This is a genomic window from Brevibacillus parabrevis (assembly GCF_022701015.1).
GTDB lineage: Bacteria > Bacillota > Bacilli > Brevibacillales > Brevibacillaceae > Brevibacillus > Brevibacillus parabrevis.
The window spans coordinates 3,416,328-4,339,073 of the sequence record NZ_CP064090.1 but is presented as its reverse complement, the minus strand read 5'-3'; the positions used below and the strand labels follow the sequence as shown (position 1 = coordinate 4,339,073).

The 922,746-nt window shown below is 52.7% G+C and carries 647 protein-coding genes, 6 tRNA genes, 11 pseudogenes and 4 riboswitches (2 of these 668 running past the window's edge); of the genes and pseudogenes, 318 read left to right on the top strand and 346 right to left on the bottom strand.

What is annotated here, in order from left to right:
- From IRJ17_RS19660 to IRJ17_RS19615, 10 genes are all read left to right on the top strand, one after another.
- Window positions 1-40 carry the 3' portion of an LPXTG cell wall anchor domain-containing protein gene (locus IRJ17_RS19660; RefSeq protein WP_242771651.1) on the top strand. 206 nt of this gene lie to the left of the window's left edge, so the window shows 40 of its 246 coding nt (coding positions 207-246); the start codon falls outside the window, past its left edge; the stop codon is at window positions 38-40.
- Window positions 37-1,338: a sigma-54 interaction domain-containing protein gene (locus IRJ17_RS19655; RefSeq protein WP_122963471.1), complete on the top strand. Its 1,302-nt coding sequence runs from the start codon at window positions 37-39 to the stop codon at window positions 1,336-1,338. Before IRJ17_RS19660 ends, IRJ17_RS19655 begins: the two co-directional genes overlap by 4 nt.
- Before the next feature lie 158 nt (window positions 1,339-1,496).
- The gene (locus IRJ17_RS19650; protein ID WP_242771649.1) at window positions 1,497-2,366 is read left to right on the top strand and encodes an energy-coupling factor transporter ATPase; all 870 of its coding nucleotides are present in this window, start codon (window positions 1,497-1,499) and stop codon (window positions 2,364-2,366) included.
- Window positions 2,363-3,223 (top strand): energy-coupling factor transporter ATPase, encoded by an 861-nt coding sequence (locus IRJ17_RS19645; protein ID WP_122963469.1) that lies wholly within the window; start codon window positions 2,363-2,365, stop codon window positions 3,221-3,223. The genes IRJ17_RS19650 and IRJ17_RS19645 overlap by 4 nt, the downstream gene beginning before the upstream one ends.
- A 12-nt stretch (window positions 3,224-3,235) precedes the next feature.
- Window positions 3,236-4,072, top strand: coding sequence for an energy-coupling factor transporter transmembrane component T family protein (locus tag IRJ17_RS19640; protein WP_173595865.1), 837 nt, complete (start codon window positions 3,236-3,238; stop codon window positions 4,070-4,072).
- Window positions 4,073-4,133: 61 nt separating this feature from the next.
- The gene (locus tag IRJ17_RS19635) at window positions 4,134-4,691 is read left to right on the top strand and encodes an ECF transporter S component (RefSeq protein WP_122963467.1); all 558 of its coding nucleotides are present in this window, start codon (window positions 4,134-4,136) and stop codon (window positions 4,689-4,691) included.
- Between the two features lie 3 nt (window positions 4,692-4,694).
- On the top strand, window positions 4,695-5,654 hold the full coding sequence (locus tag IRJ17_RS19630) for a P1 family peptidase (RefSeq protein ID WP_242771647.1): 960 nt from the start codon (window positions 4,695-4,697) through the stop codon (window positions 5,652-5,654).
- Between the two features lie 58 nt (window positions 5,655-5,712).
- Entirely contained in the window at window positions 5,713-6,930 is a 1,218-nt protein-coding gene (locus IRJ17_RS19625) for a M20 family metallopeptidase (RefSeq protein ID WP_122963465.1), read from the top strand.
- A gap of 128 nt (window positions 6,931-7,058) precedes the next feature.
- Window positions 7,059-8,840: a M3 family oligoendopeptidase gene (locus IRJ17_RS19620; RefSeq protein WP_122963464.1), complete on the top strand. Its 1,782-nt coding sequence runs from the start codon at window positions 7,059-7,061 to the stop codon at window positions 8,838-8,840.
- Between the two features lie 98 nt (window positions 8,841-8,938).
- Window positions 8,939-9,181, top strand: a complete 243-nt coding sequence (locus IRJ17_RS19615; protein ID WP_063227052.1) for a hypothetical protein — start codon at window positions 8,939-8,941, stop codon at window positions 9,179-9,181.
- 63 nt (window positions 9,182-9,244) lie between these two features.
- Here IRJ17_RS19615 and IRJ17_RS19610 read toward each other — a convergent pair whose 3' ends face one another.
- A complete protein-coding gene (locus tag IRJ17_RS19610) occupies window positions 9,245-10,153 on the bottom strand; it encodes a C40 family peptidase (RefSeq protein WP_242771645.1) in 909 nt (302 codons plus the stop codon).
- Window positions 10,154-10,337: 184 nt separating this feature from the next.
- On the opposite strand from IRJ17_RS19610, the gene IRJ17_RS19605 reads away from it, so the two are divergent.
- The 4 genes from IRJ17_RS19605 to IRJ17_RS19590 all read left to right on the top strand — a co-directional run bounded on the left by IRJ17_RS19605 (window position 10,338) and on the right by IRJ17_RS19590 (window position 11,411).
- Window positions 10,338-10,414 (top strand) — tRNA-Asp (locus IRJ17_RS19605).
- A 42-nt stretch (window positions 10,415-10,456) separates the two neighbouring features.
- Window positions 10,457-10,532 (top strand) — tRNA-Thr (locus IRJ17_RS19600).
- Between the two features lie 11 nt (window positions 10,533-10,543).
- Window positions 10,544-10,627: transfer RNA gene (locus IRJ17_RS19595), tRNA-Leu, on the top strand.
- A 196-nt stretch (window positions 10,628-10,823) separates the two neighbouring features.
- On the top strand, window positions 10,824-11,411 hold the full coding sequence (locus tag IRJ17_RS19590; protein WP_242771643.1) for an imm11 family protein: 588 nt from the start codon (window positions 10,824-10,826) through the stop codon (window positions 11,409-11,411).
- A gap of 397 nt (window positions 11,412-11,808) precedes the next feature.
- Here IRJ17_RS19590 and IRJ17_RS19585 read toward each other — a convergent pair whose 3' ends face one another.
- Both IRJ17_RS19585 and IRJ17_RS19580 read right to left on the bottom strand, forming a co-directional pair.
- Window positions 11,809-12,261, bottom strand: coding sequence for a hypothetical protein (locus IRJ17_RS19585; RefSeq protein WP_242771642.1), 453 nt, complete (start codon window positions 12,259-12,261; stop codon window positions 11,809-11,811).
- Between the two features lie 208 nt (window positions 12,262-12,469).
- Window positions 12,470-13,132, bottom strand: coding sequence for a hypothetical protein (locus tag IRJ17_RS19580; protein ID WP_122963460.1), 663 nt, complete (start codon window positions 13,130-13,132; stop codon window positions 12,470-12,472).
- Window positions 13,133-13,350: 218 nt separating this feature from the next.
- Here IRJ17_RS19580 and IRJ17_RS19575 point away from each other — a divergent pair, with 218 nt between their 5' ends.
- The 7 genes from IRJ17_RS19575 (at window position 13,351) to IRJ17_RS19545 (ending at window position 20,932) form a co-directional block, all read left to right on the top strand.
- The gene (locus IRJ17_RS19575) at window positions 13,351-13,806 is read left to right on the top strand and encodes a hypothetical protein (protein WP_173598827.1); all 456 of its coding nucleotides are present in this window, start codon (window positions 13,351-13,353) and stop codon (window positions 13,804-13,806) included.
- 219 nt (window positions 13,807-14,025) lie between these two features.
- Entirely contained in the window at window positions 14,026-14,613 is a 588-nt protein-coding gene (locus tag IRJ17_RS19570) for a TetR/AcrR family transcriptional regulator (protein WP_173595872.1), read from the top strand.
- A gap of 37 nt (window positions 14,614-14,650) precedes the next feature.
- Window positions 14,651-16,033: an MATE family efflux transporter gene (locus tag IRJ17_RS19565; protein ID WP_242771640.1), complete on the top strand. Its 1,383-nt coding sequence runs from the start codon at window positions 14,651-14,653 to the stop codon at window positions 16,031-16,033.
- A 260-nt stretch (window positions 16,034-16,293) separates the two neighbouring features.
- Window positions 16,294-18,117, top strand: coding sequence for a glycerophosphoryl diester phosphodiesterase membrane domain-containing protein (locus IRJ17_RS19560; RefSeq protein ID WP_173595874.1), 1,824 nt, complete (start codon window positions 16,294-16,296; stop codon window positions 18,115-18,117).
- Window positions 18,118-18,719: 602 nt separating this feature from the next.
- Window positions 18,720-19,781, top strand: coding sequence for a methyl-accepting chemotaxis protein (locus tag IRJ17_RS19555; RefSeq protein WP_122963449.1), 1,062 nt, complete (start codon window positions 18,720-18,722; stop codon window positions 19,779-19,781).
- Window positions 19,782-19,824: 43 nt separating this feature from the next.
- A complete protein-coding gene (locus IRJ17_RS19550; protein WP_063227061.1) occupies window positions 19,825-20,247 on the top strand; it encodes a hypothetical protein in 423 nt (140 codons plus the stop codon).
- 181 nt (window positions 20,248-20,428) lie between these two features.
- Window positions 20,429-20,932, top strand: a complete 504-nt coding sequence (locus tag IRJ17_RS19545; RefSeq protein WP_063227062.1) for a DinB family protein — start codon at window positions 20,429-20,431, stop codon at window positions 20,930-20,932.
- A gap of 481 nt (window positions 20,933-21,413) precedes the next feature.
- On the opposite strand, the gene IRJ17_RS19540 is transcribed toward IRJ17_RS19545, so the two are convergent.
- Window positions 21,414-22,070, bottom strand: coding sequence for a TetR/AcrR family transcriptional regulator (locus tag IRJ17_RS19540; RefSeq protein ID WP_122963650.1), 657 nt, complete (start codon window positions 22,068-22,070; stop codon window positions 21,414-21,416).
- Between the two features lie 543 nt (window positions 22,071-22,613).
- On the opposite strand from IRJ17_RS19540, the gene IRJ17_RS19535 reads away from it, so the two are divergent.
- Window positions 22,614-23,780, top strand: a complete 1,167-nt coding sequence (locus IRJ17_RS19535; protein ID WP_063227063.1) for an SMP-30/gluconolactonase/LRE family protein — start codon at window positions 22,614-22,616, stop codon at window positions 23,778-23,780.
- Window positions 23,781-24,202: 422 nt separating this feature from the next.
- Window positions 24,203-25,039 (top strand): hypothetical protein, encoded by an 837-nt coding sequence (locus IRJ17_RS19530; protein WP_063227064.1) that lies wholly within the window; start codon window positions 24,203-24,205, stop codon window positions 25,037-25,039.
- A gap of 132 nt (window positions 25,040-25,171) precedes the next feature.
- Here the strand turns inward: IRJ17_RS19530 and IRJ17_RS19525 are convergent, their stop codons facing one another.
- Window positions 25,172-26,491 carry a serine hydrolase domain-containing protein gene (locus IRJ17_RS19525; RefSeq protein WP_122963448.1) on the bottom strand — a complete coding sequence of 440 codons (1,320 nt, stop codon included), beginning with the start codon at window positions 26,489-26,491 and terminating at the stop codon, window positions 25,172-25,174.
- 259 nt (window positions 26,492-26,750) lie between these two features.
- On the opposite strand from IRJ17_RS19525, the gene IRJ17_RS19520 reads away from it, so the two are divergent.
- From IRJ17_RS19520 to IRJ17_RS19445, 16 genes are all read left to right on the top strand, one after another.
- On the top strand, window positions 26,751-27,434 hold the full coding sequence (locus IRJ17_RS19520; RefSeq protein ID WP_217021801.1) for a response regulator transcription factor: 684 nt from the start codon (window positions 26,751-26,753) through the stop codon (window positions 27,432-27,434).
- A complete protein-coding gene (locus tag IRJ17_RS19515) occupies window positions 27,435-28,436 on the top strand; it encodes a sensor histidine kinase (RefSeq protein WP_242771638.1) in 1,002 nt (333 codons plus the stop codon).
- Between the two features lie 101 nt (window positions 28,437-28,537).
- Window positions 28,538-29,221 carry an ABC transporter ATP-binding protein gene (locus IRJ17_RS19510; protein ID WP_122963445.1) on the top strand — a complete coding sequence of 228 codons (684 nt, stop codon included), beginning with the start codon at window positions 28,538-28,540 and terminating at the stop codon, window positions 29,219-29,221.
- Window positions 29,218-31,788 carry an ABC transporter permease gene (locus IRJ17_RS19505; RefSeq protein WP_242771635.1) on the top strand — a complete coding sequence of 857 codons (2,571 nt, stop codon included), beginning with the start codon at window positions 29,218-29,220 and terminating at the stop codon, window positions 31,786-31,788. Before IRJ17_RS19510 ends, IRJ17_RS19505 begins: the two co-directional genes overlap by 4 nt.
- Before the next feature lie 28 nt (window positions 31,789-31,816).
- A complete protein-coding gene (locus IRJ17_RS19500; protein WP_242775303.1) occupies window positions 31,817-32,749 on the top strand; it encodes a VanZ family protein in 933 nt (310 codons plus the stop codon).
- A gap of 235 nt (window positions 32,750-32,984) precedes the next feature.
- Window positions 32,985-33,335 carry a TroA family protein gene (locus IRJ17_RS19495; protein WP_242771633.1) on the top strand — a complete coding sequence of 117 codons (351 nt, stop codon included), beginning with the start codon at window positions 32,985-32,987 and terminating at the stop codon, window positions 33,333-33,335.
- Window positions 33,336-33,453: 118 nt separating this feature from the next.
- A complete protein-coding gene (locus IRJ17_RS19490; RefSeq protein ID WP_242771631.1) occupies window positions 33,454-33,630 on the top strand; it encodes a hypothetical protein in 177 nt (58 codons plus the stop codon).
- Window positions 33,615-34,814 carry a helix-turn-helix domain-containing protein gene (locus IRJ17_RS19485; protein ID WP_242771629.1) on the top strand — a complete coding sequence of 400 codons (1,200 nt, stop codon included), beginning with the start codon at window positions 33,615-33,617 and terminating at the stop codon, window positions 34,812-34,814. Before IRJ17_RS19490 ends, IRJ17_RS19485 begins: the two co-directional genes overlap by 16 nt.
- 216 nt (window positions 34,815-35,030) lie before the next feature.
- The gene (locus tag IRJ17_RS19480) at window positions 35,031-35,642 is read left to right on the top strand and encodes a VanW family protein (RefSeq protein WP_122963439.1); all 612 of its coding nucleotides are present in this window, start codon (window positions 35,031-35,033) and stop codon (window positions 35,640-35,642) included.
- Window positions 35,643-35,799: 157 nt separating this feature from the next.
- Window positions 35,800-36,333, top strand: a complete 534-nt coding sequence (locus tag IRJ17_RS19475) for a hypothetical protein (protein WP_242771627.1) — start codon at window positions 35,800-35,802, stop codon at window positions 36,331-36,333.
- A gap of 72 nt (window positions 36,334-36,405) precedes the next feature.
- Window positions 36,406-37,035 (top strand): fumarylacetoacetate hydrolase family protein, encoded by a 630-nt coding sequence (locus tag IRJ17_RS19470; RefSeq protein WP_122963437.1) that lies wholly within the window; start codon window positions 36,406-36,408, stop codon window positions 37,033-37,035.
- A 280-nt stretch (window positions 37,036-37,315) separates the two neighbouring features.
- A complete protein-coding gene (locus tag IRJ17_RS19465) occupies window positions 37,316-38,221 on the top strand; it encodes a C40 family peptidase (protein ID WP_122963436.1) in 906 nt (301 codons plus the stop codon).
- Window positions 38,222-38,443: 222 nt separating this feature from the next.
- Window positions 38,444-40,024, top strand: a complete 1,581-nt coding sequence (locus IRJ17_RS19460; protein WP_242771625.1) for an acetate--CoA ligase — start codon at window positions 38,444-38,446, stop codon at window positions 40,022-40,024.
- 109 nt (window positions 40,025-40,133) lie between these two features.
- Window positions 40,134-40,967 (top strand): transglycosylase domain-containing protein, encoded by an 834-nt coding sequence (locus IRJ17_RS19455; RefSeq protein ID WP_122963434.1) that lies wholly within the window; start codon window positions 40,134-40,136, stop codon window positions 40,965-40,967.
- A 308-nt stretch (window positions 40,968-41,275) separates the two neighbouring features.
- Window positions 41,276-41,524: a YuzF family protein gene (locus tag IRJ17_RS19450; RefSeq protein WP_122963433.1), complete on the top strand. Its 249-nt coding sequence runs from the start codon at window positions 41,276-41,278 to the stop codon at window positions 41,522-41,524.
- 68 nt (window positions 41,525-41,592) lie between these two features.
- On the top strand, window positions 41,593-42,486 hold the full coding sequence (locus tag IRJ17_RS19445; RefSeq protein ID WP_063227078.1) for a manganese catalase family protein: 894 nt from the start codon (window positions 41,593-41,595) through the stop codon (window positions 42,484-42,486).
- A 100-nt stretch (window positions 42,487-42,586) separates the two neighbouring features.
- On the opposite strand, the gene xerS is transcribed toward IRJ17_RS19445, so the two are convergent.
- Window positions 42,587-43,699 carry a tyrosine recombinase XerS gene (xerS, locus tag IRJ17_RS19440; protein WP_122963432.1) on the bottom strand — a complete coding sequence of 371 codons (1,113 nt, stop codon included), beginning with the start codon at window positions 43,697-43,699 and terminating at the stop codon, window positions 42,587-42,589.
- Window positions 43,700-43,872: 173 nt separating this feature from the next.
- Between xerS and IRJ17_RS19435 the strand changes: the two genes are divergently transcribed.
- From IRJ17_RS19435 to IRJ17_RS19415, 5 genes are all read left to right on the top strand, one after another.
- The gene (locus tag IRJ17_RS19435; protein WP_122963431.1) at window positions 43,873-44,250 is read left to right on the top strand and encodes a (2Fe-2S) ferredoxin domain-containing protein; all 378 of its coding nucleotides are present in this window, start codon (window positions 43,873-43,875) and stop codon (window positions 44,248-44,250) included.
- 311 nt (window positions 44,251-44,561) lie between these two features.
- Window positions 44,562-45,755: a glycine C-acetyltransferase gene (locus IRJ17_RS19430; protein ID WP_173595882.1), complete on the top strand. Its 1,194-nt coding sequence runs from the start codon at window positions 44,562-44,564 to the stop codon at window positions 45,753-45,755.
- Window positions 45,752-46,714, top strand: coding sequence for an L-threonine 3-dehydrogenase (locus tag IRJ17_RS19425; protein WP_122963430.1), 963 nt, complete (start codon window positions 45,752-45,754; stop codon window positions 46,712-46,714). Before IRJ17_RS19430 ends, IRJ17_RS19425 begins: the two co-directional genes overlap by 4 nt.
- 153 nt (window positions 46,715-46,867) lie before the next feature.
- Window positions 46,868-47,674: a TrmB family transcriptional regulator gene (locus IRJ17_RS19420; RefSeq protein ID WP_173598838.1), complete on the top strand. Its 807-nt coding sequence runs from the start codon at window positions 46,868-46,870 to the stop codon at window positions 47,672-47,674.
- 57 nt (window positions 47,675-47,731) lie between these two features.
- Window positions 47,732-48,205, top strand: coding sequence for a GNAT family N-acetyltransferase (locus tag IRJ17_RS19415; RefSeq protein WP_122963428.1), 474 nt, complete (start codon window positions 47,732-47,734; stop codon window positions 48,203-48,205).
- Window positions 48,206-48,310: 105 nt separating this feature from the next.
- On the opposite strand, the gene IRJ17_RS19410 is transcribed toward IRJ17_RS19415, so the two are convergent.
- Entirely contained in the window at window positions 48,311-49,915 is a 1,605-nt protein-coding gene (locus IRJ17_RS19410) for an S-layer homology domain-containing protein (RefSeq protein WP_242771623.1), read from the bottom strand.
- A gap of 151 nt (window positions 49,916-50,066) precedes the next feature.
- Between IRJ17_RS19410 and IRJ17_RS19405 the strand changes: the two genes are divergently transcribed.
- Complete coding sequence (locus IRJ17_RS19405; RefSeq protein ID WP_122963427.1) at window positions 50,067-51,044, top strand: YpdA family putative bacillithiol disulfide reductase; 978 nt, start codon at window positions 50,067-50,069, stop codon at window positions 51,042-51,044.
- A gap of 17 nt (window positions 51,045-51,061) precedes the next feature.
- Here IRJ17_RS19405 and IRJ17_RS19400 read toward each other — a convergent pair whose 3' ends face one another.
- The gene (locus IRJ17_RS19400) at window positions 51,062-51,400 is read right to left on the bottom strand and encodes a histidine triad nucleotide-binding protein (protein WP_242771620.1); all 339 of its coding nucleotides are present in this window, start codon (window positions 51,398-51,400) and stop codon (window positions 51,062-51,064) included.
- A gap of 433 nt (window positions 51,401-51,833) precedes the next feature.
- Complete coding sequence (locus IRJ17_RS19395; protein WP_242771617.1) at window positions 51,834-53,120, bottom strand: acyl-CoA thioesterase/bile acid-CoA:amino acid N-acyltransferase family protein; 1,287 nt, start codon at window positions 53,118-53,120, stop codon at window positions 51,834-51,836.
- A gap of 155 nt (window positions 53,121-53,275) precedes the next feature.
- Here IRJ17_RS19395 and IRJ17_RS19390 point away from each other — a divergent pair, with 155 nt between their 5' ends.
- The 11 genes from IRJ17_RS19390 to IRJ17_RS19340 all read left to right on the top strand — a co-directional run bounded on the left by IRJ17_RS19390 (window position 53,276) and on the right by IRJ17_RS19340 (window position 62,311).
- Entirely contained in the window at window positions 53,276-53,716 is a 441-nt protein-coding gene (locus IRJ17_RS19390) for an Rrf2 family transcriptional regulator (protein ID WP_122963424.1), read from the top strand.
- Window positions 53,717-53,981: 265 nt separating this feature from the next.
- On the top strand, window positions 53,982-54,371 hold the full coding sequence (locus IRJ17_RS19385) for a response regulator (RefSeq protein ID WP_242771614.1): 390 nt from the start codon (window positions 53,982-53,984) through the stop codon (window positions 54,369-54,371).
- 298 nt (window positions 54,372-54,669) lie between these two features.
- Window positions 54,670-56,031, top strand: coding sequence for an ethanolamine ammonia-lyase subunit EutB (locus IRJ17_RS19380; RefSeq protein ID WP_122963422.1), 1,362 nt, complete (start codon window positions 54,670-54,672; stop codon window positions 56,029-56,031).
- Between the two features lie 22 nt (window positions 56,032-56,053).
- Complete coding sequence (gene eutC / locus IRJ17_RS19375; protein WP_173598725.1) at window positions 56,054-56,887, top strand: ethanolamine ammonia-lyase subunit EutC; 834 nt, start codon at window positions 56,054-56,056, stop codon at window positions 56,885-56,887.
- Window positions 56,888-56,963: 76 nt separating this feature from the next.
- Window positions 56,964-57,173, top strand: coding sequence for a hypothetical protein (locus IRJ17_RS19370; protein ID WP_122963420.1), 210 nt, complete (start codon window positions 56,964-56,966; stop codon window positions 57,171-57,173).
- Between the two features lie 112 nt (window positions 57,174-57,285).
- Window positions 57,286-58,230 carry a helix-turn-helix transcriptional regulator gene (locus tag IRJ17_RS19365; RefSeq protein ID WP_242771611.1) on the top strand — a complete coding sequence of 315 codons (945 nt, stop codon included), beginning with the start codon at window positions 57,286-57,288 and terminating at the stop codon, window positions 58,228-58,230.
- A gap of 74 nt (window positions 58,231-58,304) precedes the next feature.
- Entirely contained in the window at window positions 58,305-58,796 is a 492-nt protein-coding gene (locus tag IRJ17_RS19360) for a GyrI-like domain-containing protein (RefSeq protein WP_242771608.1), read from the top strand.
- Between the two features lie 131 nt (window positions 58,797-58,927).
- Window positions 58,928-59,530 (top strand): TVP38/TMEM64 family protein, encoded by a 603-nt coding sequence (locus IRJ17_RS19355; protein ID WP_122963417.1) that lies wholly within the window; start codon window positions 58,928-58,930, stop codon window positions 59,528-59,530.
- 23 nt (window positions 59,531-59,553) lie between these two features.
- Window positions 59,554-60,243 carry a response regulator transcription factor gene (locus IRJ17_RS19350; protein WP_122963416.1) on the top strand — a complete coding sequence of 230 codons (690 nt, stop codon included), beginning with the start codon at window positions 59,554-59,556 and terminating at the stop codon, window positions 60,241-60,243.
- 7 nt (window positions 60,244-60,250) lie between these two features.
- Window positions 60,251-61,588: a sensor histidine kinase gene (locus tag IRJ17_RS19345; RefSeq protein WP_242771606.1), complete on the top strand. Its 1,338-nt coding sequence runs from the start codon at window positions 60,251-60,253 to the stop codon at window positions 61,586-61,588.
- A gap of 96 nt (window positions 61,589-61,684) precedes the next feature.
- Complete coding sequence (locus tag IRJ17_RS19340; protein WP_122963414.1) at window positions 61,685-62,311, top strand: LysE family translocator; 627 nt, start codon at window positions 61,685-61,687, stop codon at window positions 62,309-62,311.
- Between the two features lie 153 nt (window positions 62,312-62,464).
- Here IRJ17_RS19340 and IRJ17_RS19335 read toward each other — a convergent pair whose 3' ends face one another.
- Both IRJ17_RS19335 and IRJ17_RS19330 read right to left on the bottom strand, forming a co-directional pair.
- Window positions 62,465-63,694: an MFS transporter gene (locus tag IRJ17_RS19335; protein ID WP_122963413.1), complete on the bottom strand. Its 1,230-nt coding sequence runs from the start codon at window positions 63,692-63,694 to the stop codon at window positions 62,465-62,467.
- A gap of 226 nt (window positions 63,695-63,920) precedes the next feature.
- Complete coding sequence (locus IRJ17_RS19330) at window positions 63,921-65,375, bottom strand: SulP family inorganic anion transporter (protein WP_173595889.1); 1,455 nt, start codon at window positions 65,373-65,375, stop codon at window positions 63,921-63,923.
- A 414-nt stretch (window positions 65,376-65,789) separates the two neighbouring features.
- Between IRJ17_RS19330 and IRJ17_RS19325 the strand changes: the two genes are divergently transcribed.
- The 4 genes from IRJ17_RS19325 to IRJ17_RS19310 all read left to right on the top strand — a co-directional run bounded on the left by IRJ17_RS19325 (window position 65,790) and on the right by IRJ17_RS19310 (window position 71,799).
- A complete protein-coding gene (locus IRJ17_RS19325) occupies window positions 65,790-66,539 on the top strand; it encodes a YheC/YheD family protein (protein ID WP_122963411.1) in 750 nt (249 codons plus the stop codon).
- A gap of 197 nt (window positions 66,540-66,736) precedes the next feature.
- Window positions 66,737-68,485 carry an ABC transporter ATP-binding protein gene (locus IRJ17_RS19320; protein ID WP_122963410.1) on the top strand — a complete coding sequence of 583 codons (1,749 nt, stop codon included), beginning with the start codon at window positions 66,737-66,739 and terminating at the stop codon, window positions 68,483-68,485.
- A gap of 90 nt (window positions 68,486-68,575) precedes the next feature.
- On the top strand, window positions 68,576-69,361 hold the full coding sequence (locus IRJ17_RS19315; RefSeq protein WP_242771604.1) for an IucA/IucC family C-terminal-domain containing protein: 786 nt from the start codon (window positions 68,576-68,578) through the stop codon (window positions 69,359-69,361).
- Between the two features lie 185 nt (window positions 69,362-69,546).
- On the top strand, window positions 69,547-71,799 hold the full coding sequence (locus IRJ17_RS19310) for an EAL domain-containing protein (RefSeq protein WP_173595890.1): 2,253 nt from the start codon (window positions 69,547-69,549) through the stop codon (window positions 71,797-71,799).
- A gap of 66 nt (window positions 71,800-71,865) precedes the next feature.
- Here the strand turns inward: IRJ17_RS19310 and IRJ17_RS19305 are convergent, their stop codons facing one another.
- The 4 genes from IRJ17_RS19305 to IRJ17_RS19290 form a co-directional block, all read right to left on the bottom strand.
- The gene (locus IRJ17_RS19305) at window positions 71,866-72,003 is read right to left on the bottom strand and encodes a hypothetical protein (RefSeq protein ID WP_167470250.1); all 138 of its coding nucleotides are present in this window, start codon (window positions 72,001-72,003) and stop codon (window positions 71,866-71,868) included.
- Window positions 72,004-72,005: 2 nt separating this feature from the next.
- On the bottom strand, window positions 72,006-74,873 hold the full coding sequence (locus IRJ17_RS19300; protein WP_173595892.1) for a DEAD/DEAH box helicase: 2,868 nt from the start codon (window positions 74,871-74,873) through the stop codon (window positions 72,006-72,008).
- Entirely contained in the window at window positions 74,870-76,474 is a 1,605-nt protein-coding gene (locus IRJ17_RS19295; protein ID WP_122963406.1) for an SWIM zinc finger family protein, read from the bottom strand. Before IRJ17_RS19295 ends, IRJ17_RS19300 begins: the two co-directional genes overlap by 4 nt.
- Before the next feature lie 77 nt (window positions 76,475-76,551).
- The gene (locus IRJ17_RS19290; RefSeq protein WP_173595894.1) at window positions 76,552-77,595 is read right to left on the bottom strand and encodes a DUF4855 domain-containing protein; all 1,044 of its coding nucleotides are present in this window, start codon (window positions 77,593-77,595) and stop codon (window positions 76,552-76,554) included.
- Window positions 77,596-77,886: 291 nt separating this feature from the next.
- Here IRJ17_RS19290 and IRJ17_RS19285 point away from each other — a divergent pair, with 291 nt between their 5' ends.
- From IRJ17_RS19285 to cdaS, 7 genes are all read left to right on the top strand, one after another.
- On the top strand, window positions 77,887-78,771 hold the full coding sequence (locus tag IRJ17_RS19285) for a YitT family protein (RefSeq protein WP_242771602.1): 885 nt from the start codon (window positions 77,887-77,889) through the stop codon (window positions 78,769-78,771).
- 273 nt (window positions 78,772-79,044) lie between these two features.
- Window positions 79,045-79,818 carry an IclR family transcriptional regulator gene (locus IRJ17_RS19280; protein WP_242771601.1) on the top strand — a complete coding sequence of 258 codons (774 nt, stop codon included), beginning with the start codon at window positions 79,045-79,047 and terminating at the stop codon, window positions 79,816-79,818.
- Between the two features lie 31 nt (window positions 79,819-79,849).
- Window positions 79,850-80,497, top strand: coding sequence for a pyroglutamyl-peptidase I (gene pcp / locus IRJ17_RS19275; RefSeq protein ID WP_242771598.1), 648 nt, complete (start codon window positions 79,850-79,852; stop codon window positions 80,495-80,497).
- Window positions 80,498-80,554: 57 nt separating this feature from the next.
- A complete protein-coding gene (pxpB, locus tag IRJ17_RS19270) occupies window positions 80,555-81,268 on the top strand; it encodes a 5-oxoprolinase subunit PxpB (RefSeq protein ID WP_242771597.1) in 714 nt (237 codons plus the stop codon).
- On the top strand, window positions 81,265-82,293 hold the full coding sequence (locus IRJ17_RS19265; protein ID WP_242771594.1) for a 5-oxoprolinase subunit C family protein: 1,029 nt from the start codon (window positions 81,265-81,267) through the stop codon (window positions 82,291-82,293). Before pxpB ends, IRJ17_RS19265 begins: the two co-directional genes overlap by 4 nt.
- Complete coding sequence (locus tag IRJ17_RS19260) at window positions 82,290-83,051, top strand: LamB/YcsF family protein (RefSeq protein WP_242771591.1); 762 nt, start codon at window positions 82,290-82,292, stop codon at window positions 83,049-83,051. The genes IRJ17_RS19265 and IRJ17_RS19260 overlap by 4 nt, the downstream gene beginning before the upstream one ends.
- Before the next feature lie 75 nt (window positions 83,052-83,126).
- Window positions 83,127-83,786 (top strand): sporulation-specific diadenylate cyclase CdaS, encoded by a 660-nt coding sequence (gene cdaS, locus IRJ17_RS19255; protein ID WP_122963399.1) that lies wholly within the window; start codon window positions 83,127-83,129, stop codon window positions 83,784-83,786.
- Window positions 83,787-83,901: 115 nt separating this feature from the next.
- Here the strand turns inward: cdaS and IRJ17_RS19250 are convergent, their stop codons facing one another.
- Window positions 83,902-85,128: an aminopeptidase gene (locus IRJ17_RS19250; protein WP_242771589.1), complete on the bottom strand. Its 1,227-nt coding sequence runs from the start codon at window positions 85,126-85,128 to the stop codon at window positions 83,902-83,904.
- A 238-nt stretch (window positions 85,129-85,366) separates the two neighbouring features.
- Between IRJ17_RS19250 and pepF the strand changes: the two genes are divergently transcribed.
- Together pepF and IRJ17_RS19240 are read left to right on the top strand one after the other, a co-directional pair.
- The gene (gene pepF, locus IRJ17_RS19245; RefSeq protein WP_173595899.1) at window positions 85,367-87,172 is read left to right on the top strand and encodes an oligoendopeptidase F; all 1,806 of its coding nucleotides are present in this window, start codon (window positions 85,367-85,369) and stop codon (window positions 87,170-87,172) included.
- Between the two features lie 103 nt (window positions 87,173-87,275).
- Window positions 87,276-87,608 carry an MGMT family protein gene (locus IRJ17_RS19240; protein WP_122963396.1) on the top strand — a complete coding sequence of 111 codons (333 nt, stop codon included), beginning with the start codon at window positions 87,276-87,278 and terminating at the stop codon, window positions 87,606-87,608.
- Here the strand turns inward: IRJ17_RS19240 and IRJ17_RS19235 are convergent.
- Window positions 87,605-87,964 carry a Lin0512 family protein gene (locus tag IRJ17_RS19235; protein ID WP_122963395.1) on the bottom strand — a complete coding sequence of 120 codons (360 nt, stop codon included), beginning with the start codon at window positions 87,962-87,964 and terminating at the stop codon, window positions 87,605-87,607. The two genes, IRJ17_RS19240 and IRJ17_RS19235, sit on opposite strands and share 4 nt — an antisense overlap.
- A gap of 166 nt (window positions 87,965-88,130) precedes the next feature.
- Between IRJ17_RS19235 and IRJ17_RS19230 the strand changes: the two genes are divergently transcribed.
- On the top strand, window positions 88,131-90,095 hold the full coding sequence (locus tag IRJ17_RS19230) for an ATP-dependent DNA helicase (protein ID WP_173595900.1): 1,965 nt from the start codon (window positions 88,131-88,133) through the stop codon (window positions 90,093-90,095).
- A 104-nt stretch (window positions 90,096-90,199) separates the two neighbouring features.
- On the opposite strand, the gene IRJ17_RS19225 is transcribed toward IRJ17_RS19230, so the two are convergent.
- The 3 genes from IRJ17_RS19225 to IRJ17_RS19215 form a co-directional block, all read right to left on the bottom strand.
- The gene (locus tag IRJ17_RS19225; RefSeq protein WP_242771586.1) at window positions 90,200-91,834 is read right to left on the bottom strand and encodes a multicopper oxidase family protein; all 1,635 of its coding nucleotides are present in this window, start codon (window positions 91,832-91,834) and stop codon (window positions 90,200-90,202) included.
- 186 nt (window positions 91,835-92,020) lie between these two features.
- Window positions 92,021-93,208, bottom strand: coding sequence for a multidrug effflux MFS transporter (locus IRJ17_RS19220; RefSeq protein ID WP_122963392.1), 1,188 nt, complete (start codon window positions 93,206-93,208; stop codon window positions 92,021-92,023).
- Between the two features lie 323 nt (window positions 93,209-93,531).
- Complete coding sequence (locus IRJ17_RS19215) at window positions 93,532-93,921, bottom strand: hypothetical protein (RefSeq protein WP_174769204.1); 390 nt, start codon at window positions 93,919-93,921, stop codon at window positions 93,532-93,534.
- A 590-nt stretch (window positions 93,922-94,511) separates the two neighbouring features.
- Between IRJ17_RS19215 and IRJ17_RS19210 the strand changes: the two genes are divergently transcribed.
- The 3 genes from IRJ17_RS19210 to IRJ17_RS19200 all read left to right on the top strand — a co-directional run bounded on the left by IRJ17_RS19210 (window position 94,512) and on the right by IRJ17_RS19200 (window position 98,812).
- On the top strand, window positions 94,512-96,659 hold the full coding sequence (locus IRJ17_RS19210) for an acyltransferase family protein (protein WP_122963390.1): 2,148 nt from the start codon (window positions 94,512-94,514) through the stop codon (window positions 96,657-96,659).
- A 202-nt stretch (window positions 96,660-96,861) separates the two neighbouring features.
- Window positions 96,862-97,788, top strand: coding sequence for an MsnO8 family LLM class oxidoreductase (locus IRJ17_RS19205; RefSeq protein WP_122963389.1), 927 nt, complete (start codon window positions 96,862-96,864; stop codon window positions 97,786-97,788).
- A gap of 103 nt (window positions 97,789-97,891) precedes the next feature.
- The gene (locus tag IRJ17_RS19200) at window positions 97,892-98,812 is read left to right on the top strand and encodes a DMT family transporter (RefSeq protein ID WP_122963388.1); all 921 of its coding nucleotides are present in this window, start codon (window positions 97,892-97,894) and stop codon (window positions 98,810-98,812) included.
- Between the two features lie 233 nt (window positions 98,813-99,045).
- Here IRJ17_RS19200 and IRJ17_RS19195 read toward each other — a convergent pair whose 3' ends face one another.
- Complete coding sequence (locus IRJ17_RS19195; RefSeq protein WP_415858065.1) at window positions 99,046-100,362, bottom strand: helix-turn-helix domain-containing protein; 1,317 nt, start codon at window positions 100,360-100,362, stop codon at window positions 99,046-99,048.
- 389 nt (window positions 100,363-100,751) lie between these two features.
- Between IRJ17_RS19195 and IRJ17_RS19190 the strand changes: the two genes are divergently transcribed.
- The 25 genes from IRJ17_RS19190 to IRJ17_RS19070 all read left to right on the top strand — a co-directional run bounded on the left by IRJ17_RS19190 (window position 100,752) and on the right by IRJ17_RS19070 (window position 131,512).
- On the top strand, window positions 100,752-101,684 hold the full coding sequence (locus IRJ17_RS19190) for an ABC transporter permease (RefSeq protein WP_122963387.1): 933 nt from the start codon (window positions 100,752-100,754) through the stop codon (window positions 101,682-101,684).
- Window positions 101,685-101,687: 3 nt separating this feature from the next.
- A complete protein-coding gene (locus IRJ17_RS19185; protein WP_063228298.1) occupies window positions 101,688-102,632 on the top strand; it encodes an ABC transporter permease in 945 nt (314 codons plus the stop codon).
- 28 nt (window positions 102,633-102,660) lie between these two features.
- Window positions 102,661-103,680, top strand: coding sequence for an ABC transporter ATP-binding protein (locus IRJ17_RS19180; RefSeq protein WP_173595904.1), 1,020 nt, complete (start codon window positions 102,661-102,663; stop codon window positions 103,678-103,680).
- Window positions 103,681-104,628 carry an ABC transporter ATP-binding protein gene (locus IRJ17_RS19175; protein WP_122963385.1) on the top strand — a complete coding sequence of 316 codons (948 nt, stop codon included), beginning with the start codon at window positions 103,681-103,683 and terminating at the stop codon, window positions 104,626-104,628. It abuts the gene before it with no gap.
- Window positions 104,629-104,664: 36 nt separating this feature from the next.
- The gene (locus IRJ17_RS19170) at window positions 104,665-106,302 is read left to right on the top strand and encodes a peptide ABC transporter substrate-binding protein (protein WP_173595905.1); all 1,638 of its coding nucleotides are present in this window, start codon (window positions 104,665-104,667) and stop codon (window positions 106,300-106,302) included.
- Window positions 106,303-106,435: 133 nt separating this feature from the next.
- Window positions 106,436-108,229 carry a S9 family peptidase gene (locus tag IRJ17_RS19165; RefSeq protein WP_242771583.1) on the top strand — a complete coding sequence of 598 codons (1,794 nt, stop codon included), beginning with the start codon at window positions 106,436-106,438 and terminating at the stop codon, window positions 108,227-108,229.
- A gap of 7 nt (window positions 108,230-108,236) precedes the next feature.
- Window positions 108,237-110,261 (top strand): S9 family peptidase, encoded by a 2,025-nt coding sequence (locus IRJ17_RS19160; protein WP_242771580.1) that lies wholly within the window; start codon window positions 108,237-108,239, stop codon window positions 110,259-110,261.
- A 59-nt stretch (window positions 110,262-110,320) separates the two neighbouring features.
- The gene (locus IRJ17_RS19155; RefSeq protein ID WP_242771577.1) at window positions 110,321-111,703 is read left to right on the top strand and encodes a M20/M25/M40 family metallo-hydrolase; all 1,383 of its coding nucleotides are present in this window, start codon (window positions 110,321-110,323) and stop codon (window positions 111,701-111,703) included.
- Window positions 111,704-111,851: 148 nt separating this feature from the next.
- Window positions 111,852-112,829 (top strand): peptide-methionine (S)-S-oxide reductase MsrA, encoded by a 978-nt coding sequence (gene msrA, locus IRJ17_RS19150; protein WP_242771575.1) that lies wholly within the window; start codon window positions 111,852-111,854, stop codon window positions 112,827-112,829.
- 117 nt (window positions 112,830-112,946) lie between these two features.
- On the top strand, window positions 112,947-114,518 hold the full coding sequence (locus tag IRJ17_RS19145; RefSeq protein ID WP_373926308.1) for a glutathione ABC transporter substrate-binding protein: 1,572 nt from the start codon (window positions 112,947-112,949) through the stop codon (window positions 114,516-114,518).
- Window positions 114,519-114,756: 238 nt separating this feature from the next.
- A complete protein-coding gene (locus IRJ17_RS19140) occupies window positions 114,757-115,683 on the top strand; it encodes a bile acid:sodium symporter family protein (RefSeq protein WP_173595911.1) in 927 nt (308 codons plus the stop codon).
- 173 nt (window positions 115,684-115,856) lie between these two features.
- On the top strand, window positions 115,857-116,780 hold the full coding sequence (locus tag IRJ17_RS19135) for a M15 family metallopeptidase (RefSeq protein WP_242771573.1): 924 nt from the start codon (window positions 115,857-115,859) through the stop codon (window positions 116,778-116,780).
- Between the two features lie 142 nt (window positions 116,781-116,922).
- Window positions 116,923-117,570 (top strand): TetR/AcrR family transcriptional regulator, encoded by a 648-nt coding sequence (locus IRJ17_RS19130; protein ID WP_167470249.1) that lies wholly within the window; start codon window positions 116,923-116,925, stop codon window positions 117,568-117,570.
- A 237-nt stretch (window positions 117,571-117,807) separates the two neighbouring features.
- On the top strand, window positions 117,808-118,341 hold the full coding sequence (gene accB, locus IRJ17_RS19125; protein WP_242771570.1) for an acetyl-CoA carboxylase biotin carboxyl carrier protein: 534 nt from the start codon (window positions 117,808-117,810) through the stop codon (window positions 118,339-118,341).
- A gap of 28 nt (window positions 118,342-118,369) precedes the next feature.
- Window positions 118,370-120,493: a methylmalonyl-CoA mutase family protein gene (locus IRJ17_RS19120; RefSeq protein ID WP_242771568.1), complete on the top strand. Its 2,124-nt coding sequence runs from the start codon at window positions 118,370-118,372 to the stop codon at window positions 120,491-120,493.
- Window positions 120,490-122,676 carry a methylmalonyl-CoA mutase gene (scpA, locus tag IRJ17_RS19115; RefSeq protein WP_122963375.1) on the top strand — a complete coding sequence of 729 codons (2,187 nt, stop codon included), beginning with the start codon at window positions 120,490-120,492 and terminating at the stop codon, window positions 122,674-122,676. The genes IRJ17_RS19120 and scpA overlap by 4 nt, the downstream gene beginning before the upstream one ends.
- Window positions 122,673-123,719: a methylmalonyl Co-A mutase-associated GTPase MeaB gene (meaB, locus tag IRJ17_RS19110; RefSeq protein ID WP_122963374.1), complete on the top strand. Its 1,047-nt coding sequence runs from the start codon at window positions 122,673-122,675 to the stop codon at window positions 123,717-123,719. Before scpA ends, meaB begins: the two co-directional genes overlap by 4 nt.
- A 21-nt stretch (window positions 123,720-123,740) precedes the next feature.
- Window positions 123,741-125,291, top strand: a complete 1,551-nt coding sequence (locus IRJ17_RS19105) for an acyl-CoA carboxylase subunit beta (protein ID WP_242771566.1) — start codon at window positions 123,741-123,743, stop codon at window positions 125,289-125,291.
- 16 nt (window positions 125,292-125,307) lie between these two features.
- On the top strand, window positions 125,308-125,775 hold the full coding sequence (locus IRJ17_RS19100; protein ID WP_242771564.1) for an acetyl-CoA carboxylase biotin carboxyl carrier protein: 468 nt from the start codon (window positions 125,308-125,310) through the stop codon (window positions 125,773-125,775).
- Between the two features lie 14 nt (window positions 125,776-125,789).
- On the top strand, window positions 125,790-127,163 hold the full coding sequence (gene accC, locus IRJ17_RS19095) for an acetyl-CoA carboxylase biotin carboxylase subunit (RefSeq protein ID WP_122963371.1): 1,374 nt from the start codon (window positions 125,790-125,792) through the stop codon (window positions 127,161-127,163).
- 338 nt (window positions 127,164-127,501) lie between these two features.
- On the top strand, window positions 127,502-128,980 hold the full coding sequence (locus IRJ17_RS19090; protein WP_122963370.1) for an Lsa family ABC-F type ribosomal protection protein: 1,479 nt from the start codon (window positions 127,502-127,504) through the stop codon (window positions 128,978-128,980).
- 116 nt (window positions 128,981-129,096) lie between these two features.
- Window positions 129,097-129,672 (top strand): hypothetical protein, encoded by a 576-nt coding sequence (locus tag IRJ17_RS19085; RefSeq protein WP_173595919.1) that lies wholly within the window; start codon window positions 129,097-129,099, stop codon window positions 129,670-129,672.
- Between the two features lie 33 nt (window positions 129,673-129,705).
- The gene (locus IRJ17_RS19080) at window positions 129,706-130,050 is read left to right on the top strand and encodes a hypothetical protein (protein ID WP_173598751.1); all 345 of its coding nucleotides are present in this window, start codon (window positions 129,706-129,708) and stop codon (window positions 130,048-130,050) included.
- Window positions 130,051-130,564: 514 nt separating this feature from the next.
- Window positions 130,565-131,176 (top strand): DUF4304 domain-containing protein, encoded by a 612-nt coding sequence (locus IRJ17_RS19075; RefSeq protein WP_122963367.1) that lies wholly within the window; start codon window positions 130,565-130,567, stop codon window positions 131,174-131,176.
- Window positions 131,177-131,320: 144 nt separating this feature from the next.
- The gene (locus IRJ17_RS19070; protein WP_122963366.1) at window positions 131,321-131,512 is read left to right on the top strand and encodes a hypothetical protein; all 192 of its coding nucleotides are present in this window, start codon (window positions 131,321-131,323) and stop codon (window positions 131,510-131,512) included.
- A 196-nt stretch (window positions 131,513-131,708) separates the two neighbouring features.
- On the opposite strand, the gene IRJ17_RS19065 is transcribed toward IRJ17_RS19070, so the two are convergent.
- Both IRJ17_RS19065 and IRJ17_RS19060 read right to left on the bottom strand, forming a co-directional pair.
- The gene (locus IRJ17_RS19065; RefSeq protein WP_242771562.1) at window positions 131,709-132,713 is read right to left on the bottom strand and encodes a phosphotransferase; all 1,005 of its coding nucleotides are present in this window, start codon (window positions 132,711-132,713) and stop codon (window positions 131,709-131,711) included.
- A gap of 62 nt (window positions 132,714-132,775) precedes the next feature.
- A complete protein-coding gene (locus tag IRJ17_RS19060) occupies window positions 132,776-133,591 on the bottom strand; it encodes an alpha/beta fold hydrolase (protein ID WP_242771559.1) in 816 nt (271 codons plus the stop codon).
- Between the two features lie 110 nt (window positions 133,592-133,701).
- On the opposite strand from IRJ17_RS19060, the gene IRJ17_RS19055 reads away from it, so the two are divergent.
- On the top strand, window positions 133,702-134,649 hold the full coding sequence (locus IRJ17_RS19055) for a helix-turn-helix transcriptional regulator (RefSeq protein WP_242771557.1): 948 nt from the start codon (window positions 133,702-133,704) through the stop codon (window positions 134,647-134,649).
- Between the two features lie 21 nt (window positions 134,650-134,670).
- Window positions 134,671-134,895 carry a helix-hairpin-helix domain-containing protein gene (locus IRJ17_RS19050; RefSeq protein WP_173595924.1) on the top strand — a complete coding sequence of 75 codons (225 nt, stop codon included), beginning with the start codon at window positions 134,671-134,673 and terminating at the stop codon, window positions 134,893-134,895.
- Between the two features lie 149 nt (window positions 134,896-135,044).
- Here the strand turns inward: IRJ17_RS19050 and IRJ17_RS19045 are convergent, their stop codons facing one another.
- Window positions 135,045-135,680, bottom strand: a complete 636-nt coding sequence (locus IRJ17_RS19045; protein ID WP_242771555.1) for a TVP38/TMEM64 family protein — start codon at window positions 135,678-135,680, stop codon at window positions 135,045-135,047.
- A 227-nt stretch (window positions 135,681-135,907) separates the two neighbouring features.
- On the opposite strand from IRJ17_RS19045, the gene IRJ17_RS19040 reads away from it, so the two are divergent.
- From IRJ17_RS19040 to IRJ17_RS19025, 4 genes are all read left to right on the top strand, one after another.
- Window positions 135,908-136,186, top strand: a complete 279-nt coding sequence (locus IRJ17_RS19040; RefSeq protein ID WP_122963360.1) for a heterocycloanthracin/sonorensin family bacteriocin — start codon at window positions 135,908-135,910, stop codon at window positions 136,184-136,186.
- 193 nt (window positions 136,187-136,379) lie between these two features.
- Window positions 136,380-138,377 (top strand): putative thiazole-containing bacteriocin maturation protein, encoded by a 1,998-nt coding sequence (locus tag IRJ17_RS19035; RefSeq protein WP_242771551.1) that lies wholly within the window; start codon window positions 136,380-136,382, stop codon window positions 138,375-138,377.
- Window positions 138,334-140,274, top strand: coding sequence for a TOMM precursor leader peptide-binding protein (locus IRJ17_RS19030; protein ID WP_242771549.1), 1,941 nt, complete (start codon window positions 138,334-138,336; stop codon window positions 140,272-140,274). The genes IRJ17_RS19035 and IRJ17_RS19030 overlap by 44 nt, the downstream gene beginning before the upstream one ends.
- Window positions 140,275-140,301: 27 nt before the next feature.
- A complete protein-coding gene (locus IRJ17_RS19025) occupies window positions 140,302-141,921 on the top strand; it encodes a SagB family peptide dehydrogenase (protein ID WP_242771547.1) in 1,620 nt (539 codons plus the stop codon).
- 111 nt (window positions 141,922-142,032) lie between these two features.
- Here IRJ17_RS19025 and IRJ17_RS19020 read toward each other — a convergent pair whose 3' ends face one another.
- Window positions 142,033-143,286, bottom strand: coding sequence for a cation:proton antiporter (locus IRJ17_RS19020; protein WP_242771545.1), 1,254 nt, complete (start codon window positions 143,284-143,286; stop codon window positions 142,033-142,035).
- Window position 143,287: 1 nt separating this feature from the next.
- Complete coding sequence (locus IRJ17_RS19015; RefSeq protein WP_122963355.1) at window positions 143,288-143,785, bottom strand: cation:proton antiporter regulatory subunit; 498 nt, start codon at window positions 143,783-143,785, stop codon at window positions 143,288-143,290.
- 253 nt (window positions 143,786-144,038) lie between these two features.
- On the opposite strand from IRJ17_RS19015, the gene IRJ17_RS19010 reads away from it, so the two are divergent.
- From IRJ17_RS19010 to IRJ17_RS18945, 14 genes are all read left to right on the top strand, one after another.
- On the top strand, window positions 144,039-144,650 hold the full coding sequence (locus IRJ17_RS19010; RefSeq protein ID WP_122963354.1) for a DedA family protein: 612 nt from the start codon (window positions 144,039-144,041) through the stop codon (window positions 144,648-144,650).
- A gap of 468 nt (window positions 144,651-145,118) precedes the next feature.
- Window positions 145,119-145,751, top strand: a complete 633-nt coding sequence (locus IRJ17_RS19005) for a hypothetical protein (protein ID WP_242771543.1) — start codon at window positions 145,119-145,121, stop codon at window positions 145,749-145,751.
- Between the two features lie 160 nt (window positions 145,752-145,911).
- Window positions 145,912-146,730, top strand: coding sequence for a hypothetical protein (locus IRJ17_RS19000; RefSeq protein WP_242771540.1), 819 nt, complete (start codon window positions 145,912-145,914; stop codon window positions 146,728-146,730).
- A 269-nt stretch (window positions 146,731-146,999) separates the two neighbouring features.
- On the top strand, window positions 147,000-147,860 hold the full coding sequence (gene kynA / locus IRJ17_RS18995) for a tryptophan 2,3-dioxygenase (protein WP_122963353.1): 861 nt from the start codon (window positions 147,000-147,002) through the stop codon (window positions 147,858-147,860).
- Between the two features lie 52 nt (window positions 147,861-147,912).
- Window positions 147,913-148,323, top strand: coding sequence for a DUF2268 domain-containing putative Zn-dependent protease (locus IRJ17_RS18990; protein ID WP_242771537.1), 411 nt, complete (start codon window positions 147,913-147,915; stop codon window positions 148,321-148,323).
- Window positions 148,324-148,419: 96 nt separating this feature from the next.
- The gene (locus IRJ17_RS18985) at window positions 148,420-149,520 is read left to right on the top strand and encodes an ATP-binding protein (protein ID WP_173595930.1); all 1,101 of its coding nucleotides are present in this window, start codon (window positions 148,420-148,422) and stop codon (window positions 149,518-149,520) included.
- Window positions 149,481-151,862, top strand: coding sequence for a DUF5682 family protein (locus IRJ17_RS18980; protein ID WP_242771534.1), 2,382 nt, complete (start codon window positions 149,481-149,483; stop codon window positions 151,860-151,862). Before IRJ17_RS18985 ends, IRJ17_RS18980 begins: the two co-directional genes overlap by 40 nt.
- Window positions 151,847-152,986 (top strand): VWA domain-containing protein, encoded by a 1,140-nt coding sequence (locus IRJ17_RS18975; protein WP_242771531.1) that lies wholly within the window; start codon window positions 151,847-151,849, stop codon window positions 152,984-152,986. The genes IRJ17_RS18980 and IRJ17_RS18975 overlap by 16 nt, the downstream gene beginning before the upstream one ends.
- 26 nt (window positions 152,987-153,012) lie before the next feature.
- The gene (locus IRJ17_RS18970; RefSeq protein WP_242771528.1) at window positions 153,013-156,483 is read left to right on the top strand and encodes a DUF4132 domain-containing protein; all 3,471 of its coding nucleotides are present in this window, start codon (window positions 153,013-153,015) and stop codon (window positions 156,481-156,483) included.
- A 2-nt stretch (window positions 156,484-156,485) separates the two neighbouring features.
- Entirely contained in the window at window positions 156,486-158,150 is a 1,665-nt protein-coding gene (locus tag IRJ17_RS18965; protein WP_242771525.1) for an SWIM zinc finger family protein, read from the top strand.
- A gap of 26 nt (window positions 158,151-158,176) precedes the next feature.
- Entirely contained in the window at window positions 158,177-158,473 is a 297-nt protein-coding gene (locus IRJ17_RS18960; protein ID WP_122963346.1) for a hypothetical protein, read from the top strand.
- Window positions 158,474-158,522: 49 nt separating this feature from the next.
- Window positions 158,523-159,503: a helix-turn-helix transcriptional regulator gene (locus IRJ17_RS18955; protein ID WP_167470247.1), complete on the top strand. Its 981-nt coding sequence runs from the start codon at window positions 158,523-158,525 to the stop codon at window positions 159,501-159,503.
- A 161-nt stretch (window positions 159,504-159,664) separates the two neighbouring features.
- Entirely contained in the window at window positions 159,665-160,846 is a 1,182-nt protein-coding gene (locus tag IRJ17_RS18950) for an MFS transporter (protein WP_122963344.1), read from the top strand.
- Window positions 160,847-161,112: 266 nt separating this feature from the next.
- Complete coding sequence (locus IRJ17_RS18945) at window positions 161,113-163,017, top strand: AraC family transcriptional regulator (RefSeq protein WP_122963643.1); 1,905 nt, start codon at window positions 161,113-161,115, stop codon at window positions 163,015-163,017.
- 178 nt (window positions 163,018-163,195) lie between these two features.
- On the opposite strand, the gene IRJ17_RS18940 is transcribed toward IRJ17_RS18945, so the two are convergent.
- On the bottom strand, window positions 163,196-163,465 hold the full coding sequence (locus IRJ17_RS18940) for a hypothetical protein (protein ID WP_242771523.1): 270 nt from the start codon (window positions 163,463-163,465) through the stop codon (window positions 163,196-163,198).
- 198 nt (window positions 163,466-163,663) lie between these two features.
- Here IRJ17_RS18940 and IRJ17_RS18930 point away from each other — a divergent pair, with 198 nt between their 5' ends.
- The 4 genes from IRJ17_RS18930 to IRJ17_RS18915 all read left to right on the top strand — a co-directional run bounded on the left by IRJ17_RS18930 (window position 163,664) and on the right by IRJ17_RS18915 (window position 168,289).
- Window positions 163,664-163,975, top strand: coding sequence for a COG1470 family protein (locus IRJ17_RS18930; RefSeq protein WP_242775351.1), 312 nt, complete (start codon window positions 163,664-163,666; stop codon window positions 163,973-163,975).
- A 512-nt stretch (window positions 163,976-164,487) separates the two neighbouring features.
- Window positions 164,488-165,309: an ABC transporter substrate-binding protein gene (locus IRJ17_RS18925; RefSeq protein WP_229049909.1), complete on the top strand. Its 822-nt coding sequence runs from the start codon at window positions 164,488-164,490 to the stop codon at window positions 165,307-165,309.
- Between the two features lie 26 nt (window positions 165,310-165,335).
- Window positions 165,336-166,979: an AraC family transcriptional regulator gene (locus IRJ17_RS18920; protein WP_242771521.1), complete on the top strand. Its 1,644-nt coding sequence runs from the start codon at window positions 165,336-165,338 to the stop codon at window positions 166,977-166,979.
- A complete protein-coding gene (locus tag IRJ17_RS18915) occupies window positions 166,955-168,289 on the top strand; it encodes an LLM class flavin-dependent oxidoreductase (protein ID WP_242771519.1) in 1,335 nt (444 codons plus the stop codon). Before IRJ17_RS18920 ends, IRJ17_RS18915 begins: the two co-directional genes overlap by 25 nt.
- A 219-nt stretch (window positions 168,290-168,508) precedes the next feature.
- On the opposite strand, the gene IRJ17_RS18910 is transcribed toward IRJ17_RS18915, so the two are convergent.
- Both IRJ17_RS18910 and IRJ17_RS18905 read right to left on the bottom strand, forming a co-directional pair.
- On the bottom strand, window positions 168,509-169,042 hold the full coding sequence (locus tag IRJ17_RS18910) for a hypothetical protein (RefSeq protein ID WP_242771517.1): 534 nt from the start codon (window positions 169,040-169,042) through the stop codon (window positions 168,509-168,511).
- A 66-nt stretch (window positions 169,043-169,108) separates the two neighbouring features.
- A complete protein-coding gene (locus tag IRJ17_RS18905; protein WP_122963340.1) occupies window positions 169,109-169,633 on the bottom strand; it encodes a GNAT family N-acetyltransferase in 525 nt (174 codons plus the stop codon).
- 336 nt (window positions 169,634-169,969) lie between these two features.
- Here IRJ17_RS18905 and IRJ17_RS18900 point away from each other — a divergent pair, with 336 nt between their 5' ends.
- Window positions 169,970-170,167, top strand: a complete 198-nt coding sequence (locus IRJ17_RS18900) for a hypothetical protein (RefSeq protein ID WP_242771515.1) — start codon at window positions 169,970-169,972, stop codon at window positions 170,165-170,167.
- A 265-nt stretch (window positions 170,168-170,432) separates the two neighbouring features.
- Here IRJ17_RS18900 and IRJ17_RS18895 read toward each other — a convergent pair whose 3' ends face one another.
- Window positions 170,433-170,912 (bottom strand): GAF domain-containing protein, encoded by a 480-nt coding sequence (locus IRJ17_RS18895; RefSeq protein WP_122963338.1) that lies wholly within the window; start codon window positions 170,910-170,912, stop codon window positions 170,433-170,435.
- A gap of 198 nt (window positions 170,913-171,110) precedes the next feature.
- On the opposite strand from IRJ17_RS18895, the gene msrA (IRJ17_RS18890) reads away from it, so the two are divergent.
- Window positions 171,111-171,626 (top strand): peptide-methionine (S)-S-oxide reductase MsrA, encoded by a 516-nt coding sequence (gene msrA / locus IRJ17_RS18890; RefSeq protein ID WP_122963337.1) that lies wholly within the window; start codon window positions 171,111-171,113, stop codon window positions 171,624-171,626.
- Between the two features lie 98 nt (window positions 171,627-171,724).
- Here msrA (IRJ17_RS18890) and IRJ17_RS18885 read toward each other — a convergent pair whose 3' ends face one another.
- Window positions 171,725-171,922, bottom strand: coding sequence for a hypothetical protein (locus IRJ17_RS18885; protein WP_173595942.1), 198 nt, complete (start codon window positions 171,920-171,922; stop codon window positions 171,725-171,727).
- Between the two features lie 84 nt (window positions 171,923-172,006).
- Window positions 172,007-172,354, bottom strand: a complete 348-nt coding sequence (locus IRJ17_RS18880) for a YkgJ family cysteine cluster protein (RefSeq protein WP_122963335.1) — start codon at window positions 172,352-172,354, stop codon at window positions 172,007-172,009.
- Window positions 172,355-172,602: 248 nt separating this feature from the next.
- Here IRJ17_RS18880 and IRJ17_RS18875 point away from each other — a divergent pair, with 248 nt between their 5' ends.
- Window positions 172,603-173,070 carry a DUF3862 domain-containing protein gene (locus IRJ17_RS18875; RefSeq protein ID WP_242771513.1) on the top strand — a complete coding sequence of 156 codons (468 nt, stop codon included), beginning with the start codon at window positions 172,603-172,605 and terminating at the stop codon, window positions 173,068-173,070.
- Between the two features lie 54 nt (window positions 173,071-173,124).
- Here the strand turns inward: IRJ17_RS18875 and IRJ17_RS18870 are convergent, their stop codons facing one another.
- The gene (locus tag IRJ17_RS18870; RefSeq protein WP_242771511.1) at window positions 173,125-173,802 is read right to left on the bottom strand and encodes an O-methyltransferase; all 678 of its coding nucleotides are present in this window, start codon (window positions 173,800-173,802) and stop codon (window positions 173,125-173,127) included.
- A 675-nt stretch (window positions 173,803-174,477) separates the two neighbouring features.
- Here IRJ17_RS18870 and IRJ17_RS18865 point away from each other — a divergent pair.
- On the top strand, window positions 174,478-174,924 hold the full coding sequence (locus IRJ17_RS18865) for a YhcN/YlaJ family sporulation lipoprotein (protein WP_242771509.1): 447 nt from the start codon (window positions 174,478-174,480) through the stop codon (window positions 174,922-174,924).
- Window positions 174,925-175,019: 95 nt separating this feature from the next.
- On the opposite strand, the gene IRJ17_RS18860 is transcribed toward IRJ17_RS18865, so the two are convergent.
- Complete coding sequence (locus IRJ17_RS18860) at window positions 175,020-175,262, bottom strand: hypothetical protein (protein WP_063231054.1); 243 nt, start codon at window positions 175,260-175,262, stop codon at window positions 175,020-175,022.
- 181 nt (window positions 175,263-175,443) lie between these two features.
- On the opposite strand from IRJ17_RS18860, the gene IRJ17_RS18855 reads away from it, so the two are divergent.
- The 3 genes from IRJ17_RS18855 to IRJ17_RS18845 all read left to right on the top strand — a co-directional run bounded on the left by IRJ17_RS18855 (window position 175,444) and on the right by IRJ17_RS18845 (window position 176,983).
- Complete coding sequence (locus IRJ17_RS18855; RefSeq protein ID WP_242771506.1) at window positions 175,444-176,418, top strand: bile acid:sodium symporter family protein; 975 nt, start codon at window positions 175,444-175,446, stop codon at window positions 176,416-176,418.
- A gap of 87 nt (window positions 176,419-176,505) precedes the next feature.
- Window positions 176,506-176,706 (top strand): hypothetical protein, encoded by a 201-nt coding sequence (locus IRJ17_RS18850; protein WP_063231052.1) that lies wholly within the window; start codon window positions 176,506-176,508, stop codon window positions 176,704-176,706.
- On the top strand, window positions 176,690-176,983 hold the full coding sequence (locus IRJ17_RS18845; protein ID WP_122963329.1) for a YolD-like family protein: 294 nt from the start codon (window positions 176,690-176,692) through the stop codon (window positions 176,981-176,983). Before IRJ17_RS18850 ends, IRJ17_RS18845 begins: the two co-directional genes overlap by 17 nt.
- A 242-nt stretch (window positions 176,984-177,225) precedes the next feature.
- Here IRJ17_RS18845 and IRJ17_RS18840 read toward each other — a convergent pair whose 3' ends face one another.
- The 3 genes from IRJ17_RS18840 to IRJ17_RS18830 all read right to left on the bottom strand — a co-directional run bounded on the left by IRJ17_RS18840 (window position 177,226) and on the right by IRJ17_RS18830 (window position 178,821).
- Window positions 177,226-177,450: a hypothetical protein gene (locus tag IRJ17_RS18840; RefSeq protein WP_122963328.1), complete on the bottom strand. Its 225-nt coding sequence runs from the start codon at window positions 177,448-177,450 to the stop codon at window positions 177,226-177,228.
- A gap of 97 nt (window positions 177,451-177,547) precedes the next feature.
- Entirely contained in the window at window positions 177,548-177,739 is a 192-nt protein-coding gene (locus IRJ17_RS18835; RefSeq protein WP_122963327.1) for a hypothetical protein, read from the bottom strand.
- A 71-nt stretch (window positions 177,740-177,810) separates the two neighbouring features.
- On the bottom strand, window positions 177,811-178,821 hold the full coding sequence (locus IRJ17_RS18830) for a glycerophosphodiester phosphodiesterase family protein (protein ID WP_122963326.1): 1,011 nt from the start codon (window positions 178,819-178,821) through the stop codon (window positions 177,811-177,813).
- 170 nt (window positions 178,822-178,991) lie between these two features.
- On the opposite strand from IRJ17_RS18830, the gene IRJ17_RS18825 reads away from it, so the two are divergent.
- Together IRJ17_RS18825 and IRJ17_RS18820 are read left to right on the top strand one after the other, a co-directional pair.
- On the top strand, window positions 178,992-179,237 hold the full coding sequence (locus tag IRJ17_RS18825) for a hypothetical protein (protein ID WP_063231049.1): 246 nt from the start codon (window positions 178,992-178,994) through the stop codon (window positions 179,235-179,237).
- 30 nt (window positions 179,238-179,267) lie between these two features.
- Window positions 179,268-179,618: a DUF952 domain-containing protein gene (locus IRJ17_RS18820; RefSeq protein ID WP_173598766.1), complete on the top strand. Its 351-nt coding sequence runs from the start codon at window positions 179,268-179,270 to the stop codon at window positions 179,616-179,618.
- Window positions 179,619-179,631: 13 nt separating this feature from the next.
- On the opposite strand, the gene IRJ17_RS18815 is transcribed toward IRJ17_RS18820, so the two are convergent.
- Window positions 179,632-179,853: a hypothetical protein gene (locus IRJ17_RS18815; protein WP_122963324.1), complete on the bottom strand. Its 222-nt coding sequence runs from the start codon at window positions 179,851-179,853 to the stop codon at window positions 179,632-179,634.
- A gap of 119 nt (window positions 179,854-179,972) precedes the next feature.
- On the opposite strand from IRJ17_RS18815, the gene tlp reads away from it, so the two are divergent.
- The 4 genes from tlp to IRJ17_RS18795 all read left to right on the top strand — a co-directional run bounded on the left by tlp (window position 179,973) and on the right by IRJ17_RS18795 (window position 182,348).
- Complete coding sequence (gene tlp / locus IRJ17_RS18810) at window positions 179,973-180,188, top strand: small acid-soluble spore protein Tlp (RefSeq protein ID WP_122963323.1); 216 nt, start codon at window positions 179,973-179,975, stop codon at window positions 180,186-180,188.
- A 148-nt stretch (window positions 180,189-180,336) separates the two neighbouring features.
- Window positions 180,337-181,449, top strand: coding sequence for a tRNA 2-thiouridine(34) synthase MnmA (gene mnmA / locus IRJ17_RS18805; protein WP_122963322.1), 1,113 nt, complete (start codon window positions 180,337-180,339; stop codon window positions 181,447-181,449).
- A 19-nt stretch (window positions 181,450-181,468) separates the two neighbouring features.
- The gene (locus IRJ17_RS18800) at window positions 181,469-181,801 is read left to right on the top strand and encodes a hypothetical protein (RefSeq protein ID WP_122963321.1); all 333 of its coding nucleotides are present in this window, start codon (window positions 181,469-181,471) and stop codon (window positions 181,799-181,801) included.
- Window positions 181,802-181,835: 34 nt separating this feature from the next.
- Entirely contained in the window at window positions 181,836-182,348 is a 513-nt protein-coding gene (locus tag IRJ17_RS18795) for an ACT domain-containing protein (protein ID WP_063231043.1), read from the top strand.
- A 113-nt stretch (window positions 182,349-182,461) separates the two neighbouring features.
- On the opposite strand, the gene IRJ17_RS18790 is transcribed toward IRJ17_RS18795, so the two are convergent.
- Complete coding sequence (locus IRJ17_RS18790; protein WP_173598778.1) at window positions 182,462-183,283, bottom strand: alpha/beta hydrolase; 822 nt, start codon at window positions 183,281-183,283, stop codon at window positions 182,462-182,464.
- A gap of 173 nt (window positions 183,284-183,456) precedes the next feature.
- Window positions 183,457-183,654, top strand: a riboswitch (cobalamin riboswitch).
- Window positions 183,655-183,808: 154 nt separating this feature from the next.
- Here IRJ17_RS18790 and nrdI point away from each other — a divergent pair.
- The 14 genes from nrdI (at window position 183,809) to IRJ17_RS18720 (ending at window position 201,667) form a co-directional block, all read left to right on the top strand.
- The gene (gene nrdI / locus IRJ17_RS18785; RefSeq protein WP_173595946.1) at window positions 183,809-184,168 is read left to right on the top strand and encodes a class Ib ribonucleoside-diphosphate reductase assembly flavoprotein NrdI; all 360 of its coding nucleotides are present in this window, start codon (window positions 183,809-183,811) and stop codon (window positions 184,166-184,168) included.
- The gene (gene nrdE / locus IRJ17_RS18780; RefSeq protein WP_063231041.1) at window positions 184,155-186,239 is read left to right on the top strand and encodes a class 1b ribonucleoside-diphosphate reductase subunit alpha; all 2,085 of its coding nucleotides are present in this window, start codon (window positions 184,155-184,157) and stop codon (window positions 186,237-186,239) included. The genes nrdI and nrdE overlap by 14 nt, the downstream gene beginning before the upstream one ends.
- Before the next feature lie 49 nt (window positions 186,240-186,288).
- Window positions 186,289-187,242: a class 1b ribonucleoside-diphosphate reductase subunit beta gene (nrdF, locus tag IRJ17_RS18775; protein WP_122963319.1), complete on the top strand. Its 954-nt coding sequence runs from the start codon at window positions 186,289-186,291 to the stop codon at window positions 187,240-187,242.
- 428 nt (window positions 187,243-187,670) lie between these two features.
- Entirely contained in the window at window positions 187,671-189,023 is a 1,353-nt protein-coding gene (gene brnQ / locus IRJ17_RS18770) for a branched-chain amino acid transport system II carrier protein (RefSeq protein ID WP_122963318.1), read from the top strand.
- Window positions 189,024-189,181: 158 nt separating this feature from the next.
- Window positions 189,182-189,382: riboswitch (cobalamin riboswitch) on the top strand.
- Between the two features lie 140 nt (window positions 189,383-189,522).
- The gene (gene metE / locus IRJ17_RS18765) at window positions 189,523-191,808 is read left to right on the top strand and encodes a 5-methyltetrahydropteroyltriglutamate--homocysteine S-methyltransferase (protein WP_242771504.1); all 2,286 of its coding nucleotides are present in this window, start codon (window positions 189,523-189,525) and stop codon (window positions 191,806-191,808) included.
- Between the two features lie 31 nt (window positions 191,809-191,839).
- The gene (locus IRJ17_RS18760) at window positions 191,840-192,316 is read left to right on the top strand and encodes an acyl-CoA thioesterase (RefSeq protein ID WP_229049910.1); all 477 of its coding nucleotides are present in this window, start codon (window positions 191,840-191,842) and stop codon (window positions 192,314-192,316) included.
- Between the two features lie 132 nt (window positions 192,317-192,448).
- The gene (locus tag IRJ17_RS18755) at window positions 192,449-193,432 is read left to right on the top strand and encodes a hypothetical protein (protein WP_173595950.1); all 984 of its coding nucleotides are present in this window, start codon (window positions 192,449-192,451) and stop codon (window positions 193,430-193,432) included.
- Between the two features lie 10 nt (window positions 193,433-193,442).
- Complete coding sequence (locus tag IRJ17_RS18750; RefSeq protein WP_173595951.1) at window positions 193,443-194,012, top strand: 4Fe-4S single cluster domain-containing protein; 570 nt, start codon at window positions 193,443-193,445, stop codon at window positions 194,010-194,012.
- Between the two features lie 13 nt (window positions 194,013-194,025).
- Entirely contained in the window at window positions 194,026-195,648 is a 1,623-nt protein-coding gene (locus IRJ17_RS18745) for an AAA family ATPase (RefSeq protein ID WP_242771502.1), read from the top strand.
- Between the two features lie 17 nt (window positions 195,649-195,665).
- A complete protein-coding gene (locus tag IRJ17_RS18740) occupies window positions 195,666-196,289 on the top strand; it encodes a DUF2997 domain-containing protein (protein ID WP_122963313.1) in 624 nt (207 codons plus the stop codon).
- Window positions 196,290-196,579: 290 nt separating this feature from the next.
- Window positions 196,580-197,467, top strand: coding sequence for a MurR/RpiR family transcriptional regulator (locus tag IRJ17_RS18735; RefSeq protein WP_063231037.1), 888 nt, complete (start codon window positions 196,580-196,582; stop codon window positions 197,465-197,467).
- 37 nt (window positions 197,468-197,504) lie between these two features.
- Window positions 197,505-198,809: a CapA family protein gene (locus tag IRJ17_RS18730; RefSeq protein WP_122963311.1), complete on the top strand. Its 1,305-nt coding sequence runs from the start codon at window positions 197,505-197,507 to the stop codon at window positions 198,807-198,809.
- A 41-nt stretch (window positions 198,810-198,850) separates the two neighbouring features.
- The gene (locus tag IRJ17_RS18725) at window positions 198,851-200,107 is read left to right on the top strand and encodes an MFS transporter (RefSeq protein ID WP_122963310.1); all 1,257 of its coding nucleotides are present in this window, start codon (window positions 198,851-198,853) and stop codon (window positions 200,105-200,107) included.
- A gap of 63 nt (window positions 200,108-200,170) precedes the next feature.
- Entirely contained in the window at window positions 200,171-201,667 is a 1,497-nt protein-coding gene (locus IRJ17_RS18720) for a long-chain-fatty-acid--CoA ligase (protein ID WP_173595954.1), read from the top strand.
- A gap of 61 nt (window positions 201,668-201,728) precedes the next feature.
- Here IRJ17_RS18720 and IRJ17_RS18715 read toward each other — a convergent pair whose 3' ends face one another.
- On the bottom strand, window positions 201,729-203,861 hold the full coding sequence (locus IRJ17_RS18715) for a helix-turn-helix domain-containing protein (protein ID WP_242771500.1): 2,133 nt from the start codon (window positions 203,859-203,861) through the stop codon (window positions 201,729-201,731).
- Window positions 203,862-203,985: 124 nt separating this feature from the next.
- Here IRJ17_RS18715 and IRJ17_RS18710 point away from each other — a divergent pair, with 124 nt between their 5' ends.
- Both IRJ17_RS18710 and IRJ17_RS18705 read left to right on the top strand, forming a co-directional pair.
- Window positions 203,986-205,437, top strand: coding sequence for an aldehyde dehydrogenase family protein (locus IRJ17_RS18710; RefSeq protein WP_242771498.1), 1,452 nt, complete (start codon window positions 203,986-203,988; stop codon window positions 205,435-205,437).
- A gap of 26 nt (window positions 205,438-205,463) precedes the next feature.
- On the top strand, window positions 205,464-206,357 hold the full coding sequence (locus tag IRJ17_RS18705; RefSeq protein ID WP_242771496.1) for an NAD(P)-dependent oxidoreductase: 894 nt from the start codon (window positions 205,464-205,466) through the stop codon (window positions 206,355-206,357).
- Between the two features lie 133 nt (window positions 206,358-206,490).
- On the opposite strand, the gene IRJ17_RS18700 is transcribed toward IRJ17_RS18705, so the two are convergent.
- On the bottom strand, window positions 206,491-206,808 hold the full coding sequence (locus IRJ17_RS18700) for a hypothetical protein (protein ID WP_242771494.1): 318 nt from the start codon (window positions 206,806-206,808) through the stop codon (window positions 206,491-206,493).
- A gap of 374 nt (window positions 206,809-207,182) precedes the next feature.
- Between IRJ17_RS18700 and IRJ17_RS18695 the strand changes: the two genes are divergently transcribed.
- A complete protein-coding gene (locus IRJ17_RS18695) occupies window positions 207,183-207,818 on the top strand; it encodes a type 1 glutamine amidotransferase family protein (RefSeq protein ID WP_242771492.1) in 636 nt (211 codons plus the stop codon).
- Window positions 207,819-208,022: 204 nt separating this feature from the next.
- Here the strand turns inward: IRJ17_RS18695 and IRJ17_RS18690 are convergent, their stop codons facing one another.
- From IRJ17_RS18690 to IRJ17_RS18670, 5 genes are all read right to left on the bottom strand, one after another.
- Window positions 208,023-208,322, bottom strand: coding sequence for a hypothetical protein (locus IRJ17_RS18690; RefSeq protein ID WP_122963303.1), 300 nt, complete (start codon window positions 208,320-208,322; stop codon window positions 208,023-208,025).
- Complete coding sequence (locus IRJ17_RS18685) at window positions 208,319-208,525, bottom strand: helix-turn-helix transcriptional regulator (RefSeq protein WP_122963302.1); 207 nt, start codon at window positions 208,523-208,525, stop codon at window positions 208,319-208,321. The genes IRJ17_RS18690 and IRJ17_RS18685 overlap by 4 nt, the downstream gene beginning before the upstream one ends.
- A gap of 68 nt (window positions 208,526-208,593) precedes the next feature.
- The gene (locus IRJ17_RS18680; protein ID WP_242771490.1) at window positions 208,594-209,271 is read right to left on the bottom strand and encodes a hypothetical protein; all 678 of its coding nucleotides are present in this window, start codon (window positions 209,269-209,271) and stop codon (window positions 208,594-208,596) included.
- 830 nt (window positions 209,272-210,101) lie between these two features.
- Window positions 210,102-210,353 (bottom strand): signal peptidase I, encoded by a 252-nt coding sequence (lepB, locus tag IRJ17_RS18675; RefSeq protein ID WP_229049911.1) that lies wholly within the window; start codon window positions 210,351-210,353, stop codon window positions 210,102-210,104.
- 360 nt (window positions 210,354-210,713) lie between these two features.
- Entirely contained in the window at window positions 210,714-211,097 is a 384-nt protein-coding gene (locus IRJ17_RS18670; protein WP_208715194.1) for a DUF6979 family protein, read from the bottom strand.
- A gap of 189 nt (window positions 211,098-211,286) precedes the next feature.
- On the opposite strand from IRJ17_RS18670, the gene IRJ17_RS18665 reads away from it, so the two are divergent.
- The 3 genes from IRJ17_RS18665 to IRJ17_RS18655 all read left to right on the top strand — a co-directional run bounded on the left by IRJ17_RS18665 (window position 211,287) and on the right by IRJ17_RS18655 (window position 213,462).
- Window positions 211,287-211,595 (top strand): thioredoxin family protein, encoded by a 309-nt coding sequence (locus IRJ17_RS18665; protein WP_173595961.1) that lies wholly within the window; start codon window positions 211,287-211,289, stop codon window positions 211,593-211,595.
- A gap of 64 nt (window positions 211,596-211,659) precedes the next feature.
- Window positions 211,660-212,943, top strand: a complete 1,284-nt coding sequence (locus IRJ17_RS18660; RefSeq protein WP_122963299.1) for a glycoside hydrolase family 18 protein — start codon at window positions 211,660-211,662, stop codon at window positions 212,941-212,943.
- Window positions 212,944-213,234: 291 nt separating this feature from the next.
- On the top strand, window positions 213,235-213,462 hold the full coding sequence (locus IRJ17_RS18655; protein WP_063231025.1) for a hypothetical protein: 228 nt from the start codon (window positions 213,235-213,237) through the stop codon (window positions 213,460-213,462).
- A 15-nt stretch (window positions 213,463-213,477) separates the two neighbouring features.
- Here the strand turns inward: IRJ17_RS18655 and IRJ17_RS18650 are convergent, their stop codons facing one another.
- Window positions 213,478-213,864 (bottom strand): DUF2203 domain-containing protein, encoded by a 387-nt coding sequence (locus tag IRJ17_RS18650; RefSeq protein ID WP_063231024.1) that lies wholly within the window; start codon window positions 213,862-213,864, stop codon window positions 213,478-213,480.
- A 115-nt stretch (window positions 213,865-213,979) separates the two neighbouring features.
- Here IRJ17_RS18650 and IRJ17_RS18645 point away from each other — a divergent pair, with 115 nt between their 5' ends.
- The 16 genes from IRJ17_RS18645 to IRJ17_RS18570 all read left to right on the top strand — a co-directional run bounded on the left by IRJ17_RS18645 (window position 213,980) and on the right by IRJ17_RS18570 (window position 230,425).
- Window positions 213,980-215,191 carry an alanyl-tRNA editing protein gene (locus IRJ17_RS18645; RefSeq protein ID WP_122963298.1) on the top strand — a complete coding sequence of 404 codons (1,212 nt, stop codon included), beginning with the start codon at window positions 213,980-213,982 and terminating at the stop codon, window positions 215,189-215,191.
- A 42-nt stretch (window positions 215,192-215,233) separates the two neighbouring features.
- On the top strand, window positions 215,234-215,617 hold the full coding sequence (kapB, locus tag IRJ17_RS18640; protein WP_063231022.1) for a kinase-associated lipoprotein KapB: 384 nt from the start codon (window positions 215,234-215,236) through the stop codon (window positions 215,615-215,617).
- A 41-nt stretch (window positions 215,618-215,658) separates the two neighbouring features.
- Window positions 215,659-215,769, top strand: a riboswitch (TPP riboswitch).
- A gap of 211 nt (window positions 215,770-215,980) precedes the next feature.
- On the top strand, window positions 215,981-216,184 hold the full coding sequence (gene thiS, locus IRJ17_RS18635) for a sulfur carrier protein ThiS (RefSeq protein ID WP_063231021.1): 204 nt from the start codon (window positions 215,981-215,983) through the stop codon (window positions 216,182-216,184).
- Between the two features lie 5 nt (window positions 216,185-216,189).
- Window positions 216,190-216,960 carry a thiazole synthase gene (locus tag IRJ17_RS18630; RefSeq protein WP_122963637.1) on the top strand — a complete coding sequence of 257 codons (771 nt, stop codon included), beginning with the start codon at window positions 216,190-216,192 and terminating at the stop codon, window positions 216,958-216,960.
- Window positions 216,953-218,248, top strand: coding sequence for an acetylornithine deacetylase (locus IRJ17_RS18625; protein ID WP_278189447.1), 1,296 nt, complete (start codon window positions 216,953-216,955; stop codon window positions 218,246-218,248). Before IRJ17_RS18630 ends, IRJ17_RS18625 begins: the two co-directional genes overlap by 8 nt.
- Before the next feature lie 6 nt (window positions 218,249-218,254).
- Window positions 218,255-218,935, top strand: a complete 681-nt coding sequence (tenA, locus tag IRJ17_RS18620) for a thiaminase II (RefSeq protein WP_122963296.1) — start codon at window positions 218,255-218,257, stop codon at window positions 218,933-218,935.
- On the top strand, window positions 218,920-219,702 hold the full coding sequence (locus IRJ17_RS18615) for an ABC transporter ATP-binding protein (protein ID WP_242771486.1): 783 nt from the start codon (window positions 218,920-218,922) through the stop codon (window positions 219,700-219,702). The genes tenA and IRJ17_RS18615 overlap by 16 nt, the downstream gene beginning before the upstream one ends.
- The gene (locus tag IRJ17_RS18610) at window positions 219,699-220,460 is read left to right on the top strand and encodes an ABC transporter permease (protein ID WP_122963294.1); all 762 of its coding nucleotides are present in this window, start codon (window positions 219,699-219,701) and stop codon (window positions 220,458-220,460) included. Before IRJ17_RS18615 ends, IRJ17_RS18610 begins: the two co-directional genes overlap by 4 nt.
- Before the next feature lie 20 nt (window positions 220,461-220,480).
- Window positions 220,481-221,518 carry an ABC transporter substrate-binding protein gene (locus IRJ17_RS18605; protein WP_122963293.1) on the top strand — a complete coding sequence of 346 codons (1,038 nt, stop codon included), beginning with the start codon at window positions 220,481-220,483 and terminating at the stop codon, window positions 221,516-221,518.
- Window positions 221,519-221,763: 245 nt separating this feature from the next.
- Window positions 221,764-222,030 (top strand): autorepressor SdpR family transcription factor, encoded by a 267-nt coding sequence (locus IRJ17_RS18600; RefSeq protein WP_173596005.1) that lies wholly within the window; start codon window positions 221,764-221,766, stop codon window positions 222,028-222,030.
- Window position 222,031: 1 nt separating this feature from the next.
- A complete protein-coding gene (locus tag IRJ17_RS18595) occupies window positions 222,032-222,661 on the top strand; it encodes an SdpI family protein (protein ID WP_122963291.1) in 630 nt (209 codons plus the stop codon).
- A complete protein-coding gene (locus tag IRJ17_RS18590; protein WP_122963290.1) occupies window positions 222,658-223,413 on the top strand; it encodes a CPBP family intramembrane glutamic endopeptidase in 756 nt (251 codons plus the stop codon). Before IRJ17_RS18595 ends, IRJ17_RS18590 begins: the two co-directional genes overlap by 4 nt.
- 178 nt (window positions 223,414-223,591) lie before the next feature.
- Window positions 223,592-226,711, top strand: a complete 3,120-nt coding sequence (locus tag IRJ17_RS18585; RefSeq protein WP_217021817.1) for an efflux RND transporter permease subunit — start codon at window positions 223,592-223,594, stop codon at window positions 226,709-226,711.
- A gap of 20 nt (window positions 226,712-226,731) precedes the next feature.
- Complete coding sequence (locus IRJ17_RS18580; RefSeq protein WP_173595967.1) at window positions 226,732-228,066, top strand: efflux RND transporter periplasmic adaptor subunit; 1,335 nt, start codon at window positions 226,732-226,734, stop codon at window positions 228,064-228,066.
- A gap of 20 nt (window positions 228,067-228,086) precedes the next feature.
- Entirely contained in the window at window positions 228,087-228,878 is a 792-nt protein-coding gene (gene lgrE, locus IRJ17_RS18575) for a linear gramicidin aldoreductase LgrE (RefSeq protein ID WP_173595968.1), read from the top strand.
- Window positions 228,875-230,425 carry an aldo/keto reductase gene (locus IRJ17_RS18570; RefSeq protein ID WP_122963286.1) on the top strand — a complete coding sequence of 517 codons (1,551 nt, stop codon included), beginning with the start codon at window positions 228,875-228,877 and terminating at the stop codon, window positions 230,423-230,425. The genes lgrE and IRJ17_RS18570 overlap by 4 nt, the downstream gene beginning before the upstream one ends.
- A gap of 125 nt (window positions 230,426-230,550) precedes the next feature.
- On the opposite strand, the gene IRJ17_RS18565 is transcribed toward IRJ17_RS18570, so the two are convergent.
- Window positions 230,551-231,315 carry an ABC transporter permease gene (locus tag IRJ17_RS18565; protein WP_122963285.1) on the bottom strand — a complete coding sequence of 255 codons (765 nt, stop codon included), beginning with the start codon at window positions 231,313-231,315 and terminating at the stop codon, window positions 230,551-230,553.
- A 1-nt stretch (window position 231,316) separates the two neighbouring features.
- Window positions 231,317-232,252, bottom strand: a complete 936-nt coding sequence (locus IRJ17_RS18560; RefSeq protein WP_242771484.1) for an ABC transporter ATP-binding protein — start codon at window positions 232,250-232,252, stop codon at window positions 231,317-231,319.
- Between the two features lie 480 nt (window positions 232,253-232,732).
- Here IRJ17_RS18560 and lgrA point away from each other — a divergent pair, with 480 nt between their 5' ends.
- The 23 genes and pseudogenes from lgrA to IRJ17_RS18465 all read left to right on the top strand — a co-directional run bounded on the left by lgrA (window position 232,733) and on the right by IRJ17_RS18465 (window position 327,148).
- Window positions 232,733-239,554, top strand: coding sequence for a linear gramicidin non-ribosomal peptide synthetase LgrA (lgrA, locus tag IRJ17_RS18555; protein WP_242771482.1), 6,822 nt, complete (start codon window positions 232,733-232,735; stop codon window positions 239,552-239,554).
- Between the two features lie 28 nt (window positions 239,555-239,582).
- The gene (locus IRJ17_RS28215; RefSeq protein WP_278189446.1) at window positions 239,583-255,071 is read left to right on the top strand and encodes a non-ribosomal peptide synthetase; all 15,489 of its coding nucleotides are present in this window, start codon (window positions 239,583-239,585) and stop codon (window positions 255,069-255,071) included.
- Window positions 255,055-278,313 (top strand): non-ribosomal peptide synthase/polyketide synthase, encoded by a 23,259-nt coding sequence (locus IRJ17_RS28210; RefSeq protein ID WP_278189445.1) that lies wholly within the window; start codon window positions 255,055-255,057, stop codon window positions 278,311-278,313. The genes IRJ17_RS28215 and IRJ17_RS28210 overlap by 17 nt, the downstream gene beginning before the upstream one ends.
- Window positions 278,314-278,388: 75 nt before the next feature.
- Window positions 278,389-293,646, top strand: coding sequence for a linear gramicidin non-ribosomal peptide synthetase LgrD (gene lgrD, locus IRJ17_RS18545; RefSeq protein ID WP_242771481.1), 15,258 nt, complete (start codon window positions 278,389-278,391; stop codon window positions 293,644-293,646).
- Between the two features lie 102 nt (window positions 293,647-293,748).
- Window positions 293,749-293,943, top strand: coding sequence for a PLD nuclease N-terminal domain-containing protein (locus IRJ17_RS18540; protein ID WP_063231004.1), 195 nt, complete (start codon window positions 293,749-293,751; stop codon window positions 293,941-293,943).
- 30 nt (window positions 293,944-293,973) lie between these two features.
- Entirely contained in the window at window positions 293,974-294,894 is a 921-nt protein-coding gene (locus tag IRJ17_RS18535; protein WP_122963280.1) for an ABC transporter ATP-binding protein, read from the top strand.
- Window positions 294,891-295,676, top strand: coding sequence for an ABC transporter permease (locus tag IRJ17_RS18530; protein WP_173598776.1), 786 nt, complete (start codon window positions 294,891-294,893; stop codon window positions 295,674-295,676). Before IRJ17_RS18535 ends, IRJ17_RS18530 begins: the two co-directional genes overlap by 4 nt.
- 15 nt (window positions 295,677-295,691) lie before the next feature.
- Window positions 295,692-296,456 (top strand): CPBP family intramembrane glutamic endopeptidase, encoded by a 765-nt coding sequence (locus IRJ17_RS18525; RefSeq protein WP_173598777.1) that lies wholly within the window; start codon window positions 295,692-295,694, stop codon window positions 296,454-296,456.
- 8 nt (window positions 296,457-296,464) lie between these two features.
- Window positions 296,465-296,782 (top strand): heavy metal-binding domain-containing protein, encoded by a 318-nt coding sequence (locus IRJ17_RS18520; protein WP_122963277.1) that lies wholly within the window; start codon window positions 296,465-296,467, stop codon window positions 296,780-296,782.
- A gap of 3 nt (window positions 296,783-296,785) precedes the next feature.
- Complete coding sequence (locus IRJ17_RS18515; protein ID WP_063230999.1) at window positions 296,786-297,010, top strand: hypothetical protein; 225 nt, start codon at window positions 296,786-296,788, stop codon at window positions 297,008-297,010.
- A 341-nt stretch (window positions 297,011-297,351) separates the two neighbouring features.
- Window positions 297,352-308,283 (top strand): Ig-like domain-containing protein, encoded by a 10,932-nt coding sequence (locus tag IRJ17_RS18510; RefSeq protein ID WP_242771479.1) that lies wholly within the window; start codon window positions 297,352-297,354, stop codon window positions 308,281-308,283.
- A 16-nt stretch (window positions 308,284-308,299) separates the two neighbouring features.
- Window positions 308,300-309,280: an RCC1 domain-containing protein gene (locus tag IRJ17_RS18505; protein WP_122966898.1), complete on the top strand. Its 981-nt coding sequence runs from the start codon at window positions 308,300-308,302 to the stop codon at window positions 309,278-309,280.
- A 57-nt stretch (window positions 309,281-309,337) separates the two neighbouring features.
- Window positions 309,338-314,782, top strand: a complete 5,445-nt coding sequence (locus IRJ17_RS18500) for an RHS repeat domain-containing protein (RefSeq protein WP_242771476.1) — start codon at window positions 309,338-309,340, stop codon at window positions 314,780-314,782.
- A 682-nt stretch (window positions 314,783-315,464) separates the two neighbouring features.
- A pseudogene (locus tag IRJ17_RS28355) lies at window positions 315,465-315,605 on the top strand (IS110 family transposase); the annotation flags it as partial.
- A 90-nt stretch (window positions 315,606-315,695) separates the two neighbouring features.
- Window positions 315,696-316,067: pseudogene (locus IRJ17_RS18495) on the top strand (transposase); the annotation flags it as partial.
- Window positions 316,068-316,141: 74 nt separating this feature from the next.
- A pseudogene (locus tag IRJ17_RS28350) lies at window positions 316,142-316,225 on the top strand (IS3 family transposase); the annotation flags it as partial.
- Window positions 316,226-316,816: 591 nt separating this feature from the next.
- A complete protein-coding gene (locus tag IRJ17_RS18490) occupies window positions 316,817-319,441 on the top strand; it encodes an RHS repeat-associated core domain-containing protein (protein ID WP_242771473.1) in 2,625 nt (874 codons plus the stop codon).
- 3 nt (window positions 319,442-319,444) lie between these two features.
- Window positions 319,445-320,209 carry a hypothetical protein gene (locus tag IRJ17_RS18485; protein WP_242771470.1) on the top strand — a complete coding sequence of 255 codons (765 nt, stop codon included), beginning with the start codon at window positions 319,445-319,447 and terminating at the stop codon, window positions 320,207-320,209.
- A gap of 6 nt (window positions 320,210-320,215) precedes the next feature.
- A complete protein-coding gene (locus tag IRJ17_RS18480) occupies window positions 320,216-320,566 on the top strand; it encodes a hypothetical protein (protein ID WP_242771468.1) in 351 nt (116 codons plus the stop codon).
- Between the two features lie 691 nt (window positions 320,567-321,257).
- The gene (locus IRJ17_RS18475) at window positions 321,258-321,623 is read left to right on the top strand and encodes a hypothetical protein (RefSeq protein WP_242771466.1); all 366 of its coding nucleotides are present in this window, start codon (window positions 321,258-321,260) and stop codon (window positions 321,621-321,623) included.
- Between the two features lie 1,592 nt (window positions 321,624-323,215).
- Window positions 323,216-323,527, top strand: coding sequence for an immunity protein TriTu family protein (locus IRJ17_RS28345; RefSeq protein WP_423751970.1), 312 nt, complete (start codon window positions 323,216-323,218; stop codon window positions 323,525-323,527).
- Window positions 323,528-324,139: 612 nt separating this feature from the next.
- Window positions 324,140-325,204 (top strand): S1C family serine protease, encoded by a 1,065-nt coding sequence (locus IRJ17_RS18470; protein WP_242771464.1) that lies wholly within the window; start codon window positions 324,140-324,142, stop codon window positions 325,202-325,204.
- Between the two features lie 21 nt (window positions 325,205-325,225).
- The gene (locus IRJ17_RS18465; RefSeq protein WP_173597387.1) at window positions 325,226-327,148 is read left to right on the top strand and encodes a copper amine oxidase N-terminal domain-containing protein; all 1,923 of its coding nucleotides are present in this window, start codon (window positions 325,226-325,228) and stop codon (window positions 327,146-327,148) included.
- Between the two features lie 317 nt (window positions 327,149-327,465).
- On the opposite strand, the gene IRJ17_RS18460 is transcribed toward IRJ17_RS18465, so the two are convergent.
- The 3 genes from IRJ17_RS18460 to IRJ17_RS18450 form a co-directional block, all read right to left on the bottom strand.
- Window positions 327,466-327,702, bottom strand: a complete 237-nt coding sequence (locus IRJ17_RS18460; protein ID WP_063231262.1) for a hypothetical protein — start codon at window positions 327,700-327,702, stop codon at window positions 327,466-327,468.
- A gap of 303 nt (window positions 327,703-328,005) precedes the next feature.
- Window positions 328,006-328,548: a hypothetical protein gene (locus tag IRJ17_RS18455; protein ID WP_122966865.1), complete on the bottom strand. Its 543-nt coding sequence runs from the start codon at window positions 328,546-328,548 to the stop codon at window positions 328,006-328,008.
- A 365-nt stretch (window positions 328,549-328,913) separates the two neighbouring features.
- Window positions 328,914-329,459, bottom strand: a complete 546-nt coding sequence (locus tag IRJ17_RS18450; RefSeq protein ID WP_122966864.1) for a hypothetical protein — start codon at window positions 329,457-329,459, stop codon at window positions 328,914-328,916.
- A 175-nt stretch (window positions 329,460-329,634) separates the two neighbouring features.
- On the opposite strand from IRJ17_RS18450, the gene dacB reads away from it, so the two are divergent.
- From dacB to IRJ17_RS18430, 4 genes are all read left to right on the top strand, one after another.
- Window positions 329,635-332,532, top strand: coding sequence for a D-alanyl-D-alanine carboxypeptidase/D-alanyl-D-alanine endopeptidase (gene dacB / locus IRJ17_RS18445; protein WP_242771462.1), 2,898 nt, complete (start codon window positions 329,635-329,637; stop codon window positions 332,530-332,532).
- Window positions 332,533-332,717: 185 nt separating this feature from the next.
- Window positions 332,718-333,782, top strand: a complete 1,065-nt coding sequence (locus IRJ17_RS18440; protein WP_242771460.1) for an Ldh family oxidoreductase — start codon at window positions 332,718-332,720, stop codon at window positions 333,780-333,782.
- Window positions 333,783-333,867: 85 nt separating this feature from the next.
- Window positions 333,868-334,260, top strand: coding sequence for an aspartate 1-decarboxylase (panD, locus tag IRJ17_RS18435; protein WP_122966861.1), 393 nt, complete (start codon window positions 333,868-333,870; stop codon window positions 334,258-334,260).
- Window positions 334,261-334,298: 38 nt separating this feature from the next.
- On the top strand, window positions 334,299-334,991 hold the full coding sequence (locus IRJ17_RS18430) for a YheC/YheD family protein (RefSeq protein WP_242771459.1): 693 nt from the start codon (window positions 334,299-334,301) through the stop codon (window positions 334,989-334,991).
- Between the two features lie 156 nt (window positions 334,992-335,147).
- On the opposite strand, the gene IRJ17_RS18425 is transcribed toward IRJ17_RS18430, so the two are convergent.
- A complete protein-coding gene (locus tag IRJ17_RS18425; protein ID WP_242771457.1) occupies window positions 335,148-335,993 on the bottom strand; it encodes an SDR family NAD(P)-dependent oxidoreductase in 846 nt (281 codons plus the stop codon).
- A 282-nt stretch (window positions 335,994-336,275) separates the two neighbouring features.
- On the opposite strand from IRJ17_RS18425, the gene brnQ (IRJ17_RS18420) reads away from it, so the two are divergent.
- The 13 genes and pseudogenes from brnQ (IRJ17_RS18420) (at window position 336,276) to IRJ17_RS28205 (ending at window position 349,234) form a co-directional block, all read left to right on the top strand.
- Complete coding sequence (gene brnQ / locus IRJ17_RS18420) at window positions 336,276-337,616, top strand: branched-chain amino acid transport system II carrier protein (protein WP_122966858.1); 1,341 nt, start codon at window positions 336,276-336,278, stop codon at window positions 337,614-337,616.
- A gap of 381 nt (window positions 337,617-337,997) precedes the next feature.
- Window positions 337,998-339,254, top strand: coding sequence for a spore germination protein (locus tag IRJ17_RS18415; RefSeq protein ID WP_423751924.1), 1,257 nt, complete (start codon window positions 337,998-338,000; stop codon window positions 339,252-339,254).
- Window positions 339,154-339,569, top strand: a pseudogene (locus tag IRJ17_RS28340) (spore germination protein). Before IRJ17_RS18415 ends, IRJ17_RS28340 begins: the two are co-directional and overlap by 101 nt.
- Window positions 339,566-339,784: a hypothetical protein gene (locus IRJ17_RS18410; RefSeq protein ID WP_242771454.1), complete on the top strand. Its 219-nt coding sequence runs from the start codon at window positions 339,566-339,568 to the stop codon at window positions 339,782-339,784. Before IRJ17_RS28340 ends, IRJ17_RS18410 begins: the two are co-directional and overlap by 4 nt.
- A gap of 6 nt (window positions 339,785-339,790) precedes the next feature.
- On the top strand, window positions 339,791-340,951 hold the full coding sequence (locus IRJ17_RS18405) for a GerAB/ArcD/ProY family transporter (RefSeq protein WP_122966856.1): 1,161 nt from the start codon (window positions 339,791-339,793) through the stop codon (window positions 340,949-340,951).
- Window positions 340,952-340,957: 6 nt separating this feature from the next.
- On the top strand, window positions 340,958-342,073 hold the full coding sequence (locus IRJ17_RS18400) for a GerAB/ArcD/ProY family transporter (RefSeq protein WP_242771450.1): 1,116 nt from the start codon (window positions 340,958-340,960) through the stop codon (window positions 342,071-342,073).
- On the top strand, window positions 342,070-343,254 hold the full coding sequence (locus IRJ17_RS18395) for a Ger(x)C family spore germination protein (RefSeq protein WP_173599327.1): 1,185 nt from the start codon (window positions 342,070-342,072) through the stop codon (window positions 343,252-343,254). The genes IRJ17_RS18400 and IRJ17_RS18395 overlap by 4 nt, the downstream gene beginning before the upstream one ends.
- A 51-nt stretch (window positions 343,255-343,305) precedes the next feature.
- Window positions 343,306-344,733, top strand: coding sequence for an FMN-binding glutamate synthase family protein (locus IRJ17_RS18390; RefSeq protein ID WP_122966854.1), 1,428 nt, complete (start codon window positions 343,306-343,308; stop codon window positions 344,731-344,733).
- 32 nt (window positions 344,734-344,765) lie between these two features.
- Entirely contained in the window at window positions 344,766-345,533 is a 768-nt protein-coding gene (locus tag IRJ17_RS18385) for a YqjF family protein (protein WP_122966853.1), read from the top strand.
- A complete protein-coding gene (locus IRJ17_RS18380) occupies window positions 345,530-346,699 on the top strand; it encodes a Ger(x)C family spore germination protein (RefSeq protein ID WP_173599330.1) in 1,170 nt (389 codons plus the stop codon). Before IRJ17_RS18385 ends, IRJ17_RS18380 begins: the two co-directional genes overlap by 4 nt.
- A gap of 195 nt (window positions 346,700-346,894) precedes the next feature.
- Complete coding sequence (locus IRJ17_RS18375) at window positions 346,895-348,067, top strand: acyltransferase (protein ID WP_242771448.1); 1,173 nt, start codon at window positions 346,895-346,897, stop codon at window positions 348,065-348,067.
- A gap of 67 nt (window positions 348,068-348,134) precedes the next feature.
- The gene (locus IRJ17_RS18370) at window positions 348,135-349,034 is read left to right on the top strand and encodes a DMT family transporter (protein WP_242771446.1); all 900 of its coding nucleotides are present in this window, start codon (window positions 348,135-348,137) and stop codon (window positions 349,032-349,034) included.
- Window positions 349,035-349,102: 68 nt separating this feature from the next.
- Window positions 349,103-349,234: a hypothetical protein gene (locus IRJ17_RS28205; RefSeq protein WP_278189444.1), complete on the top strand. Its 132-nt coding sequence runs from the start codon at window positions 349,103-349,105 to the stop codon at window positions 349,232-349,234.
- Between the two features lie 22 nt (window positions 349,235-349,256).
- Here the strand turns inward: IRJ17_RS28205 and IRJ17_RS18365 are convergent, their stop codons facing one another.
- On the bottom strand, window positions 349,257-350,564 hold the full coding sequence (locus IRJ17_RS18365) for an aminotransferase class I/II-fold pyridoxal phosphate-dependent enzyme (protein ID WP_242771444.1): 1,308 nt from the start codon (window positions 350,562-350,564) through the stop codon (window positions 349,257-349,259).
- 179 nt (window positions 350,565-350,743) lie between these two features.
- Between IRJ17_RS18365 and def the strand changes: the two genes are divergently transcribed.
- From def to IRJ17_RS18350, 3 genes are all read left to right on the top strand, one after another.
- Entirely contained in the window at window positions 350,744-351,274 is a 531-nt protein-coding gene (gene def, locus IRJ17_RS18360) for a peptide deformylase (RefSeq protein ID WP_173599332.1), read from the top strand.
- Window positions 351,275-351,313: 39 nt separating this feature from the next.
- Window positions 351,314-352,324: a homoserine dehydrogenase gene (locus IRJ17_RS18355; protein WP_242771442.1), complete on the top strand. Its 1,011-nt coding sequence runs from the start codon at window positions 351,314-351,316 to the stop codon at window positions 352,322-352,324.
- A gap of 139 nt (window positions 352,325-352,463) precedes the next feature.
- The gene (locus IRJ17_RS18350) at window positions 352,464-352,622 is read left to right on the top strand and encodes a hypothetical protein (RefSeq protein ID WP_167470398.1); all 159 of its coding nucleotides are present in this window, start codon (window positions 352,464-352,466) and stop codon (window positions 352,620-352,622) included.
- A 67-nt stretch (window positions 352,623-352,689) separates the two neighbouring features.
- Here the strand turns inward: IRJ17_RS18350 and IRJ17_RS18345 are convergent, their stop codons facing one another.
- Together IRJ17_RS18345 and IRJ17_RS18340 are read right to left on the bottom strand one after the other, a co-directional pair.
- Window positions 352,690-353,397: a CAP domain-containing protein gene (locus tag IRJ17_RS18345; protein ID WP_242771440.1), complete on the bottom strand. Its 708-nt coding sequence runs from the start codon at window positions 353,395-353,397 to the stop codon at window positions 352,690-352,692.
- A gap of 7 nt (window positions 353,398-353,404) precedes the next feature.
- A riboswitch (cyclic di-AMP (ydaO/yuaA leader) is annotated at window positions 353,405-353,563 on the bottom strand.
- Between the two features lie 84 nt (window positions 353,564-353,647).
- On the bottom strand, window positions 353,648-353,995 hold the full coding sequence (locus IRJ17_RS18340) for a rhodanese-like domain-containing protein (RefSeq protein WP_173597371.1): 348 nt from the start codon (window positions 353,993-353,995) through the stop codon (window positions 353,648-353,650).
- 428 nt (window positions 353,996-354,423) lie between these two features.
- Here IRJ17_RS18340 and IRJ17_RS18335 point away from each other — a divergent pair, with 428 nt between their 5' ends.
- The 3 genes and pseudogenes from IRJ17_RS18335 to IRJ17_RS18325 all read left to right on the top strand — a co-directional run bounded on the left by IRJ17_RS18335 (window position 354,424) and on the right by IRJ17_RS18325 (window position 356,378).
- A complete protein-coding gene (locus tag IRJ17_RS18335; RefSeq protein WP_063231283.1) occupies window positions 354,424-354,627 on the top strand; it encodes a cold-shock protein in 204 nt (67 codons plus the stop codon).
- A gap of 150 nt (window positions 354,628-354,777) precedes the next feature.
- Window positions 354,778-355,325 (top strand): annotated as a pseudogene (locus tag IRJ17_RS18330) (SDR family oxidoreductase).
- A 123-nt stretch (window positions 355,326-355,448) separates the two neighbouring features.
- A complete protein-coding gene (locus IRJ17_RS18325; RefSeq protein WP_173599334.1) occupies window positions 355,449-356,378 on the top strand; it encodes a phosphotransferase family protein in 930 nt (309 codons plus the stop codon).
- Window positions 356,379-356,427: 49 nt separating this feature from the next.
- On the opposite strand, the gene IRJ17_RS18320 is transcribed toward IRJ17_RS18325, so the two are convergent.
- Window positions 356,428-356,871, bottom strand: a complete 444-nt coding sequence (locus IRJ17_RS18320) for a hypothetical protein (RefSeq protein ID WP_122966843.1) — start codon at window positions 356,869-356,871, stop codon at window positions 356,428-356,430.
- A gap of 121 nt (window positions 356,872-356,992) precedes the next feature.
- Here IRJ17_RS18320 and IRJ17_RS18315 point away from each other — a divergent pair, with 121 nt between their 5' ends.
- The 3 genes from IRJ17_RS18315 (at window position 356,993) to IRJ17_RS18305 (ending at window position 361,420) form a co-directional block, all read left to right on the top strand.
- Window positions 356,993-357,478, top strand: coding sequence for a hypothetical protein (locus tag IRJ17_RS18315; protein ID WP_242771436.1), 486 nt, complete (start codon window positions 356,993-356,995; stop codon window positions 357,476-357,478).
- Between the two features lie 62 nt (window positions 357,479-357,540).
- The gene (locus IRJ17_RS18310) at window positions 357,541-359,136 is read left to right on the top strand and encodes a catalase (RefSeq protein WP_242771433.1); all 1,596 of its coding nucleotides are present in this window, start codon (window positions 357,541-357,543) and stop codon (window positions 359,134-359,136) included.
- Between the two features lie 157 nt (window positions 359,137-359,293).
- Complete coding sequence (locus IRJ17_RS18305; RefSeq protein WP_242771430.1) at window positions 359,294-361,420, top strand: RCC1 domain-containing protein; 2,127 nt, start codon at window positions 359,294-359,296, stop codon at window positions 361,418-361,420.
- A gap of 49 nt (window positions 361,421-361,469) precedes the next feature.
- Here IRJ17_RS18305 and IRJ17_RS18300 read toward each other — a convergent pair whose 3' ends face one another.
- Window positions 361,470-361,880: a YjdF family protein gene (locus IRJ17_RS18300; RefSeq protein ID WP_242771428.1), complete on the bottom strand. Its 411-nt coding sequence runs from the start codon at window positions 361,878-361,880 to the stop codon at window positions 361,470-361,472.
- Between the two features lie 268 nt (window positions 361,881-362,148).
- Here IRJ17_RS18300 and IRJ17_RS18295 point away from each other — a divergent pair, with 268 nt between their 5' ends.
- Complete coding sequence (locus IRJ17_RS18295) at window positions 362,149-362,547, top strand: BlaI/MecI/CopY family transcriptional regulator (protein ID WP_173599337.1); 399 nt, start codon at window positions 362,149-362,151, stop codon at window positions 362,545-362,547.
- A 114-nt stretch (window positions 362,548-362,661) separates the two neighbouring features.
- On the opposite strand, the gene IRJ17_RS18290 is transcribed toward IRJ17_RS18295, so the two are convergent.
- Window positions 362,662-363,219: a GNAT family N-acetyltransferase gene (locus IRJ17_RS18290; protein ID WP_242771425.1), complete on the bottom strand. Its 558-nt coding sequence runs from the start codon at window positions 363,217-363,219 to the stop codon at window positions 362,662-362,664.
- 450 nt (window positions 363,220-363,669) lie between these two features.
- Between IRJ17_RS18290 and IRJ17_RS18285 the strand changes: the two genes are divergently transcribed.
- From IRJ17_RS18285 to IRJ17_RS18270, 4 genes are all read left to right on the top strand, one after another.
- Complete coding sequence (locus tag IRJ17_RS18285) at window positions 363,670-365,445, top strand: putative bifunctional diguanylate cyclase/phosphodiesterase (RefSeq protein WP_233454177.1); 1,776 nt, start codon at window positions 363,670-363,672, stop codon at window positions 365,443-365,445.
- Window positions 365,446-365,611: 166 nt separating this feature from the next.
- A complete protein-coding gene (locus IRJ17_RS18280) occupies window positions 365,612-366,070 on the top strand; it encodes a GreA/GreB family elongation factor (protein WP_122966838.1) in 459 nt (152 codons plus the stop codon).
- A gap of 115 nt (window positions 366,071-366,185) precedes the next feature.
- Window positions 366,186-366,719 carry a hypothetical protein gene (locus tag IRJ17_RS18275; RefSeq protein WP_122966837.1) on the top strand — a complete coding sequence of 178 codons (534 nt, stop codon included), beginning with the start codon at window positions 366,186-366,188 and terminating at the stop codon, window positions 366,717-366,719.
- 13 nt (window positions 366,720-366,732) lie between these two features.
- Window positions 366,733-367,020, top strand: coding sequence for a hypothetical protein (locus tag IRJ17_RS18270; RefSeq protein WP_242771422.1), 288 nt, complete (start codon window positions 366,733-366,735; stop codon window positions 367,018-367,020).
- Between the two features lie 8 nt (window positions 367,021-367,028).
- On the opposite strand, the gene IRJ17_RS18265 is transcribed toward IRJ17_RS18270, so the two are convergent.
- A complete protein-coding gene (locus tag IRJ17_RS18265) occupies window positions 367,029-367,454 on the bottom strand; it encodes a VOC family protein (protein WP_242771419.1) in 426 nt (141 codons plus the stop codon).
- Between the two features lie 160 nt (window positions 367,455-367,614).
- Here IRJ17_RS18265 and IRJ17_RS18260 point away from each other — a divergent pair.
- The 6 genes and pseudogenes from IRJ17_RS18260 to IRJ17_RS18235 form a co-directional block, all read left to right on the top strand.
- Window positions 367,615-367,734 (top strand): annotated as a pseudogene (locus tag IRJ17_RS18260) (alpha/beta-type small acid-soluble spore protein); the annotation flags it as partial.
- A 210-nt stretch (window positions 367,735-367,944) separates the two neighbouring features.
- Window positions 367,945-369,897 (top strand): AraC family transcriptional regulator, encoded by a 1,953-nt coding sequence (locus IRJ17_RS18255; protein WP_242771416.1) that lies wholly within the window; start codon window positions 367,945-367,947, stop codon window positions 369,895-369,897.
- A 126-nt stretch (window positions 369,898-370,023) separates the two neighbouring features.
- Window positions 370,024-371,658 (top strand): helix-turn-helix domain-containing protein, encoded by a 1,635-nt coding sequence (locus IRJ17_RS18250; protein WP_242771413.1) that lies wholly within the window; start codon window positions 370,024-370,026, stop codon window positions 371,656-371,658.
- Window positions 371,659-371,771: 113 nt separating this feature from the next.
- On the top strand, window positions 371,772-372,755 hold the full coding sequence (locus tag IRJ17_RS18245) for an ABC transporter substrate-binding protein (protein ID WP_122966831.1): 984 nt from the start codon (window positions 371,772-371,774) through the stop codon (window positions 372,753-372,755).
- 117 nt (window positions 372,756-372,872) lie between these two features.
- Window positions 372,873-373,280 carry a hypothetical protein gene (locus IRJ17_RS18240; protein WP_122966830.1) on the top strand — a complete coding sequence of 136 codons (408 nt, stop codon included), beginning with the start codon at window positions 372,873-372,875 and terminating at the stop codon, window positions 373,278-373,280.
- 7 nt (window positions 373,281-373,287) lie between these two features.
- Window positions 373,288-373,482 (top strand): hypothetical protein, encoded by a 195-nt coding sequence (locus IRJ17_RS18235; RefSeq protein ID WP_242771410.1) that lies wholly within the window; start codon window positions 373,288-373,290, stop codon window positions 373,480-373,482.
- Window positions 373,483-373,556: 74 nt separating this feature from the next.
- On the opposite strand, the gene IRJ17_RS18230 is transcribed toward IRJ17_RS18235, so the two are convergent.
- Window positions 373,557-374,300: an EAL domain-containing protein gene (locus IRJ17_RS18230; RefSeq protein WP_242771408.1), complete on the bottom strand. Its 744-nt coding sequence runs from the start codon at window positions 374,298-374,300 to the stop codon at window positions 373,557-373,559.
- Window positions 374,301-374,640: 340 nt separating this feature from the next.
- Here IRJ17_RS18230 and IRJ17_RS18225 point away from each other — a divergent pair, with 340 nt between their 5' ends.
- The 11 genes from IRJ17_RS18225 (at window position 374,641) to IRJ17_RS18175 (ending at window position 391,051) form a co-directional block, all read left to right on the top strand.
- Entirely contained in the window at window positions 374,641-375,294 is a 654-nt protein-coding gene (locus tag IRJ17_RS18225; RefSeq protein WP_242771406.1) for a helix-turn-helix transcriptional regulator, read from the top strand.
- A gap of 164 nt (window positions 375,295-375,458) precedes the next feature.
- A complete protein-coding gene (locus tag IRJ17_RS18220) occupies window positions 375,459-376,445 on the top strand; it encodes a hypothetical protein (protein ID WP_173597358.1) in 987 nt (328 codons plus the stop codon).
- Window positions 376,446-376,739: 294 nt separating this feature from the next.
- Window positions 376,740-377,672, top strand: coding sequence for a CsxC family protein (locus IRJ17_RS18215; RefSeq protein WP_229049676.1), 933 nt, complete (start codon window positions 376,740-376,742; stop codon window positions 377,670-377,672).
- Window positions 377,673-377,877: 205 nt separating this feature from the next.
- The gene (locus tag IRJ17_RS18210) at window positions 377,878-378,831 is read left to right on the top strand and encodes an ABC transporter substrate-binding protein (protein ID WP_122966826.1); all 954 of its coding nucleotides are present in this window, start codon (window positions 377,878-377,880) and stop codon (window positions 378,829-378,831) included.
- Between the two features lie 192 nt (window positions 378,832-379,023).
- Window positions 379,024-380,232 (top strand): MFS transporter, encoded by a 1,209-nt coding sequence (locus IRJ17_RS18205; protein ID WP_122966825.1) that lies wholly within the window; start codon window positions 379,024-379,026, stop codon window positions 380,230-380,232.
- 123 nt (window positions 380,233-380,355) lie between these two features.
- On the top strand, window positions 380,356-382,206 hold the full coding sequence (locus IRJ17_RS18200; protein ID WP_423751922.1) for an ABC transporter ATP-binding protein: 1,851 nt from the start codon (window positions 380,356-380,358) through the stop codon (window positions 382,204-382,206).
- Window positions 382,187-383,926 (top strand): ABC transporter ATP-binding protein, encoded by a 1,740-nt coding sequence (locus IRJ17_RS18195; protein ID WP_173599349.1) that lies wholly within the window; start codon window positions 382,187-382,189, stop codon window positions 383,924-383,926. Before IRJ17_RS18200 ends, IRJ17_RS18195 begins: the two co-directional genes overlap by 20 nt.
- A gap of 80 nt (window positions 383,927-384,006) precedes the next feature.
- The gene (locus IRJ17_RS18190) at window positions 384,007-385,014 is read left to right on the top strand and encodes a helix-turn-helix transcriptional regulator (protein WP_242771404.1); all 1,008 of its coding nucleotides are present in this window, start codon (window positions 384,007-384,009) and stop codon (window positions 385,012-385,014) included.
- A gap of 335 nt (window positions 385,015-385,349) precedes the next feature.
- Window positions 385,350-387,017 carry a DUF6138 family protein gene (locus IRJ17_RS18185; protein ID WP_242771402.1) on the top strand — a complete coding sequence of 556 codons (1,668 nt, stop codon included), beginning with the start codon at window positions 385,350-385,352 and terminating at the stop codon, window positions 387,015-387,017.
- 403 nt (window positions 387,018-387,420) lie between these two features.
- Window positions 387,421-388,791, top strand: a complete 1,371-nt coding sequence (locus IRJ17_RS18180) for a catalase (RefSeq protein ID WP_173597355.1) — start codon at window positions 387,421-387,423, stop codon at window positions 388,789-388,791.
- Between the two features lie 283 nt (window positions 388,792-389,074).
- Window positions 389,075-391,051 (top strand): AraC family transcriptional regulator, encoded by a 1,977-nt coding sequence (locus IRJ17_RS18175; protein ID WP_242771400.1) that lies wholly within the window; start codon window positions 389,075-389,077, stop codon window positions 391,049-391,051.
- A gap of 74 nt (window positions 391,052-391,125) precedes the next feature.
- On the opposite strand, the gene IRJ17_RS18170 is transcribed toward IRJ17_RS18175, so the two are convergent.
- Complete coding sequence (locus IRJ17_RS18170) at window positions 391,126-394,971, bottom strand: reverse transcriptase domain-containing protein (protein WP_242771398.1); 3,846 nt, start codon at window positions 394,969-394,971, stop codon at window positions 391,126-391,128.
- A 206-nt stretch (window positions 394,972-395,177) separates the two neighbouring features.
- Here IRJ17_RS18170 and IRJ17_RS18165 point away from each other — a divergent pair, with 206 nt between their 5' ends.
- From IRJ17_RS18165 to IRJ17_RS18155, 3 genes are all read left to right on the top strand, one after another.
- Window positions 395,178-396,647 carry a protein adenylyltransferase SelO gene (locus IRJ17_RS18165; RefSeq protein ID WP_242771388.1) on the top strand — a complete coding sequence of 490 codons (1,470 nt, stop codon included), beginning with the start codon at window positions 395,178-395,180 and terminating at the stop codon, window positions 396,645-396,647.
- Between the two features lie 246 nt (window positions 396,648-396,893).
- Window positions 396,894-398,441, top strand: coding sequence for an SMI1/KNR4 family protein (locus tag IRJ17_RS18160; RefSeq protein WP_242771386.1), 1,548 nt, complete (start codon window positions 396,894-396,896; stop codon window positions 398,439-398,441).
- 13 nt (window positions 398,442-398,454) lie between these two features.
- A complete protein-coding gene (locus IRJ17_RS18155) occupies window positions 398,455-398,952 on the top strand; it encodes a hypothetical protein (RefSeq protein WP_122966517.1) in 498 nt (165 codons plus the stop codon).
- A gap of 70 nt (window positions 398,953-399,022) precedes the next feature.
- On the opposite strand, the gene IRJ17_RS18150 is transcribed toward IRJ17_RS18155, so the two are convergent.
- Together IRJ17_RS18150 and IRJ17_RS18145 are read right to left on the bottom strand one after the other, a co-directional pair.
- Complete coding sequence (locus tag IRJ17_RS18150; protein ID WP_217020912.1) at window positions 399,023-400,057, bottom strand: YkvI family membrane protein; 1,035 nt, start codon at window positions 400,055-400,057, stop codon at window positions 399,023-399,025.
- A 132-nt stretch (window positions 400,058-400,189) separates the two neighbouring features.
- Entirely contained in the window at window positions 400,190-401,587 is a 1,398-nt protein-coding gene (locus IRJ17_RS18145) for a hypothetical protein (protein WP_122966515.1), read from the bottom strand.
- 253 nt (window positions 401,588-401,840) lie between these two features.
- Here IRJ17_RS18145 and IRJ17_RS18140 point away from each other — a divergent pair, with 253 nt between their 5' ends.
- Together IRJ17_RS18140 and IRJ17_RS18135 are read left to right on the top strand one after the other, a co-directional pair.
- Window positions 401,841-403,142 carry an AAA family ATPase gene (locus IRJ17_RS18140; protein ID WP_217021586.1) on the top strand — a complete coding sequence of 434 codons (1,302 nt, stop codon included), beginning with the start codon at window positions 401,841-401,843 and terminating at the stop codon, window positions 403,140-403,142.
- Window positions 403,143-403,154: 12 nt separating this feature from the next.
- Window positions 403,155-404,918: a VWA domain-containing protein gene (locus IRJ17_RS18135; RefSeq protein WP_242771384.1), complete on the top strand. Its 1,764-nt coding sequence runs from the start codon at window positions 403,155-403,157 to the stop codon at window positions 404,916-404,918.
- Window positions 404,919-405,024: 106 nt separating this feature from the next.
- On the opposite strand, the gene IRJ17_RS18130 is transcribed toward IRJ17_RS18135, so the two are convergent.
- Window positions 405,025-405,903: a 5'-3' exonuclease gene (locus IRJ17_RS18130; protein ID WP_217020916.1), complete on the bottom strand. Its 879-nt coding sequence runs from the start codon at window positions 405,901-405,903 to the stop codon at window positions 405,025-405,027.
- A 248-nt stretch (window positions 405,904-406,151) separates the two neighbouring features.
- On the opposite strand from IRJ17_RS18130, the gene IRJ17_RS18125 reads away from it, so the two are divergent.
- The 9 genes from IRJ17_RS18125 (at window position 406,152) to IRJ17_RS18085 (ending at window position 413,332) form a co-directional block, all read left to right on the top strand.
- A complete protein-coding gene (locus IRJ17_RS18125) occupies window positions 406,152-406,352 on the top strand; it encodes an alpha/beta-type small acid-soluble spore protein (protein WP_005836264.1) in 201 nt (66 codons plus the stop codon).
- A 190-nt stretch (window positions 406,353-406,542) separates the two neighbouring features.
- A complete protein-coding gene (locus IRJ17_RS18120) occupies window positions 406,543-406,800 on the top strand; it encodes a hypothetical protein (RefSeq protein WP_063231451.1) in 258 nt (85 codons plus the stop codon).
- 101 nt (window positions 406,801-406,901) lie between these two features.
- Complete coding sequence (locus IRJ17_RS18115; protein ID WP_173597346.1) at window positions 406,902-407,777, top strand: M23 family metallopeptidase; 876 nt, start codon at window positions 406,902-406,904, stop codon at window positions 407,775-407,777.
- 15 nt (window positions 407,778-407,792) lie between these two features.
- Entirely contained in the window at window positions 407,793-408,608 is an 816-nt protein-coding gene (locus IRJ17_RS18110) for a GTP pyrophosphokinase (protein ID WP_122966511.1), read from the top strand.
- An 83-nt stretch (window positions 408,609-408,691) separates the two neighbouring features.
- On the top strand, window positions 408,692-409,915 hold the full coding sequence (locus tag IRJ17_RS18105; protein WP_122966510.1) for a D-alanyl-D-alanine carboxypeptidase family protein: 1,224 nt from the start codon (window positions 408,692-408,694) through the stop codon (window positions 409,913-409,915).
- 179 nt (window positions 409,916-410,094) lie between these two features.
- A complete protein-coding gene (locus IRJ17_RS18100) occupies window positions 410,095-410,982 on the top strand; it encodes a glycosyltransferase family 2 protein (RefSeq protein ID WP_242771382.1) in 888 nt (295 codons plus the stop codon).
- Window positions 410,912-411,700: a glycosyltransferase family A protein gene (locus IRJ17_RS18095; RefSeq protein ID WP_233454168.1), complete on the top strand. Its 789-nt coding sequence runs from the start codon at window positions 410,912-410,914 to the stop codon at window positions 411,698-411,700. Before IRJ17_RS18100 ends, IRJ17_RS18095 begins: the two co-directional genes overlap by 71 nt.
- 124 nt (window positions 411,701-411,824) lie before the next feature.
- Window positions 411,825-412,532 (top strand): purine-nucleoside phosphorylase, encoded by a 708-nt coding sequence (gene deoD / locus IRJ17_RS18090; protein ID WP_122966507.1) that lies wholly within the window; start codon window positions 411,825-411,827, stop codon window positions 412,530-412,532.
- A 107-nt stretch (window positions 412,533-412,639) separates the two neighbouring features.
- Window positions 412,640-413,332 (top strand): DUF4241 domain-containing protein, encoded by a 693-nt coding sequence (locus IRJ17_RS18085; RefSeq protein WP_173597344.1) that lies wholly within the window; start codon window positions 412,640-412,642, stop codon window positions 413,330-413,332.
- A gap of 923 nt (window positions 413,333-414,255) precedes the next feature.
- Here IRJ17_RS18085 and IRJ17_RS28335 read toward each other — a convergent pair.
- The 6 genes from IRJ17_RS28335 to IRJ17_RS18060 form a co-directional block, all read right to left on the bottom strand.
- Window positions 414,256-414,369: a hypothetical protein gene (locus IRJ17_RS28335; RefSeq protein WP_423751969.1), complete on the bottom strand. Its 114-nt coding sequence runs from the start codon at window positions 414,367-414,369 to the stop codon at window positions 414,256-414,258.
- Window positions 414,370-414,963: 594 nt separating this feature from the next.
- On the bottom strand, window positions 414,964-415,827 hold the full coding sequence (sigJ, locus tag IRJ17_RS18080) for an RNA polymerase sigma factor SigJ (protein ID WP_122966505.1): 864 nt from the start codon (window positions 415,825-415,827) through the stop codon (window positions 414,964-414,966).
- A gap of 44 nt (window positions 415,828-415,871) precedes the next feature.
- Entirely contained in the window at window positions 415,872-417,068 is a 1,197-nt protein-coding gene (locus IRJ17_RS18075; RefSeq protein ID WP_242771380.1) for an NAD(P)/FAD-dependent oxidoreductase, read from the bottom strand.
- A gap of 244 nt (window positions 417,069-417,312) precedes the next feature.
- Window positions 417,313-419,070: a Rieske (2Fe-2S) protein gene (locus tag IRJ17_RS18070; protein ID WP_217020925.1), complete on the bottom strand. Its 1,758-nt coding sequence runs from the start codon at window positions 419,068-419,070 to the stop codon at window positions 417,313-417,315.
- Between the two features lie 227 nt (window positions 419,071-419,297).
- Complete coding sequence (locus IRJ17_RS18065) at window positions 419,298-420,488, bottom strand: MFS transporter (protein ID WP_373926304.1); 1,191 nt, start codon at window positions 420,486-420,488, stop codon at window positions 419,298-419,300.
- Window positions 420,489-420,577: 89 nt separating this feature from the next.
- Entirely contained in the window at window positions 420,578-421,618 is a 1,041-nt protein-coding gene (locus tag IRJ17_RS18060) for an NAD(P)-dependent alcohol dehydrogenase (RefSeq protein WP_122966502.1), read from the bottom strand.
- A gap of 189 nt (window positions 421,619-421,807) precedes the next feature.
- On the opposite strand from IRJ17_RS18060, the gene IRJ17_RS18055 reads away from it, so the two are divergent.
- Window positions 421,808-422,353: a TetR/AcrR family transcriptional regulator gene (locus tag IRJ17_RS18055; protein WP_122966501.1), complete on the top strand. Its 546-nt coding sequence runs from the start codon at window positions 421,808-421,810 to the stop codon at window positions 422,351-422,353.
- A 149-nt stretch (window positions 422,354-422,502) separates the two neighbouring features.
- On the opposite strand, the pseudogene IRJ17_RS18050 reads toward IRJ17_RS18055, so the two are convergent.
- The 11 genes and pseudogenes from IRJ17_RS18050 to IRJ17_RS18000 form a co-directional block, all read right to left on the bottom strand.
- A pseudogene (locus tag IRJ17_RS18050) lies at window positions 422,503-422,775 on the bottom strand (phosphoenolpyruvate synthase); the annotation flags it as partial.
- A gap of 39 nt (window positions 422,776-422,814) precedes the next feature.
- Window positions 422,815-423,315 (bottom strand): DinB family protein, encoded by a 501-nt coding sequence (locus IRJ17_RS18045; RefSeq protein WP_122966500.1) that lies wholly within the window; start codon window positions 423,313-423,315, stop codon window positions 422,815-422,817.
- Between the two features lie 103 nt (window positions 423,316-423,418).
- Complete coding sequence (locus IRJ17_RS18040; protein ID WP_122966499.1) at window positions 423,419-425,674, bottom strand: ATP-binding cassette domain-containing protein; 2,256 nt, start codon at window positions 425,672-425,674, stop codon at window positions 423,419-423,421.
- A 200-nt stretch (window positions 425,675-425,874) separates the two neighbouring features.
- Complete coding sequence (locus tag IRJ17_RS18035; protein ID WP_173597338.1) at window positions 425,875-427,467, bottom strand: alpha/beta hydrolase; 1,593 nt, start codon at window positions 427,465-427,467, stop codon at window positions 425,875-425,877.
- Window positions 427,468-427,514: 47 nt separating this feature from the next.
- Entirely contained in the window at window positions 427,515-428,249 is a 735-nt protein-coding gene (locus IRJ17_RS18030) for a thioesterase II family protein (protein ID WP_173599363.1), read from the bottom strand.
- Window positions 428,250-428,308: 59 nt separating this feature from the next.
- The gene (locus tag IRJ17_RS18025) at window positions 428,309-430,108 is read right to left on the bottom strand and encodes an ABC transporter ATP-binding protein (protein WP_242771378.1); all 1,800 of its coding nucleotides are present in this window, start codon (window positions 430,106-430,108) and stop codon (window positions 428,309-428,311) included.
- A 4-nt stretch (window positions 430,109-430,112) separates the two neighbouring features.
- Window positions 430,113-431,900, bottom strand: a complete 1,788-nt coding sequence (locus IRJ17_RS18020) for an ABC transporter ATP-binding protein (protein ID WP_242771376.1) — start codon at window positions 431,898-431,900, stop codon at window positions 430,113-430,115.
- An 85-nt stretch (window positions 431,901-431,985) separates the two neighbouring features.
- Window positions 431,986-451,446, bottom strand: a complete 19,461-nt coding sequence (locus IRJ17_RS18015; protein ID WP_242771373.1) for a non-ribosomal peptide synthase/polyketide synthase — start codon at window positions 451,444-451,446, stop codon at window positions 431,986-431,988.
- A 105-nt stretch (window positions 451,447-451,551) separates the two neighbouring features.
- Window positions 451,552-462,318: a non-ribosomal peptide synthetase gene (locus tag IRJ17_RS18010; RefSeq protein ID WP_242771370.1), complete on the bottom strand. Its 10,767-nt coding sequence runs from the start codon at window positions 462,316-462,318 to the stop codon at window positions 451,552-451,554.
- Between the two features lie 94 nt (window positions 462,319-462,412).
- Window positions 462,413-465,679 (bottom strand): amino acid adenylation domain-containing protein, encoded by a 3,267-nt coding sequence (locus tag IRJ17_RS18005; RefSeq protein ID WP_242771367.1) that lies wholly within the window; start codon window positions 465,677-465,679, stop codon window positions 462,413-462,415.
- Between the two features lie 174 nt (window positions 465,680-465,853).
- Window positions 465,854-466,168: a hypothetical protein gene (locus IRJ17_RS18000; protein ID WP_122966491.1), complete on the bottom strand. Its 315-nt coding sequence runs from the start codon at window positions 466,166-466,168 to the stop codon at window positions 465,854-465,856.
- 859 nt (window positions 466,169-467,027) lie between these two features.
- Here IRJ17_RS18000 and loaP point away from each other — a divergent pair.
- On the top strand, window positions 467,028-467,642 hold the full coding sequence (gene loaP, locus IRJ17_RS17995) for an antiterminator LoaP (protein WP_122966490.1): 615 nt from the start codon (window positions 467,028-467,030) through the stop codon (window positions 467,640-467,642).
- 62 nt (window positions 467,643-467,704) lie between these two features.
- Window positions 467,705-468,397: a 4'-phosphopantetheinyl transferase family protein gene (locus tag IRJ17_RS17990; RefSeq protein ID WP_242771365.1), complete on the top strand. Its 693-nt coding sequence runs from the start codon at window positions 467,705-467,707 to the stop codon at window positions 468,395-468,397.
- Window positions 468,398-468,557: 160 nt separating this feature from the next.
- Here the strand turns inward: IRJ17_RS17990 and IRJ17_RS17985 are convergent, their stop codons facing one another.
- The 43 genes and pseudogenes from IRJ17_RS17985 to IRJ17_RS17785 all read right to left on the bottom strand — a co-directional run bounded on the left by IRJ17_RS17985 (window position 468,558) and on the right by IRJ17_RS17785 (window position 616,137).
- Window positions 468,558-469,139: a GNAT family N-acetyltransferase gene (locus tag IRJ17_RS17985; protein WP_122966488.1), complete on the bottom strand. Its 582-nt coding sequence runs from the start codon at window positions 469,137-469,139 to the stop codon at window positions 468,558-468,560.
- 235 nt (window positions 469,140-469,374) lie between these two features.
- Window positions 469,375-477,846, bottom strand: a complete 8,472-nt coding sequence (locus IRJ17_RS17980) for a non-ribosomal peptide synthetase (protein ID WP_242771364.1) — start codon at window positions 477,844-477,846, stop codon at window positions 469,375-469,377.
- Window positions 477,847-477,885: 39 nt separating this feature from the next.
- Window positions 477,886-482,181 (bottom strand): non-ribosomal peptide synthetase, encoded by a 4,296-nt coding sequence (locus IRJ17_RS17975; RefSeq protein ID WP_242771362.1) that lies wholly within the window; start codon window positions 482,179-482,181, stop codon window positions 477,886-477,888.
- A gap of 109 nt (window positions 482,182-482,290) precedes the next feature.
- On the bottom strand, window positions 482,291-483,475 hold the full coding sequence (locus tag IRJ17_RS17970) for a DegT/DnrJ/EryC1/StrS family aminotransferase (RefSeq protein WP_242771360.1): 1,185 nt from the start codon (window positions 483,473-483,475) through the stop codon (window positions 482,291-482,293).
- Complete coding sequence (locus tag IRJ17_RS17965) at window positions 483,472-484,413, bottom strand: ROK family protein (RefSeq protein ID WP_242771358.1); 942 nt, start codon at window positions 484,411-484,413, stop codon at window positions 483,472-483,474. Before IRJ17_RS17965 ends, IRJ17_RS17970 begins: the two co-directional genes overlap by 4 nt.
- The gene (locus tag IRJ17_RS17960) at window positions 484,410-485,495 is read right to left on the bottom strand and encodes a Gfo/Idh/MocA family protein (protein ID WP_242771356.1); all 1,086 of its coding nucleotides are present in this window, start codon (window positions 485,493-485,495) and stop codon (window positions 484,410-484,412) included. Before IRJ17_RS17960 ends, IRJ17_RS17965 begins: the two co-directional genes overlap by 4 nt.
- An 84-nt stretch (window positions 485,496-485,579) precedes the next feature.
- Complete coding sequence (locus IRJ17_RS17955; RefSeq protein ID WP_242771354.1) at window positions 485,580-486,698, bottom strand: hypothetical protein; 1,119 nt, start codon at window positions 486,696-486,698, stop codon at window positions 485,580-485,582.
- 23 nt (window positions 486,699-486,721) lie between these two features.
- Window positions 486,722-491,437, bottom strand: coding sequence for a type I polyketide synthase (locus IRJ17_RS17950; RefSeq protein WP_242771351.1), 4,716 nt, complete (start codon window positions 491,435-491,437; stop codon window positions 486,722-486,724).
- Entirely contained in the window at window positions 491,437-496,227 is a 4,791-nt protein-coding gene (locus IRJ17_RS17945) for a type I polyketide synthase (protein WP_242771348.1), read from the bottom strand. Before IRJ17_RS17945 ends, IRJ17_RS17950 begins: the two co-directional genes overlap by 1 nt.
- A 5-nt stretch (window positions 496,228-496,232) precedes the next feature.
- Window positions 496,233-504,224 (bottom strand): non-ribosomal peptide synthetase, encoded by a 7,992-nt coding sequence (locus IRJ17_RS17940; RefSeq protein WP_242771346.1) that lies wholly within the window; start codon window positions 504,222-504,224, stop codon window positions 496,233-496,235.
- Window positions 504,217-509,031, bottom strand: coding sequence for an SDR family NAD(P)-dependent oxidoreductase (locus tag IRJ17_RS17935; RefSeq protein WP_242771344.1), 4,815 nt, complete (start codon window positions 509,029-509,031; stop codon window positions 504,217-504,219). Before IRJ17_RS17935 ends, IRJ17_RS17940 begins: the two co-directional genes overlap by 8 nt.
- Window positions 509,028-513,722 carry a type I polyketide synthase gene (locus IRJ17_RS17930; RefSeq protein WP_242771342.1) on the bottom strand — a complete coding sequence of 1,565 codons (4,695 nt, stop codon included), beginning with the start codon at window positions 513,720-513,722 and terminating at the stop codon, window positions 509,028-509,030. Before IRJ17_RS17930 ends, IRJ17_RS17935 begins: the two co-directional genes overlap by 4 nt.
- Complete coding sequence (gene fabD / locus IRJ17_RS17925) at window positions 513,712-514,989, bottom strand: ACP S-malonyltransferase (protein WP_122966478.1); 1,278 nt, start codon at window positions 514,987-514,989, stop codon at window positions 513,712-513,714. The genes IRJ17_RS17930 and fabD overlap by 11 nt, the downstream gene beginning before the upstream one ends.
- A 115-nt stretch (window positions 514,990-515,104) precedes the next feature.
- Window positions 515,105-523,381 (bottom strand): non-ribosomal peptide synthetase/type I polyketide synthase, encoded by an 8,277-nt coding sequence (locus IRJ17_RS17920; protein WP_242771340.1) that lies wholly within the window; start codon window positions 523,379-523,381, stop codon window positions 515,105-515,107.
- Entirely contained in the window at window positions 523,374-527,714 is a 4,341-nt protein-coding gene (locus IRJ17_RS17915; protein WP_242771338.1) for an SDR family NAD(P)-dependent oxidoreductase, read from the bottom strand. The genes IRJ17_RS17920 and IRJ17_RS17915 overlap by 8 nt, the downstream gene beginning before the upstream one ends.
- Before the next feature lie 22 nt (window positions 527,715-527,736).
- Window positions 527,737-528,393 (bottom strand): HAD family hydrolase, encoded by a 657-nt coding sequence (locus tag IRJ17_RS17910; RefSeq protein ID WP_173599528.1) that lies wholly within the window; start codon window positions 528,391-528,393, stop codon window positions 527,737-527,739.
- Between the two features lie 90 nt (window positions 528,394-528,483).
- The gene (locus IRJ17_RS17905) at window positions 528,484-536,880 is read right to left on the bottom strand and encodes an SDR family NAD(P)-dependent oxidoreductase (protein WP_242771336.1); all 8,397 of its coding nucleotides are present in this window, start codon (window positions 536,878-536,880) and stop codon (window positions 528,484-528,486) included.
- A gap of 99 nt (window positions 536,881-536,979) precedes the next feature.
- On the bottom strand, window positions 536,980-537,702 hold the full coding sequence (locus tag IRJ17_RS17900) for a thioesterase II family protein (RefSeq protein ID WP_173597316.1): 723 nt from the start codon (window positions 537,700-537,702) through the stop codon (window positions 536,980-536,982).
- 394 nt (window positions 537,703-538,096) lie between these two features.
- Window positions 538,097-539,074: an LLM class flavin-dependent oxidoreductase gene (locus IRJ17_RS17895; protein ID WP_242771334.1), complete on the bottom strand. Its 978-nt coding sequence runs from the start codon at window positions 539,072-539,074 to the stop codon at window positions 538,097-538,099.
- Between the two features lie 62 nt (window positions 539,075-539,136).
- Window positions 539,137-539,421 (bottom strand): acyl carrier protein, encoded by a 285-nt coding sequence (locus IRJ17_RS17890; RefSeq protein WP_122966472.1) that lies wholly within the window; start codon window positions 539,419-539,421, stop codon window positions 539,137-539,139.
- Window positions 539,422-539,501: 80 nt separating this feature from the next.
- Entirely contained in the window at window positions 539,502-540,536 is a 1,035-nt protein-coding gene (locus IRJ17_RS17885; protein ID WP_242771332.1) for a BtrH N-terminal domain-containing protein, read from the bottom strand.
- Between the two features lie 60 nt (window positions 540,537-540,596).
- Complete coding sequence (locus IRJ17_RS17880; protein ID WP_242771330.1) at window positions 540,597-543,017, bottom strand: ATP-binding cassette domain-containing protein; 2,421 nt, start codon at window positions 543,015-543,017, stop codon at window positions 540,597-540,599.
- Window positions 543,007-543,486, bottom strand: coding sequence for a type II 3-dehydroquinate dehydratase (locus IRJ17_RS17875; protein ID WP_122966469.1), 480 nt, complete (start codon window positions 543,484-543,486; stop codon window positions 543,007-543,009). Before IRJ17_RS17875 ends, IRJ17_RS17880 begins: the two co-directional genes overlap by 11 nt.
- Window positions 543,487-543,518: 32 nt before the next feature.
- Complete coding sequence (locus IRJ17_RS17870) at window positions 543,519-547,832, bottom strand: beta-ketoacyl synthase N-terminal-like domain-containing protein (RefSeq protein WP_242771328.1); 4,314 nt, start codon at window positions 547,830-547,832, stop codon at window positions 543,519-543,521.
- 29 nt (window positions 547,833-547,861) lie between these two features.
- Entirely contained in the window at window positions 547,862-554,899 is a 7,038-nt protein-coding gene (locus tag IRJ17_RS17865) for a non-ribosomal peptide synthetase (protein ID WP_122966467.1), read from the bottom strand.
- The gene (locus tag IRJ17_RS17860; protein ID WP_242771326.1) at window positions 554,892-562,583 is read right to left on the bottom strand and encodes an SDR family oxidoreductase; all 7,692 of its coding nucleotides are present in this window, start codon (window positions 562,581-562,583) and stop codon (window positions 554,892-554,894) included. The genes IRJ17_RS17865 and IRJ17_RS17860 overlap by 8 nt, the downstream gene beginning before the upstream one ends.
- 38 nt (window positions 562,584-562,621) lie before the next feature.
- Window positions 562,622-563,434, bottom strand: coding sequence for a transglutaminase family protein (locus IRJ17_RS17855; RefSeq protein ID WP_122966465.1), 813 nt, complete (start codon window positions 563,432-563,434; stop codon window positions 562,622-562,624).
- Window positions 563,427-563,678 (bottom strand): annotated as a pseudogene (locus IRJ17_RS28330) (acyl carrier protein); the annotation flags it as partial. The pseudogene IRJ17_RS28330 and the gene IRJ17_RS17855, both read right to left, overlap by 8 nt.
- Window positions 563,679-563,864: 186 nt before the next feature.
- Window positions 563,865-565,169 (bottom strand): annotated as a pseudogene (locus IRJ17_RS28325) (amino acid adenylation domain-containing protein); the annotation flags it as partial.
- Window positions 565,170-565,382: 213 nt separating this feature from the next.
- Window positions 565,383-573,950: pseudogene (locus IRJ17_RS17850) on the bottom strand (amino acid adenylation domain-containing protein); the annotation flags it as partial.
- Window positions 573,951-573,957: 7 nt separating this feature from the next.
- Complete coding sequence (locus IRJ17_RS17845) at window positions 573,958-576,597, bottom strand: non-ribosomal peptide synthetase (RefSeq protein WP_242771322.1); 2,640 nt, start codon at window positions 576,595-576,597, stop codon at window positions 573,958-573,960.
- A 28-nt stretch (window positions 576,598-576,625) separates the two neighbouring features.
- On the bottom strand, window positions 576,626-583,297 hold the full coding sequence (locus tag IRJ17_RS17840; RefSeq protein WP_242771320.1) for an SDR family NAD(P)-dependent oxidoreductase: 6,672 nt from the start codon (window positions 583,295-583,297) through the stop codon (window positions 576,626-576,628).
- 97 nt (window positions 583,298-583,394) lie between these two features.
- Window positions 583,395-584,987 carry a BtrH N-terminal domain-containing protein gene (locus IRJ17_RS17835; RefSeq protein ID WP_173599522.1) on the bottom strand — a complete coding sequence of 531 codons (1,593 nt, stop codon included), beginning with the start codon at window positions 584,985-584,987 and terminating at the stop codon, window positions 583,395-583,397.
- Window positions 584,988-585,063: 76 nt separating this feature from the next.
- Window positions 585,064-589,707 carry a type I polyketide synthase gene (locus IRJ17_RS17830; RefSeq protein ID WP_242771316.1) on the bottom strand — a complete coding sequence of 1,548 codons (4,644 nt, stop codon included), beginning with the start codon at window positions 589,705-589,707 and terminating at the stop codon, window positions 585,064-585,066.
- A complete protein-coding gene (locus tag IRJ17_RS17825) occupies window positions 589,700-602,599 on the bottom strand; it encodes a non-ribosomal peptide synthetase/type I polyketide synthase (RefSeq protein WP_242771313.1) in 12,900 nt (4,299 codons plus the stop codon). Before IRJ17_RS17825 ends, IRJ17_RS17830 begins: the two co-directional genes overlap by 8 nt.
- Window positions 602,596-603,756 carry an acyl-CoA dehydrogenase family protein gene (locus IRJ17_RS17820; RefSeq protein ID WP_122966458.1) on the bottom strand — a complete coding sequence of 387 codons (1,161 nt, stop codon included), beginning with the start codon at window positions 603,754-603,756 and terminating at the stop codon, window positions 602,596-602,598. Before IRJ17_RS17820 ends, IRJ17_RS17825 begins: the two co-directional genes overlap by 4 nt.
- Window positions 603,757-603,804: 48 nt before the next feature.
- Window positions 603,805-604,497, bottom strand: coding sequence for an SAM-dependent methyltransferase (locus IRJ17_RS17815; RefSeq protein ID WP_229049952.1), 693 nt, complete (start codon window positions 604,495-604,497; stop codon window positions 603,805-603,807).
- Window positions 604,498-604,506: 9 nt separating this feature from the next.
- Window positions 604,507-604,758 carry an acyl carrier protein gene (locus IRJ17_RS17810; protein WP_122966456.1) on the bottom strand — a complete coding sequence of 84 codons (252 nt, stop codon included), beginning with the start codon at window positions 604,756-604,758 and terminating at the stop codon, window positions 604,507-604,509.
- A 36-nt stretch (window positions 604,759-604,794) separates the two neighbouring features.
- Window positions 604,795-605,823 (bottom strand): HAD-IIIC family phosphatase, encoded by a 1,029-nt coding sequence (locus IRJ17_RS17805; protein ID WP_173598188.1) that lies wholly within the window; start codon window positions 605,821-605,823, stop codon window positions 604,795-604,797.
- Between the two features lie 56 nt (window positions 605,824-605,879).
- Window positions 605,880-606,767 (bottom strand): 3-hydroxyacyl-CoA dehydrogenase family protein, encoded by an 888-nt coding sequence (locus tag IRJ17_RS17800; protein ID WP_242771310.1) that lies wholly within the window; start codon window positions 606,765-606,767, stop codon window positions 605,880-605,882.
- Between the two features lie 116 nt (window positions 606,768-606,883).
- Window positions 606,884-609,970 (bottom strand): cyclic peptide export ABC transporter, encoded by a 3,087-nt coding sequence (locus tag IRJ17_RS17795; protein ID WP_242771308.1) that lies wholly within the window; start codon window positions 609,968-609,970, stop codon window positions 606,884-606,886.
- A 32-nt stretch (window positions 609,971-610,002) separates the two neighbouring features.
- On the bottom strand, window positions 610,003-614,538 hold the full coding sequence (locus IRJ17_RS17790) for a non-ribosomal peptide synthetase (protein WP_242771306.1): 4,536 nt from the start codon (window positions 614,536-614,538) through the stop codon (window positions 610,003-610,005).
- Between the two features lie 405 nt (window positions 614,539-614,943).
- Window positions 614,944-616,137 (bottom strand): macrolide family glycosyltransferase, encoded by a 1,194-nt coding sequence (locus IRJ17_RS17785; protein WP_242771304.1) that lies wholly within the window; start codon window positions 616,135-616,137, stop codon window positions 614,944-614,946.
- Window positions 616,138-616,291: 154 nt separating this feature from the next.
- Here IRJ17_RS17785 and IRJ17_RS17780 point away from each other — a divergent pair, with 154 nt between their 5' ends.
- From IRJ17_RS17780 to IRJ17_RS17760, 5 genes are all read left to right on the top strand, one after another.
- A complete protein-coding gene (locus IRJ17_RS17780; protein WP_242771302.1) occupies window positions 616,292-617,032 on the top strand; it encodes a GntR family transcriptional regulator in 741 nt (246 codons plus the stop codon).
- A 135-nt stretch (window positions 617,033-617,167) separates the two neighbouring features.
- On the top strand, window positions 617,168-618,136 hold the full coding sequence (locus IRJ17_RS17775; RefSeq protein ID WP_173598181.1) for an SIS domain-containing protein: 969 nt from the start codon (window positions 617,168-617,170) through the stop codon (window positions 618,134-618,136).
- 114 nt (window positions 618,137-618,250) lie between these two features.
- Complete coding sequence (locus IRJ17_RS17770) at window positions 618,251-619,573, top strand: ABC transporter substrate-binding protein (RefSeq protein ID WP_242771300.1); 1,323 nt, start codon at window positions 618,251-618,253, stop codon at window positions 619,571-619,573.
- A gap of 79 nt (window positions 619,574-619,652) precedes the next feature.
- Complete coding sequence (locus IRJ17_RS17765) at window positions 619,653-620,528, top strand: carbohydrate ABC transporter permease (RefSeq protein ID WP_122966448.1); 876 nt, start codon at window positions 619,653-619,655, stop codon at window positions 620,526-620,528.
- 5 nt (window positions 620,529-620,533) lie between these two features.
- Entirely contained in the window at window positions 620,534-621,433 is a 900-nt protein-coding gene (locus IRJ17_RS17760; RefSeq protein WP_371736970.1) for a carbohydrate ABC transporter permease, read from the top strand.
- Window positions 621,434-621,474: 41 nt separating this feature from the next.
- On the opposite strand, the gene IRJ17_RS17755 is transcribed toward IRJ17_RS17760, so the two are convergent.
- Window positions 621,475-622,296 carry a PfkB family carbohydrate kinase gene (locus tag IRJ17_RS17755; RefSeq protein WP_242771297.1) on the bottom strand — a complete coding sequence of 274 codons (822 nt, stop codon included), beginning with the start codon at window positions 622,294-622,296 and terminating at the stop codon, window positions 621,475-621,477.
- A gap of 156 nt (window positions 622,297-622,452) precedes the next feature.
- Here IRJ17_RS17755 and IRJ17_RS17750 point away from each other — a divergent pair, with 156 nt between their 5' ends.
- Window positions 622,453-623,133, top strand: a complete 681-nt coding sequence (locus tag IRJ17_RS17750) for an S-layer homology domain-containing protein (protein WP_173598180.1) — start codon at window positions 622,453-622,455, stop codon at window positions 623,131-623,133.
- 97 nt (window positions 623,134-623,230) lie between these two features.
- Here the strand turns inward: IRJ17_RS17750 and IRJ17_RS17745 are convergent, their stop codons facing one another.
- The 9 genes from IRJ17_RS17745 to IRJ17_RS17705 form a co-directional block, all read right to left on the bottom strand.
- The gene (locus IRJ17_RS17745; RefSeq protein ID WP_242771295.1) at window positions 623,231-624,559 is read right to left on the bottom strand and encodes an MFS transporter; all 1,329 of its coding nucleotides are present in this window, start codon (window positions 624,557-624,559) and stop codon (window positions 623,231-623,233) included.
- Between the two features lie 139 nt (window positions 624,560-624,698).
- Window positions 624,699-624,989, bottom strand: a complete 291-nt coding sequence (locus tag IRJ17_RS17740; protein WP_063228204.1) for an ArsR/SmtB family transcription factor — start codon at window positions 624,987-624,989, stop codon at window positions 624,699-624,701.
- Between the two features lie 48 nt (window positions 624,990-625,037).
- On the bottom strand, window positions 625,038-625,316 hold the full coding sequence (locus IRJ17_RS17735) for a hypothetical protein (RefSeq protein ID WP_229049688.1): 279 nt from the start codon (window positions 625,314-625,316) through the stop codon (window positions 625,038-625,040).
- Between the two features lie 282 nt (window positions 625,317-625,598).
- The gene (locus IRJ17_RS17730; protein ID WP_242771293.1) at window positions 625,599-626,975 is read right to left on the bottom strand and encodes a DUF4179 domain-containing protein; all 1,377 of its coding nucleotides are present in this window, start codon (window positions 626,973-626,975) and stop codon (window positions 625,599-625,601) included.
- 100 nt (window positions 626,976-627,075) lie between these two features.
- Window positions 627,076-627,612, bottom strand: a complete 537-nt coding sequence (locus IRJ17_RS17725; protein WP_122966442.1) for an RNA polymerase sigma factor — start codon at window positions 627,610-627,612, stop codon at window positions 627,076-627,078.
- 257 nt (window positions 627,613-627,869) lie between these two features.
- Window positions 627,870-628,526, bottom strand: coding sequence for a DJ-1/PfpI family protein (locus tag IRJ17_RS17720; RefSeq protein ID WP_173598177.1), 657 nt, complete (start codon window positions 628,524-628,526; stop codon window positions 627,870-627,872).
- Between the two features lie 313 nt (window positions 628,527-628,839).
- Complete coding sequence (locus tag IRJ17_RS17715; protein ID WP_242771291.1) at window positions 628,840-629,832, bottom strand: ABC transporter substrate-binding protein; 993 nt, start codon at window positions 629,830-629,832, stop codon at window positions 628,840-628,842.
- 245 nt (window positions 629,833-630,077) lie between these two features.
- A complete protein-coding gene (locus IRJ17_RS17710; protein ID WP_242771289.1) occupies window positions 630,078-631,568 on the bottom strand; it encodes a helix-turn-helix domain-containing protein in 1,491 nt (496 codons plus the stop codon).
- Window positions 631,569-631,698: 130 nt separating this feature from the next.
- Window positions 631,699-632,094: a hypothetical protein gene (locus IRJ17_RS17705; RefSeq protein ID WP_242771287.1), complete on the bottom strand. Its 396-nt coding sequence runs from the start codon at window positions 632,092-632,094 to the stop codon at window positions 631,699-631,701.
- Between the two features lie 106 nt (window positions 632,095-632,200).
- Here IRJ17_RS17705 and IRJ17_RS17700 point away from each other — a divergent pair, with 106 nt between their 5' ends.
- A complete protein-coding gene (locus tag IRJ17_RS17700; protein ID WP_242771285.1) occupies window positions 632,201-633,433 on the top strand; it encodes a cytochrome P450 in 1,233 nt (410 codons plus the stop codon).
- Here the strand turns inward: IRJ17_RS17700 and IRJ17_RS28320 are convergent.
- From IRJ17_RS28320 to pdhA (IRJ17_RS17640), 13 genes are all read right to left on the bottom strand, one after another.
- Entirely contained in the window at window positions 633,430-633,564 is a 135-nt protein-coding gene (locus IRJ17_RS28320) for a phage lytic cycle repressor MrpR family protein (RefSeq protein WP_373926309.1), read from the bottom strand. The two genes, IRJ17_RS17700 and IRJ17_RS28320, sit on opposite strands and share 4 nt — an antisense overlap.
- Window positions 633,565-633,676: 112 nt before the next feature.
- Window positions 633,677-634,138 (bottom strand): hypothetical protein, encoded by a 462-nt coding sequence (locus tag IRJ17_RS17695; RefSeq protein WP_122966438.1) that lies wholly within the window; start codon window positions 634,136-634,138, stop codon window positions 633,677-633,679.
- Window positions 634,135-639,552, bottom strand: a complete 5,418-nt coding sequence (locus IRJ17_RS17690; protein ID WP_242771284.1) for an RHS repeat-associated core domain-containing protein — start codon at window positions 639,550-639,552, stop codon at window positions 634,135-634,137. Before IRJ17_RS17690 ends, IRJ17_RS17695 begins: the two co-directional genes overlap by 4 nt.
- A gap of 48 nt (window positions 639,553-639,600) precedes the next feature.
- Window positions 639,601-641,424 carry an RHS repeat domain-containing protein gene (locus IRJ17_RS17685; protein WP_242771281.1) on the bottom strand — a complete coding sequence of 608 codons (1,824 nt, stop codon included), beginning with the start codon at window positions 641,422-641,424 and terminating at the stop codon, window positions 639,601-639,603.
- Window positions 641,425-641,839: 415 nt separating this feature from the next.
- Window positions 641,840-642,922 carry a hypothetical protein gene (locus IRJ17_RS17680; protein ID WP_242771278.1) on the bottom strand — a complete coding sequence of 361 codons (1,083 nt, stop codon included), beginning with the start codon at window positions 642,920-642,922 and terminating at the stop codon, window positions 641,840-641,842.
- 59 nt (window positions 642,923-642,981) lie between these two features.
- Window positions 642,982-643,515 (bottom strand): RNA polymerase sigma factor, encoded by a 534-nt coding sequence (locus tag IRJ17_RS17675; protein ID WP_242771275.1) that lies wholly within the window; start codon window positions 643,513-643,515, stop codon window positions 642,982-642,984.
- Window positions 643,516-643,836: 321 nt separating this feature from the next.
- Window positions 643,837-645,474 carry an AAA family ATPase gene (locus IRJ17_RS17670; protein ID WP_217021016.1) on the bottom strand — a complete coding sequence of 546 codons (1,638 nt, stop codon included), beginning with the start codon at window positions 645,472-645,474 and terminating at the stop codon, window positions 643,837-643,839.
- 170 nt (window positions 645,475-645,644) lie between these two features.
- On the bottom strand, window positions 645,645-645,938 hold the full coding sequence (locus IRJ17_RS17665; protein WP_173598062.1) for a hypothetical protein: 294 nt from the start codon (window positions 645,936-645,938) through the stop codon (window positions 645,645-645,647).
- 108 nt (window positions 645,939-646,046) lie between these two features.
- Window positions 646,047-647,462, bottom strand: coding sequence for an FMN-binding glutamate synthase family protein (locus IRJ17_RS17660; RefSeq protein ID WP_173598063.1), 1,416 nt, complete (start codon window positions 647,460-647,462; stop codon window positions 646,047-646,049).
- A 220-nt stretch (window positions 647,463-647,682) separates the two neighbouring features.
- Window positions 647,683-649,110, bottom strand: coding sequence for a dihydrolipoyl dehydrogenase (gene lpdA / locus IRJ17_RS17655; protein WP_242771272.1), 1,428 nt, complete (start codon window positions 649,108-649,110; stop codon window positions 647,683-647,685).
- Window positions 649,111-650,466, bottom strand: a complete 1,356-nt coding sequence (locus tag IRJ17_RS17650) for a dihydrolipoamide acetyltransferase family protein (RefSeq protein ID WP_242771269.1) — start codon at window positions 650,464-650,466, stop codon at window positions 649,111-649,113.
- An 18-nt stretch (window positions 650,467-650,484) separates the two neighbouring features.
- Window positions 650,485-651,468 (bottom strand): alpha-ketoacid dehydrogenase subunit beta, encoded by a 984-nt coding sequence (locus IRJ17_RS17645; protein WP_122966428.1) that lies wholly within the window; start codon window positions 651,466-651,468, stop codon window positions 650,485-650,487.
- Window positions 651,465-652,532 carry a pyruvate dehydrogenase (acetyl-transferring) E1 component subunit alpha gene (pdhA, locus tag IRJ17_RS17640; protein WP_122966427.1) on the bottom strand — a complete coding sequence of 356 codons (1,068 nt, stop codon included), beginning with the start codon at window positions 652,530-652,532 and terminating at the stop codon, window positions 651,465-651,467. Before pdhA (IRJ17_RS17640) ends, IRJ17_RS17645 begins: the two co-directional genes overlap by 4 nt.
- 194 nt (window positions 652,533-652,726) lie before the next feature.
- Here pdhA (IRJ17_RS17640) and IRJ17_RS17635 point away from each other — a divergent pair, with 194 nt between their 5' ends.
- Entirely contained in the window at window positions 652,727-654,136 is a 1,410-nt protein-coding gene (locus IRJ17_RS17635) for a sigma-54 interaction domain-containing protein (RefSeq protein WP_122966426.1), read from the top strand.
- 65 nt (window positions 654,137-654,201) lie between these two features.
- Window positions 654,202-655,128, top strand: a complete 927-nt coding sequence (locus tag IRJ17_RS17630; RefSeq protein ID WP_167470382.1) for an aldo/keto reductase — start codon at window positions 654,202-654,204, stop codon at window positions 655,126-655,128.
- A 131-nt stretch (window positions 655,129-655,259) separates the two neighbouring features.
- On the opposite strand, the gene IRJ17_RS17625 is transcribed toward IRJ17_RS17630, so the two are convergent.
- From IRJ17_RS17625 to IRJ17_RS17560, 14 genes are all read right to left on the bottom strand, one after another.
- Window positions 655,260-655,808 carry a hypothetical protein gene (locus tag IRJ17_RS17625; protein ID WP_242771266.1) on the bottom strand — a complete coding sequence of 183 codons (549 nt, stop codon included), beginning with the start codon at window positions 655,806-655,808 and terminating at the stop codon, window positions 655,260-655,262.
- A 39-nt stretch (window positions 655,809-655,847) separates the two neighbouring features.
- Window positions 655,848-657,998, bottom strand: a complete 2,151-nt coding sequence (locus tag IRJ17_RS17620; RefSeq protein ID WP_122966423.1) for a Hint domain-containing protein — start codon at window positions 657,996-657,998, stop codon at window positions 655,848-655,850.
- A 48-nt stretch (window positions 657,999-658,046) separates the two neighbouring features.
- Window positions 658,047-666,269, bottom strand: a complete 8,223-nt coding sequence (locus IRJ17_RS17615; protein ID WP_242771264.1) for a Tc toxin subunit A-related protein — start codon at window positions 666,267-666,269, stop codon at window positions 658,047-658,049.
- 24 nt (window positions 666,270-666,293) lie between these two features.
- The gene (locus tag IRJ17_RS17610; RefSeq protein ID WP_242771261.1) at window positions 666,294-673,559 is read right to left on the bottom strand and encodes a SpvB/TcaC N-terminal domain-containing protein; all 7,266 of its coding nucleotides are present in this window, start codon (window positions 673,557-673,559) and stop codon (window positions 666,294-666,296) included.
- A 396-nt stretch (window positions 673,560-673,955) separates the two neighbouring features.
- A complete protein-coding gene (locus tag IRJ17_RS17605) occupies window positions 673,956-674,324 on the bottom strand; it encodes an acyl-CoA thioesterase (protein WP_242771258.1) in 369 nt (122 codons plus the stop codon).
- Window positions 674,325-674,444: 120 nt separating this feature from the next.
- Window positions 674,445-675,272, bottom strand: coding sequence for a carbohydrate ABC transporter permease (locus IRJ17_RS17600; protein WP_122966419.1), 828 nt, complete (start codon window positions 675,270-675,272; stop codon window positions 674,445-674,447).
- A gap of 13 nt (window positions 675,273-675,285) precedes the next feature.
- Window positions 675,286-676,596, bottom strand: coding sequence for a carbohydrate ABC transporter permease (locus tag IRJ17_RS17595; RefSeq protein ID WP_242771255.1), 1,311 nt, complete (start codon window positions 676,594-676,596; stop codon window positions 675,286-675,288).
- Between the two features lie 144 nt (window positions 676,597-676,740).
- Entirely contained in the window at window positions 676,741-678,075 is a 1,335-nt protein-coding gene (locus IRJ17_RS17590; protein ID WP_173598071.1) for an ABC transporter substrate-binding protein, read from the bottom strand.
- Window positions 678,076-678,139: 64 nt separating this feature from the next.
- On the bottom strand, window positions 678,140-679,192 hold the full coding sequence (locus tag IRJ17_RS17585; protein WP_122966416.1) for a Gfo/Idh/MocA family protein: 1,053 nt from the start codon (window positions 679,190-679,192) through the stop codon (window positions 678,140-678,142).
- A gap of 15 nt (window positions 679,193-679,207) precedes the next feature.
- Entirely contained in the window at window positions 679,208-680,176 is a 969-nt protein-coding gene (locus IRJ17_RS17580; RefSeq protein ID WP_122966415.1) for a sugar phosphate isomerase/epimerase family protein, read from the bottom strand.
- A 56-nt stretch (window positions 680,177-680,232) separates the two neighbouring features.
- On the bottom strand, window positions 680,233-681,183 hold the full coding sequence (locus tag IRJ17_RS17575; RefSeq protein ID WP_242775297.1) for a substrate-binding domain-containing protein: 951 nt from the start codon (window positions 681,181-681,183) through the stop codon (window positions 680,233-680,235).
- 272 nt (window positions 681,184-681,455) lie between these two features.
- Window positions 681,456-684,338 carry a PAS domain S-box protein gene (locus IRJ17_RS17570; RefSeq protein ID WP_242771252.1) on the bottom strand — a complete coding sequence of 961 codons (2,883 nt, stop codon included), beginning with the start codon at window positions 684,336-684,338 and terminating at the stop codon, window positions 681,456-681,458.
- 168 nt (window positions 684,339-684,506) lie between these two features.
- On the bottom strand, window positions 684,507-685,559 hold the full coding sequence (locus IRJ17_RS17565; RefSeq protein WP_173599809.1) for a zinc-dependent alcohol dehydrogenase family protein: 1,053 nt from the start codon (window positions 685,557-685,559) through the stop codon (window positions 684,507-684,509).
- 40 nt (window positions 685,560-685,599) lie between these two features.
- On the bottom strand, window positions 685,600-687,102 hold the full coding sequence (locus IRJ17_RS17560; protein ID WP_173599808.1) for an aldehyde dehydrogenase family protein: 1,503 nt from the start codon (window positions 687,100-687,102) through the stop codon (window positions 685,600-685,602).
- Window positions 687,103-687,331: 229 nt separating this feature from the next.
- On the opposite strand from IRJ17_RS17560, the gene IRJ17_RS17555 reads away from it, so the two are divergent.
- Window positions 687,332-689,206 (top strand): sigma-54-dependent Fis family transcriptional regulator, encoded by a 1,875-nt coding sequence (locus IRJ17_RS17555; protein WP_242771249.1) that lies wholly within the window; start codon window positions 687,332-687,334, stop codon window positions 689,204-689,206.
- A gap of 135 nt (window positions 689,207-689,341) precedes the next feature.
- On the opposite strand, the gene IRJ17_RS17550 is transcribed toward IRJ17_RS17555, so the two are convergent.
- Together IRJ17_RS17550 and IRJ17_RS17545 are read right to left on the bottom strand one after the other, a co-directional pair.
- Window positions 689,342-690,274 carry a response regulator gene (locus IRJ17_RS17550; protein WP_122966518.1) on the bottom strand — a complete coding sequence of 311 codons (933 nt, stop codon included), beginning with the start codon at window positions 690,272-690,274 and terminating at the stop codon, window positions 689,342-689,344.
- Window positions 690,252-691,580 (bottom strand): sensor histidine kinase, encoded by a 1,329-nt coding sequence (locus tag IRJ17_RS17545; RefSeq protein ID WP_122966410.1) that lies wholly within the window; start codon window positions 691,578-691,580, stop codon window positions 690,252-690,254. Before IRJ17_RS17545 ends, IRJ17_RS17550 begins: the two co-directional genes overlap by 23 nt.
- A gap of 298 nt (window positions 691,581-691,878) precedes the next feature.
- Between IRJ17_RS17545 and IRJ17_RS17540 the strand changes: the two genes are divergently transcribed.
- Together IRJ17_RS17540 and IRJ17_RS17535 are read left to right on the top strand one after the other, a co-directional pair.
- Entirely contained in the window at window positions 691,879-692,823 is a 945-nt protein-coding gene (locus IRJ17_RS17540; RefSeq protein WP_173599825.1) for a glutaminase, read from the top strand.
- Window positions 692,824-692,849: 26 nt separating this feature from the next.
- On the top strand, window positions 692,850-694,277 hold the full coding sequence (locus IRJ17_RS17535; protein WP_122966408.1) for an alanine/glycine:cation symporter family protein: 1,428 nt from the start codon (window positions 692,850-692,852) through the stop codon (window positions 694,275-694,277).
- Between the two features lie 231 nt (window positions 694,278-694,508).
- Here the strand turns inward: IRJ17_RS17535 and IRJ17_RS17530 are convergent, their stop codons facing one another.
- From IRJ17_RS17530 to gnd, 3 genes are all read right to left on the bottom strand, one after another.
- On the bottom strand, window positions 694,509-697,100 hold the full coding sequence (locus IRJ17_RS17530; RefSeq protein ID WP_242771246.1) for a metallophosphoesterase: 2,592 nt from the start codon (window positions 697,098-697,100) through the stop codon (window positions 694,509-694,511).
- Window positions 697,101-697,103: 3 nt separating this feature from the next.
- Window positions 697,104-698,369: a class I SAM-dependent methyltransferase gene (locus IRJ17_RS17525; RefSeq protein WP_242771243.1), complete on the bottom strand. Its 1,266-nt coding sequence runs from the start codon at window positions 698,367-698,369 to the stop codon at window positions 697,104-697,106.
- A 200-nt stretch (window positions 698,370-698,569) separates the two neighbouring features.
- Window positions 698,570-699,466: a phosphogluconate dehydrogenase (NAD(+)-dependent, decarboxylating) gene (gene gnd / locus IRJ17_RS17520; protein ID WP_173599805.1), complete on the bottom strand. Its 897-nt coding sequence runs from the start codon at window positions 699,464-699,466 to the stop codon at window positions 698,570-698,572.
- A gap of 246 nt (window positions 699,467-699,712) precedes the next feature.
- Between gnd and IRJ17_RS17515 the strand changes: the two genes are divergently transcribed.
- The 3 genes from IRJ17_RS17515 (at window position 699,713) to IRJ17_RS17505 (ending at window position 703,757) form a co-directional block, all read left to right on the top strand.
- Complete coding sequence (locus IRJ17_RS17515) at window positions 699,713-700,582, top strand: MurR/RpiR family transcriptional regulator (protein ID WP_122966404.1); 870 nt, start codon at window positions 699,713-699,715, stop codon at window positions 700,580-700,582.
- Window positions 700,583-700,862: 280 nt separating this feature from the next.
- Window positions 700,863-702,404 carry a gluconokinase gene (gntK, locus tag IRJ17_RS17510; protein ID WP_242771241.1) on the top strand — a complete coding sequence of 514 codons (1,542 nt, stop codon included), beginning with the start codon at window positions 700,863-700,865 and terminating at the stop codon, window positions 702,402-702,404.
- Window positions 702,405-702,428: 24 nt separating this feature from the next.
- Complete coding sequence (locus tag IRJ17_RS17505; protein ID WP_242771239.1) at window positions 702,429-703,757, top strand: GntP family permease; 1,329 nt, start codon at window positions 702,429-702,431, stop codon at window positions 703,755-703,757.
- A gap of 639 nt (window positions 703,758-704,396) precedes the next feature.
- On the opposite strand, the gene IRJ17_RS17500 is transcribed toward IRJ17_RS17505, so the two are convergent.
- From IRJ17_RS17500 to gltB, 12 genes are all read right to left on the bottom strand, one after another.
- Complete coding sequence (locus IRJ17_RS17500) at window positions 704,397-705,050, bottom strand: hypothetical protein (protein ID WP_242771237.1); 654 nt, start codon at window positions 705,048-705,050, stop codon at window positions 704,397-704,399.
- A 171-nt stretch (window positions 705,051-705,221) separates the two neighbouring features.
- On the bottom strand, window positions 705,222-705,557 hold the full coding sequence (locus tag IRJ17_RS17495; RefSeq protein ID WP_242771236.1) for a hypothetical protein: 336 nt from the start codon (window positions 705,555-705,557) through the stop codon (window positions 705,222-705,224).
- 10 nt (window positions 705,558-705,567) lie between these two features.
- Window positions 705,568-705,957 carry a hypothetical protein gene (locus IRJ17_RS17490; protein WP_242771234.1) on the bottom strand — a complete coding sequence of 130 codons (390 nt, stop codon included), beginning with the start codon at window positions 705,955-705,957 and terminating at the stop codon, window positions 705,568-705,570.
- Window positions 705,958-705,980: 23 nt separating this feature from the next.
- On the bottom strand, window positions 705,981-707,357 hold the full coding sequence (locus tag IRJ17_RS17485) for a hypothetical protein (RefSeq protein ID WP_242771232.1): 1,377 nt from the start codon (window positions 707,355-707,357) through the stop codon (window positions 705,981-705,983).
- 189 nt (window positions 707,358-707,546) lie between these two features.
- Window positions 707,547-708,005, bottom strand: coding sequence for an SUKH-3 domain-containing protein (locus tag IRJ17_RS17480; RefSeq protein ID WP_122965459.1), 459 nt, complete (start codon window positions 708,003-708,005; stop codon window positions 707,547-707,549).
- Window positions 708,006-708,012: 7 nt separating this feature from the next.
- Window positions 708,013-709,695: a hypothetical protein gene (locus tag IRJ17_RS17475; RefSeq protein ID WP_242771230.1), complete on the bottom strand. Its 1,683-nt coding sequence runs from the start codon at window positions 709,693-709,695 to the stop codon at window positions 708,013-708,015.
- A 239-nt stretch (window positions 709,696-709,934) separates the two neighbouring features.
- Window positions 709,935-710,333 (bottom strand): ribonuclease toxin immunity protein CdiI, encoded by a 399-nt coding sequence (gene cdiI / locus IRJ17_RS17470; RefSeq protein WP_122965460.1) that lies wholly within the window; start codon window positions 710,331-710,333, stop codon window positions 709,935-709,937.
- A gap of 12 nt (window positions 710,334-710,345) precedes the next feature.
- On the bottom strand, window positions 710,346-712,220 hold the full coding sequence (locus tag IRJ17_RS17465) for a CdiA family toxin C-terminal domain-containing protein (protein WP_174769228.1): 1,875 nt from the start codon (window positions 712,218-712,220) through the stop codon (window positions 710,346-710,348).
- Window positions 712,221-712,503: 283 nt separating this feature from the next.
- Window positions 712,504-713,055 carry a hypothetical protein gene (locus IRJ17_RS17460; RefSeq protein ID WP_167470343.1) on the bottom strand — a complete coding sequence of 184 codons (552 nt, stop codon included), beginning with the start codon at window positions 713,053-713,055 and terminating at the stop codon, window positions 712,504-712,506.
- A 4-nt stretch (window positions 713,056-713,059) separates the two neighbouring features.
- Window positions 713,060-715,804: a colicin E3/pyocin S6 family cytotoxin gene (locus IRJ17_RS17455; RefSeq protein ID WP_242771228.1), complete on the bottom strand. Its 2,745-nt coding sequence runs from the start codon at window positions 715,802-715,804 to the stop codon at window positions 713,060-713,062.
- Between the two features lie 272 nt (window positions 715,805-716,076).
- Entirely contained in the window at window positions 716,077-716,505 is a 429-nt protein-coding gene (locus tag IRJ17_RS17450; RefSeq protein ID WP_122965457.1) for a hypothetical protein, read from the bottom strand.
- 192 nt (window positions 716,506-716,697) lie between these two features.
- Window positions 716,698-721,317: a glutamate synthase large subunit gene (gene gltB, locus IRJ17_RS17445; RefSeq protein ID WP_242771226.1), complete on the bottom strand. Its 4,620-nt coding sequence runs from the start codon at window positions 721,315-721,317 to the stop codon at window positions 716,698-716,700.
- Window positions 721,318-721,439: 122 nt separating this feature from the next.
- Between gltB and gltC the strand changes: the two genes are divergently transcribed.
- Entirely contained in the window at window positions 721,440-722,342 is a 903-nt protein-coding gene (gltC, locus tag IRJ17_RS17440; RefSeq protein ID WP_122965455.1) for a glutamate biosynthesis transcriptional regulator GltC, read from the top strand.
- 202 nt (window positions 722,343-722,544) lie between these two features.
- On the opposite strand, the gene IRJ17_RS17435 is transcribed toward gltC, so the two are convergent.
- From IRJ17_RS17435 to IRJ17_RS17390, 10 genes are all read right to left on the bottom strand, one after another.
- The gene (locus IRJ17_RS17435) at window positions 722,545-723,084 is read right to left on the bottom strand and encodes a GNAT family N-acetyltransferase (RefSeq protein WP_173599514.1); all 540 of its coding nucleotides are present in this window, start codon (window positions 723,082-723,084) and stop codon (window positions 722,545-722,547) included.
- A gap of 29 nt (window positions 723,085-723,113) precedes the next feature.
- Window positions 723,114-724,004, bottom strand: coding sequence for a MetQ/NlpA family ABC transporter substrate-binding protein (locus tag IRJ17_RS17430; protein WP_122965453.1), 891 nt, complete (start codon window positions 724,002-724,004; stop codon window positions 723,114-723,116).
- A gap of 58 nt (window positions 724,005-724,062) precedes the next feature.
- Window positions 724,063-724,731, bottom strand: coding sequence for a methionine ABC transporter permease (locus tag IRJ17_RS17425; protein WP_122965452.1), 669 nt, complete (start codon window positions 724,729-724,731; stop codon window positions 724,063-724,065).
- A complete protein-coding gene (locus IRJ17_RS17420) occupies window positions 724,728-725,513 on the bottom strand; it encodes a methionine ABC transporter ATP-binding protein (RefSeq protein WP_122965451.1) in 786 nt (261 codons plus the stop codon). Before IRJ17_RS17420 ends, IRJ17_RS17425 begins: the two co-directional genes overlap by 4 nt.
- 9 nt (window positions 725,514-725,522) lie before the next feature.
- Entirely contained in the window at window positions 725,523-726,680 is a 1,158-nt protein-coding gene (locus IRJ17_RS17415; protein ID WP_242771224.1) for a M20 peptidase aminoacylase family protein, read from the bottom strand.
- Between the two features lie 43 nt (window positions 726,681-726,723).
- Complete coding sequence (locus IRJ17_RS17410) at window positions 726,724-728,079, bottom strand: LLM class flavin-dependent oxidoreductase (RefSeq protein ID WP_242771222.1); 1,356 nt, start codon at window positions 728,077-728,079, stop codon at window positions 726,724-726,726.
- Window positions 728,080-728,134: 55 nt separating this feature from the next.
- The gene (locus IRJ17_RS17405) at window positions 728,135-728,977 is read right to left on the bottom strand and encodes a MetQ/NlpA family ABC transporter substrate-binding protein (RefSeq protein WP_122965448.1); all 843 of its coding nucleotides are present in this window, start codon (window positions 728,975-728,977) and stop codon (window positions 728,135-728,137) included.
- A gap of 34 nt (window positions 728,978-729,011) precedes the next feature.
- The gene (locus IRJ17_RS17400) at window positions 729,012-729,662 is read right to left on the bottom strand and encodes a methionine ABC transporter permease (protein ID WP_242775295.1); all 651 of its coding nucleotides are present in this window, start codon (window positions 729,660-729,662) and stop codon (window positions 729,012-729,014) included.
- On the bottom strand, window positions 729,662-730,684 hold the full coding sequence (locus tag IRJ17_RS17395) for a methionine ABC transporter ATP-binding protein (RefSeq protein WP_141254259.1): 1,023 nt from the start codon (window positions 730,682-730,684) through the stop codon (window positions 729,662-729,664). The genes IRJ17_RS17400 and IRJ17_RS17395 overlap by 1 nt, the downstream gene beginning before the upstream one ends.
- A 241-nt stretch (window positions 730,685-730,925) precedes the next feature.
- On the bottom strand, window positions 730,926-731,186 hold the full coding sequence (locus IRJ17_RS17390) for a glutaredoxin family protein (RefSeq protein WP_233454211.1): 261 nt from the start codon (window positions 731,184-731,186) through the stop codon (window positions 730,926-730,928).
- A gap of 377 nt (window positions 731,187-731,563) precedes the next feature.
- Here IRJ17_RS17390 and IRJ17_RS17385 point away from each other — a divergent pair, with 377 nt between their 5' ends.
- Window positions 731,564-732,577, top strand: a complete 1,014-nt coding sequence (locus IRJ17_RS17385; RefSeq protein WP_173599510.1) for an LLM class flavin-dependent oxidoreductase — start codon at window positions 731,564-731,566, stop codon at window positions 732,575-732,577.
- Window positions 732,578-732,748: 171 nt separating this feature from the next.
- On the opposite strand, the gene IRJ17_RS17380 is transcribed toward IRJ17_RS17385, so the two are convergent.
- The 6 genes from IRJ17_RS17380 to IRJ17_RS17360 all read right to left on the bottom strand — a co-directional run bounded on the left by IRJ17_RS17380 (window position 732,749) and on the right by IRJ17_RS17360 (window position 739,311).
- Window positions 732,749-734,104 (bottom strand): LLM class flavin-dependent oxidoreductase, encoded by a 1,356-nt coding sequence (locus tag IRJ17_RS17380; protein WP_242771220.1) that lies wholly within the window; start codon window positions 734,102-734,104, stop codon window positions 732,749-732,751.
- Between the two features lie 190 nt (window positions 734,105-734,294).
- Window positions 734,295-734,759 carry a Cys-tRNA(Pro) deacylase gene (gene ybaK, locus IRJ17_RS17375; RefSeq protein ID WP_122965498.1) on the bottom strand — a complete coding sequence of 155 codons (465 nt, stop codon included), beginning with the start codon at window positions 734,757-734,759 and terminating at the stop codon, window positions 734,295-734,297.
- A gap of 178 nt (window positions 734,760-734,937) precedes the next feature.
- Entirely contained in the window at window positions 734,938-735,924 is a 987-nt protein-coding gene (locus IRJ17_RS17370) for an ABC transporter substrate-binding protein (protein WP_242771218.1), read from the bottom strand.
- A gap of 253 nt (window positions 735,925-736,177) precedes the next feature.
- Window positions 736,178-737,164: a helix-turn-helix transcriptional regulator gene (locus IRJ17_RS17365; RefSeq protein ID WP_242771216.1), complete on the bottom strand. Its 987-nt coding sequence runs from the start codon at window positions 737,162-737,164 to the stop codon at window positions 736,178-736,180.
- A 142-nt stretch (window positions 737,165-737,306) separates the two neighbouring features.
- Window positions 737,307-737,432 (bottom strand): hypothetical protein, encoded by a 126-nt coding sequence (locus tag IRJ17_RS28200; protein WP_278189443.1) that lies wholly within the window; start codon window positions 737,430-737,432, stop codon window positions 737,307-737,309.
- A gap of 61 nt (window positions 737,433-737,493) precedes the next feature.
- Window positions 737,494-739,311: an APC family permease gene (locus tag IRJ17_RS17360; RefSeq protein ID WP_242771214.1), complete on the bottom strand. Its 1,818-nt coding sequence runs from the start codon at window positions 739,309-739,311 to the stop codon at window positions 737,494-737,496.
- A 1,111-nt stretch (window positions 739,312-740,422) separates the two neighbouring features.
- Here IRJ17_RS17360 and IRJ17_RS17355 point away from each other — a divergent pair.
- Window positions 740,423-740,629 carry a hypothetical protein gene (locus IRJ17_RS17355; protein ID WP_141254257.1) on the top strand — a complete coding sequence of 69 codons (207 nt, stop codon included), beginning with the start codon at window positions 740,423-740,425 and terminating at the stop codon, window positions 740,627-740,629.
- A 723-nt stretch (window positions 740,630-741,352) separates the two neighbouring features.
- Here the strand turns inward: IRJ17_RS17355 and IRJ17_RS17350 are convergent.
- The 13 genes from IRJ17_RS17350 to IRJ17_RS17290 form a co-directional block, all read right to left on the bottom strand.
- Window positions 741,353-741,426: transfer RNA gene (locus IRJ17_RS17350), tRNA-Gly, on the bottom strand.
- Window positions 741,427-741,557: 131 nt separating this feature from the next.
- Window positions 741,558-741,944 (bottom strand): MATE family efflux transporter, encoded by a 387-nt coding sequence (locus IRJ17_RS17345; RefSeq protein ID WP_242771212.1) that lies wholly within the window; start codon window positions 741,942-741,944, stop codon window positions 741,558-741,560.
- 259 nt (window positions 741,945-742,203) lie between these two features.
- A tRNA-Leu gene (locus IRJ17_RS17340) sits at window positions 742,204-742,285 on the bottom strand.
- A gap of 49 nt (window positions 742,286-742,334) precedes the next feature.
- Window positions 742,335-742,419, bottom strand: a tRNA-Tyr gene (locus tag IRJ17_RS17335).
- Window positions 742,420-742,524: 105 nt separating this feature from the next.
- On the bottom strand, window positions 742,525-742,836 hold the full coding sequence (locus IRJ17_RS17330) for a hypothetical protein (RefSeq protein ID WP_217021217.1): 312 nt from the start codon (window positions 742,834-742,836) through the stop codon (window positions 742,525-742,527).
- Window positions 742,837-742,904: 68 nt separating this feature from the next.
- Window positions 742,905-743,471: a thioredoxin family protein gene (locus IRJ17_RS17325; protein ID WP_217021219.1), complete on the bottom strand. Its 567-nt coding sequence runs from the start codon at window positions 743,469-743,471 to the stop codon at window positions 742,905-742,907.
- A gap of 74 nt (window positions 743,472-743,545) precedes the next feature.
- Window positions 743,546-743,716, bottom strand: coding sequence for a YycC family protein (locus IRJ17_RS17320; protein WP_122965497.1), 171 nt, complete (start codon window positions 743,714-743,716; stop codon window positions 743,546-743,548).
- 161 nt (window positions 743,717-743,877) lie between these two features.
- Entirely contained in the window at window positions 743,878-744,081 is a 204-nt protein-coding gene (locus tag IRJ17_RS17315) for a hypothetical protein (RefSeq protein WP_173596587.1), read from the bottom strand.
- A gap of 171 nt (window positions 744,082-744,252) precedes the next feature.
- The gene (locus IRJ17_RS17310; RefSeq protein WP_122965436.1) at window positions 744,253-744,786 is read right to left on the bottom strand and encodes a TlpA family protein disulfide reductase; all 534 of its coding nucleotides are present in this window, start codon (window positions 744,784-744,786) and stop codon (window positions 744,253-744,255) included.
- 24 nt (window positions 744,787-744,810) lie between these two features.
- A complete protein-coding gene (locus IRJ17_RS17305) occupies window positions 744,811-745,521 on the bottom strand; it encodes a cytochrome c biogenesis CcdA family protein (protein WP_122965435.1) in 711 nt (236 codons plus the stop codon).
- Between the two features lie 275 nt (window positions 745,522-745,796).
- Entirely contained in the window at window positions 745,797-747,029 is a 1,233-nt protein-coding gene (locus IRJ17_RS17300) for an efflux RND transporter periplasmic adaptor subunit (RefSeq protein ID WP_122965434.1), read from the bottom strand.
- Between the two features lie 30 nt (window positions 747,030-747,059).
- Window positions 747,060-750,194: an efflux RND transporter permease subunit gene (locus IRJ17_RS17295; protein ID WP_122965433.1), complete on the bottom strand. Its 3,135-nt coding sequence runs from the start codon at window positions 750,192-750,194 to the stop codon at window positions 747,060-747,062.
- Between the two features lie 76 nt (window positions 750,195-750,270).
- Window positions 750,271-750,657: a MarR family winged helix-turn-helix transcriptional regulator gene (locus IRJ17_RS17290; protein WP_063230942.1), complete on the bottom strand. Its 387-nt coding sequence runs from the start codon at window positions 750,655-750,657 to the stop codon at window positions 750,271-750,273.
- A 209-nt stretch (window positions 750,658-750,866) separates the two neighbouring features.
- Between IRJ17_RS17290 and IRJ17_RS17285 the strand changes: the two genes are divergently transcribed.
- Window positions 750,867-752,069 carry a sensor histidine kinase gene (locus IRJ17_RS17285; protein WP_122965432.1) on the top strand — a complete coding sequence of 401 codons (1,203 nt, stop codon included), beginning with the start codon at window positions 750,867-750,869 and terminating at the stop codon, window positions 752,067-752,069.
- Window positions 752,066-752,743, top strand: coding sequence for a response regulator (locus tag IRJ17_RS17280; RefSeq protein ID WP_122965431.1), 678 nt, complete (start codon window positions 752,066-752,068; stop codon window positions 752,741-752,743). The genes IRJ17_RS17285 and IRJ17_RS17280 overlap by 4 nt, the downstream gene beginning before the upstream one ends.
- 9 nt (window positions 752,744-752,752) lie before the next feature.
- Here IRJ17_RS17280 and IRJ17_RS17275 read toward each other — a convergent pair whose 3' ends face one another.
- The 15 genes from IRJ17_RS17275 to IRJ17_RS17210 all read right to left on the bottom strand — a co-directional run bounded on the left by IRJ17_RS17275 (window position 752,753) and on the right by IRJ17_RS17210 (window position 765,465).
- Window positions 752,753-753,253, bottom strand: coding sequence for a hypothetical protein (locus IRJ17_RS17275; RefSeq protein WP_233454134.1), 501 nt, complete (start codon window positions 753,251-753,253; stop codon window positions 752,753-752,755).
- Window positions 753,254-753,511: 258 nt separating this feature from the next.
- The gene (locus IRJ17_RS17270; protein WP_242771210.1) at window positions 753,512-754,873 is read right to left on the bottom strand and encodes a two-component system sensor histidine kinase NtrB; all 1,362 of its coding nucleotides are present in this window, start codon (window positions 754,871-754,873) and stop codon (window positions 753,512-753,514) included.
- Between the two features lie 492 nt (window positions 754,874-755,365).
- Window positions 755,366-755,656, bottom strand: a complete 291-nt coding sequence (locus IRJ17_RS17265; RefSeq protein ID WP_122965428.1) for an antibiotic biosynthesis monooxygenase family protein — start codon at window positions 755,654-755,656, stop codon at window positions 755,366-755,368.
- Between the two features lie 80 nt (window positions 755,657-755,736).
- Window positions 755,737-756,645: a hypothetical protein gene (locus IRJ17_RS17260; protein ID WP_217021223.1), complete on the bottom strand. Its 909-nt coding sequence runs from the start codon at window positions 756,643-756,645 to the stop codon at window positions 755,737-755,739.
- 89 nt (window positions 756,646-756,734) lie between these two features.
- The gene (thiE, locus tag IRJ17_RS17255) at window positions 756,735-757,397 is read right to left on the bottom strand and encodes a thiamine phosphate synthase (protein ID WP_122965426.1); all 663 of its coding nucleotides are present in this window, start codon (window positions 757,395-757,397) and stop codon (window positions 756,735-756,737) included.
- Window positions 757,394-758,023 carry a thiamine phosphate synthase gene (locus tag IRJ17_RS17250; protein WP_173596583.1) on the bottom strand — a complete coding sequence of 210 codons (630 nt, stop codon included), beginning with the start codon at window positions 758,021-758,023 and terminating at the stop codon, window positions 757,394-757,396. The genes thiE and IRJ17_RS17250 overlap by 4 nt, the downstream gene beginning before the upstream one ends.
- Window positions 758,013-758,369, bottom strand: a complete 357-nt coding sequence (locus tag IRJ17_RS17245; protein WP_063230933.1) for a hypothetical protein — start codon at window positions 758,367-758,369, stop codon at window positions 758,013-758,015. The genes IRJ17_RS17250 and IRJ17_RS17245 overlap by 11 nt, the downstream gene beginning before the upstream one ends.
- 164 nt (window positions 758,370-758,533) lie before the next feature.
- On the bottom strand, window positions 758,534-758,665 hold the full coding sequence (locus IRJ17_RS28195) for a hypothetical protein (RefSeq protein WP_255679059.1): 132 nt from the start codon (window positions 758,663-758,665) through the stop codon (window positions 758,534-758,536).
- A 55-nt stretch (window positions 758,666-758,720) separates the two neighbouring features.
- Complete coding sequence (locus IRJ17_RS17240) at window positions 758,721-759,137, bottom strand: DUF3054 domain-containing protein (RefSeq protein ID WP_242771209.1); 417 nt, start codon at window positions 759,135-759,137, stop codon at window positions 758,721-758,723.
- A 93-nt stretch (window positions 759,138-759,230) separates the two neighbouring features.
- Complete coding sequence (locus IRJ17_RS17235; protein WP_217021225.1) at window positions 759,231-759,821, bottom strand: GNAT family N-acetyltransferase; 591 nt, start codon at window positions 759,819-759,821, stop codon at window positions 759,231-759,233.
- 123 nt (window positions 759,822-759,944) lie between these two features.
- Entirely contained in the window at window positions 759,945-761,471 is a 1,527-nt protein-coding gene (locus IRJ17_RS17230; protein ID WP_122965422.1) for a tripartite tricarboxylate transporter permease, read from the bottom strand.
- A gap of 13 nt (window positions 761,472-761,484) precedes the next feature.
- Window positions 761,485-761,949 carry a tripartite tricarboxylate transporter TctB family protein gene (locus IRJ17_RS17225; RefSeq protein ID WP_122965421.1) on the bottom strand — a complete coding sequence of 155 codons (465 nt, stop codon included), beginning with the start codon at window positions 761,947-761,949 and terminating at the stop codon, window positions 761,485-761,487.
- Between the two features lie 33 nt (window positions 761,950-761,982).
- Window positions 761,983-763,020 (bottom strand): Bug family tripartite tricarboxylate transporter substrate binding protein, encoded by a 1,038-nt coding sequence (locus IRJ17_RS17220; RefSeq protein ID WP_173596577.1) that lies wholly within the window; start codon window positions 763,018-763,020, stop codon window positions 761,983-761,985.
- A gap of 136 nt (window positions 763,021-763,156) precedes the next feature.
- A complete protein-coding gene (locus IRJ17_RS17215; RefSeq protein WP_122965419.1) occupies window positions 763,157-763,858 on the bottom strand; it encodes a response regulator in 702 nt (233 codons plus the stop codon).
- Entirely contained in the window at window positions 763,855-765,465 is a 1,611-nt protein-coding gene (locus tag IRJ17_RS17210; protein ID WP_217021229.1) for an ATP-binding protein, read from the bottom strand. The genes IRJ17_RS17215 and IRJ17_RS17210 overlap by 4 nt, the downstream gene beginning before the upstream one ends.
- A 114-nt stretch (window positions 765,466-765,579) precedes the next feature.
- On the opposite strand from IRJ17_RS17210, the gene IRJ17_RS17205 reads away from it, so the two are divergent.
- A complete protein-coding gene (locus IRJ17_RS17205; RefSeq protein ID WP_242771207.1) occupies window positions 765,580-767,343 on the top strand; it encodes a UbiD family decarboxylase in 1,764 nt (587 codons plus the stop codon).
- 176 nt (window positions 767,344-767,519) lie between these two features.
- Window positions 767,520-769,010, top strand: coding sequence for an NCS1 family nucleobase:cation symporter-1 (locus IRJ17_RS17200; protein WP_122965416.1), 1,491 nt, complete (start codon window positions 767,520-767,522; stop codon window positions 769,008-769,010).
- Between the two features lie 135 nt (window positions 769,011-769,145).
- Here the strand turns inward: IRJ17_RS17200 and IRJ17_RS17195 are convergent, their stop codons facing one another.
- The 6 genes from IRJ17_RS17195 to IRJ17_RS17170 all read right to left on the bottom strand — a co-directional run bounded on the left by IRJ17_RS17195 (window position 769,146) and on the right by IRJ17_RS17170 (window position 776,715).
- On the bottom strand, window positions 769,146-770,858 hold the full coding sequence (locus IRJ17_RS17195) for a methyl-accepting chemotaxis protein (protein WP_122965415.1): 1,713 nt from the start codon (window positions 770,856-770,858) through the stop codon (window positions 769,146-769,148).
- 106 nt (window positions 770,859-770,964) lie between these two features.
- Window positions 770,965-771,483 carry a hypothetical protein gene (locus IRJ17_RS17190; protein ID WP_242771205.1) on the bottom strand — a complete coding sequence of 173 codons (519 nt, stop codon included), beginning with the start codon at window positions 771,481-771,483 and terminating at the stop codon, window positions 770,965-770,967.
- 100 nt (window positions 771,484-771,583) lie between these two features.
- The gene (locus IRJ17_RS17185; RefSeq protein ID WP_173596574.1) at window positions 771,584-772,474 is read right to left on the bottom strand and encodes a nitrilase-related carbon-nitrogen hydrolase; all 891 of its coding nucleotides are present in this window, start codon (window positions 772,472-772,474) and stop codon (window positions 771,584-771,586) included.
- Window positions 772,475-772,508: 34 nt separating this feature from the next.
- Window positions 772,509-773,894, bottom strand: coding sequence for a dihydropyrimidinase (gene hydA, locus IRJ17_RS17180; protein WP_242771203.1), 1,386 nt, complete (start codon window positions 773,892-773,894; stop codon window positions 772,509-772,511).
- A 97-nt stretch (window positions 773,895-773,991) separates the two neighbouring features.
- On the bottom strand, window positions 773,992-775,269 hold the full coding sequence (gene preA / locus IRJ17_RS17175; protein WP_122965411.1) for an NAD-dependent dihydropyrimidine dehydrogenase subunit PreA: 1,278 nt from the start codon (window positions 775,267-775,269) through the stop codon (window positions 773,992-773,994).
- A 102-nt stretch (window positions 775,270-775,371) separates the two neighbouring features.
- Window positions 775,372-776,715 (bottom strand): NAD(P)-dependent oxidoreductase, encoded by a 1,344-nt coding sequence (locus IRJ17_RS17170; RefSeq protein ID WP_173596572.1) that lies wholly within the window; start codon window positions 776,713-776,715, stop codon window positions 775,372-775,374.
- A gap of 189 nt (window positions 776,716-776,904) precedes the next feature.
- Here IRJ17_RS17170 and IRJ17_RS17165 point away from each other — a divergent pair, with 189 nt between their 5' ends.
- Complete coding sequence (locus IRJ17_RS17165; protein ID WP_217021233.1) at window positions 776,905-777,426, top strand: hypothetical protein; 522 nt, start codon at window positions 776,905-776,907, stop codon at window positions 777,424-777,426.
- Window positions 777,427-777,435: 9 nt separating this feature from the next.
- A complete protein-coding gene (locus tag IRJ17_RS17160; protein ID WP_122965408.1) occupies window positions 777,436-777,843 on the top strand; it encodes a hypothetical protein in 408 nt (135 codons plus the stop codon).
- Between the two features lie 53 nt (window positions 777,844-777,896).
- Here IRJ17_RS17160 and IRJ17_RS17155 read toward each other — a convergent pair whose 3' ends face one another.
- The 3 genes from IRJ17_RS17155 to IRJ17_RS17145 form a co-directional block, all read right to left on the bottom strand.
- On the bottom strand, window positions 777,897-779,162 hold the full coding sequence (locus IRJ17_RS17155; protein ID WP_122965407.1) for a hypothetical protein: 1,266 nt from the start codon (window positions 779,160-779,162) through the stop codon (window positions 777,897-777,899).
- Window positions 779,163-779,340: 178 nt separating this feature from the next.
- Window positions 779,341-780,675 (bottom strand): hypothetical protein, encoded by a 1,335-nt coding sequence (locus tag IRJ17_RS17150; RefSeq protein ID WP_167470341.1) that lies wholly within the window; start codon window positions 780,673-780,675, stop codon window positions 779,341-779,343.
- Between the two features lie 193 nt (window positions 780,676-780,868).
- The gene (locus tag IRJ17_RS17145; protein ID WP_122965406.1) at window positions 780,869-781,453 is read right to left on the bottom strand and encodes an LOG family protein; all 585 of its coding nucleotides are present in this window, start codon (window positions 781,451-781,453) and stop codon (window positions 780,869-780,871) included.
- Window positions 781,454-781,548: 95 nt separating this feature from the next.
- Between IRJ17_RS17145 and IRJ17_RS17140 the strand changes: the two genes are divergently transcribed.
- Window positions 781,549-781,869, top strand: a complete 321-nt coding sequence (locus IRJ17_RS17140) for a MazG nucleotide pyrophosphohydrolase domain-containing protein (RefSeq protein ID WP_217021243.1) — start codon at window positions 781,549-781,551, stop codon at window positions 781,867-781,869.
- Window positions 781,870-781,958: 89 nt separating this feature from the next.
- Here IRJ17_RS17140 and IRJ17_RS17135 read toward each other — a convergent pair whose 3' ends face one another.
- Window positions 781,959-783,323: an aspartate aminotransferase family protein gene (locus IRJ17_RS17135; RefSeq protein WP_122965404.1), complete on the bottom strand. Its 1,365-nt coding sequence runs from the start codon at window positions 783,321-783,323 to the stop codon at window positions 781,959-781,961.
- A 14-nt stretch (window positions 783,324-783,337) separates the two neighbouring features.
- The gene (locus IRJ17_RS17130) at window positions 783,338-784,846 is read right to left on the bottom strand and encodes a CoA-acylating methylmalonate-semialdehyde dehydrogenase (RefSeq protein ID WP_217021245.1); all 1,509 of its coding nucleotides are present in this window, start codon (window positions 784,844-784,846) and stop codon (window positions 783,338-783,340) included.
- A gap of 171 nt (window positions 784,847-785,017) precedes the next feature.
- Between IRJ17_RS17130 and IRJ17_RS17125 the strand changes: the two genes are divergently transcribed.
- Entirely contained in the window at window positions 785,018-786,664 is a 1,647-nt protein-coding gene (locus IRJ17_RS17125) for a PucR family transcriptional regulator (RefSeq protein ID WP_242771200.1), read from the top strand.
- Window positions 786,665-786,702: 38 nt separating this feature from the next.
- Here IRJ17_RS17125 and IRJ17_RS17120 read toward each other — a convergent pair whose 3' ends face one another.
- The 11 genes from IRJ17_RS17120 to IRJ17_RS17070 form a co-directional block, all read right to left on the bottom strand.
- The gene (locus tag IRJ17_RS17120; protein WP_242775292.1) at window positions 786,703-788,955 is read right to left on the bottom strand and encodes a S8 family serine peptidase; all 2,253 of its coding nucleotides are present in this window, start codon (window positions 788,953-788,955) and stop codon (window positions 786,703-786,705) included.
- A 143-nt stretch (window positions 788,956-789,098) separates the two neighbouring features.
- Window positions 789,099-791,507 (bottom strand): AAA family ATPase, encoded by a 2,409-nt coding sequence (locus tag IRJ17_RS17115; protein WP_242771196.1) that lies wholly within the window; start codon window positions 791,505-791,507, stop codon window positions 789,099-789,101.
- A gap of 85 nt (window positions 791,508-791,592) precedes the next feature.
- Entirely contained in the window at window positions 791,593-792,768 is a 1,176-nt protein-coding gene (locus tag IRJ17_RS17110) for an MFS transporter (RefSeq protein ID WP_173596565.1), read from the bottom strand.
- 77 nt (window positions 792,769-792,845) lie between these two features.
- On the bottom strand, window positions 792,846-793,361 hold the full coding sequence (locus tag IRJ17_RS17105) for a MarR family transcriptional regulator (protein WP_229049693.1): 516 nt from the start codon (window positions 793,359-793,361) through the stop codon (window positions 792,846-792,848).
- A 102-nt stretch (window positions 793,362-793,463) separates the two neighbouring features.
- Window positions 793,464-793,667, bottom strand: coding sequence for a hypothetical protein (locus tag IRJ17_RS17100; protein WP_063228527.1), 204 nt, complete (start codon window positions 793,665-793,667; stop codon window positions 793,464-793,466).
- Window positions 793,668-793,720: 53 nt separating this feature from the next.
- Window positions 793,721-794,761, bottom strand: a complete 1,041-nt coding sequence (locus IRJ17_RS17095; RefSeq protein ID WP_173596564.1) for a Gfo/Idh/MocA family protein — start codon at window positions 794,759-794,761, stop codon at window positions 793,721-793,723.
- 114 nt (window positions 794,762-794,875) lie between these two features.
- Window positions 794,876-795,556 (bottom strand): metallophosphoesterase family protein, encoded by a 681-nt coding sequence (locus tag IRJ17_RS17090; protein ID WP_242771194.1) that lies wholly within the window; start codon window positions 795,554-795,556, stop codon window positions 794,876-794,878.
- Between the two features lie 155 nt (window positions 795,557-795,711).
- Entirely contained in the window at window positions 795,712-796,359 is a 648-nt protein-coding gene (locus tag IRJ17_RS17085; RefSeq protein WP_122965397.1) for a nitroreductase family protein, read from the bottom strand.
- Between the two features lie 186 nt (window positions 796,360-796,545).
- Entirely contained in the window at window positions 796,546-796,872 is a 327-nt protein-coding gene (locus IRJ17_RS17080) for a hypothetical protein (RefSeq protein WP_173599492.1), read from the bottom strand.
- A 6-nt stretch (window positions 796,873-796,878) separates the two neighbouring features.
- Window positions 796,879-799,425: a DNA topoisomerase IV subunit A gene (gene parC / locus IRJ17_RS17075; protein ID WP_122965395.1), complete on the bottom strand. Its 2,547-nt coding sequence runs from the start codon at window positions 799,423-799,425 to the stop codon at window positions 796,879-796,881.
- 2 nt (window positions 799,426-799,427) lie between these two features.
- Window positions 799,428-801,398 (bottom strand): DNA gyrase/topoisomerase IV subunit B, encoded by a 1,971-nt coding sequence (locus IRJ17_RS17070; RefSeq protein WP_122965493.1) that lies wholly within the window; start codon window positions 801,396-801,398, stop codon window positions 799,428-799,430.
- Between the two features lie 500 nt (window positions 801,399-801,898).
- Between IRJ17_RS17070 and IRJ17_RS17065 the strand changes: the two genes are divergently transcribed.
- Window positions 801,899-802,276, top strand: a complete 378-nt coding sequence (locus IRJ17_RS17065; RefSeq protein ID WP_242771191.1) for a YflT domain-containing protein — start codon at window positions 801,899-801,901, stop codon at window positions 802,274-802,276.
- An 88-nt stretch (window positions 802,277-802,364) separates the two neighbouring features.
- On the opposite strand, the gene IRJ17_RS17060 is transcribed toward IRJ17_RS17065, so the two are convergent.
- From IRJ17_RS17060 to IRJ17_RS17020, 9 genes are all read right to left on the bottom strand, one after another.
- Complete coding sequence (locus IRJ17_RS17060) at window positions 802,365-802,670, bottom strand: DUF1292 domain-containing protein (protein WP_063228520.1); 306 nt, start codon at window positions 802,668-802,670, stop codon at window positions 802,365-802,367.
- Window positions 802,671-802,752: 82 nt separating this feature from the next.
- On the bottom strand, window positions 802,753-804,186 hold the full coding sequence (locus tag IRJ17_RS17055) for an ATP-binding protein (RefSeq protein ID WP_122965393.1): 1,434 nt from the start codon (window positions 804,184-804,186) through the stop codon (window positions 802,753-802,755).
- A 189-nt stretch (window positions 804,187-804,375) separates the two neighbouring features.
- The gene (locus IRJ17_RS17050) at window positions 804,376-804,579 is read right to left on the bottom strand and encodes a hypothetical protein (RefSeq protein WP_122965392.1); all 204 of its coding nucleotides are present in this window, start codon (window positions 804,577-804,579) and stop codon (window positions 804,376-804,378) included.
- Window position 804,580: 1 nt separating this feature from the next.
- The gene (locus IRJ17_RS17045; RefSeq protein WP_122965391.1) at window positions 804,581-805,447 is read right to left on the bottom strand and encodes an ABC transporter permease; all 867 of its coding nucleotides are present in this window, start codon (window positions 805,445-805,447) and stop codon (window positions 804,581-804,583) included.
- On the bottom strand, window positions 805,444-806,376 hold the full coding sequence (locus IRJ17_RS17040) for an ABC transporter ATP-binding protein (RefSeq protein WP_122965390.1): 933 nt from the start codon (window positions 806,374-806,376) through the stop codon (window positions 805,444-805,446). The genes IRJ17_RS17045 and IRJ17_RS17040 overlap by 4 nt, the downstream gene beginning before the upstream one ends.
- Complete coding sequence (locus IRJ17_RS17035; protein ID WP_122965389.1) at window positions 806,370-808,601, bottom strand: hypothetical protein; 2,232 nt, start codon at window positions 808,599-808,601, stop codon at window positions 806,370-806,372. The genes IRJ17_RS17040 and IRJ17_RS17035 overlap by 7 nt, the downstream gene beginning before the upstream one ends.
- Window positions 808,602-808,618: 17 nt before the next feature.
- On the bottom strand, window positions 808,619-809,692 hold the full coding sequence (locus IRJ17_RS17030) for a TolB family protein (protein ID WP_173596560.1): 1,074 nt from the start codon (window positions 809,690-809,692) through the stop codon (window positions 808,619-808,621).
- Window positions 809,689-810,252 carry an RNA polymerase sigma factor gene (locus IRJ17_RS17025; protein ID WP_063228514.1) on the bottom strand — a complete coding sequence of 188 codons (564 nt, stop codon included), beginning with the start codon at window positions 810,250-810,252 and terminating at the stop codon, window positions 809,689-809,691. Before IRJ17_RS17025 ends, IRJ17_RS17030 begins: the two co-directional genes overlap by 4 nt.
- A gap of 133 nt (window positions 810,253-810,385) precedes the next feature.
- Window positions 810,386-811,543, bottom strand: coding sequence for a trans-sulfuration enzyme family protein (locus IRJ17_RS17020; protein ID WP_122965387.1), 1,158 nt, complete (start codon window positions 811,541-811,543; stop codon window positions 810,386-810,388).
- 126 nt (window positions 811,544-811,669) lie between these two features.
- On the opposite strand from IRJ17_RS17020, the gene IRJ17_RS17015 reads away from it, so the two are divergent.
- Window positions 811,670-812,365 (top strand): peptidylprolyl isomerase, encoded by a 696-nt coding sequence (locus tag IRJ17_RS17015; RefSeq protein ID WP_242771188.1) that lies wholly within the window; start codon window positions 811,670-811,672, stop codon window positions 812,363-812,365.
- A 246-nt stretch (window positions 812,366-812,611) separates the two neighbouring features.
- Entirely contained in the window at window positions 812,612-813,250 is a 639-nt protein-coding gene (locus IRJ17_RS17010) for a cell wall hydrolase (protein WP_173596559.1), read from the top strand.
- 299 nt (window positions 813,251-813,549) lie between these two features.
- Here IRJ17_RS17010 and IRJ17_RS28190 read toward each other — a convergent pair whose 3' ends face one another.
- Window positions 813,550-813,672: a hypothetical protein gene (locus IRJ17_RS28190; RefSeq protein ID WP_278189442.1), complete on the bottom strand. Its 123-nt coding sequence runs from the start codon at window positions 813,670-813,672 to the stop codon at window positions 813,550-813,552.
- A gap of 82 nt (window positions 813,673-813,754) precedes the next feature.
- The gene (locus IRJ17_RS17005) at window positions 813,755-814,519 is read right to left on the bottom strand and encodes an SDR family NAD(P)-dependent oxidoreductase (RefSeq protein ID WP_173599489.1); all 765 of its coding nucleotides are present in this window, start codon (window positions 814,517-814,519) and stop codon (window positions 813,755-813,757) included.
- A 95-nt stretch (window positions 814,520-814,614) separates the two neighbouring features.
- Between IRJ17_RS17005 and IRJ17_RS17000 the strand changes: the two genes are divergently transcribed.
- Together IRJ17_RS17000 and IRJ17_RS16995 are read left to right on the top strand one after the other, a co-directional pair.
- Window positions 814,615-814,926 carry a YfhH family protein gene (locus IRJ17_RS17000; RefSeq protein WP_063228508.1) on the top strand — a complete coding sequence of 104 codons (312 nt, stop codon included), beginning with the start codon at window positions 814,615-814,617 and terminating at the stop codon, window positions 814,924-814,926.
- 118 nt (window positions 814,927-815,044) lie between these two features.
- Window positions 815,045-815,494, top strand: a complete 450-nt coding sequence (locus IRJ17_RS16995; RefSeq protein WP_122965383.1) for a DUF441 domain-containing protein — start codon at window positions 815,045-815,047, stop codon at window positions 815,492-815,494.
- Between the two features lie 17 nt (window positions 815,495-815,511).
- Here IRJ17_RS16995 and IRJ17_RS16990 read toward each other — a convergent pair whose 3' ends face one another.
- Entirely contained in the window at window positions 815,512-815,820 is a 309-nt protein-coding gene (locus tag IRJ17_RS16990; RefSeq protein ID WP_063228506.1) for an iron-sulfur cluster biosynthesis family protein, read from the bottom strand.
- Window positions 815,821-815,921: 101 nt separating this feature from the next.
- On the opposite strand from IRJ17_RS16990, the gene IRJ17_RS16985 reads away from it, so the two are divergent.
- From IRJ17_RS16985 to IRJ17_RS16975, 3 genes are all read left to right on the top strand, one after another.
- Complete coding sequence (locus IRJ17_RS16985; RefSeq protein WP_167470339.1) at window positions 815,922-816,062, top strand: hypothetical protein; 141 nt, start codon at window positions 815,922-815,924, stop codon at window positions 816,060-816,062.
- A 97-nt stretch (window positions 816,063-816,159) separates the two neighbouring features.
- A complete protein-coding gene (locus IRJ17_RS16980) occupies window positions 816,160-817,218 on the top strand; it encodes a DUF2515 family protein (protein WP_242771186.1) in 1,059 nt (352 codons plus the stop codon).
- Window positions 817,219-817,238: 20 nt separating this feature from the next.
- Window positions 817,239-818,198, top strand: a complete 960-nt coding sequence (locus tag IRJ17_RS16975) for a prenyltransferase/squalene oxidase repeat-containing protein (RefSeq protein WP_122965381.1) — start codon at window positions 817,239-817,241, stop codon at window positions 818,196-818,198.
- Here IRJ17_RS16975 and IRJ17_RS16970 read toward each other — a convergent pair.
- The 3 genes from IRJ17_RS16970 to IRJ17_RS16960 all read right to left on the bottom strand — a co-directional run bounded on the left by IRJ17_RS16970 (window position 818,177) and on the right by IRJ17_RS16960 (window position 821,096).
- Window positions 818,177-819,073 carry a sugar phosphate isomerase/epimerase gene (locus tag IRJ17_RS16970; protein ID WP_242771184.1) on the bottom strand — a complete coding sequence of 299 codons (897 nt, stop codon included), beginning with the start codon at window positions 819,071-819,073 and terminating at the stop codon, window positions 818,177-818,179. The genes IRJ17_RS16975 and IRJ17_RS16970 overlap by 22 nt on opposite strands.
- A 308-nt stretch (window positions 819,074-819,381) precedes the next feature.
- Window positions 819,382-819,969, bottom strand: coding sequence for a DUF1444 family protein (locus IRJ17_RS16965; protein WP_242771182.1), 588 nt, complete (start codon window positions 819,967-819,969; stop codon window positions 819,382-819,384).
- An 11-nt stretch (window positions 819,970-819,980) separates the two neighbouring features.
- Window positions 819,981-821,096, bottom strand: a complete 1,116-nt coding sequence (locus IRJ17_RS16960; RefSeq protein WP_063228500.1) for a DUF3900 domain-containing protein — start codon at window positions 821,094-821,096, stop codon at window positions 819,981-819,983.
- A 106-nt stretch (window positions 821,097-821,202) separates the two neighbouring features.
- Here IRJ17_RS16960 and IRJ17_RS16955 point away from each other — a divergent pair, with 106 nt between their 5' ends.
- Both IRJ17_RS16955 and IRJ17_RS16950 read left to right on the top strand, forming a co-directional pair.
- Complete coding sequence (locus tag IRJ17_RS16955) at window positions 821,203-822,051, top strand: serine/threonine protein kinase (protein WP_242771180.1); 849 nt, start codon at window positions 821,203-821,205, stop codon at window positions 822,049-822,051.
- A gap of 315 nt (window positions 822,052-822,366) precedes the next feature.
- Entirely contained in the window at window positions 822,367-823,764 is a 1,398-nt protein-coding gene (locus tag IRJ17_RS16950) for an amino acid permease (RefSeq protein ID WP_229049954.1), read from the top strand.
- Between the two features lie 66 nt (window positions 823,765-823,830).
- Here the strand turns inward: IRJ17_RS16950 and IRJ17_RS16945 are convergent, their stop codons facing one another.
- The 3 genes from IRJ17_RS16945 to IRJ17_RS16935 form a co-directional block, all read right to left on the bottom strand.
- Window positions 823,831-823,986 (bottom strand): hypothetical protein, encoded by a 156-nt coding sequence (locus IRJ17_RS16945; protein ID WP_173596552.1) that lies wholly within the window; start codon window positions 823,984-823,986, stop codon window positions 823,831-823,833.
- Window positions 823,987-824,022: 36 nt separating this feature from the next.
- Window positions 824,023-825,312: a DEAD/DEAH box helicase gene (locus tag IRJ17_RS16940; RefSeq protein WP_242771178.1), complete on the bottom strand. Its 1,290-nt coding sequence runs from the start codon at window positions 825,310-825,312 to the stop codon at window positions 824,023-824,025.
- Window positions 825,313-825,468: 156 nt separating this feature from the next.
- Complete coding sequence (locus IRJ17_RS16935; protein ID WP_167470337.1) at window positions 825,469-825,612, bottom strand: hypothetical protein; 144 nt, start codon at window positions 825,610-825,612, stop codon at window positions 825,469-825,471.
- Between the two features lie 129 nt (window positions 825,613-825,741).
- Between IRJ17_RS16935 and IRJ17_RS16930 the strand changes: the two genes are divergently transcribed.
- Together IRJ17_RS16930 and IRJ17_RS16925 are read left to right on the top strand one after the other, a co-directional pair.
- Window positions 825,742-826,809, top strand: coding sequence for a phosphodiester glycosidase family protein (locus tag IRJ17_RS16930; RefSeq protein WP_173596551.1), 1,068 nt, complete (start codon window positions 825,742-825,744; stop codon window positions 826,807-826,809).
- A 43-nt stretch (window positions 826,810-826,852) separates the two neighbouring features.
- Window positions 826,853-827,362, top strand: coding sequence for a DUF6886 family protein (locus IRJ17_RS16925; RefSeq protein WP_242771175.1), 510 nt, complete (start codon window positions 826,853-826,855; stop codon window positions 827,360-827,362).
- Between the two features lie 68 nt (window positions 827,363-827,430).
- Here IRJ17_RS16925 and IRJ17_RS16920 read toward each other — a convergent pair whose 3' ends face one another.
- Together IRJ17_RS16920 and IRJ17_RS16915 are read right to left on the bottom strand one after the other, a co-directional pair.
- Complete coding sequence (locus IRJ17_RS16920; RefSeq protein WP_122965373.1) at window positions 827,431-829,002, bottom strand: ABC-F family ATP-binding cassette domain-containing protein; 1,572 nt, start codon at window positions 829,000-829,002, stop codon at window positions 827,431-827,433.
- Between the two features lie 33 nt (window positions 829,003-829,035).
- Entirely contained in the window at window positions 829,036-829,893 is an 858-nt protein-coding gene (locus IRJ17_RS16915; protein ID WP_173596549.1) for a HEPN domain-containing protein, read from the bottom strand.
- 207 nt (window positions 829,894-830,100) lie between these two features.
- On the opposite strand from IRJ17_RS16915, the gene IRJ17_RS16910 reads away from it, so the two are divergent.
- Complete coding sequence (locus tag IRJ17_RS16910) at window positions 830,101-830,250, top strand: small acid-soluble spore protein P (protein WP_063228492.1); 150 nt, start codon at window positions 830,101-830,103, stop codon at window positions 830,248-830,250.
- Between the two features lie 154 nt (window positions 830,251-830,404).
- A complete protein-coding gene (locus IRJ17_RS16905) occupies window positions 830,405-831,127 on the top strand; it encodes a hypothetical protein (RefSeq protein WP_122965371.1) in 723 nt (240 codons plus the stop codon).
- 21 nt (window positions 831,128-831,148) lie between these two features.
- On the opposite strand, the gene IRJ17_RS16900 is transcribed toward IRJ17_RS16905, so the two are convergent.
- From IRJ17_RS16900 to pdhA (IRJ17_RS16880), 5 genes are all read right to left on the bottom strand, one after another.
- On the bottom strand, window positions 831,149-831,310 hold the full coding sequence (locus tag IRJ17_RS16900) for an aspartyl-phosphate phosphatase Spo0E family protein (protein WP_063228490.1): 162 nt from the start codon (window positions 831,308-831,310) through the stop codon (window positions 831,149-831,151).
- Between the two features lie 131 nt (window positions 831,311-831,441).
- Window positions 831,442-832,851 carry a dihydrolipoyl dehydrogenase gene (lpdA, locus tag IRJ17_RS16895; RefSeq protein ID WP_122965370.1) on the bottom strand — a complete coding sequence of 470 codons (1,410 nt, stop codon included), beginning with the start codon at window positions 832,849-832,851 and terminating at the stop codon, window positions 831,442-831,444.
- 6 nt (window positions 832,852-832,857) lie between these two features.
- Window positions 832,858-834,255, bottom strand: a complete 1,398-nt coding sequence (locus tag IRJ17_RS16890) for a dihydrolipoamide acetyltransferase family protein (RefSeq protein ID WP_242771173.1) — start codon at window positions 834,253-834,255, stop codon at window positions 832,858-832,860.
- Between the two features lie 102 nt (window positions 834,256-834,357).
- Complete coding sequence (locus IRJ17_RS16885; RefSeq protein ID WP_122965368.1) at window positions 834,358-835,338, bottom strand: alpha-ketoacid dehydrogenase subunit beta; 981 nt, start codon at window positions 835,336-835,338, stop codon at window positions 834,358-834,360.
- A gap of 3 nt (window positions 835,339-835,341) precedes the next feature.
- Complete coding sequence (gene pdhA, locus IRJ17_RS16880) at window positions 835,342-836,427, bottom strand: pyruvate dehydrogenase (acetyl-transferring) E1 component subunit alpha (protein ID WP_122965367.1); 1,086 nt, start codon at window positions 836,425-836,427, stop codon at window positions 835,342-835,344.
- Window positions 836,428-836,752: 325 nt separating this feature from the next.
- On the opposite strand from pdhA (IRJ17_RS16880), the gene IRJ17_RS16875 reads away from it, so the two are divergent.
- Window positions 836,753-837,487 carry an alpha/beta hydrolase gene (locus IRJ17_RS16875; RefSeq protein WP_173596547.1) on the top strand — a complete coding sequence of 245 codons (735 nt, stop codon included), beginning with the start codon at window positions 836,753-836,755 and terminating at the stop codon, window positions 837,485-837,487.
- Window positions 837,488-837,508: 21 nt separating this feature from the next.
- Here the strand turns inward: IRJ17_RS16875 and IRJ17_RS16870 are convergent, their stop codons facing one another.
- The 3 genes from IRJ17_RS16870 to ltaE form a co-directional block, all read right to left on the bottom strand.
- The gene (locus IRJ17_RS16870) at window positions 837,509-837,703 is read right to left on the bottom strand and encodes a hypothetical protein (RefSeq protein WP_063228484.1); all 195 of its coding nucleotides are present in this window, start codon (window positions 837,701-837,703) and stop codon (window positions 837,509-837,511) included.
- Window positions 837,704-837,842: 139 nt separating this feature from the next.
- Window positions 837,843-839,486, bottom strand: coding sequence for a peptide ABC transporter substrate-binding protein (locus IRJ17_RS16865; RefSeq protein ID WP_412679185.1), 1,644 nt, complete (start codon window positions 839,484-839,486; stop codon window positions 837,843-837,845).
- A 249-nt stretch (window positions 839,487-839,735) separates the two neighbouring features.
- On the bottom strand, window positions 839,736-840,773 hold the full coding sequence (gene ltaE, locus IRJ17_RS16860) for a low-specificity L-threonine aldolase (protein WP_242771166.1): 1,038 nt from the start codon (window positions 840,771-840,773) through the stop codon (window positions 839,736-839,738).
- Window positions 840,774-840,904: 131 nt separating this feature from the next.
- On the opposite strand from ltaE, the gene IRJ17_RS16855 reads away from it, so the two are divergent.
- Window positions 840,905-841,207 carry a HesB/IscA family protein gene (locus IRJ17_RS16855; protein ID WP_063228481.1) on the top strand — a complete coding sequence of 101 codons (303 nt, stop codon included), beginning with the start codon at window positions 840,905-840,907 and terminating at the stop codon, window positions 841,205-841,207.
- Between the two features lie 59 nt (window positions 841,208-841,266).
- On the opposite strand, the gene IRJ17_RS16850 is transcribed toward IRJ17_RS16855, so the two are convergent.
- The 4 genes from IRJ17_RS16850 to yneA all read right to left on the bottom strand — a co-directional run bounded on the left by IRJ17_RS16850 (window position 841,267) and on the right by yneA (window position 844,632).
- Window positions 841,267-843,507, bottom strand: coding sequence for a HelD family protein (locus tag IRJ17_RS16850; RefSeq protein WP_242771164.1), 2,241 nt, complete (start codon window positions 843,505-843,507; stop codon window positions 841,267-841,269).
- A 37-nt stretch (window positions 843,508-843,544) separates the two neighbouring features.
- On the bottom strand, window positions 843,545-843,910 hold the full coding sequence (gene crcB / locus IRJ17_RS16845; RefSeq protein ID WP_173596543.1) for a fluoride efflux transporter CrcB: 366 nt from the start codon (window positions 843,908-843,910) through the stop codon (window positions 843,545-843,547).
- Window positions 843,911-844,006: 96 nt separating this feature from the next.
- The gene (locus IRJ17_RS16840) at window positions 844,007-844,204 is read right to left on the bottom strand and encodes a DUF896 domain-containing protein (protein WP_063228478.1); all 198 of its coding nucleotides are present in this window, start codon (window positions 844,202-844,204) and stop codon (window positions 844,007-844,009) included.
- A 92-nt stretch (window positions 844,205-844,296) separates the two neighbouring features.
- The gene (gene yneA / locus IRJ17_RS16835; protein WP_173596542.1) at window positions 844,297-844,632 is read right to left on the bottom strand and encodes a cell division suppressor protein YneA; all 336 of its coding nucleotides are present in this window, start codon (window positions 844,630-844,632) and stop codon (window positions 844,297-844,299) included.
- A gap of 312 nt (window positions 844,633-844,944) precedes the next feature.
- Here yneA and lexA point away from each other — a divergent pair, with 312 nt between their 5' ends.
- A complete protein-coding gene (gene lexA, locus IRJ17_RS16830; protein WP_063228476.1) occupies window positions 844,945-845,568 on the top strand; it encodes a transcriptional repressor LexA in 624 nt (207 codons plus the stop codon).
- Between the two features lie 46 nt (window positions 845,569-845,614).
- Here the strand turns inward: lexA and IRJ17_RS16825 are convergent, their stop codons facing one another.
- On the bottom strand, window positions 845,615-846,100 hold the full coding sequence (locus tag IRJ17_RS16825) for a DUF456 domain-containing protein (RefSeq protein ID WP_122965360.1): 486 nt from the start codon (window positions 846,098-846,100) through the stop codon (window positions 845,615-845,617).
- A gap of 126 nt (window positions 846,101-846,226) precedes the next feature.
- Here IRJ17_RS16825 and IRJ17_RS16820 point away from each other — a divergent pair, with 126 nt between their 5' ends.
- The 3 genes from IRJ17_RS16820 (at window position 846,227) to IRJ17_RS16810 (ending at window position 848,204) form a co-directional block, all read left to right on the top strand.
- Window positions 846,227-846,796, top strand: a complete 570-nt coding sequence (locus IRJ17_RS16820) for a DUF4269 domain-containing protein (RefSeq protein WP_242771162.1) — start codon at window positions 846,227-846,229, stop codon at window positions 846,794-846,796.
- A gap of 335 nt (window positions 846,797-847,131) precedes the next feature.
- Window positions 847,132-847,395: a CD3324 family protein gene (locus IRJ17_RS16815; RefSeq protein WP_122965358.1), complete on the top strand. Its 264-nt coding sequence runs from the start codon at window positions 847,132-847,134 to the stop codon at window positions 847,393-847,395.
- A gap of 170 nt (window positions 847,396-847,565) precedes the next feature.
- On the top strand, window positions 847,566-848,204 hold the full coding sequence (locus IRJ17_RS16810; protein WP_242771160.1) for a FusB/FusC family EF-G-binding protein: 639 nt from the start codon (window positions 847,566-847,568) through the stop codon (window positions 848,202-848,204).
- A gap of 420 nt (window positions 848,205-848,624) precedes the next feature.
- On the opposite strand, the gene IRJ17_RS16805 is transcribed toward IRJ17_RS16810, so the two are convergent.
- From IRJ17_RS16805 to IRJ17_RS16775, 7 genes are all read right to left on the bottom strand, one after another.
- On the bottom strand, window positions 848,625-849,002 hold the full coding sequence (locus IRJ17_RS16805) for a hypothetical protein (RefSeq protein WP_242771158.1): 378 nt from the start codon (window positions 849,000-849,002) through the stop codon (window positions 848,625-848,627).
- 794 nt (window positions 849,003-849,796) lie between these two features.
- On the bottom strand, window positions 849,797-850,093 hold the full coding sequence (locus IRJ17_RS16800) for a putative quinol monooxygenase (RefSeq protein WP_122965354.1): 297 nt from the start codon (window positions 850,091-850,093) through the stop codon (window positions 849,797-849,799).
- 31 nt (window positions 850,094-850,124) lie between these two features.
- Window positions 850,125-850,766 carry a nitroreductase family protein gene (locus IRJ17_RS16795; protein WP_122965353.1) on the bottom strand — a complete coding sequence of 214 codons (642 nt, stop codon included), beginning with the start codon at window positions 850,764-850,766 and terminating at the stop codon, window positions 850,125-850,127.
- Between the two features lie 25 nt (window positions 850,767-850,791).
- Window positions 850,792-851,211, bottom strand: coding sequence for a MarR family winged helix-turn-helix transcriptional regulator (locus IRJ17_RS16790; protein ID WP_122965352.1), 420 nt, complete (start codon window positions 851,209-851,211; stop codon window positions 850,792-850,794).
- A gap of 326 nt (window positions 851,212-851,537) precedes the next feature.
- Window positions 851,538-851,927 carry a hypothetical protein gene (locus IRJ17_RS16785; RefSeq protein ID WP_173596536.1) on the bottom strand — a complete coding sequence of 130 codons (390 nt, stop codon included), beginning with the start codon at window positions 851,925-851,927 and terminating at the stop codon, window positions 851,538-851,540.
- A 65-nt stretch (window positions 851,928-851,992) separates the two neighbouring features.
- Entirely contained in the window at window positions 851,993-852,631 is a 639-nt protein-coding gene (locus tag IRJ17_RS16780) for a LysE family translocator (protein ID WP_173596535.1), read from the bottom strand.
- A gap of 69 nt (window positions 852,632-852,700) precedes the next feature.
- Window positions 852,701-853,042: an FMN-binding negative transcriptional regulator gene (locus IRJ17_RS16775; protein WP_229049695.1), complete on the bottom strand. Its 342-nt coding sequence runs from the start codon at window positions 853,040-853,042 to the stop codon at window positions 852,701-852,703.
- A gap of 162 nt (window positions 853,043-853,204) precedes the next feature.
- Between IRJ17_RS16775 and pdxR the strand changes: the two genes are divergently transcribed.
- Window positions 853,205-854,584, top strand: a complete 1,380-nt coding sequence (pdxR, locus tag IRJ17_RS16770; protein WP_173596534.1) for a MocR-like pyridoxine biosynthesis transcription factor PdxR — start codon at window positions 853,205-853,207, stop codon at window positions 854,582-854,584.
- 306 nt (window positions 854,585-854,890) lie between these two features.
- Here pdxR and IRJ17_RS16765 read toward each other — a convergent pair whose 3' ends face one another.
- From IRJ17_RS16765 to IRJ17_RS16680, 21 genes and pseudogenes are all read right to left on the bottom strand, one after another.
- On the bottom strand, window positions 854,891-855,940 hold the full coding sequence (locus IRJ17_RS16765) for a hypothetical protein (protein WP_242771156.1): 1,050 nt from the start codon (window positions 855,938-855,940) through the stop codon (window positions 854,891-854,893).
- Window positions 855,915-856,505, bottom strand: coding sequence for a sigma-70 family RNA polymerase sigma factor (locus IRJ17_RS16760; RefSeq protein WP_242771154.1), 591 nt, complete (start codon window positions 856,503-856,505; stop codon window positions 855,915-855,917). Before IRJ17_RS16760 ends, IRJ17_RS16765 begins: the two co-directional genes overlap by 26 nt.
- A 306-nt stretch (window positions 856,506-856,811) precedes the next feature.
- Entirely contained in the window at window positions 856,812-858,062 is a 1,251-nt protein-coding gene (locus IRJ17_RS16755; protein WP_420840586.1) for an aminopeptidase P family protein, read from the bottom strand.
- A gap of 220 nt (window positions 858,063-858,282) precedes the next feature.
- Window positions 858,283-859,251, bottom strand: a complete 969-nt coding sequence (locus IRJ17_RS16750) for an arsenic resistance protein (RefSeq protein WP_242771148.1) — start codon at window positions 859,249-859,251, stop codon at window positions 858,283-858,285.
- An 18-nt stretch (window positions 859,252-859,269) separates the two neighbouring features.
- Window positions 859,270-859,434, bottom strand: coding sequence for a MerR family DNA-binding transcriptional regulator (locus IRJ17_RS16745; RefSeq protein WP_229049696.1), 165 nt, complete (start codon window positions 859,432-859,434; stop codon window positions 859,270-859,272).
- A 147-nt stretch (window positions 859,435-859,581) separates the two neighbouring features.
- A complete protein-coding gene (locus IRJ17_RS16740; RefSeq protein WP_173596530.1) occupies window positions 859,582-860,058 on the bottom strand; it encodes a DNA-directed RNA polymerase subunit alpha C-terminal domain-containing protein in 477 nt (158 codons plus the stop codon).
- 190 nt (window positions 860,059-860,248) lie between these two features.
- On the bottom strand, window positions 860,249-860,410 hold the full coding sequence (locus IRJ17_RS28315; RefSeq protein ID WP_373926282.1) for a hypothetical protein: 162 nt from the start codon (window positions 860,408-860,410) through the stop codon (window positions 860,249-860,251).
- Window positions 860,401-860,517: a hypothetical protein gene (locus IRJ17_RS28310; RefSeq protein WP_370641078.1), complete on the bottom strand. Its 117-nt coding sequence runs from the start codon at window positions 860,515-860,517 to the stop codon at window positions 860,401-860,403. The genes IRJ17_RS28315 and IRJ17_RS28310 overlap by 10 nt, the downstream gene beginning before the upstream one ends.
- Window positions 860,514-860,885, bottom strand: a complete 372-nt coding sequence (locus IRJ17_RS16730) for an N-acetylmuramoyl-L-alanine amidase (protein WP_423751918.1) — start codon at window positions 860,883-860,885, stop codon at window positions 860,514-860,516. The genes IRJ17_RS28310 and IRJ17_RS16730 overlap by 4 nt, the downstream gene beginning before the upstream one ends.
- 1 nt (window position 860,886) lies before the next feature.
- A pseudogene (locus IRJ17_RS16725) lies at window positions 860,887-861,277 on the bottom strand (phage holin family protein).
- Window positions 861,278-861,939: 662 nt separating this feature from the next.
- The gene (locus IRJ17_RS28185) at window positions 861,940-862,074 is read right to left on the bottom strand and encodes a CD1375 family protein (protein ID WP_254223122.1); all 135 of its coding nucleotides are present in this window, start codon (window positions 862,072-862,074) and stop codon (window positions 861,940-861,942) included.
- A 44-nt stretch (window positions 862,075-862,118) separates the two neighbouring features.
- A complete protein-coding gene (locus IRJ17_RS28180) occupies window positions 862,119-862,235 on the bottom strand; it encodes a CD1375 family protein (protein WP_255679063.1) in 117 nt (38 codons plus the stop codon).
- On the bottom strand, window positions 862,211-862,429 hold the full coding sequence (locus IRJ17_RS16720) for a hypothetical protein (RefSeq protein WP_242771146.1): 219 nt from the start codon (window positions 862,427-862,429) through the stop codon (window positions 862,211-862,213). Before IRJ17_RS16720 ends, IRJ17_RS28180 begins: the two co-directional genes overlap by 25 nt.
- Before the next feature lie 238 nt (window positions 862,430-862,667).
- The gene (locus IRJ17_RS16715; protein WP_242771143.1) at window positions 862,668-862,853 is read right to left on the bottom strand and encodes a hypothetical protein; all 186 of its coding nucleotides are present in this window, start codon (window positions 862,851-862,853) and stop codon (window positions 862,668-862,670) included.
- Between the two features lie 257 nt (window positions 862,854-863,110).
- Window positions 863,111-863,248 carry a DUF4376 domain-containing protein gene (locus tag IRJ17_RS16710; protein WP_242771141.1) on the bottom strand — a complete coding sequence of 46 codons (138 nt, stop codon included), beginning with the start codon at window positions 863,246-863,248 and terminating at the stop codon, window positions 863,111-863,113.
- 263 nt (window positions 863,249-863,511) lie between these two features.
- Window positions 863,512-864,846, bottom strand: coding sequence for a type I glutamate--ammonia ligase (gene glnA, locus IRJ17_RS16705; RefSeq protein WP_122965289.1), 1,335 nt, complete (start codon window positions 864,844-864,846; stop codon window positions 863,512-863,514).
- A gap of 34 nt (window positions 864,847-864,880) precedes the next feature.
- A complete protein-coding gene (locus IRJ17_RS16700) occupies window positions 864,881-865,291 on the bottom strand; it encodes a MerR family transcriptional regulator (protein WP_063230129.1) in 411 nt (136 codons plus the stop codon).
- A gap of 251 nt (window positions 865,292-865,542) precedes the next feature.
- On the bottom strand, window positions 865,543-866,820 hold the full coding sequence (locus tag IRJ17_RS16695; protein ID WP_122965287.1) for a methionine gamma-lyase family protein: 1,278 nt from the start codon (window positions 866,818-866,820) through the stop codon (window positions 865,543-865,545).
- Window positions 866,821-866,828: 8 nt separating this feature from the next.
- Window positions 866,829-868,121: a GTPase HflX gene (gene hflX / locus IRJ17_RS16690; RefSeq protein WP_173596525.1), complete on the bottom strand. Its 1,293-nt coding sequence runs from the start codon at window positions 868,119-868,121 to the stop codon at window positions 866,829-866,831.
- Window positions 868,122-868,219: 98 nt separating this feature from the next.
- Entirely contained in the window at window positions 868,220-868,510 is a 291-nt protein-coding gene (locus IRJ17_RS16685) for a hypothetical protein (RefSeq protein ID WP_242771139.1), read from the bottom strand.
- 21 nt (window positions 868,511-868,531) lie between these two features.
- On the bottom strand, window positions 868,532-868,900 hold the full coding sequence (locus IRJ17_RS16680; protein ID WP_242771137.1) for a hypothetical protein: 369 nt from the start codon (window positions 868,898-868,900) through the stop codon (window positions 868,532-868,534).
- Between the two features lie 225 nt (window positions 868,901-869,125).
- On the opposite strand from IRJ17_RS16680, the gene IRJ17_RS16675 reads away from it, so the two are divergent.
- The gene (locus IRJ17_RS16675) at window positions 869,126-870,076 is read left to right on the top strand and encodes an AAA family ATPase (RefSeq protein WP_122965284.1); all 951 of its coding nucleotides are present in this window, start codon (window positions 869,126-869,128) and stop codon (window positions 870,074-870,076) included.
- Between the two features lie 76 nt (window positions 870,077-870,152).
- Here IRJ17_RS16675 and IRJ17_RS16670 read toward each other — a convergent pair whose 3' ends face one another.
- Together IRJ17_RS16670 and infC are read right to left on the bottom strand one after the other, a co-directional pair.
- Window positions 870,153-870,935: a DUF4184 family protein gene (locus IRJ17_RS16670; protein ID WP_242771135.1), complete on the bottom strand. Its 783-nt coding sequence runs from the start codon at window positions 870,933-870,935 to the stop codon at window positions 870,153-870,155.
- A 17-nt stretch (window positions 870,936-870,952) separates the two neighbouring features.
- Window positions 870,953-871,438, bottom strand: a complete 486-nt coding sequence (gene infC / locus IRJ17_RS16665) for a translation initiation factor IF-3 (RefSeq protein ID WP_063227528.1) — start codon at window positions 871,436-871,438, stop codon at window positions 870,953-870,955.
- Between the two features lie 201 nt (window positions 871,439-871,639).
- On the opposite strand from infC, the gene IRJ17_RS16660 reads away from it, so the two are divergent.
- The 3 genes from IRJ17_RS16660 (at window position 871,640) to IRJ17_RS16650 (ending at window position 874,004) form a co-directional block, all read left to right on the top strand.
- A complete protein-coding gene (locus tag IRJ17_RS16660) occupies window positions 871,640-872,110 on the top strand; it encodes a MarR family winged helix-turn-helix transcriptional regulator (protein WP_173596519.1) in 471 nt (156 codons plus the stop codon).
- Between the two features lie 48 nt (window positions 872,111-872,158).
- Window positions 872,159-873,385 (top strand): multidrug effflux MFS transporter, encoded by a 1,227-nt coding sequence (locus IRJ17_RS16655; protein WP_242771133.1) that lies wholly within the window; start codon window positions 872,159-872,161, stop codon window positions 873,383-873,385.
- Between the two features lie 193 nt (window positions 873,386-873,578).
- Entirely contained in the window at window positions 873,579-874,004 is a 426-nt protein-coding gene (locus tag IRJ17_RS16650; RefSeq protein ID WP_122965281.1) for a VOC family protein, read from the top strand.
- A 146-nt stretch (window positions 874,005-874,150) separates the two neighbouring features.
- Here IRJ17_RS16650 and IRJ17_RS16645 read toward each other — a convergent pair whose 3' ends face one another.
- Entirely contained in the window at window positions 874,151-874,507 is a 357-nt protein-coding gene (locus IRJ17_RS16645; RefSeq protein WP_122965280.1) for a GIY-YIG nuclease family protein, read from the bottom strand.
- A gap of 272 nt (window positions 874,508-874,779) precedes the next feature.
- Between IRJ17_RS16645 and IRJ17_RS16640 the strand changes: the two genes are divergently transcribed.
- From IRJ17_RS16640 to IRJ17_RS16630, 3 genes are all read left to right on the top strand, one after another.
- Window positions 874,780-875,259 carry a DUF6530 family protein gene (locus IRJ17_RS16640; protein WP_122965279.1) on the top strand — a complete coding sequence of 160 codons (480 nt, stop codon included), beginning with the start codon at window positions 874,780-874,782 and terminating at the stop codon, window positions 875,257-875,259.
- A gap of 222 nt (window positions 875,260-875,481) precedes the next feature.
- Complete coding sequence (locus IRJ17_RS16635; protein ID WP_122965482.1) at window positions 875,482-876,603, top strand: AAA family ATPase; 1,122 nt, start codon at window positions 875,482-875,484, stop codon at window positions 876,601-876,603.
- 74 nt (window positions 876,604-876,677) lie between these two features.
- Window positions 876,678-877,697, top strand: coding sequence for a vWA domain-containing protein (locus IRJ17_RS16630; protein ID WP_122965278.1), 1,020 nt, complete (start codon window positions 876,678-876,680; stop codon window positions 877,695-877,697).
- Window positions 877,698-877,842: 145 nt separating this feature from the next.
- Here IRJ17_RS16630 and hfq read toward each other — a convergent pair whose 3' ends face one another.
- The 10 genes from hfq to miaB form a co-directional block, all read right to left on the bottom strand.
- Window positions 877,843-878,082 (bottom strand): RNA chaperone Hfq, encoded by a 240-nt coding sequence (hfq, locus tag IRJ17_RS16625; RefSeq protein ID WP_063227534.1) that lies wholly within the window; start codon window positions 878,080-878,082, stop codon window positions 877,843-877,845.
- A gap of 29 nt (window positions 878,083-878,111) precedes the next feature.
- Window positions 878,112-879,071: a tRNA (adenosine(37)-N6)-dimethylallyltransferase MiaA gene (miaA, locus tag IRJ17_RS16620; RefSeq protein WP_173596514.1), complete on the bottom strand. Its 960-nt coding sequence runs from the start codon at window positions 879,069-879,071 to the stop codon at window positions 878,112-878,114.
- Window positions 879,068-879,853 carry a class I SAM-dependent methyltransferase gene (locus IRJ17_RS16615; protein ID WP_242771131.1) on the bottom strand — a complete coding sequence of 262 codons (786 nt, stop codon included), beginning with the start codon at window positions 879,851-879,853 and terminating at the stop codon, window positions 879,068-879,070. Before IRJ17_RS16615 ends, miaA begins: the two co-directional genes overlap by 4 nt.
- A gap of 255 nt (window positions 879,854-880,108) precedes the next feature.
- On the bottom strand, window positions 880,109-880,825 hold the full coding sequence (locus IRJ17_RS16610) for a Kelch repeat-containing protein (RefSeq protein ID WP_242771129.1): 717 nt from the start codon (window positions 880,823-880,825) through the stop codon (window positions 880,109-880,111).
- 144 nt (window positions 880,826-880,969) lie between these two features.
- Entirely contained in the window at window positions 880,970-883,111 is a 2,142-nt protein-coding gene (gene mutL, locus IRJ17_RS16605) for a DNA mismatch repair endonuclease MutL (RefSeq protein ID WP_242771127.1), read from the bottom strand.
- A gap of 24 nt (window positions 883,112-883,135) precedes the next feature.
- On the bottom strand, window positions 883,136-885,709 hold the full coding sequence (mutS, locus tag IRJ17_RS16600; RefSeq protein WP_242771124.1) for a DNA mismatch repair protein MutS: 2,574 nt from the start codon (window positions 885,707-885,709) through the stop codon (window positions 883,136-883,138).
- A gap of 85 nt (window positions 885,710-885,794) precedes the next feature.
- Window positions 885,795-887,081: a putative amidoligase domain-containing protein gene (locus tag IRJ17_RS16595; protein ID WP_242771122.1), complete on the bottom strand. Its 1,287-nt coding sequence runs from the start codon at window positions 887,079-887,081 to the stop codon at window positions 885,795-885,797.
- Window positions 887,082-887,203: 122 nt separating this feature from the next.
- Window positions 887,204-887,764, bottom strand: coding sequence for an outer spore coat protein CotE (cotE, locus tag IRJ17_RS16590; protein ID WP_063227541.1), 561 nt, complete (start codon window positions 887,762-887,764; stop codon window positions 887,204-887,206).
- A 134-nt stretch (window positions 887,765-887,898) separates the two neighbouring features.
- Complete coding sequence (locus tag IRJ17_RS16585; protein WP_063227542.1) at window positions 887,899-888,342, bottom strand: YlbF/YmcA family competence regulator; 444 nt, start codon at window positions 888,340-888,342, stop codon at window positions 887,899-887,901.
- A 3-nt stretch (window positions 888,343-888,345) separates the two neighbouring features.
- On the bottom strand, window positions 888,346-889,857 hold the full coding sequence (gene miaB / locus IRJ17_RS16580; protein ID WP_122965271.1) for a tRNA (N6-isopentenyl adenosine(37)-C2)-methylthiotransferase MiaB: 1,512 nt from the start codon (window positions 889,855-889,857) through the stop codon (window positions 888,346-888,348).
- Between the two features lie 459 nt (window positions 889,858-890,316).
- Here miaB and IRJ17_RS16575 point away from each other — a divergent pair, with 459 nt between their 5' ends.
- From IRJ17_RS16575 to cbpB, 4 genes are all read left to right on the top strand, one after another.
- On the top strand, window positions 890,317-891,543 hold the full coding sequence (locus IRJ17_RS16575; RefSeq protein WP_122965270.1) for an S-layer homology domain-containing protein: 1,227 nt from the start codon (window positions 890,317-890,319) through the stop codon (window positions 891,541-891,543).
- A gap of 163 nt (window positions 891,544-891,706) precedes the next feature.
- Window positions 891,707-892,549: a lipoate--protein ligase family protein gene (locus tag IRJ17_RS16570; RefSeq protein ID WP_122965269.1), complete on the top strand. Its 843-nt coding sequence runs from the start codon at window positions 891,707-891,709 to the stop codon at window positions 892,547-892,549.
- 54 nt (window positions 892,550-892,603) lie between these two features.
- Window positions 892,604-893,743 (top strand): acyltransferase, encoded by a 1,140-nt coding sequence (locus IRJ17_RS16565; RefSeq protein ID WP_173596508.1) that lies wholly within the window; start codon window positions 892,604-892,606, stop codon window positions 893,741-893,743.
- 220 nt (window positions 893,744-893,963) lie between these two features.
- On the top strand, window positions 893,964-894,437 hold the full coding sequence (gene cbpB / locus IRJ17_RS16560; protein ID WP_122965267.1) for a cyclic-di-AMP-binding protein CbpB: 474 nt from the start codon (window positions 893,964-893,966) through the stop codon (window positions 894,435-894,437).
- Between the two features lie 64 nt (window positions 894,438-894,501).
- Here the strand turns inward: cbpB and IRJ17_RS16555 are convergent, their stop codons facing one another.
- The 4 genes from IRJ17_RS16555 to IRJ17_RS16540 all read right to left on the bottom strand — a co-directional run bounded on the left by IRJ17_RS16555 (window position 894,502) and on the right by IRJ17_RS16540 (window position 897,587).
- Window positions 894,502-894,849 (bottom strand): DUF3139 domain-containing protein, encoded by a 348-nt coding sequence (locus IRJ17_RS16555; protein WP_242771121.1) that lies wholly within the window; start codon window positions 894,847-894,849, stop codon window positions 894,502-894,504.
- Window positions 894,850-894,977: 128 nt separating this feature from the next.
- Window positions 894,978-896,078, bottom strand: a complete 1,101-nt coding sequence (locus tag IRJ17_RS16550; protein ID WP_122965265.1) for a YheC/YheD family endospore coat-associated protein — start codon at window positions 896,076-896,078, stop codon at window positions 894,978-894,980.
- A 163-nt stretch (window positions 896,079-896,241) separates the two neighbouring features.
- Window positions 896,242-896,802, bottom strand: coding sequence for a tRNA 5-(aminomethyl)-2-thiouridylate-methyltransferase MnmM (gene mnmM, locus IRJ17_RS16545; RefSeq protein ID WP_063227550.1), 561 nt, complete (start codon window positions 896,800-896,802; stop codon window positions 896,242-896,244).
- A 35-nt stretch (window positions 896,803-896,837) separates the two neighbouring features.
- Entirely contained in the window at window positions 896,838-897,587 is a 750-nt protein-coding gene (locus IRJ17_RS16540; RefSeq protein WP_173598861.1) for an MBL fold metallo-hydrolase, read from the bottom strand.
- Window positions 897,588-897,640: 53 nt separating this feature from the next.
- Here IRJ17_RS16540 and IRJ17_RS16535 point away from each other — a divergent pair, with 53 nt between their 5' ends.
- Window positions 897,641-898,678, top strand: coding sequence for a YkvI family membrane protein (locus IRJ17_RS16535; RefSeq protein WP_242771119.1), 1,038 nt, complete (start codon window positions 897,641-897,643; stop codon window positions 898,676-898,678).
- Between the two features lie 49 nt (window positions 898,679-898,727).
- Here IRJ17_RS16535 and IRJ17_RS16530 read toward each other — a convergent pair whose 3' ends face one another.
- From IRJ17_RS16530 to IRJ17_RS16420, 23 genes are all read right to left on the bottom strand, one after another.
- Window positions 898,728-899,594, bottom strand: coding sequence for a 2-oxoacid:ferredoxin oxidoreductase subunit beta (locus tag IRJ17_RS16530; protein ID WP_122965262.1), 867 nt, complete (start codon window positions 899,592-899,594; stop codon window positions 898,728-898,730).
- Window positions 899,566-901,344, bottom strand: coding sequence for a 2-oxoacid:acceptor oxidoreductase subunit alpha (locus IRJ17_RS16525; protein ID WP_122965261.1), 1,779 nt, complete (start codon window positions 901,342-901,344; stop codon window positions 899,566-899,568). Before IRJ17_RS16525 ends, IRJ17_RS16530 begins: the two co-directional genes overlap by 29 nt.
- Window positions 901,345-901,535: 191 nt before the next feature.
- Window positions 901,536-902,474 carry a dipeptidase gene (locus IRJ17_RS16520; protein WP_242771117.1) on the bottom strand — a complete coding sequence of 313 codons (939 nt, stop codon included), beginning with the start codon at window positions 902,472-902,474 and terminating at the stop codon, window positions 901,536-901,538.
- Window positions 902,475-902,567: 93 nt separating this feature from the next.
- Window positions 902,568-902,828, bottom strand: a complete 261-nt coding sequence (gene spoVS / locus IRJ17_RS16515; RefSeq protein ID WP_003385776.1) for a stage V sporulation protein SpoVS — start codon at window positions 902,826-902,828, stop codon at window positions 902,568-902,570.
- Between the two features lie 118 nt (window positions 902,829-902,946).
- Entirely contained in the window at window positions 902,947-903,741 is a 795-nt protein-coding gene (locus IRJ17_RS16510) for a TIGR00282 family metallophosphoesterase (RefSeq protein WP_122965259.1), read from the bottom strand.
- Between the two features lie 73 nt (window positions 903,742-903,814).
- Window positions 903,815-905,356: a ribonuclease Y gene (rny, locus tag IRJ17_RS16505; RefSeq protein ID WP_242771115.1), complete on the bottom strand. Its 1,542-nt coding sequence runs from the start codon at window positions 905,354-905,356 to the stop codon at window positions 903,815-903,817.
- Window positions 905,357-905,633: 277 nt separating this feature from the next.
- Entirely contained in the window at window positions 905,634-906,281 is a 648-nt protein-coding gene (locus tag IRJ17_RS16500) for a regulatory protein RecX (protein WP_173598865.1), read from the bottom strand.
- 117 nt (window positions 906,282-906,398) lie between these two features.
- Window positions 906,399-907,457, bottom strand: coding sequence for a recombinase RecA (gene recA / locus IRJ17_RS16495; RefSeq protein WP_122965256.1), 1,059 nt, complete (start codon window positions 907,455-907,457; stop codon window positions 906,399-906,401).
- Between the two features lie 166 nt (window positions 907,458-907,623).
- Window positions 907,624-909,213, bottom strand: a complete 1,590-nt coding sequence (locus IRJ17_RS16490) for a DEAD/DEAH box helicase (RefSeq protein ID WP_122965255.1) — start codon at window positions 909,211-909,213, stop codon at window positions 907,624-907,626.
- Between the two features lie 7 nt (window positions 909,214-909,220).
- Complete coding sequence (locus tag IRJ17_RS16485) at window positions 909,221-910,465, bottom strand: competence/damage-inducible protein A (protein ID WP_122965254.1); 1,245 nt, start codon at window positions 910,463-910,465, stop codon at window positions 909,221-909,223.
- 108 nt (window positions 910,466-910,573) lie between these two features.
- The gene (gene pgsA, locus IRJ17_RS16480) at window positions 910,574-911,149 is read right to left on the bottom strand and encodes a CDP-diacylglycerol--glycerol-3-phosphate 3-phosphatidyltransferase (protein ID WP_063227562.1); all 576 of its coding nucleotides are present in this window, start codon (window positions 911,147-911,149) and stop codon (window positions 910,574-910,576) included.
- Window positions 911,150-912,496 (bottom strand): 30S ribosomal protein S12 methylthiotransferase RimO, encoded by a 1,347-nt coding sequence (gene rimO / locus IRJ17_RS16475; RefSeq protein ID WP_173596504.1) that lies wholly within the window; start codon window positions 912,494-912,496, stop codon window positions 911,150-911,152.
- 119 nt (window positions 912,497-912,615) lie between these two features.
- Window positions 912,616-913,521, bottom strand: a complete 906-nt coding sequence (locus IRJ17_RS16470) for a helix-turn-helix domain-containing protein (RefSeq protein WP_122965253.1) — start codon at window positions 913,519-913,521, stop codon at window positions 912,616-912,618.
- 12 nt (window positions 913,522-913,533) lie between these two features.
- Window positions 913,534-914,313, bottom strand: coding sequence for a YmfK family protein (locus tag IRJ17_RS16465; protein WP_122965252.1), 780 nt, complete (start codon window positions 914,311-914,313; stop codon window positions 913,534-913,536).
- Between the two features lie 113 nt (window positions 914,314-914,426).
- Complete coding sequence (locus IRJ17_RS16460; RefSeq protein WP_122965251.1) at window positions 914,427-914,696, bottom strand: DUF3243 domain-containing protein; 270 nt, start codon at window positions 914,694-914,696, stop codon at window positions 914,427-914,429.
- Between the two features lie 100 nt (window positions 914,697-914,796).
- Window positions 914,797-915,531 (bottom strand): elongation factor P 5-aminopentanone reductase, encoded by a 735-nt coding sequence (gene ymfI, locus IRJ17_RS16455; RefSeq protein ID WP_122965250.1) that lies wholly within the window; start codon window positions 915,529-915,531, stop codon window positions 914,797-914,799.
- Between the two features lie 9 nt (window positions 915,532-915,540).
- Window positions 915,541-916,833: an EF-P 5-aminopentanol modification-associated protein YfmH gene (yfmH, locus tag IRJ17_RS16450; protein WP_122965249.1), complete on the bottom strand. Its 1,293-nt coding sequence runs from the start codon at window positions 916,831-916,833 to the stop codon at window positions 915,541-915,543.
- 2 nt (window positions 916,834-916,835) lie between these two features.
- Window positions 916,836-918,131 carry an EF-P 5-aminopentanol modification-associated protein YfmF gene (gene yfmF, locus IRJ17_RS16445; RefSeq protein WP_122965248.1) on the bottom strand — a complete coding sequence of 432 codons (1,296 nt, stop codon included), beginning with the start codon at window positions 918,129-918,131 and terminating at the stop codon, window positions 916,836-916,838.
- A 218-nt stretch (window positions 918,132-918,349) separates the two neighbouring features.
- Entirely contained in the window at window positions 918,350-918,505 is a 156-nt protein-coding gene (locus IRJ17_RS16440) for a hypothetical protein (protein WP_167470329.1), read from the bottom strand.
- Between the two features lie 52 nt (window positions 918,506-918,557).
- Window positions 918,558-919,736, bottom strand: a complete 1,179-nt coding sequence (locus IRJ17_RS16435; RefSeq protein ID WP_122965247.1) for a stalk domain-containing protein — start codon at window positions 919,734-919,736, stop codon at window positions 918,558-918,560.
- 87 nt (window positions 919,737-919,823) lie between these two features.
- Complete coding sequence (locus tag IRJ17_RS16430; RefSeq protein WP_122965246.1) at window positions 919,824-920,783, bottom strand: ABC transporter permease; 960 nt, start codon at window positions 920,781-920,783, stop codon at window positions 919,824-919,826.
- Window positions 920,783-921,856 carry an ABC transporter permease gene (locus IRJ17_RS16425; protein WP_173596502.1) on the bottom strand — a complete coding sequence of 358 codons (1,074 nt, stop codon included), beginning with the start codon at window positions 921,854-921,856 and terminating at the stop codon, window positions 920,783-920,785. Before IRJ17_RS16425 ends, IRJ17_RS16430 begins: the two co-directional genes overlap by 1 nt.
- On the bottom strand, window positions 921,849-922,746 hold the 3' portion of the coding sequence (locus tag IRJ17_RS16420) for an ABC transporter ATP-binding protein (protein ID WP_242775286.1). Its footprint extends 617 nt past the window's final position; 898 of the gene's 1,515 nt are visible here — the last part of the coding sequence; its start codon lies off the right edge, out of view; its stop codon occupies window positions 921,849-921,851. The genes IRJ17_RS16425 and IRJ17_RS16420 overlap by 8 nt, the downstream gene beginning before the upstream one ends.

Here is a 922,746-nt window from a genome sequence, read left to right as displayed (position 1 = left end):
TCTCGTGGACCGTGCCGAGGAAGGAGCGCCAGGCCAATGATTAGCGACATTCACATTCAAGCCATCCTCGATGCTTCTCATGACGGGATCATCGCAGTCGACCACGACTATACGATCATCTGGGTCAACCAGAACGCGACAGAAATACTCGGGTTGCCGTCCCATGTCGTCGGCGAAAAAATAACCCGTTACATCCCGAACTCGGACATGTTGCGCATTTTGGCGACCGGAAAAAAGGAAATCGGTGACATTGCTACCGTGCTGAATCGGCAAATTATTATCAATCGGCTGCCGATTGTCGTGAACGGAGAGATTGTCGGAGCTGTCTCGACCTTTAAAGAGATTACGGACATTCAAAAAATGGAGATGCGCATTCGCAAGCAAAGCATGGAAAGCGGCTTGGAAGCCAAATTCCGCCTGGAAGATATCGTCGGGCATTCCAAAGCGATGCAAGAGGCGAAAGAATGGGCCGAAACGTTTGCCAGAACGGATGCGACTGTGCTGATTCAAGGGGAGTCCGGGACAGGCAAGGAGTTGTTCGCCCAAGGCATTCATCTGAGCAGTCAGCGAGCGACAGGGCCGTTCATCGCGGTGAACTGTGCCGCGCTTCCGGGCAATCTGCTGGAGAGCGAGCTGTTTGGATACGAAGAAGGGGCTTTTACGGGAGCGCGAAAAGGCGGGAAACCCGGCCTGTTTGAGCTGGCCCACGGAGGCACGCTGTTTCTCGACGAGATCGGGGAAATGTCCATCACGATTCAGGCATTGCTGTTGCGCGTCCTTCAGGAAAAAAAGGTGCGCCGGGTCAGCGGCGAGCGAATCGTGCCTGTCGATGTGCGCATCATTGCCGCAACGAATCGGAATCTGGAGCAGATGATGGAAGAAAAGCTGTTTCGCTCCGACCTGTACTATCGGCTGAACGTGCTGACGTTGGAGCTGCCGCCTTTGCGCGAACGCACCGAGGACATCCCGCTTTTGATGGAGGCCATCATGGAGGAAATCGCGCAGCGAGGAGACAGGCGGCTGCAAGGCGTCGATGAAGCGGTGTACCATTTTCTCGGGCAATACGACTGGCCGGGGAATGTGCGCGAGCTGCGCAATGTCGTGGAACGGATGGTGCTGTTGTGCAAAAGCGACTACTTGCGGCTGGAAGACACGCAGTTTCTGTCCAAAAAACTCGCCCGCAAACAAGCGCTCAGACAGCAGCAGGATGATGAGGAAGAGATGATTCGCAAGGTTCTGGAAGCGACAAAAGGAAACAAGCGAGAAGCAGCGAAGATGTTGGGAATGGATCGCACGACGCTGTGGAGAAAGATGAAGAAGTATGAGGAATGGAACTAATGTTGCAAACGCAACGGAAATGATGCTGGATGCAACAGGTGAGTCAACAAAATTTGTGTAATTTACAGAAAATTTAAAACATAAAGACTTGGCACGGGAGTTGCTTACTTTCTAGGCATAGCATACATACGCACACCCGTGGAAAGGGAGGGAAGCACATGTCTATGGAGCCTATCATACGTGTTGAAAACGTCTCGTTCGCCTACCAGGTGAGTCAGGACCAGCAAATCCCGGTGCTGCAAAACATCTCTCTCGAAGTGTATCCCGGTGAGTATTTGGCGATCATCGGGCACAATGGGTCTGGAAAATCGACGTTGTCCAAACACCTCAACGGCATTTTGACGCCAAAAGAGGGCGATGTCCTGGTCAATGGCATCAACACGAAGGAAAAAGCGCGGATTCACGAAGTGCGCAGCCGCGTAGGAATGGTGTTCCAGCATCCTGACAATCAGATTGTGGCGACGATTGTGGAGGATGATGTCGCATTTGGCCTGGAGAACATCGGGGTAGGCTTGGAGGAAATGAAGGAGCGGGTCGATTTCGCTCTGGAAGCGGTCGGGATAAGCGCTTTTCGCCATCGTCCGCCGCATCATCTGTCCGGCGGGCAAAAGCAGCGGATCGCCATTGCCGGCATTCTCGCGATGAAGCCGCAATGCCTCGTTCTCGATGAAGCGACGAGCATGCTCGATAGCTACGGCCGACAGGACATCCTGGCAGTCGTTCGCAAGCTGCACGGGGAAGGGATGACGATTGTGACCGTCACACACCACATGTCAGAGGTGGCGGAGGCGGACAGGGTCGTTGTGATGGAGGGCGGCCAAATCGTGCTGGAAGGAACGCCGCGAGAAGTGTTCGCGCATCAGGACAGGCTGCGCGAGCTTCATCTGGACGTTCCGGACGCATGCCGGATCGCCGCACTGGTTCATGCGGAGCTGCCAGCGTTTGCCCCCGATCTGATCCACAATGCGGAAGTCGTGGCGGAGGTCGACCGCCTGTACGTCAGACAGGCGGAGGCGAGCGGGTCATGACACAGCCGATTGTAGACGTGCAAAAGCTGTCCCATGTGTACATGCAAGGAACCCCGCTATCGCATGTGGCGCTGAATGAAGTCAGCCTGCAAGTGCAAGCGGGCGAGTGCCTGGCGATCATCGGTCATACAGGCTCCGGCAAATCGACGCTGATCCAGCATTTCAACGGCTTGATTCGGCCGCAATCAGGGAAAGTCATCGTGAACGGCATGGATGTTTCCCAGCCGAAAATCGACATTCGTTCCTTGCGCAGACAAGTCGGCCTCGTTTTTCAAAACCCGGAAGACCAGTTGTTCGAAAAGCTGGTCGGAGACGATGTGGCCTACGGTCCGTTTAAAATGGGACTTCCGCTGGAAGAAGTGAAAAACCGCGTGAAATGGGCGATGGACCTCGTTGGCCTGAACTTCCAGGAAATGAAGGATCGGCCGACTTACGCACTGAGCGGCGGTCAAAAGCGCAAGGTCGCGCTGGCGGGCGTTTTGTCTTTGCAGCCAAAAGTGCTGGTGCTTGACGAGCCTACCGCTGGTCTCGATCCCCGTTCCCGCCTGGAACTGCTCGGGCGAATCAGACGCTTGAATCGCGAAGAAGGACTGACGGTAATTTTTGTTTCCCACAACATGGAAGAGGTATCGCAGCTCGCGGACCGCGTCTACGTGATGGCAAATGGCAAGGCGGTCTGCGAAGGAACGCCGCGGCAAATTTTCGGAAACCAGGAGTTGCTGCGCGAGCATCATATCGGCACGCCGGAATCGGTCGATATTTTGTACCGTCTGCGCGAACGCGGCTACGACATCAATCCGGGAGCGTTTTTGCCGGAAGAAACCGCCTGCGAAATTTTGAAGCTAATCCAGCGCTAGGGAGGGGAGCCCATGTCTGCGGAATTTGAATTGACGCGCAATATTACCATCGGCCAGTATTTGCCGACTGCTTCTGTCGTGCATCGCCTCGACCCCCGGTTCAAGCTTGGCGCTTTTGCCATCCTGATCGTAGCGATTGCCATCTGCAACACATACGTCGGCAACCTGTTTGCGCTGGCGGTGTGCCTGTGGCTGTTCCAGGTATCGAAAATCCCGCTGCACTACGGCATTTCCGGCATCAAGCCAGCGATTCCGTTCATCATTATTTTGGCCATCATGCAATTGCTTTTTTACGGCGAGATCGCCAATGGCGGCACGGTCTACTTCCAGTACGGCATTATCTCGATCTCCAGCGAAAGCATCCGGCTCGTCATCGTCTCAGCGATGCGCTTCGTGGAAGTGATTTTCCTCTCCAGCGTGCTGACGCTGAGCACCTCGACGACCGAGCTGACACACGGGATGGAGCGGCTTTTGGGGCCGTTGGAAAAAGTCAAGTTTCCCGTCCATGCGTTTGCCTTGATCATTACGATCGCGATTCGCTTCGTCCCGACGTTTGCGATGGAAATGGAAAAAATGATGAAAGCGCAGGCTTCGCGCGGCGCAGACTTCGGCACAGGCGAGTGGTGGCGGATCGTGCAGCGCACCAAAGACATGTTCCCGATCATCATTCCGCTATTCAATGTCGCGCTGTCCCGCGCCGAGGATCTGATTTTGGCGATGGAAGCAAGGTGCTATATGCCAGGTGCATCCCGGACGCGTTATACGCAGTACAAGGCAAAAGGTATCGACTATGCGGCGTTGGTTGCAAGCGTAGTCATTTCCGTCGTCATGCTGGGAATACCGTGGTAGTATTCGGGAGTTCTCCCTACAGAGGGTTCCATATCAATCGCAGGTAAAAGGAGGAGTACGCATGGAAAAAGGATTGACCGTACGCAAGATCGTCATTGCCGGGGTTCTCGGAGCGATTGCGATTTTGCTCGGGGTGACGCGCCTCGGCTACATTCCTGTTCCTACGGCGGCAGGCAATGCCACCATCATGCACATCCCGGCAGTCATTGGCGGCATCATGGAGGGCTGGGGCGTTGGAATGATCATTGGTCTCATTTTTGGAGTTTCTTCCTTCCTGAACGCCACTGTTCCGCTCTTTAAAGATCCGCTGGTAGCGATCCTCCCGCGCTTGTTTATCGGGGTGACGGCGTATTTGACCTACGTCGGGCTGAAAAATGTCAACCAGTACCTCGCCATTGGCGCAGCCGGATTCATCGGAGCGTTGACGAACACCGTCCTGGTGCTCGGGCTGGCCGTAATTCGCGGCTACATGCCATTCGGGGTAGCGGCGACGGTTGCCGTTACGAACGGTTTGCCGGAAGCGGTCGTTTCCGTGATCGTCACCTTGGCGGTCGTGGCAGCGTGGAAAAAGCTTGGAAGCTCCGGGAGACAAAAATCAAAAATTTCAGGAGATTTTTAGCCAATGACAGGAACGATTGTCGACGTGCCAGGCGTCAAAGTCGGGCACGCCCAAAACGAAGAAGCATTGACAGGCTGCAGCGTCATTTTGCTCGACAAGCCGTCTGTCTGCGGCGTGGATGTCCGGGGTTCTGCCCCGGGCACCCGCGAGACGGATTTGCTTGACCCGCTCAATCTCGTGAGCGTCGTGCATGCCATCTGCCTTTCCGGTGGCAGCGCGTATGGCCTCGATGCCGCCACAGGGGTCATGCAGTATTTGGAAGAAAAAGGCATCGGTCTGGATGTTGGCTACGGGGTTGTTCCCATCGTGCCTGCTGCGGTTTTGTTTGATCTTGCCGTCGGGGATCATCGGGTGCGGCCGGATCGCCACATGGGCTATCAGGCGGCAGCGGCGGCGACTTCGGAAGCGGTCAGCGAAGGAAATGTCGGCGCGGGTACAGGCGCTTCGGTGGGCAAGCTGAACGGGTTTGCCAACGCGATGAAAAGCGGTCTGGGCAGTGCTTCGCTCACTTTGCCAAACGGTCTGGTCATCGGTGCGCTCGTCGCAGTCAACGCGGTCGGGCATGTGATGGAGCCAAAGACGGGCGAGATTCTCGCAGGCCCTTTGGATGAGCACCGCGAGATTCGCGACAGCGTGGACATGATGCTCCAACACGCTTTTTCCCCGATTCCCCCAAGCACGAACACGACGATTGCCGTCGTCGCCAGCAATGCGAAGCTGACCAAGGCCGAGGCGCAAAAAGTCGCGCAAATGGCGCACGACGGGCTTGCCCGCACCATTCGGCCGATCCATACGATGTACGATGGCGACACGATTTTTTCCGTCGCGACAGGAGAGATGGAAGCTGCGGTAGATGTAGTGGGAACCTTGTCGGCAGATGTGCTGGCTGCGGCTGTCGTGAACGCGGTCAAGGCGGCGAAAGAAGCGGGCGGTCTTCCGGCCTACAGCAGCTTTCACAACTGACGAAAACAGAAAACAGCCTATTGATCACGCATAGGGACGCAGGGGAGGAGACGGTCTGATGAATCAGGTAATATCCTTTGTAGACGAGCAAGAGGTTGTGCGCTTGACGCAGGAGCTGGTGCGGATTCCGAGCGTGTTTCGCCCGGAGCAGGCGGGGGCAAACGAGGAGCGGGTCGCTTTGTTTGTGGCCGATTACCTGCGCAAGATGGGGCTGCAAGTCTTTTACGAAGAAGTCGTTCCAGGACGTCCGAATGTCATCGCTTTTTACGACTCGGGCAGACCGGGGAAAACGTTGCTGTTCGAAGCACACACAGACGTCGTGACAGAGGGCGATCGCGATGCCTGGAGCTACGATCCGTTCGGTGCGGCTATTTCCGGCGGGCGGATTTACGGACGGGGCGCGTGCGATACAAAAGGAAACCTCGCCGCCGCGATTTGCGCGGTCAAGGCCATTCAGCGTTCCAAAGAAGCGTTTGCGGGCAAAATTTTGTTGTGTATCCCGTGCGATGAAGAAGGCATGATGATCGGGATCAAGGACTTTATCAAAAGGGGCTGGGCAAAAGGCGTCGATGCCGCCATCATCTGCGAGCCGGAAGAAAACCAGCTGTGCATCACCCAAAAAGGAGCGATGCGGGCGATCTTGCGTACATATGGCAAAATGGCGCACGGCGCGATGCCGCTGACAGGGATCAATCCCAATACGCGGATGGCCCGAGCCATCGTGGCCCTGGAAGAGCTGGAGCGCCGGGAGATGGCGAGACTGGGCGAGCACCCGATGCTTGGCTGGCCGAGCATTACGCCAACGATTGTTCAGGCGCCGGTCAAAGGCGATGCGCAAATCAACGTCGTGCCCGATCAGTGCATGACGACGCTGGATATTCGGACTGTTCCCGGACAAGAGCATGAACGGCTCCACGAAGAGATGCAAGCGATTTTGCAAGCGTTGGCCAGAGAGGACGACAAATTCAAGGCGACACTGGAAGTCATCGAGGAGCGTCCGTGGACGTTGACCGCGATGGAAGCGGAAGTCGTCACGTCCGTTGCCAGCGCCTACCGCGAGATCACCGGAAAGGCACCGATTTACAACGGAGTGCCGGGAGCGACGGACGGAACCTTTTTGCACAAGGCCGGAATCCCGATCTTGACGACCGGAGCGGGCGATCGCCACATTCCGCATCATGCCGATGAGTACGTGGACATTGATGAGTTGGTGGAATCGACTCAGCTGTTTGCCTTGTCTGCCTTGACCTTCTTGACACAGCCTGTCCGTGCGTGAGAAAAAGCTGACTTTGCCAAAGCGTGTGGCAAAGTCTTTTTCGCGTTGCAATTTGATAAAAACTTGCTTAATCTATCCAAATTTTTTTACAATAGAGACTGATACATACGCAAGAGGAGGCCGGGCCTATGAATATGCGCTGGAATTTGGATGTGTTGTACACATCGTTTGATTCGCCGGAGTGCAAGCAAGACTGGGAGAAACTTTGCCGGGAGATGGACGAGGTAAAAAGCTGGGCGCAAGCGAGCCTGCAAACGGCAGATGACGCTGTGCAAAAGATGGAGACATACATTGCGAAGATGACTTCGATTTTGCAGACGCAATATCGCTTGTACGCTTATGGCGAACTGACCGCGAGCGTTGACGCCAAAAATGAAAAAGCGCTGCAATTCATCGAGAAAATCCAGGATCAGTCTGTTGAACTGGTGGAGCCGGGCGTCCTGTTCCAGAAATGGCTCGGCCAACTGGACAATCTGAGCGAGCTGATCAGCCAGTCCGACCTGCTGGAAACCCATCGCTACATGCTGACGGAACTGTCCGAGAAGAGCAAGTACATGCTCAGCGAAAAAGAAGAAATCATTTTGGCCAAAATGAAAAACACAGGTTCCAATGCCTGGACGAAGCTGCAAGAAATGCTGACGTCGACGCTTTTGGTCGACATTACCATCGACGGAGAGGCGAAGCAATTGCCGTTGCCTGTCGTTCGCAACATGGCGCATGAAAAAGATGCCGCTCTGCGCAAAACGGCTTACGAGGCTGAACTGGCAGCCTACAAGAAGATCGAGGAATCGTCTGCGGCGAGCCTGAATGGGATCAAGGGCGAAGTCATTACGGTAGCGAAGCTGCGCGGCTATGAATCGCCTCTGGAAAAAACGCTGCTCGACTCGCGCATGGACAAGGCGACACTCGACGCGATGCTGACCGCAATGAAGGAAAGCTTGCCAGCTTTTACAAAATACTTCCAGGCCAAAGCGAAGCTGCTCGGCCATGAGAACGGTCTGCCGTTCTACGATTTGTTCGCTCCGGTTGGCGAAGCGGACATGCGCTTTACGTATCAGGAAGCGCGTGATTTCATCGTGAAGCACTTTGGTAGCTTTAGCGAAAAACTGGCGAATTATGCTGCCCGCGCGTTCGACAACCAGTGGATTGACGCCGAGACTCGCGAAGGCAAGCGCGGCGGAGCATTTTGCTACAACTTGCACATGGTAGGGGAAAGCCGGATCATGGCAAACTACACGGGCAGCTACAACGACGTGAGCACATTGGCGCACGAGCTGGGCCACGGCTATCACGGAGAATGTCTGGTGCAGGAAGCGTTTTACAACAGCGACTACCCGATGCCGATCGCGGAAACCGCGTCGATTTTGTGCGAGACGATCATCGCCAAAGCGGCGTTGGCTCAGGCAACCCCGGAAGAAGCCTTTTCGATTTTGGAAAATGACATCTCCGGTGCAAGCCAGGTCATCGTCGATATTTACAGCCGTTACTTGTTTGAAAGCGCGGTGTTTGCCCGCCGTTCCGAAGGCTCCCTGTCGGTTGGCGAGTTGAAGGAACTGATGCTGCAAGCGCAAAAAGACGCATATGGAGCAGGGCTGGATTCTTCCGTGCTGCATCCGTACATGTGGGTGTGCAAACCGCACTACTACAGCGCCGATTTCAACTTCTACAACTTCCCGTACGCATTTGGCCTGCTGTTTGCCAAAGGACTGTACGCCGAGTATGTGAAGCGCGGTGAAGCGTTTGTGCAGCAATATGACGAGCTGTTGTCCGTGACCGGAAAAATGAGCATCGCCGACGTCGCTGCGATTATGGACGTAGATGTTCGCTCCGTTGACTTCTGGCGCAACTCGCTCGCCCTGATTGCCAAAGATATCGATACGTTTGTGGAGCTGGCGGCTGCGCGCGCCTAGCCTGCAGGAAAAAGCCCGATCTGAGCATCGGGCTTTTTTTGTGCGCATAGCAACTTGCTGACAGGGAGAAAGTAAGAAAAAACAAATGAGGTGATCACGTGGTAAACGGATTGCAGTTACTCGACCTACTACGGGAAACAGAGAACAAAATGCTGCATCTACATAGAGCCATCGACAGGGTCAGCAGCGAACCGGATTTCAAGGAATCGGTCAGCGTTCTCACCGTAGTGGTGCGCGATTACCAGCTTCAGCTCGACAAAATGAAGCAAGCTCTGGGCAAGATCGAAATCGGGGCGAACCAACAGCCGCCCCAGGCAGGACATAACACCGAAATTCACTGAGCCGATCCAACATGCGAACAGCCCACAACCTGATGACAGGTGTGGGCTGTATGCGTGGATTCCTTATTGCAGATCGATGTAGCGCTTGACGCCGTAAAATGGATACAGCTTGTGCATGTATTCCACTTTTCCGTAGCGAACGTCATCCCCGTTTGCGTGGACGATCGTTCCGTTCCCTAAATAAATCGCTACGTGGGAAACGCGTCCTTTTCCAAGCGCATCATAGAAGAGCAGATCGCCCGGCTGGGCTTGATCCAGCGGAATTGATGTCCCGCCGCGGAATTGTTCTTCGGATGTGCGAGGAAGTGTAACCCCAAGGCGGTTAAAAACGTAAGAAGTAAAGCCGCTGCAATCAAATCCGTCCGGCGTGGTCCCGCCAAGCACGTACGGAGTTTTCAGCAAAGGTTCAAAAATCGTTTCCAGATGCTTCAGGCTGGCGGAATCAACGTCACCAGAAAAAGTAACATCCGGAGTGAGCTTTGGACTCAGGTAAGAGGTGAAGACGTACGCTTCATCATCTTCAAATTCGATTTTTGTCCATTCACTGCCAGTTTGGACGACCTCAACTACATCACCAAATTTGAGCTTGCCTAATACTTTTGCATCGGTGGACGCTTTTTTGCGAACATTGAGAACGTCAACCGTCACACGAGCCTTTTCGCCAGCGGTCAATTCTGCTGGTTCTTCCTGCGCGAAGTCGGAAGGCGCGGTTACGACATCATGAGGAGCGTCGGAGTCACCACTTGTCGACAGACTGCCATCAGGCAAAGACAACGTCTGACCAATCGACAGCTGGTCGCTTTGCAGTTGGTTGACTTGCATGAGCTGGCTCACGGTAGTCTGGTGCTCGCGGGCGATTTTACTCAACGTATCACCTGCTGATACCACATACACTCCTGAGGCGGCGTGGGCAGCAGTAGGCAGCAGAGTGAAGAGGGCGAGGGAGGTGAGTAGCTTCGAAGGAAGTTTCATATCATCGTCTCCACCAATCTACTATTTTCTGCATATCTAGATAAAATTCTAGCGGATTTTCAATGGTAAATCTATAAAAAATGATGTTTTAAAAAAGATTTCAAAAACTATTGCATAATTGATAGGGAACATGCTATATTACAAGAGTGCCCACGAGAGTGAGCAAAAAATGGAAAAACCACATGGAGCTGTGGTGAAGTTGGAGTTCACGCCGGTCTGTCACACCGGAGGTCGCGGGTTCGAGTCCCGTCAGCTCCGCCATTCTTTTACGAGAAGCACGGCGAAAAGCAAATTAGCAAACATGCCGGTATAGCTCAATTGGTAGAGCACCTGACTTGTAATCAGGGGGTTGTGGGTTCAAGTCCTATTGCCGGCACCATTTTTTCATATGCGGTCGTGGCGGAATTGGCAGACGCGCTAGATTCAGGTTCTAGTGGTGGCAACACCGTGGAGGTTCAAGTCCTCTCGACCGCATCAACTGCGAACATAATAAAAGACCCTTAAATTGCTTAGTTTCGTAATTTAAGGGTCTTTTATTTATCGTCACCGCTCGGGCTAGATTCCTCGGCGATTCCGTTGCTGCCTGTACTCCTTTGGAGAATACTGGTGAACCTATGAGCAATTAGAGTTAAAATAGACATGCTGGCTTATTCTATGAGGGGGGGAAGGGATGAAATATTTTCTGCTCGGACATACCTATCCGGACGGCGGCTACATCGATGGCGATGTCGTATTTGACCCTCCGCTGGAAGCATACTACCAAGTCGGGGCATGCAGTATAGAGGGACGAACTGTTTCGGTTACGATGGATACGTCAGTTCGGAAGCTGAGCGTAGACTTTTTTCTGACGACCTCAGGGGCTTTTTTTGCATCGGCTGAATTGGCTGCGCTCTTGAAGCTTCATAAATGTGACGTACAGATCATACAAGCAGATACGCGCTACTTCAACGGCAAAAATACCGAGAAAACATATTTTCTCGTTCATGCAGAGCAACGCTTGTCCTGCTTTGACTATCAGCAGTCGGAATACGCGGGCAAGGCCCTGGCTCTGGAGCGGCTGGCGCAGGGCGAGCATCCCGATAGCTTCTTAGTCAAGGGAGTCCGGTCCGTAGTTATTGATGAGAAGTGCGCGGCAGACGCCGATTTCTTTTTTCTCAAGAACGTTGTTCTGGTTGACCCGATCGTGTCGGAGACGCTTGCCAAGTCGATGTTAAACGAGCGCTTGAAGGTGCACCTGGAAGAGCTTGTCATCAAATAAAACCGGGTCATCCGCATGCGTTACAGACGTTTCTTCATCCCGCAGGTTAATTTCTGAGACGGACAGCTCGACGTTGCTTGGTATGAGGTCAATGTCGTACGTTACCAACAGGTGACTACGGGCTTTTTTCTGTGAAAAACGTCTCGGCGTTTTCCTGAAAGTGGATGTGACCGCTCATGACCTGTATGTTTGAAAAATTCAACGTGCTTATCGTTTTTAAAATGGAAAGATCCCGGCCAAAGTTTGTCATTTGGCCGGGATCTTTTTCAATTCACAACTTTGCGTATCGTGTGTATGAACATAAGTGTTGTACGTAATTAACAATAATGATGTACAACTTGATCATTGCAAACCATTGAATTTGCTTGCCAGTGTCACGGATCGAAGCGTTGTGTGCCTAGACTATTACTTTTCGCACAAAAAGCGCGTTCGGATATTGTTTGGTTTCCAGGAAAACGCGAGGTCGAGTTTTTGTGATGATCTTCCAATGATTAATCCAAACTCTCCCTTTTGGGGCGAGGCGGTTTTGTAGAGAACAGACTAATAGACCATTTTTGGCATCCAAGCCTGATGGCGTGTTCACTTTATTTATTTTGACAACGACACAATCGCCTACACGCAGATTCGGATTGGTAGTAGAGGGACATTTTAAGGCGAACGTCGGGTTATTGATGGTCCGCAGCACCTGGTTCACATTTTGCAATTTGCGTGTTTGCCGTACGAGTTTGCCAGTCTTTTGATTCACGACGAAATGAATGATTGTAACGGTATTCGGCGGCTTGTTGCCATCCGCAATCGGTGCAGTCAAAACTCCGTCATGCACTTTCCAAACGCCCGCTTGTTTGTACACGACTCCGACGCATTCTCCTTTTTTCAGATTGAGGTTTGGATTTGCCATCGTTTGGATCGCTTCCTTTCTAGTATCCAATACACGTCAAAGGGTGGGGCAACAGACCTGATCCTGTTACGGAAAATTCAACAATAGGCAGGCAAGTTTAAATAGGGGGACTTGTAACGGGGAATGTAACCGCCATTTGTAGTCCCCTGCAATCTTTCATTTAGTTACGGCAAGTATATTTAAATTCAGGGCCTGTTTGAATAAAGTAACCGCTGCGCACTTGCCCTGCCCAGTTTTGCAAAGCCTCCTTCCACTGAACACTATCAAAAAACTCATTCACGGTTACACCGGTTGAAGAGTGCCAGGTCAGTGGCGTGTAGGGAGCAAGCGGACCGGCATCACCCCAAATTCCTCCTGCTGAAATCGTATCTTGTTTCACAAGGAGCAAAGGGAGCCCGTATTGCAGTGCCATGGAAGGTTCAATCTGCAAGAAGGGGGTATAAGGTTCTCCTTGACCTGTTGCACTTGTTGGCTTTAATAAAGCAGCTGCCGCACCGTAACTGGAGTTGATCATCGTCCGGATATTTTCCAAGGTTGTATTCGGATATTGGTCGGTGTTCGGTATCGTCCTAGGAAAAAGCAGAACTTTTTTGATTTCCTTAAACATCCGAATGATGAATTTTTGCTCCGGTGATAACGGTGGCTGCGACGGTCCAAGAGTAAACAGGTTTTGGTGGCTAAAAAAAACAGGGATTCGAAAAAACGCGCTTGCTGCTTCATTTAAATCATTCATATCCGCGTAAGTCTGTCTATACTCTTCGTTGGATAAAGGTTCCTTTAAAGAGCTATCAGTATATTTTACCTTTAGTTTGTCTTTGCTCAATTTATTTCACCTCCATGCGATAATCTATTCGAAAATGCAGATGGAGGATTGGACAAAAAAACGAATGAATCGTAATTGGTCTGTTCCCCATTCGCGGGGCAAAGGAAAGAAAAGGAGCGAGATGATCGATGGGCAGGAAGCTATTTTTGTTCCAGGGTACACTTGTCCGTTGCCGACTTTTTGTTTCCAGCATTTGTTGATAGAGGAGGTGACAAGCGATGGCAGTAAAAAAATCTTCCCCTGTCAAGAAACTGAAACTGAAGCATAAACCTAAGAGAATCCGTGCGCGAGTGATTCGTCTTGAAAGATTCTCCTTGAGCGGCAATGTAGGTGGGGCCAAGTCCTTTCAAATCGCCCCGAAGCAACGAAGGAACATTCAAGTGATCACAGTCGGGATCATTTCTTCGGCTTTTCTCGTGCTGAACGCTGCACGTTTTCATTTCCAAAACCGGAGTATACGACTGAGAGTGCAAGTGCGGGGAGCGCAAGCCTTTTTTCAGTCAACGTCCAGCAAACAGGATTTTCCGGGACCGAACAAAGTGCTGTTTGTTGAATCGGAGGAAGCGCGAGCAGTGGAGCTTGTGATTTCGGCTGTAAACGTCGGCAATAGCCCTGCTTTCCTGCATCCGCAAGATGGCTGGTGGCTGGATTTTCTCATCAACAAGCAAGGCTAGAGACGAAGGATTTTTACGATAGAGCGGATCTTCATGATGGGAAGACAGCAAGCTCAGCAAAATGGTCAGATGATTCGTACAACAAAAAGAGTAATAACCTCAAACTGACTACGGTCAGTTTTTTGTTGCTGCTTACATTTTCGCATGGTATTATGTTTTTGTTCCAAAAACTGACTGTGGTCAGGTATTGAGAGAAGTCATTCGAAAGGTGGGACGTTTGTGAGCCGAAGAGAAGAGATTAAAAAAGTCGCGGTCAGTCATCTTCTGCAGTACGGGTTCGAGGGAACGAAGCTTGCGGATATTGCCGATGCGGTCGGGATTAAGAAGCAGTCGATGTACGCGCATTTTGCCAGCAAAAAAGAGCTTGTCATAGAGATTCACGAGGAAGCGACCAAGCAGGAGATGGCTTTTCTGACCTCTTTCTTCGATGAGCACAAGGGGGAGCCGATGCGCCCGCTGCTTGATCGGTTTGTGATCGAAATGAAAGACCGCTATCTGGACAATCAAAATGTCAAGCTGATGTTTCTGATGGCTTTCATGCCTCCGGAGCAATTGCGGGAGCTGTTCATTACGATGTATGAATTGTACTCGTATCACTTGCTTCATTTGTTGGAGCTTGCTTTCCGGAGAGATTCGACTATTCAGGCCGACGCCAAGGCGAGCGCTTTGGCTGTGCATACCATTTACGAAGGGGCGACGGCCAAGCTCATTTTCGAAAATCCGGATTATTTTCTCCATGTGACAAATACGACCTTTTCCTTGCTATGGCGAGGAATTGTTCCGGGCAGCGACGGGCGGGAAGAGTGAGTCTGCCCAGTTTCAGCTAATCGAATAGAGGTGCAGGATGAATACAAATCAAGATCATAACCAGTTGTTGTCTTTGGAAACCGATTCTGTGGGGAAAGTTTTTGTCCGTTACTTGGTTCCTTCTGTCATCGGTATGCTCATGATGTCAGTGAACGTTGTTGTGGACGGCATTTTTGTCGGGCAACGGCTTGGTGAAGTGGCGCTTGCTGGTGTCAACGTTGCATTTCCGCTGTTCTCCATCTATTTTGCCTTATCGTTGTGGATCGGCATCGGAGGGGCGACGATTTGCTCGCGTCATTTGGGAGCCAAGCAAATCAAGGAGGCACGCTCCGTATTTACCCATTCGTTGACGCTGATTTTCGGCTTGACGTTGCTGCTGGCAGCGCTCGCTTTCCTGTTCCGCGAGCCGTTGGCTGTCTTTCTCGGGGCGAACGACGATACGTTGCCTTATGTGAAGGAATACATGAACGTACTGCTGGTCGGCGGGTTCGCCATTACTGTGCAAAACACGTTCAGTGTCTTCGTCCGCAACGACGGCAACCCGAATCTGGCGATGATGTCACTGCTCGTCACCGCATTTTTCAATATTGTTTTGAACTATGTGTTTCTGTTTGTGCTCGATTACGGAGTAGCGGGCTCAGCACTTGCGCTCGTCATTGCGGCGACCTTGGGAGCTATCGTGCTGTCCCTGCATTTTTTGCGCAAGGATACGGCATTGCGTTTCGCCGTTCCGCGTTTTTCCCGGGAACTGGCGAAAGAAACGTTTACGATTGGCTTCCCCAGTTTTGTGGCGGAAATCGGCATCGCTGTCTTTACCGCAGGCTATAACATGGCGATGGTCCGCTGGGCAGGGACGGTGGGCGTATCCGCGTTCTCGATCTTGAATTACATACATAGTGTCATGCTGATGACGTTTCTCGGGATGGGCTCGGCCATCCAGCCGTTGATCAGTTATTATCGGGGAGCGAAGCTGGTGGAGCGGCAAAAGGCGACAATGAGGATCGCCGTTCGCACCGCTTTTGGAACCGGGCTTGTTGTATTTCTGATCGGGCTGGTCGCCGCGCACGGCATCGTCGCAGCATTCGGTTCGTTCGCCGAAGAAGTGCAAGAGCTGGCTGTTACGGGCATTCGCCTGTTTTTCGCAGGGTATTTGTTCATGGGCATCAATTTTGTCATGATGACATATTTCCAGGCGACTAATCAGGTGCGGATGGCAACATGGATTACAGTAGCCCGTGAAATGCTGCTGATGGTCGCCATTTTGCTCACGTTGCCTCATTGGCTCGGCACATCGGGGATATGGCTGGCGATTCCGCTTTCGGAGCTGATCGTCTTGCTGACGGTCTACGCTTACGTGCGTCGACGTTCCAGAAGCTTGCCAGCAACTGGCTCGTCCATACGCGGAACATTGGAAGGGTGACTGGTGCCAAGGCTGAAAGAACGAACAACTTACAGGAAGCTTGGCAATACACGCGCTGCTACGCAGGGTTACTTGAAGCTAATATTTCCTACTAATACAAATTTTTTCTTTCCATCCTTCTACCATTTCTGTCAATTGGTCAAAAAGATCGGGGATTTGGCGGCGTAGAAGTGCGGGAGCAAGCCGTCATGCGGCGGAGCCAAGGCTTTTATGCTAAAATGAAGCGACCTGATATCTTTTTTGAAAGCAGGAACCAAAACATGAGCACTACCAAGAAAGCCCCTGTACATAGTCTGATTGCCGATATTTTCAAAACGTTGGCTTTTACGTACCGGGAGATTTTCCTTTTCGAGCTGCTGTACAAGGTCATCACGATATTCATATTCATTCCGGCGATTTCGTTCGTCTTCCACAGTCTGCTTCGGTTGGGTGGATACGCTGGTGCGACGAATTACGAGCTGCTGTCTTTCGTTATGAGCAGGTACGGTTTTTTATGCATGCTGATATTAATTCCTGCCGCTACGATATTGATCTTTTTGGAATTCTCGGTGCAGATTATAATCTCGTATTATGGGCAAAAGAGACAGAGAATCGGACTGATTCCGGCATTTTTGCAATCTGTTTCGTATATCCCTTCGCTTTTCAAGTACGGTTTTGTTGGCTGGGCCGTTTACTTGCTGCTGTTTTTGCCCCTGTTGAGCGCGGGAGGAGGCTCCACCTTGCTGCCTTCCTTGCAAATTCCGAACTTTATTTCGGGAGAGCTGTTGAAAACGGGCTGGGGAACGCTGCTTTATGCAGGGGTGTTTGCCGTCCTGACCTTTTTCAATATCAGGTGGACTTTCCTGTTGCATATGATCGTCATCGAGGGAACGAGCAGCTTCCGGCAGGCCGCCAAAAGAAGCGCAGCGATCCTGAGAAAGAGCTACCTGAAAATGTTTGTGGTGCTGCTGTCCGTTTTTCTGTTGTTTATCATCGTCGTAGTCTTGATCCTGGCCGTAGTGATTTTCCTCTACGTCATGTTGCCGCAAGGGGAAGCTTTTGCCGAAACGGCGCGATCTGTCGTATCGAAGGGCGTTGTCATTGCGTTGTACCTGGCGATTTTGTTTGTATCGCCCATTTACATCACCACGCTGACCCGTATATACATGGCGAAAGCGGACCCGCGGCATGCCGTCTTGCAAATGCCGGAAGGAAGCGCCGTTGAAAACCGTTCACCCCAGAGCTATCAGCTGTTTCACAGGCATGGAAAAAAGCTGATTGCGTTCGGGTCGATCATCGCCTTCGGAACGGCAATGGTGCTGGCTCCCGCCCTCAGCGAAGTGGCCCCTGGCGAGCAAAAGTTGACGGTGATGGCCCATCGCGGCTATGTTGCGGAAGGCCCCGAGAATACGATCGAAGCGATTCAAGGCGGGATAAATGCTCGCGCGGATTATGCAGAAATAGACATCCTGGAAACGAAAGACGGGCAACTGGCTGTCATTCACGACACCAATCTGAAAAGACTGACGGGGCGCAACGCAGAAGTGTATGAGTTGACGATGGATGAGCTAAGGCAGCTTGAGGTCAAGCAAGGCACTTTCACAAGCCGGATCAGCACCCTCGAAGAAGTCATGCAGGTCGCTCGCGGAAAAATCAAGCTGAATATAGAAGTGAAAACACACGGGGAAGAACGCGACCTGGTCAACACATTTATCAAGACCATCCGCGCCAATGATTTTCAGAACGAATGCGTCGTCCAGTCGCTGGATTATGGAATCGTTCAGGAGTTAAAAGAGGCGGCTCCAGAGCTTCAGGTCGGGTTCATCATGTTCGCCGGGGTCCCTGATCTGGAACAGCTCCATGCCGATTTTGTCGTCATGGAAGAATATATGGTCAACGAATCCATCGTCGCTTCTGCCAAACAACATAACAAACCTCTCTACGTATGGACGGTGAACGACAGGGACAATATGGAGCTTTTTTTCAGTATGGGCGTGGATGGGATTATCACGGATGAGCCGGAGGAAGCGTTGTCCGTTGTGGAAGAGCTGAGAAGTGGATCTGTGGTTTCGTTCACCAATTGGCTGACTTTCCTGCGGATTTAGCGAGCAAAGGACAGTCCGCGCAGATGCAGTCTGATTTGATAACGATTATTTCCAATAATCGGATATATCTGCTTCTATGTGCCGTTCTATCTTTTGTTGTTGGACGGAGGTGGAGTTTGTAGAACTCGTAGAAAAGACGAGTGCATCTACATTGTGGCGCTTGTCCGATAATTTTCTTTGACTCGAAAACGATTTGTGTTACAATAACAAAGGCGATTGAGACGGAAACAGTCTTGATCACACCAACTTTCGCATTCTCTAACAGATTGCCTGGACGCGGTCCAGGTTTTTTTATGGGTTTTTCACAAAAATGCATCTGTACAAAATAAAAAGGGGCTGTCCCACAAGTCGATTTTCGGCTGAGGGACACCCCTTGTTTAGTGAGGGGCGTCTATTTTTTCGACAAATTTTAACACAAAATGCCAAGAAGCTTAACGATACTGGTATAAAATACCCATATAACGCAATCATTTGAGAAACAATGAGTAATTATTCCTAGTTATGTCTGCGGTTAAGGCAGAAGATGATGCAACGTAATAGCGGCTTTGCGTAAGTAAGAGATTAAGAAGTATCAGGCTTAGAAGATCAGGAGGGAAAGCGCCTTGTTAAAGACAACAAGAAGCCTGTGGAGCAAAGTTTCAATGAGCTCGAAAAAGAGCATCGTTGCAGAGACGGAAATAGTTCCTTTCTCAACACAATTGGCCAGTTCCGCTTTTGATGAAAGAATCGAAAAGTTTGTGGCGTGTACAGAGGAAATTAACGAATTTGTGTTTGCCTCTTCCTCGGAACTACTGGAGGAAATCAAGGGCGTTCGAAATGGAATCGATCAAATCTTTTTGGCTACCTCGGAGCTTGCCAAAGGAGCTGTCAATAATTGCAATTCCATTGAGCGGGCTGCTGTTTCCGGCAAGAGTATTCTGGATATTATTGAAAAGATTTCAGGCGATTTGACAACGTCTGCCATCATGGTCAGGCAAGTGAATCAAGCGATTGAGGAAGGCAACTTGATGATTGAGAAGCAAAAAGAAACCATGAGAATAAACATGATGGTCATTGAAAATCTGGTCGCTTCCATGAGTAATGTGAAGCAAAAAGCCAGTCAAATCGAAAAAATTACCAAACTAATCGATGAGATTGCTCAGCAAACCAATCTTCTCTCCATTAATGCTTCGATTGAGGCTGCACGAGTTGGGAAGAACGGGAGCGGGTTTGCTGTGGTAGCCAGTGAAATCCGCAAGCTGTCGGATGATTCTAAGAAGCAAGCGACTGGGATTAATAAGATCATTTTCGACATTAATGAAGCAATTGGCATTACGTATTCGGAGTTTGAAACCATTAATGAGATTGTACATGATCAGAATGAAGTAGTGGCTAACGTTACTGCTTCTTTTGCTACCATTGGTCACTCCGTTATTCATATCGATGAAGATATCCATAACACGATGCGCGAAATGAGAAGCTTGAATGAAAATATGCAGCATGTGCAAGCTTTATTCGAAAATATTGGGGCAGTTTCTCAGGAAACGGCTGCTTCTACGGAACAAGTGTCAAGTACCATAGCGGAGCAGTCTGGGTATATCAAAAGTGCTAGTATCAAAATTCAAGAACTGAACAATATGGCAGAAGAGATGCGCCGAGTTGTAGAAGAGTTCAAAGAAATCTAAATAGGTGAACCAGCGTTGTTCACAAACCAAGGAGGAAGAACAAATGAAAGAAGGTTCAGGGACGTATCGGATGATTGTGGACAAAGAGACTCGTATCTTTATTGCTTTTGCCGAGGGGCTTTTTGATTTGGAGCAGGGCGGGGCTTTCTGCATGGAGTTTATGAATACGGCCAATCAAATTCCGAACCAAAGCGAATACGCACTGATTGTGGATGTCAAGGACGTCAAACCATCCTCTACAGAGGTACAAACCGCTCTCGTCAACGCCTTGACTCTTTATGTGTCGGACGACTTTTCGTTCAAACATAGATTTATGACCAAATTAACCTCTGCAATCGCCCAATCTCAAATTGCGAGACTGACGAAGCAAATTCCCGATTTTGACCGTAAGCTGATGTTTGTCAATACCAGAGAAGAAGCGTTAAGTAGGCTAGCGGATATTAACAAAACTTTGTGGAGAAAGTAGACGTTGGTTTCGTGACGACTTTCGCTTCATAATCGAGAGCATAAGCGGATTGGGAGGCAACAATGGGAGATACGTACAAGTTTGAAATGATCGCCAATCTGTTCGCTTTCGTGTTTGGGAGGATTATCCATTTGTGCGGCGAACTGATCATCAATAACGATCAGGGAGGTGGAGGTTGGCTATGTTCCAAACCTTGGACCATTTTGTAAAATCGTGGGAGTACGAAGCCGCAGCAACACAAAGAGTGCTCAATCATCTGACGGATGAGTCGCTGAAACAGGAAATCACTCCGGAGAACTGGAATTTGGGACGCACGGCCTGGCATACGGTAGCGGCCATTCGCATCATTACTTCCAATACCGACTTAACATTTGAAGCTACAGAAAAAGATTGGCCTGTTCCTACTTCGGCGTCATTCATAGCAGAGCGTTACCAGCAAGCCAGTCATGCCTTTGTGCAGGCTGTACAAACGCAATGGAGCGACGATGCTTTGCAAGAACGGATAGATTTTCTCGGTCAAAAAATGCCCAATGGAGCGCTCTTGATGTTTTTGATTTTGCACCAAAGCCATCATCGCGGACAAATGACCGTTTTGATGCGACAGGCAGGTTTAACCGTTCCAGGGATTTACGGCCCGGCAAAAGAAGAATGGGCGATTTTCGGGATGGAAGCCCCGAAAATGTAACGTGAGTAAAACGGCATATAATCGCAGTAGTCTAAGACTTTATGCGCAAGGTCTTGCACTGCTGCTTTTTTATGTGTGCAGAGAGAGGTGAAAGGGTTCCAAATCGAGGTGGAGCAATCCTCTTTTCTTGAAGCCGTTTCTTGAAGCCGTGAAAAAGGTAGAGGCAACCTGTCTGCCAGCGGAAAAGTTCAAATCCACAAGCAGATTTGTCCACAGGAACTATTCTCGGAGTGAGCTTGACCATCTTGCAGAGCTGATACAGCAGCCCGCTGAGGTGAACCGTATCACAAATAGTGGTAAAGCAAAGAATGGAAGTTGAAATTATCATGGAATGTACGCTTAAAAGACAAGAGGCTGTCCCAAAAAGTCGATTTTCGGCTGAGGGACGCCCCTTATTCATTTCAAAAACGTTGATAAATCAATGTTTCCGCTTGCTTAATGTTAGCTAATCTGCCTTTTTTAAAAAGCCTCTTGCCGTTTTTTAAGTTTTATTCGGAATTAACGAGTTTACAATGAAAGACAATGTTTGCCTATATACCGCATGTGCAGACTGTACATCTCCCAAATGTCCCCCCATGTAAAGATGAATGACACCATGGAGCGAAGCCCAGAATACGCGTATAACTAATTCAGGGGCATACTGGCCAGCGATGAGACCTTGCTTTTGTGCATTGTTGATCACTGTCAATAATTGCTGCATGGCCGTTTTGGTACCATTTAGGCTTTCCTCATCCGGTTTGAAATCCGCGAATGCGCCTCCGAACATCAATTTATAATAACTTGAGTAACGCTGCCCGAACTGCCAAAAGGCTTCGCCTAAATTCTGCAAATGCTGTGCAGGATCAGCAGCTTGCGGCGTTCCGTCTAATTCGTTAGCGAGAAGTTTACAACCGTCCAGATACAACTGCTGAGCCAATCCCTCTTTATTGACAAACAAGTTATAAATGATTTTTGTCGAGCAACCCATTTGCTGCGCTACTTTACGTACCGTAACGGCTTCCGGACCTTCTTCTTGCAAGAGCATTGCAGCAGCGTCAACAACGAGCTTGCGGAGATTTTCAATATTTTGCAAGCGGGCTTCTTGGTAAGTTTTCAACACTCGTGAGTTCGCAGTGGAGGAGATATCTTGATCGCTAATAATCATCACCTTCGGTTATCAGGTTTTCGTCAGGAAACAAAGTTTCTGACGCTCTTGCAAGGAATTTTATACAGTTGTTAAGCGATTGTCAATGAGACGGCAGATGTTCAACGATATTCAAAGAGCATGTTGACTTTCTAATAAAGCACGGATACAATGAGATCGAATAGAAACACTGTTACCAAATGAAAAGATTGTTGTTGCGTCCCTTGAGCATCGGCAATAGTAACTTTTGCTCATTCGGTAACGGTGTTTCCAAAATAAAACGAAGTATCTAAAGGGAGAGTGGCGTTATGAAGATTTAAGGTAAATGGACGCGCATCATGGGAGCTTCTTCGGTATTGGAGAGCCATTCGCGAGGCAACTGGCCAAACAAGAAAAACGTTTAGCATCAAAGCCGAGGCTATAGTTATGGATCTTGCGAGAGAGGGAACCCAGCTTTAGCCGAAACTGGAGAAGCATTCACGCTCTTAGCTTGATAAAAGCAATATTTTGGAAGTCAAAATCTAAAATCACGCTTAAATGAAAAAAGGAGTCACGCTAATGCCTAATACACAAGTTCGATCCGTTACATCTGCTGGAGAAGTGAATCGCCCTAAACGCTCACGATTACGTGCGAGGATATACAGATGGGGGCTATCGCTGCTCGCAGTGCTCGTTCTAGGAATACTCGTTTTCTTGCTTGTACCTTCACCGATCCAGCCTGCAAAATGGTTAGCACCGACGGCTCCGTCTTTTGAGGAAACGGGTCCGTGGAAACAAAACAGGAAACTCAGCTCGGCTCAGCTTGTGACTGATGCTCCGCAATTCCCTGAATTTATTACATTCGATAAAGCAGGTCAGCTATATACAGGAGATTCGGATGGGAAAATTTACAAGGTTCCTTTCGATGCAGAGGGGAATCCGCAAAAAGCCCAACTTTTTGCAGACACCAAAGGAACCCCTAATGGGCTTATATTCGATGCCAAAGGCGATTTGATCGTTACTGACATCAAGAGAGGACTACTTTCCATTAATCCATCCGGGAACATAGAGGTATTGGCTGATCAAGTGGATGGTAAGCCGATCTATCTAGCTAACGAGCTTGATATTGCCAAGGACGGCTCCATTTATTTTTCGGATACTTCGAATTATGGTAGTGTAACTTTCAAAGAAATTGCCGAGAACAAGCCGCATGGTCGTTTGCTGAAGTACGATCCAAAAACCAAGCAAACGACCGTCTTGTTAGAAAACCTTTATTTTGCAAACGGAGTTGCCTTGTCTGCGGATGAAGATTTTGTGTTAGTGGCCGAATCGTATCGTTATCAATTAACCAGATACTGGATTAAAGGACCGAAGAAGGGTACATCTGATATTTTCGCAGATAATCTCGCAGGCTTTCCAGACAACATTACGCGTGATGATCAAGGTCATTTCTGGGTAGGTATTTACACGACTCGCATTTCTTTTGTAGATCAGATGCATAGCAATCCTTGGCTAGCCAGTACCATGGCCAAATTGCCGGAGTCGCTGCTTAGCGGGGCTAGCGCACCGGCAAAGCATGGGCTTGCTGTAGAGCTCAGCCCGCAGGGGGAGCTGATCGGAAGCTGGCATGATCCGGAAGGCAAACTGTATGGCGTAACTACGGCTGTAAGCCATAACGGATATTTATATATAGGAACGGCACCGGGAGGCAGCAAGGGTGTTCATCGCGTGCTTTTAACAAAATAATGTTTGGATCTTGGCACGATCCACAGCTCCCAAAAGACGGCGATTCGCACGATCACGATACTGCGCGGGCGGAAGTGAGAGCAGTGGGGCGCGCTGTGCCGTGCCGTAGCAGTATCAGTATCACCCGATTAATCCATTAAGCAAAGAAGCATCCTGTATGATTTCCAAGAGTTGGGATGTTTGACCCTGTTGCCAATCTTTTCATGTGATACAATAAGCTGAACGGGTAAGAGGAAAGCTCTACCAGATTGATTTGCAGACCATTCCGGCTGAAACGCACTGCTTTTGCGAGAAAACGAGAAACTGCGCTGGAACAACAATGGAAAGGGCGATTGGATTTGCTCGTCAGCCAATAAACGATAGAGGCAGGCTCATGGGAGAAAAGGAAGAGGCTTGAGCCTGCTCACCAACGGAGGAAAAACTTGCTAAAGTGGGATAGCGATATATGGGGAAAGCTGACAGGACCTTACAGTACCGCAGACAACGTACCTGTGTTATTACAGCAATTGATACAGGAATATGACCAGGGCATTTTTGACGAACTTTTTCAGGAACACTTGTTCCACCAAAATACGATCTATACGGCTACATATGCGGCGATGCCGTTTTTGGCACAAATAGCCTGCTCTACATCTGATGCGGAAGTGCGCAAAGAGCTGTTTATCAATTGCGGTGTCATCGAGGCAAGCCGCGATGAGCGCGACGAGGACCCATTTCCCGAATCTTGGGCGGAGTTGGCTGAAGATGCAGGCAGCTCTGTCTGTATGGAATTGTATCGTGAATATGAAGAGGCCATTGCGAAGCTCAAGGCGCTAACAAAAGAAGTATTCTCCTATGCAGCCGATTCTTCCCTGGATGAGACGGAGAAGCGTTATATTTTGGTGGCGGATGCCGCTTATCGAGGTTCGCATGCTGTTGCCAATATGTTGATGACTTTTATGAACGGCGACGAGTATGTGGCCGTGTGCCCGGCCTGCACAGAAGATGTATACATATGGCCTCAGGAAGATCATCCGGCAAAAATCCTGCAAGTGTTTCAACAAGATCCCGTCTTTCACACGGAGCAGACACCCCATGAAATCGTTCCGGCCCCGTCTTTTGCAGAGGAAGAAATTCGAACATTAGCGGAGCAGGCGGAAGCGATCGGGGAGCAAACATTGGTGAGGCAGCTGCATTATTTAGCGGGGGAAACAGTATGTCCACACTGCCGCGAGAACATTTCTGTATGGCCGTCTTTGCTTGGCACGTTTGTCGGCTAGAGCACAAGTCGTATGAACCTATTGGATTTCTAGGAGCTGTCATGTTGTGACAAGCTCCTTTTTATTTTTCGCTGGATAAGCCAGCCGAGGTGTTAAGGGGAGGCTTGACCGGAAAGGGAGTGCTTTATCCGGTCATGTATGGCCCAACGATTCTACCTTACACGCCTTATGAATATCGCCGTAATAGTCGGTGTACTCCAGCTGTGTTATTTCGCCGGACGCTGAATGATAAAACGTAAGCTGTTCATAAATGGTTTCCGTGATAAAAGTTGTCTTGGTAGAGTCATGACTGACCGGAGTAAGCTTGAATTTATATAACACGCCATACATTTTCGGAACCGTTAAATAAAGTTCCTGATTTTTCGCAGAAACTTCCAGGGATATATTGATCTTGTTTTCAATGAAATAGCTTCCCGTTAGAAAGTCCAGCTTTGTGAACTCAATACGGTCAGCGGGGGGTGGGAAAGTGACATGTTCCTCAAATATGGTTTTTGCTATTTCTCTACTTAAATGTGTGACAGGGGTAACATTTAAATTGCTCAAAAAGATGATCGTAACTTGATTCTCCAAAAATCTGAGGAAATCACTAAAGAATCCGCTAATATCTCCAAAGTGGTGCATACATTTTCTACCGAATAATTCAGTGATCATCCAACCACAAGCATAGGAGCCGAGATTCGGAGTAAACATTTTCTCCGATAGTTCTTGGTTAAGAAGCTTCGCTGATTGTAAGGCTTGATCCCAAATAAGCAAATCTTCCGTAGTAGAGTACATGCCATATGCTCCTAACGGAAAAGACATATCTGGATGGGCGGGATGAATCGGTTCTTCCCAAAATGAATATCCGGAAGCCAAACCAGGTATAACTTTTACGCCATCATCACATCCCGTATGATACATACCCAACGGAAGACAAATATGCTGCTGTAAATATTCAGCATAGGACATGCCTGAAACAGCTTCAATGATGGCAGTCAATAACGCATAGCCAGAGTTTGAGTAACCGTAGTTACTTCCAGGCTCAAAGTCCAAATCTTGCTCTTTAAATGAATCGATAAGTTGATGCAACGAGGAGGGAAGTCTCATGGTACGCAACCAAAAGTCTGGATGACTTGTATAATTGGGAATGCCAGATGTATTTGTTAAGCAATGATAAATCGTGACGCCGTTCCTATTGGGATAATAGGGGAGATACTTGCTGACATAATCCGTTATGTTCAATTTTTGTTTCTCGTGTAATTGAAAAATGCACATAGCTGTAAAAGCCTTCGTAATGGAACCGATGCGAAATTTCGTGTTAGGCGTATTCGGTACCTGATGTTCCCGATTCGCCATACCAAATCCTTTGTTTAGGAGAATTTTTCCATTGGAAGCAACCAATATTGACCCGTTCAGGTAACCATTTCTCTCGTATGACTCGAACCAATGATGAATCCGTTCCTCTACTGTCATGAGTTTCCCCCTGCCTATGAAGTTACACAACGCAACATGCTAACTATCAACATGATAACAAATAACTTAGGAATTAGGAATTTTCTGGTGGAAGGTCGGATAACTCATTCCGCAATCAGAATCAAGCAACCAAAACAGCCGTTTCGCCATTCACGCGCGTCGAAACGGCCATTTTTTTGCCTGTTGCTGAAAAAATTTGTTATAATGCCGAAATTAAGTCGGAAAATGAATGTGATTCTATCGTAAGGATGATCTGCGGATGAAAATTTTAGTAGTCGAAGATGACAAAACGATCGCGTCCGGTCTGGAATATTCGCTGCAACAAGATCGTTTTTCCACCGTGCTTTGCCATGATGTCGCCTCAGCGAAAAAGGTGCTCGCCGAAGACATCGATCAATTTGCTTTATGCTTGTTTGATTTATCGCTTCCGGACGGAAATGGCTATGAACTGTGCAAAATGGTGAAAGACCGCCGAGACATCCCGGTTATCTTTTTGACGGTGATCGACGATGAAGTCAATGTCGTGATGGGGCTTGACATGGGGGCCGACGATTATATTACCAAACCTTTTCGGATTCGCGAGCTTCTCTCCCGAATCAAGTCTGTCTTGCGCAGATACCAGAAGCTGTCTCAAACGAAAACGATCATAGACATCGACCATGTCCGCATCAATACGTTGGAGGGCAAAGTGCATAAAAACGGCACTGAAATTCCGTTGACCGCCTTGGAGTATCGCTTGTTGCTAATTTTTGGAAACCATATTGGACAAGTGCTCACAAGAAATCAGTTGTTGGAGCAAATCTGGGACGTGGCTGGCGACTTCGTGAACGATAATACGTTAACCGTTTATATCAAAAGGCTGCGGGAAAAGCTGGAGGATGATCCGCAACATCCGACATTGATCAAAACGGTCCGCGGTTTCGGCTATAAGGTTGGTGAGTAGATGCTGCGAAATCGGGAAATTCAAATGTTATTGTTCGTCATGGGCTTGATCAGTGTAACGGCGCTCGTTGCCGCCGCTTTTATTTCGCCTGTCGCCGCAGCGCTCGTGTTCATTTTATCGATTTTGCTCATGGGCAGCAGTTTGTTATTTACCAGATGGAGATATCGCGAGCTTGACAAGCTGTCCGTCTATTTGCGGGAAATTAGCAACGGCAATGACTCCCTTGACGTTCGCGATAATCAAGAAGGCGAGCTGAGCATTTTAAAAAACAATATATACAAAGTGACGCTCATGCTCTCGGAGCACCGCTCGCTTTTGCAACGGGATAAAAGGCAACTGACGGATGCGATTTCCGATATTTCGCATCAGCTCAAAACGCCGCTCACCTCTATGACGGTCATGGCGGATTTAGTAAGCGACCCCGACCTCCCTCCGGCCAAAAGAACGGAGTTCACCCACAATATTCGCATCCAGCTGGAACGCATCGATTGGCTTGTTTCTTCCTTATTAAAGCTGTCGAAAATCGACGCGAAGACGGTCCCATTCAAAAAAGATCGAATCCCGGTGAACAGCCTGATCGAAAAGGCGCTGGAGCCGGTGATGATTCCGCTGGACATCAAGCGACAAACGGTTTCCATCGCAGGCGATGCCGACGTCTCTTTTGTCGGCGATTTCAATTGGACAGCCGAAGCAATCATCAACATTTTGAAAAATGCTGTGGAGCACACGCATGAAGGCGGAGCAATCGCGATCACCTTTTTTGAAAACGCGTTGTTTACCGAAATAATCATTGCCGACAACGGAAAAGGCATTCCGAAAGAAGATTTGCCGTATATTTTTAAACGTTTTTACAAAGGCAAGAACGCCAGTGAAGGGAGCATCGGCATCGGGCTTGCGATGGCGCATAGCATCGTTGCCAGCCAGAACGGCGTGATCGATGTGACGAGCAGCAGCGAGAAGGGGACCGAGTTTCGGATTAAATTTTATAAGCAAGTGATTTAGCGGCAGTCCGTAAGTGACTAAATTGTCACCTTCATCGTCACTTGAAAGTCATTTTAGCCCATTAAAATGATAGCCATCAGCACAGCTATGGAGGTTTGACAATGGAAATTTTAAAGATTGAGCATTTGTCCAAAACATACGGCAAAGGCGAGTCGGCGGTGAAGGCGCTTGACGATGTTTCTTTTTCGGTCCAAAAAGGCGAATTTGTCGCGATTATCGGCCCGTCCGGCTCGGGAAAATCAACGCTTCTGCATATGCTGGGCGGCGTAGATCGGCCGACTGGCGGCAACGTTTTTGTGGAAGAGACGGACATGTATGCCTTGAACGAAACGCAGCTCGCCATCTTTCGGCGCAGACAAATCGGTCTGATCTACCAGTTTTTCAATCTGATTCCCGTCCTGACGGTGGAAGAGAACATGACGCTGCCGCTCTTGCTGGATCAACAAAAGGTAGATAAAAAGCAGCTGGACAGTCTTGTGAATACGTTGAATTTGCAGCATCGCTTAAACCACTTGCCCAATCAATTATCCGGCGGGCAGCAACAGCGGGTTTCGATCGGCCGCGCGCTGATCAGCAATCCTGCGATCATGCTGGCAGACGAACCGACCGGGAATCTGGACAGCAAAAACAGCAGCGAGATCGTCGACTTGTTAAAAATGTTGAATAAAACTTATCATCAGACGCTGATCGTCATCACGCACGACGAACGCATCGCCTTGCAAGCCGACAGGATCATTTCGATTGAAGACGGAAGGATTGCCAAAGACGAGGTGATCCGGCGATGAACATTGTCCATACGCTAACCATCCGGCATTTGCAGCAAAACAAGAGACGAACGCTCGTAACGATCATCGGCGTCATCATTTCCGTCGCGATGGTGACCGCTGTTGCTACGCTCGTTTTTTCCTTTGCGGATTTAATGATCAGGCAAGCCATCGCAGATAATGGGGAGTGGCACGTCCAATATCAAGATGTAAACAAAGAACAGCTTGCGGCGATCCGCGACGATGAGGCAACCAAAACCGTTGCGATCACACGAGATCTCGGCTATTCCCGATTGGCAGGGAGCCAAAATGCAAACAAGCCGTACTTGTTCATCAAGCAATATGATGCGCAAGGCTTCGCGCAATTTCCGGTTGAATTGAGCAAGGGACGTCTTCCGCAAACCGACAAGGAAGTCGTTATTTCCGAAGCCGTTGCCACGAACGCCAAAGTGAAGTACGAAATCGGCGATCGTCTCACCCTTCACGTCGGCGATCATCCCCTGGATCAAACCGAACCGCTGCGCAGGGCAGAAAACCAGTTGACCGAAACGTTGCAGCATCTAAAGACGAGAGAGTACACGGTGGTAGGCTTCATCAAGCGTCCACAATGGGAAACGGCGTGGGCACCGGGGTATACGGTCATTAGCTATGTCGATGAAACCATCATGGGGGCAAACGATCGGGTTAATGCAGCGGTAGCTTTGCAGAAAGTCAATCCGACCTTGTTCGCTCATGCGGAAAATTTGGCTGAGAGCAACCAGATCGAAACCGTTCACTATAATAACGACTTGCTTCATTATTACGGCTTGTCCAAAAGCGAAGCGTCGTACAGCATGATGTTTTCATTAACGGCGATTCTGATGGCGGTCATTATGATCGGCTCGGTGTCGCTCATCTACAATGCTTTTGCCATATCCGTCTCGGAACGTTCCCGCCATTTAGGGATGCTTGCGAGCGTGGGGGCTACGAAAAGGCAGAAGAGAAATTCAGTGCTTTTTGAAGGTGTCGTTATTGGCTTGATCAGCATTCCCGTTGGCATCCTGTGCGGTCTTGCCGGGATCGGGATTACGATTTGGTTCATAAACTCCATGATTCAAGGGGCATTATGGACGGCGGAAAAGCTGACGCTCGTCGTCACACCGTTATCGATCCTGATTACCTGTGTTGTTTCGATGTTGACGATTTTCATTTCGACGTATCTCCCGGCTGTCAAAGCATCCAAGATTTCCGCCATGGACGCGATTCGCCAAACTACCGATGTAAAGCTTACGGCCAAAGCGGTGAAAACGTCAAAGCTCGTTCGCAAGCTGTTTGGCATCGAAGCGGAGATCGGCTTGAAAAACTTGAAAAGGAACAAACGGAGATACCATGCCATCGTTTTTTCGCTCGTCATCAGCATCGTTTTGTTTTTATCGGTATCGTTTTTTACCGCCAGTCTGAAGCAATCCATCGAACTGTCGCAGGAAGGCGTCAATTACGATATGGAAGTATCGTACGGCGATGGAAAAAGAATCGACGACAGGCTGGTTCAATCGATTGCCTCCCTTGATAACGTAACGGAGTACAACGTGATTCACGCGTTGTACCGAAACGCTTGGGTCGACGAAGCGCTCATCGCCGATGAATTGCGAGAGAAGGTTAAGCAGGATAGGAGTTTGCTCCGGAACGGAAAATATGCTTACGATATAATAATTCACGCCTTAGACGATTCGAGTCTGCAAGCTTATGCCAAAGCGGTCGGCGCAGATTACGAACAGCTTACGAATCCGGATCAGCCTGCCGCGATTGTGCTGGATACGATTCATTACAAAGAGATGGCTACGGGGAAATATGTCCAAGCGAAGGCGATCTATACACAAGTCGGTGAAAGTATCGAGTTTGCGAAAAGCGATAAAGAAACGGGAGAAAAAACGAAGGGAAACAAAGTGACCGTTGCTGCGTTGACGGATCAAGCTCCTATGGGGATGAACACGCCAGAAATAGGCTGGTTAAACATCGTCGTTTCGGAACGCGTCATGAATGGACTCGCTGATGCCGAGGAGCTGGCTCACGTTCAGACCTTTCTCCATTTGAAAAGTACGGAACCGTTGAAAACGCAGCAAGAAATCGAAGAGCTGCATGAGACAAATCTGCACGTCTACAATTTGTATCAATCCAGAAAAAGCAAAGAACAACGGATTTTGTTGATGTCCGTCTTTTCCTATGGCTTTATCGTATTAATTTCAGCGATTTCCATTGCGAACATTTTTAACACGATCTCGACGGGTGTAGCCCTTCGCAAGCGAGAATTTGCGATGCTGAAATCTGTTGGAATGACGCCAAAAGGCTTTGCGAAGATGCTGAACTACGAAAGTATTTTTTACGGGGTCAAGGCGCTGCTGTTTGGGCTTCCCATCAGCTTCGTCGTGATGTATCTGATCTATCGAGCATTGGCGAACAAATTCAGCTATGGATTCGCCTTGCCCTGGATGAGTATTCTGTCTGTCATTGCCGCCGTATTTGTCATCGTCGGCTCCGCCATGCTGTATGCCGGCGCGAAAGTAAAAGGAGAAAACATTATCGATGCGTTGAAGCAAGAGCATGCATGATAGGCAATCGTCTTTGGAGGAGCAAACCATGACTACCCAGCAGCGCAAGATCATTCTTGCCATAACGATACTTTATACCATGGTGATTCTGTATTTTATCTTTCTCGCTTTCGGCAGGTTAGATACGATCGGGCAAATGACCGACTACACCTTTCTTTTTGTACCGGACAGTTTTTTCAAGCTGCCAAGTATAGCAGATTTGCTTCATCCTACACTGATGGATTTTGTGGATTTTGGCAACATTGCCGCTTTCATCCCTTTTGGCGTGTTGATTCCGTTGCTATACCGGACCAGCTTTGTTCGATTCATCGCATGGTTTTTGCTGTCCATTCTTGTGCTGGAAACCATTCAGGCGCTCACTTTGCTCGGCAGCTTCGATGTGAACGACGTCATTCAAAACTCATCAGGGGCAGCAATCGGATTCGGGGCGTACAAACTTGGCATACGGACCAAAAACGTCTGGAGAAATATAGCTGCGACAGGCATTTCTATTGCCGTCCTGATGATCGGGGTGTGGGGATTTTGCGCGATTGTTGACAAAGTGTTCACCAAAGAAGCAGGACCTTTTGTGGCGTTACATGAACTGACAGATAGCACCGGAAATCCAGCAACGGGAAGCAAACCATACAGCTTTAAAATCGGCGGTCAACAGGTAGAACCCACATACAATGTGTACAGCGCCGAAGGCAAAAACAGGGAAACGTACACGTATACGTTGGGCAACAAGGAGCTTTTTCTCTCCTTGTATTATGGGATTCCCGACCAAAAGGATTTTATTGGAAGCATAAGGGTTGCCGTCGATGGACATGAGTTTCTGTTCGCGGCTGCAGAAGACCAACTCCATGAGCCGGGAGTGTTTGAAATTTTCCTCGAACAAGCAAATGAGCTGACGATCACCATTGAGGGAAATGAACAATTATGGGATGTGGGATTTAGAGAGATGAAATATTTCTGGAATTGAGCCAGGCATTACGCAACGGGGAAACTATTTCCTTGGCCAATTCCTCACGACAGCGGCAGTCCAGGACTTCGTTTCAGGTCTTGGCTTGCCGCTGTTTCTTTTATGGAAACCAGCAACAGACAAATTTGTATAAACGCCACTGTCGAGAAAGTGCATTGAGAGAATGGGGGGAATGGGATACAATGCTTGTGAATTAGTGATAATGAGAATCATTTATATTGTAGGAGTGGTTGATGTGAAGCGGTTGAGTTCCAGAAAAACGGGTCTGCTGGCGTTCGCATTGTCAACGGCGATTGCGCTGACAGGCTGCGCGGCAAAAGAAGGGGCGAGCGGACAGGCAGTGCAAAGCGACTCGTTGCCGCAGCTTGACGCCGATCATCTGATTATTTTGCCGTCGAATGGAACGTGGGCAGAGGCGGGCAACGAGCAGGCATTGCAGGAGCTGTTGAAAAATCCGGTCTGGCAGACGGTCCCTGCGGTGAAAAAAGGCAACGTCTATCCGGTGGAGCGTTCTTACTGGCAGACGGGCGCGATTATGGCGAACCACAAAAAAATGGACGAGCTGCTGAAGCTGTTTGCCAACTAAAACAATAGCGCGATTGACGCAGAAGAAAGTTTTTCAACATAGGTTGAAGAGCTTTCTTTTTTTCGCTACAATCGGAGTTGATGATAATGAATTTCATTTTCAAAAAGTGAAAAAGCTCATGGTAGATACCTCGCAATCAGTCATGCTGCCTGCCGTCACGTATGTGCTGACAGCGATACAGAAGGAAGTTTTGTCCCAGCCGCGTACAGACAGCCATGAATCCCTGGAAAATGGTGCCCTGCTGATTGTCGTGGACGGGGCAGGGGAGACTTACATGGGATGGGCAGACGCATGAGCTGCGGCCAGAACGGTGGCTTTTTTATGCAACCAGGGGGAACTGCCCGGCTGGAAGCAAGCAAGCGGGGCATGACGTATTACTGGCTCGCTTTTTCGATGCACAGGCAGAAGCCGAACAGCGCCGATGATCCAGGCGAAGAAGGGGAGCCGTACAAGCACTTTCCTTGCTGGGGAGCGGTGCAAGGTGTTCCGTTTTCGCTCTGTCTGGAATGGCTGGATGAAATGATGCGCTGCCGTTTCGCGCAGGAGGAGACAGCGGCGTTTGCCTGTCCGGTTCGGTTTCAACAGTTGCTTTTGTTACTGTTCCAAAACAAGCGGCTGTCTGCCGATTCCGCAAGCGTGCCCGACAAGCGCGAAGCCGTGGAGCGCTCGATCCAGCACATGCTTCATTATTGCCAGGAGATGTTGACCGTAGAAGAGTTGGCGCGTATCGCCCAGGTAGATCGTTGGCGGTTTACACGATTGTTTAAACAGGCGACAGGGCAGCTGCCGCTCGATTTTTTGAACGATGTGCGGATTGAGCGCACGAAAAAAATGCTGGTGCAAACCGACGACCGTTTGCAAGATATCGCTGCGCATGTGGGGTTCAACAACGAATATTACTTGTACGAGCAGTGCCGACGCATCTCCCACACGTGCGTGTTGCCGCAATCAAGCGAGAATTGGCGCTTTTTGCTGCGCAAAGTAGCCGATTACTTCGGGCGGACAGAGCAGGCGGAGGAACAGATTGCTGCCTATGAAGCAAAAGCCCAGCGCGCGCGCCGTGATTTGCAAGGCATCGCGGACAAGCAGTCGGTTGCTTGCCTGCGCATTTCCGCCGACCATATTTTTCTGTACGCAAATGCAGAAAAAGGGTTCAGCGGCTCTGTATTGTATCGTGATTTGGGGTTGCATCCGTATCGGCAATACCCTGGTTTTACCGAGACGGAGCATGCACCGATGGTCAGCCTGACCAGGGAGCAATTAGCGCATCTGCAAGCTGACCATCTGTTTGTGACCTTTGACAAGTGGCATACGCAAGCGCCCGGAGCGGAGCGTGACATACTCGCTGATCCTGTGTGGAGCGCACTTCCAGCCGTTCGCAACCAGCACGTTTACGAGGTCGACTTTTTGCCGTGGATGAACGACGGAATGATTGCCAACACCAAGAAGCTGGAGCAGGTCGTCCAGGCATTGGGCTGAGCGATCATTCCCGTTTGTGCAAAAGAAAAGCCACATAGCCAGGACAGACCGCCCGGATGGGAGCGGTCTTCCTTTTTCTAGGAAAGCGGTCCAAGATTTGCAGGTTGCTCGCTCATTCATGCATGGGCTACAGTAGGATAGCGAGGTTGTGGCTTGGTTCTTGCAAGCCCGACTGATACACAGACAGCATGAATGGAAGCGAGGGAGAAGAGGAGCATGAACAAACTTCGGCTTTGGCGAGTAGGTGTGATGACGGCTTTATTGTTTTCCGGATGGACGCACGCTTTGTCCGTTCCTGCCTTTGCCTTGGATACGGCTGAGCTTTCCTTGACTGAGCAGCGCGAAGCCTTTTTGGACAAAATGGACATCAAAGACAAAGACGTCCTCGGCTTTTACCATACGACGATGAAAGACAGCACAGATGCACGCAAGCACAACATCAAAAAGGCGATGAAAAAAATCAACAACGAGAAGATCGCGCCACAAGCTGTCTTTTCTTATAATAAAGAAGTCGGAAACTCCAATTTGGAGGAAGACGGCTGGAAGCAGGCTGGCGTCATCTTGAACGGACAGCTTACAGACGATTTCGGCGGTGGGATTTGCCAAGTCTCCAGCACCTTGTACAACGCGACAGCGGAGGCGGGAATGACGATCGTCGAGCGCCACAATCACAGCAAGTCTGTGGGCTACGTGCCAGCGGGCCAGGATGCGACCGTTGCCTTCGGTGTGCTTGATTTTCAATTTCAAAATCCGTACGATTTTCCCGTTAAAGTGAAAGCCAAAACATACAAAGACAGCGATGTAGTGATCGCCATCGTGCGTGCCTAATCGCGAATAGCCAGGCAAATCCGGGGAGGACATCAAATTGGGATGTACCTCTCTGTTTTTTTGTCTTCAGGAAAAGTAAAATAATGGATAGAGCCACACACAATTTGGTTTTGAGGCAGGCATTCGTGACCATACTGTGTGAAAAGGAGGTGCCGCAATGTACGTACAGGTGACAGGCGAGAAAAAGAACCAGCGCGTGCTCGTGATGGGGGAGCCTCTCAGCTCTTGCCAGCAAGATGAATACTATCTTTTGCCGGGAAGGTTTGTCGGAGCACTGAAGCCGGAAGACTTGCCTGTAGGAATTGCATTCAAGCTTCAAGGCGCCCTTCCTTCTGGATACGGATTTTATCGCGAAGACTCTGTTGTCTTTCGCCGGAAAAACGATGCTTGCGTTCTCTGGATCGAGGTGACTTCCACTTATGTCATCTCGGAGTGGGATGGATTGTTTTCGCTCGACGCAACCGTTCTGGCGCGCAAAGCGGTCATTGAGCAGCACCAGCAGCTGGAGTTCGTCCTGTATGAAAAGAACGAACAAATGGTCAGGCTCCGCTACGGGTTCATGTGGGCTTCCGATGAAGCAACGGATTTGGAGAGCGCGCTGGAAGCGATTTGCGATACCGTATTTGAAGTGGAGGCCAGAGGAAACGCAAGGCTGTGGCCGGGCTATGACAACTGCTTTGACGAGTATTGAGCGGCTTTTGCCGTCCTCTCTGCCATGATATAGTAAGTGGGAGCGACAAGCTTTCATAAGGAGAGGACAAAAATGGAACAAATCCGCAATATATACTGTGTGGGCCGCAACTACCGACTGCACGCGGCTGAGCTGGGGAATGACGTACCGAAAAAGCCGATGATATTTGCCAAGCCGACACACGCTTTGGCCATGACGAACGGGCAGGAAATCGCGCTGCCTGGCACGCGCGGCGAGCTTCATTATGAAGCGGAGATTGTCGTGCATATCGCAAGACCGTATGAGCCAGGCTGTGCGCTTGAGCAGGTGATTGACAAAGTCGCTTTGGGCATTGATTTTACGTTGCGCGATGTGCAAAGCGAGCTGAAAAGCGCCGGCCATCCGTGGCTGCTTGCCAAAGGGTTTAAAAATTCCGCAATCTTGACGCCGTTTCAGCCGTTCTCGGGGCTGTCTGCCTTGCAGCAAGCCGACTTTTCGCTGCATAAAAACGGCGAGCAAGTTCAGCGAGGCAATATTAGCGACGTCATCTTTGATCTGGAAACGATTTTGGCTTATGTAGAAGAACATTTCGGTCTGGGAGCTGGCGACATCATTTACACGGGAACACCAGCGGGTGTCGGGCCAGTGGCAGACGGCGATGTGCTGACACTCAAATGGGGCGACGAAGAGCGAGGCCAGTTTACCGCCAGATTGAAAGGATAACAAGCCTTACTCCGCCAAGAGAAAACCCATCTTCTGACATGATCAGGCAGAAGATGGGTTTTTTTCGTGCATCGCGCCATTGAAATCGTTTCTCAATGGCTTCTGGTGCTATGGAACTAAAAGGCAAGAACAGCCTACTTTGCCGCTTGTTTTCTGAGTAGTCCGATGCTACTAATTCCTGAATTGGTAAATTTTACGGTCTTATCCTCCTGTTTCCTCCTGCGGTAATCTGTCCATGTACCCAAGACGGGTGCCACAACATAACAAGGAGGAAAAGAAAGTGACGAAACGAGATTGGGTAATGAAGTCAACAATAGCAGTCCTACTGAGTACGTCCCTGTTAATGGGTGGTCAAGTTGGACAGGCGGCCGCTAAGACGCAAGATTCAAAACAATCTGATGTAGTCAATATTGCCACATCGCTGATTGGGAAAGATTATGAATATAAAGCAAAAGGTCCAAAACAATTCGGTTCCGCAGAGCTGGCTACGTATACGTACAAACAAGTCGGCATCACAATCGGCAGCACGATCTCAAGCTTGTCCAAGGCAGGCAAAAAAGTCTCCCAAGACAGCGTTGAGCCGGGAGACCTGGTATTCTTCTCATCGACAGGAAGCGGAAGCGCATCTTTTATGGGAATATACATAGGCAATGATCAATTCGTCTATTCCTCCCAAGGCGAGGATGCCGTTGTCGTGAAAAGCTATTCCGAGTACAGCGACAAATTCGTAGGGGCTCGCCGCATTTTGGAAGAGACAAGCTCTTCGGATAATTCCGGAGACGATACACAACAAGCTCCAAGCGATCTTGCCAACAAAGTAATCAAGATCGGTGAAAAGTATATGGGAACGAAATACAAGTACGGTTCTTCCAGCAGCAGCACCAAAACGTTTGACTGCTCTTCCTTCACGCAGCGCGTCTTCAAGGAAGCGGGAATCACGTTGCCGCGCGACTCCCGCCAGCAATCCACAGTAGGTACGACTGTGTCCAAGAAGAACCTGCAAAAAGGTGACCTGCTCTTCATGAAGGCTTCCGCCAACAGCTCCTCCGACCGGATCACGCACGTGGCGATCTATGCTGGAAACGGCAAAATCTTGCACACGTACGGCAGTCCTGGTGTGACATACTCCAAGTACGATGGGACGAACTGGGAAAAGCGTGTTGTCAAAGTCAAGCGCGTTCTGTAACCTTCATACAGTGTCATCAGTTCGAATCGGCTCTCGTGCATCTGCATGGGAGCCTTTGTTATGTATGACGTAGGAAGTGCCATAATCGTTTCGCCCGTATGGCGTGCCAATTTTTGTATCATGACGCTGTTTTTCTTTTGTTTGAATAGAGTGTAAAGAGGAAAAATTAAAAAAACGTCGAAGTGTCTTTTTACATACGTAAACAAAGTGGGGGTGTGTCATTTGAAATTGAACATGCCAGTCAAATACAACTTCGCGGCGCAAGTCGATGAGTGGGCGAAAAAGAACCCGGAAAGACGCGCTGTCTGGGAGTTGGACGAGCAAGGAAACGAACACATTTTGACCTATGAGGAGTTGCGCCGCTATTCCAATCGCATCGCCAATGCACTTGCCTCCATCGGGATTGGCGAAAAGGATCGGGTGCTGGTGCTCGTCTCTCGCGGCACGCTTGCCTACGGACTGTACCTCGCCTTGCTGAAGCTGGGCGCCGTCATCATGCCCGGATCGGAAATGCTGCGCTACAAAGACATCGAATATCGGGTGAACCACGCCAGAGCGAAAGCAGTCATCAGCTTTGACGGGGTGATGGACGAGGTGGAGCCGACTCGCGGCAACTGCCCAAGCTTGACGCATTACATCACAACAGGAGCAGGCAAAGACGGCTGGGTATCGCTTGCCGGACTGATGGAAGGGCAGAGTGAAGAATGTACCGCAGCAGATACGGACGCTGACGAGCTTGCGTTTTTGTCCTACACGTCCGGGACGACAGGCGGGCCAAAAGGCGTCATGCACGTCCACGGCTGGCCGTTCGCCCATCTGGCGGTAGCAGCCAAGCAGTGGCTTGACGTGCGCGAAGGCGACCTGGTCTGGGCGACAGCAGGACCTGGGTGGGCGAAGTGGATCTGGAGTCCGTTCGTATCCACGTTGGGGATGGGAGCGACGGCGTTCGTCTACAAAGGGCGGTTCGTTGCCGAAAACTATTTGACTATTTTGCAAAATTACCCCGTTTCCGTGCTGTGTGCCACGCCAACCGAATACAGGCTGATGGCAAAAGTATCCGATCTGTCGCAGTACAAGCTGCAAGCGCTGCGCTCGGCATGTTCGGCAGGCGAGCCGTTGAATCGGGAAGTGATTGACACGTTCCGCCGCGAATTTGCGTTGACGGTGCGCGACGGCTATGGACAGACGGAAAGCACGCTTTTGGTCGGCACCTTTGTCGGCATGGAGCCGAAGCCTGGCTCGATGGGCAAGCCTTCGCCAGTCGTGCGGATCGCGATTATTGACGAGGAAGGGCACGAGCTGCCCGTCGGCAAAGTCGGCGATATTGCCATTGACCGCAATCTGGTGGCGCTGTTCAAAGGGTACCTGGACGATCCCGAGCGCACGGCGAGAGCTTTCCGTGGCGACTGGTACGTTACGGGCGATCAGGGGCAGATGGATGAGGACGGCTACATCTGGTTCGAAGGCCGCTCGGATGACATCATTATCTCTGGCGGCTATACGATCGGGCCATTCGAAGTGGAAGATGCGCTGGTCAAGCATCCGGCAGTGGCCGAGTGCGCGGCGGTCGCCAGTCCCGATCCGGAGCGCGGACATGTGGTGAAGGCGTTTGTGATTTTGAAAAAAGGCCAGACGCCGTCTGACGGGCTGGTTGCCGAGCTTCAGGATCATGTCAAGACATTGACTGCGCCGTACAAATATCCGCGCAAGATCGAATTTGTCCAGGAACTGCCGAAAACGACATCGGGCAAGATCAGACGGATCGAGCTGCGCCAGCAGGAGGCCGGAACGCACCGCTATTGATCGGGGCAAGCCTTACGAAATTGTAAGCTTGCTGTAAGTGGATTCGATGGGAGAAAACATCCCCCTTCCTTACAATGAAGGTGTACTGCAAGGCAAGGGGGAATGTAGCATGAACCAGCTTTCCGTCCCGGTAGGGGGAAACGCGAATCCATATGCAGCAGCAACCGTAAACCAGCCAGCGCGAAAGCGGGCATGGTCGTGGAAAAAAAGAGCGGGCATTTTGCTCGTTTTCATGTTGATTGTCACGATTTTGACTCCGGTTGTCTTGACCTGGGCCGGCAACTGGTGGATCGATGACCAAAAGCTGGCGGCTGTGCAGCACCCGGCTCACGGTGCCTACGTCAAGCTCGACGAGATGCCTGATTATGTCTGGAAGTCGTTCGTGGCAATTGAAGATCATCGGTACATGCAGCATCCGGGAGTCGATCCGTACGGGCTTGCCCGGGCGATCTGGATCGATGTTCGCGAAGGTGCCTACGTGCAGGGGGGCAGCACGATCACGATGCAGCTCGCCCGCAACCTGTTTTTGACCCATGACAAAACGATGGGCAGAAAAGTCAAGGAAATGGCGATTGCCTTGCAACTGGAACAGCGCTACAGCAAAAAAGAGCTGCTGGAAATGTACCTGAACGTGATTTACTTCGGACACGGGCACTACGGCATCGGCGAAGCTGCCCAGTTTTACTTCAACAAATCTGCGGCAACAGCAGGGGGAAAAGTTCCGCTGACGATCGGGGAAACCGCGATCCTCGCGTCTTTGCCAAAGGCGCCGGAAGCGTATTCGCCTGTGAAGCATTGGGAAAAGGCCAAGTCCCGCCAGGCCGTTGTCCTGAACAGAATGGCGGAGTTGAACCTCATCGATCAAGAGACGCTCAAAGCGGCCAAGCTGGAAAGCGTAGTGGTTACGGGAGCGAAAAACAGCAAGGGCAAGTCTTCGCTGTAACTCCATCCTTACACGATTAATGAAGCGAGGCTCGGTCTTCTGTCTGAAAGGCAGGGGGCCGGGCTTTTTTTGCGGGGGGGCACTCGTCAGTTACAGAGGAGGCGGCAGGGTTGCTGTTCACTCATCTGTCGAAGGGCAGGCAGTAGGGTTGTAGCTGTTTGCTCATCAGTCACAGGGCAGGCAGTAGGGGTTGTAGCTGTTCACTCATCTGTCGCAGAGCGTGCGGCATGGATGAGCTGTGCTCTCACCCATATCCCGAACGCTGCATAAAGTAAGGGGAGGAATTACAGGAAGGAGCCACGAGTGTCATGAGTGCGTATCCATATCAGCCCCAGTCCCAGCCGGGATCAAACACCCCGTCGATGACGTCGTTGATTGACCCGTTCGTGTATCAAACGTTGTTAGGCGTTGTGCAGCGTGATGTTACCATCCAAACGACGCAAGGAAACCTCCGAGGAAACGTAGTCAACGTCCTGCCCGACCACGTCGTTTTGCGAGTCGGCGGCTCTACGTTTTTCGTGCGCATACAGCAAATCGTCTGGGTCATGCCGAGTTAGTGACATGATACAACCTTTCCCCCTCATAAAACAGTAAAGACAGGAGGATGACGGGGGAGGGAATCGCGTTGTTTACACGGATTAACCGATTGGCTATCGAGCTTCCGGAGCCGGAATACGGAGACGCCAACGCCGCTGCGGCCGTCCAGGAGCTATTGGGCGGCCGTTTTGGCGAGATGTCGACTTTGAACAACTATTTGTATCAATCGTTCAATTTTCGCGGGAAAAGAAAGCTGAAGCCGTTTTACGACCTCGTCGCGAGCATCACGGCAGAAGAGGTAGGGCACGTCGAGCTGGTATCCAATGCGATCAACTTGTGCATGAAAGGCATTACGCGGCCTGGCGATCCCGACACTACACCGCTCGCCAACGGCTTGAACAAGCGCAACACATATCATTTCATTGCCTCGGCACAGACCGCGCTGCCCGGTGATTCGATGGGCAAATCGTGGACGGGCGACTACGTGTTCACCAGCGGCAATCTCGTGCTTGATCTGCTGCACAACTTTTTTCTCGAATGCGGGGCGCGCACCCACAAAATGCGCGTGTACCAGATGACTGATCACCCGACGGCACGAGCGATGATTGGCTATTTGCTCGTCAGAGGCGGCGTGCATGTGGTGGCCTACGCCAAGGCGCTGGAAATTGCTACGGGAGTCGATTTGACGAAAATGCTTCCTGTCCCGGACTTGGACAACGAGCAGTTTGACGCGACTCATCCGTATATTGCCATGGGGCTAAACCGCAAGCTGTTTACGTTCAGCTACCAGGACTATCAGGATATCGCGATGATCTGGCGCGGACCTTTGCCGGACGGATCAACCGCGGAGGTCATTCAAGGCGTCCCGGATGGCGGGCCTGTTCCCGATCTGGATGAATTGCCGGAGGAGTTTGCGCCAGGGGTGTCGCGGGAAGACTTTTTGGAAATTGCCAAACGGTTGCAGCGATCAGCCGGGCTGTAGGGGAAAAAGAGGATGAACGCAAAGGCAAAACAAAGACCAATCAGCTTGAGTTCGCCAGGGCGAGGGCTGATTGGTCGATTGCTTTTTTAGGGGAGTCAGGTCAGGTTGTGCGATTGACCGCTTTCTCCAGCGCATCTTCGAGGACGTGGGCGTATTGCATCGTCGTCTCGATTTTCGAGTGTCCCAACTGCGCTTGCAGCTGGTGAGGGTCGGGATTCAGCCGCAAAAACTGGGTGGCAAAGCTGTGCCGCAGCTTGTGGACGGACAGATCAGGGATCCCGAATGCTTTCGCGTATTTTTTGACCAGCTTTTGTACCGAGCGCACTTCGATTCGGTGGCCGTGCGGCTTCGTTGGCGATACGGCGAGGAAAACAGCGTCCTCCTGGGAGCCAGGATGATACTTGTCGCGCAGAGCCAGGTAACGGCCGAGATACTCCTTGCCCCAGTCGCTGAAAAAGGGAGCGTCTTCCTTCTTGCCTTTTCTGATCATTTTCAACTGATTTTTTTCCATGACGATGTCGGACAAGTCCAGGCTGACGATCTCCGAGACGCGAAACCCGCCAGAGAGAATCAGCGCGATCATTGCCGTATCCCGGTCGCGATTTTGCAGGTGGTACTGCCGCTTTTTTTCCGTGTCACAGTGGGCGAGGTAGCCGTTGTAAACAAAATCGACGAACTGATAAATTTCATCGTCGATCAAAATTTTGGCCCGGATGGCGTGGGCGCGGGCGAGCGGTGTCATCTCTGTTGCGTCCAGCTCGATTTTGGCCAGGACATTGCGCTTCAAATACGCCTCGCCATGCTCGTCTTCCGCCAGCGCCGCTAAATAATGAAACAACGACTTCAGGCTGGAAATTTTTCGGCTGATCGTCCGGTCGCTGTACTCTTTTTTCGCGCTGCGCGTCGGGTTGGTCAGCAGGGCGGCGCGTTCGTACAAATGCGATTCTTGCAAGTACAAGACGTAGCTTTCGATCGTCTCCTTTTTCAGCTCGTTCAGGTCAGAGAGGGGCATGTCCTTGAGCTCTGTCGCCTGCGTCAAACCTTCTGTCATCATCCAGCGAAAGAAAAAGGCGATGTCGCGCAAATACCCGAGCAAGGTGGAAGGGGAGCTTTTTTTCGTCTTTTTATGGTCGATAAATTTTTCTACATACCAGGGAAAAGACCCGATTGTCTGGAGCAGTTGCAAGGCATCTCGCTGCTTGGTTACGGACATGTGATCCACCGCCCTCCAAAGATTGGAATAGTTGTATACGAACATATATTCTAGCAAAAAGGAAACGTTCTGGGAATTGCAAATTGCGCTATTTACAGTCATGATGAGAAAAAGTAAAGTAGAAAAGTAAATAAAACGTAATCGTTACGATTATTTCGCGGGAGGAATGTTCATTGGCAACGTGGGATTTGTCTCAAACGCGTCACCATGTGTTGCTCTGCAATGGCGGGAGCTGTATGCGCAACGGGGGCGAGGAAGTGACGGTAGCGCTCCGGGAAGCGATCACCGAGGCTGGTCTGGACGACTATGTACATACGAGCCGCACGCGCTGCAACGGGCGCTGTGAGGATGCCTGTGTCGTAGTCGTCTATCCGGAAGGCATCTGGTATCAGAACGTGACCCCGGAAGACGCCAAGCAGATGGTCGATCAGCATTTTCGCCTGGGTCAACCGATCGAAGCTTTGATGACGCATCGCTTTGCAGGGGATGGATTTGCCCGCACATCCGATGCCAAACCGGGGATGTTGAAATCGGCCAAAGCGAAAAAGTAAGCAAGAGCCACGCTCCACTGGAAAAGAGGAGGGTGGTTTTTTGTTGCGCGGCTTTTGTCTAAGATTCCAACAAAAGGAGAACTTATGTAGGAATAGGTCTTTCTGCGATTTGCCTGAAAGCGTCATCAAATATGTCTTTGTGATATGGACATTTAAAGAAAATGGTGGTAACCTATTAGTAAATAAGGTTGATTTAAAGGGATTTTCATAAGAAAAATATGTCCGCGCAGGGTGCACATTTGTTTTCGTGGGAATTACTTCCACGATGGTCAGATGTAAGGCCCGATGGCTGGATGCTGGAGGGATTCTCGTTGGCGAGCAAAACATTGGAGCATTTTTTACACGAAAATCTGGCTGATTTGAAAAGCAAAGGTCTGTACAACGTCATCGATCCTTTGCAAAGCGCAAACGGCCCTGTCATCACCATTGCGGGAAAAGAACTGGTTAACCTGTCTTCCAACAACTATTTGGGACTGGCAACAGACCAGCGCCTGATCGAAGCGGCGACTGCTGCTGCGCAAAAATACGGAGTTGGAGCAGGGGCGGTTCGCACCATCAATGGTACGCTTGATCTGCATGTCAAACTCGAAGAAAAACTCGCTGCCTTCAAGCATACAGAAGCAGCCATCGCTTATCAGTCCGGCTTTAACTGCAACATGGCAGCTATTTCTGCCGTGATGGACAAGGACGATGCGATTTTGTCAGACGAGCTGAACCATGCGTCGATCATCGACGGCTGCCGTCTGTCGCGCGCGCAAATCATTCGCGTTAACCACTCCGACATCGACGACCTTCGCGCCAAGGCGAGAGAAGCGAAAGAGTCCGGTAAATATAAAAAACTGATGGTCATCACCGATGGCGTCTTCTCGATGGATGGCGATATTGCCAAGCTGCCGGAAATCGTCGAGGTGGCCGAAGAATTTGACCTCATTACGTATGTAGATGATGCTCACGGTTCCGGCGTGCTCGGAAAAGGCGCTGGAACAGTCAAGCATTTTGGCTTGTCCGATAAAATTGACTTCCAGATCGGTACGCTCTCGAAAGCGATCGGGGTAGTCGGCGGTTATGTCGCTGGACGCCAGGAGTTGATTGACTGGCTCAAAGTACGCAGCAGACCGTTCCTGTTCTCCACTGCATTGACGCCAGCCGACGTGGCTGCAAGCATCGCCGCTATTGAAATTTTGCAAAGCAGCACAGAGCTTCACGACAAGCTGTGGGATAACGGCCACTATTTGAAAAAAGGCTTGAAAGAGCTTGGCTTCAACATCGGAGCGAGCGAAACACCGATCACGCCTTGCATCATTGGCGACGAACAACAGACACAGGAGTTCAGCAAACGCCTGTACGAAGCGGGCGTGTACGCCAAGGCGATCGTGTTCCCGACCGTGCCAAAAGGAACAGGACGTGTACGCAACATGCCGACTGCCGCTCACACCAAGGAAATGCTGGATCGCGCCCTTGGCATCTATGAAAAAGTTGGGAAAGAAATGGGGATCCTGTCATGAAAAAGATATTAGTTACGGGAGCATTGGGGCAAATCGGTTCTGAGCTGATCATGAAGCTGCGCGAAGTTTACGGAGCCGATCAGGTTGTCGCGACAGATATCCGCAAAAAAGAAGCTGACCCTGTGGTGGATTCCGGGCCATTCGAGATTTTGGATGTAACGGACGGAAATCGCATGTTCGAGCTGGCGAAAACCCATCAGGTCGATACGATCATGCATTTGGCTGCACTGCTTTCGGCTACCGCTGAAGCGAAACCGCTGCTTGCCTGGAACCTGAACATGGGCGGACTGGTCAACGCACTGGAAGCAGCTCGCGAGCTGAACTGCCAGTTTTTCACCCCTAGTTCCATCGGCGCATTCGGGCCGTCCACGCCAAAAGACAACACGCCACAGGATACGATCCAACGCCCGACGACGATGTACGGGGTCAACAAAGTGTCCGGAGAGCTGCTGTGCGATTACTACTACCAAAAGTTCGGCGTCGATACGCGCGGCGTTCGTTTTCCGGGACTGATCTCCTACGTGGCGCCTCCAGGCGGGGGAACGACCGATTACGCGGTAGATATTTACTACAAAGCGATTCTCGACGGGGCTTACACTTCCTACATCGGCAAAGGCACGTACATGGACATGATGTACATGCCCGATGCTTTGAACGCGATCATCGCGTTGATGGAAGCAGACCCATCCAAGCTCATTCACCGCAACGCGTTCAACGTAACGGCGATGAGCATCGAGCCGGAAGATGTAGCGGCAGCGATCCGCAAGCACATCCCGACGTTTGCGCTCTCGTACGACGTAGACCCGGTGCGTCAGGCGATCGCCGACAGCTGGCCTAACTCGATTGACGCGACAGCAGCGATGAATGAGTGGGGCTTCAAAGCCGAATTTGATCTCGAAAAAATGACCGAAGACATGCTGACCAAACTGCGGGGAAAGCTGCTACAGCAGGTTGGCTAAACGAATAGCATCAAAGAGGAAACCGTCGCTTTGCGTAACAGGCAAAGCGGCGGTTTTTTTATGGCATTGGCCGGAGCAGCGCGAATCAGGTTGCTTCGTCAAACGGATTGAGTTATAGTAGTCATATCTATTACAACTAAAAAGGGTGTTGTTATGGAGCTGCTACTGGACAAGTTTGAGGAAATCGGTTTTTCCAAAAATGAAGCAAAAGTATACGTGACATTGCTGAAAGAACCGCTGCAAAACGGGTACGAAATCAGCAAAAAGAGCGGGGTTCCTAGGTCGATGGTGTACGCGGTTATTGCCAAGCTGGTGAGCAAGCAGGCTGTCATCGAACTGCGGACAGAGCCGCCAACGTATCGGCCTGTGCCGATCAAGGAACTGATGGCGAATCTGAAAAAGCAGCATGTCGAGACGATTGACTATTTGGAGCAAGAGCTGCAAGCGATGGAAAAGCCGGTGGAGGTTCACGTGATCAGGCATATGGAGGAGCGGGCGAAAATTTTGTCCGCTATGCAAAGCTTGCTCACACATGCAAAAGAGGAAGTGTGGCTGTCGGCGTGGGACGAGGAGCTGGATGAATTGAAGGGGGCGGCCGAAGCGGCACAAGCGCAAGGAATCAGGCTGTTCTCCCTGTTGTTTGCCGATCAAAAAACGGCTTCTTTCGGCAACGCCTTCTATCACGAAGAAACTTCCGCGATCGAAAAACGGCGCATGGGCCAGCGACTGACCATCGTGATCCAGGACGACCAGCAGGTGTTGATCGCCAGCTTCCTCGATGGCCGCGTGCCGCAAGCGATTCAGACGACAGACCCGATGCTGATTTTGCTTGCCAAGGAGTACATTCGCCACGATATGACGCTGAAAGCAGTGAGTGCGAAATGGGGCGTTGGCAACTTGGCAGACTTTTGCCAAAGCGATGAACGGTTGGCGTATATCGTTCACAGCGCAAGAAAATAAGCAGCGATTTTTCACATCGAGACAGACAAAACAGACAGGCAGGAGAGGAAAGAACAGATGATCGAATTTCGTTATGTGACAGAAGAACACGAGGCAGAGCTGGAGAGCGTGAAGCAGCTTTTCCGCGAATACACCGAGTCGCTCGGGCTTGACCTGGGCTTTCAGGACTTCGAAGCAGAATGCGAATCGTTACCTGGGAAGTATGCGGCTCCAGATGGGGTGCTGATCCTCGCGCTGGTAGACGGAGAAGCAGCGGGCTGCATCGCCCTGCGCAAAAGCGAGGAACGGATTTGCGAGATGAAAAGACTGTATGTGCGCGACCGATATCGCGGGTTGAAAATCGGCAGGGCGCTCGTGCAAAAAGTGATTGAGGCAGCGGAACAGCTTCCGTACGATTTCATGCGGCTCGATACGCTGGCGACGATGACGAGCGCGCAGGCGTTGTATCGGGCGTTCGGGTTTTCCGAGACGACGCCTTACATCTACAACCCGCTGGAAGGCGCCATGTTCATGGAGCGAAAATTGCGTTAGTGCGCTAGGCTAGAGGTTGCGTATGATCGTGGTCACCCCCGCTCTCACAAAATAAACCGCCTCCGCTGCACGTATCGTCAGCGGAGGCGGTTTTGCTGTTGTCCGTCAGGAAAGTTTGGCTCGCACCTGTTTCAGCTTGATCGCATTGGCGATGGCCGGCCACACATCGGTAGACTCGGAGCCTACATACCAGTAAGCCAGACCGCCGATTTGCCATTGCAGGCTTGCTTGAACCTTGAGGCCCAGCGAACGGCTTTCTTCCAGCCAAATCGAATGGGTCACCCCTTGTTTGCTGTACGCAGAGCGGTACTGTCCGAGGCTCGCATCCCATTTGGTGCTCGCTCTGTATTGCGAGAGCAGCTGATATGACTCGGGGATGCTGATATCGGTCGATTGCACGCCGCCTTTTGCCTGATACCAGTCTCTGGTGTAAAGCGGCAAACCGACGATCAATTTTTGCACCGGAATATCATCCAACAAATCTTCCGTCACTTTTTTCAACCACGGAAGCGAAGCGACGGAGCCGGCTTTCGGGCCACCCACCCAATGCTCCTCGTAAGCCATGACGATCAAATAGTCTGCGGCTTTTGCCAGTTTGGCAAAGTCGTAAGGTTCACTCCAATCGGTTTTGGTATCAGGTGGAATATCGACGGAGACGACAGCTCCTTTGGTTTGCAGCGCAGTTGACAGCTCCTGGATGAACAGCGTGAAGTTGTTGCGGTCAGCAGGTGAAAAGCCTTCAAAATCAACGTTGATGCCATCCAGCTCGTACTTGTCCACAAAGGCAGCGAGCTTTTGCACGATTGCCTTGCGCTTGTCCGCACTGGACAGCGCTGCATGTGTGGCGGCGGAATCAAAGCGATTTCCGAACAAAGGCCAGATCTGTTTGCCGTTTGCGTGTGCCCAGTGAACGAGGGCAGCGTCGGAAAAGTCGCTGACCGTACCGTCTTTTTGCAGGAAGTACCAGCGTGGCGACAGCGTGTTGACACCGCTTTTCTTGACTTGGGCAATAAACTCGTCCGTAGTGGACTGGTATTGCCAGCCAAGCGAAACCAGCGGCGCTGACGTACCAGGTTTTTTGTTCAGCTCGGTCAAAATACGCTGCAAAATGACGGCTGTCTCTTCACGCGACAAGGCATCGTTCGGACGGAAGTTGCCTTCGTAGCCGACGAGCCACTTGTTCTGGAGCGCCTTGGCGACCGCAGCTTTTGCCCAGCTGGAGATGGAAGCGGCGTCGCTGACGGCTGGATTGGCTTGTGCCGGAACATTTTGCACGAGAGCCCGCACGAGAAAAGTCGCTGCTTCTTCGCGCGAGATCGTGCGTTTCGGCCCGAAGGCAGTAGCGCTGATCCCGCTTGAGATGCCTGCCGCAGCCGCTGCCTGCACCGAGCCGTACGCCCAGGAATTTTTCGCGACATCGGTGTAAGCGGGGATGTTGCTCGCAACAGGCTGGATGCCCAGCGTGCGTGTCAGCATCGCGACGAACTCGGCACGAGTGACCGGACGAGTCGGATGGAAATAGCCGTTTTCATCTCCCGCGATTACACCTGCCTCGTGCAAGGAGCGGATTTGCTCTTTGGCGTAGCTGTTGGCAATGTCCTTCAACGCTTTTGTGGAAGCGGTTGAGGCAGGGACGCCGACAGCCAGAGTCAGGCAGTATGTCAGAAATGCCAGAGAAACCAACCAAATATGTATGTTTTGTGTTTTCATCATACATCCAGTATAAGGAGACATAACCAATCTTTCATTGGTCATTTATTGGTAAGAGAACAGCCGGGAACTCTTTTGCGGAAATTCCGATATGGTATGATAAGGATTGGAAAGAGAAGAGAGAGAAATGAAGAAGTGAGGCGGAAGAGAAATGGAAGACGTACTGATTATTGGCGGCGGGCCTTGCGGTCTGGCAGCAGCCATCGCTTGCAAAAAAGCCGGACTTGATCCGCTCATTATTGAAAAAGGGTCGCTTGTGCATTCCATTTATCGCTATCCGACGTACATGGTTTTTCACAGCACGCCGGACTTGCTGGAGATTGGCGGCATTCCTTTTGCCACAGCCAACGATAAACCGACCAGGCAAGAAGCGCTCAATTACTATCGGCTGGTAGCCTCCCGCGAGGACTTGCGCGTGCACGTATACGAAACCGTGACAGAAGCGAAGCGCGTGGGAGAAGGTTTTCACGTTACGACGACGGACCGTTTTTCCAAGACACATCACTACGAAGCGAAAAAGCTGGTCATCGCTACTGGCTACTTCGACAATCCGAATCGGTTGAACGTGCCGGGGGAAGACTTGCCGAAAGTTTCTTCTTTTTACAAGGAAGCGCACCCGTACGCCGGCTTGCAAGTGGCGATTGTGGGCGGCAACAACTCCGCTGTAGACGCCGCGATGGAACTGGAACGGGCAGGGGCGCATGTCACCGTCATCTGCCGCAGAACCGAGCTGTCAGACAAAGTCAAGGCGTGGACTCGTCCGGTGTTTGAAAGTCTCATAAAAAAAGGCCGCATCCAAATGTTTTTCGGAGCGACGGTTTCTGCTATTGAGGAACGGGCGATTCACGTCAATACGGCTGACGGTGAGATTACGCTTGCCAACGATCACGTTTTCGCGCTGATCGGCTATCGTCCCGACCGGACGTTCCTGCGGTCGCTCGGCGTGCAGACGGATGAGGAGACAGGCGTGCCAGCCCATGATCCCGAAACGATGGAAACGAACGTTCCGGGTCTGTACATAGCGGGCGTGATTGCGGCGGGCCACCACGCCAATGCCATTTTCATCGAAAACGGCAGATTTCACGGCGAAGGGATCGCCCGCCACATCGTCTCGCAAAACAACGCCTGACGAAAAATGTATTCGTGCTAGAACTGCCACTCCAGCTGTCTGCCGCCAATGAGGTGGTAGTGCAGGTGGAACACCGTTTGCTGTCCGTGTTTTCCGATGTTCGTCACGACGCGGAAGCCGGACTCGGTTACCTCCATGGTATCGGCTACCTTTTGCAAGGAGAGGTGCAGATGGCCGATCAGCTCTTTGTCCTCCGGTTCAATCGCCATTACGGACTGGATATGTTTTTTCGGGATGACCAGCACGTGGACTGGCGCGACAGGGTTGATGTCATGAAAAGCGAGAACATGCTCGTCCTCGTACACTTTCTTGGAGGGAATGTCACCGTTGACGATTTTGCAAAAAAGGCAATCCATTTGTTTTTTCATCCTCTCTGAAATTTGAATAGTCACATGTCTAAAGCCTACTTCGTCACGGGAGTAGGCTTTACCTGTTGGAGAGGCGGAAGTTTTTGGGAGGGAAGCTTCCGACGCTTATGCTGCGATCTTGCTTGCGAAAAAACAAAACCCTCCACCCATTGCGGGAAGAGGGGAAATCTATTTATACATTCTTCTGAGGAGCGCATAGCATTTTTGCAGCAAAACTTTGCCAGGATGCCGGAAGCTGCTCCATGAGCGTGTCAACTTCCAGCGCGTCATGCGAAAAGTTTGCCCGATTCTTGCTGTGAATCGCCTGAGCTGTCCTTGCCTTCTCCAGTTCACATGGCTTCACCGCCGTTTTTGAAAAGTCATGACTAGCTGTTCTCTACAGCTTATGTAAGCGGGCAAGAAAAAGCATGTGCTTATGCGGTCATGCAAACGTTTCTTCCAAAAACGCGAGCACTTCTTTCCACGAATGCTCGGACGCCTGCGCATTGTTTTTCGGCGTTCCTCCGTTCTGTGCGATTCGCGTCGTAGGAATGTACGGAAACCGAATGCCATGACCCGTGTCGGCGTAGCGCAAATGCACGACCGGATGGGCAAACTGCTTGGCCTTCAGCCGTGCTACCATGCGCTCGCAATGTTCGGCAGCAGGCCACCAGTGATCGTCGTCAGCGGAAAGCAGCAAAATCGGGCCGTTGATCTTTTCCACAGGAATTTCGGCGTCCGCAAGCCACTCGCAGGCGCGCCACGCGTCCTTATGAATTTGATCGATGCGTTGTCCGGCATCGAGCAGCTCGCGGAATTGGCGGGATTGCTCCTCTGTCCATGAAACGAATGGCAGAGGTTCGCCGCGAAACGACCAGGACGATTGCGGTGAAAATATCTCGGAATCGGCAAAAGCCCTGTCTGTCCCGATGTTGACGGTTGAGCTGGGGCTGGATGCGATGACGGCGTGGATATCCGGTTCGAGCGAAGCGGTGACCAAGGCCAGCTCGGCGCCTTTGGAGCGGCCAAACACAGTTATTTTGTCAGGATGCACGGTTGGCTGCTGCTTGAGCCAATGCACGGCGCGCTGGACGTATTCAACCGGAATTTGCTGAATGTCCGTCGGCAAGTCGTCGCATTGAAAATAGGCGAGAGCAAGCGCCGGATAGCCGTGAGAGGCGAACAAGGCGGCAAATTGTGAACAGGAGCCGATCCCGCCTTCGCTGCCTCCCAGGACGAGCACGGCAGGCTTCGGCTCAGGGTGAGGCTTGCTGAAAAACAGACCGACCAGGCCGTCCTCCTTGACTTTTGTAATCGAGACGTCGCGGGAAACGAAAACGCGTTTGACAACAGCCTTGGCGACTGGTTTTTGATTGACTTCTGCCGTCAGGTGAATCTCGGTAGAGCGGGGAGTAAACTGGAAGTCATCGAGTGAATAGGCACTGTAAAAGCGCAGTGTTTGCACGTTCATCGACCAGAAAAGCCCCATCGGATCGATTCCTTCGTACGTTCCGAACAAGGGAGCCTGGGAGACGAGATCAACAGAGCCGTTCTCGTCCGCCTGAAAAATCGCATGGGAAGACGCTGTCAGTTCTCCTCCTGGCAATCCGTTCGTCAGGGTAGCGTTGAGCGTGATTAACTGATGCGGCTGAAAACCGCTTAGTGTAATATGGACAGGAACATCGAGCAAGGCCGTTGCTGGTGAAACATCGATCTGTGGATGCATCATACAGTCAACACTCCTCATCAACAATATGGGATTTTATGACACCGTAATTATAGTAGAATTCACAAATGCGCCACAGCAGCAAATGTGACGGAACGGTTAACTTGACTTCCAAATGAAGGTGTAACTATAATCATTACAACGAAAGGGTGACCGACATGAAAATCAGCAGCCGTTTTTCCATTGCGGTTCATATACTATCACTTCTCTCTATCGATGCAAACTCCCATCATACGTCCGAGTGGATCGCCGGAAGCGTGAATACGAATCCGGTCATTATCCGCCGGGTACTCGGCCAATTGAAAAAGGCGGGCCTGGTGAACGTCCGGGCCGGAGCAGGCGGCGCATCACTCGCCAAAGAGCTTGCGAGCATTACCTTGCTCGACATTTACCGGGCGGTTGAGGTCGTGGAAGAAGGCCAGCTTTTTCACATTCATGACCAGCCGAATCCAGCCTGTCCGGTGGGGGCGAACATCCAGTTCGTCCTGGAATTGATCCTGCTTCGTGCCGAGCATGCGATGGAAGCGATTTTGCAAAGCGTTACGATGCAGGAGCTAGTCTCGGATTTGCGGCAAAAGATTACGGAGCAGGCCAAGTAGAAAGTCTGCTAGTGCGACGGTGAACGGAAGGAATGCCCAGGTCGTTTCTGCGGTCGCGAGGATCGATAGAAAATCAGCAAGCCGCTTTGAAAAAACGGGACGGCAGGCGGCAAAGGACGGGATTAAGGGTAGAAATAGCCAACGGTAATAAGATATAATGAGAGTATTCAAAAAGCTGCAAAAAAACCCGACAACGGCGTCGGTTGCAGGTTTGACCGTATGATGAGCAGTTGGCACGTCCATTCTCTTAGCGGGAGGTGGAGTATTGCGTCAGCGTTACCGAATCATAATCATAGACGACGACCCCATCACGCGAATGGACCTGGTCGAGATGTTGCAGGAACAAGGCTACAACGTTGTGGCTGACGGGAAGAACGGCGAGGAAGCCGTTGCTCTGACGCAACTGTGGGACCCGCACCTCATCATCATGGATGTAAAAATGCCTGTTATGGATGGATTGACGGCAACAGGGATCATCAGAGGACAATCGGATGCATCCATCCTCCTGTTAACGGCATACAGTCACAAAGACGTGGTAGCAAAAGCGAAAACAAAAGGAGTTTGCGCGTTTTTGGTCAAGCCGGTCATGGAGGAGGAATTTCTCCCGGCGGTGGAAACGCTCCTTTTGAAAAAACAGCATACGCTTGAAAAGTGAATCGCAACAAAAGCAATGGCGCTTGAATGAAGACGGATGACCGTCTCCTTTTCCAGGCGTCTTTTTGACGTATACGGACGAAAGAAACAAGCGCAACGACGCGCTCGAAAAGCAGCAAGCATATCCCCGCCAGGCATATTTTGGGTAATATCATCCGCACGAACGCGGTTGCTCAATGATGAGCTGGTCTCACACGAATTTTTCCGGGGAGAAACGCGAAAGTATGCAGGATGGCCGTTTTCACTCAAAGAATGTCGGGCGGACAAAAAGTTCCACCAAAGAAAGCGAGTGAAGCGAGATGAAATTGGCATGCGTCATCCGTAAAGAACATTACCAGTTCACATCCGTTCGCGATGTATTGGCCAAAGCGAGCGAGGAGAAGTCAGGCGACCACATGAGCAAACTTGCTGCAAATTCCGCACTGGAGCGGATGGCAGCCAAAGTCGTACTGAGCGAGCTCCAACTCAAGGACATTTACGAAAATCCGGTGATTCCGTACGAAAAGGATGAGGTCACCCGGATTATTTACGACGATTTGAACTTGTCGATCTACGAGGAAATCAAAAACTGGACAGTGGGCGAGCTGCGCGAGTACGTGTTGTCCTTCTCGACGGGCATGCCGGAGCTTACCCGCATCAGTCGCGGTCTGACGAGCGAGATGATTGCTGCTACAGCCAAGCTGATGTCCAGCATTGACCTGGTGATGGCTTCGCAAAAAATGAAGCACCAGGCGTATTGCAACACGCTGATCGGCGAGCCGGGCAGACTGGCGTTCCGTTGTCAGCCCAACCATCCGATTGACGATCCGGAAGGCATTCTCGCCTCGATGAAAGAGGGCTTGTCTTACGGCTCCGGGGATGCTGTTATCGGAATCAATCCGAATAACGATTCCGTTGAAAGCGTTATCAAGCTGCTGAAAATGTCCCACGATTTTATGCAAAAATGGGAGATCCCGACGCAAAACTGCGTGCTCGCCCACATTACGACCCAGATGCAGGCGCTGCGCGGCGGCGCTCCTATCTCTTTGATGTTCCAGAGTCTGGCTGGCTCGCAGCGGGCGAATGACGCATTTGGCGTCTCTAAAGATTTGCTGGATGAAGCAATGGAATTGATGCTGCGCAAAGGTACGGCGTCGGGACCGAACGTGATGTATTTTGAAACCGGGCAAGGCTCGGAAGTGTCGCTGGACTCGCACGAAGGAGTGGACATGCAGACGCTGGAGGCGCGCACATACGGTTTTTGCCGTCACTGGAAGCCGTTCATGGTCAACAACGTCTCGGGCTTCATCGGGCCGGAAACGCTGTACGACGGCAGACAAATGATTCGCGCCGATCTGGAAGATTTGTTCATGGGCAAGCTGCACGGCCTGCCGATGGGAATTGCCCCTACCTATACCAACCACATGTACGCGGACCAAAACGACCAGGAGATCGCCGGAATGCTCACCACGCTTGGCGGAGCGAATTTTTACATGGGTGTGCCGGGCGGAGACGACGTCATGCTGAGCTATCAGGATACGAGCTATCACGACGATGCCAGCTACCGCGAGCTTTTGGGCTTGCGTCCGTTGCGCGAGTTTGAAAAATGGATGGAAAAAATGGGACTGATGGAAAACGGGCGGCTGACAGAGCGTGCGGGCGATCTATCGGTGTTCGACTAACGATTGGGGGAGGGCAAACACGATGAGACAGATCAACATGGATGACCTTGTCCAGCGGGTCATGGATGAGCTTTCCAAAAAGACGCAGGAAGTCATTCACTTCCCGGAGCAAAAAGTGCGCGGGGTAGACAATCCGCACAATCCGGAAGCGCTGGAGCGGGCGATGAACAGAACTCCGGCGCGGATCGGGATCGGCCGGACAGGCACGCGGATGAAAACGACCAGCTACTTGCAGTTCCGCATCGACCAGGCGGCAGCACATGACGCGGTGATGAAAGCAATCAGCCCGGAATGGCTTGCGCGTCTGCAACTTCCTGAGCTGCATTCCAGGGCGACAAGCATGCAGGAGTACCTGATGAACCTCGATTCGGGGCGAATGCTGTCCGATGAATCGGCGAAGTGGCTGGAACAGCATGGCGACAAAGGAAAAGACGTGCAGATCGTCATTTCCGACGGGCTTAGCACGTCTGCCTGCGAAGCGACCATTCCCGATTTGCTGCCCGCTCTGCAACAAGGCTTGGCGATGCGCAACATCAGCGTGGGCAAGCCGATCTTCATCAACAAAGGCCGCGTCTGGATTCAGGATCAGGTCGCCAAAATCGTCGGCTGCAAAGTCGTCATCTCCCTGATCGGGGAAAGACCGGGACTCGCGACGGCAGAAAGTCTCAGCGCTTACATGATTTACAAACCGGATGCGAATACGGTAGAATCGGATCGTACGGTTATTTCTAATATTCACCGGGGCGGGACTCTGCCGATTGAAGCAGGAGCTTATCTTGCAGAGCTTTTGGAGGAAATTTTGAAGTATCAGGCGAGCGGCGTAAAATATATGCAGCTTCGCGCCAAAAACGGCTAGATTACTACTGGCGAATCCTCCGGTCTTGCACTAGAATACATAGAAGATAACCAATTTCTATGAGGAGTTGCTACGCATGACCGAGCCAAACCAAAACGAACTGGAAACGAAAGAAGAAAAACCGGGAAAAATCAGTCTCCAGGAAGCGATGAAACGCAAATTGGCGGAAAAGAAACAGGCACAGGCGCAAGCAAACAGTCCTGTGAACCAAAAAGCGAAAAACCAATCGATGAAAAGCCAGCTGACCAAGAAGCCAAACAATCAGCGCAGACGTATGGGTGTCTAGTTTTTCCTCCAAACGAAAGAACGAACAAAGGAGAATTTGCAGCAGGGCAATTTGCTGCGGGTTCTCCTTTTTAAATAGGCTCCTCTGGAAGCGAAAAAAGGTGGAACGAGATTTGAAAGTAGAACGATTGCTGGCGATCGTCATGATGCTCCTGAACAAAAGGCGAATGAGCGCTCGCGAGCTTGCCGACCATTTTGAAGTGTCGCTGCGCACCGTATACCGTGATTTGGAGACGATCAATGCGGCGGGCATTCCGATTGTTGCCTATCCGGGCACAAGCGGAGGCTACGAAATCATGGAAAACTTTACGATCGATCGGCAATACCTTTCGGCCGACGAGCTGGTTGCCGTGATTGCCGCTTTGAAAGGCGTGCATTCTTCCACAGACGACAAGCAAATCGGTCAACTGCTGGAAAAAATCAAGGCATTGCTCGCAACGGCTCCGTCTGCCTTTCAGGGCGGGAAGCATCCGGTGGTGTACGACTTCAATCCGTGGGGCAGCACTCCGGCCATCGAGCAAAAAGTGAGCAGCTTGCGCGAGGCGATCCTGTGCCGCAAGCGAGTCAAAATCGTCTATACGAAAATGCAGGGCGAGTCGAGCGAACGGGTCATCGAGCCAGTGAGGCTGATCATCAAAGGCTACGTCTGGTACGTGTACGCCTTTTGCCAAAGCAAGCAAGAGTTTCGGCTGTTTCGGCTGTCGCGCATCGCTGATCTGGCGCTTTTGCCGGAGGAGTTTGCCGCCCGTGATTGCCAGCTGGAAAAGCTGCAATGGGAAGAGCAGTGGAATTGCGGGGAACGAATCGCGCTGGTTCTGCAATTTGCTCCGCGCGCTCACGTCCGGGTAAGAGACATGTTTGATCCGCAATCGATCGAGACGGCTCCTGATGGGGAAATGACGGTTCGCACGACGATGACAGACGATGAATGGCTGGCAGGCATGCTGCTCAGCTACGGGGATAGTCTGAAGGTGCTGGAGCCAGCTCACATCCGGCAAAGAATCGCGGATAGCGCCAAAAAAATAGCGGCATTTTATGGGGATGAGCCGGAACGTTGACAAACAGTTGTCAAGGTAGGGCAGTTATACTGGACGATGTAAGCTACTTTTTCCGGACAGGAGCGTGCAACAATATGAACCCCAAAATCGTCAAACTGGGCCACATGCGTGTAGCAGGATTGCAAATACGGACAACCAATGAAGCGGAGTGCGGGCCAAACGCGAAAATTGGAGCGCTATGGAATCGCTATTACCAGGAAGGCTATCCGGCGAGTACGCCAGGACAAAAGGACCCTGCTGTCGTGTTTGGCGTCTACGCTGACTACGAGAGCGACGAGAACGGGGCTTATTCCCTGCTCGTCGGAAAAGAAGTCGAGGCAGAAGCGCCGTTGCCTGCTGAACTGACTGTGAAGGAGATTCCTGCTTCCACGTATGCCGTCTTTACGACAAGAGTCGGCCCGACGGTGGAAGTGATCACGGAAGCGTGGAAGCATATATGGGAATGGTCCCAGCAGCCGGGTGTAACACGGACGTTTGTCGCCGATTTTGAGCTGTACGATGGCGTGCGTTGCGCGGACATGAATCAGGCGCAGATCGATATTTACATCGGCATCGCCGACGAGTAGTTTTTTGCACATGGTTTCTTCGCTCAGTCGCTTCCCCCGTCGGAAGCGATTGTTTGTTTTTTTCCATGATTTCTTCACAAGTTTCGTATACGCTTATAGGAACAGCATGTGAGAGGAGTCTGTATGCGTAGATGGATTGGTTGATGAATATAGAAGGCTTGGCCGAATGGATTCGCTCCTGGGGCGTGCTTGCGATCGTCGGCAGCATCGCGCTGAATATCGTGATCAGCGTGGCAGGTGTGCTGCCATCGATTTTTTTGTCCGGGGCAAATGCGGTTGTCTTCGGCCTGTACGGCGGTTTTTTCATCTCTTTGACTGGGGAGGTGCTGGGTGCGGGGATCGCCTTTTTCTTCTACCGCTATGTGATCAAAAAAGCTGACAAAAAACAGAAACTGGCGTCATTCCAATGGGTGTCGGCTATCAACGGCGCGACGAGAGGCAAGAAGACACTCGCTGTCGTTTTGTTGCGGCTCAATCCGCTGATCCCCTCGGGTGTGATCAATCTCGGCGCAGCCATGACGAATATGTCGTTCGCTGACTTTCTTCTGGCGACATTGCTCGGAAAAGTGCCTTCGATGGTGTTTGAGACGTTCGTCGGACACGATCTCATCTACTTTGGGGAAAACAAGCTGCGGCTTTTGCTTGCTCTCGTGGCGGGCGCCCTTGTCCTGCTGCTTTTCTGGCGGCGAAAACCAGCGCAATCCGAGCAAACCGGGCAATCTGAGCAGCCGTAAAAGAGAGGAAAGGAGGACAGGGCATGTCAACCATTTTGCTGGTCGATGACGAGACGCAAATCCTGGAAATTTTAACATCGTATTTGCAAAAAGACGGCTACCACGTGTTGACCGCGATGACAGGCGAAACCGCGATTCAGATCGCCGATTCGGCTGCGGTCGATTGCATCATTCTCGATTTGATGCTTCCCGATGTCAGCGGGGAAGAGGTTTGTCGGCGGATTCGCAAGCATTCCCGCGTCCCGATTTTGATGCTGACCGCAAAAAGTCAGGAGGCAGACCGGATTCATGGCTTGGAGATCGGTGCGGACGACTACTTGATCAAGCCGTTCAGTCCGCGCGAGCTGGTTGCTCGTGTGCGTGCTGTCATGCGGCGAGCGGGTGATTATTCAGCCCTGAGCGATGAGTTTGCGGCAGGGCAGCTCATCATTTCCATTCGCGACAAAACGATTCGCAAAAACAACATCGCGCTGGACGTCACTCCGAACGAGTATCGCTTGCTCACGACGCTGGCTCGCCATCCTGGGCGTACGTGGAGCAGGGACGAGCTTGTGCGCGAGGTGCTTGGCTACGATTTTGAAGGGTACGATCGCACGATTGACACGCATGTGAAAAATTTGCGGCAAAAAATCGAGGACGACCCGAAGCAGCCTGTCTACATTAAAACGATATACGGGCTGGGCTATCGGTTTGACGTTCCGGTGAAGAAATGAGGTTCGGATGAAACGGATTTGGCTGAAGCTGGCACTCGCCTTCATGGCAGTAGGCGTGGGGGCCGTCCTGATCACGACGCTGCTTGCCGTCAAAGAGATGGACGATCATTTTTTGATGTACACGGATGAAGTAAAGAGCCAACAGAGCGAGGAGATTGTCCAGGCAGCTTTGACAGCCTACCGGAACAGCAAAGGCTGGGACAGGCAAGCCTTTTGGCAGCTGGAAGCGATCTCCTCTGTGTTGGGTTTGCATCTCGTCCTGTACGATCCGCAGGGAAGCAAGCTGGGGGAATGGGGGCAAGTCACGGGTGCCGGAGCGGACTTCGACCGTGCGACCCAATCGATTACGCTGTACGATGACAAGCAGACAGTTGTGGGGCGCATCGGCATCAGCCACAAGGATCAAAATGCGTACAAGGCGCTGGAAGGACATTTCCAATGGGCTCATAAAAATACGGCGATTTGGACGACGGCAGTCCTGCTCGTGCTCGTTGTGCTGCTCTGTATCCCGCTGGCTCGCTCCATGGTCCGTCCGGTTGAGCAGGTGAGTGCGGCCGCGCAGCAAGTAGCGAGAGGGAACTTGCAGGTTCGCGTGCCTGCGCCTGAACAAAAAGACGAGATGGCTTCCCTCGTGCTGGCGTTCAACCATTTGGTGGCGAGTCTGAACGAGCAGGAAGAGCTGCGCAAAAGGCTTACTTCGGACATCGCCCACGAGCTGCGCACTCCGCTCAATACGCTGCTTGCGCAAACGGAAGGGATGATCGACGGAATCTGGGAAGCGAGCCCGAAGCATCTGGAGCGTACGCGCGCGGAAGTTTTGCGGTTGATTCGGCTGGTGAACGATTTGGATCAGGTGATCCAGGTAGAAGCGGGAGCGTTGCCGATCCGCCGCGAACCAGTCTTGCTGCGGGCCATCGTGGAGGAAGTCAGCGAAGCGATGCATGTCGCTTTTGCCCGTTCCGCGATTCAGTTTCAACTGGAAGGCGGACAGGACGCGTGGATTACGGGCGACAGGCAACGAATCGTGCAAGTCATCACCAACCTGTTGACGAACGCTTGCAAGCATACAGCGCCGAACGGCCGCATAGCCGTGACGATTGCAAAATCAGCAGATTCCGTCAGGCTGGACGTACGGGACAACGGCTCTGGAATCGCTCCGGCTGATCTGCCGCACGTCTTTGAACGGTTTTACCGGGGAGATCGCTCGCGTGCGCGAGAGCGGGGAGGAGCCGGTCTGGGGCTGACCATCGCCAAAGGGATCATGGAGGCGCACGGCGGGACGATTACGGTGGAAAGCAACCTCGGTGCAGGAACTGTGTTTACGCTGCTGTTTCCGGTGCGCTAGGCGGTTGTAAGCACATGATCCTGTCGCCACGAATCTCGCGGCGCGATATAATGAGAGCATCCATAGACAACGAGAGAGAAAGAGGAGGGGAGCTGTTTGTTTGATCTGGCGACAATGAGCACGTTTTTGGCGGTCGTGATCGGCCTTTTTTTAATTCCCGGCCCTGCGGTGCTGCTGACGGCTACACGGACTGTTCAGGGCGGCCGTCGGGCGGGCATCATGGCGGGACTCGGGATCGCGACGGGCGATTTCATTCACACGATTTTTGCCGCGGTTGGTTTGTCGGCGATCTTGATGACATCGGCATGGGCGTTCAACATCGTGAAAATCGCCGGGGCTGTGTACCTCGTCTATTTGGGCATCAAGGCGATCATGGAAAAGCCGAGCGATCCGCAGCTGCCGAAAGTGTCGCCTTTGCCGCCGGGCAAGGCGTATATGCAAGCAATCGTGGCTGAGCTGTTGAATCCGAAGACAGCCCTGTTTTTCCTCGCGTTTTTGCCGCAGTTCGTCCATCCCGAGCGGGGAGCATCTGTGGTGCAGTTTTTGATCCTGGGACTGATTTTTGCGATTCTCGGATTTTTTTACACGACGCTGATCGCCCTGTCGGTTCGTCCGCTGGGGCACTTGGTCAAGCGCATCTCCTGGCTCGGCCGTTGGAGCGGAAAAATCATCGGCTCCGTCTACATTTTGCTTGGCTTGAAAGTAGCTCTGCAACAAAAGTGAGGTTGGCCGCAGCCGCATGTTCGCGGTCGCTAGAGCCATCACAGCCGCTGGCAAGGCAACTGCACAGTGCGACAGCACGAAAAAGCACGAAAAACTCCCTCCTGCTGACACCGGACAATCTCGCCGGACGAAAGCGGAAGGGAGTTTTTTGCGCTATTTGGCTGCAAGCTGCGGGTCGGAGGATTGTGGTGACGCTTGCTTTCCGAGCTGGCCCGGCCTTTTCGTGCGAATGACGATAGCCGTAGCGAGCAAAGCGACCCCGTTGATGATGAACACGTAGCGGATCGGGATGATTCCGCCGAGCACGCCGCCCAGCACAGGGCCGAGCATGGTCGCCAGCTGGTTGACGGATTGGTTCAAACTGAACGCTCTGCCGCGGAACTCAGGGTCGGTCACCTTGACAATCATCGCGTTGATCGAAGGGTACACCGCGGCAAAAAACAAGCCGTACGCGAAGCGCAAAATCCCGAAGCCGGACAGACTGGTGAAGAAAAACTGCAGCAGGTTGCCGACCGCGCCGCCAAGCAAGCCGATGAACAAAATTTTCGTGTAGCCGACTTTGCCGCCGAGCTTACCCCACTGCGGCGCAGCAATGACGGTAGCGATTCCGACCGCGGCGAAAATGATTCCGGCGCTGAGCGATGCTTCCTGCTGCGATGCGCCAAGCTGCAAGACGTACACCGTCAACAGCGGCTCCAGCAGCATGACGGAGATCGTCACCATCAGGCTAAGCCCGAGAATCGTCATCAGCGAGCGGTTGGCGATGGCCGAGCGCAAATCTTCCCGCACATTGGAACGGCTGCCTGAGCGGTTCATATTCGTCTCCTTGACGAGGAAGGTAGCGATGAGCGCCGCTACGAGCACCACGCAGCCGGAGAAAAGGAACGCTTCCGCATTGCCCCACGCATGGCTGACAACTCCGCCGACCAGCGGCCCGACAATCCCGCCTGTTGCGCCGGAGGTAGCCATGACGCCGAGCGCGTAGCCGACGTTTTTTTCCGGAGTATTGGTGGCTACAAGGGCAATTGCTGCCGGAACATATCCAGCCAGAAGGCCCTGAAACACACGCAGTACCAGGAAAAGGTAAGGATCTGTAATAAAGTAAGTCAGGAAATACAGCAAAGCCAGGCTAAAACCGGAGCGGATCAACATCGGTTTTCGCCCGTATTTGTCTGCCAGCGAGCCCCAGTACGGCGAGATCAGGGCGCTGGCCAAAAACGTAATGCCGAACGAGATACCAGACCAGGCTTCCAAATGCTCGTGAACACCCAAAGATGTATGGAGGAAGATGGGCAAGAATGGTATGGAGATCGAGTAGGCCGTGCTGCAAAAAAAGACGCCGACCCATAGTACAAACAAATTGCGCTTCCATGAAAATTCCATCTTTCTGTCACAACCTTTGCCGCATAGAAGCAGGGGAATTTAATATTGATCATTCTAGCACTGGTTTTCCGTACTGACCAATCAAGAATTGTGATCGGACTATTGCAAAATTGAAATAAGCAAAAAACCTTGACGTTCGACAAGCATGAAAAAGTCGCATAAAAAACCCCTCTTTTCGCAAGCGAGCTGCGCGCTTTTGCCTGCAAAAAGAGGGGGCTGTCGGTGGTTAATGTCCAGCCGGAACGCTGATTCCGAGCTGATCCACGAGCTGTTTGCTTTCTTCGTTCAAACCTGTGATCACGACGAATTTATCCAGCTCGCGGTATTTGGCGACGACCTTGGAGATGGCGGTTACAGCTGACATGTCCCAGACATGCGAGCGGGAAAAATCGATGACAATTTGCCCTGGATCATCCTGAAAATCAAATTGCTCGATAAAATGCGTCATCGTACCGAAGAACAATTGCCCGGAAATGACGTACACTTTTTCGCCCAGCTCACTCTTGTACGAAGTGGAATGCAGCCGGGCCATTTTCCAGCCAAAAATCAGGGCGCTGAGCACGACGCCAGAGAGGACGCCTTTTGCCAAATCGTGTGTGGCTACGACGACGAGAACCGTTGCGACCATGACGACAGCATCGCCGAGCGGCATTTTTCGCAGGTCGAGCACAGACTTCCAGTTGAAAGTGCCGATGGAAACCATCACCATGACGCCGACGAGCGCGGCCATCGGGATTTGTTTCACGACATCGCCCAAGACGAGAATCAAAAACAGCAGAAACACGCCGGCTACCAATGTGGACAAGCGGCCTCGCCCGCCAGATTTGACGTTGATCACAGACTGGCCGATCATGGCACAACCCGCCATCCCGCCGAAAAATCCGGTGACAATGTTGGCGATTCCTTGCCCTTTGACTTCCTTGTTTTTATCGCTGCGCGTATCCGTCATCTCATCGAGAATCGCCGCAGTCATGAGCGATTCCAAAATCCCGACCAGAGCGAGCGGAAGCGAATACGGCAAAATGATCAAAAGCGTTTCCATGTCGAGCGGCACCACAGGGGCGTGAAACAGCGGGAGCTGGCGCGTGATCTCGCCCATGTCGCCGACTGTGCGCATATCCAGTCCACAGAGGATGGTCAGGGCAGTCATGAAGACAATCGCGACGAGAGCAGACGGTACTGCTTTGGTCAGGCGCGGCAACAAGTAAATAATCGCGAGCGTCCCTGCCAGCATGGCGTACATCGTCCACGATGCCCCGACAAAATGCGGCAGTTGCGCCATGAAAATGAGAATCGCAAGCGCGTTGACAAACCCGATCACAACGGTGTGCGGGACAAAAGTCATCAGGCGACCGATTTTACAGGCGCCGAATACGATTTGCAAAAGTCCGGTCAGGATAGTGGCTGCAAACAAATACTCGATCCCGTGTTCCTTGACGAGCGTAATCATCAGCAGGGCCATGGCACCAGTCGCAGCCGAGATCATCCCGGGACGCCCCCCGACAAACGCAATCGTCACGGCAATGCAAAAAGACGCGTACAAGCCGACCATCGGATCGACCCCGGCAATAATCGAGAAGGCAATCGCTTCGGGAATCAAAGCGAGCGCGACGGTAACGCCGGCCAGCACGTCAGCGCGGACGTTTGCGAACCAGTCCAGTTTCCATTGGGTAAGATTCAAAACGGTACCTCTTTTCTGTTCAGTATGGTGACTTTCCCCTTTCAGAAAAGTCGGGGCCGTTTTTCACAAGTCACTATTATAAGAAAAACCCCTCACGATATCCAGCCTTTTTTGTTCAGGTGCAGACAAGGGCAGCAGAAGCAGCCGGAGGGGTTCCTGCTTATCGCGATCTGTCGCGCCTAGCAGAAGGAAGCTCGCGTCCAACCGGGAAAGCGTACAATGGCCAGAAACGAAACGGCTCGAAATGGCTGGCCGTTTCTTCTTGTTCGAAGCGGATGCTTTTTCGGGCTTTCTTTGGATAGGGGCGATCGTCCCGTCTTTGGCGAAGTGCCGTGCCGCTTTGCCGCCGGAAAGATATATTGGCAAAAGAGACACTGGCAAGGCTACTTTGTACAGGAAAGGGGATTAACGCTTATGCCGTTTCACTCCTCCAAGTGGGCATTGCACAACTATTACTCCCGTTCCGCAAGTTTGAGAAGGTATTTGCCGCCCACTGCGATATTCAGCCGCAAAACGCTGCGCGATTACATGTCCCGTTATTCCTCCGTATTCATCAAGCCGGACAACGAGCACATGGGCAGGGGCGTAATCAAGGCGTGGAAGGAAAAGGGCCGCTACACATTTGTGAAAGAAAAGGGTTCCCAAAAGCACGCCAGCTCGATTGATCAACTGTACAAAAAGGTTCGCCAAAAAAGCGGCAGCACCCGGCATATTATCCAAAAAACCATTCCGCTCGCCAAAGTGCACGGCAGGCGGTTTGATATCCGGGTCATGATGATGCGCAATGCCGCCGGGAAGTGGGAATTTGCCGCGATGCTGGCAAAAGTGGCAGGGAAGGACAGCATCATTACGAATGTGCGCCGCGGGGGCGGTTATGCGCTGAAAGTCAGCACGGCTCTGGCTCCGACACTGTCCAAGGCACAAATCGAGCGTGTCACGAAGCGGCTGATCCAGCTTGGATACGAGATCAGCGCACATTTTAACCAGTTCAAGCGCCGCTCTGAGCTGGGCATCGACTTCGCCGTGGATCGTTCAGGGCGAATTTATTTGATCGAAGTGAATCATGAGGTTCCTTCGCATGTCCTGTTTTTGCGCTTGAAGGACAAAGCGCCTTATCGCAATATAAGACGATTGGCACGCGCCTATCGAAACAGGAAGAAATGAGACAGCGAGCGCAAAAGGCCGTCCGGTCTTTTGCTTTTCCAAAGCAGACAAGCCCACCTGGCAAACTGCACTTTCAGCAAATCACTGGCAAATTCCTGATCGATCTTCAAAAGAAATCCAGCTATAATGAAAATGATTTTCAAAAACATTGGGGAGCTGTGTTTATGTAGCTTGTCAACGAGAGAGGAGTGGCTGCGATGCTTCGCAGATTTTTTTCTTATTACCGGCCTTATCGCGGATTGTTTGTGCTCGATTTTACGTGCGCGATTTTCGTCGCTCTTCTGGAGCTGGGATTTCCGCTTGCTGTGAACATGGTTGTCGATCAGCTTTTGCCAAGCAAAGACTGGGAGCTGATCATGTGGGCCTGTCTCGGGCTGCTCGTCCTGTACGCAATCAATGCCGGGATGAACTACGTCGTGACGTATTGGGGGCACATGCTAGGCATAAACATCGAGACGGATATGCGCAAACAGTTGTATGACCATATCCAGAAGCTGTCCTTCCGCTTTTTCGACAATACGAAGACAGGACATCTGTTGTCTCGCCTGACCAATGACTTGATGGAAATTGGCGAGGTTGCCCACCACGGGCCGGAGGACTTGTTCATTGCAATCATGACGCTGGTTGGAGCCTTTATTTTGATGTTCAGCATCAATGAAGAAATGGCGTTGCTTACGTTTGTGGTGATCCCCATCATGACGTTTTTTGTCGTGTACTTCAACCGCAAAATGACGAAAGCTTTCCACCGCTTGTATGGCGACATGGCTGATTTCAATGCCCGCGTCGAAGACAATGTGGGCGGTATGCGCGTGATTCAGGCATTCGCCAACGAAAGCTTTGAAAAGGAGCGCTTTGCGGAAAACAACCTGCGCTTTCGCCTGACCAAGCTGTTGTCCTACAAAATCATGGCGCAAAACGCTTCGGTCAGCTACATTTTGATGCGTCTGGTCATTTTGTTCGTGCTGATTTGCGGAAGCTGGTTCGTCATCGAAGGTTCGCTCTCCTACGGGGAGTTTGTCGCGTTTTTGCTGTTGACGAACGTCTTTTTCCGCCCGTTGGAGAAAATCAACGCGATCATCGAAAGTTACCCGAAAGGCATTGCCGGTTTCAAGCGTTACATAGAAATCATGGATACGGCGCCTGATATTGCCGATGCTCCCGATGCCGTCAAGGTCGAGGCACTTGCGGGCGATATCGAATACAAGGGTGTTTCGTTCGGTTACGAGCACGAAGCGAATGTGTTGCAAAAGATCGATTTGCAGATTCGCGCAGGGGAAACGGTAGCTTTTGTCGGCCCGTCTGGCGCTGGGAAGACGACATTGTGCAGCTTGCTGCCACGCTTTTACGAGGTGCAGGATGGCAGCATTACGATCGACGGGCTGGATATCCGCAAAATGACACTGGCTTCGCTGCGCAGCCAGATCGGGATCGTACAGCAGGACGTGTTCTTGTTCTCTGGCACGATCCGTGAAAATATCGCCTACGGCAAGCAGCAGGCATCGGAAGAAGAGATTTGGCAGGCAGCACGGCGAGCCAAGCTGGAAGATTTTATCCGCTCGCAGCCGACTGGCCTGGATACTGTTATCGGCGAGCGCGGCGTGAAGCTGTCCGGGGGGCAAAAACAACGGCTCGCGATTGCCCGCATGTTCTTGAAAAACCCGCCGATTCTCATCCTGGACGAAGCGACCTCGGCGCTGGACACGGAGACGGAAGCAGCGATCCAGCAATCGCTTGCGGAATTGTCGCAAGGCCGGACGACACTGGTGATTGCCCACCGCTTGGCGACGATCAAAAATGCCGATCGCATCGTTGTCGTGACAGAGCAAGGCATCACAGAGCAGGGGAACCATGAGCAGCTGCTGGCCCAGGACGGCATTTACAGCCGGTTGTACCACGCGCAGTTCGGTTCGTACCTGGAGCAGACGCAGAGCGCTTTTTCCAGATAAGCCATTTTTCGTGTACTGCGGTGAAGGGGCACCTTCATGGGTGTCGCCCTTGCCGTTTTCCCCAACCGAAAAAAGAAAGGAAGATCATGCTTGTTAAGCTGGAACGAACATTTTTTAGCAGAGCATTTTCGCCTGACGTCAGAGCTGAGAGCGGATACGTTGCTTTCCATGAAAGCGAGCGACCTGGTGAAGCCGGAAAACATGGATCAGCTGGTTAGCCTGTACGCTCCGCTCATCAAGGCAAACGACAGCAAACCTGTCGGCACGTACATCGGGGGCTGGCTGGGCGGCGTGGCGCTCGGATTGCAGTACATGCAGTCGGTGTGGAACGTTTCGCTCCACCTGTCGCTCGATCAACTGACTGTGCAGCTTTACGTTGCAGATGACTACGCCCAATTTTCCTTTGTCGTAGACGAATGGAACAAAGTCGAGGCACCGGAAAACGGGCGTGCAGCTTGGCTGGATCAGCAATACCGCGCGTTTTACCAGCATAGTTTGCGACCGTTGATCCAGTCGCTTGCCAAGGCTACGGATAACCCGGAAAAGCTGATCTGGGGGCAGTTGCCGACCAGATTCAATTACTATCTGGATTACTTCGTCGAGCAGAGTCAAGACGAGCGCGTCCGGCAGCATTTGCGCGATGACTACGACTCGCTCTGTCGGCAACTCGAAGGAGCGTGCTTCGGTCTGGACAAAAATCCGTTCGACGTAAAAGTGCGTTGGGTGGAAGACATGCGCGATCCGAGCAAAAAGGTACGCCTGAAAAATCAATGCTGTTTGTACTATCAGACCGGGGAAGGACAATATTGCTATACGTGTCCGCGGCTGAAAGAAGACGCGCGCGCCGTTCGCAGACAAGCGGCCTTGCAAGCTTGAGCAAGCGAAAGAGCATGGCAAAAAAGCACCCTCTTCTTGTGAGAGGGTGTTTGTCGTTGTTGCGGATATCTGGACAGGGTATGCATTCTTCCTATAAAGTAGAAAGAGAGAAAGAGTCAGAATAGTTCGGAATTGCAAAGCTTGAAATGGCTGATCGTGCTTGATGACTAACCAATAGGAGGGAAGTGGTTCGTATTCAAACAATGGACCAGGATGAGCAAAAGCAGAGTGATGAAGACTTGTATCAAGCGATTGTGAACCGCAAGCTCACGCTCCATTACCAGCCTTTTTTCGATTTGAGAACGGGAGGAATGAGGGGGGTGGAGGCGCTTGTCCAATGGCACCACCCAAAGCGGGGATTTTTGTCGCCGAAAGCATTGCTTGTGCTTGCCAAAAGGAGCGGAGTGGTGCATCTGCTGGAAGAATGGGTCTTGCGGGCAGCGTGCGAGCAGTGCAAGCAGTGGATTGATGCCGGTTTTGGGCCATTGGTCATAGCGGTTAATTTGTCCGCGCATGCTTTTGAGTCTGTCGGACTGGCGGACACCGTCCAGGCAATTCTCCGCGATTGTCAATTGCCTGCCCGCTATCTGGAACTGGAAATTACGGAAGAGGCAAAGACGCATGGGGAGAGGATGATGGTGCTTTCCCAACTGAAGCAGCTTGGCGTCCAGGTAAGTCTGGACCACTTTGGGAGAGGCGCCAGCTCTATCTCGGTTATCTCGCGCATGCCTTTGGATAAGTTGAAAATAGATTCCTCCCTGATCCAGCAAGCGACGACAGATTCTGCTCAGGAGATGGCGGTCAAATCGCTTTTGGCGGTCGCACGAGCCATGGATATTCAGGCGACAGTCGATGGCGTAGAGCATCGCGAGCAAGTGGAGCTTTTGCTGAAACTGGATTGCGATCTCGCACAAGGTCATTATTTTTGTGAACCGCTTTCGGCCGACGAGCTGGAAGTGCGAATGCGAGAACAAGGAAAAGCCATGCTTGACCTGGCTGTGCATGCACACAAGGAGCGGGGCGAGCCTTTCGTCTACTTGCGAGAGGTGATGCGCAATCAGCAAGGAATGACATTTACGTTTCGCAAACAGGACGCGACGTTCATCCACACGTTTTGCGCCGGAGAATTGATCTACCGCATCGGCTTGACGCCAGAGCAAGTGGTAGGCAGCGAGTTGCGCGATATTTTACCGATGCAGGAGGCTCTGCGCAAGACGATGTATTACGAGCGGGCATGGAGTGGCGAAGAACATGTCACATACGAAGGTGTCGTCAATGGCGTCTGCTATCTGGCAGCCATGCGGCCGATTTTTCGCGATGGCCGTGTGAAGGAAGTGATTGCCTCCTGTGTCGACATCACCGAACTGAAAAAAGCAGAAGAAGCAAAGCGGGTAAGCGAAGCCAAGTACCGTCTGATAGCGGAAAACATATCGGATATGATCGTGGTCATCGATTGCCACGGATATGTTACATACGTGTCGCCGTCCGTTCGCGCCGTGCTGGAGGTAGCTCCGGAGGTTCTCCTGCATCAAAACCTGCAAAACTTATTGCCAGCCGAACAGTTGAAACGGGTTTGGCAGACGTTTCAGGAAATTATGGAGTGGAAGCTGCCGCGGCTGATTACGTTCTCCTGCCAGCATAAAAATGGCAGCAAGCTCATTTTGGAGGCAAAAGGAACGCCTGTCCAGAGCGAGCAAGGAGAAGTGTCGCAAGTCGTTTTCATCATTCGCAACAGTACAGCCCAGGTGCAAGCGGAGGAGTTTTTGCGCAAAATGGACAAGCTGACGGTCGTTGGTCAGCTGGCCGCAGGAGTAGCGCACGAAATCAGAAATCCGGTTACCTCGATCAAAGGTTTCGTCCAGCTGTTGCGACGTGATCAATGGAAGAATGAATATTTCGATATCATGCTCGCGGAGTTTCACCAATTGGAAAGCATTTTGCGCGAGTTTGTGTTTTTGACCCAGAAAAGATCGCATCAGTTTGAAGCGCTGTCCATCGCAAACTTGTTGCGCGGCGTTGCCCGGATGGTCCAGGAAGAGGCACCGAACCATCAACTGCTGCTGGATGTGGAAGAGGTGGAGGGGATACGTCTGTGGGGCGATCAAAGCCAAATCAGGCAAGTCTTCATCAATCTGCTGTCCAATGCCGTAGAGTCCATGCCAGATGGAGGCCCGATTCGGATCAAGGCTTTGCGGACAGAGCACGAGCACATCTTGATTCGGATTGTGGACAAAGGCTGCGGCATGTCGGAAGAGAGATTGCAGCGGCTGGGTGAGCCTTTTTACAGTACAAAAGAAAAGGGGACAGGGCTTGGCCTAATGATTACTTATAAAATTATTCAGTATCACGACGGGTACATTCATTTTTCCAGCACGCCGAACAAAGGTACGACGGTTGAAGTGTACTTCCCTTTGAATCGGCCGCCGGATACGGCTTGAAGCGAATAGACTGAAAAAGCAAAAGGTCCGAACGCCAGGCTGGCAGGTCGGACCTTTTGCGCATTGTCATGGACGAGGGCGCTTTTGCTCGGCAAACCGGGTCTGGATCGTCTGCAAAAACCGTTTCCAGACGTCGGGCAAGTCTGCCTTTTGCTGGTCAGAGGACACGGGAACAGAAGTTTTTTCTTCATCTGGAGAGTTCATGGTCACAGTCCTTTCGTATCGTTCCAATCGTGGCGCAGGGCGAACAGCTCGCGCAGCTCAGCCGTAGACAGCTCTGTGATCCACGCTTCCTGGCTGCTGCTGACGATTTGCTGGCTGAGCGACAGCTTCCGCTCCATCATTTCATCAATCCGCTCTTCGATGGTGCCGAGTGAAATGAACTTGTACACTTGGACATTGCGGCGTTGCCCGATCCGGTGCGCCCGGTCGGTAGCCTGGTTTTCCACAGCCGGATTCCACCAGCGGTCGACGTGAATGACGTGGTTGGCTTCGGTCAGGTTCAACCCTGTGCCGCCCGCGCGCAGCGAAAGAATAAAGATAGCGCCGCGTTCCTCATCGGGCAGGGACGTATCCTGGAAGCGGGCGATCATCTCGTCGCGCTTTTCTTTTTTGGTCGCCCCGTTCAAAAAGAACACCGGACCGTAGCCTTCGCGCGTCAACACGCGCTGGAGCAAATTGCCCATTTCGATATACTGCGTGAAGATCAGGCAGCGCTCGTTTTTTTGCCGAATTTCCTCGATCAACTCCAGAAGTCTTTCGAGCTTGTGGGAGCGGCTTGCTTCATCTGCAGTCGTGATCTCGTTCAAGATCAGCGCGGGATGGTCGCACAGCTGCTTCAACCGGGTCAATGTCGTGAGAATCAGACCGCGCCGTTCCATGGCGGAGACGTTTTCCATCCGCGAAAACATTTCCTGAATCGCTGTTTCATAGAGCGCACCTTGCTCGGCGGTCAACGGAACGTATTCCTTGCTCTCGTTTTTCTCCGGCAGATCAAGCTGGATGGCTGGATCGGTCTTGGCCCGGCGCAGCAAAAACGGCTGAATGAGCCGCTGCACGGTTTGAATCAGCTGCTGATCGCGGTCGCGCTCAATCGGCTGCACAAAGCGGTGCGTAAATTCGCCCAGACTGCCCAAATAGCCGGGATTGAGGAAATCAAAGATCGACCAAAGCTCGCTCAATCGATTTTCGATCGGCGTTCCCGTCAGCGCGATGCGGTGCCACGCCTTCAAGTCCCTGACGGCGGATGCCTGCTTCGTGTAGGCGTTTTTGATGTTTTGCGCCTCGTCCAGACAAATCGTACTCCAGGTGATCGTGGACAGCTCCTGTTCGTCGAGATGGGAGAGGGCATAGGACGTGATAACCAGATCGGCCCCCGCGATGGCAGGCTCGAACTCTGCTTTTTTGGGACGATTGTTCCCATAGTGAATGAACACTTTCAACGAAGGGGCAAACCGCTGCAATTCCTTCTGCCAATTGCCGATGACCGACGTCGGACAGATGAGCAGCGAAGGCGACTGGCTCGCGCCGGAAGCCTTTACGTGCAGCAAGTACGTGATGAACTGCACCGTTTTTCCCAGCCCCATGTCGTCAGCGAGACACGCTCCCAAGCCGAATTGCCGCAAAAACAACAGCCACGAGCTTCCTTCCAACTGATAGTTGCGCAGCGTCCCGTGAAAAGCGTCCGGCTGGGGCAAAATCGGGATGCGCTTCGTCTCCTGCAAACGGTGCATCAGCTCCAGCAGATGGGCATTGAGCTGGATTTCCACGGTGAGCGGGTACGGTTCATCCGGATCGTGGTCGTCAGGCGATTCCTCGACCTCGGTATTGGCGGTGAGATGCATGCTCATCACGTCGCGCAAGGTCAGGCCGTTTTTGGCGTTCGTTTTTTGCAACGCTTGCTGAAGCTCAGCAAACAGATCGGGCGTGAGCTGAACCCAATGCCCTCTTATTTTCAGCAGCCGTTGCTTTTGGCGAATCAGTTGGGCAAACTCTTCTTCGCTCAGCTCGACAGGCCCGAGGGCGAGCTTCCATTCGAAGTCCATGACTTGGGAGATGCCGAGAAAAGACTGTCTGCTCGCACCGACAGACGAGGAAACTTTTGCCTTGAGCTTTGGTTTGACCCGGCGTACTTGCTCCCACCAGGCGGGCAAAAAGACGTGAATGCCCGCTTGCACGAGTTGCAGGCTGCAAGAGGTAAGAAAAATCCACGCCTCCTCATTCGTGAGCTGGATGCGCAGTTCAGACCGTTCACCTGCACCGGATCGTTGCCAAGGAAAAATCTCGCGGCATTTTTCCAGATCGCTCTGCAAGCGCCGCCAATGCTCTTTCCAGTCCAGCGGGATTTTCGCCATTTGCGCAGTAGCCGCCCCCAACAAATGAGGCTCGATCACGAACAGCCGATCCGGTTCTTCCCGGTCCTGCAAGTAAATTTGCAGCAGCCAGTCGCTTTCCGAATGGGCAGGCTCGATAATTTGCAAACAAGTGCGAAACGGCGTCACATCCGGGAGCCAGCCGATCGATTGCAGCCATTCTCCTTCTTGCAAATGGACGGAAAGCTCGTCGCCCGCAACCAACAGAGCGGGAAAATGGGCGACAAGCTGATCCCAGGCACGACCGACTTCTCCAGGCGCATCGACCAATTCTTCGAGGACGTGCGAGAGCCACCTGTCGCCGTAGGAGGGGAGCGTCGAAGGAGCAGGCTCCGCTTTCCAGCCAAACCGCCCCCGTTTCCATTCGGCAAAATCGGGGAGGATGGCACCGGCGGCAAGCGTATGCGTCAGTGTGACAGCCGCATCGCGGTACTCCGCAAAACGCTCGTCCACAGAGTAACTCCCGTGCAAGAGCCATGGCGGATCGGAAAAAAAGGACAGGGCCTCCAGCGGACTGAGCAGCAAGCCTTGCTCGTTTTTTTCCACAAATGTGCCGTAGTAGGATGATTCATCCCAGGCAAAAAGCGCTGCCGCAACCTCCTCCGGATCGATTGCCTGACCTTCTTGATCGCATCCGGCGATGAGAAAACGGCCGTCTGCCAAAAGCTCCGCTGTTAGCACCATGGTTGTAACCGTGTTCATAGATTCAGATTTCCTCTCCTTAGCTCCTCCTGGAAAGCCCGCAGGCGGTTGTGCTTGGCAGACAGTCTGTCCACGAAGCGTTCCCAGTCGGCCTCCTGATCTGCCTTGGCGTAGGTGGCGCGCCCTCTTTTCAACAGTTTGATCGCTTCTTTGTAAGCCGTGCGATTGCGCTCGCGAATCAGCCGATTCACTTCACGCACATAGTACGGATACAACAGGGCAGGATCGGCTTCCTCGATCTCTTTCAACTGGACAGCCGAGAGATCGGCAAATGGGACCCGAAAAGACATCTGCAAGTCGATCCATGACTTGAACTGCTTTTCCTCATACAAATAGAGCGCGTATTCGGGATAGCTGCTGGGCAAAAACGTTTTCAGCATCGCTCCGCACTCGGCTTCTCGACCGACCTGTTTCATCGCTTCCCGCCAGACCGTGAGCACAAAGCGGTACTGCTGCGCTTCTGCCTGGCCGATCCGTCCGGTAAGGGCTGTTGTCCAGTCCAGGAAACGTTGCCACTGCGCTTCGCGGGCAAAAGCTTTCATGTACGGCAAATAAAAAGCCAGGGGCAGGCGACGCATGGGCATCCAGACAGCCAAAGCGAGATCGTCCTGCCGATCCATCACGGAAAAGTGGGCGCGAAGCAAGCGGGCTTTTTCCAGCACCGCCTCTGACGTATTAGGCGAAGCGATCGTCTCGTCAAGCTCCGCTTTCTCCTGCTCGATCCACTCGGGGGCGTCAAGCAGCGACCACCAGACCAAGCGATAGGCGTACACCCAATAAAGCGAGGAGAGGTCGTTTTCCTTCCAACGGCGGATGATCGTGAGCGTCTCTTCCAGCGCAAGCCGATGTTTGCTCCACAAAGCCTGCCGATCGGAGAAATAGATCGCGCCCTCCAATTGCTCCAGCAATCGTTCCGCGGTTTGGGCGAGATCCGGGTACCAGTGGGACTGCCGATACGTTTGGACGTATTGCTGCAATTTTTGCAGGTGAAACAAATTGGCGTGGATGTGGAACAGTTGGGCGCGTTCGGTCGGCCAGCCAGCGGTCACGGACAACACGTTTTGGTAGCTGGAAAAAATCTCGGAGGAAGCGCGGAACGATTCCATCGCCGATAACAAATTGCGCGTCCAGCTCTCGAAAAAGGCCCACCAGTCGTGAACGGAACTGGCTGCGGTAAGCCCTGATTGCACAGGAGCGCTCTCGTTTCCTTGCGGCGGGCTGACCGCTGGCCGATAGTTCGGGATGAGCATGGCAGGTGAAAATGTCGCCCGGCGTGGCTGCTGGGCTTTGCCCAAAAAATGGCGCGGGTTTTCAAAGACGCTATACATTTGAAAAAAAGTCGCCGCGATGTGCTTGCAAAGACGGGTGTAGGGGCAGGTACAGGAGCTGCCTTGCACTTCCTCCAAATCGAGGCGCACATGGTACACTTGTGATCCTTGCACATCGCTGCATAGTGTGCGGTTATTCTCGACGCGCGTATTGAAAACAACCCCATCGGAAAAGTACGAATACCCACGCTCGATAATCGTGCCTTCCACATGTTGCAGGACTTGCTCTGCAACAGCTATCGCCTGTTCCCGTGTCAACTCTCTTTGCAACATCTGCTTTGATCCTCCGAACGAAGTGTCATCCCTCCATTATAACGCAAAAGTCGGGTGAATGGAAAAAACAAGCGTATTTACGGTGGCGTCATTCCATTTAAAAAGTAGAAAAGCTGCTCATAAAGCGGATCGCCCGATTGGTACAGGCTGACCATTGCCTGTTTGCGCCCGTTTTTGCCAAAAAACCAGCCGCCCGTGTACCAGGCGAGCGGCGAATCGTATTGGAACGGCCCGTAGCTTTGGCCTTGCCGATCTGTTCCGCCAGCAGCTCCGGCCCGCAAATATTCCAGCAGTCGCGCCCGTTTGTCCTGATCATAAGTCACGCCGAGGTCAAATTCGATTTCGACGCCCATTTGCTGGTCGTAGCTGGCAACCGCCGCCGCATCCAGACTTTTTTTCGGATTGAAGTAAGCATTGGGCTGCAAAAAGGCGAGGTCGAAGCCGAGCTGTGACCATTCGTTCCAGCCAGCGGCCTGCTGGTACGGAATCCAGATGCTGCGGAGCGGTTGCCCAGCCATTTTGCAACTGTGGATCGCCGCGTTGACAGCCTGAATCACCCGCCGATCGTCGTACTCTGGTCCTTGGAAGTACAAGCTTTCTTGAAGCCAGTAAAAACCTCTCAGGCATAGGCAATCTTGCCACGGCTTTGTCGCCCAGCGCTCAAGAAACAGGCACATCCAGTCGACGACAGCCTGGATGCGGCACTCGTCGTCACCGAAAACTTGCGGATTCGGGTAAGGCAGCGCAATCCACACATTCGTGCGCGACAACGGCGAACAGCGCACCGCCTGGCACAGGGCATCCAGGTTCCGGTCGCACAAAAACAGCTCATCCATATAGCGCAGCCATTCGTTCCAGTTGGCGGGTGCCTTGTCATGTCGCGCCAAAAAGCGTCCTTCTCCCGACTGGTTCAAAATGCCGAGAGCCAAAAAGAGAAAATCGGTGAACATGACACCATCTGTCAGCCCAGTTGCCGGGTCCGTGTGAAACAGCAGAGGAAGAAAGTCGGTACACTCCCAAAACTGATAGTGCGGCGTTCCGTCCGTGCCGATGCTGTAGCCGGTATACGTGAGGAAAAGTTGATCGATCGGGCTGTTTCGCAGCGAAGGGTAGGGGGCCATGATGCAACACCTCTTTTTCCTCGGATTCATGGCGAAAAGAAACCTTCGCTAACACGTATGTACCTCCATTTGCGAAAAGAAGCTTCATTTTTTGGCGGGATGGGTGTGGCGACTGACGATGTCGTCTGTGATTACCGTCGGCATTATTTTGATCGTGTTTTGGGGATAGCCCGTATTTTAGCAGGAAAACAAGGGCGGATTCGCCAGCCAGCCAGGAAAAACGGCTGGCTATTTTTTTGCCAACCGGGGAAAGCTGATGCAGAAAGAAAAAAACGGGTAAGGATGATTTTCATGGAAGCGGCAAAAACGAGTCCGATTACCCACAGGCGGGCGAAAAAACGAAGGATTGTCACCCGGGCGCTCGCCATTGTGATCGGGGCGCTGATGGTTGCAGTCGGACTGGAAATTTTTCTCGTGCCGAACAATATTATCGACGGCGGCGTGACGGGTCTGTCGATCATGATGTCGCACCTGACCGGGATCAAGCTCGGGGTTTTCCTCTTTCTGCTCAACTTGCCGTTTTTGTTGATCGGCTACAAGCAGATCGGAAAAACGTTCGCGATCTCCACGCTGTTTGGCGTTGCGGTCATGTCGTTGGGCACGAATTTTTTGCACCATGTCCCAAGCCTGACCGACGACTTGCTGTTGTCTGCGGTGTTCGGCGGCATCATCATCGGGATTGGCGTCGGACTGGTGATTCGCGCAGGCGGTTCGCTAGATGGCACTGAAATCGTCGCCATTTTGCTGACGCGGAAAAGTCCTTTTTCGGTCGGCGAGGTCGTGATGTTTTTCAATATTTTTATTCTCGGCAGCGCAGGCTTCATTTTTGGCTGGGATCGGGCGATGTACTCGCTGATTGCCTACTACATCGCTTATAAAATGATTGACTTGACGATGGTCGGACTGGAGCAATCGAGGTCGGTCTGGATCATCAGCGACTTTCCTGACGAGATCGGCGATGCCTTGTCAGCCAGGCTGGGAAGAGGCATTACGTATTTGAGCGGCGAGGGCGGCTATTCCGGCGACGATAAAAAAGTCATTTTCTGTGTGATCACGCGACTGGAGGAAGCGAAGCTGAAGTCGATCGTCGAGGAGATCGACACTTCTGCCTTTCTCGCAATTGGACATATTCACGATGTATCAGGCGGACGGTTCAAGAAAAAGAACATTCACTAACAGCGGGAAGTGTTACGGCAAGCGAACAGCTTGCTTTTTTTGCGTGCAGATAAGAATTTACAAGATTCTTATCCAGTACAAGTGCAACTAAGGCTGCGCCAAAGGCTTGACGCAGCCACGTTTTCTAATGTGGCAAAAGGAAGTGCTTATTTTTCTGAAAACTCGAAAAGCAGCAATTGATTTTTGGCAGACAGAAAATTATGATGGAGATAACAAAAATGAAACTGATGTTCCGAAATTCGGAACAAAATTCGCGACAAACGGGAGCTTTTTATGAACCAACACCAAAACAAGACGGTTGTGAAGTCGATGGAGCTGCTCCAATTGTTCATCGAGCACGAGCGACTTAGCCTGAATGAAATGATCGCGTACGCGCAAATGCCAAAAACGTCTGTTCACCGCATGGCAGGGTCACTGGAAGCGATGGGCTTTTTGCAGCGGGGAGAAGATGGCAAGTATGCGTTGGGGCTGCTGTTTTTGCAGTTCGGACAACTGGTGGCGGAGCGGCTGGATATCCGGCAACTCGCTTTGCCCGTGATGAGTGTCCTGCGCGACGAGGTAGAGGAAGCAGTTCACCTGATCATGCGGGATGGCGACGAGGCGATCTATGTGGAAAAGCTCGATACTCCGCATCCGGTGCGCCTGTATACGAAGATCGGGAGACGGGCGCCTTTGTACGCGGGGGCGTGTTCGCGAATCATTCTTGCTTTTTTGGCGGAGCAGGAGCGCGAACGCTATTTGCAAGAGGTGGATTTGCAGCCAATCGGTCGCGGGACGATTACGGACAAGGACGAGCTGCGCCGTCTGCTGGCTGAGTCTCGGGCCAAAGGGTTTACGATCAGCCATTCCGAGCTAGAAAACGATACGGTAGCGATTGCTGCACCGATTTTTGACCATCTCGGCCGGATTTGTGCGGGCATCAGTATTGCCGGGCCACAGGAGCGGTTCTCGCAGGCTCGGCTACCTGAACTGGTTGCTCACCTGACGAATGCGGCGGAGCGGATCTCGACGGCGCTTGGCTATCGGCGGGCAAACCGGAATGAGTAATCTACTTTTAGAAAAAAGGGAGAGAAGCGAAATGAAAACGATTTTGGTCACAGGATTTGACCCGTTTGGCGGGGAGGCGATCAATCCAGCCTGGGAGTCGGTAAAACGGCTGGCTGAGGTGGAAGCTGGGGAGTACCGCATCGTGACAAGGCAGCTCCCGACGGTGTTCGGCAAATCGGTCGAACTGCTTTTGCAAGCGATCCGCGAGATTTCGCCCGATCTCGTTTTTTGCATCGGACAGGCTGGCGGACGTGCGGATATTAGCATCGAGCGGGTAGCGATCAACGTAGACGATGCGCGAATCCCGGACAACGAGGGCAAGCAGCCGATCGACACGCCAATCGTGGAAGACGGCCCTGTCGCCTATTGGTCGAGTTTGCCGATCAAAGCTATCGTCAAAGAAATGCGGGCAAAAGGGATACCTGCCTCTGTGTCGCAAACAGCGGGCACGTTTGTCTGCAATCACCTGTTTTACGGGCTGATGCACGCCTTGGACAAAGAATATCCGGCTGTTCGCGGAGGCTTTGTCCATATTCCGTATTTGCCTGAACAAGCGGCCAAGCATCCGGGGCAGCCGAGCATGTCGGTAGAGACGATTGTCAACGGTTTGCAGATTGCCATCGAAACGGCTGTGAACCACGAACGCGACATCGTGGAGGGCGGCGGACAAATCAGCTGACACCAAGATCGCGTGGCACAGCAGCGTAGCGACACAGATGGGCAGGAGGAGTGCAGAGTGGAGCGACTGGAGTTTTTTCCGCTCGGAGATGCAGGAATTGTTCTCAAGCTGGGGGATGTGATCGACGAACAGACGCGGCAAAAGATCATGGCGATCTCCGCGTATTTGGAGCAGCAGCCGCTGCCGGGAATGACCGAATACGTGCCTGGCTATACGACTGTGACGATTTATTACGACCCGCTCGCATGGCGCGATCCGCTTGGACAAGAGTTGGCGTACGATCGTTTCCAGGCAGCGCTCGAAAATCAGTTGCGCCAATTGTCTTTTTCCGCCGCATCGGAGCAACGGGTGGTGGACATTCCGGTTTGCTACGGTGGACAGTACGGCCCGGATTTGCAAGAAGTGTCCGAATACCACGGTTTGACGCAGGAAGAAGTCATCCAGATTCACAGCGGTCAAGCGTACATCGTGCACATGATCGGCTTCGCCCCCGGTTTCCCGTATTTGGGCGGGCTGGACAAGCGGATCGCCACTCCGCGCAGGTCGACGCCACGTACGGCGATTGCGCCGGGCAGCGTCGGGATCGGTGGGGCACAGACAGGCGTATACCCGCTGGAAAGTCCCGGCGGCTGGCAAATTATCGGTCGCACGCCAGAGCGTCTGTTTCGCCCGGAAGAGCATCCGCCCAGCTTGCTGCGCGCAGGTGATCGGGTGCGCTTCGTTCCGATTTCTGCGGCTGAGTATGAACAGAGAAAGCAGGTGGGGCGATGAGTGTCGAAGTTATCTCGCCAGGCTTGTTCACGACCGTACAAGATTTGGGCAGATACGGGTATCAGCGGCATGGCGTCCATGTCAGCGGAGCGATGGACGCGCTGGCGCTGCGAGTGGCGAACCTGCTCGTCGGCAACGAGCCTGACGCAGCTGTTTTGGAGCTGACCATGAAAGGGCCAGCGCTGCGCTTTCACCAGGATGTGCTCGTGGCGGTATGCGGGGCGGACATGCAGCCTGTTTTAGATGAGCGCCGTCTTCGCCGCAATCGCCCAGTCTTGGTCCAAAGCGGCAGTGTCCTCCGCTTCGGACATGCGAGAGAAGGCTGCCGCGCCTATCTCGCCATCGCAGGCGGCTTTGACGTGCCGCTCGTGATGAACAGCCGAAGCACGAACGTGCGGGCCAAATTTGGCGGGGCATGGGGCAGAGCGCTTGCGGAAACAGACAGGCTGTCCCTGGGAAAGCCGGGAAAAAAGAGTGTACGGCTTGCCCGGCAACTGCAAGACAGGAGCGTGAACAGAGCCGATTTCTTTTGCGAGGCCGACTGGTTTGTCCCTCAATCATTTTTCCCTTATCCACAGCAAAAAGACGCGGTCGTACGGGTCATGCCCGGGGCCGAGAGCGAGCTGTTCACCGCGCAAAGCCGCAGCGATTTTTGGACAACGCCCTATCAAATCAGCGTGCAGTCAGACCGGATGGGATATCGGCTGCACGGGCCAGAGCTTGCGCTGAACGAACCTGTCGAGCTGATCTCTTCCGCTGTGTCTGCCGGAACGCTCCAAGTTCCGCCGAGTGGAATGCCTATTGTACTACTGGCAGATCGGCAAACGGTAGGCGGCTATCCGAAAATCGGCCATGTGGCGACTGTCGATTTGCCCATCCTGGCCCAGCTGCGTCCGCATGATCGGGTACAGTTTCAAAAAGTGACTTTGCGCGCTGCCCAGCAGGCATGGTACGAGCAGGAAAAGGCGCTCGCAGAACTCGGAGCGGGAATTGAGCTTTACTTGGGAGGGAGGAGCAAACGATGAAGACTGTCGATTTGAACTGCGACATGGGGGAAAGCTTCGGCGTGTATCGCCTGGGCAATGATCAGGCGATTTTGCCGTATATCAGTTCAGCGAATATCGCTTGCGGCCTGCATGCGGGCGATCCGGCGACGATGCGAAAAACAGTGAAGCTGGCTCTGGAAAACGAAGTGGCAATCGGCGCCCATCCTGGCCTGGCCGATCTGGTTGGGTTCGGTCGTCGCAATCTGGATATCTCCGCGCAGGACGCCTACGAGCTGACGGTCTACCAGATCGGTGCGCTGCAAGCTTTTGTCCAGGCAGAAGGCGGCACGATGCAGCACGTCAAGCCGCACGGAGCCTTGTACAACATGGCAGCAACGCGCCCGGCCCTGGCGGAAGCGATAGCGGAAGCAATGTTCAAGGTTAACCCGGAGCTGGTGCTGTTTGGGCTGGCCGGGAGCGAATTGACACGGGCAGCGGAAAAAATCGGGCTACGCGCCGCCCATGAGGTGTTTGCCGACCGGACGTATCAGGCAGACGGGACATTGACGCCCCGTACAGAGCCAAACGCCCTGATCACGGACGATCAGGCAGCGGTGCGGCAGGTCGTGCGGATGGTGACAGAAGGAGTCGTGCAATCTGTGCAAGGCGCAGATGTGTCGATACGGGCTGATACGATTTGCATTCATGGAGACGGTGCCCACGCTCTGGAGTTTGCCCAGTGCATTCGTCAGGCGCTTGCCGCCGCGCATATTTCCATCCGTCCCGTGCGCTCGTAAGCAGATGAGCTAGATCAAAACGGGTCAGCCTCCGGAAAAGGCGCACAGGCAACTGGCAGGATGAAACCGGAGTGAATGGGGAACAATCAGAGGAAAAGCTGGTGGAGGGAGAGGACGACCATCGTACAGATGAACTGCGATACATCCTCCTTGAAAGCGGAGCTGAAGCAGGAATTGACCAGCATCCTCGCGGTTATGCAGCAAAGCTTGCTCGCTCTCGATCAAGCGGAAGGCTGCTTGCTGGGCACTTTTGACGAGATTCGCAGCAGATTCAGCCGACTGGAGACAACAGCGGCTTCCTTTTACTTGCAATGCTATCTCGCTCCGTATTCGTCTACATATACCGACTTGTCTTTGGCTGTTTCGCATTTGGCGCAAAAGCGTCAAGGCGCTCTGGTCGTCATGGAGCGGGAAGATTCCGTAGCTCCCTTTTTGCAGGCGGGCATCCCGATTGGGGCCGTGTTGAGCCATTCCTTGCTCGAATCGATCTTTTTTCCGGGCAGTCCGCTGCACGATGGGGCGGTGTACATTCGCGGAGATCAGATTGTCTCGGCTGCCAACGTCCTGCCGCTGTCGCAGATTACCGTCGGGGAAAAGAAACTGGGAACGAGGCACCGCGCGGCATTGGGACTCAGCGAGCAATGCGACGCGCTGATCATCGTCGTCTCCGAGGAGACAGGCAAAGCATCGTTTGCCTTGCAAGGCAGGCTTTACCCGATCATTACCCATATGTAGCAGGAACGAAAAAGAGGACCGGGGCACCTGAAAAGGGTGCGCGGTCCTCTTGCGCATGCGCTGGAACGGTTCCGTGAATCCGGCAAACCGCTTTGCCGTTTTGCTTGCCGCTTGCTTATGCCCAGTTTCCGTTGCGGAATACAGGCTCGCGGACACCGTCAGCTGTTTCGCCATCGATGTTCATCTGCTCGGAGCCAACCATGAAATCGACGTGCACCAGGCTCGTATTGATGCCGTGTGCCGCCATTTGTTCCTGGCTCATGTCTGCACCGCCCTCGATGTTGACCGAGTAAGCGCTGCCAATCGCCAGGTGATTCGAGGCATTTTCGTCAAACAGCGTGTTGTAAAAAATGATGTTGGACAAAGAGATCGGAGACTGGTGGGGAACCAGCGCGACTTCTCCGAGATAGTGCGAGCCTTCGTCCGTTGCGACGAGCTGCTTCAGCGCTTCTTCGCCTTTTTCGGCAGTGACCGAAACGATTTTTCCCTGCTCAAACGTCAAGCTGAAATTCTCGATGATGTTTCCTTGATAACTGAGCGGCTTCGTGCTGCGGACGGTTCCGTTCACGCCGTCTCTTTTCGGAGCGGTGAACACTTCTTCGGTAGGCATGTTCGCCATGAAGGAAACGCCTTTTTCGTTCACGCTGCCCCCTCCGATCCAGACGTGGCGGTCAGGAAGCTCGATCGTCAATTGGGTCCCTGGCGCTTCGTAGTGGAGGTAACGATACTGCTTCGCGTTCAAATACGCGACTTTGCTGTTGAGCGTGGCATGATGGTCGTGCCAAGCCTGAACCGGATCAGCCGCGTCTGTGCGAGTCGCTTTGAAGATCGCGTCCCACAGAGCGGGGACCTGCTCGTCCGCTGGCAAGTCAGGAAACACGGTAGCGGCCCATGCCTCGGATGGAACGGCGAGCACGCACCAGCTTACTTTGTCTGACATCGTGTAGCTGCGGAACGTCTGCAAGGCTTGTCCGGCTGCCTTGTTCGCGCTGGAGATTCGCTCAAGCTTCACGCCTTTGAGCAAGTCAGGGTTGGTGGAGGAAACGTACAAGAAGGCAGCGCCGTTTTGCGCCAGCTCCTCCATGCCTTGCGCTTTCCACTGCGGATACTCGGCAAAAGCTTCATCGGGTGCCAGATCGTATTTTATGCGGGTCAATTCGTCGTCGGTCCATTCGATATGTACGTGTTTTGCTCCCGCTTCGTACGCTTTGCGCGCTACTTTGCGCACAAACGGAGCGGAGGAGAGCGGTGCGCTAACAACAAGGGTCTGCATCGGCTGTACGTTGACGCCGACTTTTACAGCGAGATCGGCATAGCGATCAAACATCACTTCAAAAGACATAAGAAAACCTCCCTTTCCTTGGCGATAAATTCTTTTCTATTATACCTGGGAATTTGGAATGGCTTGCTAGTTATTTTCGAAAGAATTTCCTCGGAAAGCGCAGGAAAAGACAGATTACGGCGGATTTCGCGTGCAAAGCGGACTTGTATATTTTCGCGAATTGGAGGAAAATTCAAATAGAATCAAACTTGAATAATCAAAAACATTTTACTGAGGGAATGACAAGGAGGCAGACAGAGTGAAAACGAGACTCATGCGTGACCAGGTGGCCGTAGAACATACGTGGAACCTGGACGATTTATTTGCCAGCCAAGAAGCATGGGAGCAGGAGCTTGACGAGATTGTCAATCAGCTGCCGATTGTCACCGCATTCCAAGGACAGCTACATACAGGAGCAGAGACATTGCTCGCATGTCTGGAAGCAAAAGAAGCAATGGAGGTGCGGGCGAATCTGGTGGCGACATACGCCCGCCTGCGTTCCTCCGAAGATGGCACCAATCCGCTCAATCAGGCAAATTCTGCGCGGGTGGGCGATGTCGTGTCGACGCTGAACGCAGCGCTTTCGTTTGTGCCTTCCGAAATTTTGGCGCTGCCAGATGGCACGATTGAGAAATACCTGCAAGAAGAGCCGGGACTTGCGCCTTTTGCCAGAAGTCTTTCCGACTTGCTGGAAACGAAGCCGTATCGACTGTCTGCGGATACGGAGTCTGCCATTGCCGCACTCGGTGAAGTGTTTGCAGCGCCTTACACGATTTATCAACGCGGGAAGCTGTCCGACATGTCCTTCGCGCCTGTCAAAGATGGGGCGGGGGCAGAACGTCCGGTTTCGTTTGCTTTGTTTGAAGCGGACTATGAAATGTCTTCCGATACGACATTGCGCCGCGCTGCCTACGAATCTTTTTCGAAAACGTTGGCGGCTTATCAAAACTCGTTCGCTGCCGTCTATGCCACAGAGGTGAAGAAGCAGACCGTCCTGTCCAGATTGCGCGGCTTCGACAGCGTCACCGACATGCTGCTGCATCCTCAACAAGTATCGCTCGAACTGTACCACAACATTCTCGATATTATCGGAACAGAGCTGGCTCCGCACATGCGCCGCTACGCCAAGCTCAAAGCGCGAGAGCTGGGACTGGAAAAGCTGACGTTTTGCGATTTGAAAGCGCCGCTCGATCCTGAATTTAGCCCGCCGATTACGATTGAGGAAGCGGGTCGCCTGATCAAGTCCGCTTTGCAGGTGATGGGACCGGAATACGCAGAGATCATGGACAAAGCGCTGTCCGAGCGCTGGATCGATTACGTCGACAACGTGGGCAAATCGACAGGGGCTTTCTGCTCGACGCCGTACAGCAATCATTCCTATATTCTGATCACCTGGTCGGGCAACATGCGCAGCGCCTTCACACTGGCTCATGAGCTGGGACATTGCGGTCACTTCACGTTGGCTACCCGTGAGCAAAGCTATACCAACTCGCGTCCGTCCTTGTACTTTATCGAGGCACCGTCCACGATCAACGAGCTGCTGCTCGCCCAGCACATCATGGAGCAGTCTGACGATCCGCGCCTCAAGCGCTGGGTCATTTTGCAGCTGATGAACACGTACTACCACAACTTCGTGACGCATCTGCTGGAAGGCCGCATGCAGCGCAAAGTGTACGAAGCCGCGCAAAACGACGTGCCGTTGACAGCGAAAAAGCTGTCGGAGTGGAAAGGGCAAGTGCTGGCAGAGTTCTGGGGAGACGCCGTGGAGCTTGACGAGGCAGCCAGCCTGACCTGGATGCGCCAGCCGCACTACTACATGGGATTGTATCCGTACACGTATGCGGCGGGATTGACCGCTTCCACTGCGATGGCGGCAAGCATTAAAGCGGAAGGGCAACCAGCTGTCGACCGTTGGCTTTCTGTTTTGAAAGCAGGGGGCACACTGAAGCCGCTGGAGCTGATGAAAAAAGCAGGCGTAGATATGTCAGAGCCGCAGCCGATCCGCGATGCCGTGGCGTATGTCGGCAGTCTCGTAGACGAGCTGGAAAGACTGTTTGAAAAATAACGAGTTGCCCAAAGCTTAGCTGAACAGGAAAAAAGGCTTGTGATGACGAAAGCATCACGAGCCTTTTTCGACTTTTGGATGAAAGAGAACAGGAGAACGGGAAATGACCGAATTTACGAAGCGCGCCATTCAGATTATCGCCAGCATTCCAGCAGGCACTGTCATGACGTACGGACAGATCGCCGCATTGGCCGGGAGTCCGCGGGGAGCCAGACAAATCGTGCGGATACTCCACTCCATGTCGCAAAAGCACAAGCTCCCGTGGCACCGGGTCATCAATGCCAAAGGAAAAATCGGGTTGCAAGACTTCGATTCCATGACGCTGCAAAAAATGTTGCTGGAAGGCGAAGGCGTAACGGTGTCCAAGACGGGCGACATCGATCTGGAACGGTTTCAACACCACCCTGAACCTGGACTGGCTCGATTTCCTGATTAGTAGCCGACTTCCACCGAAGCGATCACGACGTACGCCAGATCGTTTTTGTCTTCCTTTTCCGCAATGACGACGCCACTGCTCGTCAGCATGCCGCCGTCCACGACTTCAAACGACACTTCTCCGTAAGGCAGCTCCGCCCGCACGGTATCAAGATCGAGCTTGTCGCGGTCGGCAGGCACAGCGAGACGCACGTTGACTTTCATTTTGTGAATATCATTTCCGGGCAGCACAGAGCGCAGACCCGGCATCGAGTTGTGATGGATGGCGTTTTGGACAGCGCGAACGGCTGCTTTGGTGACGTTTTGTCCATGGAGATCGATCCCCATGCCGATTTCGATAAACATGACTTTGTCCATTGTCGCATTCACTCCTACTATTTTCCTTCGTCGTTTCTCTCCCATCTTACCACGAATCGCGATTTTTTCCTGCCTGACGTATTGTGTTTATCCATGACTCGTGTCATCATTACACTTTGGCATCATTGCTCGACGATTCTTGGTTCATAATGGAGGCAGGTTTGAAGTGGAACGGTATCCTTTTGCCTACGATCCCGCCCAGCCGTTTATCTCGCAAGTAAGTGACTGGGTAGCGGACGTGTTTTACGATATTTTGCCTGAGGCTGGCTTCGAAGTGCGCGACGAGCAGATTTACATGGCTTTTCAGCTGGAGCGGGCCTTCCAGGAGAAACAGACGATTTTTGCTGAAGCAGGCGTGGGCACGGGAAAAACGCTCGCTTATTTGCTGTACGCCATCTGCTATGCGCGTTATACGAGAAAGCCGGCGATTATCGCCTGTGCCAACGAGTCGTTGATCGAACAGCTGGTGAAGCCGGAAGGAGATATCGCCAAGCTGGCCAAGCATCTCGACTTGACCATTGACGCGAGGCTCGGCAAGTCGCCAGACCAGTACATTTGCTTGCGCAAGCTGGACGAGGCGCGTTACAAGCTGGACAGCGACGAAGTGTTTATGCACATTTACGAGGAGCTGCCATCGTTTGTCCACAAGCATGAAGCGCTTCAATCGTTTACTCCATACGGCGACCGCAGCGCCTACTCCGCACTGAACGACCAGCAGTGGTCGCAAATGAACTGGGATGCTTTCCAGGACTGTTTTGTCTGCGACAGACAGCATCGGTGCGGACAGACCTTGTCGCGCAACCATTACCGCCAGTCTGCCGATCTGATCATTTGCTCGCACGATTTTTACATGGAGCATGTCTGGACGTATGAGGCGCGAAAGCGGGGAGGGCAACTGCCGCTTTTGCCTAATCACAGCTCTGTCATCTTCGACGAAGGGCATCTGCTGGAGCCTGCGGCGCAAAAGGCGTTGACCTACAAGCTGAATCATTCCGTTTTTGAAGAAATCATTACGCGCCTGCTGCAAGGCGAAATCAGGGAGTCGCTGGCCGTAGCGATTGAAGAAGCGATTATCCAGAGCGAAGATTTGTTTTTGCGACTGAACGCCGAAAGCAAGCCGGTTGCCGGTTCGACGCGCAAGGAGATCTCCTTCCATCCGCAGCTGATTGCCTCGATCCACCGTTTTACGAGCCTGATTGCTTCGATTGAAGAGGAGCTGGCGCTGGAGAGCGGCCTGTATTCTTTGGACGAGTTCCAATTGCGGATTGTGGAAGAGCATCTGGAAATGATGCAGCTGGCTCTCGGCTTGTTCCAGAAGCCTGATCACGTCATTTCCTGGATGAGCGAAGAATGGACGGGCCCTACGTTGGTCGTCATGCCGAAAATGGTGCAGGAAGTTTTGCGGGAACGCGTTTTCGCGCAAAACATGCCGATTATTTTCTCTTCCGCGACCTTGTCGGTAGAAGGCTCGTTTGACTACATCGCGGACAGTCTCGGCATCGAAGACTATTTGTCGTTCTCCGTCGCTTCGCCTTACGAATATGCGGAGCAGATGGAAGCTTTCGTGCCGCCGTTGTCCTGTACGCAGCCGTTTGCGGAAAAAATGGATTTGGCTGTGTCGCTGCTGCAAAAAACGGGCGGTCGTGCGCTGCTGCTGTTTTCGTCGATGGAGGAAATGCAGGAGTTCAAAGCGGCTGTGGGAGCTTACCCGGAGTGCGCCTCCATGCGTTTCTGGTACGAAGGCGATGCGGAAATCAGCCACCTGATCTCCTGTTTTCAGAACGACGAGGAGAGCATCCTGTGCGCCGTGACGTTGTGGGAAGGGCTGGATGTGCCGGGGCCGTCGCTGTCCAACGTGATCATCTGGTCGCTGCCGTTTCCTCCGAACGATCCGGTGTTTGCCGCCAAGCGGAAAAGCGCGGCGTCGCCGTTCGCCGAGGTCGATTTGCCATACATGCTGCTGCGTCTGCGCCAAGGGATTGGCCGTCTGATTCGGACGCGCGAGGACAGCGGCATCGTCTCGATTTTAAGCCCGGAGCTGTGGAACGACGAGCAGCTGCGAAAACATGTGCAGAGCGTCTTTCCCGCCGGGGTCGAGTGGCGTGATGCCTGGGCAAGCGAATTGGTGTAGACGTGTGCAGGAGACGGGAACGGGAGCATGCACGCCGTTCTTCTGTTGTGGAAAAAAGGAAAGCAAAAAAGAGGCAGGAGCCAAGGCGGCGTCCTGCTTCTTTTTTATTCCGGCATGTTGCCGACAGTCGGATCGACGGTGAAATCGCGCTGAAAGCCTGCGTACTTGACTTCGGACACCATGCCTTTTGCCGCGTGCCCCAGATCGTGACAGTGGAACATCCACTCGCCCGGATTGTCGGCTGCAAAAGCGACGACATAAGACTCGCCGGGCTGCACGTTCAACGTATCTTTCCGCAGCGGCGAGCCGGAAATAGGCTTGCCGTTTTTGCTCAACACCTGGAAAAAGTGTCCGTGCAAATGCATCGGGTGCACATCCTCCGGCGAGTTATTGACGAGTGTGACTTTGATCAGATCGCCTTTTTGCACATCGAGGGGAGGGACGTTCGGAAACGTTTGCCCATTGATCGTAAACGCCATTTGTCCATCGCGCGTGTCCGTGTTCAAATCCATCCGGTACGTCACGTCATAGGCTTGATCGAGTGAAAAGCTGCTTTTCGCTGCCTCGCCATAAGTCGTGATGTCGACGACAGGCAGGGGGTTCGCCGATTCGGCTTGGCGTTGCGCGTGCTCCTGACCTTCGTAGACGATGGGAACGGCCAACGATTTGGCTCCGGGATTGCTGCTCTTTTCTTCCAGCAGCCACGCTCCCGGCTGGTTTGCGACAAATTCGAGGTCGTATCGTTCGCCAGGGGCGATGTTGAGCAGCTGATCTTTGACAAGCGGCGGATTGTGCAGCGGTTGCCCATCTGTGGAGACGATCTTGAACGCATGTCCTTGCAAATTCAGCTTGTGGGACAAATACCCGGCATTGATCAGGCGGATGCGCACCTTTTCCCCTTCCTTCACCCGCAGGGGCGCAATCGCCGAACCTGTCTTGCCATTGACGGAAAAGATCGTGTACATGAGCGGCATCATTTTCGCATCACTCATGCCATTCATATCCGGCATGTCGTGGCCGCTTCCGGCCGAGGTGCCCGGCGAAGCGGGAGTAGTCCCGTGATTCATGCCTGCCATCGCGCCTGATCCTCCGTGCATCTCTGCCATGCTGTCGTCCTGCATCCACTCGTCCAGGACGAGCGTAAAGTCTTTGTCCACTGGGGCGGACGTTTTCGGTTCGACGACGAGCGAGCCGTACAGTCCTTTGTCTACTTGCTTCGAGCTGTTCTGGTGCGAGTGGTACCAGTACGTGCCTGCGACATCGGCTGTGAAGCGGTACGTAAAGCTTTCGTTTGGCTTTACCGCATTTTGCGTAACGCCGGGGATGCCATCCATGTTGTTGGGCACAGGCAGTCCATGCCAGTGAATCGTCACAGGCTCCGGCAGTTCATTTTTCAGGGTGACGGAAACGGTTTCGCCTTGCTTGACGCGCAGCTGCGGGCCTGGAACAGTTCCGTTGTACGTCCAAGCCGTTTTCATCGTCTGGTCATCGAGATGCAGCATGCTTTCTTTTGCCGTCAAAGTGAACGCATTGCCAGTCAGCACCTGCATGGAGCTGTCGCTTGCCGCTGCCATCGGCTGGGTCACAGGGGCGGTTGCCTGCGTGTTGTCCTGGGTAGCCGCCATATTGTGTCCGGCATGCTCTGTAGTGGAAGCTTGGTCCGGCGAGCAAGCGGCGAGAAGTACCAGACCGCCAAGCAACACGGGAAAAACGCTGCTTCGCAACATAGATTGATTCATGGATTTCTGCATCCTCCTCATAATGTTTTTCGAAAAAAGCGTAGCAAAGGAATGTGGAGAAACCATGAAGGCACGGCAACAGGAAGCAGCAGAGCAAGCGTCAAGCACGCAAAAAGCCGATCTTCCCGCAACAGGAAAATCGGCTTGAAAAGGGTAACGGCTAGTTGCTACATCTGTCTGTGTGGTTTAACGATTTTTGGGAGCGGCAAGTTTTTGGCTGACCAGCGACATGAGCAGTGCCAACGCGAAAAAGTACAGCGGCATCGTGACGAGCGAGCCGTTGTGCAAGTAGCTCATGCCAGTCGTAATCAGGCTGACCAGCACGTAGTAGCCTAGCCCCAAAATCGCGCCAGCCGTTCCGAGCACCGCGCCGTAGTCGACGAGCGCGAGACTCAGGCAATTGGGAATGGCGATGCCGATTCCAAGCAGCAGCATAAAAATCGCCGCGAGCATGAGGCACAGCGAGAGCGGATTCGGCTCCACGCCAGCCAAAGTCAAAACAGTCAAGCATGCTGCACCGCCTGTCGCCACCAAAGAACCGATCAAAATGATCTTTTCCGCAGCAAACCGGGGCAGCCATTTTTTCGCTAACATGGCTCCGCAGATCGAGGACAGGGCGACAAGCACGCCCAAAAACCCGAACCAGCCTGGTGTCATCTGAAAAAATTCAATGAAGATGAACGGGGCTTCAGCATAATAGCTGAACAAAATGCCGTTCGTCGCCCCGATCAAAAAGGCAAAGGCCCAAATTCTCCGGTCCGCAAGCATCTGCTTGAAAACGGTACGAACAGTTGTCTTGGCCGGGGACGCCACCCTTGTTTCAGGCAGCGAGAAAAAGGTCGCGAAGAACAGCCCGACACTCATCAAGACGAGCGTAAAAAATACCGCCGAAAACCCGAACCATTGGTCGACCCAGCCCCCGATCAACGGTCCGATAGCAGGGGTAAAAGCGAGCGCGGCGGAAATTTGCGCAAAAGCGGCATGCCGTCTGGGACCGTCCATGCACTCCCGCAAGATCGTCTGTGTGACCACAGAACCTGTACTTGCGCCAAAAGCTTGCACAAAACGGCTAACGAGCAGCCACTCGACCGAAGCGGACAAATAGCAGCCAAGGCTGCCCAATCCATAGACCACGATTCCCCAGAGCATGGCCGGGCGGCGTCCGATGGCGTCAGAGAGCCTGCCCCAGCAAAACACCCCGAAGGCGAAACCGAGGAAATATATACTGAGCGTCAGTTGAACCGTGCTGTTGCCAACGTGAAGCTGTCTGGCGAGATCCGGCAGCGACGGCGTGTAGATCGTCTCGCTGATTTGCGGAAAACCGACGAGCAAAATGAGCAAAAACAGTGACGGTGTTGAGATTTTGGTATGCAAAATACTTCCCCCTATTCGTTGAAAAATCTCAAACGGTCAGAGGGAAATTACGGGATCGGAGGTTTGCACTTCGTCAGTTGTGAGAATGCCATCATTTCATTTCACCAATCTTTTTTCATAGGGGGAGTTTTGTTAGCGCTGATTATAGCAAAAAACATCCTGGCGGAACTAGCAGAATGCGATCAGGAAGCGTTCTGGCCAAAAACATATGACACTTCTGTTACGATCTGAGTGAAATTGGCAAATCAAGGGGCGATCAATGTTATAATGGAGTATCCTTTATGCAAAAATGAAAGAAAAGTAGATTGGTACAGGGATGGTGTTCACTTTTGGGTAACGTGGATTTTGCGAGCCTGCCTTGGAATGTGTTTTGGGTCGGGATTTCCTATTTTTTGGTAACGGGTGTGTTTTTCTGTGTAGGCTTTATGCGTTTGCTCTCCCAACGGGTGCGCAGCGGCATCGTCTGTATGGCTATTGCCGTCATTAGTGGGGGATTTTTCCTGAACTATTTGTTTACTCATCACATTTAATAGACGATCCCATGCGGGCCTGATATGTAGCGGACATCCTTTTTTGATATCCAGGACAAAAGTAGAGCTGACGGTGGAAATTCCCCGTCGGCTTTTTTTGTCTGCAAACGGGAAGAGGAAGCTTTCCGCCTGTCTTTTGCCGCGTTTTTCTGCCCGGAAAAAATCGGGAAGGAATGTAAACAATTTGTAACGCGTTTTTACTGTTTTGCGTCTTATAATCAGGTTACAAGAAGTTGCCGGACACGACGCAAGACGACAGAAAAACATGACCGGGCAATTTTTTTAGGTCGATCAGAAGGAAGCCCATTTCCAGTCGGCCAAAAGGCAGGCCAGGCTCCTTTCATGCAAAAAGGAAAGCCGAGTGTGCCGAAAAAATCCAAGGAAGGAAAGAGGGGAAACAGCCATACATAAGAAGAAGGAGCACATTTCACAGGAAAAACGTTGGGCACCACATCCTGAATACGGGCAATGATGATTGGAACAATTCATTTTCCATAAAGATAATGAACGAGACCAACCCCCGTTTTCTTCAGCGGACCAAAGAAACCAGGGGTTTTTGCATTCATAAAGCACGCAATTCCCGATGTGTAATGACTGCCCCCGTCAACTCATGAACAAAACAGAACGGAAATTAAAGGGGAGAATGCAGATGAACTGCATGGCGAGCACGGTAAGCAAGAAGCAAGCAAGGAATGTTACGAATGGCAAGGATCTGACGAACACACGCAAGGAAGTACGGACTCGCCAAACAACAAGCAGAGGAGGCCGCCAGCATGCCTGAACCGATCAAGGCTGCCCACAGCCGCTACATGCCCGGGATCGACGGGCTTAGGGCTCTGGCGGTACTCGCAGTCATTATTTATCACCTGAATTACAATTGGGCGCCAGGAGGACTCCTTGGAGTCGGCATCTTTTTCGTCCTCTCTGGTTACCTGATTACCGATTTGCTGATTGCCCAGTGGAGCAGAAACGGGCGATTGGATATGAAAGACTTCTGGCTGCGCAGGGCCAGACGGCTTTTACCGGCATTGCTGTTGCTTCTGGTGGTGGTTGTCGCCAGTGTCGCGCTGTTTTCGCCCGAGCAGATGGGGCGCTTGCGCGGAGACGTCTGGGCCGCTCTTTTCTACGTCAGCAACTGGTGGCTGGTCTTTTCCGAAGTATCGTACTTCGAGAAGTTCGGTCCGCCTTCGCCGCTTGGACATCTGTGGTCTTTGGCGGTAGAAGAGCAGTTTTACCTGATTTGGCCGCTCTTGGTCGCGCTCGGACTTTCCTTGATCAAGCGCCGCGGCCCGCTCGTGATTTTGACGCTCGGCCTGGCAGCCGTTTCCGCCGTGTTGATGGCTGTCATGTATGAACCGGGAGAGGACCCGAGCCGGATTTACTACGGGACGGATACGCGGGTATTCGCTCTGTTGATCGGGGCCGCCCTGGCGATGATGTGGCCGAGTCGCAAGCTGTCCACAACTATCTCCGGCAAAGCGCGGGCCACGCTGGATGTGATCGGATGCGTGAGCCTGGCGATTTTGCTCTTGGCGATCTGGAAGACAAACCAGTACGACGATTTTCTGTATCAGGGCGGACTTGTCCTGTTGTCGATTGTCAGTGCGATACTGGTAGCTGTGCTGGCTCACCCGGCAAGCTCGTTGGCAAAATGGATGGGCTGCAAGCCGCTCAAGTGGCTCGGCGTGCGCTCGTACGGCATTTATTTGTGGCACTACCCGGTGATTGTGCTCACCAGCCCGACTGCTGCGGCTGAGGAAAGCGGGGCGTTCGCCGTGTTGCGGGCGTGTCTGCAAGTGTTGGCGTGCATCGTGCTCGCAGCCCTGTCGTGGAAGTACATGGAGGAGCCGATTCGTCACGGCGCTTTGGGAAAACTGTGGGCGAAGCTCGGCACAAGCAAGCAGCAGGGCGCTCCCAAGCGTTCCAAAAAGATTCTCGCCTCAGGCTGCGCCTTCGCACTGGCTGTGCTCTACTTCGGGGTGGCATCGCTGACCTCCGGAGCGACAGCGGGAGACACGTCTGCCATGCAAAAACTTGCGGAAGCGTCAGCAGCGGCCGAAAATTCGGGACAAAAAGACCATTCACAAGAGCAAGACGTGGATGCCAAGCCGCACGGCCCGCAAGTACCGGTGACACAGAAAAAGCCGGAACCAACACAAAAGCCGAGCACGCAAACCGCGACGAAACCGAAAACCGAGTCAAAACCGAACGCTGGAAAGCCTGCCCAAGGCGGAACGGCTCCCGCAAAAAATCAGGACAATTCCGCTGCTTCCAAACAGCCAAAAGCATCAGAGGAGCCTGATGTTGCCGCTACTTCCGGAAAAGGAATTACCGCCATCGGCGATTCGGTCATGCTCGATATCGAGCCGTACTTGGCGAAGCTGTTGCCAGGCATCGTCATTGACGGCAAGGTAGGCAGACAAATGGCGCAAGCGCCCGATGTCATCAAGGCGCTGCGAGCGAAGGGACAGCTTGGCAGCCGGGTCATTATCGAACTGGGAACGAATGGCTCGTTCAGCAAGGGGCAGCTCGACAAGCTGTTGAAGGCGCTGGATGGCGTTGACCAGGTCATTTTGATCAATACGCGTGTGCCGCGACCGTGGGAGAGCGTCGTCAACGAGACGTTGGCAGAGGTGGCAGCTGCCCATCCGAACATGACGCTGATCGATTGGCATTCCGCGAGTGCCGGAAAAAATACGTATTTTTACAAGGACGGCGTGCATCTCAACTCGGAAGGCGCGCGGGCGTATGCTTTGCTCGTCGCGAAAACTTTTGCTCCGGTAAAAGCCGAAAAGCCAGCCAACGAGGCAACACCAGCGCCAGCGCCAGCACCGAAGGCGGAGGAGAGCCAAAAGCCAGCTTCGGACGAAAACAAACAGGAGACTGCCGCTCCAAAAGAAGCACAAGATACACAGGAATAAAGCAGGAGCCTGTAGGCAGGTCCGTCATCCGAAAGGGGAGCGGGCCTGTTTTTTTGTCGTTACGTCACCGATCAGGGGAGCATGGACAAGGAAAAGGGAAAAGCTTCGGGGCACCGGAGCGGTTGTGCACGCGCGGCGGATCGCGCTATGCTAGAGGGAACGAAAGAAACGGTTGCGACTAACAAACAGGTGGAATGCTTTTATGCCGATACAAAAATGGAGTGTGCTGGACCTGGCGCCGATTTATGAGGGCGTTGATCCTGCTTGCGCCTTGAAGCAAGCAGTCTTGCTCGCGCAAACTGCCGAGCAGCTCGGGTATTGCCGTTATTGGGTTGCCGAGCATCACGACATGCCCGGACTGGCTTCGTCCACACCGGAAGTTTTGCTCGCCCATATCGGGGCGCAGACGCATCGTATCCGAATCGGGTCGGGAGCGGTGCTGCTGCCTCATTACAAGCCGTATAAAGTTGCCGAGGCGTTTCACTTGCTGGCTACCTTGTATCCGGGGCGAATCGATCTGGGCGTGGGCCGCGCTCCGGGAGGCTCTGCTCATGCGACGCTTGCGTTGAACGACCGTTTTTTGCAGGACGTTGGCCGCATGCCGGAGCTGGTGCAACAGTTGGCTGCCTTGCTGCGTCAGGAGTTTACCGTAGAGGGCGAGTCTGTGGTGGCTCGCCCGATCCCGCCGCTGCCGCCCAAGCTGTGGCTTTTGGGCACGAATCAAAAAAGCGCGGGCTACGCCGCAGAAAACGGGGCCGGATACGTCTACGGCCTGTTCATGAGCGAAGCGGAGGGGGAGGAAGTCGTTGCTGCCTACAGGCGAGACTACAAGCCGTCCGTTCATCAGCCAAATCCGGAGGTAATCGTCGCCGTAGGGGTTATTTGCGCGGAAACGTTGGAAGAAGCAACCGCCTGTGTCCGGTTGAGCCAAAAAGCTTTCCGCAGGCCGCCAATTGTGGGCGATCCGTCGCATGTTCGCGAAAAGCTGGAAGAAATTGCGTGGCGCTATCAGGCAGAGGAAATCATGGTCATTACCGACTTCCCCGATTACGCCAGGAGACTGCGTTCGTACGAGCTAATCGCCAATTCCGTGTTTGACCGTGGTTCGTCAGGATGTGGAAAGACATAAATTAGTTCAGAGTATAGCGCATCTTCACATGGACTTTTTCGGGCTTCTCATGTACGATTGCATACGTGATTCTATCATGTAACGGGTGAAAGAAGGAAAAACAATGATTCGGTCGTACTTGTTGTTGCTTTTTTGTGTGACGCTGTGGGGGAGTAACTTTGTGTTCGGGAGCATGCTCGTCAAAGAATTTCCACCGCTTTTTCTGGCTGATGTCCGGTTGCTGTTCACGTCGCTGTTTCTCGTCCTGTACGCGTGGGTGACGAAAAAGTTCGTGAAAATCAAGCTGCGTGAGCTGGGACTGCTCGTTTTGCTCGGGCTTGTCGGTACATTGGCAAACCAAACCGCTTATTTCAATGGCCTGTTGACGACTGACGCCACGACCGCCTCGCTGATTTTGTCGCTGGCTCCGATTGTGACAGCGGTTTTGGCCTCGATGTTTTTAAAGGAGCAGTTTACGCTGCGCATGAAAATCGGTTCGGGGATCGCGCTGCTCGGCACCTTTTTCGTCGTCGGGATCGGAGCGGGCCTGTCGATCTCCAAAGGAGTGCTGCTGATTGTCATTGCGATGGTGACTTTCTCGGCGTCGATGATCATCATTCGCAAGCTGACGCAGACGATGCAGCCGTTTATTACGACGGTGTATTCGACGACAGTAGGGACGCTGTTTTTGACGCCTGCGGCCTTGCTGACGCTCGACTCCTCGGCGCACATCAGCCATGAAGCGTGGGCGTGGGGCATGCTGATCGTCACGGCTATCCTCATGCAAGGGGTTTGCGGGATCGTTTGGAACTCGCAACTGCAAATCGTCGGGACGGGCAAAGCGGCGATTTTCCTCAATTTGCAGCCGTTCGTCGCGATGCTGGTCGGCTTTTTGCTGCTCGGCTCGCAAGTCACCGCGATTCAGGCGGGCGGTTCCCTGCTGATTGTCGCAGGGGTGGTCGTCGCCAGCATGCGGAAAAAGCAATCGGTTCAGACGGCGGCAGCACAGCGGATGGCAGATGGCCCGAATCGCTGCAACGTTTAGAATGTTGTGCGCCACACAAAAAAACCAGTCCGACACGGCACTTCCGAGTGCGTCGTGTCTGCGACTGGTTTTTTTTGCGTAAAAAACGAAACGGCTTGCTGTTTTTTCTGAAAAGGGAGGTGGCCGCCTGCGCAGGGCGACGTGTTCGTGCCTGTTTGGTATGATGGCGCAGGCCACCATGGCGTTGCCCGTATGGTTTGCTGGCGCAAGGTGGACATGTCAGATGGCAGGCATTACGGACTTTCGGACAAAGCGGGGAGCACGCGGTATATTTTGCGTGGCCGCCCGCGGTTGGTCGGCGTCTCCTCGCCAATTTGCTCGATGACGTTGTGCTCCGCCAAATCGCTTAAAATTCGCCGGGCATTGCGCGGTGTCATGCCCATCCATTCCGCCATCTCCGCAGCGCTGATATAGTTTTGGCCCAAAGCTTTTTGCACCGAGATAATTTTGTTCAGCGTCGTGATGCTGACGCCCGCCTTTTTCAGCCCCTCGCTGATCTCCTTGTCTTCTGTCCAATATTCGTAGCTGATGCTTTTCGCCTGGCGCAGCGGACCTTCGATCGAGCCGTCGTGGTCGACGAGGACAGCGGCGTTCCCGTGTTTCTTCGCGTGCACGAGAGCCAGTTGCGCGTTGCGTTCTGCCGCCAGAGCAGAGACGCCGAACCCGATGCCCATATTGGCCGAAGAGCTGGTGAGCAGCATGATTTTTTCCAGCAGGGTAGTGGGGTGAAACGCCGGATTGTCCTCAAAAGAGCCGCGAGTCGAAAACAAAATGAACTTGTAATTGCCCAAGGAGACAAAGCTGCCGGAAATCGACTCGGCATAATCGAGCACAAGCTCTTGCAGCTTGAGGTCGAGGCGACGCAAATCGTAAGCGTTTGCAGGCTCGCTGGCGAGCTTCTCCACTTCTGATACTTCGAGCAGCTGAACGGCGATTTGCGAGCGCTTGAAGTGCAAAGTCTCGCCTTCCTGCAAAATTTGCTTGAAAATCTCGCGGAACGTCAAGCGGGTGAACCCCATCCGATACACCTGGATGCCTTGGCGTTGCAATTCTTCGGTGACAGAGAGCATCCCGGTGACGCAAGCGTCTACTTTTCCTTCCCGCACGAGCGCGGTATGGTAAGCCACCAAATGGTTGGTCAGGCGAAATTCCTGGTACGGATTGAGATAAGGCTGGTCGCATTGCAGGCCAAGCTCTTCCAGCGTCTCGCGGAAATGCATTTCGGACACCGTATCGAAGCTGACACGATCAAGTGACAGGCCATCGCGGTATACCAATTCCAAAAGAACTTTCGTAAGCACGCTGGCGTTGATCTGCGGATAAAAAGCTTTCTGCTTTTGCAAATGCTGTCTAGCCATGGAATAAGGGCCAATCCCGGAGAAAAACCAGATGTCTACATCCATTTCGTTTTCTGCGACAATGGTGGCGGCTTCCTCCGCACGCTGGTATATAAACGGAATGAGCACGATGCGGTCTGCGAACTCTCGTCCGACCCTTTTCATTAATTCCACGGAATCTTTTGGACCAACTATGCCGACTCGTATGATCATTATGTCCTCCAACTAAACGGTAAAGTACGGGTTTACTCTATTCGTCGCGAAGCGGATCGATCCTCTTTTCGGCATCATAGTATGTTTTGATTTCTTATGCAAATGCCATATATCGCCGGTGAGAGAAAAGGAAATCCAACAGGCAACGAAAAAGTGTTTAAGGGATGTTTTAGGGAAAAATTCCGTATTAGGGTAGTTTACTATGGAACCGGCATCATTTCAATTGTTGCAAAAATAGTCAGTAAAATAAAAAATCAGAATTGACATTAAATACAGACAGGTCTATATTGTTGATTTAAGGAATGTTTTAGGTTAATTTCCGTTAAAGAAAAACAGCGGGCGAAGCATACGTCGTTTTTGCGAGCCTGGATAGGGGGGATAAGTAAAACATGGCGCGTTATCTGCTAAAAAGAATTTTGATGATGATCGTGACTTTGTGGATTATCGTGACGCTGACCTTTTCGCTGATGCATATGATCCCGGGCGATCCGTTTGCATCCGAATCCGATCAACTGCCGGAGCAAATTTTGCTGAATTTGCGCGCCAAGTACCATTTGGATGAGCCACTGCCGATGCAGTATTTGTCTTATCTGAAAAGTTTGGCGATGCTCGACCTGGGGCCTTCGATCAAGTCTGAGACGCGCGGCGTCAACGATATGATCAAGGACGGTTTTGGCTCATCAGCGCTGATCGGGATGCAGGCAATCGCTGTCGCACTTTTTTTTGGACTTATATTCGGAATAATTGCGGCATTAAACCGAAATACCTGGATTGATTACATGGCAATGGTCATGGCGGTGTTGGGAATTGCTGTACCAAGCTTCATTATGGCGCCGCTGCTCATCAACTATTTGGCGATCAAGCTGCCGCTGTTTCCGGTTGCGACGCTCGCCAGCTGGAAGCACTCCGTGTTGCCGTCGCTTGCGCTCGCTTTCGGGCCGCTCGCGATCATCACTCGCTACATGCGGACGAGCATGATCGAGGTCATGAATCAGAACTACATACGGACTGCCGAGGCAAAAGGGATTCCGACTTTTCTGATCGTGGTCAGACATGGCATTCGCAATGCGATTCTTCCAGTCGTTACTTTTCTCGGGCCGCTGGTTGCGGGATTGCTGACAGGAACGTTTGTCGTCGAGAAAATTTTCGCCGTCCCTGGCGTTGGCAAATATTTCGTCGATGGCATTTTCAACCGCGACTATCCGGTTATTTTGGGAACGACCGTCTTTTACAGCGCGATTCTCGTACTGATCATTTTCTTGATTGACCTGGCTTATATGTTCATTGATCCACGCATCAAATTGTCGGGAAGGGGGAGGTAGCCAATGGCGGCAGAACAATCAGCGAATGAGCTGTTTCGACCAAGATCACAAAAAACAGACGGACAAGTCGTCGCGATGCGGCCGAGCCTGACTCATTTTCAGCAAGTGACCCGCAAGCTGGTCCGCAACAAGCTCGCCATGGTTGGCTTTACCCTCATCGTACTGATGGTGCTCATGGCGCTCATCGGGCCGCATCTGGTGCCGTACAGCTATTCGGATCAGAGCCTTTTGACAGCCAATCAGGAACTTTCCGCCGAGCACTGGTTTGGGACGGACGAGCTGGGACGCGACATGTTTTCCCGTACGTGGTACGGAGCGCGCATCTCGCTCATCATCGGAATTACGGCGGCACTGATCGACCTGGTGATCGGCGTTACCGTCGGAGGAATTGCCGGATATATGGCAGGCCGGGGAAAACGCGGCGATCGGATCGATACGATCATCATGCGTCTGATTGAAGTGTTGTACGGACTGCCGTACTTGCTCGTCGTGATCATGCTGATGGTTGTCATGGAGCCGGGGATCGTGACGATTATTATCGCCTTGTCGGCCACAGGCTGGACAGGGATGGCCCGTCTCGTACGCGGGCAGATTTTGCAGCTGAAAAACCAGGAGTTCATCATGGCTGCACAGGTGCTCGGGGCAAAATTTCCGCGCATTCTGCTGCGCCACCTGATTCCGAACACGATTGGCGTCATTATTGTCAACCTGACTTTCACGATACCGTCTGCGATTTTTGCCGAGTCGTTTCTGAGCTTCCTCGGCTTGGGCGTCCAGGCTCCCATCGCAAGCTGGGGGACGATGACCAACGATGCGTTAGGCGTGATTTTGACAGGCGACTGGTGGAGACTGTTCTTCCCGGCCCTGATGATCTCGCTGACCATGTTCGCCTTCAACGTTTTTGGCGATGGCTTGCAGGACGCACTCGACCCGCGGATTCGTGAGTAACCGCGCCCAAGGATAGGAGGAACCAGACATGACAGAGCATTTGCTGCAAGTAGAAAACCTCCGCGTTCATTTCAAAACGTACGGGGGAGAAGTACAGGCGGTCAGGGGCGTCACGTTTCACGTCGATCGTGGCGAGACGCTGGCTGTGGTCGGAGAGAGCGGCTGTGGCAAGAGCGTAACCGCCCAGGCGATCATGGGGCTGATCCCGAATCCGCCGGGCCGGATCGTCGACGGACAGATTCGTTTTGACGGACAAGACATTACCCGACTGAGCAAAAAAGAACTGCTTTCGCTGCGGGGAACCGAGATCGGGATGGTGTTTCAAGACCCGATGACAGCGCTGAATCCGACGATGAAGGTCGGAACGCAGATCGTCGAAGGCTTTGTGCGGACTCACCACGTCTCGAAGGAGGAAGCGCGCAAAAAAGCGATGGAAATGCTGCGGCTGGTCGGCATTCCCGATCCGGAAAAACGGGTGGATCAATACCCGCATGAATTTTCCGGCGGAATGCGGCAGCGCGTGGTCATCGCGATTGCGCTGGCGAACAATCCGAAGCTGGTGATTGCCGACGAACCGACAACCGCCCTCGATGTGACGATTCAGGCGCAAATTTTGGACTTGCTGAAAGAACTGCAAGAAAAGCAACAGCTTTCCATTGTCATGATCACGCACGATCTGGGGGTCGTAGCTGAAATCGCTCACCGCGCTGTCGTGATGTACGCGGGAATCGTCGTGGAGACGGGAAAAGTCGAAGATATTTTCAAGAGTCCCAAGCATCCGTACACGTGGGGCCTGATGCGCTCGATGCCGCGAATTGACGGCGAAGAAAAAGAGCGGCTGGTGCCGATTGACGGATCGCCGCCAGATTTGTTCCACCCGCCAAAAGGCTGTCCGTTTGCAGCGCGTTGCCAGTTTGCCATGGATATTTGCGAGCAGCAAATGCCAGAGGCAACCGTGTTCGAAAATGCGCACCAGGCGGCATGCTGGCTGCATGATCCGCGGGCGCCGAAGCTGGATGAACTCGTGGCGGCAGGGAGGCAGACGTAGATGAGAGACACTTTAATAGAAGTAACAGGGTTAAAAAAACACTTCGAGATCGGCAACGGCATCCAGCTCAAGGCGGTGGATGGAGTCACGTTTACGATCAATCGGGGGGAAACGCTCGGGCTGGTGGGTGAAAGCGGCTGTGGCAAATCTACGCTCGGCAGGACGATGATTCGCCTGTACGACCGTACAGATGGAGAAGTGTTGTTCAAGGGCAAAAATGTGCATCAGTTGAAAGGCAAAGACTCTGCGCAGTTCAACCGCGACGTGCAGATGATCTTCCAGGACCCGCAGGCCAGTCTCAACCCGCGCATGACGGTGTTGGACATTATCGCCGAAGGGCTGGACATTCACGGCTTTCCTCGCAAAGATCGCGCAGACCGCGTCAAGGAGCTGTTGGAGCTGGTGGGCCTCTCCAAGCAGCATGCGAGCCGGTTCCCGCACGAATTTTCCGGCGGGCAGCGGCAGCGGATCGGCATCGCACGCGCTCTTGCCGTCGAACCGGAATTTATTATCGCCGATGAGCCGATCTCTGCGCTCGACGTCTCGATTCAGGCGCAGGTCGTCAATTTGCTTGAAGATTTGCAACAGGACAAAGGGCTGACGTATTTGTTCATCGCCCACGACCTGTCCATGGTCAAGCATATCTCCACGAAAATTGGCGTCATGTATTTAGGAAAAATGGTGGAAATGGCCGACAGCTTCGAGCTGTACGCCAAACCGCTGCATCCTTATACACAAGCATTGTTGTCTTCCATCCCGATTCCCGATCCTACGATCAAGCGGGAGCGGATCATTTTGCAAGGCGATTTGCCCAGCCCGGCCAACGCTCCGAGCGGCTGCGTCTTCCGGACGCGTTGCCCGAAAGCAACGGCGCAGTGCGCCGAGCAGGTGCCGGAATGGATGGAAGCAGCGCCCAATCACTGGGTCGCCTGCCATCTCTACAGGTAGTACGATTTTATATCTTTATATACAGGGGGAACCATTGTGAAGAAATTAGCTGCATTTGCCCTGTCCGTCTCGCTCGTAGTACCAGCGCTTGCTGGCTGCGGCGGAAGCTCAGGGACAGCAACGAACAACCCGGGTACGGCGTCCAGCACTCCTGCTGCTGCCGTCAAACAAGAAGTCGTATTCAACGCCAAGTCCGAACCACCCGATTTGAATCCGCTCACTTCGACGGATACGACATCGTTCTGGATCATGGATCACTTGGGCGAAGGCTTGTACACGAAAGACAAAGAAGGCAATCCGGTTCTCGGGGTAGCCAAAGAAGTGAAGCTGTCTGACGACAAGCTCAAGTACACCTTTACTTTGCGCGACGATGCCAAATGGACAAACGGCGAGCCTGTAACCGCAGAAGATTTCGCCTATACGTTCATGAAGCATATCGATCCGGCGACAGCTTCTACGACAGCGTATCTCCTCTATTATATTAAGGGAGCAGAAGCGTACAACAAAGGAACAGGCAAAGCAGAAGACGTCGGAATCAAGGCTCTCGATGCGAAAACATTGGAAATCGAACTGGTAGCCCCAACTTCTTACTTTGACAAGATGCTTGCTACCCGCTACTGGCACCCGATCAACAAAAAGCAGGCGGAAGCCGATCCGAAATGGGCAGCCAATGCCGAGACGTATATTTCCAACGGTGCTTACAAGCTCGTTTCCTGGAAGCATGACTCCGAACTGGTGATTGAAAAGAACGAGAATTATTGGAACAAGGACGACGTAAAAATGGAGAAGATCACCTGGAAAATGGTGAACGATGCCACAACGTCCTACCAGATGTACAAGAGCGGAGAGCTTGATTTCAACAAAGAGATGCCATCTGACATTCTCGCTCAGGAAAAATCAAGCCCTGACTACAAATCCGTTCCTTACTACGGCACGTACATGTACATGTTCAACGTGACGAAAGAGCCGTTCACCAACAAAAAAGTGCGCCGTGCATTCGCTATGGCGATCGATCGCAAAGCACTGACCGAAATGGTGAGCCAAGGCGGCGAAACTCCGGCTTACTCTATGGTGCCGCGCGGAGCGATTACGCCAACAGGCAAAGACTTCCGCGAAGAAGGCGGCGACTACTTCAAGGAAGATCCGGCAGAAGCGAAAAAACTGCTGGCAGAAGGCATGCAGGAAGCAGGCTGGTCTACGCTGCCTGAAGTAACACTTATGTACAACACCGATGAAAGCCACAAAAAAATAGCCCAAGCCCTCCAGGAAATGCTGAAGAAAAACTTGGGTGTAGATGTGAAGCTGACCAACCAAGAGTGGAAAGTATACCTCGATACAACGAGACAAAAGAACTACCAAATGGGCCGCATGGGCTGGGTAGGTCAAATCAGCGATCCGGCGTTCAACCTCGATTACTACTTGGGTGACAGCCCGAACAACCGTACAGGCTGGGTAAACAAAGAGTACGACGACCTGAACATGGCAGCAAAAGTGGAGCAAGATCCGAACAAGCGCATGGAACTGTTGCACAAAGCAGAGGCTGTTTTGATGGAAGAAATGCCGTTCATCCCGATCTACCACTATCAACAAAACTATCTGGTAAAACCAGGTTTGGAAGGATTGACGTATCCGGTCAATGCATTCCCAAGCGCACGCTGGGCAACGAAAAAATAGAAAAAAGAGGAGTCTCTCCTCTTTTTTCCCTTTTCACACGGAACAGTCAGCTGCTTTTGGCTGTTCTTGGCGATTCGTCAACCATGAATCACTATACATACACTTCTTGATGACGAGGAAAGGGTGATGGCACATGATTATGGACTATTTGCAAGTCAAGTCGGCCTATCAGCTGAAAGTGGTGCCGAAAACGAACGAGCTGACTTTTTTGACGAAGCTCACAGGCATTGCCCAGGTGTGGAGTTGGGATGAGCAAACCGCGAGCGTACGTCAGGTGACTTCTTTGCCTGACCGGGTTGTCGAGTTCGCCCATTCCCCATGCGGGACGAAGACCGTTGTCGGCATGGACAACAAAGGAGACGAGCGCCAGCAGTTTTTTTTGTTGAAAGAGGGTGGAGCAGTCGTCAAGCCATTGACGGATGCGCCCGAATTTTTCCATTATTTCGGCGGCTGGTCGCCTTGCAGCGAGAAAATTGCCTGGTCGAGCAACCGTCGCGAGCCACGCTGCTTCGATATTTTTGTGCAGGACGTAGAGAGCGGCCAGTACGGGGAAGTGTACCGTCATGACGGGCGCTGCGATCCGATTGCCTGGCTGCCGAACGGCACAGGGCTGATTTTCAGCGTACAGGAAACGAATATCGACAATGCCTTGTACCTGTTGGATTTGCAGACCAGACAAGCCCGGAAGCTGCCGATTTGCAGCAAGCAAGCGCGCTTTCACTCGTTGCAGTTGACCCGTGACGGACAACACGGCTACATCGTGACCGATCGCGATGACAACACGATGGCGCTTTGCCGCTTTGCGCTGGATGGCGCCGAACTGGAAAAGCTCGTCCAGATCGACAAGTGGGACGTGGAGGAAGCGAAACTTTCGCACAGCGAGGAAGTGCTTGCTTTCGCCATCAATGAAGGCGGGCGTTCGGCGCTCGGCTTTTACTCTTTGACCGAGCAGCGTCAAGTAATGGCAGAGAACATCCCGGGTGGCGTCATCAGCGGACTCGCGTTCCGCTCGGATGAACAGCTTGCCTTTGCCCTGAAAAGCCCGACATTGCCCGGCGACATCTGGACGTATTCGCTTGCGGAAAAATCGAGTGAGCGCGTGACTTATGTTGGCGTGGCAAAAGAAATTCAAGACAGCCTCGTGGAGCCAGAGCTGTGCAGCTTCCGTTCTTTTGACGGGCTGGAGGTGCCGTATTTTCTCTACAGCAAAAACCATTCCGGCAAAAGTCCGGTTGTCGTCTACGTCCACGGCGGGCCGGAGAGCCAGATTCGCGCAGAGTACCACCCGGTCTTTCAATATTTGGTCAACCAGGGCTTCACGGTAGTGGCACCGAACGTGCGCGGCAGCATGGGCTATGGCCGTACGTACGTGCAACTCGACGATCGCCGCAAGCGGATGGACTCTGTCGCCGACCTCGCCTGGCTGGTCAAAGACTTGTCGCAAAAGGAAACGGTCGATCCGCAGGCAATCGGGATTATGGGCCGCAGCTACGGCGGTTTCATGGTGCTTGCCGCCCTCACCCATTACCCGGATTTGTGGGCAGCCGGAGTCGATATCGTCGGCATCTCGCATTTTGGCACCTTCCTGAAAAACACGGGAGAGTGGCGGAGAAAGCTGCGTGAAGTCGAATACGGCTACTTGGGCGAGGACGACGATTTCTTCGAACAAATCGCGCCGCTGAATCACTCTGCCAAAATCAAGGCACCACTGCTCGTCTTTCACGGGCGTAACGATACCCGGGTCCCTGTCAGCGAGGCGGAGCAGCTTGTGGCAGACATGCAAGGCCGGGGGCAACAGGTGGCTTTGCACGTTTTCGAAGACGAAGGCCACTTTACCGAAAAACTGGACAACCACATCACGCTGAATCAGGGCATTACCCGCTTTTTCCTGGAGCATTTGAAAACGGTCCACAGTGAAAAGGAGTGAGTGACAAATGAACAGCCAAAAAAGAAAAGTCGCAGCAGAAGATTTGTATCAACTGACGTACGCAAGCGACCCGCAGCTTTCCCCGCAGGGAGATGCGGTTGTTTACGTGAAGACGATGATCGACGAAGAGCGGGCGTATCGCAACCACTTGTTCGTCCGCGACTTGCAGACAGGAGAAACGGTGCAACTGACGAGCGGTGCTGTGCGTGACACGTATCCGCGCTGGTCGCCGGATGGTACGCGCATCACTTTCGTCTCCAAGCGTTCCGGGACAGCACAAGTTTGGCTGATTGACGCCAAAGGTGGCGAGCCGCGCCAGTTGACGCACTGCAAAACAGGGGTGAGCACTCCGCTCTGGTCGCCGGATGGACAGCTTATCGTCTTTTCTTCCTTGATGGATCGCGGCGAGACGTTTGACGATCAGGAAGGCGAAGCAAAAGAAGCAGTCGTGCCGAAAGTAATCCATGTCGAGCGGATGAAATACAAATCGGACGATTACGGCTATTTGTACGAAAAAACACGGCAACTCGCCCTCGTGCATGTGGAAACGGGAGAAGTAAAAGCGCTGACAGACGGGCCTTACCATCATACGATCGGCTCCTGGTCGCCGGACGGAAAATGGCTGGCGATCACAGCCAACCGCAACGAAAATCCTGACATGCTGCACACGGTCGATGTGTATTTGCTGCCGACAGCGGGAGGAGAATGGAAGAAGCTGACGAGCAGTAACGGGACATTTTCCCACCCGACCTGGTCTGCTGACAGCCAAAAGCTCGCGTTCATCGGCAGCTTGGCGGACGGAATTTACTTGAACGCAACGCAAAAGCGAGTATGGACATGCGATCTCGACAGCGGCGAGCTGACTTGCGTGACCGCTGATTGGGACGTGCAAATCGGCGATTCGACGATTGGCGATGTGCGCTCGCCGGGCCACCCGACTCCAGGAGCGGTCTGGACGGAGGACGGAACCGCGTTGTACGTGATTGTAAGCGAGCGCGGCAATTCCGGCATTTACCGCGTAGCTCTGGACGGACAAAAAGAGCACATCGTCAGCGGCAACCGCAACGTGTACGGATTCACGATTGACGAGCAAAAGCAGACGCTGATCGCAGCGATCAGTGATCCGCTCATTCCGGGAGACTTGTATCACTTCAACCTGGAAACGAAGGCAGAGCAACGTTTGACCGAACTGAACCGCGACTTTTTTGCGAATGTGGAGCTGGCTGTGCCGGAAGAAATCGAATTTGCAGCGCAAGACGGTTGGAAGGTGCACGGCTGGATGCTGAAACCAGTCGGTTACAAGCCAGGTGAAAAATACCCGCTCGTCTTGCAAATCCACGGCGGGCCGCACTCCATGTACGGCAATACGTTTTTCCACGAGTTTCAGATTTTGGCGGCAAAAGGCTACGCGGTGCTTTACACCAATCCGCGCGGCAGCTACGGGTACGGCGAGCGCTTCATGCAGGCGTGCTGCGGAGATTACGGCGGCAAGGACTACCTCGACCTGATGAGCGCAGTCGACTACGCGTGCCAGCAGTTTGATTTCGTGGACGAGTCCCGCCTGGGAGTGGCAGGCGGAAGCTACGGCGGCCTGATGACCAACTGGATTGTAGGGCAGACGAACAGATTCCGTGCAGGTGTGACGGACCGCAGCATTTGCAACTGGGTGAGCTTTTACGGCGTGAGCGACATCGGCTACTACTTCAGCGCCGAAGAAATTCAGGCCAATCCGTTCACCAATCCGGAGAAAATGTGGCAGCATTCGCCGATTCGTCTGGTCGCAAACATCGAGACGCCGCTTCTGATCATGCACGGGGAACAGGATCACCGCTGCCCGATCGAGCAGGCTGAACAGCTGTACATCACGCTCAAACACCAAGGCAAGGCACCCGTGTCCTTCATTCGCTTCCCCGGAGCCGGACATGAGCTGTCCCGCAGCGGAGATCCCGAGCAGCGCGTGCTGAGATTGCAGTATACAGAGGACTGGTTCGCGACGTATATGGAGCCAAAAGTGCCAAGCTTGCAGCAGTAGTAGTCGTATCGATGCCAAATCCAAATCCGCCAAAGAGCGCTCACGAGGAGGAACGAAACATGAACAAGGAACAAGTATTGGGCTGCGTACAGGAGATACTCCCGGAGGCGATTGACCGCCTGAAGCAATACTTGAGTTACCCCACCGTTTCTGCCCAGCACAAAGCGATTCCGGAAACAGTCGACTACGTCGTGCAGATGATCCACGAGGCTGGCGGCGAGACGAAGGTGCTCGACGATCTTGGCGGCAACCCCGTCGTCTATGCTTTTTTTGCAGCAGGCAGCAATGGCGATGCCAGCAAGACGCTGCTCTACTACAACCATTACGATGTTCAGCCGCCGGAACCGTTCAACGAGTGGCATACCGAGCCGTTCACGCCGACTGTGATCGAGGGCAAGCTGTTCGCACGCGGCGCAGCCGACAACAAAGGCGACCTCGTAGCGCGGCTGAGCGCGATCAAAATTTTGCAAAAGCAGGGCGGCTTGCCGTGCAACATCAAGTTCCTGATCGAAGGGGAAGAGGAGATCGGCAGTCCGAACCTGGAACCGTATTTGCGCCAATATAAAGACCTGTTCGCAGCGGATGCGTGCATTTGGGAATTTGGCGGAAAAGACGAATCCGAGCGTATCAGCATGGTTGCCGGAATCAAAGGCATGGCGTATTTGGAGCTGACCTGCACAGGCGCGGACATCGACATGCACTCTTCTGTCGGCGCTTATGTAGACAACGCAGCATGGCGTCTGGTACAAGCGCTGGCGACGATGAAAAATGAGCAAAACGAAATTTTGGTCGAAGGCTTTTTCGACGGCATCGAAGAACCGACAGCAGATGAAAAGAAATTCGTGTCCGAGCTGCCGTTCAGCGAGGAAGCGACGGCAGAACTGTACGGCCTGAAACGCCCGCTGATCACGAAGGCAAAAGGCGTGGACCCGCGCGAGGCGATGGTGTTCCACCCGACGATGACGATTTGCGGACTGGACAGCGGGTATACCGGAGAAGGCGCGAAGACGGTGCTGCCGAAAAACGCCAGAGCCAAAGTGGATTGCCGTCTCGTGCCGGGACAAGACCCGCAGCACATCTTGCGTTGCATCGAGGCGCATCTGAAGAAGCATGGCTACGACGACATTACGGTGACGATGATCAACGGGCAAAAAGCGTACCGCTCCGATTTCCACCATCCGTTTGTCGCCCATGTGCTGGATACCGCCCGCGTCATCTACGAGAACGAGCCTGTTCTCGCACCGAACTCGGCAGGGACAGGCCCGATGTACATTTTCGGCGAGCAGCTTAAGCTTCCGGTTGTCAGTACGGGAGTAGGCTGGGTCGGCTGCAAGGTGCACGCGCCGAACGAGTCGATTCGCCTGAAAGATTTCGAGGAAGGAATCGCCCACATGGTTGTGATGCTTTCCGGATTTGCCCAGGCGCTTTCCCTGACCAAATAAATGCTCTGCCAACAAAGACCTCGACACGATGCGGGGTCTTTTTTTTCGGTTAACTGTTTTTGCGGCAGCTACGGAGTGGACTTTCATTTTGCAAAACATGTACAATCGAGGGTATCGAAGCTTTCGTATAGATCAGGAGGCGAACTGCATGAACAGCGAAATTTCACGATGGGAAACCGCAACCTTTGCCGGCGGCTGCTTCTGGTGCATGGTCAGTCCGTTTGACAAGCTGCCAGGAATCATCAAGGTCGTCTCGGGCTACACAGGCGGCCACGTCGAAAATCCGACCTATGAACAAGTGTGCTCGGATACAACCGGACACTATGAAGCCGTGCAAATCACGTATGATCCGGCGCTCATCTCGTATGAAGAACTGTTGCAGATGTTTTGGAGACAGATCGATCCGACAGATGCAGGCGGCCAATTCGGCGATCGGGGGCAATCGTACGCCCCGGCGATTTTCTTTCACACGCCAGAGCAGGAACGCCTGGCGATCCGCTCGCGTGAGGAACTGGAGCAAAGCGGCATTTTTCAAAAGCCGATAGCGACCTTGATTTTGCCTGCCAAGCCGTTTTACCCGGCAGAGGATTACCACCAGGACTATTACAAGAAAAACCCTGTGCGCTACCAGTATTACCGGGCGGCGTCGGGAAGAGCGAAGTTCGTGAAGGAAGCGTGGCGCGACAAAAAGAAGCTAGAAGAACTGAAACAGGTACTGACGCCGATTCAGTACGAAGTGACGCAAAACAGCGGCACGGAGCGCCCGTTTGCCAATGAGTTCTGGAATCACAAAGAGGAAGGCATCTACGTGGATATCGTGTCGAACGAGCCGTTGTTTTCTTCCTTGGACAAATTCGATTCCGGCTGCGGCTGGCCGTCGTTTACCCAACCGCTGGCCAGCGAGAATGTCACCGAGCAGCTCGATTTGACCCACAACATGATTCGGACAGAAGTGCGCAGCAAGCACGCAGACTCGCATCTGGGGCATGTGTTCGAAGACGGACCGGGAGAAAACGGCTTGCGCTACTGCATCAACTCTGCGGCGCTGCGCTTTATTCCGAAAGACAAGCTGGAAGAAGAGGGCTTCGGCGAGTACAAGTCGTTGTTTGATAAACAAAAAGACTGACCTGTCCTTAGCGCGTTGCCAGCATCGGGCCGCCGTTCTCTGTGAATCATTCGGGAAGGCGGTCTTTTTGTACAAAATAGGCGTATATCTCGCGAAAGAAAGGGTGCGACAGAGTCCATGATGATACGAAAGAGATGGTTTTTCAGCTTGATTGGACTGCTGCTCGCCGTGACGATGCTTGCGGCCTGTTCCATGGCAACGGAACCGTCTGCCGAAAAGGAAGACCTTCCCGCGAAAGCGGTGGAAGGAGGGACGCTGACGATTGTCAGAATGTCCGATGCTGGCAATCTCGATCCGCACTTCATCTCCACGATCAATGCCGCGAGTGTCGTCCACCAAAAAGTGTACGAAGGGCTGGTCAGACGGGATGCCAACATGGTGATCGTGCCGCAGCTCGCCCTCTCCTGGCGGCAAGTCAGCGATCTTGTCTGGGAGTTCAAGCTGCGACAGGGCGTTTTCTTTCACGATGGCACACCGTTTGACGCCACCGCAGTGAAGCGAACCTTGGACCGGGTCATGGACCCGAAGATCGCTTCGCCGCGAGCTGCGATGTTTGACAAGATCAAGCAAATCAAAATCGTCGATCCGTACACCGTACAGTTTATTTTGGAGCGGCCGTTTACGCCGCTGCTCTCCATATTAGCCAGTCACGAAGGCAGCATGATTAGTCCGAAAGCGATCGAGCAGTACGGGCGCAAGCTGGCGGAGCATCCGGTTGGAACCGGGCCGTTTGTGTTTCGCTCCTGGGAGCCGGGAAATCAGATCGTGCTGGACAAAAACCAGCAGTATTGGGGTGACAAGCCGAAAATCGATCATGTGATTTTTCGCGTCGTGGCGGACGATCAGAAGCGCATTGCCATGGTCGAAAACGGCGAGGCCCACGTAGCCGAGTCCGTTCCGGTGCAGGAGATCGATCGGCTGTCCGCATCGAATCGCTTGCATGTGTATCGCAGCGAAGCGTTGGGAACCGAGTTCATCGGGTTCAATGTGGCGCAAGAGCCGCTCAACGACATTCGCGTCAGACAGGCTATCAGTTCAGCCATCGAAACAGGAGCCATCATCAAAGGCGTCTACAACAATGTAGGCACGCAGGCCAACTCGCCGCTCGGGCCAAAAGTATTCGGCTACAGTGCGTCCGTCCAAAGCTATCCGTACGACCTGAACAAGGCGCGCGAGCTGCTCGCCAAAGCAGGATACCCCAACGGCTTTTCCATCCATATGCTGACCTACGACCGCAACGATCGGGTCATGGTTGCGCAAGTCATCCGTTCCCAGCTCAAAGGAATCGGGATCGACGCCAAAATGGATGTGGTCAGCTACGCCGATTTCGTCACGACGATTGAAAAGACGCGGACGCACCAGATTTTCGTCAGCGGCTGGGGGAACGCGACGGGTGACGCGGACTACAATCAGTACAACCTGTTTCACACGATGGGCGGCGGGGCTGGAAACAGCTTTCAGTACAGCAACCAGGAACTGGACAGGCTGCTCGAAGCCGGACGAGTCGAGTCAGACCCGGCCAAGCGTCTCGCCATCTACGCGAAGGCGCAGGAGCTGGAGATGCAGGATGCGCTGCTGGTGCCGATTCGCAATCTGGAAAATCTCGCCGTCATCAGCATCGACATTCAAGGCTTTTCCATCAGTCCGGCTGGCTATCTCATGCTCGACCAGGTCAGCATTCAAAAATAAGCGGACAACTGCTGCCGGACGGGCGCGGCACTCGCTGGTGCTTGGGTGACGAACAAGATCATAAGGGACAGACGCGCTGGTGTACACGGCGCGTCTTTTTACTTGTTTGGCTCAGACTATAGCTGTATAGGTTTTTGGTATAGACGGAATTGCCGAAAAGCATAGAACAATGCAAAAACGTGCAGTATAATCAAAAATATTTTAAATAGACATAAAACGAAAAACAGGAGAGAGAAACATGAATACTGTGGAGAGAATCAGCAAGTTTGTTGGCAGCACGTTCTCGTTGTGGGTAATTTTGTTTGCCATTCTCGGCTTTTTTGTGCCGGAAGCGTTCGTCGGCGGAAAAGGCTACATTTCGTTCCTGCTCGGCGTCATCATGTTCGGAATGGGGCTGACCTTGTCTTCGGAAGACTTCCGCGAAGTGTTTCGCAGGCCGGTCGATGTGTTGATCGGCGTAGTCGGTCACTACCTGATCATGCCTTCGCTTGCCTTTGTGCTCGCGATCACGTTGCAGCTTCCGCCGGATATTGCGGTTGGTGTCATTTTGGTCGGCTGCTGTCCGAGCGGGACGGCGTCCAATGTCATGACGTACTTGTCAAAAGGCGATGTCGCTCTCGGGGTTTCCATCGCGGCTGTGTCCACCTTGATCGCCCCGATCGCTACCCCTGCACTCATCTCGCTTTTGGCTGGAAAATGGATGGCGATTGATACGAAGTCGCTGTTTCTCGATATTGTGATGGTCGTCATTGTCCCGATCGTACTCGGTGTGATCGTCAAAGCGTTTTTCGGCAAGCAGGCGGAAGCGAGCGCCAAGGCATTGCCGCTCGTGTCTACCATTGCTATCGTGATGATCGTGGCGATTGTCGTTGCTCTGAACAAAGGCAAAATCGTCGAGACAGGCATGATCATTTTTGCTGTCGTCATTTTGCACAATATTCTCGGCTACGTGCTCGGCTATTTTTTCGCCAAGCTGTTCGGCTTGAATCTGGCGAAGCGCAAAGCGGTGACGCTGGAGACAGGCATGCAAAACTCCGGTTTGGGCGCGGCTTTGGCGGCGGCTCACTTCAATCCGCTCGCAGCGGTGCCGAGCGCCATCTTCAGCGTGTGGCACAACCTTTCCGGCTCTGTGCTCGCCACCTATTTTGCCAAAAAAGAAGAGTAGGCGACTGGCATCCTCCCGGCAAAGGCGCGCTGATTTTTTGCCAAAATGGCACGTTCCTGTAACGAAAAAGGCCCGATTTATGTCATAATGGGTACGTACTTCCATGCTGGATAAGTACCCAACACCCATGCGGGCTGACTGTACAGCCGGGCCCGATTCGAAAGGACGTCATGATGAAACGTTTTGCCAATCGTACGAATCATTCCATCATACTGGTAACAGCCGCGATTCTCGCGCTGTCTGGATGCAGCAGCATGGCTGCGCCAAACGAAGAACAGGCAAAGCCGTCGCAGGAGACGACCCAGCCTGCTCCAGCAGAAGTGCCCAAACCTGCCGAGGAAGCCAAACAACCGGAAACCAAGCCAGCCGAGACGGCGAAGCCGGAAGAAACGAAACCGGAAGAAACCAAGCAGCCAGAGGCCCAACCGCCGAAAAAGTCGTCTGCCGAAGGGGCAGGCAAGTACGAAGAGCTGCTTGCGGATATCGAGGTAGTCGCTGAACCGCAAAGTGTAGCGGTCCTGGTCAACAAACAGCGCAAGCTTCCCGAAAACTATACGCCAAACGACCTGGTATTCCCGAAAGTCCCGTACCTGCTCCCGGAAAAGAGCGAGAAGCGGAAAATGCGCAAGGAAGCGGCGGCTGCGCTGGAGGAATTGTTTGCAGCGGCAAAAGCGGACGGAGTAGCGCTTGCAGGAGTATCGGCCTACCGCTCTCACGCTTACCAGAAAGCGCTGTTCAACCGCTACGTGCAAAAAGACGGCGTGGAAAAAGCGCGCACTTACAGCGCCGTGCCAGGCACGAGCGAGCATGAAACCGGGCTTGCGATCGACGTATCCGGCGTAGACGGCAAATGCGCGGCGACGAGCTGCTTTGGCGGCACGAAGGAAGCATTGTGGCTTGCCGAGCACGCGGCAGAACACGGCTTTATCATCCGCTATCCGGATGGAAAAGAAGCGATCACAGGCTACATGTACGAGCCGTGGCACTTGCGCTACGTCGGCGTGGAGATCGCCAAACAAATCAGCGAGCAAGGCATCACACTGGAGGAGTACTCAGGTGTGGTTCCCGCCTCGGCCAATGAGACTGAGTCAAACTAAACCTAAGCTTTTCGGAAAAAAGGAGACGCCGATTTTTCGCTACGGAAGAGTCGGCGTTTTTCTTGTAGCGCGAATACATATGCGCATGCAAACGTCCTTCGGCAAAAGAATTTCTATGCTATAATGATCACGGGTGAAGATAATGAGCGAAAAATCAATCAGGGAACGAATTATTGATACGGCCATGCGCCTGTTTGAAGCACATGGCTACCACCGGGTCACCGTCGACCAGATCGTCAAAGAAAGCGGCACCTCCAAGGGAGGTTTTTACCACAACTTCAAGTCCAAGGATGAACTGCTCTACATCATTCACGACCAGTTCATTACGTACGTGCTGGAAAAAGCGGAAGAAGCGTACGAGAAGTGGGATACGCCAACCGAGCGCCTGCAAGCAATCGTCAAATCGTTTGTGATGATGATCGATCTGTACCGTTCGCAGGTCACGATCTTTTATCAGGAAAGCCTATTTTTGACCCCGGAGTATTTCACTGATATTGAAACGAAGCGGGACCGCTACAAGCAAATCATGTTTACCGTCATTTCCGACGGGATCAAATCGGGCGAGTTCCGGCCGGAGCTGCCTGTGCCAATCGTCTCTATGGCGATTTTCGGCATGGTCAACTGGATTTACAAATGGTATCAAAAAACAGGAACGTATTCGATCGAGCAGATTGCGGACATTTACGCCGACATGGTTCTGCATTCCGTCCTGAAGCCAGAAGCGATGAAAAATCCGGACTTCAACCGCTTTTTCCTGGCTTCGCCCGAAGCGCCGTTCAAATTGTTGTAAACGAATATGGATCAGGCGACTACTCGTCATTGCTAAAAATGGGAGCAGAGGCATAGTCGCTTCACGGTCCGGTCAGCGATGTATCATTCAGACTGACTGGTTGGTCTGTACGACGATTCAGACATTTGCTATAATGTTTAAAAGACCAACTGGTCGGTCTTGCGCATTCATCACAGACCAACCAGTCGGTTCGTTGGCAAATCAGCCACAATGAGTCGGGACATGGGAGGAATACGTATGTTTTCGATCTATGAACTGAGAGAACTGGTCAAGCTGCTGGAGCAGACAGACATAGAGTCTATCGATGTCAGCGATGACGAATCCCGTTTGCGCATCAAACGCCGGACTGCCGGGCAAACAGCAAGCGTTGCTGCCGTGACTGCGTCGACGTTGCCAGCGGTCACTGCCAAGCCAGCTTCATCCGTCGTCAACCTGCCGCAAAAAGCAGGAACTCAACCGCTCCAAACAGAACCTGTAGCAACAAAGCGGCAGGAGGCAACAGCTCATCCCGCAGAAAAGACGGAAAACTTGCATACAATCACCTCCCCGATGGTCGGGACCTTTTACGCGGCTTCTGCCGAGGATGCGCCACCGTATGTAGCGGTACACGATCGCGTGGAGCCGTCCAGCATTGTCTGTATCGTGGAAGCCATGAAGCTGTTCAACGAGATTGAAGCAGAGGTAAAAGGGGAAATCGTTTCGATACTGGTACAAAACGGCCAACTGGTTGACCACGGCCAGCCGCTGTTTTTGGTGAAGCTTGCCGAGTAGAATCGGCGAATGAGGGGAGGTCTGGACCGTGAATAAAGATACACTGTTTACGCAATTTCCTGTGCCGACGTACGAGCAATGGCGGGAGGCGGCCGAAAAATCGTTGAAGGGAGCTGCCTTCGATGCCAAGCTGTTGAACAAAACACAGGAAGGAATTATCCGCCAGCCGATCTATCGGGCGGAAGATGTCGCAACATTGCCACGACGAGGGGGGCCGGGCGAGGCTCCTTTTGTCAGGGGAACGAGAAGTCCGCTGGATCAGCAGGCTGGGCGCTGGGAGGTCTGCCAGGAAATGGCGGGCCCGGACGCGAAATCGTTTCATGAAGCGGCATTGACAGATTTGGCGCGCGGGCAAACGGCGCTGCACATCGTATTCGATCGCGCTGTGCGCGCAGGGCTTGATCCAGATGAAGCACTGCCGGAAGACATCGGTAAAGACGGCTTGTCCATTTTTGCCCTGGGAGAACTGGGGGAAGCCTTGCGCGGACTGAATTTGGAAGAGCTGCCTTTGTTCGTGCAGTCGGGAGCATTAGGCTTGCCAGTCTTTTCCCTGCTGTTCGCTCATATGAAGGCGAGCGGCCACAGTCCGGCAAACTTGCGGGGATGCATCGGGCAAGACCCGGTGACGCCGTTGCTCGTGGAAGGACAGCTTCCGCACTCGCTTGACACTGCTTTTGCCGCGATGGCGAAAATGACAAGTTGGGCCAGTCAGCATGCGCCCAAGCTCAAAACGATTCTCGTTCAGGGCAATCCGTATTGCGAGAGCGGCGGTCATGCTGTGGCCGAGCTGGCTTTTTCTTTGGCAACGGGCGTCGAGTATATTCAGGCGATGCTTGACCGCGGCCTTACGATTGAAGAAGTGGCGGGCCGGATGCAGTTTTCTTTCGCGGTCAGTTCCGATGTGTTCATGGAAATTGCCAAGCTTCGGGCCGTGAAAATGCTGTGGGCGAATATTGTGGACGCGTACGGCGGTTCTGCCGAGGCGCAAAAAATAGCGATTCACGCCCGCACAGCAGCCTGGACGAAAACGGTCTGCGACCCGTACGTCAACATGCTGCGCGCAACTACGGAAGCGTTTTCTGCGATTGTTGGCGGCGTCGACAGCTTGCATGTATCTGCTTTTGACGAAGCGATTCGTCCAGCCAACGAGTTTTCCCGCCGGATCGCACGCAATACGCAAATCATTTTGGAACAGGAGGCGCACCTGGCAAAAGTCGCTGACCCTGCTGGCGGCTCCTGGTATGTCGAGTGGCTCACGGACGAATTGGCGAAAAAGGCGTGGGAGCTGTTCGTGCAAGTAGAGGAGCAGGGCGGCTTGCTTCGTGCTTTGGAGTCCGGCTTCGTGCAAGAAACGATTGCCCAGACAGCGGCCCGCAAGCAAAAAGACATCCAAGAGCGCAAAAGCCGCATCGTCGGCACCAACATGTATCCGAATCCTGCGGAGCAGCTGCTCACGCGTCCAGCCAACCCAGCGCTTCACAAGCAGCGAGTCGCGGAATTGCGCACATACCGCAGCCAAAAAAATCCGGCTGATGCCGCAGAAGCTTTGGAAAAGCTGGCGCAACATACGGCTGATTGGGTGGAAGCGGCGGCAAAAGCAGCGCTTGACGGCGCGACCGTAGGCGATATTGCCAAGGCGCTGACCGCAGGCAAGCAAGCAGCGACTGTGATTGCTCCGCTTCGCGTTCACCGGGCGGCTGAAGCTTTCGAAACATTGCGCAAGCAAGCGGAAGCGTATGCAGGGAAAACAGGGCAGCGGCCATCCGTGTTTCTGGCGGCGCTTGGCCCTGTCGCCAAGCATAAGGCGCGAGCGGACTTTGCCGCAGAGTTTTTTGCCGTCGGCGGTTTTGCAGCGTTGCGAACAGCAGCGTACAGCTCGGCAGCAGAGGCGGCACAAGCGGCAATCGCATCGGGAGCGCGGATTACCGTCATTTGCTCCGACGATGCAAGCTATCCCGAGCTGGTGCCGCCACTCGCCCAGGCGATCAAGCAGGCGGCTCCGGATATGACCGTGCTTTTGGCTGGATTGCCGGATGCCGAGCAGCTGGCGCAGTACAAAGCGGCTGGAGTGGATGATTGCATTCATCTGCGCTCCAATTGCTATCAGATGCTGCGAGAACTTCAGGAGCGGACAGGAGTGAGCTCACGATGAAGAGACCTGATTTTTCCAAAATGCCGTATTCGTCCAGGCGGGACATCTCCGACCTGTTTCCGGCGGAGGCTTCTGCCGGGGCAAAGGCGTTTGAGTTTGCGGAGCAGCAGTTGTGGCAGACGATGGAGCAAATCCCCGTCAAGCCTGTTTATACAAAAGAAGATGTGCAAGACATGACGCATCTGGGCTACATGCCGGGCCTGCCTCCTTATTTCCGCGGCCCGTATCCGACGATGTACGTCACCCAGCCTTGGACCGTGCGCCAGTATGCCGGATTTTCCACGGCAGAGGAGAGCAACGCCTTTTATCGCCGCAACCTGGCTGCCGGACAAAAAGGGCTGTCGATTGCCTTTGACCTCGCCACACACCGCGGATACGATTCCGACCACCCGCGCGTAGTCGGGGATGTCGGCAAGGCGGGAGTGGCTGTAGACTCGATTCTCGACATGAAAATTTTGTTCGACGGGATTCCGCTGGATAAAATGTCTGTTTCCATGACGATGAACGGAGCGGTATTGCCGATCATGGCCTTTTACATCGTGGCGGCGGAGGAGCAGGGCGTATCGCAGGCTGAGCTGACCGGGACGATTCAAAACGACATTTTGAAAGAATACATGGTGCGCAATACGTACATTTACCCGCCAGAGGCGTCGATGAAAATTATTTCCGACATCTTCGCCTACACCTCGAAGCACATGCCCAAGTTCAACAGCATCAGTATTTCCGGCTACCATCTGCAAGAAGCAGGCGCGACAGCGGACATCGAGCTGGCGTATACGCTCGCGGACGGTTTGGAATACGTGCGAACGGGGCTTGCGGCTGGCATCGACATTGACGCTTTCGCACCGCGCCTGTCGTTTTTCTGGGCGATTGGCATGAACTACTTCATGGAGGTAGCGAAAATGCGGGCGGCACGCCTGATTTGGGCGAGCCTGATCAAGCAGTTCAACCCGAAAAACGAAAAGTCGATGGCGTTGCGCACGCACTCGCAAACATCCGGCTGGAGCCTGACCGAGCAAGACCCGTACAACAACGTCGTGCGGACGTGCGTGGAAGCGATGGCGGCGGCGCTCGGACATACGCAGTCGCTGCATACGAATGCGCTCGATGAGGCGATTGCGCTTCCGACCGACTTTTCCGCGCGAATCGCCCGCAACACACAGTTGTTTTTGCAGGACGAAACCCAGATTACGAAGGTCGTGGACCCGTGGGCAGGCTCGTACTACGTCGAGTCGCTGACAGCGCAGCTCGTGGAAAAAGCGTGGGCGCACATCGAGGAGATCGAAGCTTTGGGCGGCATGGCGAAAGCGATTGAGACGGGATTGCCCAAAATGAAAATCGAGGAAGCGGCAGCCAGACGCCAGGCGCATATCGATTCGGCGAAAGAAGCCATCATCGGTGTGAACAAGTACCGTCTGGACAAGGAAGACCCGCTGGAAATTCTCGAAGTCGACAACACAGCGGTACGCGAAGCGCAAATCCGCCGATTGCAAGAGCTTCGCGAAAATCGGGACGAGGCGCGGGTGCAGGCGGCCCTGTCTGCTATCACCGAATGTGCGCGAACGGGCGAAGGCAATTTGCTGGCGCTGGCGATTGAAGCGGCGCGGGCAAGGGCGTCGCTCGGCGAAATCTCGGATGCGTATGAAAAGGTGGTCGGACGGCACAAAGCGGTGATCCGCTCGATCAGCGGCGTCTACAGTGCAGAGTACGCCGATGCGGATGAAGTGGCAGCGGTGCGCAAAATGGCGGATGAATTTGAGCAGTGGGAAGGGCGGCGTCCGCGCATCATGATCGCCAAGATGGGCCAGGACGGGCACGACCGGGGAGCAAAAGTCATCGCGACCGCTTTTGCCGACCTGGGCTTTGATGTCGATATCGGGCCGTTGTTCCAGACACCGGAGGAAACGGCAAAACAAGCGGTGGAAAACGACGTGCATGTGATCGGCTTCAGCTCGCTCGCTGCCGGACACAAGACATTGCTGCCGCAACTCGTGGAGGAGCTGAAAAAGCTGGGCCGCGAAGATATCGTCGTCGTCATCGGCGGGGTCATTCCGCCGCAGGATTACGCCTTTTTGCGCGAGCATGGCGCTGCCGCCATCTTCGGTCCGGGAACCGTCATTCCGGTAGCAGCCCAGCACGTTTTGCAGGAAATCGTACATCGACTGGAGGCTGCCGGCCTATGAGCGGCGGTGGAGACGGCAAAACATCCCTGAACTTTTCTTCCAAAGTCCGCCTCCCGCGCCTTTCTGTCGAGCAGTACGTCGAGGGCGTGCGGGCAAACAACCGGACCGTGCTCGCCCAGGCCATCACGCTGGTCGAGAGCAATTCCGCCGCCCATATGGACATGGCGCAGGAAGTGATCCGCCAGCTTTTGCCCCACACCGGGCAATCGATTCGCATCGGGGTGTCGGGAGTGCCGGGAGCAGGCAAAAGCACGTTTATCGAGGCATTTGGCACGATGCTGTGCGAAAAAGGCCATCGGGTGGCTGTGCTTGCGGTCGATCCGAGCAGTACCGTCACGCGCGGGAGCATTCTCGGCGACAAGACGCGGATGGAGCTGCTCTCGCGCAACCCGAACGCGTTCATCCGCCCGTCCGCTACCGGAGGGACGCTGGGCGGGGTCAACCGGAAGACGCGGGAAACGATGCTGATTTGCGAAGCGGCTGGCTACGATGTCATTTTGGTCGAGACGGTTGGCGTCGGACAGAGCGAGACGACCGTCCGATCGATGGTCGATTTCTTCCTGCTGTTGATGCTGACCGGAGCTGGCGACGAGCTGCAAGGGATCAAAAAGGGGATCATGGAAATTGCCGACGCGCTGTTGATCAACAAAGCGGACGGGGAGAACCGCACGCGGGCTTTGATTGCCAAAGGCGAGTACAACCGGGTACTGCACTATTTGCAGCCAGCAACGTCCGGCTGGGAGACGAAAGCGTACATGTGCTCGGCGGTGACCGGAGAAGGCATCGCGGACATATGGGAGGTCGTTGGCGCATTTCGCCATGTGACGGGACTATCGGGCAGCTTCGAGGCCCGGCGCAAGGCGCAACTGCTCGACTGGATGCACAGCATGGCCCAAGACTACTTGCGCACTACGTTTTTTGGCAATCCGCAAGTAGCCAAGATGCTCCCGGCCATCGAGCAATCCGTGACGAGCGGACAATTGTCGCCGACGAGCGCGGTACAACAGCTTGTAGCCATTTTCGAAAAAGCGATCATGAAATAGAGAGAGGAAGAAGGTCGGACGATGAGCGACATGCACAAAAAAATCGATGACTTGATGGAGCGAAAATTCAAAATCGAGCTGGGCGGCGGTGACGCCCGGATTGATGCCCAGCATAACCGCGGCAAGCTGACTGCCCGCGAGCGGATCGAGCTGTTGCTCGACCCGGATACGTTCATGGAGCTGAATCCGTTCGTCGAGCACAGAGCGACGCATTTCGGACTGGATCAGATGGAAGCGCCGGGCGAAGGCGTCGTAACCGGATACGGCAAAATTAACGGTCGCCCTGTTTATTTGTTCGCGCAGGACTTCACTGTATTTGGCGGTGCGCTCGGCGAGATGCACGCCATGAAGATCGCCAAAGTCATGGATTTGGCTGCGAAAAACGGCGCTCCGTTCATCGGATTGAACGACTCCGGCGGCGCACGCATTCAGGAAGGCGTCAGCTCGCTGGACGGATACGGCACGATTTTTTACCGCAATGCGATCTACTCCGGGGTGATCCCGCAAATCTCGGTCATTTTGGGGCCTTGCGCGGGCGGAGCGGTCTACTCTCCGGCCATTACCGACTTCGTGTTCATGGTCGAAAAGACGAGCCAAATGTTCATCACCGGACCAAAAGTGATCGAGACAGTAACAGGCGAGAAAATTTCCGCGGAAGACTTGGGCGGCGCGCGCGTCCACTCCACGGTCAGTGGCAATGCCCACTTTACGGCCGAATCCGAGCAAGAGGTGCTGGAATCAGTGCGCAGGCTGCTCAGCTTCCTGCCGCAAAACAACCGCGACCGCGCTCCTGTCCTCGAAGCTGCGGGCGGCGAAGAATGGCAGGAAGAGCTGCTGGAGCTGGTTCCGGTCGAGAGCACGAAAGTGTATGACGTTCGCAAAGTGATCGAGAAAATCGTGGATCACGGCGACTTCATGGAAGTGCAGCCGAATTTTGCCCGCAACATCGTCATCGGACTGGCGCGGATCGACGGCCACAGTGTCGGGATCATCGCCAACCAGCCGAAAGTAATGGCGGGCGGACTCGACATTCATTCTTCCGACAAGCTGGCCAGATTCATCCGCTTCTGCGATTGCTTCAACATCCCGCTGTTGACCTTTGAGGATGTCTCCGGCTTTTTCCCGGGGATCAACCAGGAGCACGGAGGAATCATCCGCCACGGGGCGAAGATTTTGTATGCGTACTCGGAAGCGACCGTGCCGAAAATTACCGTCATTTTGCGCAAAGCGTACGGCGGCGCATACGTGGCGCTCAATTCCAAGTCGATTGGCGCAGATATCGTCTACGCCTGGCCAAATGCGGAAATTGCCGTCATGGGTCCTGAGGGTGCTGCGAATGTCATTTTCGCAAAAGAAATCGAGAGCAGCGAAAATCCGGCGGCAACCCGCGCGGAAAAAATCGCGCTCTACCGCGAGAAATTCGCCAATCCGTACGTGGCGGCAAGCCTCGGCATGGTCGACGACGTCATCGACCCGCGGGAAACCCGGATGAAGGTCGCCCAGGCGTTGGAGATGCTCAGAAACAAGCAGGAAGACCGTCCGTACAAAAAGCATGGGAACATCCCATTGTAAGAGGGGAGCATCTTGCATGAAGCTGCATGAACTGCGTGAATTGATCAAGCTGGTCAACCAGTCGTCCATCGAGGAGCTGGAATGGGAAAAGGGCAAAGAGCGAATCGTCATCAAAAAAAGCGAGCCTGCGGCAGTGAGCGCGACGCCGTTTCCGGTTCAGACAGACGAGGTGGATCAAGGCTACCAGCAAGCCGCCGCTACAATTGAAACAGCGACACTTGCCGTCGAAAAGGAGCAGGAAACTCCCGCGCCGGAAAAAACACCTCAGCTCGTCCTGTCCACGTCAGTCGGACTGTTTTACGCCCAGGTGAAGGTCGGGCAGACGATCAAGGCAGATGATGTGATCGGCCGCTGCACGGTCGACGCTTTGCAACTGTCCTCCGACATCGTTTCCACGGCGAATGGGGTTGTGGCCGAAATGTTGGTGCAGGATGGTCAATTGGTCGATTACGGAAAACCGTTGCTTGTTGTCAAGCCACAGTAAGAAGGAGCGTTCCTATGTTCAGGAAAGTATTGGTTGCCAATCGCGGCGAAATCGCCGTGCGCATTATTCGAGCGTGCCAGGAGTTGGGAATCGCTACGGTAGCGATCTACTCGGAAGCTGACCGCGAAGCGCTGCATGTCGAGCTGGCGGATGAAGCTTACTGCATCGGGCCGAAAGAGTCCAGGGAGAGCTATTTGAACATGCCCCGCATCATGACGGTCGCTTTGCTCACAGGGGTGGATGCGATTCATCCCGGCTACGGCTTTTTGGCGGAAAACGCTTCGTTTGCCCAGCTTTGCCAAGATTGCTCCATCACGTTCATCGGGCCAGATCCCGAAGCGATTACGAAAATGGGCGACAAAGCCGTCGCGAAAGCAACGATGAGTGCTGCCAATGTCCCGCTCGTTCCGGGAACAGACGGATTGATCGACGACATCGAGGAAGCAGTGCAAGTGGCCGGGGAAATCGGCTACCCTGTGATCGTCAAAGCTACGGCGGGGGGAGGCGGTCGCGGCATGCGCGTCGCTTATGACGCCGAGGAACTGGAAAAAGCGATTCGCCAGGCGCAAAAAGAAGCGGAAACCGCTTTTGGCAACGCGGGCGTGTATTTGGAAAAGTACGTCGAGGAGCCGCGTCACGTAGAGATTCAGGTCATGGGCGACAAGCACGGTAACGTCGTCCACCTTGGCGAACGGGATTGCTCGATTCAGCGCCGCCATCAAAAGCTGGTGGAGGAAGCGCCATCGCCAGCGCTGGATCAGGAATTGCGCGAGCGGATGGGGCAAGCTGCCGTGGCAGCGGCAAAAGCTGTTTCTTACCACGGAGCAGGTACGGTGGAATTTTTGCTCGATCGTCACGGGCAGTTTTACTTCATGGAAATGAACACGCGCATTCAGGTAGAGCATCCGGTCACCGAAATGATTACCGGGATCGACCTGATCAAAGAGCAAATCTCCGTCGCCGCGGGCAATCCGCTGTCTTTTTCCCAGGATGAGGTGAAGATCAACGGCTGGGCCATCGAATGCCGGATCAACGCGGAAAATCCTGCGAAAAACTTCATGCCATCGCCGGGAAAAGTGACCAATTACTTGCCTCCAGGCGGCTACGGCGTGCGCGTGGACAGCGCTGTTTATCCGGGCTATGACATCTCGCCTTTTTACGATTCGATGGTCGCCAAGCTGATTGTGTGGGGTGGCAGCCGCGAGGAAGCGCTGGCCCGCATGAAGCGCGCCTTGCGCGAATTTGTGATCGAAGGCGTGCACACAACAGTACCGTTTCACGAAAAATTGCTGGAGCATCCGGATTTTGTCTCCGGCCAATTCGCTACCAACTTTTTGGAGAAAAACCCGCTCGATCTGAAAGAAAGCGAGCCTGTTTCCGGCAAGTAAAGCGTGAGGATGGTTGCTTGCTGGCAATGGGAAACGTACTCTAGTGGTGGTCAACCCTGCTTGCGGTTGAATGGTGTTAGCAGATATGGTAAGATGAGGTTACTTTGATGACTGGAGTTGAAGCCGATGTAGGAAGCTTTCTTGCTAGTAAAGGAAAACAATTGCGATGGATTTCGCATGTTTATTTCCTTATACGCAAGAAAGTTACGACATCTGTTCACTCAAACGGTATATGCAATCTGACTCCTTCTGGGGTTTGGTTTGTTATATGTATTTGAGCTGCGAGAGAGTAACTTTCTTGCAGCTCTTTTTGATTTTTTTCCAAGGAGGACGATTGTATGTCGACCATCAAAGTGACGAATTTGACTTTTGCCTACGACGGCAGTTTTGATCACATTTTTGAAAATGTCAGCTTCCAGATTGATACGGACTGGAAGCTCGGCTTTACCGGACGAAACGGAAGGGGAAAGACGACGTTTCTCCAGCTTTTGCTCGGTCGCCACGAGTACAGCGGAACGATCTCTTCCCAGGTGACGTTTGAATATTTTCCGTACCTGATTGAAAACAAGCAGCAAAACACAGCGGATGTCATTAGCGAAGTAATCCCTGACTATATGGAGTGGGAGCTTTTGCGCGAGTTCTCTTATTTGCAAATCGACGAGGAAGTTTTGTATCGGCCGTTTGCTACGCTGTCCAACGGCGAACAGACCAAGGTGCTTCTCGCCGCCTTGTTTTTGAAGGAAAACAGCTTCCTGCTCATTGACGAGCCGACGAACCATCTGGACATGGAAGGCAGGAAGCTGGTCAGCGACTATTTGCAGACCAAGCACGGCTTTATTCTCGTGTCTCATGACCGCGCCTTCCTCGACAATTGCGTCGACCATATTTTGTCGATCAACAAAACCAACATCGAGATTCAAAAAGGCAACTTCTCGACCTGGTGGGAAAACAAGCAGCGCCAGGATCACTTTGAGCTGGCTGAAAACGAGCGGCTGAAAAAAGACATCAAACGCCTGTCCGAGTCCGCGAAGCGCACCAGCGGCTGGTCGCATGAGGTGGAAAAAACGAAAAACGGTACGACCAATTCCGGCTCCAAGGTCGACAAAGGCTATATTGGTCATAAGGCAGCGAAAATGATGAAGCGCTCCAAATCGATCGAGCAAAGGCAGCATTCGGCTATCGAAGACAAGGCGAAGCTGCTGAAAAATGTGGAGCAGAGCGAAGCACTGAAAATCTCTCCGCTGACGTATCATAAAGATCGCCTGATCGAACTGGAAGATGTGGCGATTTTCTACGGAGATAAGCAGGTGACGGGCAGCGTTCGTTTTTCTATTTCACAAGGCGAGCGAATTGCTCTGTCCGGGAAAAATGGTTCGGGGAAATCGAGCATTCTCAAGCTGATTTGCGGCGAGGACGTGAGCTACACGGGAACGTTTCGCCAAGGAAGCCAGTTGAAAATCTCTTACGTCTCCCAGGATACGTCGCATTTGCAGGGCAGCTTGACGGCCTATGCGAAAAGCAACGACATAGACGAAAGCTTGTTCAAAGCCATTTTGCGCAAGCTGGATTTTTCCCGGACGCAATTCGAAAAAGACATGGCTTCGTTCAGCGGCGGGCAAAAGAAAAAGGTGCTGATCGCGAAAAGTCTTTCCGAGCGGGCGCATTTGTACGTTTGGGATGAGCCGTTGAACTTTATCGATGTGCTGTCGCGCATGCAGTTGGAGGAGCTGCTTTTGGAGCATGCGCCGACGATTTTGTTTGTCGAGCATGACCGGGAGTTTTGCCAAAACATCGCGACGAAAGTGGTTGAGCTGTGACGTGTCAGGCGTGCCCGGTTTGTCGGCTATCTCTTTGATTCGCCGCGCGTTCTTGTCCTGTTTTGCCACTCGTGGACATACGGTGTAGGGAGGGACATATACGTAGAGGTGGTATCATGAGCGCCGTTTGGCAAATATTTGCGTTCGTACTGATCGGGTACGTCTGGTTTACCGGCTTGGTCTGGCGAAGGAGGGCGCACATCCAGCCGATGCACGGAATGGTGAGCGCGATGGCTGTCGCCATGCTGGTGGGCTTATTGACAGGTCTGCTTTTCGGTCTGCTGTTCCAGGGGAATCTGTCCCGCTCCACGCTGTGGGGAATGACTTGCGGCGCTTTTGCCGGATTCGTCTTCGGCTTGCGCTTGTCCGTGCTGACGATTGTGGAAGGGACGCTATCCGGGGTGATGGCTGGCATGATGGGCGCGATGCTCGGCGAGATGATGACGCTGGAGCAGGCAGAGCCGCTGTTGTTTTTCTTGGCGATGCTGTATACGGCGTGTCTGTTGCTGATGGAGCGATGGCATGGAGTGGAGCAAGCGAATGAGGCAAGCGTCTTTGGCAAACTAAGGCATCCGGTCGTCAGCGCACTCCTGCTCATTATCGTTTTCGCCTGGTTTCAGTCGCTGACATTTGCGCTGCCGGTTGCAGGCGAGCGGTCGCAGGAGCAGATGCATCATGAAAACAGCCCGTAGTCTGTAACGGGCGAGAAAAGTCAGGAGGAGTACATGGCTTTACCGAAAAAAGGAACGCGGAGCATAACGGTTCAGCAAAAAGCGTACCGCTGGGTCGTCAGTTCAGCGGGGCAAGGAATGCTTGTCGTGACGATTCAGAGCGCCGGGGAGGCCGGGCAGTTGATCCGGGTGTACATGAAGGCGGACGTGCCCGTAATGTCTGCGGCGACGGAGCAGGCAGGCGATTCGCCGCTTGCACAGGAGCGGCGAGCGATCAAGCCTTCCGATGTGGAGGCGATCATCGCCGAAGCCGTGCAGCGAGGGTGGGAGCCGGAGAAGAAAGGGACGCCGCTCAGTTTTGAGTGGCGGGGGGATGTGCTTTTTTCAAAAGGCAAGTAGGTAGTAGCGTCTTGGAAGTGGAGATAGCTTTTGGTGTACGGAGATAGCTTCTTGTGCACGAAGACAGCTTCTTGCACACGCAATATTGGCGAGCCATAAGGTGATAGAAACGAACAGCGGTCAACAAGGAGTAATGACAGCAGCATACTCCGGGTTGACCGCTGTTTTTTATGGAGCAGTGATTGTATACGTTGAAGAGTGCAGGCGTCGCTTTACGGATTGCGGGCAGCTGCAAATCGTTTTTTGTTTACCATAATAACATTCTGTAGACAGCGACTGCTCATTTGTCGGTCAAGCTGTCGAGAGGTTGCGGCATCAGCACAGCCAGATCATTTTTTGCCGAACGGACAGGCGGAGCACCGTTACTAAACGGTTTTTCTCCTGATTCAGATTCCGATTTTTCCACCTTTCCCCAATCGAAGCAATGGCGAAAGGGGCATACGCTGCACCTTTCGTGAGATAGCTGCCAAATAAATGCTATAATATGGACAAATTGTATCTTCCAGGGGGGAGTATGTTGCAACAGCTTTTTAACGAGATGATCAAGCAGGACGTGAAGCCGTTCCTTGCGCAGCATGGCTTTGTCAAGAAAAGTTTGAATTTCTACAAAATAACAGACAATCTCATTTACATGCTCAACTTCCAAAAATCCGCTGGCAATTCAGCTGATCATCTCATGTTTTATGTGAACTGCGGCATTTATTCGGCGGAGCTGGCGCAGATCCAAGCGAAGGACGTTTTGACTGAGCCGAAAGAAGCAGATTGTCATTTCAGGGCAAGAATCAGGGAAATTGCCGAGGTGGCTCCAGACCGCTTTGCCATCACTGCTGATACGAAAATGGATGACGTACGCAAAACGCTGTTAAGTGGACTGCAACAAGTTGTTCAATTCTATCGTACGATGACCAGTGCCAGGTCCATCGTGGATTATTACACGTCAGGCCCGTTTTTGCATTTGGGCGAAGAGAGCTTTCATTTGCTGTTGCAAACAAATGATGTAGCAGCGGCCAAACAGTATTTGCAGGCGTTGCAGGAAAAGCATGGGGCAGAACAGCGATGGACGATATTTGAAAAGCAATATGAGGCGATATTTAAGCAGTATGGAGTGGAGTTTACGAAGCTGTAGGGGGAACCTCTAGGCACGATCCTGTCGGGGAACGATAGCTGAATGAAGGGAAGAGGATAGCAAAAACATGGGCTGCCGGGAGAACTATCCGGTAGCTTTGCCATTTGCATCTGTCCCTTATGGGTGTACAAGGAGGATAGAGATATGCAACAGTTGGCCAACATCATTCTAATCTTTTCTTTATCTTTCACGGCCATATGTATTGTCAGAGCAGTAAGCCAGTATAAGAAAGGAAGTGTTGCTGAGAAGAAAAAACAAGTAACGACGGGTCTTATTTCCCTTGGGATAACATTAATTACAGTGGTATTTGCAACAATGTTTGTTACTTCCTCTTGAGGGCACTGCCAGCAAAACGCCGTAGGAAACCAGTCCTTGTTAAGACAAGCCCGGCAAAACACCATCATCAAAAAGACGAAGAAACCTCCACGCCAAATGGAGGTTCTTTGTTTATCACAAGAACTGAAAGCACTGACAAACCTTGCTAGAATTAGCTCCTTTCAGCATTTAGTTAACCGTAATTTTATTCTGTAAACTACAAATCGCCCAGCAAATCAGGCAAGCTGTCGAGATGCTTAGCGAGCCAGATCATTTCTTTGGCAAAACGGGCGGGCGGGGCACTGTGCCGATCCATGTCTGCCGTAATCCACCAAACGCTTTCCAAGTACCACAACAGCTGGATTCCAGTCGTCAAATAGCCATGTTCCACTGGGCGCACTTCCTTGTAGCCGGATAGGAATGCCCGCGCAAGCGCCGGGTCAAGCTGCTCGTCCAGCGCGCAAGACAGGATCGCTCTCGCCACATCGAGCTGTGGGTAGTCGTATTTCATCCGGTCAAAGTCGAGCACGGCGGTGACGCGATCCGCAGCGAACAGCAAGTTGTCCACCCATAAATCGCGGTGAGCCCATCCGCTGTGCAAAGCTTCGAAAGGCGACAGCTCAAGCTTTTCCGTCGCGATGATTTGCTGTTCTACGAATCCTTGCAGCTCGGTTTTCCCCGCATGCTGCACATTTTGCCAAACAGAGTGCCAATGGGCCAGTCGCTGTGCCCGCTCCGGGGGAACGAACTGCGGCTGTTTCCGGCCTGCAATCGCAATCGATCCATCGTTCAGCAAACGGTGCATCTGCCCGGTCACCCGGCCCAGATCGTACATCTGCGCCTGTGAAGCTTTCCCCGGCGACACCAACTGCCCCTCGCAAAATTCCATGACCAGAAAGCGCTCTCCGTGAGCGGATTCCAGCAAAAATCGTCCGTCATGAGCGAACAGCAGCGGGCAGGGCAGGCCCGCGGCATGCAGTCTCGCTTGCTCGGAAAAAGCGACAGCCAAATCAGTCGGATCGTATAAAGCAAACCTTTTTTGGTTGTATTGCTTCAACAAATACGTGCCTTCCTCTGTCCGAATGTGCCATTTCAAATTGAGCCAGCCCCGGTTGATCGGTGTGGCTTCCCGGATGTGCAAGCCGAAATAGCGCTGAACCGCTGCTGTCAGGTCAGCCAAAATCGCTTCTGCGGCAGCGGGCGAGTGGGAATGGTTGTTCATGGAGCGCCTCCCGTCCTTGGATGAACTCCATACGATTTCGTTTGAGGAGGCGCAAATCCTTTTTATGAGCGGGCGATCTCGTCCAGAAATACTTGCACTTCCCGCTGAAACCCGTCTGGATCAGACGAATGAATATCGTGCCCGCACTCGGCAAACACGGCAAGCCGGGTGTTCGCTCTGCGTTCGGCCATCAGCTTGGCATGTGCTTCGTCCATCACGAAACTGTGTTTGCCGTGAATGAGCAGAGCCGGGCATGCAGAGGCCAGCCAATCTGTCCACCATTCGCCGTTGCAATGCTCCTGCGAGATGCGCATGCCAGACAGATCAGAGCGAAAAGCGCAGCCGTGCTCGTCCTCCAACACGCTTTCCGCAAAATAATCGACGGCGCGCACGCCAACTTGCCGCAGCGATTGTTTCAGTTCTTCGAGGGAAGCGGAGCGTTGCGGCAGGCGCTCGACAAAGGACAGGTCAACATGGATTTCGGTTCCGATATCTTCCACGATCAGCGCTTTTACATACGCCGGGTAACGCGCAGCGAATTGATAAGCATTGAGGCCGCCAAGAGAATGGCCGAGCAAGGCGATTTGCTGCCCGCCAAGTTCGTTTTGGACGAAAGCGAGAATGTCCTGCACGTAGGCGTTGCGGGAGTAGTCTTTTTCCGGCGAATGCTCACTCCAGCCATGGCCGCGCTGATCCAGGCTAATGACGCGCCAGCCGCTCAGTTTGCTGGCAAATTCCGCAAACACACGCCCATCATTCATGTGACCGTGCAAGCAAAGCAGCACGTTGGGGCTGTCGCCGCCAAAGTCGAGATAAGAGAGACGCAAGTTTTGCGATGAAAAGTATTTGCGGGTTGCTGCTTGGTGTTGTGTGGTCAAGGCATATTCCTCCTTATGGTGTGCCCAAAAGAGCACCTGACTGGACTTTATCTTGACGATAACAGATAATCATGACAAAAGCTGTCATAGATAAAAAGGACGAAACCGATATGGCGAAAACACAAAGACTGCTGGAACTGTTAATGACGGTCAACCGGAAACGCAAATTTACCGTCGGCGAGCTGGCGCAAGAATTTGGCGTGTCGCAGCGAACGATTTTGCGAGATTTGCAGGAATTATCTGAGTGGGGCGTGCCGCTTTATTCCGAAGTAGGGCCGCACGGCGGCTACCGCGTCCTGAAAGAGCGAATTTTGCCGCCTATCGCCTTTTCCGAGGAAGAAGCCGTCGCCATCTTTTTTGCGATCCAATCGCTTCGCCATTACTCCGCTTTGCCTTTTGCAGCGGAAGCGGCGTCTGCCACGAGCAAGTTTTACGCTTACATGCCGCCAGATGTCCGCGAGCGGATCGACGAGATGAGGCACCGCGTTGATTTTGTCACACCGAAAAGGCAGGCAGATTCTCCGCACTTGTCGATTCTTTTGGATGCAGCCGTGAACCAAAAGGTGCTCGCGATCGCATACGAATCCCGGGAAAAACAAACCAATCGTCGCATTCAGCCAATCGGGATTTACACGCAAAATGGCCTGTGGTACTGTCCAGCCTATTGTTTTCAAACTGGCAGCTATCGCGTCTTTCGCTGCGACCGGATTCAAACGGCTGTCGAGTGTGCAGAGGCAGAACCGCTTGATTTGCGAGATATTCATTTGGACAATCGGGAGTCCAGACTTGCGGGAGAAGAAAAGAACAGCATCGCGATCCGTGCGGAACTGACAAGGGTGGGAGTGCAAAAGTGCGAAGCGGAGCGTTGGTCTGCCTCGATGCTGACGATTCGCCCGGATGGAACAGGATCGCTTTCGGGCCAGATTGCAGAGAGCGACCGCGATTTTTTCGCCGCCTTTTTCATCGGCCTGGGGCGGGAAGCGACGGTTACTCATTCACCGGAGCTTTTGGCAAGCATGAGAAGCTATTTGGCGGAGCTTTCTGGCAAATATCCATAACGAGGGGAAGGGGGCGCAGAGATGACGGGCACAAATGCGGAAGACCGGGAAAGCGATTTGCCAAAAGAGCTGGCGAAGCCTGCGAAAAGAGCGCTTGCGAACGCAGGCTACCATCAGTTGAAACAGTTGACGGCAGTGAGCGAGGCAGATGTGCGCAAGCTGCACGGGATGGGGCCAAAAGCGCTGGAACAGCTCAGACGTGCGCTCGCTGACAAAGGAATGTCGTTTAGCGAGACTCGTCCATGATGTCGGCGTTACGCCGGGAAGAAAAGAATATGTACTAGCGCAAAAGCCGCTTGCCTGCCATTCTGGTCTGATGAGGGTGTCGGTGGCGGCCCGAGATTCCGGTTTCGTCTTTGGAAATCAGTCTGTTTCCTGTGGGCCGCCCTGTACGACTAGGAAGGAGCCTTCACTTTCTTGCTGCGCCCCTGCCAGACGCGGTAGAGAAGATAGGCAAGACCGAGAAAGCCAGCGTAACACAACAGCGTCCAGAACGAGCGCTGGGCATTATGAAACAGCTGGTCGCCCAAAAAGGCGAACACCAGCATGGTCGGGATTTTTCCGATGGCGGTAGCCAGCGCAAAGGACAAAATCGGGATGGCACTGATTCCCGCATATATATTGATCACCGGAGAGGGAATGATCGGGATGAGTCGGGCGAACAGCACGGCGATGAAGGCGTTTTGCTCAAATGCACGCGTAAACAGAGCCAACCGGGGAGATTTCGTCAAATAATCGCGCCCGGCTTTCTGGTAGCCGTAGCGTATGAACAGAAAAAACAGGAACGCCGAGCCGACAGAGCCTGTCCAGTTGATCAGCGTGCCCCAAAATGGCCCGAATTTGGCTCCCATCATGCCTGCAAAAATCCCAAACGGAATAACGGGAAACAAGCCGAGAAAAACGGCAGCCAAAAACATGAACGGCAACAGGTGGGGCGAATCGCTGGAGAGCCAGTTCAGCAAAACGTCTCTGTATACAAAGCCGATGGCAAAAATGAGCGCATACAGGAACAAGAGCAGCCACTTTTTCATGATGATCCCCTTTCCTCGCTCCCGTGCACTTGAAAGAAAGCGCATGGTAATCAACAACATTATAGCCAGCGACCCGATTTTTACACCTTGTCCGTGTGGAAGCATACGCATGGCCTGTGCCTGGATCGACAGCACACCCGAAAAATGGGCGGTCGTGGATGGAACGAATACCTAGTGTCCCCACATAAATGTAGAGTAGCTACATGCAGTGGCGGAGGTGATTGGTAATGAATGAGTTCAAAAAAGAGCTGAAGAAACTGAAAGCTTCTGAATTTAAGGCGGATCGAGTGACCCCCTGGGATAAAAACAGTGAGAAAGAAACGATGCTGGTGCGCGGCCGATGCGGTCATGGGCGATGTGGAGGCTGCGGCGGTTGCGGTCGATGTGGCGGTTGTGCAAGGTGCAACTGCTCTTGCAGTTGTTCGTGCAGCTGTTCATGCAGTTGCTTCGGTACGTGTTTCTTCCCGTGCTTTTTTCCGTGTACGTCGTGTGCGCGTTGCGTTTAGTCGGGGAATCTCATCCTGGCAGCGGCAACAACACAACCAAAGCTCTGGTTTGGCTTGCGCCAGGCTGGGGCTTTTTTAGCGTGCTCCCGGCATTATTTGCAATAGCATGTCGGACAAAGAGCCGCTCATACAATGACGGTGACACCTTCATGGCACATAAAGTGGCGAGCGCAGCCAAGCAAGGAGGAGGAGCATGGTCAAACTGAACCCAGCGATGCGTCTTGCAGTGAAGCGGGATACGTTCTTTTTGCCCAATCCCGATGGCAGCGTGTATTTTCGCAATAACGTCGGGACGTTTCGGATGGAAGGAGAAATGATCGATCAATGGGTTTCGCAGCTGGTGCCCATTTTCAACGGAGAGCACACGCTGGCGGAAATTACGGACGATTTGCCAGCGGAGTACCAGGCTCAGATTCATAAAATCGCCAGTCTTTTGCTGGAAAACGGGTTTGCCCAAGATGTCAGCCAGCGTTTGCCGCATGAGCTTTCTCCCGCGGTGGTGGAGCAGTTTTCGGCACAAATTGCCTTTTTGGATCACCTGATTGGCTCGGGCGGTCATGCTTTCCAGGCGTATCGGCAGCAAAAGCCGCTCGTTGCAGGAAGCGGGAGCTTTGTGCCCGCGCTGATCCATGCGCTGTGGGAATCGGGGTGCCCGCATGTTCATTACGCCGTCACGGACGCGAGCCTGGTCAACAAAGCTCGTCTGACCGAGCTGCATGCACATGTCCGGCAAAAAGATGACGAGGCCAAGCTGACAGAACTAACCGTGCGCGAGCAAAGCCGGGCCTGCTGGGAAAAGACGCTGGCGCCAGTTTCTGCGGTGCTGTACGGCTCAGATTCCGGGGATCGCAGCGAGATGGAGCTGGTGTATGCGCTTTGCCAGGAGCGGGGCATTGTGTTCATTCCTGTGTTTTTGCTTTTGCATAAGGGCATTGCAGGCCCGGTGATGCAGCCGTCTTCGCCCGTGTGCCTCGACTCGGTCGTACGCCGCTTCCACCGGGTCTTTTTGAGCGGGAATGCAGAAGATCATCCTTTTACAGCTACGTCAGCCGCTCTGTTGGCAAACGCGGCGGTCATGGAATGGTTCAAGCATGTGACTGGCGTGGTGAAGGCAGAGTCGGCGGGCAAGCTTTTTCTGCTCGATCTGGATACGCTCACGGGGAGCTGGCGAACGGCCATGCCGCATCCTCTCGTCAAAAGCAAACCGCGCTTTTTGCCTGTTGATGAACAGTCGTTTTTCGCAGAGACTACATCGCCAAAGGACGGCTTGCTTGCGGCTTTTCAGTCCTGGACCTCGCCTGACGTCGGCATTTTTCACACGTGGGAGGAAGGCGAGCTGATACAACTTCCGCTCTCCCAGTGTCAGGTGCAGGCAGTCGATCCCGTTGCGGTTGGTCCCGCCGAGCTGTTGCCTGTCCGCATTTGCCCGGGGTATACGCATGAGGAAGCGCGCAAGGAAGCGGGATTGACAGGGACGGAGATGTACGTTTCGCGCCTGATGAGCGCATGCGGCATCCGCGCGGCTGGCATTCATCTGCACGATGATGCCCCCTCTATGCCGGACAGTGCGGGGGAGATCGGTTTTGCGATTGGCGCGGGAGAATCGGCGGCAGAAGCAGCGTGCCGGGCTTTGGAGCACTATTTGCAAGCTGTATTGGCAAAAGAAGTGCGGGAGCAGCCGCCAGCCGCCGCTATCGTGCAGTGGACGGGGCAAGACGAGCCGTGTTTGTTTTACGCGCGTGCGCTGGCGCTCCAGAAGCAAGGGCATAAAATCGCCAAAGGAGCGAATTTGTGCGGATTTCCGGTGTACTGGGTAGGGACGGAGAACGGTTGGTACGGCAGCGTAGGCTTGCACGATACGCTCGCGTTGCGCAAGGCACTGCAAACGGCGCTGCAAAACAGCCAAGGAGTGCCGGATGAGCAAATCGCCTATGCGGTAAAGGCTCTGGAGGTTGCTCTGGATGAGCGCGAACAGCAAGTGGAACTTCCGCCTTTTCCGGAGAGCGAGGAAGCGCTTTGGCAGCAGGCGCGGGACGTCCTTGCCAAGGAACGGCTGGTGCCTGTGCTGCGCAATGCGGCTGTAGAGACGTTTTTGCAGGAAGATTTGTCAAGGGTGATCGCCCTTGCATTGCGAGCGGAGGAGGGGCATGAGCATGGAGATTATGATTGTGGGCGAAGGACTGCTGGCTGATCTCGTCTTCATGCAGCTTCCGAAACAATATCGCGTGATCCGGCAGCGTACGCTGAAACCGATCGACGAACAGGTTGATTTGGCGCTTGTGCTACAAGACGGATGGCGGCCGCATGAGCATACGGAAGCGGAAAAGCTTTTCCAAGCATCCGGGATTCCGTGGCTGAGGGCGTTCGTTTCGTTTGGCGAAGCCGTGATCGGGCCGCTCGTTTGTCCGGGCGTGCCTGGCTGTTCCCAGTGCGCGGACATGCGGCGGCTCATGGCTGGGCGCGATCGCAAAGAAATGTGGGAGTACCAGTTCCAGCTTACAGAGGAAGGCGGAACGGCAGTCGACGTGTGGTCGTCGCGAACGGGATTATGGCAGGTGTGTCACTATGTAATTGACGAGGTACAGCGAATAGCCAGCCGCCAGCAAGCCCGTCTGCACGAACATATCCAATTGCTCGATCTACAGACGCTGGCAAGCTCCCGGCACTTTTTCCTGGCTGATCCGCTTTGCGGTCATTGCGGGCGTCTGCCGGATGACGCGCCAGAACTGGCCACATTTACTTTGCAGCCGAATCCCAAGCCTTCCCCGACAAGCTACCGCGTGAAGTCGCTGGACGATTGGAAGCAAGCGCTCCGCTCCGACTATGTAGATGCGAGAACAGGCTTTTTCAACGGGAAAATGCGCGACCTTGTCTCCGTCTTTTCCGATGTCAGCGTCAATTTGCCTTTGTTCCCCCATGACGAAGCGACGGCAGGCCGCTCCCATTCTTACGTCCATAGTGAAGGGACGGCGATTTTGGAAGGGCTGGAACGATATTGTGGACTGACGCCGCGCGGCAAAAAGACAGTCGTGTACGATTGTTACGCCAACCTGGGGGAGCAGGCGCTCAATCCGGTCACTGCCGGCGTCCATTCAAAAGAGCAGTATGCGCTGCCGGGATTTCCTTTTCAACCGTTTGATCCGAAACGGCCGTTAAACTGGGTTTGGGGCTATTCCTGCATCCGCGAGCGGCCCGTGCTCGTTCCCGAACGGATGGCTTACTACAGCCTTGGCTTCGGTGACGGCACCGTATTTGAGACGTCGAATGGCTGTGCGATCGGCGGCAGTCTGGAGGAAGCGATCTTTTACGGAATCATGGAAGTGGTGGAGCGCGATGCGTTTTTGCTGACGTGGTATGCGCAACTGCCGCTGCCGCGACTCGATCCGCACACATCTGGCGATACGGAGCTGGAACTGATGATCGCACGGCTCCAGTCTGTCACCGACTACGAGCTGTTTTTGTACAACGCGACGATGGAAAACGGGATTCCCAGCGTGTGGACGATCGCGAAAAATAAGAAACAGACAGGACTGCATCTCGTCTGCGCGGGTGGTGCGCACCCTGATCCGGTTCGCGCCGTCAAGGGCGCCCTTCACGAGACGGCTGCCATGCTGAATACGCTGCACGACAAATTTGAAGCGAATCGCGCCGCGTATTTGCGGATGTACCACGACTCGTCGCTGGTGAAAAAAATGGATGACCACGCCATGCTTTACGGCTTGCCAGAGGCGGCAGAGCGTCTCGACTTTTTGCTTGGGAACAACAGACCGATGCAGTCTTTTGCGGAAGCTTTTTCCTGGCAAGGCGGCCACACCGATTTGACAGACGACCTGAAGGACATTTTGCAAGTGTTTCGCAAGCTGGAGCTCGACGTCATTGTCATCGACCAGACGACACCGGAAGTGAGCCGCATCGGGTTGTCCTGCGTGCGCGTACTGATTCCGGGAATGCTGCCCATGACGTTCGGACAGCATCAGACGCGAGTGACCAATCTGAAACGCGTGCTGCACGTGCCTGTCACGCTAGGCTATGCCAAACAACCGCTTGCTTTGGATCAGTTGAACCCGCATCCTCACCCGTTTCCGTAAAAGCATGGCACAAAGGGAGGGCGAGTGATGAAGCTTGCGACGTTTTTGCACGACTTGCATTTTGCTACCGAAAAAGTCCGGCCGCCCGATCTGGAAGTGAATTGGGACGATGCGCCACTGCCATACAAGCTGTACAAAGGCTTGCCTGCCGTAACGCTGCCCGGGGAAGTCGCTTTGTCGCTCATAGGCGAACAGATCACAGAGGAGCCGTCACTTGTCCAACTGGGCAGCATGCTTTATTACGCGTACGGATTGACAAAAGTCAGCCAGATGACTTTCGGGCAAGGGGCCCCGGAAGAAGAGAGCTTTTTCGTTCAGTCGTACCGCAGGGCGATTCCTTCCGGCGGAGCGCTGTACCCGAACGAGGTGTATTTGTATCTGAAGCTCTCCTATTTGAGGCAAGGGATTTATCATTACGATGTGGCGCATCATCGCCTCGTCCTGTTGCGCGAGGGAGATTTCGATGACTATGTAACCAGCTCGCTCGGCCAGCGTTTTGCGCTCCGCGACTGCTTTGGAGTTGTTTTCGTGTCCACTTACTTTTGGAAAAATGCTTTTAAATACGATCTGTTTTCGTACCGTTTGCAAGGGTTGGATACGGGTGTGCTGCTCGGGCAATGGCTGGCTTTGGCCGATAAGTACGGCATTCAGGCCAGTGTCCACTACTTGTTTCTGGATCGGGCTGTCAACGGGCTGCTCGGCTTGGACGGGAACGAGGAAAGCGTGTATGCAATCCTGCCGCTTGCGCTGAGTCCGCAGCAGACAGGCGAGACAACGGCAGACTCGGCATTAACATTGACTGAGAGCAGCGCGGATGCGCAAGAGCCTGTCTCGGCGGAACAGCTCGTGCAATCGCTACAGCCGTTGAGCCACCGCCATCAGATCGGTTCGAACGCGCGAAAAGACTACCCTTTGCTACGCCAGATGCACCAGGCTGCGCTGTATGAGTCAACGGACTGTTTTGTCAGGGAAAGACCGTTTGGTGCGGAAAAAGACGGCGGAAAACTGCGGGGAAAGCCCGGAGAGACAGAAGCGGCAAAAGACAGGCTGCCAGCGCTGGATTTCGCGGAATTTTGCCGCAGCCGAAGTTCGCCGGAGCTGGATTTTGTCGCGGGCAAGCTGACGCGAGAAGAGTTGGAAACGCTTGTGCGGCGTGCGTATACAGCCTTGCACTACCAGCATGACCTGGGACACGAGAACAACGGATGTTTGGCGTATTGCGTCTGTCTTCACCAGGTGGACGAACTGGAGGACGGAGCGTACTTTTGCGCTCCCGCAAGCGGCTTGTTGACACAGCGGCGGCACGGCGACCAGCGGGCAGAACTGCAAGCCGGAATGACCCTCGACAATGTCAGTCTGTACCAGGTGCCGCTTTGCTTTCATATCGCAGGGGAAAGCAACCATCTGCTGGAGCGCTGGGGGTATCGCGGCTATCGCATTCAGCAGATGCAGGCGGGGATCGCCTTGCACGCGCTATTGCTCGCTGCCTTTTCCTGCGGATTGGGCGGACATCCGTTGCTTGGGTACGATGTGGCGAGCAGCGACGAGATTTACGGCTTGCCGCAGGAAAGCAAGACGTGTCTCATCCAAGTGCCTGTCGGCTTTTACCGCCAGCGGGCGCGGTTGCAGGGGAGCTTGCATGGCTAGAAAAGGAGAAGTCAAAAAAACAGGATCACTCCCGTGACGTGTATGTTCGCAGCGGGGGCATCCTGTTTTTTTGTGTACAGCTAGTTGCAGAGTGCTGGCGTCAAAGTGTGGTTATCCCGAATGGTTCTCCGTTTTTTGCGCGGCAGCCGGAGCGGTTGCGCCTCTTTTTTGGAACATTTTCTCCAGAGGAACCACTTTGCACAGCAAATTGTGGATATGCTTGGACTCTTTGGTCAATATGGGGCCAAGAATCGCCAGAATGAGTACGTAAAGCGCCGTAAATGGCTGCAAAATTTCCAACAGTCCGCCTGCCTTGCCCATGTTCGCAATGAGAATGGAAAATTCCCCGCGTGCGGTAATCGTCAAACCGATATTCGAGGAGGCGCGTGCCGACAAGCCTGCGCTGCGGCCAGCCAAAAGCCCTGCCGTGTAGTTCCCGATCAGGGTAATGGCGACGGCTGCCAAGGAAAGCCAGACCGCTCCGCCAAGCTGAAGCGGATCAATGGATAAGCCGAAGCTGAAAAAGAACATGGCGCCAAAAAAGTCGCGGAAGGGGAGAATCATATGCTCAATTCTCTTCATATGGACCGTTTCTGCAAGGACCAGACCGACGAGCAAGGCTCCAATCGCCTCGGCTACGTGGATGGTTTCCGAGAAGCCGGCTACGAGGAACAGACCTGCAAAGACCGTCAACATGAAAAGTTCATTCGATTTGATATTGAGCCCGCGATTGAGTAACGGAACCAGCTTGCGCCCGACAATGATGAACAGAAGCATATAGCCGAGTGCAATCAGCGCAGAGGTGAGCACGCCAACGACAGAAGTTGCACCGCTGAGCACGAGACCGGACATGATCGACAAGTAAACAGCGAGGAACAAGTCGTCAAACATGATCATTCCGAGAATCATTTCCGTCTCCGGATTGGCGGTCCGTTTGAGATCGACCAGCACTTTTGCCACGATGGCGGTAGAGGAGATGGTCGTAATACCGGCAATGATGAGAATTTCTTTGAACGGAACCCCGGCAAAGTAGCCGAAGAGCAGACCAAGCGTAAAGTTGATGCCTATATAGATAGTGCCGCCGATCGCAATAGAGCGTCCTGCCTTGATCAGACGGCCAACCGAAAATTCAAGCCCGACGTAAAACAAGAGGAACAAAACACCCATCCGACCCATGAAGTCAATGAGCGGTTCGCTTTCAATAAATCGAAAATCGATCAAGCCGATCGAGGCGGCGTGCGGCCCTACGGCCATGCCGATGAGGATGTAGAACGGTACGATGGAAAAGCGGAGTTTTTGCGAGATAAACCCGGCAATTGCAATTAAACCGATAGCCAGACCAATTTCAAAGACGATGTGTTCCAAATCAAGCCCCCCCTGTTATGAGTGTAGATTTTAACACTTTCACCTGCCCTCTCTCGCCAGCCACAACTAACGTAACGCCTGCCGTCAGGACGCATTCCGGTCCCGGACTCACTTTTTGCTTTTGGTTTTTCTCGATAATGGCGATGATCGTAGCCCCTGTTCGCTGGCGAATGTCCAGTTCCCCGATGGATTTTCCGATGCACGCAGCCCCGGGCTCGATTTTGTACCATTCAATCACGAGCTGATCGAGAGCCATCTCAATCGTTTCCAGCGCTTTTGGCTTGTAGGTCATCCCGCCAATAATTCCGGCCAGCTGGCGCGATTCCTGATCATCCAGAGTGACCATGGAGATGCTTTCATCCCAGTCGTCTTTGTCAAAATGGTAAATCTCCCTTTGTCCGTCGTCGTGGAGGATAATAATCAGCTTGTCGCCGTTTCTTGTCTCCACCTGGTATTTGCGCCCGATTCCCGGCAAATCCGATTCCCTGATATTCAACATTGTGTACGCCTCCTAAAAGTGGAATCCACTAATTTCGACAAACAAATAATTGTTTGCTAATATAATCATATACTTAAATGATGCGAAAAGTCTACATTTCGAAACAGTTTGCAAAAAATATGACACATTTCATTTGAGGTCTGATTCAGGCGGGCAAACTTTTGCTTCCTTCGGTTCGCTTTCCATTTGAACTGGAAGGAAATCGTCTCTATACTTGAAGAAAAAGCTTCGGATGAGATAAAAGAGGGGTAGCATGCAAAACTGGCTGACGCATTTTATTGAACAATACAGCTATCTGGGCATTTTCCTGATGATGGCGCTGGAAAACGTGTTTCCGCCGATCCCGTCAGAAGTCATTTTGACGTTCGGCGGCTTTATGACGACGCGCACGACCTTGACGGTGCCTGGTGTCATTTTGGCGGCGACATTGGGCTCGGTGCTGGGGGCGGTCCTGCTGTACGCAATTGGCCGCTATCTGGATGTGAGCAAAATCGAAAAGGTCGTGGAGCGGTACGGGCACTTGCTGCGGATCAAAAAGACAGATATCCAGAAGGCGGACGCCTGGTTTGACAAATACGGCTACTGGACGATCCTGTTCTGCCGGATGATTCCGCTCGTGCGCAGTCTCATTTCCATCCCGGCTGGCATGACCGGGATGGGCTTGCCGTTGTTTTTGCTGTTTACGACGATCGGGACGTTGCTGTGGAATATTGCCCTGGTGCTGGTGGGGGCATTGCTTGGCGAGTCGTGGGAGCAGGTTTTGCACGTGATGGATGTGTATTCGAAGTTTGTGTACATAGGGATTGGTGTAGTAGGGGTGGGTTTTTTGGTGGTGTTTGTGCGGAAGCGTCGGAGTGGCGGGTGAGTGGTTGGGTTTGGGGAGTTGTTTGGTTGTTGGTTAAGAGCCATCTTTCTTGCTGCTGCGGGAGGGGTGGTTTCTTTGTGTCAGCCGGGAGGGGAGTAGAAAATGAATGAGGGTATTGAACAACAAAGGGTTGATGGTTCTACAAGTGCTTGCTGCCTCTCGATATAGTGCGGGAGAAAGGCGGTTTCCTTCGATGGGTTTGGCGGGGCAGTGAAAGTCTTTGATCGATATTTTGTCGGTAAGCGGTGTAGTGAGTACGACGGGAACAAGAAAAGGAGAATTGTGATCAATAGCAGTACACCTCAGGACAATATCTTGCTTCTTACAAGAAATGTGTTTGAACCAATGCCAACTGAGGTAGTTAATATATGGTAAGACTACCAATGCAATTTAATGAAGGGAATTAAGATTAGGGAAAGTTGTCAGACTCTATTATCTTACTTTTAAATCGTAGGCTTGGAGGAAAAAATGAAAAACTTCGCAGAGGAAATGGCTTATTGGTACTTCAGATTGAATGGTTTTTTCCTGTTAGACAATTTTGTATTGCATAATGACGGACTTGACTCAACTCATAGTGCCGATATTGATATTTTGGCTATTCGGCAAAAATATACATATGAATTAATTGGGGGGAGGGAGACAGACAAGCATGAGCTACTCTTCCGTAATTTTGATAACAATAAAAATATAGGCATCATATGTGAAGTCAAGGCAGGTAAATCAACACCTAATGACATTCGCTTAAGAAGAATGGATAGACTGAGGTATGGGCTAGAGAGAATAGGCTTCTTCTCACAGTCTAGGGTTGATGATCTAGTGGTGAAATTATCTTCAGAGCCGGTAGCATCCGGCCAATATCATCAGGTTGGAAAAGTATTAATTACCGATGATGGACGAGATGTACCAGGTTTTATTTGCATTAGTCTTGAAGAAATTCACAGATTTTTAAAAAGACATCTAAAAAGATACATAAATCCTAAAAGTAGAAGTAAGCACTTCTTTCCGTCACCAGTGATTCAACAAATTATATGGGAGATTGAACAAGATACGAAGAAAAAGCGGCTTTTAAGAGAGAAACAAAGGGCCTATCAAGAGGAATGAAGGTTCGTGAGTTGAAAGATTGATGAGAATGCTAGATGGAGAGTTATGTCAGTGGAGAACAGCTATTTGTCTGAACTTTCACGAAGGGGGGGAAGTAAAGTACTTTTATGAATACAGTCATTAACTTATTCATCAAATAAAAGTGTCGGGAGGGAAAATAATGGAAGAATTGGTAATGAAACTGTTGTCAATCTTACAGGTACCGTCAATAATAGTAGCCGTTTTAGCAGTTGTGATTAGGGTAATAACATTTTCACCAGTAACGTTTATAACTGCTCAAGAAATCGAAAAGAAAATTTATACCAAAGAACAGAGGCTTCTCCATCAAATAGTTCATTTCTTATTTCGCATGATTATTGTTACTATTTTCATGCTTCAAATTGGAGACTATTTTGTAGATAAAAAGCACTTGTATAATAATTGGATTGCTTTGGCTGCTTTAATTTATGTTATTTTATTTTTCTATCTAATATTTTGCATGGCTGCAAGTCGAAAAAAGGTTACAGATGAAGTTAGTGCTAGGAAACGAGTGTTTTTCTTGTTAGCGACTGGAATATATTTCATATTCTCCATTGTTATAGTGCCTTATTCTATAGCACCAATAGTAGGGGAAGTATACCATACAAAGTCGTTCGATCTATTAATTTTTTTAGCTATGATTTTATTCATATTTTCACCTTTAATCCTACTTTTACTAACTCCTTTAAACAAGGTATTTGCTTTTAAAACTGAAAAGGTAGTATCAATCGAGATTAACAAGGAAGGGCAGAAAGAAAAATGGTACTTACTTCATCCAGTAAAAACTGATAGCTATCTTTTGGGTGACAATTATACACCTGAGCTTTGCAAAAGAAACCGGATAATTACAAAAGAACAGTTAATCGAGAAAGAATTTTTAATTGAGGATTTAGATGATTTGAAAAAAGACTCTTCAACAGTCGAAAATACTGCAACTGAAGCTGAAACTGCTACCTCTTGATTTTTGATCAAGAGGCTTTTACTATTTTGAGCCTACTAGATCGAACCCGATTTTATCGTGACATAAGCCGCTTCGGAACCAATTTTTTGCAAGACGCATGCTACCTAGTACCTCCAGAAAGTCCACTCGGCAAAAATCCGCCAAAACCAGCAGGAACAAACCCGCCCAAGAAGAAATAAAACATAGTGCTATCAGAATTTAAACACAACTTATGAAAGCGTATACATCACATCCATTCCCTCTCCACCCAAAAAAGGAGGCCATCACAGATGAATCCCCACCAACACGAAAGCAACGAACAAGACAAGACCTCGCTGGAAAAGGAAATCCATACCGATTTTCAAAAAGAAATGACGTACGGCGACTATTTGCATCTGGACAAGATTTTGGCGAGTCAGGAGCGGCTCTCCACTCATCATGACGAGATGCTGTTCATCATTATTCACCAGGTAAGCGAGCTGTGGATGAAGCAAATTTTGCATGAATTGGGCGCTGCCATGGACTGTATTTCGAAGCACGAGCTGGAGCCTGCCTTCAAGATGTTTTCCCGGGTGTCGCGGATTCAGCAGCAGCTGATTAAATCGTGGGACGTGCTCTCGACGCTCACGCCTGCGGATTACTTGCAGTTCCGCGACAAGTTGGGGCATTCGTCCGGTTTTCAATCGTTTCAAAACAGGCTGATCGAATTTACGCTTGGCTACAAGAACGGCCATGTGCTGGCTGTGTACGAGCATCAGCCTGAGCTTCATGCCAAGCTGGACGCGGTTTTGCATGCTCCCAGCATTTACGATGCGGCGATCAAGGAGATGGCGGCGCGGGGCTTGCCGATTGACGCCGAGTGCCTGGAACGCGACTGGTCGCAGCCGTACCAGCCGAATCATAGTGTCGAGCAGGCATGGCTGACCGTGTACCGCAATGTGAATCAATATTGGGATTTGTACGAGCTGGCGGAAAAGCTTGTCGATATCGCCAGCCAGCAGCAGCAGTGGCGCTTCAATCATATGACGACCGTGGAGCGGATTATTGGACAAAAGCAGGGAACGGGCGGTTCTTCCGGCGTCGGCTATTTGCGCAGAGCGCTGGACCATCGTTTCTTCCCTGAGCTGTGGAGCTTGCGCACGCAGCTGTAGGACCAACCAGGAGAGAACTGTAAAAGGCTACACCATACAGGCGTGCGGACAGATGTGTTCGGTCACGCTTGTTTCTATTGAAACGGCTCTTTTCAATATCATCGATACCTTCCCGGACGACGAACAGGTAGAAAGCAGGCGCACCATGCTACAGCATCTGGACTCCACCCAGCTTGCGTTGCAGCAAAAGATCATGTTTGGCGGCCAGGATGGCATTCCGCAAGTGTTCGGCTACAGCGAAGGCTACAGGCTGGTGCAGACGTTTTTGCATGATCATCCCGACTTGACAGTAGAGCAATGGACCGCGACCTCACCGGAAGAGCTGCTCCGCGAAGTGCAAACATCCCACCCCGAATTACCGCGCAACAGGACTCCAAGCGCAAATTTTCACATATTCTTCCTAATATTGGGCACAAATACCCTTCATTTACCAAGATCATTTTGCTTATTATTTTTTAGATGAGCCATTTTGTGGACTGTAAGCAGTCGCAGTCCCATTTTCAGAAGAACGTCGAGAAATGATTGCACGACAAAAAGCGGAAACGGAGTGGGCATTTGGATGGAAACGATGAAGCCGCCTATGGAAGTCTTGTACGCAGCGCAGCTTAATGCGTTGCGGGCCAACGATACGGGAGCAAAGCCGCCAAACTGGCAGATGTCGCCACGAGCGGTCCGCGACTTTATCTTGGGTGCTGACAAACCGCTTCCCTACGAGGGAGAGGCAATCGAGATCACGAAGAAGTTTTACGGCGACGATGCCCTGATCGAAAGAGCGATTGTGACACTTGCAGGAAACCGCGGCCTGATGCTGGTCGGCGAACCGGGAACAGCCAAGACCATGCTGAGCGAACTGCTGTCTGCTGCCATTAGCGGCACGAGCACCAACACGATTCAAGGTACGGCAGGCACAACCGAAGACATGATCAAATACTCGTGGAACTACGCCATGCTGCTGGACAAAGGTCCTTCTTTGCAAGCTTTGGTTCCATCGCCTTTGTACACGGGGATGAACAAAGGCATTATTACCCGGTTTGAGGAAATCACTCGCTGCCCTTTTGAAGTGCAAGACGTGTTGATCAGTATTTTGAGCGACAAAGTCATGAACATTCCCGAGCTTGCGGACGGCATTTTGTTTGCCAAGCCCGGATTCAATATTATTGCTACCGCCAACCTGAGAGACAAGGGCGTCAACGAGATGAGCAGCGCCCTCAAGCGTCGGTTCAACTTCGAGACGATTGCGCCGATCAATCACGTGAAAATGGAAGCGCAAATTATCGAATCGCAGGCGAAAATGATCTTGCAGCGCAGCGGCGTGGATATCGAGATCGACCGCGATGTTGTGGAAATTTTGGCGACGACTTTCATGGAACTGCGCACAGGGCAGACGAAGGAAGGCTACAAAATCGACTCGCCACAATCGGTGATGAGCACGGCTGAAGCTGTATCGGTGTACGTGCAAAGCGCGATGACCGCTCATTACTACGAAGGCAAGCCGATGACGATGGAGCGACTCGTGCAAAATTTGCAGGGAGCTGTCGTCAAGGAGAACCAGAAGGATGCTGGCGTGCTGAAAACGTACTTCACGAAGGTGGTCAAAGAACGGGCAAAGGAAGAGGGCCTATGGGGAGCGTACTACAACGAGAAGAAATGGATCAAATAAACAGGCTGGTCGAGCAGGAAGTATACGATCTGGCGAAGCAGGTCGTCTATTTTCCGATCAGGCACCACAGTCCTGCTTGCGCCTTTCATCTGCAAAAGACGATTGCGGAATACGAGCCGCAGATCATCTTGATCGAAGGGCCGGACAACAGCAACCATCTCATCCCGATATTGACGGCTGAGCAGACGAAGCCGCCCGTAAGCATCTACTACGCCTACGCTTCGGGCGAGAAAAAATACGTCTGCTATTTCCCGTTTCTCACCTATTCGCCGGAGTATGTGGCCCTCGTCGAGGCAAAGCGCAGAGAGATTCCCGCCGCTTTCATCGATCTTGGCTACGGCAGTCGGCTGGAGAGCATGGAAGACGGACACGATCTGAAAAAGCAGAACCAGAAGCTCTCCTACCACGATGAGCGGATGCTGGCCGGGTCGCAGTTTATTGCCCGGCTGTGCGAAACGATGAGATGCCGCAACTTCGACGAACTGTGGGAGCGGGTTTTCGAGGTCGAAGGCATTCGCAAGCCGACGCGAGAGTTTGTCAAAGACGTGTTCGCCTACTGCTATTTGTCGCGAAAATGTTACGACGACGCCACGCTCGAAGCAGAGGGAGACTTGATCCGCGAAGCGCATATGCGCCAAAAAATTGCAGAAGCCAAAGAGAAATATCAAAAAATTCTCGTGGTGACGGGCGGGTTTCATACATACGGGCTTTTGGAGAGCCGAAAGACGGCTTACAAGATTCAAAAAGTCAAAGACGAAAAAATATATCCGATGGTGTACACCTACCAGGAAGCCGACCAGCTGAATGGCTACGCCAGCGGCATGCCGTACGTCCACTATTACGAGACGGTATGGAATGCCATGGGGAAAAAGGAGCAGACGCCTTTTTCAAAAAGCGCGCTGTCGTACTTGGCGCAACTCGTGAAGCGGCTGCGCGAAAAGGGCGAGATCGTCTCGACGGCAGATGCGATTGAGGCGTACAGCCTGATCAGCGGACTTGCCGTGATGCGCGAAAAGTCGGAGGGCGGGGCGTATGAGCTGCAAGACTCCGTGCTGTCTGCCTTTACAAAAGGCGAGCGTTCCATCGCCACCGCGAAGCCGATCGAGACACTGCGCGAGCTGATGACAGGCGAAGGCATCGGCGAAGTGGCGCCCAACGACCTCGACGTCCCGATTGTCCGCGATTTTAAGGAAACGTGCAAAGCGTTCAAACTGACGATTACGACAACGGGGCGCAACCAAAAAGTGTTGGAACTGTACGCCAAGCGATCGCACAGGGAAGCGAGCCGTTTTTTGCACTGTGTCCACTTTTTGGGCACAGAGTTTTGCACGAAGGAAGCCGGGCCGGACTGGCTGAACGACAAGTACGTCAATCTCGTGCGCGAGACGTGGCGCTACAGCTATTCTTCCTACGTGGAAGCGCGGTTGATCGAGGCTTCTGTCTACGGCGGAACCGTGAAAGAAGCGGCGGCGCAAAAGCTGGAAGAAATGATGAAGGAACTGCCGCAGCACCAAAGCCACATGCTGGCGAAATGGCTGCTCATGGCGGTTGTCATGGGACTGGAGAAGCTTGGCGAGCGGTTGTTTGCAGCTGTCGTGTCGGCAGTCAGGGAAGACGGACACTTTTTGTCCTTGTGCAAAACGTTGAAAACACTGTCGATTTTGCACGAGCAAAGGCGCTTGTTCGGATTGACAGACACGGCACGGCTGGAGTCACTTGTCGATGAGGTGTACTACCAGGCTGTGGCGAAAATTTCCGAACTGAGCAGCCCCAACCCTGACGAATGCCCGGAAATCGCCGAGCAGTTCAAATTTTTGTACATGATCAGCGAGCAAAAACAGGCGGAAGCTTCCCGGGACATTTTTCTCGACCAGCTGCAGACGCTGCTTGCGGTTCCGACGTTGCCAGCGATGCTGGAAGGGGCCGCCGCCGCGATTTTGTGCAATCTTGGTGCCTTGGAGCGCGGGGAGATCAGCGTCAGGGCACGGGCTTACATGTTCGGCACGCCGGAAAAGATGCAGCACACCGCCGCCTACTTGCACGGTGTTTTCCTCGTCGGCCGGGATTATTTGTTTGACGATGACAGCATCCTTTCCGATTTGAACCAGATGATTATCAGGCTCGACTACGACAGTTTTTTGCAGCTTGTGCCGCAGCTTCGGCTGGCTTTTGCGTTTTTCGGACCAATGGAAATCAGCATGCTGGCGGAAAAAGTCGGTGCATTGTTCCAGACGACAGCCGAAGAAATGACGGCTCCAGCCGTTGCCGAGCCAGTTTTGCAGCGGGCGCGGTTGCTTGACGACAGGATCAGGGGGGAGTTTGCCAGATGGAACCTCATTTGAAGCGGGAAGCCATGAACCGCTGGCGGCTTCTGTTAGGCGCGCAGGCAGAAGATACGCTGGAAGAGTGCGGTGACTACAGCCGCTCCGATTTTGCCTACCGCGAGCTGGATTCGATCCTCGATTTCCTGTACGGCCGGGAGCACGGCGAAGAGCAAGGCTACCGCAAAGAAGGCGGCCGGGAAGGCTCCACGCTGACGGTGCCGACCTGGCTGCAAAAAATCCGCAAGCTGTTCCCGAAAGAAACGGTGGAAATTTTGGAAAAGCAGGCGCTGGAGCGCTACAACATGACCGAGCTGCTTACAGACAAAAAAGTGCTGGAAAGCCTTGAGCCAAACATGACCCTGCTGAAAAACATCCTCCAGTTCAAGGGCAGGATGAAGGGCGAGGTCGTCAGAAGCGCCAAGGAAATCGTTCGCAAAGTCGTCGAGGAGCTGCGCCGCCAACTGGAAGCGGAAATCCAGACGAGCATCGTGGGCAAGCGCAACCGTTTCCGGCGCGGCTACACGAAAACGATGCGCAATCTGGACGTCCACAAAACGATTCGCAAAAACTTGAAAAACTACGACCGGGCCAACAAGCGCTTTGTGATCGACGAGCTGTATTTTCATAGCAACATCCAGCACCACAACAAATGGAACATCGTGATCGTCGTCGACGAGAGCGGCAGCATGATGGACTCGGTCATTTACAGCGCCGTGATGGCGAGCATTTTTTACAAGCTGGCGGCGCTGAAAACGAACCTGGTCATTTTCGACACCAAGGTCGTCGATTTGAGTGACAGGCTGGATGACCCGGTCGATGTGCTGATGAGCGTGCAACTGGGCGGGGGGACCCACATTGCGCAGGCGCTCCGCTACGGCAAGTCGCTTTTGGAGAATCCGTCCAAGACGATCTTCATTTTGGTCAGCGACCTGGAGGAAGGGTATCCGATCAAAGAGATGTACCGCCAAAGCAAAGAGATCATCGACTCAGGTTGCAAGTTTCTCGTGCTGACCGCGCTTGATTTCAACGGAAACGCTACATACAACAAGCATGCTGCCCGCGTGCTTGCGGACATGGGCGCGCACGTCGCTGCGCTAACGCCTGACCAGCTATCGCAATGGATTGGCAAGATCATCAAATAAACGGGGAAGACAAGGGAGGAAGCCAGATGGTACTGAAAAAACTCGACGCCCATCCGATCATTGGGACATTTTTGGAGCGCTACAAATCAGACAGCCCGCAGAACGCCCATTTGATCGACAGCATCTCGGACTACTTGACGCAAGAGACAAACGAATGCCCGCCGATTGTCGAAGATCAGCGCTATTACGGATATGCGCTCATGCCGCAGTTGGACAAACTGAAAAAGCGCGGAGACGAGACCGCTTTTTATCGTGCCGCGGAAGTATTGTACAAGACCAGCCACCGCTTTTACGAAAAGCAAAACGTCATGGAGCGCTGCTTCCTGGATGCGATTGAGTTGCGCGACGTCGACGTGGATGCAAGCCGCCTGCAAGAGCTTCTGGCTGTCGAGCAAAAATCGTATGACGCGATGAAAAAGACTGTGGAGCAGTTCGGTATGCCGTTGTTCCGCGAGTTTTTGCGCAAAACGGTGGAAGACTACCGGGCAAGCATCAGCCGGGACTACACTTCTGTCTTTGCGCGCTCCAAGCACATCCTTTTGCTCGCCTACGCCTACGCCATCTCGCCAAACCTGCTGGAATCATTGGGAGAGAAGCTTGAGCCTGTTTACTACCACCTGGTGACGGGCGATACCCGTGCATACGTCGCGGAAATATGGCAAATGGCCAAAAAAGTTGCCGTGCTGCCAGTCAACAGCAACACGTTGACCAGCGAGTCGCTCTATCCGGCGTACTGCAAGGAGAAAAAAGCGCAGGTGCGCGAGACGCACTTCCCGGATGAATCTTCATCGGAAAGCTCTTTGCTCAATCAGAGGCATTTGAAGCGCTACTTCGAAATCATGCTCAGCCTGGCGTATTACAGGATGCATGTCAAGGGCGGAATGACAGCGTTTCTCGCGGAGCCTGAAGAGAGCGATCGCGAGCTGCTCGCGGCTTTGCAAGTGATGTTCGAGCTGTACCCGCTCGACATTTTGGATCACGACGTCCGCCTGCGCGAGCTCGTGAAGATGGAGGAGCCATACGACTTGCTTTTAGCCATGCGAAGCCACTTGCTCCAGCCGCCTACCAATTGGGAGCAGCTGGAAAAGGTCGTGCTGGCTGACCTCGGAAAATCCAGACGCGCCCTGGACATCGCTGCGATTCCGATTGTGAAAGGGTATTTGTACAAAAAGCTGACCGATCAGGGAGTCGACCTGTCCGCTGCGGACACGACGCTGGAAGCGATTGCGCTGGATGCGCTGCGCCGGATGAAAGGAACGCAAAAGCTGGCCAATTATTTGGAGGGCAAAGACACGCTGGAAGAAGCGCTGGCAAACGTCCATCTGGAAGATTTCGACCGCGTCAGACAGCAAATGATTTTGCTCAGCTTCTTGCCAGTGGAGCATCCTTTTGTAGCTCGACTCACGGCGGCGATGAGCAAATTCGTCGGCAAGTCGGGGCGCATGGTTGGACATATGTGCTACGTCCATGCTTTCCAGAACGACTTGATCAAGCTCGTAGGCATGTACGAACAAGATCCTGAGACAGATATCAAACAGCTTGTTCACCAAATTTTGGCGATCAAAAATTCTCTCTACTACCACGTAGAAGTCAAAGCAGAGCACTATCAGTCGCTCGTTCGCGCCTATCCGCAAATATGCCTCGACGCATTCGACAAGTTTGATACAGAAGTTCGCCTGTTTGTGCTGGAAACGCTTCTGGACGCCAACCAGCCTGTGTCGCGCGAGGTGCGCAACCAGGCCATTCGCCTCGGTCTGTCCGATTCGTCGAAAAAAGTGACGGGACTCGCCAATGCGGCCTTGTTGCACGCGAAGGACGAGGAACTGTGCGTAGAAGTGTACACCACGGAAAAGAAAGCGAAAGTCAAGGAATGGGCGCTTGATGCGATTCGCACCTTGGATAACCGCAAAGACATTTTTGCGGACCTGTTGCAAAAGGAGAAAAACAGCAAGTTCAAGGCGCTGCTCGAAAACTTGATCGAGGCAGACGGCCAAGGGCCAGATGCCAGCATCGCCAATTTGGGCAATCTGATCGACAAACGCAAGCTCGCCCGGATCAAATGGCTGCCGATCGAATTGCTTCCGCAACTGCGCGACGAGCAAGGCAACGAGCTGGGCAAAGAACTGATCGAGTACATTTTGACGCAATCGCTGGAATCGCCAACGGCCCCATCTCCGCATGTGTTGCTGCTGAAAGCTCAGTTCACCGCCGCGTCGGCCGCCGATTTTGTTGCCGAAGTGCTTCGTTCGTGGCTCGACCAGGGAGCGGTGGCAAAAGAAAAATGGGTCATGCCGCTCGCGATTGCGCTCGGTGACAGACGGACGGTCGATACGATCAGCCAGATGATCAAGGAATGGACGGACTACTCCCGCGGAGCGCTCGCCGCAGAAGGAGTGCGGGCGTTGTCCTTCTCGGAAGATTTGGCAGCGCTGCGGCAGATCGATTCGATCAAACGGACGATCAAAAACAAGCAAGTCCGCTCTGCGGCAGAGGAAGCGCTGGGCATGGCGGCGGCCAACCTGAAAATTTCAGCGGAAGAACTGGAAGATCGGCTGGTTACCCAGCTTGGCTTCGATGCGTCCGGCAAGCAAGTTTTCTCTTATGGCGAACGCACGTTTACGGTAAAAGTCAGCAACGAGCTGGAGCTGGAAGTGACCAACGACAGCACGGGCAAGGCGGTCAAAAATTTGCCTGCTCCGACGCAAAAAGACGATCAGCAGCTGGCGGAAGAGGCACGAGCGACTTTTGCCCAGTTGAAAAAAGACCTGAAAAGCATGGTCAAGCTGCAGGCGCTGCGACTGGAAGAATCGTTGTCCAAGTCGCGCTACTGGACGACAGAAGCGTGGAACCGCCTGTTTGTGGAAAATGTGCTGATGCAAAAATTCGCGATTGGCCTGATCTGGGGCGTTTACGAGGACGGTTCGCTCGCGGCCACTTTCCGCTATATGGACGACGGAACGTTCAACACCGTTGACGAGGACGAATACGAGTTGCCAGAACAAGCGCAAATCGGCCTGGTGCATCCGCTGGAGCTGGACGAAGAGACGCTGGCAGGCTGGCGCACTCAGCTGGAAGATTACGAAATTTCCCAGCCGTTTGACCAATTGAACCGCGAACTGTTCCTGCCGACAGAAGAGGAGCTGAAAGCGGACGAAGTGCTGCGGCTCCCGGACGGCGCCTACACGCCAACCGCTTTTGCCAAAACGATGGAGAAATACGGCTGGATCAAAGGCACTCCGCAGGATGCGGGCTTCTACTACGAGTTTTACAAGCTGTACGGCAATGTCGTGGCCGAGCTGAAAATCAGCGGGGCGAGCATTTCGTACTACGACGGCATGGATGACGTCACTTTGGAGAGCCTCGCTTTTTACCCGAATGACGACAGCCAGTACAAGTACATGTACTTCAAGCCGATCGACCGCTTGAAGCTGGCGACGCTTCCGGCGCGGATTTTCAGTGAAACGCTCTACGATGTCGTGCGTGCTACCGGGAAGTAATCATGGCAGATTTCAAAAGCGATTTTCAGCGATGGATCGGACTGTGCAACGAGGAATATTTGATCAAGTACGCCAACAAGGGCCTTTACAATCGCGCATGCAAGGAAATCGAGAAGGGCGTTACGGTTTCGTATGAGTTCATGGATGATCATGTCAGGTGCGCGCTGTCGGATGACAGCGTGTGCCTGTTGTACGGAGACATCGAGCGTTTTTCCTGCTCGTGCCCGTCAGATAAAATATGCAAGCATGTCATCCTGGCGATCGTCGCTTACGCCACACAGCATCAGCCAGCAGCTGGCACGGGTGACGCGGGTGATGAGCCTGCCGTATTCAAGCCTGACTTTGGCTGGTTGTTGCAGCTTCATCCGTCCGATTTTTTGCAGGCTTTTACCGCGGCACAGATCGAGGAAGTGCTGTTCCGCTTAGAGTACGGCGAGGCGCTGGAAGTTGCGGAAACGTCCTTTTTGACCGTGACGCTGCAGCTTCAACAGGTCGAGGTTTCGTTCGACCAGGAAGCCGATCTGAGCCGGGCGATGTGCAGTTGCAAGGCAAAAGGCAACTGCATTCACAAGCTGGAATGCCTCTTGCGCTATCGTCTCGTCCATGGGATCGACGACCGGGAAGCGTTGCAGGCGGACATCGCGGATGTCAGCTATGACGCAGAGGTGGCGGCGGAGGCGAGAGCTTTGCTGGCCGAAGTGCTCGGAATCGGATTGGCGAAGCTGCCGGAGACGGTTTGTACGCGCTTCGAGCTTTTGGCGATTGCGGCCCATAACGGGAACTTGCCTGCCTTGGAAAAAGATTTGCGCGGGATCAAAGGGGAGCTTGGCCTGTTTTTCCAGCGCCACGTGAAGTTTTCGCAAGACGTGCTGTTAGACAGACTGGCCCGCGTCTACCTCGGGCTGGCTGCCCTGGAAAAAAGCGAGCGTCCAGAGCTGAAAAAACAGTTGCTGGGCAGCTTTAAAAGCAAATACCACACAGTGCCGCACCTGACGTTGTACGCGCTGGGGGCCAATCCATGGGAGACGCGCTCCGGCTACAAGGGTGTGACGTATTACTTTTTCTCGCTGGCAGACAAGCGCATTTACACGTATACCGAGGCCCGGCCTGTCTACTACGAGGGAACGAGTTTTACGTATGCGACGAGCTACAAAAGCAAGGCGCCATGGGGCGGACTGGTGACGATGGAGGAGCTGTCCCATTCCCAGGTGAGCCTGACGAGTGCGAAGACGAACCGGGAGCAGCGGCTGTCATCGAGCGATGAGACGAAGCTTGTCGTGTTGCCGAGGGAAAACATCGAGGAACTCGATCTGGGCGAGACGCTGTGCCGCGATTTGGCCGAGCGCATGGGCGAGGGAGCAGGCGTCTTGTTTGAGCAGGCGACAGAGCACGTCTTTTTGCTCCCAACGAAGTCCGTGCTGCAAGTGTTTTATGAAGCAGCCACGCAGCAGCTGATCATTACGGTCGAAGCGCATGACGGCGAGAGCATCCCGCTTGTCATTCCGTACCAGGGCGAGTTCGACAAAACGATTCGCTATCTGGAAAACAACAAGCGGCTGCTGGAGCTGCGGGACGTGTATTGGCTTGTTCAAGTCAGAGGGGATGAGCTGTACCCGATCAGCATGCTGCAAGGCAAATCATTGACGAGTTTGAAGCTTGATTTATAACGGCAGTGGAGTGTGAGGATTCGCACATGGAGGAGATTTTTGCTTTTCGCGAAAAACTGGAAGATTGGGTGGAGCGCATGCTGCTCAAAGGCATCCGCAAATTCGAGTCTGCTGACCTGGCAACGCTCGCCCGCCTCGAAGCGAGTGCGCGGGAATACGGGATGGACTTTCTTGCCGAGCTGATCGCACGTCTGGCCGAGGCGGGCGGCCACTATATGCGCGACGCAAAAGCGGGAGTTGAGTTGTTGACCGAACGATATTTGTATATGGTACAATACGTCAACATGATGAAAAAGCCTCTGTCACAAGCAGTGGCAGACTGAAGGGGCACGACCAGCCGCTCCCTTCCGTTACGGGGAAGGATAGATGACGATGAAATTCCATATACAGTTATCGGATATGCAAGAATATTTCCCGCAGTTTCTGGCGTCCATGCAGGCGACTTTGCTTGACCGTTCCTGGGAACAACAGGCGATCGCTCCCGCGCATATCGGCTCGGGCGGCATCACTCGGCTGCGGATTCGCCCTGGCATGGAGATCGTCATGACCGACTTGTTGCTGGAAGAAGACATGAAGTACACGATTCAGGAAAACTTCCAGCTGCTGGAGTTGAATTACAGCTTGAGCGGCCAGACGTATTGCGCCTGGAACGGCAAGGAAAAGCAGATCGCAAGCAAGGAAGGCAGCGTCGTCTTTTTGGCAGACGAGAAGGTGTACCTGGAACGAAAAGCAGGGATTCGCAACCAGCACGTGGAGATTCGCATGAGTCCCGAGCATTTTCTCAGCTATTCCGAACAAAGCGAGGATGGCTCGATTTTCGAAGCGTTTTTGAATCGGCATCAGGGCGGCGTAGAGCCTTATGACACGTCACCAGCGATTCAGAAATGCATCCACGATATGTTCTTTTGCACGTACCAGGGGCCGCTCAAACGGTTGTACATGGAGAGCAAGGCGATGGAAATCATCGCGCTGGTCAGCCAAAGTCCCGGCACGGCAAAAGCGCGCAGCAGCGTCAACTTGCGCAAGCAGGATGTGGAGATGCTGGCTCGCGTGCAGGCAACGATTGTGCAAAACTTGGAGAACCCGTACAGCATTCGCCAGCTGTCCCGCATGGCGGGGATGAATGAGAGCAAGCTCAAGCAAGGCTTTCGCGAGATGTACGGCATGAGCATTTTCGAACAGGTTCGGCAGGCGCGGATGGAAAAAGCGCTGGCGCTCATGGAGACGGAACAGCTCACCATCGGGCAGGCAGCCGCTGCTGTCGGGTACAGCAATGCGAGCAATTTTACGGCAGCTTTTCGCAAGCAATACGGCATGAACCCAAGTGAATACGTAAGACGGCAGTTCTCCTAAAAACAACCCGAGCGACGTTCGGGTTGTTTTTCTTCTTTTGCAGGCAGAAAAACAACCGCTACAGGTAGAGGCGCGACGGCTTCGCGGGTGATAATCACTATCAGATGGGCGGCAGCGTCAAGTTGTTGCAGCTTGCAAAGGAATGAGAGGAGAGAAGCAGATTGAAAAAACATTTTTGGATGATCTTCGCTACCGTCCTAGTCGCGATGACGTCGATCGCTACCTTCAATCCGATTTTGGGACTTTTGGCGCGAACGCTGGGCTTTAGCGAAATCCAGTCGGGCAGTCTGGTGACGATTACCGGATTGTTCTGGATCGTCGGCAGTTTTTTATGGGAGAAATGGTCGCGCACCAATCGCAAGCGCTTGATGGTCATTGCGATTCTCGGGTATACGCTGACCTTGGCGAGCTTTGCCTTACTCGCTGACTGGGCAAAAGCAACTCCCGGCAATGCCGTTGTCCTGTATTGGGAGTTGTTCGCGCTGCGCGCCGTTGGCGGCTTTTTCTTCGGGGCGATTCCGACGATGGCCCAAGGCTACTTGATGGAATGGACGACCGCGCAAAATCGCGCTTCCGGCATGGCGTTATTCGGAGGGGCGAGCGGGATGGGCTTTGTTCTCGGGCCAGCTCTCGGGGCGGCTTTGACGCCGATCGGGTTCACTTCCCCGATGTATGTATCGACCGCGTTGCTTGTCGCTGTCGCTATTTTGAGCGGGATCATTTTGCCGGATAGCAAGGGCGGTCAGGTGAAGAAAGCAGCGGTCAAGCTCTCGATGACCGATCCGCGCATTCGCTTGTACATCTTGATCGGCCTGTTGCTGTCCACCGTCATGATCATGCTGCAAGTAACGTGCGGGATTTACATGCAAGATCAGCTTCAATTAAGCGATAAGGCAGCGGCGCAATCGATCGGTGTCGGCCTGTCTGTTGCGGGTGTGATTGTCGTTGTCGTGCAGCTTTTGGTTGGGCGTTATCTCAGATGGCAGCCCGCCCGCCTGCTGAAAATCGGGTTGAGCTCGCTGTTTGTCGCCTTTACTTTGTTTATGCTCGCTCCGGCCTGGTACATCGTCGCTTTTCTTTTCCACGGAATCGGGATCGGATTTACATTGCCCGGCTATATTACGGCAGCGTCTCTGGCCGTTTCGGCGGAAGAACAGTCGGCTGTGGCTTCTTACACAGGGGCGGCGCAGGGTGTCGGCTCGTTTGTCGGCCCGCTGGCGGGGACGATGCTGTACAGCTGGCAGATGTCCATTCCGTATCTCGTTTGCTCGCTGTCGCTGGCGTGCGTTGCTTTGCTCGTGTTTGCCAAGCATCGCGGAGGTCAGCCAGCCAGCGTCTCCTAGGAACTGTTCATGAAGAGAGGTTCGATTGCGAATCTCTCTTTTTTTTGTGAGAAACGTGTCGCTGTTTTTCCAGAAAAGAAAAGGGGATAGAGCCGCTTGCCGTTCACGCAGCATTCATGGCCCTTTAGTGCGATGCGTGAATTGACAGTGAGAATGGTTATCGATAGAGTGTTGTAGAGAACAGTCCAGTCTGCTGGAAAAAAGAGGGGGAGATTCATCTGCAACTGGAACAGTACATCGCCTTGTGGAACCAGGCGACAATCAAAATGATCGATGTTCGGCAGCATCGTCTGCGAGGCGATGAAGCCCCGTTTTCCTACCGCTTGCCAGCCAGCGCATTTTTGTACACGACGATCGGGCACGCCCATGTCTACTTGGATGGGCGTTTTTACGACGCCCGTCCTTTCCACGTCTTGCACAGCGGAAAAGGCTCGCGGGTGGAGATTTATTGCCTGGACGATGCCGTCGTCTTTTATTTGATCCTCTATCAGGCAAAAGTGTTTCTGCCTTGGCGAAAAGAGCTTCGCGTCCTGCTTGAGACAGCCAATCCTTTCGCTCGCACGTACGAAGTCAAGCCGAAAGCCCCGCTCGAACTGCTAGACTTGCTTGTCGCCATGTACGAGGAATGGCAGTCGTCCACACCTTTGCAGCGATTTCACGTCAAAACGCTGTTTCAGCTGTGGGTGCACCAGATTTTGCAGCAGCTCCAGGAGCAGGACGGGAAGACGGGGGCGCTTTCTGTTGTCGAGCAAGCGATTTTATACATACAAGACAAGTACGCGGAGCCTCTGTCAGTGGAGACGATCTCGCAGCGCTTCGGCTATAGCGCCAAGCATCTGTCCAAGCTGTTTAAAAAACAGACGGGGCACAGCTTGATGGAGTTTGTGATCCAGGTCAGGATGGAGCAAGCCAAAGCGTTTTTGCTGCATTCGGATGCCACTGTGCAGGAAATTGCCGAAAAAGTCGGCTACGCCGATCGCTTTTATTTTTCGCGACTGTTTGCGAAATACGTGGGGATGTCGCCGATCCGCTTCAAAAAACAGGGGGAAGCGCTCGGGACGGAAATTTGTCCATACGCTTTGCGCCGTTCGTCCATTGTTCCGCTTTCCGTCCGCCGTTATATTGATAGTGGTTATGAGAATCATTATCGATATAAAGGAAGGAATGAAACATCGATGAACAGTCGCAAGTTGTCAATCGTCGCGACGATGCTGGTCTGCTTCGCCCTGGTGTTGAGCGCATGCGGTGCAGGTACTGGTGGCGGGGCAGGCGCTGCTTCCGGCAATCCGCAAGCGGTTGCGGTCAAAGAGCAAAGTGCCGCGAGCGCAGATAGCCAAAAACAGGTGCGCATCATGAAAACGATCAAAGGAGAGATTGAGATTCCTTCAGCGCCGAAGCGAGTGATCGTCGATTTGTACCTCGGCAGCTTCATAGCCTTGCAGTTCAAGCCGATCGGCACGCCGGAGCTGAATTTGAAAAACCCGTACTTTGCGGAGTCCCTTGTCGGAGTGGAGAACATCGGGGATTACGAAAATATTTCCCTGGAGAAAATGCTGGAACTTCAACCTGACTTGATCTTCACCGGAAACAAGGCCGCTTTTGAGCAGTACCAGAAAATCGCGCCGACGGTTGTCGTTCCGTTTGGACAGCTGAAAAATGTGCACGAAGAGATTACGTTTGTCGGACAGTTGTTGGGCAAAGAGGCGGAAGCAAAGGCATGGCTCACGGAGTATGACCAGCGAATCGCGCAGGCGCGGGAAAAGATAGCCAAAGTCGTTCCGGCAGATGCCACCGTTTCCATCATGCAAGATTGGGGCAAGCAAACAGGCGTCTTCGGCGACAACTTCGGACGCGGCGGCCAAGCCGTCTATGGCGGGCTCGGCTTGAAACCTCCGGCTGCCATCGCCAAGGAGATTATGGAGAAGCAGGAAGTGGAAGTTTCCAGCGAGAGGTTGCCGACCTACGCGGGTGACTATATCATCTTGACCTCCGAAGAGCGGACGATGGCTGATCTGAAAGCCGATCCGATCTGGCGCACGCTCGACGCTGTGAAAAACGATCGCGTCTACATTTGGAAAAAAGCGAAATCATGGTATTTCGACCCGATCGCCACCTTGTCGCAAACGGAAGAGCTGGCGGATTGGTTGGTGAGCACGGGAGCGAAGAAGTAAGCGGCAGGTGGCGCCGTGCAGATTGCCTATGAAGCGGCAGGTGTCCAAGCTGTCTTCACGAATGCGCTCTCGGTCAGCTGATCGCTATCAAGCGAATCGATGTCGCTCAGGTGATCACGTCTAACCACAGGTGATAGATTCTTCTGAACAGTGAGATCGTACGTCTTGGCAGTTTATGCTACAGTTCCTTTCCCTGAACGCTATCATTGAAAATGCTTCTGTAATGGTGCAGATCAAATTGATCCGCTAAGGCATCGACTGTACTCCAAAACTCATCTTCGTTAAAACCAACAAAATCTACCACGATAAACTCAGCGAGATTGTGGAATGCATGAGCGATACGCAAATTTTTGTAAAAGGTAGCTTCGTCAAACGTACCACTGTTTTTCAAGTCTAAAAAAGCCTGATGAATCAGTTTTTTATAGGCAGTTTGCTTAACTTCAGTCATGCAATCAACTCCTTTTGTCGAACCAATTTTACAACCATTTGTGGCACGGATTATAAACTAGGTTGAAGTCATTTCCACCTACTCATCATATCAGGTGTAATTAGGAAAATATAAGTATTCCAATCATTGTAAAAGGAGGGGAACATATGGGCTGGGGCTTTCGCAAAAGTATAAAAATCATGCCAGGCGTGAGATTAAATGTCGGGACGAAAAGTGCTTTTGTTAAAAATGCAAGTGAAAAACGAGGGCGCTCAGCCACAAACGTTTACGCTCACAGCTTCGGGTGGTTTGGTGGTAACAGAAAAGCCGTTTGAACTGCCAGCAGGCCAAACAAAAGAAGTGGATGTGTGGCTGCATGTTAACGAAGACACGGCGGACGGGGACTATCAGGGGGGCGTAACGGCTTTGGGCCGAGAAAAAGATTCTCTGATGGGTGTAGAAACAAAATTTACTTGTCAGTATAAAGTAGAGAAACCGAAGCCATGGTGGGAGACTCTTTGGGGATGGTGACGATTCCGCAAACAGTTGAGAACGGAAGTTTGGAGAAGCTGCAAGCGTAGCTTCTCTTTTTTGTGCGCCCAGCATAGAAGACATCTGTACGGTTCAAATCCCGAGTGACGAAGGCAGTGCTCAAATGGGAAAACGATGATATGTTTTCGTCTCACCAGAGCAGGAGAGGGGCAGGTGATTGATGGGCAACTGGAGCTAGTGACTGGGACGTCGCCCTGGTAGCGCCAATTGCATGTCGCAATTGTTTAATCGAAACAAGTCCTGTTCCTCCATTGAATAGCCTTTGTTATCCGATTATAATAGCCAAGTGAAAATGATAATCAATATTATCGGAGGGGTTGTAGTTGTTTCGTTACAAGACAATGATCGGTGCGGCCGCTTTGCTTTTGAGCCTAACAGTTGTACTGTCCGCTTGCGGAAGCAATGCAGATGGTAACAGAAGTTCTCAGTCTGGGGCAGCGCAAAGCTTGAGTTCAAGCGCGCAGTCCGCTTCCGAGGCGGAAAAAGGAGAAATGAGAACGTTTAAAGATTCGTTGAATCGGGAAGTGGTGATTCCCGTTCGGCCCCAAAGGGTGGTCGCTTTGGCCTTTGTCGGCGAAATGTTGGCCCTCGGGCAAAAACCGATCGGAGCGACAGACCAGTTACTGCGATTTTTTTCTGCCGAGGAGAAGCAAGGCATTGCCAACATCGCTGTGGACACAGCGAGCAAGGAAGCCGTATTGGCGCTAAATCCCGACTTGATTCTCGTCTCCGCCCGCATGGCGCCAGAAGAAATCGAAGCCTACAGCAAAATCGCGCCAGTCGTGGCGGTCCCTTTCTTCGGGGACGCATTTGAATCGCTGCATCTCGCCGCAGACATTTTGGGAAAGGAGCAGGAGGAGAAGGCATGGATCGAGCGCTATGAAACGAAAGCCAAACAGCTGCAGGACAAAGTCAAGCCAATGTTCAAGCAAGGGGAAACAGGTGTCGTCATTCAATTTGCCTTAAAGCAAATCTATACATACCGGACAAGCACGTTTCCGACCGTCTATCAGGTGCTGGGCCTGATTCCGCCGAAAAAGCTGCAGGAATTGGAGCAGCAAGAGAATTTCAAGGGAGTTGTACCGCTGGCGGAGGAGGTGTTGCCGGAGTTTGCGGCAGATCGTATTTTCGTCATCGTGAATGACGAGGAATCGCAACAGACGTTTGAAGACGCGAAGAAAGGTGCTGTTTGGAAAAACTTGCCCGCCGTTCAAAATAACCAGGTGTATGTGATTGACAAACGGTTATCTATAGCCGATGCCAGCACGTTGGATTGGGCGTTTGATGAAGTGGAAAGGCTCTTGCTGAAATAAGCACGAAAGCGAAAGGGGGTTCGGACATGGGAAACGCATCGGATGAAAACACGAGGAATCAGTTCCCCTTGTTCGTACTTGAAGAGGTCGAAAAAGTTTGCGTACTTGCGAAGGATACTAGGCGGTTTCGGGCGGAAAGCAGCTTTAGTTTTATGGCTGTGGCAGATGGACAAGGCAAGCTCTGGCTTCAGGAAAACGCTGAGCAGATTGCCAAGGGAGCCTGCTGGATGGTGGAGCCTGCAACCTTTTGCGAAATAGCTAATACGGGGCAAAAGGAGCTGCGGCTGTACCGCCTGTTATTTCGGACAGTGGAGCGCAGTAAAGGGAATAAGGGCGGGGAAACGTTCCGGTTCCGTTTCGATCACGTTTTCAACATGAAGCCGGCTCATCGCGTGCTCGTCGACTGTCAAGCTTTGCTGCGGCGTTGGCCGGCGGAGGATGATATCGAGCAATTCAAAATGCAGATCGCCTTTCAGCAGTTGCTGTGCTTCCTTTTTGAGCAAACGCGAACGGTCGATGCGGAGGAGAACTCGGCCGCTGCAATCGAGCGTTCGATTGCATATTTGCACGATCATTATGCCGATGAACTGACCGTGCAGCAATTGGCGAAGCAAGCGAATCTCGGTGTTCGCCAGTATACCCGTTTGTTCAAAAGGACGACGGGAAAAAGCCCGATCGATTACTTGACCACCTATCGGATCAATCGGTCGAAGGAGGAACTCCTTATCGGTGGCGAGCTGCTGCATACCATCTCGCGCAACAGCGGGTTCAAAGACACGCATTATTTCAATCGGCGATTCAAACAAATCGTCGGCCTTCCCCCGAAACAATATGCGTGCAGTCGTGGCTGCGATACGAAAATCGTCACGCCGCACTATGTTGGGGACATGCTGGCGCTTGGCGTTAAGCCGATTGGCGCGCTCGACATTTCGCTCGATTCGCTTCGGGAAATAGCGAGCAGTATCAAGAGTATCGGCGACAACCAAGTGGAGCTGGCGAGAATTGAACCTCTGCAGCCGGATTTGATCGTGGCTTCAGATTTTATGGTAAGCTCGGAGTTTTCCGTCATTTCCCGACTGGCACCTGTTATCGTCGTACCTTGGGACGAACGGCCGTTCGAGCGCCTTCAGCGAATCGCCCGGGTGCTCGGCAAAGAGGCGGAAGCCAACCAGTGGCTGGAGCGCTACGAGTTGAAGAAAAAGGTTGTTCAGAAGCGAGTGCGTCCATTGGTCGCTCCGGAAATAACCGCTGCTGTTCTGCGCATAGACAATGGCAAGGTGTGGCTGCACGCCCCGCGTTTTTTTCCGACCGTCTACGAGGTGCTCGGGTTTTCTGCTCCAAGCTTGCTGGTGAACCATGTCCAGCAGGATGAACACATTCGCCGAGTGCCGATTGACTTTGCTCGATTCGCGGATTTGCAGGCAGATAAGCTGATCGTCATCCGCGGGAGAGAACAACAATTTCAGGAATGGTTCGACGAATTGCAGCGTACGAAAGGCTGGAAAAACCATGAAGCAGTACGGAGGGGCCAGGTGCATGTGCTTGAGCATCGCTGGGCTTCCTATGAAGCGATCACATTGGAATGGCAGCTGGACCAGGTTGACCGTCTACTATCCTATTTACCAACGACAGGAGTGGGCCGATCATGCTCCATTGTAAAAAGCAGTTGAAGCTGTCTACCTTGCTTATAACGCCGGGTTCGTCTGGCGGGGGATGGCGGGATCAGACGGCGCAGCCGGAACGGATACTGGACTTTGCCTTTTATCGCGAGCTGGCGCGAACGGCAGAGGAAGGCAAGCTCGATTATATTTTTCAACCGGATAAATATACGATATCAGCAAACAGCCCGGAAGAACTTCGCCGGGGGATTAACATTTGGCCCGAGCCTGTGACGTTGCTGTCTGCTCTTGCAGGGGCGACCTCGCATATCGGCTTGTCCGCGACGATATCGACGACCTACCATGAACCGTTTCATGTCGCGCGCATGCTGGCGACGCTCGATCATCTGAGCGGCGGCCGCGCTTCCTGGAACGTCGTCACCTCGATCGGCGATCTGGATGCGCACAACTTTCGCAACGATCACCGTCCGTTGCACGAGCAGCGGCACGCGCATTCTGGGGAATTTCTTGATGTGGTTAAGGCGCTGTGGGACAGTTGGGAGGACGATGCGATCAAGATTGACCGGGAAACGGGCGATTTTGCCGATCCTGCCAAAATTCACACGTTGCATCATGAAGGGGCGTGGTTTTCCGTGCGCGGGCCGCTGAATGTGGCAAGGCCGATTCAGGGTCATCCCGTCATTATCCAAGCCGGACGGTCTGATACTTTCAGGGAACGGGCGGCCCAGCAGGCGGACGTCGTGTTCACCGCTTTACGCACCTTGCCGGAAGCACAAGCTTTTTATTTCGACCTGAAACGGCGCTTGGCCAAATACGGCCGGGCCACGTCTGATTTGCTGCTGATGCCGGGCTTGAATGTGGTAGTCGGCGCAACGGAAGCCGAGGCGAAGGAGAAGCGGGAGCATCAGGAGCGTTTGTTGCTTCCGGAGGCGCGCAAGGATATCGTTTCATCCTCGCTTGGACTCGACATCTCTGGGTACTCGCTCGACGATCCGCTTCCCGAACCGGATCTGGCTGACGCTGGCATGGCTTCGTACAGACAGTGGAAGCAAACAGCGGATCAGCTCGGTTTGGTTACGATTCGCCAGTTGTACGAGCATGTGAGGCAGCAGAGCGGGCATTTTTCGATCACAGGCACTCCAGCGCAAATTGCCGATCGCTTGGAAGAATGGCTGACGAACGATGCTGCGGACGGATTCACTTTCATTCCGCACCTGCTGCCGCAATCGCTGCACGATCTCGTTCATTTTGTCATCCCCGAACTGCAAAATCGTGGCATTTTTCGCACGGAGTACAGCGGAAGTACGCTGCGTGAGCATCTGGGCGTGCCGCGCCCGTCCAATCGGTTCGTGGTGGGGTGAACCTGAAACAGTCCCGAACCGATTAAAGAAATAGAGCAAGGCAATTGCGTTTAAGCGAGAATGGGAAGCGGAGAGCTGAATCAACACATGACCGTGGTCATCTTTACTGAGTGTTTGCAGGCTATACAAGCATCAGATGGATGGGGCGGCGTGCGTGGACACAAATGTAAAGTACAAGAAACCCCCGTCAACAGCACGGGGGTTGGTCACGTTTCATGCTTATTTTTTGGTAGGGTCCAGAGGGCTGATCATAACGCTATTATAGTAGACTTGCTCCTTGGAATCCGTATGGGTAAAGGAGAGCATGTAGCGATCCAGCTTGTAAATGATCTGGTGTTGCCTTTTGCCGCCATACCAAGGCTGATCGCCAACCACTTCAAAAATTTCCTCTTTTGTCAACGGGGCAAAGGGAGCTTGGATGACCATGACAGTCGATTCGCCATTGATGCGATTGAGGAAGTAACGGTAGCCGTCCCGCTCAAAAAAATGGGCGTTCGGGACTGGCGATACGATTTCGCTTTCCTGCAAACCATAGTTTGCTTGCAGCTCGTCGCGCGTCGTCTGTAAAGGGATGCTGCCGCCCATGGTTCCCTCGGACAGATGTTTCACGGTATGGGCAAGGAATTTTTGTGCATTTGCGGAAGATTCATATGGACGATAGCTTTCGTACGCACTCCTGTCTGCTGGCTCGTTTTCGAATGCAGCGAAGACAGGCAGGCTGCCAAATAGCAGTAAGCCAATGACGATGATCATTTATTGCCAGAGCTTCATTAGTACCTCTCCTTATGCGAACGGGGCCGTTATCTTTGTAACAACCATTCATTTTTCCAACGAATAAAAACAGTCATTCACCATGGTGCCAGCAATTTCAGTATGTTCCGGCACGATTTTATCCAGCTTCATTCCCGCCTTTTCCAACACCTTTCTGGAAGCTGCGTGCTCTTCGGAACAAACAGCTGTGAATTTTCGGAAGCCATATGCATGAGCAGCGTGGTCCAGGACAAAAGCAAGCGCTTCGGTTGCATAGCCTTTGCCTTTGTGCGTATCCAAAATAATAAAGCCTACTTCCGCAGTGAGCACGTCACGATCACGGGTGCAGATGCTGATCAAGCCAACGTCGTTTCCGGTGTCTGTTTCGCGAATGATCCAGGTGAGCCAGTGGGTGGAGTCGAGAGTCCACGGGGCCAACTCTTTCGCAAAGTTGCTTCGGATCGCTTCCTCGCTCATAGGGGAGCCGATATGCTGCATGAGGACCGGATTGGTGTAAATGGAGCGAATCAATTCCCAGTCGGGCGGAGCCAGTTTGGTGAGAGTCAAGTGTTGGCTGGTCAATGGATTGGACATGGCAGTCTCCTTTTTACATCCGAAGTAGTGTGGCTGTCAGCCGGGAAGGCAAAAGAACGCCTAGTAGCAGCAGAGCGAATGGCGTCAGCATCATTCCTTTGTCAGTTGATTTGGAGTTGGGATAATATTACAACAAGAGCGATCGAAAATCACCTCTATTTTCCAGCGACAGCGAAATATTTTCATGATGATCATAAAAAGCTTCCTTTTGCTTATCGCGGTCTGTTTATTTTGAAAACGTGGAAGATGGTGGTAATATAAAAAGAACTTCTTTACGCTTTGCATCCAACGATGTGCGACGGAAAACGCAAAAAGGGGAGAAAGGAGACGAGAAGTGTGCTCGATTTTGGCGCTGTTTCTTTAGAATGGGGCACTCTGCTTACGCAAGTGCTCGTTTTTTTGCCCATGCTTTTGCTGTATGGACTTGCTATCTATCTAATTGTGAAGGCCATTCACTGCATGAAGACAAAAATCCGGCTGGACCGCGAGTATAACGAAAAGCTTGCGCAGCTGTCGGAGCATTTGCGCAAGTGATGCGGGATACCAGAAAGGCATTTCTATCGGCGCGATGTACCGCAAGCTGTTTTGCTCCTGGGACATCAACGATTTTCGCTTCTACCGAACTCTTGCGGCTGCCATCCGCGAATGGGAAACGAGCCAGGTGCCGCGAGTGAGAGCAAAGTCAAAAAAGCAAATCCAAAACGAATGGGCCAAGCACTACTACCGAAAATAACAAATCGCCATGAAAAAAAGAGCAGAAGGAAGCCTGCTCTTTTTTCGCGTGGAAAAGAAGGCGCGATCACAAAAAACGCACGAGCGCCTGGACGAACTTTTCCAAATAAGCTTGATCGATTTCGTCAAAACGGTTTTTGCGCGGGCTGTCGATGTCGAGGACGCCGAGCAGTTGTCCGTCTTTTACGATCGGGACGACGATCTCCGACTCGGAAGCTGCATCGCACGCGATATGCCCTGGAAACAAGTGCACATCCTCTACGCGAACCGTTTCCTGCTTCTGCGCGGCGGTGCCGCATACGCCTTTTCCGAACGGGATGCGCACGCATGCAGGCAGTCCTTGGAACGGACCGAGCACGAGTTCATTTCCGTCGTTCAGATAAAAGCCCACCCAGTTGACTTCCTCAAAAAACTGGTTCAGCAGCGCTGCGGCATTGGCCAGATTGGCAACCTGATTGGACTCGCCAGCGAGCAAGGCTTCCAACTGCTTGATGACCAGTTCGTATTGCTCTTCTCTATTTCCTTGAAATTTTTCGACTTGGAACATGGATGGTCCTCCTAACAGCTAATTGTCTATGGCTTTACTCAGATATTATAAAACATCCTGAGGGCATTGGCTTCACGAGATTCTATGGACGAGCAGATTTGTTGCCCACTTTTTCCTAGAAGCGAGCCGAAAGCTCTTGTACAATGAATGAGAGCAGAACATGGAGACTACCTGTAGCTGGGACTGGAGGAAATACAGATGGAAAAAGCGACATTTGCGGGCGGATGCTTCTGGTGCATGGTGACACCGTTTGATGAGCTGCCGGGCATCGGAGGCATCATCTCCGGGTATACCGGGGGAACGGTGGAAAACCCGACCTATGAACAAGTAAAAACAGGCGAAACCGGACACTGGGAAGCGGTCGAGATTACGTTCGATCCCGAGTTGTTTCCATATGAAAGACTGCTGGAGCTGTTTTGGCAGCAAATCGATCCGACTGACCCGGATGGACAGTTTCACGATCGGGGCAGCCAATATCGCACCGCGATTTTTACCCATAACGAAAAGCAGCATGAGCTGGCGGTCGCATCGAAACAAGCGCTGGCGGCGAGCGGTCGCTTCTCCAAGCCAATCGTCACGGATATTTTGCCTGCGTCCGTTTTTTATCCCGCCGAAGAATATCACCAAGGCTACCACAAGAAAAATCCGAAGCATTACAAGGAAGACCGGGAAAAGTCCGGCCGCGATGCGTACATTCAGCAGCATTGGAAATAAAAGCAGCTTCCTAAAAAGCAGCAGGCAAGCCCGACATGGTCTGCTTGCGATCCAAACCCGTCCTGTGCAAAGGGCGGGTTTTTGTTGGACTTGCCAAATCAGGATGAGAACAGGTCGCTAAACCAAGGCAGTGACAAATAGACGCCTGCACAAATCAACAAGAAAATGACCGTTTTCATGATCGCACCCGCCCAAAAATGCTGGGGATGCACGGCGCGTTCGACCAGCCTTTCCAGTACGAGAAACAGCAGGATGGCAAGAAAGGCGAGAATGACAAACCCGATGAACGGTTCCATTTGACTGGCACCTCCCGAATATTTCCTGGCACTTCCATGCTTGCAATCCCTGCGCCGTGCCATCTTACATCCAGCCTAGATACGTCACTGAAAATCTTTCCACGTAAAATCGATCGAGAGGTAGCCGACATGTCGTTCTTTGATCGGCGCTTTCCCTTTTGTCGCCAGTTCCGGTTTGCGAAAACAGACGAGGTCTTCGTGATAGCCAAACAGGCGGCAAACGTCTGGACGAAACGAATGAATGCCGCAACGATCGTGATTGACGTCGTAGAAAATGCAGGTGCCGGGAAAGCGCTGCTGATGCGCCAAGCCTTCGCGGAGCTTTTTCGGCATGGCTTTCAGCTTTTTATGTATGAGCTTTCGTTCCTTGTCAGTGATGGGTACCGGGCCACAGCATAAGCCTTTGCAGCCCTGACATGGCAATGTGTTCATTAACAGCACATCCTTTCATCCAGTTCTTCGCTGTCCCTTGCGTAAAGAATAGTATGAAAGGTTTAAAAGCTGATGTAAATAATTAAATATTTTAATATAACACAAAAATAAATTTTTGTCAACAATTATTCCGATTGTATTCCCTGCTTGTCTCTGCTTGGAAAAAGGTCGCCAATTAGGAAAATATTCTCATGAAACTGGTAATATTTTGGATTAAGGTGTAGAGATGAAAAGGGGGATTTGTTACCGTGAAAAAAATATGTGCATTGCTACTCAGTATCGGACTGGGACTGACAGGTTGCGCTTCTGCACCAGCGGAAACGCCAACTGCGGGAACGCAGGCAAGCTCTTCTGAAAGTTCCGCACCGACCAATGCGACTTCGACTGGCGCTGCACCAGCAGAAACACCCGCTGCGGGAACACAGGCAAGCTCTTCTGAGAGTTCCTCGCCGACCAATGCAGCGCCGGCTTCTGCTGCCAATGAAAAAACGAAAATTTCCAAGGCTGCCTTTGACAAGATCGAAAACGGCATGACGTATGAGGAAGTAACGGGCATCATTGGGGGAGAAGGCGAGCTGCTGTCGGAAGCAGGGAACAAAGGGGAGCAGCATCATGCTGTCGTCTACATGTATGAAGGAGAAACGCTCGGAAGCAGTGCCAGTTTGGCATTCCTGGATGGCAAACTGCAAGTCAAATCCCAAATCGGTCTGCAATGAACGAAACCCGTCTGTGCGCTCAGCATCGGACGGGTTTTTATTGGGAGATGTGTGTTAGTTAGGATCTGCTGTCACCAGGGCGATGGCAAAACCGTCGTAGCCTTTGCTGCCGACTGTTTGGATGGCAGTCGCACTCACTCTTGGCTCTGCGGCAACGAGATCGGCGAACTGGCGAACGCCGAGGATGTTAGGATCGGTGCTCGTTTCGTCGATGACCGCACCTTTTCTCACGACATTATCCGTGATGATCACACTGCCTTTGCGCGAGAATTTGAGCGCATAGCGGAAGTAGTCCGGGTTGTTCTTCTTGTCTGCATCAATAAAGATCAGGTCGAACGGCCCTTGATTCTCGCGATCGAGAGCGGCGAGGCTGTCCAGAGCGTCGCCAAGGCGGATTTCCACCAGCGCTTCGAGTCCGGCACGAGCAATGTTCGCTTTTGCTACCTCTGCATGCTTCGGTGCGGCTTCGAGCGTGATCAGTCGGCCGTCTTGAGGCAAGGCGCGAGCGAGCCAAATCGTGCTGTAGCCACCGAGTGTACCAATCTCCAGAATGGAGCGTGCCCCTTGAATCTGGGCGAGCAAATGCAGGAACTTCCCCTGGTTGGGGGCCACGTCGATTGGCGGAAGGCCAGATGCTGCGTTGTGTTCCAAAACGGCGTCGAGTACAGGATCTGCTGAAACCAGTTTCGTCGTAAAATATTCATCTACAGCTGTCCATTGATCGCGATTCATCGTCTCACTCCTTTTTATGGCAAAACTAGCATACCATAAAAGCATTTTCGCCGAAATATTGGAAAAGCGCTACGATTCAAAGCGACACGAAACAAAATCAAGCGGAAAGTATTGCGCTTGTTACCATAATTTTCGCATGGTATGATCGACCAATTCCGTAGATAATAGAAAAGTAATCCAAGCTAGCTAGTATAATCCAACTTGGGGATTGAATGCGTTCGACTTAATTCAGGCAGATAGGTCGGCGCTATTTTTTTGTTCCATTCATAGGTATTATTACCTAAAAGTGATGGTTGTTGCGAGTTCTATTGTCCTATATCATGAAATCATTCACGTATGACATATGCGTACTACCCCGTACGCCCCGGCCGGAAGCAGCGGCTGGGATTTTTTTTGTTCACCAAAAGCCATCCAGTGATCTCCTATCGCTTACAAAGCCATATTTGGTATATCCTATTGGAGGACTCGCAATGTTCTTGGGGTCTGCGGCGGCTCAATAATGCAGATGAGCCGCCGCATTTTTTTATGCCAAAATCGCAGGCGGGGATAAATAGTTACATAGTCCTGGACGGTCAAGTCCGTCTTCTGCGTCTCTATATTGGAAAGAACCCGCACTCATACATGCTCCATTTCCGGCCATCCTAAAGTAAGGATAACTTGTCAGGAGGTGTTTGCATGCGTACGATACTGGCAATTTTGGCGATCGTGCTGGTCATGACAGGATGCTCGGGGAAAAACAATGCGCAGACACAGCAACAGAACAAGGCAGAGCCGTTGTGCACACCTGTGCCTGTCCGGCATGCGGAGTGGGAAGAGCAGGCGAAAGCGATTGCCACTAAAGTGGATGGGATCGACGAAGTGGTTGCTGTCCAGATTGACAACGATTTGAACCTCGCCATCAAGGTTAGCAACTTCAATCGCTTTAAACTGCAATCGATTGAAAAAGAAGTGGCGGGCAAGCTGAAAACGGCATTTCCCGATTCGAAAGTTCACGTCACTTCTGATAAGAAACTGTTTATGGACTTGCAATCGATGAGCGGTACGCCATGGCCGACGGATGTAAAAGAGGCGTGCCAGAAGAAAAAAGCTGCAAAAGAGCTGGAAAAGAAAATGAAAGGGTAACTGGGACGAAGACCTCACCATCGCAAGCGGATGGATTGAGGTTTTTTGCTTCGTGTAAAAAAAGAAAAACTCCCGATTGGGGAGTTGAGTTTCTTCTAGTAACGGTCATGATCGTGATGGTCGCGATCGCGTTCGCCACGATCACGATGCAAGTCGATGCCACGCAGCTCGCTTTTTGCTTTTTCAACCAATACTTGATAATCTCTGACCACTTCGGTCAGAGCGGAGACGGATTCTTTATAATCCGGTTCGTTACAAATCCCATCAATCGCCCGATGGAGGTGAAACATTTTATCTTCGGTTTTTCGGATAAATTCTACCCAATCCATGCCGTTCATAAAAATACCTCCTTTCTAAAGCTTAGGCTTTACCCGTTCGCCAAAAAGTATGCAAGTGTGCCTTTGTTTGCCCGTCAAAGTGCGGCGCCCGTCATTTTCTCTAGAAATAAAGTTGTCCAGTACGTAATATAGAAAGATGGGTTTTCATCAGGCGTTCGCAAAAGCAAATGAGGTGCAGGAAATGGATGTATTCGCAAAAGTAAACAAGTCGCTGGAAAAAATCATGCCGTTGTTGACCCCGAGCAGTGTGGCGATTGGCGTGCTTGCGGGATCGCACCTGCAGCCGTTCGCGTTTTTGTCTCCGTGGGTTTTCGCTTTTATGACCTTTGCAGGGAGCCTGGGATCTGGGTTCAAGGAGTTTGCCAAAGTGCTGGCACGTCCGTTGCCGCTGCTGGTCAATTTGATGATTTTGCATGTCATCATGCCGTTCATTGCCTGGGGAGTGGCGCATCTGTTCTATCCCGACGATGTTCATGTCATTACCGGCTTTTTGCTGGCGGCGCTCATTCCGACGGGCATCTCCAGTTTTTTGTGGTCTTCGATTTACATGGGAAACGTCGCGCTGACGCTGTCGATTATTTTGCTCGACACGATGATTTCGCCGCTTGTGGTTCCTTTCGGCATGTACGTGTTGCTCGGGGCGAAAGTAGAGATGGATACATGGGACATGATGCAGGGACTCTTTTTCATGATCGTGCTGCCGTCGCTTGCCGGCATGCTGTTGCATCATCTGTCGCGGGGGAGAGTAAAACAGACGCTGGCTCCCAAGCTTTCTCCGTTTTCCAAGCTGGGCATGGGTGTGGTCGTCGCGATTAACAGCTCGATGGTGTCGAATTATTTCCAGGCATGGGACGCCAAGCTGTTCGGGATGGCTGTGTTGGTGCTTTTGCTCGCCATTCTCGGTTACTTGCTAGGCTGGTGGATGGCAAGACTGTTTGGCTGGGAACGGGACGTAATCGTCGCGCTGACTTTTAATAGCGGGATGCGCAATATTAGTGCCGGAGCGGTTATGGCGATTACGTATTTCCCTGCTACAGTGGCCCTGCCTGTCGTGCTCGGGATGCTGTTTCAGCAGACGCTCGCCTCTACGTTCGGCAAGTTTTTGGATGTGGTGGAAAAGCGGCCGCAACCAATCAGGAAGGAAGTCGCCCAGTAGAAAGCAGGAAGATTCTGCTTTTTCATATTGCCTGTTCGCATATTGTTCGTATATAATGAAGCAAACGTATGTTCGAGGGTGATGTTTATGCTGGAGACCATTCTCGTTCCTGTGAACAAGGAGATGCAGCGGGTTCCCGTGCTGACAGCCGTACATCTTCGCGTCTACAGAATGCTGGAAAATGGAACAGAGATTCAGACGATCGCGTCCAATCGTCAAATGAGACGGGCAGTAAACGATTTGTACAGGCTAGGGTGGGTGAAATCAAGTGATGAGCGGTATTCGTAACGGCGGAGGACGTCAGCTTTTTCCGCAAGACATGGCTCAGCCAGTGATCACAAAGCAGGAGCGTGAATCGTTTTTGTACATGCTCCGTGATTCCGGCAGGGAAGATTATGGCGTGACAGTCAGTTGGTGGGTGTCCATGGATGGCGAGCGCGGGAATACGCACAGCATGTGGGGCGTAGTCAAGTGGGTTGACCCCAAGGCACGCAAGGTTCAACTGGTCAATGAAGCGAGAAGCGAGTGGATCGGTTTGGAGCAGATCGTGAACGTTCTTGGATAAACGAAACGACCGAAAAAACAAGAAAAGGAGGGGCGCGAAGTCCCTCCTTTTTGCGTGCGAACAGATAGAGAATGATAACGGAAAGAAATGGTGTAAGAAAAACTAACATAAAAACTCAGAAAAATGACAAAACAAGTTGACAATCACTCGTTTCATGTTAGTATATATTACATAGCATGCATTCTCTCCACTTCCTATCTTCGGCCCAGAAATGGGTCCCTTTTTTTGCCCGAGGCCATCGATTATTGCGGATAGGGCTTGCCTTCCCCTTGAAAGAGCTTGCTTACCATTTGATACAAACGGCCGGACATATCCGGGAACACAAAGGAATACTGATTGGCCCCTTCCTTGAGCAAAGCGACTGGCGCTTCAATCGTGTAGGGGATTTTCATCAAATCGAGCATTTTTTTGTATTCATCTACCATGGAGTGATCAACGGTATAATAAAACGATTTGGAAGGGTTCATTTCAGCACGCTCCTTTTCCATATTGTAGCATACGTAAACAAGAAACACTCTGCTGCAGAAGCTGGCAGAGTGTTTTTGCGTACCAAGAGCAGGTCGTTTAGCTGCTGAAAAAGCTCCTGCTGGAATGTTTTCTTTTGTAGTGGGAACTGCCGTAATGAGAGTGTCCGTGCCCCCTGTGGCTGGACCCGTAACCTTTCCGGTATTTGCGGTCGCTGCTGCTGTATTTGCGGTATTTGTGGGAAGCATTCGAGTGATTACCCAGTAAATTTTTCAAAAGCTTTTTGAACATCCCCATCACTCCCAATTGTCTTGTCAGATTCGGCTGCGTATTCGTATATACGCATATGTCTGGAGACAGTTTCACTTTGTTTCGCTTTTTTTATGCAAAAGCGGTCCGATGCGATCAATCCGATTTGTCCAGATTCCTCCGTTGAACTTCTCGGGAACCCGGTTCAAATCGGCCGGGGTATCGAAGCCTTGGGAGAAGTCGCCGCTTCCTGCCACCAGGATGACGCGAGTATCCGCTGCTTCCATTCTTTCCATGAAGCGATTGGGCCAACCCCACAGCCAGGGAGCGATTTGATCGGGAATATGCAGCTGGGTCCCGGCGCAGGCGTCCGGAACGTATCCGGACCAGCCGACAGCGATGTAAGGAATCAGGCAGCTTTTCATCGTGCTCATCGACATGACGCGCAGCTCCGGCATTGCTTGCTTCAGCGTGGCAACAGGCTCGTCGCCGCCGTATACAGCGAGCTTCGCCAGCCGTTCTTTCGGCAAGGGCTGCAAAAAGGCGGCAAGCGCTTTGCCTTCGTTTGGATCGTTGCTTTTGATGTGGATCAACAATGACTCCGTCGGAAATTCTGTCAGAACCTCGTCGAGAGAAGGCATCAGTCCGACACCTTTGCCGCGAAAAGGATACGTGCGCCCGCCGTCTGCCGTGTAGTTGTAGCCCACGTCCAGCTTTTTCAGCTCGGACATGGTGAAGTCTCTCGTCACCCCTTCGCCATTGGTGCGACATCCGAGCGTCCAGTCGTGAAAGACGGCGAATTGAGAATCTTTCGTCCAGTGGACATCGAGTTCAACGGCATCGGCTCCGGCTGCGAAAGCCGCGCGCATGGAAGGAAGCGTATTTTCCAGGTAAGGATGTTCTGGTGGGTAAATTTGCTCGGCTGTGCACGTTTCGTTTGTGATTCCTTCCATATGAAAGGTTTGCGCCACTCCGCGGTGAGCCAGCAAAAAAGGAGAGCCGTCAGGCGGACTCGCCAAAAAAGAGCTGTTGACGACCCACATATAGAGAAGGAGCGTCAGGAATGCCCAAAAGAAGATGCGGCGCAACCGCTTCTTTTTCGGTGCCGATTTGATGTTTTCCATAGATGGAGCGGCCTCCGGTGCTGTATGACCTGTTTTTCTACCGCTATTTTACCAAAGCAGGCGCCAGGAGGAAAACATGTCTCTGTGCGCAAGAGGGACTTGGCACGGGGAAAAAAGACTGGCAGAATAGAGCGTACGTATGGATTGACTTACCGAGCAGGGGGAGTTCGATGAAAATAGCGCTGCACCAGATCGCCTATCAAATCGGGATGCACCCAAACGAGATGGCCAAGCTGGTTTACGAGGGAGAAATTACGGGTGAAGTGCCTAACCGCAATCCGCAAGCGAAGGATGCGTGGGTGGATTTGCATTCATTGAAAAACTTCATTGAATGGAAGTTCGATCAAGGGGCATTTGACCGGATGTTTTTCGATAAAGCCATGCGGCATGTCAACAAAGCGATGGGAAACAAATAAAGCGCAAGCGAAAAAGGAGACATACTTTCGATGCAGGAATCGATCATTTATTGCATGGTGCCAAAAGCTTACTGGGAACAGTGGAAAGAGAAGGAGCATTACCTGCCCCGCGACTACGAGCAGGAAGGTTTTATTCATGCCACAAAAGGCGACGAGCTGTTGGGGAAGGTAGCGGACCGGGTATACGGCGCATTTGAAGGGGAGTTGTTCGTCCTCGTAGTCGACGAGAGCAAATCCGCTTCTCCGATCAAATACGAGCAGGCGAGCGACGGACTGCTTTATCCGCATATTTACGGTCCGCTCAATCACGATGCCATTGCCGATATTCGCCGGATGGAAAAAGTGGACGGGCATTGGCGCATCGGCGGGTCTATTCGCTAGTCGTTTATCCGGCTTATCCGTTCCAGTTGAACTGATTCAGCAAATCGCGCACTTCCTCGCGCTTGGATGCAGGCAGCTTGTCGAGTCTGCGCAGCAATAGCGCGATCCTTTTGCGCTGCTCGATTTCGGGGAACGGCTCGGCATGTCTGCTCACCCATTGGCGCTTGAGCCGCACCGGGTCTGTCTCCGCGATGATTTTTAACAGCTTTCGTTCCAGAAAATCAAGGGAAGCCATCGGTCAAACTCCTCTTCGTCCAAAATCAGATGCTACCAGTTTATCATACATACTTCTGGCGTGAACGGAGAACAATGGTACAGGTAGTGAATCTAGTTGGAACCAGAGGAGGAATTGTGATGGCAAAACCGGATGATCGCTCTGACAACGCTGCCAAGCTGCAAGAAATGGCGCGAAATACAGAGGAAAATATCAACGAGGCGAATGACTATCTGGCTGCGCACGCAGGGGAGATTTCCGCCAAGGAACGTGCGGACATCGAGGCGAAGAACGAGCGTCGTGCAGAAAGTGCAGAAGGCTTCCGTTCGGAAATCGAGGATGAGACGTCCCAGTGAGCTGAAAATCATCTCGCATCGACACCTGCCACAAGAGTTGCGGCAGGTGTTTTTGGCATGGAGCGGGGAAAAGTGCAACAAAACATGAATTGTTTTGCGAAACATGGTAATCTGTAGAAGAACAAATTGAATCAAGAGGAGAAAGACTATGAAACGACCAGAAGACACACGCGTCGTTGTCGGCATGTCCGGCGGAGTCGACTCCTCCGTGACGGCTTACCTGCTCAAGCAACAGGGATATGACGTCATCGGCATCTTCATGAAAAACTGGGATGATACCGATGAATTCGGCCACTGCACGGCGGAAGAAGACTTCCAGGATGTCCGGCGCGTCTGTGAACAGATCGGCATTCCATATTACACCGTCAATTTTGAAAAAGAATACATGGATAAAGTATTCCAGTATTTTTTGGATGAATATAAACGCGGGCGCACTCCGAACCCGGACGTCATGTGCAACCGCGAAATCAAGTTTGGCGAACTGCTGGCAAAAGTGATGGACCTGGGAGCCGATTACATCGCGACAGGCCACTATGCGCAGGTGAAATTCATCGACGGGGAGTACAAGCTGATCCGAGGCGCGGACAACAACAAGGACCAGACGTATTTCCTCAACGTGCTCGGCCAGGAGCAGTTGTCCAAAACGATGTTTCCCATCGGACATTTGCCAAAGCCCGAGGTGCGCAAAATCGCCGAGGAAGCAGGGCTTTACACCGCAAAGAAAAAGGACAGCACAGGGATTTGCTTCATTGGCGAACGCAACTTCCGCGAGTTTTTGCAAAACTACTTGCCAGCGAAGCCCGGCAATATCGAGACTGTCGAGGGAACCGTGATCGGGCAGCACGATGGACTGATGTACTACACGCTCGGTCAGCGCCAAGGGCTTGGAATCGGCGGCGGACACGGCACGAGCGGTCAACCGTGGTTTGTCGTGGACAAGGATCTGGAACGCAACGCACTGATTGTCGGGGAAGGCTCCGATCATCCCCGCCTGTACTCAAGCAGTCTTTTGGCGACAGACGTGAGCTGGGTTAGCGCCAACAAGCCAACCGGATCGTTTGTCTGCACCGCGAAGTTCCGTTATCGTCAGCCGGATCAGCAAGTGACGGTACACGTGCAGGAAGGCAACACCGTAGAGGTCGTTTTCGCTCAACCGCAAAAAGCCGTTACTCCTGGACAGGCCGTCGTCTTCTACGATGGCGAAGTTTGTCTCGGCGGAGGAACGATCGACAAGGTGCGTTCGATAGATAAAGAGAATTAATATACGGGGGAAGCGCTTGGTGGATGCAACGAAAAAATCCAAAGTGATTATCGTTTCGTTTTTGGCGGGAGCACTCCTCTTGGGGTTTCTCGCTTACATGGGAATGTCGGCTACGAGCAGTGAGCACATGGCGACGATCCAGGCTGTCATCAAGGAAAAAGGCGGCGTGATTGAACCGGGCGGCGTGACCGCTGTTCCTGCCGATGAAAGCCCTTTTGCCAAAAGCGGAAAAGGCAATACGATTTACCGCATTGTGTACAAAAAGGACGGGGAAAGCCTGACAGCTTGGTACCGTTCCGAAAACCATTCCTCCATCATCAAAGAGCCGGAAGAGTGGATTCTTCCGAAATGAAGGATAACCTTGACTGGGAGAGTGAGGGCATTACATGACCCAATACGCTGGACTTCGTGAGTTGGCCCAATTGATTAGCAGACTGGAGCCGCAGCTTGCAGGGGCAACCTTGAGCATTTTGGCCCATGAAAACAAAGAGCAGATCGCGTCCTTGCTTCTGGAAGGGCTGGGCAGCGGCGTTTCCGTGCAAAACAGCTCAGGTGAATACGCCAACCATTTGGCGAATTTGCGCGTGGGCGCGAACAAATATACGTTCGCCCAGGACTGGCGCGAGGTGTACATCAGTGAGATCAATTACTGCGCCTGTCGGATTCCGCCGGGCGGTCACGGTCTTTTGGTGCACCATACCGACTATCCCGGGGTCATTTACGACGTATCCCGCAAACTGGCTGACCACGAAATCAATATTTCCAAGCTGAACGTGTCGCGCGAGCAAAAAGGGAAGAACGCCCTGCTTGTTTGCGTCACGGATGAAGAGATTACGCCAACAGTTGTAGCGGCGATTGAAGAGCTGCCGCAGATCAACAAGGTGTTGTCCCTCCAGTAAGCCGAAAAAGAGCAGAAATGCGTGCATGACCGCTCATATGTTTCGTATGGGCGGTTTTTTGCGTGCGTGGAGCGGTTGTTGGCCGGTTTTGGGAAAAGAAAAAGCTGCCCTGGTTAGCAGGCAGCGGTTTTGGAAGCGAAGCGGATCGCGTGGCTGATCAGGACGTGCAAGACAGAGGTGTGATTTTCGTCCGGGAATTGACGGAACGTGGCTTGTATCTGACCTGTGCCGAGAGCGGACAGCCTTTTTGCCATGGCCTCAGCTTTGACGTTGACGTGGAAGCGCCCGTCGTTCTCCAGTTCCCCGATCGTCAGGAGCGCTCTGACTTTCAGCTCGTCTGTAAGCCGTTCAGGCAAGCGCCGCTCTTCTTCGAGCAGGACGCTTTCGTTCCAGTGAATGGACGGGCTGCCGGCGATATAGCATTGGTACTCGTGCGGCCGCGTCAACAGGGCGTGCAGCACCAGCAAGCCGCCGAGAGAATGACCGAAGATCGTCTGGCGGGTACGATCGATAGGAAAATCTTTTTCGATAGCAGGCTTCACCGTTTTCTCGATAAACGAAAGAAACCTTTCGGCGCCGCCCATTTCCGGCCATTCTCCGCCGCGCGGATGAGCGGGCAGCTCGTCTTGCGGAACGACATGCGTGAAGTCGTAGTAGCGGGACGGATGGAAAGGCGCTTCCGTCGGATAGCCGATGCCGACGACGATGGCTGGTTGCACGCCTGTTTTTTCAGGAGCGCGGCATTGCAGGCGAATGGCTTCGGTCATCGTGCCGAAAACCGAGTTGGCGTCCAGCAAATAGATGACAGGAAAGCCTGTTGGCGGCGGGGCTGTGTCTGGCGTGCTCACAAATAGGTGGAACGTACGATCGTTGTATGTTATTTTTCTCGTTTGGGAACGGGGAATCGCTACTGCCTCGTAAGTCGTACTGTCCATCATGGGTCACTCTCCATTCGTCCGTAGGCGTCAACTTTTATGTACACGAAACCTATTATATGGACGAAAACCAGAGATTGGCAATAGAGAAATGAGAGAGATTATCACTACGAAAATTGAACATGCCAAGCTTGACTCCTACGATATATTGAGGTAAAGTAAGTTTTACCAACTACATATTGATGCGGACAGGTGTTTACCACGCTATATTTGGTAGACTTAATAGGGAAGTCGGTGAGATTCCGACGCGGTCCCGCCACTGTGATGAGAGAGTTCCATTTGCTTGTGATCGCCACTGATTGAGCCAATCGGGAAGGCCAAATGGAGCAATGACCCCAAGCCAGGAGACCTGCCTGACTGCAAGCACTGTGTAACCTACGGAAGATAGGGAAGTGTTCGAGCGCTCCATTCGTTTGTCATGCTGAATGGATACGATGGGAATCATCATGCGCATTCGACATTTTGGCGTCGAATGCGCTTTTACTTTGGCTAAAAAGTATACAATTGCAGTAAAGGATGAGGGACATGATAATCGCTTTTGATTCAAAAACAGGAAACGTGAGACGATTCGTAAACAAAATCGATCTGCCGCGCGTGGAAATCGATCCGGAGATGGTGCTAGACGAGCCGTTCATCCTGGTGACGTACACGACAGGCTTCGGGCAGGTGCCAGAGAAGGTGGACCGTTTCCTGAAGCGAAATCATGTCTATTTGCGCGGAGTGTCTGCCAGCGGCAATCGCAACTGGGGCACCAGCTTTGCCAAAAGCGCAGATACAATCGCGATCCAGTATGGCGTTCCGGTGATTTCCAAGTTTGAATTGTCCGGTACCGGCCGTGACGTGGAACAATTTACGAGTGGGGTGGCAGCAATTGCGGCACATTGAATTGAACAACCAACTAATGCAGCGTGGAAACGACGGGTTTTACCAATTGGAAAAAGACAGAGAGGCAGTCGCCGTCTTCATGGAGGAAGTGCAGGCGAAGACCATGACCTTCAACAGTGTCAAAGAGCGGATGGACTATTTGATCCAGCATGATTTTTATGAAAATGTGTATGAGGACTACACCGTTGAACAGGTCGACGAAGTTTTCCGACTGGCGCATGACACTGGTTTTCAATTCGCGTCGTACATGGCCATCTCCAAGTTTTACAAAGACTACGCTCTGAAAACGGACGACAAGTCCACGTATTTGGAGCAGTACCCGGATCGGGTAGCGATTGTTGCTCTCTCGCTCGGCCGCGGAGACTTCGAGCTTGCGAAGCGCCTGACTGTTTCCATGATGGAACAGCGTCTCCAGCCGGCTACACCGACATTCCTCAATGCAGGGAAAAGCCGCCGCGGGGAAATGGTCTCCTGCTTCTTGCTGGAAATGGACGACTCCCTGAACTCGATCAACTACGTGCTCGGAACTTGCATGCAGCTCTCGAAAATCGGCGGCGGCGTAGCGGTCAATCTGTCCAAGCTTCGCGGGCGGGGAGAGCCGATCAAAGGCGTCGAGGGCGCAGCCAAAGGCGTCATGCCTGTACTCAAGCTTTTGGAAGATGCGTTTTCCTACGCCGACCAGATGGGACAGCGCAAAGGCTCCGGGGCAGCTTATTACAACATTTTTGGCTGGGACATCAACGAGTTTCTCGATTGCAAAAAGATCAACGCTGACGAAAAATCGCGGATCAAGACATTGTCGATCGGCCTGATTGTGCCGAATGTGTTTTACAAGCTGGCAGAGGAGAACAAGCCTCTGACCGTGTTCGCTCCTTATTCGGTCTACAAGGAATACGGCGTTCATCTGGATGATCTGGATCTCGATCAGATGTACGACGAGTTGGTCGCAAACGAGCGCATCAAGAAAAAGATCGTCATGAGCGCCCGCGAGATGCTTACCAAGATCGCGATGATCCAGATGGAATCGGGCTATCCGTACATCATGAACAAGACGAATGCGAACAAAAACCACGCGCTCAAAGATATTGGAGCGGTCAAAATGTCCAACCTGTGCACGGAAATTTTCCAGTTGCAGGAGACTACCACGATCACGAATTACGGCGAGGAAGACATCATCCGCCGCGACATCAGCTGCAATCTGGCTTCCCTGAACATCGTCAACGTGATGGAGCACAAAAAAATCCGTGAATCCGTGCGCGAAGGCATCGAAGCGATTACGTCCGTCAGCGATGTAACCCGTGTGGAAAATGCGCCGGGCGTGCAAAAAGCGAACCGCGAGCTGCACTCTGTCGGATTGGGTGCGATGAACCTCAACGGCTACCTCGCGAAAAACAAAATCGCGTATGAGAGTGAAGAAGCAAAAGATTTTGCCCGCACGTTCTTCATGATGATGAACTTTTACTCGCTGGAGATGAGCGCCGAGATTGCCAAGGCAAAAGGGGAAACCTTCATGGGCTTTGAGCAGTCGGAGTACGCCAAGGGCACTTATTTTGACAAATATCTCGCAACCGATTACCGTCCGCGTACGGAAAAAGGCAAGCAGCTGTTCGAGGGCGTGCACATTCCGACGCCAGAGGACTGGGCTTCTCTCAAGCAAAAAGTGCAGGAGAACGGGCTGTATCATGCCTATCGTCTGGCGATTGCTCCGACACAGAGCATTTCCTACATTCAGAATGCGACATCGAGCGTAATGCCGATCGTGGAGCATATCGAGACGAGAACGTATGCGAACTCGACCACGTACTACCCGATGCCGTACTTGACGCAAGAGAACTATTTTTACTACAAGTCTGCCTATGTGATCGACCAGTTCAAAGTCATCGATCTGATTGCCGAAATCCAGGAGCATGTGGATCAAGGGATTTCTACCGTGCTGCACGTCAACAGCAACATCTCGACAAGAGAGCTGGCTCGCTACTATATTTACGCGGCGAAAAAAGGCTTGAAGTCGCTCTACTACACGCGCACCAAGCATCTGACGGTAGAAGAGTGCATTAGCTGCGCCGTTTAACAACAGATGTAGGTCATTGGAACAAGTTGATAGAGAAGAGGAACGCCTTATGAAAGCAGTCAATTGGAACAGGCCGGACGACGATTTTACGATGACGTTTTGGAATCAGAACATCATGCAGTTCTGGACCGATGACGAGATTCCGCTGTCGGACGACAAAATGTCCTGGATGGAGCTGAGCGCTACCGAGCGGGACACGTATAAAAAAGTGCTCGGTGGCCTTACCTTGCTCGATACGGTGCAAGGCGGCGTCGGGATGCCGAAAATCATGGAGCATGTGGACGGATTGCAGCGAAAAGCCGTCCTGGCTTTCATGGGCATGATGGAGCAAATTCACGCCAAGTCTTACAGCAGCATTTTCACGACTTTGGCTGCCACCGAAGAAATCGACGAGATTTTTGCCTGGGTGGAGCGCAATCCGCATCTGCAAAAGAAAGCGGCGTTGATCTCGCAACGTTATCAAAGCATCGAGACAGCGAAAGACTTGTACATGGCGATGGTTGCCTCTGTTTTTCTGGAAAGCTATTTGTTTTACAGCGGCTTCTTCTACCCGCTCTTTTTGGCTGGACAGGGCAAGATGACGAGCAGTGGCGAGATCATCGACCTGATTGTGCGCGACGAAAGCATTCACGGACTGTACGTCGGCGTGCTTGCGCAAGAAGTGTATCAACGCCTCAGCGTCGTCGAGCAGACAGCTGTGAAAGAGGAGCTGTACGCGTTGTTACACGAGCTGCATGAGAACGAAGAGGCGTATACCGTGTCTCTATATACGGAAATTGGCTTGGCGGACGAAGTGCTGGCTTACGTGCGTTACAACGCGAACAAAGCGTTGATGAACCTGGGACTGGACCCGTTCTTCCCGGAGGAAGAAGTCAATCCGATCGTTTTGAACGGGATTCGGACGCATACGAAGCAGCATGATTTCTTCTCGAAAAAAGGAAATGGCTATGTCCGCACGCTCAACGTCGAGCCGCTGACAGATGATGATTTCCGCTTTGAGTAAAAAGTTAAACGTATGTTTAAAAAGACTGCCGCTCATTGGCAGTCTTTTTTCGATTCCGATCCGAAAATGCGCCAGTAGAATATACGTGAGGTTTGCTCGATAAATAATATTTTAATAGATGGGAAGGAAATGAATCGCCTATTTTCAATATCTTTTCATTTATATTTATGTTATAAATAAATGACGTAACGAGCTGTTTTACTTCTGGTTGTCCAGATAGAATCGTGATCAGCGCGGAAGTGGCAAGCGAGAAGCGATCTGGTCATCGATTACCGATTTGGTCGACTGATTTATCTGACAATTATTCCCGCTCGATCTGATCCCGGTTGTTGGGGCATGAGCGGGCGGAGTGATTGTGTGAATTTTTTCACTAATCAGAGGGTTGCTGAAAAGCACCTTTGCTTTGGAATTACAGGAGGGTTTGTGTCATGCATCAAAAAGGTTCTTCTTCGTTCATCCTCATCATCGGCTTTATGCTGTTCGCTCTGTTCTTCGGAGCGGGGAATCTGATTTTTCCACCAATGCTGGGGCAAATGGCTGGAACGAACGTATGGACGGCCAATGCGGGCTTCCTGGTGACGGGAGTCGGGCTGCCGCTGCTCGCAATTATCGCGTTGGTTTATTCGGGAATGGATGATTTGCGTTCGTTGGCGAGTCGTGTGCATCCGGTATTTGGTCTTGTGTTTACGATTTTGCTCTACTTGGCAATCGGGCCGTTTTTCGCTATTCCGCGATCCGGGAACGTCTCGTTTGAGATCGGAATCAAGCCATTTTTGTCCGAGCAAGCTGGTCCGGTTCCACTGATCGTCTTCACCGTCTTGTTCTTTACACTCGCTTGCCTGTTATCTCTCAATCCTGGAAAAATTATCAATGTAGTCGGAAAAGTCTTGACACCGATCAAGCTGACTTTTATCGGCGTGATTGTGTTGACGGCGATTTTGTTCCCGATTGGCGCGCTGCAAGCACCTGTGACGGATTATCAGTCCAAAGCGTTTTACAAAGGCTTTCAGGACGGCTATTTAACCTTGGACGCTTTGGGGGCATTTGTGTTTGGAATCATCATCGTGAATGCGATCAAGCAAAGAGGCATCACGGCGAAAAAGCAAATTTTGCTCACGTGCGCAAAAGCAACGATGATCGCGGGCGCACTCCTGGCGTTCTTCTACACGGTGCTTGCCTATATGGGCGCTTCCAGTGTGGAGAAGCTTGGTCATCTGGAAAACGGGGCGCAAATTTTGGCCAAGGTGTCCAATTACTACTTCGGCTCTTACGGCGCCGTTTTGCTCGGCCTCATGATTACGATCGCATGCCTGACCACCAGCGTCGGTCTCATTACAGCTTGCTCTTCGTTTTTCCATTCGCTGTTTCCGGCGATCTCGTATAAAAAGTTTGCCGTCATTCTGGCTGTGTTCAGTACACTCGTCGCCAATATCGGCTTGACGGCGCTGATCAAAGTGTCGGTTCCGATCTTGATGACCATGTACCCGATTGCGATTTCCCTCGTCTTTTTAACGTTTATGCACAAAGGATTTGGCGGACGACCAGAGGTGTATCAGGGAAGCTTGCTCGCTACTTTTCTGATCAGCCTGTTTGACGGACTGAACGCGGCAGGTGCCCAGCTTCCCGTCATCAACGACTTCTTTACTCGCTACTTGCCGATGTATACGATCGGGCTTGGCTGGATGCTGCCCGCTGTTGCAGGCGCTGTGATCGGCTACACTATTTACATGATTCGCAAACCTTCTCTGCGGGCACAGGAGCTGCGACTGACCAAGCAATAAACCGGAAAGCTGGCAGAGTAGAGGCAATCAGGCTGAACTTTGAAATAATTTTGGTGAGTGGAAATAGTTTAGCATGACAAAAACTGGTTTACGTGTTACTGTAAGGAGAAAGGTGCTCTTTTGCTAGATGCGAGAGCACATGCACTCATACCGACAATTTCATATGAGTGGGAACAGGTTCCTTGGCCGCGAAAATCGGCGCAAGGATGAAAAGGGAAGTCGGTGAGAATCCGACACGGTCCCGCCACTGTATGAGGGGAGTTTGCACAGCGATAAGCCACTGGTCGAGACGGACTGGGAAGGCGTTGTGCAGATCGTGATCCTCAAGTCAGGAGACCTGCCTGTTTCGACAACACTGCTTAACCTACGGGAGATAGGGAGGTGTTAGGATGCTGTGATCTCAGTGCTTATTTGGCATTTCTAACGTTCTTTTTGACCGTTGGAAGTGCCTTTTTTGATTGGCTTTACAAATACCTTCAATGGATGGGAGAGAAAGCTCATGAAAAGCAGCAACCTGGGATATCCGCGAATCGGCAAAGACCGGGAGTGGAAAAAAGCATTGGAGTCCTTTTGGGCAGGCAAATTGGAAGAGTCAGCGTTTCTTGCGCAAATGGAGCAAATCCGCCAGCAGCATCTGATCAAGCAAAAAGACAAAGGCATCGAGTGGATTCCCGTCAACGACTTTACTTACTACGATCACATGCTGGACATGGCTGTCATGTTCGGACTCGTTCCGAAGCGTTTTGCCTATGATGGCGGCCCGGTACCGCTCGATACGTACTTCGCCATGGCGCGCGGCAACAAAGAAGCTGTCGCAAGCGAAATGACCAAGTGGTTCAATACGAACTATCACTACATCGTTCCTGAGTTTGGCGAACGCCCGCCAGTGCTGGCAGAGAACAGGCCGCTGAAAGCGTACCTGGAGGCCAGGGATCAGCTGGGCATCGTCGGGAAGCCGGTGATTGTCGGGCCGTACACGTTTGTCAAGCTGGCGAAAGGATATGCGAAGGACGAGTTCGAACGCGTTGTCGATCAGATCGTGCCGCTTTACGTGGACGTGCTTCGTGAACTCGAACTGCATGGCGTGGAATGGGTGCAAATCGATGAGCCGGCTTTCGTCCAAGATATTTCCGAGCAGGACAGAGCGCTTATTCGCCGGGTGTACGAACAGTTCAGTCAGGCGCTGCCACACCTCAAGCTGATGGTTCAGACGTATTTCGAAGCGGTGGATTGGTACGAGGAGCTGATCGCGCTGCCAGTGGAAGGCTTGGGCCTGGACTTTGTCCACGGAGGAAAAGCGAATTTGGCCAACCTGACGGCACATGGCTTCCCGCAGGAAAAAGTGCTCGGCGCAGGAATCGTCGATGGCCGCAACATTTGGCGCTCGGCCCTGGAGGAAAAGTGGGAGCTGGTCAAGACGATCAGCAATGTGGTCGACCCGGACCGAATTTGGCTACAGCCATCGAGCAGCCTGTTGCATGTTCCCGTCACTGTTGAAGCAGAAACCGATTTGCCTGGGGAAGTTCAAGCGGCATTAGCCTTTGCGGACGAAAAATTGGGAGAAGTGCAGCTTTTAGTCCAAGGATTCCGATTTGGAAAGTATGTTATATCGAAGGAAATTGCCCAGAACGAAAAGGACTTGCTCCGCCTGGCCGAGTCTCCGGCGAGAAACCGGGAGAAAGTACAGCAGGCTCGAAAAGCGCTGGAGACGACAGAAGCCAAACGCGACGTGCCGTTCCACGAGCGCCGCGATATCCAGCAAGCCGCCTGGAAGCTGCCGCTTTTGCCTACAACGACGATCGGCAGTTTCCCGCAGACGGCAGAGGTTCGTCAGGCCAGACAGCAGTACAAAAAAGGGAACTGGACAGTCGAGCAGTACGATGCCTTCATCGCGGAGCAAATCAAGCAGTGGATTGCGATTCAGGAAGAGATCGGGCTGGACGTGCTTGTCCACGGCGAGTTTGAACGGACAGACATGGTCGAATATTTCGGGGAAAAGCTCGACGGCTTCGTCTTCACGAAAAATGGCTGGGTTCAGTCGTACGGTTCCCGTTGCGTCAAGCCACCTGTCATCTACGGCGATGTGCAGTTCGTCGCTCCCATGACCGTCAAAGAGAGCGTATACGCCAAGTCGTTGACGGAAAAACCAGTAAAAGGCATGCTGACAGGCCCGGCGACCATTTTGAACTGGTCATTTGTCCGCGATGACGTGTCCCGCCAAGAGGTGTGCGAACAGATCGCCCTGGCGCTGCAAGCAGAAGTGGAGGCGCTGGAAGCGGCGGGAATCCGCATGATTCAGGTGGATGAGCCTGCGCTGCGGGAAGGCTTGCCGCTCAAGCAGGCAGACAGGGCGGCGTATCTGGACTGGGCCGTCAAATCGTTCCGCGTGGCTACCTCGACAGTTGCCGCGAGCACGCAAATTCACACGCATATGTGCTATTGCGAATTTCACGACTTCATCGACGTCATCAGCGAGCTGGATGCCGACGTCATCTCGATCGAGACGTCCCGCAGCCACGGCGAGCTTGTCTCCGTCTTCGAGACTTGCACGTACGATAAAGGAATCGGCCTGGGCGTATACGACATCCACAGCCCGCGCGTTCCAGCTGTCGCGGAGATCGAAGAGATGGTGTCGCGCGGCGTGCAAGTATTGCCGCCAGCCCAATTCTGGATCAACCCGGATTGCGGTCTGAAGACGCGCGGAAGAGCAGAGACAGTGGAAGCTTTGAAAAACATGGTGGCGGCGACGCATGCTGTGCGTGACCGTTTGACACAAAAAGCATAATCGTATGATGGCAACGAGAGGAGCAGCACAGATGGCAACAGAAGCATGCCCGACCGGACAATCCCGAACCTATTTGACTGATCTCGTGTTCCCGCCGGATACGAACCATCACAATACGATTTTTGGCGGAAAAGTCATGGCGTACGTCGACAAAATCGCCTGCATAGCGGCGATGCGTCATTGCCGGAAGCCCGTCGTCACTGCTTCCAGCGATTCCTTTGATTTTCTCGCGCCGATCAAAACGGGCGAAGCGATCAATCTGGAAGCATACGTCACCTGGACACACAACACGTCGATGGAAGTGTTCGTCAAGGTCGAGTCGGAAAATTTGCTGACGGGCGAAAAGAAAATGACAGCGAGGGCGTACTTGACGATGATCGCGCTCGACGACCAAGGAAAGCCAACGTTAGTGCCGGCTGTCATTCCCGAGACGGAAGAAGAGCGCATCCAGCATGAAAAGGCAAAGCACCGCTACGCATTGAGAAAACAGCGCAAAGCGGAACAATAGAATTTTGCAGCAAAACCCTCACTGTGGTGGGGGTTTTTTGCTGGCACCGATTTATTTACTCACCTTCTTGTCTCTACTATAATAGGCGTAGGAAAAAAGTAGTAAATAATGGAGTGGAGGTTGGGCACAAACTTGCAAAACCAGAACGAAGCAGTTGCAGAGATTCACAAGAAAATCAGGACACTTTGGATCACCAGCGCCTTTTTCGGATTGATGTCACTGTTCGGCATCATGACGGGCAATTTTCTTCTGCTCCTGTTGGGGTTGGTGTTTGTTGTACCTGGCATTTGGGCGATTGGAAAATTTAAAAGAATGCTGCAAAACCAGCTTGCCGACTATCAGCCCGGAAAAGGGTTCTCGTTTTTTCGCAAGACAGGAGAACAAAAAATCAAAGTGATCACGTACACCCAAATTGGCATGGCTGGCTTGATTTTGTTCAGCCTGATCACAAAGCTTTCTGTCGGGCCTACGCTGTTTATCGGCCTTTCCGCGCTTGTTTACTTGCAGTTCGTAATGAAGCGCCGGATCAAGGTACATACGAAAATTGACGATGCCACCTTGTTTGAGCTGGAGGAAATCGGGATTATTACGCCAAAAGATATCGTGAAGGCGCTGTACAAAGATTTCGAGAGCTGGCGACATGTGCAGCCCAACAACAAAATCTTTTTGGTCAAACAGGACGCGCTCGTCTGCATCGTCATGCAGGAGCGGCACGAAGCCGTGCGGATGGAATGTCGGCTGCGCGATATCCAAAAGCTTGGCATCGTCGGCAGCGGAAAGAATGGCGAAGGCTTGCTTCTGCTGATCGGGACCGTCCATGATAACGCTGTTCGCCTGAAGCTGGACGGAAAAAGCTTTCAGGATTCCCCCGAAGAGTTTGTCTCGCATTTTTTGCAAGCGTTGGATGAAGCTCTTCAGACTGCTTCACCCGGTACACCCGCTCTTATTCGCGATGGGCGGATGATGCCGCGTCCCGAACTTCAGGAACACGCACCTAGTGAAAAGCCAAGGGTGGTCATTCGGGAAATTGAGCTTCCGTCAAGTGCGGCCAGCAACAACGACAGCGGGCAAGTACCGAGAAAGACAGGTGCGACAGGAAGGCAGTTGGACTTGTAGGAGGGAGAGCATGTTGGCGCAGTCATTGCGAGTCCATGAAATATGCAAGCAAAGCAGGGTAAACGGACCTGGCAACCGTGCTGTCGTCTGGGTGCAAGGCTGCTCCATTGGCTGCCGCGGCTGCTTTAATCCGAATACGCACCCGGACAAGCAAGGCGGTCGGCTCTATGAACCAGACTCTTTAGGGCAAGAACTGGGACGGCTGCCAGTTGACGGACTGACCGTTTCCGGAGGAGAACCGCTGGATCAGCCGGAGCAAGTAAGGCGGCTGGTTCAGTCGTTTCGCCAGGTTCACTCGGGCACCGTCCTTTTGTTCACAGGCTATACAGCGGAAGCAATTTTGCGTTGCGAGGAAAAGCGCAAAGCCTTGCTTCTGTTTGACGTGGCGATTGCGGGGCCTTATCAGGCGCAGTCGGAGGAGATTTGGCATGGCAAGAAACTGATTGTGCTGACGAACCGGATCACGCCGGAAGAGTTGATTCCCCAACGAAAAGTCGAACTGGTTCAAGGGGAGCGTTCCTTGCATCTGACTGGTTTTCCTACCGCGAATATTCAATCGAGCCTGTACACATGGCTGTAGGAGGAGTACATACATGCTGCAAGATTTTGTCAAGGAAGTGGAGTATCTGATTCGCGCCAGATACAGCATCCTGTACATTTTTACATCGGAAGAGGAGCGGGCGCTCGATGTGTTCCAAGGGATTGGCGCCAGCCTGAACAAGCGGATTGTGACATGGACAGCGACAAAAGGTCTTGTGCTGAACGGGGAAGAGCTTGACCACAAGAGCACAGATTTTCGCATCGCTCTGACGATGGCCGAAGATTTGGCGAAAGAGCCTACGCTGTTTTTATGGTTTGATCTGCACCCGCTGCTGCGCGGATCGCATGTAAACATCAGAACGTTTCGCGAATTTGCGCAAAAGACGCGGACAGGCTTCCCTTCCAATTCGATTATCATCGCTCCTTCCCTGGAAATTCCTGTAGAGCTGCAGCATGAGATCACGATTCTCGACCTCCCTCTGCCTGACCTGGATGAAGTAAAGCAAATCATCCGCAGCTTTACTGATGCGTACGTCGGCCGTCCGGGCGTCGTGATCGACCAATCCCCAGAAGTCATAGAAGCGCTTGCCCGGGCCGCCGTAGGTTTGGGGCGCAACGAGATCGAGAACTGTTTGGCGAAGGCGCTGGTAAAAAATCGCGGAATATCCGCAAGCGATGTCTCTACCATTTTGGAAGAGAAGAAGCAGATTGTGCGAAAATCGGGGGTTCTGGAATACATCTCGACAGAATCATTGAACCTGGAGCAGATCGGCGGACTGGAAAACTTGAAGCGCTGGCTGCTGAGACGAAAAGCGTCGTACTCGGAGGAAGCGAGACAGTTCGGCATCCAGTGGCCAAAAGGGGTCATGCTGGTCGGCGTTCCCGGTTGCGGAAAAAGCTTGTGTGCGAAAAGTGTGGCGGCTGCTTGGCAAATGCCGCTGCTCCGCCTGGACTTGGGACGGGTATTCGCGGGCATCGTCGGTTCGTCCGAAGCGAATATTCGCTCGGCGCTCATGATGTGTGAAGCCGTATCGCCGTCGATCGTCTGGATCGATGAAATCGAGAAAGGCTTGTCCGGCGTGGGCAGCGGTTTTTCCGACGGGGGAGTCGCCACGCGCATTTTTGGAACGTTGTTGACCTGGATGCAGGAGAAAAAGAGTCCTGTATTTGTCTTCGCGACTGCCAACAAGATCGAGCAGCTTCCAGCAGAGCTTTTGCGAAAAGGACGGTTTGACGAAATCTTTTTCGTGGACTTGCCTACACCGGAAGAGCGCGAAGAAATTCTCAAAATCCATCTGGAGCGACTGAAGCGCAACCCGGCCCGTTTTGACATCGATAAGCTCGTCGAAGTATCGGGCGAGAAATACTGGGGGGAAGGCATACGCCTGACGGGTGCCGAGATTGAGGCTTCGCTCCATGAAGGGCTGATCGATGCCTTTGCGAAGCGCAGTAATCCCGAGGAAAAAGATCGGGATATCGACACGGAAGATATTTTGCTGGCCATGCAGCGCACAGTTCCCTTGGCTAAAGCCAGGCGGGAGGAAATCGAGAAGCTGCGTTCGTGGGCAAAAGAGTTTGCCGTCCGCGCCAGCCTGGCAAGCCCAGCAAGCCCGGCAAATGCCATGGCAGATGGAGTCGCTCGCGAGGAGGCAGTCGGCAGAAATATCGATTTTTAGCCCGGGGAGGGATTCGCTTGAGCCACTGCACGACATTTTCGATGTCATTCCAGGACAAACGCACGCTTTTTCGAGCGTTGCGAACTTTGGGCTACCAGCCGGAGAACGTTGTCTGGACAGAATACAAAAACATGTTCAGTAAAGAATTGATGATTGGCGGAACTGTGCTCGGCAAGCTGCTGACCGGGTTCAAGGATGGGATTCACGTCTATTTCGAGGAGACAAAAGACGGGCTTATCCCTTACTTTGAATCGCATGATTTGTCGCCTGGCCTCCTTCGCCAGCGCTCCGCATCGCTGCTCTCCGAAATCAGGGAGGGGTATTTGCAGGGAACCGTCGAAGCTCTGCGCGACTCGATTGTGGCTGCGGGAGGAACGGTGACGGTAAGCGAGGAAAAGAGCGGGCAAGTGATTTCCTATGTGCTGACGATCGGAACAGATGCGCGGAAGCTGCGGATTTCCATGAACGAGCAGGGAACGGTTGAAGAAGCGGTCGAAGGCGTGCTGGGACGTTCCTGTGCGGAGTTGACGGAAGGAATCGAGCAAAAGCTCTCCAGCCCAAGCGAGCTGGAACGAACATGGACACATGAGTACAACGCGACAGTGGAAGATCAGCAGATTCAAATTTTGAGGTTATATTAGCACAACAGGCAACCGCAAGATCGCCGCACTCCATGCCGGATGCGACGGTCTTTTTCTTTTTCAATCAACTTTTGCCCGGTTGAAAAAGGAGGCGACATGCAAACCACCCCGGTTTTTCCGCCTGCAATCTTGCCTTGCGAAAAGTGCAATAACTCCTGTCAAAATGCGTTTTTTCGCTTCAAAATGAAGGATAAACTACATTTTCCAAGATGTATTGAAGTGAATTATTTCAAGATATATACTATTCTTGAAAATAGGTTCGCAAAGCAACCGCAAAGGAGTTTTCCGGCATGGATCAGCTCATAACGGAACGGATTCGCAAGCAGTATGGAAACTTGACAGCCAGCCAAAAAATCATCTCCAAAATCGCCCTCGAAAAGCCGAGCCTGCTCGCGATCCACACAGCCAAAAAAATCGCCGAGCTGACCAATACGAGCGAAGCGACGGTCATTCGTTTTTGCTACGCGCTAGGTTATTCCGGCTATACCGAGCTGCAGCAGGAGATCAAGAAATCGCTCTTGACCAGCGAGCAGACGAAAGGGCCGATCCAGAAGTACCGCGACACGGAGGCCGCACTGACGCGCAACAATTACGCCCACCAAGTCATGGAAACCGATATCGCCTACCTCCAGCAAGCTTTGCACCAGATCGACTACGAGTTGTTGCACCAGGCCGTGCAGAGCATCATTTCCGCCAACCGCATCGTTGTCGTCGGTTTTCGCTGGTGCCACATCCCGGCGAAGTGGCTGTTTTCTACCTTAAACGCGATCAAGGGCAACACCCATTTATACACAGGAGCGGTAGACAATGCCGACTATTTTTTGACCGAGCGGGATCAGGAGTGGCTTGTGATTGCGCTGTCCTTTCCTCGCCATCCGAGTGAAACAGTAGCGATGGTGAACTCGGCAAAAGCTTTGGGCGCGAAGGTGCTGGCGATTACCGAAGGCGAGCTGGCCCCGATCAGCCAGGCGGCAGACTTGTTGTTGAAAATCTCCACGCCGCAGCCGGTCGCCACCAGCGGCATGCCTACCTTGTTCTCTGTGCTGAATGCCCTTGTCAAAGGCGTCATGATCCACGACCCCGTCTCTGTGCAAAAAAGGCTCCAGCACTATGACGAAATCAGCTCGACGCTTTATTCGTTCGTGGGAGAGGGGGAGGACGACTTCACGATTTATTGAAACAGCCATTATGCGACCCATAAAGGAGGAACTTTTCATGTCTGTGCCTGTTTGGTTTGCAGCGACGGGAGATAGCTTCATCACCCGCGACCTGCCCTATCGAGACAATGCTTTTCGCGAGATTGCCAGCTTGCTTCAGCGCGCTGATGTGCGCATTGCCAATCTGGAGACGACCGTCCATGACAACGAAGGGTATCCGAGTGCGCAAAGCGGCGGAACCTGGGCCATGTCGCCGCCGTCATCGCTGCAAGTGATGAAAGACTACGGCTTCAACATGATCGGATGGGCGAACAATCACACCCTCGACTATTTGTACGGCGGGCTGGAAGCGACAGAGCGCCACCTGAACGAATACGGGTTTGTCCATGCCGGAGCTGGCAAAAATCTGGCGGAGGCTTCTGCTCCCCGCTATCTCGAATGCGAGTCGGCCCGAGTCGCGCTGATCGCGGCGACATCGACCTTTCATCCGTGGTGGGCGGCGGGAGAGCAGCGTGCAGACAGCATCGGACGGCCGGGCGTCAACCCGATGCGCTATGTCATGACCCATCATCTGCCGCCAGAAAAGCTCGCCCAACTGCAAGAGCTGGCGGATTCGACAGACATTAACGCTTTCAGCAAAGTGCTGATCGAGGAAGGCTTCATGAATCATCCGGGCAAAGACGTGTTTTTGTTCGGTGCCTCCCGGTTTATGGCAGGGGAAGAGGCGGGAACATCGACACAGCCGCACCCACGCGATCTGGACAGGATGGTCAGACGAATCGGGGAAGCGAAGCGGCGCGCGGATTACGTCGTCGTAAGCATCCACGCGCACGAGATGAAAGGCTTGGACAAAGAAGTGCCTGCCGACTTTTTGCCGACTTTTGCCAAAGCGTGCATCGACGCCGGGGCACACGCGGTCGTCGGACACGGCCCGCATCTGTTGCGCGGCATTGAAATCTACAAAAACCGCCCGATCTTCTACAGTCTGGGAGACTTCGTGTTCCAAACCGAGCTTGTCACTTCGCAGCCAGCGGACTTTTACGAGCAATACGGACTGGACCATTCGCACAACGTCGCTGATGCGCTGGAAGCGATGAGCGCTGGCTATACGCGCGGACTGTGCGTGCACAAAGAAGTGTGGCAGTCCGTCATCCCGCTTTGGAAAATGGAGGGTGGCGAGCTAAGCGAGCTGGAGCTGCACCCGATTGAACTCGGCTTCGAGGAGCCTGTCTACCGGATGGGCTGGCCGAGGTTGAGTGCAGATCCCGAGATATTGCAAGGACTGAAAACGATGAGTGAAGCGTATGGAACCGTGATTGAGATCGAGGATGGAATCGGCCGCGTGAGGTTGAGAAAAGACTGAGTAATTGCCTTGCCCCCACCTATTGGAATGGAGTGATTCAGATGATGGCGAGAATCACCATGATCATGCTGTTCGTGCTATACATGATTAACTACGCCGATAAAACGATTGCGGGTTATTCGGCTGTTCCTATTATGGCGGAATTTTCTTTGTCCCAGAAAGAATGGGGACTTGTCGGTAGCAGTTTCTTCTGGTTTTTCTCGATCGCTGGTATTTTGGGAGCGGCGTTGTCCGACCGGATCGGGACGAAAAAGATGCTCGCCATCATGGCCTTGTCCTGGACGGTTATCCAGTTTGGCGCCTACGCCATTGCCGGATTGCCGATGCTTGTGATCGCCAGGGTGTTGCTCGGAATTGGCGAAGGACCATTTTGGGCGACAGTCGTCAGCCACTTGAACAAATGGTTTCCCGAAGAAAAGCGCGGGCTTGTTTACTCCACGGTCAACTTCGGCGCGTTTGTAGGGGCAGTCGCTTCGGCACCGCTCATCGTTTCGCTCATTGACAGCAACGGATGGCGGTTTGCCTGGGCGTTCATGGGTGCGCTCAGCCTGATCTGGCTTTTGATCTGGCTGTGGGTCGGCAAAGACAGGCCGCAAGTCAGCATCGAGGCGGCGAAGACTGTGCAAGCACTGCCCAAGGCAAAATGGTCGGACTTATCCAAAGTTTTTCTGTCATCCACCTTTTTGTTCAGCTTTTTGATTTATTTCGCACAAATGTGGGGCACAACCTTTGCCGCTGTGTGGGAACCTGTCTACCTGGTGCAAGTGATTCACCTGACGAATCAACAAATGGCTTACGCGATTGCTGGCATGGGACTTTTGGCCGGATTGATGACGATCTTGATCTCCTGGACAGGCGATCGTCTGTACAAAAAACATCGGAGTTATCGCAAATCGTACGTGCTGGTGGGAGGAGCGTCCATCATCCTGGGCGGAATTTGCTTCTACGCCGTGACGCTGGTACAGTCTTTGCCGCTCGTGCTGATTGCGCTTTGCTTGGGAAAAGGGTTTGCTTTTTCCGTAGGGACGGCTGCCTCTGTCATCGTCAGCAGCATGTTGCCGGAGCGCACAGGTTTGCTGGTGGGCACGCTCTCCAGCCTCGTTACGCTCGCCGGAATCATTTCTCCGCTCGTCACAGGCTCGATTGTGCAAGCAGCGCCCAATGTGGGCATCGGTTTTGGCCAGGCGATGATCGTAAATGCCTTGTTGTTTGTCGGTTGCGGCGTGCTGTTCCTGCTCTTTGCCAAACGGGAAGAAAACAAGACAGCGACAGCAGCGCAAATCCCCACGATTTCCTAAAAGAAAAGCTTTATCATGCTCGTCTCAGGTGTTAAAATTTTCTGAAAAGGGGGTAGATGAGCGATGTATCATTTGAACGAAAATTTGCTGCAAAGCGCGCAAAATTTCCCAGACCATCCCGCCTACATATTTTTGGGGGAGACGACTACCTTCCAGGAGCTGAACCGCCGGGTCGATGAGCTGGCGCAAGGCTTGTCCAAGCTCGGGATTGGCAAGGGAGACGCTGTAGCGCTGATCATGGACAATCGACCCGATTTTGTAAGCGCTTACTACGCGATTTTGCGCGTGGGTGCGGCCGTTGTCCCGATGAACCCGATCTACACGCCGCGAGAAATCAGCTTCATTCTCGCCAACAGCCAGACAAAAGCGGTCATTGCCCTCGCTGCGCTCGAACCTGTCCTGACACCCCTGAAGGAACAACTGGAGCATTTGACACATCTCATCTACAACGAAGCGACAGGCGACGAGCTGACGTTGGCGCAGGTAGCACAAGCGGGAGACGGCAGCTTTGTGGAGCCGGAGCGAAACGAAGACGATTTGGCGGTCATTTTGTACACGTCCGGTACGACCGGGCAGCCAAAAGGGGCAATGCTGTCCCACCGCAACATGGCCTCCAACGCAGAGGCGATGGGAATTTTGTTCGAGCTGATCCCGGAAGATCGGGTAGTCGCGGTATTGCCGATGTTCCACGTCTTTTGCATGACGGTGTGCCTGAACGGTCCGATTCGCTACGGAGCGGCGATGATCATCATTCCGCGTTTCCACCCTGTCGAAGTGGTCAATACGATCCGCGAGCAACAGGCGACCTGCTTTGCCGGGGTGCCGACGATGTACAATTACATGCTGCAACTGCCGCATGCGACGAAGGAAGATTTCGCTTCGATCCGTCTCTGCTGCTCGGGTGGCGCATCGATGCCTGTCGAGCTGCTGCACAAATTCGAAGCCAAGTACGAAGTGAAGGTACTGGAAGGCTACGGGCTGTCCGAAGCTGCTCCGGCAACAGCCTTCAACCCGCTGCGCGGCACGAGAAAGCCCGGTTCGGTCGGGATAAACTTGCCGCATGTCTTGAACAAGGTCGTCGACCCGGAAGGCAACGAATTGCCGAGGGGCGAGGTAGGCGAGCTGGCTGTGCAAGGGCCGAATGTCATGCTCGGCTACCTGGGGCTGCCGGAAGATACGAAGGCCGCGCTCAAGGACGGCTGGCTGTACACAGGGGATATGGCGCGGATGGACGAGGAGGGGTATGTCTACATCGTCGACCGCAAAAAGGACATGATTCTCGTCGATGGCTACAACGTCTATCCGCGTGAAGTGGAGGAAGTGCTGTACCAGCACCCTGCCGTGATCGAGGCGGCGGTCATCGGAGTTCCCGACGAGGTGCACGGCGAAGCGGTCAAAGCTTTTGTCGCGCTAAAAGAAGTGGCGGTTTCGCAGGAAGACATCGTCGCCTTTTGCCAGGATAAGCTGGCGAAATACAAGGTGCCGCGCCAGGTGGAAATCGTGCCGGAGCTTCCGAAAAACACCACAGGCAAAATTTTGCGCCGTTCCTTGCGCAAGTAAAACGATACGAAAAAACCAGACCCACGTCGAAGTGAGTCTGGTTTTTCTTTGCGCGAAAAAGCTATTCGTAGCGGAGATGGCAGGCGAGCTGGACCTTGAGCAAGTCTTCGGGACGGTGCAGGTCGATTTCCAGCAGTTCCTCCACTTTTTTCAGCCGCTGATAGAGCGTGTTGACGTGGATGTGCAGCTCGCGGGCGGTTTGCTGCGGCGACTGGCTGCATTTGATATACGTCACAAGCGTGTGCTCCCACTCCTGATATTTTTGTGGCTCAGCCCAAAAGGGAGCAAACACGTCGGCGACAAAAGCGTCAATGTCAGCCTGGCTTTGGTTGAGCATCAGGCGATTGACGCCCAGGTCGGCGTAATGGATGACACCGCTGCGATTTCGTGCCGCCAAGTAGTGCGCCGCTTTTCTCGCTTCCTCAAAGCTTTTGCCCAGATGCTCGACGCCTTCGATCATGCTGCCTACTCCAATCGACAAGGACGCTTCCTGGGCCCGCTCCCATTCCTCCACGGCTGTTTGCAGTTGCTCGCTCAAAGCTTTTCGCTCCTCTGTTCCATTCATTTGCAGCAGGAGTGTGACGTGATTGTGAAAGCCGTAGGTCAGCACTTGTGCAGGGGCAAAATCGCGCTTCCAGCGGTTCACTAGCCGATGGATGTTGGCTTCGAGCAGAGCGAGATCGTGGCAGTGACTCAGATGAGCGTAGACCACGAGGTAGTGGGCGTGCGGCACCAGTCCGAGTGTGCGGGCGCGTTCCAACAGGTCGTTGCCTTTGCTGCCGATTACTTCCTGGAAAAGGTCGTGGGCACGCTTGTACAAGACAGAGCTGATCGACTGCTTTTTCACCAAATCGAGAGTGAGCACGGACCGCCCTTGCTCAATTGTCATTCTCGCCAGCTCCGACAAGCCTGTTTTGGCGGAAGGGATGATCAGGCAGCCGAGCAGCACGCTGCCGTTGATCAGCGGATACAGGTAACAGTATTCGCTGTCCGCACGCCCTGCGGAATACAAGTGGACAAAAAGCGGGTGGCGACGTCCAGCCAGCAAAGTGTGCAGCTCGTCGCGGTTGAAGTAGGGGAGCTGGGCAAAAGCTTCGTGGCCCTCTTCCAGCCAGTCTACGAACTGAATGGGCTTGGCGGTCATGCGCGACAGTGCCTTCACAATTGTGGCCGCATCTTTGTTTTGCAGGGACATTTGCTTGATCGATTCGTGAATTTTGTTGCGCTTGATCAGATCATCATGCCGGGCTTGCAGTTGGGCGCTGAGCGTGGCCATGTTTTCATAAGCCTGCTTCGTCTCGGCGTACAGCTCGGCATTTTGCAGCGCGACAGAGGTTTGATCGGCGAAGCCTTGCAACAGGGCGAGGTCGTAGTCGGTAAACTCGTTGTCTTGGTGAAATTGGTGCAGGACGAGCACGCCAATTCGCTTTTCGGCAATCGAGATCGGCACACATAAAAGCCCGTTCAAATTTTGCAAGTCTTTCGCGTGGTTCAACGAGTGAAAATTGTCCGCGGAAATGTCTCTCATCGCTTGCGTCGTCTCGGGATGGGAGCGATACAGGCGGGGTTGTCCGTCCAAAAAGACTTTCCCGGCGATCGACTCGCCGATTTTCAGGCGAAAGTCTTTGAACAGCGTGTCGTGAAAGCCGACGGTCGCTTTCGGCACGAGGCGGTCGATGGCAGGATCGTACAAATGCAGCAGTCCGGCGTCAGCGGCAGGGATGACGGACAGGGCATTGCCGATGATGTCGCGAATGATCGCTTCGGTATCAAGCGTACCGGAAATCGAGCGGATGCCTGCCAAAAGTTTGCTCCATTCGGCGTTTTTGCTCGCAATCGCTTCTTCTGCGAGATGCAGTTTCAACCCGAGCCACAATAGCTCCCATTGATCTTCCGTCAACGTGGAGGCCGCTTCCGAGGGGGAGTCCAACCAGATGAGCGCTTGTCCTTCCTCAGCGAAAAAGAACCGCAGCAAATGTTTGTCCTCGATTTTTTCATATCGGTAGCGCTCTTGCTCATGAGCCGGGAGCGTGGCGGGAGCGGTCAGCAAGGTCCCGAAAGCGACGGCAGCTGACGGCGTCACTGTATAGGCCAGCCGAAATTGGCGGTCGCGCGGGAGGCGAACCCAGATCGACGCAGGCGCAATGGCAAGCCACGCACTCAACTTTTCGTTCAAGTAGGAAAGAGTATGCATGTGGACACCTTCCATGTAGAGAAATGTATATAAAATTCATTTTATTTGTGTGTGTGTCTACATTGTATAAACAATTTTGAATTTATACAATATGGTTATCGAAGACGGAAGGTGGGAGTCATACATGACGACAACGTACAAGAACTACATCAACGGTGAATGGGTGGATAGCCATACCGGACAAGTATTTCCTAGCACGAACCCTGCCAATACGAGCGAGGTGCTCGGCTATTTTCAAAAATCCGATGGACTGGATGCGCGGTCTGCCATCGAAGCGGCAGCACAAGCTTTTCCTGACTGGACCAAAAAATCGGCTCCGGTGCGCGGAGAGTTTCTGTTTACGCTCATTCGCCTGCTGGAAGAGCAGAGAGAAGAACTGGCTGCGATCATTACAAGCGAAGTAGGAAAAACATTGCGGGAAGCGCGGGGCGAGGTGCTCAAGACGATTGCCTCCATGAAGCAGTTGACAGGAGAAGCCACTCGTTTGACGGGGCAAACCGTCCCTTCGTTTGATGAGCGTGTGCTGGGCTACACGGTGCGCGAGCCGATTGGCGTCTTCGCGATTATCGCGCCGTGGAACTTCCCGCTCGGAATCGGCCTGTGGAAAATCGTTCCGGCTATTCTCGCGGGCAACACAGTCGTCTTCAAGCCTGCCAGCAACACCTCCTTGATCAGCGTCAAGCTGACGGAACTCCTGATTGAAAGCGGCGTGCCAAAAGGCGTTGTCAATCTGGTGACTGGTCCTGGCTCGGTAATCGGGGACGAGCTGTCCAATCATCCGCTGATCAAAGGGATTTCGTTTACGGGATCGTCGGAGGTCGGTTTGGCGTTAGGAAAAGCGGTCGGTGCCCGCGGCGGCAAAATTCAGGCGGAAATGGGCGGGAAAAACCCGGCAATCATTTTGGCGGATGCAGATATTGACCTTGCCATCGATTGCATCGTGACCAGCGGCTTTTTTGACAACGGACAGCGGTGCACGGGAACAAGCCGCGTCCTGGTCGTACCGGAAGTGGCGGAGGAAGTGAAGCGCAAGCTGGTGGAGCGCGCACGCAGCCTGAAAGTTGGCAATGGCTTCGATCCGGAAAGCCATAACGGCCCGGTCGTGGACGAGCATCAGCTCAACCTGTATTTGCATTATGTTCAAAAAGGCATCGAGGAAGGCGGCGTGCTGGAATGCGGCGGCCAGCGGCTGACAGACGGAGATTTGGCGAACGGTTACTTCGTCGCTCCAACCGTCTTTACCGGAATCACGCAGGAGATGACGATTGCCAAAGAAGAGATTTTCGCGCCCGTGATCGCGGTCATTGACGTCGATTCGTTCGATCACGCCATGGAAATCGCAAACCAGGTGGAGTTCGGCTTGTCTTCCACGATCTTTACCAACGATCTGCAAAAAGCGTTCCAGTTTGTGAAAGGTATCCAGTCAGGCGTGACGCACGTCAATATGCCGTCTACCCATTTTGAATCGCAATTTCCGTTTGGCGGCAAAAAAATCTCCGGCCTGGGGCCGAGAGAGCAGGGCGAATCCGCGCTCGATTTCTATGTCGAAACGAAGACGGTTTACATCCGGCCATAAGTTCTGGATAGATAGGGGGAAGAGAGATGGAAGCGACGATTGGAGTCATTGGCATCGGCGCAATGGGCAAAGGGATGATCGGCAGCCTGTTGCAAAAAGGCTATCAAGTGTACGCGTATGATCCAAGTCCGGCGGCAAAAGAGTGGGCTGCGGAAAAAGGGGCCGTTGTCGTAGACAGCGTGCAAGCGATAGGGAGCGTGGCAAAAGCTGTTTTCGCCTCGCTGCCTGGTCCCTCTGTCGTGGAGGAGGTCATGCTGGGACAGGCCGGACTTTTTGCCGAGCTTCGCCCAGGCAGCTTCGTCTTTGACACGAGCACGATCGATCCGGCGACGGCCAAACGGTTGAATCAGGCCGGGCTTGAGCGGGGCATTTCCTACTTTGATTGCCCGGTTAGCGGCGGGCCAGCAGGCTCGGCAGCAGGGACCTTGACGATCATGGTCGGGGGAGATGAAAGCAAGCTGCCTGAGATCATGCCGTACTTGCAAGGAATCGGCAAAGAAATTTTTTACCTCGGAGAGTCCGGTTCCGGTCAGGTAGCCAAGCTGTGTCACAACTCTGTCGTCGCTGTCATCACGGCCGCTCTTGGCGAAGCATTCAGCGTAGGGGCAAAAGCAGGAGTGGACCCGCACAAGCTTGCCGCCGTCATCGAGAAAGGCTCCGCCCACAATCGCGTGCTGTCTGTGTTTGGCCCGAATATTTTGTATGGCACGTACGAAAATGCGATCTTTTCGCTCGATCATATGCACAAAGACTTGCAACTGTACGCGGCTGCGGCTCGCGAGCAACACGTTCCCGTCCTCGTCGGCGGCACCGTGGCGCAAATGTATGAAGCAGCCAAGGCGCAAGGAAAAGGCAGCTGGGATTCTTCCGCTGTGTGCACGGTGACGGAAGAGCTGGCTGGTACGACGATCGCCAGATAAAGGTTTTGGCAAAAGCCGATGTTCCCGTTGGAGGGGCGTCGGCTTTTTTGCTGGAATGGCACCAGATGAAAGCAGTACGCCTATTCAGATAAGAAAATACCCCCGGGTGATCCCGAGGGGCGTTGAAGGCAAGTTAGTTAATCCGCAGCTCATCCCATGTCAAAGAAACAGGATAGGAGCCGTTTGGATAGTTGGGAGCTTTTTGCCACATGTAGAACACTACGGTTCGATTTTGGTTGTCGATCCCAATGTCGAGCGTATACCGATAACCTGGAACTTCCCAGCGTTTGACTTCCTGGTTGTTGGAATCAAAGGCGACGACAACCAGTACAAGGTCATTCGTCGAAGGTGTATACGACCAGTACGTATACTCACCGCATTTGACGATGACTGGAGATTGGCTAATCGAAAGTCCAGCAGGTTCCAAAATTTGAGCAGGTCTCATAATCACTTGATAGCTATTCCCGACTTATCCCCTTCTGTGGGTGAGGGTGTTCGTTCGAGCCTACACCGTGCGGGCGACTTTCATCGCACACGGCGTTCCATCAACAGTAAAAGAGAGAAAATGTACAACGGGCTATTCGATTGTACCAATTTTTATGTTTTTGAAGGCCTAACTAAAGTTATAGATTGACGGGATTTCCTCCTCTTTTTTGCATTTCTCCGATTGATATGGATATAGCCGACAAGCTCAATAAAAAAATGGGGGCAGACGTGAGAGATCATTGACATGCTGTTGTCAACATTGGACGTTTACAATTCGGTATAGACAAGCATTCGACGCCCTTATCAGTGGAGAAATCAGAGAAACCCCGGGAGGATCACATGAAATACGCTTACGTTTATGTGCTGGACACGATGGCAGATTGGGAGCTTGGCTTGGTAATTGCCGAGTTGAACTCGGGTCAATATTTTAAAAACAGGGGGAGCCGTCTTCCTGTCAAAACGGTCGGGGCTTCCAAACGTCCGATCACGACAAAGGGCGGCGTGACGGTTGTGCCGGATGTGATGGTCGATGAGATCCCCCATGAAACTGCCGCGATCTTGCTCTTGCCGGGAGCAGACCGTTGGAATGATCCCGAGCATGCCCCGATCGTCGAGACAGCAAAACAACTGCTGGACGCAGGCGGCAATGTGGCAGCGATATGTGGAGCGACGGCCGCCCTTGCCAATGCCGGTTTATTGGATAAGCGTAAGCATACGAGCAACAGCTTGGATTATTTGACGATGTTTTGTCCGACGTACAAAGGCGCTGCCTTTTATCAGGACGAGCAGATCGTCGTAGACGGCAATCTGATCACGACCAGCGCTGCTGGCAGCCTGCTATTGGCGCGGGAAGTGATTGCGCTGCTCGATCTGTTTAAAAAGGACACGTTGGAGGCGTGGTATCGCTACTTCCAGACTGGCGATGGCCGCTATTTTTTTACGATGATGGAGACGATGCAGGAGCAGGAGGGATAGGTTAAGCAAAAATGGAAGCAGCCATGAGCGTGGTTCCCTTTTTCGGGGGAAAAGTGCTGATTACAGGCGCTAACCCCCGCTTTTATGAAAAAAGTCGAGACGTTCTCTGCCTTGTATTTGGGGCGCTTCTCAGAACAAAACCCGTCCCTCTTGTTCAAGCGGCGGGTTTTGTCGCGGATAGGCAATGCCCAAGTGTTCGCCTGTTCAATATTTCGTCTGGTAATAAAAGATGAAGCAGCACCAACTGCCTAACTGCACCAGTATGATCATCGCGAGGACAAAAGCAAGCGAGACGCCCGGATTCAAAATGGCAACGGCAAACAGAACGTAGACGGCTGCCAGCGTGATGATCCACGAGGACGATTTTGCCTTCGTGCGGATCAGGTGGTGGCGTTCGTCCAATCCACGCCTTTTCCCGGCCAGTTTGTTGCCCCAATAAAGACCGGATAAGCCGATGATCAGCCCGCCAAGCAAACCGAACAAACCGAAATAGGTATCGATCATATATTCTCATCTCCTTCAAAAATAAACAGCTCTTCAATGATGCAGCCGAATACTTGTGCCAGCTTATGCGCGAGGATCAAGGAAGCGTTGTATTTTCCATTTTCCAAAGAAATGATCGTTTGTCGTGAAACACCCACCTTTTCCGATAACGCATCTTGTGACCAGCCTTGCTCCAGACGTCTTTCACGAACGCGATTTTTCATCATACACCACCTGTAAAGCTAACTTTACGTAAAGTGTACTTTACAGGTGGTGGTGTGTCAAGTTAGCTTTACATGGAGTGGGAGCGGCTTTGCACCCAAACGTCAGCTTGCTTGACTGCTCGATGCTTTTTGGCAAAAAATGACCTGCGCCATGAGCAAGGCAGGTCATTTCTTGCGCGTATGATCGATGTCAAGGCGATGATATACCCAATCATTGGCGAGACGCCGTATCCGATGATCGGTACAGGAAAATTGCCGAAAAGCGCTGCCAGGAAAAGCACAGCAAAATGCACGCCGAGTGCGATGGAAACGATTTTGGCATGCGCAGAATGCAGCAACAGAAAAGGGGCAATCAGTGCGAAAATGGAAAGGACTCCGACAAGCAGCCAAACCATTCCCATGTCAGCAACCAGGTACAAAATTTTTTCGACATAGGGAACAGGCAATAAGCGATCGAGATTGATCCACGATATAACTGCGAAAATAAAGAGCAGGCCCACAGAGACAAAACGAAGGATGCTTCGATCTGCTCGACTCCATAAAAGAATAGCCATGGAGACAGTGAAGGCAGTAAGTTGCGAGGCATCTGGTTGCAAAAACAACAGCAAGGACGTTGCTGCCGTCAGCAGAAAGGAAAACCACCAGTTTTCGGCTTTCAATAGTCGCCATAATTGCATAATGAAAAAGGGGATGACGATGCTGGCCACATGAAAACGCAAAGGGCCGAGCGCAATCCAGCGGTGCACATTGTCGATGCCGCTGTCCCAGAAGGTTAGCAGCAGGAAAAGAAAGAGCACTGCGGTCGTGAGGATAATGTTCCGCGATCGATTTGCATGAGGGTGTCTGTTTCTGGCAAGGATGAGTGCGGATACGCTCCCGCAATGATGAATACGACTATATTTTGCAGCCATATCGAGGGCGGGACTTCATGCACGCTCATCGCCAAAGCACCAACGAAGGTGGCGGGTAGTAAAACGAGCAATGGCAGGAAAAATAGCAATCTGAATTTCAGTAGGCTCTCTCCCTTTTGTCAATTCTGCGATGAAAATTTGAAAAGCGAATGTATGCTTACTTGTAGCACAATACCATCATCTGGATATCGCGCGGTAGAGGAATCAGGGGAAGGAAGAGAAGGCATTCAGTAAAGTTTTGGTTTACATAATATTCATTATGTCAAAATGATTTTGCCAGGAAGAGACGCCGATTCAGACGCATATTACACATTTTTCCATATAGCGGGTAAATAATCGCAATCGCATGTCAAATCTCCCAAAAAGAAAGGGTGCTTTTTCAGCACCCGGGTGGCATTTCTATCGAAGCAGCGGCAAATATCCAGTTCCCTGGTAAGCGAGAGCACTGCCGCAAATCGACATGATCATCACAGCGGTAAAAATCATCGCAACAACCTTTTTCACAAAGATCACCTCCTTTTGACAGGAATAGAAGAGTGAAACAAGCACTCTACTAAAAAGTCGTAAAAGAGAGGGAAAAAGTCACCAATTTATGTAAAAAAATTATGTTAATTCCATTTATTTTTTCAAAGAGGCATATAAGCCCAATGAACCAATGCCTGAAATCAGCGCTTTTCTGCGAGTTTTTTGGCTGCTTTCCCGATCACTTGTGCAATGGGTACAGGTCCAACAGAGCGGCTGTCATAGCTGTTCAAGCGATTATCTCCCATCACAAAGGCGGCATCGTTTGGAATCGTGATCGGGCCAAAATCATCTGTAAACGGGATGTTGTCTTCGTGGACAGTCTTTTTGCCCGATGACAAATACGGCTCATCAACCAGCAGGAAAAGCGATAAGAAAAGAGTGATGCTTTTCATGAGAGCCACCTTATGTTTTTCCTCCATCATACTTATAGATGAGATGCCCCAAAAGTACCTTACCCCAGGTTTTGGGCAAGAACGGCGATGGACAGAATCATGCTGATTACGCAACTTTGCTCCGGATAGGAAGTCTAATAGAGGAAAGAGGAGGGAAATCATGGAAGCAGTGAGCTTGAACCAAGTGGAACTCATCTCGGCAATCGGTGACGTTTCTTTTCCGATCGTTATTACCCTAATCGCGATCCCGATTATCGTGAGCAAATTGCGGAACAGATAAATGGCACCTGACGGGGTGCTTTTTCTTTTGCAAGGAGAGGGGGATTCTCTTGATCATAGGAAGAAGAGGCGCGCGTTTTTCTAGCGATCGATATAGCCATGATTCCACAGCGAGAGGACAACATCCATCTGATTGTTGTGGCTTTTCGGAATGTGAAGCGCTTTCCACAACTGGGTTGGTTTTGGTGAAAGAGAAGGGTTTTTCTTTAGCCATTCAACTGCTTGAAGGGCGTAAGCTTTGTTGTCCACTGAGGTTGTGTAACTTCCAGGCTCAATGCCACGAACGAATCCCTCTTCACAAAGTCCGAAAAATGCACTTTTCGGGCAACCCTTTTTCTGACTAGCTGTACCTGCTCCAAACATATGGATAGACGCTCTCTCCCAAGCTTCCAGTGGACTACTGGCTTCTTGGGATTCAACCAGCTTCATGGTCATAAGTGCTGTATCTCCGTATTTTCCCATCATAAAAAACCTCCCGTCTTTACTAACAGCTAGGATGAGCTGCTTCATTACGGACATTGTAAGCAAGAAACGAACCACGATCAATCCTTCTCGCAGAATAATAGATATGAGCTTTCCTCCCCCCATCCATTGACAAAAAAGCCGCGACCTGCCTAGCATAAAGAATCCGAGAAAAAAGGAGACTCCCGCACCATGCAAGACATAGACACAAGCACGTTCGCCCGTTTGTGCCGGGAAAAAGCGGTCTTGGCGCTGTTTGTTTACACACCGATGTGCGGCACTTGCAAGCTGGCGGAGCGGATGCTTTCCGTCATCAGCGCAGCGCGGCCCGAGCTTCCGTTGTACCAGCTCAATATTAATCTGGCTCCGGCATTGGCGGAGCAGTTGCAAATTACCAGCGTTCCCGCATTGTTTGTGTTTCGCGGCGGGTCGGTCGAAAGCAGGCATTATGCCTTGCGCTCTGTCGGCTATTTGTACGATGTGCTGAAAACACTCGTCTAGACAAACACCTATCCCCTTCGCCTTGAATAAAAGAAAGAGAGACATTTTGCGAAGGGGGAGGCTCATGCAAATCCATGTAGTGGAAGAAGGACAGACACTGACCGGGATTGCCTCGACGTACGGGACGACTGCCGAGGCGATTGCGAAAGCAAATGAGCTGCCCGATCCAGGCAAGCTTGTCGTGGGACAGGCGATGGTGATTCCGATTGTTGGCAGTTACTACTGGGTCAGGCAGGGAGACACCTTGTACACGATCGGGCAGCGTTATCAGATCAGTGCCGCCGAGCTGGCCCGCGTTAACGGGATATCGCAATACCGCCCGCTGCAAATCGGGCAACGCCTGTACATTCCACCCCGCCCGCGCCGAGCGGCCGATTTCAATGCGTATGTGGAGCCGCGCCAGACAGTGCCGCCCGCATTGGAAGCCGATGTGCGCACCGCTGCACCGCATTTGACCTATTTGGCGCCGTTCAGCTTCCGGATCAAACGGGATGGCACGCTGGCCCGTCCGACGTTGAACGACTTCCCGGCTATTGCCAAAGAAAACCAGGTCGTCTTGATGCTCGTCGTCACGAACCTGGAGGGCGGGCAGTTCAGCACGGAACTGGGCAGTCTTGTTTTGAACAACCAGGAGCTGCAAAACAAGCTGCTGGACAACATTTTTGCCACAGCGCGCGAGCTGGGCATGGGAGACATCCACTTTGACATGGAGGCGCTTCCTGCCCAGGATCGGGAGGCGTACATCCGGTTTTTGCGCCGCGCACGCGATCGCGCACATGCTCAGGGGATGATGGTTTCCGTCGCTTTGGCGCCAAAGACGAGTGCAGAGCAGCAGGGCAGATGGTATAGTGCGCACGACTATCGGGCGATTGGGGAAATTGCCGATTTCGTCGTGATCATGACGTATGAATGGGGCTACAGCGGCGGACCGCCGATGGCCGTGTCTCCGATTGGCCCGGTGCGGCGGGTTCTCCAGTACGCCATAACGGAAATGCCGGCGGAGAAGATTTTAATGGGACAAAATTTGTACGGCTACGACTGGACGCTGCCTTTCCAGCAAGGGACGACGGCAAAAGCGTTAAGTCCGCAGGCTGCCATCGCGCTGGCGGCGCAGCAAAACGCCGTCATTCGCTACGACTACCGCGCGCAAGCCCCGTTTTTCACTTATATGGATGAAGAAGGCAGGCAGCATGAGGTTTGGTTCGAGGATGCCCGATCTATCCAGGCCAAATTTGACCTCGTCAAACAACTGGGGCTGCGCGGAGTCAGCTACTGGAAGCTCGGTTTGCCGTTTCCGCAGAACTGGCTCCTGATCGAAAGCAACTTCCGTGTCCGCAAGCGGGCGTAGGTGAAAGCGGCTGTCCCAAAAGCGCAGACTAGCTAACGTCAAACAAACAATCGAAACCGTGGATGTATCCACGTTTTTGAAAGACAAAAAGGGCGTCTCTCAGTCGGAAATCGGCTTTTGGGACAGCCCCTTTTTATTGACAAAACGAGATGCAGGGCAGCCGGGGGCAGATGCGCTCAGACGCAGCGGCACAGGACATGCGCCAGCTGGCACTTGTGGCGGCGCGGATACGTTTTCGAAAGGGGATGATCGTGGTATGATGGGAGTAAATACCGGAAAAGGAGAGAAACCATGGGAGAATGCAAACTGGATCACAGCAAAGAGGATGTGCAAAAAAAGCTCGCCGAGCAAGCCCCCTATTTGTCGGAACAGCGGGTCGGACAATTTCAGAGCATGCTTGCAGGCGAGCTTGACCAGGAGCGTTTGAACGAGCTGTTTCACCTGTTGAAAAAATACGACTTGGCAAGCCCCGAGGAACGGCTCGTCCGCGAACAGCAGATGGATCGGCTGTTTGGCTAAAGGAAAAGGTGGCCGTTACACGATCGGCTTGCGGCCCATGAAGCCATCGTGCAAGCCGTGGTAGTGCGTGATCGATTCCTCGCCTTCGCGCCAGCACAGCAGCACTTCCTCTCCGTCGATCATCGCTGGAAAGTCAAACAGACCGATATCGATGTCTTTGACCTGGATTCCTTTGGAGATTAATTGGGTGACGTGCATTTTCGCTTCCAATTCGAGAAACTCAAGCTGGCATTCCAGGGAAAAGATCGCCCCTTCATCGAGGGGCTGCTGTTTTTTGAGCTGCTCGCGTTTTTGATACAGTTCATAGAAAGAGCGCTTCGATTTTTGCAAAAAAGATAGCTCTTCGCGTACATATGGCAACAATTCGTTTGCTTCTGCAAGCGTAAACATTTTTTTGTTCAAGGATAACCCCTCCTCGATCTGTATGGTACCAGTATACTAAGAACCCCTGGCGGGAGAAAACGGCCGGAATGCGAAAAAAGCAGTTGTCTTTTCCTTCCGGCGGCAAGGAGCAAACATGGAAGACAGACTTTATTACCAGGATGCGTATACGAGAACGTTTGCGGCACACGTACAAAAGCGCGGTCAGGAAGCAGATGGCACGCCATATGTCGTGTTGAGCCAGACGGCTTTTTACCCGACGGGAGGCGGACAGCCCTCCGATCTCGGCAGCTTGAACGAATGCCGGGTCGTGGATGTGGAGGAAGTAGACGGCGAAGTGCGCCATCGGCTGGAAGTGCCCCTTCCGGAAGAGTGCACGGAAGTAACGGGACAAATCGACTGGGATCGCCGCTTTGATCACATGCAGCAGCATGCCGGGCAGCACATTTTGTCCGCTGCGTTTCTGGAAGTCGCCCAGGCGGAGACGGTTGCGTTTCACTTGGGAAAAGAGCGCGTGACCATCGACGTGCGACTGGATGAGCTGACGGCTGATGTATGGGAAGCTGTCGAGCAGCGAGCCAATCAGGTTGTGCTGGAAAATCATCCGATCATCGCCCGTTTTGTGGACGACGAGGAGCTTGCCAGCTTGCCGTTGAAAAAGCAGCCGACCGTGACAGAAAACGTCCGGGTCGTCATCATCCCCGAATACGACTACAATCCATGCGGGGGAACCCATCCAGCGCGCACGGGTGAGGTGGGCGCCATCAAAATTCTCGGCTGGGAGCGCCATCGCGGGAACATCCGCCTGGAATTTATTTGCGGTTTGCGCGCTTTGCGGGATTACACGCGCAAGCAGGCGACTGTCCGCGAACTGGCCAAGCTGCTCGTCACGAGCGAGGCCGAGCTGATCGTCCAGGCGGAGCGTGTTTTGTCCGAGCGCGATTCGCTAAAAGCCAAGCTCGCCGAAGTGGAAAAACAATTGCTTGAGGTCGAGGTGCGAAAACAGCTCGCCACGGCTGAGCGGGAGGGTGGCGCGCGCGTGATCGCCCGTGTGTTCCCGGACAAATCAATCCAGCAATTGCAGCAGTTTGCCCAGTTGATGGTCGCGGAAGCTCCAGATGCCGTCTGCCTGCTCGCGGCTGCAACAGACGACAAAACCCAGCTTGTGTTTGCACGCGGGCAAGAAGTCAATGTCGCCGTGAATCAGCTGATCAAAGACACCTTGCCATTGATTGCCGGAAAAGGCGGCGGCAACCCGGCGATGGCCCAAGGCGGCGGACAGTCCGAGCCGCATGCTGACGAAGTAATTGCCCACGCGCGCAAGCTGCTTGCCCAGCTGCTGGCTTAATACGACGCGCAACCATAACGACAATGCAAGGAGGAGTCTATCATGTTCTGGAATCCCGGAGACAAAGTCCGCGTCAAACAGCGGACAGGAGAATACATCGCCGAAGTGCTGGAAATTCACGATACAAAACTTTTGGTCAAAGTGCTGGCAGTGACGAAATACCCGCAACAGGGCGATCTGCACACTTCCTATGAAGTAGACGTGCCGCTGTTCCACCAGCGTCCAGCGCTTTCTTATCTGGAAAAATTCATGGCCCCGGTGTCGGCAGTGATGCGTTACAACGGCGAGGTGCCCGAGTACAAAGAATCTGTGCGCATCGCCATGGAGAGCGAGATGGACAAGCTGAGAAAAATGGCGGCTTGGGCACAGCGCTGCCTGACGGAACTGGAAGCAATGCACAAGGAAACCTTTACAAACCCGAAATAGAGTGGTACTGTAATACTCGAACGTAAGACAATTGCATAGGTTTACTACCAAACGGGGGCCGAGCGTCGTTGGCTGAGATTGTAACGAGTGTGTTACTGACCGTTGAACCTGACCTGGGTCATGCCAGCGGAGGAAGAGGTATATGAATCGATTTCACTAGGGCGGTCGTTTGCGAGATTTTTCGCAGAGGATGCGCACCAGTTGATGAGATCAACTCAACCATCCCACGGCGGATGGTTTTTTTATTCCATCTGTCCGTTTGGATACGTATACGGCTTCCACCGTTTGACTGGAGTGACTTCCGGCAGGCGAGGGAAGCCGTTTTTTGTCCCTCGGCAAGTGCCACCAAGAAGGAGGAATACAATGGTTGTTGTGCTGAATGGAAAAACAGCAGAGCTTTCGGCCGAAATCAATACGGTTCGCGCTTTGCTCGCTTCGTATTCCCTGCAAGAGAAAATCGTGGTCGTGGAGCGCAACGGAGAAATTATCGACCGCTCCCTGTATGAACAAACGCCGATTGCCGATGGAGACCGCATCGAAATCGTTCATTTTGTCGGAGGAGGATGATCATCATGGATACTTTGAAAATTGGACCTTACGAGTTTCGCTCCCGCTTGTTGCTCGGAACTGGAAAATTCGCAGACTTGGAAACGCAAGGGAAAGCGGTGGAAGTGTCGGAAGCGGAAATTTTGACGTTCGCCATTCGCCGACTGAATTTGGAAAATCCGCAAGAACCGAACTTTTTGGAACAGCTCGATCTGAAAAAATTCACTCTGCTGCCAAATACAGCAGGAGCCTATACAGCCGAGGAAGCGGTGCGCATCGCCCGCCTGGCGAAAGCGTCCGGCTTGTGCGACATGATCAAGGTAGAGGTCATCGGTGACCCGAAAACATTGCTGCCTGATCCGATCGGCACATTGGAAGCGTCGAAAATTTTGGTCGAGGAAGGCTTCATCGTGTTGACTTACACGAACGACGATCCGATTCTCGCCAAGCGCTTGCAGGATGTAGGCGTTCATGCCGTCATGCCAGGAGCGTCGCCGATCGGTTCCGGCCAGGGAATCGTCAACGAAAACAATCTGCGCTTCATCATCGAGGACGCCAAAGTGCCGATCATCGTCGATGCGGGAATCGGTTCTCCGGCAGATTGCGCGAAAGCAATGGAGCTGGGCGCAGACGGTGTCTTGTTGAATACGGCTGTTGCTCTCGCGGACAATCCGGTTTTGATGGCAGAAGCGATGAAGCTGGGCGTGGAAGCGGGACGCAAAGGCTTTTTGGCAGGACGCATCCCGAAAAAACGTTACGCGCAAGCGAGCAGCCCGGTGGAAGGGATGATTGAGTAGCGTGGATCGTCTGACAGAAGCGGTAGAGTCGATCGCCAATCGCAAGGACGAGCTGTTCGCCCTGTTGGCAAAGCTCGTTTCCCAGCCGACCGTCAGTCCGCCTGCGCGAAACAGCGACGAGGCGCAATCCGTCATCGCAAGCCAGCTTGCAGACATGGGCTTTGCGGTGGATCGCTTCCAGGTTTACCCCGGCGACGACAACGTGGTAGGTCGTCTTTCGGGCCGTGATTCGGCGCGGGCAAACAGCCTGATTGTCAATGGGCATATCGATGTGGCCGAGGTTGGAGACGAAACGGGCTGGACGTATCCGCCCTTTTCGCTGACGCTCGGCGCAGACGGTCGCTTGTACGGACGCGGGGTCGCGGACATGAAGGGCGGGCTCGCTGCGAGTTTGTTCGCCATCCAAATGCTTCGCGAGCATGGCGTCGAGCTGGCAGGCGATCTGCTGTTCCAATCCGTGATTGGAGAGGAAGCCGGAGAGGCGGGGACGCTCGTTGCCATTGAACGCGGCTACCAGGCTGACTACGCAGTCGTCGTCGACACGAGCAACTTGCATATGCAAGGGCAGGGTGGCGTCATCACTGGCTGGATTACGATTGAAAGCCCGACTACGCTGCACGACGGCATGCGGGCACAGACGATCCATGCCGGAGGACGAGTGCGCGGAGCTTCTGCGATTGAGAAAATGATGAAGGTAATCTCGGCTCTGCAAGAGCTGGAGCGCGACTGGGCTGTGATGAAAGCGTATCCCGGTTTTCCTGCCGGCAGCAACACCATCAACCCGGCCGTCATCGAAGGAGGCCGACACGCGGCCTTTATCGCCGACCGTTGCGCCTTGTGGATTACGGTTCACTTTTATCCGAACGAATCATATGAGCAAATGATTGGCGAGATCGAGGATCATATTAGAAGAGCGGCGGCGGCCGATGTGTGGCTGCGGGAACATCCACCCGTGTTTCGCTGGGGCGGTCGCTCCATGATCGAGGAGCGGGGAGAAATTTTCCCTTCCCTGGAGCTGGACGCCAATCATCCGGCACTCGCCCAGCTGCAAGCGGCTTATGAGCGCGAGCTGCACGCGGCACCCGTCGTGGACATGTCTTCAACGGTCACGGACGCTGGCTGGTTCGCCCATGCCGGAATCCCCGCTGTCCTGTTCGGGCCAGGCGAACTGAAGCATGCGCACGCCGTAGACGAATCGATCGATCCTGACCAGCTCGTCCAGTTTGCCCAGATCATGGCCCGCTTCATCGCCAGTTGGTGCAATACGCCGAAGGAAGCAAAGGAGTGAGGAAGCATGGCGACTTTTACAGACCGTTTGTTGCGCAGTGTGGCTCCGATCTGGGAGCAGGTTCACCAGCATCCGTTTGTTACCGGACTTGGTGACGGGACATTGCCAGTGGACGCATTCAAATTTTACATGAAGCAAGACTACATCTACCTGATCGACTACGCCAAAATGTTTGCGCTCGCAAGCGTGAAAGCATACGATCTGGAAACAAGCGCGCGCTTCGCCGCTTTGCAGGAGTCGACGCTGAACACGGAAATGGAGCTGCACCGCCAATACGCAGCGCGCTTCGGAATTTCCCGCGAAGAGCTGGAAGCGACAGAGCCGTCTTTTGTCATGCTCGGCTATACCAGCTACATGCTGCGTGTCGCGCATCAAGGCTCGCTGGCAGAACTGGTCAGCTCGCTGCTGCCGTGCACGTGGAGCTATTGGGAGATCGGCAAGCGATTGGCCCAGGTCGAAGGGGCAGTCGATCACGAGCTTTATGGCGAGTGGGTGCGCATGTACAGCTCGGATGAGTTCGGTCAGCTGGCAATCTGGCTGATCGACATCATGAACGAGCTGGCAGAGGGCAAAAACGAGCAGGAGCTGGCGAGACTGGAAGAGTATTTCGTCAATACGTCCAAGATGGAGTACATGTTCTGGGATATGGCCTATAGAGAGGAAATGTGGCCGTGCGCGATCAACTAGCTTTTTCCCAAGTCCGCTTTTCGTACAGCCATACGCCGATTCTCGAAGATTTTGATCTGCGGGTGAAAAAAGGCGAGTTCGTCAGCATGATCGGGCCAAGCGGGATCGGAAAAAGCACGTTGTTCCAGCTGATCGCAGGACTTTTGCAGCCTGACCAGGGAGAAATCCGGCTGGGGGAGGCACGGATGGACGAGCGGTTGGGGCAAGTAGGCTATATGCCCCAACGCGATTTGCTCATGCCGTGGCGCACGATTGTGGAAAATGCGGCGTTGCCCTTGGAAATCAAAGGGATGTCCAAAAAGGAAGCGCAGCAGCGGGTGCGGCAGGAGCTGCCCAGGTACGGACTTCAAGATTGGGCGGATGCCTATCCGGTCCAGCTTTCCGGCGGCATGCGGCAGCGCGTCTCCTTTTTGCGTGCCTTGCTGTCCGGTACCGATCTCATGCTGCTCGACGAGCCGTTCAGTGCGCTGGATGGAATTACGCGCCTGGACATGCAGGAGTGGCTGATGGACAAGTGGCAGGAAACAGGCAGCACGATGCTGATGATTACGCATGACATCGACGAAGCGATCCTGCTTGCAGACCGTGTGATCGTCCTGCTCGGCAAGCCGATCCGCACACCCGTAGAGTTGAATGTCACCATTCCGCGTCCTCGCTCTGTCACGAGCAGGAATCAACCAGCCTTTTTGGCTTTGCGCGAAGAAATTTGGGGCTTGCTGCGAGCTGAGCAGACCAAGCTACAATTGCTGGGGAGGGAGGCAAGATGAGCAGAGGAATTTGGTTCGGCATCTCCATCGCGATCTTTTTCGCCGCGTGGGAAGCCGTTTGCCGCATATTTGCCGTGCCTCCGTTCATTTTGCCGCCGCCAAGCACGGTTGTTGTGGCGCTTTGGGATTTGCGCGAGTCGCTGCTCGGTGTGCACTTGTGGGCGACCTTGAAAGAAGTGCTGCTCGGGCTGTCCGTCTCGATTGTGTTTGGTGTGCTGCTGGCTTTTGCCATGAGCATGAGCAAACTGATCGAACGACTGGTCTATCCGTATATCGTCATATCCCAAACGATCCCAATTATAGCATTATCACCCGTATTTATTTTATGGTTCGGGTACGATTTATCGGGAAAAATCGCGGTGACGATCTTGTTTACGTTTTTTCCGATCGTCGTCAACACGTATGACGGTCTGCGCTCCACCGATCAAGAGATGCTGCAGCTGATCAAGACGATGGGCGCCAACCGCTGGCAAATATTCACGAAGCTTCAACTGCCGTCCTGCCTGCCGCATTTTTTCAGCGGATTAAAGGTAGCCGCGACTTACAGCGTCGCGGGGGCAACCATCGGCGAATGGCTGGGGGCGAGCGAAGGGCTTGGCTACTTCGGCAGACGGGCGTCCGGCAATTTTCAGGCGCCAGCTTTGTTCGCTTCTGTGCTGCTCTTGTCTGTCCTGGGAATGCTCCTGTTCTGGCTCGTCGGCCGGATCGAGCGCCAGCTTTCCCCGCACACAAAAAATAAACACCAATCATCCAAGTGAGAAAAGTAGGGAGAACAACGATGAAACCAATTCGTACATGGACCAAAACGCTTTTGGCACTGACGCTTGCCACCGGGCTTGCTGCGTGCGGCAATCAGTCCGGAGCAGGCACGACTGCGCCGGAAACAGCTACTCCGGGACAAAAAGCGGCAGAGCCTGCCGAACTGACAGTAGCTCTCGACTGGTACCCGAACGCCGTGCACTCTTTCTTGTACGCCGCAGAGGAACAAGGCTTTTTCAAGGAAGAAAACCTCAAGGTCAACCTGCAAATGCCTTCTGACAGCAACGATCCGCTGAAAATGGCGGCAGCAGGAAAAGTAGATTTGGCGATCAGCTACCAGCCGCAGCTCATTCAGGCGCGCGCGGAAGGCATTCCCGTCGTTTCTGTAGCGGCGCTCGTTCGCCATCCATTGAATGTAATCATGACGCGCAAAGACGGCGAGATCGACAGTCCGCAAAAGCTGGCGGGCAAAAATATCGGCTATCCGTCCATTCCACTCGACGAGTCGATCGTTCGCCAAGTCGTCAAGCACGCTGGCGCGGACGATTCCGGCCTGTCCTTCACCGATATTGGCTTTGACATCGTTCCGGCTTTGACCGCGAAGAAGGTCGATGCGGTAGTAGGCGGCTACATCAATCACGAGCAGCTCATTTTGGAGAAAAACGGTGTGCCTGTCAATGTGATCAAGCCATCCGACTTCGGCGTGCCGGACTATTATGAGCTTGTGCTGGCTACGAGCGACGACACATTGGGCAAAAAGCAACAGGCTGTAGAAGGCTTCCTGCGCGCGATTGCCAAAGGGCAAGACTACGTGAAAAACAACAAGGAAAAAGCGCTCGATTTGCTGCTCGCCAAACAAGCCGCGGAGTTCCCGCTGGAAAAAGACATCGAGACAAAAAGCCTCGATATTTTGATCCCGCTGATGGACGCAGGCGACAAAAAGTTCGGTGCGATGACAGCCGAGTCGTGGCAGACGCTGATCGACTGGATGAAACAAGAAAAGCTGATCACGACCGATGTGAAAGTGGAAGACATCATGCGTGATCTGGTGAAATAAGCGATAAGCGCAGAAGGAAACGGTAAAACCCCGACCGTCCAACTTCCTGGAACGATGCTTCGTTCCCGCAGGAAGCTGGATGATCGGGGTTTTTGTGCAGTTATAACATACAATTTATGGATAATGAGAATCTTTTTACCTATTGACTGGGTATATTTTCCATGGTATTTTTTGGTTAGTTGTTTCGATAAATTTCTAAATATCTAATAAAGATGTTCCGAAAGTAGGATCGATGAACTATGTCCATGAATCATGCGTTTAAGGCGCTGTCTGATCCGACAAGGAGAAAGATGCTTGACTTGTTGCGGGAGAAAGACATGACGGCTGGCGAAATCGCCGAGCATTTTGCAATGACGAAACCGAGCATTTCCCATCACCTCAATCTGTTGAAACAGGCGGAGATGGTTTTCGACGAGCGAAAAGGCCAAAACATCTATTATTCCTTGAATACCACCGTGTTTCAAGATCTCTTGAAATGGGTCATCCAATTTCATGCGAAAGAGGAGTCATAACATGAAAATCTCGGGTTTGACGATTTTGTTTTTTCTGATCAGCGTGGCGATGGGACTGATCTGTTACCCATCCATGCCTGACAAAATGACCATTCACTGGGGCATGAATGGCGAGCCGAATGGGTTTGCCCCCAAACTGTTGGGTGTATCGTTTGTTCCGATCATGATGGTCGTTATCTTCGTGTCCTCGCTCTGGCGCAGGCAGAACTACCAAAAGTTCGAGAGCAGCAAAGACGCGATCTTGAATACGCTCATGTTTGCGCTTCTCGTCATCCACGGTTTGATCATCGCATATGGTTACGGATATATGGTAAACATATCCATTTTTGTGACGCTGATCTTGGGCGTTCTGTTTATCACGATGGGCAATTTCATGCCGCGCTTTCGCCATAATTATTTGATCGGCATACGCACGCCATGGGCGCTGGGCAGTGAACAAGTGTGGAAAATGACGCATCATTTCGGTTCCCGCGTGTTTTTCCTCGGCGGGATTCTCATTGTCCTCACTGCCTTTTTGCCGCAGCCGATCCACTCGTTTGCGCTGCTGCTGGTCGTCGTGGCGACGATTGTGATCACTATCGGGAGCAGCTACTACTTCGCCAAAAAAATCCGGAAGGGGAGAGTACGATGAAAAATGTGAAAATTGCCTTGCTCTTGGCAGGGATCAGTGCGATCGGTTTTATCGCGGCTACGCCTTATTTGTTAGCGATGGTGGGGGATGCGCTCGCTGTGGTGCCGCTGCCGTTGCCCGCCGTGATCGTGCTGTTTGTCGTGCAGGGCAGCATCTCGGCGTTTTTGCTGGCATGGGCTGGACTGACGCTGGCAGGAAAGGTCGGACTCGATGCTCCGATCCTGCGAAATTGGATGTACAAAACTGGCGGTGCGACCTTTAACAGGCAAGGCATCGTGCAAGCGGTCATTTTCGGGCTGCTCGGGACGTTCATGATCTACCTGCTGGAACGACTGATTTTCCAACCGCTCTTGCCGATTCTCACGGAAAAGGCACAAGCCTTGAATACGCCAATTTGGGCAGGTGTCCTCACCTCCATCCAGGGCGGGGTGTACGAGGAAGTCATGGTGCGGCTGTTCATGATGACGCTGATCGTCTGGATTTTGAGCAAGCTGTTTGGGCGTCACTCCTCGCCCAAGGCTTGGATGTACTGGATCGGAATTGTCGGTGCAGCCTTTTTGTTCGGGCTAGGCCATCTGCCAGCGGCCGCCACTTATTTTGGCGAGATTACTCCGCTGTTGTTCATTCGCACTATCGCGCTTAACGGAGTGGCGGGAATTTTGTTTGGCTACCTTTACTGGAAGCGCGGGCTGGAGTATGCGATGATTGCTCACGCGATCGGGGATATCCTGCTGCACGGCTTTTTAAGCTAAGGGAGCGGGATTGTTTTTGGGCAATGCCGTGGGAGAAGGGGCAGCATTGCCCAAAACGCACAATTTTTTGAAAGGTAATGAAAAGCAATTTTTAATTTTAATGGAAATTTATTGAAAAGGGAAATCGTTTAAGCGTAATATAGTAATTGGAATTTATTAGCAATAAGGGGGGCATTCCTTGCGCTTTCTCACGAATTTTTCGCTTAGAAACTCGACAGCAATCATCATTATCAGCCTCCTGGTCGTCATAAGTGGAATCGTTGCTGCCATGTCTCTCAAGGTGGAGCACATGCCGGATGTGTCTTTTCCTGTGCTTCTTGTCAGCACTCCTTACCCGGAGGCATCGCCGGAAGACGTTCTGGATGATGTGACGAAACCGTTGGAACGAGAGCTGGGTCATGTATCAGGCATCAAGGCGTTGGAATCTTACTCGAACAGCAATAGCTCCGTGCTAAAAATTTATTTGGAGACCGGCTCGGACGTACAGGCTGTCCGGGATGAGCTGGAACGAAAAGTCTCCGGCATCTCGCTTCCCGCCAAAGCAGGCCGACCGCAAGTCATGATCCAAGGATTCAGCAGTCAGCCTGTCTACTATTTGTATGTGGCAGACAAGGAGCAAAACAGCGGATCGGACTCCTTTGACAGCGAAGTAAAGGAGTCGGTGCTAAAAGAGCTGGAAGGCATTGCCGGAGTCGATAAAGTGTCGACAGTCGGCGGGCAAGGGCAAGAAATGAAAGTGCTGCCGAACGTCGATGCACTCAACTATTACGGAATCTCTCCGCTCCAGTTGAAGCAGCTGTTGCTCGACAGCCACGTGGCGATGCCGATCGGGACGCTCACCGAAGACGGCGAAGAACGGATCATTCGCGTCGTAAGCCGCTACCTCCATGTAGAAGATATTCGCGACACCAAGCTGTTTCTCCCGGGAGATCCGAAAAACGGGCTTGCTTACGTCAGGCTTGGCGACATCGCGGACGTCCGCTTTGACCAGGTAGCTCACTCGATCAGCCGTTTTAACGGCCAAAATGGCATCAGCATCAACATCTACAAAACACGGGACGCCAATGCGGTAGAAACAGGCGATGCGATCCATGCGAAAATAGCCCGGTTGCAAGCCGAGTACCCAAATTTGACCTTTACCACGATTTACGACACGTCCCTCGATATCAAAAATTCGATTAACGGCATGCTCAAGGAAGGGTTGCTCGGAGCCGTGATGGCGTCCCTGATCATCCTTTTGTTTTTGCGCCATGTGAAAGCGACGATGATCGTCCTCGTTTCCATTCCGACCTCGATCCTGGTCAGCCTGATTTTCATGTCCTGGATGGGGATCACGCTCAACATGATTACCTTGTTCGGGATGGCAGTCGCTGTCGGGCGGGTCGTGGATGACAGCATCGTCGTGATCGAAAATATTTTCCGCCATTTGCAGTTGAACAAGGAACGCAAAGAAAGCCTGATTCAGATGGCTACCCATGAAATGCTCCACGCGATTACCTCATCGACGTTTACCACCACTGCCGTATTTTTGCCGATTGTGTTTGTCGGCGGGATGATTGGAGAAGTATTCCGGCCATTTGCCCTGACCGTCGTCTGCTCGTTGTTCGCCTCGTTGCTGGTGGCCGTGACGATCGTTCCGCTGCTGGCCAAGCTCATCATCCTGAAAAATCGCAATATCAAGGAGCATGAGCCGGGCAAAGGGACCGGTCTGTACCGGAAGCTGCTTCACTGGTCGCTCAACCACAAGCCAGCGGTCGGACTTTTGTCTTTTGTTCTGTTCGTAGCGAGTCTGGCCTTGCTTCCTTATATGAAATACGGGTTGCTGCCTGACTCGGAAGCCAAATACATATTCGTTCAAGTAACGATGCCAAAAGGGACCCAGCTCAACACCCTCGACCAAACGATCAGTCAGATCGAAGCCAAATTGCGCGAACAGCCGGAAGTCGCTTCGATACAGAGCAGCCTTGGTTCTGAAGAGGAAGCGGACATCCGCCGGACGAACGAAGCCGTTCTGCTGATCAAAACAGGGGATGACGTGAACCTCGATCAGGCCATTAAAAAATGGGAGGGCATCATCAAGCCCGATATCCCGATCGGAACCGAAATGGTGTTGACCAAGCCGGGCAGCAATGAAAGCAATCAGTTCAAGCTCATCCTGCACGGGCCGGACCTGGAACGGTTGAAAGAGGCGCGCGAAATCGTCAAGGCCAAAATGAAGGAAAGTCCGCTGTTGACCAACGTGCGCGACAATTTGAACGACGTGAACAAGGAAATCGTCATCAAGGTCAACCGGGACGCGGCCGCAGAACTGGGAATCTCGCCGATCCAGGTGGCGCAAGAAGTGAACCTCCTAGTATCGGACACGAAAATCGGAAAAATCAAAATCAACGAAAAAGACTACGATCTGTCCTTTGGACTGAGCGACAATCACGCGAGAACGCTGGATGAGCTGAAAAACGTCTACATTCAAACGCCGAGCAAACAGCAAGTACGACTGCTGGACTTCGTCGAGATCGATCAGGAAAAAGTGCAGTCCCAGATCAATCGCAAGGATGAGCAACAATTCGTGCAGATTACGGCTGATATTACGAGCGATAACAAAGGCGGCGCGAGCAGTTTCCTGTTTGCCATGCTCAAAGCGGAAAAGCTGCCGAACGGCGTCACGCTGTCATCCGAAGGCGTCTCAAGCGACATGGAAAAGAGCTTCAAAGACATGCTGCTCGCCATCGGCGCTGCGATTTTCATCGTGTACGTCGTCATGCTGATCACGTTTGGCAATGCGACGGCGCCGCTTGCCATTTTGCTGTCACTGCCATTGGCTGCGATTGGCGGCTTGTTCGGCTTGTTCGTGACAGACTCCGTTCTCGATGCGACGGCGCTCATCGGCTTTTTGATGCTCGTCGGCATCGTTGTGACCAACGCGATCGTCTATGTGGACAATATCCAGCAGCGGAGGCTGGCGGGTGCTTCCATGCGCGAGGCGGTTGTCCAAGCGGGCCTGACACGCTTGCGTCCGATTGTCATGACGGCAGTTGCGACAGTCTGTGCCCTTTTGCCGCTTTGCCTCGGCTTTTCAGAAGGGGCCTTGATGACGAAAAGCTTGGCGATTGTCGTCATCGGCGGGCTGATTACTTCGACGATCCTGACCTTGATCGTCGTTCCGATCGGGTATGAACTGTTGTACCGGATCAAAAAAGAGTTTTTTACTCCTGATACCCAAGAACCAGATATGGAGCCAGGTGAGGATATGTTTATTTCAGTGCTGCGAAGTTTACGCGATATGAAAAAGTCTGGGTAGAGACGGAGGGCTTTTCGGGAATGAAGAAAAGGAAGCTAATCAACGCAGGTGTGGTTTGCCTGATCGGAGCTGCGATCATCACAGGATGCAATGCACAAAGCACGGCAACAGAAGAGAGCAGCAAAGGACAGGCGCAAAGCGAAAAACCGTCCGGTACGGAGATCGAGATGATCAAAGCGGAAAATTCCCTCGACGTCAAAGTAGCGGAAGTGACGGAGGGCGAGCTGAAAGAGTCGGACAAGCTGCTGGCGGAAATTTTCGCGAATACGGATGTGAGCATCCTCGGCAAAACGAGCGGGACCGTCTCGCAAATCCTCGTGAAAAAAGGGGACGCCGTCAAAAAAGGACAAGTCATCGCCAAGCTGGACAATACCGAGGCGCTGCTCAGGCTGCAACAGGCAGAAGCGAGCTTGGCCGTCGCCAAAGCCAATCTGGAAAGCGCAAACCGGATGGGAACGTCCACGCAACTGGCCGAAAGTCAGTTGAAGCTGGCGGAACAAACGTATGCGAATGCAAAAGGTTCGATTGCGCAAGGAATGGAGCTGGCACAGGCGAACTACGACCGGGCCAAAAAGCTGTATGAGCAGCGCGCCATGTCGAAGGGCGAGCTGGAAAACGCCCACAATGCGTTTTTGCAGGCGAAAAATCAGTACCAGAGCCAGCTGGATCAGGCGGAAACAGCTTTGAACAATGCCCGCACACAGGTGAATCAGGCAGATAAAAACGGGCGGGTCACGAAAGCCAATGTCCAGCAGGGGCAAGCCGAGGTGAATATCGCCCGAAATGCTTTGGACAACACGCTGATCAAGGCTACCGTCGACGGCATTGTCACGGAAATCCTCGTGCAGGAAGGGGATACGATCACCCTGCAAAAGCCTGTTGCGACGATCATTAACCTCGATCCGGTCATTGTGAAGGTAAACGTTTCCGAAAAAGCGTTGCCCAGCTTGCCAAAAGGCACGCAACTGGATTTGCAAGTCCCGTCCCAGGGCGTCAAGGTCAAGGGAAGTGTCTCCTACGTCGGCCTGAGCGCTTCTGAGCAATCAAGGCTATTCCCTGTGGAAATTGAAGTGCCGAATCCGAAAGGCACGCTGCTTCCCGGGATGAAGGCCGAAGTGTCTGCGAAAAAAGGACAGGCTGGCATTCTCGTACCAACCGACGCGATTGTGGAGCGAAATGGGAAGTCGGTCGTCTACGTCGTGAATGAAACAAGAGTGGCCGAACAGGAAATCTCGATCGCGCTGAAAGGAACAGAGATGACGTTGATCGAGTCTGGTGTGAAGCAGGGAGACAAAGTTGTGATCAAAGGCCAGTCCCAGTTGAAAGACGGCGCAAAAATCAACATCGTTCCCTAGCAATCCAAGGAGGATCTCTTATGCAAAAGACACACGTTTCCCCGAGCCGTTGGCTGCTTTCCCCGAAAATGACGGCGGAGGCAGAGGTGCTTTTATTCAGCTTTCACTATGCAGGCGGACATGCCGGCATCTATCGCGAGTGGCAAAAAAAGCTGCCTGTGCAGATCGGGGTGTGCCCCGTGCAGCTGCCAGGCAGGAGCAATCGGTTTATGGAGCCGTACTACACCGACTTGTCCGTGATGATCCGCGAGCTGGCGGAAGCGCTTTTGCCCCATCTGAATCGCCCGTTTGCCTTTTTTGGACATAGCATGGGAGCGCTGGTCAGCTTCGAGCTGGCCAGATATTTGCGTAACCAGTACGGTATCAAGCCGCGGCATATGTTCGCTTCAGGACGGCATGCGCCCCATCTGCCTGATCCGGGTGAAGCGATCCATCACTTGCCTGACGCCGAGTTTCTGAAAGGGCTGCGCACGCTGAACGGCACGCCGAAGGAGCTTTTTGAAAACGAGGAAAACGAAGAGATCTTGCAAATGCTTCTGCCGATGCTGCGGGCAGATTTCACCATCTGCGAGCAGTATCAATACCAGGAGGAAGAGCCGCTCGGTTGCGGATTGACGGCGATTGGCGGTTGGCAGGACCCCGACATTACCGTGGCGCACATGGAAGCATGGAGAAAGCACACCAGTGCTTCGTTCCAGATGCACATGCTGCAAGGCGACCATTTCTTTCTCCATTCGGAACAGGAACAACTTTTGGCGATCATCGAATCAACATTACAAAGCTATCTGGTTGGGTACAGGGGGATCGGATGATTACAGGAAAAGCGACACTGGAAGGGACACAGCGACTGGCACAAGCCAATCCGCATCTGGCTTACAAGCCGTTTGGCAGCTTCGAGGTTTGGATCAGCCAGGTCGGATTCGGAACGTATCGCATTGATGAACAGGACGAACAGTATCAGCACGCCTTGCGCAAAGCGCTGCTCGAAGGAATCAACCTGATCGACACCAGCAGCATGTACGCGAACGGCAGCGCGGAGAAAGTCATCGGCAGCGTCCTGAAACAGCTTGTGGAGGAAGCAAAAATCAAGCGGGAAGAGCTTGTGATCGTATCCAAGGCAGGCATTGTGGTCGGCGAGGACTCTGAAGAGACGATGAAGCGGACGGCGGAAGGCAAGCCGTACCAGGACTTCACGACCGTACATGAAGGGATGTCGATTTGCATCCATCCCGAGTATTTGAGAGATCAGCTGACGCGCAGCCTGGAGCGTTTGCAGCTGGACATGATCGATTGTTACATGCTGCACAATCCGGAATGGTATATGTTGTGGGCGAAAATGAACAAAATCAAGCAGCAGGAAGCGTACGAAGAGCTGCTGGAGCGAATCGGGAAAGCTTTTCGCCACTTGGAACAAGAAGTCGAGGCAGGGCGAATCCAATGCTACGGAGTCAGTGCCAACTCGTTTGGCAGCAATCCAAAGGAATTTGACTTTGTTGCGCTCGATACGCTCTGGGAGATAGCGGAGGCGATTACGCCGAACCACCATTTTCGCGTGATCCAGTTTCCGATGAACATGTACGAGTCGGGTGCCTTGCTGGAAAAAAGCCATGCGCAGGGCAAGAGTGCCTTGCTGTTTGCCAAGGAAAAAGCACTCGGAGTGATGACCAACCGGACGCTCGACGTCACGGCGAAGGACAAAATTTTCCGTCTGACAGACATTCGCCTGGATCAGAACACGGTCATCGACGAGAAGGAAGCGACCCAGCAAATCAAAGCTTGCCTGGATCGCGTGGATGATGTGGAGGATCATATCGTCTATCACATTTTGCCTGCGTTGAAAATGGAAAAAGAAGAAGTGAAAGAGCTGAAGAAAAAAGTATCAGCTGGCGCGATGCTGCGCAAGTATTGGAAGAAGCTGTACTCCTCGGCAAACGTAAACAACGTGCAAACGATGCTGTTTGATCCCGTCATTACGGATATTCGCAAAACGATCGAGAAGCATGGCGGGGGAGGCGAAGAGACGCTGCGCTGGTTGGATACATACAAGGAAGCGCTCACGGAAGCCGCCCAGGCGTTGAAGAACTACTATACGCCGAAAGACTACCAGCGGGCGCAAGACATCCGCACAGAGCTGTCGAGAGTGCGGCCGCATCTCGTGGCTACGGATACGCTGAGCCAGACGGCGATCCGTACGATGCGCGCTACGCCAGAGGTACACAGCGTCCTCGTAGGCATGAGACGGGAGCATTATGTGGATGATGTGCTGACGGAATTGCAAAGACCTTTGGATTCGCACATGCAAGAAGAAGACTGGCACACGATTACCCAGACGCTCAAAGCCGTCATTGGCGCGAGGTAACGAATCATGTAGCCGACTGCGGGCTGCCTTCGGGTAGCCCTTTTTCGCATGGCAAGAAAAAGCGGGAGCACGAAAAAACCTCCTGCAATCGCGGACGGCAACGATTGCAGGAGGCGGTTTTTTCGCTATTTCCACTTGCTGATGATATGCTCGCGGTCAAACAGCTTGACACTGATCTGGAACGTAATCAGGGCGAGAACGGCACATCCTGTCACCAGGCCCAGATAGATCAGCGGATTGCTCATCATCGAGAGGAAAATCACCTGGCTGATGGCGAGTCCGATGATCGGCAGTACAAGCAAGGCACCGAATTGCTGCGCTGCTGCGACGTTGTCCACTTTGGAGGAAACTACGACACTCAAGGACAAGCTGATGATCGAGACAAACGGGACGAGCAGGATCATCGCGAGAATGAAAACGATGGAAAAATGGGTACTGGCGTTGTCAAAGCTCGCAAAGATGAAGCCTAAAAAGATGAGCTGGATGACCCAAGTCAGCGCAACGGACGGCAAGGCGAAGGCAAGAATTTTGCCGAGCAAGAACTCCTTGGTCGAGATGGGAGTGACCAGCACGCTCTCCAATGTCCCTGTCATTTTTTCCGTGATGATGCTCGTGGTGGCAAAGGTCAGCGGGATCATCGCCGGGACGATCAAAAACAGGAGGAAGTAGAAGCGGGCAATCGCGATCTGGCCATCGTCTCCAGCCATATTCAGCAGCGGATTAGTCAATTTCATCAAGGTAAGGACGAACTCCATCTTGCCATTTTGGGCAAACACAGTCGTGATCAAAGCCATGATCAAGATCACGAATGGCGCGGCCAGATTCGTAATCAGCACGGAACGGTTGGCAAACAGTTCTTTCCACTCGCGGAGAATGACGAATGTCGGCATGTTAGATCGCCTCCTTTTCTTGATCGAGCAAGCTCAGGTAAGAGTCTTCCAGCGAAACAGAGAGAGGCGTTATGTATTTGATAGTGACATCGGCTGCGACCAGCTTTTTGATCAACTGCGGGTTGGCTGTCTCCGGATCGGTTACTCTCAGGTGGAACTGATTTTCCGAACGCTTGTAGGCTTCGACTTCCTTCGCTTCCCTGATAATCTGTTCCGACTTTTGCACATCCGATCCGACATCGAGGATCACATTGTAGGTGGTCCATTCTTCACGGAACTGCTGCGGAGTGGTCAAGCGAATGACCTCCCCCTTGATAATGGCGAACTCATGGCATAGCTCGTCAACCTCGGTCAAGATATGCGAGCAAAAAATGATCGTCTTGCCAGAGGCGGCCCATTCACGAATCAAATCTTTCAGCTTGCGAATGCTGACAGGGTCGAGGTTCGCGGTCACCTCGTCGAGGAACAAGATTTCGGGATCGTGCAAAATCGCGCAAATGATCGAAAGCTTCTGCTTCATCCCTTTGGACAGTCGCCCGGCAGGATCATTTCTTCTGTCCCACAAGTCGAACTGGCGAAGCAAATATTCGATGCGGGAAGCGCGCTTGGCTTTGGGAATCTGGTAGCAGGCGGCGAAAAACTCCAGGTTGTCCAACAGGGAAAGCTTGTCGTAAACACCGGGGGATTCTGTGACACAACCGATTTTTTTGCGAATCTCTTCTTTGTGCGTGCTGATTTGGCGGCCAAGGATGGTGATATCCCCAGAGGTAGGCTCGATGAGGCAGGACAAGATGCGCATGGTAGTCGTTTTTCCCGAGCCATTCGGGCCGAGCAGACCAAAAATTCGCCCTTTGCCAATCGAGAGAGAAATACCGTTCAGAACTTTTTTGTCGCCAAACGATTTTTTGAGATCTTTAATTTCGATTACATGCTCCACAAAGTATCACCTTTTTCTGAAGTTTTCCTCGCTTGACATTCACAAAATTGTAATTATTTTACATATATACCATTCCTTCTTGATGGTCGATTCTAAAACCTCCTTTCACAGTGATTGTTCACGAAAATTCCATATTGCTTGCTGGATCACTTCCTCTCATTCCGCCACGTTTGGCCTGTCCATTTTCCTGTCAGCTTCTGGCGCGCAGAACCAGCCAGAAAATCAGGTTTTTGGATTTTTATACCAAATTATTCCGTAACGGAAAACGCCGCGATCCCTACGTAAATCAAGTTTTTTCCAGGTTTATCATCGCTGATTGCATTCATTTGTCAAATATAAGACCTTGACCGTTAACTGTTTACAAATTAACATGATTTTGTGTGTTATGTAAAAAAGTACCAAAATTGGTATCTACCAAAGATTTTCATTCGAAGTTACTTTTTTGTCAACGAAATTTTAGGAAGTACTGGTGGTGTTTTTGTGAGAATACTATTCCTAACAACATTTATGAGCAAAGGAAACAAAGTTGTACGGTACTTGGAATCATTACACCACGAAGTCGTCATCTGCCAGGAAAAAGTGCACGCGCAGTCGGCCAATTTGCAAGAGATCGACTGGATTGTCAGCTATGCATACGGGTATATTTTGGACAAAGAAATCGTCTCCCGGTTTCGCGGGCGCATCATCAACCTTCATCCTTCTCTTTTGCCCTGGAACAAGGGACGAGATCCTGTTTTCTGGAGCGTTTGGGACGAGACACCCAAGGGCGTGACGATCCACCTCATCGACGAGCATGTAGATACAGGCGACATTCTCGTGCAGGAAGAGATTGCGTTTGCCGACGAAGATACTCTGCTCGATTGTTACAACAAAGCCAATCAGGCGATCGAGGAACTGTTCATTCGCGAGTGGGAAAATATCGTGCATGGACGGATCGCTCCGTATCGGCAAACTGCTGGCGGAACGCTCCACTTCAAAGCAGACCGGGATTTTTACAAAAACCTGAACATGACGACAGTACGAGAATTGTTGGCATTAAAGCGGCTTTGTGCAGAGCCAAAACGGGGCGAAAAGCCGATCGACAAAACGTTCCATCAGCTGTTCGAACAGCAGGTGGAGATGACGCCAGACCACGTGGCTGTCGTCGATCGGGGCCAATCCTTGACATACAAGCAACTAAACGAACGGGCCAATCAGCTGGCGCACCATCTCAGGGGCAAAGGCGTCAAGCCTGACGATCAGGTAGCGATCATGCTGGACAAGTCTCTGGACATGATCGTGAGCATTCTCGCGGTAATGAAAGCAGGAGGGGCGTATGTGCCCATCGACCCGGATTATCCGGGAGAGCGGATTGCCTACATGCTGGCTGACAGCAGTGCCGCGATCTTGCTGACAAACGCTTTGCATGAGGAGAAAGCGAACGGTGCCTGCGACATCATCGACGTGCACGATCCTGACAGCTACAGCGAGAACACGAACAATTTGCCGCACGTCAATCGCCCGGATGACCTCGTGTACGTCATGTACACATCAGGATCGACAGGTTTGGCAAAAGGCGTCATGATCGAGCATCACAATCTGGTCAACTTTTGCGAGTGGTATCGGCCGTACTTTGGCGTAACCCCTGCGGACAAGGCGTTGGTTTATTCCAGTTTTTCCTTTGACGGGTCTGCACTGGATATATTTACGCATTTGCTCGCTGGCGCTGCGCTGCACATCGTGCCTTCCGAACGGAAGTACGATTTGGACGCTTTAAACGATTACTGCAACCAGGAAGGGATCACGATCAGCTATTTGCCGACGGGTGCCGCTGAACAGTTCATGCAAATGGACAACCAGTCGTTTCGCGTGGTGATTACGGGCGGGGATGTGCTGAAAAAAATCGAGCGGAACGGAACGTACAAGCTCTACAACGGGTACGGGCCGACAGAGTGCACCATCATGGTGACGATGTTCGAGGTGGACAAGCCGTATGCGAATATTCCGATTGGCAAGCCGATTGACCGCACCCGCATCCTGATTTTGGACGAAGCGCTGGCGTTGCAGCCGATCGGGGTGGCAGGCGAGCTGTTTATTGTCGGGGAAGGGCTGGGGCGCGGATATTTGAACCGCCCGGAGCTGACGGCGGAAAAGTTCATCGTCCATCCGCAGACGGGCGAGCGAATGTACCGCACGGGCGATCGGGCACGCTTTTTGCCTGACGGAAACATCGAGTTTCTCGGCCGCCTGGACAATTTGGTCAAAATTCGCGGATACCGCATCGAGCCAGGAGAAATCGAGCCATTTTTGATGAATCATCCGCTGATTGAACTGACAACGGTATTGGCGAAGGAGCAAGCGGACGGGCGCAAATACTTGGTTGGCTATTACGTTGCTCCTGAAGAAATTCCGCATGGCGAGCTGCGGGAATGGCTCGGGAACGATCTCCCCGATTACATGATCCCCGCGTACTTTGTTCACATGAAGGCTTTCCCGTTGACCGCGAATGGGAAAGTAGACAGGCGCGCCTTGCCAGACGTGCAGGCCGATGCGGAGTTGCTGGGGGAAGATTACGTCGCGCCAACTGATGAGCTTGAACAGCAACTGGCACAGGTGTGGAGCCACGTGCTGGGGATTCCGCAAATGGGGATCGACGACCATTTTCTGGAGCGAGGCGGAGACTCGATCAAAGTCATGCAGCTGATTCACCAGCTCAAAAACATCGGGCTTTCGCTCAGATACGACCAGCTTTTCACGCATCCGACCATCCGGCAGTTGAAACGTCTGCTTACGGAGCAAAAGCAGGTGAGCCTGGAGCCTTTGCGAGAGCTGGACGAGCAAGCGGAGTACGAGACTTCCGCCGTCGAGAAGCGAATGTACATCATCCAGCAGCAAGATGTGGAGTCGATTGCCTACAACGTGGTCTATACGATCAACTTCCCCCTGACTGTCGATACGGAGCAAATTCGGGTGGCCCTGGAGCAGCTGGTGCTGCGGCACGAAGGTTTGCGCAGCACGTATCACATGCGCGGCGACGAGATTGTAAAACGGATTGTTCCTCGGGCAGAGCTGTCCTTTGTGCGCCAGACTGGCGAGGAGGAGTCGGTACAAAGCTTGCTTGCGGAGCAGATCAAGCCGTTCGATCTGGCGAAAGCGCCGTTGCTGCGGGCGGGAGTCATTGAGACGGCGGACAAAAAGGTTCTCTGGTTCGATTCCCATCACATTTTGCTGGACGGTCTGTCCAAGTCGATCCTGGCGCGCGAGCTGCAAGCTTTGCTCGGACAGCAGGTGTTGTCGCCTGTGGAAAAAACGTACAAGTCGTTTGCACGCTGGCAAAATGAATGGTTCGCAAGCGACGAATACGAACAGCAGATAGCGTACTGGAAAACGCTTTTGCAAGGAGAGCTTCCCGCCGTCCAGCTTCCGACGAAAAAACGCCCGCCGCAGTTGACGTTTGACGGAGCGATCCAGATGTATCGCGTGAACCCGGAAATTACGCGAAAGCTCAAGGCGACAGCGGCCAAGCATGATCTGACTCTGTACATGCTGATGCTCACGATCGTGTCCATCTGGCTGTCCAAAATGAACAGCGACAGCAATCAAGTCATTCTCGGCACCGTTACGGACGGCAGACAGCATCCAGATACGCGAGAACTGCTGGGGATGTTCGTCAATACGCTGCCGCTTTTGCTCTCCATTGATCATGAAGAAAGCTTTTTACATAACTTGCAACAGGTCAAGGCAAAGCTTTTGCCGGCTTTGCAAAACCAGTACGTGCCTTTTGACAAAATTCTCGAAGCTGCCCGTGTCAAGCGGGAAGGGAACCGTCACCCGTTGTTCGATGTGATGTTCATGATGCAAGGCGCACCGGAAACCGAGCTGGAGAGCAACATGCACCATATAAACGCCGGGATCAGCAAGTTCGATCTGACACTCGAAGTCCTGGAGCGGGAAAACGGGCTGAACATCGTGTTTGAATACAATACGCACCTGTTTGACGAGGGAATGATCCTCCGCATGGTCGCGCAGTTTGAGCACCTGCTTTTGCAAGCCGTGCACGGGCTGGACCAACAGGTGAAAAGGTTTGAACTGGTAACGGAAGACGAAAAACGCGATTTGTTTTTGCGGGTGAACGATACAGCCAAGGCGTATCCGAACAAGCTGATCATGTCGATGCTGGAGGATTGGGCGGCGGCTACCCCTGACAAAACAGCGCTAGTCTTCCGCGAACAACGCGTGACGTATCGCGAGCTGAACGAGCGGGTCAACCAGTTGGCACACACTTTGCGCGAAAAAGGGGTGCAACCTGACGATCTCGTGATGCTGATGGCAGAGCGGTCGGTCGAGATGATGGTGGCGATTTTCGCTGTGTTGAAAGCGGGCGGAGCGTACTTGCCCATCGACCCGCACAGTCCGGCGGAGCGAATCGCCTACATTTTCGCAGACAGCGGAGCCAAGCTGGTGCTGGCACAGTCGCCGTTTGTGGAAAAGGCAAGCATGGCGGAAGTGGTCCTTGATCTGAACAGTGCGAGCAGCTATGCGGCGGATACGAGCAACCCGCCACTGGTCAACCAGCCAGGCGATCTGGTGTATGTCATGTACACTTCCGGCTCAACGGGAAAACCAAAAGGCGTGATGATCGAGCACGGAGCGCTGCTCAATGTGCTTCACGGAATGCAGGACGAGTACCCGCTTTTGCAGGACGATGCCTTCTTGCTCAAGACAACCTACATATTCGATATTTCAGTCGCGGAAATTTTCGGGTGGGTTCCGGGTCGTGGCAAACTGGTGATTTTGGAACCGGAGGCGGAAAAGAACCCGAAGGCTATTTGGCAGGCGGTAGTCGGAGCGGGAATTACCCACATCAACTTCGTGCCCTCCATGCTGATCCCGTTTGTCGAGTATTTGGAAGGGCGAACAGAAGCAAATCGCTTGCGGTACATCTTGGCTTGCGGCGAAGCGATGCCGGATGAACTCGTGCCAAAAGTGTACGAAGTATTGCCAGAGGTGAAGCTGGAAAACATCTACGGCCCGACAGAAGCGACGATTTACGCTTCCCGTTACTCGCTCGCGAAAGGCTCGCAGGAAAGTCCTGTTCCAATCGGAAAGCCGCTGCCCAACTATCGCATGTATATCATCAATCGGCATGGACAACTGCAACCAATCGGCGTACCAGGAGAGCTATGCATCGCAGGAGCAAGTCTGGCGAGAGGGTATTTGAACAATCCAGCGCTGACAGAAGAAAAATTCACTCCTCATCCGCTGGAGAAAGGCGAGCGGATTTATCGCACGGGTGATCTCGCCCGTTATCGCGAGGATGGCAACATCGAATACCTCGGACGCATGGACCATCAGGTGAAAATTCGCGGATACCGGATCGAACTGGACGAAATCCGCAGCAAGCTGATTCAGGAGGAAACGATTCAGGACGCGGTGGTCGTAGCCCGAAACGATCAAAACGGCCAAGCGTACTTGTGCGCCTACCTGCTGTCCGAACAGGAGTGGACAGTCGGTCAACTGCGCGAGTTGCTTCGCCGTGAACTGCCTGAATACATGATTCCGGCCCATTTCGTTTTGCTGAAACAGTTCCCGCTCACAGCCAATGGCAAGCTCGATCGCAAGGCTTTGCCAGAACCGGACGGCAGTGTGAAAGCGGAAGCGGAATATGCAGCGCCGCGCACGGAACTGGAAGCGACTTTGGCGCACATTTGGGGCGAAGTGCTCGGAATCGAACGGATCGGGATTCGCGACAACTTTTTCGAACTGGGCGGAGATTCGATCAAAGGGTTGCAAATCGCCTCCCGACTGCAACGGATCAATTGGACGATGGTGATCAACCACCTGTTCCTGTACCCGACGATTGAACAGATTGCCCCATTCGTCACGTCCGAGCAGGTCGTCATCGAACAGGGACTGGTAGAGGGGCTTGTCAAGCTGACGCCGATCCAGCGCGATTTCTTTGAACGGATCACAGCTGATCGACACCACTGGAACCAGGCGAGGATGCTGTTTTGCCGGGATGGCCTGGAGCGTGAGTGGGTCGTGGAGACGCTGAACGCGCTCGTTTTGCAGCACGATGCCTTGCGCATGCGTTTTCGCGAGACAGAGCAGGGGATTGTCCAGTTCCATCAGGGGAACGAAGGCAAGCTGTTCGGCTTCCGCGCGTTTGATTGTACGGAGGAGCTGGATATAGCGGGAAAAGTGGAAGAAAAAGCAAACGAATGGCAAGCCGGGATGAATTTGCAGGAAGGGCCGCTCGTGCAGGCTGCGCTGTTCATGACGAGGACAGGCGACCATCTGCTCCTGGCGATTCATCAGCTGGTTGTGGACGATGCTTCCTGGCGGATCATTCTGGAAGACTTCCAAACCGCCTACAAGCAAAAAGCTGCGGGCGAGCCAATCGCCTTGCCAAACAAAACCCACTCGTATCAGAGCTGGGCGGAAGAACTGCACAACGCAGCCAACAGCAAGAAGCTGACGAGCGAACTGGGCTATTGGAGAAAAATCGCGTCCAGCCCGACCCGTCCGCTGCCACAAGATCAGGAGCCGCTTTCCCGAACGGAACAAAGCACGGCGACAGCAGCCATTCGTTTCGCGAAAGCAGAGACAGCCAATCTGCTGCACGAGGCCAATCACGCCTATCAGACGGAAGCGCAGGAGCTTTTGTTGGCCGCCTTGGGCATGGCGTTGCGGGACTGGACAAGAGCAGACGATGTCACCGTTTTTTTGGAAAAAGACGGGCGCGAGTCGGCAGCAAAAAGCTTGGATGTGTCGCGGACGGTGGGCTGGTTCCATTCGCTGTTCCCGGTTGTCCTCTCCGCTGCGAAGTCAGGCGATCCGGGGGAGCAGATCAAGCAGGTCAAAGAAATGCTGCGGGCGATTCCGCATCAAGGAAGCGGGTATTCCATCCTCAAGCAGCTCACTGACCTTCGGCACAAGCATCCGGACGATTTTACGCTCCAGCCAAAGATCGTCGTTCATGCATGGGAGCAGCTCGATGCCGGACTGGAAACCGATTGGCTCACGCTTTCGCATCTTCCGCAGGGAAGTGTGCGCGGAGCAAATGCTGAGCGCACGCAGCAACTGGATGTATTTGCCAAAATCAGCAACGGAGAGCTGACCATTCACATACAGTACCATCGCGATGAGTACCGCAAAGCGACGATCGACAAGCTGCTGGAGCTTTATCAAGCGCATCTGAATGCGCTGCTTGCCCACTGCCTGCAAAAGACAGAAACCGAGCTGACACCGAGCGATTTTGTGGACAAGAACCTCTCGCGGAGTGAGCTGGACGACATTATGGACTTGATTAGCGATTTGTAAGTAACTGGAACTCAGGAGGAGAGTAGTCGTGTCAAGGAAAAAGGTCGACAATATATACCCGTTAACTCCTATGCAGGAGGGAATGTTGTTTCATTCCCTCCTGGACGAAGGAAGCGAGTCCTATTTTGAACAAATGCGCTTTACGATCAAAGGGCTCATCGATCCAGCTATCCTGGAACAAAGCTTGAACGCGCTGATTGAACGACACGATATTCTCCGAACGGTCTTTCTCCTGGAAAAAGTGCAAAAGCCCCGGCAAATCGTGCTCAGGGAAAGAAAGACAAAGGTTCAGGTGCTGGATATTACCCACCTTTCTGAAGAGGAGCAAGCTGCCTACCTGGAAGACTTTGCGCAGAAAGACCGCCAAGCAAGCTTCGATTTGGCCAAAGACGTACTGATCCGTCTCACTCTTGTCCGGACTTCGGCTGACACGCATACCCTTTTCTGGAGTCACCATCATATTTTGCTGGACGGTTGGTGCATTCCGATTGTCCTCAACGACTTTTTTCAAATTTATCAACAGCGAAAAGGCGGCCTGCCCGTCGAGCTTGGCCCGGTTTACCCTTACAGCACGTATATCAGTTGGCTGGGAGAGCAGGACGCCGAAGAGGCAAAAGCGAGCTGGGCTGAGTATATAAGCGGCTATGAACCGACCAGCTTTATACACAAGCAGGGCGGCAAAAACAGCTACAGACAGGCGGAATTGGTGTTTGCGATTGAGCAGGGGTTGACGGACAGCTTGAACAAGCTCGCCAAGCAATTGCACGTGACGCTTAACAATTTGTTCCGCGCGATTTGGGGGCTGATGCTGCAACGCCAGTGCAACACGGAAGACGTCGTGTTCGGCTCGGTTGTCTCCGGACGTCCGAGCCACCTGCCGAACGTCGAACAGATGGTCGGACTGTTCATCAACACGGTGCCGATCCGCGTCCAGGCGGGAGCGGAGCAAACGTTTTCCGAGCTGGTGAAGCAAGTGCAGCAGGAAGCGCTCTCGCTTGCCAAATACCATTATCTTTCCTTGGCCGACATTCAGGGCAACCAGCAACTGATTGACCATATTCTGCTGTTCCAGAACTATCCGATGGGCCAGCAATTTCTGACTCGTCTGAACCAGTACAACGAAGAGTTTACCCTCACTCATCTATCTGCTTTTGAACAAACCAACTACGACCTGAACGTAATGGTTACCCCAAGTGATGTCATCACCATCAAATATATATACAATGCTGCTGTTTTTAGCGAAGAACAGCTCCTTCACATCAGTCGACAACTCACCACCATCATGACACAAGTGACAAATGCGCCGGACATCCTTTTGCAAAAGCTCGAAGTGGTTGATCCGGCAGAGAAACAGCTGCAACTGCATTCCTTTAACGATACGTACCGCCATTATCCTACAGATAAGCTGATCCACCAAATTTTTGAAGAGCGCGCCGAGAGGGAGCCAGAGCGCATCGCGCTGGTCATGGGAGAACAAGTCCTTACTTATCGGGAGCTGAACGAAAAGGCAAATCAACTGGCGAAGCTGTTGCGGGCGAGAGGAATCGGCCCGGAAAGCATGGTCAGTTTGCTTACCGAGCGTTCCGTGGAGATGATGATTGCGATTTTGGCCATTTTTAAGGCGGGCGGGGCGTACTTGCCGATTGATCCGTCCCATCCGAAGGAACGCATTGAATATATTTTGCAAGATAGCCGAAGTGAATTGTTGCTGGTGAACCATCGCTTTCTTGGAGCGGTCGATTTTGCGGATCGGATCATCGATCTGGAAGCGGCTGAGATTTACCAGGGAGCAGCGGACAATCTGGAGTGCGTCTCCCATGCGAACCATTTGGCTTACGTCATCTACACATCGGGTTCGACGGGCAAGCCGAAGGGCGTCATGATCGAGCATGCGAGCTTGTTGAACATCATTTTTGCCTTGCAGGAACTGTATCCGCTGCTGGAAAACGATGCGTATTTGCTGAAGACGACCTACACTTTTGACGTTTCGGTCGCAGAAATTTTTGGCTGGATTTTGGGGAGCGGCAGATTGGTCATTCTCGATCCCGGAGCGGAGAAGGAGCCTGCCCACATCTGGGAGACGATGGTCAATCACGGCGTGACACATGTCAATTTTGTGCCGTCGATGTTGATTCCGTTCGTCGACTATGTCCGGGATCAACAGCAAGAAAGTCCATTGCGCTATATATTTGCCGCCGGGGAAGCGATGCCGTCCGAGCTGGTGGGCAAAGTGTACGAGGCGCTGCCTGGCGTCATCCTGGAAAATATTTATGGCCCGACCGAATCGACGATTTATGCCACGAAGTATTCCTTGGCAAAAGATTCGCAAGACGTACTGGTGCCAATCGGCAAGCCGCTTGCCAATATTCAGACGCATATCGTGAACAAGCATGGACAATTGCAGCCAGTCGGCGTGCCTGGTGAATTGTGCATCGCCGGAGCGAGCTTGGCGAGAGGCTATTGGAACAACGAAGCATTGACGAACGAAAAATTTGTGCCCCATCCGTTTGCAGTGGGACAACGCATGTACCGCACGGGCGACTTGGCACGCTACCGTCAGGATGGCAACATCGAGTACCTTGGACGGATCGACCATCAAGTAAAAATTCGCGGCTATCGGATTGAACTGGACGAAATTCGCGCGCAGCTGATTCAGGAAGCTTCGATTCGCGACGCTGTCGTGATCGCTCGCACAGACCATAACGGGCAAGCGTATTTGTGCGCGTATTTCATCGCAGACAAGCAGTGGACCGTCAACGCGCTGCGTGAAGCGCTTCGCCAAGCATTGCCCGACTACATGGTGCCGTCCCATTTTATTCAGATGGAAGAGTTCCCGCTGACATCGAGCGGAAAAATCGATCGCAAAGCGCTGCCGCTCCCGGATGGCCGCGTGCATACAGGCAACGTCTACCTTGCGCCGCGCAATCCGGTTGAGGAACTGGTCGTCCGCATCTGGGAGGAAGTGCTCAATGTATCGCAGGTCGGGGTGCACGACAACTTTTTTGAATTGGGCGGGCACTCGCTTTTGGCGACACAGGTGCTTTCCCGCACAGCCAAGCTGTTTCATGTCCGGCTTCCGATGCGCGAAATTTTTACCCATCAGACAGTAGCCGAATTGGCTCGGCGGATTCAAGCGTTGCGGCATGGAGCAGAAGCGGACAAGCACAGCCCGATTCAGCCGTCCGCGCTCCAGCGTGCCGACGAGTTGCCGCTGTCTTACGCCCAGCAGCGTCTCTGGTTCCTCGATCGGCTCATCCCGGACAGCGCCATGTACAACATCCCCGTCGGCTTCCGGCTGCGCGGAACGGTCGATGAGCTTGTGCTGGAACGCGCTTTGAATGAAATCATCCAGCGGCATGAATCGCTCCGCACCACGTTCGTCGATGTGGACGGGCGAGCGTTGCAGGTGATTCATACGGATGTGCATCTGTCGCTTGGCGTCACCGATCTTCGCGACAAGCCAGCCGCGGCAAAAGACGCGGAGTGGAAGCAAATGGCCGAGGAAGATGCAGCAACGCCGTTCCGCCTCGATCAATGGCCGCTGCTGCGGGCGATGCTGATTCGCTTGGAGGAGCAGGAGTCTGTCCTTTGGCTGAACGTGCACCACATCATCTCCGATGGCTGGTCAATGGATGTACTGGTGAACGAACTGAGCGAAGTGTACGAAACGTTGCTCAAAGGAGAAGCGCTGCCGCTTGCCGCCTTGCCGATCCAGTATCGGGACTATGCCGTCTGGCAGCGCGAGAAATCGCAAGACAACGTATGGAAAGAACAGCTCCGTTACTGGAAAAACAAACTGGACGGCAGCGAGCCGCTGTTGCCGCTTCCGACAGATCGGCCACGCGCGGTCGTTCAAAGTTATCGCGGTGACCATTTGTCTTTTTACGTGCCGGGTGAGGTCGGGCAAAAGCTGCGCGAGCTGGGACGGCAAGAGGGCGCTACGCTGTTCATGACGCTCCTTGCGGCATTCAAAAGCTTTTTGTACCGCTATACGCATGCGAACGACATTTTGATTGGCACCCCTGTCGCCGGACGCAATCGGCAAGAGATCGAAAACTTGATCGGCTTTTTCGTCAACATGCTCGTCCTGCGCACTGATTTGTCCGATGATCCTACGTTTGTGGAGCTGTTGCGTCGCGTGCGCGAGACGGCGTTCGATGCGTTTGCCAACGAGGATGTGCCTTTTGAAAAACTGGTCGATGAGCTGCAAATCGAGCGCAGTCTGAGCTACTCGCCGCTGTTTCAGGTGCTTTTTGCTGTGCAGGGTATGTCGACAGGGGTGCGTGAAGGCGAGACATTGGCGATTGCGCCCGATGAAGTCACGCTCAACCAGACGACCAAGTTCGATCTGACTCTGACGATGATTGAAGCGGCGGACAACGGATTGAAAGGCGTGTTTGAATACAGCACCGATTTGTTTGACCGTACGACGATCGAGCGCATGGCCGAGCATTTTGGCAATCTGCTGCAAGCCATCGCCGCCGATCCGGGGCAAAAAATTGTGGAGCTTCCCCTGTTGGGCGGTGCGGAACAAAGCCGGATGCTCGTCGAATGGAACCAGACAGATGTCGCCTATTCCCTCGACCTGCTAGTGCACGAACGGGTCGCGCGCATCGCACAGGAGCTGCCGGAACAGTTTGCCGTGATCGGGGAGCAAGGGGCGCTGACGTACGCGGAGCTTGATGCGAAAGCCAACCAGCTTGCGCATGCTTTGCTGAAAAGAGGGATTGGTTCGGAGGATTTGGTGGGCATTTGCGTGGAGCGTTCCAGCGAGATGCTGATCGGTCAACTGGCGATTCTCAAGGCAGGTGCTGCTTACGTCCCGATGGACCCGGCGTACCCGCGCGAACGGCTCGCTTTCATGATCAAAGATGCGGGAATGTCGCTCGTTTTGACCCAGGAGCGCTTGCTTGACGCATTGCCGCAGGAAGCAGCGGCGCTTCTGTGCCTGGATCGGGATTGGCAGGAGATTGCGGCGGAAAGTACGGCTGCGCCTGCAATCAAGACGAATGCGGATCAACTTGCCTACGTCATTTATACGTCAGGCTCGACGGGGACACCAAAAGGTGTAGAGATCGAGCACGGATCGCTCCTGAATCTGGTCAACTGGCACCAGCGCGCCTACAGCGTGTCGGCAGAAGATCGTGCTTCGCAAATTGCCGGTACGGCGTTTGACGCTTCCGTATGGGAGACTTGGCCGTATTTGACCGCAGGTGCGACGATTTGCCAGCCGCGGGAAGAGATTCGCCTATCGCCGGAAAAACTGCGGGACTGGCTGGTCGAGACAGGCATCACCATCAGCTTTTTGCCGACTCCGCTGGCTGAGAACTTGCTTCCGCTGCCATGGCCGACGGGAGCGGCGCTGCGCTACATGCTGACGGGCGGTGATACGCTGCACCAATACCCGACTGCGGACGTGCCGTTTACGCTCGTGAACCAGTATGGGCCGACAGAAAATACGGTTGTTGCGACAGCAGGGGCAGTACCTGTTTTGGGCGAGCGCGAGTCTGCGCCGACGATTGGTCGCCCGATCGACAATGTGTCTGTCTACGTGTTGGATGAAAACAGACAGCCTGTACCTGTAGGGGTAGTCGGAGAGCTGTACATCGGGGGAAAAAGTCTGGCGCGCGGCTATCGGAACCGTCCTGACCTGACGGAAGCGAGCTTTGTGCCGAATCCGTTCTCCCCGATTGAAGGTGCCCGGATGTACCGGACTGGTGACCTGGTGCGCTATGCAGCAGATGGCAGCATCGAGTTTATCGGACGTGCCGACGATCAAGTAAGCATTCGCGGGTTCCGGGTTGAGCTGGGCGAGATTGAATCGGCCTTGTACGCTCATCCCGCGGTTGCAGAGTCGGTGGTGATCGTCCGCGAAGACGTGACCCCCGGAGTGAAGCGGCTTGTTGCGTATGTCGTGCTCCATGAAGGAGAAGAGCGACAGACGAGCGAGTTGCGCCAGTCCTTGAAAGAAATGTTGCCAGATTACATGGTGCCGTCTGCCATCGTGCTGATGGAAGCCCTGCCGCTCACGCCAAACGGAAAAGTAGACCGTCGCGCCTTGCCGCTGCCGGATGTCGCGAAAACAGAGTGGGAAGGCAGCTTCGTCGAACCGCAATCGGATGTGGAACGCAAGCTGGCCGAAATTTGGCAAGAGGTGCTGGGCGTAGAGACGATCGGGGTTCACGACAACTTTTTCGAACTGGGCGGCGACTCGATTTTGACCATTCAGATCGTTTCGCGGGCTAATCAGGCTGGTTTGCAGTTAACGCCGAAGCATTTGTTTGACGCGCAAACATTGGCCGAGCTGGCGGCAAGCGCAGTGGTGCTGGAAAAAGCGCCGGAAATGCAGGCCGAACAAGGAATCGTGACAGGCGAAATGCCTTTGACGCCGATTCAGACGTGGTTTTTCGAGCAGGATGTCCGCCACGTTCATCATTGGAACCAGTCGGTCATGCTCGCGGTGCGGGAAGAACTCGATACGACGGCGCTGACGCAAGCTTTTGCCGCGCTGCCTCGCCAGCATGATGCCCTGCGCCTGCGCTTTCAGCAGGTCAACGGAACATGGCAGGCAGCGCATGGTGAGATTGCGGATGAAGATGTGCTGCTGGTCGCAGATTTGTCGTCCGTTCCTGAGGCGGAGAGAGAAGCACGGATGCGGCACATCACAGACGAACTGCAAGCAAGCCTGGATATCGAAAAAGGACCTTTGCACCGTGCCGCCTATTTCCAACTCGGAGCGGAACAGCGTCTGTTCATTGTGATTCACCATCTCGTGGTCGATGGCGTCTCCTGGCGCATTATTTTGGAAGACCTGCAAACCGCTTACGAACAGGTTAAAGCCGGGCAAAAGATTGCATGGCCGCAAAAGACGACTTCGTTCAAAAGCTGGGCGGAGGAGCTGACAACGTACGCGGAGCAAAGCGCTGTCGATGAGTATTGGACTGGCATGGACAGCGAACAGGCATGCGGGCTGCCTGTTGATCATCCACAAGGCAAGAACACGGAAGGTCTGGCCGTGCAAGTAAAGGCAAAGCTGAGCGCGGACGAGACTCGGGCGCTGCTGCAAGAAGTGCCAGCCGCTTATCGCACGCAGATCAACGATGTGCTGCTCAGTGCCTTGACGCGCACGATTACGGATTGGACGAACAAGCGGGCATTGTATGTCTCGGTAGAGGGACACGGTCGCGAGCCGATCGTGGATGGCGTGGACGTGTCGCGTACGGTGGGCTGGTTCACGAGCCTGTATCCGGTCTTGCTGGAAACGGAGCCGGATTTGGCCTGGGGTGACTTGCTGAAGTCGATCAAAGAACAAGTGCGGGCGATCCCGGACAAAGGGATTGGCTACGGTATTCACCGCTATTTGAGCCGGGATGGGCAAACGGCCGAAATGCTGCGAGCCAAGCCGCAGCCGGAGATCAGCTTCAACTACTTGGGACAATTCGGCCAAGGTCAAACGACTGACGCGGCGTTGTTCCAAATCATTCCGAACTGGTCGGCATCCAATGTGAGCGAGGATGAGACGCGTCTTTACAAACTCGATGTCATGAGCATGGTGGCGCAAGACCAGCTGGAGATGAGCTGGACATTCAGCCGCGATCTGTACGAGCCGGGCACGATTGAAAAGCTCGCTCATGACTATGTGCAAGCGTTGCGAGCGATTATTGCCCATTGCCGCACGGAGCAAGCAGGGGGCTATACGCCTTCCGACTTCCCGCTCGCGGAACTGGATCAAAACAGTCTCGACAAGTTTATCGGTCACAATCGCCTGATCGAGAACGTTTATACGCTTACGCCGTTGCAGGAAGGGATGCTGTTCCATTCCTTGTATGAGCAAGCAGGCGGGGATTACGTGGTGCAGCTCGCTTTGAAACTGGAGCATGTGAATGTAGAGGCATTTTCGGCAGCCTGGCAAAAAGTCGTCGAGCGCCACGCGATTTTGCGAACGTCCTTCCTGTGGAGCGGATTGGAGAAGCCGCATCAGGTCGTGCACGCGAAAGTCAAAACGTTTGTCGAGCGACTGGACTGGCGCCATCTGACAGCGGCTGAGCAGGAAGCAGGCTTGCAGACGTATTTGGAACAAGATCGCAAGCGGGGTTTTGATCTCGCCCGTCCGCCGCTGATGCGCTGGACGTTGATTCGCCTGGATGCGAGCACGTTCCAGTTTGTATGGAGCTTCCATCACATGTTGCTCGATGGCTGGAGCACGCCGATCGTGTTCCAGGACTGGCAGGCGTTTTATGCCGCAGCCTCGCATGGCAAGGAAGCGAGCTTGCCCGCCATTCCTCCGTTTTCAGCCTATATTGCCTGGCTGAAACGACAAAACCTGGAAGAAGCGCAGCAGTATTGGCGCGACTATTTGCAGGGCTTTGGCGTGCCGACGCCGCTTGGCATGGGGAAATCGGGTGGCAGCGCGGGTCAGCCAAAAGAATACGCAGACCACAAGCTGCTTTTGTCCGAACGGGCGACAGCGAACTTGCTCGCTTTTGCCCGCAAGCACCAGTTGACGCTGAATACGGTTGTGCAAGGGGCTTGGGCGCTGATCCTGGCGCGTTATGCAGGCGAAGCGGAAGTCGTTTTTGGCACGACCAATCTGGGACGGCCAACCGACTTGCCTGACGCAGAAGCGATGGTGGGGCTGTTTATCAACACGTTGCCTGTCCGTGTGCTTTTCCCGGAACAGACGACGGTAATCGATTGGCTGCAAAGCTTGCAGCAGGCCCAAAGCGAGATGCGCCAGTACGAGTTTACGCCGCTCGTGGACATTCAGAGCTGGAGCGAGGTGCCGCGCGGCCAGTCGTTGTTTGACAGCATTTTCGTCTTTGAGAACTACTTGTCCGGCACAAGTGCGGATTCCGAATCCGGCATGTTGCTCGGGGAAGTCAATGCGGTCGAGCAGACGAGCTATCCGCTGACGCTCGTGGTAGCGCCTGGCGAGGAACTGATGCTCAAACTGATTTATGAAACGTGCCGATTCGAGCAACCAGCCATGGACAAGGTGCTGGCCCAGTTGAGCAGTGTGCTGGAAACAATCATGCGTGAGCCGCACGAACAGCTCGCAGACTTGTCCATCATCACGGAAGCGGAGCGCCACAAGCTGTTGGTGCAATGGAATGCGACCGACATGCCGTACGAGCGCAACCTGGTGATGCACCAGTTGTTCGAGGCGCAAGTGGAGGCAACGCCGGACGCGCAAGCTCTGGTCGTCGGAACTGAGCGTTTGACATATGCGGAACTGAACAAACGGGCGAACCAGCTTGCTCATTATTTGCGGTCGCAGGGCGTCGGGCCGGAAGTATTGGTCGCTGTCCTGATGGAGCGGACGACCGAGATGATTGTCGCCTTGCTGGGAATTATCAAGGCTGGCGGTGCGTACGTGCCGATTGATCCTGCCTATCCACAAGACAGGATTGGCTACACGCTGGATGATTCGCAGGCGGCGATCGTGCTGACGCAAGAACGCTTGCTTCCGATGTTGCCTGAGCATACAGCACAAGTGATTTGCCTGGATCGCGACTGGGCGTGCATGGCGGCCCAGCCGGAAGCAAATGTGCCGAATCTGGCTGCGCCAACCAACCTTTCTTACGTGATTTACACATCTGGCTCGACAGGTCTGCCAAAAGGGGTGGCGATTCAGCACAGCAGCGTCATTGCCTTCATTTTCTGGGCGAAAACCGTCTTCTCGGCTGAAGAAATGAGCGGCGTGCTCGCGTCCACTTCGATTTGCTTCGACTTGTCCGTGTATGAAATATTCGTGACCTTGAGTTGCGGCGGCAAAGTGATTTTGGCGGACAACGCCTTGCATTTGCCAAGCCTGCCAGCGGCAAAAGAGGTGACTTTGATCAATACCGTGCCATCTGCGGCCAAGGAACTGGTGCGGATGAACGCGATACCGCCGAACGTGCGGGTCGTCAATCTCGCCGGAGAGCCGCTGCCGAACACGCTGGCGCAAAGTCTGTACGCGCTTGGGCATGTGCAAAAAGTTTTCAACCTGTACGGCCCATCGGAAGATACGACGTACTCCACCTATGTCCAGGTGACAAAAGGGGCAAAGACAGAGCCGACGATTGGCCGTCCTCTGTCCAACACGCAAGCGTATGTTCTCGATGCCAAGCTGCAGCCCGTGCCGTTGGGCTTGCCTGGGGAGCTGTATTTGGGCGGTGACGGCTTGGCGCGCGGTTACTTGAAGCGTCCGAAAATGACGGCAGAACGCTTTTTGCCCAATCCGTTCCACCCCGACCCGCATGCGCGGATGTACAGCACAGGCGATCTCGTTCGTTACTTGCCCGACGGACAGCTGGAGTATTTGGGCCGCATCGACCACCAGGTCAAAATTCGCGGCTACCGGATCGAATTGGGCGAGCTGGAGGCTGTCCTGCGCAGCCATCCACAGATCAAGGAAGCAGTGGTCGTGGCCAAAGAAGACAAGCTGGGCGAAAAGCGTCTCGTTGCCTACATCACGACAAAAGACGGGGAGTGCGGCGATCGTGCCGTCTTGACGAGCTGGGCCAAGGCAAAATTGCCCGAGTTTATGGTTCCCTCCTTCTTTGTCTGGCTGGACGCGATGCCGCTGACACCGAACGGCAAGATCGACCGCAAGCAACTGCCGGAACCGGAGTGGGGGCAAGTCGCTTCTGCCGCTGGCTACGTAGCGCCGCGCAATCAGACGGAAGTGTTGGTCGCCAGCATCTGGGCGGATGTGCTCGGAATCGAGCAAGTAGGGGTGCACGACAACTTTTTCGAACTGGGCGGACATTCTCTCCTGGCGACACGAGTAGCTTCCCGTCTGCGCGAAACGTTTGCGAAAGAAGTGCCGATCCGCGCGATTTTTGAGCGGCCGACTGTTGCAGAGCTGTCCGAGACACTTGGAGCGATTGGGCAGAACGAAACGGAAGCGCAGATGCTGCCTGTCTCACGGGAAGCTCATTTGCCGCTGTCGTTCGCGCAACAGCGCCTCTGGTTTCTGGATCGCCTGATGCCGGACAGCACGTTGTACAACATTCCGTCAGCCGTGCGTTTGTTGGGAGATTTGGATATCGCCGCTTGGGAAAAGAGCCTGCAAGTGCTGATCCAGCGCCACGAAAGCTTGCGGACGACTTTTGGCGATGTGGATGGGGAAGCGGTGCAAGTGATTCACTCCCGGCTGGATGGAAAGCTGAACGTGATCGACTTGCGCGGGATGCCAGCAGGCGAGCGGGAAGCGGAAGCTCATCGCTTGGCCGGATTGGAAGCGGCGACGCCGTTTGACCTGAGCCAAGGTCCTTTGCTGCGCACCACCCTGATTCGTCTGGCGGAGCAAGAGTGCGTCTTCTTATTCAACCTGCACCATATCATTTTCGACGGCTGGTCGATCGGCATTTTCCTCAAAGAAATGCGGGCGCTGTACGAAGCGTTTGTGCGGGAAGAAGCGCCTGAATTGGCCGAGATTACGGTGCAATACGCAGATTACGCCGTTTGGCAGCGGAAGTGGCTGGAAGGGGAAGTGCTTGCCGAGCAGCTTGCGTACTGGAAAGAAAAGCTGAGCGGAGCCGAACCGCTGCTGGCTTTGCCGACAGATCAGCCGCGTCCTGCCGTCCAGACGCATGATGGCGCGATGCATACGATCAAGCTTTCAGGCGAGCTGTACGCAAAGCTGAACAAGCTCAGCCAGGAAGAAGGCGCGACCTTGTTCATGACCTTGCTCGCTGCCTTCCAAGTCTTGCTCTACCGCTATAGCGGGCAGGAGGACATCCTCGTCGGCAGCCCTGTCGCGGGACGGAACAGACAAGAGACGGAGCCGCTGATCGGCTTTTTCATCAACACATTGGTGCTGCGGACGGACTTGTCAGGAGAACCGACCTTCCGCGAGTTGCTGGCACGAGTGCGGGAGACGGCGTTCGAAGCATACGCCCATCAAGATTTGCCGTTTGAAAAGCTGGTCGACGAGTTGGAGCTGGAGCGCAGTCTCAGCTACTCGCCGCTGTTCCAGGTGATGTTTGTCCTGCAAAACTTCCAGCTGAACTTGGACGAAAAAGCTGGTATCCGTGTGGCTGATTTTGAGATGGACAAGCATCTGGTCACTTCCAAATACGATCTGACGCTGACGATGGCGGAAAAACAAAACGGACTGTTCGCCACGTTTGAATACAACACAGCGCTGTTCCATGAGGCGACGATGGAGCGACTGTCGCAGCATTTTGTTCAGTTGCTGGAAGCTATCGTTCATATGCCGGATCAGGGTATTGCCCGATTGCCGCTGCTGAACCAGAGCGAGCGAGCGCAATTGCTGGTGGAGTGGAACGACACGACGACCGCTTATCCGCGAAACAAACGGGTGGATCAATTGTTCCGGGAAACGGCGCTGCTTTATCCTGAGCGACTGGCGGTCGTTGCGGGAAATCAGACGCTTACGTACGCGGAATTGGAGCGCCGGGCCAACCAGACAGCCAACTACTTGCAACAAAAAGGAGTGCGGCCGGGTGCGCTCGTCGGCCTCTGCGTCAAGCGTTCGCCGGAAATGCTGATCGGGATGCTCGGCATACTCAAGGCTGGCGGAGCCTATGTGCCGCTCGATCCTGATTATCCAGAGGAGCGTCTGGCCTACATGATGGGCGACGCCGGAATCACGGTCTTGCTGACACAGGAGCAGCTCATGCCCGGCTTGCCGTCAGGGGAACGGACTACGATTGCCCTGGATTGCGATTGGCCGCTGATTGCCAAGGAGAGCGAGCAGGCGCCTGACGTGGACACGACAGCGGAAAGTCTCGCTTACGTCATCTACACATCCGGCTCGACCGGACTGCCAAAAGGGACGCTTGTCGTTCATCGCGGCATCGTCCGCCTCGTCAAGGAAACGGATTATGTGACCATCACGGAGCAAGACGTGTTCCTGCAAGCGTCCACCGTGTCGTTCGATGCGGCGACTTTCGAGATATGGGGCAGCCTTTTGAACGGGGCGAAGCTAGTCCTGCTGCCGCCAGAACTGCCGTCGCTCGCAGAAATCGGGCAGGCGATCCAGTCGCACCACGTGACGACACTTTGGCTGACAGCCGGGTTGTTCACGCTGATGGTCGACCATCACAAGGAATATTTGTCCGGGGTTCGCCAACTGCTCGTCGGCGGAGATATCGTGTCCGTTCCGCATGTGAAAAAAGCGCTGGAAATCGCAGGGCTGACGGTGATCAACGGATACGGCCCGACCGAAAACACGACATTCACCTGCTGCAATCCGGTCACGGTCATGCCCGAATCGGCCCACACTTTCCCGATCGGCCGTCCGATCAAAAACACGACGGCATACGTGCTCGATCGTCACATGCAGCCCGTTCCGATTGGCGTGACTGGCGAGCTGTACATCGGCGGCGACGGTCTGGCGGAAGGCTACCTGAACCGCCCAGATTTGACGGCAGAGCGGTTTGTGCCCAATCCGTTTGCAACTGATCAGGCGGCACGTCTTTATCGCACAGGCGACCTGGTGCGCTACCTGCCGGACGGTCTGATCGAGTTCATCGGGCGGCTCGACAACCAGGTAAAAATTCGCGGGTTCCGCATCGAGTTGAGCGAAGTGGAAGCGGTCTTGGCCAAACACCCGGCAATTACGGCCTCGGTGGTGATCGTCCACGAAAATGAGGCAGGCACGAAGCAGCTCGTCGCCTACGCAGTCAAGGACGCGGAGCAAGAGCTTGGGACAGCCGAGCTGCGCCAGCACTTCAAAGCACACGTGCCGGACTACATGGTGCCTGCCGCCTTTGTCATGCTGGATGCTTTGCCGCTTACTCCGAACGGAAAAGTGGACCGCAAAGCGCTGCCAGCCCCTGTTTTGGAACGCAGCCGGGAAGAGGACGCATTTGCAGCGGCTACAAGCCATGTCGAACAAACGCTGGCAGACATTTGGTGCGCTGTACTGCGCATGGACCGCATCGGCATTCATGATAACTTTTTTGAGCTTGGAGGAGACTCGATTCTCAGCATTCAAATCGTCGCCCGCGCGAACAAGGCCGGCATCCATTTGACTCCCAAGCAATTGTTCGATCAGCAAACCATTGCCGAGCTGGCAAAAGTTGCAGGCCAAAGTACAAAGGTGGACGCAGAACAAGGGAACGTGACGGGCGAGGTGCCGCTTTTGCCGATCCAGACATGGTTTTTCGAGCAAGAGCAACCGACGCCGCACCATTGGAACCAATCCATGCTGCTGCAAGTGAACGAGCCGTTGGAGGAAGAGTATTTAAGCCAAGCCGTTGCCCAACTGCTTGCTCATCACGACGCGCTCCGCTTGCGCTACACCTTCGCAGACGGACAGTGGAAGCAGACGTATGCCGACGTCGATTCGGAAGTGCCGCTGCAAGTGGAGGATTTGTCCATGAGTCCGCCAGCCCAGCAGGCGCGGAAGATCGAAAAGCTCGCACAGCAGGCCCAAGCAAGCCTGGATTTGCAGAACGGGCCGCTGCTGAAAGTCGTCTACTTCGATCTCGGGTACGACCGACCAGGCCGTCTTTTGATGGTCATTCATCACTTGGCAGTCGACGGTGTCTCGTGGCGCATCCTGATCGAAGACTTGCAAACAGCGTACGGGCAAGCGGAAAAAGGCAACAAGATTCAACTGCCGCCGAAAACGACCTCTTACAAGGCATGGGCAGAAAAATTGCATAAATACGCGTCCTCTGAGCGGATGCTGGTTGATCAGGATTACTGGCTCAAGGCGGCAGACGAACTGTCGGGTCACCAACTGCCCGTGCACGACTGGGCGGAAAACACAGAAGCAAACGGCCGGATGTGGACAATCCACCTGGAAGAAGAAGAGACGGACGCCCTGCTGCAAAAAGTTCCATCCCGCTACCGCGTGCAAATCAACGATATTTTGTTGACGGCGCTGGCGTTGGCACACGGCAAATGGACGGGCGAGTCCGCGCTTTTGGTCAATCTCGAAGGGCACGGTCGCGAAGAGTTGTTCGAGGACGTCGACCTTTCCCGCACCGTCGGCTGGTTTACGTCGATGTACCCGCTCCTGATTCAACTGGAGCCAAACACGTCTTCCGAGGATGCGCTTGCGCGAGTCAAAGAAAAGCTGCAACAAATTCCGCACAAAGGTCTCGGCTACGGCCTGCTGCGCTACGTGGCGCAAGACCCTGAACTGGTCGAAAAGCTAAAGGCGATTCCGCAAGCGCCGCTCAGCTTCAACTATTTGGGACAATTCCACCAGGCAGCAGATGCGAAAGCGCTTCTGGCATACGCGGAAGGCGAGCGAGGCGCAAACAGCAGCCCGGACAACAGACGGACTCACTTGATCGATGTCGTGGGGGCCGTCACCGAAGGCAAGCTCGGCCTCAGCTTCCTCTACAACGGAAGACTGTACAGCGAATCGCATATCGAAACATTTGCCCGTCACTACACGGACGCTTTGCAATCATTGATCCAGGCGGAGAAACAAAGCTACAGAGCGGAAGACTTCGAGGATGCAGACTTGAGTCAGAGCGCTTTGAACAAGGTGCTCGCAAGGTTAAAAAATAGAAAGGGGAATGAACTCCATGGGGGATCTCACTGATCTATATACGCTAACCCCACTGCAAGAAGGCATGCTGTTCCACTCGCTGTACTCGGAAGGATCGGCTTACATGATTCAAACTACGGCGATTCTTACAGGCGAGCTTGACATCGTTCCCTTTGAAAAAGCGTGGAAGAAAGTGATTCAGCGCCACTCGATCTTGCGTACCGGATTCATCTGGGAAGAGACGGAGAAGCCGCTGCAGGCGGTCTTCGAAAGCGTTCCTTTTTCCATCCGGCAAAAAGACTGGTCGTCATACGGAAGTGACGAGCAGGAGAGCATGCTGGCGGCGTTTTTGCAAAATGAAAAAGCGGCGGGCTTCGACTTGAGCGAAGCCCCGCTCATGCGCGTGACGATCATCAAGCTGGGCGAAGCCGTACACCGACTGATCTGGAGCTTCCACCACCTGCTGCTGGACGGTTGGAGCAGCCCGATCGTGTTTCAGGAAGTTCTCGATTTTTATGAAGCGTACCGCCAAGGCAAAGACTTGCGACTGCCGCAGGCAAGGCCATTCAAAGACTACGTCTCCTGGCTCCGCCGTCAGGACAAGACGGCGTCCGAGCAGTTTTGGCGCGAGTTTTTGGGGCCGATGGAAAATCCTACGCCGATTCCGTTCGAATCGCACGCCAAGCGCACCGCGGGCCATGAGGGACTGGAAAAGCAGATCGGGGAAGCGACCCGCGCTCTGACTCCACAAGTGACCAAAGCGCTTGCCAAACTGGCGCGAACGAATAAAGTCACGGTCAACACGATCGTACAAGGGGCATGGGTGATTTTGCTCAGCCGGTTGAGCGGCGAGGAAAACGTCGTGTACGGAGTAACCGGCTCCGGCCGTCCGAGCGACCTGCCTGGCGTCGAGCAAATGGTCGGGATGTTTATCAACACGTTGCCGATGAAAGCGAAGATCGAACCGGAGCAATCATTGGCTGACTGGTTCAAAGCTTTGCAGGAACAGCAATCCAAAGTGCGCCAGTATGAATACACGTCGTTGGTCGACATTCAAGGCTGGACGGACGTTCCGCGCGGGACACCGCTGTTCGAGAGCATTTTCGTATTCGAGAACTATCCGCTTGGCGAAGAGGACGAGAAAGAAGTCGGCTTTACCATCTCCGCTGTGCAGCACTTCCAGGAGGTGGATAATCCGCTTACGGTTGTCGGGATTCCGGGTGATCCGTTCAGCATCAAAATGATGTATGCGACAGACCGCTTTGAACAAGCGGCGATCGAACGAACACTCGACCAGCTGGCGCTTATTCTGGAAGCTATCGTCGACAATCCGGAGCGGTCCCTGTCTGCGCTGTCATTGCTCCGTCCCGAAGAAAGACAGCATCTGCTTGTCGGGCTGAACGACACGGCAACCAACTATCTGAGCGACAAAACGGTGCACCAGTTGTTTGCGGAAACGGCAGCCCGGCACCCGGAGCGCATTGCCGCAGTTGCGGGTGATCAGCAATTGACCTATGCCGAGCTGGAAGCGAAAGCGAATCAGCTTGCCAACTACTTGCAAAAGCAAGGCGTGGAAGCAGGCACTCTCGTCGGGCTGTGCGTCGACCGTTCGCTGGATATGCTCGTCGGTCTGCTCGGCATTTTGAAAGCAGGCGGAGCGTATGTGCCGCTCGATCCGGCTTATCCCGAAGAGCGTCTTGCCTTCATGCTGGCAGATGCGAAAATTTCCATTTTGCTGACGCAAAAGCATTTGAGCAAGCAATGGAAAGGACGCAAGCGCCGTATCGTCTATCTCGACCGCGACGCGAAAAAGTGGGCAGAGGAAAGCCCGCTTGCGCCTGCTGTGGATACGACAAAAGACAGTCTCGCCTACGTCATTTACACGTCCGGCTCGACAGGCACGCCAAAAGGAGTTCTCGCCGTGCATCGCGGCGTCGTTCGCCTGGTCAAAAACACGAACTACGTCACGATTAGCGAAGCGGACGTATTCCTGCAAGCGTCTACGGTTTCGTTTGACGCGGCTACTTTTGAAATCTGGGGCGCGTTGTTGAACGGAGCCAAGCTGGTGCTGATGCCGCCGGATTTGCCATCCCTCGATGAACTCGGAGAGGCGATTGTGCAGCACAAAGTAACGACGCTTTGGCTGACGGCAGGCTTGTTCTCGATCATGGTCGACCATAACGCGGACTATTTGCGCGGGGTGCGCCAACTGCTCGTCGGCGGCGATGTCGTCTCTGTTCCGCACGTGCGCAAAGTGCTGGCGCTGGGCGGAGTGACGGTAATCAACGGCTACGGCCCGACGGAGAATACGACTTTTACGTGCTGCTATCCTGTCACGGAGTTGTCCGAAGATATTACTTCCTTCCCGATTGGCCGACCGATCAGCAACACGACCGTATACGTCTTGGACAAACACAAGCAGCCTGTCCCGTATGGAGCAGCAGGCGAGTTATACATAGGGGGAGACGGCCTTGCTCTTGGTTACTTGAACAATCCGGAGCTGACCGCAGAGCGGTTCGTGGAGAATCCGTTCGACCCGCAAAAAGGATCGCGTCTGTACCGGACGGGCGATCTGGTGCGCTACTTGCCGAACGGCACGATTGAATTTATCGGGCGGATCGACAACCAGGTGAAAATCCGCGGTTTCCGCATCGAATTGGGGGAAGTGGAAGCAGCGCTTGCCTTGCACCCGGAAGTGAGTGAAACGGTCGTGATGGCGCGGGAAAACGACCGTGGCGAGAAGCATTTGACAGCGTATGTGACGGTTGCCAAAGACGATGCGCCAGAAGTTGCCGATTTGCAGGCATGGCTCAAAACGAAACTGCCTGAATACATGGTGCCTTCTGCTTATGTGTTCCTAGACGCGATGCCGCTGACAGCAAACGGCAAGATCGACCGCAGACGCTTGCCGGAGCCGGAGTGGGGGAACCGTTCAGAGACAAAAGCATACACAGAGCCGCGCAATCAGGCGGAAGAGCTGATCGCAAGCATATGGTCGCAGGTGCTTGGAGTCGAAAAAGTGGGGATTCACGATAACTTTTTCGAGCTTGGCGGTCACTCCCTTTTGGCGACACGGGTCATTTCCCGGCTGCGCGAAGTGTTTGGAGTCGAGCAGTCTGTGCGCTCGATTTTTGAGCACCCGACGATTGCCGCATGGAGTGAACAAACGGCCGCTCTTCAACTGGGAGAGCCGGGCACGGATGGCAGCTCGACTCAGATTCAGCCTGTGCCAAGAGATGGCGCTTTGCCGCTGTCTTTTGCCCAGCAACGCTTGTGGTTCTTCGATCAGTTGATGCCGGACAACCCGATGTACAACATCCCGTTTGCGCTGCGTTTGCAGGGGGAACTCGACGTCGCAGCATGGGAGAAAAGCTTGCAAGCGATTATCGCCCGTCACGAAAGCTTGCGTACGACGTTCACTGACATAGACGGACAAGCCGTACAGGTGATTCATCCGCAACTGGACTGGAAACTGGATACCGTGGACTTGCGCGACCGTTCCAGCGAGGAGAAGCAGCAAGCAATCGCGCGTCTGGCTGCTGACGATGCCGCCCGGCCGTTCGATCTGCGCCAAGGTCCGTTGATGCGCGCGACGATGATCCGGACAGAGGAGCAAGCGCACGTCTTTTTGATCAACATGCATCACATTGTTTCTGACGGCTGGTCAGTGGGCGTCTTCCTGCGCGAGTTGTTTGCCCATTACGAAGCGTACAGCAAAGGCGAAGTGCCGCAGCTTGCGCCAATGCCGATTCAGTATGCCGATTTTGCCGCCTGGCAGCGCGAGTGGCTGGAGGGCGAAGTATTGGAGCAGCAGGTCGCCTACTGGAAAGAGAAGCTCGGCGGGGCGGAACCGCTGCTCGCTTTGCCGACAGACCGACCGCGTCCTGCCGTGCAAAGCTACGAAGGGGCGACTTACACGACGAGCTTTTCGCACGATTTGCTCGCTAAATTGAAAAAGCTCAGCAAGGAAGCCAACACGACCTTGTTCATGACATTGCTCGCCGCTTTCCAAACGTTGCTGTATCGCTACAGCGGTCAGGAAGACATCGTCGTGGGCAGTCCGGTAGCTGGACGCAATCGTCAGGAAACCGAGAAATTGATCGGCTTCTTCGTCAACACGCTTGCTTTGCGCACGAGCTTGTCAGGAGATTTGCCCTTTACCGAATTGCTGGCGCGGGTGCGCGAAACAGCGCTGGCAGCTTATGCGCATCAAGATGTGCCGTTTGAAAAGCTGGTCGATGAACTGCAACTGGAGCGCAGTCTCAGCTACTCGCAGCTGTTCCAGGTGATGTTCGTCCTGCAAAACTTCCCACTCGAGGACGTCGAGACAGCAGGTCTTCACGTTGCGCCAGTGGATACCGAGAGCCATCTGACGACTTCCAAGTTCGACCTGACTTTGACGATGCGAGAGAAGGAAGACACCCTCGTCGCTGCATTTGAGTACAGCACGGACTTGTTCGACCGCACGACGATTGAGCGAATGGCTGAGCATTTGCAACATTTGTTGGCGTCGATCGTCACGCAACCGGAAGCGTCGCTCGATCAGCTCGCCCTCCTCGGCGAGAGCGAATGGAATAGGCTGGTGGTGGAACAAAACGAGACAGCCACCGACTATCCGCGCGACAAAACGGCGCACCAACTGTTTGCAGAAACAGCAGCCCGGTACCCGGAGCGCATCGCCGCAGTTGCGGGTGACCAGCAATTGACCTACGCCGAACTGGATACAAAAGCGAATCAGCTCGCCAACTACTTGCAAAAGCAAGGCGTGGAAGCAGGCACTCTCGTCGGGCTGTGCGTCGACCGTTCGCTGGATATGCTCGTCGGTCTGCTTGCGATTTTGAAAGCAGGCGGAGCGTATGTGCCGCTCGATCCGGCTTATCCCGAAGAGCGCCTCGCCTTCATGCTGGCAGATGCCAACGTATCGATTTTGCTGACGCAAAAACATTTAGGCAAGCAATGGAAAGGACGCAAGCGCCGCACGGTCTATCTCGACCGCGATGCGAAAAAGTGGACAGCGGAAAGCCCGCTTGCGCCTGCTGTGGATACGACAAAAGACAGTCTCGCCTACGTCATTTACACGTCCGGTTCGACAGGCACGCCAAAAGGGGTTCTCGTCGCTCATCGCGGCATCGTCCGCCTGGTCAAAAACACGAACTACGTCACGATTAGCGAAGCGGACGTATTCCTGCAAGCGTCTACGGTTTCGTTTGACGCGGCTACTTTTGAAATCTGGGGCGCGTTGTTGAACGGAGCCAAGCTGGTGCTGATGCCGCCGGATTTGCCATCCCTCGATGAACTGGGCGAAGCGATTGTGCAGCACAAGGTGACGACGCTTTGGCTGACGGCAGGTTTGTTCTCGATCATGGTCGACCATAACGCAGACTATTTGCGCGGGGTGCGCCAACTGCTCGTCGGCGGCGATGTCGTCTCTGTTCCGCACGTGCGCAAAGTGCTGGCGCTGGGCGGAGTGACGGTAATCAACGGCTACGGCCCGACGGAAAACACGACTTTTACGTGCTGCTATCCTGTCACAGAGCTGGCGGAAGAGATTACTTCCTTCCCGATTGGCCGACCGATCAGCAACACGACCGTGTACGTCTTGGACAAAAACAGGCAGCCCGTTCCGCTGGGCGTGGCTGGCGAATTGTATATAGGCGGCGATGGGCTTGCCAGCGGTTACTTGAACAACCCGGAGCTGACCGCAGAGCGGTTCGTCGACAATCCGTTCGACCCGCAAAAAGCTTCGCGTCTGTACCGGACGGGCGATCTGGTGCGTTATTTGCCAGACGGCGCGATCGAGTTTATCGGGCGGATCGACAGCCAGGTGAAAATCCGCGGTTTCCGCATCGAATTGGGCGAGATCGAGACGGCACTGCTTCGCCATCCGGCTGTGCAAGAAGCGTTTCTCATGGTGCGCGAGGATGCCCCTGGCGACAAACGGCTTGCCGCTTACCTCGTTTTTGCAGGCGGCCAAACCGTCGAGCCTGTCGAGATGCGTTCGTATTTGAAAGATAAGCTGCCTGAGTACATGATCCCGTCCGCTTTCGTGCAGATGGACAGCTTCCCGTTGACTCCGAACGGAAAAGTGGATCGCCGGGCGCTGCCGACTCCCGAGTATGCGCGCAGCGAGGCCGCCAGCGGTTATGTCGCTCCTGCCACGGAGCTGGAAGTGAAGCTTGCGGATATATGGAAAACGGTGCTGGGTGTCACTGATGTGGGCATCCACGACAACTTTTTTGAACTGGGCGGCGATTCGATTCTCAGCATCCAGATCGTGGCCCGGGCCAACCAGCTCGGGATTCGGCTCACGCCAAAGCAACTGTTCGAAAACCAGACGATTGCCGAATTGCTGCGCGTCGTGGCGGATTCCAGCCAGTTGCCCCATACGAAATGGGAAAACGAACAGGGCATCGTGACGGGAAATGTGCCGCTTACCCCGATTCAGAAGTGGTTTTTTGCAGCCGACCAACCGTCGTTGCACCATTGGAATCAATCTTTGCTGCTGACCGTTCAGCAACCGGTTGACGTATCCGCGCTGGAGCGTGCCATCGCAAGCTTGCTGTCCCACCACGATGCGTTGCGCATGAGCTTTTCTTTCGTGGATGGCGCGTGGACGCAGCAAATGAACGGACTTGGCGACCACACCCCGTTCCGTTGCGTGGATTTGTCCGACCTTTCGACACAAGAACAAGAGCAGGCAGCCCGCCTGGAGGAAATCGCCAGCGAGGTGCAAGCGAGCCTGAATATTGCGGAAGGCAATGTCGTTCAAGCCGTGTATTTCAATCTGGGTGAACAGAAAGCGGGCCGATTGCTGCTCGTCGTTCACCACCTGGTCGTCGACGGCGTCTCGTGGCGCATTTTGCTCGAAGATTTGCAGCATGCCTACGAGCGATTGGCGAACCATGCAGACGTGTCGTTCCCGGCGAAAACGACTTCGTTCAAAATGTGGGCGGAAAAATTGGCTGCCTATGCCGACTCGGATACGCTAGAGCAGGAAAAAGCGTACTGGCTGCAACAAAGCAGCGGCGGAAGCCCGCTTCCGGTCGATCATCCGTACGAGCCGAACGAGAACACGGAAGCGGCTGCGAAGCAAGTGACGCTTTCGCTTCGGGCAGACGAGACGCGCGCCTTGCTGCATGAGACGCTTACCGCTTACCGCCTGCAAATCAACGATGTATTGCTGGCCGCTTTGGCGAAAGCGATGCAGCGTTGGACAGGGCAAAAGACGTTGCATGTCCATCTGGAAGGGCACGGACGCGAGGAAATCATCGAAGGTGCGGATTTGTCCCGGACGGTTGGCTGGTTCACGAGCATGTATCCGGTACAGCTTGACTTTGACCAGTCGAAGCCATGGGGGCATGTGCTGAAAGCAGTCAAGGAGCAGCTGCGCCACATTCCGCAAAAAGGCATCGGCTACGGCATCCTGCAATACCTCAGCAATGATGACGAGTGGAAAGAGCAACTGCAAGCCCATACGAAGCCGGAGATCAGCTTCAACTACCTCGGGCAGTTTGACCAGGTAGTATCGGCTGGCGCGAAGTTCGCCATGGCCGAGGAGTCGCGAGGGGCGAATATCGCCGCAGACGCGATTCGCGCTCATTTGATTGATGTGAACAGCGCCATTTCCGGGGAGCAATTGCATATCACCTGGATGTACAACGCGAACATCCATAACCAAGAAACAATCGAAGCGCTTGCCCGTGATTACATGGAGTCTTTGCGCGAGATTATGGAACATTGCCGATCAGAAGAGGCAGGGGGCTACACCCCATCCGATTTCCCGTTAGCACGGCTGGATCAGCGCGCCATCGACAACTATGTGGGCCGGGATCGCTCCATCGAGAACGTCTATCCGCTGACGCCATTGCAGGAAGGAATGCTTTTCCATTCCTTGTACGAACATGCGGGCGGAGACTACGTGGTTCAGTTTTCCATGACGATGCACCATGTCGAGGTCGACGTTTTCCAGCAAGCGTGGCAAAAAGTCGTGGATCGCCACTCCATTTTGCGTACATCGTTTATTTGGGACGGGGTGTCCACACCGCATCAGATCGTTCGCAAGCACGTCCAGGTTGTCGTGGATGAACAAGATTGGCGGCATGTGCCCGCCGATCAGCAGAAAGCGGAGTGGGACGCCTTTTTGGAGGAGGATCGCAAGCGCAGCTTCGCGATCACAGAACCGCCGCTCATGCGCTGGACGTTGCTTCGCATCAGCGATACGGCCTATCGGTTTATTTGGAGCTTCCACCACGTCTTGCTTGACGGCTGGAGCGTGCCGCTGGTCATGAAAGACTGGTTCGCTGCCTATATGGCTCTGGCTGACGGAAAAGACATTCAGTTCGGCGCTGTCCATCCGTTTTCCCAGTATGTCGCGTGGATTCAGCGCCAGGACTTGCAAGCGGCTGAACGCTTCTGGCGCAACCATCTGAAAGGGATCTACGCACCGACGCAAGTGAACTTCGGGCAGACTGTGCAACCTGTCGGGGAGACGAAAAGCTACGATGAGCGCAGCATCCGCTTCTCCGCAGAGCGGACGCGAGAGCTGCAAGCTTTTGCCCGCCAGCATCAGGTGACGCTGAACACATTGGTGCAAAGTGCCTGGGCGATGATCCTCGGCACGTACAGCAAAGAAGCAGATGTCGTATTCGGAGCAACCGGATCAGGTCGTCCTGCCGATTTGCCTGGCGTAGAAAACATGGTGGGGCTGTTCATCAATACGTTACCGATTCGCGTGACGCTGGACCCCGGCAAAAAAGTCCGGGAGTGGCTGCGCGAACTGCAAGAGCTGCAAGTGGAGCTGCGCCAGTACGAATACACGCCGCTGGTCGACATCCACGGCTGGAGTGAAATGGCCCGCAACGCTCCGCTGTTCGAGAGCATTTTCATCTTCGAGAACTACCCGATTGACGAGTCGGTCAAAGAAGTCGATCACAGCTTCCAGATCGCGGATGTGGACTCGGTCGAGCAGACGAACTACCCGCTTACGGTTGTTTGCGGCCCTGGCGCCGAGTTTCTCGTGAAAATCAAGTTCGACCAAAGCCGATTTGACGGTGGACGCATCGAACGCGTGCTGGAGCAAATGACGCTTTTGCTCCAATCGATGACCGCCAACCCGGATCAGCTGTTGGCTGACGTGAACATGATTAGTCAGAGTGAACAAAAGCAGGTTTTGATCGAGTGGAACGAGACGAAGGTGGACTATCCGACCGGGCTTTGCGTGCAGCAAGCCTTTGAACAGCAAGTGGAAAAGACGCCGGATGCCGTGGCGCTCATCTACAAAGACGTGGAGCTGACGTACGCCGATCTGAACCAGCGGGCAAACCAACTGGCGCATCGGCTGCTCGCGCAAGAAGTGAAGCCGGACACCTTGGTCGGCATCTGCGTCGAACGCTCCCCGGAAATGATCATCGGAATTTTCGGGGTGATGAAAGCAGGAGCTGCCTACGTGCCAATCGACCCGGCTTTGCCGCAAGAGCGCATCGCCTACATGGTCGAAGATTCGCAGGCGAGCATTTTGCTGACGCAGCAATCTTTGGCTGAGCTTTTGCCAAAAACGCAGGCTCGCGTGATTTGCCTGGACGGTGATTCGCTGGCAAATGAGCCTGTTGCCAATCCGGCAAGCGAGGTAACGGAGCAAAATCTGGCTTATGTCATGTACACATCTGGTTCAACCGGATTGCCAAAAGGGGTCATGGTGGAGCATCACAGCGTGGTGAATCTGGCTCATGCCTTGATCGAGGCGTTCCGGATTCAGCCATCCAGCCGCGTCTTGCAGTTTACGTCGTTCAGTTTTGACGTGTCTGTGTCCGAGATCGTCATGGCGTTGCTCGCAGGTGCGGCCTTGGTGATCGAGGATCGCGAAGTGCTTTTGCCTGGCCCGGAATTAATCTCGGTTTTGCAACAAAAGCGCATCACGACAGTCTCGATGGTGTCTTCGGTTCTGGCGGCACTGCCCGCCGCCGATCTGCCTGATTTGCAGACGCTGATCGTGGGCGGAGAAGCACCGAGCCGCGAGCTTGTCGCCCGCTATGCGGATCGTCGTCAGTTTTTCAACTGCTACGGGCCGACAGAGGCAACGGTTTGCTCCACGATGATGCTTTGCAACGCGGGGATGAAGAGCGCGCCGATCGGTCGTCCGCTCGCCAACGCGACCTTGTACGTGCTGGATGCGAATCAAAAGCCTGTACCTGTAGGGGTGCCCGGCGAGCTGTACATCGGTGGAAAAGGACTGGCGCGCGGCTACTGGAACCGCCCGGAGCTTACCGCAGAGCGCTTTATCGCGCATCCGTTCGGAGCAAAAGGAGAGCGTCTGTATCGCACGGGCGACCTCGTTCGCTATTTGCCAGACGGCAACCTTGAGTTCCTCGGACGCATCGATACCCAAGTGAAAATTCGCGGGTACCGCATCGAGCTGGGCGAAATCGAAAGTGCGCTCAGCCAGCACCCGGCGATTCAGGAAGCGGTTGTCATCGCATGGGAGCAGCGTCTGGCTGCGTATATGGTGGCAGCGGGCGAAGCACAACCAGCCGCAGAGGAGCTTGCCCGTTACTTGAAAGAGACATTGCCCGACTACATGATCCCGGCAGGCTTTGTCTTTATGGATGCGATTCCGCTCACGGTGAACGGAAAAGTCGACCGCAGAGCATTGCCCGCACCGAATTGGGGGATTTTGGCGACACGCCAAGAGTATGTCGCGCCGCGGACGCCGACGGAGGAAATGGTAGCGAATATATGGGCGCAGCTGCTTTCCGTCGAGAAAATCGGCGTGCATGACGATTTCTTTGAGCGGGGCGGACATTCGCTCCTGGCGACACAAGCGATTTCCCGCTTGCGGCAAGCATTTGGCGTAGAATTGCCGCTGCGCATGCTGTTCGATCACCCGACGCCGGCCGCGATCAGTACACAGATTGCGTCCCTTTTGCAAGGGGAAACCGCTCTTCGCAGCCAGCCAATCGTGCCAGTGCCGCGCGACCAGCATGTACCGCTTTCGTTTGCGCAACAACGGTTGTGGTTCCTGGACAGGCTGATCCCGAACAGCTCCCTGTACAACATCCCGTCTGCTGCCCGTCTGCACGGGGAACTGGATGTCGAGGCGTGGGAACGCAGTCTCAAGCTGCTGATCCAGCGTCACGAGAGCTTGCGGACGACTTTTTCGGATCGAGACGGGGAAGCGGTGCAAATCATTCACCCGGCAATCGAGTGGAGCCTGGGCCGAGTGGATTTGCGCGAATGGGCCGAAGCTGAGCGCGAAGCGAAGGCATTGCAGCTCGCGATAGAAGATGCCAAGCGACCGTTTGACCTGGAGCGCGGCCCGTTGCTGCGGGCGAGTTTGCTCGTCATGGCTCAGCAGGAGTACGTCTTTTTGCTCAACCTGCACCATATCGTTGCGGATGGCTGGTCGATGAACGTATTCATGGAAGAGCTTGTGACCATATACGAAGCATTGTCTGCCGGAGAAACGCCGCAGCTTGCCGAACTGCCGCTGCAATACGCTGACTATGCCGCATGGCAGCGCGATTGGCTGCAAGGCGACGTGCTGGAGCAGCAGCTTGCGTATTGGAAAGCAAAAGTCGGTGGCGCAGAACCGCTGCTTGCCCTGCCGACAGACCGTCCGCGTCCGGCCGTGCAAAGTCACAAAGGAGCCATGCATACGATCACGCTTCCGGCAGAACGGCTTGCGGCTTTGAAAACACTCAGCCGGGAAGAAGGCTCGACTTTGTTCATGACCTTGCTCGCTGCCTTCCAGACCTTGCTTTATCGCTACAGCGGCCAAAGCGACATCGTCGTCGGCAGTCCGGTCGCGGGACGCAACAGACAGGAAACCGAGTCGCTGATCGGCTTCTTCATTAATACACTGGCGATGCGCACGGACCTGTCCGGTGAACCGACCTTCCGCGATTTGCTCGGAAAAGTGCGCGAGACGGCGCTGGAAGCGTACGCCCATCAAGACCTGCCGTTTGAAAAGCTGATCGATGAACTGGAGCTGGAACGAAGCCTTAGCTACTCGCCGCTGTTCCAGGTGATGTTCGTTTTGCAAAACATCCCGATGGACGCCCAAGCGCTGTCGCACATTCGCCTTGAGCCGTTCCACATCGGTCAAGAGGGAGTCAGCGCGAAGTTTGACATCACCTTGACCACGGTCGAATTGCCTGCAGGGCTGATGGCGACCTTTGAATACAATACCGATCTGTTTGATCCGGCGACGATTGAGCGCATGGCGGGCCATTACGCCAACCTGCTTGCAGCTGTTTCGGTCAATCCGCTGCAACCGATCACTGCCATTCCGCTTGTCAGCGACCAGGAGCGTAAGCAAGTGCTTTTCCAATGGAACGATACGAGCGTGCCGTCAGAACGCGATACGTGCGTGCATGAGCAGGTTGCCCGAATCGCGCAGCAGCTGCCGAATCAACTGGCAGTCGTCTCGGACGAAGGACAGATCACCTATGCCGAGCTGGATGCCAAAGCGAATCAAGTAGCGAATTACTTGCACAAGCAGGGAATTATCTCCGAAACGCTTGTCGGAGTTTGCCTGGATCGCTCCATCGACATGCTCGTCGCCCAGTTGGGGATACTCAAGGCGGGCGGTGCCTATGTCCCGATGGACCCGGCGTATCCGCAAGAGCGGCTCGCGTTCATGATGCAAGATGCCGAGATGCCAGTCGTATTGACCCAGGAGCATCTGCTTGCGCAATTGCCAGAGGCGAGAGCGACGTTCCTTTGCCTGGATCGCGATTGGAGTCTCATTGCAGAAGAGAGCGACGTGGCTCCGGTGATCGCTACAAACCGCGACAATTTGGCCTACGTCATTTACACGTCTGGTTCGACCGGAACGCCAAAAGGGGTAGAGATCGAGCATGCTGCCTTGTTAAATCTCGTCTCTTGGCACCAGCGCGCGTATGAGGTGGGCGCAGAAGACCGGGCGACGCAAATTGCCGGGACAGCTTTTGACGCTTCTGTCTGGGAAATCTGGCCGTATTTGACAAAGGGAGCGACGCTATACCTCCCGTCCGAAGAAATTCGTCTCGTGCCGGAGCAGCTGCGAGATTGGCTCGTCGCGTCAGGCATCACCATCAGCTTTTTGCCGACGCCATTGGCGGAACGGTTGCTGACCTTGGAGTGGCCGAGCGATGCCAAGCTGCGCTACATGCTGACAGGGGGAGACAAGCTGCACGACTACCCGCCGGCAACGCTGCCGTTTGTTTTGGCGAACCAATACGGGCCGACGGAAAACGCCGTCGTCGCCACGGCAGGCATCGTTCCGGCAGCAGCGGGCCAAGTATCCGCGCCATCAATCGGCCGTCCGATCGACAATGTGCAGGTGTACGTGCTCGATGAAAAGCTGCAACCCGTGCCAATTGGCGTAGCGGGAGAGCTGTACATCGCCGGAGACAGCCTGGCGCGCGGTTATTTGCATCGTCCTGACTTGACCAGAGAACGCTTCATCGCGAATCCGTACGGGCAAAAAGCGGGCGCGCGCATGTACAAGACCGGGGACCTTGTCCGCTACTTGCCGGATGGAAACATCGAGTTCATCGGACGCGCTGACGACCAGGTGAGCATTCGCGGCTTCCGCGTCGAACTCGGTGAAATCGAAACGGTTCTGTACAGCCACCCGGCGGTCAAAGAAACGATTGTCCTCGTTCGCGAAGACATGCCGGGGATGAAGCGGCTTGTCGCCTATATCGTGCAGCGAGAAGGGCAGGAAGGACAAGCCGTTCAAGCAGGCGACTTCCGCAGCTACTTGAAGGAAATGTTGCCTGAGTACATGGTGCCAGCGGCTTTTGTCTTCATGGCTGACCTGCCGCTGACTCCGAACGGCAAAGTGGATCGCCGCGCATTGCCAGCGCCTGATCTGTTCAATAGCGAGGCGGACGGCACTTATGTAGCTCCGGCAACCGAGCTGGAGATCAAGCTTGCGCATATATGGAAAAATGTTCTTGGATTAGCGGATGTTGGGATACACGATAACTTTTTCGAACTGGGTGGCGACTCGATCCTGAGCATCCAGATCGTGTCCCGGGCCAACCAGGCGGGGATTCGCCTGACGCCGAAACAGCTTTTGGCAAACCAGACGATTGCGGAATTGGCAAGCGTCGCTACAGTGACGGACGCAAGCGAAGCAACAAAACTGCCGAATGAACAGGGCATCGTGACAGGTGACGTACCGCTCACGCCGATTCAAACGTGGTTCTTCGCCTCCGAACAGCCGTCTGTGCACCATTGGAATCAATCCTTGCTTTTGGCGGTGCAGCAGCCTGTGGATTTGGCTGTTTTGGAGCGCACCATCGAGTGCCTGCTCGCTCATCATGACGCATTGCGCATGCGCTATAGCCAGACAGAGCAAGGCTGGACACAGCGGATCGAAGGACTTCCCGAGACAATTCCTTTCCGCAGCATCGACCTTTCCGCCTTCCCGACGACGGCGGAGCAAGAGGCGCGATTGGAGGAAATATCCAGCGAAGTGCAAGCGAGCCTCGATCTGACTGAGGGGCCTGTTGTCCAAGCAGTTTACTTCCAGCTGGGGGCCGAACAGCCGGGCCGTCTGTTGATCGTCGCTCACCATCTTGTGGTAGACGGTGTATCTTGGCGCATTTTGCTCGAAGACTTGCAAACCGCTTACGAGCAATTGGCAAAAGGACAAGCGGTGCAGCTTGCGGCGAAGACGACCTCGTTCAAGACGTGGGCCGAGCAATTGCGATTGTACGCGACGTCCGAAGCGCTTGATCAGGAAAAAGCATTTTGGCTGGAACAAATGGACGAGGTAAAACCGCTGCCGATTGACCGCACCTTCGAGCCAAGCGAAAACACGGAAGCGACCGTTAAACAAGTCATGCTTTCCTTGAACGCGGAAGAGACTCGCGCCTTGCTGCAAGATACGCTCTCGCCATATCGTCTGCAAATCAATGACGTGCTGCTTGCCGCTTTGACCAAAGCGCTCCATCGCTGGACAGGCGAGCAGACAGTCGCGATTCATTTGGAAGGGCATGGGCGCGAGGAGTTGATCGAGGGCGCAGACTTGTCCCGGACGGTTGGCTGGTTTACGAGCCTGTACCCGGTACAGCTTTCGGTCGACCCGACGAAGCCGTGGGGAGACACGCTGAAAGCGGTCAAGGAACAACTGCGCAGCATTCCGAACAAAGGCGTCGGTTACGGCATTTTGCGCTATTTGAGCGAGGATGAGGAGTTGCAAAAGCGTCTGGCAGAAAAGGCGCAGGCAGAAATCAGCTTCAACTACCTCGGACAATTTGATCAGGCAGTTGTGCCCGAGTCGAAATTCGGGATGGCGCAAGAAGCGAGAGGCGCCAATGTGGGGCAGCAGGCGATTCGCCAGCACCTGCTCGACGTAAACAGCGTGATTGCAGGGGAGCAGCTCCACGTCACGTGGATGTACAGCGAAAACATTCACGAGGAAGCCACGATCCAGCAGCTTGCCCACAACTATTTGGAAGCGCTGCGTGAAATCATTGCGCATGCCCAGTCCGAAGCGGCAGGCGGCTATACGCCATCTGACTTCCCGCTCGCACGGATGGATCAGCGCGCGCTCGACAAGTATTTGGGACAAAATCGCTCGATCGAAAACGTCTATCCGCTAAGTCCGCTGCAAGGCGGCATGTTGTTCCACTCTCTGTACGAGCAGGAGGGAGGAGACTACGTCGTTCAGCTGGCGATGACGGTGGAAGGACTGGATGTCGAAGCGTTTGAGCAGGCGTGGCAAAAGGTCGTGGATCGCCATTCGATTTTGCGCACCTCGTTTATATGGGAAGGCTTGACGGAACCGCATCAAGTCGTCCGCAAGCAAGTGAAGGCGTGCGTGGAAAAAATCGACCTGCGCCATCTGACGCCTGACCAGCAAAAAGCGGAGCTGAGCGAATATTTGGCGGCTGACCGCCGACGCAGCTTCGAGATCGCTGTGGCACCACTCATGCGCTGGACGCTGTTCCAGTTGAGCGAGAGTGCGTATCGCTTCACATGGAGCTTCCACCACGTCTTGCTCGATGGCTGGAGCATCCCGATTGTGCTGAAAGACTGGTTTAGCGCTTATTTGTCTCTGGCAGAAGGAAAAGAGGTCGCGCACAGCTTTGTTCAACCGTTCGCTCATTACGTAGAGTGGGTACAGCGGCAAGACTTGCAAGCCGCCGAACAATTTTGGCGTGAGCAGCTTGCAGGCTTTTACGAGCCAACTCCACTGGCGATGGGCAACAGCACTGGCGGCCGGGCTGATTTGCCAAAAGGGTACGAGGAGCAAGAAATTCGTCTGGCGAAAGACGCGACCGCCCGCTTGCAAGCTTTTGTCCGCTCGCACCAGTTGACGCTGAATACGTTGGTGCAAGGGGCGTGGGCGCTGATGCTTGGCCGCTACGGCGGAACGGATGACGTCGTCTTCGGTGCGACAGGGTCCGGGCGTCCCGCCGATCTGCCTGGCGTAGAGAGCATGGTGGGACTTTTCATCAACACTTTGCCGATTCGCGTTGCTTTGGATGCGAACCAATCCGTTCGGGAATGGCTGCGCGGCATGCAGGAGCAGCAAGTGGAGCTTCGCCAGTATGAGTACACGCCATTGGTCGACATCCAGGGCTGGAGTGAAATGACGCGCAACACCGCCTTGTTCGAAAGCATTTTCATTTTTGAAAATTACCCGATCGGGGAGTCGGTGAAAGACGAGCAGCACCAGTTGCGCTTGTCTGACGTGGAGACGATCGAGCAGACGAACTATCCGCTTACGGTCGTCTGCGGCCCGGGCGAAGAGTTGATTGTAAAAATCAAGTACGAGCAAAACCGCTTTGCGCCTGAGCAAATCGAGCGCGTGTTGCAGCAGATGTCTCAGTTGCTTCAGGACATGACAGCAAAGCCGGAACAACGTCTCCAGGACGTGTCGATGATCAGTGAGCGCGAGCGCCAGCAAGTTTTGGTCGACTGGAACGAGACGAGCGTGGCCTACCCGCAGCAGCTATGCGTCCATCAGGCGTTTGAACAGCAAGTGGAAAAGACGCCGGATGCCGTTGCTCTCGTCTACAAGGACGTGGAACTGACCTATGCCGAGTTGAACGAGCGGGCAAACCAGTTGGCCCACCGATTGCTTGCTGAAGGGGTAAAACCGGATGAGCTGGTAGGCATTTGCGTCGAGCGTTCTCCGGAAATGATCGTCGCTTTCCTCGGCGTGATGAAAGCAGGGGCAGCTTACGTTCCGCTCGACCCGGCGCACCCGCAAGAACGGATTGCCTACATGATCGAGGATTCGCAGGCGAGCGTTTTGTTGACGCAGGCTTCACTTACAGACAGACTGCCAGCTTCGTCCCGTCAGGTCATTTGCCTGGACAGCGACGAATTGGCGAACGAGCCTGTCACAAACGCGGAAACGAGCGTCGGCGAGCACAATCTCGCTTACGTGATCTATACGTCCGGCTCGACCGGATTGCCAAAAGGCGTAATGATCGAGCATCGCAGCGTGATCAATTTGGCCTATGACTTGATCCGCCATTTCCAGATCGATGCGACCAGCCGCGTCCTGCAATTCATCTCGTTCAGCTTCGACGTGTCGGTCTCGGAGATCGTCATGAGCCTGCTCGCCGGAGCGACACTCGTAATCGAGGATCGCGAGTCGCTTTTGCCGGGACCAGAGCTGATCCGGGTGCTCCAGGAGCAACGAATTACGACCTTCGCGATGGTTTCCTCTGTGCTGGCTGCCTTGCCAGAAGCAGATTTGCCAGACTTGCGGACGATCATTGTCGGAGGGGAAGCGCCAAGCCGGGAGCTTGTCGCCCGCTACGCTACAGGCCGTCAATTCATCAACTGCTACGGACCGACCGAAACAACCGTCACGGCTACGCTCAAGCATTGCCAGGACGACGGCAAAAATCCGCCAATTGGCCGCCCGATCGCCAATACGACGGTCTACGTGCTGGACGCTCATCTGCAACCTGTGCCAATCGGCGTGCCAGGTGAGCTGTACATCGGCGGAAAAGGGGTAGCGAGAGGTTACTGGAACCGTCCCGAGCTTACAGCAGAGCGCTTTATCGCGAACCCGTTCGGCCAAGCAGGCGAGCGACTGTACCGGACGGGCGACCTGGTGCGTTACTTGGAAAACGGCGAGCTGGAATTTCTCGGCCGGATCGACGACCAGGTGAAAATCCGCGGCTACCGCATCGAGCTGGGGGAAATCGAAAATGCGCTCAGACAGCATCCAGCGGTGCAAAATGTCGTCGTGATCGCACGGCAGGAGGGAGCGGGAGACAAACGTCTGGCGGCTTATCTGGTCGCCGCGACCGGGCAGCAGCCGGATGAAGCAGAGCTTGTCCGCTACTTGAAGTCGACCTTGCCGGAATACATGGTGCCAGCAGGCTACGTCTGGCTGGAAAAAATTCCGCTCACGGTCAACGGAAAAGTGGATCGCCGCGCCCTTCCAGCTCCTGACTACGGACATGCCGAGACAGGCAAAGCGTACGTGGCGCCGCGCAAGCCGATCGAAGAAATCGTGGCGAACATTTGGGCACAAGTGCTTTCTGTAGAGCGCGTCGGCGTTTACGATGATTTCTTTGAACTGGGCGGACACTCGCTTTTGGCTACGCAAGCCGTCTCCCGTTTAAAAGAAGCATTTGGCGTCAATGTCCCGCTGCGCACGCTGTTCGAACATCCAGAGGTGGCCGGAATGAGCGAAAAGCTTGCCGGGCTGCTAGAGGAGCAATCAGGCGTCACCAGCATTCCGCTCGTCCCTGTACCGCGGGACAAACAGTTGCCGCTGTCTTTCGCCCAGCAAAGGCTGTGGTTCCTGGATCGCCTGATGCCGGACAGCGCCTTGTACAACATCCCGTCTGCCGTACGGATTCAAGGGCAGCTCAACATCCGGGCATGGGAGCGCAGCCTGCAAACGATCATCGAGCGGCACGAAAGCTTGCGCACGACTTTCACCGACATCGGCGGAGAAGCGGTGCAAGTCATTCACGAGCCGATGGAATGGCGTCTCGCTGAAATCGACCTGCGCGATTTGCCGGACGAAGAGCGCGAAGCTGCGGTACAGCGTCTGGAAAAGGCAGAGGCCAGCCAGCCGTTCAACTTGCGTACAGGGCCGTTGCTGCGAGCTACGCTGATTCAGACGGGTGAAGAAGATTTCGTCTTCCTGCTCAACATGCACCATATCGTCTCTGACGGTTGGTCGATGAGCATTTTCATGGGAGAGCTTGCGACGATTTACGAAGCGCTCTCCAAGGGAGATACGCTGCAGCTCGCCGAAATGCCGCTGCAATACGCCGATTTTGCCGCGTGGCAGCGCGAATGGCTGCAAGGCGAGGTGCTCGAACAGCAACTGGCTTACTGGAAAGAAAAACTGGGGGCCGCCGAGCCGATGCTGGCTTTGCCGACAGATCGTCCGCGCCCGGCTGTGCAAACGCATCACGGAGCCTTGTACACGACGGCGTTCCCGCTGGCGTTGACAGAAAAGCTGCACGCTTTAAGCCGCCAAGAAGGCGCGACGCTGTTCATGACGTTGCTTGCGGCGTTCCAGACTTTGCTCTATCGCTACAGCGGTCAAGACGACATCATCGTCGGCAGCCCGGTCGCCGGACGCAACAAACAGGAAACCGAGTCGATGATCGGCTTTTTCATCAACACCTTGGCGATGAGAACGGACATGTCCGGCGCACCTACTTTCCGCGAACTGCTGTCGAGAGTACGCGATACGGCGCTGGAAGCCTACACCCATCAAGACCTGCCCTTTGAAAAGTTAATAGACGAACTGGAGCTGGAGCGCAGCCTGAGCTACTCGCCGCTTTTCCAAGTCATGTTTGCCCTGCAAAACTTCCAGATGCTGACCCGTGAATTTGAGGGCATCGAGATCGTGCCGTTTGAAAGCAAGAACGAAGCCGTCATGTCCAAGTACGACATCAGCCTGACGATGGCGGAAACGCAAAACGGCTTGGTCGCTACGTTTGACTACAACACCGATCTGTTCGACCACAGCACGATCGTGCGCATGGTCAATCATTTCCATCAGCTGCTGGAGGGCATCGTCGCCCGACCGGACAGCTCGATTCAGGCGTTGCCGCTGCTTGCGACAGGTGAGCGCGAGCAGCTTGTATCCGCTTGGAACAACACGGCTGCCACTTACACGTACGAGCAAACCGTGCACGAGCTGGTTGCCGCTATGGCCGAAAAAATGCCGGAGCAACTGGCGGTCGTCTTCGCCGAAGGCTCGCTCACGTACGCACAACTGGATGCAAAAGCGAACCAGTTGGCGAACTACCTGCAACAGCAAGGGATTACACCAGAGACGCTCGTCGGGATTTGCGTCGAACGCTCCAGCGAGATGATCGTCGGACAACTGGGCATTCTCAAGGCGGGCGGCGCGTTTGTTCCGATGGACCCAGCCTATCCGCAAGAGCGTCTGGCTTTCATGATGGCAGACACAGGCATGCCGTTTGTGCTGACGCAAGAACGCTTGCTGGAAACATTGCCTGCGGGCGATGCCGCGTTCATTTGCCTCGATGCGGACTGGGAGGTCATTGCCGAAGAGAGCACGCAAGCGCCGGAAATGGCAGCGACAACCGACCAGCTCGCCTACGTGATCTACACGTCCGGCTCAACCGGAACGCCAAAAGGGGTAGAGATCGAGCACCGCGCTCTGTTGAACCTCATTTATTGGCACCAACGTGCCTACGCCATCACGCCAGATGATCGGGCATCGCAAATCGCGGGAACAGCCTTCGACGCCGCTGTCTGGGAAATTTGGCCGTACATGACGGCAGGAGCCACGCTGTACTTGCCGCAGGAAGAGATTCGTCTCATCCCGGAAAAACTGCGCGACTGGCTCGTTGCCGAAGGAATCACGATCAGCTTCCTGCCGACGCCATTGGCAGAGAGCATGCTGTCTGTTGACTGGCCGTCCCATGCTGCCTTGCGTTACGTGCTGACAGGCGGCGACAAGCTGCATCATTACCCGGCGGAGCATGTGCCGTTTACGCTGGTCAACCAGTACGGCCCTACGGAAAATGCGGTCGTCGCCACAGCAGGCATCGTCGCGGTTCAAGCTGGTCAGGTCACTCCGCCTTCGATCGGCCGACCGATTGACAACGTGCAAGTGTACATTTTGGACGAACAGCGCCAGCCAGTGCCGATTGGTGTGACAGGCGAGTTGTACATTGCCGGCAGCAGCTTGGCTCGCGGTTACTACAAGCGTCCTGATCTGACGCAGGAACGTTTCGTCGACAATCCGTTCACAGCGAATCGCGGGGCAAAAATGTACCGGACGGGGGATCTCGTGCGCTACTTGCCAGACGGCCAGATCGAATTTATCGGCCGCTCCGACGACCAGGTGAGCATCCGCGGTTTCCGCGTCGAGTTGGGCGAGATTGAGAGTGTGATGTATCAGCACCCAGCGGTCAAAGAGGCGATCGTTCTTGCCCGCGAAGATATGCCGGGCGTGAAACGACTGGCCGCCTATGTCGTGGTCGCAGAAGGCGATGCGGAACAAGCTGACGATTTGCGCGGCTACCTCAAGGAGAAACTGCCGGAATACATGGTGCCAGCGGCCTTTGTCACGCTGAAAGCTCTGCCGCTCACGCCAAACGGCAAAGTAGACCGCCGGGCCTTGCCTGTACCGGAGTACACAGCTGCTGATGGCGAATATGTAGCTCCAGAGACGTTCGTCGAAAAAGTTTTGGCGCAAATATGGAAGGAAGTGCTCGGAGTCGAGGAAGTCGGGATTCACGACAACTTCTTTGAACTCGGCGGAGATTCGATCCTGAGCATTCAGATTGTGGCCAGAGCAGGGCAGTCCGGCATCCGCCTGTCGCCCAAGCTTTTATTCGAAAATCAGACGATTGCCGAGCTGTCGCATGCTGTGGGAGATTCGGTCAACACTTGCGCGGAACAAGGTCTTGTCACAGGCGAAGTGCCGCTCCTGCCGATTCAGCACTGGTTCTTCGAGCAAAAACTGGCGGATCGCAACCATTGGAACCAATCCGTCCTGCTCACCGTTCAGCCGATCGATCCAGAGATTTTGAAACAAGCCTTTTATCACTTGCTCGGTCACCATGATGCCTTGCGTCTCCGTTTCTACCATCAAAATGGAGCGTGGAAGCAGGCGGGCGCTGAGTGGACCGATATCATTCCGTTTTATGTGGTGGAGCTGGGAGATTTGCCAGCGAACCAGCAAGTGGAGCAGATCGAGAAGCTGTCCGGGGAAGCGCAGGCAAGCTTGCACCTGGCGGATGGCCCGTTGCTCCGCGCCGTTTACTTCGACATGGGCGCCGGGCAGGAAGGCCGTTTGCTGCTCGTCATTCACCACCTGGCAGTCGACGGGGTGTCATGGCGAATCATCACGGAAGACTTGAACAAGGCGTGCAACCAGCTTTTGCAAGGCAAGCAGGTACAACTGCCGCCGAAGACAAGCTCCTACAAATATTGGGCGGAAAAACTGGTCGAGTACGCCGCGTCCGACAGTCTCACGGAAGAGGCCGACTACTGGCTGAGCCGTCTCGATACAGAGGTAGCTGCTCTGCCAAAAGATTACGAGCACGGTCAAAACCGCGAGCTTGCAGCCAGAACCGTTTCCGTCGCCTTGACGCAGGAAGAGACGAAAGTGCTGTTGCAAGAGCTGCCAGCCGTCTACCAAACCCAGATCAACGACGTCTTGCTGACTGCCTTGGCAGAAGCGGTCTTCGTCTGGACGGGCAATCAGACCACTTTGGTGCATCTGGAAGGGCACGGACGCGAAGACATTTTTGACGATGTCGATCTGTCCCGGACAGTCGGCTGGTTCACGAGCATGTACACGATTTTGCTGGATACGCGGGGAACAAGCTCGCTTACAGAAGCGCTGCAAATGACGAAAGAACAGTTGCGCAGCATTCCGCACAAAGGAATCGGCTACGGCATCCTCCGTTACTTGAACAAGGAAACGGCGGAGAAGTTCAAGTCTTTGCCCAAAGCGCAGATCAGCTTCAACTACCTCGGCCAGCTGGATCAGGCGGTTCGTGACACGGACTCCCTGTTCGGCTTTGCCAGCGAAGCGAGAGGCGACAACTTCAACCGCAACTCGGATCGCCAACACCTGCTCGATTTCGGGTGCTCGGTCGTCGGTGGTCAACTGGTGGTGAGCATCGCCTTCAGCAAAGAAATTTACCGCAAGGAAACGATCGAAGCGCTGGCAGATTACTACATCACTGCCTTGCGCCAATTGCTTGCACACGCAAAGACAGACAAAGCCGCCGCACCAGCCCAATCGGCTGCGAGCAACTTGTCCGAATTTGGCTGGGATGACGAAGAGATTGCCGACTTGCTTGATCTCATCCAAGACAAGTAAGGCATACAACCTGCCAGGAGGCGTCAAACGCCGGCGCCTCCTTTGGCAAATTTTTATGGGAGTGAGCAGGAGAAGATGAATAACATTGAAACGTATTATCCCGTTACTCCTTTGCAGCAGGGCCTCATTTTTCACAGTTTGCTGGAGCCGGAGTCCGGAGCCTACATCGTACAGATGGGGTTGAAGCTGCAAGGTCCTCTGAATATTCCGCTGTTTGAACAAGCGTGGCAGTGCCTCGTTGACAGGCACGCGATTTTTCGCACCAGATTCGTTGGCGGAAAAGTAAAAGAATACGTCCAGGTCGTCTTGAAGGATTTGAAAATTTCCCTGGTCGAACACGATCTTATTCATCTTTCTTCCTCTGAACAAGAAGCGTTTCTGCACCATTTTGCCAAAGAAGACCGCAAACGCGGTTTCGATATCGAGCAAGCGCCGTTGATGCGGCTGAATGTGTTTCATCTGGACAGTGATACCGTTCATTTTTTGTGGACGTTGCACCATGTATTGATCGACGGATGGAGTATGCCGCTTGTTTTCGGGGAAGTGTTTGCGGCGTACGAGATGCTCAGCAAAGGGCAGCCGCTGAGCCTCCCTCCGGTCAGAGTTTACCGCGATTACATTGTCTGGCTGAAAAAGCAAGATTTGCAGCAGGCGGAAGCGTTTTGGCGCACGTATATGCAAGGTTTTACCGAAGCCACGCCGCTTTCGTTCGGACGAGCCTACAAAAATCCGTACCTCGATCAAAAACAGTATCGGGAGCTGGATTTGACCGTCAGCGAGCAAACTTCCAAAGCGCTGCAAACATTGGCTCGCCAGCACCGCCTGACGGTCAATACGATCGTGCAAGGCGCGTGGGCGCTGTTGTTGAATCGCTACAGCGGCCAGGATGACATCGTATTTGGAGCCACCGTTTCGGGACGCCCGGCTGACTTGCCCGGAGTCGAGACGATGATCGGCTTGTTTATCAATACATTGCCAGTCCGCGTGCAAGTCAACGCGGAGGAAAGCGTCATCAACTGGCTCAAAACGCTGCAACAGCAGCAAGCGGATTTTCGCCAATACGAATACACCCCGCTTGTGGAAATCCAGGGGTGGAGCGACGTCCCGCGCGGCCAGTCGTTGTTTGAAAGCATTCTCGTTTTTGAAAACATGCCTGTCGGAAAATCGGGAGGCGGGGAAAGCGCCATCTCGATTGTGGACGTCTATTCCGAGGAGCAGACCAACTATCCGTTTACGCTGGTTGCAGCTTCAGGCAAAACGATCGACATCAAAGTCAAATTCGATGAAAGCCAGTTTGAGCTTGCGGCGATTGAGCGGGTAGTCGACCAGCTTCATTCGCTCTTGAGCTCGATTGCCAAAAACGCGAAGCAGCGGATTGGCGATCTGTCCCTGATCAGCGAGAGCGAGCGGCAACAAGTTTTGGTCGAGTGGAACCAGACGGCAGAGGATTACCCGAGCGGGCTTTGCATTCACCAAGCTTTTGAACAGCAAGCAGAAAAGACGCCCGATGCAGTAGCGGTCGCCTATAAAAACAGAGAGCTGACCTACGCGCAGCTGAACGAGCGGGCAAACCAACTGGCGCATCGGCTTATCCGCAAAGGGGTCAAACCGGATACGCTCGTCGGCATTTGCTTGGAGCGTTCCCCGGAAATGATTATCGGAATACTCGGGGTCATGAAAGCGGGAGCCGCCTACGTGCCGATTGACCCGGCCCATCCGCAGGAACGCATCGCCTATATGGTTGCCGACTCACAAGCGAGCGTATTGCTGACCCAGCAGTCGCTGCTGGAGATTTTGCCAGTGACAGCCGCACACGTGATTTGCCTCGACAGCGATCTTTTGGCGGATGAACCTGTTGACAACGCGTCTTCCGAGGTGACGGAGCAAAACCTTGCTTACGTGATCTACACGTCGGGCTCTACCGGATTGCCAAAAGGGGTCATGATCGAGCACCACAGCGCGATCAATTTGGCTTATGCGCTGATCGACGCTTTTGACATTCAGCCGACCAGCCGCGTTTTGCAATTCACCTCGTTCAGCTTTGACGTGTCAGTTTCCGAAGTTGTAATGGCTCTGCTCGCGGGTGCGACACTTGTCATCGAGGATCGGGAGTCGCTTTTGCCAGGCCCTGAACTGATTCAGGTTTTGCAAGAGCAACGCATTACAACCGTCTCCATGGTGTCTTCCGTTCTGGCGGCTTTGCCTGATGCTGATCTGCCTGACCTGCACACCTTGATTGTCGGCGGAGAAGCGCCGAGCCGCGAGCTTGTGGCACGCTATGCGCCAGGCCGTCAGTTTTTCAATTGCTACGGGCCGACAGAAGCAACCGTTTGCTCCACGATGATGCTTTGCCAGGCCGGGATGAACAACCCGCCGATTGGCCGCCCGATTGCCAACGCAACCGTGTACGTGCTGGATGCCAACCTCAATCCCGTTCCCGTCGGCGTGCCAGGGGAGCTGTACATCGGAGGCAAAGGCTTGGCTCGCGGCTACTGGAACCGCCCCGAGCTTACAGCCGAGAGCTTTATCCCGCATCCTTTTGGCGCAGCAGGCGAGCGGCTTTACCGGACAGGCGACCTCGTTCGCTACCGGCAAGACGGCAATCTCGAATTTTTGGGTCGCATCGACCATCAAGTGAAAATTCGCGGCTACCGCATCGAATTGGGCGAGATTGAAAATGCAATCCGGCAGCACCCTGCCGTACAGGAGGCTGTCGTCATCGCCCGCGAAGAAAAAGCGGGAGACAAGCGTCTGGCCGCCTATCTGGTGGCAGCGGGAAAAGCACAGCCGCCCGCAGAGGAGATCGCGCTTTTTCTGAAAGAGACGCTGCCTGAATACATGGTTCCGGCTGGTGTTGTTTGGCTCGATGCCATTCCGCTCACCGTCAACGGAAAAGTAGATCGTCGCGCGCTGCCCGTCCCGGATTGGGGCCAGCTTTCCACGAAGCGGGAGTATGTGGCGCCGCGCACGCCTACAGAGGAAATGGTAGCCAACATCTGGTCGCAAGTGCTTTCGGTAGAGCGGGTCGGCAGCTTCGACGACTTTTTCGAGCTTGGCGGGCATTCGCTGTTGGCTACGCAAACCGTTTCCCGTCTGAAAGAAGCGTTTGGCGTCGATTTGCCGCTGCGTGTGCTGTTTGAATGCTCGACAGTGAACAAGCTGAGCGAATGGATCGCGGCTGCTGGCGAAGACAAATCTGGGCTGTCGCGCATCCCGCTCGTTCCCGTTTCCCGCGATCGGCATTTGCCGCTTTCTTTTGCCCAACAGCGCTTGTGGTTCTTTGATCGGTTGATGCCAAACAGTGCGCTCTACAACATCCCGACAGCCGTACGCTTGCAAGGGGAGCTGGATATGGACGCTCTGGAGCAAAGCTTGCAGACGATCATCCAGCGTCACGAAAGCTTGCGCACGACGTTCACGGACCATAACGGAGAAGCCGTGTCGGTGATTCACCCCGAGATCGACTGGAAGCTGGAACGGATCGATCTGCGCGAACGGTCGGAGGAAATGCGCAATGAAGCAGGACTGCGCTTGGCGAAAGAGGAGGCGAACAGACCGTTTGACCTCGTCACAGGCCCGCTCATGCGCGCGACGATCATCCAGACAGACGAGCGTGATTTCATCTTCCTTTTAAATGTGCATCATATCATCGCCGATGGCTGGTCGGCAGGCATTTTGATCCGTGAATTGTTCCATTGCTATCAGGCGTTTGCCAAGGCGGAAGCTCCGCAACTGGCTGAATTGCCGATTCAATACGCCGATTATGCTTACTGGCAGCGCGAATGGCTCACAAGCGATGTTTTGGACGAGCAACTGTCGTACTGGCGGGCGAAGCTTGGGGGAGCAGAACCGCTGCTTGCCTTGCCGACAGATCGTCCTCGTCCCGCTGTGCAGTCTTATGCAGGCAGCAGCATCTCGTTGTTGTTCGATGACGAGCTGAGAGCGAATCTCCTTGCCTTGAGCAAAAGGGAAGGAACGACGCTGTTCATGACGCTGCTCGCAGCCTTCCAAGTGTTCCTGTACCGCTATACAGGCCAGGACGACATTCTCGTCGGCACGCCGGAAGCGGGCCGCAGTCGCCAGGAGACAGAAGGATTGATCGGCTTTTTCATCAACACACTCGTCATGCGAACCGACTTGTCAGGCGAGCCGAGCTTCAAAGAAGTGCTTGCCCGCGTGCGGGAGACGGCTTTGGGCGCGTATGCCCATCAAGACTTGCCTTTTGAAAAGCTGGTCGACGAGTTGAACGTGGAGCGCAGCCTGAGCTACTCGCCGCTGTTCCAGGTGATGTTTGTCCTGCAAAACATTCCGGTTCAGGCAGACGCGCTGGATGGAATCCGCATTTTGCCGCTGGAAGGCAGCCAGCAGGTGGAGACGACCAAGTTCGATCTCACCTTGACGATGGCAGAAGCGGCAAACGGTTTGGCGGCGACGTTCGAGTACAACACGGCGCTGTTTGAGCGAAGTACGGTGGAGCGGATGATCGGGCACTTTAGCTCGTTGCTGAAAGCCGTTGCTGCCAACGCAAACCAGGCGATCACTGCTTTGCCGCTGATGAGCGAAGTGGAGGAGCAGCAGCTGGTCCTGGAATGGAACGATACGGCTGTGGCCTACTCCACGGAGCAGCTTGTCCATGAGCTGGTGGCACAAGTGGCCCGCGACATGCCAGACCAGCCTGCTGTCGTCACGCGTGATCAACTCCTGACGTACGGACAACTGGAAGCCAAAGCGAACCAGTTGGCGCACTATTTGCAAAAGCAAGGCGTGGGTCGAGGCAGTCTGGTCGGCATTTGCGTCGAGCGTTCTGTCGAGATGGTCATCGGGCAGCTGGCGATCATGAAAGCGGGCGCTGCCTACATCCCGATGGACCCGGCGTATCCGAAAGAGCGTCTCGCCTTCATGATGCACGATGCGAGCATGGCGATTGTGCTTACGCAAGCAAAACTCAGGCAAAAACTGCCCGCAGACACGAGTCGGCTGATTTGCCTGGACGCCGATTGGGAGACGATTGCGCAAGAGCCTACAGCAGCTCTGGTCAACACAACTGCCGCAAGCGACCTGGCCTACGTCATCTACACATCCGGTTCGACAGGCACGCCAAAAGGAGTCGAGATCGAGCACGCCGCTCTCTTGAATCTGATTTTCTGGCATCAGCGGGCGTATGACGTCACGGCGACAGACCGGGCATCGCAAATTGCCGGGACAGCTTTTGACGCATCCGTCTGGGAAATTTGGCCTTATGTAACAAAAGGAGCCACCTTGTATTTGCCGGAGGAAGAAATCCGGCTTGTCCCGGAAAAACTGCGTGACTGGCTCGTCGCTTCGAACATTACCGTAAGCTTTTTGCCGACGCCGCTGACGGAGAGCATGCTCGCTTTGGAGTGGCCGGGCGATACTGCGCTTCGCTACATGCTGACAGGCGGAGACAAGCTGCATCACTACCCGTCAGAGAAGATTCCGTTCACTCTCGTAAACCAATACGGCCCTACTGAAAATACGGTCGTGGCGACGGCGGGCATCGTTCCGAAAGAGGCAGGGCAAACGGCCGCTCCCACGATTGGCCGTCCGATCGACAACGTTCAGGTGTACATTCTCGATGCCCATAGGCAGCCTGTTCCTGTAGGCGTTTCCGGTGAACTGTACATCGGCGGAAGTTCCCTTGCGCGCGGTTACCTGAATCGTCCCGATTTGACGCAAGAGCGCTTTGTCGCTCATCCATTCACGGAGAAAGCAGGGGCACGTCTCTATCGCACAGGAGATTTGGTGCGCTCCTTGCCGGACGGCAGTATCGAGTTCATCGGTCGTGCCGACGATCAGACGAGCATTCGCGGATTCCGTGTGGAGCTGGGAGAAGTGGAAACGGCAATTGTTGCCTTGCCAGCGGTAAAAGAAGCGGTCGTCACCGTTTGCACCGACAAGCAAGGAACGAAGCGCCTGGCTGCCTACCTCGTTTTGGAGGAAGGGGCGGCGCTTGCGACAGGCGACATTCGCAAAGCGCTCAAGGAAACATTGCCGGATTACATGGTTCCGGCATTTTTCACCCAGCTGGCGTACTTGCCGCTCACGCCAAACGGCAAGGTAGACCGTAAAAATTTGCCCGCGCCGGATTTCCAACGTCCGGAGCTGGAAGGAGAGTTCGTCTCGCCTTCGACAGAAAAAGAACGGCGCTTGGCGGCCATCTGGAAAGACGTGCTCGGGATCGAACAAATCGGGATACACGACAATTTCTTCGAACTGGGCGGCGACTCGATTCTCAGCATCCAGATCGTGTCCCGCGCGAATCAGGCAGGGTTGTCGCTTGCGCCGAAGCAGCTGTTCGAATACCAGACGATCGCGGAACTGGCGGAGATCGTGGAGGAAAAAGCAGCGGTGCAAGCGGAACAAGGAGCCGTCACAGGCGAGCTGCCGCTTTTGCCGATTCAGAAGTGGTTCTTCCAGCTTCCTTTGGCAAACCGCGATCATTGGAACCAGTCCGTGCTGCTTTCCATTCAGGCTGGCATCGATCCTGCGGCGCTGAAACAAGCGGTCGGACAGCTCATGTTCCAGCACGATGCTTTCCGCATGCGCTATACACAAAGCGAAAGCGGCTGGCTGCAAGCGATGGATGCGCCAAGCGAGACGATTCCGTTTCGCGTGGAAGATTTGTCCCAGCTTGCACCAGAGGAACAAGCCAGTGCCATCGAAGCGATTGCCAACGAGACGCAGACGCAACTGAATTTGCGTGCCGGGCAAGTCGTGCAAACCATCTACTTCCATCTCGGAAAAGAGGTGCCGGGCCGCCTCCTGATCGTCGCCCATCACCTGGTTGTAGACGGCGTGTCGTGGCGGATCATCCTCGAAGACTTGCAGCATGCCTACCAGCAAATCGCCGCAGGTCAAGAGGTGAAGCTGCCAGCGAAAACTACGTCCTACAAAGAGTGGGCGCAAGAACTGGAGCGCTACGCGCATTCCGAAGCGTTCAAGCATGAAAAAAGCTATTGGCTGTCCAAGTCCTCCGTCCATTCGGCTGAACTGCCCGTAGACATGCCAGATAGTGCGGAAAATACGGAAGCGACAGTCAAGTCCGTTCATTTTTCCTTGACCGTCGAAGAGACGAAAGCACTTTTGCAGCAGGTGCCGCAAGCGTACCGTACCCAGATCAATGACGTCTTGCTGGCCGCTTTGGCCAAGGCGCTCGGTCAGTGGACGGGCAAACGTTCGGTGTTCGTCAACGTCGAAGGACACGGACGCGAAGAACTGGCGGAACATCTGGATTTGTCCCGCACCGTCGGCTGGTTCACCAGCATGTATCCGGTACACCTGCAATGGGACGAGACATTTTCGGTGAGACGGGCGCTTTTGACAACGAAAGAAGAACTGCGCGCCATCCCGAACAAAGGACTTGGCTACGGCGTGCTCCGCTACCTCCATGCGGAACCGGAGATCGTCGATGCCATATCCCGCATACAAGCCGACGTATTGTTCAACTACATGGGCAAAATTGATCAGATCGTCGGCAGCGATTCCTTGTTTGGCTCGGCACCTGAGTCCAGCGGAGCGAATCTTTGCCCGAGCGCGCAAAGGCATCACCTGCTCGACGTAAACAGCGTAGTGGCAGGGGAACAGCTCCACGTGACTTGGCGGTACAGCGAGAAGCTTCATCGAGAGAGTACGATTGCGGCAGTAGCGGAGAGCTTCATGGCTGCCTTGCGCGAGATTGTCGCCCATTGCACACTGCCGGAAGCAGGAGGGTACTCCCCGTCCGACTTCCCGTTGGCTGTACTGGAGCAAAAGCAGATCGACAAACACATCGGTTTCGACCGACAAATCGAGGATGTGTACACGTTGTCTCCGCTTCAGCAAGGGATGCTGTTCCATTCCTTGTACAGCCAGGACAGCGGCGATTACGTCGTGCAATTTGCGGTCACGTTCCAAAACCTGGACGTGTCTGTCCTGGAAAAAGCGTGGCAAAACGTGCTGGATCGCCACTCCATTTTGCGGACGCACTTCGTTTGGGAAGGACTGAGCGAGCCGCACCAGGTCGTGCGAAAAGACGTGAAAGTCACGCTCACCAAGGAAGACTGGCGCCACCTGCAAGCAGATGTGCAGGACGAGATGCTGGCCGCTTTCCTGGAAGAAGACCGCAGACGCAGCTTCGATATTGCGCAAGCGCCATTGTCTCGCTGGGTCGTCTTCCAGACCAAAGACGAGGAGTATCGCTTCGTCTGGAGCTTCCATCACGTTTTGCTTGACGGTTGGAGCGTTCCGATCGTGTTGAACGAACTGCTTGCCCACTATGCTGCAATCAGTGAGGGGCGAGAAGGAAAGCTTGTGCCTTCGCAGCCGTTCTCCCAGTACATTGCCTGGCTGAAGCGCCAGGATAGGGAAAAAGCGAAGCCATTCTGGACAGATCAGCTAAAAGGCTTCCACGAGCCGACTTCTTTGGGAATGGGCAAAAATGTTGCCGCTTCGCAGCAGAAGCAGTACAAGGAGCAAAGCGTCCTTTTGTCAGAGGAAGCGACCGAGCATTTGCAAAGCGTCACGCGCGAGCATCAGCTGACGCTCAATACACTCGTGCAAGGGGCATGGGGCTGGATTTTGGGAAGCTACAGCGGGGAAGAGGAAGTGCTTTTCGGGGCGACAGGTTCAGGGCGTCCGGCTGACCTTCCCGGTGTCGAGACGATGGTCGGTTCGTTCATCAATACGCTGCCTGTGCGGGTTCCGTTGCAGACGGATGCGACTTTGCTTGCCTGGCTGAAAGACTTGCAGCGACGACAGTTGGAAATTCGCGAGTACGAATACACGCCGCTGTTCGACATCCAGGGCTGGAGTGAACTGCCGCGCGGGTCTGCGCTGTTTGAATCGATTCTCGTGTTTGAGAACTATCCGACTGTGCAAGCAGCCAAAAAAGGCGAAGACGAGGCTGCATCTGCGACATCCGGCGTTTCTCTGGAAATTCACGATGTAGCGGCAGTCGAGCAAACGAACTATCCGCTGACGTTGGTCGCAGCGCCTGGCAAACAAGTGGCGTTCAAGCTGAAGTATGACCAGGATCGCTTCGATGACGCCATGATCGAGCGCGTGTTGAACCAGATGACCCGTCTGATGGTCTATATGAGCAAATCGCCGGAGCTGCGTCTGAATGACGTCGCGTTGATGGATGAAGACGAGCGCAAGCAGGTACTGATCGACTGGAACCGCACGGAAAAAGAGTATCCGCGCGAGCTTTGCCTCCATCACGCCTTTGAACAGCAAGCGGCGAAAACGCCCGAAAACATTGCGCTTGAATACAAAGAGCAAGGCTTGAGCTACGCCGGACTGAACGAGCGGGCAAACCAGCTGGCTCATCTGCTGCTCGCCCAAGGCGTTAAGCCTGACACGACTGTAGCGATTTGCGTGGAGCGCTCCATGGAAATGATCATCGGCATTCTCGGCGTGCTGAAAGCGGGAGCTGCCTATGTCCCGATTGATCCTGCCCATCCCGAAGAACGGATCGCCTACATGCTGGATGACTCGCAAGCGGTCGTCGTGCTGACCCAAGCGGGACTTGCGGACAAGTTCACGCAAGCGGCAGCTCCGGTCATTTGCCTGGGCGAGAAGCTGTTCGCGGATCGTGCGCATGTAGACGTGGACAACATTCAGACGGATGTTGCGTCCACGAATCTCGCTTATGTCATCTACACATCGGGTACGACCGGGCTGCCAAAAGGGGTAGCTGTCGAGCATCGCAGTGCGATGAACATGGTGCAGGCGTACATCGCCTATTTCGGATTGGACGAATCCAGTCGCGTCCTGCAATTCACCTCATTCAGCTTCGACGTCTCGGTTTCGGAAATTTGGCAGGCGCTGCTTTCAGGCGGGACGCTGGTCATCGAAGATCGCGAGTCGCTGTTGCCAGGGCCGGACCTCGTCCGCACGTTGCGCGAGCGCCGCATCAGCAAAGTATCGATGGCATCCTCCTTGCTGGCTTCGCTACCTGTGGCGGAATACCCGGATCTCGCCGTGCTGGAAGTAGGGGGAGATGCTTGCAGCCGCGAACTGGTTGCCCGTTATGCAACAGGACGAAAATTTTTCAACTGCTACGGCCCGACCGAAGCGACAGTCGGCACCGTGATCAAACAGTTGACGCTTGACGACGATACCCCGACAATCGGCCGTCCGTTCCCGAACACCAAGCTGTACGTGCTGGATCAAAACCGCAAGCCCGTTCCTGTCGGCGTGCCGGGAGAGCTGTACATCGGCGGCGAGTGCCTGGCGCGCGGATATTGGAACCGCCCCGAGCTTACAGCGGAGCGTTTTGTCGCCAATCCATTCGGACAACCGGGCGAACGGCTTTACCGGACTGGCGACCTCGTGCGCTACCTGCCGGATGGCAACGTCGACTACCTCGGACGTTTCGACGATCAGGTAAAAATTCGCGGCTATCGCATCGAGCTGGGCGAAATCGCAGAGGCGCTCAGACAGCACGCAGCGATCCGTGAAGCAGTCGTGCTTGCGCGAGAAGTGCGACCGGGTGACAAACGTTTGGCTGCCTATTTGACCAGCGCCGCCGAGCGAGAATTGTCCGTGGATGAGATCAAGCAATGGCTCAAGGAAAAGTTGCCAGACTACATGGTTCCGGCGAGCTACACGTGGCTTCCGGCCATTCCACTGAACGTGAACGGAAAAGTCGATCGCAAAGCTTTGCCTGCTCCTGATTGGGGGCAAATCACGGCTGCGTACGTCGCTCCGCGCAACCCGCTGGAAGAAATGATCGCCAACGTCTTCGCAGAAGTGCTGGCCGTGGAAAAAGTCGGGATCGACGACAACTTTTTCGAGCTGGGCGGTCACTCCTTGCTTGCGACGCAGACGGTTTCTCGCCTGCGGGAAATCGTTGGCGTGGAACTGCAACTGCGCACGTTGTTTGAACACCCGACAGTCGCCGGGCTTGGCGAACAGCTGGAGCTGCTCACGAAGCAGTCATCCCGCAAGCTCGCGCCACCGATTGGAAAAGTATCCCGCAAGGAGCCGCTGCCTTTGTCCTTTACGCAGCAGCGCTTGTGGTTCCTGGAGCAATTTACGCAAAACAGCTCGATCAACAACATTCCGTCTTTCCTGCGCATCCAGGGCGAGCTCGACGTGGCCGCTTGGGAAGCGAGCTTTTCCGCGATCATTTTGCGCCACGAAAGCTTGCGAACCAGCTTCGAAGTTCGGGACGGCCGACCTGTGCAGGTCATTCAGCCGCATGGCGATTGGGCAATGACCCGGATCGATCTGCGTGCGCTGGAGCCTGCTGAACGGGAAGCGGAAATCAAGCGCCTGGCAGAACAGGCGATTGTCCAGCCATTTGACTTGACCAAAGGGCTGCTGCTCCGGGCGAGTCTGGTTCAGCTCGATGCCAACGACTTCGTTTTCCTGTTCGTCATGCACCACATTGCGTCAGACGGATGGTCGATGGGAATTTTGCTGAGTGAGCTTATGACCAACTACAAGGCTTTTCGTCAGGGAGAAGCGTCACCGCTTGGGGAATTGCCGATCCAGTACGCGGATTTCGCCGTCTGGCAACGGGAATGGCTGAGCGGAGAAGTTCTCGCTGAACAGCTCGGCTACTGGCGAGAAAAATTGAAGGGCAGCGAGCCGCTTTTGCAACTGCCGACAGACCGCCCGCGCCCGCCCGTCCAGACGTACGAAGGGGAGAAAATGTCCGTCCAGTTTGAAGCGGAGCTTTTGGAACAATTGCAAAGCCTGAGCCGAAAAGAAGGGGCAACCTTGTTCATGACGCTCTTTGCCGCGTTCCAAACTTTGCTGTACCGCTACACCAACCAGGACGACATTCTCGTCGGAACGCCGATTGCCGGACGCAACAAGCAAGAGACGGAGCAGTTGATCGGCTACTTCATCAATACACTCGTCCTGCGCACGGACATGTCCGGCCACCCAAGCTTCCGCGAGCTGCTTGCGCGCGTTCGCGAAACCGCGCTGGAAGCTTATGCGCATCAGGATGTTCCGTTTGAAAAACTGCTGGACGAGCTGCAACTGGAGCGCAGCATGAGCTACTCTCCGCTGTTCCAGGTGATGTTTATTTTGCAAAACATCCCGGTACAGGCTGAACCTGCTGGCGACATTCAACTGAGCAGCTTTGACCTTGAGCTGGGCGCTGTCACCTCGAAGTTCGACATGACGGTGACGATGGTGGAAACACCGGACGGACTGCTTGCCACGCTAGAGTACAACAAGGCTCTGTTTGACAGCAGCACGATCACTCGCATGGTCGAGCACTTCCACAAACTGATGGAAGAGATCGTAGCGAACCCGGATCAGTCGATTACGTTGCTTCCGCTTATGCGCGAGGAAGAGGAGCAGCTGCTGATTACGGAATGGAACCGCACGGAAGTACCGTATTCGCGGGAAAAATGCGTCCATGAAATGATCGAGGAAATGGTGAGCAAAGCACCGGACAGCATCGCCTTGATCGTGGGTGAGCAGCGCGTAACGTACGGCGAGTTGAACAGGCAGGCGAACCAACTGGCGCATTATTTGCGCAAGCAGGGAGTTGGCCCGGAAGTGCTCGTCGGCATATGCGCAGAGCGGACGGTCGAAATGATGATCGGACTTTTGGCGATCCTCAAGGCTGGCGGCGCTTATGTGCCTATCGATCCGGCGTATCCGGCAGAGCGGATTGCCTACATCATCGGGCATTCGCAAATTCCGGTTCTGCTTACGCAAGAACATCTGCTGCCGACGCTGCCTGAGCACCAGGCCAACGTCATTTGCCTGGATCGCGATTGGGCAACGGTAGCGGTTGAGTCCGAGGAAAATCCAGGCAAGCTTGCGACCTCCGACAATTTGATCTACGTCATTTACACATCAGGCTCTACCGGCAATCCAAAAGGGGTGGCACTCGAACACCGCAGCGTGATTTACTTCCTCTCTTGGGCGCATGACACTTATACGCCTGAGGAGATGAGCGGCGTCCTGTTCTCCACGTCGATCTGCTTCGACTTGTCTGTGTACGAGATGTTTGCCACCTTGACCATGGGCGGCAAAGTGATCATGGCGGAAAATGCCTTGCAATTGCCAGCCTTGCCAGCAGCCGATCAGGTGACGCTCGTCAATACAGTGCCATCGGCCGCGACAGAGCTTGTCCGCATGAAGGGCATACCCGCTTCGGTGCGAGTCATCAACTTGTGCGGCGAGCCGCTTTCCAACCGATTGGCACAAGAGCTGTACGCCTTCCCGCACGTGGAAAAAGTGTTCAATCTGTACGGGCCGACGGAAGACACCGTTTACTCCACACACGCGATCGTGACAAAAGGAGCGACGAACGAACCGCTAATCGGCAGACCGCAGTTCAATACGCACGTCTTCGTGCTGGACAGCCACCGCAAGCCTGTGCCAGTAGGGGTGCCGGGGGAATTGTACCTCAGCGGTTCCGGCTTGGCGCGCGGCTACTTGCACCGCCCTGATCTGACCGCAGAACGTTTTGTGCAAAATCCGTTCCGCGAACCGGGAGCGAGAATGTACCGGACTGGCGACCTCGTGCGCTACTTGCCGGACGGAAATCTCCAGTTTGTCGGCCGCGTCGATTACCAGGTGAAAATCCGTGGCTACCGCATCGAGCTGGGCGAAATCGAGTCCGTGCTGAACCGCTTCCCGGGCGTCAAAGAGGTCGTGCTGCTCGCCCGTGAAGATCGGGAAGGCGACAAGTGCCTGGTTGCGTACATCGTGTTCGAGGCCGATTGCACAAGCAAGATTCACGATCTGAATCACTTTTTGGCCGACAAGCTGCCAGCGTACATGATTCCGCAGCATTACATGATTTTGGACAGCTTGCCGAAGACGCCAAATGGCAAGCTCGATCGCAAAGCGCTGCCGAAGCCGGAATACGACCGCTCGGAAGCGGGAGTCGAATACGTCGCGCCGCAAACGCCAGTGGAAATCATGCTGCACGCGCATTGGGCTGCGGTGCTGGAAATGGAAACGATCGGCGTGCACGACAATTTCTTTGAGATCGGCGGACACTCGCTGCTCGCTACGCAACTGATTTTTAAAGTGCGCGAAGAGCTGCAACTGGAAGTGCCGTTGCGCATCTTGTTCGAGACGCCGACGATCGCGGGGATGGCCAAGACGATCGAGGAAATTATCAAACACGGTTTGACGTCCGTTTCCCAGGAGATCGACGCCAAAGGTCTTCAGGATGAAGTCGCGCTCGATCCGGCGATTTTGGCCGAACAGCCGTACGAAGGCGACCCGAGCCAGTTCCAGGCGGCATTATTGACAGGAGCTACAGGCTTCCTCGGAGCCTTCCTGCTGCGCGACCTGTTGCAGATGACAGATGCAGACATTTACTGCCTCGTTCGCGCTTCTGGCGAAGAAGAAGGACTGGTCCGCCTGCGCAAAACGTTGCAGCTGTACGAGCTGTGGGATGAAGCTCAGGCACACAGAATCATTCCGGTAATCGGCGATTTGGCTCAGCCGCGACTCGGGCTGTCTGCCGGGCAGTTTGACGCGCTGGCCGCAACAGTCGATGTCATCTACCACAACGGCGCCTTGGTCAACTTCGTTTATCCGTACGCCGCCTTGAAAAAGGCAAACGTCATCGGCACGGAGGAAATTATTCGCCTGGCTGCGGCCAAAAAGACCAAGCCTGTCCACTTCGTCTCGACGATTTTCACCTTTGCCTCGGAGGAAGGCGAGGAATCCGTCGCTGTTCGCGAGGAAGACATGCCGGAGAACAGCCGCATCCTCACTTCCGGCTATACGCAGAGCAAATGGGTCGCCGAGCACATCGTCAACCTGGCTCGCCAGCGCGGTATTCCGACAGCGATCTACCGTTGCGGCCGGATGACGGGCGACAGCGAAACAGGGGCATGCCAAAAAGACGACCTGATGTGGAGAATTGCCGCCGGAATCATCGATTTGGGCAAAGCTCCTGACATGAGCGGCGATTTGGACATGATGCCAGTCGATTTTGCAAGTAAAGGAATCGTTCACCTCTCCATGACCGAGCACAGCGTGAACAGCAACTTCCACCTGCTCAATCCGAACGCAACCGATTACGACGACTTGATCGCAGCCATCGAGAACAAAGGCTTTGAGCTGGAACGAGTCACGATGGACGAATGGATCGAAGCCGTGCAGGAAGACGCGAAGGACAAAGGCATGGACGCCAACTCGGCCGCACCGCTCGGCAATCTGTTCTCGGACGGTCACAGCAGCAGGGGCAGCGTCGTTTACGTCGGCAATAAAACGACTCGTCTGTTGCGCCAGGCTGACATCGAGTGCCCGGAAATCGACGAAGAAGTGTTTGCGAAAGTTCTCGATTACTTTGCCAGAACCGGTCAATTGCGTGTGACACAAAATACACGGAACTGACACAAAAACAGTCCACCCGACATCTCGATACAGGATGTTGGGTGGAAAAAAATGAAATTAATGGTAAACTTTAAATAACTATAAAATTTGGAGGTTTTATCCATGGAAGTAGATATGCAGCTCCTCGCTCCGCTGATTGGGATTCAATTGCTCCTGATGGTGATCGCGCTGATTGATCTTGTTCGCCGCGATGCCGGGAGAGTGGCGGGCGGAAAAAAATGGCCGTGGGCGCTCGGCATCATCTTTATCAATACGTTGGGGCCTATTGTGTATTTCTTTGTCGGCCGAAAAGACTAGCCCAAGAAACGAAGAAAGGGTTGACCTTCTTTGCGAGTAATCGAATGCGACGGCCTCACCAAGGAATACAAGGACCATAAAGCGCTCAAGAACGTTACTTTTTCCATCGACAATATCGGCTGCATCGGGTTCCTCGGGGGAAATGGCGCGGGGAAAACGACGACGATTCGCGTTTTGACTGGCCTGGCCGCACCGACAGCTGGAAAAGTGAAAGTGGTCGGCTACGACGTCGTAACCGAACGCAACAAAGTTACCAGTGAAGTAGGCTACTGCCCGCAAATTCCTGCCTTTTACAACTACATGACAGCAGTGGAGTGGATGCACTGGGTTGGCAAACTGTACGGATTGGACAAGCATACGATTGCGCAGCGCACGGATGAACTGCTGGAACTGTGCGGAATTAATGAAGCGCGCAATCGTCCGATCAGCGGCTACAGCGGGGGAATGAAGCAGCGTCTGGGAATTGCCCAGGCGCTGATCCACAACCCGAAGCTGCTCGTCCTCGACGAACCCGTTTCCGCTCTCGACCCCATGGGGCGGCATGACGTCTTGCTCCTGATCGAAAAGCTGAAACGGCACATGACGGTCTTCATGTCGACACACATCCTGGATGACGTCGAGAGAATCGCCGACCATATCGTGATCATCAAGGACGGCACGGTGCTTTTGTCATCCAGTCTGGAGGAGCTGCGGGCCAGCCATGTAGAGCCGTTGATCGAGTTCAAGCTGGATCAGGAGGACATCGATTTGGCGGACGTGCTGGACGGGCTTGCCTGGGTGAAAGAGTGGAGTCAGGATGGCGGCGTTTACAAGGTTTTCGCCAATGACATGCCGCAAGCCAAGGCTCGTCTGCCGCACATCGTTCTGGAATCTGGCGGGACGCTTGCGTATTATCGCCTGTCGGCATTGACCCTTCAGGATATTTTCCTCAAGGTGGTGAACAACGGATGACTTCCTACCCGATGATCCGCAAAGAATTTCATGAATTGATGAAGACCTACAAAATTCTCATCGTCCCGATCGTGTTTATCGCTTTGATGATCACGCAGCCGATCACGATGAAAATGCTGCCGGAAATTTTGGCCAATTCTACGGGACTGCCAAAAGGGACGGTCATCAATATCCCCACCCCGTCTGCTCCGGAAGTGCTCTCGACGGCGATCAGCAAATTCAGCTCGCTGGGCACGTTCGTGCTGATTCTCGTCGCGATGGGAACGATTGCCGGAGAAAAAGCGTCCGGGGTCGCCTCCATGGTATTCGTCAAGCCAGTCAGCCGGGCCAAGTATTACCTCGCCAAAGCCGTCACTTATTACGCCTTGACCATCGGCAGCATGCTGATCGGAATCGGGATCACCGCATACTACACGCAGCTGCTTTTCGGCCAACTCGATTGGGCGCACGTGTGGCTCGGTACGCTCCTTTACATACCGAACTTATTGCTTGTCGTAACGACGACAATTTGCGCCTCCAGCTTTTTCAACAACGCTGTCGGCGCTGGCGGGGCCTCGCTGCTTTTCAACATCGTGATTTTTACCGTGCCGCAGTTTCTCGGCAAGTTTTTGGACATGGTGTCACCGGGCGGACTGACAAACGCCGCGATCATGATGATCCAGGAAAACTCGACAATTGCCGAAGCCGCCATTACAGCTGTGCCGGGGCTTGCAGGCGTCTTGACGCTCAACTTCGTCTTTTTCTTCATGGGCTGGTACTTGCTGGAACGATCTGAAATCTAGGTGGGGGGCGTCGCTGTGGAACACTTTTGGCTAATCTGGGTGATCAGCGTCTTGTGTGCTCTAGGGATCATCCCGATTCAGTTCAGAACGATTCGCCAGCAAGTGCAGCTGCAAGCAGAGATGCATCCTGCCAGCAACAGCAAGGTTCCGCCAGTGCCTGTCATGGTTGCGCTGACGATGATTCAGACCTGCGTCATTCTCGCTATCGCGACTGCTGCAGGCTTGTGGCTCCTGCCTGCAACTGAGCTTCGGCTGTTTGTGCTCGATCACTGGTCGTCCGGGGCGGCGCTGCCTTTTTCCATGCAAAGCTTTTGGGCGGTGTCGCTTGGATCGGGCATCGCAGTAGGACTCGTGGTCAAATGGCTGGACCACTGCTTTTTCCAGCCGCACATGATGGCGAAAAGAGGCAAGGAGCCGATCTCGTCGCGGCTGCTCGGTGTCCTCTCGTCTTTTTACGGAGGGTTCTGCGAAGAAGTGCTCATGCGGCTCGGCGTCATGACGGTTGTCGTATTTTTGGCACAGAAGCTCGGTCTTGCAGACACCGCCTACTGGCTGGGCATTGGGGTTGCGGCTCTCGCTTTTGCTTGCGCCCACCTCCCGGCGAATTTCATGACGTACGGAAAAGGCAAAGTCGTCACGCTGTGGACACTGCTTTTGAACGGCATCATGGGCATCCTGTTTGGCTGCCTGTTCTGGCAATACGGCTTGGAAGCTGCCATCATCAGTCATTTCAGCGCAGATATCGTGCTGCATGTGATTTTCAAAAAAAGCAGAAAGTAGGGAAGCAAATGCTCGTAGTAACAACCGAAAACATTCCAGGTTATCGCATCGTTGAAGTGAAAGGAACGACATTCGGCCTGATCGTTCGCGCGCGAGGAATCGGCGGAGACATCATGGCTGGGCTGCGTTCTGTCGTCGGCGGAGAAATCAAGGAATATACCGTTCTGTTGGAAGATGCGCGCAAACAGGCGCTCGATCGCATGATCAAAAACGCCAACGCGATGGGAGCAAACGCTGTCGTCATGTTCCGCTACGACTCGGGAAGCATGGGGAACATGGGCGAAGTCGTCGCGTACGGCACAGCGGTCGTCGTTGAAAAGGTGTAGTGGATGATTTTTTTCGTCTATTACCTCATTTTTCAGGTCGTGCTCCTGCTCGTTCTGTTGATCTTGTCGAAAATCAAGGACAAGCGGCTGCACGAAGACCATGGAGAAGAAATCCCGCCCGGATTTGAGTGGACGAACGAAGTGAATATCGACCCCGTCTCGCAGGAAAAGCGCCGCGTCTACTACAATCCGAAGACAGGGGATCGGTATTACCGGATTGAGAAATGATTGGTTTGGATAGATTTCCGGTTGGAAAGAGCGGTCTTTTTGCAGGCTGGTTTGTTGAGGAACCCCGTGGGTAAACGGGGTTTCTTTTTTTATGGGTTATTTTCTACAAGTCGTTTTTGTCGAAAAAATTCTATTAATGTCGAAAAAACGACTTTTAAGTAAATTCCTGTTGAACCAAATTTTTAAAAATAATATAATTCGCCTGAATGCAACAGGAATATTTTCCTATATTTGCTTTTTTATCAATTTAAACCAACTATTGGCGAAAAGGAGTGGGAGCCATTGGACTGCTGATGCACAAGCGCAACCAACAAACCAAACCTAGATAAGGAGTCACGTGAATGAACCAGGCCTTCATCCGTTTATTCAGTATGTTCCAAGCGTTCCTCCTGGTGTCGCTCCTGCTTTTGCAGCTCGTTCCCGCGCATGCGGCGGCGAGTGCGGACAGCAAGACGTACCTGATTGGCTTCAAAAAACAGGAACGCGCCAAGGTCCGAGCGATCCAGCGGTCATCGGTGGAGCCACTCACCGGACAAATCGTGGTCGCCGAACTGACCGAAAGCGAGAAACAGGCGATGCTGGAAGACGAAAATGTCGCCTACATCGAAGAAGACAGCGAAACCGAGCTGGCGGAAGCAAGTCTCTCGCCGAGCCAAAGCCAGCAAGTGCCGTGGGGCGTCGAGCATATCGGTGCCGCCGCTGCGCACAGTCAGCAGTACAAAGGGCAACGCATCAAAATCGGGGTGCTGGATACGGGAATTTCCGCTCATCCAGACTTGGAGATCAAGGGCGGTGTGTCCTACATCGAAGGAGAGGACGATTTTGGCGACCAGCACGGCCACGGTACGGCTGTAGCGGGAGTCATCGCCGCCCGGGATAACGATTTTGGTATCGTCGGCGTCGCGCCGGAAGCGGAATTGTACGCGATTAAAGTGTTGGACAAAAAAGGCCACGGGACCTACTCCAGCATGATCCAGGGGATCGAATGGGCGATTCAAAACCGGATGAACATCCTCTCGATCAGCGCGGGCGGTTATGTGAACAGCCGCGCCTTGCACGACCAGATCAAACGGGCGAACGAGCACGGTATTTTGGTCATTGCGGCGGCGGGCAACCGGGGCTTGGGCGAAGAAACCGAGCTGTTTCCAGCCCAGTATGCGGAAACGATTTCGGTCGGTGCGGTTGACCAGGAAGATCAGCGCGCCGATTTTTCCAGTGTCGGAAAAGAGCTGGACCTCATGGCGCCAGGGGTGGATATCCGCAGTACCGCGCCTGGTGGAGATTTTCAGACGAGATCAGGCACTTCGCTCGCTGCTCCGCACGTAGCGGGGGCGGCGGCCGTGATTTGGTCGGCGAAAGGAAACATTTCTAGCGCTGAGCTGCGCGATCTGTTGACGAAAAGCGCTACGCCGCTGGGCGAGTCCCGTTTTTATGGCAAAGGGCTGGTGCATTTGGAAAAGGCGCTGGGGCAAGGGGAAAGTTCTGCGGAAATCGAAGCGTTTTTGCCTTCTGTTTCAGAACTCAAGCTGGCACAAGGGGAAAGCCAGCCGCTCAAAGTCACAGCCAAGCGCACAGATGGTTCGGAGCAAGACGTGACCAAGCGGGTCAGCTATGCCGTGCAGGATGAGGCCATTGCCAAGGTAAGTGCTGCGGGCGTGGTAAGCGGCGTCGGGCCGGGCGAAACCAAAGTAACCGGAGAGTTGGAAGGACATCACTTCGAGATTTCCGTTACGGTGACCCCGCCGGAACCGCTGCGTCCATTGGCAGGGCTGGATAGTCCGGAAAATGGCGAATGGACGAGCGGCCTGTTGAATGGAAAAGGGTGGTATCTTGACCCTGCGGGAGTGGCGAGCATTCATGTGTTAGTCGATGGAGCCGAAGCAGGAGAAGCGCAGTACGGTCAGCCACGCCCGGATATCGCCGCGAAATATCCGGCGTATGGCAATCCAAACGCAGGGTTTACGTTCCAACTGGACACGCAAACACTAGCGAGCGGAGCGCATACACTGGCCGTTGTGATTGAGAATACGGCTGGCGAGAAAACGACCATCGCGGGCCGAGCTTTTTATGTCGGGGAAACGCCGTTGCCGGAGGGCTTGCAGGCGGATGTCCAGAAGCTGGAGCTGGCTCCGGGCGACAGCCACCCGTTGAAGATATCCGTCATTTTGGAGGATCGCTCGGTCCAAGATGTGACGCAGCAGGCGACCTATACTTCCTCTGACCCGGGAGTCGCTACCGTGAGTGAGACGGGAGTCGTGCAAGCGGTTGGAGTCGGCAGTGCAAACCTTACCGTTACCTACGAAGATAAGACGCTGGTCATCCCGGTACAGGTTCAAGTCAAGGAAGAAACGCCGCTCCCTGCGCGCGGGGAAGTGGAGCGCCCGGCAAACAACGCCACCGTAGCGGGTCAAGTGCTGGTGGAAGGCTGGTATCTGGACCCGGCAGGCGTGGCGAAGATCGAAGTGCAACTGGATGGGACACGACTGGGGGATGCGCAGTACGGGCTTGCCCGTCGCGACATCGAAACAGCTTACCCGGACTACCGCAATCCGGCGGCAGGTTTTCAGTTCCTTTTCCAGACAAGCGCTGGGCAAGAAGGAGCGCATGTATTGAAAGTAACGGCTGTCAGCAACGACGGCACGGAACATGTGCTGGCGGAGCGAGCTATCCTAGTTGAACAAGAACAGCCAACGACAAGCATCTCGGCTGCGCCTGAAAAAGTAGAGGTGGCTCGCGGGAAAACGCAGCAAATCCATGTTGTGGCTGTTTTAGCAGACCAAACAACCAAAGAGGTCTCAGCAGGAGCGACCTATACCGCAGAACATCCGCATGTGGCCAGTATTTCGCCAAGCGGAATGGTCACGGGATTAGAAGCCGGACAAACGACCATCACCGTCCACTACCAGGAACATGTGCTGACCGTTCCCGTAACGGTGCGGGAAGCGGCAGGCTTGATCCAAGGCGGCATCGATACCCCACCGGACAACGCGACCATTAGCGGCGTGTACCCGATTACGGGCTGGTATTTCCACTCGGGCGGAGTCGCCAAGGTGGAAGTGCTGGTAGACGGTGCCCTCCAAGGAGAAGCCGCCTATGGCATACCACGTCCAGAAGTAGAGATCACGGATGTCTCCTCGCCGAATCACGATATCGGCTATCAATTCGATCTCGATACGGGCAAGCTCCAGGAAGGAACGCATACGCTTTCCGTACGCGGAACGGGTCAAGACGGGACGCAGACGATGCTTGGAGAAAGAAAGATCCACGTCGTTCCGCTTTTGCCAGCGAAAAGCTTGCGGGCAGACCGCACTGAACTGAGCCTCGCAGAGGGAAAAACGCATCTACTCGTGATCAAGGCGATCTTGGAAGATCAGAGTGAGCATGACGTCACCAAGTTAGCTCGCTATATAGTGGATAATGCGTTAGTAGCGAAAGTAAACACAGATGGCCTCGTCACCGCCATTACACCTGGCACGGCAAACTTGACCATTACCTACGGACAGCAGAGCCTCCTTATCCCCATCACCGTTACGGAAGCCGGACCACTGTCCGCAATGGGCGAAATCGAGACGCCCGTCCAGGGAGCTGTCATCGAGGGCACAAGCACGATCGCCGGATGGTTTTTAGCAGCGACTCCTATTACGCGTTACGACGTTCTCGTAGACGGAACGAAGAAAGGCGAAGCAAAAGCAGGCATCGCCCGCCCGGATATCGCCTTGCTGCACCCGGATTATGCAAACAGCCACGCCGGTTTCAGCCTGACGCTGGAGGGATCCGACCTGTCAGCCGGGGAGCATACCGTTACCGTGGTGGCCATTGACCCGGAAGGCAAGTCGCATCCGTTGCCAGAAAAACGTTTTGTCATCGGGAAACAACCCCCGATCCTTCGTTTGCAGCCACAAGAGCCAACCGTCACCTTGCCGAAAGATTCCAGCAAAAAGCTGACCATCTCCGCGCTACTGACGGAGCAAACGACCAAAGAGATCACAGGAGAAGCACAGTACACGGCAGAAAAGGCTGAGATCATCCACATCAGCCCTCTCGGTGTGGTAACGGGGCTGCAAGTCGGCCAGACCAACGTAGTCGCAAGCTACGGCGGGCAATCCGTTACCATCCCGATCACCGTAACAGAGACAGAAGCCGGGTCCACGCAGCCAAAAGGGCAATTAGAGCTGCCATTTGACCGCGCTGTCATCGGCGGCGTGACCACCGTCCAAGGCTGGCTGCTCGATCCGTCTGGCATTGCCAAAGTCGAGGTGCTCGTGGATGGACAAGCTGTGGGCACCGCCGAATACGGCGAGCCTCGCCCGGATATTGCAGCGATGTATCCGCATTACCGCCAGGCAAACGCCGGGTTCCGCTACCAATGGGACACGCTTCCGTTCGCCGAAGGCACGCACAAGCTGACCATCCGCGCCACGAATCAGACGGGACAGGAAAGCCTGGTGCTGGAAAGAGACGTGGTCATTGGTCCCGTTGCCAAACTGACCGCCAATCTCACCTCGATCGCGCTGGAAAAAGACAAGACCGTGACCTTCCAACTGACCGCCACTCACCGGGACAACAGCACAAAAGACGTCACGGCCGAAGCGACGTACGCGTTTGAGAACCCGGCCCTCGCCAAAATCGAGGCGTCGACTGGCTTGATCACGGGCCTGTTGCCAGGCAGCACGCAGTTGCGCGTATCGTATGCCGGAATCGTGCAGACGTATCCGGTGCAGGTCCAAGGAGACGGACCGAGCCACGGCGGAGAAATCGACACACCGTCAGACAACGAAGTCATCAGCGGAAACTACCTCGTCACGGGTTGGTTCCTCCCCGAGGGCGAGTTGGACAAAATCGAGGTGCTGCTGGACGAAACCGTTTTGGGCGAGGCGCTGTACGGCACCGAGCGCCCTGATGTGCTGCGCACGTACCCGGGCAGCCAAGGCGCGAAGCCAGGCTTTTCCTATAGGCTGCGTGCAGAGGAGCAACCAAAAGGAACGCACAAGCTGACCGTACGGGTTACCGAAAAAGACGGAAAACAAACCAACCTGGAGAGAACCGTCACGATTGTCGAGGCGATCACCGAAGAAAATCGCTACTGGCTGCAATTTTCCAAGGAACAGGGCAAACACAACTGGTCCTATTTGGAGGCCAAGGAAGAGCGCTACACCGAACTGGTGTGGAACCAGGAAAGCGAGCAGTGGAAAAGCCCGCAAGGCGAGACGATCATCGGGAATACGTGGATGCACATCGGCGGCTCCGATCCGGTCATTCGCTGGGAAGCGCCGCGTTCCGGGAAGATTCACGTCGGCGGCTGGGCGTCCATGCTCGAAGGAAACGAAGGAGACGGCGTTAACCTCCGCCTTTTGAAAAACGATACCCAAATCTGGCCGTCGGCAGGCTGGCAGTCCATTGCGTTCAACGATCAGATTGGGGTGGAGCTAGCGCAAGAGCTGGAAGTTGAGGCAGGAGACAAGCTGTATTTCCAAGCGCAGGCAAAAGAAACCGAGGTGGGGGATTCATTCAAATGGACCCCGGAGATTGACTATCTCTCCACGAACATCCCGGATAACGCCGCGCCGCGTGTGTACCTCACCACTCCCGTTACGGGAAAAGTCATCGATCAGGTGAACGGACAGGATGTCATTCCCCTTTCCGGTTGGGTCATGGACCCGAATCTGGGGGATCGCGTCAGCCTCTGGTATCAAATCGACGAAGGGGAAGTGCACCAGATCGCTTCGTTCTTGGCGTCAGAAAACGCCTCCGCCTTTTTGTACCATGCTCCGGTGCAAGACCTGAAGCCAGACGACGTATACTCCCTGAAAGTCTGGGCTACCGATCAGAAGCAGGGCCTGTCTCCCGTGCAGCAGGTGGACTTCACCCTGGATATGCGCGCGCAGGCCAAGGAAAAAGACCCGGTCTATATCGAGGCAACCTGGAAGAGCCCCGCGAACAACGCCGAGTTTCATTTGGGAGATCGCATCGTATTCACCTGGGATTACTCGCCAGACTATCCATTCAGTGTGTATGGAGACAAAATAACGGGTCAGGAATTGACGATTTATATTACGCAATCGGGACAACTCACGCCGACGATCAAGGAGAAGCTGTCTGCCAAAACCCGTTCGTATGAGATGGACACATCCATGATTACGAAAAACGCTACGGTGGAAGCGCGGCTGCGTACCGTTTTGAACATTAGCGGTGTGCCGTCGTACGTGGAAGGCTCCACGATCAAGCGGAATTTCAAGATTTTGTACGGGAATACGGCGCCCATCATGGAGAGCACGGAATTTGATGTCATTTACTCAGGAAACACCGGACTTATCACCTACTCGATTGTGGAAAAGGATGCTACAGACAAGCTGGTGGCACGGAAACTTCGGGTCGGCTGGACGCCGGGTGGGAATGAGGTGGGAGAGACAATGGAGAGCCTCCCCGAGGATAATCAGGCCAAGCGAACCTCGAGTCGCTACCAATTTCCCATCACCAAAGACATGCTGTTTCGGACCGTCTATTGGACCGCGCAGGCCCAAGATAACCGCGGAGCCTGGTCGGAGCCGCAAGTCTACTCGGCTCGTCTGGTGGATCACCTCCCTTATCTGGCGGTCTACACCCCTAAAGAGAAGCGCATTATCGACTTGAAGGAAACCTTTACCCTGGATGGCACGTACAGCCGCTTGCAGGCAGGAGATACGCTCACAGGAACGATTTACCCGGCGACGTATGCCCGGAAAACGACGACCACGACTGGCTCAGCTGGTTATTGGAGTATGAGCTGGCTGGGCCAGGAGCTGGGTGAAGGTACGTATACGAATACGGAGGTACGCAGCGCAAGCAAACATGTCGCTTCTTACAGCGGAGTCCTGGTCGTCGAACGGAAACCGGGAGCGCCGGTCATTGTCAAGACCGAGCCGACCAAGAACGCCATCACGGTGTACTGGAACCCGAGCCCCGGAGCCAGCACCTACCAGATCCGCCTGGATAACCATCCTCTGGCGCGAGATGTAGGGAACGTCACCAGCTATACGTTCTCCGGCCTCCAGCCAGGCCGCGCCTATACGATCATGCTGTGGGCCTACAGCCCATCTGGAATCAGCAGCTACCCGGCTTCGATTTCCGTCGAGACGCTGCCTGCGGAGGAAAACTTCACGCTGTTGCAGGAAAACAGCCCGATTCGCATGTACTACCCGGCGGAGCAGGCGAAATATTTCAAGCTCACCGCCAAGACGAGCGGCACGTACCAGTTTACGTTGACCAACGATTCCAGTTCCCTCGCCTCAGGGAAAATCGCGGTGTTCCGCAGCGCGTCTCTGCAAACGCCGGACCAAATCGCTTCCGGTGAAAACGGGAGTGTCAGCGCGGCATTGGTCGCAGGCAAAACGTACTATCTGTCCGTCCAGTCCCGCAGCTCCTTGTACGCGACGCTCCTGGCCAAGGCGAGCGGAGAAGCGATTGTGTTCAACCAGGCCAAGGAACTCACGATTTCAGCCGGGCAATCGGTCGAGCTGTCCATGAATGCGCTGATTCCTGGAACCTACCGCACCGTGGTCCAGCTGAAAAATCCAAGCAGCAAATACCCGACGGTCGCTATGCTGTCCAACGGCACGCTCGTCAGTCCGAAGCAAAAGCCAAGCGAGGCCGAGGCCGTGTACGAACTGGCATCCGGCAGCTACACCGTCCGGCTGACCAACAACGACATCACTGCGCTTAGCCTGTCGTTTACCGTCTTTGCCCCACTGGCAGGAGGCACGCTGTATGAATACGTCTACGATGCCAACAACCGGATCACGGCGATCAAGGAAAACGGCGCCAACAGCGTCACCTTCACCCACGATGAGAACGGCAATCTGCTCAAAAGCGTCAAGCAAGCCGTCTCGCCTCAGCCAAAGGCAACCGCGCTGAAGCTGGATTCAGACAGAGTGGATGTGTCCTCCGGAGGCTCGACCTCCATCAAGGTAACCGCGACGCTGGAAAATGGCAGTCAGGTGGATGTCACCTCGCAAGTGACGGTTATCGTGGAAAATCCATCCGTAGCCTACATCAGCAACGGGCGTGTCTACGCCGTCAACGGCGGAACCACCCAGGCGCGGCTGTACTATGGCGGACAAACGAAGACACTCACGATTACCGTAAGCGCTCCGGCGATCTCTTTGTCGTCCATCAGCCTGAGCCCGGCGCAAACGACCCTGGCAGAAGGACAAATCCAGCGCGTGTACGCCACCGCCTACTACACCGATGGCAGCAGCAAAGACATCAACAGCGTCGCCAGCTTTTCTTCCTCCAGTCCATCCGTGGCCCAGGTGAGCAGCCAGGGCGTCGTGACCGGGATCGCCCCGGGAACCGCGACGATTACCGCTTCCTATAGCGGCAAAAGCGCTTCTGCTCAAGTAACGGTGCAGGGAGCCTATCTGCAAGGACTGAAAGCCAGTCCCGCGCAGCTTTCGCTGGCAGCCGGAAACAAGGGACAACTGAGCATCTACGCGCAGTATTCCAACGGAGTCGAGGAAAACGTTTCGGCCAAAGCCCAATACACCAGCGGCAACCCTGCGATTGCCTCGGTCGATGGCATGGGAGGCGTGGTGGCAACTGCCGCCGGAACGACAACCATCCAGGTCACCTACGGAGCGAAAAGCCTGTCCGTTCCCGTCACGGTGACAGGAACGGTCGTCACCTTGCAGACGATCTCGGTTCGTCCAGAGTCCGTCAGCATGAAAAAGGGTGCAACCCAGCAACTGGAAGTCAAAGCAACGTATAGCGATAACAAGGTGACCGATGTGACCAGCCAAGCCACCTACCAAATCGCCCAACCCGTGATTGCCACGGTTTCAGCGACTGGATTGATTACGGGAGTGGCAGTAGGCTCCACGACGATTACGATTACGTTTGGCGGCAAAACCGTCTCGGTGCCTGTACAGGTCACAGAAGCTCAGGAGCCGGTGCAGAGTCTGACCGTCACGCCTGTCAAACTGGAGCTTTTGGTAGGAAAGACGCAGACGTTGCAAGTGACGGCAACCTACAAAGACGGCAAAACGGCAGACGTATCCAAGCAAGTTACGTACTTGTCGCAAGATCCAGCCACAGCAACCGTCCAGCCTGACGGACTCGTCACCGCTGTCCAGGCAGGAAGTACGAGCCTCACTGTGACGTATGAAGGCGTGAGCGTCAACATACCCGTTGTCGTCACGGCGGAGAACGGGGTAGTGGACATCAAGATCGTTTCGGAAGCCATTACCTTACTGGAACATGCGACGAAGCAGCTCGCAGTCAAGGCTGTACACGCAGATGGAACAGAGTCCGACATTACCGACAAGGCTCAGTACACTGTCGATGACCCGTCCATCGCATCCGTAAGTACGGGCGGTTTGCTGACAGCTAAAAAAGCAGGAACGGCGACACTTACCGCAGCATTTTCCGGCAAGCAGCGGAGCGTGGCGGTGAAAGTAATCGAAGGAACGGAACCAGGTAGCAAGGTACGGAGGTTGTCAACGGGTAGTGATCACGTCCTGATAGTCAAGGAAGACGGAATCGTGTGGGCATGGGGTCGAAACGACAAAGGACAACTGGGAGACGGCACGACACAAAATCAGACGACACCAGTAGCAAGTGTACGAGTGATCACGCCCAACCAGTTGGTAGCAGTCCCAAGTTCCATCCAATTGCTTCCAGCGCAAAGCAAGCCGTTGAAAGTAACGGCAACCTATGCAAGCGGCGATTCACAAGATGTAACAACGCAAGCAACGTATGAAAGCAGCTATCCCGAAATCGCTGCCGTAGATGCGACAGGTGTAGTTACAGCCGGAGGCACAGTAGGGACAGCAACGATTATGGTTCGCTATTACAACCAGACAATAAGCGTCCCGGTACAGGTCAAAGAAATAGCTCCTCAAGCCAAACGCCTGTCAACAGGTAGCTATCATGCCCTGATGATCAAGGAAGATGGAACAGCCTGGGCATGGGGTCGAAACGACAAAGGACAACTGGGAGACGGCACGACACAAAACCGGACAACGCCAGTAGCAAGTGTACGAGTGATTACGCCCAACCAGTTGATAGCAGTCCCAAGCTCTATCCAGTTGCTTCCAGAACAAAACAAGCCGTTGAAAGTAACGGCAACCTATGCAAGCGGCGATTCACAAGATGTAACAACGCAAGCAACGTATGAAAGCAGCTATCCCGAAATCGCTGCCGTAGATGCGACAGGTGTAGTTACAGCCGGAGGCACAGTAGGGACAGCAACGATTATGGTTCGCTATTACAACCAGACAATAAGCGTCCCAGTACAGGTCAAAGAAATAGCCCCTCAAGCCAAACGCCTGTCAACAGGTAGCTATCACGCCCTGATGATCAAGGAAGATGGAACAGCCTGGGCATGGGGGCGAAACGACAAAGGACAACTGGGAGACGGCACGACACAAAACCGGACAACGCCAGTAGCAAGTGTACGAGTGATCACGCCCAACCAGTTGATAGCAGTCCCAAGCTCCATCCAGTTGCTTCCAGCACAAAGCAAGCCGTTGAAAGTAACGGCAACCTATGCAAGCGGCGACTCGCAAGATGTAACGACGCAAGCAACGTATGAAAGTAGCCATCCCGAAATCGCTGCCGTAAATGCGACAGGTGTAATTACAGCCGGAGGAACAGCAGGGACAGCAACGATTACAGTTCGTTATTACAACAAGACACTCACGGTTTCAGTACAGGTCAAAGAAATAGCTCCTCAAGCCAAACGCCTGTCAACAGGTAGCTATCACGCCCTGATGATCAAGGAAGATGGAACAGCCTGGGCATGGGGTCGAAACGACAAAGGACAACTGGGAGACGGCACGACACAAAACCGGACAACGCCAGTAGCAAGTGTACGAGTGATTACGCCCAACCAGTTGATAGCAGTCCCAAGCTCTATCCAGTTGCTTCCAGAACAAAACAAGCCGTTGAAAGTAACGGCAACCTATGCAAGCGGCGACTCGCAAGATGTAACGACGCAAGCAACGTATGAAAGTAGCCATCCCGAAATCGCTGCCGTAAATGCGACAGGTGTAATTACAGCCGGAGGAACAGCAGGGACAGCGACGATTACGGTTCGTTATTACAACCAAATGCTCACAATTCCTGTACAGGTCAAAGAAATAGCCCCTCAAGCCAAACGCCTGTCAACAGGTAGCTATCATGCCCTGATGATCAAGGAAGATGGAACAGCCTGGGCATGGGGCCGAAATGACAAAGGACAGCTGGGAGACAGCACAACTATAAACAGGTTAGTTCCTGTTCAAACGAATGGACAATAGCATGGAGGTAAACAAAATGAAAAAAAGAAGCACGATTGTCAAAAGAGTAACCAATCTGTTTTTAGCATCGATGACCATTCTTGCCCTCGCACAAAATCCTGCACATGCAGCAGATAGTATGGTGAGCAGTGCTGCGGGGAATAAGCACTCTCTTGCTTTGAAGGAAGATGGAACAGTTTGGGCGTGGGGGGACAATACTAGTGGTCAGCTAGGAGATGGCACTACGGTTCGAAAGAATGTGCCGGTTCTGGTAAAAGGATTGATAAACGTTACGCGCATTTCAGCAGGAAGTGAGTATAGCATGGCTTTAAAATCTGATGGAACAGTCTGGAGCTGGGGGAATAATAGCTCAGGCCAGCTGGGGGACGGGACAACAAACAGCAGTATTACTCCAGTTCAAGCAGTTGGTCTCACCGACATAGTCGAGATAGCTGCCGGATCTTCTCATGGATTAGCCCTGAAAAAAGATGGGACAGTTTGGATGTGGGGATCATTTTTAGACAGCAACTATCAGCAGCCTATTAAAGTAGCAGATATCGACGATGTAAAGGATATTGCTGCGGGGCAAGGAGTTAATCTTGCTGTCAAAAAAGACGGAACTGTCTGGGCATGGGGGGCAAATAAATTTGGTCAACTAGGTTTAAACCACACCAATAACGTACCATCTCCAACAAAAATAGTCTCTCTTTCCAATATTGTGTCGGTGGCGGCAGGAAGTGTATGCGGCTATGCCCTTGATATAGATGGAAATGTTTACGCTTGGGGAGACAATTATTTTGGCCAATTAGGTGATGGTACGAATAAAAACAGATACGCACCAGTGCAAGTAATCGATTTAACTGACGTTGAAGAAATTGCTAGCGGGGCTAATGCGGATCGTGGCTTAGCCAGAAAAAAAGATGGAACCATTTATGCTTGGGGATCTGGTGACTATGGCTCACTCGGCAACGGCACAACTACTCATAGCAACAAACCCATCCAAATCACACTCCCCTAACCAACACCAATCCCCCCTTCTCACCAAGGGGGGACTACTACCCATGATGGAGGCCCTATGAAACACCTTTCCATAAAAGCACTCATCTACCTTCTCTGCCTGGCCCTATGCATCACCCTGCTCCCACCAGGAGCAGCCCTGGCCAACGAACCGTCCCAAGAGCCGCTCCCACAGGAATCGCAGGACACTACCAACACCGCATCCACACCGGAAGCTGTGGCCAACGAACTCCAGCAGTCCATCGCGGACGAGCAGCTTGTTCCGATCGAACAACAACCCGCGAAAAGCGATCCGACCACCTTTACCGAAGCGGATATCGCCAAGCTGCCCTGGACACAACTGGATGCTTCCACCGCCAGCGAAATCCACCGCACGTTTGACCGGGAGCTATTGACATTCGCGGCCTATTTTTACTCGGATCTGGAACAGCTCCTCACCGAAGAAGAGCGCGCGCAAGCCAAAGCCTTCACCGACACGGACCTTCTTTCCCGTTATCAATCGGTGACGCCGGACCAACAGCAGTTGCTCCAGAAGCTCACACCGCTTATCCCGGCGAAAATGGCGGAAATCCGCAAGCTCGCGGAAATGATGGACATCCAGGCAGCGACGCCGCTTCCGCCTACGCAGTACACGGAAAAAGAGCAGGAGTTTCACTTCGCCCGCTCCAAGACCGAATCGTCGGTAGACGACGTGTACCGGGCGGCCAATCTGGTCGAGCAAGATGTGTACCTGCAAGGCAAACATGGCCTGGACGTGGTCCTGCAACGCCGCTACCATTCTCTGGGCAGCAAAATCAGCGTGCCCGGCTGGAACGAAACCGAGACAGGCAACGAAGCCCATTCCTCTCCGGAACGATTTGCGACCGGCTGGGACTTCAACGTGCCGAAATTGGAGATCGTCTCCCGCGAGCACTCCGCCTCCGTGAGCGACGATTCCCGCAACCCGGGGCAAGAAATCTACACGACCCGGATCTATGATCTGCCGGCGGGCAACCGTTATTTTATTACGCTCGAAGACGGAACGTCGCTCGAATACCACTACAACCAGTTTGTCAATTATCCGTACAAAGATGCCAGCTTCTCCGTGGAGCGACTGAACAGCAACTACACCTTGTCCTTCCGCAACTGGATTTACGAGTTTGACTTGCTGAGAGGGACGATCGTCAAATCGAACATCTACGGCGATAAAATCACGTACACGGTCAGTAGTGACGGCGAACTCATCTCCATCGAGGACAGCGTCGGGCGGTATGTGGTCCTGAAAAGAAGGGGCGTCAACGACCGGACCCAAGACCTGATCGTCTACAAGGACAAATCGGAGACGACGGTGCTCAAGCACATCCGCTACCATTTGGAACAAAAATCGGGCTTGGCCATCTACACCCAGCTCACTCGTGTAGAGGTGCTCCCGCCAGGCGGCAAAGGAAACGGCGCGTACACCACCGCCCGCTACTCGTACCATAACCCGCGCACCAAAGGAATGGCCTATTTCAATCTGAACAAAAAGTACACGTTGGACAAGGTCGCAACGGATCAGGCGCTCCAGGAGTCGCCGAAATATTGGGCCGAAGACAAAAAGACGCGGAAGGAACTCGACTATTTGCTCATGCAGGAGGCCAGCTATCCTTTGCAAGGGCTGTCGATCCAGTATGAGTATCGGCCATACACACTCGATCAGACGTCGATCAAAGACGGACTGGTGCGCATGTTCCAAGACCGCTACGCCCTCAGCTACGTCTCCTATCACCCGGTGAACAAGGTCACGTACAGCTACGCCCTGCAAACGCCAAAAGGCACGAACACGTACCGTTTGGAAAAAAGCTATGCCGACAACGACACCTTTTACGAAATATGGAAAATGCCGAAAGAGCAGCTGCCCCGGCTGAAAAACATGGCCGATCGGCATGGCGATACGTTCCAGGTCACGGAAACGGAGCCGTCCCGCTACACCCGCTCATTGTTTTACCGCATCAACGCAGACGGAACGCCGCTGCTGCGAAGCGCGAAGACGACCGGAATCAGCCAGGGAGGAACGTCGATTGCGGGGGCGAAATATGCCGTATCGTACAACCCGACAACGTATACCACCTATGCCTATTCCGGCCGCCAAACGAAGCCGACCTACCAGTACGTATTTCTGGAACCCGTCTCCGTGTCCGACCCGGATGTGTTTTCGTCCTATTTAAAAGAGCCCGTTCTGTCCAAGCGCGCCGCGTACGCCGCCAAACTCAACAACTACGCGCAAGAGACGTACTACGAATACAACGAGTACGGGCATCTGGTCAAACAACTCGCGCCAGACGGCATCTTGACGACATGGACGTACGATCTGGAAAGCCAAGGGAGATTCCGTACCTTTTCCTTGCTGAAGGCGACGCGGACGCAAGCGACCGCCGCTTCCGGCGATCCGTATTACTCCAATCTGTCCTACGAGTACAACGATCAGTATTTGCTGCGAAAAGAAACGGAGATCCACTCGTATCCAGCGAATCTGGCGGGGTACAAAAGCCAGACGACAGAGCGCACCTACGAATACACGAACAAACAGCTGTACTCGGTCACGGAAAACTTCGGCGGCAAGACGAGAACGCAAACGTTTCCCGCCTACGACGCCTACGGCTTGCAGCCAACGCAAATCACGGTGGCCGGGGTCGAGCTGGAAAGCGGCAAGACCGACGTCCTGACTTTCTCGTTGGACATTGATGAACAAAGCCAGGTCAAAAGCCAAACGTACCCGGACGGGGGCAAAGTCACCTACGACTACGACACGCTGGGCCGTCTCCTTTCCGAGAGCTATCGGAACCAGGGATCAACGCGCACGATTTCGTACACGTACCGCGATGGCGATGCCACGGGCACCAAGACAGCAGGGCCAGGGGTGGTCGAACGAACCTTGCCAGACTCGTCGCGGGTTATTACGTACTACACCCCGTATGGCGATATCGCCTACCAGGAGCAAAAGGGGAAAAACGGCGGCACGCGCCCGCTCGTGGAAAACGAGTTTACGCCAGACGGTTTGCAGGTCAGCCGCACGATTCCCTACGGAAACCAGGCCAAGAGCACCTCTTATGCCTACGACTGGGACGGCTTTGTTTACCAAACGACGAACGCTCTCGGAACGACCCACTCCCATCGCAACAACGCCTACCGCGACGGCAGCAGCTACTTGCCGCGCCTGACCGAACAAACGGTGGCACCAAACGGCTACATCGTCACGACCTACCGCGATTTGTACGGCCGGGTAGAGAGCACCGAGGAAACGACACAACAAGACGGAAAGCGCCGTGTCACGAATATCCAGACAGACCGTTTCGGAAAAGTGACAGACAAAGAAGTAACCGACGGCAGCACCTCCCAACGCTGGACCTTGCGCTACGATGCCAACGGCCAACTCGTCTACCTGCGCGACCCGGAGAACAACGTCAACGAATACGGCTACGACGGACTCGGCAACCTCGTCACCGTCGTCGAAAATGGCACGACCTCCGCCGTGTACACGTATAACGCGCTGTCTTGGAAGCTATCGGAAAAGAACCCGGAAACCAAAGCCGAGCAGTACACCTACGACAAAAACGGCTCGGTCAAAACCTTCCAGGACAAAAACGGCGTCCTGTTCAGCTACCAATATTCGCCGTTTTACGAAATGACGAAAGTGTCCGCCGGCAATGGCTTCTACGAAGAACGCACCTACGATCCGCTCGCTGGCTCGCTTTTGACGGAAACCAACAACTACGGCCAAACCGTCCGCTACAGCTACGACGAGTTCCGCCGCCTGAACAACCAAACGATGATGGGAAAAGACTACCAGCTCGTGCACACCGATCAGGACGATGCCATCGACGCCCTGATTTACCCGTCGCGCAGCGCGGTATCCGGCTCGGCCCCTTCCATGCGGGTCGATTACAGCTACGACAGCGCCGACCGTCTGAGCAGCGTGACCATCCCAAGCGTCGGCACCACGACCTACACGTACGACATCAAAAGCAGCGGCGAAACCAACACCGTTTCGTACCCCGGCCAACCGAACGCGATGCAGAAAACGATGAGCTCCTTTGCCGAAATTACCGGGATCAATCATGCGGACGGCTGGAGCGAGACGAACGGCTACGATTTGTTTGGCAACATCACGAGTCAAAAGCGCGGAGGAGCCACCTACGGCACATTCGCCTATGACAAGCTGTCCCGGATCAAGGAAGAAACCATCCAGGGCAACACCCGTCAATACGCCTACGACCGCCGCGGCAACCGCCAAGCCTACGCCAACGCACCAGCAGACTCGACGCGCTCGTACGAACTGAAACACGACCTGTTCAACCGCCTGACCGAATACAAAGACGACAAAGGAACCACGACCTACACGTACTACCCGGGCGGTCTGCGTGCCACCAAACAGCAAACCGGAACCGTAACCGATACCACCCACTACGTGTACCTGAACGGACAAGTGATTGAGGAATTGACCCAAGATGGCCGGGTCAAAGCCCGCAACGTCTTCGGTAACCAACTGATCTGGCGCAAGGACTTCACGACGAACCAGGAAGGCACTTACTACTACAATAGCCACGGCGATGTCGTGAAGATCAAGGGGCCAAGCGGCAACGTCCTGAATACGTATGAGTACGACATCTGGGGCAACCTGCTCGCGGACAAAGTCAAGGAAACGATGCCAAACCCGTTTGCGTATGCGGGGGAGATGTATGACAAAGAAAGTGGGTTTTACTACCTGAGGGCGCGGTATTATGATCCGAAGATGGGAAGGTTTGTGTCAGAGGATACGTATAAGGGGCAAGTGGATAATCCGTTGTCGCTTAACAGATATACTTATGTGAGTAATAATCCGTTGAGGTTTGTCGATCCCACGGGGCATTGGCAACAAAGTGATTCAAGTTATAGTTATGCTGTACAAAACTATCTTCTTGATCTTACTATTTTATATCATTTTGCGGAAACTAATAGCGAAAGACAAGCTATTCATGCAAGAGCAGAAGAGATAAGGACAAAAATGAATAGTGGAATCGGCGGGTTTTTAAATGGTACAAAAAAAGTTACAGAAGCTGCTAGTGATGTTTTTTCAATTGGAAGTATGGACAAATGGGAAAGAGACGAATTGCTTAGTGTGGTCAATGATTTAGACCATAGTTTTAAGATTGAAGATGATACTAAACTACAGAATGGGCTGTTTGTTGCAAGCTTGTTTACTCCACAAGGAGAAGCTCGAGCAGCAGGTTCAATTGTAAAATCATGGATTCAACGAGCGACATTCAAAGAAATGAAGGACACACTTGGAGAAATGGGGGTCAAAAAGTTCGTTAGAGCTATGTCAAAGGGGTTTGTAGGTGCTGAGGGAATGAATGGCATCAAACATCTATCTGGTAATGGTATTAAAGGGTACATGTATGAAGTGAAAATAATGGGGAAAGGAGGAGCTTATAGACTCTTAGGAGACTATGATGAAAAAACAGGACACTATATTTGGAGAATGTTTGAAAAAACACATAAATAAAAGGGGGAGAGCAAATGTTTAGTGCTTCTGATCTAAAAAAATGGATATTGAAGTATGATGCAGAAAATAAAGCTTATAGTAGTTTTTGGCGGAATCTTGAAAGTTACAAAATTGAGTATCCTCTTGAATATGAAGAGTACTTGCAAATTTTGATAAGTCCCAACTTGACTTAAAGGTTGAATCTATCTCAATTAGTTACCTGAATTATCCTGAATTGGATTATAATCATGTAAAATTATATATTCCAATCAGGTATCAAAATAAAAATATAGGGTACTATGAAATTTTACTGAATTTTGATGGTATAGTGGACGATGATTTTTTGTTATGTATTAAAATATTCACCATAATGTGTAATAAACAGCTATATTTATTTTTATCTTCTTTACAGCGGAAGAGGATAACAATGTATTTGACTAGTTTATTTCCTAAAGGAAGAACCTTGATGAGTGACGGAAGATAACTGGCAAGATATTTGTGATCTATCAATCTGAGAAAAGTAATAAATAATCTAATGAAATTTTTACCCTAAATGAGTACTCAACTACTTGTTTGGGGTTTCTTTTGTATAACAGAAAAACGGTGATTATCACACTAAGTCAGCTATAGTTGGCTGACAGACAATAAAATACCAACTCCGTACAAGGTGGTCAAACTTACTGTGAGACGTTTAATTATAAGTCATTACCCCAGCTACAAAAAATTTTTCTCACAGATTGACGGCAAGACAGTGTTAGAGTTTTGGGGAAACTACCCTTCCCCTCATCATTTGAAGGGGGGAAGCGTCGAAAAACTGGCAGAATTCTTACGTAAACATAGCAATAGAGCCTTTTGGAGCGGCTACACTGAATTGGACAATTCTCTTAGGGTCTAGTAGATTGAAATCAAATCGACATGGAACGGAGAGAATGTCATGGGGAAACGTGAGCGTCGGTCATTTACAGATCAATTCAAACAGCAGATGATTCAGCTTTATGAAAATGGCAAACCACGTGCAGATATTTTGAGAGAATATGATCTGAGTGCATCTGCGTTTGACCGTTGGGTCAAACAGAGTAGAACCACAGGTTGCTTCAAAGAAAAGGACAACCGAACAGAGGAACAAAATGAACTCATGGCGTTGCGTAAGGAAAATCAACGGTTGAAGATGGAGAACGATATTTTAAAGCAAGCAGCGCTGATCTTCGGACGAAAATAACAGTGATCCGGCACAATGCACATAAATACCCCGTGTCTGCCATGTGCACCATCCTCAAGGTGAATCGGAGTACCTACTATTATGAAAGTAGCCAGCAGCCATCTATCGATGATGAGGTGGAGCAAGCAATCATCCATATTTTTGATGAGAATCAGCGCGTGTATGGAACCAGAAAGATCAAGGCAACCCTACAAAAAGAAGGATGGATCGTTTCCAGACGGCGGATTGGACGCTTGATGAAAAAGATTTCCAGAGAATGAAAAAACATTTTTTCAATTTGTCACTACAATTTCTCCTGAAATGTATGTTATTGGTTCTACAGGTGATGACTTTAAAACGATTGTTGAAGACTACGTGGTTCGAAAACCAAAGTCGGAATTTGAAATTTTATGGAGACTATCAAGTTTAGTAAAAGATATCATGACTTTTACTTCATCAGAAGTATGTCCACAATGTAATAGTGATCATCTAAGAATCCTTGCTGATATCAATAACGAGAGGGAGATTGTATAGACATTGTGAAACATGTTTTTTTACTGACACGGTTGATGGAGAATCCCAGAGACATGAACTACTTATTCCTGCAAATATTACGTTACTTAAAATAGCGGGTTATATAAAGTAATAAGCTACTATGTCACATAAATCCGTGTAAACCATTCCGAATAATAAAGGGCTGTTACGATATGGAAGTCAGCCCTCAATGATAGATATCATCACAACAGTATCTCTATGCGAAAAGTAGTTTCAAAAAAACAGTTCAATGTGACGTACTGATCAACTACTAGTATACGACCTTTCACTCGTAATGTTGGGTGAAGTTCCAAGGCGATAGATTGGCACATAAAAGAACTCATTATAATGGCGATGCCACTGGCACGAAGACGGCGGGGCCAGGGATCGTCGAACGCACCTTGCCAGACTCGTCGTACACTCCGTATGGCGATATCGCCTACCAGGAGCAAAAGGGGAAAAACGGCGGCACGCGCCCGCTCGTGGAAAACGAGTTTACGCCAGACGGTTTGCAGGTCAGCCGCACGATTCCCTACGGAAACCAGGCCAAGAGCACCTCTTATGCTTACGATTGGGACGGCTTTGTCTACCAAACGACGAACGCTCTCGGAACGACCCGCTCCCATCGCAACAACGCCTACCGCGACAGCAGCAGCTACTTGCCGCGCCTGACCGAACAAACCGTGGCACCAAACGGCTACATCGTCACCACCTACCGCGATTTGTACGGTCGGGTAGAGAGCACCGAGGAAACCGAGCAGCAAGGCGGAAAGCGCCGCATTACGTATATCCAGACAGACCGTTTCGGAAAAGTCACGGACAAAGAAGTGACCGACGGCAGCACCTCGCAACGCTGGACCTTGCGCTACGACGCCAACGGCCAACTCGTCTACCTGCGCGACCCGGAGAACAACGTCAACGAATATGGCTACGACGGACTCGGCAACCTCGTCACCGTCGTCGAAAATGGCACGACCTCCGCCGTGTACACGTATAACGCGCTGTCTTGGAAGCTATCAGAAAAGAACCCGGAAACCAAAGCCGAGCAGTACACCTACGACAAAAACGGCTCGGTCAAAACCTTCCAGGACAAAAACGGCGTCCTGTTCAGCTACCAATACTCGCCGTTTTACGAAATGACGAAAGTATCTGCTGGCAATGGCTTCTACGAAGAACGCACCTACGATCCGCTCGCTGGCTCGCTTTTGACGGAAACCAACAACTACGGCCAAACCGTCCGCTACAGCTACGACGAGTTCCGCCGCCTGAACAACCAGACGATGATGGGAAAAGACTACCAGCTCGTACACGCCGATCAGGACGATGCCATCGACGCCCTGATTTACCCGTCGCGCAGCGCGGTATCCGGCTCGGCCCCTTCCATGCGGGTCGATTACAGCTACGACAGCGCCGACCGTCTGAGTACCGTGACCATCCCAAGCGTCGGCACCACGGCCTACACGTACGACATCAAAAGCAGCGGCGAAACCAACACCGTTTCGTACCCCGGCCAACCGAACGCGATGCAGAAAACGATGAGCTCCTTTGCGGAGATTACCGGGATCAATCACGCGGACGGCTGGAGCGAGACGAACGGCTACGATTTGTTTGGCAACATCACGAGTCAAAAGCGCGGAGGAGCCACCTACGGCACATTCGCCTACGACAAACTGTCCCGGATCAAGGAAGAAACCATCCAGGGCAACACCCGCCAGTACGCCTACGACCGCCGCGGCAACCGCCAAGCCTATGCCAATGAGCCCGCAGACTCAACGCGCTCGTACGAACTGAAACACGACCTGTTCAACCGCCTGACCGAATACAAGGACGACAAAGGAACCACGACCTACACGTACTACCCGGGCGGCCTGCGTGCCACGAAGCAACAGACTGGAGCCGTTACCGACACCACCCACTACGTGTACCTGAACGGCCAAGTGATTGAGGAACTAACCCAAGATGGCCGGGTCAAAGCCCGCAACGTCTTCGGTAACCAACTGATCTGGCGCAAGGACTACACGACCAATCAAGAAGGCACTTACTACTACAATAGCCACGGCGATGTGGTGAAGATCAAGGGGCCAAGCGGAAATGCCCTAAATACGTATGAATATGACATCTGGGGTAACCTGATTGCGGACAAAGTCAAGGAAACGATGCCGAATCCGTTTGCGTATGCGGGGGAGATGTACGACAAGGAGAGCGGGTTTTATTACTTGCGGGCGCGGTATTATGATCCGAAGATGGGGAGGTTTGTGTCGGAGGATACGGTTAAGGGGCAAGTGGATAATCCACTGTCGTTGAATCGGTATACGTATGTGCATAATAATCCGTTGCGGTTTTTTGATCCGACAGGAAATCATGCAGTTACTTGGAAAGGAAGTCACAGGAATCGGGCAGTTGATAAAATATTACTTTTTACACCTAGTTGGTGGGAGGAAATGGTATATTCAGTTGGTAAGTCTGCGGCTAAATCTTCAAGTTCAAAAGAAAAAGCTTCTCAAGAAGCGTTCTCATTTATAGGAAATAAAGTAGCTGAAGAATATTTTCAAAGAACTGTGTGGGATATGAAGGCGACAGAACGTGGGAATTTAATAGAAGCATTCTTAGCAGTTTCAGATAACGAATATGAAGATTGGGATCATGTAGGAAGGTTGAATAACGGCTACTTTCCAGTCATAGATTTTTTTGATAATGAGGATACTGTAGTTAGTTTAAAAACAATGGATACAAGTAGTTATAGTAAGGAAATGATGTATACACAATTGAGTATGTATGTTTACGAATTAAGAGATGCTAATATTTATGTAGATGGGGCATATCTTGAACTAGAGAATAGAATACTCGATATACGTGTTAAAGCTGGCCAACAAGATACTATCGATATCGAGGAGCTAAAGACGCGAACGAAATATCCTGGAATTATTATAAAGGTGGAGGAGTTTTAGATAATGGATAGAATTGCTTTGGCAGTATCTTTGCAAAATGAAAATTTGAGCCAAGCTACCCTCTTAAAAGTCATCGATAAAATACTGTTTTTTCAACCAACTCGTACAGTTATGTTTGATGAATATTCAAAAGAAAAAATTGAGAAACATCTGGTAAATGTATGGGAGAAGAATGAAGACTTTTATGATACTCTTTCAGATGAAAATGAAGAGGGTAATAGTCTGACTATTAATGTATCAGCAGATAAAAAGATACATTTAACTGGCTTAATCGATCAAGGTACGTTTCGAGACAGTACGATTACTGAATCGATCACCTCAATTTTTGAAGAGATTGGGGGCGGGGTATATGCGTATCTTGTTTCAAAAGAGGATCGTCGTTGGCAAAATAATGATAGCATAAGTTTATATAAAAAATTTCATCAGTCTTTGGATGGAATCAGAATCATTCCTCATCCGAAATTAAAAAAACAATTGATAATAGATGTTACACAATTCCCTGGTCATAACCGAACTTATAAGGGGTTGTGGTTTGGGTCATGCTGGATGATGTGGTATGGGAATGAATACTTTCATTTTTTAGACAGGGAGAAAATGGTAACATTCTTGGAGTGCGAGGAAAAGTACGTTCTTTCAGATGGGACTGTTCGAATTAAACTCTATAATGATCCATTTGCCTATAATGAGGAAGAAAACAGAAGAAGGCAGTGGGCTTTCCGAGATTATATGAATATAGACGAGATTGTTAATAAACATAACTCGAGGTGAATGTTTATGGGATATGATGTTCATGTCACCAGAAACAAGTATTGGATCCGAAGTAAATTCAACCCTATTTCTTTTGAAGAATGGAAAAATCTCGTATTACATGACACGAGTATGAATTTGGAAAGCAACGTAGATGTAAAACTAGGGTCTGGTTCGGAAATTTTCTATGCTTACGGGGATGGTATTGCAGTTTGGACCCCCAAGGTGGGGAAATCAGAGCAGCAGTCTGTCTATTTCATTTATAAAGATGGGCGTATTGTGACCAAAAATCCAGATAGGATAGCAATGCAAAAATTAAAAGAGATTGCGGAAAAACTACAAGCATATGTTATTGGAGATGAAGGAGAAGAATATTAAGTTTTAATGGAAACTAAATAATGAAATTAAACTCTCAACCTCTAAAAAGACTTTGTTTTAGAAGGCTTGGGAGTTTTTTATTGTCTAAGCTTCAAAAGTACAATGGAAATATACGTCAGAAGAAGATTAAGCACATTACTTCTCCTATCACTTGAAGGAGTAAAGCTGGTAGTGTTTCCTTTTCCTGCTTTAATAATAGTGATTGGGATTTTGCTATTGTTAAAAAAGAACAGAGTTGCATATTTGTGTTGGCTCATTATTTTTTTATGGTTTAGTAGTTTGTATACCCTTTTGTTGGGAATTCCAGGAGCATTGCTGCTAATAGTAGGGCTGACTTGGAGCATCTATATAAGAAAGCGTTTTGAGGCAATTTAAGTAGGAGTCAGACTTAATAACAAATATCAGTATTATGTAGCCTATTCCGACTTGGAACGCGAGGAGGAATGGGTTTTTGTGCAGAATATTTTGAGAGAAGGCTTCAACTAAACATGCTTTAAAAGTAACTAGTGCAACTAAAAATGGCTATTTGATGTTGACTTGCAATATCATAAAAATTAGATGAAAGTGAACAGGTGTTTCAAATAATGAAAATAAGTAATTACAAGGGTTTTTAGTAATTAATGATTATCATGAAATTATTGATTATGAAGTTGAATACAAGGTATTAAATTGTTTTTTGGAAGAAGGGGATATGTTTCTATTTAACGGAGGAGTGATTGCAAGTTGCCATAATTGTAACCAATTTATTAGAGATAGATTAGTAATTGAAGATGATGAATGGATAGATTTCTTCCCTCCCGATGAAGATTGCGATCTTGCATCAAAAACAGCATGGTATTATGCAATTAGCAAAGACGAAGTCATTCAAGCTTTACGATACAATGGGCTTTTTTCATGTGTGGTTTTAAAGAAAGGAAGAAATTTATCCGAGCGTTCATTTGAATTATTTCATCTTGAAGAAGATCTTGGTAGCAGTTTATATATCCGGGAAAGTACACCTGGAAAATTTGTAAATATGGTTTTGCCCAGGATTAAGGAAATCATTTCGGATAATTAGGAAAATATTGTTAGGATTTTTATCCCTATTCGAACTGGTCAAGTCCCTTTTTGATAGACACTGAAAAAAGACCTAGGCTACAAGCTGGCGTCGGTCCTCAACCGGCGTCAGCTTGTTCCATTTCCTTTGTGGTCGCTTGTTATTGTAAAAAATGAATGAATACTTCTACTCTCCGGTGTGGCTCGTCCAATGTTCGTATCCCCTGGAGATAGAGAGCTTCTATCTTGAGATGAGAGAGAAGAAGCTTTCCGTCGAGGTACTGTCATGACAATTGCCTCGACGTGATATGCTGATTCGGGAGCCAACCTTTGGCAGCATGTCGTGCTACGTGAAAGCTCGGAATGTTTCTGGCAACCAACTGATCTGGCGCAAACACTACGACAAATTTGAAAAATTCCTCCTACTACAATAGCTACGGTGATGTGGTGAAATCCAGGGCCAAGCGGAACCTTGTTTATAGGCCCTAAACAAGCAGGATTTAAAACAATTTTAGGATGAAATACTTATGGCAAAAGGAAGTTTTCATAGAAATTCAATTCCGCAAGGTGCGCTAGTGGGGTATATTCCATGATAAATAATAAGAGTGAGCAATTTGAAAGGGGTTATCGGTGAGGGGGAAATGTAATTACTGCATTCCTCGAAGATGAGAGCGTTTGCCCCAAGATGGTCAATTTTTTAGAGTTCACCCCCAATCTGCATTAGCGGGGGAGCTGTACGATAAGGAAAGCGGGCTTTTACTGTCGGAAGCAGTTCAAAATGCATGTACATAAAGCGACAATGCAATCCATTTTAATATAGAGGAAAAGGCTGAAGGAGTGATAACATAACGGTGCAGTACTCCTGGAGAATAACAAAATACAATCCATCTAACCGCGACAGAAACGGGAGATATTTAATTGAAGAATGGACTTCCGTTAGCGATATTGGCAACGTTTATCATGGAAGAGAATTAACGATCCACGACTACTAAAAAACAGAAGAACAATATGTCTTTACGATAGAAATGATTATGAAAGATTTACAGATACAACAGTTACAAGTAATCAATTTAGAGAGACACGATCTAAACTTTCATTTTGATAAGCATCGTTCCATTTATACGGCCGAGATGGTTGCATTATTTCATAATCTTTTGGAAGGTGAGATAGTAAGCGGGGAAAATCTAAGAAACCTATGCAAACTTATATTAAGGGAGAAGCTTTGGTGCAAGCTTACATCTGATAAGAAAATGTTTGTTCATTTTGGCTTTGAGTATTACATGTACATTGGATGCTCCGTTAACTGTAGCGACACCATAAAAGAGATTATTGGAAAAGGGCTGTTTGCTGAGCTTCTTAAATCACCTTATCTTGACGATGAAGAGTAAAGTATGTGGAGCTGTTGAGGAATAAGAAATCGGGCGTATAAATAGATGCTGAGAATATATCATGAATTTCCATAATGTGGGACGAAGACGATCTTCTCAAGAAACGACTTATGGTAAGAAAAACAAGGTGAACAATAAAGCCACTTCTATACTCAAGAGCCGCCTGCCGAGCAAAGATTTGACTAATTGCAGAAAAAAAGAAAATGAAAGCAAGCGGTGAGAAGAAATTCTTGATAACAAATTTTTACTATGGATTGCAGAAAAGAAGGGTGACTTTCAACGACTAGGTTTTGAAGTTGAAATTGATAAATCACGTGGTGAGCAAGAACAGTTCATAGATCATGCTCAAAGAATATATTTGGAGAATGATTATTATGCAAGTACGATATGTGTTTGGAGATCGGGGATGATGGAGGCACTAATCGTTGATGCGAATACGGTAGAAACAGTCATCCATGATTATAAAGATGGTTTGGACGAAGAGGTTGACTTTAATAAAATTGTCCAACCATATATTCACTATATGTTGAAAAATTAGGACACCATTGGTTGGTGGGGATTGTCTCAGGCTAAAAAACGGGAACCACAGCTAATTGATTCAGTCCTAAAAGGAACTTCTCCATACGAAGAAACGCGAGGAAATGCTTGCAGAATAGAAGTCGGGCCAGCGAAAACGAGAGTCGTCAATTATTTATTCGAGCATCTGGAAGACGAAGCGGACGTAGAGTACACCATTGAAACAACAGAATTGAAGCAATTAATAGAGGCATGGGTTGTTGAACTGGAAAAGTTTAGAGCGCAAGCCAAGTAGAGAACAAAATGTCGATTCCTGTAGAAAAACATCTTTTGAAAATCCTAAGCAGATAACTTACAATATTACCAACATTAGGTATCGAGGCATAAGGAACACTAGGCATCTGGACCCGGAGATTGTGCGTTTCAAGCGACATGCCGTAGGGATGCATTCCTCGAACATCAATGGCTGGGCTGCCCTATCGAACGTACCAAACGGAATGTTTATCAGGTAAAAGGCTCATTCGGTTCGTGAATGGCCTTTTTCTTTTGCCAACTTTTTTCCCACTATGCCGGATGAGGAGGCGGTGCTCCCGAGAACGGGAAAAGCGAGATTTTGCAGAAAGGGTGAGACAAAATGCGTTCGAGGTACAAAACGCTCATCATGAGCGGAGCTTTAGCGGCTATTTTCTTTCATTTTCATTCTCCAGTAGTAACGTTTGGGTCTGTTGCCTACGCAGCCGGAAATACCCAAGCGAAAGCGGCTCCGGCCAAAACGTCAGACAAAACAGCAGCAACGTACGACATCCCGGATGTGATTCAGCGAACATCACCGAGTGTGGTGGCGATCATCGGGAAGCCGACGGAGCAAGCAAATTCGACTAACCGCTTCAACCTTGCGCACGGAACAGGCGTGATCGTGAAGGCGGACGGCTGGATCGTGACCAATGCGCATGTGGTCAAAAATATGTCCAATTTGACGGTCGTAACGCTCGACGGCAAGCAATACAGTGGCAAAGTGACCAATATGGACGAGGAGAGCGACCTGGCGCTGGTCAAGATTGCAGCGACGGGGCTTGCCCCGGCGAAATTCGCAACGAACTATGCGATGAAGATGGGCGAGACGGTGGTGGCGATCGGGACGCCGATTTCCTTTTCGTTGCGCAACTCGGCGACGTCTGGGATTATCAGCGGGGTGAATCGCTCCGTCAACTCTACCTACCGACTGATTCAGACAGATGCTGCGGTCAATCCCGGCAACAGCGGCGGGCCACTTGTGAACATGAAGGGCGAGGTCGTGGGCATCAATTCGCTCAAATTCGCTTCTGTTGGTGTGGACAACTTGAGCTTCGCGATTCCGGCGGATACGGTGCAATATGTGCTGCATCACTTTTTTACATACGGAAAAGTAAAGCGGCCGTATTTCGGAGCGGAGCTGGAGGAGAGCTGGGCTGCTGTCGTCGGTTTGCCGACGAAGGAGCCGCTGCGGGTCGTGCGGGTGGAGCCAGGCTCGCCAGCTGCGGCAGCAGGCATCGGACCGGGGGATGTCATTTACTCGATCAACAATCAGTCGATTACAACCATCGTTGATTTCAATGAGTTGCTGAAAAAATATTTGCCCGGACAAAAGGTCGAGATCATGACCCAATCGAACGGGGATTTGATCAAAAAGAACGTCACGTTTGCAGAAACGAAAAAATAACAAATAAAGTGGGGGCCAATTATGTTGCGTGGATGGAAAAAAATGACGGCGGTATCGTTCGTTCTCGTGCCTCTTTTGCTGAATAACGGTCTGGTGCATGCTGCTGACACGGCAGGGGGCAGCGTGAATGTCCGGCTGAAAGTAGGGCAGGAGAGCGTAACGATCAATGGAGCTGCATCGACAATCGAGAAGCCGTACGTAGTAGGCGGCACGACGATGATCCCGCTCAGCATCATTACAAATGCGTTTGGCGCGACTTTGCAATGGGACAACCAGACGCAGACAATTGAACTGACGGCGGGAGAGAAGACGATTTCACTGAAGGCAGGCGACAAAAACGCCAAGCTGAACGGCCAACCAATCGTACTTTCGGTGGCACCCGAACTGAAAAACGGGAAGACGATGGTGCCGGTGACGCTCGTTACGCAGTTTTTAGGCGCGAATGTGAGCGAGAACAAGCAGACGGGAGAGGTCACGATTACGGGCGCTTCCACACAAGGTACTGCTGCGTCCAACAGTTCGCTTGATTCCGACCACGGAAAGACCAAGGTCGGCGACAGCTACTATGGCTGGTCGATGAAGTATCCGACAGAGCTGATCTTGGGCTACCAGAGCTACAAGGGCAATTACGCGAGCTTCCATGACAGCAAGGAGACGTTTTGGCTGAACGTGCAGGTGTACGAAGATCAGCCGGAAAACTTGTCCAACGATGGGCTGGTCAAGTTTTTGGCCGAGAATCAGTACGGTATGATTTTGTCCAAAGAGTATGTCGAGAAAGATGGCCTTTCCTATGCACGAGTAGTTTCGCGGGATGAAGAAGATTATATGGCAGAAAGCCGCGCTTACCGAAAAGGCGACAAAGTGTACGAGATCACACTGAGTGTTTCCAACGAAGCGGACTTCAACAATCCAGCGAAATACAAAGGTTACAAAGACATGCTGGACAGCTTCACGGCCCATTTTGACAAACAGGATAAGTCCATCAAAGATTTGTCCAACGTCGAGAATGGCTACCGCTGGTTCGACTACAAAGATTTTGGCTTGAAAATCAAAGTGCCCGCTGTTTGGGAAAAAGTAGGCGGCGATAGCGGGGCAGCTTTCAGCAATGACGACGGCGATCAGTGGATGCAGCTCAGCGTGACCTCGGCGACTGAAAACGACAAGCTCGACGACTGGGTAGCCAAGCATGAACGAATGTATCGCGAGATGTATGCCGAGAGTGCACTTGACGTCGATAAAAACGCAACGACTACCACAATCGCCGGAGTGACGGCGCGGGAGCGGAACTACGGCACCTTTGATGGCGAAAACAAATACCAGGAGCGCCACATCTTTTTCATCAAAGGAAAATACAAGTTCCACTTGCAGCTCGCGTTCAACAAAACGGCCGATCCGGCTAAAACGCTGGAGATGATCAACACCATCAGCCGTTCGCTGTCCATCGATGAACAAAAAATGAACCAGTCGCTTGGCTTCATTCAGGATGACATTTTGCTCGACAAAAACAAGATGGCGACGATCAAGGACAGCAAGTACAAGTACGCGATCGACATCCCCGAGTATTGGCAAGAGGACGTGGTCGATAGCCGCAGCTTGATCGGCAAGTCGTACTTGTTTGAAGGCGGCGCGTTTACTCTGTTTGTATTCAAGGACAGCTACTCCGAGGTAGAAAAAAGCTTCACGTCAATCTTCAAAATGCAAACGAGCGGCAGTGAGAAAACCTCGCTGGTGGAAAACAAGCCAGTGACCGTACATGGCGAGTCGGGCAGGAAATTTGTGATCAAGGGAGAAGAAGAGGGCATCAGGTATGAGCGGACAGCGTACCTTTTCCCGAAAGGCAAGTATTCCTACTATATTTCCTGGTCGATTCGCGATGCTTACAGTACGGCTGCTACCAAGGAGCGGATGGAGAAGGTATTAAATTCGTTTAAAGTAATCGAATAAAGACAGCTTTGATCCGTCATCCAGCAGAGGCACTTGCGTTTGATGACGGATGGAGGAATCCCAAAAGTCCCTGGTTTTTGTGCCAGGGACTTTTCTTGTAGAGCAATGAATGCAAAATGAAAGCTTCAATTTAATTGATAATCAACACTCGCTCAACCTTGAAGTATTGTATGGTTAAAAGACCTATCCCAAGAAAGAGCAGCAGTCCAAAACTCAGCAAGAAAATAATCATTAGCTTCTTCACAATAAATCCTCCGATAATAAGACGAGGAGTGTTCAAAAATTCACAAAAGCGCAATCGATTAGCGAACCTATCTTTAATCGGTCTCAAGTACATATTGCATGATCAATCTGGTTCCATCAAAAACGTAGATTCTTTTGCAGTCCGGACAACGCCATACATCATATTCAGGATCAGGAAAGTCATCACCCGTGATAAAACTCTTTTCATATAATTGCTCCCACTGTTTATCAGTGAATACTTTCAATTGTATGTCATTGGGGCATAGAGAGTTGGAAAGGGTTTTTCCACATTTGCATCCATACTTGGCCATATAAGTCCTCCTTGGGAGTTTTACTCCCTAAATTATACCATTTGGAAAAGAGATTTTAATAGGCTAGTTACGTGCTGTTAAACCAATCTAGCAACTTCTGAAAAATTCATCCTCAGGTGCACTCATTTCAATTACTCCAGTAACCGGACATGCATCAAATCTTGAATGCATGGTTTCTTCTTTTTTATTCATGAACATCCGCTGTAAAAGATGACGATATTACCAGATGGACTGGGGGTTGGAGAAAAAAACACCCTCGGTTGTCCCGAGGGTGGAGCGAAGCTATACCTATCACAACATTAACTAAATCACCCCACCATCCTCCCCCAAAGCCGTCACCGTAAACGCCTCCCCTTGCTTCACGGGAATCTGTGCATACCACAATCGAAACGGGATCAGCTCACTGTCGATAATCTCCGCCTGAATCTCTTTTCCAGTCTTGTCGCTCACGACGACGAGGCTGTCGATGGCGGGATCGAGAATGACGCCGAACAGCATTGGGAACGGGGAGTCGAACGGGTTTTCTTTTCCGTTGGCGACGTATTGGGTGGAAAAGGCAGGATCGTACAGCGACATTTCGGAATCGGCGGGAATGGCGTGACTGCCGCCATTGCCCCATTTCCAGCCAAGAATCGTTTTCTTGGCAAATTCGGCGTGGATCTGGCCATCCTCATGAACGAGGAAGAACAAAGTACCTTTATCCGTGCTTGCTTCGTGCAACACGGTGCCGACTTCTTCTCTCATCTGTTCAATGGCTTGCAACGGAGTGGGGGAAGAATCGTCGGTCAGAAAATAACTCGTGGCAAAAAGGGCGAGCAAACAGAAAAAGAGGGCAATTCGTGTCATAGTTCACTCTCCTGTAAGGATTTTTCCATGACAGACAGCATTGTTCCCGTCTTATTTTACCAATAAACCAACATATAATCCATAGCTTATATGTGTGACAACTGCCTGAATTGGATTTCCCGTTTCCTTTTCAGCCGAAACAATCCTATAATAGAGAGGAATGCTTGTACGAGGAGAAGTTTTTATGAGCGACAAACACGAACCGAAAACGAACAACAAATGGGTCATCTTGGGCTTTGTCGGCTGTGTTCTTGCCTGTGCCGTGTCGATGGTGATCTTCATTTACGTCATGAGAAGCTGACTTGGAGTGCATGCCAAAAACCGCTCATTGTAATGAGAGCGGTTTTTTGGCGTTTGAGGAGCACTTACGGCTGGATGGCTTTCAGCTTTTGCTCGATTTCTTCCCACGAAAGCTGGTTGAACTCGGAAAAGCCGACGCCTTGCAAGGCGATTGTTTTGCCCTGGTACAAGGGATAGACACCTTGCCACAGTCCTGAGAGAGAGTAAAGGGAGGAGGAACCTTTTACTTTGCGCAAAAAGACCAGGTAGTTGCCTTCGCCAAGCGGTCCCGTGTAGGTGAGGTTCAGCTGGCTGGAAGCGTCGGGCAACGGTTCCACTCCTGTGCTGAGTACCGTCACCAAGCGCGACGAGGAGCCTTTGAACACTTTTTTCACTTGCAAAGTTTGCGTGTAGTTGACGATTTTGCCCTGGCTGATGGTCCGGCCTGTCGGGTATGCTTTGTGAGCGCTGTCGATCCAGCCGATGAGGATGAGGTCGCTTTGGCTGACGAGCTCTTTGGCACTGGACAGAGCAGTCGTCGGGACGTGAAGCTGACCGATGCTCGTCTCGGCGGAAACAGGCAGAATGACGGCGCACAGCAAAATGATGAGGATTAGCAGGCGATATCGCATGGACAAGTTCTCCTCGCTCGTTGTAGTCATGTCGATAGTATGGTCGAGGGAATCACGCTTCATCCGCGAGCGTAATAGTAGGATAGTAATATTTAGAAAAATCTAAATAAATGCTATGATTGGCTCATCCTTTGGATTTCTCGCAAAAGGTCAAGACTAAGACGAGGAGGGTCACATGAATCAGTTGGTTGTCTTTCGACGCGTCTGTACCTGTTTTCTTTTGCTTCTGCTTGTGTTGCAGTTTGCCGTGTCACCTGCTTTTGCCAGAGAGGACATCGGCACGAGGGACGCACTCACGGACCGCATCGAGAAATACTTGACCGATTTGAAAAACGATGAGAACAGCATGGGGATGTATGCGGGGATTGCCGTCTACGATTTGACGGACAAAACGTATTTGTATCGGCACAACGCCGAGCGAAACTATATTCCCGCCTCGAACATGAAGCTGTTTACCACAGTCGCTGCGCTGGATAAGCTGGGGCCGGACTATCAGTGGCGGACAGACGTCTTTTTGCAAGGAAAAGTAAATGCCGCCGGGGTTTTAGCGGGCGATCTGGTGCTAAAAGGCAACGGCGATCCGACCTTGATGCCAGCGGATTTGCAACAGCTGGCTGCTGCGGTCAAAGAAGCAGGTGTCAAACGGATCGACGGCAACCTGCTGCTGGACGAAAGCTATTTTGACGATACCCGGCTTGGCGTCAGCTGGATGTGGGATGACGAGCCGTATGGCTACAGTGCCCAGCTCAGCGCGCTTTCGGTGCATAAAAATTTTGTGACGATCGCGATTGCGCCGGGGAAGGCTGCCAATACACCGCCGACAATGGCGATGGAACCGGCTACTACATATGTGAAGATCAACAACCAGGTGCAGACCGTTGCAGGAGCGGAGACAGACATCACCGTCGAGCGCCCGCGCGGAAAAAACGAGATTTTGCTGACAGGAACAATCGGGGTGAGCGCCAAGCCGTATGAAGAGGATGTGTCGCTGGAAGACCCGGCATTGTTTGTGGGAGACATCTGGAAGCAGCAATTGCTCGCCCAAGGGATCGGTTTCAGCTCTTCCACGCAAATCAAAAAGACGAGCGTGACATCCGGCGTGCCGTTCCGCACGCATCTTTCCATGCCGCTCGGCGAGGTCGTCGTGGAATTGAACAAGCAAAGCGACAACTTTTACGCCGAGATGCTGCTGAAAACATTGGGGGCGACGGAAAAAGGAACAGGCAGCGCAGAAGCGGGCAGCGAAGCCGTTGCGGACGTCATGAAGCGGGCTGGCATTGACACGGGCTTTCGGCAGGTAGATGGCTCGGGATTGTCGCGCTTTGACTTGGTCACCGCAGAGCAAATCGTCAAGCTGCTTGATTTTGCCCAGCAGCAGACGTATGGCGTCGAGCTGGAAAAATCGTTGCCAGTTGCAGGCGTAGACGGTACGTTGAAAAACCGCATGCTTACGACAGACGCGGAAAAAAACTTGATGGCGAAAACAGGCTCCATGGGTGGAGTCAACAGCTTGTCTGGCTACGTCACGGCGAAAAACGGGCACAAGCTGGCCTTTTCCATCCTGATCAACGGGATTTACAAGTCGAAATACGCGCGCGAGCTGCAAGACTTCGTAGGCACACTGTTGGCCTCCTACCCGCAGATTACTGCTCCGGAAGGCTATGTACCTGCCCGCGAAAAGGTCTATCCGCTTTCCGTGCTGCTTGATCCGTTGTTTGCACAGCCGCAAGCAGTCGGGGTAACGGCAGGTGTCATCGTCAAGTCGCTGGACAAAACGGGAGACGCAGCCATTTTGTACGAAAAGGATGCGGACGCGCTGCTCACACCCGCCTCCAATCTCAAGCTGCTGACGACGGCCGCAGCGCTGTCCCAGCTCGGGGAGAATTACGTCTACAAAACCGAGCTGTACGGGGATGCGCCTGTAACAAAAAACGGAGTCCAGCAAGGCAATCTGTACCTCAAAGGCTACGGCGATCCGACCATTTCTACCGAAAACGCTTTGCAAGTGCAGGAAGGCATCACGATAGAGAAAATCGCAGCGTGGATCAAGCAGCAAGGAATCAGGCAAGTCACCGGAAATCTCGTGCTGGACGAAAGCTTTTTTGACAAGGAACGGCTCGGTCTTGGCTGGGCATGGGATGACGAAAGCTACTACTACAACCCGACACTCGGGGCATTGGCGCTGAATCGCGGGACGGTCATGGTCGAATATAAGCCTGCGAAACAAGCGGGCGAGGCTGTCGCGTTCAACCTGCTGCCGAAAACGAACTACGTCACGATTGTCAACGAATCGAAAACAGTAGAGGCCGGGCAGGAAAATACGTTTGCCATCCTGCGCGACCGCGGAACGAATACGATCCGGCTGACCGGAAATCTTCCGCTCGATCATCCTGGCGACTACGAGCGCGTACCTGTAGAGGAACCGGCCAAGTACGCGGGAACCGTTTTGCAGGAAGCGATGGCAAGCCAAGGCATTCAGTTCGCTCCGGGCAGCCAGTTGATCGTGCAAACTGTCCCGCCATCCGCTGTCAAATGGCATGAATTTACTTCGCTGCCGCTGAAAGATATCGTCGCCTATTTGAATAAAAAGAGCGACAACTTTTACGCGGAAATGCTGCTGAAGACGATCGGAGCCGTGAAAAAAGGAACCGGAAGTGCCGCAGCAGGAGCGGAAGTCGTGCAAGAAACAGTCGCGTCGTTTGGGGGCAAAACGAATTTTGACATGGTCGACGGTTCAGGCTTGACCCGCTACAACCTGATTTCGGCGCGTCACCTTGCTTCCGTGCTGGAAGGGATGGCGAAGCAAACGTCTTTTGCTGCTTTTGACGCGTCGCTGCCGATCGCGGGCGTGGACGGTACGCTGAAAAACAGGCTGACCGATCTGGCTGCTGCCAAAACGATTCATGCCAAAACCGGATCAATGACGGGTGCGAACAGCTTGTCGGGCTATTTGACCACGCAAAGCGGGGAGAGGCTCGTCGTTTCCATCATCATGAACGGCTATGTGGAGGATGAAGATTTCTTTATGGAACTGCAAGACCGGATCATGTCGATTGTCGCAGCGTACGAATAAGCTGGCAGGCAGATGGAGAAGCCCTTTGGACAAAAGCGGGCTTCTCTTTTTTATGGGTGGCCGCGTGCAGGTGGCTTTTCGTCCAGGTTTGGGTCAATGCCAGTGACGGTCGCTCGGCTGGTTTCATATCTATATCCAGATGCAGAACGCGACAAAAACGAAGAGATCGGGGAGGGGAAGCGAAGTTGAACCCTACACGCTTTCATTGGCAGGGGTTGGAGCAAGTCGCTGCACACATCCTTTCTCGCGCGGGTGTCAGGGAAAAGGATGCACGAATGGTAGCCGAATCGCTTGTCCATGCGGATTTGCGCGGGATCGAGTCCCATGGGCTGTCGCGGCTGCCGATTTACGTGCAGAGGATCGAGGCGGGGCTGATCGAGCTTTCGCTGCCACCTGAGCTGGTCACCAGGCAGGGAGCGACCTCTCTTATCGATGGCAAAAATCAGCTTGGAGCGGTCGTCGGGATGGCTGCTCTGGAAGAAGCGATGGAACTGGCACGGCAAAACGGGATCGGATTTGTCGGCGTACGGCACTCCAATCACTTCGGTTCCTGTTCGTACTACGCCGAGAAGGCTATTGCCGCAGGCATGATTTTGCTCGTCCTCTCGAATGCCCCTTCCGCGATGGCGCCAACGGGAGGGATTCAGCCGTTTTTCGGAACGAATCCGATCGCGATCGGCATTCCTGCGGGCGAGGAACCTGCCTACTTGCTGGACATGGCGACAAGTGTTGCGGCGCGCGGCAAGATTGCTCTGGCAGCCAAAACAGGGACGACGATCCCGCAAGACTGGGCCATAGACGCGGACGGCTTGCCAACGCATGACCCGCATAAAGCGTTGCTCGGCTCTCTTTTGCCGATCGGCGGGGCAAAAGGCTACGGGCTTTCGATGTTCATCGATATTTTATGCGGGCTGCTGACCGGAGCTGCGGCTGGAGCCAGTGTCAAAAGCTTGTACGACAACTGGCATGATCCGCAAAACATCGGACACGTCTTTTTGTGCATCGATGTGCAGCGCTTTTTACCTGTGGACGCATTTTTGCAAAAGATGGACGAATATATCCGGGAGATCAAAAAAGTTCCGCGTGCAGCCCATGTGGCGGAAATCTTGATTCCGGGAGAAATCGAGCAGAGAAAGATGGCAGCGCATAAGCAGGATGGCATTCCTTTGACGCAGACGGTGGTGGAGGATCTCAACAAGTTGTGTTCCGGCTACGGAATCGATCTGGCGCAAGCAGTCTATCGGGTGTGAGCAAAGCTTTCGCTGTCCAGTGGTTTCCGGGACATTCTCTCGCACATAGACTGATGTCAGCGGTTTGAAAAGGAGTGAACATCCGATGCAACGCCACATGTGCAAAGGCAAAATCCACAGGGCGACAGTGACGCAAGCCGAGCTTGACTACGTCGGCAGCATTACGATTGATTTAACCCTGATGAAAGCGGCTGACATCAAGCCTTACGAAATTGTGCAAATCACCAGCTTGCGGAACGCGACGCGCTGGAAAACATACGCCCTGCCAGCAGCGGAAGGAAGCGGCAAAATCTGTTTGAACGGCCCGCCTGCCCATCTGTTTTCCCCCGGCGACATCGTCATCATTTTAAGCATGGGCATGTTCGAGGAGAGCGAATGCGACCAGCTGGTGCCGAAGGTCGTGTTTGTGGATGAACAAAATCGCATTACGAAAGTCGAAGAGCACCATCTCATTACGAATGGAGAGACATTGCCATAAAAGCGCCAAACGTAGGAAAATGGGGCAAGCACCAGCACATGGTTCAGGATGAGTTCCTGCGTGAGCATTTGCCCAGAACCCGGCTGTTTTCTCCTGAAGCGTTATGGGAGTACGCAGCGGACTACAAGCGTGTCATGCTGAAGCCGTCCGGGGGAGGCGGCGGGGCCGGGATTATCCAGCTGACCGATTTGGGAGACGACCGTTATTTGATTCATAGCGGCAAGCACCGCCGGACAGTCGAAGGCAAGGAAAAGGCTGTCCAATATGCGAAATCATTGTTTCGCCCGAAAACGTATCTGCTTCAACCGCGCATTCCGCTTGGGCGCATCAACGGAAAGCCGTTTGATGTCCGCGTGATGATCCAGCGCAAAGGGAAACACTCTCCCTGGGTGATTACCGGATGGGTAGCCAAACTCGCCGGGCCGGGCTTCGTCGTGACGAACGTCGCCCGCAGCCGCGGAAAAGTGCTGCCGCTTCGCACGGCGATCAAGCAGTCGAACATTGCAGCGAATCCGAATCTGCTCGGAGAAATTCGGCAAGTGTCCATGGCGGCAGCCAAACGGTTGGGAACGGCGTACCCGACGTTGCGGGAGATCGGCCTGGACATGGGGATCGACATTCACGGCAAGCCGTGGATCATCGAAGCGAATTTTCGCCCGTCGCTATCTTTGTTCCAGCAGCTTCGGGATCAGACTTTTTACAGGCGTATTTTGGCGATGCGGAAGCGTTGAGTGCGTGGAGCGCGTTGAAAAGCAAAGAGAACCGCTTGCTGCGACGGCCGAAAAAGCCTGAGGGCAAGCGGTTCTCTTTTTTCAAAAGGCTTTCATGTGGATTCTGGGTAACAAGTATTTGTCGTTCGATGAGAAAGGTTTCTGCTGTATAACGGATCAGATGAGAAAAGGGGGGATAAATCGTCCATCAACATCGGTGAATCCGTATTCCCGGGCAAGATCACCCACTTGCAGGACCAGTCCGTTTTTAAGCTTCACTTCGCCATCCCCTGCCAGGGCAGACACAGCGCGCCCAATATAATGCGGCGACTCCGTATGTTTAAGAGCCTCCACATCCTTCCAATGATCTTCATCTGTATTGAAATTTCTTAATACCAGTTCTGTTCTCATCCAACCAGGGGAGACCGCTACCGCCGTTATTTTCGTGTTTTTGAGATCATGAGCGAGTCCGAACACGGAGCGGTTAATCGTATTCTTGGCAAGGTCGTAATAGAAAGTTCCTAAATACTTATCCTGATCCCGGAAAGTGGTATGTACGATCAACCCAGAATCAGCTTCCAGCATAAGCGGGATCGCATAATGGTTTGTCGCTATTTGTGCACGTACTCCGCTTTGAAACATAGCATCCCACATGTTCAGCGGATATTCCCAGAACGGTTTCGGTTGTAAATTCACGTCCAAGTCATGCAGTCCCCAGACGTTATTCACAAGTATATCGAGACGTCCTTGTTCCTGGCGGATTCTCTCGATCAAAGCTTGCGTATCCTCATCACGGGTATGATCGCAACGACATGCGTATGCCTCGCCACCATTTTTCAGAATCTCCTCGACCGTTTCATCAATACTGCCTGGAAAACCGTTGGTAGTAGTCCCTCGCAAACTTCTTCCCGACACGTAAACGACTGCTCCGGCTTTCCCGAGTTCAATGGCGATCCCTCGTCCTGCCCCTCGACTTCCTCCGGTTACGAGAGCGATTTTCCCAGCGAGTCTCTTCAAGTTCATCTACTCCTTCGCAAGTTATTTATTTCATCATACACGTTGTAATATGACATCTAGTGTCATGTTGAGAATGAACGATTATCATTTTCGAAATCGATGGAACAGACACGTTTAAAAGTTCGATATCTTGAGCAGCCAGAAAATGCCGATAGTCGAATGCCAGAGCTTTCCATAAAAGAAAACTCGCAATCCATTTGCTATTGCGAAAAATGGGGAAAGGCTGGCGCAGAGCACAAAAAGTTGATAGAATGCCTCTCATTATGAAGGGAGGTAGTATGTTCGACAATGACATCACTGTCTAAAAAAGAATGGATGCTCATCAGCTTCATGTTATTCTCCATGTTTTTTGGAGCAGGCAATTTGATTTTCCCGCCATACCTTGGGCAGGAGGCTGGCTCGCTCGTCTGGTCTTCCTTGCTGGGCTTTGTCCTGTCGGCTGTCGGTCTGCCGATTCTCGGGGTAGTTGCCGTTGCCAAAGCAGGCAGCTTCTACCAATTGGCGAGCCGGGTCCATCCGATTTTTGCTCTTATTTTTCCGTTTCTGATTTACGTCTCGATCGGGCCGGCTCTCGCCATTCCGCGCGCGGGAAGTCTCGCTTTCGAGATGGGGATGGCGCCTTTTTTGCCAGAACAGCTGGTTGCCTCTAAAATCAGCTTGCTCGTGTACACGGTCGTGTTTTTTCTGATCGTGTTCTGGTTTAGTCTGTCGCCTTCCAAGCTGGTCGATCGGTTCGGGAAGCTGCTGACGCCTGCCTTGCTGGCGCTCATCGCGCTGATTTACATCAAAAGCTTGGTTACTCCGCTCGGACAGACAGGTGCGCCGACTGGCAAATACGGAGCAAATCCGATTGCCCAAGGCTTTCTCGACGGCTACTTGACGATGGATGCGCTTGCCGCCCTCATTTTCGGGATTGTCATTGCCAATACGCTGCGGGCGAAAGGGATGACAGACGAGAAAAAATTGTCTGCAAGCATGATTCAGGCAGGGCTTGGAGCTGGATTTTTGCTGACAGTGATTTACGTCGTTCTGGGCATCATGGGCGCGTCTGCCGCTTCTTTAGGAAAAGCGGAAAATGGCGCCCAACTGCTCGCGAACATGATGGACCACCTGTTTGGGGCAAGCGGAACGCTGATCCTCGGGGTGATTTTTACGGTCGCCTGTCTGTGCGTATCGATTGGGCTCGTCACTTCTTGCAGTCAGTATTTCCACGGCCTGTTCGGCGGTTTGCCGTACAAGGGATGGGTGACGGTTTTATGCGTCTTGAGCATGCTGGTTGCGAACTTGGGCCTGACACAAATTTTGCAAGTATCCGTGCCTGTCTTAGGTGCGATTTACCCGATTGCGATCATGCTCATTTTGCTTGCTCTGGTCGAGCGGTTCATCCCGGCTACCTCTTTCGTTTATATGACAACGGTTGGCGTCGTTGCCGTGTTTGGGCTGGCAGATTTGGCGAATGCCCTGCTTGTCGCCCACCAATGGGACCAGGTGCTCGCGGCCTTGCCTTTTTACAACGTCGGCGCTGGCTGGGTCATGCCTGCCTTGATCGCGGTTGCAGTCGGCATGCTGCTCGACATGTGGAAAAGGGCTTTGCTATTGCGGCAAAAACACTCTTCCCAAACGGAATAACTACAACGAAAAAAGAGCTTCGCGCTTGCGAGGCTCTTTCCTTTTTGAATACACATGCGTGAAAGTTGATGCGACTTCGTGACTTTATCGCCTGTTTTTTCGTAGTAAAAGAGTAGGAGAAAGAAGGAGGCTATTATGCGCTTTGACACTATCATGACGATCACTGTCGTGCTTGTGCTGACGTCCTGTTATTGCTATTTGTGGAAATGGCTACGGTCCAAAACGTCCGGTTGATCCGGGCGTTTTTTCTTTTGGCACAGGCAACTGGCTCACCGGGCAAGGAAACAGGATAAAAGTGGTACGAATGGGGCAAAATTTCTCTAACTCATTTTACAGTAGGCGAGACTCAGGAAAAAGTGAGGCGGCTTCGTTGAAAAGGGGGTGGGGAGCCTGAGCGAAAACGCGCGAAAGTGGTGGAGATCGCACAAACAGAAGACGCAGCAGCAGACAGCGCCTTCCCATACGCCTTTGCAAAAGCAGCTGGCTGACAACGAGCAGCGGCTGAGAGACTTGTATGCCAACTGCTCCGATGTGGTGTTTCGCTCGTTTCGCATCGGCGGCACGATCCGGGCGCTTGCGATCTACATCGACGGCTTGACGAATCAGGAGGAGCTGGAGCGCAGCGTGTTGTCTGTCCTGATGCAGACGAAGCTGCCGAAGGATTCCCCGCTGACAAAGCTGTTGGACAATCTGGTGCCCGTAACCAAATCGCGGGAAATGAGCACCGTAGAGCAATGTCTGGAAGCGATCGCAAACGGCAACCCGGCTCTGTTGATCGACCAGCAGGAGAGAGCGATTGCCTTTGGCTTGGCCAGATGGGAAAAAAGGCAGATCGAAGAGCCGGTCGCCGAAGGGGTCGTCCGGGGGCCGCGCGAAGGGTTTACGGAATCGCTCCACGTCAATACGGCGCTGCTCAGACGGCAGATCAAGACGCCCGCTTTGAAAATGGAGCAAATGCAAATCGGCGACTATACACAAACCCAGGTTGTCCTCGCTTATATGGAAGGCATCGTGGACGAGGACTTGGTGGCAGAGGTCAGGGCGAGACTAGGCCGGATCGAAATCGACGGTGTGCTGGAGAGCGGCTACATCGAGGAACTGATTGAAGATCATCCTGCATCGCCGTTCCCGCAAATTTTGACCACCGAGCGTCCGGATGTCACTTGCGGGAATTTGCTGGAAGGGCGCATCGCCATTCTGGTAGACGGCACGCCGTTTGTGCTGATCGCACCGACTACGCTGTTTTCCTTGCTGCAATCCAGCGAGGATTATTACCAGCGCTCGCTCGCGAGTACGACGATCCGCTGGCTGCGCTATTTGTTCACCGCGATTTCCTTCTTGCTGCCGTCCCTTTATGTCGCCCTGATTACGTTTCATCACGAGATGGTGCCGACCTCGCTGTTGATCAGCATGGCAGCTTCCCGGGAAGCAGTGCCTTTTCCGGCTTTGGTCGAGGCGCTGTTGATGGAAATTACGTTCGAAGCGCTGCGCGAAGCAGGGGTCAGACTGCCCAAGCAGGTCGGGGGCCGCTGTCAGCATCGTCGGGGCGCTCGTCATCGGTCAGGCAGCCGTACAAGCGGGGCTGGTTTCCGCTCCGATGGTCATCGTGGTCGCCATCACAGGGATTGCTTCCTTTAGATTCCGCACTATATCGCGGGCATCGCCATTCGCCTGCTGCGCTTTCCGATGATGTTTCTCGCCGGATCGCTCGGCTTGTTGGGAATCATGCTCGGCATTATTGTGACCGTCATCCACCTGAGCACGATTCGCTCGCTGGGTGTGCCGTACTTGACACCAGTCGGGCCGATCAAGGTGGCGGAATGGAAGGACACGCTCGTCCGCGCGCCGTGGTGGATGATGAACACGCGCCCTCACTTGACGGGAGATTATCAAAAAATCAGGCAAGGAGCGAATCAGAAGCCAGGGCCGAAAAAAGGGGGAGATCCAGCTTGAAATGGGGGCTGGTCGCCGGAATGAGCGCTCTCGTCTGCATCCTGTTTGCCATCGAGTGGCCGCGTCTGTCGCGCTTGCCGAGGCGAGACAAAATGACCTTCATCACCTTGGTTTTCATCGGCTGGGTGCTGTCCATGTTCGATTTGCCGAATTTGCCGGGACCCACCACGATAATCAATGAAATTTTCGAGCCGCTGGGTCACTACTTGGAATAAAAAAGGGTGGGGTGCTTGCTAGAACAGGGAAAAATCTCTTCCGCGCAGATGGGAAAAATGATTTTCCTGGCTGTCATTGCTTCGGCTGTTACAGCTGTGCCGAGTTATAGCGGAAAATACGCGCAAAATGATTTGTGGCTGTCGCCTGCCTGGGCGTCCTTGACCGGTTTTTTAACGGTGTATGCCGCCATAGCCTTGAACAAACTGTACCCGCAAAAATCCGTCGTCGAATACAGTACCGACATTATCGGTACGATTCCGGGAAAGCTGTTCGGGCTGCTCATCCTGTTTTTTTACATCCACATGACAGGATTGATCGCCAGAGGGTACGCCGAGTTTATCATCGGCAATTTTTTGCCGCAGACACCGATCAGCATCGTCATTATCACGATGATCGCCGTCTGCGCCTACGCTGTGAAAGCAGGAGTAGAATCGATCGGCAGGACGGCACAGCTCTTTTTCTTTTTCTTTATGTTTCCGCTCATTCTCATGCCTTTTTTGCTCCGGGACATGAAGCCCGATTTTCTGTTTCCCATGCTGGAACACGGCTTGCTCCCTTCGCTGAAAGGGGCACTGATCCCGCAAGGCTACTTCAGCGAGGCGTTTCTGATGAGCTTTTTTTTGCCCTTCGTGACCGATCGGGGCAAAGGCATGCGCTCGGGGATGCTGACGATTTTGGGAATTGCGCTGATGCTGACCTGTATCAATCTGTTTATTTTGCTGGTGTTCGGGACGCAGGCCGCGGATTACTTGTATCCGGTCATGGTTGCCTTTCGCTACATCAGCATTGCGGACTTCTTTGAAAATCTCGACTCTGTGGTCATGACCGTCTGGATTCTCGGGATGTTCGTCAAAATATCAATATTTTACTACGCTACTGTGCTGGGAACGAGTCAATGGCTCGGGCTTGCCGATTATCGCCCGATTGTGCTCCCGATCGGTATCCTCATCGCTGCCCTCAGCTTCTGGTCCATCCCCAACCTCAATCAGGCAAGTCGCTTCGATGTAATCTCGTTTCCGTTTTACGGGCCGCTCATGCAGACGATCTGTCCGCTGCTTTTGCTCGGTTTGGCCCTGCTGCGCAAAAAAGGCAAACAGCAAAGCCAAGCGCAAATGACCATGGCACCTGAACAAGCCCATACCCATACCGAAAAGCAAGAAGGATGAGAAACTATGCTTGAAACGGGAAAAATTTCAGCCTTGCAAATGGGGATGATTATCTATCCCGTGCTCGTGTCTACCGCGATGCTTGGAGGACCTAACGTCATGGCTCAAGCGGCCCGGAACGATTTGTGGCTCACGCCGTTTTGGTCATCGCTCATCGGCTTTCTCAGCGTGTTTATCGCGATCCAGCTGCATAAGCGGTTTCCCGGCATGACGATTATCGAGCAAGGAAAAGCAATCGCTGGAACGGTGCCATCTGCGATCATGGGCCTTTTGTACCTGCTCGTCTTGTTGCAGGTAAGCGGCGTCATCGTGCGCGAGTATGCGGATTTCATCGCGATTTTTTTGAAGGAAACGCCGCTCAGTGTCATTTCGTCCGCGCTGATTGTCGTCTGTGCTTTTGCCGTCAAAGGCGGGGTCGAAGTTCTCGGACGAACCGCGCAAGTTTTCTTTCCGATGTTCATTGTTCCGCTGCTGTTGATGATCGGCCTTGTGTTTCCTGCTCTGGACCCCGGCAATTTGTTTCCTGTCCTCGATCGCGGACTGTTGCCGTCGATCAAAGGGGCCATCACGCCGCTCGGCTGGTACAGCGAAGTGTTTTTGATTTCGTACTTGTTGCCGGTGCTCGCCAATCGCCCGCAGGGGACAAAAGCTGCGGTGTGGACTGTGGCAGGAGCGATGATTACCATGACTATCGTCAATTTGGTCACGCTGTTTTTGATGGGGGATGCTTTGCCGAATATTTTGTTTCCGATCATGGATACCGCCAGATATGTGAGTATTGCCGATTTTTTTGAGAACTTTGAGAACATGGAATCGGCTGTCATGGCGATCTGGGTGATCGGCGCCTTTATCAAAGTGTCGATGTTTTACTACGCGACGGTACTGGGAACAGCCCAATGCCTGAATCTCACCTGTTACCAGCCGCTTATTTGGCCGATCGGTTTTTTGATCGTGCTGTTCAGCTTTTGGGGAATACCCAGCTTCGCGGAGCTGGGGGCGATCACCCTGCTTGCGATTCCCGCCATCCTCGCGTGGTCTTTCTGCTTCTGGCCGGGCTGCCTGCTGCTTTATGCAATCGTGCGTGGAAAGCGCAGCAAAGCGAAGGAGGTTCCGTCAGGATGAGAGGAGTCGTTCTGGTTTTGCTGGTTTCCTGTGCGCTGCTTGGCGGATGCTGGGATCGGACGGAAGTCAACGACCTCGCAATCATTACCGCTGCTGCTGTGGACAAGGCGGGAAAAGACGAAATCGACCTGAGCATCCAAGTGTTTATTCCAAAAGAAGTGGGAGGAGGCGGGCTGGGAGTGCCGACGGGCAGCTCGACCAGGGAGCTGACCACGGTTCTGAGCGGAAAAGGAATCAATATTGCCGACGCGATGTCCAAAGTGCAGGCGAAGCTCTCTCGCAAAGTGTTCTGGGGGCACTGCAAAATTTATTTGTTCGGCGAAGAGATCGCCCGGGAAGGGATAGCCGATCATATTGATTTTCTCGTGCGTCATCCTGAACCACGCAATCGTGCCTATTTGTACATATCAAAAGGAAAAGCAGTCGAGACACTCGGAATCGAAAGCGTCCTGGAGCGCTCTACAGCAGAAGCGTTGCGCGAATACGCGAGCCTGCATATCGGCATGCCTGTAACCTTGATCGACTTTCGCAACATGCTCAAAAGCGAGGCGCAAGCAGTAGCCATTCCCTATATACAGGAAGGGAACAAATTGAAAGACAAGGAGCAAATCCAGAAAAACACGCCGCTGCTCGGAACCGCCATTTTTAAACAGGACAAGCTGGCAGGAGTCTTGACATCGAAAGCTACGAGGGGGCTGCTCTGGCTGCGCAATGAAATCACCCGGGCATCCATCAGCGTAGACCTGCCAGAGGGACAAGGGCTTGTCTCTGTCGTACCGATTCGGGCGACGACCAAGCTGATTCCGCGCATTGCGAATGGAAAGTGGTCGATTTTGGTCAAAATTGATACGGAAGGCGACATCGTGGAAAACGCGACGAAGCTGAACATGATGGAGCCGAGCAGCATCGCGCTCGTGCAGAAATCGGTCAACGACGAAATCAAGTCGCGCATCAGGCTTGCTCTCTTTCATTTGCAAAAGGAGTTTGACGCGGACGCGGGCAATTTTGCCGCTGTTTTTCACCGGAAGTATCCGCAGGAGTGGGAGCAAGCGAAACCGATGTGGGACGTGCTCTACCCGCAAATTGATGTGAACATACAGGTTCAGGCCGCTGTCCGCCGACCCGGACTGATTTCCCGACCTGCTGGCTCAACCGATGAGCATGGAAAAGCGGAAAAGTAGCAAACGAGCATGTACCACGCAACGTACCAAATCTCGCAGGAGGTGGATGAAGTGGGTGGGAGGTGGCTGGATTTTCTCATAGGCTCCTTTGTTGGCACGCTGGTCGCAGGCATCTTGTTTACGCTTCTTGGAATTGTCACGTTTCGCCCGCTGGTACAGTGGTTGCTCGGCCGCTTTATGAAAAGGTTGATGTCGGATCGCTACCCGGAAAATATTTTTGAAATGGTATCGGCCTTGACCAAAGTCAGCCCGCGCTACGTCCTGGAAAACAGCCTGCGGGCGACGACAGGGCAAGCGATTGAGCGGCCTTTTGGCAGTCCGCGCAAGTTTCTCAACTTTGATGGCTTGATTTTTTCTCCGGCCCAGCTGGCGGTGCTGCCGGCTGATGAAGATGCCGAGGTCGACATGAAGCTGACGATTGGCCCAAAGGCAAAAAGACCGCTAACATTGGATATCCCCTTGATGCCCGGAGCAATGGGATTTGGCATCGGGATCAGCGAAAGTGTAAAGATTGCCATGGCAAAAGGAGCGGCGGCAGCGGGATCGTTGAGCAATACGGGAGAAGGGCCGCTTTTGCCGGAGGAGCGCAAATACGCCAAGCACCTCATCATTCAGTACAACTCGGGAAAATGGTCCAAGGAACCGGAAATATTGCGGCAGGCGGATGCGATTGAGATTCATTTCGGACAAGGAGCGACCGCAGCCGCAGCCAGCTTCATTCCTTGCGAGTACATCACGGGCAAAGCCAGCCAATTGATGGGCGTCGAGGGAGAAGAAATGGTCGTCATCCCGTCCCGGCAGCCTGAAGTCAACAGCCCGGAAGACTTGCGCAAGCTGGTCGACAAGCTGCGCACGATGACAGACGGGATTCCGATTGGCGTGAAAATATGCGCAAGCGCTGTCCTGGAGCAAGACTTGGAAATCTCCATCCAGGCTGGGGTTGATTTTATCAGTATTGATGGTGGGCAGGCAGGGACAAAGGGCGGCCCGCCGATTTTGGAGGACGACTTCGGCTTGCCGACGATTTACGCGCTTAGCCGGGCGATTCACTATTTGAAAGAGCGCGGGGTCAAAGACCAGATCACACTGCTCTCGGGCGGCGGCTATACGACTCCGGGCGAGTGTCTGAAGGCAATCGCGCTGGGGGCAGACGGCATTTTCATGGGAACGGCGATGCTCTGGGCGATGACGCATGATCAGGTGACAAAGGCGATTCCCTGGGAGCCGCCGACTGAGCTGACGAACTATCCGGGGAAGCTCAAGGACAAATTCGACCCGGAGCAGGCTGCCAAGTATTTGACGAATTTTTTGCTTGCTTTTGTGGATGAAATGGAAATCGCGCTGCTTGCCATGGGGAAAACCTCTTTAAAAGAAGTGACGCCAGACGATCTCGTAGCCCTGGATGAGCTGACGAGCAAAGTGACGAAAGTACCGCTTGCCTTCCAGACGTCTGCGGAAACGGCGGAAAGCGGCATATAGGCAAGAGCAAACGGAATTGGGGAGGGGTTCGCATGAGTCAGGGAATCATTCCGATCAAGGAACAACGACAGCATAAAGGCTGGATGATGACGCAGACGTGGGAGCATTTGCTGTTCGCTCACTGGGCTGTCTCGCCCGACCAGGTGCGCAGCCTGATTCCGGCGGGCCTCGAACTGGATACATACGGTGGGCATGCCTGGATTAGCGTCATTCCTTTTCTGCTGACCGGAGTGCGGCTCCGTCGCCTGTTCCCTGTTCCGTACGTCACTTCCTTCCCCGAAATCAATGTGCGAACGTATGTGAAAGCAGGCGAGAAAGCGGGCGTCTACTTTTTGTCTCTGGACACATCCCATCTGCTTGTGACAAAAATCGCCAAATACTGGTATCGGCTGCCTTATTATCCTGCGCGCATGGACTTTCGCGCCGAGCAAAATCAGATCGATTTTCAGTCCCAGCGCCTATCCGCTCGCGGCGCTTCGCCAGTGTTCCACGGCAGCTACTGGCCTGTCTCGGAGCCTATACTAGCACGGTCGGGAACGCTGGAGCACTGGCTGACGGAACGCTACACGCTCTATTGTCAGTGCAAGCGCACGAACCAACTGCATTACGCCGACGTGTATCATGAGCCGTGGCTGTTACAGACAGCCGCAGCGCGCTTTCGCGAAAACTCGATGCCGATGCCGTTCTCGCTGGACGTGAAGGAGCAGCCCGATTTGATGCTGTATGCCCGCGGGGTTCAAAGCTTTGTTTGGCCGCTGCAGAAGCTGATCTCTTCTACGCAAGGAGAAAACAGCCGATGAAGAAGCGGCTTGCCCTCGTTCTTTGGCTATGCTGTGCCTGTCTTGGCGGCTGCTGGGACCGCGTCGAAATCAATGATGTGGCGCTCGTGACAGCAGTCGCAATGGACTTCGTATCGGATCGCGCTGTGGAGCTGTCTGTGCAAGTATTCGTTCCGCGCTCACTCAGCGGCGGGGATGGAGGAGCAAACGAAGCGATGACGCTGATCCGTTCTGCGGAAGGCGTCAATATTGCCGACGCGATGTCCAAAGTGCAGCTAAAAATACCGCGAAAGGTGTTCTGGGGCCACTGCAAGGTGTACATTTACGGACAAGAGCTGGCCAGGCACGGCTTGGAAGAGTATATCGACTATTACGCCCGCCACCCGGAACCGCGCAACCGGGCTTTTATGTATGTAAGCAAAGGAAAAGCAAGCGAGCTGCTGAAGATTATGCCGCCGCTCGAACGCTATTCGGCGGAAGTCGTGCGCAAGCTGTCCGAACTGGAGGTCGGGCTTGAAGTCACGCTGCTCGATTTGCAGAAAATGTTTGCAAGTCCGACGAATGCGGCCGCCTTGCCGATGATTGACATGATGAAGCCGCCGAAAAAAGAGCGTCCGCAAGCGACCAATCCGTATTTGTTTGGCACAGCCGTGTTCAAAAACGGCAAAATGATCGGCGCTTTGTCCGACCGGACGACGCGAGGGGTGCTATGGCTCAGAGACGAGGTATCGAGCACGACAGTCACGATCAAGATCAAAGACGAGCGAGGCTTCGTGTCACTAAACCCGATTCGGGAAAAGACCAAATTGACACCGCTGATTGAAAACGGGAAATGGAAGATGCTCGTCGATATTGAAACAGAGGGAGACATTGTGCAAAATGGCACAAAGCTGACCTTGAACACTCCGGAGCAAATTGCCCGGGCAGAGGAAGGGATGCGCGAAGACATCCAGACGAGAATCAGGCTGGCCCTCTCCCAGGTACAAAAAGAGTTCAAGGCAGACATTGTCAATTTCGGCCGGGAGTTTCACCGGAAATACCCGAAGGAGTTTGCAGCCGTGCGCGAAAACTGGGACCAAGTATTTTCCGAGCTGGAAGTGGAAACAAAGATCAAGGCTTTCATCCGGCGGCCCGGTCTGATTTCCGTCCCTGGCGGCTTGCCTGAGGCAGAAGTACAAACAAACTAAGATAGGACATGTGCTAAAAGACCGATGTCACGCCACGACGTCGGTTTTTTTGTGTGCGCGAAGGCCAAAAGCGGGATAAACATAGGCTTTTTTAACCAGACGAGTACCCCGTATGCGGACTTGCTTGGCGCAGGCGGGATGGTTATGATGATAGGATGACACTTGTTAATCATACAGGAAGGATCTGGTAGTTTCATGAGTCGCAAAGAACGCATAGCCGAACTGGATCTCATTCGCGGCTTTGCCTTTCTCGCTGTCGTCTATCAACACGTCATCGGCATTTTTATCAGAGAGCAGGGCTTGAGCGAACAGACGGCTATCGTATACGGAATGTTGTTTCACTTGCTCAAATTCGCCGTTCCGGCCTTTATTTTCATCACAGGGTTGGTATTATTTTACAACTATTGTGAAAAGGTGAACTACATCGGCTTTATGCGCAAGCGGGTAACGGAAATTTTGGTGCCATACGGGATCTGGTCGGCGGTTTATATGTCTCTGCAAACATGGCCGCAAGGATGGGAGAGCAGCTTTTTCCGGACGGTGATCAAAAACCTCGTGACGGGAACCTCCTCCTACCATTTATGGTTTGTCGTCATGATCTTCCAGTTTTATTTGCTTTATCCGCTGTGGCAAAAGCTGTTTCGCTTTTTGCATCGTCTCGTCGTGAATCGCACCCGGTTTGTCGTGGTCGGCGCCTTGCTTGCTGTCGTATACGGCGGCTTGATGTGGTTTTCGGCTCGCTACGTTCCTGCGCATATGGCCGACTTTGGCGGCGGGCCGCTTGAGCTGTACATGATCAAGTACCGCGACCGCAACGCTTTCTACTACTTCTTTTACTTTTTGTTGGGGGGCGTGGCAGCTGTGGCTTTGCCTGCTTTCCGCGCATGGATCGGCAAGCGCTGGATGTGGATTGCGGCAGCGTTTTGCCTGTTGTACGGCTGGATTGGCTACGAGCTGCTTCAGGTGTTTGCCAGCGGAAGCATTAGCCTGAATGTGGCGACATCGCTCAAGCCGTCCATGTTTTTGTACACGGTGGCGTCGCTTCTTGGCGTTTACGGCTTGGCGCTCTTGATCGGGAAAAAGCAATCGGCTGTGACGCATTGGCTCAGCCTTGTCGGCAAGTATTCGTACGGCGCTTATTTGATGCACGCGCTGGTCTTGACTTACCTTATGAAAGCCGTGCGCGGCATCGGTTTGTTTCACACGGGAGTGATCGGCAGTCTGGTCGTTTTTGTCCTGTGCGCCGCTGTTTCGTTTTTCCTGTCGTACGGGCTGGGAAGACTGCCGTTTGGCGCTCTGCTCGTAGGAGCTGCCGAGAAAAAACGGGTGAGTGAACCTGCGAAAAAACAACTGCCACACGCAGGATGATGGAGAGGATTTCGGCACGTGTGGATGGAACAGTAGTAGGAGCACGAGAGGAGGAAAGAATTACCCCATGCTGTTCGCCTACATTCAGTTGGCCCTATCAATGGCATTGGTAGGAATGAACATTTCCATCGGTAAAGAAATTGTTTCGCACGTGCCCGTTTTCCTGTTTTCCGAGCTGCGGTTCCTGATCGCGATCGCGATTTTGCTGCCGTTGCTCTTTTGGCGCGGCGAGTGGAAGTCGTCCTGGAGCAAGGAAGAGGGGAGCGTCCTGTTCTGGCAGTCGTTTTTCGGCGTCTTTCTGTTCAGTGTTTGCATGTTGTACGGCGTGCAGTGGACGACCGCTACAGCCGCAGGGATTATTACGAGCACGGTTCCAGCCTGCATCGCTCTGTTTTCCTTCTGGATTCTCAAGGAAAAGCTTCATCTGAACAACATGCTGGCGATTGCCCTTTCCGTGGGCGGAATCAGCCTGATTACGTTTACAGGAGGAGCACAGGAGCAGTCGCTGGCGAGTATGCTGGGCAACCTGCTTGTGTTTTTGGCAGTCGTCAGCGAAGCGCTGTTCACGATTTTTGCCAAGCGCTTGTCAGGCAAAATTACCCCGTTTCAGATGACCGCCGCGATCAACGCCATCAGCTTTGTCATGTTTTTGCCGTTTGCGATCTGGGAGGCGGTTCGCTTCGATTGGGGAGCCGTACCGGCCCATATATGGTGGCTGTTGCTTTATTACGCGGTTACGGCGAGTGTGCTCTCGTTCTTTCTCTGGTACAACGGAGTGGCGAAGGTGGAGGCATCCAAGGCTGGCTTGTTTACCGGAATGATGCCGATTAGCGCAGCGCTCGTTGCCGTGCTGTTTTTGAACGAGGCGTTTACGTGGATGCATGGGGTCGGGATGGTTCTGGTGCTTGCCTCGATTTTTGCAGGAACGCAGCGGATTCGGGGTACCGAGACGAGAATAGAGGGATAATTCAGTTTGTTGAAAAATATGAATAAGCCGCGGCAGGGGTTGACCTAGCTGGGCGGAGTCGTGGAGCCGTGATTGGCGGGGCGAGCTTTTCGATCCTAGACTGGATTTACGCGTCAGGCTTTCCGTTCATCGGGCTGGTGACGCTCGTGGAAAAACAGCAGAAACATCGCGGCGGACAAGAAAAAAAGCGCTTTGGCTAGAGGGCCAAAACGCTTTTTGTGCTTATTTTGCCACTGCTTTTTCCAAGTCTTTGACGCCGCTGTAGATCAATTGGAACAGATCGTCGATGTTGTCCTCTTCGATGCAAGAGAAAGCGATGCGCAGATCGGTTTGGCCGAGAGCGATCGTACCTACGCCGTACTGTTCCAGCAAGTGCTGGCGCAATGTTTCCGCTTCGACGGTTTTCAGCTTGAGGCACATGAAGTAACCGGAGTTGAACGGATAGTAGCCCCAGGCGTCGTCGAATTTGCCGCTGTCGAGCAGTTGCTTCACGCGGTTGGCGCGGCCTCTCATGATTTCCAGCTTCTCCTGTTTTTGTGCCTTGAACTCAGGAGAGGTGAGAGCTTGCAGGACGAATGTTTGCGATGGGTGAGATCCGCTGGAAATGGTTGCGCGGATAATGCCCAATGTTTTTTGCTCCAGCGCGGCGAGCAGGTCGCTGGAAGGAGCTGCATATGTGATAAAGCCGACGCGGAAGCCCCAAACGTATTCTTCTTTGGTCGCGCCATCTACTTTAATAGGGAGGATGCGCGGATGTACGTTTGCCAGGCTTGGGAACAGCGACTCGTGCATGGAGTCTTCGAAGAACAGGCCAAAGTACGCATCGTCTGTTACGGCTACGATGTTGATGCCCGCTTCTGCTCCTTCTTTGAGCGCTGCCACGATTTGACGGCCTTCTTCTGCCCCTGGCGTGTACCCTGTCGGGTTGTTCGGGAAGTTCAGGACGACAATCGCTTTTCCTTTATCTTTTTGCGCCAAAATCGCTTCACGCAATCCGGAGGCATTAAACTTCATCTCATCGTTATACAATGGATAGTAGACCATTTCAGCACCGCGACGGATGGAGAAAGTCAGCTCGTAGTTTTCCCAGTTTTTGTCCGGGATGATGACGCTGTCGCCGTTGTCCGCAAACAGGTCTGCAACCACGCTCAGGCCGTGGGTCAAAGCGTTGGTGACAATCGGATTGCTGAACGTCAGGTTCGCCAGCGAAGGCTGTTCCTCCATCATTTTTTGCCGCCATGCTGCACGCAGCTCAGGCTTTCCGGCGGGAGGAGCGTACTCGTACAAATCTTTTGGCGCATAGGCCGACAGGTTGTCTTGAATCACTTTCAGGTGCATCGGTTGGCCGTTTTCCAGGGCGATCCCGATTGTTGCATTGTATTTTTTCGCTTTTGCTTTCGCTTCAGCCGATTGGCTCAGAATTCCTTCTTTTGGAAAGTAAATCAGCTTGCCGATGTTGGACATCATCTCAAAAACGTGTGGATTTTCCCGCTGAATCGTCTCATTCAGCTGTGATGCCAGTGAATGCATGGTAGCCTCCCTCTTCCTTTGGAACATCTGTTTATCATCAACAATAAAGATAGCGCATCTACATGCATTTGTCATCTAGCAGGCAGGGATTTTTCAGATTTTTGAACGGATTCTTTTGACAATGGGTGAAAACGTTTGCTACGTTGTAAACACATAGAGGGGCAGGAGGGATTGTACCGATGGCAGAACGGAGTATCGTTCTATTAGGGAATCCGATTTTGCGCGACAGGTCGAGAAAAGTGACATCCATGACTCCCCAGACAGAAACGATTTTGCAAGACATGAAGCATACGCTGTACGCCAAAAAAGGACGGGCCGGATTGTCGGCTGTGCAAATCGGCGTTTTGCAGCGGCTGGTTGTGCTGGATTGCGGCAGCGGCCTTGTCGAGCTGATCAACCCGGAGATTGTGGACGTGAGCGGCGTTCAGATAGGTCCAGAAGCTTGCCTGTCGATTCCGGGGGTGATCGGGATCGTGAGTCGGGCACGCTCTGTAAAAGTGCGGACAGAGACGCGCAGCGGCGAGAAGCACGTCTTTGAGGCAGAGGATTTTTTCGCGCGTTGTCTTCAGCATGAGCTGGATCATCTGGAAGGAATTTTGTTCATCGATCACGTAGAAGCACTGTACTCTGCGAAAACGGGCAAACAGCTCAGGCCAAAAGACGCCAACGCGATCCTGGCATACAGAAGAGACGTCTACCGACAAGCATGACAAGCGCTTGATGTTTTGCGACAACAAGGAGAATGACAAATGAAGCGTTGGAACATCGTATTAACAGGGTTCGGAACCGTAGGCAAGCAAATCGCGCGACTGCTGCAAGAACGTAAGGACCGTTACCGCCAGTTGTACCAGGCTGACGTCAGGCTTGTCGGCGTCGCCCGCTCAATTGGCAGCTTATACGATCCGCATGGACTTGCGGAAGAGGGCTTGAACGCATTTGCCCAAGAAAAGAAAGCGGTTGATTCGGCATGGAACGCCGAAGCATGGTTGGCGAAAACAGAAGCGGACATCTTGATCGAAGCCGGGCCGTCCGATGTCCAAACGGGAGGAGCGAGCCTTGGCTTTATCCGCCAGGCGCTTACAAAAGGAATGCACGCCATTGCCGTGTCAAAAGGTGCGCTCGTCGTCGATTACAGCGGCTTGTCCGCTTTGGCAAAAGAGCAAGGCGTCCAGTTGAAAATCAGCGGAGCGACTGCGGCGGCTTTGCCGACCATCGACCTGTTCACCTACAATTTGGCTGGCTGTGAAATCAGGCACGTAGAAGGCATTTTTACCGGAACGACCAATTTTGTGCTGACGAGCATGATGGAAGAAGGGATCAGCAGCGAAGAGGCGATCCGGCGGGCGCAAGCGATGGGAATCGCAGAGCCTGACCCGACATATGACATCGAAGGCTTTGACACCGCATCCAAGCTGACGATTTTGGCCAACGCTGCGTTCGCTGCTCCAATCAAGCTGTCCGATATTCCGCGGGCCAGCGTGCGCAAGGTGACACCAGAACAAATAGCGGAGTGGAAACAAAGCGGGCTTGTGCCCAAGCTGGTCGGGACGATCAAACCGACTGCGGACGGGATTCAAGCGGCTGTAGAATTGAAAGCGGTTGAAGCGAGTCACCCTTTTGCCCGTGTAAAAGGCACTACGAAGGCGATTCGGGTCGAAACCGATGTGATGGGAGAGGTGATGGTGGTCGGCGGGAAGTCAGACCCTGTAGCAGCGGCAGCCGCAGCGCTGAAAGACCTGGAGCATATTCTCAGCAAGTAAAAGCGCAGTTCCTAAACGGCAACAGCTCTGAGCAAGCTTCGTCTCTTTTCCAGCGATCGGCAGGCATGTATTTGCTGCTTTCACGCGCATACTACCGATGTACCACAAACTATCCAAATAGCGGCGAGGGGGCCATACGATGAAGCAATCATCTGATGTCAATGCCGAACTGCAACAAGTTTCTGCCTATCCGACCAAACAGAAGATGAACCAAAAGGATGTCGCTCTGTTTGACGAGCAGAAAGGTTGCGGCTGCACCCCCGAAGCGAAAAACGCGGCAAATACGGAGCAAGGCTAGCTCCACACGAGAAAAGCCGGGTCTCTTTGTGCGAAGAGAAACCCGGCTTTCGTGTGAAACGATTGTTTTATCCGATAAATTCTTGAACCCAGTAGCCGTTCGTGTATCCGACACCGATTTTGGTAAAGGCCGGGTTCATAATGTTTTTGCGGTGGCCATCACTGTTCATCCATTGCGTCATGACTTCTTCAGGGCTGCGTTGACCCATGGCGATGTTCTCGCCCGCAGTCATATAAGAGATGCCAAACTGCTTCATCATGTCAAATGGCGAACCGTACGTAGGGCTTGTATGGTCGAAGTAGTTGTTGTTCGACATGTCCGCTGCTTTTGCAAGTGCCACTTTGGACAAAGAAGCGTCCATCGTCACGGGAGCCAGTCCTGCTTTGGCGCGTTCCTGATTGACGAGATCAGCGACTTGCTTGGCGAAATCTCCTGTTTTAGCCTGGTCAGCTTGTCCGGTTGGAGCCGCAGGTGTAGTTGCAACTGGTTGCGCAGGTGCTTGCGCTGGTTTTTGTACGGGCTTTTGCACTGGCTGCTGCTGAACAGGTACTTGCTTTACTGGTGGAACAACAACCTGGTTTTGCTGGGCATTGGATGCAAAAGGCAATTGTCCCGCATATGGAATCCATTGATAGGAAAATTGATATGGTGTACTGTTACCGTTTTTCAACGGGCAGTTTGCGGAAGTTGCAGCAGAAGCAGAAGTAGTAAATCCGGTCAAGGCCAAGCCCAATCCCAGAGTCATGGCGATGGCAGTAGCTCCAAAACGTTTCATATTCACATCGTCTCCTTTTTTTGGCCTACGAGGTTAGTTGTCGGATTCGGGTTGAGGAAACAACCCTACGCTCCTTCGAGCGATTCACCCCATAGCGGGTTTTGTTGACCCGCGTAAAAGATCCCCCGCACTTCCATTCGTGAGGAAGTTTCGGCGTATTGGTTTGGCATGACCCAGAATATCAGACCATCCCGCCCGAAATAAAGGAGTAATATCTGCCAATCTGCTGGAAACGTTGGTGCTAGTGCGTTTATTTCGCTTCGTCTTCGTCGTCCTTCCACGCTGTCAATCCGCCGAGCAGCGCTTTTGCCTCATATCCGTGCTCGCGCAGCAAAGCTGCCGCTTTTTGGGCTTTATTTCCCGTTGTGCATACAGTGATGATCTGTCTTTCTTTGACGGCCCGTTCTGTTTCTTCATCTAATAGTTTGGCGTCTTGCGCAAGCATGTGCACGTAAGGAACATTTCGCGTGTCAGCGAATTTGCTTTCCACACTGCCTGTCTGAAATTTGGCTTCGTCGCGAACATCAAGGAACAAAATCGGAGTACCCTTTTCCAAAAGTTGCTTGATTTCTTGCTTTGTATACACTTCTTTTGACATGAATCATCCCTCCAGAACCTTAGTGTATCAGGTGAGAAACGGGCCGTGTAGCATCTAAATAGTTGATTATAGCGTATTTGTATGATAGAATGATAGTATTACTTGAATAATTAAGCCTAATTCATCGAGGTGCATAATGATGCTGATGGATAACGTTTTTGGATTCCCGATTCACACTGGCGCGGTCATCGGAGCCGCAAGGATGGGAGAGAGGAAGGGCTTTCGTCGTTTTAGGTTTTCAAAAAGTTTTGGTTTTAACATGGCAGTTCCGTCCTATGACACTTTCATATTGTCGAAGTAGAATAAATTCACATATCATGAAGGCGTATTGCAATCAGATGTTGGAGTATTTCTTCATGATATGTGAGCTTTATTTGCCTCGGTAAATATGACTGCATATTCAAATTGACTTTTGGAGGTTTTTTTACATGCAATCGAACGGAACAGTTAAATGGTTTAACGCAGAAAAAGGTTATGGCTTTATTCAAGTAGAAGGCGGAGACGACGTTTTCGTACACTACAGCGCAATCCAAGGTGACGGCTTCAAAACTTTGGAAGAAGGTCAACGCGTTCAGTTCAACATCGTAACTGGCAACCGTGGCCCACAAGCTGAGAACGTAACAAAACTGTAAACCTCCTTTATAAAAGAAACTGTCCTGAGTGGGCAGTTTCTTTTTTGTGTCTGCGGGAACGAATTACAGAAACGGATTGTTTACATAAGCTCCTTTGGTAGCCATGACGAGCAAATTCGTCGCCATGAATTTCGGTGTGTACGGCATGTCGTGTTCGAGCCACAGGTCGTGGAAAAAGCAGTCGCCACTTTTGGCAAAGTAGACGTACTGGTCAACAACGCTGGCGTCAGTACGGATCAAAAACTGGAACAGTTCGACGTGGAGCAGTGGAACAAAGTGATGAGCATCAACTTGACAGGCTGCATGCTCGGGATGAAATACGCGGTGCCAGAAATGAAGAAAGCGGGCGGCGGCTCCGTCATTCACATCTCGTCCATCGCTGGCTTGGTTGCCCTGAACTACACGAATGCGTATACGGCGGCAAAAGGAGCGCTTCGCTCGCTTGCCAAAGCGTCTGCTGTCGAGCTTGTCCCAGACAACATCCGCGTCAATTCCGTTCACCCGGGAATTATCGTGACGCCGATGATTCAGGAAGCGCTCGATCACGGGGCTGGACAAATGTTTGAAAGGGGAACGCCGTTGCCGCGATTGGGCAACCGGAAGATATCGCTTATGGTGTCCTGTATCTCGCTTCTGATGAATCCAGCTTCGTAACAGGCACGGAATTGGTCATTGACGGCGGTTGGACAGCCCGATAACGATAACGAAAAGACAAGGCGTTGGGAGATGCATCCCGGCGTCTTTTTTCTCTACCCATACACGCTTGTTCTCCCGTATAATCGAGAATGCTGTCTTTCAAGCAAGAACGGGGAGGGAACAAGATGGAAGAATGGTTGGAATCGCTGCAAAAGGCCGTTCCGCTGCTGCAACAGGCTGTGAGCGTGAACGAAATCAAAAAAGGACATTCCGCAGACAAAAAATACCGTGTCGATTTGCCAGAAGGGCGTACTGTGGTGCTCCGAGTCGCAAGCGAGCAGCAGGCTGAGCAAAAAGCGCAGGAATTTGCTGTCTTGCAGTCGCTTGCGTCGTATCCGATCCGGGCTTCCAAGCCGCTTGCTTTTGGCGTGCGAAAAGAGCTGGGGATTTGCTACATGCTCGTGAGTTACATCGAGGGCGAGGATGCCAGAGATCGCTTGCCTTTTTACACGGAAAGCGAACAGCAGCAGACAGGATTTTTGGCGGGGCAGGATTTGGCAGCCATGCATCAGCTTGCGGCTCCAGCGGCGATCCCGCCTTGGATAGACCGATGCGTGCAAAAGCATCGCAGGTACGTCGAGGCGTATCAAACGTTCTCGCCACCGCTTCCGTACGGAGACAAAATCTTGGCTTACATTGAGCGGCACTTGGCCTGTCTGGAAGGACGGCCGAACCAGTTTTTGCATGACGACTTCCATGTCGGCAACCTGATTGTCCGCGATGGCACTTATGCCGGGGTGATCGACTTTAATCGCTACGATTGGGGCGATCCGGTTCACGAGTTTGTGAAGCTGGTTTTTTTCAGCAAAGAAGTGAGCGTTCCGTTTTGCAACGGTCAGTTGGCCGGGTATTGGAATCATCAGGAGATTCCGGACGAATTTTGGACCTTGTTCAACGTCTATACGGCAATGACCGTTTTTTCCTCCATCATCTGGACCAAGCGAGTTGTGCCCGAGCAGCTGCCGGACATGATCGCGCGGGTCAATCTTATCGTCGAAGAGTACGATGCTTTCGAACGGCGCACTCCGCACTGGTATAAACGGATCGAAAAATAAAAAAGAACTATGGCAACTACCATAGTTCTTTGGGAAAAGGGTGCGACAATTACAGACAGTGGCTGTCGATTTCTACAGTAAGCAGCTGGCTAGGAAGCACAGACAAGCCAACTACTTGACCGCCGCCGACAGACGTACGTCCGTAAGTTGTCAGAAGGACATTCTCGGCGTTGCCGTTACGGCCGACAATCAGGCGCACTTCGTAGTGGTTGGTCGCAACAACAGTTGCGTTCAAGGCAATACGAGTGTTGGCTGCAAGGGTTTGTGTTACGTCGAGAAGCGTACCTACTGGATTGGTTTGTGTGACAGCATCGCCCCAGTTCAATACTTGCACACGCACCTCTACAGGTTCGTCGTTGAGGTTGACCAAGTCGATGTGAGCGGTAAGAGCAACGTTCAGGTTGTTTTGCAAAATACCTGTTGTTCTCACCGTCGTTCTGCGATGATGGCCTCCATCTCTGTCGTGTGTGCTTGCAAACTCCATTTCAGACATCCCAGATCACTCCATTCTTCAATCTTAACTGATGGGACAATATACAATATTACGTCTTGTCTCCTTTTGTAACGGCGAACGTAATGGGACGAGTAACCATTTCTGATAGAAAGCGGTGGAAATGTTGAAAGAAGCTTCCATATTCAAGCAATTAGACTATTCGGCGCGTTTCGAATGGGGATATGACGGGGTGGAGGAGCTGGCGGGCCACTCTGATATTCTAGTAATCATCGATGTGCTTTCGTTTACGACCTGCGTCGACATCGTGTGCGGGCGAGGCGGAGTCGTCTATCCGTATCGCACGAGAGACGAGACAGCGGCCTTTTTTGCGCAAAAGCAAGGCGCCTTGCTCGCGGGCAAACGCGGCGAGCCGCTTTCTTTATCTCCGTCCTGTCTGATGACGCTTCCAGAAGGGAGCAAGATCGTTTTGCCGTCGCCATGCTGTACGACTGCGGCTCGGGCTGAGAGCTTGCCGCGAGGGGATTTACAGAGGATGTCACCCTTGCTGCTCAATGGAACCACAGCCAGACCGTGCCCGTGTTACGCAGCGATCTCGCCTACGAAGCCTCCCGTTAATTCCCGCTTTTCTCTGCTTGTTCCCGCATAAAGACTCCCTGGTTCGGAAACCATTCTCATGAACGAGCGAGAATTTGGACAGGGAGGATGAACATGGAAAAAGACAACCAGGCCACGTCAGGCAAAGCAACGGAAGAGGAGCTGCTTACGAACCGCCAAGGTCATCCGATTACCGACAATCAAAACATGCGAACCGTCGGGAACCGCGGCCCTACTGTTCTGGAAAACTACGATTTTCTGGAAAAAATCACGCATTTTGATCGGGAGAGAATCCCGGAGCGTGTCGTGCACGGGCGCGGTGCCGGAGCGCACGGATACTTCGAAGCGTACGGGACAGTCGGGAATGAGCCGATCGCCAAGTACACGAGAGCAAAGCTGTTTGCGGAACGCGGGAAGCAGACTCCGGTATTCGTGCGCTTTTCCACGGTTATCCACGGTGCGCACTCGCCAGAGACATTGCGCGATCCGCGCGGGTTTGCCGTGAAGTTTTACACGGAAGATGGCAACTGGGACTTGGTCGGAAACAATTTGAAAGTATTTTTTATCCGCGATGCGATGAAATTCCCTGACCTCGTCCACGCCTTCAAGCCAGACCCGGTGACGAATATTCAGGATGTGGAGCGGATTTTCGACTTTATTTCCAACACGCCGGAAGCGATGCACATGATTACGTTTCTCTTTTCACCGTGGGGCATCCCGGCGAACTACAGGCAAATGCAAGGCTCTGGCGTCAATACATACAAATGGGTCAACCAGGCGGGCGAGGGTGTTTTGGTCAAGTACCATTGGCAGCCGCTTTCGCAAGGAATCAAAAACTTGACGCAGAAGGAAGCAGAAGAAATACAGGGGAAAAACTTCAATCACGCGACACAGGACTTGTATGAAGCGATTGAGCAAGGGAACTACCCGGAGTGGGAAATGTGCGTGCAAATCATGAGCGACGACGAGCATCCCGAGCTGGATTTTGACCCGCTCGATCCGACAAAGCTGTGGCCGGAGGATCAGTTCCCGTTTTTGCCTGTGGGAAAAATGGTGCTGAACAAAAATCCGCAAAACTATTTCGCGGAAGTAGAGCAGGCGTCTTTTGGGACGGGCGTGCTCGTCGACGGTCTGGACTTCTCGGATGACAAGCTGCTTCAGGGCAGGACGTTTTCCTACTCGGACACGCAGCGCTATCGGGTAGGGGCCAACTACTTGCAGCTGCCGATCAACGCTCCGAAAAAACACGTTGCGACCAATCAGGAAGGCGGCCAAATGCTCTACCACGTGGACCGCCAACAGCCGCATATCAATTACGAGCCGTCCACGCTCGGCGGGCTGCATGAAGCAAAGCAGGGCGCTCCCGACCATGAGCCGACGGTGTCAGGAAAGATTGTCCGGCAAAAAATTGACCGCACGAACGATTTCAAACAGGCTGGCGAGCGCTATCGGCTGCTGGAAGACTGGGAAAAGGACGATCTGATCGCCAATTTGACCGATGCCTTGTTGTCCTGTGATCGGCGCATTCAGGAAAAGATGCTCGGCTACTTTTTCCAGTGTGACGAGGAGTACGGCGCACGCTTGAAGCGAGGCATCGAGCAGGGTGGTCAAAATGCCGACAACGGACACGGCGGGCCGATGGGAGCGACGAATCCGGGTGCTGGCGTGCGCCAGGCCGAGGAAGACGGTCATGCTGCGGAGCCGTATTAATTAGCAAGCAAGACGATCCCCCCCCTTTGCTTCGCCACGGAGCCAAAGGGGGTTTTTATGGGAAAATGTTCGGGAAGATACCGTTACTTTTTTTGCCAGTAAACGTCTAACCAAGTATTGTCTCCATAAATCCAAATAATGGTGGTGTCATGAGCACGTGTGGAATCGGAATCAACTCAAGGTGCTGGCGTGCAGCGGTTTGACTTTTGTCCTCGTTGCTTCTGGGAGCGTGCAGGCAGAACAAACGGCCACGCCAGCGACTCCGGCGCAAAAACAGGCCAGCGGCAGTGGTGCAGCAGCCGACAAAGCCAGCGAAGTAACGATGAAGGCATGCGGCAACATCGCGCAAAAGACTGCGCAAGCAAAGCCGGCTGCAAGCTCTCCGGCGGTTTTACAAGAAGCGACCGCCTTTTCCGGCATGGAGAGAATTGCGACGGACAACATTTTTGATGGAGCGGGGTATGGCTGGCGTCCTGGCATTTCCTACGCTTTTGACAACCAGGGCAACGTCTGGGGTTGGGGCGTGCAGGGAGAAAAGGACGCAGATTTTCCGCAAAAGCTCGCGGGATTGCAAAATGTCAAAGAAATCTCCGGAGACCATGCGCTGACGAAAGACGGTCAGGTCTGGCGGCTGAACGACATGGCACAGCCGGAAAAAGTGGCGGGGTTGGATCACATTCAGTCGATCAGTGAGTTAAATGGAAACGAAGGCGCGCTCGTACTGCTCAAAGACGATGGGACCGTGTGGACGTGGATGCAAGGAGAGAGCAAGCCTGCCCAGTTGGGTGCTTTCGCCAAGGTGACGCATATATACGGTTCGTCTTTTTCCTTGTTTGTGTTGGAGCAAAACGGCAAGCTGTACTACGTCAGCGGCCAGGGGCAGGAGCTGAAAGCCGAGCTTGCACAGTTGGTGAATGTCCCGGGGGCGGTCAAGCAAATCGCGCTTGATTACTCTGATCGTGCGCTGATACAAACCACAACGGGCGAGGTGCACGTGTTTGACCCGGATGAAAACAAGCTGACGCGTGCTCCGCGCGAAGCCGACGGTGCTGTCAACATGGCAGTGGGTGGCGAAGGGATGTACTTGTTCAGCAAAAAAGACGGCACGGTCTGGGGCTGGGGAAACAACACACTCGGCATGCTTGGCGAAAAGCAGCCGAATCTCGTAAACGTACCTGTGCAAATCGCAGGCTTGCGCGATATTGTTGACATTCAGGCAGGCACAGATCACGTGATCGCCCTGCAAAAATCCGGACACGTATATTCATGGGGCAGCAACATGACGGGACAGCTGGGCAGATTGCCGCATCTGCTCACGGAATGGACGGAGATCGGGGAGTTGAAAGACGTCCGGCAAGTGAGCACGGACATGGGCAAGCCGTTTTTTGTCCGCAAAGATGGCACGCTTTGGGGCATGAACGACAAGCTTGTGCCTTATCAGGTGCAAGGCCCCAAAAATATTCAGGCAATCACCAGCATTTTGAATACAGCGGTAACTATGGATACAGCGGGGAAAGTCCAGATGTGGACAGATGATTTTGCCACCTGCCAGGAATTGTCCTTGTCTGCCCCTGCGAAAGACGTGGTGGGAGGAGAAAGACGATTGCTGGTGCGTTTAGCGGACGATCGGCTGTACACAGTCGAGTTGCAGCACGAGTTTGTCGAAAAGCACGGCATTTACGAGCCTGCGAACATCAAAATCGGCAAGGCAGAAGCCGTTCAGATCGATCCGGCTGTCATTTCGCAAATCACCAAGCTGTACGCCAACGCGTATACGTTCCTCGCGACAACAAAAACCGGGGAAGTGCTTTATGCAGAGCAAACAGCCAAGCAGCCAGCATTTGTCAAAGTGCCCGGTGTAAAAGGAGTGCGTGAATTGGCTCCGCAATATTTTGTCCGCTACACGACGGAAGATGTTTCTGTCTATGCGATGACGGATTCGGGAGCGGTTGCGGAGCTGCAATTCCAAGTCGATCGCGATGGCGACGAGTGGAAAGTGGGGAAGGTTGCAGTGTTGCCAAAGCTTGAAGAAAACATCGCCTTGGCAAGTGGGAGACTGAGAATAACGAAGGATGGCGAGCTGTACGAGCACGACTGGAATGAGCTTGCCAAAAAACGCGTTCCCCGCCCTGTCCGACTGGTAGCTTCTTCGTACGATTACGCGATCGAGGGGCCGGGGTCCCACTATCACGTGCTCGTGACCGAAGATGACAAAATCGTTGTGCTCGGCTACAATCCGTACGGCCGAAGCTCGCTTGAACCGCAGCTCGTCCAAACGAAATAAAAAACTCACGCTCCGTGCAAAGGAGCGTGAGTCTGCGCACAGGGGAAAATTATTTGCCTCTGTGCTTTTCTTTTGCTTTCTGGACTTTTTGCTGCCACTTTTGTTCTTGCAGCTCGAGCTTTTGCTTGCGACTTAATACTTTCTTCTCAACCTTGCGCGCTTCCCAGTCCAGCTTGATCGCTTCCTGGGCAAAGGTGGAAGTTCCTTTTTGCCGCAGCTCTTTTGCCACTTGACGAGCCAGCCGCTTCGGGTTGATCTTGGTCGCAACGGCTGCTTTTACTTGTACGGACTGTCTTGTGTCATCCAGTCCGGGCAACAGACGATGCAAGACGAAGTCAAGCACCTCGCCGTCTTTTGGCTCGGAACCAAACAGAAATCTGCATGCTGTCAGCCGCGCATTTTCCACATGCTCGACCACGCCAACCCAAAACTGTCCATCGAAATAAACGGTTAGTTTCACCCAAACCGCCCCCTCTGAAAAATTCAAGAGTGTCGGACATCCCGAGGGGGGAAGGTTACTGACAGAGACACGCGCGCATGTTCTGCGCCCGGACTACCAACCGGGAACTGTGTTTTTACACTCTTGCTGTTTATTATCGTAGATGACGGCGCTGTTGACAATCATCTTCATAAAAAAAGGAAGAGATTGGTTGACAGCAAATTTTTACAAACGTAATATTTACTTGTGAACGACTTTTATGATCGTACAAGAAAAGACAGGTGAGAGCATGAATCCAATTCCTAAAATTTCGGAAGCTGAGTGGGAAGTCATGAAGGTGATATGGCAGGAGCATCCCGCAACGGCTGAGCAAATCATTGAACGCTTGCCTGCCGATATCGAGTGGACCGAACCGACCGTGCGCACTTTTTTGAATCGGCTGCTGAAAAAGCAGGCCATCGGCTACGAAAAGTCGGGACGCAGCTATTTGTACTATCCGCTCGTTCAAGAAAGCGACTGCAGGCGCGTGGAGAGCGAGTCGTTTCTGAAAAGGGTGTTCAATGGAGCTGTCGGAACGATGATGACCAATTTTTTAAACGACGTTCGCCTGTCGGATGAAGAAATTGAGCAGTTGCAGAACATTCTCAAGGAAAAACGGGCGCAAAAGGACAAGGAAGACCAACGGTGACAGGAGTGGATCTGGGAATCGTGCCCGTTACTTCCATACAATAACTAGGAGCTGTCCTTGTGGCAGCTACACGCGAGTCATTCGATCAAGGAAAGACGGGCGCGCGGCATAAGCTCAAGCGGACGGCGTGCCCGGGTACCACACGCCGAGCCACTGTTCGGCGCCGTAGTCCTCGAACCGCTCCACCTCGGTGAACCCCAGCTTCGCCGCGACGCGCATCGCAGCCACGTTGGCTGTCTGGGTGGAGAGCACCACCGGCTCGCCGGGATGCGTGTGGGCGAACCAGTCGAGCGCCGCTGCGCACGCCTCGGTGGCGTACCCGCGGCCCCACGCTTTCGGCAAGAACATGTAGCCAAGCTCGGGCTCTCCGCCCTCTGGACGGATGTGACCCTTACGCTCCGGGGCGCGCCGATCGAGCGTGATCATGCCAATCGTTGTTCCGTTGCGCTCGACCACGAAGAAGCCGAAGCGCTGCCCAGGCACCTCAGGCAGCGCGCGCTCAAGCTCGTCACGCGGTCGGGAGCCGCCGACGTAGGTTCCCACCTCTGGTGAGGCGAACAGGTCGATCAGCGCCGCCCGGTCCCGGGCCTCGGACTGGCGGAGCAGGAGCCGCTCGGTCTTGATCGGGGCAGGTGGCCAAGCGACGGGGTGCACGGTGATCTCATCTGTCATGGTGTAATCTCCCTTCTCTGTTAAAAGTTACATAATTTGCTTATTTTATAAAAGTTCTTCGGAGTTTTATGATTGCGTTCGTTACAGCTCCAATTATACCCTGAATTTGTTTGAATATAGAAACGAAAAGAGCATGCTGTTTTATTTGTTCATTTCAATTTTCTACTCCCATACGGAACCCGTTAAAAAGAAGTCTGCACGCCATTTTGCTGATTTCTTTTTATTTTTGTCATTTTGTAACAATCTAGTTCCACGAATGGATAAACATGGGAAGAAATCGGGAGGAATTTGTTGAATGGTGTCGAAAAGATAGGCAAGACAATACGGCATGAGTCCAGAAATGATATGGTTCAGGCAGCAAAGGAGTTTTGTGGAATGGAGCATTTCTCACACGACGATTTTTCCCGCATCTCTTTAGAGGGGAATCCAGAAGTTTTGGCGCAAATGAACATGATCAATTTGACGCAAAGGGACCTGGAGCTGATCGCAGGGCTGCGTCCTTTGGTCGTGGCACAAATTGAGCACATCACGGCTTCTTTTTATGAAGCGATCCTTCATGTCGATTCGCTCAAAGAAATCATCACCAGCCATACGACAGTGAACCGCCTTCGTCAAACGCTGTCCAACCATCTGATCGAGATGTTCGACGGCTACATTGATGAAGCGTTTATCGAAAAACGGATGCGGATTGCCATGGTTCACCAAAAAATCGGGCTGCCGCCGAAGTGGTATATGGGATCTTTTCAAAATCTGCTTAGTGCCTTGCTGCGAATCGTCGATGACTTGAAAGACACGCATCCCGACTGCCCCGCCCTCGCACAAGCGGTGACGAAGCTGCTCAGCTTTGAACAACAACTCGTGCTGGAAGCGTACGAAAAACAGACGCGCGAGGAAGAACAGCGGGCAAAAGTCATTATTGAATACCAGGCGCTCCATGACGATTTGACCGGATTGCCGAACCGGAGAATGCTGCACCAATCCCTCCAGGAAACAATCGACCAAAGTGCGGAGGCCGACTCCCGTTTTGCTGTTCTCGTGCTGGATATCGACCGCTTCAAAATGATCAATGACTCTCTCGGACACACCTACGGAGACCGCTTTTTGCAAGAGGTGAGCAACCGGATTCGCAAAAGCACGGCAGGATTCGACGTTGTCATCGCACGGATGGGCGGAGACGAGTTCACCCTGATTTGCAAAAATGTGCAGTCTGATCAGGCGTTTGCCGAGTTGGCCACGCAAGTCGTCAAAGAGATCGAGATTCCGTATCGTCTGCAAAGCAATGATTACTACGTCTCAGCCAGCATCGGGATCGCCGTCTATCCCGATCACGGAACGGGCGTGGAGCAGCTATTGAAAAATGCCGACACCGCCATGTACGAGGTGAAGAAAAACGGCAAAAACGGCTTTCAGTTTTTCTCGAATGAACTGGACAACCAGTTGCTCTTGCGGATTGAGCTGGAAAGCGATTTGCGCAAAGCCGTCAAGCAAAATGAATTTATTTTGTACTACCAGCCGCAAGTACGTGCGTCGAGCAATGAAATTATCGGGGTAGAGGCGTTGGTTCGCTGGAATCACCCGACGAAGGGCATGCTGTCGCCAGGCATCTTCATTCCAGTGGCAGAAGAAACCGGACTGATTTACGATATCGGGACATGGACGCTCAGAGAGGCATGCAAGCAAATGAAAAAGTGGCATTCCGCAGGAGGCCCGCTGATTCCCGTATCGGTCAATTTGTCCTCGCGCCAGTTCCATCAAGCGAATCTGGTGGAATACATCCGCGATATTTTGCAGGAAACCGGGCTGGAAGCGAAGTATTTGGAGCTGGAAATTACCGAGAGCATGATGATGGACGCGGATTTGTCCACGGAAATTCTCAACAAGCTGAACGACTTTGGCGTCAAGATCAGTCTGGACGACTTTGGAACAGGATACAGCTCCCTCAGCTATTTGAAATTGCTGCCGATTCACAAACTCAAGATCGATCGCTCGTTCATTACCGACATCACGCAAAATACGAGCGACCAGGCGATTGTCGCCACGATTATCTCGATGGCGAAGCATTTGAATATGGACGTCATCGCGGAAGGAATCGAAACCAAGGGCCAACTGGATTTTCTCACGGAAAATGCTTGCAAGGAAATCCAAGGCTATTACTTCAGCCGACCATTGCCGGCAACCGAAGTCGAGGAGACTTTCTTCGTCCCTTACAGACAAACGCTTTTGTAAAGACGACTTTCCACAGGATGCATGGAATGGAATCATCTTGCAATTCCTGATACAATAAACTTGAGTCCCTTCGGGGGCTATTTTTCTAAGGAGGTATTTTCCATGAGGGAGAACCAAGCGTTCATCAAACTCGTCTATGAAAAACAACTGGGGGGTGACATTTATTATGAACCCTAGTATTTTGCAAGGTACGAGAAAACATTTGATCAACCAGCTTGTTTTTTTCGATGAGCAATATTCGCTCTTTTTTGACCATTATGTGCGCGATTATGGAAAAGAAAAACAAACGGTAGACGAAATGATCCAGCGCTACAAGCAGACGCTGGAACAACTGCTCGCCAAAGACGACAGCGAGCTGTTCACGTCGCTGAAAGCTGTTACTTTGCTCGGCAGCAGCGTGAAAGTTTTATTTGAAGAGGATGACTTTGAGGAATCATTCACTGTGGTCTATCCCACAGATATTGATCCGGATAACAACAGAATCTCATTCTTGTCGCCCATTGGCAGGCAGCTGCTCATGGCTGCTCCGCGGGATTCCGTTGTTCTGGAGAGCCCGGTCGGCAAGCAGCAGGTGCATGTGCGGGAGATAAGCTTTACATATATGAGTGATTTTTCAGCACAGTAGACGGCGTGAAAACAGCTTGAAAAGTGAAGAGGAAAGGCGCTAACGTCTCGGTTAGTGTCTTTTCTTTTCCAATGAGGGAAGATCATTTTCGATGATGAGGGAGGAAAGGGATCAGATGACAACAGAAGCAAACAAAGAGGGCGTGCAAATTCCATGGCAACGCTTGACCACGCCTTACGGGAGAGGAACAGAGCTGCCTGCCTTGATCGAGCAGGGCGCTTACGGCGAAATCGGTCAGCTCATTGAGCATCAGGGTACGCTATGGCAAGTTACGCCATGGGTTTTGTCTGTTTTGTTGCAGCAGTTGAAAACAAAGCAGCCAAGCGAGGTAAGCTTGAACGAAATCGTGCTGTACAAAGCGGTGGTGGAGGCGCTGGAAGGGCATCCACTCGCGGACGCTGTCCATGTTCCGGATATGACGATGCTTTTGGACGAGGCGTATTTATGGCCGGAGGATGAAGAGGAGGACGAGGAAGCCTGGGAAGAAGAGCCGGCGGGATATGCCGAGTTGCCGTTTTCCAGCTACTATTACTACAGCTATCTGCTTTTGCAAGAAGCAGTACCGACCTTCGAGAGAGTCGCGCAAGAAAACGAGGAAATCGTTGATCCTGTTTCCCGGCTGATCGAGATGATCTCTCAACTGAAATAAGGAGGGTAAAGCGATGGCGTTTCGAGCGGCGTGCCCTGCTTGCAACTGCGCTGGAGAGTATGATTTGCTGCATAGCTTGAAGCAGACAGAGCTTGGCTGGCAGCTTTTTTGCGAGCTGTGCGGGGAAAGCGTGATACATTTTTCCACAGAAGAAAAAGAGCAGATTTTCAAGGCGATGCAGTTGACAAAGGAGTATGTGCCGGATGTAATCAATGCCTATGGTGAGTTGAATGTAAAGGAGCTATCTTCCCACGTGGCGTTTGGCGCGATTGCAAAAAAAGAGACAGAGGATAAAGCTTGATCCTCTGTCTACTCCGTCGGGCAATCTTCGTAATTGAACTGCCACTCGATCCCGAATTTGTCGACGACACTTCCGTAGCATTTGCTCCAAAACGTTTCCTGCAGCTCCATGCGGACGTTGCCGCCTTCTTTCAGCTTGGCGAAGTAGCCTTTCAGCTCGTCGAGATTTTTGCTGATGATCGCCAGGCTGATGTTTGTCCCAGCGACATACGGCATTCCTGGAAAGACGTCGGAAAACATCACCCGGCTGCCAGCGAGGACGAGGTGCGTATGCATGACGCGGTTTTTCGCCTCTTCCGGCATCTGGAAGTTCGGATCGGGCGGCGTATCGCCAAAGGTCATGATTTGCGGGGTTTCCGTGCCGAAAACTTGCGCGTAAAACAGGACAGCTTCCCGGCAGTTTCCATTGAAGTTAAGGTAAGCGTGTATCGGCATGATTCATATCCTCTCTACATAATTTTTCCAACCATCTTTTAGGATGGGGTCGTTTGCTGGCAAATATACGTGGAGGACGCACAGGAGGAACAGATATCATGATTGTTATACCTATCGTTGTCCTGCTGTTTTTTCTGTTTTGGTGGTTGTACCCGCTTGTGCAGCCGAGTTTGGTGTCGTTTTGGGTGCCGAGACAACATCGCGTCAAAATGGTTCGGTCGGTGGCGAAATGACCAAGCGGCTCGTGCAATTCGCCGAGCAGCAACTGTTCCGCCCGTAGCTTCCTTCCAACATCACATACGGAAAAAGGCGATCTCGCAAGCTGGCACACTGGCTGAGGGGATCGCTTTTTCTGTTTGGGCAACAGATGAAGGGGAAGGCGAAGGCAGCGGGCAACCGTTGATAATGAGAACCATTTTCATATATAATGAAGCCAAATACAGCCAGCTAGCGGCGTATCGCAAACAGGTTGAAGGAGTGAGCAGCTGCGATGCGGGTCAGTGAATCATTTGTGCTTTGGAACCATGCTTCTCTGAAAATATTGGACGTTCGTTACTTGGCTTTGTTTCGGGAAGAGGCAAGCCGTGCCTGGCAGCTTCCGGCCAGCAGCTTTTTATTTGCGACCAAAGGGAGAGCCGAGATTTGGCTCGATGGACAGAAGCATCCGGCCCAGCGCTTTTACATGCTCCACGGCGGAAAAGGCGCCAGGCTGCAGATTTGTCCGCTGGAGGACGCTTTTGAATATTATGTGATCTACTACAAAGCGCTGCTCCCTTTGCCGATGAACCAGGAGCTGATCGCCATGCTGGAGCGGCAGAGGCCGTTTGATGCTGCTTACGGCTTTCTCCCGGAAAAAGCGGTGTGTCTGTTGCAAAACATTCAGCTGATGCACGAAGAATGGGAGAAACGGAACGGACTGGAGCATTTTCATGTGCGGGCGCTTTTTTATCAAGTGGTCTACGAGCTTTTGCGGCAGATGCACAACCCATCGTTGTCGCGTAAGCCGAATGATTTGGCTGCTCAGGCGCTCGGATATATTCAGGAAAACTATGCCCAACCGCTCTCGCTCGAAGTGCTCGCCGAGCTGTTGGACAGCAGTCCGCGCCATTTGTCGAGACTGTTCAAGCAGCGGACGGGCAGCAGTCCGATCGAGTACATGATTTCGCTGCGGATGGAAAAAGCGAAGGAGCTGCTCAGGCGCACAGAAGCCAGTTTGCAGGACATTGCCGAAGAGATCGGCTATCCGGATCGGTACTATTTTGCGAAAATGTTCAAACGGTACACGGGAGCATCGCCGATCCGGTATCGCACGGAACAGGCAAGGCACGATGAGACATCGAAAATGGCGCGATATGACATTGAGGCAGGTAGAAGCCGCGTTTATAGTGATAATGGTTATCATCATCGTCACGATAAAGGGGGAACATTCATACCTATGCGCTACAGCAACAAATCTTCTTTGGCAACCATCCTGTTTTTGTGCTTGACTCTGATCCTCGGCGCTTGCTCTGCACCGACTACTACAAGCACGGCCAATCCGGGTGCGGAACAGCCGCAGGTAAACTCCGCAGCGTCAGCTTCGACCTCGAACCAGCCAAGCGCAAAGCCGGCAACAAAAATCGTCTCTACAGCCAAAGGTGACGTGGAGATTCCAGTCAATCCCCAGCGCGTGGTCGTCTTTTACTTGCTTGGAGACGTGCTCGCGTTGAACGTAAAGCCAGTCGGCATCTCTGACGTCCAGAAAGGAGCCGCTTTTGAAAAAGAGCTGGAGGGTGTCCAGACGCTCGGAACTTGGTTCGAGCCCAACCCGGAGGCGGTTTTGGCGCTTGATCCCGATCTGATCATTGCTCCTTCTGAGAAAATTTACCAAATGATGGAAAAGGTCGCGCCGACTGTGTATATCCCGTTTGACCGCATGACAGTGGAAGAACGTCTGCAAAAGCTCGGCGAAGTGCTGGGCAAGGAGGGCGAATCGAAGAAACTGCTGTCCGACTTCCACGCAAAAGTAGCGGAGAGCAAGAAAAAGTTGGGGGAAGCAGGCATTTTGGACAAGACGGTGAGCATCATGGAGGGCGGAAAAGGCAATATGTCCGTAGTCAGCAGCAAAGACTACGGGCGCGGCTCGCAAATCGTCTACGAATACTTGGGAATGAAAGCCCCGGCTATTGTGCAGGCAAAACTGGACAAGCCATCTGGGGAAGCGACAGCAGAAAGCGTTTCGTTTGAGGTGCTGCCCCAATATGCGGGTGACTTTGTGTTCCGTTCGGCGTATGAAGGAATGGTCGACTTGTCCGATAACAAAGTGTGGAACAGCATCCCGGCGATCAAGGAAGGCAGGCTGATCGAGATCGACTTCGGTTTGTCGTACTACAACGATATTTACTCGCTGGACAAGCAGCTTGATTTCATCGTCGACAGTTTGTTGAAAGCGGCGAAAAAATAATCGTTTTGCAAATTCATAAGCTAGTGAAAAGCTGTCGCCAGGCTCTGCCAGACCTTGGGGGCAGCTTTTCGCGCATTCGTCAGAGAGAGGCTAGTATGCTGCCACACCGCAAGAGGAGGAGAGAAGATGAAGCGGCTGTATGTCGTGAAAAAAGTAGAGAGCTGTTCCTTGAACGAAAACGGACAAGCATTCGTACCAACTTATCCACTGTTTATTTGGTCGGACACTCCGGTACAGCTGCGAATGGGGGAACAGTGGCAGGAGGTGGCAAAAGGCCAGCTTGCTTTCGTTCACCCGAACGAGCGCATCGAAATGAAACGGGCGAAACAGGCTGTCGACTCGCTGTTTCTCCTCTTTTTTCAAGGATACCGTTTGGAGGAAGAAACGATCGACAAGCTGACGTATCTCGTCGATCACAGCACCTTCCCGGCACATGGCTCTGTTGCGGGCGTTGGCTCGTTGCCGCTCCGGGCTTTCACGATCGTCGAGCAGTTAGTGAAAAGCAACGCGAACGCTTCCGGTAATCCAAGCGATCAGGCAAGTCAGCACGGGCTGCTCGCCGAGCTGCTTGACCTGTTTGCCATGGCTGTGTCGACACAAACAGCCAATCCGACAAATCCGATGCACGATGTCCTCGACTTCACGAACCGCTATTACGACCAAAACTTGACCCGTACCCAGCTGGCGGAACTGTCAGGATACGACGCCAGCTATTTCTCGCGTCAGTTTCATAAGCTGGTCGGGCACAGCTTTTCCGAGCATTTGACGCGGGTCAGGCTCGATCGGGCAAAGCTGCATCTGCTGACAAGCGAGGCGACGCTTCAGGAAATCGCGGAGAAAGTCGGCTACGCAGACGGTTTTTACTTGAGCCGCAAATTCAAGCAAGTGATCGGCACCTCCCCCAGCGCGTATCGGCGGATGCCAAAGCCGCAGCGCATCGTTGCCCTGCAGTTTGCAGGTGACTTGCTCGCGCTCGGAATCAAGCCGATCGCTGCCCGGTTTGCGCCGTGGGAAAGCTCGCCGTTGATTGCAGCGGAGCTGGACGGGGTGCGGAATGTCGAAGAAATACAGAGCGTGGCGGAATGGGAGCAACTATCGCCGGATATGGTGCTTGCACCGGATTATTTGTATTACGTGCCCGATCAATTGGAGCAATTGCGCAGGCTGGAACAGATCGCGCCTGTGCTCGTCCTCCCGTGGGATCGGCTGGATCGCTTGGAAATGGTGCGGCTTTGCGGAAAATTGACAGGCAAAGAGCAGGAAGCAGAGGCGTGGCTGCAACATTATACGGCGCGGGCGGAGGCTTTGGCTGCCAAGCTCGCTGGCGTGATCCAGCCGGAGGAAACGGTGGGGCTGTACGAGCTGTGGGAAGACAACACGATCTGCATCTGGAATCAGACGACCAGGGGAACGTACAACTTGTACAGCAGCTTGAAGCTGACCCCTCCGCCGAAAATTGCCGATGAAGTCTTGCGGCCACAAGCCCACAAGCTGATCCGGGAAGAGCAGCTCGCCGATTATGCTGCGGATCATATGTTTGTGGTCATTCCCCGCGAGCAAGGGGGCGACGATCTTGCTTTGACCGACCATTTCCGGTCGCGAGCAGGCTGGCGCGAATTGCTGAAAACGGGACGCCACCGCCTGTACCCTTTGCCATTGGAAGACTTTTGGTGCAATGACGCGCGCGCCTTGGAAAAACAACGCGAGATCATGGTCGACAAGCTGCTGGCAGCAACAGCGCTTGTCCTGGCAAGCAGGTAACCATTGTCCATGACGAAAATGTCACGAATGGAAATAGACAGCAGAGAGGGGGCGAGGTACGATGAAGATGTTTGTGAGAATCATTCTCAACATCATCAGAAAGGAACGAGCATATGCAAAAGCGCAGAAACGATATCGGCTGGGGGATCGTCCTGCTTTGGCTGACCGTGATGTTGCATGGTTGCGGTACGGCAGATTCGGTCCCGAATGCAGGAAAACAAGAGGAGACGCCAGTAGTTAAGCCAGAGACCAGGATTGTGAAAACCGTCCATGGGGATGTCGAAATACCAGCGAATCCGCAGCGAATCGTCACACAAGGGTACTTGGCGCAATTTCTCGCATTTGGCGTCAAACCAGTAGGAGCGCCGTACTGGGAAATCGAAAGTCCGCATGTCAAGGATTTGGCCGCAGGGATTGCGGATATCGGACAGATCGATGGCGGTTCGGTCGAGAAAATTTTGGCGTTGAATCCTGACCTGATCGTGACGGTTGGCGGGGATGAAAAGCTGAACGAGCAATATCGTAAAATCGCGCCGACAATCGTCATCCCTTATGGCACCTACCATGAGGTGCATGAAGAAATGAAAGCGTTCGGCCAGCTGCTCGGCAAGGAGCAGGAAGCAGACAACCGGCTGGCCGCATTTGACGAGGACGTGAAGCAGGCAAAAGCTTCGATCGCGGGATTGGTTCCGGCAGGGACAACCTTTTCGATCATGGGGCCGTTCGACAAGGAGTTTTACATATACGGCGATGGTGTGAACCGGGGCGGCCAGGCGATTTACCAGCAGCTCGGCTTGACACCTCCGGAGAGCGTGCGCACCGATCTGATTCAGAAAAAAGTGGACGCGCAAAGTGTCTCGACCGAGAAAATCGCTGCGTATGCCGGGGATTATATTTTTCTCGACATATCTGGCGGAGCCGAGTTCGATGAAAGCTCGCCTGTCTGGGCCTCGCTCGATGCGGTGAAGAACAATCGCATTTTCAAGCTGAACCCGGATCGCTTCTGGCCGTATGATCCAATCGCGGTGCAGGCGCAGGTGAAAGAAGTGGCGAGCATGCTGCAAGAGAGACTTGGCGAGAAGAAAGCGCAGAAATGATAGATTCGATACAGCGAAGCTTGTTGTGTTCAAAATGAAATATTTTCCAAATGAAGCGCGTGGGTGATATGATAGATTCGCCCACTTTTTTTATTGCTTGGGGAAGGAGCAGATGAAATGAGCAAAGCTGCGATCGTAGTAGGGCTGATCCTTTCCGCTTTCCTGCTTTCAGCCTGTGCGAACCACTCCCCAACGACGGATTCCGCAAACACAACAAGCGCAATCGCAAGCTGGCCCTATCCTTTTGTGAAAGTCGAAGATCGCTTGTATGTCATCGCCGATGATGAAAACGAAGAGCAATGGATCGACAAAGAAAAGCTTGGAGAACAAATCGGTAGCGTAGAAGCGAAGTACGCTTTTGAAGGAGACGAGCAAACAGCGCAAGCAGCGATTGCCTCCAACTACTTGGAAAAAGGGACAAAGCTGTTTGCCATCAAGGACGTTGACCCAAAAGAACAGATTGCATGGGAAAAGAGCGAGGGTGTGTTTGTTCGGGCAACAGCCGAGATTTCAGGCTCCGAATGAGGGGCAGTTGACGATCAGTTACCGTCAGCGCGCACTGCTCCAGGAAGAAGCAAGACGGATTCAATCGTTCTTTGCGGCAGGGAAAATCAAAATGACAGGACTGTACGAATACGCTGATCTTCGCCACGAAAGCGAGCAGATGGAATTGCGAAATATCGAGTCCATGCTGCGAAAACTGGAGGAAAATAATCGCGACACATGACATCTTCCGCCGTCAAGCCCGCCGCCGATCATCAGGCAGCGGGCTTTCCCTTTCCCTTTCCCTTTTCCATTCATTCACATCGCAGCATTGCTCCCTATCATCTCCGCCTGGTCAAGCGAGCGGGGCCGCCCGAGCAAAAAGCCTTGCCCGACAGGAACCCCAAGAGCTTTTGCCGCCGCCAGATCATCAAGCTCCTGCAGCCCTTCCAGCACCAGTTGCGATTGCCCCAAACAAAAATCAACAAACAGCGAGACAAGCTTTTGCTTGTTCGGATGATGGGCAAGCTGGCTGCCGAAATAGCGGTCGAGCTTGACCACGTCCGGCTCGTATTCGACGATTTTGCGCAAAGATGCTGCACCCGAGCCTACGTCATCCAGTGCGATCAAAAAACCGTACGCGCGCAACTCGCGGATTTTCTGGCCGAGCAGTCGGACATCCCACATCTTGTCCTCCTCGGCCGCTTCATTGATCTCCAGTACAATTCGGCGAGCGATGCCCGGAAACGCAGCGAGAAGCTCGTCCAAAAAAGGCAAAAAGAGCGGATTCAGCAAGGTAGACGGAAAGAGATTGACAAACAAGTACGGCGCATTTCGCCCCGCAGGCATTTCCGCAAAATAAGATGAAACGGCACCGCGCATGGCGGCGGTATCCAATTCGTACAACTGACCAGCTTGACGCGCCGTCTGAAAAAGCTGCTCAGGCGATTGCTTCGATGCGCACCGCAGCAGCGCTTCGTATCCGAAGCATTGTCCGTTCGCAAGCTCCACGAGTGGCTGATAAGCAGCGTAATAGGTGGACGGCTTCATTGACTCAGCCATGAATCGTTTTCCCCTCCTGATCGCGAATCGACATGGCTCCGTGCAAACGTGCGGAGCGATGGAGGAGCCGAGTTTTTCCTCCGAGAAAGATTTTTTTCACTTGGAAAAAATGGAATTTAGCTCATTCTACAATACAAATGGCGGTTCGGCAATTATTTTTACCAAAGGAAACATATTTGTATATGTACAAAACGCGTTGCTTCTTGTAAACTGTCCTTGTCATCAATCCGAACAGGAGGGATTTTCCAATGAGAGCTTTCCTTTTGCCAAAACGGTCGTATGTTTGCGAACTACGGGAACGGCGGTGCCTGGGCGTAAAAACAACGGAAAGCGTTACAGCGTGAGCAACAGGATGGCGATGGCACGCGAACAGACAACCCGGCAAAAGCTGTTGGTGTACATGAAAAAGCAAGGGACCGTCGATGTCCAGCAATTGGCGGAGCACTTGCAGATGACCAAGGTCGCGGTACGCAAGCATTTGGATCTTTTACATAGAGAGCATTACGTAGAGGCAAGCATCATGCGCAGACGGATTGGGCGTCCAGTCTTTGTGTACAAATTGACGCCAGCGTCCGAGCGATTGTTTCCCACGCACTACGATGAGTGGGTGACAGAGCTGATGGAAAATGTGGAGGAGCTGTTTGGCGAATCGCATGTGGCGATGCTGTTCGAACGCAGGATGAAGCGCATCCAGCAAAAATATCGCGAGCAGATGGCAGGCCAATCGTTCGAGGAGCGGCTTGACACGTTAGCGAAGCTACAGGATGCAGACGGCTATATGGTCAAGCTGGAGCAAAAGGCGGACGGGGTCTACTCGTTTATCGAAACGAATTGCCCGATCGCGAGAGTAGCCAGCGAGTTTCCCCAAGCGTGCCAGTGCGAATGGAGCTTGTTCGCTTCGCTGTTCAACGACGCACAAGTCGACCGGACAGAATGCATCGCAGAAGGAGGGACGTGCTGCCGCTACCTTTTGACGAAAAAGCAACAGACTTGAAAGCTCATGCCAAATTAGGCATGAGTTTTTGCGTTGGCAGCGGCAGAAAAGGACAGACGACTATTCCCCAAGCGAAAGCTCGGGCGTATGGATATAGCAAGTCGAAAAAGCGAAAAACGCGAAGCATACTTGCGAGCCAACCAAGAAGGAGAGGAGGTGAAAACATGGCTATACCCCAACCCAGGCGGACACCTGCGCGAAAAACGCCCTTTTTAAACCATCTAGAGCTGCGGCGCGCTCCAAAAAGCCACCAGCAAAACTTTTTGCGTGTCAAACAATCCATGCCAAAGCAGGACATGGCTGTCGACAAATACGAAGCACCGCGGCCCAAGCGCCAGCTGCCAGCGAAAAGCAAAAGTCAAAGCCCCGTCGCAAGTGACGTTTCCCGCCAAGCGCGAAAGGTTGGAAAAGCTTTCGGGAAAAAAACAGCGCCCATCAAGCCGCCGAAAATACGGACGCCGCTGGCAGCTCCCGATCCTCTCGAAGAGTTGCCGCACCTCGATTCATCGAGCTTGCTTGCGAGCGAGCCTTTGCGCATGGCGGACAGCAGCGCAGTCACAGCGCCAGTACGGGGTCAACAGGAAACCGGGACTGCGGCAAACGCAGGCAGCAGCAGCCAGGTTGTTTTCGCGGATGTAGCGTACACCGAGCAGGGAGAAAATGCGTATGTGCAAGTTTCGATTCTGGAAGAAGCGTGGGAAGTGAACTGGGTGCACCCGATCCATGCCCACTGGCAGCAGGAATGGCTGGAAATCCATCCGAAAATCTCGCTGGATGTGCAGGAGACGCGCCATGAGAGCAATGGGCGGGTGGTCTGGGTGCGCGGAGATTTTGAGCTGACCGTCGTTGGCACGACAAGCGAAGCGGGAAAAGTCGCCCATGAGACGCTGCGCCTGCCTTTTACATCAACGGTTTTGCGCCCGCCAGTTGCCTCGGAAAAGCAGGGAGCGGGAGCATTTCCCGACAACAGCCCGCTTGCCAGCACGGAAAGCTGGATCGAAACAGGCGATTGGAAGGCGAGCCTCATGTCCGAGCCATTCATGAAAAAAGGAGCCGGCACAAGCGAGTACAACGGGGTGGCGATCGTCAGCGGGCGAATCTGGTGGTTCCGCAAACAACTGATTCCGCTCAGGCACGTAGGCCAAGACTGACGTGACGGCTTTTCTTCGCCATGGTCAGCAGGCCAGATCGGCAAGCGCAGGGAGCCAGTCCGCTTTTCCCTTTGCTGGCAGCAGCAAGTGCACGGCTTGTCTTTCGTACATAGGGAGTATCGCTGAGCAAATAATTACCTAGTTAATCAAAACCCCCAAGCAATCCGATCACAAGCCGGCTCCAAAAGGCAAAAAATGGGTATATCACGCTCGGCAACAGCCAAGTCGTTTGCCAAGGCCAGGCCATATGATGAAGAGAAAGACAATGCTCTGATAAAGGAGGCGATCAATCAAATGGGAAAACACGACGATTCAAAAGACTGCAAGTTCCGGGTTGAATACCATTGCGACGACAAACACGACAAGCATGACAAACACGATCACAAAGACAAACATGAATGCAAAGACAAGCACAAGCATGAGCATAAACACGAACATAAGCACAAACACGAGCACAAGCATGAGTACAAATGCGACCACGACCACAAGGACAAAGACAAGCATGACAAGGATCATTGCCACAGCAAGCCTGGCCATTCCTGCGGCGTGGACAATGTACGCGTATTTGGCTCCAGCACAGAAGCGACTACTTTTCCGAAAACGATCAAAGTGCCTGTCACCCTGGCAGAACTCTCGGTCGTAGTTTGTGTCGAAGCAGATATTCAATTGGAAAAACCTGCGCTGGAAATCATCCGGGCGTGGAAAAGCGTCATTCTTGAGCAATGCGAGCTGGTTCCGACATTCAATCCGTACGCGGCCAAACTGTTCGGAAGCGGCTTCATCCGCAAAAACCTTGAGTATGCCACAGCAGACCACGTTTCGGGCAGTGCCGTATGCGGGGATATTCGCCACATCAGCGCGCTGATTCCGTTCGACTTTTGCGTAGGAATTACGTTCCCTACATCTGGCCCATCCTTGCAGCTCATCCCCGATTTCACCTCTTCCGGCGAGCTGGGCAACAAGACAGGCACAGCAGCACAGTTGAACATGGGGCTATTTGGCAACCGCCAATTTTACAACGAAAAACCGTACTGTGAGCTGGTCTTTTCCGAGTTCACCGAGCTGGACATCGGGCAAGATTTGCGTAAAGTCAAATGCAACGAGCATGCTTTTTCACACGTACGCGAAAAAATTGTTCTCAATCTTGGGCTGAAAGTTTTGCAAGATCAGCAAGTTCCCTTGCCTGTGATCAATCCGCCAAAACCGCCGCACTACCCTTGCAAATAACCGCCAGCCAAGAAACGTAAAGACACTGACGCATCCGTTGGTGTCTTTGGTTTGTACAGAACAAAAATCCGCTTTTGTCTTCTCCGGCTCCCGATTTGACTGTCGCGCCACGCTCCGGGTATGAGAAAGTATGTTTGGCTCGCGGAGGCGGCACTTCGCTGCTTGTCGCGAGTAAAAACAGTTCGTCCAGGGAGTGGAGAGACAGATGAAGCTCGTACATGTTATGGCAACGCTCACGTGCCTGTTCTTGCTGGCTGGTTGCGCCAGTCCGGAGGCAGGCGGCCAAGGGGCTGCGGGGAATGCCGCCCGAAAAGAAATCGTGAATCCCGGGGGCGAGAAGGTTAGCATCCCGTTGCAGCCGAAACGCATTGCCGATTTGTCGGGGTCGACGGAGGAGCTGCTTTTGCTGGGGATGGAGCCTGTCGCGACGGGCAATATCGACTATGGCAACCGCGCCGAATTTTCTCCGACGATCAAAGAGCGGCTGGCCAAAGAGACAGTCAACCTCGGTTGGTACGCCGAACCGATCAGCCTGGAAGCCGTCATGGCCGTTGAGCCAGACTTGATTTTATTGGGGCCGCTGTTCAACGAAAATTTGTACGAGCAGCTATCCAAAATGGCTCCGACGATCAAAATTCCCCACCCGTACTACGAGTGGCGCAAGCGGTTGGACTTTTTGGCAGACACGTTTGAACAGCAGCCGAAAAAGGAACAGTGGCTGAGCGAATATGCGAAAAAAACAGCGGAATGGAAGCAAAAGCTCGGCCCGATTCTCAAAGACGAAACATTTGTCGTGGTCGAAACGTATCCGCAAAATCTGGTCATTTATTCGTCAACGGGGGCAGCCGAGCTGATCTACAGCGACTTGGGACTCAAGCGAGCGGAGGGCATCCCTGCGCCGGAGCATTGGGGCGGAATCGAAATCAGTCTGGAAGCGCTGTCTGCCCTCCATCCACAGCATTTGTTACTGATGGAAAACAGCGAAAACAAACTGAGCGACAGCAAGGTGTGGAAAAGTTTGGAAGCGGTACAAAAAGGCAATGTGTACAAAATCAGCAACGTAGACAATTACAACTATTCCTACACAGCCATCGGCCGGATGCAATTGTTGGACAAGCTGGGCAACCAGATCGTGCAGGTGCACGGACAGAAGCAGTAGCCGCAAAGCAGGCGGGACTAACAGCCATGGCGTGTACCATGTTCCAATCCGTACCGTTTTTTGCTCCGGCATGAAATCATTTCGCGAAAAAATCCGTTTTACAGCATTATCTCTCCGTCATTAGGTAGTGGCTACCGTGCCTTTTTCCATAAGATTAGGGGCAGGGAGTGACGAAAGGAGTAGAGTAAAAACATGGGACGAGTACGAATTAGTGTCTTTTTCAGCGTCTTCGTCGCAATGGTTGGCTTGATGATCATCGCCCCTGTCATGCCTCCATTGATTCGTGAATTGGGATTGAGCGAAACCCATTCCGGTTTGATTATTTCACTTGGTTCCGTAGCCATGGCGATCATGGCGCCCGTCTGGGGGAAATGGAGCGACACAAAAGGCAGAAAGCCCGTGATTTTAATAGGCTTTCTGGGAATGTTCGTCGCCTATGTGTTGTTTACGCTCACGATGTACGCAGGGCTTGCGAAGCTGATCAGCGGAGGTCTGCTCGTGTTCCTGCTGATCTTGGCCCGGGCGATGGTCGGCATGTTCATTCCTGCCGTTCCGTCTTCGGCGCAAGCGTACATGGCTGATGTGACGGAGGAAAAGGACAGGTCGTCCGGGATGGCGCTGATCGGTGCTGCCAATGGAATGGGGCTTGTCCTCGGGCCAGCGATCGCGGGAGTTTTTGCCCTGATCGGTCTGATTTGGCCGCTGTACATCGGGGCGCTGCTGCCGATGATCGCGTTTATCGTGGTGCTTCTCTTGATTCCGCCGCACAAGCCGGTTGTTGCGACAACCAAGCCGCCCAAGCTGAATCCTTTGCAAAAAGGACTGCGTCTGTACTTGTTCGCAGGGATGGCCACCATGCTGAGCATTGTCACCTTGCAAGTCGTCGGCGGGTTTTATTTCCAAGATCAGCTGCTTTTGACCACAACAGATACGGCGCGGATGCTTTCCATGGGCATGATGCTGAGCGGAGTCGCGATGATCATTACCCAAGGGGTGCAGATGAAAAATCCGAAATGGCAGCCGCGCTCGCTGATTCTCGTCGGTTCCTTGCTGGTGCTTGGCGGTGTAGCGCTGTTCCTGCTGTTCATTCATGCTGTCGGCTTTTACATCGCGTTCTTTTTATTTGGTGTAGGTACGGGCTTGATGATGCCAGGCTTTATGGCAGGCGCTTCGCTTAGCGTTTTGCGCGAGCAGCAGGGCGGAGTAGCCGGATTGGTGGGAGCCGTGCAAGGCATATCGGCTGTAATTGCGCCGATCTTGAGCACAAGTCTGTACCAGGTAGAGCGGCATTTGCCTTTTGGTGTCGTTGCCATTGTCGTGCTTTTGATGGCGATCACGCTGTTCGCTTCCAAAGGCGCACCTGTGTCAGCCAATGTGCTGGCGACGAAGCATTCGGAATAAGCAGTGGACCACCGAAGGACCTGTCTTCTAACCATCTGTGGGGGGCGGGTCCTTCTTTTCACCTTGCAATGATAATGATTCTCGTCAACCATCTGCGACAGGAAAGGAGAGTCGGGTATAAAAATGAAAGCAGAAATGTCCGGGCTCTTGCAAATCGCCAAAGAGAAAAAAGGGCTGCTGACCGCGGCCAGCTTGCTTTCGACGGTTTCCAGTCTCCTGCAAATTGCTCCCTTTGTAGCCGTGTACAAAATCGTGGAAGAACTGCTCTTGCACGCGCAAAGTCCTGCGGGGATCGACAGGGAGCTGATCACGTATTGGGGCGTCGCCGCTTTGGTAGCGCTGGTTGCCGCCTTGCTCACCTTGTACGTCGGGCTGATGTGCTCCCATGTGGCTGCCTTCCAAATTTTGTACCAGTTGCGGGTACGGCTGGCCGAGCACGTGGCGAAAGTCCCGATGGGCTACCATACGAAAACGGCCACAGGCGAGTTGAAAAAAGTGATCGAGGTCAGTGTCGAAAAAATCGAGAAATTCATTGCCCACCAGCTGCCTGACATGGTGACAGCCATTTTGATCCCGCTTTTGATGATCGGGTATTTGTTTTGGCTCAATGGGTTGCTTGCTCTCGTGCTGCTCGTCCCGGTTGTCTTCGGTCTATGGGTGCAGGCGCGCATTTTTACAAGTGAACTCGGCCGAAACGCTTTTCGCGATTATCAGTTTGCCGTGGAAGAAATGAACGCGACAGGCGTGGAATACGTGCGCGGCATGCCCGCTGTCAAAATTTTCGGGATCAAGGCGGATGAATTTTTGACTTTCCAGCGTGCGGTGAGCAGCTATCGCGACATTGCGCTGCGGATCACGGCGCTGTGCAAGAAGCCGTACAGCCTGTTTTACGTGCTGGTCAGCTCCTTGTTTACGTTTATTGTCCCGATCGGCATTTTGCTTGCGAGCGGTCAGCCGGGGAATCAGGCGTTTGCCATTACGTTTACGCTGTTTTTGATTATTACGCCGAGCTTGTCCGTGCCTTTGCTGCGGCTGATTTACGTCGGGGGCGGGCTGCGGGAAATTATCGAAGGCAACAAGCGGATTGCAGCGGTGTTTGCCGAGCCGATCGTAGCGGAGCCAGCTGCTCCTCGCGTCCCTGTTGCTTACGACATCGCCTTCGACCGCGTCTCCTTCGCCTATGAAAACAAGGAGAGCAAAGACTACAAGCCCATTTTGCAAAACGTCGACTTCTTCGCCAAAGCGGGCGAAATGACGGCGCTGGTCGGGCCTTCCGGCGGGGGGAAATCGACGATCGCCAACTTGCTCTTGCGCTTTTGGGACGTGCAGGAGGGAACGATTAGCATTGGCGGTGTCCCGATCCAGGAGATGGGCACGGAAAAACTGATGGACACCGTGTCGTTTGTGTTTCAGGATGTGCACCTGTTTTACGATACGATCGAAGCGAACATCCGGATGGGGAACACGTCCGCATCCAGGGAGGCGGTCATTGCTGCGGCGAAAACAGCTTGCTGCCATGAGTTTATCGAAAAGCTGCCGCTCGGCTACGAAACAAAGATCGGCGAAGGGGGAACGTATTTGTCCGGCGGCGAAGCCCAGCGTCTCGCGATTGCCCGCGCGCTGTTGAAAAACGTCCCGATTTTGGTTCTCGATGAGGCAACCGCCTACGCCGATGCGGAAAACGAGAAAAAGATCCAGCAAGGCTTGATTGAGTTGGTGAAAGGCAAAACCGTGATCATGATTGCCCATCGGCTGTCGACGATTCGCGCAGCGGAGCAAATTTTGGTCGTGAACAAAGGCGAGATTGTCGAGCGCGGGACACACGACGAGCTGCGCCAGCAAAACGGCCTGTACGAAAAGATGTGGCAAGCGCATGTCAGCGCCGCTACGTGGAAGCTCGGCGCGAACCATACGGACGCACACAAACCCGAGATGAGAGGGGAGGCCCCAGCGAATGCTTCCGTACTTTACTAACATTTCCGGCGGCAACGTGCGGAGCTTGTGGCCCGCTGCCTTTGCTGCCTTGCTGGACGGGATTGCCAAAGTCATTCCTGCCGCTTTGCTCGTCGACATTTTCCAGACGATTTACCTTTCCTTTGCCCAACCGGAGTCAGGGCTTGATACTGCCCGCTTGTGGACCGTCTGCCTCATTTTGTTTGTCTGGCTGATCGTGTCGTACGTCACCTATGCCCATCTGTACGAAAAATCGTACACGGCAGCCTATCGTTTGGCGGCCACCGGGCGGATGAAGCTCGCCGAACATTTGCGTCATTTGTCGTTAGGCTTTTTTGGCAAACGCGATCCCGGCGACGTGACGAACCTGCTGCTCAGTGATTACGCGCAGGTCGAACATACGATTTCCCACAACGTTCCGCAGCTAATCAGCGCAGTCATGCTGCCTGTGCTCGCTTTGCTCGGACTTGCCTTTTTGGACTGGAAAATGGCGCTTGCCATGTTTGTCGCGCTTCCGTTCGGTGCGCTGCTGTTGTGGCTGACCGATTCGTTGCAGGCCCGGCTCAGCGAGAGTCACGTCCGGGCGAAAAATGAAGCGGCCAGCAGGCTCCAGGAATATTTGACAGGCATTCGCGAAATTAAAGCGCACAATGCTGGCGGAAAGCGCTTTGAGCGCCTGCGGCTTGCTTTTGATCGGCTTATGCGGGCTTCCATCCGGCTGGAAGGGCTGGTCGGGCCGCTGATCATGGGCGCGCTTTTGCTGACGCGCTCCGGGATGACGATCATGATTTTGGTCGGCAGTTATTTGCTTGTGGGCGGCACCTTGTCGCTATCGGTCTTTCTGCTGTTTCTTTTGATCGGGACACGCGTGTTCGAGCCGCTGACCGTCGTGTTGATGAGCTACGGAGAAATGCGTTACTCGGCTTACAGCGCACAGCGGATCATGGATGTGCAGACAGAGCAGCGACAGCCGGGAACGGCGCTCATTCAGCCGCACGGGCCCATCGTCTTTGAGCGGGTGACGTTCGGCTACGACGAGAACAACCCTGTTTTGCAGGAGCTGTCCTTTACGATCCAGCCGAATACGATTACCGCGCTGGTCGGTCCGTCCGGAAGCGGAAAAAGTACGGTGACCCGGCTGATCGCCCGTTTTTGGGACGTCCAGCAAGGAACGATCACCATCGGCGGCATGCCTGTGCATAAGGCTGACCCCGAATTTTTGCTCAAGCAGATGTCGATGGTTTTCCAGGACGTATACTTGTTCCAGGACACGATTGGCAACAACATTCGCATCGGCAAAATGGATGCGACCCAGGCAGAGATTGAAGAGGCGGCCAGGCGCGCCTGCTGCCATGAATTTATTTCCCAATTGCCGCAAGGATACGCTACACCTGTTGGCGAAGGTGGTTCTACTCTGTCTGGCGGCGAAAAGCAGCGCATATCGATTGCCCGCGCGTTGCTGAAAGACGCTCCGATCGTCCTGCTTGACGAAGCGACAGCCTCGCTTGATCCCGAGAACGAAACGGCTGTCCAGCAAGCGATCAACGAGCTGGTCAAAAGCAAAACGGTCATTTTGATTGCCCATCGCCTGAAAACCATTCAACATGCGGACAAAATCATCGTGCTGGATCAAGGACGTCTTGCCGAGGAAGGGACCCACAGCGAATTGGTGGAAAAATCCGGGCTGTACGCCCGTTTGTGGGGGTTGCAGCAAGAGGTCGACGGTTGGCGCGTGAAGTAAGAAGGATCATCCCGTCCGAGCGGCGGGGTTATTGTCGTTGGATCACAGATGAGAGAAACAACACAGAGGTGAACGACCCCATGAGTCAGGCGGGACACTGGTACGCAATCGAGAATCGCAAGGACAAGCATTGTGCGCTCGCAACCGATTTGAATGCGCTCTATCAAAATGGTTCGTTTCAGCAAACGTTATCGTTGCCCGATCAGATCGGCAGAGGGTACTGGCAGAAAACCAGCCTGAACACGATGCTGGAAATAATGGTTTGCGACATCGTTTTACACGAGGAATTGAGCATGGGCAGCACGGAACAGGACGACTGGATGAAAATATGCTTTTGCCTGGGAGAAGGGATGCAATGGCTGTCAACAGACACACATCGGGACTACGGAATCGCTTCGGGTGAAGTGACCGCCTTCGGGAGAGCGATGACGAGCAGCACGTGCCAATTCGATCCCGCGCGCAGGTTTCACAGCCTGACGCTAAAGCTGGATGTAAACAGACTGATGCAGGCGTGGCCCGTCGCTTCGCTTGAACAGCAATGGGCACGCTTGACGGCACATGACAGTCTGTACGACAACAAAAAAATGACGCCTTTGGTGAGGCGCATCCTCCACGAGATGCTGGATTGTCCCTATCAAGCCGCAGCCAGACGCATGTATTTGGAAGGAAAGGTGCTGGAGCTGTTGGCCGTGTACATCGATGAGATTTTGCGGGAAAAAGACACGTTGCCTCGTGAAGTCACCTTGTCCAAGACGGACTTGACCAGTTTGTGGCAAGCCAAACAAATCGTCGATGCCAATCTGCTGTCGCCTCCCAGTCTTGCCGAGCTGTCCCGGCAAATTTGCCTCAATGAATACAAGTTGAAAAAAGGCTTTAAACAGTTGTTCGGCTTGCCTGTGCATGCTTATGTGATCGATCAGCGGCTGGAGCAGTCGAGACGCTTGCTGGAGGAGGGCAGCGTCAATGTCACGTATGCCGCCAGCATGGCAGGGTTCAACAACCTGGGACAATTCGCTGAGAAGTTCCGGAAAAAATACGGGGTGAATCCGTCTGCTTACTTGAAGAGCAGGGGATTTCGGACTATTTAATTGCGAACTATAATTTGGTTATAGGGTAATAATATTCGCCTATTTTCTTTATGATCGGCTCGAAGTGAAAAAAATCACGGGGGTAATACTTTTCGCCGTCCATGATCATGAGGTTAAAGGCGAACATTAAGAAAATAGCCAAGGCATTCTTTTCCCGACTAGGCATTTGGGCGGATTTTCATGTCATTCTCTGGAAAAATGGCTGAAATCTACTATAATGAGAGAAAACCGGGGAAGAGAATGTATGTTCTGATAGGCTGTACGCTCCCCCTTGGAAGATATGGGAGGCTGAAACGATTGTGATCCATTCTACATTGGAACCAGCAGTGAATAAGATGGAGCAAGCCATTGACAAATGGTTCGCCTACATCGAGGAAAAAGACGCCGATGAGATTGTCCGCCGCACGACTTTGCAAGTGGGCATTCATGACTCTGCCATGCTCGAATACAAAAATGATCAGGCCAGCGTTGTCCTGATGGAGCTGGATGATTGGGAGCTTGATTTTGACGACACGTCAGGAGACTTTCGGCGCTTAGGATCAAAGCAGGCGGATTTGTCAGAGACAGACGTGCGGGAACAGGTCGTCCCGCATCTTGCCGCCTATATAAAAGAAAAGCTGGAAACTCTCTCGTCCCAAGCGCTGATTAACTACCAGTTTTCGTTTTGGGGCAAGTTTCAGACAGACACGGGGGAAGTAAAGCTGCCGATTGTCAAGCTGTTCAACGCGGAAAAACAGCAACGCCTGCTGGCGGAGATTTCCGCTTATCGCACGCAACTGTTTTCGGCTTCAACTGGCCCGACCAAACCGCTGGAGACGTTTTTCCTTTCGCGTCATCTGCTGAACCGCTCGCTGTTTCCCGAGACGGATTGCCACGAAGCCATCCGGGTGTTTGATCGCATTTTGGAAGTAAACAAAAGCAAAAAAGAACAGCTTGGCGAACATCAGCACAAGATCGTCAATGCCTTGACGGACTGGGTGGAAGGCTCGTTTTTGCCGCTTTATTTTGATGTCGTGACCAAAACGTGGCAGGAAAAGACTTATCAACGAAAGAGCGGCTTCGATCCTAGGCACATCGACGAAGGGGCTATGGAGTTGTTCCTGTATGCCGCCGTCGCTGTGATCAAGTATGAACCGTCCTACAGTAGACAAAAAGGAATTACCTGGCTGGAGCGGGCTGTTGAACTCGGCAGCAAGCGCGCTTCGCAGTTCATGAAGGAAGGCAGCGGCACGCTCTCCCGCGAGCTGACCGTTCTGCGTGACGAACAGGTCGAGTGCCTGGCAAATGACGTCTTTGCCACCGTGACGATCTCGATCAAGCAGGAGCGCGAAGAGAGCTATGCGCAGGCCCTTGCATTTCTTTGCGCGTTGTTGCAGAGCGGTTTTCCGAAAAGCTATCAAATCAAGCTCAAATCCGGCGTCAAGCAGTTTTTGCCGATCAAAGGATTGGCGAAGTCGGGAACTCATCGCTTTTTTGCCAACGCGCTGGCTTATCCGAACTTGCACCCGTTGCTTGCCGATTACGCCCGCGTTGCCATGGTCACTTATGAGTGGTATACGGATGCCGATGATGAGAGAAATGCACTGCCTGGCACATATGCCGTCTTCGGGCTGGGATTGGCGGACGCTGAGTATTTTGCTTTGGTGGAGGAGTATTTGGACACGATCGATCTGGAGCATCAGTCCGTGCAAGATTATTTTACGGCTGCCTTCGTCGAGAAGCACGGCGTCCATCCAGAGTCGCTCCCGACATTGGTCGCGTGCTTGGTGCACGGTACCGACGCAACGAAAGTGAAGATCAAGTCAGAGCTGGAAGAAGAGCCTAATTTGAGCTTGTTGCTCGATTTGCTGCAAACACAAGAGCCGCTTGAAGTCGAGCATGTCATTTACATCGTCTGGGGTGGTTTGGACAAGCTTGCAAAGATCGCTGCCAAAGCAAAAGGGGAGAAAGCAGAACGGCTGTCGGCCTTGCTGGATTTGGCGAAAGACCAGTCTGGAAAATGATGGTTGTATAAGAGGGGACACTCTGTCTGAGCGGTCGCTGTATGGTTTTTGGGAGCGGGTGGTTGATTTGATTCGCACGTAAATTCATAGGGCACGCGCTTGATTCATGTTCCAATTCATTTCGAACTGGTGTGATTTAGGCACCAGTTTTTTTGTACAGGAAATGTGATACGTCGACGGTGGAAGCAATTCGTACACTGGGCGCAGTGGCTGTGGAGATCCTCATTCGTTCCGCACGATATGGCAACGAGGCGGAAGCGTTCGTCATGTTGCACCCTAGGAGCGAGCTTTTGCTATGACGGCTGCTGCTCTCGGCGTGCGGATCGGCATTGGACGCGTAGTCATAACCAACCTATAGCCATGCATACATATTGGTGAGAATGTAGGCATGGGAGGTAGAGGAATGGACGACAAGAACGCTCGCGATCAGACGCACAATCAAAGGTGGCAAGGCGGTCCGCAACCGTCGCGCTACTCGCAGACGGTTGGGAAGCGTGGACCGATTCTAGAACAAGACACCATGCTGCACGAAAAAAATGAAACGTTTATCCATGAGACCATATTAGAGCGCCCTTTGCATGTGAAGGGTTTCGGAGCCTTTGGCTATTTCGAGACGTTTCACTCGATGGCGGCTTACACGAAGCTTTGTTTCCTGCAGCATCCGGGCCAGCAAGTACCCGTTGCTGTCCGATTCTCGCTGGCGGCCAGCAACAGGGGGACGCCGGACACTTCGCGCAATGTGCGCGGCTTCTCGACTAAATTTTATACCGAGCAAGGTATCTTCGACTTAATATGCAACCATCTTCCCGTGTTTACGGTGCGGGACCCCATGCGGTTTGTGGAGACGGTCAGCGCCTTCAATCCGTCGCCCGTCAACAACTTGATGGACCCTAATCGGTTCTGGAGCTTCTACGCAGAAAATCCGGAGGCGACGCATTTCGTGCTGCAACTGTACTCCGACCTGGGAACAGTCAAGAGCTTCCGTCACATTCCGGGTTACAGCGTGAGTACTTATGTTTGGAAGAATGAGCAGGATGTCCGCAATTATGTGAAATACAACTGGGTTCCGCTGGCTGGCGTGCAGTATATCGATAGTCAGGAGGCGGCGCGGCTCGCCTGCGAGAACCCGGATTATGCGGGCAAGGATCTCTATGACACGATTGCTCAAGGAAAAACAGTGGAATACGGGCTGTATGTACAGCTCATGAATCCGCAGGACGAAGCTACGCTGCCGTTCGATCCACTGGACGATACGAAGGTGTGGGATGTGCGGCAGTACCCACTGCTGCCAGTCGGCAAGATGGTGCTGGACACCAATCCCGACAATTATAAAGAACAGGTGGAGAAGCTGGCCTTTTCTCCGTCCAATATGCTGGACGGCGCCGAGTTTTCATTGGATAGAGTGCTTCAAGGCCGCGCCAATATTTATACGGATTCACAGCGTTATCGGTTGGGACCGAATTTCCGCAGCATCCCGATCAACCATCAGGCGGACTGGAAGCCATCTGACGAGGTAACAAGCGGCACCGGCAACTATGTGGCAGGGCGGCTTGAGCGCACTGCACCTCCAAAAGGAGATGACTTCACGCAGCCGGGGCAATTTTACAACTCACTGTCACCTGTGCTTCAAGAACACTTAGTCCACAACATTGCTTCCGATCTTGGAGCTGCCGTGCCGGAGTTGCAGCGGATTGTGCTAGGCTATCTAACCCAGGCGAGCCCGGAACTGGGGGAACGCGTTGCCAGGCAGATCGGGAGCAACGGGAAGAGATAGCAACGACAGAGAATCCGAAACGTCCCGGAATAAGACGCTGAGTTTCTCGACATTCGGAAAAAATGCCAAGAGCGAAGAAATGAACACCCGTCAGCGAGCTTTTGACGGAATCACGCCATAACCGAAAGTAGACGGTTACTTCAAGCACCTTAATCTCAATCATAGAGGACGAACTAGCCGCAGGCGCAGTATGCCTGTGGCTGTTATTTTTTTATGTGAATGATAATCGTTTTCATTTATAATAGCGAGAGTTGGAACGGAAACAAAAAGATGGAGGGATTGCATGGACGTGAAGGGCGTCATCGAACATATCATGCTCTGGAATCATGCGTCCATCAAAGTGTTGGATGTGCGTCACCAGCTGGTGGGAAGAGAAGTCGGCTCGCGCTCGTACAAGCTGCCGGCCAGTACGTTTTTGTTTGCTGCGCAAGGAAAGGCTCAGATTTGTCTGGATGGCAGCGAGTACGCGATCAAGCCATACGATATCGCCCATAGTGGAAAAGGGACGCTTATGGACATTTTTTTGACAGAGGACGCATTTGAATACTACTTGATTTTTTATCGGGCCGCGATCCCGTTGACCAGTCGGCAGCAAATCGTCAACTTGCTGCGAAAAAGCGACCCGTTTCAGCTGCCGTACAGCTTTCAGCCGTGCCAGCCGATTGAGCTGCTTGCACTCGTCAAGCAAATGGACGAACAGTGGCAATGCACGGGCGAGCTGGAGCGCTTCCAGACGAAGGCACTCTTTTATCAATTTGTAAGCGCCGTGCACCGTCAACTGCTCGATTCGAAAGGGGCACGGCTGGACACCGATCCCGCCGCCCAGGCGAAGCAGTACATTCAGAACCATTACGCCGAACCGATCACGCTGGAGGCGCTCGCGGAAATGCTGCGCTACAGCGTCCCACATTTATCGGCCTTGTTCAAGAAAAAGACAGGCTACAGCCTGATCGACTACTTGATTCGCGTACGGATGGAAAAGGCGGCAAGCCTGCTGGTGGAAACAGATCGGCAGTTGCGCGAGATCGCCGAGAGTGTCGGTTACCGCGACCCGTATTATTTCGGGCGCTTGTTTAAAAAAGTATACGGAATATCGCCCGCGCGTTTTCGGGCGACAAAAGCACAGACGCCGCAAACAGCAGATCGTCCGGCAACCATCATCGGATCGTCCATTGCCGCTCTCGATTTTCGCCGTTATATTGATAGCGAGAATCATTATCCATACAAGAAAGAGGGACGCAAAACCATGTACAGACCTACCAAACCATCTGCTGCGGCAACCGTCATGCTCTGCCTGACCCTGATGCTTGCCGCGTGCTCCGGCAATGCGGGAGCGCCAAGTCAGGCGGCGAACGGGAACCAGACGGAAACAAGCGCTGCATCAGACGCCAATCGCTCGACGCAAACGAGCTCCACGCCAGCGGAGGCGAGTTCGCAAACCCAAGTCATTTCCACCGTCAAAGGGGATGTCGTCGTTCCAGCCGCACCAAGGCGCATCGTCGCCGATCAATATTTGGGCACGCTGATTACACTCGGTGTCACACCGATCGGAGCGCCCGGCTTGCATCGTCAAAATCCGTATATTACCGAGGCGCTGAAAAATGTCGAGGACATCGGGGATGTCAACGGTTCCTTGGAAAAAGTGATCGACTTGCAGCCTGACTTGATCGTCACGGAATCATCCGACGACCAGGGCCGCTATGATCAGTTGTCCAAAATCGCCCCGACGATCTCCATTCCGTATGGACAGTTGAAAAATATTCAAGAGGAATTGACTTTCTTCGGCAAGCTGCTCGGCAAGGAACAGGAAGCAAAAGACTGGCTGGCGGATTACGAGAAACGCATCGCCGCTGCAAAAGAACGCGTGCGCAAAGTCATTCCCGAAGGCAAGTCGTTTTCGATTATTGAGCTGACCGACAAGCAGATGTTCGTCTATGGCGACAACTTTGGCCGGGGCGGACAAGCTGTCTATCAGGCGCTGGGCTTGAAGCCGCCAACTGCGATCGCCAAAACGCTGCAGGAGAAGCAGTGGCTGGAGCTGTCCAGCGAGCTTTTGTCCCAATACGCCGGAGACTATATCATCTTGACTTCGAACAGTCACACGCTGGAAGACTTGAAAAAAGATCCGCTCTGGTCGTCGCTCGACGCTGTGAAAAACAACCATGTGTACGTCTGGAAGGAAGAACGTTCCTGGTACTACGACCCGATTGCGGTGTTGTCGCAGACGGAAGAGATTGCGGATTGGTTGACGAAGCAGTAATCCGTTTGACCATTTTGGAAAAAGCGAAGGCCCGCGCAAAGTTCCTTGTCAACTCTGCATGGGCCTTTTTTGCTTTATTTTCTTCCTGCAAAGCCTGCAGGAGGTGACTTTACCTGTGGCTCTGGCTTGGAGGAACGTGACTTGGTTTTAAATAAGGTAGGGTCGATATCGAACATGCTGATGGCAAGCTGATCTTTCCCGTGTACTTGAGCAATGATTTTTTCGTGTCCACTAAAAGGCGCCTGGGCAGATGAGCCGCCGTATTCACCTGTATTGGCAAGAATGACAGGCTGGAACATATGATAATTCAAGGCGGAAACCATGTTGTCAAACGTCCCGATGTCTTTGTTCAGGGCCGAGATGACAAACATGTCGGAAATATCACGAAGATCGGCCGTCAGTGCTATGTCGGTTGCATCGTAACAAATAGCTCCCGCTACGCGTATAGATTGATTGCCTTTTTGAAACTCGACATAGGCTTGGTAAGGTCTGTGGCTTTGGATATTCATTTTGCGTTCCAGCTTCGTCATATGCTGCTTGCCTTGCCACACGGCAACAAGTGGATTTTCGTCTGAATTGAGAATCCAAATCGCTTGATTCACCGTGGCTTGATCGGATGCTCTTTTTTGAAAACCTAATCCCGCAAAAATGCTTGCTTTCGTTTTGTGGGAGAGTCTCAGCAAGTAGTCGATGTCGTCGGGATGGACAGACAGCTCAGGAAAGACGATCAGATCAGCAACATAAGCGGACTCCTTGCCTGCTCTTTTTATAGCAGCGTGCCAAGTTGCCAGATGCTTCTCAACCATGTGGCAAAGGTCCGCGATATGAGCACGGTGTTTCTCGCGGAAGTCCGAAGACCAGTGCATCGGATCTTTGGCGTTAAAATCGTCCATGTATGGCAGCAAGGATTGGACGATGGCGACACGGAACAGGCGGTCGTCCTGACGCTTTTGCAGTTTGACAGGCAATACGTATCCTGGCGTGTTGGACAATTTGCCAAATACTTTCTGCTGCTCTTGCATACGGTTCTGAATGATTTTCAGCCATTTTTTGCGGTCGGACTGTGCAGCAGAAATCCCGTGAACAAACCTTTCGCGATAATCGATACCCGGCCATTGCAAAAGCAGGAACAACAGCTCGCTCATCCAAGGGGACAAGGGCAACGGCTCCGGGAAGAGGCTGCTCGCCAGGCTGGACATGCCAAAGCGGCGTGAAAACCAGGTGGAGCGCAATCCTCTGTACCCAGCCGAAACGGAATGGTCTTGTCGCATCAGAAACGAGTTCGTCGTGTAGTCGTATTCGCCAGTCAGGCAAGCTCGTAAAATACAACCGAGATTGTACATCCACCGACATTCTGCTTTTACCCAGTGCGGGGTTGGCAAAGAGTATGAGCTTTTTGTATTGGTTACCGTGATGGCAAACGGCTTTTTATAAGGATTTTGCCAAGCTTCTTTGTCCGTCATCGTTATTTGCAAATCTTCGATGGACAGGCCGTTTTCGCTGTTCAAGCGGGTAAATGCATCTTCTTTGCCCGAGCCAGGTTTCAGCAACTCCAACATCAAATGCAGCAAAGCATTTTCTTGCTGAAAAGGATTATCTGCGCTCGTAATGAGACTGGCGAGACTGACAGGCGTATTCGTTGCAGTTGCAGAAGACCAGTCTGCTTGTTTCTTGAGCGAGTTGCGATAGATGATGGAGGATAGCTCAGGCACCTGCTGGACGATCTCTTTTTCGATGGTCAGGCTTGAGAGAATCCTCTGAAGCAGATCAGGGCGATTCGCGCAAAGGAATTTTAACGACCGAATTTTTTGCATAGGCTGCCGCTTCCATTTCTGACAGGCTTCCGCAAACCACGAACTGAACCTGTCAGGATTTGGATGAAGCTGTTGGACGATCAAGGCCATCGTTAGCATATCCTTACGATTTTTACTGGTGATCGCACTATAAAGAAGTGCACGATGTAAAAGTGCGTAAGGCTGCAACTCGCTGCTTTCATCATTTAAAACGTAAGCTTGGCCAACCGAAGCAAGATAGAGAGCAGCTTGTTGTTTCACATACCAGGACATTTTGTCCTGAGCGTCTAGTATCTTCCTTGCAAAAACGGCGAGATGTTCGCGAAAAGCAAGCAAATCCGCATGTTCAGGATCATGCTTTTTCGAGTGGTGACCAATCCAGACAGAACACGCGCACAGGATATCCGCCGAAACGTATTCCATCACGAGCTTTTGGTGGCTGAGCTCTGTATCATTGTTAACGTTCATATAAAGCTTTTGCTCAAGAGCTTCCGTTACGACTTTCAACAGTTTTGCGCTAGGAAAGAGATCGAGCCCAAACTTCAGCAGGGAGCTTAACGATGGATTTTTCGACCAAACGGCAATTAATTTCCTGGCGTACAGTTCAAAATCGTGGCCGATATGACTGTTTACGGTAGGGTTCTGATCACTGGAACCGATCATGCTTTTTTGCAGCCTTAACGCGTCTACAAGTCGTTTCGCTGCAAACCGCTTCAATGTGTCGGATTTTACGTCCGCATTCTTGACAGCGATTTTTGACAGGGCAAGATTGTTTACATGTTCGACAGCCGAATCGCCAAGTTGCTCAGACAATTGGATGAGACCGTCTAAACCCCCGACAATTTGTCGCAAAGCTTCGATATCCGGGGTGCCACTTAACGTTCCTTGCAGGATTTGCATGCGGCCAGAGAGGTCACTCTGATTGGAAATTTCTTCATAGCTTTGGATGCTGACTTTATCGGGGTGAATCTCCAAGGAATCTGGTTCAGCCCCCATTTGGCTCAAATGCGAATTGAGCTTGGCTTGAATATGCTCTGTCACCATTTGTTTCAGTTGCTCGATTTCAACGGTGTCAGCAGCTTCTACTACCAAACGGATATCGTCGACATAGCGGCAGTAATCGCGAATGATAAACGGTTCGGAAAAGTCTGATGAGGCAACTTTTTGATGAATGCTTTTTCCTACTTCTTGATCAAATCGCAGCAGGTAGATATTCGAAAAAAAACCGCCCGCAACAAGACCTTGTGGAATACCATCAGGGAGCGTGTCTTTGTTGAGCACTTGTTTTGCCATGGCTTGGTCGGAGTCGTTCCATTCCCAATCGAAAACAGTTCGGGCCATTTCCCAAAAATCAGGATCAGCTTGAAGCGAATCGTCTAGCGTGAACCTTTCCACGTATTCGTTGTAAAGCTCTTCTGCTTCGTCAATTAATGCGGCTCTGTCAATACTGTCGTAGAAGCTCTTCAGGTCGAGTGAAAAGACGTAATGCTTTGTGCCCCGACGATTCAGATGCGTGTACAGTTGGCAAAAGTGCTTCGGGCGTTCCAGGAACTTTTGGTAGTCATCGTAGTACATTCGATAGCATTTCGAGTTGCCCCACGGGAATGTAGCGATGGATTCTCCGTCTTCATTTTTGTCCCAGTGGCAATACAGACGGTTTCCGTAGTTAAAAACTTGTTTTCGCTGAGCTTCATGATAATCCGGAATGTCTGTCGGGCCTTGCAGTGTTTCGATGGCATTGGCCAAGCACAGCATGATCGCCGTTGCGATGGTTTGGTCCTGGATTTTGATGTGGGCGAGCGGTCTCAAATAGGTTTTGTCGCTTTCAAGCTTCTCTTTAACAGGGTGCCAGCCGTTAGAAGTAAACTCCCAGGTGCAGGTTTTGGGAGCGGGAACCAGTCTGAGTTTTGCGGGACGGTATTCTTCGCTTTCCAAAGATTGAGACCACTCATTCAAGCGATTTTCCAGGTCGAGCGTGGAAAGATCGAGTTCCAGCACATTTGCATACCAATTATGCCTGCGGATGTAATTGTGTGACTTTTTCCATGCCTGAGCCAAGATGACTGTATCCGTTACGTATTGTTTCTGAGGGGACAAAACCCCGTATTTTTTGTCGATAATAGACATGTTTCCTCCTACTGCTATGCCCGATCGGGACAGTCCCCAGATGCTGGTCGCACATCGGTGCCAGTTTTGTTGTTTCTGAAAAATAGTGACTGATAGCCATAATAGTAGCACACATGGCACACTGGACTAAATCCCATGCATGCTTTTCCCCGTCACTTTGGTAAAATGAACAAAACACGACAAGACAAAAGGAGCCGAGGGAAACGATGACCCAAGCCCATACTGAGGCAGGATGGAATTTCGACAACAGCTATGCTTCCTTGCCTGACACCTTTTTCACCAAGCAAAATCCTACCCCTGTGCGCTCGCCGCAGCTCGTTATTTTCAATCGCCCGCTGGCAGCCGCACTTGGCTTGCAAGCCGATGCACTGGATGGGCAAGCGGGGGCGGAAGTGTTTGCCGGAAACCGGATTCCCGCAGGGGCAAAGCCGCTCGCGCAGGCGTACGCGGGGCACCAATTCGGCCACTTTACGATGCTCGGAGACGGGCGCGCCATTTTGATCGGGGAGCAAGTGACTCCTGAGGGCGAGCGATTTGATCTGCAATGGAAAGGTCCCGGACGCACACCGTATTCCCGGCGCGGCGACGGACGGGCCGCACTCGGGCCGATGCTTCGCGAATATATCATCAGCGAGGCTATGCACGGCCTTGGCATCCCGACGACCCGCAGTTTGGCGGTGGTGACGACGGGTGAAGTTGTCATTCGCGAAGACGATCTGCCCGGCGCGGTACTCACGCGGGTCGCTTCCAGCCATATTCGCGTCGGGACGTTCCAGTACGCCGCCAAGTGGGGCAGCGCCGAGGAGTTGCAGGCGCTTGCCGACTATACGATACATAGACATTATCGCGAAGCCGCCCAAGCGGAAAACCGTTATCTCGCCTTTCTGGCCGAAGTGATCCGCCGTCAAGCCGAGCTGATCGCCAAATGGCAGCTCGTCGGGTTTATTCACGGAGTCATGAACACGGACAACATGTCGATTTGCGGAGAAACGATCGATTACGGGCCGTGCGCTTTCATGGATGCGTTCGATCCGGCGACGGTGTTTTCCTCGATCGATCAGCAGGGGCGCTACGCTTACGGAAACCAGCCGCAAATCGGCGTGTGGAATTTGGCGCGATTTGCGGAAACGCTGCTCCCGCTCTTGCATGACAATCAGGCTCAGGCGATTCAAATGGCGGAGAAAGCCCTTTCCCAGTTTGCCGAGCAATATTACGGCACATGGCTGGCCGGGATGAGGGGCAAGCTGGGGATGTTTGGCGAAGAAGCCGACGATGTTTCGCTGATGGAAGAACTGCTTGGCTTGATGCAAAAGCATCGGGCGGACTATACCAACACGTTTCTCGCCCTGACTTTTGATCGCTTGAACGGGTCAGAACTGTTTGCCACCCCCGAGTTTGCCGCGTGGCAGGAGAAGTGGCAAACGAGACTGGCGCGTCAGTCTCAATCTGCGGATGACGTTTTGCAGTTGATGAAACAGAGCAATCCTGCCGTGATTCCGCGCAACCACCGTGTGGAGGCGGCGCTGGAAGCGGCTGTGCAAGACGGCGACTACAGCGTGCTTCGGCAGCTGCTTGCCGCGCTGGCCAATCCTTATGCGCACTCCGCGGAGCAGGCGGAGTACGCGTCGCTGCCGCCGGAATCGTGCGGGCCTTATCGGACGTACTGCGGCACGTAATACGTGATCGACTTGACAATTGCGCGATCCATTCCAAGCCAAGCTTGGTAAAGAAACCTTTGCTGTTTATAAGCAGAGGTTTTTTCTTTTGTGCCCTGTTTCTTTTCGTGCGTGATCTATGCCAATAGCAACATTCTTTTTAATAGGCAGTATGCTAAAATGGGTTGGTTGAAAAGAGAAAATATTCCAGCGGCGCAGCCAAGTTTGGTGCAGGCGCCGATTGGATTTGCTTGGGGAGGAGATTCCATGATTCGAGGATTGATTCAGGATGTATTTGGACTGCTGCGCACAGAGGTGCCGGGCATAGCGGAAGCGTTTCATCCACCAGCTTCGCTAGAGGAGATTCAGCGAGCAGAAGCCGAGCTTGGCATGAAGCTGCCTGGCGAATTGAAAGAACTATACCAGGTCTGCAACGGAGAAAAGGAGAACGGGCCAGGCCTGTTTTTCGGGCTGCCCTTTCTCTCGTTAACGGATTTGGTAGCAGAATGGAAAATATGGGCGGACCTGGAGAGCGACTACGCAATCGAGGGTGATCATTACTCGGTTCCGCCTGGCTGGATCAAAGAACGCTATATTAACCGCTGCTGGCTGCCGATCAGCAAAGATTGGGGCGGAAACCACCTTGGACTCGACCTCGATCCGGACGAGCAGGGCAAAAGCGGGCAAGTGATCAATTTTGGCCGCGACGAACATGTCAAATACGTAATTGCCCATAATCTGACCGAAATGCTGCAATTTATCCATGATACGGCAAAAGCGAAAAACTACTCCATCCACGAGGAAGAAGACCAGCTTTTCTGGGCGTTCGGTCAACAAGGTCCCGTTCATTTTCTCGATGCCATCCGCAAACTGGAGCTTCCGGTCTACCATCCAGTGCGCATCGATCCAGGTATCGCAGACCCGCAAGCATGGCTAGACAGTCTTTCGGAAAGCTGGCGAGAGCGCATCCAGGCAAACGGGGATTCGCCAGAGCCATTTTTGCGCGCCAAACAGCTTTACTTCATTAACGAAGGCTTGACTGATCTCACTCCGCTCAAGCATTGCCGCGAAGTCCGGGAGCTGGTGCTGAGTGCAAACAAGCTTACTTCTATTGAAGCGATCAGCGGCTGCCAGCAACTGAAACGATTGTACGTGGGGAAAAACCCGATCGCGGATCTTACTCCGCTGGAAGGGTTGCCGTACTTGCAAATGCTCAATCTGGCTCAGACAGACGTAACGGATTTGTCGCCGCTTGCGTCTTTGCCCAGGCTGGCGGAGCTGGACCTGACCGAGACGCGAATTTCCGATCTCTCCGCGCTTGCTCGTGTCAAAAGCTTGCAAAGCCTCGCCATCAGTCGTCCGGACGCGGCCATGTTGAACAGTGTGGCTGAGCTTGCGACGCTCACCGAGCTGAAAATTTCCGAACTTGGCGAAAATGCCGCAGACGCGATTAAGGTGCTGGGCAAACTCGTCCATCTGCAAACGATCAGCCTGGAAGACATGTCGCTCGCCGATTTGGCGTTCTTGCGCGGTTGCCGCCAATTGAAAACCGTCAAGCTGAGAAAAACGGCCATCGCTGATATTTCACATCTGGCCGAGCTGGAAAACCTCCAATCGCTGGAATTTAGCGGCTGCGACGAGCTTGGGCAGCTGGAGCAGCTGGGCAAATCGGCTTCTTTGCGCAAAATAACAGGCTCGTACCAGCAATTCGCCCGGTTAAAAGACTGCTTTGAACGAAAAATCGATTTCTCGACGATCACAGGCAATATGACAGACGAGGAAGACGAAATTTGGCACGCGTATGTCCGGTCATAAAAGGGGGAGGCAGATGCTGTACCTCCAAGCGCATGGCGTCGAAGAGAATGAGCTGTACTATTTTGAACTGGATGAAAATGGGATCGCCTATCGGCAAGTGACGGTTACTGACGGGCAGTCGCTTGTGTCTGCGGCACCCGATTTCATGCTGAGCGAAAAAGTCGTGGAGCGCTATGAAGGCGATGAGGATATTTCCCGTGAAGCGTTTCAGGCGATTTGGCAAAAGGCAACAGCGCCTTGCAAGGCGGCTTTTGAGCAAGCGAAGCAGCGCTTTTTGCCCGGTGATCCGGTGACGGGAACGATTGCCATGTTCTATCCGCAAGGCGTCATCATCAAGGTGAGCGATGAGGTGTATGCAGTAGCAGACGATGCGCCGCTTCGAGCAAAGTCCAAACGGGAAGAAATGTACCCGGGCTATATCGTGCAGGGAACAATCCAAGGCTATGCAGAAGACAACTTTTGGCTCGTGCTCGCGGATTGCACGATCATCGGCAAAAAGTCGGGGGCTTAGACAGACAGACGACACTGACCGTTCCGAGGCATTGTGCTCCATCCGTGTCATCCATCCATGAACGCGCCACTCACCACTTCCCGCGCGGCAACCGTATCGCAGGAACCGATATGCGGCACAGCGTAGACAGCCCCAAATAGCCAAACAATGGGTACAAAAACATGAGCAGCTGGCTGTAGCCGATGAGGCACAAGACAAAAGCCGCCACGAACAGAAACAGATAAAGTCTCGACTCCGGCAAATTCACCAGCTCGCGCAATTGCTGACCGATCCCGAACACATTGGAGATGAGCGTGGTAAAAATCTCGGAGTAGAGGACAAACACGAAAAACAGCTGAAGCCATTCGTTCCAGCGATCCGTGATGAACAAGATCGGAATGTCCATGAAGCGCACGTCATCCCAGTTTGCCAACATGGCCGTGTGCACGACGAGCAGCATGAAACCGAGCACGACTCCACCGATGACGGCGGCCCGGAACAGGACAACCTTTTCGCGGATCGCATAACCGATCGGGATCAGGACAGATTGGGCCATCGCCAGATTGAACGACACGTAAAGAATCGTTTTCCAGAGGAAGGCGTAGTTGGAGGGCTTGGCGAGCGGCAAGGGAGATTCGACGCTGTTGTCGAGCAAAATCAGCAGGGCGAAGACGAGCATGGACGGGACGACGATCGCATTGACCAAGAGAAGCTGATCCAGCCCTTTTCGTAAGATCAACAGCGAGAGCAAAACCGTCCCGGCTGTTCCGGCCAAATACGGAATCGCGAACTGCTCCTCCAATACAGAGCCAGCCCCGGCAAGCATGACGGTCGTGACGCCGAACAAGGTCAAAAAGACCAGCACATTCATCGTGCGGCCGATCATCGGGCCAAACAGCTTTTGGTTGAACGATTCATACGAAGGGGTCCGCAGCTGATGGGCGAGAAGCATCATTTTGTAGCCAAGCCAGACGAACAGCGACGTGGCGAGCAAAATGCCGACGGTGCCAGCATGGCCGTATGAAGTGAAAAACGCGAGAATTTCCTGGCCGCTCGCAAATCCGGCTCCCACGACGGTGCCGATGTAAGTCGCCGCGACCTGGATACTTTTTCCCCACAGCTTCATAGCGTTTTTTCCTTTCCATTCCAAATGGGATGCTAGTACAAGTGTATGAAGCTTGGGCCAAAACAGAAGAAAAAAAGGCGAACGGCGACTAGGCCATTCGTCTTTTTTTATGGATCAAAATCTGTTTGATAGCTACAAAAGGAACATCGCCACGATTGTCGTCACCAAAAGGCCGATTGCGACCGGATACAAGTTGCGCCGCGCCAGCTCGAACGGGTCGACGCCGCAGATCGCGGCAGCGGGGATCAAGGCCCAGGGGATAATCGTTCCGCCGCCTACCCAGATGGCGGCAATCTGTCCGAGAGCGGTCAAGGTAGCAGCGCCTGCCCCGAGCGCGGTCGCGAACAGTTGGGCGAGAGAGCCAGCCAGCGTAATGCCGGAGAAGCCCGAACCGTCCAACCCTGTGATGACGCCGACAGCCGCTACCGTCAGCGCCGCTACTTCTTTGCTGATCGGAATCGTGTGCGCGAGTGCCACGCCCAAATCGTTGACGATACCTTGCGAGCCTGCCGGAAGCACCTCGCCGAACACTTTGACAAACCCGCTGTCGCCCATGTAAAAGAAGGCGGCAATCGGAATGACTGGCCCAAACACTTTAAATCCGAACTGAAAACCGGAAATCAGGTGGCTGGTCACTTGTTCCAGCCCTTTTTGTTTGTGGGCAAGCATCGTCGCGATCAGCAAGATCAGGAGAGCGGTCCCCCCGACCAGCGCTGTCGCATCGCCGCCGCGCAAATCGAAGGCGAACATCGCGGCCACATCGAGCGCAAACAAAAGCGGAACGAGCGCTGCAAGCAAACGCCGGGTGCCTGTTGGCAGCGGAACACGCGCCGCGCTAAAGACGTGAGCGGTTGCTGGCGTGTCGTTTGTGGACGCCGGAATATTCCCCAGCCGCATGTCTTTTTTCAAATACCAGAAGGCAATGATCGTCGTGACCAAGCCCATCACGATCACGAGCGGAACACTGGCGGAAATGACGTCCTGAACAGGCAAGCCCGCCGCCTTCGCTGTCAACGTCGGCGCTCCCTGGATGACAAAGTCGCCGGAGAGCGCAATTCCGTGCCCGAACAGGTTCATCGCAATCGCCACGCCCATCGCAGGCAGCCCTGCGCGCAAGGCAACGGGCAGCATGACCGCACCGATCAGGGCGACGGCAGGCGATGGCCAGAAAAACCAGGAAATGACCATCATCACAATCCCGATCACCCAGTACGCCAATGTAGCATTGCGAATCAAATGGGTCATCGGGCGGATCATCGTTTCGTTGACCCCTGTATCTGTCAGCACATGGCTCATCGCCACGATAATACAGATGACCAAAATCGTCGGCAAAAGCTCGGTTATGGCGTAAATGAAGCTGCCGAAAATCCCGCCGATGGCTGACGTCACTGATCCGGTGGCAACCAGACCCAGCAGCGCGATTCCGACGATACTGATCAAGCTGGTGTCCCTGCGCATAACCATCATGAAAATGATGCCGAGTACGAACAACACATACACACCGTGCAACCACGCAAGTTCAATCCCCATGCTGTACCTCCTCTCGTTTTTTCGAGTCGCTTACACCCTTTTGCCACACCATATGCACAAGCAAATTCATGGGTGAAAGCCCGTGCGCCCAGGAAGGCTGACGCTTCGAAAACTGGCATTTTCGTCCACAATATGCCACTATTAAATGAGCAAGAGGCAAGCCAAGCACGATCTACTTATCGATGACTAGGGCACGAGGCAAGAGAGGGGGAACGGCGCCGTTCGTGATGATGCGAAAGTGCGCCAAACGACGATGAATACGACAACACCAATCCAGCGAAAAATGGATCAGGCGATCGAGCTGTTGGAGCGCCGTTTTTTGGAGCGAAGTGAATTGATACGCCTTTTGATGCTCGGCATGATGAGCGGGGAAAACGCGCTGCTGATCGGCCCGCCGGGAACGGCGAAGTCGCAGCTGGCTCGCTCCGTGGCACAGCTGTTCGGCTCTGAGCATTGGTTTGAATACTTGTTGACCCGCTTTACCACGCCAGACGAGATTTTTGGCCCCGTGTCGCTTCAACAGTTGAAGCTCGACCATTACGTGCGAAAAACAGAAGGCTATTTGCCGAATGCGCAGTTTGCCTTTCTCGACGAAATTTTCAAGGCGAACAGTGCGATCTTGAACGCCTTGCTGTCCATTTTGAATGAGCGGCTGTACTTCAACGGCCGGGAGCGGGAAGAAGTCCCGCTGCAATTTTTAATGGCGGCTTCCAACGAGCTGCCGGAAGATGACGAGCAGTTGAGTGCCCTGTACGACCGTTTTCTGTTCCGTTACGAAGTTCATTACTTGCAGCAGGCGTCGAGCTACGAGCGGATGTTTTCCTTGCCGAGCGGCCCGCTTCCCGTCGTTTTCTCGCTGTACGATATGAAAGACATTCAGGCCGCGGCGAAGCAAGTGACCATCCCGGAGGCGCTGATTTACTTCCTGTACCGGATCAAACAGGACATGGAAGCAAAAGATTACGTGCTGTCCGACCGCCGCTGGAGCAAAATTGCCGGGGTGTGGCGCACGTCTGCCGCCCTGCACGGCCGGGATCAGGTGACGATATGGGATACGGTGTTTACGCCGCACATGCTGTGGGACTTGCCGGAAGACTTGCCGGTCATGCGCGAGCTGTTCGAGCAGCAATTCACACAAATGCTCAAGACTGAGCTGGAAAACGAACTGCCTTTGCAGCGCTTGCAGCAAACCGCAGATAAATGGAAGGAAAAGGAATCGGAACTGCACGCTTTCCAGTTCAAAAAGGAAGTCGGCGCCAAGCTGGGCAAAGAAGCCGTGGAGCGCAACGGACAACTGCTGGAAGCATGTCGGGCCGAGCTGGAAGAGACGGCCAAAGATTTGCGCAACCGCCTGATCCAGTGGGAAAAGCGCGAGCACGATCTCGGGGCGTATGTGCTGGAAAAAAACCGCTTGATTCACAACGTAGAAAAATATACGGTCAAATACTCGTACTTGCGTATCGAAGGCGAGCGCATTTTGCAGCAGTTGCAGAAGACGTACCGGACGATTTTCGATAAAGACATTGCCGGAGCGGAGTACGATTTTACGTTATAGGGGGTAGCGACGATGATGATTCGTGCCAGCGGGGTCGATCGCTATCTGTTTGAGACGTATCTCGCTGCTTCGCGCACAGCCCAGGAATGGGTACTAGAAGCGCAAACCCGTGCCGAGTGGTTTGATCGCGAGCTGCTCGCAGACTTTTTTCTCGTGTTTTACTTGGAAAAGCCCGAGATTGATGCAAGCCAGGAATCGACCCCTTTTCACCATTGGCTGATTCGCACGCTGATGAAGCAGTATTTTACGCGAATGATCCATCCCCGGACGATGGGCAACGAAAGTGCCGCCTTCAAGACGGCGATCAAGTCGCTTTTGTGGCTCACGGAGACTTTCGCGGACGAAGTGAAGCAGCGCCAAAAAGACCGCAAACTCACTCCGCTGCTCGCTGGCCTGAAAGAGCAGGAGGGACAGGAAGGGACAAAAGAGGCGCAGGTGGCTGATTTGCTCACGGAAAAGCAAAAGGCGAAGCTGGAGCTTGTCGGCTATACGCTGCAACAAGGCAAGCGTGTGGTGGAAGACAAGCAGGAGGCGCTAGACAACAAGCCACTCGTGCGTGCGGAAATTCTCGCTCTGCAAACGAAAATCGCACAGCTTCGCGAGGAAATGAGCGTGCAGTTCACGAAGCGAGCCAAACTGCTGCAAAAAGTGAAAAAGCTGGAGGAAGAGTTGGCGCAGCGGGAAAAGCAGCTTGATCGTCTGCAAAAGCAGGAAAAAGACGCCATGGACGCGCTGGAAAAAGAGCTCGGCCAGTGGCTGGAGCAGTCTTTGAAAGGAACGCTTTCCACAGAAGAGCTGGATACGCTGTTTGTCGATGAAGTGTTCGCCGCAAGCCAGCGTTTTGCCAACCGCAGTTGGGGTCACGACTTGGGCAAGCTGCGCAGGCAAAGCTTTGAGCAGTATTTGAAGTGGATCGAAAAATTGAAGCGCCATCCCGATCTGGTTGCCTTTTTAAACGAGGTCGGTCGTCAGGTGCATCGCTTTCGGGTACGGCGAAAAGAAATTCGTTCCCGTCATTTGCCGGAGGAATACTACGATTTGCGGCAATCGGGCGATATTGCCCACATGCTGCCAGGCGAAGCGGTACTGCTCGCCGATCCGGACTTCGAGAACTACTTCCTGCTCAAATGGGTGGAGCAAAAACTGATGACGTACGATACGTCCGGTTGGGTAGAGGAACCGCCGAAAGGGCCTGTCATCTGCATGCTGGACACCTCTCATTCGATGCGCGGCGCGAAGCTGCGGCTGGCGCAAATTTTTCTCATGACGTTTGCCGCCCTGTCCATGCTGGAAAAGCGGGATTTCGTCCTGCTTTTGTTCGGCGCAAAAGGAGAGTTGAAGGAGCAGCCGCTGTATCATCGCAAGCCGGATTGGGCGGCTTTTTACAGTCTGGCGCAAATGGTCTTTGGCGGAGGGACGCATTTTGATGCGCCGATGAAGCGGGCGATGGAGCTTGTCGAGACGGAAAAAGCGTGGCAAGGAGCCGATTTTGTGATGATCACGGACGGCATTGGCGGAATCTCGCCCTACGTGCAGGAAAAGCTGGTTGCCCTCGGGCAAAAGAAACAAGTGCGCCTGCACAGCCTGATTGTCGGTTCCGCCAGACAGCATCTTGTCCAGACGTACGATTTGTTTGGCGTCTCCCATCGGGTTCGCTTCGCTACGAGCTGGGAGGCAGAAGGGGAAGAAAATACCGGGCTTTTGCTCGACGTGTTTGAGTCTTCCCGCCAGGAGCAAGCGAAAAAAGCAAATCCATACAAGCGAACACCTCGTTGATAGCCAGCGAGGTGTTTTTTCACTGTGTCGCCGAGACAGGTAAACAGGAAAAAACGCTCCGACTTCTACGGGAAAAGTCGGAGCGCAGCGGTTATCGGCTTTATGATTAACCTACTCTTGTCGCCAGACTGCGGCCAAATTCGAGTTCTTCAAATTTGCCAAGCACAGTCGAGGAATCGTACGTCCAGGCCGCTTCCTCCATGGAAAACTCCACAGGCACGTCGCGAATAATTGTCGCCAGCTTCTGGCTCAAGTACACTTGATCGCGATGTTCTTCCAGCTTGCTGCGCATTTTTGGCGTGCAGTTTTTCAAGTTTTCGTACAGGTTGTCCAGGTTGCCGTGCTCCGTAATCAGCTTCGTCGCCGTTTTTTCCCCGATTCCCGGGCAGCCCGGAATGCAGTCGGACGTATCGCCCATCAATGCTTTGACGTCCACCACCTGTTCAGGAGAAATCCCGCGCAAAGCGAGCAGGCTCGCCGGGTTGTAATGCTCATGCTTGCCGCCGTTTTTCAGGATTTTCACGCTGACTTTTTCATCGACGAGCTGCAAGCTGTCATAGTCGCCCGTCGCAATGACGATTTCATGTCCTTCGTCAGACAGACGCGTGGACAGCGTGCCGAGCACATCGTCACCCTCGTATCCCGGACAGCCAATGTTCGGGACGGAAAAGGCAGCGGTCAGTTCCTTGACCAGGTCGAATTGCGGGATCAGCTCGTCCGGCGGCGCCGTGCGATTGGACTTGTAGCCGTCAAACCATTGGCTGCGCACGAGCGATTCGCGCGACGCCACATCCCAGCCGACGATCAGGTGGGTCGGGCGCACCAGCTCGGCGTAATCCAGCATCATTTTCGTAAAACCGTACACCGCATTCGTGTAAATACCTGTGGTTGTTTGCCGATAGGCACCGCCCCAGGCAGACCCGTAAAACGCGCGAAATAAAAAGCTCATGCCGTCGATGAGCAATACTTTTCCTGATTCACTCACAAAAGCTAACCCCTCTCAGCTCCAAACTATACGCCTCATTATAGCATAAAGGGCCGGGACAACTTTGTCAGATTTTACATTTCGCTGGAGCGTATGGAGATGCGATCTCGTGGGATGATAGTATCACAAGAGGTTGACAACCACCTCTTGGCCCTCAAAATCATCTTCCGGTCTCAGTCGGTGAGAGGCGAGCAGCAGGCGGTTCAAATCCGTCCCGGGAGAAAAAAACGCGTCGGGAGGAATCAATCATGGCTAACAACAACGGAAGCAGCAACAACCTGGTAGTTCCTCAAGCGAACCAAGCTCTGGATCAACTGAAGTATGAGATTGCATCTGAATTTGGTGTAAATCTCGGCCCAGACACTACTTCTCGCCAAAACGGTTCGGTTGGTGGCGAAATTACGAAGCGTCTGGTAAGTTTCGCTGAGCAACAAATGGCTGGCCGCTAAGCTCATCGCTCGGACAAGTAAATAGCTGGATGAAGAGAGGTCCCTTCTACGGGGCCTCTCTTGTTTTGCGTTGCAGCCCTTTCTTTTAGACAGGGTGCAAACACACAAGCACATTCGCGGACTAGTCATATGGTGTAACGAACAGCTATCTATTCTTGTTTGTACATGCGAAAGGAGTGACGTTTCGACGATGAAGAAAAAAGAAGTGAAAAAGCTTCTGAAGGAAAATCCTGAATTCGAAGCGTGGGTCGTGGAAGACTCCATGCGCGTCCGGGCAGTCAGGAGCAATCCCGGCATGGCGGAAGAATTGTTCAAACGCTGGAATGATCGCAAAAGAGGGCGGCTTGATTTTGACAACATCTCGCAAAAAACGAAACGGGCCAGCGAAATGCTGACCGGAGTGCAATCGATCATGGACATGATGGCAGACTACACGAAGAAACTGTAAAAAAGCTGCTGTGACTGGAGAAGGCTAGTCGGATAGCCTTCTTTTTCTTTTTCCTTTCAAGTTCGGTTTTGTTATACTAGAAAATGGGAGGGAGCGTGCTTATGTTCCAATCGATGGTCAGTTTAATGATGGTCGTTGCGTTGACGCTCACGTCCGGAACGACCGTTTACAGCCAGGTACTGGAAGGCGCTTACGCGAGTGCAGAGAAACAACAACCGTCGCTTAGCGTGACGCCAGCCAAGACGTATCCCGGCGATGTTATTTTGGTGCGCAGCAAACAGCCTCAAACGGTCACGCTCTTTTCGCGAACATACCGTTTGCAGTCCTCTTCTAACGAGTATGCCCGATTTATCCCGATTCCATTTGACATGAAGCCGGGAGACTACAAGCTGCAATCGGCAGACAAAAAGCTGTCTGTTGCCGTGACGGTTCAACCGAAAAAGTTCGAAGTGGACAAGCTGACGGTAAGCAAGCAAATGAATGCCATGCGTCAGGATACGGCCCGCATCGATGCCGATCAGAAAAAAATCAACGCCGCTCGCGCAAGCTCACGGGCGACTCCGTACTTTACCGAACCATTTATCGTACCGACGAAAGGAACGTTGACTACCCCGTTTGGCTACCAGCGCGTGGTCAACGGAGTGCCTGCCAATCGCCATGCAGCGATTGACTTGGCCAACAAAACAGGAACGCCGATCTGGGCGAGCAACAACGGCAAAGTCGTTTTGGCAGACTCGCTTTATTTGACAGGCAACACGATCATTATTGATCACGGTCTAAACGTGTTTTCCATCTACGCACATATGTCGAAGCTGTCCGTCAAGGCCGGGCAGGAAGTGAAACAGGGTCAGGTGATTGGGCAAATGGGCACGACGGGTTTTTCTACAGGCCCTCACCTTCATTACGGCATGTTGATTGGCAATACGTACGTAAATCCGCAGCCGTTTTTTGATGCATCACCTTTCCTCTGGAAGTAATTGGAGGTGTTTTTTATGAGAGGTACCCATGTGCCAAGCAAAGTCTTGAACAATATGGTCCATTTCTTGGCACCGTATGAACAGGCAGTAGAGGAATTGAAGCTCAAACTGAAAGGAATCAAGTACGGCTTTTTGAAAAGCGGCCGCTATTCTCCGATTGAATTTGTGGTGGGGCGAGTCAAAAAAGTGGACAGTCTCATCAAAAAGGCGAACGAGAAGGGAATCGATTTTCAGCAAGCCAACTGGCAAGAGGAAGTCGGCAAGGAAGTTCAGGATATCGCGGGCTTGCGCGTAGTTTGCCGCTATGTCGATGACGTCAGAGAAGTACAGCAGTTGTTGTATGAGCGGGAAGATATCGTCATTCACGACATCAAGGACTACATCGCTAACCCGAAAGATTCCGGTTACCGCAGTATCCATATGATTGTTTCTTATACCGTATATCACGGGAGCGAAAAGCGTACCCTTTTTTGTGAAATCCAAATTCGTACACTTGGCATGAACTTCTGGGCGACAAACGAGCATGAGCTGCGCTACAAATACGACGGAAATATTCCGAAGGATGTGCTGCAACAGCTGCATGAAGCGTCTGTCATCACCCATCAGCTCGATGTGTTGATGAACAACCTGCGCCAGGAGATTTTGACTCCGGCGGAAGTGGATTCGACGCTGGAAGAAAAGCTGGAAGAAATTTTTTCGCTCTACGTCAAACAAGATTTGGAGTCTGCCGCAGCTTTGTACCGCGAGCACGTCAGCGGCTTCGAGGAAGCTTTTGCGGACAATCCGAAGTTCAAAATGATTCACGATTTGCTCGGCAAGCGGTTGAAATAACGGCCAAAGCCGAGCTTCATCCAGTCAAATAGTCAAAAGCCATACGTTAACACCCGACAAGCAAGGAAAGGATTTAGACTAACATGCGCTTTCTACTCACGTACCTTCTCGTTGTGGTCACGGTGATGGTCAATCTCGACGTGCCTGTGGCTTTTGCTGAGGGAGCGCCTGCGATTGCACCAGACCAACTGTTTGGCGAATCGGCCATCCTCATCGATGCGACAACGGGACAAGTCCTGTTTGAAAAGAACCCTCATGTCAGGCTATACCCTGCCAGCATAACGAAAATCGCTACCGGCATTTACGCCATCGAAAAAGGAAATCCGGATGATACCGTCACGGTTTCCAAAAAAGCCAGATTTGAAGAAGGAACGCGGGTTTACCTGGGAGAAGGCGAGCAAGTTTCGCTGCGCAAGCTGGAATACGGCTTGCTGATGCACTCGGGAAATGACGCTGCGACCGCGATCGCGGAGCATATGAGCGGCACTACCGAGCAGTTCGCCCAGGAACTGAACGCTTACTTGGCTGAAAAAGTGGGCGTAACAGAAACTCATTTTGCCAACGCACACGGCTTGCACGATCCGAACCATTACACGACAGCCGCCGACATGGCCAAAATCGCCCAGTACGCGATGAAAAACCCGATTTTCCGGCAAATCGTCGGCACAAACCGCCTGCCATGGGACGGGAAGGAATGGAAATCGGAGCTGATCAATCACAACAAGCTGCTGCGCGATTATCCCGGGGCAACCGGGATCAAGAATGGTTTTACCGATCAGGCGATGCATACATTGGTTGGCTCTGCCAAACGCGGCGATACGGAGATGATCGCTGTCACGATGAAAGCGGCTTCAAGCAACTATGCGTACAAAGACGTAGTCAAGCTGCTTGATTTCGGGTTGAACGGCTATGAGACGAAGCAAATTGCCGCCAAAGGAGAGCGTTACACAGAGGTGTCGTCACCAGGCAGTGACAGCCAAGTGACTTACTCGGCAAAGGATGATTTGTATGCGACTGTTCCAAAAGGCACGGAGCCGCTCGTCCAGCTCGCTTCAGACGGACAGCTCTCCGTCACGGCCGGGGCACTTGCGGTTTCCTACCCGCTAGAGCGCCACGATCCACCTGTGCAACCGAAACCGACAGTAATCGCTTCGGCGTTAGCATTGGACGACAGTCCTCCCGTGGCGCGGTACAGCGTGCTGATCGCCTGGCTGGGGATGAATTTGTTCTTGATCGGCTGTGCCATCGCCCGCTCGCGCAAAGCGCGTCGAGTCCGGCAGCGCGATTGGCAGCGCCGCGTAAATTGACAAAAGGGAACGCAAAGCAAGCAATCAAAAGCAGGGCGACGGACAACGCTTCCATCGTCCTGCTTTTTTGCATGCGGATTTGGATAGAACGCGCGGGGATAGCAGCCGTGTCCTATTGTTGCCGGGAAACGTACAATATGGGTAAAGCCTTACATTTCTGTCGATGGGGGGAACTGCCGATGGACGCTACACACGATGTACAAGGTCTTTTGTCCGTCATTATCCCGACCCATGACCAGGCCAGGAATGTAGAGCGCTTGGTTCACGCTGTCAAGCAAGTGACTCCTGGCGCGGAAATGGTCATCGTCTGCGCAGGGTTGCAGCCCCATGCGGACGATGTCTCTGTATCTTACGTGTGGGGAGCGAAAGTGATTGCGGCCGAGAGCAATGCCAGCAGCAGCGAATGCCGGGCGATTGGCGCCAAGCACGCCACAGGAAGCGTTCTGCTTTTTCTGGACGAGCGAAACGGCTTGTCACAGGCTTGTTATAAAAAGTGGATCGCAAAAGTCCAGCAAGGCTATGACGTCGTCATGTGCGCAGACGACTTTGGACAGGCAAAAACGAAGCCGGGCTCTGTCCGCTACGCCTTTTCCTTCCTGAATCAGTTGCTCGGTCATCGGCAGTTCGGTTCGGCTTCGTTGGAAAAGGCTCCGTTCATACTGAACCGCAAGGCGTTGGAGACGATCGACTTTCGAGCCTTGTGCATTCCGGCCGTGGCGCTTGTGAAAGCCGTCAAAAAAGGTCTTGCCATCACCTGTGAGCCAATCGAGCGCTCCGCACGAAAGCGATTGCCGCCAAGTCAGGCTTTAGCCAAACCAAAATCAGTCTTATTCGAGGAACATGCGCGAGCGATTCACATGCTCCTCCAAGATAAAAATGAGCGCGGAGCCATGCCGGATGGGGAACGGCACCGGATTTTGGCGCAAGAAACAGGACTTTTGCATCTGCGTTCTGTGTTCTACCAGGAATCAGACGACAAGGAGGCCGATGGATGGGGTGCCAAACGGAAAGAAAGGACCAAGAGAATCCGCAAGAGAGCGCAAAGACACAAAAGGCGTCCGCATTAGCCATGTGGAAAAATGGGAGAATCAGGGCAGACTAAGCATTATCGTCGGAGTCGAACAGGATGAAAAAACGGTGCTCAAGGTGCTCAAACAGGCTGAGAAGCTCTGCCCCTTGGAAATCGTCGTCGTCGTGCACGGCAGTCAAGATCGCTCGCTGGAACAGGTGCTTTCCTACTCTGGCAGCGCCTTGCGCATCTTCGTCTATCCTTTTGCGCTCGGGGAAGATGTGTGGCGTACAGTGGGAGCGCGCGAAGCGACGGGCGACGTGTGGCTGTTTCTTGCGGCGGAGCAAATCGTCGCCGCCCACGAGCTTCAGCCGTTTGTCCGTTCCTGCTATCGCGGCGGTGATATTGCTGTACGGCACGCCGCCTGTTCACCTGTAAGGGTGAAGGAAGAACAGTACCCGGTGCAGTTAGCCAAACAATTCCTCAATAGCTTGCTCAATCGCAGTGAGCTTGGCGGTGCGTCGATGAACGATCTTCCTTTTGCCATCACGCGGGAAGCTGCTTCCTCGATCGGTGCCCACTATTTTCTCGTCCCAGCCGTAGCACAAGCGATCGCTTTGCAAAAAGAACTGCGCGTGACATCTATCCGCACGAGGATTGAGCGGCTTTCAGGCAAGGAGCAGCGAATCACGCCGGAACGCGATGCGCAAAGCAAGTTGACAGACTTGGGAGATCACCTGGAGGCCATCTCCTTTTTACAGCAACCAGACGAATGACATACACGGTTCAAATAAGCGATGCTGCCATAGTATCGCTCTCTATTTTTCATTTTGCATCGTTCGGTTTTTGTAGTACGATAGTCAGGTAGGAAATTTTTTGTAAGAGAAGGAGCAAGCGATTATGAGTATACATATTGGAGCGAAGCAAGGACAAATCGCAGAAACGATTTTGCTGCCTGGCGATCCGTTGCGCGCCAAATACATTGCGGAAACTTTCCTGGAAGGCGCCGAGTGCTACAATGAAGTGCGCGGCATGCTCGGATTCACAGGTACATACAAAGGCAAACGCGTCTCCGTCCAAGGAACAGGCATGGGCGTTCCGTCTATCTCGATTTACGTGAATGAACTGATGGAGTCCTACGGCGTGCAAAACTTGATTCGCGTCGGAACGTGCGGAGCGATCCAGGAAGACATCAAAGTGCGCGACGTCATCATCGCGATGAGCGCTTCTTCTGATTCGCAAGTAAACCGCTTGCTGTTCAACCAGATTGATTTTGCTCCGACAGCGAGCTTTGAACTTTTGCACAAAGCTTACCAAGTAGCTTCTGAACGCAACCTGTCGGTCAAAGTCGGCAATATTTTCACCAGCGACAGCTTTTACCGCGAAAATTTTGACCTGTACAAAAAACTGGCGACTTACCAGGTGCTTGCCGTCGAAATGGAGTCTTCCGCACTCTACACATTGGCCGCCAAGCACAAGCGCAACGCCTTGTCCATCTTGACCGTAAGCGACCACATTTTGACCGGAGAAGAGACTTCGGCAGATGAGCGCCAAACGACGTTCAACGAAATGATCGAAGTGGCGCTGGACGCAGCTTTAACGAAATAAACAAGCAAGAAACGAATGCGAAGACTGACAACCCGCTGGCAACTACCTGACAGTGGGTTGCTTCATTCTGTAGCGATACCAAATGGATTTGCTAGGAGGAATGACGTGTGAGAGAGCATTATCCTGATTTTTTTGAGAGCGCATTTGCAGCAGGATTTCGTACGGAACAGGACGGCTATGAATACCGCCTTTTCCGCCAAGACATCGGCCAGCTCCAGATTCAAACAGGAAAAATCGTCGCCAATGACCCGCTAGTCATGTTTGAGACGGAACCATTTACGGAAACATTCCCGACAGGCAGCTTCCCGGTTCAGCTCGCGATTGCACAAGTACAGCATTTGGGTGAAGCGAAGTCGCCAGAGGAAGAATTGGAACCGGATGAGCGCGTCGCTTTGGCCCGGATTGTGTTTGCAGATAAGCCGGTAGTGAGTTGGAAAATGGCGGTCTGGGAAAACTCGGACGTCTCTCAGCTCGCACCTCATGAGTTTTTTGGCTACGGGGTTGACGCAGGCACAGGCTGCTTTATGGACGAAGTGGCATGCAAACAACTGGAGAGCAAAATGGAGCAGGATGATACATACTTCGAAACATTGATGGAGGAAATGGATCAGACGTACAAACACACACGGAACTGGCTGGTGAAAGACATGGGGGATGGCGCAAACATTGCCATGTTTTCGTCCGGCTGGGGCGATGGCAGCTACGCGAGCTATATCGGTTACGATGCAGATGGGAAAATCGTTCGCTTGTTGACGGATTTTTACGTGATAGGCTGGATGGAGTCTCCAGAAGAAGAGTAGCGATTGGCTGAGGGGATCGACAAGAGGTAGTGGAGCAAGGAAGAGAAGAGAGAGGATGGCGTAGCCTCGATTCACGCCAAACAGAGTGCCGCTTTTGCCGGGCACTCTTTGTTTTTATTTTCGTTTGCCTGGTTTTTTCTCCAAGTAGTGGGCCAGGTTATTTAGCGTATCTTCGTAGGATCTTTTTTTGGAAGAGGTGGTGGCTGCCGTCGATTTTGTTTTTACTTTTGTCATGTCGGGACCTCCAGGTGAGTGTGGTGTTTTTTAGTCATAGTGATCTTAATTATACTATAATTTAAATTACAATAAATGTAAATATATAATTTTAAAAATATTTCATTATTTTCGTGTGAGTGAATTTTTGTGGTGTTGTCTGAGGGACATGTCTTAGAGCGTGGTGGTTTGTGGCTTACGGTTCATAGATCCAGAGCTTTCACAGATTCGGGGCTACTGAAGCTATTGTGAAAGCTTGCTTGGATTTGTTGTCATGGGATGCATCTGTTGAGCCAGCGGAAAATCGGCAATGCCGGGCATTTACGTCTATTAGCTATTTGATGTGAGACTTTGACGAATGATGCATTTTGTCGAATGAAAACAGTTTGGATCATGCCGGTTATTTGTGGCGGCTGTATGGCAAATGGCTGGTTATGTACGGTTGGCCTGAGTTGAGCTTATTGTTGGTGCTGGTTGGTCATTTTCGGCTGGGATAGGTGGTTCTTCACTGCTGTTTTGCTTGATATTATTTTGAGTCCGATAATATATATTATGTAAACTGATAAAAAGAGCAGAAATCGTTGAGACTGTTGTCTGTTAACGTAAACATTACTCCATTGGTACAAGAGTTTAAAAGCAACATCTGTACATTAAAGCAAAAGTGGTTGCATCATTTGTGCAACCACTTGAACTTGAAAAGAAGGAAATCTCTAATAGTTTAATGGATTGGATTCAAGCACTGAACGCATTTTTTCCTGTTTGATCTTCGTATAAATTTTATTAGTACTGGGGTCTTTATGGCCAAGAAGTTCAGAAATAGCCAGTAGATCTGCATTTCCTTCGTTATATAGAATGGTTGCGCATGTATGTCTTAATTAGTGCCGTTTAAGTTCATTCTTATTAAACTCAGTTCATGAAATAGCATTTTCATGAACTGAGTTTCAATCATATTATAACTTTTATTTTTTGATCGTGCTTAGCATAATTAAATTTTTGGATGATTCTTTTCATTAATTATGCCTCTTATACGTATTCTTTCCTTTGCTCACCAATTTCCCCTAATGGTTTTGTTACCGATTGACCAAAACCCCCGCTACGCTCTGGGAATCCCGGATGACAGACAATAGTGTTTGTATAACCTACCCCTCCCTGTAAACATACTATTCGATGCAGACTTGAATAATAATGATATTGTTAGGTAAACAGGTAGACCCAGCACTCTCATGAACAACCATATAAGAGAGCGAACACCGTAGAAGTGTTCGCCCAAAGAGTCGTTGTGTATAAGTGTCCAATTTATAGTAGTATTTCAAACGGCGGCAGGCCTGAACGAGAAAATAAAGTTATAGACTGCCGCTGTATTGTTGATCTAACGTTTCCTGTTTGTTGTATGGTTTATGAAAATTTCATTTCACTACCTAAACCTGGGCAAGCTTATCCGGGTTACGTACAGCATAGATTCGCGTAAGCTTTCCGTGTCGGAGTTGGATGAATACTGCAGCCACGGTTTCGCTCCCCAAACGGATTATGATGCTGGTCTCCCCGTTCAGAGGGACAACCTCGAAACGGAAATCTCCCTGGGAATAGGACCTTAACTTCTGGATTCCGGCGAATAGAACTCGAGCCACAAGCTCGGGTGTTTTCACCGGATGCCTGAACGCTTTTGCTTTCCCGCCTCCGTCGGCGACGAACATGACGTCTTCGGCCAACAGCGACATTAGATGATCAACGTTCCCTTGCTCCAGAGAGATGAGGAATCGGCTAACCCATTCCAATTCGATTACTTCGGCCGCAACCTGCTCATCCTCGGCGATGCCCATTTTGTTTCTTGCCCGGCTTAACAGCTTGCGGCAGTTCGCCTCTTGCTTGCCGAGCAGTTCCGCAATTTCAGGGTAGTCGAAGCCTAGCGCCTCACGTAGGACAAAGACCGTCCGCTCTGTCGGCGTCAGCCGCTCGAGCAGTACAAGCATCGCGTATGACAGCAGATCCCGGCGGATGACTGTCGTCTCGAGCGATTCCGCCTCCTGCGTCCGAACCGGTTCGGGGAGCCATGGACCGATGTACAACTCCCTCTTCTTCCGTGCCGATTTCTGCAGATTGAGGCAACGATTGGTTACCATTTTGCACAAATAAGCCTTAGGCTCATCTAGACGTTCGGGATGTACTTGGCACGCCTTGACAAACACGTCCTGCACCGCATCTTCCGCATCTGCTGCGGAACCTGTCAATTGGTATGCCAGAGTGAACATAAGCGCTCTATACTGAACGAACAATTCCTCCATCCATCATCTCACTCATTTCGGCTGTTGATTGTGGTATCTATTTGCTAGCGTAGCATGCTGCCTTTGTCCCACGCCAGTTTTCTGATTTTCCACCCCAGTTTTCCCGTTATGAACATATTAAGCCCCCACTTTCTTCCCCATACAAACCCGCGATCTTCTCCTAAGCCGATACAGAAGAAATCGATTATCGAGCTAGGGGATTTGTGAACCGGGGCAGGGCGGCCCTCCAGATCGGCCATTACGATTCTCCCCAGTTTATCTGCCTGCAGCGCACCTTCTCCGGCTCTCATCAGATCCGCCTTACCATTACTCGGATCAACGATTCTTGCACAGTCTCCGATGCTGTACACGCCCTGCGCTCCTTGGACGCGGTAACATTCATCCACCAGCACTTGACCATCCGAAGTAAGCGGCAATCCCATGCTTTGAAGGGCGGGATTCGGAATCAAACCAATTGTCCAGATACATAGACCAACGGGCAGACGGTCGCCATTGCTGAGCTGCACCGCATCTTCTTCCGCCTTTGTCACTTTACGATTGTAAAGAACTTTTACGCCGCAATTGCTGAGAGCCTGATCCAATTTTATCCCGACTTTTTCGGGCCCTTCCATGAACAATCGTTTTTGTCCACTCAACAAATAAACAGAGATATCTGAGGGGTTCAGCCCTAGTGACGATGCTTCTCTCCGCATCTCAAGCGCCAGCTCGGCAGATGTCTCAACGCCGCTGATGCCCGCGCCCGCAACCGCGATCGACATCAATCTCTTTCGTTCCTCAGGATTCATCTCACAAACTGCCTTCCGCAAGTTAGCATGCCAGCGTTCCCGGATGGCCGCCGCAGCTAGCGGATCGGTCAAGGCGATGCCGCCCCGATCAGGTTCCGGTCTCCGAACGATGCTCCCGACCGCCACGACCAGAATATCATATGGCATGAGAGCATGATTACCATGCGTATCTTCATATTGAATCTGTTTTGCCCCGCTGTCCACGGACGTAACCTTGCCTTGAACGAATTCGACACCTTCTGAGAACGAATAATGTGTCCACGGAACCATAATGTCTTCCTGGCCGACAGCCGGCCGGAACAACAGCATTTTGCGCATATGACCGGATTGCTTGTCGATCAGAACAAACCGAAGACGACGTCCGTTCACCATTCCATGTGTTTCTTCCTTTATCGCTTTAAGCGAATGAAGACCTACATGGCCTCCTCCAATGATTACGCAAGTTAAGTCGTTCATCTTTCCTCAGCTCCTTAACGTTTTGCACATATAACAACGTAAGGCTCTGACTTGTGACATCGAATACGTAAGAATGGGCCATGCTTGGCCGGAATTGGGGAACAGGAACAATAATGACCGTTGTGGAAGTCAAACATCCGGCATTAGTCGCTTCGTCATTAATGTAATTGGAAGATAAAAGAGGTATTCAGGAACAAAAAGATGACAAGTAAGTCATCTCTTCAATCAAAGCTTCATGTTAGGATTACGCTTCTTCAAATAGCCGCTCTCCCCGATGCAGCCGTACGGCTATTTGGGCCATATGCGGCTGTTCGCGCGGGGTTGGTGCGTGGGCAGCCAAATAGCGGGTTGCTGCCAGAAGCATCGTTTCACCAGCGCGAGTGGCAAAAGCGTCGCTACGCATCGCCCAGCGGTCATATTCGGCTACCGCCGCTTCGTACATTTGAAACGAATGAAATTCGGCGTCTTCGCGTAAAAGCGCATGACCCAAAGTGTTAAGCAAGGCGTCGGGATTGCCGCCAGCGTGCAGGTAGCCGGCTGTCCAGCGCGCCGCTTCTTTCACCTGCTGGCGTTGATCCAAAATTTCCAGCAGCCGCTCTGGACAAGTAGTGTCGACGGCTGGTACGGCCGAGCCATCTGGGCGGCGTGCCGCAGGGATATTCAAAAAACGATCCAAATAAATTCTGATTAGCCCGTGGTAGATGGCGCGGATGAGCAATGGATGGCTTGAGCGGCGCAAACGCTCGTGCACGGCGTGGGCATAGGTAAACGTATGCAAAACGGAGAGCCAATCCCCGAAATCATTCTGGGTATGGAAGCCAACAATCCGCTCCGCCGCGGCCAAAGCAACCAGTTGGGCCAACTGGGCCGGATGTGCGCCGGATTTCAAAAGCTCTGTTACAAGATTCACTGTTTCAAGAGGTTCGTCGCTTAACAACTGCTTCACCATTTTTTGCTCGTCTTCTGCGGAAATATTTGTATAAGGCGCGGCCAGAGGAAGACTATCCAACTGGGCGAACACTTCCTTCAGTGGAGCGACTAGATTCACTGGCGATTGCCATTGATGAAGTTCTTCGCTCCGCGTCGGATTGGCGAGAAGCCGAACCAGCGAGGTCAGTGTCTGCTCGGTATGCTCTTCGCCAATAAGGTCAATCGCTTCAAAGGCTTTATTATGGAAATCGAATGTATGGCCGCCATCCAAATAAAAGTGATCAGTCACCGCGATCAACATCATTTCCGATATCTGCTCCAGGGAAGCCCCTTGGCGGATCGCTGTGAGCAACACTCTTTCAGCTCCTTGTGTGTCGCGGACCTCGATACAGTTGCGGTACCATTCCGTCAGCCGCTCGAACGGAACGTCAGACTCCGGCAGCGGCTTGAGCAGATGCCGCGCCGCGGCACCGGAGCTGTTGCGAGCCACATGAAGCAGTCCTTGATAGAGGGCGAGGATCGTCCCTGCCTTATCTAGCTTTGGCAGCACATTGGCCATCGCGGTCAGGATGGTAAGTCCTGGATTCCATCCCCTTCCATAGACGGTACCGAAATGGATGCCGACCTGCATGATTTTCGCGACTGGAACGCCGGCTTCCACCAATCCGACGACAGCTTTGGCAATCACCAGCCCCAGATTTTGCTCCAGACCTTCTTGCAACCGAAGTATATGTTTCTCAATGCTGTTCGCCTGTTTAGGGTGCGGATTTACCCACACTACTCCATTCTCAATTTTGACTGCATAGGATGGAACATCGTCCGCCCACGGGTCCAATGTTCCGCCGCTACAGACGTCAAAGCGCGCATGATGCCAATGGCAGGTAAGGATCCCGTCGCACAGGCTGCCCATATGCAGGGGAAATCCCAAGTGCGGACAGCGATTGTCTACCGCGTAAACCTGCTGCTCATGATAAAACACGGCGATCCCGCCGTGGATTAACTTGTGGCCCTTTTCTTGAATCGACGCCAGTGTACCTGCGTTGATCCAGGGCTGGCTTTGGGGTTGTTGCATGTTGAGCCCTCCTTAATATTCTGTATTTTCGAATAAATTTATCACTGACCTTTAAATTTGTCAACATTTTAATCTGTAATGTATAGTAAACTCATTGCAAATCCATCTCATGTAAAAAGAAGCAGACGCCTTTAGGCAAGCTGCTTCTTTCGTAGCGGAAGTCAATCTCACGTTGTCCCAAATGGATAGTGTTGGGAGCATATCTCATACGATTTGACTCCTTTTTCTCACCTAGACTGCTGTTTTGCAGGACTGTTCATATGATTTCTCATGAATATAAATACCAGACTCAATAGTAACGATAAAAATCCCACTAATACGACGTATTGGGTACCTAATTCGGAAATAAATAATCCACCTGCCGCTGTACCAATTGTTGTTCCTAAATTCACGGATGATAAAAATAAACCATTAGCGAAGTCAGGTGCTTCTGGAGCTGCAGACATAATCCAATATTGATTTATATTCGCCCCTATTCCAGCCAATATTCCCCAAATCAGCGTAATGAAAGCCATAGGTACGGTAAACTGTCCAAGTAGAAGTAAAACAATGTAAACGGCTCCCAACGCAAAAGGAAACGATACGACAGATTTGATCGCAGCTTGAGAAAGTAACTTCCCTGCTATAATGTTTCCAATGATGTTCGCTCCTCCGAATATGACTAACATGACGCTGATTACATTCCCGGAGGTATTCGTAACGGCTTTCAGATACTCGGCAAGATAGCTGTACACCCCAAATACTGCGGAATTTAGTAAAATGACAGCTACAATGGAAAGCCAGGTAATTGATTTTTTCAATACCGATAATTGAGCGCCGTAAGAAAGTCTTTCTTGAACAGGCATGGAAGGGAAAAATACGAATATCGCGATAAAGACGATAGCGTTTACGATTGCGAAAAAGGACATGGATACTTGAAACGAAACGGCACTGGCCAGAAAACTTGCGATGGGTACACCAAGTACCATGCCTGCAGATACTCCAATAAAAACTTTTGAAACAACTTTTGGCGCTTCTTCCTTGCGCACGGAGCTGGCGGCCATTGTAAAAGCTGCTGAAAAATAGATGGGGTGAAAAATAGCGGGAATCACTCGCGCAATGATTGCAATAGCAAAGTTCGTTGTAAATATAGCGACAATGTTACCCAGCACGAAAATACCAAGGACGAGCAACATGGCCGTCTTGCGATTTACCCCCGAAAATAACAACGGCATAGTTGGACCAGAGATGGATACAGCAAGTGCGAAGAGACTCACCAGCCACCCGGCCTTAGATATACTGATATGAAAGTGATCAGCCATGTAAGGTAATATTCCTATAACTCCCATTTCGGTATTGATGATGCCGAAAGCCCCTATGGCTAAGATGAAAATGAATAAATGATCTCGTTTAGCCAAAAAAACACCGCCTATCTTCATTGCTTGGAAGCTCTTAACAAAAGGTGGGTTAACCTGCAAAGTGGCTAACCCATTTTTTCTAGGGAACATGTATTTCGGATCATGAAAGACTACAAAGTAGATATATCCATTACGAATCGGTAGCGCACATCACTGCGCAAAACACGCTCATAAGCTTCTTCTATTTGTTCAGCGCGAATGATCTCGATTTTTGGTTCAATGCCATGTTCTGCGGCGAAGTCGAGCATCTCTTGTGTCTCGCGAATGCCACCGACAAGCGAACCGGCAATGCTGCGACGGCCCATGATTAAGGAAAACACATGATACTTATCAAGCTCGGCAGGCGCACCAACATTGACAAGGGTTCCATCTACGCGAAGCAACGACAAGTATGCATCGACAGGAAGGTTTGCAGAAACGGTATTTAATATGAGGTCAAAATGACCAGCCAATTCAGCGAACGTGGCGGGATCGTTGGTGGCAAAATACTGGTCTGCACCCAATTCCAGGGCCTCGTCCTTTTTATTCATCGACCGACTCAAGACCGTTACATCTGCACCAAGGGCATGCGCAAATTGAATGGCCAGGTGGCCAAGTCCCCCCATTCCGACAATCGCAACCTTCTTGCCCGGGCCAGCGTTCCAGTGCTTCAAGGGAGAATACGTGGTGATACCTGCACATAAAAGCGGCGCCGCCACATCCAAATTCAAAGCAGTAGGAATATGGACAACGAACCCTTCCTTTACAACGATTTTTTGGCTGTATCCTCCGTATGTTGGATTACCATCGTAGTCTAGTTGGTTATACGTGTTGATAACGCCTTTCGTACAATATTGCTCCTCTCCGCTGAGACAATATTCGCATTCTCCGCAAGAGTCAACAAAGCAGCCAACGCCAACGCGATCACCGACAGAAAATTTCGTAACTTCCGATCCGATTGCTGTTACAACTCCGGCGATTTCGTGACCCGGAACCATGGGGAAGATTCCATTCGCCCATTCGCCGTAAGCGCTGTGAATATCGGAGTGACATACGCCGCTAAACTTAATATCGATTAGCACATCATTCGGGCGAAGATGTCTTCTTTCGATAACAATCTTCTCAAACGGTGCTTTTGCACTTGGGACACTTAGAACATGAGTTTTGCACATATATTTTTCGCTCCTCTGCATTTCTGGTCAGTGTTGGATTACATAAACAAAACAAGTTGTTTAATCAACTCATGTCTATTATTATAGATGTCAGGGAAGCACATTCAATGGTTAAAATCACGGAATTTGTTGATATTCCAACACAGCGATCGAAAATGTTGATTATCTAAGAAAGTTGGTTAAAATACGGTGGCAAAAGTAGATCGGAGAGTTCTTAAAACACAGGAAGCGATGAAAAAGGCAGTCATTGAACTGATGGCTGAAAAAAACTTCGATGAAATTACGATTCAGGATATTGCCGACCGGGCAAACATAAACCGAGGGACCATTTACCTCCACTATCGGGATAAATTTGATTTATTAGACAAACTCATAGAGGCGCACATGAATGAGCTGGGCGATATGGGCGAATGGGCTTGCAAGCTGGATTGGAGCAATGGCCTTTTACCTTTCTTCGAGTATTTTGAGAAAAACTATGTGTTTTTTGCGACGATGTTAGCAAGTAAAGGGGCGCCCTCTTTCCGCATACGGCTTTTTGATTTGATTATCGAAGGATTTAAAGGTGAGATTGACACAGAAAGCAGGAGAAATCCGGATTTTAGTGAAGATGTTGTCTTGCAATACGCCGGGAACGCTTATGTAGGTGTAATAGAATGGTGGATAAAAAATGGAATGCCTTACCCTCCCAAAGCCATGGCTAAAAAAGTGGGAGCACTGTTAGAGAGAACGCTATAATTGTGAACGCCCTAACGTGCTCCTGCATTCAACGCATCGGAAAATAAAAAGGTACTCAGAGGCGTACTTATGCGCACCTGAATACCTTTTTTTAAGTCAACTACACTATTTCAATATACCCTTCCGTCCCATTCACGCGAATGCGGCGTGCTGATGATCCGGTAATCGAGCTTGTTTGTGCGTACGGCTTCGTGCAGTTCTGCAAACGTAAGGTAGTACATATCTTCTGTTTCACGAATCACGCCAGCTTGTACGAGCTGTTCGGCTTCTTTCAGCAAAGCCTGTTTATACACAAAATAGCGCCTGACTATGCCGTATTTTGGATATTCCCGATAGCCGATAAACTGGCGGAGCAGGTCGATCATGCGCTTTGTTTCGCCCGCTTTTTGTTCACCATCCGGCAATTGCTTCAATCGCTCCAGTGATTGTCCAGGCTCAGCTCTCGCTTACAGTTGGTTGGTTCAAGCTCCGTTTTGCTCATCAGCCGAAGGGCCGTAAAAACCAGGCACCGGAACGTCGAGCAGTCGCAAGTAAACCCCGAGCTGGGCACGATGATGGACCATATGACTCAAGCCGAAAGTGCGAAGCGCGATCGCCCGCGGTTGACAGAAGATGATATGATCGCCGTGGCTCAACGTCCACTCTTCGCTGAGCCATTTCTCGTCGCATTCGTCCAGCAGCTTTTCCAGCTTGCCGATGTTCCCGTCGAACTCCTCCAGAAATTCCTCTCGTCGTTGCAAAGCCTCCCGCTGCAGCGGTACCGTCGCAAGGTCAAACTGCGGGTATTGCAAAATCGCCAGTTGCCAGTTCAGCAAGTTGACCAGGTGTGTAGCAAGTCCGCCCAAAGTCATCGATTTCTCGTGCGGCTTCCAGTCCAGATGTTCCTCGGGCAAGCGCTCCAAAATACGGCGCGTAGCAGTCAGCTCGCGCATAGCGTCGCCAAAGATCAGTTGTTTTGTCATATATTCATCTCCTCCCTGTTTGGCAAGCATACTACAAAGTTGGACAAGTGGGAATCATTTAGGAACAGGGCTTGCTTCTCCCTGCTCCTTTTTGTTTTATACACTACCTCAAATATTTACCTGTGATCGACTGCTCCGCTTCGACGATTTGCTCCGGTGTGCCCTCAAACACTACCTGGCCGCCCTTGCTGCCGCCGTCCGGCCCCATATCGATAATCCAGTCCGCCTGGCTGATCACGTCGAGGTTATGTTCAATGACAATCACGGTATTTCCGGTGTCCACGAGCCGATTCATGATCGCAAGAAGATGGCCGATGTCCGACATATGCAAACCTGTCGTCGGCTCGTCCATGACGTAAATGCTCCCCTTCTTGTGCAGCTCGCTTGCCAGCTTGATGCGCTGGCATTCCCCGCCTGATAGCGTGCTGAGCGGCTGTCCCAGTGTGATGTAGTTCAGACCTACATCGCTCATCGCCTGCAGCTTGCGCACGACTTCTTTTAGCTCGAAAAACTCCAGCGCCTGCTCTACCGTCATCTCCAGCACTTCTGCGATGGACTTGCCGTTCAGCTTGTAGGCGAGCACCTCTTCCTTGAACCGTTTCCCGCCGCACACTTCGCATGGCAGCTTCACACTGTCGAGGAAGGCGAGGTCGGTGTACACAACGCCCAGCCCTTGGCAGTTCTCGCAAGCTCCTTTGGAGTTGAAGCTGAACAAGCTTTGATTGACTTTGTTCGCGGAAGCAAACGCCTTGCGCACATCGTCCATAATCCCTGTGTAGGTCGCAGGATTCGAGCGCGTGGATACGCCTATCGCCGATTGGTCGATGACGATGGCATCTGGATGCTGGCTGAGGAAAATTTCGTTAATCAAGGTGCTTTTGCCTGATCCGGCCACGCCTGTCACGACGGTCAGCACTCCGGTCGGAATATCGACACTCACATTTTGCAAATTGTGCAGCGTAGCGTCCTTGATGGACAGTTTGCCAGACGGCTGTCTGCAATCGCTTTTCAACTGGAGGGGGCGTTTCATATGGGTGCCTGTCAGTGTACCGGAGGCAAGCAGTCCCTGATAGCTTCCTTCATATATAATCGTACCGCCGCGGCTTCCGGCGTGAGGCCCGACGTCGACGATATGATCCGCCACTTTGATCACATCGGGATCGTGCTCGACGACAATGACGGTGTTGCCCTTGTCGCGCAGCTTTTGCAGCAATCCGTTCAGGCGGTGTACATCCCGCGGGTGCAAGCCGACGCTCGGCTCGTCGAAAATGTACGTGACATCCACCAGACTGCCGCTCAGATGCTTCACCATTTTAACCCGTTGCGACTCGCCGCCGGACAACGTGTCCGTCTCGCGGTCCAGCGTCAAATAGTCCAGTCCGATATCCACCAGATGCTGCAACCGCTCCGTCAGCGACTTGACGAGCGGCGCAACGGCGGGATCGTCGATTTCGCGAATGGCGAGGATGAGCTGTCCAACTTCCATGGCGGACATTTCCGCGATGTTGCGTCCGTTGATCCGACAATTGAGCGTGGCTTGACTGAGTCTCGCGCCTTTGCAACTCGGGCATGGACCTTCGGAGATGTACGGTGCCACCGCTTTTTGCGTGCGTTCGGACTTCGTCTTCACGTCCTGCTTGATGTACTTGTTGGTGAACTTCTCGATGACGCCTTCGACCGTAATGTTCGTCAGCTTCCCGGCGAAGTCCATCTTCACTTTCCTCGCTTTGCCGTACAGCAGCAGCTCCAGTTCTTCTTCCGTGTAATCGCAGAGCTTTTTGTCCGGATCAAACGAGCCTGACTGCAAGACCAACGTCCAATCCCAGCTGTCTACTTTATAGTCCGGCAGCATGATAGCCCCTTCGTTCAACGACTTGGACATGTCGATGGCCTTGCTCATGTCTACGCCCAATTTGCGGCCGATCCCGTTGCACTCCGGACACATGCCTTGCGGGTCGTTAAACGAAAACAGGTGCGCTTGTCCCACGTACGGCTGCCCCGCTCGCGAGAAAAGCAGACGGAGAATCGGCGAAATATCGGTAATCGTGCCCATCGTGGAATGGGAACCCCCGCCCAGCCGCTTCTGGTCGACAATCACGGCCATGCTCAAGTTCTCGATCGCGTCCGCATCTGGTTGGGGATAGCGCGGCAAGAAATTGCGCACGAACATGCTGAAGTTCTCATTCAGCAGTCGTGTCGATTCTGCGGCGATCGTATCGAAGACGATGGATGACTTGCCGGAGCCGGATACTCCGGTGAAGATTGTAATTTTCCGCTTGGGAATGCGCAAGGATACGTTTTTCAGATTGTTTTCTCGCGCACCCGAGATGACGATATACTCCTGATTTGCTTCGCTCATGCGCAACACCCTCCCGATCGTTTCATTTTTGCTCATCTTCTCATTGTACCATTTCTTGGGTGTGTATAGTCGAGCAAGACGCGTTTGTCTTGTTGTTTTTCTCGCCGGGAAGATCGGTCATGTGCCTGGCTCGGACAAAGCTGCTTTTCCTGTGCACAGAAAAAACGACCCTGGAAAAAGGGTCGTCCATGTTTTGCCGCTTACTTTTCCAACTCGCCATCGTCATCCGTTACCGCAAAATTGTAGTTGATCGAGCGGGTAAATGGCTCGCCGTCTTCATTGATGCCCGTTACGTCAAAAGACAGATTGTACACGCCAGGCTTCGTTGGGACGGTAAAATTGCCTGTCAGCTCATCGCCTTTGATCGCGAACTTCACCTGATCGAGCACGCTGGCCTTTTCGCCGTTGAGCGAACGCGTCACATTTGCTTTTTGCAGCAAGGAAGGATCAATTTCGCTATCCCCCAGCTCCACGGAAATTTTCGCTTTGTCGCCCTGCTCGAATACTTTTTTGCTCGCTTTTACCTTCGCCTGCTCGCCGCCTTCAATCGAAGCGACCATGAAGAAGGCATCGTCCTCTCCTTCGACCTCAAGTGTCCACTCGCCCGCTTCAGGCTCAGCGATTTCAATGAAATGATGAACAGCTTCGGCGAAAATGAGAGGCTCGTCCTCCGATTCGCTCTGATCGCGCAAGTCCGCTTCGTACTCTTCGCCGGACGGGCTGATCAATGTCACCTTTGTCGCTTGCGAAGAAGTGATGGTGTCGAGATTCAGCTTTTCAATCCCGCTCTCCAGGAAAAACGTTTCTGTAGCGGTGTCCTCTACTTCGCCCCCGCGCAAAATGAAGGAGCTTTCTTCTTCTGCGGAAGCTTTTGCTTTCGTTTTGCTGACTTTGTTCGGCTGTTCCCGCAGCGTTGCCGATGCTTTTTTCAATTTGGGCTCGACCAGATTCCATGTTTGCGAAGCCTTCGCGATTTGACCGTGGGAAATGTCCTTCGTAAAGCTTTTGATCCCGTAAGGCAAACCGAGAGCAGAGTCTACAGAAACGGCGCCGTCGTCTTCACCAGGCAGAACGGCATGGGCAAACCACGTAGCGCTAAACCAGCCGTCGTCGCCTGTTCCGGCAGCCATATAAGTGGTCGTGGAGCGATTTTCGCTGCGGTTGTCGGTTTGGGAGCGGAAATTCGCCATGTATGACGTTTGCAAGGAGTACACGGCGTCGTCTTTTTTGCCGAGAATATCGGCGAGCCACCCTGCCCAGTTGCTGTAGGCCAGGTCTGCCAATTCTGAACCTTTGTTCGGCGTAGACAGCTGATGGACCACGTTTACATACGGATGTGCCCCGTAGTGGACGAGCGCGGTCTGCGTATCGATGCCGCCTTTGGAATGCGCAATGATGTTGATTTTCGAGACGCCGTAATGATCCGCCACCTTTTTGATCACTTCGGCGAGCTTGGCCCCGTTTGTCCACATGTTTCCGCCAGTGCCGTCTGCGTCTTTCAATTGGACAAAAGCGGTACGATACCCGGCGTTATACGCGGCATCGTAAAACCCGTCTGTCGTGTACCAGGTGTTGTAAGTCGAGTGCAAGCCTTGCACAAAAAGAATCACGGGTTTGTTATTGGACGCGTTGGGAGGGACAGCACCCGTGTACCAGTCGCCAAAATGGCCGTTCGGATTGTCGTCATGCAGCACAGGAGCCGGAGCTGCTGCGCTTGCGACAGTTGGGCAGACCAGTGCCGTCGTTAACGTAGCGGCTGCCAGCATTCGGGACAAAGCTTTGCGGTTCTTCATCATAACACCAACCTTAACATAGAATTTATTTGTGCCATTCCCCTTTGCTAGAAAGAGGAATGGATTGCCACCGTTTTTTCTTCCTTCAGGACATTTTGAATGATTTCGAGAATCGAACTTGTTTGGTGGTGAATGAAAAAATGGCCACCAGACACCGGGAAAAACTGGCACGCTCCCTGGCAGTAGTCGCGCCACGCCCAAATATCTTCGAGTGCAATCGTATCCTCCGTACCGTACAGCACGGTCATGTTGACAGGCACCTGGCGAGGAAGATCGGGATTCATTTCGTATGTCTGCACCGCTTGAAAATCGGCACGCAGGATCGGTAAAAACAGCTCCAGCAGCTCTTGATTTTCCAAGACGTCGTCAGGAGTGCCGCCGAGCTTGCGCAGCGCTTCGACAAACTCGTCATGCGGCAGGTTGTACGTCTTGGCAAGTTTGCCATACGCATGCGGTGCGCGAGAGGCGGACAGAAACAAGTGCTGTGGCAACAGTGCGCCCTTTTGCATCAGCTTGCGGGTCAGTTCAAATGCGACCAGTCCGCCCATGCTGTGGCCAAAAAAGGCAAACGGCGTCTCAGCCAGTGCGGGCGTGATCCGGTCGCATACATCCTCCAGCAGCTCATAAAAGCTGGTTGGCAGGAACACGTCCCGGTTCGGCTGGGGAATGTGTGGGCGCACCTCGAATGCGTCGATTTCCAAAAAGGTCGGCGGAAGTCTCGACTTCCAGCTGTAGTAGATGCCGGGAAGTCCGCCTGCGTACGGAAAGCAAAACAGCTTCATTTCTTTCCTCCCATCTTTGCTGATTGATCGATTGATAGTTTGGCAGATGGAAAACAGGGTCAGATGAGACTTGCGCTGCTTTCCGGCGCCGACAAGGCGGGAGCAGGTCTGTCCTTTCTTTGCTGTACTTCATACATGCTGGCGTACAAGCCGTTTTGCGCCAGCAATTCCGCATGCCGTCCCTGTTCCATCACTTTTCCTTCGTGCAGCACGTAAATCATGTCCGCATGCTCGATGGTCGACAGGCGATGAGCGATGACCAGGACGGTTTTTTCCTGCATGAGAGCCGCCAACGCTCGCTGCACCCAGAACTCCGATTCCGTATCCAAAGCAGAGGTTGCTTCATCCAGTAAAAGAATCGGCGCATTTTTCAGGATCGCTCTGGCAATCGCGATGCGTTGGCGCTGTCCTCCCGACAGCTTGGCCCCTCGCTCGCCTGTGCGGGTCTGATAGCCGTCCGGCAGTTCCATGATGAAATCGTGAGCGTAGGCGGCTTTGCTCGCTCTTATCACCTCTTCTTCCGTGGCGTCGAGGCAACCGTAGCGAATGTTTTCTTCGATGGTTCCCTCGAACAAAAAGGCGTCCTGCGGCACGTAGGAAATCAGGCTCCGCATCTCCGCGATCGAATATTGGCCGATCGGTTTGCCCAGCAAGGAAAGCGAGCCGGCTGAAGGCGGGTAATAGCCTAACAACAGCTTCATCACCGTGCTTTTTCCGCCTCCGCTCGTCCCTACCAGCGCAGCCATTTGACCTCGCCCGACTTGCAGCGACACACCTTGGAGCACCTTTGTATCGGCGGTGTAGCCAAAGTCGACCTGCTCCACTGTCAGCATGCTGTCGTATATCCGGGTTGCGGTAGGGGCGGAAGCTGGTTCGTACCGCTTCGGTTCGAGCGGTTCCTGGAGAAAGCCGACAATCCGCGAAGCGCCTGCCAGCGAGCCTTGCAATGTCGTGATGACCTGCCCAAGCTGCAAAAAAGCCAGTGTCACCAGCATTTGCTGCTGAACCATCGCGACCAGCACACCGAGTCCGATCATTTGTTTGGCGACCATCATGATGCCAAACACAAGCATTCCCCCGAAGCTGACAAACTGGATGAAAAAGTTGGTTCCTTCCAACAGCGCGTGTTTATGTCCTTGCTTGATCGCGGACAAGGTCACTTGTTCATTGGCTTCCGTGTAGCGTGCCGTCACAACCTTCTGTAAATGAAACATCTTGATGACGGGCAAGCCTGCCAAAAAATCGCTCAGCCGTTCTGTGCCCGTTCCAAGCTGCTGCTGCATTTGGTCGCCAATGCGCCGCACCGACTTGGCAAACTGCGCATTCACGTAAAGGGTCAGCGTGCTCACGAGCAAAAGAACCGTGGCAATTTTCCCATCCAAAGCAAACATCCCGACGATCGAGCCAACCAGCGACAACATAATGATGCACAGCGTTTTCAACTGTTCGGCATACGCCCGCTCCATCAGCTGGACGTCGTTGCCCAGCCGCGACATCGTATCGCCCGAATGATGCTGCTCGTAGTAGGCGAAAGGCAAGCGGCTCAATCGCTGAAAAACAAGCAGCCGGATATTGGCAACCACCTCGCGGACGCAGCGCCGATATATGTAGCTGAAAAAAGGCGACAGCAGACTGAACAAAAGAAACATCGCAGCCATCGTCACGATCGCTCTGGTGAGCAGTGCCGGGTCTTTCGAGCTCGCAAAGTCTGTCAAATCCTTAAACACAAATGGCAAAGCGACCAAAACAGCGGCTTGACCGATTCCATCACCGAGTAGCCCCAAAAAATACGCGCGCTTTTTCGCTTTCATCAGCGACAGCAGTTGCAGCAGCTCCTGCGTTAACTTCTGGATGAACACAACACTATACCCCCTCTGCTGCCAGCGCTCTTTGTTCATCTGTAGCAAACTGTTTTTGATACAAGCGGGTGTACACGCCGCCTTGGGCAAGCAATTCGTAGTGCGTGCCTCTTTCGACGATTTGCCCTTGCTCCAGGACAAGCACTTCATCCGCGTCTTTGATCGTGGAGAGACGATGGGCAATGACCAGTACCGTCCGATTGCGCATTACATTTTCCAGCGCCTCCTGAACGAGTGCCTCAGACTCTGTATCGAGGGCTGACGTCGGTTCATCCAGCAGCAAAATCGGTGCATCCTTCAAAAGCGCGCGGGCAATGGCAATGCGCTGTTTTTGTCCGCCGGATAGACGGGAGCCTCGTTCCCCGACTTTTGTTTCATAGCCCTGGGGCAACTCCAGGATGAAATCATGCGCATTGGCCGCTTTCGCCGCTGCGATAATCTCGTCTCGCGTCGCATGCACCCGGCCGTACGAGATATTTTCCGCAATCGATACCGGGAAGAGCGTCGTATCCTGCGAAACCAGCGACAAATAATGGCGCATCTCCGCGGTATTCCAGTCGTTCAGGGAGTGTCCGAACACTCTCATGCACCCGTTGCCTGGCTCGATGCGGTAAAACCCGCACAGCAATTTCAGGATGGTGCTCTTGCCGCTGCCGCTCGCTCCGACCAAGGCAACGGTTTTGTTTGGCGGCAACACAAAGCTTACATTTTCGAGTATCTTCGTTTTTTCGTAGGCAAACGAGACGTTCTCAAACTCGACCGGAACGGCTGCTGGATCAATCGGAATAGCTGTCCGGCCATTTTCCTCCACAGGCTGCAAAAAAATGTCTTGCAGGCGCTTGGCTGCCCCGGAAGTCTCCTGGACTTGGGCAAACAGCACAGGGGCGAGTGACAGCGGCTCGATAATAAAGTGAAGCAAATAGCTGAAAATGACCAGGCTGCCCAAGCTCAGCTCTCCGGTCTGAATCAAGTAGCCACCGTAGGCGACAAAAAACAGGATCGGCGCAGAAAACAGCAAAATTCCGGGAGCGGTCATCCAGGCGCGCTTTTTCTCAGCCAGTATGCCGTTTTTCAGCACCTGCTTCATGCCCGCTGCGTATTTGCGGTACATCACGTCTTCCAGTTGAAAAGCTTTCACCATGTGAATCCCGGACAAAGTGTCCTGGGCAACGGTATTGGCTTGCCCCAAATGCTCCTGCATGCGCTCGGCATACGTTTGCAAAGGTCTGCTCATTCTCCCTGTAATCACGATGGCAATGGGCAGAATCGCGACGCTGAAAATGATCAGCTTCCAATTGATCGACAGCAGCAAGGTCAGTGCCCCGGCAAACACAACCGGCAAATAGAACAGTTGGAAAAAGTGCTGCTGCAAAAAGCTTTGCAAGATTTGCGCATCGCTCGTCAAGCGAGAAACGAGATCGCCCGAATGATATTGATCCATCGTGGACATCGGGACTTTTTCCAGATGCGCCGCCATTTTGTTTTTCAAATCCCGCATGGCTCTGGCGCTAAACCGCGCGGCCGAGTATGTAATAAAATACTTCGCGAGAAAACCGACGATGGTGAGACAAAAAATGATCAGGGCGATTTGGACCAGCTTGTCAAAGTCGCTTGTATGTTCGACCATGCGCTGAATCAGGACCCCCATCAAAATGTCTGCCACCGCGACGAGCAGCGAAGCAAAGATGCAGATGACTACCCATTTTCGGTAAGGCTTGACAAACGACAATACCCAGCCAAATACGGCGTTTTTCCTTTTCCTTGTCTGTGGATCTTGCTTGGTAACAATCATGTGCGGCTCCTCTCCAAGGATGTTAGGGATGGACTCCCCTCGGAACAGCTTTCTCCCAAGGGGAATCCCTTACACATTTGCCGTCTTATTTCAGGATGAACAGTTCTTGCAGGATGTTTTGCAAAATCGAAGCATTTTGCGACGCGTAATCGCCTGCCAGCATGCGCGAGTGGATTCCGTGCCCGCTGTACGTCAGCAGTCGTTGCGTTGCATTTGCCCAGGCTGATTCGTTCCACTTGGCTGCCACCGGAGCTTCCTCGTCTGCTTCCAGCTCGGATTGGATGAGGTGGATCGCGGCAGTCGTCATTCCGGTATTGACCAGATTGTTATGGAACATCACATAGCTGACCGTTTTGCGAACGAAGCTTTGCTTGACAAACTCATTGGCGGCGTACAGCTGGAAGTCTTCTTGCGTCATGTTGAACATCTCGGTGTTTTCGCCAATCTCGGCGAATAGCTGGGCAATGTCGTTTTCTGTTTCCGCGACAGTCCGCTCAATCGCCTTGTCTTTCCAGTACGAGTCGAACAAGATGATGTCGGTGACGCCATAGCCCCGCTCCTCCAGTTCTTTCGCCACTTCAAAAGCCAGATTGCCTCCCGAGGAGTAGCCCATGAGCGTGTACGGACCGCTTGGATCAATTGCGGTGATCGCCGCGATATACTGCTCCATCCGGTTGTCATCCTGGATGAAATCAAAGCTGTACAAAGAGACGCCTTGAATTTCCGCCGCAAGCTTCTGGTAGTACACGCTTTGGGCGCCGATCGGCGTGAAGCAAAATACGTTTCGCGCCGTCTCCTGATTTAACAAAATGGCTGTGCCGTATCTGCTCTCAAAGCGCTTATGCGTGATGAAATCGGCCACCTTTTCGATCGTCGGATACTGGAAGATGAGATTCAGCGGCAGCTCGATTTGCATGTACTCATACACTTTGGCAATCAGCAGCGTAGCTTTTAAGGAATGTCCTCCGAGTTCAAAGAACTGGTCGGTGATGCCGATTGGCTCTACTCCCAAAACTTCTTGCCAGATGGCTGCCAGTTGCTGTTCGGTCGCATTTCTCGGCGCTACGTATTCGCGCACGGTCGCATCGGACTGTTGCGGCTTCGGCAAAGCTTTGCGATCCACTTTTCCATTGGCGGAAAGCGGCAGCTGATCCAGCTCGACGAAATAGCTCGGAATCATGTAAGCAGGCAGCTCTTTGGCCAGATGGCTTCTCAAGCCGGATACGGATATGGCTGTTGCTGCGACAAAGTAGGCGCAAAGATAGGAACCAGCCGTAGCGTCATCGTCTCGCGCAACGACCACCGCTTGATCGATGCCCTGGTAAGCGAGTACGGCGCTCTCGATCTCGCCGATCTCGATGCGATACCCTCTCACCTTGACCTGTTCGTCAGCGCGGCCGATGTACTCGATCGTGCCATCCGTCCGCCATTTCACCAAGTCGCCTGTTTTGTACATGCGTTCGCCTGGTCGGAACGGATTTGCGACAAACTTCTCTGCGGTCAGCTCCGGTTTGTTCAGATAGCCTCTGGCAAGCCCGGCTCCGCCGATGCACAGCTCACCGGCCACGCCAATCGGCTGCAAGTGATGCTGCTCATCTACAATGTAGACTTGGACGTTCGCAAGCGGTCGGCCAATCGTGATCGCTTGCCCCGCTTCAATCGAGCGCGAGATGGTGGTGACGACGCTGTTTTCCGTCGGGCCGTACTCGTTGTTGATCTCGATTGCCGGATGCTTTTCTTTTGTTTTTTGCACAAGCTGTACAGGCAGCTTCTCGCCGCCCAGCGTGACGCAACGCAACTGATTGAAGTCGGTTGTCGTCGAGCAATCGAGAATGGCCTGGAACAGACTCGGTACGCCGTAGTAATGGGTGACTTCCGTTGCGGCCATCAGTTTTTTCAGCGCGACCGGGTCTTTGGCAGCTGCTTCTTGCGGCAACACGCACGTTGCCCCTCCGAGCAGCGGAGCGAACAAGCTGGCTACAAAACCGTCGAAGGCAAAGGAGAACACTTGCAACGCCTTGTCATTCGGCCCGAACCCGTATTCGTCTCTTCTCCACTGCAAGCAGTTCGCGATTCCTTGATGCGGGATCATGACACCCTTCGGCTTGCCGGTCGTACCGGATGTATAGATGACGTAGGCAAGGTCAGTCGGTTGGTTGACAGCTGGCAGGTTGGAGCCGCTCAGTCCGGCATCCAGTTCAGCGTTCAGATCAAGGCACTCCGGCAGCTCGCTTGACACCTGGGCCAACAGCGGCAACAGATGCGCCTGGCTGAGCAGCAGGGCTGCGTTGCTATCTTCGAGCAGGTACTGAATGCGCTCCTGCGGATAGCCGGGATCGACGGGAACATAAGCGCCGCCTGCCTTCAAAATACCGAGAATACCGATCACCATTTCCGGTGAGCGCTCCGCCATGATCGCTACCAGACGGTCCGGTCCGACTCCTTTTGCGCGCAGGACCCTTGCCAGTCTGTTTGCTCGCTCGTTCAGTTCGCTGTACGTCAGCGATTGCTCGCTAAAGAGAAGCGCTGCCTGATCCGGGGTTTTGTCGACCTGCTCTTCGAATAGCTGGTGCAGCGTTTTGTCCAGGGGATAGCTGACGGCTGTATCGTTGAACCCGGCCAAAATCTGCTGTTTTTCTTCTGGCAAAAGCATGTCGATCTCGCTCAGGCGAATGTGCGGATTTTGCACGATGCTCGCTGCAATCGCCAGGAAGTGGCGGCTGAACCGTTCCATCGTTTCCCGCGTAAACAAGCTTGTGCTGTACTCCACGCCAATCGTCATTTCTTCCCGCTCTTCCGTAGCGCTGAAAGTCAAGTCGAACTTGGCGTGCTGGCCTGTTTCGTCCGTCATAAACGGCGCAAGCGTGCATTCAGGCAGCGTCATGACCTCTTCCGTGCTGTTTTGGAACGTAAACACGGTGTCAAACAGCGGATTTCGGCTCAAATCGCGCGCGATCGCGAGCTTTTCCACCAGTTCTTCAAACGGGTAATCCTGATGGCCGTACGCATCCAGCGCATTTTGCTTGACTTCTTGCAAAAACTCGCTAAAAGTCTTTTCGCGCTGCGGTTTGTTTCGCATCGCCAACGTGTTCACGAACATGCCGACGATCGGTTCGAGATCGGCATGGGATCTGCCTGTAATCGGCGTGCCGACGATGATGTCCTCCTGCCCGGCATACTTGGCGAGCAGCACGTTGTACGCGGCGAGCAGAACCATGTACAAAGTCGTTCCCGTCGCCTGCGCCAACTGGTGCAAGCCTTCCGTGAGCGCTTTGCCCGCGCCGATCGTGTACTGATCCCCGGCAAAGCTTTGGGTGCTGGGGCGGGTGAAATCGGTCGGCAAGTTCAGCACAGGAATGTCATCGGCAAACGTTTGCAACCAGTACGCTTCCTGCTTGTGGAAGGCAGCCGACTGGGAAAACTCTTGTTGCCACACAGCAAAGTCCTTGTACTGGATACGCAGCTCCGGCAAAACGTCACCCTGGTACAGCTGCACCCACTCTGCCAAAAGAATGCCGGAGGATACGCCATCGGAAATGCTGTGATGCATGTCGGTAAAGAGCACGTAACGATCCTCGCCGATTTTCAGCAGCGACACGCGGATGAGTGGTGCGACCTCCAGATCGAACGGCTGCACGAGAGAAGAAACGAGTTCGCGCGCCTCCTGTTCTGTGACTTCCGAATAGGCAAGCGCAAACGGAACGTCCTCGTGAATGTTTTGCACAGGCTCTCCGTTGACGACGGCAAACGAAGTGCGCAGGCTTTCATGTCGCGCAATCAAGCGCTGGAACGCCGCTTCCACCCGTGTTCGCTCCAGCTTGCCTTCGATCAGCATAGTCGACGGCATGTTGTAGCTGATGCCGACTCCCTCAAATTGATCGAGGATGTACATGCGCTTTTGTGCCGAGGAAACCGGATAGTACGCTTGCTTTTGCACAGGCTCGATCGAGAAGACATTCCCTTTGGCTGTCTCTTCGATGAACGCCGCCAGTTCCTGAATCGTCGGTTTTTCGAACAAGATGCGCAGCGGGATGTCGACCTGGTATTCGTTGTGCATGCTGGAAATGACGCGCATGGCACGCAATGAGTGACCGCCGAGCGCGAAAAAGTCGTCTAGCGCACCCACTTGCGGAACATTCAGCACCTGCTCCCATACTTGGGCCAATCGGGCTTCCCAGACGGAGCGCGGCGCTACATACTCGGTCGTTCTCAGCATGGTGACATCCGGCGCTGGCAAGGAACGTCTGTCTACTTTGCCATTGGCAGTCAGCGGCAGCGCATCCAAGGCGACGAAATACGCTGGTATCATCGCTTGCGGCAGTTCCTTCAGCAAATTCGCCCGCAATTCTGCGGTGTCAAGCTTGTGGTCCGCCACGACGTATGCGCACAATTCCTTTTCCTGCCCGTGATCTTCTCTTGCGACCACGACTGCTTCCGTAATTCCGTCCAGCTTGCGCAGTTGTGTCTCGATCTCGCCCAGCTCGATGCGGACACCCCTGATTTTTACCTGGTGGTCATTGCGTCCGAGGAACTCGACATTGCCATCTGCGCGCCACTTCGCCAGATCACCTGTGCGGTACAATCGTTCACCTGGGGCGAACGGATTCGGCACGAACTTCTCTTCCGTCAGCTCAGGTCTGTTCAAATAACCGCGCGCAACCCCTGCTCCGCCGATGCACAATTCGCCTACGACGCCGACAGGCTGCAAATTCAAATGCGCATCGACCACGTACATCGTCATGTTCGGAAGCGGTTTGCCGATCGGCACCGTTCCCGAGCGGATGGCGGTGACGTCTGTTTCTTCGTAGTAGCTGGTGTCAATGCACGCCTCTGTCACGCCGTAGCTGTTGATAATGCGCATCTTCTGACCGAAGCGCGCGAGCAACGTTTTGAAGTCTTCCGCCGGGCAGCTGTCTGCTCCGAGAATCAGCAGCTTCATTTGGCTCATATCCAGTTCGTTTTCGTAAACGTAGTGCATCAACGGCATGATCAAGGCGGGTGTCGCTTCGAAAATGGTAATTTCGTGACGCCTGATGATCTCGTACAGCGAAGCTGGGTCCATTTTGACCTCATTCGGGCAGATGACCAGTTGCCCGCCTGTCAGCAGCGCCCTGGCAAAATCGCCCGTCGAGACGTCAAAGGCGAAGCTCGCCATTTGCAGCAAACGGACCGGGAAGCTGTCCAGGTGATATTCGTCTTTCCAGGCAAATGCGACATTGGCATAGCTGCGGTGCTCGATGACGACCCCTTTTGGCTTGCCCGTCGTACCGGATGTGTAGATGATGTAAGCGACGTTCTCCGGCTGCGCAACGTGCTCCAGATTGCCCGTCTCCTCCTGATCCACTGTCTCTGTATCCAGATAAAAGGTTTCATAAGGGAAGGCAACTTGACTGTTCATTTTTTGCAAGGTGAGCAGCAGCTTCGCCTCGCTGTCTTCGAGCATGAACGCTTGGCGCTCCAGCGGGTAGTCCGGATCAATCGGGACGAATGTTCCGCCTGCTTTCAACACGGCCAGCATGCCGATGACCATGTAGAGCGAGCGGTCTACGAGGATGCCGACGGTGCTCTCCGGCTTGACGCCTTTTCGCCGCAGGACGCGGGCGAGCTGGTTTGCTTTTGCATTCAACTCCTGATAGGTCAGCTGTTCATTGCCGAACAGAACGGCAATCTCGTTCGGTGTTTTTTCCACTTGCTCCTCGAACAGCTTCTGGAACGTTTTGTCCGTCGGATAGGCTGTTTTGGTTGCGAGGAAGCTGTGCAGCATGTGCTCCGTCTCTGCTTTGGACAACACGCTGATCCGGGCGAGCTCGATGTCGGGATCGGCTGTGATTGTTTGCAAAAGCTGAACGTAATGGGCGGCCAGTCGATCAACCGTTTCTTTTGCGAACAGCTTCGTGCAATAGCTGAATTGAACAAGAAGTCCATCCTGTTTTTCCATCGCATCCAGGGAAAGGTCGAATTTGGCGATGTGGCCGTTCACCGGATAAGGCGACACTTTCAGATCCGCTACTTCTCCTTCGGCTGATTCGGCAAGCCCCAGGCTGAACATCGTATCAAACAGCGGGTTTCTGCTCAGATCGCGCCGCACTTGCAGCTTCTCGACCAGATGCTCGAACGGATAGTCTTGATGCTCGAAGGCATGGAGCGCATTTTGCTTCACGTCTTCCAAAAAGGCGCGGAAGCTCAGGCTGCCAGCGGCCGTATTTTTCAAAGCGAGCGTGTTGACGAACATCCCGACAATGCGCTCGACATCTGCGTGCGAGCGGCCTGCGATCGGTGTGCCGACGACGATTTCTTCCTGTCCGGCGTACTTGGAGAGCAACACATGGTAGGCAGCCAGCAGCACCATGAACAAGGTCGTGCCAGTCTCGGCAGCGAGCTTGCGCAGTTGTTCCAGCAGGTGATGTCCGGTGCCAAGCGCGACCGTGTCACCGTCAAAGCTCTGCACAGAAGGTCTTGGATAATCATGGGGCAGATTCAGCAAAGGAATCTCCCCGGCAAACGTCCGGGTCCAAAAATCCTCCTGTTTTTGGAAGCGATCCGACTGAGCCAGCTTGGTCTGCCACACAGCAAAGTCTTTGTACTGGATGCGCAGGTCGGAAAGCTGTTTTCCTGCATACAAGCTGGCAATTTCCTCGACGATGACCGCAAGCGATACGCCATCGGAAATAATGTGGTGCATATCCATGAAGAACAAGTGCCGCTCTGCGCCAAGCTTGATCAGATTCACTCTGAACAACGGGGCTATCTCCAGATCAAACGGCTGGATTAGCTCCTGGATGAGCGATTCGCTCTGATCTTCTGTCGCCTCCAAAAGGCGGACAGGCAGCTCGACATCCGGATGTACTCGTTGCAGCGGTTCCCCGTTTACCGAATGGAACGAGGTGCGCAAAGATTCATGCCGTTTAACCAGGCTCTGGATGGCAGCAGCAAAGCGGTCATAATCGAGCTTGCCTTCCAGCACCAGCACACTCGGCACGTTGTAGCTGATCCCGCTTCCTTCGAACTGATGCAGGATGTACATTCGCTTTTGGGCAAACGACACGGGATAAAACGCGGCAGGCTCGACTGGCTGGATCGTCTCGAACTGCTCGAATGCGCTCTCGGCAATATGCGCAGCCAACTCATGGATCGTCGGAGTGGCAAACAGCGCTTTTAACGGCAGCTCCACCTGGAATGTTTTATGGACTTGCGTGATGACGTTCATCGCCTTCAAGGAATGACCGCCGATTTCAAAGAAGTTGTCGTGAATGCCGATTGCCGGAATGCCCAAAACTTCTTGCCAAATCTGTTGCAGCTTCGCTTCGGTATCATTTTGCGCAGCGACAAAGGCGCTTCCTGTCGTCCGCTCGCCGGATGGCTGCGGCAATGCCCGGCGGTCGACCTTTCCGTTCGCGGTCAACGGCAGCTTTTCCATTTGCACATAGTAAGCAGGGACCATGTAGCCAGGCAATTGTTTGGACATCGCTTCTCGCAGCTCTGCGGCGTCGACGGCCTGTTCTGGCACAAAGTAAGCGCAGAGAGCTTTTTGCCCGTTCGCCTCCTCGATCACGGCCACGACTGCTTCTTTTACTTGTGCCTGCTGGGACAAGACCGTCTCGATTTCCCCAAGCTCGATCCGGTATCCCCTGATTTTGACCTGCTGGTCGATTCGGCCCAAATACTCAATCGTCCCATCCGGCAGCCATCTCGCCAAATCTCCGGTGCGATACATCGTTTCGCCAGGCGCAAACGGATTGGGCACAAACTTTTCGGCGGTTAATTCCGGCTTGTTCACATAGCCTCTTGCGACACCGTCACCACCGACGCACAGTTCACCCGGTACGCCGATCGGCTGCGGCTGATTGTTGCCGTCGACGATATACGCGGTGGAGTTTGCAATCGGCTTGCCGATCGGAATCTGCTCTTCAAAATGCTGCTCAATCAAATAGCACGTCGAGAAGGTCGTGTTTTCGGTCGGGCCGTATCCGTTCCAGATTTCCAGGTCAGGAAGGGCACTTTTTACCCGGTTGATGTGCTTCGGCGACAACGCTTCGCCACCGACGATCAAGGCGCGCAAGCTGTCAAACATCGCCGGATTGTCTTGCGAAAGCTGGTTGAAGAGCGGCGAGGTCAGCCACATGGTCGTAATCTGATTCGTCCGCAGGAAGCTGCCCAGCTTTTCGGCATCCAGCAAGACGTCCTTGCTCACCAAATACAGGCTGGCCCCGTGCAGCAACGCGCCGAAAATCTCAAATGTCATGGCGTCGAAGCCAATCGCGCCGGTTTGAATCATCCGGTCGCTCTCGCGCACTTGCACGTAATTCGTATGCGTAACCAAGCGGGTGACGTTGCGATGCTCGACCATGACTCCTTTTGGCTTGCCTGTAGAGCCTGAGGTGTACATCACATAAGCCAGGTCACTCGCACCGTTGACAATCGCCGGATTGCCGCAATCTTCCCGGTGCAGGCTCTCCTCTTCCAAAACAATTGGCATCAGCCCTTCGCCGACGAGCGGCAGCAAGTGCTTTTGCACGAGGACAACTTTCACGCCGCCATCTTCCAGCATGTAAGCTAGGCGTTCGGACGGATGCTCCGGGTCCAGGCCCAGGTAGGCGCCGCCCGCTTTGAGAATCCCCATGATGCCTGTAATCATTTCCAGCGAACGATCTGCGAGCAGACCGACGATGCTCTCTTTCCCGACTCCGTTTTGACGAAGGACATGGGCGAGCTGATTCGCTTTTTCGTTCAGCTCCCGATACGTCAGCATCTGTCCGTCCATCACGACCGCTGCATGCTCCGGAGTTTTTGCTGCCTGCTGCTCGAACAGCTCCTGAATCGTCCGATCGCGCGGATACGCGGCAAACGTGTTGTTGAAATCAACGGTCACAATTCGGCGCTCTTCCTCGCTGAGCAGGCTGATCTCGCGCAAGGCAGTTGCTTGGTCGGCAACGACTTGGCGCAGCACTTGCAGGAAGTGACCCGCCATTCTTTCGATTGATTCTCGCTGGAACAATTTGATCGAGTAGACGAGCGCAAAATGAATGCCTGTCTCGTCCTCGTGCGCTTCCAGCGTGAGATCGAATTTGGCGTTGCCTGCTTGTGCCGGATATGCCTCCAGTTTCAGCCCATCCAGCTCGTAAGCTTTTTGGTCCAGGTTTTGCAAAATAAACATGGTGTCAAACAGCGGATTGCGGCTGAGATCCCGCTGGATGTCCAGCTTTTCGACCAGTGCTTCGAACGGATAATCTTGATGGGCGTATGCTTGCAGCGTATTTTGCTTGACCTCTTCCAAAAATGCCTGGAAGTGTTTCATCTCGGCCGGATAGTTGCGCAAAGCGAGCGTGTTGACAAACATCCCCAGAACGTTCTCGATATCGGCGTGCGATCTGCCCGCAATCGGTGTGCCGACGACGATGTCTTCCTGTCCGCTGTACTTGGCAAGCAGCACATTGTAAGCCGCCAGCAATACCATGAACAACGTCGATTGGCTCTCCTGGGCGAGCTTGTGAAGATCGTCCAGCAACGCTTTGTCTGCCTGGAACGAAACGCAATCTCCTTCAAAGCTCTGTGTCAGCGGACGAGAAAAATCGGCTGGCAAGTTAAGCACCGGAATGTCGCCAGAAAACGCGTTCAGCCAGTAGTTTTCATGCTCGGTATAGACGTCGCTCTGGAACAGTTCAGACTGCCAGACGGCGAAATCTTTGTAATGGACGGAAAGCGCAGGCAGTTCTTCGCCTCGATACAGCTTCGAGAACTCTTCCATAATGATTCCGGCCGAGACGCCATCCGAGATGATGTGATGCATATCCAGCAGGAACAGATGCCGTTTCGCTGCCAGCTTGAAAAGTCCGACCCGCAATAGCGGAGCTTTTGTCAGATCAAATGCTTGCACGAACGACTCGACGGTTGGCTCCACTTGCGCTTCCGTCACTTCCGCGTACTGCACATTCAGCTCGACATGCTCGTGTACGCGCTGGACAGGCTCGCCATTTACGGTGTGGAAGGATGTGCGCAGCGATTCGTGCCGCTCGACCAATCCGTGGATGGCGGCTTCAAAACGCTTCCGATCCAGATCGCCTTCGATATACAACGCGCTCGGCATGTTATAAACCGTGCCTGTGTCCGCAAACTGGCGCAGGACATACATCCGCTTTTGCGCAGATGAAACAGGATAATACTCTTGCAACGGTGCAGGCTCGATCGGCACATATGTCTCTTTTCCGCTCGTGGCGACATACTGGGCCAACGCCTTGATCGTAGGTTGCGCGAACAGCACTTTCAGCGGAAGCTCAACCTGATACTCGCGATGTACCTGTGCAGCGACAGCCATCGCTTTCAAGGAATGTCCGCCGATCTGGAAAAAGTTGTCGAGAATGCCGATGCCGCTAACCCCGAGCACGCGTTCCCAAATCTCTGCCAGCTTGCTTTCCACCGCATTTGTCGGCGCGACATATTGCGCTTCGGTTACGGGCTTGCCTTCTGGCTTCGGCAAGGCTTTCTTGTCGACTTTGCCGTTTGGCGTAAGCGGAAGCTGATCGAGCTGCACAAAATGCGCAGGAATCATGTACGACGGAAGTCGCTTCGACAGATGCGACCACAGCTTCGTGACATCAAGCTGTTCGTCGGCGGTAAAATACGCTGCCAGAGCCGACTGGCCAAGCTGATCCTCATAGACGACCACAACAGCCGCTGTCAGCTTTTCCGCAGCCAGCAGAGCCGACTCGATCTCGCCGATTTCAATTCGGTAGCCTCGGACTTTGACCTGTTCGTCGATGCGCCCAATGTATTCAATCGTTCCGTCCGGGAGCCACTTGCCAAGATCGCCCGTCTTGTACATGCGCTCGCCTGCCGCAAACGGATGGGAAACAAACTTCTCTTCCGTGAGCGCTGGCTTGTTCCAATAACCTCGTGCCAAGCCGCGGCCGCCGATGCAAATCTCCCCGACCACGCCGATTGGCTGTAGCTGGTGATATTGGTTCACGATGTACAGGCTGGTGTTGGCAATCGGCCGCCCGATGGTGATGGCAGCATCCGGACCCGCAAGGCGCTGCCAGGTGGCGACGACACTGCTTTCTGTCGGGCCGTACTCGTTGACGATGACCAGATCGGGATTCAGCTGCTTGCATTTTTCAACAAGCTGCGCCGTAATTTTTTCTCCGCCGAGTGTGACGGTTTGCAGCGGACGGATATCCGCTGGCGTGCTGCATTCCAGAATGGCCTGGAACAAGCTCGGCACGCCTGTCATCAAGGTGCAGCGCGAAGCGGCGATGAGCTTTTTCAAAGAGACTGGGTCCTTGGCTTCTTCATCCTCCGCCAGTACGACAGTTGCCCCGGAAAGCACAGGCGTAAAGAAGGACAGAACGAAAGCGTCAAAGGCAAAGGACAGAGACAGCAAGCTTCTGTCGCCAACCTTCATTTGGTACTCCGCTTTCTTCCACAGCACGTTGTTGACGATGCCCCGGTGCTCGACCATGACCCCTTTTGGCTTGCCAGTCGTACCCGATGTGTAGATGATGTAAGCCAGATCGGAAGCGGTATTGATCGGCTGCAAATTCGAGCGGTGCACACCATAGTTGCTCTCGTCGTCGAGATACAGGCATTCCGCGGTCACGCTGGAACCAAGCTTCGCTCCCAGATGCTTTTGCGTCAGCACCAGGCGGGCTTGGCAATCCGTCAGCATGTAGGCGACACGCTCCTCCGGATATTCCGGGTCGATCGGCACGTAAGCTCCGCCTGCTTTCAAGATGGCGAGGATGCCGACGACCATCTCCACAGAGCGGTTCGCCATAATCCCTACAGGTTGGTCAGGCTGTACTCCCCGCTCCCGCAGCGTAGCGGCAAGCTGGTTGGCTCGCTCATTCAGCTCCTGATAGGACAGGGGCTGCCCGCTGATTTCCACGGCTGTTGCCTGCGGCGACTTTTCCGCTTGTTCTTCAAAAAGCGCCTGAAGCGTTTTGTTTTGCGGAAAATCTTTGTGCGCACCGTTGAAGTCGACCAGCAAGCGCTGCTTTTCCGCCTCTGTGAGCATGGTGATCTCGGACAACGGCATTTCCGGTTCCGCAATGACCGCCCGCAAGATTTGGATAAAATGGGTCGCTATTTTTTCGATCGTCTCGCGCGAAAACAGCTTGGTGCTGTAATCCAGGCTAAAGATGATTTCCGCGTTTTCTTCGTACGCCTCCAGCGACAGGTCAAACTTGGCCTGTTTCACCTCTGCCGAATAAGGAGTAATCGTCAATTGCTCCATTTCGAACGGCTTTTGCTCCATGTTTTGCAAAATGAAAACCGTGTCAAACAAAGGGTTGCGGCTCAAATCCCGTTGCATGTCCAGCTTGTCGACGAGTTCATCGAGCGGATAATCTTGATGCTCAAACGCTCCCAGCGTGTTGGTTTTCACTTCGGCCAAAAAGTCGCGGAAAGTTTTGCTCCCGGCTGGCTCGTTGCGCAAGGCCAGTGTGTTGACAAACATTCCGACGATGGACTCCGTTTCGGCATGGGACCTGCCAGCCGTAGGAGCGCCGACGATGATGTCCTCTTGCCTGGAGTATTTGGACAGGAGCACGTTGTAGGCGGCCAACAGAACCATGTAGAGCGTCGTGCCTGTCTCTTGGGCGAGCTGATGCAATTGTTTTGGCAAAGCAGTGCCGGAGCCAAAGGCGAAGCGATCTCCGGCAAAGCTTTTCACAGACGGTCTTGGATAATCCGTCGGCAGATTGAGCACGGGGATTTCTCCCGTAAAGGTGTTGAGCCAGTAGGCTTCCTGCTCGGCAAATTCCTCGGTCTGGAACCAGTCCTGCTGCCACTTGGCAAAATCTTTGTACTGAATGCGCAGCTCTGGCAGCTCTTCCCCGTGATAGAGCTGGGCAAATTCCTCGATGAGCAGGCCGATGGAGACGCCATCGACGACAATATGGTGCAAATCGAGCATGAACAGGTGGCGTTCCGGCGCCAGCTTGATGAGTCCGGCACGCAACAGCGGGGCTGTTCCCAGATCGAACGGCTGGATAAACTGCTCGGCTATTTGCCGGGTCTCTGCTTCGGTCGCTTCGCCAAACGAGATGGCCAGATCGACATCGTCATGCACACGCTGAACCGTCTCGCCTTGCACGGAGTGGAACGAGGTGCGCAACGATTCGTGGCGTTGCACCAAACTTTTCAGCGCCTGTTGCAGCCGCTCTGTATCCAGCTTGCCGTCGAGATACATGAAGCCTGGCATGTTGTAGCTGATGCCTGCTCCTTCCATTTGCTGCAGAATGAACATTCGCTTCTGTGCCGCGGAAACCGGGTAATACTCCTGCTTTTCGACAGGGGGGATCGCTGTGTACGTGCCTTTGCGGGCAGCCGCAACAAGTGGGGCCAGGCCCGCGATCGTTGGCGATTCAAACAGGACTTTCAACGGTACGTCCACCTGGAAGCTGCGCTGGAGCAAAGAAATGACGTGCATCGCTTTCAAAGAATGTCCGCCCAGTTCAAAGAAATGATCGTGAACCCCGATCGGCTCGACTCCAAGCACACTTTCCCATATCGCTGCGAGCTTGGCTTCCCATTCGTTGCGCGGCGCCACATACACGGCAGCAGAGGCGGCGGCATCCTCCGGTTGAGGCAATGCCTTGCGATCCACTTTGCCGTTCGCTGAAAGCGGCAGCTGCTCCAAGAAAACAAAAGCGGACGGAACCATGTAGGCTGGCAAGGTGGCAGACAGGTACGTTCTCAGCTCCGCTGTCTGGATGTCCTGCTCCGCTACGACATAGGCGTACAGGCTGTTTTGCCCTTTGCCATCCTGGCGGGCCATGACGACGACCGCTTTGACCGCTTCATGCTGCAAAAGCGTGGCTTCGATTTCCCCCAGCTCGATGCGGTGACCTCTGATTTTGACTTGATGGTCGATGCGTCCCAAATACTCGATATGGCCATCGGGCAAATAGCGGACCATGTCTCCGGTACGGTACATGGTGCCGCCCGGCTCAAACGGGTTGTCGACAAAACTTGCTTTCGTCAGCTCCTCGCGCTGCCAATAGCCGCGGGCCAAACCGTCTCCGGCAATGCACAGCTCTCCCGCTACGCCTACTGGCTGAAGCTGGTTGCTGGCATTGACGACATACAGCCGGACGTTGTCGATCGGTTTGCCGATCGGAATTGCGCTGTATTCCTGCTGGCGCGGGCAAGGCCAATAAGTCGCATCGATGGTTGTCTCTGTAGGGCCGTACAAGTTGATCAACTGAGCTTGCTGTGTCTCGTAAAAACGCGAGACGAGGGCAGGCGTCAATGCTTCCCCGCCGCAGAACACTCGCTGCAAGCTCGTGCATGCGCTCCAGCCCGGGTCGGTCATGACCAGATCCAGCAAGGACGGAACCATCTGCAAGGTCGTGATTTTCTCATCTCGAATGAGACGAGTCATGTAGGCGATGTCGCGATGCCCGTCCGGCTTTGCCAACACCAGTTGTCCTCCGGTGATGAGCGGCAAATAAAACTCCCATACGGAAGCGTCGAAGCTGAACGGCGTTTTTTGCAGGACAGCATCCTCGGTCGTCAGCGGGAACGTCTCTCTCATCCACAACATGTGATTGCAAATCGCCTGATGGGAGATCATGACGCCTTTCGGATTGCCCGTCGATCCCGATGTGTAGATCACATAGGCCAAGTCGTCTTTGCCAGCGACGTTGTCCAGGTTCGTGTCGGCTCCGGTGTAAATCGCTTCCTCGTCTACGTCGATGATCTCCCCTTGATAAGCAGCCAGCTCCTGCAAATGACGCTGCGTCAGCAAAATCGGCGCCTGGCTGTCGCTGAGCATGTACTGGATTCGTTCTGGCGGATAGCTTGGGTCGATTGGCGTGTACGCGCCGCCTGCTTTGAGCACAGCCAGCATCCCGACGACCATGCCTGGCGAACGGTCCACCATAATGCCGATCAACGTATCTGGTCCGGTTCCGTGACTGCGCAGCAAACGGGCCAGCTGGTTCGCCCTGGCGTTCAGCTCGCGATAGGTCAAGGCATATTCTTCGTACACGACGGCCACTTCATCAGGCGTGCGTGCTGCTTGCTCCTCCACTAATTGATGCAAGGCGGTCGCGGCAGTCCGCTCGACAAACGTATCGTTCACGTTCAGAAGGAGTGTGCGTTTTTCCGCTTCCGTCATCATGTCGATGTCCGCGAGGCTTGCCGTTGGCTGCTCACTGATCCAGCGCAAAATTTCCAGGTAATGCCGGGCCATTCGCTCGACCGTTTCTTTCTTGAACAGCTTGGTTGCGAATGTGAGCTGGAACTGAATGTCCGCTGGCGATTCGCTTGCGTTCAAAGCGAGATCGAACTTGGAAATTTTGTTGAACAGCTCATAGGGCGACGCTGTCAGCTCGGCGATGGCAAGCGACTGCTGGTTCGCGTTTTCCAAAGAAAACAACGTGTCAAACAACGGATTTCGGCTAATATCCCGCTGAATCGCCAGTTTTTCCACAAGTTCTTCAAATGGATAATCTTGATGGTCATAGGCTGCAAGCGCGTTTTGCTTCACTTCCTGCAAAAATTGCGCAAACGTTTTGCTGCTGGCAGGCTGGTTGCGCAGCGCCAATGTGTTCACGAATATGCCCATGATGTTTTCCACGTCCGCATGGGAACGTCCAGCGACAGGCGTCCCGACGATGATGTCTTCCTGGCCGGTATACTTGGACAGCAGCACATTGTAGGCGGCAAGCAAAATCATGTACAAGGTGGTGCCTGTTTCTGACGCTACCTGTTGCAACCGCTCCAGCAGTTCTTTTCCGGCGGCAAAAAGGACGAGATCGCCTGCAAAACTTTGCACGCTAGGGCGCGGATAGTCAGTCGGCAGGTTCAAGAGCGGAATTTCATCAGCAAACGTGTTCAGCCAGTGCTGCTCCTGCTTCTTGTATGCCTCCGTCTGAAACAGCTCATTTTGCCAAGCAGCAAAATCTTTGTATTGCAGCGAAAGCGGCTGCAAGTCTGCTCCCTGGTACAACTCGGCAAATTCACGCAGCAAAATTTGCGAAGAAACGCCGTCCGAGATGATATGGTGCATGTCGAGCAAAAACAAATGGCGGTCTTTGCCCAGCTTGAGCAAACCTGTTCGCATCAGCGGAGCGACCCCGAGATCAAACGGACGGACAAACTCGCGCATGATTTTCTCCGCCTGGTCTTCGGGAGCCTCCAGCATGAAAAGCGGCACTTCTACTTCCTCGTGCACTTTTTGCACAGGCTCGCCGTCGATCCGGTGGAACGAGGTGCGCAAAGCTTCGTGGCGCTCTGCCAGCTGTTGCACAGCGCTGGCAAACCGGGCGTAGTCCAGCTTTCCTTCGAGGAGAATCGCACCCGAAATGTTGTAGCTGATTCCGTTGCCTTCGAACTGTTGCAGGATATACATTCTTTTTTGCGCAGATGAAACCGGGTAAAACTCCTGCGCTGCCACGGGTTGAATCGCGGTGTACTCGGTTTTTTCCGACCGCGAAAGGAAGCGGGCCAGCTCCGCTACGGTTGGATGTTCGAACAAGGCCTTTACGGGCAATTCCACTTCCAGCGCTTTCGAGACTTGGAAAACGACAGTCATCGCCTTCAACGAGTGTCCGCCCAAGTCAAAGAAATCGTCGTGAATCCCTACCTGGCTTATGCCCAGCACTTGCTGCCATATCTCGGCCAGCTTTGCCTCGATTTCATTTTGCGGAGCTGCATACGCCGTGCCTGTGACGACTGCGCCAGCTGGCTTCGGCAATTTTTTTCGCTCTACTTTTCCGTTCGCGGTCAGCGGAATTTCCGCCAAGCGAATAAAGAAGGAAGGAATCATATAGGAAGGCAGCGTACGCCCCAAAAATTCTCTCAGCTCAGCTACCGTCAGTTCCCGCTCGGAAACAAGGTACGCGTACAGCACGTTTTGGCCGCTCTCATCCTTTTCCACGATCACGACCGCTTCCTTGACCGCCTCATGCTGCGTCAGACGCGTTTCGATTTCGCCCATCTCGATCCGATGGCCGCGAATCTTCACTTGATAGTCCATTCTGCCTGCATACTCCATGTTTCCATCAGGCAGCCATTTTGCCAGGTCGCCTGTTCGATACATTTTGGTTCCCGGACGGAACGGGTTGTCGATAAACTTTTCCTTCGTCAGCTCCGGTCTGTTGAAATACCCTTTGGCTACGCCGTCTCCGGCTATGTACATTTCGCCAAGCGAGCCGACGGGCACCGGCTGCATGGAAGCATCGAGCAAATAAAGCTGGACGTTGTCTGCCGGGACACCGATTGGCACCGACTCCTGGGTCGTTGTTTGCGGGTCATACAAGTAAATCATGCAACCGACAACGGTTTCGGTCGGTCCGTACTCGTTGAAAATTTGCACGTTCTCTCCGAAATGGTCGTAAATTTGCTTCGCCAGCTTTGTCGGCAAGTTCTCGCCGCCGACGATGAACCGCCTGATGCTGCTGGCCTTGCCGTCGATGTGTTCAATCAGCTTCAGGTGTGTCGGCGTCAGCTTGATGATCCCGACTTTGTTATCTTTGATGATGTCCAAAATGACCTGTACCTTGTCTGCCCCTCTGTACACATGAATCGTGTTGCCGGACAGAAGCGGCGTGAAGATCGAGGTGACGGTCAAATCGAACGAAATAGATGAGTACAGCGGAAAGTCCACCGCTTCGCCTTGGACGTACACCTTGTTGGCCCACCAGATGTAATTGACCAGGCCTTGATGAGTAATCATCGCCCCTTTTGGATTGCCGGTAGAACCGGAAGTGTAGATCATGTACGCCAAATCATCAGGCTTGCTCTCGGGTGCGAAGGATGTGCTGCCGCCTTCGTACAAGGAACGATCGTCCAAATAAAGCACGCTGCCTGCAAACTGGATGTTTGGTTGCAGATGCGACTGGGTTAACAGCAGCGTGGTCTGGCTGTCATCGAGCAAATACTGGATGCGATCTTGCGGGTACTCGGGATCAATCGGCAAGTAGGCAGCACCTGACCGCAAGACAGCCATGATCGCCACGATCAGCTCCAGTGAATGTTCCGCCATAATCGAGACGATGCTGCCGCTGGCGATTCCTTTTTCGCGCAAAGCATTGGCAAGCTGGGCAGAACGCTCCATCAGCTCCTGATAGGTCAGGGTGTCCTCGCCGCAAACAACTGCTGCTTTCGCTGGTGTCCGGCTCGCTTGTTCCGCGATCAGCTCGAAAATCGTTTTGTCCCGCGGATATTCAGCAGCCGTGTCGTTGTAGGCGACGAGCAGTTGCTGCTTTTCCTCTTCGGTGATGATGCCGATCTCGTGCAGGTGTACATGCGGATTGCCGATCACCTGGTCGATGACGGTGCGGAGATGCCCTTCGATTCTGTTTACGAATGACGATTCATACACCGCGGCATTGTAGCTTAGCTTCACGTACAGCTCGTTCGAGGGAGCGAGGGCGACGACCACGTTCAAATCATAGGAGGTCTGCTCATCTCCGCTTTCTACGGTGAATTGAAACCCTAATGATTCTTCCAGATGCTTCATCGAATGATCGGGGTAATTTTCAAACGTGACCAAATGATCGATCAATTCCTGTTTCAGCACTGTTGTGCTCTGAATTTCGTACAGCGGCGCGAAATCGTAGGTGGCAGACGCCAGGGCTTGCTTTTGCACGGTTTGCAGCAGCTCGCTGAACGTCTGTTGTTTGTTCGTCTGGACGCGGGTCGGAATCGTGTTGATGAACAAGCCGACCATGCTCTCAATTCCTTGGATTTGCGGCGGGCGGCCTGATACGACCGAGCCGAAAACGACATCGTCCGCATTTTTGTATGTGCTGGCCAAAATGCCCCAAAGAGCTTGAAACACGCTGCTCATCGTCGCCTGATTTTGGTTCGCGATCTGGATCAGCTGCTGCGTCTTCTCGGGAGCGATCGTGAACATCGCCTCGACATGTTCATAGCGGCTTGCTTCCGTTCCAAGCTTCTTTTTCGGAAAAGCAGCCTGATGGTCATACCCTGCCAGGTAGTTTTGCCAATAAGCGAGGGCCTCGTCCTTGTTTTGCTTATCCAGCCACTTGATATATTCGCTGTACGGCTTCGTCGCTTCCCGCGGAATCGGCTCGCCTTTTCGCAGCGCTGCGTAATAGGTCAGCAGCTTATGCAGCAAGACGCCCAATGTCCAACCGTCCACGATAATATGATGGAAGGCCCAAACCAATCGGTACTTGTTCTCGGCCGTTTGAAAAATGGCTGCTTTCATCAAGTTGTCTTTTGTCAGGTCGAATGTATGATGTTGCTTCGTGTACGCTTGTATGTACGCGTCCTGCTCTGCGCTTGGCAAATGCGCGATGTTTTCGCAAGGAACGGTCACTTTTCTTTCCTTGAACACGACTTGGCGAGGTCGCTGCATGTTTTGGTATACAAAAGCCGTGCGCAATACTTCGTAGTTTTCCACGAGCTTGTTCAGACTCTGCTCAAAAAGCGGCAGGTGAAAATCGCCCTCGATCGTTGCAGACATCTGGAGGCAATAGGCGCTGCTGCCCGTGTCCGTGACAGCGTGAAACAACATACCCTCTTGCAATGGGGTTAGCGGGTAAATTTTTGCGATGTTTTCCTGCTTTTTCATTTGGCACCTCAACTCTGTGATTTATCGGTTCAAAGAGGGTTCCTCCAATAAAAGCGCCGCGTGCCCCACTTTTATTGGAGGAAAATCAATTTTGTTGTCGCCGGATCAAATCCATTCCAGGATGTTTTCCAGCTCCTCCATGGACAGCTCTTCATCTCCCAGGTCGCTCGGGGTGTACTCGCCTTCTTCTTTTGCCATGCAATGCTCGATGATGCCTAGCAAGTGCTTCCGGTAGCTGTCTGCCAGGCTGGCAATCGTTTTTTCCTCATATTGGAGACGGCTGTACCCTACGCTGATCCGCAGCTCGCCGTCCTCGATCATGGCGGAAATGTCCAGCAGGAACACTCGCTCCGATTCCGGGCTGAACAACTGCCCTGTTCCGAGCGGCGAGAATGTAAACCCGCCTGTTTTTCCGTCCGACTCGAATTGACCGAGATAGTTAAAGCTGATTTCCGGCCGCAGCGTAAAGGCTAATGGCGGCTGCAACTGGCTTGTCGTCAGCGTGCGCAAAATCTCGTAGCCGATCCCTTTTTTCGGAATCCGCCGCAAGTTTTCTTTGGTTTGCTTGATCTGGTACGGCAAGTCCTCGGCTTTTTCCATGTCGAGCACCACCGGATATTGCGAAGTGAACCAGCCAATCGTGCGCGTGACGTTCATTTCGTTCTGGATGTCTTCGCGCCCATGGCCTTCCAGATTGATGACGACGCCATTCGTATGTGCCCAGTCTTTTACGGCCAAGCCGAGCGCTGTCAGCAGCAGGTCGTTCATCTCTGTGTGATAGGCATGATGAACGTGACGCAAAAGGTTTTCTGTCTGCGGGACTGTCAGCGCGAACGACAGTGTCCGCGTATGTTTTTGCTTGCGATCTGCCGTGACAAAATCTGTTGGCAGTGCCGCAGTCGTCGTTGTAGTCTCCAAGTTGTGCCAATATGCCACTTCCCGCAACAGCTCGTCGCTGTCCGCGTACTTTTGCAATTGAGCCGCCCAGTCTTTGAAGGAGTCCGTCTTTTTCGGCAAGACGATCTCCTGCTGATGGAGAGCCTGCGAGTAGGCTGAGGAAAAATCTTCGAACAAAATGCGCCAGGAGACGCCATCCACGACAAGATGGTGGATCGCGACCAGCAAATGATCCCCGTCTTTTGTGGCGAACAGAGCCACGTGAACGAGTGGGCCGTGCTCCAAATCGATGCTGCTCTGGATCTGATCAGACAGCTCCAGGATGCGAGCTTCGCTGTTCGCGTGATTTTTCAAATCATAAGAGTAGAAACGGAAGCGCTCGTCGGTCAGCCCGCGGTTGATTTGCTTGATCGCCCCGTCCTCTTGCTTGTAGACCATGCGCAGCGCATCGTGATGCTCGACGATTTGCTGGAACGCTTGCCGCACGAGTCCCTCGTCAAAGCCGTCCTCGCGAAACAGCATGACAGCCTGATTCCAATGGTGACGATCCGTGAAGTTGTTCGCGAAGAACCATTTCTGGATCGGTGTCAAGGCAATCTCGCCTTCTACGACACCCTGCTCGCTCTCTCGGCTGTTCGGGATGACGCGCAGAGCAGCTTCTTCAATCGTCGGGTACTGGAACAGTTCTTTCATCGCAAGCGTCCAGCCTGACGCATTCAGGCGGGTGGATACCTGGATCGCTTTAATCGAATCGCCGCCCAATTCAAAGAAGTTGTCTTGCGTCCCGACTTGCTTGATCCCCAGTACATCTGCCCAGATGCCAGCCAGCAACTGTTCCAGCTCGGTTTGCGGCGCTGCATATTGCTCAGTCCGGTTCTCCTCCTGGTTCGGCTTCGGCAGCGCTTTTCGGTCAATCTTGTCATTCGGTGTCAGCGGCATCTTTTCCAACTGGATAAAGAAGGCGGGAACCATGTAGTTCGGCAACTCGTTTTCCATATAGGCTCGAAGTTGCGCAGGCGTGGCTTCTCCCTCCGCTACGTAGTAGGCGCACAAGTAAGCTTGGCCGCGGTCGTCCTCATGTGTGATGGCAGCTGCCTCTTTGACCGTGTCATACCGCAGCAGCACGCTTTCCACTTCGCCGAGTTCCACACGATGTCCGCGAATTTTCACTTGGTGATCGATTCTGCCCAGATACTCGATAGTTCCATCTGGCAGCCATCTTGCCAGGTCGCCTGTCCGGTACATCTTTGTTCCTGGCACAAACGGGTTGTCGACGAACTTCTCGGCGGTCAGCTCTGGACGATTCCAATAGCCTCTCGCCAGCGACAAGCCGCTGATGCACAGTTCTCCCATCTGCCCCGGCGCTTTCAACTGCAACTGGTCATCCACGATGTACAGCTTGGTGTTCTGAATCGGTTTGCCAATCGTGATCGTTTCGACTGGCTCATCCGATTTGGCTTTCCACAGTGTCGCGCAAACGGTGCTCTCTGTTGGGCCGTATCCATTGACATAGGTGACTTTTTCTTTCCATTTATCCACCAATGCAACGGAGGAAGCCGATCCGGCTGTAATCAGGGTGCGTAACGACGGCACCTGCTCCGGCTCCAGATAAATCGCGTACGTCGGCGGCAAAGTGAGGAAGGTGATCGCGTTATCGCGAACGTATTCGGCGAATCGTTGAAAATCGTTGATGACGTCTCGGGACAAGACGTACAAGGTCGCTCCCGACAGCAACGGGCCAAACATATCCCACACCGATGCGTCAAACGAGATGCTGGCAAAATGCCCTGCCCGATCTTGCGGCGTGACGCCTAGATGATGGGCAAATACCGCTTGCAGATTCGCTACCCCTTTGTGCTCCAGCATGACGCCTTTTGGCTTGCCCGTCGTACCGGACGTGTAAATGATATAAGCCAAATCAGACGGTGTGTTTGCGCACGGCAGGTTGTCTGTCTGTGTTGCGTAGCTTCCAGGGTCATCCACATCAACGACTTCGGACTGACTGCTCACTTTGTGCAGCAAGTGCGCATGGGTCACCACCAGTTTTGCCTGGCTGTCCTCCAGCATGTAGCGGATTCGCTCTTCCGGATAATCAGGATCGACGGGCAAAAAGGCGCCGCCCGCTTTTAACGTGGCAAGCGTGGCAATGACCATCTCGGCGGAACGCTCTACCAGCAAAGCGACGATCTGCGCTGGCCCGACTCCTTTTTCCCGCAAAACGGCTGCGAGCTGGTTCGCTCTTTCATTCAGCTCCCGGAACGACATGCGCTTTTCTTCGAATACGAGCGCCGTGTGCTCAGGCATTTTTTCCGCCAGCTCTTCAAAAAGCTGCTGGATCGTTTGATCTGCCCGGTATTCTCTGTGCGTATCGTTGAACGCCACCAGCAGCATTTGCTTTTCTGCTGCTGTCAGCATCTCGATCTCTTGCAATTCATTTTCCGGATTGGCCGTGACCGCCCGCAAAATTTGCAAGAAGTGGTGCGCCATTCGTTCTACGGTTTGTTGCTTGAACAGCTTGGTGCAGTATTCCAGGCGCAAGAACAGGTCGGTTTCCCGCTCGGTCAGATGGAACGACAAGTCGAATTTCGCCACGTCAAGCGCGCTGTCCGATTCATAAGGGCGATAGACGAGCTGATCCAGCGTTTTTGCGTGCAGCTCATCGTTTTGCAGGATGAACATGGTGTCAAACAGCGGATTGCGCCCCGGATCGCGCGGAATGCCCAGCTTTTCCACAAGGCTTTCAAACGGGTAGTCCTGGTGGTCGAAAGCATCGAGCGCGTTTTGCTTGACCTCCTGCAAAAACTGCTTGAATGTCTTCTCGGCGGTCGGTTTGTTGCGGATCGCCAGCGTATGGACGAACATGCCGACGACAGGCGCAAGCTCGGCGCGTGACCTGCCGGAGATCGGCGTTCCCACGATGATGTCGTCTTGCCCAGCGTATTTTGCGAGCAGCACGTTGTAGGCGGCCAGCAAAACCATAAACAGCGTCGTATTCGTATGCGCAGCCAACTCGTGCAAAGCACTGAGCAGCTCTTGGTCCATGGACAGGGTGACTTGCCCCCCTGCAAAACTTTTCACGGCTGGGCGCGGAAAATCTGTCGGCACATCGACAGCGGTGATATTTCCAGCGAACGTGCTCAGCCAATACGCTTCCTGCTGCTTGAAGGCATCCGACTCATGCAAGGCTTTTTGCCAGACAGCAAAATCTTTGTACTGGATGCGCATTTCCGGCAGTTCTCTTCCCTGGTACAATTCAGCCAGTTCATCGAACAGGATCGTGATCGATGCGGCATCGGCAGCAATATGGTGCATGTCGTACAGGAGCAGGTGACGCTCATCCGCGAGTTTCACCAGGCTCATGCGGAGCAATGGCGGCACAGAAAGATCAAACGGACGGACGAACGCGTGGAAAAGGTCATCGATCTGCTGCTCCTCTGCCGTCACATACTCCATGTTCACGGCCACGCGGTCATGAATTTTTTGCACCAGCTCGTCCCCGACCATCTCAAAAGACGTCCGCAAAATATCGTGACGATCTACCAACGCTTGCAGCGCATTCGCCAATTGCTCGCGATCGAGCTTGCCTTCCAGCATGATGATGCCTGGCGTATTGTAGCTGATTCCGGCACCTTCGAGCTGATGGAGCAAGTACATCCGCTGCTGAGCAGAAGATACCGGATAATACGCTTGCGGCTCTGCCGGTTGAATGGCGGCGGCGGCTGCCTGTTCGCTGTGTTCGATCAAGCGGGCCAAGTCCCGGATGGTTGGCGCTGCAAAAAACTGCTTCAGCAAAAGGTCGATTTGAAACTCGCGATGCACTTGCGCCACAACCGTCATCGCTTTCAAGGAATGACCGCCCAGCTCAAAAAAGTGATCCAACACCCCGACGCCGGAAATCCCCAGCGCATTCTCCCAAATGGCGACCAGCTTCGCCTCCACTTCTGTAGCGGGTGCGACATAAGCTGCTCCTGTTGCAGGCTTTCCTTCCGGCTTGGGCAGTGCTTTGCGGTCGACCTTGCCGTTTGGCGTGAGCGGCAAAGCGTCCAGTTGAATCAAGTAGGTCGGGACCATGTAGGCCGGAAGCTCTCGCAACAAATGCGCGCGAAGCTCGGACTCCTCTATCGCCGCTTTTCCCGTGACATACGCAGCCAGATAGGAATCGCCGCGATCGTCCTGATAAGCGACGACGATAGCTTCATTCGTCTGATCGTAAGCGAGCAAAACCGCTTCAATCTCCCCGACCTCAATCCGGTATCCTCTCACCTTGATCTGGTCATCGACGCGGCCTATAAAATCAATCGTGCCGTCGTGGAGCCATCTGCCCAGATCGCCTGTTTTGTACATGCGCTCTCCCGGAACAGCTCGATTCGCCACGAATTTCTCCGCAGTAAGCTCCGGCTTTTTCCAATAGCCCCGCGCCAAGCCGTGACCGCCGATGCAGATTTCCCCTACCACCCCGACAGGCAGCAGTTGATGGTGCTGGTCTACGATGTAAATGGCGGTGTTGGCAATCGGCCGCCCGATGGTGATCGGCTGATCTGGCTGTGTATCTCGCAGGTAGGTGGCCATGACGCTGCTCTCCGTCGGACCGTATGCATTCATCACGCTCATCTGCGGATGCATCGCTTTGCACAGCTGAACAAGCTTCGGCGACAGCTTTTCGCCCCCGAGCATGACTGCCTGGATGGAGCGGATGTCTGCCGGAGTGCTGCACTCCAATATCGCCTGGAACATACTGGGCACGAAAACGACGTAGCTGCATTTCCAAGTGGCAATCAGGTTGCGCAGCGCGATCGGATCTTTGGCTTCGTGATCCGGCATCAGGACGACCGTGGAGCCTGATACAATCAACGTAAAGAAAGTAAGGGCAAAGGCATCGAAAGCAAAGGATAGCGACAGCGTTCCACTGTCCCGGACAGAAAGGGCAAACTCGTCCCTGTTCCACGTCACACTGTTGACGATTCCCCGATGCTCTACCATGACGCCTTTTGGCCTGCCTGTCGTACCGGATGTGTAGATGATATAAGCGAGATCAGCAGCGGTATGGATCGGCTCGATGTTTTCCGTCTGAGGCGAGTAGCTGCCCTCCTCATCCAGATACAGGCATTCCACGTTTGCGGTCATCTTTTCGGCGAGCTGCTGCTGGGTCAGCACCAGACTGGCTTCGCAATCTTCCAGCATGTAAGCAATCCGCTCATTCGGATAATCCGGATCGATCGGCACATACGCCCCGCCCGCTTTGAGAATAGCGATAATTCCGATCGCCATTTCCAACGATCTTTGCGCCATGATCCCTACGCTTTGCTCAGCCTGCACGCCTTTTGCCCGCAAAGTGTGCGCGAGCTGGTTGGCCCGCTCGTTCAGTTCGCGGTACGTCAGTCGTTTGTCACCGAAGACGACGGCGGTTTGCTCAGGAGTTTTCTGTGCCTGATCTTCAAACAGCTGCGACAGCGTGCTCTCCGCTGGATACAGGGCGGCCGTGTCGTTGAAGTGAACGAGCAGCTCCTGCTTCTCATGCGCAGTCAGCATCTCGATTTGCGCCAGCTCCTGCTCCGTGTTTGCGCTGACTGCCTGCAAAATTTGCAAGTAATGAAGCGACATGCGCTCGATCGTCTCGCGTGCGAACAGCTTGGTGCAAAATTCGAAGCAGAAGGAAAGTCCCGCCTGGTTTTCGCTTGCTTCCAGCGACAGATCGAACTTGGCGACTTCCCCCTCTGGCACATAAGGCGTCACGGTCAGTCCATCCAGCTCGATCAGGTCGGCATCCATGTTTTGCAAAATGAACAAGGTGTCGAACAGCGGGTTTCGGCTCCGGTTTCGCTGGATCGCCAACTTTTCGACAAGCTCTTCAAACGGATATTGCCCGTGTTCAAAAGCGGCCAGCGTGTTGTCTTTTACCTCCAGCAAAAATTGCCGGAACGTTTTGGTCGGCGCAGACTGATTGCGCATCGCCAGCGTGTTGACGAACATCCCCGTCATGCTCTCCGTATCCGGGTGCACCCTGCCGGCAGTCACGGTGCCGATCATCACGTCATCCTGCCCGGAGTATTTGGAAAGCAGCACATGATAGGCTGCGAGAAGCACCATGTACAAGGTCGTGCCTGTCTTTTGGGCTACGTCCTGCAAACTTTCCAACAACTGTTTTTCTGTGCGGAACAAATAACGTTCGCCCTCAAAGCTTTGAACAGCTGGCCGCGGGTAATCCATCGGCAGGTTCAAAACCGGGATTTCGCCCGCAAATCGATCGAGCCAATATTTTTCCTGTTTTTGGTAATCGTTCGTTTGTGTCCACGCTTTTTCCCAAACGGCGAAGTCTTTATAGTGAATGCGCTGCTCTGGCAGAGCTTTGTTTTGATACAAACGGGAAAAGTCATTCAGGATGAGCTGAGAAGAGACTCCGTCCGAAATGATATGGTGCATGTCGATGATCAGGACGTGACGGTTCTCTGCGAGCTTCACCAAGCCAACCCGGCATAGCGGAGCTGTTTCCAGATCAAACGGCTGCATGAACCCCAAAATGACCTCGTTCACTTGCTCTTCCGCCGTTTCCAAGTAAACAATCGGCAAGTGGCCTTGCTCATGGATGCGCGAAACTGGCTCCCCGTTGATCGTATGAAACGACGTGCGCAACGACTCATGGCGAGCCACCAGGCTGGAAATGGCGTGCTCCAGCCGAGCTTTATCCAGCGTTCCTTCGAGGATCATCGCGACAGGCAGGTTGTAAACCGTACTGTGCGGATCGAGCTGGTTTAAGATGAGCATGCGTTTTTGCGCAGACGACACGGGATAATACGCTTGGGGCTCGGCCTGGGGAATGGCGAGATACGCGCTTTCCTCCCCGCCTTCCACATACGCTGCCAGCGCTTGAATCGTCGGTTGCTCAAACAGGACGCGCAACGGGACATCCGCCTGGCATTCCTTTTGGATGCGGGAAATGAGCTGAATCGCTTTTAACGAATGGCCGCCCAGCGTGAAAAAATGACCCTGAATGCCGATCGGCGACACGCCAAGAATTTGCTCCCAAATCGCGACCAGCTTTTGTTCCAGCTCAGTCGTCGGGGCGACGTAATCCGCTTTCGTCTTGGCACTTCCTTCCGGCTTCGGCAAAGCTCGCCTGTCTGTTTTTCCGTTCGGCGTGACTGGAATCCGCTCCAGCGTCACGAAAAAGGAAGGGATCATATACTCCGGCAACGCTTGCGCCAAGTATGCCCGCATCTCTTCGTCGCTGAGCGCTTTTTGCAGGACGACATAGGCGCACAAAAACTTGCCGCCTGTCTCGTCTGCTCGATCGATAACCACCGCTTCCTTGATGGCGGGATGGTTGAGCAGGCGCGATTCGATCTCTCCCAGCTCGATGCGATGGCCCCTGATTTTTACCTGATGGTCGATTCGGCCCAAAAATTCGAGCTGGCCATCCGGCAACCAACGCGCCAGGTCACCCGTTCGGTACATTCTTTCGCCTGGCTGATACGGATTGTCGAGAAACTTCTCCGCGGTCAGCTCCGGCTGGTGCAAATACCCTCTTCCTACGTTTGCGCCGGAAATGTACAACTCCCCGACGATCCCCTCCGGCTTCAATTGCAGCCCTTCATCCAAAATGTAAATGCCTGTGTTGCTGATCGGCTTTCCGATGGGCGGCAGCTCTGGTATCGCCTGTCCCGGGTCCATCGTGCATGTCGTCACCACATGCGTCTCCGACGGGCCGTAGTGATTGTGCAAAAATACGCGATGCTGGCGCAGATACTTTTGCAGCTCGTGTGTGACGACGAGTTGTTCCCCGGCCGTGATGATATGTTTGACACAACGCGGGAAGCTTTGCGCGTAGTCTTGTTCGTTAAAAATAAATTTCAGGAAGGACACCGGGAGAGACAAAATGCTGATCTGCTTTTCCTGGATGAAAGCAAACAGCTTTTCCACATGCCGTCTCAGCTCGTTCGTGATCAGGTAGAGCTGGCCCCCGGATAGCAGCGTGGAGAAAATTTCCTGGTAGCAAACATCAAAGCTGCACGTGGTATACTGCAACACTTTTTCATGAAAAGCGATGTTCGTCTGATCAAACGTAAAATGCATCAGGTTCGCCATGTTGCGATGCTCCAGCATGACGCCTTTCGGTTGCCCTGTCGTTCCGGACGTATAGATGATGTAAAACAAGTCATGCGGCTGATTGAGCGATTCGATAGGGGCGCGGCTCTCTTCCCCGATCACCGCTGTGTTGATGTCAATTGTTTCTGTAGGCGTGGTCACTTTTGCCCGCAAATGATTTTGCGTCACGACCAATGGAACTCTGCTATGCGTCAGCATGTAAGCGATTCGTTCGGCAGGCAGCTCCGGGTCAATCGGCACAAATGCGCCGCCTGCCTTCAAGACGCCGAGGATTCCGACGATCATGTCCAGCGAGCGATCCAGCAGCGTGCCGACAAGACTGCCCGTGCCAATGCCTTTTTTGCGCAAAAAGCGGGCGAGCTGATTGGACTTTTCATCCAGCTCCCGATACGTCAGGTGCTGATCCGCGAAGACTACCGCCACTTGCTCGGGCGTTTTTTCTGCCTGCCACGAAAACAGCTCGTGCATGGTTGCGGCAGGATAGTCAGCCGCTGTTTCCGTACGCTTTGCCAACAGCTGGCTAGTTTCTGCTTCTGTCAGCAACGGAATCTGGCAAAGCTCGACTCCCGGATTGTTTGCCACGCAATCCGCGATCTGTTGGAGGTGCCCCGCCAGTTTTTGCACGACCTGTTCGTCAAACAGAGCCGCATTGTAGTCAAAACGGAAGGCAAGCTCTTCTTTTGGCATCACCATGACAGTCAAGTCGTAATTGGTCGGCTCGAACATTTCCACAGCAGTAATCGTGAAGCCGATCTGCTGGTTCAAGGCTTTTTTCTGCAAAGCCTCTACTAGCGGGTAATTTTCGATGACCAGCAGGTGGTCAATCAGCTCCTGCTTCAAGACGGACTGAGTTTGAATGTCGTACAAAGGCACGTGCTCATACGGCTGTGATTGCAAAGTTCTTTTGTGCACAGCCTGCAACAGCTCGGAAAACGTTTGACCAGCTTTCGCTTGCACCCGGAATGGAATCGTATTGATAAACAAGCCAACCATTTTGTCGATTCCGACGATGTCTGTCGGGCGTCCGGATACAACAGAGCCGAACAGCACATCATGGGCCGCATTGTATTTTTGCAGGAGAACTCCCCAGATCGTTTGAATCACCGTCGATAGCGTCACTTGATTTTGACTGGCGATGGTCCCGAGCTGCTTGGTCAAGGTACGGTTCAGCGAAAAGCGGTATTGGGTTGGTTGAAATGCTTTGGCGAAGGCAGCTTCCTTCTTCGGCAAGGTAGTCTTTTGTTCATAGGCTTCCAGATAGTCGCTCCAATAGTTGAGAGCGGCCTGTTTATTTTGCTTTTCCAGCCAGTTGATAAAGCGACTGTATGGCTGTACGGGCTCCAGGGAGAGTGCCGTCTTGTTTTGCAAGGACAAGTAGATGGCAAGCAAGTCATCAAAAATAATGCTGAAGCACCAGCCGTCCATGAGGATGTGATGAAAGCTCCAGATGACCTGGTAGTCGTGCTGGGACATTTGGAAAAGGGCGACCCGCATCAACGGGTCTTTTGCCAGATGAAACGTCTGCTCCTGATCCGCCCTTTTGTATTGCGTATAGCGAAGTTGTTTCTCGGACTCGTCGCAGGCAGACAAGTCGTAAAATTCGATCGGAATAGGCCGTTGCTTCAAGACAACTTGCAAAGGCTGCTTCAGCTTTTCATAGAGAAATAACGTGCGGAATACATCGTATCTCTCTACCAGCACATGCAGGCTATCCGTAAATAGCCCAACATCAAGATCGCCCTGCAACGAAATCGACATCTGTACCAGATGCGAGTTGTGCTCTTGATCGAGCAAGGCGTGAAACAGCATCCCCTCTTGCATCGGGGTCAACGCATACATATCCTGAACTTGTTCTTTGCTAAATACACTCATTACGGCACCTCGGATATATCTTTATTTGTTATAAATGTATAAAAATGGGAATGAAAGCACGCAGTTGCCCCTGCAAATGGTGGCCAACATCTGTTTAGCGCAGTGTATTTGCAAGCAATTCGAAGATATCGTCCATTTCTTCCATTTGGAGACCTTTGACGCTGAAATCGCTGGGCGTTCGTTCTACTTCTTTTTTCTCGGTGCAATGCGCGATGATGGCAAGCAGATGCTTTTGATAACTTTGGCTCAATTGCTGGATGGACTCTTCCCGATACTGCTCCGAGCTGTAAGAGAATGTGAGGACGAGCTCTCCGCCTTCAATCAATCCGGTTATATTCAAAGCGGTGTACACCTCCGACTCAGGACTCAGATTGTTTTTGCCATCTGCGCCTAACGTGTTGCCGCCGCTGTAGGGTGAGCGGGTAAACAATTCCGTTTTCATGTCCGCATCAAACTGTCCCAAGTAGTTGAACGTCACTTCCGGCTGCACGCGGAAGGATAAGGAACCGCGATTTTCTGGAAGTGTCACATGCTTCAAGATGTCGTAACCGATCCCTTTACGAGGAATCTTCCGCATATTCTCTTTGGTGAGCTTGATATAGTCGGACAAAGGAGCGGTTTGCTTCAAGTCGAGCAATACCGGATATTGCGACGTAAACCATCCGACCGTTCTGGCCACGTTTGCCTGTTCGATGATGTCCTCGCGCCCGTGCCCCTCCAGATGAATGACGATTTGCGCAAGCTTGCTCCACTCGGCAAAAGCCAAGCCGAGCGCCGCCAACAACAGATCGTTGATTTCCGTTTGATAGGCCTGATTGGCGTGCTTCAGCAACTGCTCGGTCTCTTCCGGGCGCAGCCGTATCCGCATGTTTCGCACGCTCTTTTGTTTGCAGTCGGTCACTTCATAGTCTTTCGGCAGGGACACATTTTTTGCTTGCGATTCGAGACTCTCCCAATATGGAATCTCGCTCAGCAAATCCGCCTCGTTCGCATATTCTTGCAACCATTGTGACCAGCTTTGAAAAGAATCCGTTTTTTCGGGCAGACTGATCGCTTGCCCTGCAAGTGCCTGCGCGTATCCGGTTGCCAAATCTTCAAACAAAATGCGCCAGGAAATGCCATCCACGACCAAATGATGAATTGCGAGAAACAAATGATCGCCATGTAACGTCTGAAATAAGGCAACCTTCACCAGAGGTCCTTCCTGCAAATTCATGCTGCTGTGCAGACGTTGCGTCTCTGCTTCGATCGCCTGCTGGACGTCTGGTTGCGCGGTCAGATTATAAGAGAAGAAATCGTATAATTGGCCACCCAAGCCGCGGTTGTGCTGAACGACATTTCCGTTTTCGTGCTGATAGACCATGCGGAGCGCGTCGTGGTGTTCGATGATTTTGTCCATGACACTTTGGATGACTTTAGGATCAAAGCCTTCCGGGCGATAGAGCACAGACGATTGGTTCCAATGGCCTGTATTCGTAAAGTTTTTCCCGAAAAACCACTTCTGAATGGGTGTAAGCGGTACGTTTCCAGCGATGATGCCCTGATCGCTTTTTCTCGTCGTGCTCTTGACAAAAAGAGCAACCTGCTCGACCGTCGGGTAATTCAGCAAGTCTTTCGTCTCTAGCTTCAATTGATAGGAATGCAGACGAGCCACGACCTGGATCGCTTGGATCGAATCTCCGCCGAGCGAGTAAAAATTATCGCGAATCCCGATCTTTTCAATTCCCAAAACGTTTTGCCAGATGGAGACGAGAATCGATTCTGTCTCGGTTCTCGGAGGATGGTAGGCAGCCTGGCTTTGGTTTGCCGTAAGATCAGGCTCGGGCAACGCTTTGCGGTCGATCTTGTCATTTGGCGTAAGCGGCATTTTGTCCAGCTTGACGAAATAGGATGGCAGCATGTAAGCAGGAAGCTTTTGGGCGGCGTAGTCTCTGAGCTGCGCAGGAGTTGCTTCTTGTTGCGAAATATAATAGGCGCACAAATACTGTCCCGCGTGTTGATCCTCTCTGGCAATGACCACGGCCTCTGTGATGTGTTCATGTGCCAACAAAACAGACTCGATTTCGCCAAGCTCGATGCGATGACCTCTGATTTTCACCTGATGGTCGATTCTGCCGAGAAACTCGATCGTTCCATCCGTCAGCCATTTGGCCAAGTCACCTGTGCGGTACATTTTTTCGCCTGGTACGAACGGATTGTCTACGAATTTTTCTGCGGTCAAGTCGGGCCGATTCCAATATCCTCTTGCCAAGCCGACTCCGCCGATGCACAATTCGCCTTCGCTGCCAGTCGGCAGTAGCTGCAAGTCTTCATTGACGATATAAATATGTGTATTTTGAATCGGTTTGCCGATCGGAACCGATTGCACGGAGAGCTGATTGGACGGGGCTTCCCAGATCGTCGCGCAAATGCTCGTTTCCGTCGGGCCGTATGCATTTATGTACCTGAGTTTGTCTTTCCATTTGTTTACCAAGGGTGCGGAGGAAGCTGATCCTGCCGTAATCATGATGCGTAGCGAGGTGATGCGTTCTGGGGTGAGGTGAGTCAAATAAGTCGGCGGCAGTGTGATGATGGTCAATTCATTTTCACTCAAATAGTGTTCAAATGCAGTGAAATCATGGATCGTCTGTTTGGAAAGAATGTACAGGCTGGCGCCAGACAGCAAAGCCATGAACATTTCCCAAACGGATGCGTCGAACGACATGCTGGCAAAAAGCCCGATCCTGTCTTGCTCGGTGACGCCAAACGAATTTTGGAAAAAGGATTGCAAATTGGCGATGCCTTTATGTTCAAGCATGGTGCCTTTTGGCTTGCCTGTCGTGCCTGAGGTGTAAATGACATAGGCAAGATCCGTAGGCTTGCTGGGCTGGTGCAGATTGGCAGTCTCGCGAGCGTCCAGCTGTTCTTCTTCGAGTACAACTACTTCTCCGCTGTACCCGACGTCATGCACGAGCTGGCTGACGCTTTTTTGGGTAAGCACGATTTTCGTTTGACTATCCTGCAAAATATATTGGATGCGATCGCGGGGATATTCGATGTCGATGGGCACATAGGCTCCGCCTGCTTTGAGAACGGCCAGAATCGCGATGACATTTTCGATGGACTTCTCCATCATCACACCGACGATGCTGTCTGTTTGCACCCCTTTTTCGAGCAAGGCTCTTGCCAGTTGATTGGCTTTCCTGTTCAACTCCTGATACGAAAGCCGCCTGTTTTCAAAAACGATGGCAACGCGGTCTGGAAAAGCCTCTGCTTGTTCCTCGAACAATTGATGGATCGACTTGCCCTGTGCATATGGAACTAGCGCATGCTGTTCCAGTTCCCGCTTGTTGTCGATGAGATTGGCCTGATTTGCTAACATATGTCCCCTCCGATAATGGAATTACTTCTGCTTATCATGAAGTGTGACGAAATGGTTGCCAACAAGAGACAGGCAAGGTCAACGTTCCATTCCCAATTTCCCATTTTCCATCATTTGGGTAATTTTAACAACAAGAAAATTTCCTGTTTCTGGGAATCCCCCTTCATACTAAAGTCATATTTTGCTCATGCTGTAGCGGAAAATGGGTGCTGGTATTCCCGCCTGCCGGATACGGCCCTGCTTACCGCCTGCGAACGAAGGAAAACTGATTTGCATGAAAACAATCACAGGAAGTTCCCCGATCGGCTGACAGGCTGAAAGCACTAGGTTACTGACGCTGAAACTCATTATAGCAGAGAAAAATTGGAAGTCGATTAAAAAATAGGGATATTTTGTAAAAAGTTCAACAAGTTTTTTTACAACCTTTTTACGTAAATCCAAGTTTTGCTTGGCAAACCTGCTCCCGCTTGCGTAATCAATAAGCGGCATACGTGTTTTTCCCTTTGGCGAAGCCAGTGATTGGCTCGTTTCGGCGCTGCAACATTTTTCCTTTTCAACGTGTCTATAAAAAAGGAAAGCGTAGCGGCTATATTTTGACGATAAATATTTTCATAACATTAAAATTTTTATATGTTCACAAGCCATATAATGCTTTATACTGGGAAAACAGGAATTTTCTTCTACGGAAAAACGAGAGGTTGTTTTCCTGTGTGCTGCCTATCTGGATCAGCAGCTATTGTCCTGATCAGTCCGCAGACTTTCGTAAAAAGGCATGTGATAAAAAGGCACAATTCCTACCCCCTCTTTTTTGACGTACGCAGCTTTTTAGAGAAAAGGTTTGAACCATGCTGGCTGCCAGCGAAATTTGGTTCAAGGAAAATCCACCAGCAGTTTGGCATGTACTTTGCGATCCACCAGCTGTCTATACATATTCGTCAGTATTTGCTCTCTTTCGTTCCCTGCTCACCTACAGAAGCTCTACATTCAGCCTATGGAAAATGCAAGCCCGAATAGTGACCAGAACGACTACTGTTTCTGGATGACCTTGACGATGAGTAAACTTTTCGTTACCATTATTTGTAAAATAAAATAATATTATGTAAATAACTACTTATATCGCACATTATTGCGCATGGCTGATGTTGCTTCCATTTGCAGACCGAAAATCCGGTTCATGTATGCGAAGCGAGACATAAGGTTTCCCAATGGTTGTTACAGGAAAAGAGCTTCAACGAGCCGAGTCAGGAACCAACTAGAGAGCGACGAGTTTAATGAAGGCTGAGGATTTCTGAGCTGCTGCACCTGCCAATGATCTTAGAAACGTTATGAAAAGGAGTCTTGCATTTTTATGAACTGGTATGCGTTCTATGTGAAAACGGGTTATGAACATTCTGTGAAAAATTGGTTGAATAAATCTTTTGACAAAGAAACACTGTATTCCATGGTTCCACAACGTATCGTTCCCGAGAAGAAAAACGGCGAGATTATGCGGGTTGAAAAGGATTTGTTTCCAGGCTACATTTTTGTAAAAACGGACATGAATTTCTCGAAATATTACTTTATTAGAAGTCACTCCAAAATTATTCGGATGTTGAACTATCTGAATAAAATCGACCTGATGTACGACAGATCGACTTCTCCCCGGAAAAGCCGCGATCCGGTGGAAAGCAGGGAAGAGGCGCTCTGTTTCAAAAAGATTCCCGAGGAAGAAATCACGATCATTCTCAGGCTGCTGAATCACGATGAGCAGATTGATTTTTCCCAGGTCTACACGCAAGATTCCAAGGTATATGTGGAGTCTGGCCCACTCAAAGGGATGGAAGGAATTGTGAAAAAAGTGGACAAGCACAAACGGCGGGTAAAAGTGCTCGTGTCGCTCATGGGCGATGAGCGGATGATCGACCTTGGCATTGAGCTGATCGAGCCAATGGTGTCATCAGGGCATGCCCACACCCGCACATGAACTAGACTGCACGCGCGTCCTTTTACAGAAAGTGTGTTTGCATACAGAGTTGGAGGTTCAGCATGATGCCCATATACGCAGTCTCTATTGCCGATTTTTCAGATGATTACATTCCTCACCTGCTGTCTTTTGTTGCCGAAGACAAAAAACAGCGGCTCGGTGCTTTCTTCCGCCGCGAAGATCGCGTCCGCGGACTGCTGGCCGATCTGCTGATTAGAAAAATTGCCGCCGAAACGTTCGCCGTTTCTGCGAAAAGCATTTCGTTTGGCACGAACGCCTATGGAAAACCATCCCTGCAAGGGCCGTTGAACCGCTTGCACTACAACCTTTCCCATTCGGGCGACTGGGTGGTCTGTATCACCGGTGACTGTACCGTAGGAATCGATATTGAAAAAAAGCATCAGATTGACTTGCAAATTGCCAGGCAGTTTTTTGCGCCAGAGGAATACGAGTATATCGAGGAGGAACCGGACAGCGAACGAAGACAAGCACGTTTTTTTGCGGTCTGGACGGCGAAAGAAAGCTACATCAAAGCGATCGGCAAAGGGCTTTCGCTTCCGCTGAACAGCTTCTCCACTGTCAGCCAGGGAACTGTCGAGGGCGCGCGCGTATTTGAACAAGCGAGGTGGCACTTCAAGACGTACTTTCTGGATGACGAATACACCTTGACTGCTTGTGCGCAAAACGATTCGTTTTGTGAAACCGTGGAAATCGTGCCGATGGATACGCTCGTCTCGTATTTTCTCAGCCGTTGATTGATAGCGCGGCAACAAAAAAGGTTTCATCCCCTCTTCGCTGCCGGGGATGAAACCTTTTTTTGTGAATAACGTCTCGACTTTTTTGAAATGGGATGTGACCGCTTGCGGCCGACAAAACAGCCCGATTCAGCGGATAACTGCTCGTTGCACGATCTGTCTACCTCGTTTGCAAGCTCTGATAGTCTTCCCGCAGCAAGCCGTATATCTCTAGATCGACAATTCCTTTGCCTGACCAGAGCGCAGCCTGTCTGAGCGTTCCTTCCATGAGGAAGCCATTATTGCGCAACACCTTTTTGGACGCTTCATTTGGCGGCATGACTTCTGCCTGGATTCTGTTCACGTTGACTTCTTCCATCAGGAAGCGCACAACCATTTTGACCGCTTCCGAGGCAATCCCTTTTCCCCAGTGCGCTTCCGCCAAAAAGTAACCGATCGTTGCCATGTTTACGCGTTGATTCAACTCGAAGGCTTCGATAATGCCGACTAATGTATCGCTCTGCTGAACGGGGAAAATCCCCCATTTCACTCTCGATTTTTTCAGGTAATCTCTTTTAAAATGGCCGATCATGGTCAGAACGGTATCCTTTTTGTGCTTGGGAATGATGCCGCAATACTCAAAGACGCTATCATTGCTGTAAATTTCAAACACTTCTTCCAGGTGACAATCTTCAATCTCTCGCAGTATCAAATGGTCCGATTTCAACACCGGAAACTCCTGAAATAGAGCGCTACTATTCATTCTCCAGTTCCTTTCCTGTCCGAGTTTGCTTTTTCCGCTCAGCCTAGCCTATCTGGATGAGCTGTCGCTGCTTTTGGTTGTCATGGTATATTATGCCAAAAACAGGCGGGAAAAGCGACTTGTTTATCAGACGTGGTTGGCTAAAGCACGCCCTCGTATCTGTTTCAGATTAGCGTGGATGCAAAAAAAATCCCGCCTAAGTGAAAGGCGGGATTTTGTCCGTATGCTTCGGTTGTCATGGATTGGTTGTCGCGATTTCTTCTCGATCGCGATTCGCATTCTCGACGATTTGCTGAACCAGGTCGTGAAAATGTGAGAGAAACTCATGAACTGTCTCATCAGGAAGATAAGTCTCCCGGTACGTCATTTCCAGATGCATGGTGCGCTGATCTTCCTGTACGACGACAACGTGCAGATCGAATTTGCTTGGAGCGCCGTCATACTCGACAGGCAGCAGCTTGAGACCGTCGATTTTTTCTGCCTCATCTTGCTGCGCAAATTGGAACATGACATTGAACAATGGGTTGCTGTTGATCTCGCGTGGGACGTTCAGTTTGTCTACAAGATGGTCGAAGGCGTAGTCCTGATTTTCGTATGCTTCCAGCAGACGCTCTTTCACCTCGCTCACGTACGCGAGGAAAGACTGGCTGCTGCGTGGCCTGTTGCGAATGGCCAACGTGTTGACAAACATCCCTACGATATTTTCCAGTCCATCATGATGTCTTCCCGAAATGGGGGTGCCGACGACAATATCGTCCTGCCCAGACAGCTTGGACAGCAGGAGGGTAAAAGCACCCAGCATGACCATAAACAAGGTTGTATCTGTCGAGTAAGCGAGATTTTGCAGCTCTGTGGCCAGTTTTTCTTCCAGGGAAACATGAAGCGTTCGGGACTTCACTTCTGCTGTCAAGGCCGCAGAGCGACTGAATGGCAAGCGCACCGGATGAACAGGTTCTTTGAATACGTCCAGCCAGTATTGCTCCTGCTTTTGCCATTCTTGCGTTTTCATCAGCTGGTTTTCCCAAACGGCGTAGTCTTTGTATTGCAGACGGAGCGTCTCTAGTTGCCTTTTCTCGTACAGGGCTGCCAATTCTTTAAGCATGATCGCTACGGACATGCCGTCGGTTATGATATGGTGCATGTCGATGATCAGAATGCTCTCTTCCCTGTCCGTCAGCTCGATCAGCGCCGCGCGAAACAGCGGTGCCTTGTCAAGGCGAAACGGTCTGACAAAATCGCGGATCATCTCTGCCGCTTCTGCTTCTGTCAGCGCATACACCGGAAACGCAAACGAGACAGCGGAATCTATTTTTTGCCGGAGTGCCCCGCTCTCCACTTCCAGTTGAAACGCCGTCCGCAGTGACTCATGCCGCTGGACAAAGTCCCGCATGGCTTGTTCAAGCCGCTTGCTGTCCAATTTTCCGTTCACTCTGCGTATGACGGGAACATTGTAAGAGGTTCCTCTTCCCAGCAGTTTATCGATCATGAACAACCGCTTTTGCGCTGATGAGGCCGGGTAATCAGGACGTTCTTCCACTGCTTCCAAAGCAGGCAGTGTATTCATGCCCGCGTAGCTTGTGTCGAACTTGACGGCCAGTTTCTCCGCACGCTGCTTGAGCTGTTGCTCATGCTCCAGCGTAAGTGCCAAGCTTCGTTCTACCGGGTAAGCCGTGTTCGGCTGGGTCCGGTCGTCATTCTCTGCGTTGGAGAGCAGCTCGATGTCCGCAAGGCGCTGGTCGGCATCTTGGGCAAGCTTTGTCAGCAGATGAATGTAGTGGCCCAGCAGCCGCTCCATCGTGCTTGTGGCAAACAGACTGGTGCAGAACTCCAGATTCAACTGAAGACCTTTTTCTTGTTCCACGGCTTCCAGCATGAGGTCAAACTGGGACGCCTGGTTGTGGATCGGCAGAGCGACCAGCTTGATGGCTTCTATCGCTGGAAGAGAGTTTTCCATGTTTTGCAGGACGAACATCGTGTCAAACAGCGGATTTCGGCTTAAATCGCGCGTGGGCTGGAGCTTATCGACCAGCTTTTCAAACGGCCATTCCTGGTGCTCGTACGCTTGCAGGCAACTCTCCCTGACTTCGGCCAGAAAGGTGCGGAACGGCTTGTCTGGATGCGGGAAGCTTCGCAAGGCGAGCGTGTTGACGAACATGCCGACCAGATGTTCAAACTCTGCCTGCGGTCTGCCTGCGATCGGAGAGCCGACGATGATATCGGTTTGGCCCGTATATTTGTGCAGCAGTACATAATAGACCGACAACAGCACCGTATACAAGGTCGTATTTGTTTCCTCCGCCACTTGTCTCAACTTGCGGGTTAAAGAGGGATCTAGGCGCGCAGTTACCTTGTCTCCCGCGAAGCTTTGCAATGGCGGCCGCGGATGGTCCAGCGGCAAGTTCAACACCGGAAGCTCCCCTTGCAGCAGATCGAGCCAATACTTTTCCTGGCTCTGCAATGTTTCGCGGCGCTTGCACTGCCAGTTTGCATAGTCTTTGTACTGCATCGGCAACGGTTCCAGCGTCTTGCCTTCGTACAGCGCGGCAAACTCTTGCAAGACAATCTGGAGAGAAATCCCGTCGGCAATGATATGGTGCATGTCGAGCAAAAGCAGGTGTTCCTCTGCGCCAAGTCGGATTGCTTTCACCCGAAATAGCGGACCGACACTCAGGTCAAACGGACGGACGAATTGGCGGATAAGCTGGTCGGGCTGTTCTCCGCTCGCTTCTTCATACGTGAAAAAGCCGTCTGCTTTTGGCAGCACTTTTTGCACCACCGTGTCGCCGATCAGCTCGAAGCAGGTGCGCAGCGACTCGTGCCGGAGGCTCAGTGCGGCAAAAGCTTGCTGGCAACGGGCTGCGTCGAACGGTCCAGACACATGCGCCGCCCACGGGACGTTGTAAGCCGTGCCGACGTGCTCGAACTGTTCCAACACATAAAGTCGCTCCTGCTCCGAGGAAAGCCGATGGTACTGCTGCCCTCCTGCTGTCGGTATCGCGTCCACGCTCGTTTTCGGCGAGTGGCGAATGACTTCCGCAAGCTGCTGGATTGTCGGCTTTCGAAACAGGGTGGAAATCGGGATTGATACGCCAAATGCCTTTTTCATCCGCGAGAGCAGCGCAACCGCTTTTAGCGAATGCCCACCCAAGCGGAAAAAGCTGTCCTTGTGACCTACCTTGCGGATGCCCAGCGTCTCCTGCCACAGCTTCACCAGTTGCTGCTCGATTTCCCCTTGCAGTTGGACGGTGTCTGTTGGCTCCAGTTCTGCGGACGGCACTGGCAAGGCTTTGCGGTCGACTTTGCCGTTTGGCGTCAGCGGCATGGCTTCCAGCACGATCACAAACTGCGGAATCATGTAGCCTGGCAGCTCGGTTTGCAAATAATCGTAGATTTGCTCTGTGGTCAAGGTCTGGGCTGGCACGACATAAGCGCGCAAGGTCGTGTCTCCCCCGGCGTCCTGTAGCGCGGTGACGACCGCTTCTTTAACTTGTGGATGGTCGAGCAGCTTTTTCTCGATTTCCTCGATCTCAATGCGGAAGCCGCGAACTTTTACCTGATGGTCGACCCTGCCGATGAACACGATCTGTCCATCCGGCAATCTTTTTACAACATCCCCTGTCTTGTACACGACCTGCTCAGGCAGCTCTCTGCTCTGCACGAACCGTTCTTGCGTCAACTCCGGAGCGTTGTAGTAGCCAAAACCTACCCCGACACCGCCGATGCACAGTTCACCTTCCAGCCCTTCCGGCACCAGGCGCATGTCCTTGTCCACGACATACAGCCGGACGTTGTCAATCGGTTTGCCGATCGGCAGGTTTGTTTCTCCTTGCCAGTCTTTGCTGTGTAGGCGGTAGTAGGACGCAATATCTGTGCATTCGGTCGGACCGTATGTGTTGACGATTTCCGCCTGGCAATGGGCGCTGCGCAGCCACGGCGCGAGCTGGTTCATATGGATCGGTTCGCCGCCCAAAAATACCCAGCGCAAGCTTCTCAACTTTTGATAATCGTCGTCGGCATTGGCTTCTACCAACGGGTAAAAAGCGCTGGGCGTGCAGTTGATCGCAGTAATCCCTTCGCGCTCGATTGTTGCTGACATTTGCTCGTAGTCGTAGAGACCTGGTTCGAAAAGCACCAGCCGCCCTCCGGTGATGAGCGGCGCGTACAGGTTTTTTTGCGCCAGATCAAAGCTGGCAGAAGCGATGAGCAGCATCCGGTCGTTTTCGCCCAGCGCAAATTCGCGCGTATACCAGTGCAGCAAGTTGACAAACGAATGCGAGCGGATCATGGCGCCTTTCGGATTGCCGGTGGAGCCGGACGTGTAGAGGACGTACATCAGCTGTTCCGGGTCGTAGGAAAGTGGCAAGTCTTCGCTGGGCCACGCACACTCAGCCGCCAGCAGGTCTTCCACCGCGACGACCTCGGCTTCTGAATCGGTGATGCGATCTTGCACGGAGCGCTGGACGAGCAGCAGCTTCGCCTTGGAATGACGCAGCAAGTAGCGCAGCCGCTCCGCCGGATAGCCCGGGTCCACAGGCGTGTAGGCAGCACCTGCTTTCAGCACGCCAAACAAGCCCGTAACCAGCTCCAGCGAACGCTCCGCCATGACGACCACGACATCCCCTTTGCCGATTCCTTTATGGTGCAGGGCGTGAGCAATCTGGTTGGATTGGGCGTGCAACTGCGCGTACGTCAGGCTTTGCTCGCCAAACACGACAGCGATGTCATCCGGGCGCTGCTCGACCTGCTGCTTCAACATGTGCGCAATGCTCTGCTCTGCCGGATAGGCTGTAGTTGTCTCGTTCCAGCCGTAGACAAGCCGCTCGCGCTCGGCGGCGGAAAGCATGTCCATGTCGATCAGGCGCTGGTCGGCATCCTGGGCGAGCTGTGCCAGCAGATTGACGTAGTGGCGCAGCAGCTTTTCCATCGTGCGCGGAGCAAACAGCTTGGTGCAAAACTCCAGATTCAGTTGCAGACTGCCTGCTTGTTCAACGGCTTCCAGCATGAGATCAAACTGGGACGACTGGCTGTTGATCGGCAGGGCAACCAGCTCCACTCCTGGCAGACTCGGAAGAGAGTTTTCCATGTTTTGCAGGACGAACATCGTGTCAAACAGCGGATTTCGGCTTAAATCACGCGTAGGCTGGAGCTTCTCGACCAGCTTTTCAAACGGCCATTCCTGGTGCTCGTACGCTTGCAGGCAACTCTCCCTGACTTCGGCCAGAAAGGTGCGGAACGGCTTGTCTGGATGCGGGAAGTTTCGCAAGGCGAGCGTGTTGACGAACATCCCGACCAGATGTTCAAATTCAGCCTGTGGTCTGCCTGCGATCGGAGAGCCGACGATGATATCGGTTTGGCCCGTATATTTGTGCAGCAGCACATGATAGGCTGCCAGCAACACCATGTACAGGGTCGTGTCTGTTTCCTCCGCCACCTGCCTCAGTTTGCCGACCAAAGAAGTATCTAGGCGCGCAGTTATCTTGTCTCCCGCGAAGCTTTGCAGCGGCGGCCGTGGATAGTCCAGCGGCAGATTCAACACCGGAAGCTCCCCTTGCAGCACATCGAGCCAATACTTTTCCTGGCTCTGCAATGTCTCGCGGTGCTTGCACTGCCAGTTTGCATAGTCTTTGTACTGCATGGGCAACGGTTCCAGCGTCTTGCCTTCGTTGTATAGCGCGGCAAACTCTTGCAACACAATTTGAAGGGAAATCCCGTCGGCAATGATATGGTGCATATCGAGCAAAAGCAGGTGTTCCTCTGCGCCAAGTCGGATTACTTTCACCCGAAACAGCGGACCGACACGCAGGTCAAGCGGGCGGACGAATTGGCGGATAAGCTGGTCGGGCTGTTCTCCGCTCGCTTCTTCATACGTGAAAAAGCCGTCCGCTTTTGGCAGCACTTTTTGCAACACGGTGTCTCCGATCAGTTCGAAGCAGGTGCGCAGCGTCTCGTGCCGGAGGCTCAGTGCGGCAAAAGCTTGCTGGCAGCGGGCTGCGTCGAACGGTCCAGACACGTGAGCCGCCCACGGGACGTTGTAAGCGGTGCCGACATGCTCGAATTGTTCCAGCACATAAAGCCGTTCCTGCTCCGAGGAAAGCCGGTAATACTCCTGCCCTCCTGCTGGCAGAATCGAGGCGACGTTCGTTTTCGGCGAGTGGCGGATGACTTCTGCAAGCTGTTGGATCGTCGGTTGACGAAACAAGGTGTGGATCGGGATCGCCACACCAAATGTTTTTTTGATGCGCGAGAGCAGAGCAACTGCTTTTAAGGAGTGACCACCCAAGCGAAAGAAGCTGTCCTTGCGACCTGCCTTGCGAATGCCCAGCACCTCTTGCCAGAGCTTCAGCAGCTGTTGCTCGGTTTCGTCTTGCAGCTCCGCTTCCGCAGCTTGTTCTTCCGCTTGTGCCAGTTCCTCGGAAGGTACAGGCAGCGCTTTGCGGTCGACTTTGCCGTTTGGCGTCAGCGGCAAAGCCTCCAGCACGATCACAAACTGTGGAATCATGTAGCTTGGCAGTTCGGTTTGCAAATAATCGTAAATTTGCTCTGTGGTCAAGGTCTGGGCTGGCACCACATAAGCGCGCAAGGTCGTGTCTCCCCCGGCGTCCTGTAGCGCGGTGACGACCGTTTCCTTGATTTGCGGATGGTCGAGCAGCTTTTTCTCGATTTCCTCGATCTCAATGCGGAAGCCGCGAACTTTTACCTGATGGTCGACCCTGCCGATGAAGACGATCTGTCCATCCGGCAACCTTTTCACGACGTCGCCTGTCTTGTACACGACCTGCTCTGGCAGCTCTCTGCTCTGCACGAATCGTTCTTGCGTCAACTCCGGAGCGTTGTAGTAGCCAAAACCTACCCCGACACCACCGATGCACAGTTCACCTTCCAGTCCTTCCGGCACCAGGCGCATGTCCTTGTCCACGACATACAATCGGACGTTGTCAATCGGTTTGCCGATCGGCAGGTTTGTTTCTCCTTGCCAGTCTTTTCCGTGTAGGCGGTAATACGACGCAATATCCGTGCATTCGGTCGGGCCGTATGTGTTGACGATTTCCGCCTGGCATTGGGCGCTGCGCAGCCACGGCGCGAGCTGGTTCATATGGATCGGTTCTCCGCCCAAAAATACCCAGCGCAAGCTTCTCAACTTTTGATAATCGTCGTCGGCATTGGCTTCTACCAACGGGTAAAAAGCGCTGGGCGTGCAGTTGATCGCAGTAATCCCTTCGCGCTCGATTGTGGCTGACATTTGCTCGTAGTCGTAGAGACCCGGCGCGAAAAGCACCAGCCGCCCTCCGGTGATGAGCGGCGCGTACAGGTTTTTTTGCGCCAGATCAAAGCTGGCAGAAGCGATGAGCAGCATCCGGTCGTTTTCACCCAGCGCAAATTCGCGCGTGTACCAGTGCAGCAAGTTGACAAACGAATGCGAGCGAATCATGGCGCCTTTCGGATTGCCGGTGGAGCCGGACGTGTAGAGGACGTACATCAGCTGTTCCGGGTCGTAGGAAAGTGGCAAGTCTTCGCTGGGCCACGCACACTCAGCCGCCAGCAGGTCTTCCACCGCGACGACCTCGGCTTCTGAATCGGTGATGCGATCTTGCACGGAGCGCTGGACGAGCAGCAGCTTCGCCTTGGAATGACGCAGCAAGTAGCGCAGCCGCTCCGCCGGATAGCCGGGGTCGACAGGCGTATAGGCAGCGCCCGCTTTCAGCACGCCAAACAAGCCCGTAACCAGCTCCAGCGAACGTTCCGCCATGACGACCACGACATCCCCTTTGCCGATTCCTTTATGGTGCAGGGCGTGAGCAATCTGGTTGGATTGGGCGTGCAGCTGCGCGTACGTCAGGCTTTGCTCGCCAAACACGACAGCGATGTCATCCGGGCGCTGCTCGACCTGCTGCTTCAACATGTGCGCAATGCTCCGCTCTGCCGGATAGGCTGTAGTTGTCTCGTTCCAGCCGTAGACAAGCCGCTCGCGCTCGGCGGCGGAAAGCATGTCCACGTCCGCCAGGCGCTGGTCGGCATCCTGCGCAAGCTGTGCCAACAAATTGACGTAGTGGCTCAGCATCCGCTCCATCGTACTGGGCAAAAAGAGCTGGACATCATACTCGACTTGCAAAAAGATGCCGTCCTGTTCCAAGTCGAATGCGAGCGCGAAGTCGTCCTTTTCCCCGGCTGTATCTGTATGCCGCTTTTTGATGCGTACATCAAAGAGCGGATTTCTGCTCGGATCTTGGGGCAACTCCATGGTTGCCAGCAGTTCTTCGTAAAAAAATCGCTTGGCGGCATGAACCTGCATGCATGTCTGCTCGACTGTCAGCAAAAATTCGCGCCATGTCCTGTCCTGATGCACATGACCAGTCGCAACGGCGGTGCGGGCTGTCTCGCTACCTCCAGCCTGCTGAAGCGAATCAGACGACCAGCCCACGACGACATGCTCTTGGCCTGTATATTTCGCGAGCAGGAGCATGAAAGCAGCAAGCAGAAAGACTTCCGCAGATACCGTTTCCTTTTCTGCCGCAAGCTCCAGCTTGCTTTTCAACTCCAGTCCAGTCTTGTGCGCGACGACTTCTTTCTGCGTGCCTTTAACGGCTGGCCGTACAAAATCCAACGGCAAATTTAGTGCATGTGTACCTTGCCAATCAGACATCGACTGTTCGCCGTCTCCTGGTCGTTGGTCGTTCCTGTTGGCAGCACCAGCAAGCTTCTGCATCATGAGTTGCGCTCCTTTTGTATCAAAATAAGAGGATTCACATCACCCGCGCTCGGGGGCAATCGCTGCAAAAAAAGAAGCCATTTTCGCAACAGCAGGCTCTTTGAAAATGGAGAAATGATCTCCCTCGATTTCATGCAAGGTGATGGGACGATAGAAAAAGGCGTTCCACTTGTTTTCCTCGATAGCCGATTTCTGTGCTTTGACCAAATGAGCCTGGGCAAACACTTTTCGCGGCGGTTGATAGTGGACATAGGCATGCTGCAAATCGATAAACAGATGCACATAACGGTAAAAATCAACTTGCTGGCCGTGGGCATAACCCGGAATCGCCTGCATGATCTCTTTCGGCATCACGGCTTCCAGTGTTTCATGCGTCAAGTTGTGCTGCTCCATGTACTGCGCCACCTTTTTGTACAAGCCGTACAACGTCGTTTCCTGCTCCAACTGGGCGCTCCACTCTGCTGCTGTCACTACTTGTGCCATTTGCTGTCTGACTGAGGCCACGACCGCCGGGTCAGGCTGCTGGAGGTGCTGATGCAATAGCGGCGGAGAAGAATCGATCAGGACGAGCATGTCTACCTCATCTCCTTCGGCCTCCAGTTGTCTCGTGATTTCAAAAGCGAGCAATCCCCCCAGGCTCCAGCCTGCCAGATGGTATGGACCTTCGCCTTGGACTTTTTTGACTTTTTCCAGATAGTTCTGCGCCAGCGCTTCGATGCTGATTTCCTGACTGTGCGCGTCATGGTTTACCTCTGCCGGAATGCCATAACACGTAAATCTGTCGCCAAGATAGTTGACCAGTTCCAAATAAGCGTCGATACTGCCGCTTATATCGTGAATCAAAAACAAGGACGGAGCTTCGGCAGAGCCTTTGTTGATTAACACCAGGTCGTGATTGCCGCCTGCTGATGCTGGCGACGCCTCCAATTGCAGGTAGGCGGCGATTTCTGCGATCGTCGGCTTGGTGTAAACGGCGCTAACGGGAACATCCATGTTTAACTCGCGGCGAATTTGCGAAGCAATCAAAATGATTTTCAACGAATTGGCCCCGACGGAGAACAAGTTGGTGCGAACGCCAAGCTGCTCGACATGCAGCACTTTTTGGCAAATGTCTGCCAGCTTCTTTTCCAGCTCGCTTTCAGGCAGTTCATCCGCAGTGAACTCCACCTCTACAACAGGCGTCGGCAGCAGCTTTCTGTTTACTTTTCCGCTGGCCGTTAACGGGATTTCCTCTATCGCCACAATCGCATCCGGTACCATGAAGCGCGGCAATCTTTTGGCAAGATAGCTCTTCACCTCATCCGGCTTGACCTCGTCTCGGGGCACGTAATAAAGGCAGAGCAGCTTCTCTTCGGCCGCACTCGTTTTGATCGCGGCTGCGGCTGACTCAATTTCGGGAAGCTCCAGCAGCGCATTCTCGATTTCGCCCAATTCAATGCGCACGCCCCTGATTTTGACCTGCTCATCAATACGGCCGAGGTACTCGATGTTGCCATCCGGCATCCAGCGGACGAGGTCTCCGCTTCGGTACATTCTGTTGCCAGGACTCCACGGATCGTCGACAAATTTTTGCGCCGTGATCTCGGGCTGATTCAAATACCCTCTTCCTACCCCGATCCCGGAAATCATCAGCTCTCCTGCCACGCCAATCGGCTGGAGGCCGTCTTTTTGATCCACAACGTACAGGCGGATATTGTCAATAGGCTTGCCCACAGGAATAATCGTCCGCGCAGGACGCACTCCGTAGTCAGCGGAGCAATCGAACCACGACACCTCGACAGTGGTTTCGGTCGGGCCGTACAAATTGATGAGTCTCGCCCCGGTTCGCGCATGGATCATCCGGTTGAAGGTGTTGACGGTACTCGGGAGCAGCGCTTCCCCACTCGCAAACAGGAAGCGAAGACTGGACAGCCGTTCTGTTTCCTGCTCGATGCGCGGCTCTATATAGGAAAGAAAGCTGCTCAGCATGGAGGGAACGAAGTGCATAAGCGTGATGCGCTCGCGAGCGAGCGTGGCGAGAATGACTTCGGGATCTTTCTCCATGCCAGGCGCCAGGAAGCAGACTCGCGCCCCGTGGAAATACCATCCGAACAGCTCCCAGACGGAAACATCGAAGGTAAACGGTGTTTTTTGCAAAACGCAGTCATCTGCTGTGATCGGAAATTGTTTGTGCATCCAGGCAATCCGGTTGACCACGGAACGATGCTCGATCATGACGCCTTTTGGCTGGCCAGTGGAGCCAGAGGTGTACATGATATAGGCCAGATCAGCAGGAGTGCTTCTCGGCGCCAGATTGGAATCGTCATGGGTGTAGGAGGCGGGCTCTTTTACGTTCACGTACAGCGACTTCACATGCGGGCTGCTGTCCTGCACGTCCCGATCAACGAGGACGACCTTGGCCTGGCTGTCCTCCAGCAAAAACGTCACCCGATCCGGCGGATAGTCCGGGCTGATCGGCAAATACGCGCCGCCCGCCTTCAAAATCGCCAACAGAGATACCATCATGTCGACAGACCGCTCCAGCATGACGCCTGCCGTTACGCCAGGGCCAACGCCTTTGTCCACGAGCGCTCTCGCCAGCTGATTGGCCTTTTGGTTCAGCTCGCGATATGTGAGCGATTGATCTGCGCAACTAACGGCAAGCTTGTCCGCATACAGCTCAACTCGCTGCTCGAAGATCGCTTGCAACGTTTGTTCTGTAGGCAAATCAGCCGTTTCCTTGTTAAAAAAGTGCAAAATGCGGTGTCGCTCGGCTTCTGTCAGCAAGCTGAACTCTTCCAGCTTGCGCGCTGGCTGCGAGAGGACCGCTTCCAGCAGAATGGTGAAGTGTTCGCCCATTCGCTGAATCGTGCCGGGATCGAACAATTCCATGTTGTATTCCATGTTCAGGCAGATGGCTCCCGAATCGAGAAAGTAGATGCCGCAGGCAATATCTTGACTGTTCCCGCTCTGTAATGTATCGCCTTCCGCTCCGATGATCGATTCCGTCACAGAATCCATCTCCGTGTGGATATTCAGCGAGACGCGATACAAAGGATGGTCTGTCTTGGACACGCCATGGTGTCGGCAAATGCTTTCCTCCAGCTCATCGACGTCGTACTCCTGATGCTCCAGCGAACGGATGAGGCTGTTTTTGACCTGTTGCAAATATTCCGGAAGCGCTTGTTCCGGAACAGCCTGAAACCGGATCGGAACGGTTCGCAAAAACACGCCGATGCTGTTTTCAAGCCCACTGTAGCGGCGTGAAGACAGCATCCCCAGGGTGATATCGGTTTGCGCGCAATATTTGGAGAGAAGCAGGCCGTAAACGGCCGTCAGCAAAATGCTTGGTGTGACTTGATGCTGTTTGGCGACGGTCTGAATGGCCTCTGTCGTCTGTTCACTCAAATAGAAGTTTTTGTTGCCATACGTCGAGATCAGGCCATTGCTACGAGGACGATCAAGCGGCAGATTCAAAACGGGCAGCTCGTCGGCAAACATATCCAGCCAAAAAGCTTTCTTTTCCTGATACGCTTCCGACTTTTCCAGTTCGTTTTGCCATACGCAATAATCGGCGTATTGCAGTTGCATCTTGGGCAGCAGCTCTCCCTTGCTGATGCACTCCAATTCGTGATACACCAGTCGAAGCGAAGAGGCGTCGAAAATAATGTGGTGAAAATGCAAAATCAACAGACTCCCTTCTCCCGGCAAGCGAACCAGGCCAATCCGAAAGAGTGGGAGCTGGTCAAGCGTGTACGGCCGATTGATTTCGGCCACGCATTTTCGAATGAACTCCTCCTGCAACGCTTTTTCCGCCGGGGCTTCCCAGTAAAGCAGGCGAAAAGAATCCGCTTGCGACTCGTCGTGAACGAACTGAACGACTGCGTCAGCTTGAATGCCGACTGTGGTGCGCAGCAATTTGTGTCTTTTCATTATGTATTGAAAAGCTTGCTCCAGCTCAGACGGCTCGATCTCATGCTCCACTCTGCGAATGTCGATAACGGCATTTTCAAGCCCGTCGAAATAGGCAAAGAACATCTTTTTTTGTGTCCAGGAAACAGGGTAGTAAGGTCTGTCCGGGACAGGCTTTATGAAAGAAATCGCGTCGTCCTGCGAACTGCGGATGTATGCCGCCAGCTCCCTGATGGTGAGATGGTTGAAGATGTTTTCCAAAGCGATTTCGCTATCAAACTCCACGCCGATTCTGACCTCAAGCTCCAGCGCTTTTAGCGAGTGGCCGCCGACTTCGAAAAAATTGTCGTCAATGCCCACGTCGCTTCGCTGGAGGACATCCAGCCAAATCGCTTTCAGTCTTTCTTCGACATCGTCAAGCCTCGTCTGGGTGGTTCCGTTCATCGTCTGCTTTCCCCCTTCTGGATAAAAAGGAACGGGTCCCGGCGCTTGTGCTCCGGTACCCGTCCTTTTCCACATCAGCTATCGAGAAAATTTTTCGGCCCTGGCTGGGCTATACGAGCTTTGCTTTTGTGCTCGCTTGCAGTTCCCTGACCGTTTGGGCGATCCCTTTGACCGATTCCGCATCACCCAGCAGTGCCCGATGATGAATCCAGATGACCTCTTCGGCAATTTTCTTCGAGACAGGGCAGTGCAACTGGTTCGGGAAAGCGTAGTTATCGCCCAGATCGGCGACGAACTGCTTGAAGATTGGCGTATCGTGAATCTGCGTGTAGGCAATGTAAGCGGGAATGCCTTGTTCGTTCAGCATTTCCACAAACCGCTCTCTTGTGATCCCGCCAAATTCGACCGGATTGTAGTAGAACATGTACATGTAGTGCGTATGGATCGTACACTCTTCTTGACGGATTTGCGGAATGATGCCATCGATTTCTTTCATTTCCGCATCGAGAACTTGCGCATTGTACTCGCGGCGCTTGTTTTGCTCAGCGAGGCGCGCGGTTTGCGGCAGCAGGACAGCAGCCTGAAATTCGGAAATCCGATAGTTGGAACCTTCGACAAGGTGCTGATACTTTTTGTCGCCAACTGGACGACCCACATTGTGGTACAGGAAAGCCTGGTCATACAAATCTTGAGCATTCGTGATGAGCGCGCCGCCTTCTCCCGCCGTCATCAGTTTAAATTGCTGGAAGCTGAACACCCCGGCATCACCCATGCTACCTGCGCGTTTTCCTTTCCATTCACCGCCGTGCGCGTGGCAGGCGTCTTCAATAATAAACAGATGAAACTCATCGGCAATCTGCTGGAGCTGGTCCATATCGCACAGGTGTCCCGCCATATGCACAGGAATCATCCCGACTGTGCGCGGCGTAACCGCTTCCCGCACTTTTACCGGATCGAGGCAAAAGGTGCCAGGATCGACGTCTACAGGGACAGGGATCGCGCCCAAGCTAATGACTGGCAACGCCGTCGAGATAAAGGTAAAAGCCGGAACGATTACTTCATCCCCCGGCTTGACTCCCAGGCTCTGCAAAGCCAGCTTGATCGCGTGTGTTCCGTTTGTAACGGCCAGCGTATGCTTGGCGTGGTGCATCTGGGCAAATACTCGTTCAAATTCTTTTACTTTTGTGCCGGACATGCGCCACCATTGATTGCTGCGCAGCGTTTCCAGCAATTCTTTTTCCTGGTTTTCATCTGCCATTGGCCAGCTTGGGAATCTTTCTGTCAGGTTACTCATTTGCGAACACCTTCCATTTCTTTGTTTTTTCCAAACATTTGCAAACCGTAAGCGATCCCGCCCCAAAGTGCCGCATCGTCTCCCAGGGCGGAAAGTTTTACGCGGACATTCTGCTGCGGCAGGGTGCCGAGGAACTGTTGAACGCGTTTTTCCAGGGAGCGATAATGTTCCGGGAATCTGCTTGCCATGCCGCCGCCGACGACAACCATATCCGGGTCGAACAGGCGCACAGCGTTGGCAATCCCGATCGCCAGCATTCGCAAGGAATCATCGACGATTGCCTGTGCTGTTGCGTTTCCCGCAGCGGCCAAACGAAACACGTCACTCGCTTTTGCAACCGACAGCCCTTTGGCTTGCGCGATGCGTTCCACCGCCCGGCCAGACGCATACATTTGCAAGCAGCCGAACCCTCCGCAGGGACATTTTTCTCCCCAAGGATCGACCGTGATATGGCCCAGCTCTCCGCTTGCGCCCCTTGCCCCTGTATACACATTGCCCTGCCATACAAGCGAGCTGCCAATTCCGGTCCCGACTACTGTATACAGCAAATGTTGGACCGAGTGCTCAAGGCCAAAAGCATACTCGCCGAGCGCCGCGAGATTGGCATCGTCAAACAGCACGACAGGCTTGCCTGCCAAGGCGGCGAAAGTATCGCGGAAGGCAAAGCCGTTCCATTCCGGACGATTTGGCCAAGTGACAATGGTTCCTGCGGCATCATGCACAGCAGCCAGCCCGATTACAATGCTGCGTATTTCCATCTGCGCCCTCTGTTCCCAGCCTTCGATGACGCTGATGACTTGCGAAATGGCTTGCAGCGGTTCGATTTCCTGCCCCAATTCCAGCCGGGCAGTTTCCAGCATCGTGGCGCCATCGAGAGCGAAGAGCGCCATTCTCGCCGTGGAACCGCCAAGATCAACAGCGACGAGTCCAGCGCTCATGTGACAACAAGTCCTTTGCGCACCGATTGATAGAGAAGCTCGATCAGTCGAACCACTTTTTCGCCATCTTGTGCAGAGGGAACGGGCTGGCTTTTTTCGCGGATACACGCCACAAACTGCTCCGCCTGGCGTTGAAAAGCAACAAGCGGATCTGGCTTTGCAGGCAAGGGAAAATACTGGACCTCTTGACCAGCAAACGTCAGCAGCAAATGGGGCTGTTTGTACAATCCTTGATCGCTGAAGCCGAACAAGGTATTCAGCGTCAAGCTTCCCCGTTCGCCCTTCAGATGGATTTGCACAAAATCTCCTGCTACATCGTCCTGCCAGCTTACTTGCACCTTGCCGAGCATACCGTTGGCAAACTGAATCATGCCTACTGCCGTATCCTCCACTTCAACCTTTTCCGATTCAGAGCTGCCCAGCCAATTGCTGTACCCTTCCTGAGTGAAAACCGGACGGGAATGGAAGCTGCCCAGGCAAGCAACAGGCTCCTCGGCACCCGTCAAAAAAAGCATCTGGTCGAGCATATGGCTACCCAAATCGATGAGGACGCCCCCTCCCGAAAGCTGCTTTTGCGTAAACCAGCTTCCCGGTCGGGGAATCCCTCTTTTGCGGCGCCAGCTGACTTCGCAGATTTGCACCTCGCCAATTTGCCCGGCTGCGATTCGTGAACGAAGCTCCCGGATATCGTCACGGTAACGGTTGACAAAGCCCATCATCAAAACAGTTCCGGTTTCTTCTGCCAGACGGCGCAATGACTCCGCTTCTTTCGCTGTGGTCGTCATCGGCTTTTCACACAGCACGTGGATGCCTTTTTCCAGGAAGTGCTTGGCGATTTCGTAGTGAGTGTGATTGGGCGTACATAAAATGACGGCATCCAAAGGGACCTGTCCGATCTCGCTTAGACGTGAGCACGCCGCCGCTCCCGCCTGTTTGGCCAGGCGCGCAGCCCGTGCCTCGTCTGTATCGTATATCGCTCGCACGGACACGTTACCCAGCGACAAAAAGCACGGGAGATGCGCGTGTTCAGCGATCCACCCGGCTCCGACAATCCCTATGGACATGTGACGTTGTTCGGCCAAAGCATTCATCCTCTTCATCTGTCATCTGTTGGTTCTGACTCATTCGTTTATGCGAAAGGTTTTTCCTTCCTTTTTATCCGCTTTTTATAAAAAATTTCCTGTTTGTCCCGATGCTGTCGAGCATGTCAAAAGCTCAAGCGTGAGCGACGCTACGCGCTTTTCTTTTTCGTACATGCCGCCGAGCAGCTCTCGCAACGACTCGATTTCGCGCTGGTGCGCCGGGGTGGAAGCCTTGCTGTAGCAGCTCTTGTAATAACATTTGATCAGCGAGTTTCCGAATAACTCCCACTCCTGGCACAGCGTTTGATACTCGCTGCTCAGCTGCTGAAATTCTTGCTCGCTCACCCAGTTTTGCTTATGCAAGATCAAAGGCAAATGAACGGTAGACTTGCGAAAGAAATAAGGGTTTTTGAGCGCCACCGCCTTGCGCTGAAACTTCGAAAGGGAAATCCCGAACAATCTCGTCTCCAGACTGTCTGCGAATTGCTTGATCGCAGACAGTCCGTACGTTGTGGAAATGAGCGGATTTCCTGCATGATCGGTTTTGTATGGTTTGCACTCTTCCCGCAGAAGCGTCTGGAGATTCGCGCTAATCAGCTCTTTTGTGCACCTGGAAAAAAACGCCACCTCTTCTTGCTCCTTTACGCGCGTGACAATCAGGGAAGACGTCTGCGCGGCTGCAAAGGCCCGGTCGAAGCAATCGTAGGGAAGCGCGTATGGTTCCATTTTGCTCGGCTGCATGCAATCCTCGATCAACAGATAAGATTTCGTCTGTTCGTCGTAGCCGTACAGAAAAGCAGGGTGAATTTGCCGGTGCTTTTCCGCGTCCACGCCAGAAGGGTAATGAAAGCGGTCCAAATCGACAAACACGTAATATCCGCTGTGCAAAAACTGCTTGATGGCCAAGTGCACACTGTCTGCTGGTTCCAAGGAGTGGGTTTGGAGATCCAGCACAGAAGAAAAATCCAGCGCGCGGACAACGTCCAGCAGCAGGCTTCCTTCTTCATGCGCTTGGCTGCTGTGCTCTGCCGCTTCCTGACTGCCATCGTCTGCGACGGAATGCAGCTGATACTGTGCTTGCGCCAGGCACGTGGCGTACGCGAAGTTTTTGTCGTGGTTCATCAATATCGAAATCAAATTGTTGTTAACACAATTCACCCATGTGCCGTTAAAAGGCTCAACGGGTAGCGAAAACGCTTCCAATGCTTCTCACCTCCGCGATCATGCTAGACTTGCTCGCTGATCTCTCTGATCAGCAGATCGGCTTCGTCCGCCGTTATTTTGCCTTGCTCCAAATCATTCATGATTTGCTCGATCGTCATGCTGCGTTTTGCCGGGGTGGCGCGCTTTCGCTCCAAATAAGCCGCCATATCGTGAACGGTCGGATACGAAAAAATATCCGAAATCATGAAGACGCCGGGATAGGCTGCGTCCAGCTCCTTTTGCAGTCTGACCGCGAGCAGCGAATTGCCGCCCAAGTCCTCGAAGTTGGCAAAAATGCTGATCTCTTCAAGTCCCAGCACTCTCGCCAAGATGTGCGCGATCTCCTGGTCCCACGCCGTAATCTCCTGATGGTCTGCTTCTTTAATGATCGCAGTTTCTGTGGCTGACGAGTCTGCCGGATGGCTGCCGCTGCCAATCGCCTGCGTGACGGCCCTCTCGATGCTTTCTCCCAGCACGTAATCGTGCACCAGACTGTGCCCGATCGTCTCCTTCGCAAGTCGGCGCTTCAACTGGCCGACGATGATCTGGCATTGCTCTGCGTGCAAAAGCTCTGTGAAGATCGCCGCCCCTTGTCTGGGCGTAAGGCTCTCGAACAGGCTCTGGCGGTTGTCGGCTTGGTAGGCTTGCCCCATCCCCACTTCTCGCCAGAGCGGCCAGTTGATCGTCAGCGCCTTTCTGCCTGCTTGGCGCATGTACGCGGCGTACAGGTCGAGGTAACTGTTGGCCGCGACGTAATCGCTCTGCCCGATGCCGCCAGTTACAGTGTGCATGCTGGAAAACATCACAAAGAAATCGAGATTGTCCGCTTCGGTGAGCTGATCGAGCAACCGGGTGCCTTTTACCTTGGCAGCCAGCACTTCCCGGATGCGGCTTTCCGGTTTGCGCACTAGCAGCCCTTCTCCGGCTACGCCCGCACAATGAATCACGCCATGGATTGCGCCAGACTCGGTGCGGATCGTTTCCAGCAGTTGCCTGAGCTGACTCTCTTCGCTAATGTCTGCCGCGTGAATCTGCACGCTCGCACCCTGTTTTTCCATCTCGCGGATAGAAGCGATCTGCTGGATTCGTGGCTGATCTGCTCCTGCCGCTTCGATCTCCGTCCACGTCTCGCGCGCAGGCAATCCTTGGCGGCTGATGAGGTGGAGGTTTACCGGGTGCAAGCGGCTGAGCTGCTTGCCGATTTCCAGGCCCAGTCCTCCGGTTCCGCCTGTAATTAAGTAGACGCCGTTTGCTTTGATTGCGTCGTCCTCTCCTGCTGCTGCCAGTGTCGTTTCCTGCAAACGCTCCACATATCGCTTGTTGTGGCGGTACGCTACCTGGTACGGGGCAGCTGCGACCGCAAATTCCTCCACAACCTTATGCGGATCGGTATGCGCGTCGACATCGATGAACCGGATGCGAACGTGCGGAAACTCTTCTCGTGCCACTTTGCCAAGACCGAGCAAGCAGCCGTGCTCCGGTCGCAGGGTGATCTCGTCGCCTGTGACGCGGTTGGCGTTGTCGCCGACGAGGATGATTTCCAGTTCCTCGCTGCTACTCGGCTGGGCAGACAGACTGTCGAGCAAGTAATACAGACTGTAAAAGCCTCTTTGCTCGGCGTCATCGAGTCCTTTTGCCGCTGTGGTGCTGGCGTCCGTCATGCTCAGCAGATGAATGATCTTCCTGACCTTTTTCTCCTGCCCTTGCCATTGCGGCCACAAGTGATGGTAGTCCTCGCGATCCTTGACCTGCCCCGCTTCTTTTCCGAAGCCGACTTCAATTACTTCTCCGTAGACAGCGCCAAGCTGCTGCCGAAGCCGCTCGGCCAGCTCACCTTCCCCTGTGAACACGACGACCGTTTCGTCCGCTTTTTCTGGCGCAGGGGATGCCATTTGCGCCTCTTGGACGATCCAGTCTTTTTCGTAATAGCTCGCCGCCGTCAACTGTGTCCGCACTTGCTTGATCGTGTATCCTTCGATTTCCACAAGCACCTCGCCAGCGGGATTGACGATATCGATGTCAAAAGTCGCCGTCTGATTTCCTTCCCCCAGCTCCCGCCGACGCACATAGCTGTAAATGGCGGAAGGGATCGGGCCATAGACGCGAATTTCCTGATAGTAAAACGGCAAATACAACTGCTCATCAATGCTGCGTATCGCAATGTTCGCGGCGTTGTCCAGCATCGCCGGATGATAGTGGTAGTGCGCTGCTTCTGCGCGTTGCGACTCGGAAAGCTCGATGGCAACCAGGCACTCCTTCTCGCCAACCCGCAGCTCCTTGATGTTGTTCCAGTGCGCTCCTGTCGTGATAAAGCCCCCATCTGTCTGCAAGTCCGGCGTGTCGCGAGCCGCAGGGAACGCCTTTTGGAGAGCCGCCAAATCTACGCGCTTTTGCTCCTGCATAGGGCGGCACAGCTTCCCTTCTGCGTGCTTGCGCCACGAGCCATCTGTCTGATCTTTGCTGGCGATGTAGAAGTGATGTTCACCGTCCGCTTTTTTCAGCGTGATTTGCAGCTCGTGGCTCTGCCCTTCCTGAAGCGAAAAGGGCTGCAAAAAGGCAAGCTCCTTGATGACGGTAAGCCCGCCCTGCTGCCTGCCGACCTCCAGCAGCAGCTCGATGTAGGCCGTGCCAGGCAATACGTACTCGTTGCCTACTCGATGCTCGCTCACGACCCAGTCTGTCGCCACAGAAAAAGAGGTCGTGTACACCGTCTGCTCAAGGCTGTCGCACGTTGTCCCGCGAAGCAGCGGGTGCCCTGTCGTTTGCGGCACGGCTTGCCGATAGCCTTGGCTGCTGCTTTCCACCCAGCAACGCGTTTTCTGAAACGGATAGACGGGCAGACTGAGACGGCTGCAGCTGGCTGGGTCGTACATCCGTCTCCAGTCGATCGCTGCTCCCAAGACGTACAGTTCGCCCAAAGCCAAGTAAAAGGAAGCGTCTTTTCCTTGCGCAGTCTTGGCTGTCAGCAAGTCCTCTCCTTGCCGGGACAGCTCCTGCTTCTCCCGCTCGGTCCATTTTTTCTTCGCGCCGTGCTGTTGCTCTGGTGCTCCTCCGCTGACGACGATCTCGTGTACCTGGTACAACACCTGCTCAGCGGAAGCAAGACCGTGTCGTTTCAGGTGCCCCAGCTTGGCGAGCAAATCGTCGTAGCTGGTGAAAATGATCGCCAAGCGATGGCTGTAATGGCCGCGTCCCGTGCTCGCCGTATAGCACAAATCTTCCAGATCAAGCTCCCGGTTTTGCGATAAATGCGCGACATATTCCTCGACGAGCTTGAACAGCACCGCTTCGTCTTTGGCAGACAGCGGAAGCAAATAGAGCGAAGGTTCGACACTCTCCGGCTTTTGCTGCCTGGCGGGTACTTCTCCTACGACCATGTGGCAATTGGTGCCGCTAAAGCCAAACGAGCTGATCCCGGCGATTCTCGGTTCGCCCGCAGTCGTCCACTCCTGGAGACGATCATTGACATAGACAGGGGAAGCAAAGAAATCAATGAACGGATTCGCTTCCAAAAAGTTGATGCTCGCCGGAAGCTGACCCTGGCGGATCGCCAGCATCACTTTGAGCAACGATGCCAGCCCCGATGCCCCAACCGTATGTCCGATATTCGTCTTGACGGTCCCGATCGCGCAAAACTGTTTTTTCTTCGTATGGCGGGAAAACGCTTTGACCAGTCCGTCAATCTCGATCGAGTCTCCCAATTTGGTTCCGGTGCCATGAGCTTCGATGTACGAGATCGCTTCGGCGGCAACTCCGGCTTCCTGCCACGCTTGGCAAATGACTTCTTCCTGCGCGCGCGAGTTTGGTGCCGTGATTCCGTCCGATGTTCCGTCGTTATTTACGGCGCTTCCTTTTATCACACCGTAAATGTGGTCCCGATCCCGCAGCGCGTGCTGCAACGGCTTGAGGATGACGACGCCGACTCCTTCTCCCCAAACCGTTCCGTTTGCCCGCTTGTCGAAGGTTCGGATGAGATAATCTTCCGACTCGACAAGACCGAGCATCGGATTTTTGATCGGGCTGTAATTGAGGTGAATCCCTCCGGCAATCGCCATGTCGCAAACGCCGGACTGAACCGCCCGGCACGCTTCATGAACGGCGACCAGTCCCGATGAGCACGAGGTGTCGATGACCAGGCTTGGCCCTTTTGCATTCAGCCAATACGAAATCCGGCTCGACAAGATCGCTGACCAGGTGCCGGACAACAGCAGCGGGTCTTTTTCCGCCGCATTGTCCCGGTACCATTGCCCCCACGTATGATCCGTGCCGATGTAGACGCCTGTATTCGTTCCGCTCAGCTCTTTGTAGTAGTATCCGGCGTCTTCGATCGCTTGATAGGACGTTTCCAGCATCAATCGTTGCATCGGGTCCATGAATTTCGCTTCGACAGGCGAGATTTGGAAAAAGCCGGGGTCAAACTGATCGATCCGCTCCAAATACCCGCCTTTAAAAAACCATTGATTTTTGTCGTTTTTGCCCCATAAACGCTCGTCGATGCAATCGCGAACGCGTGAATCGGGAAACTCGTCGATGCAATTTTGCTGATGCTTCAGTTGCTCCCAAAAGCGGGCGAGGTTTTCTCCTTTTGGAAATTTGCCTGCCATGCCGATAATCGCGATTTCTTTGTCCGCTATCGGCTCGGTCAGCTTTTGACACTGCGCAAGCAACGCGGCAGCATCGGTCGGATGTATTTTTTGCGAAGCGACCAGTTCGAAAATGAGTTGTTCTACTGCCGTCATTACGCACCTCCCCCTTTGTTTTTGTAGGCGCCAAGCGCTTCGTGTACGGAGATTTCCCGGCTGGCCAGCCGCTGCAGCAAATCCAGCGTCGTCGTTTCGCTGGCGGCATCTGCGGCACCTGCACTAGGCTGCTGCTTGCTATCTATGTAATCAGCCATCTCCGAGATCGTGGAATAAGTGAACACATCGGAAATATTGAGAATTGGCCCGTACGTTTCTTCGAGAAGCCGGAACAAATAGACAGCCAGGATAGAATTGCCTCCCATGCTGTTGAACTTGGCGGAAACGCTGATTTCTTTGACCCCGAGAACTTGCGCCCAAATTTTCGCGACTTCTCTTTCTGTCGCAGACAAGCTCGTTTCGTCCTGATCCAAAATGCGCAGCGGCTGCTGCTCGCCAGGACGATCCGCTTTTTCCTCGCGTGGAGCTTCGAGCTGTCCGCGGAAAAAGCTTGCCAGCGAATCGCTCAGGACGTAATCGTGCGCCAGACTGTGTCCGATCGTCTCTTTCGTGAGTCGGCGCTTCCATTGACCGACGATGATCTGGCTTTGGTCGGCGTGCAAAAGCTCTGCAAAGATCGCCGCCCCTTGTCTGGGCGCAAGGCTCTCGAAAGGACTGTGGCGATTGTCCACATCATACGCCTGCCCCATTCCTACGTCTCGCCAGAGCGGCCAGTTGATCGTCAGCGCCTTTCTGCCTGCTTGGCGCATATAGGCGGCGTACAGGTCGAGGTAGCTGTTGGCCGCGACGTAATCGCTCTGGCCTGCACCGCCAGTCACCGTGTTCATGCTGGAAAACATCACAAAGAAATCGAGATTGTCCGCTGCGGTGAGCTGATCGAGCAGCCGGGTGCCTTGCACCTTGGCAGCCAGCACTTCCCGGATGCGGCTTTCCGGCTTGCGCACAAGCAACCCTTCTCCTGCTACGCCTGCGCAATGAATCACGCCATGGATCGCTCCAGCTTCTTTGCGAATGTTCTCAAGCACTTGCCGAAGCTGGCTTTCTTCGCTAATGTCTGCCGCGTGAATCTGCACGTGCGCACCCTGCTTTTCCATCTCGCGAATAGAAGCGATCTGCTGGATTCGTGGCTGATCTGTTCCTGCCGCTTCGATCTCCGTCCACGTCTCGCGCGCAGGCAAGCCTTGGCGGCTGATGAGGTGGAGGTTTACCGGATGCAAGCGGCTGATCTCTTTGCCGATTTCCAGGCCCAGTCCTCCGATTCCGCCTGTAATTACGTAGACGCCGTCTGCTTTGATTGCGTCCCTGTCTTCTGCTGGTGCGAGTGTCGTTTCCTGCAAACGTTCCACATATCGCTTGTTGTGGCGGTACGCTACCTGATACGGGGCAGCTGCGACCGCAAATTCCTCCACGACCTTACGCGGATCGGTATGCGCGTCGACATCGATGAACCGGATGCGAACGTGCGGGAACTCTTCCCGTGCCACTTTGCCAAGGCCAAGCAAGCAGCCGTGCTCCGGCCGCAGGGTGATCTCGTCGCCTGTGACGCGGTTGGCGTTGTCGGCGACGAGGATGATTTCCCATTCCTCGCCGCTACTCGGCTGGGCAAACAGACTGTCGAGCAAGTAATACAGACTGTAAAAGCCTCTTTGCTCGGCGTCATCGAGTCCTTTTGCCGCTGTGGTGCTGGCGTCCGTCATGCTCAGCAGATGAATGATCTTCCTGACCTTTTTCGCCTGCTGTTGCCATTGCGGCCACAAGTGATGGTAGTCCTCGCGATCTTTGACCTGCTCTGTTTCTTTTCCAAAGGCGACCTCGATCACGTCTCCGTAGACAGCGCCAAGCTGCTGCCGAAGCCGCTCCGCCAGCTCGCCTTCCCCTGTGAACACGACGACCGTTTCGTCCGCTTTTGCTGGCAAAGGAGATACCGTTTGCGCTTCTTGCACGATCCAGCCTTTTTCGTAATAGCTCGCCGCCGTCAACTGTGTCCGCACTTGCTTGATCGTGTATCCTTCGATTTCCACAAGCACCTCGCCAGCGGAATTGACGATGTCGATGTCAAAGGTCGCCGTCTGGTTGTCTTCCCCTTGCTCCCGCTGGCGCACATAGCTGTAAATGGCGGAAGGGATCGGGGCGTGGACGCGAATCTCCTGATAGTAAAACGGCAAATACAGCTGCTCATCGATGCTGCGAATCGCGATATTTGCCGCGTTGTCCAGCATCGCCGGGTGATAGTGGTAGCGAGCGGTTTCTGCGCGATACGGCTCGGCAAGCTGGATGGCAACCAGACATTCTGCACCTGCCAATCGCAATTCCTGCAAGTTGTCCCAGCGAGCGCCTGTCGCGATGTAGGCTCCGTTCGCTTGCAGATCGGCTGCGCGGGCCGCCACCGGGAGCTTCTGCATGAGAGCCGGCAGGTCTACACGTTTTTGCTCTTGCGTCGGGTGGCACAGCTTTCCTTCTGCATGCTTGCGCCACGAGCCGTCCAACTGATCTTTGCTGGCGATGGAAAAATGCTTTTCTTCGCCCGCTTTTTTCACCGCGATGTGCAGTTCGCAGTTCTCCCCGTCCTGAAGCGAAAAAGGTTGCAAAAAGGCGAGGTCCTTGATGACGGCAAGCCCGCCTTGCTGCCTGCCCACTTCCAGCAGCAGCTCGATGTAGGCGGTGCCAGGCAAAACATACTCGCTGCCCACGCGATGCTCGTTCAAAACCCAATCGTCTTTGACCGACAAGCCGACGGTATACGTCACCTCGCCGGAAGCACTTTCCCTTGCAGGCAAGCTCGTGAGCAACGGATGCCGCAGCTCTTGTGGACGTGCGGGCGACTGTTTGTAGGCCGCGAAGTCCTCCTGGTTGAGCCAGCAGCGAACTTTTTGAAAAGGATAGACAGGCAGGCTGATGCGGTTGCACGCGATCCCTGCGTACAGTTGCTCCCAGTCGATTTCGGCGCCTGCGACGTACAGCTCTCCCAAGGACACATAGGCAGGCAACTCTCTGTTTGGCAAAGCGCTTTTCATGTCTTGCAGTTTTTGCTCAGCCTGCAGCGTCCGTACTTGCTTTTCTTCCTCTGTCACTCTTCGCCAGACGCCAGCCCCAGCCCGCCCCATGGTTGTGTCGCCGCCCGCTTCCCCTTCGTGAACCTGGTAGCGCACGTTTTCTCCCGAGGCAAGACCGTGTTTCTTGAGCTGTTCCAGTTTGCTGAGCAGATCGTCGCAGTCGGCAAAAACGATCGCCAGCCGATGACTGTAGTGACCGCGCCCTGTGCTCGCCGTGTAGCACAAATCGTCCAGATCAACTTGCCGATTGCGGGATACATAAGAGGCATATTCCGCGACAAGTGTCAACAGCACCTGTTCTTCCTTGGCGGACAGCGGAAGCAAATGAAGCGAAGCTGCTTGCTGTCGCTCGGCAAAAGCGGGCGGAGCTTCTTGCAAAACCATATGGCAATTCGTGCCGCTCAACCCGAACGAGCTGATCCCTGCCGTGCGCAGCGCTCCGGCTGTGCTCCATTCGCGCAGCTGGTCGTTCACATAAACTGCGGACGAACTGAAATCAATATTTGGATTCGGCTTTTGAAAATGCAGCGAAGGAAACAGCTTTTTGCTTTTCATGGCGTGGATTACTTTTACCAAGCCAGCAATTCCGGCGGCATGATCGAGATGGCCGATGTTGGTTTTGAGCGAACCGATGGCGCAAAATTGCTTTTTCTTCGTATAGCGCGAAAATGCGCGGGAGATTCCTTCTATTTCAATCGGATCGCCTAGCTTTGTGCCCGTTCCGTGCGCTTCGATATAGCTGATCGTCTCGGGATCGATGCCAGCTATCTCCCATGCCTCGCAAATGACTTCTTCCTGCGCTTTCGAGTTTGGCGCGGTGATGCCGATCGAATTGCCGTCCTGGTTGATCGCGCTGCCTTTAATCACCGCATGAATATGGTCGCGATCCTCCAGCGCCTTTTTCAGCGGCTTCAACAGAACGGCTCCCATGCCCTCGCCTTTTCCAGTGCCATCGGAGCTGGCATCGAACGCTTTCGTTCTTTCGTCTGAGGACTCAATCCCGATTTTGACGTGCTCATGACTTTTCAGCGGGAAAAGGTGCAGCTTGATTCCGCCTGCCAATGCCAGATCGCAAGAACCTTCGATGAGCTGGCGGCAGGCAAAATGAATCGCGACCAGAGTGGAGGAGCAAGCGGTATCGATGACGACGGCTGGCCCCTTCAAATCGAGCAGATACGAAATGCGGCTGGCGATAATCGATTGGATGTTGCCGGGGATCGCGATCCCCATCGCTTCCGGTGCCAGCAACTGGATACCTTTTTTGTACACTTCGCCAAAATCCGTGCTGTAGCCAATAAACACCCCTGTCTTGCTGCCTGCCAGCTTCGCGCCCCCATAGCCAGCCTCTTCGATCGCTTCCCAGGCCAATTGCAAAAACAGCCGCTGATTCGGGTCCATCAGACTTGCTTCGCGTGGGGATATTTGGAAAAAGCCCGGATCAAACTGATCGATCTCGGGCAAATATCCAACTCGGTCAAACTGCGCTTTGGCTTGGTCGATGGGAAGCATGGGCAGGAAAAGGGCAGCATTTTCCTGCCTGTTTGCCGGGATATCCTGGATGGAGTCGATGCCCAGGTGCAGAAGCTGCTCCAGCCGGGCATCCGTGTCGGCCTGGCCTAGCCGGGCGGCGATCCCCACAATGGCAATGTCGTTATCCGTCTCCTTTTGCTGATCCTGTCGCAAATAATGAATCAGGTGTGCGGCAATGTTTTTGTCCAATTGCCCGGAGCCGACCTGCTGCAATATATAGGAGTACATCTCTTCTTTTTTTGCCATAAGCGTTACTCTCCTAATTTTTTCAGGATATCTTCTACCGATGCCTCTCCCTCGCTAAAATCGTCCAACAGCTGCAAAATATTGTCGATGTCGCTTGGCTGCCCTGCTTTTTTCACACCCGGTTGTGCTTGAGCTGACGAGCTTCTTTCGATGTGCTGCGCCATGGCACTGATCGTTTTGCATTCGAACAGATCGATCACTTTGATTTTTTGCGGGTATTTCTCTTCGATTCTGGCTTGCATCTGGACGATCAGGTGCGAGTTTCCACCGAGATCGAAAAAGTTTTGCCGAGTCCCGATCTGTTCGAGACGGAGCAGCTCGCGCCATAGCTGAAGCAGGAACTTTTCCACATCACTGCTCGGAGCATGCAGCTCGCCTTGCTCTGTGTCTGGTGCCATCGAGTCAGCAGGAAGAGACATGGCTTGCAGCGTTTTTCGATCCAGTTTTTGGTTGGAAGTGACAGGCATCGCTTCCAGACGCACAAATCGGGCCGGAATCATGTAAGCAGGCAGCGCTTTGCGCAACGCATCCTGAAACTCCTGCACGGCAATGTCACGGGTCGACGTATAGTAGCCAATCAATTTGTTCGATTCGCTTTCTTTGACTGCCACGACGCAAACAGCCGTGACACCCGGTACGCTTGCGATCCGCTGCTCGATTTCTCCGGTTTCAATCCGGTATCCTCTGACCTTGACCAGGCCGTCATTGCGGGAAATATATTCAAGCTGTCCATCTGTCCCGTATTTGCCCAAATCTCCCGTATGGTAGACGAGCTGATCGGTAAACGGATGGAAGCGATATACTTGCGCGGTCTTCTCGCTGTCGCGGAAGTACCCGGGAGTGACCCCTGGTCCGCTAATGCAAATCTCGCCGGGCACGCCGGGACCGCACAAGTTTCCGTCCTTGTCCAAAATATAGACCTGGTTTTGTCCGAGCGGTCGGCCAAGCGGAACGACCGATTTGCCTTTCAGCTCCTGGTTTACTTCGCAACACGTAGCCCAGATGGTCGCTTCTGTCGGTCCGTACAGGTTGTACAGTTTCGCGTTTGGGAAATGGCTGCTAATGTCTTTTGCCAATGCCGGGCTCCAGGCTTCGCCGCCAACGAGGACGGTTGCGAACTGGCGCAAGCACGCCAAGCGTTGTTCATCTTGCTGCGACAAGCCGAGAATGAATTGGCTGATTAAAGTCGGCACAGAATGCCATACATCGATCCGCTGCTCCTCCAGATAGGAAAACAGCAAAGCCGGGTCACGCAGCCGCTCAGGCGACAGCACATGCAAGGTGGCTCCGCTTGTCAGGCAGCCAAAAATTTCAAAGACAGAAATGTCAAAGCTGATCGAAGTGACCAGCATCATGTTACGCGCAGGCCCCAGCTGAAATTGCTGCTGACTCCACAAAAGATAATGGATCACATTTTGCTGCGTAACCATGACGCCTTTTGGCGTTCCGGTCGAGCCAGATGTATACATGATGTACATCAATTCAGCTGGCGGCGCTGTCACAGGAGTGACGGGCTGTGCGCGGATATGCTCGCTGCCGTAGTAGCGAATTTGCCCTACTGTTTTTGGCTGGAGAGCATCCTCTGACAAATCCACTACTGTCTCCAGATGCGTCCCTGCGATTGTTTCCAGGTTCGCCATGACGCTTTGCTCCGCCAAAACGGTTTTGATCTCGCTGTGCTGAATCATGTAAGCGATGCGCTCATGCGGAAAATCAACATCCAATGGGACATATGGGCGTCCAGCCTTGAGAATGCCCAGCAGCGCGACAATCATTTCGATACCGCGCGGCATGTAAACGCCGATTGGCTCCTGTGATTCCTGACCGCTTGTGCTCGTGAGCAAGGCAGCCAATTGGTTGGAGCGCTCATCCAACTGCTGGTAGGTCAAGCTCCGCCCCTCAAAAACGACTGCTGTCTGCGCAGGATTTTTCTGCGCTTGCGCTGCAAACAGGCGGTGTACTTGTCCGGGAGCATCCAGAGCAACAGGCTGCGGATTTTTTTCGAGCAAGGCTGCCTTGTGTTTGGCATCCAACAGCTCATAGCGGCCGAGCATTGCCGTCGGATTGTCGATCACTTGGTCAATTAAAAATGAAAAATAGTCAACGTATTTGCGGATCGTCTCCTCGGCGAACAGAGTCGTTTTGTACTCCATCCTGACTTCCATTTGCTCCTGCTCCATTTTGCAAATGCAGCTCAGATCGTACAGACTGATCCGGTCGTTGTCTTGCGGGACGTTATCGTACAGCTGAAAAATCGTGGAAAAAACAGGCGTGCGGCTCTGATCTCGCTCCGGGTTCAGCTTTTCTACGAGCGTGTTGAACGGATAGCGGCCGTTGGCATACGCTTTGACGCATTTGTGCTTGATTGTCTCCAAAACCTCGTCAAAGCGGGAAAGTCCGCGAAAATCGACGCGAATGCACACCATGTTCATGAACAGCCCAATGACGTTTTCCCATTCTTGTCGCTCCCTGCCAGACACCGGGAACCCGACGATGATGTCCTCTTCCTGGCTAATTTTGTGCAGGAACAAAAAATAGACGGCGAGAACCGTCATGTAGAGAGTCGTCGAGCGATTTCTCGCAAGCAAACGCAACTGTTCCGTTTTCTCTTTGGAAACCGTGAATTTGATGTAGCTGCCGTCGTAGACGAGAGAGTGCGGCCGTTCAAAATCGGTCGGCAAATTCAGCACTGGCAGCGGTTTCGCCAGCTCGCTCATCCAGTACCGCTCCATGTTCCGGAACTCAGCAGAGGCCAACCACTTTTTCTCCTGCTCGACCCAATCGCCATATTGCAACGATACAGCTGGCAGCTGGACAGGATGGTTCGAGCGAATGCTCTCATACAGTTCCATCAATTCCCGGAAAAACAGCCCAACGCTCCAGCCATCGGAAATAATGTGGTGCATGCTGACGCAAAGACGGTGCTCATCATCAGCCAAACGATGCAGTTCCATCCTGAACAGCGGCTGCTCAAAATCAAACGGAGTCGCATTGTGCTCCTCCAATCGCCGGGCCGACATGGCTGCGCCTGACGATTCTTGCTGATAATCGCTGAACTGAATGACGTTTTGCCACTCCGGCAAAACGAATTGCTTCGGGACGCCATCGACCATTTTGATGACGGTGCGCAGCGAGGCGTGGCGCCGGGTCAGCATGTCCAGGCTTTGTTGCAGCACATCCAGATCAATGTCCAGCTTCAACTGTTTGATGACAGGCAAGTGATAGGCTGTCGTGTGCGGATCGTAGTTTTGCAAAAACCAAATCCGGTATTGCGCCTTGGAAAGATCGTGCCCGGCTTGTTGTTCGGTTGTCGCTTCCTGGCTTGCGGGCGTCTCTTGTGCGGGCAGCAGGTTTTCGTCCAAGTAAGCCGCCAGCTCCGGAATCGTGGGAAATTCAAAAACTTCCGCAATCGTGATCGGCTTGTTCAGGTGCGTGTTCAGCAGATTGGCCATTTGCGTCGCCATAATCGAGTCTCCGCCGACTTCGTAGAAGCTTTTTTGCAGGTCGATCTCTGCCAGCCCAAACGTTTTTGCCCATACCTGCGCTAATTGTTTTTCGGTCTCGGTAAGCTCGTCCTGCTGTTTGCCGACAATCGGCACAGCGCTGGAAAAAGCTTCTCCTGGTGCGGTCGTTGCTGCTCGCTCCGCGACTTTTCCACGCAATTCAGAAGCGAGCTGCAACGGAAAGCGATTGCCCAGCGACGCAGCGATCTGCTCGAAGCGGATATCCGCCACGACTACGCGCGGAACGTCTGGCAGGCTGGCAAATGCCTGGACTGCCTGAGCTGTTTTCAGCGGCTTGAACAAAGCGTTGCCGTTTGTCACGCCGTAGTCCGCCGCCATCCCGGTTTCTGCCCATGCGGTCCAGTTGATCGTCGTGGCGCGAATGCCTTGCTGGCGCAGGCAGGAGGCAAAGCCGTCGAGGTAGCCGTTCGCCGCTGCGTAATCGCTCTGCCCCGGACTGCCCTCCACCGTTGCGATCGAGGAAAACAGCACGAAAAAGTCGGGGCGTTCTTCCAGCAAGCGGTGCAGCAAGTAGCTGCCTTCGATCTTCGGCTGGGTCACTTTGGCAAACTCGGCCCATGTTTTCGTAAACAGGAATCCGCTGCCCGCCACGCCTGCCGCGTGAATGACTCCTTTGACCGCTCCGTACGCCTCGCGCAACTGCTGGAAAGTAGTCGCTACTTGTTGCTCGTCGGCAATATCGCACGCGCAAACCGTGACGCTGCTGCCCGACCGCTCGATTGCTTCCACGGCTTCGATGATGCGGCGCGTTTTGCTGTCCGCTTCGCTCGACTTCTGTTTGATTGCCTCCCAGTCTGCACGCGGTGGAAGTCCGCTGCGGCTGAGCAGACCAAGGCGGATTTTTTTGCGGGAAGCGAGATGCTTGGCGATTTCCAGACCGATCCCGCCCGTGCCGCCAGTGATCAGATACAGTCCGTCCTCTTGCAGTTCGAAAGGCTGCACAGACTCTTCGACCGGACAGCGAGCAAATTCCTCGACATACCGCTGATTGCCGCGATAGGCAACTTGGTACGCAGCGCTTTCGCCATAGATTTCCGCCAAAAGGCTGCCGCACTCCGTCTCGTCGTCGAGGTCAATGCTGTGGCACTTCACATGCGGGTACTCCGCATTCACTACTTTTCCCAACTGGAACAACGCCGTATGACACGGCTCCAGCGCTTTTTCGGCACCAGTGACCTCCCAGCCGTTCCGCCCCAGTACGACCAGCTCCAAGTCCTGCTTGTACTTGGCCTGCACCAGCGATTTCACCGTAAAAAACAAGCTTTGGATCGTGCGTGCCTGTGTCGTTTGCAGGCGGGAGAGGCTGGGTGCATCCTTGTGCTCATCCAGCGCATAAGCGTGGACGATCCGGTTGATGCCCCGCTCCTGCAAGTCGGCAAAAAGCTGCTGGTAATCCGCTTCCGCATCTCCGACCACGTACTTCGTTTCCTGTTCTTTGCGGTAGCTGTCACCGTAAGCGACTTGAATCAGCTCGACGCCGCGCGCTTCCCATTGTTGAATCAGTTCCCGCGTTGTTCCGCTTCCACTTCCACTCTCGCTTCCGCTGTCGCTGTTGCCAAACAACAGCACGCTGCCCGCAGCGACCTCTCCTGGCTGTTCCAGCGGAGCTTTTACCCAGCGAATCTGGTAGAACAAATCGTGCGCGACCATCGCCGCAGAAACGCGCTTCAATGTGTAGTTCTCGACTTCGGCAAACACGTTTCCTTGCTCGTCGATCAGGCTAATGTCGTAGGACACCGTCTCCCGGCTGTCACTGCGTGCTTCTCTTTTCCGCAGGTAGCTGTAAAAGGAAGCAGGCATGTCCGTGTACAGATGGAGCGCTTGGTAATAAAACGGGAAGTAATACGATTCATGCTCCGCCTCGTTCTGTCTCAACAGATGCCAAAAGCTCAATGCCGTATCGAGCGACGCCGGATGCAGCGAGTAAGTGCCCTGTTCCCGCTCATCGGCCAGTCGGATATGCAGCAAGGCAGCGCGGTCGTTTTCATAAAACTGCTCGATGCCTCTCCATCTCGGACCGTATTGAATCAATCCCGAGTAGAGCGGCGCAAACTTGCCAGCGTCCTGTTGCTCCATTTCGCGGATGATGGACGCAATCGGCAGCGTCTTGCCTGTGCGCGGCGCAAGCGGATGTACTTCTCCTGTTGCATGGGTGATCCAGCTTGCTTCCGGATCGCTTTCGTCTCGGCTGGCAATCGTAAAGCGGACGTGTCCGTGCTCCGCCTGGACGATCGTATGGACGATTCTCGTTTCATCCGGCGAGCAAGAAAGCATGTGGGACAAAGATACATTTTTGATGACCACGCCTTGTTGCGCGAAAAAGGCTTTGCTGGCTGCCCCGGCCATCTCCAGATAGGCCGCTCCCGGCAAAACCCCGTTGCCGAGGATGCGGTGTTCCTGCAGCATCCACAGCTCGCTCATCGCTGCCTTTGCTGCGTATACGCGCAACCCGGATGTAGACAGGACACACTCTCCCGGCAGTTGCCCTTTTGCTGCCGCGTCTGCCGTTCTCTCATCCGTCGGCGTCGGCCAATGCCTCACTCTGCTGAATGGATAGACAGGCAGCTCTATCGTTTGCACAGCCTGTCCCTCGTACAACTTTGTCCATTGGATGCGTGCTCCCTGCACATACGATGTCGCCAATTCGCGAAGAGAGTCGACGCTGGCCAGCGAGCCTTGTTCTGCCCAGGCGTAAAGCAGTTGATTGGCCTTTTCATGAAGCGGCCGATTTGCTTTGTCCACTGTATCTGGATGCAGCAGATGGTTTTTCGCTTTCCAGGCGCTGGCGGATTGCCCGTAATACCCAAGCGTCTCAGGCAAATTGTCCAAATCCAGCGGCATGATCGCCGCGATTTTTTGCAACAGCTCGCTTGTGTTCCGGGCGATAATCGCCAAGCGGTGGGAAAAATGCTCCCTTCCAACCTGCGCCGTATAGACGAGAGCAGAGAAATCCACCTGCTGATTGGCCTGCAAAAATTGGCAGTAGCGTCGCAGCAAGTCCGACAAATTCGCACGGCTTTTGGCAGATAGCGTAAACAGACGAGGCGTTTCCTGCTCGTTCTTCTCCGTCTGCTGTTGATTCCATTCCTCCAGCAGCACATGGCAGTTCATGCCGCTAAAGCCGAAAGAACTGATGCCAGCCCGGCGCGGCACACCGCCAGTTTCCCAGGCTAGAGGCCGATCAACCAAGTAAAAGGGCGAATCGGAGAAAGGAATATACGGATTTGGCTCCGCAAAATTGATCGTCGGAACGAGTTGTTTATGCTTCAAGGACAACACGACTTTTAACAGCGAAGCCATCCCCGAAGCTCCTACGAGATGACCGATGTTCGATTTGACGGAACCGATCCCGCAAAACTGTTTTTTGCGCGTGTAGGGTTGAAAAGCTTGCTTCATGGCCTTTACTTCGATTGGATCGCCGATGACGGTTCCGGTGCCGTGCGTTTCGATGTAGGAAATCGTTTCCGGGTGAATGCTCGCTTTTGTCCACACGTCCGTCAAGAGCTGCTCCTGGGCTTGCGGATTGGGAGCGGTGATGTAATTGGAAGCTCCGTCGCTGTTTACGCCACTGGCTTTGATCACGGCGTAAATCCGGTCCTTGTCTTGCAAGGCATCGTGCAACGGCTTCAGCAGGATGACCGACAGCCCTTCGCCCCAGGTGGTGCCTTTGGCGTGGCTGTCGAATGGCCTGACGATGCCGTCGCTGTTTTCCACGATTTTAAACGACGAATTAGCCATCGGCACGAGATTCAAGCTGATGCCTCCAGCGATAGCCAATCGGCATTCTCGTTTCCTGAGCGACTCGCAAGCGTGATGCACCGCCACCAACCCGGAGGAGCACGCCGTGTCGATCACCATATTCGGCCCGAAAAGGTTAAAGAAAAAGGCAATCCTGCCCGAGAGGAAGCTGGGCAGATTGCCAGTCATCGCCAATTCGTTCGACGAATCGATAAATTGCTGGTACAGGCCGGAAGAATGGTGATCTCTTCCGATGAAGACGCCCGTATCGGTGCCGTCGATTTTTTCGCCCATGTATCCCGCATCTTCAATCGCTTCTGCCGTGACTTCCAAAAGCAAGCGCTGGTGCGGGTCCATAAACTCGGCTTCCCTGGGCGAGATGCGGAAATATTCGGCGTCGAAGCGGTCTATCTCTTCCAGATAGCTGCCTTTGGCATAGTGCGGTTCTCCCCAAAGCTTGCGCAGCAAAGGATCGGTATCCATGCGCCGCTTGGGCGGAAAATCGGTGATGCCATTCGTCCCGTTAAGCAGATTCGTCCAATATTGCTCCAGGTTGTCGGCAAAAGGAAGCCGGCAAGAAATGCCGATGATGGCGATATCCGCAACAGCGTCCTTTTCGGGCTTGGGCGAAGCTGCATTGACTTGGTGCAGCAGCTTGCGGGCAAGCTCTTTGTCCAGGCGATTTTCTTTTACACTTTCCAAGATCAGCGCATTGATTTGGTCGATGTTATTCATCTGTTCGATTCCTCCGCTGCGACAAAAGGTCCACCATCTCTTCTACAGATTGCTCCCCGGAAGAAAGGTTGTCCAAAATGGATTGTAGCTGTTGGTCAAACGAATCGAAGGAGTCCTGCTGTTTCGCTTCTTCTTGCCTTTTTGGCTCGCTGCTTTGGCCCTGCCTGATGTAGTCAGCCAGTTCCGCCACAGACGAATACGTAAACAGATCAGGCAAGTCGAGTGCGCCCGGGAACTCGGTTTCCAGCTTTTTCAGCAGTTGGGTCGCGATCAGTGAATCGCCCCCCAGTGCGAGAAAGCTGTCGTAGATGTTGACAGTCGACAAGTGCATCGTTTCCGCCCAGATGCGGGAAATCGTCTGCTCGACGTCGTCATAAGTTTCATCTTTGCGGCCCGTGAGCGTAAAAGCACGCTGCGCGCTGGCAGGAGCAGACGGAGCTTTGGAGCGACGCTTGCTCGTGTTCTTGCCGATCAGCCCGCTCTCTACTTTCAAAAACAGGTCTTCTCCGCTGGTTTGCAGCCATTCTTGATTGAGAGAGGCAATCACCACTTGCTTGCGATCCATAGCCAGCGCCTGGTCCAAAGCAGCGGTCGCTTCATTCGTTTGCAACGGTTTGAACAGAGCGTTGCTGGTGGTCACGCCAAAGTCCGCCGCCATCCCGGTTTCTGCCCACGCCGACCAGTTGATCGTCGTGGCGCGCATGCCTTGCTGACGCAGGTAGGAAGCAAAGCCGTCGAGGTAGCCGTTCGCCGCTACGTAATCGCTCTGCCCCGGACTGCCCTCTATCGTCGCAGTTGAGGAAAACAGCACGAAAAAGTCGGGACGTTCTTCCAGCAAGCGGTACAGCAAGTAGCTGCCTTCGATTTTCGGCTGGGTCACCCTCACAAACTCGGCCCATGTTTTCGTAAACAGGAAACCGCTGCCCGCCACGCCTGCCGCGTGGATAACTCCTTTGACCGCTCCGTATGCCTCGCAAAGCTGCTTCAAAGTGTCTGCTACCTGCTGTTCGTCAGCGATATCGCACGCGCAAACCGTGACGCTGCTGCCCGACCGCTCGATTTCTTCCACGCCTGCGATGATGCGGAGCGTTTTGCTGTCCGCTTCGCTCGACTTCTGTTTGATTGTCTCCCAGTCTGCACGCGGTGGCAGACCGCTGCGGCTGAGCAGACCAAGGCGAATGTTTTTGCGGGAAGCCAAATGCTTGGCGATTTCCAGCCCGATCCCGCCCGTGCCGCCAGTGATCAGATACAGCCCGTCCTCTTGCAGCTCCAACGGCTGGACAGACTCTTCGACCTGGCAGAGAGCAAATTCCTCGACATACCGCTGATTGCCGCGATAGGCAACTTGATACGTGCCAGTTTTCCCGTACATTTCCGCCAAAAGACTGCCGCAGTCCGTCTCGTCGTCGAGATCCATGCTGCGGCATTTCAGATGGGGATACTCCGCATTGACTACTTTCCCCAACTGGAACAACGCTGTATGGCACGGCTCCAGCTCTGTTTCGGTGCCTGTCACTTCCCAGCCATTCCGGCCGAGTATAACCAGTTCTATCTCTTGCCTGTACTTGGCTTGCACGAGCGATTTCACGATAGAAAACAGGCTTTGGATCGTGCGAGCTTGCGTCGTTTGCAGGCGGGAGAGGCTGTCCACGCCCTTTTGCTCATCCAGCGCATAAGCGTGGACGATCCGGTTGATGCCCCGCTCCTGCAAGTCGGCAAAAAGCTGCTGGTAATCCGCTTCCGCATCTCCTACCACGTACTTCGTTTCCTGTTCTTTGCGGTAGCCATCCCCGTAAGCGACCTGAATCAGCTCGATGCCGCGCGCTTCCCATTGGCGAATCAGTTCCCGCGTTGTTCCACTTCCACTTCCACTTCCACGTCCGCTCCCGCCTTCGCTGTCGCTGTTGCCAAACAACAGCACGCTGCCCGCCGCGACCTCTCCGCGCTGTTCCAGCGGCGCTTTCACCCAGCGAATCTGGTAAAACAAATCGTGCGCCACCATAGCGGCAGAGATGCGTTTCAGTGTGTAGTTCTCGACTTCGGCAAACACGTTTCCTTGCTCGTCGATCAGGCTGATGTCGTAGGACACCGTCTCCCGGCTGTCGCCGCGCGTCTCTCTTTTTCGCAGGTAGCTGTAAAAGGAAGCAGGCATCTGGTTGTAGATGCTCATCCGTTTAAAGGAAAAGGGCAGATAGAGGTCAGACAAAACAAACATAGTCACGGCATTCAGCCCTGTGTCGAGCAAGGCCGGATGAAAGCCGTACAAGGCGAAGTCGTCCGCGTAGGCTTCCGCCAACTGCACGTGGACCAGCACACGGTCTTCGCATTTGCCCAAAGCTCGAATGTTGTTCCAACGCGGCCCGAATCTCGTACGCCCTCGCACCGTGGCAAAATCCGCATCCACCTGCTCCCAGGCGCTGTCCTGCTTGATGCGCTGAATATCCATCCATGCTGGCTCAGCAGTCGCGCCAGGAACGATTTTGCCTTCGACATTCAACTGCCAGTCCTGCCCCGCTCCACCGTCATCCGCTGCCTTGCGATTGACGATCCGCAGTTGCAGCAAGTCTTCCTGACTTTCCATAATCGTATGGACGATCCGTTCTTCCCCCTCAGGGACGACCAACGGACTGATAAAGCGAAAATCCCGCAACTCGAATGAGGCGTCTCCATAGTGATTGCCTCCAGCTTTTCTCGCCCATTCGATCAGAGCAGTCGCCGGGACGATCGGAAAGCCCATCATGAGATGCTCCTGCAACATCCACTGCTTCTCCACTCGCAAAGGGATTTCATAGACGCTCTGCCGATACGATTCAAGCACTTTCCGTCCCGGGATGACTTCCTGATGCTGCGGCGCCAGCCCGCCATCCGGTTGCGGCCAGAACGCAGTCTTTTTAAAAGGATAGACAGGCAAGGCCAGACGGCGATGCTCCCCTGTTCCGTAGAAGTGCCGCCAGTCGATTTCGGCCCCCTGAACATACAGCTTGCAAACCTCCGCCATCCCGTGCTCATCATCAAGGGCGGTGCGGGCGAGCTGTTGTTGCGCTTTTTCCAGCAGCAGCTGCAAGGCGGATTCGGTAATCTCTCCGACCGCTTTATCCAGCTTGCTCTCGGGTACGACCTTAAATTCGTTGCAAAAGATTCCGGCATGCTCCTGGCCGGATGGCAGCTGCTCCGTCATCACTTGGTTCAGCTTTTCTTGCAGCTCGGGCAAGCTGCGCACGAGGAGGGCAAGGCGGCACGGATAATGCCCGCGTCCCGTTGTCGCAGTAAAGCAAAAGTCTTCCAAAGACAAACTTTTCTGCTCGCTCAAAAAATGGCGGTAACGCGAGAGCAGTTCGAGCAGCGTCTCTTTGTCCTTGGCCGAAGCCGTGAAAACATGGCAAGGACGAGCGCTGGCTGCGCCCGGTTGTTCTTCTGGCGCTTCCTCCAGTACGAGGTGGCAATTGGTGCCGCTAAAGCCAAACGAACTGACGCCTGCCCGCCGCGGGGTATCGTCCTGATCCCGTGGCCATTCTTCCACCCTGTCCACCATGTAGAGCGGCGAACCCGTAAAGTCGATGAACGGGTTCGGATCGTCAAAATGGAGCGTGCTGACCAGCTTTTTATGCTTGAGCGACAAAATGACCTTGAAGACGGAGGCGGTTCCAGACGCTGCGGCTAAATGGCCGATATTGGACTTGACGGAGCCGATCCCGCAAAACTGTTTTCGCGACGTATATTTTTTAAAAGCATTGCCGAGCGACTGGACTTCAATCGGGTCGCCGAGTACCGTTCCTGTCCCGTGCGCTTCAATAAAACCGATCGTCTCGGGTGGAATTTCGGCGTTCGTCCAGGCTCTGGTGAACACCTCTTCCTGGGCGATTGCATTCGGCGCCGTGATCCCGTTCGATTTCCCGTCGTTATTGGCCGCGCTCCCTTTGATAACGGCATGAATGTGATCCCGATCCTGAATCGCTTTATCCAAAGGCTTCAGCAGCAACGCTCCGATCCCTTCGCCCCACAGCGTTCCATCCGCGTGCTTGTCAAAAGGTTTGACCAGATGCAGCTTCGATTCGACCAGTCCAAACGCCGGATTTTTCACCGGGAAAAAAATCAGGCACACCCCGCCAGCGATCGCCATGTCGCACTCGTTGTTCCTGATCGCCTGGCAAGCGTTGTGAATCGCGAGCAATCCCGACGAGCAGGCAGAATCCACGACGACGCTAGGTCCTTTCAAGTCGAGAAAATAGGAAACTCTGCTCGCCAAAATGCCCGTATACGAGCCAGTCAATGCCAGCTCGTCTGTTTGATCCAGCAGGTGTGTGTACATGTTCCCGACGGTGTGGTCCCTGCCGATAAAAACGCCCGTTTTGGACGAGACGATCCGGTTTCCGCCATACCCGGCATCCTCCACCGTTTCCATCACAGTGGTCAAAAGCAGGCGCTGCATCGGGTCCATCATGACGGCTTCCTTGTTCGATATTTTGAAATACTCCGCGTCAAAATCATCAATTTGATCCAGGTAGCCGCCTTTTTCATAGGCGACCTCCATAGGAGCTTCCTGTTGCAGCCTGCTCACAAACCCTGCAACGCCTGCCTGTCGGCTCTCCGGAAAATCCGTGATGCAATCGACCTCTGCCAGCAAATTTTTCCAGTATTCATCGAGGTTGCGAGCGCCAGGAAAGCGGCCGGACATCCCGATGATCGCGATGTCCTTATGTTTCTTCGCCCCCGCCTGCTTGATCTCTTTTAAAATGACCTTGGACTTTTCAATGCTTAACTGTTGATCCTTGATCTGCTGATAAATGTACTTTCGCGTTTCTTTCATTCTTCTTCTCCCAGCAATCGATCAATCTCTTCCACATCGAGTTCACCATTGGCCAAGCGCTGCAAGATTTGATCGAGATTTTGGTCTTCCTCCTCCTGACTCACGCTGCCAGAGGAAGACGGTTGCTCTTTTTTCATCCGGGAATGCACATATTCGGCCATCTTGTTAATCGTGGGATACGTAAAAATATCCGAGATGCCCAGTTGGTCCGGAAAATACTTTTCCAGTTCTTGGAGCAAATAAACCGCAAAGATCGAATTGCCGCCAAGAGACGTAAAATTGTCGTCCAGCTGAATCGAATCGGATTCGAGCAGTGTGCTCCATAGCTGGCGGATCAACGCTTTGATTTCTTGCAAGGATGCGTGCTGCGGATCGCCGTGAAACACGCCAGAAGCTGGCTGGACTGGCTGGCTTTCTCCAGGTGCTGCCGCCGCCCCGTCCACATAATCGATCAACAGCCTGTTTCCTGCGTAAAAGAAGTTGCTGCGGAAGTGCTTTCTCGCGACTTCCTTGTTGATTTTGCCGATGACGACCTGTTTTTCGCCAAGGGCAAGCGCAGCATCAAAAGCAGCGACAGCGACCTGTGGCGTCAGCAAGTGAAAGATCAGTTCTTTTTGAAACGTTCCATAATCGTAGGCCATGCCGATCTCAGCCCACGGTGCCCAGTTGAGCGTCATGCCGTTTTGCTGGGCGGGCAGGCTGTAGACGAAGCTGTCCAAAAACGCGTTCGCCGCCACATAATCACCTTGTCCCGGCGTCCCTTCCAATGTGGCGACAGATGAAAAGCAGACGAAAAATTCCAGCGGCTCGGTAATCAGCTGCGCCACATTCAGGCTCCCCGCCGTCTTGGCTTGCAGCACCTCGCGAAAACGTTCCTCTTCCCTGTTGAACAAAAATTGATCCCCGGCGACTCCAGCCGCGTGAATGACGCCATTGATGCTGCCATGTGCTGCCCGCACTTCCTCAAGCGCGCGCGCAAGCTGCTCCTTGCTGGCGACATCTGCCTTGTAGATGGTGTATGTACTGCCTGACGCTGTGATCTGTTGCAGCATCTCGATCCTGCGTATGATCTCTTGCTGCTCGCCTTTTTGCAAAATGTCTGTCCATTCGTCCTCTGCGGGAAAGCCTGACCTGCTGATCAGCACCAGATGAACCGGCTGCTTTTCTGCCAAATGTCTAGCCATGGTCAAGCCCAGGCCGCCTGTTCCGCCAGTAATCACATAGCAACCCGATTCAGTCAAGTTAAGTGTTTGGCCTGTGGGCAGCTGGCGATCAAGTTCCACCATTTTTTGCCCGTATCTTTGTCCGTTCCGGTAGGCTGCGATATAGCTGTCTGGCTGATGTTCCAGTTCAGCGAGGATGTCCGGGATCGCGGTAGCGGCATCCAGATCGATGCAACGGCAGCGCAGATGCGACCATTCGCTGCTGACCACTTTGCCAAGGTGATACAAAGCGTTGTGCATCGGCTGGAGCTGGACGGCAAGCTCCGTCTGTGTAACCGGAAGCGCCAGTTCGCCTAACAGGACAAGATCAATCGGCTGTCGCACGTTTTGCGCAACCAAGCTTTTTGCCAGGTGGAACAGACTGAACAAGCCTTCGTCGCTTATCCCCTCATCGGCGGTGCCAGACAGGGAAAAGCCATGCACGATGCGCTGCACGCCCTTGTTCCCGATGTCCTCCCATAGCGCATCAAAAGCTTGCTGATCGACACTTAGCTCGTATTGATCATGGGCGAGCTTGGCAAACTGCTTGCCTGGCGTGGCGACAATCGCAGGAGTCCCGTTCTTTTTCAGCTCCGCAATCAGTTGCTGCGTGACAGGCTCATGGCCGCCGAAAACAAGCGTAAGCGGCTGCGCCGTGTCCGGCTGTCTGTTTTCTGCCAGCAAAGGCATGGCTTCCCAGACGATTTGATGGAACAGCCCTTTGGGAGAAAAGACGGCGGACGGTGCGGCTTCCATCGGCACCCTTTTTAGCGTGTAGTCGTGAATCTCGGCAAAAACTTCCCCTTTTTCCGTAACGAGCAAGATATCAAAGGAGATCGCTTCCTGCCTGTCTGCCGTCTCTTTGTCTGTCCTTTGCAGCACGCTGTAAAATCGGCCAGGCATAGGTCCGGCAAAAACGATTTTTTTATAGGCAAAAGGCAAAAACAGCCCGTCGCGAATTTGGCTGATCGGAATGTTCACTGCGCAATCCAGCAAAGAAGGATGCAGAACATGCGCGTGCAGTTCAGATGTAAAAGGCGCAGGCAGCTCAAAAAAGGCGACGATTTTGTCCTGCTCCAAATAAATTTCCTTCATGCACTCCCAATGCGGGCCTGTTTGCACAGGGGCATCAGCGTCTGGCTTGTAGCCGCTTACCGATTGCCTGTTTGCTTCACTGAGCAGCTCCGAAAGAGACAGTTGCTTTTGCTTGGGCAGCTCAGGTTGAAGCAGCACTTTTGCGCGGCAGTGAACGATCCAATCGTCCGAATGTTCAGAAGGCGATGTCACCATGACATCAAGCGACGACTTTTGCTTTTGCAAGATTATGTGGACGCTCTTCGGTTCTTGTTCCTTGACCTCAAGCGGCTGCAAAAACATGACGTTTTCCAGCACGAGCGCGGCTTGCTGAGGCATGTTTTTGCGCACAATCTCGCTCATCATTTCCAGATAGGCCGTGCCTGGGAGCACGCAATGCCCCGCGATTTTGTGCTCCGCCAGCACCCAATGCGTCTCGACCGCAAACCTCGTCTCATAAATATCGATGCCGTTGCTGCCAACAAGCCGTTTATCGACGAGCGGGGCGAACTTTTTCTCCAAGTCTTTCGGCTCGATCCAGCAGCGAATGTCCTGAAAAGGGTACGTCGGCAAGCTAATCGCTAAATGGCGTTGATCCGCGTACAGCTCCTTCCAGGCAACTGTCTCGCCAGCCGCATACTGCAACGCCAAACGAATCAGCTCATGCAAGCGTGCGTTATCCTTCCCGCCCTGGCTGGCATGGCTTGCGTCCTTGCGGGGAGTTCCGCTATAAAACACATGCTTCACGGCAAGCTTCTCGACTCCCGCTTTGCGAACAGCCTGGAGCTTTTGCAGCAAATCCGTCCTGTCGTTAAACACGATTGCGAGTCTGTGCGCCAAATGATCGCGTCCGACATTCGCTGTGTAGCACAAGCTCGCCAGATCGAGCTGTCCGCTCTGGTTGACTGCCTGATAGTAGGCGCTGACCAGCTGGTCGAGCACAGCGGGAGTTTTGGCTGACAGCGCAAGCAGGTGCCACTCTCCTTCGCCACGATTTTCGAGCGAAGTCATCTCAGCCTGCTGATATTGCTCCAGGATGAGGTGGCAGTTCGTTCCGCTCAACCCGAAAGAGTTAATGCCGCATCTTTTCGGGTGCTCTCCTTGTTCCCACGGACGGGCTGTGTCGTTCACATAGACTGGCGCGTCGACAAAATCGATTTCCTTGTTGGGGCTATGAAAATGCAGCGTCGGCGGCATGATTTCGTGCTTCAGCGCGAGAATGCATTTGAGCAGGCCGGATATTCCCGCAGCATGATCCAGATGCCCGATGTTGGTTTTGACCGAGCCGATTGCGCAAAACTGTTTTTTCGTGGTGTATCGGTCAAAAGCTCGCTTGATTCCTTCGATCTCTACCGGATCGCCCAGCCGGGTTGCCGTGCCGTGAGCTTCGATCAGCGAGATCGTTTCCGGATGAATGCCGGCATCTTGCCACGCCCGGACGAGCAGGTCTTCCTGCGCCCTGGAGTTCGGCGCGGTGATCCCGAGCGATTGCCCGTCCTGATTGATGGCGCTGCCCTTGATCAAGGCGTAAATGTGGTCGCCGTCCCGAATCGCCTTTGCCGCATCTTTCAGCAGGATGATTCCGACGCCTTCGCCCAGACTGGTGCCGTCCGCCTCGCTGTCAAAAGTCCGCGCCCGAAAGGTTGGGGATACGATGCCGATTCCGGTCTGAGTCTTTTCAAACGGTTGAAACTGGATTTTCACCCCTCCGGCAAAAGCCTGCTCGCATTCACCGCGGCGAATCGACTGGCAAGCGAGATGCACGGCAACCAGCGAGGATGAGCAGGCGGTATCGACCAGCATGCTCGGTCCGTGCAAATCGAGCAAATAGGCCAGTCTTGCCGCCATGATCGACTTGATGTTCCCCGTCATCGCCAAGTCCGCCAGCTCAGCGTTTTCCCCCGCGAGAAAATGTTTGTACTCCCCGCCAAAGTCACTGCTGTACCCTAAAAAAACGCCCGTCTGCGTTCCGCGCAACCGCGCTTTTCCATACCCTGCATCTTCCATCGCAGCCACACAGCTTTGCAAAACAAGCCGCTGATTCGGGTCCATCAGCTTGGCTTCTTTGCGCGAAATAGAAAAGTATTCGCAATCAAACCGATCAACCTGCTCCAAATACCCGCTTTCCGCGTATTCGCTCTGCTCTTTGCGCACCTCTTTCTGCAAAAAAGCAGACAGCAGCTCCTCGTAGTCGTGCTTGCGCGACAAAGGAATGCGGCGGATCGAATCTTTGCCGAGCGCGAGATTGCGCCAAAACTCTCCGACATTGTGCGCATCCGCCAGCTTCCCCGCGATTCCGATGATCGCTACGTCTTTCTTCGGAGCCTCTGCCGCCCTCCCCAAGTCCTCCCAGGTACCTGCGCTCTCCTCCTCCAGGTCGATCTGGATATCCTCGAACAGCGGCTTACTTTTCATTGACAGCTTCCTTTTCGGCAAACATGACCGGGGCAAGGTCAGCGAACAGGTGTCGTTTCTTCGTCTCGTCAAAAATTTGCGTGAACCGCTCGCGCTGCTCTTCCAGCGACACTTTTTTCGTCACAAACACGGAACGGAGCATCTCGATCGCCTGCTTGATTTCTTCGATCGACTCTTCGCGTCCCTCTTCCTCCAGCTTGTTGCCCAAAGCTTGTATCTTTCTGTACGGCTCAATGACCCCTTTTTGGTACTCCTCTTCATTCCAGTTCTGATTTCTTGTGCACACGGCGATGGCCAAGGAACGGGAAACGACAGATGGACGCTTTTCCGCTGTCTGCTCGTCAATGACCGCCATGATTTCTTGGTAGTTGTCTTCATAGGAATAGGCGCGCACGTGCGAATAGTCGCGTTTGAGCAAATTGGTCAAAGCGGATTTTGGCCCAAGCTCGATAAAGGTGTTTACGCCTTGGCGCAGCATGTATTCGATCGTTTCTTTCCATCTGACTGCGCTGATCATTTGCACGTTGAGCCGCTCCTGAATTTCTGTCGGCTGGTAGTACGGCTTCGCGTCCACATTGGAGATCACCGGCCATTTGAGCATGGACATTGGTGTCTGCGCGATGGCCCGCTGGAACATTTGATTGCTCAGTTCCAGATACGGGGTGTGGAAAGGCGCCGAGACTTGCAGGGGAATCGTAATCGCACCGATTTTCGCCAAGTTTTCCATGGCGACCTTCACCAACGATTTTGCGCCGGAAATCACTACCTGGTTGGAGGAATTGTAATTGGCTACGACAATTTTGTCCTCGCCGTTCGATACGCGCTCACATTCCTCTTCGACGAGCAGCGGGTGCAAGCCGTTGATGGCAGCCATGCCGCCAAATCCGTCTGCGGTAGCTTGCTGCATGATTGTCGCCCTCTCCATTACGAGCCGCAGCGCATCCTCATAGCGGAACACTTCGGCGCATGTCAAAGCCGTAAATTCGCCCAGGCTATGTCCAGCCATAAAGGAAGGGAAAAATTTCTTCTCCTTCCAGATCGATTGGAAAATGGCATAGCTGTAGGCAAAAATCGCAGGCTGCGCATGTTCGGTGCGCGTCAGTTGCTCCAGGTTGCCCTCGTTGATGATCGCGAGCAAATCGTAGCCGAGAATCTCGTTGGTGCGCTGAAAAATGTCCCTAACCTCGGGAGAGCTTTCAATAAGAGCTTTTCCCATCATATTGTACTGGCTTCCTTGACCTGGAAATAGCAAGGCGATCTTAATCATAAACTGTATCCTCCCTTTTTTGGTTAGCTTGGGACTGGACGCGCTTTTCGCGGGAGCACGCCCAGTTTATTGAATTGACAAACCAGTCGCCCGGATGCGCGACGACTGGCACTGTTTACGTATGAACGACGCGCGAAACTAGCTGCTTCGCCAAATGGGCAAAGCCCTGCACCAGTTTTTTCAATTCGGCCGCTTTGAACAGCAGGCTGTCGTACTCCAGATGAATCCTGATCCGCTCCTCGCTGTCGACTTCCCAGCCCCAGACGGCATTGAAGGAAGACGATACGGCTTGTGAAACAGCAGGAACCAACGGGTACAGCAAAAACATCGTTTTGTCCTGCTCCCGTCCGATCCGATACGGCGGAACAGATGGGAATGATTGGTGCTGCTCCGCTTGGGCGACCTTTTCCTTGACTGTCATGAACAGCGAGTCAAAGTCAGACATGCCGGAAAAGTCAAGCGTAACCAACTGGAGCTGCTCGCGTTTGTTCAACAGGTGGATCGAGATGCTCGCTTCGTTCGACACCTGCTTGAGCAAGTAAAACAGCAGTGCAAGCATGACTTCCTCGATGCGCATTTCATGAAGCTGGGCGATTTGGAATAAGCCCTTTGCCGTGGCAGGGGGCAGTTCCAACGCCAAAGGCAAGCTTTCGCCGGAATCGCTTGCCGACAGGAAGTAGTGAGTCGGCAGGGAAACCCCGCGCTTGCCCGCTCCTTGCGAGGCAAAGACCGCCGCTTCGATGGACGCAGCCAGCCGCTCTATGGTCGGATGGGTAAAAATATCCGCTACGTGGATTTGCAGTCCAAATTGTTCTTTGATCTGCTCCTGCATCAGCACCACCGTAAGCGATGTTCCGCCCAGATCGAAGTACGAATCCGCGGCGCTGATTTGCTCCAGATGCAACAGCTTTTTCCAGATGGAAGCCAGCTTTTCTTCCACCTCGGTAGTCGGCTGCCTGAACGGTTTGGAGCTGACCAGCTGTGTTTGCTGCAACGACTTCAGCTTCTTGCGGTCGACTTTTTGGTTATGGTTCAACGGAATTTGCTCGATCACGAAAAATTGCTGCGGGATCATATAAGCGGGCAGCTGCTCCAGCAGGAACCCTTTCAGCTCATCGATCTCGATCGTCGCCTCTGCCGCGAGTACCAGGTAGCTCGTCAAGCCTTTCTCGTCATCTGCAGCGGATTTCCCGGAACGTTCCGCCAGCGACTCCAGCACGACGACATTGTCGCGAATCCCGGGATACGCGGAAATGACCGCCTTGATCTCAGCCAGTTCGATGCGGAAGCCGCGAATTTTTACTTGATCGTCAATCCTGCCCGCGCACTGAATCGTGCCATCCGCCATAAAACGCGCGATGTCGCCTGTCCTGTACATCGTAGGCTGCATCTCGCCGTCGAACGGATTGGCAACAAACCGCTCGGCCGTTAGCGCCGGATTGTTGATATACCCGAATGCCACACCCATGCCGCCGATGTACATTTCTCCGTAGACGCCCACGGGAACGGGCTTTTTGTCCCGGTCCAAAATATAAATTTGCGTATTGGCGATGGGCTTGCCGATTGTCAGTTGCTCTGCATCGGTAATCTCGGCAATCGTGGACCAGATCGTCGTTTCAGTCGGCCCGTACATGTTCCAGAAGGAGCCGACCTTGCCGAGCATTTCTCGCGCCAAGTCTTGCGGCAGGCTTTCTCCACCGCATAGCGCTTTCAGTTGCGGATTGCCTGTCCAGCCGGACATGAGCAACATTTTCCACGTGGCTGGCGTCGCCTGCATCACGGTGATCCCGTGCGTTTCGAGCAAGCGGCTCAACTGCCTGCCATCCGCCATCTCCGTTTTGCTGGCAAGAACGACTGTCGCTCCAGTGATGAGCGGCAAATACAGCTCCAGCCCGAAAATGTCAAAGGAGAAGGTCGTCACGGACAGCAGCTTATCTGCGGCTGTCATGCCCGGTTGGCTCGACATGGACAGCAAAAAGTTGCCCAAAGCGCGATGCGGAACCATGACCCCTTTCGGCTTTCCTGTAGAACCGGATGTAAAGATGATGTAAGCCGTCTGTGACGGTTCGATTGCAGCGGACAGCGGCGAGGAAGACTCTTGCTTAATCTCGCTCCACTCCTGATCCAAAAGCACGAGGCTTTGGCAGCGGAGCTTGCCGTCTGCGAGCAAATCGCTGGTGGAAATCATCACGTTGACACCAGCATCTTCTTGAATCTGCTGCAAGCGCTGCAACGGAATGCTGGCATCGAGCGGAACATAAGCGCCCTCTGCTTTCAGGACAGCCAGCATGGCGATCACCATGTCAAGCGAACGCTCGATGTATATGCCTACGGGCTGTTCCCGCGTCACCCCTCGTTTTTGCAAGTACCGGGCCAGCTTGTTTGCCGCCTGCTCCAACTCCCGGTAGCTCAGGGACGCTGCTCCCAGCGATACGGCTGCTTTGTCCGGATGTTGTTCCACCTGGCGCTCAAACAGCGACAAGACGTTAGCGCCTGGGTCCACCTGCTGCCGCGTTTGGTTAAAGCCGACCAGCACCTGCTGTTGTTCCTGCCCGGACATGATCTCGACTTTTGCCAAGGCAGCTTCCGGCTCGGCTACCGCCTGCTGCATGATCTGCGCGAAGTAGCGCGCCATGCGCTCCATCGTTTCTTTGGCAAACAGCTTCGTGGAGTATTCAATCTCGCACCCGATTTGCGGCCCTTCCTCCCAAGCGGTAAAGCGGATGCTGAACATGGCTGTTTTATGCTTGTAAAACGAAGTAATCTCCTGGACCCCGCCGATTTGGTCGGTCTTGTCGTACACATCGCGGAAACTGAACATCGTTTCAAACAATGGATTTCTGCTCAAATCGCGCTGAATATCCAAATTGTTGATTAACTCTTCGAACGGATAGTCCTGATGGTCGAGCGCAGCAGAAATCGTTTGCTTGACGGTTTGCAGCAACTGGGTGAAGGAGTCGGCAGCATCGACGCTCAGTTTCAAGGCAACCGTATCGACGAAGGCCCCGATGAGATTTTCCAGCTCCGTCTGCTTCCGCCCGGATACGGGGGTTCCGACGATGACCGTCTCTTGCTGGCATATTTTCGACAAGAGGACAGCGTATACAGCCAATAGTCCCATGTTGACTGTAGCCGCTTCCTGTTTCAGCATGCTTTTGAACCGCTCGGTTGTCTCGCGATCAATATGAAAGGAAACGAAATCTCCCTCAAAGCTCTGGACAAGCGGAGGCTTGAAATCGGTCGGTAACTGCAGCTTCGTTTCGTGCTCGCCATTCGCGAATTGCGCCAGCCAGTATTGTTTCTGTTTTTCAAAGGCGGGAGTGCCTCGCATGGCTGCATGCCATTCCGCGTAATCTTTGTACTGCACAGGCAATGCGGGCAATTCCTCGCCCTTGTAAAAGGCCAGAAAATCTTTGATCAGCAGCTGATACGACGTCTCGTCTGATATGAGGTGATGCATGTCAATGAGCAGCAGCTTTTTGCTTGGCTCATAACCAACGCGAATGAGCGGTGCTTTTTCCAGGTCAAACGGCCGGATAAAAGCAGAGATCGCCGCCGCCATTCCTTCTTCCGGCAGCACCAGCTCCTCGATGGCAAATGCAACCGTCTCATGAACAGTCTGCACGACCTCTTGCCCGACAAAGCCAAAGGAGGTGCGGAAAATCTCATGACGCCCGATGAGCTGTTCGAAAATGTGCTGGATTTTGCCCGGCTCGACTTCCCCGTCCAATTGGTACACGCCCGGATTGTTGTAGACCGTTGTCAACGGGTGCATTTTTTGCAGGAAGTACACTCGCTTCTGAACGGACGTCAGCGGATAGTGGTCTTTGCGCGGTGCGACGCGAACCCCTCCCACCTGGCTCGGACTCGTCTGCTGCAAATAGGCAGAAAGTCCGGCGACAGTAGGATGGTGAAGAAAATAAGCCATAGGGATGCGTTCGTTGTACAGCTTCTGGATTTTTCCCACAATCGACAGGGCCATAATCGAGTCTCCGCCCAACTCAAACAAGCTGTCGTCAACACCGATTGGCTGCATGCCAAACTGCGCTTCCCATACCGCTGTAATTTGCTGTTCCCGTTCATCTCGCGGCGCGACATATTCCGTTGTCAAATCGGGCCGCTCGTATTTAACAGCGCTGTCAGGCTGCGGATAATCAAAGGCGATTCCCTCTGACACAAGCGGGAATTGCGCGTCCTGGTACCGGGTAATCAGCTCGTTTAAGTCATAGGCAGAGATGGCAACCTGCGGAAGCGAGATCGCCCCGACCCGGGAAAAGATGTGAACGCCTTCCGCTTCCGTGATCGCATGCGCCAGCTCCTCACCCGTCAACTGCCGATGCTTCTCCTCGATTTCCTTTGCCATTCCCGTCCCTTTCCATCTCTCCCAGTTGATCGACAAAACGGGAAACTGACTATTATTTCCATGGCAATAGTTTGCGAACGAGTCGAGGAACGCGTTTGCAGCGCAATAGCCTGCTTGCCCGATGGAGGGGATGTACGCACTCAAGGAAGAAAACAGGATAAAAAAGTCGAGCGGCCTGTCGCGCACAGCTTCATAAAGCAGCGATGTGCCCTCGACCTTGGCTGCCAGCATCTTTTTGCCGCTTTCTCTGGTGGAGCGCTGGATCATTTCCCCATCGGCGACGCCAGCAGCATGGAGCACTCCATTCAGTTCCCCGCCTAGGCGGTCTGCTTTTTGCAGCAGCTCTTCCACTTGGCGCTTGTCGCTGATGTCCGCATGGATGAGGTGAACGCTCCCGCCTGCCTGCTCGATTGCGCACAGTCGGCGAATCGTCTGCTTGAGCTTGTCGTCTGCGTTGTTGTCTGCAAGCAGCTCCTGCCATTTTTCCTTAGCCGGGAACAACGTCCTGCCCACCAAAATCAGGGTGGCTTGCGCCTTTTGCGCCAAAAAGTCGGCGATGGCCAGCCCAATTCCGCCCAAACCGCCCGTGATCAAGTACGTTCCTCCCGGCTTCAACTCCATGCTGTCACTGGGATCGAAGGAGACGGCCTCGTGCGTCGGCAGCCAAAAATGCTTGTTTTGATAGGCGACGATACCGTTCCAGGTTTGTGACAAAAGCGGGCGGACGAACGAATCGAGCGCCTTGTCCAGAGCGTTCGCTTCCGATGTGAAGTCACTGTCAAACAAATGGCAGCGAATCGTCGGGTATTCCAGCGGGATAACTTTGATCGGCCCTAGCATGATCGACTTTTGCGGGTTCAGCTTGCCAACATCGGCCACCGAGCAGACTCTGTTTGCCAAAACTTTTAGCTCCAGCGAATGTCCGTCAAAATGCTTGCCAAATTCCTTGGCAATCGCGAGCAAGCTGTAGTAGCCGTTGTCCAGTGTCATCTCCAGGCTCGGCAACGCCCCGGCCTCTTCTAAGCTCCACATGTGGATAACCTCATCGGGCGTGAACGAACTGTCTTTTAATTGTTGAAACAGCCAGTCGTAATCTTCGTCCTGGCCCGGATTGATCGCAAATTCGTTGCCGCGAATCTGCTGCCGCTGCGCACTTTTGCAAACGACAATACACTGCTCGCTCAACTGCTGTACTTTCTGCGTCAAAAGCTCACTGACTTTCGACTGCTCGGCAAAAATCAGCCGCCGCTTCTGTTTGTACGTACTGTCTTTGGCTGAAAAGACGGGGGTATGCCGCTTCCATGACGGAACGTAGTACCAGTCCTCGATCGGCTTCCTCGCCAACTGTTGCGAACTCGCTGCCTGCGGCTGAAACGAGGCCGCTTCCAGCCAGAACTTTTTGCGCATAAAAGGATAGGTGGGCAACGGAATCCGCGTTCCATCCGGGTTGACTTTGTCCCAGTCCAGCTTCACACCGTACTGCCACAGCTTGCCGAGCCGCTTGTACAGATGAAGCTGCTCCGAGACAGTGCTGTTGGCATACGGGATCAGGTTCAGTATGTTCTGCCCGGAAACAGATACGGTTCCAGCGTCGAACGTCCGTTTTGCCAGCGCACTCAAATCGTGTCCTGGCCCGATTTCGATAAATACGGCGCGCTGGTTTGCAAACAACTGGAGCGCTTTCGTAAACTGCACGGTGTCTTTTAACTGGCGCAGCCAATAGTCAGGAGCTGCCAAGTCTGCCTGCTCTGCCCATTCTCCTGTCACGCTGGAGAGAAAAGGAATTTGCATATCCTGAAAGGCTACCGGCTGTAAAGCGGCCTGATAATCGTCCAGTATCGATTCGACCCGTGACGTATGAATCACTTTGGGGAACGGCAGCGGCGTGCACATCCGTTTGTCCTGTTTCAGCTTCTCTTCCAGCTCCACAATGAGCGGTGTCGGGCCGCCGACTACGCAGGACGCTTGATTGTCGATGGCAATTTCCAGCGAGTCAGACAAAAACGGAGTCACTTCCGCCACAGAGAGCGGAATGCTCAGCATTTTGCCATCAGGCAGCCTGCGAAACAGCTCCCCGCGCTTGAGTACGAGCTGCAGCGCCTGTTCGAGCGTGAACAGCCCAGCGATGGTAGCCGCGATATATTCACCCAGACTGTAGCCGATCACGGCATCCGGTTGAACTCCCCACTCCATCACAAGCTGGGCCAGTGCGTACTCGAACACAAACAAAATCACTTGCCCGTGATCGAGGCTGGCGAGTGCCTGCTTGGCCTGCTCCTGCTGCTCATCACGCGGGAACAAAATGGAACGGTAATCGACCGGGGAATATCGTTGAAGCAGAGAGAAGCAATGATCGAGACTCTCTCGAAAAATTTGCTCCTGTTCATACAGTTCGCGCCCCATATTGACGTATTGCGAGCCTTGGCCGGAGAACATGAATACGATCTGTCCAGGCTCTCCATCCGCACGGTAAGCTTGTGCCTGCCGGGAGCCTTTATCCGTCAAGGCGCGGATCAGCTCGGTACGGCTCTTGCAAACGATTTGCTTGCGGTATTCAAATGACTTCCGGCCCTTTTGCAGGGTGTAGGCGACATCTTGCAGCTTGATCTCGGGGTGCTCTTCGAGATGCTTTGCCAGATTGTCTGCCATTTGTTCCAGCGATTCGCTGTTTTGCGCGGACAGCAAAACGAGCTGTGGCTGCTGCTCTGTATCCAGCGATTCGCTGACCTCTGGCGCTTCCTCGACGATCAGATGCGCATTTTGCCCCCCGACGCCAAACGAGCTGATTCCCGCCCGCAACGGATACGCTCCACGCTGCCATTCGCGCAGTGTGGTGTTGATCGCAAAGCGGCTGTTTTCCATGTCCAAAGCCGGATTGCTCCTGGCAAAATTGATCATCGGCGGGATCTGGCGGTGCTTCAGGGCGAGGACGGTCTTCACGAAACCCGCTACTCCTGACGCTGCATCGAGATGGCCGATGTTGTTTTTGACCGAGCCTAGGACGCACTCGCTTTGCCGCTCGCGAAACACTTGCTTGAGCGCCGTAAACTCGATGGAATCTCCAAGCTGTGTTCCAGTCCCGTGCGTTTCAATGTACGAGATGCTTTCCGCCTCTACATCGGAGAGCTGCAAGGCGCTTTGAATGACCTCTTTTTGCCCCTCGACGCTTGGAGCCATGTATCCCGCTTTGCGGTTGCCGTCGTTGTTGACGGCGCTGCCTTTGATAATCGCCCATATATGGTCTTTGTCCGCCAGCGCATTTTCCAGCGGCTTTAACACGACCACCCCGACGCCGTTCCCGAACAGAATGCCGGATGCCGCTTCGTCAAAAGCGCGAATTTGGCCGTTTTTTGACAGAAAGTGCCCTTCTTCGTACATATATCCGCTCTTGTGCGGAATCAAAATCGAGCAGCCACCTGCAATCGCCATGTCGCATTCGCCGCTGAGCAAGCTGCGGCAAGCGGCATGAATGGCGGTCAACGAAGTCGAGCATGCGGTGGTGAGCGTCAAGCTCGGCCCTTTTAAATTGAACTTGTAGGAAATGCGCGAGGCGAGGAAGTCTTTGTTGCTCAACTGGATTTCGGAAAAGAGATCCCGGTGCTCCCCTTCATATGAATACACTCTGGCATTCCAGCTGTAATTGCTCGATGCTCCGGCAAAGACACCCACTAATCCGGGATAATGGTCAGGGACGTATCCGGCGTCTTCCATAGCTTCCCAGGCTACCTCGTGAAACAGGCGAACTTGCGGGTCCATGACCAGAGCGTCTTTGGGGCTGTACCCGAAAAAGCGTTCGTCAAAATATTCAAACTGATCGATGATCGCACCAGCCTTGACGTAGTTTTCATGCTCGATCAGCTCTTGTGGTACTCCTTCTGCTCTAAGCTCGTCGTCGCTAAAAAACGTGATCGACTCCAGCCCGTCCTTGAGGTTGTTCCAAAATTGCTGGCGATTGTTCGCTCCCGGAAAGCGGCAGGATAAGCCGATCACGGCGATTTCCAGGCCGTTGAAGTTTCGCGTGTCAGCCATTTCGCACCTCCTTTCCTTTTTGGCGCAGCAGCTTTAATTTATCCATCCCTTTATGGACAATTTCAGAGCGATCGAAGCCATGATCGTTTGCCGCCGTATCGTTGTCTTCCGCTTTCAGGTACCCGGCCAGCTTGCGGATGGTCGGGTATTCGAACCAGGAAGAGATCAGAACAGGCTTCTGAATCGTTTTCTGAAGAATATCGTTGATCCCGACAATATCAAGCGACGTGACGCCTGCATCAAAGAAATTGTCGTCCAGTCCCATGTTCGCATTCCCAATCGCGTCCTGAATCGTCTCCTGCAGCAGTTGCTCCAGGGGAATCTCTTTCTGGCTCTCTTGCTTGCCTGCTTGTATGTAGCGAGGGCGGTTTACCCACTGCTCAAGCCGCGGCTCCAGGTCTGTCGTGGACACGATGACATGCTCTTCCTGGTGCAGAAGGGAAAACAAATGCGCAAACAGCTGTCGGCCTTCTGCGGGCGAAATCAATTGCTCCAGCCGTTCGCTTGTCGCTGTGCGGCTGCCTGGATCGGCAAGCGAAAAGTTCCAGGCGTCCCAACCGACAGACATCCATCGCGTTCGCTGCTGCCCTTGATTCATCTTTTGCACAAAGCTGTCCATGAATTGGTTAGCCGCCGTATAGGCAACGAGTCCGATTCCGCCGAGTATCGAGGACAGCGAGGAATTGACCAGGCAGTACCCGATCTCTTTTTCCCGGATCAGCTTTTCCAGAACGAGCAGCCCTGTTTGTTTGACCGCAAACTCCGCTTCACACATGTCGCGACGGATATGGGGGATCGCGTGCTGAAAGAAATCGCTCACGACTCTGCCAGCAGAAAAGATGATTCCGTCAATCCGTCCGATCGTCGCCTCTATCTCTTCCAAAAGAGCTTTCATTTGTGCTTCATCGCTTACATCGACCTGATACAGATGAATTTGGGCGCCCCATGCTTGCAACTGCATCAGTTCGCGAATTTTCTGGTGCAGCGGGTCGCTTGGGAGAGTGGTGGATATGTATTCCTCCCACTGCGTTTCCGGCAAAAATGGCGAACGCCCTGTCAAAATGATCGTAGCTGGACCGTGCTGGGCTAACGCCCCCGCTGCGGTCAAGCCAATTCCGCCCAAGCCGCCGAGAATCAGATGCACGCCGCCTGCTTCGGGCTGTGCAGTTGTCGGCGGGTCCAAGCGAAGCGGTTCAAACGTGCGCACCCATTTATGACGGTTGCGGATCGCGAGCAAGTTTTCCGGCTCTTGCTTCAGCAGCTCCTCCACAAGCAGCTTCATGCCAGGCTGCCCTTGTTTCACGAATGGTTCCGGCTCGATTTCCAGGAAAGCCGAGCGGACATTGCCAAATTCTTGCGTGAGCACCTGAGCCGCCCCGAGCGCCATAGCCTGCTGTGGCAGCAAAGCTTCGTTCCCGGTGATCGATTGAGACGCGGACGCAATCACGAAAAGCTGGATTTGCTGCTGCGGATCGAGCATGCCAAACGATTGGCCCAAGTGCAGCAGACGGTAAAACACAGACGGCTCGGCAGCCGGGGCAGCATCTGCGCACTCGCTTGCAAGGCTCCACAAGTGCACGATTTTCCAGGTCTGGCCCGGCGTAAACACTTCCCGCAACAGCGCGAGATACTGCTCCGTTTCTTCGGGATGAATCTCGTACGCATTCGGGTCCAGCTTGGAAAAGTGCTGCCCTGCCTTTACCGTGCACACGCGTTTTCCTTTTGCTTGCAGCGCTTGCTTGACCGCTTCGCCGATTCCGTCCGTATCGATAAACAGCAGGTAGGTGCCAGACTGCTCGTCGTCTGTACGGGTACGGCCAGATCCGTTGTATTGCTTCCACACAGGCCGATACAGCCACTTCTCCGGTTCGTTTTTGCGAGAAAGATTAGGCTGTGGCTGAGGGGCGGCGGTACGCGCTTTTTTCTCAAACCAATACTTGTCGCGATCGAACCCGTACGTCGGAAGGGACAGGCGGCTTCTGTTCTCGCCGGAGTACCGTTCCCGCCAATCAATCGCAGCCCCCTGCTGCCAAAGCTCGCCCAAGCTGTTGGCAAAACGCCACTCCGCCGACTCCATCTCTCCATGCGCAGGCAACAGATGGATGGCAGGAAGGCTGCATTCCGCCCAGGATGGCTGCTTCATCCCGATCCCAATGACAAGGTGAACATCGCTCTCCGTGAGCGGAGCCTTTGCTGTCGCTGGCAAAGTGGATGCTTGCATGGTGTGCAGCCAAAAGTTTGTCTGACCAACCAGCTCGCTCGTGACGGCAGTCCCGCCGGACAAGATAGCGTGATCCGCGCTGCCCGCTGGCATTGCCCGCAACAGCGAAGCCAGTTCAGCTTCGATCCGGCTTTGTTGTTCCTCTGCTGCCCGAAGCCACTTGTGTTTCAGGACGATGATTTTCGCGAGGTCGGACACGGTTGCCAGCTTCGCCTGATAGACAGCCGCAAACAAGCCTGCCCCGTCCGCAATCGCCACCTGCGGCTTGATTCCGAGAGAAACCAAAAAGTCGGCCAAGGCACTTTGGCAAAGAAACTGGCTCAGTTCCCCGTACATCGGGTCAAAAGCGTCGCCATGATGCAGCAGGTCGGCACCCGTCAAAAGGCGATCCAGGCTGGGCGCAGCCAACGCAGCTTTGGACAAGTCGTGGACATAACCGTCCAAGATGCGGGCAAAGCACTGTTCAGTCTGGTACAGCTCGCGCGCCATCGTGCAAAGCGCTTGGTTTTGCGCTGAAAACCAAAAAGCCGTGCGAAGCTCCTCCTGCCTGCTTTCGCTTGCCGTGCCGATTGCGGCTGCTTCCAGCAAGCGAGCAGCTTCTCCTACGGAAGAGCAAACCACCATTTTCCGATGCGAAAAATGAGCGCGCCCCGTCTGCAACGTATACGACACATCCGCAGGGGAAAGCGCAGGCTGGGCACGGAAAAATTGCGCCATTTTCCGGCACGTATTCGCCAATGCCTTTTCTGTTTTGGCTGAGAACAAAAACAGATGCTGCTGTCTCGCAGAAGCATCGGAAGCATAGACAGGAGCTGCTTCCAGAACGACATGGGCGTTTGTCCCGCCAATGCCAAACGAACTGACGCCTGCCTTCGGCGAATCGCTGACGTCTTTCCACGAACGCGGACGTGTGTTGACGTAAAAGGGACTATGCTCCAATGCCAGCTTCGGGTTCGGCTGCTCGTGGTGAATGCAAGGCGGGATCACTTGATGTTTCAGCGCGAGAGCTGTCTTGATTAGACCGATGATGCCCGCTGCCGTATCCAGGTGGCCGATATTCGGTTTGACAGACCCGATGGCGCAAAATTGGCGCGAGGTCGCCTCGGCCTGGAAAACCTCTTTGAGTGCTTTTATTTCAATCGCGTCGCCCAGCTCGGTTCCGGTTCCATGCGTTTCGATATAGCTGATTTCCCGCGGCGAAACGTTGGCGACGGTGAGCGCCTCGTGAATGACCTGCGCCTGACCGATTGGACTCGGCGCGGTGTACCCGATTTTTTCTTCTCCGTCATTGTTGACCGCCGTGCCACAGATGACCGCCTGAATGTTGTCGCGATCGCGAATCGCATCTGCCAACCGCTTCAAGACCACGATGCCGATGCCATTGCCAAAAACCGTTCCCGCAGAGTCGGCATCAAAGACACGGCAATGTCCATCCGGAGAAACCATGCCTTCTTTTTGGTAGACATAGCCTGCTGTCTGTTCACTGCGGATCGTCACGCCCCCTGCCAGCGCCATGTCACACTCGCCATTCAGCAGACTTTGGCTGGCCAAATGAACCGCGACCAAGGAGGAAGAGCACGCTGTCTGCACATTGACGGAAGGACCGCGCAAGCCGAGCTTGAACGACACCTTGGAAGCGAGAAAATCTTTTTCGTTGCCGATGCCGATTTGCACGTGCCCAAGCCGTTTTACCAGCTCCTGATCTTCGTACAGACGCAAAAAGTAGCTGCTGATGCACGAGCTGGCGTACACGCCCACGACAAGACGCTCGATATCCTGGACGCAGCCCGCATCCTCAAGCGCTTCCCAGGCGCATTCGAGAAAGACGCGATGCTGCGGATCGGTAATCTCGGCATCCTTGGCTGTATAACGGAAAAAGCCCGCGTCGAAATACGCTGTATCGTTCAGGACGGCCCCTCTTTTTACATAGTGCGGGTCGTGAAGGAGATCAGCAGGAACGCCTGCCTCCTTCAATTCCTCATCCGTAAACGTCTTGATCGATTCCACACCGCGGACGATGTTTTGCCAAAAAGCCAAAGGGGTATCGCCATCGGGAACACGGCAGGACATGCCGACGATCGCGATTTTTGAATGGATCAACTCTTCATCCACCACTCCACTCACTCCCGTTTATTTATAATGACACTCTCGGGTGTTGAAAAAGGGTTTGCAATGCCTGTCTCAGTTCGTCGACACTGTACGCAAAAAAAGTAGGAGCTTCCTGCTGGAGCACCTCTACCGAATTATGGCCCCAGGCGACTGCGATGCTTTTCACTTGCGCCTCCCTGGCACAGATCAGGTCGTTTTTCCCGTCGCCAACAAAGACGGAGTGATCAATACCGGATTGCAATTGCTCAATGGCAACAAGCAGACTTTCCGGGTGCGGCTTTGGATGGGTGACATCATCGGAACAGACCACCCCATCAAAATAATCGATCAAGCGAAATTCTTCCAGGATGTGGATGGTGCGCTTGCGATCCTTTCCCGTACACAATCCGCATTTCCAGCCTTCCTGTTGAATGAATCGCAGCACGTCTTCCATCCCCGCCACAATCTCGATCAGGTGGATGTTGGAGCTGGCGATTTTGCGATAATGCTCGACCATGCTCTGGGGCAGGTTCATTTTGGCGAAAATATTCGGAATCGAATCGCCGCTGTGTCCAAGAAACTCCTCAAAGGAAGGGAGCGGACCGTCGGAAACGAGCTGAAAGCTGTCATAGAACGCCTTGCGCTGCACCTCAAGCGAATCAATAATCACTCCATCGAAGTCAAACACGACACTTTTTTGCATACGCTTCTCCTTTAATCCTGTCATTGTCCAAAGCGGGAGCAGCCATCGGAAGCGCAAGGCACTCCGGACAGCTGTCTCCCCGATGGATTTTTACCGTTTTCCCCGTTGCTGGCGCAGGCTTTTCCGCAGCTCGCCCCGCTGCGTGCTTTGCTGCAAGTAATCGGTTTTGCTGATCTGTTTGTCCTGTAAAAACGAAGCCAATGAGCGGATCGTCGGATATTTGAACAAGTCGGCCATCTCAATCGTCGTTTGCCATTCCTTTTCCAAACGGTTTTGCACTTGCATCAGCAACAGCGAGTGTCCGCCCAGCTCAAAAAATCCGTCGTCTACGCCGACAGGCTCTTTTCCCAATATGTCTTGCCAGATGCTCACGAGCAGCTCTTCCATGCGATTTTGCGGAGGAACGATGTGCGAGCTTCTCGGTCTGGTGGCCTCAACGGCTGGCAAAGCATTGCGGTCGATTTTGTTCGGGCCGACCATCGGAAACGATTGCAGTTCCAGCCAAAAGGACGGAACGAGATAGCTCGGCAGCAGTTGCTTCACTTGGCCGATGATCGCTTTTTCCGCTTCGCTTTGTTTCAGCACATAGTAGGCGACAATCACCGGCTCGCCGTTCTCGTCGTAGATCGCTTTGACAACGCTTTTCAACATGCAATCCAGCCCGTCGATCACGCTCTCGATCTCGTTCAGGTCTACGCGGTAGCCGCGGATTTTCAGTTGCGAATCGTTTCGGCCGTCGTATTCCAAGCAGCCGTCCGGCAACAGTCGACCGTAATCACCGCTTCTGTACAGCCTGCCCGTCCCTGTTCGCGGATCGCCGACAAAAGCGTTGGCCGTCTCTTCCGGCCGATTCCAGTAGCCCGGAGACAAGTAGTCGCTTTGATAAAAAAGCTGGCCCGATTCGAAAATGCTCACTTCCCGGCCGCTTTCGTCGAGAATCCGCAGCTCTATGCCATCCACGACATATCCGGCTGGCGTTTTGGCCTGCGGGACGGCCATGTTTTTGTTCATGATGTAAAAGGAAATGACCATCAATTCCGAGCAGCCCAGGAAATTGACAAACAGGCAGTCGTCCGCGCATTTTTGCCTGTACAACTCAAAGTCGGTGCCGGAAACGACCTCGCCCCCCAGCAAAACCATGCGGATATGGGGAAGCTGTACAGCGTCGTCCAGATTCTTCATGAAAAAGCGGAAGACGGAAGGGACGGAATGGAACAGCGTAATCTGCTCCTGATTCAGCCAGTGCGCGAATCGCGGCATGCTTCCGTCCAGCTTGAAATCGTAAAGATGCAGCGCAGCCCCGTTCAGCAGGCTGCCCAAAATATCGAGAATGCCAATGGCGTGACTGTACGAAGTCAGCAAGGCGATGCGATCTTGCGAATGAAGCCGCAGTTCCTTGCTGAGCTGCGCCAGATAGTAGTAGACGTTTGCATGGCTCTGCATCACTCCCTTTGGCCTTCCCGTGGAGCCTGACGTATAGAGGATAAAGGCGATGTCCTCGCCCTTGATGCTCAGCTCCAGGTTCTCTTCCGAAGCACCGCCAGTTTCTTCCGACAGATTGATCGTGGTCATGTCGAGCATCGCCTTGCCCGCCACTTCTGCTGCCAAAGCGAGGTTTTGCGAATCGGTCAGCAGGATGGCCGATTGCGTATCGCCGAGCATGTAAGCCAACCGCTCTGCTGGAGCGCTTCGATCCAGCGGCACGAAGGGCACCCCTGCTTTCAGCGCGCCGATCAAGGCAACGGCCATGTCCAGCGTGTTGCCAAAGAGCAGGGCAACAGGTGCGTGTCCGCTTGTTTGAGCCGTACGCTCTGCGATTTTCCGGGCAACGCGATTCGCCCTGGCATTGAGCTGTCTGTAATCCAGAACAGCGGAGCCGTGTTTGACGGCGATCTGGTCGGGGTACTGCGCGACTTGCTGTTCAAACCGCGACACGACCGTTGCAGCAGGCTCGTCGAAGGAAAAAGGCTGGTACTCGCAAGACGGCACAACCGCCTTTTCCCTGCCCTGCACTTCACTTTGCTGCAAAATCGGCAATTCGCCGATCAGCAAGTCCGGATTTTGCGTGATGCTCGCAAGCAATTTGCGGTACTCAGCAAACAGGTACTCGACCGTCTCCTGCCTGAACAAGTCTGTGCGGTAAAAGCATTCCAGACAAATGCCTGCGCCTGTCTCGTATAAATGGATATTCAGATCGGCTTTCGTTGTTTTTGCCGTGACCGGATACGCAGAGAGCTGCAAGTCTCCGTCATGCGTTCCTGCATCCTCTGCCCGGTTTTTCATGCTCTGGTAGTTGAAGATCGTATCGTACAAAAAGGTGCGGCTCGGGTCGCGCTTCACGTCGAGCTGATCCAAAATCAGTTCAATGTGAAAATCCTGATTTTCCAAAGCTGCCAGCAGGCTCGCCTTTACTTCGTGGAGGAAGCCGCGGAAGCTTTTTTCCCTCTCCGGTCGATTGCGCAGGACGAGCGAATTGACGAACATGCCGACGATCTCTTTCACGTCCTCGTGGTTTCGGCCTGCTTGCGGAATGCCTACCAGTATGTCCGATTCTCCGCTGAGTCTCGCCAGCCAGGCGTAATAAGCCGCAAGCATCGTCATAAACCAGGTAACCTGTTGTTCCTGGGAAAATTTCTTGATGTTCTCGCTCAATTGTTGATCCAGCTCTACAATAATCCGGTTGCCGTCAAAGCTAAGCGAAGCCGGGCGGGGAAAATCTGTCGGCAGATGCAGGACAGGCAATTTCCCTTCCAGTTGCTGCAACCAGTACGCTTTCTGTGCCCGGTAAGCGGCTGACTGGGCAAACGCGTGCTGCCACTCGGCGTAATCTTTGTACTGGACGGCCAATGGCGGAAGCGACTTGCCGCTGTACAGTTCCGCAAAGTCTTTTATCAACAAATTAATGGACGTTCCATCGGAAATGATGTGATGGATGTCGAGTGCCAGAACGCTTTTTTGTTCCCCGAGCTTGATCAGCCCTACGCGGAACAGCGGTGCCTGAGTCAGATCGAACGGCTGAATAAACTGTTCCACATCGCGCTCCACGGAATGCTCATCCGATGTCAGCGAGATTACCCGGAAGTCAACATGCGGGTGCACAATCTGGACAATCTCGCCGTCCACTGCTTGAAACGAGGTACGCAAGCTTTCATGTCGCTCGATGATTTTCGCAAATATGCGTTCGATTTTTTCGGGTTCAATCGATCCTTCCAGCAAAACAGCGGTCGACTCGTTGTATCCCACTGTATTCGGGACAAGCCCCTGCAAGAAAAAGACTCGCTGTTGCGCAAGCGAGGTCATGTAATGAGGCTTGGCAGCAACTGGCGCTATGGCCTGCTGTCTCGCCTGCTGGTTGTTTTGAATGAATGCCGCGATGTTCTCAATCGTTTTTTCCTGAAAAAAGTCTGTCAACGTCATATTGGCATGGAACTGCTTGCGGATGCTCGTGCTGACGTGAATCGCCTTGAGCGAATCGCCGCCCAGTTCAAAGAAATCATCCGCTATCCCGATTGGGGCTATGCCTAAATCATTTTCGTAAATGGCGCACAGCGCTTTTTGCAAATCGGTTTGCGGCGGGACATACTCTACGGATAGCGGCGGCCTTTTTCCCTGAATCCGTACGCTCGTCGATTGCTGCTCGTCGCTCCTGCCCCATCCGTCCTGATTGCTGTCGCGCCTTTTCTGCACACGGCTTTCGAGGTCTGTCGTGGAAATGATGACGGTAGAAGCGCCAGACGCGAGCATTTTGCCGAATATTTCACGTCCCTCTTCCGGCAAGATGCCGACCTGGCCGAGATCATGTCCAGATGTGCCTGCCGTCATCCATTTGGCGAGATCGAGCGTGATGCTTTGCCTGTTTCCGTCACTGATCCGTTCGGCGACCGAACCGGATACGGCGATCATCGTGTAGTTGCGAATCTCAACGAGCACACGTCCCGCCTCGTCCATGATCTGGATATCGAAGCTCGCCAGGCCGTCTTGCGGGAACTCTACGTCCAAATACTTGCAGTAGCTGTAAATGCGCCGCGGCATTTTGCCATAAACGGCAAGCGATTCGTAGGACAGCGGAATGAACATTTCTGTTTTGTCGATAAAGCCGAGCAAAAAGCTCGTTGCTGAGTCGAGCATCCCCGGGTGCAAGTGATAGTCGTCCAGATCGGCTGCATATTTTTCGGGCAGCTCAATCACCGCTAGTCCTTCTGCTTTCCCGGCCATGACCTGGCGAATGTTGCGCCATCTTTCCCCGAAGATCAGATAACCTCCGTGCTTCTTGTGATCCGCGTCGGTAAACAGCACATCCTTATCGGCACAACGCTCTTTCAGCGCTTCCAGATGGATCGTCTCAAACGGCTGCTCGACCGTCTCGACTGTCCCGGTAACATGAGGCAGCCATGTATCTGCTTCTGGACGCATACGGCTGTACACTGTAAACGAATAGCCTTCACGACTATTCGGAGTGAACAGGAGCAGCACTTCTTTTTCCTCTTGCTCGCGTACCGTTATCGGCGTGTGGAAATGCACGTTTTGCAGGACGTAAGGCTTTTTCAGCATGCTTTTGCCGGCAGCTTCCCGCACCATTTCGATCAGTGCCGTTCCCGACAGCACCCCATGTTCCTCTGTGCGATGATCCTGCAAAACCCAGTGCTGCTGCAAGCTGAGTCTGGCAAAAAACAGCTCTTTGCCCCCCGCCTGAAAGCTGTAGTCAAACAGCGGATGCTCCAGCGCTTGCTTCGAAGCTGGCGCGATCCCGGACTTGACGGCCATCCCTACGTTTTTCCATATATCCCATTTCAGATTGGTGAAAGCCACTTTGCCTTCCCGGTTGCGATAGTCGGCATACGCGTCCAAAAAGGCATTGGCCGCATTGTAATCGGACTGCCCGATCATCGGGGAGATCGTGCTGATAGACGAGCAGAGCACAAAAAAGTCCAGGTCGTTTTCCCGCAGAATCCGGCTCAAATTCAGGCAACCCGTGGCTTTGGAGTGAATGACCCGGTGCGTCGCCTCCTTGGTTGCCTGCTGGATCAAGCTGCTGCCCGGAAGCCCGGCGGCATGGATCACACCTTGAATCGCTCCTGCTTCCTGCTGGGCGCGCCGCAGTGTCGCAGCAAGCGCGGAGAAGTCGGACACATCCGCCTGATAGACGAAAACTCGCGCTCCTTTTTGCTCCAGCTTTTGCATGCGGGCGATTTTAACCGAGATTGGGTCTTGCTTGCCGTGATCCCGCAGCCAGTTGCCCCACTCTTCTTTTGCAGGGAAGAACGACCGCCCTACAAGAATGATGCTGGACTTGCAGTGGCTGGCGATGTAATCGGCCAGCTCCAGTCCGATGCCGCCGATTCCCCCGGTAAGCAAATAAACGCCATCGTCTTTGAGCTTTGCCCCCGAACGGGATACGGGCGATGTCCGATCATAGTGGGGAAGCCATTTCGCCTTTCCGCGCAGAGCGAACAGCTCATCTTGCCTTCCCTCGATCTCTTGCAAAAGCTGATCGACCAGACCGGAAGTGACAAGCTGCTCCTGGCCGGAAATATCGATCAACTGGCAGCTTCGATCGGGAAACTCCAACGGAATGCCGCGAACGAGGCCAAGCAGCGTCGCTTTCCAAGGGTTAATCTCTTCGCTGCCGAGCACATCAAAGAGACGATTCGCCACGACAGCAAGTTGAATCGCCGTCGATCCATCCCGTTCATCCAGCGCTTGTACGAGATGCAGGAGACTGTCGTAGTTTTCTTCCAGCATGCGCTCTGCTTGCTCCTGATCCTCTTCCACGAAGTCTTCTTCTGAAAGCGAAAAGTACAGGATCGCATCCGGTTCCGCTTGCGTTTTCTGATCAAACGCTTGCAAAGCATTCCTGTAGGCTGCTTTGCTGTTATCTGCCAGCCCGTATCCGTTGTCAGCCCCAGCGACAGGAGCGCCGTTCCGGGCTACAAAAAAGAGCTGCTCAAAATGGCGCTTGCACGCTTCCACAACCGCTTCGTCCAGCCTTGTATCGTGGAAAATGATTGCGGACCGCCGCAGCTTTGGCGCAGACTTTGCGGACGATTCTGAAAACGCCGCCCGTTTCCATGTCGGTGCGTAATACCAATCGGCGGCATCCTTTTGCGCCGACGCCTGCTCCTTTATTTGCTGCAAAAACGCGTTCCCCAGCTTTACCGGGTCATCATCCAAAAAGTAGCGATTCCGCTCAAAAGGATACGTAGGCAACGGAATCCGCCCTTTTTCCGCTCGTTTATGCAACGCTTCCCAATGGATAGTTGCTCCCCTGCTCCACAGCTCCCCGATCCATGTCCAAACAGCAGCTTCACACGCAGACAACGCAACCCATTCCTGCACAGGCCAGCCAGCGTAATCGCCTGCGTTTTCTGTGTTATTTCCTAGGAAAGCGACGATCGTCTTCGGCGTTTGGCAAAGAGCGGCAAGCCCGGCTGCAAACGAGAGCGGCGCAGTCAGCGCTGCATGCCAAAAGCTGCGATCCTGGCAATGCTCGCGGAACAGCTTTTCGCCGTTTCCGGCAGAAAACAGCGGGATGCGCGGTTGGGAAATCGGGTTCTCCGTAATCGCTGTGATCTCGTTATCCAGGAAAGCAACAAAAGCATGCTCAAGCGCTACTGCCTCTGCCAGCGTGACCGCTACGAAATTTCCGCTTCGGAAGCCAACGATTCCGAAAGGCTGCTCCTGGCAAGCGAACGTGACTTTTGCAAAGGCATATACAAACAGGAAGTGGATCGCTCGAAGCTGTGTCGCGTCCTTTACCCCCGGAGCAAACAACTGTTGCAAATCCAGCTTGCTGTGCGAACCGATTTTGCCCAGACATTGCGTCATTTCCTCTCGAAACGGTCGGTAGTTTTGGTACAGTGCGAGCGCAAGTTGCGCGATGTGCGCATCCCCGCTAATCTCCGGCACGAGATACAGGGCAGTCGCTTCCCCCTTTTCCACGGTGCGGAGCGGAAGACTTTTCGCATCCAATTGCGGAAGCATCTCCTGATAACTTCGCGCAATCAAATAAGCACGATTGGACAAAGCCATTCTCCCTGCTTGCAGCGTATATGCGGCATCGCGCAGGTCGATATTGGGCTGTTGCTTCAGGTGGCTTTTGAAGCGGCTGATTTGCTCCTGCAAAGCCGTTTTCGTTTTGGCGGAAAAGACAAACAAGCGAGCTTCCTCTGTGGCTGCTCGCTTTTCGCGTATGGGCGCTTCTTCCAAAATGACATGCGCATTCGTCCCGCCGATGCCAAAAGAGCTGACGGCTGCCCGGCGCGGAGTGGTTGCCTGATTCCAGTCGCGCAAGGAATGATTGATGTAAAACGGCGTATTCTCGAACTCGATTTTCGGATTCGGATTGAGCACATGAAGCGACGGGGGAATTTGTTTGTTGGCCAACGAAAGAATCGTTTTGATCAAGCCTGCAATCCCAGCCGCTTCATTCAGGTGCCCAATGCTCGACTTTACCGAGCCGATCGCGCAGTACGCCTTTTTATTCGTCTGAAAAGCTCGTTTGAGCGCTTCGACTTCGATGGAATCACCAATTTTCGTCCCGGTCCCGTGGGCTTCTACCATGGTGATGGATTCCGCATCCACTTCCGCCATCTGGAGCGCTGCTTCGATGACTTCTTTTTGCCCTTGAATGCTCGGGGCAGAAAAACCAGCCTTGCGATGGCCGTCGTTATTGATCGCTGATCCTTTGATGACGGCGTAAATATGATCCTGGTCTTTGATCGCGTCCTGCAACGTTTTCAAGACGACCACTCCCGCGCCGTCACTGATGAGCGTCCCTGCGGAAGAGGCGTCAAAGGCACGGCAATGACCATCTGGCGAGTAAATGAGGTCGTCGGAATAGTAGTAGCCTTTTTTCGACGGGAGGGAGATGTGGACACCGCCCGCAACCGCGATACTACACTCGCCGTTTAGCAAAGCCTGGCTGGCCAGGTGAACGGCAACCAGCGACGTCGAGCAAGCGCTCAGCACGGAGACGCTTGGGCCTTTCAACTTTAACTTGTAGGAAATAGATGTGCACAGGTACTCGCGAAAGCTTACATTGAAAGTGGGGTTCTCATTAGCGAGCATTTGTCTCAGCAGCCAGTTTACATTTTCGGTACTTCCTGCGTACAAGCCGATCTGGCCTTTGTACACCTCAGGATTGTAGCCCGCATGCTCCAGGGCGTTTAGGACCACTTCGTGAAAAACTCTGATTTGCGGGTCCAGTACGGTTGCTTCACGGGGGGTATAATCAAAGAAGGCCGAGTCAAACTGGTCGATCCCTTCCAGATACCCTTTTGCTTTTACATAATTCGGGTCGTTGCATAGCGCTGGATCGATTCCGGATTGCAGCATTTCCTCCTCGGAAAAAAACGAGATCCCTTCGACTCCATTTTTGAGATTGTCCCAAAATTGGTTGGCATCATTTGCTTTTGGAAATTTGCAATCCATGCCAATGACAGCGATTTCCAGCCCTGTATACGTCTGATCGTCGTATTTATGCCCCATGGTAAACTCCCATTTCCCTTTTCAAATTTGTTTACAGCCAAAATAAAACGAACCCTTCACCAGTCACTGGCAAGGGTTAGCTGCTCGCATACGCGCGTCTTATGCAGTTAAGGTGCGATTGATAATTTCAATCACTTTCTCTTCTTCCTCATGGATGAAAAAATGTCCGCCGTGGAGGGTCACGATCGTACAGGATTCGCTTGTATACGCTCTCCATTGGCTAATATCGTCTGCCGTCACGAGGTCATCGTCATCGCCTGTCAAAACCGTCACATTGATGTCCCACATTTCCGGGGCCGCTTCCAGCAAATAGTTTTCGACGTTTTTGTAGTCGCCCCGCAGAACAGGCGTGAAAATTTGCATCAGTTCCCGGTTTTCCGCCACTTCCTTGGGCGTGCCGCCAAGCTGGATGATTTCCTGGATGAACTCGTCATCCGGCAAGTGATGAATCTTTTTCTTGTCGCGAATATGCGGGGGATACATCCCGGATAAAAACAGATGGCGCGGCTTTTTCCAGCCGTGCTCGCAGATTTGGTTCATCAGCTCACAAATGTACAGCGTTCCCATGCTGTGTCCAAACAACGAGTATTCGCCATCGCCGTTCTGCTCCCTGATAAACGGAAAAATGTCTTTGACGCCGTCTGGCAAGGAAGGATAAAAAGGTTCGCGAAAACGCCGCCCTCTTCCCGCCAGCTCTACTGGCACCAGCTCAATTCTGGGGTCCAGCCCCCGTTTCCACTTGCTAAAAGCAGTGGCCGATCCGCCTGCATACGGCAAGCAAAACAACTTCATGCAATCCGTAGAGCCGCTATTATTTTCCACTTTGTTTTCCCCTTTGTTCAAGCCAAGCCTGATTGATCAAGCCTATTTTCGGGCATAGCTCCGCCATTTCGTGTATCGAATCTGTATACACTACACCATGTCGTATGGCCCCTGAGTTACTCTAATGTGCCTAAGCTTCAATAAAATACATCAGGTTGTTTTGACGAGGATATAGGAAAAAACTTTCCCTCTCGTTCGCTTTCATCTGGCAGGGCAAGTTTTATCACAAATAAATTTTAGAAAGATAACTTTTGTCTGGCTAAAGTTATCTTTCTAAAATCACCGTATATCATGTATAGTTCAAAATAACAAAAATGCATTTATATGGAAACCATTACGAATATACTACCTCATGCCCGTCCTCCTTGTCAATGCGAGGAAAGGTTGGCTGTTTTTAGGAAACAGGCTGAACCGCGTCCATCACGCCTGCTCGATCAAGCACCTGTCTCACATGATGCAAATCTTCCTGGGAACGTATGCAGCTTAAAATGACATGCTTGATTCCCAGCTCTTTGTATTGGCGGAAATAGCTCGCCACCTCGTCGTAAGAGCCGACCAGCAACGGGCCGCGGAACGCCTTGCCTTGCTCGACAGGAAAATAAATCCGCTCTTCTTCTTCCGTATAAAATCCGGCCATTCTCCCCTGCTTTTTCACAATTTGCATGAAGCGCATCGGAACTTCCTCTTTGGCAATCTCCAGCGCTTCCTGAGAAGTCGGGCGCGCGATAATCCCCAGCCGGCAACACAATTCCACATGGGAGTCGTAAAGAATGTCAAAGCTTTTGACAAGCTGCGAGACCGGGCTTGCCAACTGGATGGCGACATCGACCGACTGGTGGGCAGCCTTTTGAAACAAAGTGGAAGCGCCTGGCATAAAAATAATCGGCTTCAAATCTTCCTCGACCTTGGCAAACACTTGCAGGTCATGATAGGTGAAGTATTTGCCTTCGTAGGTCAAAGGCTCATTCGAGTCGAGCAAGGCTCGCAAAATCTCGATATATTCGACCAGCCGATCAAACCGCTCTTCGGCCGGAACCGTATCATGGACTTGTCTAAGCTCCGATGGCGATTGACCGGGGATCATATTTAGCGCCACCTTGCGCCCGAACAAATGAACAAGCGAGTGGATCATTTTCGCTGCTGTGAACGGCGGAATCGTATTTGGCTGCAAGGCGATGATCGGCAAATGCTCCTTCGTAGCTTGCAAGGTGCTGGTCGCCACAATCCACGGATCGAGAGTCGTGTGCTGATAAAACAGCAAGGACCCGGTAAAGCCGTTTGCCTCCAGCAAACTCGCGGCCTCATGGATGATCTGGAGCTGATTTTGGTCATTGTGATGGAGCCACATCGGTAAATCTGCATAAAATTTCATCGGTTTTTCCACCTTTCAAAAGAAATGATATGCTCTGGCAAAAGAGCCGAGCGGTTGTCGTCTTACTGGCTCACTTTGCCCTCGATGTAGGCAATCAACTGCTGGATCGTTTCAAAAAGTTCGACATTTAACATGTCATCGTCAAATTGAAACCCAAACTCGTTTTCAATCGCTACCACCAAGCGAATAAAGCCGAGCGAGTTGATCCCGACATCCTGCAAGCGAATGTGCTGGGAAGAGAAATCAATTCCGCTCTGCTGCACTTGTTCTGGACCTACTTGCAGCTCTTGCATCTGGCTCATGTAGATGTGCACCAATTTTTCTTCAATTTCGTTTTTGGTTATCATCCAAGTATCCTCCGTTCATTGTTTGGAAAATAGAAAAGGCTTTGCTCTGCTTGGGCAAACGGCCGAGGAAACGCGAAAAACTACAATAGTTGCGGCTGATGCCTTTTCAGCACGCTCAAAAACTCCTCGATCGCCAGCGCTTCCGCTTCTGCTAGTTCATCGAGATACCGCATGATTTTATGCAAGGTCGCCTCTTCCAGCTGCATGTAAAATTTCAGCATGAGATTGCGCGTATTCCGCGCTTTGCGCTCAATCTCGCCATACGCCGCACGAAGCTGATTGGGCGAGGTCAGATAGTCGGTGTGTTCCTCCATGTACTTGATCCGGGCTACCATCAAGTTTTTGTGCTCCCACAAGCTGTGGACGTGACGAACGTCGAGGCTGGCCTTGCCCGCAAGCAAGCGCTCGTAATAGTCTTGCAGGCACGGGTATGTGTCCAATCCGTAGGCGCAATGATCCCACGGATTGGCAACCATGCGAAATCGCCTGGACGTGTTGCTTGACTTCAAATATTCTTCCAGCGTTTCCTGCACCAATGCCAGATCAAACTCATACGCTCCCGCATCCTTCACCTTGTACAAGTAGATGCGATTGCAAACGGCCTGGTGATCAATCTGGGCGATGCTGTCATACGCCAGCGCAAAGTCTTGGAAGGACGCGCTCGTCGTGGCCAGCATCTGTTTGTCTGTAAAGCCGAGCAATTGAAAGGTTTCGTTCTGAAGATCGACTCCGTGCACCAGCACATCGTGGGAGAAATGGCTTTTTTGATAGACCGCGCGCTCGGGAATGTAAAACTCATCGACATTCAGGTACACATAGTAGCCTTCCAAGAGGCAATCGCGAACGAAATCGACGATGTTTCTGTTGACGATGCCCATCGTGCCCCGCTGCAATTGCTCGACGTGCAGCCATGGATTCAGCGTGTAGTCGTGAATGTAAAACGTAAACGGAACAGGCGGATCAGGGCGCTTGTCGAAGCACACCTGGATAAAATTGCTGTATAGCCAGGGCAGACTTCGTTTGTCCTGCAAGACGATACATAGAGGAAAGGCAAAAAATTGATAGCCGTAAATGGGCGGCTGGACGACTGGCAGCGTTACGCTCTTCACAAGCATCTCCTCTTTTCCGTTTCGAATCAGGATTTTTCGTGCATGGCTACAAGCAAGCTGTGCCTTTTATTCCAAAAAGGGAGCGATCATCGAGCCAGCCAGCTTTTTGATTTCTGCGGGCGCTCCTTTGGCGATGATTTCTCCGCCCTTGTGGCCCGCGCCTGGTCCCAGCTCGATCAAGTAGTCACAATAGGAGAGCACGTACGGATCGTGCTCGATGAGCAGGACAGAGTGCCCGCTTGCGATCAGCTTGCCGAGAATCACCAGCAATTTTTCGGTGTCATAGTAGCTGAGTCCGACAGTCGGTTCATCCAAAATGTACAAGTAGCTTCCTTTGCTGCTTTTCCCCAGCTCTCTCGCCAATTTCAAGCGCTGGGCTTCCCCGCCGCTCAATGTAGTGAGGCTTTGCCCGATGAGGATATAGCCCATGCCAAGCTCTTCGATTGTGCCGAGCATCTTGCTGATTTTGGCGTGATCCTGGAAAAACTCGTGCGCTTCGGAAATCGACATCTCCAGAATGTCGGAGATCGTGCGCTCTTTGTAGCGAACTTGCATCACTTCCTGCTTGAATCTCTTGCCTCGGCAGGAAGGGCACGGATCGCTGAACGTCAGCTGCCCCAGCCATCTTTTGATATGCCCGTTTCCGTTGCAAACCGGACACGAGCCTGTCGAGTTGAACGAAAAAGAGCTGCGCGTAAACTGAAGGGCGATAGCCTCCTCCTGCATGGAAAAAATATGCCGGATGTGGTCCCACACCCCCAAAAACGTGGCTACGCAAGAATTTTCATGGCGGCGTGCCAGCTTTTGCGTAACGACGATGCAGCCATCAATGTTTTCGGCTCCGGAAAGCTTGGCGTCGGCTTGCGCATGGGCAAAGTCGTCGTCGTGCTCCTCTTCCTCCTCCACCAGCGGTTTTTGCTTGCCCGCTTTTGCCTTGAACGATGACTGGAGCTTGGGAATGAGCGTATCGATCACCAAGGAGCTTTTGCCGCTGCCGGACAGTCCGCTGATTCCGACGATGGCGTGCAGCGGTATATCGACATCGATGTTTTTCAGGTTGTTTGTTCGCGCGTTTCGGATCGACAGCTTGGCAGCGGACGCGTCCACACCGCATGCGTATTCTTTGCGAGGATGCTTTTTCTCGCGCAAATACTGGGCAGTGATCGAATTGCGGGAATGGAGAAAGCCGGGGAAGCTCCCCTGATAGACGATCGTACCGCCAAGCTGGCCAGCCAAAGGGCCAAAGTCGATGATGTAGTCGGCATGCTTGATGACGCTTTCATCATGCTCTACGACAATGACCGTATTTCCCTGTTGCTTTAACCGATGAAAGCTTTCGATGATCTTTTCTTTTTCCTTTTCGTGCAATCCGGCTGTAGGCTCGTCAAAAATGTAGATGATCGAATCAACCTTTGCCGACAAATGCGACATGATGTGCAGCCGCTGGGTCTCCCCTCCGCTCAGCGTCGGGATTTCGCGATACAGGTTCAAATAGGACAAGCCGACCGTCTCCAGACAATCCAGCTTGCGCAAAATCTCTCCAAGCAAATGGGCAATAAAAGGAGTATGCGGCCGCGCCGTCTGGTAATGCCGGAGGAACGCTGCCAGGTCGCCTACGTTCATCTGGCTAAGCTGTCCGATATGCTTGTTTTCGATCGTGATGGAAAGCGCTTTTGGTCCAAGCCGGAACCCTTGGCATCTCGTGCACGGCCGCGTCGTCTGCAGATCGGGAATTTGCTGTACGTTGATCTTTTTCAGCTTTTCCTCAATGACGACACTGACTCCGTAAAAGATCAGGTGGCCTTTGCTCTGCGTCCGCTTGGGGCGATAATACAAAAACGCTTCCTTGGCTTCCCTCGGCAAATCGGCAAAAGGCGTGTCCGCGCTCAGCTGAAAGTGCTTGGTGAAATTGTCCAGCCGCTTGTACACGTACTCCTTTTCCTCTTTTTTCGCGTTGGGGAATTGGTAGGCGAACTGATGCCAGCGTTCAATCGTTTCGCGCTCAGACGGCAAAATCTTCTCCACGTTCACCTCGACCACGCTGCCCCGCCCTCCGCAAGCCGGGCATGAGCCGTGCGGAGAGTTGAACATGAACAGCCCCGGCACAAATTCGTCCAGTTGGTAAGGGCTTGCCTCTTTGCCCGCTCGTTGTCCCTCCTGGGCATAAATGATCGCCAACAAGTTGAGGATGCGGGTGACGGAGCCGACGACCGATCGCGGGTTCAGATTGCTGACCGTTCTCTGCTGTACGGCAATCGTCGGACTCAGTCCCTGGATCATGTCAAACGAGTCGTAGTGCAGCACATCATGCGCAATGCCCAGCGCTTCCAAATAAATGCGCTGTCCCTCGTGATGCAAGGTGTCAAAAATAAAGCTGGATTTCCCCGACCCGCTGACTCCCGTGACCACGATAAATTGCTGCTTGGGAATCGTCGTTGTAATGTTTTTCAGATTATGCAGCTTGGCGTTGTAGACTTCAATGTGCACCCGTTCTCCATTCCTTCCCACTGATCGATGTTCGCTGTTCCTTGACGTGCTGCATGATCCCTCGCAAACCAAGCTCGTACACATTGGCCTTCAAGCCGATCACATGTCCCACAGCGTTTGCGAAAAAGATCGATTCAGCATGCCAGCCGCCCCGTTCAAAAATATTGGACATGTGCACCTCGACATAGGGAATGCCGACTGCAGTCAACGCGTCCAGTATCGAGTATCCGGTCTTGGAGAAACCCGCCGGATTTATAACCACACCGTCCAGGGCATGCAGTTGCTGTTGAATGAAATCGACAATTTCCCCTTCGTGATTGGATTGAAAAAAGAGGACGTCCACTTGCCATTCACCAGCCAGTTTGTTCAGCCTGTCCTCGATTTGCTTCCAGGTGACGGTCCCGTAAATTCCGGTTTCCCGCAATCCGAGCAGATTCATGTTCGGTCCATTGACAATGGCAATTTTCATATCGTTAATCATTCTCCTACGTGGCATGCGCCCTACTTTATCTGATTTTTTGCCTCTGCCCACAAATCGGCGACTCCGTCAGCGCTGGGGATAGCCACCAGCAGACGTTTCACTTCGTCCAACAATTGCGCGACAGTGTCGTGGGCAAATTGGTTGCTGTCGTATTCGGCCCGGATCGTAAAGTGTTCCTCTCCCGGGTTGACAAACAGGCGCAGCGGAAGATGGAGTTGACCGCTGCTCTCGGCTTGAAACGGCCTTTGCTCGCCAGCTTGCCCCTGAAACGGGAAATGCGTATACACGAGGCTTCGCGTGTTGATCACCGTTTGCAAAAAATCGAGCGGGATTTGCGACCACTGGGCAATTTGCTGCAACGTAATGTACTCGTAGCGCCTGATGGTCACGATTTTTTTCTGCAAGGCGACAAACCACGCTTTGACCTGATCGGTGTCGCTGTAGGTCAGCCGGACTGGCAGACTGTTTGTGAACAATCCGACCATTTTGTCCATTTGCTCGATTTCCGGGACCCGTCCCGATGTAATCATCCCGATCAGCACGTCATGCTGTGCGAACAAGCGCGCTTGCGCCAATCCCCATGCACCTAAGACTACCGTATTTATCGTTAATTGGTTCTTTCTGGAAAATCCTCTTACAGTATAGACCTCGTCTTGCGCAAGGGCAACACTTTTCACAGCACTCACGTAGCTGTTTCGCTGGCTCGGTGTCGTCTGCACAAACTGCTCGTGATAGCGGAACTTGCCTAGCTCCTCTGTCCAAAAACGCTTCGCTTCCTGGTCATCCTGCCGTTTTTGCCACTTCACATAGTCGAGGAAAGGAGTCGCTTGCATGTGCGGCTCGCTGATGAGCGATTCGCCAAGCTGATAGTTTGCCCATACTTCCTGCAAAATGAGATTCATGCTCCAGCCGTCAAACAGGGAATTTTGATAGGTCCAGACAAATTGATAGCTTGCCTTGCTGTATTGGATGAGCTGGAAACGCATCTGCGGAACTTCATCCACCTTGAAGTTTTTTTGTCGTTCCTCTGCGATCCATTCGCCCAAAGCGCGCTGCTGCTCTGCCTCAGACAGCTTTGTCCAATCAAGCACGTCGATAGAAACCTCTACTTGTCTTTTCACGAATTGCACCGGGTTGGATATCCTTCTCCAGATAAACCCGGTTCGCAGCACAGAATGGCGGTCGATCACTCTCTGCCAGGCCATCCGGAAATCGTGGAGCCTCAGTTCCTCCGCAATCGGGAACGAGAGCACGTTGACAGTGCCCTGTCTGGCGTGAAGAATATTGTGGTTCAAGACAAGCAGCTGCATGAAGGTCAGCGGATAGACGCTTTCCACTTCTTGCACATCCACTGTACCCCGCAAAATTTCCTGATCGGCCTGGCCGATGCTGAAAAATAGTGTGCCTGGCGTGACATCTGGCAGAGCGTTCCCGGATGATTCGCTGTTGCTTTCCAGGCTGATCTGCCTCGCCCGCTGCTCCTGTATGGTCAGGTCTTCCCCCGCCACTGCTTCCGTCGACGGCTGGCTGTCGCTTTCCAGTCGAATTTGCTTCGCCAATTCCTCCATCGTCGAGTAATCAAACAGCAGATCGGAGGCAATCTCAATCTGCTGTTCTTTCAACCGCGAAGCGAACTGGATGGCCGTCACGGAATCGCCGCCCAGGTCAAAAAAGTCGTCATGGACGCCGATTGGTTTTTTGCCGAGCAGTTCCTCTAAAATGGTGCACAGCCACGCGGCCATGTCCTCCTGTCGCTGCTGGCGCGGCGGCTGCTCGGGAGCCGAAGCGCTGGCGAGCGATGCCAGCTTTTCTGCGGGAGAGTCAGTAGAAAAGCTCGCCAGCAGTTCTTCCAGTTGCCGCATCTGGAGCGCATTTAGCGTGTAGCTGGCCTGTCCGTCCCGGATGAACTGGTCGCCCTGTTTGATCAGAAGCGCAGATGGAGACAGCCGCTTTTCGCTGCCAGATGTGTCCACAGGCGCTGCGAACGATCGCTCAATCCAGTAATATTGCCTGTCAAAAGCATACGTCGGCAAAGGCAGTCGGCGCGGGTGCTGTGGCGCATGGACGTTTTTCCAGTTGATGCTCGCCTTGTACAGCCACAGTCGCCCTAACGAGCCAAGCAGCGTTTTGCAGGCGGATTCGCTTTCCGTGGAAGCAGGCAAGGAAGACAGCAATGGCGCGGAGTGGAACTGTTCGCTTGCTGCCAGCCGTTCAAGCTGCTTGTTCCCTGGACCCACTTCGAGAAACACGGGCTTTTTCACCTGGGCAAGTGCAGGCAAGCTGGCGACATCCATCCCTTGACCGGAAAAGCCGACCAGCTCCCGCCAATAGTCCAAGGAGGTCGCCTGTGCTTCCGTTATCCACGTGCCACTTCGATTCGACAAGAACGGAATCGTCGGTTGGCCAAGCGCGATGTCTGCATGGAAATCCCCGCGGAAAAACAGCAGCTGCAAAGCGTCTTCCCAAGCCAAAACGCCTGCGAGACACGCACTGACGTACTCCCCGAGCCAATCCCCCGCCATTGCTTTCGGCGTCACTCCCCAGTGAAGCCATAGCTGCGCCAGCGAGTATTCCAGGATGAACAGTGCGATTGTGCCGTGGGGCGAATCATTGTCCAGCATCGCGTTGGCATCCAGCCGAAGCATGCGTTCCGCGAACCGGAAGCATTGATTCATCTGCTCCCGCAAGAAAGGGATTTGCTGATACAAGTCGCCATGCGTGGCGCTCCCTGCTGGTGAAAAGACAAAAACGACCGCCTTCTCTTCCGCGCTCCCCTCTATCTCGTTGCAAACGAACCGCAGCTTCTCTGGATGGGCAAGCGCCTCTTGCCCATGGCACAGGACAATCCCGCGAAAATCGAACGACTCCCGGCCTGTTTGCAGCGTGTAGGCTACTTGTGCGAGGTTAATTTGCGGATTTTCCCGCAGAAAAGCGAGCACATTTTCATAGTTGCGCTGTCTCGCCGCACTTGTTTTCCCCGAAATCGTCAGCAGTTGCCACTCGTTCGCTTCTTCCCGGAAGTGCATCGCTGGAGGCGCTTCGACAATTACGTGCGCATTGGTCCCGCCGATGCCAAACGAGCTGACGCCAGCCACCCTTTTGCTTGCCTCCGCACGCCAGCTCACCGGGGTGTTATTCAACCGGAACGGGCTGTTCTCCAATTCGAGCTGCGGATTCGGCTTTTGCAGATGCAAGAGCGGCGGGATCGTTTCGTGGTGGATGGCGAGAACGGTTTTGATCAGGCCAGCGATGCCGGAAGCGGTGTTCAGATGTCCCACATTCGCTTTGACCGATCCGATGTAGCATGGATCGGCCGGATCGCGCTCCTTGAAAACTTCCTTGAGGGCCGCCATCTCTACCCGATCCCCCAATTTCGTTCCTGTGCCGTGTGCCTCCACATAGCCAATCTCGTGCGGAGTCACTCCGGCCACTTCCATCGCTTCGGAAATGACTTGAATCTGGCCCTCGAACCCGGGAGCGGTGTATCCCACTTTGCCTGCGCCGTCGTTGTTAATGGCCGAACCGCTAATGACTGCGTAAATATGATCCTTGTCCTGGATGGCCTCATCCAGCCTTTTGAGCACAATCACGCCCACGCCATCGCCGAAGACAGTTCCTTCCGCTTTTTCATCGAAGCAGCGGCAGTGTCCATCCGGCGATTCGATGCCCCCTTGCTTGTACAAATAGCCATGCTTGCCGAGAAACTGGACAGACACGCCTCCCGCCAAGGCCATGTCGCACTCCCCGTTCAGCAAGCTCTGGCATGCCAGGTGCACGCTCACCAACGAGGAGGAGCAAGCCGTCTGTACAGAAAAGCTCGGGCCAGTCAAATTCAATTTGTAGGAAACGCGTGTCGTCAAAAAATCTTTGTCGTTTCCGACCTCGATTTGGCGATGGTCCAAAATGCGCAGCAAGTCGGGACGGCTGACCACATGCGTCAAATATTTGTTCGCCCCGATCCCGGCGAATACGCCTACCGCTCCGTCAAGCTGCGACACGCTTTGTCCGGCATCCTCCAGCGCATTCCAGGCAGCTTCCAGAAACAGGCGCTGCTGGGGATCAATGATTTCCGCTTCTCGCGGCGTATATTGGAAAAAGGCTGCATCAAACCATTCGATCTCTGTCAGTTGACCGCAAGCCGGCACATAGTCCGGCCGATCGAGCAGAGCCGGGTCTACGCCCGACTCCAACAGCTCCTCTTTTGTGAAAAAGCGGATTCCTTCCACGCCTTCGACCAGATTGTGCCAGTACCGCTGAATGTTTTCCGCTTGCGGAAATTTTCCCGCCATGCCGATGATGGCGATTTTCTCGCTGAGCGCATGAGCATTTTCCATCGCGATTTTCCTTTCCCCCAAACGGCTCCTTAGCTTCGCATGGTTCTTCGTCTTTTTCGCAGTTCTGCTCTTTTTTGTCCCGCTTCCACGCTTGAACGGTTCACGGCAGTTGCTTTGATCTGCTCGGCAATCTTTTCGATCGTCGTATATTGGAAAAGCTCCACAATCGACATGTCGTGGGACAGCTCCGTCTGGATCAGCTCCTGCAATTGCACGATCAGCAAGGAGTTTCCACCTATATCAAAAAAGTTTTCGTGAATCCCGATGTTAGGCGCGCCAAGCAGCTTTCTCCAGATTTCCACGAGCTTTTTCTCGACCTCATCCCGGGCTTCTGCAAACAGAGGGCTGGCCTCTGCATACTGGCAATGCTGCTCCATTGCCTTCCAGTCCATTTTGCCGTTCGGGGTCAACCAGAACTGCTCGACGTGGAAAAATTGGGCGGGAACCATGTATTCCGGCAGTTTTTTCCGCGCGTACTCCTTCAATTGACCCATCGGGAGCGGCCTGTCTGCTGTGTAGTAGCAAACGATTTTGCTTGTCTCCCCGTCTTTTACCGTCGTCACGGCGATCTGTTGCAGCGCCGCCGCATCCCGGAGCGCATGTTCGATCTCGCCAAGCTCGATACGGTAACCGCGCACTTTTACCAACTGATCTCTTCTGCCGATAAATTCGATGTTGCCATCCGGCAAGTAACGACCGAGATCGCCTGTTTTGTAGCAAAGCTGGCCGCTGGCTCGCTGGATGAATGCTTGACTCGTCCGTTCCTCGTCCTGGAAGTAGCCGCTGGTCACATTTTGCCCGGCTACGTAAATTTCACCGATCACTCCCGGCGGGCAAACGTTGCCATCCGGCGCCAAGATCATGATTTGATTATTGGCAATCGGTTTGCCAATGAGCACAGCCCCATACGGAGCCTCTGCGTCTGCCTCTGGCTCCACTTGGTAGCTGGACACCCAGATCGTCGTCTCGGTCGGTCCGTACATGTTGCGAATGTCAGCGGACGGCAGCACTTGCCGTACTTGTTTGGCCAAGGCAAAGCTCCACGCTTCTCCGCCCAGCAGCACGTGTCTGATCGATGGCAGCACGAAGGAATGACCATGCCGCTCCTTGTTGGCTTTCAAATAAGTCGTGAGCTGCACCATCAAGCTCGGTACCGAATGCCAGATTGAGACCTGCTGCTGCTCCATGTACGCCAGCAATCGGTCCGTATCCTTGAGCCTGTCTTGCGTCAAGATGCAAAGACGCCCTCCGCTCAACAGCGCCCCGAATAGTTCAAAGACCGAGATATCAAAGCTGATCGAGGTGACCAGCATGAACACATCGTCGGCCCGGAGCCGGAAGTCAGCTATGCTCCACGCCAAAAAATTATGGACGTTGGCATGGGTAACCAGCACGCCTTTTGGCTTGCCTGTTGAACCAGAAGTGTACATGATGTACATCCAGTCAGCTCCGCTGCTCGTTGTCGGCGGATTGGACGTGGACAGTGCTTGCTCCCGGCGAGCGGCATCCATCGCGCTTGCAGCATGGTCCTCTTGGAACAGGCTCAGATTGACGAGCTCGATCTGTTGCTCCTGTCCGATTCGCCCCGCTTTTTCCAGCAAGCGATTTTCGGTCAGCAACAGCTTGGCTCCGCTGTGCGCGAGAATGTAAGCAATGCGCTCCTCGGGATAGCCTGGATCGAGCGGCACGTAGGCGCCACCCGCTTTCAAAATCGCCAAAATGCCCACGACTGTCTGGAAGCTTCGGTCGACCAAAATACCGACGGGCACATTTTTGCCGACGCCCTTGTCTATGAGCAGCCAGGCGAGCTGATTGGCCTGTTCGTTTAGTGTCTGATACGTCATTTGCTCGTCTTCGCATACTAGCGCGATCGCATGCGGCGTTTTTTGCGCCTGGGCTTCAAACTGCTTGTGGATCGGCAGAGGCTCCTGCCAGTCCATCTGCGCCCCTTGAAAACGGTGCAGCAGCTCCTCCGCCTCTGGGCCAGTCAGCAGGGCCGCTTCTTTGAGCGGGATTTCCGGGCGCTCCGTCACTTGTGCGAGTATGTGCAGGAAAAAGCGGGCAAACTGCCGGATCGTGCTGTCCGTATACAAGTCCGAATTGTACTCAAAGGAAATCTCGATTCGCTGATCGCTTTCCTTCGCGAGGCAACTCAGTTCAAACTGACTGATCCCGTCATTTTCCAGATGCAGCTTGTCAAAAAACTGGAACAGCACATTGTAGACGGGATTTCTCGCCAAATCACGCTCCGGATTGACCTTTTCCACCAGCAGATCAAACGGGTATTGCGCTTTGTCGATCGCCGCCCAAACCTTTTGCTGTACGACATGCTGCAGCTGTGAAAACGTAGAGATGTGCTTGAAAGAAACGCGAATGCACAAAGTGTTGATGAATATCCCCACTACTTCTTCCCATTTCTTTTGGTTTCTTCCAGCAGTAGGCACACCGACGATAATGTCTTCGTCCTGCGACAGCTTGTGCAGCAACAGGAAGTAGGCGCTCAGCAAAACATTGCTATACGTAATCTGCTCTTGCTCCGTGTGGGTCTTGAGCTTTTCATACAGCTCGCCGCCGATCTCGAACTTGTAATAGCTGCCGTTGTACGTTTGCACGGAAGGACGCTTTTTGTCAGCAGGCAACGCCAACGTCGGCAACGGCTTCGCCAGTTCGTTCAGCCAGTAGCTTTCGTGCTCCGTGAACTCCCCGCTGTTTTCCCAGTCTTTTTGTGCGGCAATCCAGTCAAAGTAATCGTGCTTCGCCTCGGCCAGCCTTGGCGACTGCTGCTGCAAAAACGACTGGTAAACGCCGAACAGCTCCTGGTAAAAAATATCGATGCTCCAGCCGTCCGTAAGAATATGGTGAAAATTGACGTAGAGGCAAAACCTCTCCTTGGCAAGCTGGTAAAGATAGATGCGATACGGAGGCGACTCCAGGTCGAACGGCTTCATTTTTTGCTCGTGGATGCTTTTTTCCAGCAAAAGCGCCTGGTCTGTCTGTTCAGTGAGATTCATCACCTGGATAGTCGGACGGTACTCCGGCAACGCTTCCTGCACGGGACTTCCGTCTTTGAGCGTAAATCGTGTGCGCAGCATGACGTGTCGGGCAGCGAGATAAGCGACAGCCCGTTCCAGGAGCGCAACGTCAATCGCCATCTCATACGTGCGAATAAACGGCAGATTGTAGGCGACCAGCTCGGGAGTCATTTTTTGCAAAAACCAGATGCGTCTCTGCGCGTGCGACAGCGGCATGACCCGCTTGTCTGGAACCGCTTCTCTTGGCTTGGCTGCTTCTCCCCCGCTGCGTTCCTGCTGCTTCTGCCGGACAAACTCGGCCAAATCGGGAATGGTCAAATGCGTAAACACATCCTGTACCGACAAGGTCACCTGGCATTGCTCGTTGATCCGGTTGGCAATCTTGATGCCCATGATCGAGGTTCCGCCCAGTTCGTAAAAATGATCGTAAATATCGATGGTCGGCATGCGGAAGACGTTGCCCCAGATTTGTGCAATCTGCTGTTCGAGATCGGTATAGGTGTCATCGGCTCTGCCCGTCAGCTCTACGTTTATCTCGACCTCCGGCAATTTGATCTTCGCCCGAATTTCGGGAGCCAAGGCGATCGGCAGCGCGTTGTTCCAGAACAAGTCATTGTCCGTATTGATTTCCCCGATGACGACGCTTGTCAGGTTCTTGTGCAGGACTTGCTCGAATGCCTTGATCGCCCGGCGAGGCGAAATGGAGCGAAAAGCAGCATCAAGGCTGGCGCCCGAATGTTTTGCCATACCTGTATTCATCCACGTCGTCCAGTTGATCGTGATGATCCGCGTAGGCGAGCTTGCGACTCCGGAAAAAGCATCGAGGTAGCTATTGGCCGCCGCGTAATCCCCCAAGTAAATGCCCCCGACTACCGCCGCGATGGACGAAAACAAAACGAGAAACTCAGGCGGATTTTCGCGCGTCAACGCATGCAGATGCTCTGTCCCGCTAATTTTCGCAGCCAGCCCGGCCGAAAATGCCGCTTCGTCCTTGTCCACGAGCATGCCGCTTCCCGGCAAGCCTGCGGCGTGAATGATGCCGTCGATTTTTCCGTGGACGCGGTAGATGTCGCGTATGGCCGAGGCTATCTCATCGCGGTTGGCTACATCGGCGCTGTATGTATACACCTGGGAATCGTTGCTCTCCAAGCTTTTCAGTTGATGCAGCAACTTGCCCCATTGCTCGTGCTGGCTGAACTCGTCCCACAAGCCACGCTCGGGCAATTTGGTGCGGCTGATGAGAACCAGCTTTACCTTGTACGTGAGGGCAATATGCTTGGCAAGCTCCAGGCCGATTCCGCCCGTGCCGCCGGTAATGACGTACACGCCTTGCTCCTTGAAGCGCAGGCCGCTGTCGTCAACCGCTGACAAGTCCAACGGCGCCAGCTGGGGATAGTATCTTTGACCAACACGATGCGCGATCTGATAATGTCCGGTGCTTCCCAAAGCTTCCGCCGCGATATCGCTGACAGTTGTAGCATCATCGAAGTCGATGCATCTGCAAGGCAGTCCGCTGTTTTCCTCCCGAATGACTTTTCCCAGCCCAAACAAGGCAGCAAATTCCGGCTGGACGCTGACATCGTCAGCCAGGACTCGCTGCGCGTTTTTCCCGACCAGGACGAGCTCGATTGGAGCAGAGCGAGTTTTTCCTAATGCTTTCGTCAAATAAAACAGCGCGTGCAAAAGCTGCCCGGCATCGGCATGTTCATAGTCGGGTCTTTTTCCGACGGCGACAGCGAAGACGACTTTGCTGAGTGCTGCCTGGCTTGTATCGCGAATGAGCTGGTCAAAATCGGCTTGCGAGCATGCCAGTCCATACCGGGAGGCGTTCTCCTGGCGATAGGCTGTCGTCGTCAGCCGGGCATGAACGACATGCTGGCTGCGCGCAGCGATGGCGTCAGCCAGCTCGCAGCCCCAATCGGTAGAGTCGGTAATGACCAGCACATTCTCTGTTCTCTCCGGTTGTGCGGAGAAAGGCTCGGCAGGGACCCACTGGATGCGCTGATAAAGAGCATGCTCGGCTGCGGGTAGTACGGATGGCGCTTCGCTCGCAAGCGCGCTGCTTCCCGCTGCATTTGGCACGGAGCCGTTCGCTTGTTTGTCCGCTTTTGGCCAGATTTTGATTTTGTCAAATGGATACACAGGCAAGTTCAGCTTTTGTCGCGGCTGACGGTATACCAACTCCCACGGGATCGACATTCCCGCGACGTATTGCTCCGCCAGCTTTTCCAGTGACGCTCTCGTCTGCCAGCCGTCACGGTCGGTCGTGGCCGACACGTCCGGGACAGCAAAAGAGCTGGCGGGATTGCCGCCGTCACGGCTGGATTCGGCACGCAGATAGAGGTAAATTCCTTTGTCTCTCGCCGCTTCTGCTTGGGACAAATCTGCCTGGCGCAACTGCTGCAGCAATTGTTCTTCGGACTGGAACACGAACGCGATCCGGTTCTCGTATTGCCCTCTGCCTGTGTTCGCTGTATAGCAAAGATCTTCAAGATTGGTTGATGGATGCGTATGCAAATAGGAATGGTAGGATTTCAGCAATTCAACCAGTGCTGGCTTGCTCTTGGCGGAGAGCGTCAAAAGATGAACTGGCGGCAAAAGCTCTGCTTCTGTCTCCGCTTCCAGACGGTCGCTTTCCGGCGCTTCCTCCACGACGACATGGCAATTGGTTCCACTGAAGCCAAACGAGTTGACCCCGGCACGAAGCAGTGCATCCCCATCCGCTCTTTTCCAGTCTCTCAGCTCGGCGACGATTTCGACCGCAGCGTTTTGCGGATCGAGAAAAGGGTTTGCAGACTGATAGTGCAGCGTAGCAGGAATTTTTTTGTGCCGGAGAGCCAGCACGACTTTGATGAGCGAAGCCAGACCTGATGCGGCAACGGTATGGCCGATATTCGTCTTGACAGAACCGACCCCGCACACATGAGGCCGGGACGCAGCTTGTTGAAACGCGTCGTTGATCGCCTGCAACTCGATCGAATCGCCCAACAGCGTGCCTGTGCCATGCGCTTCGATATAGGAGATGGACAGTGGATCGATTTTGGCTTTTTCCCACGTGCGCAAAAACAGTTGCGTCTCGGCATCCGGATTGGGCGCGGTCAAGCCGTTGGAAGCGCCGTCTGCATTGACGCCGCTTCCTTTGATAACCGCATAGACGGGATCGCGATCTTCCCGCGCCTTCGCTAACGGCTTGAGCATGAGCGCTGTGATTCCTTCGCTCCAGATCGTTCCATCGGCATTTTTGTCAAAAGCCTTCACTCTTCCATCGGACGTCTCCAAATCGTGCAGCTTTCCGGTCACTTGCGGAATGACCATCAGATTCACCCCGCCGACCAGCGCCGTTTCACACTCGTTGTTCGCCAGAGCCGTGCACGCCTGATGCAAGGCGACCAGCCCCGATGAGCACGCTGTGTTCAGCACGAAAGCAGGCCCGCGCAAGTCGAGAAAATACGAGATCCGATTGGACAAAAGTCCTACCAGGGAACCGACAAGCGACGAAATATCTTCGTTTTGCAGCAGGGAGCGGTAATGAGACTGGTAGGCCGTCTCCAATCCGACAAATACGCCCGTGTTGGAATGTTTCAGTCTGGCTCCCCCATACCCGGCATCCTCGATCGCATGGTAGGCCGTCTCAAGAAACAGTCGCTGATACGGCTCCATCGCCATCGCTTCTTTGTGTCCGATATGGAAAAAAGAGTGATCGAAGCAGGAAATTTGATCCAGGTAGCCAGCTTGATGATTGGCGTTTGCCAAAAGCTCTTCCAGCTCTGGAACGAAGCCGGATAAATCGTGCAACCGCTCTTCCGGAAAATACCCGATGCTGTTTACCCCCTGGACCAAATTGTGCCAAAACTGCTGGGGATTGCTTGCTCCGGGGAAGCGGCAGGCCATTCCAATGACGGCAATGTCCTGACGGTGCTTTCGCTCTGGACTGCGATTCAGCTTTTCCAACATGGAAATCGCCATTTCCTGATTGAGATGTCCCGATTTCAGCAGCTGCAAAATGCTGTCATTCATCTCTTTTCGGCTACTCATCTTCTTCTCCCCACGCTTTCTTGTCTAGGTAGTCCAATATGTTTTCCATCGAAACATCGCCCTTGATAAAGTCGCTCAGCTTGTCCTGCAAGGGAACACTCTCGCTCTCTCCGACTTTGCGGGACGGTTCGGGTGCATTCGGCTTGTCTTTGTTTTCGAGATACTCCGCCATTTTGGCAATCGAAGGATAGGCGAACAGCGTGGCGATGTTGATCCGCCCCGGGTACAGCTGCTCGATTTCCTTGACGAGACTCGTCGCGAGAATGGAGTTTCCTCCCGCCTCCTGAAAAGACTGGTACACATTCGCTTCCGGTATCCCCAATACTTTTTGCCAAACAGCGGCCAGTTGCGTTTCTACAGCGCTGTATCTGTGGTCGTTTCGCCCGCTCAATATCGGCACAAGCGGCTGGACTTCCGGCGTCTGCGCAGCAACCGTCTGTGTGAACAAGCTGCTGATTTCCGGCGAAATCGCAAACGGCAAGTGATAGCTGTGCGTCTGAAAATGCGCCTCGTTCAGCTCGCCGACGATTACGCGCGCAAGTTTTCTCGTTAAAACGGCATCCAAAATCTCGATCGCTTGGTCCGGATGCATGCCGTGAAACGGCGAAGCTTCTTTCTGAATGCGGTATCTCCCCGCCATGCCAGTCTCGTTCCAGGCAGGCCAGTTGATCGTCACGCTCCGTTGGCCTTTGGCGTGCCTGTAATCGCTAAAAGCGTCCAAGTAAGCGTTGGCAGCCGTATAATCAGCCTGTCCAAGCCCGCCAAGCAAGCTGGTCACAGAGGAAAACAGGACAAAAAAGTCGAGGTTGTCTTGCTCGGTGTAACGATCCAAAAGCCAGGTGCCGACGACCTTTGGATCGAGCACGTGAGCTATTTGGGCTTGCCCTTTGTTGATAAGCAGACCTTCACCAGCCACACCCGCGCAATGGAAAATGCCATGGATCGCCCCGTACTGCTGGCGAATCATGGCCAAAGCAGCTGCCAGCCTGCGCTCGTCAGCCACATCAACCGTATACACCTCTACAGAGGCTCCCTTTTCCTCAAGGCTGCGGATTTGTTCGATCTGGCCCGCTAGTGCGGAATCAGGCTGTTCCCGGACGATTTCCGCCCATTGTCCGCGTGGAGGAAAAGCACTTCTGCCGAGCAAGCACAGGTGTACTGGCCGCTTCCCAGCGAGATAGTGAGCGACTGCAAGCCCGATGTCGCCAAGTCCGCCCGTAATCAGGTAGACGCCGTTTTCCCGGATCGATATGTCCTGACGCTCTGCCTGTTGCAGCGTCTGCGCTTCCAATCGTTCGACATACCGGACATTTTCCCGATACGCCACCTGGAAGTCTTCCTGTTCCGACACCAGCTCATGCCAAAGTGTAGACGGCGAAGTAGCGCTATCGAGATCGAGGCAGCGGCATTTCCATTGCGGGTACTCCTGGGCGATCACTTTTGCCATGCCAAACAAAACGGCATGCTGCGGCTTCAAGACCGCTTCCTGCCTGGTTACGGAAAACGCGTGGTCGCCCAACAGATACAGGTTGATCTCCTGGTGATACGACTGTTTCAACAGCTCGCACACAAGCTGGTAGAAGCTGTAGACGCTCCGGTTTTCCCACTCATGAAAGTCGTCCGCACACGCGAGCTTCTCCTCCGTCACGCCCATGCAGTGGACGATATGGCGAATGTCCCGATGCGCAAGCTCTTGCAGCAAACGCGAAAAATCGTCCGCCGAGCCGACCTCGTATCGATGATCGCTGCCTTTTTGAAAAGCAGCACCGAAAGCAACTTCGATGACATCCGCTTCCCGCGCTTGCAGCTCCTGGAGCAACTGATGACTCCTGATGCCCGTTCCGCTCAAAAACAGCCACGTGCCCTTTTTCGCGCCAGCTTGCCGCAACGGCGCTTTCGCTTTGTCGTCGCGCACCCATTGCAGGCGATAAGTTACATCTGCTCGCGTAGCACCTTCGTGGTTTTGCGCCCCGATCCAGTGCCGAACCGACTCGTACGGGTAGGCTGGCAATTCGATGATTCGATGCTGCGCTTTTTCATACAGGCGCTGCCACTGGATATCTGCCCCGTCTGTGTACATGGCAGCGATGTTTTGCAGGCTGTCCAGCGCAAAAGCTGTCCCGGTTTCTTTGTATTGTTGGATCGTTCTTTCCGCAATCGCCGTCCGCTTTACTTTTTCTTCCTCCAGCAGTCCGTGTTCAGAGGGATCATTTTGGTCAAGGATGACGCGGCTCACCTTGTACAAAATCCCTTGCTCGGCGGCCTGCTGCCTATTTTCCAGCCCTGTCGCATCCGCGTACTGGCATTTTTCCCGCAGCTCGGCCTGGTCGCGGAACAAGATCGCGATCCTGTGCTCGTAATGTCCGCGAGTCGCATTGGCTGTATAGCACAAATTTTGCACATCGACCGCAGTCGTCTCGTTGAGATAGTTGGCGTAGCGGCTGATTAGCGCACGCAAGGAGCCTTTTGTTCTCGCCGACAAAGCCAGCAGGTGCCAGCCTTGCTTGTCCTCGCTCTGCACAGGGGCGGCAGGCGGCTCTTCCAGCAAAACATGGCAGTTCGTCCCGCTGAACCCAAACGAGCTGATGCCGCATCGACGCGGCGACTCCGTTGCGGTCCAATCCTGCAGCTTGTCGTTGACGTAAACGGGGGAATCCGCAAATTCGATAAATGGATTCGGCTGCTGGAAGTTTGCGACCGGAGGCAATTGTCCATGCTTGAAGGCCATAATCATTTTGATGACCGAAGCCATCCCCGACGCTCCTACCAGGTGGCCGATATTGGCTTTTACCGTACCTACCCCGCAAAATTGCTTTTTGTCCGTGAATCTGCGGAAAGCGTTGGCGATGCCCTTCATCTCGATCGGATCGCCCAATCTCGTTCCGGTGGCGTGCGCTTCGATATACGAAATCGTTTCCGGATCGATGTCGGCTGCTCTCCACGCCTCGATCAATGCTTTTTCCTGCGCTTCCGCATTCGGTGCGGTAATTCCGTTCGACGCTCCGTTGTTGTTCATGGCCGAGCCTTTGACGACAGCGTGGATCAGATGGTTGTCGCGCACGGCCTGATCCATGCGCTTCAACACGACGGTGCCTACTCCCTCTCCCCACATCGTGCCGTTCGCCTGCGCATCAAACGGGCGTATCGTTTCATCTGCGGAATCAATCAGCGAATTGTGCTGGGTAGGCAAGTACGCCAAAGAAACGCCTGCTACAATCGCCACATCGATTTCTCCTGCCTTCAAAGCCTGTGCAGCCAAGCACATGGCTGCGAGACTGGAAGAGCACGCTGTGTCCACGACCAGGCAAGGTCCTTTCAAGTTGAGGAAATACGCGATCCGGCTTGCCAGTATCCCTGTCGAGCCAGAGGTAACCTTCAAAGGATGCTGAATATCAATCATATTGTTGTACTCATTGCGCCCAGTCGTATCTTTGCCAATGTACACGCCCGTTTTCGTCCCGAACAGGCTTTTCCCGCCAAGCCCGCTGTTTTCCACAGCTTCATACACGTTTTGCAAAAGCAGGCGCTGTTCAGGGTCCATCAGCTCGGCCTCTTTGGGCGAAATATGGAAGAAACTAGAATCAAACCGATCGATAGTTTCCAGGTAGCCGCCCTGACAGTAGGATTGGGCTGCCCTCAAATAACGGTCCGTGTCCTTTCTTCTGGAGGCGGGAAACGGCCGGATGGCATTGATGCCCGCGGTCAGATTGGTCCAAAACTGCTCGGCATTTTCCGCCAACGGGAATTGGCAGGCATAGCCGATGATGGCGTACTCGTCCTTTTGCTCAGACGGCACAGTCTGGCCTGCGGAGAAAGCGGTCCACTGTTCCAGCAGTCTTTTCGTCTCTTCCTGCGAATATTTGCTCTGTTTGTACCCTTCCAGGATCGACTCGACTGTAAGCGTGGCAGGTTCCGGCGCCTTCTGGCTGTCCAAGTAATTCGCCAGTTCAAAAATGGTCGGGTACAAGTAAAGGTCTGCCACGTGCAGCGTGCCCGGGTACTTCTCGTTCCATTGCTTGTACAATTGCGCAGCGTGGATCGAATCGCCGCCCAATTGATGGAACGTATCGAACAGGCTGATGGACGACAGTCCGAGCACCTCTGCCCACAATTGCGCCAGCTCTTTTTGCGTCGCTGTAAATCCGTCCTGCTCCTTGAGCGCCACAGGTACAGGTGCGGCAGCGGCTGTGCGCCCCGGTTTTGCCGTATGCTTGAACACGTCTTTCTTCACGTCATCCGCCAGACGGAACGGCCAGATGTGCGAAAGCTCCAAAAGCTCGTTGGCATGATTGAACTGGCCGACGATCGTTTTGAACAGTTGGCGGCGGAGAATGTAGTCGAGCGCTTGCAGCGCCTGATGGGTCGGCAGAAAGCGGAAAACGTGCCTGTCCTCTTGCATGGAGAGCCTTGCCGCCGTCTCTTCCCACGTAGCCCAGTTGATCGAAAGCACTTTTTTGCCTTGCCGCTTGATCACTTCTGCCCAGCCGTCCAAAAAGGCATTGCCAGTGGCATAGCCAATTGCCCCGCGTCCCCCGGTGACAGAAACCGCCGAGGAAAAGAACAGGTAAAATCCTGTGTCGATCCCCTGCGTGAGGGTGTACAATAGCCAGCTTCCGTATGTTTTCACGGCATGTCTGCGCTCAAATTCCGCTTCGCTCATCGCCAAATCTTCGAGATCGCCAACGCCGACGCCCGCGCAATGAATGATTCCGTCAAGGCGCTGGTGCGTCTGGCGGATCGTCTGAATCGTTCGTTTCATGTCTGCTTCGTCGCATATGTCTACACAGTGATAGTCCAGCGTGGAGCCGAGCGCTTCCACAGCCAGCACCGCATTGAGTTTATCCGCCAAACTTTTGTCTGTCTGCTCCCGGACTACCGCTGGCCATGTCTCTTTGTCCGGCAGCATCGTCTTGCCGAGCACGATCAGCTTCACTTTGTTTTTCTGGCTCAGGTATTTGCACACTTCCGTTCCCAATTGGCCCAAGCCGCCCGTAATCAGGAACACATCGCCCGCTTTGACAGTAAATGCGTCTTCCTGTGCACCCGCCTCCGCCGCTCTTTCGATAATCTCGATGTAGCGGCGGTGCTGGCGCAGCGCTACGGAGTAATCCGTACCCTTCCGCTGTAGCTCCGCGAACAGCGGCTCAGGCTCGAAGCCGTCCGGGCTGATGTCGATATGGCGCATGGACAAGCCGTAGTTTTCCTGGCGAATCGATTTCCCGAGTCCGCCCAGCATATGCTGAAAAGGATCGCAGATCGCATCGCTCGGCTGCACGGCCTGGGCATTTTGCGTCATCAGGACGACATCCAGTTCTTTTGTCAGCTTCCCCGTCATCGCCAGCGCTTTGGCGAAAAGCAAAAGCGACCCTGCTGTCTGATTCATGGACGCTTGAAACGCCGTACGTGATTCCGGCAGTTCAGCGAGAGCCGGGGGCATAAATAAAATTTGCTCCAGTGACGTAAAATCAAGCTGCGTGCAAAGAGCGACGATGTCTTCAAGCGTGCGCGAAACTTGGAAATAGTCCGGCGACACTTGTGCAGAGCATGCTCCCAGCTCGACCGTAATCAACCGCTTGGCCTGGTATTTTTCCGAAAAAAGCAGCCGCCAACTGGCTGTATCTGCCGCATCGACAATCAGCAGAACGGTATCGCGGGCAGCGGGCTGCTGGTTGTCCATGTCGGCAAGAGCTTCTTCTTTCCAGACAGTACGATAAAAAAGCTCTGCTTCTGCTTTCTTGGGCTGCACGCCAACAGGCCAAAACTTTTGCCGTTCCAGTATATTTCCCGGCAATGACAACTTGCGGCCGCCTTGGTACAGCAGCTTCCAGTCCATACTCGCTCCCTTTATGTAAAACGACGCAACCTGCTCCCGGATCATTTTCCCGTCAGTGGTCTTCCCGAGCCATTCCTTGATCGCTTCGTTTGCTTGCCTATCTAACGATTTTTTCTCTCGTTCCCTGATTTCCCACGCTTCGACCGCTTGTTTGTTATCCGGTACGACCTCGTGCCTTTGGTAGCTGATCGCCGGGTTTTCCGTCCACGCGGATACGCTGTTCGCCGTTTTCAGCTCGTTTAGCTTCTCCAGCAAATCCTCGTAGCTGTCGAAACTAATCGTGGCCCGGTGGGAGTAATGGTTGCGGGACGAGCTGACGGTAAAGCACAAATCCCCCAGGTCGACGTCCCGGTTTGTTAGCAAAAACTGCTGGTATTCTTTTGCCAGCTCCTGAAGCTTGTGCTCGCTTCTCGCCGATAAAACCAGCAAGTAGCTGCCTTGTCCGTGACTGGCTTGCCGGACAGCCTTTGGCGGCTCCTCCAGCAAAACGTGGCAATTGGTCCCACTGAATCCAAACGAATTAATTCCGATGCGGACAGGATGATCCTGCTGCTGCCATTTGGTCTGCACGTCATTGACAAAAACGGCTGAGTTGGCCAAGTCCATGTACGGGCTGGGCGACTGGAAATGCAACGAAGGCGGTATTTCCCCGTGCTGGAGCATCATGACTGCTTTGATTAAAGAGACAATCCCGGAAGCGCCCACCAGATGCCCAATGTTCGTTTTGACGGAGCCAACCCCGCAAAACTGCTTTTTGGACGTAAATGCTTGAAAGGCGTTGATAATCGACTGCAGCTCGATGGAATCGCCCAATACCGTGCCTGTCCCGTGGGCTTCGATGTAACGAATCGTTTCCGGATTGATTTGCGCCTGCTTCCAGACGCTTTTCAGAAGCTCTTCCTGCGCCTCGCCATTCGGAGCTGTAATGCCTTTGGACAAACCGTTGTTGTTGATCCCGCTGCCTTTTATGACCGCGTACACGACGTCGTTGTCCGCAAGCGCCTTTGACAACGGCTTCAGGAGCAGCCCTCCGCCACCTTCGCCCCATACGGTGCCTGTCGCCTCCTTGTCAAACGCCCGAATCTTCTCTTCGGCGGATTCGACCTGATCCAGCGACCCGTCTTCCTTGACTGGCGGAAAATAGAAAAGGCCGCTTATGCCGCCTACAAATGCCATGTCACATTCATTTCTGCGCAACGATTCGCAAGCAAAATGAAGCCCTACCAAACCGGAGGAGCACGATGTATCGAAGACGATGCTCGGCCCTTTCAGATTGTAGACATAGGAGATTCTGCTCGCCAAAATCCCCGGCCAGGAGCCAGTCAGGCTAAAAATATCCGGGCTGACGTAATGGCGGTACTCGATCCCTGTCACATGGTCTTTCCCGATAAAAACGCCTGTCTTCGAGCCGATGATATCCCGCGTCTCGTAACCGGCATTGAGCAAAGTCTCATAGGCAAGCTCCAGCATGATTCGCTGATAAGGCTCCATGGACAGCGCTTCTTTCGGCGAGATGCGAAACATGTCTGGATCAAAGAAGCTGATTTCGTCCAAATATCCGGCCTTTTTAAAGCGTTTATGGGCAAATCGCTGGTCGGAAAACAGCGCCTGTCCATCTTCGCGGCGATGGACAGGAAAGTCGTCGAGGCATTCTCTTCCCAAGCGAATGTTTTCCCAAAACTGCTGTACCGTATTCGCCTTGGGAAAGCGTCCCGAGATGCCGATAATCGCGATCTCGTCAGTCTTGGCTTCGCTTGCTTTTTGCAGGCTCGTGATGTATTCCGTCGCTTCCTTGGCCGATAGCTTCTTGGCTGCGACCAGCTCGTAAATGTACTTCTTCAATTTATCCATCTTCGTATCACCGCTTAGAGTTTAATCGAACAACTGCCCTATCTTTTGAAGTGCAGGAACTTATGCTCGGAAAACAACGCTTGCAGTTGTGCGTAATTTTCATCGGGGTCTTGCAAATAAAGAGCGATCTCATCGAGCAGTTGCAGCTCTTCCCAGTCCAGCTCGTCCATCTCTTTTTGGCAAAGCGGAGGATAGTCCCAGTAGCACAGCTCGTTTCCAAGAACGGCATTCAGGTCATAGCACAAGTTGTTGCGGATGTAGTGCATCCCCCACGATTTTTTGACCCCGAAAAGCTGGGGATTGATTTCTTTGTCGCGTGCCATCAGCCACGCGTCACCCGCCATCAGGAACTCATCGCCCTGAATATCGATGAGTTCCCAATCGGGATCGACCCTGATCCACCGTTTTTCGGCTTCTTCCCACACTTCGCAAATCCAGTGATCGATATATTTCCTGCCGTTCTCGGACAAATAGCTGGCAAAGCCGACCCGGCTGCGCACCGGGAGTCCCCGGGAGCGCAGCATGGAAATCAGCAGCAGCGAATGAAAGCGGCAAGAAATGAGCAGCCGCTCGCTTGGCAAACGTTCAAACGTGAGGCCATCTGCGTTGCGTTCGACCAGAGCCTCCAGCATTTCCGTGATCTTGTAAAATTTCTCGTCTTCATTGCGCGTATAATCGGTCAGCAAATGCCTCACTTTTTTGATCATCGTGGGATGGATCAATTGGCACTTGATTAATCGGCACAGCTCTGGCAAGCCTTGGGGCAACTCATGAAAGAGATAGCCGTATTCACCGGGATCGGTGTTGGGAGTAAATGTCGTATAAAAATGCAGCAGTTCGGCTTTATTCACTTTCAGAGTTCCTCCTTCTTTTCGCATTTCTTTGCTTGATCCGCTCTCTTCCCTGGTTGCGGACGTTGATCGTCTCTTCCTGTCCTTCGTCTGGCTGGTCGTCGTTTTCCGCTGTCAAATAGGCAGCCAGCGCATGGATATTGGCGTGCTCGAACATGGCGAGGATCGGGATTTCCCTGGCAAATACGTCTTTCAACTTGCTGTTAATCATTCCGATCTGCAACGAATGAATGCCCATCTCAAAAAAGTTGTCGAGCACACCTACACGATCAGTCTCCAGAACTTCCTGAAACACAGCGACGATGCTCGCTTCCACTTCATTGCGGGGAGCGACGTATGCCGTTCCGGTGCTCGTGCCAGTCGGTTTCAGCTTCAAGAGAGCCTGTACATCCACTTTTCCGTTGGCCGTCAGCGGCAGTTGCTCCACGACGATAAAATGATACGGTATCATGTAATCGGGCAAAGCTTTGGCAAGCCTGCTCCTGATCTCATTTATAAAAGCATCCCGGTCGTGCGGTTCGGTTTCCGGCACGAGATACGCATACAATCGCTTGTCTGCTTCTCCCGCCACCAGCACGACCGCATTTCTCACCGTGTCGATTTGCAGCAGCCGTGATTCTACCTCTCCTAATTCTATTCTATATCCACCAATTTTTACCTGCTGGTCCTTTCTGCCCAAAAACTCAATCAGCCCGTTGCGGTGCAGTACGCCGTAATCCCCTGTCCTGTATATATAGCCGAATTGCGGATGATGAACAAAGGAGCGATTGGTCTTTTCCGCGTCATGCAGGTAACCGTCCGCAACCCCTCTTCCTCCGATATACAGTTCGCCCGGTACAGAAAGCGGGCAAAGCTCCATCCGCGAGTTGAGTACATAAAACTGCTGGTTGGCTAATGGCTTTCCGTAAAAAATGCTCTTCCACTCGGGGCCAACCTCGTCGATCGGGTAGTAGATCGACCAGATGGATGCCTCGGTAGCCCCGCCCAAACTGATGACTTCCGCCCCAGGGAAGCTTTCGCGAATCGCTTGCGGCAGCGTGAGCGGAATCCAGTCGCCGCTCAGCATGACCAGACGAAGCTGCTCATCTCGCTGCTCGCCGCGCTCCTTTTTCTCCGCTGCCACGCGATCCATGATTGCAGGGACGGAGTTCCAGATCGTAATGTTTTTCGCCGTAATCGTGTCGGCAAGCTGGGCCATATCCTTTTGGTCTTTGACAAGCACGAGTGTCGCTCCGGCGGCAAACGCGCCAAAAATGTCATAGACGGACAAGTCGAAGCAGAGCGAAGATACGCCCAAAATCCGATCATGAGCGGCAACATGGAATTTTTGATTGATATCCTGGATCGTATTGCAGGCGGCTACGTGCCGAATCATGACTCCTTTTGGATTGCCCGTGCTTCCCGAGGTGTAGATCACGTAGGCCAACTGTTCCGGCTGAACAGCCGCAGCCTCGTACTTTTGGGCAGCATGCTCCAGCTCGTTCCGCTCGTAAAAGTCAGACTCAAGCACGAGCTTGCATTGGCTGTGTCTGCGGATGTAGTCCACACGATCCGCCGGGTAGTCAGGATCAATCGGCACATAGGCAGCGCCGCTTTTTAAAATGCCGAGCAAATAGGCAAAGGTGGCGATTTCCCGTTTGGCAATGACGCCAATCAGATCGCCGGGAGCGACGCCGATGTGCCGCAAGCAGCTCGCGACTTTGTTTGCGCGCTCGTTCAGCGCTTCGTACGTGATCTGCGTCTCGCCGTCCTCGATTGCGACGGCAAAAGGAGTTTGTGCCACAGTTTCCTCGAACAGCCCGTGCAACGTTTTGCTCGCAATGTCCACAGCCGTATCGTTGTACGCATCAATCGCAGCTCTGTCACTGACGGATACCGAAGGCAACTCCTTTTCGGCCTCGTCGTTCAAGATCGTATCGATCCGGGTCAGGTACTGGGCGAACATCGTGTCAATCACCACCGGGTCAAACAACTCGCTGATGTAGTCCCAGTTGATGACGATGTTTCCGTCAAGGAGCGCCACCTGATTGTCGAGATAGACTTGGGAAGTTTGCGTGATGCCGCTTGTATCGTTTTCCCATTCGGATGTGTACTCCGCATCGTCAGTCGCTTGCTGGACACTGTCTTCATTTTCAAACAAGGCACTCGTAAACACGATGGGCAAGACAGCCTTGTTCCCCAACTCTCGCTGCTTGCTGATCTCCCGCATCACATCGATCCCGTCAAAATGGCGATGAGCCAACGCCTCCATCAACGACTGCTGAACTTTGCCTGCCTTCTCCCAGAACGTATCCGCTGGATGCAGCCGTACCTCGACCAGCGCAACGGACGTAAAGTCTCCGACAAGCTTATCCACATCCGGGTGCAACGGCAGACGATTGAACAAGGTCAAATTCAGGCTAAAGTCCAGTTGATTGCTCCAATTCGCCAGCACTTCGGCATACGCCGTGCACAAAACCGCCGAAGGAGTCAAATTGTGCTTCTGGGCCGCCTTTTTCAAAACTTGCCAGCTTTCTTTGGCGTATCGCTTCGACTTTCTTTGGAAGTACGGATTTTTGACGTGGGACGGTTGCACCTGCAACGGGATTTCCGGTGCCAGCGGAAAATCGTCCAGCTTTGCCATCCAGTATTCCTTGTCCTGCAAATACAAGCTGCTGGTTTTCAGTCGCTCGTAGCCGATCATGTAATCCCGGAAGGAAAGCGATAATTCATCTAGCTCGTCCGCAGCGCCTTCATACAGCTTTTGCAGCTCTTTCCCTAAAATCTCCAGGCTGTAAGCATCCATGATGAGCAAGTCAAAGCTGATGCACAGCAAACTTTCTTGCCCGTTCAAGCGAAACGCTTTGATTTCAAAAAGCGGCCATTGCCCCGGACGGAAAATCGCATGGGACATGCGCTCTCTTTCTTTTGCCAGAATCGCCGCTTTTTCTTCCTTGTCGCATCCTTGCAAATCGCGGATGTCGATAGCGTATTCGGGTATGTCTGCCAAAATTTGCTGGCGGGCATCGGGCAAAAAGATCGTGCGCAGCGCGGGATGCCTGCGGATCAACAAATTCAGGCAATGATTGAGACGCAAGATATCGAGCCTGGTGACAATCTCCTGATACGAATGCGTCGAGACTCCGCCCAGCTCGAAGCTGCTGCTTCTGCCCAAATAATAGGCCATTTGCACATTCGTTAACGGAAACGGTTCATGCAATTGGCTTGGCTCCGGTATCAAGGCTGGCAAGTCGGCTACGCGCTCTTCGTGGATCGCTTCGCGAATAAAACCGGCAATCGCCTCGATTGTTTGCAGTTCGATAAAGTCTTTGAACTGCATGGAGCATGCAAAGCTGTTGTTGATTTCATACACGAGCTGCATGATTTGAATCGAGTTTCCGCCCAGCTCAAAAAATCGGTCGCGGACGCTCATGCTTTCGCTGCGCAGTACGTTTCGCCAAATGTCGTACAGCTTCGCTTCTACTTCGTCCCTCGGCTCGACCAGTTCTTGTTGCTCTGCTGCGACCCCGGTTACCTCCGGAAGCGACTTCCGGTCGATTTTGCCGTTGATGGTCAGCGGAATCTGCGCAAGCGGCATGAACAAGGACGGAATCATATATTCCGGCAGTTGTTGGCGCAAATAGTCCCGCAGCTCCTGGCTCGTTACCGGATAGGCAGCCGTATAGTACGCGACCAGCAGCTGTTCGTGCTGAGCGTCCTGCTGGACATGCACCACCGCTTTTTCAACAGCAGGATGGGCATCGAGCAAATTTTCGATTTCGCTTTGCTCAATCCGGTAACCGCGTATTTTCACCTGAAAATCGGTTCGTCCCAAATAGTCGAGCAAGCCTTCCCGCGTCCACCTTGCCATGTCTCCGGTCGCGTACATTTTTTCGCCAGGTCGAAACGGGTTGTCGATAAACTTCTCTCGGGTCAGCTCTGGATTGTTCTGATACCCACGGGCCAAACCGTGCCCGCCGATATACAAAAGGCCAGGGACGCCGACAGGTTGCGGCATCAGCTCTGGACTTAGAACATAGACTTGGGTATTTTTGAGCGGTCTGCCGATGGTCACAGGCTGCGTCGCCGCCACTTCCTGAATCGTGGACCAAATGGTCGTTTCGGTAGGACCGTACAGGTTGTAGACTCGACCCTCCGGCAACAGTCGCACGGCTGCATCTGCCAACGGCTGCGGCAAAGCTTCTCCCCCGATCAGCAAGTAGCGCAGGCGACTGAGCTGCCCGGCCAATTCCGGCTCCGCCAGCAACAGCTTCAAGCGCGATGGCGTCGTCTGCATCACGGTAATTTTTTCACGTCTGACCAGGCTTGCCAGCTTGAGCACATCTCGCTGGCAGTCTTCATCGGCAATCACCACCTGATGGCCTGTCAACAGCGGCAGGATGCTCTCCAGCCAGAAAATATCGAAAGAAACGGTCGTCAAGGATAAAAACTTCTCGTTTTCGCCGAAAGAAAGCACATCGGTCATGCCGTGAAGGAAATTGATCAAGGCGCGGTGCTCGATCAAAATTCCTTTGGGAAATCCGGTCGTGCCTGAGGTATACATGCAATACGCCACATCGGTGCTGCTGTTTTCCAGCGGCAGCCGTTCTTGAGGCTGCGCCGCAACGTAAGGATCGCGCATGTCAATGACCTGCCGCTCGCCTGCTGCCTCCACGGTCGTATTGGTCAAAATGACCCGGACACGGCTGTCCGCAAGCATATAGGCGACTCGATTGGCTGGCAGACTCGGATCGACAGGCAAATACGCGCCGCCCGCCTTGCCGATCGCCAGTAGTCCCGCAATCATGTCGCACGATCGGGTAGCGATGAGGGCGACGACCTGGCCCGCGCCGACGCCATGCGATTTGAGCGCATGAGCGAGCTGGTTGGCCCGCGCATCCAGTTCACGGTACGTCATCGTCTGGTTGTGGAACGTTAGCGCAGGCTGATCAGCGCATTTTTCGGCCATGGCTTCAAAAAGCTCATGCACCAGCAGTTGCTCGGGATATTCCCCTGCTGTCTGATTGAACCCGCTGACTAGCCGCTCCCGCTCGTCGGCATCCAGCAAGGAAAGCTGGCTCATTTTTTGCTGCGGCTGCGCGATCACATCTTGCAAAAGCTTTTGGAAATAGCGGATAAAACGGGTAATCGTTTCTTTTGTAAACAGATCGCTTGCGTACTCTACGGTAAAAAACAGCTCGCCTTCCCGTTCTTCGCCATCCAAGGTCAAGTCAAAGCGGGCTGTGTTTGTTTTGAACGAATACGGCTCGATTTGCAGCCCGGCAGACGAATGGTTCTCACCGCTCCCTTGACGGCTGACATTTTGAAACGCGAACATCACATCAAACAACGGGTTGCGCCCGAAGTCCCGGGAAAGCTCGATCTGGCTGACCAGCTCTTCAAACGGATAGTCCTGGTGCTCCAGGGCGTGGGACATGTTTCCTTTGATCGCGTTCAGCAGCTCGGCAAAGGTCATGTCGCTGCGTACGGTGCTTTTGAGCGGAAGCGTTTGAACGAACATGCCGATCACATTTTGAATATCGCTGTGATTCCGTCCCGAAGTCGGAATCCCTACGATAATCTCGTCCTGATTGCCGAGCTTCGCCAAAAGAACGTTCCATGCCGCCAGCAAAACCATGTACAGCGTCGCTTCATGGCTCGTGGCCATCCGCTTGATTTCGTCGGCTTGGCGTTGCGGGATGGAAAACATCTCCATGCCTCCGCGATACGTTTTGTAAGGCGGGCGGGAAAAGTCCGTCGGCAGGTCAAGCAGCGGAATTTCGCCGGAAAACATCCCGGTCCAATACTCCTGGTCCGCCTGGTGTCCGGCGAGCGTTGTCTTTTCCTGCTGCCACTCTGCGTAATCCTTGTATTGAACAGACAAAGCGGGAAGTCCAGAAGACTGTCCATCCTGCTGCTGGTACAAAGCCGTAAACTCGTCAATCAAGATCGAGTTGGATGTGCCGTCTGTGATGATATGGTGAATGTTGAAGACGAGCACGTGGCTTTGCTCGCTTTCCTTGAAAATGCCCACCTTCCATACAGGAGCAACGCCGAGATCAAACGGCTGTATCCACGCTTCGATGTGCGCATCGCTGATTGGCTCGTTGAGTTCTCTGTAGTCGGCAGGAAACGGGAACGGCTCGTGAATGACCTGCAGCAGCTCCCCATCAATGCGCTGGAACGAGGTGCGCAAGCTTTCATGTCTGCGAATCAGCTCGTTCAGGCATCGCTCCAATTTTTCGTAGGAAAGCGAACCTTTCACGCGCAACGCAATGATGTTGTTATATTGCTTGTTCGCTTCCTCCATTTGGCTGAGGAAATACAGTCGTTTTTGTCCGGAAGTCAAAGGATAGCCCGCTTTTTCTTGCGCCTTGGGAATCTGCGAGAAATCTGTCCGGTCCGCCCCGCGGATAAAGCAGGCGATCTCGCCAATCGTCGGCTTGTTGAAAAAGGTCGGCAGAGGCAGTTTGACATCCAGCTTTTTATAGAGAAGCGCAATCATCGTGATCGCCTTCAGCGAGTCTCCGCCTAGAGCGAAGAAGTCCTCGTCGCTCCTGATCGCTGCGATTCCCAATACACTGCGCCATACGTCCGCGATGATCTCTGTCAGCTCGGCTTCGGACAGCGTTGCGCGGTTGATTTTGGCGGGCACCAGCTCAGTCTGCACGGCGACTGCCGCTTCTTTTTCCAAAATGAACTCTTCGCTGAGCTGATTGCTTTCTTCCATTAAAGCAGGAAGCTCAAGGACAGAGACGATGGCCCGGTGAAACTGGTTTTCCAAAAGGTAGCGCAGCACTTCTACCCCTTGCTGCGGCGAGATCGCCTCTTCGGCAAATTGCCGCTCGTTGACTTGCCGATTCATGCTGCGGTTTTTTTCCATCGCGGTGACGGACATCCCTACCTCTGCCCAGTCGTTCCAGTTGATCGAAGCTGTGTAGCCAGCCCGTTTCTGCAAGCGATACGCGGCGAACGCATCCAAAAACTCATTCGCTGCGTTGTAGCCGACTTGACCGAATTTGCGCCCGTAAATGTAGTTGCCGATGGAGGAAAACAAGATAAAGAAATCGAGTGCGCGTTCTGCAAAAAGCGTATCCAGCACGATCGTTCCCTGTACTTTGGGCAGCAAGATCGGGTCGGTCATTTCCTTCGTCCTGCGCTGGATTACCCCTACGTAGTCAGGAACCCCGGCCGTGTGCAAAACGCCAGTAATCGGCCCAAACCGCATCTCCGCCTCACGAACTACCTTTTGCATGGCGGAATAATCGGAAATATCCACGCTGTAAACGTCGATCATCGCCCCGGCTTGTTCCAGCGACAGGATCGTGCGAATTTTGCCGGACAAGTGATGATCGGGCTTGTCCTCGATCCATTGCGTCCATTGCTCGCGCGGCGGAAAAGCAGAGCGTCCGATCAAGACGAGCCGCGCCTGATAGCTCTTCGCCAAATACTCCGCCAAGGCGAAGCCCATTCCGCCCAGTCCCCCGGTAATCAGGCAGACGAGCTTTTCTTTGAGTAGCGGCAGCTTTTCCGGCTGTTTCACGAGCACAGGCTCGCGCACCGCTTCAATCCACCTGCTTTTGCCGCGGAGCGCCACTTGCTTGTGCGGAAAATCAAACTGAAATTCCCGAAGCAGATTCGCCGCCAGCGCCATATGGTTACCTGTCTGCTTGTCGCCCGCTGGAAGCTCGATGTCGACCGTGCAAACTTTGCTGTTGGGGTATTCGTAAGGAATGATCTTGCTTGCCCCGAGCACGACCCCTTTTAGCGGGCAGATTGGTTCGTCCTGGGTAACGGAATACAGTCCGTTCGTCACGATCTGCAAGCGCATCTTTTTGCTGCCAGCCTTGCTCCCGATGTACCGGGCAAGCTGCAACAGGCTGTAAAAAAACTGCTGCTGGCTCGGCTCAACGGCCGCCAGCTCCGGTTCGATTGGCGACGTCACTGTCCATAGATAGCTGATACAATCCGGTACCGTCTGCAAATCGTCCAGCAAGCTGTCCAACTCTTCCGGCTTTTGCGGATTCAGTCGATAGTGGGCAGACGTCACTCGCTGGTAGCGCTCGGCCTGCTCGACGATAATATACGTGGCGCCGCGCTCTTTCAGCTCGCTCGCCAGCGCTTCCCCCAAGCCAGTCTGATCCTGGAAAATGAGCCAGGTCGCCTCGCTGGCAATCGCTTTTTCTGCATAGGCTGGCAAAGCAGAGCTTTCCCATGCAGGCACGTAAAACCATGAACGGATGTCTTCCCTTCTGTGCGCCGCGCTGCTCTCGCTGGGCTGAAGACGGCTGGCGAACTGCCCGAAGTTGAACAGACTTTTATCCACAGGAAATTCCTGCGAGTCAAAGGCGTAGGTTGGCAAAGACACACGATTTCGCTCTTCGTGTTGATAATAGGCAGTCCAATTGATCTCCTGACCGTACAACCACATCGTTCCCAGCGCTTCCAAAATGGCGTAGGAATGGATACGCTCCAGCCTGAGCTGGTGACCATAAGCCGCGACTTGTTCCATGCCAGGTTCCCCAGCCTGTGCCGAGCCAAAGATCAGGCACAGCCCATCCGGTTTGGAAACAGGGCGATTGCTTTCTGTTTGCGCAAAGTGGTCAAGCCGATCGCGACCCACGAGCGCGTGAATCGCATCACCAAAAGCAAGGCGCCCCTCCAGGCACTCGACTAGCAGATTGCCTTTGCCGTATCCCCACATGCTTTGCGGTTCAACGCCCCAGTCTTTGAACAGTTTGGCGATCGCATAGTAGAGCGCAAAGCGCAAAGCTTGCCCGTGCTTCGGCGCGCGCAGCTTCTCCGCGATGGACACAGCCGCCTGCCCAAACACTTGCTGATTCAACAAGCGCAGCGCTTGTGCCATTACTTGCTGGACGGCAGGCTCTTCCTGGCACAGATGGACGATTTCTGCAAGCTCGCCCTCCTCCCAGCTGTCTGCGGCAAAGTCAGGGAATACAAAAGCGACGGAAAGCTTTTCCTTGGCGAAAGCAGCTTTGGAATCTTGCCCGATAAAGCGGAGCGGCTGTGCCAGCGTCTGGTTGCAAAGCGCGATTTCTCGAACGGGAAAATGCTTTCGTCCCACCTGCAGCGAATAGGCAACATCTTCAAGACGTGCATCTGGATTAGCATGCAAGTATTCCTCAACATTTTGCTTATATCGCTCCAGGGCTTGCTCTGTTTTGGCCGAGAGCAACATCAGTTGCCAGCTTCGGCCAGCGCTTGCTTCCCGCACGGCAGGCGCTTCTTCGATAATCACATGGGCATTGGTTCCCCCGATTCCGAATGCGCTGATCCCGGCCCGCAGCGGCTCATCCGTTTTTTCCCACTCCGTCAGTTTGTCATTGATGTAAAAGCCTTTCTCAATTACGTCCAAATGCGGATTCGGGCTTTGAAAATGCAGCGAAGGCGGAAGCTGGCGATGCTTGATAGCCAGCACCGCCTTAATGAACGAAGCGATCCCGGCTGCGCTGTCCAGATGACCGATGTTGGTCTTGACCGAGCCGAGCGCGCAGGAGTGTTTTTGCGAAGGCTGATAGGCCAGCTCCAGCGCTTCCAGTTCAATCGGATCGCCAAGCGGTGTCCCTGTTCCGTGACACTCGATATAAGCGACGCTCTCTGGCGCTACTTCCGCTACCTTGAGCGCGGTGCGAATCACTTCCGCCTGTCCGATTGTGCTCGGGGCCGTAAACCCGGTTTTTTGCATACCGTCATTGTTGACAGCGGAGCCTTTGATGACGGCGTGAATCTGATCGCGATCATCGATGGCATCCTGCAACCGCTTCAATACGACGACGCCCGCCCCGTCTCCGCCGACAATGCCCTGTCCGTTTGCATCAAACGCCTTGCATTTGCCGTCTGGCGACAAAATCATTCCTTCCTGATAGACATAGCCGCTTTTTCCTGGCAGCGTCACGGTAACCCCGCCAGCCAATGCCAGATCGCACTCGCCGTTCAACAGCGACTGGGCCGCCATGTGCACAGCGACAAGCGAAGTCGAGCAAGCGGTATAAATCGTTAAGGCAGGGCCTTTCAGGTTTAATTTATGCGCGATCCGCAGGCTCAAATAGTCCTTGTCCACAAGCTGGGTGGCAGCCCAGTGGCCGATCGCCTCGCTTTTTCCCGACAGGCTCATCAGCGCTTCCCACATATGGTTCGGGGAAGCTCCTGCGAACAAGCCGATCAGCTTCTGCTCGACCTGCGCGGCATAGCCGGCATCCTCCAGCGCTTCCCAAATGCACTCGTGAAACACCTTCATTTGCGGGTCCATAAGCTCCGCTTCCAGTGGCGTATAATCAAAAAAACGGGCATCGAAGCGATTTCCGCTCTCCAGATACCCTTTTGCCTTGACGTACTCTGCACTTTTGACGGCTTGCGGGTCTACCCCCGCCTCGATCAGCTCGGCTTCGGAAAACGTCTGGATGGAGTGCACGCCGTTTTTCAAGTTTTCCCAGTACGCCGTGACATTGCTTGCTCCCGGAAACCTTCCTGCCAGGCCGATTACGGCTATTTCCAGGCCATTGTATTCGTGTCCCATATCATCCCTACTTTTTTAACAGACGTAATTTTTGCAATCGGGCTTTTTTCCCGTCCTCGATCGAGTCGAGCCGGGCGTCGGCTTGCAGCTTCCGGGTAGTGACTTCTGCTTCCAGTACGTTTGCCAGCATGCTGATCGTCGGATAAGTAAACAAAGTCACGACAGTCACCTCTCGCCCCAGTTGATCCGTCAGCTCTTTGCTGATCTTGAGCACGTCAAAAGAAGTCCCGCCCAAATCAAAAATCGTGGAATGAATGCCGATGGAATCGGTTTTGAGAACCTTGCCCCAAACCTCTGCGAGCTGTTTTTCCAGCTCGGTGCCTGGTTGAACAACATCGCGCTTGCCGCTCTGTCTGAACTCCATCTGGAGCAATTGGTTGTCGTCCACTTTTCCATTGATCGTTAACGGTATTTTGTCGAGCAAAAGGATAAAGGACGGGATCATATAGTCGGCGACGCGCGTTTGCATATACTGCCTGATTTCCACCGGATCGAAGCGCTCTGCCTGTTCTTCTTTCATCACGACATAGGCGCAAAGAATTTTGCCGTCTTCCTCGATTTCCCGAGCCATCACCACAGCCTCTTGAATGCCTTCCATCGTCAACAGATGGGAGCGCACCTCATCCAGTTCGATGCGATACCCCCTGATTTTCACTTGCTTGTCCCTGCGCCCGATGTATTCCACTTCTCCGTCAGACGAATACCGCCCTAAATCGCCGGAGCGATAAAGCCGCTGCATCTGGCCGCCAAGCTGGCATAGCTGAAACCGTTCCGCTGTCAATTCCGGTTTGTTCAAATAGCCACGCGCGACTCCTTCGCCGCCAATGCAGATTTCACCGACGACACCTGTGGGCACGACGTCTCCTTGCCTGTTCAAAATGTGCAAGTGGACGGTGGAAAACGGCACGCCAATCCGCTTTTCATTCGAGCGAATCTGCTCTGCGGCAATTTCCTTGTAAGTCGTATGGACAGTCGTCTCTGTAATTCCATACATATTGATAAGCTTTGTTTCGGGATATTTGTCATGCCAGGCGGCGAGCTTCGCAGGCAGCAGAGCTTCCCCGCCAAAAATGACGTAGCGCAAGCAAAGCTTTTTGTCCGGCTGTTTCAGCTCTTCCTCGATAAACTGGTAAAAAGAGGAAGGTGTTTGATTCCAGACGGTCACCTGTTCTTCTCGCAACCGCTGTACGAGTTGCCGATAATCCCGCTTCAGCACGTTCGATAGCAGCAAAAGTTTGCCTCCGTGCAGCAAAGCTCCGAATATTTCCCAAACGGAAAAATCGAAGCCGAACGAGTGAAACAGCACCCACGTATCGTCGCAAGAAAAAGCGAAGCGATTGTTGTCATGAAAAAACAAGCGGACTACGTTTCTGTGCTCGATCATGACTCCTTTGGGATTGCCCGTTGTTCCCGACGTGTAAATAATGTAGGCAAGCTGGTTCGGTTGATGGATCGGCTCTAGATTGGCAACAGAATAATGATTGAGTCGCTCGTCGTCGGCAAAGATCACGTCAGCAAAACCGCTGGCCAACGATTGCGCTTGCAGTGTCACGACATAGGCGGCCTGGCTGTCTTGTCGCATGTACTCGACTCTGTGCGCGGGAAGATCCGGGTCAATCGGCAAATACGCGCCGCCCGCCTTCAATACGGCCAAAATGGCGACGATCATGTCCACGGACGGCGGCATCAACACGGCTACTATCGATTCGGCGGTTACGCCCCGCTCCCGTAAACAATGGGCCAGTTGATTCGCCTTTTGATTGAGCTGGTCATACGACAGCCGCTTTTGTTCAAACACAACAGCTGTATGCTGCGGATACGCCTGGACAGCTTCCTCAAAAAGCGACGAGATCGTCGCCTTTTCTGGAAAACGCACCGCCGTCTCATTGATCCGAACGAAAAGCTCCTGCTCTCTCGCGGTGAGGATCGACAGCTCTTTCAGTGGCACTCGCGGATTGTTGAGTGAATGTTCCAACAAAATCGAGAGCTGTTCCACCAGCCGCTCGACCTGCTCTTTTTGGTAAAGCAAGGCATTGTAATGGATGCGGACACGCAGCTCGTCGTGCTGCCTGTCAAAAGCCAGAATGAGGTTGGACGAGGCCCTGTCCAAGTATGACAGCTCCTGAATGTTCGCCAAAATAACAGAGACGTCCAGAAAATCCGCAGGCTGCTTCGCATTTTTCAAGATCAGCTCAATCGGGTAGTTTTGATGCTCGATAGCCTCGGAAACGGTTTGCCTGACGTCCGTAATCACGTCAAGCAGCGGCATTTCGTTGGTGAGCGGAATGCGGATCGGCAGCACCGTATTGATAAACTCTTCATTCGCTTGCTGACGGTAGATGCTGGTTCCGAGCACGATATCCGTCTGCCCCGTGTGCTTCATCAGCAACACGGCTGTATAAGCCAGCAGCAGCACGTGCAATCTGGCATCGGAGTGGTTGCTGATTTGCACCAGTCGATTGGCGCAATGGCTCGGGAGGACAAAGTCTGCCGTCTCCATGCGCAGTTCCTCTGCTTTTGTGTCATGCGCTCCGGCAAAAAAGCAGCTTTTCTCTGCTGCGCCTGCCAGCTTGTTTTGCCAATACTCATATTCTTTTTTATACATGTCATTCAAATACGACACGTTCGTATCGAAATGACCTCCCATACGCTACCACTCCTATGCTCTCGATTGCTCAAAAGGCAAAATCGTTTCCATCTTCCAGCAACGCTTCTGCTGCTGCTTTGGCAAGTCTCGTATCCAGCACAATCTCTTTTACAAGCACGTCGGGGTTGTCGACGACTTGCTTGGCAATGGCGAGAAAATGTCCCGTCATCGTCTCGATCGTCTTGCGGGTAAACAAATCTGTCGAGTATTCCATGCGCATTTCGATTTTGCTGTCGTAATCGTACACCCAGAGAGTCAAATCGAATTTCGCGGAAGGGTTGCGGAAAGGATAGGACTTCAACACAAGCCCCTGCATCGCGATCTCGGCAGGCTTGAAATCGGGCAGCACAAGCATGACCGTAAACAGCGGATGGGCGCTTAACTGGTGAGTCAACCCCAGCTTCTCCACCAAAATCTCAAACTGCACGTCCTGATTCTCGAACAGTTCCAAGCTCTTCTCTTTTACTCCGCTTACGTAATCTTCAAACGTGGCGGTTTGCTCCAGTCGCGAATAAAACGGCAGCACATTCGCAAACATTCCGACCATTTTCGTCAAATCGGCGTGATTTCTTCCGGCGAGACTCGCTCCGATGATCATTTCCTCTTGGCCAGTATATTTGTGCAGCAAGATATGGAAAATGGCGAGCATGTTCATGAACAAAGTGGTCGTGTTGCGTTTCATGCCTGCTTTCAGCCTGGCCGTCGTCTCCTCTTCCAGATGGAACGTATAAATGTCGCCGCGATAGCTCAGCACAGACGGACGGGGAAAATCGGTCGGAAGCAATGCCTCCGGGAGCTTCCCTGATAGTTGCCGGAGCCAATACTCGGTTTGTTTGTCATAATCTCCGCGCTCAATTCGTTCATTTTGCCACGCGACAAAATCGGCATACTCCAACGAAACGGGGTCAAGCGCTTCCGGTTGATTGTTGTAGAAATGGATCAGCTCGTTTTGCAAAAGCGAAACCGAGATATTGTCGGCTACGATATGGTGGATATCAAAGAGCCACACGTATTTTTGCGCAGCGTAGCGGACGACTTTTACCCGCATCAGGGGAGGATGCCGCAAGTCAAACGGTTGCATAAACTGCTCGACCGTCTGCTGCACGTCCGATTCGGCCAGCTCTTGGTACTCCACTTGAAATGCGACCTCGTCTGCAATGATCTGCACCATCTCGCCATCGATGACGTCAAAGCCTGTACGCAAAATGGCGTGGCGTTGAATGACCTGCTCGAAGGCGTGTTGCAGTTTGTCCAGGTCGAAATCGCCCTCCATGTAGGTGATTTCTGGAATGTTGTAAGCGACGTTATCCGGCTGGACTTGCTGCTGAAAATACAGCCGCTTTTGCGCCGACGACAACGGATAGTACGCTTGCGGCGCTGCTTTTGGAATCGCCGTGTACGCTTGTCCGTCATCATGCGTATCCGCAATGTAGCGGGCCAGCTTCTCGACGGTAGTTGACTGGAAGAAGACCGTGATCGGAATTTTGATGCTGCTGGCCTGGTAAATCCGCTCAGCAACAGTCAATACTTTCAGCGAGTCTCCGCCAAGCTCAAAAAAGTCGTCGTCGCGGGAAATGTGTTCATGGCCCAAGATCGCCTGCCAAATGCTCGCGATGAGCTTTTCCGCCTCCGCAAGCGACAGGCGCGGCTTGCTGGCCATCAGCGGCTCAGCAGTAGACTCTTTGCTGCTTTCAGCCAATGCGCTCACCCGCTGGCGCTTGTACGCCAAAAACCGCGCAGGCAAATCCACGGTTGAGACGAGCAGTTGACTGTAACTGGCGGCGAGCGCCGTATCGAGCAGCTGCAGTCCTTCTTCCACCGTCAAAGACGGGGCCGAAGTGGCGAGCGCCGCCTCATCTTCTGCCTGTAAAGAAGCCGATTTCGTCTGCAACGGCAACTGCGGTTGCGGTTGTGACTTTGGCTGTGGCATCTCATGGCTATCCTTGTCCGGCTGTTGAGCCGAGACGGCCGCCACCTGGTAGCCTTCGATTTCGACGATCCCCCGCCCCTGTTCATCCATAATCGTCAGGTCGAACTCGACGATTTTACTGTCCGGACGTGAAGCTGTCCGGCAGCGAATATGGCTGTACACTTTGGAGGGCACTTTGCCGTGGATCGTAATACTTTTGTAGGAGAACGGCACGTATGGACCGCCAGCCGTTTCAGCGCGATTCATATAGACCAATGCCACGTCGATGATCGCCGGATGGAAACGATAAATAGCGGTATCCTCCGCAAACTCCGCTGGCAGTTCGATCAGCGACAGTCCTTGCGCTTGTGCAAACGTTCCCCAGCGATAGCTGTTCCAGCGCGGCCCGTATGTAAACTGGCTGTCGCGCAGATTGTTGTAGTCGCTTGGGCCGTACTGGCTTTGAGCGCAGGCATCGCGAACAGCAGCGAGCTGATAATCGCGCTGTTGGCTCTGCCCCGCACCGACATAGCCGCGAGCATGGGTAATCCAGTTTGCCTTTTGCACGTCCGGGCAGCTTTCAATCGTAAACCGATAGCCCTGATTTTCCCGCAGCAGCACGGTGCGCACATGAACAGCAGCCCCGTCCTCAAGGAGAAGCGGCGTCAAAAAGAACACGTCCTGAAGGCGCATCGCTGCTTCCATGCCGGGATGCAGCGATGCGTAGGCGGCGCAGGCCATTTCCACATAGCTCGTTCCCGGCAATACCGCTCTGTCTCCTACCCGATGCTCAGCCAAAATCCAGTCTTTGCTCGTCTGAAAATGGGACAAAAACGTCGTGCGTCCTGTATTTTCTTTCGCGGCGTACTGGAAAAACGGATGCGCCAGCTTGTGGTACGAAATGCCGGGAAGCGCGGAGCTGTCCGGACGGAATGTCGCCGAGATGCTGGCCATTCCGGTATTTTCCCACGTATCCCAGTTGATCGCCTGGGTGAAAACGCCGTTTTTCGTATTCGTCAAGGCAAATGCATCCAAAAAGGCATTCGCGGCGCTGTACGCTACTTGCGCGGGTGGAGCGATGACCGAGCTTAAGGAGGAAAAGAGCAACAAGAAGTCGACGGGTAGCGCCAACTGCTCAATCGCTTTTTGCAAGACCGCCGTACCGTAAACTTTTGTCGCAAACACGGCTTCGCACAGCTCGCTTGTTCTGCGCTGGATGACAGCTCCATCGGGAACGCCAGCAATATGGAAGATCCCGTCAATTAACTGATTGTCCTCCATGATCCGGCTGAAAATTCGCAATATCTGCTCCTCGTCGGCAATATCCGCCTGATACAAGAAAAGCTGCTTCGCGGAAGCCTGCAGTTCCCGCAGCAGCGCGATTTTTTGGCTGACTGGATCGTCCTCTCCGTGGAGCGCACGCCACCTGTCCCATTCCGCTTCCGGCAAAAAGTGCGAGCGATTGATAAGGACGAGCTTCGCGTGGTACTTTTCCGCCAAAAATTTCGCTACTTGCAATCCGATGGCTCCCAGACCTCCGGTAATGACGTACACTCCCCCGTGCTTGAGACGCTGGGAAGCCGGAGCGGCAGAAGCAGGCAGCTGAATTTGCTTGAAGGCAGGCTCCCAAATGTACGCATGGCGAATGGCCAGCACGTCAGCGAAGCTCTCCCCGCTGTCCATCCACTGTTGCAGCAAGCGAGCTACGCGCTGGTTTTCGCGGCGGTCGGCATCGATCAGCCTGCAACTGATGTTTTCGAACTCTTTGGGAATGACGCGAACCGGGCCTAGCAGTGTCGCTTTGGCTGGCACGACCGCCTCGTCTCCAATGACTTCAAAAACGTCGCTGGCGACGATATCGACGGCAATTTTCTGCTGGAGCCGGAGCTGTCCGATCGCTTTTGCCAGGTTCAATAAAGTGTGATAGCCAAGCCGATTCCATTGCTGCGCCGCCCGCTTGGCGTCGTCAGCGTCCACCTGCTGGTCGTAGCACCAAAAATGAACGAATTTCAAGGGCTGGTCAGCGGGTAGCGCCAGCGTTTCGAGCAGTTTGACCAGATCGGCGGGATTGTCCGGGTTTACCGTATAGGTCGCTTCCGCTTGCTTGGAGAAGCCTTCGCCTGTTTCGATGCGGACAACGGTGTGACCTGATGTCTCGATCTGCTCGATCCACCGGATCACGCTAGAGTTTTTGGTAGCGAAAACGACAAAGAGACAAGGCGCAAGCTCCCCTGCTGCCTCGTCGTAATCTGAGCGGGTCCATGATGGAATGTACAGCCAGTCTTCCCTGCTCTGCTTTACTTCCTCCGCCTTGCCCGCTGTTTGCGCTGGCGCTTGACCTTGCAGCAAATCGTTCAGTTGTTTCAGCTGCTCGGGGTCCATCCCGTAATTTTTCCGCGTAAACGGATAAGTGGGAAGCGAGACACGCGATTGCCCGAGATGCTTGTTCAGCTCGGCCCATTTGATCGGGCAGCCTTTTGACCACAAATGACCGATCGCTTCAAGAAGACGCTGCTCGATACCGGAAGGGCCAGTCACGAGGGACAAAAAGGCGGGCTGACTTTCGGCTCCCCCTGCTGTAAGCCCTGTTCCTCCGCCTTCCCGCTCTGGGCCAAACAACAGATGCTGAACTTCCTCGGCAGCTTCCTGCCAGGCAACAAACGCCCCTTGTCCTTCATTGCCTCCCCCGAAGCGATTCACCCAGTAGTCAGGAAGCGTCACTTCGCGAGAAATCGTTTTCCCCGCATCGTAGGACACCACAGGGATTGATGGCAGCGAGAGTGGGACGGTGTGAACAGCTTCAAACAGCTCGCTCTGGAGAGCTTCCAGCAAGAACAGATCGCCTTCGTTGCCGCTCCATTCTTCCAATAGCTCGTCCCTTTTTCCCACAAGCAGCAACGCATCCTCAAAGGAAAACACGTCGGCGAGACACCCTGCCACGTACTCTCCGCTTCCGACTCCCGTGACAGCAGCAGGCTGTACTCCCATGCGGAGCAACCATTTGGCCGTGGCGAGCTGGAAAAGAAAAGGCAGCATCTGCCCATACCGCGTAGGAGCATCGAGAAGAAGCGAGCCTGCGGTTCCTTGCACTTCGCTTGCCTGTAGCAGCAACGCTTCAAATTCGTCCCGGCAATACGCACTTTGCAAACCAGCTTGGTAGAGCAAAGACGCTTCCTTCGCGCCCATCTCGGAAAACACAAAAGCAATCGGCGGGACTGCCTTTTTCGCCACCAGCCCAAAAGCTTGCGGCTCGTTTTGCTCAAGCGCAGCGCAAGCATCTGACATGGCAGCGCAGACTACATAGCGACGATGGGAAAAATGCGCCCGCCCCATTTGCAAGGTGTAGGCGATGTCGGAAAGCTCGGCACCTGGGTTCCTTTTGACAAATGTCACAAAGTCGTCCGTCGCACGCTCCAGCTCTTCCCGGGTCTTGGCGGAGAAGACAAGCAGCTTGCTCTCATGCGTTTTTGACTTGGCTGCTTGTCTGACAGGCGACTCTTCCAGCACCACATGCGCATTCGTTCCGCCAACGCCAAACGAGCTGACCCCTGCTCGCAAGGGGCCTGCCGAATGATCCCACTCTGTCGGCTGGTCCACCAGGAAAAAGGGGGTATTTTCCAGTTCGAGGTTTTGGTTCGGCTTGGAAAAGTGCAGCGTAGGCAGCAAGCATTTGTTGTCGATTGCCAGTACCGTCTTGATCAATCCCGCGATCCCCGCCGCACTGTCCAGATGTCCGATATTCGTTTTGACCGAGCCTAGCCCGCAGTAATTTTTTCTTCCCGTCTGAAAAGCCCGGGTCAGCGCTTTGACTTCGATCGGATCACCCAAAGCTGTCCCGGTTCCGTGAGCCTCGATATAGCTGATCGTCGCCGGATCTACTCTGGCCACGCGATGAGCGGCACGAATGACCTCGACTTGTCCGTCTACGCTTGGAGCGGTGTACCCGACTTTGCGGTTGCCATCGTTGTTGATCGCCGTTCCTTTGATGACCGCGTATATATGGTCGTTGTCGCGCAAGGCATCTTCCAGCCGCTTTAAAATGACCAGTCCGATCCCATTGCCCACCACCGTTCCGCTAGAGTCGGCAGCAAAAGCACGGCAATGACCGTCGGCTGACAAAATCATCCCATCCTGATAGACGTATCCATTTTTCAAGGGGCTGGTGATGGATACGCCGCCAGCCACTGCAAGCTCGCATTCCCCGCTGAGCACGCCTTGGCAGGCTACATGCACCGCGACCAATGACGTGGAGCAGGCGGTAAACAGCGTATAGCTCGGCCCTGTCAGATGCAGCTTGTAGGATACTCTCGTGCTCATCAAATCTTTATCGTTCAGGTGGGCGATCTCAAACTCCTCGGCCCCGTTATGCGAGCCTACCGATAAGGACAACGCCTCCCAGCGAAAGTGCGGGCGCCCTCCCACATATACGCCGACAGCGTCATTGGTCGTACCTGGCGGATAACCGGCATCCTCCAGCGCTTTCCACGTATGCTCGTGCAGCAAGCGGGTCTGCGGGTCCATATATTGGGCTTCGTTCGGGGTGTAGCCAAAAAAGTTGTTGTCAAAATAGTCGCTCTCTTCCAGGTGACCTTTTGCGTTCACGAAGTTTTCCGCCTTGTACACCGCTGCCGGTACGCCCGCTTCTTCCAATTCTTCGTCCGAGAAAAAGGAGATGCTTTCCACGCCATTTTTCATATTATGAAAAAACTGCTCCAGATTTTTCGCACCTGGAAAAGCGCCCGACATCCCGATGATGGCGACTTCCAAGCCTGTTCTTGCGTTCTCGTTCATGGTTCCCCTCCTTTTCTCCCCGTTTCTTTTCCAGGCGGCTGGCCAAATCAAGCCAAAATTGCTTGTCCACCAAGGGTGGCGGTTTGACAAGCTATGCTTATCCCTTTGCCATCAAGGTCATGGCAAAAATATGTATATTGGGGCAATCAGGCAATTTGATCCGCAGCATTTTTCGGCTCGGATTCAAATAGTATTGCTGCACCAGCAGTCTGACCGGAAAATCGAGGATTTCCACCTGGCCCTCTCTTCGCGCCGCGCCCTTGCCTACCCATGCGGTTGTTTCCCCGAACATCGGCTCCATATACCAGTCGGTAAATTGAATCGGAATGTATCTGACGACGTTGTCCTCGTACAAAATCTCGATTCTCTCCGTGTAGCTCCCGCACTCTGAGCAGCCCAAGATCAGCAGGCTGGAATAGTAGCCTTCCGGGACGTTGATCTCTTGTCCCGCGCAGGAGATGTTATCGTTTCTGTTTTCCGCAAGCGCAGGCAAAGAAAACTCCATCCCGTTTACATTCCAGATCGGTTGCTCCGGCACATCCTCTAGCAAGAAAACCTCGCCCATCAGCGTCAAATCGGCGGTACAAGCAGACGCAGCCACATGACTGAACCCTTTGTTATTGCAGGAATCAGCCAGGTCGATGAACGTCATCCTGCTATAGCCCGCACCCGCTTTCGATCGCTCGCGCTTGTCGTCCGCCAGATGATGGGGCCTCTCTCCGCAGATGTTTTGCAGTTGATCGGCAACCTTTTCCTCCAGTTCGGCAACCATCCGGACTTTGCTGGCCGCCCGCTGAATCAGCTTGCTGTCGCCCGATTGATAATACGCTTTCGTCAGCATGGACAGCACCGTGCTCCACTGAGCCGCCGAGTAAGTCAAGTCCTGGATCAGTGGAGCAAGGCTGTCTATTTGAAAGCGGTCATGCACATATTGCAAGGCAGAGGCAAAATGCTTTCTGCCGTTGCTGATTGCGTGCAAGATGGACAAGAGCGGCGACATCCATACTTGCTGCGAATCGTTAAACTCGCCAGCGACTGTTGGCAACTGCTGCAACACATCGGCAAACTCTCGCATCTTCTCAAAAGCAGTCGCCTCTCGCTCCCGATACAGCGTTTGTTTCAGCGCATACAGGATCGTCTGTTTCCAGTCGAAGGCTTGCTCATGTTCTGGCAGCTTGCGGAAAAGCGCGATCCCTCGGCACTCTTGCCGAAAACAATCCGCGATCGAAATCGTGACGTTTTGCCTTTCGTAAAAGCAATCTACCAGCGTATAAGTCTGGCTGGCCTTGTCTGCTCCTACGATCAAACACGTATGAATCGAGTGGTACTTCTGATAGCCGTGGCTCCACGGGCAGTAATAAGAATCCAAATCGATGGCAACCGGCCTTGATTCTTGCAGCTCGCTTTCCACCAAAGCGACTGTGTCCTGCAAGGATACACTCCCCTTAACAAAGATTTCGATGCCGTGAAGGTGCCTGAGTAAGTTCAACATGTCTCCGATGCCTGGCGTAATGCTCTGGTACAGCTTCCCTGATTGTTTCCATTGCGTTTGATCAAATGCAAATCCCCACGATTCCAAAAACATCAAGGCGTAGTCACGCTTCCACCAAGTGGCGACGGTAACGATGGTGTCCTCTTTGCAGTTTCGTGAATCGTGGTGAAGGGGAATGATATCTAAGATTGCGCTCACAGTTAATCACCTTTTTGGTTAAATGGGGAAAACGTCTTGACCGTTTACATGCCCATGGATTAGCTCGTTCTCGTTCTCACTCTCTCTTTCTCAGCTCTGCTTGTCTGGCCAAAAGCTCCCTTCCGGCGACTTCCCGCTCTTTCAGCCTTGTTGCCTCGCCTTCATCGCCTGTTCCGGTTTCACCTGCCTGGATGCTTTTCGCCAAGCTGGCAATGGTCGGATTGGCAAACAGGTCGACAATCGGGATCGGCTTGTGGAACTGTTCTTCCAGAAGCGATTTGATGCGAATCAATGTCAAAGAGGTGGCACCCAACTCAAAAAAGTTGTCGTTGGTGCTGATCTCCTCAATCCCCAAAAACGTCTCCCAAATTTCTGCGATTCTTTGTTCGACGTGATTGGACGGCTTTTCATAGTCGACCATCGCGGAAGTGCTTTTCCGTTTTTGGCGAGCGCTTTTCGGCATGGCGACAGCATTGGCTTTTCCTGCGGGCTGCTCCAGGAACCGTATCCACTGATCCAGCCGCGCTTCCAAATCACCGGGGGAATGCACAAGATGGTGCAAGCGATCTATTGATAATACTCTGCGGAGAGCTTCGATCCCTTCTTCCGGCGTCATGGCCAGATCGCCGATCGAAGACTGATACCTCGCCGCCGCTTTCTCACGGCTCCGCCATGCTTCCCAGTCAATCGTTTTCCATTTCACGCTGCGCTGTCTGTTTCGCTTGATCGTATAGGCATCCATGAACACATTCGCCGCCGCATACGCAGCAAAGCCATACCCGCCCAGCACAGCCGCTGTCGAGGACATAAGCAGACAAAAATCAAGTGATTTTTGCTCCAATACTTGATCGAGGACGAGCACCCCGTCCATTTTCGGCTGAAAAATCGCCTGGCAAAGCCCCTCGTCCAGCTGGTCAATCGCATGGAAAAAGTGATCTCCCATGTTCGCTGCGCAATGGAAGACGCCATGGATCGTCCCGTGAGCGGCTTCGATCTCGGCTATCGCATTGGACATCTGCAAATAGTCGTCGACTTGCGCCCGGTAAACCTCGATAGTGGCTCCCGCTTGCTCTGCGTCGAGCATTTCGCGGATGCGCATGCTTCGCTCGTCCTTTTCTCCGTGCTCGGCAAGCCATGCTGCCCATTCCTGCTTCACCGGGAATGATCGTTGAATGATGGCAATCGTCGCCTGATAATGCTTGGCCAAATAGCTGCCGATCATCCAGCCGATCATGCCTGCGCCCCCGGTAATTACATAAACGCCGTTTTGGCGAAAAGGCTCTGTCTTCGGCTCTGTCACCTTGACAGGCTGATAACTTGGAACCCAGCGCTGGAAATGACGGTACGCGACCAACCGATCTGCCGACTCGTGCGCAAGCTCTTCCAGCAGCATCTGGGCCATCTGTTTGGCAGCTTCCCCGGCTTCGAGCTCGGCGGTCGAAATATCAACGGTCAGCTGGCGGATGTTGTGCATCTCTTGGGGAATGACGTGCCCTAACCCAATCAGCGGCGAGTGCTCGGGAAACAGCGTCTCCTGTCCGGTCACAGCCACGGCTTCATTCGTCACGACTGCCATGCGGACGACTCTGTGCCTGTCCAGGCGCTGCAAGCCTCGCGCTGTATGCATGACGCTGTAAAAGCCTGTTTGCTGCGTCTTGTGCAAGGCAAACACATCCAGAGGGGCGCTCGGCTTTTGTCCGGCGCTCCACAAATGCAGCACATGGTCGATTCGCAGCTTTTGCTCTTGCATGCTGGCAAAAAGATTTTCGTAATCCGCGGAAGAAGCCGGATTTACCACATATCCTTGACTGCTCGCGGCAAATTCCGCACCGCTGTAAACGACGATGGGAACTTGTCCGGCAGACGACAGCTGGCGAATCAGCTCGTCGCAAAGCGAGTCCCGATTGGCGAAGACGAGATACGTTTGGTGAGCTGGCGGCTGAGCGGCAAGCGGCAACACTTTTTGCTGCCAAAGAGGGGCATAAAACCAATCCTCGATCTGCGGCTTCTTTTGCAAGTTCTTTTTCGCGGATGCTTGCTTGTCGTGCAGCATGTGAAACGGATTGCCGTCCAGCCAATGATAGTCACGCTCAAACGGATAAGTCGGCAAGGAAAGTCTGTTTCGCTTCTCGGACTGGTACAGCTTTGTCCAGTCGACAGTATGGCCTGCTCCCCACAGTTGGCCCAGACGGGTGTACAAGTAATACAGGTCGTCTACTTTTTCCTGCGGATTTCGGATGATATTGAGAATCGTATGGGCCGAGTCGCGTTGAACAAAATAGCGCAGCAGAGCACTCAGATTCCGGTCTGGTCCCACTTCGACAAAAGTTAGCGCGTCTTCTTGCAAAATGTGTTGCAGACCGCGAGCAAAGCGGATCGGGTCCGTCAGCTGTCTCGCCCAGTAGCCAGGGTCTGTTGCCTGTTCAGCCGTGATCCACTCCCCGGTCATATTGGAAATAAACGAGATATGAGGCGGATGTAACTGAATCTGCCGCATCTCCTCCTCGAACGCCTGTCTGATCGGCTCCATTAAAGCCGAGTGCAGCGCATGGGCAGTGTCCAGGCGAATGCCTAGCTGTTTTTGGGACTTCAGCTGTTCCTCAAACTGCTCCACCGCTGCTCTCGTTCCTCCGACGACACAAGACGGCCCGTTGACGATGCACAAGGAGAGCGTTTCCGGAAGCAATGGCAAAAGCTCTGCTTCTGTCAGCGGGACGCTCAGCATGGCTCCCTCTTCGGTCTGCTTGATGAGCTGGCCTCTTCGGATAATCACGCGAATGGCGTCCTCTAGCGCAAACACCCCTGCCAGGCAGGCGGCCGCAAATTCCCCGAAGCTGTAGCCGATCATATAATCAGGCTTGACGTCTAGCTCCATCAGATACTTGCCGAGAGCGTACTCGAATATGAAGACTACAAGCTGGCTGGTGTCGATCTGCCTGATTTTTTGCATGGCCTGCTCGCGATCCGTTTGTGGAAAGAACCACTCCTTGCTCGGCACATCCAAGTAACGGTCGAGTATCGCAAAGCAGTGATCCAGCTCTTTGCGGAACAACGGCTCAGATCGGTACAGCCCGAGGCCCATCTCCACGTATTGATTGCCCAGCCCCGGAAACATGAAGACGATTTTCTTGTCGGCCTGCTCGACAACGCTTGTAAACAGCTTCCGCGAGCGCTTTCCTGTTTCGTTTCCAACGGACTGCAAAACCTCAGTCAATTCATCCGTATGGCTGGCGACGACAAAGCGCCTGTGCTCGAAAGCCTTTCTTCCAACCTGGAGAGTAAACGCCAAATCTGCCAAGGAAACATCCGGGTTTTTACGGATATAGTCGAGCAAATTCAGGCTGGACTGGTCCAGGGCGGTTTCACTTTTCGCCGAAAGCAGGATAAGCTGCGAGTCTCTGCCCTTCGCGGACTTAGGCAGCGGCGGCGCTTCCTCCAGGATGACATGGGCGTTTGTGCCGCCGATTCCGAAAGAGCTTACTCCGGCCCGCAATGTGTCTTGGATGGCAGTCAAATCGAACAGCCTGGCATTGATCTCAAAGGGCGAGTCAGACAAGTCAATTTTCGGATTCAGCTTTTGAAAGTGCAAAGTCGGCGGCAGTAACTTATGCTGCAAACTGAGCGTTGCCTTGATGAGCCCTGCAACTCCTGCCGCTGCGTCGAGGTGGCCGATATTGGACTTGACCGAGCCGATCAGGCACGTGCCTTCCTCGCTGGCAAAAGCCGTGCGCAATGCTTCCAGCTCAATCGGATCGCCGAGTACGGTTCCTGTGCCGTGCGTCTCGACAAAGTGAATGTCGGCAAAATCTACCTCGGCCAATTGCTGGGCCGTCTGAATCACCTCGACTTGCCCTTCCACGCTTGGAGCCGTGTAGGCGCTTTTCCGATCTCCGTCGTTGTTGATCGCGGAACCTTTGATGACTGCATAAATGTGATCTCCGTCCGCGATTGCTTCTTCATAGCGCTTCAAGACGACAACCCCTGCCCCATTGCCTGGCACGGAGCCTTGACTATCTGCGTCAAACGGCTTGCAGTGCCCGTCCGGCGACAGGATCATGCCCTCCTGATACTGGTAGCCGGACTTCAACGGCAAGGAGATGCTGACACCCCCAGCCAGAGCAAGGTCGCACTCGCCGTTCAGCAATGCCTGCGCAGCGAGATGGACCGCGACAAGCGATGTCGAGCATGCCGTGTTGACGGTCATGCTCGGCCCTTTCAAATTCAGCCGATGGGCAATCTGCATCGACATAAAATCTTTGTTTGCGAGCTGGTTGGCCGAAAACGGACCGAGCAGTTGGGCGCTCTCTGACAAAAAAGCGAGGGACTGCCAGTAAAGACTGCTGGCAGCTCCCGCGTACAGACCGATCAAACCAGAGTACGTGTCAGTGCAATAACCCGCATCTTCAAGCGCTTCCCAAACGCATTCGTGAAAAATGCGCACCTGCGGGTCCATGACCTCTGCTTCAAGCGGTGAATAGTTGAAAAAGGAGGCGTCGAAATATTCGCTGTTCTCCAGGTAGCCTTTTGCCGGAACATAGTCTGGATGGGCGAGCAGCTCCGGGTCGATGCCGCTCTTTTCCAGTTCTTCCCGGGAGAAAAACGCGATCGTTTCTGTGCCATTGACCAGATTGCGCCAAAAGCCTGCGATGTCCAGCGCTCCCGGAAATCTTCCCGACATGCCGATAATGGCAATCTCAAGTCCGTTTACTTGTTTACTCATCGCTATTTGTCCCTTTTCTTTTTGATAGTCGCTGTGATCGTTTGGCATTGCCTTGCAGCAATCGCTCTTTGCGTTCCGGCACTGTCACCGTTTGCGACTTGCCTGCGTGCGCCTTCTGACTCGTGTAAGCCAAGAAAGATTCGATGGTGCGATATCGGTACAGATTGGCGATCGAAATAGTTGGATCGAGCTGCTCCGTCAAGCGCTTGTGCAAGTGGATGACGCTGAGCGAGTTTCCTCCGAGCTGGAAAAAGTCGTCACGGATGCTGACCTTCTCGATTTGCAGCACTTCTTTCCAGATCAGCGACAGTTGTTTTTCCTGCTCGGTTTTGGGCAGAACGGCTCTTTCCTTTTCCACGTTCAATGGCATGCGGGAAAGCGCCTTTCTGTCGATTTTTCCACTGGACGTATGCGGAAGCGAAGCGAGCTGCTGATAGTGCAGCGGAACCATGTAAACGGGCAAGTGCCGCTGCAAATACGCCTGTAGCTGGCCTGAATCGATCTGTTCTGTCGCGCTGTAATACGCGCAAAGCATTTTGCTCTCCGCTTGTGTTCCCTGGCTGACCACGGCAACCGTCTCGATCTTGTCTGTATAGGACTGGATCGCCGATTCGATCTCCCCCAGTTCAATCCGGAAACCGCGCAGCTTGATTTGCGTGTCTTTTCTACCCAAGTAGGCAATGTTTCCGTCTTCCAGCCAACGGGCCAGGTCGCCCGTGAAGTACAACCGTTCTCCGGGGAGCAGCGGCAGTTCCCTGAATTTTTCTGCGGTCAGCTCCGGGCGGTTGAGGTAGCCTTTTGCCAACTGGATGCCAGCGATGCACAGCTCTCCCGGCACGCCAATCGGCGCCAAGCCGCCTTCTTCGGTGACGATGTACAGGCGGGTATTCGCTACTGGTTTGCCGATCGGAATTAGCCGATCTTCTGCCTGCACTTCATAGAACGTCACGTCAATCGACGCCTCGGTGGGGCCGTACAAGTTGTGCAGCTCTACTTCCGGCATTTTTCGGAAGAAGCGGTCCTTCACTTCGATGCTTAGCTCTTCGCCGCTGCAAATGCAGCGCTTGAGGCGGGAAAAGGAAGCTTCGTCCGCGTTCTCCGGCAAGGTGTGGAGAAACGCTGCCAGCATGGACGGTACAAAGTGCAGCGTTGTCACTTTTTGTTCGTCGATGAGACGATACAGATACTCGGGGTCTTTTTCTCCGCCTGGTTTGGCGAAGCAGAGTATCCCTCCGATCATGAGCGGCAAAAATAGCTCCCATACCGAAACGTCAAACGTATAGGTCGTCTTTTGCAGCACGATCTCGTTTTCGTCCATGCCGTAATGCGCCGCCATCCAGCACAAGCGATTGGACATGCCGCCGTGCGTTAGCATGACTCCTTTTGGCTGGCCTGTGGAGCCGGATGTGTAGAGCACATACGCCAGGTCATCCGGCAAAAGCGGTACACCGGGGTTTGTGCGTTCATAACTGGCGTACTGCGCTTCGTCTTCCAAATCGTAGACGGCAATCTCAGCAGAATCTGTAAAAGTCATTTGCTCGATCAGCTTTGTTTGGGTCAATACGAGACGAGCGCCGCTGTCTTCGAGCAAATACTGAATCCGTTCGGCTGGCGTGGCGGGGTCGATTGGCAAGTAGGCCGCGCCTGCCTTTTCAATCGCCAGCAGCCCGATGATCATCGCCAAGGAGCGTTCCGCCATGATGCCGACGATCTCGTTTTTCTCGCAGCCTTGCTCAAGCAAGAACCGCGCTACTTGATTCGCACGTTCGTTCAGCTCGCGATAAGTCAGTCTCTCCCCTTCGCATATCACTGCTTGCTCGGCGCCACGCTCTTTTGCCTGCGCTTCGATGAGCGCCACCACGCTGCGGCTCCAGTCCTCATCCACCTGCGTCTGGTTGAAGCCATCCCGCAGCAGTTGTTCTTCCTCCGCAGAAATCAAGCGAATTTCTTTAATCGGCTGCTCAGGAGCCTGTAAAATTTCTTGAAGAATTTGCGTATAATGCTTGCCCATGCGCTCCACCGTAGAGGCGGCAAACAACGCCGTCGCGTACTCCAGCGCAAACCCCATCTGCCCTTGCTCTTCCCACGCTTGCAACATCAGGTCAAACTTGGCGATGCCGCTGTGAATGTCCTGGCGCTGCACATCCAGTCCGCGAATGCGCAATTGGCTGCGATCGCGCTGCTCCCACGCGAACATCGTGTCAAACAACGGGTTGCGGCTGAGGTCTCTTTCTTTTTCCACCTGCTGCACCAGCTCTTCAAACGGGTATGTCTGGTGCTCAAACGCTTGCAAGCAATACGCTTTCAGCTCTTGCAAGTAGTCGACTACGCGCTTTTCCCCTGCCGGGTAGCTGCGCAGCGCCAGCGTATTGACAAAAGCCCCAACCGTCTCTTCGGTTTCCGCGCCGATCCGTCCACCAACCGGAGTCCCGACCATGATTGCTTGCTGCCCGCTGTATTTCGCCAGCAGGATCGAGAAGCAACCGAACAGCAGCATGTACGGCGTCAACTGCTGTGCGCGGCAAAATTCGCGGAGCGCAGACGCTTGCTCGTCCGTCCACACAAACCGCCTCAGGTCGCCAGCAAAATGCTTGATCGGCGGACGGCGGTAATCGGTTGGCAAATCGAGCGTTTCGTAGCCGTCCCTGTACTGCTGCAGCCAGAAGTCCGCTTCCTTTTGCCAATCGGCTGCGTCCCGGCTTTGTTGCCAGACAGCGAAGTCTTTGTACTGCCGCTTCGGCTCCGCCAGCGTCTGTCCGTCGTAATAAGCGAGAAAATCGCTGACCAGTCGTTCAATTGACAATCCGTCGGAAATGATGTGGTGCATGTCGATCAGCATGACGTGGCGGTCGGGCGCAATGCTCACCAGGCGAATCCGCAGCAAAGGCACTTCGTGCAGCGAGAACGGACGAATGAAGCCTTCCATTGCTTCTTCCACGCTCGCGCCCGGCATCTCCCGCCATTCAAGCGCAAAGGGCGGAGTAGCAGAAGTAGTCAGAGCAGCCGGGGCACTCGGAGTAGCCGAAGCACCCGGTACTGCCAAACCACTCGGAGCAACCGAAGCACCCAGAACTGCCGAAGCACCCGGAACTGCCGAAGCACTCGGAGCAACCGAATCACCTGGAACTGCCGAAACACTCGGAGCAGCCAACGCACTCGGAACTGCCGAAACACTCGGAGTAGCCGAAGCACTCGGAGCGGCCAACGCACTCGGAACTGCCGAATCACCCAAAACTGCCAAACCACTCGGAACAGCCGCAACAATCTTTTGCACCAACTCTTGCCCGTTCAACTCAAAATACGTCCGCAACGCCTCATGCCGTTGTAGCAAGCCTTCGCACGCAGCCTGCATCCGCTTCCGGTCGACAGCCCCGTGCAGCAAAAATACGCCCGGAATGTTGTAAGCCGTGCTCGTTTCGTCAAACTGCTGCAACGCATACAGCCGTTTTTGCTGGGAGGAAACCGGATAGTACGGCGCTTCCGCCGCTTTTGGAATCACGACAGCCGCCTGCGGCGCTTTTTGCCGAATGAGCGGCACCAGCTCCCGGATCGTCGGATGCGCGAACACCTCTTGCATCGTCAGCTGCACCTGGAAGGCGGCGGAAATTTTCGCTTTCAACACAATTGCGGCGAGCGAATTGCCTCCCAACTCAAAAAAGTGAGCGCTAGAGGAAATGTTCTCGATGCCCAATGTCTCTTTGAAAATAGAAGCAAGAAGCTGCCCATCTTCCCCCGCCAACATTTCCGACGCGGCCATATCCCCATCGTCGCTCGCCGTTATGCGTGGCAAAGCTTTTCTGTCGATCTTGCCGCTGGACGTATGCGGAAGCGCAGCGAGCTGCTGATAGTGCACCGGAACCATGTAAGCAGGCAGATGCCGCTGCAAATGTGCTTTCAGCTTGCCAATGTCGACCTTCTCCGTCGCGCTGAAAAACGCGCACAGCACCTTGCTCTCCGCTTGTGTTCCCTGGCTGACCACGACAACCGTCTCGATCTTGTCTGTATAGGACTGGATCGCTGACTCGATTTCTCCTAGTTCAATTCGGAAACCGCGCAGCTTGATTTGCGTGTCTTTTCTGCCCAAGTAGGCAATGTTTCCGTCTTCCAGCCAACGGGCCAGGTCGCCCGTGAAGTACAACCGTTCTCCGGGAAGCAGCGGCAGTTCCCTGAATTTTTCTGCGGTCAGTTCCGGGCGGTTGAGGTAGCCTTTTGCCAGCTGGATACCAGCGATGCACAGCTCTCCCGGCACGCCAATCGGTGCTAAGCCGCCTTCTTCGGTGACGATGTACAGTCGGGTGTTCGCTACTGGCTTGCCGATCGGAATTAGCCGATCTTCTGCCCGCACTTCATAGAACGTCACGTCAATTGACGCCTCGGTAGGGCCGTACAGGTTGTGCAGCTCTACTCCCGGCATTTTTCGGAAGAAGCGGTCCTTCACTTCGATGCTTAGCTCTTCGCCGCTGCAAATGCAGCGCTTGAGGCGAGAAAAGGAAGCTTCATCCGCGTTGTCCGGCAAGGTGTGGAGAAACGCTGCCAGCATGGACGGTACAAAGTGCAGCGTTGTCACTTTTTGTTCGTCGATGAGACGATAGAGATACTCGGGGTCTTTTTCTCCGCCTGGTTTGGCGAAGCAGAGTATCCCTCCGATCATGAGCGGCAAAAACAGCTCCCAGACGGAGACGTCAAACGTATAGGTCGTCTTTTGCAGCACGACTTCCTGTTCGTCCATGCTGTAATGCGCCGCCATCCAGCACAAGCGGTTGGACATGCCGCCGTGCGTTAGCATGACTCCTTTTGGCTGGCCTGTGGAGCCGGATGTGTAGAGCACATACGCCAGGTCATCCGGCAAAAGCGGTACACCCGGGTTAGTGCGCTCATAGCTGGCGTACTGCGCTTCGTCTTCCAAATCGTAGACGGCAATCTCAGCAGAATCTGTAAAAGCAATTTGCTCAATCAGCTTTGTTTGGGTCAATACGAGACGAGCGCCGCTGTCTTCGAGCAAATACTGAATCCGCTCGGGTGGCGTGGCGGGGTCGATTGGCAAGTAGGCCGCGCCTGCCTTTTCAATCGCCAGCAGCCCGATGATCATCGCCAAGGAGCGTTCCGCCACAATCCCTACGATCTGGTTTTTCTCGCAACCGTGATCGAGCAAAAAGCGTGCCACCTGATTCGCTCGCTCGTTCAGCTCGCGATAGGTCAGGCTCTGCCCTTCGCATATCACCGCTTGCTCGTCGCCGCGCACGCTTGCCTGCTCTTCGATGAGCGCCACCACGCTGCGGCTCCAGTCCTCATCTACACGCGTCTGGTTGAAGCCGTCCCGCAGCAGTTGTTCTTCCTCGGCTGAAATCAAGCGAATTTCCTTGATCAGTTGCTCAGGCGCCTGCAAAATTTCTTGAAGAATTTGCGTATAATGCTTGCCCATGCGCTCCACCGTAGAGGCGGCAAACAACGCCGTCGCGTACTCCAGCGCAAACCCCATCTGCCCTTGCTCTTCCCACGCTTGCAACATCAGGTCAAACTTGGCGATGCCGCTGTGGATATCCTGGCGTTGCACGTCCAGCCCGCGAATGCGCAGTTGGCTGCGATCGCGCTGCTCCCACGCGAACATCGTGTCAAACAACGGGTTGCGGCTGAGGTCTCTCTCTTTTTCCACCTGCTGCACCAGCTCTTCAAACGGGTACGTCTGGTGCTCAAACGCTTGCAAGCAGTACGCTTTCAACTCCTGCAAGTAGTCGACTACGCGCTTTTCCCCTGCCGGATAGCTCCGCAGCGCCAGTGTATTAACGAAAGCCCCGACCGTTTCTTCAGTCTCCGCGCCAATGCGTCCGCCCACTGGCGTTCCAACCATGATTGCTTGCTGCCCGCTGTATTTCGCCAGCAGGATCGAGAAGCACCCGAACAGCAGCATGTACGGCGTCAACTGCTGCGTGCGGCAAAATTCGCGGAGCGCAGACGCTTGCTCGTCCGTCCACACAAACCGCCTCAGGTCGCCAGCAAAATGCTTGATCGGTGGGCGGCGGTAATCGGTTGGCAAATCGAGCGTTTCGTAGCCGTCCCTGTACTGCTGCAGCCAGAAGTCCGCTTCCTTTTGCCAATCGGCTGCATCCCGGCTTTGTTGCCAGACGGCGAAGTCTTTGTACTGCCGCTTCGGCTCCGCCAGCGTCTGCCCGTCGTAATAAGCGAGGAAATCGCTGACCAGCCGTTCAATCGACAGTCCGTCGGAAATAATGTGGTGCATGTCAATCAGCATGACGTGGCGGTCAGTGCCTACGCTCACCAGGCGAATCCGCAGCAAAGGCGCTTCGTGCAGCGAGAACGGACGAATGAAGCCTTCCATCGCTTCTTCCACGCTCGCGCCCGGCATCTCCCGCCATTCAAGCGCAAAGGGCGAAGCAACCGCAACAATCCTCTGCACCAACTCCTGCCCGTCCAGCTCAAAATAAGTCCGGAACGCCTCATGCCGCTGCAGCACCCCTTCACACGCAGCCTGCATCCGCTCCCGGTCGACAGACCCGTGCAGCAAAAATACGCCCGGAATGTTGTACGCCGTGCTCGTTTCGTCAAACTGCTGCAACGCATACAGCCGTTTTTGCTGGGACGAAGCCGGATAGTACGGCGCTTCTGCCGCTTTCGGAATCACGACAGCCGCCTGCGGCGCTTTTTGCCGAATGAGCGGCACCAGCTCGCGGATCGTCGGATGCGCGAACACCTCGTGCATCGTCAGTTGCACCTGGAACGCATCCACAAGCTTGGAAATAAACGATACAACCTTGAGCGAGTCAAATCCCGCTTCAAACAAGTCCTCGTCTTCCCCTACATTCGGACCGCCGATGATCTCCCCTACTAACCGCGAGATCACGCTTCCCTCTTCGCTTGCAAACGTATGAACGACTGGAGCGGATTCGGCCACCTGTCCAGACAGTCGCTCCTGCGAATGCGCAGGCGAAAACGAGAGCGATGCCGCGGACTGTAGCGCTGCACTTGCCAAGCGCTTGCCTTTCGCCCGTTTGCCAAACTGGCTGGTGTCAAAACGAAACGCATGGTTCCAGTAACGCTTTTTCGCAAACGGGTATCCCGGCAAAGAAATTCTTCTGCGCCGTTCGCCGTCGTAAAACCGTTTCCAGTCCAGGTCGACCCCATACAGCCACAATTGCGCCACCGTCTTCAAAAGCTGTTCGTCGTCCGCCACTTGCTTTCGCTCCACCCGGATCGTATCGAGCAGCTTTTGGTTGCGCTCAGGGCGCAAAAACCGCTGGGCGAGCATGCAAAGATTTCGCCCCGGCCCAATCTCGATAAATAACGTATGCTCCTGCTGCGCCAGCTTTTGCAACCCTGCCACAAAGCGGACAGGCTCGCGCAAATGCCGCACCCAGTAGCCCGGATCGACCGCTTCCTCTGGCGTAATCGGATTGCCCGTCAAGCTGGACACAAACGGCAGCACAGGCGGCTGGAACGAAACGTTCTGTACGTATTCGCCAAATTCTGCCAGCATCGAATCCAGCATGTTAGAATGCCCCGCGTGGGAAATAGCGAGCCGCATGCTGATGACCTTTTGCTCCTTCAACGCGGCTTCGAATCGGCTGATGTCCTCCTTGCTTCCAGCGACAATACACGATTCCTCGTTCACGGCTGCAATCGACAGCTCATGCGGCAAGATGGAAAGCAAAGCTTCCTCCGCCAAAGGAACCGTCAGCATGACGCCTTCCGGGAGTTTTTCCATGAGCCTGCCTCTGTGGTAAGTCAAAACCAGAGCGTCTTCCAGCGAGAAAACTCCGGCTATGCACGCGGCAACATACTCGCCGATGCTGTATCCGATCATGTTCGACGGGGCAGCGCCCCACTCCATCAGCATCCAGGCCAACGAATACTCGATGGCAAAATGCAGCGGTTGGGAAACGCTCTGCCTGTGTATCTCCCGCGCTATCTGATCGTCAGGCTGGTCGGGGTACAAATAGTCCTGATAGCGGACACCCGAGATGTTTTGCAAAATCGCGAAGCATTCATCCAGCTTCTCGCGGAAAAGCGGCTCGTGACGGTACAGATCCAAGGCCATATTCACATATTCCGCACCTTGCCCCGAAAACATGAACACAAGCGCAGGGCTTTGCTCGGAAGCGACAAAATCCCATGATTTCCGGGAGTTTTTGTCCGTCAAAACTTCAATCGCTTCCCGCACTTCTGTGCAAAGCAAGACAGAGCGGTGCGAAAAACGTTTGCGCCCTACCTTCAGCGTATAGGCGGCATCGGCCAGCTGGATGCTGTCGTCGCGCTTGAACCGCTCGCCAATCCGTCCCTTCATCTCTTTCAACGCTGCCTCGCTGTGAGCGGACAACGCGATCATTTGGTACCGCCTTTTCGCTGGCGTCTCGATCGCTGGCGGCGCTTCCTCCAAAATCACATGAGCGTTGCTGCCTCCTTGCCCGAATGAACTGACGCCTGCCCGCAGCGGAAACATGTCTTCGTTTTGCAAATCGAGCAGCTGTGTATTGAGGTAAAACGGGGAATTTTCGAAATCGATCTGCCCATTGACCTCTTCGCAATTGATCGTCGGCGGGATCATCCGGTTTTTGAGCGCGAGCGATGTTTTCATCAGTCCGGCAATCCCTGCCGCCGCTTCCAGATGCCCGATATTCGTTTTGACGGAGCCGAGCCCGCAGTAATTTTTCTTGTCCGTGTCGAAGGCCAGTTTGAGCCCTTCCACTTCAACAGGATCGCCCAATGCCGTTCCCGTTCCATGCGCTTCGACATAGTGAATCTGCGCCGCTTCGATCCCGGACCGTTCGATCGCTTTTTGAATCACGGCCGCTTGTCCTTCCGCACTTGGAGCCGAATAGCCCACTTTGCGGTTTCCGTCATTATTGACAGCCGTGGACTTCAAAACAGAGTAAATATGATCTCCATCTGCCAGCGCATCTTTGAGACGTTTTAAGACGACTAGCCCAACCCCGTTTCCGGTGACAGTCCCGGTCGCTTTCTTGTCAAAGGCGCGGCAATGTCCGTCTTTGGATAAAACCATCCCCTCCTGATGGACATATCCGGCTTCATCCAGCAAAGTAACCGCAGCCGCCCCTGCAACGGCGATGTCGCAGTCTCCAAAAAGCAAGTCCTTGTAAGCCCGATCAACTGCCACGAGCGAAGTCGAGCAGGCTGCCTGGACAGTGATCGCTGGCCCGCGCAAATTCATCCGGTAAGCAATCAGCGTCGCGAACGAATTGCTGTTGACGTGATAAATTTGGTATTGCTCAGAAGCGTAAAGCGATGGAGAGAACGTCTCCGGCACCCAGTAAATATTGTAGGCAGAGCCGACGTACAAACCGATAGAGCCTGGATACGCTTCCGGCTCGTACCCCGCATCCTCCAGGGCATGCCACGCGCACTCATGCAGCAAGCGAATTTGCGGGTCCATCCACTCGGCTTCCGCTACGGTATAGCCAAAAAACTCGGCGTCAAAGCAATCGATATCGTCGAGCTTTCCTTTCGCCTTGACATAATGCGGATTGTTCCACAGTTCGCGATCGATGCCGAGCGCTTCCATTTCTTCATCGCTGTAAAACTTGATTGCCTCGTTGCCGCTGACGAGATTGCGCCAAAACTGCTCCTTGTCAGCCGCTCCCGGAAATCGGCCTGCCATTCCGATGATCGCAACATCGGTGTCTTGAATATCCACAGTGCGGGGCTTGGCCGCTTTGGGCTTTTCGGCTGAAGGCTTGGCCGTCCGGCTCTCCCCTGTTGCTTTTGCGTGGAAGTAGTTTGCCAATTCATGAATCGTCGGATAGGTGAAAATGGTCTGCACCGGAACGTCCGTGTTCATTTCCGCTTTCAACTCATTGCACAAGCGGATGACGTTGATCGAGTCGCCGCCGACATCAAAAAACCGATCGTGTATGCCCACCCGCTCGATTTCCAGCACGTTTTTCCACGTCTCAGCAATCTTCGCTTCCAGCTTGCTTTTCGGCTCGATCGTATGTTCCAACAAATGCAGCGGCTCTTTTTGCATTTGCACCAACGCTTTGCGATCCACTTTCAAATTGCGGGTGTACGGAATTTCCGGTATCCGGTAGCAAGCAGACGGAATGGCGTAATGCGGCAGCCTCGTTTTGAGAAACGCTTTGCAAGCTGTCCAGTTGAAACCGCTGTCGACCACCAAGTAGGCAGCCAGGGCTGACTCGTTCTTTTCTTTTATTTCGATGACGACGACATCTTTGACCGGGGAAAAATCCTTCAAGGCGCTTTCCACCTCGGCCATCTCTATGCGGTGCCCGCGGATTTTGACCTGATGGTCTTTTCTCCCGACAAACTGCAAGGAGCCATCCGGCAGCCAATAGGCGTAGTCGCCCGTACAATATAACCGCTCGCCCGGCTGAAACGGGTTGGCTATGAACTTTTCCGCAGTGAGCAGCGGCTGGTTCAAGTACCCCTTCCCCAGACCTTTCCCGAAGATGCACACTTCTCCCGGATAGCCAAGCGGGCGCAGCGTTCTCTCATTCGACAAAAGATAGATGCCTACATTGGCAATCGGCTTGCCGACAGAAATCGTTTCTTCAAGCCGCTGGATCGTAGACCATACTGTCGTTTCCGTCGGGCCGTACACATTGTAGATAGACTGCTTTGTAATCGCGCGCAACGATTTGTACAAATCTTCCGATAACGCTTCTCCGCCGATCAAAATCTTTTGCATCTGCTGCAGACTGCTCGCTCGCGCCGATTGCACAAGCAGCTTCATCCGCGATGGCGTCGCCTGGAGAATCGTCACCGACTCAGCTTCGATCAGCTTCATGATTTCATCCGGGTCCTTGAGCACCGCATCGCTCGCCAGTGTCATTTTCATTCCCCAGCAGAGCGGCGCCAATGACTCCAGGACAAAAATATCAAACGAGTAGGCAGCGAGCGCCAGAACGGTATGTTCGGGTTCAAAACCGATTTCCCGTTCCATTGCGTACAGAAAATTCACGACGTTTTCATGCGAGATCATGACGCCCTTGGGCACTCCGGTCGATCCAGAAGTATAGATCACGTATGCCAAATCATCGGAAGTCGCTTGAGGGACTGTTACCGCCACTTCCCGAGCGTATTGCTGCAAGTCGCGCAGACTGTACTCTGCTTCGCTTTCTGCCTGGTCCATGCACACAACGGTTTGGAGTAGCGGACACTTGGTTTTAAGCCCAGCCAACACATCCGTGAATTTCTGGACGGACACCACCACATTGGCACAAGCGTCGGAAAGCATCGTCGCGCAGCGTTCCAGCGGCAGCGTCGGCTCCAACGGCAAATAAGCGCCACCGGATTTCAAAATACCGAGCAGCGCGATCACCAGCTCCGGCCGCCTATCCATGAACAAGCCCACGACCTGGTTCGGTTGAACGCCCGCGTCCTGTAATAAATTCGCCAACTGGTTCGCCTGCTCATTCATTTGCCGATACGTAAAAGAACGCCCTTCGTATGTCAGGGCGATGCGCTCAGGCGTTTTGTCCACTTGCTCTTCGAATAGCTGATGGATCGTTTTCCCCGTGGGCAGAGCCACTTTCGTATTGACCCATTCGCCCAGCAGCTTCTGTTTCTCTTCGGGAAACAGAAAGTCAACCGTGCGAATCGTTTCCAGTGGCTGCTCCACCAGATACGTCAAAATCATTTTGTAGCGCGCACAAAGCTCCTGCACGAACGCTTCGCTGTAGACGCGGCAGTCGTAGTCGACAACAAGCTCGATCGTCTCCCACAACGTAATAAAGATCGTGAGCGGATAATTGGTTTCTTCTCTATATGAAAAGGAATCGATAACGAAATTCCGATTTTTCGAATGCGGTTGAAGCGGATAATTTTCAATGACGAGCACCGTATCAAACAGCTCTTTTTCAAAAGGCAGTCCACTGTATTTTTTAATATCCCGCAACGGTGTGGAGCCATACTGCTTGCGGGCATTCATGGAAGCAAACACCCGCTCCAAAAATGCCTGGAGGGATTCGTCCGGGTCGATCGCCAATCGGAGCGGCAACGTATTGATAAACAAGCCCACCATCTTGTCTATGCCATCGAGAGACTCCTCCCTCCCCGAAACGGTCGTGCCAAAAACCACGTCTTTGCTGTCTGCATAAAAATAGTGGAGCAACGCCCATGCCCCGTACAGGTAGCAACTGATCGCATGTTTTCCTTGGCGTTTGATTTCAGCATGAAGCGACTGCGGAATGTCCAGCCGGGCCTGTTTTTTCTCCGCGGCGTGCTTGCTTGCATGAGACTGATTGGCTGGGATAATCTCTTGCAACCAGAGCGGATTTACTTCGTTCAGATAGGTTTTCCAGAACGTTTCTTGCTCTGCCTTGTCTTTTTGCTGGACCGACTTGATAAAGTCTTTGAATTTTCGCTTCGCCGCAACGGTCGGCTGGCGCTGCTCCAGCAACTGCTGATACGTCTCCATGAACTCAGCCAAAAGAATGCCCGTGCTCCACCCGTCGAACAAAATATGGTGGTGACTCAGGATCAGCTGATAGTCCTCGTCTCCCAATTTGTACAAACTGACGCGAAACGCACCTTCCCGCAGATCAAACTTGTTTGCCCGATCTTCGTCCAGCAGGTTAGCCACAAACGTGTCGCGGTCCGCGGTCACCTGTGCCGATACATCCACATAGCGCAAAAAGTCCGGCAGCTCTTTGAGGATGATGAGAAGAGGCGCTTTGACCCCTTCCCATCGAAAAACGGCACGCAGCATCTCGTTGACGGAGACGACGTGCCGCCATGCCTGTTGAAATGCAGCGATATGGACAGCCGAGGAAACATGCAAGCTGATTTGCTCAAAATAGAGGGAGCTGTCTGGTTCTTTCAAGTAATGAAACAGCATCCCTTCTTGCATCGGACTGAGAGAAATGATGTCGCTGACTTGATTGGCATCTAATTTTTTCATACTTCCGTAATCCTTTTTGGCTGATAGTAGCGGTTCGCGCCGTGCATGGCGATGATTTGCTGCTGAATTTGCGAAGACCCTTCAATGATCTCCAAAATTTTCGCCTCCCGGAAAAGACGTTCGACTGGATACAGGTTGCAGCAGCCGTTCGCGCCAAGCACCTGAACGGCATCGGAGGCAACCTTGTTGGCTACTACCGAGGAAAAGTATTTCGCCATCGTCGTTTGCACAATCGCGTCCGGATGATTGTCGGCGCGCATGCGAGCGGCTTCCCGGCAGAGCGAGCGAGCAGCATGAACGTTCGTCACGGCGTCTCCGATGATGCCTTTGATCAGTTGAAAGTTGAAAATTTTCTGCCCGGACTGGTTTCTTTTGCGCGCATACGTAACCATCACTTCCAGGGCTTCCTGCGCCAGTCCGACGCCCATCCAGGCGACGTTAAACCGCCCCTGGTCGAGCGCGAAGTTGGCAATGCCCGTGAAGCCCATTCCTTCCTTGCCGATCAGCTTGTCCGCGTCCACTTCCACATCGTGCAGCTCGATATCGGCAAGCTGGGAAGCTGCGCAGGAAAGCAGCCCTTCGATTTTGCGAATGTGGACACCCTCTTGCTCGCGGTCGACGAGGAAAGCGCTGATCGCGTTCGTCGTCGGATCGGAAGCAATGACGATAAAAAAGTCGGCGATCTCCCCAAACGAGATCCATTTTTTGCGCCCGGTAATCCGATACTTGTCGCCCGCTTTTTCGTAGGAGGTTTTCACATCTTTGGCGCCGCTTCCTACTCCCGGTTCGGTTAAAGCAAAAGCCCCGACCTTCTCGCCCCTTGCGATGGGCAGCACGTACTGTGCTTTTTGGTAGTCGCTGCCCCAACGGATGAGCGTTTCGCCTACCAGCCCGGTCGTAACCGTCAGCAGCATCGCGGCAGACAGAGCGCCTTTTCCGATCTCTTCAACCAGGTTCCCGTATTCGAGGGGGTGCAGCTGCAAGCCCCCGTACTGTGCTGGAAAGCTTGCAGCCAAGTAGCGCTTTTCCCCCATTTTTTTGATCAGCTCGCGTGAAAGCGCTTTTTGTTGTTCAAATTCGGCAGCAAACGGTCTGATTTCTTCTTCTGCAAACTGTTTTACTTCTTCCAGAATGCTGTGTGGGCTTGTTATTGTCATATTTATTCAATCCCCATCATTCAAAATGTGCTTCTGTCTACGCTTTGCTTATTTGCATAAAATCGTCAAAAAATCGTAGACATAGCCCTGACTGACTTCTGCGCGAATCGGCTGCAAACCACTGGCTCTGAGCTGCTCCAAAGCGATTTTTTTGGTCAGCAGCTCCCGGTATCCCAGGTTGATTTCTGGGTGAACTTCGTAATAAGCACGCGTCAAAAAGCTATCCATCGGAACGATCAAAATCAAATATCCATCCTCCTTGCAAAACTGTTTGTGGATGGACAAGATTTCGGCCTTCTCTTTAAAATGTTCAATCAAACCAAAACTGCAAACAAGATCAAACGTTTCTGTCAGCTTCAGCGTGAACAAGTCTTCGAGCAAGTACGTAATGCGATCCGCATGGTTATGCGCGACTTGGTTATAGGCGTCGAAGGAGGTTTGGCAATTATCGACCAAAACCCCGCTTCCTTGGTACATCGTCAGCAAAAGCCGCGTCAAAAATCCGGTGCCTGCGCCAAGCTCCAGCACTCTCGGCTCGGGCTTGACCGGAACGTCTCGCAACAGCTTTCGAAGCACGTCGCCAAGCACCAAGCCGAGCAAGTGAGCATTTTCGCGCAAAAGTTCCCGGACGTTTTGAAAATATAGGTTTGCATCGACACCGGGTGTCTCTCCGCTGTTAAGCGTGGTAAAATACTCCGTCCAATTGAAATCAGCACTTGTATTTTTCGTCGTGTAAATCATCTGCTTCACTTATTTGTACACCGATTTGGACTGGATAAAGTTCACGATGTTGTTGATCGTATTGAAGTTGGAAATTTCCATTTCGTCGCTTTCAATCGTCAGCTGAAATTCGCTTTCGATAAACGTGACCAGTTTCATCGCGAACAAGGAGTTGACGAAGCCCAGTTCAAAAATATTGTCGTCATCGCTAAATTCCACTTCATCGTCGAATACAACCAGATTGGCCAGAATAAAGTTGCGAATTTGTTCTTGAAGTTGCATGTGTAAACTCTCCTTTTTTGGGTTGAATAGTCATTCCTACGAAACGAGCACATCGATATAAGGCGGGAATTTTTGAATCTGGGTCAAATCGTTTTCCAAGATGACAAAGCCATCTTCTTCTTTGGAAACTTCCTTAAAGTTGGAAAAACGATAGGAAACGTACATCATTTTGTTTCTTTCCGTATTTTTAAAGTCGGCCAGCAATCGTTTGCCGGCTTGCTTGGCCTGCTGCATGATGTGTGCCAGCAATACGGTGCCAACGCCTCTGGAAATCACCCGGCAAGACATGATGAGCAATTTGATATGCCAGTGCGTCTCGTTCATTTCGACCAGGGCAATTCCGATTTTTCCGTACGAGCCGTATTTATCGGTCAGCTCGCACACGAACAGCTTGTGGTCGGGCGAATGGCGGAAATAATTCAGCTCGTCGTAGCTGTATATCCGCCCCGTCGAGTTCAGCTGATTCGTGCGGACCGTAAGCTCCTCCGCGCGTTTCAGGCAATCTTCCTGCGCCTCGCTGATTATGAACTTCATGTCCAACGTTTTCAAAAACTCTTCGCTCGTGCCTGTGAAAGACTCTTCCTCCTGCTGACGCTCCATGTCTTGCAAATACATTAACCGCCGTTTTTTCGAGTCCTCCGTAATAAAAGCCGGAATCAGCGAAGGGTGTGTCAGCAGCTCGGTATAGCGCTCGGCGTGCAGGCAGTTGATCGAATCGTGCACGCTTTTCACTTCGTCCAGTTCAAAAGGCTGGTCATCGACGAACAACAGCGTGTCCATCCCGATGTTGATCGCCTGCTGGATCGCCCCGATGGATTTGGACTTCGGCTCCCAATGAATTTGCGGGTACAAAAAATAGTGGTCAATCTCAAACTCTTTCAGCTTGCGCATCGCGTCAGCGTAATTGTTTTTGCTTGCCACCGACTGCAAAATGCCGCGCTGATCGAGTTGTTCCATGATTTCCTTGATTTGCGGATAGAGGGCAACATCGTCTCCTTCCGACAAAACGCCCTTCCAGACCGTGTTGTCCAAATCCCAGACGACACATTTAATCCCGTTTTTCAGCTCCATTTGCATGTTCCTTTACATGAAATTTTGATCGGCTTCGTCCAACCCACCGCTTATCTGGCACTGTGCGCCAATGGAGACGCCGCCGTATAATCGAAAAACCCTTTCCCGCTTTTCTTGCCAAGCAGTCCGGCGTCGACCATTTTGACCAGCAGCGGGCACGGGCGATACTTAGGATCGTTGAAGCTCTCGTACAACACTTCAATCGAGTGCAAAATCGTATCGAGCCCGATCAAGTCCGCGGTTGCCAACGGTCCCATTTTATGGCTGAACCCCAAGCGGAATATTTTGTCGAGGTCCTGCGGCGTCGCCACCTGATCGTGAATCGCCCAAATACATTCATTAATCATCAGCATCAGCACGCGGTTTGTGACAAAGCCGGGCGAGTCGTTGACCAGTACAGGCTTTTTGTCGACTGATTTCAGGAAGCTTTTGATTTTCTCGATCGTTTGCTCGGACGTGTAGTAGCCACGGATGATCTCCACCATCTGCTTGAGCGGCACCGGATTCATGAAGTGCATCCCGATGACATTTTCCGGCTTGGGCAGCAGCGAGCCGACCTTCGTGATGGAGATGCAGCTTGTATTGACGCCATAAATCGTGTCTTCCGGGCAGTATTGTTTCAGCTCAAGGTAGACCTGCTTCTTGGCCTCCCAATTTTCGGTGATGTTTTCAATTACGAACGGCACGGCAGAAAAATCATCGTAAGTCGTGGTGAACAATACGTTGGCGAGCACTTGCTCTATGTCTTTTACCGGAATCTCTTTTTTCATCAGCTTGATCAGCTTGAAGTCTTCGCGCATCTTCTGCTTCGCTTTTTCCAAAATGTCGGGATGCAAATCTTTCAAAATGACGCGATATCCGTGACTAGCCAGGTCCAAAGCCAAATCTGAGCCCATTATCCCGGCTCCGACAATCCCAATCGATTCGAATGTTTTCATTTTCAGCAATCATCCTTTTCTCATAGTAGACAGCGTAACGAACTCATCCTATCCTGTGGCTTCTCTCATTTTGCGCTCTGCCGCCTCCCCTCCTCTCCCGCATTACCCAGAGATTCTCATGCATGTTGTTTCACATGTTCATGAGCGATCTGCCCGACTTCCATTTTCAAAAGCTGATCGGCTACATGGAAATACCTGTCGTCATGCGTAATCGCAATGACGCACTTGCCTTTTTGCTTCATCTCAGGCAGAAGTGTGTTGTAAAAATATTCTCTAAACTCAGGGTCCTGATCGGCAGCCCATTCGTCAAAGAAATAGATCGGGCGATCCTCCATGCAGCTGACTAACAAGGCCAACCGTTTTCTTTGGCCCGTAGACAAATTGACCGTGCTGAAGCCGCCATTCTGGATGTGCAGCTTATGGTCGATGCCGAGTTTCAGCAAATATTCTTGTATTTCTTGTTCTTTTTGATTGACGTTGATGCCGTACAACTTCTCGAACAAGTGAAAATCGCTGAAAATGGCGGCAAAATGTTGTCCCAGCTCTTCCTGGCGCTGACCATTCACCAACAGTTCACCCCGGTCGGGCTTGTACAATCCCACCAACAGCTTGCCTAATGTCGATTTCCCGCTCCCGTTCCCGCCCGTAATGAAAGTGACCTGACCAGAATGGAAGCTCAGGTTGACCGGACCGACAGTAAACTGCTCGCCCTCGGCGTTCTTATAATGATATTCAACAGCTCTGGCCTCCAAATGAATGTCTCCCCCAGATGGAAGTGCTTCTGTCTTTTGCCCCTCCTGTTTGTCCTCACCGACTTCTAGCTGTCTCGACAGTTCATTCAACCGATTCCAGCTAATCCGCACGCGAATAAAATTCGGAATCGCATCCAAAACGCCGTGCACAGGGCCTGTCATATACAGAAACACAAAAATGTAGGCTCGCAAGGAACTGCTGGCAATATCCGTAAAGACGACAGGGAAAATGAACGCAACGACCCCGATCACGAAGGTGAACAGCAGCTCGCCCATCACAAACACGTTGGCGAAACTTAAATCCCCCTGAATCCGCTTGATCCGGTACGTATCGCAGCTTTGTTGCAACTCCTGCTGGAATTGCCCTTTCTTTCCCTTATGGATGCTCAGCTCCTTGAAACCGCCAATCATGTGATTGATGAACTTGAAAAAGGCATTTTGTATGTCCCTCGTCTCTTCCCACACGCGATTGGCATACCGACCTGCGAGAAAATAAAGCCCGGCGGCGACCAAAATCACGACAATGGAAATGAGCAGGCCATACAGATTGACCATGCCTAAATAAATGAAGCAGCACAGCAAAGTAACCAGGCTGGTGACCCCGAAAATCAAGATGTTGGACACGCCGCTGATCGTTTCCGTATCGTTGTTCAACACGGAGTAGATGCGCTCTTTTTCGATGGCTTCAATGTTTTGGTACGGAGAGTTGAGAATTTTGTCGATCAACTCTGTTCTTTTTTGGAACACCATCTCGTTTGTGATCGTAATCAGTTTGGCCCTGACCAACCTTTGTCCGCACACGTAGATGAGGATGCCCATGATAAAAAAGGAAAACAAGCCGCCCTGAAAACGGTCAGTATGGTTGAGCGCCTCGTTGATGATAAAAATAATCAGCGCATTGCCCAATCCACTGACGGTACTGAGGACGATGATCGGAAAAAAGGTCCGGTCATTCGCTTTTGGAAACACAACCGTCATCCAGTAATAGACGGAAAACAGCACAATCCCGACAAACAAACTAAGGATGGCGACCACAAAGCTTGCAGGCGCCCAGACGTCGACGAAGCTCCAGGACAGCCCGTCAAACAAGACGGAAGGAATTTGCCAAAAACAGTATCCGCACAGCCCTAAACAGACGAGCAGCACGGCAAAGCGATACGCGTTTTTCACAAACCCTGCGGATGGACGCCGCTGTTTTCGGGCGATTTCGCCGAGCGCCTTGGCGGCAAACCAGGCGGTAACCGCAATCAACGGGATCGCGATGCACAAAATGACAACCGCCACCTTGTCGACACTGCTGTAAAGGTCGGAAACGTTTTCCGGCGGTTGCTTGCCTTGCAAAATTTCCATGATTCCCTGACCCATCGCCTGTGTGTGAGCCGAGTTGATATTGGTTAATACCGCTACTCCCAGCGGCTCGCCCGGGCGAATGACGACCGAGGAAGAGTAATTCGGGTTGCTTCCGCCGTGGGACAGCTCGCCGCTGCCTTTTTGGTAGACGAACCAGCCCGCAGCATACGAGGAGCCGTCGCCGCCCGGAAAAACAGAGCGATCCGGCTGATGGGACCGTCTAATCAGCTCGCTGCTCACCTGTTCGTTTGCTCCCGAACCGAGCTGCTTTTTCAGCCAGATTGCCATATCCTCGCTATTGGAAATGATGTATCCGGCTGGCGTATTGCCCCGATACACAGGAGCCTCGTATTCTCGCGCTCCCAAAAAGCCGATTTTATAGCCTTTGGCCATTTCATGCTGCTCGGCTTCCTGACGGAACAGGTAGGAATGCTGCATGCCGAGCGGCGTCAGCACGTTGTCTTTTGCCACTTGTTCAAAAGACTTCCCCGTCACTTTTTCTACGACCAATCCGAGGACATCGTAGTTGATCGACGCATACAGGAAGCGTTCTCCCGGAGAAAAATCGAGCGTCTGTCCTGCGGCTGCCCTGACTGTCCGCTCCAGCGCGTCTGCCTCTTCGCCTGCCGGAATCTCGCCAATCGAGCGGAACGGGATTCCGCTAGTATGGTGGAGCAATTGTTCCAGCGTAATAGGCGGCGTATTTCCTCTGGCATCCTTCATCTGAAACCACGGGAGATACTTTTGCACCGGGTCTTGTAAGCTGAGCAGTCCTTGTTCTTCCAGCGCCAGTATGATCAGGCCAGTAAACGCTTTGCTCGTAGAACCAAGCTCAAACAGCGTTTGTGTCGTCACCGGGCGTTGCACGGCCACGTCCGCATAGCCAAACCCGCGGTTGTAGATCGTCTCTTCGCCTTTGACAATGACGACAGATGCCCCCGGTATTTTGCCGTCCTGCATTTTTTCCTCGATCCAAGCTTCGATGGCTGCGATTTTTTGTTCGTCCAGACTGGTTGTTGCCGCTGTTTCCGCCTGTAATTTCCAGGGAAAAGTCATGGTGAGCAAAAGCAGGACAAGCCATGCCGCGATTCCTTTTCTCATACACTTAACCTCTCATCCCGAATTTTCCGCCGTCAAATGAACAAATTGTCCAACTCTTCTTGCGTAAGCTCTACCGTGTCAAAATCAGAAGGGGTAAACTCCTTCGCTCCGTGCTGGCTGCCATGCAGAATGATCTCGCCCAGATGGCGCTGGAAGTTGCCCAAAAAGCGCTGCATGCTGCTTTCCGTAAACTTGTTCCGGCTAAAGGCAAGCCGTATTTGCAACTGACCATCCAGAACAAAGCAGTTCACATCGATCAGGCAAGTGAGCGGGTTGTCCGGGCTGGTGTTTTGCTGAAAAGCGCCGCCGAGCAGTTTCACGTAGCCGCCGTCAAACGTTTGGGCAAACTCGCCCAAGTAATTAAACCTGACCGTCTGGGGGGCGTAGTCCGGGACAGTCTTTGCCAAATAGCGCAAAATGCCGTAACCGATTCCGTTGTTTGGTACGTTTCTTCGCGTCTCCTTGACATGCTTGATCTGCTCGGACAAAGCTCCGTCTGTGAGCGAGAGGCCAAACGGGTAGAGACTCGTGAACCATCCGACCGTTCTGCCGATATCCAGCTTTTCCGCAAGCTGTTCTCGCCCATGCCCCTCCGTCTCGATTACGATATCCGTCTGCCCTGTATGTTCGCGAATCGCGATGAATAAAGCCGTCAACAGCAGATCGACAGGCTCCGTATTGTAGGAAGCATTGGCTTCGGTCAAAAGTGCCAGCGTTTCCTGCTTGCCCAGCTCGGCAGAAAGGGTGCAGCTGGCAGCCACACTGTCTGCGCCGCCATCGTGATCAGTCGGAAACGGCACAAACTTTTGCAAGACCGCTTCCCAGTACGCTTTTTCTTTTTCTTTTTCTTTTTCTGCCCCCGCCTCTCCCTCGCCTCGCCAGTAGCCAGCCAAAGACTCTGCCCATTTTTGATAGGAATGCGTCTTCAAAGGAAGTTCCACCGCTTGTCCGAGACAAATTTGCTTGAGCAGCGCGTTCAAATCCTCCAGGATGATTCGCCAGGAGACGCCATCTACTAGCAGATGATGGGCAGACAGCAGCAAATGGCGCGTGCTTCCGAGATGAATCAGGCAAGCTTTCAGCAAAAGGTCGCGGGACAAGTCTGTGCGCTCCGCCAGTTCATGCGCCACCTGCTCTAGCCTGTCATAGCGCTCGGAATGAGCAATGTCCGTAAACTCGCGCTGTTCGATTGGATACGGGGCCAGCAAGTGGTCATTGTTGTAGAACAAATCGCCGTGAGCAGCTCTGACGTTCATGCGCAAGCTGTCGTGGTGCTCCACAAGCTTGAACAGCGCTCGTTCCAGCATTTCTACCGTAACGGCCGGGCTGATTTCCACGAAAACAGTCTGATGATAATGCTGCGGGCTGGGGAATGACCGGGCAAAAAACCAGGCAACGATCGGCGTAGGCAAAATGCTGCCCTCCGCCAGCCCTTGCTCGACAACAGTCAGCTGAACTTCTTCGACAAGCATGGCCATCTCCTCCATGATGGGGGTGGACAGCATCTCCTTGACCTTGATCTGGTAGCCTTTCGCACTCAGCCTGGAAGCGATCTGAATAGCTTTGATCGAGTCTCCGCCCATATGGTAAAAGTTGTGCTTGCGACCGATCTGCCGGACGCCAAGAACTTCTTCCACCGTCTGAATGAACTGCTTTTCTTTTTCGCTCGAATAAGCGTCATATTCGATATGTTCCGCGCTTGGCAACTCGATCTCAGCCAAGGAGCGCGTGTCGACCTTGCCGTTGGCTGTGAGCGGGATTTCTTTTACCTCGATGAAATGATGCGGGACAAGGTAATCCGGCAGTTGCCGTGCCAAATGCTGTTTCAGCTCAAAACTGGCGATCTCGCCCGCCGCGACGTAATAGGCGCACAGCATCACGGTTTGCTGCTTGTCTTCCCTGTCGAGGACAACCGCCTTTTTTACAAGCGGGTGCTGGAGCAACTGGTTTTCGATTTCGCCCAATTCAACCCGGTAGCCTCTGATCTTGACTTGCTGGTCGCCCCTGCCCAAATACTCCAGCTTGCCATCCGGCAAAAACCTGCCAAGGTCTCCCGTCTTGTACATCCGCTCGCCAGGAACGAACGGGTCGTCGATAAATTTCTCTCTGGTCAGCTCCTCATTGCGGAAGTACCCTCTCGCCACTCCGTCGCCCGCAATATACATTTCCCCGACAGCGTAGGTCGGGACAGGAGCCAACTGTTTGTCCAGTACGTATATGCGGACATTGTCGGCCGGCTTCCCGATGGGCACAGCGGCTCTTGTGTCCGTCACGGGATCAAAAGCGTGAATCATGCACCCGACCACCGTCTCGGTTGGGCCGTACTCGTTGAGAATCTCGATGTTTCCTCCGAAGCTGTCATAGACGCTTTTGGCAAGGCTGACCTTCAGATTTTCACCGCCTACGATGAACCTTTTCACCGAGCTATTCCGATTGTCACGATCTGTTAACAAAGATAAATGCGATGGCGTAAGCTTGACGATTGTCGCTTTGTTCTCACGCAAAATGCGGAACAGCACATACTCGTCTTCTGTGTGGCTGTAGACCATGATCGTGCCGCCGCTAATCAGCGGAGTAAACACGGAGGTAATCGTCAGGTCGAACGCCAAAGACGAATAGAGCGGGAACACCTCGTCATCCTGCTTGACATACATCTTTTTCGCCCAGCAAATGTAATTGACCAGCCCGCGGTGTTCCACCATCGTGCCCTTCGGCCTGCCCGTAGAACCGGATGTATAAATCATGTACACCATATCCGCAGGCGCGCTTTCAGCCTGCAAGTTAGTGGATGCATACGCTGTGCAGTCGACGTCCGGCAGGCGGATGATCTGTCCAGTGAAGCCCCACTCGTCCGCCGGGTCCACATTCGTCAGCAAAAGCTGGGTGCCGGAGTTTTGCAGCAAATAGCGAGTTCGCTCGGCTGGATTGTCAGGATCGATCGGCATGAAGGCGCCGCCCGCTTTTCCGACGGCAATCAGCCCGATCACGGTTTCCAAAGAGTGCGTGGTCAACAAGCCTACGATCGTTTCTCGCCCAACCCCTTGTTCTTTTAAATATCTGGCAAGCTGGTTGGCTTTCTCGTTCAATTGCTGGTAGGTCAAAAACTTTTCGCCATATTGGACGGCGAGCTTGTCCGGCGTTTTTGCTGCCTGCGCTTCAAAAAGCTGATAGATCGTTTGGCCGCGCGGATAAAAGGCATCTGTCCGGTTGTACTCCACTACCAGTTTTTGCTGCTCTTCCTCGGAGAAAAGCGTAAGCTGCTTGATCGGCTCGTCGGGCCGGGCCACGATTTTCCGGGTCAAAGCGGTCAGACGAGCAAACAAATCCTCGATCTGCTCTTCCGCGTAGTCGCTCGTTTTGTAGTCAAAACTGATGCTGATGCGACCGGAGTCCGACCATTCCTTGATGACGAGCTGCATCGAATAAATTTGGTGCCCGCTGTAAAACTCGACATTCTCGACCGCGCAGCCGTCCCAATCCGTCTGGAGCGCTGTGTTGTAGTAATTGATACACACATCAAACAGCTGATGGTAGCCTCTTTTTTTCAGCTCCACGTCCTGAATCAGCAAGTCATACGGATAGCGCTGATGGAAAAAGCAATCCAAAAGCTCCCTGTTGACCCGAGCCACCATGTCCGCGACAGAACAGCGATCGTCGATGGTAAAACGAAACGGCATCGTGCTGGTAAACATGCCAAACATGCTCTTTTGCTGCTTCCCGGATCGATTGAGCACCGGCGTGCCAATCACGAGATCCTCGCGCCCGGTAAACTTGTGTACATACAGCAAGTACAGCGCCACAAAAATGGTATTCAGCGACCAGTTGTTTGCTTTTGCCCACTCTTTTACTTGGTTGGAAAGCTCGGCGCTCCATTCATGCGTGATGCGGTTTCCCGGCAATGTGTCTGAGCTTTTTTCCACATACGCGTCAGGAAGATCGCGGAATTTCTCGTTCCAAAACGTCCGGTTTTTCCAGAAGCGCTCCGACGAAAGATAGTCGCGCTCGTGGTCGATGTAAGCCAGGTAGCTCGGAGCAGACTGATGGTCAGAGACTTCCTCTCCGCGCACAAGCTTGCCGTAATGTTCTCGAATATGCTCGGTCATAATGTTGATCGACCAGCCATCGGCGATCATGTGATGCAACTTGACCAGGTAGCCATGCTCTTCGTCCGAGATGCGAAACAGGGCAAAATAAAAAAGCCTCTCGTTTTCGATGACGAACGGCTTTCTCGCTTCCGCTTGCACCCAATCGGCAAAATCTTTTCGCGGCTCTTTGCCTGTTGAGAAATCGATATAGTCCAGTGGGAACGGGGCAAACGGACTCACGTATTGCTGCGGCTCTCCGCTGCGGTTCAAAACTCGCAGCCGCAAAGCTTCATGTTTTTCCATAAGCAGATGAATCGCTTTTTCAAGCGCGGGCATCTGTACAGTGCCTTTTATCATTACGGTTCCGCCAATGTTGTGCAAAGGAGTGTCAGGATAAATCTGCTCGATTGACCAGATTCTTTTTTGCGGATGAGTCAGTGGATAGTACGTGATTTGCTCCATGTCTGGCGATTCCTCCATCATCTTTGAAACTTCTTTCGCTTTTGAATGTGAATGGCAAACATACCAAAAACGGCAATGCTTCGCCCTTTCATGTATCGATCTGCCGATACACTCCACTGCGCTGCATTGCCGTATGACCCCTTCATTCCTCTAAAGTGCCTAAGCTTCAATAGATTCACTCAGGTTGCTGTGCTATTAGATTCAAACGGGGCTTTTTCGAACGAATACTTCCCTGACTTCTCATGATCGCATGTTTGCTAACGTCCGTAATTCCTTTAGAAAAATTTTAATCCATCCGCCAGTCAATTTCAATCTTTTTCCACTTTTTTATAGAAATGACAAACTTGTGACGAGAAAATGTCGTGGCAATCTCTCAGGCGTCCATTGCGATACAAGCTCTGGTCGTCTGTGAGTTCCTTCCAACCGCTACCGACCTCTCCACTGCAAAATCTCATCCACCGCTTGCCGATAACCGCCTGCTCGTTGAAACGATTCGCTGACCGTTGCAGCAGCTTTGCGGAAGGACGGCTGCTCCAGCACCTGCTCGGCGGCTTCGCGCAGTTCGCTTGCGGTCAAGTTTTGCATGTCCAAAGCAAGCCCTGCCCCCAGCTTGGCAACTTGTCCGGCAATGACGGGCTGATCCGCGCCTTGCGGGAGAACAACGAGCGGCACCCCGTAGTAAAGCCCCTCGCTCGCACTGTTCATCCCGCCATGCGTAATAAACAGTTTGGCATGCTGGAGCACATCGAGCTGGGGAACATAGCTTTTCACCAAGAAGTTTTCAGGGATGTCTCCCAGATCAGCAAGCTGGACTTTGTTCCCGATCGACATGACAACAGTATGCTCCGTATTGCCGAATGCCTGAAAGCAAAGCTGATAAAAGTCAATCGAATGATTCACGATGGTGCCCAATGAGATGTAAATCGGACGCTTCTCTTTGATTTGCGCTAGATCGAAGCGATCTTGCGAGTAGCGCGGAGCGATCGATGGGCCGACAAATTTGTATGTATGGTCGAACGCTTCTGCAAAAGGTTGAAACTCCCTTGATGTATAAACAATGCTCAATGGTGCCGGGTTGCAAAACACTTCGTAAGGCGAATGAATCTCTACACCGTACTTTTCCTGCACGCTGGCTGTCAGGCGTTGAAATTCTGCTTCGCTCGCTTCCCTCAACTCTAGAGGCATTTCGCGCGAAAGCTGCTCCAGCGTCTCCTCGAAAGAAGCTTTCGTCTGGGCAAAAGAAGTACAAGAGCTAATCGCCGGAAGCTGGAACATCTCGGCAAGCAATCGGCCGCAGCCAAACATGGAGTCGTGAATGATATATTCAAACTGCTCGCCTTTTATCTGCTCCAAAACGCTCGGGATGACGATATCCGCTGTGTGCAAAAGTCCGTTGACTCTCTGCAGCAAATAATTTCTGCCCCCTGAGATGAACGCCTGGATGAATTTTTGTCCGTCAAAAGTTCGTACCGTAGCGCCCGCCTGCTCCAAGCGCTCCCGATAAGCTTCAATCGCAACGTACACGACCTCTTCCCCGCGCGAAACAAGCTCTTGGACCACGCCGACTGTCGGGTTGACATGTCCTTCCGAGCCGCCGTTAACGAATAAGACACGAGCCATATGTACCAGTCCTCTCCACCAACAATTATGTTTATCATAGCGTCCCGTCAAGCGTAATGCCAGTGAAGCGCCTTTTTGCGAAAATGCTTGCATGACCGAAATATGATATATTATTATAAGACGATTTAAAATTTTTTGATCGGAGACAAAAGCGATGAAATTAAATAACGCGAGTCACAAGCCGCTCTACCTCCAACTCAAGGAAGTCATCAAAGAAGATATCAATCGTGGTGTATACAAGTCAGGTCAGCAGCTCCCGCCGGAAGGAGAACTGTGCGAAATGTACGGGGTGAGCCGGATTACGACCCGCCGAGCCATCACGGAGCTGGTCGAGGCTGGCATTTTGCAGCGCCAGCAAGGAAAAGGCACCTTCGTCACGGCTACCAAATTGAAGCGTGAGCTGATCGCAGTCAACGGCTTTTCCGAGTTTCTCACCCAAACCGGGCAGTTGCCGCAGCCGCAAATTATTTCAACCGCGCTGATCGAGGCGGACAAAGCGATCGCGTCCCCTTTGCAAATAGCCGTTGGAACACCGATCCTGCAATTGAAGCGGCTGCACTACGTCAACGACGCCCCGCTTGTTTGGGAAACCGTCTACTATCCGCTGACGCGCTTCCCCCAACTGGAAAAGTATATTGCCGAGTCGATTTCGACGTATCAGGTGCTGAAAAAATACTACCAGGTCGAGCCTGCCTCCAACCTGAAAACGCTGAATGTGATCATGGCGACCCAGGAAGAAGCCGAACTGCTGCGCTGTTCCATCGGCACGCCGCTCTACCAGATCGACAAGGTAGCTTACGATAACACAGGCAGTCCCTTCCACTCTTCCAGCTCGCTGATCCCGACCGATCGCGTCACGTTTACCATCAATACCGGGCAAAACCGCAGCCAATGACACTGGACGAAGCATCCAGTGTTTTTGTTGTGGACGGCTTCTTGGTAAATTTTTCGAAAAATCAGTTGATTGTCTGTTTATAAGATGTTATATATTGTTATATAACCAATCCATTCATTTCAAGGAGGTCTTCTCATGTTACATCCTCACGTTCAGCAAGCTTTGGATGCAATCAGCTCCCGTCCGATCGAAAACGTCTTTCTCGTCGCTTGCGGCGGATCATCGGCCTTGATGTATCCAAGCAAATACTGGCTCGACCGCGAAGCGAAAACGATCTACTCGGACTTGTACAGTTCCAATGAATTTATTCACCGCAACCCCGCCACGCTCGGCGCGAAGTCGCTCGTCATCTTGTGCTCCCACTCCGGCAATACGCCTGAGACGGCCGAAGCAGCCAAATTTGCCCGCAGCAAAGGCGCCCTCACCGTTTCCTTGACCCACGAACCGTCCTCCCCATTGGCCGAAGCATCGGAGCACGTCATCACGTACAGCTATGGCCCGGACGCGCCCGCTTTTGAAACCAACTACTCGATCATGTATCAACTCGTGACAGGACTGCTCTACGTCAAAGAAGAAAACGCCAAATTCCACCGCTTCATCCAGTCCCTGCAAAGCTTGCAAACCGTGTATGATCGGGCGAAAAGTCAGTTTATGGACCGGGCAAAAGCGTTCGGAGAAGCCAACAAGGACGAAAACATCATCTACACCATCGCCAGCGGAGCCAATTTCGGCGTAGCCTACTCCTTCGCGATCTGCATCCTGATGGAAATGCAGTGGATTCACTCGCATGCGATCCACGCCGGAGAATATTTCCATGGTCCGTTCGAAATTCTCGACAAAAACGTGCCCGTCATTCAACTGCTTGGGCTGGACGAGACTCGCCCGCTGGAAGAGCGCGTGCAGACGTTCAATCAGCAGTACGGCGAAAAGCTGATCACATTGGATGCCAAAGAGTTCGACCTGTCCGAAATCGCCGACGATCTGCGCGGCTATATCGCTCCGCTCGTATTGAATTACGTTTTGCGCCAGTTTGCCAATGAACTCGCAGATGCCCGCAACCACCCGCTTTCGACCAGACGTTACATGTGGAAAGTCGCTTACTAAGACGCGGAGAACATTTGTTGTTTGACAATTCTTAATTTTATATCATAATATAATGTCATAATATGATATAAAATTTTCCTGCACGATTCCTACAAGATAAAAGGGGGCAATGTCTTGAAAAGGATACTTCGGTTCGCCACTGGTCTTTTGCTTATTTTCTCGCTCGCAACTGGCTGCTCGACTGCTGATACGCCCAAGCAAGCTTCTGCAGACCCTGGCGGAAATCAAGTCTCCCCCGCTGCGGATCAGCAGGTCACCTTGCGTTTTTTCCACCGCTGGCCCAGAGACCCTGACAAAACCTACTTCGAACAAGTCGTCAAAGCGTTTGAACAGGAAAATCCGAACATCAAGATTGAAACAGAGGCGGTGCTAAACGACGCCTACAAGGAAAAAATCAGCGTCCTGCTCGGCACGGACAATCCCCCTGACATTTACTTTTCGTGGAGCGGCGAATACGCTTACAAGTTTGTGCGAGGCGGCAAAGCGCTCGATTTGACCGGCTACGCCCAGGAAGACAAAGCCTGGCATGATCAGCTGATGGAATCCCAGCTCGTGCCGTTTACGCTGGACAACAAGCTGTACGGCGTGCCACTCACGATCGACGGCAAAACGTTTTTCTACAACAAAGACATTTTCGCCAAGCTGAATCTCGCCGTCCCAACCACCTGGTCAGAGTTCCTCTCCACCCTGCAAACGCTAAAGGACAACGGCTATACTCCGATCACCTTCGGCAACAAGGCGCCATGGGCTTCTTCCCACTACATCGGCACGCTGAACCAGCGCATGGTCGATGAAAGCACGCGGGAAAAAGACTACAACCGCGCCACCGGAACGTTTGAAGATCCAGGCTATGTAGAAGCGCTGAAAAAAATGCAGGAGCTAATCCCCTATTTCAACAAAGATGTCAACGGCCTGGATCATGAGTTTGCCAGACAAATGTTCATCGACCAGAAAGCGGCGATTTTTTACGCCGAGACCGCAGAAGTGCGGCTGGTAGAACCGAAGACGAAGTTTCCATGGGGATTCCTCGACTTCCCGGCGATCGAAGGCGGCAAAGGCAATCCGAAATTTTTGACAGGCGCTCCCGAGGGCTTCATGATTTCGGCCACCACGAAGCATCCAAAAGAAGCCGTGAAGTTCCTGCAATTTTTGACCTCGAAAGCGCAAGCCGAAAAATTCGTCAAGGATGTCGGCAAGTATAGCGCCGTCAAAGGGGCTGTCAACGCAAATACCGCCACTCCGCTCGGCATCGAGGCTGTAGAGCGCGTGAACGCAGCAGAAGGCTTGGCTTTGTGGCTCGATACCGATCTCGATATCAAAATTGTCGACGCCTATCTCGCAGGCACGCAGCAAATGCTCAACGGAGAAAAATCGCCGGAGGAAATCATGCAAGATGTTCGCAAGGCAGCGCAGCAGGTGCGGGAACAGTCCAAGTAACAAGGTAAGCGCCCAAAAAGCACGGCAGTGGAGTCCCGAGCGGCTCCACTGTCTCTTCATACACTTAGGGGGGAACGATATGCTCCAGCGAAAATATGCGGGTTACTTGTATGTCCTTCCAGGCTTTTTGTTGATCCTCCTTTTTATTTACTTCCCGATTGTGCAAAACATCCAGTTCAGCTTGTTTGAATGGAGCGCTTTCTCCGCAGACAAAACGTTCGTCGGACTGGCCCAATACGCGAAGCTGTTTCACGACCCGATCTTTTACCAGGCGCTTGTGAACAACATCTACTACGCCGTCATTTCTCTCATCTTCCAAGTTTTTGGCGGGCTTGTCCTGGCGGCTGTTCTGGAAGACAAAGTGTTTCGCAAAATCTCCCCGCTCTTTCGCACGATTTACTTCACGCCTGTCATCATCTCGATCACCGTCATCGCTCTGCTGTTTGACTTCATCTACCATCCGCAAGTCGGCTTGCTGAACGGCTTTTTGTCCGCCATCGGACTGGAGAGCTGGACACGGGCGTGGGTTGGAGATTCTGCGACAGCCATCTTTGCGGCGATTGCCGTCTCCCAGTGGCAAAGCATCGGCTACATCATGATGCTGTTCATCGTCGCGATCCAGAAAATCCCGCAAGAGCTGTACGAAGCCGCCGAAATCGACGGCGCAAGCAAAATCCGGATGTTTTTTCACGTCACGGTTCCGCAAGTGCGGGAGATGACGTTTGTTACCTCCACGATTACGCTGGCTGGCGCCTTTACCGTTTTCAATGAAGTCTACATACTCACGGGCGGTGGTCCCGGTCACGCTTCCGAGGTGCTCGGCACCTACTTGTACCAGTCCGCCTTCGTTCACGACCAGATGGGCTACGCGTCGACGATCGCCAATGTCATTTTGGCTATCACACTGTTGATTTCACTCGTGCAAATGAAGCTATCCAAGACTGGAGAGGAGTAATCGACATGCAGCAAAATATGGAAACGGTTTCACAGCAAAACGCAGCTCCCCTCCTGCCGACAGCGAAGAAACAGCGCAGCAGACGAGGCTTGACATGGGGCAGTTCCAGCCTTTTGGTCATTTTGCTGCTGTACTTCGTCGCCATCGCCTACCCGTTGTTCTGGATGGTGATGAACTCGCTCAAGGAATCTTCCGAGATTTTCAGCGACAGCTGGGCGCTTCCGACACAATGGCTGTTCGAAAATTACGTGACAGCCTGGGAGCAAGGGATTTCCGCCTACTTTTTAAACAGCGTCATCGTCACCAGCCTGACTTGCTTTTTGACCGTGCTGTTAAGCGCTCTCGGGGCGTATGGCCTAACCCGCTTTTCGTTTCGCGGCAAGCGGCTCGTGCTGATTTTGATTCTCGGCGGATTGATGCTCTCTCCGCAAGTCAGCCTGATCCCCCTTTACAAACTGATCCAGAGTCTCGGGCTGTTCAACACGTACTGGGCTTTGATCATCCCGTACGTCGCCTACCGGCTTCCTTTTACCGTGCTGTTGATCCGCGCGCACTTCCTGACGATCCCGAAAGAAATCGAGGAAGCGGCTTACATGGATGGCTGTAGCAGCTTCAGCGTGTTCACCCGCATTTTTTTGCCGCTCAGCACCCCGATCCTGCTGACGTCTGCGCTGTTGACGGCTTACTTTTCCTGGAACGAGTTTTTGTTTTCCATCATCTTCATTGACGATAACAAGCTGAAGACGATCCCTTCCGGCTTGATGGCGTTCCGGGACATGCTGCAAACCGATTGGGGCGTGCTGCTCGCTGGCTTGACCATCTCTGCGCTGCCGATCATCCTGCTCTTTTTGTTCATGCAAAAATACTTCGTCAGGGGCCTGACGAGCGGGGGCATAAAAGGATAAAAGAAGCTAGAAGATGTCTCTAGCTTCTTTTTTTTGACCGATTAACCAACTTTGGGAACGCCGTATCCGAAAGCGCCGTAATGTCCGCACGTCTGGGCCGCCGCTACTGACGCCTGCCTCAGCGCCGCTTGCATGTCGCCGTCTGGATGGTACTTCATTAAAAACATGGCGATAAACGAGTCTCCCGCACCCAACGTGTCTACGACCTCGGTCGGAACAATTTCTTGGCGGTACAGCTTGCCTGCTTCGGAAAAAATCGCTCCTTGCGCGCCGCGCGTCACCCCGACGACTTTTGTTCCCAGACGATGCACTTGCTGGATGAGCTGGTGGCACTCGTCTTCTGTCAGGTCGCTCCCCGAGAAAAAGCCGTAGTCGACATAAGGGCATACTCGCTCCAAATAGGCAGGCGTCCAACGCGTCGAAAAGTCGAAGGAAATGCGGATCGCTTTGTGCAATTCGGGCAACTCGTGCTCCAGATTGCTGTAAATGCTCGTGTGCAGCAGCTCATGCCTGGCTATGTACGCCTTGTCGTCATCGGTCAGCCTTAGCCCCATGTACGCTTGCACACCGCCTTTGTTGGAACCGACGAACACGCGATCACCGTCGGCGTTGAGGGAAACGATCGCTTCTCCATTCGGGCCGACTGCTTGACGCAAGCGGGAAATATCGATCTTTTCCAAAAGCAGAGTCTGTCTGACATGATCAGCCGCCTGGTCGTTGCCGATGATGCCAATGTACGAGGACACATCTGCCTGATACCGTTTGCCCAGCACCGCTACGTTCAGCGCATTTCCCCCGGGAAAAATTTCGCCGCGGTCTTTGTAGTAATCCACCACATTATCGCCAATCGCAATCAGTTTCATCACGTTTCCCCCTGTTAGTTAATCAGTACGTCTTATAACATTATATAATAAACAGAAAAGGCAGTCTATTTATTCTGCAAAATGACTCCGTGAAACATTCGCGAAAAACCGTCGTCCTACAGGTGTAGCTTTTCAAAAACAGCCGAGGTGATAATCATGAAAGCCACTCGCAAACTGCTCGCCTTTTCTACTTTTGCCTTACTGACACTGTCTATGACCCAACAAGGCTTTGCCGCCTCCGCTCCGTTTACCGATTTGCAAAATGTAGCGGCTAAAGATAAAATCATGGCGTTGCAACAACAAGGAATTTTACGGGGCGTGGACGATCATCGCTTTATGCCGGATGCGACGATTACGGCTGCCCAAGGCATCCAGTTGATCGTCAGTGCGTTCCGTCTCAACATCGACAACATTCGCTTTATCAAAGAGCCGAAAGCAACCGACTATTTTGCCAAGGCCGATAACGATGCCTGGTACTCCAACGTGTTGATCATCGCCGCAAACAACGGACTCGATCTGCCAGCCGACCTTGAACCGGAGCAGATTTGGACGAAAGAACAGTTTATTCATCAGCTCATGCTGGCGATGGAAACACACTACGATTTGCCGATGATCAAAATCGCTCCCCGCGACTTCGCCGATCTGGAGCAACTGAACCCAAGCTACCAGGGCACGATTCAGCGGGCGCTCGTTCTCGGAATCGCCAAGCTGGATGACGGGCAAAAAATGCACCCGCGCGATGCGATTACGCGCCAAGAAGCAGCGGAAATCATCTACAATGCGCTGGAGTACGTCAAAGCACATCCAGGGCCAGCCGAAAGCACGCCAGCCAAATAAGCCAAGCAAAAGCCGCTCCTTCGCAGGAAAAGAGCGGCTTTTTTGTTGCGGTTGTGAAGCATCTGCGTCTGCAATCGCTATCGCGCCAGTAAGCCTGTCAATGAGACTGCTGTTGTACTGCCGCAGGTTTCGCCACTAACAGGAAATGCAAGCAAATCACGACGGCCATGCCGAGAAAAATCAGGCTGTAGTTGCCCGTTTTCTCAAAAAGCCTGCTCGCTGCCGCCGGGCCAAAGGCCATCCCGACGAAGTTCAGCAAGTTGTAAAAGCCTAGCCCTACGCCGATTTTGCTTGGCAGCAATGTTCGCGGAACGAGATTGTTCAGCGAAACTTGAATCGCGGAGTAGCTCATCATGGTCAGCAGTAACAAGATCGTGACGACGATAATATCTGGCCGCGGAATCACCCCCATCGCGAGGAAGCCTGTCATCATCATCACGGTCGCCGCGAAAATGATTTTTCCCCCTCCGACTCGCGGCAGCAGCTTTCCGCTGGCAAAGCTGGACAAAACGCCCGAAATGCCCCCGAGGAACAACAGCAAACCGACAACAAACGGCGAAAGCTTGTGCACATGGATCAAATAGAGCGGCGCAAGGAACATGTTGGCCATCGCGCCGACATTCATCAAAAAGCCGATTCCGATCAATCGCAAGTAAGCCTGGTTGGCAAACAAGTCGCGTTCCACGAATGGCGCAGAAGTCCTGGGCAGCCACCATTTGAAGCCAAAAGCGAACGCGAGCGCCAAAAGAAAGAACAGTCCGTTCAGATTGACCGCAAACAAAACAGCCACGATGACGCCAAATAACAGTGCCGCTCCGGCAAAATCAAACGGAAGCGACGCTGGCGACTGCTGCTGCTCCTCTTTTGGCATGAACTTGATCAAAAGAGCGATGGCAACGATAGCGATGACCATGAGCAAAAACAAGTACCGCCATCCCAGCGTGTGCGTAACGGCTCCCCCTACCAACGGGCCGATCCCCGCCGCCAGCGCAATCGTCGCACTGAACATCGCCAAAGCGCCAGGCCGCTTCTCCGGCTGCAAAAATCTCGCTACCGAGATCATCGACAAGGAAATAAACGCGGAGCCGCCGCTTGCCTGAATGATCCGCCCGATGATGACCGCTGCAAAGGAAGAAAAACCAAAACCGATCAGCGAGCCGGCAAGAAACAAGACGAGAGCGAAGATCAGCAGGCTTTTGACGCGAAAGCGATCCGCCAGTTTGCCATACGTAATCGAACCGATCGCGACCATCATCGAGTATCCGACCACAATCCAGCTGACCTGCGACGGACCGATTGACAATTCTCCGGAAATATCCGCGAGTGCGACATTAAACAGGACGGCATTGATCACGGCCAGCATGATCACAAAGCATAAGGTCAAAACGAGCCAAGTCGAATACAAGCTTTTCTTTTGTTCAAGCATCATGGACACCCCAAAGATTTTATAGTATTAAAACTTTCGAACTAAATAGCCGACGAACAGACAATGCGCACGCATTTTCGTGTTTTGCGATAGTTCTAAAACTCTTTAACTGTCGTCCAAAAAAAATGGTTATCCGGCACTACAGCGTGTCCAAATAACCCGGCAAAAACGCTTGAAATGTCTCCTCCCTCAATTGAATTAATTTGAATTGCCCGTCGCGGATAATGTCAATCAGCTCGGCATCATGCAAAATTTTCAGATGGTACGTCGTGTTGGACTTGTTCAACCCGTGCGTATTCCCGATGTGGCCGCACGTATGCATTGCTTTTGCGCGATACAAAAATCGAACAATCTCAATCCGCTTCACATCCGCCAACGCTTTGAAGATTTTGACGCGCTTTTCATCCTCGTTCGATTGTTTGATAGTCATAAAACTATACTAAAGCGGTGATTTCTGTTTGTCAATGACAGGAAACAGCTACTCGAAAATGGACACCCGCTGGCCAATCGCGTTCAGGCCCGTATGCGTCCTCGTATCAAACTGATCGACGCACAGCACTTCGGAAACCATCAGAGGCTGGTCGCGAATCAGCTCCTGAATTTGCCCATCGCTGTAAAATTCATACGCAAACCGATGCAAGAAGCGTATCCGCCATATTTTTTCCCCTTGCACAGATGTGAACAGCTGCTGCAGATGTCCGCACAGCTCTTGTCCGGGCGCGAAGACATGGCGGCAAGTCAGACAATAATATTCCACGTGCGTCCCCCCTGTCGAATCGAAAAATGTTTCCGAATACAAAACGGCTCCCGCGCGCTTGAACAAAACAGACGCGGGAGCCTTCAGTGGACTGATCGGCCGAATGGATTGATGTGATGGAGTGGTTTTCTATAGTTTCAGTTTAAAACACATAAATCCTATTTGTAAAGTGCGAATTGGTCGACAGTTGCGAAAAAGAGCTTTTTCCTCTTGCCGTGGACTTCGAATGGAGAGAATGCTCCGCTTCCGTCCAAGGAAAAAAGGCAAGCCAGGCGTAGCCGATTACTTTTTCGCAGGCGTGGCAGCAGGCAGCTCGACTCGCCACTGGGAATCGCTGTGCTGAACCGGCTCTAAGCGGATCGTCAGCGCCGCTTTTTTGGGCAAGGCGGTCATTCCTTTGGCAAAGTATTGATTGTCGCATTGCTCTACATAGACGCCATCCGACCCTTTGCTCGCGCTGCATTCCCCTTCGCCATCGCGATTTTCCACCAGCTCATACGCCTGGCCCTTGTCGTCTGTCAAATACCACTTCCATATGCGCAAGTTGGTGGATTGCTCCTTCATTCGCAGAGCGACCTCTTTTTGTCCCGTTGCGGGATTTTGTTGCACAGACAAGTCGGTAACGGTGACGGCATGGTTTCCCTTCGTGCCAGAGACAGGCTTTGTTTTCAAAGTTGCCGGATCGAGTGCAAGGCGGAAATCGTTTGGTTCAAACGTCGACACGCCAGTCAGCACAAAGGTCAACGGTTTCTCAGTCTGGCCGGAGAAAAAGACGTATTCATGGATCGTTTTTTCTGTGCTGCCTTCTTTTACGATTTTCTGGCTTGCGTACACGGTCGGCGCTGGAGAATCCCCCTCGCTTACAACCAGCAGATCGTCAAGCTTCACCATGTCTTTTCCATTTTGATCGAGAATCCGGAAAACCAGGCTTTGATGATGCAGCAGCTCACGCTCTTGCGCAGTTGCTCCCACGCTTTTTGCAGTTCGCTCGATTCTCTCCCGCGCCGCTTTTGTCCAGCTTGTCTCAAACGTAAGTCTTGTCGCACTTGGCGAATATACAATAGATTTAGCCGCAACGGTGATTCCCTGCGGGGTGGTGTATGTCTGATTCAAAGAGACAGTTGTGGTTGCCGCCATGCTCTGCTCGATGTCGATCGGCACAGTCAGCTTCCATGAGCCTTCCTTGTATTGGTTGCCACTGAGACGGATTCGTTTCACGTCCATTCGCAGCTGCATCTTTTTGGAGACAGCATCGTTTAAAACAAACTGGAAATACCCGATATCTCCTTCTTTATAATACGATTGGATGTCGTCTGCGATCACGTTGCCGTTCTCATCTGTCACAAACAACTTGTTATCATTCGCAGCGATATCGGGATCAGGGAAAATAAACTCTCCCTGCGCATTTTTCATGGAAATGGCGACGATCAGCCGGGCGGGGTCGGCGATCACTTCAGATGTTTCAATTGTAATGCCCTGGTCTGTCACACTCGCTTTCGCCAGCTTGGCGTACCCTTTGTTCACGGCTTCCTGGACACCCGGGTCAATCTTCTTCGTCCACAAAGACGAGATGTAGCTGGCAAAAGTCGGTGACACGGCCACACTTCCCGAAAATCCGATTGCCAGAACAGCAGCACTCACAAGCGCTATTTTTTTCAACGTCCACCCATCCCCTTTACGGGACAGTCCCTCCCTTTCGGCCTTCTGTATTTTTTGGTTCAACCTCTTTTTGAAAGCTTCCATGTCCACTGAATGTGACTCATATTGATGTTTCGCATTTTTCAACTGCTTTTCCATGGCTACCCTCCTTCACCATGGTCCGGTAAAGCTTCTCTCTGCCCCGGGCCAAACGGGATTTGACAGTGCCTTTGCTTACGCTGAGGATGTCACTGATTTGTTCAATGGACAAATCTTCAAAATAATAGAGGATGATAGGCGTGCGAAATGGTTCCACCAGGTCTAGCACAAACTGGTAGCAGAGCGCTGCATCCAGCTTTTCCATCGTGATGATCTCGGCGCTTTTGCTCATGCGGGGCGGAAAAATTTCTGTCACGACTTCGCGCCACGTTCTTCGCCAGGACATCTTGCATTCGTTGATCGTAATGCGGGCCAGCCAAGGAAACGGGTCTTTTCCGGGCTGAAATTGGTGGTATTGGCAGTACGCTTTGAGAAACGCATCTTGCACCCGATCCTCGGCAAGCGCCCAATCGCGCACATATGTATAGGCAAGCCGCACAAGCCGGTCCGTGTACGCCTCCACCCACGCTTCTAATTGACTCTCATCCAGTTGAACCACCTCCTTTGTTTTCTGCCTGTATTATGCAAAACAGAAAGCCCTGGTTCCCGGGAAAATGACAAAAACATACAGATCGTCCATTTTGCCAGCTCCTCGTTGCGGTTGCTGCCAAGCGACTGTTCTATCACTGCGATAAATAATATCATTCCGATCGGGTTTTATACTATAAGAGTTTATTATGTGGAAAGACGGAGCTAACGAGCAATCAAAAAAGAAGGAGCGCTGAATGCTCCTTCTTTTCTTGCTGGTCTTTGTATTTACATGCTTGGTTCCTTTTCGGCAAACGCTTGCAGCATTGCTCTGATTTGCTCCACCAATTGCGCTGGCGCTTTCTGCGGTGAACCTGTGTCAAACGGCGGCTTGGGATCGTATTCCAAAATCAGCTGTACAGCTTGTCCCATCTGTTCGCCCAATTCCCATGCGACCAATTGGAGGGCCATGTCGATCCCGGAGGAAACGCCCGCTGCTGTGACGATTTTCTCCTGGCGAACGACTCTCTCTTCCGTCGGGATGGCGCCAAGTGATGCGAGCAAATCGAACGACCCCCAATGGCTGGTGGCAACGACGCCTTTCAGCAGCCCTGCGGCACTTAAAATCAGGGAGCCGTTGCACACCGACGTCGTCCATTTGCTCGTCTCGTGGATGCGGCGAATCCACGCCAACGTTTCTTCGTCATTCATCGGCGTTTTATAGTGAGGCGGGCTGCATCCGGGCACAACCAGGATGTCGGCGGAAGTCACTTCGGAAAAATCGTAATCCGCGTGCAGGTAGCCCATGTTCGAGTCCAGTTTGACCAATCCTTTTTGCTTGGCGACAAACTTCACTTCCCACTGCAAGGTAGCAGCAAAAACGTCGTATGGGCCGATCGCATCCAGCGCGGTGATTCCATCGAAAAGCATGATCGCAACTTTCATGATGACCTCTCCTTTCAAGTAGGAACGACTTCTCCCTGAAAACATATTACCCTACCTATGTAGAGTATTTATGTGAAAGTGGTGTGAACAGTGTGCTCCGCTCCGTCGTTGGGCGCGTCATTTTCCGTGTAGCTAGACTATGCGTCATTCCCGAACACGAAAAGAAAGAACCCCCGAACGAGTAGTGAACGCTCGTTTGGGGGTTCGGGACAGTTTCATGCTTTCTGAGTGAGGTTTTTGAAATTTCGCTGGCATTTCCGGCTTTGCCGTTTTACCATTTTACCGTTTTGCCGGAACGTTGTCGCAAACCGTGCTATTTGCCTGGTTTTGTCCCAAGCAGCTTCTCCGTTGCGTCTTGCAAAATCAGGCGATTGGCAATCGGGCCGAAGCCTTGGAACCACAAGTCGTAGTCGACTTCGTATACGTGGTTGTTTTTCACAGCGGCAAGCCCGTTCCAAATCGCGGTTTCCCGCAAGGACGACACGCGGTCGCCGCCCTCGTGCAAGAGGAAAATGTGGTCCGGGTTGACCTCTGGAAGCTTCTCGATCGAGAGCGGTTGAAAGCTTTTGGAAGCATCCGGGATATTCGCCGGTTTCGCCAGTCCGAGATCATCGTACAAAACTTCGAACAGCTTCGGACTGTAGTAGCGCAGCTCTTTGTCCGTGACGCGCAGGAACATGGCCGTTTGCTCGCCAATCGCCGCTTTCGCTTGGGTGCGGTATTTTTCTGCCTCAGCATTGTATTCCGCGATCTTCTGCTGGGCAAGTTCTTCTTTTTTCAGCATGCTCGCCAGGCGCAAGAACGTGTCGCGCATTTTGCGCACGCCCTTTTCATCCTCTACCGGCTCGATGAAAATAGTCGGGGCGATTTTGGACAGTTGTTCATTCAGTTCGCCGAAGTTTTGATTGCCGACGATCAAATCGGGGCTGCTCTGGACGATTAGCTCCAGATTCGGTTTGGGAATTTGCCAGCCCAGGTTGACCGAATCTTTTAACCCGTCCTGCAGGTACCAGGTGAACTCCGTCGCTTTCGGCCCCGAGCTTGGCGAAGCGGACGGCATTGTATCCATCGAGAGCAAAAAGTCGCTGATCCACGGATGAAGCGACAAGATTTTTTTCGGCTCCCCTTTTACGACTGTTTTTCCCAAGTCATGCTCGATTGTCTGCTCTTGTGCAGGTGCAGGGGCTGGTGCCGCTCCGGTCTGTTCTCCTTGTGGAGCCGGGCTTGTCCCGCAGCCTGCTGCCGTCAGCGCAAACAGGCAGATCGCTCCAGAAAGCACTTTTTTCACCCTTTGCAAAAATATCATGATGAACCCCCTGTTGTTATTGATAATCATTTTCACTCTAGTGATTATAGGATAGCCCCTCGCACACGACAATTGACAAAATCTTGTTCCTGCAAGGACAAAATCTTGCCGCTCTCCACGAAAAAAGCCACTTGCAAACGAAGTGGCTTACATGACAATGGCCTCCCATTGTGGCTGCTGACGTGCGGCCAGATGGCTGATCGCGACATCGACGGACAGACTGTGTTTGATCGGAGCGTGCCCGTTCAGCCAGCTCTCCACCTCGTACACCTGGTTTTTCTGTACCGCCCGCAAGCTAGACCACGCCTTGGTCTGCTGGAGGGTTTGGATTTGCTCGGATTGGAATTGTTTGTCGATAAAAAAATGTGGTCAGGATTCATCGCCTGGAGTTGTTCGAGTGTCACGCAGACGTAGTGCGTTTTTGTCGTGATTCCCGGTGGAGGGGTCAGGCGCAAGTCCTCGTACAACACTTTGCCAAACTGTCTTTTGCCGCCGTACACCCGGTATTCGTTGCTAGTCACCGTAAGAATCATGATCGACTCGTCAACAGAATCGGACAAGGCCAGAAGCGACTTTGCCTGGCTGATTTTTTGCTCATATCGCCTCATCCAATGCTTTCCTTCTTCCCCTTTGCCAAAAAAACGGGCAAGCTCCAGCAAAAGGCTTTGCCAATCATTCCGCAAAATGATCGGGATCGTCGGGGCGATTTTTTTGACCGACTCCAAATTGATTTGAAACCAGTTCGAACCGAGAATCAAACCGGGCTGGGCTTCGGCAAGCTCGTCCATGTCCGGCTTGTTCCAACTGCCCGTCAGCCTTGTCTGCCGCAGTTCACGTGCCAGATAAGGCAGGTAGCCATCCACCTGGTCGTTCCCGGCGTAGGGCAACGTGGCAAACGGTTTGACTTCCAGCGCCAGCAAGTAATCGTTCAAATGAGGCAGCAAAGTAACAATTTTGTCGGCATGGCTGTCTTTTCGATAAACGGACGGCGAGACGCCCATCGTTCGTTTAAAGATGCGGCTGAAGTAGAGAGGGTCTTTGAAGCCGACCTGTGAAGCGACAAGCTCAATCGGTTGGCTGGCTCTCAATTTTCGCTGCGCTTGCGCCATTCGCAGCTGTGTCACATAATCAAGCGGCTTTAGCCCGACGTGCTTTTTGAACACGCCGGAAAAATTCGAAGCGCTGATTCCATGCATGTGCGCCACTTCTTTTAAGGAAATATCGTCGCGATAATGCTCGTGCAAATAGAGCAGCACTTTTTCGATTGCTTCCCGCGTGCCCCCTGTTTCTTCGCTCGTAACCGGATCGGAGACGACGAGATACATCAATTCCTGGAACAAAATCGACTGTTTCCACTTGGCCAGCGGCTCAGCGGTTCCTTGCAACTGCTCCAGTTGTTCGAGCAGTTGCGTGAACCGAGCGGCAGCTTTCGCAGAAAGAGCATGGTGACCACTGGAGAGAACAAGCTTCTCGGACAGCAGCGACTTGTCGTTCGTCACCGTATATGTAAACGCGAAATCATACAGAAACAGTGTCTTTCCGGAGCGAACCTCGATTTCTACGCAGCAATCCGGTGCCAGCAGCACGATTTTCCCCGGTTTTAACAGGAGCGGATCGCCGTCGATGCGCAGTATCCCTTCCCCTTCATGGACATAAACCAGATGATAACCCGAAATCCATGCGGGAGGATGCTCCTGAAGCGAGTCATATGGCTGCCGCTCCATTCCCCGCAACACAAAAAATGTATCCTTTGCACACTCTAACGGATGTAAAAACACTCAGATGATTCTCCCTTTTGTTAGGCTAATGAACACGATTGATAATCATTATCATTATATAACATGAATGCTGTGCGCAAAAGACTCATTACACTTCCTCCAGCTGATAGCCCCAAGCTATGATTTCCACGACAATATCTTGAAATGGGAAAATGTAATGATGCGCTTTCTCCAGGAAAGTAGCATGCGGGTCGATCAACCTCAGTTCATCCTGTAACGCTTTTATCCATTGGGAATCCGTCACTTCCAGCAAATAGCGCTGGAAATATCCGTTCTCGTCAATCGCCTCGTCGATGACCAGATTGGAAAACGGGTAGCAATCGATTGTCGTCGTTTGGATCGCCTGGTAAGGTTTAAACGTCAGTTTCCACCTTTTTTCATCTGCGTCATCAAATGTAACCGCAATGGTATTGGTGTCAAAGTGGATTTCTTCCAGCGGTGTTTCATGAATCACTACGCTGTCCAAAGCTATTTTTAGCGTCATGTTTGTTCTTCTCCTTGTCCTTCTCCATTCCCTTTTGAAAAGCTTTTGCGCATAAAATTCCCTTTATTATCCACCCTATAATGGACAAATTCAAGAGGTGATGTAGATGGAAAAGCAGGCGTATTCACCGTCTGAGATAACAGATTTCCAAACGAAATCCGAACATTTTTTTCCGGTGGCATGGTACAAGAAAATGCTTGCAGAGCAGCCCGTTTTTTATCATGCGGGCACGAATACGTGGAATGTGTTCCGCTATGAAGATGTGAAGCGGGTGCTGACCGACTATGCTTTGTTTTCGAGCGTACGCCAACGGACGCTTGTCAATGTCGGGGCTGGTACTAAGGAAGGCTCTTTTCCAGAACGTCTTAATATCCACGACAGTGATCCTCCCGAACATCGCAAGGCGCGTTCCTTGTTTTCGGCTGCTTTCACGCCGCGCAGCCTAAAAGAGTGGGAGCCGCGTGTCGAACAAGTCGTGAACGAGTTGATTCGCGAAATAGAAGCAAAAACGGAAGTGGATATCGTCCAAGATTTTACCACTCCGCTGCCTATCATCATCATGGCCGAGCTGCTTGGCGTGCCGCATCAAGACAAATGGCTGTTCAAAAAATGGGTCGATCTTTTGTTCATGCCGATTCAAAAGGAAAAGAACGAGGAAGTTCATCAACAGAAGGAACAGGCGGCAAAAGAGTTTTTTGCTTACTTGCACCCTTTCGTGGTCGATAAAAGAACGCACCTTGCAGACGACATCATTTCTGATCTGATTCAGGCAGAATACGAGGGAGACAAGTTGACGGATGAAGATATTGTTACCATCACGATGTTTATTTTGGGGGCGGGCATCGAGACAACCAGCCTCCTGTTGGCCAACTCGTTTTATTCCTTGCTGTACGACAATCCGAACCTTTACGCTGAACTGAGAAGCGACCTCGACCTCGTCCCGCTTTTTGTCGAGGAGATGCTGCGCTATCGTTTTCACATTAGCAAAATGGATCGCACGGTGAAGGAAGATAACGATGTCTTGGGTGTTGAGTTGAAAAAAGGAGATGTCGTGATTGCCTGGATGAGCGCAGCCAATTTTGATCAGGCTGTGTTTGAAGACCCTTTTGCTTTGAACATCCACCGGAAAAACAACAATCGGCATCAATCGTTCAGCAATGGACCGCATATCTGTCTCGGTGCCCCCTTGGCGAGAATGGAAGCAAACAAAGCTTTTCACCACTTCATCAAGGCGTTCTCGCGCATTGAACCTGTTCCGGGCTTCGATCTGGAGGCGAATTTGCAGCCTTCCGCTGCTGGTCAAGCCCTGGTGAGGCTGCCTGTGAGGGTTTGGCGTTAGGGATTTATGAGCAAATCCTTATCTTGTTCCACTTCGAACTTCATTGTTAGGTTGAAAACTCTTGAATAAGCTTTTTGGGTATTTACTTTGTATCCTTGAAGAATGGCTGTTTTTGTTTCGGGCTTAAACATGTTCACACACCTGTCTTCATGAAACAGGAATGCTATAAATTTTCACCTTGCTTCTTTAGGAAAAATTAAAGAACCCCAAACGAGCGTAAATTACTCGTTTGGGATACCTTGATTAAGAATTAGCCATCAATTTATACTCGATACCGATCTTAGTTAAAACTCCTGACTCTTCTAAATCAAATGCAAAGTGAACACCTTTGTCCGATACATAATTAGCTTGATATTGATCGGACATTACACTATCTAGTGTCCACGACACACCATTCTCGCTTAATAGTCCCTTAATGAAATCAATTGTTAGTTCATTTCCTCCATTGAAGTTTTTGATTTCAATACTATTAGGCATGTTTATAGTGCCATTATTAAGAGTAATCACTACTGTTTCTATCTTATTTTTACGGAGTCGAAATTCCAAGTCCCCATAAATAACAAAAGCGGGATATGACTTCCTTTCGGGTGTATAAATTTCAGGTTGTCCAATCAAATTTATGATTTCTTCTTCCGTTTCTCCTCCTGTAAAGTTTCCTAGGCTACCTGTTGTTAGTAATTTCATAAAGTCAATTGTTATCCTCACTTCATATCCTCCAATGCTTTTATCAGGAAATTAAACTCTGCTCCTTTCCCTGGTTTTCCCGATTTAGATAACTCCAATCCTCTTTGAGCATGTTTCAATAACCATTCTCTAAATTCTGGATGTTGAATAGCTTCTTCTGCTTGTTTAAGAGCAGAATTATATTGACTAGGATTTTTTGCTGCCATCCCTGGATGAGTCGGTTTAAAAGCAATACCTCCTTGATTTGTAGGAACAACAGTTATTTCGATTTTTCCTACATTAAAATGGACTCCCTTATCTAAAATGTCAGGTGCAATCTTCTGGGATTTCATCATATCGCGAATACTTTGTGGTAATCCTTTTGAACTCTTAAATGCATTTACTGCAGTTTTAGTTCCTGCTTTAGTGGTTTTAAGCAACTTCCCTACAGGAACAATATTAATGGCAACACTACCAGCTGCAAAGGCATCATCTGAATCCCAGTTCCCGTTTGAAAGTGTGTTAACATTTTCTAGTCCTACATATTCGACTCCTGCTTTTTTCAAAGCCCCTGGTAATTCGTTACCAGCTTTGGTCATTCCAAGCCAAACTGCTCGTAAAGAAACCTCAGCATGTCCAGTAGGATCAATAAAAATCAATGGATTGTTAAGAACATACGTATACCGATTCAACGACAACGGATTATCCACCGTACCCTTATACGTATCCTCCGAAATAAACCTCCCGACCCTCGGATCATAATACCGGGCACGCAAATAGTAAAAGCCGCTCTTCTCGTCGTAGATTTCTCCGCTGTATTGAAACGGGTTGGACATTCCCTCTGTCTTGGAGATGACATTGCCCCACGTGTCGTACTCGTATTTGTTTTGTTCTTGTCCTGATTCGTCCAAAATCGAGACGACATCCCCATGGCTGTTATACGCGTAATATCCGCCTTTATCGGTGAGGAAGTCTTTGCGGAACAGCAGTTCATTGCCCCAAATATTGCGAGCAGTCGCATTGCCGTTCGCATCCAGCTCCTCCAAGACGTTTCCGTCCATGTACACGTATTTTGTTTGCACACCATTTTCCGTCTTGGTGGCACGCAGTCCGTTCCCGAAATACGTGTAGGTCGCATCCAATCCGGTCGTATGGTTGGTCGCACTTCGCAGTCGATTCCGTTCGTCAAACGTATAGGCGGTCACACCTTTGTCGGCAGGTCGTTTTCCTGCAAAAGCGGAGCGATTCCCGCGGCCGTCATACGTATACTGGTTCGTGGTTCCTGGAACAACTTCCTTGGTCAGACGATCGACTTTGTCATAATCGTATCGGTACAGCGTTCCATTTTTTTCGCTGGAAACGACATTGCCGAACGAATACTCGTTGTTTTCACTCCACACGGGACTTTCTTTTCGATGCGTCATTTTTTCTACTTGCCCAAACGAGTCCAAATCCCGTTCTACTTTGAAACCGTTCGGATACGCAAGCTGATAGCTTTCCCCGCTGGCTTTCATATGGTAGTCGTACTGAATTTTTCCTGTCAGCGGGCTGTTTACTTCCTGTAACCGCCCTGCCGGATCATATTCATAGTGGATTACGGTTCCGTCCGGATAGGTCAGTGAGTCTTTCGCATCGTCATTGTCCGTATATCCCAATTGATACGTGCGGCCAAATACCGTTTGGCTTTTCAACCGCTGAAACGCATCGTAGCTGTACGTGATCTCCCGATAGTTGTTGGCCGCCGGGTTGATGTCCGCCCCATTGCTGTTTGTTTCCTTCTGGACCAGTGACGTGTTCGGGACGTAGTCTCTGGTTTCCAAGTTGGTCACGGAACCGGAAGCATTGCGGGTCATCAGGCTTGCCAGCTCGTTAAACGGCGTATATCGATAAGCGTGGCGATTTCCTGTCTTGTCGGTAAAGGTGTTCAGCGTGCCATTTTGATTAAAAGAATAAGATTCAGTTGCTCCCGATGGCACATCCTGTTCGCTAAGCTTCCAGGATAGAGCATTGTAATGATTTTTGGTTGTCTGCATCTGATTTTCAGTGACGGTCAACAAATTTCCGAGCGCATCGTATTCGTACTGATAGCTGTTTTGTTCCGGGTCCAGCAAATAGGTAAGGTTGCCGTCATTGGTGTAGCGGTACTCCCAAACGCGTGTCTTGCCTGACTGGTCTTTTTCTGTCTTCTGCTTCACTTGATCAAACGAGTTTCGGACAAGCTCGGCGGTCAGGTTTTTGGCTCCGTCTCCTGCTCGCTGAATTTCTTTTTCGAGCTGGCCTTGTCGGTCGTGATATTGAACTGTTTGCAACCCGTTTGGCGCAAGTGTCATACGGGTGAGTGCGGGTGCGAAGCTGGTACCATCGCTGATCGAATTGGCAGTCAAGTATACGGTGGTGCCAACAGGGTCTTTTTTCTGCCAGATACTTCCGTCTGTATTGTAGACATACGTGGTCGCACGTTCTTGATCGGCGTATGGCGCACTGGACAAAAGATGGTTGCCGTCTAGCGTATAGGTGTTGTACAGCAAAGGACGCGAAGTTCCGTTTGCTGCAACTTGCTCTTTATATTCGATTTCTCCGAATGGCGTGAACTGAGTGACCAGCTTGGTGCCGTTCGGGAGTACCATTGTGACCTTGCGCGCCGTATCGTCATAGGCGTAGGTAGTTGTCCTGGTTTGTTCCTTGCTCGTTACGCTTTCTTTCGTTCGACGGCCTAGCAAATCATATTCGTACAAGACAGCCATATCATCCGGGTAAACACGATTTGTCAGTCGGCCCATTCCATCGTAGGCGAAGCCGTGGTGCAAAGTTTGCATTTGCCCAGTCGACACTTCGACTCGCAGGTTGATGTCAACAGGATACAGCCCCAGCGGATCGTACCCGGTAATATTTTGCGTCACTGTCTTCGCGTCTGGTCCCGTACTCGTTTCCGTTGCGGAGGTCAGCTGTTTGTTATCGTTATACGTATAAGCTCTGTCTACCTGCATGACCTTTGCTGATCCGCCATCCGGATAAGAATCGATGATTTTTTCCGTTGCCAAAAGCCCTTTGGAATTATACGCATACGTTTCCTTGTGGTAGTGCTCCGGATTGTCTGCGGCCGTCTTCGTTATACTGGCAGGCATACGCAGCGCAGAAAGGAGAAGCGGATTTACATATTCTCTCGTTGTGATGTTGCCTTTCGGATCTATCTCTTTGGTGACATCGCCGTAAGCGTTGTAATTGTATTGTATCGTTTGCGCGTAGCGATCCAAACGTGCTTGCACCTTCGATAATCGATTAAGGCTGGGCGACAAAAGAAACGCATACACATCTGCATCGGCGGTCATGGAGGCTGGACGCCCTAAGAAGCTGTAGACGTAAGACGGTTTTGTATCCCGTTCCTTGTACAAATAGCTCGTGTAACTAACCGGGTTGTAGCGATAGGTCTTGCCCTCTTCCGTGAAGGAAAGCTCTCCCGGAATCGTCTCGTTGTCTGCTCCGTTGCCCACGTAGTTTTTTACCGATTGCAGCACGAAATTGCGATCCTGATTAGGGGTGTAGCTTTTATCTTCACTTGGCAGCCCGTCCTGCAACGTTCTGGACACGACCAATGCCCCGTCTCTCGCAAGCGACTGCTTGGCAAACCGAACCGCTTGCGCTTTGGGCGACTTCCAGATTTCTTTTGTAATGTGCGGATAATACTTCGTATACGAATACCATTCTGTGCCAGGCTGATCGGGATGCGGCGTTTTCGCAAAACGGAAATTGACCGCTGTGACAGGCAAATAGCTGGTGTACGTCAGCGCTTCCTTGTCGTGATAAATCCGGGTCACGCCCCGGTCGAGGAACCCTGGAGCATCCGGCTGGTATAGACTGTACGTATAGGTCATGGACAAACCTTCGACCGGATAGTTGACTTGCTTGAGCAACTTGTATTCGACGGTGTTTCTTCGTTCCTTGTCGAGATCGGTGTACGCAGTAGATTCCAGACCGCCGTCGTTGAAGTCGATCACGCCATTCGGAGCCGGGAAGCTATATCCGGCATGCAGATCGAACTCGGCGTTCCCGTATGTTTTCGGATCGAGATAGCTGTACTCGGCGACGACCTTGCTCTCTCCCCCCGTGACGCTATGCTCGACAACCCGATCTGTGTTGGTAGCGTAATCTGAGTCGTATTCGAGATGTTTCAGCAGCTTTGTCTCGCTGGCATCCTGGTAAACTTTGAGAACGACACCCCCGCCTCGTTCCATGACGATCAGGCGGCCGACACTGTCTGTGATTCGAATCGAATCCTGGTAGTCCTCAGGAATGCGGTAGCGGATGGTATCTCCGTAGGCATTCGTCTTTTTGACCAGGAAAATCCGATACAGCTCATCATTGCGATATTTATGATCCTCGCCAAATTCATACGTGTTGCCATCTACGGACAGCGTCACAATATGCTTCTCGCCAAACTCCCCGGAAGGCTGGCGGTAGGACCCCATGCCGGCATTTGGCTTGTACGGCGTATTCACCCATTCCCCTTTGATAGAAGAAGACTCAAGAATCGTCCCGTCTTCCAACGTAAAAATGTAGCGCTTTCCCTCACTTACCGCACCGCATGTATATTTGGAATCATCCGATCGGAACGTGCACTTCGCGTTTTCTTTGGACACTTCCTGAAACTGCGGAAAATTAAAGCTCCAGCCCTCTGGCAAACCATCGTTGTTTCCTTGCAGCGGAGCTGTTTTGTTTTTGCCTGATGTGGAAAAGTAAATCCTTTCCGTCATCGCATCCAGCGACGAGTAGCGGCGCTCGACCGTCAAGTCCATGCCGTGCTTGCCTTCCAGTTGCACATCCACTTCCTGCACGTTTGCCGTCCGGTACAGCTCATCCACCGGATTGTCGGTATTGGTGCGCTGGTATTTGTAGGTCAAGCCTTCCGTTTCGAACATGGCGTCTTCTGGAAGCGTGGTCGCTTGCGCAGCCAAAGCTCTGGCTTGCGGAACGGCTGCTTGTTCGTTGCGACGCTCCTGATACGTCTTGATTGCTGGAAGGAGTGTTGATAGTTTCGTCATTTGTGCTTTTGTCAGCTTGTCCAACTTTTGATTGACGGTATCATCCGACCATCCATATTTCTCTACTTGCTCGTGATGCGACAAAAAGCGATCGAATTGAGGATAGAAATAGGCTGCAAGCTGCAACACGCTTCTATCCTTCCATTGATAGAGCTTCCAAGCATCTTCGGGGCGGATCGAGTCCCACTCTTTACTCGTCACTTGTTCTTGCAAAAAAATCGGTTGCTCGTCCGGATTTTGCTGTTTGGGTGCGTTGCCTTGCTGCTTTGCGTTTTGATAGGCTGCAAGCCATTTTTTGGTCGCCGCCTTCTGATTCTCATCTTGTTGTGCCGCTTCCGGATTGGCTTGAACGGCCTCTGTCTTCGCCAATGCCAGATTGGGGGTCAGCAAAGAAAGCCCCAACAAGATTGTGATCATTTTTGACCACCCGTACCTGATTCTCATAGCGCCAATGCTCCTCTTCACTTAATAGTCCGTTTTCTTGCTGAGATTTCCGTTGCTGTCATACGTAAACTCGGAGAGGACTTGTTCATTTTGCCTGATTTGAGTCAGTTGTCCTTTGGCGTTATACACGTATTCGACCCCCGTATAGCGGGCGAGCAAACGTGCGTGAACGGCATTGTTGTCAGCGGAAGAGACGACAACATAGTAATCCCGGCCTTTTTCCATGGATACAATCGCTTTGGAAAATGGCGGGTGATCCCCGTCGTCATTGGCGGCAAGCAGCCTGGTCTCTCCGAAGTCTTCATAGATTGCCAGCTTGGTATTGCTTGGCCCGCTCCCTTCCACTCCCCCAAAATAGGTGGTTGAGAGTTCAAAATCTCCAGAGGAAGGCGCCGTAAATTTGTAGATTTTTTTGGAGCCTTTGGCAAGATCGAGATCGGGTGGCGCTGCGAGCGTGAACGAGTCTGTATTGGTAAACTCCAGCGCGAATGTGTCTGTCGTCACATCTGCATCTGCACCAGCTATTTTTGCCTTCGGAATCGTCACAAACAGATTCGCTGCGCGGTGTTTCTGCTCGTGTTCAACCGCTTTTCCCGTAAATTGAATGCTTAATTGTGTGCTGTTGACACGTGTAACAAGCGGCTGCAAACCAGTTGGGACGTTGTGTACTGTCACAAAAGAGGCTGCATCGGAAGTAAAGGTGCCATTTTTTAAGACGACAGTCTGCGTTTCTGTCAGCGTCCCATCGTTTGCAGAAGACTCGTGAAGCGCAGCGGAAACGACACTGGCACTGGCATCCAAAGCAGCTGTCAACCGGGCGTGAAGTCCTTTTGTCGAATCAAAAGAAGTAGCCAGAACAAAATAGGTCACGCCTGCGTCCAATGGCACTTTAATCTCGGAAAAGAGAGAACCATCGACTGCCTCATCATTAAACTTCAGGGCTTGCTGCAACTGCTCGTCACGAAACACGGACAAAACCGTATCAAACGGGGCGCCAAATCCTCCGTATGGACTTGTATAAAAACGGTAAGTACCAGTTACAGGAGCCGTAAAGCGGTAGCCAGGGGTTTCCCCGGTAGGAAGACTGATATCAACAGGTTTAGCCAGATTGAGTACAGTCGTAATCTTACTGAATGACAATAAATAGGAGGTCGTTTCACTAAAATCCCGGCTCATGCTAAATACAGAGAAATAATAGGTCGTATTCGGTTGCACCTGAAAAGTGACGCTTTCCGTTACCCCAACTCTTCCTCGCGTACTCATGCCCACTACTTTGTTCGGCGCTTGCATGACTGCCAGGTCGAAGTTTTTATCTTCGGGAACGCGCAATGTCACCGTAAGCTCGCCAGATTGCGCCCCTGAATCAAAACGGTACATATCGAGATCCTTCGCTGTAGACAGCTTCGAATTGTAAAAGTTTCCACTTGTTACAGGGTAACTTGTGTCTACATCGTCGTTCGGTTCAAACGGGTCCAAGACAGGAGCAGCAGCGGCAAAAGCGGTTGCGGTTCTGCTTGCCAGCTTAGGTTGAAGCTCCTGTTCCTGCGGCTTTTGCTTCAGCGAAAGTTCGGGGATTAACTGTTCCCAATATTTATCAACTTGTTCTTCCAGTTGTTTTTGCAGGGAGTAAATGTGTGCTGCTTGTTTTTGCAAAGACTTGTTAATTTTCTCTTGGCGGATTTGCTTGTTGGAATCAATCGGTGTTTGATGCAGCTTGAGGTTCTTCTGTGAAAAGGCAGCTGATTGTTTTTCGATTTTTTTCGCGAGCTTCTTGTCGCCTTTTTGCAGGGCAAGCTCTTGAAAGAAAGTCAATGTGTTCAGCAAACCGTAAATCTCTTGATCCATCTGAGGAATCGCTGTCGCGGGATTCTCTTCGGCAGAAGCTCTCGCTAGAGGAACGAAAACGAGAAAAAAGAGAAGGAAAAGGAGGATTGCACTTGTGCTTTTCATGATCTTGCTGGACATTTCTTGCTCACTACTTTCCTTGAACTTGAACGAAATGAATGAAGGGCATATTTGGGTCAGCGACGTGCTATTTTACGAAAAAGATTATGTATTCCACCACCTCAGTTATATCTCTCAGCTATCAAAAACAACATACGATAGTATATCAATCCGTTCAGCTATTGCCTTGGCTTAAATATTGGTTGCATTAACAATAAAAGCCTTACTTGTTCGCACACCAAAAAACCGCCAGAACATTTCTCTGACGGTCTTCCAGCTTGTAAAAAAGCCAATTAAACTCTCACAAACATACAGCCTAGTTGCCCAACTGAATCGGAACCTCCATATCCACATCGCGGTACTGGCGCTCCTGGATCGCGTAGGAGATCGTCAGTTCTTTCGGCTGTTTTTCCAACCCGTTGATGTAAAGAGCGCTTTTGATCCGCACTCGTCCGTCTTGATCGCGGACGTACTCTCCATCGCCGTTGTCCATGCTCACTCTGTATGTTTTCCCTGTCTCGTCTGTTGCACTCCATTCCGTGATGTAGATAATGTCTTTTGGCAGCAGTGCTTCAAATTCAATGATCCCGCCTTTGTTTCTCACTTCGTACCGTCCGGCGATCTTCTCCTGCTGATCGTTCGTTTTCAGATGAAACTTGTGGAAGGTAAAACGGCTGCCGCTGCTTTCTACCGTGACGGGTTGTTTGCTCAACGCATCCAGCGAAAGCTTGCCCTGGAAAGTTGCCAATTCATTCATGTAGATCGAGTGGAGCTTGAAGGTCACCTTTTTTTGGTCGGCAAATGGCGTAAATCCGTCCCACCACCTCCACATCATCGCATCGCTGTCTCCTTCGCCTTTTGTGGTAATCGTTACCGCATTTTTGCGAATGCCGTTCAGCGAATCGAGCACGGTGTCATCCCGACCGGCAAGCAGCTTTCCGTTCTCGTCAAGAATTTCGTATGCCAAACTGTGACGGTTCAAATAGTCGCCCAGCTCACCAGAAGCGTTTTCCGCCATGCTTTGATACTCCTTTTTGCGCTGCTCGTTCCAACTGGTCGTAAGCGACAATAAGCTGTTGCTTGGAACGTTCGTCAGTTTATCCAGCTTGACCACGACTCCTTGAGGTGACGTGTACTCGCGATTGATTGCGACGGTCTTCGCGACTTCCTTTGCTTTTTTCATGTCGATAGGAACATCCAGCTTCCAAGAACCGCCCTTCCCTTTGATATCGTTGAACTGGACTCCGATCGTCAGTGTGTCCGGGGATTTCTGTGCAGTGTTGAACAGTTCGATCACTTCCTGTTCGACCAAAATGTAGCCCCCGTATTCTCCCAATGTCCAGCCGTCTCCCTCCGGATTCAAGTCTTGGCCGGTTTCGTCTGTCAGCGTGAAGTCCACATCGATGTCATCCAGGGTGCAAGCGAGCTTTTTCCCGTCCTTGTCGACAAAATCAAAAATCAGAGCGATCCGCGTTGGATCGGCGAGTGCTTCTTTTTCGCCCGATGCAGTCTCATCTGCACCGTCGTCGTTGGCAGCACTAACATCTCGCTGATCTCTTTGTAGCTGAGCTGATCGATGTAGCGCAGGACAACGACCGCGCGATATTCCTCTTCCAGCCCCATGATGTGACGAAGCAGAACTTGCTGCTGCTCTTTTTGCAGGAAAGCTTCCTCCGGTGTCTCTGACCCGATCAGTTCCACCTCTTCGTCCGACGTCTTGACGCTTCGCTTCCGTTTCCTCAGTTCATCCAGGCAATGGTTGATGGCAATCTGGTAGAGCCATGCGGAAAAATTACCGTCCGGCTCAAGCTTTTCCAACTGGAAATACGCTTTTGTAAAAACCTCCTGGGCGAGATCTTGGGCATCCTGTTTCTGTCCAATCATCCGGTACAGGCGGGCAAAGATTTTTCCTTTATACTTGTCGACAAGTCGTGCATAGGCTTGCTGATTTCCGCCCTGCACCAGACGAACGAGCTCGTTATCGTCTTGCATCTTCCCTCTGTTCCTCCCATGTAAAAGGCTTGCTGCGCAGCTTGTGCCTTTTTGGTCCAAACACGTCTGTCTGTTTTTTCACCAGACTCTCCCACTGCTCGGCTGGTTGCAGGTTGCCAATTTTCCCAGACTTTTGACATGTTCACCAAGTATAACGAACATCCCGCGATTTTCTTTCCCATTTTCCCTAAAAAAGTGATAAAACTTTCCAACCCCTGGGCAAACCGACGTATGCTCACAGTTGTCGGTCAACACAAAAAACCGCCAAGACACCGAAGTGACTGGCGGTTCGATACGGCCCGAAGGCACATGGATGAAAGTTTACGACAAAGCAGGCCGCTTGTCGCCGTACAACTGCACGTACAGTTCCTCGATTTCTTCTCCGGTCAGGTCGCCTCGCTTCAACAGCTCCTCCGCGATGGCGTGCACGAAATCGGCGTATTGGCGCACCAATTGCTTCACCTGTTTCATTTGTTCATGCAGCAGTTCGTTGATTTTCGGGCGAAGTGTTTTGAGCGCCTCCTGCCGGGCACCTGTAGCGAGCCAGCTGAACAACTCGTCGCCCATGCCGACCATGCCGAGATAAGCGCCTGCCAGCTCGGTCGCTTGCTGCAAATCAGAGATGACTCCGTTCAATTTTTTGCCGAGAAACTCTTCTTCGACGGCTCTGGCAGCGAGGCACACCTGAATCGCGGCCAAAATTTCGCTGTCGCTGCGATTGTACCGCTCATGCGTCGGTTTGGTGGCGGCAAGGCCAAGAGCGCCGCCGCGGCGAATGATCGTCACCTTCCAGACCCGTTCGTGCGGCTTGAGCAAATATTGCGCGACGGCATGACCTGCCTCGTGGTACGCTACGTTTCGTTTTTCGTCCTCACTCATGGAGCGCAGCGGCTGTTTCAATCCCCACTCGTACGTTTCCATGGCGACCCGGAAGTCGTCGTAGCTGGCGCTTTGCGCTCCACGCTGGTGGGCGATGACGACCGATTCATTGACGATGTGCTTGATCTGGGCAGGACTGTAGCCGATTGTATCCAATGCAGCACGTTCCGGGCTGAGAGATTCGTCGTGCTTCACCTTTTCCAAATAATATTGGAAAATATCGATCCGTCCATTGTAGTCCGGAGTGTCGACCCACAGTTGTCTGTCAAAACGGCCGGGCCGCAACAGCGCGGAATCGAGCACGTCCGGCAAGTTTGTGGCGGCAATCGTCATGACGGCGGGGCGCTCAGCCTTTTTGCGGCGCAGACCGAGGGAGCGCAAAAATTTGGCGATTTTCGAGCTGTCGAGGTTGGGCGGGTCCATTTGCAAAAGCAGCTCATTCAACAAGCCTGTGCCGCCCATCCCCAGCATCCCGCCTCCGCCCATTCCCCCTTGACGCTGCATGCCGATCGCGTCGATCTCGTCGATGAAGATGATGCAGGCACCGTACTCCCTGGCGCGTTTGCGCGCTTTTCTGTACAATCCCATGACTTTCAGGTTGCCGACACCGAAAAACATGTTTTGAAAACTGGGAGCCGAGGCGTAGGCAAACGGAACTTGGGCCTCGTTGGCAATGACCTGCGCGAGATACGATTTGCCCGTACCCGGTGGGCCGCACAGCAAAAGACCGCGGATCGCTTCGCCCCCCATTTCCTTAAATTCCTTCACACCCTTTAGCAAGGTAACGATTCGCTCAGCATTTTCCACAATTTCCGGATTGCCGCGATAGTCATTCCACGTCGCTCCTGTTTCCCCTGGCAAAATCCAATACGTCCGCCCACGCGCCAAAAACCAGAACAGGGCAACGAACTGGATGATGATGAACATAACGGCAAACAGCAATTGAAACAGCAAGCCAAGGATGCCCAATGCGATTGACCAGTAAGTCGGCCCTCCTGTGTACAACACGATCGTTAAAAAGGCGATGGCTGCTACCCAGAGGAGGACTTTCCGCCACTTGATCCATTGATAGTTTCTCATGGACCTACTTCCTTTACGGAAAATTTTGAATTTTTGTTGGAAAGTCGCAAGGAGGTCTATCCAGCCAGAAGGAAACCGATCGTACTCTTTGACGCTCCTCTTCTCTCACTATCAAGGTCGTGTTTCAAAAAGAACGAACAGCCCACCGGGATGGAAGGCCAACCTGTTGCTTATGCAAATCGTTTGATAATGTCAAGCAGGTACTTCACAATGACAGCCAAGCCGCAGATGAAGTACCAAACGACAAGAATATACCCGGTCGGGTCGATGACAATCATGGAAACGATAATGTTTAATGGCAATACATAATAAAGAATGTCCTTCAAATAGCCCAAGACAAAGGACGGGTTGACCGAGCCTGCCCAGAACGAACGGAACAGGACGATGAGAAAATCGATCATCATGAGTCCAAAAATGGCCCATATCGTATAAATCATCCAGTCAGCAAGTGTAAAGGTCATCATGCCTCACCTCCTTGCTACATACTATGCCTTGGTTACGCTCGGGTGAGGGGGCCTCTGCCATAAATTTGCAGCCTTGTTGACTGGATTCAGCCACTATTTTTGTCTCATTTAACGGCTGCGGTGGACACGCGGGTAGCAAGCGAGCGGAATGCGTGTGACTTTGCTGGTCATGCTGTCCAGAGCGGCCAAATCCTCGATGCTCACCTGACGAAACGACGTTTTGCCGAGGGCGAGGGTCGCGATCCGCATTTCATCGATAAAAGAACGGAAAAAGTTCTCCAAATACTTGGCTCCTTCTTGCACGTTGAACTCCTTTTGAAAGCGGCCGGAATAAAAGAGCAGCTGGGTAGGCGGCTCCCACGGAACGACTTTTATCACTTGATCGTGCGTCATCGCCCAGAGCAGCGCGGTTCCGAAGTAAACCCCGTCGACCCCCAATGCCATCGCTTTAAGGCACTCCCCCGGCGTAGCGTAACCGCCTCCGCTCAATAGCGTGATTTTGTCCTTGACCTTGCGCTGTTGCAAGTAGCGAACCGCACGCGTCACGGCATAAATCGTCGGCAAGCCAACATCATCCTGAAGGATCGGCGCATTTCCCTTGTATCCGGCTTGTCCTCCGTCGAGACTGATAAAATCCACCCCGGCGGAAATCGCGACTTCCAGGTCGGCTTCCATTTTGGCGCTGGCGCACATCTTCACCCCGATCGGTACGCCTTCCGTCAAGGAACGCAGCTGGTCGACAAGTTTGCGCAAGTCTTGTGGCTGCTGAACCTCCTTATGCTTGGACGGAATGACGGCATATTCTACATCCGGAAGCTCCATGATTTGACTGGCCTTGCCTTTCAGCTCCCAACTGGGAATAAACGTAGCCGCTCCAGCCGTAGCGCCTTGGCCCATCCGAATTTCAATGGCATCCGCTTGCCGAAGAATCTCCGGGCTTTTCGACCACGTCGCCGAGTGATATTGATAGATCAAATATTTTGCGTTTTCTCTTTCTTCGGGTAAGAATCCGCCTTCTCCCGTATTGGTCACCGTCCCTACCGCAGCCGTGCCCTTGGCGATGGCGATTTTCGCCTTTTCCGAGACGCCAACCCCGTATCCCAAACCGCCAGACAAAAGCGGGATTTGCAAGGTCAGCGGCTTCTTTGCCATCGGGCCGATCGTAAGCTGCGTATCGACTTGTGCATCCTCGTGAGCAGGCAGGACAGCCAATTGCGCCGGAGAAAAAACAAGACCGTCGTAATTCAGAAACTTTCGCGGGCTGCCGAACGGCCTTTCGATGGCGATTCCTTCCGATGCGCGCAAACTGTTTTCCAGCACTTTCGCGGGAGAGATTTTGGTCAGCGCGGAAACGATCTCCCAAATGTTTTCCGGGTAGCGATCGTTCATCAGCCTTTTCGTAAAGCGGCCGACTACCCAGCTGATCACCGTTCTCGAACAGGCAAACGCGACCACCGCCAACAAAACGAGGGCGAGGAACGCTCCCATGCTTGCGCCGATGCCAATCGTCATCCATTTCTCCATTGTGGTCACCCCCTCTGTTCCGCTAGTCGAAAAAACCGTTTCTTCCTTAGTCTGCTTTAGGATTGGAAAACATATACTTTTGACCCTCGCAAAAGTAGACGGGAGTGTCACTCTCAGCCTGGCAGCTGGCTTGTTGTTGAGCTGTTCCAAGCGGGGGAAACCCATGAATAGCAGCAAAAAACCTCCCCGCCCGTTGCTGAGCGAAGGAGGTTGTCTTCCCCTATTTTTTGTTGACCATATGGATGGCGTGCCCGAGGACGGCTTCTGCTGCTTCCAGCCACACCTCGCTCAAAGTCGGATGCGGGTGAATCGTTAAAGCCAAATCCTCGACTCGCGCTGCCAGCTCTAGCGCCAGGACGCCTTCCCCGATCAGATTGGGCGCATCGGCCCCTACTACGTGCATCCCCAACAGCAAATGCGTGTCTTCCTCGACGATCACCTCTGCGAAACCTTCCCGTTCCCCCAAAGTCAGCGCCTTGCCGTTTGCCCGATACGGGAAGGAAGCAGCCTTGACACGATGGCCCAATCCTTCCGCCTCTGTTCGCGTCAAGCCTACGCCTGCAATCGGCGGGTCTGTAAAAATGACATACGGGACGTACGGCGAATCCATGCTGCTTGGCAAGTCCGCGATCACCTCGGCAGCGACGATGCCCTGTTTGGACGCGCGATGCGCCAAAGCAGGCCCAAGAGTTACATCGCCAATGGCAAAAATGTGCGGCTGGTTCGTCCGGCAAAAAGCATCGACGGGAATATGGCCTCTTTCGTCGACGTTGACGCCTGCCTGTCCAAGCCCGATTTCGCCTGTATTAGGCACTCGTCCGATGGTGACGCCTGCTTTTTCGACGGTCAGTTCTTCGCGGCCGTTTGCTTCCGAGAAAAGCGCTAAAGTCACACCACCATCTCCGCGCGACATGCTCTCGACTTTTGTCGCCGTTTTCAAGGTGATTCCCAACTGTTTCGCTTGTTTGCGCACTTCCTGGGTCAGATGCGAAGCCGTTTGTGGCAAAATGCTGTTGGCGGCTTCCACGACTGTTACTTTTGTTCCCAGTTTGGCATACGCCATGCCCAGCTCCATCCCGATGTAGCCGCCGCCGATGATCGCAAGCGTCCCGGGCAATTCCTGCAAGTTCAACAGGTCGCTGGAATCGAGGATCGACTCGTGATCTGTGGCCAAAGACTGCGGTACAAACGGCCGTGATCCTGTCGCGATGATCGCCTGCCGGAATTTGTACGTCTCGAAGTCTCCCCCCGTCTCGACGCCGATCCGATCCGCTGAGAGAAAAGTCGCGGAGCCTTTGACGACGGTCACTCCATTTGCCTTGCACAGCTGCTCCACACCCTGGCTCAATTGAGAAACGACAGACTCTTTCCATGTATGCCAGTCAGCCAGCTGAAACGAAGCGTTTCCTTCCGGCAGCCTGATGCCCAGCTTTCCCAACCCAGCCAGCTTATGAAATTCGCTTGCGGCGTGAATCAGTGCTTTCGAGGGAATGCAGCCCCGGTTCAGGCACACCCCGCCCAACGCTTCTTTTTCAATCAACACGACCGATTGCCCCAACTGACCCAGGCGAATTGCCGCTGCATACCCGCCCGGTCCGCCTCCGATCACGACTACGTCTGTTTCGATTGCGATTTCTCCGACTACCATCTAGACCATCTCCGCAAACAACAAATTTGGGTCTTCGAGCAACTCCTTGATCCGGTTCGTGAAGCGAACGGCTGTCACTCCATCGATCAGGCGATGGTCAAAAGACAGCGACAGGTTCATCATCTGGCGAATCACGCCTTCATCCTCGCGCACGACCCAGCGCTTCTCCATTTTGTGCAAGGCCAAAATCGCCACTTCCGGATGATTGATAATCGGCGTTGCCTGCAGCCCGCCTACAGGTCCGACATTGCTGATCGTAAACGTTCCGCCTGTAATTTGCGCAAGCGTCAGTTTGCCTTCCCGGGCGAGTTCGGCGAGGTGTTTGATTTCTTTTGCCAGTTGAAAAATCGACTTCTTGTCCGCGTCCTTGATCACAGGCACGATCAGTCCGTCCGGCGTATCGGTAGCGATGCCGATATGGTAGAAGCGCTTCAGCAAAATTTCGTTGGTGGCATCGTCGATGGAAGCATTCATCACCGGATATTCTTTGAGCGCAATGACCAGTGCCTTGATAAAAAACGGCAGGAACGTCAGCTTGACTTCTTTTTTCTCCGCGTGCGGTTTCAGTTTTTCCCGCAGAGCCAGCAACTGATCCATTTCCAGTTCATCGACGGAAGTGACGTGTGGAATGATCGTGACCGATTTGACCATGTGCTCGGCAATTTTTTTGCGAATGCCTTTGAGCGGGATTCGCTCGATGCTGTTTGCGCTTTCTCCCGGCATCGCGGCAAAAGCTTCCTTGCTCCCCAGTGCAGTCCCTTTTTCCGCTGCTGGTGCTGTATCGGTAGTGCTAGTGCTGGCAGTCGCCACAACTTCCGCCTCGCGAGCTGTTGTTCCCTTGGGAGGCGCCACTGCAAACGACGTCGCAGACACTTCCTGCAAGGCACGCTTTTGCCCGGCACTGGCGAACAAGCGCAAATCTTCTTCCGTTACGCGCCCCGCCGGACCTGTGCCGACTACTTGTTCGATGTCGATTTTCATTTCTCTCGCCAACTGCCTCACATATGGCGTAGCCAAGGAACGGCGTGCCTGATGTCTGGATGGTACGACAGGGGGCGAAACTTGCTCCGGTGCGGCTGGCGCATTTCCGGTCGATTTCTGCTTCACTTCCCCCGCAGCACTGCCTGTATCGATGACGAGGAGCACCGTTCCCACCTCAACCGTATCGCCCTCCGCAATGCGAATTTCCTGGACGACTCCGGTTGCCGGAGCGGACAGCTCTGCGTTGACTTTATCCGTTTGCACTTCAATGACAGGCTGATCCTGCACCACAGAGTCGCCAGCGCGCACCAGCACTTTCAAAATTTCGCCTTCATGCATGCCTTCTCCCACATCCGGGAGCTTAAACTCCACCATGTCCCTCGCTCCTTTACGCTAAAACGTAAGCGTTTCCACAATTCCGCTCTTGACGCGCGCTGGCGTCGGCAAATAATCGTCCTCGATGCTGAACTGCGGAACAGGCACGTCAAAGCCGGTAATCCGCTTCACAGGCGCTTTCAAATAAATCAGCGCTTCATCGTTGATGATCGAAATGATCTCTGCCCCCATGCCCGCTGTCTTGTGCGCCTCATGGACGACGACGGCACGCCCGGTCTTTTTCAGCGAGGCGACGATCGCATCCCGATCCAGCGGATAGATGGTTCGCAGGTCGACGACTTCACAGCTCGCTCCTTGCTCCCGTTCGAGCTGTTTGGCTGCTTCCTCCGCTACGCGCAGCATGGCTCCCCAGGCAAAAATCGAGATATCTGTCCCTTCGCGCACCACTTTCGCCTTGCCGATTGGCACGCGGTACATTTCTTCCGGCACTTCTTCTTTAAACGCCCGGTACAGCTTGGTCGGCTCCAAAAAAATAACCGGGTCGGGATCTTCGATGGCAGCGATCAAAAGTCCTTTTGCATCATACGGCGTGCTCGGCGCAACGACTTTCAGACCCGGTACGTGGGCAAAAAAAGTCTCGACGCTTTCCGAGTGCAGCTCGGGGCCGCGAATGCCTGCTCCGTACGGGGTGCGAATCACCATCGGCACATGATACTGTCCGCGCGTCCGGTAACGCATGCGGGCAGCGTGGGAGACGATTTGTTCAAAACCCGGATAAATAAAAGCCAAAAACTGAATCTCGACAATCGGAATCAATCCGTTCATCGCCATCCCGATCGCCGCCCCGATAATGCCAGCTTCCGACAGCGGCGTGTCCACGACCCGATTGGCTCCATACTTGTGAATCAAATCTTCCGTCGCGCGAAAAACGCCGCCATTCACGCCGACATCCTCGCCAAGCAGCATGACGCGTGAGTCTTCCGCGAGCTTTTGGTCCATCGCTTCGGTAATCGCTTGAATCATCGTCAATTTGCGAATCATGCCGGGATGTCCTCCTTTTTCGCTGGCTTCACAAGCTCGCCCTCCTGCTCTTCCGCCATCCATGTCGGCTCTGCGTACACGTGCTTGAACATGTCTTCCGGCCGCGATTTCGGGTAGCTCTCTGCTTCCACCAATGCTGCATCGATCTGCTCATTCGCCCGGGCGACCAGCTGTGCCTCCTGTGCATCGCTCCACAGTCCGCGCTGGACGAGGAACGTACGCAAACGCTGGATCGGATCGCGCTCCGTGCGCCACTCCTCCGCCAATTTTTCCTGATCGCGGTATTTTTTCGGATCGTCTGCAGTCGTGTGAGCGCCGTAACGGTACGTGATCGCTTCGATCAACGTCGGTCCTTCGCCGTTCAGGGCGCGTTCCATCGCTTCTTTCATCGTCAGCCAGACGGCGAACACATCGTTGCCGTCGATGCGCACGCCGGGAATATCGTAAGCGGCGGCACGCTGGGCGATCGTTTTCGAAGCCGATTGCTGGGAAAAAGGCACGCTGATCGCATAGCCGTTGTTTTGGCAGAAAAAGATCGTCGGCGTTTTGAAAACACCCGCGAAGTTCAACGCCTCATGGAAGTCGCCTTCCGAAGTCGCTCCATCGCCAAAGTAAGCGAGGCTGACATGCTGCTCGTTTTGCAGCTTGCTCGCCCACGCCGTTCCGACCGCATGAATCATTTGCGTGGCGATTGGGACACAGGGCGGCATGACGTTCAAGCCTTGTGGACTGATGCTGCCTTCCATATGACCCATCCAGTACAAAAACACGCGCGCCATCGATTGCCCGTGCACGATTGCGGCGGCATGATCGCGATAAGTAGGAAACAGCCAGTCGCCCGGTGTAAGTGCCAACGCGCTTCCGACCTGCGAAGCTTCTTGTCCTTCAAAAGGGGCGTACGTCCCCATCCGGCCCTGGCGCTGCAAATTGATCGACTTGCGGTCAAACAAGCGCACCAGCACCATATTTTCATACATCTTTATCATCACGGATTCATCCAGTCGCCCTTCGATGTCTTGCGTCAACTCTCCCGTAGGAGCCAATACCTGATATAATGAAGTCATGCAAACATCCCTCACTTTCTGCATCGTTCACCATCATGTATAAGCAAGTTGCGTGCCAAGTGACTGAAAGCGGTTTCATCAGACCGAAAGATGCCGATGATCATTTTTGCATATGCATTTTTGCGCAAAGATGATCAATTCTGATTATTTCGTATACAAGCCGTAAGCACCGCCCAAGGGGGAACACCATCACCATGTATCAGACCAAATTTTTTCAGGGAAGCGACAACACAGAGCTTGTCCAGCTGATCACCACGATTTTCAAAACGTCTCATGACGGCTTGGCGATATGCGACCGCAACGGCTACGTGCTGCTGTACAATGACGCGTATTTGAACATCACCGGCATTCCCGCTGACATCCTGAACAACTTCAGCTATATCGAGCAAAAAGAAATGCACATGGTGCCGGACTCTTCAGCCGCCAGAGCGATCTCAACCAAGCAGACGCACAGCGTCGTCATCCACTACGGAAATGGGCGCACCGCCATCAACACGGCGACGCCGCTGCTCGATCAAAATCAGGAGCTGCTGTTCGTCGTCGGCAATGTCCGCGATATTACCGAGCTGAACATGCTGCAACAGGAGCTGGAGGAAACGCGGCAAATCAACTCTTCCTTTCAGCGCGCCCTGGAGCAGATTCAGAGCGATCTCGACTCTGGCGGGCAAATCATTTACCGCAGCAGCATGATGCATCGGATTGTCTCGCTCGCCAATCGGTTTGCGGCGAACGATTCTCCTGTTCTGTTGCTCGGCGAGTCTGGCGTCGGCAAAGATGTGCTGGCGAATTACATTCATGCGGAGAGCGGACGTCCGGGAGAGTTTATCAAGATCAACTGCGGAGCCATTCCCGATCATTTGCTGGAATCAGAGTTGTTTGGATATGAAAAAGGAGCGTTCACCGGGGCGAGCCAAGCGAAGGAAGGTTTGTTCGAACTGGCGCACAGCGGCACGATTTTTCTCGACGAGGTCGGGGATTTGCCGTTTCCCTTGCAAGTCAAGCTGCTCAACGTGTTGCAGGACGGCAAAATCAGGAGACTTGGAGGGAAAACACAGCGGCAGGTCAATATGCGGATCATCGCGGCGACCAACAGCGATCTGGAGGCGATGGTCGAGCAGAAGACGTTTCGCCAAGATTTGTATTACCGGCTGAACGTGCTGTCGCTGACCATCCCTCCCCTGCGGGAACGGCGAGAGGATATACCCGCCCTCATTTTCTACTATTTAAAAAAGCTGGAGTGGAAATACCAACTGGAAATTCGTCTGGAAACAGATGCGCTCGAAGCGCTGGTCGATTACGACTGGCCAGGAAACGTCCGGGAGCTGAAAAACGTAGTCGAGCGTTCCTACCATATGTGTGAAAACGGACGGATTACGTACGACCAGCTTCCCGCCTCGATCCGCAGCGCGCAGCATAGCACGCTCCCCTTGCATCTCGCCAAAATGGAAGAAGCTCTTCCGCTCAAAGAAGCGGTCGAACGGTTTGAGCGGGAGTACATCCAGCGAATTTTGCATGAATCCAGTACGATGCAAGAATGTGCCGATAAGCTGGGCGTGAACATCTCTACGCTTGTCCGCAAAAAACGCGGGCTGGGAATCAAATAGCGGTAGGTACAACAGGGCACTTTGCCGAAATGAGTAAAGAACACAACATGGATGGAGGAATCCGAGTGAAGGTTTATCCGATCAAACATACCGAACTGCACGCATCCAGCATGATCATGGGCAACATGCGGCTGACGCAGCTTTCCCTCCCCGATGCGGAAAAGTTGATCCACACAGCGCTTGAAGAAGGCATCAATATTTTTGACCACGCAGATATTTACGGACAAGGCCGCTGCGAGGAGCATTTTGCCGAAGCGATCCAGATGAACCCGTCGATCCGCGAGAACATGATTTTGCAGAGCAAATGCGGCATCCGTTCCAAAGAAAATTACTACGATTTTTCCAAGGAGCATATTCTTGCGTCCGTCGACGGCATTTTGCGTCGATTGAAAACGGAATATTTGGATATCCTCCTCCTCCATCGTCCTGATCCGCTCATGGAGCCGGAAGAAGTCGCAGAAGCGTTTGAGCAGTTGCAAACCCAGGGAAAAGTAAGACACTTCGGAGTGTCCAACCACAATCCTGCGCAAATTCAACTGTTGCAAAAGTACATACCGCAAAAGCTGGTCGTCAACCAGATTCAGTTCAGCATCGTGCACACGCCTTTGATTGATTCGGGCATCTCCCTGAATATGAAGACAGACCAATCGCTTAACCGCGACAGCAGCATTCTTGAATACTGCCGCTTGCACGACATGACGATGCAAGCGTGGTCGCCGTTCCAGCACGGGATGTTCGACGGTCCGTTTCTCGGCGATCTGATCCGGTTCCCTGAACTGAACAAAGTAATCGACAACATTGCAGAAAAATACGAGGTGACAAATACCGCTGTCGCCGTAGCGTGGATTACGCGCCATCCGGCCAAGATTCAGGTAGTGCTCGGAACGACCAATGTCCAAAGGCTGAAAGATGCGTGCAAAGGCGCAGACTTGACCTTGACCAGAGAAGAATGGTACCGCATCTACAAAGCAGCGGGCAATCTCATTCCGTAAAGCACGAGAAAAACACAAGAAAAGCATGAAAACCGCACGATCAAAAAGGCACTCCGCATAGAGTGCCTTTTCGCTTCCTTTCGCCTTGCTATCGCAACAAAATGGACTACCGCTGTTCGCTTTTTCAACAACTAACCTCTTTGTTCGATCGGTTCTTCCCAGCGGTTGACGCCAGGCAAATGCGGATGATGATCCGGACAAGCTTCGGTGGGCAAGCGCACTTTGTTTGCTACCACGCATCCGCATAAACTACATATTTTTTCTTCTGCTTGCTTGGTGCCGGAAAAGACTTTGTAGACGATTTGCTCCGTTTGATCCTGGAGGTTCGGGCATTGCATGCAGGTGTTGTACCGCTTTTGCAACACAGCTTCATCGACCGTGGAAAAGCCGGTCTTGGCCCATTTCCACATAGCCTCCGATGCTTTCTTGACCAGTTGCAGCGAAGTCTTCGCTTCCACCTCCTGCTGCTTGGGCACAGCAGGAGGATTGGCTAGCAAGTATTGCAAAAAGGCAGCGTTCCGTCGAGTCGCCAGCAAGTTGTGGGCGTACGATGAGTCGTGTAGCGCAGCTTGCAAAACTTGCTCGGAAACCGGCTCGGACAGTCCGAGCAGTTCGCCCATTTCCCGGCACTTGTCCGCTACTGTTCCCTGGTGCTCACGGAGTTCCTCGATTGCTCCCATAATTCCTCTCCTCCGTCTTCTTTCATTCTCGATGCCGGGTTAAGCCAAAGTGAATGTCGCCGTTTTCTTGTCTGGGTTCAGCGTAGAGCCATTATCCGATTTGAGAATCCGTGGAACCGTAATCGTGTACTCCACCTCTTTTTGCAAGGAAGCGGAGATCAGCAGTGTGTTTGTATCCTCGCCCAAACGGACGAATTTCACTTTGGCTTCCGGGCTGATCAAAAACGCCTTCGGATCGAATGCCGTTCCGGTAGACAGCGGCAAGTTGAACGTAACGGAAACCGTCGACGTCGCATGCAGCAAAATGTAGCGGACTTCTTCCGTCAACAATCGTTTCAAACCTTCCGACTGCTCGCTGAACAAAGCGGACAAATCCGTGTCGACCGATACTTCGGCTGTCAGCTCGCCCTCTTCGCTGAGCACCTTGGCCGCAACAAGCGACTGATACACCTCTTCGGCCATCTCCTCAGAGATGTCATCCGTAACGAAGTGACGCGGTGTCAAAACAGGCAGTACCGCAGTTGCCGCCGTGACTTCCAGTCCTTCGAGAACAGGGCCGCCTGCTTCTTCCGGCGGGAAATTCATCGTATTTCCGGCTGTGATGGAATCGATCCGCACTTCGCGGGTAGGCGCAAACGGATCTCCCTCGTATGCGTCATTTTCTTCATCGATGCTGTCGAGCACCAGCTCGGCGATTTGCTTGATTCCGCTCTCGAAAGTCGTCACGTACATATTGCCGAAGAAGACGTTGCGCAGCACGCTGGTGCTGTAGTAATCCGCCATCGCGACAGACGTGTAGCCCAGCTCGTCTTGCGGCTGGATTTTTTGCAGACGGGCGATCATGTGCGCGAGAATCGTAACGATTCCTTCCAGCCCAAACCCCTTGATTCTCGTCATTCCGCCTGTGATGACAACCACTTGTTTGCCGTACTGTTCGAAAGCATACGCGTTTGTTTCCATGCGGCCCACATCGTGATGGAAGACGATGTCCGGATAGAAGCCTTGGAACAGCTTCAAGGCATAGGAGACAGTCGCATAGCCGATGCCCACTTCCGAGAAGTCGTACTTCGGTGCATGATTGCCGACGTCTACTGCTTGCGCCTGGCTCAAATACGATGCCGCGTCATTCGGGATGACTGTCGTATGTTTGCCGTGTACATAAAACTTGCGGGTATGCGGAACGATTTTTTTCTCGTCATCGTCACCAGCCATGAGCAGGAAGCTCGTGTACTCGTCGCTCAACAGCTCTGTGTTCGTTTGCTCGTATTCTGGTTGGCCAATCGTTGGAAGCTCGTCGTGATCGTCCACGAAAAAGGCTTCTTTCAAGGCGGCCGCGTGAATTTGCAAGTTGAAATCGCCGGAAACGATACCTTCCGAGATCAGCAGGTGACCGCTGATTTCTCCGCTAAACTCCTTGTCTGTCGCGATGTGGTGGACGCCTCCGCGGTACTCTCCCAGGCTGACTTCGTTGATTTCCACAGGCACGCCTTCCGCGGAAACGAGGAAATCAACTCCCGGCACCAGTCGGTTCGCGCGTTTCAGCTTTCCGTTTGGCATCAAGAACAGATGGTCAGGCGTCACGATGATCGAGCCTGCGCCGCCGTGGCGGATGAATACCATCGTCGGCTGATAGCCGTCCGGCCCGGTTCCGCTGCTGAACGACACCGTTGCCGGAGTCCAGCTCAGATTCACACCGTCACCATGAGCCGTTACGTTTGCCGTCAGCACCTGATCGCCGATGCTGAACTGCTCGATTGCCTTGGAGCCTTCCGGGATGCCGATTTGTGTGCCGTACGCAAAGCACGAGCAGCAGCAATAGCACGTCAGCTGATACCAGCTATCTCCTTGCTTCGTGCAAGAACGTCCGCTTTTGGAGTTAAATTCTTTTGTCTCGATGTTCACGCACACGGACGCGTTGAACGGATACAAAAAGCTTGGCGGTTTGCAATCCGGCAACGGCTTGCCATTGATGTCCTTGCACTGGCACAAAGCGTGCTCCTGAGGAGTCTGGTTGACGTTCTCCGTGCAATGGCGGCCCTGGCAGGCGAGATAGTACGGATCGCCTTTTTTAAAGCCGTCGTTGTCCAAAGCATCTTGATTGACCTGTTTCCAATCGATCGTATCCATGTCCAAAACTTGTTTCGGAGCCAGTGATACCCGCAAATTTTCCAGACAATTTTCCCATGCCATCTGTTTGTTTCCTCCTTTTTCATCGCAAAAACATCTTGTTACGCTCGCTTACTTCGTTGCAAAAACATTGGACTGGTACGTAAAAATCACGACGATGCCGAGCAAGCTGTTTCGATCCACCTCCCTTTCTCCGCTCGCCGCATCGCTAGTAACAAGGCCATCCGGCAGCTCAGCGAGGTGGAATTGAAGTTGGGCAGAAGACGCCGACAGCGGAACATCGGACAGATCGACTGAACCGTAATTGTTCGCGATTGGAATCGGCTTCGCAGCTTCGTCGCCGATTTGCAATTGCAAGAAATGCGTCGAACTATCCTTGTCCGCGATCAGCTTGCCGTCTGGCGTTTGCAAAAAGACAGCCGCCGATAAAAAGCGCACATCTTTCAAGTTCGGCAAAATAACGGCATCGGCGAGCGCAAAACGGATGCTCTTGACGCCCGCTTGCGGCGGACTTGTCCAAAAACGCGACCAGTCACCCGGGAAAGCTTGCTTCAAATCGATAATCTTGGCTGGCGTATACGGGTAAGGCGGCTGTTGGCTCGCAAGCATGCTCTTCACCTGGTTGGCAAAGTCTTGACCGCCGTCCTTGGCTGTGTATTGGATTTTCAGCAAAATGTCGGAAATGCTGCCGAAATCAATCCGGTTCGTCTCGGGCGGCAAGCTCAGCGTCCAGTTGGATACGGCTCCGGTGCCTTCGAAAGGCAAGTACCGCTCATCCCGCCAGTCAAGCATGAACAAGCCTGGATCGTTCATCCCCCGCGACAGGGCGATTCGCTGGTAAGGCGACGTGCCGAAAATAAGCGAGCCGTCGGTTGGCGCAGGCTGGTTCGGATCGATCAAGTGCTGGACGGCACCTGGCTTCGCATCGCGGACAATTTGGTAGCTGTTTTGAGTCAAAGTGGCGTTCACATTTTGGTACGGACCGACAATCGCCGGAATCGTCACGGAAATCGATTTGATTTTGCGGCTGTAGTGGCCGGGGAAGTCGAAATCAAACAGCTTTTCCGACAGCGTAAAAGTCAGCTCGCCTTTCTTGCCGCCTTTCGAGCCATCCTTGAAGGCCAAAAACGCTTCCGGATCGAGATGGAGCAACGAAATCGTCTTTTCGATCTCGTAATCGCGCGAGTTTTGCTCCATATACGCCTTTTCCATTTGCGCAAGCGAGAGCTGCAAGCCTTCGCCTGCGGTCAAGCCCCGGTGCAGGCTGTCCCAATAATCAAACTGCAAAAACTGGTCGTTGCGATTCAATTCGTACTGGAACGACTTTTGGGCAGAGATCGCCATATCGAGCGCGATGCGATACGTTTGGAAATAGACCGAGGACAGGCGTCCCACCATCCATTGGTACAGCTCTTCGTTGGTGAATTTCGCCTTCAAGTAATCCTCGTAATCTTTGGCCTGCTCGATCCCTTTTTGGTGGATCTCCAGTTCCCGGCGGAGCATGTCCTGGCGAATTTTCGAGCCTGCGATTTGCTTGTCCATCTGGGCGATTTCGTAGGATGCCACATCGCGCTGCAACGCCCACTCTTCCCTGCGCCGCATGTATTGCGCGCCCGTGCTCATCAAGCCTGCCATATGGTCGAGAATTTGCGCCGTTCCGTCCGCCACTTGCGCCCCCGCATTGATCGCATCCCCAAACTGCATGTTGCCGTTCGCCAGTCCGAAAATTTTCGGAGCGAGGAAGCCGGGAATACTCAAGCCTTTCAGGGCAACTCCGGCGATTTGCTGGTAAATCGCTGTGCTGCGCAGTGTCAGGTCGGTTACTTCCAGGGCGTTCAGGTTTTCATTAAACAGTCGCGAGTAATGATCGAACCGGGTTTTCGCTCCTTCTTTGCTCTGTTCAAGCGAAGCGATGATTTCGCCCAGCTCCTCGATCTGCTTCTCTTTGATCATCGTGGTCAGATTGAGCAGTTGCTTTTCCTGGGCAGAGCGCAACAGCGCGAGCGATTCGGCGTCTTTTTTCTCCAGCGTCGACAGCAAGGTACTCCCCAGCTGAATCAGCGTGGAAGTCATGCTTTTCGCTCTCTCTAGCAGATAGCTGAAGCGGTAAAACGGAATTTCCGCCCGGGACTGCGTCAAAGCGCTGAGCACATCCTGTCCGGCACTGGCCGCACGCACGAGCTGCATCGGATCAAGCGGCGGTTCAAACAGGGCGAGCGGCTGCGGAATGCCTTGCAGATTAAGCCCGTGGCGAATTTTGTACAAACGATCCTCCACCAAGTCCCAATACCCGCTGAATTGTTTGTTTTCCGGCACGCAGAAATACGTGTCCAGCGCATTGATCGGCGCAAAAGCAAACAGCGAATCCGTCTTGTCCTGATCGTGCTCCAGCTCAATCAAAAACTGCGGAATGTTTTCCTGGTAACGACTGTAGATTTCCGCAAAGGTAAGCGGCGCGGCATCCGGGCATTTCCCGAGATTTTGCGGTCTTTCTCCGAGCAGGTTGTAGGCGTACACGTAATGCATCGTAGCTGCAATGATCGATTCCCACGTGTACTGGGCAAACTGCGAGTCTCCCCACTGCAACAAGTTGTCGATGTATTGCATGACCACCGCTTTTTCATAGGCGCCGTTGCGCAGTCGGGCAATCGCATGCGGATCAAACGGATCATCATTGTACGCCTTGATTTCGTTCGGATTGCCAAGCTGCTCGCGCAAAGCTTCCAGCGTGCGGTTGCGGAACGGCTGGAACTGCCAGAAGCGGGCGACGAGACTGCTTAGCTGATGGTTGCACAAGATGTTTTTGACCGTCGTCACCTGGCTGTCTTTTAAAAACGGCAAAATTTTGGCGAGATTGGTCTTGCGGTTGTACGTCGCACTGACTTGCCCATCTGCCGTAATGATTTTTTGATCGACTAACACCCGGTAAATGCGCTGCGAATCGCGCAATCCCAACGTAGAGCTTTGGAACGAGTCGGTTTGCAGCGGCTGCACGGGAACGGTCGGATTGAAAATGAATTGATACCATTTCGCCGCTTCCTGGAACTGCTGGTTCGTCTTCAGCAAATTGGCGATGTACAAAGGTGCGTGGAAGAACAGCTCCCAATAATACGGACCGTATGCCCCGGAAAAGTCCACTTGCGCGCCGTCGAGCGCTTCCGGTGCCGCGACCCAGCTTTCCGAAAACTGGAAGCGTTCAAAAGGCAGCTCTTGCTCCAGCGGAATTTGCTGGGAAGACAGACTCAACAAGGCGTCGACTCCTCCCGTAAACAGCCTGCTGCTCAACCGATGCACGGCAGCTGTCGTCAGGCGGATCGCTTCGAACCGGAAGCGGTATATGCCGCCGATAGCCGGATCGGTATTGAGATACCCGACCGTCGTCGGAAAAGAACGCTGATACAGCGTATCGACCACATAGCGGGTTTTTTTGTCCGGATTGAGCTGGCCTTGAAAAATATCTGCGACGCTCTCTTCCAGCTCGTAAAAATCCGTATCGGCATCCAGGCGGCCTGTCTTGTCCAAATACCCGGCGGCGATCAGCTGCTGGAAAATCAGCTCTGAACCGCTTTGCTGGATATCGATGGGAGCGGCGGCGATGAAGTCGTCTTTGCTGAAAACCGGGCGGTGCATCAGGATGTTGCGCACGGCGTACATCTGATCTTCAATAGCCAATTGCGTCTGCAAAAATTCGGTCAAGTCCTCAAGCTCTGTCTGTTCATCCAGGCGACCGCGCGCATCCAGGAAACCGGATGTAATCAATGCTTGATAGATCGCTTGTGCCCCTGTTTTCTCAATGCCCACTGCTGCCGAGACAAAGGAATCAGGCGTAAACAGCGTATCGTTGTTCAAGAGAGAGCGATTGATGGCACTCGTTTGCTGCTCGCCGTCCAACAGCAGGATAAATTCTTTGTCTCCGCGGAACACAAAGGCAGACGGGTGATTTTTGACCGGGAACAAGCCGTAATCTTTGTTGCGCATCGCGGTAGACAGCCATGGCGTGCCCACTGCCCTGCCGACGACTTTGATGCAAGCCGACAGCTTGTCTTCTTTGCCAGGCTGCCCGTCCAGTATTTGCTCCAGTGACGAAGCGACGTCATCAAACGGAATCGACAGATCGATCGAGCCGTCTTTTGTCACGTAGCCCTCTGCCACCAACTGGTTGAAAATCGCGGTGGAGCCTGCGCTTTCAATACCGACCTCGCTGGACACGAACGAGTTTGCCGTCAGGCGCACAGGACGAAGCACAGGCGAAGGAACGGTTATTTGCTCGGCCAAATCGTTGTCATACACAAGCTGGTTTGTCTGGATCAGATTGAGCCGTCCCGCGCTGCGATCAATTTCGGTCCGCACTTGTGGCGTGCTTTGGTCCGAATCTTTGGCAAACAGCAGGAACTCGTTCGGATTGGCCAAAAAGCCGACCTGCAAGTCGTCGTTGATCACGATCGGCTTCTGCAACGGAAGCAAGCCGTCGTAAGAGAGCGATTTTGCCTGAGAGAAGTAGCGCAGCGTCTGGTACAGTTCACTCTCAAACTGCTGGGTCGTTTCATCGGAACGGTCAGGTGCATCGACCTTGTTCAGAGCTGGGCTGGCTTCCAAATCGAGCATCGGCCCGTAAAGCAGAATGACTTTTTCAAACGAATTTGTCCCTGCGCCCGGTACCCAGAACTGATCCTTCTGAATCGTGAGCGGGTACACTTTTTGCCAGGCGATCTGGTTGGGCGCAAACAACGAGCCGGGCAGCAAGCTCTCATACTTTTTCTGATAGGCGCTGCCTTCTACGTTGATGATGATGTCGTCGGCGAGCGTCTGGGGTTGGACCCATTTGCCGCTGAAGTTGTAAAAGCTGTACTTGATTGCGGCTTTTGTCGCTTTTTTCGCCGATTCATTGCCGTTGTTTTTGTCAAACTTCTTTTGCTCGACCCAAAAGACGAACAGTCGGTTGAACGCGTGGACGAGCGTGACCGTCTCTGCGCTGATCGTGACGTCCATCTCCTGCCACTCTGACCAGGTCGTATCCTGATTGCGAATAAGGTAGTAATACTTGTACGGCTGCGTTTCGGTTCGCGCCACGAGGAACAGTTGGTTCGACTCGGTCTTGTCTGCCCCGACGATATGTCCGTAATACGCATCGACGTACTTCAGCTTGGCCAGTTCGGCAAACCGATCCAAGTATTTCGTAAAAGCCTGCTCGACGGTTTGCGCGTTCACTTCGCCCTGCTTGAGCGTATTTTCCAGCTCTTCAAACAGGCTCGTTTTGCTTTTGCGATAAGCCGGATCGAGGTAATTTTCGGGATAGAGGAAAATTTTGCGGTTCGCTTCCCATGTCCGATAGTTCAGCAGCCACTCCCACCACGGGTCGGGGATGTTCCAGTGGACAATGCCCGGCTCCAGCAGCTCGCGGCAACGACTCAAATACAGTTGCGCTGCATTCAGCGCCTCTTTGATGTAGGAGATGCGTGTCGTCCCACCCATCTCCACGTCGATCAGCAAATACTCGTACAGCCTGCGCGAATTGGTAATCCAGGCACGCTCCGGCGTTTTCGGAAGCTCCACCAATGCCGTTGCGATCAGCACGGTGCGTTTCTGCTCCTGGATTTCCCCGTCGATCTGGGCGAAGCATTCGTCCCAGTTGGCAACCGCCAGTCGCGCTCGCACCAGCGCAAGCAGGTCATCTGCTGTCTTTTCATAATCGTCCCATGCTTCGTCCACACCTTTTGTGCAAACACTTTGCAGGTGCAAAAGAAACTCAGGGTCTGCGCCTGTTGCTCCCAAAAGGTCGATGGCGCGGCTCGTTGCTACCAATTGGTCAACCCGGTTGCCTGCCGCAGCAAACAAACCGAGAAGGCGGGAAATCTGTCCCAACGGCCGTCCCGTCAGATCAGCCAGCGCGCTTGCCCGTTGTTCATCACTCGCAGCGCTCATGAAGGCAAACAGATTGCCAGTCGTATCCGCAAAGCTTGCTCGAAGCTCTTTCCATCTGCCCAGATCGAGTATGTTTTTCAGCGTTAATGCGCTGACATCGGCAATGCCATACGCCGCTTTGGCGTCACCGAGATTGTCCAGCTCGTCGTTGGTCAGTCGCAGTTTTCGCGTCAGCAACAGCCAGCGAGACAGCAGCTGCAACAGTTGCACAGCTTCCTTTTTGTTTTTCTCGCTCAGGAAAAGATCGGCTACCTCTTGGCGCCCGGCCAGATGCAGCAAGTGATCGATCTGCTCCGTTCGCGCACCGAGGAAAGAAGCGATTTGCTGCCTGATTTTTTCTTCCTGCTCTTTCTTTTGCTGGTCGGCATCTTCCGCCGTGCTCGCCGTCAGAGCAGGCAGATTTTTCAGCCACGGGTCGACATCTTTGTCCTGATACGCAACTTGCACAAACGGGCTTGTGACCCCGTTCATAACGTAGTCCAGCTCGTACACTTGCAGATTCATCCGGCGCAGCTGGTTGGCTTGACCAAGCAAATCAGAAATTTGTGCGGCTGATTGCCGTTCCGCGAAAGAAGTGCCTGTCAGCTGGCGGAACTTGATGTACTGGGCTACAGGCAGCTTCAGCAGCGCCGCGAGCTTGACGTGCTGGTACAGCTTGGACAGATTGGCGACGGTCAGGCTTACTTCCGCGCTTGCTCCAAACAAAGCTTCTGCCAGTGCGCTGAGATCGTCCTGCTGAAGCCCCAAACCGCCCGCAATCCGCCCCGCCTGCTTGCGATTTGCTTCGTCCGTCGCCCCGATTTTCCATACCGCTGCGTCTTGTTTGTACAGTTGGTTCCAGCGATAGTTTTCACTGCCTGCATCTTTTGGATGGTAGACGCTCATTCCGCTCCCGTTGTAAACCTGATCAAATAAAGCATCGCCGTATGTCTTCAAGTCGTAGAGCAGAGCGCATGCTGCCAGGACAGACAAGCCCGTGTCTCTGCTCAGCTTCTCGATGGCAGCGATCCCGATCAAGGCCGCCTCATCGAGCGCCACCGTATCCGGGTTGAGCACATGCAAAACCCAATCCAGCTCAGCGTAGCTCCACCCCAGCTTGCGTGTCAGGCGCAAAAAGCGATGAATGCGGTCCAGCGCCTTTGGAACGAGGTTTTGCAGTTGCGAGGAATCTTCGGCGAGCACCAGGGCAACAGGTGCTGCGAGATCGCGGTTAATAAAAAAGTTATTGGCAATCCCGGCTTTCTGTTCGTCTGCCGAGAGGTCTTGTTCCAGCAACTGCCGCAGGTCGGTCACTTTCAATCCGGTCTTTTTGCAAAAAACCGAAGCGTCTGTCAACTGAGCCAAATCGCTGACACCAAAGTACGTCTGGAGCTTTTGCACGTCGCTTTCGCTTGTAGCAATCAGCTGCCACTCTTCTGGCGACAAGCCCAGCGTATGGGCTGCGACATCTTTTGGCTGGGAAGGCAAAGTGCGATACACAGCTTCCAGTTGAACGGACAATCGCTGCAAGTAAATCCGGATTTTCGCCAGCGGCAAATGGAAAGGCAGCGCGGACGGATAGCTCGCCTTCGCCAGTGACGGGTACAGTTTGTCCTGACCTCCCCACGCCTCTTGTACCGCTTCCTCCAGACGCTCGTTGACGATCGTCAAGTACGGCATCGTCTTGTTCGTGTTCTCGCACGTCAGCTCGATCTTTGCCAAATCGGCTCGACGTTCCAGCAGGGACATCCCCTTGTCGATCTCTTTTGCATTCGGCTTGGTCACGTACTGTTCGATCACCCGCATCAAATCGACGAAGTAGGCGGCAGGCCCAAAAATCGATTGGCAATCCTGGCACTCGCAATAGTTCAAGCTGCCGAACAGCTCGTCGTAACTCGGCAGGGAGGTGTAATGGTCCAAAATATCGGGAGAGGTCGCGTTCACGGAAAGCGCTTGATAGTGCGGCGCTTGCAACTGAACCAGATTCGCCCACACGTGCATCGTCTGATTGCGGATATGCGCCGCGTTATCGTAGATTTCTCCCGCTTTTTGCGGGCCGGACTCGCCCAGTTGCGGCCCGACTTTGGCGAGAAAATGCTCCCGGCTGAGCGAAGTGATCTTGTGCGCAGAATCAAATCGCTCGGAGCGGGCCGAAGCAGCCGCGGCGCTTTTTAGCAGGACGGGTGGCGGCGCATCCGTGACATCTGTTTGCAGCAACAGTTTCGCCACCTGTGGATCTGGGTAAATTTGCAGCAGCCGCTGATAGGCACGGAGTTCCGGAATGGCTTCCTGCCGGTCGATCCCCTCCCAGTTCAGCTGCGCGACAGCCTCTTCTTTATGAAAGGGAAAAGTCGCTACGTGTATATCCGGGTTTTGTGCAAAAAAGCGTGCGAGAGAAGGACTGTCAATGGGGGAAAACGATTGGTCATTCATACGATTCTCCTCATTCCCTGTTTTTTAATTCTTCGGAATAGCCCGCAACGACCAGACCACATCCAGACGTTCCTCATCGGTCATCGTGCTGTTCGGATCGCTTGCCTCCGTCACCTTCTCGATATAGCTCAAGGCGAAGGAAGTTTGTTCTTTGGTGCCGCTTCCTTTATTCAAATCAACGCCCGTCGATACTTTGGTCTCATGCAAGATTCTGCTCAGTTGAATCACATCTGTCGCTTCGTCAATCCGCTTGTGCACGAACTTGCGCACCGAATCGGCATAGTCCTTGATTGGCGTGCCGCCGTCGCTGAGCTTGAAGCCCGTCTTCATGATCGTTTTCACTTCGTCCAAAGTCGGGATGGACTCCGAAAAAGCTTTCCCCAGTCTTTCCTCTACGAGAAGCGCCTGTTCCCGCACTTTTTCGATCGCCTGGTTTTCGTGAGCGTTTTCTGGATTCAGGTTGCCTGGCGTACTGTTCAGCTTGGTTAAACCAAAAGTCAAATGCTTCTCCACTGGTGCGGATTCCTTGGGAGCGCGGGTGATTTTATATTTTTGATAGCGTTTCATCTGCCACTTGATGAACTTCTCTTTCCCTGCATTTTTGATCACCAGGTTGATGATGCGCTCGTAGGACGGTCTGATCACATCGTCGTAGCCAATGACGTGGCGGCGATCCTGTTCCTTTTTCAGCTTGATCTTTTTCCCCGCCGAGTCGAAATCGGGCCGCCCGGAAAAGCGGAAGTATTTGTCGGTGTCCCGTTTGACCGAAAGCTTTTTCTTTTTCGGTTTCGATTTGCCGCCGTTTGCATTCTTTTTGGCCTGTTTGATCGACACGTAGCCCCCTGCATCGCGGAAGACCAACGGGTTGTTTTGGGCGAATACGAACAAATTCAAGCCGTCGACTTCCCCCGCCGGATCGGGATTGATCCACCTGCCCAGCCACGGCGCAAAGTAGCGGGCGCCGTAGTAATAAAAGCCAGTGAGCGAATCTCTTTCTTTTCCGCCGTAGCGATACAGCTTCCGCTTTACTTCTTGCAGGCTGGTGCCTGCGATGAGTGACGTGCCGCCGTACGGGTAATATTCTTCCAGGCTGATGATTTTGCCGGATGCATCCGTCTCCAGCACGGCCGAGCCTAAATGATTTTCCAGTTGGAAGCGGATTTGCGGATTGCTGGTCACGTCGGATGGAAGACCTTCTGTCCAGGAGAGGCAGACAGCGATGCAATGCTGCCCGTCCATGATTTTTTGCGTGTGCTTTTCCTCTTTGAGCTGGCTTCCTTGCAGCGTGCGCCTGATTTCAAAAGTTCCCATGTATATCGTTTCTTCTCTGTGCACGACTGTGTTGTTGTTCGCATAGCGCTCCGTCACTTTGCGAATGCGGGTTCCGCCGCTGTCATACACGTAATACTCGCTGTCCGAAAAGCCGGATTCCCGCGCGATGACCGTCACCTGGCGAATGTTGTTCCGTTCGTTCCAGGCGATCTCGTCGATCCCGACCATGCGGATGGCATTGCCGTTTCGGTCGAAAAAGTCATCGATTTGCTCGGCTGTCAGCGGAAGCCCAGTCGCACTGGCGGACAACAGTTCGGTTTCGACTGCCCGATTGGAGCGTTCCGAAACGGTCATTTGCCGTGTCCACGAGCCGGAATCAGTCCCGGTCAGATGCTTGGTCAAGAACAAGTTTCCGGCAGCGTCGTACGTGAAGCGGCGAGTGTAGTTGCGCAATTGCTGCTGGTCGTTAAGCGGTACGTTTGACAGCGGGACAAAGCCGCTATCGACAAAAGACCCGGCAGACTCCGCTTGCGGCGACATGCCCGGATGCTCACGGCCTGTCCCTTCGATCAAGCGGTAGAGAGCATCGTACGTGTAGACAGACTGCGGTTTTACCACTTGCTGATTGGCAAAAACAGTGGACAGCGCCTGATCCGTTACGCATGCGATATTGCCAACGGGATCATACGTGTAGACAATGTCCTGCATCAGCTTGCGGTCCGCCTGCCGCGTGCTGATCGCGCGAAGCAAGCGGAATGTCGCAGGCTCGTACTCGTATTTGGTCACTACATCGTTTCCATATTGAATGCGGGTGCGCTGGCCTTTTGCGTCGTAGGAAATGCCTGCCACATACGGCTCGGCTGGCGATTCTGGAGTTTGTTTGACCAGCAGCTTGTCCAACAGCCCCGACAAATGGTATTCGTATTGCTGCGCAAGCCCGTTGGGAGCGGTAGCGACAGTCAAACGCGCCAACGCATCGTACTCGTAGGAAGTCGTGTACACCGTTGGTTCCAAAAGCGTGCTCGGCTCCTGCCCGCTTCCCCAGTCGGTCTGCTCGCGATAGCTGGTGCACAGCTGTCTGCTTGCCCGAAGCATGGAGCCACCCAGATCGTACGCGTGATGCGTAACCAATCCTGCCTGGTCGTACTGCTGGTAAATTTGCCCGCGCAGGTTGAACTTCGCCGGATCTTCCCCTGCTAAAGCCTGCTGGGCTGCTGGGCTGTCTCCGTACACGATCCGTTCCAGGACAAAAGACTTCCCTTCATCCTGGCGAATCGTTTCGCTCAGCCGCCCTAGCGCATCGTATTTGTAGCGCAAAAGCTGATTGTTCGCATCTCGCGTCAAAATGACGTACCCGAACATGTTTGAAAGCTGCCAGCGTTCCCCGGCGTCTGCGCTCTTTTTGTACAAAATGTTGCCCACCAGATCGTATTGCGTGAAAAAGTTGCGCTCGCCGGACTTGGCCAGGCGCGGGTCAGCGCCGCTGATCTGGTTCCCCCGGACGTCCCATTCGTAGCAAGCCGCAAGCTCTGCGCCTGCCTTTTGAACGGACGACAGCTTGCTGATCACAGCCGCTTCCTGTGAAGCGTATGGAGCGCTGAGTCCGAGGGTGAAGCCTGCCCGCGCAGGTTGGAACAAATAAGTCAAAGCCCCGCGAAAATCGACGAATTGCTTTGTTTGCAGCTCCTGGAACAATTCTTTTGCCTGACTGATCGACAAGCCCAGCGCAGTAAAATCGTCAGGAGCAACTATTCCTTCTGTTTTTTGAATCAAGCGGATCGTTTTGCCGTCGCAGTTGAGCTGTTTTTCGACTGGAGTCCCGGCGAACAGGCTTGCTTTTTGCAGCGCCAGCCTGTCCTGTTGAAAAGCAGGGTCCTCGTCGTCCACATGCTGTTGGTAATAGCGGGATTCGAGGATCGTATCGTTTTCGTCTTCGTGCCATTCGGACCACGCGGTAAAGCGAACCCGCGTAAAAAAGCCTTTGGCCGTATCGACCCGGATGACGCGCCCGAGCGGATCGTAGGTGAGCGTGGAAGAAACTCCGAACGTCCGCAGCACCGGATCGTCGACGTAGACGTACGAGGACGAATAGTAAGGCTCGTACTCTTTTACCGGCTTGCCCTTGTTGTTGTAGAGAGTACGTCCCGTCGCCAGCCATCGCGGCTCTACCGGGTCAGGCAAAAGTTTTCCGTCCGGGCCGTACGCCGCTCCCGGCTCGACCTTCACCATCTGCTGGTGCTCGCGGCCAAATCCGTCGAGGTACGTCAACTGGGTAAAAGCAGGTCGAGATTCGCTCGATGCATAATCTTGCGCGTTGAGCTGGATCGAAACGATCGGTTGTTTGCGCTCTGCCCAGGCGAAGTCGTCGTAGGCAAAGTAGCACGCCGCTCCCTGCACATAAAAGCGACCGCCATCAGGGCTGTGCAAAAGGCGATCCAGATCGGGACGTCCGCGCTCCACATAGGCGGACAGCGGCTGGAAGCCTGTCGCCACTCCCCCTTCTGTCCCGTAGTACGACATCGCGATCACACGTCCGAACGGGTCGAACAACACTTCTGTGCAGTTGCCGTTTGGATCGAGGACTTGCGCAGGCTTCATCGTCTGATAATCCAGCTTTTGCACGCTCGTCGCATTTCCGAGCGCATCTGTCGTCTGCTCGATGAACAAGTAGGACGAGTCGTAGCGATATGTCGTCCGATTGCCGAACGGGTCTACGGCGAATTGCGGCAAATAAAATCCTGCCGCCCCCAAATGAACTTCCAGCAAGCCGGGATTCCACCAAAAATCACCGTCCGGGAAAAAGCCGCCTTCCTGTTGCAGCAACTCGTTCAGTTGCGACGCTGGCAGTACCTCGGCAAATCGCTCCACGATCTGCTGTTCCGTTACAACGGCTGTCTCTGTTTGGCAAAGCAGTTTTTGCGCGGATACTTCCCCCAGCGGATAGCGTTCCTGGCGAATCGGGTCCCAGTAATAATGCCGTTCCCATCCGATGAGCGGCGTAGCCTCAGACGGACGAATGGAGGCAATCGCGCTGAGCAGCTCGTTTTTGGCAACATAGGGCCGCTCTTGGGAGAGCGTCACATTTTTCAGGTGGAACACTTTATGCTCGACGGGAACTCCCGGCAGGTACACGTTTTGTCCGATGCTGTTTAGCACCGTCGCTTCCTCGTACACGACTTTTCCCGTCAATTGCTCGGGAAAAGTGTGGGCGCCCTGTCTTCGTCCATACGAAACCGCGCACGACTTGAGGACATTTCCATACGCATCGACTTCCAGAACGAAGCTGTGCTCGATGCGCGGATCGACACACTTGCGCTCGTAATGGTACGAGATCGATTCTTGCGGTTCGATCGCAAACACGCCATACTCGCTTCGCTCGGGCAATTGAAGCAAACGGATGCAGTAGTTCATCTCCTCCACGGTGTACGGCGCAGCCGGGTCCTGATCGTCAAAGGCGACCGCAGCAGCAGGCGCGTACACTTCCCTGCGCAGAAGCTGGCCTTTCAACGAGCGGCTGGCTTGCCGGAATGTCTCGCCATCAATCACATCGCGAGGGGGCTGTCCTGCTGCTGTCGCCTGTACGAGTGTGCTGTCCGGAAGCGGATAAGCTTGCAGGTCGCCCTGGTAGTATTCGCGGGCAAACTGCCGGGACAATTCGCCGGATTCGGCAACCGCTCCCGTGTGATACCAGCTTTTGCTCCAGACAGGGGGCACATCCGTTGGTTCCGCCTCTGCCGAAAGTGTCTCGGCGTCTGTCCGTTCCACCATGCCAAAGCCGCGAAACTCCCGCTCCACGCTGTCGTAGTAGCCGTGGTGATAGGCGTACCGCGTGCACATCGTCGCCTGGGATATCCAGTCGATGCTCTCCACCTTCTCGACGACCTGAACGGGAAAAGGCAAATGCTGCTGCCAGAAAAACTCATTCTCTTTGTCTTTCATGTAAAAATAAGTGGAGGAGCGGTAGGAAATGCGCGTCTCTGCTCCGCACTGGTTTTCAATGCGGGTCAAAAGGTACGGCTTTTGGCGAGAGCAAAAATCGTAGCACCAGTGTCTGGTCGTGGGGTATTCTTCGCTGAAAACGAGCGAAGTCGTGCCGTTTCCATGCACATCTGCAAACTGTAGCTGATTGATTCTGTCCCAGCTGGCTGGCAACGGGACACTGAACGGTTCGCGAAAGGAATGGCCGCTCTGGTTCAAGTAAACTTCGATGCGATCGGGATAGGCGTAGATCAAATCCGCTGTACCAGAACCGTCCACATCGACGAGAAACAACCGGGATTCGTCCAGTCCGTCGGCAAAATACGGAGCATTTTCCATGCTTACAGGCTCACCGAAGCGTCCGTAGCCCAAATTCGGCCAGCATTGGACACTGCCGTTGGCAACCTTGACAAGATGCTGCATCCCGCTGCCGAACATGTCGGCAAACTTGACTGCCTCTGTCTTCGTTTCCTGTCGGGGCAGAGGCAAATCGCTTCTTCGCCATACACGCACCGGCTCGCCAAAGCCTTCCGCTCCCTTGCTCGGGTAGTACGTAATCGTCTCCTGATCGATGTGCACCAAGTCAGCCAGTCCGTCTCCGGTCAAATCAACGAGCGCGTGTCCATCCTGAAAAAAAGCGTTCGTAAACGAAGCAAACGGCTTCCATGGACGCCACGTTTTGCTTGGCCCGCTGGCAAAGTACCCCGCTTCCGAAAGTGTCGCAACGACCAGTGCCAACTCCCCGTTTCCAGCCAAATCCATCAGCTGCTGACTGGACGACGGTACATGATTCGCCGCAGGGAAAGTCGGCAGTTCTTTCGGACGCGCATACGCGACGATATCGCTTCCCTGTTCGTCCTGCGCCAATATCGGCTCCAGATAGAGGGCGGAAACCTCATCCTGATACAAAATACCGGGGATTCCTTCGCCGTACAGATCGATCAGCTCTGCGGAAGAATCGTGTCCCATTGCGGGAAGAGCAGCCAGGTCGAGCGCGCGCAGCGGCTGGAACGTTTGCGCTGTCGGCTCAAAGCGGGAATAGTTCAACAGAAGCGGCGGCAAGCTTTCTTGCGCATACTCGCCATTCGCCCAGCGAAAACCTGTCAGCTCGACACTGGACAACAGCGATACAGTCGATGCTTGCTCATACGAAAAGGTGTAGGATTGAACGGGAAGCGGATTGCGGTCCAAGGCTTCGAAATGATGGAACAGCCACATTTTGCGGCACAGGCGGCTTGTCCGAACTTCAAATCCGGCGTGGTACTGGGAAAAGGAATCGCTTCGGTACGCAACGGGCGGTCTGTTTGCAAACGAAGTCAGAGGGCGTGCATCTGCGGAAGAGCTGTAGTCAAAGACAACTTCGAAATGATAGGCGTCAGGGAGCGACTCCCCTTCCTGATAAGGGACTTTGTTTCCGTAACGTATGCGGCTGATATACTTGTTGGCTGATGGGATACGTTTCTCGTCTTGGTGCGCGGGGGTTTTGGAGGAGACGATGTCGGACTCGTAGTCATAGGAAATGTGGTTGCCTTTTGGGTCGAATGCTTCTTCCAGCAGCCACTGGTAAATGCGGGCAGGATCATCGGGATCACTGATTCTTGCTTGTTCAGTTTTTCCAAACAGCTGGACGAACTGTTCGCGATCGGTCACTCGCCAATGCGTGCTTCCTGTCGCTATATTTACCCAGCGCTCGATTTTGTCATAGGCGTCGACCACGCGGGGGCGGTACTTCGTAACTTGATACGTGTCTTCTCCTGCGCGGACCGTGTGCCGCTCGCCTTGTTCAGGCTGGCGAACCAGGTCATCTGCATGGGAGAGCTGAAAAATGTCTGAATCGTCATAGCGCGGGATGCCTTTTGCTGTCTTTCGTGATATTGTGGGGAGGGAAAGATGGAAACCGAGGCCAAAAATGCCGTTGCCTTCCCCTGAACTGTAGGAAAGATGCAGTTCGGGCGAACAATCCCGGCTGGGAGTAAGCCTGAGCGGGATGCTGAACGAAAAGGTTCCGGTAAACTCATTTTGCTGAAATTTTTCGCCCATTCCCGAAATGGCGCCTCCCCCTTTCGGAAGCGATATTTGATTCGTTTTGATGGTGCTCGACATAGCTTGTATCGCGGCTGCACCGATTGGATGATGTGGTGGCGCCGCGCTCCCTTCCCGTCAGATTTGATTTTCGTCGAAACGAGGCAAAACCAACAGCGAATCGTGAGGAAAGTTTGTACGCAAAGTGTATTTTAGTCAAATTTTCCACAAATTTCAACATTCTTTTTTCCGTATCAGCTACTTTTGTACTAACTTGTCATGTCTTCCTGTCACGGACTGTTTCATTTTTGGCTCCACTTCTCGCCTGCCGCTTCGTGGGAACCCCTTTTCCACGCCAAAAAAGCCCGATTCTTTTCGGATCGGACCCCTTCCTGCGCTGCTCTGCCGTCCTGCTTACGCTTTTGTCCGCAGCTCATCCGGCACGCGGATTTTCTCGCCTGTTTTGGCGCAGATAGCGACAAACGTCACCTCGGCATCCAGCACCTGCTCTTCCCGCTGGTTGTACATCCGTTGGGAAAGGACAAAGCTCGTGTTTCCCACTCGCTCTACCTCCGTATGAATGACGAGAACGTCGCCGAGAAACGCTTCCTGCTTGTAGTCCGCTTGCAGCTTGGCGACAAAAGAGCGGAAGCCCAGGTGCAAAAAATAGTCATACCACGGCTGGCGGGCTTGCTCCAAAAACTCCATGTACTTGACGTTGTTCACATGCCCCTCGCGGATCGCTTCCGCTTGCACGCGAATTTCAACTGGCGACAAATTCATCGGACTCCCCCTCATTCCTTGCTGTCAGGCGTTTGATTTCGCCCCGGCGCGGGAGATATCCTGCCAGCAACGTGTACGAAGGGCGCTCGCTTGGCTTTTGGCGGCGTATTTTCGCAGCGCTTATTCTTTCACCGCCCCGGAAGTCAAACCGGAAATAATCCGGCGCTGGAAAATCAGCACCATGACGACGAGCGGCACGGTAACGATAATCGAGGCGGCCGATATCTCTCCCCACGGAATCGTGAACATCCCTTGAAACATGACGATCCCTACAGGCACAGTCTTCATCGCTTCCTGCGTATTGAGCGTCAGCGCGAACAAAAATTCGTTCCAGGCGGCGATAAAAACGAGAATCGCGGTCGTGAATACTCCCGGCATGGCCAGCGGAAAAAACACTCGCGTCATCGTCTGCCAAATGCTCGCTCCGTCCACTTTGGCAGCTTCGCCCAAATCGCTCGGGATTTTGCGGAAGAAGATCGTCAAATTCCAGATGGCAAGCGGCAAGGCGAAAGTCGTGTACGGAATGATCAGGCCGAGATAGCTGTTGGTCAGCCCCATCGATTGCATGAACATGAAGATCGGGGAAATCGTGGCGATCTGCGGGAACATCGAGACGGCCAGCACGATGCCGAGAATGATCGTTTTGCCGCGAAAAGACAGCCAGGCGATCGCATAGGCAGCAAAAGACGCAATCGTGATGGAGTACAGAGTCGTCAGCGTCGCAACCACGGTGGAGTTCCATAAATATCTGGCAAACGGACGCTCCGTGAATACCCGAACGAAGTTGTCCAAGGTCGGATTTTGAATGATGAACTGAAAGGCCCTCTCCCCGAACAGCTCCCCTGGCGGCTTCAGCGCGGCGAGGAGAATCCATAAGAACGGGAACATCACGACGAAGACAAACAGCAGCAATCCGATGTAAAACAAAGGACCCGCCTTTTTTTGCATGACATTTTCCTCCTTATTTTCCGTTTCCCTCACCGAGGAGGTCAGCCCCCAAAATTTTGATGTAGCCGATCGAAATGAGCGCGACGCACAAGAACACAAGGACTGCGAGCGCCGAGCCTTCACCAAAGCTCATCTGCGCAAACATCGTTTTATAGGCGTAAATCGAGATCGTTTCCGTGGAGTTGGCAGGTCCGCCGCCAGTCAGCGCGTAGATCAGATCGAATACGCGAAACGCATCGAGCGTACGGAACAACAGCGCCACGAGAATCGTCGACTTGAGCATCGGCAGCGTAATGCGGAAAAATTGCTGCATGCGGTTCGCTCCATCGACGGAAGCCGCTTCGTACAAGCTGTGCGGGATGGTCTGCAAGCCGGCGAAGAGCAGCAGAGCCATGAACGGAGTCGTTTTCCAGACGTCCGCCAAAATGACGGAAAACATCGCGCCAGCCTTTGTCGAAAGCAGCACGCCCATATCCGATACCAGCCCCGTCACTTCGAACAGATGAGCCACGATCCCGTTTTGGCCGTCGTACAAAAATTTCCACATCATCGCGGAAATAACGGTCGGGATCGCCCATGGAATCAGCACCGTTGCCCGCACCAGCCCCCGGCCGCGAAACGGACGATTGATCAACAGGGCGATGGCTATGCCAAGCACAAGCTCGATGACCACAGAGACGACCGTAAAAAAGAATGTATTATACAAGGCGGCCCACATGCGGCTGTCGGTCAAAAAATGCTGGTAGTAAGTGAAACCTACATAGTTCGGCTCGATGATCGCGGACGTGATCCCGGCCATCACCCCGACGGCTCCTTCCGGCTTCGCCAGCTGTTTGTTTGCCCCCATTTCCAGCAGGGTAGATTCCGTCTGCGCCAAGGTTGTCCGGATCGCGTCTGTCGCTTCCCCTGTCAACGTCACGTATTTGAGTTCGTTCGGAATCGGCTTGAACTCCAGCAGCAACTGGTCGATGGCTTCGTAACGGCTCGCGATCTCGCCTGATTGCTGGAGCGCTTGATTCATTTGCTCGATCTCTTGCCGAATCGCCTCCAGTTTGTCTTTTGCAGGTCCCTGGGCGGCCTCCGCTTCTTTTTTCACATAGCGCAGCAGGTTGGGAAAGGTACTGACGTAGCGCTCCATATCCAGCCCATACGAGGAATGAACTTCGGTCTTTGTCGGGTCATTCAGCCGAATATCGTGCAGACTGATCCAGAATGAGCGCATGACAGGCCAAATCGCGATGATGAGGATAATCAGCAGTGCGGGTAAAATCAGCAAATAGCCCATTTGCTTTTCCGAAAGAGAGCCTTTGTTTTGTCGATTCATCCGTTCACCACCTTCTTTCCTGATTGAAAATCACAAGAGCATCTTCTGTTTGCCGCGGCCCATTCGCTTCCGGAAGAGACAGTCCCCCTCTCCCGGAAGCCGCCTGGACCTGTTGGCGCGTGTCGCTATGTCGCTGGACCCGCGTTACTTTTTCATCAGTTCGTTCATTTTTGCTTCCATGTTTTGTACGGCTTGCTCTGCGGATTGTTGTCCGGCCAGCGCTTTGGACACTTCAATCTGGATGACTTCGGAGATTTTCGGATAGATCGGCGTAGTCGGACGGGACACGGCAGCGCTCACGCCATCGACGAAGTCTTTGTTCGCAAACAGCGGGCTTGCTTTTTGCACATCAGCGTCTTCATACACAGGCAGCAAGGTTGGAGCCAGACCGCCGTGCACGGCCGAAATTTTTTGTCCTTCGGCTCCGGTCATGAACTTGAGGAACTCCCACGATTCTTTCGGATGCTTGCTGAATTTGTTGATGCCGCCCATCCAGCCGCCGAGTGCTGCGGCAGAGCCTGCATCCCCTGCCGGGAGCGGAGCGATCGCCACTTTGTCGACGATTTTCGATTGCGCCTGATCTTGCGCGAGGGCGAACTGATACGGCCAGTTGCGGATGAAGGCCGATTGTCCTTCGAGGAATGCGGTATGCGATTCGGTTTCCATAAAGGTAGTGATGTTGCTTGGGACGATGTCGGATTTGACGATCTCGATCATTTTTTGCAATCCTTTGATCGTCGCAGGGTTGTTGATCGCCACGTTGCCTTGCTCGTCGAGAATTTTTCCGCCGTAGGCAGCGCTAAATTCAACGAAGTTGCACACCAGTCCCTCGTACTGCTTGGCTTGCATCAAGTAGCCGAACTTCGTGCCGCCCTGACCTTTTGTGGCTTTTGCTTGCGCGATCAAGTCATCCCATGTTTTGGGCGGTTCTTTGACCAAATCTTTGCGGTAAAAGAGCAGTCCGGCATCGATGAATTTGGGCATCGTCCATTGCTGACCGCCGAAATTTCCGGCGTCCATCGCGCCTTTGATATATTTGCCCGTCTCGATTCCGTCTTGTTCCATCAAGCGGTCGAGCGGAAGCAGATAGCCTGCCTGGGCAAATTCAGCCGGCCAGATTACATCCAGGTCGAACACGTCGATCTCGGACGATTGCGCGCTGAACATGGTGACGTACTGATCGTGGCTTTGTCCGGTGTCGGATGGCATCTCGCGGATTTCTACCTCGATGTTCGGGTGAGCGTTCTGAAAAGCTTCCACGAGCTTTTTCGTGGAATCGGTGGCGTCTTTGCCGCGAGCGTAGACGAGCTTGACTTTTTCGGCGGCTGGCTGCGGAGCTGGCTCTGTTTTCGGCGCTTCTGGTGATGCAGGTTGTCCTTGTGCGGGTGCGGATTGCTGCGGAGTGGAGGAGCATGCTGCCAGCGAGAGTGCCACGGTCAAGGTAAGTCCCATTGATGTAAGCCTTTTCATAACTTTCATGCCATTAACCCCCTATGCTCTTTTGGTGAATGCTGAAGCCTGCTTTCGCAGGCACTTCAACCGTTTACGAAAAGCGGACAGCCTCCCCGGTGCGAGCTGACTGATAGATCGCTTCAATCAGACGGGTAATGTACAAAGCTTGCTCCGGCGTGCACAGCGCCTCGGCTTTCCCTTCGATGGCATCGAGGAAGTTGGACAAGAGCGCGACCCGTTCCTGACAAGGTTTGGGCGATAGCTCAGTCGTTGCCATGACGCCGCCCCATTCGTGGTAAAGAGCGAGCTGCTCATCCAGCAAGCCAAGCGATACGCCCCCTTCTTGCCCGTACAGTTGCAGGAAAACGTTTTCTTTTTCGATGTGCGACGCCCAGCTTGCATCAAGCGTGAGCGAAAAGCCGTTTTCAAACGTAATCATCGCAACCGCCATGTCTTCCACGTCAAACACGCCGTTCTCATCGATCCGGCCCCACTCGGACAGCCCGCGCTTTTTCGGACCGAACTCTGCGTACGTCTGGCCGAGTACCGACACTGGCTTGGGATGACCAAGCAGCCACAAGGTCAAATCGAGCATATGTACCCCGATGTCAATCAGCGGACCGCCGCCTGCCAGTTCTTTTTGCGTAAACCAGCTTCCCCAGCCGGGGATTCCGTTGCGGCGCACCCAGCCTGTTTTCGCGTGGTACACGTTGCCGAACTTCCCTTCATCCAGCCAGCTTTTGATCTGCTTGGCCTGGCTGCGGAAGCGGTTGTTTTGCGCGACCATCAAAATTTTGTCCGCTCGCTTCGCTGCTTCGATCATGGCTTCTGCCTGACCGCTGTTCATCGCCATCGGCTTTTCGCACAGCAGGTGCTTTCCCGCAGCCAATGCATCCAGCGCAGCTTGCGCGTGCAAATAGTTGGGCACGCAGACGATGACAGCGTCCAGTGCCGCTTCGGACAGCATCTGGCGGTAATCGGAAAAGACGTGCGGGATTTCGTACTGCTCAGCCTTTTCTGCGGCTGTTTCTTTCGACACATCTGCAATGGCAACGATCTCAGCTCTCGGCTCGCCTTTGGCTGCTTCCAGATGCGCCAGGGCAATACCGCCTGCTCCTATCAATCCGATCTTGCATGTGCTCATACAAGCTCCCTCCTTTTACACCCACCACATATTTTTGAGCGGCTCGCGCAAAATCACCTGCTGCAAATTTTGTACGGCGCGCTGGAAGCCTTCCTCGATCGACATGATGGCATCCTCGTGCTCGATGCTGATGACGTAATCGTATCCGCTCATGCGCAAGGCGCTCATCATGTCTGCCCACGTCTTCTGGTCGTGTCCGTAGCCGACTGTGCGGAAGTACCAGGCCCGCTCATTGAGATTCGCATAGGAGTTCATGTCCAGCAGGCCGTACATGTTCACTTTTTCCTGATCGATAAAAGTGTCTTTGGCATGGAAATGGTAAATCGCTTGTTCTTTGCCCAATATTTTGATCGCCGCCACCGGATCGATGCCTTGCCACCACATATGGCTCGGATCAAAATTGGCTCCAATCGCCTCTCCCACCTGTTCGCGCAGCTTCAGCAGCGTCCCGGGCGTGTGGACGAGAAAGCCTCCGTGCAGCTCCAGCGCGACTTTTACCTGGTGATCGTGGGCGTATTGGCCCCATTCCTTCCAGTACGGCACCAGCTTTTCGTTCCACTGCCAGTTCAGCACATCCCGATATTCGTTCGGCCAGGGGGCGACAGGCCAGTTCGGATACTTCGCGCCCTCATGATCGCCTGCCGTGCCGGAAAAGCAGTTGACGACAGGGACTTCGAGCTGTTCGGCCAGTTGCACCGTTTTGACGAACGTCTCATGCGATTGCTGGGCAAATTCTTTGTCTGGCGACAGCGGGTTGCCGTGGCAGCTCAATGCGCTGATGACCAGCCCGCGTTCTTCTACGGCCTTTCGGTACGCCTCGCGCTTCCCTGCACTTTCCAAAAGCTCATCCAGCTGGCAGTGCGCATTGCCTGGATAGCAACCTGTTCCGATTTCGACTGCCTCCAATCCTGCCTCTTTCACATGGTCGAGCATTTCCTCGAACGATTTGTCGCTGAACAACACAGTAAACACGCCGAGCTTCATGCGTTTCCCTCCTTTTTCGAGCCAAGCTCTCTGTTTGGATCACATCTATGGGCCATTCATGGTGTACGCTCGTAAATCACGCTTACACTTTGCCGGACGACGAGGTGGTGTGGAACGATGCTCATCCTCTCCACCGGCTCGTTTCTGATTTGCTTGAGCAATTGCTCCGCGGCAGCCTTCCCGTACATAAACGGGTCGTTGTGAACGGTAGTCAGCATCGGTCTGGTAAAGGAGGCCAGCTCCAGATTGTCAAAGCCCATGACCGAAATGTCTTCCGGAACGCGAATCCCGTGATCGTGCAAGTAATTGAGCACCCCGACGGCCATCAGGTCTGTCGCTACAAACACCGCCGTGGGACGCACCTTCTCCTCGCAGATGCGGCGCATCGCTTCATAGCCGCTTTTGGCAGTGAAATCCCCTTCGACGACAAAGCCTTCATGAATCGGCAAATCGTGTGCGCGCATCGCTTTGCGGTACCCTCCCATGCGATCCAGTCCGCACGGCGGGTCCCACAAAGGCCCGGAGACACAGGCAATTTTTTGATGGCCCTGCGAGATGAGATAAGCGGTCGCATCGTACGCAGCCTGTACGTTGTTGACGTTGACCGTGGGAATTTGGTAGCCGGGCAAATCATGGCCGGTTACGACCGTCGGCACTTGCATGTCGAGCAGCGTCTGGAAGTTGCTCTCCAAAAAATGCACGCTCGCGATGATGACGCCATCCAGCTGCTTTTCCTTGAACAGCCGCAAATACTTCAGCTCTTTGTCCACGATCTCGTCGGAAATAGCCAAAAACATGCTGTAGTCGTCCTCGCTAAGCACGCTGTCGATGCCGTAGGTGAGGTTGGAGTAAAAGTTGTTGTTGATGTCGGGGATCATAACTCCAATGATGCGGGTTTCCTTGCTGACGAGGCTTCTGGCTATCGCATTCGGTTGAAAGCCCGTCTCCTGGACGATCCGCAGGACTCTTTCCCGCAGCTCCGGTCTGACTGGCTTGGAGTTGTTCAGGACACGCGAGACAGTGGCGATAGAAACGTTGGCGAGTTGGGCGATGTCTTTTATCGTGACAGAAATGGTTTCTCACTCACTTTCTCTCATTTCGGGTAAACGTTTTCCTAAACAAAAATTAACATCCTGTATCATCTTTGTCAATATTCTGTCTTTTTACTTTTTTCGCATGTTTTCTGCTGGTTTTTGTCGAAAAAACGGTTCTATTCACGCCGCTGCCCGCACCAAAAAACCCAGAGGCATCTCTTCTCCCCCGGGCTTTACACAAACGCTCATTCAAGAGGTTCACACACAGGCAAATGAATCTCCACCGTCGTCCCCTTGTTTCGCTGGCTATTAATTTTCATCGTTCCTTGGTGGGCTTGAATAATTTTGTAGCTAATCATCAGGCCAAGACCTGTGCCCTTTTCCTTGGTCGTATAAAAAGGTTCCCCAAGCTTCGGTATTCGCTCCTCGGCTATTCCCTCTCCCTGATCCAAAATCCGAATCGACAGAGCTTCTCCCTGCTGCTTGAGCTGAATAGTGATCTGCCCGCCATACGGCATGGCCTCGATCGCATTTTTTAAAATATTAATAAAGACCTGTTTTAACTGATTTTCCTCGCAATTGACCATCGTGGCGACCGGATCAATCTCCAGCACAATCTGGACATTGTTTAAAATCGCTTCGGTCTGCAAAAGCTCTACCACCTGATGCAGCAAAGGCGGCAGATTGCGCGGCGTAAAATGGATGACCTGCGGCTTGGCGAGCACCAAAAACTCGTTGACAACCGATTGAATCCGATCCAGCTCTGACAAGATCGTTTGAAAATACTCCTGCTTGTAATGGCCTTCCTGAATAAATTGAATGAAACCGCGAATGGAAGTCAGCGGATTGCGGATTTCGTGCGCGACTCCCGCAGCCAATTGACCGACGACAGACAGTTTTTCCGACTTGCGCAACAGCTCTTCTGTCTTTTTCAGCTCCGTAATGTCCCGGCTGATCACGACCAAGCCCGTGCGCTTGCCCTCCGGGTCGAATAGCGGAATTTTACTCACATCAAAAATTCGCACATCGCCGTAGTCCAGGTAAACGACCTCTTCCAGCCGGACGGGCTTGCCTTCTTCCCATGCCCGCTTGTCCGATTCGGCGCATTGCAGCAATGCCTCGCGATAATCCGGGGAAAGCAGAGCCAGCTCCCCGTCCGTTTTTCCCTGATACGGCACGTTCTCCAGGCGGAACACGCGCAAGCAGCAATCGTTCGCCTCGATCCAGCGGCCTTCGCTGTCTTTGAAGCAGACGGAATCCGGCATGGCGTTGATCAGCGTTCGCAGTTGCTTTTCGTTTTCAATCAAGGCCGCTTCCATCCGCTTATGCTCGGTTATGTCCCGTTGAATCGCCACGAAGGCGATGAGGTTCCCTTCTGAATCAGACAGCGGCGAAATGAAGGTGCTGACATCGAGCAGCGTCCCGTCTTTTCGCTGACGCAGCGCCTCATACGATGTCACGTGGCGATTTCGGACAATTTCCTGTTGCAGCAGCTGGAAATCCGCTTGCAAAAAGTCAGGGATCGTCGGCAGCTCGGCCCCGATGACTTCCTGTTCACTCCAGCCAAACATCTGCTCGAACGCCCGGTTGACTTTGACGATATGGAAGCCGACATCGAGCACAACGACCGAATCGTCCGTATTGCGCAGGTACACATCAAGCTGTTCCTTCGTCGAGCGCAAATCCGCCTCGATCTGCTTGTGGCGAGTCATGTCTTTAGCGATGGCATAGAAGCCGCTGATCTCGTTGTCTACATACATCGGGAAGTTGTTGATGCTGACGTCGATGCTGTGTCCATTTTTATGTTTGACAGCGATTTCAAACTCCTGCGGTCGTCCCATTCCTTCCAGGCTGAACGGATGGAGCTTTTTTTCGGCGCAATCCAGCAAGATTAGTTGGATAATGTTGCTCGCTTGCAGTTCTTCTACGGTATAGCCGATCAATCTCTCGGCGGCCGGATTGGCCTCCAGTATGTTCCCTTGCAAGTCGTAACAGATGATCGCCGAAGGGTTGTCTTCGAACAGCGAACGGTAAAATCGCTCGCTGCGGATAAACGGTTTCGCCGTTTCGGCAAAGTCGGGTGCCAACGGCTCGCGTGCGGAGCCATCTGCCCCTCCGCTCCCTGCAAAAACAGGCTGCGCCGCCGTCGCTTCCCGCACGCCGTACTCGTCGTTCGGGGGAATTGCGTACACGACAGAGCCGATCGGCCTGCCGCCATATATATACGGAATAAGTTCAAAGCGCCATATTCCCCTCACATGTTCGGCCTCCCATTGCATTTTCGAGATAATGGCAAAAGCGGAAGGAGGCACCCCGATCAAATTTTGCTGGCGATCAACCCACCCTTGCTCGTACAGGATACTGGACGCATTAATGACCTTCCCGCCGCGATCGAGTACCAGAAAAGGACTCGTCACAGCCGAAGAGACGAGATGCGAGAAACGCTCTGTCAAGCGGAAACGTTCCTGTTCCAGTTGACCGCGCAAATATTTTTCCACGATTTGCTTTGCCGAGGTAACAGCTGACAAAGAGTGCGGGTGGTTGACCCTCCACAAGCCTGTCAAATTGAACACGCCAATCATTTGCTGTGTGACAGGATCGCGAACAGGCGCGGCGGAGCACGTCCATTTTTGCACCTCCTGGCAAAAATGTTCGCCAGCAAACACCTGTACCGGTCGCCCCGTCACGAGCGAAGTTCCGATGGCGTTCGTCCCTGCCCGATGCTCCGCCCAGGAGGAGCCGACGACAAAATTCATGTCTTCTGCTTTCAGCATCAGCGACAAGTCACCGTCCAAATGCACGATGTCTCCTGCGGCATTGCAGAAGGTGACCAAATGGCCCGAGTCGAGCGAAGCGTCTTTCATTTTCAGCAAAAGCGGCTTGAGAATATGCTGGAGCGTATCTTCTTCCCAGTACGCCTCGATCTGCGCCCGGGACAGGCTGACCGTCGTTCTCGTGCGCAGAGGATGGATATTTTGCTCCTGACAGCGCTGCCAGGATTCGTACATCAGCGGTCGAATGGCCGGTCTTTCGTTCACTCCAGAAACAAATCGTTCCCACTCCTGTTCAAGTTTGACTCTTTCTTGTGAAAGATTCGCATATCTATCCAGAGCTATCCGCTGACTCATGATCTCCATCCTCCAGATATAAAAGTGAGGGAACAACAATTCGGATAAATATTTCGACAATTACCCCAATTTTCCTTTTTATGAAACATTTTTTAAGCACACTGGCCCCCAGAAAAAATGAACCAGTGTGTCTCTCGTCCTACTCAGAGACGCACTGGTTCATCTGTTCTATCTGAATTTCGTAATCACATTAAAGCCGAATGTGTTGTAGTTCGTCATGTCTTCCAAAATGCCCGACACGTCATCGAGAGCGACTTCCTTGGACACGAGCGAAGACGGGTTCAGCTTGCCTTGGGCGATCAGCGTAAGCAATCCTTCGTAAGCCGCATGCGGATTGCCGATGCTGCCGACGATCTCCAGTTCCATCGCGGTGATCGCATCGATCGGCAATCCGACCATGCCGCCCTCTTCCTTGGTAGTCAATCCGATCTGGACGTGCCTGCCGCCTTTTCTCAGACTCAAAACCGAATTGAGAATCGTATCGCGAATGCCGAGCGCATCGATGGAGGCGTGCGCCCCGCCCTTCGTAATTTCCTTGACCGCTTCCACGACATTTTCTTTTCTGGCATTGATGACGGCAACGGCGCCTTCTTCCTTTGCCTTGGCCAGCTTGGCGTCATCGACGTCTACAGCGATGACCATCGCCCCGACTGCGCTCGCCACCTGAACCGATGACAGTCCGACTCCTCCCGCGCCGTGCACGGCCAGCCAGCTGCCCGGCTGAACGTTTCCACGGATCACACCGTGATAACCCGTCATGTAACGGCAACCGATCGCGGCTGCTGTCAGCGAGTCTACCTCGTCTGGCAGGCGAATCAGATTGAAGTCGCCGTTTGGCACGCGGACGTATTCGGCGTAGGCGCCATCGTAGCTAAAGCCGAAAATCGCCAGGTTGTCGCAACGGTTGGAATGGCCGGAGAGGCAATTGGCGCAATGTGAGCACCCTTCATGAAAAGGCGTGGTCACGCGATCGCCCGGACGGAAATTTTTCACCTCTTTGCCGACTGCCTCGACGACACCTCCCAGTTCATGTCCCGGAATGATCGGCAGCTGCGGGCTGAGTCCGATCCAGTCCCAATCTCCCATCCAGGCGTGCCAGTCGCTTCGGCAAACCCCACACGCTTCGACCCGGACGATCACGTCTTTCGAACCTGGTGTCGGATCGGGCACCTCTCCAATACGCAAAGGTTTACGCTGCTCCAAAATTTGCGCCGCTCTCATGCTTGATTCCCCCTTGTTTTCTCTGTTTTTTGCCCTTGCCCTAATCGAGGTTGACCCAGACCGCCTTCACCTGCGTATACAAGTCCAGGGCGTACGAACCCATCTCCCGGCCGTATCCGGATTGCTTGTAGCCGCCAAACGGCACGGCAGCGTCGAGCGCATTGTAGCAGTTGACCCAGACAGTGCCTGCTTCCAAGGCGTGCGCGACTTTGTGCGCTTTGCGCAGATCGGTCGTCCACACCCCTGCTGCCAGCCCGTATTCCGTATCATTCGCCCGCCGGATGACATCTGCGACTTGCTCCTCGTCGTCAAAAGGCATCGCTGCGACAACCGGGCCAAAAATTTCTTCCCGGGCAATCGTCATGCGCTCATTGACATCGGCAAAAATCGTAGGCGGAACGAAATAGCCCGGCCCTTCCAACGGTACGCCGCCTGTCAATGAAGTCGCGCCTTCCTCATGCCCTTTTTGCAAGTAGCCTGTCACCCGCTCAAATTGCTCGCTCGATACGAGCGGCCCGATCTCTGTCGACTCGTCCAGGCCGTTGCCTTGCTTCATTTTGGCCGCATAGCTCGTCATGTCAGCCAGGACGTTGTCGTACACTTTTTTATGAACAAACAAGCGCGAGCCTGCGCAGCACACTTGGCCTTGATTGAAGAAAATACCCATCAACGCGCCAGGAATCGCTCTGGAAAAGTCGGCGTCCGGGAAAATAATGTTCGGCGATTTGCCGCCCAGCTCCAGCGACACGCGCTTCAAATTGCCCGCCGCTTGCTGCATGATCAGCTTGCCGACCTCCGTCGATCCGGTAAAAGCCACTTTGCGAATGCGCGGATGGTTCGTAATCGCCGCGCCTGCTGTCGGCCCGTAGCCTGTAATAATGTTGACGACGCCATCGGGGAATCCCGCTTGCTGGATCAATTCCGCCAAATAGATCGCGGACAGTGGCGTTTGCTCGGCGCTTTTCAAAATCACGACGTTGCCTGTAGCGAGTGCCGCGCCCAGCTTCCACGCAGCCAACAAGAGCGGGAAGTTCCACGGAATGATCTGCCCGACCACGCCAATCGGCTCGCGGCGCGTGTAAGTCAGCATGTTGCGCCCGGCAGAATTGTTGATCACTTCGCCAGCCAGCTTCGTCGACCAGCCTGCATAGTAGCGGAAGTGATCAATCGCCAATGCTACGTCAGCGAAACGGGCGTGGGTGATCGGCTTGCCGTTGTCGATCGTCTCCAGCTGCGCGAGCGCCTCTGCATGCTCTTCCATCAAATCAGCCAGCTTCCAGAGCATCCGCCCGCGTTCGCTAGGCGTCACCTTGGCCCAATCTGTCGCAAAAGCTTTTTCTGCGGCTTGCACCGCGAGATCGACATCGATCGCATCGGCTTCATAAACAGACGTAATCGCTTCACCAGTAGCCGGATCAATCGTGTCAAACGTTTTTCCCGATGCTGACGCTACAAACTCCCCACCAATGAACAGCTTTTTCGGACCGCCTGCCAAGAAAGCTTCGACACGCGGGTCCAATGTGATTTTTGCCGTTTGCGCCACGTAAGCCCCTCCTCATTTTCGCTTATGTGCATTCGTCCCTTACTAGAAGCATGTTTTGTGCCAAATAGAAAACGCTTACAAACAGCGGCTTTTCTATGAATCTAGCAATCTTGCGTTGGAACAGTTGCTCCATTTTTGCGATACAATTGCTCCATTGCCCATTGTAGTTTGAAAATTGTGGTAATATAGAAAGGAAGGTCTTATTTTCTCTGCTAGAGGGGGAAATCGTTTGCTGGAACCCACCAATGCGTTGCTGAAAAAGTCGTGGGAGCGAAGCCGGATCAATGGGGTTAATGCGTTGACAGCAAAGGATGCCATACTGGAAGAAACCCAGTTTCGGCAATACAGGGAACAAAAAGAAGAGTTTATGAGAACGATGGACCCAACCATGGAGCGATTGGCTTATTGGCTGAAAAGCTCCTACTCGATCGTCGCCCTCTGCGATACGTCGGGCTACATCCTGGAGAGCAAAGGCGATCCTGTCTTCCTCAAGGACACGGAAAAAATCCAGGTCCATCACGGCGCCTGCTGGTCTGAGCAGGTGCGCGGAACCAACTCGGCGGGGACAGTCATTGTGGAACAAAAACCGCTGGCGGTCGTCGGAAAAGACCACTATCTTGACTCCAACCATATGTTGTATTGCGCCGCCTCCCCGATTTTCGGACCGCAGGGCGAGCTGGTAGCTGTGCTCGATATTAGCGGACATGCGGCGATGTACCACCCTTCCTTACTGGGCATGGTCGATGTGATGGCGCGCAAAGTGGAAGATTGGCTGCTCATCCATCGTCCCGATCGGCAGATGGTCATCTCGCTCTATCCGGAGAAAAACGCCAAGCACCACGCGCTGCTGGCCGTCAATCAGGACGGAATCGTCACGGGCGGCAACCGCGAAGCGCACCAACTGCTGCGCGGAAACAGGCAGCGGCTGGAACAGGTGCATGTGACAGAGCTAGTAGCAGACATCGAGTCTTTGCTAGGCAGGCAAAAAGACATTTCCACTCCCCGTTCCCTCCCCCTGCTCACAAAAGGGGGCGGGGAACATCACTGGCAGGCTTCCGTTCTGCTTGATACGCGTCCACCGCAGATCGCCGCAAGCCCTCCATCCTCCAAACCGAAGGCGAGGCCGCTCCGGGCAAATCGGACAGGTCTCACCTCTTTTGATGACTTATACGGCACAGACGATGCCTTTCTCGCGGCCATTCGGCTTGCCAAGCGGGCAGCCAAAACGGAATATACGGTTATGCTGTTTGGCGAAAGCGGCTCAGGCAAAGACGTCGTCAGCCAGGCGATTCATCTGGCAAGCGAGCGTGCGGACAAGCCTTTTGTCGCGATCAACTGCGGGGCGATTCCGAAAAGTTTGCTAGAAAGCGAGCTGTTCGGCTACGAGCCGGGAGCGTTTACCGGAGCCAAACAGACCGGACAGCCGGGAAAATTCGAACAAGCTCACCAAGGGACACTGTTCCTCGACGAAATAGCCGAGATGCCGTCCGAGATGCAAGTGGCGCTTTTGCGCGTGCTGCAAGATTTCACCGTCTATCGGGTAGGCGGAACGAAGCCGATTCACGTCGATGTGCGGATCATTACGGCTACGCACACCGATTTGTGGCAAAAAGTGCAGGAAGGCAGCTTCCGCGCTGACTTGTTTTACCGACTGCAAGGCGTTCAGGTCACACTGCCGCCGTTGCGGGAGCGTGCAGATCGGCTACAGCTCGCCCAGTTGCTGCTGCACGGCATCGAAGCCCAGTTGGGCACAGGGCCGCTTGCGCTTGGAACCAGTGCCAAAAAGCTGATCGAGAGCTACAGTTGGCCGGGAAACGTGCGTCAGCTTGCGGCCGCCCTGCGCGAAGCGGCTTTTCTGTCGGAGGGAGGCAAAATTGAGCGGGAGCGCTTCCCTGCCTACATTTTGTCCAGCTTTTCTGCCAAGCCCGCCGAGGGACAAATAAGCGATGCTCAAAAAGAACGAACCCAATCTGGCAAGAGCGACATGGTCGACGTATTTTTGCAGACGGGCGGCAACATCTCCGAGACGGCGCGCATTCTCGGAATTGGCAGAAATACCGTCTACCGCAAGCTGAAAAAGCTGATGGAAAAGGACGGGACGTAAGAGTCAGTCGAGACGGGAGTCCGCGTGTCCGGTTGTCCGACAGCAAAAAGCCCTGATCGAGTGGTCAGGGCTTTTTGCGTGACATGTCACGGCAAGTACGGCTTCTTGTGCCGTCGCTTTGCGTCTTTACGCTTGCTATGCTTCTGCCTGGATTCGTTTGGCTTCGGCATAAAGAACTTGAATAAATTTTTTCATGTTGATGCGAATGTCCGAAGCAGTGGCCGTTTTATTTTTCAGCTCGGCCATTTTTTTCCACACAAACGTAAAATCGAAAAACTGGGAAGCGTAATTTTCAAATTTCCAGTTCGACAGATCGGACAAGCCTAGCGATGCCAAATGATTCAAGGACTGATAGATCGCTCTTCTGACCCGCTGCTCGGACGCTTTGACGACTTTCATGACTTGTGTTTCATCCGCGGCAGTTCCCAGTCTGGCTTGGGCAACCGCGACAAAAATTTCTTTGAGCGCTGGAAAGCCGCTTTTCAGCGTATGCTTCTGCTCCCATTCGTTCAAGTAGTCGAGAATGTCAAGCAAATCGTTGCTGCCGTTCTCTCCGGCAATCCCCAGCTCGGACAAAAGGAATTGCCCCGCCTCGCGCAACTGTTTGCCGCTTTTGCTCGCCCGGTTCTGGCTGCCAAGCCCTTGATCCAGTTGCAAGACCGAATGCAGCGATTTTTGGATATCCTGAATCGATTTTTCCAGCCGGATTTTTTCGATGACTTTTTGCAATATCGTCACCACTTCGATCCGGTTGACTGGCTTAATAATGTAGTATTCGCTGCCGAGCGAGTAAGCCTGGGCGATCAAATCTTTTGACTCCATCTGCGAGATCATCACGATCTTGCCTTTGAAGACAGGCCGAATTTGGCGAATCGTTTCAATCCCGTCGCGCTCGGGCATGAGCAGATCAATCAGGACGATGTCGACATGTTTCATCGTCAGCATATGACCGTCAACGAGCGCTCCGTCCTCGGCCTCGCCGACCACTTCCCCCAAGTTCTCATCCTCGATAATTTCTGTCAGCATCAGGCGCACAGCTTCATCGTCATCGATTAAGTAAAAGTGCATCGTCTCCCTCTTTCTCCCTCACAAGATTGATCGGCAAGCGGATGACAAATTCCGTTCCTTTTCCCGCCGCGCCGTCTCCGACAACCAGCTCTCCTTGCAGCTCGTCCACCATCTCTTTTACATAAGAAAGACCGATTCCCGTAGAAGGTGCTCCTTTGTCGTCGTATTTGGTCGTGAATCCAGGCTTGAACAGGAGCTTTTTGCGCCTGGGCGGAACACCCGGGCCGTCGTCGGCAATTTTGATCTCGACAAACTCTTTGTCCCGGTTCACCTGGATCAAGATGCTCCCCGTCTTCTGGATCGCCTCGACGGCATTGGCGACGATGTTGTTGATCAACGACATCAAGGTAAACACGTGATAGGGCGGGTGTTCTCCAGAAATCAGGCAAGTAAACTCGATGTTTTTCCCGAGCAGGCTCGCGTACTTCCGCTGGGAGCGCACGATGATGTCTGCCAACTGATGAATATCCATAAAATCCGTCCGATTTTCGTGGGTAATCAGTTTTTGCAGCCCGGCAAAAATTCGCTGGTTGTCTTTTTTGATTTCATGCACTTCTCCTGCAATAATCAGCGCCTGTCGCGCAAACGAGTCGACGGAAGCTTGTTCAAGCCCGTCTTTTTGCGCTTGCAGGCGCTGGTACAGCTCGAACGACTTGACCGTGATGTTCTCCGCATTTTGCAGCGTCTTTTTCAGATGAATCGACTCTTCGTACAGATTGGAAATGAGCATCAGCATATGCTCGTGCTGCGCGCGGGTCTGTTTTTCCCGGGCTTGCGTCTCGTACAGTCGGATCATATTCAGAAAGCTGAGCACGACGAAGCTGTGCGAGAGCGCAATCACGAACATCTCTTGCAGCGAACTCCAGGTCACGACGATGTGAAACAGCACATACTGCGATAGCAGCTCGACCAGATCGGCTACGACCTCAATGACCATCCCGATTCCGCCGATGATCAATGTCCGCTCGCGGAACCGCTCCATTCGGATCACATAAAAAAGCAGCGAATACGAAAAGTAGAAAAAAAAGCTCGAATAGTGCTCTTGCATCGAAGCAGCCAAATGAAACGGGCTGTGCGTGTACGAGTCGAGCAGCAAGCGAAAGCCGACGACAGACAGTCCGGTCAAAAACCCGGGCAACACCGCCGGAAGCCGCTGGAACAAAAGCAAGAAGAAGAAAAAGGTCGGCGCGCCGAAGCTGATCCGAAACGTCTCGTTGACCGGATAAAATTTCAGTTCGCCTGCCAGCGGAACCGTGATCAGCATGAGTGCCAGGATGTAGCCATCCTTTTTTAATGGGGAATGCATGCGCCACTTTCCCCTCCCTGTTGGATTGCTGTAGGGTTTGTCACTTTTTTCCCCTTACTATTCTTATCCATAAAACACGTAAACGACAAGTATAGAAAAAATATTTATATAAATGCGTGAAAGCTTTTGTTGGTTTTTGTTTGATTTTGTAGGTTGGTTTTAAAGTGTTCAATATACGATTTTTGCGTGGCGTGGAAGCGCTTTCGCTCCTTGACAAACAGGCTTACAGTACAGGATTTGGGGGGAACGGGGTTTGTTTCAAACAGCAACATCGACAAACAAATGGGAAGCACAGCAGGTGACAGAACATCTGCAACGGTGGGTCGCCTACCATCGCGAGCAAGCTTCAGAGGGTGCATGCGCCAGTTACATTCCCGCTTTGCGGCGAGCAGACCCGACACAGCTCGGCATTTGCATGGTCGGCCCTTCCGGAAACAAAGTGACGGCTGGTGACTGGGAAGTTCCTTTCACCATGCAGAGCATTTCCAAGGTCGTCAGCTTTATCGCAGCTTGCTGTCACCACGGCATGACTTACGTGCTCGATCGCGTGGACGTGGAGCCGACGGGAGATGCGTTCAACTCGATTATCCGTCTGGAGATGCACAAGCCAGGCAAGCCGTTCAACCCGATGATCAATGCGGGCGCCATTACCGTCTCCTCGCTTTTGCCAGGAAGTACGCCGGAACAAAAACTGCACTATTTATACGCAATTTTCCAAAATATTACAGATTCGGCTCCTGTCATTAACGAGGAAGTGTTCGTCTCGGAGTGGATGCATTCACACCGAAACCGTGCGCTGGCGCATTACCTGAAAGACACAGGGTATCTGGATTGCGAAGTCGAGGAAGCGCTGGAAGTGTATTTAAAACAGTGCTCCATTCAGGTCAATACGGAGCAGATCGCGCTGATCGGCCTGGTTTTGGCGCTGGACGGCTATCACCCGTTGCGCGGCGAGCAAGTTTTGCCCAAAGAAGTCGTGCGCTTGGCAAAAGCGTTGATGCTCACTTGCGGCATGTACGACGCTTCCGGCAAATTTGCTGCCTATGTGGGGCTTCCGGCCAAAAGCGGCGTGTCTGGCGGGATTATGACACTCGTTCCTCCCAACCTGAGATCACAATCCCCTTTTCCCGGCGGCTGCGGCATCGGCATTTTTGGCCCGGCCATCGACTCATGCGGAAACAGCGTGGCAGGTGTATCCCTGTTGAAGCAGATCGTGCATGAGTGGGATATCAGCATTTTTTAATCCATCTATCCAATCGAGGTGACAACATGCAACAATTTCTGTTAGATGTAACAGCGTCCATCAACGATTTTTTCTGGTCTTATGTTCTGATCGTCATGCTGGTTGTGCTCGGTCTGTTCTTCTCGTTCAAAGGCCGTTTCCTGCAAGTCCGCATGATCAAAGACATGCTCCAAGCGATTCGCGAAGGGAAAAAAGGGTCTGCCGACAGCATCTCTCCTTTCCAAGCTTTCTGTATCAGTATGGCCGCGCGTGTCGGTACCGGAAACATTACGGGAATTGCCATCGCCGTAGCGCTCGGCGGTCCTGGCGCGGTTTTCTGGATGTGGGTCATTGCGATCATCGGTTCTGCCTCTGCCTTCGTGGAAAGCACGCTGGCGCAAGTGTATAAAATCAAAGACAAAGACGGTTTCCGCGGCGGTCCTGCCTACTACATGGAAAAAGGACTGAACAAGCGGTGGATGGGTGCCCTGTTTGCGGTATTGATCACCTTGTCTTTCGGTCTGGTGTTCAACGCGGTGCAGTCCAACACGATTACGCTCGCTTTTGAAAACTCGTTCGGAACAGATCGGCTGACGATCGGCCTGATCATGACCATCGCCTTTGCTGCGATCATTTTCGGCGGAGTGAAGCGCATCGCGAAAATGTCCGAGTATATCGTCATCGTGCTTGCGATTTTGTACATTGGCGTTGCCCTGTTTATCGTCATGATGAACATTACGAAAATGCCGGAAATGATTGCCCTGATTGTGAAAAGTGCCTTTGGCCTGGAGCAGGTTGCTGGCGGTACGCTGGGAGCTGCGCTCATGCACGGGGTCAAACGCGGTTTGTTCTCCAACGAAGCAGGTATGGGTAGCGCACCGAACGCCGCAGCTACGGCTACGACGAGCCACCCTGTCAAGCAAGGTCTGATTCAGGCGTTCGGCGTTCTGACAGACACGCTGATCATTTGCACAAGCACGGCTTTCATCATCTTGCTTTCCGGCGCGTACAAGCAGTCCGATCTGAGCGGCATCGAGCTTTCCCAAGCGGCTCTGTCCATCCACCTCGGCGATTGGGCGTCGGCTACTCTCGCTGTCATGGTCTTCCTGTTCGCTTTCAGTACGTTGATCGGGAACTACTACTACGGTGAAACGAACATCGAGTTTTTGAAAACGAGCAAATTGTGGCTCATGCTCTATCGTGTCAGCGTATTGGCAATGGTTTTGTTCGGAGCGGTCGCCAAAGTGCAACTCGTTTGGGACTTGGCTGACTTGTTCATGGGGCTGATGGTCGTGGTCAACCTGATTGCGATTTTCATGCTCTCCAAAGTCGCCTTTGCCGCCTTGCGCGATTATCAGGAGCAGAAAAAAGCAGGCAAAGACCCTGTGTTCTACAAAGACAGCATCCCTGGTCTGGAAAATGCGGACGCATGGGAAGCCGCTCCTGTTGCTAAGAAAAACGAGCACGCGAGCTAACCACTTTTCCGTTTTCCACTAACAAAAAGAAGCCTGATCATGTGACAGGCTTCTTTTTCATGTGTCCGGCTCTTTCTCGTTCAAGCTTTGTATCCGCTCAGGCAAATCCACCAAACGGGGAAAACCAACTCTCCCTCTGATTCGTCCGCATGCCATGTCTTTGCCACAAAATGGAGGTCGCTCCTTCGTTGCTCAAAGGCGGACTTGCTTCTTTTCGTATGCGCCCTCCCCCTACAGACGAGGGTCGATCTCTTTTTCCTGCGCGACTTCAAACAGCATCGTCGCCACGGTTTGCTGGTACGCTTTGTTCTCTGGTGAAATATCCGCCAGCTTGACGCGCAGCATGCTTTGGCCCAGCTCGTGCTCTTTTTGGGCGGTGCGCAGTTTTTGCCCGATGTGCTTCTGTTTCACCAGCTTGCGATATTTGTGCGGGAAACGGTAATCGTAGCCGTAAATGATCGACAAATATTCGGGATTTCGCACCTTCATCGCCGGAACTGTCTTGCCATTCGGCAGCTCGGGCTTGATGACGATCCCTTCCATTTGCTGCTCCAGTGTCGTCGTTTGGAAAAAACGGGCGGCTTGTTCATACGCCCTGTCTGCGTCGTCCAGATCAATCACGGTGCACGCATCTTCACTGACAAAGCGGTACCACTCAGAAGTTCGGCCATCGGGAAGCCGCTCTTCTCCATTGGCATCAATCAACTTGAGCACAGCAAACGGCTTGAAGGCAAGCTCGCCAGACTCTCCGTACAGGACAAGCTGCTTTTCATAAGTCGCATAGGCAGCCAGGTGCTGATCGAGCGGAACCAAGCTGTCTTTGATTTCGCGGACGTGCTTGTAGTTTTGGTACAACGTCGGGCCGTACTGGGCTGCCAACGCGTTTTTCGGGAGATGAAACTGTTCTTTTGCAAATCCGCTGGCGTCGTATTCCCCGATCAGCTTGTGGAGCGCCTGTTCAAAACCGTGCTCCTGCAAGTAAGTCAGCTCGCTTTGCAGAGCGGCACCGATCGGTTTGAACTGCTTTTCGATCAGCCCTTCACCGATTGCCCTCCATGGCAGCAATTCGCCGTCAAGCAGCAGCATCTCTACCTGATTTTCTTCCATATACGCTGCGAATTTGGCAAGCAACTGTTCATAAATCGGGGTTAAATCCACCTGCTTGATCTTGTAGCCGTTGCGGCTGACCGCGAAGCAATGCTCCATCGTCCGATGCAAATACACATTGCAGCGCGAGCCCATGTATTTAGGCTGAAGCACCACTTCTTTTACCCCGCGCTCGGCAAAATAGCGCAGTCCCGCTTGCAGCGACTCCAGCTCGCCTGTCGCTTCGTCCTTGTCTGCCGGGGGCATCGTCCCGGAAATGAAATTGATTTTATGTTGCAGGCAGTAATCAAGTCGACGAACTTCTTCGCTGGCAAGCTCGGCAAGTGACACCTCCCGCTTCGCCTGGAACAAGGTCGGCAATGCTTCGGTAATCGCCGCATGTGTGGAGCGCTCTGTTTTGTACTGCGGTCTGTGTGTGATCATGACGGAGGTCAGCGCATTTCCGTGCACGCATCCCGTATCGAGATGAATTTTGTTTTTCAAACGAAACGCCTGCTTCGCCGCTACGTGTCCGAACAAGTGATACGGCTGGTTGCTCACCGCTTCTTCAGCCAAAAAGGTCAGTTGTTGTTCGAGCGCATCCGTCCGGTCAATCCGGATGTTGCGCTGATTGCGAGCGGCAATCGTGTCGAGCTTGCCGATGTATTTGTTTGCGCATGGCGCATGTGTCACGTAATAGGACGGACCTGTAAGCGACTGGACGCGGTAAAACGGCTGCGAAATCGCGTACAACTGGTTGAACTTTTCGTGCAATCGCGGATCGGCGCGCAATACGGCGACAGAGTCGAAGTACGTCTCCAACAACGTCGGCTCCGCGCCCTTGATTTTTCCTTGCAAAAAGTGGTAGACAAAATACTCGTGATTGCCCAGCACGAACAGAAAATGCTCCTGATTGTCGTACAAAAATTCGATGATCTCGCGAGTTTGCTTGCCTTTATCAATCCAGTCGCCAGCGAGTATCACCTGCGTGTCGCGGACTTTGTCTGTCGGAACAAGCCGATTGTCCTTCAGCTCGTATCCGTAGGCGACAAGCAGCCTTTTCAGTTCTTGGACACACTCATGCACATCGCCAACGATGATGTACTTTTTGTCTGGGGCAAGAATCGTAGCCAAATAGTCTGCCTTGTTTTCGATGTGCACCTCATAGGAAGTCGCGCCATTTGTCCCGTGCTCTGCCGCAGCAAAATCTTTGGCCCGGATTCGGTGTATTTTGGCGTACCCTTCTTTGGACAAGGCGCGCAGCACTTCTTTTTTCAGCCGCAGGATGTGGCTCGAAATCAGCTTTTTCGACCGCTCGGAGGCGTAATAATCCTCGCGCTTGTGGTAATCGAATAAGATGACTTCCACGTTGTAATGATTTTCCTTCGCGATCTCCCGGACACGCGCGCGAAAATCTTCGGCCAGGCCCGTCGTGTCGACGACCACGAAAGGCGCGTTAATCGGGAAAGACGTGACCAGCCGCAGCTTTTCGAACAGGAGGCGAAACGCTTGTTCACTCGCTTCCAGCATGACCTGATCGTACTTGTCGTACGCATACCCGAGCAGTTCCTGGCGCAATTGATCCGAAGAGATGTACGCCACATTGGCTTGCAGCCGTTTCCCCGCATCCGCGATTCCAAGCTGCGGGATCAGCACTTGCTGGGCAAACGTCGTCTTCCCGCATTCGGTCGGGCCGACGAGCATGAAAATCGTATGGACGTTCGTCGATATACGCATCGGTTACGCCCTCCTTTTTCTGAGAATGACACCTTGTGTCGTCGGCATTCCGTTGACCTGATCGCCGATTTTGACAAACTCGCCCTCGACACCAGCCTTTTGCATGATCTCGTTCATCCACGTCTGGAAAGCTTGCTCGCCCATCTCCCATTTGTGGTCGTCGTGCCGCAAACCGGACAATTCGTAGTATGGATTGAAATCCGCATTCGGTGTCGTGATGATAAAGCTCGCGAAATCGACCTCGCGGCAAAGCTGCAAAATCAATGCTCTCGCCTCTTTCGTGCTCATGTGCTCGATCACTTCGGTCAAGATGATGTCGACCTGCTCGCCATTGTATTCGAGCAAAAACGAATCGACGGAAGGAAACAGGACGATATTGTCGACCTCTTTCGCCACGGCTTTCCGGTTGACCAGTTCCAGCCGCTCTTCGTCAATATCGACCGCGTAATAGCAATGCGCCAGCTTCCCGGCAAAAGCAAGGGCGTAAAATCCTTCGCCGCAGCCGACATCCAAAATCGGGCGCGAAAAGGGCAGCTGTCCCGCAATAAAGTTTCTGCGCTGCATGCCCGTGCTGCCATACTCCAGATGCATCTCGTAACGATCCGTCTGTTCGAGAGCAGCCTTGTATTTGCGATAATGCTCCCGCTTGGGCAAAAAGTTTCGCGAGAACAGGCTGCGAATATAGAAAGGCGCGTCCATCGCCTGGATGCTCTTGCTGTATTTGTCGAGCAAGCTGTCGGAAATATCGAGGTGCTCTTTGCCGAACGTCGCCAAAAACAGGCAGAGCACGCTGGTCACTTGCAGCAGGTCGTGCAAGCTTTTTTGCGTCCGAATGGTCAACGCGTAGCTTTTGTCGGCCCTGTGCTCGATTTCGAAGGAAAAGTCTTTGACGTGATTTTGAAAAAAGGCAATGTAGCGCACCAGCTCGATATGAACCATGTTGATGAAAAAAGTATGCGTGTAGCCTGCAACGTCCCGTTCATCCCGCGATTTCAACGGTGCCGAAAAGTATTCGCCAATCGCATGAAGCGGAAACAAAGGCGTGTTATAGCGCGACAGGTTCAAGTATTCAAAATGCTCGTGTTCATACTGTTTATAGGATATTTCGTTGTCGGCATCTTTAAAATAAACGTGGTAGCGGGAAGCATCCGAGTACCACCCGTAGGCGATTCCTTTGCGCACCGACCGCAGCGATAGTCCGGTCGCCGGATTTTTTTTGATCAGAAACGAAAAATCCGGATTGGTGGATTGCAATGATACGATAGCCATCTGTTCTCTCTCCTTCCAGCCAAGCTTGCTTTGTTGTATTTCCATCTTCTTCTATTTGGCTGGACGTGAACAGGGCAGAAGTATTACGATTCACCTTTCCTTTTAGCGATAGGCACAAAAAAAGAACCTGCTTGCACAGGTTCTTGCGTCGTTATTTCTTCGTCAAGGCGTTGACGACATCGTCATCCTTTTTGGTGCTGTTATTTCTTTTCTACCGCATGTCCGCCAAATTCGTTGCGCAGCGCAGCGACAACTTTGCCGTGGAAGGCATCCTCGTCCAGCGAGCGATAGCGCATGAGCAGCGACATCGCGATCACAGGAGTGGCTGCTTGCAGGTCGAGCGCCGTTTCCAGCGTCCATTTTCCTTCGCCGGAAGAGTGCATGACGCCGCGAATGTCATCGAGCTTGGCGTCTTTGCGGAAGGCGCGCTCCGTCAAGTCCATCAGCCAGCCGCGGATGACAGAGCCGTTCGCCCACACGCGGGCCACTTCGGCGAAATCGTAGTTGTACTGGCTTTTTTCCAGCACCTCGAAGCCTTCCCCGATCGCTTGCATCATTCCGTACTCGATCCCGTTGTGAATCATTTTCAAAAAGTGACCGCTGCCCGCATCGCCCGTGTACAAGTAGCCCTTGTCCACGTTGATGTCGCGAATCATCGGTTCGATGTGGGCGAACGCTTCCCGATCCCCGCCGATCATCATACATGCCCCGTGGCGAGCGCCTTCCATTCCGCCGCTTGTGCCTGCATCGAGAAAATGAATGCCATTGGCTTTCAACCGTTCGTAGCGCTCTACAGATTGCTTGTAATGCGAGTTACCGCCGTCGATGACGATATCGCCGGGAGCGAGAATCATAGACAGCTGATCAACCAGCTGGTCGACAATCTCCCCTGCCGGAACCATCAGCCAGATGACGCGCGGCGTGTCCAGCTTCGCTACCGCATCCTCGACAGAAGCAGCCGGAATCGCTCCTTCGCGGCTCAGTTCTTCCGCACGGCTTTTATCTACGTCGTAAGCGACAACCTCATGTTGATGAGAAAGCAAATTGAGTGTCAGATTGTACCCCATTTTACCTAGACCGAGAATCGCAAGTTTCATTCGCGTACGTCACTCCTTTTGGGATGAACTCTGTTAGTTTGTATTATAAGACAAAAATTTTCATCTTTCATCAGAAATGAAGAAAATTTTTTTGAAACTAGGAAACGACCGTCTGTTTCTCCTATACTAGCAAGTAGGAAATCATTGCATTTGCCCTGCACGAGCCTTTTTGGCAATATCTTTTGCTGAAATATAGATGGCATTCCAGTACGATTCAATTCAATTCAATTCAGGAGGTCGCATTTCATGCCAGATACAACGTCACACACGCCTGTCAGTGTGCTTGCGCAGCTGCGCGCCATTTACACACAGTTAAGCGGCAAAGAACAGCAGATTGCCGATTACATTTTGCAGCATGCCAATCAAATCGTTCATTTCTCCATTACCGAGCTGGCCGATCAGTGCCAGTGCGCGGACGCGACGGTCTTTCGGCTTTGTCGGCGGCTCGGTTTTCGCGGGTACCAGGCGTTTAAAATCGCGCTGGCCAGCGAAGTGACCAATCCAAAGCAAACGATCTACCAGGAGATCAATCTGGATGACGACGACATCGGCGCGATTGCCGAAAAAATTTTCACCGCGAATCTGGAAACATTGCGGGACACCCTGCAAATCATCAACAAGGATGAGCTGCTCAAAATCGTCTCCTGCCTGGAAAAAGCGACTCGTATTGAATTTTACGGCTCTGGCGGCTCGGCTGCGATCGCCCAAGACGCCTACCACAAATTCATGCGGACAGGCATTCCCTGTATTCATCACTCGGATGCCCACTATCAGGTCATGTCCGCTTCGCTGCTGACGGAAGGCGCGGTAGCCGTAGGTTTCTCCCACTCCGGCTCCAACAAAGATATTTTGGCAGCCCTGCGCGTAGCCAAGGAGCGCGGCGCCAAAACGATTGGCATTACGAGCTACGGCAAGTCTCCCCTCGTCCGTCTCGCCGACATGTGCTTGTACACGACTTCGCGGGAAACCGTTTTTCGCACGGAAGCTTTGTCTTCCCGCCTCGCCCAGCTCAGCCTGATCGATTTGCTGTACGTGGCGGTTTCCTTGCGCAGACAGGACGATACGATCTCCAACATTCAGCATATCCGAGAAGCTATCTCGCTCAAACGCCTGTGATCAGGCGTTTTTCTTTTTCCCTCCCAAACCACCAAACGGCTATTTTTGGTAATACTATCGATGTGAATATGAAAAATGAAATAATTTTTTTCTTTTATATTAACAAATGAAAAAAATTTCGCTATAATCTCGTTATCAACACGCCACTCGGTTGAAAGCGTATACAAATGATCGTGACTGTTTCCATTCTCTTCGGAGCCAAAAGAACAGGCGGCAAGCGGTCCGATCTTACTTTTAGGAAAACATCGAGACGTTTTTCGCGAAAAAAGGGTGAAAGCACATGAAGCAAAGCTACTTTATCGGTCTTGATATCGGGACAACCAGTACGAAAGCGATTGTCTTCACAGCATCTGGAGCCGTTCGCGGGACTAGCAATATCGACTATCCCCTGCTGGTGCCGAAAGCATCGTGGGCCGAGCAAGACCCGGAGACGATCTTCGCCGCTGTCGTTGCCGCATTGAAACAGGCGATTGAACAAGCGGACATCGGGCAGAACGAAATCGGCGGCATCGGCTTCTCCACCGCGATGCACAGCCTGATTGCCGTAGATGCGCACGGAAATCCCCTGACGAACAGCATCATCTGGGCGGATAACCGCAGCGCGGCACAGGCAGAGCGGCTCAAGGAGGAAGGTGTCGGCCATTCGATCTACCTGGCGACCGGAACGCCGATCCACCCCATGTCGCCGCTTCCCAAAATCATGTGGCTCAAAGAGAATCAGCCCGATATTGCCCAGAAGACAGCGAAGTACATTTCCATCAAGGAATATGTGATCTATCGACTGTTCGGTCAGTACGTGGTTGATTACTCCATCGCTTCGGCTACGGGACTGTTCAACTTGCGCAAACTGGACTGGGACGACGACGCGCTGCAGGTTGCCGGCATCACGAAGCAACACCTGAGCGAGCCAGTGCCGACTACCCATATCCTGCGGGGAATGAAGGTACGCTATGCGGAAGAGATCGGGCTTGATCCCGACACGCCTTTTGTGGTCGGAGCAAGCGATGGCGTGCTGGCCAATCTCGGCATCGGTGCCATCGACAACGGTCAGGTAGCCATTACGATCGGGACGAGCGGAGCTGTTCGGACGGTCGTGCCCGAGCCGATCACCGATCCGAAAGGCCGCACGTTCTGCTACTTGCTGACGGAGAATCATTGGGTCATCGGCGGCCCGTCCAACAATGGCGGGATCATGCTCCGCTGGTTCCGCGACGAGTTCAGCTGGCCGGAAGTCGAAAAAGCGAAGCAGCTGGGCGTCGATCCTTACGACGTCATGATTCAGGCAGCTGAGCATGTACGCCCCGGCGCAGATGGGTTGCTGTTCCTCCCCTTCTTGTCCGGCGAACGCGCGCCCTACTGGAATGCGCAGGCGAGAGGTTCTTTTTTCGGCATCGGCCTGCACCACAAACGGGAGCATTTCATCCGCGCCGTCCTCGAAGGCATTTTGTTCAGCGTATACAGCATTGGCATCGCGCTCCGCGATCTGGCTGGAGGCGCCAAGGAAATTCGCGCATCCGGCGGCTTCGCCCGTTCCAAGGAATGGCGACAAATCATGTCCGATATGTTCGGCTACGAGGTGCTGATTCCTGAGAGTCACGAAAGCTCCAGCTTTGGCGCCGCCCTTTTAGCGATGCACGCGCTTGGAGCATTGGACAATTTGCATGATGTGAAAAAGATGATTCACATTTCGCACAGGCATGAGCCGGACCTGGAGCGATCCAGCATGTATCTGGAGTTGTTTTACATTTACGAGCGCGTTTACTACAACCTCCTGGAGGAGTACAAGCTAATCGCCAAGTTCCAAAAACAGTTGAACAACTAGACACATCAAACGGAGGGTTCTATCATGCCACTTCTCATTACGTTGATCTCGATTCTCTTCCTCCTCGTTCTCATCACGCGGTTCAAAGTCAACCCGTTTGTCGCGCTGTTGCTCGCGGCCGGGTTTGTCGGAATCGCTTCCGGGATGCCGCTCGTCAAAGTCGTCGACTCGATCAAAGACGGGATGGGCGGAACGCTCGGCTTTATTGCGATCGTGCTCGCGCTTGGCACCATGCTCGGAAAAATGATGGCGGAATCCGGCGGCGCAGAGCGAATCGCCCGCACCTTGATCCGGCTGTTCGGTGAAAAAAACGTTCACTGGGCCATGATGTTCGTCGCCTTTATCGTAGGGATTCCGGTCTTCTTTCAAGTAGGCTTCGTTCTGTTGATTCCGCTCGTCATTACGATTGCCAGACAAACGGGCGTCTCTTTGCTGAAAATCGGGATTCCGCTCATCGCCGGATTGTCCATCGTGCATGGCATCGTGCCTCCGCATCCTGCTGCCATGGCAGCAGTCGATCTGTTCCAGGCCGATGTCGGCAAGACGATTTTGCTGTCCATCATCGTAGCCCTGCCTGCTGCAATCATCGCCGGGCCACTCTACGGCAGCTGGATTGGCAAGCGCATCCAGACGAGCATCTCGCCTGAGCTTGCAGCGCAAATGGCGGAGCCAAAGGACGAGCGTGAATTGCCTGGCTTCGGAATCACTGTCTTTACCGTGCTTTTGCCTGTGTTTTTGATGTTGCTCGCGACTGTCGCCGATGTAACGTTGCCGAAGGAAGACGCCTTGCGCCAATGGGCTGATTTTATCGGCAGCCCAATCACGTCCCTGTTGATTGCCGTCATCATTTCGTTCTGGACACTCGGCTTCAATCGCGGCTTTACCAAAGACGACATTCTCAAATTCACAAACGACTGCCTCGCCCCTACCGCGACAATCCTGTTGGTCATCGGTGCGGGTGGCGCGTTCAACAAAGTTCTGCTGAACAGCGGCGTCGGCGATTACATCGCTGAATTGGCCAAAGCCTCCGCGATTTCGCCAATTCTGTTGGGCTGGCTGATCGCTGCCCTAATCCGCGTGGCTACCGGCTCCGCTACCGTCTCCATGATGACGGCAGCAGGAATTGTCGGGCCTATCGCCCTGCAAGTTCCCGGAACCAGCCCGGAACTGTTGGTACTGGCAACAGGCTCCGGCTCGCTGATCCTGTCCCATGTGAACGATTCCGGCTTCTGGCTGATCAAGGAATATTTCAACATGTCGGTGCAAGATACGCTGAAGTCGTGGACGGTGATGGAGACGATTTTGTCGGTAGTGGCGATTATTTTGATTATGGCTTTGAGTTTGATTGTGTAGGGTGGAGATAGTACAGATGTAATGGAGCAGGGCATTCTTTCTGGTGGGATTGGGGGAGTGTCCTGTTTTTGTTTTTGTTTGTGTTTGTGTTGGTTGTTTGGTTTTGTGTTTATGGTTTGGTTTATGAACGGATTTATTAGTTCTTGCTCGATATTATGTGTACTATGTAAACCCCGCCTATTTTTCTTGGCTTTTTTGTTGGTTTATCTAGCGCTGGATGAAGTTTTTACAAATTTAAAACAACCTTTATCTTGTCAATATGTAGATTCACTTGGTCTTTTTGTTCCGGGTTATCCCTAATAAATTCCACACATGTTTCTTTCAAGCAATCATAGAAATCTATATTTTTCATAATGATTTCGTTATACGAAGAAGTGTTAATGAAGATCATTATGCCTTCTTTAAATTCAATCTCCTCAGAATGCTCTGGAAGTTCATATCCCATCATATGATCTTGCCACGGCTCTCCATTGGATAAACACTCTAGCACATCAAGTAAATCGCTCTTCAAAAAGGAAAAAAATCTTGAATGACTGGCTGTTTATCTATCAACATAAACCCTCCTAATTACCATAATTTCTTCCCTCTAATACAGGGTGTACTCTTTCTATTTCCCCAGTAGTTGGATTTTTCCATCCTTCAAACAAACTTATACAAGCTTTTGACGTCATCGCCTCCCAAAACACCCGTTGCAACCAGGTCGCCCGCGTCTACCGCCGCGCCCCACAAACCAGCCAGCGTATCCCCAAAAGCCGAAAACTTCCCTTCCACCTCGGCGATCTGTTTATTCAAGGTTCGTTTCGCCATGACCGCAAGAATCCCGTTGGCGGCTACATCTTGTTCAAAGGCACCTAACAGTTGCGGAAAAGAATACCGGGCACTCGCTTCCAGCTGAATGTTTTCACTGCTCGCATTTGCTTCTTCGATTAGCTCCAAGGCATCTCCTGCCGTTTTGACCGTCAATCCTTCTGTGCCGGACAAATGAACAGCCGCACCGCTCAGGTTCGCGGCGCCTTTTCCTTGAATCCGCACCTGCGAAGCACAATTGAAACTGACGCCCGCATCCTTATTCATGGAAATGTACAGCATACCCTCCTGCGCCGTCATCGTCAGTTCTTTGTCGCCCAGCGTAAACTCTTTGCCTTGAGGATTGCCGAACGATTTGACCCCCGGGTCCTGCATTTTTTTCGCTTGTTTCTGGACGGCTTCGCCTTGCGGGGCGTGGCGCACGGAGTTCATGACCATGCCGTCGTCTTCTTCTGTACCTGGGAAGTACAGATTGAGTTCTAGCATGAAGTATAATATTTTATTGCTTCATCGTTCATTTTTCACATGCCAAAAAGCTCATTCCTACTCATACTTCAAGTGGGAATGAGCTTTTGAAAGTTTGTCAGACGTTTGAATCATTTATTGTTTGATTCGTTGGTTCTTGTACGATTTTACTGTTGGGATTATAAAGAAATCCTAATTATCGAGTATTTTAAAATCTTGGAAGTCAGAAAAAAGGGTTTCTAAATACTCACTAAGATCGTGTTTTTCACCATTTTGGGGAACTCCTTTCAATGGCCCTAGCTCAAGTACAAATCGTTCATCTTCGTCAAATCCATTATAACCGCTCAATACGACTCTTAACCCCATAATGAGTTCCGAAATGTATATAGCTGGAATTTCTTCGTATATATACTCTTCTTTTCCTCCGAATTGCAATCCGCCAAATAATCGTTCAGAAATCAATTTACCAACTTCCTCAAGTGTTTGATTCGATTGAAAAGCTACTATTCCTTCTAAGTAAGGTACCATAAAAACACTCCTATTCAATGAATTTTATACCACTGTCAAAGATTTTTTTGTTAAATTCTTTTTCAGTATATATTCTGAAAGTAAAGGGTTTGTCCGGCTCATAGCGATATCCTGGAAGAGTATTACGAAAATTTAACTCAAGCTTGTCTTGTAATTGGTTTAAATCATCACTAACTTTTCTAGCTGATCTCCAATAAACATTCTTAGAAAAAGTCTCAGCTAATTTATCACTAACTATAAACGCATCAATATCAAAATCATTTGGGTCAAATGGAGCATTTCCCTTATGTGGACCTTTCTGACCCGTTGCCAAAGAACCTCTATATCCCACTTTAGCATTAGGATCTACTTCTTTAATCTTTTGTAGCGCCTGGCTTAATGTATCCTGAACGACATTCATAATCTCTGCTCTTGTTTGAGCTTTTAGCGGCCGCTCAGTTCCCTTCGTCTTTTACTACCCCCACGCCCTCTTTGATCCGCCTCAAAGAAAACATGGTACCCTCCAACTCCGCCTATCCCGTCTGCGCTGGTCTGCCCAATTACAATTCGACCATCAAGCTTCCTGTTCATTTTTAGGATAAGCAAATCAATCACATCTTGCAAATTTTGGATTTCGTCCAGCGGGATTTCGGCTTTGGTTTTCAGCTTCCCGTCCTTTTGCCCAGTGCTGTTTCGGTGGTGGTCGTTTGCTCCTTGGAGGGGCAGTGCCGCACCGTTTCCATCCTTTTGTTGGCCTTGCTCGTGATCCGACCTGTCTGAAGTATGGCTTGCCTTCGAATCACTTTCTCCCTGGTCTCTTACTTTTTTGACGGCTTTCCTGTAAGCCCCGAAAAGGCCACGACTACCGACCAGTTCCAAGATAATCAGGTCTTTTTTGGCACTGTTTCGTCCTTTTTCGTAGCTCTCTTCAATCGAACGGGTCCACTTGCCGCCTTTGGCATCCTCGATCAAGTACTGCGCTTCTTCTATAAAAGGTTCGACTGCTTCCTTTAGAATCCCCCGCCCTGCATCGAGCGCATCTCCTGCCACTTCCAGTTTTGACTTTTCCCCCGTAATCACCTTTTCTGCGTACGTAAAGGCATCCTCTGCGGTTTTCTGGAGTCCTTGTACCATGAGATTGCGCTCCGTTAATGAGCCTACCTCTTTCCCACTGGCCCATTCATACACGTTCTCGGAATACCCGAAGGATAACGTGGAAAAAACGATGTCCGCTGTATCGACAGTGGCCGCCCAAAATGCCGACATGTTTTCCGACCAAAACTCTTTCGTGACTCGCACTTCCGCGTCCATGTTTGCCTGGATTCGCTCTTTTATGATCCCGTCCACTCCTATGGACTGCACTTTTTCTTCAAAGGTGCTCCACAGGTGGGGAAAGCTTCTGCGCGTGGTGGCGTCCAGCTTGATTTCCTCACTGCTGGCGCTAATCTCTTCTTGCAGTTCCATATGGTCTACGATCGTCTTTATGGACAGACCTTCCGATCCGGTCAAGGTAACCGCAGATCCGCGCAAGTTTAGTCCTCCGCTTGCCTGAATCCGCACCTGCGACGCACTATTGAAACTGACGCCCGCATCCTGATTCATGGAGATGTACAGCATGCCCTCCTGCGCCGTCATCGTCAGCTCTTTGTCGCCCAGCGTGAACTCTTTGCCTTGGGGGTTGCCGAACGATTTGACCCCCGGGTCCTGCATTTTTTCCGCTTGCTTCTGGACGGCTTCGCCTTGCGGAGCGTGGCGAACGGAGTTCATGACCATGCGATCGTTCTCTTCTGCCCCTGGGAAGTATCGCTTAAGTTCTGGCATGAAGTATAATGCCTGATTGCTTTATCTTTTATTTTCTACATGCCAAAAAAGCTCATTCCTACTCATGATTCAAGTAGAAAGAGCTTTTTAAAGCTTATCAAGCGTTTGAATGGTTTAGTGTTTAGCTTGTTGTATTGTAGGAATTGTAAACAAGTCTACACAAAATATTTTACAGAATCTAACAGACTCCTATGATAGACTTGGGTTTTTTATTTTTTCGGCAGGTTTAGGCATGCACAGCGTTTCTAGGGCTTCGTAAATGTTGTTACCAAACTTATACAGATCATATCCGCCATACTCCCCATAAACTATACCACTAGCAGACATAAACAAATTCATGTTACGTCGATATGCCTCTCCAATAATTACAAGTGGTTCTTGAAACCAATATTCGAATTCTGAAAAATCTTCTCTTTCCAGAATGTCACCTAGCGCAGTTTCAGGGATAAAGTGAAAAGACTCTATAGTTCCGTCTTTCTTTGTATAAAGATATTCTATTCCCCCGAACTCTTCTAGCAGTTTTTCTACACATGAAAATATTGTGAAACCTCTTGTTTCTAAAAAACTAATTGTTTCTTTTATATCTATTTTTCTTCCTTCATACCATCCTGATCGAATCAATACATCTAAGGCTTTATCTGATAGCATGTAGAAGCTATTCCCCCTTCAAGTTAATTAAATCGATTAGAAAATTTTCAAATGTTTTATTACAGTTATTACATAGATCTTTAAGTTCTCCACTGTTACCATATACTGTACGTATTAAGATATTTTCCATTTTTGCGCCATTATGAAGTGCTAAATTCACAGCCTGTACTTCTGCGCAGTTTTCAACATCCCAATCTTCATAACTTTCTTTAGACCTGTATTCATTATTGGGGTCATTTTTTGCCCTTTCCTTAATTTTATTAATTAATTTTTCCAGATCCTCATGTAACTCTTTTACACTTGGATTAAATTGCCCCTCTCTCCTGCCATTATAACCAAAGTGAACTATATCCGGTACTTCAATATCAATTGCTGCCGTTACAACCTTTGGAACGTACTTGCCCCCACCAATGTTTGGAGCTATTAATGGCTTTCTCAATCCTCCCTTTTTGATAAAATCTATATGTTTATCAAGTTGGTCTCTAAGCACACTAGTAGCTAAATCGATTTTTTGAGCTCTTGTAACAACATTACCAGTCCCCCCAGCATTCGGCTTATCCTTCTCTGGTAGATTCCCTTTGCTAGTACCACCACCATCGTTCTTCTTCACCGAAGAATAATTCGAATACCATGTGTCTCCGTTTGCTACCTTTGGCAACACATTTTCGTTCGGGGTATTTTTATCCGGCAGTTTGTTTGCCTGTACGGCTTGTGTTCCTGAAGCATGAGGTTCTGTATTTCTTTTTGAGAAGGCCGGGTTAAGAGATGTTGCCAGCTTCGCTTCTGTTCCTTTCTTGTCAGGTAGGCCTGCATGACTCGTTTGGTTATCCCAATCATGATAACCTACGTGTTTGGTTGGCTTTCCTGAGCCTTGCCCCGTCATAGGTTCGACCATCGCTTTAATGCCGACCTTCTCCAGGACTTGTTCCAACATACCAAGCTGAAACTTTTCCTTTATCAAATCCAAATCCTTCAACACACCATCAAATAGCTCGGCCTTCGTCTTGAGCTTCCCGTCCTTGAGGGGCGCGCCTTCCAGCAGGTCATCTACACCGGACCCGTGCAAGAGACCGCCTCTCCCTTTTCCGCCGTCCTCATCCACATCTGTATGGGGTTGCTTGCCATGCGGCGCGTCCACATCCAACTTCGCCACCGATTTGCCGCCTTTTAATGCTGCTGTGCCCATTCCACCGCTATACACCGTCAGTACGGCTTCCGCTACGACCATGTCTTTCTTAAATTCGTTTTGCCCTTTTGCGTAGCTTTCGTCGACCGAGCGGGTCCACAGACCGCCGTGCAAATTATCTTGTTTGTACTTCTCGTCTTTCACAAAAGGGTCGATGTAATCGTTGTATAATCCTGTCCCGATCGAGACGGCTGCGTCGCCTGCATCTTGGGCTACGTCCTGCCATGATTTTTTGCCCGAAGCCACTTTCTCTACGTATTCGGCTGTGTTGGTGGCGACTTCCACTGCTCCTTTGGCCAAGTTGTTCCTCTCGGTCAGCGAACCGACTTCGGAGCCGCTCACAAACTCATACAAGCTTTGGGCGTCATCGCCTCCCAAAACACCTGTCACAACCAGGTCGCCCGCGTCTACCGCCGCGCCCCACAAACCAGCCAGCGTATCCCCAAAAGCAGCAAATTTCCCTTCCACCTCTGCGATCTGGTTATCCAAGGTGCGTTTCGCCATGACCGCGAAAGTCTCGCTTGCCGCTACATCCCACTCCTACCTGCTCCATATATGCTCCTGGATGACAAAAAAGCTCATTCCTACTCATAAAACAAGTTGGAAAGAGCTTTGAAAGTTTATCAAGTGTTTGAATTATTTAGTGTTTGGTTTGTTGGTTGTATTGTACGATCTTGTTGTTGGAGTTGTAAATTAGTTTACACAATATCGTGCAGCCCTCCACTAATCGCCATACCCAACCACTATTCTTCAATACCATATTTAGATTTAATTCTTAATAAATATTCGTTTATCTCATCTTTTTTATCTGAGTTCTTTTCAATATAGAAATTACACGCTACCTGCAAATAATCATATAATTCTTTATAACTGACAATATCATAATTATCATCTACTCCATAATAAAACAAAACCCTATTCTCGCCAAAATAACCTTCATCCCCAACATCGTATTCATCTGAATAGATTACTCCCATATAATCTCGTCTCTCAATATACTCGTTTAAAAAACCCTCTAATACCTTAACAATATCATGTTCCAACACAAAATCACCAAGAACATCAATGACTGAGCCTTTTTCAAGTCCTTTTTCTTCATACATGAGAATCAACTTATTTTTATCGTCGTAAACAGTGTTCATCATGTTATCTCCTTAATTTTCTCCAAATTTCAATACCGGATAAAAGTTCTCGATTTCTCCAGTATCAATATTTTTTATCCCTTCAAACTTCAATCCATTACTTGAAACTCCTCGGATTATTTGCTTATTTGCTTGGCTTTTTAATTGATTGACTCTTTGCGATTTTATACCTTCTTCCATTGCCTCTTTTCCTAATCGAACAATATCGTCATTAGAGATTACAGTAGGGTCATATATGGTTTTCTTATGAGGTGGCTTATCTTCTTTTGGTATAACTTTATACTCCCCTGTTCCTTTTCCTTGGTAGTTCTTTACTTCAACCTTTAATCTATATTCAATATCATATATTCCCGGGATATCCGGATGTTCTTTTCTTCCTATTTCTTCATATCCATATTTCCCATTTGTGTCAAAGAATTTCTTAAATTCCTCATAATTATGCCCACCGCTGACACCTTTCCAGTCCGTACATTTTGTAACTTCTCCGGTTAAATGTTCAACATAGTAACCTTCTTTATACTTAAGATTACCCGTCCCCTCAGTATCCGGCTTCTTATCTCCTTGAGGATCATTTTTCTTAGTAGTATCAGGCTTACCCTTAGGAGGTATAGACTGATTCGAATTCCCAAAATCGCCGTTCACTACCTTTGGTAAATCCTTCTTATCAGGAATATCACGAGGTTTTTCAGCATGTTGAACATGCCCCGTCCTCGCCTCAGTATCCGGCTTATTACTTCCTTGAGAACTATTTTTGTTACCGCCATTAACCTTGCTATTCATCGACGGAGAATAATTCGAATGTCCAGAATCCCCGTTCACTACCTTTGGTAATACATTTTTATTAGGGATATCGAGAGATTTTGCAGCGTGTTCCTTTTGGATTTCTGGGGCACGAGAACCAGTATGACCCTTCCCGCCATCCAGTCTATTATCAACCTCTTTATTCGACTGTTCTTTCATTTTCAGCTGAAACTTTTCAACTACTGCTTGAATCTCTGCCTGTTTATCACCCGGTGTCTTAGCGCTTGTCTTCATCTTCCCATCAAAAATCGAGGCTCCACCATCCATCATATCATCGACAGTGCCAAGCAATAGCCCACCTATTCCTTTTCTTCTGCCACCACCCAGCCCCTTTGGACCACCTGGCCCATCCAGCTTATTCGCCAGTTTCACTGTCCGCATGGCTGCTGTACCTGTACCAGCACTAAAAGCACTTACCGCTACCTCTGCAACCACCATGTCTTTCTTAAACTCATTCTGGCCCTTCGCATAGCTTTGTTCTTCTGATCTGGTCCACAGACCGCCTTTAAGCAAGTTATCCTGATCGTATTGGGCGTCTTTCACGAATGGGTCGATATAGTCATCGTATAGCCCTTGTCCAACCGACTTTGCATCGGATTTGATTTGTTCCCACGATTTATTGCCCGTTACCGTATCTCCCACGTAATTGACTGCATTCGTAGCGGTTTCTACAGCTCCTCTCGCGAGATCATTTCGTTCGAGGAGAGAAGGTCGCTCTTCTCCAGTCACCCCTTCGTAAATGGCGTCTACCAGATACGATGTTGGTAACGCAGTCGACGCAATATCTCCGGCATCTACTACCACATTCCACAAGCCTAACAAGGTATCTCCGAGAGCATCTAACTTCCCTTTCGCCTCAGCTAATTGGTTGTTGACAGTTCTGCGCAACATGACGGTAGCCAAACCGTTTTCCTGAACGTCCTTTTCAAACGCACTTAATATCGTTGGAAACGCCTGACATACGGTCCGCACGGAGTTCATGACCATGCCGTCATCTTCATCGGCGCTTGGAAAGTACAGCTTTACCTTTGAGCCAGCTCGGGCATGAGGTACAAAATCATCTGCATATAAAAACAGGTCAATCATGGTGGTATCTGACCATAATCGACCTGTTCGCTGTAATACTATTACGTTAAAATTCAAGTTTCATGTCGGTACAACCAAAATGAAGAAATCCCTATACGGTTATTACGTGGGTTAGGTATCTGATTGGTTGAATGATGAGTTCATTCGGCACTGGCCGGGGGCTATGTCAACCGCCGCATTCATATAAAGAACGAAAAAGCCATGTGGGGGAATATAGGATTACTATTACCTACATAGGGTTTACACTAAATTTTTGACAGATCGAGATGATCGGCTCTCAGAGCTAACATAGTTCCAACACATCCGTAAATAAAGCATCTCCTAAAGTTAATCTCCTATTGAAAGGTTTAATACTAGGTAGGACATCCCACTCATAAACTGTATCATAGAAATCATAAAGATGGCTAATCTCAGAATACCCTTTTAAAGTCATGATCCTATTGATTTGATTAATTCCTTGTATCATTTCTAAAGATTCCGCTGTACCAACTATTTCCAAAGGGCCTTCTATCAAATTATGCCTTAATGAATAACTAAAATCTAAAATATAAATTGGGATTAATTTTGAAACTTTTATATTTATTTGTTGAGAAAGTAGAAAACCTTCCTTACCTGATATATCCTGCAGATGTATTAAAATATCTGCTGAAGGGCTGAACATATTCCTACACTCAATTTCCTTTAGATTTCCAATCTCATTAAGTTCAATTGGTACATCTAGTTTTTCAGCACATTTCTTTTTATACCATTCGTCTAATTCTCTTTTAACTAATAACTGTTCAAGTAATTCTCCAACCTCAGGAAATTCTTCAACAAAACGCTGTCCATGTTCCATGAAATTAACCATCCCATCTTCTTTTAGGTTCACCATCTTTAGTTTGCTTACCTGTCACAGGATCAAACTCTCCTAGATGTTCTGTCCTTCGTTTATTCCATTTTTCCAACTTACCATGTTGCGAATCCCACTGCCAATTAAATCCATTATTATCTGACCAAGATTTTCTTTTTAATTTTTCTTTAATCTGAGTCATTCCCATCTGTTCCATCCACTTTGTTGGTTCTACGAGTCTGTAACCATTCGTATCGTCTCCAACAATTTTTTGCTTATCAGCTATTTTGGAATTGTACTCTTCTGTTCTCTGCTGTTTACGTTTGAAATACCCCCCATAAGCATCATTACCCGTCCTCTCAGTCCTCCTCGTCTCCCCTCCCTTATCTTTACTACCCCCACGCCCTCTTTGATCCGCCTCAAAGAAAACATGGTATCCTCCAACACCGCCTATCCCGTCTGCGCTGGTCTGCCCAATTACAATTCGACCATCAAGCTTCCTGTTCATTTTTAGGATAAGCAAATCAATCACATCTTGCAAATTTTGGATTTCATCTAGCGGGATTTCGGCTTTGGTTTTCAGCTTCCCGTCCTTTTGCCCAGTGCTGTTTCGGTGGTGGTCGTTTGCTCCTTGGAGGGGCAGTGCCGCACCGTTTCCATCCTTTTGTTGGCCTTGCTCGTGATCCGATACGTCCGAAGTATGGCTTGCCTTCGAATCATTTCCTCCCTGGTCCCTTACTTTCTTGACTGCTTTCCTGTAAGCCCCGAAAAGGCCACGACTACCGACCAGTTCCAAGATAACCAGGTCTTTTTTGGCACTGTTTCGTCCTTTTTCGTAGCTCTCTTCAATCGAACGGGTCCACTTGCCACCTTTGGCATCCTCGATCAAGTACTGCGCTTCTTCTATAAAAGGTTCAACTGCTTCCTTTAGAATCCCCCACCCTGCATCGAGCGCATCTCCTGCCACTTCCAGTTTTGACTTTTCCCCCGTAATCACCTTTTCTGCGTACGTAAAGGCATCCTCTGCGGTTTTCTGGAGTCCTTGTACCATGAGATTACGCTCCGTTAATGAGCCTACCTCTTTCCCACTGGCCCATTCATACACGTTCTCGGAATACCCGAAGGATAACGTGGAAAAAACGATGTCCGCTGTATCGACAGTGGCCGCCCAAAATGCCGACATGTTTTCCGACCAAAACTCTTTCGTCACTTTCACTTCCGCGTCCATGTTTGCCTGGATTCGCTCTTTTATGATCCCGTCCACTCCTATGGACTGCACTTTTTCTTCAAAGGCGCTCCACAGGTGGGGAAAGCTTCTGCGCGTGGTGGCGTCCAGCTTGATTTCCTCACTGCTGGCGCTAATCTCTTCTTGCAGTCCCATATGGTCTACGATCGTCTTTATGGACAGACCTTCCGATGCGGTCAAGGTAACCGCAGATCCGCGCAAGTTTAGTCCTCCGCTTGCTTGAATCCGCACCTGCGACGCACTATGCAAACTGACGCCCGCATCCTTATTCATGGAGATGTACAGCATGCCCTCCTGCGCCGTCATCGTCAGCTCTTTGTCGCCCAGCGTGAACTCTTTGCCTTGGGGGTTGCCGAACGATTTGACTCCCGGGTCCTGCATTTTTTTCGCTTGCTTCTGGACGGCTTCGCCTTGCGGGGCGTGGCGCACGGAGTTCATGACCATGCCGTCGTCTTCTTCTGCGCCGGGGAAGTACAGCTTGACCTTGGAACCGAGCTCTGGCATGAGGTATAAAATCTGGTTGCCTTCTGCGGCGTACGGGAACCATTGGGCTTTGCTTGCGTCCTGTTTTTGGTCCATATTCAAGTGAATTTTGACCTGGTTGCGGCCAACCTGAATGATTTTGCCGTCGATGGCTGCGCCGATAATCGCGGAGTTGTACAGTTTCGTTTGCTTGACCGATTCAGGCACAGCGCACACGTAAGTCCACTTCAACAGTCCCTGCTCCAGCGTTCCCACAACCTTCGTGATGACAAACGTCCGGCCGTCACGCTGCACTTCATCGCCGATGTGCAGCCATTCGTCGTGAGCGAAGGTGTACGTCGTGTACTGGTATTCGGACAGCGAGGATGCGCCGTTCGCCGCTTTTTTCATGTACGGCGCAATCGCCCGGTTGACCTCGTACGGAGCCGCTTCCAGCTTGATCTGTTTGCGTCCCTCGGGCATCCCGATCCAGAAACGCACCTTGTGGTCACTGACATCCGGGACAAGGACGGCTCCCACATGCGAAGCGATGCGCCTGACAAACGTCCAGTCCGTCTCCTCGTACTGCATGATGAACTTGCCTTGCTTTTTCTCGTCAAAAGCTTGGTCGATGAAATCCCCGCCCGGATAGACAGACAAAGCTTCCTCGACGACATCCCGATACAGGCGGTCTACCTGTTGAAAAGAGCGCGTTTTCGGACTCAAGTCCATCGCGTATGTATGGGAAATCGCCTGAATTGTCACGTAATGGATATCCCGAACGACTTTGATCTCCACATGCTGCAAGCGGCCCATGAAAATCGGCTTTTTCGCCGCGCCCTGTTTCCCGTACAGTCCGATGCCGTCGTGGTTGCTGGCCAGATGGATGATTTCCTCTTCTTTGTCTTCCGGGACGATTCCGGTCAGGCGCAAAGTCGCATGCGTGCCCGTCTGATGCAAAAATGTCAGGCTGTCCAGCCGGATCGGCCCATACGGCCAGACGACTTGCAAATCGTGATAGGTCATGACGCCATCTGTTGCCTGCATTTGCTATGCTCCCTCCTTTCTCTCCGATTCCCAAACGACTATGTTTAACAGATGCATGTTTTTGTAACTTCATTTTTAAATCGACATATATGTCAAAATATTCCATGATACTAAAGTCCCTCTTTTCCGGATCTCAGCCTTTGCTTTTCCACCTTTTCTACCAGGGAGGGAGGAGGGATTTGCTCAGGGTGTAGCAAGAGATATCGCATATATAATGAAACAGGACATTCCCTCCAGCAGCTCTTGGAAGAATGTCCTGTTTTTATGCGCATTTATGCAGCTTCGGCCGCCTTGGTTTTTCGCTTCTGCTGGAAATACACTTTCGCTTGCTTGTTGTTGAGCAGCACCAATAAAATAACCAAATAGACGATGGCAACCAAAAACGTTCCTTTACTTACATCCAGCAACATGATCAAAATGATGCACCCGATTGACGTTTTCAACATTCGCAGTTTGATAAAAAGTGCGAGCAGAGACGTGAAAAATAACGGAAACGTCAACATGCCTTTTAACCTGCCCAATACATAGCTTTGCTCCAGCATGTCCTGTGGCATATCGACCATTCGAAAGACGATTTTGCTCGCCCAATGGCTGAGGTTCATCGGATCGGCCAGTTCCACGATTACGTACAGGCTTACCAGGACAAAAATTTGCAAGAGCATAAATCCCTGGATGATTTTAATCGAGAGTGGTGCTTTCATTAATCAATTCCCTTTCTTTGGATATTTTTACACACTCTATAAAAATCGACAAATATAGAAACCACATTCATAGGACATTAGACCTTAAAAGCGCACTCGTTCCAGTTCTTTTTTCCCAAAACGAAAAGCAAAAAAACGGCAACCTGTCTCCCGAGTTGCCGCTTTCCTTCCTAATTTATTGCCGGAGCGCATTTATTGTCCAACCGACACGCCGACTTGCTCAGGCGCCTTTTTTTTCGGTGCTTTTGCTTTTTGTTCGCTCTTCTTCTGGTTCATTTCGAATGCGGCCAAGATCGCTTCCTGGCGCTTCATGCCGGATTTCTCCAGCTCTTCCATCGTCAAGACGATTTGCTTGTAGTCCTTTGGAATTACTTTGACGAACTTGGCGACGGTTTGCTGCCATTGATCCAAGAGTGCTTTTGCCAGCGGACTTCCTGTGAAAGCAAGGTGATTTTCCAGCAGTTTTTTGACAGCGGCAATCTCGCTCTGGTCGTCCAGCTTTTCCAAAAGAACCATTTCCTGATTGCAAGTTGCCGCAAAAGCCGCTTTGTCTTCTGCCAGCACGTAGGCGGTTCCGCCCGACATGCCCGCCGCAAAGTTTTTGCCGACCTGACCGAGCACCACGACACGTCCTCCGGTCATATACTCGCAGCCATGGTCGCCGACACCTTCGACAACGGCGGTGACACCACTGTTTCTCACGCAGAAGCGCTCGCCTGCCAGGCCGTTGATGTACGCTTCGCCAGAGGTCGCGCCGTAGAAGGCGACGTTTCCGATGATCATGTTGCGCTCAGGGGCAAAAAGGCTCTTTTTCGCTGGCGCGACGACGATTTTTCCGCCAGACAGCCCTTTGCCGACGTAGTCGTTCGCATCGCCTTCCAGCTGCAACGTAATGCCGCGCGGAACGAATGCGCCGAAGCTTTGACCAGCCGAACCGTAGAAGTCCAGGCGAATCGTATCTTCCGGCAAGCCGTGCAGACCGTATCTTCTCGTCACTTCACTGCCAAGGATCGTCCCGACGACGCGGTTTGTGTTGCTGATCGGCAGTCTTGCCTGGATGTGTTTTTGTTTTTCTAGCGCTGGCTTGCACAATGCGAGCAAGCTTTGGCGATCCAGCGTCTCCTCCAGCTTGTGATCTTGGTTGCGCTGATGGTATCTGCCGACCTCGGCGGAGACGGCTGGCTGGAACAAAAGTGCGGACAGGTCGATATGTTTCGCTTTCCAGTGCGCTTTCGTTCTTTCGCTTACGGTGAGAATCTGGCTTTGGCCGATCATCGCTTCGATGGAGCGGAAACCGAGCTGGGCCATGATTTCGCGCACTTCGCGAGCGACGAGGCGCATGAAGTTGACGGCGTGCTGCGGATCGCCCTTGAAACGTTTGCGCAGCTCGGGGTTTTGCGTGGCAACCCCGACCGGGCACGTATCCAGATGGCAAACACGGGCCATGACGCAACCGATGGAGACGAGCGGAGCCGTCGCGAAACCGAACTCTTCCGCTCCGAGCAAGGCAGCGATGACGACGTCGCGGCCGGTCATGAGCTTGCCGTCTGTCTCCAGCACGACGCGATCTCGCAGCTGGTTGAGCAACAGCGTCTGATGCGTTTCCGCCAAGCCCAGCTCCCACGGCAAGCCAGCGTGCTTGATGCTCGATTTCGGCGAGGCACCCGTCCCTCCGTCGTGACCGCTGATGACAATGACGTCTGCCAAGCCTTTTGCCACCCCGGCGGCAATCGTTCCGACGCCTGCCTTGGACACGAGCTTCACGCTGATGCGAGCGCGCGGATTGGCGTTTTTCAAGTCGAAAATCAGTTGCGCAAGATCCTCAATCGAGTAAATGTCGTGGTGAGGCGGCGGCGAAATCAGTCCGACACCTGGCGTCGAGCCGCGCACTTCGGCAATCCACGGGTACACCTTGCTGCCTGGAAGCTGTCCGCCTTCCCCTGGCTTCGCTCCTTGCGCCATTTTGATCTGGATTTCGGAAGCATTGACCAAATAGTGGCTGGATACGCCAAATCGTCCGGAAGCGACCTGCTTGATGGCGCTGCGGCGCAAGTCTCCGTTTTCATCCGTCGTGTAACGGGTCGGGTCTTCTCCCCCTTCACCGCTGTTGCTTTTCGCTCCCAGACGGTTCATGGCAATCGCCAGCGTCTCGTGCGCTTCCTTGCTCAGCGAGCCGTAGGACATCGCGCCCGTTTTGAAGCGGTGGACAATCGAGTCTACCGATTCGACTTCATTCAACGGAATCGGCTTGCGATCCGATTGGAAATCGAGCAGGTGGCGCAAAGCGGAAAACGGCTGCTCCCCCGCCATTTCGGCGTAAATTTTGTACTGCTCGTAGCTGCCTTCGCGGCATGCTTTTTGCAAAGCGTGCACGGTTTTCGGATTGAACAGGTGATACTCGCCGTCGCGCCGGAATTGGAAGTCGCTGCCTGCGTCGAGCTTTTCTTCGGAATGTTCTGGCGAAAAGGCTTGCGCGTGGCGGAGCAGCGTCTCCTGGGCGATCACATCGAGCGAGATGCCCGAGATTTGCGAAGGCGTGCGGGTAAAGTAACGGTCGATGACAGCGGAATGAATGCCGACCGCTTCAAAAATTTGCGCGCCGCGATAGCTTTGGATCGTGGAAATGCCCATTTTCGACATGACCTTGACGACGCCTTCGATCGCCGTTTGCAAGTAAGCCTCAATCGCTTCCTCGACCGTCACTTCTTTCAGCTTGCCAGCAGTGATCAGGTCGAGCACGGAGGCAATCGCAACGTACGGGTTGACAGCATCCGCGCCGTAGCCGATCAGCATGGCGAATTGATGCACGTCGCGCGGTTCGCCCGATTCGACGATCAGGCTGGCTTTCGTGCGGGTTCCCTGGCGTACCAGATGGTGATGCAAGCCGCTTGCAGCAAGCAAAGCCGGAATCGCCGCCCAGTCGGCATTCAAGCCGCGGTCAGACAAGATCAACAAGGTGTATCCAGCTGCAATCGCCTCATCCGCTTCGGCAAACAAGCCTTCCAGCGCTTCCTCCAGCGCGCGATCTCCGCCGTCTGCCTTGAAAAGAATCGGCAACGTCTTCGCCTTGAACTCTTGGTACGGATTGGCGCGAAGCTGTGCCAGCTGCTGATTGGACAAAAGCGGATTGGTCAAACGGATTCTGCGGCAATTGGCTGCGGTCGGTGCCAACAGATTGCCTTCCGCCCCGAGAACCGTATGGGTCGATGTGACACAAGCCTCGCGCAGCGAATCGATTGGCGGATTCGTAACTTGCGCGAACGATTGTTTAAAGTAATGATACAGCAGCTGCGGACGGTCTGACAGCACAGCGAGCGGCGTGTCGACGCCCATCGAGCCGATCGGGTCTTTTTGTTCTGCGACCATCGGCGCCAACATTTTGTCCAGCTCTTCCTGCGTGTAGCCAAATGCCTTTTGGCGCGCCAGCAGTTCTTGACCTGCCAGATCGTCGGGAGTGCCTGCTGCCGGCAGTTGTTCCAACGGCTGCAATTGCGTTTTTACCCAGTCGCGGTACGGCTGTTCGCTGGCGATTTGCCGCTTGATCTCTTCATCCGAGACGATGCGGCCTTCCTCCAGATCGACGAGCAGCATGCGGCCGGGGCTGAGGCGTCCTTTTTGCACGATTTTTTCTTCCGGTACTTCGAGTACGCCTACTTCCGACGAGAAAATGATCGTGTCATCTGTCGTTACGTAGTATCTCGCCGGGCGCAAGCCGTTCCGGTCGAGGATCGCCCCGATTTGTCTGCCATCGGTAAAGGAAATGGCGGTCGGGCCGTCCCACGGTTCCATCAAGCAGCTGTGGTATTCGTAAAAAGCTTTTTTATGTTCATCCATCTGCTCATCCTGATCCCACGGTTCGGGAATCATCATCATCGCGACGTGCGGCAACGATCTGCCAGCCAGCGAGAAAAATTCCACGCAGTTGTCGAGGATAGCCGAGTCGCTTCCTTGCATATCAATGACGGGAACCACTTTTTCCAGATCGCGTCCAAACAGAGCCGACTCGAACATTTTTTCGCGGGCCATCATCCAGTTCACATTGCCCTGCAACGTGTTGATTTCCCCGTTGTGGATCAGATAGCGGTTCGGGTGCGCTCTCTCCCACGTCGGAAAGGTGTTCGTGCTGAATCGCGAGTGCACCACGGAAAAAGTAGAAGTGTACGAATCTTCTTGCAAATCAAGGTAAAATGCGTCAAGCTGTCCTGGAGTCAACAGTCCTTTGTAGACGATGGTGCGGGAAGACATGGACGCTGCGTAGAAGCCTTCGCCTGCCGCTTGCTCCATCTGCTTGCGAATGACGTACAGCTTCCGTTCAAACGCCATCTGGTCAGCTAAATCAGCACTCGCTCCGATAAACACCTGACGGACAAAAGGCTGGCTGGCTGCGGCCGTTTTGCCGATCTTCGTCCCATCGACGGGCACCGTGCGGAAGCCAAGCAGCTTTTGACCTTCTGCCGCAATAATGGCGGCCAGTTTCGCTTCGTATTGCTCGCGCAGCTGTTCATCCATCGGCATAAACAGCATGCCCACGCCGTACTTGCCTTGCGCCGGAAGCTGGAAGCCCAACTCCTTACAGGCTTTTTTGAAAAAGGCGTGCGGAATTTGCGTCAAAATTCCGGCTCCGTCACCCGTTTCCGGATCGCTGCCTTGCCCGCCGCGATGCTCCAGCTGGCAAAGAATTTTCAAGCCGTTTTGCACCATCTCATGCGTGGCTTTTGCTTTCAAATTGGCAATAAAACCGATTCCACAAGCGTCGTGCTCGAACATCGGATCGTATAAACCTTGCTTCGCAGGCATTCCATTTCTCGTCATTTGTCTCCACTCCCTTGCTCTCTCTGTTAACTCAATTTTAGATTGAGTGAACCGATACAAACAATATATAATTTACTCAATATTAATCTCAAAACGAGATTGATCGGGAATGGGGGGTCTTCATGGAGCTTCGACAGATTCAATACTTCATTGAAGTAGCCAAACGCGAGCATTTCACTGAAGCTTCGCACAACTTGCACGTGGCCCAATCTGCGCTGAGCCGGCAGATCGCCAATCTGGAGGAAGAGCTTGGCGTCTCCCTGTTTATCCGCGAAGGCCGCAACGTCAAGCTGACAGCCGTAGGCAGAATCTTTTTGCAACACATGGAAATGGCTGTGAGCGAAATCGAAAAAGCCAAGCAAAAAATTGACGAATTTCTCGATCCGGAGCGCGGGACGATCCGCGTCGGGTTTACGAGCAGTCTGGCTGCCAATCCGCTGCCAACGGTCATTTCCGGCTTTCGCGCAAGGTACCCGGATATCGGCTTTCAGTTGAAGCAAGGCTCTTATCAGGGGCTGATCGACTCCGTCATCAACGGCGAGATCGACCTGGCTTTTCTCGGCCCGGTTCCGACCCAGGAAAAAAACGTGCGCAGCCATATTTTTTTCGCCGAAAACATCGTCGCGCTGCTGCCCGCGAGACATCCGCTCGCCAAACAGCCGAATTTGCGACTGAATCAGCTTCAGGAAGATACGTTCGTCCTGTTCCCGCCCGGTTTTATTTTGCGAAATATCGCGGTCAACGCCTGTTCGCAAATGGGCTTCGCTCCCAAAGTCGCCTTCGAAGGGGAGGATATTGACGCGATCAAGGGACTCGTCGCTGCAGGGCTTGGCGTCACGCTTTTGCCTGAGCTGACCTTGACGGATAACGTGCCGCGCGAGACTGTCAAAATTCCGATCAGCGAGCCGCTCGTCCAGCGTACGGTCGGCATCATCATCCCGAACAACCGGGAGCTGCCCCCTTCGGAAAAGCTGTTTTACCACTTTTTAAAGGAATTTTTCGATGTGCTGAGCAAGTACAGCTGACCCACGTAATGAGACAGGCAAAAAAACAACCCTGATGACGACTTGCTCTCATCAGGGCTTTCATATGTGCGGGATGGGGGATAATCGCAGCTTCGCGCTATTTGGTGTTGGCTGGGAGTAAGACTCCTTGGCACGCTATTTGGTGCCGGATACGAAGCACTCGCTCCCTAACACGCTATGTTGGTTGCTCAGCTTGCCTGCGTCAGCCCACCCTCGCCTCGCCCAGCCGCAGCCAATAGCTTTTGACGTGTGTTTCCCCGTTGAAAAAGTCTTTCTCGACTGCACGAGCGAATCCGAGTCGCTCGTACAGCTTGACGGCCGCCGCCATCATGTCTGTCGTGTGCAGGTGCAAGGTCGCCGCTCCCAGGTCGCGGGAGCGCCGGACGACTTCCTCGATCAGCCGTTCGGCGATTCTGTTTCCTCTCGCTTTTGGCGATACGGCCAGAAACCGGATGATCGGCGTATGAATTTCCAGCTCAGGCCGATTGTACGCCGACTGCGCCGAAGCGAACAACTGGACGCTGCCGACGATTTCATCGCCCCAGTCTGCAACAAGAAAAGCAATCGTCTGGCGCCCTTGCGCAGATTCTTCGATCTCCTGCTTGTAGCGCGTCCATCGCTCTACCGACAGCAGCTGCTCGTACTGCGTGTACGCTTCGAGCAAATGCTGTTTGATCTGCTCCTGATCCTCGCCTCGTGCATCGCGGATGCGAATGGCTTTTGCTCGCTGATTTTCCTTCATGGTCGACTTGCTCCCTTCTCCCGGACCAGTTAAAAAGCGGGAACGACAGCGACACCGTATTTGTCTTCGATGAACTTTTTGACCTCAGGTGAAGTAAGAACGGCATCCAGCTTTTTGATCTCGTCCCGGTTTTCGTCGCCTTTGCGAACCGTAATCACGTTGGCGTATGGCGAGTTCGCCCCTTCCCGGAACAGAGCGCTCTTCGGATCGATTTTCGCTTCCAGCACGACGTTTGTATTGATCACCGCGCCAGCGAGGTCGGGCAAAACTCGCGGCAATGTGGATGCTTCCGCTTCGATGAACTCCAGTTTTTTCGGATTCTCCGCGATATCCTTTGGCGTCGCCTGATAGGTTGTCAGACCGTCTTTCAGCTTGATCCAGCCTTGTTCCTGCAACAAGATCAACGCGCGGTATTCGTTGGACGGGTTGTTCGGAATGCCGATCTTCGCCCCTTCCTGAATCTCGTCCTTGGATTTGAGCTTGTCAGAGTAAAACCCGATCGGTTCTACGTGAACTTTTGTCGTCACCGCAAAGTCATAGCCTTTTTCGGTTTTGATCGAATCCAAATACGGGACGTGCTGGAAAAAGTTCGCGTCGATCTGCTTGTCTTGCAAAGCCGGATTCAGCTGTCCCTCGTCATCGAGAACGACGACTTCCAAATTCACGCCCTGCTCTTTCAGCTTTGGCTTCACGAACTCCAAAATTTCCGCGTGCGGGACAGGGGCCGCGCCAACCTTCAAAGTGACTTCTTTGGCTGGTTCTGCCGCCTGCCCGGAGCCGGACTGGGCTGGTGCTGCGGGAGCCGAACTGGACGACTGGCTGCCCGATGCGCCGGAACCGGAACCTGAGCCGCACCCTGCTGCTACCATGCTGAATGCGACAAGTACACTAAAAATGACCCCAAGACCTTTTTTTCTCATACGTTCCACTCCTCTAGTGATGAATCTCTGATTTCTTTTTTGGTCACGCTTGCTTTGTTTACTCGAATTTGTACCGCTTCTTGTTGATCGATTTGACGAGCAAATCGCCCGACCATTGAATGATTTGCACGAGCAAAATAATGAGCAGGACTGTGGCTATCAGCACATCCTCGCGAAAGCGCTGATAGCCGAAACGGATCGCCAGGCTGCCAAGCCCGCCTGCCCCAATCGCCCCTGCTACAGCCGTAAACTCGGTGATCCCGATAATTCCGATCGTAATTCCGCGCACGAGGGCTGGCATCGCCTCGGGAATCAGCACGCGAAAAATGATCGTGAACGGAGTAGCCCCGACCGCCTTCGCGGCCTCAATCTTCCCGGCGCTCACTTCTTTCAACGCGCTTTCGATAATTCGTCCGAGAAAAGGAGCGGCACCGATCGACAAGGAGACAATCGCCGCCGTTGGCCCAAGCGTCGTACCGACGATCAGGCGCGACAAAGGCAACAGCAGGACGATCAAAATGATCAATGGAAGAGAGCGGACACCGTTAATTACGGTACTGATGACCTTGTTCAGCTTCGGCGCTTCGAGAATGCCTCCTTTGTCGGTAACAACCAGCGTGACTCCAAGCACGACGCCCATCGCGAGCGCAAACAAAGACGACCAAAAAACCATGTAAAGCGTCTCCAATAGCCCTTCCCAGAGCAAGTCAATCAGATCGTTGTTCATATGCCTGCCCCGACTCCTTCCATTACGCTCCGCTTCTCCCGGTAATGATCGATAATATGGACGAAGCGCTTCGCCGTGTCGCTTTCCGGGTTGAGGAAAAATTTCTCCACCGTCCCGGTTTCGACGATCCGGCCATTTTCAATTACCGCCATGTTGTTGCACACATGCTGGAGTACGTCCAGCTCGTGGGTAATGAGCACGATCGTCAGCTTGAGCTGGCGGTTGATCTCGCGCAAAAGCTCCAGGATGGAATAAGTCGTCTGCGGATCGAGAGCGGATGTCGCTTCGTCGCTGAGCAACAGATCAGGCTGGTTGACGAGCGCGCGGGCGATGCCGACGCGCTGCTTTTGCCCGCCGCTCAACTGAAACGGATAGACGTTCTCCTTGTCGCCAAGCTGCACCAGGTCGAGAATTTCTCGGACTCGGGCGCGGATGAACGGCTTCGGATGCCCCGCCACCTCCAGCGGAAAAGCGACATTTTGAAAAACGGTGCGCGCGTCAAGCAGGTTGAATTGCTGAAAAATCATGCCGATTTTTTGCCGCGCCTGCCGCAGCTCCTTCTCCGGCAAATCGGTAATCACTTTTCCCCCGATCTCGATGGTGCCCGAATCCGGCTCTTCCAGCCGATTCAAGCAACGGATCAAGGTCGATTTGCCCGCCCCGGAAAAGCCGATGATTCCGAAGATGTCGCCCTTGGGGATGAACAGATCGATGTTTTGCAAAACGGGAATGACGCCTTTGGCGGTTTTGTATGATTTGCTCAAGTTGCTAATGTGGATCATCTGCTACTCTCACCCGCCTTTCAGAGCACGCCAGGCCAGCTCGGCAAAATAGTTCGCGCTGATCGCAATCGCCCGTTCATCTACGGTAAATCCGGGATGATGCCATTCGTTTGTCCCGGATGTTCCGACGAAAACGAACACGCCGGGAATTTTTTGCTGATAATAGGCGAAATCTTCCCCTGCGGCGGACGGCTCAGGCGTGACGACTTGCAAGCCGAGCTTCTCCGCTGTTTCGGCCGCCAGTTTGGTCAAAGGGCCGTCGTTTTGCACGGAAGGCGGGCCTTTGAACCAGCGCAGGCTCACTTTCGCCCCGTATGCCGCAGCGACTCCCTCGATGATCGCCCGAATGCGCCCCGGGATTTTCTGCCGGACTTCCTCCTGAAACGTGCGGACTGTGCCGCCGAGAGCGACCTTATCCGGGATCACGTTCCAGGTCGTCCCTCCGTGGATCGTCGTCACGCTGACAACCGCATTTTCCAGCGGGCTGACGTTGCGGCTGACAATCGATTGCAGCGCGGTCACGATCTGCGATGCGGCGACAATCGGATCGATTCCGGCGTGAGGAATTGCCGCGTGTGTACCAAGCCCTTCCACCTCGATATCGAAGCCATCGACACTCGCCATCAACGCTCCCGGCTTGATCCCGACGGTCCCGACTTCCAGATCAGGTTTGTTGTGCAGCCCGAAGATCGCTGTCACGCCGTCCAAAGCGCCCTTTTCCATCAAAAGCGCGGCGCCCGTACCTTTTTCTTCTGCCGGCTGAAACAGCAGACGCACCGTTCCGGGCAGCTTTTCCTCCTGCTGCTTTAGCAAAAAAGCAGCGCCCAGGATGACGGCGGTGTGAAAGTCGTGCCCGCAAGCGTGCATGTTTCCGACGATGGTCGAGGCATAGGGCAGCCCCGTCTCCTCCTGAATCGGCAACGCGTCGATGTCGGCGCGCAAGGCGATCACAGGGCCAGCGTTTTTGCCCCCGATTTCCGCCACGACACCTGTTGCCAGCGGCAGCTCGATCAGGCGAATCCCCGCTTCTGTCAGCCACTCCCGAATCGAACGGGTCGTTTCAAATTCTTCGTAGGCCACTTCCGGGTATTGATGCAACTGTCTGCGAATCGCGATCAGCTTCTGCTCCCAATCGGTTCGTGTCAGCTCCTGCGTTTCTGTGCTCATCCTGAACCTCTCCTTTCTTCTGTCACCTGACCTGCTGCTACGTTCAGGACTCGACTTCGCTTAATGCCCGGCTGCGCACGGCCAAGCGGTTGTACGGTTTTTCCAGCCCGAGATGCTCCCGCAGCGTATCGCCCTCGTAATCGTGGCGATACAAGCCTCTTTCCTGCAACAGCGGGATGACTTTGTCCACGAAAGCTTCCAAACCTTGCGGCAAAACTGGAGCGATAAACATGAAGCCGTCTGCCGCCCCTTGGGTAAACCACTTTTCCAGTACGTCGGCAATTTGTTCCGGCGTGCCGATCAGCTCGCGATTGGGGCCGCCTTCGAGCAGGGCGTACAACTCGCGCAAAGTCGGATTTTTTTGGCGGATCAAATCTGTCATCCACTCAAAATGACTTTGAATCCCGTTGTCTTGCGGGAACTCCACTTCTTTTGCCGGGGTGTCCAGCGAGTATTTGCTGAAATCGACCTTGCCCAAGTAGCCGGACAAAAAGCGCAGCCCTTGCTCCGGCAAAAGCAAGTCGTGCAGACGGCGGTGGATCGCTTCCGCTTCTTCCTTCGTATCCGCGACGATCGGCGAAATGCCTTGCAAAATATGCAGCTGGTCAGGCGTGCGGCCGTAATCGGCCAGCTTGCTTTTCAAGCTGCGGTAAAATGCTTTGGCGCGTTCAAAATCTTTGACATGCGAGAAGACCACTTCGGCGGTACGCGCTGCCAGCCTTTGTCCTGGCTCAGACGCGCCTGCCTGCACGATAACGGGTTGCCCCTGTCTCGATCGGCCGATATTCAGCGGCCCCTGGACCGAATAGTACGTTCCTTTGTAATGGAGTCGATGCAGCTTATTCGGGTCGAAAAAGACGCCCGTTTCCTTGTCCTGGACAAAAGCGTCGTCTTCCCAGGAATCCCACAAGCCTTGAACGACATCGATGAACTCCTCAGCCCACTCGTAACGGTGATCGTGCTCCAGGTGGTTATTGCGGCTGAAATTGCGTCCCGTTTCCCCGGTAGCGTCTCCGGTCGTCACCATGTTCCAGCCCGCGCGGCCGTTGCTGATGTGGTCGACGGAGGCGAACAGGCGCGCGAGATTGTACGGTTCGTAATACGTGGTCGACGCTGTGGCGACCAAGCCGATTTTACTGGTCGCGCCAGCGAGTGCGGCGAGCAATGTCGTCGGCTCGAAACGGTTCAAAATATTCGGGTGCGAGTCTTCGTTCACCGCCAGGCTATCCGCGATGAATGCGATGTCGAACTTGCCCCGCTCGGCTGTCTGCGCCAAATATTTGTAGTATTCGATGTCAATGCTGGCATTTTTTCGCGCTTCCGGCAGACGCCAGGAGGCGACGTGAATCCCGGTCCCTACCAGATAGGCGGACAAGTGAATCTGTCTTTTTTGCGGCATGGCACTGCTCCCCTTCCTCCTGCATAAAATTTGCTGCCTTGCTGTTCAAACGGCTTTACGGCTTGCTTTTAAACGCGTCTTTGAAGTTTTTCAACTCCTCGACCGTCACTTGTGTCGGAATGTAGTTTCCTTTGTAAGTCTGGGTGATAAAATCCGATACTTCTTTCGATTGGTACACGGCGACCAGCTTTTTCAACTCTTCGCGGTTCTCGTTTTGCTTGGTGGTCGCGATCACGTTAATGTACGGCTTGGCGGTTTTGCTTTCGTGAAAAATGGAGTCTTTGAGCAAAAAGCCCGCTTCGACCGCCGTCCCGTTGTTGATGATCGAAGCGGCCACGTCTTTCATGACGCGCGGCGTAGTCGCCGGATCGACCGGAACGATTTCCAGCTTTTTCGGATTTTCTTTGATTTTGTCTTGGCCGCCGAAGCCGTCAAAGTTGTCAACGACTTTGATCAAGCCCGCTTCCTGGAGCAAAAGCAGCGAGCGGCCCCAGTTGGAATCGTCGTTCGGCAGGGCGATTTTTGCCCCGTCCGGGATTTCTTCGATTTTCTTGTACTTGTCGGAGTAAATGCCCAACGGCGCGATGATCGTCGAGCCGACGGGAACGATTTCCGAGTTGTTTTTCGTATTGAACTGATCGAGAAAAGCGACGTGCTGGAAAGCGTTGGCGTCGATCTCGCCTTCCAACAGCACCGTATTCGGGTTGACGTTGGCATTGAATTGCACCAGTTCGATGGCAAGCCCTTGTTTGGCAGCCTGCTCCTTCACGAACTCCCACGTCCGCGATTCCGAGCCGCGAATCCCGATTTTCAAGCTTTTTTGGTCTGCTGCGCTTCCGCACCCTGCCGCGACAATCGTCACGAGGGTCAGCAGTATGGAAATGGCGAGCTTTTTCATCGTTGGTTCTCTCCTGTCTTTTGCGAGGTTTCGATTAATTTCGGCGAATTTTCCGGGCGAACACGTTGCCCAATGATTGAATACCCTGGACGAGCACGACCAAAATGATGACCGTTGCCACAATCGTGATCGTGCTGAAGCGTTGGTACCCGTATGTAATCGCCAGGTCGCCAATTCCTCCACCGCCAACCGCTCCGGCCATCGCCGTTGCACCAATCAGTCCGATCGTTGCAGTCGTAATGCTGAGGATCAAAGACCCGAGCGTCTCGGGAATGAGGAAGCGGAAAATGATTTGCAGCGGAGTCGCTCCCATCGCCTCGGCTGCTTCAATAATGCCGGGATTGATTTCCAGCAGCGAGTTTTCCACCAAGCGGGCGATGTACGGCCCCGTGTAGATCACGAGCGGAACAATCGCCGCGGTCGTCCCGATGGACGTTCCCACCACCAGACGTGTGAACGGAATAATCGCCACCAGCAAAATAATGAACGGCACAGAACGCAGCACGTTGATCACCGGATTCAAGGCCGAGAAGATCGCCAAATTTTCCAAAATGTGCCCTTTTCTGGTGACGACGAGCAAAATGCCGAGCGGCAAACCGATCACGGTCGCAAACACCAGTGACACACTTACCATGTAGACCGTTTCATACAGCGCCTGAAAAACTTGCTCAGAACTGACTTCCATCACGAAACAATCTCCTTCACCGTCACATTTTGTTGCTGAATGTAGTGATACGCGCGGGCTATGTCCGCCTCGTTGCCAGCAAGCTCCACGATCAGATTGCCAAAAGGCACGCCCGCAAGCTCTGTGATGCTGCCAAACAGTACGTTCACGTCGCTGTTGAAGCGTTTCGCCACCTGGGAGAGCATCGGCTGTCCCGTACTTTCGCCGATGAAGTGAATCTTGATAATTTTCGACTTGCCCCGTTTGGCTGCGAGCAGCTTGTGCACGCTTGGCGGAATATCATCGCGCACGACTGATTTGACAAAATTGCGTGCCACTTCCGTCTGCGGATTGGCAAAAACATCGAGGACGCTACCTTGCTCGACAACCGCCCCATGCTCCATGACGGCCACGCGATTGCAAATCTCCTTGATGACGTTCATCTCATGCGTGATCATCAAGATCGTGATGTTGTACTCTTTGTTCACGCGCTGCAACAGTTGCAAGATCGATTCGGTCGTCTGCGGGTCGAGTGCGGATGTCGCCTCGTCGCTCAACAAAATCGAAGGGTTGGTCGCAAGAGCGCGGGCGATGCCGACACGCTGCTTCTGGCCGCCGGAGAGCTGGTTCGGGTAACTGCCCGCTTTGTCCGTCAAACCGACGAAAGACAGCAGCTCATCGACGCGCTCGCGAATCTGTTTTTTCGGCGTGTCGCCGAGCACCAGCGGCATCGCTACATTGTCAAACACGGTTTTGGTCTCCAGCAGATTGAATTGCTGAAAAATCATGCCGATGTTTTTCTTGACGCTTCTCAGCTCTTTGACCGAAAGCTTGCTCAAGTCTTTTCCGTCGACAATGACGGAGCCAGCTGTGGGACGCTCCAGCAAATTGACGGTGCGCAGCAAGGTGCTTTTTCCTGCCCCGCTAAAGCCGATGACGCCAAAAATGTCGCCTTTTTCCACCGTGAGCGTGACGTCTTTCAACGCTTCGACGGTTTTGCCGCCGCTTTCAAACGTTTTGCTTACTTGCTGAAAAGCGATCATGCCCTCTTTCGCCTCGCTCGGGCTGCCAGCCGGCGACTGCTCCTTCCAAACCGCCGCTCCGATTCCCATCCAATCTCCTCCTAGCCAAGCTGACTTTTTCTTTGGAAACACGTCGGGACTTTTTCCTGAAAAGGAATGTGACCGCAAGCGGTCTGTCGCCTTATCGATCCGGTTATGGGAAGTTGCTTCCGCTGCCTTTTGTCTTTTGTGCGGTTGTTCGGGCCGGGAAGCAACTAACGAACTAACGATCCAGGAGGGACTCCAGCCGATCCAGCTGGTTGTAGAGCAAGGCTTCATATTTCCCCTCGCCGCCAATCTCCACCAGCGGAATCAAGCGCGTGCCGTACTTGACTTCCAAAACGTCGCGCAGCACGTCTTTTCCTGCTACATCGATCCATTCGTACAGCTGGTTGTTCGTTTCCAAAATAGCTTTCACATTTTCACAATAGGAGCAACCTTCTCGCCCCCACACGACGACTTTTTTCTCCTGTCCATCAGACACTTCCATTCCCTCCCTATCTTCTCGCTGCTTTTTCTCTCCGTCTCCGGTAAACAAAAAGACTTCCTGCTGTATGATGCCAAGCAGGAAGCCTCTCCAGTGGTCTGGTCGATGACTTTTCAAATTCTTATCGGATTACTAGGGATATTATCATCCCCAATCTGTTTCGTCAACGGATTTTTTCGCCATAGATTCAGTGTATATTCCATGCGCATTTTTCACGATTGCATTGACAGCGGCATACGTTATCGTTAAAATCCGAGTAAACAACTAAGGAAATAAGCTGACTGGACCACCAGAAGCCCCTTCGCGATTTTTGCTTGCAAGGGGCTTTTTGTGTTTGCTTGACCTTAGAATCGCATCGTTAGGGGAGAGAAACCGTGGCACTTACTTTGAGCATTCTCGATCAAAGTCCGATTCAAGAAGGAGAAACAGCAACAGAAGCCTTCCAGCACACGATTGAACTGGTGCAAAAGGCGGAAGCGTGGGGCTATCATCGGTTCTGGGTGGCGGAGCATCACGACCTCGATCATGTCGTCGGCTCATCGCCGGAGGTGCTGATCGCTCATCTGTTGGCCAAAACAAGCCGCATCCGCATCGGCTCAGGCGGCGTCATGCTCCAGCATTACAGTCCTTATAAAGTAGCGGAAAATTTTCACGTCCTCGCTTCTCTCGCTCCGGGGCGGATCGATCTCGGGATCGGCCGCGCGCCGGGTGGACTGCCGCTCTCGACCAAGGCGTTGCAGCAGCCGGGAGCATCCGGCTCCTCTCTCGAAGAAAAGCTCGCGGAGCTTGAGCTGTTCCTGCACGACGAGCTTCATCCGGCACACCCGCTGTACGGCTTGAAAGCAGTGCCGATTCCGGATGAGCCAGTCGGGATCTACTTGCTGGGCACGAGCGTAGCCAGCGCACAGCTTGCCGCAGAGCGCGGAGTCCCGTATGTGTTCGCGCTGTTTATCAACCAGGACGAGACGGTTTGCCAAGCCGCCTTTGCCGCGTACCGACAGCAGTTTCGCCCTGGCAAACGGGCCACTCCGCTTGCGATCCTGGCTGTTTCCGTCATTGTCGCGCCAAGCGAGGAAGAAGCCGCCCAGCTTGCCGCCGATACGAAAGTGGCCAAAATTCATCTGAAAAGCGGGAAAATCGTCACGGTCACGAGTTTGAAAAAGGCGGAAGAGTATGGGCAGCAATCCGACGAGGACTACACGATTGAAGTAAAGGAAGCGAATGTCATTGCCGGCACAAAAGAGTCGGTGCGCGAAAAGCTGTTGGCCATCGCTTCCAAGCATCAGGTAGAGGAATTGATCATCCATACCCCGATCAAGCCATTCCAGAAGCGCTTGCTGTCTTACGAGCTGTTGCAGGAAGCCTTTCTCGAATTAACGGTCAAGTAATGGGAATACGCCTTGCCTTGCCTTATTTCCATCGATGAAAAAGCTCCTTCTGATGCCTTTGGCGCGAGAAGGAGCTTTTTTTGCCATGAAAAAAGCCTGCAGGGCTGGATGAAATGCTCCCGCAGACTCATGTCCTGATTAGCTCTTTTCCATCGGCAGATGCTTTGTGCTTTACGAATAATGGACGTCTGCTGCATCCGGCTTTTTGCCTTGTTCCAGCGCATAGCGATTGGCGGGAACAGAAATCCCGAGATGACCGCGCAGCGTGTCCGCCTCATATTCGGTGCGGAACAAGCCTCGCTCTTGCAAAATCGGGACAACCAGCTCGACGAAATCGTCCAAGGCACGCGGGACATTCGCCTGAACAATGAATCCGTCTGCCGCTTTTTGCAAAAACCAATGCTCAATCAGATTGGCAATATGCTCGGGAGTGCCGATGAACTCGCCTTCCGGTGTCGCCGTGTAGAGCGCGGTTTGGCGCAGCGTCCAGTTTTCTTCCCTCGCCTTTTGCTTAATTTTGTCTGTCGTGCTGCGGAAGCTGTTGCTGCCTACCTCGCCCAGCTCTGGAAACGGTTCGTCCAGCGGATATTGGGAGAAATCATGGTGGTCAAAAAATCGGCCCAAATAATGCAGCGCCTGCTCAATGCCGATCAGACTGGCAAGCTCCGCGTGCTTGCGCCTGGCTTCCTCTGGCGTTTTGCCGATGATCGGGTTGATCCCGGGGAAAATCAGGATGTCGTCTTCGCTTCGGCCATAGGCTGCCGCCCGCTCTTTTACTTCCCGATAAAAACGCCGGGCGTCCTCAAGCGTTTCCTGCCCGGTAAAGACGGCGTCCGCAGACTTGGCTGCCAGCTCTTTGCCGCTTTCTGAGGAGCCTGCCTGAAAAATAACGGGTTGCCCTTGACTGGACCTGGCGATATTGAGCGGGCCTTGCACAGCAAAAAACTCCCCTTGATGATCCAGGCGATGCATTTTCGCCGGATCGAAAAAGACGCCTGTTTGTTTGTCCCGCACGAAGGCGTCGTCCTCCCACGAATCCCACAGTCCTTTTGCCACCGTCAAATATTCCTCGGCGATCCGGTAGCGCAAGGCGTGGTCCGGGTGCGGTTTGTTGCCGTAATTTTTCGCTGACCCTTCCAAGGGAGAAGTGACTACGTTCCAGCCTGCGCGGCCGCCGCTGATCAGATCGAGCGAGGCGAATTGCCGGGCTACCGTAAACGGCTCGCTGTAGGAAGTCGACACCGTGCCCACCAATCCGATCTTTCCCGTGACCCCGGCCAAAGCCGACAAAATCGAAATCGGCTCAAAGCGGTTCAAAAAATGCGGCAGCGATTTTTCGTTAATATACAAGCCATCCGCGACGAAGACGAGATCAAACTTCCCCGCCTCTACCTTTTGCGCTTGCTGGCTGTAAAAAGCGAAGCTGACACTCGCATCCGCCTGCACATCCGGGTGCCTCCATGCTCCCATATGGCCGCCGATCCCGTGGATCATGGCTCCGAGCTTTAGCTGTCTTTTTTGTCCCATCGTCTCTCCTCCTCAATCCTACACCGTCGGCATTGGTGTTACCCGCTTTTTTTGGACGCAAAAAGGCCCCTGTAGCGAACAGGAGCCTTTGGTTGACCAATCGGCGGTAACAGATTTTCTCCGTTTAGATTATTACTATTATTCCGATGTGTCAATGAGGTTTTGGAAATCCAGACAAGACAAGAGCCTTTTATTCACTTGGCGCTCCGGAAACGTCAGCCAGCCGCCCTTTTGTCGCTTGGAGCAAACCAGCCACATCCAGCTCAATCTGCATGCCGATCTGTCCGCCGCTGACGATGATCCGCCCCATCTGTTCGGCGCTGCTGTCGACGATCGTCGTGAACAGTTTTTTCATCCCCACGGGCGAACAGCCGCCGCGCACGTACCCGGTTACAGCGGTAATGTCCTTCACCGGGATCATTTCGATTTTTTTCTCGCCAACCGCTTTTGCCGCCTTTTTCAAGTCCAGCTCGGCTTCCACGGGAATGACGAATACGTAGTAAGCACGGCTCGTCCCTTGGGAAACTAATGTTTTGTAGACGACACCCGCTTCCCTGCCGATTTTTTGCGCCACGGAAATTCCGTCAATTTTTCCGTCGTCCGTCTGGTAGGTCAGCATGGCATATTCGATCTTTTCTTTCTCCAAGATTCGCATCGCATTCGTTTTTCCTTGCTTGGCCACGACTCGTTCCACTCCATTTCCAGTCCAGTTGAATTAAAACAAGTGTACCGAATATAGGCGAAAAGCAAAAGCCAAAAACGAAAACGCCACTGCCTGGGCAATAGCGCTTTCGCTGGTTCACGTCGAGAGCGGACGCGATTCGGTCAGGAGATTACTGGCCCATCGCCTGCATGATGTCTTCGATCCCTTGAATTTTGGCAAGCGCCATCGGGCCAGGCAAAGACGGGTCTTTCAGCTCGTACACATGATTGTTTTTCACCGCGTTCAGGCTGTTCCACACTTTGTTGTCTTTCAGAGCGGCTTTGACTCCTCCGGCGATCGGCGTTTGCCAGTTGTTGATCACAAACAGATGATCCGGGTTCAAAGCGGCCAGACTTTCAATGGAAAGCTGCCCTTGCGCCTGGCTGCCATCCACGCGTTTCAGACCGAGGCCGACGTAAAACGGGTCAAACCGTCCGTCGTTCCATGTCGTGAACGTATCTTTTTCATTGTACATCACAAACATGACCGACTCCTGACTGCGAAACGCCAGCTTCTCCTTGTATTCCGCCGATTTGCGGTCGAAATCCGCCAAGACGCTCTTCGCCTTGTCTTCCTTGCCGATGACCTGTGCGATTTGTTCCAACGTCTCGCGCCAATCGCCAGCCTGGGGAAGGATGACGGTCGGTGCGATCCGCGACAAGCTTTCGTATTGATCTGTCATGTCATTCGCCGCGATAATTACGTCCGGCGCCATCGCCAGCAGCTTTTCCAGATCGACCTCCATGCCGAGATCCGCGATGTCTTTGTTTTCCAACCGCTTGCTCAGGACGGGAAAATTGCGCTGGATCGTCGCCACGCCTTGTGCGGCGATCGGATACTCGTCCAAAACCGCGAGATAATCCACGAAGGCAATGTACGGCGTGGCGATTTTCAACGGCTTTTGCGGAATGACCGTTTCGCCAGCCAAATGCTTGATTGTTTTCGGATAGGCGACTGCGGTTGCGGTGTTATCCTGCGTGGTCGCGGCCGCAGTAGTGGCTGTCTGGTTGCTTTGCTCCCCTGGCGCTGCTTTCTCGCTGCTTCCGTTGCTGCATCCTGTCACGAGCAAAGCCGCGAGGAACACGAGTTTGAACCAAAATGAGGAATTTTTTGCCATGCGTTTGTCTCTCTCCTTTTTGTGTCGATCCTTCATCTGGCAGGAAATACACACGATAATATGTGAATGAATATCATTATCACTAAAAGGTAAGATACTAAACATCGCCAGTCCGTTCCACCACCAGACGGACTACTTTGCTGGTTGTACGGATATCCTTTTCACAAAAAAACCGGGACGAGCCTCGCTGCACGAAAAAAACCGCCCGACGCCCACATGTTAGGCATCGAACGGCTGCTCATCCCTATCCTTTTTACTGCTTCGCCCAAGCAGCTGTCTGTCTGACAAAAGCTCCCGGATTCACTCCGTACTTCTCCCGAAACGCTTCGGCGAAGTAGCTCGTGTTCGAGTAACCGACAGCGCTTGCCGTCTCGGTGACGTTCATGTCGCCCGACTGGAGCAGCTGCCACGCCTTCTCCAGCCGTTTTTCGCGCAAAAAGCCGAACACCGTGTTGTTGTACATAGCCTTGAAGCCGACCTTCAGCTTGTAATCGTTCAAGCCGATCATGCGGGACAAGGCAAGCAGCGACGGCGGCTCTGCCATGTTTTCCACGACAATGTCTCTCGCCAGCCGGATTTTTTCCCGATCGCTTTTGGAGAGACTGTCCGCCTCCGGGTTTAATTCCGTCAAAAAAGAACGAAAAGCCATCGAGAAAAGCTCCAAAGCCCCGCATTGCAGCTCCAGATTCCTCGTTCGCGGCTGCAACGCTCCCTGAATCAAGCGCTCGGCGACAACCGTAGCCGCCGGCGAGATTTTTTCTTGCCAAATCCGAAAAGGCGACTGCCCGAGAACTTGCGAGAACTCTACGTCCGTCCCCCCTTCCGCGTCGGCCATGAACTCGCGGAAAGTCGTCACCGGAATCCCGATGCCCAGCATGTAAAACGGATCGTCCCGCCTGTATTCGAAAGCCGCCTCAAACTGCCCCATAAATTGCAGCGAGCACGTTCCGGTCGTAAACTCATGCTGTCTGCCCTTGATATGCAGGGCACGAGCGCCTTGCATGCAAAAATTCAGCTCCACCATCGGGGCTGTCGTTTGCACGGAAAGCTGCTGCTCGCGATAAAAGGCGTGCTTCGCGACCACAAGCTCGATATCGTTGCGCGGGATCACCCGGCGGATATAGCCTTCTCCCTCGCTTGCGGGCACAGCGGCTTGATCCTGCTCGTTTCCGTGAGGCGCTTGTACGCCGAGCCGCTCTACATAAGACTGAAAGTTGTCATGGAAGTTTGCCGCACTCATTTTGCATGCACCTCAAGCCCAAATTCATCCAGTTCGATGATAATTATTCTCATTATTATACTGGATGAAGCTGTTTTTGGCTACCGATCAAGTGCATGGGAACGGGTGGGTGCTCGCAAGACAACCGCCCACAAAAAAGAGATTACGCCTGGGGATCGGGCAAAATTTTTGCCTGCGATTTGTCGCGCAGCAAAAGCTCAAAGCCCTTGTCCACGATATCGCCAAGCGCGATTTTTGCCTGCCCATGTTCATCGCCACACAAACACAAAAAGAAAAACCTTGATCTCTCAAGGTTTTTCATCGGATGCATGCAGCAATTACTCTGTACTTCATTTCTTTAATCGATACGGAACTGTAGCGATTTTTACATCTTGGCGGGCGAACAAATACGCTCGGATCAATAAACTCGTCTGGTTATGCAACAAATTATGCCACCAGCGCTTCGTAATAAACTGCGGAATCATGACAGTCACATGATCCGTCTCTGCCTTTTTCCACTCCACCGTGTCAATAAACTTAAACAGCGGCCTAATAATACTGCGATAATGCGAACGCAAGATAATCAAGCGCACTCCGGGATTCCACAGCGCCCACTTCTCCTCCATTTTTTTCATGTCTTCATCGCTGAACCCGACGTAGACAGCGACAATGTCGTCTGACAGGGACTGAGCGTAACTAATCGTATTTTTAACCACCTGCGAAATCCCGGCCACCGGAATCACGATGACGCTCCCTTTTGGATCGGGTTTTTCTGTTTGGATATCAAGTCGCAACTCATCTGCCAGCTCTCGATAATGCTGGTTAATTTTCCGGAAGATGAAAATAACGATAGGAAGGAATACAAAAATCGACCATACTTGCGACAGTTTCGTCACCAAAAAGATCAGGCAAATCGTCAACGTCGTTAGCATTCCCAACGTATTAATGAGAAAAGGCGTCAGCCACCCAGGCGGTTTTTTCGAAATCCAGCGTTTCATCATACCTGCCTGTGACAAAGTAAACGGGATAAAGACCCCTAGCGCATACAAAGGAATGAGGTTTTCCGTTTCTCCTTCAAAAGCAATCACCAAAATGGCGGAAAGGATCGCCAAAAAGATGATCCCGTTTGAAAACCCAAGACGATCTCCCCGGACCATGAACATATTTGGCATAAATCTGTCTTTGGCTAACATAAAGGCGAGTAACGGAAAGGCCGCAAAAGCCGTATTGGCGGCCAGAAATAAAATAAGCGCAGTGACCGTTTGAATCGAGTAATACATGATTCCACGTCCAAAAACCGCCGAAGCGATTTGAGATACCACCGTTTCCGCTCGTCTTGGCGAAATCCCGTACAAATACGCCAGCAAGCTAATGCCCATGAACATGACGCCAAGGATCAGTCCCATCAACAAAAGCGTCGCTGCGGCATTTTTCGGTGCTGGCTCCTTGAAGTTAGGAATGGCATTTGACACGGCTTCTACTCCTGTTAATGCCGAACAGCCTGAGCTGAATGCCCTCAAAAGCAAAAATAACGTGATACCCGGAACAACGGCCCCATATTCAGGGGGATGCGCTTGGACATTTCCCGCGATCCATTGATACCCGCCGCCAATAATTAACGCAAGAATAGCGATGACAAACAAATAGACAGGATACATTAAAACCGTTGCGGATTCTGTTATTCCGCGTAAATTTAGTACCGTTACGATGGCAATCATGAACAGGGCAATCAGCACACGATGGTCATGCAGCACGGGAAATGCCGAAGTAATCGCGTCTGTGGAAGCAGACGTACTAACCGCAACCGTTAAAATGTAGTCCACAAGTAACGAGCCGCCCGCAACCAGGCCGGAAGTGGTTCCCAAATTGTCCTTTGCGACAATGTATGCCCCGCCGCCTGTTGTGTAGGCAAAGATGGTTTGGCGGTAAGACAAAATGAGTATGGTCAAAAGACCGATCACCGCAATCGATATCGGGATAGAGTACCACATTGCTGCCGCACCCAACGTAATCAACACGATGAGAATCTGTTCGGTCCCGTAAGCGACAGAAGACAGGGCATCAGACGAAAGAACAGCCAAAGCTTTGACTTTATTTAACTTTTCTGCGGCAAGCTCGCTTGATTTCATGGGTCTACCGAGTAAAAATCGCTTAAATTCCGATATCATGCGTGTTCCCCTATCCAGCGTTTTCTTGGTAGTTTTCCCATTGTTACGATTAAAATTAGTTTGTTTTGTTGTTGGTGTTATCTTGCTGTCGCCTAATTTGCAAGCTCCCTCCGCTCGCTGCTTCCAGATTCTTTTCCAAACCCAAACGGAAGGCCCCTCGTCGCATCCTCCTTCTAGATCTTCACCGTGGCACGAGACTCAGTCTGCTGGCCAAGTAAAATAGGCGCCAGAACACGCCTCATGTAACAGTGCAAACCTGGCAACATTCCTTTTTTTGATATCAGCTGCTTGATTTCCGTTTCGATCTTGCTGATGGCTGCCAGGATATCGGTAATCTGTTTGGTAGGTCTTTCTCTTCATCCTTGTTTCTCCCCGCCTTCTCCCCCTTTGTGGCAACAAAAGCCCAGGTCAGATCGGGACGCGCTGTCAGTCTTGTTGGCAAAAGAAAAAGGAGCCGCAATTGCAGCTCCCTACTACTGTTCTGTTAAGGACTCACCTGGATTATTTGCTGTACAGAAAAGCACTTCCGATGTCAGTGGAATTATCATTTGTTTTGATCTGAACTGAAATACTGTCCCCAACTTCAAGCGGTTGTGTCAATAACCCGAGTTGGAAAGTGATTTCACCGTTAGCGTCAGTGACTGGCAACATCACGTTTGTCGTGGTTGCGGTGAATGGCATGCCAGATGGAGAACCGCCAATGAACATCCCGTACGCTTCTGGAGTATTGATATCGCTTTGAGTCAAAGTGATATCAAATGTAAACTGATAGCCCTGAATCGGATTGCCGTTTTGATCGTTTGCTGTAACTGTAATCGTCCGTGGAACAGAATCCTCTCCAAACGAAGAGTCAATGACAGCTGTTGAATTAGCTGCACTAATTACTGCTGGTCCGCTATTCTCGTCTTATGCCTTCTCTATCTGTCGGTTTTATAACGAGCCTTCACCGTGCAGGCGGCTTTCGTCGCACACGGCGATCAGTCAACGGATGATAAGTTAGAGCTTAACAACGGGCATAAAAATCTTAGCACCATTCAGGTGCTTTTTGCTAGTGTTTATTTTCTGAAATGACAAGTTTTTTGATGAATAGGGAGCCGTAACAGCAGCCCCCATGAAAAAAGCCTTCTCGCTTTTGGAAAAGGCCCTCTGTGCGATTCTCTACTATTTTCTTAATCCAGCTAGACCAGCAGGCGAAATCTTCCCCAGCGCCTTGCTTGTCAACCTGATTCCTGCTGTCGTAAGCATTCTAACCACTGTCTCCCTCGCTACTGTTCATCCGGACAGACCCGTCATGATCAGCAGACAAGTGAGCAGATGAAAGTCGCTTGTTACTGTTTACAAAAAGTCATGCGGTGTCCCAATGTGTACTCTGGTTAAACTCAGTTGTTGCAGCAGCGGCCTGTGCTGTTGTCAGATCCCTTCGATGTCGATACGCGTCATACTGTTGGATTACCCACAAATCGGTGGGCTATTTAATCAAACAAACGCGCCTTTAGGTAGTACCTCCTTGCTTTCCAACTATTCTTTCATCAATATTGTGCTAAACCAATTAAAAACCTGTTAGAATTGCCTTATTTATTTAGACACCCTACACTAATTACCAAGAACTTAGGAAAATAGGGCGCTTGGACTGCTTGATGCTGATATCATTATATTGAGGTGATTCGATGACGATGAGCAAGAAAGGGGCCACCATTAACTTTTAACCTGATTGGAACTCATTTGAGACTAAGAAGTATTTAATTCGCTTGCCGTTTTGTTAAGCTCTTGGCTGTTTGACAGATTGCCTCTTGTGGCGTCATTTCATGGTCGCACCGTCTGTCCAGAGGTTCTTTTTTCAAAGATGAAGCACATCATCTTTCGACATTTCGCAGAAATCGTATTAACCAAAACGTAGCATGGTCAGGCACTGAATTTGTTTTCTTCCGGGAGAGTGGAACGACCGTCCCCAAAACATATTGCCCCCTCCCCTCACCCCAAACTCTCACCCACACAAAAAGAAAAAACCTTGATCCCTCAAGGTTTTCACGCATTACCTCTATGGAGCGGGTGATGGGAATCGAACCCACGCTACTAGCTTGGGAAGCTAGAGTTCTACCATTGAACTACACCCGCAAGTTCACTTTTCTCCATCAAGTCACACATCCCGCAGCAACAACCGCAACAATGAGAAAAGTTACTCACTTCAAATATTTAACAATAATAAGTATACCGCCTCCCCATCCTTTTGTCCACCCCTGCCCCGCTCACGAATGCGGGCGATTGGGAATCGTTGCGCCTGCGATTAAAAACACCACCAGAAAGGCTCCCGCCATCCGCAGAGTGTAAATATAAGGAAGGACAACATCGCCAATGTCTGCGACCAAAAAAGGGGCGAAATATTGGATGCACGCCCATGAAGAAACGAGAAAAACGAGCGAACCAGAAAACGAAATTTTCACAAACCGCGATATTTCCGTCGAGTGATCATCCACCCTTGTCATATAGGCATAAAACGCATAGAGTGGCAGCACCAAAGCTAATCCCGTCGCCGCCCAGGAAAGATAGCCGAACACAAACCTCGCGATCAGATACGATATGACTAAAAAGATAACACCAAGAACAGCTCCCACAATGTACTCCCACTTATTCATACAGCCCTCTCTTCCCTTGCCAGCAACTCAAAAGTAAACGATTACTATTGTACCAAATATCCCCATAATCTGGCGAAATTTTCGAAGTTCATGTGGTATTCCTATAGTTTCTTGTGGTTTCACGAGGTTCTTGTGACGTTTTGGAGCAATTTCTTGAGCGTTTATTGCGCCATGCATTATGCACTTAAATTTCTGACCGCCGCCACAAGCAAACAAAAAAACTCTCGGAACAAACACTCCAAGAGTTATCTTTCAGATATGGTGCCGGTGAAGGGACTTGAACCCCCACGGTTTCCCTCACGATTTTGAGTCGCGCGCGTCTGCCATTCCGCCACACCGGCATGTAGAAAACTGTAGTTACATACTAGCACATTTCTGCTAGAAAATCAATGGTGGGGAGAGACGGATTCGAACCGCCGAACCCGGAGGGAGCAGATTTACAGTCTGCCGTGTTTAGCCACTTCACTATCTCCCCAGCTGAATAACGTGCGCCTCTTCCTTACCGCTTGCGCTTGTCCGAGACGACGTTATTTACTCTATCATGGACCACAAGTTTCGTCAATAGGTTTTTCTCATTTTCTTACGGGCTTACGACATGCTTTAAAATATCTTGTGCCCATTGTTGAAAAACAGCAAGCGCCTGCTCCACCTCCCCAAACGAAAGTTGCTCCTCACAGGAGTAGTCCGGAAAGTCCAGGATGCGGTTTTTACGAATCATGACGTGGTCTGCCTCGCATTTGATCTCCAAAAAATAAGGCACAGACTCATCTACACCAAAGCGATTTTCCAAAAATTCATAGGTGCGCACCCACTCTAAAATCCGCACTTCGGAAGGCTCCAGACGCAAAACTTGCTCCAGGGACATGATCGTTTCGTTTCCGTAATAATGCATCCAATCTCAGCCTCTCTGCATGAAAATAGGCGGAGCCGCGACTCCGCCCTGTATGTTGTTCGCGTTTGTTAAATCGAGGAGAGCAGCTCTCTCAGTTCTTTGACAATGACTTGCTGGTAGCCCGCGCCTTCTCCGTACTGTTTGAGCATTTCTGCGCGAGCGACCTTGATGTTTTCTTCGTAGTCAGGGGCGTTGCGATCTGGGTTTTGCTGTTTGAACGCTGTCATGATTGCCTGTACGTGGCTAGGTCTCGGGCCCCATTTTGCCAGCACGTGTCCGCCTGTATCTGCGAAAATGACGACTGGAATGGCGCGACCGCCCATCGTGAGAAATTCATCCATCAGGTCGAGGTGGTCTTCCATGACCAAAATTTCAACAGGCATCTCTGTTTCTTTTAAAGCGTGGAGAACGACCGGCAAGTTTCTGACCACATCTCCGCACCATTCTGCTGCCAAAATCAAACATCTCAGATCATCCCGATGCTGCAACGAGGCAAAAAAGGCCTGGTCCTGTTCATCTGCCCAAGCAAACGCCTCCGACCAGTTTTGGAACGTATCCTGATTTTTGGTCATGCCTTCGATGAAAGCTTGCGGTTTCAACCCTGTGCGAAACTTGTGTGCGACATTTGCAGCCATTTGCTCTCCTCCAGTATATGTATGGACTTGTTCTTGTATCTTTTCCACGGCGGTTGCGAAAAGTCCTCTTCGCCTTACTCGGATGGGTCAGGTTCTTGCTTGTTTGTTTCCTGTTCCTGCTTGGCCAGTTCCATCATTTTTTGCAAAAGAATGTGTTGCGGCATGTGCATCAGCCGCTCCAGGGGAACGTTCAAGGCTTCTGCAAGCTTAACGGCGGTGTCCGGTGAGATTTGCAAGGGACGCATGAAAAAACAGCTCCTTTCTGTGCCAAATACGCTTTCTCCAGTATAATACATGGCGTCCTGTGCCGCCAGAGAGAGGCTTGCGCCCGAAAAGCACAAAGAGATAACCCCGCCGCTCCATCTGCTGGGATTATCTCCTGACCGTCGGGCGCCTCTGCCTCGCTCTACGCCTTTGGTTTGGTAAGAATACAGGGAACCCCGTTTCCGATCGCACCAGGCTGGGACATGCGCTCCAAATACGCCAAGCCACGCTCGCATTGCTGTTTGCACGCCAGGCATGTACTGGACGTCACGATTTTAAGATTCAACTGATTGGGATGCTGCCGACTGTTTTTCTTCTTTACTTTCTTGCCTTTGCCCTTGGCCATTCGCTCCCCTCCCTTTGCCCTGGTGCTCTAGTCTATGAAGGAGAACAACCCCGCTCTTTAGGCAAACATACAAAACGGAATGACCCTGTGCAAAATAGGCAGGCACTCCCAAGCGCGCCCAGCAAAAGAAAACCGCAGGCAAATTGTCGCCCGCGGTTCGGTTTCCACTCTTTATTTTTTGCCGTTCAAAAGCTGGCGAAGTTCCAGCTCCAATGTGCCTGCGTCGATCATCCCGATAATCTTTTTGCGGACGATTCCTTCTGTGTCAATCAGGTAGGTCGTGGGAAATGCCTGGACGAGATAGCGGTTCGACACGGAGCCACTGACATCCATCGGGATGGGAAAAGTCAGCTTGTAGGACTGCACAAACGCTTGCGCTGCCTCAGGGCTGTCATTGCTCGTGACATTCACCCCGTACATGTCGATCTGCCCGCCGTACTTCTCGTACATTTTTTGCAGGTCAGGCGCTTCCATCCGGCACGGCCCGCACCACGATGCCCAAAAGTTGAGAACGACAGGCTTGCTTCGCTTGCCCTCAACTTTGTACGTCTGGTTGTCCAGCCCGGTCAAAGTAAAGGACGGCGCCATAAAGCCTACTTCCGGTTTTTGTACGTTGGCTACGACTGGCGCTGACTCCTGGGGCTTTTCCCACACAGCTGCTCCAACTCCCGCAACAATCAGCACAACCAGCAACAGCTTTTTCATTTCGTCACCTCTGCATGACCTGATCTAAAATCCGGTAAAGCCTCCGAACAATTGAATGAGCACGCGAGTAATGTCCGTCAATTTGTCGGTGTACAAGAGCACGCCGAACAAAATCATGACGCCCCCGCCGACTTTCATGAATTGATCCGAATATTTGACGATCGCCTTCACTTTACTGATGAAGAATGTCATAACGAAAAACGGAATGGCAAAGCCGAGTGTATAGGCCAATGTGTACGTCAACGCCCGGGACGGATCGGTTACCCCAAGCACGATAATGCCGGAGAGGATTGGTCCCACACAAGGCGTCCATCCAGCAGCATAGGTCATTCCCACCAGTATGGACCCAGTATACCCCAAAGGTCTTGATTTTAAATCGACCTTGAAAGAGCGCATCATCCAGTCCATTTTAAACACTTGCAGCATGATCAGCCCGATAACGACCAGCAAAATGCCGCCAAGCTGCCGGATGAGATCCTTTTGATTGACGAACAGGCTGCCGATCCAAGAGGTAGAAAGCCCCAAGGCAATAAAAATGATCGAAAAGCCAATAATGAAAAAAAGCGTATGTAATAACGCCTGCTTTTGAAAAACCGCTCTTCCCTTCTTCACTTCATCCACGGTAACCCCTGTTATGTAGGACAAAAAGGACGGATAAAGCGGCAGACAGCACGGCGAAATAAACGAGAGAAAACCCGCTGCAAACGCCAAAAACACCGTAAGATTCCCAGTCATATGTACCTCCGAAAGGTTGTTTCATCCACTATATTCCTTATTGTAGCGAATCTTTCCCCCCTTCAAAAGTGGAACCGACACTTTGCCTTAAATCCGTGACATTTAAGGTTACGTAATATATATTATGTAACCCAACTTCTTTCCCAGGCAGCTCCTTCTTCGTTCCATGCAAAAAAAAGAGACGGATTTCCATCCGCCTCTTTTCGTTCTTTTGTTAATCACTCGCGCTTCCCTTACTCGAATTACAAGCACAAGCGCTGGCTGTACAGCCGCCTTTACTCCTGAACGCTTACCTTGCCGCCGTCCTGAAGCAAAGTGATTCCCGTTACGACAAGCTTGTCGCCTTCAGCCAGACCACTTGTTACTTCGATCTTGTCGCTGGAAGATTTGCCGGTGACAACCTCCACCTGCTTCGCAATGTCGCCCTCCAGTTTGAACACGAACTGTTTGCCGTCGCGATCAAACACTGCTTTGCGGGAAATGACGAGCGCTTTCGCTTCGCTCGCTCCCTCGGACGGGAACGTTACATTGACGACCATGTCCGATTTCAGCTCGTTGGCAGGATTCGGGATGCTGATTTCCACTGGATACGCTTTGAGTGCGGAATCCATCACAGGGCTGACCGCCGTTACTTTGGCATCAAGCGTCTTGCCTGTCGATTGTACGTTTACTTTTACGACTGTCCCGACTTTGACTTTGGTGATGTCTGCTTCGGACAGGTTGGCTTTCACCAACAGCGGATTCGTATTGACCACGACGACGACTGGCTGTTGGCCTGTCATTTGTCCGACTGCTCCGCTTACGCTGGAGACAAATCCGTTGATGGGAGAAGTCACAGTCGCATTAGCCAGTTGCTCGCGAGCGTTTTGCAAGCTGACAGCAGACTGTTTGGCAGATGCTGCGGATACTTGCACACCGGACTTTTGCTGGGCAACCTGCACACTTTGCTGGGCGTTGTCATAGGCCATCTGCGCGTTGGTTAACTGAATGTTCGCTTGTTCCATTTGCTGCGCTGAGATCGCACCTTGCGTGAAAAGCTGATTCATCCGCTGCTGGTTCACCTTGGCATCGGCCAAAGCAACTTCCGCCTGCTTCAGTCCGTTTTTCGCCTGCACCAAGCCTTGATCGGAACTGCTTCCAGCCTGATTCAAGCTTGCCTGCGCCAGCTGGTAGGCAGCTTCCGCCTGCTTGACGCTGTTGAGCAGTTCTTTTTCATCCAGTTTGAACAACACTTGGCCTTTGGTCACATACTGACCGAGTTTGACAGGCAAAGAAGTAATTTTCCCGCCCATTTTCGGGGAGATTTGCACCTCTTCGCTCGGTGCCAGTTTGGCCGTCAGACCTGACTCGGTTGTCACAGAACCTGTCGTCACCGTTTCAATCTGCACAGGTGTTGCCGCCGCTTCCGCCGTTTCTTGCTGTGCTGGTTCCGCTTGCGGGCTGGAACAACCTGCCACGAGGCTGATCGCCAATACGGCCAAAATGACGGGTTTTATGCTAAGTTTCATGAATGTCCCTCCTCATCCCACAAACGCTTCTTACGATTCCAAAGCGGGAACGGTTTTCTTTTGTTTCAACAGTTTCTTTGCTTTGCGTTTCTCGCGTCTTTCCCGACGCTTTTTGCCCATATCGTCAAACCACGCAGTCACGACCGGCACCAGAACCAGTGTAATCAAGGTGGCAAAACTCAGACCAAAAATAACCGTGACGGCCATCGGAGCTTGTGTCTCTGTACCCGAACCGCCCGAGAACGCCAGCGGTCCAATCGCGAGAATCGTCGTCAGTGTCGTCATCAAAATCGGACGCAGACGGATTGGTCCGGCGTGCAGAATCGCTTCGCGCAGCTCCCAGCCTTTTGCCCGCAACTGGTTGATGTAGTCGATCAACACGATCGCGTTGTTCACGACCAGACCGATCAGGAGAATGTAACCGATCAACACGGATACGCTGATCGTCGTTCCTGTCACCAGCAGTCCAAGCAGAACGCCTGTCACTGTCGGCGGAACCGAGAACATGATGATAAACGGACTGTAGAACGATTCGAACTGGGCAGCCATAACCATGTACAGAAGCACTACGGAGAGCAGAATAGCCAGTGCGAGACTGCCGAACGATTCAGCCATGTCCTCGCTTTGTCCGCCAAACTCCAGTTTGTAGCCATCCGGGAGGTTCAGCTTGTTCATTTTCGCCGTAATTTCTTGTGTAACAGAGTTCAGGTCGCGCCCTGCCAGATCACTCGTAATTTGCACTTCACGCGTCAAATTCGAGCGGTTAATCGTCAACGGTACGTCTACCTTGCTAATCGACGCAACCGATGTCAAAGCGATTTGCGCTCCACCTGGCGCAGCAATCCGCAAGTTGTTCAAGTAGTTGATATCTTCCTGATAATTTTCCGGCAGCTTCAAGTTAATGTCAATCTCATTGTCGCCTGTACGGTATTTGGTGACCGTTTGACCTTGGAAGGCTGTGCGGACACTGGAGAGAATCTGTCCAGTTGTCAGTCCGTACAAGCTCGCTTTTTCAGCGTCCACTTTCACTTCAAATTCTTGACGGGACGCTTCCAGACTGGTGGTCACGTTGCTTGTGCCAGGCACTTTCTCCACTTCGCCTTTGACGATCGAGCTGATGTCTTTCAGGACAGCCAAATCGTCACCGCGAACAGTCAGCTGGATCGGCGAGCCTGTGGACATGCCTTGTGCAGCGCTGACCTTGATTTCCGGTCCGGGAATCGTTTTCAGCTGATTCTGCAAATCCATGACAATCTCATTGGAGGAGCGTTTCCGCTCAGTCACATCGACGAGCATCAATGTGATCGTCGCCTGGTTGGAGGACAGTGTGCTCGCAATTGGCGAACCGTTGCTGCCGATTGATGTTGCCACAATGTCTTTCTCCGGCACTTTGTTTACGATGTCTTCAATTTGCTTCGCGACTTTTTCCGTCTCAGCCAGAACTGTACCGTTTGGCATTTTGATCGATACGGAAATCTGCCCCTGGTCCATGCTCGGGATGAACTCTGCGCCGATCAGCGGAGTCAGAGCCAGCGAGCCGACCATCATGATAACCGAGGAGAACAAAACGGTTTTTCTGTGGCCCAATGCCCATACCAACAGTTTTTGATAGCCTTTTTCCACTTTGCCAAAGCCGATGTTGAACCAAGTAACCGGGTTGATTCCCCGATAGTTTTCGTGATTCGCATGATTCGGTACTTTTTTCAAAATACGCGAGCTGAGCATCGGCACCAACAGGATCGAGAAGACGAGTGCCGCAATATGCGAGTACACGACTGTCAATGCCAGCGGGCCAAACAGCTCGGATGCGATCCCTTCCGTCAGGGCAATCGGCAAAAATACGCAAATTTGCGCCAAGGCAGACGCCATAACGGCTGTACCTACTTCTTTGGAACCGGTGAGCGCCGCTTCCATCATGCCTTTGCCTTGTTCACGCTGGCGGAAAATGTTCTCCAGCATAACGACCGCAAAGTCAATCAAGGAGCCGAGACCGAGCGTCAAACCGGATAGCGAGATCAGGTTGATCGTCTGTCCTGTCATGTACATCAACAGGAAGGTCGCGACAATCGATACAGGCAACACGATGACAGCGATCAGCATCGATTGCAGGCTGCCCAAGAAGAAGAACAGCAGGATGATACCGACCAGTCCACCGAGCAGCGCGTGTTCTGCTGTCGTGTAGATCGAATCTTTAATGTAGGTCGAAGTGTCAAGCGTCGTGATGATTTCCATATGTTCCGGAAGATCGGCTTTGATCTTTTCCAGCTCTGCTTTCACCTCGTCGGCAACCTCGATCGTGTTGCCGCCAGAAGCCTTCGTAATGGAGATGCCAAGGCTCGGCTTGCCATTTACGTAGCTCAGTTGCGTGATGTCTTCCAACGTATCTTTTACTTGGGCGACGTCGCTCAGACGAATCGAGCTGCCTCCCACAGAAATCGGCGTCAGCGCAATTTGCTCGACGTTGGCAAATTCACCCTGAACACGGATGTTCATTTTGCTGTCGCCTTCCCGTACAGAGCCAGCGGAACCGGACAGATTGCCGCTTGACAGTGCCTGCTGGATTTGCTCCAGAGACAAGCCGTACGCAGAGAGCTTGGCTGGATCTACAATCACATCCACGACGCGATCTTGACCGCCGCTGATGGAAGCAGCCGCGACGCCGTCAATGCGCTCCAGGCGCGATTGGATCATATCTTCCGCTACTTTTTTCAGCTTGTTGACATCCTGCTCACCTGTAACGGCGAACTGAATGATCGGCTGACTGTTCGGGTCGATGCGCAGTACGCGCGGCGCTCTTGCCGAATCTGGCAAGGCTCCTCGCACCTGGTCGACTTTTTCCCGCATGTCGAGAGTAGCTTGGTCGAGGTCTGTTCCCCAGTTAAACATAAGAATGACCTGTGAAGCCCCTTCAATGGAAACAGATGAAATGCTGTCCAGGTTCGAGACCGTACCTAGCGCATTTTCTATCGGCTTCGTCACCAGTTTTTCTACCTCGGCAGGCGAGCCCCCATCCACGGACGTAACGACCACGGCAACCGGGAAATTCAATTCCGGCATCAGGTCGATCGCCAAACGAGGCAAGGAGACGAAACCGAAAATCAGCATGGCCACGGTCAGCATAATCATCGTGACCGGGCGTTTAATCGAGAGTTCAGACAGATTCAAATCCACTCACCTCTTCTAGAAAACTTGACATGGCCAATCGTTTCCTTTGGGCATCGTCGTTTGCCCAAAGTGACAATCAGCCGGTTATTTCCTTCTTTTGGGAGAACAATTCTTGCAGCGCATGAAGAGATGAGATCGCGTGAGGATCTTCCAGCTTCATTTCCTGTTGTTCAGACACGCGTTCCGTCAACGATACCCAGACAATTCGACGGTCGGTTTGATCCCGAAAACGACGCACCAGATTTTCCTGCTCCATCCTGTTGATCAATCCTGAAGTTGTACTGTACGAAAGATCGACAGCCTTGCAAATCTCCCCCATTGTCTTAGCACCGCTGCTGATCTGTTCCAAAATCAGCACTTGCTGCCAGTTCAGCTCGCTTGAGTCCAGTTCTTTTTTGGAGATTGAAGTAAACAAGGCGCTCGCTTCTCTCAGGAGCTTTGCCAACTGAATCAGTTCTTTCATGAAAGCCTCCCTCACTATCCCTCATGACCCATACTCATCCTAGCCAATCTTAATCTTTATTTGCAAGATTTATTCTACCTTTCGTCATGGGTAGTGAAGTCTATCAGCAGGTTGATTTCCAGGTGGACGGCGTCTATCTGGAGATAGACGACACCCCATGCTAGAATGAAAGTAAATGATCATCCGGCCAGAGAAAGAAGGACATCTGTTTGCTGAAACTGAGTATAAAAGCAGTTCAAAAACGTTTGCTGATCATCTGGTTCTCCATTTTGATTGTGCTTGCCTTGTTGCCTGACTCGTTCATGCGCGAGACTCCCTTACAGTTTTCACTTACGATTGTACTATTCTTTTGTTACATTGTGGTCTTCTGGATTTCAAAAAGGAACTGGAAGCCGTACCAATTTGAGCTAGTGACGATCATGCTCGGCATCATGTCTTTGCTAAAAGGCATTGTTGCCGGGGGAGAAAGCTTCGGATTGATGCTACCGCTTGCGGTGTTTATCGGCTTTTACATTGAGGGACGGCGTGCGCTGGCTTACGCGACTTTTTTTGGCGCGTGCACCACGTTGTTTTTGTATTTTGACGGCATCCTTAAATTCCCGCATATCATTCCGTTTATCCTCACGTACATCGGCTGCTATATCGGTGCGCGCGGATACCGGATTCAAAACGAAGCGTACAAAACCAATCAGTCCCATCTGGAAGAGCTGCAAAAGGCCCATACGGAGTTGCAGGAAGCCCACTCCCAGCTGCAAGAAGCCGCTCTGCATTCTTTGCAGGTAGCCGTTCTGGAAGAAAGAACGCGGATTGCCCGGGATATTCACGACGCTTTGGGTCACAGTCTGACCTCGCTGATCGTCCAGTTGCACGCCTTGAAATACATGCTGCAAGACGGCCCGGAGCACGCGCAGGAAGCGGTGCGCAACATGCTCGGTGTAGCCAAACAAAGCCTGGACGAAATCCGCACCTCCGTGCATACGCTCGCCATGGATAAAACGTCGCTCGGACTGACTCCGCTGCGCGCGTTGCTGTCCCAGGCCCAAAAACATACCGGGATCAAAATGGAGCTGCTTTCCGCCGATCTGGACATTCCGCTCTCCCAGGAGCTGACGATCACGTTTTACCGAATTTTACAGGAAGCAATTACGAATACATTGCGCCACTCCAACGCGAAGGAAATTTTGGTTATGATTGAACAACGGGGCAATTCGCTGTTTTTCTCGATTCAGGACGATGGCAACATTACGCCCGAGGATCATATCCAGCCTGGATTTGGGCTGACGGGAATCGCCGAGCGGATTAAACAGTTGAACGGCAGCCTGTCTTACTTCGCAAAAGAACCGCATGGATTCAGACTCGATGTCACATTGCCAATCGAGCATTTGGAAAAAGAAGGGAGCATGCGAACATGACCGATTCAACCAAAAATATTCGTGTGGTCCTCGTAGATGATCAAACTATGATTCGCCAAGGGCTGGGGTACGTGATCCAGATGCAGCCGGATATGCAGGTAGTCGGGGAAGCTTCGGACGGGGAAGAAGCCGTGGAGCTGGTGGGGAAAATCACGCCGGATGTCGTGCTGATGGACGTCCAGATGCCGAAAAAATCAGGGATCGAAGCAACCCGAGAGATCATGCGCATGCATCCCGCCGTCAAAGTGTTGATTTTGACTACTTTTGACAATCACAATTACGTCGTGGAAGGAATCCGCGCTGGCGCCGTCGGCTATATGCTCAAAGACGCCGATTCGCAGGAGATGCTCGATCTGATCCGCAGAGCCTCCCAGGGGGAAGCTCTCTTCCATACGGTAACAGCCGCCAAGGCGCTCGCCGAAGCATTGAAGGCTCAGCCAAGCGTCGCGGACGTGACCGTTGCCCCCTCGGCTTTGCTCGACGAGTTGACAGACCGCGAGCTTGATGTCCTCCAGCAAATCGCCTACGGGTATCGCAATGACCAGATCGCCCAAAACTTGTTTATATCGGAAGGCACAGTAAAAACACACGTCCACCGCATTTTACAAAAAATGGGTGTGGAAGATCGAACACAGGCAGTCGCCAAGGCTCTGCGGCTCAAAATTGTAAAATAACGGAAATTTTCAGACAGAGACATGCAGGGCGATGCGAGTGCCGTCGTCCTGCAAAGTCCACAGCGACATCCCCTCTTCCAAACGAGCGATAGCCATGGCCTCTTGGACGGCAACCACGGCTTTTTCCAGATCGATCACGCGGCAGCAAACAGCAAGCTTGCCCTCGCTGTCATCTCCTCCATCGCAATGCCCATTTCCGGTTTTGCCGAGACATTCATCCAGCAACTGTTCAATGAAATAGCGCATCTCCACATCTGATTCCGACAGATGCGGGAAGCAAACGATCAGCTTTTGCAAGTCTTCTTCCGCAAGCTCGACGTAGCCCTTCTCCTTCATTTCTTCCGCCCAGACTTTCAGGACGTGCTTCGGCTTTCCCTCGATTTGTTCAGCCACAATCGCGTAATGGTCGCCGATTTCTCCCACATGACCGTAATGTACCGAATACAAACGGTCTGTTTCGTCATACCATACTTCCCAGTAGCTCCACCTCTTTTCGTTTTTCAGCAGCATGCGGATCACTTGATGTTCACTCCGTTCCGTCTTTTTGTAAATTATTCCACTGAACGACACGGTTTGACAACAACTCGACAAAAAATTGATTCAAAAGACTTGCAACCTTTTCAAAACAAAGGACTACATGACCAGTTTGAAAACTAAAAAAGCGATTTCTCTCCGTCTTTTGACGCAAGGAAAGGCCGCTTCGACCCAACTGTGTTTTCGTGCATGCAAAAAAGACGGATGAATCATCCGTCTTTTGCTCGTGTCTGCTTATGTTCTCGCTGCAACAGATAGCGGCAGGCGAATTTCAAAACGTGCTCCATTCAATCGCGGCGAGTTCTCCGCAAAAATCTCGCCCCCGTGATCGGCAATGATTCGCTGTGTCGTGGACAAGCCGAGCCCCGTTCCCTCTTGTTTGGTCGTGTAAAACGGCACGAACAAATTTTCCAGACAAGCAGGACTAAGACCTGGTCCGTTGTCCTCCACGACGATGACGACTTGGCTGATCGAGGCGTACACGGTGACGCGCACAACGCTGCCTTGTGTCAGCAAAGCTTCAAACGCGTTTTTCATGATATTCAGGATGGCCTGCTTGATCCGGGAACGATAGCCAAAAACGTACCATTCACCGGGTGTAATATCCAGCTCCAGTTTGATGCCTCTGCGATTGGCTTCTGGCTCCAGTAAACGAATGACCCCATAAAGCTCGTCCAGCACAAGAAAGCGCTCGGAAACAATTTTGTCATCCCTGTACCGGGCCAAAACCAGCACGTCATTCAGCAAACCGTCAATGCGCTCGATCTCCGTCAAGATGACGGAAAAATACGACTCGCTGCGCGCAGAATTTCCTTGCTCGCGCAACAGTTGAATAAAGCCTTTGATCGAAGTGAGCGGATTGCGGATCTCGTGCGCCATCCCGGCAGCCAATTGCCCGACCGCCGCCAGTGCTTCCCGCTTGTTCAGCTCTTCTTCGTATCGTTTGTTCTCCGTGATGTTGCGAAGCACAGCGATAGCGCCCCACATTTCGCCCATGTAAAAAATCGGACTGGTGCTGACTGTCGTCCACTTCGAGTTGTACTCTGCCATGTAATGGCCCGACTGACCGCGCTCTACGACCCATTGCACAAAGCGCTCGCTCTCATGCGGCAAAAATGCTTCATCGATGTTCTTTCCAATAATTTGCTCGCGTTTGACGCCAAACAGGTGGCACAGCGCATGGTTTGCCTCAATGATTTTCAGACTGCGGTCAATCATCAAGACAGCGATATCGCTCGAATGCAAAACCAGTTGTACCAGCTCTTGCTCGGCAAGGACGGCAAACTGTTCCCCTTGCGCCTTTTCCACAGATGTTCGGGTATTTTCTCGTTGTTTTTCTTCATTGTAGATGCTTACCACTTGTGCGATCAACTGATCCATCGCCTGATAAAAAGCGAATTGTTCCCGCAAAAGCTCCAGCTGCTCGGCTTCGCTCGAAACGAATGTGGCAGCATCATAGTTCATCTGCTCCATGATGCTGTCCCGGCATACTCGGATGCACTGTACCAGGGTGGCAACATTCAATCCGTGCAGGAAGCACTTGTAAGCCATTTCGTTAACTTCTTGTTCCAAAGCCGTAGAATCGTTTGATTTCACGGCTTCCGCCCAACGAATAAGCAGTTGGACTAGCAAAGCCTCAGTTTGTGCGCGGTCTCCCAGAAGCGAAGCAGAGTGGTCGTGTTTATCAGAAAGAAAGGAAAACGTTTTGGCCACCGCAGCAGGGGCCAAATGAGTAAGATACTTACTTATTCGATTTTTCAAAACGCTCTGACTCCTTTTCTTCTTGCTTCATTGAGGCCATCGTTCAAGTATGTATAATAGTGATTCTATTATGGACACAAAACCGACATGATGTAAAGCAAAGTGTCACGCAAAACAGATAGATTCTCGCGATGCGCTCCGCCATCCTGGCACCCGGGTTTGCTTGGATGAGCGGTTGCTCATTTTCACAGCAGATGAAACCGCTTTCCTATCTCCTTCTATCATATCACGATCAAGCATGAGTTTGGTAAAAAAACCTTTATTGTTCAATCATTACGAAAAAAAGCATTTGTCCAGCAAAGACAAATGCTTCTTTTTGCCTACATTCTAGGAGTTAGCTTTCACATGGTAGTTGCGCAAGTCCGATTTTACCGGACTGTTTTGGTTTGTCCCAGAATGGGCCCGCTTGAAGGCTTCGCTTTGCGTCCAGTTTTGGAATGATTCCTCGTCTGTCCATTTGGTGAAGACGATATACTCATCTCCTTCTGTTGGAGCCAGGAAAAGAAATTCAAGGAAACCGGGAACCTCTTTCATCCGTTCGCCACCGCCGCCAAACGCCCGTTCGAGGTGGGATTGGTAGTCAGCAGGAACTTTCAGCCTGTTCATCGATACGTACATGCTTGTCCACGTCCTTTTCTAAATGGGTTACCCTTCCATTATACAACGTCCTTGCCAAAAACCAAAAAACCGCAGACGCTTCAGTCACGCCTGCGATTGATTTGTTGTTCCAGCATAATGTCCATCAGCAATGTGTCCTGCAAAGGGTCTTTTGGATCGACGGTCAAAAGGGCTGCCACTGCCGCCATGGCGCAGCGCACGGATTGGTATGAGTAAAAAGCATCGCGTTCGGTTTCACTAAACAAAGACAAGTCGGATCGCTCCTGAACCGGGTACGGAAAGTCCGTCTCCACACCTGCCCGATCCAGTACGATCAGCGCCTGCTTGATGGCGAGCAACGCTGCGCTGACGCTTAGTCCATACTCCTTGCGCAAGTCATCCCATACTTGAAAAGCGGACTTTTCCACTCTCTCCTGATTCGGTCGCGAGATGATCCCTGATTTGCGCCCTTCCTTCAATAGCCAGTCGACGAAGATGTCGTGCCGCGGTGGAAACGCATACACTTGCAGCTTCATTTCCAACTCGGTCGGAAAATCTTTGGCAAAGCGCGCGTGAGCCAATGACATTTCGTATCGTCTGGAAGGATGGCCAGGCACTGTGACAAAAACCGTATCCTGACGAACGGCGGCAATCTGCAGCTTCGTTCTGGCTGGAATCCTGGCTTGGGGCGCTTTTTCCCGGCGAATGTTGCCCGGAATCAACTCCGTTCCGAACTGGTGATACTCCAGGGGAGAATCAATCCACGGAATCGGTTCGCGGGTTTGAATTTCGTACAGCCCGTTAAACGTGACCCACTCGCCCGGACGCCGCTGACTGCGAATCAGGACAGCATGGACTTCTTTTTCCGGCGGCACATCGGCATCCTGATCGTCTGATGGTGGCTGGAGCCGTTTATGTTCAATCAGGATGCAATCGTTCATGTACAGTCGTTCAAGCAACTCCCTCTTGCTGACCCATTCGTATCCGATCCGGTAAATCCGATTTTTCATCGGTTCCACCTCCTTCTGGTCGCCAGTATCGGGTTCCTTCTTGAATGAGTAATGTTACCCTACCATATGTATTCGTCTCTTTGTCCGTGCTAGATCGATCGTACAATCCGCAGCAAGTCTTCCGCAGCCTGCTTCGGCGATTCGGCTCTGCTGATCGCACTGATCACGGCAACGCCATCTGCCCCGGCCTGGCATACTTGCTTCGCGTTTTCGAGAGTGATGCCCCCGATTCCGACAATCGGCAGCTCAGCGCCAACAGCCTCGCGGATTTCCCGCAGTCCTGCCGGCCCGATCGGCTCCCCGGCATCTGCCTTCGAAGAAGTGGCAAACATCGCTCCCACTCCGATGCAGTCCGCTCCGCCGTTTTTCGCCGCAATCGCTTCCTCTACCGTGCCTGCCGATATCCCGATGTACATCGCTTCGCCGACCATGGCTCTCACCTCGGCCAAGTGCATGTCATCCTGTCCGACGTGGATACCGTCTGCTTGCAAGCGAACGGCCAAGTCTACATCGTCGTTGACGAAGAACAACGTCTGATGCTCGCGGCACAGCTCCTGGAGCTGCCGTCCGAGTTCGCAGCGTTCTTCGGAAGTCAGCTTGCTGCCTTTGTCACGAAGCTGCAACGTGCCCACTCCGCCCGCAAGCGCCTCGCGAACGATCTCCACCGTTTTCTCGCGCGAAAAGCCGCAATCTTGTGTGCCGATGACAAAGTAAACGCCCATTTTGTCCCGAAGTGTTTGCCTGTCTCTCATCTCGCATTCCCCTCCCAGCGATCCAACGCCTCCCGATAGGCCAAAGCAGCCAGCTTCGCATCTGTGGCATCGGTAATTCCTGATAGTACAGCAACTCCAGCGCAGCCTGCTGCAAGTACCTCGCCTGTGCGCTCTGGCGTAATCCCGCCAAGCCCAATGACCGGGATCGTCCACGCTGCGGTTATTTTCGCCAGCTCGAACGTTCCTCTCGGCGCGAGGTTTGGCTTGGAAGCGCTTGGATAAATATGTCCATACAAAAGATAGTCTGCCCCTGCTTCCGCCGCCTGTTCCGCTTCCTCGTAGGAATGGACAGAGCGTCCCACCTTTTGTTCCGGTTGCAAAACTCGCCGGGCATCGCCGACCGCAAGACTGTGATAAGCCAGATGAGCGCCAGCACAGCCTGACGCGGCACTTACATCGACCCGATCATTGACGACAAGCGCAGAGAGCGGGACGACATTCGCCAGCGCCCGAACCCAGTCCATGCATTCTTTGGCTGTCCGCTGCTTTTCGCGAATATGCAGGAAATCCATCCCTCCCGCATAGGCAGCCTCGGCCATTCGCATGACGCTTTCCAGCGACTGTTTGCCGCTTGTGATGACGTGAAGCTGCTTTCTAGTGCGCATCCGCTTTGGCACCGCCCCCGGACAAAGCCGTCAAGCATTCCTGAAGCCATTGCGTCGTCTTTGCGTCATTGCCGGCAGGTGCCGAAGCGAGCAGCTCCACGATAAGTCTTCTCAAAAAAAAGGCTTGCTGCACCGTCAGTGGAAAGGTGATCGTTTTTGGCTTTATCTCTTGCTTTTCCAGCGTCTCCACTCCGGCCAAAAGCATATCTCCGATCGACTCTACCAGCTCGCGAACCTGTTCGTTTTTGCTCAGTTCGTCGTAGCATCCGTCGTACAGTCGACACAAAATGAAAAATGCCTGTGACGACAAGGTCACCGGCTGTACGTCATGCATCGGTTCCGTCATACGGTTTTCCCCTCCACTCGCTTGAAAAACAAGACCTATTATAACACATCTTGCTGCTTGTCGAACGATTTGCCCAGGCTGACTCTGTCAGTTTCTAGCCATTATGCTGGCGCCTGTATTTCCCGAAAAAAGGCTGCGTGCCCATGAAAAAAACCGCTGAATGCTCAGCGGTCTTTGGCAGTACCTTCATTCCGATCGTTGTGCTGGGATTGGCGCAGGTTCGTGTTTTGATCGTTATGATCCAACGTTTTCCCGCGATTTTTGCCCAGGTCCTTGCTGTTGTTGTTCTTGCCCAAATGATTCACCTCCTGCTGTCATCACAGGATAGCGTAACCAATTTGGGACGGTTTATTAGTGAACAGTCTGATGTCTCGTCTTTTTCCACAGGAGATGGACGATGGCAAAAGGAAGACGCCAGCCTAAGAGAAACGCCAAAGTCACAAAGTACGCGACGGCAGCAAAAATCAGGGTGATCGGCACGCCCGTCCACCAGGCGCGGATCAAAAGGCCAATCGGTGCCGCGAGTGTCCACGTGAACAGCATCGTGAGCAGTTGCCGCCACCAAGATGAATAGGCCCGCTCCCCATACGTGCGAAACACAAACATGGCGACGATCCAACCGATTAAAAATGGCGCCAATGTCTCGCCTATTCCCCAAATCGTGACAGGCAGATTATGAGCCAGCTTCCCATAGTAAGCAAACAGCAAAAAGGCGACAAGATCCCCGACAAGCAACACGAAGCCAGTCGGCAAGATGCGGAGTCTCATGTATACCCTCTTTTCTAAACGCATGTGGAGTTTTCTCCAATGTTCACCCCTATTGTACACAGGAGAATCTGCGCCTACAATCGCTACGCCCTTTTATTCACCAAACAGCAACAATTCCAGCCGTTCCTTCACTCCCGGCCATTCGCTGTCGATGATGCTGAAGTACACCGAGTCGCGGAACAAGCCGTCCCGTCTGATCATGTGATTGCGAAGCACGCCTTCCCGGATGCCGCCGATCCGCGCAATAGCCCGCTGTGAGTTGACATTGCGCGCATCGGTTTTCAGTTGGACGCGAATACATCCCAGTTGCTCGAAGCAGTGCCGCAGCAAGAGCCACTTGCACTCCGTGTTGACGCCCGTTTTCCAGACGCTGGGGGTCAACCAGGTGAAGCCGATTTCCAGCCCGCGATCTTTTGCCGAAATCGCCAAAAATCTCGTGCTGCCAATAACGGTGCCGTCGGCGCGATTGCGGATGGCAAAAGGCAGCTCCGTTCCGGTTTCCTCCATTTTCAGCGCATTCGCGATAAAAGCCTCTGCGTCCGCCAGCGTTCGAATCTCGACAGACATATTGCTCCAGATTTCCGGAAAGTCTCCGGCTGCGAAAATTCCCTCCGCATGCTCGGGACGCAACGGTTCCAGTCTTACGAGTTTTCCTTCGAGTGTAACGGGTTCGATCGTCAACATCATCGTCTCTCCTCTGCTGTTCTGCCTGCTTGCCCAAACAGAACAGCTTCGCTAAATTTTTCCTATGATAAGGGGAGAGGCAACACCTGTCAAGGTTGAATCCGTGAAAATCGGCCCTGCGCTTTACGCTTCTTCATTAATCACAACGGTTTTTCCCCGCCGCTTCATGACGAGCGGCACGACCAGCCAGGCGAGGGCACATACAAGAAAGAGCGCGGAGAGTGGTTTGGTGTAAAAAATCGTGAAATCCCCGTTGGAAGTCGTCAAGGCACGGCGCATGTTGTTCTCGATCATCGGGCCGAGTACAAGACCGAGCACAAGCGGAGCGAGCGGGAAGTCGTTTTTGTTCAGAAAATATCCAGCCAGACCGCACAGGACGAGCAAGATAAGGTCAAACGTGCTGATCTGTACCGCGTACACCCCGAACACCGAGATGGCGATAATCATCGGGAGCAAAAAGTGCGGTGGTGTCTCGATAATTTTGGCAAAAATCTTGACCAGCGGCATGTTCAGCACGAGCAACATCAAATTTCCGATAAACATGCTGGCGATCAGACCCCAGGCGATTTGCGGGTGGTCGCTGAACAAAAGCGGCCCTGGCTGCACATTGTACATGAGCAAAGCGCCCATCAAGATCGCGGTTGTCCCGGACCCCGGGATGCCTAATGTCAAAAGCGGGATCATCGCTCCGCCTGACGCGGCGTTGTTGGCGGACTCGGGAGCAGCCACTCCGGCAATCTCGCCTTTTCCGAAGCGCTCCGGGTGCTTGCTCCACTTTTTCTCCAAAATGTAGGAAAAAAACGAGGCCAGCGTAGCGCCTGCACCAGGCAGGACGCCGATGAAAAATCCGAGCAAGGAGCCGCGAGCAATCGGAGCAGCACTCTCCTTGAGATCCTGCTTGCTGGGCAGAATCCGCCCGACTTTGATGATTTCCTGCGCAGATTGATCCCTTTCCAAAATCGTTTTGAACACTTCTCCGAGCGCGAACAATCCGACCGCTATCGTCAAAAACTCCAGCCCTTGGTACAGATCGGGAATATCGTACGTAAACCTCGCCACTCCCGACACGTTGTCGATCCCGATCGTTGCCAGCAAAAGTCCAAGCACGGTCATCATCAGCGCCTTGGTCATCGACTTGCCTCCGAGTCCGCTTACCGCGCACAGTCCGAGCAGCATAAGCGAAAAATACTCCGCCGGGCCGAACTGCAACGCCATATCAGAAAGCGGATCGGCCAAAAACACAAGCGCGATCAGCGCAACGATGCCTGCTACAAACGAACCGATGGCGGCAATCGACAGGGCCGCCCCGGCTCGCCCCTGCCTTGCCAACTGATACCCGTCCAGCGTCGTGACAACCGAAGACGATTCACCGGGCGTGTTCAGCAAAATCGATGTCGTCGATCCTCCGTACATCGCCCCGTAGTACACACCTGAAAGCAAAATCAGAGCGCTCGCCGCCGCCATCTCGGGGGGCAAGCCCGCCGTAAGCGATGCCGTCACCGGCATCAGCAAAGCCACGCCGCTCATCGGGCCAATCCCCGGCAGCACGCCTACAGCCGTCCCGATCAGCACCCCGATAAACGCATAAATCAAATTTTGCCATTGGAATGCAATGAGAAATCCATCTGCCAAATAGTGCAGAGCGCTCACTATATGTCCCTCCTTAGACGCTCAACCAGGCAGGCAGCCCCGGCAGCGTCCCTTTCAACAGTTGCACGTACACCACGTATACTCCGACGGAAAACGCCAGGGAGACGACAAGCGATTTCAGCTGACTTTTGCTGCCCATGACCAAAAATGTTGCATAAAGGAACAAAGCCGTAGCGATCACATATCCGATCATTTCCAGAAGCAGCACGTACAACAACGTCGCGGCCAGTATCGTGAAAAAGCGCTTGTACATTAGTCCCGCTTCCGCTTTGGAGTCAGAACGGTACTTCGACTGGAAAGTTTCCCAAAACAGGCGCAGGCTGAGCACGACAAGCAGTAGGCCCAAGCCGAGCGGGAACAGATTCGGGCCAACCTGGCTGCCGTATGCGCTCGTGGAGATATACTGGCTCTGCGTGATAAAAAAAGCGCCGATCAGGGCAAATGCGATACTGCCGTAGCGGTCAAATCTCAGATTCATGACAACCTCCTTCTCCCCCCAGCAGTCAACGCCTTATTTCGCCATGCCGAGCGATGTCAGCAGCTCTTTTACTTGCCCATCCTGCTCTTCCAGGAAGGTGGCAAAAGCAGCGGCATCCTTGTATTCGCTCTCCCACCCGTTTGCAGCCAGCTCCTTTTTCCACGCTTCACTCTCTGACAGTTCTTTCAGCTTGCTGTCCCAGTACGCCTTGGCATCTGCTGGCATGTTTGGCGGGCCGAACACCCCTCGCCAAATCGTGAAGACGGCGTCGATTCCTTGCTCTTTCAATGTGGGAACGTCTTTTAACTCTCCGCCCATCCGCTCTGTTGAAGTAACGCCGAGCACCCGTACTTTGCCCGCCTTCACGTATTCTCCGACGCCGGACGCGTCTGTCGCAATCATGTCCGCATTCCCGCCGAGGAGCGCTGCAATCGCTTCTCCGCCGCCATCGTAGGAGACGTATTTGACGATTTTCGGGTCAATTCCGTACTTGGCAGCGGGCAAGACGCTTACGAGATGATCCATCGATCCGGGCGCTGAACCGCCAGCCAGTGTCATTTTCGCAGGGTCTTTTTTCAGCTCTTCCAAAAAGCTTTTCATATCCTGGTGCGGCGAGTCAGCCCGGACGACCAGAGCGCCGAAATCTTTCGTCATTTGCGCCAGCGGGGTCACATCCTGGAAGCCAAACGGACTGTTTCCCTCTTTTTTGTTGTGGTTGATGAGGATCGGGGGCGAGCTGACGAACAGCTTGTAGGCGTTGCCTTTGTCCTTGCTGACGTACTCGGCCATAAATACGGTTCCGCCGCCGCCAGGCTTGTTCTCGACCGTAATCGCTTCGGTCACCAGCTTGCTCTCGTTCAACACTTTGCCGAGTGAGCGGGCTGTTTTGTCCCAGCCGCCTCCTGCACCAGAGGGAGCGACAAACACGATCGGTTTTTCCGGATAGGCAGATGCAGCAGGTGTCGGCTGGGAGCCTTGCGTGGACGTGCCGCTTCCTGCACCGCCACATGCTGCCAGAGCCAATGTGATGAACGCCGACAAAGTGATGATCACGCTTCTCTTCTTTTTCAAACAAAAATCCCCCTTCAGCCCGTTGTTTTTGTAAGCGCTGTCACGCTTGCCATTAACGTATCATGCGGGATTCGGGGGGAATAGTTTTCGTGCATAAGTTATATTTTGAAAATTAGCAACTTTTTGTTCATATTGTTCACGCCTGCTCGGGCAAAAAACGGTACTTCCGCTCTGGCCTGCCGACACTTCCGTAGATCAAATCAGCCCTGGCCTGCTTCTCCTGCACCAAATGCTCCAAATACCGTCTGGCAGTCGTGCGGCTCGTGCCGATTTCGCGGCCGATTTCTTCTGCCGAGACGCCTTTGTCTCCGGTTTGCCTGATCGCCTCCATGACTTTTTCCAGCGTCAAAAGGTCGATTCCTTTTGGCATGGCTGACTCCCGCCCTTTGGGGCTGAGGGAACGTCTGGTCATGATTTGGTCGATGACGTCCTGGTCTACCTCTTTTGCCTCTCGCGTCCGCAGCAAATGGGCGCGATAACTCTCCAGCCGCTCCCGGAAGCGCTCAAAGACGAGCGGCTTGACAATGTAATCAAAAACTCCGCCACGCAGCGCCTCCTGAACCATCTCCATCTCTTTGGCTGCCGTAATCATGATGATATCTGCATCCCGATAGTGCTGACGGATGTACCAGACCAGCTCGGTTCCCAGCATGTCAGGCAAATAGACGTCCAAAAGCACCAGGTCAGGCCGCGTGCAGGCGAGCAGCTCTTTGGCATCACTGCCATTGGTCGCCGTAGCGATGACTTCAAAGCCATCCAGTTTGCTGACGAATCTTTTGTTAATGTCGATAATGCGCAAATCGTCCTCGACGATCAGCACTTCCAGCTTTTGCTTCACTGTCCTTCCTCCTTTCTCTTTGGCAGCGACACCGTAAACAGCGCCCCGCCCCAATCACTTTTTCCCACGAGAATATAGCCGCCCATCTCTTCGATCATGCCGCGCACTTTTGCCAGACCAAGCCCGCGCTCCTCCCCTGCTTTCGTGGAAAAGCCGTAGGCAAAAATCGCATCGCGCAGCTCATCCGGCACGCCTGGCCCGGAATCGGCGATTTCAAACAACAGCTCTTCCCCCGTATCTGCCAAGTAAATGTCCACGCGCTTTTGCTGGACGCCCGCTTCATTGACGGCTTCGAGCGCGTTTTGCATCAGATTACCGAGCAGCACGATCACTTGCTGGCGGTTGATATGCGGCGGCAGCTCTTTTACCTCGCTGTCCTGATCGATGACAAACTGGATTTTCAGCTCCTTCGCGCGGTTGTGCATGCCGAGCAACAGAGCGCCGATCATCGGATCAGGGATTCGCCTAGCGACAAAGAGGATCAGCTCTTCCTGCGCAGAAGTCTCGCTCGTGATCAGTTCGATGGCCTCCTGTACCGAACCGAGCTGCAACAGTCCGGAAATCGTATACAGCAAATTGTGAAACTCGTGGGTCTGTGCGCGCAGCACATCGGCATAGCGTCTGACTTGGGACAGCTCCGATGTCAGCTTGTCGATTTCCGACTTGGGCCGAAAGCTGCTGACGACCCCGACGACTTTGCCGCCAAGCTTGATCGGGAGACGGTTGACGATGATTTCCTTGCCGCTGGTAATCGTTTCGCGGTCAAGCTGCTGCTCGCCCGTCTTCAACACATCGGGCATGCGGCTGTCCGGCAGCACGTCCCAAATTTGCTTGTGGTGGATGTCTTCCTCCGGCAAATCCAGAATGCGGATCGCCGCCTTGTTCATCATCGTGATCCGATTGTTCCGGTCAATCGCCACGATCCCCTCCCTGACAGATTCGAGCACGGCATTGCGTTCCACGTACAGCGCCGCAATCTCCTCCGGCTCCAGCCCTAACGTCAGCCTTTTCAAATAGCGGCTGAGCCAGATCGCAAAAGCAATTCCGCAGACGAGTGCGATGAGCGTGAGCAAAAGCACTTGCAACTGATAGTCGCCAATCGCTTCCTCGATATCCTCCAGCAAAAAGCCGACAGACACAATCCCGACCACGGCGCCATCGTCGTCGCGAATCGGCACTTTTCCGCGCAAGGACGGCCCCATGCTGCCAATCGCCTTGGAAATATACGATTGCCCATGCGCAAGTCCCGGCTCATTGTCGCCGCCCACCATCGATTTGCCAATGCGATCCGGGAGCGGATGCGCATAGCGAATGCCTTCCCGGTTGCCTACGACGACAAATTCCGCGCCTGTCTGCATCCGGACGTTTTCCGCAATCGGCTGAATCAGCGCGGACGGGGAGGCAGTGTCAAAAGCTCTGCGCAACTCGGGATCGTTGGCGACGATCTTCGCTACGCTCAGCGCCTTCTTCCCGATCTGGTCCTCAATCGAGGAAGCGACCATCGAAGAAAACACGGCGCCAACTGACGAAATAATCAAAATAATGCCGACAGTCACGAGCAAAATCATTCTCGTTTGCAAAGACATCGCTTTTCGGGCAGTCGTCACAAATCGCTCACCTCTTGGTTCATCTTACCATTCCAAGCCGATAAAAAGGTAGCTTCATCGCCTGCGTTCGTGTACAGTTAAAAGGGAATTACGGGGATGTGGAGGTATCTAGAGATGCACGCGAACCTTCGTTCGTTCATAGAACAATTGCGCCGCGCCGGACAAGTCGTCGAGATCGACGCACCAGTCGATCCGAATCTGGAGCTGGCCGAGATTCATCGCAGAGTTATTGAAGAAGGCGGGCCTGTCCTGCTTTTCACGAATGTCAAAGGAAAATCGTTTCCCGTGGTCACGAACTTGTTCGGGACTGTAGAGCGGGTCGATATGGCTTTTGGGCCAAAGCCCGAGGCTATCGTCCGCGAACTGGTGCACGGGATGGACAAGCTTTTGCCGCCGAAGCTCTCCGGTTTGTGGGATCTGCGCGCTCCGCTGCTGGAAGTGATGCGCACCGGAACCAAAACCGTATCGGCTTCCCAAGCGCCTGTGACCCAAATCGCGACGACAGATGTCGATATGACCAAGCTGCCTGCGCTGACGAGCTGGCATCTGGATGGCGGACCATTCGTCACGCTTCCGCTCGTGTACACGGAGCACCCTGATACGAAAGATCACAATCTGGGGATGTACCGCATCCAGATTTACGACAAAAACACGACAGGGATGCACTGGCAAATTCAAAAAGGCGGCGGCTTCCATTACCATGAAGCTGAAAAAAGAAACCAGGCTTTGCCTGTTACCCTTACAATCGGCGGCCCTCCTGCCCTGATTGTTTCCGCGATCGCGCCGTTGCCTGAAATGGTGCCTGAGCTGGTTTTCGCCTCGCTGTTGATGGGGGACAAGCTGAAAATGGCTGAAGTGCCGAATCATCCGCACCGGATCGTCGCTGAGGCCGAATTTGTGTTTGCCGGGGAAGTGCCGCCGCACGTTAGACGTCCTGAGGGCCCTTTTGGCGATCACTTTGGGTATTATTCGTGGGAGCACGATTTCCCTGTCTTCAACGTGAAACAAATGTGGCACCGCAAAGACGCCATCTATCCGGCGACTGTCGTAGGAAAGCCGCGCCAGGAAGACTACTACATCGGGGAATACTTGCAGCGTCTGCTGTCGCCGCTTTTCCCGGTCGTCATGCCAGGTGTAAAAGCGCTCTGGACGTACGGCGAGACGGGTTTCCACGCTCTGGCCGGAGCCATCGTGCGCGAAAGCTACTATAAAGAAGCGATGGCCCACGCTTTCCGCATCATGGGAGAAGGGCAACTGACGCTGACCAAGTTTTTGATGGTCACAGATGTGCCGTGTGACCTGGGCAACTTCAAGCATTTTCTGGAGATCATTCTGGCGCGCTTCCAGCCGGAACGCGACCTGCTCATCGTCAACGATACGTCGAACGATACGCTCGACTACACCGGACGCAAGCTGAACCATGGCTCCAAAGGAATCATGCTCGGCATCGGCGATCCTGTCCGCGAGCTTCCCCGGGAGTACAAAGGACACGGCATCCCGGGCATTTCCGATATTCGCGCTTTCTGTCCCGGATGTCTCGTGATCTCCGGACCGAGCTTCACCGACCGGCCGGAGCTGGGCGAAGAACTGACGGCCTATCTCAATGAAAATCTCGCGGACTGGCCGATGATCTGCATCGTGGATGACGCGGCGATCGCCGAGAAGCAAAGTAGCTTCCTCTGGACCGTCTTTACCCGCTTCGATCCGGCACACGATCTGTACGCGAAATCGACGATTGTTCGCAACAAGATTCGTTATGAAGGGCCACTGGTCGTCGACGCGCGGATGAAGCCATTCTATCCAGATGAAGTCGAAACGCTACCCGAAATTTCGGCACTGGTCGACAAACGTTGGAATGAATATTTCCCAAAAGCATAACGCTCGTACTTGCTGCTCGCCTGGAACATTTCCGTTCCAGGCGTTCTTTTTTCCCCGGCAAAAAGCTGGAATTAGGTCTTCTCTCCCCCAATATAATGTTACAACTTGTATTCGAGACAAACTGGGGGCGGTTGTCCGAATGCCAGCGGATTTTGTCAAAAAAAGGAGGGAAAGCAATGAAGACGCAGGCAGAATCAAATGGAATCGTCACCCTGACCCAAGAAGGGACGGATTTGGTCAAGGACAGTCCGCTCTATAATGAAGGGCTGCGGCCGACAACCAAAGCAGAGCATACGTGGACGTCCTACAACTTCGCCAGTCTCTGGATCGGGATGTGTATCTGTCTTCCCACGTACGCGATGGCCGCCGGACTCATCTCGCTGGGCATGAACTGGTGGCAGGCAATTTTGACGATCATTCTCGGAAACTGTATTGTCCTTATCCCTATTCTCCTCAACTCTCATGCCGGGACAAAATTCGGCATCCCTTATCCCGTGTTTGCAAGGCTCTGGTTTGGATCGAAGGGCGCGCACATTCCGGCCGTCGCTCGCGGTTTGATCGGAGCTGGCTGGTTTGGCATCAACTGTTGGTTCGGCGGTGCCGCCATCGATACGTTGCTTATGTCGATGACAGATTGGGCAAGCGTTCCCGGCCATCTGTGGATCGCCTTCTTCGGCTTTTGGCTGTTGAACGTCTGGGTCGCCTATCGCGGTCCAGAAGCGATCAAAAAAATGGAAGCATGGGCAGCCCCTATCCTGATCCTGATGAGTCTCGCCTTGCTCGTGTGGGCGCTGACCAAAGCAGGCGGCTGGGGCCCGATGCTCTCCGCTCCGTCCAAGTTCACCACCACAAGCGAGTTTTTAGTCGTCTTCTTCCCGGCCTTGACCGGAGCCATCGCATTTTGGGCGACTATGGCGCTGAACATTCCTGACTTCTGTCGCTACGCCAAAAGCCAAAAGGCGCAAGTCGTCGGCCAATCCTCTTCCTTGCCGACAACGATGGGCTTTTTCTCCTTCATCGGGGTAGCTGTCGCCTCCGCTACTGTCGTCATTTATGGAGAAGCTTTGTGGGACCCGGCTGCGGTCCTTGCCAAATTCTCGCCGTTTGCCATCTTCCTCGGTACTCTCGGCATCATTCTCGCTACTCTGACTACCAACGTCGCCGCGAACATCGTCGCGCCCGCCCGTGCTGTGGAAAACCTCGCGCCGCGCCGTCTTTCCTATGAAGCCGGGGCTATCATTGCCGGTGTCGTCTCCTTGCTCATGCAGCCATGGTACATCCTGGAGAATTTCGGCAACTACATTTTCCTCTGGCTCGGCACTTATGGCGCACTGCTTGGACCGATTGACGGCATTGCCATCGCTGACTACTGGCTCGTGCGCAAAAGACGTATCCATCTGACGGAGCTGTACAAAACTGATGGCATGTACGCCTACAAAACCGGCTTCAACAGCCGCGCGATCTGGGCGATGCTGATCGGGATCGCCATTCCGTTTATCAGCAAGTACATCCCTGGCCTGCACATCATTTGGGACAACGCCTGGACCATCGGCCTGCTGATTTCGCTGGCGATTTATACGTGGATGATGAAGAGCGACTCGACGATTTTGAGCCAAAAAGATTACGAGCAAATCACATCGCAAGCAAGAGAGTCAAAAGCTTCCTGATTTATTATCGAAATATTGCGAAATAAAGATCGGCTTCGTCGCGTTTTTGACGGAGCCTTTTCCTATTAGATGAGCAAAAAAAGACTGACAACCACGTGGGTTGCCAGTCTTCTGTTCGTTCGGGTACGCTCTACCCTACCATTTGAATTGGCTGATGGATTCTTGCAATTCATGCGACAGCTCGTTCAAATTGTTGCTGGAGCGAGCAATTTCCTGCATGGTAGCCAGTTGCTCCTCCGCTCCCGCTGATACGGCTTGCGTATGTACGGCAGCTTCCTCTGACAGCCTGTTCATCTCGTCCATGGCAGATGCAACCTGCTGCATGCTCGCAGACATTTGTTCGGTCGCTGCGGATACTTCCTGGATTTGGCCAGCCACGTCTTTGGCTGACGCCACAATCCGCTGGAACGTGTCCCCCGCTTCCTGAACGGCGACAGCCCCTCTTTTCGCCTCTTCCGTACCTGACTGCATGACGGAAACCACTTGTGTTGTCTCCTGCTGGATTTCTCCGATCAGGCGGGCGATTTCCCGAGCAGACTCCTCCGATTGTTCCGCCAGCTTGCGCACCTCATCTGCCACGACAGCAAATCCTCTGCCCTGTTCTCCGGCGCGCGCTGCCTCGATCGCTGCATTCAGCGCCAACAGATTCGTTTGGGAAGCGATTCCTGTAATCACATCGACAATTTGTCCGATTGCTTGGGAGCGAACGCCAAGCTGCTGCACGAGGTCTGCTGCGTGATTGACGCCTTGGGACAGCGAGTCGATCTGCGCGACAGCGTGCTGGATTTGTGTGTTCCCTTGCTGGGCATCATCCGCAGCCAGCGCCGACGATTCCGAAACCGCACTGGACGTGTCTGCAATCCGCTGAATCGCGATCGACATTTCCTCCATGACGCGTACGCTTTCCTGTGTGCGAAGCGTCTGCACCTCTGACGAAGCGGCAATATGCTCCACGCTGCCCATCGCTTGCTCCGTTGCGCGAACGGTCTGTTCAGCGCTCGCTGACAGCTCCTCAGACGAAGCGGCGACTTGCTCCCCTGCCACTTTTACCTGCTCGATCAAGGAACGGAAATTGACGACCAGCTCATTGAAAGCAACCCCGAGCTTGCCTACCTCGTCTTTTGCCAAATAGGTGACTGGCGCAACCGCCAAGTTGCCCTGCGCCAACTCTTCCATCCGGGTTGCTACGAGACGCAGCGGCTCGGAAATCATGCGAGAGATCAAATATCCTAAAACGCATGCCAAAGCAATCGAGGCGCCTCCTACAATAAACAGCATCAAGACGGCTTTCTCGGAATCGGCAGCGTTCTCTTGCTGAATCATATCGGCCTGGGACGATTTGTAGTTGGCCCATTCAAGCTGCTCCTGATTGATCCAGCTCAGCGTTTTGTCAGTGGCCCGATAGTAAGCGTAAGCCTGATCCGTCTTGTGCTCCTTGATCAGATTGATAACCTCTGTCTGATCTTTCTCGTACTGCGCCAAAAGCTCTGTCAGCTTCTTGACTTTCTCCTGCTCCTTTTCGTCCAGGTGGGAGTTCTGGAGATATTGGAACGTCTGATCTGCCGAAGCGACTCGCTGTTGCAGCTCGGCCATGTACCCGGCGAGAACGGCAGGAGTGGGATCGAGAATCATTTTGTAGATCAGCCCGTCGATGGCCCGGATGTCTTGCCGCCAGTCATTGATCCATTTCACTGGAAGCAGTTGTTCTTCATACATGGATTGCATCCGCTCACCGGATATTTTCACATGGAAATAGCCTGTGAATCCAACCACACATAAGAAGACAGCCATCAAGATGATCAAGCTGAACATTTTGGCCCTGGTACTGAGATTACGTAGTACATTCATAGCTGTAGGCAATCCTCCTGTGTCCAAACTAGATAGATGGAAAAGCTCGAATATTGTCTAATCTTACCAAACTACGGCGAGTACGTCGATAGTCTTGGGTGATTTCTCACAGTTCGAGCACAGAAAGGATCGAAATCGCTTTGATTTGCGCATCAGGCTCATAACAGACGTAGTACGTAAGGTCCGGGGTGATCCGATAGCGAATCCCCCGGTATCCACAGGCGAGCAAATAGGCCCGCACCTCGTCCCCTGTCCATTCCAACCACTCCTGATGCTCCATGTTCGCAACACGCTGTTCCAGCTCTTCGTGGGAATGCCTGTACCGCAGCGCTTCCCTGCGCAGCTCGTTTTCGCCAAAGCGCTCGTCCAATTGGAGAAGCCCGGGCACATCGACCTCTTGCTTGAGCACGACAGCCTTGTCTCCGATCGTCTCGGCATGGCAAATGGCGTACTGCGCCGCAACCACCGGATTGCTTACCAGATACACCCCTGATCCAAACACAGCTTTGGCGCTTGCGCCATTCGTAAAATGACGGCGTTCGGCGCGTTCGTACTTCTGCGCCTGGACGACTCGCATGGCTTCCTCATACTCCACTCCCCGATAGACCGTTTCTTTCCTCTTCATGCCGGAGCGCTCCTTTTTCCCGTATCGTCATCGTTTTGCAGAACGTACCCACGATGTGAAAAGGAGGAAGACGCATAACCGGCGTCTCCCCCTCTTTGCATTACGGCAGCAATTTCACCATGTCTTCGTACGTTTCCGGGCGGCGATCCCGATAAAATTGCCACGTATCCCGCACTTCCCTGATTTTGCTGCGATCCATGTCCGCCACGATCACTTCATCCTGGTCGCGGCTGCCGACAGCGACGAACTGGCCTCGCGGATCGACCAGATACGACTGGCCGTAAAATTCGCCCATGTTCCACGGCGCTTCCGTCCCGACCCGGTTGATCGCGGCGACGTAGTAGCCGTTTGCCACGGCGTGCGCAGGCTGTTCGAGCTTCCACAAATACTCGGACAGCCCCGCTACAGTCGCAGAAGGATTGAAGACGATTTCCGCGCCGTTCAGTCCCAACAGACGCGCCCCTTCCGGGAAGTGGCGGTCGTAGCAAATATAAACGCCTACTTTGGCAAAAGCGGTATCGAAAACCGGGTACCCCATATTGCCCGGCTTGAAGTAATATTTCTCCCAAAAACCGCAGCCGCTGCTGCCGACCCCGACATGCGGGATATGCTGCTTGCGGTACTTGCCCAAATACGTGCCGTCCGCATCGATGACGGCCGCTGTATTGTAGTACGTGGCGATTCCGACTTTTTCGTACACAGGCAAAATGATCACAGTGCCAAGCTCCTTCGCCAGGGCGCAAAACTGCTGGACTGTGGGGCCGTTGGGCACCTCTTCCGCCGACTCGTACCATTTCGTACTCTGCTCTGCACAAAAATACGGGCCGTAAAAAATTTCTTGCAGGCAGACGATTTGCGCCCCTTTGGCAGCGGCGTCCCGCACCATTTTTACATGCTTTTCGATTGCCTTTTCCTTGTGCAGATGCACAGGCTCGTCGCCATGCACCTCATTTTTGGCCTGAATCAGACCAATCCGTACTCGATCCGCCATGCCTATCCCTCCTCGCGCCTTCCTGTTGTAATCACTACGGTCTGGCAAAAGTGGAGCGTTTGACGTAGCGCCCTGCTCCCGCCTGGCCGACAAACTGCTTGTTGCGAACGACGAAGGAGCCGCGCGAGAGAACGGAAATGACATCGCCGTACACTTGCATTCCTTCAAACGGGTTGTAGTCCACGTTCATATGATGCGTCTCCACCGAGATCGTCCGCTGAACATTCGGATCAAACAAAACAATATCCGCATCGGAACCGACTGCAATCGTGCCTTTTTGCGGAAACATGCCGAACAGCTTGGCAACCTTCGTCGAGGTGATGTCCACGAATTGGTTGAGGCTGATTTTCTCCTTCTGCACCCCTTCGGAGAACAAGATCGTCATACGGTCTTCGATGATTGGCCCTCCGTTGGGAATTTTCGTGAAATCGCCGCGCCCGAGTTCTTTTTGCCCGGAGAAGTTGAACGGGCAGTGATCGGAGCCGACTGTCTGCAAAATGCCGTTTTTCAGGGCGCTCCACAGCACGTCCTGGTTCCACTTTTCGCGCAAGGGAGGCGACCAGACGTATTTGGCTCCTTCAAAATTCGGCTGTTCCAATGCCGTGATGTCCAGCACCAAATATTGCGGACACGTTTCTCCGTACACGTTCCAGCCTTTTTCACGCGCTTCGGCAATCCGGCGAACGGCATCGGCACACGACACATGCACGACGTAGAGCTGGGCATCCGCCAGCGCCGTAAGAGCAATCGCGCGTCCCGTCGCCTCTCCTTCCGCTTCCGGCGGACGTGTATAGGCGTGGTACACCGGATCGGTATTTCCCTCAGCCAGCGCTTGTTTGGTCAAATAATCCAGCACGTCGCCGTTTTCCGCATGCACCTGGACGAGTGCCCCCAGCTCTTTTGCGCGGATGAGCGTTTTGAACAACGTCTCGTCATCGGCCATCAGCACATTTTTGTAGGCCATAAATACTTTGAGCGAAGTAATCCCTTCGTTGTTGACGACTGCCTCCAGCTCTTCCAGCACATCGTCGTTCGCATCGGACACCATCAAGTGGAATCCGTAGTCGATGACGGCCTTGCCCCGTGCTTTTTCGTGCCAGGTGGCAATCGCGGAATGAAGCGACTCTCCCTTGGTCGTCAGGCAAAAGTCCACGATGCTCGTCGTCCCGCCGAATGCCGCTGCTTTTGTGCCCGTGAAAAAGTTATCCGAAGTAACGGTGCCGCCAAACGGCATGTCGAGATGCGTATGCGGGTCGATCCCGCCTGGAAACAAGTAACAGCCTGACGCGTCTATCACTTCCGCATCGCCTGCTTGTAATTGAGAGCCGATCGCCACGACTTTCTCTCCCTCGATCAACACGTCTGCCTGGTACGTGTCAGACGCGGTCACAATCGTCCCGTTGCGAATCCATTTTTTCATCGCTTGTTTCGCTCCTTTCCTCTGCCGCGCGTGAATGAGACAATCTTTCCTCGTACATGCTATGCCGCTTTTGCCTCCATCATGCCAGAAGTCCCACTCACGTCTCGCAGCTGCCGCCGCCAGCAAGTGCCGCCTGACGCTGGTTCCAGGAAAGCGGCGGCTGGTTCGACGGGATTTCTACCATCTCAATCGTGCCTTCTACCGGGCAGACGATCGAACACAGGTTGCAGCCGACGCAGTCTTCCTCGCGCACGACCAGCCGTTCTTTGCCAGTCGCTGCATCGCTGACGATATCGATGCACTGGTGAGATGTGTCTTCACAGGCGATATGGCATTTGTTGCAGTTGATACAGGTCTCTTCGTGAATGCGGGCGACTACTTTGTAGTTGAGGTTCAGATGGCCCCAATCCGAGTAGGTGTGTACTGCTTTGCCCACGATGTCCATCACTGACGCGATTCCCCGCTGATCCAAATAGTTGTTCAAGCCGTCGATCATGTCTTCGACAATCCGGAAGCCATGGTGCATCGCCGCTGTGCACACCTGTACGCCAGTCGCGCCCATCAGCAAAAACTCGACCGCATCCCGCCAGTTGGAGATGCCGCCAATCCCGGAAATCGGCAGGCGGACAAACGGATCGCGGGCACACTCCGCCACCATGTTCAGGGCGATCGGCTTCACGGCAGGCCCGCAGTAGCCGCCATGCGCCCCTTTTCCGTCTACGTGGGGAATCGGCAGCCATTTGTCCAAATCGACGCCCATCAAGCTGTTGATCGTGTTGATCATGCTGACGGCATCGGCTCCTCCTGCTGAAGCGGCTCTGGCTGTAAAGCGAATATCCGTAATATTGGGCGTCAGCTTGACGATCACAGGCGTCTGCGCCACTTCTTTTACCCACTCGACCTGCTGGCGGATCAAGTCGGGATGCTGCCCGACCGCCGAACCCATTCCCCGCTCCGCCATGCCGTGCGGACAGCCGAAGTTCAGTTCCAGGCCATCGACGCCGATCGCTTCCACCTTTTTGACGATCTCGTGCCACGCCTCTTGCTTGTGCTCCACCATCAGCGAGGCAATCAAGGTGTGTTTCGGAAAACGTTTCTTCGTCTCATCCATTTCCTTCAGGTTCACTTCCAACGGTTTATCCGTAATCAGCTCGATGTTGTTGAAGCCGAACACGCGTTGCCCGCCAAAATTCAATCCGGCAAAACGCGAGGTGACGTTGACGATCGGTTCTCCTAATGTTTTCCAGACCGCACCGCCCCACCCCGCTTCGAAAGCGCGCTGGACTTGATAGCCCGAGTTCGTCGGCGGCGCTGAGGCCAGCCAGAACGGATTGGGGGATTGAATACCTGCGAGATTGATAGAAAGATCGGCCATGATCGGACTCCTCCATCTTTTGGCGAGAATATGCCCGCCGTACTCCCCTGATCTGCTGCAAAAACAGGCTCAGAGGGCTGCTTGCTGCGCCCGCCTGCTTGTTCAGACAGGCTGCTTCTCGCTGATCGCCTTGTGAATCGCGTGAGCGGCACGCTTGCCGTGATTGGCTGCATCCACTACCATCGCATCGGTCTTCCCTCCGCCGAAAATCACGTCCCCTGCGGCAAATACTTGCGGATTCGATGTGCGATACGTGCCTTCCTCAACCGCGACGATGCCGTTTTGATGCTGCAAGCCAAGCAGATCGATCAACGGCAGATGGCGGTTTTGGCCGATCGCTTTCACTACGAAATCCACCTCGATCACGAACTCGCTGCCAGCGACAGGAACCGGGCGTTTTCTGCCTTTGGCATCCGGCTCTCCAAGCTGCATGCGGATCAGCTCCAGCCCGATCACACGCCCGCCTTCTCCAAGCACGCGCGTCGGGGCAACCAGCCAGCGGAACTCTACGCCATCCTGTTTGGCAAACTCGTATTCAAACTGGTAACAGCTCATTTCCTGCACGGTTCTCCGATACAAAATTTGCACGTTGTCCGCACCCAGCCGCTTCGAACAGGTCGCGGCGTCAATCGCTGTGTTCCCTGCGCCGATCACGACTACTTTTTTGCCGACCATCTCAGCTGACAGCGGCTTTGTTTTCGTCTCCTCCACCAATGTAATCGCATCCAAAACGCCTTCCAGCTCTTCCCCCGGAATCTGGAGCGAAGGCACTTTGGCCATGCCTGCCGCGAGCAAAACCGAGTCGTAGTTGGCAAAAAGCTCATCGGGCATGATGTCGACGCCGATCCGCGTGTTGGTGTGGATTTTGACGCCGAGCGCCTCTACTTGCTCGACCTCCCACAGCGAAACTTCCTGCGGCAGCCGGAAGGAAACGATGCCGTACGTGTTCAGGCCGCCCGCTTTTTCTTTCGCTTCGTACATCGTGACCTCGTAACCGAGACGGGCCAGTTCCCGCGCCGCCGACAGCCCGGCTGGTCCCGCGCCAATGATCGCCACCCGCTTTCCGGCAGGCTCTCCTTTCTGAAACAGACTGGCTTTGTTCGCAATCGCCCAGTCGGTCGCGTGGCGTTGCAACAAACCGATCATGATTGGCTTGGAGGCGTGATTGAGCACACAGGCGCCCTCGCACAGTTCCTCGGTCGGACAAACACGAGCACAGCTTGCCCCTACCGGATTGGATTCCATGATCGTCCTCGCCGAACCGAGCAAATTGCCTGTGGCGATTTTGCGAATGAACGAAGGAATGTCAATCGATGTGGGACAAGCCTTGATACAGGGGGCGTCGTAGCAGAACAGGCAGCGATTCGCCTCATCGACCGCCTCTTTCGGTTTTAGGGCGCTCACCACTTCGCTAAAATTTTTTTGCAGATCATTGGGCACGCTCATCCATACACAACCTCCTTGCCAGCTCGAATAAGATGCTTGCTATTAATCAATGTGCAAGCAACGCGTTTTATGATTGTTTCATTTCACGGCAGCATATGTTTGCGATGCAATCATTTCGCTCGCGCAGTCATGAATGATTTCAGCAGCGAATAGGCTAACAATAACCACGGCGGCAAAGGAGTTTGTCAGATGAGGGACTACGCCCAAAAAATCGAGCAGACCAAAAAACAAATCGCCGAGCTGCACGCCCTGCTTGCCGAGCTGGAACAGGAACAGCACGCCTATCTGGAGCAGTTGGAACAGCGGAAAACGTATTTGTCCTCGCGGGAAATTCTCGACCTGCTGAACCAAAAGCAGGGGCGCTACGGCAGCATGGCCTCCATCAAGCGCTGGTCGGACAACGGCTACTTGGGAGATGGCGTCGATGAACGGGAAGCTTTTCCCCTGCTCGCGAGCAAGCAAGGGAACAAACGCTTTCTGTATCCGCGCGAAGCCGTGCTGGCGTTTTTAGATGAAAAAGGACTGCTTGCCCCTGCGTATGATGTTTTGGACCGCGTGCAGCTCCGCCAGGCCAATCGGGACTTTTGCTGGGCATTGGTCACGGCTGTCTCGCGCCATGATCTTCGCTTTTTTTACCAAGTTCAATTGGAAACAACGGGAGAAGTCGTGCCGGCAGTACCGGAAGAAGAGTTGTTTTTCCCTCTCCCGTAAGGAGGCACTATGGAACTGGCCGTCATCATGCTGGAAAATACCGTGGACAATCAGGCGTTTTCCCGGCAAATACGCGACTTTCACAAAAAAAAGGGGCAGCCCCTCGCCATTCGTTTCAGCGAAGAACTGACCCATATTATTTTGGAAGCACCGTGCCTGTACATACCCGACCCGAAGCAGCTTGATCCGCGCACCATTCTGGATGGGACGATCCGCCAGGTCGCCAGCCATGGAGAAATCCATCCCCGCCACAAAGGAAAGACCGTCAATCTCCACCTCGATTCCGAGCTGGTTGCCGAACTGGAGCAAATTCGCGCGCTCGTCAGCAGCAAAACCCAGCAGGAAGTGATTCGCGAGCTGTTCGTGCGGGGCATGCGCTCCTACCTCGCGGAACAAGAAGAGGACCGAAACGAATGAAGCAACGCTCGCCTTGCCAGCTCCTGCGCAGCTTCGCGCAACGGGAGGTGGCTTTATTTTTTCCAAGTGAAGAAAATGCGCTCACCCGCGATTTGGTACGTGACGGTGTACAACTTTTTCGCTTCTGTCCCCACTTCAAAGACGATTTCTTTTTTCGTTGTGTTTATGCGGGTTTGGTTGATATCAAAAACCGTGAAGGGCACGCCCGGCTGCTTGTCCATCGCGACGATAACACTGTTCTTTTGCGCAGGAACGTGGTACGCGCCAACACCCAGCATCGTGTCGTACAAAATCCAGTTATTGTCGAGCCAGGTGAGCTTATTGACAAAATGTCCCGGATACAACTGGGCGAGTGGCTGGTAATCCTTATTGTAAAAACGAATGTTCGTCGAACTGTACAACCCTTCCGAATCGGGCACCGCGATCGTTTTTTGATCGGGCGAGGCAATTCCTTCGCTCTTCGCTCGTGCCACGTTGGCTTTTTCCAGCTCGATTCGCTCTTTTTCCGCCAAAAAGAGCGCGTCTTCCGCTGAAATCGTCACATGCGGCAGCTTCGCCAAGGCAGGCAGCTCGCTTTTCGCCGGAAAATTGCTGTAAATCGTCAAAGTCCCATCCTCCGGGGCGCCGTCATAGGCGATTCCTCTGGACGGATACTCCCAGGCGTACGTGCCGATCCCGTGCAGATGATAGGTGAAATCTGGCTGGCCCCAGGCGGCAAAGATGGAAAATGACCCGGAATTGGCCGGCTCTGCGAGCTTTTCGCCGTATTCTTGCAAATGTCTTGCCATATCAAGGATCGCCCGGGTGTCTGTGAGAGGATCGCGACGGTAGAGCGAAAAAGCTTTGACCTTTTCCCCGGCAAACGTCACAAACAAATAGTAATTCGGATACGCGTAACCGATCAGCTCTTGCTTCTGTTGCGAGAATAGTGGAGTTCCCAGCTTGCGCAAAAGCTCCTTTTTCGCAGTTTGGACGGTAATGCCCGGGACGATCTCTCCCGTGAACGCAGAGTCAGCCAGCACTCCGAATGCACGCTCGTTTTCGTCCCACTTGACGGCTACGCCCTTTTGAAAATATTCATATCCGTCAAATGTTTTGACTGGCTGTCCAAGCTGTCTGCGCAAAGTATCTCGCTGCCACTTGCCCGTCTGCAAAAAACCGAGCAGCGAAGTCTGGGACAGCTCCTGTACGGCTTGGGCGTGCATCCCTTGACTCGAATCCGCCTGTTGCCAGCTAGGAGCCACACTGTAGGCGGCGGCTGACACTGTTGCTGACAGGCATACGCTAGAAACCAAGGCAATCATATATTTCACAATCACGGTACTCTCTCCCCGTTTCCCTCTTGCCGGATGTTTGTCTTTTCCAGTTTACCAAATGGTTCCACTTTTCGGTGAGGCAAATTGCTTCGCAAGCCGAAAACAGGACAGCAACAGGAAAAAGCCTTGCTCCCGCGTACGGAAAACAAGGCTTTTGGACGAAAAGCGATCGCGATGGACTTTACTTCGATTCGCCGTGCAAGTAATTGAAGAACGGCTGGTCTACCCAAAACTTGTACGTCTCGACATTCAGTTTGTCGCTGAGCTTTTTCAAGCCGGCAACCACTTTTGCCGACTCCTCGTTCAAGGAGAACGTCTGGACGACGTAGCGACCTTCTTTGATCACGTTGTTCGTGATTACCGGATAATCGGCAAGCTCCGTGCGGGAATGGTAGAGCGGCTGCCACCAGGATGCTGCCAAGAGCCCGGTCGTGTCTTCCTGATCCCGTTTGGCGTATTTCAGCACGAGCGGCTGGAAGCGCTCTTTCTCAGCCTCGCTCGCAAACTCAAAGCTCAAATCGTATTCTTTCGCATAAGCGATGAAATTGCCGTTTTCGATCTGGACCACTTGATAATCATCTGTCTGCGTCGGCTCTCCCCACTCTTTCAAGTAGATAAAAGCAGACGTTTTCGGCTCAAACTGGATTTTCGCGTCGATGCCCTCGCTCTTGAGCAAGCCGATCAGTTGAATCGCATGAGTCAAGTCGCTATGCCCGTACGTGATTGTGCGCGCCGGATCAAAATGCGGGTCGAATGCCGCATCTTTCAAGTTGTAGCCTGTGTACAGATTTTGCTTCAAGCCCGTATCAATGAGCTTTTGCAGCTCCCCTGCCTTGATAATCGACGATTCGCTCCAGGCTTGCGCCAGCTTGCCGTAAATGCCCGACTCCTGCACAGTCCCGAGATAGTTCTTGTAGTCGCCGTGGAACTCTACCACTTTCGCCAGCAGCTCTACCGCCAATTCAGTTGTCGTATCGCCTTCGGCCTTGATTGCTGCCAAGGTGTTTGCCGATACAAGCCCGGTATCAATTGCTGCGGCTACTTCCTGTGCCGCTTGCAGCGAAACCGCTCCGCCTTTTTGGTAGGCAAGACCTGCTTCCTTCCAGGCAGATGCTACCTTGTCCTCGCTGTATGTGTAAGCAAGCTCAGCCAATCCCGCTGCCTTGACAGAGGCACTGATCGCTTCCCAGGCAGCGATTTTCGTTGCTCCCGCCTTCGCTTCCGGAACATAAGCTTTGGCGAGCGCTTCTTTTTCCGTTATACTTTGAGTAGCGGCCACAACTTTCGCCAGCGCTTGGGAAAATTGGCTGCGCGATACTGTTTTGTCAATAGAAATGCCATATTGCTGGGCAAGATAGCTGGCGTATTCGGCTTTGGCTGTTGCAGCCACCGTTTCTTTTGCCAATACGGCAACAGGTTGATTCGCTTGCGCTGCTCCGGCTGCTTGCGGAAGCACCAGTGCAGAAAGCAGTACCGCTGTGGCGGAAAGCTGGAGCCATTTGTTTGTTTTGATCATGACCGTTCCTCCTTATGTATGAAGCAGAAACATATAATGACTATTCCTATATGTTCACTTGGATATATGATCATTTACATTATCACTTGCTCTTACTTTGTGTCAACGCTTTTTCGTTTAATGAAAATGATTTTATCAGAAAAGCAAAGCAGTTCGCCCTTTTGAAACAGCGAACTGCTTTTTTATATGGCGGCTACTCTTCAGTCAGCTCTGACCATTTGTTTCCTTTGACAGGCGGCTTGTAATCGCGCAGACGATCGAGCAACACGGCCGGATCGCTCTCGCACACGACCAACTCTCCCTGCATCTGCGGGATGAAGCCTGTCTCGGTAGCGTGCCGCACCAGTTCCATCAGCGGAGTGTAGTAGCCGTCGACATTCAGAAGACCAATCGGCTTGCTGTGAATCCCGATCTGCCCCCAGCTCACCACTTCAAAAATTTCTTCAAACGTTCCGTAGCCGCCCGGCAAGGCGATAAAGCCATCGGACAAGTCGTTCATTTTCGCTTTTCGCTCGTGCATGGATACAACTTCATGCAGTTCGGTCAGACCCGTATGTACGATCTCACCGCGAAACAATCCTGTCGGCATGACGCCAATCGCGCTCCCTCCTGCCGAGAGAACCGTATTCGCCACTCGCCCCATCAGTCCCATGTTGGAGCCACCGTATACCAGTTCAAGCTCTCGTTTGACCAGTTCTTTGCCCAATGCTTCTGCGTACTCGGCAAAAGCCGGGTTTACTCCCGGGTTGGAACCTGCAAAAACACAGATACGTTTCATGTCATCCTCCTAGACCAATCAAAGTTGTGTGGCTGCGAGCACCACTTTTTGGTGTATAGTACAATTATACAAAAATCTAGAAGGGACAGATACGTTTGAATATCACGGAATTTCAGAAATGGGTAGGAGATTTTTACGAGGAGCGCGGTTGGACGCAGTACGGGCCGTTTATTCGCGTCGGCTTCCTGATGGAAGAAGCAGGCGAGCTTGCCCGCGCGGTACGGGCGATTGAAATTGGCAGAGATCGGCCGGACGAAGAGGAAAAAGCGGCGCATGAAGCGCGTCAGGAGTTGGTCGAGGAACTGGGGGATGTGCTCGGTAACTTGATCCTGCTCGCCAACCAGTACGAGATTCCGTTTGAAGAGATTCTCGATGCCCATAAAGCCAAGCTGCAAAAACGGTACGACCAAAAATAGCATCACAGCAAGCCGCACCTGGCCGCTCACGAAAGCGGAACGCCGGGTGCGGCTGCTTTTTTCTCTCTAGTACGCTATATAGACCGCTCCTACTCCAACGTATCGAAAGCTTCTTTCATGACGCGGGCAATAAAGTCGATGTCCTCGCTAGTCGTGGAAAACGGCGGAGACAGGGTGAGCACGTTGTTGAAGCCTGGAATCGTGTCGCCGTTGCGGCCGATGATGAGTCCGCGCTTTTTGCATTCGCCGATCACCTGTGTGAGCTTCGCCGGTGCGGCAGGCTCTTTTGTTTTGCGATCCTCCACCAGCTCGATCCCCATCAGGAAGCCGAAGCTGCGAATGTCGCCGACGTAAGGATGATCCGCGAGAAACGCCAGCTTGGCCCGCAGTTCCGCTCCCAACTGTTCCGAACGCTCGACCAGTTTTTCCTCTTCCAAAATTTCGAGGTTTTTCAACGCGAGCGCACAGGCGGCCGGATTGCCGCCAAACGTGTTGACGTGGCGGAAGTGCGCATTATTGCCCTGCTCGTTGAACTTGTCGGCGATGTCCGCCCGCACGGCTGTTGCCGACAGAGGCAAGTACGCGCTCGTAATTCCTTTTGCCATCGTGACGATGTCCGGCTTGATGCCGAAGTTTTGATGGCCAAAATGTTTGCCGGAGCGGCCAAACCCGCAAATGACCTCATCGACGATCATCAGGACGCCGTACTTGTCGCAAATCTCCCGCACCTTCGGCATGTACTCCGGTGACGGGACGAGCACTCCCCCGCCCGTAATCGTCGGCTCCATAATCACCGCAGCCACTGTTTTCTCGCCTTCCCAGTTGATCACCTGATCGAAATACTGGGCGCATTCCAGATTGCACTTGCCGTACGATTTTCCCGCTGGACAGCGATAACAGTACGGCGGCGGAACGTGCAAAAATCCTGGTGCGAGCGGCTCGTACTTTTCCTTGCGCACTGCTTGGCCTGTCGCAGCCAGCGCCCCCATCGTGTTGCCGTGATAAGCGCGGTGGCGCGAAATGAACTTGTAGCGCCCCGGTTCTCCGTTCTGGTGATGGTACTGGCGCGCGATTTTGAATGCGACTTCGTTCGCCTCCGACCCGCTGTTGGAAAAGAAGACGCGATACTCTTCCCCCAGCCACTCGCTGACTTTTTCCGCGAGCCGGATCGCAGGCACATGGCTCTGCGTCAGCGGAAAATAGGCGAGCTGCTTCAACTGCTCGTAGGCGGCGTCTGCCAGCTCCTTGCGCCCGTAGCCGACGTTGACACACCACAGGCCCGACATGCCATCCAGGTAGCGATTGCCGTCAATATCGGTGATCCAGGAGCCTTGGGCGCCTGTCACGATCATCGGGTTCGGATTGTAGGGCGACATGTGGTGCCACATGTGCTCGCGGTCTGACGCAAGCAGGCTGTCCTTGTCGTACTCTTGCAACTGTTGATCTTGCTCCATCGCGAAAGCCCCCTTTATTTGACGAACACTTTTTGCGAGCCGATGCTTGTATCGCCATCTTCAAACCATCTGGAGGTGACCGTCTTTTTCTTGGTGAAGAACATGACGCCGTCCTTGCCGTTTGCGTGGAGATCTCCGTAAAACGATTCTTTCCAGCCCGAGAAGGCGAAAAAGCCCATAGGCGCGGGCACGCCGACATTGACGCCGACCATCCCTGCTTCCACCCGCTGCACAAATTCTCTGCCCCATTTTCCGTTGTTCGTGTAAATCGTCGCCCCGTTGCCGAAGCGGGAACGGCTGATCGTCGCCAATCCTTCTTCAAAGTTGCTCACGCGCATGACACTGAGCACAGGCGCAAAAATTTCGTCGCGCACGATGACCATTTCCGCATCCGCCTGGTCAAAAATGGTCGGGCCGAGGAAATAGCCGCTCCCTTGTTGTTTCGCATCCTCCCGTCCGTCTCGCACCAACGCTGCCCCGGATTCCACTCCCTTTTCGATGTAGCTGTGGACTTTGGACAAATGCGCGTCACGGATGACCGGACCGAGATCGACGCCTGCCTCAAGACCGTTGCCCATCTTCAGTGCATTGGATTCTTCGATCAGATGCGCCACCAGTTCGTCGGCGATTTCCTCCACAGCAACCACGGCACTCGCCGCCATGCATCGCTCGCCAGCGCAACCGAACGCCGAGCTGACGATCGTTTTCGCCGCCCGCTTCAAGTCGGTATCCGGCATGACCAAATGGTGATTTTTCGCGCCCGCCAGCGCCTGCACGCGTTTGCCGTGAGCGGCCGCCGTTTTGTACACGTACTCCGCTACCGGCTGCGAGCCGACGAAGGAGATGGCCTTCACATCAGGATGCTCCAACAAGCCGTTGACGACATCGTGAGCGCCGTGAACGACGTTGAATACGCCGTCCGGCAAGCCTGCTTCTTTCAGCAATTCGGCAATGCGGATACAGGACAGCGGAGTGCGCTCCGACGGTTTGAGAACGAACGTATTGCCCGCCGTAATCGCGATTGGATACATCCACATCGGAACCATCACCGGGAAGTTGAACGGTGTAATCCCGCCGACGACACCGAGCGGGAAGCGGATCGACTGGCTGTCAATGTTGGCCGCGATGTTCGGCAGCGTCTCGCCCATCAGCAAGGTCGGCATCCCGCAGGCAAACTCGACCATTTCCAGCCCGCGCAACAGCTCTGCCTGCGCCTCCGGCAAATTTTTGCCGTTCTCCAGCGTGATCATCCGTGCCAGCTCGTCCTCGTGCTTCATCAACAGGCTGTGAAAGCGGAACATGATCCTCGCCCGATCGACTACAGGAGTTGCGCTCCAGCCTACGAAAGCTTCCTTCGCAGCGGCAACGGCCTTGTCCACGTCTTCCTTCGTCGACAGCGGTACGCGGGAAAGCAGTTCACCTGTCGCCGGATTGGGCACATCCTCGAAACGGGTTGCCTGCGACTCCACCCATTGCCCCCCTACGTAGTTTTTCAATGGATTTCCAACAGTGGCTGTGTTCATCCTTTCAACTCCTTACGCTCATTTGTTTGACAATTCCATTTTATCCAAAAATAAAGCTTGTCATCACTAGACAAAACGCTAAGCATTCGGTAGCATTCATCATACATAGTGTCAATTGTCCGTTTGGAAAAAGGCTCTCTTCACGTAGACGGGCAGGAAAAGGAGAAGCACATGAGCAATGACTGGCGCTTGACGATCACAGAAGCAATCAAACGCCCGCTGTTCCAGCACGCAGAAGTGGTCGCGGGCCACCGCGGACTGGCTCGTCCGGTTCGCTGGGTGCATGTCCTGGAAACAGCAGATACGGGACAGTTTCTCAATGGCGGCGAACTCATCCTCTCGACAGGGCTTGGTTTTGGCGGGGCAAAAGAGAAGCGGCTTGCCTATTTGGCTGAATTGATTCGGCGCAAAGCATCCGGGCTGTGCATCGAGCTTGGCGAATACATCCCGGCGATTCCGGCTGACATGCTGGAAATGGCGGATCATCACGAGTTTCCGCTGATCATCTTCCATCAGCCCGTGCGCTTTGTCGATATTACCCAAGACTTGCACGAGCATTTGATCAATCGCCAGATGCAGGCTTTGCGTGATCTGGAGGCGTATTCCCGAGGCTTGCAGCAGCTCAGCCTCCAGGCGGCAAGCATCCCCAAGCTGCTCCAGCATTTTCAGGCGGCCGTGCAAACCCAGGTGTTGTTTTACTCGCCGGATGTCGCGGCCCAGTACGTTCCCGTTTTGCCCCACTCCGTCCAGGTAGAGATGAACGAGCTGATGGCATCGCTTTTTGCCGAAGAGGACACCCGTGATGCCAGCGTCCGCTTCCACCCGTTATCCATGACCAAGCAGCTCGTCTACCAGCCGGTTATGGCAATGGGGCATTTGCTCGCCTATGTAGGCGTCATTTTGTACGAGCGGGATGCGGACGAGTACATGCTGCTGGCGCTCGACAACACCGTCTCCGCCATGGCCCAGTTTTTTATGCGAAAAATGTTTGCCGAAGAACAAGCCCGGGTGATGGAAAACCGACTGTTCGACGATCTGATCGCCGATCGGCCGATGACAGAAGATCATATGCGTACACTCCTTGGGTTGTCGGGAAGCGTGAAAACAGTAAGCTACCATACGTTGATCGTCTCCTGCGAAAAATCGGAACCAGCCGCAGAAGGCGCCCTCCCGCCGCACGAATTGACCGCGATATACCGTTCGCTATTGACGCGCCAAGGCTTTTTGCCGTTCATCCGCTGTATGGGCCACCGCTTTTATTTTTTGCTGATCGAACCGAAGCCGCGGGCAGATTCCCGGCGCGCATTGGAAAAGGCGTGGGCTGACTTGAAGCGGATCGCCGTGCAAATGCTCGGAGCAGACACCCAAATTCGCTGCGGGATCGGGCGCGTGGGCAAGCGTTTGTCCGATGCGGGACGACATCTGGCGGAAGCGGAGCAGGCGCTCACCTTCCAGCGCGACTCTAGCAGCCCGTTTTTTTCCGATCTGGGGTTGTTTCGCCTGCTGTTTCACATTCCGGCCGAGCCTGTCCTGGACCATTTCATCACCGATTACCTCGGCCCGCTGCTCGCGCACGACGAAAAGCATGGATCAGCACTGACCCAGACGCTGCACGTCTATTTGAATGCCAATCTGTCCAAGCAGGCGGCCGCCGAGCAATTGTTCATCCATCGGCAAACGCTGTATCATCGCCTGGAAAAAATCGCGGAGTTGATCGGAGACGATTTCGCTTCGCCTGAGCGCCGTCTCTGTCTGGAAATCGCCCTGCACGCACAGCAATGGCTGCAAAAAGAAGACAAAGCTCTGCCTCGGTACTAGCGCAGAGCTTTGTCCTTTTCCTTGATCGCTGGGGTAACCTAACGCTTCTTCGTTTTTCCTGGATAGCTGATATTCATCTGAAACTTCGCTTCTTTGCCGTCCGCAAGCTCGACGCGAATCTTGAACAAGCCGGACTTTGGCAACGACACCGTCAGCTTTTCCGGGTTATCCGTTCCTGTTGCAGCGGCCAATTCCTCCCGCGTGTTGTTGTCGTACACGTACACATTCACATCGGCTTCCTCATCCCATTGCGCAGACACGTCCAGTTCGCCCGCGTTATAGGTGCGAATCGTAAATTCCTTGTAGGGCGTTTTCTTGCCGAGTGTCCCTTTTTTCAGTTCGCTCTTGACTTCGTAGTTATCGCCATTCCCTGTCTCGCCATCATCGTCGCCGCCGTCATTGTCAGCTTTTGCCCATTTTCCCGTCGTCGCCAGAGCGTATGGCTGCGGACCTTTCGGAATGTTGTAGCCTTCCACGGTCACCGTGTACGTCCCTTTTTCCGGTTCCACAATCCACACTTGTTCCACGTTGTTGAGGTTGTCGACCTGATCGTCATAAGGCGCTTCGAAAAAGTCGTTTCCGTTCAGGCGCTCGCCGCTTGGCGTAGTGACCTTGAGGTTCAAATCGTTGACAAGCGTGCGCCGGGCGGCAAAAGACGCGGGATAGTCTGTCCAGGCAAGCGTGATGGCAAGCGGCTTGGAGCTGTCCGTCACCTTGATCGCATACTCGGCTTTTTCTCTCGTTCGCAGCCCGTCTTGTACATCCTTGTAATTCGTCTGGATCGCTTCTTGCAGATTGGCACGGCCAAAGCCTTGCAAGCGCATGTCTTCTCCCAAATCATCTGCGCTGGCCAACAGTATGGCCTTGAGCAACGCTCCGCTTGGCTCTTTTTCCCCCTGCTCGTCCAGGTACTGGCGAATTTGCGCGACACCGCCCGCCAAAATCGGGGTCGCCATGCTCGTTCCGCTCATGTAGGCATAATAATCGTTGAAGCGCTTGTCAAAATTTTTGCTCGGAGCAAGCGAAGACCTGGTCGACAAGATGGATGTCCCTGGCGCTACGATATCCGGTTTCAGGCGTCCGTCTGCTGTCAGGCCGCGACTGCTTTCTTCCCACACTTCGTCTTGATTGTCGGAATGCTCGCCCAAGCTGGGACGAACACTCTCGCTCGCCCCGACTGCAATGACGTTTTTCGCCGTGGCAGGACTGCCGATCGTTTGATAGCCTGCCAGCCCCTTGTTTCCGGCAGCGATCAATGCCGTCATGTCGGGATGCTCCCACAAGAAGCGATCGAACAGAAACGAGCTTAAACTGTAATCCCCGTTGTCATTCGCTCCCCATGAGTCGGAGTGAATCCGCGCTCCGTCGGCATACGCCTCCTGCAAAATCGTTTCCACGTCCGTCACCAGGTTGCCGCTGCGATCCTGAATCGAATGAAAGACAAGCTTGGCCCCGGGAGCCATTCCTTTATATTGCTGATCCGAAGCTTCTCCCGTTCCGAGCAGCGCGCCAGCTACGTGCGTCCCATGCCCGTGCCGATCGCTCGCATCGTCTGGTCGTCCAAGCGCGTACAAGCTTTTCACCTGGCCGGAAAAATCCGGGTGCATGGAGCTGAGCTTGCCTGTATCAAGCCCGGTATCCGCTACGCCGACGATCTGCCCTTTTCCTGTATATCCTGTCGAGTACAGCTCATCCGCATGAATGATGCTGGCCGCGATGTCGTTGTGCAGCTCGTTTTGCGGCACCGGAACGATCGCGATCACATCCTCTGACTCGATGACCTGCCCAATCGCGTCCTCGTTCATCGTAGCGATCGAAATATGCGGTGCGTCCTCTGGCGTGGCAAGCCCTGCCATATCGGCGTCATCGGCTAAACGGCTTACTGTTCGCACCATGTCGACGTTTTGGTCAAAGCCGATCACCGCCACCTCTACCGCCTTGTCTTTTTCCAGCGAGGAACGCAGCTGCGGTGCCAGTTTGGCTTTCGGCTGAAACGGAACCACTTTTTTCACGAAGGAAAGCTGCTCGATTTCTTCTTGCTGCTCTTCGTCTGCAAGCTTTGCCAGGAAAGCGTAGTCCGGTATGTAATCGCCCAATGTCGCTCCCATGTCTGTCAGCTTCTCTTTCCACTCTTCACGGACAGGGCCTGACAACTGGATGATGACGAGTTCGGACGCGCTCTTTTTGGTTGACGTTTTCTCGATCGCCAGCCCCTCTGTGGCTTCGATCTCAATATTGCCCCGTCTCTCCCCCTCTTGTCTGGCCGCCGCTGGCAAACTGGTCAGCAGCATCGTTACGGCGATGGTAGTAGATAGTGTAGCATGCCATTTCTTTTGCAACGAAAAAACACCCTTCCCCTCATGGCTTGTATTACCATTATACGGGATCGGGTGAATTGTCAAAAGAGTAGGAAGACAGATGTGCGGGACAAAACCTAGTCTTTTGTCCCGGTTTCTTCTGATTGCCAGGTCAGAAGCGGTTCGAAGTCGCTCCACGACAGCGTCGCGAGCAACTTTTCATCCCAGGCTTCCCGCGGAATACTCGTGAGTCGCATCGCCTGGTTTTGGATCGCTTCCTGCAAAAGATTGTAGCTCAACCGTCCGTTTCCTTGCAGCATCTGCTTCTGCTCGGCTGTTTCCAGACTTTGCGCAATCGCTGCAATGGCGCTCGCCTCGATCACATAGCCTGCCTGCTGTGCCGCCTGTTGCAAGATGCAGACCAGCTCCGCCACCGAGTAGTCGGCAAAGTGAATGTACTTTTTAAAGCGGGACACAAGCCCGGGATTGCTCAGCAGAAGGCCGCTCATCTCTTGCGGATAGCCCGCCAGCACTACGACGAGGTTTTCCGCGTGCCGCGTCATTTCTTCCACGAGCGTGTGAATCGCTTCCTGACCGAAGTCTTGCTGGCTGCTCCCGAGCAAGGCGTACGCCTCGTCGATAAACAGGACACCGCCCAATGCTTCACGCACTTTTCTGCGAGTGAGAGCGGCGGTCTGTCCGACGAATCCCGCGACCAAATCGGCTCGGCTCACGGTGACCAGGTGGCCGCGCTTCAAATACCCGACCTCTTGCAAAATTTGCGCGTACAACTGGGCGACGGTCGTTTTGCCCGTACCCGGATTGCCCGTAAATACAGCGTGCAGTTCGATCGCGCTCTTGGGCAAGCCTCTTGCCGAGCGCTCCTGCTGCACCGCGACGTACGCCGCAATTTTTTTCAACTCGGATTTCACCTGATCGAGTCCGATCAACGCCTGAAGCTTTGCCTCCGCAGGCTTTTCCGCCTGGGGCGCAGCCAGCTCGCGAACATCCTCCGGGCGCAAAATCGTGAAATCGTCCCATTGCAAAGCTTTGCCCGCCGTGGCTCGTCCTTTGGCAAAAATCGCATCCAGGACGAGACTGGTGACCGTTCTGGCGTTGCCGAATGTGTCGTCCACTTGCGCTTTCTCGATTCGCTCGCGCAAGGCCAGCTTGGCGGCATCCGTCAAGGTAAAATCGTTGCGCGCCGCCACCGCATCGGCAATTTGCACCAGCTCGTCCGCCGAGTAATCCGGCAAAACGAAGTGGCCTGTCTGGGGAAAACGGCTGTACAAACCGGGATTGGCGTACAAAAAGTGCCGCATTTCTTCCGGGTAGCCAGCGAGCATGACGACAAAGCGCCCGGCGTACTCCCCACTCGTCATGGCGGCTACCAGCGTGTCGATCGCATTTTGCCCGTAGTCGCTGCCCGAGCTGTCCGGCCGCTTCAAGCTGTATGCTTCATCAATAAACAGGACGCCGCCGTCTGCCTGCTTGATCGCATCCATCACCCGCTGTTCCGTCTGGCCGACATAGCCGCCGACCAGATGGGAGCGATCTACTTCAATCAGCTGTCCCTTGGCCAAAAGCCCCAGCTCATGGTACAGGCGGGCAATCAAGCGCGCCAATGTCGTCTTTCCGGTGCCAGGATTGCCCATGAGCACGAGATGCAACGGGAGCTGGTCGTGCATGTGCCAGCCTTTTTGCTCGCGAAGCTGGCGATATTGCAAAAACTGGGCCAACTGGCGCACGCGCTGTTTGATCTCGTCCAGACCGATCAAACTCTCCAACTGCTCCAATGCCGTCCGTTTGTCCTGGTCCTCGCTGGTCGGCCCGTCATGCGCCAGCTCGCTATCTTCCTCTGGCAGCAACTGCTCTTTTTCCTGCGCTTGCTGGTTGAGGGCGCGAATCGTCTCTTGCAGTTGCGCAAGCAGCTCGGCGGAAAAAAAGACGCCGGAGAGCGAGGCTCCATAAGCTTGCACGCGCGCAAGCAGCTCTTCCAGCAGCATCTGTCGCCTGTCGTACAGGGCGACCATCGCTTCCGCCAACGCCGTCGTCTGCTCGTCTGCGAGCATGTTGGCTACGCGAAGCGCTGCTTTGGCCATCGCCTGCCAGCTGCCGATGTCGTCTTGGGCCTGGAGCGCCTTGTCTACCAGCACTTCCACCGCCCGCCTTTTGGCGACTACATTGTCCGTCTCCCGCAAGGTCGGAAACGCTGTCTCCAGTTCATGACTGCGCAACTGCAGCAAGAAAAGCCGCAGCTGGGCACCGAGTGCATACGGATCGTTCGGTTGCAACGCCAAAGCCCGGTCCAGCCACTCCTGCGCCATGGCTGTTCCGCCTTTTTTCATCATGCGCAAGATTGACAGCCTGGCAAGAACAGCGGCTTCTGCCTGATCGAGCTGCTCTTCGGAATGAATGGTGCGACTTTCTTCTATTTTTTGCAAAAGGGCCAGGCATTCGCCCTCGGTAAACGTTTGAATGCATACAGGGTTGTCAAACGCGCGCTCCCTGTCAGGTTGCCGCTCTCGCTCATGTTGTTGCTGCATGTTTTGGTTCCTCCCGCTCTTCTGTGTCAATCTTTGTTGTAGCACATTTACTGGAGGAAGAAAAGGATATCGCCAAAACTCGCTTTTACACGCTTCGGTTTGCCGCTGCTGCGCCGATCTGCTTTTTCGCAAGCAAAGTCGCCAGCACGAGCAAAATGCCTGCACCGCCAAATTCGAGGAAAGCACCGCCTGCGCCGTACAAGGCTGCTCCAGCAATCGGCCCAACGGCCATTCCCAGGTAGCGGATCAAATTGTAGACGCCGATTGCCGTTGCCCGTTCCTGTTCATACACTTCCGAAAGCAGAGTCGTATGCACAGGCATCCCGATCCCGAGCGCAAAGGCAAACAACGCGCTGCTTGCCACGAGCAACGGCAGGGACACGTTCGCTGTCACCATGAGGAAAAAGGTAGCCATAGCGTGCATTCCCGCCGTCCAGAGGAGCGCTTTTCGCGATCCCCACCTCTTCTGCAAGCGAATCGCCTGTTTGCTGCTGATCATGAAGACGACAGAGGCGAGCAAATAAAGCAAGCCGATTTTGTCGGCAGACAAGTGATAGTAGCTTGTCAACTGCACAGGGATAAACAGCAAGAAGCAGTAGTACGTAAACATCTGTGAAAAGCCGAGCAAGATCACGGACAAACCAGTCGGTTGCCGGCATACAGCAAGATAGCCGCTCAGTTGAAACCGTCTGGAGCTAGACAGACTGCTTTTCGTTTCCGGCAGCAAAAGTCCGTTTCCAGCGAGCAGCAGCACGGCCGTAGCCGCCAAAAACGCAAACACCGCCGTATGTCCGCCTGCTCCGCCAATCCAGCCGCCGAGCAGTGGCCCGATTGCTGGACCGATTGCCAGCATCATTTGATACGTTCCCATGGCACTCGCTCTGTCGCTGCCCTCAAACAGGTCGCCAATCATCGTCGCCGCGACAATCGGAATCGCTGCGAAACCGATCCCTTGCAGCGCCCGAAAGACGAGCAACATATCAATCGAATCTGCCAGATAGCAACCGATGGAAGCGAGCGCGTACAACACGAGCGCCGGAATCAAGATTTTTTTCCGGCCATACTGATCCACGAGCGGGCCGTAGACAATTTGCATAACCGCCAGCATGACCGTAAACAGCGAAATCGTCAGGTTGACGAGAAACGCGCTCGTCTGAAACTCTTGTTGCATCGCTGGCAGGATCGGCATGAACAAATTTTGCGCGAACGTACCGAACAAAATGGTGATCCCGAGCAGCATTAATACTTTTTTAGCGTTCATCTTTCAGCTTCACCTCATCATTTTTGTGTCCAAGGAAACAATCTTCCGAAATAATAAGGGAGATGCTCTCTCCCTCGCTAGTCCTCTGCCCAGTTCTTTTGCAGTTGCTCCGTCGCCTCGCCAATAAACCGGGAGACAAAAGCCAACTCTTCCTTGCTGTACCGATCCAAAAAGCGAATCATGTCGTTCTCCAGCTTCGCGTGAAAGCTGTCGTGTATCGAGTTGACCAACTCGCCTACTTTTGTCAGCCGAAAAAAAACTTCTTTTTGGTTGTCTTCCAACTGATAGCGCTCCAGCAAGCCTTTTTTCAACAGCTTCACCGTGATTTTGGATATGGCGCTTTTGGTCACCCCGATTTTTTGGGCAATCGTCGTCACGTTCACCCGTGCGTTGCTGCCGATTTCGGAAATGACGTGCAGTTCGGTTATCGATAGGCTGTCCAAATGCTGGTAATCAGGGATGCTGCTGCGGATTTTCGCAAGCAGTAAGGACTCGCGCCGTTTGCTGCGATCCTCCTGTTTATGTAGCAGAGTCAGCCACTGATTCCAAATTTTCGTTTTCTGATCCAATTCAGCGGTCAGCTCCTTTGTCATGCATTTGGTTTCCAAGGAAACAATATTACTGTATCACGTTCTGCGGCGGCTGACAAGAAAAAACCGCAGTCCGCTGAATAGGCGGCTGCGTTTTGCCCGGTTTTACCCTTTTACATTGCCCAGCTCCACGTCTGCGGCAAAATGCGCCTGGGCAGACTCCAGCACTTCGCCTTCCGAACCTGCCGAGATTTTATAGTTTGCGACTACATTTTTGCCATTGCGCACTTGAACGTTGTACTGGGAATCCCCATCATATGTGCATTCGCACTGATAATGCTTGCCATTGACCTGAATGTTTCCTTCCATGTGATCACACCTCCCCTTCTAGTGTGACCAGCCATGTGTGCTCTCATTCCCTGTCACGTCTCCAAGCGGACACTTCTCCCCGTGGCAGCCGACTCCATCGCCGCCTCGACAATGCGCAGCGCAGCCAATCCGTCCTCGCCTGTGGCGATCGGCGCTTGTCCCGTGCGGATAGCTTCGACAAAAGCATCGATCACGCCGCTCGCCGTCTGGTTGTCGTTCGTTTGCATCGCCCCGAGCTGATAGAGCACTCGCTGTCCATCCGCCTTGATGATCTCCAGGTCTTTTTCAGGCTCGGCAAAAATTTTCATGATACCCCGCTCGCCGTACAAGATCGTGCTGTTGTCTTCATCGCCATAATAGCTCCAGCTAAAAGATGCCGTCCCGATCGCACCCGATTTGGTTCTGAGCAGGCACGACATATGATCGCAAACCTCGATCGGCTGTCCGTGTTCATCCTTTTTGTCCAAAACGCCGGAAAAAGCGCTAATCTCCGCAATCTCGTCCTGGAGCAAATACCGGAGCAGATCGACTTTATGGATGCCCAAATCACCTGCAACGCCAAACGCGGAGCGGGCTTTTTTGAAAAACCACGTTCCGTTTGTCCCGTTGGCGCTCCAATGTTCAGGGCCTTGATGACCAAAGCTTGTTTTGAACGACAAAATGTTTCCCAACTCCCCGGCTTCAATCAGCTGCCGCGCTTTGGCATGCGCACTGACCAGGCGCTGGTTGTGGTCAATCATCAACACTTTGCCCGACTTGTTCGCTGCTGCGAGTATTTGCTTCGCCCCTGCGATTGTCGTCGCAATCGGCTTTTCACACAGCACATGCTTGCCCGCCAAAAGCGCCTGTGTCGTAATCAGATGGTGCATTTCGTTGGTTGAACAATCACTGATCGCGTCGATTTCAGGATGTCGTACGACTTCTTCCCAGCTCCCCGCTACTTGTCCGCCGTATTTGTCTGCCAGCTTCCTCGCCCGGTCTGGATTCGGATCGTAGACAAGCAAAATGTCCGTGTAAGGATTTTGCCGATATTCGGGAGCATGGCGGTGATTGGCAATGGAACCGCAACCGATAATGCCGACTTTTAAGGTCAATGCTTATTCTCCCTTCATTATTATCTTAATATTCTTATTATACAGACGATCGCAAACAAAGAAAAGACGGCCCCTGGTCTTGTCCCTGACAGGTATGCCGTCTCTTTTTCTTGACTACTCGACCGAGTACACCTTGCGACTCGGCAGCTCCAGGCAGTGCAAACGGCCGCCAAAAACAGCGCCGCCATCAATCCCGATGATGTTGTTGTCCCCGAAGTAAACATCGTGTTTTCCGTGCAAATTTTCTGTCGGGGTATGCCCGAATACAACCGTCTTTTCCCCGCGATAGCCTTTGTGGAACTCATCGCGAATCCACATCAGCTTGTACGGGTCTGTTTCTGCCACCGGAGTCTCGGGATGCACGCCTCCGTGGACGAAAATATAATCGTCTGTCTCAAAAAAGCAGCGCAGTCCTCCGAGAAAATCGAGATGCTCCTGCACTTCTGGCGTCACTTCCAACGCTTCTGGTGCGCCAGATTCGGTAGTAGCGCCTGCGTGACCGTAGCTCGCCAACGTAGCTTGAGCGCCATTGCGGAACCAACGTTCGATAAAAACAGGGTCTTGCTCAAACGATTTCACCATCATATGGTCATGGTTGCCCATCAGGACAACTGCTCCTTGTTCGTGAAGCTGTTTCACTTTTGCGACCACTTCTCGCGATTTGGGGCCGCGATCCACGTAATCCCCGAGCAAAATCAGTTGATCGTTTTGCGCATCGTAATTCACAAGCTCCATCAGCGACTCCAGCTTGTCCAGTTCCCCATGTATATCGCTGATTGCCAAAATCCGTTTCATGCTAACCCTTCTTTCTTCTGTCTGTAAGGTTGTTGCTTGTCCTGTTTCATTGTACGCCCCCTCCTGCCCGATTTCTACCCCGACAGGAAGATTGCCTGATCAAAAAACAAACAGTCACGGTTCATAGACCAGTGACTGTCGTACCACACACTTGCTTATTTACTTGGCATCTCATTCCAGAACGTAATGGCATCTACGTCTAGCCGGGTAGTCGGATGTCCAGGCTGTGCCGCTTTTCCTACGGCGATCAGCATGACCGTTTCGTAGCGATCCGAGATTTGGAACGCCTCTTTGAACAATTCGTCGTTGTATCCGCCCATCGGAACGGTGTCATACCCGCGAGCTTTGGCAACGAGCATGAATTGCATCGCGACCAGTCCGCCATCTACAAGCGCAATTTCTTTCAGCACGCTGCGCTCGCGGTTTTCGTAACGGCGGTTGATGTTGGCGATCATGGTTGCTTTCGCTTCTTCTGTCATGTAGCCGGTGTCGATTGCTTTCTGGTAAATTTGCTCCGCCTGCTTGTAGCCCTCGTAGTCGCCAAGTACGGCGATCACTGCGGCAGCTTCGACGACCTGCTTTTGATTGAAGGCAATCGGGAGCAGCTTTTCTTTCAGCTCCTGCTCGTCGATGATCAGAAAACGCCAAGGTTGAAGATTCGAGCTGGATGGCGCCAATGTCGCTTCGGCCAGCATCTCTTTCAACTCGTCGCGGGAAATTTTGACGGATGCGTCGTAATGACGTACCGATCTGCGTTCGCGAATGACATCCGCAAAAGCTTTTTGGTTCATCGTTTGTTCCATCTGCTTGCTCCTCCAATCAGTAAGTAACTAACATTTTGAAACAAAAAGAAACGTGCTCAAACTGTACCATACATGCCAAGTTTTTGGCAATCCTTGCAACTGTAAAAAAACGCTTTGGCACCGCCCTTCCCCTGCGCGGGTGCATGAGCATGTGCCAAAGCGTCCTTTAAAGCCATCCTGATTCGGTTAAACCGGAGAAAACGCGGACAAAACCGCAGGCTGCTTCACGGTTTCGCCAGTAGGCAATTCAACGATAAGAGCTCCAGCGTCCGCATCCTCGCCCGCTTCCCAGCGGAGAGCAAACGGCTTGCGCGAAAAAGCATCGTCCTCATCCAAACTCGCCAGCATCTGCCGCAGTGTATCTGCCGTAACGGGCACTGGCACGCTCGGCCCTTCCTCTTGCGGAAGGGAAAGCAGCTTGGGCGCTTCTTCAAAATACTGAACCGTGTCGAGCAGAAGAGAGACTTGCTGCCAGCTCAACGGTGATACAAACGCTTCAAACGGAGTTGCCATTTTCCATCATTCCTTCTCTTCGCCAAGATCAAACAAACTGACAGGAGCACCTGTCGCCTTTTGCTGCGAGCTTGCGGATTCTCCCTCTCCAGAGCCTTTTGCGGTCGGCTCCTCTTTTGGTTCATCAGTTGGCAAAACGGTTTCAAAGACAACCGCTTTGACGCCGCCTTCCACGACGACGCGGCCAATTCCGCCCTGCTCGTTCACGATCACCTGGCTCGCGTCCACTGGCACCCACTCGTTTTGCGCCGTCCAGGCGTACACGGTTTCCTCCAGGTAAATCGCCGTCAGCTGGTGCGGATGGTTTTTGCGCTTGCGAATCAACTGCACGCCTTTGCCAGCCCGTCCTTGCAGCGGCATGGCGGCAATCGCTGTCCGCTTCACTACGCCTTCCTCTGTCAACAGCGTAAACGCTCGGCTGTCTTCCAGCTCAGTCGGCAGCATCGTCACGACTTCATCTCCCGCTGCGAGTGTAATCGCTTTTACGCCGCTGGAAGCGCGACCTGTCGCCCCGACTTCTGCCTGCAAGAAGCGAATCCCCATCCCGTCGCGGGTTGCCCCCAAAATCCCGCCAGCTTCCGCCGTTACGAATACATGGACAAATTCGTCATCTTCTGATTTCAGCTTGGCAGCCACGAGTGCGCTCGAACGATTGGTTTCATATTCGGACAGCGCGGTCTTTTTGATCAAGCCGTTTTTGCTGACATGGTACACAAACAACGGCTGCTTGAAGTTCTCGACGATGGTGAATCCAACAATCCGCTGATTTTTTTCCAACGGGATGACGTTGACCAGCGCAGAACCGATATCTTTCCACTTGTCGTCCGGGAAAGCATTGACGAGTGTGGCGAAATACTTGCCGTCCTGCGTGAAAAACAGGGCCGTATGGGATGTGTTCGTCTCCACGAAGTAGCGAACCTTATCCCCGTCCTTTACCCCGCACGTCTCCAGGGTTCCCCCGACCGACTTGAAGGAACGCGGGCTTGTCCGCTTGATGTACCCTTCGTTCGTGAGGGTGACGATGCAATCTTCTGCATTGATCTGCATGGCGATATCGATTTTGATTTCCTCGATTTCGCCCTGGATTTCCGTCAGGCGCTCTTCCGCGTACTTTTTCTTGATCTCGTTCAACTCGCCTGTAATGACCTGAATCAGCCTTTTCTCGCTGGCAAGAATCGCTTTCAGCTCCTCGATTTCTTTCGCCAGGGTTGCCAGCTCTTTTTCCAGCTTGACGATATCGAGACGGGTCAAGGAAGCGAGCTGGATGCTCAGAATCGCGTCTGCCTGCTCATCCGAGAAGCCGTACTTCTCCATGATGTTTTTCTTGGCGTCGGCACGGTCTTCGGAATCCATGATCGTGTCGACGATCTCGCGCAAAATCGACTTGGCGCGAATCAGCCCTTGCACGATATGCTCGCGCTTCGACTTGCGCTCCAAATCGTACTCGCAGCGCTTTGTCACGACTTCCTTCTGGTGATCGACGTACGCCTTGAGCAGTCCTTTGAGTCCCATCTGGTGGATGGTTCCCTCGTGAATCACGTTCATGTTGTAGTTGTAGTAAATTTGCAGGTCGGTATTTTTGTACAAGTAATTCAAAATCGCCTGCTCGTCCGCTTCCTTGCGAATGTCGACGACGATGCGGACTTTGTTCATCTCCGCTTCTTTGCGCCCCGTCTCATCGCGGACAGCCAGCGCGCCCTCGATTTTGCGGTCCATGACCAGCTCGTCAATTTGCCCGACCAGCTTGGACTTGACCACCTCGTAAGGAATTTCCGAGACGACGATTTTCTTCACTTTGCCGCCTTTTGGCTCCTCCACATGCGTCTTGGCACGGATGATGAATTGGCCGCGGCCTGTTTCAAACGCCTTGCGGATTCCCGACAGACCTTGCACGATGCCTCCCGTCGGAAAATCCGGCCCTTTGACGTGCTTCATCAGCTCGTCGAGCGAGATGTCCGGATTTTTCATCTGGGCAATCGCCGCGTCGATCACTTCCCCCAGATTGTGGGTCGGAATGTCCGTGGCAAAGCCGACAGCAATCCCGGAAGCGCCGTTGACCAAAAGGTTGGGAAAACGCGAAGGCAATACAGCCGGCTGCTGTGCCGAGTTGTCGTAGTTCGGGATGAAGGTGACGGTATCTTTTTCAATATCGCGCAAAAGCTCGTTGGCGAGTGCGGACAAGCGGGACTCCGTGTAACGCATCGCTGCAGGCGGATCGGCGTCCAGACTGCCGAAGTTCCCGTGTCCTTGGATGAGCACCTGACGCATCTTCCACCATTGGGCCATGCGCACCATCGTCTCGTAAATCGCCGAGTCGCCGTGCGGGTGATATGTACCCATCACGTACCCGACTGTTTTCGCCGATTTCCGGTACGGCTTGTCATTCGTATTGCCCTCTTGGTACATCGCGTACAAAATCCGGCGCTGTACAGGCTTCAGACCGTCGCGGGCGTCCGGGATCGCGCGGGAGAGAATGACCAGGTTGGCATAGTCTCCGAACCGCTTCCCCATGATCTCCGCGAAGCTCTGGTTAATGATCTGATTGGACAACATGTTTATTCATCCTCTCCCACTTCAAAGGTAACGTGGTTCTCGATCCACTCGCGACGAGGCGGAACTTTGTCTCCCATCAGCACCGTCACGAGTTTTTCACAGTGAGCGAGGTCTTCAAGCTCGACTTTGATGAGTTTGCGCGTTTCCGGGTCCATTGTCGTTTCCCACAGCTGATCGGCGTTCATCTCACCCAAGCCTTTGTATCGTTGTACTTCTGCACCTCGTCCTACCCGCTTGAGCGCCTGCTCCAGCTCCTGATCGCTCCAACAGTAGATCGCTTCCGTCTGCTTGCCTTTTACCTGTTTTTTCACCTGGTAAAGCGGCGGCTGGGCGATGTACAAGTGGCCTGCTGCGATCATCGGACGCATGTAGCGGAAAAAGAAGGTGAGGAGCAGCGTCTGGATGTGGGAGCCGTCGACGTCCGCGTCTGACATGATGATGACTTTGTCAAAAGCGCAGTTTTCGATGTCAAACTCTTCCCCGATATCCGTCTCCAGTACCTCCAAAATCGTCCGAAATTCCTCGTTTGCCAACACTTCGGACAGCTTGGCCTTTTCCGTGTTCAACGGTTTTCCTCGCAAGGAGAACAGCGCCTGAAACTCGGAATTGCGCGCTTGCTTGGCCGAGCCGCCTGCGGAGTCACCCTCGACGAGGAACAGCTCGTTGCGTTTGGAATCGCGGTATTGCGGAGGGGTAAATTTTTCCGAGATCGATTTGCGTTTTTTCGCCGTCTTGCCTTTCTTGTCTCCGCGCAAAGCTTCGCGCTGTTTGCGCAGCTCCTCGCGAATTTCGGCAGACCGCACTGCCTTGTCGATCAAAAGCTTGCCTATTTCCGGATTTTCCTCGAGGAAGAAGCCCAGCTTTTCTGAGACAATTTGTTCGACGATTGCCCGCGCTTCTTCGTTCCCCAGCTTGTCCTTGGTTTGGGACTCGAACTGGACATCAGCCATTTGCAATGACAGCACTCCGAGGAAACCTTCCCGCAAATCGTTTCCCGTCAGATTGGGATCTTTGTCCTTCAAGTACCCTTTTTTCCGCGCAAATTCGTTGAAAATCCGGGTCGTTCCGTTGCGGAAGCCCGTTACGTGCGTACCGCCGTCTGTCGTGACAATCGAGTTGACGTACGATACGAGCGTCTCTGCATAACCGTCGTTGTATTGAAACGCCAGCTCGACGTAGACGTTGTCTTTTTCTCCCTCGAAATAAACGATGGGGTGCAGCGTGTTTTTGCCCTCATTCAAATAAGAGACGTACGATTTCAAGCCATCCTCGAAGTAAAACTCTTCGCGTTTTTTCTCCGGTCCGCGCTCGTCGATCAAGACCATGCGCAGCTTTTTCAACAGAAAGGCGGTCTCCCGGAAACGGTCGCGAATCGTCTCGTAATCAAAACGCGCGCTGCCAAATACGGCTTCGTCCGGCAAAAAGCGCACAGTCGTTCCCGTTCTTCTCGTCGTACCTGTCACTTCCAGATCGGTAACCGGCTTGCCGACATGCTCGACGCCTTTTTCATCGACCACGTAAGCGAAGCGTTGCTTGTGCACTTTGCCTTCCCGGTGGATTTCCACCTCAAGCCATTTGGACAAGGCGACCACGACGCTGGAGCCTACCCCGTGCAAGCCGCCGCTTTTTTTATATCCGCCGCCGCCGAATTTCCCTCCGGCGTGGAGTGTCGTAAAAATGACTTCGGGAACAGGCCGTCCCGTTTTATGCATCCCGGTCGGAATCCCCCGGCCGTGGTCTTCTACGCTGACACTGCCGTCCTTGTACAAAGTAACGATGATCGTATCATTGACGCCAGCCAACGCCTCGTCCTTGGCATTGTCGACGATTTCCCACAGGAGATGGTGCAAACCTCTGCTTCCGGTAGAGCCTATGTACATCCCAGGACGTTTACGGACGGCGATCAGGCCCTCCAGTACCTGGATATCTTCCTCGGTATAGGTCAGTGTATGTAGTGTGTCTGTTTCCTTCAATCGCGCTCTCCCCTCTACTAATTCGAAAAGCGTCCAAAACTTGCTGGCGTTTTGGTAACCGCGCAGGTCATCGCCTGTTTTTCGCAAAAACCCCTTGCGATCCACCTAGGGAATTTTTCACAGAAAAAAGCGAACACTTAATCGCTATTGTACCGTATGCTTCCCATAGTATTCAACGCCAGTCACAAAATGGGGCAAAAAAACCACCCCGCCCTAGCGAGATGGCCGATCACGCACCGCATTCACTCCAGCATATGACGCTTCTTCATTAGTGTAGCATTTGCAACAAAGCAAGGTCAAAGCGAAGCAACCTCGCTTGCTCTTACTTATTTTCTTGGTTGTTTTGGAAAAACCCTTCTCTTCTGCCGGAAATTATTCCCGCTGTGCTTTTTTTCGCATCAAGTGTGGCCTGCGGCGAACTATTTTCCATTCATCGTGAACGCTCCAGCGGGCATCCTAGTAAGGCATCGATTCCTGAGCCGACATAGGGGGGAACAACTTTGATCAGTGCTACCAAGCCGTTTGTGAAGTTTCATCGCTACGATCAGGAGCTGGTTTCAGATATCCAGGCGCTGAATTCGTCCGGCTATCATAAGGATGACATCTGGGTGCTGAAATGGAATCCCGATAAAAACCACTCGAACCAGCGCAACAATTTTTATAAATACAGCACCCACTTCGAGAGTGCCGTAGGAGACATCGACAGCAAAGCCCACTTTTTTGACAATGGCGGCGAGGAACTGCGCACCCGTCTGGAAAAGTTCGGGCTGACCAAAGACGAATGCTCCGCGCTGGTCAGAGAACTGCAAGAAACGGATTACACCTGCCTGTTGGTCGTGCGCGATCTCAAAGACAATATTATTCAAATGAAAAACTGAGACGTCAAAAAGCCACTGCTTGGTCATTGACACCAGCAGTGGCTTCTTCATGCGTACGAGTGCCGCTTGCTTCCTGGGGGCAACCCGATTATTCGCCTTTGTCGATCAGTTCAATGCCTTCCAGAACCTCGTTCAGCTTCGCGTAAACAACGCCTTCCTCGTCTTCTTCCAGCGGAACCATTTCGCCGCCGTCAACTTGGAATACGAAGATGTCTACTTCTTCATCGAGGTCTTCTTCTGCCTCTTCATCTTCGATTGCTTCCGTCAAGGCAATATATTCTTTACCGTTCAGGTCAAACATCGCGATTACTTCAAAATCACCCAACGGTTCACCGTTTTCATCGTCCAGCGTAATGATATCGCCCAATTCGAGGTCTTTGTTATCTTCTGTCAATGCGTTCACGTCCTTATGCTGATATTGGTTCTCTACACCATCATACCGTTTTTTTCCGGCAGAAGCAAACGGGCAAATGGCGCTATCCGATCGGCAATCTGATTTCAAAGGTCGTGCCTGTCCCTTCACCGCTACGCACGCTAATCGTCCCGCCGTGATTGGCGATAATTTTGTAGCTGACCATCAAGCCGAGGCCCGTCCCGTTCGGCTTCGTCGTGAAAAATGGCTCGCCGAGCTTCGCCAGTTGTTCCTGGGAAATCCCGCAGCCCTGATCGGAAAAGGCGATGACCATCGTCTCCCCTTCCACAGCCGCCGTCACCTTCACTTCCCCGCCGTTCGGCATCGCTTCCACCGCATTTTTCAGCAGATTGAGAAAAACTTGCTTCAGCTGGTTTTCCTCGCAGACAATCGACGGCAGGTTTTCAGCGTAGCTTGTGATGATTTGGACATTGTGCATAATCGCATGTGTGTCCGCGATCATGACGATCTGCTCCAGAAGCGGGCGCATTTCCCGCTTGCGCTGGAGGATAACCTGCGGCTTGGCCAGCACGAGAAACTCGCTGATAATAAACTCGATCCGATCCAGTTCGGACAGCATGATGCCAAAATATTCGTCCTTGCCCTCCGGGTACGCTCGCAGCAGTTGGACAAACCCTTTCAAAGACGTCAGAGGATTGCGAATTTCGTGAGCAACGCCTGCCGCCATCTGGCCGATCACCGACAACAATTCCGATTTGCGCACAAGCTCCTCCGCTTGCTTGCGCTGGGTTATATCCTGCAAAATGCCGATGACCGCCGGTTTGCCTCTGTACATGCTCGTTTTTTGCAAAACTTCGACATCGATCCTGCTGCCGTTTTTACATAGCCCGCGAAACTGATAGTGGATATTGGAACGATCGCCGTTCAATCTTCGCTCCTGATGTCCGTGAATGATCCCGCGCTCTTCCTCGATGACCAGATCAGAGGCGGTCATTCTCACAAGCTCTTCCTGGCTGTATCCAAAAATGTCCCCCAACCGCGGATTGACGTAAACAAACCCTGGCTCCTCGACATATGCGATGTAAACGCCGATCAAAGTGTCCTCGACCAGACTGCGGTACAGCTCCTCTGCCTCTTGCATCTGCTGTTTCATCAGCTTGTATTCAGTAATATCCGTAGCTGAACCGATGATTTCCGTAACGACGCCGTCATGGCTGATCGGGGTTAATACCGAGGCAAAATACCGTTCGCCCAGAACGAGTTCATACTCTACAGTCTGCCCGGCAACGGCTACCTGGTAGTAAGGCAGGATATACTCTACATCGGTTTTGCGAAAAATATCCTCCATGCGCATGCCTTTCAATGCATCCGTGTGAATCCCGTACTCATGCGCAAGCTTCCCTTCCGACAGCTCCAAGATAAACTCGTCCTGTTCATTCCGAATGAATTTGAAAATATGGTTATGTACGTTTTGGATAATATGGAGCCATTCATTTTTAGGTGAAGCAGCTCCAGCTTCGACGCCTTGTGCACGCAACGAGCATTCACCTCTTCGGTCGTAAGGATATGGACAAATTCACCACAGAAGTCGCATTTCCTCTTTTTTCCGTCTAACCATCCATAAGCATTCGCGTATACGCCATGAAGCACTGACCGCATCTGCCTTTTCCATGCATACGTCTTTTGACAAAAAAACAACCTACCGAAAAGGGCAGGTTGTCCGTTTTTACTCGCTATACTCTTGCAGCACGCCTTTTTCCAGCAGAAACGCTTCTTCTGCTTGCAAAATCGTGATGATCGCTTCCCGCTGCACGTACATGCCGGCAGATGCGAGACGACTTTCAATCGATCTGAGCATTTCTTCAAAATCGATGATTTGCACTTCTTCCTGTTTGCTCACAAAACATACCTCCTTTTCCAACACATCCATCTCATTTTACACGACCAGACGCTTTCTTCCAACTCCACCATCTGCGGCGGATCGGTTTCAGCAAATAAGCGCTCCAAACTACGAGGAGCAAGCCTAGCACCACATACGTGCAGGAGAAAAACAGCCACGGTGAAAACGCCAGCTGCTCGGAATGATCCAACGACTCTCCCAAAATGCCGAACAGGACAATCACTGGGTTCATCCCCGCCAGCACTTGCAGCTCGGGCAAATTCCAGACTCCTTGGTCCGGGTACATGTCCGGATAGCTTTGCTGCAGCCATTCCCCGATGAAAAAGAACAACAGCCCGGTTCCGACGACGAAAAAGAACGCGATTCCGTACGCTGTAATGGTGCTGATCGAGGTGCGCTTGATCCAGGTAGAGCAAAACAGTCCAAGCGAGCCCAAAAAGAAAATATTCACGGCCAAAAACAGAATCAGCTGGGCCAGTTGTTCCGGCGACACGCTGCCGTACAGCATGACGATACTGTATAGCGGCATCGACGCGACGATCAGCAGTGTCGAAAACGCAAGCGATGTGATCAGCTTGCTCCAGACGATCGTAGTCGGCGACAACTGTGTCGTCAGCAAAATGTGCAGCGTCTGCCGTTCACGCTCCCCGCTGATGGCGCCTGCGGTCAATGCCGGAGCCACAAAGCAGACCATCGCATAATGAATCGCTGCGGAAATAAGAAACAGATTGCGGTTCTCGCCCAACGCCTCGGCCTTCAGCGTATCCGTCAGCAAAAAACCGAGCGGAATGCCGCCCATGATCAGCAAATAAATGGCAAGGATGCACACCGTTTTGCGCGAGCGAAATCGCTCTCTCATCTCTTTGACGAGAATCGGATTGAAAAGGAAGCCGTTCATTCCATACCGACTCCTTCCGTAATCGCCAAGAAAACATCTTCCAAATTTTTCTTCGCGTCCCCATAGTAGACGACAGCCACTTGCTCATCCATCAGCTCTTGCAGCAACTCTGCTTTTTCTTGCTCGGTTCCTTGAAAATAAAAGCGGAAACCGCCCATGTATTCCTCTAGATGGTTGACGAGCGGCGAGCTTTCGAGCAGCAGCGCTGCCTTGTCCAGATTGCGCAGCGCCCGCAGCTGCATGACGCTGCCACCTGTCTCGCGATTGCTCACTTCGTGGACGGAGCCGCAGGCGATTAGCTTGCCGTGTTCGATCACTCCGATATCATCGCACAGCTCAGCCAGCTCCGGCAGGATGTGCGAGCTGATCAAAATCGTCTTGCCCATCTCCCGCAGCTGCTTGATGATTTCCCGCAGCTCGATGCGTGCGCGCGGGTCCAGACCGGAAGCAGGCTCATCCAGAATCAGGACAGCCGGATCGTGCACGAGACACCTCGCCAGACCGAGCCTTTGCTGCATTCCGCGCGACAAAGAATCGACAAAAGCATCCGCTTTCGGCGACAGGTTGACCAGTTCCAGCAAATCGGCGACCAGGGATCGCCTGTTTCGGGCAGGAATTTTAAAAGCGCCTGCGTAAAACTCCAAATACTCGACTGCCGTCAAATTGTCGTACACGCCAAAGAAATCGGGCATGTATCCTATCGACTGGCGGACGCTGGCCGGATCTTTGCGGACGTTGTAGCCGCACACATACGCCTCCCCTTCGCTCTGTTCAAGCAAAGTAGACAAAATCATCATCGTTGTCGATTTGCCAGCGCCATTCGGACCGATGAATCCGAATACTTTTCCCGGTTCGATAGCCAAATTCAAGTCTGACAAGGCTTGCAGGGTTCCGTAGCGCTTCCCAAGATGCACGGTTTCAATTACCATTTTCTCACCCCTTCAACCTGGAAGAATGGCACAGGCAGCGACAAGCGCGACGGTCCGTCATTGGAAAAGCGCAGCAGCAGCGTATGATTCACGGTCAACGCATCCTGAAGCTCCCGATCCAGCACGAGCTTTGTTCCCCGGTCAACCAGGCGCCATTTCCCGCTTTTCTGCTGGAAATACTCCACCCGGAACGGACGGTAGGAACTGTGATCAAGCGGAACAAGCAAACGCTTCAGGTCCAAATTCGTCATGTCGGTGCGCAGTTCAAAAGTGATGCTGCCTTTTCCAAGCTGCCACAAATAGCCATTGATTGAATCGTAGTCTCCCGTCGTTTCCAGCAGATCGACGTTCAAAAGCCCGTAAGGCATTACCACATTCCCGTTTTCTTGCGGCTTTAGCTGTACCGTCTGGTTGACGACATTCCAGTAGTACGACTGATGCGGCTCCTGCATTTTCATCAGCGGAATCGGGTCTGTCGTGATCCCGATCAAGCGAACCTGACCGCCCTGTCCATACCCGATGACGTTCTCTTGCATCTCTTTTCGTCTCTTTTCAGGCGAATCCGCTTCTTCTTGAAGTTGATCGCGCGGCATAAACAAGGCTTCCACCGCTCCGTCAATCTGTTTTTCTTCGCCTTTTTTCAATGCTCCGATCGGAATCCGCTGCAAGCCGACTTCGATGTACGCCTGCTCGTAGGAGTAAAGCGTATTGTTCTTCACTTGCCCGACAATCCGGTTCTCCTCCACATGCACGTTCACGTCAAAAGCTCCGATCTCTCGCAGCACCCCAAACCCGGTCGCCTGTTTAGGAGTCAGGTAAGGAAGGTTGCGGTAAGACAACAGGCGCGAGCCATCTGTCAGCCCTTCCGGCTCGTAATCCCTGCGGCCCTGAGTCAAAGGCACAGCCACGATGGAAGGCTCCACAATCACATCGTAGCCATCCTTGTCGACGGACAAAAAGGTTGCGGCCGTTCGGGCCCTGGCCAAATGTTCGTCCAAAATGTTGATTTCCGAAACCGTATAGCTGGCATTCGTTTTCACCACCAACGGTTTTCCAAACGCGAAAATACCGATAGTCAACAAGACGGCAACCCCTGGGATGATTCCCCACGCCCACTCCCGTCTGCCGATTCTTTTCAGCACGATGTAAGCCAAGGGGGCAACCAGCAGCACGTATCCGCCCCACAGGACGACCATCCAAACAGGCGTCGGAGTCTGTACATCGGGGATTTTCTTGCTCAACTCCAAAAAAGGCCGCGACATTTGATCCAGGTAGCGCTTGTTTTCCAAAATGGTCGTCGCGCCCTGCTGCACCATAACATTTTGCCAGAGCGGCAAGTTGTGCTGCCAGGAAGCAAGCGGCTCCAAAGTCACATCGTAGTTGACGAACAACAGCAGTCCTTTTCCGCTGGGCTTGGCAACAAACAGCGGAAAATCTTTGTTGTAAACAGGGATATTCCCGGGTGGAGCAGGCTTGTCGTCCATGTATACCCGCAGCGCATCCGCAATGTTCACGCTTCCCTTGTTCCCCGGCGGGATTGGCAAAATGTCTGCGAACCTTTGCACCAGCCCATCCTGCTCGGGACCTGCGGACAAGATGACGACACCGCCGAGCTTGATCCATTCCTTGATCGCGTTCAACTGTGTATCGTTAATCGGCGTCTCCTGCTTCCCGCCGATCGCCAACACATCAAGGCTCTCCAACATCCACGACTGATCAGGCAGCATGTCGGGAGATACCGTTTGGACGGAGATCGACCGATTTTGCTTCGTCTGGGAAGCATTTACCGCCAGAAAATGAAACGCGTTGCCTCCCTCGTTCACGACGCCGATCGTCTGGCCGTCCTTTGGGTAGGGGAGGCGCAATTTCTCTGATTTGATCACCTGTCCATTTTGTGTCACCTGGATGTACCAGTCATCGAGCAACAGTTGCACAGGCAAATCAAAAAACAGAGTAGTGCTTTTGCCTTTTTCCAACTTCACAGGCTGGCGCAAGTTCGTTTGGCGCTGATTTTTTGCCAAAGGGTTTCTCGACAGTTCCACGAAGCCCGCAACATCTTTTTCCTGACTGGAAATCGTCACGCCGACCCGCGCCCATGATTCATACTTGATCAAGCCGCTCATCGGCATGTTTATTTCTATATCCACGTTGTTCTCTGCCGACGCTGGCTGTCCCAAAAAACAGACCCATGCCACGACAAAGGCCAACATCCAGCTCCTTCTCATGCTTGTTCCTCCGCTCGTTATCGTGACGCTAGTGAGACAACCAGCTCAACAGGCTGACTTTCCCGCGAAATGAGCAAGAGTTGCTTGCCTTTCGCTGCCCAATTGCCGCGAACAAATTCAGCAGCAGACTGGTTGCGCAAATGCAGCTCTCTGTTCACGAAAGACTCGTCTCCCAGTTCGGCCTCCATCAACTGGCCATCCGCTTTGGTATAAGTAAGCTCGTGCTCTGAACGCCAGGAAGCCCACTGCCCCTGCCCCAGTATCGTGATCAGCCCCGTCCTCATTTCCATGACAGCGATCTCTCCATCTTTGTGCAGTGACAGGAAACGGCCATCAGGCGACCATTCCGGCTGAGATCCTTCGGCGAGCTTCCATTCCTGAAACGAGATGGTGCTGCTGACCCAAATTTCATCCATGCCGTTTTTCGAGCGCGTATACGCAAGGGAGTCGTCGTGCTGCGACCAACTCGGAGAGCTGAAAGCTACCCCTTCCTCTTCCTTGAGCAGACGGCTGCTGCCCACATTGTATGTCGTTGGCAAATCGACGAGCCAAATCCGGGACGTCTGCTCGACTTGCTCGACAACGGCGATCTGCTTGCCCAAATTGGACCACGCCACTGCCACATACTTGCCTTTCGTTGGCGGCAATTTGAAAGTGACAGGCTTAGTTTCGCTGTCAATCGGGATGGTCCGCAACTCGGACGACTGGACAATGTAAGCGATTTGCGTGGCAGATTTATCAATATCCACCTGCTCTACAGTCGCCTCGGCTGGAAGTGTGAGCACCTCTTGTTTGTTTATCGTCACCGAGCTGTCGCCCCACCATAACAAATAAGCGCCGATGAGCACTACGGCTGCCAGGACAGTACCACCGGACCAGACCCACTTTCGCTTCATCCACGGTCGCTCCGGTTGTGGCTGAACCTTTTTCGCTTCCAACTCTTTCATTCGTTCCAGCAACTGCTTTTTCAAATCAGCCTTCAACTGATAATTGACGGGAACAGAACGGCGCATGCGTTTTAAATGGGTCAGGAGTTGAGCTACAGTCTGATCATCGGTATGACCTTGGGGGTATTTCTCCTCTTCTCTCACTCGGAGTCCCCCCTTTCGTACATCTTCTGAAGTTTTTGCAAGCCCCGATAGGAGATCATTTTGATGCTTGATTCTGTCTTACCCAGCACCTCAGCAACCTGGCTGATTTTCAAATCGGCAAAATAACGCAGCATGAGAACGTCCTTCTGATCCTGCGACAACAAGTCGAGCCGGTCGCGAAGCAGGCGAATTTCCTCGTTGGTCAACGCCTGCCGCTCCGGCTGCCAGGTATCATCCGGCTCAGCTCCCAAAAAATCTTCCTGATCGACGGGAAGCTCTCTGTTTTTTCGCATGAAATCCACGTATGTATTGTGCGCAATGCGAAAAATCCAAGAGGCAAACGGACTTGTTCTGCTATATTGTTCAAATTTTTCCAGCGCTTTCAAAAAGACCACGGTGGTCAAATCGTCGGCATCCCACGTACTCTGGACACGGCATCGCAAATAACGATTCACGCGATCAAAATACTCGTCGTACAGTTCTGTAAATGGACGAGATTCGTAATAGTCTCCAGATGCTTGGTCCGATGATTGCGCGGGACGCTGTATCGCCATTCCCATTGCGGTTTTCCTCGGTTTCTCCCATTTTGTTGCATCGAGTCAAGATACATAAGCCTCGTTCATCCTGACTCCATCCTACCTAATTTATACGATCAGCCCGCCAAGAAGTTACAAGGTTCCCTGCTTTTTTCAATTAATTCCTTAAAGCACGGGAAAGCTCGCTGACAATGTCGTCGACCGCTTCGATCCCTACAGACATGCGCACCAGTCCCATCGTAATTCCGGTCGCCAGTCTCTGCTCCTCGGTGAATGCCCGATGCGAAGTCGTAACCGGATGGGACACGCTCGTCTCTACCCCAGCCAGAGATGGCGCGAATTGAATCCAATCCAGTGCGCGGTAAAAGTCGTAAATCTTGCTCTCTTCCTTGAGCGTGAAGGAAACCATCGCCCCTTGCTTTTGCCTTGTGAAAAAGGAAGTCGCTTCGTCGCTCGGATAGTAGACGCGGCTAACAGCAGGATGGCTTTGCAAGAAACGGGCCACTTCCTTTGCATTGTCGCACTGCCGTTCCATTCGCACTGCCAATGTTTTCAGACCGCGCGCCGTCAACCAAGCTTCGAACGGACTGAGGGACGCACCGTAATTGACGACGATTTCGGCTGCGCGTTTCACCAGGGCACGGTTCCCGACCAGAACACCGCACGTAACGTCACTGTGTCCACCGATGTACTTGGTTCCGCTGTGAACAACGAGATCGGCGCCAAACGCGATTGGCTGCACCAAATAAGGCGTGGCAAACGTATTGTCGACCATGACAGTCAAGCCGAGTTCTTTCGCCTGACGAATCCACTGCGGCAAGTCGACAACCGTGAGCAACGGATTCGTAATCGTCTCCAGGAAAAACAGCTTCGTCGCCGGGCGGACATGATCGCTCAGCCTGGTGCCCTGATCCAGTACAATGCACTCCAGCTCGATGCCGAACCGCGACAATTCCTTATGCAAAAGAGCGTAAGTGCCCCCGTATATTTCATGCGATGCGAGTACGTGATCGCCAGGGGAAAGAATCGAAAGCAGGCCAGCCATGATCGCTCCCATGCCGGAAGCCGCACTGACTCCGGCCTCCGCCTGTTCGAGCCGGGCGATGGCATCAGCCAGTTCTACCTGATTGGGATTGCCGTTTCGCGTATACAAATATTCGCCTTCACCAGCGTAATATTTTTCTACTTCCTCCAAGCCGTCGAAGGCAAAAACAGATGTCTGATAGATCGGCGTAGACTTGCTTGTTACCTGTTTCAAAGGTGAATGCCCAATATGTACCGTAGCTGTTTCGAACCGTTCTCCCACATCAATCACCCTTTTCCTCCCATCATACCACGCCACAAGCGGGACAGACTACCCGATTGGCATTTGCCTGTCCATTTATGCTATAATTCGAAACCGAACCACCCTAATGGCAAGAAACAAAGGAAGGTGCACAAGATGAAAAAGTTTTTCATGACCCTGTTCACATGTCTGATGGCAATCGCCTTGGTCGCGGGTTGTTCCAGTGCCAAAAACGAAACCGCTCCGACACAACCGACTGCGCCAACTGAAAAACCTGGCTCCAATGAGCCTTCCCAACCTGCTGGCCCTACCGGGGAAAAGAAGTACGAGAAAGCCCCTGACATGCAGATCGACAAAAACAAGTCCTACCAAGCGAAAATCTCTACAACGATGGGCGACATCACGATTGATTTGTTCGCCAAAGACGCGCCTGTCACTGTCAACAACTTCGTCTTTTTGGCTAAGGACAAGTTTTATGACGGCGTTATTTTCCACCGCGTCATCCAAAATTTCATGATCCAGACCGGCGATCCGCTGGGCAATGGAACAGGCGGCCCAGGCTACACGTTCCAGGATGAGTTGAAAAACGGCCACAAGTACGAGCCTGGCGTTGTTGCGATGGCAAACGCTGGACCAAACACAAACGGCAGCCAATTTTTCATCGGGTCGGGAAAAGATGTAGAAGGTTTGGAAAACGCGCCAAATTACACGATTTTCGGAAAAGTCGTGGGCGGCATGGACGTCGTGCAAAAAATCGCAGCCACAAAAGTGAAACCGAACCCGCAAACAAATGAACCCAGCTCTCCAGAGCAAACGATCAAAATCAATACGATTACGATTACGGAAAAATAAGTCTTTGTGACTACCTCACACCAAACACCACTGTCTATGCGCAGTGGTGTTTTTCCTTGCAAAAACAAGATTTTTTCCGCTCCCCTCGTCTTCTTCTCCCCTGTATTTATCCATCTCTTCCAGACAGTAAATAGTCCTATGGAACCAATTTCCTCTTGCACTTCGCATACATTGTCGCTAGACTTGCAAAAGACCCGATTCGCTTCCGCACACAAAAGCAAAAAGCGAAAAGGAGTGGTTCTTACCATGAAGACACGAGAAGCGCGAACGCGCTTTTTCTTCTTTCTCAACAGTTTTGCCTTGCTTCTTCTCTGCCTGTTCGTCACGCCGACGAGCGCAATGGCACCTCATTCAAAGGGAACGCCGTCCGCGTCCGCTCCGGCAGCTGTAGCCAAAACAGCAACAGCACCTGTGCCGACAGCCAAGAAGCAAACAAAAATGTCTATCCCTCAAACGCAAGCAAAACGCGATCATATCCAAGTCAGTCGAGATGATCGCCGCAAAGTGATTCGCCATGGAAACGTAAAAATTTCAGATAGGGATATGGAACTGCTTGCCCGGTTGGTATATGCGGAAGGCCGGGGTGAACCGTATGAAGGACAAGTAGCGATTGCTGCTGTCGTATTGAATCGGGTAGCTTCATCACAATTTCCAAATACGGTGCGGGAGGTTATTTTTGCTCCCAACGCATTCTCGCCTGTCCAAAACGGCAGACTCTCGTCGAGAACGAACGAGAGCGTCAGAAAGGCTGTCGCGGATGCAGTGAACGGAAAGGATCCGACAAACGGTTCCCTTTATTTTTTCAATCCTGATACCGCAACATCCAAATGGATTTGGTCCAGGCCCCAAACGGTCGTGATCGGAAATCACCGCTTCGCCCGATAACGCCGAAAAATTTAATAATGATTTATTTTTATTTTATTGCGACTTTACTTTTGTCTGTTATCTTTTCATTGTAAGCACTTTTTCAACGCATTGAGAAAAAGTTCGATGTTCTTCCTAGAATGACTTCTTTAACGTAAGCATGGGTAGATCGATTTTTCCATCTAAATATGCCTACGCTAACAGTAGCTGGCTATTGACTGTGTTGGGTGAGAGCAATCCAGTCATGTGCGCCAATCGTTCATTTTCTCAATCGCCCCCAATAATTAGGCATTCCCACGCCGGGAATGCCCCTTTTTTTGCTATTTGCCTACTTGTTTGCGCATATGCGCGGTCGGAATGCCGGACGTGCCTTCCCGCTGCACGATTTCTTCCCGTGTGAGGACGAAGCCTTCCGATTGGTACAGCCGCATGTTTCCTTCCATCTCCATTCTCACCCGACAGGTCAACGCCAGCGTCTTCGGCATTCGCCTTGCGAATATTCATGCTGGTTCTCTCCTTTTCGCGCTAGAAGCCGTAGACCGACATTCCGCCATCGACCGCAATCGTTTGCCCCGATATGTAACTGGCCGCATCCGAAGCGAGAAAAATCGCAGGACCAACCAAATCTTCGACATCGCCAATTCTTCCGCTCGGCGTCCGCTGCAGCACTTCTTGCAAAAAAGCTTCATCGTCGAGCAGCGCTTCCGTCAGCGGCGTGCGGAAATACCAAGGTGCGATCGCGTTGACATTCACGCCGAATTTGCTCCATTCCAGCGCAAGCACTCTCGTCATCTGGATGACACCCGCTTTGCTCGCCCCATAAGCGACTCCCGTGCGCAGCGCAACAAGTCCAGCCACGGATGCGATATTCACAATCCGCCCGTAGCGCTGTTCACACATGACTTTTCCCGCCGCCTGACTGAGAAAAAACGCTCCCTTCAAATTCAGATCGACAACCCGATCCCATTCTTCCTCGTTGACTTCATGCGCTTTTTTGCGAATGTTCATCCCGGCGTTATTGACCAAAATATGCAGGCCGCCCAGTGTCTCCAGCGTCTCGGCCACTACTTTTTCTGCTGCACCTGCCTCGGTCAAATCGGCTGTAATCGGCGTAGCCGCTCCCCCGCTTGCCTGAATCTCCTGGACCACTTCCTGCAAGTCCGCTTCTGTGCGCGCGACAACGGCAACCTCTGCCCCCGCCTCGGCCAAGCCGATCGCCAATGCTTTTCCGATGCCTCGTCCAGCGCCTGTTACGATCGCTTTTTTGCCTGTCAAATCAAATCTCGTCATGATGTTCCCTCCATTCGTTCTCTCGTACTTCTCCATCCATCGCCTTTTCCCCTGTCTTTTGTTACAATATACCTGTAGGGAAAGGAGGCAGTCCGTTGCGCTTGTACAGTCAAATGACACTCGCTGAGCTGCAGGAAGAGATGGAACGCCTGCACGTGGAAGCCAAGGAGAAAAAGAAACTGGGTGACGAGTCCCAGCTTGCCATCATTACGCAAAAGTATTTCATGGCCAAGTCGTATTATTTGGGGACGAAAGAATTTCGCATTGGCGGAAAATACAGCGTTGCCGAATACGACCAGCCATTTACGATTGATTATTTCAACGGTGTATTCGCCTGGGGACGCTTCCCTGATTCGGATGAGCAGACAGGCTTTCCGGTAGGGATGCTGGAACTTTGGTTCGACTAAGCAAAAAGAGATCCGTGCATGCTGCTGCCATGCCTGATCTCTTTTTTCGTATGCGGCAACACAAGCCGTGCCCCATCTGGATATACTACTGGCAAAAACGAAAGCGGGCACAACCAGCATGGATGTCATTAACCTCACTCTGCTCCTCTTGCTTGCGCTCGGCATCGTCGGCAACAACGCGACCGTCTCGATCGCCGTAGCCATCCTGCTTTTGATGCGGCTGTTTTCGCTCGAACGCTATTTCCCGCTGCTTGAGCAGCATGGCTTGCAAGTAGGCATTATCATCTTGACCATCGGCATTCTCGCGCCGCTCGCAAGCGGAAAAGTCAATCCGGCTTCCGTGCTTGCCCTGTTCACCCATTGGCATACGATTCTGGCGATCATCATGGGGGTGTTTGTCGCCTACCTGGCGGGAAAAGGAACCGATCTGATGTCCGGCAATCCGCTCATTGTCACGGGCTTGTTGCTGGGAACGATCATCGGCGTCACCTTTTTCCGCGGAGTCGCCGTCGGCCCGCTGATCGCCGCCGGAATGCTCGCTTTTCTCCTGCAATTTTTGCCCAAGTAAAACGGAAAGCGAACGGGTCAACCCCAGCGCTCTTTCAACGTAAGGCCGTACGCCAAAATTTGCTGCGGGGTCACGAGCCGAAACCCTTGCTGTGCCCGATAATCGATCGTCAAGGAATCCGAGTCGATGTAGCCGATCGTCTCCGCATCAATCAGCAAAGTCATCGCTTCGACCTGCATCACCTGGTCATTTGGAGTTGCTTCATCCAGCCAAAGCGAATATTCCACGGTCATTCCGCAGCCGCCTACCAGTTCACCGCTAATGCGAACAGGCCGCGTCGCTTTTTGCAATTGGTCTACCGCTTCTTTCGTCAGCTTGATTCTCACCGTGTTCACGCTCCTGCATTGTTTTTCCAGCACTTTTGTATGCATCAACTCTCTCATGATAGCATACAATGCTTGAAAGGCAGCGGAAAGGACGATCTTCTATGAACATTTACGAACAGGACGGCATGTTTGTCGCGGAAGCCCAGTTCCAGTCGGAGCATGTAGTCATCTTCGCCAAGTCGTGGGAAGAAGCCAAGGAAAAACTGATGGTGCGGCTTCTTGTTCTCGAAATGATTGGCTGAACCAAAAGCGGGTCGTTTTTTGATGACCTGCTTTTTTTAACCGCAGAGAGGCCCCCTCCCCCTGTATTCGGACAAACGGCAAGGAGCTATCCCATTCATGACGACTACCACGATTTCTTCCTTGGACAAACAAGAACTGGTCGCGCAAATCAGATGGCAAACAGCGAGAGCCAATCGCAACAATGTCACGCGGACACAAGCGTACCTTGATTTTTACCGCGAGCATCCCGAGATTCACTGGGCCTTGCTTGCCCACCTCGTCTCGCGAAATGGCGGTTGGAATATGACGGATCTAAAAGGCGAATGGCTTCCTGCGATCATGGATGCGCAAGAAATCAAGCCTTTTTTCTGGTTGTTGGAGAGAAGCAACTGGCTCATTTTTCACGATGCTTACCCGCAACTCCTCTTGTATGCCCAGATGAAACAGCGGCAGGAAGACTTGAGCGCCCTGTTGAAACCTCTTGGCGTATCTGTGTTCATGCATTCGTATTGGCAAGAGTTTCTCGCTTCACGGGAAAGCTCGCGTCTCACTCGCGCATTGATCGTCAACGAGCAGCAATATATCGAACAGCGCGTCGTACATAAGCCGCTTGCGACGAACCGCGTTTTTTCGACGTATGTATTTTTCACGCAATCGCTGTTTTCGCTCAATCAAATTCTCTTTCCTTACAAAGCACATCCGACCGACAAAAGGTTGAACATCGTCGGCCTGAACGTGCAGCATTTTTCCGAACTCACCCAGCGGATCGCGATTGGAAAAACGCTCTACCGCCTCTTGTTCGACGATCCGTACCGGCTGGACAAGATTGTGACGTTTTGCACACGCATTCCCCATACGGGATCGCGCGCGGACTACTGGCCACACCTGTTTACCCCGCGTCACCTGCCGCAAGCAAAGACAAAAACCGGATATGAACTGCGGCTGGAAGGCGACAACCTGATTTCTGGCAAACCGAAGCTGTACAGCCCTGCGCTGCAAACCGCCTGGGCAGATGTCGAGCACGCTCCTGCCGATGGCGTCGACTGGTTTCGCGATGAGAAATGGCGATTGGAAGTGGAAAAGCAAGCCGAACTGCCTCTGATCGACACGGACGCGTACATACGGGCTTTGCACTGGACCGAATACGGCGTAAAATTGGTGACAGCAATCACGTAGAAAAGGGAGGGCATGCCGCCATGCTCGATGAGCCCCGCAACGCTCTGCTTGCCCACCAGCGAGATTACCTCCTGTCCTGCCAGCTTCCGAGCGGAGCTTTTCGCCTTGGTCCTGACCGGGATCAGATCAATCCGTATTTTACCAACCTCGCCCTTATTTCGCTGGTCCGGCTACAGGAGCGGGAAGCGGTGCGCCGCTATTTGGACTGGTATTTGCAGCATCTGAGCCAAAATGGCTACATCAACGACTTTCGTCTCGATTCCGGGCAAGAGATCGACACGGGAGCCGCCGACAGTGAAGACAGCTACCATGCGACTTACTTCAGTCTCGTCAGCGAATGGGTGGAAAGTTGTGGCGACACTTCCTGGCTGTACGCCAATCAGGAGCAGCTTGCTTACTTGTTCCGGGGCATCGCCCGGTTGCAGCAAAAGGATGGGCTGACCTGGGCCAAACATTCTTTTCGCGTCAAATATTTGATGGACAACTGCGAGGTTGCCAAAGGGCTGGATGACGCCAGCTATTTGTTTGCGTTGCTCGGCAAGGAAGCACTCGCCCGGGAAGCGTCTGTGCGCGCCGTTGCCTGCAAGACGGGAATTGCCAACATGTACAGCCGTCTTCGCCGCTCGTTCGCCATGTACGACCGTTCGCATCCCGGCTGGAGAAAATGGTACCCGGACGTGACCTCGCAGGCGTTTCCCATCGTGTACGGCTTATGTGAGCCGGACATCGGCGCCATGCTGTATCAGCGGATGACGAAAGCGTTCCCCCGCTTCGACACGTTTGACACTGGCGATATGTACCCGTGGATGGTCATGGGCGTTTGCGCCCGCATGATTGGCGATGAGCAGCGCGTCCGCACGATGCTCGATGCCGCAACAAACCTGTACATACACGGTCCACGTTTGCCGTATTGGCTGATTCACGAAGCAGGAAGATTCATCGAGTTGCTGCTGGACGATCAGGAGCCGGGCAGCAGTTGATTCACCCACGCGTAGCAGATGTTCAGCTGCTCGTCGTCAATCAAGTCTGAGCGGTGTTCAAACATAATTTTGACATCCGGATTTTCGTCGCGGACGATGCGCAAATAGTCTGCGATCGGCGCCCAGCCCTGCTCGGCTGTGCACTCCGGCAAGACAGGAAAATGGTTGTAGGCAAAAGTATCCGTCGCTTTCATCGTCCACAGATGCAGACTCCAGGCATATTTCGCATAGCTCTGAATGACCCGCTTCGCGTCGAAGTACGGGTCGATTTTTTGTTGGACGAACAATCGGCCCGTATCGAGGCACAGCTTGATTTTCGGGTACTTGTTCAGCAAAACTTCCAACACATCGGTTTCGTATACGTAACGATTGAGCGCGTCAAACTCCAGCACAGGCACAAACGCATATTTCTCGCCCATTTCCGTAAGCCAGGCAAACAATTGCTCGCTTCTTTCCAAAAACGCGGCGAGCGGATACTGCGATTCGAAAACATAGTCGCTCGGATCGGCGAACCGCCAATTTTGCCAGTCCACACGGTCGTCCAAAATGACAGGCTTCGGGTAGTGGAACAGGACGTAGGCGGGCTTGATTTCGCGCATGTAGTCCAGCTCGTCGACAATCCGGGCAAATACTTCTGCGCGAACCTTTTCCTCTGGGTGCATAAACAGCGCGTCCCTCAGCTTCGCTTGACCAGCCCGCAACGGAAAATGGACGCCAATCTGAAAACCGTTGGCCTCTGCTTCGCGCTGCAAGCAGCGAAGATCTTCTTCCGCAGGCAGCAGGCATGCTTCGATTCCATAAAATCCTTTGCGGAAGTCTCGCTCGTACTTTTTCCGATCGAAATGCCCGTATTGCCCGATCATGAAGTTTTTCATGGATACGCTCCTTTCCCTGATTGTTCCAACAAAATCGCTCGTTTTATGAAGCGTTGTTTACGAAAAGCGCAACGAGTGAAGAGGCGTACCACGAAATATTCCGTAGCTTGGAGGTATGGTGGACCAGTCTCATTGGCGGGTTTTCCCTGGAGCGCTCGATTTCATCCCTTGGCAGAGAGCTTTACGATCATGTAGTCGACTACGTTACACAAAACGCCATCGCGCCAACAAAGATGGACGTACCCTTCCCGAAATAGCAAAAGAGAGTTGCACCACACCAGGGTCAACTCTCTTATTGCGTTTCTATCCTATGTGTTTCCCTTCGTATCCGCATCATGCGACACGACCAAAAACGGTGTCAGCTCGCCGTTTTCCCAGAAAAACGGCAGTACGGCGATCGGCACTTGCCCTTTTGAGGCAAAGTCGTAAGTGAGACGGGCCAGCAAGTTCGCCCCGACCTCGCCATTCATGTCCGCGATAATGAGTACGTCCTGATGCGGGATGGCAACGCCAAGCGAATCTCCTTGTTTTTCCTGGTCAAACTGGCGGAGCAGCGAATCGAGCAACACCCTGCTCGCCGCATAGCCGTCTGGCGGGCTGATAAAATGAATCCGGTTGCCCGCTACCTCCTGTGTTTTCACGGTATACGGCAGCTTTTGCAAGTTGTCCATCGCGTACGCATGAAGCTGTTCAGCCGTCCATTCTGCCGCAACCAGCATGTCAGGCGTAATCAAGCCGTAGCCCTCTCCCTGATCGAGCGCATACAGCACGCGTGTATCTGCCGTGTGCTCTTTGACTACCCAGCGGTCCGGGTATTTTTTGACCATAGAAGCATGGCGCAAGACAGGGTATACGTTTTGCTCCTGCCCTTTTAAAGTGAGTTTTTTGTGCGTCATGCTCGCTCCTCCTATTCCCAAGGCGGCGTATCGTCCGGCTCCCCTGGCATTGCTGCCATTGGCGGAGAATAGCTGCTGCGCGATTCGATTTCTTGAACGATCTCCGCAAGTGATTTCGGTTTGGCAAATTCAACAGGAGATACCCCTCGCTCAAACTGAAGCTGCTCCCCTTCCAAAATGACGACATAACGACCGTTGACTTTGGCAATATGCAAAGTAGAGCCGTAATCCGCGAGCAAGGTGCGAATTTGCATGTGATCGAGCTTGAACTTCAGTTCGACCTCCGGCTGGCGGTCGGTGATGATCTGCATCGCTTCCATCACCGTCTCGTGCTCCCACTTCTCGGACAGCTCCCGCTTGGGGCTGGCGGCAATCAGCTCAATTGCCTCTACTTCCCGCACGCGCTCCTCGGATTCCTCCGGATAGGTGTACTCGATATGCTGGCGGGCGAGAGAAATGACCTCATCGGAGACGATTTGCGTCACCGTTTGCGGATATTCAATAAAGCGCAAAAATTCCTCGAAGTAACGCGCATGGGAAAACTGATGAATCTTGACGTGGTACGGATCATTCATCCCGGATTCGATCATGTACGGATACATCAGCGACTTCATGTTTTTCGCATTGATCGCCATCCGCACGTTGGAAATCAGGCTCTTTTCATCCGTAATGACGGCTGTTTTTTGTTCAAAATCGCATTTCAAAATAAAGACGTAGCGCTCATCGAGCAGCTCCAGACGCGTGCGCACCACAATCAGCACGCCGCCCCTTACTTGCGACGTCCGCAAATAAGACTGGATCAGCTCCTGGCAAGGCTCTCTGCTTTCGCTTGGCGTCTCGGCTGCAAGCAAACGGTTGAGCAAGGCATAGTTCGGATTGGAATCGAGCGGATGCCCCGGCTCCAGGACAAATTGTCCGAGCTTCGTCGGCGTCCCGTCCGTCTTCGGATTCATTTCCACCTTGCGCTTGGCGATACGTGCGAACTCGCCATCCAAAAAGTCGCGCAACTCGCTTCGCTGATATTCATCATGCCCCAAATAGCGGGTCATGCGCACCTGCTTGATGCCGTCTTCTTCCTCAGGTTGTTCAATCAAATAAAAGGATAACCAGTCAATGATAAAATTCATACCCGTCGCTCCTGTCTACATGTAACGAACTGATTATAGCAAACCTGCATGAAAAAAGGTCAGGCTTTTTCCATTCATGGTAAGATGGCTACAGGAGGGAACGGTTATGTGGACGGAAGTAAAAGAATGGTGGACGAACAATGTCCGGGACAAGCCCTATCGCGCAGGAACGGTGGCAGGCGCCTATCAGATCAAGCAAGTGCTCGGGATGGGCAGCTACGGCATCGCCTACCTGGCTATCCATCGCGCAACAGGTGAGAAAGTCGTGCTCAAGCAGGTCAAACCAAGCTTGCGTCATACGCCAAAAGGCGAAGCCATGCAGGAGTACGAGCGCAAAGTGCTGTCCTCGCTGTCGCACCCGCAATTTCCGCGGTGTCTGGACGCTTTTCGGTTTCGCAACGATTCCTTTCTCGTCATGACGTATTTGACGGGGCCTACGCTTGAAGAGATGCTGTTCGAACGCGGCATTGTCGTGACGGAGCGGCAATGCGCCCTCTATATGAAGCAAATTGGCGAGCTTGTCGCTTACTTGCACGACCGCGGACTGATCCATCGCGATGTCCGCATCCCAAACGTCATCTGGCAGGAAGGAAATCCGTACTTGATTGACTTTGGGCTGGCGCGGTTCGTCGGTGACAAGCCGACTTACACGGAAGAGACACTCAGCGCCTATCCGTCTGAAAAGCAGCTCAAGCGGGAAGTAGCGCCTTCGAGCGACCTGTATGCGCTCGGGCACTTTTTTCTGTTTCTGCTCTATTCCGGCTACTCTGCGGATGAGAATGCGCCGGAACGAAGCTGGGAGGAAGAGCTTTCCTTATCGCCAGAGATTCGTCTGATGATCCGAAAGCTGTTCCAGTTGGACACGCCCTACTCAACCGTCCGCGAGTGGCTCGCAGATCTGGATGCGTACTTGCAAGCCAGCGAGTGCCCTGCCAGCGAATACGAACAGGCATAAGCCATACACAAAGCAGGGCGCCGGAAACAAGCGGCTGCCCTGCTTTTTTCCGAGAAAGAGACGGATAATTCCCCGCGAACAAAAAGGGAATATTTGTACATGTTGGATAAAAATCGGTTTCGTTTTTATGACACCCGGTCGAATAGATTATCTGTCCCAAATCAACTATCATATTTGTAACCTGAATATTAGGAATTTTCATTCACGGTAAAAAAGGGGGCATCAAGTTTGAATCATACTCCACTACCCACTAGAGAAAACAAACAGACGGGAAAAGAGCAGTATGAGTTGAAAAGAGGTTTGCGCGCAAGGCACATGTCGATGATTGCCATCGGCGGATCGATCGGGACAGGCTTGTTTCTGGCGAGCGGCTCGACCATTCAATCCGCAGGGCCAGGGGGCGCGCTTGCCGCTTACGGTTTGATCTGTATCATGATTTACTTTTTGATGACGAGTTTGGGCGAGATGGCTACCTTCCTCCCCGTATCAGGCTCGTTCAGCTCGTACGCTTCCCGCTTTGTCGACCCGGCACTTGGCTTCGCCCTGGGCTGGAACTACTGGTACAACTGGGCCGTGACGATTGCGGTGGAGATTTCGGCTGCCGCCTTGATCATGAAGTTCTGGCTGCCGGAAAGCTCATCGCTGTTATGGAGCGGTCTGTTTCTCGCCTTGTTGTTCGTGTTGAATTTTCTCTCCGTCAAAGCATTCGGTGAAGGTGAATATTGGTTTGCACTCATCAAAGTCATTGCTATCATCTGTTTCATCGCGATCGGACTGATGATGATCGTCGGGATTATGGGCGGCGAAGCAGTCGGATTTAAAAACTTCACTGTCGGCGACGCTCCGTTCCACGGCGGGTTCATGGCGATGATCGGCGTGTTCATGGTGGCCGGATTTTCCTTTCAAGGTACGGAACTGGTCGGCGTAGCAGCAGGCGAGAGCGAAAATCCGCGAGTCAATGTGCCGCGGGCCATCAAGCAAGTTTTCTGGCGCATCCTTCTGTTCTACATTTTGTCCATCGCCGTCATTGGCCTTTTGATCCCGTATACAGATCCCAACCTGATGAGCGGTGATGTGGACAACATTTCTGTAAGCCCTTTCACTTTAGTTTACGAAAGAGCAGGACTGGCGTTTGCGGCATCGGTTATGAATGCAGTCATTCTCTCATCCGTTTTGTCTTGCGGAAACTCGGGCATGTACGCCTCCGCTCGCATGCTGTGGATTTTGGCAATGGAAGGCAAGGCACCGAAGTTTTTGAAAAAGATCAACTCGCGCGGCATTCCGACACGCGCTCTGTACGCGACGACAGCGGTAGGCATGCTCGCTTTTCTCGCTTCTTTGTTTGGCGACGGCGTCGTGTACATGTGGCTGCTTAATGCGAGCGGCATGTCCGGCTTTATTGCCTGGGTCGGCATCGCCATCTGTCATTACCGCTTCCGCAAAGCATACCTTGCCCAAGGACGCAGCCTCAGCGATTTAACTTACCGGGCCAAATGGTATCCGTTCGGACCTGTGTTCGCCTTCGTTCTTTGCTCCTTCATTATTATCGGGCAAAACTACAGCGCATTCACTGGCGACACCATCGACTGGAACGGCATTCTCGTCTCCTACATCGGCTTGCCCATGTTCATCCTGTTGTGGCTTGGCTACAAGTTCGTGAAAAAGACCAAAGTCATTCCGCTGCAACAATGTCAGCTTACAAAAGACGAGTAATCGATCAAAATAAGCAGGGCGCCGCATTGGTCGGCAGCCCTGCTCTTTTTTACTGTTACAGTGGGGTTACTCAGAAATTGGCTCCTGTTTGGCCGCTTCCATCTTTTCTTTCAGTTCGCCCGCTTCGCGGCGAAGCGTTTGCCGCTCTTGCTTGCCCAACACTTCTCCCCCAACCGCGCCATTCACCAGCAAGTCCTCTTCATACAAACGATCTTTGCGCATGGAACCCTCCTTAGAACAAGACGTGTGCTTCTTGTCCTACTTTGTTCCAAAGCCGCCCTTCTTATGTACGCGCTTTGCCGAAGAAGACTCTTTGCCTGCATTCATTGGTGGTTTGCCGCCACCAGCTTTGCGGTCTTGCGGTTTTCCTTTTCCGGCTGGCTTGGCTGTTGGTTTGGCCGCTGGTTTTCGCTCCGGTCTTGGATCTTCCAAAGCGCCGTACGCCATCGTTTTTTCGGCAATCGCCAGTTCCGTCTGCTTGGCGAACTTTTGGATAATAAACCGCTCCTGCGGACTGAGAATCGAGAACACAAGTCCGGCACGGCCCATCCGTCCCGTCCGTCCGCTGCGGTGAATGTACGTATCCGCATCTGGGGCCGGATCGTAATGAACGATACATTCGACTTCCGGGATATCGATTCCGCGGGCCGAGACATCCGTCGTAATCAATACCGGGAACGCCCCGTCGCGGAACTTTTGCAGCGTACGCGCTCGATCTTCCTTGGATGCATCGCGATGCAACAGGCGGCATTCCAAATGGTGGTAGTTCAGTTTGGACACGATCTCATCCACTTTTTCGATCTGATTGACAAAAACGATCGAGGAGCGAACATTGACGAGCCGAAGCAACCGTCTGAGCGTGTCCACTTTTTTTCGCGGATCAGAGACGAGATACAGATGCGCGACTCCTGCTGCGCCCTCTGGTGCTTGCGCCCGGACAAGCGCAGCCTCTTTTGTGAACGCTTTGGCTGCCGCGACGATCTGGTCTGAAATCGTTGCGGAAAACAGCAGGCGCTGGGTGTCCCGCAATGTTTTTTTCATGACCTCCTGGACCGGCTTGCCAAAGCCTGCATCGAGCATTCTGTCGGCTTCATCGACGACGACAGTCTTTACTTCGTGCACCTTCAGTTTTCTTTGATCGATCAGCTCCAGCAGACGACCAGGCGTAGCGACGACGAGCACTGGCTTCTTCTTCAAGCGCTCCACCTGGCGCTTGACGTCCACCCCACCGATGATCGGCAAAACCGCATGATCGGCTCCTGGCAAAAGCTTTTCGGCTTCTTTGGCGATCTGCACGACCAGTTCGTGCGTCGGTGCCAGCACAAGAACCTGCACATCTTTTTTATCCATATCGATTTTCGTTAGCAGCGGCAGTAAGTAGGCAAACGTTTTGCCTGTTCCCGTAGGCGATTCGATCAAGGCGTCTCGTCCGGCTAATATCAATGGGATCGCTTCCACCTGCACGGGTGTCGGCGTCTCCATTTTTTGGTCGCGCAAAATCGCTACGAGCGGCGCGTTAATTTGTAAATCTGCAAACGTGGTGCTCACAAGAACCCTCCTGGCGTAAAAAAGTACATTGGGTAAGCTTACCACACTTTGCCCATGTATAACAGAGGGCCTGCGCTTGAATCGTTCCAGCGAAAGCCCAATTGCCCAGAGCGGAAAAAGGGCGAAATCCAAAGTGGACTCCGCCCGTCAACCATTTTACCCGTTATTCGAGTCAATTCGGGTCTCCTGCTTCTCGCCCTGGTCTTGGCGATCCCGACTGGTCGTCTGGTTTCGCGTCCCTTTCGGACTGTCCTGGTACTCCTCTACTTCCTTTTGAAATGCTTCATCATAGCCGCGCACGGCCCTCACCTCCTGTCCCTATTTTTCCCCTGGTGATCGTTTATTATTTTCCTGAAACTTTTTACCCATTTATCCGTCCTTACCATATAGCAACAGTCAATTTTAACACCAGATGGATGTGGAGAAATCATGCAAACTTTATCACGTGCCCGCACACGCAAACGCACAACTCGCAAAAGACCTTGGCGCTGGGTCAAGCGCCTGATGCTCGTGTCAGCTTTGACTTGCACGACGCTCGCTTTGTTAAGTATCATCTTTTTGTTTGGGACGAAAAACGGAGAAGAGCTGCGCGAGTGGGCGGCAGGCACCTTGCTGACCACGCAGCACGACTACTGGGCGCCGTATACATTTTTGCCGGAAGAAAAATTGAATGCATTAAAGCAGCAAATTCGCAATCCGGAAGTGATCAATTCAGAGCCTGACGGCACGACCAAGCCGGAAGAAACGCCTACCACAGAACAGCCTGTAACCGTCACGCTGCCGGAAAAGCCGAAAGAGTTGGTCGAAATCGAAGACATCGACGTGACCAAAGAGACGTACTATTTCAAAGGGAAAATCATGTACATCCACGACCCGAAACGGGTACAGCTCGTCGTAACAAACCGCAAAGACCGCGGCGATCTGCTCGATGAATTTGTCAAAAAAACCAATGCAATCGGCATCGTCAACGCAAGCGGCTTCTCCGATCCTGACGGCTACGGAAAAGGAGCCAAGGCGTACGGCGTGGTCATCCACGACGGGAAAATTTTGCAAGGCTATAATCCCAAAAGCGGCGAGACGGCCTTGGGCATCACTTACGAAGGCAAGCTGATTACAGGCAACTACACGGCCGAACAATTGGTCAACATGGGCGTTCGCGATGCGATGAGCTTCCGTCCGCAACTGATTGTAAACGGGAAAAACATGTTTAAAGACAAGCCGGCCAAAAGCTGGGGCATTCAGCCACGGACCGCGATCGGGCAAAAAGCGGACGGCACGATTGTATTCGTCGTCATCGACGGCCGCCAGCCGGGGCATTCCATCGGGGCGAGCATGAATGACCTGGCGGAACTGCTGGAAGAGCATGGGGTTGTAACTGCCATGGCGATGGACGGCGGCTCCAGCTCGATGATGCTCCATAACGGCGAAGCGATTACGAAAACATCGTGTCCATACTACCGGGGCCGATACCTTCCAAATGCCTGGGCAGTCATTTAGGTTGTCTTTCCTCCATTTTGCCTACGGAAAGGAATTTGCTTACATGCATACGGTGTTTCATTACAGTGAAGACTCTGCCATTGCCGATTTTCAGCCGCGGCTGCATCCTAGCCACCCAAGCCTGCCTCCCCTCGTCTGGGCGATTGACGCGGCTCGTGCACCGATGTATTACTTCCCGCGCGACTGTCCGCGCATTGCTTTTTATGCGAAGCCAGATTCGTCTTCGGCAGACAAGGAACGTTTTCTCGGGCTGACTAGCGCCAAAATGGTCATTGCGATCGAAAGCCGCTGGTATCCGATCCTTGCGCAGACGACGCTTTACCAGTACACGTTTGCGGCCGACTCCTTTTCGTGCCTCGACGAAGGGGCGGGCTACTTCGTCTCCAAAGATCCTGTCCAACCGTTGCAGGTCACAGCCATGGGCGATTTGCTCGCCCGTCTTGGCGAGGCGGACATTGAGCTGCGAATCACACCGTCGCTGACGCCGCTCAAAGAAGCTCTGCTCGACAGCAGCCTGCACTTCTCGATGATTCGCATGCGCAACGCCCGCTGACGAAGCTCACGACTTTTTGGCCAAAAGAAAACAGGCAGTCCCACTGAATGTGGCTGCCTGTTTTTTTATTACAGCTTGATTGGTGTTTTTGCCTGCTCCAGACTCCATTTCTCAACATCCCACGTCTGTGTCACCCAATCCTCGTAGAAGTCAGGTTCGTGGCATACGAGCAGGACAGTCCCTTTAAATTCTTTTAATGCACGCTTCAATTCTTCCTTCGCAACGACATCCAAGTGGTTGGTCGGCTCGTCAAATACAAGCCAGTTGCTTTCCCGTTGCAAAAGCTTACAGAGACGCACTTTTGCCTGCTCGCCCCCGGAGAGTGCGTTCAGGTTGCGATTGATATGCTCGTTTTTCAAACCGCAGCGCGCCAAAGCTCCGCGCACTTCGTGGTTGTTCATGGCCGGAAACTCGTTCCAGACGTCATCCAGTGCCGTGATCGGCTTGGCTTTCACTTCTTGTTCGAAGTACGCAGGGTGCAGGAAGTCGCCCTGCTCCAGCTTGCCGCCAAGTGGCGGGATGATGCCGAGCAGCGTCTTCAACAGTGTCGATTTCCCCACACCGTTCATTCCGACAATCGCTACTTTTTCGCCGCGCTCCAGCTTCACGCTGAGTTTAGGCAGCAGCGGGTGCGAATAACCGATCTCCAGGTTCTCTGCCTCAATCACGAAGCGGCTGCTCGCGCGTGCTTCTTTGAAAATGAACGAAGGCTTCGCTGCCGTTTCCGGCTTGTCAAGGCGATCCATTTTATCCAGTTGCTTCTGACGGCTTTTCGCGCGACCTGTAGTGGATGCACGCGCTTTGTTGCGGGCGATAAAGTCTTCCATGCGGGCGATTTCTTCCTGCTGCTTTTCAAAAGCGTCGAAGTGCTGGCTGCGCTTCATCTCGGACTGTGCAAGGAACGACTCGTAGTTGCCTGTATAGCGGTTCAGCTTGGTAAACTCCAGGTGGTAGATCACGTTGACGACTTCGTTCATGAACGCGGTATCGTGGGAGATCAGCATGAACGCATACGGATATTCGCGCAAGTAGTTTTTCAGCCACACAATATGCTCTTCGTCCAAATAGTTCGTCGGCTCATCCAAAAGCAGAACAGTCGGCTGCTCCAGCAGCAATTTTGCCAGAAGAACCTTCGTCCGCTGACCCCCGGACAAGGAAGCAACGTCGCGCTCCAGACCGATAGCGCTCAAACCGAGAGCGTTCGCGATCTCATCGACTTTGGCATCGATCAAATAAAAACCGCTCGTCTCCAGCTTATCCTGAATTTCGCCCATGCGCTCCAGCAGCTCTTCCAGTTCCTCAGGCGTTGCTTCGGCCATTTTTTCCCCGATCGCCATCAGTTCCTGTTCTTGCTCCAAAAGGGGCAGGAACGCATCTTTCAGCACGTCACGGATGGTTTTGCCTGCTTGCAGCTTCGTGTGCTGATCGAGGTATCCGTATTGAATTTTCGGCATCCACTCGATACGGCCGTGATCCGCGATGTTTTGGCCCGTCAAAATGCCCATCATCGTGGACTTTCCTGTACCATTAGCTCCAACAAGTCCTACGCGGTCATTCGGCTGCAAACGGAACGACACGTCGCGGAACAAAATCCGATCCCCAAACCCATGGGACAAATCTTCTACAATCAAAACACTCATGCTTGCTTCTTCCTCCTGTTTCCTCTGTGAGGTCTACAAAATGATTCTTTCAAAATAAGCCGGCTCGTACCGTTCTTCATAGGTCTCGCCAGACAATATTAACTCATCCAAACGCACGCGCATGTCTTGCAGATTGATGCCTTGCATAGCCGTATTCAAAATCGTCGCTCTCGCCATCAATCTGAGCGTATTGACTTCATCGGTCAGTTTATCGCCGAATACTTTTCCGCTGTGCGCGATCTCTGAACGATGATTGTACGATTTTTTGACGAATTGGGCAATCTTTTGCCGCTGGGCATACGAGTCTCCGAAGTAGTACGCCATCCGTACCCGCAGTTTGTAGGTGATTTCTCCCTTTTTACCGTCGGGGGCAAACAGCGATTCCAGCGCGATCCACAAATCGAGCAGCTGGTCTTCGTTGCTTTTTTTCTCAAGAGACAGCACATAGCGGCGAAAAGCGAGGGATGGCAGTTGATGTTCCAAAATCCGCAGAAACGTGTTCTGCGTCGACTGGTCAAATGCCAGCTTGTTTCCGTCGATAGAGCGCTTCAAGTACGTGATCCCGCACATATTTCCGCTAACCGTCAGCACATATGGAATGGAGCATGTCCCGTCAAACGCAGACAAGTTCAGCTTGTTCTCGATCTCTTCAATCCATGGGCGATCGTCCGTTACTTTCATCTCGGCATGCTCTGCAACCAAAAACAGACTGGTGCGACTCACGCGCTGATCAAAAATGCGCTTGTTCTCGTCCATTTCGTTGCGCAAATAGCGCGAGGCTATCTCGTACGGCCGCTCTGCTCCCGAGACCAAGTAGTACGAATTGGGCAGCTCGATCCGAATGGGCTGTTCTGTCGTCGAATTAAACACGGGTGCAATCAACAGTGGCATGAGCTGCTCCTTTCCGATCCATCAAAGCCTGGTTTTTTGTTTACATAATAAACATGCTGTTATGCTTTCAGTATCGTGCTTTTTGGCTCTTTTGACAACCTATCCATTGCTACCAATCGCGGGCACGCTTCCTTATAGAATACCAGCATTTCCTATGGTTCGTCACCATCTGATTGATACAAACTACGGAAAGAAGGAGCTGATTTTATGGAAAAGGATCATATTTTGGATGAGAACCCTCATCAAACTTACAATAATGTCGCAAAACCGCAAGAACAGACTGGCGAGCCTCTTTCCGGCTCCAAAAAAGTAAAACAAAAAAACCATTCTCGTTCCATCAAGACCAGGGAAGGCTAAAAGCGATTTTCCCTATGCAAGAACGGCATTGTGCAGAAGCCCGGACGGTTTAGACCGTGCGGGTTTTCCTTTTTCTTACAATAAAAAAGATTGAATTGTCCCACAGGGATGATCTATGATGGATGCAGTATCCATGATGGAGGTTTAGCCCACTATGATCACTATTCCACTTCCGGGCAACAGCCCGCTTTCGAACGCGATCAGCTACAGTGTTTCTCCCTTGTACGAGCTGGCTGCCAGCCTGCATACCCTTGCCCAGCCAACTCCTCCTGAGCGCTTCATTTCATGGTCGGAAGACAAGCTTGAACAATTTGAATCTGTTCGTCTGAAAAGAGAATGGGACTATCTGCTGCCGCTGTTTCGTTACGGCATCCCCGATTCGTTCGATCCTGTACATACCAAAGGGGTCATGGCTGTCGACGATCAGTACGAATACTTCGTCACCCTGCCAACCGAAGAGTTTGTGCGAAGCGTGAGCCCGATGCTGGACCGATGGCTAGAGCAGCACAGCATCCCACAAGTGCTTCTCGATATACGGGAAGACTCCGATTATGTAAAAGGCCGCTTCAGCCTGTTTGTATCGTCTTATTGGCAAATGGTTTTCGAGGAGAACTGGGAGATCATCGCCCCGCAGTTTGTAAAAGAAGCTGAGCGCATCTACTATGCCGTGCAAGATATTCCTGCCATGCTTGCCTACTTGCACACCATTTCCCCTGCGTTCGTTTTTGATGAAGCGGCTCGTCATTTGACGCACCCGAGTGATGAGCCAAACCATGACGCGCAGCAGCTTATTTTGTACCCCAGCTATTATTATGCCCAAGAGCCTTGTTTACGAAAAATGGGGTCTAACGCCCACCTGCTGTATTCCTTCTCCTAATTTTGCCCACTAAAAACGCCCTTACGAAGGGCGTTTTTCATGCAACATATGCGCGACGATCAGCTTATCCAACTGCTGACTTATTTTTACGATCTCGGGGTCAAGAAAATTGTAGCCTGCTTCTTTGGCTGCGCGTTCCAGCTTTTGGCGCAAGTCATCAATCATCTTATTTGTAATCTCCATGCTGCCAAGCCTCCACCCACGTCAGTCTCCCACTATTTTACATTATATAAGTACAGGTGGAAAGGGTAAGATGTGGAAGAAAAAAGCCCTGTAACCGTAAAGGTACAAGGCTTTTTTCGTAAAAGCTGCTGTTATTTCATCACGTGAATCGGACGACCCAGTGCCAGTTCAGCCGCTTCCATCGTCACTTCCCCAAGAGTCGGGTGAGCGTGGATGGTCAATTCGATATCTTCAAGGGTTGCGCCCATTTCAATCGCCAGTCCCACTTCTGCAATGATGTTCGAAGCTTCTGGACCAACGATTTGCGCACCGAGGACGAGATTCGTTTCTTTTTCGGCAATCAACTTCACGTAGCCCTCACCTGCATTGACAGAGAGCGCACGGCCGTTTGCTGCGAATGGGAAGCGTCCCACCACATAATCGATGCCTTGTTCTTTTGCTTCTCTTTCGTTGATACCGACGCTTGCAATTTCCGGATCGCAGAAAACAACTGCCGGGATCGCTTTGTAGTCGACTTCAGCCGGATGTCCTGCAATCGCTTCAGCGGCCACTTTTCCTTCGTAGGAAGCTTTGTGCGCCAAAGCTGGTCCTGCCACGATATCCCCGATCGCATACACGTTAGGAATGTTCGTACGGCCTTGCTTGTCGACGACGATCAGGCCGCGATCAGTCAGGTTCATGCCGATATCGCGAACGCCAAGCTCATCCGTGTTCGGACGGCGCCCAACTGTAACGAGGACGTATTCCGCCTCGATTTGCTGCGCTTCGCCTTTTACTTCTGCCTTGACAATTACACCGTTCTCGGTTTCTTCCATTCCTTGCGCCAGCGCTTTGGTATGGATGGTCACGCCCAGCTTTTTCAGCTTGCGCTCAACGAGACGAGGCATATCTGGCTCGAAGCCAGGCAAAATTTGATCGGAGCCTTCCAGAATGGTTACTTTGGTGCCGAATTTCGCGAATACGGTACCCAGCTCGATGCCGATGTAACCGCCGCCGATTACAACCATGCTCTTAGGCAGTTCGGTCAAAGCCAATGCTTCTGTCGAGGACAGAACGCGTTTGCCGAACGGGAAAGCAGGGAGTTCGATCGGACGAGATCCGGTCGCGATGATGCAATGCTGGAAGCGATAGCGGTTCACGTCATAGCCGTGGAAGACGCGCACTTCGTTTTCGCTGACAAACAGTGCTTCACCTGGAATCACCTGGATTTTGTTGCCTTTGAACAAGGAGCTTACGCCACCTGTCAATTGCTTCACAATCCCGCTTTTCCACTCTTGAACCTTGGCAAAATCCACTTTGACGTTTTCCATGGTGATGCCCATGGATTCGGTATGTTGAGCGTGCTCATACGTGTGTGCAGCATGGATCATCGCTTTGGAAGGAATGCAACCTACGTTCAGGCACACGCCGCCGACTTCCGCTTTTTCCACAACTGCTACGGTTTTTCCCATTTGCGCGGCGCGAATCGCTGCCACGTATCCGCCTGGGCCCGCACCGATGACGAGCACGTCTACTTCTGTCGTAAATTCACCTACTACCATTGTCTCTTATCCCTCCATGACGAGCAGCGTTGGGTTTTCCAGAAGCTGCTTCACGTAGTTGACGAAACGTTGTGCAGGTTCGCCATCAACCAAGCGGTGGTCAAAGCTCAAGGACAGGTGCAGCATTTGGCCAACCACGATTTCGCCGTTTTTCACCACTGGTTTTTCGCTGATACGACCTACGCCCAGGATCGCAACCTCAGGGTAGTTGATGATCGGCGTGAAGAACATGCCGCCAGCAGAGCCGATGTTGGTGATGCTGAAAGTCGAACCTTTCAGTTCGTCAGCACTCGCTTTGCGATCGCGAGATTTTTTCGCCAGCTCGCTGATTTCGCCCGCGATGTGGAAGATCGACTTGCTGTCAGCCGCTTTGACAACCGGTACGAGCAAACCGTCTTCTGTCGAAGTCGCGATGCCGATGTTGTAGTATTTTTTGTAGATGATTTCTTGTTTTTCTTCGTCGATAGAAGCATTCAGTTCTGGGAACTTTTTCAGACCAGCAACGACTGCTTTGACGATCATTGGCAAGTAAGTCAGCTTCACGCCGCGCTCTTCTGCGAGTAGTTTCGCGTCTTTGCGCATCGCTACCAGCGCCGTTACGTCCACTTCGTCGAAAATAGTAACGTGTGGTGCTGTGTAAGCGGATTTGACCATTGCTTTGGCGATCGCTTTGCGGATTCCTTTCAAAGGAACGCGCTCTTCCAGCTCGCCTGCTTGCGCACTGTAGTGAACAGTTGGCGCAGAAGCAGCTTGTGCTACGCCTGTTGGAGCAGTAGCTGCCGGTGCTTCTGTTGCTGCTGGAGCAGCCGTTTCCACTGCTTGTGCAGAAGGAGCGACAGCGCCACCCGATACGAAGCGATCTACGTCTTCGCGAGTGATGCGGCCCAGCTTGCCAGTTCCAGGAACCAGTGTCAGCTGAACGCCTTTTTCACGCGCATATTTACGCACGGAAGGAGTAGCCAATACGTGTTTGCGATCGATTGGAGCCGCTACTGCTGTCGCAGTTGCTTGCGCCATTGGTGTTTCCAGCGCTTGGTTCGCATTCGCGCTCACTTGGGAACCGATATCGCAACCTGGCTCCATTTTGTCAGCAGCAGGTGCTGGCGCCGCTTCAGCCGCAGGTGCACTGCCATGACCGTGGTCTGGCAGGTTTGGAATTTCGCCCTCAACCTCGAACTCGATCAAAGGATCGCCGACAACAGAAACCGTTCCTTCTGTTACTTTCAGCTCGATAACTTTTCCTTTTACAGGCGATGGCACTTCTACTACCGCCTTGTCATTTTGCACTTCCATAATGACTTGGTCTTCTTCTACGGAATCTCCGGGCTGAACGTGCCATTTGACGATTTCGCCTTCATGGATACCCTCGCCGAGCTCCGGGAGTCTGAATGTAAAACGACTCACAGTATCTCCTCCTTAGTAAACACTACGCCGTATTCACAGCCTGTAAATTTCGGAAAGAAGGCGGAAAGCTTTCAACTTTTCCGCCATTATGTCTGTTACCGATTAAAAATCGAGCACTTGAGTCAATCCGTCTACCACGCGTTTCACGTCAGGCAGCCAGATGTCTTCTGCTTGTGCAAACGGATAAACGGTATCCGGTGCCGTGATACGCAGCACTGGTGCTTCGAGGTGGAGAATAGCGCGCTCGTTGATTTGCGTAATGATTTCCGCAGCAACACCGGAAGTTTTTTGCGCTTCCTGCACGACGATCGCACGGTTTGTTTTCTTCACGGATGCTACGATGGTGTCGATATCGAGCGGGCTGATGGTGCGCAGGTCGATGACTTCCACTTTGGCGCCACGAGCTTTTTCGATTTCTTCAGCCGCTTTCAGGCTGGTATGCACCATAGCACCATAGGTGATGATGGTAACATCGCTGCCTTCTTTTACTACGTTCGCTTTTCCGAGCGGAATGGTGTACTCGCCCTCTGGTACTTCTTGACGGAAAGAGCGATACAGCTTCATGTGCTCCAGGAACACAACCGGATCGTTGTCGCGAATTGCCGAGATCAGCAGACCTTTTGCATCGTAAGGGTTGGAAGGGATAACCACTTTCAGACCCGGCGTTTGCATCATCAAGCCTTCCAGAGAGTCAGCATGCAGCTCAGGAGTTTTCACGCCGCCACCGAATGGGGAACGGAAAGTTACCGGGCTGCTAAAACGACCGCCGGAACGGTAACGCATACGAGTCGCTTGGGAAGCGATCGCATCGAACGTTTCAAATACGAAGCCAAAGAACTGGATTTCCGCTACAGGGCGGAAGCCGTTAATGGACAAGCCTACTGCCAGTCCACCAATTCCGGACTCAGCGAGCGGCGTATCGAATACGCGCTGCTCGCCAAATTCAGCTTGCAAACCTTCTGTCGCACGGAATACCCCGCCGTTTTTCCCTACGTCTTCCCCGAAGACAAGTACGGTTTCATCGCGCTTCAATTCTACGCGCATTGCATCCGTAATGGCTTGAACCATTGTCATTTGTGCCATGGCTTATTTCGACTCCTTCGCCAGGAATTCTGCCTTTTGCTCTTCGAGTGCAGGCGGCAGTGTCTCAAACATTACATCGATCAGTTCAGTCACTTTCATTTTCGGAGTTTCGTCCGCTTTTTTGATTGCGTCTGCAACTGCTGCTTTCGCTTCTTCAATGACAGCTTCTTCGTCTTTTTCGCTCCAAAGACCTTTGCTCTCCAGGAATTTGCGGAAGCGGATCAATGGGTCGCGCAGTTCCCACTCGCTTTGCTCTTCACCAGTACGGTAGCGAGTTGGGTCGTCACCAGCCATGGTGTGCGGACCATAACGGTATGTCAGCGCCTCGATCAAAGTCGCGCCTTCGCCGTTAACACCGCGCTCTTTCGCTTTTTGAACTGCGTAGTAAACAGCGAGGATGTCCATGCCGTCGATACGCTCGCTTGCGATACCGGCAGAAACTGCTTTGACTGCGATATTTTCAGAAGCCGTTTGTTTTTCGAACGGCAGGGAGATCGCATAACCGTTGTTTTGCGAGAAGAAGATCACAGGCAGTTTGTAAACACCTGCGTAGTTCATACCTTCGTAGAAATCACCTTGGGAGGTTGCCCCGTCACCAAAGTAGTTGATCGCAACGCGCTTTTCGCCGCGCAGCTTGTAGCCCATTGCCACGCCTGTCGCTTGTGTACATTGTGCTGCGATGATGATTTGTGGCATCAAAACGTTTACGCCTTCAGGGATTCGTCCACCCTCGATGTGTCCACGGGAGTAGAGGAACGCCTTGTGCATAGGGAAACCGTGCCAGACCATTTGCGGAATGTCGCGGTAGCTTGGCAGGATGAAGTCTTCTTTGGACAGAGCCGCCTCGGAACCGATCATGCTTGCTTCTTGACCAGCTACAGGCGCGTAAAAGCCCAGACGACCTTGGCGGTTCAAGCTGATAGCGCGTTGGTCCCACACACGGGTAAAGACCATTTTACGCATCAGTTCACGCAGTTCATCATCGGAGAGCTTAGGCATCAAGTCAGGACGAACAACCGTACCGTCCGGAGCAAGAATTTGCAGCGGGGCGTTGTTCTCTGTTTGTTCAACAGCAGTGGTTACGCTCATCACATTCACCTCGTCACTAGAATAAGGGGCTTCCTTGCTTGCTTCGCCATGTCCCACGCAACTGAGCCAGTGCTCAATCGGCAAGGAAGACGAAACGTGTCGGAAGTGTCCCCTGATAAAAAGCAGAAGAAAGTTTGTGTGTGCAAGAAAGGGCTTACAGCGCCGTCCGCACAACCCTGTTATATTGCAGACAAAATGTCTGTTTAACGTGTTATAGTATTGATATTACAGGGTTTATTTCCTCTCTGTTATCATTTACTATATAAGCTGTATCAGTTTTTTTCAAGGCTTAGTTTTACATTTGAGCAAACAGGAGTGTAAATCGATGTCTGATTATGTAAAACGAACAATCATAAAAGAAGAAGTCCCAAGCGTCCACGTAGACACTCCCCGCTCGGTCAAAGTGTACCTCCCGCCGGGCTATAATGAACTGCTTTCTTACCCTGTCGTCTATTGTCAGGACGGAAACGATTTCTTTACGATGGGGCGGATTGCCACCATCGCCAACCAGTTGATTCTCGAAGAAGGCATCGAACCGTTCCTCGTCGTCGGCGTCTCGGTGGATCGCAGCAAACGGACGAGTGAATATTCGCCTGTAGGCGCAAAAAATGCAGCGTACAAACGCTTTTTTTGCGAGGAGCTGCTGCCGTACATCGAGGAGCGCTATCCCGTAAGACGCGACAAAGCTTCCCGCGTGCTCGCGGGCGATTCGCTCGGAGGAACGGTTTCCTTGCACCTCGCACTGGACCACCCCGAACTGTTTTCCCAGGTGCTTGCCCTGTCAGGAGCCTTTTTCCAGCCGACACAAGCGGCCATCCAAAACAGCGGAGACCTTTCCTGGCTGCGGCTCTGGATGGTTGTGGGACTGGATGAAACCGCTGTAGAAACCCATATCGGAACGTTCGACTTCGTTCAATGGAATCGGGAAGCAAAAACACTGCTCACTGACAGCAACGCCAGCCTGTCCTATTCGGAAAAACCGGGCAACCACGTCTGGGGCTTGTGGCAAAAAGAACTCCCCGATGCTTTGCGTCACTTTTTTCCGCCGCCGTTGATTTAGGCGGACACGCACATCCGCTGTTTAGAGTGAACCGTTGATTTCCTTGATGTCTTCATATCCGTAGTAACGGCCATCTACCATGAAAATCCCTTGGTGGGTGGCTTTTTCAATCTCCCCTGCCACTTGGCGGGCATCCTGGAGCACAATGTTGACAATCTTGCTCTCATCGCGTTTCATCTGGTTCTGCAGTCTTTCACGCTCTTTGGCCGATATCATGTCTATCCCTCATTTCCTTCCATAGTCAATGGCTATAGTATTTCTTTGGGAGTGCGGAATTACACGCGCTGAACAGAGAAAACCCCCTTCATGCCGCCGGTCTGATCGTTGGCACAAAGGGGGTTCCTGCCTTTTTCGTTTACTTTTCTACGGTAGTGTATTTAAAGTCTCTGCCGCCGAACGGATTCAGAAGCAGACCTTTGACCTTGTCGTTTTGAATATACGGGCGCACGCCATAGTAAATCGGGGCAATCGGCATCTCGTCCATCAAAATTTGCTCGGCTTGCTGCATGATCGCATTGCGCTTCGCTGTATCCAGTTCCAGATAGCTGTCCACGATCAGTTTGCGGTACTGTTCATTTTCCCAGGCGGCGTCATTCGTTCCGACTGTCTTGTCTTTGAAAATCTCCAGGAAGTTGATCGGGTCGTTGAAGTCCGCTCCCCAATTCCGATAGGCAAACTGATAATTTTTGGAGCGCTTGTTTTGCAGGAATACCTTTTCTTCCAGCCCGCTGATCTTCACCTCTACGCCGAGGTTTTTCTTCCACTGATCCTGAAGCGCTTCCGCCAGTTTCTTTTGCCTGTCATCCCCTGTTCCGTAGGAGAAAGTAAATTCCGGCATCGCTGTCAGCCCCAGCTCCTTCAAGCCTTCCGCCAAAAGCTGCTTGGCTTTCGCCGAATCTTCTTGGAAATAATCATTGCCGCTGAGCTTCATCGACGGCGGAACCCAGGCATACGCAGCGGGCACACCCGGCATGACGATGCCGTCCACCAGCGGCTGGCGCTCAATCGCATACGAGAACGCCTGACGAACTTTTTTGTTCGTAAAAGGTGGCTTTGTGGTGTTGAATGTCACGGCTACCGTGTTTGGATACGGATCGAGGACAATTTTGCCTTCGTCATGCAAGCTTTGCAGCAAATCTACAGGGAGCGTATACGTCGGATGGCCTCCCCAATCCAGATCGCCCGAATCGAACAGAGCTTGCGCTGTATTGGTATCGGTAATCATGCTCCAGACGATCTTGTCCAGCTTCACTGCACCTTTGTCGTGATAGTTGTCGTTTTTGACCAAAACCAGCTTGTTTTTGTGTTCCCACGTTTCCATTTTAAACGGCCCGTTTCCGATGTAATTTTCCGGAGATGCCGCCCAGGCCGGGTTAGTTTCCACTGTTTTTTTGTGCAGCGGGAACAGCGTCGGGAAAGCTGTCAGCTCGTAAAAGAACGGCGCTGGCGAGTTCAGCTTGACTTCCAGGGTATGATCGTCGATCGCTTTCACCCCGACATCATCCTTGCTGCCTTTGCCTGTATTAAATTCTTCCGCTCCTTTGATGAAATAAAGCATGTAGGCGTATTCCGATCCTGTTTGCGGGTCGAGATTGCGTTTCCAGGCAAACTCAAAATCGTGTGCCGTTACCGGATCTCCATTCGACCAAAGCGCGTCTTTTTTCAGTTGGAACGTATACGTCAGCATATCTGGCGAAACCGAATACGTTTCAGCCATCGCGCCCGCAATTTTCCCGTCCGTCCCATAACGTGTCAGACCCTCGAAACAGGCCGTAATGACGTCAAAAGAAGTTCCATCTGAAGCAAGTCCCGGGTCGGCCGTAGGCGGTTCTCCCCCATCTGCGTTCCAGTTCAGGACCATTTCTTTCGCTTTGGCTGTGTCTGTTTTGGGTGCTTCGGTTCCCTTGTTGTCTGTAGCTGTTGGCTGCGCTGTGCTACATCCAGTTACTAATTGAAAAATCAGAAAACTAGCCAAAAGTGCGCCCATTCGCTTTTTCAAATCTGGCATCCCCCTCGTCTGTATCGAGTTCGCGATGATGACTGAAAGATAGGCTCCAACTCATCATTATGCTATCGCATTACAGTGAGAAAGGAACTGGACGACTTGGTTAAAAATATTCTCTTTATTCCGAAAATTTTTGTACAATTTGTCGAAAGTCGGCCGCAAGTGAACGGTGCAATCAGAACAAGCCAATCCGCTCCCCGATTCAAGCAGACTGGCTTTGCCCATGCTTGGTGCCCGCAACAATTATCCCGAAACCTTCGCCGTGCCAATGAGCTCTTCCACGATTTCCAGCACCCTGTTTACTTGCTGCTCATCAATGTGGCGATGAGTGGTAAAGCGGATCACGTATTCATCGAAGTCGACTGCCAGGACTCCTTTGTCTGCAAGACGCTGCAAAAAGGCAACTGCCGTCTCCCGGATCGAATCCGTCTTCACCAGCACGATGTTCGTCTCGACAGGCTCGACTTCGAGCGACAGCTTGCGGAACCCTTCAGCCAGTTGCTGCGCACGCGCGTGGTCTTCCGTCAACCGATCCGTCATCTGTGTCAAAGCCACGATTCCCGGCGCTGCCAAATATCCAGCCTGACGCAAGCCTCCGCCGAGTTTTTTTCTCCACCATCTCGCTTCTTCGATAAAGGCCCGATCCCCTGCCAAAAGAGAGCCTACAGGCGCGCTCAAGCCTTTGGACAGACAGACTTGGACGGTATCGGTGTGCTGGCTAAGCGCAGACACAGGCACGCCCAGAGCTGCCGCCGCATTGAACAGTCGTGCGCCATCCAAGTGAACGGGGATGTTGTGCTTTTGCGCTACCTCATGCACGCCCTTCATTTGCTCGATCGTAACGACCGCGCCGCCCGCCCGGTTATGTGTATTTTCGATACAAACCAGCTTCGTGCGCGGAAAATGAATGTTGTTGCCGCGAATCGCCTTTTCCACATCTACTGGACGCAGGGCGCCCCGTTCTCCCGCCAGCGTCCGTGTCTGCACACCAGCCAAAGCCGACATCGCGCCGCCTTCGTAATAAAAAATATGAGAATCCGCTTCCGCAATGACCTCATCGCCGTTCACACAGTGCGTCAACACGGCAATCTGATTGCCTTGCGTGCCGCTTGTGACAAACAAAGCCGCTTCTTTCCCCAGCAGCTCGGCTGCAATCTGTTCGAGTCGGTTAACGGTCGGGTCTTCCCGGTAAACGTCATCGCCCACCTCGGCATCTGCCATGGCCCGAAGCATCGCCTCAGTCGGTTTTGTGACGGTATCGCTGCGCAAATCAATCTTCATGAAAGCGTCCCCTTTTCGCAAGTTTGTCTAGCAACTCTATCACCCAGAACACTTTCCACATTGCATCTGCATTTCCCTCTTTGCTAAGATGGAGAAGAAACTCACATACATACAGTTAGGAGACTTGACCTATGAAGGTAAAGATTACCAAAAATGCAGCGAAGCAGCTCGGCACAATCATGGAACAAGAAGCAGACAAAGACCTGAAGCTGCGTGCCTATATCACTCACGCGCACGGTGACCATGCGCACTACGGTCTTGCTCTGGACAAGCCAACCGAAGAGGATGTAGTTGTTTCCACCGACAAGGAAATTGACGTCATCGTGAAAAAAGACGAGCCATTGCTCGATGGCATCATCATCGACTACTTGTTCCTGCCACAGGAAGGCTTCGTCATCACCAATCCGTCCAAAGGAAATACAGGCGACCATTAATCGGTTCAGCCCGGAAAAATCCCCTCTGCTGTTATTCAGTCAGAGGGGATTTTTCCTGTTCACGCCTGCGTATATAGTTCTTGTACGAGGTTAGCTAAAAGCGGCGCTTCTTCGCCTGCCATCTGCGTCATCACCAGCCGGTGGACAGGTCTTGTCATCGCCACGTACAACAGCTTCGCGTCCCACTCGTTGTTTCGATAAGATGCAACATCGAGCAAAATCACGGCGTCAAACTGCAAGCCTTTTGTCAAATAAGCTGGCATTACCGTTACGCCGCCCGGAAACTGGTTGTCCTTGCTGCCGAGAAGCGTCAGATCGGCGATGCTTTCGGCAAGAGCCTTGTGCGCCTTTTTGCTCGCCAAAATCGTTTTGGTGACAATCGCAATCGTTTGAAAGCCTTCCTGTTGCAAGGCGGCGACTCGCGAACGAATATCGTCCCACAGCTCGGCTCTTGAATGGGCATGAACCATCACCGGCTTTTCCCCATGGCGCAAAACCGGCTTGGCGAGAACCGTCTCCGGCAGATCAATCTGTCGCAGCACCTCATTGGCGCATTGCATGATTTCGATCGTCGAACGATAGCTTTGTGCCAGCGTATAGTAGGCGGGACGAAGCTGCTCAAAAATGCCTTGCGTCAGCTCTTCCCACGCGTGAATGCCGCGATAGCTGTGGATGCCTTGGGCAATGTCGCCAACGATGGTCATGGAATTTCGCTTCGTCGCAAGCCCGATGACCGCAACCTCCAATGCGCTCAAATCTTGCGCTTCATCGACAACCGTATGATCAAAATGCTCCGCTTTGTTCATGCCCTCGATAATATGCTGCAAGTACAATAGCGGCGCGATGTCTTCCGGCTCCAGGCGCTCCTGTTCCAGCAGTGCGGCAGAAGAGGTGCTGACATCACGGATCACCTCGTCCGGGATCGCAGCCGGAGCGAGCTTGCGCAGCAATTCCTCCTCTGCAATCAACTCCCGATACGCCGCAAAAATATCCAGACGTGGAAAGCTGACCAGGTATGTATCCAAAATCTGTTCCAGCATTTTTTCAAATTTGGCCAGCCCTTGCTTGTCGAGATCGACTTTTCGTTCACGTAAATGCGAAAACAGCTGCTTGTTCATTTCCTGCTTCAAATGTTTGCGCAGCGCGTCTACCCTGCGCTGGTACGGCAACGCCCCGAACTGCTCCAGGAAAAATTGCCGGATCGTCTCTCCCGGAATGGAGAAGACTTGCTTCGTTTTGTTGTAAAGAAAACTCAGTTTCTTGAAAGGGATTCTCGTCTCAATCACGTAGCGAATGTATTGCTCCATCGCTTCCTTGCACGCCAGTGAGCCTTTGAAGCGCAGCCTGTTGCGAGTAATCTCCTGTTCACGCTGATCCTGACCTTCCTCAAAAAATAGCTGCAACGGCTTGTCGGGACTGACGATCCGCCAGCCTTTTGGCATGAGCGGTTTGACGAGCCGCGCCGCCCAATCCACAAATGTCGACTGCTGGACATCATCGACGCCGAGTTCAGGCAGCACTTCTGATATGTACGTAAGAAACATCCGGTTTGGCGCGAACACCATGAATTTTTTTGACATCATCGTATCCTGATAGTTGTAGATCAAGTACGACAGCCGATGCAGGGCGATAGTCGTCTTTCCGCTACCTGCCACCCCTTGCACGACGATCGGCCGATCTTTTTCCGCCCGGATGATCTCATTTTGCTCTGACTGGATCGTCGCCACGATATCTTTCAAGCGACTGTCATTGGCCATATTCAAATTCGCGTTCAAAAACTCGTCGATGAAACCTTCCTGCAAAAACTCGTCCGGATGCCCCATTTCCCGATTGATCGTCTCTTTCACCGCTCCATCGTAAATCCCGACAATCTCTCCGTCCTCAATCGCAAAGTTGCGCTTCAACCGCACCTCTCCACGGACAATCTCGCGCCCCATCCGGTAAAACGCATCCTTGCTCTCTCCGGAGTAATAGAGACTGGCAATGGGCGCTCGCCAATCCACGACAATCGAATCGAACGTATCACTGCGGACAATTCCGCGTTTTCCGATATACACCTGATCCAGCTCGTAAATCTCGTCTTTGAGAAAATCCACACGTCCGAAATACGGTTTGTCTCGCCCGTGATCTTCCAGATACCGCAAATCTTTGGCCTTGTTGTAGTTCACGACCTGTTTCACATAGTCATCGGTTGCTTCGTTAATTTCCTCACGCAGTTGAACAATCTCGTCGTCAATGAGCGCAATCGTCTCTTTCAGCTTGTTTTGTTCTGCTTCGTAATCGCGGTGCTGGGTACTCACACCCATCCCCCCTCTCAGCTTTATCCATTATTTTTTATTATTGCATTTGCCGGGCAAGCCAAATCCCTACGGCGCATGAGGACAGCCCGACCACGATACTCGCGAGTGCATACAGCGTCCCGCGCAGCCATTGCCCGTCGCCCCAAAAAGAAACAACCTCCAGAGAAAAGGTGGAAAACGTCGTGAAGCCACCCATAACCCCTGTGGTAAACAAAATATACACTTCGGGAGAAATGCCTCCCCGCTCTTTGCCGATCACAAACAACACGCCGATCAAAAATGAGCCGATGATGTTGGCTAACCAGGTGCCGATTGGCCACCCCGGCTGATTCGCCGCCAAAGACAACCAATAGCGAAACAATGAACCGACAGCACCGCCTACCGCTACAGCCACCCACGCCATCTGTTTTCCTCCTCTGTCGAATACCTGATAGTCATAAGGAACAAAAAGACACCCGAGCGTCAAGCAAGGATGTCTGCCTTATCAATACAAGTGAGCTTAATGTTTGGGACGATTCTCTTCAAGATCTTCCACATAACGGATGGAATCGAGATTCGCTTTCAGCGATGCCTTGACCGCATCAATGTACTTTTGTCGCAGAGCTTGCTGCTCTTGCTTTTCCTCATCGGTCAAACCAACCTCGCGCGATTTTTTGACCAGTTCGTTGATTCGTTTGATTTCCGCGTCAGATACCACGTACGGTTCCTCCCACCCAGTAGTAATGCCGTTTAATTATATCACATCAGGGCGAACTCGCAAGATGGAGACGAACCGGCAAGTGCTTTCTATCATTTCGGATCGGGAATGAGCAAGGTCTGTCCCGGATAAATCAGATTGCTCTGTAGATCGTTCGCCTCTTTAATATCCTGGATCAGATCGCGTACATCGACCGTCTCCGTTTGATGGCGGACTGCAATGGTCCACAAGCTGTCACCGTCGCGAACCGTCACTTCTGTTCCTTTTAGCGGCTCAGCGTGCGAAGAAGCAAACACCAGTTCGGTCAACAAGTAAAAAAAGAGAGAAAACGTAATCAGGAACAACAGGGCTTGGCCTCTAGTAATACCAAAACGGACGCGACGGGACGATTCTTTTTCAAAACGGTTAGGAATAGACATGACATTCATGGGATAACCTCCTACAAACATACGTTCTATAAGTTCGTACCCCAATCATAAATGAGAACATATGTTCATGTCAATACGAAAACCTGCCCCTTTGCAAAATTCACGCAGGTGACGGCAAGATGGCCAATTCCCCTTTTGGTATGGGACAATCCGCGAACAGCCATGCTTCTGGCTCGCACCAACCATTCGACAAGAAACGTTCTTTCGGGCAAAAATTCCTGTTCGCCTTTTTATCGAACTTATGTTTGTCGAACGCAAGCTCCCATGGTATAATATAGGAAAATATGTTCGAGAAATCAGGGGTGTCTTTTTATGTCAAAATTATCTAGCAGACAACAAGCCATCATCGAATTCATTCGGAAGGAAGTTCGCGACAAGGGTTATCCTCCATCTGTGCGCGAAATCGGCGAAGCTGTCGGACTGGCTTCCAGCTCTACCGTACACGGCCACTTGGCCCGCCTGGAAAAGAAAGGCCTGATTCGCCGCGACCCGACCAAACCGCGCGCGATCGAGCTGTTGTCTGAAGAAGATCGCTTCCAGGACAACTTCGAAGACTCCGTTGTCCGCGTTCCTGTCATCGGGAAAGTAACCGCCGGGCAACCGATCACGGCGATTGAGGACGTAGAGGAATACTTCCCGCTTCCAGAAAATATCGTGACTTCAGACAAGGTGTACATGCTGCGCGTGTCCGGAAACAGTATGATCGACGCCGGAATCCTCGACGGAGACTACGTCATCGTGCGCCAGCAGCATGTGGCAAACAACGGAGATATCGTTGTCGCCATGACCGAAGAAGACGAAGCAACCGTCAAGCGCTTTTTCAAAGAAAAAAACCACTTCCGTCTCCAGCCTGAGAACGCCACGATGGAACCGATCATTTTGGACGCCGTTTCCATCCTCGGCAAAGTCATCGGCGTCTACCGCCTCATTCACTAATTTCGCGGCATACAAAAAGGACAGCCATCGCTGTCCTTTTTTCTCTCTATCTGGCGAGGAAAAACCAGATAATCATGGTCACCTGCAACACTACTTTGACCACTGCGCTTCCCAAAAAGCCGATCAGGGAGCCAAAACCCGCTTTGACCGCCCGCTCGAAAGGCTGGTTCTGCACCAACAGCTCTACCAGCACGACGAAGACAAACGGCAAAACGATCATCCCGAATGGCGGAAACACGAAAATCCCGAGAAAAATCCCTGCGGCCGCCGCCACCGATGACCATTTGGAGCCGCCGTATTTTTTCACGAAATACATGTTGGTCAACAAGTCAGCGCCGTACAGCAATATACTGAATACCACCATTCCCCACCAGAAGGACGCTGGCAACCCCGCTCCCGGATCTGCTATGAAAAAGTGGTAGAGCAAAAAACCTGCCCACAGCAAAATCGTATCGGGTAACACAGGCAAAAATATACCTGCAATACTGAGCGCGAATAGCACCAAAACAACGATCCAGAGTAAAATATCCATCTGCATGCACTCCCCTCACATAGGTAATACGAGCAAAAGCGATTTTTGTTGCACACTTGTTTTCGCGAATCTATCATACTTGTTGCGACAAACATCTGCAAATACCGAAGGAAACAGGAGTTTTCTATGACGAGAAACTGGCGTGATCTCACCTATTTGCAAAACGGTACAGCAAAACAGCAAACAGCCGCACGAGCCATCGAACAAAGCGCGGTCTTGCAACGCCTGCAAGCTTTTGATCCGGTGCTCGCCGGAACGATTCCGCTCGACATCGATCTTGGCGACAGTGATTTGGACATCGTCTGCGAATGCTACGATCTTGAGCTGTTCGCCGAGATCGCCCGCAGCTTTTACGCAGACTGCGAAGGATACCAGGAAGCCCGCATGCCGGTACAAGCTGTGCCCACATGTCTTGTCTCCTTTTTTGCCCACGGCTTCTGGTTCGAGCTTTTTGCCCAAGCGCGCCCCGTCGAACAACAAAACGCGTATCGGCACATGATCATCGAACATCGCTTGCTGCAACTGGCAGGACCGAAAGCGCGGCAGCACATCCGCCAGCTCAAACAAAACGGCTTGAAGACAGAGCCAGCTTTTGCCTCCTATTTTCACATCCCAGGAGCTGACCCGTACCAAGCGTTGCTTGCGCTGGAGCCATGGACAGATGATCAGTTGCTTGACCTGATCGTCGGCCGATAAGCCGCAAAGATCGTGTTTTTTGAGTAACTTGGCAAAGCGCTCGCAAACATCTGCGCATGAAAATCGCTGCAAGATGATCTATAATGGAAGGAACTGCGCAGAGTTTGCGTACTGTACAGGAAGGTATGAATCGTGATCGAGGGGGTGTATGGTTGGTGAATGGATTCAGTTTGCCAGATACTGCAGCGTCTCATGCAAAGCCTGGAAATAAAAAGGCGATACTTTGCATGAGGTGGACAGTCGTTTAGACAATACATCGCCTACCGTTATGTATCTCATTTTTTATTTTCCGGCTTTGCCCCTTATTTGAATGCCAAAATAAGGAGCGAGCGAAAATGAAATATGCGAATGCAGCCAATATGCTGCCAGAAAGCCTGATTGCAGAAATCCAGAAGTATGTGCAAGGGGAAACCATCTATATCCCGAAGTCAAAAACCACGCATTATAAATGGGGAACCCGCTCTGGCGGAAGAAAACAGCTGGACGAAAGGAACAACCTGATCCGCAACGCTTTTCGCGAAGGCGTGTCCATTCCACAGCTGGCCGAACAGTACTTTCTCTCGATCGAAACGATCAAAAAAATCGTATATGTCAAATAGACTCAGGCACTGATCTGTCCCCAGGACGATCAGTGCTTTTTCTATGCCGAGTTTTGTTTAGAATCGTTCTCTCCCTATCAAGCGCAGCCGTTTGCTTTTAAAGTAAAAGAGACAAAACTGCTGTGTTCTTTCACCAGCGCAGCGGACACATACAGGAGGTACACGCTCACATGCAACCGTTTATTTTTCCCCACCACTACAACTTTATCAAATGGCAGGTGCAAAACTTGTTGAATGCGTATACGGGCAGCACGGATTTGAACGTCATCCGGGCACGAAAAGACATTGCGCAGGAAGCGGTTTTTCAGCTGTTCGCTGATCTTTCTGACGAACAAAGACAACTGCTTGCGCCAATCCGTTCGCTGAAAGAAAAGAACGAAGCCAAACAGTTTCTGCTGTCTTTGTCGCCTTATGTTGTTCCGTTTCCCGCCGTTACCGAGCAAGCGATCAAAAAAATGTACCCGAAGATCAAGAAGCTCAAGCCACCAGTAGCCGCCGAGCTTCCGTATGCCGAGTTGTCGTACATCAGTTGGTTCGACAACGGTTCTGATAAAAAATTTATCATCGCCAACTACCCCGACAAGCTGATCGGTATCCACGGCACTTTTACGCCCATGGCGAAGAAAGGCATCTGTGCCATCTGCAACAAAGTTTCCGACATCGGCATGTTCGTCCTGGAAGCACGCGGTTCAAGTGACGGCACGTATTTGAAAAAAGGAAACTATTTATGCCAAGACAGCACAACCTGCAATCAAAACATCCGCTCTTTGGATAAACTGCACGAGTTTTTAGCTCTCATGATCAAATGAGGGACCAACAGCAACTTTCTGGGCAAAAACGATGACAGCTCCTTGTTCTCATTCATGAACAAGGAGCTGTTTTGGCAAAAAAATGAACCCCTCGTGCAGCTCAAGGGGTTGTTGATGGCAAGCGGGCGAGAGGTTGTATCTGATTCTCTCAAATGGAATCCATTATAAGCCCGCTTCCTGTGTGGAAGGTGCACGGAGAGATGGTTCCTTCCACACAGGATACGCCACGAGGAGGGCGATTTTCATCGAAGATGGCGTCCATCAACTAAAGCGAGGATGTTCCTTTCGGGTACTTTTACTATACTTTGCCTGCCTCTCTGCCGTCTCCTATCGAAAGTTAGGTAGGGGTTAATTTTTTTATCTCTTCATCACTCATAAGCAGACAGCCTCATAAATAACCGGAAAGCGAACCGCGTTTAGTCATGAAAAAGGGGCCGGAATTTTCACTAACACATAGTCACCCGTCCACTTTTGGGTAGTTACAATCAAATTTTCTCCTTGTTTTTCAAAGAAGAGGCCACTACCTTCTTTTTGTCGGAACGTCCATCCTTTTTGACTGACCATTTTCTTAATCAACTCATCAGCTGCGGATGCATCTCGTTCGCGTATGATATACCATTGTTGACCGTTTTCGTTCGATAATGTAACGATTGGTTTGTCAGAGTCATTCAGCTTTTCTATCACCGCTTTTTTGCTCATACTTTCTATTGGGAGTGCCGGATAGTAAAGTTTGTTGTCGAATACGAAAGCGCAAGCAAAGACAAGGATCAATCCGCTTACTACTAACCGCTTTTTCATCAGACCCCCCCATTTCAAATCTTTCCGGACCTGTTCTCCATCTTGTGAACCGAGATTGCCTGGGTCTATATGTATTACGACTCCTGTGTCTTAATGGATACTTTTCCCCAAACTTTTGGTGATTGCTTGCTTTTTGGGGTGAAATGGAAAGAAAAGGTGTAAATTTTGACATAGGCGTTGTACGATGATAGTGCCCGTTGTTCCTTTTCCTCCATTCTTATCCGTTGATGGAACGCCGTGTGCGATGAAAGTCGCCTGCACGGTGTAGGCTCGAACGAAATCCCTCCAAAACAGCAGGGAAGAAGTCGAGAATAGCAATCAAGCCCCGGTTGTTGTAGGCTCGGGAATACCTGATCTCGCTATCCCTCCTACCGGAACCCATGAGGCTGTTTCCCTTACCGATTATTTTGCTGATCCCGATGAAGATAGCCTGACTTTTACCATTCAATTTGAACGGGGATCGGGCTTTGTTTACACTTTCAACGATGTCGTTACTAGCCCTAACTATGGAAAAATTGTATTCCATACCATTTCGGGTCATTCAGATTACGCTATCGTGAAAGTCACCGCTCATGACGGAAAAGGTGGGACTGTCTCAGATTGCTTCGAAATAAGCGTTTCCTAACTCCCCTCCATCAACGGGTCATTGGATTTACACCCCAGAAGTGGGGTCTTTTTTTTCGGGTCTATGCTTTCCACCGCAATGTCTTCCCGTCATGCAAAAAAACAGCAAAGCTGATCACCTGGAGTCAGCTCCCAGGATCACCCTTGCTGTTTTTCTTTTCCAGACTGATTTACAGCTTCACTGGCTCGCCTGCGAATACTTCCACTTCCATCGGTGCCGAAACAAAAGCTGGTGCTTGCTTGATGAACGCCTGAAAATGAGCGCTTGCATTGTGCGCCGCTACTGCCGCAGCATCCGCCCACTTCTCAACCATCGTATAGCAATGCTCTTGCTCCGTGCTTTTCATCAGAACGTATCCGAGATTGCCTGCTTCCGCCTGGCTGGCAGCAACCAGCCCTTTGACCGCTTGCAAAAATGCTTCTTCCTGTGCAGGAATTACTTGCAGATGCGCATGAATGATCAGCATGTTTTTTCTCCCTTTCGAAAACGTAGTTGGATTATTTCCAGGTGGTCACTGTCTCCACCGGCAATCGATAAGACGGGTGCCCTTCCTTCGCCGCTTTGCCGATGCTGATTAACATGATCGGCAAATAGCGTTCCTTGTCCAGATCAAATGCCTCGGCGATTTGCTCTTTTTCATAGCCGCCAATCGGATTGGTGTCATAGCCAAAAGCACGGGCAACGAGCATCAGTTGCATCGATACGAGTCCCGCATCAATAAAATTGACGTCCCGCAGATCAGCAACCGACAGATTCGCGTAGTACGGTTTCACCGCTTGCAGCTGCATATCTTTCACTTCTTGCGGCATGTAACCAAGCTCGACCGCTTTTCCGAAAATCTCATCCATGTATGCGGCATTGTTCATGTCAACGAATACGGCAATGACCGCAGACGAAGTGAGCACTTGCGTCTTGTTGAAACGAGCCAGCTCGGCCAGCTTTTCTTTCCCTTCCTTGCTTTCGATCACGACGAAACGCCATGGCTGCATATTGACCGAAGATGGGGCACGCGTCGCTCCGGCTAAAATCTCGGTCATCTCTTCCCTGCTGATTTTGACTTCCGGGTCATACAGTTTGACAGAGCGACGGCCAAATGTAATTTCCCGAAAATCGTTTGTCTTTTGCAATGTGCGCACCATAGTAACAGACTCCTTTTCTGATCGATCAAATGTTGTTTTGCATCCGTTTGAGAAAATCAGCCAGAACCCGCGTCTCTTCCTCGCTGAATCCCGCCAAAATCTGCTGGATAAAAATCCGTTTCTCGCTTTTGTACCCTTCAATCCGCTCGATCCCTTCGTCGGACAAGCGCACGAACGTTTCGCGGTTATCATTTGGATTTTTGTAGCGAATCACCATGCCATCCGCTTCCAGTTGCTTCAAGTGCCGTGTAATGGCCGCACCGTCGATGTCGATGTGCTTTTGCAGCTGGGACTGATTGATTTCGCTTCGCTCGCACAACATTTGCAAGATCGCGAGACGAGTCGAACTGATTCCGGTACAGCGCTCGAATTTCGGGCTGATTTTATTGGTTAAACCAATGAGCAAGCTGAGAATTTGTTCTTCTTCAAACTCCTTGTATGTCATGAAAATGCCTCCCGGGGGCTGGTAAATCGATACGGATCATGCGTGTGGATGAGCAAATTCAGCAGCATGCAGTTAGTGGCTGACAATTACTTGACCCATCAATAATTGATACCTCAATTAATATACCATCATGCACTCGCCATTGCAACGTTTAGCCTGGCGCAAATATGCTTCGCGTTGTTTTTTGGCATTGCCTAACGCAAAAACCCCGCCGAAGCGAGGTCGATTGAGAGTTCTGACAAGCTTTTCTTTTATGCGGGACGCAGCCGCATGTTTGTCTATCTCGGTTGAAAAACATCCTGATTCCACGTCTTTAACACTTAGTTTCAAATGGCCATTTCCCTGTTATGGATGTCCAATACTTCCAGCTTCACCGTACCGCCAAGATGGCGGGAGACGAGATCAGACAATTCTTTTAGCGCTCTATGAAACTCATCGCTTCTCGTTTCATCGACTAATTCCATACAGAGGAAAGCATTTTTCGTCTTTTCGGTTAGCATCGTCCGCTGCGCCTCGCGCCAAACCAAAATGACCGGATTACTGCTCAATTCCTCCAACTTGAGGAATTGCTGCGCTTCTTTCCCTGCTTCCTGTAGCAGCTTCTCGTAAACTTCAACGTTTTTGATAGAGTTATCAATCCCCTGACAAATAACGACGCCTATTTTGGCCTGGGGAAATAGCGACCAAAAGTCATCTTCCGCGATAAATCTAGGCATCCTTGATCTCTCCCTTTCATTTTTGGCAGAAACGTCATTTGTTGCGTCACAACACGATCATGCTCTTATGTTTTGGCAGGACTGGCAAAGGCGGAAATGATCCCTAGAACCATATAAAAATAGCCGGTTATCCGCTTCACTAACCTGGAACTCGCTGTTCTGCCCACAATCCGCTTGCGAATACTTGCTGCGAGAACCGCATACAGCCCATCGCTAATCAAAGCCAGGATCAAAAATATCGCTCCCAAAAGCAAAAACTGTACGGTAACGGAGCCAGCAGAAGGTGAGATGAACTGCGGAAAGAAGGCTAGAAAAAAGAGCGCTGTCTTCGGATTCATGACTTCCACGATGGCGGATTCGCAAAAAATCTTCCCTAACTGTTTGCGAGGGGCTTTTGGTATCTCTGCGTCTGTTCGATCCGCTTTGGAAAACAAAGTCTTGCACCCGAGATAGACCAGATAGGCAACTCCCACGTATTTCACGATATGAAAGGCTGTTGCTGACGTCATCAGGATCGCAGAAACTCCGATTGCTCCCGCGATCACATGGACAGAACCACCAAAAGATACACCGAGAACCGATACCAAGCCCGCTTTTTTGCCTTGATCTATACTTCTTGCCATAATGTAGAACACAGCAGGTCCAGGTATGATTAACAAGGTAGCGGCAGCAATTACAAACAGCCAAACCGTTGAAAATTCCATGACTTGCAACTCCTTGCTGTATGTTTGTACACGATCTGCTTGGGCTTGCGTAAAGCACTTTCAGGCCAATTATTTAAATAACTCTTTCCGTTGCTCACGCAGCCATTCAGCAACGAGATTTTCCTCTTGATCATTTGACTTTTCAAGCTCTCCCACAATCGATTTGTAATCGGTGTTGTTGCGATTTTGACTCATTTTGGCTGCCCCTTGAATGTCGGTGTGTGGTCCTTGGAAAATCAGCAAGACATCACGATTGTTTTTCAACGTTTTTTTCTGCGTATTGCCGTATGCGATGTGCCCCGTGGCATAAATTTTCCCTTCCTCTTCGCGAATCTCCACCGGAATGTGCGTAGCCAACGGGCGCTGTTGCTCCACCGTAATCAGCAAGGCAAACGGGGAAGTCTTCATCATTTGAACCGCCTCATCATGATTCATGCGATATTGCTTCGGAGTGTACACCATGCTCATCCTTTCTGTATGCAAAATAACTGCCCGATGAGCAAACAATAAAATACAAACTGACATAAAAAAAGATACAATACGGAGTAAATGTACATGTCAGAAGGGATATAGATGAAAAATACCATTTTTACCTTCCAGGATCACTCTCCTAAATACAAACAAATCTACGAAAAATTTAAAGCATTTATTGAGCAAGGCGACATAAAGGCGGGTGAGCCTTTGCCCTCCATCCGCCAGCTTGCCGATTCTTTGCATGTCAGCCGCAATACGACCTTGCTGGCTTATGAACAGCTTGTTGCCGAAGGGTATGTACGTAGCGAAGGTCGAAAAGGGTATTTTGTCAATGAGCTAGAGCCCCTTTTATTTCAAGCAACTCACAGCACGCCTCATCACAGGCAAGCAGAGCCGATACCATCTGCTCGCATTGATTTCCGCGCAGATGTCGTCGATCAGACGCACTTCCCTGTAAAAGCGTGGAGAAGAATTTCGAATCAAATCTTAACGGCAAAAGACACCTATCGCTACGGAGAACCTTTTGGCGAACGGTGTTTGCGCGAACAAATCGCAGCTTACTTGCTCCAGTCTCGCGGGGTACGCACAGATCCGAATGCCGTTATCATCGGAAGCAGTACCCAACAAATGCTGCTGTATTTAAGTCTTGTCCTGAAACGTGATTTCTCAAGCATCATTGTGGAAGACCCTGGCTATGATGGCGCTCGGGAAGCTTTTCAATTAAATCGTTTTACGCTGGAAACGTTACCCGTTTATGAGACAGGCGCTGATTTTTCCCAATTGGCACATACGAAATCAAAATTAATTTATGTGGCTCCGTCCCACCACAGTCCATACGGAGTAAGCATGACCATTCAACAAAGGCATGCGCTGATCCATTGGGCAAACAAGCGGCAAGGGTACATTATTGAAGATGATTACGATAGTGAATTTCGCTATACCCAACAGCCATTCCCCGCTCTCGCTTCCATCGATTCCGCGAGAGTTGTTTACCTTGGCAATTTTTCCAAGTGCTTTCTGCCAGGCATACGTTTAAGTTACATGGTGTTGCCGCAGCCACTGCTAGACAGCTATAAAAAGCACTTCGCACATTTCGAGAGCACGACGTCGCTGCTGAGCCAGTTCGCTATGGCAAAATTTATGGAAGAAGGCGAATGGAATCGCCACATTAAACGAATGCGGCTTGTTTATAAGCGCAAAATGCAGCACTTCGTTTCTGAATTACGGAATCATTTCCAGCACAACATCACTGTCATTGGCGAGCAGTCTGGCTTGTACGTCTTGGTCAAAGTGCACTTGGAGCGTTCAGAGGAATGGCTCATTCAGCAAGCTTCCCTTCTGGGAGTGAAAGTCTATCCTACTTCCCTCTATTTTTTGAAAAACAAGACCGCAGAGCCTATCATTAGACTTGGGTTCAGCAACTTGTCATGCGATGAAGTCAAGCTTGGCGTGGAGTTGTTAAAACGGGCTTGGTTATAGCACAAATCACTGGGGTGCCATTTTTGCAAACGCCCTCCTTTGCCCCGTAACACCATCGGTCATTCGAATTGTTGATGAAAACGCAAGTGACCCGCAGGAGGAGCACTTTTTGCAAGCGCTGCCTCTTCCGGGTCACCTTTTTGAGTTCAAGTTTTCGTACGCTACTGGTAATGCCGTGAACGAATGTCTGGTAGCGCAGCTTCGTTAAGCGTTTTTTCTGGTTTTGATCCTGTTATTGCTGCTGGTTCTGGCAAAATGTCATTTCGCTTCTCCCGCGATATCTCTCAACCTTATGTGCCGAGCTTGCTATTTTTTGCTCGATGTTTCATTTTTGCGCTCAATCAGTTGCAATACTTTTGGCTCAATCGCTTTCAGCATCTGTTCTTTGGAATGGCTGCCTGCTCCGCTGTTCTCCCCTTGCATTTGCACCTCAACCTGCGTTGTTGCAATGACATCTATTACTTGTTGCTTGGAGATATTTTTAGCGGCTGCGATCTCCACGACCGATTTTCCTTTTGCCAGTTCCTGTTTTAAGTCGGCTGCGCTCATTTTTAGCAAAGACAACAGCTTTTCATCATTGAAAAAAGCATCGGCAGTATAATCAGGCTGGCCATTCATCGTGAAAAAGCCTTCTACTTTCGCGGCGGAAGGTGTCGTTTCCCCTCCAATTAGCGACGCGCTGATCGTATTGCCCTGAACAAATACTTGGTAGAACGGGGTTTTCGCTCCCTTTTTGCTGTAATTGAGCATAAGCGTTTTTTGCTCCGCGTTCTCCATTTGCTCCATAGCAAACTCGTACTCGCTGATGCTGCCGTACATTTTATTCAGCAGATCGTCTACTTTCGCCTTGATTTCCTGCTCGGTGGAAGCAATCAGCGGCTTTTCCTCAGATCCCCCGTCATTTTCCTGGATGATGTGTTCAATCGTACCCGTACGGCTGTTTGTATGAAGAGTAAACTTTTTGCCGCTCCCGCTTTTGTCCTGCAAAGTGATGCTTGTTTGGACACCTTGAACGTTGCTGGCGTCGATAATCGCAAACGATTTTGTCTCTGGAAAAGCACGGTACAGCTTTTCAAGTGTTGCTTTGCCGACTTCATCTACTTGGACTTGTTCGGCAGTCATCGGTGTTCGGGTCAAAATTTCAATCAAGGCTGGGGCTGCAAATGCTGCCGTTGGAATCAAAATCGCTGCGGCTGCGATACCGCTTATCAATCGTTTTTTCATAGTTATTCCGCTCCTTTTTTGTTGCAAATAGTGAGAATAGGATTGTTCGATTCGTCTGGAAATGGCCGGCGGGCACTCCATCGTTTCTGCTTTTTGCTGGAGATGTTCACGAATTTTGCGTTCCATAAGCATTGAGCTGTTCCATCCTTTCCGGGGGGAGATTCCGTACGTATTTTCGCAGCGCCTCAAGACCCGCATGGTATCTGGACTTGACTGTACCCGGCGGAATTTGCAGCAAGACCGCGATTTCCTCCAGCGTATAGTCGTGAAAAAAGCGGAGGATAATCACCGTTCGCTGTTTGTCCGTCAGCTTTTGGATGGCCTGCTCTATCATTTGATTCGTTCCATCCATCAGCACAGTCGGTTGGTCCCAGTGATTTTCGTCCCGAAAGAAAACGCGGACGCGCTCAAAAATTCGGAATCTCCGCCAACGCTTGACCCGAAATCGCTGTACTTGGCGGACGACCAAGCCATGCAGCCAAAAGTGGAAAGGCCGGTTCGTATCGTAGTTCGCGAGCGAGGTCCACATTTGCATGTAAATCTCGTTCATGACATCTTCCCGATCTTGCGGATGATCCACGAGAAAGGAGACTGTCCGGTACACATCCTGATAAGTTGCGTCATAAAACGAATGAAACGCCTGTCGATTCCCTTCTTTCATTTTCGCGAGCAATTCGTACATGTATTCCCTTTGCATTCAGAGGGCCCTCCTGAGTAAGCAGCTTACACCCTATATTGTCTCGTTTGCCCAAAAAGGTTCGGTCCGTTTGGCATTTTGCCAAAGAAGAGCGTCAGTTGCTATCCGGTTACGTTCCTATCGCCTCATGCATCCTGGCTCATCGCCGCTTCCATGCGAACCACGCGCTTGGCAGCGGCAAAATAAAAAGCGCCAGATCACACCTTTTGTGCTGGTGCGAATCTGACGCCCTCCCGTTTCGCGTATTAGACAAATGCTTGCATGATGCCTTGCTTACGATGCTATGATCTGGCTGGCAAGCGTTCGCTATTCCTTTTTCCCGATCAGCAATTCCACTTCTGCGATTTCCTTCGGGATCTGCGCTGAGAGCACCTCATAGCCATCTGCGGTGACTAGCACATCATCTTCAATCCGAATGCCAATCGCTTCTTCCTCTATGTACAGGCCAGGTTCAATCGTGATCACCATACCAGGCTGCATGACAGCACTGTAGTCCGAAACATCGTGCGTATCCAGCCCAAGGTGATGCGACACGGCATGGTAGTAGTATTTGGACAGTTCGCTGCTGTCTTGGATAAGACCGAGACGCAACAGGCCATCCGCCAATACTTGTTTCGTGACCTCGTTTAGTTGTTGAAGCGTGACACCCGGTTTCACGGCTTCGATGGTCTTGATTTCGGCTTCGAGCACGAGTTGATAAATCGCTTTTTGACGTTCTGTAAAGCGGCCATTCACGGGAAATGTACGCGAAATATCAGCCGCATAGTAGTTCGATGCCGCACCAAGGTCGAGCAGGACCAGGTCACCATCTTCCGCTCGCTGATTATTCGCCTCATAGTGCAAAACAGTAGCATTGATGCCGCTCGCAATAATCGGCAAATACGGCAGCTCGCGCACCCCGTTCGACTTCAACGCAAAATCATAGTGCGCCTCCAGCTCATATTCCATGATTCCAGGACGTGCATGCGCCCACATACGCCGGATGGCTTCATCTGTGATCGCAATCGCGCGCTTGATTTCTTCGATCTCTGCCGGACTCTTTACCATGCGCAGTTCTTTCAGCCACGGGCCTGCATCCTGAATTTGCAAAGTCTTGTATTTCTTTTGCGCGTCTTCAGCAAACGCCTCTGCAAGGGTCTGCTCATCGCTCCACTGGTAACGATACAAGTCAAGATAGAGCGAGCACTGACCTTCGCAACGCCGCACAAAAGTCGCAAAAGCCTCCAGCCACTCATCGAGATAGTCGAAGTGTTCGATACCAGACAACTCTTTTGCCTCTTGATCCGCCAAGACGGCGCCTGTCCATTTCGCTTCCAGTTCATTTGGGCGCTGGAGAAATAACGTTTCGCTCACGCTGCCCGCGCGTTTCGTGATCATGAGAATGAGGTTGCTGCGCCCGATGCCGGTGAGATAGTAGAAGTTGCGGTTCGGTGAAAACGGATATTTATCGTCTTGGCTGCGCGTCTTGGCAACCCCAGAGAATAGGACCAGTACGCTATGCTCAGGCATTTTTTCCGCGAGTTTTTGACGGCGATTGACGAACTCTTTTGAATCCATGGTTGTTGTCATTTGTTTCCCTCTTTTCGCTTGTTCGCTTGTGAGTTTCTGCATGGTCTGATTTAGTTGTGTAAAAGGGTTCTTGATCAATTATCAATATTTTAGGATATTTTTAGCATTTGGGAAACGAATTTCGCAATAAAGCTTTTTTGAGGTGCCAACCTGTTACCTCACCCGTGCTTCCAGTCGCGGATGCCTGTGCGGAACATGCTTTCGGTTTTCAATCCGTCCCTCGCAAAAGCACCTTTGGAACAAGCCGAATGTATACTAGCTCCCCGATAAGTTCTACAACCGTTTGCGTTACGATGACAGCAGACACCACCCCGTTTAGTGGTTCTGGTAGCGCCAGTGCAAAGGGAAGAACGACAAGCGAGTTACGAGTTGCTGCGCTAAAAATAAGAGCTCGCCCCGCTCCGATATCTAAACGGAACAGACGAGAAACGATACGAGCAACAATCGGCGTAATGACCATATATGCTGCATAGACGGGAACCACTTGGACAATAGACTCAAAAGAGGTATATAGTTTAGCGATTTGTGATGCAACGACAACAAAAAGAGTCAGAGCCATAAAAGGTACTGGAAGCCATGCAGTCGCATCAAGGAAACGTTCTCCCTTTGGCTGCCGCCGTGCCCACCATTGTGTAAGCAGAGCAAGTAGCAGCGGAGCAACGATAAGTCCTAAAAATGCTTCGAAAAAAGGCCCGACACTCACGATTTCAGCCGCTGTCTTGCCCATAAACAGCCATAGGTAAACAGGCAATAAGAGCATTTGGGTGACAAAAAGGATCGGAGTTGAAACCAGAACAAGCTTTTCGTTCCCGCGCCCAAGATGTGTAAAAACGATCACGTAGTCAATGCAGGGCGTGAGCAAAACAAGAAGCACACCTAACAGGATCGCTGGATCGGCTGAAAGAAACCGGATTAACCCCCACACCAGAACAGGTACGGCTATGTAATTCGTAATAAGTAGTGCATAGATGAACTTTCGATTTGTTAACGCCGCTTTTAAACGAAAAAAAGGAATTTGCGCAAACATGCCATACATTAAAATGGCGAGTACAATCGAAATCATCTGATCGAAACTTTTGCTCGATTCCGGCCACAACAAGCCAAATCCGGCAGCAATCATTAATACAGCAGCATATAGCCATATTTGATGCTTTTCTAATTGCTCTCTGGAAATCACTTCTCGCACTGCCCCTTTCTAACACGCCCCCGTATTGTTTATCTTCTGCAAACATTCATCATAGCGGCGCTGACCGTTTTTTCGCTCAGGCGCTGGCAGCAATCCAACAGATTCATAATAACGAAGTGTCGATGCGCTCAATTCTGCTTTTGCAGCCAATTGACCAATGCTAAGCCCTGACATAACGGCCATCCTTGACTTAAAGTGAACTTTACGTTTTATGATTCCATTATATCTCGTTAAGGCAAAGGATGTAGACAAAATGAGCAAAGAGTGGAGCACAAAAAACCCCTCGCACCATGAGGCACAAGGGGTTTCCCCGTCACCAAGTCAAGGTGACGGGATTGTAGCTGCTTGCTTCAATGCGTGAAAAGTATGCATCAGAGCACGATTGCCCAAATTTCGAATAGGCCAAAGTCGATTAAAGGTGGATTCAACCAAATGGCGTACTGTTCTGATGCCAACTCTTCTCAGTGCATTTATAGCTCGTGTAGAAAGGCGACCAGTGTCATACTCAAAGATCGTTTCGATAGGCTGATCTAAAGGTAGTACGATATCCTTTAATAAATTGATGATTGGCTCATCAGGTGAATCTGCAGCAACATGATACAGACTCTCTTTCTTCCGAATGTCCTCGATCAGTTGCAAGGTTGCTTCTGATTGCTCACGAAGTATAGCCCATGTGTCGTCAATTGGTGCAGCGACGATTTTACCGCTCTTGCATAGTTCTCTGATCGTGTCATTGCTAAGCTCCCAGGCTTCGGATGCCTCGTTAACACCCATAATATAAACCAGCACTTTTTTCATTAAATAGCCCCACCTTGTTCACTTTACTCTAGTTTACTATGTCCGGCAGGGTAAGGCTATGAACGGACAGACATGGTAGCATCTATCGATATCCACTGCCAGTCCTCATCGTTTACCAGCTTGATCCGGCCAGTACAAATCGACTGGCTGCAAACACGTTATCTTTTCTAGAGACACGCGTCTCTTTCACTCATAGTGCCCCCCGATCTTGCGCGCGTTCTTTCGCCTGACCAGCCTCCGTGACAGAGGCTGCCCGCAAAATCGCGTCCGTACCAAACCGCGTACGAATCTCATCGATCGTCCGGGCGAGCGAACGGCGTTTGTGGTTGTCTGTGAACAAATTCAGCTGCACGGCATGATCGGAAACGAGTTGTTCCAGGTTGATCCCGATACTGCAAACAACCGGCAGGCTGCCTCATACAGCTCCATGGCATCATTCGTCGCTTCCGCCAGCTTCATCTGTCGGCCAAAGCCTTCTCCTGCCGATAAGTTCGCCCCCAAAAAGAACGTTTGTTCTCATTCGAACAACTGGGAAACTTGCAAATAAAAAACGCCCGGTTTCCCGAGTGGCGATAGCCTGACTTGTACGATTTCGCCCCGACATGGTAGCCCATTTCAATTTCCGGCAAGCACCGGACGATCTGCCAGTCATCCACGATGTAGTGAGCGCTGGCTTCTGTCGTCGGCTTGTTGAAGTAGTTCCGGTTTGCTACCGCATCGGCGCCTTTTTTCTCGTTGGCTGTCCAGTGGATGACCAGTCCTTTCGGGACAATCTTTGTACCTGGTCTGGCTGTTGAGTTTGTGAGTAGCATTTCTGTGATTTGCATGTTATTTCCCTTCCCCTCTCCCTTTTAGTACCTCTACTACTCGCTTAATTAATTCGGGAACGGGCAGGCCAATGCGTCCCGCGTTCTCGATAATGCTTAGCAGCTCATTTGCCAGGTAAAAAAAGATCGTCGCGGATGAAATTTTGGTCACCAAGCGACATGTCGATCAGATGCACCATCGCAACCATGCAAAAGATGAACAACTTCCGCGCAATGCCGATCATACCGACCTTGCTTTTTAACTTTCCTTCCATTCCGGCTGCAATCAGGCCAGTGACAAAATCAAAAATGACGCATGCGAGTAGCACACTGAGCAATGCTGACCAGCCGCCAAAAAGAAACGAGGCTGCTGCGCCTCCGATAGCAATTCCTGTTTTGATAAAGTTGTCCATTCGCTCTTCTTCCTCTCTCCCCTCGGTGCAGTAAAAATTGCCCCGGTCGGCTCGGGGCTGGCTCATGGTCTAGTTGATAAAAAATACCCCCGGGATTTCCCGAGGGCCATTGATGGAAGCAAAGATATTAATTAAACTTAAAAACCCAAGAGTGCGTGCGGGTGACGCCGGTGATGTCAGTGTAATCAAATGATACCGTTGTTTCCCCTACCCCAACCTTATCTACGATCAACGATACATTCATCGCACCATGCTGGATTCTAGGGTTTCCTACAGCAGGATCACTGCTTCTCGCGTTCGAAAATGTAACCGTACCAGGGCCATTCGCTTGATCCAGGAAGATTGCACTGAGATTGTGATTGTATGGTAATTCCTGTGGACCAAATGCTGCTCCATCTTCAAACATTGTTCCAAGATTAAATATTGGTGTGCTATTCTCGACTTATTCCCTTCTCTTTACGAGGGTTTTCGTTCGAGCCTACACCGTGCAGGCGACTTTCATCGCACACGGCGTTCCATCAACGGATAAGAAAGAAAATTCACAATGGGCGTTTTTATTGTACACCAATTATGTCTGCATTGACACAAATTGTTTTCGACAAATATATAGGGAGCCACATTAGCCGCCCCCATAAAAAACACCCCTTTCAACGAATGGAGCATTACACCAAAGGCTTACCTTCAGTGCCTAGCCCCAATGCTTCCGGGTCTTCTTTTACGGCTGGTTTCAAGCCAACCGACACACTGTTGTATATGCGGCGGCCAGCGACGATCAGAGCAACGTAGATCGCTACCAAAATGTCCTCACCTCCCCCCCAAAGATACGAACCAGATGCCAAGATTAATTAGCGCTGATTTCAGCATCAAGCATCGCCTGCACTTCCTCTCGAAGATGCGCGGGAACTTGTTCCATCTCCCGCCTGCCTGCCTTGATCAAACTGTAGTAAATTGCTGCCACTCTGCCGTCCCTCCTGGCATCTGCTCTTTCAACATCAGCAACTCCTCATACAGTTGAGCAGTTGCCTCCATGATTGTGAACTTGTCATTTTTTTCGGCGACCAGCTCCGCCTCCAGCCTGACAATCTTTTGTTCCGGCGTTTCCTGCTGCTTTTTGCGAATTTCCGTGATGGACTCTTGATTGCTGAACTTCATCAGTCAAAAGCACCTCCGTATCCATAGACGTGGACGCGTTGCATGGCATCAGTCCATCCTTACTGATCCCGTCCTGACCCGGCCAATCCACCCCAACGCAATGCCTGTAAGTCCAGACACAACTGTAATAACTGTGATCATGCCGTCAAAATTCATGTTCCTATCCCCTTCCTCATCCGGGAACAAAAATTTCCCCGATCTGTTCGGGACTGGCTCTCGGTCTTGTTGTCATGTAAAGCTACGCGACTCTTTGCAGCAGGCTTGACCGTGCCAAATCAGCAGGCGAAACCTTGCCGATATCGCCGCTCCTCAGCCTGATGCCCGCTGCCGCAAACATCTTGTCCACCGTCCCGATGTGCGCCTGGATAAATTCGGTCATTGTGGCAACCTGCTCCGCTGTCAGCTCGCCGCGATATCGGTACACGTCACATTGCCACGGTGGATAATTATTGTGGTGCCGCTACAATGGAAACCGCCAATCCATCTCCGCAATGTGCATGTCATCCAGCACGATAGCAAGGTGACTGTATGGTGAGTCAGTAAACCACTGTATAGCCCCCGCCAAAGGCGAGCGACCAGATACAAAAAGAAGGTCCAAGCGCTTCAAGTCCATGCGCTCGACCTCCTACCAGTTGACAGATTTCACTTGTTTTTTTGTTTCAGCAGCTTCGACCTGAGCTTTCAGGTCCAGTACCTAGCGATTTGCTCCTGCTTATGCTGTCCTGCCTCCAGCACCACCTCAATGCACTGTTCCCGCGTCAGGCTGACGATGCCCGCGTCTTCCGTTTTCCATTGCGTCTCGGCAAGATCAGGTTTCAACAGAAATAGCGTGCTCTGCTGGTTGAAGTTTGCCTAGTCTTCCTCGTTGAAACGGAACTGGCGTCCGGTCGACGCAGAGGTAAAGCCTGTGTAAATCGCCTTGAAGCACTCCCGGTTCGGCCCTTCACGAGAAAATTTGAAGACCATATGCAGAAGATTTATGAGTGATTTGTGGGTACGCTTGTGGGTGAGGCGATTTTTACACCCGCACCTACCAAAACAAAAAACCCCTCGCACCATAAGGTACAAGGGGTTTGGACTTCTTAGTAAGCAGCCATGTACTGCTCGCGCTCCCAGTCGTGAACGCGTGTGCGGAACATGTCCCACTCGATTTCTTTTGCTTCGATGAAGTGCATCAGTGCATGCTCGCCCAGCGCTTCGCAGATCACTGGATCGGCTTTCAGGCACTCGATTGCTTCTTTCAATGTTGCTGGCAAGTTTTCGATGCCGTTTGCTTCGCGATCTTGCTCAGTCATCACGTAGATGTTGCGATCGATGGCTGGCGGCACAGTCACTTTGTTTTTGATACCATCCAAGCCTGCTTTCAGCATGACAGCCAAAGCGAGGTATGGGTTTGTTGCCGGGTCTGGGCTGCGCACCTCGATGCGAGTTCCCATGCCGCGGGAGGCAGGGATACGGATCAAAGGAGAGCGGTTCTTCGCGGACCATGCCACATAGCAAGGCGCTTCATAGCCAGGCACCAGACGTTTGTAGGAGTTCACCAACGGGTTGGTGATCGCTGTGAAACCGCGAGCATGCTGCAAAATACCTGCGAGGTAATGCTTCGCTGTTTGGCTCAAGCCCATTTCGTCTGTCTCGTCATAAAAAGCATTTTCATTGCCACGGAACAAGGATTGGTTCGCGTGCATACCGGAACCTGCTACGCCGTACAGCGGTTTTGGCATGAATGTCGCATGCAAGCCGTGTTTTTGTGCAATCGTTTTGACAACCAGCTTGAACGTCAAGATTTGGTCAGCTGCTTGCAAAGCATTTGCGTATTTGAAGTCGATCTCGTGTTGGCCTGGAGCCACTTCGTGGTGAGAAGCTTCGATTTCAAAGCCCATTTTTTCCAGCGTCAAAACGATATCGCGACGGCAGTTTTCGCCGAGGTCGAGTGGAGCAAAGTCAAAATAGCCACCCTGATCGTTCAGGTCAAGCGTAGGTTCGCCTTTGTCGTTGAGCTTGAACAGGAAGAACTCAGGTTCTGGTCCCACGTTAAACGCGGAGAAGCCCATTTCTTCTGCTTCTTTCAGCGCGCGTTTCAAAATGTAGCGAGGGTCACCCTCGAATGGAGAGCCATCTGGCATATAGATGTCACAGATCAGACGTGCAACTTTCCCATGCTCGTTACCCCACGGGAATACAACCCAAGTATCCAAATCCGGTACCAGGTACATATCCGATTCCTCAATACGAACAAAACCTTCGATAGAAGAACCGTCAAACATCATTTTGTTGTCCAATGCTTTCGGCAGTTGGGAAGAAGGAATCTCCACATTTTTGATAATCCCCAGCAGGTCGGTAAACTGCAGACGGATGTATCTCACGTCCTCTTCTTGGGCCAATCGCATAATGTCTTCTCTTGTGTACTTGCTCACATTTCTCTCCTCCTGTCTCTCTCACAACTTTATATCAGTGGAAGAAGCGGGAAAGCTCTCCACGAATCAATGCGTCCTCGCCTGGGCGGGCTGCATTGCGATACATGATTTGTTGCCTTAGCAGCTGATGCAGTTCCTTGTCAGACATGTCCTTGCGCTTCACTTCGGACGTTGTAGAAATTTCCGTCGGTTCCATGACAGGCTCTTGCAATTTCAAGACTTGCTTGATCCCTGCAATGTTGAGCCCTTTTTCAATCAGTTCCTTGATCTCCAACAGTCGGTCTACATCATTGAAGGAGAAAAGCCGCTGCTTTCCTTCCGTGCGAGCCGGTTGAATCAGGTCATTTTGCTCATAGTAGCGTATCTGTCTCGCAGTGAGATCAGTCAGCTTCATGACGATCCCAATTGGAAAGAGGGCCATATTCCGGCGAAGGTCATCACTCATGACTTGTCCCTCCTCTATCGTTTTCCTTATGCTTTATTTTATGCAAAAGCACAAACACTGTCAACGGATGTTAGAAAATATTACGCAAGAAAGTTACCTCTTTTGAAAAAATCCACGTTATCCCCGTATGGAACCCACGACATGCCTGTCTCAATGGTTGTTTTTCGCATTACCGTCCGCGCACAGTCGAATAGCAAAAAGACGGCTTCTCCCTTCACGAGAGAATGCCGTCTTTCCTTTGTAAAAAGCGTTTACGCCTCAGGCAATTCGAGCAATCCTTTGTCCAGCAAGCCGTTTAACGCCGTCAAAATCCCTACTTTGACATGCGAGTACGTCAAACCGCCTTGCACAAAGCCCAAGTATGGCGGGCGAATCGGACCGTCTGCGGAAAACTCGATGCTCGCTCCTTGAATGAACGTTCCCGCCGCCATAATAACCGGGTCTGCATACCCCGGCATTTCGCTCGGGTACGGCGTGACGTGCGAATCGACGGGAGCTGCTTTTTGAATCCCTTGGCAAAAAGTAATCAGCCGTTCCGCACTGCCAAAAGCGACAGACTGAATGAGGTCCGTGCGTGGTTCATGCCAGAGCGGATTGGTCTGAAAGCCGAGTCGTTCCAGCAGCGCCGAGGAGAACACCGCGCCTTTCAGCGCTTCTCCCACGACGTGTGGCGCCAGGAAAAAGCCTTGAAACATTTCCAACAGCGAGTACAGCGAAGCTCCACCCTCTGCGCCAATCCCTGGTGCTGCCATCCGGAACGAAGCGAGACGCACAAGGTCTTCCCGCCCGACGATGTATCCGCCAGTCTTGACCAGACCGCCGCCCGGGTTTTTGATGAGCGAACCAGCCATAATATCGGCGCCGACATGCAGCGGCTCCAGCTCTTCCGTAAATTCACCGTAGCAGTTGTCCACGAACACGATCAGCGCCGGATTAATTTCCTTGACCATGCGGATCATCTCGCGGATTTTGGCGATCGTAAAGGACGGACGATCCGCATAACCGCGCGAGCGCTGGATGCCAATCACTTTTGTCTTGGGCGTAATCGCCTGCGCCACCGCGACAAAATCGATTTCGCCCTCCGGTGTCAAAGGCACATAGCTGTACCCGATCCCGTATTCTTTCAGCGAACCTTGGCCTTCGCCGCGCACACCTACGACCTCTTCCAACGTGTCATACGGCTTGCCCGTGATGTAGAGCAAATCGTCGCCAGGACGCAAAATCCCAAACAGCGAGATGGCAATCGCATGTGTTCCGGAAATGATGTGCGGTCTAACCAGCGCCGCCTCTCCGCCAAAAACGTCTGCGTAGATCGATTCCAGCGTAGCCCGGCCAGAGTCGTCGTATCCGTATCCGGTCGATGGCGAAAAGTGAAATTCGTTTACCTCATGCTTTTGAAAAGAGCGCAGCACCTTCAATTGATTGGTGTCCACCAGCGCGGAAATTTGACGATGTCTTTCGGAGATCATCGCTTCTACCTCCAGGACGAGAGGACGAAGCTTTTCCCCGTGAGAAAAATATTGAAACATAGGTGATCTTACCAACTCTCTTCAACAGTCTCTGGTTTATCCAGGAGAAAAGGAGCAATCCGCCCATAGATCGGATGGTCCCGGTTCACGCGTACAGTGACCAGGTATGACTCCTCTTCTTCATTAAATTGCTGTTCCATTTCAACCCCTTCACGATGCAAAAGGGACAAAATATCTCCGCGCTCCACCGGAACACGCAGCTTCAGTTCATGGAAGGAAGCGAGCGCAAAGGCTTCCAGTCTCGCCAGCAGCTTTTGCTGATCCTCCTTGCGCATGGCCGAAATGAGGATTGAATCCTCCGCATGCGGCAAGTAAGACCGTTCTGTCAAAAGGTCCGCTTTGTTGAATACGACGAGTTGCGGAATTTCTTCCGCTTTCAACTCGCGCAAAATTTTATCGACAACCTCCATGTGCACCCGAAAATCAGGATGGTGGCTATCGACCACATGCAAAATCAAATCTGCTTCCTTTACCCCTTCCAACGTAGAGCGGAACGCAGCGACCAAGCTCGTCGGCAAATCCTGAATGAATCCAACGGTATCTGTCAGGAGCACTTCCAGGCCGCTTGGCAACTCCAGCTGTCTTGTCGTCGGGTCCAATGTGGCAAACAGCTTATCTTCTTGCAGCGTATTGGCTTGCGTCAATTGATTGAGAATGGTCGATTTTCCCGCGTTTGTATACCCGACCAGCGCAATCTGGAACACTTTGTTTTTCTTGCGGCGCTCCCGATGCAGCTGTCTCGTGCGGACGGTGTCTTCCAACTGCTGTTTCAGCTCGCTGATCCGTTTGCGGATATGGCGTCGGTCGCTTTCCAGCTTGGTTTCACCGGGACCGCGCGTACCGATTCCCCCGCCAAGCCGGGAAAGCTGTTTACCCTGTCCGGCGAGACGTGGCAACAAATAGTTGTACTGGGCAAGCTCGACTTGAATTTTCCCTTCGCGGGACTGCGCCCGTCCAGCAAATATATCCAGAATGAGCTGCGTCCGGTCGATGACCTTGCAATCGAATATCCTGTCGAGATTGCGCGTCTGACTCGGCGACAGCTCGTCGTTGAAAATGACCACATCAATGTCCAGCTCATGGGCCTTTTCGGCAATTTCATCAATTTTGCCCGTCCCGAGATACCAGGCCGAGTCGATTCGATCCCGGTTCTGCGTCACGACATCGAGCACCTCAACGCCAGCAGTGGCAGCCAACTCATGCAATTCTTCCATGGAGAGACGTGTTCGCTCTGCATCGCGGTTATCCAAAAAGCAACCGACCAAGATCGCCGTTTCTTTCGTTTTGATCAGATCGTTCACCGATTCACGCCCTTTCTTCTCTTATCATACCACATTTTGCCCATTTCGTTACGGGTGTGATGTGTGGTATGGACCGCCTTGTTTCCATTAGCAAATTTTCAATTACCACTTGAGGCTTCCCCTTTATATTCAAGCCATTGTATCCAAGTAGGGTGGCGAGAGTCAGTCAACATGAGATCGTAATTAGCATCCTCGACAACATGATCATAGTTGATCCAGCTCATCTCTTCTAATTGCAAGACGCTTTTAAAGGTATTTACAATCTGAAATATATTGCTGCCAGAACGTACTTCTGAAGGCGTCAAAGTAGCGTTTAGTGTCTCTAGGTGTTCATGTGTAAAACCAAAAACGGCGAAGCTGCCGATATTGGCTTCGGCAAATGATTGCAAGATCAGCTCATCGAAATTGTTTTATATTTCCTCTCTCAGTTCGTCGCCTGCCTGGTTGTATACAATCTCAATCAGATCTCCCTCAGGGTATCTCTCCTGAGCCATTTCCCAAAGCAATCCTTCCTCTAATTCGTAGTTTATTCGCAGGCTGGCAATGATTTTTCCATGATCGTATATGCGATAACCCCAACCATGATCTTCCTCATGGTCAAAATACATGACTGGATATTCATGAGACATGTCCATTATTCCAGCGTCGTTATCACCCTCTGTCAAATAAACGATCCATTTATGATTCAGTTCCTTCATAACAGATCTGCTTTGCGCGTATTTTGCAACTTTCCCCATATGGATGCGCTCCATTAAAAAGCCGGATGTAAACTCGCTCACAAACGATCAGCTCCTCGATTTGAATATTTTACAATACAATGTAAATTTGCATAATACTCTCTACATTTTTCATCGGAAAAAGCAAACCACTTTGAACAGCATCTCAGTGACACCCTTCAAAAATTCCATAATATGTAAATTAACACCTTCATTTTTGAAAAATAGGCAGCTTTTATCGGCTCCCTGAGTATACTTTTTGTATGATGGTCAAGGCAGGTGACACGGGTGAAGCAAGCAGGAGCGAGTTCAGCAGCAGATGTACATGAATCGTCCAGCAGTTCCAATCGTATTCAGGTCGTTTTCAACCGACCGTTGCGTATTAAACAACCGAATACTTTGGCTGAAATTGTTCGTGCTTCAGCAAGTGCCAATTTGGCTTCTGTCTTTGATGAGTTGGAAAATCTGATTGGCTTGCATGAAGCCAAAAAGACGATTTACGAAATTTATGCGCTCATCAAAATGAATAAAGAACGGGAAAAGCATGGACTGAAAATCGAAAAGCAAGTATTCCACATGGTGTTCAAAGGAAATCCTGGCACAGGAAAAACAACGATCGCCCGACTGTTCGGCAAAATCTTTAAAGAAATGGGGGTATTGTCAAAAGGCCACTTGATTGAGGTCGAGCGCGCAGATCTTGTGGGGGAATTTATCGGGCATACGGCCCAAAAAACAAGAGATTTGGTCAAAAAAGCGCTTGGCGGCATCTTGTTCATCGATGAAGCTTATTCGTTGGCGCGCGGCGGCGAAAAAGATTTTGGAAAAGAAGCCATCGACTGCCTGACGAAATCACTTGAAGATTACGGCAATGAGTTTGTTTGTATCATCGCCGGGTACAACGAGGAGATGGACTCTTTTCTTGAACTCAATCCAGGAATGCCCTCCCGCTTTCCGGTTCACATCAAGTTTACTGACTACGATGCAGATGAATTAATGGAAATTGCTCATCTAATGTCAAAGAACAAGGAATACGAACTGAGCAAGGACGCCAGTGAGAAATTGAGACGGCGAGTAACGGCAGCTCTTAACGATCCTTTCATCGAGAACTTCAGCAATGCGCGATTTGTTCGAAATAACATCGAAAAAGCAATCCGGGTGCAAGCTGTACGCTTGTTGAAGGTGTATGAGCCAACGAAAGAAGATTTACTGACGCTAAAATCCGAGGATTTCACCATATAGGGCTGCCGCGTCTCCCCATCCATACAATGAAATCCCTCTCAAGAAGGAGGGATTTTTTCGTTGCCAGCATTCTTTTCTAAGCTTTATTTTTCAAGCCGAACCTACTCACCACTGGAGCGAAAAGGCACACCCCGAGCAATGCCCCCGAGATGAACGGAACGACATGCTGCAGCGGATACAAGACAGGCGAAACGCCTTTGACAAAAAGCGCATCCCAACAAGCTACGGCCATGCCCACGGCCGCTACGCCAATCCAAAACAGCCCTTTCACATGCGCTGCCGCCTGCTCGACTTGGATACTTCTCTCCCTCCGCTCACGCCCACAACGCCAGATGACGTACACAATAGCCAGTCCGCCCACCAGCGTACTCCCGTGCTGGAGCAGCTTGTAGACGGGAACCTCCCAAGCAGCAAGCGAAATGCGTTGTTGCAGCAAGGCAAATCGTTCCACCATGCTTCCCCGGTCATGGGTAAAAGAATCCCAGAGGACGTGACTGAAGCTTCCCAGCAAAGCGGAATAAGCGAAAATCACAAACGATAAAAAGAAGCTTCGCCCTCGCCCGCGATTCGCCTGGTCCCAGCCCTTGTCGCCAGCCAAGCCCTTTGCCACCCACAGGGGCACAACCGCCAGCAAGCCTTTCTCCACGACAAACCGATACAGCAAATAAAGCAGCATGACGAGCGGCAAGTCAAAGGTAAACAGTCCGAGTGTCGTATGGCTGTAGACGCTGTAAGGCGCCAACCGCAAAAAATACTCAAAGTCCGGAGCCATGCTGCCAAGCACAAGCGCCGGGAACGATACCCAGGCAAACTTTCTTAGCGGCAGCACAATCGCCGGATGCGAAAAAGTAAATGGCATGAAATCACTCGCTTTGTTTATTTGGGGAGCAGGACGGCAACAACTTGTTTGCCGCTCACTTGAATCCCTTTATCTTGTTTTCCGCAATGCGCCAGCTCTTTGACCAGCCCCTCGACGAGCTTTTTCGCTTCCTGGCTCTCTTTTTTCTCCAGGCGCACGGTCAATTGCACGGCGTCGCCTGCCGCCAATATTTTTTCGGCTTGTCGCTTTTTCGTCTCGTAATCGTGATCTTCGATAAAAGCGCTCAGGCGCAGCTCTTTTACTTTCATGCCTTTTTCTGCCTTGCGCTGCTTGGCCTTTTCGCGATTGAGCTGTTCTTTATGATTCGTGCGGTTTACGAGTTGGCACGGAGGCGGGCTTGTCGCCAGCGAGAGGCACACCAGGTCGACGCCTTGCTCTTTTGCCATTTGCAACGCGACTTTGGTAGCGACAATCCCGAGGTCTTCTCCGTCCACTCCAGTGAGGCTGACTTCTGCCGCTTTTATTTGTTCGTTCACAATCATCTTTGCTCACCCTGTCCTTTCATTTCCAAATAACTTACATTCTACAGCTTGCTGCTCCTCTCCTTCCTTTTGTTCGCAACATTCTTGGTCAACCTCATGACGAGCGCGCTTTGTTTTTGTATAATAGATCAGTATTGACAGTGGATTGAGAATCATTTACATTTACATTCTGTTAGCCAGCTAACAAACGGGGGTACTCTGGTGGAATTTGATTATTCTACTGCTTTGACGCATGCAATGGGCCATGTGATGAAGCTTCACAAGAAGAACGTTGAATACTTGATTCAAAACTATGACGTCTATCCGGGACAGCCCATCCTCCTCATGCGTCTTGCCCACACAGACGGCTTGATTCAGAAAGAGCTGGCCAGACGAATCCAGGTCAAACCGGCTACTCTTACCGTCATGATCAATCGCATGGAAAAATGCGGTCTGGTCGAACGTCGTGCTGACGAACGCGACCAGCGAATCTCGCGGGTTTTTCTCACAGACAAAGGTCGTTTGGCGACAAAAGCTGTCAAGGAAGCACTGCGCGTTCTTGAACTAAAATGCTTTGAAGATTTTACTGATGAAGAAAAAATCGTTCTGCAAGGCATGCTGGATAGAATGCACGGCAACTTGATGACCTTTTATATGGAAAACACCCAAGCATCTGAAGAAGCCAAAGAGTAGCGGGGGCGTTTGCTTTTCATTCCACAACAGAAAGGTTGGAACATCCCTTTGAACCATGTAGCAAAAGAACTGGACTCATCGGCGCTTGCCGAAAACAAGACGCGCCGCCTGTGGATTGCCACCATTTTAGGCTCGCTTTCGGCGTTTGGCCCTTTGTCGCTGGACATGTATTTGCCTGCTTTGCCGCTTCTGGCTGACGATCTTTCCACCAGTACGTCGATGGCGCAGCTCAGTTTGACCGCCTGCCTCATTGGACTGTCTGTCGGTCAGCTTTTCGCGGGACCGATCAGCGACGTACGCGGACGCAGAATGCCGCTTTTGATCGGACTTATTTTATACGCCTTGTCTTCTTTTTTGTGCGCGGTTGCTCCTTCGATCTATACGTTCATCTTCCTCCGTTTTGTGCAGGGGCTTGCTGGCTCTGCCGGGATCGTCATCGCTCGCGCTACTGTACGCGATTTGTATTCGGGCACAGAGCTGACGAAGTTTTTTGCCCTGCTGATGCTGATTAACGGGATTGCGCCGATTGCCGCGCCTATCGTCGGCGGTCAGCTGCTGGAGTTCACCTCCTGGCACGGCGTGTTTGTCGCACTCGGTCTGATCGGCGCCGTCATGCTGCTCGTCGTCCTGCTCGGATTGCCGGAGACGTTGCCTGTCAATCGCCGTTCCAAAGCCGGAATCGGCAATACGCTCGCCACTTTTGGCGGGCTGGTGAAAGATCGGGTTTTCATGGGCTACGCCTTGTCGCAAGGTCTGGTCACGGCCGCGATGTTCGCTTATATCGCCGGATCGCCCTTTGTGTTCCAGAAAATTTTTGGTGTCTCTCCGCAAGGCTTCAGCATGATTTTTGCCATGAATGGGGTAGGAATTATCATCGCCAGCCAAATTACCGGACGACTTGCCGGAAAAGTCAAAGAGACAAAACTGTTTGTCACTGGCATTTTGCTGGCTGGGCTTGGCGGAATCACGCTGCTCGCCATGATCGTGCTTGACGCTGGGCTGGTTGCCGTGCTCGTGCCTTTGTTCTTCGTCGTTTCCAGCGTCGGTATCGTCGGGGCGACAGGCTTCTCGCTCGCCATGCAAAATCAGAGCAAAGCAGCAGGCAGTGCGTCTGCCTTGCAAGGTCTGCTCTCCTTCATCAGCGGCGGTATTGTCGCTCCGCTGGTCGGAATCGGAGGGGAAGGCACTGCTGTGCCGATGGGCATTGTCATGGCGCTTGCCACCATCGGCTCGATTGTCTGCTATCTGTTCATGATTCGTCGAAAAGCCGCGTAACTTTTCAGATGCGGCGTAGACGCAACAAAACGAGGATTCGCGTATGCGGCCTCGTTTTTTTTTTGACACTATTGCGAACGTATGTTCTTTTGTGGTATCATTTGCTTATGGATGACATTGGAAGCCAGAATACCTGTCTGCTCTCCTGTCGTCAGCCATGACTAGACCACTATTCGAAGGAGCTGATTCCTCCATGTCTTTGCGTCTGATCCCTTATCTTGTCCTGAACGGAAATGCAAGCGAAGCCATCTCGTTTTACGAAAAAGTGTTGGGTGCGCAAGTGCTTTACAAGCAGACGTTTGGCGAAATGCCGGAAGACCCTGAGTACCCGCTCCCGCCAGAAGCCAAAAATCTTGTGGGTCATGCTACACTGCAAATTGGCGACAGCGAATTGATGTTTTCTGACGCGTTTCCTGGACAACCTTATCAGTTAGGCGATCAAGTGACCATTTGCATTTCGTTGGAGGATAAAGCCGAGGCAGAACGCATTTTCGCAGCGCTTCAAGAGGACGGGCAGGTACATCTGCCTTTGCAGGAAACATTCTTCAGCCCTGCCTACGGCAACGTGCGCGACAAGTTCGGTATCACCTTCCAGATTTTCACTAAAGGCGAACAATAATCATCTAAGACCGTTCTGTTTCTTTGTCTGTAGATCATGACATGCCAGCCGTCAGAGCGAGTCGAAACGCGAGAATAACGTGTTTCGGCTCGCTCTCGTTTGTTTGCAATCCATACAGCTTTGCATTCCCTCCACTAGACCCACGCCTATTTCTTTTTCTCCTGATGATAGCCACGTTCTCCATACGGCTGAAGCTTGTCGAGCCATTTTTGTTCCAGTTTTTCCAGCTCATCCTTTTCATCAAAATATCCGTCTTCCTTCTTTTTCAAAACCTCCAACACTTCCGCAACGAACGCCTCTTCTCCATACTCATCCCACTCGCTTTGCAGCTGCTTGTTCATATGCGAGCCGAGTTTGAGCGTGAACAGTTTTCCGTTCATCGTTTTAAGATTGCGGGTACTGCAAATCCACACTTTTTCATTAAGGGTGTTTTTGATTTGATACACGCCCGCCTCTGTCTTCGCTTCCTTAAACGTCTGTTTCAGTTCGTCTTTGCGATTCATCTTGGTTTCTCCTCACTTTTCACGAGCTACACCTGACCTGCAGCCTGTAATAGTCTTCCATCCGTTTTTCTGCCTGTATACTTTCCTCAAGCTCCCTCTCTTCCAAAGAGGGGCGCGGATGGCTCGATAAAAAACAAACAAATTAATATTAAGTTTATATAATAATAAACATAAAAACAAAACGTTTGTCAATCATAACAAAAAAGTATTGCTTCTCGCGAAAAACTCAGATAGACTTTGCAGTAATTTCGAAAAGGAAAGAGGAAAAGAACATGAAAATCTCCGCTACGTCCGAACACAAGCCTGTCGTGGTATCAGAAAACTACGATCGAGTGGACGGCCGTCATGCCAGAAACACGGATGTCCAAGCGCTCTCGCTCGGCTTGACTCGGGAAAGTGACCATAAAAAAGCCGCTATCACAGCCAAGGTGTGGAAAAGCGCGGGAGAAAACGGGGCAAGTCAACCGGAGGAACTCCCGCTCCATCGCGTTCTTGATCTGTCGCTGCTGCTTTGCCGGTCGTTGGCTCATTTTCACGATGCATACAGATATGAGCATTTTTACGATCCGCAAAAGCCCGTTATCGACAGGATTGCCCTGCAAGGCGATGCGTTGAACGTCGCAATCTGCACAGACAACGAAAGTCTCCATGAAGACATCAAGCAGTTCAGCCAAATTTTAAGCGACGACGGGGAACTGATCGGCGAGCGTCTGCGCTCATTGGCAAAAGTTTTAAGAGACATGGGCTATTAGCTTTGTTTAGCCGCAGTTACCCCTGTTTTCATCGGAAGGCTGGTCAACGGGACATTCGTACCCGGCTAGTCGAAGACACGTTTTCCCTCGAAGAAGCGGTACACGCCGCGAGTGAAGCATGGATGATCGGCGATGCCACTTGCCTGCTCCCGCTTGTCGCTGTTGAAAAAAGGCACAAAGCAGAGCAGCACGCCGCATGACGACAATTTGGAGGAACATGGAATGACAGAAAACAGACACGATTATTTATCACCTGATAGACAGTTGACTGATGAAGAAAAAGCACTCGTGTGGAAAAAGCCACCTACCCATCAAGTCAGCGAAGAAGAGCGGCGCATTAGTGACGAAGTCAGGCGCAACTGGCATCGCGGGGAAATGAAGATCGCCAACATTTTGCTGGAGGGCGATGCGGGTTCTGGCAAGACTCAACTGGCAAAAGCTTTATCGGCGAATTTCGGGCTTCCGTACACGAAAGTCACTTGTTTTGCCGATATGGATAAATCAGATATTATTGGAGCTATTTTGCCGGTGATTTCTTCTGAGCGCCTAAACAATTTGCAGCCTGCGCAACAAACCGCCTTAACAGCTCTCTATGAAAACGAAGGATTGGCAAGCGGAACGGAAATTTTGATGAAGGCATTGGGGATTTCCGGGGAGCAAGCCGCCAAAATGATGAAGCAATTAGGGAAGCTTGCCGCGGAAAAGAGCGATGGGGAAGCGATTGAATACCGATTTTACCCTTCTGAAATCGTCAGAGCCTATCAAAAGGGCTATCTTTTGGAAATCCAGGAACCGAACGTGATTCGCGATGCTGCGGTGTTAATGGCGCTAAACTCTGCCCTGGAGCTGGATGGGAGCATCAACCTTCCAACGGAAATCATCCGCAGGCATCCGGACTTCATCGCCGTGATCACGACAAACCGCAGCTATGCCGGAACCAGACCGTTAAACGAGGCACTGCGCGACAGGGTCCAGCATACGGAAAAGATGGATCTGCCGACAAAAGAGGTCATGATCGGGCGCGTCAAGGCCAAAACGGGCTTCCAAGATGAAGAAATGCTGTCTCTCTTAGCGAATGTCATTTTGCTATTGGACAAAACGGCACGAGCCAATGCGATCAAGGGTGTGGCGGGAATGCGTTCGTTCTTTTACTGGGCAGATGCGATTGCCAACGGCATTTCTGCAAAAGCATCGCTTTACCACAAGGTCATCTACAAAATCACGACCGATCCGGAAGAAATTCAGCTTTTGGAAGAAGCACTTGCCCAGCATGAATTGTTTGCCCGTTTGGAGGCAGCCGCTTCTGGTGAGCTAAAAAAAAACGAAACTGGGACGATGCCATAGAAATCAAGACATCCGGGGAGATTGACGACGCTGCTTTTGACACAGACCAGCCACGGGAGCAAACAGGAATCGCCTTGAAAAAATCGGCTGACAGTGACAACAACTCTTCGCAAGTCTCCGACGATCCTGCTCAAATCGAGCGCTCCACTCCGGGGGAAGACGGCACCCCTCGCTATCATCAGGCAAACCCCGAGTCTGCCTCAGAGGAAGCGAAGCAACAGGAGCGCGATTTCCGCAAAAAGCTGAATCAGGCCGCACGAGAGGTCATTTCCGATTCGATTCATCGAAAAGTGAAGCTCATCGTGCACCGCCCTGACTACGATCAGGAAAACCAGCAGGAGTACGTCCGCCTGAGCAAAGGACTCATGCCCATCGTACAACAGCTTGCCAGAAAGACACTTCCCTATTTGGAGCATGAGGTCACTTCCGACTTTGCGCGGAATCGTTACTACGGCAGCAAATTTCAAGCGGACAGCGTTGCCTACAAAGACTACAAATATTTTGCCAAGAAACGCCCGCCAACGGAATCGCCGTCGCTTGTCGTGGGTCTGCGGGTGGACGAATCCGCGTCGATGTCAGCCTTCGGGAGATTGGAGGCGGCCAAACGGGCGGTCATCGCCGTCTATGAATTTTGTCAGCTTTGCCACATTCCTGTGTTGATCTACGGGGATACGGCGGATGTGTCCCGCTTGGAGCAAATGTCCGTCTTCGCCTATGTCGACCTGGACAAAACGGACGCCACTGACCGCTTCCGGCTGATGCGGATTCAAGCCAGAAGCAACAATCGCGACGGGATGGCACTGCGCATTATGGCGGAACGGCTAGTCGTCTGCCCGCAACAGACCAAATTGTTGATCAGCATCAGCGACGGACAACCGAAAGCGCTGGACGACTATACCGGAAGTCATGCGGTTGCCGATATGCAGCAAACGATCCAGGAATACGAACGAAAAGGAGTCGCCTTCCTTGCAGCGGCCATCGGCCAAGACAAGGAGGTCATTAGTGAAATTTACGGAAAGGAACGCTTTTTGGATATGACAAATTTACACGAGTTTCCTGCAAAGCTGGTTCGAATGATTGCCCGGTATTTGTAACTTGCCTGAAAACTCAGCTGACAAAGGCTTTCCGTGTATAAGCGGGGAGCCTTTGTTTGTGTTGCGCTTTTGCAAAGAAAAGCTTGGCAAAAAGAAAAAACCAGAACCTCTAGGGTCCTGGCTGGTGGGCAGAGCATTTCACGACTTATTGCTGGTTGTTGTCTTGAGACATCAGTGAAACTGGGCGTTGCGGAGTGAAAGTGGAGATCGCATGCTTGTATACTAATTGTTGCTTGCCTTCGCTATCAATCACAATCGTGAAATTATCGAACGCTTTAATATACCCGCGCAATTGAAATCCGTTCACAAGGTAAATGGTAACCGCGATGTTTTCTTTCCGCAAATGATTCAAGAACGTATCTTGAATGTTGATCGTCTGTTTCATGTACACTACCCCCTAAAAGGACTTGTATGTTATATATTCGGCAATTGTTGAAACTTTCCTGCCAATATCTGCTTGATAGTTTCCACTGAGTTCGCTTGACAAGCCGGATCGGTCATGTCAAACCACTGGATTTCCGGCATACGGCGGAACCACGACAGCTGTCGTTTGGCAAAATGGCGCGTCCGCTGCTTGATGTCATTGATCGCCTTTTCCAACGTAATTTCACCGTACAGATAAGGAATCAATTCTTTGTAGCCCAAGCCTTGCATCGACACCAGCGAGGCGTCGTAGCCTTTGTCCAGAAGTCCGCGCACTTCCTCGATCAGCCCCGCTTCGATCATCAGCTCGACGCGACGATTGATCCGCTCATACAAAATGGCGCGATCCATCGTGAGTCCGATCATCACCAGTTCGTATGGGGAGTGCTGTGCTCGAAGCTGAAAGTCGGACATTTTGTAGCCCGTACTCTCATAAATCTCCAAAGCGCGAATCACCCGCTTTACATCGTTCGGGTGCAATCGCTCAGCCGTTACAGGATCGACGTCGGCCAATCTCGCGTGCAGCGCATCCACGCCTTCTGTATCCGCCAAACGCTGCAACCTTTCCCGCAGCTCTGGATCTTGTGTGGCTTGTGAAAATTGAAAACGATGGGTAACCGATTCTATGTAGAGACCCGTACCGCCTACGATAAACGGAAGGCCGCCTCGCCCATTGATCGAGCTGATCAGTTGGGTAGCGCTTTCCTGAAACATCGCGACAGAATATTCTTCGTCCGGATTTTTGATATCGATGAGATGATGCGGCACCAGTGCCAATTCGGCTGGCTCCGCCTTCGCCGTCCCGATGTCCATGCCGCGATACACTTGCATGGAATCCCCGGAAATAATCTCGCCGTTGAACTGCTGGGCCAATTCCAGACTGAGTTGGGTCTTGCCGACGGCTGTCGGTCCAACAATGACGACTAGCTTTTCTCTCTCTTGCAAAGTCACTCCCCTCCACCTGTCTCTTTGTAACTGTACACGACCTGCTGGCCGCGAGAGCGAAATGGCGTGAAACCAAAGCGCTCGTGGATTTTGCCTGTTTTCCCTTCCTTCATCACCACGCGCCTTCTTGCTACGCGAAGTGCTTCTGCAATCGCTTCTTCTGTCAATGGCTGCGGGTTGGCAAACTCCCGTACCCCAGCGATGCCTGCCGAGCTTTCCACCGTCATTTCAAACATCGGATCGAAATAAACGACATCGAAAGAGCGGCTCGGCAATCCCTGCATGACTTCCAAATGGTTCCCGCACCGCACTTCAATGCGACGCATGGCTGTCTCCAGCTGTTCCGAGTCAGATGTCCAGTGCTTGAGCCCGTCTTCGACCATGATGGCCAGCACCCGTTCCGATTCGATACCGACTACTTTCCCGTTAGCTCCTGTCGCATGGGAAAACACAATCGCGTCAGCACCCAATCCAAGCGTAGCATCCAACACTTCATCACCTGGCTGAATTTGGCAAGCAACAAGCATAGTATCAGTATCGCCGCGCAACAGCCGCTTTATACGAAAAGCGGAAGTGTTCGGGTGAAAAAAGAAAGGCTTTTTCCCCGGTACCTCCAGGCGCGCTCCTTGCGCTGAAACAACCAGTACCTCGTCGTCGCCATGCCGTTTTCGCAGCTGACTGAGAGAAAGGTCGCCTCGTCTGACTGTCTGTATGCCGAATGTCTGAGCCAAATGTACAGCGTGTCGCAAGGTTTCCTCGGCAGGCTCAAGTCCCGTCGTCACAATCACGTATCTGTTTCCTTTCCGTACGTCTACGCCTCTTCAGGACGGAAACTCTTTTATTGTAAGCAGGATTAATTTGGCGGTCAAATAGAATCTGAGCCAAACTCCCTCTCTTTTCTTATCATATCATGTTTTCCTTCGTCCGTTGCGAGCTTGTGAATTTTTTTACAAAGAATGAATGTACGTAAGCCAAACAGGCCCATAGCGGATTGGGCCTGTTTGGTGGCGATCGCCTTTTCAACGATTGGCGAGCTGGTGATTTTAGTTGTACACGAGACTTCCCGTAATCGCTTCTTCGTTTTCGTTTCCGGCTTCATCGGCGAAAATGCCTGCTGTGAGTTTGATTCGAATGTTCGATCCTTTCGGCACAGTACCCAGCGTAATGTCGAGGTGCTCATCCGATATGACAACACGATCCTCTTCGCCAAAAGCCTGGTCAGCTCCCCCATCAATCGAGTAGGAGAGATTTTGCAAAACGTCCTGTCGGTCGACCTTCAAACGGGCAGCTTCGCTGAACAGCAGCCGGATTTGCAACTGTGGCTGGTAGAACAAGGTGGCTTTTTCGCTTTTCGATGTTTGACCTCCTGCAAGCAGCACCCGTCCATCAGGCAAAAGCGCTGCGCTCGCTCCTTCTCTCGTCATCGTCATATCGGCTGCCTTGCTCCAGCTTTGCGTCTGCGGGTCGTATATTTCCGCGGACTTCAAATAGGCGCGTTTGGACATGCCGCCTGCTACCAATACTCTGCCATCCGCAAGCGCAACGGCAAACGGTTTGAAGCGCTCGATGCTCATCGGCTCGCCAGGCTCCCACGAGTCCGAGTCCGGGTCGTAAATGGTGGTTGTTTTCCATATCTTATCCGGATTGCCGGCAGGATCTCCGCCAACCACAAGGACTCTGCCGTCTGGCAAAATCGCTGCGCCCGGACCATAGCGAACCTCGTCCATCTGGGCAAGACTCGACCATTCATCGTTTTTCACACGTACCGCTCGCCTGTCGCCACCATTCCGCCGCCAATCACGAGACTACATCTCCATCCGCCAGGACAGCCAACGCCCCGCCGAATCGGTCGTCGTTCATCGGCGTTCATCCGAGGGGCGGTATTAGCAAAATGCGTGTTTGCACTACATGACGCGCTTGAACATTTTCTCCAAATCATAGCCAGTAAAGTGAATTACAATCGGCCTGCCGTGCGGACACGTAAACGGGCTGCTCGTCTCGCGCAGCTGATTCAGCAGGCTCTCCATTTCGGCGTGGGTCAAAAAGCGATTGGCTTTGATCGATGCTTTGCACGACATCATGATCGCAGCCTTTTCCCGCATTTGCACAGGATGGGCCTGCCCTTGCTCTCCCGCCTCCAGTACGAACTGAATCAGCTCTTCGATAACTTCCAGCTCGGCTCCTTCCGGGAACCAATGCGGGTGCGCCCTGACGATGAACGTGCGCCCGCCAAAAGCTTCTACTTCCAAGCCGAACGATTGCAGAAGCGACAGCCGTTTTTCCAGTCTGGCCGCCTCCGCGGTCGTGAACTCGACCGTGTGCGGAAACAGCATCATCTGACTGGCCACACCTTCTTCCGCCAGCTTGGCCATGAAATACTCGTAGAAGATGCGCTCCTGGGCGGCGTGCTGGTCGATCAAGTACATCCCTTCATCGTTTTGGGCGACGATGTACGTTCCATGCACCTGTCCGACCGGGTACATGACCGGAACAGCCGACTGCACGCGCTCCTCCGCTACAGGTGCGGCGTTCTGCTCTGGCTCGCTCGCTTGCTCTGCATCAGGTTGAGCAAGTGGAGCGACCATGCCTTCAAGTGGGGCAGTAGAACCAGTCTTCCCTTCAAGCGAGGCAGAAGGACTAGCAGAATCACTCGTTCCTTCAAGGAAAGCAGAAGGAGCGGTGGCAACAGATACGGGCGCGACCTTCTCGAACACGCTCCCTGAAGCGGCGGCCTGCTCTTGTCCTGTTTTCTCTGCTTCTGGAGCAGAACTCGCCAGCCCTTGCTCTTGCTCTGCACGCGGATAAGCTTCGGAAGCTTCCTGAACCTTCCTGCTTTGGGCAAGCGGCAAAAGCTCGCTTGCCGCTTCTTTTTGCAACGGCAACGGCTGGCTTTGCTCCTGCCGCGCCATCCACTCTTGCAGGCGCGGGCTGGCTTCCACAAGTGAGCGCGTCTGCGTCTCCGCGGCTGGCTTGGCAAACGTCAAGTCAAACTGCGGCTGGACGACTTGCGTGGTGATTTTCGCCTTTTGCGGTGTCTCCATCGGTCGGACGATGCCCAAACCTTGCCGGAGCGTCGTTTTGACGGATTGCTCGATTGCCGTACACAGCTCGTCCTCTTTGCTGAACCGCGCCTCCAGCTTGGCAGGATGGACATTGACATCGACAAGCGTCGGGTCCATCTCGATTTGCAGCGCGACGATCGGGAAGCGGCCGATCGGCAAAAGCGTGTGATAGCCGCGCATGATCGCATTGTTGAGCGAATAGCTGCGAACGTAGCGACCGTTGACCAGTGTAGAAAGGTAGGAGCGGTTTGCTCGCGTTACCTCCGTCTTGGACAAAAATCCGTTCCAGCGGAAATCGAGCGTTTCCCCCGAAATCGGAATGAGAAGCTTGGCAATCTGCACACCGTAAATCGCCGCCATGACGTGCAGCAGCTTGCCGTCCCCCGTCGTTTGCAGCAAATTTTTCCCGTTGTGCGTCAAAAGAAAGGAAATCGACGGGTGAGTCAAAGCGAGCCGATTGACGTAATCCGAGATATGCCCAACTTCTGTGGCAATAGACTTCATGTATTTCAACCGGGCAGGTGTATTGAAAAACAGGCTGCGGACACATATTTCCGTCCCTTGCACTGCTGCCGCGTCTGCCACTTCGCTGACTGCGCCGCCTTCGACCAGCAGCCGCGTACCGATCTCGCGGCTCGATCGGTTGCTCGTCAGCTCCATCCGAGACACTGCGGCAATACTCGGCAAAGCTTCGCCGCGAAAGCCGAGTGTGCGAATCCGGAACAAGTCGCGCTGGGTGCTGATCTTGCTCGTCGCATGGCGTTCCAATGCCAGCAAGCAATCGTCCCGATCCATGCCGTGTCCGTTGTCGACAATGCGGATCAGCTCCAGACCGCCTTCCTCCACATGAATCTCAATCGAAGTGGCTTTGGCGTCAATCGCGTTCTCGACCAGCTCTTTGACGACAGATGCCGGACGTTCCACCACTTCACCCGCCGCGATCATATTGGCGAGCTGCTCATCAAGCACTCGAATCGTTCCCATGCGATCCTCCCCTCCCCCCGAAGCTTATTTTTTCTTCAACTGTTGTTTCCACGCGAACAGCTTCATCATCGCATCCATCGGTGTCGTCTGATTCAGGTCGATCTCACGCAAATCGCGCAAAATCTCTTCTTCCTCCGACGACAAAAGCGACACAGGCTCCTCGCGCACAGCGGCAACTGGCGCGGACCAGAGCGACTCTAGCGACATCTGCATGTCGGAAGCAGCCGAACTTGTTGCTTCCAGTCCTGCCAAAATGCTGCGTGCCCGCTCGATGACCCATCCAGGCATTTCCGCCAGCTCCGCCACGTGAATCCCGTAGCTTTTATCTGCCCGGCCTTCTTCGATCTTGTGCAGGAACAACAGCTTGCCGTCTCGCTCCTCGCAGCGGGCGTTCACGTTGACGACGCCTTTCATCGTCTCCGCAAGGCCCGTCAGCTCGTGATAGTGCGTGGAAAACAGCGTCTTGGCACCGATCCGCTGGCAAATGTACTCGATGACCGCCTGTGCCAGCGCCATGCCATCGTACGTAGAAGTCCCGCGACCGATCTCATCGAGCAAGATCAAGCTTTTTGCTGTCGCCTTTTGCAAGGCATGTCTCGTCTCCAGCATCTCGACCATGAACGTACTGTGACCGCCGACGAGGTCGTCAGCCGCTCCGATCCGGGTAAAAATCTGGTCGACAATCGACAGCTTCGCTTCTTTTGCCGGGACGAAACAACCGATTTGCGCCATGACCGTAATGAGGGCGATTTGGCGCATATACGTGCTTTTACCAGCCATGTTCGGTCCCGTGATCAGCAGCACTTGACGCTCTTCCTGGTTCATCCTCACGTCGTTCGCCACGTACTTCTCCCGCTCCAATACGGCTTCCACAACGGGATGGCGGCCGTCCACGATCACGTATTCCCCGTCATCGACAAGCTGCGGGCGCACGAATCCGCGCTCGTCACTGACCGTAGCGAAAGCCTGGAGAACGTCTACAGAGGCAATCCGTTCGGCAAGGCTTTGCAATCTCGGAATGTGCTTGGCGATTTCGCTGCGGACGGCGGCAAACAGCTGGTACTCCAGCTCAATCATTTTTTCCTCTGCTTCGAGAATGAGCGCTTCCCGCTCTTTCAACTCGGGGGTGATGTAGCGCTCTGCGTTGGCGAGTGTTTGCTTGCGCTCGTAACGGCCCGCTGGCACGTTGGCGATGTTGGACTTGGACACCTCGATGTAATAGCCGAACACTTTGTTGAATCCGACTTTCAGCGAGCGAATCCCTGTCGCTTCCCGTTCGCTTTGCTCCAATTGGGCAATCCACGTTTTTCCGTCGCGGCTCGCCGAGTGCAGCTTGTCCAAATATTCATCGTAGCCTGTGCGAATCATTCCGCCTTCCCGCACGGAGATCGGCGGATCGTCGACGAGCGCCGACTGCAAAAAGCTGACGAGGTCTGCGCACTCATCCATGCCGCGGGAAAGCTCCTGCAACACGGGCGCTTTTGTCTGCTCCAAGTACGCTTTCAGCTCAGGAACTGCCGTGAGCGACAATCGCAGCTGAATCAGGTCGCGGGCATTGGCGTTCCCATAGGAAATCCGCCCAGCCAGCCGCTCCAGATCGTACACGCTGTCCAGGCAAGTCCGCAAATCGGAGCGCAGCAACAGATCGGCTTTCAGCGCCTCTACCGCTTCCAGTCTGGCATCCAGTTCCGCGCGTCCGAGCAGCGGCCGCTCGATCCATCTGCGCAAAAGCCGTCCGCCCATCGCGGTTTGCGTCCGGTCCAACAGCCACAAGAGAGAACCTTTTTTCGTCTTGTCGCGGATCGTTTCGGTCAGCTCCAGATTTCTTCGGGAAAAGCCGTCCATTTGCAAATATTGCTTGCTGTCGTAGCGCTTCAAGAGCCGCATGTGCGCGAGACTGCGCTTCTGCGTCGTGCCGATGTAGTAGAGCAGCGCGTTGACGGCCGAGCGCATGGAGACATCCAGCTCTTTCCCTGTTTCGGGATACTGGTTGTCCACCGCAAAAGCATCCAGCTGGTGACTCTCTACAACCGTCGTCGGCAAAGCTGTCTTGGGCAAAGCTTCGACACCGCAGAACACCAGTTCTTTCGGACGGTATTGCAGAGCCTCATCCAGAGCCGACTCCATCTGGCCGAGCACGGATGTGACGTACATTTCTCCTGTACTCATGTCGCATGCGGCAATTCCGACGCGGCCGTCCAGCGCTGCCAAGGCAGCCATGTAGTTGTTTTCCTTGTCGGTAAGCCATTTGCCCTCCATCATCGTGCCGGGCGTAATGACACGGGTCACTTCGCGGCGAACGACCCCTTTGGCTTCTTTCGGGTCTTCCACCTGTTCGCATACCGCTACCTTGTGACCTTTTTTCAACAGTTCCGCTATGTACCCATCCGCAGAATGATGCGGCACGCCACACATCGGAATCCGTTCATCGCCACCACCCTCGCGTCCGGTGAGCGTAATTTCCAGCTCGCGGGACGCGAGAATAGCATCGTCAAAAAACAGTTCGTAAAAGTCGCCTAAGCGAAAAAATAAGAAAGTATCCGGATAGTCTTTTTTGATAGCCAGATACTGCTGAATCATCGGGGTATATTGCGCCATTTTTTTCTTCTCCTAGCCTTCCAATCTCGACGCTATTATACCATGTTCCTCCCATGATGTTGATGCTCGATTCGCGGCAAAAAATTCACAGAAGATTCCAGGCACTTCTCAGGTCGAAATCGCAAAGCCATGTCTCGCCTCGCAGCAGCAAGTCAAAATATTGCTCTAAGTGTATTCGCGAAAGCGCGTAGCCAGGCAACTCTCGCAATTCTTCGCGGATTTGCTTGACGTACGGCTCCAACGTTTCTTGGTCGCCGCGATAGTAAGCCTTGACCAGCGGCAACTGCAAATGCGGGGTCGCTTTCAGCTCGGCATGGCTCATCATGACCAGTTTGGCCAGATGCAAAACTCCACGCGCGACGACCGGGTGCACCAGCCAGCTTGGCAGTGTCCGGTATTCGAAGCCGTACGACTTTTCCCGCACATCGCCCAAAAAGCCGTAGCGATGTCTGCGCTCGATGCAACCCGGATCTTCAATCAGCACGAGCGGCAACGCCAAGTACGCATCGAGCTTGCGCCGCAAAGAAAACGTAGGCGTCATCCCGCCGAAGTGAATGTGTCCGCCAATCGGATAGCCGGAAAAAGGCATCCCGCCCGCCAGCCACTCCACATCTTTGTGCGGGATTTTTTTCCCTGCGAGCCGCAACGCTTCGTAAATATGCAGAAACAGCTCGTCAGGGTCTTCCGTTGGGGCGGGGCGCAATTCGGCTACAGGATGCTGATGCAGAGCCAAATCTTCCCGATAGCGGGTCGTGTCGCAACCAACTGTCCCGTTGATTTTCAAAAAATCAGAGGCGAGCGCCATCTCGCCTGTCGCCCGGCGCAAGGAAAACTCCGGGTCCGCTCCCATTTTGTTCAGCTCTTGCGGCTGCCTGCTCATGCGCTCCCGCCACCACTCTCGCGCACGCTGCATGTAAGCGTCTGCCTTTTGCGCAGGCCAATCCGGTTCCACGCGAACGACCTTCGCCCGATGAGAAGACGCTGCCATGACGGTCACTTGCCCCGCTTCGGCACCGACCGCATACAAGCTGCGCACGGCCAGCGCTTTTACGACTTGCACCTCCGGATCGGAAGAGGGAAACGGAACTGGCTCAAAGTCCGGCTCTTCCAGGCGATAAAGCAGCCATTGCGGGTGTTCCAGGCTCCGCGCGACATCGAGCACCAGGTCCTGGTACAGGCAAAGCTTGTAGGTCCGCCATCCAGGCGGTGTCGTGCGCCCGGAAGCCACAGGCAGACCACTCGTTTTCAACAGCCAGCGCCCGATCTCGGGACGGTGCAAAAAGGCGACAGCCTCTTTGGCATTTGCCGTCATTGGCTGCGAAACAGCGCTCTCCTGCAGTCCCTCCCATGCCCTTCCTCGCGTGCGTACCATGCTTTCCACTCTCCCATGCTGTATTCTTCGTTATCATATGATCGCGCCCAGAGAAGAGTGAGAGCCTAGCCTATACCGCTTTTTCCCGATAAAAAAAGAAAAAGAGGAGATATCTCTCCTCTTTAGTCAAGCTCATCGAGCATGCTGGCTGAATCAAAGTCGTCGAATTCATCACTGTTTTCTTCATAGTCGCCAATCAGCGTGAAGTCCTTGTCATCGCAGTTATTGCATACCACTACGCAGACTTTGGTTTCTCCAATGATTTCAACGGCAAATTCGCTTTCAACCCTGACTGTGATGGTACCTCCAGCACTCAACTCGGCTTTTACGCACTTCGGCTGTTCCACGGCGCGAGCGACAATTTCCAGATCGCCTCTGCAGTTTTTGTCGAAGAACGTAAGCGGAACGAGTACGGAGAACTTGACAGTTTCCCGCTTGACTTCGGTTTGCGTGTTATTGGCAAACGAGAACCACAGGTTGACGTCATACGTACCAGATACTTCAACCGCGTCTCCGACTTTCTCTGCCTGGAAGTTCGTGTTTATAATCCAGCATCCGAGGATCGTCGAAGGAGTTTGCGACGGTATGATGGTGTGGGTGGTAGTAGAGAATTTATGGCCTTTACCGCAGACAGCTTTCGCGATGAGTTCCCGGCACTGTAGATCTTTGTCTGTACCCGACATTTCGTTACCTCCTCCATACAACGTTTCTGTACATTTGTATGCAGGGCATTCGGCTAGGGTGCAAACACCCACCTGAAATTGGGTGCCTCGTTTGGGAACTCACGCGTAGCAACGTTTTGCGCGTTGGATGCTACTTACGAGCAGCAACCGCCACTATGTTTCTTTTCCGGTCCGCCGCCAGTTTCGCCTGTCAGCGGATTTCCGCCTGTATCCAAAATAATACGCTCGGAAACGGTGTTCGTGATGACATTCGTCACCATTTGCAACAGATCGTTCACATCGACCTGCGATTGCTTAAATTCGGTGACGAGCGGAATCGCATCCAGTTCTTCTTGCAGCTGGTTGTACTCGGCTTCTACCTTTTCCACCAGTTCCTTTTTATTGATCGATTCGAACATGACCATCTGCTTTTGTTTTTGCTTCAGCTTGTCGATCAAGTCCTGCACGCGTTCATTGTGCTTGATTTGCAGCTCGGCACGCTTGAAGAAATCGACTTCATTCGTGCGGGAGATCATGGCAGCCAGTTCGCGCGCTTTGTCCAAAATTTCTTTTTGTGTGTACAGGTTTGTTTGTTCCATCTTCTACACCTCGACTTTGGTTACGAGTTCGCCATGAAGCGTCCACGTTTTCGCATCTGTAATTTTGACATGCACATATTGACCAATCAAAGACTTGTCTGCCGTGAAGTGCACGAGCTTGTTCGTGCGCGTGCGGCCAGCCAATACGTTCGGGTTGTTTTTCGACTCGCCTTCTACCAGCACTTCCAGAACCTGATCCTGCAGCTTTTTGTTCTCTTCCAGGCCGATTCGGGCCAGCACTTCGTTCAGACGGTAGAGGCGCGCTTTTTTCACTTCCATCGGCACGTTGTCTTCCATGACAGCAGCCGGAGTGCCCTCGCGCGGGGAATAGATGAAGGTATAGGCAAATTCATACCGGACTTCTTCGACCATCGAGATCGTCTCTTCAAACTGCTCGTCGGTCTCGCCCGGGAAGCCTACAATAATATCTGAAGAAAGGGATACATTCGGAATCGCAGCCTTGATTTTGCGTACAAGCTCCAAATAGTGCTCCCGCGTGTATTTGCGAGCCATGCGCTTCAAAATTTCCGACGAACCGGATTGGACTGGCAAATGAATTTGCTCCACCAAGTTTCCGCCTTTTGCCAACACTTCAATCAGGTGATCGTCAAAATCGCGGGGATGGCTCGTCGTGAAACGAATGCGCGGAATGTCGATTTTGCGAATCTCGTCCAAAAGATCGCCGAAGCCATACTCGATGTCTTCAAAGTCTTTTCCGTAGGCGTTGACGTTTTGGCCGAGCAGCATAATTTCCTTGAAGCCTTGGCGGGCGAGGTCACGGACTTCCGCGATGACGTCTTCCGGACGGCGGCTCCGCTCTTTTCCTCGCGTATACGGCACGATGCAGTACGTACAGAACTTGTCACAGCCGTACATGATGTTGACCCATGCCTTGGTGTTTCCTTCCCGCTGCTTCGGCATGTTCTCGACGATGTCGCCTTCCTTGGACCATACCTCGATCACCATTTCCTTGCTGAACATGGCATCGCGCATCAGCTGCGGCAAGCGGTGAATGTTATGCGTCCCAAAGATCAAATCGACTTGCTGATAGCTTTTCAAGATTTTGTTGACGACCTTCTCTTCCTGGGACATACAGCCGCAAACGCCGAGAATCAGGTTCGGGTTGTTATGCTTGAGCCGTTTCATATGTCCCAGCTCGCCAAACACTTTATCCTCCGCATTTTCGCGGATCGCACAGGTATTGAACAAGATGACATCCGCCGCTTCCACATCGTCTGTGGAAGTGTAGCCCATCTGCTGCAAAATGCCGGAGATCGTCTCGGAGTCATGCTCGTTCATCTGACAGCCGTATGTGCGAACGTGATAACGCTTTCCTTTTCCGATTCCTTGCATGTCTTCCGGGATCGCGAAATCGTAAAGCACCTGGATTTCTTCTTTTCCCCGCTTTTTCGCATCTTTCAAGGACGGGGGCTGAAAGTATTTCGCAAAGTCCGCCGTTGTTTTCGGTGACTTGGCGGATTTTAAGTCCGGAGTCGCCACTTTCGATTCCGTCATCATGTATCACCTCAGCTAGTATTTTCTTTATAAGTAACCAATAAAGAATTATAGCATTTTGGTGCATACAAAAGCCAATGCATAATGAGGCAAAATATGTACGAAACGAACGGAATCGTTTTGAAAAGGACGCTTTTCAACAGCAGCTTTTCGATGATTAAACATGCAAGTTTGCCGGGCATTCGCTATTCGCGAAACGAAAAGCTGCTCACTGTATAAAAGACAAGATGGTGCAAGCTGCCTTCTGCCTATTCGACAGTAATGACCCAGCCTTTTTGCCTGACGATTCCCTGACCTTTTCCCTAAGAAGCTTCCCCGCGCTCCTGCCGTTTCCGCGGACGGCCTCCGTCTTTTTTCCTAATTTTCCCGAATTGACTTTGTCCCTTGCAACATTCCTCGCCCAGACGTCGTCGAAGAAGGCAGCTACCAAAAAACACGAGCAAAATTGAGGAGGTCAGCATGAAACGAGCATTCGCCTTACTTCTGTCGGTGTTGATGTTCCTGACTGCCATCCCTTTTGTCGGTGCCGCTTCGACTTCATTCTCGGACGTTCCCCGCAGTCACTGGGCGTACAAGGAAATCACCGAAATGGCAGCAAAAGGGATCATCAAAGGATATGACGACCGGACTTTCCGTCCCAACAATCAGGTAACCCGCGCAGAGTTTGCCAAAATCATGATTGCGGCAGCTGATGTCAACATCCAGAAAAACTCCGTCAGTCCAACGTTTAAAGATGTTCCCCGTTCCCACTGGGCGTTTTATTACGTCGAGTACGCAAAGCCTTACTTGACTGGCTACAAATCCGGTTCCACCTACACGTACAAACCGGATCAATCCGCCGTCCGCGAAGATATTGCGGTGGCTCTCGTTCGACTGCTTGGCTATGACAAAAAATACAAGGCGGACCTGGATCAGTTGAAGAACTTCCGGGATCAAAACGAAATTTCTTCCGCCCTGCGTCCGTACATCGCCATCGCCCTGCAAACTGATTTGATGAAAGGCTACAACAGCTACTTCCGCCCGCAAGACCCGATCACTCGCGCAGAAGCTGCTTCCTTGCTGTACCGGGCCATCCTGGACCGCGACGACGAAACAAAAGTCGTCTTCCCGAACCCGGAACCGCCAAAGCCTGAACCGATCAACATCAGCGACTCTTTTTCCAGCACAGATCTGAAAAACTGGGATACGAAAAAGGCTACCGGAAGCTGGGGCGTCATCAGCAAGCAAGCAACGGCTGTTTCCGACGATGACGACGTCGACCACTACTTCCTGCCGCTCAGCTGGAATGAATCCGCCAAACCGGAAAATTACGAGCTGAGCATCGATGTAAACGTATCGGGTACGAATGGATTGGCCGGACTTTTCTTCAACGGAAAAGACGGAAAAGCCAATGTCGTGTTCGTCCAAAAAGATCGCGTCGTTCTCGGCAAAGTGTCAGACGCCAACAAAGACGACATCGATGTCATCGCATCCGGTTCCTACAAGTTGAAATCGTCCAACCGCCTGAAGGTAGCTGTCAAAGGCAACACGGTTTCGATTTATGCGAACGATCAGTATTTGTTCGGACAGCAACAAATCAAGCAAGAAGGAACACAGCTTGGTCTGTACATGCAAGAGGATGCGGCAGAAGAAGCTCCTCGCAAAATGACTTACCTGGACAATTTCCAACTGAAAGAAGTGAAGTAACCCCCATACACCCGACACGCGCCTCTCTGCTTGTCGGGTGTTGTTTTTCTCAGGCTTGTCTGCAAGCTTTTCCCATCCAGAAAAAAGGGGGGCGAAAACCTAGAAATGTACACGGTTCAGTTGTATAATGATAGCTATTCTTGTCCTGTGAGGAGCCTTTTTCATGTCATTTTCTGTCAATCAGCCTTTCCACTGGATGGATTCAGGAATTTATCAAGGGCAACCGCTTGAACCGTTGTATCGCGACGAGGCTTTGGCGGCTGGTATGCAACGGGAATCTGCTGTACCGATCATCCACCTTTGGGTATACGATCAGGCTTTGTATCTGGGGCGCAGAGACGCCAGACTCCCCCATCTGGAGCAAGCTCTGCACCAGTTCGGTCAGGATGGCTTCGGCTGTGTGCTGCGATCTTCCGGCGGCGCCTGTGTACCGCTGGATGCTGGTGTGCTCAACATCGCCTGGCTCTTGCCCGATACGGCAATCTCTATCGATGCTTTCTTTGCTTTTGTAGCCGACATGCTTCAAGTTGGGCTGCGCGACTACGGCGAGCTGGAATTTGGCGAGGTCGTCGGATCTTACTGTGCCGGAGAGTACGATTTTTCCTTGCACGGGAAAAAAATCGGGGGAATGGCGCAGCGCCGTACCCGCTACGGATCGATTTTGCAGATTTGCATTAATATAGAGGAAAGACCGCGCGGGGAATGGATGGAGCGTTTTTATGCGCTGGCCGGACTGGATGAGATGGAAGCGCACAAGCCGATTCCTGGCATCGTTGGCTCGACGGTAGGCAGCATTGCCGGACTGACCGGGAAGCCGACTACTGTCGACGATGTAAAAGCGCGTTTGTTCGCTGCGATTCGTTCCCAGTGGCCTGTCATCTCTGTTCCTTTTTCCGTAGAGGAGTCGTTGCTGGCCGAATCGGAGCATCATCTGTCCCAGCGCTTGCAGCTTTTCTCCTTTACCGCAAAAGAACTGGCTATACCCCAATGGCGTTTGCCTAAATAAGCTTTTCCATCTGGAAAATCAGGTGGTGTAGCCGGTGAGACTTTGGGAGGATTTATGAATAGCGATCGAAAGGGGACGTTTCAGGATCTGAATGCCCTTTTTGTTTTTGGAGCACTCTCTGTACTTGCGATTCACATTCTCGGTTTTTTTGTGGAAAACCAGCAAGACTATCCTTGGAATGGCGAAATCGAAACCGTTCTGCTCATTTTGTTGCGCTTCGGGCGCTCTCTGTTTATTTTTGCGACGGGCATGCTGCTGTTTTACTGGTATCAGCAACGGGAGATGAACTGGGCTGTCTTCTGGAAAAAGCGTTTTCGGGTCATCATTGTGCCGTACGTGATCTGGACGGCGATCTTCACCTGTTTCAAGCTCCAGACGGTTGATCCGAGCGTGTTGGCTGTTCCGTTTTTGGACAGCCTTTTTACCGGCAGCGCCTTTTACCATCTGTACTACATCCCGCTTTACTTGCAGCTGTGTCTGCTGTTTTGCCTGATCAAGCCATGGTTTGAGCGATTTTTGCGCTTTCGCACGCTCGTTGTGCTTTTTGTTGGACAAATCGGCTTGTACGGGATTTACAACTACTTGTTCATCCACCCGCTCTGGGAAATCGACTGGGCAGCTTCACCGCTTTTGACTTTTTTCCAGCATACGTATGTGGCTGGACAAAACTACGTGCATATGTACATCTTCACGTTCGCCCTCGGTGCATACGCTGGCCTGAACCTGGAAAAATGGCGAGCCTGGACATGGCGTTTGCAAGTGCCTGCCTGTATCGTCACGCTGATCACCGCGCTCTGGATTGCAAACGATTTCGTGAGCGGCTCGAAGTCGTATTACGAGAGCCTGAACATCTTCAATCCGCTCTATTTGCTCTATACGACAAGCTTTCTGATCAGCTTTTACTCGCTTTCCCGCTATCTCGGAAAGCTGCCCAAGTTCGGGCAATGGCTATCGGACATGGCCCGGCAAAACATGGCGATCTATCTCGTCCATCCGCTGATCTTGTTTTTGCTTGAGAGCTATGTCATTTTCCGGCTGGATTGGTCCACGCCCTGGATTATGCTGGCGATGTTCGTCGTGACGCCGCCGCTCTGTATTTTCCTGTACGAGCATACCCTCGTCTCGCACTGGATGCGGGGAAAAGGCAAGGCGACATCCAAGCCGCTTTACAAGACGGAAGTTTACAAAGCATAGCGCCCCGCGTTTGCTTTCCTCCAAACTCCTAATGTAATCAAAGGCTCCTTCTTGCATACTAGAATCAGGGACAATTGTTCCACACCTCGATTCTTTGCCTGGCAAACTGCCGGGCTTTTTTTGTGTAGATCTACCGCTGGCACCGCACTTACGGTATCATAGAAGAGGATCACTGGCAGCGCTTTGGCTGCCGTAGACGACAGAAAAGGTGGTCGATCTGATGAATCAGGAAATTCCATTGTTACATACTCCCATTAAAGAGCTTATTATCGCTTCCACTAAGGTCGCTCATGTGCAATTGGGGAACTCACTTGAGCACGCCCTGCTCGTCCTCATCAAATCCGGTTACTCGGCTGTTCCGGTACTGGATCACCAATACCGTTTGCACGGTTTGATCAGCACGAACATGATTATCAACAAATCGCTTGGACTCGAACGCTTCGAGCTTGAAAAAATCTCCGAGCATACCGTCGATGATGTCATGGACACGAAAGTGCCGCGTCTGAATGATACGGATGAATTTTTAAAGGCTTTGGAAGTCTCGATTAATCACCCGTTTGTCTGTATTGAAGACAAGGAGCATTACTTCCAAGGAATTTTAACGCGCAAATCGATTTTGGCTCTGGTTTATCGCCATTTCCGCAACTTGCCGTACCCATTGGCCGAACAGCAGTCGGCACAAGAGAAAGCTTGACGTTGCATGCAAAAAGACGGGGGCCAGCGCCGCCGTCCTTTTCGTTCTCCATCAGCTTTTCCCGTCATTCCTGTTTGCGGTGATCGTGCTTCAGGTCCTTCTCTTCCCATCCCCGCTTTTTCCCTTCGTCTGTGAGCACATAACCGTACTGCATCACATCGTTGTGAGCGAAATAGATGTAGGTCACTTCCGGCTCGTCCGCAAAGACGACTTCCGCTAAAAAGCTCGGCAGCTTCTTGCTCCATACCCCTGTTACCGACTTGATCTGCTCTGGCTTGTAATGCGCTTCCTCTACCAAATATGTTTTCACGCGCTCGGCGTAGGCGTACTTGTTGTATTCGACATAAACAAAAGGCGTAAGCACGAGCAAGAGCACAACGGCCAGCACAATCCACCACACGTAGCGTTTCATTCACAGCTTCTCGCTTTCTCTTTTTCCCAAGATTATACATAGCTGCTCTCTTTCGTCAATACGTGTCTTGCTTTTCCCGCCAAAATGAAAAAGCAGACGTTGCTCTCGCAATGGTCTGCTTTCCAGCGTCAACCGTGCAGCCGCAAGTATTGGGCCGCATGTTTTTTTCTGAGCTTTTGCTCCTCGATCAATGTCAATGCATACTCCATCGGATGACGATACGTCTGCTTGAACATCGCTTTTTCCCCTGCTTTGAAAAAGGAATAGCGCTGATCGCGCACATTGACCTCGATCAAATACGGATTGCCTTTCTCGTCGATCCCCATGTCCATGCCAAGGTCGGCCAGAGAAGGAAAATGACGCCCGTACTGCTTCGCGATCGCTACTGCCGCGTCATTGATTCGCTGGACCGTCTGCGCTTGTTGTTCAGGCGTGAACAGGGTCGACACAGCCTCCGAAAAAGGAACCGCTCTTCCGCCCCGTGAAAGGTTGCTCAGCTTGTTTTTGCTGTTGGCCACTTTGGCAACCATACCGCTCACTGTCCAGTCCCGCTCCCTGTTTTTTTGCACCGATACACGGATGTCAAACGTTTTTCCTCCGTAACGCGCCAGCGGAATCCCGCGCTGGATGAGAAAGCGCTTGTTGCCGACCCAACGGCGGACAGCCGCCAACAGTTCGGGGCGTGACATCACTTTGCGTTTTTTCGAAGCGATAAAGTGGTAGTCGCTGCCGTGTCGCTCGATTCTGGCTACTCCGATGCCGACAGAGCCAATCGACGGCTTGACGTAGACAACTTGGTATTTATCGAGAAACTGGCGAAGCTGTTCTCCTGAATAGGGAACCGTGTTAGGCAAGTATGGACGAATCTGCTCATTTTTCCAAAGCATCTGGTGGACCTTGCGCTTGTCGCGGACAACGAGGCCGTTAAAGACCGTCTTTTTCCTGCTCAATCTGGAAATGACGGCACGGGCCTTTTGATCCCCTGTCAGGACGCGATTATGGATCACTTTCGGTATATGGACCAATCGGGAAACGAGTCTGTGTCCGTTCCAAAAATAGCCCTGCACCCGTTCATCGCCTGCAAGGACATGCCTGGGGTGAAAAAAGACAGGCTCCAATCCGAGCTCTTTGCCGATTTCCACATAGTACGGCAGACGCTCGTAAGACTTGTCTCCTTTGATCCCTTTCTGCATAATGCCCCAATCCAACATAATGCCGATTCTGTTCACAAAAGATCCCCCTTGCTCCATTCCTCACCATAAGGTATGTGTGAAAAACGGCAGGGGCGTGCCTATTTTGCGAACAGCAAGCCTATTCCAGTTCCAGACAATTTTCTCGTACCCGTTCCGTAATCTGTCGGAATATGCGCTTGCCCGGGAAAGGGAAATGAACTCATTGCCCCCGGCGTTCGATCGCCAGCAAAAAGGGAGCCTGGTTTTGCTGGTTGACGTACTGGTATTTCAGCACGAGAAACTCAAGCTGGCTGAGTTCCTGGCAAAAAGACTCGACAGCTTCCTTTTCGACTTCGCCTGCTGTGTGGCCCCAGTAGATCATGACGGTCATGACTCCCCCTGGTCGAAGCACTTGCAGACCAGACTGGATCGCTCGAATCGTGCTCGTCGCTTGCGTCGTAATTTCTTTGTCGCCGCCTGGCAAATAGCCGAGATTGAACATGATCGCACCTGCTTGCCCGTCCAGTCGGTCGATCTCCTCGTGACTGGCCAGCTTCAGCTCGACGCGCTCTGCCAAGCCTTCGCGCTCCAATCGCTCTTTCGTTTTGGCAATCGCCTGTGGCTGAATATCAAAAGCGATGACTTTCCCGGTCTCCTGGACGAGCTGCGCCAAAAACATGGTGTCATTTCCGTTGCCCATCGTGGCGTCAATCACCGTTTCTCCCGGTTGTACTCGCTCGCGAATCAGTTTTCGTGCTACCTCTAATACATTTGGAAACACTGCCCTCTCTCCTCTCTTTGTGTCGCACACGCCGCTTATAGTTCGATTTTCAATCCAATCCGGGCCGCATAGACGGGACCTGCCACAAACGCCCCTGCCTGCGCCAGCACGTCGCTCTCCGGATACCCGTGAAACAGATGGGTGATCAGCAAAGAACGACAGTGGTGCGCTTGCGCCAACTCCGCTGCCTGGCGAACGGACAAATGCCCGTTTGGCCTGAAAGGCAGATTATGATCCAAATAAGTCCCTTCGCAAATGAACAGGTCTGCCCCATCGACAAAACCGCTCCAGTTGGTGCCAGGCCCGCTGTCTGCGCCATACACCAGCGTCTTGCCGTTTGCCACAAGGCGCATCGCATAGCAAGGGTCGCCGTCTCCATGGTCGGTACGCAAAAAGGAGATGTGCGCATCTCCAATGGACAGGCTGGTCTCCGCGTGAACCGGGAAAAAGCGGGTTGCGTCCCGGTACGTCAACGTTTTTGTCTGTCCCTCTGGCTTGTCTGGAGCATAGATAGGAAGCGGCTTGTCGGCAGGCCGCTGTCCAAACAGTTGATGAACCATCAAGCCGTACTGCAACACACCGACATCTGCCACATGGTCGTGATGATAGTGAGACAATAGCAAGGCATCCACTTCGTAAACAGGCAAATGAACGCCTAACTGGGAAAGCACCCCGCTTCCGCAATCCAGGAGCAGCTTCACTTCCTCTGTTTCGATCAAATAGCCTGGAGTGGCACCCTGAGGGCCTGGGTAAGGAGATTGGTAGCCAAGTACGGTTACGCGCATATTCGGTTCACTCCCATTCATAGGATGGAATAAGGTGGGACAGGAGGTCTGAGATGCAAGGAACATGGAGAGCCTCATGGCAAATCGCTTTTACGTATATCGGTACCGTCGTAGGGGCTGGTTTTGCTTCTGGCAAAGAAATTGTCGAGTTCTTTGTTCAATACGGAACGCAAGGCTTGATCGGCATTGTCATCGCCACAAGTTTATTTGTATGGGCCGGAATCCGTGTCATGCTGATTTCCTATCGCATCCAGGCCGATTCCTATCAAGAAGTCAGCACGTATTTGTTTGGGCACCCTTTTGGCACGGTTTTCAACACGTTGCTATTGACGGTGTTGCTAGGAACTACATCCGTCATGTTAGCGGCTACTGGCGCTATTTTCTGGGAGTCGTTTCGCTTGTCTCCGCAAATTGGCATTTGGCTTAGCATGATCTTGATTTTCGTCGTGACCCGCAAAGGGTTGTTTGCCATCCATCAAGTAAACAGCATCTTTGTACCGATGCTGATTTTGTTTACGCTGCTCGTGTTTCTCTATTCGAAGCCGTGGCTGTTTACAGGCGTCACGGTAGAAGCCGTACGCCCCTTGGCCTGGATCAGCTCTCCTCTCTATTATGTTGCCTTAAATGTCACGCTTACACAAGCGGTTCTTGTGCCAATCGGCAGACATAGTACGAGCGAAAAGCCACTGATCGCCGGCGGAATCATCGGTGGACTGGGAATCGGCCTGCTCCTATTGCTCGCCTATTGCTCGCTGTCGGTAAAAATGCCGGGTATCCAGGAGGCGGAAATGCCGATGATTGCCTTGTTAAAAGGACTGGGCAAAGGAATCCCCTTTTTGTTCTCGCTGTTGGTCTACGCGGAAATTTTCTCGACTCTCGTAGCCAACGTCTTTGGCTTAGCCCAGCAAATCCGCCAAGTTACCCGGTTGCGTGGCCCGACAATTCTTCTCGGGATTTTACTGATTTGCTACCTGGTCAGCTTTATCGGCTTCAGCTCGCTGCTGCGCTTTTTGTACCCGCTGTTTGGGCAGCTTGTCCTGTTTTTCCTGGTGATGCTCGTCTACAGACAATGGCGGGATCGCGCCTGGTAATAACGCAAAAAACCTCTCCGAAAAATGGAGAGGTTTTTTCATCGAAACCTTATGCAAATTCTGCAACCAGTTTGTCGAAGTCTTCTTGGGAAAGACGAATGTCTTGGTTTGCCAAGCCTTCTTCTTTGAAGCCTTTTACGAGAGCTTCGTAAGGTTTTTGCTCGGTGTTTTGGTAGATCAGACCAGTGATCAGACCTTTGTATTGCATGGAAGTAGACATAGCCTTGATGCGGTCATGAGGATCGTAGCCTTCGATTGTGTCTACAGGCACGATGTTCTCTTTGAACCAGTCATAGGTGTTTACTTTGTTATAGGTTACACAAGGGCTGAATACGTTGATCAGGGAGAAGCCTTCGTGTTGGATACCTTTTTCGATCAGATCAGTCAAACCTTTCAGGTCGCTGGAGAAAGATTGAGCAACGAAAGTCGCACCAACAGACAGCGCCAGTTCAACTGGAGTGATGGAAGACTCGATAGAGCCTTGCGGTGTAGACTTGGTCACGAAACCAGTCGCGGAACGCGGGGAGGTTTGACCTTTTGTCAGACCGTAAATTTGGTTGTCCATTACGATGTACGTAACGTTCATGTTACGACGGATCGCGTGTACAGTGTGGCCCATACCGATTGCAAATCCATCCCCGTCACCACCGGCTGCGATAACAGTCAGCTCGCGGTTTGCCATTTTCACACCTTGTGCGATTGGCAGGGAACGTCCGTGAATACCGTGGAAACCATAGCAGTTGATGTAACCGGAAATGCGCCCGGAACACCCGATACCAGAAATAACCGCCAGATTTTCAGGTTCCAGACCTACGTTTGCTGCGGCGCGTTGAATAGCCGCCTGGATGGAGAAGTCTCCACAGCCTGGGCACCAGTTAGGCTTTACGTTATTTCGAAACTCTTTCATAGTCGCCATGTTTTACCAGCTCCTTCACTTCAGCATAGATTTCCTTCGGCAGGAATGGGTTACCGTCATATTTGAGCACAGATTGGATTTTTTCAGCGTTTCCAACGTGTTGTTTGAGCAGGTTTGTAACTTGCGCTTGGATGTTGTGCTCAACAACAACGACTTTCTTCGCTTTGTCCACAAGTGCTTTGATTTGTTCAGTTGGGAATGGGTGCAGCAAACGGATTTGCGCGTGGTTTACTTTCACTCCCTCTTTTTCCAGACGGCCTTTTGCTTCTTGAATCGTACCGATGGTAGAGTTGATACCTACTACCAGAACATCCGCTTCAGCGTGAGGTGCATCGACAGTTACAGGGTTTTTGAAAGTTTTCAGTACGCCTTCCAGCTTGCGCATACGTTTATCCATTTGTTGAACACGGTTAGCAGCATTCTCGGACGGACGACCTGTTTGATCATGCTCAACACCTGTTACGTGGTGCAGACCGTATTTTTGACCAGGAATTACGCGTGGAGAAACGCCGTCTTCGGTTACTTCATAACGTTTGAACAGGTCGTTTTGCTCTTTTTCTGGCAATTCTTGTCCAGCAAGCAGTTTTCCGCGGCGGATTTCTACTTGGCTGTAGTCAAATGGAGTAACAGTTTGTTTGCCCAAGGAAAGAGTCAGGTCAGTCATCAAAATAACTGGCAACTGATATTCTTCGGCAATGTTGAAAGCTTCAACGGCATCGTAGAAACACTCTTCTACTGTGCTTGGCGTGATAACGACTTTTGGAATGTCACCGTGAGTACCATAAATCATCGCATTCACGTCGGATTGCTCGATTTTGGTAGGCATACCTGTAGATGGGCCACCACGTTGCGTGTTCACGATCACAACTGGTGTTTCTGTGATACCAGCCAGACCGATTGCTTCCATCATCAGAGCCAGACCAGGACCTGCAGAAGCAGTCAAGGAACGGGCACCACCGTAGTTAGCACCGATTGCCATTGTAATCGCAGCGATCTCGTCTTCCGTTTGGATAACGGTTCCGCCCAATTTTGGCAGCTTTTTGATCAAGTATTCCATTACTTCGGAAGCAGGTGTGATCGGGTAAGCTGGCATGAAGCGGCAGCCTGCTGCTACAGCACCCAGAGCGATCGCATCGTTACCGATCAGGAACAGTTGTTTTTGCGGATCTGCTTTTTCCATTTGGAATTCAGGCAGTTGACCGCCAGTCAGTTCATTTACGAAATCAAATCCGCGACGAATGGCATCCATGTTCTTTTCAACCACTTTTTCGCCTTTGCGGAGGAACATATCTTCAACGATAACACGGTAACTTTCCACTGGAATGCCGAGGATTGCACTGGACGCACCAATCGACACCATGTTTTTCATCAGGGAAGTTCCCAGTTCATCAGCAATCTCAGTTAGTGGTACAGTGAAGAAGCGAACTGGCTTCAACCCGTCCGGCAACTTTGGATTGAATTTAGCATCCGCGATAATGATGCCGCCTTCGCGCAGCTCATGCGCATTGAAATCGATCGTCTCCTGGTCAAACGCTACGAGAATGTCCAGATCGTCAGAGATCGCACGCATTGGTGTTGTGCTCACGCGAATTTTGTTGTTCGTGTGTCCACCCTTAATACGGGAAGAGAAGTGACGGTAGCTGTACAGATGGTAACCCATCCGGTTCATCGCCATCGAGAAAATCTCACCAGTACTCTCGATACCCTCCCCTTGCTGTCCTCCAACTTTCCAGGAAAGTTGACTAATCATTCAGATTCCACCCTTTCAGTGACTGTGAGAAAGCTGCCCATCTTACCCGAAAAGATTGATAAGATGTGACAATTCTGTGCATAGACAGTAACAATTGTAGTCCTGTCCCTGTCAAATTGCAAGTGCTTTTACTCAACTTACTTTTGACCTGAATTTTAATGTTGAACTTGGTACATTAATATCCTCATGTATTATTGTAGCACGTTTCCGAAAACACGCAACCAATTTCCTCGCACAAATTTCAATACTTCCGCCTCTTTGTAACGTCTAAGCAGAGCTTCTAGTAATTGGGAATACGCTGCTGAGGAAGACAGGTCGCCAAAGGTGTTCGTGATGCCGTCAAAGTCGGAACCAAACGCAACATGATCGACTCCGCCCAGCCCGCATACGTGATCCAAATGGCGCAGCAAGTCATCAATCCATGCCGTCCGCTTCTCTTCCACCGTGAAAAAGTCGACAAACGTCAGCCCCATGACTCCATCCTTGGCAATCAAGGCGCGAATCTGCTCGTCCGTCAAGTTGCGCGGATGGCGGCAAATTTGTCGCGCATTGGAGTGGGAAGCGATGACAGGTGCTTTGGAAATCTCCATCACGTCCCAAAACCCCGGATCGGCCAAGTGGGAAACGTCGACGATCATCCCGAGCCGATTCATTTCTTCTATTACTTGTCGACCAAATGCGGTGAGTCCACCCGGGTTCGGTTCCCCGCTGCCATCTGCCACACAGTTGCCGTGGTTCCAGGTCAATGTCATTCCGCGAACACCAAGGCGATACCATGTGCGAAGCTGTACGAGGCTTTCCTCCAGGGCGTGTGCTCCTTCTACAAACAGAATAGCCCCTTTCTCCCCCTTTAATACGCGCTCGTCCAAATCAGCTTTCGTGTAAATCGGGCGGAATTGTTCACTCGCCACCTTTTCATAAAATATATCGATCATTTCTAGTATCGTATGAAAACGGCGGCCATAAGGCACATGAGTAGGAACAAAACAGGCAAGCACCTGTATATCTACACTCCCTTTCACGAGAGCGGGAAAACCAGCCTGCAAAAAATCGTCTTCTTTATAGAAGTCACGCTCCGGCTCTTTCCACAGCTTGCACAATACATCGCAATGCGCATCGAATACGTTCATGATTCTCTCTCCTTCTATGTAACCGCATATTTGCACACGAAAAAACCTGTTCATTCTTCGAACAAACAGGCAGGCGATACGTTTGCAGTTTTATTATCTGGGTTCTACGATTAGTTTGATTGCAGTACGCTCTTCTCCATCAATCACGATGTCGGTAAAGGCTGGAATACATATGAGGTCAACTCCACTCGGCGCTACGAACCCTCGTGCGATTGCTACGGCCTTCACAGCTTGATTAAGCGCCCCAGCGCCAATGGCTTGGATTTCAGCTGCACCGCGTTCTCTAAGAACGCCGGCAAGGGCACCAGCAACGGAATTGGGGTTAGACTTTGCTGAAACTTTTAATACTTCCATCCTTTTTGAACCTCCCGTCTGATAGGAATCCTGTCATCATTAGAATGATATTCGCATAACCCCTAAAAATTCCTGCTAACTCGCTAGAAAGATTCAAAAAATTCTAATCTTATGTTTATTATTCCATAAACGGGTGGTCTACGTCAATTCTGATTCGCTGCAATTTCTTCGCGTGACCAGTGGCTTTATCCAGCGTAATCAGGACAGCGTTCAACTGCGCCGGATCAGGCGCCACTTCGAAACGGACAGGCAGCTGGGTCAAAAATTTCTTGATCACGGCTTCCCGCTCCATCCCGAGAATGCCGTTGCTTGGGCCGCACATGCCGACGTCGCACAAAAAGCCTGTTCCTTGCGGCAAAACCCGTTCGTCAGCCGTCTGCACGTGCGTATGCGTACCAACAACCGCGCTAACCCGCCCGTCGAGGTACCAGGACATGGCTTGCTTCTCCGATGTCGCCTCGGCGTGAAAATCGACAAAAATCAATTTGGTGCGTTTGCGCGCTTGCTCAACCAGTTTGTCGGCCATCTGAAACGGACAATCGAGCGGAGGAAGGAACGTCCTGCCCATCAAATTGATTACCGCCAGTTCTCCTTCTGGCTGCTTAATGTATGTAATGCCCTTTCCAGGCGTTCCTGCCGGAAAATTCGCCGGACGAATCATTCGCGGCTCATCATCGATAAAGTCAAAAATTTCTCGTTGATCCCACGTATGGTTTCCGAGCGTAATCGCCTGGACTCCCCATTCGAACAGCTCTTTCGTAATTTTTTCTGTAATCCCGCGACCGTGTGCCGCATTTTCGCCATTGGCGACGATAAAGGTTGGTCCGTATTTTCTTTTCAAAAGCGGCAGGTACGTTTTCACGATTTCTCTGCCGGGCGATCCCATAATATCTCCGATAAACAACAGCTTCATCTGACATTCACCTCATTGCTAGTATACACAACTGCACGCGTTTAGAAAAAAAGTAAAGTGGCCATTAGCCACTTTACTTTGCATACTCGACTGCCCGTGTTTCACGGATGACCGTTACTTTGATATGTCCCGGGTAGTCCAGTTCATTTTCAATTCGTTTTGTGATCTCCCGTGCCAGACGGGTAGCTTCCGCATCGTCAATCTTGTCAGGTTGAACCATTACGCGAATTTCGCGCCCCGCTTGAATCGCATAAGACTTTTCTACGCCATCGAACGACTCAGAGATTTCTTCGAGTTTCTCCAAACGTCTGATATAAGTTTCCAATGTCTCACGGCGTGCGCCTGGACGTGCAGCAGACAGAGCATCTGCCGCTCCCACGAGCATGGCAATGACGGAAGTTGGTTCGGTATCACCGTGATGAGAAGCAATACTGTTGACAACAACATGATGCTCATTGTACTTCTTGGCCAGCTCCACACCGATTTCCACGTGCGAGCCTTCCACTTCATGGTCAATCGCTTTTCCGATATCGTGCAGAAGACCTGCACGTTTGGCCAGCTTCACGTCTTCTTTCAGTTCTGCTGCCATCAAGCCAGCGAGATGAGCCACTTCCATCGAGTGCTTCAGCACGTTCTGACCATAGCTGGTACGATAACGCAGTCGTCCCAAAATCTTGATCAGATCTGGATGCAGGCCATGTACGCCAGTTTCAAATGTTGCTTGTTCTCCGTATTCACGGATACGCTCGTCTACTTCGCGGCGCGCTTTTTCCACCATTTCCTCAATGCGGGCCGGGTGGATGCGTCCGTCTGCAACGAGCTTGTCGAGCGCTGTTTTGGCGATTTCCCGACGGATCGGATCAAAGCCAGACAGGATGACTGCTTCCGGAGTGTCGTCGATAATCAGATCGATTCCCGTCAACGTCTCCAAAGCACGGATGTTTCGTCCTTCCCGTCCGATAATCCGTCCCTTCATCTCATCGTTTGGCAACGTCACCACAGAAACGGTTGTCTCTGCTACGTGATCAGCTGCACAGCGCTGAATGGAGGTGGTAATAATTTCGCGAGCGCGCTTGTCCGCCTCTTCTTTGGCCTGCGTCTCTATCTCTTTGATCATCACGGCCATTTCGTGGCGAACGGTATTTTCCACGTCAGTCAGAATGATATTTTTCGCCTCATCCTGCGTCAATCCGGAAATGCGTTCCAACTCGGAAACTTGTTCTTTATATAAGTGCTCTACCTTGCTTTGCAGTTCTGCGATGGTGCGGTCGCGCTCAGCCAATTCTTCCTCTTTGCGCTCCAACTGTTCCATCTTGCGGTCCAGCGTTTCTTCTTTTTGAAGAATGCGCCGTTCCTGACGCTGGATCTCGTTGCGTCTTTCGCGCAACTCGGTTTCTGCTTCAGAACGAAGTTTGAACACTTCATCCTTGGCTTCCAGCACCTTTTCCTTTTTAACGGCTTCGGCGTCCCGTTTCGCTTCCTCGACGATCTGGCGTGCAGCTTCCTCCGCACTGGAGATCTTTGCTTCCGCAATCGATTTTCGAATGAAGTAGCCAGCACCCAAGCCGATGAGCAGGGCGACGAGCACGATGACAACTGTTAGTATAGGCTCCATAGACTTTTTCGTTTCACCTCCTTATTGTAAGATCTCCCCGCTTTCCAAGCATTCGTTTTTCATGGAGTGCCGCTTTCGTTTTGCTCTCACATAGAGCATTCGCTAAAAAACAAGACCGATTTTACTCGGTCCGCTGAATCCGTACTGCTATCGCACGGTTGTTCAGTTGTTTCACAGGCAACGAGTGAGCAAAGCGTCAAAAGTTATGATACACCAAGTAAATACAAACCTATTTTATTATTTGTGAACAAGAATTGTCAAGATCATGCAAATAGAGTCAGCGCTCTTCGTCCCTTCTCTGACGCAATTCTGTGCGAACTTGCTGGATGATGGAATGCGAGAAGCCCTTGCGCATCAGCATGGCGAGTAGTTTTCGCTCCTCGTCAGGATTCGGCGCTCCTGTGATCCTCCGCGCTTTCTTCTCTATCAAAGCGCGGGCAGCCTCCAGTTCAGCCTCTCTTGAAACGCCTTGCACGGCATCTTCGGCAATCGCCTTGTCTACCCCGCGTTGCGCCAGCTCCATGCGCAGCATGTAAGAGCTTCGCGGCTTCAGGCGCAGCCGTTCTTCCACCCACTGCTTGGCAAATGCTTCATCGTCTATGTATCCGTGATCTTCGCAACGCTGGCAAATCTCATCGGCAACTTTTGCATCAAAGCCTTTGTCCAGCAAATACGCTTGCAACTGACTGCGGGTGCGCGGGCGCATCCCCAAGTATTTCAGGGCGCCCAAATACGCCTTGTGCCGCTCTTCCGCCACCAGCACTTCACAATAAAACGACTCGTCCACATCGGTGCCTTTAAATAGGTTGTACTTTACCAGTATGTCTTCATGTACCGTAAACGCATACTCCCCATCCAAATCAATGTGATACCGCTGCTTTTGCTTGTTGTCGCGGTGAACGGCAGTGATTTGGCCGCTCTTCATTTTGGCCCACTCCTTTCTTCGGCTTTGTTGTTCAATCTAATAGAACATAGAAAAGCCTCGGGACGTCTGTCACAGAAAACAGCCTGTCTCATCGACAGGCTGTTCACTTATGCTCCATTACTCAAGGTCAAATGCTGGCTCTTCGTCTTGCTCAGGATCGACGACTGGTTCTGCTTCAGGAACAGAGCCTGGATTGAGGCTGAAATACTCGCGAACCTTTGTCTCGATTTGGGAAGCAATATGCGGGTTTTCTTTGAGGAAGACTTTCGAGTTTTCCCGTCCTTGGCCGAGGCGCTCCTCGTTGAAGGAGTACCAAGCACCACTTTTTTGTACCACATCGATTTCGGAACCGATATCGAGGATGCTGCCCTCTTTGGAGATCCCTTCCCCGTACATGATGTCCACTTCAGCGACTTTGAACGGTGGCGCTACTTTGTTTTTCACGACTTTGATCTTGGTCTTGCTGCCAAGGATGTCGTTACCGACTTTGATCGATTCTGCTTTACGAACATCCAGACGCACGCTGGCGTAGAATTTCAGAGCGCGTCCACCTGGAGTTGTCTCTGGGTTACCGAACATCACGCCTACTTTTTCACGCAGCTGGTTGATGAAGATCGCGATTGTCTTGGACTTGTTGATCGCACCGGACAGTTTGCGCAAAGCTTGCGACATCAGGCGGGCTTGCAAACCTACGTGGGAATCTCCCATCTCGCCTTCAATCTCTGCTTTTGGAACCAGTGCTGCTACAGAGTCCACTACGATGATATCTACTGCACCGGAGCGCACCAGCGCTTCGGCAATTTCCAATGCTTGCTCCCCTGTATCCGGCTGGGAAAGCAGCAACTCATCGATGTTCACGCCCAGCTTCGCTGCATAGACAGGGTCCAGTGCATGCTCGGCGTCGATGAAAGCCGCTTGTCCACCTTGACGTTGTACTTCTGCGATTGCATGGAGCGCTACGGTTGTTTTACCGGAAGACTCAGGACCATAAATCTCGACGATACGGCCACGTGGGAATCCACCTACACCCAATGCGATATCCAACGCTAACGCACCACTGGAAACGGTCGAAATCTGAACGTTGGACACCTCTCCCAACTTCATGATGGAACCTTTTCCGAACTGCTTTTCTATTTGACGCAATGCACTCTCCAAAGCTGCGCGACGATCTGACAAATGGTACACACCCTTTCACTTTTCGCATCTCTTTTGCTTGTCTTCATCATACATCGAGATAGAACCGTTTGCCAAGTGTTTTTTGCGAACAAATATTCGCATCGTAAAAAACAGCCATTTTCTGGATAGTTCCAGAGAAATGGCTGTCTGTTTTTCACCTGAGCAATTAGGAGCGTTTTGCACCGCGCGGCTTTGCCGGCTCCAGGTTGATGCGTTTGCCGTTGATGCGGGTTTGGCGCAGCGACTCGTAAACGAATGCCGCCACTTCTTCCGGCACTTCCACGAACGTGAAGTTCTCGAAAATGTCGATGCGGCCAACCGATTTGCCAGGAATGCCTACCGACTCGGAAATCTCGCGCACCAAATCTTGCGGCTTCATGTTCGCATTGCGGCCTACGTTCAGGAAGAAGCGAACCATGCCTTTTGCAGCACCCGTCTCTCCGAAGTTGTACGCTTCTGCCTCCTGCATTTGGCCTGCCTCGGAATGGAAAGCCAGATGCAGCGCAGCAGCCGCGACTTTCTCGGCCGGGTATTGGGCGACGAGCGATTCCGCAACCTTTTGGTACATATCCGCGATCGCATCGCTCTCCAAAAGGCTTGTCAGCTGCTCGCGAAGCTGTTCTTGCTTGCGCTCCGCCACTTCCTCAAGCGACGGTACGTTGCGGGACAGCACTTGCGCTTTTGTCTGCTTCTGGATGAACATCATCTGTCTGACTTCGCGCGGCGTCACCAATGTCATGGCGATTCCTTTGCGTCCTGCACGACCTGTACGGCCGATCCGGTGCACGTAGCTTTCGGAGTCTTGCGGAATGTCGTAGTTGATTACGTGCGAAACGTTGCCTACGTCGATCCCGCGCGCTGCTACGTCTGTTGCGATCAAAAATTCAATCGAGCCTTCACGGAAAGAGTTCATCACTTTGTCTCGCTGTGCCTGGGACAAGTCGCCGTGCAAGCCGTCTGCCAAGTATCCGCGGGATTGCAGCACTTCGGACAGCTCATCTACGCCGCGTTTGGTACGGCAAAAGATGATGCCAAGCTCTACATCTTCGCTGTCGAGAATGCGACACAGGCTCTCTACTTTGTTTCGGTCGAACACTTTGTAGTACACTTGCTCGATCAACGGCGCTGTCACTTCTTCGCGGCTGACAGCGATCGTTTGCGGCTGTTTCATGTAACGGGTAGCCAAACGCTTGATTTCAGGCGGCATCGTTGCAGAGAAGAGCAACGTCTGGCGCTCTTCCGGCATATGATTGATGATTGTTTCGATATCTTCGATGAAGCCCATGTCCAGCATTTCGTCCGCTTCATCGAGAATGAGCGTATGTACATTCTCCAGCTTCAGCGTTTTGCGACGCAGATGGTCCATGACGCGTCCAGGGGTTCCCACCACGATCTGTACGCCTTGACGCAGAGCGCGAATCTGGTGGCCGATGGACTGTCCGCCGTAGATTGGCAGTGTGCGCACTTTGTTGTACTTGGAGATGCGCAAAAGCTCTCCGGCAACCTGGATGGCCAACTCGCGAGTCGGGGTCAACACAATCGCTTGTACTCGATTGGCTGGTGTAATTTTTTCTACAAGCGGAATCCCAAAAGCCGCTGTTTTTCCCGTTCCGGTCTGTGCTTGACCGATCAAGTCTCCTCCGTCCAGCACTTTCGGAATGCAGGCTGCCTGAATCGGCGATGGCTCTTCGAAGCCCATATCGTGGATCGCCTGCAAAATGGATTTATGTAAAGGAAAATCAGAAAACATCGTCATGAAAACGTCACCTTTCTTTTTGCATTTGCAGCGCATAAAATAGCGCAAATTTGGCGGCACGCCCAACAATCGCCTTTCTTCTGCCTGCAAGGCGAAGCTCTTTGACTACTGTTGGCATCCCTTCACCCGCAATCCCTACGTAGACAAGACCTACAGGCTTGCCTTCCGATGGATCGGGACCAGCCACACCCGTCACGGAAACTCCGTATGTGGCTCCCAGCTTGGCTCGTACATTCTCCGCAAGCAGCTGCGCTGTCTGGCGGCTGACTGCGCCGTCTGTGGACAACACTTCTTCAGGCACGTCGAGCAGCTGGTTTTTCACATCGTTTGTATAGCAAACGATGCCTCCTTGGAAAACAGACGAACTGCCAGGAACGGAAGTAATGAGCGAAGCGATCGTGCCGCCTGTACAGCTCTCTGCACATGCGATGGTCTCGTTTCGCTTTTTCAGTTCGCTTACCAATACATCGTGCAGGGAAGAATCCTCCCCCATCCCGTACACATACTCGCCAACGCGCTTGCGAATCTCCTCCTCGACCGGCAAAATCAAGGCTTCTCCTTCTTCTGCCGTTGAGGCCCTCGCCGTAATCCGCAGCGTTACTTCAAATTCTTTTGCATACGGAGCAATCGTCGGGTTGTCCTGTTTTTCAATCAGATCCAGCAACCGCTCCTCCAGAGCAGACTCACCGATCCCGTAGAAACGCAGCACATGAGAATGAAATACTCGCTTCTCCGGCAACAGATCCGTCAAGTACGGCATGACGTAATGCTCCACCATCGGGTACAGCTCGCTAGGCGGTCCAGGGAGAAGCACGAACGTGCAACTGTCATGACGGATCGCCATCCCAGGCGCCATCCCGAAGTCATTGGGGAAGACATGGCTGCCTGAGAGAACCAGCGCCTGCTTCCGATTGTTTTCCGTCATGACAATCCCACGTTGCAAAAAGAATTGTTCAATTCTTTCCATGGCTTCCGGATTTGTCTCCAGTCCGACGCCCACGTGCCCTGCCACTGTTTCTTTTGTCAGGTCATCCTGAGTCGGTCCAAGCCCACCCGTAAAAATGACAAGATCGGAACGGTCGGCTGCGAGGGCGATCACCTGCTGCAACCGCTGCGTGTTATCGCCGACAACGGAATGAAAATACACTCCGACACCAATTTCCGCCAGTTTTTGCGAGAGAAACTGAGCATTGGTGTTGGCAATCTGGCCTAGCAAAAGCTCGGTACCTACTGCGATAATCTCCGCTCTCATTTTCCTCATCCATTCTCTTTGAGAGTAGAAAAGCCTCTAACCAAACAGTTTATCACCGATAGTGGCGCAAGAGAAGAGTCTTGTGAAAAAAGAGACCAATACCCGTAACTACGAGTATTGGATGACGTTGCGATTTTTCGCAAAGTAGTCGTACCCGGAATAAAGCGTAATCACAACCATGGCCCAAGTGGCTACCTCATCGAAGGGAATCCCGAAAAAGCCGAATGGGAAATTGCGGATCATGACGGCTGTAATCGCCACGATCTGCACCCATGTTTTCAGTTTACCCAAAGCACTGGCAGCAATTACCTGTCCTTCAGCCGCAGCAACAAGGCGCAAACCCGTTACAGCAAACTCCCTGCTGATAATCACAATCGCAATCCACGCCTCCAGCCGCTGCATCTCCACCAAGGAAATCAAGGCAGCAGAGATGAGCAGCTTGTCGGCAAGCGGGTCCAAAAATTTTCCGAGATTGGTCACGATCTTGCGTTTGCGTGCAATGTAACCGTCGAGTCCGTCCGTACTGGCTGCTAGGATAAACACCAAAGCCGCAATCAGCTCGTTATACGTCATCGTCAGGCTGCCAATGGAAAATGTCCCGATGTTGTAACGCACCAGCAGAAAAAACATAACTACCGGCACCAGGAAAATCCTGGCGAGGGTGATGCGGTTGGCGAGATTCACCTAGACTACCTCCCCGGCCAAATCGTATTCATAGGAGTGTGTGATCTTTACCTTTACGATTGAGCCTAATTTGCCTTTGAATCCGGTTACGAATACTTCCCCGTCAATTTCCGGGGCATCGTATTGCGTCCGGCCTACATAAATGTCGTTGCGCCCTTCGTAACGCTCAATCAGGACGTCCAGCTCCTGGCCGACAAAGCGGCCATTGCGCTCGCTTGCAATCTCACGCTGAATTTCCATCAGCATGTTCGCCCGCTTTTCCTTGACCTCTTCGTCCACATGATCAGGCAGACGGGAAGCCGGGGTGTCCTCTTCATTCGAATAAGTGAACACACCCAAACGGTCAAAACGGATGTCTTTCACGAAGTCGGACAACTTGGCAAAGTCCTCTTCGTTTTCGCCAGGGAAGCCTACAATCAAGGAAGTTCGCAGGGCAACATCCGGTACTTGCGCGCGGATTTTACCGACAAGCTCGCGAATATCCGTTTGGCGACCCGGACGACGCATTCTTTTCAGAATGTGGTCTTCTGAGTGCTGCAATGGCATGTCGATGTATTTGCATACCTTTGGATTCGTAGCAAACGTTTGAATCAATTCGTCTGTAAAAAAGCCCGGGTATGCGTAATGCAGACGAATCCACTCGATTCCCTCCACTTCGGCGAGCCGGTTGAGCAGCTCGGGAAGCATCAACTTGCCATCGTAAATATCTGTACCGTAGTTCGTGGAGTCCTGGGCAATCAAGCTGATCTCCACAATCCCCTGCTGCGCCAGATGGCGGGCTTCCTCCAGAATGGACTCGATCGTCCGGCTGCGGAATCCGCCACGCATCAGGGGGATACTACAGAAGGTACAGGCATTGTCGCATCCCTCGGCAATTTTAATGTATGCCGAATACGTGCCTTCTTTCACTTTTCGCTTGACGACATCTTCGTACGCAAAGATTGGGTTGCCCACAAAAATCGGACGCTTGCCTTCCAGCGATTCTTCAATGATCCCTGTAATCGACATAAAATCGCCTGTTCCGACAATGCCGTCCACTTCAGGGATCTCGTTCAAGATATCCTCTTTGTAGCGTTGTGTGAGACAGCCTGCCACCACAAGCGATTTCAGCTTGCCGGCTTCCTTCAGCTCGCCCATCTCCAGAATCTTGTTCACAGATTCTTCCTTGGCGGCATCAATGAAGCCACAGGTATTGACGATGACCACGGTTGCTTCTTCCGGATTGTCAACCAGTTCATAGCCTTTTTCATCTATCAGATGGGCCATCATGTCGGAATCGACCAAATTCTTCTCACAGCCCAGCGTAACAATCGCTACTTTTTCACGCGTGCCTACCTTCTCTGCCATCTTTTTTCCTCTTTCCTCCAATTGGTCATACCAGCCCATATTACACCTATCCAGTATAATATAAGCCTAAAGGAAGTGTCAAAAGAGACGAAAGTACGAAAGGCAAGCATAATGCTTGCCTACTGTGCTGTTGCCTCTTTCATTTTGATGGTAAGGTTCGACGGCATGAACTTCATTTTGGATGTATCGACCGCAGCTCCGTTCACGGTCAGCTCCAAGGCCGTCGGCTTTCCGAGGCGGACATACGCCGATTTCTTCAATTCAATCGTGATCTCTTCCTTGGCGCCTTTTCGCAGTTCGCCTTCCTCCACATACTTCTTGCCTTTTCCTTCCGATACACCGAACCAGCTTCTGTCTTCCTTCACTTTCAAATGAACCGTAATTTTCTCTCCGCCTTGCAAAGAGTAATTGTACATGGAGCCTTGCTGCGACTCGAATGTGATTGTCGCTGAAGAGGCTACCTCTCCCGGCTCCGGCGTTGTCGTTCCCGGATCAGGAGTAGGTGTGACAGTAGATGGCGGTTGCGGCTGCTGCGCAATCGGAGAAGTAGTAGCCCCTCCACCATTGCCCGGAGTGACGATTTCCGCTCCAGGATTGACCGTTCCGCTTGGTACAGGCTGGGTGATTGTATTGCCGTTGTTATTTACCGCTGCGATGTAAATAACGCCAATAATCAAGGCAATGAAAAGCACCAGCAACGTCTTGGTAACCCATCTTCCTGCCTGTAGCGGGTTGTTCGCGGAAGCAACTCTCCTGCGACGCAGTCTTTCCACTTGCTCCGTAGGTGGCTGGGCTGGCAAATCGGCCTGAAAATGCGTCAGGATGTGATTCGGGTCGAGACCAACGGCTTCCGCATAACTCTTAATGAACGCACGCGCGTAAAAGTGGCCGGGAAGTACATGAAAATGACCTCTTTCAATGGCTTCCAAATATCGCCGCTGTATCTTGGTGATTCGTTGGATGTCGTCGAGCGTGATTCCTTTTTCTTCGCGGGCCCTTTGCAGGACTTGACCTAGCTCAGACACAGCTGCCCCTCCTTAATTCATGTCAAAATTATCGAAGCCGCGATTGTTGATCAGCTCGTATGTAATTTCCTCATCCGGATAGTGACGAAGCTCGATAATGTAATGAAAATCAGATATTTCGTACTCTGATTCTCTTACAAAAATGTCCGGATGCTCGATGATCTTCGCGGCAGGAAAGTTCATAATCTCCCGAAGCAAGGTGTAATGCTTCTCTGTCGATCGCAGCGTTGAAACAATTCCATCTATCAAATATACATGATCAGTAGACAATTCATCAATGGCTAAGGAATTGCGCACTGTCTGCCGCAGCAAAGTAGATGAAATAAACGTCCAGCGCTTGTTCGCAGACACGCTGGCTGCAATCATCGATTCTGTCTTCCCGACACGAGGCATTCCCCGGATTCCAATTAGTTGATGGCCCTCTTTTTTCAAAATCTCAGCCATGAAGTCTACCAACAGCCCCAGCTCGTCACGGACGAAGCGGAACGTTTTTTTGTCCTCGCTGTCACGCTCGATGTAGCGTCCATGGCGAACAGCGAGACGATCCAGCATGGTAGGGGGACGTAACCTCGTTATGGTTATGTTGTCCATTTTTTGCACAACGTTGCGCAAAACCTCCATTTTTTCATCGTCATCTGTCAAAAGCAACATGCCGCGGCGCATCGTATCGACACCGTTGATCGTGACGATATTAATGTTCAACATCCCCAGAATAGAAGACACGTCACCCAACAAACCAGGACGGTTACGGGCAATTTCGTACTCCATGTACCATTCTTTTTTCGCTTCCATATAGAATCCTCTCCGCCAAGACAGAATAATCTTCCTCTGTAGTATATCACGTTCGTATCGTTCGACAAACAAACGCGAAAAGAAAAATCCCCGTGAATAGGGGATTTAAAAGACTAATTGCCTTTGTTCAGGCTATCTGGATTTTGCACGAGCTTCACCATGAGGGAAGCCAGCGCTTGTTGTTGCTGTTGATCGCCCGCGTCCCAAAGCTGTTTCAGCAAGCGCTCCTGATCATTTTTCGGATCAACCTGCTCGGCGAGATAGCCTCCAATCTGATACGCTACGTTTTCCAGCGTCTGGCTTTCCATCCCAGCCTGTCTGGCCTGTTCTACTCGGTCTCCGAGAAATTCTTTCCAGTCGCGAAAGTTGTCCAGAATCGACATAAGGAAATTCCCTCCTTTTTTCGTTGGGGCAATAGAGTCTTCTGCTGCCCACACAGGAGGTAGATTTCCACTATTTCTCGGAAATTATGCACGCCCAAGCTTATGTATACCAGCCGCCGTTCGGGCTAATGATCTGCCCCGTCACATAGCTGGCATCTGCCGATAACAGAAACCGCACAACAGCCGCCACCTCGCGCGGATCGCCAAGCCGGTTCGCCGGAATTTCCTCTGCGATCATCTCCACTTCGTCAGGGGAAAAACGCGCCATCATCCCGCCAGCAATCGCGCCGGGGGCTACGGCGTTCACCGTGATGCCATTGGGCGCCATTTCCTTGGCCAACGCTTTGGTAAACGTGTTGATCGCGCCCTTCGTCAACGAATACAGCACTTCGCAGGAACCGCCCGTAAGCCCCCAGATCGAAGAAACATTGACGATCCGTCCATATCGCTCACGGAGCATGGCCGGCAACGCAGCCTGGCAGACCAAAAAAGCAGAGCGAACATTCATCGCCACCAGCTCGTCAAACATCTCGACCGACACGTCGGTAAACAGTCCGACGTGATCGGCCGAAGCGTTGTTGACAATCAACAGCGGCGGTGACGGCATCTGGGCAAACATCGCGGCAATTTGCGCCGGGTCCCGCAAATCCGCCTGTAGCTTGCAAAAAGGTACATTTCTTTCCTGGCACAGCTGCACCAAACGATCCAGCTTGCTTTCCGAACGGTTGTAATGCAGGTAAAGGGGAACCCCTGCCTCAGCCAGATAGGTGCCGATCGCCTGGCCGATTTCTCCAGAGGCTCCCGAAATAAACGCCCATGGCGTCTTTTCCATCATGCCCACTCCTTACTCTTGCGGCGAAGCGGAACGCACGATAGAAACTGCCATCTGTTCCTCCAGAAAATGCTCGTTCAGACGTTGACCCACTTCTTCCAATGTAATCGACTCCAGCGTCGGCACGACGGAGAACAAATCGTTGCCGTTGAACTTGAAGCTTGTAAACTGGTTCGCGATAAACTCCACGGAATTGAGCGAGCGCAAGAAATTTCCGATCTTTTTCCGCTTGGCCCGCTCGAACTCTTCCTGGTTGATGCCTGTTTGCTTGAGTTGTGCGATTTCCGCTTTGATAGTCGCCACCAAACGGTCCGGGTCTGGCGTATCTCCCCCGATAATCGTATAGGCGTAGTCTTTTTCGCTGCTGTAGTCAAAATCAAAGCTCTCCGTAATCAGTTCGCTTTCGTACAGCCGCTCGTAGATGGCGGAGCTGGTTCCAAACGCGATGTCCAAAATGAGCTTTGTCGTCAAGTCCCTTTTCAGCAGCGCTTCCTTCGACAGTCCCGTTTCTTTTTCCTTGATGCCGATCATGCACTTCGGAAGACCGACCGTGAGAAACGCTTCGACTTTGGCCTGCGCCACAGCGGCAGGCTCATCCGGGAACACGCGGGTAATCTGCGGAGCAGGAGGAAACTCCTTCTTCGTCTGGTTCTCGCGGATCAGCTTCATGATCGACTCCGGTTCGAACGAGCCCACCACCAAAAGCAGCATGTTCGACGGATGGTAAAACGTCTCGTAGCACTGGTAAAGGTACTCTTTTGTGATATGCGAGATCGTCTCAATCGTGCCGGCAATCTCGATGTTGATCGGATATTTTTGGTACATGGCTTTGAGCAGGTTCATGTAGACTTTCCAGTCCGGATTGTCGTCGTACATCGTAATTTCCTGGCCGATGATTCCTTTTTCTTTCTCCACGCTGGCATCTGTAAAGTACGGGTCTTGCACGTAGTCCAGCAGCAGATTCAGGTTGTCATCCAGCTTGTCTGTGCACGAAAACAGATAAGCTGTGCGGTTAAAGCTCGTGAAGGCGTTGCACGATGCCCCGTTCTTGCTGAACTCGTGCATGACATCCCGGTCTTTTTTCTCAAACATTTTGTGTTCGAGAAAATGGGCGATCCCGTCCGGCACATTGATTTCTTCCCCGCTGCGCGTTTTGAAATGGCTGTCGATCGAGCCGTAACGCGTAGTAAAAACAGCGTACGTCTTGCTGAACCCTTGCTTGGGAACAAGGTAGACTTGCAGCCCATTGTCCAATGTTTCGTGGTAGACGGTTTCATTTACTTGGTCAAAAACGGTCGTCTGCATGATTACGCCTCTCCCTTCTTGTCGCGCAGCAAGTAGATCGTATCGATCGCTACCTTGTTCGCCACCCGTTTGATATCTTCGATGCTGGCCTGTTCAATCCCGGCGAGCAATTCGTCCAGCTTCCGCTTGCGGCCGCTGATGACGCCATTGTAGGTAAAATCGATCATGCCGCGTGCACTGTCCAGCAGCTCACGGAACTGGTTGGACAACGTAGCTCTCGTCTGCGACAGTTCTTCTTCGGAAATGTTGCCTGCGCGCATCTGCTCCAGCTGTTCCTTGATGATTTCCACCGCGCGCGAGTATTTGCCCACCTCGATGCCGGACATGATCATCATGATGCCTTTGTGGCTTTCCAGACGCGATACAGCGTAGTAAGCGAGGCTCTCTTTTTCCCGCACATTGACAAACAGCTTGGAGTGCGGGAATCCGCCCAAAATGCCGTTGTACAAGAGCAGCGCCGGATAATCGTCATCCTTGTACGTGACTTGTGTCCGGCAGCCGATATTCAGCTTAGCCTGATTCACGTCGAGTCGATCGACGACTTCTTTTTCCTCCGAAACCGTCTTGGCTGCGCCACCAATTTGCAGCTCGCCAACTTCTTTGCGCTCCAGCGGGATATGGGTGCGGATCGCTGCGGCCACTGCGTCTGGCTCCACGTCCCCCACTACGAACACGTTGATCGGGTTGGACGTTGTGATTTCTTTAAAATAGCGGTACAGCTCTTGTCCCGTGATGGCAGACAAGTCTTGCACCCGTCCTTGAACCAACAGGGCAAAAGGCTCGCCTTTGCACATCTCTTCCGTTACCCGCTGGTTGGCGTACTTCATCTTGTCATCAATCAGGCTTTCGACCCGTTTTTTCAATGTTTCTTTTTCCTGCGACACATACTTCTGCGCAAAAGCATTGTCTTGTACATAAGGGCGCACCAGCATGTCGCCTACGAACTGAATCGCCTGTTCCAGAAGGGCATCGCCTTCGGACAGGTACTTTTCATTCGGCACCTCCATGTAGATTTGCAGGATTTGCCGTTCGCCCTTTTTCATGACATCCACATCAAAAATGGCGCCATACAAAAAATCGAGGTGCGCGCGCAGGAGCTTCGTTTCCGGAAAACGCTCGCTTGCCCGTTTCATGACCATGGCCAAAAGCGCCGTCTTGGTCACGTGTTCCTCCGACAAAGCCTGCTCAATCATCGTCACAATTGTCGTTGTTTTGAATTTGGCGGTCGGAAGGATATGTACGTTCATCCCGTTAATTTGGGAGCTTTGAAACGCGATATCAGACGTCTGTGCTTTCATTGCAACTTCTCCCTTCTCCATCTGCGTATACTTCTCTATTGTAACCAATTGGCAGGCCATCTTTCATCAGAATCTTCCATTATAATTGCCCCGTCTTCCATCGTATGCTCCCCTGGCTTTCCGTACGACTCTCTTCCTCGCCGTCTTGTGCTTTGTTTTCTCCCTGTTTACAAGCAAAAAGAGCAAGCCGCCCTTTTCCGGCGCACTCGCTCTTTTTGCTACAAATCCATATAATCCCAGTCGCGGGTGTTATCTGAAACAGCGTCTTCCTCCACGAATCGGCCGCAATCGGAAGAAAGGCAAAGCACCCCGTCCAACTGCTCGTCGTGAAAAGGCAAACCGTGATTTCCGCCACAGTACGGACAAATCCACATACGAAGTCCTCCTTTTCATTGATCAGGATTCCCTATCGTATAGTCTGTCCCATTAAGCAAACAAGCTTACTACTTTCTTTTGCTCCCAGAAACGCAAATAGTCATACGGATCGACAGCCCGTCCGTTGTCGTTGCGATACAGCCCAAAGTGCAGATGCGGAGCGAACATCCCCACGGTGCCCGTTCCTCCGTAGCCCGTATCCCCGACAAAGCCGATCAGCTGTCCTGCCTTGACCTCGCCGCCGATTCGCAATCCCGGTGCGTAGGCGCTCAAGTGAGCGTAATACATGCGAAACTGCCCATTTTTATCCGTAATATTGACTCGCCAGCCGCCGTAAGTGTTCCAGCCCACCCGATTAATCGTCCCATCGGAAACCGAGTAGACAGGCGTTCCTTTCGGGGCCATGATATCGATGCCTTCGTGCCTGCGGACGCTTCCGCTATTGCTTTCCGTCCATTCGCGATCCGATCCGAAGCTGTCCCCGTAAGGCTCGTACCAGCTCGCATCGTCAAAAGGAAACGAATAGCCTTTTCCTAGCAGACGCTGATCTCCCACTTTGCTCGACAGCGGGTGCTCCGCTTTTTTCGCAGCGTGCGGCAAAAACAAAATTTGCCCTACTGTCAACTGATCGCCTGACAAGTAGTTGTTTTGCTTGATCGCACTCATCGTCGTCCCGTGCCGAAGCGCAATCGCTCCCAGCGTATCCTTTTGCTGAACCACGTACGGATTCCCGGCTTCCGGTACGCTTACGGCGCGATCTTCGACAGGCTTTGTTTGCACATGGGCCACGGAAGCGAGTGCATCCCATTCGACCTGATAGCCGAGCGCCTCGCTGACAAACCGGAGCGGCACCAGTGTGCGTTTGTTGACAATGATCGGCGCCGTCTCCAGCGTGACGCGCTTCCCGTTCACATAGGCGAGTCGACTGTTTATATCCAAAGACACGTGTTCGCCTTTTTGATTAAACGCTACTCTTCGGTTGGTGGCATCATATGTAACCTGCGCGCCAGTCGCTTCTCCGATCACGCGAATCGGCACCAGCATCCGTCCGTTCTGCTTCAGCGGCAGCACATCCGAGTCCACTCCCCGTCCGTCCACCACAATCGATATCACCGGACCTGGTTCTGTTGCTTGCGCTGTACCGATTGCCACGAAACAAAGACAAACAAAAAATGCGCCCAGAATCCCGGCAGAACGTAAACGGCTGTGCTTTTGTAGCCAGCGGTTCATTCTATTCCCTCCCCGTGCAATCTCACATCAAAAATTATCGCACAGGGGATGGAACCGGTTCCAGACGCAAATTATGTCAACTTTTACTTAACGAGAGCCTGTATCGTACGGCTTGCCCAAGGCAGCTGGAGCGCTGGAGCGTCCAACCAGACCGGCCATGACCAAGATGGTCAGCACGTACGGAAGCATGAAAATAAATTCAGTCGGAATGTACTTGGTCAAACCGAAAATCTGCACCAAAGACTTGATCGCCTGGGCAACCCCGAAGAACAGAGCTGCTCCCATGGCTCCAGCCGGATGCCATTTTCCGAAAATCAGCGCCGCAATGGCGATAAACCCTTGTCCCGATACGGTGTTATGGGAAAAGTTGCTCGTCGTGGTCAAAGAGATCGTCGCACCGCCCAATGCAGCCAGCGCGCCACTGATCATGACAGCTGTGTAACGCATTTTTTTCACGTTGATCCCCACTGTATCAGCAGCGCGTGGATGCTCACCAACTGCGCGCAGACGCAGACCGAATGGCGTCTTGAAGATCAAATACCAGGTAAAGAACACGGCAATAAACGCAAGGAAGCTGGTTGGGTACGCCTCAAAGATGGCATGTCCCAAATACGGAATGTCATGGAGAACCGGAATGCTCCATTTTGTAAAGACGCTCGACAAGGTCGTTGTCTGGCCTGCGCCGTTGAAAATAATTTTCGTCAAGTAGACAGACAAGCCCGCCGCCAAAAAGTTCAGGGCCACGCCGCTGACCGTTTGATCCGCTTTAAAGGTGACAGAAGCCACCGCATGCGGAAGCGCGAAAATCGCTCCGGCAACCCCGGCCAAGATAAAGCCAATCCAAGGAGCCAAAGGCCCCAGCGAATCCTGAAACGCGTAGGTCAGCACGGCACCTGTAAAAGCACCGATGATCATCATGCCTTCCAGGGCAATATTCACGACACCAGAGCGCTCCGAGTAGAGCCCGCCCAAAGAGGCAAAAATCAAGGCAGTGGAAAACACGATGGTATCATGAACGAGGTTGCTAATAATTAATCCCCAATCCATCAGTGCCCACCTTCCTTTTTCTTCTGCAAGATTGGTTTAACAAAAATCTTCACGATGCCGTGTGCCGCCACGAAGAAAATAACCGAGGCGATTACGACACGGATCAACTCAACAGGAACGCCCGCGCCGAATTTCATTCCAGCCGCCCCAAACGTGAGGATACCGAACAAAATCGCGGCAAGCACGACACCCAATGGCGTATTTCCGCCGATCAGGGCAACCGCAATTCCATCAAAACCATAGCCAGGCTGCGCCGTCATGATCGCTTGATAATGGAAGACTCCCAAAATCTCGCAAGCTCCACCGATTCCCGCAAACATTCCACCAATGAACATCGCTTTTACGACATTGCGGTTGACGTTCATCCCGGCGTATTCGGATGCGTGCGGATTCAGACCTACTGCGCGCAATTCATAGCCCGACTTTGTTTTCCAAAGAATGACGTAGAAGAAAATAGCGGCAAGGACAGCAATCAGTGTTCCCCAGTGCAGACGGGCACTGTCAAACATTTGCGAAAGCCATGTGATCGTGATCATCGATGATTCCTTGATCATTTCCGAACGTTGTTGGCCAGTTGGAATGAAGAAAGCATTCATCACCCAGTTAGCCAAATACAGAGCAACCCAGTTCAACATGATGCTCGTGATTACTTCGTTCACGCCGCGAGCGGCTTTCAAGTAACCGGCAATGGAACCCCACAAGCCACCTGCTACCGCACCCGCAATAACAGCGAGCGGAGCGTGGATGTAGGCAGGCAGGTCAAAAGAAACCCCAACGCTTGTAGCAGCGATCATCCCTACGATGAACTGCCCCTCAGCCCCGATGTTGAAAAGGCCTGTCCGAAAGGCAAACGCCACTGCAAGACCCGTAAAAATCAGCGGCGTAATTTGGCGAATCGTTTCCCCGAAGTTGTACGCGCTTCCGAATACTTTTTCAATCAGGGCCATGTAAGCCTGAATCGGGTTGAAGCCCCCTGCCAGCATCGCAATCGCACCCGTCAACAAGCCGAGAATGATTGCCACTACAGGGACGAGGAACGATTCTTTTGTAAAGACGGCTATCACTTTATTCATCGTTTCCTCCTCCATGCATTCGTTTTCCACCGGACATCATCAAGCCCAGCTCTTGTTCACTTGTCGCTTTGGCATCGACGATTCCTACAATGCTGCCTTCGTAAATAACGGCAATCCGGTCGGATACGTTAATGATTTCATCCAACTCAAGCGAGAGCAGGAGAACCGCTTTTCCGTTGTCGCGCTGTTCAATCAGACGTCGATGGATGAACTCGATCGCCCCGACGTCCAAACCGCGAGTAGGCTGCGCCGCAATCAACAGATCAGGGTTCTTGTCCACTTCGCGGGCAATAATCGCCTTCTGCTGGTTACCACCGGACAAAGCGCGCGCTGGCGTGTAGATCGAAGGCGTGCGCACGTCAAATTCTTCGATGAGTTTGGCCGCATGCTTGTCAATCGCGCCATAATCGAGAAAACCGTTTTTGTTAAACGTTGGATGGAAATACGTTTCCAATACCATATTCTCGCTCATGGTGAAATCGAGAACCAATCCGCGCTTGTGACGGTCTTCCGGAATGTGGGACAAGCCCGATTCGGAAATGCTGCGCGGAGATTCGTTGGTGATTTCTTTACCATTGAGAAGGACACGGCCGCTGGTCGCTTTGCGCAACCCGGTCAATACTTCAATCAGTTCGCTCTGTCCGTTGCCGTCTACGCCTGCAATCCCGAGAATTTCGCCTGCGCGAACTTCGAGGCTGAGATTGTTCAGTGCGTTGACACCCCGGTTGCCCATCGCTGTCACGTTTTCGACAGCAAGGATCGTTTCCTTCGGTTTTGCTGCTATCTTGTCCACGTGGAAGCTGACTTCACGTCCGACCATTTTCGCAGCAAGCTCATCCGGATTGGTATCCTTAATCAATACAGAGTCAATCACTTTTCCGCGTCGGATG

Bases quoted from the DNA above. Each gene is read 5' to 3' on its own strand.
- IRJ17_RS18610 (WP_122963294.1), top strand. From the start codon at position 219,699: ATGAGCAGAGGAATTTGGTTCGGCATCTCCATCGCGATCTTTTTCGCC.
- IRJ17_RS17025 (WP_063228514.1), bottom strand. From the start codon at position 810,252: ATGGGAATGGCGATACAGCGTCCCGCGCAATCATCGGACCAAGCATCT.
- IRJ17_RS17135 (WP_122965404.1), bottom strand. From the start codon at position 783,323: ATGGAGCAAGATCAACAGTTGCAAGAGTACGACAAGGACAGCCTGCTT.
- IRJ17_RS17015 (WP_242771188.1), top strand. From the start codon at position 811,670: ATGAAAAAGTTTTTCATGACCCTGTTCACATGTCTGATGGCAATCGCC.
- spoVS (WP_003385776.1), bottom strand. From the start codon at position 902,828: ATGGAAGTATTAAAAGTTTCAGCAAAGTCTAACCCCAATTCCGTTGCT.
- IRJ17_RS18925 (WP_229049909.1), top strand. From the start codon at position 164,488: ATGAGAACGTTTAAAGATTCGTTGAATCGGGAAGTGGTGATTCCCGTT.
- IRJ17_RS17935 (WP_242771344.1), bottom strand. From the start codon at position 509,031: ATGAAAGAAACGCGAAAGTACATTTATCAGCAGATCAAGGATCAACAG.
- IRJ17_RS17675 (WP_242771275.1), bottom strand. From the start codon at position 643,515: ATGCAAGACGATAACGAGCTCGTTCGTCTGGTGCAGGGCGGAAATCAG.
- IRJ17_RS17090 (WP_242771194.1), bottom strand. From the start codon at position 795,556: ATGAAACGGATTTTGGCAATCAGCGATATACATGGGGAACTGGACAAG.
- IRJ17_RS17600 (WP_122966419.1), bottom strand. From the start codon at position 675,272: ATGCAAAAAAAGGCGGGTCCTTTGTTTTACATCGGATTGCTGCTGTTT.
- IRJ17_RS17580 (WP_122966415.1), bottom strand. From the start codon at position 680,176: ATGAAGCTCGGCGTGTTTACTGTGTTGTTCAGCGACAAATCGTTCGAG.
- IRJ17_RS18840 (WP_122963328.1), bottom strand. From the start codon at position 177,450: ATGAACCCTTCCAAATCGTTTTATTATACCGTTGATCACTCCATGGTA.
- IRJ17_RS18715 (WP_242771500.1), bottom strand. From the start codon at position 203,861: ATGCATACTCTTTCCTACTTGAACGAAAAGTTGAGTGCGTGGCTTGCC.
- scpA (WP_122963375.1), top strand. From the start codon at position 120,490: ATGAAGAGACCTGATTTTTCCAAAATGCCGTATTCGTCCAGGCGGGAC.
- IRJ17_RS17885 (WP_242771332.1), bottom strand. From the start codon at position 540,536: ATGCTTGTGAAGAGCGTAACGCTGCCAGTCGTCCAGCCGCCCATTTAC.
- hydA (WP_242771203.1), bottom strand. From the start codon at position 773,894: ATGAAAAAATGGATTCGCAACGGGACGATTGTGACCGCGTCTGACACG.
- IRJ17_RS17895 (WP_242771334.1), bottom strand. From the start codon at position 539,074: ATGAAATTTTATGCAGATTTACCGATGTGGCTCCATCACAATGACCAA.
- IRJ17_RS16540 (WP_173598861.1), bottom strand. From the start codon at position 897,587: ATGCGCGTAACCGTACTTGGCTACCAATCTCCTTACCCAGGCCCTCAG.
- IRJ17_RS17080 (WP_173599492.1), bottom strand. From the start codon at position 796,872: ATGGCAACTCCGTTTGAAGCGTTTGTATCACCGTTGAGCTGGCAGCAA.
- brnQ (WP_122963318.1), top strand. From the start codon at position 187,671: ATGCATCAAAAAGGTTCTTCTTCGTTCATCCTCATCATCGGCTTTATG.
- IRJ17_RS16920 (WP_122965373.1), bottom strand. From the start codon at position 829,002: ATGAGTGTTTTGATTGTAGAAGATTTGTCCCATGGGTTTGGGGATCGG.
- IRJ17_RS18670 (WP_208715194.1), bottom strand. From the start codon at position 211,097: ATGATGGGAAAATACGGAGATACAGCACTTATGACCATGAAGCTGGTT.
- IRJ17_RS19485 (WP_242771629.1), top strand. From the start codon at position 33,615: ATGGGCAGACGCATGAGCTGCGGCCAGAACGGTGGCTTTTTTATGCAA.
- IRJ17_RS19650 (WP_242771649.1), top strand. From the start codon at position 1,497: ATGTCTATGGAGCCTATCATACGTGTTGAAAACGTCTCGTTCGCCTAC.
- IRJ17_RS18040 (WP_122966499.1), bottom strand. From the start codon at position 425,674: ATGAGCGAAGCAAATCAGGAGTATATCGTCATCTCGGGTGCGCGAGAA.
- IRJ17_RS16465 (WP_122965252.1), bottom strand. From the start codon at position 914,313: ATGGAAGCGAAAAAAGAATGGTACATGGAGTACGAAATTGCCCGTAAC.
- IRJ17_RS17105 (WP_229049693.1), bottom strand. From the start codon at position 793,361: ATGACAAAGGAGCTGACCGCTGAATTGGATCAGAAAACGAAAATTTGG.
- IRJ17_RS19545 (WP_063227062.1), top strand. From the start codon at position 20,429: ATGTTCCAAACCTTGGACCATTTTGTAAAATCGTGGGAGTACGAAGCC.
- IRJ17_RS17720 (WP_173598177.1), bottom strand. From the start codon at position 628,526: ATGAAAGTTGCGATCATGCTTTTCGATGGAATCACCGCGCTGGATGCG.
- IRJ17_RS18980 (WP_242771534.1), top strand. From the start codon at position 149,481: ATGGGGAGCGTACTACAACGAGAAGAAATGGATCAAATAAACAGGCTG.
- IRJ17_RS17810 (WP_122966456.1), bottom strand. From the start codon at position 604,758: ATGCAACTTCAAGAACAAATTCGCAACTTTATTCTGGCCAATCTGGTT.
- IRJ17_RS18340 (WP_173597371.1), bottom strand. From the start codon at position 353,995: ATGTCAAAAGAAGTGTATACAAAGCAAGAAATCAAGCAACTTTTGGAA.
- IRJ17_RS16955 (WP_242771180.1), top strand. From the start codon at position 821,203: ATGTGGACGGAAGTAAAAGAATGGTGGACGAACAATGTCCGGGACAAG.
- IRJ17_RS17610 (WP_242771261.1), bottom strand. From the start codon at position 673,559: ATGGGCGAAAAATTTCAGCAAAATGAGTTTACCGGAACCTTTTCGTTC.
- IRJ17_RS17205 (WP_242771207.1), top strand. From the start codon at position 765,580: ATGCACGCGAACCTTCGTTCGTTCATAGAACAATTGCGCCGCGCCGGA.
- IRJ17_RS18295 (WP_173599337.1), top strand. From the start codon at position 362,149: ATGAATCCAATTCCTAAAATTTCGGAAGCTGAGTGGGAAGTCATGAAG.
- IRJ17_RS19145 (WP_373926308.1), top strand. From the start codon at position 112,947: ATGATGATACGAAAGAGATGGTTTTTCAGCTTGATTGGACTGCTGCTC.
- IRJ17_RS18290 (WP_242771425.1), bottom strand. From the start codon at position 363,219: ATGACAGATGAGATCACCGTGCACCCCGTCGCTTGGCCACCTGCCCCG.
- IRJ17_RS18970 (WP_242771528.1), top strand. From the start codon at position 153,013: ATGGTACTGAAAAAACTCGACGCCCATCCGATCATTGGGACATTTTTG.
- IRJ17_RS17530 (WP_242771246.1), bottom strand. From the start codon at position 697,100: ATGCGTATATCGACGAACGTCCATACGATTTTCATGCTCGTCGGCCCG.
- IRJ17_RS19155 (WP_242771577.1), top strand. From the start codon at position 110,321: ATGAACAAGGAACAAGTATTGGGCTGCGTACAGGAGATACTCCCGGAG.
- IRJ17_RS19405 (WP_122963427.1), top strand. From the start codon at position 50,067: ATGGAAGACGTACTGATTATTGGCGGCGGGCCTTGCGGTCTGGCAGCA.
- IRJ17_RS18945 (WP_122963643.1), top strand. From the start codon at position 161,113: ATGATCGATGTTCGGCAGCATCGTCTGCGAGGCGATGAAGCCCCGTTT.
- IRJ17_RS17360 (WP_242771214.1), bottom strand. From the start codon at position 739,311: ATGATATCGGAATTTAAGCGATTTTTACTCGGTAGACCCATGAAATCA.
- IRJ17_RS18325 (WP_173599334.1), top strand. From the start codon at position 355,449: ATGGAAGAATGGTTGGAATCGCTGCAAAAGGCCGTTCCGCTGCTGCAA.
- IRJ17_RS17890 (WP_122966472.1), bottom strand. From the start codon at position 539,421: ATGATAACCAAAAACGAAATTGAAGAAAAATTGGTGCACATCTACATG.
- IRJ17_RS17970 (WP_242771360.1), bottom strand. From the start codon at position 483,475: ATGAGTAACCTGACAGAAAGATTCCCAAGCTGGCCAATGGCAGATGAA.
- IRJ17_RS18470 (WP_242771464.1), top strand. From the start codon at position 324,140: ATGCGTTCGAGGTACAAAACGCTCATCATGAGCGGAGCTTTAGCGGCT.
- IRJ17_RS16575 (WP_122965270.1), top strand. From the start codon at position 890,317: ATGAAACGAGCATTCGCCTTACTTCTGTCGGTGTTGATGTTCCTGACT.
- IRJ17_RS19575 (WP_173598827.1), top strand. From the start codon at position 13,351: ATGGCAGTAAAAAAATCTTCCCCTGTCAAGAAACTGAAACTGAAGCAT.
- IRJ17_RS17790 (WP_242771306.1), bottom strand. From the start codon at position 614,538: ATGATGGAGGAATCGCCAGACATGGAGCAAATCACGTACTATCCACTG.
- IRJ17_RS18205 (WP_122966825.1), top strand. From the start codon at position 379,024: ATGGGACGAGTACGAATTAGTGTCTTTTTCAGCGTCTTCGTCGCAATG.
- pdhA (WP_122965367.1), bottom strand. From the start codon at position 836,427: ATGAGCGTAACCACTGCTGTTGAACAAACAGAGAACAACGCCCCGCTG.
- IRJ17_RS18280 (WP_122966838.1), top strand. From the start codon at position 365,612: ATGAACCCTAGTATTTTGCAAGGTACGAGAAAACATTTGATCAACCAG.
- IRJ17_RS18365 (WP_242771444.1), bottom strand. From the start codon at position 350,564: ATGCATTCACTGGCATCACAGCTGAATGAGACGATTCAGCGGGAAAAT.
- IRJ17_RS17660 (WP_173598063.1), bottom strand. From the start codon at position 647,462: ATGGAGAAATGGATGACGATTGGCATCGGCGCAAGCATGGGAGCGTTC.
- IRJ17_RS18955 (WP_167470247.1), top strand. From the start codon at position 158,523: ATGAAATTCCATATACAGTTATCGGATATGCAAGAATATTTCCCGCAG.
- IRJ17_RS18310 (WP_242771433.1), top strand. From the start codon at position 357,541: ATGGAAAAAGACAACCAGGCCACGTCAGGCAAAGCAACGGAAGAGGAG.
- IRJ17_RS16805 (WP_242771158.1), bottom strand. From the start codon at position 849,002: ATGAAAAAGCGGTTAGTAGTAAGCGGATTGATCCTTGTCTTTGCTTGC.
- ymfI (WP_122965250.1), bottom strand. From the start codon at position 915,531: ATGATGGAAAAGACGCCATGGGCGTTTATTTCGGGAGCCTCTGGAGAA.
- IRJ17_RS17355 (WP_141254257.1), top strand. From the start codon at position 740,423: ATGAAAAAAGCCTTCTCGCTTTTGGAAAAGGCCCTCTGTGCGATTCTC.
- IRJ17_RS16900 (WP_063228490.1), bottom strand. From the start codon at position 831,310: ATGGAGATTACAAATAAGATGATTGATGACTTGCGCCAAAAGCTGGAA.
- IRJ17_RS17500 (WP_242771237.1), bottom strand. From the start codon at position 705,050: ATGCTAGAACTCAATCTGTACTTCCCAGGTACAGAAGAAGACGACGGC.
- IRJ17_RS17820 (WP_122966458.1), bottom strand. From the start codon at position 603,756: ATGACAATAACAAGCCCACACAGCATTCTGGAAGAAGTAAAACAGTTT.
- IRJ17_RS17260 (WP_217021223.1), bottom strand. From the start codon at position 756,645: ATGAAAAATCGGATTTACCGGATCGGATACGAATGGGTCAGCAAGAGG.
- IRJ17_RS18590 (WP_122963290.1), top strand. From the start codon at position 222,658: ATGAAAAATGTGAAAATTGCCTTGCTCTTGGCAGGGATCAGTGCGATC.
- IRJ17_RS17815 (WP_229049952.1), bottom strand. From the start codon at position 604,497: ATGATTTACACGACGAAAAATACAAGTGCTGATTTCAATTGGACGGAG.
- IRJ17_RS18975 (WP_242771531.1), top strand. From the start codon at position 151,847: ATGGAACCTCATTTGAAGCGGGAAGCCATGAACCGCTGGCGGCTTCTG.
- IRJ17_RS16695 (WP_122965287.1), bottom strand. From the start codon at position 866,820: ATGTTTCAATATTTTTCTCACGGGGAAAAGCTTCGTCCTCTCGTCCTG.
- IRJ17_RS16810 (WP_242771160.1), top strand. From the start codon at position 847,566: ATGCAACCGTTTATTTTTCCCCACCACTACAACTTTATCAAATGGCAG.
- IRJ17_RS16945 (WP_173596552.1), bottom strand. From the start codon at position 823,986: ATGCGCAAAGATCGTTTGTATGAAGAGGACTTGCTGGTGAATGGCGCG.
- IRJ17_RS28210 (WP_278189445.1), top strand. From the start codon at position 255,055: ATGGGGGATCTCACTGATCTATATACGCTAACCCCACTGCAAGAAGGC.
- IRJ17_RS18475 (WP_242771466.1), top strand. From the start codon at position 321,258: ATGTTTCTATTTAACGGAGGAGTGATTGCAAGTTGCCATAATTGTAAC.
- IRJ17_RS28190 (WP_278189442.1), bottom strand. From the start codon at position 813,672: ATGGAAGGAAACATGCGGCTGTACCAATCGGAAGGCTTCGTCCTCACA.
- IRJ17_RS18830 (WP_122963326.1), bottom strand. From the start codon at position 178,821: ATGGAAAACATCAAATCGGCACCGAAAAAGAAGCGGTTGCGCCGCATC.
- IRJ17_RS17430 (WP_122965453.1), bottom strand. From the start codon at position 724,004: ATGAGAAAAAAAGGTCTTGGGGTCATTTTTAGTGTACTTGTCGCATTC.
- IRJ17_RS19235 (WP_122963395.1), bottom strand. From the start codon at position 87,964: ATGGACAAAGTCATGTTTATCGAAATCGGCATGGGGATCGATCTCCAT.
- IRJ17_RS16905 (WP_122965371.1), top strand. From the start codon at position 830,405: ATGATCACTATTCCACTTCCGGGCAACAGCCCGCTTTCGAACGCGATC.
- IRJ17_RS16485 (WP_122965254.1), bottom strand. From the start codon at position 910,465: ATGAGAGCGGAGATTATCGCAGTAGGTACCGAGCTTTTGCTAGGCCAG.
- IRJ17_RS19280 (WP_242771601.1), top strand. From the start codon at position 79,045: ATGAACCAACACCAAAACAAGACGGTTGTGAAGTCGATGGAGCTGCTC.
- IRJ17_RS17405 (WP_122965448.1), bottom strand. From the start codon at position 728,977: ATGAAAAAGCTCGCCATTTCCATACTGCTGACCCTCGTGACGATTGTC.
- IRJ17_RS18190 (WP_242771404.1), top strand. From the start codon at position 384,007: ATGAGTCAGGCGGGACACTGGTACGCAATCGAGAATCGCAAGGACAAG.
- IRJ17_RS16970 (WP_242771184.1), bottom strand. From the start codon at position 819,073: ATGAAAAACTTCATGATCGGGCAATACGGGCATTTCGATCGGAAAAAG.
- IRJ17_RS18370 (WP_242771446.1), top strand. From the start codon at position 348,135: ATGCTGTTCGCCTACATTCAGTTGGCCCTATCAATGGCATTGGTAGGA.
- IRJ17_RS17185 (WP_173596574.1), bottom strand. From the start codon at position 772,474: ATGGCGGATCGAGTACGGATTGGTCTGATTCAGGCCAAAAATGAGGTG.
- IRJ17_RS17525 (WP_242771243.1), bottom strand. From the start codon at position 698,369: ATGGCTATCGTATCATTGCAATCCACCAATCCGGATTTTTCGTTTCTG.
- IRJ17_RS17480 (WP_122965459.1), bottom strand. From the start codon at position 708,005: ATGCTATCAGATAAAGCCTTAGATGTATTGATTCGATCAGGATGGTAT.
- IRJ17_RS16570 (WP_122965269.1), top strand. From the start codon at position 891,707: ATGTCATTTTCTGTCAATCAGCCTTTCCACTGGATGGATTCAGGAATT.
- IRJ17_RS18170 (WP_242771398.1), bottom strand. From the start codon at position 394,971: ATGTCTATTATCGACAAAAAATACGGGGTTTTGTCCCCTCAGAAACAA.
- IRJ17_RS17920 (WP_242771340.1), bottom strand. From the start codon at position 523,381: ATGGCTGACACGCGAAACTTCAACGGCCTGGAAATCGCCGTGATCGGC.
- IRJ17_RS19025 (WP_242771547.1), top strand. From the start codon at position 140,302: ATGAAGCTTGCGACGTTTTTGCACGACTTGCATTTTGCTACCGAAAAA.
- IRJ17_RS18010 (WP_242771370.1), bottom strand. From the start codon at position 462,318: ATGAGTGTATTTAGCAAAGAACAAGTTCAGGATATGTATGCGTTGACC.
- ltaE (WP_242771166.1), bottom strand. From the start codon at position 840,773: ATGAAGATTGATTTGCGCAGCGATACCGTCACAAAACCGACTGAGGCG.
- IRJ17_RS19655 (WP_122963471.1), top strand. From the start codon at position 37: ATGATTAGCGACATTCACATTCAAGCCATCCTCGATGCTTCTCATGAC.
- IRJ17_RS18450 (WP_122966864.1), bottom strand. From the start codon at position 329,459: ATGCGATATCGCCTGCTAATCCTCATCATTTTGCTGTGCGCCGTCATT.
- IRJ17_RS18315 (WP_242771436.1), top strand. From the start codon at position 356,993: ATGTTGAAAGAAGCTTCCATATTCAAGCAATTAGACTATTCGGCGCGT.
- IRJ17_RS16755 (WP_420840586.1), bottom strand. From the start codon at position 858,062: ATGGATTCAAAAGAGTTCGTCAATCGCCGTCAAAAACTCGCGGAAAAA.
- IRJ17_RS16885 (WP_122965368.1), bottom strand. From the start codon at position 835,338: ATGGCACAAATGACAATGGTTCAAGCCATTACGGATGCAATGCGCGTA.
- IRJ17_RS17700 (WP_242771285.1), top strand. From the start codon at position 632,201: ATGGAAAAGCAGGCGTATTCACCGTCTGAGATAACAGATTTCCAAACG.
- IRJ17_RS18465 (WP_173597387.1), top strand. From the start codon at position 325,226: ATGTTGCGTGGATGGAAAAAAATGACGGCGGTATCGTTCGTTCTCGTG.
- IRJ17_RS18240 (WP_122966830.1), top strand. From the start codon at position 372,873: ATGAGCAAAGCTGCGATCGTAGTAGGGCTGATCCTTTCCGCTTTCCTG.
- IRJ17_RS18665 (WP_173595961.1), top strand. From the start codon at position 211,287: ATGCAAGACATAGACACAAGCACGTTCGCCCGTTTGTGCCGGGAAAAA.
- accB (WP_242771570.1), top strand. From the start codon at position 117,808: ATGTTTTCGATCTATGAACTGAGAGAACTGGTCAAGCTGCTGGAGCAG.
- IRJ17_RS19260 (WP_242771591.1), top strand. From the start codon at position 82,290: ATGAAGACTGTCGATTTGAACTGCGACATGGGGGAAAGCTTCGGCGTG.
- IRJ17_RS17635 (WP_122966426.1), top strand. From the start codon at position 652,727: ATGTATCAGACCAAATTTTTTCAGGGAAGCGACAACACAGAGCTTGTC.
- IRJ17_RS19510 (WP_122963445.1), top strand. From the start codon at position 28,538: ATGGAAATTTTAAAGATTGAGCATTTGTCCAAAACATACGGCAAAGGC.
- IRJ17_RS18815 (WP_122963324.1), bottom strand. From the start codon at position 179,853: ATGGCTTCCCTTGATTTTCTGGAACGAAAGCTGTTAAAAATCATCGCG.
- IRJ17_RS18915 (WP_242771519.1), top strand. From the start codon at position 166,955: ATGCTCCATTGTAAAAAGCAGTTGAAGCTGTCTACCTTGCTTATAACG.
- IRJ17_RS17910 (WP_173599528.1), bottom strand. From the start codon at position 528,393: ATGCAAAAAAGTGTCGTGTTTGACTTCGATGGAGTGATTATTGATTCG.
- IRJ17_RS17940 (WP_242771346.1), bottom strand. From the start codon at position 504,224: ATGAATAACATCGACCAAATCAATGCGCTGATCTTGGAAAGTGTAAAA.
- IRJ17_RS19080 (WP_173598751.1), top strand. From the start codon at position 129,706: ATGGCTTTACCGAAAAAAGGAACGCGGAGCATAACGGTTCAGCAAAAA.
- gltC (WP_122965455.1), top strand. From the start codon at position 721,440: ATGGAGCTTCGACAGATTCAATACTTCATTGAAGTAGCCAAACGCGAG.
- IRJ17_RS19320 (WP_122963410.1), top strand. From the start codon at position 66,737: ATGCTTCGCAGATTTTTTTCTTATTACCGGCCTTATCGCGGATTGTTT.
- IRJ17_RS18400 (WP_242771450.1), top strand. From the start codon at position 340,958: ATGCTTGAAACGGGAAAAATTTCAGCCTTGCAAATGGGGATGATTATC.
- gnd (WP_173599805.1), bottom strand. From the start codon at position 699,466: ATGAAACTTGCGATTCTCGGTCTAGGTAAAATGGGGTACAATCTGACA.
- IRJ17_RS17190 (WP_242771205.1), bottom strand. From the start codon at position 771,483: ATGAAGAGGAAAGAAACGGTCTATCGGGGAGTGGAGTATGAGGAAGCC.
- IRJ17_RS16530 (WP_122965262.1), bottom strand. From the start codon at position 899,594: ATGGCGACTATGAAAGAGTTTCGAAATAACGTAAAGCCTAACTGGTGC.
- IRJ17_RS17620 (WP_122966423.1), bottom strand. From the start codon at position 657,998: ATGGCATGGGAAAATTGTCTGGAAAATTTGCGGGTATCACTGGCTCCG.
- IRJ17_RS17830 (WP_242771316.1), bottom strand. From the start codon at position 589,707: ATGAGTAAACAAGTAAACGGACTTGAGATTGCCATTATCGGCATGTCG.
- IRJ17_RS17465 (WP_174769228.1), bottom strand. From the start codon at position 712,220: ATGATTGACCTGTTTTTATATGCAGATGATTTTGTACCTCATGCCCGA.
- IRJ17_RS18070 (WP_217020925.1), bottom strand. From the start codon at position 419,070: ATGCAACAACCCCAAAGCCAGCCCTGGATCAACGCAGGTACACTGGCG.
- IRJ17_RS18105 (WP_122966510.1), top strand. From the start codon at position 408,692: ATGCGCTTTCTACTCACGTACCTTCTCGTTGTGGTCACGGTGATGGTC.
- IRJ17_RS16795 (WP_122965353.1), bottom strand. From the start codon at position 850,766: ATGGTGCGCACATTGCAAAAGACAAACGATTTTCGGGAAATTACATTT.
- IRJ17_RS18790 (WP_173598778.1), bottom strand. From the start codon at position 183,283: ATGGACAGTACGACTTACGAGGCAGTAGCGATTCCCCGTTCCCAAACG.
- IRJ17_RS18335 (WP_063231283.1), top strand. From the start codon at position 354,424: ATGCAATCGAACGGAACAGTTAAATGGTTTAACGCAGAAAAAGGTTAT.
- IRJ17_RS17515 (WP_122966404.1), top strand. From the start codon at position 699,713: ATGCCAGATACAACGTCACACACGCCTGTCAGTGTGCTTGCGCAGCTG.
- IRJ17_RS19180 (WP_173595904.1), top strand. From the start codon at position 102,661: ATGACAGAGCATTTGCTGCAAGTAGAAAACCTCCGCGTTCATTTCAAA.
- IRJ17_RS19185 (WP_063228298.1), top strand. From the start codon at position 101,688: ATGGCGGCAGAACAATCAGCGAATGAGCTGTTTCGACCAAGATCACAA.
- IRJ17_RS16555 (WP_242771121.1), bottom strand. From the start codon at position 894,849: ATGAAACGCTACGTGTGGTGGATTGTGCTGGCCGTTGTGCTCTTGCTC.
- IRJ17_RS17290 (WP_063230942.1), bottom strand. From the start codon at position 750,657: ATGAAAGAACTGATTCAGTTGGCAAAGCTCCTGAGAGAAGCGAGCGCC.
- IRJ17_RS17425 (WP_122965452.1), bottom strand. From the start codon at position 724,731: ATGAACAACGATCTGATTGACTTGCTCTGGGAAGGGCTATTGGAGACG.
- IRJ17_RS19160 (WP_242771580.1), top strand. From the start codon at position 108,237: ATGAACAGCCAAAAAAGAAAAGTCGCAGCAGAAGATTTGTATCAACTG.
- ybaK (WP_122965498.1), bottom strand. From the start codon at position 734,759: ATGCGAATCTTGGAGAAAGAAAAGATCGAATATGCCATGCTGACCTAC.
- IRJ17_RS16425 (WP_173596502.1), bottom strand. From the start codon at position 921,856: ATGAATAAAGTGATAGCCGTCTTTACAAAAGAATCGTTCCTCGTCCCT.
- IRJ17_RS19390 (WP_122963424.1), top strand. From the start codon at position 53,276: ATGAAAATCAGCAGCCGTTTTTCCATTGCGGTTCATATACTATCACTT.
- IRJ17_RS19140 (WP_173595911.1), top strand. From the start codon at position 114,757: ATGAATACTGTGGAGAGAATCAGCAAGTTTGTTGGCAGCACGTTCTCG.
- IRJ17_RS17110 (WP_173596565.1), bottom strand. From the start codon at position 792,768: ATGAACGCTAAAAAAGTATTAATGCTGCTCGGGATCACCATTTTGTTC.
- tenA (WP_122963296.1), top strand. From the start codon at position 218,255: ATGGCGACTTTTACAGACCGTTTGTTGCGCAGTGTGGCTCCGATCTGG.
- lgrE (WP_173595968.1), top strand. From the start codon at position 228,087: ATGCAAAAGACACACGTTTCCCCGAGCCGTTGGCTGCTTTCCCCGAAA.
- IRJ17_RS17945 (WP_242771348.1), bottom strand. From the start codon at position 496,227: ATGGCAAAAAAAGAAGAGATGTACTCCTATATATTGCAGCAGGTCGGC.
- pdxR (WP_173596534.1), top strand. From the start codon at position 853,205: ATGAAAAATACCATTTTTACCTTCCAGGATCACTCTCCTAAATACAAA.
- IRJ17_RS18655 (WP_063231025.1), top strand. From the start codon at position 213,235: ATGGGAGAATGCAAACTGGATCACAGCAAAGAGGATGTGCAAAAAAAG.
- IRJ17_RS17685 (WP_242771281.1), bottom strand. From the start codon at position 641,424: ATGGATCAAGAGATTTACGGTTTGCTGAACACATTGACTTTCTTTCAA.
- IRJ17_RS16740 (WP_173596530.1), bottom strand. From the start codon at position 860,058: ATGAAAAAAGTGCTGGTTTATATTATGGGTGTTAACGAGGCATCCGAA.
- IRJ17_RS16730 (WP_423751918.1), bottom strand. From the start codon at position 860,885: ATGCAAATCACAGAAATGCTACTCACAAACTCAACAGCCAGACCAGGT.
- IRJ17_RS19300 (WP_173595892.1), bottom strand. From the start codon at position 74,873: ATGAACACGGTTACAACCATGGTGCTAACAGCGGAGCTTTTGGCAGAC.
- IRJ17_RS19225 (WP_242771586.1), bottom strand. From the start codon at position 91,834: ATGAATCAATCTATGTTGCGAAGCAGCGTTTTTCCCGTGTTGCTTGGC.
- IRJ17_RS18015 (WP_242771373.1), bottom strand. From the start codon at position 451,446: ATGAAAAAGCAGGAAAACATCGCAAAAATTTACCCGCTAACCCCATTG.
- IRJ17_RS19535 (WP_063227063.1), top strand. From the start codon at position 22,614: ATGCCTAATACACAAGTTCGATCCGTTACATCTGCTGGAGAAGTGAAT.
- IRJ17_RS16950 (WP_229049954.1), top strand. From the start codon at position 822,367: ATGTCGATGATTGCCATCGGCGGATCGATCGGGACAGGCTTGTTTCTG.
- gntK (WP_242771241.1), top strand. From the start codon at position 700,863: ATGAAGCAAAGCTACTTTATCGGTCTTGATATCGGGACAACCAGTACG.
- deoD (WP_122966507.1), top strand. From the start codon at position 411,825: ATGAGTATACATATTGGAGCGAAGCAAGGACAAATCGCAGAAACGATT.
- IRJ17_RS17120 (WP_242775292.1), bottom strand. From the start codon at position 788,955: ATGCTGCTGACCAGTTTGCCAGCGGCGGCCAGACAAGAGGGGGAGAGA.
- IRJ17_RS19085 (WP_173595919.1), top strand. From the start codon at position 129,097: ATGAGCGCCGTTTGGCAAATATTTGCGTTCGTACTGATCGGGTACGTC.
- IRJ17_RS16780 (WP_173596535.1), bottom strand. From the start codon at position 852,631: ATGGAATTTTCAACGGTTTGGCTGTTTGTAATTGCTGCCGCTACCTTG.
- IRJ17_RS18355 (WP_242771442.1), top strand. From the start codon at position 351,314: ATGAAGCGTTGGAACATCGTATTAACAGGGTTCGGAACCGTAGGCAAG.
- IRJ17_RS18275 (WP_122966837.1), top strand. From the start codon at position 366,186: ATGACAACAGAAGCAAACAAAGAGGGCGTGCAAATTCCATGGCAACGC.
- IRJ17_RS16500 (WP_173598865.1), bottom strand. From the start codon at position 906,281: ATGAAGAGCGGCCAAATCACTGCCGTTCACCGCGACAACAAGCAAAAG.
- IRJ17_RS19355 (WP_122963417.1), top strand. From the start codon at position 58,928: ATGGATTGGTTGATGAATATAGAAGGCTTGGCCGAATGGATTCGCTCC.
- IRJ17_RS17765 (WP_122966448.1), top strand. From the start codon at position 619,653: ATGCTCCAGCGAAAATATGCGGGTTACTTGTATGTCCTTCCAGGCTTT.
- IRJ17_RS17615 (WP_242771264.1), bottom strand. From the start codon at position 666,269: ATGAATGACCAATCGTTTTCCCCCATTGACAGTCCTTCTCTCGCACGC.
- thiS (WP_063231021.1), top strand. From the start codon at position 215,981: ATGGTTGTTGTGCTGAATGGAAAAACAGCAGAGCTTTCGGCCGAAATC.
- IRJ17_RS17750 (WP_173598180.1), top strand. From the start codon at position 622,453: ATGAAAGCCACTCGCAAACTGCTCGCCTTTTCTACTTTTGCCTTACTG.
- IRJ17_RS17345 (WP_242771212.1), bottom strand. From the start codon at position 741,944: ATGAATAAGTGGGAGTACATTGTGGGAGCTGTTCTTGGTGTTATCTTT.
- IRJ17_RS19420 (WP_173598838.1), top strand. From the start codon at position 46,868: ATGGAGCTGCTACTGGACAAGTTTGAGGAAATCGGTTTTTCCAAAAAT.
- cdaS (WP_122963399.1), top strand. From the start codon at position 83,127: ATGGGGAACAATCAGAGGAAAAGCTGGTGGAGGGAGAGGACGACCATC.
- IRJ17_RS16995 (WP_122965383.1), top strand. From the start codon at position 815,045: ATGGATGTCATTAACCTCACTCTGCTCCTCTTGCTTGCGCTCGGCATC.
- IRJ17_RS17330 (WP_217021217.1), bottom strand. From the start codon at position 742,836: ATGCATTATTACGGAAACGAAACGATCATGTCCCTGGAGCAAGTTTTG.
- IRJ17_RS18960 (WP_122963346.1), top strand. From the start codon at position 158,177: ATGGAGGAGATTTTTGCTTTTCGCGAAAAACTGGAAGATTGGGTGGAG.
- IRJ17_RS18570 (WP_122963286.1), top strand. From the start codon at position 228,875: ATGATTACAGGAAAAGCGACACTGGAAGGGACACAGCGACTGGCACAA.
- IRJ17_RS17840 (WP_242771320.1), bottom strand. From the start codon at position 583,297: ATGAACGAGAACGCAAGAACAGGCTTGGAAGTCGCCATCATCGGGATG.
- IRJ17_RS19195 (WP_415858065.1), bottom strand. From the start codon at position 100,362: ATGATCATACGAGTCGGCATAGTTGGTCCAAAAGATTCCGTGGAATTA.
- lgrD (WP_242771481.1), top strand. From the start codon at position 278,389: ATGAATAACATTGAAACGTATTATCCCGTTACTCCTTTGCAGCAGGGC.
- IRJ17_RS17310 (WP_122965436.1), bottom strand. From the start codon at position 744,786: ATGAAAAAGCTGTTGCTGGTTGTGCTGATTGTTGCGGGAGTTGGAGCA.
- IRJ17_RS19620 (WP_122963464.1), top strand. From the start codon at position 7,059: ATGAATATGCGCTGGAATTTGGATGTGTTGTACACATCGTTTGATTCG.
- IRJ17_RS18220 (WP_173597358.1), top strand. From the start codon at position 375,459: ATGGCTATACCCCAACCCAGGCGGACACCTGCGCGAAAAACGCCCTTT.
- IRJ17_RS18480 (WP_242771468.1), top strand. From the start codon at position 320,216: ATGGGATATGATGTTCATGTCACCAGAAACAAGTATTGGATCCGAAGT.
- IRJ17_RS18160 (WP_242771386.1), top strand. From the start codon at position 396,894: ATGATTCGAGGATTGATTCAGGATGTATTTGGACTGCTGCGCACAGAG.
- cbpB (WP_122965267.1), top strand. From the start codon at position 893,964: ATGAATCAGGAAATTCCATTGTTACATACTCCCATTAAAGAGCTTATT.
- IRJ17_RS17235 (WP_217021225.1), bottom strand. From the start codon at position 759,821: ATGTTGACGATCGAACCCGTTACACTCGAAGGAAAACTCGTAAGACTG.
- IRJ17_RS17780 (WP_242771302.1), top strand. From the start codon at position 616,292: ATGAAATTAAATAACGCGAGTCACAAGCCGCTCTACCTCCAACTCAAG.
- IRJ17_RS17825 (WP_242771313.1), bottom strand. From the start codon at position 602,599: ATGAAAAAATTAGATGCCAATCAAGTCAGCGACATCATTTCTCTCAGT.
- IRJ17_RS19325 (WP_122963411.1), top strand. From the start codon at position 65,790: ATGCCGTTTCACTCCTCCAAGTGGGCATTGCACAACTATTACTCCCGT.
- IRJ17_RS19290 (WP_173595894.1), bottom strand. From the start codon at position 77,595: ATGGCCCCCTACCCTTCGCTGCGAAACAGCCCGATCGATCAACTTTTC.
- IRJ17_RS19165 (WP_242771583.1), top strand. From the start codon at position 106,436: ATGATTATGGACTATTTGCAAGTCAAGTCGGCCTATCAGCTGAAAGTG.
- IRJ17_RS19500 (WP_242775303.1), top strand. From the start codon at position 31,817: ATGACTACCCAGCAGCGCAAGATCATTCTTGCCATAACGATACTTTAT.
- IRJ17_RS16700 (WP_063230129.1), bottom strand. From the start codon at position 865,291: ATGAGTGATGACCTTCGCCGGAATATGGCCCTCTTTCCAATTGGGATC.
- IRJ17_RS17150 (WP_167470341.1), bottom strand. From the start codon at position 780,675: ATGATCAAAACAAACAAATGGCTCCAGCTTTCCGCCACAGCGGTACTG.
- IRJ17_RS17240 (WP_242771209.1), bottom strand. From the start codon at position 759,137: ATGAGACTCCGCATCTTGCCGACTGGCTTCGTGTTGCTTGTCGGGGAT.
- IRJ17_RS19395 (WP_242771617.1), bottom strand. From the start codon at position 53,120: ATGATGCATCCACAGATCGATGTTTCACCAGCAACGGCCTTGCTCGAT.
- IRJ17_RS17160 (WP_122965408.1), top strand. From the start codon at position 777,436: ATGGAACTGGCCGTCATCATGCTGGAAAATACCGTGGACAATCAGGCG.
- IRJ17_RS17325 (WP_217021219.1), bottom strand. From the start codon at position 743,471: ATGGCTGCAAATGTCGCACACAAGTTTCGCACAGGGTTGAAACCGCAA.
- IRJ17_RS19515 (WP_242771638.1), top strand. From the start codon at position 27,435: ATGCTGCGAAATCGGGAAATTCAAATGTTATTGTTCGTCATGGGCTTG.
- IRJ17_RS17495 (WP_242771236.1), bottom strand. From the start codon at position 705,557: ATGGTACCTTACTTAGAAGGAATAGTAGCTTTTCAATCGAATCAAACA.
- nrdI (WP_173595946.1), top strand. From the start codon at position 183,809: ATGATAATCGCTTTTGATTCAAAAACAGGAAACGTGAGACGATTCGTA.
- IRJ17_RS19135 (WP_242771573.1), top strand. From the start codon at position 115,857: ATGAAACGTTTTGCCAATCGTACGAATCATTCCATCATACTGGTAACA.
- IRJ17_RS18505 (WP_122966898.1), top strand. From the start codon at position 308,300: ATGAAAAAAAGAAGCACGATTGTCAAAAGAGTAACCAATCTGTTTTTA.
- IRJ17_RS17535 (WP_122966408.1), top strand. From the start codon at position 692,850: ATGCAACAATTTCTGTTAGATGTAACAGCGTCCATCAACGATTTTTTC.
- IRJ17_RS18760 (WP_229049910.1), top strand. From the start codon at position 191,840: ATGGCAACAGAAGCATGCCCGACCGGACAATCCCGAACCTATTTGACT.
- IRJ17_RS17545 (WP_122966410.1), bottom strand. From the start codon at position 691,580: ATGCATTCCCCATTAAAAAAGGATGGCTACATCCTGGCACTCATGCTG.
- panD (WP_122966861.1), top strand. From the start codon at position 333,868: ATGCAACGCCACATGTGCAAAGGCAAAATCCACAGGGCGACAGTGACG.
- IRJ17_RS18695 (WP_242771492.1), top strand. From the start codon at position 207,183: ATGAAATACGCTTACGTTTATGTGCTGGACACGATGGCAGATTGGGAG.
- IRJ17_RS17365 (WP_242771216.1), bottom strand. From the start codon at position 737,164: ATGAGTGCGGCAAACTTCCATGACAACTTTCAGTCTTATGTAGAGCGG.
- IRJ17_RS18565 (WP_122963285.1), bottom strand. From the start codon at position 231,315: ATGCCGACATTCGTCATTCTCCGCGAGTGGAAAGAACTGTTTGCCAAC.
- IRJ17_RS19130 (WP_167470249.1), top strand. From the start codon at position 116,923: ATGAGCGAAAAATCAATCAGGGAACGAATTATTGATACGGCCATGCGC.
- gltB (WP_242771226.1), bottom strand. From the start codon at position 721,317: ATGACGAGAAATGGAATGCCTGCGAAGCAAGGTTTATACGATCCGATG.
- IRJ17_RS18730 (WP_122963311.1), top strand. From the start codon at position 197,505: ATGTCTGTGCCTGTTTGGTTTGCAGCGACGGGAGATAGCTTCATCACC.
- hfq (WP_063227534.1), bottom strand. From the start codon at position 878,082: ATGAAACAGACGATCAACATTCAAGATACGTTCTTGAATCATTTGCGG.
- IRJ17_RS17980 (WP_242771364.1), bottom strand. From the start codon at position 477,846: ATGATGCAGAAGCTTGCTGGTGCTGCCAACAGGAACGACCAACGACCA.
- IRJ17_RS16765 (WP_242771156.1), bottom strand. From the start codon at position 855,940: ATGCTTATGGAACGCAAAATTCGTGAACATCTCCAGCAAAAAGCAGAA.
- IRJ17_RS16870 (WP_063228484.1), bottom strand. From the start codon at position 837,703: ATGATATCGGCCAAAGAGCGTGAAAGACTGCAGAACCAGATGAAACGC.
- IRJ17_RS19470 (WP_122963437.1), top strand. From the start codon at position 36,406: ATGGAACAAATCCGCAATATATACTGTGTGGGCCGCAACTACCGACTG.
- IRJ17_RS17370 (WP_242771218.1), bottom strand. From the start codon at position 735,924: ATGGCAAAAAATTCCTCATTTTGGTTCAAACTCGTGTTCCTCGCGGCT.
- IRJ17_RS18270 (WP_242771422.1), top strand. From the start codon at position 366,733: ATGGCGTTTCGAGCGGCGTGCCCTGCTTGCAACTGCGCTGGAGAGTAT.
- IRJ17_RS17950 (WP_242771351.1), bottom strand. From the start codon at position 491,437: ATGACGGCAGTAGAACAACTCATTTTCGAACTGGTCGCTTCGCAAAAA.
- IRJ17_RS19345 (WP_242771606.1), top strand. From the start codon at position 60,251: ATGAAACGGATTTGGCTGAAGCTGGCACTCGCCTTCATGGCAGTAGGC.
- cotE (WP_063227541.1), bottom strand. From the start codon at position 887,764: ATGTCGGGTACAGACAAAGATCTACAGTGCCGGGAACTCATCGCGAAA.
- IRJ17_RS18145 (WP_122966515.1), bottom strand. From the start codon at position 401,587: ATGGGGATTGAACTTGCGTGGTTGCACGGTGTGTATGTGTTGTTCGTA.
- IRJ17_RS17265 (WP_122965428.1), bottom strand. From the start codon at position 755,656: ATGTACGTATCGATGAACAGGCTGAAAGTTCCTGCTGACTACCAATCC.
- IRJ17_RS17740 (WP_063228204.1), bottom strand. From the start codon at position 624,989: ATGACTATCAAACAATCGAACGAGGATGAAAAGCGCGTCAAAATCTTC.
- IRJ17_RS17550 (WP_122966518.1), bottom strand. From the start codon at position 690,274: ATGCACTTTTACTTAATCGATGACGATGAAGCTGTGCGCCTGATGCTG.
- IRJ17_RS17565 (WP_173599809.1), bottom strand. From the start codon at position 685,559: ATGAGAGCGGCGCAAATTTTGGAGCAGCGTAAACCTTTGCGTATTGGA.
- IRJ17_RS17300 (WP_122965434.1), bottom strand. From the start codon at position 747,029: ATGAAACTTAGCATAAAACCCGTCATTTTGGCCGTATTGGCGATCAGC.
- IRJ17_RS18660 (WP_122963299.1), top strand. From the start codon at position 211,660: ATGCAAATCCATGTAGTGGAAGAAGGACAGACACTGACCGGGATTGCC.
- IRJ17_RS18020 (WP_242771376.1), bottom strand. From the start codon at position 431,900: ATGATTGTTACCAAGCAAGATCCACAGACAAGGAAAAGGAAAAACGCC.
- pcp (WP_242771598.1), top strand. From the start codon at position 79,850: ATGAAAACGATTTTGGTCACAGGATTTGACCCGTTTGGCGGGGAGGCG.
- infC (WP_063227528.1), bottom strand. From the start codon at position 871,438: ATGATTGTGAACGAACAAATAAAAGCGGCAGAAGTCAGCCTCACTGGA.
- IRJ17_RS18825 (WP_063231049.1), top strand. From the start codon at position 178,992: ATGAAAATAGCGCTGCACCAGATCGCCTATCAAATCGGGATGCACCCA.
- dacB (WP_242771462.1), top strand. From the start codon at position 329,635: ATGAATCAGTTGGTTGTCTTTCGACGCGTCTGTACCTGTTTTCTTTTG.
- IRJ17_RS18735 (WP_063231037.1), top strand. From the start codon at position 196,580: ATGGATCAGCTCATAACGGAACGGATTCGCAAGCAGTATGGAAACTTG.
- IRJ17_RS16635 (WP_122965482.1), top strand. From the start codon at position 875,482: ATGACAGAAAACAGACACGATTATTTATCACCTGATAGACAGTTGACT.
- IRJ17_RS18125 (WP_005836264.1), top strand. From the start codon at position 406,152: ATGGCTAACAACAACGGAAGCAGCAACAACCTGGTAGTTCCTCAAGCG.
- IRJ17_RS16565 (WP_173596508.1), top strand. From the start codon at position 892,604: ATGAATAGCGATCGAAAGGGGACGTTTCAGGATCTGAATGCCCTTTTT.
- IRJ17_RS17485 (WP_242771232.1), bottom strand. From the start codon at position 707,357: ATGCCAGAACTTAAGCGATACTTCCCAGGGGCAGAAGAGAACGATCGC.
- IRJ17_RS17930 (WP_242771342.1), bottom strand. From the start codon at position 513,722: ATGAAAAGTAAGCCGCTGTTCGAGGATATCCAGATCGACCTGGAGGAG.
- IRJ17_RS18705 (WP_242771496.1), top strand. From the start codon at position 205,464: ATGGAAGCGACGATTGGAGTCATTGGCATCGGCGCAATGGGCAAAGGG.
- IRJ17_RS17745 (WP_242771295.1), bottom strand. From the start codon at position 624,559: ATGCTTGAACAAAAGAAAAGCTTGTATTCGACTTGGCTCGTTTTGACC.
- IRJ17_RS16825 (WP_122965360.1), bottom strand. From the start codon at position 846,100: ATGGATATTTTACTCTGGATCGTTGTTTTGGTGCTATTCGCGCTCAGT.
- IRJ17_RS17225 (WP_122965421.1), bottom strand. From the start codon at position 761,949: ATGAATCTGAGATTTGACCGCTACGGCAGTATCGCATTTGCCCTGATC.
- msrA (WP_122963337.1), top strand. From the start codon at position 171,111: ATGGAAAAAGCGACATTTGCGGGCGGATGCTTCTGGTGCATGGTGACA.
- IRJ17_RS19590 (WP_242771643.1), top strand. From the start codon at position 10,824: ATGAAATATTTTCTGCTCGGACATACCTATCCGGACGGCGGCTACATC.
- IRJ17_RS17965 (WP_242771358.1), bottom strand. From the start codon at position 484,413: ATGAGCGCTGGACTCGTCGCTGTTGATCTTGGCGGTTCCACGGCGAGA.
- IRJ17_RS16490 (WP_122965255.1), bottom strand. From the start codon at position 909,213: ATGACGATGTTTTCTGATTTTCCTTTACATAAATCCATTTTGCAGGCG.
- IRJ17_RS16960 (WP_063228500.1), bottom strand. From the start codon at position 821,096: ATGAATTTTATCATTGACTGGTTATCCTTTTATTTGATTGAACAACCT.
- IRJ17_RS17130 (WP_217021245.1), bottom strand. From the start codon at position 784,846: ATGAACACAGCCACTGTTGGAAATCCATTGAAAAACTACGTAGGGGGG.
- IRJ17_RS16745 (WP_229049696.1), bottom strand. From the start codon at position 859,434: ATGTCAGGGCTTAGCATTGGTCAATTGGCTGCAAAAGCAGAATTGAGC.
- IRJ17_RS17670 (WP_217021016.1), bottom strand. From the start codon at position 645,474: ATGAGAAACTATCAATGGATCAAGTGGCGGAAAGTCCTCCTCTGGGTA.
- IRJ17_RS18100 (WP_242771382.1), top strand. From the start codon at position 410,095: ATGGACGCTACACACGATGTACAAGGTCTTTTGTCCGTCATTATCCCG.
- IRJ17_RS18850 (WP_063231052.1), top strand. From the start codon at position 176,506: ATGCTGGAGACCATTCTCGTTCCTGTGAACAAGGAGATGCAGCGGGTT.
- IRJ17_RS18540 (WP_063231004.1), top strand. From the start codon at position 293,749: ATGGAAGTAGATATGCAGCTCCTCGCTCCGCTGATTGGGATTCAATTG.
- IRJ17_RS16585 (WP_063227542.1), bottom strand. From the start codon at position 888,342: ATGGAACAAACAAACCTGTACACACAAAAAGAAATTTTGGACAAAGCG.
- IRJ17_RS17050 (WP_122965392.1), bottom strand. From the start codon at position 804,579: ATGGATGTGTTGGAAAAGGAGGTATGTTTTGTGAGCAAACAGGAAGAA.
- IRJ17_RS28310 (WP_370641078.1), bottom strand. From the start codon at position 860,517: ATGAAGCTGGCGGAAGCGACGAATGATGCCATGGAGCTGTATGAGGCA.
- IRJ17_RS17595 (WP_242771255.1), bottom strand. From the start codon at position 676,596: ATGAATCGACAAAACAAAGGCTCTCTTTCGGAAAAGCAAATGGGCTAT.
- IRJ17_RS19550 (WP_063227061.1), top strand. From the start codon at position 19,825: ATGAAAGAAGGTTCAGGGACGTATCGGATGATTGTGGACAAAGAGACT.
- IRJ17_RS18230 (WP_242771408.1), bottom strand. From the start codon at position 374,300: ATGGCTGAGTCAATGAAGCCGTCCACCTATTACGCTGCTTATCAGCCA.
- IRJ17_RS19635 (WP_122963467.1), top strand. From the start codon at position 4,134: ATGGAAAAAGGATTGACCGTACGCAAGATCGTCATTGCCGGGGTTCTC.
- rimO (WP_173596504.1), bottom strand. From the start codon at position 912,496: ATGGCAGAGAAGGTAGGCACGCGTGAAAAAGTAGCGATTGTTACGCTG.
- IRJ17_RS18045 (WP_122966500.1), bottom strand. From the start codon at position 423,315: ATGACAAAACAACTGATCTTTGGCGACGCTATGCGCGAGCTGACTGCT.
- lpdA (WP_242771272.1), bottom strand. From the start codon at position 649,110: ATGGTAGTCGGAGAAATCGCAATCGAAACAGACGTAGTCGTGATCGGA.
- IRJ17_RS17785 (WP_242771304.1), bottom strand. From the start codon at position 616,137: ATGGCTCGTGTCTTATTCGTTAACGGCGGCTCGGAAGGACATGTCAAC.
- IRJ17_RS17400 (WP_242775295.1), bottom strand. From the start codon at position 729,662: ATGGAAGTCAGTTCTGAGCAAGTTTTTCAGGCGCTGTATGAAACGGTC.
- IRJ17_RS16965 (WP_242771182.1), bottom strand. From the start codon at position 819,969: ATGACGCACAAAAAACTCACTTTAAAAGGGCAGGAGCAAAACGTATAC.
- yneA (WP_173596542.1), bottom strand. From the start codon at position 844,632: ATGAATGTCATGTCTATTCCTAACCGTTTTGAAAAAGAATCGTCCCGT.
- IRJ17_RS17455 (WP_242771228.1), bottom strand. From the start codon at position 715,804: ATGCAGGCAACAGATGGCGTCATGACCTATCACGATTTGCAAGTCGTC.
- IRJ17_RS18425 (WP_242771457.1), bottom strand. From the start codon at position 335,993: ATGAACTTGAAGAGACTCGCTGGGAAAATCGCTCTCGTAACCGGAGGA.
- accC (WP_122963371.1), top strand. From the start codon at position 125,790: ATGTTCAGGAAAGTATTGGTTGCCAATCGCGGCGAAATCGCCGTGCGC.
- IRJ17_RS17415 (WP_242771224.1), bottom strand. From the start codon at position 726,680: ATGAGCACAGAAACGCAGGAGCTGACACGAACCGATTGGGAGCAGAAG.
- IRJ17_RS19490 (WP_242771631.1), top strand. From the start codon at position 33,454: ATGGTAGATACCTCGCAATCAGTCATGCTGCCTGCCGTCACGTATGTG.
- IRJ17_RS18455 (WP_122966865.1), bottom strand. From the start codon at position 328,548: ATGACACGAATTGCCCTCTTTTTCTGTTTGCTCGCCCTTTTTGCCACG.
- IRJ17_RS17460 (WP_167470343.1), bottom strand. From the start codon at position 713,055: ATGGAACATGGACAGCGTTTTGTTGAAGAATTTCCTGAGGTTGGAGAA.
- IRJ17_RS17650 (WP_242771269.1), bottom strand. From the start codon at position 650,466: ATGGTGGAGTTTAAGCTCCCGGATGTGGGAGAAGGCATGCATGAAGGC.
- IRJ17_RS17045 (WP_122965391.1), bottom strand. From the start codon at position 805,447: ATGAACGGCTTCCTTTTCAATCCGATTCTCGTCAAAGAGATGAGAGAG.
- IRJ17_RS18880 (WP_122963335.1), bottom strand. From the start codon at position 172,354: ATGAACACATTGCCATGTCAGGGCTGCAAAGGCTTATGCTGTGGCCCG.
- IRJ17_RS18395 (WP_173599327.1), top strand. From the start codon at position 342,070: ATGAGAGGAGTCGTTCTGGTTTTGCTGGTTTCCTGTGCGCTGCTTGGC.
- cdiI (WP_122965460.1), bottom strand. From the start codon at position 710,333: ATGAACACTGTTTACGACGATAAAAATAAGTTGATTCTCATGTATGAA.
- IRJ17_RS18510 (WP_242771479.1), top strand. From the start codon at position 297,352: ATGAACCAGGCCTTCATCCGTTTATTCAGTATGTTCCAAGCGTTCCTC.
- IRJ17_RS17395 (WP_141254259.1), bottom strand. From the start codon at position 730,684: ATGATCGCTTTTCAGCAAGTAAGCAAAACGTTTGAAAGCGGCGGCAAA.
- parC (WP_122965395.1), bottom strand. From the start codon at position 799,425: ATGTTGTCCAATCAGATCATTAACCAGAGCTTCGCGGAGATCATGGGG.
- IRJ17_RS18210 (WP_122966826.1), top strand. From the start codon at position 377,878: ATGAAGCTCGTACATGTTATGGCAACGCTCACGTGCCTGTTCTTGCTG.
- crcB (WP_173596543.1), bottom strand. From the start codon at position 843,910: ATGGCGTGGGTGGCTGTAGCGGTAGGCGGTGCTGTCGGTTCATTGTTT.
- IRJ17_RS16720 (WP_242771146.1), bottom strand. From the start codon at position 862,429: ATGAAGTTCAGCAATCAAGAGTCCATCACGGAAATTCGCAAAAAGCAG.
- IRJ17_RS16510 (WP_122965259.1), bottom strand. From the start codon at position 903,741: ATGAAGCTGTTGTTTATCGGAGATATTATGGGATCGCCCGGCAGAGAA.
- IRJ17_RS16985 (WP_167470339.1), top strand. From the start codon at position 815,922: ATGAACATTTACGAACAGGACGGCATGTTTGTCGCGGAAGCCCAGTTC.
- IRJ17_RS18645 (WP_122963298.1), top strand. From the start codon at position 213,980: ATGGAAGACAGACTTTATTACCAGGATGCGTATACGAGAACGTTTGCG.
- IRJ17_RS19455 (WP_122963434.1), top strand. From the start codon at position 40,134: ATGAACCAGCTTTCCGTCCCGGTAGGGGGAAACGCGAATCCATATGCA.
- IRJ17_RS19100 (WP_242771564.1), top strand. From the start codon at position 125,308: ATGAAGCTGCATGAACTGCGTGAATTGATCAAGCTGGTCAACCAGTCG.
- IRJ17_RS18485 (WP_242771470.1), top strand. From the start codon at position 319,445: ATGGATAGAATTGCTTTGGCAGTATCTTTGCAAAATGAAAATTTGAGC.
- IRJ17_RS19250 (WP_242771589.1), bottom strand. From the start codon at position 85,128: ATGTCTTTTGAAGTGATGTTTGATCGCTATGCCGATCTCGCTGTAAAA.
- IRJ17_RS17410 (WP_242771222.1), bottom strand. From the start codon at position 728,079: ATGCCGCAAAAAAGACAGATTCACTTGTCCGCCTATCTGGTAGGGACC.
- IRJ17_RS19305 (WP_167470250.1), bottom strand. From the start codon at position 72,003: ATGAACTCTCCAGATGAAGAAAAAACTTCTGTTCCCGTGTCCTCTGAC.
- IRJ17_RS18175 (WP_242771400.1), top strand. From the start codon at position 389,075: ATGGACGTGAAGGGCGTCATCGAACATATCATGCTCTGGAATCATGCG.
- IRJ17_RS18265 (WP_242771419.1), bottom strand. From the start codon at position 367,454: ATGCCGATACACGCTTACCTTAACTTCAATGGAAACTGCCGGGAAGCT.
- IRJ17_RS18835 (WP_122963327.1), bottom strand. From the start codon at position 177,739: ATGTTCAAAAAGCTTTTGAAAAATTTACTGGGTAATCACTCGAATGCT.
- IRJ17_RS16820 (WP_242771162.1), top strand. From the start codon at position 846,227: ATGACGAGAAACTGGCGTGATCTCACCTATTTGCAAAACGGTACAGCA.
- IRJ17_RS18940 (WP_242771523.1), bottom strand. From the start codon at position 163,465: ATGACTGAAGTTAAGCAAACTGCCTATAAAAAACTGATTCATCAGGCT.
- IRJ17_RS18685 (WP_122963302.1), bottom strand. From the start codon at position 208,525: ATGAAAAATCGCGTTCGTGAAAGACGTCTGGAGCAAGGCTGGTCACAA.
- IRJ17_RS18030 (WP_173599363.1), bottom strand. From the start codon at position 428,249: ATGAAGCTGTTTTGCTTTCCGTACGCAGGCGGACTTCCCGGCATCTAC.
- IRJ17_RS17250 (WP_173596583.1), bottom strand. From the start codon at position 758,023: ATGCGCACTAGAAAGCAGCTTCACGTCATCACAAGCGGCAAACAGTCG.
- loaP (WP_122966490.1), top strand. From the start codon at position 467,028: ATGAACTGGTATGCGTTCTATGTGAAAACGGGTTATGAACATTCTGTG.
- IRJ17_RS17275 (WP_233454134.1), bottom strand. From the start codon at position 753,253: ATGCTGCTGAAAAACGAAAAGAGGTGGAGCTACTGGGAAGTATGGTAT.
- IRJ17_RS18600 (WP_173596005.1), top strand. From the start codon at position 221,764: ATGAATCATGCGTTTAAGGCGCTGTCTGATCCGACAAGGAGAAAGATG.
- IRJ17_RS17875 (WP_122966469.1), bottom strand. From the start codon at position 543,486: ATGAAAATTGCCATTGTCAATGGACCGAACATGAATCTGCTCGGATTG.
- IRJ17_RS19610 (WP_242771645.1), bottom strand. From the start codon at position 10,153: ATGAAACTTCCTTCGAAGCTACTCACCTCCCTCGCCCTCTTCACTCTG.
- IRJ17_RS17795 (WP_242771308.1), bottom strand. From the start codon at position 609,970: ATGAGAAAAGGAATCGCGGCATGGCTTGTCCTGCTTTTGCTCACCATG.
- lepB (WP_229049911.1), bottom strand. From the start codon at position 210,353: ATGAAAAGCATCACTCTTTTCTTATCGCTTTTCCTGCTGGTTGATGAG.
- IRJ17_RS19055 (WP_242771557.1), top strand. From the start codon at position 133,702: ATGGCGAAAACACAAAGACTGCTGGAACTGTTAATGACGGTCAACCGG.
- lpdA (WP_122965370.1), bottom strand. From the start codon at position 832,851: ATGGTAGTAGGTGAATTTACGACAGAAGTAGACGTGCTCGTCATCGGT.
- IRJ17_RS19105 (WP_242771566.1), top strand. From the start codon at position 123,741: ATGAGCGACATGCACAAAAAAATCGATGACTTGATGGAGCGAAAATTC.
- IRJ17_RS18385 (WP_122966853.1), top strand. From the start codon at position 344,766: ATGAGTCAGGGAATCATTCCGATCAAGGAACAACGACAGCATAAAGGC.
- IRJ17_RS18605 (WP_122963293.1), top strand. From the start codon at position 220,481: ATGAAACCAATTCGTACATGGACCAAAACGCTTTTGGCACTGACGCTT.
- IRJ17_RS18345 (WP_242771440.1), bottom strand. From the start codon at position 353,397: ATGAAACGTTTTGGAGCTACTGCCATCGCCATGACTCTGGGATTGGGC.
- IRJ17_RS18065 (WP_373926304.1), bottom strand. From the start codon at position 420,488: ATGAAGATAGGCGGTGTTTTTTTGGCTAAACGAGATCATTTATTCATT.
- IRJ17_RS18460 (WP_063231262.1), bottom strand. From the start codon at position 327,702: ATGGCCAAGTATGGATGCAAATGTGGAAAAACCCTTTCCAACTCTCTA.
- meaB (WP_122963374.1), top strand. From the start codon at position 122,673: ATGAGCGGCGGTGGAGACGGCAAAACATCCCTGAACTTTTCTTCCAAA.
- preA (WP_122965411.1), bottom strand. From the start codon at position 775,269: ATGGCCGATCTTTCTATCAATCTCGCAGGTATTCAATCCCCCAATCCG.
- IRJ17_RS17570 (WP_242771252.1), bottom strand. From the start codon at position 684,338: ATGAGTCAGCGGATAGCTCTGGATAGATATGCGAATCTTTCACAAGAA.
- IRJ17_RS19210 (WP_122963390.1), top strand. From the start codon at position 94,512: ATGCCTGAACCGATCAAGGCTGCCCACAGCCGCTACATGCCCGGGATC.
- IRJ17_RS19065 (WP_242771562.1), bottom strand. From the start codon at position 132,713: ATGAACAACCATTCCCACTCGCCCGCTGCCGCAGAAGCGATTTTGGCT.
- xerS (WP_122963432.1), bottom strand. From the start codon at position 43,699: ATGTCCGTAACCAAGCAGCGAGATGCCTTGCAACTGCTCCAGACAATC.
- IRJ17_RS18350 (WP_167470398.1), top strand. From the start codon at position 352,464: ATGAAGCAATCATCTGATGTCAATGCCGAACTGCAACAAGTTTCTGCC.
- yfmF (WP_122965248.1), bottom strand. From the start codon at position 918,131: ATGAAAGCACAGACGTCTGATATCGCGTTTCAAAGCTCCCAAATTAAC.
- thiE (WP_122965426.1), bottom strand. From the start codon at position 757,397: ATGAGAGACAGGCAAACACTTCGGGACAAAATGGGCGTTTACTTTGTC.
- IRJ17_RS19240 (WP_122963396.1), top strand. From the start codon at position 87,276: ATGACCGAATTTACGAAGCGCGCCATTCAGATTATCGCCAGCATTCCA.
- IRJ17_RS19015 (WP_122963355.1), bottom strand. From the start codon at position 143,785: ATGTTGAATATCAGGGAATCGGATTTGCCGGGAATCGGGCGCAAATAC.
- IRJ17_RS18930 (WP_242775351.1), top strand. From the start codon at position 163,664: ATGTCGGGACGAAAAGTGCTTTTGTTAAAAATGCAAGTGAAAAACGAG.
- IRJ17_RS17705 (WP_242771287.1), bottom strand. From the start codon at position 632,094: ATGACGCTAAAAATAGCTTTGGACAGCGTAGTGATTCATGAAACACCG.
- IRJ17_RS18140 (WP_217021586.1), top strand. From the start codon at position 401,841: ATGAATACGACAACACCAATCCAGCGAAAAATGGATCAGGCGATCGAG.
- IRJ17_RS19005 (WP_242771543.1), top strand. From the start codon at position 145,119: ATGAAAAACTTCGCAGAGGAAATGGCTTATTGGTACTTCAGATTGAAT.
- IRJ17_RS17985 (WP_122966488.1), bottom strand. From the start codon at position 469,139: ATGAATAGTAGCGCTCTATTTCAGGAGTTTCCGGTGTTGAAATCGGAC.
- IRJ17_RS17645 (WP_122966428.1), bottom strand. From the start codon at position 651,468: ATGATTCGCAAATTGACGATGATTCAAGCGATTACCGAAGCGATGGAC.
- IRJ17_RS17505 (WP_242771239.1), top strand. From the start codon at position 702,429: ATGCCACTTCTCATTACGTTGATCTCGATTCTCTTCCTCCTCGTTCTC.
- IRJ17_RS16875 (WP_173596547.1), top strand. From the start codon at position 836,753: ATGTCTGATTATGTAAAACGAACAATCATAAAAGAAGAAGTCCCAAGC.
- IRJ17_RS18885 (WP_173595942.1), bottom strand. From the start codon at position 171,922: ATGGAACCGTTCATCGGGTTTGTCATTCTCGCCTTTCTTGCCATCCTG.
- IRJ17_RS18855 (WP_242771506.1), top strand. From the start codon at position 175,444: ATGGATGTATTCGCAAAAGTAAACAAGTCGCTGGAAAAAATCATGCCG.
- IRJ17_RS16430 (WP_122965246.1), bottom strand. From the start codon at position 920,783: ATGGATTGGGGATTAATTATTAGCAACCTCGTTCATGATACCATCGTG.
- IRJ17_RS16440 (WP_167470329.1), bottom strand. From the start codon at position 918,505: ATGTGGATTTGTCCGTACTGTGGCGGAAATCACGGTTTGCCTTTTCAC.
- IRJ17_RS19480 (WP_122963439.1), top strand. From the start codon at position 35,031: ATGAACAAACTTCGGCTTTGGCGAGTAGGTGTGATGACGGCTTTATTG.
- IRJ17_RS16460 (WP_122965251.1), bottom strand. From the start codon at position 914,696: ATGTCGATTCTGGACAACTTTCGCGACTGGAAAGAATTTCTCGGAGAC.
- IRJ17_RS17170 (WP_173596572.1), bottom strand. From the start codon at position 776,715: ATGAGCGTGCCCAATGATCTGCAAAAAAATTTTAGCGAAGTGGTGAGC.
- IRJ17_RS17420 (WP_122965451.1), bottom strand. From the start codon at position 725,513: ATGATCCACATTAGCAACTTGAGCAAATCATACAAAACCGCCAAAGGC.
- IRJ17_RS16525 (WP_122965261.1), bottom strand. From the start codon at position 901,344: ATGATTAGTCAACTTTCCTGGAAAGTTGGAGGACAGCAAGGGGAGGGT.
- IRJ17_RS17040 (WP_122965390.1), bottom strand. From the start codon at position 806,376: ATGGTAATTGAAACCGTGCATCTTGGGAAGCGCTACGGAACCCTGCAA.
- IRJ17_RS17115 (WP_242771196.1), bottom strand. From the start codon at position 791,507: ATGCAGCAACAACATGAGCGAGAGCGGCAACCTGACAGGGAGCGCGCG.
- IRJ17_RS18870 (WP_242771511.1), bottom strand. From the start codon at position 173,802: ATGAATCGCGATCAATGGACAGCTGTAGATGAATATTTTACGACGAAA.
- IRJ17_RS16595 (WP_242771122.1), bottom strand. From the start codon at position 887,081: ATGGTACGCACGCGAGGAAGGGCATGGGAGGGACTGCAGGAGAGCGCT.
- msrA (WP_242771575.1), top strand. From the start codon at position 111,852: ATGAACAGCGAAATTTCACGATGGGAAACCGCAACCTTTGCCGGCGGC.
- IRJ17_RS17990 (WP_242771365.1), top strand. From the start codon at position 467,705: ATGATGCCCATATACGCAGTCTCTATTGCCGATTTTTCAGATGATTAC.
- IRJ17_RS19045 (WP_242771555.1), bottom strand. From the start codon at position 135,680: ATGAAAAAGTGGCTGCTCTTGTTCCTGTATGCGCTCATTTTTGCCATC.
- IRJ17_RS18965 (WP_242771525.1), top strand. From the start codon at position 156,486: ATGGCAGATTTCAAAAGCGATTTTCAGCGATGGATCGGACTGTGCAAC.
- IRJ17_RS18920 (WP_242771521.1), top strand. From the start codon at position 165,336: ATGGGAAACGCATCGGATGAAAACACGAGGAATCAGTTCCCCTTGTTC.
- IRJ17_RS18115 (WP_173597346.1), top strand. From the start codon at position 406,902: ATGTTCCAATCGATGGTCAGTTTAATGATGGTCGTTGCGTTGACGCTC.
- IRJ17_RS17305 (WP_122965435.1), bottom strand. From the start codon at position 745,521: ATGACTGGGAATCTTACGGTGTTTTTGGCGTTTGCAGCGGGTTTTCTC.
- IRJ17_RS17195 (WP_122965415.1), bottom strand. From the start codon at position 770,858: ATGAATGTACTACGTAATCTCAGTACCAGGGCCAAAATGTTCAGCTTG.
- IRJ17_RS17870 (WP_242771328.1), bottom strand. From the start codon at position 547,832: ATGGAAAATGCTCATGCGCTCAGCGAGAAAATCGCCATCATCGGCATG.
- mnmA (WP_122963322.1), top strand. From the start codon at position 180,337: ATGAAACGACCAGAAGACACACGCGTCGTTGTCGGCATGTCCGGCGGA.
- IRJ17_RS18865 (WP_242771509.1), top strand. From the start codon at position 174,478: ATGCGTACGATACTGGCAATTTTGGCGATCGTGCTGGTCATGACAGGA.
- IRJ17_RS16535 (WP_242771119.1), top strand. From the start codon at position 897,641: ATGCAAGGAACATGGAGAGCCTCATGGCAAATCGCTTTTACGTATATC.
- IRJ17_RS18165 (WP_242771388.1), top strand. From the start codon at position 395,178: ATGACCCAAGCCCATACTGAGGCAGGATGGAATTTCGACAACAGCTAT.
- brnQ (WP_122966858.1), top strand. From the start codon at position 336,276: ATGACATCACTGTCTAAAAAAGAATGGATGCTCATCAGCTTCATGTTA.
- IRJ17_RS17865 (WP_122966467.1), bottom strand. From the start codon at position 554,899: ATGAGTAGCCGAAAAGAGATGAATGACAGCATTTTGCAGCTGCTGAAA.
- IRJ17_RS19400 (WP_242771620.1), bottom strand. From the start codon at position 51,400: ATGGATTGCCTTTTTTGCAAAATCGTCAACGGTGACATTCCCTCCAAG.
- IRJ17_RS18520 (WP_122963277.1), top strand. From the start codon at position 296,465: ATGCTCGTAGTAACAACCGAAAACATTCCAGGTTATCGCATCGTTGAA.
- IRJ17_RS18120 (WP_063231451.1), top strand. From the start codon at position 406,543: ATGAAGAAAAAAGAAGTGAAAAAGCTTCTGAAGGAAAATCCTGAATTC.
- IRJ17_RS16775 (WP_229049695.1), bottom strand. From the start codon at position 853,042: ATGATGAAGACTTCCCCGTTTGCCTTGCTGATTACGGTGGAGCAACAG.
- IRJ17_RS17085 (WP_122965397.1), bottom strand. From the start codon at position 796,359: ATGGAACAAACGATGAACCAAAAAGCTTTTGCGGATGTCATTCGCGAA.
- IRJ17_RS19030 (WP_242771549.1), top strand. From the start codon at position 138,334: ATGAGCATGGAGATTATGATTGTGGGCGAAGGACTGCTGGCTGATCTC.
- IRJ17_RS18430 (WP_242771459.1), top strand. From the start codon at position 334,299: ATGGTTCAGGATGAGTTCCTGCGTGAGCATTTGCCCAGAACCCGGCTG.
- sigJ (WP_122966505.1), bottom strand. From the start codon at position 415,827: ATGGAGGAATTGTTCGTTCAGTATAGAGCGCTTATGTTCACTCTGGCA.
- IRJ17_RS17590 (WP_173598071.1), bottom strand. From the start codon at position 678,075: ATGAAAGTTATGAAAAGGCTTACATCAATGGGACTTACCTTGACCGTG.
- IRJ17_RS18155 (WP_122966517.1), top strand. From the start codon at position 398,455: ATGCTGTACCTCCAAGCGCATGGCGTCGAAGAGAATGAGCTGTACTAT.
- IRJ17_RS18035 (WP_173597338.1), bottom strand. From the start codon at position 427,467: ATGAAGAACCGCAAAGCTTTGTCCCGAATGCTGGCAGCCGCTACGTTA.
- IRJ17_RS17860 (WP_242771326.1), bottom strand. From the start codon at position 562,583: ATGGATAAATTGAAGAAGTACATTTACGAGCTGGTCGCAGCCAAGAAG.
- IRJ17_RS19070 (WP_122963366.1), top strand. From the start codon at position 131,321: ATGCAACAGTTGGCCAACATCATTCTAATCTTTTCTTTATCTTTCACG.
- IRJ17_RS19415 (WP_122963428.1), top strand. From the start codon at position 47,732: ATGATCGAATTTCGTTATGTGACAGAAGAACACGAGGCAGAGCTGGAG.
- IRJ17_RS17125 (WP_242771200.1), top strand. From the start codon at position 785,018: ATGAGCAATGACTGGCGCTTGACGATCACAGAAGCAATCAAACGCCCG.
- IRJ17_RS19335 (WP_122963413.1), bottom strand. From the start codon at position 63,694: ATGGAATTTTCATGGAAGCGCAATTTGTTTGTACTATGGGTCGGCGTC.
- IRJ17_RS17715 (WP_242771291.1), bottom strand. From the start codon at position 629,832: ATGATATTTTTGCAAAGGGTGAAAAAAGTGCTTTCTGGAGCGATCTGC.
- IRJ17_RS19520 (WP_217021801.1), top strand. From the start codon at position 26,751: ATGAAAATTTTAGTAGTCGAAGATGACAAAACGATCGCGTCCGGTCTG.
- IRJ17_RS17775 (WP_173598181.1), top strand. From the start codon at position 617,168: ATGTTACATCCTCACGTTCAGCAAGCTTTGGATGCAATCAGCTCCCGT.
- IRJ17_RS16915 (WP_173596549.1), bottom strand. From the start codon at position 829,893: ATGCCACTGTTGATTGCACCCGTGTTTAATTCGACGACAGAACAGCCC.
- IRJ17_RS19370 (WP_122963420.1), top strand. From the start codon at position 56,964: ATGACCGAGCCAAACCAAAACGAACTGGAAACGAAAGAAGAAAAACCG.
- IRJ17_RS18710 (WP_242771498.1), top strand. From the start codon at position 203,986: ATGACGACAACGTACAAGAACTACATCAACGGTGAATGGGTGGATAGC.
- IRJ17_RS18000 (WP_122966491.1), bottom strand. From the start codon at position 466,168: ATGCCGCTTATTGATTACGCAAGCGGGAGCAGGTTTGCCAAGCAAAAC.
- IRJ17_RS16435 (WP_122965247.1), bottom strand. From the start codon at position 919,736: ATGAACCGCTGGCTACAAAAGCACAGCCGTTTACGTTCTGCCGGGATT.
- IRJ17_RS19040 (WP_122963360.1), top strand. From the start codon at position 135,908: ATGAATGAGTTCAAAAAAGAGCTGAAGAAACTGAAAGCTTCTGAATTT.
- IRJ17_RS18075 (WP_242771380.1), bottom strand. From the start codon at position 417,068: ATGAACGACTTAACTTGCGTAATCATTGGAGGAGGCCATGTAGGTCTT.
- tlp (WP_122963323.1), top strand. From the start codon at position 179,973: ATGGCAAAACCGGATGATCGCTCTGACAACGCTGCCAAGCTGCAAGAA.
- IRJ17_RS28320 (WP_373926309.1), bottom strand. From the start codon at position 633,564: ATGTTTAAGCCCGAAACAAAAACAGCCATTCTTCAAGGATACAAAGTA.
- fabD (WP_122966478.1), bottom strand. From the start codon at position 514,989: ATGATTAAGATCGCCTTGCTATTTCCAGGTCAAGGAAGCCAGTACAAT.
- IRJ17_RS19425 (WP_122963430.1), top strand. From the start codon at position 45,752: ATGAAAAAGATATTAGTTACGGGAGCATTGGGGCAAATCGGTTCTGAG.
- IRJ17_RS18745 (WP_242771502.1), top strand. From the start codon at position 194,026: ATGCTGCAAGATTTTGTCAAGGAAGTGGAGTATCTGATTCGCGCCAGA.
- IRJ17_RS17585 (WP_122966416.1), bottom strand. From the start codon at position 679,192: ATGAGCACATGCAAGATCGGATTGATAGGAGCAGGCGGTATTGCCCTG.
- IRJ17_RS17490 (WP_242771234.1), bottom strand. From the start codon at position 705,957: ATGAATGTCGTTCAGGATACATTAAGCCAGGCGCTACAAAAGATTAAA.
- IRJ17_RS19630 (WP_242771647.1), top strand. From the start codon at position 4,695: ATGACAGGAACGATTGTCGACGTGCCAGGCGTCAAAGTCGGGCACGCC.
- IRJ17_RS18285 (WP_233454177.1), top strand. From the start codon at position 363,670: ATGATCAATTTGACGCAAAGGGACCTGGAGCTGATCGCAGGGCTGCGT.
- IRJ17_RS18595 (WP_122963291.1), top strand. From the start codon at position 222,032: ATGAAAATCTCGGGTTTGACGATTTTGTTTTTTCTGATCAGCGTGGCG.
- IRJ17_RS18200 (WP_423751922.1), top strand. From the start codon at position 380,356: ATGAAAGCAGAAATGTCCGGGCTCTTGCAAATCGCCAAAGAGAAAAAA.
- IRJ17_RS16785 (WP_173596536.1), bottom strand. From the start codon at position 851,927: ATGCCTAGATTTATCGCGGAAGATGACTTTTGGTCGCTATTTCCCCAG.
- IRJ17_RS16520 (WP_242771117.1), bottom strand. From the start codon at position 902,474: ATGAACGTATTCGATGCGCATTGCGATGTATTGTGCAAGCTGTGGAAA.
- IRJ17_RS19035 (WP_242771551.1), top strand. From the start codon at position 136,380: ATGGTCAAACTGAACCCAGCGATGCGTCTTGCAGTGAAGCGGGATACG.
- IRJ17_RS19450 (WP_122963433.1), top strand. From the start codon at position 41,276: ATGAGTGCGTATCCATATCAGCCCCAGTCCCAGCCGGGATCAAACACC.
- IRJ17_RS17435 (WP_173599514.1), bottom strand. From the start codon at position 723,084: ATGAAGGAAAATCAGCGAGCAAAAGCCATTCGCATCCGCGATGCACGA.
- IRJ17_RS19560 (WP_173595874.1), top strand. From the start codon at position 16,294: ATGAGCACTACCAAGAAAGCCCCTGTACATAGTCTGATTGCCGATATT.
- IRJ17_RS19565 (WP_242771640.1), top strand. From the start codon at position 14,651: ATGAATACAAATCAAGATCATAACCAGTTGTTGTCTTTGGAAACCGAT.
- IRJ17_RS19360 (WP_242771608.1), top strand. From the start codon at position 58,305: ATGAACCCCAAAATCGTCAAACTGGGCCACATGCGTGTAGCAGGATTG.
- IRJ17_RS17245 (WP_063230933.1), bottom strand. From the start codon at position 758,369: ATGACGGAACCGATGCATGACGTACAGCCGGTGACCTTGTCGTCACAG.
- IRJ17_RS18150 (WP_217020912.1), bottom strand. From the start codon at position 400,057: ATGAAGCTGTGGGGAAAAAGTATCCAGGTCGCGGCGACTTACATCGGC.
- IRJ17_RS16645 (WP_122965280.1), bottom strand. From the start codon at position 874,507: ATGAATCGCAAAGACGAACTGAAACAGACGTTTAAGGAAGCGAAGACA.
- IRJ17_RS19090 (WP_122963370.1), top strand. From the start codon at position 127,502: ATGTCGACCATCAAAGTGACGAATTTGACTTTTGCCTACGACGGCAGT.
- IRJ17_RS18985 (WP_173595930.1), top strand. From the start codon at position 148,420: ATGGAAACGATGAAGCCGCCTATGGAAGTCTTGTACGCAGCGCAGCTT.
- IRJ17_RS19475 (WP_242771627.1), top strand. From the start codon at position 35,800: ATGTACGTACAGGTGACAGGCGAGAAAAAGAACCAGCGCGTGCTCGTG.
- IRJ17_RS19350 (WP_122963416.1), top strand. From the start codon at position 59,554: ATGTCAACCATTTTGCTGGTCGATGACGAGACGCAAATCCTGGAAATT.
- IRJ17_RS18820 (WP_173598766.1), top strand. From the start codon at position 179,268: ATGCAGGAATCGATCATTTATTGCATGGTGCCAAAAGCTTACTGGGAA.
- IRJ17_RS18845 (WP_122963329.1), top strand. From the start codon at position 176,690: ATGAGCGGTATTCGTAACGGCGGAGGACGTCAGCTTTTTCCGCAAGAC.
- IRJ17_RS17380 (WP_242771220.1), bottom strand. From the start codon at position 734,104: ATGGGACAAAAAAGACAGCTAAAGCTCGGAGCCATGATCCACGGGATC.
- nrdF (WP_122963319.1), top strand. From the start codon at position 186,289: ATGAAAGCAGTCAATTGGAACAGGCCGGACGACGATTTTACGATGACG.
- IRJ17_RS17010 (WP_173596559.1), top strand. From the start codon at position 812,612: ATGAAGACACGAGAAGCGCGAACGCGCTTTTTCTTCTTTCTCAACAGT.
- IRJ17_RS17280 (WP_122965431.1), top strand. From the start codon at position 752,066: ATGACCGATTCAACCAAAAATATTCGTGTGGTCCTCGTAGATGATCAA.
- IRJ17_RS18515 (WP_063230999.1), top strand. From the start codon at position 296,786: ATGATTTTTTTCGTCTATTACCTCATTTTTCAGGTCGTGCTCCTGCTC.
- IRJ17_RS19200 (WP_122963388.1), top strand. From the start codon at position 97,892: ATGATTCGGTCGTACTTGTTGTTGCTTTTTTGTGTGACGCTGTGGGGG.
- IRJ17_RS18255 (WP_242771416.1), top strand. From the start codon at position 367,945: ATGCGGGTCAGTGAATCATTTGTGCTTTGGAACCATGCTTCTCTGAAA.
- IRJ17_RS18380 (WP_173599330.1), top strand. From the start codon at position 345,530: ATGAAGAAGCGGCTTGCCCTCGTTCTTTGGCTATGCTGTGCCTGTCTT.
- IRJ17_RS16855 (WP_063228481.1), top strand. From the start codon at position 840,905: ATGAAGGTAAAGATTACCAAAAATGCAGCGAAGCAGCTCGGCACAATC.
- IRJ17_RS17450 (WP_122965457.1), bottom strand. From the start codon at position 716,505: ATGAAAGCACCACTCTCGATTAAAATCATCCAGGGATTTATGCTCTTG.
- IRJ17_RS19265 (WP_242771594.1), top strand. From the start codon at position 81,265: ATGAGTGTCGAAGTTATCTCGCCAGGCTTGTTCACGACCGTACAAGAT.
- IRJ17_RS16790 (WP_122965352.1), bottom strand. From the start codon at position 851,211: ATGACATACAAGGAGTTTGAAGAAGAACAAATTCTCAGCTTGCTCATT.
- IRJ17_RS19525 (WP_122963448.1), bottom strand. From the start codon at position 26,491: ATGACAGTAGAGGAACGGATTCATCATTGGTTCGAGTCATACGAGAGA.
- IRJ17_RS18750 (WP_173595951.1), top strand. From the start codon at position 193,443: ATGTTGGCGCAGTCATTGCGAGTCCATGAAATATGCAAGCAAAGCAGG.
- IRJ17_RS19175 (WP_122963385.1), top strand. From the start codon at position 103,681: ATGAGAGACACTTTAATAGAAGTAACAGGGTTAAAAAAACACTTCGAG.
- IRJ17_RS16980 (WP_242771186.1), top strand. From the start codon at position 816,160: ATGACGACTACCACGATTTCTTCCTTGGACAAACAAGAACTGGTCGCG.
- IRJ17_RS17625 (WP_242771266.1), bottom strand. From the start codon at position 655,808: ATGGGAGCAATCGAGGAACTCCGTGAGCACCAGGGAACAGTAGCGGAC.
- IRJ17_RS16760 (WP_242771154.1), bottom strand. From the start codon at position 856,505: ATGCAAAGGGAATACATGTACGAATTGCTCGCGAAAATGAAAGAAGGG.
- IRJ17_RS18195 (WP_173599349.1), top strand. From the start codon at position 382,187: ATGCTTCCGTACTTTACTAACATTTCCGGCGGCAACGTGCGGAGCTTG.
- IRJ17_RS16800 (WP_122965354.1), bottom strand. From the start codon at position 850,093: ATGCTGATCATTCATGCGCATCTGCAAGTAATTCCTGCACAGGAAGAA.
- IRJ17_RS17320 (WP_122965497.1), bottom strand. From the start codon at position 743,716: ATGCGTCCCTTGCAAATCTCACCGGACACCGCCGTTAAGCTTGCAGAA.
- IRJ17_RS18180 (WP_173597355.1), top strand. From the start codon at position 387,421: ATGGACGACAAGAACGCTCGCGATCAGACGCACAATCAAAGGTGGCAA.
- IRJ17_RS16930 (WP_173596551.1), top strand. From the start codon at position 825,742: ATGCAAACTTTATCACGTGCCCGCACACGCAAACGCACAACTCGCAAA.
- IRJ17_RS18725 (WP_122963310.1), top strand. From the start codon at position 198,851: ATGATGGCGAGAATCACCATGATCATGCTGTTCGTGCTATACATGATT.
- IRJ17_RS18005 (WP_242771367.1), bottom strand. From the start codon at position 465,679: ATGTTAGCAAATCAGGCCAATCTCATCGACAACAAGCGGGAACTGGAA.
- pdhA (WP_122966427.1), bottom strand. From the start codon at position 652,532: ATGACTTCATTATATCAGGTATTGGCTCCTACGGGAGAGTTGACGCAA.
- miaB (WP_122965271.1), bottom strand. From the start codon at position 889,857: ATGACGGAATCGAAAGTGGCGACTCCGGACTTAAAATCCGCCAAGTCA.
- IRJ17_RS18795 (WP_063231043.1), top strand. From the start codon at position 181,836: ATGACCCAATACGCTGGACTTCGTGAGTTGGCCCAATTGATTAGCAGA.
- IRJ17_RS17755 (WP_242771297.1), bottom strand. From the start codon at position 622,296: ATGAAACTGATTGCGATTGGCGATAATGTGGTGGATTACTACAAAGAC.
- IRJ17_RS19625 (WP_122963465.1), top strand. From the start codon at position 5,713: ATGAATCAGGTAATATCCTTTGTAGACGAGCAAGAGGTTGTGCGCTTG.
- IRJ17_RS18910 (WP_242771517.1), bottom strand. From the start codon at position 169,042: ATGATCATCGTCATTGGCTTACTGCTATTTGGCAGCCTGCCTGTCTTC.
- IRJ17_RS17035 (WP_122965389.1), bottom strand. From the start codon at position 808,601: ATGAGAAGGAGCTGGATGTTGGCCTTTGTCGTGGCATGGGTCTGTTTT.
- IRJ17_RS18375 (WP_242771448.1), top strand. From the start codon at position 346,895: ATGAGTCGCAAAGAACGCATAGCCGAACTGGATCTCATTCGCGGCTTT.
- rny (WP_242771115.1), bottom strand. From the start codon at position 905,356: ATGGAGCCTATACTAACAGTTGTCATCGTGCTCGTCGCCCTGCTCATC.
- IRJ17_RS17315 (WP_173596587.1), bottom strand. From the start codon at position 744,081: ATGGCCAAGGGCAAAGGCAAGAAAGTAAAGAAGAAAAACAGTCGGCAG.
- IRJ17_RS19285 (WP_242771602.1), top strand. From the start codon at position 77,887: ATGGAAGCGGCAAAAACGAGTCCGATTACCCACAGGCGGGCGAAAAAA.
- IRJ17_RS19075 (WP_122963367.1), top strand. From the start codon at position 130,565: ATGTTGCAACAGCTTTTTAACGAGATGATCAAGCAGGACGTGAAGCCG.
- IRJ17_RS17845 (WP_242771322.1), bottom strand. From the start codon at position 576,597: ATGGGAGGTCATTTCGATACGAACGTGTCGTATTTGAATGACATGTAT.
- IRJ17_RS18060 (WP_122966502.1), bottom strand. From the start codon at position 421,618: ATGTGCAAAACTCATGTTCTAAGTGTCCCAAGTGCAAAAGCACCGTTT.
- IRJ17_RS17800 (WP_242771310.1), bottom strand. From the start codon at position 606,767: ATGAAAACATTCGAATCGATTGGGATTGTCGGAGCCGGGATAATGGGC.
- IRJ17_RS18500 (WP_242771476.1), top strand. From the start codon at position 309,338: ATGAAACACCTTTCCATAAAAGCACTCATCTACCTTCTCTGCCTGGCC.
- IRJ17_RS18215 (WP_229049676.1), top strand. From the start codon at position 376,740: ATGGGAAAACACGACGATTCAAAAGACTGCAAGTTCCGGGTTGAATAC.
- IRJ17_RS19410 (WP_242771623.1), bottom strand. From the start codon at position 49,915: ATGAAAACACAAAACATACATATTTGGTTGGTTTCTCTGGCATTTCTG.
- IRJ17_RS18185 (WP_242771402.1), top strand. From the start codon at position 385,350: ATGGAGCAAGCCATTGACAAATGGTTCGCCTACATCGAGGAAAAAGAC.
- IRJ17_RS17690 (WP_242771284.1), bottom strand. From the start codon at position 639,552: ATGATCACAATCTTGTTGGGGCTTTCTTTGCTGACCCCCAATCTGGCA.
- IRJ17_RS19505 (WP_242771635.1), top strand. From the start codon at position 29,218: ATGAACATTGTCCATACGCTAACCATCCGGCATTTGCAGCAAAACAAG.
- IRJ17_RS18245 (WP_122966831.1), top strand. From the start codon at position 371,772: ATGCAAAAGCGCAGAAACGATATCGGCTGGGGGATCGTCCTGCTTTGG.
- IRJ17_RS16650 (WP_122965281.1), top strand. From the start codon at position 873,579: ATGTCTTTGCGTCTGATCCCTTATCTTGTCCTGAACGGAAATGCAAGC.
- IRJ17_RS17100 (WP_063228527.1), bottom strand. From the start codon at position 793,667: ATGGAAGGAAACATTCAGGTCAATGGCAAGCATTATCAGTGCGAATGC.
- IRJ17_RS16975 (WP_122965381.1), top strand. From the start codon at position 817,239: ATGCTCGATGAGCCCCGCAACGCTCTGCTTGCCCACCAGCGAGATTAC.
- IRJ17_RS19640 (WP_173595865.1), top strand. From the start codon at position 3,236: ATGTCTGCGGAATTTGAATTGACGCGCAATATTACCATCGGCCAGTAT.
- IRJ17_RS16640 (WP_122965279.1), top strand. From the start codon at position 874,780: ATGAAAATCTCCGCTACGTCCGAACACAAGCCTGTCGTGGTATCAGAA.
- IRJ17_RS18690 (WP_122963303.1), bottom strand. From the start codon at position 208,322: ATGATCGATACCTATTTCGGTTTGTTCGGTTTGCTTGGCGGGCTGATC.
- IRJ17_RS19050 (WP_173595924.1), top strand. From the start codon at position 134,671: ATGACGGGCACAAATGCGGAAGACCGGGAAAGCGATTTGCCAAAAGAG.
- IRJ17_RS19205 (WP_122963389.1), top strand. From the start codon at position 96,862: ATGCCGATACAAAAATGGAGTGTGCTGGACCTGGCGCCGATTTATGAG.
- def (WP_173599332.1), top strand. From the start codon at position 350,744: ATGGCAGAACGGAGTATCGTTCTATTAGGGAATCCGATTTTGCGCGAC.
- IRJ17_RS16670 (WP_242771135.1), bottom strand. From the start codon at position 870,935: ATGCCATTTACTTTTTCGCATCCGGCGATTGTGCTGCCGCTAAGAAAG.
- IRJ17_RS18530 (WP_173598776.1), top strand. From the start codon at position 294,891: ATGACTTCCTACCCGATGATCCGCAAAGAATTTCATGAATTGATGAAG.
- IRJ17_RS19645 (WP_122963469.1), top strand. From the start codon at position 2,363: ATGACACAGCCGATTGTAGACGTGCAAAAGCTGTCCCATGTGTACATG.
- IRJ17_RS17475 (WP_242771230.1), bottom strand. From the start codon at position 709,695: ATGGCGAAACGCACCTTGGATAACCAGATCGCAGAGGTGGAAGGGAAA.
- IRJ17_RS18110 (WP_122966511.1), top strand. From the start codon at position 407,793: ATGAGAGGTACCCATGTGCCAAGCAAAGTCTTGAACAATATGGTCCAT.
- IRJ17_RS18720 (WP_173595954.1), top strand. From the start codon at position 200,171: ATGTATCATTTGAACGAAAATTTGCTGCAAAGCGCGCAAAATTTCCCA.
- IRJ17_RS19190 (WP_122963387.1), top strand. From the start codon at position 100,752: ATGGCGCGTTATCTGCTAAAAAGAATTTTGATGATGATCGTGACTTTG.
- IRJ17_RS18860 (WP_063231054.1), bottom strand. From the start codon at position 175,262: ATGAACGGCATGGATTGGGTAGAATTTATCCGAAAAACCGAAGATAAA.
- eutC (WP_173598725.1), top strand. From the start codon at position 56,054: ATGAGACAGATCAACATGGATGACCTTGTCCAGCGGGTCATGGATGAG.
- IRJ17_RS18135 (WP_242771384.1), top strand. From the start codon at position 403,155: ATGATGATTCGTGCCAGCGGGGTCGATCGCTATCTGTTTGAGACGTAT.
- IRJ17_RS17665 (WP_173598062.1), bottom strand. From the start codon at position 645,938: ATGATGACCTTTACACTTGCTGACTGGATGATTTATACGATATGGGCC.
- IRJ17_RS18250 (WP_242771413.1), top strand. From the start codon at position 370,024: ATGAAGCGGCTGTATGTCGTGAAAAAAGTAGAGAGCTGTTCCTTGAAC.
- metE (WP_242771504.1), top strand. From the start codon at position 189,523: ATGAAAAGCAGCAACCTGGGATATCCGCGAATCGGCAAAGACCGGGAG.
- kynA (WP_122963353.1), top strand. From the start codon at position 147,000: ATGAATCCCCACCAACACGAAAGCAACGAACAAGACAAGACCTCGCTG.
- IRJ17_RS18320 (WP_122966843.1), bottom strand. From the start codon at position 356,871: ATGTCTGAAATGGAGTTTGCAAGCACACACGACAGAGATGGAGGCCAT.
- mutL (WP_242771127.1), bottom strand. From the start codon at position 883,111: ATGGGAACGATTCGAGTGCTTGATGAGCAGCTCGCCAATATGATCGCG.
- IRJ17_RS18990 (WP_242771537.1), top strand. From the start codon at position 147,913: ATGTGTTCGGTCACGCTTGTTTCTATTGAAACGGCTCTTTTCAATATC.
- IRJ17_RS18580 (WP_173595967.1), top strand. From the start codon at position 226,732: ATGAAGAAAAGGAAGCTAATCAACGCAGGTGTGGTTTGCCTGATCGGA.
- IRJ17_RS17005 (WP_173599489.1), bottom strand. From the start codon at position 814,519: ATGACGAGATTTGATTTGACAGGCAAAAAAGCGATCGTAACAGGCGCT.
- IRJ17_RS17975 (WP_242771362.1), bottom strand. From the start codon at position 482,181: ATGAACGGAACCACCCAGACGAGGCTTGACGATGTCGAAGAAAGACTG.
- kapB (WP_063231022.1), top strand. From the start codon at position 215,234: ATGTTCTGGAATCCCGGAGACAAAGTCCGCGTCAAACAGCGGACAGGA.
- IRJ17_RS19000 (WP_242771540.1), top strand. From the start codon at position 145,912: ATGGAAGAATTGGTAATGAAACTGTTGTCAATCTTACAGGTACCGTCA.
- yfmH (WP_122965249.1), bottom strand. From the start codon at position 916,833: ATGCAGACGACCGTTTTTGACCAAGTAAATGAAACCGTCTACCACGAA.
- IRJ17_RS17760 (WP_371736970.1), top strand. From the start codon at position 620,534: ATGCAGCAAAATATGGAAACGGTTTCACAGCAAAACGCAGCTCCCCTC.
- IRJ17_RS17145 (WP_122965406.1), bottom strand. From the start codon at position 781,453: ATGAAACGTATCTGTGTTTTTGCAGGTTCCAACCCGGGAGTAAACCCG.
- IRJ17_RS18895 (WP_122963338.1), bottom strand. From the start codon at position 170,912: ATGTTCCAAGTCGAAAAATTTCAAGGAAATAGAGAAGAGCAATACGAA.
- mutS (WP_242771124.1), bottom strand. From the start codon at position 885,709: ATGGCGCAATATACCCCGATGATTCAGCAGTATCTGGCTATCAAAAAA.
- IRJ17_RS17200 (WP_122965416.1), top strand. From the start codon at position 767,520: ATGAAGACGCAGGCAGAATCAAATGGAATCGTCACCCTGACCCAAGAA.
- IRJ17_RS16925 (WP_242771175.1), top strand. From the start codon at position 826,853: ATGCATACGGTGTTTCATTACAGTGAAGACTCTGCCATTGCCGATTTT.
- IRJ17_RS17905 (WP_242771336.1), bottom strand. From the start codon at position 536,880: ATGGGGCATAAATACGACGATCAGACGTATACAGGGCTGGAAATCGCT.
- IRJ17_RS16910 (WP_063228492.1), top strand. From the start codon at position 830,101: ATGGAAAAGGATCATATTTTGGATGAGAACCCTCATCAAACTTACAAT.
- IRJ17_RS19010 (WP_122963354.1), top strand. From the start codon at position 144,039: ATGCAAAACTGGCTGACGCATTTTATTGAACAATACAGCTATCTGGGC.
- IRJ17_RS18630 (WP_122963637.1), top strand. From the start codon at position 216,190: ATGGATACTTTGAAAATTGGACCTTACGAGTTTCGCTCCCGCTTGTTG.
- lexA (WP_063228476.1), top strand. From the start codon at position 844,945: ATGTCAAAATTATCTAGCAGACAACAAGCCATCATCGAATTCATTCGG.
- IRJ17_RS17605 (WP_242771258.1), bottom strand. From the start codon at position 674,324: ATGAATTTGTCGCCAGTTGAAATTCGCGTGCAAGCGGAAGCGATCCGC.
- IRJ17_RS16815 (WP_122965358.1), top strand. From the start codon at position 847,132: ATGAAATATGCGAATGCAGCCAATATGCTGCCAGAAAGCCTGATTGCA.
- IRJ17_RS18905 (WP_122963340.1), bottom strand. From the start codon at position 169,633: ATGTCCAATCCATTGACCAGCCAACACTTGACTCTCACCAAACTGGCT.
- IRJ17_RS19380 (WP_122963422.1), top strand. From the start codon at position 54,670: ATGAAATTGGCATGCGTCATCCGTAAAGAACATTACCAGTTCACATCC.
- IRJ17_RS17165 (WP_217021233.1), top strand. From the start codon at position 776,905: ATGAGGGACTACGCCCAAAAAATCGAGCAGACCAAAAAACAAATCGCC.
- IRJ17_RS19295 (WP_122963406.1), bottom strand. From the start codon at position 76,474: ATGTTGCAAAGAGAGTTGACACGGGAACAGGCGATAGCTGTTGCAGAG.